Origin of the sequence: Bradyrhizobium sp. CCGUVB14 (assembly GCF_024199935.1) — a bacterium.
Taxonomy (GTDB): Bacteria; Pseudomonadota; Alphaproteobacteria; order Rhizobiales; family Xanthobacteraceae; genus Bradyrhizobium.
Map to the genome: position 1 here is coordinate 3,638,367 of NZ_JANADS010000001.1, position 910,218 is coordinate 4,548,584.

Genomic DNA, 910,218 nt, shown 5'->3' on the forward strand with positions numbered 1-910,218 from the left:
CCGTGCCGAGGTGGTGCCGCTGGCGCAGGGCGATGCGGTGGCCTTTGCCGTGCATCACCGCCCGGTGCAGGGGACACGCGGCACGTACCGCGTTAACCTGCGCCATGGCGTCAGCCGGATTCGCTCCGGACAGCGCCACACCGTCGGTGTGATCTTTCATGATGCCAAATGAGCGCAACGATTGACGGCTGATTTGTTCGACAGCGTCGCTGAAGCACAGCCATCGCGCGAAAAAATCGCGGACGGCGCCGTGCTGCTGCGCGGATTCGTCAAGCCGATCGAGCGCGAGTTGATCGAAGCCGTGCGCGCCATCGTGGCGCAGTCGCCGTTCCGTCGCATGACCACGCCCGGCGGTCATCTGATGTCGGTCGCCATGACCAATTGCGGCGAGCGCGGCTGGATCACCGATCACACCGGCTATCGCTATGATCCCATCGATCCCAAGACCGAGGCGCCGTGGCCGGCAATGCCGCCGGCGCTCCGCGATCTCGCCCGCGGCGCCGCGGAGCAGGGCGGCTTCCAGAACTTTGCGCCCGATGCCTGTCTCGTCAACTGCTACGAGCCCGGCACGCGGCTGTCGCTGCATCAGGACAAGGACGAGCTGGATTATTCGGCGCCCATCGTCTCGGTCTCGCTTGGGCTACCCGCGATCTTCCTGTTCGGCGGCCTGGCGCGCGCCGACAAGCCGCGCCGCTTCCGGCTGGTCCATGGCGACGTCGTGGTCTGGGGCGGCCCGTCAAGGCTCGCCTATCACGGCGTGGCGCCGCTCGCGGAAGGCGAACACGCGCTGCTCGGCCGGAAGCGGATCAATCTGACCTTTCGCCGGACGCGTTGACGTTTACGGCTTCGGCGGATGAATGAACGCCCACGGGCTGACTTCCGAATCCCGGGTCACCTCGACCGAGATCAGATACGGCCCGCCATGCGCGAGCGCCTTCTCCATGGCCGCCTTGAACTGGTCCGGTGCGGTGACGCGCGCGGACGCGACGCCGAAGGATTCAGCGAGCTTGACGAAATCCGGATTGACGAGATCGGAGGCCACCACGCGGCCGTCGAACCGTTCGCGCTGGTCGCGGCGGACATTGCCGTAGGCGTTGTTGTTGAACACCAGTGTCACGACGCCGATGTTGAACTGCACGGCGGTGGCAAGCTCCTGCACGCCGAACATGAAGCCGCCGTCGCCGGTGATCGCCACCACTGGCTTGTCGGGGTTGGCGACCTTGGCGCCGAGCGCAGTCGGGAAGCCCGAGCCCAGCGTGCCCTGATAGCCCGAGGTGATGAAGGTGCGCGGCTCGTAGATCGGAAAGCCGTACCAGGAGGCGAAGCCGAATTGCGACAGCTCGTCGGTCACGATCGCATTCGCCGGCAGCACCTCGCGCAGGATGTTCAGATACGCCATCTGCGGCTGGATGCGCTGGATGTCTTGTTGTGCAGTCGCGGTGGCCTCCCGGATCGCGGCGCGGCGGCCGGCGGTCTTGCTGTAGCCCGCCTTGCTGACGGCAGCGGCGAGATCCGCGGTCGCGGCCTTCGCATCGGCGACGATGGCGGTGTCGGAGATGAAGCGCCGCATCTCGACGGGATCGATGTCGATGCGGATGCTCTTCAACCCGTCCGGGCGATAGGGCCAGCGCGACATGGTCGGCAGTTCCAGCCGCGTGCCGATGCCGATCATCAGATCGGTCTTCGCCCATAGCTTGTAGGCGGCGGCCATGGTCAGGCCGAGCTCATGCGCGTTGGAGACGATGCCGCGGCCGCTGCGGAAGGCGACCACAGGCGCATCGATCATCTCGGCGAGCTCGAGGATCTCCTCGCGTGCGTCGATTGCGCCGCTGCCGACGAAGATCATCGGCGCCTTGCTGGTCCTGATCAGCGCTGCGGCCTGCTTGATCATGTCGGGATCGGGCTGCGGCGCGGGCAGGGGCTCCAGCACCTGCGCTGCGGCCGTGTCGGCGCGCTGGGTAAAGATGTCCCAGGGCATCTCGACCGAGGCGGGGCCGCGCCGTCCCGATGTCATCTCCTGGAAAGCACGCGCCACGGTCGTCGGCGCATTGCCGGGATGTTCGATGCGATCGGCCCATTTCACATAGGTGCGCAAGGTCGCGAGCTGGTCCGGCATCTCATGCAGATGGCCGCGGCCCTTGCCGAGAAACTGCGTCGGCACCTGGCCCGTCACGCACAGCACCGGCTCGTTGCAGCCATAGGCGGTGAGCAGCGCCGCGCTGGCGTTGAGGACGCCGGGGCCGGGCACCACGCTGAACACGCCGGGCCTGCCGCTCGCGCGCGCATAGCCGAACGCCATGTAGCCACAGGCCTGCTCATGCCGCGCGCCGATCACCTTGAGCTGGGCCTGGTGGAAGGCGTCGAACAGGCCATAGACCTGCGCGCCGGGAAGGCCGAATACGGTATCGACGCCATGGGCGACGAGCCCGCTTACGATTGCTTCGCCGCCGGTGAGGGTGGTCATTGCATCATTCCATTCGAGTTGTTGGTCAGGCTTCGTCGACGACGCCGTTGCGTAAGGATCCGATGCCCTCGGCCGCGACCTCGATGATGTCGCCGGGCTTCAGGTATCGCGGCGGATCGAACCGCGCGCCGGCGCCGGTCGGCGTGCCCGTGACGATGATATCGCCGGGGACCAGCGTCGCGAAGGTCGAGATATAGCTGATGAGGTAGCGGAACGGGAACATCAGGCGGCTGGTGCGGTCGTCTTGCCGCAGCTCTCCGTTGACATGCGTGGTGAGACGAATGTCGGCAATCTGTGCTTCCCGGGTGTAGGGCACGAGCCACGGTCCGAGGCTGCCGCTGGAATCGAAATTCTTGCCCTGTGTGACGTTGAACTTGGCGTGGCGCAGCCAGTCGCGCACCGAGCCCTCGTTGCAGAGCGTCAGCGCGGCAATGTGATCGAGTGCAGCGCTCTCCTTGATGTGCCGCCCGGGCTTGCCGATCACCAGCACGATCTCGCCTTCGTAGTCGAGCTGCGCGGATGCGCGCGGGCGCACCAGCGGCGTGTCGTGGCCCACGAAGGAGCGGGGCGAGCGCATGAACATGCTCGGATATTTCGGCGCCTCCTGGCCGTCCTTGTACTCGGCATTGCGGTCGGGATAGTTGACGCCGATGCAGATGATTTTCTCCGGCGCGGGCACCGGCGGCAGCCATGTGATCTCGCCGAGTGCGTGAATCGGCGTGCGGCCCGCGGCCTCTTCGGCAAGGCTCACGAGCTTGCCGGCTGCGATGACCTCACGCAACGTCGGATAGTCTTTTGCGTAGCGCGCGGAGAGATCGACGATGCCGCCCTCGAGGACAGCGCCGTAGCGGCTTTCACCCTTGACGGAATAGGTGGCGAGGCGAGGGAGTTTCATGACTTAATCCGCCACCAGCACGTCGGCCACGAACTTCGGCTCACGCACGGCCTGCCCCGAGAACGGCGAGCCCTGCTCGAACCAGGAGCGCGGCGCGGGCGCGCCCCATAATGTCTGGCGGCGCGGATCGCGCAGCGACCAGCGTAGCGGCTCGTGGTCGTGATCGCCCGTAAAATAGTCGCTGGTGTAGAGCTCCAGCCGATGGCCGTCGGGGTCGCGCACATAGAGGAAGAACGCGTTCGAGATGCCGTGGCGGCCGGGGCCGCGCTCGATATTCTTCACGAAGCCCGCGGAGGCCATGACGTCGCAGAGATGGATGATGTTCATCGCCGTCGGCGTCCAGTAGGCGAAGTGGTGAAGGCGAGGGCCCTTGCCGTTGGTAATCGCGAAATCGTGGACATTGCCCTTGCGATGCATCCAGGCGGCCGCGATGCGCCCCTGCGGACCGTCCTCCTCGGCGTATTCGGTGAGACGGAAGCCGAGCCGCGCGTAGAAGTCGACGGTGTCCTGCACTTCGGCGGCGAAGACGTTGAAATGATCGAGCCGCTGCGGATGGCAACCCTTGTAGAGATCGAAACGGCGCAAGAGATGCGGCCGCCGGTCCATCGACGCATAGAGCTCGATCTGGAAGCCGAAGGGATCGGTGAATTGCAGGGTGCGGCCCTGGAACGGCTGATCGGCGAAGGCGTAGGCGAGGCCGTTCTCGGACAGGAACTTGGCAGCCTTGTCGAGATCGCCGTCGTTGCCGACCTTGAAGCCAAGCCTGTTACACGCGGGCACGGCGGCTTTGCGCAGCACCAGCGAGTGATGCTGATGCTCCTCGGCGGCGCGCAGGTACACGAATTTGTCGTCGGCGTCCTCGACATGCAGGCCGACGGTGGTCTCGTAGAAGGCGCGGCTCAGCTTCAGATCGGTCACGTCGAGCACGACGTGGCTGGAGCGGATGATGTTGAACGGCGGCTCGAAGATGTGTTGCGGTACCGGCATTGGCGTTTCCCCTCGGAACGACGAACGTCAAATTCCCAGTTTCTGAATCTTGTGCGTGCCCCGCGCCAGCGAGACGTGTTTGGTTTCCATGTAGAAGTCGAACGAGTAATCGCCGCCGTCGCGGCCGATGCCCGAGGCCTTCATGCCGCCGAACGGCGTCGGCAGATGGCGGACGTTTTCCGAGTTCAGCCAGATCATGCCGGCCTCCAGCGCGTCCGCGACGCGCAGTGCGCGGCCGACGTCGTTGGTCCAGACATAGCCGGTCAGGCCATAGCGGATATCGTTGGCGATCTCGATCGCGTCCGCCTCGTCCTTGAAGGGCAGCACGGTGAGGAAGGGGCCGAACACCTCTTCCTGCGCCACCCGCATCTTGCCGCTGGCGCCGGTCACCAGCGTCGGCTCGACATAATGTCCGCCGCCCGGGCCGTCATAGGCCTTGCCGCCGACCGCGATTGTCGCGCCGTCCTGCCGTGCGACGTCGAAGTACGAGCAGACCTTTGCCAGATGCCGCTCGTGGATCAGCGGCCCGATCTCGGTGGCGGGATCGAGGGGGTGGCCGACCCTGAGCGCTTTGACGCGCGCGGTCAGCTTTTCGATGAACTTGTCCGCGATGTTTTGCTGGATCAGCAGGCGGCTCGAGGACGTGCAGCGCTCGCCATTGAGCGAGTAGATCATGAACACGACCGCATCGAGCGCGCGGTCGAGGTCGGCGTCGTCGAACACGATCACGGGGTTCTTGCCGCCGAGCTCGAAATGCACGCGCTTCAGCGTCGGTGCGCCCTGAACCATGATCGCCGATCCCGTCGCGCTTTCGCCGACGAAGCCGATCGCCTTGATTGCGGGATGCTCGGTCAGCGCCTTGCCGGCCTCTTCGCCAAATCCGTGGACGGTGTTGAGCACGCCGTCGGGCACGCCGGCTTCCTTGACCAGCCGCGCCAGAACGGACGCCGTCACCGGCGACCACTCGGCCGGCTTGTGCACGACGGTGCAGCCCGCCGCCAGCGCAGGCGCGATCTTCCAGGTCGAGAGCATGAACGGCGTGTTCCACGGCGTGATCACGCCGACGGGGCCGATCGGCACGCGCGTCGAGATGTTCCAGTGCTCATCGCTCGGCGTGTTGAGGCCGTCGCGCGCCTCGGCGCATTTGTCGGCGAAGAAGCGGAAGTTCTCGGCGGCACGGATCGCGGCCTTGGCCATGAAGCGATAGGCCTGGCCGGTGTCGATGCATTCGAGCACGGCGATGTCTTCGGCGTTGTCCTCGATCGCATCGGCAACACGATGCAATAGCTTCTTCCGCATCGCGGGGCCCATGTCGCGCCAGGACTTGAAGGCGAGCGCAGCGGCGGTCGCGGCGGCGTCGATGTCCTCGGCATTGCCGCGCGCGACGCTTGCGAGCGTGGCGCCATCGACCGGCGACTTCGTCTCAAACCTCTCGCCCGAGATCGAGGGCACGATCTTGCCGTCGATCATGTGGCCGATGCCGTCGGCGCCGAGCTTCTTCAGCAGCGGCGCGACGCGCTCGCGGTTGGCCTGGAAGACGTCGGCTTTCGGTGTGGGCTTATCCATGGGCGGCCACCACTTTCAATGCGTCGTGGATGTTGTTGCGCTTCCAGCTGGTGTCCTTGTCGTTGATCTGCATGTCGAACGACAAAGCGAACTTGCTGGCGGCGAAGACGGGATCGAGATGTTTTGAAAGCGCCTGGAAAACGTGCTCGCCGGCCTTCTGGCGGGTGGCGAGGTCGCGGCCTTCGCCGATGCGCAGCAGCATGTCGAGGAAGCCGTAATCGTGCTTGTTATCAGCGACTGCGTAGTGCTCGCAGCGGATGGCGCGGACGCGGATGCCGCCGAGCGGGAAGATGCCGGTTTCGACCGCGGCCTTGCGCACCACCTCGCAGACGGCGCCGATGTCGAGACGGCTGTCGAGATTGGCCGAATATTCGATCGTGAAATGCGGCATGGCGGTTTCACTCCCTGTGTATTCTTGTTGCTTTCTAGGCGAAGTAGCAGCTGACCGAGCCGTAGGCGCCATAATCGGCTTGAATTGTGTCGCCCTTGCGGGTCTCGATCGGACGGATGAAGGAGCCGGCGAGCACGACCTGGCCGGGCTCGAGCGCGAGCCCCAGCGGCGCGATCTTGTTCGCGAGCCACGCAACCGCGGTCGCGGGATGATTGAGCACGCCGGCGGCAAGGCCGGTCTCTTCGAGCTGACCGTTCTTGAAGCACAGCGCGCCGATCCAGCGCAGGTCCGCGTCGAGCGGGCGGATCGGCCGGCCGCCGAGCACGATGCCGGCATTCGCTGCATTGTCGGCGATGGTGTCGTAGATTTTTCGCGTGGCCTTGGTCTTGGGATCGACGCGCTCGATCCGCGTGTCCAGAATCTCCAGCGCCGGCACGACGAAGTCGGTGGCGTTGAGCACGTCGAACATCGTGCAGTCGGGGCCTTCGAGCCGCTTGCTCATGACGAAGGCAAGCTCGGCCTCGACGCGCGTCGCGATGAAGCGCTCGGTCGGGACGATCCCGCCGTCGGCGAAGAACATGTCGTCGAGCAGCACGCCGGAATCCGGCTCGTCGATGTTGAGCGCGCTCTGCATCGCCTTCGAGGTCAGGCCGATCTTGTGGCCTTTGACGAGGCGTCCCTCGGCGATCTTGATGTCGACCCACGCCTTCTGAATCGCGTAGGCATGGGCGATGGTGATGTCGGGGAAATCCTGCGAGAGCTGCCGGATCTGCACGCGGGTCTTCTCCGCCTGGTGCAGACGGTTCGCGCAAGCAAGGATATCGTCGTTGGAAAGCGCCATTGGTGATCGACCAAAATTGTGGTGCCCGGAAATACTTAACATGTTAAGTGAATGCGTCAAACAGAATCTGGGCTTGCTGCACTGCAAACGTTTTGCGGTCTGAAGGGGCGGCTTTGAAAGGGCGACGTTGAAAGGTCATGATGGCGAAGAGACCGGCTGATCCTACCAACGGAAGTGCGACTGCCGCGCGCCAGGTGCCGATGCGCGACTTCTCGCGCTCGCTGCCGATGTCGCTGCTGCGGGCACGCGAGGCGGTGATGCGGCAATTTCGCCCATCGCTGCGCGAGCATGGTCTGACTGAACAGCAATGGCGCATCCTGCGCGCGCTCGCGTCGATCGAGGCCGCCGAGGTCACGGAACTCGCGCGCACCGCATTTCTCCTCGGGCCAAGCCTGTCGCGCATCCTGCGCGATCTCGAGGCGCGCCATCTGATCGAGCGCAAGACGGCGAAGGCGGACCAGCGCCGCAGCATGGTCTCGATTTCGAAAGAGGGCGTGAAGCTGATGGCCTCCGTCGCGCCGTCGTCGGAAGCGATCTATGCCGAGATCACGCAACGCTTCGGCGCGCGCAAGCTCGCCGAGTTGCAGGAGATGCTCGGCGAGTTGGAATCGTGCCTCGCTTCCGCGGATGCGCGTGACGAGATCACGGACGATGCGTGACGGCAAATTTGCATGATGACGTTCCCGTCACGCATGACTGTCATCATTGCATAACGCGTGGGCAGTGCTTGCGACGCGAATTGTGCGAAAAGCCCGGAAAAAGCAGCTGAGAATAGATCGCTGCCGCAGGTGTTCATCACCATCGGGGCGTGAACTCTCCGTACTTAGTCGATGACGTCTCAATATCAATTTACTCACGCCGGCAGAATCCGTAAGTAGCATCCGGCTCTGTATTCAGAAGCCAAACAAAGAAGGGCCGACAAGGATGCCCGGCCCCAGGGAGGAATGTATGAGACTGACGAGACGCGACTTCGCTGCCGGAATTGCTGCCGGCATTGCCGCGCCATACCTCATCAAGAGCGCAAATGCGCAGGGCGCCACCATCAAGATCGGCATGTGCGCGCCCGTCACCGGTCCGGCCGCTGAATCCGGCGGGTACGCCATCAAAGGTGCCAAGCTCGCGCTCGAGGCCGTCAACAAGGCCGGCGGTATCCTGGGAAAGCAGGGCGAGCTGATCGTCGAGGACGACCAGACCACCAACCCCGGCATCGTGCTCGCGTTCTCGAAACTCGCCGCGCAGTCCGATATCGTCGGCTTCCTCGGCTCGATCCGTTCGACCCAGGTGCATGCGATGGCGCCCGACGTCATCAAGCTCGGCAAGCCCGTGATGATCGGCGGCACCGATCCAAACCTCACCCATATGGGCAATCAGTGGCTGTTCCGCTGCCGTCCCAATGACAGCTATTCCGGCCGCGTCATCGCCGAATACGGCGTCAACACGCTCGGCAAGAAAAAATGGGCCGTGCTGCACTCGACCGACGCCTTCGGCACGGCCGGCGGCAAGGCGCTGACGGCCGCGCTGGAAAAGCTCGGGGCCCCCTCGGTGCTCGATCAGGGCTACGCCAACCAGAGCCAGGACTTCACGCCGGTCGTGCTCGCGATCAAGCAATCGGGCGCCGAGATTCTCGGTTCCTACTTCACCTTCGAGAACGACCTCGGCATCTTCGCCCGCCAGCTCCGTCAGCTCGGCGTGAACATCCCGTGGGTCGGCTCGCCCTCGATCGTCAACATCACCGCGCTGAAGCTGGCCGGTCCCGCGCTCTACAACACCTATGGCGTGGCCGACTATGCCGAGGATTCCAGCGAGGGCTCGAAGGCGTTCGGCAAGATCTACCGCGACGCGGTCAAGGTCGCGCCGGACAACCAGAGCTCCTGGACGTTCGATGCGGTCAACGTCTTGGCTGCGGCGATCAACAAGGCCGGATCGACTGATCCCGGCAAGATCCGCGAAGCCATCCTGGCGACCAAAAAGTTCGCCGGCGCCGAAGGCGAATACAATTTCGACCAGAACGGCGATGGTCTCCACGGCTACAACATCGTGAAGAACGACAAGGGCAATATCGTCTTCGACAAGCACATCGAGTTCAACGACTGACGTTCTCGCGACCTCCCCGATTCCGGTCGGGGAGGTCGATACGTCATTCGGTGGACTACTCTGACCCCCAACAGAAGCTTGTCATGGATCTCGCCCTCCAATTGCTCTTTACCGGCATCGGTATCGGCGCCGTCTACGCGCTGGTCGCGCTCGGCTTCGTGCTGATCTTCCGTGCCACCAACGTTGTGAATTTCGCCCAGGGCGAATTCTCCATGGTCGCGGCCTATCTGATGGTCGTCGCGGTCGAAGCCGGTCTGCCCTATTGGGCGGCCTTCATCGTCGCGCTGCTCGGCATGGCGCTGCTCGGTGTCGTCTTCAATCTCGGCGTCTATTATCCGCTGCGCCACCGCACCTATCTGCCCGTGATCATCGCCACCATCGGCGCCTCGATCCTGCTGGCGAATTCCGTGCTTGCGATCTACGGTCCGCAGCCGCAGGTGCTGCAGGGCTGGTTCGACACGCCCGGCATCCAGCTCGGCCCGGTCTATCTCGATAGCCAGTATCTGCTGATCATCGGCGTCACGATCTGCCTCGTGATCTTCAACTTCTGGTTCTTCGAGAAGACGCTGCTCGGCAAGAAACTGCAGGCGACCTCGCAGGACAAGGAGATGGCCTCGCTGCTCGGCATTTCCGTCTCGACCATGATCATGATCACCTTCATCTATTCGGCGGTGCTCGGTGGTCTCGCCGGCATCCTGGTCGCGCCCGTGTTGTTCGTCTCGATCCAGATGGGTTCGACCATCGCGCTGAAGGCATTTGCTGCCACGATTATTGGTGGGTTCGGCGACGTCGCCGGTGCCATCATCGGCGGGCTCGCGCTCGGCGTGATCGAGACCTTTGGCGCGGCCTATGTCTCGGTGCCGTACAAGGACGGCTTCGCCTTCCTGGTGCTGATCGCTTTCCTGATCTTCCGGCCGCAGGGCATCTTCGGCGAACGCGTGGCGGAAAAAGCATGAGCGCCCCCAGCGACAACATGCCGATTCCGGCGCCCGCCATCCACTCGAAGCCGCTGCTGCTGCGGCACCTGCCGTATTTCATCGGCGCGGCGATCCTGGTCGCACTCGCCGCGACCATGCGCTTCGACGGATACGTCCACAACATCCTGCTGCAGGCCACGACATTCGCGATCGCGGTGTTCGGCCTCTCTGTCGTGCTCGGCCTGTGCGGCCAGATCAACCTGGCGCAGGCCGCGTTCTTCGGTCTCGGCGCTTACGCGGTCGGCATCGGCACGACGGACCTTCATGTCAGCTTCTGGCTCTGTCTCGTTGGCGGCTGCCTGATCTCGCTGCTCGCCGGCGCCTTCCTCGGCATGTCGACCTTGCGGCTCGGCGGCCATTACCTCGCCATGGTGACGATCTCGTTCCAGCAGATCGTCACCCTGGTCATGATCAACGCGATCTGGCTGACGCATGGACCCGACGGCGTCCCCAACATCAAGCGTCCGGAGCTGTTCCAGTCGTCGCAGAGCTATCTTGCCTTCTGCGTCGCGATGCTCGCGATCGTCGGCTATCTGGTCTGGCATCTCGCCGATACCAAGCTCGGCCGCGCCATGCGCGCGGTGCGCGACAACGAGCTGGCGGCCGGCGTCAACGGCATCGACGTCTTCCGCACCAAGATCTACGCTTTTGCGCTCTGTGCACTGCTCGGCGGTCTCGCGGGTGGATTGTTCGCCGGCGGCTTTGCCTATGTCAGCCCCGATCAGTTCTCGTTCGCCGAATCGATCGTGTTCCTGACCATGTCGCTGCTCGGCGGCGTGGCCTCGCCGATCGGCTCTGCGATCGGTACGGGCCTGCTGATCCTGATCCCGGAATGGCTGCGCTTCCTCAAGAGCGTGCCGGGCCTGTACCTCGCCATCTACGGCCTGTTCGTGATCCTGATCATCCGCTTCATGCCCGACGGCATCTGGGGCTTTGTCGCCGACGCCTTCACGCGCTGGCGTGCCAAGATCAAGGTCACGCCGGCTGCCGCTGCTTTGCAGCTGAAGCCGGCCAGGGTCGGCGGGGACATCGTGCTGGAGGTCACCGGCCTGTCGAAGCATTTCGGTGGCCTCAAGGCCGTCGACGGCGTCGACATCGCCGTGAAGCGCGGTGGCGTGCATGCGCTGATCGGGCCGAACGGCTCCGGCAAGACCACGACGCTCAACGTGCTCTCGGGTCTCTATGTGGCGACCGCGGGCAAGATCGTGCTCGACGGCACCGACATCACCCACATGCCGCCGCATCAGCGCACGGCATCGGGGCTCGGCCGCACCTTCCAGAACATCCGCCTGTTCCGTTCGATGACGGCGCTGGAGAATGTCGAGATCGGCGCGGAACGGCCCGGCAACACCATGGTCGGGAAGGGCGACGACGCGCTCACCGAACGCGCGATGGAGGCGCTCACCTTCGTCGGCCTCGGCAACCGCGCCAACGAGCTGATCTCGAACTTCTCCTACGGCCATCAGCGCCTGATCGAGATCGCGCGTGCGCTGGCGTCGAACCCGACGCTGCTGCTGCTCGACGAGCCCGCGGCCGGTCTGAACTCGACCGAGAAGCTGGAGCTGCACGAGCTGCTCAAGCGCATCGCCGCGCAAGGGCTCACCATCCTGATCATCGATCACGACATGACGCTGGTCTCGGAAGCCGCCCAGCACATTACCGTGCTCAACTTCGGACGCCGCATCGCGGACGGCGAATCCATGGCCGTGCTGCGTCATCCCGACGTCGTCTCCGCCTATCTCGGGAGCGAATGATGCCGTTGCTCGAAATCCGCAACCTTGTTGTCCGCTACGGCGAGATCGAAGCGCTGCGCGGCGTGACCTGCGCCGTGGAGCAGGGCCAGGTGGTGACGCTGCTGGGCGCCAACGGCGCCGGCAAGTCGACGACCCTGCGCGCCATCTCCGGCCTTGCAAAACCGACCTCCGGCGACATCCTGTTCGACGGCAAGTCGATTGCGGGCCTCGGCCCGGAAGCGATCGTCCGCATGGGCATCAGCCACGTGCCGGAGGGACGCCGCGTCTTTCCGGGTCTGACGGTGAAGGAGAACATCATGCTCGGCGCGTCCAACCGCCGGGCCGCGACCTCGGAGATCTCGCGCGAGGCGGATGCGATGTTCGATCTGTTCCCGGATATCCGCAAGTTCAGCAACGCGCTCGGCTGGACGCTGTCCGGCGGCCAGTTGCAAATGGTGGCGGTTGCGCGCGGGCTGATGGCCAAGCCGCGGCTGTTGCTGCTGGACGAGCCCTCGCTTGGGCTGGCGCCCGTCATCGTGCAGGCCGTGTTCAAAATCATCTCCGAGATCCGGCGCAACACGACCGTGCTGCTGGTCGAGCAGAACGCGCGCATGGGCCTGTCGGTGGCCGATTACGGCTATGTGCTGGAGACCGGCCGTATCGTGCTCGGCGGCAAGCCCGACGAGCTCTGGGGCAACGAGGCGATCCGCGCGGCCTATCTCGGCGGGCATGCCAAGGCGAGCGCCTAGACCGAGGGTTCCGTTCCGGGACACGACCCGGGCGGCTTCCCCTTGCGGGATGACACCCGGGCGGCGATAGTGGCGTCGCCCGCGAGGCCCCGCCCCAGTAGGCGAGCGCATAGGTCTTGCGTCATTGCGAGCGTAGCGCGGCGACCCGGTTCGCGGTAACAGCGAGGGTGTGCTGTCGCAGCGCCCGGCGTGGTGACGGCGGTGCAAACAACGCGGTCCAAAAACACGGTCCAAAAAACACGGTCCAAACAACGAAGAAGGAAGGCAACGTGGCGAACAAGGTCAAGGAAATCTGGAAGTCGGGCAAGGCCGTGGTCAACGCGTGGCTCGCTATTCCCTCCGGCTTCTCGGCTGAGATGATCGCGCAATGCGGCTTCGACAGCGTCACCGTCGACATGCAGCACGGCGTGCAGGATTACCTCTCGATGGTGCAGTGCTTCCAGGCCATGGACAAGCATCCGGTCACCCCGATGGTCCGCGTGCCCTGGAACGAGCCCGGCATCATCGGCAAGGTGCTCGACGGCGGCGCCTATGGCGTGATCTGCCCGATGGTCAACACGCCCCAGGAAGCCAAGAACCTCGTTTCCTACTCGAAATATCCGCCGAAGGGCGTCCGCTCCAACGGTCCGATCCGCGCCGGCATGTACGGCACCGCGGGCTCCTATCAGAAGACGGCCAACGACGACGTCGTGCTGCTGCCTATGATGGAGACGAAGACCGCGGTCGAGAACATGGAAGCGATCCTCGACGTCGAAGGCCTCAATGGCGTCTATATCGGGCCGTCCGATCTCGGCTTCTCCTACGGCCTCGAGCCGAAGCTCGACCGTACCGAACCGGAGATTCTCGCGATCTACGACAAGATCATCAAGGAATGCGACAAGCGCGGGCTGTTCCCGGGCATCCACTGCAGCGGCGCTGAGGGTGCCACGCGCGCCATCAACATGGGCTTCAAGCTGGTGACCCTCTCGAACGAGGTCGGCATGATGACCACCTACGCCAAGATGCAGGTCAACGCGACCCGCAAGGATTCGGGCGGCAAGGCCTGATCGCTCTCTCTCTTCCCTCTCCCCGTTCTTACGGGGAGAGGGTTAGGGTGAGGGGCCTCTCTCAACACGTACCAGTCTAACGATCGAGCGCGCGGCTTGCCCCTCACCCGGATCGCTGCGCGATCCGACCTCTCCCCGTAAGAACGGGGAGAGGTGAAGTAAGAGACCCAAGGAGACTCCCATGACCATCAGCCCCGTCATCCGCCTGCATCCCGCTGATGGCGTGCTGATCGCGCGCGCGAGCCTGCCGCCGGGGACCGTGGTCGCCGACGGCGTCACCACGGTCGAGCGCATTCCCTCCGGCCACAAGGTCGCTATCAAGCCGATCGCGGTGGGCGAGCCCGTGATCCGCTACGGCCAGATCATCGGCTTTGCCACCCAAGCCATCGCGCCGGGCCAGCACGTGCACGTCCAGAACATCGGCATGGGCGATTTCGCCAAGGACTACGCCTATTGCGCCGACGTCAAGCCGACGCCGAACTTCGACCTGCCGGCGACCTTCGAGGGCATCCGCCGCCCGGACGGCCGCGTCGCCACGCGCAACTATATCGGCATTCTCACCTCGGTGAATTGCAGCGCGCATGTCGCGGGTCTCGTTGCCGACGTCTTCAAGAAGAATCCCTTTACCGGCGACAACCCGCTGGCCGAATTCCCCAATGTCGATGGTGTCGTCGCGCTGACCCACAAGACCGGCTGCGGCATGACCCAGAACGAGCCGCTCGCGCTGCTCCGCCGCACGCTCGGCGGTTATGCGCGGCACGTCAACTTCTCCCACGTCATCGTGCTCGGCCTCGGTTGCGAGGTGAACCAGATCGGCGGCTTGATGGAAGAGCAGAAGCTCGCCGGCCGCCTGCGCGCGATGGACATCCAGGAAGTCGGCGGCACCCGCAAGACCGTGGAAGCCGGCATCGCCTTCGTGCGCGAGGCGCTCGCCGACTCCAACAAGGTCAAGCGCGAGTCCGTCCCGGTGAGCGAGCTCACCGTGGCGCTGCAATGCGGCGGCTCCGACGGTTATTCCGGCGTGTCGGCGAACCCGGCGCTCGGTGCGGCCAGCGATCTCATCGTGCGTCACGGCGGCACCGTCATCCTGTCGGAGACGCCCGAGACCTACGGCGCCGAGCATCTCTTGACGCGTCGCGCCGTCAGCCGCGAGGTCGGCGAGAAACTGGTCGATCTGATGCGCTGGTGGGACGAGTACACCGAGCGCGAAGGCGCCGAGATGAACGCCAATCCCAGCCCCGGCAACAAGGCCGGCGGTCTCACCACCATCCTGGAGAAATCACTCGGCGCGATGGCCAAGGCCGGTACCACCAATCTGGTCGACGTGCTGCGCTACGCCGAGCCCGTGACCAAGCGCGGCTTCGTGTTCATGGATACGCCCGGCTACGATCCGGTCGCCGCTACCGGCCAGGTCGCCGGCGGCGCCAATCTCGTCTGCTTCACCACCGGCCGCGGCAGCGTGTTCGGCTGCAAGCCCGCGCCCTCGATCAAGCTCGCGACCAACACGCCCATGTACAAGCGCATGGAAGAGGACATGGACGTCAATTGCGGTACCATCCTCGAAGGCGAGGAGAGCGTGCAGGAGTGCGGCCAGCGCATCTTCGATCTCATCCTCAAGACCGCGTCCGGCCAGCCGACCAAGAGCGAAAGCTTCGATTTCGGCGGCGCCGAGTTCGCGCCCTGGGTGCTTGGCGCGACGATGTAATGCGCGAGCAGCCCGTGCCGTAGGCACGGTCTGCCCGTTGTTAATGCTTGATCGAGGTCACCAGCGGTGTTCTGCTCAAAAAAGCTGCTGGAGCACCGTACCCCGTGTCGATCTACGTCGCATTACACCACGTCACGCACTACAAATACGACCGCCCGATCGATCTGGGACCGCAGACCATCCGCCTGCGGCCGGCGCCGCACACGCGCACGCCGATCCTGAGCTATTCGCTCAAGGTCACCCCCGCCAATCATTTCGTCAACTGGCAGCAGGATCCGCAGGGCAACTGGCTCGCGCGCTACGTCTTTCCGGAGAAGACCACCGAGCTGAAATTCGAGGTCGACTTCACGACGCAGATGACCGTGGTCAACCCGTTCGACTTCTTCGTCGAGCCCTACGCCGACAGCTTTCCGTTCGAATACCCGAAGGATCTCAAGACCGAGCTGGCGCCGTATCTCGAGACCATCAAGCCCGAGCCCGCTTTCGCAAAATATCTCGCCTCGATCCCGCGCGAAGCGCCGAACACGGTCAACTTCCTGGTCGACCTGAACAGGGCGCTGCAACAGAAGATCAACTACGTCATCCGCATGGAGCCCGGCGTGCAGACGCCGGAGGAGACGCTCGCCTCCTGCGCCGGCTCGTGCCGCGACTCCGCCTGGCTGTTGATCCAGACCTTCCGCCATCTCGGCCTCGCGGCGCGCTTCGTCTCCGGCTATCTGATCCAGATCCGTCCCGACATCGATCCGATCGAGGGCCCGCCCGAAGTGGAGAACGACTTCACCGATCTGCACGCCTGGGCCGAGGTCTATCTGCCGGGCGCGGGCTGGATCGGTTTTGACGCGACTTCGGGCATGCTCGCAGGCGAGGGGCACATCCCCGTCGCCGCCACGCCGCATTATCGTTCGGCCGCGCCGATCTCCGGCGGTGCCGGCTTTGCCGAGGTCGAATTCGCCTTCGACATGAGCGTTCGCCGTATCCGCGAAGCGCCGCGCATTACAAAGCCGTTCTCCGACGAATCCTGGACGCGGCTCAACGATCTCGGCGAACAGGTCGACGGCGATCTCGCCGCGCAGGATGTGCGGCTCACCATGGGCGGCGAGCCGACCTTCGTGTCCGTGGATGATCTCGAAGCGGCGGAGTGGAATACGGAAGCCGTCGGTCCGACCAAGCGCGCGCTCGGCGACGATCTGATCCGTCGCCTGCGCACGCGCTTCGCGCCCGGCGGTCTGCTGCATTACGGTCAGGGCAAATGGTATCCGGGCGAGAGCCTGCCGCGCTGGGCGTTCGGCCTGTACTGGCGCAAGGACGGCGTGCCGATCTGGAAGAATGGCGACCTCATCGCCAGGATCGAGAATCCCAAGCGCGCCATGACCGAGGACGCCGAAGACTTCATGGAGGGCACGGCGGCGCGGCTCGGGCTCGATCCCGGCTACATCATTCCGGCCTATGAGGACACCGCCTACTGGCTGCTGAAAGAGGCCGAGCTTCCCGTCAACGTCGATCCCTCCGACTCCAAATTGTCCAATCCGGAGGACCGCGCGCGCATGGCGCGGGTGTTCAATGAGGGCCTCCGCAAGCCACGCGGCTACGTGCTGCCGGTGCAGCGCTGGAACGCGCCGCCGCGCTGGCGCAGCGAGCGCTGGCAACTCCGGCGCAATCATCTGTTCCTGATGCCGGGTGATTCCCCTCTCGGTCTACGCCTGCCGATCGGCTCGCTCGGCTATGTGCCGCCCGGCGAATATCCCTACATCGTCGAGCAGGATCCGATGGAGGCGCGCGGCAAGCTGCCGGTGTTCACGCTCCCGGAGCGCCCGAAATCGCCACCGCGGGTCGCGCCGGAGAAGCTCAACACGTCCGTCCCCGTCCGCACGGCGTTGTCGATCGAGGTCCGTGATGGCGTGATCTGCGCTTTCATGCCGCCGGTCGAGCGCATCGAGGATTATCTCGAAATGATCGCGGCGGTCGAGGCCACCGCCGAGGAGATGCAGCTCCAGGTCCATGTCGAGGGCTATGCGCCGCCGTTCGATCCGCGCATCGAGGTGATCAAGGTGACGCCCGACCCCGGCGTCATCGAGGTCAACGTTCAGCCGGCCAGGAATTGGCGCGAGGCGGTCGACATCACCGTCGGGCTCTATGAGGATGCGGGCAAGATACGCCTCGGCGCCAACCGCTTCCTGGTCGACGGTCGCCACACCGGCACCGGCGGCGGCAATCACGTCGTCGTCGGCGGCTCGAGCCCACAGGATTCGCCATTCCTGCGCCGGCCAGATCTGTTGAAGAGCCTGGTGCTGTACTGGCAGCGGCATCCGTCGCTGTCCTATTTCTTCTCCGGCCTCTTCATCGGTCCGACCAGCCAGGCGCCGCGCATCGACGAAGCCCGTCACGACAGCATCTACGAGCTCGAGATCGCGCTCTCGCACGTCCCGCCGCCGGGCTACCAGACGCCGCTGTGGCTGGTCGATCGTCTGTTCCGGCATCTGCTCGTCGACATCACCGGCAACACCCATCGTGCCGAGATCTGCATCGACAAGCTCTATTCGCCGGATGGTCCGACCGGCCGGCTCGGCCTCGTCGAATTCCGCGCGCTCGAAATGCCGCCGGATCCGCGGATGTCGCTGGCGCAGCAGCTCCTGATCCGCGCGCTGATCGCAAAATTCTGGCGCGAGCCGCAACAGGGCAAGTTCGTGCGTTGGGGCACCGCGCTGCATGACCGCTTCATGCTGCCGCATTTCATCTGGGAAGACTTTCAGGACGTGCTGTCCGAGCTCAAGAGCTCCGGCTATCCATTTGAGCCGGAATGGTATCTGGCCCAGCTCGAATTCCGCTTCCCCGCCTTCGGTCGCGTCCACCATGGCGGCGTGACGATGGAGCTGAGGCAGGCGCTGGAGCCCTGGCACGTGCTGGGCGAGGAGGGCTCGGCCGGCGGTACCGTGCGCTATGTCGATAGCTCGGTCGAACGGCTCCAGGTCAAGGCCGAGGGCTTCGTCGAGGGCCGCCATATCATCACCTGCAACGGCCGCCGCCTGCCGATGACCTCGACCGGCCGCTCGGGAGAAGCCGTGGCCGGCGTCCGCTTCAAGGCCTGGCAGCCGGCCTCCGGCTTGCACCCGACCATCCCGGTCCACGCGCCCTTGACCTTCGACCTGATCGACACCTGGAACGGCCGCTCGCTCGGCGGCTGCGTCTATCACGTCGCCCATCCCGGCGGCCGCAACTACGACACCAAGCCCGTCAACACCTACGAGGCCGAGGCGCGGCGGTTGGCGCGCTTCCAGGATCACGGTCACACGCCCGGGCCGATGCAGGCGCCACCCGAGGAACGCACAAATGAATTTCCGCTGACCCTCGACTTGCGGACCCCGCTTCTGCAATGAGTATGATGGAGGGGCAGGGAGAGGCGCATGGGCGAGGGCGCGGCACAGGACGACAAGGCGGGTAAGGCGCCAGGACAGCGCGAAAGCCAGCGCGACGGCCAGCGCCGCCTCGCGCAATGGGTCCGCGACTATCGCCGCCTGCCCGGCATCCCCGACGAATTCCTGGGGGCCGACGGGGCCCCGCGCCCGGTCTGGGGCCGCTTCTTCGATGCCTTCGGCGGGCTCGCGCCCGACGAGGTCGAGCGGCGCTTCGGCATGGCCGACCGCCATCTGCGCGAGGCCGGCGTCACCTACCGTGCCCCCGGCGAAACCGCCGACCGGCCCTGGTCGATCAGCCATCTGCCGCTGCTGATCGACGAGGCCGACTGGAAGCAGCTCTCCGCCGGCATCACCCAGCGCGCCGAGCTCTTGGAGCTCGTGCTGCGCGACATCTATGGCGAGGGCCGGCTGGTCGCGGAAGGTGCGCTGCCCGCCGGCGCCATTGCCGGCAGCCCCGAATATCTCCGCCCCGTCTGTGGCGTGCCGCCGCCCGGCGGGCGCTACCTCTCGCTCTATGCCGCCGACGTCGGTCGCGGGCCCGACGGCCGCTGGTGGGTGCTCGGCGATCGGACGCAGGCGCCGTCAGGCGCGGGCTATGCGCTGGAGAACCGCCTGGTGCTCTCGCGCGCCTTCTCCGATCTCTACAAGTCGATGAACGTGCCGCGCGTCGCGCCGTTCTTCGAGGCGTTCCGCGATAGCCTTCGGGCGCGCGCCGATCGCGACGAGCCGCGCATCGGCGTGCTCACGCCCGGCAGTTTCAGCGAGACCTATTTCGAGCACGCGACGCTGGCGCGCTATCTCGGCTTCCTGCTGGTCGAGGGCGACGATCTCGCCGTCAGCGACAATCGCATTCACATCCGGACCGTCGCGGGGCTGAAGCGGCTCGACGTGCTGCTGCGGCGCGTCGATTCCAACTCGCTCGATCCGCTCGAGCTCGATGCCTCCTCGCATCTCGGCGTGCCCGGCCTGATCGACGTGCTGCGCAAGGACGGCGTCGTCGTCGCCAACATGCCGGGCTCCGGCGTGCTGGAGGCGAGGGCGCTGCTGGGTTTCCTGCCGGCGCTCAGCCGTCGCCTGCTCGGCGAAGAGCTGAAGATGCCGCACATCGCCACCTGGTGGTGCGGGCAGAAGTCGGCGCGCGACGAGGTGTTGTCGCGGCTCGACGAGGTCGCGATCGAAGGTGCCTACCGGCGCGGCGTGCCAGGCTTCGACAGCAATGGCCCGGTGCTCGCAAGCGAGCTCGATGCCGCGGGCCGTCAGCGCCTGGTCGACGCCATCAATGCGCGCGGCATGGACTATGTCGGCCAGGAGGTGGTGCGTCTCTCGACCATGCCGGTGTGGGAGCAGGGGCAGCTCACGCCGCGTCCCTTCGTGCTGCGCGTGTTTGCAGCCGCAACGCCGGACGGCTGGGCCATCATGCCGGGCGGCTTCTGCCGGATCGCCGAGCAGCAGGACGCGCGCGCGGTGTCGATGGGTGACGGCGCCCGCGCGGCCGACGTCTGGGTGGTTTCGGAGAAGAAGGTCTCGACCGCGTCGCTGCTACCGGCGACCGACAAGGTCCGGATCCGCCGCATCGCCGGCGTGCTGCCGAGCCGTGCCGCCGACAATCTGTTCTGGCTCGGCCGCTATCTCGAACGCGCCGAAGCGACGCTGCGGCTGGTGCGCGCGCTGGGCTCGCCGAGCGGACCCAACAAGGGCACCGCGGCCTCGCTGCAATCGGCCGAACGCATCCAGCGCCTGCTGGTGACCTGGGGCGCCATCTCGCAGACCTCGCGCGCGGCGCCTGGGCGCATCGTCGCCGAAGCCTTGCAGAGCCCTGAGCGTTTCGGCTCGGCGCTGTCGCTGGTGCGTTCGGCGCTGCGCACGGCGACCTCGTTGCGCGAGCGGCTGTCGCCCGATGCCTGGCAGGTCATCACCGAGATGGCCGATCGGCTCTCCTACGAGGTCGAGGACGACGACAGCGTGCTGAGCGCGGCCGAGCTGACCTTGCAGGAGCTTGCGAGCTTCGCAGGCCTTGCGCAGGAGAACATGAACCGGGCCGCAGGCTGGCGCTTCCTCGATATCGGCCGCCGCACCGAGCGCGCCATCAACACCGCGCGCTTCGCGCGGCAGTTTGCCTATGATGAAGCCGGCGACGAGGATCTCGACATCCTGTTGACGCTGGTGGATTCCCAGATCACCTATCGCTCGCGCTATCTGCTGGCGCCGATCCTCGCACCGGTGCGCGACCTCGCTGTGCTCGACTGCTACAATCCACGTTCGGTCGCATTCCAGGTGATGACCCTGAACGAGCATATCGCCGCACTGCCAAGCCTGAAGGAGCATGGCCTGATCGAGCAACCGCAGCGGCTTGCGGTGGCCGTGCAGTCGATGCTCGCCACGGCCGAGGCCGAGAAGCTCGAGGTCAAAACCCTGTTCGCGCTGGAGCAGGATCTGCTCAGCCTCGCCGAAGCGATCGGGCTGCATTATTTCCCGCACGGCCCCAACGCAAGCCGGCCGGAAAAGCTGACGGGGCTGGCGTGATCTACGACATAAGGCACGTCACCACCTACGAGTATGAGAACCCGGTCAGCTTCGCCCGCTGCACGCTGCGGCTCGAGCCAAAGAGCGGGAACGGCCAGGAGCTGATCTCGCATAAGGTCGAGATCCGTCCGCGTCCGTCCGAACGCCACGTCCGCCGCGACTTCTTCGGCACGCTGACCGAGAGCATCGTGATCGAGGCCGCGCATCGCAATTTGCGCATCGACTCGCGCTCGCGCATCTCCGTCGAGCGGAAGCCGCCGGCGCGCGATGCCGCGAGCCCATCGTGGGAGAGCATCCGCGACATCGCGTTCGAGGCGACGAGCCTCGGGCCGTCCTCACCGGTCGGTTATGTCTTTGCGAGCCCGCTGGTGCCGGTGCTGCGTCCGGTCAGTGCCTATGCGGCCGAGAGCTTTGCACCGGGCGCGGGCATTCTCGCCGGTGCGGTCGACCTCATGCACCGCATCCGCACCGAGTTTCGCTACGACCCCAAGGCCACCGTGATTTCGACGCCGCTCAACGAGGTCTTCGACAAGCGTCACGGCGTCTGCCAGGACTTTGCTCATGTGATGATCGCAGGGCTGCGCGGGCTTGGCTTGCCGGCCGCCTATGTCAGCGGCTACTTGCGCACCATTCCGCCGGCGGGCCAGCCGCGCCTGCAGGGCGCGGACGCGACGCATGCCTGGGTGTCGCTGTGGTGCGGGGCGGAGCTCGGCTGGATCGACTTCGATCCGACCAACGATCTCCTGGTCGCCAACGATCACATCGTCCTGGCGGTCGCTCGCGACTTCTCCGATGTGTCCCCCGTCGACGGCATCATCGTCGGCTCGCCGAAGCAGAAGCTCGGCGTTGCCGTGGACGTGCTGCTGGTGGAGTGACCGTAGTTTCACCGATTCCTTTTTGTGGCCGAATGCGTCCAAGTGCAGGAAATTTGTTTCACCGTGTTTCCTGGATGTGACGAACGGCTGTTCATTAACACGCTGTTAACGCTACCCCGCGACATATTGGCTCACTTTTAACGCTGCTGAAGCCGAGCCGATGGTCGAGGGACTTGCATTGCTGACGGACGCTGCCGAACAGGTGGCACTGTCGCGGATCCTGCGAAGTTTCAGGCCGGACCTGACGATCTGGCCGGTGTCTGATATCGCCGGGCTTCGCAAGCTCGAGCCCGCTTCGCTCCGCAAGGCCCGGCTTGTCGCCTTCGCGTCGAGCGTCATCGTGCCGGCCGACCTGCTCGTGCGCTTCGGCCATGGCGCCTACAATTTTCATCCGGGGCCGCCGAACTATCCGGGCTGGGCTCCGGCCCATTTCGCGCTCTATGACCGCGCAGATAGCTTTGGTGTGACCTTTCATGCCATGGCCGAACGGGTCGATTCCGGTGCGATCCTCGACGTCGTGTCGTTCCCGATTCCGCTTGCCTGCACCCTCATGGGGCTCGGCGAGCTCGCCTATGCGCATTTGCTGCAATTGTTCGAAGTGTGGGCGGAGCCTTTGGCGCGCGAGACGTCGCTGACGCCGCGGTGTGCGCTGTCCTGGAGCGGCCGCACCAATACGCGCCGCAGCTATCGGCAGGTCTGTGACATCCCGCTCGACATTTCCAGGGATGAGCTGTGGCGCCGCATGCGCGCCTTCGGCGGCAATCACTACGGCATCGCGCCGGCGATCAATTTGCATGGTGTCACCTTCACGGCGTCACCTCCGGAGAGCACATGACGTCACCTTCGATGGCTCTCGCAGCGCCTGCCACCGGTACGCCTGATGTTTCCGACATGCTGCGCGCCGGACGCGAGCACTACCGGCGTGGCGAGATCAGGCATGCGATCGCCGTCTTTCAGGTCGGGCTCGCGCGTGCGGCCACGGCGTCGATCGGCGTGGCCGTCGATTGTGTGGCCGATCTTCACGCCGCTCTCGCCAATGCCTTCATGCTCTGCGACGATATCGCGTCTGCGGGGGAGCACTACAAGGCGGCCTTGCGTATCGCGCCGCATCTCGTCGCCTGCTGGTGCAATCTCGGCATCGTGCATCAGCGCCGCGGGCAGACACAGGATGCGATCGCGCTTTACCTCGAGGCGCTCCGGCGCAACCCGGGCCACCGGCCGTCGCGCACGAATCTGGTCCAGGCGCTGGTGACGACGCGGCAGTTCGCGATCGCGAGGACGCTCCTGCTCGAATTGCTCGGGGAGACACCGGAGGATGCCGACCTCCGCAGCCAGCTTGGCAAGGTCTGCTTCGAGCTTGGCGAGACGGAGGAGGCCGTGGCGCAGTTCGAGCGGGCCGTGGCGCTCGCGCCCGGACAGGCGGAGAATTTCTACTGGGTCGGGGCGATCCGTCAGGCGCGGGGCGAGCCGGCCGCGGCGCAGGCCGCCTACGCCCTTGCCGCGCAAGTGCATCCGATCCTGCGCAGGCCCGCCACCACATCGCCGCCGGCGTTTCGGGCGCTGGCGCTGTTTGCGCCCTTCGTCGGCAACACGCCGGTCGAATTCCTCTTCAAGGACTGCGCCTACCAGACCAACATCCTGTCGCTGCTGCCCGGCAGCCAGCCTGATCTTGCGCTGCTCGCGCGCGAGGCTGACGTCGTGGTCAACCTCGTCTCCGACGCCGACCAGGGCGCGGAGGTGCTTCCGCTCGCCACCGCGATTGCACGCAGCCTCGGCAAGCCGATCGTCAACGATCCCGCAAAGATCCAGAACACCACGCGCGATGCGACCGCGCTGGCACTCACCGACGTCGAGGGCTGCCGGGTGCCGCGCACGATCCGCATTGCGGCCGGCGAGGGGCTTCCCGACGGCCTCGCGCTTGTCTTTCCGCTGCTGGCGCGCCAGGCCGGCATGCATGGCGGCGACGTCTTCGAGAAGCTCGAGGACGCCGCGGCGCTGGCCGCGTTCCTTGCGGCCCATGCCGACCATGACCGCTACGTGATCGATTATATCGACTATCGCTCCGCCGACGGCTTCTTTCGCAAATACCGGTTCTTGTTCATCGGCGAGGAGATCCTGCCTTATCATCTGGCGATCGGAGACGACTGGAAGCTCCATCGCGATGCCACCGACATGGGGCATCACGCCTGGATGCAGGACGAGGAGGAGCGTTTCCTGCGCGAGCCCGGGCAGGTCTTCGGCGCGGCCCATTATCAGGCGTTGCGAGTCATTCGCGATCGCATCGGTCTCGACTATTTCGGCATCGATTGCGGTCTCGACCGGGACGGCGATCTCGTCGTGTTCGAGGTCAATGCCTCCATGCTGGTGCACGACCAGAATCCGGAATTTCCTTACAAGGACCCGTACATCCGCAGCATCAAGGTCGCGTTCGACGGGATGCTCGCGCGCTTTGCACGAGGGAATTGACGCCGCCGTCCGCAACGCGGTGCAGGCGCCTTAGCCCGATCGCGACGGGGACCCACCTCGCGCTCAGTCCTTCCTCACAAGATGAACGGTCGGCCATTGGCCGGGCTGACGAGCCGCCGCACAGCCTCGCCGCCGGGTGCATCGACCCGTGACCGCAACCATGATACTGCGCGGCGGCACAATATCATATTTACGTATTTTTGTTGCCGGATTTGGCCAGTCGCCCCAGATTGGGCTATGCTGAACCTGTGTCGAGGGGCGAGTATGAGGCGTCAGGAGCTAGCGTGGGACACCACCGACAGACGGGGCTGCATCCATGATGACGTTACCGCGACTGGCGGCTGAGTCCCTGGAGAAGCTGCTGGGCACCTTCATGCGTCGCAGGTTCGGCGACGTCGCGGCGAACATTATCGAGAGTGCCACCCGCACCACGATGGAATGTATTGGCAATAGCGACGCGCTCTATCACAACATCGAGCACACGATGCTGGTGACCTTGGCGGGTCATTCCATCCTCAGTGGCCGATATCTCCACACCCATTTGGACGCGGAGGACTACATTCACGTCCTGATCGCTTGTCTTGCTCATGACATCGGCTATGTGCGCGGCCTGTTCGAGGAGGATGATGAAGACGGCTTCGTCATCGACGCGGCCGGCACCAAGGTCTCGCTGCCGCGCGGCGCATCCGACGCCAGCTTGATGGTGTATCACGTTGACCGGTCGAAACTTTATGTAAAGAAGCGGTTGCGGCATATTCCGGGGCTCGATCCCGAACGTATTGCGCGCGCGATCGAGGGCACGCGGTTTCCAGCCCAGCAAGGCCAGGAATATGACGACGATTCCGCGACCCTGCGCGCCGCGGACTTCATCGGTCAGCTCGGCGATCCCAATTATCTGCGCAAGGCCAATGCGCTCTATTACGAGTTCGAGGAGGTCGGCATGAACCGCCAACTCGGCTACGACTCGCCCGCCGACATCGTGAACCGCTATCCACAATTCTATTGGAATAGCGTCGCACCGCACATCCAGACCGAGATCGGCTATCTCAACAAGACCGAGATTGGCCGGCAGTGGATCGCCAATCTCTACAGCAACGTCTTCCGCGCCGAACGCGATATTTCGCTGTCGGGGCCGCAGAAATAGTTTTTTCAGCCGGTCTGCGTGGCTGCACTGATGGTCCGGCCCTCGACGCAATCGCGCCGAACGGAGTCCAGGGTCCGCCGCAGCCAGGTTTTGATCGTGCCGACCGGCACCCCAAAGCGCTGCGCCAACATCAGCCTGCTTTCACCGTCGAGATAGGCCAGCGACAGCAATTGCCGGCGTTGATCCGGGAGCCGTTGGATGGCGCGGATCGCGATGGGTTGGGCGAGGTCGTAGTCGAATGCGTCGTCGGACTCGGAAACGTCGGGCACCGACAGGGCTTCGTCGAAATCCGCGATCGGCATTTGCTTGAGCCGCGCTGCGTCGATCGCCGTGTGGCGCATGATCGCGCACATCCAGGTGATCGGCGAGGAGCGGCCTGGATCGAAGTGAGCTGCATGCTTCCAGATCTTCAGATAGGCCTCCTGGAGGAGGTCGTCGATATCAGCGCTGGATGGCGCGATCGAGTGGGCGGTCTTGAAGCTTGTTGCGCGTCGCGGCAAAAAGTTCGGCGAAGGCCCGCTGGTCGCCGCGCCCGACGCGGGCGAGAAGATGGCTCAAGCGCTCGATCGTCGGATCCCGTGCCGTCAATCTGCCGCAGCTCATGTCCTCGTCCTCCAGCCTGATCTGCCAAGAGAACGACCGCGCAGCGCGACTGGATCACATGAGGGCGTTCAAAGCCGCACGAAGGGGGAGATCAACCGGCCAAGCCAGCCGTGCATCTGCAAATCCCCGCTCATCGCCACGAGGCACAGGCACGGCATGTCGCTGCCGACGATCGGCTGATGATCGACCTCGCCGTCGCCGAAGTCGAAATCGCCGGGCCGATATTCGCCGCCCTGGTGGCTGAAGCTGCCTTTGAGCACCAGCGTCAGCTCCGTCCCGGTGTGCGTATGCTCCAGCATGCGCGTGCCGGGTGCCGACCACAGCAGAAACGCGCGCGATTTGTCCGCGCCGGGCAGGATGATCGGCTGCATCTTGACGCCAGGCGCGACGCGCCGGCTCTTGCCGAACCGGCAACGGAGCAGGATCTCCGGGAGGTCGTCGTCAAGTAGCTCCACTGGTTGCGAGGAGGCCGCCGCCGGCGGTGACGCCGGTTCATCGATCCTGGCCAAGAGCGTTGCGAACGCGTCGTCCGCCATTGCGACCGGGGGCGCTTGCTCGAGCGCGGCACCCGCAAGCTGCTCGATCGCGGCGATGAAGCGCTGGCACCGCGGGCATCGTGCGGCATGGACGCCGATGACAAGGCGGTCGGCCTCGTCAAGCCGGCCGGCGCCAAAATCGGCCAGCAGATCTTCGGGGGGATGATGGTTGATGGTCATGTCAATCGTCCAAGAGATCTCTAAGCCGCGCCATGGCAAGCCTGATGCGAGACTTGACCGTTCCGAGCGGAAGCCCGAGCCGCTCGGCGATCTCGCCGTGCGGCTGCTCGTCGATGAACGACATCCGGATCACCGTGGATTGCTCCTCCGATAATCGCAGCAGCGCTGCCGCCACGCGCGAGACGTCGTCGCTCCGGGTCATCATGGTCTCCGGCGATTCCGCGACCTCGGGCGTCTCATCCCGTTCTGCGCTCGCATTGGCCTTGGCCTGCCGTGCCGCTTGCCTCGCGGAATCGATCCGCAGATTGCGCGCGATCGTGAAGATCCATGCCGCCGCGCCTGCGGACGCCGGATCGAACTGGGCTGCCTTGCGCCAAACCGTCAGCAGCGTATTCTGCGCGATTTCCTCCGCGGCGTCGGCGGTCATCCCGGCCTTGCCCAGGAATCCCTTCACGCGCGGAGCAAAATGCTCGAACAAAAGCTTGAACGCGTCCCGATCGCCATGGGCCGCGACGCGTCCGATCAATTCAGCCCATTCCACTGTCGCCTTGGGCCTTTCGCCTATGAACCGTCGAGGCCGATCCCGCCGGGGAGCCGCCGCAAGGTGGCCGCGCCACAAGGGCCTGCTCACAGCTTGAAGACCGGCGTTCATGGAGCCTCGGTTGACATGTCGCTTCCATAACGACGGACGCGGTCATCCGGATCACCTCCAGAAGCCCTTTGTTTTAAGGGCCCGGCTCGGCGACGACAAGCACCGGTCTCACTGGCCGTGGTTCGAACCGCCGGCTCGCATGTCCGGGGGCAGGCATGCAGGGAACGGCATTCGATAGGAGTTGGAACACCGCGCGGCGCGCGGTAATCTGTTGCCGCGAAGCGAGGGTGCAGCATGCAACAGAAATCCGTCACGACCGACATCCTCGATATCGCCTATCTCGACTACGGCGCGCCGGATGGCTGGCCCTGCATCATGGGCCACGGCTTTCCCTATGACGTGAACGCCTATGCCGAGGCCGCGCCGCTGATCGCGCAGGCTGGCGCGCGGGTGCTGGTGCCGTATCTGCGCGGCTACGGGCCGACGCGGTTTCGCTTCCCCGAGACGCTGCGCTCCGGCGAGCAGGCGGCGCTCGGCGCCGATCTGCTCGCCTTCATGGATGCGCTCGGCATCAGCCGCGCCGTCGTCGGCGGCTATGATTGGGGCGGGCGCGCGGCCTGCGTCGTCTCGGTGCTGCATCCCGAACGCGTGGTCGGGCTGGTCACCGGCAATTCCTACAACATCCAGGATATCGCCCGCTCCATGGAGCCGGCCTCGCCGCCGCAAGAAGCCGCGCTGTGGTATCAATATCTCTTCCACAACGAACGCGGCCGCCGCGCGCTGGAGCGCAATCGCCGCGGCTTTGCCCGTCAGCTCTGGGCGATGTGGTCGCCGACATGGGCCTTCGACGACGCGACCTTCGAGAAGAGCGCCGTTTCGTTCGACAATCCCGACTTTGTCGACGTCGTGATCCATTCCTATCGCCACCGCTATGCGCTGGTCGAAGGCGATCCCGCCTATGCGGCGATCGAGGCAAAGCTTGCAGAGCAGCCGCCGGTCCGCGTTCCCACGATCGCGATCGACGGTGACAGCGATGGCGTCATTTCCGGCACCGCGCACCACGCGCGCAAGTTCGAGGGCTTTTTCGAGCGGCGCGTCTTTGCCGGCGCGGGCCACAATCTGCCGCAGGAGCGGCCGGCCGAATGGGCCCAGGCCGTGATCGACGTGCGCAAGGCGGCCGCAGGATCCTGATTTTCGCGATTCCAGGAACTTTTCGCCGTCGCCGTCGTCCAATCCTGAGCTGCGCGTCAAGCTGCCAGGGAGATGACCATGACCGAGGACAAGAAGCCGAGCGGGCCCGACCTGACCACGGGCGTGTCGCCGGGCGAGTTCAAGGACGGCAAGCTGCTCGGCCATGTCGGCGAGGACGACGTCCTGCTGGTGCAGACCGGCAGCGATGTCTTTGCGATCGAGCCGTCCTGCAGCCACTATCACGGCCCGCTCGCCGAAGGGCTGGTGGTGGGCGATACCATCCGCTGCCCCTGGCATCACGCCTGCTTCTCCTTGCGCACGGGCGAGGCGACGCGGCCGCCGGCGTTGAGCGCCCTGGCGGTGTGGGAGGTGACGCGCGATCGCGACAAGATCATCGTCGCGCGCAAGCGCGAGGCACCAAAACCGTCGTCAGCTCATCGCAGCGCACCGACAGGCGAAAAGTTCGTCATTGTCGGCGGCGGTGCGGCCGGCTTCGCGGCGGCCGAGACGCTTCGCCGCGAGGGATTTGCCGGCGCCATCACCATGCTCAGCAGTGACGGCGCGATGCCGGTCGATCGGCCGAACCTCTCCAAGGACTATCTCGCCGGCAATGCGCCGGAGGACTGGCTGCCGCTGCGCAGCGAGGATTTTTACCAGGACGCCGGTATCGATCTCCGGCTCAACACCAATGTCTCAGCCATCGATCCGAAGACGCGCAGCGTGACGCTCGGCCATGGCGACAAGCTGCAGTTCGACCGGCTGCTGCTTGCGACCGGTGCAGAGCCCGTCAAACTCCAGATCCCGGGCGCCGACCAGCCGCATGTCCACACCTTGCGCTCGGTGGCCGACAGCCGCGCCATCATCAAGGCCGCAAGCGGCGCCAAGCGCGTGCTGGTGATCGGTGCGAGTTTCATCGGCCTCGAGGTCGCGGCGTCGCTGCGCGCGCGCAAGCTCGAGGTGCATGTGGTCGCACCAGAGGAGCGGCCGATGCAGAAGGTGCTCGGGTCTGACATGGGCGACTTCGTTCGCGCGCTGCACGAAGAGAACGGGGTCAATTTCCACCTGAAGGACACGGTCACGACGCTCGACGGCACGCGCGCGACACTGAAGAGCGGAGCCGTGATCGATGCCGACCTTGTCGTGGTCGGCATCGGCGTCAAGCCGCGGCTTGCGCTGGCCGAGCAGGCGGGTCTTGCCATCGATCATGGCGTCGGCGTGAACGACTATCTCGAGACCAGCGCATCCGGCATCTTCGCCGCCGGCGACATCGCGCGATGGCCCGATCCGCATTCGGGGCAGAACATCCGCGTCGAGCACTGGGTGGTCGCGGAGCGGCAGGGCCAGACCGCGGCGCGCAACATGCTCGGCAAGCGCGAACGCTTCGACGCGGTGCCGTTCTTCTGGAGCCAGCATTACGACGTCCCGATCAACTATGTCGGCCATGCCGAGAGCTTCGACGACATCGCCGTCGACGGCAGCATTCCGGACAAGGACTGCCTGCTCAGGTACTGCAAGGGCGGCCGTGTGCTCGCGATTGCCTCAATTTACCGAGATCTCGACAGTCTCAAGGCCGAGCTCGAGATGGAGCGGTCGCGGCCTTGATTTGCGTCAAGGCTGGCGGCCTCCGCGGCTGCTCTGCTGGCTGTCGTCCTGGTGCCATCAGTGCTATCCTGAGATGTGCTCTGGGTCTTCACATTCAGGAGTAGCCGTCATGACAAGCGCTTCGGATACGTCTCCCAACCTTGGCCTCGGCTCGGGCCTTGCTGCGCTGCACGCCAAATGGGGCTGGATCGTCGCCCTCGGCGTCGTCTACCTCGTCACCGGCTTCATCGCGCTCGGCAGCATGGTGATGGCGACGGTGGCGAGCGTGCTGGTGGTCGGTGCGATGATGGTCGTCGCAGGGTTCACCGAGGTGATCGGCGCCTTTCAGATGAAGAGCTGGGGCAAGTTCACGCTCTGGGCCCTGCTCGGCGCGCTCTACATCGTCGCGGGCTTCCTGACCTTCGAGAACCCGTTGTTTGCAGCAGCGCTGCTGACGCTGTTCCTGGGCGCCTCGCTGCTCGCCTCCGGTGCGGTGCGGCTGTTCCTCGCTTTCAGCATGAAGCGCGAAAGCCCGTGGGTCTGGGTCGCGCTGTCCGCAATCATCACGCTGCTGCTTGGGCTGTTGATCCTGGCGCGCTGGCCGGTCAACAGTGTCTACATCCTCGGCCTGTTCCTCGGCATCGATCTGATCATGGCGGGCGCCGGCTGGATCAGCCTCGGCTTCAGCATGAAGCGGCGCGGCTGATCGATCAGCAACTCGACGCAAGACCATCTTGCGGAACTCCGCTGAGCTGACGCGTTGGCAAAAGGCAGCACGCCGCGCGGTCGCCTCGCGCGGACGATGAAGCTCCGGGGAGAAACCATGAAAGCCGCTTTGGTCCTGGCCGCAGCGCTGGCTGCCGCCTGTCTGTCCGCGCCTGCCTCCGCACAGAAATCCTACGGTCCAGGGGTCACCGACACCGAGATCAAGATCGGCAACACAATGCCCTATAGCGGGCCGGCGTCGCTGCTCGGCATCACCGGGCGGGTGCTGTCGGCCTATTTCGAAGAGATCAACGAGAAGGGCGGCGTCAACGGCCGCAAGCTCAATCTGTTGTCGCTCGACGACGCCTTCTCGCCGCCGAAGACCATGGAAGCGGCGCGGCGGCTGGTCGAGGGCGACGGCGTCGCCTTCATCTTCGCGACCATGGGGACCGCGCCAAGCTCGGCGATCGCAAAATATCTCAACAGCAACAAGGTGCCGCAGCTGTTCTTGATCAGCTCGGCCTCGAAGTGGAACGATCCCGCCAACATGCCGTGGTCGATGGCGCTGCCCTGGGCGCCGAACTACACCAGCGAAGCCGCGATCGATGTGGCCTATGCCCGCGCCAAGAATCCGAACGCGCGCTTCGCCGTGCTCTACCAGAACGACGACGCCGGCAAGGAATATTTTCGCGGCGTCAAGGAAGCGCTCGGCGCTGACGCCGACAAGGCGATCGCGATGGCCTCGAGCTTCGAGGTCACCGATCCCACCGTCGATTCCCAGGTGCTGACGCTGGCCAACACCAAGGCCGACGTCTTCATGATCTACTCGGTGACGCCGCGCGCCTGCGCGCAAGCGATCCGAAAAGCGCATGAGGTCGGCTGGCAGCCGACGCGCTTCCTGGCCTCCGGCTGCGCCAACAAGGCGACCGTGATGGCGCCGGCGGGCCTCGACGCCGGCAAGGGCGTGCTGTCGCTCGGCTCGCTCAAGCCGTTCACGGCCGAGCCGAAGGACGATCCGGCGATGTCGGCCTATATCGACTTCATGAAGCGGCGCCTGCCCAATGCCGACATCAACAACGTCGCCGCGCTCTACGGCTATACGGTGGCCGAAGCGCTGGTGGTGGTGCTGAAGCAGTGCAAGGACAATCTGACGCGCGAGAACATCATGGCGCAGGCCTCGAACCTGAAGAACGTGCCGCTGTCGCTGCTGCTGCCTGGGATCACGCTCAACACCACGCCGCAGGATTTCCGTCCGATCAAGGACGGCTACATGCTGCAGTTCGACGGCAATGATTGGGTGGTTGCGAGCGAGCTGCTGAAGGGGACCTAACGTGCCGCAGAGACAGTGCACCCTCTCCCCTTGCGGGAGAGGGTGGATCGCCGCGAAGCGGCGAGACGGGTGAGGGGTATATCTCCGCGAGTCGAGTTGTCATTTGAATATATGGAGAGATACCCCTCATCCGGCGCTTCGCGCCACCTTCTCCCGCAAGGGGAGAAGGGAAGAGGCACCTTCATCAGGCGCGGCTTTCTCGACGCGAACAGGAGACCATCATGGACTTTCAACACTCCGCCCGTTCGCTCGAGCTGCAGGAGCGCGTCGGCCGGTTCATGCGGACGCATGTCGAGCCGGTCGAGGAACTCTATTACGAGCAGGTGAAGCCGGAGGCCGCGCGCTACAAGACACCGCAAGTGCTGCAGGATCTGAAGCGGCTGGCGCAGGAGCAGGGGCTCTGGAACCTGTTTCTGTCAGGTGAACACGGACCCGGCCTGACCAATCTCGAATACGCGCCCGTGAAGGAGATCATGGGCCGCATCCTCTGGGCGCCCGAAGTGTTCAATTGCTCGGCGCCCGACGTCGGCAACATGGAGGTGCTCGCCAATTACGGCACCAAGGCGCAGCAGGAGCGCTGGCTGAAGCCGCTGCTGGAGGGGCGCATCCGTTCCGGCTTCTCGATGACCGAGCCGCAGGTCGCCTCCAGCGATGCCACCAACATCCAGTGTGCGATCACGCGCGACGGCGACGACTATGTCATCAACGGGCGGAAGTGGTTCACCTCGGGCGCGATGAACGAGGATTGCGAGATCCTGATCGTGATGGGCAAGACCGCGCCCGACGATCCTGATCGTCATCGCCAGCAATCCATGATCCTGGTGCCGAGAGCGACGCCCGGCGTCCGCATTATCAGGGATATGCTCACCTATGGCTATGACGACGCGCCGGTCGGCCATCCCGAGATCGTCTACGAGAATGTCCGCGTGCCCGCCGAGAACATGCTGCTCGGCGAGGGCCGCGGCTTCGAGATCGCGCAAGGCCGGCTCGGCCCCGGCCGCATCCATCATTGCATGCGGCTGATCGGCTGCGCCCAGCGTGCCCTCGAATTGATGTGCCAGCGCTCGGTCTCCCGCGTTGCGTTCGGCAAGCCGCTCGCCGAGCAGGGCTCGGTGCGCGAGGACATTGCGCATTCCTTCTGCGAGATCGCGCAGGCGCGACTGCTCACGCTGCAGGCCGCCGACAAGATGGACCGCGAAGGCAACAAGGCTGCGCGCGACCTGATCGCCGCGGCCAAGATCGTGGTGCCCAGCATGGCCGCCCGCGTGATCGATCGCGCCATCCAGATCCACGGCGCCGCCGGCGTCTCGCAGGATACGTTCCTCGCGCGTGCCTACGTCTATGCGCGCTTCATCCGCATCGGTGATGGCCCGGATCAAGTGCATCTCGCTGCCGTCGGCAAGGAGCTGATCAAGCGCGGCGGCGTGATGGGGTAGCGAGGTTGGCGCCTCGTCGTCATCGCAATTTGAAGTCGAATCTCCGCTGCTTTCCGTGAGTTCGCAGTAGCTGCGTGAGCGCTGATCGTTGCGGAACAACGACATGCAGCGTGGCTGCAGTGTGGCGTCATTGCGGTTTTCGCGCGCGCTGCGCCATGCATCTTCGTCGCTGACCACGTAAGACTCCGGATGTCGTGATGCGCGATTCTTCGGAGTCATGTTGCTGACGCATTCCCTGTCTTAGACGTCGACAACGAAAACACTGTGCGGGACCGCTCTGGTTCCTGCGACGGTTCCGCAGCCAGGGGTTGGCGCGAATCCGCAAAAGACTGGCGCAAGTTCAAAACGCTTCCGCGTTTGCTTGACCAGGTTCTGCGGCCTCGGGAACCGGACGATCGAAAATCAAAGGAGATGTAATGGTGTTCCGCTCGAGCGCCGCAATTTGCGGCGCCCTGGCTACGCTTGCCGTTTCTGTCAGCGTTGCTCGTAGTGAAACAGTTGGGGTTCATTCAAGTGCCGTCGTCGATGCTGCCTCGGGCAAGAGGATCGTTGGCGCAGCATCCACGTATAATCCATTCAAGCCCGGCAAGGAGGAAGGCGGTCCAAAGACAGCCTCGGGCGAGCGCTATGATCCCGAGGTCTGGACGGCTGCGATCAAGACGAGCCTTCGTCAGAAATTCGGTGGGGTCCAATTCGGTGCGAGACCGAAATTCGCGCTGGTCGAGGCCATCGGCAAGAAGGTCATCGTCAAGATCAATGACGTGGGGCCGCTCAGGCCTGGCCGCATCATCGACCTCAATGAGCGGACCATGCGCCATTTCGATCCGAGCATGGAGCGCGGAGTCATTCCTGACGTGACGGTCACGCCGCTGGCCGGCGACGATTGGACTTGCGGGCCGGTTGGCTGAACGTTCGTTGATCTGGATCAACGAGGACATGCCGCGGGATGGCGCGATGCAATTGCGCCATCCCATCCGCATCGCACCGGAGCCCCGTCATGTGGGTCCTGATGTACGTGTTTTCCTATTCGATCAGTCCGGCCGCGACCAACGACCGGACCGAATGGCGGCTGCTGCCGACCGTCGTGTTTCAGGAATTCTCGACCGAGGAGCGGTGCAAGGCGGCCAAGTCGACGCTCGAGGCGAGCTTGAGTCAGGCGGGAGCCAGGTTGAAGAGCGGCCTGGAAGATCTGAAGAGCCTGGGAAAGGCCGATCCAAGTCAGATCATCATCGCCTACAACGTGGAATGCCTGCCGAAATAGGCTGAACAACTTACCTGCTTGGCCCTGCGGCGAACGAGACCTGCCGTCGCCCGTAAATCTCCCAATGGACGTTTTGGCACAAACTGCACAGGTCCTTGACTCGATCATCGGTTAAGTTCGGGCATGGGCATTGAGTTGATCGTGCGTGTGGTGACCATTGCGGCCGGTGTTTTCACCGTCGTCGCCGTGTCCGCGCTCGTATTGCTCCATTGATCTATCTCAACTGGCGACCCCGGCGCGGGTATTTCCTGTCATCGGCAGGACATGCAAGCGGGGTGCAACGATGCGGCCGTGGGCTTTGCATTCGCTGGTTTGGGGCCTGACCGCCATCGGCCTGATCGCCATCGTCTCCATGATGCTCTGAGAATGATGCTCTGAGACGATGGGCCTGCGCGGCCCATTGCAGGCTGCAGCATGCCGATGGATGATGAGGCATGGCAGGTCAACATCCCATCCCCACACTCATCGTCTTCGGCGGTCTTCCCGGTACCGGGAAGACCACGCTCTCGCGCGAACTGACGCGACGGTTGGCCGCGACCTATATCCGCGTCGACGCGATCGAACAGACCCTGCGCGGGGCGGGCCGGGACGTCGGCCCGATGGGCTACGTCATCGCCAATGCACTGGCGGGAGAAAATCTGCGGCTCGGCCGCATGGTCGTCGCGGACTGCGTCAATCCGGTGCAGGCAAGCCGTGACGGCTGGCGGCAAACCGCCATGCAGGCATCGGCGCGCATCGCCGAGATCGAAGTGATCTGCAGCGACGTGGCTCTGCACCGGCAGCGCGCGGAAGCGCGCGCGTCCGACATCGCGGGCCTCAAACTGCCGGGCTGGCAGGACATCGTCGGCCGGCACTATGAGTCATGGGATCGCGATCGTCTGGTGCTCGATACCGCCGATGCTTCGATCGATCACCTGCTCGAACGTGCCGAAAGCTATGTTCGCGACGGGACCGGGTGATCCGGTTTCACGCCCGCGCGACATTTTGTCAGCACGATCCCGTCATCATCCGTTCAAGATTCGCGGCTAGTGTTTCATTCGACGGTTGGTTCGCCGGATGTACGCGGACTGGATCGCAAGCCTCGGCCTTCGTGCCGGGGCTTTTCGTTTTTGGAGCACGAGAAAGCGCGGTCAGCCGCGCTTTCTTCGCGCTTCGTTGTAGCGGAGCGCGTCGACGATCACCTTGAACGCCGCCGAGTTCTGCCGCGAGGTCGGATAATAGATGTAGTAGCCGTCGAATTTCGGCGACCAGTCGTCGAGCACGATGACGAGCTCGCCGGACCGGAGCTGCCGCGTCACCATGTCCTCGGGAAGGTAGGCGATGCCAAAGCCGTTCACGGCTGCCTCGATCATGGCGCGGGAGTCGTTGAAGGTCAGTTGCCCCTCGACCCGCACCCGGAGGTCGGGACCGTTTTTGGCGAACTCCCACACATAATGGCCACCGGCCGCCGCGCGCCGCTTGATGCAGACGTGATCGAGGAGATCCTGCGGATGCTTCGGCTTCGGATGCTGTTTCAGATAGGCAGGCGAGGCGACCGCGACCAGCCGCCAATCCGGGCCGACGCGCACGGCGATCATGTCCTTCTCGACGCTCTCGCCGAGGCGGATGCCGGCATCGAAACCGTCTTCGACGATGTTGCGAAAGGCCGTGTCGAGGCTGAACTCGACCTTGATATCGGGATACTTTTTTAGCACCGGCGCCAGCTTCGGCCAGACCACCTTGTCCAGCGCGTGGTCCGAGAGCGTGATCCGGATGGTGCCGGACGGCGTGTCGCGCAGCGACATCAGCGCGGCGATATCGCGCTCGATCTCCTCGATGCGCGGTGCGACTGACTGCTGCAGTCGCTCGCCGGCCTCGGTCAGGCCGACACTTCGGGTCGTGCGCGTGAGAAGCCGCAGGCCCATCTGCGATTCCAGCCGCTTGATCGTATGGCTGAGCGTCGACTGCACGACGCCCAGTTTGGCGGCGGCCTTCGTGAAGCTGCGCTCGCGGGCGACCGCCACGAAAGCCAGCAGATCGTTGAAATCCTGAGCTGCCATGGCCGTTACTATTCATGGCCCACATCGATTAATGCAAGCAAATTATAGCGGCTAATCGAACGCCGCACGGGGCTCTATGTGTTGCGATGAACGGCGCCGGGCTTGGGCGCCTTGCGACACACGGAACCCCATGGACGTCACGACAGATCAGAAGACAGTGCAGCCGATGGCCGCATGGAGCGCGGTTTTCGCCGTGTCTCTTTGCGCCTCGACGCTCGTCGCAACCGAATGGATGCCGGTGAGCCTGCTCACGCCGATTGCGGACACTCTCCAGCTGACGGAAGGACAGGCCGGGCAAGCGATTTCCATCTCCGGCCTGTTCGCTATTCTCACCAGTCTTTTCATCTCGACCTCGACGCGCGGGATCGATCGCCGATCGGTGCTGCTGGGGCTCACTTGTATTACGCTGGTTTCCGGTGTCGTCGTGGCGTTCGCGCCGAACTACCCGGTCTTCATGCTCGGGCGCGCTCTGGTGGGCATGGCCGTCGGCGGCTTCTGGTCGATGTCTGCCGCGACCATGATCCGCATCGTGCCCGCGAAGGATGTGCCGCGCGCACTCGCGGTTCTTAACGGTGGGAACGCGTTGGCAACGACGATTGCCGCGCCGATGGGAAGCTTCCTCGGGCAATATATCGGCTGGCGGGGTGCGTTCTTTTGCGTCGTACCGATCGCGGCGCTGACCCTGCTTTGGCAATTCGTCACGCTGCCGAAGATGCCGAGCCAGGAGCGCGCAGGCGCGGCGGCCGCCTTCAAGGTCCTGCGCCGACCGGAAGTGCCCTACGGCATGCTTGCAGCGGCGTTGTTCTTCCTCGGGCAGTTCTCGCTGTTCACCTATTTGCGGCCGTTCTTCGAAACGATCACGCGCGTCGACGTCACGACCATTTCGGCGTTGCTGCTCGTGATGGGCGTGGCCGGTCTCATCGGCACGTCGTTGATCGGGATGATCATACGGCAACGTCTTTACACCTTGCTGGTGGTCATGCCGTTCGCAATGGCCGCGATGGCCGTCGCCCTCACGGTGTTTGGCAGCTCACTTGGCGCCACGACGGCGCTGATGTTCCTGTGGGGTTTCGTCGGCACTGCTGCACCGGTCGGCTGGTGGACCTGGCTCAGCAAGGCCTTGCCGGATGACGCGGAAGCAGGCGGAGGCCTGATGGTCGCGGTGGTTCAGCTCGCGATCACGCTGGGCGCAGCAGGCGGCGGCGTGCTGTTCGACAGCAACGGCTATCGTGCCACGTTCCTGTTCAGCGGCGTTATCCTCGTTCTCTCTTCGATCGTCATTCTGATCGGAGCGCTGCGCCGCAAGGTGAAAGCGGACTCGCAGTGCGCCGCCTGCGTGCCGGCGAGCGCCACTCCATAACGCAACTCATCAAGGAGGCAACAGATGCAGATTCGACAAGCAGGCTCCCAGGCGTCGATGCGGGCTCCGGCGGAGTATTTCACCGGCACGGTCCGTATCGATCCGCTATTTCCGGCCACCGATCCGTCGCGCGTCGCCGGTAATCACGTCACGTTCGAGCCCGGCGCGCGCACGGCGTGGCATACGCACCCGTTCGGTCAAATCCTTATCGTCACGTCCGGCCGCGGCTGCGTGCAGCGTTGGGGCGGCCCGATCGAGGATATCCGGCCAGGCGACGTGGTCTCGTTCGAGCCCGGCGAGAAGCACTGGCACGGGGCGTCGCAACAGACGGCCATGAGCCATATCGCCATCCAGGAGGCGCTTAACGGCAGCCCGGTCGAATGGATGGAAAAGGTCAGCGACGAACAGTACGGCGCAGCTGCCGCCAACGGAGACCGATAATGAAAGCAACCGTCCTCCATGGGCCCGGCGATGTCCGCTATGAAACCGTCGACGATCCCAGGATCATTCACCCGACCGACGCCATCATCAAGCTGTCGGCCACCTGCATCTGCGGTTCCGACCTCTGGCCCTATCGCGGGCTACAGCCGAAGGATGGCCCCGCGCATATGGGGCATGAATATTGCGGCGTTGTGATCGAGGTCGGCCGCGCGGTGCGGACCATCAGGCCCGGCCAGTTCGTCGTCGGCTCGTTTTGCCTTTCGGACAACACCTGCCCGCATTGCAAATTCGGTTTCCAGTCGTCGTGTGAGCAGCGGGAGTTCATGTCGGGCGCGCAGGCTCCCTACGCGCGCGTTGCGCTCGCCGATGGCACGCTGGTTGCGACCAGCGAGATGCCGGGACGCGATCTCGTCCCGCATCTGCTCGCGACCTCCGACGTGCTCGGGACCGGCTGGTACGCGGCGGACGCTGCGAACGTAAAGCAAGGCTCGGTGGTCGCGGTGGTCGGCGACGGTGCTGTCGGCCTCATGGGTGTGCTTGCAGCGAAAGAGATGGGCGCGGAGCGCATCATCGCCATGAGCCGCCACAAGACGCGGCAGGATCTGGCCCGGGAGTTCGGCGCCACCGATATCGTCGTCGAGCGTGGCGCCGAAGGCATCGCGCGCGTCAAGGAGCTGACCCGGGGCATCGGCGCCGACTCGGTGCTCGAATGCGTCGGTACGCAGGAAGCCATGTCACAGGCCATCGAATGCACGCGTCCGGGCGGCACGATCGGCTATGTCGGCGTTCCCCATGGCGTGACCTTCGATGGCCAGGCGCTGTTCTTCGGGCAGCGGCGCATGCTCGGCGGTCCCGCTCCGGTGCGGCGGTTCCTGCCCGATCTCATGGAGCGGGTGCTCAATGGACGGATTCAGCCGGGCAAGGTGTTCGATCTCACGCTGCCGATCGATCAGGTCGCCGAAGGCTACAAGGCCATGGACGAGCGCCGTGCGATCAAGACGATGCTGACGGTGTGATGGCGGGGCAGGGCGCCCGAGCGACGAGATTCAACCGGGCGGGATTTCGTCGAGCGGCCAGATGGGACGGCGGACTTTTCGGTAGGACAGCTTGCTGTGATCGTTGGTGGCAAGGCCGCCGCTGTCGGCCAGGATCACCTCCTTGGCCATAGGCCCGAAGGCGGCCCGGAAGTGGTGCGCAGACTTGACTGCGACGATCCGGAATTGAGCCGGTTCTGCTCCGAGAATTCGGAACATTTCCTGATCGTAGGTCTGCAGCGTGTTGGTCGAGATCGCGATCGAGATGCCGTTGACCTCGAGCAAGGCCGTGGGCCCGAGCGTCATGGGCTGACCGGCATTCATCGGCCCCTCGCAGACGAAGGCGCCGTCCGACAGGCCGGTCACCCGTCCCATCAGCGTGAGCGGAGGTCCGTAGCTGGCGGGATGCCGCTTGGCGCCGACAACGACATCCAGGCTGGCCCCAAGTCCAGCGGCATGGCAGCGCGCCGCGGCTTCGGGATCGCCGAGGACGCCGAACAGCACGCTTTGGATGTCGGCCTGCAGCAGAGCCTCCAGCAGGCGGACACCGTCGCCGTAGGCACCCGAGCCCGGGTTGTCGCTGAAATCGCCGATCACGAGGGGACGTGTATCCGCGACGTCAGCTGCGGCTGAGGCGGCAAGCTTCGTCGCGGTCGGCAAGTCCAGCGGCGTGACGGTGACCTCGGCGCGCCGGCGGATCATCTCGTCCTGGAGCGCAGTTGCGGCCTGCCGCGCGGCCGCTTCGGCGGCGTTGTGGGAGGCATCATAGGTGACCTGAACGCTGGGGCCGACCTCGGCAATATCAGCGCGGCTGAAGCCAGCGCAGACATCGACGGACAAAAGGCCGGGCGTTTGGGCCTGCATGTCCGCAGCGCGCACCAGCAGGTCGCTCATCACCCCGCCCTGGGTCCGCCCGTGATTGCATCCGTCGAGCAGAGCTCCCTGCAGGCGGAACACTTTCGGGCGGGTCGCGCCGTCCATCGCCGATTGCAGCAGTTCAGCGGCGCGAAACGCCGTCTCATATTGGTCGATGTGCGGGTAGGTGCGGTAGGGCAGCATGATGCTGGCCAGCCGGCCCATGCGTTCAGTGACGTTGGCATGCAGATCGAGCGTCACCGCAATCGGGATTTTTTCGCCGAGACGCTTGCGCAATCCTTCGAGCAGCGCTCCCTCGGCGTCGTCGTCGGTCTCGGTCACCATTGCGCCGTGCAATGCGAGGATGACGCCGTCGAACGGCCCCGTTTCGCAGGCATCAAAGACCAGGCGCTGCAATTCGGCCCAGCACTCGGCCGTCACCTTTCCGGATGGGGTGGCCGCGGCGGCGACCGGCTGCACGAGGGTCCAGCCGTAACGTCTGGCTGCGGCCAGATGCGCGGCGATCTCCATCCTGGTGTCGGCCAGCGCGGCGGCGATCTCGGCATCACGTAGAAACAGCCGCTTGCGATAATCCTCGAGCGTCGTCGGAACGATCGAGAAAGTGTTGGTCTCGTGGGCGACCTGTGCCGAGAGAACGCGCCGCGTCTGACTCATGGAATTTCCCTTTTTTGGTCTTGCTTCATCCAATCCGGCGAAAGCTCAGCCGCGTCGGCACACATCGATCTCCTGCCTGCCGCGATGCATCCTCGCCACGCCTTGCGTCATATGCAATAGGCTAGTGCAATAGGCTTGCCGCTATCGGTCGCGGCTCTGCAGGCTCCCGATCAGCCGCCCAACCAGCTCATCGATCTTGCCCAGCGCCGTTGGCGGATCGAGGAACTCGATATCGTCCACGTTCCAGTATTCGACGCGATGGGAAACCTCGGCAAAGCGACGCTCGATCATCGGGCGATGCTCGGCGTCCTTCAGCGCGACCACGAGCGTCGCCTCTGCGAAGTCGGCGACGGTGCAAAGTACCGGACCGCGCGCAGCGCCTCCCGGCGCGATGCCTTTGGCCTGCAAGGCGTTCAACGTGTAGGGCGACATCGGCCCCACGTTTTCAGGGAAAAGCTTGTCGGCGACGCCGCGCGAGAAGGCATGCCAACCCAGCCCTTCGCGCCCGGCCTGATGGTTGAAAATCTCTTCGGCATAGCGGCTTCGATAGTAATTGCCCGTGCAGAGAAACAGCACGCGATTGGTCTTGGTCATCAAAGCCGCAATTCCATCAAAGGTCTGCCCCATGCCACTTGGCGGTCATGTGGTCCTGCAAGAACAAGCTAGCACGGCTCCGCGCCGAGTGACACGTAGCTCTTTGAGCCCTCAACAGCGCAGCCTCGTAACGACCTGCGGCAGTGACGCCAGGAGCAGCACGACGCAGACGCAAAACAGCACAATGTCCTTGAACAGGAACTCGCCTGCCAGATTCCAGGCCATGGGGTCGGTCGAGATGCTCCATGTCACGACGCCAGGGGTGGTGAAAAAGAACGACCACGTGACGGCGAAAGTGACCACACCCATCAATGATCCCAGCGCCGAGAGGATCGGGCTGAATGCACCGGCAGCCAGCAAGGCCGCAATCACGAGTTCGGTGACGCCGAGAAAGTAGGCTTCGCCTCGCAATCCGAAGATCGATAGCCACGAGACAAACGGGCTGTTGCTGATGAATTGCGCGATGCCCTGGGCCGACTGCGGCGTGAACTTCTGCATGCCGAACGACACGAAGATCACGACCATGACCCAGCGCAGGATCGCCAGCGGTCGATACGACCCAGCCCCGTCTTCTGCGATATGGAAGTTTGTTCTCACTAGTTCAGTCATTTCACCGCCTTTGATGATGCATTCATTGCTGGCGTTACGGTCGCGCCTCCGCGCTCGTTACGCGCGCTGCGCGCGTTTCAGTTCACGATTGTGTGCGTGCAGCCCTAGCGAAAATGTCAGGGAGCGCGGGAATAATTGATCTCGAAACGTAATAATGGCCGTTTGCCCCCGAACTCTCTCCTGGGCTCGAATTCAATACGGAGAACGACAATGCTTGGTGAGGTGATCGTGATCGGAGATCTCAAGCTGCGAGACGGCGCGTCGGGGGATGCGTACGATCGCCTCGGTGAGCGCATGTATGAGATCGTGAGCGGCCTTCCGGGATTTCAGTCCGTGAAATCATTCAAGGCGGATGACGGGGAGGAAATCACCGTGTTTCGCTTCGCCTCGGAACAGGCGCTCGAAGGCTGGCGGACCCATCCCGAACATATCGAAGCCATGAAGCGAGGTCATGCCGAATTCTACGCCAGCGGATTTTTGCAGATCTGCCGAGTCATTCGCGAAGTCGGCCCGTTCGAGCACGGGTGATGCGGTCCGGCGGTGCCGGACGGTGTCTGCGGCAGGCGTGTTCAGTCGTCGCCTGAGGTTCGGGGGCACCCATGATGACATCATGCCGGTGTTTTGCCCGACGTGTCAAATTGATTTCGTAAAATCAGCAATCGTGTGGCGCGGGGCTTGCCGCGCCTACTGTGCATGGGGTTGTTTTCGCGTTTTTGGTTTGAGCGGCCTGCCCGGAGCCGGCAGACGCCCGCGATCACCCGGCCTTGGCGATGCGGCTGTCCGAGCGCAGGTTCTGGAAGAATTTTTCCACCTCGCGCGACAGCGTGTCCGCCGTCGCGGTCAGGCTGCCTGCCGCCGTCAGCACCGAGGTCGCCGCCGTGTCGGTCTCGCCGATGGCGTCGCGCAGCGAGGTGATGTTGGCGACCAGCGTCTCGTTGCCCTGGGCTGCCGATTGCGCGTTGGAGGAGATCTCGCGCGTCGCCGCGTCCTGCTGGCCGACGGCGCCGGCAATCGCCGATGTCACCTCGTTGATCTCGCGCACCGCGCCGCCGATCTCGCGGACGGCGTCGACCGCGTTGCGGGTGGAGGACTGGATCATCGCGACGTTCTCGCTGATGTCGGCGGTCGCCTTCGCGGTCTGACCGGCCAGTGCCTTCACTTCATGCGCGACGACGGCAAAGCCGCGGCCGGCATCGCCGGCGCGGGCGGCCTCGATGGTGGCGTTGAGCGCGAGCAGGTTGGTCTGCTCGGCGATCGTCTGGATGAGGGTCAGCACGCCGTCGATGCGCTGCGTGGCGGCGGCGAGGCTCTCGATCTCGGCGATCGACTTTTCGGTGCGCTGGCCGGTCTGCTCGACGGCGCTGGCGGACTGCCGCACCTGGCGGCCGATCTCTTCCACCGACGCCGACAGTTCCTCGGCCGCACCCGCCACCGCGGTGACGTTGTTTGAAGCCTGCTCGGTGGCGCTGGCCGCCGTGCCGGCGCGGCTGTTGGCATCCGCGGTGACGCGGGTGATGGTCTGCGCGGTCTCGCGCATGACGGAGGCGTTGTCGCTCAGCCCGCGCATGATCGCGCCGATCGCCTCGCGGAACGCGTCGACCGACTGCTCGATGTGGCGAGCGCGCTCTTCGCGTGCCGCGGAATCCCGCGAGACCTGCGAGGCGAGGTTGCGGTTGCGGCCCATCGCGTCCTGGAACACCTCGATGGCGCGGGCCAGCGCGCCGATCTCGTCGGCGCGGCCGGAGTGCGGCACCACGATGTTCTCGGCGCCGTCGGCAACCTGCTTGATGGTCGCGGTGATCGCGGCGAGTGGCCGCGCGATCGAGCGGGCGATGATGATGATGCCGATCACGACCAGCGCCAGCGCGACGCCGCCGAGGCAGGTCAGCACGAAGGACAGCGTGCGGTTGGTCTCGGTCTCGCGTGCGATCTGCCTGGCGCGCTCGGCATAGACCTTGGAGAGCGCCTCGAGATCCTTGTTCAGCGCGGAGCGCACGGCGCGGTTGGCGTCGTTGTCGCCCCATTCGCGGCCCGCGGCCGCATTGATCTCGACGCCGCGGCGCACGAGCTCCTTGCGGAAGTCGACGAACTGCTCGATGCGCTTCTTGAAGGTGGCGAACTGCTCGGAATCGTCGGCCTTGACGATGGTCTCCCAGCCTTTCACCACATTGAGGATCTGCTCGTTGAACTTGAGCAGGCCCTCGCCGTATTTCTTCACCACCGCCGGCTCGCTCGACATGTAGACGCCGCGCGACTCCATCACGACCGCATAGACCAGCGAGTTGACGCGCTCGACGTTCAGCGCCGCCGCATTGGCCGTCTCGATCGCACTGGTCAGCTCGGCGCTGCGGCGGCTGTTGTAGTCGGACAGCATCGCGATCGCCGCGGTGAGCAGGGCGAACAGCGCGAAGATCGCATAGAGCTTGGTCGCCAGCGAGAAGCGGCCGGCCAGGCCGGCGGCATTCCCAGATCGGTCTGATGTCATGGTGCAGGAGTCCGAATGGCCGGGAGTGGCCGGACGCGCGGTCGTCAAAAAATGATGCAAAACTATGCAGAATGAAGATGGACGCGGCGTTAACGCGGCCCTGGGCCCCCTTCGCCCTTGGTCGAAGGAAAGGTAAGATATTTCAGCGTCTTGATCCGGGGGTATAATCTTCGGATCGCCTTGGAGTCGGCCACTGGCCGATGAACCTGCGGAGCTGCCTTTGGTCTACCGCCATACGATCGACGCCACGACCTACACCTTCCCCGACCTGCGCGACCTCCTCGCCAAGGCGACGCCGCCGCGCTCCGGCGACCGGCTGGCCGGCATTGCCGCTGGGACCGCCGAGCAGATGATCGCGGCGCGGATGGCGCTGGCGGACGTTCCCCTCAGTCAATTCCTCAACGAGGCTGTCATCCCCTACGAGGCCGACGAGGTCACCCGCCTCGTCATCGACAGCCATGACGCCAGGGCGTTTGCCCCCATGGCCTCGCTGACGGTCGGAGCTTTCCGCGACTGGCTGCTGTCGGACGCCGCCACGCCGGAGGTCCTGCGCAAGCTCGCACCCGGCATCACGCCGGAGATGGCGGCCGCGGTGTCGAAGCTGATGCGCAACCAGGACCTGATCCTGGCGGCGCGGAAATGCGAGGTCGTCACCGCCTTCCGCAACACCATCGGCCTGAAGGGCCGGATGAGCACGCGGCTGCAGCCCAACCATCCCTTCGACGATGCCAGGGGCATCACCGCCTCGATCCTCGACGGCCTGTTGCTCGGGGCCGGCGATGCCTGCATCGGCATCAATCCGGCGAGCGACGATCCGGCCGTCATCGCGCAATTGTTGCGGCTCCTGGACGAGATCATCGCGCGGCTGAAGATCCCGACCCAAAGCTGCGTGCTGACCCATGTCACCACGACGCTTTCGCTGATCGGGCAGGGCGTGCCGGTCGACCTCGTCTTCCAGTCGGTCGCCGGCACCGAGGCCGCCAACCGCAGCTTCGGCATCGACCTCGCATTGCTGAAGGAGGCGCATGAGGCCGGGCTGTCGCAAAAGCGCGGCACGGTCGGCGAGAACGTGATGTATTTCGAGACCGGGCAGGGCTCGGCGCTGTCGGCCAATGCCCACCACGGCGTCGACCAGCAGACCTGCGAGGCGCGCGCCTATGCGGTCGCCCGTGCCTATGCGCCGTTGCTGGTCAACAGCGTGGTCGGCTTCATCGGCCCGGAATATCTCTATGACGGCAAGGAGATCATCCGGGCGGGACTGGAGGATCATTTCTGCGGGAAGCTGCTCGGCCTGCCGCTCGGCATCGACATCTGCTACACCAACCATGCCGAGGCGGACCAGGACGACATGGACAATCTGCTGACGCTGCTCGCGGCCGCCGGCGTCACCTTCATCATGGGGGTGCCCGGCGCCGACGACGTCATGCTGAACTACCAGTCCACCTCCTTCCACGATGCGCTCTATGTCCGCGACGTCTTCGGCGCGGCCCGGGCGCCCGAGTTCGACGACTGGCTGGTCCGGACCGGGATTGCGGGTCCCGACTTCCGGCTTGCCCGCGACGCAGGCCTGTTGCCCGATTTCGCCTCCCGGTTGATCGCATGACCAAAAATCGCGCTAAAAACTTCCATCTGCCGGCGTGAACCGGGGAAACCATTGGCGCGTCTCACGAATTAGTTCGGTGCCACAATATTGAGGAATTCCGGTTGCAGCGTTACGCTATGTTTCTGGAGACCTCGTCAGTACCGTTCGTGGAACGTGGTTGGGGGAAGTTCGATGCGCGCTGAAAGCAACGGAACGAGCCGGCATATTCTCTGCGTCTTCCCGCGTTACACCTCATCTTTCGGCACCTTCGAGCATTCCTATCCGCTGACCGACGGCGTCCGCGCCTTCATGCCGCCGCAGGGCCTGCTGCTGCTCGCGGCCTATCTGCCGAAGGAGTGGCAGGTCAAATTCGTCGACGAGAATCTTCGCCGCGCGACGAAGGAAGAGTTCGAATGGGCGGAGGCCGTCTTCGTCAGCGGCATGCACATCCAGCGCCAGCAGATGAACGACATCTGCCGCCGCGCCCATGAGTTCGATCTGCCGGTCGCGCTCGGCGGTCCGTCGGTCAGCGCGTGCCCGGATTATTACCCGTCGTTCGACTATCTCCATGTCGGCGAGCTCGGCGACGCCACCAATCAGCTGTTCGAGATTTTGGCGCGCGATACGTCGCGCCCCGAGAGCCAAGTCGTGCTGACGACCAAGGACCGGGTGCCGATGACGGAATTTCCGATCCCGGCCTATGAGCTCGCCGATGTGAAACGCTATTTCCTCGGCAGCATCCAGTATTCCAGCGGCTGTCCGTATGAGTGCGAGTTCTGCGACATCCCCGGCCTTTACGGTCGCAATCCGCGCATCAAGTCGCCTGAGCAAATCATCGCCGAGCTCGATCGCTTGCGCGAATGCGGCATGACCGACACGGTCTACTTCGTCGATGACAATTTCATCGGCAACCGCAAGGCAGCGTTGGATCTCTTACCGCACCTCATCGAATGGCAGAAGAAGACCGGTTACGTCGTGCGGCTTGCCTGCGAGGCGACGCTCAACATCGCCAAGCGTCCCGAGATCCTCAAGAAGATGCGTGAGGCCTATTTCATCACCATCTTCTGCGGCATCGAGACGCCGGACCCCGACGCGCTGAAGGCGATGCACAAGGACCACAACATGATGGTCCCGATCCTGGAGGGCGTGCGCACCATCAACTCCTACGGGATGGAGGTGGTGTCCGGCATTATCATGGGGCTCGACACCGACAAGCCGAACACGTCGGAGGCTCTGCTCGCCTTCGTCGAGGAGTCCCGGATTCCGTTGCTCACGATCAACCTGCTTCAGGCGCTGCCGAAGACGCCGCTATGGGACCGATTGGAGAAGGAAGGACGACTGGTCGATGACGAGGGGCGCGATTCCAACGTCAACTTCCTGCTGCCTTATGACGATGTCGTCGCATCCTGGAAGCACGCCATGAGCGTCGCTTACGAGCCCGAGAAGGTCTATGCGCGCTTCCAGTATCAATGCGACGAGGTTTATCCCCATCGCCTCAAGATGCCGGTGCCGGACGAGATGAAGACCTGGCCGAACATCAGGCGCGGGCTCGTCATGCTGCGCAATATCTTCTGGAAGGTCGGCGTGCTCGGCGACTACCGGCGGGTGTTCTGGAAGTTCGCGCTGGGGCGGATCCGCCGCGGTGACATCGAAGGCCTGATCGGCTGCACCTTGATCGCGCATCACCTCATCACCTTTGCGCGCGCGGCATCGAGCGGCAAGCAGAACGCGTCGAACTATTCGATCCGGCTGCGCGAAGCGTCCGTCCCCGCCGAATGAGCGACAAGCCCGTCCCGGCGCGCCCGACCGTCGACCTGCGATCGTTCACGCCCGCGCGCGTCGCGCTCGGGCGCAGTGGCGCGAGCCTGCCGACCAAACCGCTGCTCGACTTCACGCTGGCCCATGCCCGTGCCCGCGATGCCGTGCACGCCGCCTTCGACGCGCCGGGTCTGGTCGCCGGGGTGAGGGCGCTCGGCCTTGGTGCCACCGAGGTCACGAGCCGGGCGGCCGATCGCGGGGACTATCTGCGCCGGCCGGATCTCGGACGGCAGCTCGATGCCGGCTCCGCCGCAGCGTTGGCGGATGGCGCCATCGCGCCGTGCCAGCTTGCGATCGTCATCGGCGACGGACTGTCTGCGGCGGCGGTCCAGGCCCATGCAGTCGCGCTGCTGCAAAGCCTGCTGCCGCTGCTCGGCGAAGGCGACGCTGTCGCGATCGGCCATGTCGTCGTCGCCTCAGGCGCGCGCGTTGCGCTCGGCGACGAGATCGGGGCCATTCTCGGGGCGCGCATGGTTTTGATGCTGATCGGCGAGCGGCCTGGCCTGTCCGCGCCTGACAGCCTTGGTGCCTATCTGACCTTCGCGCCGAAGCCCGGACTGACCGATGCGGAGCGCAACTGCGTGTCGAACATCCACAAGGCTGGGTTGAGCCATCATGAGGCCGGGCTCAAGATCGCCTGGCTGGTCCGCGAGGGACTGGCGCGGGAGGTCACGGGCGTGGCGCTCAAGGACGAGAGCGCCGACCGCGCGCCGCGTCGAATCGGCACGGCTTTGCCCGAATGACGGGCAATTCGGCAAAATCGCCGCATCTTGATCGATTTGGAGACCCTTGGCGTGCTTGCGAGTCGGGCTCATCACCTGCTAAACCGCTGCCGGCGATTTTCCGCGCATTTTCAACGGGCAAGCCTCCCATTGGTATGGCGTTTTCAAGCCGTTCGCGGGGCGCAATAAGCTCACTGACCGAACCGATTTAGGAACTGGACAAGGCATGCTCGAAAAGCACCGCGAGAATGAGGTTCATGTCGACAAGGTCGAGCAGGGGCCTACGTCCTCCATCGCCTTCGGGCTGGAGCGCATCGGGCTGATCGCGGTCCGCGCGCCGATCGTCTCCTGCATCATCCTGCTCGCGCTGATCGTTGCCGCGGTGTTCGGCATCTATCGGATCAAGATCGACGATTCGCTGTCGCAGCTGTTCCGCTCCAACACACCGGAATTCCGCCAGTATGAAGCGGTGACCAAGAAGTTCCCGGCAGAGGAATTCGACGTCCTCGTCGTGGTCGAAGGCCAGAAACTCCTGGCACGGAAGAACCTCGAGAAGCTGCGCGACTTCGTCACCGACATGCAGCTGGTCGAAGGCACCCGCGGCCTGGTCTCGCTGTTCTCGGCGCGCCAGGCGCCGGCGCCGGGCAAGTTGCCGGCCGCGTTGTTCCCGGCCGAGCTGCCCGAAGGCGCGGCCTATGACCAGTTCATCGAGACCGTCAAAAACAACGAGATCATCCGCGGCAAGCTCTTGTCCGAGGACGGTACGCTCGCGCTGATCGTGCTGTCGCTCGATCCGGCAGTGGTCGCCTCCAACAAGCTCACCAAGACCGTTGGCGACATCCGCGCATTGATGAAGGAGGATCTCGGCGACACCGGGCTCAGCGTGCAGCTCTCCGGCGTGCCGGTGATGCAGCTCGAGATCCGCAACGCGGTCGAGCGCGACGGCCTCACCTACAACATCCTCGGCATTCTCGCCGGCTGCGTCATCGCCATCATCTTCTTCCGCAAGATCTCGTTCATGGTGGTGGCGGCGTTCCCCCCGATGATCGCGATCCTGATCGCACTCGGCGCGCTCGGCTGGGCCAATTTCAATCTCAACATGTTCCTGAACGTGATGACGCCGCTCATCATGGTGATCTCGTTCTCGGACTCGATGCAGCTCACCTTTGCCGCGCGTGACCGGCTGATCGCGGGCCAGGACAAGTTCACCGCGTTCAAGAATGCGGTGCTGGTGGTGGGTCCGGCCTGCGTGCTGACGCATGGCACCGCCGGCATTTCCTTCATCGCGCTCCAGTTCTCCGACTCCGACCTGATCCGCAAATTCGGTGAAGCAGGTCTCGCCGCGACCATCATCGCGCTGGTCACGGTGCTGTCGCTGGTGCCGGTGTTCGGCGTGCTGTTCGTACGCAACGAGAAGCTCTTTGCGGTCAAGTTCCAGAGCGCGGATGCCGGCGTGCAGGCGCTGCGCAATTTCTGCTACTGGATCGCGGTGCGCATGGTCGGCCGGCCCGGCCTGTTCAGCCTGATCGCACTGGTGTTCGTCGCCGGCCTCGGTGTCGTCTACGCCAATCTTCAGCCGCGCTACCGGCTCGCCGACCAGGTGCCCGACAAGCGCCAGGCGGTCGCCGCCAGCAACCGGCTCGACGCCAAGCTCACCGGCGCGAATCCGGTCAACGTCCTGATCCAGCTTCCCAAGGGCGAAACGCTCTACTCGCCGGAAACGCTGCAAACCATCGCCGACGTGCATGCGACCGTGGAGAAGGCGGCCGGCGTGGGCAATGTCTGGTCGCTGGAGACGCTGCGCCGCTGGCTGGCGGAAAAGGCCGGCAGCGACGATGTCGCAACCCTCAAGGAATATGTGAACGTCATTCCCGAGCATCTGGTGCGACGCTTCATCGATGCCGAGCAGGATGCGGTGGTCGTGGCCGGCCGCGTGCCGGACAAGGACTCCAGCCAGCTCCTGCCGATCGTCGACAAGCTCGACTCCGAGCTCGACGCCGTCCGCAAGAAGCACCCCGGCTACGAGGTTGCCGTCACCGGTCTCGCCGCCATCGCGGCACGCAATTCGGCCGGCATGATCGAGAAGCTGAACCGCGGCCTCACCGTCGAATTCGCGCTGGTCGCGATCTTCATCGGCCTCGCCTTCCGTTCCTGGGTGGTGATGTTTGCCTGCATCCTGCCAGGCATTTTCCCGGTGGTGATGTCGGGAACGGTGCTGTGGGCGATGGGCGAGGGGTTGCAATTCGCCAGCGTCGTCGCGCTCACCGTCTCGTTCGGCCTGGGCTTGAGCGCCACCATCCACTTCCTCAATCGCCTGCGATTGGAGAGCAAGCCCGGCGTCGGTTCGGCGCTGGCGGTCGAACGGGCGACCGTGCTGGTCGGCCCGGCGCTGATCCTGACCACGGTGGTCCTGGCCAGTGGCCTCGTCGTCACCGTGTTCTCGGACCTGCCGTCGCTTCGGCTGTTCGGCTGGCTCAGCGCCTTCTCGATGGTGGCGGCGCTGGTGGCCGACCTCTTCATCCTGCGGCCGACCGCGATGTGGCTGATCAACCTGCACGCCAAGCTTCACGGCCCCGACAAGCCGGCGATCTGAGCGGGGCGGCAGACGCCGCCTCACGCTCACGCGTCGATGCGAACGATCCCGTACGGGTTGAACTTGAAATCGTCCTGGGCGTAATCCTGTTCTCGTGAGAGCGTGAGCTTGCGATCGCGCAGCGTCGCGTCGATGCCACGTTCGGCCATCGCGTCGGCGATCTCGTCCATGAGCTTCACCGCGTCGCGATCGCTGCTGCGCGCTTTCGGCACATAGATCTCCGGCAGCCCGACGAGATGGAATCCAACGCTTTCGTTGTAGGCCGCGCCTCCGAGCGGGCGCTTGGCGAAGGCGAGGCGACAGGTCCGCCCCATCGCGGCCGTAAGGGCGAGGCCCTGGTTCGTCTTGGCCGCCGCCTTGCACTCGCCGGCCAACTGCATCCACCGCTTGATCCCGTGGGCAACGCCCGCGCTCTCCCCCTTCACGGCGGTGGCTCCGGCCTCGATCAGCTCTTCGACGATACGCAAGGCCGCGGCCGAATAGGCGACCGCCTTATGCTGCTCCATCGGCGGGCTCAGCACGTAGAGCACGGATTGATGGTTGGCGACGGCGGCCTCGTCGGCGGCGGACCACGCATTGGGAAAGACGCGGTCCCAGCAGACCCCGAACGATCGCGTCATATGCGGATCGGACTGCGCTTGCGAATAGGTGCGGTCGATCTCGAAACCGAAATCGGTGATCGTCTTTGCGACCGCTTTCGGCGGATGCAGCAGGCTTTCATCCTTGCCGAGGAAACAAAGCACGTGACGCGGTTTCACTGACGAAGCCGACATATCCGCTCCTCCCTGGGGTGGCGGTTGATCGTTGGCCCGGGCACGGTGAGTTGCGAGGAGCCCAACTCCCCAACCAAGTCCCCAAAGCAGCTGTCTGCGAAATCGGTCCATGTCAGTAAAAAGCCCCCGGCTCGCGAAAACCGGGGGCGTGTTCTCTTGGAAGCGGGAAGGGCGATCAGCCCTTCGTCATCGTGATATTGACGCCGCGGATCTCACCCTTCGAAGAGATCTGCACGGTCTGCTTGGAGCCGTTGGTGCGCAGCGACAGATTGGCGGCGAAACCATTGGCCTCGACGAACACGTCGATCTGACCGCCGCCGGCGGTGCCCTGCAAATTGCCGAAGATGTTGCGGTTGGACTCGCTCCAGTTGCCGGAGATCCGCTCGCCCTGGCTCGTCACGTCGCTGGTGAGGTCGAACTTGTAGCTGTCGGACGCGCAGTGCAGCGCCTGCTTGAGGTTGAGGCCCGTGCCGGCAACCTTGTAATCCGCCTTGCATCGGATGCGCTCGGTCGAGCCGTCCGACAGATTCACGGTGCCGGTCCCGGTCCACGCCCCGTCGAAGCCGGCGAACGGCCCGGACGACTGAGCGTGGCTTGCCGCAACTGAGAAGAGCAGCGCCGCACCAATGCCGGCCGCCTTGATTGCCAGTTCAGATCGCCCAAAGAATTTCATCATCAATATCCCGTTTTGGAACCACGTCCGTTCATGACAGGACGTCTCGCCACATCGAAAGTTTAGTGTTGTGAGCCCGTGTCAGGTTCAAGAGCCTGCGCGGGTTCAAAGCCTAGCCGCCCACAATGTCGGGCTCGCGGAGCGGTCTTGCCACGAGCTGTCCCCGGATTTCCTCGGTTTCCATGTATTTCTGGCCGAAATGGCCGCTCGGACAGATGCAGCTCTGCAACAGGTATGCAGTAAAACGCCGCTTGCCCGAATTATGACGTAGTATCAAACCCTTACATCTGCCAATGAAGACCGAGGGAAGACCTGATTTGGTAGGCGCGGCGCCAATTTGGCCGCATTTACCAGCGCTTGTGCCTTCTCCGGTGCCGCTCTTTCCGCGGCAACTTGCCATCAGAACAATCCGTTCCCGTCGTCCGCCCTGTGCTGTCCGGGATTGGTGAGATTCTGCCGTCAGAATGAAGGAATACAATGCGTAAGCTTCTCGTCGCCCTCACCGTGCTGTCGGCAACCCTGTCCACGGCTGCGTTCGCCCAGCAGGGGCGTGGCACGGACGCCGAGCAGAAGGCCTGCACGCGCGACGTGCAGAAGTTCTGCCGTCCGGTCATCGACCAGGGCGATTTCACCATCCTGGCCTGCCTCAAGGAGAACCGGGCCAAGATCTCGCAGGCCTGCGACCAGGTCCTGAAGAACCACAACCAGTAAGCTCGGCCACTGGCCCACAAAGGCGGCCGTGGGGCCGCCTTTTTCAGGCCGGATCCGCAGGGCTGCCATCGAGAGACAGGATTGGTTTTGCGGCCGTATTCCCCTATATGGGGGCCGCGGCGGCGTCGCTGGCATGAGCCCGCGCGAGCGCAAAAGCCCTTCCTGTCCAAACGATTGTTGATCAGCCCTCGATGACCTCTGCGAGCGAATTGCGATCCGGCAAGGGTGACCGCGACGAGAATTTTCCCGTCGCGTCCTGGATCATTCATCCGCGTCATCGCGCGCTGATTCTGGCGTACTATAATTTCGTCCGCACGGCCGATGACATCGCCGACCACGCGACCCTGCCGGCGGACGAAAAGCTTCGCTATCTCGACCTGCTCGAGGCGGAACTGCTCGGCAAGGGCGACACCCAGGCTGAAGCCGTCGCGCTGCGGCGTGCGCTCGCCGAACGTGGCATGGCGCCCCGCCACGCGCTCGACGTGCTCATCGCGTTCCGCATGGACGTGACAAAACTGCGCTACGAGAACTGGGACGAGGTCATCCACTATTGCCGCTATTCGGCGATGCCGGTCGGCCGATTCATGCTCGACGTCCATGGCGAGAGCACCTCGACCTGGGCCGCGTCGGATGCGCTCTGCGCGGGCCTTCAGATCAACAACCACCTCCAGGATTGCGGCAAGGATTTCCGCGAGCTCAATCGCGTCTATCTGCCGCGCGATGCCCTGGCCGTAAGCGGCGCCTCGGTCGAGCAGCTCGGACTTGCGCAGTCGCCGCCGGCGATGCTGGCCTGCCTCCAGGGGCTCGCCGTGCGCAACGAAGCGCTGCTGGGCGAGGGCAGGTCGTTAGCTGCGGAGATCCGGGATGTCCGCCTCGGCGTCGACGTCGCGGTGATCCAGGCCTATGCCGACCGTATCGTGCGCCTGCTCAAGGTGCGCGATCCCCTGCGCGAGCGCGTGCATCTGAACAAGTTTGAACTGCTCACCTTCAGCCTCGCCGGCATGATCGGCGAAGTCGGCCGCCGTGCGATCGGCCGCAAGGCCATCTCTAGTCCGGGGACTGCCCATGACGCTTGAGGCGACCGCGCCCAGCGCCAATTATGGCTCGTCCGCATCGAACAGCTCCTTCTACGCTGCGATGCGCATCCTGCCGCGCGACCAGCGCGAGGCGATGTTCCAGATCTACAGCTTCTGCCGCCAGGTCGACGACATCGCCGATTCCGACGGCCCGCGCGACGAGCGGCTCGCCGCGCTCCAGGAATGGCGCAACGACATCGACGCGCTCTACCAGGGCAATCCGCCGCCGCGGTTGAAGGACTACGTCACCTCGGTGAAGACCTTCGGGCTGAAGCGCGAGGATTTTCTCGCCATCGTCGACGGCATGGAGATGGACGTGCCGCAGGACATCCGCGCACCCGACATGGTGACGCTGGATCTCTATTGCGATCGCGTTGCCAGCGCCGTCGGACGGTTGTCGGTGCGGGTGTTCGGCCTGCCGGAAGAGGACGGCATCCAGCTCGCTTATCACCTGGGGCGCGCGCTGCAGCTCACCAACATCCTGCGCGACATCGACGAGGACGCCGGCCTCGGCCGGCTCTATCTGCCGCGCGAGGCGCTGCTGCATGCCGGCATCACCTCCAACGATCCGAACCGCGTGATCGCCGAGCGCGCGCTGCCGAAAGTCTGCCTGCCGCTGACGCAGCGCGCCAAGGCACATTTCGAGAAGTCGGACGAGATCATGAATCGCAACAGGCGCCGCGCGGTGCGCGCGCCGCGGATCATGTCGAAGTACTATCACGCCATCCTGGACCTCCTGATCGCGCGCGGTTTCAATGCGCCGCGCGAGCCGGTGCGTGTGTCGAAGGTCACACGCTTCGCGATCCTGTTCCGCTACGCTTTCATCTGATGCAAAACACAGCTCACATCATCGGCGCTGGAATTTCCGGCCTCTCCGCCGCTGTGCGGCTCGCCAATGCCGGCTTCAAGATCGCCGTGCACGAGGCGACGCACCAGGCCGGCGGCCGCTGCCGCTCCTACTTCGACGGCGCCACCAATCTCACCATCGACAACGGCAACCATCTGCTGCTGTCGGGCAACAGCCATGCGCGGGCCTATGCGCGATCGATCGGCACCGAGGCGGGGCTGGTCGGTCCTGAAAGCGCGCAGTTTCCATTCGTCGACATCAAGACCGGGCAGCGCTGGCAGATCGATCTTGGTTCGGGCCGGCTACCGACCTGGGTGCTCGACGAGAGCCGCCGCGTGCCCGATACCGGACTCACCGATTATCTCAAGCTGGCTCCGCTGATCTGGGCGTCGGAACAGACGCTGGTCGGCAAGTCCATTCCCACCGAAGGCACGCTCTATCATCGCCTGGTGCAGCCGCTGCTGCTCGCCGCACTCAATGTCGATCCGCCCGAAGGTTCGGCCGGGCTGGCCGGCGCCATCGTGCGCGAGACGCTGCTTGCGGGTGGGCAGGCCTGCCGCCCGCTGATCGCGCGCGACGGCCTCAGCGCCGTGCTGATCGAGCCTGCGGTGAAATTCTTGGAAGAGCGCGGCCACACCGTTCAGCTCGGCCATGAGCTGCGGTCCTTCATCACCAGCGACGGCAAGGTCAGCGCGCTGAATTTCGGCGGCGAGGATGTGGTCCAGCTTGCTGCGGGCGACGTGATCGTGATGGCGGTGCCGCCACGCGCGGCGACGAGCCTGCTGCCGGGCCTGACGGCGCCGACCGAATTCCGCGCCATTGTGAATGCGCATTTCCGCTTCGAGCCACCGCCGGGCGCGGCGCCGATCCTGGGCGTCATCGGCGGCGTCGTCGAATGGCTGTTTGCGTTCCCGAACCGGCTCTCCGTCACCATCAGCAACGGCGACCGTCTCGTCGACATGCCGCGCGAGGAGCTCGCGCAGACGATCTGGAACGACGTCTGCGCGGCCGGCGGTGTCTCCGGCGAATTGCCGCCGTGGCAGATCGTGCGCGAGCGCCGTGCCACATTTGCGGCAACGCCGGCGCAGAATGCCCTGCGTCCGGGACCGGTCACCGCGCTGAAAAACCTGTTCCTTGCCGGCGACTGGACTGCTACGGGATTGCCGGCAACGATCGAGGGATCGGTCCGGTCCGGTGATCGCGCCGCCGATCTGGTTTTGGCCGCAAAGCGGCCCTGACGGGCAATGTCCCCGTCACCTTTAATCGACACTCGGAGCAATCGAGCGACATGGATTCCGTGACCGCGACCAACCGCGAAGCTTTGGAATCGAGCATTGCGTCGGCCACGCAAGGCGTGCTCGGCCTTCAGCAATCCGACGGCCATTGGGTCTTCGAGCTCGAGGCCGACTGCACGATCCCGGCCGAATACGTCCTGCTGCGCCATTACCTCGCGGAGCCGGTCGACACCGCGCTCGAGGCCAAGATCGGCAACTATCTGCGTCGCATCCAGGGCGCCCATGGCGGCTGGCCGCTGGTGCATGACGGCGAGTTCGACATGAGCGCCAGCGTGAAGGCTTACTTCGCGCTGAAGATGATCGGCGATTCCGTGGACGCGCCACACATGGTGCGCGCGCGCGAGGCGATCCATTCCCGCGGTGGCGCCATCAACAGCAACGTCTTCACGCGCTTTCTGCTTGCGACGTTCGGCGTGGTGACCTGGCGCGCGGTGCCGGTGTTGCCGATCGAGATCGTGCTGCTGCCGTTCTGGTCGCCGTTCCACCTCAACAAGATCTCCTACTGGGCGCGCACCACCATGGTGCCGCTGATGGTCATCGCCGCGCTCAAGCCGTTGGCGCGGAATCCGAAGGGCGTCGGCATCGACGAATTGTTCCTGCAGGATCCGCGCTCGATCGGCATGACCGCCAAGGCGCCGCATCAGAGCATGGCCTGGTTCCTGCTGTTTCGTTCGCTCGATGCGATCCTGCGCGTCATCGAGCCGATGTTTCCGAAGAGCCTGCGCAAGCGCGCGATCGATGCCGCGCTCGCGTTCACCGAAGAGCGGCTCAATGGCGAGGACGGCATGGGCGCGATCTATCCGCCCATGGCCAACATCGTCATGATGTATGACGCGCTCGGCAAGGACGAGAACTTCCCGCCGCGTGCGATCACCCGGCGCGGCATCGACAAGCTGCTCGTGATCAAGGGCGACGAGGCCTACTGCCAGCCCTGCGTCTCGCCGGTGTGGGACACGACGCTGACGGCGCATGCGTTGCTCGAGGCCGGCGGCGACAAGGCGGTGCCTGCGGCGAAGCAGGGGCTCGACTGGCTGATCCCGAGGCAGGAACTCGAGGTGAAGGGCGACTGGGCGGTGAAGCGGCCCGACGTGCGTCCGGGCGGCTGGGCGTTCCAGTACAACAATGCCCATTACCCCGATCTCGACGACACCGCTGTCGTGGTGATGTCGATGGACCGCATGCGTCGCGAGCACGGAGCGACCGGCTATGACGCCGCGATCGACCGCGGCCGGGAGTGGATCGAGGGCATGCAGAGCGACGATGGCGGCTGGGCCGCCTTCGACGTCAACAACCTCGAATATTATCTGAACAACATCCCGTTCTCGGACCATGGCGCGCTGCTCGATCCGCCGACCGAGGACGTCACGGCGCGCTGCATCTCGATGCTGGCCCAGCTTGGCGAGACCGAGAAGACCAGCAAGCACGTCGCCGATGGTGTCGCCTATCTGCGCAAGACCCAGCACCCGGAAGGCTCCTGGTATGGCCGCTGGGGCATGAACTTCATCTATGGAACCTGGTCGGTGCTCTGCGCCCTCAATATGGCTGGAGTTCCCCGCAATGATCCCATGATGCGCAAGGCGTCGGACTGGCTGGCCTCGATCCAGAACCAGGACGGCGGCTGGGGCGAGGACGCCGTCAGCTACCGGCTGGACTACAAGGGCTGGGAACCCGCCCCGTCGACCGCCTCGCAAACGGCATGGGCCTTGCTTGCCCTGATGGCTGCTGGCGAGGTTGATCACCCGGCCGTCGCCCGCGGGGTGGAGTACCTGATTGCAACACAGAACGAAAAAGGACTGTGGGACGAGCAGCGGTACACCGCCACAGGCTTTCCCCGCGTGTTCTATCTGCGGTATCATGGTTACCCGAAGTTCTTCCCACTATGGGCGCTGGCGCGGTATCGGAACTTGCGGAACACCAACAGCAGGGTGGTAGGGGTCGGGATGTGACTTTGGGGACGGGGGACTATATTACCGCGGGTAATGCCATTGATCCGCGGCCGATTCTGATCGTGACCGGATTGGTTCAGGAGGCCCGCATTGCTGCCGGGCCCGGAATGGCGGTCATTTGCTCGTCGAGCAGCCCGACCCAGTTGCGTGCGCTGCTGACGGTGGTGGATCCCCAGACGATTCGTGGCGTGATCTCGTTCGGGGTGGCCGGTGGGCTCGACCCGACGCTGCGTTCCGGTGACGTCGTGGTGGCGACCGAGGTGCTCTCGGGCGACGCCCGCTGGGGGGCCGGTCTGTCGCTCAGCGACGACCTCATCGACAAGCTGACCTCCGGCCGCCGCCGGGTCGTTCGCGGTTCCCTGGCCGGTGCCGAGGAAGTGGTCACCGGGAGCTCCTGCAAGGCCGCGCTGCATTCGGAAACCGGTGCCTCCGCCGTCGACATGGAAAGCCACATCGCGGCCGCCTATGCCGCCGAAGCCGGCCTGCCGTTTGCCGCGGTCCGCGTCATCAGCGATCCCGCCCACCGCGCGCTGCCGGCTCTGGCCCGCGCCGCCATCAAGCCGAACGGCCAGATCGACCTCGCCGCCGTCCTGCGCGGCATCGTCCGCAACCCGGCAACGCTCCACGCCCTGGTCTCGACCGGCATCGACTTCAACCGCGCGCTGCGCTCGCTTCGTGGCTGCCGCGACTTCCTGATTGGCACCGAGCTGGTGGAGAGCGAGGCCGCGGTTTCCGAGGCGGCCTGAGCGGTGTCTTCAAGCTGACAAAAGAAAAGGCCCGGTCGCACGACCGGGCCTTTTTGTTGTTCGTGCTGACTTGCCCGCTTACGCAGCCGTCGAAGCCTTCCGTGCGGCCTTGGCCTGAGCTGCTTCGGCCTCGTCCTTGCGGATCTCCGACAGCTTCTTCTGGACCTGTTCCGAGAAGATGTACTGCGCCGGGCGCTGCTTCGACATGTCGATCTCCGGCACCATCGGGCCAGAGGTCTTGATGCCGCGCAGCGACACCCACATCGCCTTGATCGGGTTGTTGAGAGCGGCGGTCGCAGCCGTCGGCTCGTAGCCGCAATGAGCCATACAGTCGGCGCACTTCTCGTACTTGCCGGTGCCGTAGGTTTCCCAGTCGGTGGTGTCCATCAGCTCCTTGAAGGTTTTTGCGTAGCCTTCACCGAGGAGATAGCAGGGCTTTTGCCAACCGAAGATGTTGCGTGCGGGCATGCCCCACGGCGTGCACTCGTATTCCTGGTTGCCGGCGAGGAAGTCCAGGAACAGGCCGGAATGCATGAAATTCCACTTCTTGCCCTTGCCCATCGCAAAGACGTCGCGGAACAGCTTCTTGGTCTTGGTGCGGTTGAGGAAGTGCTCCTGGTCCGGCGCGCGCTCATAGGCGTAGCCGGGCGACATCGAGACGCCGACACCGAGCTCGACGGTGAGGTCGAGGAACTTTGCGATCTCCTCGGCCGGGTGGCCGTCGAAGATGGTGGCGTTGACGTTGACGGTGAAGCCGCGGGCCTTCGCCGCCTTGATCGCGGAGACGGCGCGATCGAACACGCCCTTCTGCGACACGGCCTTGTCGTGATGGTCCTTCAGGCCGTCGAGATGCACGGAGAAGAACAGGTAAGGGGAGGGCTCGAACAGGTCGAGCTTCTTCTCGAGCAGCAGCGCGTTGGTGCAGAGCGAGACGAACTTCTTGCGCGCGACCAGGCCGCGCACGATCTCGCCGATCTCCTTGTGGATCAGCGGCTCGCCGCCGGGGATCGCCACCATCGGCGCGCCGCACTCGTCGGCCGCGTCCCAGCACTCCTGTGCGGTCATGCGGCGGTTGAGGATCGCATCCGGATAATCGATCTTGCCGCAGCCGACGCAGGCGAGGTTGCAGCGGAACAGCGGCTCCAGCATCAGCACGAGCGGATAGCGTTTGCGGCCAAGCAGTTTCTGCTTGAGCAAATAGCCGCCGATACGCATTTCCTTGAAGAAGGGGATTGCCATTACACGTTTCTTTCTGGGCTTGAAATTCGGGTAGGTCAGCTTGCAGCCAGTTGGGCCGGAAGCCTGAATTCGATGTTTTCCTCGCGGCCGGGGAGCACCGAGACCGTCACCGGTCCGATCCGCCGCAGCGCTTCGATCACGTCATCCACCAGCACCTCAGGCGCCGAGGCGCCGGCCGTGAGGCCGACGGTCCTGGCACCATTCAACCACTCCGGATTGAGCTCGCGGCCATCAGCGATCAGATAACTCGCGACGCCGGCTTCAGTGCCGATTTCGCGGAGCCGGTTCGAGTTCGAGCTATTGGCAGCACCCACCACCAAAATCACGTCAACCAGCTTGCTCAAGTCCCTTACCGCAGATTGGCGGTTCTGTGTCGCATAGCAGATATCCCGGATGTCTGGGCCTTGAATATCTGTAAATTTAGCTTGAAGGGCCTCGATAATGCCCTTGGTGTCGTCGACCGACAGCGTGGTCTGGGTGATGTAGGCCACTGGCGTATCCGCCGGCAGCGCCAGGGCCTTGGCCTCCTCGACGCTCTGGACCAGCAAAACGGGCCCGGGAACCTGGCCCATCGTGCCCTCGACCTCGGGGTGGCCGGCATGGCCGATCAGGACCAGGGTACGGCCCTTGGTGATGTAACGCTTCCCCTGATTGTGAACTTTCGTGACCAGGGGGCAGGTGGCATTGAGCACCGGAAGGTCGCGGGCGGCCGCCTCTTCCTCGACGCTGCGGGCGACGCCATGGGCACTGAAAACGGTGACAGCCTTCGGTGGAACTTCGGACAGTTCCTCGACGAAGATCGCGCCCTTGTTCTTCAGGCTCTCGACGACGTATTTGTTGTGCACGATCTCATGGCGCACGTAGACCGGCGGGCCGTACTTCTGCAGGGCCTTTTCCACGATCTCGATCGCGCGCACCACGCCTGCGCAAAAGCCGCGCGGCTGCGCTAGATAAACTTCCATTGGACGCCCATCACGCAATTTGCACCAATCCGCTCAATTGTCCCGGGCGGCACCCCGATAGGGCCAATGTTGCAATATCCGCACCATTGGTCTCGCGACCGCGGTAACCGCCCACCCCATCTGGGCCCAGGCGCATGCAGGCACAGCACTTTGTGTCAAAAAATCGGCGGCAAGGAAAGGTGGAACAAGTCCAGGGGTTCCCGACGACAACGATCTGAGGTATTATAATACCTCATTTCGCCTGAGCAAGATGGCGACATTTGTGCTCACCCCTTCGTCACTTTACCGCCTCATCTCCCCGGCTATACCGGCGCTCCCGCATGATTTTGCCACGGTCTCCCGGCGTTTACTTCGAACCTTGTTCCCGCGAGAGCTACCCAAAACAGCAATAGGTTTCGCCCGGGAACTCCGTTAAACAGCGGGCGTTTTCGGCAGGCTGTTAACACTAGAAAGAAAATACGTGCTGCAAAGCGTAGTCGTTGCCATCGTCAGGGCCTGTACCCGGTTTGCTACCCTTGTCGTCGTCCTCGGGCTCCTGCTGGCGGTGGGGGCGGGCTACTACACGTCCCAACACTTCGCCATCAACACCGACATCAATTCGCTGATTGCCCAGAATCTGGACTGGCGCCAGCGCGACCAGCAGTTTGACCGCGCCTTCGATCGTGACGCGACGATCCTCGCGGTCGTCGAGGCCAGGACGCCGGAGATGGCGACCGCAGCCGCGGACGCGCTGTTTGCCAAGCTGAAGGACAACAAGACCGACTTCCAGTCGATGCAGCAGCTCGGCACCGGTGAGTTCTTCGAGAAGAACGGCCTGCTGTTTCTGCCGACCGAGGAAGTCGGCAAGATCACCAGCCAGTTCGAATCCGCAGCGCCCCTGATCGAGATCATGGCCGGCGATCCGTCGATCCGCGGTCTGACCGGTGCGCTGGAGACCGGGCTCGCCGGCGTCAAGCGAGGGCAGGTCAAGCTCGACAGCACCGCGCGGCCGTTCAACCAGATCGCGGGGACGGTCGAGACCGTGCTCAACAAGGGCAATGCGAGCTTCTCCTGGCGCGAGCTCGTCAGCGACCAGCCGCTGTCGGATTCGGACAAGCGCGCCTTCATCGAGTTCAAGCCGATCCTCGACTACAACGCGCTCGAGCCCGGCAAGGGCGCCACCGACGCGATCCGCAAGGCCGCGGCTGATCTCGATTTTGCGACCAAGTATCAGGCGCGGGTACGCCTGACAGGTCCGGTCCCGATCGCCAACGAGGAATACGCCACCGTCCAGGAAGGTGCTGTCGTCAACGGCGTCGGCACGGTGCTCGTCGTGCTCCTGATCCTGTGGCTTGCGCTGCACTCCTCGAAGATCATCTTCGCGGTGTTCATCAATCTGTTCGTCGGCCTTGCGCTGACGACCGCCGCCGGCCTGATGATGGTCGGCTCGTTCAACCTGCTGTCGATCGCGTTCGCCGTGCTGTTCGTCGGACTGGGCGTCGATTTCGGCATCCAGTACAGCGTTCGCTACCGCTCTGAGCGCTACAAGCACGACGATCTCACCGCCGCGCTGGTGCGTGCCGCAAAGCGCTCCGCGGTGCCGCTGTCGCTGGCGGCCATGGCGACGGCTGCCGGCTTCCTCTGTTTCCTGCCGACCGATTACAAGGGCATTTCCGAGCTCGGCCAGATTGCCGGCGTCGGCATGCTGGTCGCGTTCCTCTCCAGCATCACGATATTGCCCGCGATGCTGAAGCTGCTGAACCCGCCGGGCGAAAAGGAGCCGGTGGGCTATGCCTTCCTGGCGCCGCTCGATTACTTCCTGGAGAAGCACCGCGTCCTGGTCGTGGGCGGCACGTTGCTGCTGGCGCTCGCCGGCCTGCCGCTGCTCTACTTCCTGAAGTTCGACTTCAACCCGATGAACCTGCGCAATCCGAAGGCCGAGTCGATCGCCACCTTCCTCGACTTGCGCAAGGATCCCAACACCGGCGCCAACGCCATCAACGTGATGGTCACCACGGAAGAACAGGCCAAGCAGGTCGAGGCGAAGCTGGAGAAGGTGCCGGAAGTGTTGCGCGTGATGTCGCTCAACAGCTTCGTGCCGGAAGACCAGCAGCCGAAGCTGAAGCTGCTCGCGCAGGGCGCCAAGGTGTTGGGCCCCGCGCTCAACCCCGACCAGGTCGACGCGGCGCCGACCGACCAGGAGAATGTCGAGTCGCTGAAATCCTCGGTCGAAAATCTGCGCCGGACCGCCGGTGACGCCAAGGGCCCGGGCGCGATCGCCTCGCGGCGGCTCGCGGACGCGCTGGAGAAGCTCGCCAATTCGGATGAGGCGACCCGCAACAAGGCACAGGACGTGTTCGTCACGCCGCTGAAGATCGTGTTCGACCAGCTCAGGAACGCGCTGCAGGCCGAGCCGGTCACCCTGAAGTCACTGCCGCCCGATCTCGTGAACGCCTGGAAGAGCAAGGACGGAATCATCCGCGTCGAAGCTCAGCCGAAGGGCGATCCCAACGACAACGACACGCTGCGCAAGTTTGCGGCAGCCGTGCTCGAGGCCGAGCCGACCGCGATCGGCGGGCCGGTCTCGATCCTGAAATCCGGCGACACCGTGGTGAACGCCTTCATCCATGCCGGCATCTATGCGTTGCTGGTGATCGGTCTGCTGTTGTGGATCACGCTGCGCCGTGTCGTCGACGTGCTGATGACGCTGGTGCCGCTTCTGGTTGCGGGCGCGGTGACGCTCGAGATCTGCGTGTTGATCGGCCTGCCGCTCAACTTCGCCAATATCGTCGCGTTCCCGCTGCTGCTCGGCGTGGGTGTCGCGTTCAAGATCTATTATGTCGTGGCGTGGCGGTCCGGCAGGACAAACCTGCTTCAGACCAGCCTGACGCGCGCGATCTTCTTCAGCGCACTGACGACGGCGACCGCGTTCGGCAGCCTGTGGCTGTCGAGCCATCCGGGCACGTCCAGCATGGGCAAGCTGCTCGCACTTTCTCTGGTGACGACGCTTGCCGCAGTGCTGCTGTTTCAGCCGGCCCTAATGGGCAAGCCCCGCAATCTCAGGGAGTAAGCAGATGTCGCCGACGGGATCGGCGGTTGCGCTTTTCTGACCAGGCTTGGCGGCGACGGCAGCGTTCTTCGGTGCCGTGGCCGCAGCTGCTGGCGCAGGCGCTGCAGCAGGTGGCGTGGTTGCGGCCTTTGGCGCCGCTCCGGTGGTTTTCGGTGCACCCTTGGCCATCGCATTGGAAGAGCTCGAAGGAATGGGTGGACCGACCCGGGTCCAGGTCTCGCCGCCGCACAGGAAGCCCAGCACGCAGCCCTTGATCTCGAGCTGGTCGGTGCCGACAGGCGTGATGGTCGCGCTGTACATCTGACCATCTTTCGCGTTGTAGACCTGACCCTCCCACTGCTCGGCGCCGGCCGCCTTCTTCATGTTGATCAGGGTCGCCATGCCCAGTGTCGGTCTGTTCTTTTTTGAGACATCGGGGTTGTTCTCATCGCGGCCTCCGGGCTGCTTTTCCCAGGAAACCGCGCCCCACATGCTGCCGTTGCATTGGGCGACGCGGATATTGGCAACGCCGTCGGCGACCCGCCAGTCGCCGGTGGGATCGGCGGCAAGCGCCGGTGTCAGGCCGACGTAACCGCCCGCCAGTATTATTCCGGTGTAAATGGCCAAACGCATGAGTGTTCCTTGGCAGTGCAACATGGTTTAAAGCTGTGCTTGCGAAGATGGTCCGAAAAAGGGCAAAAGGCCGCACAGACCCTTTTCCGTTTGCTGACCGTTTTCAGTTGACGAAGCGGCCCTCAACCGAAGTATGTAGCGGATGAACAGTCCAAATCCAGACATGTCCCAGTTGTTCGCGGACCGTCAGGCCCAGCGCAGCACCCTGCATAATCGGTACCTGAACGAGCAGTTCGTCCGGGTTCTCAAGACCATCGGCTACGATGTCGGCTTCCAGAAGGGGCAGGGGCAGTACCTCTACGATCGCGAGGGTGCGCGCTATCTCGACCTCCTGTCCGGCTTTGGCGTGTTCGCAATCGGTCGCAACCATCCGGTGATGCGCGACGCGCTGAAGAGCGTGCTCGACGCCGATCTGCCCAATCTCGTCCAGTTCGACGTCTCGGTGCTGGCCGGCGTGCTCGCCGAGCGGCTGTTGAAATACGTTCCCTATCTCGACAAGGCGTTCTTCGCCAATTCCGGCGCCGAATGCGTCGAGGCGGCCATCAAGTTCGCCCGCGGCGCCACCGGCCGCCCAGGCATCGTCTATTGCGCCCACGGCTATCACGGCCTGACCTATGGCGCGCTGTCGCTGACAGGTGATTCGAACTTCCGCACCGGCTTCGAGCCGTTGCTGCCGGGGTGCACCTCGGTTCCGTTCAACGATCTCGCCGCGCTCGAGAAGGCGCTGGCCTCGCGCGAGGTCGCGGCCTTCGTGGTCGAGCCGATCCAGGGCAAGGGCGTCAACATGCCCTCCGACGAGTTCCTGCCGGGTGCCGCAGCGCTCTGCAAGAAGTACGGCACGCTGTTCGTCGCCGACGAGATCCAGACCGGCATGGGCCGCACCGGCCGCTTCCTCGCGGTCGAGCACTGGAACGTCGAGCCCGACATGGTGCTGCTGTCGAAGTCGCTCTCGGGCGGCCACGTGCCGGTCGGCGCCGTGCTGACGCGCAAGAACATCTTCGACAAGATCTTCAACCAGATGGACCGCGCGGTGGTGCACGGTTCGACCTTCTCCAAGAACGATCTCGCGATGGCCGCCGGCATCGCCACGCTCGACGTGATGGAATCGGAGAAGCTGATCGAGTCCGCCGCCAAGCGCGGCGCCGAGCTTCGCCTCGCGCTCACCCGCATGGTCCCCGGCTACGAGCTGATGAAGGAAGTGCGCGGCAAGGGCCTGATGATCGGCATCGAGTTCGGTCCGCCGAAATCGCTGCGGCTGCGGGCATCCTGGAACGTGCTGGAGGCCGCCAACAAGGGCCTGTTCTGCCAGCTCATCACCGTGCCGCTGTTCAAGGATCACAAGATCCTGACGCAGGTCGCCGGCCACGGCAGCCACACCATCAAGCTGCTGCCGCCGCTCACCATCACCGAAGAAGACTGCAACTGGATCGAGCGCGCGTTCGACGACGTCATCGCCGGCAGCCACAAGGTCCCCGGCGCGATCTGGTCTCTCGGCAAGACGCTGGTCGACAACGCGGTGCGGCGGTCGGCGTAGGACCCCGCGGCGTGGTGTCGCGACGTGCGACCTGCTGAAGCAGCCCGCCTCCCAAAACGCCAACTCGGCACTTACTTTCCCGGCATTGATCTGGCCGGGAGAGGAGTGAGCCGTGACTGTAACTGGCGGCTGTCATTGCGGCGCGATCCGCTATGAAGTGAACGGCGACACGATGGTGCACGCACTCTGCCATTGCGTGGATTGCCGTCGCCATTCCGGAGCACCGATGGTTGGCTGGGCGATGTATTCGCGTGAAGCGGTCAAGCTCGTGCGCGGCCAGCCCAGCATCTATCGCTCCTCTGAGCATGGACGACGTCACTTCTGTGCCGACTGCGGCACGGGGCTGTTCTATATCAATGAAAACCTGATGCCTGGCATCATCGACATCCAGAGCGGCACCTACGATCACCCCGATGCCGTTCCGGCCATGATGCACATCCAGGTCGCCGAGCGGATTGGCTGGATGGAGAGGGCACACGAACTGCCGGTGTTCGAACGGTTTCCTCCGCTCGAATAGCGGCGGGACCGGTTCGTTCGCCAGGACTACACGGGGTAGTTCCAGGCGCGGAGGATGCCCAGGGTCAGTATTCCGCCGACGCCTGCGAGCACGGCGAGAGCTGCAAACCATATCCACTGCTTGCGGTCTTTCAACGCCAGCACCGCGGCACAGCCGGCAGCGAACATCGACGGCAGGGTGGTCGAGACAATCAGTAACGGAATCATTTTTGTCCTCCTTGATGACGGCTGCAATCTGCCGCGTTGCGCCTGGGAGGACCGTGAGACCCGTCACGTTGAACGTTCGCGGGGGCGGCGGTGAGGCCGCTATCCCTCCACGTTCGCCTTCATGGCCGTCTCGAACTTGTCGACGAACTCGGTAAGCTCGTCGCCGCCGATATCGCTGACAGCCCAGAAGTTCAGGCCGCGCTCGCCCCAGCGGCGGCAGTTGAAGCCCTGCATGGTCTGCGTCTTCGGCGGCCGATGCTCGGTGCTCGCGGTTTGCGACACGAACAGGTTGATGATGTGCTGCCGGCGCTTGTAAACGACGGCGCCGATGGCGCGGGCATCGACATAGTCGAGCCGGCCGCCGACCAGCGTGAAGCCCTGCGCGGTGAGATCGATCACGGGCGGGGCGACGTCGAGCTTGCCGTTGAACCAGGGTTTGACCGTGTGCTGGTCGGTCGAGACGACGTCGATGAGATGGCCGGCCTGCAGCGAGCGCAGATGGGCGGAGACGACTTCGGAGAGGATGCGCTGCTGGTCGTCCTGGCGCAGCACGACGGCGACGACGCCGGAGGCGGCAAGCGCCGAGACTGCCGAACCCATCGCGAAACCGCGCAACACGGAGCGACGGCTCGGCTGCGGCCGCGCCTGCGGCATCGATGCCTCGATGCGGGCGCGCAGGCTAGCCGGCGCGCTGTAGCGCAGCTTGGTGTCGGCCAGCACGCGCTTCATCTCGCGCTGGGCCGTCAACTCGGCCGTGCAGGCGGGACAGCCGGCGATATGGGCTTCGACCTCGCGCGCATGGCCGGCATCGAGCTCGTTGTCGAGCAGCGCGTGAAGCAGGATTTGTGCTTCGTCGCAGGTCATTTCGAATGCTCCTCTTCCGCCGTCCAGGCCGCGCGCAGCATGGCGCGGGCGCGGGCGAGGCGGGACATCACGGTGCCGACGGGGGCACCGACGGCTTCTGCAATTTCACGATAGGACAGGTTGTTGATCTCCCGCAGCACGAAGGTTTCCTTGAACGGCTCGGCGAGCGCGTCGATCATCTTGCGAATGGCGCCGGCGTCGCGGCTGCGCAGCACCTCGGTCTCCGGGCTCGCCTCGTTCTCCTGCCACATCGGCGTCTGGTCGGCGGCGCCGGGCGTATCCTCGATCGCAGCGTGCGAGTGCGCGCGCCTGGCATATTCGGCGTTGCAGACGTTGCGCAGGATCGCGAACAGCCACGGCTTCATCGCCGGGCCGCGATAGCTGTCGAAGTGCTTCAGCGCACGCAAATAGCATTCCTGCACCGCGTCCTCCGCGTCGGAGGCGTCGCGCAGCAGATAGCGTGCGAGCGTGTAGACGTCGTCGAGATAGGGGAGCGCCGCCTCGCGGAAGCGCTGCGCCTTCTGGAAATCGTCGCTGACGGGCATCGCCTCTCGCTTTGCCTCTTGCTGCGTTTCGTCCGTCGTTGCGTGCGCGTCGTTGTTGGGCCTGACCGAAGGCACGCGAGCCCGGCCGGCGTGGGACCACCGGCCGGGCAAGACAGAGATGCCTTGGTTGGAGACGTTACTCAACCTTGATCATCCCGGTCATGTGCGGGTGCAACGAACAAAAATACTTGTAGTCGCCCGCATTGGTGAAGGTGAACGTGAACTTGTCGTCGGTATCCAGGGTCTTGGACCGGAACTTGCCGGCCGACACCACCGTGTGGGGGATGTCGTCCCGGTTGGTCCAGGTGATGGTCGTGCCGACCTTGATCTTGAGTTCCGGAGGCTGGAAAACGAAATTGTCGATATGCACCTCCATGTTGCTGTCGTCGGCACGGGCGGTTGTGACGGGGATCAGGATGGCCGCGGCCACGGCGACCCCGAAGTCGCGGCGATTGAGTGTCTTCATTGTCAGCTTCCGTTCGGCCCTGGATCAACCCTGCAGCGGCGTGTCGATGATCGCGAGCCGCTGCTCGTTCTGCTTGAAGTTGATGCTGGCGACCCCGAGCATCGAACGGAGCTTGGCGTCCTCGACCTTCATCGGTCCGGGCGAGGCGGCGGTGCCCGGCGCCGGCTGCGGGAAGGCGGTCGAGCGCGCGGTGTGGAAGGTGACGTTGCCCTCGACCTTCTGCATCACCTGGTGAATGTGGCCGTTCAGCACGGTGACCGAGCCGAAACCCTTGACGTATTCGAGCGCGCGGCCGCCGTCCTCGGTGCCCCAGCCCCATTCCGGATAGACGGTCCAGAGCGGGATGTGGGCGAACAGCACGATCGGAGTCGACTTGGACTTGCCGCGGAGATCGTCCTCGAGCCAGGCGAGCTGCTCGGCGCCGAGATTGCCGAGGCCGCCGCCCTTGAGGTCGACGACATTGACGAGGCCGACGAAGTGCACGCCGCCGGCGTCGAAGGAGTACCAGCCCGCACCCTTGGTGCCGCGGCCGTAACGCTCGCGATAGAACTTCACCTCTTCGTCGAGGAAGTCATGCTCGCCGGGGACGTAATGCACGTCCAGCTTGGACTGCGAGATGATGCGGTCGGCGTTGTCGAACTCGGAGGCTTTGGACAGATGGGTGATGTCGCCGGTGTGGATCATGAACGACGGCTTGGCCGGCATCGCATTGATCTTGTTGACGGCTTCCTCCAGCGTGCCGAGCGCGTTGGGGTTGGCCGGCTTGTCGAAGCCGACATGGCTGTCGCTGATCTGGAGGAAGGTCATGCCGGGCGCCGCGGCGGTCGCGGCCTCGGCGGAATCGATGATGCCGAGCGAGCGCGGCACGCCGCCCGTGATGGTCCAGAGCACGCCGGTGCCGGCCCATGTCATGCATTCCAGCACCTTGCGGCGGCTGACGCCGTCCCCGTGATCGTGTCCGCTCATCGCACGTCTCCTTTGGCCCGGAATTGGGCTTCGGGGAGGTGATCGGGGGAGGGAGCGGTTTATTCGCGGGGGCTGATGACGTTTTCGTGAGGTGGGATCACACACGCCGGGCGCGGCCCGGCAGCGCGCCATTTGCTGCGCTGGTCCAGGGACTTGGAAGATGAACGGGGATCTACGCCGAAAATTCCCGGACCGCCCGCAGCACCAGGGCGGGAGCTTCCTGCGCCACGCAATGGCCGGCGCCTTCGAAGGCGAGGGTACGGGCGTGCGGGATCAGTGCCACGGCGCGGGAGGCCATCTCCCTGTAGATCGGCCCTGACATCTCGGCGGTGGTCACCGTCACGGGGCACGTGATATCGCCGAACCAGGCGAACGGATTGCCGCGCGCGTCGCCGGTGTAAACCTGCTCCATCGCCTCGTAGATCGGGCGCAGCATCGCCGACTCGATCTCGGGCGTGCAGCAAAGCCGCACCCGGCCATTGTCGAGCGGCGTAAAGCCGTGCCGCACATAGGCCCAGAGCGAAGCCTCGCTCCAATCGGCAAAGGCGGGCGCGGCACGGTAGCGGTTGAAGACGGCCTCGTGACTGTCGAACTCCGCCTGCCGGCGCAGCGCGCCCTGCACGCGGGACAGCGATTGTTCGCTCAATCCCACGGACGGATCGCGCGCCGCGTGCGGGTTCATCACGGTCGGCTCCATCACGAACAGCCGCGTGAAGCATCCCGGGAGCAGCTTGGCTGCCAGCAACAGATCGGTGGCGCCCGCGCTGTGGCCGATGCCGTAGACGTCGCGCAAGCCCAGCGCGCCGATCACCCTGCAGATATCGTCGGCATAGTCCGCAAAATGATAGACGCTGGGCTTGTGGCTCGCGCCATGGCCGCGGCGATCGAGCGCATAGACGGTGTAGGTCGCTGCGAGGTCGCGCGCGACCTCGTCCCAGACGTCGGCGACGAAGCCGGTGCCATGCACGAGCAGAGCTGGCGGTTTGCCGCTCTCGCCCCATTGCAGCATGGCGATCTCTGCGCCGGCGGGGCCGATGGAAAAGCGCTGAGGGATCATGGAGACGAGATGCTACTTCGCATCCTCCAGGATCATCGCAGCACCCTTCTCGGCGATCATCGCGGTCGGCGTGTTGGTATTGCCCGAGGTGATCGTCGGCATGATCGAGGCGTCGACGATACGAAGACCGCTGAGGCCATAGAACCGCAGGCGCTCGTCGACCACCGCCATCGGATCGCTCACCGCGCCCATCTTCGCCGTACCGACGGGATGGAAAATCGTGGTGCCGATATCGCCCGCGGCTTTGGCAAGCGAGGCGTCGTCGTCGCCGACGGTGGGGCCGGGCAGATATTCGCTCGGGCGATATTTCGCCAGCGCCTTCTGCTGCATCAGCCGACGCGTGGTGCGGATGGCATCGGCGCCGACCTGGCGGTCGTCGTCGGTCGACAGGTAGTTCGGCGCGATGATCGGCTTTTCGTCCGGCGTCGCCGAGCGCAGCCGCACGGTGCCGCGCGAGGTCGGCTGGAGATTGCAGGCGCTCACCGTGATCGCAGGGAAGCGGTGCAGGGGATCGCCGAACTTGTCGAGCGACAGCGGCTGCACGTGAAACTGGATATTGGCGCGCGCACGTGTCGCATCGGAGCGCGTGAAGATGCCGAGCTGCGATGGCGCCATGGTCAGCGGACCGCGGCGGCGGAAGGCGTAGTCGAGGCCCATCAGGCCGCGCCGGAACAGGTTGTAATAGGTCTCGTTCAGCGTCCGCACGCCCTCGACCTTGTAGATCGCGCGCTGCTGCAGATGGTCCTGCAGATTGCGGCCGACGCCGGGCTTGTCCATCACGATGTCGACGCCGAGCGGCGACAGCCAGTCCGCGGGCCCGATACCGGAGCGATGCAGCACCTGCACCGAGCCGATCGAGCCTGCCGAGAGGACCACCTCGCGCTTGGCACGCGCCTCGATGATCTCGCCGTTCTGGATGAAGCGCACGCCGACGGCGCGGCCCTGCTCGATGATGAGACGGTCGACCAGCACGTTCTTCTCGAGCCGCAGGTTCGGCCGGCTCAGCGCCGGCTTGAGGAAGCCGCGCGCCGACGACCAGCGCCGGCCGCGCTTCTGGTTGACGTGGAAATAGCTCGTGCCTTCGTTGTCGCCGGTGTTGAAATCCGGGATGCGCTTGATGCCCATTTCCTCGGCGGCATCGCCGACCGCATCGAGAATGTCCCAGGACAGCCGCGGCGCCTCGATGCGCCAGCCGCCACCGGTGCCGTGATGCGCGCTGGCGCCCAGGAAGTGATCCTCCAGCCGCCTGAACAGCGGCAGCACGTCATCATAGCCCCAGCCGGTCATGCCGAGCTGGCGCCAGTGATCGTAATCAGCGGCTTGTCCACGCATCGAGATCATGGCGTTGATCGCCGAAGAGCCGCCGATCACCTTGCCGCGGGGATAGGCGAGCGCGCGGCCGTTCAGGCCCGGCTCGGCCTCGGTCTTGAACATCCAGTCCGAGCGCGGATTGCCGATCGCGAAGAGATAGCCGACCGGAATGTGGAACCAGATCCAGTTGTCGTCCCCGCCCGCCTCGAGGATGAGGACGCGGTTGCTGGCCTCGGCCGATAGCCGGTTGGCGAGGATGCAGCCGGCCGTGCCGGCGCCCACGACAATGTAGTCAAATTCCCCTTCGAGCCGTCTTGGCATTCTGCTTCCACCCGGATGGTCTCAACGTTCAATCCTAATAGGCAGACGGAGAGGACCGGGACAAGTCCGGCCATGCCGCATGGACAGGGCCAGACCCTATCCCTTGGCATCCCTTGGCAGTTGGGTGGACTGGTGCTTGCATGGTAGACAGGGCTGCATTTTCAACAAAGTTCGAGACCCTCCATGCCCATCGTGAATCGCGTCGCCGACCTTCAACCCGATATCCAGGCCTGGCGGCGGGACATCCACCAGCACCCCGAGCTGCTGTATGATGTCCACCGCACCGCAGCATTCGTCGCGGATCGCCTGCGCGAGTTCGGCTGCGACGAGGTCGTGACCGGCATCGGTCAGACCGGCGTGGTGGGCGTGATCAAGGGCAACAAGCCGGCCGGTGAGGGGCTCAAGGTGATCGGCATGCGGGCCGACATGGACGCGCTGCCCGTCGATGAGCAGACCAACCTGCCTTACGCCTCCAAGACTCCGGGCAAGATGCACGCCTGCGGCCATGACGGCCACACCGCGATGCTGCTCGGCGCCGCGCGCTATCTCGCCGAGACCCGCAACTTCGCCGGCGACGCCGTCGTGATCTTCCAGCCGGCCGAGGAAGGCGGCGCCGGTGGCGCGGCCATGGTCAAGGACGGCATGATGGAGCGCTTCGGCATCGAGCAGGTCTACGGCATGCACAACGGCCCCGGCATTCCGATCGGCTCGTTCGCGATCCGGCCGGGCCCGATCATGGCGGCGACCGACGAGGTCGACCTCATGATCGAGGGCCTCGGCGGCCACGCCGCGCGTCCGCACAAATGTATCGATTCCGTTCTGGTCGGTGCGCAACTGATCACCGCCTTGCAGTCGATCGTCGCGCGCAGCGTCGATCCGCTGGAATCGGCCGTGATCTCGATCTGCGAATTCCACGCCGGCAACGCCCGCAACGTCATCCCGCAAACCGCGACGCTGAGGGGAACGATCCGCACGCTGACGCCGGAGGTGCGCAAGCTGGTCGAAAAGCGGGTGCGCGAAGTCGTGGCGGGCGTCGCCCAGATCACCGGCGCGAAGATCGATCTGCACTACAAGCGCAACTATCCCGTGGTGAACAACCACGCCGCGGAGACCGAGGTGGCGTCGCGCATCGCCAGGCAGGTCGCAGGCGATGCCAATGTGCTGGAGATGTCGCCGCTGATGGGCGGCGAGGATTTCGCCTACATGCTGGAAGCGCGTCCCGGCGCGTTCATCTTCTGCGGCAACGGCGACAGCGCGGGCCTGCATCACCCCGCCTATAATTTCAACGACGAGGCGATCGTGTTCGGCACGTCGTACTGGGTCAAGCTGGTCGAGGAACAGCTCGCGGCGTCGTAAGCCAAGACGCAGGCAGACATGAAAAAGGGCCCGTGCATCGCACGGGCCCTTTGACGTGAGTGAGCGGTGCTCTCTCAGAAGAGGTGAGAGAACAGATAGTACAGCGTGCCCGAGATGATCATCGCGGCCGGCAGGGTCAGCACCCAGGCCATGGCGATGTTGCGGATCGTGGCCCATTGCAGGCCGGAGCCGTTGGCGGCCATGGTGCCGGCGATGCCGGACGACAGCACGTGGGTGGTCGACACCGGCAGGCCATAGATGTCGGCAGCGGCAATGGTGGCAGCCGCCGTGATCTCGGCGCAGGCGCCCTGCGCGTAGGTCAGGTGCGTCTTGCCGATCTTCTCGCCGACCGTCACGACGATGCGCTTCCAGCCGACCATGGTGCCGAGGCCAAGCGCGATGGCGACCGCGATCTTCACCCAGCCGGGGATGAACTTCGTGGCGCTGTCGAGCGAGCCCTTGTAGGCGTTGAGCACGGCGACGTCGTTGGCGCTGAGCTCGGCTTCCTTGTCCTTCATCAGGAAACGGAGTGCTTCCGAGACGAGGTACATGTCGTTGCGGGTGTTGCCGACGAGGTCGGCCGGCACCTTGGCGAGCGAGCCGTAGGTGGTCACCTGCTTGGCGATGTCGCGCACGAGCACGGCGAGCGACGGGAACGTGCCGCCGTTGACTTCGTGCTGCGCGACATAGTTGGTCACGGCGGGGCGCGGATTGCCGATCACGCTGTAGCCGGCGGCCTTGCCTTCGATGATCTTGCTGGCGGCGTCCGAGTTCTGGATGAACGCGGCGATCTGGCCTTCCGGGAGCGCGCGGTTGAGCGCGTACGCAGTCGGCACCGTGCCGATCAGGATCAGCATGATCAAGCCCATGCCCTTCTGACCGTCATTGGAGCCGTGGAAGAAGCTCACCAGCGTGCAGGTGAGGATCAGGATGCCGCGGATCCACCACGGCGGCGGCTGGTCGCCCTTCGGCTCGCCGAACAGGGCCGGTGTAGCGCGCAGCAGCGCGGTGCGCAGGATCAGCAGCAGGCCGGCGGCGAGCGCGAAGCCGAACAGCGGCGACAGCAGCAGCGCCTTGCCGATGTTGGTGGCCTGGGACCAGTCGACGCCCGAGGTGCCGCTGCGGCCGTGCAGGACCGCGTTCATGATGCCGACGCCCATGATCGAGCCGATCAGGGTGTGCGAGCTCGAGGCCGGCAGGCCGAAATACCAGGTGCCGACGTTCCAGATGATGGCGGAGATCAACAGTGCGAACACCATCGCGAAGCCTGCGCTGGAGCCGACCTGGAGGATCAGCTCGACCGGCAGCAGCGAGACGATGCCGAAAGCGACCGCGCCCGAGGACAGCAGCACGCCGAACAGGTTGAACATGCCGGACCACACCACGGCGACGTGGGCGGGCAGCGAGCGGGTGTAGATCACGGTCGCAACCGCGTTGGCGGTGTCGTGGAAGCCGTTCACGAACTCGAAGCCGAGTGCGATCAGAAGCGCGACGAAGAGCAGGAGGAAGGGGGCGATGGTTTTGACCTGCGCACCGGCTGCATCGACGTCGACCCAGATGCTGTAGGCGACGAAAAGCAGAGCGGCGGCGATCACCCCCATATAGATCACGCCGGTCAGCGGGTGAAATCCGCGATTGAGGTCTGGCCCCTTACTCAAGGCCGGCTCGATGGAGCCTGGCAAAGCAACGTCACTCATGGAAATTCTCCTGTCCCAAGGCCCCGATTTTGCGCGCGGCATGTGACAGGCGGTTGAAATGGCGGGCACGCGGTTGAAATGATGGAACTTATCCACGCTCTGTTGCTGTGCGTGACAGCCGGCTCAGGCGGCGTGGGCGGACTTCTTCTGCAAGCGGGCTGCGATCGTCAGATCCTCGACAAAGCGCTGATATTCCAGCACCTTCGCTTGGGGATCGGGGAGCCGCAGCAGATAGGACGGATGCACCGTCACCAGAGCCTTGCGTCCGTCGGGGAGGTCTATGAGCCGGCCGCGGGTCTTGCCGATCGGCGTGATCTTGCCGAACACGGTCTGCGCGGCGGTGGCGCCCATCGCCACGACGAGCTCGGGCTGGATTGCCGAAACTTCCCGCTCATACCATTGCCGGCAGGCCTTGATCTCCGGCGTCGCCGGCTTCTGGTGCAGGCGGATCTTTCCGCGCGGCACGAATTTGAAGTGCTTCACGGCGTTGGTGACGTAGACCTTCCGGCGATCGACGCCGGCCTCCGCGAGCGCGCGGTCGAGCATCTGTCCGGCCGGTCCGACGAAGGGATGGCCGGCGAGGTCTTCCTTGTCGCCGGGCTGCTCGCCGACCAGCATGATGGTGGCGTCCTTCGGGCCTTCGCCGAACACGGTCTGCGTCGCGTCCTTGTAGAGCGGGCAGGCACGGCAATGCGCGGCCTCCTCGCTGAGCGCTTCGAGATCGTTGGCAACGGTCTTGCGTATCATCGGAGCCTCCGGCCGCTTCTGAGGCTTGTGCGGATCGGTTGCGGCATTGGCGATCATGGCGCCGGTCATGCGCTCGGCATCCTCGATCAAGGGTTTAATGATCGAGGCCTCGGGCAGGTTCCTCCAGTATTTCTTCGGCATCTCCGTCTGCATCGCCTTCACCTTCAACCGCGCCGGGTTGAAGATGCTGGCGTAGTAACGCCGCCAGGTTTCTTCCAGCCGGTCTTCGCCCGGCGCCTCGCTCTTGCTCACGCCCGGCGTGAACGACAACGCGTGTCCGTCCCAATGCGCGCAGAGATCGGGCGTCAGGATCGACCAGGGCATGTCCGCAAAGCGCTTGGCGAAGAAGGGGCTTGCGAGCTCGACGATGTGATGCTCCGGCTCGAACCAGGCGACATAATGCGCCGCGCGTTCGCGACCGATCTCGCGAAAGCGCACGAAGGCGTGCATCTTGTGCTCGTCGCGATGAACCGCTCTCGCCATCGCCGTGACCAGCGCGACGTCAGCATCGGTTGCGACCTCGATGAGATCGTGATTGTCCCTCAATCGCCAGAGCAGACGATAGAGGATCGCAAAGCGCTCGGGATCGCGATGCAGGATGGCGGCCTCGGCGAGGTCGACGAATTTGCCTGATACGCTGAAGGTGCCGTCGTTCACCTCGAGGATCGGAGACGGCGCGGACGGTGCGAACAAGTCCGCTTCGCCGCCCTGCACGGCCCAGGTGACATCGGTGGGCTTCACATGATGAAGCGCAAGCGTGCGCGCGGCTTTGCGCCAGCCGTCGAAATCGGTTTCGGTGTCGAGGATGATGTACTGCATCAGAAGCCAAACCCCAGTTGCGTTGCCTTCGGCTTGAATCGTTCGATCAGGCGCGCCTCGTCGAGACGATGCGGCGTGGGCCGGTGATCGCTGAGCACGATGAACGGCAGTGCCTTGTTGCGGGGCACGTGCAGTCGCGCCAGATCGGAGAGGCGGATCGTGGTGGTGCGCCGCGTGGCGATGATGCGCTCGACCGCCCTGGTGCCGAAGCCCGGCACGCGCAACAGCTCCTCGCGGCTGGCACGGTTGACGTCGAGCGGGAAACGGTCGCGGTGGCGCAGCGCCCAGGCGAGCTTTGGATCGATGTCGAGCGGCAGCATCGCGCTGTCGTCGACGATCTCCGCAACGTCGAAACCATAGAACCGCATCAGCCAGTCGGCCTGGTAGAGCCGGTGCTCGCGCAGCAAGGGCGGCTGGACCAGAGGCAAGGCGCGGCTGGCATCGGGGATCGGGCTGAACGCGGAGTAATAGACGCGCCGCAGCCGGTATGAGCCGTAGAGATTTGAACTTGTGTGAAGAATGGTGTGATCGGAGGCCGCGTCAGCGCCGACGATCATCTGCGTGCTCTGGCCTGCGGGCGCAAAACGCTGCGGCTTTGCTTTCGTCTTTGTGCTGCTGATATCCTCGGCCTCGTCGAGCTTCAGCCGCAGCCGGCCCATGGTGCGGCGGATCGCGCGCACGTCCTTCTCCGGCGCGAATTGCTGCAGGCTCGTCTCCTCAGGCATCTCGATGTTGATGGAGAGACGGTCGGCATATTTGCCGGCCTCCGTGATCAGCGCGTCGTCGGCTTCCGGAATCGTCTTGAGATGGATGTAGCCGCGGAAGTGATGCTCCTCGCGCAGTTTTCGCGCGACGCTGACGACCTGCTCCATCGTGTAGTCGGGACTGCGGATGATGCCGGAGGAGAGAAACAGGCCTTCGATGTAATTGCGCCGGTAGAAGTCGAGCGTCAGCTTGACCACCTCGTCGATGGTGAAGCGGGCGCGCGGCACGTTGGAGGAGGCGCGGTTGACGCAATAGAGGCAATCGTAATTGCAGGCGTTGGTGAGCAGCACCTTGAGCAGCGAGATGCAGCGCCCATCCGGCGCGTAGGAATGGCAGATGCCCATGCCGGGCGCGGTCGAGCCCATGCCCTTGCCGTCGCTGGAATCCCGCTTTTCGGTGCCGCTGGAGGCACAGGAGGCGTCGTACTTGGCGGCATCCGCCAGGATCTCCAGCTTGCGTTGCACGTCCATCCCGGAATCCCTTTGATTCAGCTCATGAATTCGATCAAGCGCAATTCGATTGACTCTTCGCGCGCCGTTAGCTTTATATTAGAACATATCATGAACAAATGAGCCAGCTGCTGGTTCTTATTTTTGAGAGCCCTCGGCAATCACCTCTGAAGGAGCGGCGAGCATGAGCGGCGCACGCATGAGCGCGCTTGCGACCTTGCGCAGCCAGATCGAACGGATCGAGACGGCGGAAGTCGTGCATCATCGCGACCGCGTTGCGCTCGGCCATGGTGAGGTCGACCGCGCTTTGAAAGGCGGGCTCGCACGCGCGGCGATCCACGAGGTGTTTTGCGAGGGGCGTCAGGGCGCGGCCGCGACCGGTTTCGTCACCGGCCTTGCGGGCCGCGTCACGACGCAACGGCCGTTGTTGTGGGTGCGGCAGGATTTTTCGGAACTTGAAACCGGTGCGTTGTCGATGAGCGGCCTCGCCGAACTCGGCCTCGATCCGCGCCGCGTGGTGATGGTGCGTGCGGCTGACGTCGAGAGCGCGCTGCGCACCTCGGCCGATGCGCTCGCCTGCGATGCGCTCGGTGCTGTCGTGCTCGAGCTCTGGGGTGAGACGCGCCAGTTCGATCTGGTGGCGAGCCGCAAGCTGACGCTGGCCGCGCAATCCTCCGGCGTCACCGGCCTCTTGTTGCGGATGGCGGCGCAGCCGCTGCCCTCGACCGCGGAGACGCGATGGATGCTGCGTGCGGCGCATTCGCCGCCGGGGTCAGCTTCAATGCCTGCGGCGCCTTGGAGTGCCTGGGGCGCACCGCGCTTCGATGTCGAGCTGTTGCGTAATCGTCATGGCCCGTGTGGCCGGTGGATCATGGAATGGAAATGTGATGAGTGCCAGTTCTCTGAACCGTCGGCGTATCCTCAGCCTGTGGCTGCCGCGCCTGCCCATCGACCGGATCCAGCGGTTCTTCGGCGCGCTGGGTAATGGCAACGAGCCCAGCATTGTCGTCATCAAGGAGAACAATGCGCTGGTGATCCATGCGCTGGATGAAGCTGCTGAGCGGCTCGGCCTGCACATCGGCCAGCCGCTCGCGAACGCGCGGGCGATGTGCCCGGATTTAAAAGTGTTCGACGCCGATGTCGTGGCCGATGCGAAGACGCTCAGCGACATCGCCGACTGGTGCGACCGCTTCACGCCGCTGGTGGCGCTCGATCCGCCGCACGGGCTGTTTTTGGACATCACCGGCTGCGCGCATCTGTTCGGCGGCGAGGCTGCGTTGTTGCAGACGCTGGTTCGCGCGCTGGCGCGACAAGGTTTTGCCGTCAGCGCGGCGATCGCCGGGACCTCGGTCTGCGCGCGCACGCTGACGCGGCAGACGCCTGGCGTTATCGTTGCCGATGGCGGCGAGGCCGCGGCGATCGACCGGTTTCCGGTGTCCGCGCTCGGTGCGGACGAGATGATCACCACCGGCCTGCGGCGCGCCGGGCTGAAGACGATCGGCGATGTTGCCTCGCGCGCGCCGAGTGAAATCACGGCGCGGTTCGGCGCGCGGTTCTCCACGCTGCTCGCGCATGCGCTGGGGCAGGGCGATGCGCCGATCAGCCCGCGAAAACCGCTGCCCGACTACATCGTGGAAAAGCGCTTTGCCGAGCCGATCGCGACCGACACCATGATCGCGATGACGCTGTCGCGGCTGGCCGATACGCTGATCGCCTCCATGGAAAAACAAGGCAAGGGCGCGCGACGCCTGGAGGCCGCGTTCTTCCGCACCGACGGCGTGGTGCGCGCGATCATGGTCGAGACCGGGCGTCCCGTGACGCGAAGCAAAGTGATCGACCGGCTGTTCCGCGAGCGTCTCGATGCGCTTGCCGATCCCCTCGATCCCGGCTTCGGCTTCGACATGGTGCGGTTGTCGGCGAGCCGCACCGAGATCGTGGTGCAGGAGCAGCGCGATCTCGACGCCCATGTCCACGACAATGACGAATTGGCCGCGCTGATCGACCGCATCGCCGCGCGTATCGGCGGAAAACGCGTCGTCGTGCATCTGCCGCAGGATACCCATATCCCCGAGCAGGCGGTGCTGGCCGCGCCAGCGCAGCATCATCTCGCCGCCGCCATGCAGGCCGAATGGCCGGCGCGCGCCGAGAGCGAGCCGCCACTGCGTCCGCTGCGGCTGTTCGACAAGCCGGAGCCGGTCACAGTGCCGTTCGCGACCGTGCCTGACGGCCCGCCGCATCAATTCACCTGGCGGCGTGCAAAACATGCCGTGGTGCGGGTGGAAGGACCTGAACGCATCGCGATGGAATGGTGGCGGCAGGACGGCAAACAGCTGACGCGGGATTATTTCCGCATCGAGGATGCCGAGGGTCTGCGCTTCTGGATCTTTCGCGATGGTCTTTACGAGGGGGAGGTGTTCGACGCCGACGGCAAGCCCGCTTCTCCCGGTTGGTACGTGCACGGTCTCTTCGCATGACCAGCCCCGCTTATGCCGAGATCGGCATCACCACCAACTTCTCGTTCCTGCGCGGCGGCTCGGATCCGCGCGCTTATGTGCATCAGGCCAGCAAGCTCGGCATTCCCGTGATCGGCATTGCCGATCACAACACGCTGGCCGGCGTGGTGCGCGCCTGGAAGGAACTCGACAATGACAAGGTGCTGCACAAGCCAAAGCTCCTGATCGGCACGCGCATCGTCTTCATCGACGGCACGCCCGACATTTTCGTCTATCCGCGCGATCGCGCCGCCTATGGTCGGCTGTGCCAGCTTCTGACCCGGGGCAAACGCGGCGACGACATCACGCGGATCGAGAAGGGCGAATGCCGTCTCAGCTTCACCGATCTGCTGGAATTTTCGGAAGGCCAGCTCCTGGTCCTGGCGTTGCCGCATCGGTTTGATGATGCGCAAACGCTGGATGTGCTCTCAAAACTCAAAGCCGGCCGCGCCGAGGGCGTGTGGCTGGCCGCGAGCCTGGTCTATCGCGGCGACGACCGTCGTCGTCTGGCGCGGCTCGACGATCTCGCCGCCAAAGCCGGCGTGCCGCTGCTTGCGACCAACGAGGTGCTCTATCACGATCCCGGCCGTCGTCCGCTTCAGGACGTGCTGACCTGCATCCGGGAAAAGACCACGATCGAGGCGGTCGGACGCAAGCTGGAAGCCAATGCCGAGCGCTTCCTGAAGACGCCTCGCGAGATGGCGCGCCTGTTTCGCGATTTCCCCGAGGCGATCGCGGAGACCATGCGCTTTGCCGACAAGATCGACTTCTCGCTCGATCAGCTCAGATATCAATACCCGGACGAGCCGGTGCCGCCAGGCAAGACCGCGCAGGGGCATCTGGAAGACCTGACCTGGGCGGGCGTCGACACATATTTCGGCGGCAAGATCGACGACAAGTTGCGCGCGACGCTGAAGAAGGAACTCGCGCTGATATCAGAGCTGAAATACGCGCATTACTTCCTCACCGTGCATGACATCGTCCACTATGCGCGCAGCCAGAACATTCTGTGCCAGGGGCGGGGATCGGCAGCGAATTCGGCCGTGTGCTACGTGCTCGGCATCACCTCGGTCGATCCGACCAAGGTCGATCTGCTGTTCGAGCGCTTCATCTCCAAGGAGCGGCTGGAGCCGCCCGACATCGACGTCGATTTCGAGCATTCGCGGCGCGAGGAGGTGATGCAATATGTCTATCGCCGCTACGGCCGCCACCGTGCCGCGATCATCGCCACCATCATCCATTATCGTCCGCGCAGCGCCATCCGCGACGTTGGCAAGGCGCTGGGCCTGACCGAGGACGTCACCGCCGCGCTCGCCGACACCGTCTGGGGCAGCTGGGGCAAGGGCCTCAACGACATGCAGGTCAGGCAGGCCGGGCTCGATCCCCAAAATCCCATGATCAATCTCGCGGTCGAGCTTGCGACCGAGCTGATCGAATTCCCGCGCCATCTCTCCCAGCATGTCGGCGGCTATGTGCTGACCCAGGACCGGCTCGATACCTATGTGCCGATCGGCAACGCCGCGATGGACGATCGCACTTTCATCGAATGGGACAAGGACGATGTCGATGCGCTCAATATGATGAAGGTTGACGTGCTCGCGCTGGGCATGCTGACCTGCATCCGGAAATGTTTTGACCTGATCGACCAGCACAAGGGAAAACGCTGGGTTCTGGCGAGCGTCCCGCAGGACGATCCCAAGGTTTACGACATGCTGTGCGCCGGTGAATCGCTCGGCGTCTTCCAGGTCGAGAGCCGCGCGCAGATGAACATGCTACCGCGGCTGAAGCCGCGGACCTTCTACGATCTCGTCATCGAGGTCGCGATCGTACGGCCGGGCCCGATCCAGGGCGACATGGTGCATCCTTACTTGCGGCGGCGGAACGGTATCGAGAAGGTGACCTATCCCTCGCCAGCGCCCGAGCATGGTCCCGCGGACGAACTCTACAAGGTGCTGCACAAGACCAAGGGCGTGCCGCTGTTCCAGGAGCAGGCGATGCGCATCGCGATCGAGGCGGCGAAATTCACCTCCGAGGAAGCCAACGGCCTGCGCCGCTCGATGGCGACCTTTCGCAATGTCGGCACCATCGGCCAATACGAGGAGAAGCTGATCGGCAACATGGTCGCGCGCGGCTACGATGCCAATTTCGCCAGGAGTTGTTTCGACCAGATCAAGGGCTTTGGTTCCTACGGTTTCCCGGAGAGCCATGCCGCGAGCTTTGCCCAGCTCGTCTACATCTCCTCATGGCTGAAATATCATCACCCCGATGCCTTCTGCTGCGGCCTCTTGAACTCGCAGCCGATGGGCTTTTACGCGCCGGCGCAGATCGTCGGCGACGCCCGCAAGAACGGCGTCGAGGTACGCGAGATCGATGTCTCCCACAGCTTTGCGCAGAACACGCTGGAGAACACCGACGACAGATATTGCGCCGTTCGCCTGGGTTTTCGTCAGATCGACGGCTTTCACTGGCTCGATCCCGATGAGGAGTTCCTCAAAGCGGAGCAAGCGAAGCGGCAAGGCAAGGTCCATGTCACTCAGGAAGACTGGGCTGACCGCATCATCAAGGCTCGCGACCGCCAGCCCTTCACCTCGCTCGAGGATTTTGCCCGCGACACCGGCCTGCCCAAGCGCGCGCTGATCCTGCTGGCGGATGCCGACGCGTTCCGCTCGCTCGGGCTCGATCGCCGCGAGGCGCTGTGGCAGGTGCGGCGGCTGCCCGACGATGTGGCGCTGCCGCTGTTCGAGGCGGCCACCGCGCGCGAGCAGCCCGACGAGCAGGCTAAGCCACTCCCCGTGATGCCGCGTCCCGAACAGGTCGTCGCCGACTACCAGACCATCCGCTTGTCGCTCAAGGGCCATCCGATGGAATTCCTGCGCGAGATGCTTTCACGCGAGCGGATCGTCGCCTGCAAGGAGATCAGCCATGAGAACGAGCGGCGCCGCGTCCGCTGCGCCGGTGTGGTGCTGGTGCGGCAGCGGCCGGGCAGCGCCAGCGGCGTCGTGTTCATGACGCTGGAGGACGAGACCGGCATCGCCAATGTCGTGGTGTGGCCCAAGGTCATGGAGCAGTACCGGAAGGAAGTGATGGGCGCGCGCCTCATCGAGGTCCAGGGCTATATCCAGAGCAGCCCCGAGAAGGTGACGCATCTGATCGCCCAGCGCATGATCGACCGCTCGCACGATCTGGTCGGCCTCGCCAACGACGCCCTGAGCCGCAAGCCTCCGGTGCCGGCAGGCGCCACCGTGATCGAGCCCCTCAACGAAGATCCCCGTGCCCCCGCGGATATGCCCGCGCAAAAAATCCGCCACCCCCGCAACGTCCGCATCCTGCCGCCATCGCGGGATTTTCATTGAGGGGCATGAACAAGTCGCGGGCATCGGCTGGTCCCGTTCAACGATCCATACGATTTGACTCAAGTCTCTAAGCGTCCTGAAAGCGAGATGCGCCAATATCCTTCGTGGTGTCCGATTTGGACATGAGGGGTGATATTTGCAGCAACTGGAAACGCCGCAACGATCGCGCGGCCTAGCCGTCGCAGTAAAGCCGGATCGAAGCCCATCCCACATCGATAAGCTGGCTCTCTGGTTCTCCAAAGGCAGCACAATCGATGGACTTTGGGTCGGGACATCCGAAAGCAAGCCCCACCCGGCGTTGCGCCGCGTGGAGGAGGCTCTCCAGCTCATCAAGCGTCACGACGCGCTTGGCTATGCCCGGATCACGCGTGATCTCGACCGAATATGGGTGCATCTGCTCCCCAGCGCCCAAGCGCACTATGATCGGTCGATCAACGCTTGCGTGCTCGATGAGCGATACATCCTAAGCGACACGATGACACTCGAGCAGATCGCGTCGACCTTCATCCATGAAGCGACCCACGCACGCCTTGAGGGCTGGGGAATCTCCTATGTCGAGGCGATGCGTCCCCGGATCGAAGCCATCTGTCTTCGCCGGGAGTTGAGCTTCCTCAATAAATTGCCGGACACCGAGGCGTTGCGGGACGAGATCGCGCGTACGTTGGAGTGGTGTGTTGCGGATTCCGATGGCTACTTTGCCGATGCAAGCTTCCGTGTGCGCGAAGAGGACGGACAAATCGAAACATTGCGCCATCTAAACGTCCCGGACTGGCTCATCACATGGGCGACCTGGCTGATCAGCAGGCGGCGAAAACGCGCATCGGTGTCGCTGGGTTCTTAGCCTTCGGCTCCTGATCGAAATCTGTGTTGTCCCTCTACGCTGTCACTGCGAGCGCAGCGAAGCAATTCAGATTCCTTCCGCGGCGGTGGTCTGGATTGCTTCGCTGCGCTCGCAATGACGAATTTGTTGAGCGATCACGCGCCTCATGCTCAGCCGTCATACCCCGCGAAAGCGGGGTATCCAGTACACCGCGGCCTCTCGGTTCTCGCCGAGCCGTCTATACAATACTGGATCGCTCGCCTTCGCGGGCGAGGGCAGTGAGCTACCTCAGAAATTCACCCGGTTCGAGATCGCACCATCCACGATCAGATTGGCGCCGGTCGTGAACGACGAGGCCGGGCTTGCCAGAAACACCGCGGCGTTCGCGATCTCCTGCGGCGTCGCCATGCGCCCGGTCGGATTGCGCTTCATCGCGTCGTTGTAACGCTCGGGCATGTTCTGCTCGATCATGTTCCAGACGCCGCCCTTGAAGTAGACGGTGCCGGGCGACACGACATTCACGCGGATCTTCTTCTTGGCGTATTGCCGCGCCAGTCCTTTGGCCATGTGGATCAGCGCCGCCTTGATCGGGCCGTAGGAGCTGGCGAGATCGGCCTGCGCCGCCGAGATCGAGGAGATGATGACGAAGGCGGCATCGCCGCGCGTCTCGCCGCTTGTCTCGAGGAACGGCCGCGCGGCGTCGAACGCATGCACGGCGCCGAGCACGTCGAGCCGGAAATTCTGCTCCCATGACGCGGGATCGTGACCTTGCGCCATCGCGCCGGCATTGGCGAACAGCAGGTCGATGCCGCCGAACTCCTTTGCCGCGCCCTCGACCCACGCCTTCAGCGCCGCGCCGTCGGTGACGTCGACCGTGCCGCCGGTGGCGCGGATGCCGCTGGCCTTCAGCTCGGCCACGGTGGCGGCGACTTGCTCCGCATTGCGCGCGCACACGGCAACATTGCTGCCCTCACTGGCCAGCGTCGCCGCAATTGCCCGACCGATGCCGCGCGTGCCGCCGAGCACGATGGCGTTTTTTCCTTTGAGACCGAGATCCATTGTTTGGGTCTTCCCTTTTTGTTGGTCGTCACGAGTGTAGCCGCGGAGGCGGAGAAAGTCCTCCCCTCACTCCGGCGAAGCCCCCACCGGCGGGCCGCCGGGCGGACGGTGCAGGAAGGTCAGCGAGGCGTAAGCGCCGGCCCAGGAGCCGATCGCCGCGAAAGCGACATAGAACGCGTTTTCGGTGTAGCTGATCACGGCATAGGAGGAGAGCAGATACCAGACTGCGCTCCAGTTCGCCGCCGGCACGCGCTTGCGCGCAATCACGGCCGAGGTGAACATCACGTAGACTGCGTCGGTGGCCGCGGTTGCGACGAACACGGCGCCTGCGGTGAGGGGATCGATGGCGGCCATTGCATTCCCTTATGTGCTAGTGAATGGTCACCGAAAACTAGGGGAGAGAAGAGGCCATGCAAAGCCCTGCCGACATTCTCAGGGATATCTGGACCTCTGCCGGAGGCGATGTCGCGGCCCTTGAGCGCGTGCGCCTGACCGGCGACGAGCCGCAGATACCGTCCTCGTTCCGTGTCGCCGTCGCCGGACAAACGACGATCGCCGCTGCCGGCCTTGCCGCCGCCGAGATCTGGCGGCAACGCAGCGGCGAGGCGCAGGATGTGACCGTCGACATGGGTCACGCCGTCGTCGAATGCCGTTCCGAGCGCTATCTGCGCCTCGACGACAAGCCGCCGCCTCCGGCCTGGGACGCCATCGCCGGCGTCTACAAGACCGGCGACAGCCGTTTCGTGCGCTGCCACACCAATTTTCCGCATCATCGCGACGCCGTCTGCAAGGTGCTTGGCTGTGTGCCCGAGCGCGAGAAGGTGCAGGCCGCGCTGATGCAATGGAAGGGCGAGGATTTCGAGACGGCCGCCTATGCCGCCGGCGGCGTCGTCGCGCTGATGCGCTCCTACGACGAATGGTCGGCGCTGCCGCAGGCGCGCGCGCTGGCCGAGCTGCCGCTGATCTCGATCGAGAAGATCGGCGATGCTCCGCCCAAGCTTTGGTCCAAAGGCGATCGCCCGCTCGCAGGCCTGCGCGTGCTCGATCTCTCCCGCGTCATCGCCGGTCCCGTCGCCGGCCGCACGCTCGCTGCGCACGGCGCCGATGTGCTGCTGGTCTCGGGGCCGGACCTGCCCGCGATTCCCTGGCTCACCATCGACACCGGCCGCGGCAAGCTCACCACCTTCATCGCGCTGAAGAGCGAGGCGGGCCAGGCGCAGATGCGCGCGCTGTTGCAGGACGCCGACATCGTCTCGCAAGGCTATCGCCCGCGCGCGCTCGCCGCTCTTGGCCTCTCGCCGGAGCGGGCCGCGGAGATCGATCCCGGCATCGTCTACGTCACGCTGTCGGCTTACGGCCATGCCGGCCCCTGGGCCGAGCGGCGTGGCTTCGATTCGCTGGTGCAGACGACGACCGGCTTCAACGATGCGGAAGGCAAGGCCGCCGGCATCGACGGTCCGAAGGAATTGCCGGCGCAGATGCTCGATCACGCCACCGGCTATCTGATGGCGTTCGGCGCGATGATGGCCAAGGCGCGCCAGGCCCGTGAAGGCGGCAGCTGGCACGTGCGCGTGTCGCTGGCGCAGACCGGACGCTGGCTGTGGAATCTCGGTCGGCTCGAAGGCGGTCTCGATACCCCGGATCTTACGGGTGAGGCCGTACATGCTGCGTTCATGGAAACGGTGTCATCTGGCTTCGGCACGTTGAAGGCGGTGCGCCATTCGGCTGTGCTGTCGCGGACGCCGGCGCAATGGAGCCGTCCGGCGATGCCGCTCGGCAGCCATCCGCCGCAATGGCCGGGCTGAAGCTGACGTGAAGCTGACGTGTCGCAAAATTTTAACGCAAACCGAAGGACGGCCAGCGTTTTTTAGGTTGTTTGCAATCCCAATTCGGCACTATTAGCGCGACCGATGAGGCAGCCGTCTGCCGAGATCGTCGCAGACAAGACCGGGCCCCATGGTAGTTGAAAATACCAAGCGTTTGCAGGTGCTTACAAAACAACGGATGATCGTATCCGTAGTTTTACTGGCGCTTGCCGGGGCCGGCGCCTACGGGTTTCTCTATGCGGGCGTCAAGGACAAGAACCACTCCGAAGTCTCCAGCCAGTCGCGCAGGAACGCCCAGAATTTCACGCCGACGCCGTCCGAATGGGCGACGCTGACGATCGAGCCGGTCAATGCCAAGGCCTTCCGCGCCGAGTACGTCACCGAAGGCAAGGTCGCGGTCGATGAAGACCGCTCGACTCCGGTGTTCTCGCCTTATGCGGGCCGGGTGACCAAGCTGCTCGCCAAGCCGGGCGAGAGCGTGACCCAAGGTCAACCGCTGTTCACAATCGAGGCCGCCGACACCGTGCAGGCCCAGAACGATTTCATCGCGGCGATGACGTCGCAGAACAAGGCGAAGTCGGCGCTCGAGCTTGCCGACATCCAGTACCGGCGCGCCAAGGATCTCTACGAAGGCCGCGCCATTCCGCTCAAGGATTATCAGCAGGCGGAGGCCACCCAGGTCCAGGCGCAGAACGACATGCGCTCCGCGGTGACGGCGCTGGAGGCCGCAAACAACAAGCTGCGCATCCTCGGCTTCACCGACGAGACGATCAAGGCGTTCCAGACCAAGAGCACCATCAATCCGGAGATCACGATCTATGCGCCGATCGCGGGCACGGTCGTGCAGCGCAAGATCGGCCCCGGGCAATATGTCAGCGCCGGCGCCAGCGACCCGGTTTTCGTGATCGGTGATCTCTCCACCGTCTGGCTCACCGCCTTCGTGCGCGAGAGCGACGCTGCTCAGGTCAGCATCGGGCAGGACATCAACGTCAACGTCATGGCGCTGCCGGGCCGTCCGCTGACCGCCAAGATCAACTATGTCGCCGCCGCGATCGATCCCAATACCCGCCGCCTGCTGGTCCGCGCCACCATCGATAACAAGGATGGCCTGCTCAAGCCGGAAATGTTCGCCAATGTCACGATCTATTCGGCCGGCGACCGCGCGGCGCCTGCGGTGCCGAAGCAGGCGCTGATCTACGAAGGCGACCAGGTGCGCATCTGGGTCGCGCGTGACGACAAATCGGTCGAGCTCCGCCAGATCAAGATCGGCCTCATCAATGGCAACCTCGTCGAGGTGACCAGCAACCTGAAGCCCGGCGAACGGATCGTCGTCAAAGGCAGTCTGTTCATCGACCGCGCGGCGTCCGGTAGCTGATCGACGAGCCCCACGAAACTGCGAAAAAACTGAATGGATCGTCTCGTCGCCCTAGCCGTCCACCGGCGCTTCCTGATGGTCGGCATGTTCGTCGCCGTGTTCATCGGCGGCCTGATTGCGTTCAATCAGCTCAACATCGAGGCCTATCCCGATCCGACCCCGCCGATGGTCGACATCGTCACGCAGAGCCCGGGCCTGTCGGCGGAAGAGATCGAGCGCTACATCACGATCCCGATCGAGACGCAGGTCGCGGGCCTGAAGAACCTCACGACCATCCGCACCATCTCGCTCTACGGCCTCTCCGACGTCAAACTGCAGTTCTCGTTCGCCTACACCTATGACGAGGCGTTGCAGCAGGTCCTGAACCGCCTGGCGCAACTCGCGCCGCTGCCGGGCAACGTGCAGCCGCAGATCTCGCCGCTGAGCCCGATCGGCGAAATCTTCCGCTATCGGCTGGTCGGCCCGCCGAACTACAGCGTGCTCGACCTCAAGACCATCCAGGACTGGATCCTGCAGCGCCGCTTCCGTTCCGTGCCCGGCGTGATCGACGTGACCGGGTGGGGTGGCAAGAGCAAGACCTATGAGCTCCAGGTCGACAACAACAAGCTGGTCGCCAACGGCCTGACGCTGCCGCAACTGCTCCAGGCGGTCAGCAATTCCAACGTCAATGTCGGCGGCAACACCGTCAATATCGGCCAGCAATCGGCCGTGGTGCGCGGCGTCGGCCTGATCAAGTCGATCGACGACCTTGCCAACACCATGATCGCCCAGACCAACGGCAATCCGGTGCTGGTCAAGGACGTCGCCACCGTCACGATCGGCCAGAAGCCGCGTCTTGGCATCGCCGGCATCGACGATTCCGACGATATCGTGCAAGGCATCGTCCTGATGCGCCGCGGCGAGCAGAGCTCGCCGACCATCAAGCGCGTCCACCAGCTCGTTCAGACCATCAACGAGTCCAGCATCCTGCCGCCCGGCGTGCGCATCGAGCGCATCTATGACCGCGGCGACCTGATCGAGCTCACCACCCACACCGTGCTGCACAACATGGTGGTCGGCATCCTCCTGATCGTGCTGCTGCAGTGGATCTTCCTCGGCGATCTGCGCAGCGCGCTGATCGTCGGCGCCACGATTCCGTTCGCGCTGTTCTTTGCCGTGATCATCCTGGTGCTGCGCGGGGAATCGGCAAACCTGCTGTCGGTCGGTGCCATCGATTTCGGCCTGATCGTGGATGCCACCGTCATCATGGTGGAGGCGATCTTCCGCCGCCTGACGCAGACCACGCCGCCGACGGAATCCGAGCAGATGTCGCCCGAGACGCTGTTCGGCATGAAGAGCCACGCCATCCTCAGCGCCGCGGCCGACGTCTCGCGCTCGATCTTCTTTGCCGCCGCGATCATCATCGCGGCGTTCCTGCCGCTGTTCACGCTATCCGGTGTCGAAGGCAACATTTTCGGACCGATGGCGCGTACCTATGCCTACGCGCTCGCCGGCGGCCTGCTGGCGACCTTCACCGTGACGCCGGCGCTCTCCGCGATCATTCTGCCGGCCCATGTCGAGGAGACCGAGACCAGGGTGATGCAGATCCTGCATCGGATCTACATGCCGGTTCTCAATTGGGCCGTCGCCAACCGCGCCATCATGCTCGGCGCCTCGGTCGGCCTCGTGCTGATGACGGTCGCGCTCGGCCGGCTGCTCGGCCTCGAATTCCTGCCCAAGCTGGAAGAGGGCAATCTCTGGATCCGTGCCACGCTGCCGCCGACCATCTCGCTCCAGGAGGGCAACTCCTACGTCAACGAGATGCGCAAGCTGATCCGCGCCCGGCCCGAGGTCGAATCCGTGGTGTCGCAGCACGGCCGTCCCGACGACGGCACCGACGCCGCCGGTTTCTTCAACGCCGAGTTCTTCGCGCCGCTGAAGCCTGCGAGCCAGTGGCCCGGCACGCATGACAAGGAGGAGCTGACCGCGGAGCTGCTCAAGCAGCTCGACGACCGCTTCCCCGGCGTCGAGTTCAACTTCTCGCAATATCTCCAGGACAACGTCTCCGAGGCCGTCTCCGGTGTGAAGGGCGAGAACTCGATCAAGCTGTTCGGCAGCGATCTCCAGGCGCTGACCGACACCGCCAACAAGATCAAGTCGGTGCTCGCGACCGTGCAGGGCGTGACCGACCTCGCGGTCTTCACCTCGCTCGGGCAGCCGACGGTGCAGATCGACATCGACCGCGCCAAGGCCGCGCGCTACGGGCTCGCCCCCGGCGACATCAACGCCACCATCAAGGTCGCGATCGGCGGCGACTCCGCGGGCGACATCTACGAGCCCGGCTCCGACCGCCACTTCCCGATCATCGTTCGCCTTGCGCCGGAATATCGCCGCAGCGCCGAGGCGATCCAGAACATTCGGATCGGTGCGCCCGGGCCGAACGGCTCCGTCACCCAGATTCCGCTCAGCGAAGTTGCCTCGATCAGCCTCGTTTCCGGCGCAGCGTACATCTACCGCGAGCAGCAGGAACGCTATCTGCCGATCAAGTTCTCGGTCCGCGAGCGCGATCTCGGCAGTGCCATCCGCGAGGCCCAGCAGAAGATCGCCGACCAGGTGCAGCTGCCGCCCGGCTCGCACATGGAATGGGTCGGCGAGTTCGGCAATCTCCAGGACGCGATCCGGCGGCTGTCGATCGTGGTGCCGATCTCGCTGGCGCTGATCGGCATCCTGCTCTGGTTCAATTTCGGCTCGATGACCGACACCCTGCTCGCCATGAGCGTGATCCCGATGGCGATCTTCGGTGGCGTGCTCGGCCTGCTGATCACCGGCACCGCCTTCAGCGTCTCGGCCGCGATCGGGTTCATCGCCCTGTTCGGTATCGCGGTGATGGACGGCATCATCATCCTGTCGCAGTTCAATCAGCTGATCGACGAAGGCATGGACCGCGTGAGCGCGGTGATCCGCACCGGCGAATTGCAGCTTCGCCCCGTGCTGATGACATGCGTCGTCGCCGGCGTCGGTCTGCTGCCGGCCGCGCTGTCGGCGGGCATCGGCTCGCAGGTGCAGAAGCCGCTCGCGGTCGTCGTCGTCACCGGCATGCTGCTGGCGCCGATCGTGATCCTGGTGACGTTGCCGGTGCTGATCTCCTTCTTCTCCCGCCGCGCGCGCTGACGCGCGAGCTAGCCCAACGCGCGCTGCGCGATCCGCAGCAGCATCGTGGTGCCGAGCCCGAGCAGCATCAGGCTCGCGAATCGGCTGCTCAATGACAGCATCCGCGGCGTCAGCCGCGAGCGCGCGGTGGCGACGATCGTGCTGAGGATCATCCACCACACCGCAGAGCCGACGAACACGCCCGCGATCATCGGTGCAGCTGCGGCCTGCGTGGAGAACGCGTGCAGCGCTGCGAGAAACAGGATGACCGTCAACGGATTGGTCAGCCCGAGCGCGATGGCGCTGAGATAGGCGCGGGCGAGACGCACGCGGTCGATCTCGCCTTCGTCCTGCAGAACGATGGAGCACCGGTGGGTGCGAAGCGCGAACCACAACAGCGTCAGCGCCGAGACGACGCCGAAGATAACGGCATTCGCCTCGACCCAGGGCTGCGCAAGCGCGCCCAATCCCAGGACTGCGAAGGCGCTGTAGGTGAGATGCACGGTCGCCGCGCCGAAGCCGGTGGCGAGGCCTGTGGCCATGCCCGACGCCAATGTGCGCTGAATGCACAGCATGCCCATGGGCCCAATCGGAGCCGCGACGGTGAAACCAATTCCGATGCCGGAAAAAAGCGCGGCAAGAAAATGCGATAAGGGCATGCATCCGCACGATCAAATGAAATCTGTGCGTGTGCGTAGCCGCGAAATTGAATCGTCGCCTCAACCGGAAGGCTGAAAAGCAGACGAGAGCGCAAACACGAACGTGTGAGTCAGCGTCGTTGTGCTCGCGTGACAACAGTTCCATCACAGCGTCGCATTTTGTTTGAACCTTATTGAAGGTGCCGCGACTCAGAAGCCGTAGAGTCGCGCCGGATTGTCGACCAGGATTTTCCTGCGTACATCCGCATCCCGCGCCCAGAGCGGAAGCTGGTTGAGCAGCCGGCCATCGTCGATGGCGTGGAAGGGTGCGATGTCGGTGGCCTTGCGGCCGTCGATTTGCGCCGAATCCGGATGCGGCCAGTCGGTGCCCCAGACGATGCGGTCCGGGTTCGCGGCGATCAGTGCGCGCGCATAGGGCAGCATGTCCTGATAATCGGGCGCGAGGTTCGACGAGCGATAGGCGCCTGAAATCTTCACATAGGCTTTTCCGGATTTGACCAAAGCGACGAGGTCGGCAAAGCCCGGCTGCTCCAGTCCGAGCGAGGCCTCGAGCCCGCCAAAATGGTCGAACACCGCAGGCACCGGTGAGGCCAGCACGAGATCCCGGATCGCGGAGATCATCGACGGCGTGGTGTAGAGCTGCACATGCCAGCCGCGCGCCGTCATGCGCCCGACGGCGGCGGTGAAGCGGGCGCGGCCGACATCGGGATTGTTGACGCCGTCAGTCGCCAGATTGATGCGGATGCCGCGGAAGCCGGCCGCATGCATCGCGTCGAGCTCGGCTTCCGTGGTCTTGTCATCGATCACGGCTACCCCGCGCGCAGTAGCGCCGCGGGCCTTCATTCCGAACAGGCTGGAGGAATTGTCGGTGCCGTAGACGCTCGGCGTGACGATCACGACGCGCTCGATATGCAGCGCCTTGTGCAGCGCCGCCATTTCCTCGGGGCTTGCCGGTCCCGGCGTGTAAACGCGCCCCGTGAAGAACGGAAATGTCGCGACATCGCCATGGATATGGGTGTGACAGTCGCAGGCATGGGCCGGCACGTCGAAATTGATCGGCGTCGCGGGTTGCGCTGCGCGCGCGTAAACTGTGTCGGTCATGGCTGCTCCGGCGGCGGGGAAGGCGCGCGCACGATATCACATCAGCCGGGCAGTCCCGCCAATTCGCTGCACAGCTGCTCGACCAGTTCCGCAAGCGGACGTGCGCCGTCGACGCGAACGACCGGGCAGGGCAGATCCGCGAGCCACGTCTCATCTTTTGCGAGACTGCGGCCGTCGCGATCACCGGCTTCGTAGTGCGAGGCCCAGTCGACGAACGCCTCCATCTCCGCGTGACGCCAGCCTCCGGGCGCGACAGCATCGGCACCGAAATGAGCAGCTTCGCGCGCACGCAGTCGCTGCAGGCGAAGCTCGCTCGGCGTTGACACGAAGATGACGACATCGAAGAACGGGACGAGCTCGTTGCCCCAGCCGGTGACGGTTCCGCTCAGCACCCAATCGAGCCGCGGCAGAAACATCTCGCGCATCAGGCGCAGCCGATCGGCGGCAGGGCGTGTCGTCTGGTAGGGTGGAGCAGTCGGCAGCCAGAAATAATCGTCACTGTCGTGATGCGGCAGCGCCAGCCGGCCCGCAAGCGCGCGGCCGAGCGTCGTCACGCCGGATCCCGAAGCTCCCATCAGATGGATGCGGCGGCTCTTCATGTTCATATTCCGGAATGCCAGACGAGCTCTAGGCGACCCGGCGGCGCTTCGCGGGCCGGCCGCTCGTCGCGGGCTGTGCGGACAAGGTCAGGCCCAACGCCCCGACAATGCGCATGACGGTCCCGAACTCGGGATTTCCCGCCTCTCCGAGCGCCTTGTACAGGCTTTCGCGGTTCAAGCCGGCTTTCTTCGCGATCTCGCTCATGCCGCGCGCCCGTGCAACGAGGCCAAGCGCGTCACGCACGAAATCCGCATCGCCGGTTTCCAAGGCAGCTGCAATATAAGCGGCCTGACGCTCCTCGGTGTTGAGGTAGTCAGCGGCATCGAAGCGCGTTGTCTTGGTGGTCGTCTTGGCTGCGGCTTTGGGCGTCGCCTTGGGCATCATTCTGTCTCCGCCAGCTTCTGGGCTTGCTCGATGTCCTGCCGTTGTGTGCGTTTGTCCCCACCACACAACAGGATCACAATCTGCGTTCCGCGCTGTACATAGTAAATCCGGTAGCCCGGACCATGGTCGATGCGCATTTCCCGGACATTGCGGCCGACGCTCTTGCTGTCACCGGGGTTGCCCATCTCCATGCGGCGAATGCGGGCAGCGATGCGAGCAACCGCATTGGCATCTTTGAGACGGTTCAGCCACGCTGAAAAGCGCTCCGTTTGTCTCACCTCGATCATGGTGGGACCACTGTAGCCCATGGGCTACAAAATGTCAAAAGGATCGGCGTGGCGCGCCGAGACGACCCAAGGCCGAGGTTGGTCTGAACCCGATCGGCTCGCGAGCGACTACTGCCCCGACGGCGTACGCAGGCCGTGCCAGGCGTCGCGGACCTGCTGGTAGTGCACCTCGGGCAGATAGTCCGGGGTGTTCAGGCTCAGCGTCTTGACGTCGAGATGACCGACGGCGCTGAGCAGCGTGTAGGAGGCGATCACGCGGTCGCGCAGCGCGCCGATCAGGCGGGCCCTGGCCTGGATCAGATCGGCCTGCGAGTTCAGCACGTCGACGGTGGTGCGCTGTCCGCCGGCGGCCTCGCGCTGCACGCCCTGGAGCGCGACGGTTGCGGCTTTCACTTCGGATTCCGAGGCCGAGACTGCGATCTTGGCGCCTTCGTTGGCGACCCAGGCGCTGACCGCTGCGGTGCGCGCCTGGTTGCGTACCTGGTCGAGCACGAGCCGGCTCTGCGCCGTGACTTCCTTGGCCTGCCGGGTCTGAGAGGCGGCCTGGCCGCCGTCATAGATCGGTGCGGTGACGTTGGCGACGATCGAGGCCTGGTCGGTGGCGAAGGTGCCGAGCGTCTGGTCGGCGTCGCGGCTGCGGCTGACGCTGCCCTGGAGGCTGGCGCTCGGCAACAGCGCGCCTTCGGCGACGCGGATATTGGTCGAGGCGACGTCGACGTCGAAACTGGCTGCCATCACCGCCGGATGCTCGCGGATCGACATCGCGATCGAATCTTCGCGGGTCTTCGGCAGATAACGATCGACCACTTCGGCAGGGCGGAGCGCCGAGGGCGCATTGCCGATCACCTGGGAATAGGTCGCCTGGCTCACCGCAAGGGCGACTTCGGCGGCATTGAGGTCGGCAAGGCCGCGGTTGAGGCGGGCCTCGGCCTGGGCGCTGTCGGTCGGGGTGACGTCGCCGGCATTGAGTCGGCGCTGGGTGATGGCGAGCGTCTCGCGCAGGAAGGCGACGTTGGAGCGTTGCGCCTCGACCAGCGACTGGTTGGCCAGCACGTTGGTGTAGGCGGTGACGGCGTCGAGCAGCACGCCCTGGCCGACATTGCGCAGCGCCTCGCGGCCGGACTGCACCTGGAGTTCCGCGACCCGCACGTTGTTGGCGGTGCGGAAGCCGTTGAACAGGGTCTGCGACACCGTAACCCCGATGGTCCAGGGCTTCAGCGTCGCGGTCTGGATGGTGTTGTCCGGAAGCAGGTTGCGCACCGCCTGCAGGCCGGCGCTGAGGCTCGCCACGATCTGCGGCCGGTAGCCGGCGAGCGCCTGCGGCACGTTCTCGTCGGTGGCGCGCTGCCTTGCGCGTTCGGCGTTGAGTTGGGGGTTGGTCTGGTAGGCCTTGACCAGCGCCTCCGGCAGGGCCTCCGCGCAGGCCGCGGCGGGCAGGGCGCAACAAAACGCGACCGTGGTCCATGCCGCCAGGACAGGACCCACGCCCGATCGACGCCGCGTCATCACGCGGCCAGCTCTGGCGGCACGCCCAATCATGTAATCCCGCAAAACCCCGGCTGTCCGCCCCCGCCGACGGCGGCTCTCTTAACTGTTTACCCAGCGCCGGTCCCGCAGGCAAACTGCCGCGGAGGAAACCCCCATGAAATCCGTGCTTGTTGCAGGTGCGTCACACAGCGATTCCGCCTCGAATGCGCTATAGGGGACCCATGGCGCCTTCCAATTCCGTCGGGCGCCTTTGCCATGCGGTCCGGACCCACGGATGATGCCGAAATTCTTCTCCGATCCCGATGCGCTCGCGGAGGAGATCATTCGCGAGGTTGGAACCGATCTGGTGGTCGGTCTGCCGCTCGGCCTCGGCAAGGCCAATCACGTGGTCAATGCCCTTTACGCGCGGGCCTGCGCCGATCCTTACATCAAGCTGACATTGCTGTCGGCGCTGACGCTGGAGAAGCCGAAGCCGAAGGCCCTGATCGAGCGCCGCTTCATCACGCCCGTCATCGACCGCCTGTTTGGAGGGTATCCCGACCTGGCCTATGCCGATGCGCTGCGCGCGAATCGGCTGCCGCCCAATATCAGCGTGGTCGAGTTCTTCTTTCTTGCCGGACGCTGGCTGCATGTGCCGGCCGCACAGCAGAATTACATCTCGGCCAACTATACACACGCGGCGAGCTATCTGCTGGCGCGCGGGATGAACGTGGTGACGCAGCTGGTCGCCAAACGCGTCGTCGATGGCGTGCCGCGCTACAGCCTGTCCTGCAACACCGACACGACGCTGGACGTGCTGCGCGAGCGTCGCGCCGGACGCGCGTCGTTCAAGCTGATCGCACAGGTGAATTCCGAGCTGCCGTTCATGCCGGGCGAGGGCGATCTTCCGGCCGAGGAGTTTTGCGCCGTGCTGGACAGCGCGGCGACCGACTTTCCCCTGTTCGCGCCGCCGTCGGAGCCGATCTCCGATACCAAATACGCGATCGGCCTGAATGCGGCCGCTCTCGTGCGCGACGGCGGCACGCTGCAAATCGGCATCGGACAGGTCGGCGATGCGCTGGCGCAAGGCCTGATCCTGCGCCATCGCGACAGTGCGGCATTTCATCATGTCGTCACACGGCTGTCTCCGGCGCGACCAGCCGTCGCGCAGGAGGCCGGTGCCTTCGAGGCGGGCCTTTACGGCGTCAGCGAGATGGTCACCGAGGCGTTCATCGGCCTGATCGACGCCGGCATTCTCAAGCGCGCCGTCGACGGCGTGGTGCTGCACGGTGCCTTCTTCCTCGGTCCAAAGTCGTTCTATCGCGCGCTGCGCGAGATGCCGCCGGAGTTGATCGCACGCGTCCAGATGATGCCGGTGTCGTTCACGAACGAGCTCTACGGCGATGAGGACCAGAAGCGTCGTGCCCGCATCGACGCACGCTTCATCAACGTCACGATGATGGCGACGCTTCTGGGTGCAGCCGTGTCCGACGGCCTCGACGACGGCCAGGTCGTGAGCGGCGTCGGCGGACAGTACAATTTCGTGGCGCAGGCTTTTGCCCTGAACGCAGCGCGATCGGTCCTGACGCTCGAGGCCACGCGGCAGGCCGGCGGCGCGCTGAAATCCAACATCCTTTGGCACTACGGGCACGAGACCATCCCGCGTCATCTGCGCGATGTCTTCGTCACCGAATACGGTGTTGCCGATCTCAGGGGAAAGTCGGACGCCGATGTGATCGCGGCCATGCTCGAGATTGCTGACTCGCGCTTCCAGGAAGAGCTGGTGCGGGTGGCGAAGGAGGCCGGCAAACTGCCGCGGGGCTACGATATCCCGGCGGTCCATCGTGAAAACCATCCGGAGCGGATCGCGGCAGCACTCAAGCCCGCGCGCGAGGCCGGGCTGTTGCCGTCGTTTCCGTTCGGCTGCGATTTTACCGAGGTCGAGCAGCGCCTCATCCCGGCGCTGGAGATCCTGCAGGGCGCGCAGCATTCATCGCGGGCGCTGGCGGGCCTGTTGTGGCAAGGCTTGACGCAGAAGCCTGACGCGGCGGATCAGGCGTGTCTCGCACGCCTCGGCCTCGATCGCCCCAAAACCTGGCCGGAGCGGTTCTACCGCGCGCTCGTCAGCGCGGCTTTGGCACGTAGTCACGTCTAGCCTCGGGTGTCGTCCCGGCGAAAGCCGGGACCCATAACCCCAGGGAGGAGTTTGACGAAGACTCGTTGTTTGGTACGTCCACCTTCCGCCATCGATGGATTCCGCGGTATGGGTCCCGGCTTTCGCCGGGACGACTGCGGAGAGTCTTACCGGTTCTTGTTCACCGGCTTGCGCTTCTCGATGAACGCGGCCATGCCTTCGGAGCGGTCTTCGAGTGCGAAGGTCGAGTGAAACAGATTGCGTTCGACGCTCATGCCTTCGGCGAGCGTGGTCTCGAAAGCGCGGTTGACTGCTTCCTTGGCCATCGCAACGGCAGGACGTGACATGGAGGCGATCTTCTCGGCAGCCGCCATGGTCTCCTCCATCAGCTTGTCGGCGGGCACGATGCGGCTGACGAGGCCCGAGCGCTCGGCTTCGGCTGCGTCCATCATGCGGCCGGTGAGGCAGAGATCCATCGCCTTGGACTTGCCGATCGCGCGGGTCAGGCGCTGGGTGCCGCCGATGCCGGGGATGGTGCCGAGCGTGATTTCGGGCTGGCCGAATTTGGCGGTGTCGGCGGCGATGATGAAATCGCACATCATGGCGAGCTCGCAGCCGCCGCCGAGGGCATAGCCGGCGACAGCCGCAATGGTCGGCTTGCGGCAGCGCGCGACGCGGTCGCCGCCGATCGCGGCAAAGTCCTCGGAGAACATGTCGATGAAGCCTTTCGGCTGCATCTCCTTGATGTCGGCGCCGGCGGCAAAGGCCTTCTCGCTGCCGGTCACGACGATGCAGCCGATGGCGTCATCGGCTTCGAGATCGTCGACGGCGGCAGCAATCTCGCGAAACACGCCGAAGGAGAGCGCGTTGAGCATCTTCGGCCGGTTCAGCTTGATGATGCCGACCGCGCCTTTGCTTTCGACGATGATGTGTTCGAACGTGCTCATGGTCCACCCACGCGTTTGATTGGGCGGGCAATGTGCCCGCTGGCGGGGTGGGCTTCAAGGGGTCCAAAAGCGGCCGGGACGCGCGCGCAGCGCGCCCCGAGACGGGCGTTAGGCCAAGACCTAAGCCATGAACATGCGGGCGGCGGAGGCCAGTGTCAGCAGCGTGCCGACGCCGATGAAGATCTTGCCGATCAGCGAGCTCTGATCCCAGGCCGAGCTCGGCTGGCTGCTCGCCATCATCGGCGCCGGACGCGGCTGCGCGTCGGTTGCGGCGACCACCGCCTTCTGCACGGGCGGGTTGTCCTGTGGCAGGGCGCGATCGAGGTCGTTGAGCTGGTCGGGCGCGACCACCTGGTTCTCGGCTTTGGGGGCAGCGTTCGTGTCGGTCGCTGCTTGCACATTGTCGTTGGCGCGGCCCGTCATCGCCGAGGCTGCGGCCGCAGTCGGCGTGTCCGCGGCGGCGAGCTGCGCGTTCGCATTGGCGATTTCCGGCGGCATCTGGCTCGAGGCCGGGACGTCGGTCGCGGCCTTGCTGCTGACCTTGGTCCCGTCGGCCTGCGGCGTGGCATCCGCCTTGTCAGTCTTGTCGTCGGATTTCTGCGCCGTCTTGCTGTCGGTGTGGCGGCGCGACGAATGGCGTCGCTGCTTGCTCGGCTTGACCACATCGGCCTGTTTGCTTGCGCCGTCCGGATTCGTGCTCGCAGCGCTCGGTGCGGCCTGCACGGAGGCTCCAAACAGCAGGAATAGTCCGGTCAGAGCGACCAATGCCGCGTGTCCGCTGGCTTTCATCATGTTGATGATCTCCCCAATTCGCCCGTCCCGGGGCGAACAGAGACCCCGGCCCATGACGACAACGGGGCAAAATATGGGAATCTTCGGGCCACACCGGGCAAAACCGGGGCAAACCTTGTCCGGTGCATAGGCCCGCCGGGTGCGGCACGGACCGATCGGTGTTATGAGCCCTGCGAGAGCTTTCTGCGGCTGCTTCGGGGCAGGGTCAGTCTTGATCACGACTTTGTGATCAAGTAGGCCCCGACGTAACAAATTGAAAGAGCGGCCGAATTGCAATGGTGAGGGGCGCGCGTGCGCGGACGTGAGGACGAGTGGACCGACCTGATGCGGTCGGCCATGGCAGGCGATGATGCGGCGTATCATCGCCTGTTGAAGGCGGTCACGCCGGTGCTGCGCGCTGCCGCAAGGCGCGGCCTGGCCAGGGCCGGGCAGCCTCCCGATCAGGCCGAGGATATCGTGCAGGAGATTTTGTTGGCGGTGCATCTGAAGCGGCACACCTGGGATAGCGAAGCGCCCTTCGCCCCCTGGCTGTTCGCGATCGCGCGCAACAAGCTGATCGATGCGCTCCGGCGTCGCGGCCGGCGTGTGTTCGTCAACATCGACGATTTCGCCGAAACGCTGCCCGGCGAGACGCCGCAGGAGACGGCCTCGGCAGGCGAGGTCACCGCGCAGCTCAATACGCTGCCGCAGCGCCAGCGCGACGTGTTGCAGTCGATCGCCGTCGACAGCGCCTCGATCAAGGATACGGCGACGAAATTCTCGATGAGCGAAGGTGCCGTGCGGGTCGCGCTGCACCGGGGCCTTGCGGCCCTGACGGCCAAACTACGGGACCACTAGTCATGGACACCGATCAACTCATTCGCAGCCTCGCGGCCGATAACGCCCACCGTGCCCCGCGCGTCGGCGGCTTGCTGACCATGGGCCTGTTGGTGGCAGCGCCGTTCTCGATCCTGATTTTTGCAACCTTCCTGGGCGTTCGGCCGGACGTGATGACGGCGATGCACAACCCGTTCTTCGACACGAAGTTCGCCGTTACCTTGTCGCTCGCGATCCCCGCGATCATCATCAGCCTGCATCTGTCTCGGCCCGAAGCCTTGATGCGCGGCTGGGGCTGGCTGCTGCTGCTCCCCGTTGGTCTGCTTGCGGTCGCGATCGGCAGTGAAGCGATGATGGCGCCGGCCATGCCGATGACGATGCGGCTCGTCGGCAAGAACTCGCGGTGGTGCATGGTGGCGATCCCGGCGATGTCGCTGCCGCTGCTCGCGGGCGCTCTGTTCGGTCTGCGCCATGGTGCGCCGTCGCGGCCGGCGCTTGCCGGCGCGCTCGCCGGCCTGTTGTCGGCCGGGCTCGCCGCGACGCTCTACGCCTCGCACTGCACCGACGACTCGCCGCTGTTCGTCGCGACCTGGTACACGATCGCGACCGCGGTCGTGACCGCGATCGGCGCGGCGGTTGGATCGAAAGTCCTACGTTACTAGGCCGCGGACGTCGTGTTCTGCATGCGGTGGAAGCGCAGCACCTGCTGAGCCGTCGAGCTGCGCAGGGCTTCGTAGGTATCGCGCAGGATCAGCATGTCGGTCTGCGAGCCGCCGGAGAGCTTTTCGCGCATGGCGATGATCGCGCGCACGCTCGACCATTGCATGCCGGCGACCTTGGCGAGGATCATCACGCCCTCGGTCCGGCTCTCGATCATCATGTTTTCGGCGGTCTCGACCGAAACGCCGGCCAGTGCCGCGAGCCCCGCATTGGTCTCGTCGAACTTGCCCTGCTCGGCGAAAGTCGTGACCTGGAATTCGTTGAGACGGCCGTCGTCGTGGAGTGATTTCACCAGCGCGCGCGCCATTTCGGTCTGCCGGGTCATCGCGGCGGCCCGGACCCGCTGCGCCGCTTCCTGGACCACGCTCGACACTTCGTCGGCGAGCTCGGGATGAGCGGCTTCCAGCTTCCTGCGCACGCTCAGGGAGGCCTTGGCGATCAGCTTCAGATAATGATGGCGCGGCAGGTCGGGCCGCACGCCGATGCAAGTGGCAAGATCGTCGTCGCGTTCGGCGCGCGTCACGAGGTCGGTGAGGCTGCCCTCGGAGAGCTGCGCACCCGGATTGCTGACGGTCGACTGCACCACGTCGTTGTTGCCGCGGCTCACCAGCACGTCGGTCAGCGCCTCCGACAGCACCCGCCGCAGCGAGATCGCCTTGAGATGGGCCTGGCTCTTGCTGCGCGCGATCTCGATCAGGGTCGTCTCGTCCAGCCGCTCCGACTTCGTCAGCACGGGGCCGGCGACCTCGATCACATCGTCGAGTGCGAGCGTGCGGATGATCTGGGGCGGTGCGGCCGGGATCGGCGCGAGCCGGTCGGCGAGCAGCGCTTTTGCCGAGGTCTCGATCTGCTCGATCAGGCATTGGAACACGTCGTCGAAGACGCGGACATGGTCGTCGGAATAATCCACCGCGTTGTTGACGAAGAGGTCGGTGACGCGGCGCAGTGTCTCGACCCGGCGCGCGACGGTGCCGTGCGAGAGCGCCGACTGCAATTCCTCGAGCAAATTCTCGGATGACTTGACGGTTTTAGAGTTCATAGCCCTGTCCTGGAGCGTTCGGTCCGGCGGCGTATTCTCACGCACCGGCGGGAAATGGATCGGTCAACTCGTAGCAATGCGGTTGCGCCCTTGCGCCTTGGCGGAATAGAGCGCGCTGTCGGCGCGCGCGAGAAACGTGTCGGCAGTATCATTGTCGCGCAGCGTCACGACGCCGGCGGAAATCGTCACGCGCATCCCGGGCGAGAATGCGCTCCAGTCGAGCTCGGCGACGATGCTGCGCAGCCGATCGAGCATGCGCGATGCGGCCTCGCTCGCGGTGCCGGGCAGCAGCAGCAGAAACTCCTCGCCGCCATAGCGGCCGAAACGGTCGTCGGGCCGGATATTGGCGAAGATGGTGATGGCGAAGGTGCGCAGCACCTCGTCGCCGACGGGATGGCCGTGGGCGTCGTTGATGCGCTTGAACCAGTCGAGATCGATCAGCGCGATGGCGCAAGGCGCGGTCGCCTGCCGCGACTTTTCCATCTCCGCGTCGAGAAGTCGCATGATGCAGCGGCGATTGTAGGAGCCGGTCAGCTCGTCGAGCTCGGCGAGCTCCTCGATGCGTCGATAGGCATCTTTCAGCTCGATGCTGCGCCGGTAGAGGATCTTGCGCAGCGTGGCGCCGAACAGGCCGAGGAAGGCGCACTGGCCGATCACTAGCATGAAGCAGAGCATCGAGGCGGTCCGCTGCAGCCGGGTCGCCACCGGCATGCCGATCGGCAGGTCCGAGCCGAGGAACACGGCCGCAAGCGCGGCGGAGGCGAGTGCCCAGGTCAGCATCGCCTGGGCCGAGGTCATGCGCAGCGTGCCGAATGCGAAGATCAGGAACAGCACGCTGATGAAGGCGATGCCGATCGTCGGCACCGACAGCAGGAACACGAACTGCAGCGCCATATGCGCCGAGATCTGGAACACCGTGAGATAATGGTCGGTGTGCTTGTCGCCGACGCCGGCCTCCGACATCACCACGAAGATGCCGATGATCGAGAGACCGCCGACCCAGAACAGCGACGGAACGTTGATGTGAACGGCGCCGTCATAGGCGTAGAGCAGCAGGACAGAGGCGCCGAGGGAGTAGCTGACGACCTGGCCGATATACATCTGCCGGCGCTGACGGATCCGCCGCGCCAGCACCTCGGGCGCAGCCGCCTCGGGCGTGAGGACGAGATCCGCGACCTCTGCGGCATTCCTCTCCGGAAAGGACGTCGCGGCCGTGCTCATGGTCCCGCCAATGGTGGATGTCAGCCGAAAAAATCTACGTGGCAAGCCTTTAGGTTTGGTATCCTTTTGCACCGAATCCGGGGGACAAGGCGCGGGTGAGGGGCTCGTGCAGTGCGGGATTTTGCGGCCGGTTAGGCATCGCAGGCGATATCGCGGACCAAATCCGGCCCCGTGCGACATAAGGTGCACAGGGCCGTGTTATGGACCGGGCCCGGCCGGGCCGTCCGTTCAGGCTCACGGCAAATCCGCGAGAGAGTGTTTCCGTATTATGTTACCGTTCTGCAGCGAAGCGGCCAACTGCCACGGGTGGGATAAGGAAATTGCGCGTATGTGTGGTAGATCACACGCATCCCCGTATGACTGCGGTAGGTTGAAGAATTTCACCCCTCCCGTCGAACCGTCCCCCGCATCGACCCGACCAACTTTGCGAGACGGCCTTTGAGCGTGACACAGGCGGCTACGGACGAGGTCCTTATCGCCAGGATCGCTCAGGGCGACCGTCTTGCCATGCAGGTGCTGTACGGGCGGCACCATGTCAGGGTGTATCGGTTCGGGCTGAGGCTCGTGCGGGACGAGCAGACGGCGGAAGACCTCATCAGCGAGGTGTTTCTCGACGTTTGGCGTCAAGCCGGCAAGTTCGAGGGCCGATCCGCCGTTTCCACCTGGCTGCTGGCAATCACCCGATTCAAAGCCCTGTCTGCGCTTCGGCGCCGAAAGGATTTTGAACTGGACGACGAGGCCGCCAATGCGATCGAGGATTCGTCCGACAATCCAGAAACGGTGGTCCAGAAAAAGGATACCAGTGAAGCGTTGCGGGAGTGTCTGACGGGCCTCTCGCCGGACCATCGGGAAATCGTCGACCTCGTCTACTACCACGAGAAGTCCGTGGAAGAGGTGGCCGAGATCGTCGGGATCCCGGAGAACACTGTGAAGACGCGCTTGTTTTATGCGCGCAAGAAATTGGCCGAACTGCTGAAGGCAGCCGGCATTGAGCGAGGCTGGCCATGATGGCACTGAGCAAGAAGATGCTGGAGCAAGAGCCCGGTGAGATCGAGATGCTGCTGCCGTGGCACGCCGCCGGCACGCTGAACGCGCGCGATGCCCGCCGTGTGGAAGAAGCGCTCGCCAGCGATCCGGCGCTCGCGAAGCAATATGCGGCGATCCGTGGCGAATACGAAGAGACCATTCATTTGAACGAGAGCCTGGGCGCTCCGTCGGCGCGCGCGATGCAGAAGCTGTTTGCCGCGATCGACGCCGAGCCGGAGCGGGCGACCAGTTCGCTGCCGTTGTCGGCGCGCGTTGCCACCTTCTTCGCCAGCCTGTCGCCGCGCACGCTGGCCTGGTCGGCGAGCCTTGGCGCCATCGCGCTGCTGCTGCAGGCCGGCATCATCGGCGCCGTGCTGATGAAGACCCAGACCTCGACCTTCCAGACCGCATCGCTGTCGACCGGCGCGCCGATCACGCGCGAGCTCGGGGCGGCGGCTCCTGCGCGGGCGCTGGTGCGCTTCACGCCCGAGGCGCGCGTGGCCGATATCACCGCGCTGCTCGACAGCTACCAGGCCTCGATCATCGGCGATGCCAGAGGCGGCATGTTCCGCCTGCAGTTCGACAAGGCGATGAGCCAGGACGAACTCACCGCGCTGCTCGGCAGGATGCAGCGCGAGAAGTTCGTCAACCTCGCCGTGGCGGCGCCTTAAGCGCGCCGCTGCACCAATGACGCGCAAGTCCGAGAGTCAGTTGCGAGCCGGGGCCTACGCTTCGTCGGTCGGAGCCGCGCTCCTGCTCGCCGCCTGCCTCGGCATCGAGGTGGCGCACGCCCAGGCGATCATGCGCACACCGACCATCAGCGTGCCCTCGCGAACACCGACCATCAGTCCCAGCATTGCCGCCAGGGCGGTTAGCGTCGATCGCGGTCCGCACGTGGTGACGACCGCCCGGATCTCGGCGCGGATGGCGACGACCCCGGTGCTGCCCTATGCGCGCTACTCGCCGAACCTCTATCCGACCTGCACGGCGGCCTATCGCGATGCCGACGGCGAGTGCCTGGGGCAGCCGAGCGAAGGCGGCGACGGTTCCGGCAAATCGACCAGGAAGAGCGCCGGCAAGGGGCGCGGCAACAATGCGCCGGTCGCCGTCAATCTGCGCAGCTTCGCCAACGAATTCGTGGCCGAGATCGACAGCGCGCTGTCGCCGACGGAGGCCGATGAACTCGCGCGGCGCCACGGTTTGAGGCGCGTCTCTTCGGAGAATTTTCCGCTGATCGGGGCCACGGTCGGCTTGTTCCGTATCGCCGACGGCCGGCCGTATGAGACGGTGCGGCGCGAATTTGCCGCCGACGGCAGCGTGCGATCGCTCCAGCAGAACTTCCGCTACCTGCTCCAGGACCAGAAATCGGCGGTGCCGACCGAGGGTGATCCGGCCCAATACGTGCTGCCGAAGCTACGCTTGCCGCAGGCGCACACACTGGCGCACGGCGCCAATGTCACGGTGGCCGTGATCGATTCCGGCATCGACGCCAAGCACCCCGAACTCGCCAACTCCATCGCCGACAATTTCGATGCGCTCGGCAGCAGCGAGGGCCCCCATATCCACGGCACCGGCATTGCCGGGGCTATCGTGGCGCACGCGAAGCTGATGGGCAGCGCGCCGGAAGCGCGCATCATCGCCATTCGCGCCTTCGGTGGCACCACCGGCAGCGCCGAGAGCTCGTCCTACATCATCCTGCGCTCGCTCAATTACGCAGCCGAGCACGGCGCCCAGATCGTCAATATGAGCTTTGCCGGTCCGAAGGACGCGGTGATCGAGCGTGCGATTGCGGCAACTGCCGCGCGGGGCCTGGTGCTGATCGCGGCCGCCGGCAATGCCGGCGCCAAATCGCCGCCGCTTTATCCCGCCGCCAATCCCAACGTGATCGCGGTCAGTGCGACCGACCAGCAGGACAGGCTGTTCACCGCCTCCAACCGCGGCAACTACATCGCGCTGGCGGCGCCGGGCGTCGACATCTTCCTGCCGGCGCCGGATGGCAAATACCAGATGACGTCGGGCACCTCGTTCTCGGCCGCCTATGTCTCCGGCGTCGCGGCGTTGCTGCTCGAGCGGAACTATTCCCTGAAGCCGGAAGCGCTGCGCATGACGCTGTCGAAGACCGCGCGTGACCTCGGTTCACCCGGGCGTGATGATCTCTTCGGCGACGGCGAGCCCGATGCGTTCGCCGCGGTCATGGCGGTTCCGGTCGACAACACGACGCCGGTCGCGGCTGCGTCCGGTACAACTAAACGTGAAGATGCCGAGAAGCGCCGCGACGACCCCGGCATTCGCGCAATCGAGCAGCCCTCGCTGTCGAGCGCGACCGATAAATCCACGGTTTCTCAGGTGGATAGGCCGGCGGCGCGATAGTGCCTGCGACAACATTGCGCGTCGGCCAAAGGTTAAAAAATCGAGCGCCGCTTTGAACGTTCAGCCTGCTGCCACGACCAATTTATGTGGGAGCGGTCATCCCTCCCCATCAGTCATATTAGGCGCGAGCGCCCATCCACCCCAAGCGCCCATATGGCTCGACCCGTCCGGTTGTCCCCCCGGACGGGTCTTTTCTTTTTGGGCGTCCGACTTCTTGAAGCGTGATTCGAGATCACCTCGCGGTTGAGCCCGCGGCGGCGATCGTCGTGATGAATCGGCAACGACAGCTGGCAAGCCCGCTATGCTTGCGCGAAGCTTGACTCGAAAAGCCCTGAAAACTCCGCACGACTACGGTCTTTCGTGACGACGGCCGTGTCGTTGCTGGACAAGTCAAAACTTTTCCACAAAATATTCATGTCGCGCCTAAATTGATTCGTGTGCGTTGCGTCGCGTCCGTATTTTCTCCTGACGGGCTGATTTATGACTCATCGCCATGGCGCGGCTGGAAGCCGCGAGCTTGCCGCGCGCTGGTGCGCTCTCGCCGAACAGCGGCTGGAACATCTCTCCGAAATGTTCGAGACCGGCCGCTGGCGCCGCTATCACAGCGAGCTGGCATTCCTCGAAAACATCCAGGAAGCCAAGCGCGCGGTCCAGACCTGGCGCGCCCTCGCAAATGGAGGGGACGTCGCCGCCGCTGCCGCGAGCGTGACTTCTGCATTCGGCTGGTCGCCCGCGACCATGCCCCGCGTGTTCCCGCGCGAGCAGGCCCAGACCATGCAGCCCAAAGCCGTGCAGCCCAAGGCCCTGCAGCCCAAGGCCCTGCAGCCCAAGGCCGTGCACATCGCGCCCGAGACCGTCGTCCCGGTTGCGCTCGAGCCCACGCTGGACGTGCTCGCCGAAATCCTCGAGGCACCGATTGCACCGGTCGCCGTACCTGCATCAGCCGAGGTGGCTGCTTTGATGGCGTCGTTCACCGCGCCCCCCAAGATGCCACCACTGAAGGCGCCCGCCGCGCGGGCGTCGGTCGCGGCACCTGCCGTCAGATCACCGGTCGCCGCGTCCATCGCAGCTGCGCCGCGCACCGCGCCTGCAGTGAAGCCGCCGCTTGCCGCATCTGCAGTACCACCGGTCGCCGCGCCTGCGGTGAGGCCACCAGTCGTCATGCCTGCTGCAATGGCGACGCTGCTGCCGCAATTCGCTCCGCCGGCCGACGAAATCGTCGCAGCCCCCGAGCGCGTTGTCGAATTCACCTTCAGCCTCGACGGCCTCGAAGCAAAGTACCCGCTGCTGCGGAATGCGTTCTAGGGCCTTTCTCCAGAAGCCGTCCGCGTCTTCTCCAACCCCGTCATCCTGAGGTACGAGCCAAGCGGCGCATCGCGCCGTTTGGAGAGCCTCGAAGGATGCACGGCCCGTCTGCAGCCGCATCCGAGATCAATCTTTCGGCCTAGGGGCTCCCGCCCGCCGCCGTGCAAACTGGCGCACGGCCTTCCAATCCGATTGAATGAGCGCTTCCTTCTTGGCGCGGCTCCAGCCCTTCAATTGTCGTTCGGCCGCGATGCCGTCCGTGATCCGATCGAAATATTCGGACCACACCAGGACGACCGGATGCCTTGAACAAGTGTATCCCGGATAAGCGCCGGCATTGTGCCCGTCGACGCGCTTGGACGTGTCCTCGCCGGTGGCGCTACCAATGTAGAAAGAACCATCCGCGCAGCGGAGCATGTAGACATAGATGCCCACGACACCATCCTTCGAGGCTCCCCGGACGGTGCTGAGCACCGCCCGGCTCGCACCTCAGGATGACGGCAGTGTGCTTGTTGTCAATGTGTAGGGAAGCAACTTTTTGAGTGTGCGGTTGATGTCGCTTCGAGGTGACGCTTCGCGCCACGCACCAACTCGCATGCCGTCATCCTGAGGTGCGAGCCAAGCGGCGCATCGCGCCGTTTGGAGAGCCTCGAAGGATGCACGGCCCAACTCCCGGCCACGTGTCCTACTGCCGCACCGCGTTGCCGCCGACCACCACCTGCGCGAAGCGTTGGGCGCCGTCCGCCGACAGGTCTGACGTCACGGCGCGCGCATGGTCCAGCCCGACCACGGCGCCGCGCGGGGTTTCCGAGATCATGTTGTTGTTGACGAGCGCGGTGCCCGCGCCCGACACCACGGACACGCCGACGCCGGCCAGCGCCTTGCGGATCACATTGCCGGAGATGACGACGTCGCGCAAATATTTGCCCCAGCCGGCGACGATGCCGTAGGACGGCGCATTCTCGATCACATTGCCGGTCACCGAGGTGTCGGCTTCGATATAGATGCCGACGCCGGCATCGTCGTCGGGCGCGGTCCCGATCGGGCGCTTCGGGATCAAATTGCGGATGATATTGCCTTGAACCACCGCGATGCGGCCGCCTTCGTTGAAATTGCAGACGGAGACGCCGACGGCAGCGCCATCGACGGTGTTGTTGGCGATCACTGCGGCCTCGAACGCGAATTCGGAATAGAGCGCGACCTCGCGCACGTCGCTGACGCTGTTGCCGGTGATCTGGATATTGGAGGCCGAGTTGCCGCGCACCGCGGAGTAATCGCAGTTTTTGATGCGGTTGCCGCGCACGATCACGTTGCCGGCGCGGAAGGCGTTGATGGCGTTGCCGTACTGGCCGGAGCCGCCGGGGCCGGCCTTGATGTCCTCGATGCGGTTGTCCGCGACCAGCGTGCCGTCATCGCCGATCGCAGTGCGCAGGATCTCGATGCCGTTGTCGTTGGTGCCGATGATGGTGTTGCGGGACACGTTGAGGCCTTTGGCGTCGAACGAGACCACCGCCGTCACGGCAATGTTGGTGAAGACGTTGCCGGAGATCTCGCCGGACACCTGCTCCAGCCAGATGCCGCTGCCGCCGGAGCCGGTGATCTCGCAATCGGTGATGCGGACGCCGCGGCCGCCGAGGACATGGACCAACCCGCGCCGCGTCGGCAGTGGAATGCTGCCACCGTCGAAGGTGAGGCCGGTCAGCCCGACCGAGTCCGATCCGTCGCTCTGGATCGCCGAGGCCCCGCCGGTGAAGATCAGCTTCGTCGCGCCGCGCACGCCGATCAGTTGCGCGCCATTTGGCAGCCGCAGCAGTCCGGTTCGGTAGATTCCGGGCGGAAGCGCCAGCGGTATCTGCGCGCGCGAGGCCTCGTCTATCGCGCGCTGGAGCGTGCGTGTCTGATCCTCGGCCGCGCCGGGCCGCACACCATATTGGGTCGCATCGCGGCCGAGCAGGGAGGTCAGCGGCGCGGCGCGCGCGGCGTCGACAGGCATGGCGAGCGCACCGGCGATGCCGGCGGTCGAAGCTCCGATGAGATGACGGCGATTGAGGTCCATGACGCGTCCTCCGGCGGACGCGGCGGTCCGCGGGGATTAGGTAGCGCAGGGCGGAAGGGGTCGTCGGGATTGTTCGCAGTAGGGTTAAATGTTTACCGCAGCGGAGGTGCCGTAGGGTGGGCAAAGCGACTTGTCCGCCGGAGCTCGAAGAACGAAGGCGGAAGCGTGCCCACGATTGACGGCAGATGGAACGAGATCGTGGGCACGGCGCAAGGGCGCCTTTGCCCACCCTACGAGGCCTGCGTGTTCCGCGTCTTCCGTGCCAGGTTCACCATCTCCATCAGCATCGCTTCCCCGGCGTCCACCAATTCGTCCAGCGTGATCCGTGGAAATCCCTTCCGCCGCACGGCGCCGCTGCGCGCTAGCAAGGGAATGTGGATGAACGCGGCAAGCTTTGGTCCGCCGCCGCGCACGTTCTCGATCGCGCGCCAGCTCAGATAGTTGCAGAGATAGGCGCCGGCATCGCGTGAGGGCCGTGCGTCGATGCCGGTGAGCCGCGCGGCGCGCAACAGCCTTGCCGTGTGCGGGCCGAACGTCATTGCGTCAGCATGACCGGCGATGCCGCGCTTGCTGGAGCGGGTGTTGGCGGCATCGGGCCACAGCATGGTGACGGCGTTGCGCGCGCGGCTCTCGATGCGCAGGTACGGCGTGCGCGCCGCGAGGCCGAACATCAGCAGCGCATGCGGCTTCACTTTCGCCAGCACTTCCGGCAATTGCCGGTCCACTGCCGCATAGGTCACCGGAAAGATGTGGCGCGATAGCGTGACGCCATCGAGCGCGGGGCGGCGCAATTGCGCCAGCCGCGCCACCAGCGGCTGGGTCGGATTATGCGGCGCGCCGGGAAACGGGCCGAAGCCGGTGAGGAGAATGCGGAGCTCGTCGCTCATTGCAGCAATCCCAATATCTGTTCGGCGGCGAGCGCCGGCGTCAGGTGACCGTCGGCGACCTCCGCCTCGATCTTCTTCACCTTGGCCCGCACCGATGCCTCGCTGCGCAGCCGCGCCAGCATGCGCTGCTCCAGCATCGACCACATCCATTTCACCTGCTGGTCGCGCCGGCGCGCGGCGAACTCGCCGGACGCGTTCATTGCCGTGCGGTGTTCGAGGATCTTCTGCCAGAGCTCGGCAATGCCGGTGCCGGCCAGCGCCGAATAGGTGACGACCGGCGGGTGCCAATGTTCCGACCGAGGGCTGAGGATATGCAGCGCGCCGCGATAATCGGCCGCGGTGATGTTGGCGCGCTTGAGATTGTCGCCGTCGGCCTTGTTGATCGCGATCATGTCGGCGAGCTCGACCAGGCCCTTCTTGATGCCCTGCAACTCGTCACCGCCGCCTGGCAGCATCAGCGCGAGGAAGAAATCGGTCATGTCGCAGACGGCGGTCTCGGACTGACCGATGCCGACGGTCTCGACCAGCACGACGTCGAAGCCGGCGGCCTCGCACAGCAGCATCGCCTCGCGCGTCTTGGCGGCAACGCCGCCGAGCGTGCCTGACGACGGCGAGGGGCGGATGAAGGCATGGTCGGACGACGACAGTTGCGCCATCCGCGTCTTGTCGCCGAGGATCGAGCCGCCGCTACGCGCCGAGGACGGATCGACCGCGAGCACCGCGACCTTGTTGCCTTGCTCGATCAGGTAGGTCCCGAGCGCATCGATGGTGGTGGATTTGCCGACGCCGGGCGAGCCGGTAATGCCGACGCGAACCGCCTTGCCGGTATCGGGCAGCAGCATCTGCACCAGCTCACGCGCCTGCGCCTGATGATCGCCACGCCGGCTCTCCACCAGCGTAATGGCTCGCGCCAGCGCCGCGCGATGGCCGGCGCGCAAGTCGCGGGCGAGGGCGGTGATATCAAGCGAAGTCTTCTTCTCAACCATGCCCTGCTTTACAACGGCGCGCGCAGGCAGGCGAGTGCCCGCGGGACAAAGCATGCGTGGTTACATCAGGCCTTGGCAAAACCCGCCGCCTTCATCGCCTGTCCCATCTGGCTATCCGCCTGGTCCATGAAGGTCTCGAACTGGCCGGCATCGCGCCAGACCGTGCCGAACCCGCGTCCGGTCATGAAGTCCTTGAATGCGGGGGAATCGTACACGTTCTTCGAGGCCGCGGTCAGCTTGGCGGCGATGGCCGGAGGCAAGCCCTTCGGGCCGCCGATGCCACGCCACGAGCTGGTGGAATAGTCGACACCGATCGTCTCCTTTAGCGTCGGGACGTCCGGGAAGATCGGATTGCGCGCATGCGCCATGATCGCGAGGCTCCGGGCCTGGCCGGCCTCGATGGTGGCGCGTGCTTCCGGCACCGAGCAGGTGGTGAGATCGAGGCTGCCCGCGACGAGATCCTGCATTGCCGGTGCTGCACCATTCGACGCCGACCACGCGACCTGGTTGGCCGGCAATCCCATCGCCTGCATCCAGCCGACGAGGGCGAGATGCCAGATGCCGCCTTGTCCGGTGCCTGAAGCCTTGAATCGTCCGGGAGGTGCCAGCTTGATGGCGTCCATCAGCTCCTTCACCGTCTTGTAGGGCGAGGACGTCGAGACCTGGATGCCCGGCGGGTCTTCGTTCACCAGCGCCAGCGGCGTAAAATTCCGCGGCGTCAGCTGCGTCAGGGCTTGCCAATGCAGCATTGCGATTTCCACGGTCAGCGTGCCGATCGTGTAGCCGTCCGGCGCTGCGGTTGCGATCTCCGCATGGCCAATTGCGCCGGATCCGCCGGTGCGATTGACGACGTTGAACGGCTGGCCGAGCTCCTTCTCGAGCAGCGTCGCGACGATGCGCGCAGTCGCATCCGTGCCGCCCCCCGCACCCCACGGCACGATCAAGGTCACCGGCCGCGCCGGATAGGCTTGCGCGCGGGCAGGTGAGAGGAGGGTGGACGTGGCGGCGGCCACAGAAGAGGCCGCGAAAATGCGGCGCGTAATTCCTGGCATCAATAATCCCGGCGGCGCCCTCGGGAATCGGGCTGGTCAATGCAATATGCTACGCGGCTTTGCAGGGATGTCGCAAGCGGCCGCCCAACGGCGCCGTGAGCAATGGTTCCGCTGGAACTCATTGCGGCTGGTCGGCATCGCCTTTTGGCCGCGTGCCGCCGAAGATGCGCGCGCCCTCCGGCGTGAGATAGGGCTTCAACGTTTCCCACGGAACGAATGCGACATATTGGCCCTCGGCATAGGGGCCGACCGCATAGGGCGGGTAGTGGAAGGTGAGGCCGGAGCTCTTGCCTGGTTCGGTCGACGGCGCGAGCGTCGCCGCGCCGATCTTGAGCAGGCTGGGCTCCACGCCCTTGAACCATTCCTCAGTCGCGGTCTCGCTGGTGTCTCGCTTCTTCTTCTCGATTCTGAGCGAGGCGATCACGGCCTTCACCATCGCCTTCATGGTGGGGCCGTTGTCGGCGGTCTCGGCGAAGAACGGGCGGATCGAGATGCGTTTGTTCTCGGACTTGTCCCACAGCACTGTGTTCACGTCCGAATTAGGATGGGCGCCATGGGTGTCCATATAGTCGTCACGCAGGAGGCTGACATAGCGGTCGGCAACGACGGAGCGGATCGAATATTTGCGCTCAAAGTCCCAGCCGCCGTCCTTGAAGAATTGCGGGTCCTGCTTGCGCGAGGCAGCCGCGTCAGCCGCGTTCTTGTCGAGCCATTTCCGGCCCTCGGCAAGGCAGTCGCCCGCGAGTGGCGCGTCGGCCTTGATCTTGTCGTCGAGGAAGACACGCGCCTCGATGTTCCTGTTCTTGACGACGGCGTCGGGCTTGGGGTCGGCGGCGAGAGCGGGGGAGGCCAAGGCGATCGCAGCGATGGCAAAAAGGCTCGCGAGCCATTCTGCCCGCACGTTTGCACGATATGTCACTTCAAGATCCATCAATTTTACATCCGACCGCCGTCGACGCGTTCGGACATCGGCATGAGCATAATGATCGCAAGATGAACCGGCGCAGAACGCCCGGCGCGAACACCGGGATGTGAAAATTGGTCGCAGCGGCCTGTCCGCCGGTCTGATGCGGGCGCCCAGGCGCGGAGGAGCTACTCCGCCGCCTCGCTATGCCCAAGCCGGGCGTTCAGCTTGCGGATCAGCTCCTCGGCCGCGTCCGCGATCACCGTGCCGGGCGGGAAGATGGCTTCGGCGCCGGCCGCATGGAGCGCGTCATAATCCTGCGGCGGCACCACGCCGCCGACGATGATCATGATGTCCTCGCGGCCCTGCTTCTTCAGCGCGGCCTTGAGTTCAGGCACGGCCGTGAGATGGGCGGCGGCGAGCGAGGAGACGCCGAGAATGTGAACGTCGTTCTCGACGGCCTGCCGCGCGGCTTCGTCGGCGGTGGCGAACAGCGGCCCGATGTCGACGTCGAAACCGATATCGGCGAAGGCAGACGCGATCACCTTCTGGCCGCGGTCATGGCCGTCCTGGCCGATCTTGGCGACCAGGATGCGCGGGCGGCGCCCTTCCGCCTCCTCGAAGGCGTCGATCAGCGCCTGAACCTTCTCGACCTGGTTGCCCATGCTGGATGCTTCCCGCTTGTAGACGCCGGTGATGGATTTGATCTCGGCGCGGTGCCGGCCGAACACCTTTTCCATCGCGTCCGAAATCTCGCCGACGGTCGCCTTGGCCCGCGCCGCGTCGATGGCGAGCGCGAGCAGATTGCCGTTGCCTTCGCCGGCCGAGCGCGTCAATGCGGCGAGCGCGGCCTCGACGTCCTTCTGGTTGCGCTCGGATTTCAGCCGCGTCAGCTTGTCGATCTGCAGCCGGCGGACATTGGTGTTGTCGACCTTCAGAATGTCGATGGCGGCTTCGTCCGATGGCTTGTACTTGTTGACGCCGATCACGGCCTGCTTGCCGGCATCGATGCGCGCCTGGGTCTTGGCCGAGGCCTCTTCGATACGCAATTTCGGCACGCCGGCTTCGATTGCCTTGGCCATGCCACCGAGTTCCTCGACCTCCTGGATATGGCCCCAGGCCTTCGCGGCGAGATCGCGCGTGAGGCGCTCGACGTAGTACGAGCCGCCCCAGGGATCGATGATGCGGGTGGTGCCGCTCTCCTGCTGCAGGAACAACTGGGTGTTGCGGGCGATGCGCGCCGAGAAATCGGTCGGCAGAGCCAGCGCTTCGTCGAGCGCGTTGGTGTGCAGCGACTGGGTGTGGCCTTGCGTGGCCGCCATCGCCTCCACCGTCGTGCGCATCACGTTGTTGAAGACATCCTGCGCGGTCAGCGACCAGCCCGAGGTCTGCGAATGCGTGCGCAGCGACAGCGAGCGCGGGTCCTTCGGATTGAACGGCTTCAAGAGTTTCGCCCAGAGCAGCCGCGCCGCGCGCAGCTTGGCGACTTCCATGAAGAAGTTCATGCCGATCGCCCAGAAGAACGACAGCCGTGGCGCAAAGCGGTCGACGTCGAGACCCGCGGCAAGTCCGGCGCGCAGATATTCGACGCCGTCGGCGAGCGTGTAGGCGAGCTCGAGATCCTGCGTCGCACCGGCTTCCTGCATGTGATAGCCGGAAATCGAGATCGAATTGTACTTCGGCATCTTCTGCGACGTATAGGCGAAGATGTCCGAGATGATCCGCATCGAGGGCGCGGGCGGATAGATGTAGGTGTTGCGCACCATGAACTCCTTCAGAATGTCATTCTGAATGGTGCCCGACAGCTTCTCCGGGGCGACGCCCTGTTCACCGGCGGCAGCGACATAAAGCGCGAGGATCGGCAGCACCGCGCCGTTCATGGTCATGGACACGCTCATCTGATCGAGCGGAATGCCCGCAAACAGCGTGCGCATATCGTAGATGGAGTCGATCGCCACGCCGGCCATGCCGACATCGCCGCCGACGCGCGGATGATCAGAGTCATAGCCACGATGGGTGGCGAGATCGAAGGCGACCGAGAGGCCCTTCTGTCCGGCCGCAAGATTGCGGCGGTAGAACGCGTTGGAATCCTCCGCCGTGGAGAAGCCGGCATATTGCCTGATAGTCCAGGGCTGGTTGACATACATGGTCGGGTAGGGGCCGCGCAGGAACGGTGCGATGCCCGGATAGGTGTCGAGGAAATCGAGCCCGGCGAGATCCGCCTCGCCATAAGCAGGTTTTACGAGAATACCCTCGGGCGTGAGCCACGGCTCGGCGCTGCCGGTCGGAGCGGCGCTTGCGGTCCGCTCGAAGGCGACATCGGCGAAATTGGGAATGCGGGTCATTCCTTGGATTCCTCAAACCTGCGGTGATGCTCGATCAGCCGCTGCAAATTCTTCTTGTAAGCGGGATCATCCGACGACCGGTTCTCAGTCATCATACCAGTCCCGCTCCACAGAAGCCGGGCGAGCAGCTTCCCGACGTTCGCCTTCCACTCTATCAAGCCAAGCAATATTTCTCCCAGCGCCTGAAGCATGGCATAGCCTACCACGGATTGATCTCAATCATGATCCGGATGCTGATGGCTGACGATGGTCGCCATCTTCTCCGGCCCGTAATTCTGCTGTGTGGTCTGGCTCGGCAGATTGGAGATGCCAACCACCCAGCCCAGGCGAGACTCGCTTCCATATTGCCGCGTCGGCACCAGGCGATCGGGCCGGTCGAACGCGCCGGTCATGATCTCGATCCGCTCGCCATCGATGCGGCCAAAGCTCAGCGGCGTGCCGCAGGCGGCGCAGTAGCCGCGGTCGGCGATCGTCGAGGAGCGGAAGAACGACGGCTTGCCCTTGGTCCAGGCGAAATCGGTGCGGTTGATGTCGGCGAAGGAGGCGAATGGCGCCCCGCTCGCCTTCTGGCACATCCGGCAGTGGCAGATCGAAACCCGGTTCGGTGTGGCCGAAATCGCAAAGCGCACCGCGCCGCATTGGCAGCCGCCGGTGAGAACGGGTTTGCTTGTATCGGTCATGCCTGTTCCATCCGCAAATAAGCGTCCTGCAACGTGGCGAGCGCGTTGCCGCCGGCAAACACAAACCCGGTGACACCGGCCGCGCGAAGGGCCGCCTCGGCCTCGGTCGGACGGCCAGCGAGATAGATATGTCGGCTGCCTGCCGTTTGCAGGGCCTTAGCCGCCGCCTCGGCGTGTTCCGCGTAGACCTTGTCGCTGGAACAGAGGCAGGCGAGCGCAGCGCCGGAGGCCTTGAAGGCGGCGGCGAGCTTGGCCGGATCGGCAAAACCCTCGCTGTCGACCGCCTGGATGCCGCCGGCCTCGAAGAAGCTTTTTGCAAAGGTCGCGCGCGCGGTGAAATCCGCCGGCGTGCCGAGATTGGCCAGGAATACGCTCGGCCGCGTGCCGCGCGCTTTCAACGCTGCATCGGATTTGTCGCGCAGCGCTTCGAACGGCGCGGCGAGGCGCATCGGCGCCAGCGCATCGAATTTGCATTTCGGCTCGCCGGAGGGCGGCAGCGCGATCGGCTTCACGTCGAGCACGGTGGCGTCGGCCTCGTGCAGATTGGGAAACTCGCTGGCGCCGGTCAGCACGTCGCGGCGCTTTGCGATGTTGGCCTCGCGCGCCTTGCGCGTGGCTGCGACCTTGCTCTGGAACAGGCCCTGTTGAAGAGCGGCGAAGGCGCCGCCGGCTTTCTCGGCCTCCTGGAACAACGCCCATGCCGTCGCGCACAGTTCCGACGTCAGCGTCTCGATGCCGCCGGATCCCGCCGCGGGATCGCTGACTTTTGCGAGGTTGCTTTCTTCCAGCAGCAGCAGTTGCGTGTTGCGCGCCACGCGCCGCGCGAACGGGTCAGGCAGCCCGCGTGCCAGCGTATGCGGCAGCACGGTGATTGCGTTGGCGCCGGCAAGCCCGGCAGCGAAGGTCGCGATGGTCGCACGCAGCATGTTCACATAGGGATCGCGCTGCGTCAGCATGCGCCAGGCGGTTTCCGCGGCGATGAAAGCGGGCCGAGGCGCGAGGCCGCACGCCTGCTCGACGCGGGCCCAGAGCTGCCGCAAGGCGCGGAACTTGGCCATGGTCAGGAACTGGTCGGCGTCGGCGCTGAGCCGGAATGAAACGGCTTGTCGCGCGACATCGAGATCGATGCCGCCGCGCTCGAGCATGCGCAGATAGGTCGCACCGAGCGACAGCACGAATGCCAACTCCTGGGCCTCGGAACCGCCGGCGTCGTGGACGGGACGGCCGTCGGCGAGCACGAACGGACCTTTGAAGCCGCGCCCGATCAGGCCCGACACGATGCGCGCAAAGGGTGCTTCGTACTCCGACCATGGCGCGAGCGCGGCGCCGCGCACGGCGAACGTGCTCAGGGCCTGGTAGTTGAAGCGCACGTCGATCCCGGCGGGATCGAGCTTTTTGGCCTCGACCATATCGGCGAACAGCGTGCCGGCATCCTGCCGGCCGGCCACCGGGTTGAGCGAGATCGCGACGCCGGCATCGAGGAACACACCGTCGAACAGCCGCGCCAGCGTTGCCGGATCGGCGTCGATGACACCGAAATCGCGTGCACCCGGTCCTCCGGCGAACTCGATCTCGAGTCCGGTCGCCCCGTTCTCCAGATCCTGCAAGCCTTGCGCATTCGCCGCCGCCGCATCGGGATGATCGACCCGCTGCATGATCAGCCATGGTGCAGCCGCCGCGCGCCCCGTCAGCAGCGCGGCGCCCTTGGTGCGCGGATAGAGCGGCTGGATCTTGAGGCCGTCATAGGTCTTGCCGACCAGCTTCTCGAACGGCGCGCCCTTCAGCACACCGTCGACCAGCTTGCGCCAGTCCGCGTCCGTCGCCTTGGGAAAATCGGCCGCCAGCGGCAGATTGTCAGTCACGGAGGTCATACGGCCAAGGGCTCCCAAACGTCTCGTTATTCGCAGGCGAAATTGCCACGGCCGGCCCTCCCTGCAAACGGTTGTTTTTGGTTAACCGGTATCCGAAAGCCGCTCAATGCCTTGCGTCGAGACGCTGGCGAGGCCGTCACGCACACGAATGCCCGAGATCACGCGGTCGGGCGCGATTTCGGCCAGCGGCACCAGCACGAAGGCGCGCTCGAACAGCCGCGGATGCGGCAGGGTCAGGTCGGGCTTTTGAAACGACACATCGTCATAGGCAATCATGTCGAGATCGAGCGTGCGCGGGCCCCAGCGCCGATCCTTGTCGCGCGTGCGGCCGAATTTCTGCTCGACTTTCTGCATGACGAACAATAGCGCGTGCGGATCGAGGTCGGTCTCGATCTCGACGCAGGCGTTGATGAAGGGATCCTGGTCCACGTCGCCCCAGGGCGGCGTGGTGTAGTCCGACGAACGCGCGATAACCGCGGCTTGCGCCATGCCGCAGATATGGGCGATCGCCTTGCGGAATGTCGCTCGGACATCGCCGACATTGCCGCCGAGTGCGATCAGCACGCTTGCCATGTCAGGGGTGCCGCGAGCGGGTCAGCATGATGCCGACATCGTCGAAGATCGCGGCGATCGGCGCATGCGGCTTGTGCACTGTGATCTTCACGGCGCGGATGCGCGGGAAGTGCGACAGGATGGCGTCGGCGACCGCACCGGCCGCGCGCTCCAGCAGTTTGTAATTGGTATTCTTGAACGCCGCCGTCGTGGTCGCCACCACGTCGGCATAGGACACGGTATCGGAGAGGCGGTCGCTGCGCGAAGGCTCCGACAGGTCGGTGTAGAGCTCGAGGTCGATGACGAAACGCTGGCCGACTTCGGTTTCGTGATCCATCACGCCATGGCGCGCGTGGATCGACAGGCCGGTCACGAAGATCGTATCGGTCATTGCTTGCTCTCGATTGCGTTGGCGACCCTCAGGGCCTGCAGGGTCTCGGCGACGTCATGGGTCCGGATGATCTTCGCGCCCTTCCGGGCTGCGATCAGATGCGCGGCGATCGATCCGGCGAGCCGCTCTTTCGGCTCTGACGGCGACACCGAGGCGATGAAACGCTTGCGCGAGGCGCCTACCAGGATCGGCAGGCCGAACATGTCGAGCTCGTGCAGCCGCGCCAGCGCGATCATGCTCTGCTCGGCGGTCTTGCCGAAGCCGATGCCGGGATCCAGCACGATTCTGTCGCGTGCGATGCCGGCTTTCGCGGCGATATCCAGCGAGCGCAGGAAGAACGCCTTCATATCCGCGACGATGTCGATGGCGGAATCGACGCTGTCGCGGTTGTGCATGACGATGACGGGGACGCCGTGGGCAGCGACCACCGGCGCCATATCGGCGTCGCGCTGCAACCCCCAGACGTCGTTGGCGATGGCCGCGCCCCGGTCGAGCGCGAAGGCCACCACTTCCGCCTTCATGCTGTCGATCGAGACGGGAACGCCGAGCGCGACGATGTCAGACAGCACCGGCTTCAGCCGGGACAACTCGTCCGCCGCGGTCACCGGCTGGGCGCCCTTGTAGGGCCGGGTGGATTCGGCGCCGATATCGATGATGTCGACACCGGCCTCGATCATCGCCCGCGCCCGTGCCAGCGCCTGGTCCGGCGCGATGAAGTCGCCGCCGTCGGAAAAGGAATCCGGCGTCACGTTGAGCACGCCCATCACCGCCGGCAGAGGCCGGTCGAGCAGCGTCCGCAGCGCATCTGGCCCGGCCGAGCCGGCCGGCGGGACGGATGGGGAGGGCGAGGCGTTCATGCGCGTCGCTTTGCGCGGTCGGGGAGGGGGAGTCAAGCCGGGAGAGGGGGCCCCCTGCATGCCGGGGAGCCGCCGATGTTTTGGCGCTCTCCCGCATCATCCCCGCTGTCGTCCCGGCGAAAGCCGGGACCCATCATCCCAGGGAGAAGTTTGGCGACGACTCGTAATCCGGTACTTCGGCTTTCTACGATCGATCAATTCCGCGGTATGGGTCCCGGCCTTCGCCGGGACGACGGAATAATCTAATACGTGATCTTCGGCGACAGTTTCCTGGCCTTGGCGATGATGTCGCCGACCGACTTCTCGGAGGGAAGGATGCGGACGAGCTTCCTGCGATCGTTGGCCTCGCGCATGCTCTGCGTCAATCTTGCCGGATTCCGATAAGCGAGCTCGCGCACTGTGGTGACGCCAGCGGCGCGGACGAGACCGACCTTGGCCCGGCCCATGCCGGGAATGCGCATGTAGTCGGAGACGTTGGCCCACTCCAGCAGCGACTGCTCGCTGATGCCGGTCTTGGCCGAGAGTGCCTTGCGGCCCCTGGCCGTGCTCGCGGCTTCCAGCAGCGCGTCGGTCGTGCGGATCCCCTGCGCCTTCAATTTGTTGGCGGCAAAGGCCGGCAGGCCCTCAATCTCTGAGATCGGATATGTCATGATACTCAATATGAAATGCGTCGCTCAGGCGAATTGGCTAAGGCCCGGCGTGCCCGCGATGATCTTGCCCATCTGATCCGCTCCGATTTTGTCTCGACCAAAACGAAAAAGTTCACGCGCAATGGTTTGGATGTCGGACATGCCAAGCCCAAGGCCCATCAGGCGCGTGCCGACGGCCATCAGGCCGCCGCCCATCAGCCGCGACAGTCCGCCGCCGCTCTTGGACGCCTCGATCGCGCCTTCCGCACCGGGGATTTGGTCGATCAGAGCCTGCACGCTGTCGGGAGGACCTTCGCTGCGGAGGAAACCCAGGATAATGCCGACGGTCTTTTCAGCGACAGCACTATCTATGCTGGCGTTTGCCGCCAGCTGTCCGATCAGCTCGTCCATATGGGCCTGCCCCTCAGCCGGTTCACATGCCGGAGAATATTTTCGAAAAACGATCTTGAGCCGGTGCGATGTGAAATACAAGCGATGAACGCACGCAACGTTCCGAAGACGCAAAAAGTGTTGCAGCGATGCAAGAGCGGAGAAGGAATCCGTGAAAAATTGCCGCGGTGCGAATGTATCACTCCGACTTTTGGCGCATGCCGCGCGCGGTGTCTCCGACAATGTCGCATGTGAACGCCGTCTTGAACGGTTTCAATCGGCTCGCGACATGCGTTAAACTACGGAACTGGCGGGCCCGAGTTTCAATACGCGAAACTAACGATAGAGAGAATGATGACGGCGCAGGACAACAAGCTCGGCGATACCGACGACAAAATCTTCGTCGGCAAGGGAGACGAGCAGGCCTGGCTGACGCTGGCGCTCGCCAATCGCCATGGCCTCGTCACCGGCGCGACCGGAACGGGCAAGACGGTCACGCTGCAGGTCATGGCGGAAGGATTTGCGCGGGCCGGTGTTCCGGTGTTCGCCGCCGATATCAAGGGCGACCTCTCCGGCATCTCCGAGGTCGGGGAGGCAAAGGACTTCATCGTCAAGCGTGCCAGCGAGATGGGGCTGACGTTCCAGCCCGACCAGTTCTCGACGGTGTTTTGGGACGTGTTCGGCGAGCAGGGCCATCCAGTGCGGGCCACCATCACCGAGATGGGGCCGCTGCTGCTGTCGCGCATGCTCGATCTCAACGACGTGCAGGAGGGCGTGCTCAACGTCGCCTTCCGCGTCGCCGACGACAACGGTCTCGCGCTGATCGACATGAAGGATCTGCGGGCGCTGCTGGATGCCATCGTGCCCGACAGCGGCAAGAAGGGGCCGGATGCGGACGAGGATCCGCTCGCGCCGATCCGCAAGGCCGCCCAGGGTTTTGGCAACGTCACCAAGGCCACCGTCGGCACCATCCAGCGCCAGCTGCTGGTGCTGGAGAACCAGGGCGCGACAAAATTCTTCGGCGAGCCGGCGCTGACCTTGAAGGACTTCATGAAGACCGACCGCGACGGCCGCGGCATGGTCAACATCCTGGTCGCCGACAAGCTGATGCAGAGCCCGCGGCTTTACGCGACATTCCTGCTGTGGATGCTGTCAGAGCTGTTCGAGGAATTGCCCGAGGCCGGCGACCTTCCGAAGCCCAAGCTGGTGTTCTTCTTCGACGAGGCGCATCTGTTGTTCAACGACGCGCCGAAGGCGTTGATGGACAAGATCGAGCAGGTGGTCCGCCTGATCCGCTCCAAGGGCGTCGGCGTCTATTTCGTCACGCAAAACCCGATCGACGTGCCCGACCGCGTGCTCGGGCAGATGGGCAACCGCGTGCAGCATGCGTTGCGCGCCTTCACTCCGCGCGACCAGAAGGCGGTCGCAGCAGCCGCCCAGACCTTCCGGCCCAACCCGAAGCTCGACACCGCCAAGGTGATCATGGAGCTCGGCAAGGGCGAGGCGCTGGTGTCGTTCCTCGAAGGCAACGGCACGCCGGCGATGGTCGAGCGGGTGCTGATCCGCCCGCCGTCGGCCCGCATCGGGCCGATCACGGCGGAGGAGCGCAAGGCGATCATGGATGCGAGCCCGGTGAAGGGCAAATACGACACCGCGATCGATTCCGAATCCGCCTATGAGATCCTCCAGAAGCGCATCGCCGGCACCGCGGCGCCGGCCGATGGCCAGGCGGGTGGAGGCGGTGGCGGCATCCTCGGCCAGATCGGCTCGATCGTCGGTACCATCTTCGGCACCAACACCGGACGTAACCGGCTGACGACGGGACAGCGCATCGCGCGCGACGTCACGCGCACGGTCACCGACAAGGTGGTCGGCGGCGTCGTGGCCGATCTCGGCAAATCGGTCGGCGGCCAGTTGGGCGGCTCGGTCGGCCGCGCACTCGTCCGCGGCGCGCTCGGCGGGCTGCTGCGCAGGTAGGCAGAATGCCCGGCTGCGGGCCAGCGGTCCGCAACGCCGTTGCGGTTGCGCGAGAAGCGGCGTCTTTGCAAGGCACAAATTCGGGTGATGGGGACTCTCCAAGCGTCCATCGGTCTGCTACGTGCTATTTGTTTCCGACGGGACATAATGTGACTCTCTCGAATCCATCAGACAAACCCGGCGCGCTCCGATCTCTTTCACTGCGCGCACCGCTCGACCTGCTCTTCCTGGTCTGCTGCTTGATTCTGACCGCGGACGTCCTCGGGCCGGAGATCTTCGGCCGCGGCAAGACCAAGGACTACGCGCTGTGGTACTGGGCCGGGCAGCAGGTGCTGCATGGCGGCCCGCTCTATCCGAGCGACATCCATGACCAGTTCGAGTTCATCTATCCGCCGCTGCCGGCGATCCTGCTGGCGATCCCGAGCTGGTTCGGCAAGATCCCGCTCTATGTCGTGCTGTCGATCCTCAATGTGGTGGCGTGGTTTTCAACGGGCGTTCTCTCCAATGCCATGACCGGCTCGGACCGCAAGCCGGGCCCGTGGCTCGAAGCGCTGCCGGCATTCGCCACCGTGACCTTCGTGTTCGACATGTTCGATCTCGGTCAGCCGAACCTCGTTCTGCTGGCGATGATGCTGTACGGCTTCTGGAGCCTCCAGCATCGACGATCCTGGTTGGCAGGCTTCATGTTCGCACTCGCCACCGCCATCAAAGTGTTTCCGATCGCGGTGCTGCCTTATCTGGTTTGGCGGAGGCAGTGGGCGGCCGTCGTCAGCGTGATCGCCTTCATCGGCGTGCTGCTCTACGTCGTGCCGGCGCCGATCCGTGGCTTCGAGCGTAACGCGGCCGAGCTCAACACCTGGTACCAGGGCATGGTCGGCTCCAGTTCGGAGAAGGGTTTTGGCCAGCGCGACGAGCAGAACTGGTCGTGGGTCAACCAGTCCATCATCGCGGTGACGCATCGGCTGGTCCGCCCGATCAACTACAATCTGGAGGACCCCAGCAAGCCGGTGCGCACGATGAATGTCATCGACGTCGACTACAAGACGGCGAACTGGATCGTGCTCGCAGTGTCGGTGTTGCTCGGGCTCGGCTTTGTCGCGGTCATGCCGCGGCAATCGCAGCGAACGGCGCGTTCGGATGCCGAGGAGCTCGGCATTCTGTTCTGCCTGATGACGGTCGCCTCGCCGTTGGCGCGACAATATTACTTCATGTGGCTGTTCCTGCCGTTCACGGTGCTGATGCATCGGGCCGCTTTCGACGTGCGGCCGAATGTGCGGCTGGGAACCTGGCTCGCGCTTCTGGCTACCGGCATCCTCATGCTGCTGTCGCTGCCGCTGTTCCCCAACACCATCCAGGCCTGGGGCAACAACCTCGTCGCCACGGCGGTCCTCGCCGTGACGCTCGCCTGGCACATCCGGCATCCGCCGGTTGCGGCTAGCTCCGAGGCCGCGGCAGGGTTAAAACCACAACCATCCTGAGGTTAGAAAAGTGGGACATCCGGCCATGGCCAATGCGCAGCTTCAATCCGTGCTCGACCACATCGACAAGGACTTCGATAACAGCCTCGAGCGGCTGTTCTCGCTGTTGCGGATCAAGTCGATTTCCGCGGATCCGGCCTATGCTGGGGATTGCAAGGCGGCAGCCGAGCATCTGGCCAAGGACATCGCGAGCCTCGGCGTCGCGGCCGAGGTGAGGCCGACTGCCGGCCATCCCGCCGTCGTCGGCAAGGCCAAAGCGGGCGGACGGCCGCATGTGATCTTCTATGGCCATTACGACGTGCAGCCGGTCGATCCGCTCGAGCTCTGGCACCGTCCGCCGTTTGAGCCGGCCGTCGTCGATCATGCCGACGGCCGCAAGATCATCGTCGCGCGCGGCGCCGAGGACGACAAGGGTCAGGTGATGACCTTCGTCGAAGCCTGCCGCGCCTGGAAGAAGGTCACGGGCTCGCTGCCGATCGACATCACCTTCCTGATCGAAGGCGAGGAGGAGGTCGGCTCCAAGAACTTCGTGCCGTTCGTCGAAGCCAACAAGGACGAGTTCAAAGCCGATTACGTGCTGGTCTGCGACACCGGCATGTGGGATCCGGAGACGCCGGCGATCACGACGGCGCTGCGTGGCCTGCTCTATGAAGAGGTGAAGATCACCGCCGCCAGCCGCGATCTGCATTCCGGCGTGTACGGCGGCACGGCGATGAACCCGATCCGGGTGCTGACCAAAATCCTCGGCGGACTGTTCGACGACGACAACCACATCACCATTCCGGGCTTCTATGACGGCGTGAAGGACACGCCGCCTGAGATCCTGGAGCAGTGGAAGAAACTCAATTTCACGCCGGACTCGTTTCTCAAGCCGGTCGGTCTGTCGATCCCGGCCGGCGAGAAGGGCCGGTTGATGGTGGAACAGGCCTCCACGCGTCCGACCTGCGACGTCAACGGCATCTGGGGCGGCTATATCGGCGAGGGCTCCAAGACGGTGATCCCGTCGCATGCCTCGGCAAAAGTCTCGTTCCGGCTGGTCCAGGGCCAGGACCCCCAGAAGATCCGCAAGGCTTTCCGCGATTATGTGTCCGCTCGGATTCCCGGCGACTGCAAGGTCGAGTTCGGCGACCATTCCGCCGCACCCGCCGTGGCGCTCGACTGGAACATGAAGCCGCTTGCGGCGGCCAGGAAGGCGCTCACTGAGGAATGGGGCAAGGAGACCGTGCTGATGGGCTCCGGCGCATCGATCCCGATCGTCGCCGATTTCAAGCGCGCGCTCGGGCTGGATTCGCTGCTCGTCGGCTTTGGCCTGGACGACGACAACATCCATTCGCCGAACGAGAAGTACGATCTGCGCAGCTTCCAGAAGGGCATCCGCTCCTGGGCGCGGATCCTCGCCGCACTGGCCGATGTGAAGTAGGCACAGTGCCGTAGGGTGGGCAAAGGCGCGAAGCGCCGTGCCCACCACCTCTCAGTGATGACCAAAGAAGAAGACGTGGGCACGCTTCGCTTTGCCCACCCTACGGCTCTGTTTCCGTAACGAGACCTTGCAAAAAAAACGCCGCCCGGAATTGGGCGGCGTTTCATTCCAAAACGTGTAGAGGGTGTTGGCGGTTACCCTACACGAAATCCGCAGAATCTCAAGACCGGTAGCCCGGCAGCTCACGGTCGAGCTTGCGCAGCAGCGGCGGCCACACCAGGTTCGTCGCGCGCAGCTCGGCGCGGTCGCGGTTGGCGAGCAGCTCGGTGTTCTTCTCGATCGCGATCTCCTCGACCGGATAGACCGGCGTGCCCAGCGCGCGCGTGCGCACCTGCATCGAGCAGGCGCGCTCGAGGTGATACATGCGCTCGAAGGCGGAAGCGACCGAGCGGCCGACGGTCAGGGTGCCGTGGTTGCGCAGGAGCATGTGGTTGTGGTCGCCGAGGTCCTTCTGCAGCCGCGGCCGCTCGTCGTGATCGAGCGCGATGCCTTCATAGTCGTGATAGGCGAGGTCATGGGTGACGAGCTGCGCGGTCTGGTTCAGCGGCAGCAGGCCTTCGGCGCTGCTCGACACCGCGGTGCCGTCCAGCGTGTGGAGATGCAGCACGCAGATCGCGTCCTCGCGCACCTCGTGGATCGCCGAATGGATGGTGAAGCCGGCCGGGTTGATGCTGTATTCGCTCTCGCTGAGCTGGTTGCCGTGCAGATCGACCTTGACCAGGCTCGAGGCCGTGATCTCGTCGAACATCAGCCCGTAGGGATTGATCAGGAAGTGGTGGTCGGGGCCGGGCACGCGCGCGGAGATGTGGGTGTCGACCAGATCGTCCCAGCCGTACAGCGAGACGAGACGATAGCAGGCGGCGAGATTGACCCGTTGCTGCCACTCGGCCTCCGTCATGTTCGACGGTACTTCCTTCAGGCGCGCTTCCGCTGGTGACATGGCAAATCTCTCCGAACCTCGTTGTTGCGGGGAGAGAGCCTAGTCGCGGGTGAGGCCCGCAGCAAGGCGGTCAAATCGCGGCAGCCAAGCGTAGCCCGCATGCTTGTCCGCCGTAGCTCGAAGAGCGAAGGCGGAGAGCAAGGCTTGGAGAAGAATATTACGGCGCCGGGATCGACAGCAGGCTGGAAATGCTGCGGCCGCGGATGTCGTAGACGCGGGCGAACACCACGTCGTCGCGCTTGATCTCGACCAGCACCGGGGCGGTCAGGCCTTTGCAGTAGAATTCGCCGAGCGTCATGGCGAAATCGGCCGCGTTGGAATCCCAGCCGATGGTGAAGTCGGGGCCGAGCGCGACCTGCGCCGGGCGCTGCGGACCGCACACCGCGACCTTCCATTTGCGATTGCGCGGCGGCACTTCCTGGCGCTCGATCAGCTGCTCGCGCAGCTCGTCGGAGGCCTGCTTCAGCGCGAGGCCCCAATAGTCCAGCATGAAGCGGTCGTCGGCGGCGCGCACCGTGCCGGCGATGTGGTTGAAGTGGGTGTATTGATAGGGATGCAGCCGGATCATCTCGGCGAGCGGCAGCGCGAGGCCGAAGCAGAACACGGCGAGCACGGCCGGCTGCCAGGCGCGGTGGTTGGCGCGCAGGCGCTCCATGGTCCAGGCGAAGGCGACGCCTCCGAGCACCGCCATCGGCGGGATCACGAACACGAAATGGCGGATGCCGTTGTAGAGCGCCGGACGCTTCACCATCGCGATCGCGAGCGGCAGGGTGGCCGCCAGGGTCAGCATCAGCATGATGGTCTTGCGGCGCGCCGGAACCTCGCGACGCGTCAGCATCGCGAAGGTGCTGAACACGGCGCCGGCCATGAACACCAGCATCACTTCGGGCAGCTGCAGCGCGAACAGCGTCGGCAGATACGACCAGGGCATGTCGGGAACCGACACGATCGCGCCGTCGAACATCTCCTTCCAGGGCTTCTCGAAGAAATGCGAGAAATAGGTCAGCGCCTCGAAGGGATTGCCGGGCTCCATGATCGACCACGGCCAGATCAGGCCCATCACGAGATAGCCGAATGCCAGCCCAGGCAGCAGCACGTAGACGACATGGGCGAAACGCCTGATCGCCTCGCGCGCGCCCTCGGTGCGCAGCTCTTCCAGCAACAACGGCATGAAGCCGGCCATCGCGTAGACCAGCGCGAGGCCGCCGAGGATGCGGCAGCCGATCGACAGGCCGGCACCCAGGCCGACGATCAGGATCGTGCGCGGCGAAGGGTTTGGATATTCCTCGGCGAGCCGGACCAGGCCGAGCATCAGGATGATCATGGCCACCGCGAAGGGCGCATCCTTCGGGTTCATGAACATGTGGCCGTAGAAGATCGGGCAGAGCGCCAGCAGCAAGAGTGCGGCGAGGCCCGCCAGCGGTCCGGCGACGCGGCGGCCGAGCCGCCAGGTGACCGCAAGACCGATCACGCCGACGATCGCGCCGACCAGGCGTCGCGTCTCGAACAGCTCGAGCGGGAGAATCTTGTGCAGCAGGGCTGCGACCATGTCGAAGCCGCCGCCATACATATAGAGGTTGGCGAAGGAGAGTGCGGACGTATCCCGGAAGCCGGAACCGTACATGCGCAGCAGCAGGTCGGCATACTCGGCATGGGTGTAATCGTCCCAGCCGAGCCCGTAGTCGCGGAAGGTCAGGCCTGCGATGACGGCGACGGCAGCCAGCACCAGCATGGCGAGATCGTCGCAAGTCCGTTCAACCGAGCGCCCGAGGGGCGTGTCGATCGCCGAAGTCGTGATGGATGTCATGGCTATTGGTGACCCGGAATCCCCTCTTGGCCCTGCTGGTGCGCGCGGGCCTGCTCCCCGGAATCCCTATAGCGCAGTTCCATTACCAAGTAATTGGGCATTATGGCTAAATTCCTGATGCGACGCAGCAATTTCCAGAAACTCGGAGCACATCACAGCTAGCGGACCGTTGCTGAAGGGAATGTGAATAAGTCCCTGATATCCTTCCCTTTAGGAACGGTGCGGGCAATTGGTCGTTGGCGAGGAACGCAGTATGACGGTATCGTGGCGTAACGGGTGTCGTGCGTGGGTGCACGGCCGGGGGTGTGTTCGATGAGCTTGGCTTTGTTGATTGCAGGGATTTTCGCCGTGGTGGCGGGCCTCCTTGCGATCGCTTTTGGCTATTCGATCAGGGATTTCAGCCTCGGCAGCACGCTCATAACGAGCGGCGTGATCGGCGTCTGCTCCGGAATGTTACTGGTCGGCCTCTACATCGTGCTGCTGGAGCTGCAAGGCATTGCCCGCCGGCTGGCCGGAACGGCTGCAGCGTCGGAGGTTCGCGTGAGGCCGGTGCTGCCGCCGGGCCTCGCTGCGCCCACTGCACCGGGTGCGTCTGCGCTGGAACTGCCGCCGGCGCGCGTCGAGCCGCAGCCATCGCCCGCTGCGCCGCCTTGGCAGGCCGAAGCGCCAGTGCGCGAGCGACCGCGGGTCGAGGCACCGGCCGAGCCGGAAGCGCCGCCTCCGCCCCCGCCCGCCGCTCCGGAGGCACCACGTCGCCGCAACCTGATGTTCGCCTCGAGCTCGCGCAAGGAGCGTGAGCGTGCCGAGGCCAAGGCCGCGGACGGTCTGCCGCCGCAACCACATGCCGAGCCCGCGGAGCCGGCCGCATCAGAAGCTCCGCCCGCGAGCTTCGACGATGCCTGGCCGAAGGCTGACCGTGCACGGCCGCCGGAGCCACCCGCGGCGCGTCGCCCGCCGCCGCCGCGGCCGGCGTCGACCTTCGAGCCCGCTGCACCTCAGCCTGCTGCGCCTCAGCCCGCCGCACCTCCGCCTGCACCCGAGCCGCCGCCGGTCGAACAGTCGCAGGTGACGGTGCTCAAATCCGGCATCGTCGACGGCATGGCCTATTCGCTTTATTCCGACGGCTCGATCGAGGCGCAAATGCCGGAGGGCATGATGCGCTTTGCCTCGATCGACGAACTGCGCGCCCATCTCGACCAGCGCGGCGGCTGAAGCCCCGCTGGATCCAAGTAGAGTCTCGCAGTTTTTGTCGCGAGATCAGTAATCGGTTCATATTTTCCAGTCGTCCTATTTCGGCCAAACGTATTGTTGACAGAGAATACTTCACCGCCGCCAATGCAGTCGCGACGGAGTCATTGGAGAGAGGTCGAGCCCATGTCCGATGCCGGGGCCAAAAATTTCATCGAGCTGACGGCGAACATCGTCTCGGCCTATGTCAGCAACAACCCGACGCCGGCCGCCGAGATTCCGAACCTGATCAGCCAGGTGCACGGTGCGTTGACGCGGGTGTCGTCGGGTCGCGTCGAAGCGCCGCTCGAACCGGCAAAGCCCGCAGTCTCGCTGAAGAAGTCGATCGCGCCCGACTATCTGGTGTGCCTGGAAGACGGCAAGCGCTTCAAGTCGCTGAAGCGCCATCTGCGCACGCAGTACAGCATGACGCCCGAGCAATATCGCGAGAAATGGGGCCTGCCGGCCGACTATCCCATGGTCGCGCCGAACTACGCGGTGGCGCGTTCGCAGCTGGCGAAGAAGATGGGCCTGGGACAGCAGCAGCGGAAGAAGGGGAAGTAGCGTAGCGCTTAGTGTCGTAGGGTGGGCAAAGGCGCAAAGCGCCGTGCCCACGAATTCTCATCAATCGCACTCAGAACGTGGGCACGCTTCGCTTTGCCCACCCTACGGCAGCTCATCATGCGGAGCTACGACGCTTCCGCGAGCGCCTCTTTCGCGTCGGTCTTGATCCGCTCGACCATCGAACGCAGGCCGTTGGAGCGCTGCGGCGTCAGATGGTCGCGGAAGCCGAACTCGTTGAACACGGAAATCGCATCGGTATCGAGGATCTCCTGCGGCGTGCGGCCGGAATAGAGCGAGAGCACGATCGCGACCAGCCCGCGCACAATATGCGCGTCGCTGTCGCCGCGATACTTCAGGATCGGCGCGCCATTGCCGCGATCGACCAGCTTCTGGAGCCAGACCTGGCTGACGCAGCCATTCACCTTGTTCTCGGCCGAGTGCTCCGCCTCGGGCATCGGTTCCAGGGTGCGGCCGAGCTCGATGACGTACCGGTAACGGTCGTCCCAGTCGTCCAGAAGCTCGAAATTGTCCCTGATCTCGTCAATCGTCGTCATTGATGGCCCGTGGTTCCCGCGTTCTCCCAATATAGGCACGCGGGACGTCGAAATCGATAGGATTTGGGGCCTAATTCGCGGCTTCCGGACCGCGCCATTCCAGCGCGAGATCGTCCTGGGTCAGCGTGTCGCGCGGCGCTTCGGTCGCGGCTGCATCGCCTTCACCGGCGACCGTGATCGAGCCGGTGTGGTCGGGCGCCTTCTTGTCGGTCTTTTCGTTCTTCTCGATCTGCTCTTTTTTGTCGTTGATGATCTGGTAGATCTTCTTCGCGCCGTCCTGGGCTCGCTGGCCGATGATGGTGGCGGCCTGTCCGCCGACCTCGCAGGCCGCCGGCTGGCGCTTGCAGAACTGGCTCATGTCGGAGACGGCCGCGGTCGCAGCCTGCACCGCGTCGGCAGCGCCGATCTGCGGCAGCTTGTCCGATTCGTGCGTCTTGTCCCGCGGCAGGAGCACCAGCACCAGCCCGAGCCAGAATGTGATGCGGAGCAGAAAGCGCATCTAATCGACCTGTATGTTAGATCCCGCCGCGGCGATCCCCGCGAGGTGTCGGACCTAGCAACTCTCGATAAATCGCAAGTGATTGCCTTCCGCTTAATTCGCGGAAAATTTACGCAAAAATCTTCCCGATTGGAGGTCTCGTAAATTTTCGATTGATGGCTGGGCCATTGGTGTTCCGGCCGCCCGCGCGTCCACCAATTCGAAACCATGAAAGGGACGGCGAAACCCTGTGTTCACCATCCGCGATGATGACATCGCCAAATCGCCTAAAAATCTCCGCGATGACGCGGTGTCGGGCCGCAGGCCGGATCGCCTTAGCACTCGTTTAAGGTCGCTCTGACACGTTGGCTCAACGACAAGGAGGCGTTCCGGCACGTCTTCAACGACGATTGAGCCGAAGCGCGAGACCCGTGACAGTTTTGAGTATCATCCGCGATTGTCTCGATGCGCTGCTGCATCCCTCCGCGCGTTACGATGCGCTGACGCGAGCGCGCCATCGGGCTTTCATGGCGCCGCGGCTTCTCGGAAGCCTGGCCGCCTTTGCCGCATTTCCTGTCTATCTGGTGCTGCGTGGCGCGCCGAGCGCGATCGAGGTCGCTGCCTTTGCCTGGCTGATCGCGCCGATCATGCTGTCCTGGTTCCTGTCGCGCACCGGCCGCTATGAAGGCGCCCATGTGCTGTCGTCGCTGGCGCTCGCCGGCCTGATCATGGCGATCGCCGCCACCACCGGCGGTATCGAATCATTCGCGGCGATCTGGCTGGTCGTGGTTCCCCTCGAAGCCGCGCTGTCGGCCTCGCGCCGCGTCGCAGCCTTTGCCTCGCTGCTCGCGTTGTCCTGCGCGGGCCTGTTGATCCTGGTCACTCAGCTCGGCTGGCTGCCGGCCGGCGACCTCAGCGCCCCCGAGCGCAGCGCGATGATGGCGTTCGGCGTCGCTTCCGCGACGCTCTATGCCGCGGGCCTTGCCTTCGGCGCCGAGTCGCTCGCGCGTACCAGCGTCACGTTGCTGTCGCGCGAGGAGGAACGCTATCGCCTGCTGGCGCGCAACATGAGCGACGTGATCTCGCGGCATCAGCGCAACGGCGCGGTGCAATTCATCTCGCAGGCCGCCGAAGCCATGCTCGGCATGCCGGTCGCGCAGCTGCTCGGCCATGGCCTGTTCGATCGCGTCCATGTCGCCGACCGCCCGGCCTATCTCACTGCGCTGTCCGATGCCGCGCGCGGCGACGTGCGCAGCGTCGAGTTCCGGCTGCGCCGGGAGCCCGATGGTTCCGAGCGCGGTCAGGTCGATTTCATCTGGGTCGAGATGCGCTGCCGGCCGCTCGATCAGCATCCGGGCGGCGATCTCACGCGCGAGGCCGAAGTCGTCGGCGTCATGCGCGACGTGACCGATCGCAAGCTGTCCGAGCAGGCGCTCGATCAGGCGCGCAGCGCGGCGGAAGCCGCCGACGCCGCCAAGACGCGCTTCCTCGCCACCATGAGCCACGAGCTGCGCACGCCGCTCAACGCCATCATCGGATTCTCCGAGATGATCGCGCAGGAGCAGACCCTGATGCTGGGCGCGCCCCAGCGCAAGGAATATGCCGAGCTGATCAACGCCTCCGGCCAGCACCTGCTGTCGGTCGTCAACGGCATTCTCGACATGTCGAAGATGGAGTCGGGCAATTTCGAGATTGCGTCGGAGCCGTTCGCACCGCGCGCCTCGCTGATGCATTGCTGCAATCTGCTCGCGCTCAAGGCGCGCGAGAACGGCATCGATCTCATCACCGACGCGCCGCAGGATCTGCCCGTCATGACCGGCGATCCCAGAGCCTTCAAGCAGATCGTGCTCAACCTCGTCGCCAATGCCGTCAAGTTCACCGAGCGCGGCGGCCAGGTCACCGTGGCGGCCGCTGCATCCGCCTCGCAGCTCACACTGCGCATCAGCGATACCGGCGTCGGGATTGCGCCTGACGATCTCAAGCGCATCGGCGCGCCGTTCTTCCAATGCGGCAAGACCTATGAGCGCCGTCACGAGGGCACCGGCCTCGGCCTTTCCATCGTGAAGAGCCTCGTGGCGTTGCATCTCGGCGAATTGACGGTACAAAGCAAGCTCGGCGAGGGGACCGCAGTCACCGTCAAGCTGCCGCTGGTCTACACGCCGCCGCAAGCCAAGCCGGCGGAGAGCAAGATCGCGACGCTGACGCCGGCGCTGCGCCAAGAGACTCAAGACCGACAGATTCAAGACCGACCTCAGGACCAACCTGCTCTGGTGAAGAAAAGTGCCTAGAAAGCCTGCAAAGGACGAAGCCGCTCCGCGCCGCCGTGGTGCCAAGGCCGCGGTCGTGGACGTCGAGACCGAGCGCAACCTCGTGCTGCGCGTGCTCTTGCACAGCCCGAAGGACACGCTGGCCGGCCTCGTCGCCGTCGCCGCGATCAGCGCCATCGTTGCCAATGCGCTGTTCCTCCAGACCGGCCGGCACCCGGCGCCGATGTTCGGCACCGTGATCAATCTTCCCGCGCCGTCGTCGGTGCCGCTCTCCAATCCCATGCCGCGTCCGCGTCCTGTCGGGGCCGATACGTCGCCGCTCGAGCCGAAAGCAACCGAGTTTCGCGTCGAGCCGAAACCGGCCGAGAAGGTGCCGGAGAAGCCCGCCGAGACGACGGCCTCGACGCCGCCGCGCGCGGGCGATCCCATGACCAATCTGGTCATCAAGGCCACGACACCCACGCCGGCACCGTCCGCGGTGGCCGTCGCACGTCCGCCGGCGCCGATCCCGACGCAGCAGAGCCCGGCGGCGCGTCGCCTCGCCGGCGTGCAGCGCGCGCTGTCCGAATACGGCTATGGGAATTTGAAGATCACGGGCACGATGAGCGGCGAGACCCAGTCGGCGATCCAGACCTTCGAGCGCCAGCACAAGATGCCCGTCACCGGCCAGGTGTCGGACCGCCTGCTGCGTGAGCTCGCCGCCGCGATCGGCCACCCCGTCGAATAAACGTCATCGCGTCTTGAAGCCTGAAGGCTGGTGCTGCTTGCAGCGCTGGCCTATCGTGCACGCATGCGTTTGAAATCAAACATCTGGGTCTCAGCCTACCTGCGCCGGTGCCAGACCGAGGGCGTGTTCGGCGCCGTGCGCCGTCGCGGTGCCGAGGAGGCGGGGGCTGTGTTCGTGAAGGTGTCGCTGCTCGACGGCAACGCGATGCTCTACACGCCGGCGCCGCAGACCGTCTATGACGAGGGGCGGCCGGTCGATCGGCTCTTCGTACCGATCGCGCCGCAGCCGGTACCTGAGCCTGCCGTGGAAGAGCGCCTGACCAAGGAGCTCCGCTTCGACCCGGATGCCTGGATCGTGGAAACCGAGGACCGCGCAGGACGGCATTTCCTCGAGTTGGCGAAAACGTAACTGCCGCCTCACCGTCATTGCGAGGAACTCGTGACAACATTGCGCAGCAATTTTGCACTGAAGGCGAGCGTTACCGCTCCGACGATCCGCCTGAGCCCGTCCGCACCGCCGGGCTCGACCCGGGCTGCACGCCCGGCCGTGACTGGCCGGCTGCGCCGCGGGCGCGCTGCCGCTCGCTGTCATGCAGCGACGGCTGGTACTTTGCGCGCGTGACGGCGAGCGTCGAGCCGCGCCAGGCGGCGAGCATCACCAGCGCGGAGCGGTCGCTGAGGCGGTCGTAGAGCCGCGACAGCCGGTAGACCGAATCCACCGAATTGCCGATCGCCGGCTTGAAGAACAAGAGGATGCGCTGGAAGTTCGGGCTCGGCATGTCGAGTGCGCGGGCGGCCACTGCAAGTGCCTCGCCGCCGGCATCGTCGACGATCTGCGCTGCGACCCGCGAGGGCAGGATCAGGGTATCGCCGAGTTCGTAGGTGAAACTCTCGATATCGCCCGCGATCGCCGCCATCTCCAGGATCTGGATCGCGCGCCTGGTGTGCACGCTCGGAATCCGCGGCGCGGCCTTCAGCGGCGTTTGCGCCAGATTGTGCAGGATCAGCGCGCGCTGGCTCGCATCGGCGCCGAAGAACATGTCGTGGATCTCGGCCGCTTCCTTCGGCTGCATCGCCATGTTGGCGGCCATGCGCGCTTCCGCGTCGGTCGGTGTGCGGGCAGGCGAGGGGGCGATGGCGGCACGCGGGATCTCGCGTGCGAGCGGCACCCTGCGGCCTTCTTGCGCCGCGACCAGCCCGAGCTTCTGCAGCACCGGGACCGGCGTCTGCGGATAGATCGCAAGCTTCGCCTTGACGGAGGCGCGCGTCGCATCGTCGACCTGGTCGATCAGCCGCGTGGCGAGCTCGATGAACTGCCGCTGCTCGTCCTCGCTGTGGGTGGGCGCCTGGACATAGAGGTCGGTCAGCACCCGCAGCAGCGTCGGGCGAACGTCGACGCCCTCGCGGCGGGAGAGTGTCATCAGCCCGTCGAATCCGGGAAACAGCGACTTGGTCATGGAGGCGTACGCAACTTGGAAAAGACTGTTGCCTCAGCCTATCAGGGGTTCCTTTAAAGGCTCCTTAAGGAAAACGAAGTGTGAAGCAAACCCGCTCATTTCAGCCGTTTCGTGTCGCCGCGGGACGCACGGGCCGGCCCGTGCGGCTACGGTCCGAAACCTTTGTTTACATCCCGTTAACCATAAACTGATCCTAATGACCCCCATGTTGCAGGGGCGCATTTTGTCGCGCGGCAATTGAGAGAGCTGACATGGGGACCATCATCGAATTTCCGGCCGGTCGCCGGGTGGGCTCGTCGGGGGATGTCACACCGCGCGCGGACATGGGGACGATTTTGATCCTTCCCGTCATCCGCATCGAGCGCGACGCGGACGAAACCAGCGGCGATCGCGGACCGGAAGCGGGCACAGCGCCGGGGCGCCGTCGTCGTCGCCGCTAGGCTCCGGCTTTTGCAATGCCGGAATTCATCCGCCAGATTCGCACGATCGTATCGGCCATCCTGTTCGCAGCGGTGGGCGCGACGCTTGCCGGCTGCAGCGGCGGCGATTTCGGACGGACCCGTGCCGACATGCGCAGCGACGACATGCATCGCTGGCTCGGCCTCGAGGCCACGGGTAGCCTCGGCCTCAAGGCTTCGCAATTCCAATTGACCGACGAGGAGCGCCAGCTTCGCGACCTCGCCTATCCCATGATCGAGCCTCCGCTGTCGCGCCCGGCCTGGAAGAGCGTGTTCGGCGACTACAAGGCCCTGCCGTCGCCGTGGCGCCAGAAGATCGTGTTCGACCGCACCATGTACGGGCGCACGCTGATCGACGAACCGCATCGCTCGCATTCTTCACGCTATGCGCAGCTGATCGAGGACGTGCGCAACGACATCACGCGTTTTGAACCGTTCTTTGCCTCGGCCATCCGCGTCATCGATCTCGACAAGAAGCGCGAGGCCAGCATGGCGCGCGTCTCGGCGCTGTCGCCGCAGGAAAAGGACGATGCCGTCGCACGCATGCAGGAGAACTCGCTGATCATCCAGTGGGTGCAGCTGTCGCTGGAGCAGCGCGTCTCGTCCTATCGCTTTGCCCTGGAGCGTCTGGTGATCCAGGCGCCCGACGCCATGGCCGCGGATGCCGATCGGCTGATCGGCGAACTCGCAGCGCAAACCGCCAATCCCCCGGTTCAGTCGCAGCCGGCCTATGGCCGCGCGGTGGTGTCGAAGGGCTAACGGCGCATCGCCACGCTCATATCCTCTGGGTCACCAGCCTGAGGGCGCCGGCAATGCCGGTCGCGACCAGCAGGATCACGGCCATTCCGATCATGCCGGCGTTGAAGGAGCCTGTCGTATCCTTCAGCAAGCCGACCATGTAGGGACCGACGAAGCCGCCGAACGCACCGACGGAGTTGATGAACGCGATGCCGCCGGCCGCAGCGCACCCGTCAGGAAGCCCTGCGGGATGGTGTAGAACACCGTCCGCGCGGAGATCGTACCGACCAGTGCCAGCGTCAGGCAGGCGAGCGCCGGAATGAGCGAGGTGAAGACGACGGACAGCGCAAGGCCGAGGGCACCGAGGATCAGCGCGGCCATGAGGTTGTAGATCTTCTGCCCTTTCCGATCGACCAGACGTGCCCAGAGCAGCATGCCGATCGTCGCGAACAGGTAGGGAATGGCCGAGAGCCAGCCGACTTCCATGTTGCTGAGGCCGTGGCCTTTCAGGATCAGCGGCAGCCAGATGCCGATGCCGTAGGAGCCGATCGTGAAGGCGAAGGTGATCGCGGTGAGCATCAGCACCCGCGTGTCTTTCATCGCGGCCCACAGATCCTTCTTGGGCTTGTCGTGCTTGTCGCCGGCAAGCGCGGACAGGAGCGCGTGTCGCTCGGCCGGCGTTAGCCACCTGGCCTGCTCGGGCGTATCGGCAAGCAGAACCAGGCAGAGAACACCGAGCGCGCAGGCCGGAAGTCCCTCGATCAGAAACATCCATTGCCAGCCCGCAAAGCCCCAGAAACCATCCATGCCGAGCAGGGCCGCCGAGATCGGACTGCCGAGCAGCGAGGAGAGCGGCGTTGCCGCCATGAACAGGGCCAGCACGCTGGTGCGGTTCTTTTCCGGAAACCAGATCGAGATGTACCAGATCACACCTGGAAAGAAGCCGGCCTCGAACACACCGAGGAGGAAGCGGATCACATAGAAGCTGTAGGGGCCCGTCGCAAACGCGGTCGCAGCGGCAGCGAGGCCCCAGGTGATCATGATGCGTGCCAGCCAGCGCCGCGCGCCGAACCGGTACATCATCATGTTGCTGGGGACTTCCAGCAGGCAGTAGCTGAAGAACAGGATGCCGGCGCCCCAGCCGAATTGCGTGGCGCTCAGCCCGATATCCTTGTTCATTTGCAGCGCAGCAAAGCCGACGCTGGTGCGGTCGAGATAGTTGAAGAGATAGGCGAGGCCCAGCAGCGGGACCAGCCGCCAGGTGTTTTTGGAAATGGCGCTTGCGAGCAGTGCTGCATCCGGACTGCCGTCCGTGAACGATCCATTGGCCGTGATCTCGGTCATGCGCCAAACCTCCCATGCATCCAGGCCGGTTACCCCTGGGGAGCCCGGCTGTGTTAGGTTCAGGCATGCCAGACCGAGCGGACGATGGTCCAATCGCTAATGTTTTGGAATCGATAACCGGGAGGAAGAGGTGGACCTTCGCGACCTCACTTATTTCGAGGTGATCGCTGATCTCGGCCATATGGGCCGGGCCGCCGACAAGCTCGGACGCACCCAGCCCGCTCTGACCAAATGCATCCAGCGTCTTGAGGATGCAGTCGGGGCCGATCTGTTCGAGCGGACCGGACGCGGCATCACCCTCACGCGCGTCGGCGAGGTGCTGCTCGCACGCGCGCGCCGCATGCGCGAGGCCATGGAGGAGTCGCTGCGTGAGGTGACTGATTTTGCCGCCGGCACCGCCGGACGCGTCGGGATTGGCTGCGGCGCGACGATGGGCGAGTACCTGCTGCCGCAGATCTGCCGCGCCATCATTGCGGATGCGCCTGGGCTTGCGATCGAAGTGCAGATCGGCATGAGCGGCGTGGTTAGGGCGGCGCTTCGCGAACGAATCCTCGACGTTGCCATCGGTCCGATCCTTCCCTCCGACGAGCAGGAATTCGCGCACGAAGCCTTCGGCATGGACGACGTCGTCGTCGTCGCGGCAAAGGACCATCCGTTGTGCGGCCAACGGCTCGCGATCGAGGATCTCGTCGCCGCGAAATGGGTGCTGCCGGCCCGCACCGTGGCGATGCGGCAATGGCTCGACAACGTCTTCGAGGCGCATGGCCTGCCGCCGCCCAATGTCCAGATCGAGACCAACTCGATCACGACATTGCCGAAGCTGATCGCCGATACGGCGCTGCTCAGCTTCACGTCGACGCGAAACCTGCATCCGCTTCGGCTGGGCACCCAGCTCGACCGGTTGATGATCGACACCACGACAATGCGTCGGCCGCTCGGCTTCGTCACCCGCCGCGACGGTTATCTCTCTCCCGCCGCGCAGCGCGTCGTCGGCCTGCTCAAATCCAAGGGGCGCGACTTCCTCGAACAGGTCACGTTGCCTGGCATGACGGATGGCGCGGCAGCCAAGCCGACCATCGTGGTCAACCGCACGGAGCGAGTCCATAAACGCGCGCGGCAGTCGCGCTGAACAGGTTCATGCGATCGCTCTGGCCGGCGTGACGCGTCAGGCGTTTGAACGCATTCCACACGGTGCCATATCCATAAGAGCCCTTGTCGACCGGAAAATTGCTTTCGAACATGCATCGCTGCGCGCCGAACACCTCGATGCAAGTCTCGATGTAAGGACGCCAGGCTGAGGCGAGCGTTTCCGAGGACGGCGGGACGTCATGGGTCTCGAAGCCGAATCCGTTGATGCGCATGCCGAGACCGCCGAGCTTGACGCAGACATTGTCGCAAGCTGCGAGTTCGCGGATGGCACGCGACCATGCGGCGAAAATGTCCTTGCGCTGGTCCCTGTAGGCGCCGATCCCCACGATGCCGCCGAGATGATCGAGCACGATCGTCGTCCGCGGAAAGGCACGCGCAAGCGCGGTCAGCTCGCCGATTTGCGGATGGAACAGCCACGCGTCGAACACGAGCCCAAGGGGTGCCAGTCGCGCAAAGCCCGCGCGGAATGTGCTGTCGCCGAGCAAGCCGGGCGGGCCGGCGCTCAGCGGGTTCATCAGGCTTCGGTCGGCATCCCACACCGTGATGTGCCGGATGCCGCGGAATCGTCCGGGTGCCGCGGCGACGTGAGCCTCCAGCACAGAAGCGACCCGATCGCCGAGACACAGATCGGCATGGCCGACGATCCCGGCACAAAGCTGCCGCGGGCCGTATTGGCCGCTCGCGCTCATGGCCGCGACACCGTTGACGAATTCGGTCTCGCCGACGACGCGCATCGCGGCGGGGGCATCGGCGCGGTACATCGCCTGGCACTGCATGAAAACGCTGGCCGTGATGATGTGGCCGCTTGCTGCGATATCGGCGTGATATTCGTCGAACAGATATCTCCAGTTCGGCCGGTCCCAGAGATGATGATGGGCGTCGATGATCGGCAGCTCGGGTTCGAGCGCCTCCTCGACACCGCGCGCCAGCCAATCAGGCCGCACGGCGAGATAGTTGCCGCCTGCTGCCTGGGATGACGTCACTTGGGATGACGTCACTTGGCGAAATCCCGCGGAGCGGGGCCGGTGTAGCGATAGGGGATGCCCGGCGGCATCGGGCCCTTGATGCGGCCGCCCTGCTGCGATTGCTCCCACGCATGGGCAAGGATACCGACCGAGCGCGAGAGAATGAACAGGCCGCGCCCCAGCGCAGGTGCAAAGCCCAGCTCCGAATAGATCACGGCGGTAGCGCCGTCGATGTTCATCGGAATCGTCCGGCCCTTGCGCTGCTGCATCGCCGCTTCGACGCCGCGGCCGATCTCGGCGAAGCGGCCGGACACGACCCCGTTCGTGCGCGCGCTGTCGACCAGTGCGAGCAGTCGCGGCGAGCGGGGATCGAGCGGATGAAAGCGATGCCCGAACCCCGGTACGATCTTTCCGTTCGCCGCGATGAAGGCGTCGAGGCCCTGTTCGACAGCGGTCGTCAGTTCGACGCCCGCGTCCTGGCGCTTCGCGATGTCGGCGTACAGCTCCATGCATTGTTCGCCGGCGCCACCATGAATGTCGTCGAGCACGTTGATGGCCGAGGCCATCGCGCCGTTGAGGGGAAGGCCGCATGTCACGGCCATCCGCCCGATCGCAATCGACGGCGCCTGCGGACCGTGGTCCACGGCGGCGACCAGTGCTGCTTCCAACAGCGCGCCTTGCTCGGGCGAGGGCAGATCGCCCCTCAGCATCAGCCATATCATCTGCGGAAACGACACCCGGCCGATCAACTGCTCGATCGGAAAGCCGCGGAAGCGGATCACGCCGGGCTTCATGTCGATGATGTCGGTCGACCACCATTGGGTGGCCTTTTGCAGCAGGTCTGCGGAGCCTTGATCGGTCATGGAATCTGTCCTCTTACGTGCTTGAAGTTTCGGCGCGCGCCTTCAGGTCCGGCATCTTGACGGTCTCTTTCACCGTCGGCCGGTTGTCGAAGGCGACGACGCCGCGTTGGCCGAGTGCTGCGATCTCGCCGTCCGCGAAGCCGAGCTGCCTGAGCCATCTCTCGGTGTCCTGGCCGAGGCTCGGTGGTGGCGACGGCTCCGGATAGTCGGTCTCGAGCCGGAAGCCGGGTCGGGTGACCCGCATCGTCTGTCCGCCGGTCACTGTCGCATTCAGATGCTCCACGAATTTGCGGCCGACGATCTGCTCTTCCTTCAGCACCTCCGGCACGCTCAGGACACAGCCCGCCGGAACGCCCTTGGCGTTGAACAGCGTCTCCCATTCGGCGGCGGATTTGGCGGCGAGGGCGGCTTCGAGCTCGCGCTTCAGGGCAACGCGATAGTCCTTGCGCGACTGCCGTTCGCTGAACCGCGGATCGGACTTCAGCTCGGGCTTTCCGACGATGTCGCAGAGCGCCTCATACTGCTTCTGCTCGTTGGCCGCGATGTTGAGCGGCCCGGAGCCGGTCGCAAACGTGCCGGACGGAGCCGCCGTGAAATTCTCGTTGCCGATCGGCTGCGGATCGACATTGCCGTTGAGGTGATTGGAAACCACCCAGCCCATGGCGGCCAGGGTCGATTCGAGCAGCGAGACGTCGATCTTCCGCCCGCGCCCGCTCTGGCGCTGCTCGACCAGCGCCGCCGTGATCGCAAACGATGCGGTGAGGCCCGCAATGGTGTCGGCGATCGGAAAGCCGGTGCGCAAGGGCGCGGTCTCGGCGTCGCCCGTGACGCTCATGACGCCGGACAATCCCTGGACGATCTGATCGTAAGCGGGCCGGCCCGCCCAGGGGCCGTCCTGTCCAAAGCCCGAGATCGCACAATAGACGATGCGCGGATTGCGCCTTGCGAGCACCTCGTAGCCGAGCCCCAGCCGCTCCATCACCTTCGGGCGGAAATTCTCCAGCACGACGTCCGCCGTCTCGACGAGGCGCAGGAAAATCTCCTTGCCCTCGTCGGCCTTGAAATCGATCGCGACGGATTGCTTGTCCGCGTTCACCGCGACGAAGGACAGCCCCATCAGGTTCTTCGCCATGGCCGGATCAGCGCCGAGCCGGCGCGCCAGATCGCCGCCCTTTGGATTCTCGACCTTGATGACCTCGGCGCCGAGACGCGCAAGCTGATAGCCGCAGAACGGACCGGCCAGCACGTTGGAGAGATCGAGGATGCGAATGCCGGCGAGGGGCAATGTCATGTGGTGTCCTCCGGATGACGAAACTGTTCGAGAGCTCAGACGAGGCCGAGCCAGTGCCACCAGGTCGCGGCGCACAGCGCATAGAGCAGGCAGGCGACGATGCAGACGATCACGCCGACTTTCGGAAAGTCCTCGACGCGAAGCCGGCCGGTGCCGTAGACGAGGATGTTCGGCAGGGTGTTGTAGAACATCAGCAGCGGGTAGCCGCCGATGATCATGCCGGCCGGCAGCGCCAGCGCGACCGGGTTGACGCCCGCAGTCGTCGCCATTGCCAGGATGATCGGCAGCAGGGCGGTCGCCATGGCGGTCGTGCCGACGAACATCACATGCATGAACTGCACGATGAACATCACGACCACGATGACGACCAGCGCCGAGGCACCGGCGAGGCCAAGCGCGTGGAAGATCGAATTCGCCAGCCAGTTGGCGGCGCCGGTCTTCAGCAGAATGTCGCCGAGCGAGACGCCGCCGCCCGCAATCAGCAGCACCTGCCAGGAGACGCCTTTGTTGGCATCGTTCCAGTCCATCACGCCGAAGCGCGGCAGAAACAGGAGGCAGGCCCCCATCAGGCAGACGACGGTCGTGTCCAGTCCGGTCAGACCCTGCGTCGCCCAGAGGCAGGTCACAAGGACGAACACGGTCAGCGCGCGCCATTCGGCGGATGTCATCCGGCCCATCGCGGCGAGATTCTGCGTTATCCGTGCGTCGGCCTGCTCGTGACCGGCTTTGAATTCCGGCGGAAACACCCGCTGGATCACCCACCAGGTGAACAGGGTCATCGCCAGCGCCGGCGGGAATCCATAGAGCAGCCATTCGGCATAGGTGATGGTGTGGCCGCTCGTCTTGGCGACGAACTCGACCGTGACGGGATTCGGCACCGTGGCCGTCAGCACACCGGCGCCGATCGTCGCGTTCGTCATCGTCAAGGTGAGGAGCAGGTTGATCGCAAACGGCGAGCGCGCGCCGGCTCCGAAGATCGTCAGGATGCTGAGGCATTCCGGCAGCAGGATTGCCGTGCGCGCCGTCGACGACGGCACGAGGAAGGCGAGGGCGATATTGACCAGCGTCACGCCGAGCGTGATCCGTGTCGGCTCGCTGCCGAAGCGCGCCAGGATGATGTAGGTGATCCGCTCGGCAAGGCGCGTCTTCACCATTGCGGTCGCGAGGATGAAGGCGCCGACGATCAGATACACCGGCGAGGCGGAGAAGCCGTCGAGCGCAGTCCGCAGCGGGGCCGTTCCGGTCAGCACCGCAAGCGGAACGACCATCAGGCTCGCGATCGCGAGCGGTATCGCTTCGGTCAGATAGAGCACGAAAATGCCCCCGAACAGCGCCAGCGCCTTGTGGCCCTGCAAGGACAGCGTCTCCGGGGTGGGGCTGAGCCAGATGGCGGCCGCGACGACGACGGCGAGGGGAACGCCGATCGCCCTCAGCATCGCCTCCAGCGATCGGGGCGCGTGCGCGCCGGCCTCCGCGTGAGCGTGAGATGACACGAGTTTTCTCCCTGTCGAAGCATGCGGCGATGGATCGGTGCCATCACGGTTTTGGAGCCGTGCTTCGGGGATGCGAGTAGCTTGGCCGCCGGACCTGCGTCCAATTGCAAGTTTTCAGGAGACCATAACCGGCAGGAATGTGCGGCGTTCGCGCGTGAGAACTTGCGCGCTCCACTCCGCCGGGCTTGCGGAGCCGACGCATCCGGTTGCGACCGTCTCGGCGTCGGGTCGAGCGGCCATCCCGAGCGGCCGTGATCGCGGACGCACCAACAACCTTGGCGAGGATGATGTTAATACACTACCGGGGCGGGCGTTCCGGGAACCTGTGTCGGCCGCGGCCCGCGCGGTTCAGCAAATGGTCGAACCGCTCCGAATGGTGCTTGTTCTCCCAAGCCATCGCGATAGGATTGTGCCGTTATACCAAGTCAATTTGCACGAAGGTCTTTTGAGATGAGCATCAATTCCGCGATGCCGCTTGACGCCCGTCGAAATTTCACGCCCCTGCGAAAGTTGCTCGCCCTTGCCATCCTGCTCGGATCGAGCGGATCCGCCGCCGCACTGACCAAGGAGGCGGCGATCGAGAACTGCCGGATGACCGTCGGCAAGCCGATCGTGCAGGCGTGCATGCAGGCCCAGGGAGGCCGCAGGGCTGGTGCCGATATCGAGGGCTGTCGCGCCAAGGCCAAACCGCAGGTCCATGCCTGCGTGCTCGCCGCGCTCAATGCCGCGAACGGACGCGCCAATGTCGCCGTCGAGGCGCCGAAGGAGGAGGCGCCCAAGCTGGCGCCGGGGACCGCGCTGCCGAAGGATTTCATCGCGCCGCCGCGCACCATCTCCGACATCACCGCGATCCTCGACAGCGAAAAGCCGAACGAAAAGCTGATCGCTGAGCTGAAGCAGGACGCGGATTCGGCGCCCACCGGCAAGGAGTCCCGCGAGGATCTCGCCCAGTTCTATTTCGATCGTGCGAATGCGCGCTCCCAGCTCGGGCGGCTTGCCGAGTCCATCGCTGACGCCAACAAGGCCGTCGAGGTGGGACGCGGCGCGATCAGCGCGGCCATGATGGGTCGGCTGACCCAGCTCGCCGCCATCCAATATTCGGCCAATGGCGATCCAAAGCGCGCGCTCGAGATCATGCAAAGGCAGTTGCGCGAGGTCGCCACCATGCCGGGCGCGAAGGGGTATCTGTTCAACGCCAATCGCTCGATCGCCGGCATTCTCATTCAAATGGGTGATGTGCCGCAAGCCGAGGGCTATCTGCGCCGCAGCTTGGCCGGCATCCAGGAGGCTCGCACGAGCGGCCTTCCCGGCTGGCGCACCTCCTACGCGCGGATGGGGCAGAATTGGGAGGCGGAAATCGAGGGCACCCGCGCCATGATCTTCGAGGCGCGCGGACAATTCAAGGAAGCCGAAGCCTCCTATCGCCTGGCCGAGCAGCGCAAGCGCGCCGGCATGAAGGCCGTGATGGAGTCGGAAAATCCGCCCGCCGAAACCGTTGTCTTGCAGTCGATCGACTACATGGTCTTGAGCGAGGCCCGCATGAAGGCCCGGCAGGGCAGGCTCGCCGAAGCGGAGGTCGATGCGCGCCGGGCGCTGCTGTCGCGTCTGAAGGACACCGGCAAGTACAATCCGGTCATGCCGCGCTACGTGATGGGATTGGCCGGAATCCTGGTCGACGAGGGCCGTTACGACGAAGCCGAGCAGCTCGGCCGCGTCGCGCTCGAGATCAACAAGACGGTCGGCGTGCCGGACGACTCGCAATCGACCGTGCAGCTGCTCTCGCAGCTTGCCGGCATCCTGAACATCCAGCGCAAGAATGCCGAAGCCAGCGACATGTTTGCGCGGATCGACAAGGCGGTCGCCAATTGGGATCCGCAACGCCGCCAGGTCATCGAGCTCAACCCGGCGCGCATTCTCGCGCTCTACAATTCCGGCCAGCTCGACGCCGGCATCGCCGCCGCCGAGCAACTGGTCAAGAAGCAGATCGGACGGGTCGGCGAGAACCATTTCGATGCGGCGTCGGCGCGCGGCACGCTTGCAATCGGCTTGATGCGCGCGCGGCGCGATGCCGACGCGATCCGGGAGTTCAAGGCTGCCATCCCGATCATGATGGCGAACGCAAACGAGAACGCCGACGACGAGAACACCACCGTCGTGGCCGCGCGCAGCCAGCGGCTCCAGAACATAGTCGAGAGCTACCTCCTGCTGCTGGCGCGGGCCGAAGGCACCGGCAGCGGCATCGGTGAGGAGACGTTTGGCCTGGCCGACGCGATCCGCGGCCGCTCCGTGCAGCAGGCGCTGGCCGCCTCCAGCGCGCGTGCGGCGGCGAAGGATCCCGCGCTGGCCGAGCTCGTGCGCAAGGAGCAGGACCTCACCAAGCAGGTCAACGCCCAGCTCGGCACGCTCACCAACGTTCTCGCCATTCCCTCGGCGGAGCGCGACGAGAAGGGCGCGCAGCAGATCCAGGCCTCGATCGTCGCCTTGCGTGGCGAGCGCGACAAGGCGCGCCAGGAGATCAAGCAGAAGTTTCCGGTCTACGCCGATCTGGTCTCGCCGAAGCCGCCGGCCGTCGCCGAAATCCGTGCGACGCTGGCCGAGAACGAGGCCATGCTGTCGTTCTATTTCGGGCAGTATGGCAGCTTCGTCTGGGCCGTGCCGAAATCGGGGCCGGTGGCGTTCGCGGCCGTCAAGGCCAGCATCGGCGACGTCGAGACCAAGATCCGCAAGCTGCGCGAGGCGCTCGAGCCGCAGGCTGCGATGATCTCGGACATTCCGCCGTTTGATCTCAAGCTCGGCTACGAGCTCTACGAGCTGTTGCTGAAGCCGGTCGAGAGCGGATGGAAGCCGGCCAGGAACTTGATCGTGGTCACGAATGGCGCGCTCGGCCTGCTGCCGCTGTCGCTGTTGCCGACGGCGCCCGCCGAGGTGGCCGCGGACGAGGATCCGCTCTTCGTCGGCTATCGGAACGTGCCATGGCTTGCGCGAACCCATGCCGTCTCGACGGTCCCCTCGGCCGCCGCCTTGCGCACGCTGCGGCAGTTGCCGCCCGGCAAGCCCGGCCGCGGCGATCTCGTGGCGTTTGGCGATCCCTATTTCAACACGGATCAGCAGGCCGAGGCGGAAGGCGCCGGCGAAAAGGTGCAGATCGCCGATGTCGGCGGCAACGTCACGCGCGGCATGCCGCTGAAGCGCCGCAACAGTCCGAAGCTCGACGGCGTCGACAGCGCCGAACTCGGCCTCTTGCCCCGCCTTCCCGACACGGCCGACGAACTCAAATCGATCGCGCTGGCGCTGCAGGCTGATCCTTCCAAGGTGCTGTTCCTCGGTAAGAACGCGACCGAGAGCGCGGTCAAGACGATGAACCTCTCCGGATTCAAGATCCTCGCATTTGCCACCCACGGCCTTGTGCCGGGCGAGCTCAACGGTTTGACCCAGCCGGCGCTCGCATTGTCTTCGCCAACGGTGACGGGTGAGGGCGGCGACGGCCTCCTGACCATGGAGGAGATCCTCGGCCTCAAGCTCGATGCCGACTGGGTCATCCTGTCGGCTTGCAACACCGGTGCCGGCGCCGGCGCCGGCGCGGAGGCCGCATCCGGACTTGGTCGTGCCTTCTTTTACGCGGGGACGCGCGCGCTGCTGGTGACGAACTGGTCGGTGCATTCGCAATCCGCGCGACAGCTGGTGACCGATCTGTTCAAGCGGCAGGCGGACGATCCAAAACTGTCGCGGAGCGAAGCGCTGCGGCAGGCGATGATGGCCCTGGCCGACGGCCCCGGTTACCTGAACGGCGAGGGCAAGACCGAGTTTGCCTATGCGCATCCGCTGTTCTGGGCGCCGTATACCATCATCGGCGATGGCGGCGTGCGATGATTGAGAAGATGGGAAGGACGATGACGCGGAATATCCTGTTCGGGCTCGTTGCGGCAAATCTTCTGGCGGCAGGTCTCCTGTTTTCGGGAACGTCGCGGGCAACGCAATTGATCACCGAAGACGAGGCCAAGCTGCCGCCCCCGAAGGGGGCGGTCACGACCGACCGGCGCGGTATCCTGCGCGGTCCGAAGGTGGAGTTCGTGTCGCCCGGTGATTCCGTCGCATCTCCCTTGAAACTCCAATTGAAGTTCGAGTCGTTCGGGGGCGCCAAGATCGATCCGGACTCCGTCAAGGTGATCTTCCTGCGCTCGCCGAACGTCGATCTGACGGCCCGGGTCAAGCCGTTCGTGCAGGCCGACGGGATCAACATGCAGGATGCGGAATTGCCGCCGGGCGATTACACCGTGCGGGTCGACATCAAGGACAGTGACGGACGGCCGGGTACGGCCATTTTTACCCTCAAGGTCGCCCCCAAGTGATGTGTCCCTACTGCCAGGCGAAGAATGCGGAGAGCGCCCTGGTTTGTGCGTCCTGTGCGCGAGACATCGCCGTCCCTGCGACGCTGATTGCGGAGCGCGACGATCTCCTGCGCAAGCGGGACCAGCTGCGCGATGAGCTGACGCGGGCCAGAGACGAGGTCGAGGCCATCATGCGGCGCAGGAAGTCGCGCTGACATGGAGTGTCCGTTCTGCGCCGAGACGATCAAGGACGAGGCCATAGCGTGTAAGCACTGCTCGCGCGATTTGCGCGTCGTGCGACCGACGCTTCTGGAGATCGAGGATATCGTTGCCGAGCTCGACCGGCTCAGGCGCGACCTCGACCGGGTCAATGTCCGGCTCGAGCGGTACAAGAATCCGCTGCGCTATTTCGGGACGCATGCCCTTCTCTACGTCATCGTTCCGGCCATCCTGCTGACGATCACGCATTTTCTGATCACCATCACCTTCAACCTCTCTCCGATCCCGCTCCGGATCGCGTCGATCATGGTCCCACTGCTGTTCGGGTTCGCAGCCTATCCCCTGCACAGGGTCTCGGCGCTGGGAGCGTTCGTGCTGGCGTTGCTGCTGGCCAGCGTCAGCATCCAGGCGATGCTGACGGTGACAGGACTGCACGACGGCGTTCCGATCCTGCCGACGGTGTGGGTCGAATGGCGGGAGGTGTTCGAATACGGCGCGAGCATCCTGCTCGCCTTCATCTCGGGAAATATCCTGGGAGTCGTGATCTTCCAGGTCCTGCCGCGCGTGCTCAGCCAGGGAGGCAAGCCGAACGCATTTGCCTTCAGGATGGCGCGTCTGCTCGGACAGCATGTCGGTGAGGAACAGCTCCGCCGCCGTGCCCGCCTGATTCAGGATCTGATGCAGACTGTGGGGCCGCTGGCGGGTGTCGCGGTAACGGCCGTTGGTTCGATTTATGCGGGCCTGAAGGGCTTGCTCGGCTAATCGTGGCCTCATTCGCGCAGGCCCGATCGGCGTTCGCGGCCGGCGGGCTTGCGTGCACCAGGGCGTGGTTCGTTCCGATCGCGCTTGGATCTCTGCTTCCGCAGCTTCCCGACAAAATCCTTCAACGCGTCTGCCAGCGGCACTGACGCGCGATAGGCGAGCCCGACCTCGCGCCTGACCTTCACCTCGATCTCCCGGATCGCGACATCCGGATGGCCCTTGGCCACGCCCTCGGGGACGATGGCGATGCCGATACCGGCCGCGACCAGCGCCATCGCCCAATCCTCCGATTGCGCGATCGCCGCGGAGGGACGTCGTTGTGCGGCGCGGCCGAAGAACGCGCTCTGCTCGCAATGGCAGCGATCGATCATGGGGAATTCGACGAGGTCGGCGGCGCGGAGCTTGTCCTTCAGCGTCAGCGGATGCGACGGCGGCAGCGCTGCGACATAGCGCTCGCTCCAGAGCGGGACGAAATGCTCGTCATCCCCAACCATGCTCTTCGAGATGATCCTGGCATCCGCGCGTTCGTCATGGCCTACGAGCCGGAGCGCCACATCGCTGCGCGCTGTCAGCGGCTTCAACAGCGCGATGGTCCGGGGCACGTCGAGCGTGCGCATCAGGCCGAGCGTGACCGTGGTCTTGGTGCTCGGTTTGCGGAACAGCTTTCGCGCCGCATCGGCCTCGTCGATGATGCGGCGGGCGACGGTGTGAAACTGCTCGGCCGAGGCGGTGGGCGCGACGCCCTTCTTGTGCCGGATGAACAGCGTGGTGCCGAGCTCGGCCTCCAGATTGGTGATCGCGGTTGAGATCGACGGCTGCGAAACGAAGCAGCTGCGTGCGGCTGCCGTGAGGCTGCGCTCGCGGTAGACGGCGGCGAAGTAGCGAAGCTCGCGGATATCCATAGGATGTGCCTAGAGATATTATCAATATTCGATATTTTACCTATGGATCGGGAAATGACAAGAACGGCCCGTTCACAACAGGCGAGCGTCATCCATGAAGATTCATCATCTCAACACCGGCACGATGTGCCCGATGGGCCGGCGGCTGGTGAACGGCACCGGCGGCCTGTTCCAGCGCGCCCGCATGGTCTGCCATTGCCTGCTGATCGAGACCGGTGACGGCCTCGCTCTGGTCGACACCGGCATCGGCCTCGGCGATATAGCCACGCCCGACCGGCTCGGGAAACGTTGGCTGCGGCAGACCGCGCCAAAGCTCGATCCGGCGGAGACGGCCGTGCAGCAAGTGAAGGCGCTCGGCTACTCCCCCAATGACGTACGCCACGTGCTGCTGACGCATCTCGACCGCGATCACGCCGGCGGCGTGCCCGACTTTCCCCACGCCGCGATCCACGTCCATCGCACCGAATACGACATGGCGGTGTTGCGAAAGCCCGCGCCGCCCGAGGGGCGCTATGTCGGGGGACAGTGGAGCCATGGGCCGAGCTGGAGTTTCTACGGTGAGGCCGGCGAGGACTGGTTCGGCTTCAAGGGCGTCCGTGCGCTCGGCGACCGGGAAGGGGACATCCTGATGATCCCGCTTGCCGGCCACACGCTCGGCCATTGCGGCATCGCGGTCCGCTCGGGCGACAAATGGCTGCTGCATGCCGGCGACAGCTATTTCCATCACGCCCAGCTCGACGCCTCACCGCGCGCGCCGCTGGTGCTCCGCTATTTCCAGCGCCGCGTCGACATGGACCGCGCCGCCCGTGTTGCCAACCAGGCGCGCCTGCGCGAGCTGAAATTGAGCCATGGCGACCGCGTGACGATTTTCAACAGCCATGATCCCGTCGACTACGAGAACTGCCGGTGTGGTGGGCACGTGTAAGGTTTAGCCCTCAACGAAATTGATCGGCTTGAGAAAATCCTGCTTGCCGATATCGACGCCGTTGTGGCGCAGGATGGCGTAGGCCATGGCGATGTGGAAGTAGGTGTTAGGGATCGTCATCTGCAAGAAATAATCCCGGCCGCCGAGGAATTTGCCGGGAGCCCAGGAGAGGCTGACCTTCTGCTCGCCCGCGTTGGCATATTGCGCCTCGGGGACACTTTTCACGAACGCGATGGTCTTCTTGATCCGGGCGCGCAGCTCGTCGATGGTGCGTTCGTTGTCCTCGTGCCTTGGCGGTGTCTGGCCCGAAAGCCAGGCGGCCGCGGCCTTGACGTAGTTGCAGGCGCTTTGCACCTGATAGGTGAAGTCCTGCATGTCGGGCGCGAGGCGGCTGCTCATCAGCACCGCCACATCGAATTTCTTCGCGGCTGCATGCTGCTCGGCCTTGTCGAGGCAGCTCAGGAGATTGGCAAGGTTTTGCGTGCACTGTGAAACGACGTCGTAATACATGGGCATCTTCCCTGACATTGCGCGGTCACGCCGTAGGGGCCGATGCCCGTGGCACCGACCCCGCTGGCTTTTGTAATCGCTACGCCGGCATGGTGCACGCCGCGGTGCGGGACGTTTCCGCCGCAGCGATACGCATCGTCGCGAGTTCGGCGAGGATGAAGGCCAAAACAGCAAGGCCCGCGCCGACAAAGCCGAGATAGTGCGCACCGACGAGCGGGATGGCCGCCGCACCGATCAAGCCTGCCGCAGACATGCCGAAGAACGAACCGGCAGTGTTGAGCCCAAGGAGAACGGGCGCGATCGACGGTGCCAGCGCAACGAGGCGATATTGCTGCGGCACCAAGAGGCCCCAACCCGCAGCGCCCCAGATCGCGACGACGGGGATTGCGGTCCACAGTCTGGCGCTGGTCCATGGCATGGTCGCGCTGACGATGGCGAGCACGACCAGCGTCGACAGGATGACCATGCGCGAGCCAATGCGGTCGATCAACCGGCCGAAGGCGAGGTTGGCGACCGTGCCGCCCGCGCCCCAGAGCACGAGCAGGGTGCCCAGCACGAGCGCGTCGTTGCCGATGGCGCGGTCGAAGGCGACGGCAAAGTAGGTGTAGACCGTAAAGATGCCGCTGAGATTAACCAGCGTCGTCGCAAGCGTCAGCAGAATGCGGGAGTCGGCCAACGGCGCGAGGCGCTTGGAGAGCGAGACGGCTGGTGGCAGCGGCACGTCGGTCAGGAACGCCCAGACACCGAGGCCGGCGGCCGTCCCGAGGGCGGCGACGAACAGCATCGTGTAGCGCCAGTCGCCGAGGCCGCCGATCACCGCGCCCGTGGGCGAACCCAGTGCAGTTGAAAGCGTCAGTCCGGCGACAACGATGGAGAGTGCATAGCCGCGCCGCTCGGGCGGCACCAGCATCGCGGCGGAGCCGGTCGCGGTGGGTGAGAACATCGCGGCGCCGACGCCGGCCAGTGCGCGGGTCAGCAGCGCAATGGTGAAGGTCGGCGAGATCGCGGTCGCGAGGTTCGCAAGCACGAACACGGCGGCGCCTGCGATCAGCATGGTCTTGCGAGAGACGCCAGCTGCGAGCGCGGCGATGGTCGGCGACAGCAGTGCGAACGTCACCGAGTAGATCGTGGTCATTTGCCCGGCAGCTCCAATGCTGACATCGAAATGCCTGGCGATTTCGGGAAGCACGCCGGCCACGACGAAACTGTCGGTGCCGAGCGCGAACATGCCGATCGAGAGGACGAGAAGGCGGCGGTCCATGATTGTTGTCCTTGATGGGAGGATGGTTCAGGCAGCGGTCTGCTGTGGCGCGAACCGCGCCTTGATCTCGCAGGCGACCTGCGCAACATTTTCGTCGAGCACGAAGTGTCCGCTATCGAGCCAGACCAGCTTTGCGTCCGGCAGATCGTTCAGATAAGCGCGCGCGCCCGGCGGGATGAAGAACGGGTCGTGCTTGCCCCAGACGATCAAGGTCTTCGGCAGGTAGCGGCGGAAAGCGGCCTGCCAGTCGGGATAGAGCGCGATGTTGCTCTTGTAGTTCTCGAGCAGATCGACCTGGTAATCCTGCGTGCCCGGACGATCGAGCAGCGCCTGGTCGAGGATCCAGTTGTCGGGGTTAACGGCTTCGGGATTCTTCGCGCCGACGAGCCAATGAAACTTGGTGCCCTCGATACTGACGAAGTCCCGCGCGGGCTTCTCAGTCTCGGCGTTCCGGTTCTCCCACAGCGGCAGCAGCACTTTCTTGGGCGCTTCGCCGACGCCTTCCATGTAGGCGTTGGCGTTCTGGATGATGAAGCCCTTCACCTGCTCGGGCCGCTGCGTGAACAGGCGGAAGCCGATGGGGCCACCATAGTCCTGCATGTAGAGGATATAGGAGGTGAGCCCGAGCGCATCGACGAGGCCGGCGACATGTGCGGCGAGGTTGTCGAAGGTGTAGGTGAACTCGTTCCGGGATGGCGCGTCGGAATGGCCAAAGCCGATGTAGTCGGGCGCGATGAGATGGAAGCGGTCGGCGAGCGCCGGCATCAGGTCGCGAAACATCTGGCTGGAGGTCGGCAGGCCGTGCAGCAGCAGGATGGTCGGGGAGGCTGGGTCTCCGGCTTCGCGGTAAAACACCTTGCGGCCGTTCACTGTGACGGTGCGGTGGAGCGTCGGGTGGGGCATGTGGCTTCCCTTTCTGGCTGTTCCGACCGCCCTGCGGCGTGCGGTGACCTCCTTTTGGGGCTTCCCGGGATTGCCGGGCAGCCGCTAAGATCGGGAGGAGCCCTCTCGTTTTATGGAAGGCCCTATGGACCGCCTGGACGCTATGTCGGTGCTGCTTGCAGCCGTAGAGAGCGGAAGCCTGTCCAAGGCCAGCCGCGAGTTGCGGCTGCCGCTGGCCACCGTCAGCCGCAAGGTCGCTGAGCTCGAAGCGCATCTGAAGGCCACGTTGCTGATCCGCTCGGCCAAGGGGCTGGAGCTGACGCCGGCCGGACGCTCCTACGTCACCTCGGCGAAATCGATCCTGGAGCAGCTGTCCGAGGCCGAGCGCGCCGCGTCCGGCGAATACAGCGAGCCTAAGGGCGACCTGGTCGTCACCGCGCCGATCATGTTTGGCCGGATGCATGTGCTGCCGGTGGTGACGCGCTTTCTGGAAGCCTTTTCCGAAGTATCGGTCGGTCTTGTCCTCACCGACCGCGTCGCGCATTTCCTTGAAGATCAGGTCGATGTCGCCTTGCGTCTGGGTATGCTGCCGGACAGCAATCTGATCGCAGCGCGCGTCGGCGAAGTCCGGCATGTGATATGTGCGAGCCCGGACTATCTCGCCGCCAATGGAATTCCTGCGACGCTTGATGACCTCGACAAGCATCGCCTCGTCTCGTTCCAGAGCGTATCGGCGCTGAGCACGTGGACCTTCGAACACGATGGTGCCGAAAGAACCATCTCGTTCCGCTCGCGCCTCAGCGTCAACACGATCGACGCGGCGATCGATGCCGCGCTCGCAGGCGCCGGCCTCGTGCGCGCGGTGTCGTATCAGATCGCCGATCACGTGCGCGCGGGGCGTCTCGCCGTCGTGCTCGAGTCATTCGAGCCGCAGCTTCGCCCGGTGCATCTCGTCTACGACACCCAAAGCCGCCTGCCGTTGAAGCTGCGCGCCTTCGTCGATTTCGTTGTTCCGCGCTTGCGCGAGCGGCTCGTGCAGGCGAGGCTTTAATCAGCCGGGGTGAAGCGGAGCGTGCCGGCCTGGCGGGTCGGCTTGCCGGTGTCGTTGGTATGGTTGACACCATCCATGACGGGCACATCGGGGAAATCGAACGGGCTGACCCCGTCGAGGCACGCGACGTTGACGGCGTAGAGCGTCGTGTCGGAGCGGCGCTGGTGATGGGTGTAGATTCCGCACGTCGAGCAGAAGAAGTGCTGCGCCGTTCCGGTATGGAAGCGGTAGCTGGTCAGCGCATCCTCGCCCTGCAGGAACTTGATCCCGCCCATCTTCGCCATGACCATGACGGCGCCGCGCATCCGGCAGTAGGAACAGGTGCAGCGGCGGATCGAATTGAAGCCGTCGCTGAGCGTCACCTCGAAACGCACGGCACCACAATGGCACTGGCCAGTCCGAACGTTCGTATCGTCCACCAAATTGCCTCGCGCTTCCGTTCAGTTCGCGTCTCGCTTTGGTGAACGCGCGGAAGCACGAAGTCAACCGTCACGATGCAGCCGCGAGAAGCGGAAATTGCAATGGCTCGCACCGCCCGCCAGCGTCTGCGTCCGTTCCAGACGGATGCCGCGCGTTGCATAGGCGTCGAAATCGAGCCCGCAGATGTTGGGCAGGATCTCCTTGTCGCCATGGCGGCCCGCGAATTTGCAGAAGCCGCAGGCCCGGTAGTTGATGCCGAATTCAAAACCGTCGTTCGGGCCCGGCTCGACGAAATCGTAGACGAAGTCCTCGGGAAATTCGGCCTGGTGGCTTGCCGTGACGCTCTTCGCCGCCTGCTCGCGCAGAAAGGCCTGGTTTTCAGGCGACATGAATTGATCTCCCGCGGCGAGACGTTCCGTCTCAGGCATGGTGAGCAATTGCGCCTTGTGGGTTTCCCGCTCGATGTCGCGGATCACCGGCAGCGGCACGCCATGTCGCTGCAGCACGCGGCTGGTTGCCATGAAGCCGGTGAGGCGGATGAAGACTTCACTCATGCGGCTCGCGGTGCCGCCGACATAGGGCATCTGGGTGAGCACGACGGCGAGTTCGTCCATCACCTCCTGCTTGATCGTGTCGATATCGGTGAGCTGCGCGCGCTCGCGCAGCATCGTCTCGGCAAGATCGAGACGTTGGCGCATCGCGGCCTCCATGGCGTCGCGATGCTGCGCGTAGAAGGGATGGATCGTCTTATTCATTGGACCCTCGCATCGTGGGTTTGGAAAGGCTGTCATTCCGCGGCGATCGCCTCGATCTCCAGCAGCCATTTGCTGTCGACCGTCTCGGCGACGATGACCGTCAGCGCGGGCTGATGGTCCCCGAGCATCGCGCGGCGAATGATACGGTTGGTCACGAGTTGAGCCCGGTCGGTCAGGAAGGTGTTGACCTTGACCAGATGCTCGACGCCAAGACCGGCGGCGGCGAGCACCTCCTTGACGTTGCGCCAGGCCTGCTCGCACTGCGCCTCAAAACCTTCGGGCACGGTACCGTCGAGTCTCTCGGGCACCTGGCCGCTGATGAACAGCAGCCGGCGATGCTGCTTCAGTTCAAGTCCCATGCAGTAGCCGCCGGCGGGCGGGTGGACCGTTGCAGGATTGTGGCTGACGATGTGGGCTGGGGCCATGGGGTTTCTCCGGATTGCGGCTGGACCGTATCCGGCGACATCACCGCGGCGCAAAGCATCATTCCTGCGGTTCAGCGCAAGAAAATCTATTGCAAGACCGGCTGCCAACAGTGTCAAACTCCGCCGCGATGACCTACGCCCTTCCGCCACTCAATGCGCTCCGCGCCTTCGAAGCCGCCGCGCGCCATCTCAGCTTCAAGCTGGCCGCGCACGAGCTGCACGTCACGCCCGCAGCCGTTGGGCAGCAGGTGAAAGCGCTGGAGGCCCGCCTCGGCGTGCAGCTGTTCGAACGGCTGCACAAGCAGCTCATCCTGACTGCGGCAGGCCAGGCCTATCTGCCCGGGGTGTCCGAAGGGTTTCGTCACATTGCGGAGGCGACCTCGCAATTGAAACCGTCAGGTGCGGTGCTGCTGCAATTGGGCGTGCATGCCAGCTTCGATTTGCGCCGCCTCGATCTGGCGGCGTTTCGCGAGACACATGCCGAGATCGGCTTGCGCGTGCTGCAGCCCGCCGGCCTGCACGAGCTGATCGAAGGCAAGGTCGACCTCTTGATCGCACGTAGCCTCGGCCATCATCCCGGCTATCGCTGCGACCGCGTCAATGAGGGAGCAGGTCTCGGCGATTGGCTGATCGCGCCCGAGGGTACGGCGGATTGCCCCGAGATCGTCAGCTTTCGCGCATGGCTGCGCGCTGTGGCGGATGAGAAGGCGGGCGCAAACCGCCGTCCGCGGCTGGTCGGCGGCATCGGGTAAGGAGCCTCGGTCACAAACGCTTGACCGGGCTCAAGGCATGCTTTCTGTGTGGGAGTATGCTACTCAGGCCGCGCTACGTTCCAAAAGGGGTCGTCATCATCGATGCGGTTCGTCCGTACCATCCTGGCATTCGCCATCGCCATATCCCTGGCGATGCTGCCGGTTGGCGTGTCCGCGGCGAGTCCCGCGATGCCCTCGCATGACATGCAGATGTCGATGCACATGGATGGCGACGCCGATATGTCGATGGACGATTGCTGTCCCGACATGAAGGGGACGGGCTCCCACTCCGTTGGCTACAAATGCGGGATGGGTTTCTGCTGCGTCGGCGGGATCATCGCGCTCGCCGACATCCGTCCGGTCGCTTTCGAATTTCTCGCCGTTGCCGCCGGCAAGATGACCCTCCCCGAGGATCAGGTCGTCTCTCATCGCGGCGGTAGTCCTCCCTTCCGGCCTCCTCGAATCTGATCTCCCAAAGCCAAAAGACGCACGCGGCACAGCTGCGCGCGACGATGACTGACGTGCGCGCACCAGGCGCCACGGCGGAAGATCAATTCATGAGGACTGGACAATGCCTTTCAAATTCAAGACCGCGGCTCTTGCCGCCACCCTTTCGCTTGCCACGTCGGCTGCCATCGCGGGCGCCGGCGACTACGCCTTCGAGCCGGTCAAGCCGGAGATGAAGAAGGGCGAGAACGTCATGCTCGCCGTTCGCCTGACCAACAAGCAGACCGGCAAGCCGGTGTCGGACGCGGTGATCTTCAAGACCCGCGTCGACATGGCGCCGGACGGCATGGCCGAGATGGAGTCGGCCGTTGCGCCGCTGCCATCCAGGGAGCCTGGCGTGTACGCCTTCAAGACCGACCTGCCGATGGCAGGCCGCTACCAGATGACGCTGTCGGCGAAGGTCCAGGGCGAACCGGAGACGGTCACCGGCAAGGTGATCGTCACCGCGACCAAGTGAGCGTTCGGGCGCCGCGAAGGCGGCGCCCGAAGTCCCATCTCCCTTCATCTGGACGCGCGCCTCGGGTGCGCGGGTAAACGACATGAAAACGCTGCGTCTTCTGACGATGCTTGTGCTTGGCGGCGCGCTGTTTCTCGACGCCGGGATCGCACCCGCCTGGGCTGCTGACCCAACGCCGCTCTACTATCGTGATCCCGGTGGCGCACCGCTGTGGTCCGCGGGGCCCAGGAAGGACGATCGCGGGCGCGACTATGTGCCCGTCTATGATGATGCGGCAGTCCCGGCCGGACCGAAGCCTCAGCAGCCGGCGGCCTCACGAAAAATCCTCTACTACCGCAATCCCATGGGCCTGCCCGACACGTCGTCCATGCCGAAGAAGGATGCGATGGGGATGGACTACATCCCCGTCTACGAAGGCGAGGATACCGACGACGGCACGGTCAGGCTTTCGCCGGGCAAGATCCAGCGCACGGGCGTGAAGTCCGAGGCTGTCGAGCGACGTGCAATCCGCGTCGCGGTGAAGGCGCCCGGTACGATCCAGCTGGATGAGCGCCGCGTCTCGGTCATTGCGATGCGCGCCGAAAGCTTTGTCCAGAAGGTCGCCGACGTGACCACGGGCACCCGCGTGAAAGCCGGCCAGCCGCTGATGGACATCTACAGCTCGGCCGTTGCGTCCGCTGCGGCGGAATATCTGGCGACGATCACCTCCAAAGTGGTTGGCGGCGTCGAGATGTACGGCCGCGGTTCGCGCCAGCGCCTGGTCAATCTCGATGTGCCGGAGCCCGTGATCGCGGAGATGGAGAAGACGCGCGTCGCGCCCGTGACCATAAACTGGTCGGCGCCGCGCGACGGGATTGTCCTGGAGCGCAACGCGATCGAAGGCATGCGAGCCAATCCCGGCGATGTGCTGTTCCGGATCGCGGACACTTCGGTCGTTTGGGCGCTGGTCGACGTCGCCGAACGCGATCTCGGCAATATCGCGGTTGGGCAGTCCGTGGTCGTTCGTGCGCGCAGCTTTCCCGGCCGAAGCTTCACCGGGAAGATCGCCGTGATCTATCCGCAGGTGAATCGCGACACCCGCACCGTCCGTGTCCGGATCGAGCTCGCCAATCCCGATGCGATGCTGCTGCCGGACATGTATGTCGATGCCGACATCGACACGGCCGACGCCACGCCCGTCCTGGCGGTGCCCGACAGTTCAGTGCTCGACACCGGCAGCCGGCAGGCCGTTCTCGTCGACAGAGGGGAAGGGCGCTTCGAACCGCGGGAGGTCAAGCTTGGCCGTCGCGGCGGCGGCTACATCGAGGTGCGGGAAGGACTTGGCGCCGGCGAGGCGGTGGTCATTTCAGCCAACTTCCTGATCGACGCGGAAAGCAATCTGAAGGCGGCGCTGAAGGGCTTTGCCGAAGCGGCGCCGAGCGCCACCGAGGCCGGCGCGATGGGAGATCGCAAATGATCGCCCGGATCATCGCCTGGTCGGCGCGCAATCTGCTGCTGGTCCTGTTCGGCACCGGCTTTGCCGCCGCGGCCGGCCTTTATGCGCTGGTTCACCTGCCGCTGGATGCGATTCCGGATCTCTCGGACACGCAGGTCATCGTCTACACCGAATATCCCGGCCAGGCGCCGCAGGTGATCGAGGATCAGGTCACCTATCCGCTGACGACGGCGATGCTGACGGTGCCGAAATCGAAGGTGGTGCGCGGCTTCTCCTTCTTCGGCGTGTCGTTCGTCTACGTGATCTTCGAGGACGGCACCGACATCTACTGGGCGCGCTCGCGCGTCCTCGAATTCCTGAACGGCGCGTCGTCCAGGCTTCCGGCCGGCGTCACCCCGACCATAGGGCCCGACGCGACCGGCGTCGGCTGGGTCTACCAGTACGCGGTGATGTCCAGGGAATTGAACCTCGCCGACACCCGCACCATTCAGGACTGGAATCTCAAATTCGCGCTGGCCAAGGCCGAAGGCGTCGCCGAGGTCGCGAGCATCGGCGGCTTCGTCAAGCAGTATAACGTGATCCTCGACCCGCAACGGATGCGGGACCGCGGCATCAGCATGCAGAAGATCCGGGATGCAATCCGTGCCAGCAATGCCGATGTCGGCGGCCGCACCGTCGAGCTCTCCGAATTCGAATACGTCATCCGCGGCAGGGGCTACATCAAGAACATCAACGATCTCGGCAACATTGTTCTGAAGACGAGCAACGGCACACCCGTGTTGTTGCGGGATGTCGCGAATGTCGAACTTGGTCCCGACGAACGGCGGGGCATCGCCGAACTGAACGGCGAGGGCGAGGTCGCCAGCGGCATCGTGCTCCAGCGGTTCGGCGTCAACGCCCTCGACGTGATCGAGAACGTCAAGAAGCGCTTCAGGGAGATTGCGACCAGCCTGCCGAAATCGGTCGAGATCGTCCCGGTCTACGACCGGTCCAACCTGATCTACGCGGCCATCGATACGCTCAAGCATACTTTGTTCGAAGAAAGCATCGTCGTCGCATTCGTGTGCATCGTGTTCCTGCTGCATGTCCGCAGCGCGCTCGTTGCGATCCTGATGTTGCCGGTGGGCGTGCTGATGGCCTTCGGCGCCATGAAGCTGCTGGGGTTGGGATCGAACATCATGAGCCTCGGTGGCATTGCGATTGCGATCGGCGCCATGGTGGACGCCGCCATCGTCATGATCGAGAACGCGCACAAGCACCTGGAGCGTGCCAGGCCGGATCAATCGCGCGTCCAGATCCTGATCGATGCCGCATCCGAGGTCGGGCCTGCGCTGTTCTTCAGCCTGCTGATCATCACGGTGTCGTTCATGCCGATCTTCACGCTGGAATCGCAGGAAGGGAGGCTCTTCAGCCCGCTGGCATTCACCAAAACCTTCTCGATGGCTGCGGCGGCCCTCCTGTCGGTGACGCTCGTACCGGCGTTGATGGTGATCTTCGTCCGCGGACGGATTGTTCCGGAGAGCAAAAACGTCATCAACCGCTTCCTGATCTGGGTCTACCGTCCCGTGATCAGGGGCGTGCTGGGCGCCAAGACGCTGGTGATCCTTGCGTCTGTCGCCGTTCTTGCCGTCACGATATGGCCTGCGCGCCAGCTCGGCACCGAATTCATGCCGAGCCTGAACGAGGGCACACTGCTCTACATGCCAACAACACTGCCCGGCATTTCGGTCACCAAGGCGACCGAACTGATGCAGACGCAGGACCGCATCATCAAGTCGTTCCCGGAGGTCGCCTCGGTCTATGGCAAGGCGGGACGAGCCGCCACCGCGACGGACCCGGCGCCGACCGAGATGTTCGAAACGATTGTCAATCTGAAGCCGAAGGAGCAGTGGCGCGCCGGCGTCACCGTCGACAGCCTCATCGCCGAGATGGACAAGGCGCTGCAGTTTCCAGGCGTCTCGAACGCCTGGACCATGCCGATCAAGGCGCGCATCGACATGCTCTCCACCGGTATCCGCACCCCGGTCGGGGTCAAGGTCATCGGCACGGACCTCGTCGAGATCGACCGGCTGGCAAAGCAGGTGGAACGCGTCATCAAGGCGGTCCCCGGCACGTCGTCGGCCTACGCCGAGCGCGGCATCGGGGGCTATTATCTCGAGATCGTGCCGGATCGTGAGGCGCTTGCCCGCTACGGCATCCTGATCCAGGACGTTCAGGACACCATCGCGGCCGCGCTCGGCGGCCAGACGGTCACGACGACCGTGGAGGGGCGGCAGCGCTTCACGGTGAACATGCGCTACCCGCGCGACCTCAGGGACAATCCCAAGGCGATCGCCAGCGACATCCTGGTGCCGATGCCGTCGGGCGGTGCCGTGCCGCTCGGCGAAGTCGCGAAGGTCGAGCCTGCGCGCGGGCCGACGTCGATCCGAACCGAGAATGGCCAGCTTGCAACCTATGTCTACGTCGACATCAGGGATCGCGACATCGGAAGTTATGTTGCCGACGCGCAACGCGCTGTGACGGAAAGCGTCCAGTTTCCGCCCGGCACTTACGTGGTCTGGAGCGGCCAGTACGAATATCTCCAGCGCGCCGCCGCCCGGCTGAAGATCGTGGTGCCGGTGACGCTGACGATCATCTTCCTGCTGCTGTATCTGAACTTCCGTGCCTTGACCGAGACCCTGATCGTGATGCTGTCGCTGCCGTTCGCTCTGGTCGGCGGCATCTGGATGATGTGGTGGCTCGGCTTCAATCTGTCTGTTGCCGTGGCCGTCGGCTTCATCGCACTCGCCGGCGTCGCCGCCGAGACCGGTGTGGTGATGCTGATCTACCTCGATCATGCACTGGACGAGATGAGAGCAAGACGCCTCGCCGAAGGGAGGCGCCTCACGCGGCATGATCTCCACGAGGCCATCATGGTGGGGGCGGTCGAGCGCGTGCGTCCCAAGATGATGACCGTGGTCGCCATCATGGCCGGACTGCTGCCGATCATGTGGAGTACCGGGGCCGGATCGGAGATCATGCAGCGGATTGCAGTGCCGATGATCGGCGGCATGATGTCATCGACGTTGCTGACGCTCATCGTGATTCCCGCGATTTTCGGCTTGGTGAAGGGGCGGGGGCTTCCACCCGTTGAACGATATGCTCTTGACGATGAATCTCCGCTGCGGACCCCGCAAGCCGCTGAATAAGGATCCTCTCATCATGGCAAGCTCCGTGCGGGCATGAAAGAACCCGCATTCGCGGCAAGTATCGAATGTGGAGTGGCTTGATAGTCACTCAGGGAGGGGCTTGCCCGACAGGTTCTGATTTCACATTGACCGTGACCTCCATCCCGGCTTCGTCATCGGGATCGCCCCAATAACTGCCCGAGAGCGGGATGGCTTGAGCCGGGTTTCGGGCGACACCAACCCTGATCAGCTCTCTATTTCCCACGATGCCGTTGGTTGGATCGAATTCGACCCAGCCAGAACCCGGGACGTAGATCGAACACCAGGCATGGGTCGAGCCACCACCAAGCCTGACCGGTCCGTCGCGATCAGGGACGTAGATATACCCGGTCATGAAGCGTGCGGCGAAGCCAAGCGAGCGTGCCGCTTCCATCATCAGCAGTGCGAAGTCGCGGCACGTCCCCTGTTGAAGACCCAGAGTTTCGGCGGGCGTCTGCGTCCCCCGCGCTGTTCGACGACGATATGAGAAGCCCTCGGAAATGGCTTCGTTCAGTGTCATCAGCAGTCGCCCGGTGGGTTGGCTTTGGCCGGGCACAATGAACTTTGATAGCCAATTGTCGACCGTTCGGTCGTCTTGAAAATGGCGACGGATGTACGGCTCCAGATCCGGCAGTTCGCTGCGGTCGTAGGTGAAGGGGTGCTCCCTGGCATACTCTTCGATCCGGAAGTCGGGCGTGTTCTCCGGCGTATGGTCGAGATGAATTGTCGTTTCGAACTCCAGCGCCTCTGCCGAGATGTCGAAGTCGACCAGGGTGAGGCAGTTGCCGAACACGTCGTGGATCCAGCGAACTTCGGCGGGTTCAGGGGTCACTTCGAGGTGACAGGCGAGCAAGCGCTGATCAAAGCTGTCGCGCGGCCGGAACAGCATCTGGTGCTGACCGAGCCTCACGGGCCGGCGGTAGCGATAGGCCGTGGTATGATGGACGGTATAGAGGGGCATGACTTCGCGCTCTGGTCCATGGATATTGCCACGACTGGCTGGCGCTTCCAGACCTAAGTCGATTGTGCATGCCGCACAACTGCCTCTCATTTCAGCAGTTTTGCTTGCGCCTTGTTGGAACAAGTGGAAGGTGAGCGCGCTTTCTGTCACGATCAACGATGACACGGTGGAGACGGCTTTGAGAATCCGGGCAGGCTACGATATCGCGTTCAAATGCCTTCAGGACGTTCCCATGGTGCTCATGTTGACCGTCCATCCGTCCCGGCACAAGGATCTCGTGGCGGGTCATGCCATCCGCGTATCACCGAATGTTCGGACCAGGGATTACACCGACGTTTTCGGCAATGTTTGCACGCGTCTGGTTGCACCCGCAGGTCTGATCGAGCTGCGCACCGAATTCGTGATCGAGGACAGCGGTGTGCCGGACGCAGTCATGCCGCAAGCTGCCCTAGTGCCGTTGAACGAAGTTCCGGACGATGCCTTGATGTATGTGTTGGGCAGCCGCTATTGCGACACGCAAAAGCTGGCAGAACTGGCGTGGTCGAAGTTCGGCCAGATCGACGGCGGCTGGCAGCTTGTGCAGTCCATTTGCGATTACGTTCACGATCGCATTCGGTTCGGGTACCAATTTGCCAGGGGTGATCGCACGGCTTCGGAAGGTCACCACGAACGCGTTGGGGTCTGCCGCGATTTCGCGCATCTGGCGATTGCGCTGTGTCGATGCATGAACATTCCCGCGCGATATTGCACGGGCTATCTGGGTGATATCGGCGTTCCCATCGATCCGGCGCCTATGGATTTCAGCGCCTGGTTCGAGGCCTATATCGGCGGGCAGTGGTACGCCTTCGACGCACGGCACAACCATCCCCGTATCGGCCGAATTGTCATCGCCCGCGGTCGCGACGCCGCCGACGTCGCGATCTCGACGACGTTCGGGCCGACGGAGCTTGCGCGTTTCAAGGTGCTGACGGAAGAAGTGCGTGCTGGTGAAGTGTTACCGCTCCAGCCGTATATCGATGCGAAACAGAACCGCACATCGCGTTCCGTACCGGCCGCGGTTTAGGTCGCTGTCGCTTCCATCGGGGGCGCGGATGCAGCGCGACACACTTCACGTCGCAACGCCGGTTGTCCACACCCACGACCCGCAGTGTCGAATTGCGGATCCGACCCACTAGCCATCGATCATTTGCCAACGTGCATCCGCTTCGCTTTGGTGGCGGCATGGGCACCAAATCACGCGAGGTCATCTGGAGCGGCCGCATCATGGGCGCGGAAATTTCCGCCAAGCATGCCCGCGAGGAAGCGCGCAAGGCCGTGCGTGAGGCCGACCGTGCCGAGGCCGAAGCCTGGTCGGTGCGCATGGAAGGTTACGGTGGTCCTGCGCAGCCGTCGCCGACGATCGGGCAGTGTCTCAACGGCGGCATGGGCTGGCTCGAGGTCGAGTGCGTCAGGTGCAAGTCGCGCGCGAGCCTGCCGCTCGATGCGATCCGTCGTCCCCGCGATACGCCGATCTGGAAGCTGGAGGCGTCGCTGAAGTGCCGGTCCTGCCGCAAGGGACGCTCCGCGCCGCCGGTCCACATGATCAAGCTGACTGAAACGCGGAGCATCACGCCGTACAAATGGGTGCATCCGACGGAGGAGCGTTAGGGCGCCGAGGACCCAGCCACGGCCATGCGCGATCATTTCGACTTCTGACTGTCCGTTCCGGCACCACGAGGCAGTGTAATCCTGAACTCGGTGAACGCGCCGGTCTCGGTCGCGAGGTCGATCCCGTCGCCATGTTGTTTGACGATAATGGCGTAAGTCGTCGAGAGGCCGAGGCCGGTTCCTTCGCCGGTCGGCTTGGTCGTGAAGAAGGGATTGAAAATCTTCTCCCTGATCTCGTCGGGAATGCCCGTTCCGTTGTCACGGATTCGACGGACGCGCTCGCGTCCACCGCGTTCATGGCTCGAGCGAGCTGACGTAAGCGGCGAGGGCGATCATGTCGTCCTGCGACAGCTTTTCGACAGTCTGCTTCATCGGGGCGCTCGCGGCTCCTGAGCGGCTGCCGTGCTGGAATTCGTAGAGCTGGCGTATGATGTACGTTGGTGATCTCCCTGCGATCGCTGGAACGTTGTCGACGCCCTTCAAGTCCGGTCCGTGACAGAGGCTACAGGCGGCAGTCAATCCCGATCCGCCAGTCTTCGCGAGTGCCTCTCCCTTCGCCAGGCTCCCGACTGGGGCATAAGCCGTGAATGTTGCTCGAGAGTCGCGAAGCTCGAATTGATTGACATTGTCTGGCATCTCGACGATGCGCTGGCCGAGCGGCTCGGACCCTCCATCCGGGCTCTTGACGTAAAACATACGCGACGGTCCCGTTTTCGGAATCGTGTCCGTCTCGACGACCTTGATGAGTGGCTTGCGCTTGAGCGCGGCGAAATATTCCGCGGCGGCAAGAATGTCGGCGTCCGTCATACTCTTGACCGATGCCAACATCACTTGTGTGCCCAGCCTCTGCGGGCCGGACATCATTCTCGCACCGCTTTTGAAGTCGGCAATCTGCTGAACGAAATAAGCAACAGGAAGACCGGCCAGGCTTGCATTCTCGGGGCCGCCGGTGCCCTCGACGCGGTGGCACGCTCCGCATGCGCGAACTTCGGGTTTGCGGCCGCTCGCGACAATGTCCGGCATTGCCGGATGGTCGTCCGGATGCCAGTCGAGCGCGGCGAAAAGATCGCGCGCCTGTTTCCAACTGAACGTGGCGTTACTGCCTGGAAGCGCATTGGGCGTGTCGGTAGGCGGGGGCACCTGGACGGTCGGGTCCCACAAGAAGGCCCACGCGGGAAGCCCATCAGACGCAGGAGCCGTGGATGAGCCGACGCCACCTTGTGCGAAACCGTGATCACCGGCGGCAATCGCGATGGCCAACAGGAGCAATGCGCACAACGAAATTCGTTTCGAGAAGATCAAAATCGCCTCCTAAAAAAACAACGTGGCCGGCTGATAGGTCGGAAAATTTGAGTAAGGCGCGACAGGCGGCATTTCGCGGCGCCGCCGCTAGGATGCCCGTTCCAGCCGCGCATCCGCGCGCCGTGATATGCACGATGGAGGTTCTCATCTGTCCGCGTTCTGATGCCGGTCGGGCGGTGCCTGCCGAAGCTTGCCGGGTCTTCCGCGGACGAGACGCAACAGCTTCTTCACGCCCTGGCCGACCATCGCGAAGAACATCATGAGCCACGTCGCGAGCGCAGCACACCACAGCAAGACGTCTATCGTCTCCGACATGCAATTCCTCCAAAATGACTACTTCAAATGCGCGTAGGATTGCCGATCAAAATTCGGATCAGAATCATTCTCATGAAAACTGTCCAGGCACCGGCAACCTATCTGCCCCCGGCCCGATGCGTCCGGAAAACTTTGCGCCTATTCCGGGAAGCCGAAAAGAATGGCCACGACAGGCCAATCCGCAATCACAGGGCGGCAAGCTGCCGGGCTGCGTCCTCGCCTGGCCGCTTCGTCCACTCGTCCATCACGACGAGATTGACGATATCGTGCAGATACATTCCGACGGCGAGGCCCCGGTCGTAGCTTGCCCAATGGCGCGGAAGGATCTCGATGCTCCGGCCGCCACGTCCAACGATCCTGACGAGACCGGCCGCTTCCGCGGAGTCCATCAGATTGCGGACATGGGTTCGGGACACGCCGAACCGATCGGCGACGTCGATGTAAGGGACCGCAGCGGTCAGATCGCCCGCATCCATAGCGGCCTTCAGCAGCGCATTCTGGATCAGGGGTCCCGCCGCATGAGCAAAGAACAGCAGCGTATCGGGGAGGGTCATCATCAGGCGCGCGCTGGGAGCGGTGAACGGCAGGCAGGCGCGGCAATGCAGCGTATGAAAGCTGCGGTTTCGCGACAGCACCGGGCCGTAATCATGATCGGGGTACGCCTCCGCGAGCGGCACGTAATGGGCGGCGAGCCACGCGGTGTGATGCGCGCGAAGCTTGTCCGTGGTCGCCAGCAGCCATACGCGCCGGTCATCCGGGGCCCGGCTCTGCTCGATAAAGCCGACCTCGCGGAGCCGCGCCAGGAGATGGTCCACTTGCCGCGGACTGGCAAAGCCGAACATGGCCAATTGCTGCTTCAGGGCGGCGACCGTGAACCAGGTCTCGCGCCGCGACAGATCCTGCGCGGCTTCGAGCACGGCGGCACTGTGAAAGACGAGAAATCGACCAGCCTCAAGCAGCAGGCGAACCAGAAACGGATCGCCGCCGTAGACTTCAGTGAAGCTGTTGATATAGGCCCGCCTGGCCTCGGGCAGCCGAGGATGGCTCAGAATGTCCTCGAAGGCTAGCCGCAACGGGCGGCCCGCAAGGCGCTCAAGCTCGTCTCTTTCCAAGGCTGCCCCCAGTCTTGATGTCCGGGAACTTTATGAGGGCGCGGCGATCTGCGCAATGTTTTCCAAGGGGAGCCGAGGCGTCGCGCTCTACCGGCACTTCGTTTGGCAATGACTGCACGGTCGGTTGGTGTAAGGCCAAGCATGAAAACACCCGCAGCGGATTCTTCCGCGCGGGTGCTTGCGAACTTTCGATGATGCCATTCTGCCAGTGTTTTGCCCGACGTGTCAAAGTCATGGGTGCATCCGACGGAGGAGCGTTAGCCATGATGGCAGCGCCGCGTTGAGCTTGACGCCAGCCCCGATTGGCGCTTTTCGCAATTCCGCTGGCGCTTTCCACCGCTGCTAAGGCCAGTAGAGAAATCTACAGATGCCTGCGAGACCACCGAGCCAACGGCTTGATCACTCCTGCGTCCTCGCAAATCTGGGAACACAATATGCAAACCTCTGCGCTTTCGCGTCGATCCGCTATCTTCGTGCTGATGGCGGCCCTGAACATTGGCCTCATTCCGATGGCCTATGGTGAGCCGGCCGGCCCCGATGCGATTGTCGGAATATGGGAAGCGGACGACGGCACCGTGAAGCTCGACATGTTCAAGGCTGGAACGGAGCTTCAGGCGCGCATGCTCTACGGCAACGAGATCATGGAAGCCGACAACGTCACCTTCAAGAAAGACGCCAAGAACCCCGATCCAGGTCTGCGCGCACGGTCGCTGAAGAACATCATCTTCATCACGGGATTGCACTGGGAGGATGGCGAGTGGAGTGGTGGCTCCATCTATGACGCTTCATCCGGCCGCACCTACAACTGCAAGGCCACCGTCAAGGACGGCAAGATGCATCTGAGAGGATATCTTGGGCTTCCGGCAATGGGGCAGACCCGCTCTTTTCACCGCGCTCGCGGGTAAGTCTCTTGGGGGTCTCAAATCATTCCTTCAAAAGCGCGACCTTGGCGTCGCGCTTTTCCTCTTGGAAAAGCAGAGTAAATCCAGATGCTTAAAGCTATCGCCGGCGATGGCGTAATGTGCAAGTCTATTGGCGTGCTCGGTTAGTCACTTCGGTTCGTGGAGGCAGCAGAATAAAGATCAGAACGAAGAGAGGTCAGTATGTCCACGATATCGAAACGAACGGCGCTGGTTACCGGAGCCTCGTCCGGCATGGGGAAGGAAATCGCCAAGCGCCTGATCAAGGATGGCTTTCGGGTTTACGTCGCCGCGCGCAGCGTCGAAAAAATGGACGATCTCGCAAGGCTCGGCGCGCGGACGTTGCGCATGGACATCTCAAGGGACGCCGACATCACAGCGGCCGTTCAAACCATCCTCGACGAAGTCGATGGCGTGGATGTGCTGGTGAACAACGCGGGGTTCGGGCTGTACGGTCCCGTTGAGGACGTCAGTATCGACGAGGCGCGCTACCAGTTCGAAGTGAACCTGTTCGGCGCCGCTCGGCTGACGCAGCTTCTGCTGCCGAACATGAGAGAGAGGCGCTCCGGAACCATTGTCAACGTCACCTCGATGGGCGGCAAGATCTATACTTTGCTCGGCGCCTGGTATCACGCGACCAAGCATGCGCTCGAAGGCTGGTCCGATTGCCTGCGGCTCGAACTCGCCCCGTTCGGCATCAAGGTCGTCGTCATCGAGCCCGGCCTGATCGAGACGGGCTTCGGCGATGTGGTTGCCAAGGGCCTGCTCGATCGCTCGGGTACGGGACCTTATGCCAAGCTCACGCAAGCGGTCGCGAAATCGACGCGAGACGCCTACGGCCGAGGACGCGGCACGAAACCAGATGTCATCGCCGGCGTCGTGTCGAGGGCGGTGAGAGCGGCTAAGCCGCGGACGCGTTACGTTTCGGGCAAATATGCTTTGCCGATGATCAAGATTCGCGCGTGGCTTGGCGACCGAGTGTTCGACCGCGTCATCATGAGCCAGATGCGCTAGGGCGGGACAATGAGTGGAGCAGCCGCAGACCGATGCAAGGTCCCTCGCGCCTTCTGGCAGACGATCGCGCATATCGGCGTCCCGCCGGCTGCGCTGTTGCGCCAAGCCAAGCTTCCGGCAACCTTGCATCTGAACGAGCAGGGGTTGGTTACGACGGATCAGTATTTTGCACTCTGGAGGGCCCTTGAGGAGTTGAAGCCGGAGCCCGGGCTCGGTCTCAAGCTGGTCCAGAGCGCCGACACGTCTGTTCATCCGCCGTCGAGTCTGGCCGCGTTCTACGCCAGGGACTACCGCGACGGCTTGCACCGCATCGCGCGCTTCAAGCGGCTTTGCTCGCCCGAGCAGCCGCAGGTGAAGGAGGGCAAGGACGAGTGCACGGTCACGATTGAATGGCCCTATGCGACAAGTCCGGAACCTTCGATCTCCACGGACGTGACGTTCGCGTCCCTCGTTGAACTCGGGCGCCGGGGGACGGGCCAGCATGTGACACCCAAGCGCGTCGAGTTGGTGTGCGCTCGACCCAACAGCGACGTTTATCAGACCTATTTTGATTGCCCGATCCGCTATGGGGCGGCACGAAACGTTCTCGTCGTGAAGTCCGCCGACCTGGATCGCCCGTTTCCCGGGCACAACCAGGAACTGCTCGATATCCTGACGCCGGCGTTGGCGTCGGCTTTGGGCGAACTGCAAGCACGCAGCTCCATCAAGGAGCAGGTGAAGGTTGTTCTGAAGCGGAGTCTGGCGAGCGGGCGCCCTGAATTGTCGGACGTGGCGCGCGACCTCGGGACCAGTGACCGGACGCTCCAGCGCCGCATTACCGAGGAGGGCTCGAGCTTCCGTGAGCTGCTGGTCGAGGCGCGTCAGGAGCTCGGGCGGCAACTCCTGTCGGATCGGACAACCGACATCGACGAGGTCGCGTGCCTGCTCGGCTATCAGGATGCGAGCTCCTTTTATCGCGCCTTTCGCGACTGGGAGGGCGTGACGCCCAGCCGCTGGCGAGAGCTGCACGGCGATAAGCTGCACTAAGCCTTGGACTCGCGACGTTCTTTGCAGCTTCTTTGGCGCATGTCGCAAGTTCATTGGCGCGTTCTGTCGCTGCCAACCGGACGGTTCGGCCATACGACTTCCCGGAAGTTAGAGATCAACGGACGAGGAGATCGATATGTCTGGTAAAGTCTGGTTCATCACGGGGGCATCGCGAGGTTTTGGGCGCATCTGGGCCGAAGCCGCGCTCAAGCGCGGCGACAAGGTCGCGGCAACGGCCCGAATCTTTGCAGATGTCGCGGATCTTTCGGAAGGTTACGCCGACGCGGTGTTGCCGATGGCGCTTGACGTGACCAACGCGCAGGCGGTGCAGAACGCCGTGACCAGGGCCTATGCGCATTTCGGAAGGCTTGACATCGTCCTCAACAATGCGGGCTACGCGCTGGTTGGAGCGATCGAGGAGGCGCACGAGGCCGATGTCCGCGCCGAGTTCGATACCAACGTCTTCGGCGCCCTCCGGGTCATTCAGGCCGCGCTCCCCCTGCTGCGGCGACAGGGCAGTGGGCACATCATCGGTGTGTCGAGTGTCGCGGGCGTCGTCGCCGGTCCCATCACCGGCTTCTACAACGCCTCCAAGTTCGCCATCGAGGCGCTCCATGAGAGCCTGGCGCAGGAGGTCAAGGGCTTTGGGATCAAGGTCACACTGCTTGAGCCTGGCGCCTATGCCACCGGGTTCGCCAGCACGGCATCGCTCAGGATCTCACCCGTCATCAACGCCTATAGCGATATCCGTGCCGAGGTATTCGCGGCGGGCGCCAAGTTCGCATTTGGCGATCCGGAAGCGACGGTGGATGCAGTCTTGAAGGTCGTGGACGCCGAGGCTCCTCCGCTGCGCCTCTTTATCGGCACGGAAGGCCTGCCGCGCGCCCGCGCGGCCTATGCCGATCGCCTCGCCGTCTGGGAGGCCTGGGAGACGGTGTCCAACGCTGCTCAAGGCGAGGCCAGGCAGCACAACATCGCATCGTAGCAGCGCGAACCAGCTTCTGTGAAATCGCGTCTGTTCGCTTGCCGGGAACGGAAAAGAGGATCGTGATGAATGCCACCGCAGTCGCAGACTTTTTTCAGTTCTTCCGCTCGTACATTTCCAATCCCAGGCAAGTTTCCGCAATCGCGCCGTCGGGTCAGTCGTTGGCCCGCCTGATGACGCAGGAGATCGTACCGGGCAGCGGACCGGTGATCGAGCTGGGCCCGGGGACCGGCATCTTCACAAAGGCACTTGTTGAACGCGGCGTGCCGGAGCACGACTTGCTGCTTGTGGAATACGGTTCTGATTTCATTCCGCTGTTGCAGCAGCGCTTCCCCGGGGCACGTGTGCTGTGGATGGATGCACGCCAACTCTCGCAGCATGAGCGCTTTATGGCGCCGGCGTCTGCTGTCGTCAGCGGCCTTCCACTCTTGTCGATGACACCGCGAAAGGTGATTGCCATCCTCTCCGGAGCATTCCGTCATCTGCGGGAGGAAGGCACGCTTTACCAATTCACCTATGGACCGCGTTGTCCGGTGCCACGGCCGATCCTGGATCGGCTTGGTCTGAAGGCGAGCCTTGTCGGACGAACGGCATTGAACATCCCGCCTGCATCCGTTTATCGCGTCCGGCGGCGCCATCGATCATTGGCGATGTTCTGAATAACGCAAAGCTGGAATGCCCCTCAGACGTAAGTTCAACCCACGTCGCAGCCAGCGCTACTGCTTTCTTAAAATCCATAATCGCGATCCTCTCATCACGGTATCTTCTGCTCAAGTATGAAAAAACCCGCGACGGATTTCTCCGCGCGGGTGCTTACGAATTTTCGATGATGCCAATCTGTCAGTGTTTTGCCCGACGTGTCAAAGCGAAATTTTCCGCGGCGCGGGGGGGCGGCCATTCGCTGACGCGCGTGAGAGCGTGATTCAGAAGAATGCGAGGGGTCTTCCGAAGCGATCATGCTCGAATAACAAGAGACCAACGATTTCAACGACCCCGCTACTGTGCATGGGGTTGTTTTCAGCTCTTGGCTGGGAGGGCGCCTCAACGCCCGCGCGTCAGCGCCGGCCGCGTGGCGCCTCGGCCTTGGCGGGCGCATCGGTCTGCGGTCCGCAGGTCGCAGCTTGCAGCGTGGCCTGCGCCTGCGGCATCAGGCCGGGCTCGGCGGCCAGCGCCTTCATCACGATCAGGCCGGTGGTGCTCGGGGAATCGATGATCAGGCGGTCGGCCGCGGTGACCTCTTCGTCCTCGGGCAGGGCGTCGTGCTGTGCCTGCGTCATCAGGTCGAGCTCGATCACCTTCTTTCCGGCCGAGCGGTCGTTGATGGCGTAATAGGCGATCTCGTTGCGGGTGTAGAACGACACCGAGGTGTAGGCCTGGCTCACCGGCACGGTGAGCTTGATCGGTCCGCCCGAGAGGTCATAGCGGCAGATCGCCAGCGCAAAGGCCGGATCCATGAACGGCATCGGCGAGGTGTTGGGATCGGCGAGGGGAAGCTGCGTGACACTGTTGAGCTTGGTCATCGGCGTCAGCCGCGAATAGGCGTCTTGCGTTGCGATGCGCGGCAGGGCCAGCACGCTGACGAGATGGACCACGAGGCCCAGCACCACGCCTGCGAGAATCGTGAACGCGAGGCGGATCATGAGCAGCCCACCGTTGCGATCGTCGGCATCGGTGCGTCGCGCTGGGTGCGGGTCGCAACGCCGACCGGCGTGTCGTAGAGGCGGAACATCAGCGCATAGCGTTCGATGCCGCCGGTGGGCAGCCAGTTGCCGGCGCGCGAGCGTGCGGCGATGTGGATCTGGAACGAGCCGTCGGACTGGCGCACGATCTCCTGGCTGGTGAAGCCGTAGCGCTGCAGCGAGTTGGCGACGAGGTGACCCTTGCGGTCATACAGCGTCAGCGTCCAGAACCGCGCCGGCGGCGTCACGCCGGAGACGACGACGTCGCAGCGGCCGTCGAGCGCCTTCTTCTTGTCGTCGGCGGTCGCGGTGAAGGCGACGCCGTCGCCGGTGCCGATCGGCAGCTCGCCGTTGCGCACGATGGTGGCGCGCGAATAGGGATCGACGTCGGCGGTGCCGGTGCGGGGGCGGGCGGTCCAGGGGCCGATGGTCAGCGCGCCGATCTCGGTGCCGCGCGTCGTCGTCATCCAGGTCGCACCCAGGCCGACCACGGTCGCGAGCAGGAGGGCCGTCAATGTGATCAAAATCAGCCGCACGGGATCAGATCAGTTCTTGCGCGGGGTGGATGCGTTCGCGTTCTCCTCCGCCGCATAGTTCTGCGGGAAGGCGAGCGCGCTCGTCGACGCAGCCGGCTTGGCCGGCTGGTTGTCGTTGGCCGTCGATTTGGTCGCGGTCTTGGCGGCGTCGTCGAGCATCTTCTCGACGCGCACCAGGATGTCGGCGCCGCGCTTGGTCAGCACCGGCGGCGGACCGGGCTTGGTCTCCAGCACTTTCGGCGCCGCATTGGCCTGCGCGTTCGCAACCGGCTGCGGCGGCAGCTTCTGGCCCATGCCGATGCCGGGAATTTCGCGGACCTCGACGCCCTGATGGGCTGCAACCATGATGTCGTGCCAGGTCTGCGCCGGCAGCGAGCCGCCGGTCATACGGTTGGTCGGCGAATAGTCGTCATTGCCGTACCAGACCGCGCAGGTGAAATTGCCGGTGTAGCCGACGAACCAGGCGTCGCGATACGCATTCGTCGTGCCGGTCTTGCCGGCGGTCGGAATGCCGTCGAGCGCTGCGCGGCGCGCGGTGCCTTCGCTGACGACGTGGCTCATCATGCCGGCCATGTCGGCGGCGATGTTCGGCGGAATCGCCTGCTTCGGCTTCGGGCCGTCGCGGTCCCAGCGCCAGACCAGATCGCCGGCGCCGGTGCGCACTTCGAGCACGGAGTGCGGCGTCACCGACTTGCCCCGGTTGGGGAAGGTCGCATACGCAACCGCATGCTCGAGCACGGTGACTTCGTCCGAGCCGATCGGCAGCGACGGCGTATCGGGCAGCGGCGCCTTGAGGCCGAAGCGACGCGCGACCTCGACGATCTTGGCGCGGCCGATCTTGGCCGGGTTCGGCGCCTTCGGCTGCTCCTTCTGGCCGATCGCGATCGACAGCTTGACCGGCACGACGTTGATCGAACGCGTGATCGCCTGCGTCAGCGTCACCGCGCCGGAATAGGAATGGCCATAGTTCTGCGGACACCAATTGCCGATGCAGACCGGGCCGTCGACCACGATCGAGTTCGGCGTGAAGCCGTTCAGGAGCGCCGTGGTGTAGACGTAGGGCTTGAACGACGAGCCGGGCTGGCGATAGGCGTCGGTGGCGCGGTTGAACTGGCTCGCGCCGTAATCGCGGCCGCCGACCATGGCGCGGATGCCGCCGTCGAGATCGGAGACCACGGTCGCGGCCTGCGTCGCGTGATAGTCGCGGCCGAACTGGCGCAGCTGGTTCTCGATCGCGTCTTCCGCCGCCTTCTGCACGTTGGTGTCGATCGCGAGGCGCACCACGAAGACGCGCTCGGTGTAGGACTTCGGGAAGGTGTCGACGAGCTTGCGCATCTCGTCGAAGGCGTAATCGAGATAGTAGTTGGGCGAGGCCTCGTCGCGGCGGTCGACCGCGAAGGCCGGGTTGCGGCGGGCACCGAACACCTGGCCCTCGGTCATGAAGCCGGCATCGACGAGGTTATCGAGCACGACGTTGGCGCGGGCACGCGCGGCGGGCAGGTTGATGTGCGGCGCGTATTTCGTCGGCGCCTTGAACAGGCCGGCGAGCATCGCGGCCTCCGCAAGCGTCACGTCACGCGCGGACTTGTTGAAGTAGAAATGCGCGGCACCGTCGACGCCGAAGGTGCCGCCGCCCATATAGGCGCGGTCGAGATAGAGCTTGAGGATCTCGTTCTTGGTCAGGCGCCATTCCAGCCAGACCGCGAGGAACGCCTCGTTGATCTTGCGCTCGATGGTACGCTCGTTGCTCAGGAACAGGTTTTTCGCGAGCTGCTGCGTGATCGAGGAGCCGCCCTGGCGGACGCCGCCGGCTTGCGCGTTGGTGACGAGCGCGCGTGCGGTGCCGGCGATGTCGATGCCGAAATGCTCGTAGAAGCGGCGGTCTTCGGTCGCGAGCGTCGCCTTGATCAGCACATCCGGAAAATCCTCAAGCGGGATCGAGTCGTTGTGCTTGATGCCGCGGCTGCCGATCGGGTTGCCGTAGCGGTCGAGGAACGTCACCGCGAGGTCGGACTTCTTCAGCCAGTCCTCATCCGCGGTCTCGCGGAAGGCGGGGATGGCGAGGATCAGCATCAGCACCATGCCGCCGAGGCCGAGCGTTGCGGCTTCCGACAGCGGCTCGATGAACACCCAGCGCTTCCACCGCCCGACATAGAAGCGGTCCATGAAGGTCGAGTAGCGCTCGTAGAGCTCGCGGATGCCCTTGGCCGAGGAGAACAGCGAGGAGTCGATGCGCGCATCGAGGTCCAGGAAGAAGTTCCTGATACGACTCTTCCAGTTGGATGGTGTGTTCTGGACCACCTAGAACCCTTGAGGCTCGCTTCGAAAGCGTTCAAGCACCCGGCCGGGGCGGCATCGAGACGTCTTGCGGGATTGTTGCGGCAAACCCAAGGCGCCCGTTTCGCGTCCGTGGGGACTTGCTGTTCTTCTAGCCGAGCGGGGCCTATAAACCAATGGTCAGGCTCGCAATTTTGAACAACAGGCCTAATTGAACCCCGGTTCATTACGGGCCTTGCGGGGGCATTGCTTGCAGCTTTCCGGCCATGCGCCCTAGATGGCGCCGGCCGCATCTCTTGGGACTCGTATCAGGCGCATGACCGCAGCTCGCAAACGACCTTCAGACCAGGATGGATTCTTCTGGAAAACCAAGAAGATGGAGGACATGTCGCCGGCCGAATGGGAGAGCCTGTGCGACGGCTGCGGCCGCTGCTGCCTGAGCAAGCTCGAAGATGAGGATACCGGCGAAATCTATTTCACCGATGTCAGCTGCAAGATGCTCGATTCCTGCACCAGCGGCTGCAAGGACTACGCGAATCGCTTCGACTTCGTCCCGGACTGCGTTGTCATGACCCCCGAGAAGGTCCGCACCCTGCCGTGGTTGCCGCCGAGCTGCGGCTATAGGCTGGTCGCGCAAGGGCGCGATCTCTATTGGTGGCATCCGCTGATCTCGGGCGATCCCAATACGGTGCACGAGGCCGGCGTCTCCGTGCGCGGCCGGGTCTCGGGCACGGAAGAGGGGGTCCCTGACGACCAGCTCGAGAACTATCTCGTGCAGTGGCCGGGGCAGATCCCGAAACGGGCACGCCTGAAGCGACGCCCCAAGGACTGATCGACCCGCAGCTTCAGATCAATTGTTCGGGATGACCGCGGTGCGGGATGCACCCATGCGCCGCGGTGCCTGCCTGAGAAGAACTTTGCTGTCTACATTGGCTTCATAGAACGAATCCTTCGCGGCTTTGCACCGCAACACGCTCGATCCGACAGCCCGAGATGAACCAGTTCGCACGGCAGAGCAGCCAGTCTGCCGACATCCAGACATTGCCCGACGATATCGCCGAGGAACTGACCCGCCTTCCGGGCGAGGTCATCAGCGTCAGTGACGCGCCTTCCCTCGCACCCCCGGTCCCGCTGTCGCAGGACGAGGTCAGGACCATCGTCCTCAGCCTGATGCTGACGATGTTTTTGGCCGCGCTCGACCAGACCATCGTCGCCACTGCGCTGCCGACCATCGGGCGCCAGTTCCGCGATGTCTCGAACCTGTCCTGGGTCATCACCGCCTATCTGCTCGCCTCGACCGCGGTTGCACCGGTGTTCGGGACGCTGAGCGACATCTACGGCCGCAAGGCCATGATCATCGTGTCGTTGAGCCTCTTCATTGCGGGCTCGGTGCTATGCGCGATCGCGCCGAGCATGCCGATGCTGATCCTGGCGCGCGGCCTGCAGGGGCTCGGCGGCGGCGGCATCATGCCTGTCGTGCAGACCGTGATCTCCGACGTGGTGTCGCCGCGCGAGCGCGGCCAGTACCAGGCTTATTTCTCCAGCGTCTGGATGGTCGGCGGCATTTTGGGCCCCGTCATCGGCGGCGTGTTCGCCGAGCATCTGCACTGGTCGATGATCTTCTGGATCAATCTGCCGCTCGCAGCCGCAGCGCTCGCGTTGCTGCTGCCGAAGATGAAGAAGATCCCGGTGTTCCACCGCAAGCGCAAGGTCGACTGGCTCGGCGGCGTGCTGCTGATGGCCTCCGCCGTCGTCTTCATGCTGGTGCTGACCTGGGGCGGCACGCGCTATCCCTGGCTTTCGCCGACCGTGTTGTCGATGGTGGGCGGCGCCGTTGCGCTCGCGGTCACCTTCGTCTGGCACGCGCGCCGCTCGGACGAGCCGTTCCTGCCGTTGAAGTTGCTGACGGGATCGGTCGCACCGTTCGCACTGACCGCCGGCGGCTGCGGCCTCGGGGCCATCACCGGCCTCACCGTCCAGCTGCCGCTCTACTACGAGTCGGTCTATCATCTCAGCGCCAGCGAGGCCGGCCTTGCGCTGATCCCGCTCGCGGCGGTTTCGACCTGTGGCGCGGCAATCGCCGGCCGCACCATGGCGCGCGCCAAGCACTACAAGCGCGTCGCCATCATCGGCACCTCCTGGGCTGCGATCTGCGCGCTCGGCCTCACGGTCACCACGCTGCCGCTGTGGGGACTGCTGACGCTGATGGCCGCGTTTGCGCTCGGTCTCGGCACGACCTTCCCGGTCTGTGTGGTCTCGCTGCAGAATTCGGTGGCCCGTCCGCAGGTCGGCACCATCACCGGCGCGATGAACTTCTTCCGCTCGCTGATGTCCTCGTTCACGGTCGCCGCGTTTGCCGCGATCCTCTTGATCGCGCTCGGCGCCGACATTCCGCTTGCCGGCGAGCATCACGCCGCAGGCAGCATCCCCGCGATCCCCAGCGAAGACATGCGGCACGCGTTCCGTTACGTCTTTGCGGCCGCGACCGCGTTGATGACCACCGCCGCGCTCTGCCTGATCATGATGGAGGAGCGGCCGCTGGCCGGGCCCTCGACGGCGCAACCCGTCGAGATGGCGGAGTAGGGCGCTCTATCCGCCGCGGTCGGTATCGTCGTCAGGTGCCCGTCGTGCTCGCGCAGCAAGATGGCTCTTGAGCTGCGCCAGCGCCTCGGCCGACCAATCATTGACATCGGTGACCGCGACCCAGGCGTCGACATAATGCTCGGGCGCGTAGACATGGCCAAAGCCCATCGGCGCATTGGTTGCGACCGCCATGTCGAGCGCGAGCTGCAGCATCGTGACGATGGGATACCATCGCAGCTCCGGTGACACGTCGGGCCCGCGCGGCGCACTCATCCAGGCCGGGGCCTGATAGGCGTCGCGATAGGCGAAGAACGTGATCGCGTCGCTGGCATATTGCAGATAGACGACCCGCATCGGTCCCCACGGCGTGTCCGGCGGTATCGTCGGCCCGTTCTGGTTCATGAAGCGCGCGAAGCGGCTGTCGCGGAATTCCGGCAGCCACGCCGGCGAGCCCGGATTGCGGTTGTCGGTGATTGAGCGCCAGATGCGGCTTTCGAACGGCGCACCGCTCCACAGCGCGCCGGCAATGGGATCGCCGATGGTCTCGAACAGCTCGGCGGATTTCTCCGAGTTGAGGGCGCCAAGGCTCAGCCCATGCAAATACAGCTTTGGCCGCTTGTCCCTCGGCAGCGTCGTCCAGTAGCCGTAGATCTCCGCAAACAGGGCGCGCGCGGCTTCCGCGCCGTATTCGGGCTGAAACAGCAGCGACAGCGGGCTGTTGAGATAGGAATACTGCATCGCGACGCTGGCGACGTCGCCGTGATGGAGATATTCCACCGTATCCATCGCGGCCGGATCGATCCAGCCCGTGCCGGTCGGGGTGATGACGACCAGGAGTTTGCGCTCGAAACCGTGCTGGCGTTTGAGCTCGTCGAGTGCAAGCCTGGCGCGCGCCTGCGCCGTTTCGCGGGCTGCGAGGCCCACATAGACGCGCACGGGCTCCTGCGCGGCGCGTCCGGTGATGGCGCTGACCTCGGCTGCGGTCGGGCCTGAGGCAATGAAGCGGCGCCCCATGCGCCCGAGCTCCTTCCACTTCACCAGCGATGCCGGGCTTCCGGTCCGATCGGATGCCGTCGGTTGCGGGCGTTCGGGCTCGAACAGGATATCGAGCTCGCGGAACGAGGAATCGAGCACGTTGAACGCCGTGCGGATCAGGACATTGCTGGCGATCGACCAGAACAGCAGGCCTGCGACGAGCACGCCAATGACGTTCGCGACTTTCCGCGGAATGACGCGCCGCGTACCCGCAGCAAGGAGGCGGGCGACCAGTGCAAACAGCCGCCCCAGCACCAGCAGCACCACGAACGTGATCAGGGCGACGATGCAGACCTTGAGCGGATGCGCGGTCTCGACCGGCTCCATCTTCATGACAGTGCGGATCGCGTTCTGCCATGCGGTTGTGCGCCAGAGTGCTGCGATCACGATGAGCAGGCAGCCGGCCGCGACAAGTGCATTCGCAGCAGATCTTGCGCGCGGCGACGGCTCGGGCAGCTCGAGATAGTGCCACAGCCGGCGCCACAGCACGCCGGCGAGATAGCCGATCGCAAAACAGCCTCCGGCCAGCGCCCCCTGCGTGAGATAGCTGCGCGGGATCAGCGTCGGGGTCAGCGCGGCCGCGAAGAACACCGCGCCCAGCATGAGGCCGATGCCGGACAGCGAAAGCAATTGCCGCTGAATGAACCGCGCGAGACCAGTCAAGTTATCTCCCGAACGATGCTATCCCTTGTTGTCCGCAAAACCGCTGTTCCGCGGCAGCAAGATCGTGAACTCCGTGAACTGGCCCGGCTCCGTCGCGACGTCGATCGTGCCGCCGTGCTGCTTCACCACGATGTCGTGGCTCATCGACAGTCCGAGGCCGGTGCCTTCGCCGGCCGGCTTCGTGGTGAAGAACGGATTGAACATCTTTGCCTTCACGTCATCGGGAATGCCGATGCCGTTGTCGCGGATGCGGATCTCGACGGCGTCGCCGCGGTCGCGGGTCGTGGCGGTCACGACCGGCTCGAAAGTGCCTGCTCCGCTCCCTGCCTGGCGCTTTGCCACTGCATAGAACCCGTTCGAGATCAGGTTCAGCAGCACCCGCGAGATCTCCTGCGGAAACAATTGAGCGGAGCCTGCCGCCGGATCGAGCTCGCGCCTCAGCGTCACGTCGAACTGCGGCTTCTCGGCGCGCGCGCCGTGATAGGCGAGGTTGAGGCTCTCCTCGACCAGCGCGTTGATATCACTCAAGCCGTACTCGCCGCCGCCTTCGCGCGAATGCAGCAGCATGTTCTTGACGATGGAATCGGCGCGCTTGCCGTGCTGCACGACCTTCTGCAGATTGTCCTTCAGCATCGACGTCAGCTCGTCGACCTCGTTGCGGACATCGTCGCCCAGCGAAGCGGGTGTCAGCACCTCGTTCAGCTCCTCGGTCAGTTCGGCCGAGAGCGCGGCGAAATTGTTGACGAAGTTGAGTGGGTTCTTGATCTCGTGCGCGATTCCGGCGGTGAGCTGGCCGAGCGAGGCGAGCTTCTCGGTCTGGATCAACCGGTCCTGCGCCGCGCGCAAATCGTCGAGCGATTTCGCAAGGTCGCGCGTGCGGTCCTGCACCTCGTCGAAGAGGCGCACATTTTCGATCGCGATGACGGCTTGGTCGGCGAAGCTTGTAACGAGTTCGATCTGCTTTTCGCTGAACGGCCGGATTGCGCGACGTGCGAGAACAATTGCGCCCACCGTGCTGCCTTCGCGCAGCAAGGGCACACCGAGGAAGCTACGCGGATTGCCGCTCAGTTCCTGGCCTTCAAAGAAGTAGTCGGGATCTTCCAGCACGTCGGTGACGTGGACCACTTTGTCGCCGAGCAAAGTCCGGCCCGTGATGGTGCGCCTATCTGGCCGGACCGGGAGATCCCTTACATATTCGACGAACTTGGCTGGGAAGCCGTAGGAGCCTGCCCGGAAATAGGTACTGCCGGACTTGCGGGTAATCGCCGCCACATCGGCTTCGCATAGGCGCGCCGCCGATTCGACCAGCGTATCGAGCACGGCCTGCAAGTCGAACGCCGAGCGGCTGATGACCTTGAGCACGTCGGCAGTCGCCGTCTGCTGTTGCAGCGACTCGGTCAAATTCTCGGTGCGCTGACGCAATTCGCTGAGCAGCCGCGCGTTCTCGATGGCGATCACGGCCTGCGCCGCGAACTGGCTTAGCAAGGCGATCTGCTTCCGCGAGAAGGGCCGGTTCTCCTGCCTGAAGATCATGACGTTGCCGACCACGCGCTCGTCCTGAAGCAACGGCACCGCGAGCAGGCAGCGCGCGCCGCCGAGATCGACCAACGCCCGGCGGTTCGGTTCTCCGCTGCGATAGGCGTCCGACTCCACAAGGTCGACCATTTCGACGAACGGTTCGCCCCTCAATAGGCGCGCGGGCGCGGTGGCCGGACCATAGTTGAGGGGCGCCTTGCGCCGGAATTCATCATAGGCGGGGGGCAAGCCGTAAGTGGCGGCTGTGTGGAACTGCGTGCCATCGTAGGTATTGAGCACACCGAAATTGGCACCGCAGAGCTGCATTGCCTTGCCGAGCATCGCCTCGAATACCGGCGCGAGATTGCCATTCGATCGGCTGATGACGCTGAGCACCTCCGATGTCGCGGTCTGCTGCTCCAGGGATTCGGTGAGCTCGCGCGTGCGGTCCTGCACCTCGTTGAACAGCCGTGTGTTCTCGATCGCGATCACGGCCTGGTCGGCAAAGGTCTTGAGCAGGCTGATTGCCTTGTCGGGGAAATGACCGGCCTCGCGCCGCGTCACGCCGATGGTGCCGATCGCAACGCCGTCGCGCAGCATCGGAATCACGAGGATGCTGCGATAGCCGCGCGTCCGCGCCAGCTCCCGCATCGCTTCCGTCAGGTCTTCCTCGTTCTGCATGTCGCTGCGGAACGCGTACTCGCCGCTGGTCGCCACGCGGCTGTGAATGCCCGACGATAACAGCGGCGCCGGGAACGTGCTGAGCAGCTCCGCATTGCCGGCTTCATTGTCTGTCGTGAACGCCGCCAGATGCAGCATGCCATCGATCACGCGGGTGACGGTGGAGGAATGTCCGCCGACCAGCGCCTTGGCGCTGTCGGAGATCGCCTGGAACACCGGCGTGACATCGGCGGGCGAGGCCGCAATCACCTTGAGGATGTCGGCGGTCGCCGTCTGCCGTTCCAGCGCTTCCCTGGTGGCGTTGAACAGGCTGACATTCTTGACCGCGATCACGGCCTGGTCGGCGAAGGTCTGCAGCAGACGGACATGATGCTCGGCGAACGTGCCGGTTGTGCGCCGCGTGGCGATGATGACGCCCCTGGCTTCGCCCTCGCTCATCAGCGGCGTGAACAGCATGCTGCGGAAGCCGCGGGCGCGGGCGATGTCACGCGCCGCGGGCTCGAGCTCGGTGTCGGGCAACTGCGCCGATTGGCCATTGGCGACGAGCTGGTAGGCCGGGAACTGGGCGAACGGCACCGGGAACGAGGCCTGCAGCACGCGGTCGCCGGCGGGATCGCCCGGCGTAAAGGCTGCAAGATGCGCCGCGCCGTCGATATAGCGCAGCACGGCGGTGGAAAAGCCGCCGATCAGCCGGTTGGCATTGGCGGCGATGGCATCGAACACCGGCTGCACGTCGGAGGGCGAAGCTGCCATCACCCTCAAAATGTCGGCTGTGGCAGTCTGGCGTTCCAGCGTCTCGCGCGTCTCGTTGAACAGTCGCGCGTTCTCGATCGCGATCACCGCCTGGTCGGCAAAGGTCTGGAGCAGCTCCACGAGGTCGGGTGCGAATGCGCCCGTCTCTGTGCGCGTGACGCTGATCATGCCGACCGCCGCACCGCGATTCATCAGCGGCATGAACAGCACGCTGCGAAAGCCGCGCAGCCGCGCCAGATCGCGGTTCAACTGCGGCACGTGACTGGCCTCGCAGTCGGGAAACTGGATCGTCTCGCCGCCGCGAACCAGCGCAAAGGTCGGAAAATCCTCGATCCGCCGCGGAAACGACGCCTTCAGCCCTTCGTCCCCTTCCGGGCTGGTCGGCGTAAACGCCACGAGGTGCAGCTCATCACCGATGAACTGGAGCACGGTGGCGGAGAAGCCGCCGAGCAGGCGTTTTGAGCTGGACGCGATCGCCGCAAAGACCGGCCGGGCATCGGAGGGCGAGGCCGCGATGGTGCGCAGGATCTCGGCGCTGGCGTTTTGCCGATCGCGCAGCCGCGCGTTCTCGGCCGCGGCGGACTGCAATTGCCGCTTGAGCTCGTCGATCCCGGCAGCATCGTTGGAAAGGGTGGTCATTCGCATTCCGGCTCAATGCCGCGACAGGCGCGGCACCGTTCCGGATTATCACATCTCCTGCGGCCGGAGCCAGCGCCCGCGGCGTTGCGATTGTCTCACGTGCCGGGCCGCGAGACCTCGGTTTCCTTGCTGGTGATGAACTCGAGCAGCACGGGGATGCCTTTCTTGGTCTTCTGGATACCGCGCTTGATCGCGGGGATGATGTCCTCCGGCTTGGTCACGCGTTCGCCATGGCCGCCGAAGGCGCGGGCCATCGCGGCATAGTCGCCGGAAATGTCGGTCGAGCGATATTTCTCGGTCGAGATCGGCATCACCTTCAACTCGATCGCCATCGAGAAATTGTTGAGCAGGATCGACATGATCGGAATGCGCTCGCGCACCGCGGTCTCGAAATCCATGCCCGTGAAACCGATGGCCGCATCGCCCCAGACATTGATGCAGAGCTTGTCGGGCTTGGCGAGCTTGGCCCCCATCGCGAGCCCAAGACCGTAACCGAGCTGCGTCGTCTTGCCCCAGCCGAGATAGGAGAGGGGCGTCACCGCTTTCCAGAACGGCGAGAGCTGGTCGCGCGGGCTGCCGGCGTCATGGGTGATGATGGTGTTGTCGATGTCGACGGTGTGTTGCAGGTCCCACAGCACGCGATAGGGGTTGAGTGGCGCATCATTGCTGGTGAGCTTCGGCATCCACTTCGCCAGCCATTCCTTGTGCGAGGCCGCGATCTCGGCCGCGACCGCCGAGGCATCGCGATCGGTCGTGACGGTCTTGCCGATCTCCTCCAGCAGCGCATCGAGTACGAGGCCGGCGTCGCCGACCAGGCCGATCTTCGCCTCAACGTCCTTGTTGAGATGATTGGGATCGAGCGTCGAATGGATGATGGTCTTGCCCTTCGGCATTGCGATGCCGAAACTGGTCTCGGTGAAAGAGCAGCCGATGCCGAAGATGACGTCGGCTTCGCCGAGAAATTTCGGCACGGCGCGCGGAACGGCAAGCCCGCCGGAGCCAAGCGAGAGCGGATGCGTCTCCGGGAATGAGGATTTCCCGCCGAGGCTGGTGGTGACGGGAATGGCCAGCCGTTCCGCAAGCCGCTTCAACTGCGGCCACGCCTGGGCGTAATGCACGCCCTGGCCGGCATAGATCACGGGACGTTTTGCGCTGACGAGCAGGCTTGCTGCTTCCTTCACATGCACGGGGTCGGCGCCGTACCGGGTGCGCAGCACCGGCGTATAGTTCAGAGGTTCCGGCACCTCCTCGTTCCACATGTCGGCGGGAATCTCCACGATCACGGGGCCGCCGCGGCCGTTCTTCAATTTGGTGAAGGCGCGGCGGAAAATGTTGGCGACCTCCGCGGCGAGGATGATCGGCTCGGACGATTTCGAGAACGGCTTCATCGCCTCGCTGGAATTGAAGTTCGGCTCGATATGCGCAAGCCTGCGCTGATAGCCCATCGGCAGCACCAGCACCGGCACGGATTCGCCAAAGCACTGCGCGACGCCGCCCATCGCGTTCTCTGCGCCCGGTCCATGCTGCATGCAGAACGCGCCGACCGTGCGTCCCGATGTGACGCGCGAGATCGCATCCGCCATGTGCACGCCGACGCGTTCCTGACGCACCATCACGGGGCGGATCTCGGCCTTCGCTGCGTGCTCGATCAGATGGTTGACGGGATAACCGCAGAGGATCTCGATCCCCTCGCGCCGCATGATTTCCGCAATGGCGGTGCCGAGCTTCATGGCGTCTCTCTCCTCAGGCAGAGGCCGGTTGGTCCGGCCGATTAAGGAGAGAGGATCAGGAAATGGCGGGAGGGTAAAGCGTGAGCAAGTGACAGTCAGCTATGCAGCGAACTCTCGTAACCCGGATGGAGCGCAGCGCAATCCGGGACAACTGTACCCGTTGGACCAGCTCCCGGATTTCGCTGCGCTCCATCCGGGCTACTGGCTTGCCAACCTTCCTATTTGCAGTTTTTGCAGATGGTCAGCTTTCGCTTCAATGCATCGTCGTCTTGATCGATCAATGATTGCGCGTCGAGATTGCCTGTATCGCGATTGGAGCCCTTTGCCGCGCGTGACCTCGCAGGCGGCGCCAGCTGGCTCGGTGCGTCATTGTCGTCGGTGCTGGCGCTGAAGCCGTCGTAGTCGGCGGCTGGGTTCGGCATCGAGGCCGGCCCGCCGATCACGGGTGGCGAGGGCTCTCCGCCGGCCGGCGGAGTTCTATGGTTCGTGACCAAGGCCGGTTCGCCCTTGGGCCTGGTGTTTTTGGCGCTCGCATGCGGTGGCGATGTATTGGGCGGAGTGAGCGAAACCGGCGGCGAGGACGACGTCTGTCCTTGCGCGCTGTCGTGGAACCAGACGCCGGCCAGGATGAGGCCGAGAGCCAAGAGCGTCGTGCGTCTCATCGGCATCCTTCAAATAGCTCGGGTTCAATGATCGACAGGATGGCTTTTCGCGCCACGCCATCAAGAATATCAGCACTCACATGATCGTCAAAATTGACGGAAATGGGGTACCAGTCCCGGCTTTTCCCTTTTTCGAAAGGGGCGAAAGCTGTCGCGAGAGTGCGAAGGCGGGTCTCTAAATGGGAATGTAAGGTTGTAGGATGGGTAGAGCACTTGCGAAACCCATCATGTTTCAGCGTGCAAGAAGCTTTGATGGGTTTCGCTTCGCTCTACCCATCCTACGGCATCGCGAATCCTTCTCGCTTCGTCATTGCGAATGCAGCGAAGCAATCCGGAATCTCTCCGCGGAAAGACTCTCGATTGCTTCGCTTCGCTCGCAACGACGATGGGGCAGCCTTACTTCGTGGCCGCGCTGATCGAGTTGAACTTGTTGCTGAGGAGGGCGCTGCCCGTGTTGGTCACGACGGTGACGATGGCAAGCGCGATGCCGGCGGCGATCAGGCCGTATTCGATTGCGGTGGCGGCATTCTCATCGGCAAGAAAAGACCTGAGCAAAATCATCGCCAACTCCTCATCATCCGGTCCAATGTAGGCGCGCGGCGTTATCAAACTGGTAAAATGATCGACGGGCATTTGCGCGCGTCAAATAGGCAAGGCTCGGCCGAACCCTGCCAGCTGTGTCTTAACGTAACAGCCGTTAAACGAAGGTTTCATTATCCAATTCAAATGAATGGAAGCCGGGCCGCGTCAACCCGTGGTGGTGCAGCCCGACGAATCCTTGCGGGCGCGTCCCAGCACGGCCGCGAGACGGCCGACCAGACAGCCCACCACATGCGGCTGCAGGCGCGCCGCACCGTCGCCGACGCGCTCGTCCTCGGTCGTGTCATTCACGATGCCGATGTAGTTCTTTCTGGCGTCCTGCTGCGGCACGAAGCTGCGAACCCTGGCTCGATCGATCGCCGGACCATGGTGCGCGCAAGGGGAATCGGAAGTTAATTTTGGCTTCCGTAGGAATACTCAGTGCGACACGATGACATGATCAGGCGAAAGGGGGCGCGCCGCTTAAGGGATTGTTGAGGCTGTTCGTCAACCGATCGGCAAGCATGTCGATCACGGCTCAGCCGCGCCGGTCGTCGGCGTTCAACGCCCGCAGCATCCCGACGCGTGCGAACATCAGCCAGCCGCCGCCGGTCTCCGCCGCGTTGATCAGCATCTCGATCGCGGTCTGCCAGCGCGGCTCCTGCTGCTCGGCTTCGGGAAGCTGCATGATGAAATCGGCGGCCTCCTGCAGCGTGCGCAGCCGGCCTCCGCCGCGCACGTCAATCGGATCGTCGAACGGCGTCGACCAGGGCACGTCAGGCTGCCCGATCGGTGAGGGGAGGCGTCACGGCGCGATCGGTGATGCGAGGTCGTCAGCCGGCCTTCTTCGTCCGTGTGGTCGCGCGCACCGGCTTGTCGGCCTTTTTCGGCGCGGCTTCCCTGGCGGCTGCATCCTTGCCGCCCTTGCCCGAGATCGGCAGCAGCATCTCGCGCTGGCCCTCGACGCGCTTCTTCGGCTTCTTGGCCTTGGCGGTTTCCTTGACCGTCTCCTTGGCGACCTTCGCTGCGGGCGTCGCGTCCTTTTCGCTGGCGAGGCTCTTCTTCAGCGCGTCCATCAGATTGATGACGTTGCCGCCGTTCTTCGGTGTCGCCTTCGCTGCGATCGGCGCGCCCGAGCGCTTCTTGTTGATGAGGTCGATCAGCGCGGTCTCGTAATGGTCCTCGAACAGTTCGGGTTCGAACGCGCCGGACTTCTTCTCGACGATGTGCTTGGCGAGGTCGAGCATGTCCTTCGTCAGCTTGACGTCCTGGATGTCGTCGAAATATTCGCTCTCGCTGCGCACCTCATAGGGGTAGCGCAGCAGCGTGCCCATCAACCCGCTCTCGAGCGGCTCGAGCGCGATGATGTGCTCGCGATTGGTCAGCACCACGCGGCCGATCGCGACCTTGTCCATGCTGCGGATGGTCTCGCGGATCACCGCAAAGGCGTCGTGGCCGACCTTGCCGTCCGGCACGAGGTAATAGGGGCGGATCAGATAGCGGCTGTCGATGTCGGCCTTCGGGACGAACTCGTCGATCTCGATCGTATGGGTCGAGTCCAGCGCGATGTCGTCGAGCTCGTCCTTGGTGACCTCGATGTAGGTGTCGGTGTCGACCTTGTAGCCCTTGACGATGTCCTCGGAGGTCACCTCGTCACCGGTCTCGGCGTCGACCTTCAGATACTTGATCCGGTGGCCGGTCTTGCGGTTGATCTGGTTGAACGAGACCTTCTCGGTATCCGAGGTGGCCGGATACAGCGCGACCGGGCAGGTCACGAGCGAGAGACGCAGAAAACCCTTCCAATTGGCGCGGGGGGCCATGGGCTACTCCAAACGCAACGGGGACAGACTTATGAGGATACCATCGGGGAACACCGAATCATACACGGCTCAGGTCGGATTCTTGCAACTGCGTTAACCAGTCGCTGACCACCGCGGTTCGGCCCGGTCCCTTGGCAAAACGCCGGAACATCAAATCGGATCGGGCGTTGGCTTCGGACACAGGGCCGTGCTGACGTCGCGGTCATCGGAGGCGACATCCAGAGATTGAGGTCACCATGGCAACCACGCGCGAGCACCGTCAGATCGTCGAAACTGCGACCGAGGCACGCCAGGGCGAACCTGGCCCGTCCGTGGCCGCGCTGCTCGCCATCTCGACCGGGCTTGCAATCCTGATTCTCGCGGTCGTCTGGTTCGTGTTCTTCCGGACCTGACGGAGGGCTTACAGGAAGGGCGGACCTTCCGACTCAGCCGCTAACGCGGCACATTGCGCCCGCCATGCCACAGGTCTCGTCCGGTGGCCTGGCGGGCGCAGTCGCGTCGGGCGCGGACACATCGTATATGACCAAAAAGTAACGCCGGCGGTTCCCCGCGTTCATACTCAGTTCACGCCGGAATTGCTCATCTCTGGCGATCGATCGTGCAGCCTATTCCTGGAGAGAAGCGTGCGCCTGCTTGTTGTTGAGGACGACCCCGATCTCAATCGCCAGCTCACCAAGGCGCTGACGGACGCCGGCTATGTCGTCGACCGCGCCTTTGACGGAGAGGAGGGGCATTATCTCGGCGATAACGAGCCGTATGACGCCGTTGTGCTCGATATCGGCCTGCCCAAGAAGGACGGCATCTCGGTGCTGGAAGCCTGGCGCCGCAACGGCCGCACCATGCCGGTCCTCATCCTCACCGCGCGCGACCGCTGGAGCGACAAGGTCCAGGGCTTTGATGCCGGCGCCGACGATTACGTCGCCAAGCCGTTCCACCTGGAGGAGGTGCTGGCGCGGATCCGTGCGCTGCTGCGCCGCTCCACCGGCCATGCCCAGAGCGAGCTCAGCTGCGGCCCGGTCACGCTCGACACCCGCACCGGCCGGGTCAGCGTCTCCGGCAATCCCGTCAAGATGACCTCGCACGAATATCGGCTTCTGGCCTACCTGATGCACCATTCGGGGCGCGTCGTGTCGCGTACGGAGCTGGTCGAGCATCTCTACGACCAGGATTTCGACCGCGACTCCAACACGATCGAAGTCTTCGTCGGCCGCATCCGCAAGAAGCTCGACGTCGACATCATCCAGACCGTCCGTGGCCTTGGTTATCTCCTGACCCCGCCGGCCGCAGGGGCTTGACGGGCGCCCCGGCACGGGCCTTGGTCCGGTCATGACCGCCGAAGCCATGCCGCCACCTCGCGCCTCCGGGATCATTCCGATGCCCGCCAGCTCGCTTGCCAACCGACTGTTCCTGTCGGCGACCGCCTGGCTCGTGGTGATCCTGGCCATCACCGGCGTGGTGCTGTCGTCGGTCTACAAGAATGCGACCGAGCGTGCCTTCGACCGCCGGCTGAACCTCTATCTCCGCACCCTGATTGCCGAGGTTGCTACCCCCGACGAGCCGCCGGACCGGCAGTTCCAGTCGCTCGGCGAGCCCCTGTTCGAGCTGCCGCTGTCCGGCTGGTACTGGCAGATCACGCGCACCGACACCGAGAAGCCGGAGGTGAGGTCGTCGCGCTCGCTCTGGGACAAGAAGCTGCCGAAGCTGGAGGATCAAGGCACCGAGCTCACCGCGGCCGGCATTCGCCTGGCTTATGTCGACGGGCCGGAAGGCCAGAATCTGCGCATGGTCGAGCGTCCCGTCGATCTCGGCGCCGACGGCAAATATCTCGTCAGCGTCGCCGGCGACGACACCGAGATTTTCGACGAGACGCGCAGCTTCGACTATTATCTCGGCGGCACCTTTACCGCGCTCGGCATCGTGCTGCTGCTGACGACGGTGTTCCAGGTCCGCTTCGGCCTCGCGCCGCTCAAGCGCATCTCGGAATCCATCGCCGACATCCGCTCCGGGCGGGCGGAGCGGCTGGAGGGCGAATTCCCGGTCGAGATCGCTCCGCTCGCACGCGAGACCAACGCACTGATCGACGCCAACAGAGAGATCGTCGAGCGCGCCCGCACCCATGTCGGCAACCTTGCCCACGCGATCAAGACGCCGCTGTCGGTGATCGTCAACGAGGCCGGAACGCACGCCGCCGATCCGTTCGCGGCCAAGGTGATGGAGCAGGCGGACGTGATGCGCAGCCAGCTCGCCCATCATCTGGAGCGCGCCCGCATCGCGGCCCGCGTCTCGATCGTCGGCACGGTGACGGAGGTTGCCCCGGCCATCGAGGCGTTGCGGCGGACCATGGAGAAGATCCACCGCGGCCGCGGCATCGTGGTTGAGGCCAAGGCCGACCCGTCGGCAAAATTCCGCGGCGAGCGGCAGGATCTGGAGGAAATGGTCGGCAATCTCGTCGACAATGCCTGCAAATGGGCAGCCTCGCGCGTCTTCATCGAGGTGGTGGTGGAGGCGCCGACCGAGGCCGGGGCAGGACCCAGGCTGCGGCTCATCGTCGATGACGACGGGCGCGGCCTGTCGGAGGCCGAACGCGCCCAGGTGTCCCGCCGCGGCCAGCGGCTCGACGAGTCCAAGCCGGGATCCGGGCTCGGGCTGTCGATCGTGACCGACCTTGCCGCGCTCTACGGTGGCAGCCTCTCGCTCGGCAGCGCGCCGATCGGGGGCCTGCGGGCCGAGCTGGTGCTGCCGGGAATATAATCCTCTGATCTCAAACGATTATTTGGACTTTCGGGCGAAACCGGGCGTATTCGGAGCGACTTCCTCAACGGCTTCTTAAGGCGCTCCCACCTATGATCGTGCAGGACCCATCCTACGTCCGCCATTTTACCGTGCATTACCCGGGCGCATGAGCCAGACATCGATCGAGCGGCTGAGGGAATATCTCGCGCAGCTCCCGCCGCAGGCGCAGGCGCTGCTGATGCGGGAGTTCGAGCGCGCGCTCGAGCGCGGCCAGGACACCGCTGTGGCGACCCTCGTGCTCGAGCAGCTGCGCAAGATCGTGCGCAAGACCGAGGCCGACGAGGCTCCGCCGCCGCGCACCGACGATCTGTCGCGACTGCTGTTCCAGGTGCTGGAACCGTTCCTGGTGGAGAACGGCGCGCCGACCCGAGTCGGCCAGATCCGCCGCTCCTCGCTGCCTCCGATCTGGCAATGGCTCGGCCGCGACGGTGCCCCGGACAAGATCAACGAATTCGAGGCGGCGCTGGCGCGCATGCCGGCGACGGACAGTTCCGGGCAGGTCGAGGCGCTCGCGCTGAAGCTCCAGGCGGTGGCGGCAGATGCCATCTTCGAGCTGACGGGGCCGGGTGGTGGCGACAAGTCGCGCGCGCTCGCCCGCGTCGGTCCGCCCAACGTGATCGAGGACCTTTATTCGATCGGCGCGGTGCTCGCCGTTCGCGAGGCGCTCGGCACGCTCAATGAAAAGCTGCCGCGCTTCCTGCGCGCATTCGGCGATCCCCAGATCACCTCGGTGACCGCCGCGCTCAACATTCCCGTGCTCCAGACCCCGCAGATGCTGCCATTCGCGCTGTCGGTGGTGGTCCAGCGCATGACCGCGCCGTGGCAGATCATTCGTCTCGCCATCAAGATCGCCGCGTCCGATGACGAGATCCGCGTCGCCGCGACGCCGTACGGCGTGGCGGTCACGATGGCCCTGCACGATCTGGCCCGCGTTGCCGCCAATTTGCGCATGGACATCAAGCGCGGTCATTTCGAGACCGTCGCCGACAATCTGAAGGCGCTGCATGACGGCGTCCGCGGCCTGCGCACCGAGCTCGACCTGCGCAACGATTCAGCCTGGGGCAAGCAGCTGACCTCGATCCGGGCCGACATCTCCAATGCGTTGCAATCGGAGATCGACAGCGTTCCCGGCCGCGTCCGCCGCATCCTGCGCCAGCGCGCGGAGAAGGACATTCCGCCGGGCGCGCGGATCGACAGCACCGAGGTCGAGGAAACCGTGGCGCTGATCGATTTCGTCGCAACCTGCCGCAACTACGCCAGCGAGCTCGCGATCAACGAGGTGACGCTGCGCACCTATTCCGACCTGCAGCAATATGTGGAACGGTCGACCGAGCAGCTGGTGCAATCGCTGCGCGCCGCCGATCACAAGGTCCGCACCTACCGGCAGCAGCAGGTGCAGGCGGCGATCCGCTTCTGCCAGGTGCTGTTCGGCGACGATTACGCCTCGTTGATGAGCCGCGCCGCGGAGAATGCGGCGACGGGCGAGCGCAAATCGACCCGCGCAAGCTGATTCAAGCGCATCTTTTCGTGATCACAATTTGTGGTTGACGCTGCCGGTGGCGAGCCCTACGGTCGCCGCGCAAGCTTCTGGAATTTCTATCTGTGGGCGCATGAAACCCATTATCAGCTCCATCGAAATCGAAAACCGCGTCATTGTTGCCAAATATCAACGGCTGATGGTCGGCGCGAAGGTGGTGCTGGTCGAGAAGGCAAGCGGTCGGCAGCTGACCGAGACCGTTACCAGGGTTGCATCGCCCGTTCCCGTCGGGGCGTTGCGGATCAGATTGCCTGAAGCAATCGTGCCGGGAACATACTTCCTGAAGGCCTTCAACGGGCACGGCGAGGACGCCGCTCAAAGCGCGGACTTCGAGATCGGCTAAGCCGTTGGATTGTCACCATTTCGGGACTGTGTGCGCTCGCGCCAAATTGACAATTGTCAATTGCCGCATCGTCCGGCCGTGGTGTAAAGCCAGCTACAGGCGCGGCTCGCGCGCTGCCGGAAGCTTGCCTGATGACGCTATGGTTCGTGTTCGCGCTGATGACGGTCGCGGCGATATTCGCCGTGCTCTGGCCGCTCGGCCGTGGCGCGCGTCCTGACAATCAAGGCAGCGAGGTCGCGGTCTACAAGGATCAGCTGGCCGAGATCGAGCGTGATCTTGCCGCAGGCCTGATCGCGCAACCTGAAGCCGAGGCGGCGCGCGTCGAGATCAGCCGCAGGCTGCTCGCCGCTGCCGGCACCGAGTCTGCGCTCGTGCCGACGTCCAGTCTGAAATGGCGCCGCGCTGCCGCCGTGCTGGCGCTGGTCGGCCTGCCTTTGGTGGCGGCCGCGATCTACATTCCGCTCGGCTCGCCCGCGCTGCGCGACTTCCCGCTGGCGCAGCGCGAGCGTGGCGCCGGGTCCGGCATGGCGCAGTCGCTCGAGAACCTCGTCGTGCAGGTCCAGCAACACCTGGAGAAAAATCCGACCGATGGCCGCGGCTGGAACGTGCTCGCGCCGGTGCTGGAACGGCTTGGCCGGTTCGACGAGGCCGTGCGCGCCTATCGCAGCTCGATCACCTATAATGGCGAGAGCGCGGAGCGCCGCTCCGATCTCGGCGAGGCGATCACGGCCGCTGCCAGCGGCGTGGTGACGGCGGAAGCCAAGGCCGAGTTTGAGCGCGCGCATGCGCTCAACGCCGACGATCCCAAGGCGAACTACTTCCTCGGGCTCGCTGCCGAACAGGACGGCCGCAAGGATGACGCCGCCAATATCTGGCGCGCGCTGCTGGCGAAAGCGCCCGCGGATGCGCCGTGGCGGCCATTGGTGCAGACCTCGCTCGCGCGGGTCGGCGGTGGCGGCGCGACGATGCCGGCGCTGTCCGACGAGACCATCGCTGCGTCCAAGGAGATGAACGACGGCGATCGCAACGCGATGATCCGCGGCATGGTCGAACGTCTCGCCACGCGCCTCAAGCAGAACGGCGACGATGTCGAGGGGTGGTTGCGTCTGGTGCGCGCCTATCTGGTGATGGGCGATCGCGACAAGGCGCTAGGAGCCTCGACCGACGCCCGTCAGGCGGTCGCCAGGGATTCCGAGCGGTTGCGCCAGCTCAACGAAGGCCTCAAGACTCTCGGGCTCGACGGATGACAGTCGCAGCACGAGACGAGCGGAGAACGGATACGCCATGACGCGCAAGCAGCGACGTATGACCATCATCGGCGGCTCGCTCGCCGTGCTCGCGCTCGCGGCCGCGCTGGTGCTCAATGCCCTGCGCGACTCCATCGTGTTCTTCTCGACCCCGACCATGGTGGCCGAGAAGCACGTCCAGCCCGGCAAGCGCTTCCGGCTCGGCGGCCTGGTGCAGCCGGGCTCGCTCCAGCGCGGTGACAATCTCGCGGTGACGTTTGAGGTGGCCGACGGCGGCGCCAAGCTGCCCGTCGCCTACAAGGGCATTTTGCCCGATCTGTTCCGCGAAGGGCAGGGTGTCGTTGCCGAAGGCGCGCTCGATGCCAACGGCGTGTTCAAGGCCGACACGGTGCTCGCCAAGCACGACGAGACCTACATGCCCAAGGACGTTGCCGATGCCCTGAAGAAGCAGGGGCACTGGAAGGACGATTACGGCGCCCAGGCGTCCGGTGCCACAAGGCCTTCGGCGACCACGGCGCAGGGCAATTCGCAGGGAGCGGTGCGGTGATCGCGGAAGCCGGACATTACGCGCTGGTGCTGGCGCTCGCGCTGGCGCTGATCCAGTCCTTCGTGCCGATGATCGGCGCACGCTTGCGCGATCCGGCGCTGATGAACGTGGCGCGCTCCACCGCGCTGGCGCAGCTCCTGTTCGTCGGCGCGTCGTTCATCGCGCTCGTGACGTTGCACGTGAACTCGGACTTCTCCGTCGCCAACGTCTACGAGAATTCCCACTCCATGAAGCCGTTGATCTACAAGATCACCGGCGTGTGGGGAAACCATGAAGGCTCGATGCTGTTGTGGGTGTCGATCCTGGCGCTGTTCGGCGGGCTCGTCGCCGCCTTCGGCAACAATCTGCCGCTGTCGCTGCGCGCGCATGTGCTCGCCGTTCAGGCCTGGATCGCGAGCGCCTTCTATCTCTTCATCCTGATCACCTCGAACCCGTTCCTGCGCATCGTCAATCCGCCGATCGAGGGTCGCGATCTCAATCCGGTGCTTCAGGACATCGGTCTCGCCGTGCATCCGCCGATGCTCTATCTCGGCTATGTCGGCTTCTCGATCTCGTTCTCGTTCGCGATCGCGGCGCTGATCGAGGGGCGGATCGATGCGGCCTGGGCGCGCTGGGTGCGGCCGTGGACGCTGGTCGCCTGGATCTTCCTGACGCTCGGGATCGCGATGGGCTCCTACTGGGCCTATTACGAGCTCGGCTGGGGCGGCTGGTGGTTCTGGGACCCGGTCGAGAACGCCTCGCTGATGCCCTGGCTCGCCGGCACGGCGTTGCTGCACTCGGCGCTGGTGATGGAGAAGCGCAACGCGCTGAAGGTCTGGACCATCCTGTTGTCGATCCTGACCTTCTCGCTGTCGCTGCTCGGCACCTTCCTGGTGCGCTCGGGCGTCATCACCTCCGTGCACGCGTTCGCCAATGATCCGACCCGCGGCGTCTTTATCCTGCTGATCCTCTGCCTGTTCATCGGCGGCAGCCTGTCGTTGTTCGCAGGACGCGCGACCTCGTTGAAGCAGGGTGGCCTGTTCGCGCCGATCTCGCGCGAGGGCGCGCTGGTGCTGAACAATCTGCTGCTGACGGTGGCCTGCGCGGTCGTGCTGTTCGGAACGCTTTATCCGTTGGCGATGGAAGTGCTCGCCGACTTCAAGATGTCGGTCGGCGCACCGTTCTACAATCTCACCTTCGTGCCGCTGTTCGTGCTGCTGCTGCTCGCCGTGCCGTTCGGCCCCATGCTGGCGTGGAAACGCGGCGATCTGCTCGGCGTCACCCAGCGGCTGCTCGCGGCCGGCGTGGCGGGCCTCGTGGTGATCGCCATCGTCTGGACCTGGACGCGTGGCGGCAGCGCGCTGGCGCCGTTGGCCATCGGGCTTGGGGTCTTCGTCATCGCCGGCGCTGTGACCGATATGGCTGAGCGAACCGGCCTGTTTCGTCTGCCGTTCGCGACGACGTTCCACCGCGCCCGCGGCCTGCCGCGCTCGGCCTGGGGCACCGCGTTCGCGCATGCCGGGCTCGGCGTCGCGCTGATCGGGATCGTCTGCGAGACCACCTGGAACAGCGAATATATCGCGACCATGAAGCCGAACGACGTCGCGCAGGTCGCCGGATACGAGCTGAAGCTCGACGGCCTGACCGAGCGGCAGGGGCCGAACTACCGCGAGATGATCGCCCAGTTCAACGTCACTCGCGATGGCGACGCGCTGAGTGTCATGACGCCGTCGAAGCGCAGTTTCACCACGCGCGGCTCCTCCACCACGGAAGCTGCGCTTTTGACGCGCGGCGCGAGCCAGCTCTACATCTCGCTCGGCGATGTCACGGCCGAGGGCGCGATCGCCGTGCGCATCTATCACAAGCCGTTGGTGCTCATGATCTGGTGGGGACCGGTGCTGATGGCGTTCGGCGGCGTGCTGTCGCTGTCCGACCGGCGGTTGCGGGTCGGCGCGCCGAAGCCGGCGCGGGCCAAGCAGCGCCTGCAACCGGCGGAGTGACGCGATGCGCCGGATGATGGCCGCGTTCGTCGCGCTTGTGCTGCTGGCCGCTCCGGCGGCCTACGCCGTGCAGCCTGACGAGATCATGTCTGATCCGGTCAAGGAGGCCCGCGCGCGCGACCTGTCGCGCGAGCTGCGCTGCATGGTCTGCCAGAACCAGTCGATCGACGATTCCGATGCGCCGCTTGCGCGCGACCTGCGTCTTCTCGTGCGCGAGCGGATCGCGGCCGGCGACAGCAATGGCGAGGTGCTCGACTTCCTGGTCGCCCGTTACGGCGAGTTCGTGCTGCTCAAGCCGCGCTTCGAACGGCAGACCATGTTGTTGTGGCTGCTCGCGCCGTTGCTGCTGGCAGGCGGCGGCTTTGCGTTGTGGCGGCAGAACCGCCGCCGTGCGCAAGCAGGTGCAGATGTCCCGACGCCGCCGCTGACGCCGGACGAAGAGGCGCGGCTCGCGGCGTTGATGTCCGAGGACGCGGCATCGCGCTAGCCGGATTCACGTCGGCGCGAGCGCCTGGTGCCGTCACCGGAACTTGATTAAGTTCCTGTCAAAGCACGATTTTTTACCTGCGCTAAACTGCCGCAGGACGGCGCGGTCTTTATTACAAAAGTTTAACCCCGCAGCCAGCGCGCGGTAAGGCGCAAGTCCCCATCTTCAGGTCCGTAAGGTGCCGCTACCAGGCACCAAATGGATTTCAAGGCCCTGGAGAGCTGCATGAACGACCGTATCGACCTCACGAACCTTCCGTCCTACCGGCAGCCTCGCCGTTCGGTGTTTTCCGCCCGCAGGATCGCGCTGATGGCCTCGGTCGTCGCCGGCCTCGGCATCGTGGTCCACGGCTTCAGCCCGTCGACGTCGCCCGCCGACCTGTTCTCCAGCCCGGCGCACGCGCAGGTCAACAACGAGGTCAAGAAGGTCGAGCGTCCGATCGGTTTCGCCGACATCGTCGAGCGGGTGAAGCCCTCGGTGATCTCGGTGAAGGTCAACATCAAGGAGAAGACCGCGAGCAACGATGATGGCGACGATGCGCAGTCGCCGTTCCAGCCGGGCTCGCCGATGGAGCGCTTCTTCCGCCGCTTCGGCGGCCCGGACGGCATTCCCGGTCTGAAGGGTGGCGGTCGTGGCCGCGTCGTGCAGGGCCAGGGCTCCGGCTTCTTCATCTCGGCTGACGGCTTTGCGGTGACCAACAACCACGTGGTCGACGGCGCCGACAAGGTCGAGGTCACCACCGACGACGGCAAGACCTACAGCGCCAAGGTGATCGGCACCGACCAGCGCACCGACCTTGCCCTGATCAAGGTCGAGGGCGGCTCGAACTTCCCGTTCGCCAAGCTCGCGGACAGCAAGCCGCGGATCGGCGACTGGGTGCTGGCGGTCGGCAACCCCTTCGGCCTCGGCGGCACCGTGACCGCGGGCATCGTCTCGGCCAGCGGCCGCGATATCGGCAACGGCCCCTATGACGATTTCATCCAGATCGACGCGCCCGTGAACAAGGGCAATTCGGGCGGCCCGGCCTTCGACACCAACGGCGAGGTGATGGGCGTCAACACGGCGATCTACTCGCCCTCCGGCGGCAGCGTCGGTATCGCGTTCTCGATCCCCGCCAACACCGTGAAGAGCGTGGTTGCCCAGCTCAAGGACAAGGGCTCGGTCAGCCGCGGTTGGATCGGCGTGCAGATCCAGCCTGTCACCTCTGACATCGCTGACAGCCTCGGTATGAAGAAGGCCGAAGGCGCGCTGGTGGCGGAGCCGCAGAAGGATGGTCCCGCGGCCAAGGCCGGCATCGAGTCCGGCGACGTGATCACGTCGGTCAACGGCGAATCCGTCAAGGACGCCCGCGAGCTCGCCCGCACCATCGGCGGCATGGCGCCCGGAGCGTCCGTGAAGCTCAACGTGCTGCACAGGGGCCAGGACAAGGTCGTGAACCTCACCCTCGGCCAGCTGCCGAACACGGTCGAGGCCAAGGCCGACATCGACAACGACAGCGGTAAGGGCGCCAGCAAGGGCACCGACGTGCCGAAGCTCGGCATGACGGTTGCTCCCGCCAATTCCGTGGCCGGTGCCGGCAAGGACGGCGTCGTGGTCACCGAAGTCGATCCGAAGAGCGCAGCCGCCGAGCGCGGCTTCAAGGAAGGCGACGTGATTCTCGAAGTCGGCGGCAAGAGCGTGAGCACCGCCGGCGATGTCCGCGACGCCATCAACACCGCGCGGACCGACAACAAGAACAGCGTCCTGATGCGCGTGAAGAGCGGCGGCCAGTCGCGCTTCGTCGCGGTGCCCATCGCCAAAGGCTGACACGGGCCGAGCCTCAGGAGGCTTACGAGATGAAGGGTGTCGCCGGCATCAGTCGCCCCCGCCGCCGGCACTCTTCCGGGGAGCAGCGCAAGCTTGCTCCCCACGCCTACCTTCCGGTGGAAATACGCCCCCCTCCGTCGGAAGGCCTAGGGCGGTGAGGTCCCCCCAGCTTCACCGCCCGCCTTTTTGCCTACCCAAGTCCCGTTCGCTTGGCTTGCATGCGATTGCCGCTCGCGCCATGTTCAGAGAAGGTTGACCTCCTTGACCGCCGCCGAACGCACAATGCGCCTCCTGATCATCGAAGACGACCGCGAATCCGCCGACTATCTCGTGAAGGCGTTTCGCGAGGTCGGACACATTGCCGACCACGCCGGTGACGGCGAGGAGGGCCTCGCCATGGCCGAGAACGGCGACTACGACGTGCTCGTGGTCGACCGCATGCTGCCCAAGCGCGACGGGCTGTCGCTGATCGGCTCGCTGCGTGACAAGGGCGAAACGACGCCGGTGCTGATTCTCTCTGCGCTCGGGCAGGTCGACGATCGCATCAAGGGCCTGCGCGCCGGCGGCGACGACTATCTGCCAAAGCCCTATTCCTTCGCCGAGCTGCTCGCCCGCGTCGAGGTGCTGTCGCGCCGCCGCGGCGGACCTGCCGAGGATACGCTCTACCGTGTCGGCGACCTCGAGCTCGACCGGCTCTCTCACCGCGTCGCCCGCGGCAAGGACGAGCTGACGCTGCAGCCGCGCGAATTCCGCCTGCTCGAATATCTGATGAAGCATGCCGGCCAGGTGGTGACGCGCACCATGCTGCTGGAGAACGTCTGGGACTATCATTTCGATCCGCAAACCAACGTGATCGACGTGCACATCTCACGGCTGCGCTCCAAGATCGACAAGGGCTTCGAGCGGCCGCTGCTGCACACGATCCGCGGCGCCGGGTATATGATCCGTGACGGCATTCGGTAAACTCGTCCGCACCACGGCATTCCGGCTGACGCTGGTCTACCTGTTCCTGTTTGCGATTTTCGCGGCCTCGCTGCTGGGCTATTTCGCCTGGAATACGCGGCGGCTGATCACCGAAGAGATCACGCAGACGGTGAATGCCGAGACCTCGGAGATCAACGAGATCTACGGACGCCGCGGCCTGTTCGGGCTCGTGCGCACGATCGAGTATCGGGCGCTGCGGCCGGGCGCCAACCTCTACCTCGTGACCACGCCGACCGGGCAGGCGGTTGCCGGCAATGTCGGCTCGCTGGCGCCGGGCGTGATGGCAACGCGCGGCTGGTCGGAAACCGCTTATCGCCGGATCGAGGACGCGGATGACCGCGATCATCGCGCGCTCGTTCGCGTCACCGAATTGGAAAACGGCTTCCGGCTTCTGATCGGCCGCGACCTCGCCGAGCGACGGCGCCTGTTCGGCATCGTGGCGAAGGCGGCGCAATGGTCGGTGCTGATCGTCGTGGTGCTCGGCCTCGGCGGCGGCGTTTTCGTCGCGCGCAGGGTGCTGACGCGCATCGACGCGATGTCCGGGACGGCGCATCGCATCATGATCGGCGATCTCAGCGAGCGCCTGCCGGTTGGCCGCAGCGGCGACGAGCTCGACCGCCTCGCCGAAAACCTCAACGCCATGCTGGAGCGGATCGAGGCGCTGATGGCGGGGCTGAAGGAAGTCTCCGACAACATCGCCCACGACCTCAAGACGCCGCTGACGCGCCTGCGCAATCGCGCCGAGGAGGCGCTGGCGAAATCGGGCTGCGAGGCCGATTATCGCGCGGCGCTGGAGCGGACCATCGAGGAATCCGACGGGCTGATCCGCACCTTCAACGCGCTGCTGATGATCGCGCGCGCGGAGTCCGGCCAGGCGCGCGGCAACATGGATGATTTCGATGCGGCCGATGTCGCCAGCGGCATTCACGAGCTCTACGAGCCGCTGGCCGAAGACGACGGCATGACCTTGAAGGTGAAGACGCAGGCCGCGCCGATTCACGGCAATCGCGAATTGATCAGCCAGGCGGTCGCCAATCTCGTCGAGAACGCGATCAAATACGGCAAGCCGGCTGCGCAGTCGGCGGGAACCGTGGTCAGCTTGGACGCCCGTCAGATCACGATCGAGGCCAAGCGCGAGGGCGATCAGGTGCTGCTCAGCGTCACCGACCGCGGCCCCGGAATCCCCGAGGCCGATCGCAAGCACGTCGTCGAGCGATTCGTCCGGCTGGAGGCGAGCCGCACCATGCCGGGCTCCGGCCTCGGCCTCAGCCTCGCGTCCGCCGTCGCCACATTGCATGGCGGCGAATTGCGGCTCGGCGACGCCCATCCGGGCCTCGTCGCCACGCTGCTGCTGCCGGCGCGCGCGGGGGCCGGCGACAGGGTTGCTCCTCCAATACCGGATGTGCCACAGAAGGTGGCATGAACCACTCCGCGCCGGGAAACGCGGACAAGCATGGTGAGAGCCTGGCCGCACGCTTCGCGGAGGCTCCCCATATTGCCGCTTCCACAACCGACGAACGACGTTTTGAAAGCTGGCTGGCCGAGCTTGAGCCGGCACAGTCGGCGCGTCTGGAAGCCTTGCTGGTCCATCCCTTCGCCCGGACTATTCTCGCCGGGATCGCGGAATTCTCGCCTTATTTGTTCGATCTGGTGCGCGTCGATCCGCTGCGCCTGATCCGGCTGCTCGAATGCGAGCCGGACGCGTATCTTGCTGCGCTGATCGCGGAGGCGAGGGGCGCGGTGCTTGCTGCCCCGGACGAGGCCGAGGTGATGCGGCTGCTTCGTCGCATGAAGGCGGAGGCCGCGCTCCTGATCGCGCTGTGTGACATCGGCGCAGTCTGGCCGGTGATGCGGGTGACGGCCGCGCTGACCGAGCTTGCGGTGTCCTCGGTGCAGGCGGCGCTGCAGTACCTGCTGCGACAGGAAGCCGCACGCGGCAAGCTCGTGCCGCCGGATCCCGAGGCGCCGGAAGTCGGCTGCGGCCTGATCGTGCTCGCCATGGGCAAGATGGGCGCGGGCGAGCTGAACTATTCCAGCGACATCGATCTCATCGTGTTCTTCGATCCCGATGCCACGACGCTGGCGCCCGACATCGAGCCGCAGCCGTTCTTCGTCCGGGTGACGCAAGGCATGGCGCGCATCCTGCAGCAGCGCACCTATGACGGCTATGTGTTCCGCGTCGATCTGCGGCTGCGGCCCGATCCGTCGTCGACGCAGGTGGCGATCTCGCGAGATGCCGCGCTGAACTATTACGAGCGGGAAGGGCGCACCTGGGAGCGCGCCGCGATGATCAAGGCGCGCGCCTGTGCCGGTGATCCCAGGGCAGGCGAGGCGCTGCTGGCCGAGATCGCGCCCTTCGTCTGGCGCAAGCATCTCGACTTCGCAGCACTTGCCGACGTGCACGACATGAAACGGCAGATGCAGACCTACCGCGGCCAGAGCGAGGTCGCGGTCGAAGGCCACAACGTCAAGGTCGGCCGCGGCGGCATCCGCGAGATCGAATTCTTCGCCCAGACCCAGCAGCTGATCGCCGGCGGCCGCCATCCGGAATTGCGGGTGCGGCCGACGCTCGCCGCGCTCGACATCCTCGCGTCCAGCAACTGGATCACCTCTACCGCGCGAGACGAGCTGACCACGGCCTACGAATTCCTGCGCCGGGTCGAGCATCGTCTCCAGATGATCGCCGACGAACAGACCCACACCCTGCCGGAGGACAAGGAGGCGGTCGAACGCTTCGCCTGGTTCTTCGGCTATGACAGCCGCGAGACTTTTGCGCGCGACCTGCTTCGTCAGCTCGAGATCGTGCAGGGCCACTACGAAAAGCTGTTCGAGGGCGATGATCCGACCGGTTCGGCAAGCCTGCCCGCGATCGACTATCGCGCCGGTCCGGACGATCCGCGCTTGTTGCAGCACCTGACGACGCTCGGCTTCAAGAAGCCCGCCGCCCTCGCGCAAACCATCCGTGACTGGCTCACCGGCGACTATCGCGTGTTCCGCAACGGGCAGACGCGAAATGCCTTCGTCGAGTTCGTGCCGGCCCTGATCGACGGCCTCGCGCGTGCCGAGGAGCCCGACCGCGCGGTGGTGGCGTTCGATGATTTCCTTCGCGCGCTCCAGCGCGGCGGCCGGCTCATTACGCTGCTCGGCCAGAACCGCGATCTCGTTGCGCTGGTCGCGCTCGTGCTCGGCGCGGCGCCCCGGCTCGGCGAGATGCTGGCGCGGCAGCCGCAACTGATGGACGGCCTGATCGATCCGCGCTTCTTCGGCGCGATGCCCGACAAGCAGGAATTGTCGGCGCGACTTGCGGCCACGGTGCAGGATGCGGGCTCCTACGAGGAGTTTCTGGACCGCCTGCGTCTGTTCGGGCAGGAGAGCCTGTTCCTGATCGGCACGCGCATCCTCTCCGGCACCGTCTCGGCGCAGCAGGCGAGCACGGCCTTCGCCGACGTCGCCGAGGGCATCGTCGACACCGTGCATCGCCTCGTCGCCGACCGCTTCGCCGACCAGCACGGGCGGATCAAGGGGCAGGAGACCGCCATCATCGCGATGGGCCGGCTCGGCAGTCGCGAGATGACGGCGTCCTCGGATCTCGATCTGATCCTGCTCTACGATTTCGACAGCGACAATCCGGACTCCGACGGCGAGAGGTCACTGCAGGGCGCGCATTACTTTGCCCGCTTCACCCAGCGCCTGATCAGCGCCTTCACGACCCGCACCAATTACGGCGTGCTCTACGAGATCGACATGCGGCTGCGTCCGTCGGGACGCGCCGGTCCGGTCGCGTCGAGCCTCGTCTCCTTCGCCGACTATCAGGCCAACGAGGCCTGGACCTGGGAGCACATGGCGTTGACGCGTGCGCGCGTGGTGTCCGCGTCGCCGGAATTCACCGCGCGGATCGAAAGCATCATCCGCGAGGTCCTGACCCGCCGCCGCGACCCCTCGATCATTGCCAACGACGTCGCCGATATGCGCCGCGCGATCGCGCAGGAGAAGGGCGAGACCGATCATTGGGACCTGAAATACGCCTCCGGCGGTATGGTCGACATCGACTTCATCGCGCAATATCTCCAGCTCGTGCATGCCCACGACAAGCCCGACATTCTCGATGTCGGCACGGTGCAGGTGCTGGAGAATGCCGCGAGACTCGGCGTGCTGCCGCACTCGGAGGTGGAGATCCTGCGCGCCGCGGCGCGGCTCTATCACGATCTGACGCAGATCCTGCGGCTTTGCGTCAGCGACCGCTTCAAGCCGGAAACCGCGGGCTCCGACCTTCAGCGCGTGATGGCGCGCGCCGGCGATGCGCCGGATTTCTCCTCGCTCGAGGCACGCGTGAAGGAGACGCAAAGCGAGGTGCGGCGCGTGTTCAGTGCGCTTCTGGAAGGGAAGTCGTCTGCTTGAGCGACGTCAGCGCTTCGAGCACGTTCGGCTCGAGGCCTGCGCCGCCGGCGTCGAGATGCGCGAAGATCGCGCGCTTCATCCGCGGATCCCAGAACTTCCTGATGTGGTCGGCGATCCCCGGCACGGCCTTGTCGTGGCCCTGGCTGCGGAAGAACGTGCCGATCTGGTTGGCCATGTAGACGAGGCGGTCAGGCGACGACATGAATGATCTCCGGAGCACGATGAGCCGTGATGCGGCCCTGGTGCGTGAACACTTCAAACCCGTCGCTGCGGGCAATTGCGATCAGCGTGATGCCGGCGGCTTCCGCGGCGCGGACCGCGAGCGCGGTGGGGGCGGAGACCGCGACCATCACCGGCGCGCCGATCGCCGCGGTCTTCTGCACCATCTCCACGGAGACACGGCTCGTCAGCAGCACCATGCCGCCGCTCGCGTCCGTCCGGCTGCGCGCCAGCGAGCCTGCGAGCTTGTCGAGCGCGTTGTGGCGGCCGACGTCCTCGCGCAGGGCCACGATGCCGTTCGCGGGCGACCAGAACGCCGCCGCGTGGACCGCGCGGGTCTGGATGTTGATCGCTTGCAGGGGCGCAATGGTCTGCATCGCCGCCATGATCTGCTCGGGCGAAAAGGTCTGCCCCGGCGGCACGATCGCCGCGGGCCGTATGGCTTCGGCGATCGAGTCGATGCCGCAGATGCCGCAGCCGGTGGGGCCGGCAATGTGGCGGCGACGTTCGCTGATGCGCGCGGCGTCTTCAGACTCCAGCCACATGCGCAGCTCGATGCCGTCGTCGAGGCGGACCACATCGAGCGATTTGATGTCGTCGACCGATTTGATGATGCCTTCGTCCAGGCTGAAGCCGACGGCAAAATCCTCGAGGTTCTGCGGCGTCCCCATCATGACGGCGTAGGTGCCGCCATTATAGGTCAGCGCCAGCGGCGTCTCCTCGGGGATCAGCCGCGCCCCGTCGGACGCGACACCGTCGCGCCAGATTTCGCGGTCGATGGCCTGGACCGGCACGTGCATCCTGTTACTCCGCGGCCTCGGCCGGCGCGATGCGACGGGAGTGCCGCGCCTGCTCGTCGTAGCTCTTCTGCCAATCGGACGGGCCGTTCGACGGCGAGATCTGCACGGCGGTGACCTTGTACTCGGGACAGTTCGTCGCCCAGTCCGAATAGTCGGTCGTGATCACGTTGGCCTGCGTGTCCGGATGATGGAACGTCGTGTAGACGACGCCCGGCGACACGCGGTCGGTGATTTCCGCACGCAGCGTGGTCTCGCCGGCGCGGCTCTGCAGCCGCACCCAATCGCCGTCGCGCACGCCGCGCGTTTCGGCGTCATGCGGATGGATCTCGAGCCGGTCTTCGGCATGCCAGACGACGTTCTCGGTGCGCCGTGTCTGCGCGCCGACATTGTACTGGCTGAGGATGCGGCCCGTGGTGAGGAGCAGCGGGAAGCGGGGACCCGTGCGCTCGTCGGTTGCGACATATTCGGTGACGACGAACTTGCCTTTGCCGCGGACAAAGCCGCCGATATGCATCACTGGCGTGCCTTCCGGCGCCTTCTCGTTGCAGGGCCACTGCACCGAGCCGAGCTCGTCCAGCTTGGCGTAGGAGACGCCGGCGAAGGTCGGCGTCAGCGCGGCGATCTCGTCCATGATCTCCGAGGGATGGCTGTAGTTCATCTCCAGGCCCATCGCCTTGGCGAGCGCGATGGTGACCTCCCAGTCGGCCATGCCGTTCTTCGGCGACATCACCTTGCGCACGCGCTGGATGCGGCGTTCGGCGTTGGTGAAAGTGCCGTCCTTCTCGAGGAAGCTCGAGCCGGGCAGGAACACGTGAGCGTAGTTCGCGGTCTCGTTGAGGAAGAGGTCGTGGACGATGACGCATTCCATCGCCGACAGCGCCGCCACCACGTGCTTGGTGTTGGGATCGGATTGAAGGATGTCCTCGCCCTGCACGTAGAGTCCCATGAACGTGCCTTCGATCGCGGCATCGAACATGTTGGGAATGCGCAGGCCCGGCTCGGGATTGAGCTTGACGTTCCAGAGCGCCTCGAACTGGTCGCGCACGGCGTCGCCCGAGATGTGACGGTAGCCGGGCAGCTCGTGCGGGAACGAGCCCATGTCGCAGGAGCCTTGAACGTTATTTTGGCCGCGCAGCGGGTTCACGCCGACGCCGGGACGGCCGATATTGCCGGTCGCCATCGCGAGGTTGGCGATCGCGATCACCGTGGTCGAACCCTGGCTGTGCTCGGTGACGCCGAGCCCGTAATAGATCGCGCCATTGCCGCCGGTGGCGTAGACGCGGGCCGCTTCACGCAGCGTCTTCGGATCGACGCCGGTGAGGATGGCGGTCGCTTCCGGGCTATGCTTGGGCTGGGCCACGAAGGCGGCCCATTCCTCGAACTCGCTCCAGTCGCAGCGCTCGCGCACGAAGGCTTCGTTGACGAGACCTTCGGTGACGATGACATGCGCCAGCGCCGTCACGACGGCGACGTTGGTGCCGGGCATCAGCGGCAGATGCAGCGCCTTCACGTGCGGCGATTCCACCATCTCGGTGCGGCGCGGATCGATCACGATCAGCTTGGCGCCCTGGCGCAGTCGCTTCTTCAGGCGGGAAGCGAAGACGGGGTGAGCCGAGGCCGGGTTGGCGCCGATGATCATGGCGACGTCGGTATCCTCGACCGAGTCGAAATCCTGCGTGCCGGCGGAGGTACCGAATGTCACCGAAAGACCATAGCCGGTCGGGGAGTGGCAGACGCGCGCACAGGTGTCGACATTGTTGTTGCCGAAGCCGGCGCGGATCAGCTTCTGCACCAGATAGGTTTCTTCGTTGGTGCAGCGGGACGAGGTGATGCCGCCGATGGCGTCACGGCCGTATTTCTTTTGGATGCCGCGCATCTTGGCGGCGGCGAACGAGAAGGCTTCATCCCAGGACACTTCGCGCCAGGGATCCTCGATCCGCTCGCGGATCATCGGGTTGAGGATACGTTCCTTGTGATTGGTATAGCCCCAGGCGAAGCGGCCCTTGACGCAGGAATGGCCGCGATTGGCCTTGCCGTCCTTGTAGGGCACCATGCGGACGACTTCCTCGCCGCGCATCTCGGCCTTGAAGGTGCAGCCGACGCCGCAATAGGCGCAGGTGGTGACGACGGAGTGCTCGGGCTGGCCGATCTCGATCACCGACTTTTCCGTGAGCGTCGCGGTCGGGCAGGCCTGCACGCAGGCGCCGCAGGAGACGCATTCGGAGCCGAGAAAACTCTCGCTCATGCCCGGCGAGACGCGGCTGTCGAAGCCGCGGCCGGAAATCGTCAGCGCGAAGGTGCCTTGCACTTCCTCGCAGGCGCGGACGCAACGCGAGCAGACGATGCACTTGGAGGGATCGTAGGTGAAGTAGGGGTTGGATTCGTCCTTCGGCATCCAGGCGGCGTTGATCTCGCCGTGGGACTTCGCGAAGACGTGGTTCTCGCCCTCATAGCCGTAGCGTACGTCGCGCAAGCCCACGGCACCGGCCATGTCCTGCAATTCGCAATCGCCATTGGCGCCGCAGGTGAGGCAGTCGAGCGGATGGTCGGAGATGTAGAGCTCCATCACGCCCTTGCGCAGCTTCTTCAGCCGCTCGCTCTGGGTGTGGACGACCAGGCCGTTCATGACCGGCGTGGTGCAGGAGGCCGGCGTGCCGGCGCGGCCCTCGATCTCGACGACGCAGAGACGGCAGGAGCCGAAGGCGTCGACCATGTCGGTCGCGCAGAGTTTGGGAATCTGGTGGCCGGCGTCCATCGCAGCGCGCATGATCGAGGTGCCCTCGGGCACCGTGACCTCTTTGCCGTCGATGGTCAGCGTCACCATCGTTTCCGACTTGGAGCGCGGCGTGCCGTAGTCGATTTCTTCGATCAGAGACATTGTCGTTCTCCTATTCCGCGGCCTGAAGCGTGGTCGGGGCCGGGACAAAATCTTCACGGAAATGCTTCAATGCGCTGAGCACGGGGTAGGGCGTGAAGCCGCCGAGTGCGCAGAGCGAGCCGAATTTCATGGTGTTGCAGAGGTCTTCGACGAGCGCGAGGTTTTCGGCGACGCGCTCGCCGTTGATGATCTTCTCGATGGTCTCGACGCCGCGGGTCGAACCGATCCGGCAGGGCGTGCATTTGCCGCAGGATTCGACGGCGCAGAATTCCATCGCGAAGCGCGCCTGCTTGCGCATGTCGACGCTGTCGTCGAACACGACGATGCCGCCATGGCCGATCAGGCCGTCGCGCGCGGCGAAGGCTTCGTAGTCGAACGGGGTGTCGAACAGGGCGCGCGGGAAATAGGCGCCGAGCGGGCCGCCGACCTGCACGGCGCGGACCGGGCGTCCGGTGAACGTGCCACCGCCGATGTCGTCGACGAGCTCGCCGAGCGTCACGCCGAACGCCGTCTCGAACAGCCCGCCCTGGCGGATGTTGCCGGCGAGCTGGATCGGCATCGTGCCGCGCGAGCGCCCCATGCCGAAATCGGCGTACGCCTTGGCGCCCTCGGCGAGGATGAAGGGGATCGCCGCGAACGACAGCACGTTGTTGATGACGGTCGGCTTGCCGAACAATCCATGATGGGCAGGCAGCGGCGGCTTGGCGCGTACCAGACCACGGCGGCCTTCGAGGCTCTCGAGCAGCGACGTCTCCTCGCCGCAGACGTAAGCGCCGGCGCCGACGCGCACTTCCATGTCGAAGCTATGCGTCGAGCCGCCGATCCTGTCGCCGAGATAGCCGCCGCGCCGCGCCGCCGAGATCGCGGCATTCATCGCCGCGACCGCGTGCGGATATTCACTGCGGATGTAGATGTAGCCCTTGGTGGCGCCGACGGTGATGCCTGATGTCGTCATGCCTTCGATGACGAGGAAGGGGTCGCCTTCCATGATCATGCGGTCGGCGAAGGTGCCGCTGTCGCCTTCGTCGGCGTTGCAGACGATGAACTTGCGGTCGGCCTTGGCCTGCTGCACCGTCTTCCACTTGATGCCGGTCGGGAAGCCCGCGCCGCCGCGGCCGCGCAGGCCGGAGGCAGTGACTTCAGCCAGGATCGCGTCCGGGCCGAGCGAGAGCGCGCGCTCAAAACCCTTGTAGCCGCCATGGGCGCGATAATCCTCGAGCGAGCGTGGATCGATCACGCCGCAGCGGGCGAAGGTGAGGCGGGTCTGGCGCTTGAGCCAGGGGATTTCGTCAGCGACGCCGAGCCGCAGCGCGTGCGGCCCATTGCTCGCCATGGACTCGAACACGGAGGCGACATCCTCCGAGCTCACCGGACCGTAGGCGACGCGGCCCTTGAGGGTCGCCACCTCGACCATCGGCTCCAGCCAATGCAGGCCCCGGGAACCGGTCCTGACGATCTCGATCGGCAGGCCGCGCTTTTCCGCGATCTGCTCGAACGCTGCGACAACCTCGTCGGCGCCGACGGCGACTGCGGTCGCATCGCGCGGAACGAAAATCTTCATCTTCATCGTTGTGCCTCCGCCACCAGCGCGTCGATGCGCTTCTCGTCGAGCCGGCCGACGAGGCGGCCGTCGAGCATCGCCGACGGTGCGGTCGAGCACAGCCCGAGGCAGTAGATCGGCTCCAGCGTGACGCGATCATCCGCAGTGGTGTTGCCGAGCGAGACGCCGAGCTTCGCTTCGGCGCGCGCGGCCAGCGCGTCGCCGCCCGCGGCCTGGCAGGCTTCGGCGCGGCACAGCTTCAGCACGTGGCGGCCGGCCGGCTTGTGGCGGAAGTCATGGTAGAAGGTGAAGACGCCATGGACTTCGGCGCGCGACAGATTCAGCGCCTGCGCCACCATCGGAATCGCGGCCTCCGGCACATAGCCGAACGCTTCCTGGAGTGCGTGCAGAATGACGAGCGTCGCGCCTTCCTGCCCGGCATGTTCGGCGATGATCTCGGCGCCGCGCGTTTCTTCCCAAGGCTCGTAAACCGCTGTCATTCTCGTTCTCGATCTGAGCGTCCCTTCCGCGCAAACTATTTGGAATCGTTCGAAGATCAATAAAGCTGTCTCATGCTGCGATTGCGAATTCAGATCGATTTGGAAACGCAATCGGTCGATACGAAGTGCTAATGAAACTTGTATTGACTGCCGGTTTTTGCGTGTTGGTGCAGGCCCGGCGTGATAGCTTGTATGCCACCACAGAATCCGAGGGGACGGCCGGTTGATCGACAAGCTTGAACTGCTGCTGGCGCTGGCCAAGGAGCGGCATTTTGGACGGGCAGCGGAGGCCTGCGGTGTCACCCAGCCGACCATGTCGACCGGGCTGAAGCAGCTCGAGGAGATCCTCGGCGTGATGCTGGTCCAGCGCGGGTCCCGGTTTCAGGGATTTACCCCCGAGGGCGAGCGGGCGCTGGACTGGGCCCGGCGGATCGTGGGCGATGCCCGCGCGATGCGCGACGAGATCAACGGACTGAAGCATCAGCTCTCCGGCGAGATCCGCATTGCGGCGATCCCGACGGCACTCGGCATGGTCGCGTCGCTGACGACGCCGTACCGTGCGCGGCATCCCGAGGTGCGTTTCAGCATCCGCTCGACGACCTCGTCGGAGGTGCTGGGGTTGCTCGAAAATCTCGAGGTCGATGCCGGGCTGACCTATATCGAGAACGAGCCGATCGGGAAGGTGCGCACCATTCCGCTCTACAACGAGAGCTACCGTCTGCTCACCGCGCCCGATGGGATGTTCGGGGATCGCGAGACGGTGACGTGGAAGGAGGTCGGACAGGTGCCGCTGTGCCTGCTGACACCCGACATGCAGAACCGCCGCATCATCGACCGTGCGCTGCGTTCGGTCGCGGCGGAGGCGACGCCGACACTGACCTCGAACTCGCTGTTGGTGCTGTTCACCCACGTCAAGACCGGGCGCTGGGCGAGCGTGATGCCGGCCAAGCTCGCCGAGACGCTTGGCCTGTCGTCCGACAAGGTTCGCTCGATTCCGATCACCGATCCCGAGGTCAATTACAGCATTGGCCTGGTGATCCCGCAGCGCGATCCGATGACGCCGCTGATCGCGGCACTGGTCAATGTCGCGCGCGAAGTGGCGCCGAGCCTGCAGTCGTAGCGCATAGTGAGATTAAGTGTGTCCGCAGTGTAGGTGCCACCTCTCCCCAGCGGGGAGAGGTCGGATTGCGCTTGGCGATGCGCAGCATCGACCAGCGCAATCCGGGTGAGGGGCCGCAGCGACCGGTGGGAGCGTAACCCCTCACCCGGATCGCATCTTTCGATGCGACCCGACCTCTCCCTACGGGAGAGGTGCCCCCTCGGCTCGCATCGATTCAACCAAAGCTCATCCCAGCTCTAGGCGGCCGCGGAAATTCCGGCTGCCGCTTTGATGGCGTCGCGCGGCAGCGTCACGCGGACGACGGTGCCGACTTCGAGCCTGGAGCGCAGCTTCATCGAGCCGCCGTGGAGCTGCGCCAGCGAGCGGGCGATCGCGAGCCCGAGGCCGGAGCCGTGATAGGTCTTGGTGAGCTGGCTCTCGACCTGCTCGAACGGACGTCCGAGCCGCGCCAGCGAGTGTGGCGCGATGCCGATGCCGGTGTCGGCGATCATCAGCACGATCCTGTCCTCGAGCTGCCGGCTGCGTACCACGATGCGTCCGCCGTCGGGCGTGAACTTCACGGCGTTGGACAGCAGGTTGACGATGATCTGCTTGGTGGCGCGGCGGTCGGCGACGACCGAAATGGACTTCTCGATCTCGGCGTCGAGCTCCAGGTTCTTGTCCTGCGCCCGGCCGGCGACGACGCGCAGGGATTCCGCGAGCGTCTGCGCGAGATCGAGCTCTTCCATGTCGAGCTTCATGCGGCCGGCCTCGATCTTGGACATGTCGAGGATGTCGTTGATGACCTCGAGCAGATAATGGCCGCTGGTGAGGATGTCGTGGCAGTATTCCTGGTACTTCTCCGAGCCCAGCTCGCCGAACATGCCCGAGCCCATGATCTCGGAGAAGCCGATGATGGCGTTGAGCGGCGTGCGCAGCTCGTGGCTCATATTGGCGAGGAATTTCGACTTGGTCTGGTTGGCTTCCTCGGCGCGGGTCTTCTCGCGCTGATATTTCTCGGCGAGATCGGCGAGCTCGATGGTCTGGCGTTCCAGCGCCGCCTGCGAGCGCTTGAGGTCGATGACGGTGGCGCGCAGGCGCAGATCGTTGTCGACGAGCTTCTGCTCGTGCTCCTTGATGCGGGTGATGTCGGTGCCGACCGAGACGTAGCCGCCGTCCTTGGTGCGGCGTTCGCTGATGTGCAGCCAGCTGCCGTCGTCGAGCTGGGCCTCGAAGGTGCGGGCGCCGGGGCCTTGGGCGGCGGTCTCGTTGTGGCGGGTGCGGACCTCCGGCATGCGGCCGACTTCCAGCACGGTCTCGTAGGAGGTGCCGGGGATCACGGCGGTGTCGGGCAGCTTGTGCAGGCGCTGGAAGTGCGAGTTGCAGAGCACCAGGCGGTCGCTGGCGTCCCACAGCACGAAGGCTTCCGGAATGGTCTCGATGGCGTCGCGCAGGCGAAGGTCGGCTTCCACGGTGCGCTCGGCGAGGCTCTTCTGCTCGGTGATGTCGACCGCGATGCCGATCAGGTGCATGCCGGAATCGCTGGCGCCGCGGGTCCGCTCGCAGCGGACGCGGAGCCAGATCCAGTGGCCGTCGACATGCTGCATGCGGAAGGTCTGGTCGATATGGTCGATCTTCTCGGAGATCAGCTGGTCGGCGATCGCGAACAGGTCGATGTCGTCCGACTTCACCAGCGCGTTGACCTCGCCGAAGGTGAGGAGCTCGTTGCGGCCGTCGAGGCCCAGCATCGAGAACATCGATTGCGACCAGAAGATCCGGCCGCGCGACAGGTCCCAGTCCCACAGGCCGCAGCGGCCGCGGTTGAGCGCGGTGTCGATCCGGCCACGCACGGCATCGTTGATGAGGTCGCCCTCGCGGGCGCGGGTCGACTGCCAGTGGAAGGCGAAGCCGAGGATCAGGACGACGAAGCCGGTGGTCGCCGACAGCGTCACCGAAAGGGCCGCGTCCGAGCCCCAGATCGGCTCGTTGCGCTCCTGGATCACGGTGACGAGGCCCGGCAGCGACTTGATCGGCCGGGAGGTCGCCATCGCGGCGTTGCCGTTCGGCAGCGTCATGCTGGAGATGTCATTGTCGCGCGGCGGAGCTGCGAGCAGCTGCGCGGTGGTGATCGCATCGAGCAGGCGGTCGTTGCCCGAGGGATCGCTGTCGATCGGAATGCGGGCGAGGATGCGGCGGTCGATTCCGGCCGAGGTGACGACGACATGGCGGCCCGAGACCCTGGCCCGGGACGGGATCATGTCGGGCAGCAAATTCGGCAGGTTCTCGATGCTCTTCAGCCGCTCCGCGCGTACGGAGGTGACGCGGTCGATGCGCTCGGCGAGCAGTTCGGCGAGGGAAGAGATGTCGTTCTGGATCACGAGGCGCTTCTGGCGCGTCTGGTCGACGACCTGGACGAATGCGCCGAGGCAGATCGTGATGAGGAAGGCGATGATGAGCGTCGGCACGGCGCGACGGAGCGCCGGCTCCGCGATCAGGAGCCGATGATAGGCAGGTTTCGCGATCGATTGCGCCAATCCTTTGATCGAATCGGATTGGACGCACGCGTTCGCGGCGTCTGCGCGCGCCATGCCTTCGGCCCCCTGAAAACCAGCTTACGACGAGTATCGAAAGCAGCCCCACGTCGCTTTCGAATCACAGCGATTTGAATCCAGTTTGCGCAGGCTGTCGAGAGTCAACGAAAGGTTAACGCGAAATAATTCTTATCCAACACGGAGTTCGTGCGCTTCTCTTCCGCAAACTCACGTGCGCGATGAGTCCGAAACGAGAACGTGTGACTCCATCACGCGCGTGGCGGTTCGGCGTGGCTGATGACGCGCTTCACGCTCGGGAACGCACGACGCAAGCGGCGCTCGATTGCGTCGACTTGCTCGTGCACCTTGATCACGCTCATCGACGGCGTGGCGCGGCAGTGGAAGTTGACGATCTCGCCGGCGTCGGTGTTGCGCACGCGCACATTATGGATGTCGTGGATCTCGCCGCCGGCAGCATATTCGGTGAGCGCGGCGGCGATAGTCTGCACCCGCTCCGGCGCGGCATCGACGCCGAACGGCAGTTCCGGTTCCAGCGGCTCGATATGGACGTCGACCTCGACGTCGGCACCGAACTCTTCCTGGATGCTCCGCTCCAGCGTATTGGCGACGTCGTGGGCGGCCTCGAGTTGCATGTCGGCATCGACCTCGAGGTCGATGCTGACGATCAGCTTGGCGCCGAGATCGTGCACCGTGACGTGGTGGATGGCGAGGCCCGAATTATGCGCGATCACCATGATGCGGTCGCGCACGGTCTCGTTGTCGCGGGCGACCGGCACGGCGGTGAAGGTGAGGTCGGCATCGCCGAAGGCTTTATCGACGGCGCCTTGCGCGTTGCGCTTGATCTCCTCGACGCGGTCGATCGGGTAGGTTCTGGGCACGTTGACGATGCTGTCGATGAAGGTGGTCGCCCCGACCATGCGCACGCGCAGGCGTTCGACGTCGATCACGCCGGGCACGCTGCGGATCGCGGCGGTGGCCTTCGCCTGGGCGCCTTCCGGCGCGCGGTCGAGCAGTGTCTGCACCGTGGAGCTCGCCATCCGCAGGCCGAGAGCCGCGATCATCACGGCGACCGCCGCGGCGGCCGCCGCGTCACCCCACCAGAAGCCGAAGGCTGCGAGAATCAGGCCGACGATCACGGCGCACGAGCCCATGACGTCGGAGGCGAAATGCAGCGCATCGGCGGCGAGCGCCTCGCTGCGGGTCTCCCGGGCCGCGCGGTGCAGCGCGCGGGCGCGCCAGAGATTGACGACGATATCGATCACCAGCACCACGAACGGGACGGCCGAAATCGTCGGTGGCGGGGTTCCCTCGCGGAGGTGGCTGTAGGATTGCACCAGAATGCCGCCGGCGAGCACGTAGAGCAGGGCGGTCACGCCGAGCGCGGAGATGCTCTCGAGCTTGCCGTGGCCATAATGGTGCTCGTCGTCGGCCGGCTTGTCGGAGACCCGCACCACCGCCCAGGTGATGATGGTCGCGACCAGGTCGATCGAGGAGTGCAGCGCTTCGGAGACCAGCGCCAGCGAGCCGATCGCGATGCCGACCACGAATTTGGCCGCCGCCATGCCGCCGCTGGCCAGGATCGAGATTGCCGCGACCGATGTCTTGTCGTGTTGTCCGCTCATGGCCGGGATTTAGCAGGGCGTTCGCGAACATCAAGCGACGATCCACAGCTGTAGTCGCAAGTGAGTTGCAGAAGCGAAGCTATTGCGAATGCTTCCGAATTGAATGCTGGGCTTATGCCGCAAGCTCAGCTCTCGTAGGGTGGGCAAAGGCGCAAAGCGCCGTGCCCACGATTTCTCCGTGATGGATAAAGATCGTGGGCACGCTTCGCTTTGCCCACCCTACGAGACCGGACTCCGGGGCGACGGCTACGGCACCGTCACCACGATCTTCCCGAGGTGCTTGTTCGCCTCCATGTGCTCGAACGCCTTGTCGATGTCATTGAACCCATAGACCTTGTCGATCGGCAGCTGCAGCTTGCGCGATTCCACCGCGCCCCAGATGTCCTTCCTGACCTCGTCGAAGATCGCGCGGACCTCCTCGATGGAGCGGGTACGGAAGGTGACACCGATATAGCTGATGCGGCGGGCGGCATGCAGGTCGAAGTTGAAGTCGGCATGGGTGCCGCCGAGCCGGCCGACATTGACGATGCGGCCCAGGATTTTGGTCGCGGCGAGGTTCTGGTTGGCGACCTTGCCCGAGACCTGGTCGACGATGAGGTCGACGCCTTCGCCGTTCGTCGCCTTCAGGACCTCGTCCACCCATTTCGGATCGGAGGAGTCGACCGCGAGGTCGGCGCCATATTCGGTCAGGCGGCCGCGGCGATAGGCATCGGTCGAGGAGCCGATCACCATCCTGGCGCCCTTGAGTTTTGCGATCTGCATCGCCATCAGGCCGACACCGGAGCTTGCGCCCTGGATCAGCACGGACTGTCCCGGCTGCACGCCGCCGACGGTGACGACGGCGTTGTGCATGGTCGCGAGCGCGACGGGCAGGGTGGCGGCCTCCTCGAAGTTCATGTTCGAGGGCGCGCGGAACAGCCGGCCGTGGTCGGCGAGCGTGTACTCGGCGAACGCCGCGCCGCCGGAGCCCATGATGCGATCGCCGACCTTGACGCCCTTCGCATCCGGTCCGAGCTCGGCGACTTCGCCGGCCCATTCCATCCCGAGCACGGTGCCGACGCCGCCCGCGGCGCCATGGGCGTGGCCCTTGCGCATGCCGGTGTCGGCGCGATTGAGCCCACAGGCGCGCACGCGAACCAGCACTTGCGTGCCTTTTGGTTTAGGTTGAGCGACCTCGGAAATCCGAGCGCCGTCAGGGCCGTAGACATAAGCCTTCATGAATTACTCTCGCTTCTTGCAGTGATTATTCCGCGGCTTGCGCGCTTGGTTGAGCGATCATGCCTTCGAGCCGGCTGCGAATGATCGCCTCGGCTTCGCGCACGATGCGCGCGATCAGCTCGCCGCAGCTCGGGATGTCCTGGATCAGGCCCTGCACCTGGCCGGCCGACCAGATGCCTTCATCCGAGTTGCCGGTCGCGTAGACCATCTTGCCGCGGGCGCCGGCGACGAGCTCGCGGATGTCCTCGAACTTGGCGCCTTCCTTCTCCATGGCGACGACCTTGGTCGAGATCTCGTTCCTGGCGACGCGCGAGGTGTTGCGCATGGTGCGGAAGATCAGCTCGGTCTCGCGCTCGTCATTGGCGACGATCTTCTCCTTGATGAGCTGATGGATCGGGCTCTCCTTGGTCGCCATGAAGCGGGTGCCCATGTTGATGCCCTCGGCGCCCAGCGCCAGGGCGGCGACGAGGCCGCGGGCATCGGCAAAGCCGCCGGAGGCGATCATCGGAATCTTGACCTTGTTGGCGGCGGCCGGGATCAGGATCAGGCCGGGGGTGTCGTCCTCGCCGGGGTGGCCGGCGCATTCGAACCCGTCGATCGAGATGGCGTCGACGCCCATCCGTTCGGCCGAGAGCGCGTGGCGGACGCTGGTGCATTTGTGCACGACCTTGACGCCGTGCTTTTTGAACTCGTCGACATGCTCCTGCGGCTTGTTGCCGGCGGTCTCGACCACGGTGATGCCGGCTTCGATGATGGCGGCGCGGTATTCGGCGTAAGGCGGCGGCTTGATCGCGGGCAGGATGGTGAGATTGACGCCGAACGGCTTGTCGGTGAGGTCGCGGCAGCGCGCGATCTCCTTGGTCAGGTCCTCCGGCGTCGGCTGGGTCAGCGCGGTGATGAAGCCGAGCGCGCCGGCGTTGGCGACGGCTGCGACCAGCTCGGCCCGCCCGACCCATTGCATGCCGCCCTGGACGATCGGGTGCTCGACGCCGACGAGTCTTGTGAACCGTGTCTGCAACATCGTCTGTTTCCCCCGCCTGCTTGGCAGGCTGTGTTTTCAATTGATGGGCGGAGGATGCCGCCGGGGGTGGAAAATGTCTATTGCGCCGCCGCGCGGTGGGTCATGCGGGCGGTGGCAGTGATTCCGCAGGGCGGATAATTGCGATGCTCTCCTCCAAGAGATAGGAGGGCGCTCACACATTCTCCGCCGTCGTCCCGGCCTAGTGCGCAATTGCGCACGGGGGGCCGGGACCCATAACCACAGGGAGAGGTTTGGCGACGATTCTTCGTTCGGCACTACGATCGCGCACAGTCGACAGACCTCGCGGTATGGGTCCCGGCCCCCCGTGCGCAATTGCGCACAAGGCCGGGACGACACCGAGAGATGCCGTTACGCTACTCCGCCGATAGCCGCACCATCTGGCGGCCGCCGTTCATGTCTTTCAGGCTGTTGACGAAGTTTTCCGGGCGCTGCCAGCGATAGGGGACCTTCAGGCCCATGTACTCGGCTATGTCGCCGATGAAGCCGGTGCAGTTGGTGGTCTCGGCATTCCAGACCGGCGAGCTCGCCTGCAGCTTCTTGATGTAGGCGAAGACGCGCTTGGCATCGGCTTCGTTGAGATACACGCGATAGCTCGCGGTCAGATATTCGGGGTCGAGATCCCCGTAGCTCGCGCCGGTCTCCGATGGCACCCAGGTGAGGTGACCGAGCACGTAACTCCAGGTGTCGCCCTTGGGCGTGAGGCCCGCGACCTCGACGGCGCGCTCGCTGGTCTTGCCGTACCAGACGAAGGCATGGCCCCAGCTTGCTGCCGTCCGGGCGCGGAAGTCGACGTAGTAGGGACCCTTCTCCGCACGCGCGACCGGGCGCCGCGTCGATTGCGGCGCCTGTTGCGACGAGGAGTCGGTCGTAGCAAGCGCATTTGCATCGGCAACGCGCTTGTTCGCTTCGTGGGCCGAGGCCGATGGCATCATGCATGCGGTCATGGCTGCAAGCCCGAGACCTGCAAGGATGCAGAATCCCGATCGATCAGGTCTGTTCGTCACGCTGTGCCCCTCGACTGTCGGCCGGCTACGCAGATGTTTGCGGCTCAGTAGCGCGCTGCGACCGGGCCAGGCGCCTTGCCGATCGGGGCCTTGCCAATCGGGCTCTTGCCAATCGGCATCTTGCCGATCGGGGCCTGCTCGGCCGGATAGACCGGCACGGGCTGGCGGCGCGGCAGATCCGCAGCGTTCGCAGCCGTCACCAGAGCAAGCGTTGCACCCAGAACAAATACAATCTTCTTCACAGTCATACCCCTAGCAGGTTTGGTCCAAACACGGCTGAGCCGTGCCCCCAGACACGCCTCACACAAGGGCGGCGGAATGCGTCCACAGTGCGGCACCCCCGCGACTTGTTGGCGGCATTGATCGGATCCGCACAGATGTGTTGTATTTCGGAGTGTTTCTGCCTGCCGCGCTTTCAGCGGTCGGCGGTGAGGCGGAAATGCATCTCGATCTTGGCCGGCGATGGCTCGCTCGAGGTGCGCCAGGGTGAAAAGCCGGGCATCGGATCGGGATCGGAACCGAGATCGATCGGCCAACGCTGCGTCGGCACGCCCGGAAGTGTCAGGCTGACGGCGCGGTGGCGCGTCTTGTACATCAGGGACACCGTGGAAATGATCGCCTTGCGGTCACCGTCATGCGCGCGCCAGTTCGCCGGCAACATGGGGTTGGCATAGCCTTTCGCTTCCTCGACCTCGATGTGCACGTCCTCCTCCTTGTCCGGCAGGGCCATGCCGGGGGGAAGCCGAAACTCGATCTGCAGCGTCATGAAGCCATGGCTGAGATCGGGCGAGCGGATGAGTTCGTACCATCCCCAATAGCCGAGGATGGCCACGATGAGCAGCACGGTGACAGCAAAAGGAAAGGAGAGCCGCGTGGTGCGGGGTGGCGCGGCATCGGCGGTTTCCGCAGGCGGCTGGGGCACGTCCCGGACCAGACCGAAGCGCACGAACAGCCAGACGCCCGCGACCAGGCCGACCACCCCGCCGATCGGGCCGATGTCGAAGAAGGCCCCCATGGCGATGCCGCCATCGCGGTCCGGTCCCGCCAGCATGACGACCAGCGCGGCAAGGCCGGACCAGCCGGCGAGCGCGCCGAGGACAGCGGACAGAAAGCCGAGGATGATACGCATGTGCGGTTGGTCGCAGCCAATTCAATCGCGGTTCGAACCGGTCCGTCGTTCGGCCTTCACCCGATCCGGTTCAGGCTGTTGCGGATGGTCGAGAAGATGCCGCCGATGTCCTTGCGGAGCGCATCGAGCGCATTGAAATTCTCGAAGATGCGGGCGAGCCGGTCTTCGACCTCGCGCTTGCTCCTGGTCAGCGCGTCGACGCGCGAGGTGAGGGTGACATCGCCATTGGCCTCGATCTCGCCGACGGTTTTGGCGAGGAGATCGCGGGTGGTGCTGACATCCGCGATCATGGCCTCGATGCCGAACACCGGCGCCTTCAGCGGAACGAGATCGGCCTGCGATTTCGACAGCTCCGTCTTGAAGGCCTTCAGGGTCGCCAGCGTTTCCTGCAGCGCGCCGAGCTGCTGGCGCGACTGGAGAACGAAATCGTTCAGCGCGTTCTGGCGGTCGACCAGTGTGTTGCCGTCGGGATCGGTCTCGACGTCGGCGAGCGAGCGTTCGAGCTGGGCCCGGCGCTGGCCGAGCTCCTCGAAATCGAGCCGGATGGTTTTGAGGATGTTGGTGCTGTCGTCGATCCGGGCCAGGCGCTGCTCGATCTCGTTTTTGTTGTTCGACAGCGTCTCGACGCGTGTGCTGAGCGGGGCCTCGCCGCCGGTCTCGAGCTCGTCGACGCTCTTGGCGAGCCGGTCATGGCTGAGGCTGAGCTCGCCGATCAGGGCGTTGATGCCGGCGTCCGACGATCGCAGCGGCGCCAGCTCGGCATAGGATTTCGCCAAATCTTCCTTGTACTGGTTGAGCGTCGCGAACGTGTCCTGCACCGCGTTGACTCGGCCCAGCAGGGTCGAGACGTCGCGGGCGATGTCCTTCAGGCGGTCGGCGAGATTGTTCTTGCGGTCGTCGGTTTCGAGATCGAGCAGCGCGCGCTCGAGCTGGTTCTGGCGGTCGCGGATCTCGGTGAAAACGGGCTCGACCGCGCGGCGCTGATCGGCGACCTTGCCGACCGTCTCGCGCAACGCCTGCTGGCGGCGGCGGATCTCGGCGAGCTGGTCGTGCATGTCGGTGGACTGGTTGCGGCCCTGCTGGAGCAGCGCGCGCTGCTCGGTCTCGCCGAGCTTGTCGTGGAGCGCGGAGACGGCCTCCCTGGGATCGCTCTCGATCAGGTGCTGGACGGTGGTATCGAGGTGATTTTGCAGGGCGTGAGCGACGACGACGTCTTCCCGGGTCTTCTTGAGGCGGTCGCGCAGCTTGTCGAGGCGCCGGTCCTGGCGTGAGAGGCGCCACGCCGAGGCGCCGATCAGCGCCAGCCCCACCACGAGGATCGCGCCGGCTGCGAGGCGTTGCGGCATCGGCAGGGCGGCAAACATGCCGGGCAAATGCGTGACGTCGTAACCGAACGCCTGCGGGGCGAGAAACGCGATGGCGGCGAGCAGGACAACCCAGGCAACTAGGAAAAACAGCCCCATCGTGACGCCCCCGCGCCGGCACACATTTTCGCCATGATTGCTATTGGAGAGCGGAACCGAGATCAAGGGCCGGACGGGTTGCCGGGGCGCCTCCGGTCGCACGATTCACAGCCGGTTGCGTCGGCCGTCCGCTGCACGGCCGGTGCAGGTTGCCGGGTTCTCCCGACATGGACATTCGCAGCCCGGATGGAGCGCAGCGCAATCCGGGGCGCGGCACCCTCAGCGCGCGTCGAGGCGCACGGGCGCACCCCGGTCCATTATTTCCCGAGGAAGTTCGAGCGCATCTTGTCGGCGAACCAGACCAAGAAGATCGCACCGAACGCGAGAGCAAAGTACAGAACCGTCCACAAAAGCGCATAACCGGCTGTCGTCATGGCATCCTCCCTGGCATCAGAAATTGATTGCCGGGAGGATAGCGACGGCCACGATGGCGCAATTTGCGCAGGATCAATTTTGCCGCGCTGCGGCGAAAATCACCGGCGAGGCTACAGCCGAAACTCGTTCGTCAATTCGCCGATGCCGTCGATCGCGACCGTCACCGTGTTCACCGGCTCCTTCATGACGCCGACGCCGACCGAGGTGCCGACCGCAATGAGGTCCCCGGGGAGCAGGGTCATGTCGTGGGAGATCTTGCTGACGAGCTGTTGCGCGCTGAAGATCATGTCGGAGATCGGATAGTTCTGCCGCTCCGCGCCGTTGAGGATGGTGCGCACCGTGAGCTTTGCCGGATCGAGGCCGGTCGCGATCACCGGGCCGAACGGACCGTAATCGTCGATGCCCTTGGCGCGGGCCCACTGGGGAAAGGTGGGATCGCTGGTCAGGATGTCGTTGGCGGTGATGTCGTTGACGCAGGTGTAGCCGAAGATGAAGCCGTCGGCTTCGGCCGGAGAGACGCGGGCGCAGGTCTTACCGATGACGATGCCGAGCTCGCCCTCATAGGTGGTCTTGCCGTCGTAGTAGGAAGGACGGCGGATCACGGCGCCGGGCGTCGTGATCGTGGTGGTGGCCTTGAGCAGGTAGAGCGGCTCCGGCGGTTCGGGCTGATTGAGCTTGGCCGCGAGCGCGTGAAAATTATTCCAGAGCGCGACGATCTTGCTGGGCGCGCAAGGCGCGAGCAGCTCGACCTCCGACAGCGCCAGGGTTTTGCCGGTCGCCGCGTTACGGCCGAACAGCTCGCCTTCATGCACGCTGATGCCTGATGCGGTCAGCGTGCCGAAGCCGGTCGCGCCGGCGTGGCGGAAGCGGAGCCAATGGTTCATCTCGCCCGCCATCACGCCACCGCCAGTGCGCGAGGATCGGTAGGCGCGGAGACGCCGTCATAGAGGCCGGCGACGCGGGCGCGCTGCGTCACCATCGCCAGCACCGAGTCGAGTGCGGGCGTCGCGATCTTGGTCAGGCGGCCCATTTCCTGCACCACGGTGACGAGCGGGTCGATCTCCATCGGGCGGCCGCGCTCGAGATCCTGCAGCATCGAGGTCTTGTGTGCGCCGACCTTGCGGGCACCCTCGATGCGGCGCTCGACATCGACGCGGAACTTGACGCCGAAGGTTTCGGCGATCGCCTGCGTCTCCACCATGATCGCGCGCGATAGCGCCCGCGTGGACGGATCGGAGCAGATCACGTCGAGCGTTGCGTGCGTCAGCGCGCTGATCGGGTTGAAGCAGACATTGCCCCAGAGCTTGAGCCAGATCTCGTCGCGGATGCGGTCGAGCACCGGCGCCTTCAGGCCGGCGGCGACGAACAGATCGGCGAGGTGCTGCACGTCCGACGTGATCTCGCCGGAGGGCTCGCCCAGCGGAAAATTGTTGCCGTAGACGTGGCGGATCACGCCGGGCGCCTCGATCTCGGTGGCGGGATAGACGATGCAGCCGATGGCGCGTTCGGCCCCGAGCTCGCGCCATTGCCGGCCGCCGGGATCGATGCTCTCCAGCGTCGAGTTCTCGTACTCGCCGCCGTGCTTGTGGAAGTACCAATAGGGGATGCCGTTGACCGCGGTGACGATGCGGGTGTGCGGCCCGAGCAGCGGCTGCATCTTCTCGATCACGCCGGTGATCGAATGCGCCTTCAGCGTGACGATGATGTAGTCCTGCACGCCGAGCTCGGCCGCGTTGTCGGTGCAGCGGGGATAGACGGTGTGCTTCTCCTCGCCGGCGAGCAACGTCAGGCCGTGCTCGCGCATCGCGGCCAGATGCGCGCCGCGTGCGACCAGGCTGACATCGGCGCCTGCGCGCGCCAGCTGCACGCCGAGATATCCGCCGATCGCGCCGGCGCCGTAGATGCAGATCTTCATGAAATCCTCGCGGGATCAGAAACCGGGAATTTGGGACGAAAGATCCGGTCCGGCTCGGAGGTGTCCGAGCCGGGGCCGGTAGTCGCAGGGGAAGAGGTTCGCCGCTTTAAGTGATCAGGCTGCCGCTTGCGGCGAGCCGTTCAGCGCCTCGTCAACGGCAGCCGCGATGTCGCGCATGCTGATGACGGAGACGAGGCTGTAATCGTCGATCACGGGCAGGTGCCTGATGTGATTCCGGTTCATCAGGTGCCGGACGTGCTCGATCGTGTCGGACGAGGTGCAGGAGACGAGCTGCTGCACCGATACGAGCTGCGAGACCTTGACGTTGATCGCATTGGCGCCGTGCTCGGCCACCGCGCGCACCACGTCGCGCTCGGTGAACATGCCGACCGCGGTGTTGCCTTCGGAGCGGACCACGTCCTTCACCACCAGCGCGCTGATATTGTTGGCCCGCATCAGTTTGGCGGCGATACCCACCGTTTCGTTCATTCGCACCGTGACAACGCGCGGCGTCTTCTTGCGCAGAATGTCTCCGACCAGCATGGCAACCTCCCTGGGGTGAACGATGAGGGAAGTGTGGTATACATAATGCCAATCGTCAAGCGCTGGTTTTGGCTGATCCGAAAATTCTTGCGGCAGCAATACTGACGTTTGTCGTCGGCCCACGCAGCAGGATCGAGAAAGAAAAAGGGGCGCATCGCTGCGCCCCTTCTGACCGTCGTACCGGCGTGTGGTCGGCTACGCCGTCCCGGTCTTGGCCCTGGTCTCGGCACCTGCGGTTGCGGTGCTGGCGCTCTCGGCTTCCTTGCCCAGGATGAAGGAGCGGCGCAGCGGCTTGATCACGAACAGCGCCATCAGCGCGGCCGTCGCGTTCAGCGCCACGGCCACCACGAACACGGCCTTCCAGCCATAGGCGGTCGAGATCACGCTTGCGAGCGGGACGAGCAGGGAGGCGGTGCCCTTCGCGGTGTAGAGCATGCCGTTGTTGGTGGTCGCATATTTCGAACCGAAGGTGTCGCCGCAGGTGGCGGGGAACAGCGAGTAGATCTCGCCGAACACGCCGAAATAAATCGCGGTGGCGAGCACGAACACGAGCGGAACGTGACCGTAGGCCGACAGCGTCAGCAGCATCAGCGCCGCCGTGCCGAAGGCGATGAACATGGTGTGCTCACGGCCGATCGTGTCGGACACAAAGCCGAAGAACGGGCGCCCGAAGCCGTCGAAGATGCGGTCGAGCGAGATCGCGAACGTCAAGGCGGCCATCTGGAAGCCGGCAAGCGAGACCGGCGTGTCGGCGATCTTGAAGTCGTGCGCGATCGGCGCGATCTGGGCCGCGGTCATCAGGCCGCCGGAGGCGACCATGACGAAGACGAGATACATCACCCAGAAAATCGGGGCGCGCAGCACCTGCGGCGGGGTGAAGTCGATCTTGGTCTGCGGCAGGTTGAGCTGCTTCTTCTTCGGCGGGATCGAGAGCCGCGGCGGCTGGATGAAGAAGGCGAGCAAGAACACGATCACGCCCTGGCCGATGCCGAAGGTGAGGAACGCGTGCTGATAGCCGCTCGTCGCGATCATGGTCGCGATCGGCACGATGGTGAGGGCTGCGCCCGCGCCGAAGCCGGCGGCGGTTGCACCGGCGGCGAGGCCGCGGCGATCGGGAAACCATTTCAGGGCATTGCCGACGCAGGTGCCGTACACCGCGCCCGCACCCATGCCGCCGATGACGGCCGCCGCGTAGAGCACGGGAAGCGAGTCAGCGTAGGAGTTGAGGATCCAGGACAGTGCGATCATCACGCCGCCGAACATGATGACGATGCGCGGGCCGTATTTGTCGACGAACCAGGCCTCGATCGGCACCAGCCAGGTCTCGGTGACGACGAAGATGGTGAAGGCGAGCTGGATCGCGGCGCGACCCCAATGGTACTTGGCATCGATCGGATCGACGAACAGCGTCCAGCCATATTGCAGGTTCGCGATCATCGCCATGCAGACGATGCCCATTGCGAGCTGGAGCCAACGGAAACCGGTTCGTAGGGGCGCAGCGGTCACGGCGCCGTCCGTGCTGGACATCATCAACAACCTCCCAAGCGCCTGTCTGGTCACGACACTGCTGCCCATATGACGGAGTGTCGCAAATATTGTGGCTTATCGTCGCAAGCGCGGGCGGCAGCTTGGTATACCATATTCCAGAATGCAAGGCCTATCTTGCCGCCCGGCTCAAGAAAAGTGCAGGTTCCTTCGGGTTTCCGGTATTGGGGTATATTCGGGCAAAACGAAAACGCCCGGCCGTGAGGCCGGGCGTCGTTCGCGAGATGGTGTTGGTTGGACGAGTTCAGACGCTCGATTGCGCGACCACGACCTTGCGCCAGGGCTTCAGCACCAGGATCGCCAGCAGCGAGGCGAGGATGTTGGCGCCGGCCGCGAGGATGAACACGTTGTCCCAATGGCCGGAGGTCTGCTGCACGTAGTTTGCAAGCGGCACCAGCAACGCGGCGGTGCCTTTGGCGGTGTAGAGCAGGCCGGCATTGGTGGTCGCGAACTTCGCGCCGAACGTGTCGGTGCAGGTCGAGGGGAACAGCGAGTAGATCTCACCCCAGGCGAAGAACACGAAGCCCGACAGGATCACGAACCAGATCGGGTCCTGGCCCCAGAGATAGAGCATCCAGATGCCAAAACCTTCCATGCCGAAGGCGATGAACATCGTGTTCTCGCGGCCGATCATGTCGGAGATCCAGCCGAAGAACGGACGCGTCAGGCCGTTGAGCACGCGGTCGATGGTCGCCGCGAACGTCACCGCGGTCATGGTCATGCCGATCAGCGTGACCGGCACGGCGTCGACCTTCCAGTCGACTGCGATCGGCTTCAGGTTCGCCGTCACCATCAACCCGCCGGCGCCGACGATCACGAACATGAAGTACATCAACCAGAAGATCGGCTGACGCAGAACTTCGGTCGGCTGGTAGTTGCGCCGCGTCTGCGCCAGCGCTGCGTTTGCCACCACGGCCGGCACCTGGCCCGGCTTCGGCGCCAGCAGGAAAAACGCGAGAATGCAGATGATGATGCCTTGTCCGAGGCCGAAATAGAGGAAGGTGGTCTGGAAGCCACTGTCCTTGATCATGGCCTGGATCGGCGCGACGGTGAGCGCGGAGCCTGCGCCGAAGCCGGCGGCCGTGATGCCTGCGGCGAGACCGCGCTTGTCGGGAAACCATTTCAGCGCGTTGCCGACGCAGGTGCCGTAGACACCGCCGGCGCCAATGCCCGCGACGATCATGCCGAGATAGTAACCGTTGAGCGTGGTGGCCTGCGCGTTGATCATCCAGCCGATCGCGCAGAGCACGCCGCCGACGAGCACGACGATGCGCGGACCGTATTTATCGACAAACCATCCTTCGACCGGCACCAGCCAGGTCTCGAACAAAACAAACAGGGTAAAGGCCCACTGGATCGAGGCGCGATCCCAACCGAATTTCTTCTGGATGTCGGGGACGAAGAACGTCCAGCCGTATTGGTAGTTGGCGATCATCACCATGGCCGCCACGCCGATCGCCAGTTGCGCCCAGCGATACGTATCGCTGACGCGGGCGGCTGCAGGAGCCGTTGTTGTCTGCACCATGTCCGTCATGAATCCTCCAATGAGCGCTTCTGTTTTTTTGAGCGAGCGTTAGAGGCATTCTTGTATTCATTATGCCAAGCTTCAAGCGCGCGGCGGCCCATTGTGCGCTTATGACGCAACCCCGTTTTCGAAGCTGCGAGAATGAGCCGATTCCCAAATAGAAATGGCCCCGCAGAGCAGGGCCATTCTTCAAAAGTAGGAGTTCGCTGGTTTTACAACCGCCGCGACAATTCGACGCGCCGGCGCTCGTCCTGGCCCTTACAGGCCGAAGCGGGGCAGGTCGCCGTTGTGGTTCGAGATCTCGGCGCTGGCCATCAGGAAGCGGTCGACGGCGGCCATGAAGCGGGCGAACAGCGAGGCGGAGGGCGCGAGCGCGACTGAAGCGGACTTGGACATCGGAATTCCCTTTCTCAAGACAGTCAGTACTGCTGCCTCATTTCGAAAGGCAATCTATGTATACCAGATGCCACTGTCTATGCATGCCATTGCATGGCAGCATTCGATTTGCCGCATTGCAGCATAATGCTTCGTTAAAAGGGGCCTCTGGAGCCGAAAACCTGCGGTTTGAGGCTCAAAAAGGGTAGGAAAGCGGCTCCGGGCCATTATGGAACGGCGCTCGAACCCGGCTCTTGGCACCGCAGTGCAAAACGGTTAGTGGTTCGCCCCCTTTTCCAAGCATCTTACAGAGTGGTTCATGTCGAGCGCCTCGCCCGCCGTCTCGATCGGCATCGATTTTGGGACCAGCAATACGGTCGTAGCCCTTGCGGTGGACGATCGCCGGGTCGAGGCCATCCGCTTCGATCATGGCGGACAACGCCACAGCACCTACGTCTCGGCCCTGTGCTTCTGGGAGGACCGGCCGGGCGCCGGCGCCCAGGCCGAAGGCGGCCCGTGGGCGATCGAGCAGTTCCTCGAAGGCCGCCACATCTACCGCTTCCTGCAGTCGTTCAAGACCTTTGCGGCGAGCTCCAGCTTCAACACCACCCAGGTGTTCCGGCAGCGCTTCAAGTTCGAGGATATTCTGGCGGCGTTCCTGCGCACGCTGGCGCGCCACGGCGGCGACAAGTTCGGATTCGACGTGGCAAACATCACGGTCGGCCGTCCCGTGCGCTTTGCCGGCGGCAATCCTGACGACGATCTGGCGATGCAGCGCTATCGCGCCGCGTTCGAGCGCCTCGGCGCCGGTCATGCGCGCTATGTTTATGAGCCCGTGGGTGCGGCGTTCTCCTTCGCCCGCCGGCTGGAGCGCGATGCCACCGTGCTGGTCGCGGATTTCGGCGGCGGCACCAGCGACTTCTCGGTGATGCGTTTCTCGCGCGCGGGCGGCGTCTTGCGCGCCGAGCCGCTTGGCCATGCCGGCATCGGCATCGCGGGCGACACGTTCGATTATCGCATCGTCGATCACGTCGTTTCGCCACGGCTCGGCAAAGGCTCGAGCTTTCGCTCGTTCGACAAGGTGCTGCCGGTCCCGAACAGCCACTACACCAACCTCGCGCGCTGGCATCAGCTCGCGCTGATGAAGAGCAACGGCGATCTCCGCGAGCTGCGGGAGCTTGCACGCACCGCGGTCAAGCCCGCGCTGCTCGAGGATTTCATCACCATCGTCGATCTCGATCTCGGCTTCTCGCTGTATCGCGCGGTGTCGGACGCCAAGGTCGCGCTCTCGGCCAGGGACGAGGTCGACTTCCGCTTCAAGGGCGGCGGTGTCGAGATCGGCTCGACCATCACACGGAAAAATTTTGACAGTTGGATCGCCGACGACATCGCCCGACTCGGCGCAACCGTGGACAAAGTGCTGGGCGAGGCCCGCATTGCCGCGCGCGACGTGGAGAAGGTGTTCCTGACCGGCGGCACCTCGTTCGTGCCGGCGGTGCGAAAACTGTTCGCCGACCGGTTCGGCAATGAGCGGCTGATGTCGGGCGACCAGTTCGAGTCGATCGCCTACGGCCTCGCGCTGATCGGACACAGCCCCGAGCCGGATCGCTGGACCGCGGACGGCGGGCTCAGGAAGGCGGCCGGGTAGTGCGCAATGCGGCCATCCTTCGAGATGCCCGCCTTCGGCGGGCCCTCAGGATGAGGACGGAGTTTGTGGTCGCAGTTTCGACGGGCGCCGATGCCGCTTAGCCTCATCCTGAGGAGACCGCGCAGCGGTCGTCTCGAAGGACGAGGCGTTCGCTGCGCTTGCGCCGCTACTGATTGATCTCCGGCTCGACGAGCCGCGCCAGGTTGCGCAGCGATTCCTGCCAGCCGAGATAGCAGGCCTCCACGGGAATGACGTCGGGAAGGCCGGCCTGCGTGATATCCACCTCGGTGCCGACAGAGACCTTCTTCAGGATCACGGTCACCTCGATCAGGCCCGGCAGGTTGGGATCGTCGAACTTGTCGGTGTAGCGCAGACGCTGGCCCGGAACGAGTTCGAGATATTCGCCGCCGAAAGAATGGCCGTTGCCTGTCGTGAAATTCCGGAACGACATCTTGAACGTGCCGCCGACCTTGGCCTCCAGATGGTGCACGGTGCAGGTGAAACCGTTGGGCGGAAGCCATTTTGCCAGCGCATCGGCCTCGACGAAGGCGCGATAGACCTTTTCAGGGCTGGTCGTGAGAACGCGGTGCAGGCGTACTGTGCTCGGCATGGTCGTTATTCCCTGTGAGTTGCTGGGCGCGAAGACTTTTGCCCATCATGGCCCAAGGACGAGCGTGGCCCCGCGGATCCGACATGGGGCGCCGAATTTTTTCACCTGATGTCGCTGCCGAGTTGACGCCGGTCGTGACGGCGTCGCCTGTATACGGCGCGCGATGTTCGCACAATTTGAGAGCATCTACGCTCCGGTTCACACTCCGAAACACTCAAGCCGGATTTTGGCCTCGCATCTCAGCGATGAGTCCGTTGCCGGTCGCGCCGCATGACGACGCGACCGCGCGATGATTCAATCGCAACTGGGGGACTTCGCGACATGAAGCAGAAGACGCTGCGTTACCGGGCCTTGCGCCGGGTCCGCAGCCTGCCAGCCGAGACCGCTTCGCGTTTGCTCGGAATGCCGGCCATCAGCCGGAAATTGAACGAGGGCTACGAAAAGGCACGGGCCTCTCACAAGCCGCGCCTGCCTCAACTTTCGCCGCTCGATACGGACATCGTCGCCGGGCTGGAGACGAACGGCGTCTACATCACCTCGCTCGCGGCGCTGAACCTGGCTGGGACGGATGCGCTCTGGACGTCGGCGACCGACATCGCGAACGCCTATTCGCTCCGCGCAAGAAGAGGCGAATTCGCCGGCCAGTATACGGTGCAGGTCGGCGCCGAGGAGATGATGCGCCATCCGCACATCGTCCACTGGCCTCTCAACGACCGCATCCTCGACATCGTCGAGACCTATCTCGGCTTGCCCGCGGCATGCGACACGCTGAATTTCTTCTACACCGTGGCCGATGGCCGTCAGGTCGCGGCGCGCCGATGGCATCGCGATGTCGAGGATCGGCGGATGGTCAAGGTGATCGTCTATCTGCACGATGTCGATGAGGAGGGCGGCCCGCTCGAAGTGCTGCATCGCGCCTTTCCGGGCTGCGACCGGCTTGACGGCGCCAATTTTCCGGTTCTGACGCAGGAAATGCTGGAGCAGCGGCTCGGCGGGTCGCTGGCACGCGGTGATGTCACGACCTGCACCGGCAAGGCCGGGACGGTGATCTTCGCGGATGTTGCGAGCCGCTACCATCGCGGCCGCCCGGCGATCGCGCGCGACCGCTCTGCGCTGTTCTACAATTTCTTCTCGCGCTCGCCGCTTCGTCCATTCTTCTGCGAGCGGCACGTGTTCTCGCGGGCGCAGCTCGTCGAACTTGCGGCCGGCCAGACCGCGCGGGCGCGCGATTGCATGCTGTGGCACGCAAACGTACCTCTGCTCGCCCGGATCGTACCACGCGCACGGTTCTAGAAGGGACGAAGCCACAATTCCGCTGTCGCGTCTTCACCGTGGCTTGATTGGATGTCCTGGCATCAATCGCTATCTGCTCCTTCAACGTGATTTGGCCGTGTCCAGACTTGGCCGCGTTCAGATCCTGGCCGCGTCCAGATCATCCCGCCACGAGGAAAAGGAATACAACTCATGCCGTTCGTTCGCATCGATCTTCGCAAGGGCAAATCGAAGGAATACCGGAAGACGCTGGGCGAGATCATTTACAGCGCCATGCGCGAGTTGATCAACGTGCCGCAAGACGACAAATTCCAGGTCATCACGGAGCATGACCACGACGACCTCAATCATGCCGAAAGCTATCTGGGCAATCGCTACAGCCAGGATGTCGTCTTCATCCAGATCACGTTAAACGCCGGCCGCTCCATCGAGATGAAGAAGGCTTTCTACAAGCGTATCGTCGATGAATATCAGAAGCAGCTGGACGGGCGTCCGGACGATATCGTGATCAACCTCGTGGAGACCGCGAAGGAGAACTGGTCATTCGGGAATGGCATTGCACAATACGCGACGTGACAGGCCGCCGGAGCGGAGACCGGCCGTCAGTTGATGAGTTGAAGCCACAATTCCGCTACGGTTGTTCCCTCAACTCCCGCGCGAAATCGGGGGGCGTCCGTTGCGCAAGGTGGTTTGGGCTTTCGCCATCGCACTCTGCTGTCTTGGCTCATTTGCCAAGGCCGCAGGCATTCAACTTCTCCAATCCGATCCGGCGCTGTCGGGCGCGATCTGGTATCCTTGCACAGCGGAGCCGGCGCATGTGGCGCTTGGCAATCTTGCGGTGCCCACGGTCGATTGGCTGCCCGGCGCTCAAGACTGTCCCGTCACGGGGGCCAAGCTGCCTCTGGTCATCATCTCCCATGGCAATAGCGGCTACTTCGCACTTCATCTCGACATCGTCGAAGCGCTGGTGAACGCCGGCTTTGTCGTCGCTGCGATCAACCATGCCGGCAACAACACCAATGACATGTCGGGGCGAGGGATGTCTGTCTGGGCGTCACGCCCAGCGCAGATGGTGCGCTTGCTCGATTTCATGTTGAACGAATGGAAGGACAGGGCGGTGATCGACCCGACCAGGGTCGGCCTTTTTGGCTTTTCGCTGGGGGGCTTTACCGGGCTGGTGCTGGTCGGCGGTCAGCCCGATTTCCACAGGCTTGCTTGCAAGCCGGACAGCAAGTCGGCGGTCTGCGAGGAGCGGCGCGCCGGCGAGTTTCCATCCGATCCGCCGCACGATCCACGGATCAAGGCCGCCGTGATCGTGGATCCGGCCGTGGGCTTTACATTCACCCCTGAAAACCTGGCTGGCATCAAAATCCCGCTGCTGGTCTGGCGGTCAGAACTGGGGGGCGGGGGTGTGGAGGCGGAGAGCGTCGCACGCGTGACCCGCAGTCTGCCGGGCAATCCCGACATTCACGTCGTACCGGCCGGTCATTATGCATTTCTGCCGCCCTGCACGACGGAGCTCGCAGCATTGAGGCCGCAGGTCTGCACCGATCCCGATGGCTTTGACCGGGCGGCCTTTCACCGCGCGTTCGACGTAGCGGTGGTGAAGTTTTTTCGCGAGCAGCTCGCCGGCGGAGATCGGTGAGCATCGCGTTCGTGAGGAAGCGAGGATGTCTTAACCGCTTTGGTGCAGTCGCATCTCCTTGAAGACGCCTTCGCGCTGCATCTTCTTCACTATCGCGCGGACGCATTTGTCGTTGTGAAGCGACCCTACAACCTACAAAGGATGCCAAAATGCGGTTCGTGACGGCTCGTCCGCCTTTCGCCGGGCAACTTGAGTTTGAGTCCCCAAACCCGCGAAGGTTTCCGTAGAAGCCGCGGGCGCGACTAAATCCGGCTGCTGCCTTGCTTATATGGATGGTGAGGTATACCCTCGTTCTGTTCGTTCAGCCGCTGTGCCTTGTTGAATGCGCCCGCGGGCTCCTTTTCCATCGACATCGACGAATTGAAACGGTTCTGCGTGAGCGTCACGCGGAACGCACATGTGTGCTCTTTGGAGAAGAGATAATGACGACAGGTACTGTGAAGTGGTTCAACGGCCAGAAGGGCTTCGGATTCATTCAGCCCGACGACGGCGGCCAAGATGTCTTCGTTCACATCAGCGCGGTCGAGCGGGCTGGTCTTGCGGGTCTCGCCGAGGGACAAAAGGTCAACTTCGAGGCCAAGACCGACAAGATGCGGGGCAAGGTCAGCGCTGAGAATCTCTCGCTGGCTTAAGCCCTCCAGTGCCGTTTCACGGATGTACTGAAACGGCCATGCGACCCGCTCGATCCCCGGATTGAGCGGGTTTTGTCAGTTTCCGAAAGGGTGAGAGATGAGCGCCAGAAAATCGGCTGAACCGTCACCCGAAAGCATCGCGCGCTCCGACCGTCAGCGCTTGGCTGCTCAAGAAGGCGCGCAAGCGATGGCGGACGCCGAAAAGCAGGCCGTCGACATCCGCAAGAACATGGCACGGCTTCGTGAGCTGCGCGAAGCCAGGGAAGCAGCCGACGCAACTCGTCAGGCATCATTGCCGGCACCGGGCGTCACCAAGCGCAAGAGGAAGCAGCCGCAATAGCTTTGCGCGTGCGGGCAGATGTGCCGGCTTGCGACCACCTTTGCGATGCAAAAGCTGGTCCCGAAAGCCGGTCCAAGGTCAATCACCAGCTTCCTGCGGAATGTCTGCTTGCCTTGCACCGCTATCAGATTGTCTGGCGGCTCGGTACCGACCGGGCGATAGGCCGTGATGTCGATGGAACAGCTTGGAAAATGCCGCCGCTGTCTCGTAGCCGACCCGGCTGGCAATCCGTGCAATCGGCTCATCGCTGGTTTCCAGCAGGAACGCGGCTTCCGCCATCCGGCGCGCGATCACATAGCGGTGCATGGACTGGCCGACGAGCTTGGTAAAGCGCGCCGAAAATGCCGAGCGGCCGAGCCCAACGCGTTGGCCAAGATCGCTCAGCGTCCAGGGGCGCTCCGGGTTTTCGTGAATGAGCTTGAGTGCCGGTCCGATATGAGGGTCGGATATGGCCCCAAGCCAGCCGCCTTGTCCGGGACTGAGAGATGCGATCCAGCTTCGGAGCACCTCGACAAAGAGGACTTCCGTCAGTCGTGAAAGCGCGACCCGTTGGCCGGGACGCTCGAGCGCGGACTCGCTGACCATGCGGCGCAAGATTGCTTCAAGCCAACCACCATCCGCCATCGGCTTCAGCAGGAGCACGGGCGGAAGCAGCTCCATCACGCTGCCGAACAGCGGCCGTGACACGGTGAAATTGCCGCAAATCATGGTCGAGCGCGGCTTTGCTCCTTTGCCGTGACGAACGACACCAAGACGCGGCGACGAGCGGTCGATATCCATGATCCGCAAAGGCTTGGCCCGGCGATCCGAATAGAACACATGCGGCTCGCCTCGCGTGATGACGACAAAGTCGCCTTCGGACATTTCGATTTGCTGCCCCCGTTCGAGGCTGAGGGTCGCTGAGCCCTGGCTGAGATAGTGAAACAAGGCGTAGGGGCGCGCCGGCAACTCGAGGTGCCAGGGATGGCCGAGCTCGAAGTGAAAAAGCAGCGTGCCGCCGAGACGAACCCGATCGAGCACCTGGGCGAGTATGTCCATGCCGTCCAGATTAGATCGATGGACGATAGGACACAACATCTGGACGATTGATCTCTATCGTCCGGAAGAACGGCGGAATAGGTCACCGGGCGCGGCGAGCCGACATTACGAGCGGCGACCATTCGCCAACGGTGGATGGAAGAACCGCGATCTTGCTGGAAACGCCTGTCCATTCCCCCGGACCGTGTTGGTCCGACCTGCCAACAGGAAGAATTGATGCGAAATATCCTCCTCTCTGCTGCCACCGTACTTCTGGCCGGAACGACATTGGTCGGCTCCGCCTCTTCCGCCGAACTGCCCAAGGGGGCGGTCCCCAACATCGTGCTCGTGCACGGCGCTTTCGTGGACCAGACGAGCTGGCAGCCCGTCGCCGAGATCCTCACGAAGAAGGGCTACAACGTCACGCTGGTCGAAAATCCGCTCACCTCGCTTGCCGCCGATGTGGATGCCACCAAGCAGGCGCTGGCGAAGCAGAACGGCAAGACCGTCCTCGTCGGCCACTCCTGGGGTGGCGTGGTGATCACGCAGGCCGGCAACGATCCGAAGGTGTCGGCACTTGTCTACGTCTCCGCTTTCGCGCCCGACGTGGGACAATCTCTGGCGACCCTCGCCAAGAGCGGTCCGGCGACCGAAGGCGGCGCGGCGATCCATCCCGACGACAAGGGCAACCTCTACATCGATCCCAAGGTGTTCCCATCCGCGGTCGCGGCTGACCTTCCTCCGCAGATCGCGGAAGCCTTGGCGAACCATCAGCTTCCGTTGAACCACACCGCGTTCGAAGCACCGGTCGATGTTGCCGCGTGGCGCGACAAGCCGACGTTCTATGTGATCAGCACGAAGGACAAGGTGATCGCGCCGGAGGTCCAGAAGCTTTTTGCCGCCGGTATGAAGGCCCAGACGACGGAAGTCGCCGGCAGCCATGCGTCGCTCGTCGTTCATGCGAAAGAAGTCGCCGCGGTGATCGAAAAGGCCTCGCTCGCAAAGTGACAACGCTGCTCCCGGCGCCCGCGTGCCGGGAGCGCTCACTGCGACGGCATGCATCTCGTGATGTCCCGCGCCGTTCGCACGACGCAGCGAGAGCTGACATGCGCCGCCAAACGTAGGCTCAGAAGCCGAGAGGAATTTCGAACGTGATCAAATTGCTTCTTGCCATTCTCATGGCCTCGGCCCTTTCCTCCGGCGCGATGGCCGCGTCGCCCGGGATCGGAGAGGAGCCTCTGGATTCGGCTGTGCTGAGCACGATCAAAACGAAATTCGGCACGCTCATGGAATTGGCCAACAGGCACGATTTCGACGCTCTGCATGATATGTTCTGGCAATCACCCTCGACCCTGTTGGTGGCGAAGAGCGCGATCCAATCCGAGGGGAACTGGGCCGGCTTTTGGGGCAACGACGCCGTTGATCGGAAGCTCCGTGATATCGGCAGTTCCGGCCCGGTCGTGCTCGAACCAGACTATGCGAAGCTCAGGGTTGTCGGCCTGACGCGCGATGTCGCCGAATCCTACGTGCCGATGAACATCACGGTGTCTTATGCGGGACAGGATGGCACACCCAGGCCATTTCTCATGATCATCAACTGGCTTCGCGTCGGGGAGGACTGGAAGATCGCGTCCGAAATCATTCTGCCAATACCGCCTCTACCCGCCACGAAGGGCTAGGTGCCGGCCCGTACTGTTCGGCACGAAGTCGATAGGGGGCGCGTGTCCTGATTGTTATTCGATTACCTCGTCGGCGCGTGCAAGCAGCGATGGCGGCACCGAGACTCCAAGCTCCTTCGCCGTCTTGAGATTGACAACTAACTGGAACTTTGTTGGTAGCAGCACCGGCAGGTCTGCGGGCTTTTCGCCCTTCAGAATGCGGCCCATATAAATCCCTCCCTGTCGTATGCCGTCGAATTCGCTCGCGCCATAGCTCGCAAGAGCGCCATCTTCACCAAACGACGGACGGGCTAAAATGGGAAGCTTGTTTCGCATCGCTAATCGCGCAATTCGGTCGCGAAGGCTGGAGAAGAAAAGATTGTCACCGATTAGGAGCGCCCCGACATGTGCTTGGACCAGCTTAGTCATTGCCGGCTCGAGGTCGGCTTCTTTGGTGGCTTCTACAATAACAACTTTGAGCCCGAAAAAATTTATGGCCGATTGAACCTCTGTCGTATCTGCGACGGTATCAAGAAAATTTGGATTGTTTAGCATGCCGACCGTCGTGGTCGCCGGCAACAGCTCATGCACGAGTTCTATAAGTTTAGCGGTTGCTTCGGCACCTGCGCGTAAGAGGACGCCGGTGACGTTTCCTCCGGGATGGTTGAAACTCGCAACAAGTCCGATGCTGACCGGGTCAGCGGTAGTAACAAACACAATCGGAATGGTACTCGTGGCCTGTTTCGCGGCGAGCGCCACGGCCGCGGTTCCGAAGATGAGATCGACCTTTCGCTGCACCAGATCGGCTATCAGCGCCGGCAGACGGTCCGGTTGTCCGTCTGCAGTGCGGTATTCAAACGAAACGTTTTGGCCGACGTAGAACCCCATTTCGTTTAAGCCGCGAAGAAAAGCGGCCCGGCCTCTGTCGGGCTGACTTGCTGCGCCCATATTGATCCGGCCAATTACACGCATCGCAGGTTGCTGCGTGCGCGCCACCAGTGGCCACGCCACCGCGCCACCGAGAGCTGCGATGAACGTGCGCCGCCTCATGTCCCGCTCCCAGGCTCAGGTGGCAGCATCGTAGCGGTTTAGTCGGGCGCATTGATAGCCATGAAAGCCATTGCCGCACTTCACAGATAATGTCGCAGTGGGGTCACAAGCCGTAAGCTTCAGTTTGAGCAAATGCTTTCCGGTTCGCGCCTTAGAGGGACACGGGCGTCTATGAGCACACGTCCTAGTCTTACTGCGTCACAAAAGAAGGCGCTGTTTGATCGGGCGAATGCAACAGGGACAGCGTGAGAGGGTGCGGACGATGGCAACGATCAGTCTTCGCCGCATCGTCGCAATCGAGTTCGGGATGTGACGTTCGGGTCGCAGCAGCGGAGCCTCTGGGTCGGTAACCGTTGGAAACCGCAAGTCTCTTGAACGGCCTGGTGGAACGAGATCCCGAGGGGGGAATCGTCTCCCTCTCGGAGACCAGGAATCCGTAGGCTGCGATGCACAGCGTAGCGTGGTGGTGGAAGCCACGCCAACCTCGCCCTTCGAAATGCCCGAGCCCGACCTCTTGTTTGAGATCCTGATAATCGCGCTCGATGCGCCAGCGCAGCTTGGTTAGATCGACTAGCCTTCCAAAAGTGATCGTTTCCGGCAACGTTGAAAGCCAGTATTTGGTCGGCTCGTCCTCACCTTCTGGCCATTCGATCAAAAGCCATTCTTCCGGTCGGCTTTCGGTGAGTTGGTAATCTCGATGCGCGACGCAAACGCGCGCGCGAGCGAAGCGCGACGATAGCCGCTCGGCCGCGCCCTCTCGCCACTTGATCGTGCGCCAGACCCGCTTAGGAAGGCAAAGAGCAAGCTCCTTGACCGAAATCGGTTGATGCTTGTGGTCGCGGCGCAGCAGCTTTGGTGGTCGCCCTTTGCCCGACCATTTTTTCGGCGGTAGCGGCGCCGTGTCGGATGTCCACACCGTGGTGTTTGGCAAGATACCAGCCACATAGGTCAACGCCAACGCGCTGATGCTGGTCCGCAGGTCCGTGTTGCAGCCATATCCGGCATCCATCAGCACCACGCCGCGAGGAAGCCCGGTTCTGCAGGCTGCTTCGATCTGTTCAAGCGCGATCTCTGGCTTGGTCTTAAAGCTGATCTCCTTGGGCACGCCCGCTTTGCGCCGACGTTTCTTATCTGCCGCCCATTCCTGCGGCAGATAGAGACGATACATCGCCGGCAGACTGGCGTGGTGATTGGCAAGCGACAGGGATACCGCGACTTGGCAGTTATCCTGCTTGCCGAGCTGCCCGCAATATTGACGCGCCACACCGACCGAGTGCGCTCCCTTCTTGGGAAAACCGGTGTCATCGATGATCCACGCTTCGATCGGTCCATGGCGCTCTATCGCCGGCAGTACCATCTCACCCACTTTGGCCAAAACACCCTCGTCAGACCAAGGCGATTGGCCGACGAAGTGCAGCAGCGACTGATGCTGCGCCGCCGTCCGATCAGGTGCCGTTACCGCTGCCATAGGCTCAACGCTTTTACGCTCCCCCGGCATGATTAAGCCGATGCAATAATCAAACAACGGCTGGGCCCGGTCCGCATGTCCGATCACACTCACAAGTTTCTCGACAAAAGCCGAAAATCGCGATTCACTGCCGCCTGATGTCCGGAGATCCATATCAGCCCCCGTTGCCGATGCCTGAATCTCAACAGGTAACTGATTCTCACAGGATCTCGCCCGCGATCTTTTGAATCAGACACTTTTTCTGACTCAGTAGTACTAGGCCGTGTACCCATGAACCGGCCGATGACGCGACGACGGTTGCGTCTGCTTTGCCTCACCGGCGACCAAGTTCGTGCGCGGCGCACTGTGTCGCGATGGGCCAGGAGCGGACTCATGCACTGCAGCACATAGGCATCTCTATTCGATTGTCGGCTCGTCCGAGCAACGTCGGCGCGGTTGTAAAACTTTGTGCTTACGCGTTTAGGGTTTCTGAACGCAGTTCGAATGTTGCGGGCATACATTTAACCATCTTGGGGGTGTTGCTGAGTAACGTCCCGCCGATGTGTTTTCAGTGACTGTATAAGAGGCGAAGGATGGTTGGAGCGCCGGAACTTGCTGAAACATCGAAGTTGAGGCAGGTCGTATCGTCATCCCAAGAGGTGATCTCACGGGATCCATTGGTCGTGGCCGCGAACTTTGTGACTCTTATCTCAGGAGCGCGCCGGCCCGACATTTGGCTGACGGGCCTTCGGGAGCCGATGGCCTGCGCGTGTCGAACGGGCGCGGGAGTGTCTTTCCGATTCGATTCGGAGGAAGGCGTGTCAGGAATTTTCTACTTCTTTCCGGACTTTGCCGCCGCTCAACCGGACGGAGAGGCCTCGGGGCGCCCGCCGATTCCGACCAAGATGATCATAGATCGCGTCGCCGGATATGCTGACGCCTTGGATACTTTGCTGAGAACGGTCCCGCGTCCTCCCGATCTCAAGAAACAGCTTGCCAAGGATTCTGGGCTTGCGTGGATGCTCAAATATCTTTGAAATCCAACTGGGGCGCTGTCTTGCTTGAATCTCCGCTTAAGGGAGTTCGCTGTGAATTCGACCTTCGCGAAAGCACTTGATGCGAACTGTCACCCGACGATCTGGCTGAGAAGGGTGGACACATTTCGTTCGGCCTCCAAACTCGGCGGTCTGCCGTGGCTACCCAAAGGCGTCGCGTGGCCGCGCCAACTCAAATCGAAAACGCCGCTGCATTTCCTCGCTCAAATTGATCTGGCCGCCCTGCCAAAGAGCCCGCTTGTGCCCGGCGGGCCTCAGCTGCCAGCCATAGGCATTCTCTACTTTTTCGCCGACATGTACGAAACGATGTTGTGGGGAGATGATGAGGTGGGCGAAGTTGATGACTTCAAGTACTCGACCCGCGTTATCTTTGCGGCAGCACCGGGAGAAGCGCCGGATGTTGCGCCAGCGGAATTGCCGCCTGAAGTCGGACATGCCTGGGGCGAAGATGCAGGCGGCCGCAGCCGCGGGCGGCGCATTTTTCCAGAGGCACCGCTTGAGGCTCACCTTGTCGATACTTTCGTTGGCTGCAGGGCAATAGCGCCCGACGACTATACTCTGGCAGCCGATCTCAGGACGGTTGTGTCCATTGAGCGAGTGACCGGAGAAAAGACACCGATCGTTTCGGACCCACCTTTCCATGACCAGGCGGGCTTGGCCCACTCCTTTTATCGCCTGGAAGGCCAAGTGAGCGGCCGAAACTTTAGCCGAACGCACTTCGTTCGCCATCAGATGCTTGGCCCGCCGACGGGGCCACATGGGTTCAGCGAAGACGCAGGCTTGGGAGAAGATGTCTCGCTCTTCCAGATCGATACCGATTTGGGGCTGAGCAGGGAGTTCTCATTTTCACAGGGTGGCCCGGCTCACTTCTGGATCAACCGCGATGACCTGGCTGCGGGGCGATTTGATCAAGCATATGCGACAACTGCCTGAGAGGCGCGATGACTGTTCGCTTTGGGGCAATATCCCACATTCAACGCACCAGCTAGATATCCTCTCGCAATTGCCAACATTGGTGAACTGAAGGGCGTTGGCAAAGGGTTCGCCTTCCCGGATTCAGCTATTGGAGCGCCGCAGCCAATCCTACGAATTGCCGCAACGCTTTAACTATTATTTTGGCGCAAAAACCGCCGGATGTTTTCGTCCGTTACGAGGCCCGCCCCGATGTCCCTCGCTCAGCAATTGTCGCAACTCCGTCCTCTGATGATCCCGGCCGAGATTGAAGCGCTTCTTGGGCCGCAGGAAACGAAGCGGGCGCTGGACATGTTCAGCGGCTTTCAGAGAACCACCGGCGTGTCGGTAGATTTTTCGCATGCGGATGGGGTGATCGATTCCATCTCGTATTCGGCTATGTTCAATTTCCCCCGTGACGTGGTGGTGTGCGGCGTACACATCGGCATGACGGTCGACGCCATGCGGAGGGCGCTGCCCGACGTGCAGTTGGCGGACGGCGAGACAGGCAAGCCCAACGAGCACGGGTTTATCAGGTATCGGGCCAAACCAGCCGCGTTGAATGCGACAATCAAAGTCTCGATAAAGGATGGGGAAGTATATTTGTTAGGCCTCTATCGAGCCGACATGGACGAGGTGCTGGCGCGGCGGCAACGGCAAAAGGTCGAGCGAAGTGCCGAAACGAATCGCAAACGGGACCTCGCCAACAAATGGAAATCGGTCGAAAACACCGATGAGATGCTGCTTAGCTGGGCCGAGCATTGTTCGCCTTGGACGAACTACCCGCCCCAAAAATTTGTCAGGTTCGCCCGATGGCTCATGGCAACGTCCGATCCCGATGTCTGGCACATCGTGGCGATGAGCTGGAATTGGGATTATAGCCACGCGCCGCTGTTATGGATCATCCAGCAGGAGACATGCGATATCGCCACCGCGCTGGAAATCTTCTTCCTGGCAGACCCAACCTATTATTTCCGATGGGCCAAGGATCGTTCGGCCGTCCCGACCCGTAACCTCGAGATGTTCGATTTCCTGGCGGAGCTTCGTCAACGGCTTGCGCGCGGATTTTACCAGCGATCCGAAATCGCCTTCGATGGCGAGAAGCACATGGCCTACGTCGATCGAGGGCTGGAGACGGTGGAAGACAGGGGCTTGGCCCAGAGTTTCTTTCCGCTCCAGGCCGGACACAATATTCCTGGCCGCGATCTGAAAGATAGTGAGGACGACAAGTTCGGGGAATGCCGCGCCATGTTGGCAACCGTCAATTAGGTTCGGCTGGCCGGGTCCGCTTCGGGTCAGAGGCGGCGGTTGAGGCAAGCGTCGTCCGCTCCACCGCCGGTAGCCGACATCACAGCAGGATCAGCAAGGTTCGGCTAAGGGCCACAAGGCGACATTGGCCTTTCTTACGCGGCCCTTAACCGCGCTTGGCGCTATCAGAATCCGACGCCGCCCTTGTGAGTACGCGCCCCTAATCTTCGCCGGCCTTTGACCGAGCTTCGCGGGCCAATCGTTCCGCTTTGAGCCGCTCGCGGTTCTCGTGGAGGGAGTGCTGGGCCCTCGCATAGTCGTTCATCGGCTTCTGCGGTTTGACGGGCTTGAACGCCTTGTCGGCTTCGCGCCTGGCGCGATCAGAGGAATGATCTCTCAACATGTGTCGATCTCGATGTGTTTGAAACTGTGTGGCCCGCGAATTCGCCGACGTCCCGTCCGCGTTCGCGGGCTGGTGAAACAGGCGTTGTCCTTGGCGTGGAGAAGTCGGGTCTGGATAAACAACTGACGCCGACCGCCTCGGTTCCTCGAAAGACTGTCCGATGCCAAATAAAGGCCGGGCTGGTCGCCAACCGGCTAATGGTCGAGGCAGGGCAGAGACGAGCCTCTGCGTCGAGATGCCCTTATGGGCCGGCGTTCGCTTTTCGGATTGTGACAGATTACCCCTGTTTTGCCCGACGCGTCAACAAAAATTCGTAAAACTCGAAATCTACTTCTGCAGCCAAGGGATTGGCTACTGTGTATGGGGTTGTTTTCCAGTTTTGGTTTGGGCTTGGGATTGCAAACAAAAAGGGCCGCCTCGATGGGCGGCCCTTTGGTCTCGCGCGTTGTGGCGTCGCTTATTCAGCGGCCTGCTTCTGCGGCGGGTCGAGCGCGCCGGACTTGTGGATGTCGGCGACCTGGTGGTCGCTGAAGCCGAGCACGGCGCGCAGGATCTCGTCGGTGTGCTCGCCGAGCAGCGGGGAGCGGGTGACGTCGCTCGGTGAATCCGACAGCTTGATCGGGTTGCCGACCGAGATGTACTTGCCGCGGGTCGGGTGATCGACCTCGACCACGGTGCCGGTCGCGCGCAGCGACTGGTCCTCGGCGATCTCCTTCATCGACAGGATCGGGCCGCAGGGGATGTCGTCCTTGTTGAGGATCTCCATCGCCTCGAACTTGGTCTTGGTCATCGTCCACTGCTCGATGCGGGCGAAGATCTCGTTCAGGCGCGGCAGGCGGGCCGGGGGCTTGGCGTAGTTCGGATCGGTCTTCCAGGTCGGCTCGCCGATCACGTCGCAGATCTTCTCCCAGACCGGGGCCTGGGTGATGAAGTAGATGTAGGCGTTGGGATCGGTCTCCCAGCCCTTGCACTTCAGGATGCGGCCGGGCTGGCCGCCGCCGGAATCGTTGCCGGCGCGCGGCACGGCATCGCCGAACGGAATGCCTTCGCCGAACTGGCTGTATTCCTTGAGCGGACCGTGGGCGAGACGCTGCTGGTCGCGCAGCTTGACGCGGGCGAGGTTGAGCACGCCGTCCTGCATCGCGGCGGTGACGCGCTGGCCCTTGCCCGAATGGGTGCGCTGATAGAGCGCGGTGACGATGCCGAGCGCCAGATGCAGGCCGGTGCCGCTGTCGCCGATCTGCGCGCCGGTCACGAGCGGCAGGCCATCGCGGAAGCCGGTGGTCGACGCGGCGCCGCCGGTGCACTGCGCGACGTTCTCATAGACCTTGCAGTCTTCGTACGGTCCGGGGCCAAAGCCCTTGATCGAGGCGACGATCATCTTCGGGTTGATCGCCTGGATCTTCTCCCAGGGGAAACCCATGCGGTCGAGCACGCCGGGGCCGAAGTTCTCGACCAGCACGTCGCACTTCTTGATCAGCTCGGTGAGGACTTCCTTGCCCTTGGGGTTCTTGGTGTCGAGCGTGATCGAACGCTTGTTGTGGTTGAGCATGGTGAAATACAGGCTGTCCACGTTCGGGATGTCCTGCAGCTGGCCGCGGGTGATGTCACCCACGCCCGGGCGTTCCACCTTGATCACGTCGGCGCCGAACCATGCGAGCAGCTGCGTGCAGGTCGGTCCGGACTGGACGTGGGTGAAGTCGAGAATGCGAACGCCCTCGAGCGCTTTGGTCATTGTGTTGCTCCGTACTCTGTCTGCCCCCGCGAACCGCAGGGAATAAAGGTTGAGGGGGTGGACTTACTTCTTCTTCTGCAGAACGCTCTGCGGATTGAGGTTGCCGATGCGGCCGCTCTCCGAGCCCGCGGCCGGATCGATCACCGCGTTGATCAGCGTCGGCTTGCCGGACGCCATCGCCTCGTTGACGGCGCGCTTGAGCTCGTCGGGCGAGGTCGCATTCACGCCGACGCCGCCGAACGCTTCCATCATCTTGTCGTAGCGCGCGCCCTTGACGAACACGGTCGTCGCCGGATCGGCGTTGACGCTGTTGACGTCGGTGCCGCGATAGATGCCGTCATTGTTGAAGATGACGACGCAGATCGGCAAATTGTAGCGGCAGATGGTCTCGACCTCCATGCCGGAGAAGCCGAAGGCCGAGTCGCCTTCAACCGCCAGCACGGGGTGGCCGGTTTCGAGCGCAGCCGCGATCGCCTGGCCCATGCCGATGCCCATCACGCCCCAGGTGCCGACGTCGAGACGCTTGCGCGGGCGGTACATGTCGATGACGCCGCGGGCGAGGTCGAGCGTGTTGGCGCCTTCGTTGACGAGGATCGCCTCGGGATGATCCTTGATCACGTTCTTCAGCACGCCGAGCGCGCCGTGATAATCCATCGGCGACTTGTTGTTCATGAGCTTCGGCGCCATCTTGGCGACGTTCTCATCGCGCTTGGTCACGATGGCCTTGGTCCATTCCACCGGCGGTGCGGTCCAGCCCGTAGCGATGGCCTGGTTGAAGGCGGAGACCACCGAGCCGATGTCGCCGACGACGGGCGCGACGATCTCGACGTTGGAGTCCATTTCCTTCGGCTCGATGTCGACCTGGATGAACTTCTTCGGGGATTCGCCCCAGCTCTTGCCCTTGCCGTGCGAGAGCAGCCAGTTCAGCCGCGCGCCGATCAGCATGACGACGTCGGAGTCCTTCAGCACCGTCGAACGCGCCGCACCTGCGCACTGCGGATGGGTGTCGGGCAGCAGGCCCTTGGCCATGCTCATGGGGAGGAACGGCACGCCGCTCTTCTCGACGAAGGTCTTGATCTCTTCATCGGCCTGCGCGTAGGCCGCGCCCTTGCCGAGGATGATGAGCGGACGCTTTGCGGCCTTGAGCACGTCGAGCGCGCGCTTGACCGAAGCGGGCGAGGGGATCTGCGCCGGAGCCGCGTCGATCACCTTGACCAGCGACTTCTGGCCGGCCTCGGCGTTCATCACCTGGCCGAACAGTTTTGCCGGCAGGTCGAGATAGACGCCGCCCGGACGGCCCGAGACCGCGGCGCGGATGGCGCGGGCGAAAGCGATGCCGATATCCTGGGCGTGCAGCACGCGATAGGCCGCCTTGCACAGCGGCTTGGCGATCGCGAGCTGGTCCATTTCCTCGTAGTCGCCCTGCTGGAGGTCGACGATCTCGCGCTCGGAGGAGCCCGAGACCAGGATCATCGGATAGCAGTTGGTGGTGGCGTGTGCGAGCGCGGTGAGACCATTGAGGAAACCGGGCGCCGACACCGTGAGGCAGACGCCGGGCTTCTTGGTGAGATAGCCGGCGATGCCTGCGGCGTAACCGGCGTTCTGCTCGTGGCGGAAGGAGATCACGCGAATGCCTTCGGCCTGCGCCATGCGGCCCAGATCCGTGATCGGGATGCCCGGCACATTATAGATGGTGTTGATGCCGTTCAGCTTCAGCGCGTCGATGACGAGATGGAAACCATCCGTCAGTTCCTGCTCGGTGCCCGGTGCTTCGGACTTGGTCGCGGTGTTCAGCATGGGCCTTGTCTCCCTGGTCTCAAGATAACGGGGCGAATTTTTCGCCCTTCTGGTGAATGTTGCTAGGTGAAGAGTTACGTGAACAGTTCCTGGCCATGCGCTTCGACGTAGGCGGCAAGGCCAAGGGTGTGGTCGCGGGCGCGCTTCTCGGCGAGCTCGGTGTCGCGTGCCTCCAGCGCTTCGATCATGGCGAGATGCTCGGGCAGCGAGGTCGCGGTGCGGTCCTTGCGGCCGATCGTCAGCTGGCGATAACCGCGCACGTGCAGCAGCAGGTCGTTGGTGAGATCGACCAGCACCGGCGATTCCGACAGTGAGATCAGCGACTGGTGGAAGGCGATGTTGGCGCGCGAATATTCCTCGACGTGATCCTCGGGCAGGCGGTCCTTGCCGAAGTCCTTGAAGAAGTCGCGCAGCGCCGAAATGTCCTTCTTGCGCGCGGTGGTGGTGATGAGGCGCGCGGCCATGCTCTCCAGCGCCGCCCAGGCGCGGATCATGTCGACGATCTCGCTCTTGGTCCGGCGCACGACCATGATGCCGCGGCGCGGCACGGTCTTCACGAAACCGTCCTGCTCGAGCATTGCGATTGCTTCGCGGATCGGTGTGCGGCTGACGCCCAGGCGTTCGGACAACGCGCGCTCGTCCAGCATCACCGGCTCGGGCGTCGAATAGATGTCCATCTTGAGGATGGCTTCCTTCAAGGCGTCATACGCCTTGTTCTTGAAGCTGCTCTCCGGGGCAATACGAACGATTGCGATGTCTGCCTCGGCCATGTTCGGCAACGCCTTGGTTGGTTTCCGCAGTGACACGACGATTCTCCTCCAGTGGGAGTCGTCTTTTACAGGAATATTTACCGGAAAGTTTTTGGCATACCACATGCCAGAATGTCAAGCTGCCTATTTTTTGCGGCGTTCTAAGGTGGTCTCTGACTTGACAAGTTGGCTTCTGGCATACCAAATGCCATCGCTAGCCATTTTTGATCCAAGCTGGCGGAGTAATCAAGGCATTTCGCCGCTCCGTTCCGCCAAATGGAATAGAGCGCGGCGATGGCAAGTATCACGGGCAGCCGCATCACGCGCGCTTTGCAAAGCAAGAACTGAAGGTCAAGGGAGAAGCTCATGTCCAATTCGAAAGACGTCGTCCGCAAGGTCCTTGACCAGGTCAAGGCCGACAACCGCACCAGCCTGACCGCCCCCGAAGGCAAGGTGGTCTGCGACGCCTACGGCATTCCGGTGCCGAAGGAGGGCGTGGCCAAGTCGGCGGGCGAGGCCGGCAAGATGGCGTCTTCCATGGGCTTCCCGGTGGTGATGAAGATCGTCTCGCCGGACATTCTCCACAAGACCGAGGCCGGCGGCGTCATCGTCGGGGTCAAGACGGCGCAGGATGCCGAGAAGGCCTACGAGACCATTCTCGGCAATGCCAAGAAGTACAAGGCCGATGCCAAGATCGAGGGCATCCAGGTGCAGCAGATGCTGGCCGGCGGCACCGAAGTCATCGTCGGCTCGATCACCGACGGTTCGTTCGGCAAGCTGGTGGCCTTCGGCCTCGGCGGCGTGCTGGTCGAGGTGCTCAAGGACATCACCTTCCGCCTCGCGCCCGCAACCAAGGAAGATGCGCTGTCGATGCTCGATGGCATTCAGGCACACGAAATCTTGAAGGGCGTGCGCGGCGGCGAGCCGGTGAACCGTACGGCGCTGGCCGACGTCATCGTCAAGGTCTCGCAGCTCGTTACCGACTTCCCTGAGATCGTCGAGCTCGACCTCAACCCTGTGTTCGCCACCGCAAAGGACGCGATTGCAGCCGACGTGCGCATCGTCGTCGATTTCGCCTACAAGCCCAAGCCGAAGCCGCGTCCGACCGAAGAGATCGTCGCGGCCATGAGCCGCATCATGCAGCCGAAGGCGGTCGCCGTGGTCGGTGCCTCCGCCGAGGACGGCAAGATCGGCAACTCCGTGATGAAGAACCTCATCAACGGCGGTTACAAGGGCGAGATCTATCCGATCCACCCCAAGGCGTCCGAGATCCTTGGTTACAAGGCCTATAAGAGCGTCAAGGACGTGCCGGGCGTGATCGACACGGCCGTGTTCGCGATCCCCGCGAAGTTCGTGGCCGCAGCGCTCACCGAATGCGGTGAGAAGAAGATCCCCGGTGCGGTCCTGATCCCGTCGGGCTTTGCGGAGGCCGGCGCACCGGAGCTGCAGGCCGAGATCGTCGAGGTCGGCAAGAAATACGACATCCGCCTGATGGGGCCAAACATCTACGGCTTCTATTATACGCCGGCGAACCTCTGCGCGACCTTCTGCACGGCTTATGACGTCAAGGGCCACGCGGCGCTATCGTCGCAGTCGGGCGGCATCGGCATGGCCATCATCGGCTTCTCGCGCTCGGCGAAAATGGGCGTGTCGGCGATCGTCGGCCTCGGCAACAAGTCCGACATCGACGAGGACGATCTGCTCGCCTTCTTCGAGCAGGATCCGAACACGAACCTGATCGCGCAGCACTGCGAGGACCTCAAGGATGGCCGCGCCTTTGCGGAAGCCGCCAAGCGCGTCTCCAAGAAGAAGCCGGTCGTCGTGCTCAAGGCCGGCCGCACCTCGGCCGGCGCCAAGGCGGCCTCGTCGCACACCGGCGCGCTCGCCGGTAACGACAAGATCTATGAGGATGTGCTGGCGCAATCCGGCGTGATCCGCGCGCGCAGCCTGCGGCAGCTGCTCGAATTCGCCCGTGGCGTTCCGGTGCTGCCGACCCCGAAGGGCGAGAACGTGCTGATCATCACCGGTGCGGGTGGTTCGGGCGTGCTGCTGTCGGACTCCTGCGTCGACAACGGCCTGTCGCTGATGTCGATGCCGCCGGATCTCGACGCGGCCTTCCGCAAGTTCATTCCGCCGTTCGGCGCGGCTGGAAATCCTGTGGATATCACCGGCGGCGAGCCGCCGATCACCTACGTCAACACGGTGAAGCTCGGCCTCTCGGACGAACGCATCCACTCGCTGATCCTCGGCTACTGGCACACCATCGTCACGCCGCCGATGGTGTTCGCCCGTAACATGGTCGAGGTGAAGAAGGAGATGGAAGCGAAGGGCTTCGTGAAGCCGATCGTTGCCTCGCTCGCCGGCGACGTCGAGGTCGAGGAAGCTGCCGAATATCTCTACCAGAACGGCATCCCTGCCTATGCTTACTCGACCGAACTGCCGGTCGAGGTGCTGGGTGCCAAGTACAAGTGGGCCCGCGGCGCGGGCCTGCTCTGAGACGTGGAAGTCTCTTCACCTCTCCCCGTCCGCGGGGAGAGGTGATATCAGTCAGGTCGCGATGAGCAAGAACGTGATCCGGCGCAAATCACTTGAAACACGATCGGCAGCAGAGGCCGATCGTGACGGCGGCGTGCAATCCGTCGACCGCGCGCTGTCGATTCTCGAGACGCTGGCCGAGGACGACGAGGGCTATCGCCTCAGCGATCTCGCGGTTCGCACGGGGCTATCGGCCTCGACCGTGCACCGCCTGCTGGCGACGCTGGAAAGCCGTCGATTCGTGCAGTTCGATCGCGCCGAATCCAAATGGCATGTCGGCGTGCGCAGCTTTACGGTGGGCGCGAGCTTTGCGCGTCGGCGCAATTTTACCGCACAAGCCATTCCTTATTTGCGCAAATTGCGCGATCTGACCCGCGAGACCGCCAATCTCGCCGTGGTCGACGACGAATTCATCATCGTGCTGACCCGCATGGAAAGCCGCGAGATCATGCGCTCGCTGACCAAGGTCGGCGGTCGCGTCGCGATGGTGACCTCCGGCGTCGGCAAGGCCGTGCTCGCGACCTATTCCGACGAGGATGTCGGCGCCGTCATCCGCCATCACGGTATGCCCAGGCTAACCGAGAAATCCATCGTGAGGCCGAGCGACCTCTTTAAGGAACTCGCGACGATCCGGAAGCAGGGCTTTGCGGTGGACGACGAAGAAGCCGAGATGGGCCTGCGCTGCGTCGCCGCTGTGGTCTACAACGCGCTCTCGGAACCGCTCGCCGCGATCTCGGTGTCCGGCCTGACCAGTCGCGTCACCGACGCCCGGCTGCCGGAGATCGGCCGCGTGGTGCGTGAGGTCGCCGCTGAACTGACGGCTGCGCTCGGGGGCGTGACGCCGGTGGTGAAGCCAGCCTGAGCCGGATTTGCGGTCCGTCGCACCTCGTTGAAAGAAATCAGGTCTGGCGGCAATAGCCCCAACATCGGTATATCCATCGGCCGTTGTCGCGTCTTTTGGGGAATGCCATGCCTTCTGAGCCTCGTTCGCCCCGTCTCGCTGTCCTGATTGATGCCGACAACGCTTCCGCGAAGATCGCCGATGGGCTGTTCGAAGAGATTGCCAAGATCGGCGAGGCCAGCGTTCGCCGCATCTACGGCGACTTTTCGAACGCGCGATCGAGGGGCTGGGCCGATATCTTGTCGAAGCACGCTATCATCCCGCAGCAGCAGTTCGCCTATACGACGGGTAAGAATGCCTCCGACATAACCCTGGTCATTGATGCGATGGACCTGCTTCACAGCGGCCGGTTCGACGGCTTCTGTCTGGTGTCATCCGACAGCGATTTTACCCGCCTCGCCGCCCGCATCCGGGAGCAGGGCGTGGATGTCTTTGGGTTCGGCGAACACAAGACGCCGGAGAGCTTCAGGCAGGCCTGCCGACGATTCGTTTATACAGAGAACCTGCTTTCCGGCACGGCGAACACCCAAGACGCCGGGGCGAGGTCGACGCCGCTTCAGCCGCAGGATGCCGCGACGCCCATCATCAAAAAGGTCATCACCCAGATGGAGAGCGAAGACGGCTGGGTGACGCTCGGGGAGGTCGGGCGACAGCTCGCTAACCTTGCTTCGGATTTCGATCCGAGGACCTTCGGTTTCCGCAATCTGAGCAGCCTCGTGCGAAAGATAAATTCGTTCGAGATCGACGAGTCAAACGGACGGTCGATGCGGCTTCGGGTCAAACCGGCTGCCGCGCCACCGCCGAGGACGCGGAACCCGCGCAGAGCGCCAGCCAGACCTTCGAGGTCAGGGCCTGCGGGCGGGTCGGCGCCTAAAGCGTAAGCAGGGCCTGCCGCTATATTTGAGCTTGCCCAGTCTGGCGCAGGGCGTAACCATCGTCCGACCTTAACGCCATGCGAGGGTCCTGATGACCAAACTCACCCGTTTCGCCGTCGCGCCGCTGCACACGATGACGCGCCGTCTCGCCGATGTCGCCTCCGCGCGCGTCGCGCCCGACCTCGTCATTTCCGGAGCGCGGGTGCTCTCGACCTATTCGGAGCGGATCCATCCGGGACGGGAGGTCTGGATCACCGGTGGCCGCATTGCCGCGGTGAAGGCCGCCGGCGCGGCGAAGAAAGCCTGGAGCGACATTTCGGTCTACGACGTCGCCGGCGGCATTATCGCGCCGGGGCTGGTCGATCCGCACATCCACATCGAATCCTCGATGGTGACGGCCTGCGCCTATGCCGAGGCTGCGCTGCTGAACGGGACCACCACGATCTTCTGCGACAGCCACGAGATCGGCAATGTCATGGACGTCGCCGGCGTCGAGGCGATGCTGGAGGACGCGCGTGAAGCGCCGCTCTCGATCTTTCTGACGGTGCCGTCGACCGTGCCGGCGACCTCGGCCGAGCTGGAGACGGCGGGCGGCGATCTCACGCCCGACAAGATCGCCGGCCTGTTTGATCGCTGGCCCGAAGCGGTGGCACTCGGGGAGAAGATGGATTTCGTGCCTGTCACCATGGGCGACGAGCGCAGCCACGCAATCCTCGCGGCTGCGTTGAAGCGCGGACGGCCGGTGTCCGGCCACGTCTATGGCCGCGAATTCGTTGCCGCCTATGCGGCAAGCGGCGTGACCGACACCCATGAGGCGATCGACCGCGATATCGCCGATGATCTGCTCGATGCCGGCGTCTGGGTTTTCCTGCGCGGCGGCCCGCCGACCACGCCGTGGCACTCGCTGCCGCAGGCGATCCGGACGATCACCGAACTCGGCGCTTCGCACAAGCGCACCGCGGTTTGCACCGACGACCGCGATGCCGATGATTTGCTGCTGTTCGGCCTCGACTGGGTGGTGCGCGAGGCCGTGAAGGCGGGGATGTCGCCGGAGCAAGCCTGGTCGATGGGCTCGCTGCATGGCGCCACGCGCTTCGCCATGGAAAGCGACATCGGCGGGCTCGGCGGCGGCCGCCGGGCCGATCTCGTTTTGATGGACGATCAGCTCAAGCCGCAATCGACCTGGTATGGCGGCGAGCTGGTGGTCGAGAACCGCAAGATCACGCCGCGGCTCGATCAGGCGCTGTCGCAGCGCTACCAATATCCGAAAGCGGCCTATGTCACCGTAAAGCTGCCGGAGAAGCTCAAGTTGACACCGGAGCTCCCGACGAAGGCCTGCACCGTCAACGCGATCAAGACCGCGCTGCCCGGCATCACGCTGATCCATGAAAAGGTCGCGATCGAGCCGGCCAAGGACTGGCCGTCGCTGTTCGCGCGCTACGGCCTGTGCTTCGTCACCGTGGTCGAGCGCCACGGCAAATCGGCCGGCAACGTTGCTTATGGCCTGCTCAAGGATTTTGGCCTCAAGCGCGGTGCAGTCGCCTCAAGCGTCGGCCACGACAGTCACAACATCATCGTCGCGGGCACGAACGAGGGCGATATGCAAGTCGCGATCGCAGCGATCAAGGCGAAGCAGGGCGGCGTCTGCGTCGTTGCCGATGGCAAGGTGAGGGCGCTGGTGCCGCTGCCAATCGCGGGCCTCCTCTCCGACAAGCGCGTCACGGAGGTGGCCGAGGAGGTCAAGGTGCTGAAGAAGGAATGGGCCGAGGCCGGCTGCACCATCCCCTACATGGGCTTCAATTTGATTCCGCTATCGGTCATTCCGGAAATTCGCATCACCGACAAGGGCCTCGTGCTGGTGCCACAGATGGAACTGGCGCCGTTGTTCGAGTGAGGCGCTTTCACGTACTTCCCGATCTAACTGCTTGAGAGCACCGCAGTTTTTCTACGGCTGCCGCATCGTGGAAAATAAAATCTGCTTCGTTGAGATCGCATCCCGCGCACCTGATGATCTCGCTCGCTGACTTAACCAAGCGAGGTCCGATATGGCGAAGATGCGAGCTGTCGATGCAGCCGTGCGTATCCTGGAGAAGGAAGGCATCTCGACCGCCTTCGGTGTTCCCGGGGCAGCGATCAATCCGCTTTACTCGGCGCTGAAGAAGCGCGGCTCGATCCGCCACATCCTCGCGCGTCATGTCGAGGGGGCCTCGCACATGGCCGAGGGCTATACCCGGGCCAAGGCCGGCAATATCGGCGTCTGTATCGGCACCTCGGGGCCGGCCGGCACCGACATGATCACCGGACTCTATTCGGCGATCGCCGATTCCATTCCGATCCTCTGCATCACCGGGCAGGCGCCGCGCGCGCGGCTCTACAAGGAGGATTTCCAGGCCGTCGACATCGAGTCGATCGCAAAGCCGGTGACCAAATGGGCGGTGACGGTGCGCGAGCCGGCGCTGGTGCCGCGCGTGTTCAGCCAGGCGTTTCATGTGATGCGCTCGGGCCGGCCGGGGCCGGTGCTGATCGACATGCCGCTCGACGTGCAGCTCGCCGAGATCGAGTTCGACGACGAGACTTACGAGCCGCTGCCCGTCTACAAGCCGACCGCCTCGCGAAAGCAGGTCGAGAAGGCATTGGAGATGCTCAATGCAGCCGAGCGGCCACTGATCGTGGCGGGCGGCGGCATTATCAATGCCGATGCTTCCGACTTGCTGGTCGAGTTCGCCGAGATCGCCAACGTGCCCGTCGTGCCGACGCTGATGGGGTGGGGCGCGATCCCCGACGATCACGTGCTGATGGCCGGCATGGTCGGACTTCAAACGAGCCACCGCTACGGCAACGCCACGATGCTGGAGTCCGACTTCGTGCTCGGCATCGGCAATCGCTGGGCGAACCGTCACACCGGCTCGGTCGAGACCTACACCAAAGGCCGCACCTTCGTGCATGTCGACATCGAGCCGACCCAGATCGGCCGGGTGTTCAATCCCGATCTCGGCATCGTCTCGGACGCGAAGGCCGCGCTCGCGCTCTTCGTCACCGTCGCCAGGGAGTGGCGGCGTTCCGGCAGGCTCCGCGAGCGCCAGGCGTGGCCCGCGGCCTGCCGCGACCGCAAGAAGACGATGCTGCGCAAGAGCCATTTCGACAACGTCCCGATCAAGCCGCAGCGCGTCTATGAGGAAATGAACAAGGCGTTCGGCCGTGACACCACCTATGTCACCGTGATCGGCCTGTCGCAGATCGCAGGAGCGCAGTTCCTCGGTGTCTACAAGCCGCGCAACTGGATCAATGCGGGGCAGGCCGGACCGCTCGGCTGGACGCTGCCGGCGGCGCTCGGCGTGCGCGCGGCCTGTCCGGATCGCGACATTGTCGCGCTGTCGGGAGACTACGACTTCCAGTTCCTGATCGAGGAACTCGCGGTCGGAGCGCAGTTCAATCTGCCCTACATCCACGTCGTCGTGAACAATTCCTATCTCGGCTTGATCCGCCAGGCCCAGCGCGGCTTCGAGATGGACTATCACGTCCAACTTTCCTTCGAGAACATCAACGCACCAGAGATTGGTGTCTACGGCGTCGACCATGTTGCCGTCGCCGAGGGCCTCGGCTGCAAGGCCATCCGCGTCACCGATCCCAAGGACACGCAGGCGGCGTTCGCCACCGCGCGCGACTTGATGAAGAAGCACCGCGTGCCCGTCGTGGTCGAGTTCATCCTCGAACGCGTCACCAACATCGCGATGGGGACCGAGATCGACAATATCGTCGAGTTCGAGGAGGTGCTGGACCTGCCGCTCGACGAGGTCGGGACCGTCAGGCCCGGCGTGCTGCAGCCGGCAGAATAGGGGAGCGCATCATGCCGAAATTCGCCGCCAACCTCACCATGCTCTTCAACGAGATGCCGTTTGTCGACCGCTTCGCCGCGGCGAAGGCGGCGGGCTTTGCCGGAGTGGAATATCTCTTCCCCTATGATTTCGACAAGGCGCTGTTGCGCGAGCAATTGGAGGCCCACGGGTTGACCCAGGTGCTGCACAATCTGCCCGCCGGCAACTGGGCCGGTGGCGAGCGCGGCATCGCGATCCTGCCCGATCGCACCGCCGAGTTCCGTGACGGCGTGTTCCGCGCCATCGATTACGCCAAGGCGCTCGATTGCGACCAGCTCAACTGTCTCGTCGGTATCGCGCCTGTGGACGCCGATCCGCGCGAGCTGCAGGAGACGCTGGTTGGAAACCTGCGCTTTGCGGCTTCGACGCTGGCGCGCGAGAACATCAAGCTGCTGGTCGAGCCGATCAACACGCTTGATATTCCCGGCTTCTTCCTCAACGGCACCGAGCAGGCCGTGCAGCTGATCTCCGAGGTACGGTCGAACAATCTGTTCATCCAGTACGACATCTACCACATGCAGATCATGGAGGGCGATCTCGCCCGCACCATGCAGGAATATCTGCCGCAGATCTCGCACATTCAGCTCGCCGACAATCCCGGCCGCCATGAGCCGGGCACGGGCGAGATCAACTATCCTTTCCTGTTCCGCCACCTCGACGCGATCGGTTATCGCGGCTGGATCGGCTGCGAATACAAGCCGCGCACCACGACGCTGGAAGGCCTGTCCTGGCACGCCGCGCAGACGTTTGAGACCTGAGGAAGATACAGCGGCGGTCTACTCCCTCTCCCGCATGCGGGAGAGGTGCACCGAGCGCGCGGATGAAACTTCGCTTATGCAACTGAGAGAAAGTCAGACATGATCGACATCGGCTTCATTGGACTTGGCACCATGGGACGGCCGATGGCCGGCCATCTTCTCGCCGCGGGCCATCGCGTTCTCCTGCATGACGTCTCGCCGGTCGCGCCGGAGCTGATCGCGGCCGGCGGCATCGCCTGCAAATCGGCCAAGGAGGTCGCGGAGGAGGCGGACGCCGTCATCATCATGGTGCCGGATACGCCGCATGTCGAAGCTGTGCTGTTCGGCAAGGACGGCGTTGCGGGCGGCATCTCCAAGGGCAAGATTGTGGTCGACATGAGTTCGATCTCGCCGTTGGCGACCAAGGAGTTCGCGAAGAAGATCGAGGCGCTGGGCGCGGATTATCTCGATGCGCCGGTGTCGGGTGGGGAGGTCGGTGCGAAAGCTGCGAGCCTCACCATCATGGTCGGCGGGCCCGAGCGCGCCTTCGGCACCATGAAGCCGATCTTCGACAGGATGGGCAAGAACGTCACCCATGTCGGGGCCAATGGCGACGGCCAGACCACCAAGGTCGCCAACCAGATCATCGTCGCACTGACGATCGAGGCGGTGAGTGAGGCGCTGCTGTTTGCGTCCAAGGCCGGCGCCGATCCCGCGCTGGTGCGCAAGGCCCTGATGGGCGGCTTTGCCTCGTCGCGAATTCTCGAAGTGCATGGCGAGCGCATGGTGAAGCGCAATTTCGATCCGGGTTTCCGCATCGAGCTGCACCAGAAGGATCTCAACCTCGCCCTCGAAGGCGCCCGCGCGCTCGGCCTGTCGCTGCCGAGCACGGCGGTGGCGCAGCAATTGTTTTCATCCTGCACCGCCCATGGCGGCAAGGGCTGGGATCATTCGGCGATGGTGCGCGCGCTGGAACTGATGGCGGGCCACGAGATCGCCGCGGCCTGAACTGTTACGCGGTAACACTCTTTCGGATTTGGCGCGTCTTTCGCCACGGCGGAACCGGAACAATGCTCCGGCCCCGCGGTTGAAGGCGCATCAACAAACACTGGAGAGTGTGGACATGAAGACCCGTCTTGCGATTTCGTTGGTTGCCGCGTCGCTGCTGGCGTCGAGTGCAGCCTTTGCCCAGTCGACGACCGAACAGGGCGCCCGGAACGGCGCGCGAGCGGGCGGCGACATCGGCGGTCCGGTCGGTGCGGTGGTCGGCGGCACTGTGGGTGCAGCAGTCGGCGCGGGCCTCGAAATTCCGAATGCGATCCTCGGCGGCATCCCGCGCGATGATTCGGTCGTGGTTCAGGAGCGCGTTGTGGTCGGCGAGCCGCTGCCTCCCACCGTGGTGCTGCGCCCGGTGCCGAATTACACCGAGTATCGCTATGCGGTCGTGAATGATCGCCGCGTGATCGTCGAGCCGCGCACCCGGCGCGTCGTCAAGATCATCGACTGATCGGCGCACTAGCGATTGAAGATCCGGCCCTGCGGAGGGACCCTCCGCGGGGCCTTGTCGTCAATGTCCAGACGTCAGAGCGGCTCGCGGACACCGAGGCCGTGCATGAAGCGCTCGCGGATCTGCACGGGATCCCTGCGGGTGGTGCCGACCCCGGGCTTATCGTCGATGCGCAGTGCGATCAGGCTGGGCTCGTCAGCCGACATCGCTTCGTCGATCAGCCGCTCGAAATCGTCCTCGTCCGCGGCCCAGGCGCTGTTGGTAAGGCCCGAGCCCAAGGCGATCGCGACGAGATCGGCGACACCGGCGGCCGGCGTCGGCTGCGCGCCGGTGATCTGGTAGATGCCGTTGTCCATGACGATCATGATCAGGTTCTTCGGCTTCAACGCCGCGATGGTCGAGAGCGCGCCGAGCTGCATCAGGAGCGAGCCGTCGCCTTCCAGCGCAAAGACGCGGCGGTTGGGCTGCGCCAGCGCCACGCCGAGTGCGATCGGGAAGGCGAGGCCCATGCTGCCCAGCATGTAAAAGTTCTGCGGGCGGTGACCGGCGGCCCAGAGGTCGAAATTGGTGTTGCCGATGCCGCCAACGACCGCTTCCTCATGCTTGAGCTTTGCGATCAGGCGCTTCGTCACATCGAACCGGTTCATCACCTTGGTGTTGCGCGTATCCATGGCGACCTCACTTGTCGAAAGTCTTGCCGCCGGTGAGCAGCGGGTTGAGGATCAGTGCCACCGGGGCTTGCGTGGTGACGGCCTGCTTGATCGAGCGGTCGGCGATGAATTCGAGCTCGTCGAGCCGGGTGATGGTGTGGTGCTCCAGCGCCAGCGAATCCAGCACCGGGCGCATGGTGCGGCAGACCAGGGACTGGCCGTAGTTGAATTCGCCGAGCGTGCCGCGCTCGGAGACGAACATGATCAGCGGGATCTGGTAGGGCACCGCGAGCGAGGCGAGCGTGTTGGCGAGCGTGGCAAAGCCCGAGGTCTGCATCAGCACCGCGCCGCGCCGCCCGCCCATCCAGGCGCCGGAGACGATGCCGACGGCCTCCTCCTCGCGCGCGGTGGCAAAGGTCGTGAAGAAGGGATCGGCGTGCAGATTCTTGATCAGCGGCGTCAGCACCCGGTCGGGTACGTAGGGGACGAGGCTGATCTCGTTCCGCTTCAGGGTTTGCAGGACGATGCTATGCCAGCTTCTGTCGCCGGACCCCGGTCCCGCCTGGGACGAGGCCTGCTGTTCCGCAATCGCCATCGCGCTCTCCCTTGTGCCGCGCAGGTTTCTTGGTCTTGACCATTGTCTTGGTCGTCGCGGCGGTCTTCCGAAACTTGACGGAGCGGGCGGGATTGTCAACATGTCCGGGCCGGCACCGTGATCTGCGCCAGACGGGCTGCCGAGGCCGGCACCGCCATGTCATAAGCGGGATAATGAGAAAACGGAGGGACGCAGGAACGGGGCGCGTATCGCGCTGAGCTTGCGGGTCTCCAGGAGAGAGCCGGAAGGGTCCTGATGTCGGTCAACAGCAAGCGCGTCTTCTACGTCAAATACCTGGCCAACCCGATCTACATCGACATCCTGAAGGCGCGGCCCGACGTCCGGCTCGACCGCATCGAGAACGAGAGCCCCGAGGACTTTTACGCCCCGCTTCTGAGCGCGGCCCATGTCTACCAGATCGGCGCCGCGCGCGACGAGCTGGCACCGCATTTCCATGTCGATGCTGGCTTCCTGAAGCGCACGCCGAACCTGCTGCTGGTCTCCAGCAACGGCGCAGGCTTCGACCCCGTCGATGTCGAGGCCTGCACGGATGCGGGCGTGCTGGTCGTGAACCAGTCGGGCGGCAATGCGCATTCGGTGGCCGAGCATGCGCTGGCGATGATGCTGACCTTGTCCAAGCGCATCATCCAATCCGACCGCAAGCTGCGCCGTGAGGCCAACGTCAATCGCAACGAGCTCGTCGGCAACGAGGTCGAGCACAAGACCGTCGGCATCATCGGCCTCGGTAATGTCGGCCGCCGCATCGCCGCGCTGTGCAAGGGCCTGCTCGGCATGAAGGTGCTGGCCTATGACCCCTATCTCTCGAAAGAGGTGATGGCGGACCGGGGCGGCGAGAAGGTCGAGCTCGACGACCTCCTGCGCCGCGCGGATTTCGTCTCGATCTCCTGTCCGCTCAACAAGGGCAGCCGCAACATGATCAGCGTGCGCGAGTTCGGCCTGATGCAGCCGCACGCCTATTTCATCACCACCGCGCGTGGCTTCATTCACGACGAGGATGCTCTGCTCCAGGCGTTGCGCGACAAGCGCATTGCCGGTGCCGGCCTCGACGTCTGGTCCAAGGAACCGCCGCCCCCGGAGCATCCGCTGCTGCAGTTCGACAATGTGCTGGCGAGCCCGCACACGGCCGGTGTCACGATCGAGGCACGTCAGAACATGGGCCGCATCGCGGCCGAGCAGGTGCTGGAGACGCTCGACGGCAAAAGGCCACCGCGCATCATCAATCCCGAGGTCTGGCCGGTTTACGCCGAGCGCTTCAAGCAGGCCTTCGGCGTGACGCCGGGGTAGGGCGCGAAGGGCTGTTGGTTACCACGATGAAAATGCAATGCGCTGCATCTTATCGATGGCGTGAATGAGCGCGTATGACTTGTCCCTATAGACTAGGGGCATGAACATACTTTCGATTGCGACATCCGGACTTTCTGCCGCGAGCTTGCGCGTGAACGTGGCCGCGAGCAACATCGCCAATGTCAGCACGACCGGCCCGCTACCCACCTCAGGCGGATCGAGCACATCGGCAGGTGCCGGCAGTTCGAGCACCAGCTCGACTTATCCCGCAGCCTATGTGCCGCTGCGGGTCGATCAGGTCGCCCAATCGAGCGGCTCGACGCCAGGCGGCACGATCGCGACGGTGTCGACCGTTTCGCCAAGCTATACGGCACAATCCGACCCGAACGCTCCCTTCGCAAACCCGGACGGTCTGGTCGCGGCGCCGAACGTCGATCTCGCCAGCGAACTGGTTCAGCTGGCGACCGCGAAGTACAGCTTCATTGCCAATGCGAAGGTGATTCAGGCCTATTCGGAAACGACAGAGTCGCTGCTCGATATCAAGACGTGATGGCTGACGGATCGCGCCGATACCGGATTTGATCTCGGTCAAAATTCGCCTCCCCGAAACCAGGTAAAAGGGATTAGATTGTTGCCGGGGCAGCAGGGAGGTCCCATGTCAACTTATGTCGTCAGGTTCATGAAGGACGTGCTCGGCCAGTATGGCCGGCAGATCGAGGTCTGTCAGGGCGCGCTCGAGATCGACGCCGCCGACGAGGACGAGGCCAGGGAGCGGGCGAAGGCGAGGTTTTGCAAGGACCAGGCGCTGCATCACTGGTCGCTGCATGCCGACCGCATCCAGGTCAGGCCGGCCGACTTTCCGTCGTAAGGTTTAACGTCCCGGTGCCGTGAGTGATGGCGGCGCGGTGACGCCGGCGCCGAGCGAACGCTGCACCATGGCGGTATCGGACCAGTGGCCGTGCCGATAGGCGACGCCGCAGAGCAGGCCCACGCGCGCAAATCCGAACTTCTCGTGCAGCGCCAGCGAGGGCGCATTGTCGGCATCGATATAGCCGATCATCTGGCGGAAGCCAGCCGCCGCACAAGCGTCGATCAGCTCCTGGAGCAGCAGCCGTCCGACGCCGCGGCCGAGATGCTCGTGGTGGACATAGATCGAGTGTTTGGCCGTGTAGCGATAGGCCGGGCGCTTGCGGAACAGCACCGCGTAGGCATAGCCGACGACCTCGCCGCGATAGGTCGCCACCAGATGCGGCAGCCGGGTCTGCTTCAAATTCTTGCGCCGGTCGCGCAGATCGTCGGGCTCCGGCGCGCCGGTTCCCTCGACGTCCCGTGGCACACCATTGCGGACATGATGGCGGTAGATCGCCAGCATCGCCTCGATATCGTTCTCACGTGACGGCCGGATCAGAACCGGCTCGTCATCGGTGCGTGCAATCGCTGTTTCGTTCATCGGCACCTACTCGGCAACGACGTAAGTATAAAGCCCAATGCGACCGCGCGCATCGACCTCCTTGTAGACGCCCTGGATTTCCACATCGAAGCCCGGGAACGTGTTGAAACAGGTCTCGAACATCTTGAGATAATCCACCATGGGCTTGGCCCGTTCCGTCAGCCGCTCGCCGGGAACGATGGTGGCGATCCCGGGGGGATAGACCACAAAGGGCGTGGTGGCGATGCGGCCGGCGATTGCCTCGATCGGCAGATAGTCGACGTCGTTCTTGAACAGGAAGCGCGCGGCATCGCGCGGTGACATCGCAATCTCCGGCATGTGCTCGGGCATGAATTGCCGCGCCTGGAGCGCACTGACATCGGCAGCGCGGAAGAAGCGGTGCATTTCGCCGCAGAGGTCACGCAGCCGCACGCCGGCATAGCGTGCATGCCGCCGCTGGTAGAATTCCGGGATTGCGTCCGCCAGCAGCGCATTGTCGTCGTGCAGTCGCTTGAACGCGACGAGGCCGGAGATCAGCGTGCCGGCCTTGCTGGCCTCGACGCCCGGCGTGAGCAGGAAGAGCAGCGAGTTGAGGTCGTTCTTTTCAGGCACGATGCGGTTTTCGCGCAGATATTGCGCGACGACCGGGGCAGGGATGCCGTGATCGGCATAGGCGCCGGTGGTGCGGTCGAAGCCGGGGGTCAGCAGCGTCAGCTTGTTCGGATCGGTCATGGCAAAGCCTTCGGCCATGCCGGCGAAGCCGTGCCAGTTGCTGTCGGGGCCGAGCTGCCAGAGCGCGGGATTGGTGGCGAGCTCGTCGGTCGACAGCGTCTCCCAGGCAACGTTATGCGCGGCGCCGGGGCGGCCTACGTCGGGAATGGCGACGCGATCGGGCACGAACGGCTCGAAGAACCAGCGCCGGTCCGCGTTCTGTTCTTTCTCTTCGAACTCCCGGCGCATCGCGCGGATTTTCTTGCGCAGCTCGATGCCGAGCCTGATCGTGTCGTCCCACAGCACTTCGCCGGAGCGGCCCTTCATCATCTGTGCGCCGACGTCGAGCGAGGCGAACAGCGGATAGAACGGCGACGTCGAGGCGTGCTGCATGAAGCTTTCGTTGAAGCGGCGGTGCTCGACGCGGCGCTTCTGGCCGCGGATGTGGCGGTCCTTGATGTGGATCTGCGAGGCCTGCGAGAAACTGGCGAGCTGCTTGTGGGTCGACTGCGTCGCGATGATGCCCGGCGCCTCCGGCGGAAGGTTGGCAAGCCCCATGGCGAAGCGGCCGGCATAGAGCGGATGGAACTTCATGAAGCCGGCCCAGGCCTCGTCGAACAGGATGTATTCGCAGAGATGGCCGATGCGCTTCAGGATCATTTCGGCATTGTGGATCGTGCCGTCATAGGTGCATTGCTCGACCACGGCGACGCGGAATGGCCGCTCCTTGCGCCAGGCGTCCTTGTCCGTGACCAAAGGATGGTTGCGGATCGCCTCGCGCAGCGCCTTCTCGTCGAGCACGTCCCAGCGCATCGGTCCGATCAGGCCCCAGGCATTGCGGATGGTCGGGACATAGACCGGAATGCCGCCATTAATCATCAGCGCGCCGTGATGGGCGGCCTTGTGGTTGTTGCGGTCGAACAGCACGAGGTCGCCGTCGGTGACGAGCGCGCCGAGCGCAACCTTGTTCGAGGTCGAGGTGCCGTTGAGCACGAAGTAGGTCTTTTCAGCGCCGAAGATCGCTGCCGCCTCCTTCTGCGCCTTCAGCGCCGGCCCCTCATGGGTGAGGAGGTCGCCGAGATCGAGCACGGAATTGTCGAGATCGTCGCGGAACACGGATTCGCCGAGATGCTCGACGAACACCCGGCCGATCGGGCTGCGGTTGTAGAACACCCCGCCATTGTGGCCCGGGCAGGTCCAGAGCTGGTTGCCTTCCTCGGCATAGTCGACCAGCGCGCCGAAGAACGGCGTCTTGAGCGTCTCGGCATATTGCTTGAGCCGGCTGATCAGGTTCTTGGCGATGAAAGTCGGCGTCTCCTCGGACAGGAAGACATAGCCGTCGATGAAGTCGAGCACCTCGACCGGCAGGTCCTCGAAGCGCTTGCGCCGGATCAGCAGGATGATCGGGAAGTCGAGGCCGCGGCGTCGCATCAGGTTGATCAGTGCCGAGGTCTTGCCCTCAAGCCCCTTCTTGCCCCAATCCACCACCATGCAGCCGATCGCGGCATCGGTCTGCACCGCCATTTCCGCGTCTTCCAGCTTGCGGGCCCGAACCACCTCGAAGCCGGAGCGCTGGATCTCCTCGATGATCTGGTTGAAGCGGACGCCCTCGAGGTCGTCGGCGTCGAAAACAGGTGCGGCGAACAGGAAGTTGAAGCGCTTGAAATAGTCCATGGCGTGTCCCGAATGTGCAGAGACTGACAGGTCTCGGCACATTCGATGACAGTTCTATGACAGTGCTCAGCTTGCGCTGGCGATGACCATCCGCTTGCGCCCGAAATTGGCCACGGCCGCCTCCGAGACGCCGAAATTATTGGCAAGCAGATGGCGCGGCGCCTTCGCCAGCCAGTCGCCGAGGCTGCTTTCGTGGTAAGTGCCGCTGTCGAGCACACCGATCACTTCGGCATCCTCCTGGCCGATGTTCTGGATGGAGTGTCCGCAATTGGTGGGGATATAGGCGCATTCTCCGGCCGAGAGGTCTGCAACCGCGACCCGCTTGTCGAACGCGAACAAGGTCACGCGCGTGCGTCCCTTCAGGACGTAGTGCCATTCGTTGGCGTCGGTGTGCCAATGCGGCTCGTGCATCGCGCCGGGTTTGAGCTTGAGCACGGTTCCGGTCATGGTGCTCGAGACCGGAAACTCCTTGGCGGAGGCGACGTAAAGCTGACCGCCCGCCGTGCTCACGCGCGGCTTCTGCGCCATCAGTGCGAAGCGGTGGGTGCGATCGCGATCCAGCGCCCGGGCGACTTTTGCCTGCGGACCGTCGAGCGCCAGCACCTCGCCCTGCATGATGTAGGTCTCGGCTTTCGGATTCGGGCTGAAGGTCTCCGTGGAGACGCCCAGCGCCTGTGACAAGGCCGGCGCGTCGTAGCGGCTCATCCAATCGCTGATCCCGAAGGTGCCGTGTTCGGAATAGAGACCGTCATCGAAGGCGAGGATGGCGTGACAGGGGGCTGACCCCAGCGTCTGGATGGCGTGGCTGTGACCCTTCGGGAAGAACCAGAGATCGCCGGGCCCAAGGTTGGCGACTTCGAGCTGGCCCTCGGGATCGACCACCGTCACCTGGCAATGGCCGTCGACGAGATAGGCCCATTCGGCCGAATTGTGCCAATGCATTTCGCGGGCGCCGCCCGCGTTGACGAACAGATGCGCGCCGGCAATTCCGGTCGCGAGCGGAAGCGTGCGGGTCGTGACCTCGCGCGCCCAGCCGCCGGATGTGGCCTTGATCGGTCCCTTGTCGAGCGAGGCGGTGAACACCACGGGATCACCCGACTTTCGCGGGATCGTCTTCAGGAACTCGGATGCCGGGGCGACGTCGTAGCCGGCAGCATGTCCATCGGGCGCTGCGAGCGCGGATTTGGCGGCGCCGAGGACTCCGGCACCGAATGCAACGGATTGAATGAAAAGACGGCGGCTGGATTTGAACATCGAAGACCTCAAAACCGAAAGGTTGTATGAAACGGATCGCGAAAACGGCGATGCTGCACACCTTCATAGGTCCGCGAAGGCGCCCGTTGCGCCTCAACCGTTCGGCTGAATTGGCCTCAATTATCTTTGATGGCGGAATGAATGCGACTGTGAAGTGATGCGCTTGACGGCGCGACCGCGCGCGCCGCGAACGACTCGGCTACCGCTTCGTCTCGCCGAACACCACCGTCGGCACCGCGCGATTGACGACCTCGCGCAGCGCGAAGCTCGATTGCACCCGCGCCACGCGCGGCAGGCGCGACAGCTCGGTGCGATGGATACGCTCGAAATCCTGGATGTCGCGGGCGAGCACGATCAGGATGTAGTCGTCGGTGCCCGACATCAGGAAGCAGCGCACTACGGAGGGGCACTTCACCACCTCCGCCTCGAACGCCTTCAGCGCCTCGTCGCTCTGGCTCTCCAGCGCGATGCGCACCAGCACCGTGGTGGTGAGGCCGAATTGCGCCAGATCGAGCGCGGCCTGGTAAGCCTGGATGTAGCCATCATCCTCCAGCGTCTTCTGCCGGCGCGCCAGCGCGGTGCTGGAGAGGCCGACCTTGTTGGCGAGCTCGGTGTGGCTGGCGCGCGCATTGGTTGTGAGTTCCGCGAGGATCGCGAGATCTTTCCGGTCGAGGGCCAAGGTTTCGATTCCAGCGTCAAAGGACATTTCCACGACCGAAACGGGCGCGGGACGGCCAAAGCTAGCGGATATTTGCACGAAACCAAACCGGCCTCGTCGCTACGATCACGGGGGGAATCAAAAAGGAGCTGAGGATGCGTGTCGGTGTGCCCAAGGAGATCAAGGTCCAGGAATATCGCGTCGGGCTCACCCCGGGCGCGGTCCGCGAATACGTCGCAGCCGGACATGAAGTGACGGTCGAGACTGGCGCCGGCAGCGGCATCGGCGCGTCCGACGAGGTCTATCAGCGGGCAGGGGCCTCCATCGCCGCGAGCGCACGCGACATCTTTGCCAAGTCCGACATGATCGTGAAGGTGAAGGAGCCGCAGAAGAGCGAATGGGCCCAGCTCCGCGAAGGCCAGATCCTGTTCACCTACCTCCATCTTGCGCCGGATCCCGAACAGGCCAAGGGCCTGCTTACGTCCGGCTGCACCGCGGTCGCCTATGAAACCGTCACCGACGCGGCCGGTCACCTCCCCCTGCTCGCGCCGATGAGCGAAGTCGCCGGCCGCCTCGCCATCGAGGCCGCCGGCGCCGCGCTCAAGCGATCGGCCGGCGGTCGCGGGCTGCTGCTCGGTGGTGTGCCCGGCGTGCAGCCGGCGCGCGTCGTCGTGCTCGGGGGCGGCGTGGTGGGAACTCAGGCCGCGCGCATGGCGGCAGGCCTCGGTGCCGAAGTCACTGTGATCGACCGCTCGATTCCTCGTCTTCGTGAGCTGGACGACGTCTTTCTCGGGCGGGTGCGCACCCGTTTCTCGACCATCGAGGCGGTCGAGGAGGAGGTGTTTTCCGCCGATGTCGTGATCGGCGCAGTGCTGGTGCCCGGCGCCAGCGCGCCAAAGCTCGTGACGCGTGCGATGCTCAAATCGATGCGGCCGGGGGCCGTGCTGGTCGATGTTGCGATCGACCAGGGCGGCTGCTTCGAGACCTCGCATGCGACCACGCATGCGGAGCCGACCTACGAGATCGATGGCGTCGTGCATTACTGCGTGGCCAACATGCCGGGCGCGGTGCCGGTGACGTCGAGCCAGGCGCTGAACAATGCGACGCTGCCGTTCGGTTTGATGCTCGCTGCCAAGGGCTTTGCCGCCGTGCTGGAAAATCCGCATCTGCGCAATGGGCTGAACGTGCATCGCGGCCGCATCACCAACAAGGCGGTCGCGGAAAGTCTCGGGATGGACTTTGCGCCGGTGGGGAGTGAACTCGCGGCCTGACGATGTGGTGAGGTTTACGCCTTCGTCAGCCGGTACTGCCCGAGATCCGGATCGTGCGTCATGCGCCAGTAGTCCACGAAACGCCACGGCATCGCCGAAAACACGCGGCCGCTCGCGTTGCGGTAGTAGGTGCTCATGCCCGGATGGGTCCAGATCATCGCCTCGTGCTCAGTATCGACCTTGCGGACATAGTCGTCGAGCACGTCCGGGCGGACGTCGATGGCGGCAACGTCGTGCTCGATCATGTCGACGAGGCAGGCGGAGATGTAACGGCTCTGGCATTCGGACTGGAAGATGACGCTGCCGCCATGGGCCGGCCCTGAGTTCGGGCCGAGCATGCAGAAGAAGTTGGGGAAATCGGGCACGGTGAGGCCAAGGAATGCTGTCGGATTGTCGTTGGCCCAGGCCTCGCGCAAATTCTTGCCGTCGCGACCGCTGATGTTGAGGCGCGCGGCCATTTCCGTCACCTTGAAGCCGGTCGCGACGACGATGATGTCGGCGGGACGGCGGTCACCGTCGGCGGTGACGATGCCGCTTTCATCAAAATGGTCGATCGCGTCGGTGACCAGCTCGACATTGTCGCGCGTCAAGGTCTTGAACCAATTGTTGTCGAGCAGGATGCGCTTGCCGTACGGCGGATAGCTAGGCACGCATTTTTCGATCAGGTCGGGCCGGTCCTTCAGCTCGGTCAGGATGAAGTCGGTCAGTTCCTGGCGATGCCGGTCGTTGCCCTTGTTGACGGCGCGCTCCGGATGCGGCCAGGCCGGGTCCTTGCGCAGGAACGGCAGCAAGCCGTCGCCATAGCGCCAGAACATGTTGAAGCGGTACCACTGCACATAGAACGGAAGATGCGCGAGCAGCCAGCGCGCGCCTTCGCTGATGGGGTCGGCATAGCCCTTCACCGGCCGTGCCCACTGCGCGCTGCGTTGGTAGACGGTGACCGAGGCGACACGGCCCGCGATCGCCGGCACCAGCTGCATCGACGTCGCGCCGGTGCCGATCACGGCGACATGCTTGCCGTCGAGCTTGATGTCGTCCGACCAAAGCGCCGAGTGAAGTATCGTGCCTTTGAAGTTTTCTTCGCCCTTGAAGTGGGCGCGTGAGGGATCGTTGAGCTGCCCGATGGCCGAGACCAGCGCGGTGGATTCGAAGGTCTCTTCGCCCGCCTGCGTCTTCAGCGTCGAGAGCCAGCGCCGCTTGCCGTCGTCCCAGCGCGATGCCGTCAGCTCGGTGTTGACGCGCAGATGCTTGCGGATGCCGTATTCGTCGGCGACCTTGAGCAGATAGCCGAGCAGCTCCTCGCGCTGGCAGAAATAGCGCGTCCACGCATTGCCGGAGCCGAACGAGTAGGAATAGGAGTGGTTGGGCGTGTCGACGCCGCAGCCGGGATAGCGGTTGATCCACCAGGTTCCGCCGAGTTCGGCGTTCTTCTCGACGATAGTGTAGGGGATGCCGAGATGGCCGAGCGCCACGCCGAGCGCGATGGCGCAGACGCCGGCGCCGACGATCAGCACGTGCTGATCCGCAAGCTTTCCGTCCGAAGGCTGCTTGGTCCAGCGCGGCTCGCGCGACACAAAGCCCATCTCCTCGCGCATCAGCGGTGCATATTCCGGTGCGACGTTTTCGCCGAGGCACGCGCGCATCATCTTCAGCAGCAGCTCTTCGCCGGGATCGGTGATGACAGGCGTCGGGGTGCCATCGGCAAACAGCTTGACGACGGCGGCGCGGATTTCATCCTGGATCTCGCGGGGCACGCCGGCCTCGGGGTCGGGGATGAGGCGGATGTCGCGCTTGGGCAGATAGGGCGGTTCGAGCCAGCGCGTGTCGCCGGTCATGTGCACCAGCACCATCAGCAGGCAGCGGATGTCGGCTTCGGCAATCGCCGAGGCGAGGTCGAGCGGCTGGCGGGGAGATTCGATGTTCATGGCGTGTCCTGATCTCCGGATGCACTGAAGAGGCCGCGCGTCATCAGCTTGCGATAGGCGGAGATGACGTGGTCCGGCACGGCGGTGACCCCGTTTTCCGAATAGGAATAGCGTCGGCTGAGATATCCGCGCGAGCCCATCAGCATGTGCACGATCGCCTCGAACTCCTCGTCGCTGTAATCCGCGATTGCGCCTGAGCCACGCGCGCGACGCAAGATGCGGACATAGGCGACCGAGATATTGTCGAGATGCTTCTGGTAGCCGATCGGTGCGAAGAACTCGGCCTCGTTGAGGATGCGCAGGAATTCCGGCACCTCACGGATGAAGTCGAAGAAGGCGGAGAAGCGCGCGATCTCTTGTCGTGCCGCGTCCGCCGTGCCCGTGCGTGCACGGATGAACTCGACCATGTCGAGGCCGATCTTGGGCAAGAGCTGGTCGAGCAGTTCCTGCCGGTTCTCGAAATGATTGTAGAACGTGCCTTGCGCGACGCCGGCTTCTTCGGTGATCCGGGCGACGGAGGCTTCGGCATAGCCATGCTTGCCGACGACCTTGGTCGCGGCGTCAAAGATCTTCTGCTTGGTCCAGGCGTTGCGCTCGACACGATTGAGCTTCGTGACCTTGGCATTCGCTTGCGTCATTCAGACGTCTCCAGCTCGGCGCGCAGCACGCGCTTGAGAATTTTACCCGACGGATTGCGCGGTAGGCTGTCGCGGATGATCAGCTCTTTCGGTACCTTGAAGCTCGCCAATCGTGCGCGGCAGTGCTCGGTGAGGGCAGCGAGCGCAAGGCTTGTGCCTTCGGTCAGCACGACAATGGCGACGGGACGCTCGCCCCAGCGTGCATCGCGCAGGCCGATCACCGCGACTTCGCGCACTTCAGGCAGATCGTAGATCACGCGCTCGACTTCGGAGGAGGCGATGTTCTCGCCTCCGGAGATGATCATGTCCTTCTTGCGGTCGGTCAGATACAGAAAGCCGTCGTCGTCGAGATAGCCGATGTCACCGCTGCGGAACCAGTCGCCGAAAAAGGCGGACGCCGTCTTCTCCGGATCCTTCCAGTAGCCGCGTGTGATCTTCGGTCCGCGCAGGCAGATCTCGCCGTTGACGTTCGGCGGCAGCGTCTTGCCGTCCTCGTCGCGGATCTCGATCTCGACATGGGCAATGGCGCGGCCGGTCGAGCCGATCTTCTCGATCTCGCGGCCGGCTTCCATAAACGTGTCGCCGCCCACGGTCTCGGTCAGGCCATAGGCGTCGATGTAACGCGCAGCGCGGAAATACTCGGAGAAGGCACGGATGCGCAGCTCCGGCGTCTTCTCGCCGCCGCCGATCGCCCATTTCAGGCTCGAGACGTCGTAGCGATCGCGGGTCGGGCAGGTGAGCATCGCCGTGGTCATGACGGGCGCGAACCATGCGGCGTTGAGCCTGTCGTCGGCGATCGCCGCAAGCGCGGTCTCCGGCTCGAAATTGCGTTCGACATGGATGAAGCCGCCATGCCAGAGCACGGCGATGCCGGGCAAATCGAGCGCGCCGACGTGATAGAGCGGACCGACGACGAGCAGGCGTGTATCGGCGCTGAGGCCCAGCGCGATGGTCTGGTCCGCCGACTTCCAATAGAAATTGTCGTAGGTCAGCATGACGCCCTTGGGGCGGTCGGTCGTGCCCGAAGTGTACATCAGCCGCATCAGGTCGGATGGCTGGCGCACATGCATCGGAGCCGGGGGCGCGTCACTCGCAAGCCGCGTCACGCTCTGCTGCGCGGCTTCGTCGAGTACGACAATCGTCGCGCCGGCTGCATTCGCCGCCAATTCCTCGTCGACGATCAGCAGCCGCGCCCCGGCATTGCCGACGATGTAGCTGACCTCATCGCGCGAGAGCCGAAAGTTGATCGGCAACAACACTGCGCCGAGATGGCTGGTGGCGAAGACGAGCTCCAGGAACGCCGCGCTGTTCTTCATCAGGACGGCCACGACGTCACCCGCCCCGATGCCCTGGGCCGTAAGCCAGCCCGCGGCCTGTCGGACGCGCGCGTCGAAGGCGGCGTAGGAAATCGCCTCGCCGCGGTATTTCAGCGCGGGCCGGTCCGGCGTTTGCCGGGCGTGAAAGGCGATGAAGCTCGAAAGATTGATCATTTGACGGGCTTTGGGCCAGTTACGGCCCTGTTTCCTCGGATGATGAATTCTGACTCATAATTCATAATTGGCTTGACGTCACCCCCCTTGCTCTGAAATCCTCATGCCTACGGAGACGAGACGATCTCCGACGGGAATCAGGAAACGCCGACCCGAAAGAGGGAGGGGAAGATGACGAGAACCCGCACGCCGGGCATCAGCCGCCGTTCGACACTGGCGCTGATGGGCGCCGGCGCGATGACGTTTGCCGCCCCATGGGTGGCACGCGCACAGGCCAAGACCATCAAGATCGGCATGCCGACGATTTTGTCGGGCCGCGTCGCACAGCTCGGCACGTCGTCGCGCAATGCGGTGATGCTCGAGGTCGACAGGGTCAACGCCGCCGGTGGTCTCGCGGGCCGGCAGATCGAGATGGTAATCCGTGACTCCAAGGGGCAGCCGCAGGAAGCCGCCCGCGTCGCACGCGAGCTCGTCAATACCGATGGCTGTGAATGGCTGATCGACGGCGAGGCGTCGTCCGGTTCGTTCGCGGTTCACGAAGTTGCGCGCGATCTCGGCGTGCTCTGCGTCCACACTTGCTCGGAGGCGTCCTCGTTGACGGCCGATCCGAAGCAGCACATCCCGAACGCGTTCCGCTGTGTGCGCCAGGGCATTCACGATTCCATCGTCGGCGGCAGCTACGCGGCTGCGATAGCGAAAGCCAAGGGCCTGAAGAAATGGGCGACCTGCTCGCCGGACTATGCCTATGGCCGCGACACCACGGGCGAGTTCACGCTGTATCTCAAGCGCTTCGCGCCCGACGTCGAGGTCATCAGCGAATCCTGGCCAAAACTGTTCCAGCCCGACTACACCGAGGTCGTGACGAAGATCCTGCAGGCCAAGCCGCAGGCACTGTACTCCTGCCTGTGGGGCGGCGATCTCACCTCCTATATCGATCAGGCCAACATCTACGCGATGTTCACACAGATGGAGGTGTTCGCGGTGAACATGGCCGACTACACCGCGCTCACCGTGGTGAAGAACCTGCCCAAGGGCATTCATTCCGGCAATCGCTACATCAAGACGTTCCCGACCACGCCGGAGAACGCCGCCTGGGGCGATGCCTACAAGGCCAAGTACAACGAGTATCCGACCAACTGGTCGTGGCAGAACGCGACCGCGGTGATGTTCCTGGCCGACGCCGCCAAGAAGGCGAACTCCACCGACGGCAAGAAGATCGCGGAGGTGCTGAAGGGCCTCACCATCAAGTGCCCGTTCGGCGCCGACGGCACCGTGACGATGCGCGGCGACGACCACACGCTGGTCGGTTACGCCATCGGCTGGGGCACCACGATCCCACAGGAGCCCTACGTGCCCGAGGTCAAGGCCGGCGACTGGAAGACCATCTTCGAGCTCGAGACCGAGTGGAAGAAGAGCAAGGGTTATATCTGATCACGCGCAGGGCGGGGACGGACAGCCGTCTCCGCCATCTTCGTTTCGTTTTCCGCGCCGCCTTTGGCGCACGACAATGAAAGTGCTCCCGTGGATCTCGACGCGCTCACCGGCTGCCTCTCCAGCTCCGCCTGCCTGGTGACGCAAACCACCAGCGGACTCATCATCGGCATGCTGCTGTTCCTGGTCGCGGTCGGGCTGACGCTGATTTTCGGCGTGCTGAAGGTCGTCAATTTCAGCCACGGCGCCTTCTATATGTTCGGCGCCTATTTCGCGATGACGGCCTATCATCTCACCGACAGCTTTGCGCTGGCGATACTGGCGGGCGCGGCCGGCACCGCCATTCTCGGCCTGATCTTCGAGCGCGTCTTCATGAGCCGCGTTTATGGTGCCGACGTACTGATGCAGCTCCTCGTCTGCTACGCCTTCGTGCTGATCTTCGACGACGTCGTGCGCATCATCTGGGGACCGGAATTCAAGTCGATGGGCATGCCTGCGGCGTTCCAGGTGATGCCGCTGTTCATCGCGGGCGGCGTGGTGCCGCCTTATTATCTGCTGCTGATCGGCATCGCGCTTGTTGCCGCGATCGTGCTCGGCATTGGATTGTCGCGCAGCCGCATCGGCAAGGTGATCCGTGCCGCGGCGCATAATCCCGGCATGGTGTCTGCGCTCGGCATCAACACCGGCCTGATCTATGGCGGCGTGTTCGCGCTCGGCGGCATGCTGGCGGGTCTGGCCGGCGCGCTGGCCGCGCCGGTGCGGTCGTTGACGCCCGGCATGGGATTCTCGGTGCTGATCGAATCCTTCATCGTCACCGTGATCGGCGGCATGGGCTCGATCCTGGGCGCTCTGATCGGTGCGCTACTGCTCGGCCTGATCAGGTCCTTCGGCTCGCTCGGTTTTCCCCTGTTCACGGAAGGCCTGATGTACCTGTTCATGGTGATCGTGCTGGTCTCCAAGCCAACCGGCCTGTTCGGCGAGGAGGCGGCATGACCGAACTGGAGGCCGGGCGTGCGCAAACGCTGGCACCGGGGCGCGATGGCGCCGTGCTGCAACGCTACCGCGACGTGCTGATCGCGCTGATTGCCTTCGCCGTGTTGGTGAGCCTGCCGCTGTTCACGGGCAGCAAGGCGCTACTCGATTTCGTCATTCGCTGCTCGGCCTACGGCCTGTTCGCGACCTCGCTCAATCTGCTGGTCGGCTATACCGGCTTGACCTCGTTCGGTCACGGCATGTTCTTTGGCCTTGGTGCCTACAGCTTCGGCCTGATCATGCAGAAGCTCGGCGTACCCATTCCGGTCGCCTTCGTCGCGACGCTCGCGATCACCGCGATGATCGCGGCCATCATCGGCGCGATCTGCGTGCGGTTGAAGGAGATCTATTTCGCCTTCGTCACGCTGGCCTTCCAGATGCTGATCCACTCGACCATTTTGTCCTGGGCCTCCTTCACCGGCGGCGACCAGGGCCTGCGCGGCGGTATTCCGCGCCCGGTGTTCCTCGGCATCGATCTCGCCAATCACGTCCATCTCTATGTCGCGAGCTGCGCGCTGCTGATCCTCGGCCTGCTGGCGATGCGCCAGATCGCGCAATCTCCGTTCGGCTACACGCTGCGCATGATCCGCGACAACGCCGCGCGCGCGAGCTTCCTCGGCATCGACGTCTGGCGCGCCAAGCTGACCGTCTTCGTGCTGGCGGCGCTGTTCGCCGCGATGGGCGGCATGGTGATGGCGCTGTTCGTCTCCGGCGCCTATCCGGAGTTCGCCTACTGGACGATCTCGGGCGAGGGCATCTTCATCAACATGCTCGGCGGCGTCTCGACTTTTTTGGGGCCGATGGTCGGTACCGTGCTGCTGCTCCTGCTCAACGACACCGTCACGCGTTTCACTGAATATCATGGCATCGTGCTCGGCGTGGTCATCCTGTTCTTTGCGCTGGGCCTGCGCAAAGGCTTGCTGGATTTCGTCGCCGAATGGTTTGCGCACCGGCGCGATGCAGGCGAGGGACGTTAGCGATGCTCGAGATCCGCAACCTCGTAAAGTCGTTCGGCGGCGTGAAGGCGACCAACGACGTCTCACTGGACTTCCCCGACGGCTCGCTCACCGCGGTCATCGGCCCGAACGGCGCCGGCAAGAGCACCTTCTTCAACCTCATCACCGGCGCGCTGAAACCTGACACCGGCCAGGTCCTGCTCGACGGCGTCGATCTCGCCGGCCGTTCGCCGCCGGAGATCGTGCGTCACGGCATCGGCCGTGCCTTTCAGGTCGCGAGCATCTTCAGGTCGCTGACGGTGCAGGAGACCATGCTTGCCGCCGTCAGCGCCGACCAACGCTCGTCGGCAGTGCTGCACAAACGCTTTCCGCTACCGGAGACGCGCGACCGCGCCGAACATGTGATGGAGCTGCTGGGCCTCGCGGGAAAGCGCAATCGCACCGCAGCGACACTGTCGCATGGCGACCAGAAGCTGCTCGACATCGCGCTGGCGCTGGTGCTCGAACCAAAGGTGTTGCTGCTGGACGAGCCGACCGCCGGCATGGGCCCGGAGGAGCGCTGGCGCATGATCGACAAGGTGCGCGAGCTCTGGGAGACCCAGAAGATCACCGTCGTCTTCATCGAGCACGACATGGATATCGTGTTCAAGATCGCACCCAAGATTGTCGTGCTCTGCTACGGCCGCATCCTCGCGACCGGCACGCCGGACGAGATCCGCAGCAACAACGCCGTGATCGACGCTTATCTCGGCACCGAGCATGCCGGAGCCGCCGCATGAGCGCCGCTGTCATCGAAGTCGCCGATCTCGACGTCTATTACGGCACCAGCCAGATCCTGTTCGGCGTCGACCTGTCGGTGCGGCAGGGCGAGACCATGGCGCTGCTCGGGCGCAACGGTGCCGGCAAGTCGACGACGATGAAGGCGATCATGGGCCTGGCGCCGCCGCGGCGCGGCAAAGTCAGTCTGCGCGGAGCGGTGATCTCCGGCCGGAAGCCGCATCACATCGCGCGCGCCGGGCTCGGCTTCGTGCCGGAGGATCGTCAGATCTTCCCGGAGCACAGTGTCGAGGACAATCTCGTCATCGGTCGCAAGAAAGGCCCTGACGGCCAGGACGAGTGGCCGATCAAGCGCATCTACGAGGTGTTTCCGCTGCTCGAGCCGCTGCGCCATCGCATCGCCGGCCGCCTGTCCGGCGGCGAGCAGCAGATGCTGGCGATCGCGCGCACGCTGATGGGCAACCCGGCGCTGCTGCTGCTCGACGAACCGAGCGAAGGACTCGCGCCGATCATCGTGCAGCGGATCGGCGAGTTGTTGCGGCAGCTCCGCCAGCTCGGCTCGACGGTGCTGATCGCCGAGCAGAACATGCATTTCTGCCTGGGGCTGGCGAGCCATGCCACGGTCATCGACAAGGGCCAGATCGTCTATGCGGCCGGGATCGACGAGCTGAAGGCCAATGACGCCATTCGGCGGCGCTATCTGGCCCTCTAAGCCGGGCCGCCGGTGTCCAAATGGGCCGGAAGAAGAAAACTATTGCGTCATGGGCGCCCGGCGGAAGGAGTTTCCCCTTCGGGGGGCAAATACGCCAATCGCTTCCATTGCCGTTTGGGGCCGAAACGACGACATTCCATCCAGAATTTGATGGATTGGCATAGCCATGGAACGCACTGGATTTGAGCCCTTCGGCGAGCAGCTGGTCTCCGCAACGGATACCCAGCCGAAGTCGCGCGCTGCAAAGCTCGTGCTGCGGGCCGGCACGGGCCTGTTTTGGTCGCTGGTCGCCGCGATTGTGGTGGCGCGCGCGGCTTTCTTCGAGCCGGGCGTCTATGACAGCTTCAGCCACATGGCTTCGCTCGCCAAGAACTTGTTGTTCTGAGCCGGGTTATTCCGGGGCTGAGGATAGAACTTCCCTCGGCCCTGATATGCTGAAAACTTATTCCCCAACCCGAGCGCCGTGCGTATAAATCTTTCTCCTCTGGGAGAGATTTGTGTCGCAGAATCAAGCATCCAGCCCGGCCGATTCCAAGCCGACCACTGCCGTAAGCCGCATTCTTGCGCTGATTCCCGGCATTCTTCTCTGCATCGCCGTGGCCGGCGTCTCGGCCCTGCTCGAACGAGCGGAGCTGGGCGTTTTCGAGCATCCCTATGTCGAAGCGCTGGTGATGGCGATCCTGCTCGGGATGGCCGTGCGCAGCTTCTGGAAGCCGGCCCCACGCTGGCAGGCCGGCATTGCCTTCAGCGCCAAGCAGCTGCTTGAAGTCGCGGTCATGCTGCTGGGCGCCTCCATCAGCTTTGCCGCCATCGCGGCCTCGGGCATCGCCCTTTTGGCGTCGATCGCGGCCGTGGTCGTGGTGGCCCTTTGCGTCTCCTTCGGTCTTAGCCGTTTGCTTGGCCTGTCGACGCGGCTGTCGATCCTGATCGCCTGCGGCAATTCCATCTGCGGCAATTCCGCCATCGCGGCGGTGGCGCCGATCATCGGGGCCAATAGCGACGAGATCGCGTCGTCGATCTCCTTCACTGCGATCCTCGGCGTGATGATGGTGCTGGGCCTGCCGCTGCTGATTCCGCTGTTGCAGCTCACCGCCACGCAATACGGCATCCTTGCAGGCCTGACCGTCTATGCTGTGCCGCAGGTGCTCGCGGCGACGGTGCCGGCCGGTCTGATCTCGACGCAGATCGGCACGCTGGTCAAGCTGATGCGCGTGCTGATGCTGGGGCCCGTGGTCGTCGGCCTGTCACTGGTGGCCTCGCGCTGGCAGACCGGTGCCAAGAAGACCAATGTCGGCTTCTTCCGCCTGGTGCCGTGGTTCATCCTCGGCTTCCTCGCGCTGGCGACGTTGCGCTCGCTCGAGATCGTGCCGGGCACGGTGGTGGCTCCGATTACGCGGATCACCGGTTTCCTCACCGTTGTGTCGATGGCCGCTCTTGGCCTCGGCGTTGATGTGAAGGTGCTTGCCAATGTCGGGGGCAGGGTGACGGCCGCCGTCACGCTGTCGCTGATGCTGCTGCTGGGCATCAGCATCGCACTGGTGCATTGGTTCAAGTGATCAGGGTGACGCTGCCGTAGGGTGGGCAAAGGCGCGGCAGCGCCGTGCCCACGATACAGTTCGTCGTATGACAAAGTGCGTGGGCACGCTTCGCTTTACCCACCCTACGAGACTGCCATCCCCGCTAGCGAGAGTGAATCAAATCACATCAGCCAGCGAATGGCCGTGCAGCTCGATGTTGAGCCCCTGCATGCCCATGTCGCTGATCTCACCGCCCATCGCCTTCAGGCTCTCCTCGCGGATCAGCGACATCAGCCCGCGCCGCAAGGCCAAAAACTCCGACGACATCATCATCGACTGCTGCCGCGGCCGCTCCAGGGGAATCGGGATCTCGGCCTTGATCGAGCCAGGACGTGCGGTCATGCAGTAGACGCGGTCGGAGAGGAAGATCGCCTCGTCGATGTCGTGGGTCACGAACAGCACCGAAATCTTCAGCCGCTGCCACATGTTGGTGAGGATCTGCTGCATGATGACGCGGGTCTGCGCGTCGAGGGCGCCGAATGGCTCGTCCAACAGCAACACCTTTGGGCCCGTCGCGAGCGCGCGGACGATGCCGACGCGTTGCTTCATGCCGCCGGAGAGCTTTTCCGGATAGTGCTTCTCGAAGGCTTCGAGGCCCGCGAGCCCGAGCAGCGTGCGCGCGGCGCGTTCGCGCTGCGAGCGCGGCATGCCACGCATCTTCAGGCCGAACTCGACATTCTCCCGCACCGTCTTCCAGGGGAACAGCGAATATTGCTGGAACACCATGCCGCGCTCGGCGCTGGGGCCATTCACGCGCTCCCCATCGACCGTGACAATGCCCGTGGTCGGCTTGAGAAAGCCCGCGACCGCATTGAGCAGCGTCGACTTTCCGCAGCCGGAAGGGCCGACGATGGAGACGAACTCGCCCGGCTTGACGTGGATCTGCGTGTCCGTGACGGCCTGAACCGGCCCCTCGATGCTGTCATAGCTGAGGGAGAAGTTTCTGACCTCGATGTGGCCCTTCGGTTCGCTCGCCAGAATCTCGCTCATCTCGTCGACCTCCACGGCATCACCAGATGTCCTGCGGCCCTGATCAGCAGGCTCGATCCGAGGCCGAGCACGCCGATCGCGATCATGCCGAGCGCGATGTCGGCATACTGGACCAGCGAATAGGCTTCCCAGGTGAAATAGCCGATGCCGTACTGGCCCGAGATCATCTCGGCCGCGATCAGCGACACCCAGGCGACGCCCATGCCGATGGTGAGGCCGGTGAAGATGTGCGGCAGCGATGCCGGAAAATACACCTCGCGGAAGATCGAGCGCTCGCGCGCGCCGAGACATTGCGCGGCGCGCACCAGCACGGGATCGACCAGCGACATGCCGTGGAGCGTGTTGACCAGGATCGGGAAGAACGAGCCGAGGAAGGTGATGAAGACGATGCTCTGTTCGTTGGTCGGCCACAGCATGATTGCCATCGGCACCCAGGCGATCGCCGGGATCGGCCGTAGCACTTCGGCGACCGGGAAGATGATCTCATGCACCAGCTTGAAGCGGCCCATGATCAGGCCGAGCGGCACCCCGACGATCGCCGCCAGCGAGAAGCCGATGAAGATGCGGCGGCAGCTCAGCACGATGTGCATCAGGAATTTGGGATCGTGGATCGCCTTGGTGAAGCTCGCATAGACCGCCAGCGGCGAGGGCACATTGGTGAAGCGCACGAAGAATACGACGCGGTAGGTCGTGAGCAGATGCCACACCAGCAGGAAGGCGAGCAGTGAGATGATGCCGATCGCGGTCGCGCGCAGTCGTCCCTGGTTCAGCCGGTACCAGCGCAACGCGAGCGTGCCGAAAGAGGGCGGCGGCGCGGGCGGTGCGGGAGCCGCCTCCACGGTTGCGGCTGGCATGCTGTCGTCGCGCTGTCTGAGGATCGCGGGGCTGCTCACGTCTTCCCTCCGCTGACGGCCGTCTTCACCGCGTCGTCGAAGCCGAGCACCTTACCGCTGATCTTGGCGGCGTAGGCCTCCGCGTCCTTCTTGAGCAGGAACGGCGCGACGTCGCCATTGCCGACCGCGAAGAAGGCCTGGTCGGCGAACAACTTGATGCCGCGCGTGGTGTCGAAAACGTAGGCGACGTTGATCTTCTTGCCCTTGGCCTTGAAGTCGGCATAGGCGCCGAGCGTGCAAGCAGCGGACGAGAACGGCAGGATGCCGGCGTCGTCGACCCAGACCTCGCCGGCCTTGCGCGGATCGGTGATCGGCTTCCTGCAGAACGCGTCTTCGCCGGTGATTTCGTAGTTCTTGGTGCTTCCAAGCTGTGCGTCATAGTCGAGCTTCATCTCAGCATACGCCTTGCGGATATAGCTGTCGTCGACCCACTTCTTCGGATCGAACTCCTTCATGCGGCCGAGATTCTGCAGCACCTTGACGTCGGTCGCGGCCGCATCGATCAGCGCCGGCTTGACCGTCGGGTCTGTGGTCATGTTGCCGCTGGGACCCAAGAAGATGTAGACGACTTCCTTGTTGATGCCGGTCCATTCCTGGATCTTCTCGGCGGCGAGCTTGGGATCGTCACGCAGCCACTGGTTGGCGGCGATCAGCGCCTTGAGGTAGGCGACGACGACCTCCGGATATTTCTCGGCGAAATCGGTGCGGACGACGATGCCGTGGAAGGTCGGCAGATTCGTCTCGACGCCGTCAAAGATCTTTCGCGCGAAGCCGCGGAAGGGGAGCAATTCGGCGAAGGGGACGAAGTCGGCATGCGCGTCGATCTTCTTCTCCTGGAGGTTGGTCGAGCCGACCTCCGGGCTCTGGCTGACGAGCTGGAAGAAATCGGCCGCATAGCCGCGGTCCTGCATCGCCTTCAGCACCATGCCGTGCGCGGCGGAGCCGAAGGGTACGCTGACGAGCTTGCCCTTGAGATCGGCGAGATCGTAATAGGGCGAGTCCTTGTGGACGACGATGCCATTGCCGGAGCCGGAAAGGCTGTAGGCGGCGATGCCGATCAGCCGGCTCTTGCTCTCGGGATTGCTGTCGAAGGTGAAGCCGTTCACGATCAACGGATAGTCGCCCATCATGCCGATCTGCAGCTTGTTCGCCATCATCGCGTTGGTGACGGGCGGACCGGACGTGAAATTCTGCCACTCCAGCTCGAACTTGATGTTGGAATATTTGCCGTCCTTGGGCAGGTATTTTTCGAGGAGATGGAGCTGGCGGATGACGACGCCCGCGGTCACCGTGTTGGTCGTGGTGTCCTGCGTTCCGATGCCGAGGGTAACGGTTTCCGCCGAAGCCGGCTGCGCGAGGAGCAGCGCCAGCGATGTCACCGACATCGCGATCGAGAGCGTGGGAAGATGGCGGACCATTCTCATCCTCATTCGGTTGGATGTGCTGTGGTTGCCATGATTGGGGGAGGGCCCCGACAGGGCAAATCCGGAATGATGACCGCAGTCGATTAGTTGCCGGGAAAAGCTGATTGCATACTCCTTGGGCAGTCCTGCACTATAAAGCCGCTTGCCTGTGCACCGGCTCTAGTCGCCGCTCTGGCCGCGCATCTCTTCCAGAATGTCGGTCCGGCACACCACGATCTGCGAGCGCTTGGTCACCACGATTCCCTTCTCCTGCATGCGCTTCAGGCTGATCGTGACCCATTGCCGGGTCGCGCCGACCATGTGGGCGATGTCAGCGTGGGTGAAGGCGGCCGCAATCACGCGCCCGTCGGCGTCCTCGACGCCGTAGAGCTCGACGAGATGCAGCAACAGATGCGCGAGGCGCTGCGTGATCGAGCGCGTTCCCAGCATCTGGGCCAGCGCAGAATAGCATTTGCCCTTGAAGGTCAGGCCCTCGATGAGGCCGATCGCGAGGTTCGGGATCTCTGCGGCAAGCGACCGCAGTTCCTTTCCGGGCAGGTGCACCACGCTGCAATTGCTGGATGCGACGCCGGACCATTGATGCACTGTGCCTTCGAACACTTCGGGCCCGCCGACGAAATTGCCGACATGCCAATAGGCGAGCGTGATCTCGCGCCCGAGTGGCGAGGTGTAGAACACGCGGATACGACCGCTCTCGATCAGCCAGATGCCGTCATGCTTGCCACCCTGGCTGAACAGCGTCTGGCCGCGGTTGAGCACTTTTCGCCGGCCCTGCTTCAGCACCAGTTCGCGCTCGCGCTGGGTGAGCTTGTCCATCAGCGGCGGCGGCCCGCCGATCCATTGCTGGTTCTCGGTCAGCAGCAGCGAGGAGCTGCCCGCAGGCCGAACTGCCGGGGGAACAGTCCCGCGAACCGCACTCGCCGCCTGCAACATCGTCTGCCTCCGGAACGTTCAAAATCGTTCTAAAGAGGAGCAATGTCCGTGCCAGATTCACTCCGCTGTCGTCGCCCGGCTTGTCCGGGCGATCCAGTATTCCAGAGACGTCAATGGGTTACGGAGACGCCGCGGCGCACTGGATTCCCCGCCTTCGCGGAGAATGACAGCGGAGCGGGGGGATGTTTGGCGCCTATCGCCCCGCCAGGCTCAGCAAATACGGCTTGGGGTAAATGCCGCGATTGTGCCCATCCGAGAACGAGATGTTCACCCCATAACCGAGGTCGCCGATCTCGGTGATGGCGATGCCCGGAAACGCTTCCGGGAAGCGGTCGTCGAAGCGGGCGCGAGTGCAGTGGGCGCATTTGCAGGAGAGGCGGAGTGTCTCCGCCGGAACGCTGAGCGCGCCGCCTTCGGTGGTGCGGACGAGGAGCGTCGCGAGATCGGCGCTTGCTTCGTAGTCGGCCACGGTCGGTGCCACCAGGGTCATGGTCATGACGAACCTCCTGCTTGTCTCTACGTCGGCGCCGGCACGCGCGAATAGCAACTAATTGCCAATGTCGGCGTGGTCGCGCGTTCTCGCTGCCTCGTCTTCAATCACCGCCTGCGAAATGTGAAACTAATCGACCGGGAATTTCACTTCCGAATTGCCGGACTCCCGTCTCTCCGAAACCTTGTGCGTCATCGAGGGCCAAGGAGAGACCATGAGCGCATTTCAGAAGGAGACGGTTTTGTCGGTCAGGCACTGGACCGACTCGCTGTTCAGCTTCACCGCGACACGCGATCCCGGCTTCCGCTTCCAGAATGGCCAGTTCGCGATGATCGGCCTGGAGGTCAACGGCAAGCCGTTGATGCGGGCCTACAGCATGGCCAGCGCCAATCACGAGGAAGCGCTCGAATTCTTCTCGATCAAGGTACAGGACGGCCCGCTGACATCGCGCCTGCAGAAGATCAGGGAAGGCGACATCATCCTGGTCGGCCGCAAGGCGACCGGCACGTTGATCACCGGCAATCTCATTCCCGGCAAGCGCCTGCTGCTGCTCTCGACCGGCACGGGCCTCGCGCCTTTCGCGAGCCTGATTAAAGACCCCGACGTCTACGAGAATTACGAGACCATCGTGCTTGCCCATGGCTGTCGCCAGGTCTCCGAACTCGCCTATGGCGAGCACGTCGTCGACGGCCTGCGCAATCACGAATTTTTCGGACCCCTGATCCGCGACAAGCTCGTCTACTACCCGACCGTCACCCGCGAGCCGTTTAGGAATCGCGGCCGCATCACCGATCTGATCGCCTCCAACCAGCTGTTCGACGACATCGCCCAATCCGGTCTCGATATCGCAACCGATCGCATCATGCTGTGCGGCAGTCCGGCGATGCTCGAGGAACTCCCCGCGATGTTTTCCGCGCGCGGTTTTGTCGAGGGCAACCACAGCCAGCCCGGCCATTTCGTGATCGAGAAGGCCTTCGTCGAGCGCTGAGGCGCAAATCGGCTCCCGGCGACAACTAATTGCTATCGCCGGGACGTCCCCTGAACAAATCTGATGCAAAGGCGCCGGACACGCGGCGAACCAGGAGCAAGCGATGGCACTAGATCAGATCGTCGACGGACTTTCGGAGGTTTCCTGCGATGTGCTCGTGATCGGCGGCGGCACGGCCGGCCCGATGGCAGCGCTGAAGGCGAAGCTGAAGAATCCGAAGGCCAATGTCGTCCTGCTCGAGAAGGCCAACGTCAAGCGCTCGGGCGCGATCTCGATGGGGATGGACGGGCTGAACAACGCCGTCATCCCGGGCTATGCAACGCCGGAGCAGTACACCAAGGAAATCACCATCGCCAATGACGGCATTGTCGATCAGAAGGCGGTCTACAAGTACGCCCAGAACTGCTTTGAGATCATCGAGGAGCTCGACAGCTTCGGCATTCGCTTCCTGAAGAACGAGAACGGCGACTACGCCGTCAAGAAGGTCCACCACATCGGCACCTACGTTCTGCCGATGCCGAACGGCGAGACCGTGAAGAAGGCGCTGTATCGCCAGCTCCGCCGCGCCCGCATCCTGATCTCCAACCGCTACATGGCGACGCGGCTGCTGAAGTCCGCAGACGGGCGTATTGCCGGTGCGATCTCCGTCAACACCCGCACCGCCGAGATCCTGGTGATCAAGGCCAAGGCCGTGATCCTCTGCATGGGCGCCGCCGGTCGGCTCGGCCTGCCGACCTCCGGCTACATGTTCGGCACGTACGAGAATGCCGCCAATTCCGGCGACGGCTATGCGATGGCCTATCACGCCGGCGCCGCGCTCGCGAACCTCGAATGCTACCAGATCAATCCGCTGATCAAGGATTATAACGGCCCGGCCTGCGCCTACGTGGCCGGTCCGTTCGGTGCCTTCACGGCCAACAACGAAGGCTCCCGCTTCATCGAATGCGACTACTGGTCCGGCCAGATGATGCTGGAATTCTACAACGAGCTGTTGTCCGGCAAGGGCCCGGTGTTCCTCCAGCTCAAGCATCTCCATCCCGACACCATCTCGGAGATCGAGTCCACGCTGCACAAGGTGGAGCGGCCGACGCGCGGCCTGTTCCAGCAGGGGCGCGGGGTCGACTACCGCCACGACTCGATCGAGATGCACATCTCCGAGATCGGCTTCTGCTCCGGTCACAGCGCCTCGGGCGTGTTCGTCGACGACAATGCCCGCACCACCGTGCCAGGTCTCTATGCCGCCGGAGACATGGCAAGCGTGCCGCACAATTACATGCTCGGCGCCTTCACCAACGGTTCGGTCGCCGGTATCGACGCGATGGAGTTCGCCGACAATCACGACTTTGCCGAGTTCGATGCGGCCGATGTCGCGAAGGAGCGCGATCGCGTGCTGGCGCCGACCAGGCGCGAGGACGGCATTCCGCCGAACCAGGTCGAGTACAAGACGCGCCGGCTGGTGAATGACTATCTTCAACCGCCGAAGGTTACGCGTAAATACGAGCTCGGCATGCGCCGTCTCGCCGAGACGCGCCAGGACATGCAGGAGCATATGATCGCGCGCAATGCGCATGAGCTGCTCCGCGCGCTGGAAGTGCAGTCGATCATGGACTGCGCCGACATGGCCGTGCACGCCTCGCTCTACCGCGAGGAAAGCCGCTGGGGCCTTTACCACTGGCGCACGGACTTCCCCGAGAAGGACAACGAGAACTGGTTCTGTCACACGCTGCTGAGCAAGCAGAACGGCAAGATGACCAGCGAGAAGCGCGCGGTCGAGCCCTATGTCGTTCCGATCGCGGACGACGAGAAGGATCTCTACGACAAGCAGCGCATCCGCGCCACCGCCTGATCCACCGCACCTAGCAACAGGAGACATCAAATGCCTCTCGCGTCCTATCAGACATCGGTCCCGGTGGTCGTCGACGACGCCAAATGCATTGCCGACAAGGGCTGCACCCTCTGCGTCGACGTCTGCCCGCTCGATGTGCTGCGCATCAGCGACATGACCGGCAAGGCCTACATGGCCTATGACGAATGCTGGTACTGCATGCCCTGCGAGGCCGATTGCCCGACCGGCGCCGTCACCGTCAACATTCCCTATCTCTTGAGGTGAGCATGTCGAGCCCGTTCGAATCCTACGACGATCTCGAAGACGCCGACGAGCGGCTTCAGGCCGCCGATCCCGCCGAGCGCCGCGTCGCCATCATCGCGCTCGGTCATTCCGGCGACCCCGCCGCGGTCGGTCATCTCGCCGGTATCGTGACCGATCCCGACGCCGGCGTCCGTCAGCAGGTCGCGATGGCGCTCGGCGAATTCGACGGGCCGGAGGCCGCAAGCGCGCTGGTGAAGCTGCTGGTCGACCCGGAACGGATCGTTGCAGCGGCTGCGGCCGACAGCATGGCCGGGTTCAAGGATCCTGCCTGCGCCGATGTCATCCTGCCATTGGTCAAGCATGCCCACGCCTTCGTCCGCATGGGCGCGTTGCGCGCGCTGAAGGAGTTGCGGCGCAAGGATACGCTCAAGCCCGCGCTGGAAGCGCTGCAGGATTCCGATGCCGCCGTGCGCGTGCAGGCGATCGGCGTGATCGGCTTTCTGAAACTGGAGGAATCCATTCCCGCGCTGACCGCGCTGATCAACGATCCCGATGCGCATGTCCGCCGTGCCGCCGTGAGCGCGCTGGCCTTTTCGCAGATGAAGCCCGCGGCCGAAACGATCACGCGAGCCTTGAAGGACGCCGATTGGATGGTCCGCGAGATGGCGGCGGAAACGCTCGGTCTCAACATCAACGGTTCGATCGCCGCCGACCAGCTCGTCGGCGCGCTCGCCGATGAGTTCTGGCAGGTGCGGCTGAAGGCGATCCGCAGCCTCGGCAAGATGAAGATCGAGCGCGCGGTGCGGCCGATCGGCAATTGCATCAACCACGACCAGGCGAATTTGCGTAAAGAGGCGGCCGCCGCGCTCGGCGAGATCGCCCATCCCGATGGTGAGGCGTTCCTGGCCGTCATCGCCGACGATGCCGATCCGGATGTCCGCAAGAATGCGCGCTGGGCGCTACAGCAGATCGCGGCGCGCAAAGCGCGAGCGGGGGCATAAAGCCGCGGGCAGGGGCATAGCGGCGGTGCGGCCTGCCGCTCTGGACTTCCCCCGCCAGACGTTTATTGGTCTTCGCCAATGGGATCGGCCGCTCGCGAAAGTGGCCGTTTCTGAGAAACAGCGAGGACGCCGGCCATGACGAGTTTGACGGTTAAGGACCTTCTTCCCGAGGATGGAACGAAGGGAACGTTGGTCGGTCGCGTCTGGCTGCCGCAGGCGAACGGCCCGGCCGTGGTTGCCGTGCGCGCCGACGGCGTCTTCGACGTCACCGCGAAATTCGCGACGGTCAGCGCCCTCTGCGAAGAGGACAATCCGGCCAAGGCCCTTGCCGCGACCAAGGGCGAGCGCATCGGCGATCTCGAAGCCATCGTCGCCAACACGGCACCCGATGGGCGCGACCCGAAAAAGCCCTGGCTGCTCGCGCCGGTCGATCTCCAGACCTTGAAGGCTGCCGGCGTCACCTTCGCCATCTCGATGCTGGAACGCGTGATCGAGGAGCGAGCCAAGGGCAATCCGGCCTCGGCCGAAGCGATCCGGAAAGAAGTGACGCGGTTGATCGGCGACGATCTGTCAAAACTCAAGCCCGGCTCGGACCAGGCGATGCATCTGAAGCAGGTGCTGATCGACCAGAACGCCTGGAGCCAATATCTCGAAGTCGGCATTGGCCCCGATGCCGAAGTCTTCACCAAGGCGCCGACCCTGTCCTCGGTCGGGACCGGAATGGATGCCGGGCTGCATCCGAAGTCGACCTGGAACAATCCGGAGCCGGAGCTCGTGCTGTTCGTCTCCAGCAGCGGCAAGATCGTCGGCGGTGCGCTCGGCAACGACGTGAATCTGCGCGACTTCGAGGGTCGCTCGGCGCTGCTGCTGTCGAAGGCCAAGGACAACAACGCCTCATGCTCGATCGGACCGCTGCTGCGCCTGTTTGACGAAACCTTCACGCTCGACGATGCGCGCAAGCTCGATATCAGCCTGAACGTGACGGGCGCGGATGGTTTCGTGCTCGACGGCCATTCCTCGATCAGCATGATCAGCCGCGATCCGACCGACCTTGTCGCGCAGACCATCGGCAAGGTGCATCAATATCCTGATGGCTTCGTTCTGTTCCTCGGCACGATGTTCGCGCCGGTCAAGGATCGCGAGGCGCCGGGGCAGGGCTTCACCCACAAGCGCGACGACATCGTCACGATTTCAGCGCCTCAACTCGGCAAGCTCGTCAACCGTATGCGCACCAGCGACGAGTGCGAGCCCTGGACGTTCGGCATCGGCGCGCTGATGAAGAACCTGGCGCAGCGCAAGCTGATCTAGTTTCTTCGCCGCTCCCAGCGCTCAGTTCTTCCGTCATGGCCGGGCTTGCCCCGGCCATCAACGTCTTGCTCCGGTACGAGGAATGTGGATGCCCGGGCCTTCGCCGCGCCGAAGCGGCTTCGGCCGCGCAGGCGGGACAAGCCCGGGCACGACGAAAACACGCGATCGCAAATCGCCTTCATCTCCGCGTTGCATCAGTGGAACAAGGTCATGTTTGGCGCATCATCTGCGCGGCCGTCGGCATCCCCGCGTCATTCGTCCAAATAGTCAAATAATATGACTATACGAGCGCAGACTTCCGTGAAATAGTCCCTCCCGCCGCCTCAAAGGCCGGCCTGAGGGTGTCATGTTACCAAATGGCGCCCCGGACAACATTTTGGGAGACACGCCTGATGACCTTCAAAGCCCTTTTTGCGGCCAGCGCCACGGCCGCGTTGTTGCTCGCGCTGCCGGCCAATGCGGCCGAGCTCACCGTCGGCTTCTCGCAGATCGGATCGGAATCCGGCTGGCGCGCGGCCGAGACGTCGGTCTCCAAGCAGGAGGCCAGCAAGCGCAAGGTCAATCTCAAGATCGCCGATGCGCAGCAGAAGCAGGAGAACCAGATCAAGGCGATCCGCTCCTTCATCGCGCAGAATGTCGACGCGATCTTCCTCGCGCCCGTGGTCTCGACCGGCTGGGATTCGGTGCTGAAGGAAGCCAAGGAAGCCAAGATCCCGGTCGTGCTGCTCGACCGCGACATCGATCCGTCCGGCAAGGACCTCTATCTCACCGCCGTCACCTCGGACAGCGTGCATGAAGGCGCGGTCGCCGGCGAATGGCTGGCCAAGACCGTCGGCGACAAGGCCTGCAACGTCGTCGAACTGCAGGGTACGGTCGGTGCAAGCGTCGCTGCCAACCGCAAGAAGGGTTTTGACACCGCCATCGCCAAGCACGCCAATTTGAAGGTGGTGCGCAGCCAGACCGGCGACTTCACCCGCGCCAAGGGCAAGGAAGTGATGGAAAGCTTCATCAAGGCCGAAGGCGGCGGCAAGAACATCTGCGCGGTCTATGCGCATAATGACGACATGATGGTCGGCGCCATCCAGGCGATGAAGGAGGCGGGCCTCAAGCCGGGCAAGGACATCCTGACCGTCTCGATCGACGCAGTTCCCGACATCTTCAAGGCGATGGTGGCCGGCGAGGCCAATGCCACGGTCGAACTGACGCCGAATATGGCGGGGCCGGCCTTCGATGCCGTCGCGGCGTTCAAGGAGAAGGGCACTGTGCCGCCGAAGTGGATCCAGACCGAATCTCGGCTTCTCACCGCCGCCGACGATCCGCAGAAGGAATACGACAGCAAGAAGGGCCTCGGTTACTGAGGCGGGCGTCTCGCCGGGCCGCTCCGTGCGGTCCGGCACCCCCTTCGCATCCGCCGCACGAACGAATAGGCTGGGTGTCCGCAGCATAAGCGGGCGCCGGTGGGAGTGACGTCGTTATGGAGAATAGCCTTGATCCGGCTCCTTCCCTGTTGGAGGTGCGCGGGATCAGCAAGAGCTTCGGTGCGGTGCGCGCGTTGCAGGAGGTCGACTTCACGCTTCGCGCCGGCGAGATCCATGCGCTGCTCGGCGAGAACGGCGCCGGCAAATCCACGCTGATCAAGGTCGTCACCGGCGTGTTCCCGCGCGATGCCGGTGTTGTCCGTCTGGGCGGCGAAGAGGTTGCGCCGCGCTCGGCCAAGGCCGCGGTGCAAGCCGGCATTGCCACCGTCTACCAGGAGGTCAACCTGCTGCCGAACCTGTCGGTGGCGCAAAATCTGTTTCTCGACCGCCAGCCGATGCGCTTCGGCATCGTGCGCGAGGGCGAAATGCGCCGCCGCGCCAAAGCGCTGCTCACGGAGTTCGGCCTCGATATCGATGTCGCAGCGCCACTCGGCAATTATTCGGTGGCCATACAGCACGTCACCGCGATCGCGCGTGCCGTCGATCTCTCCGCCCGCGTGCTGATCCTGGACGAGCCGACCGCGAGTCTCGACCGTCATGAGGTCGAGATCCTGTTCGGCATCATGCGCCAGTTGGCCAAGCGCGGTATTGGCATCGTCTTCGTCAGCCATTTCCTCGATCAGGTCTACGAGATCTCCGATCGCATCACCGTCTTGCGCAACGGCCGCCTGGTCGGCGAGCGCGAGACCGCTTCGCTGTCACGGCTCGAACTGATCCGGATGATGCTCGGCCGTGAGCTGGCCGAGACCACCAGCGCGCGGGCGGCGGCGAGCGAACAGAATGCGCGCGAGGTGTGTGCGAGCTTCGAGAATTACGGGAAGGCCGGCTATGTCGCCCCGTTCAATCTCGAGCTGCGCCATGGCGAGGTCGTCGGTCTCGCCGGCCTCCTCGGCTCGGGCCGCACCGAGACGGCGCGGCTGGTGTTCGGTGCCGAGCGCGCCGATGGCGGGCAGGCGAGGGTGGAGGGTGCGCCCGTGCGGCTGCAATCGCCGCGCGATGGCGTGCGCCACGGCTTCGGCTATTGCCCGGAGGAGCGCAAGACCGACGGCATCGTCGCCGAACTCACCGTGCGCGAGAACATCGTGCTGGCGCTTCAGGCCAAGCGCGGGCTGCATCGGCCGCTATCGCGCCGTGAACAGGACGAGCTCGCGCGCCGTTACGTCAAGATGCTCGACATCCGCCCGCCCGATGCCGAACGGCCCGTCGGCCTGCTCTCCGGCGGCAATCAGCAAAAGGTTCTGCTGGCACGTTGGCTCGCGACGTCGCCGCGGCTGCTCGTGCTGGATGAACCCACGCGCGGTATCGATGTCGGCGCGCATGCCGAGATCATTCGCCTGATCCGCGAGCTCTGTGACGACGGGCTGGCGCTGCTCGTGATCTCCTCGGAGCTCGACGAGATCGTGACCTATTCCGACCGCGTGGTCGTGCTGCGCGATCGTGCCCATGTCGAGGAGCTCTCGGGCGAGGCCATCGACGTCAGCAACATTCTCGCGGCCATCGCCGCCGACGGCGCAGCGATGCAAGAGGCCCGGGCATGACAGCGCTGTTGCCACGCCGCGGCCTTGCCCAGATCCTCGCGCTCATCGTCATCCTCGCGGTCGACCGCGTGGTGTCGCCGCAATTCTTCGATCTGCGTCTCCAGGACGGCCGACTGTTCGGCAGCCTGATCGACGTGCTCAACCGCGGTACGCCGGTGGCGCTGCTCTCGCTCGGCATGGTGCTGGTGATCGCGACGCGCGGCATCGATCTCTCCGTCGGCGCTGTGATGGCGATCTGCGGCGCCATCGCCGCGAGCCTCGCCGACAGCCACGGCCTGCCGGTGGTGCTGGCGGCCGCGCTCGGCGCGGGGCTCGTCTGCGGGTTGTGGAATGGCTTCCTCGTCGCCGTGCTTGGCATGCAGCCGATCGTGGCGACGCTGATCCTGATGGTCGCCGGTCGCGGCATCGCCCAGCTCATCACCGAAGGTCGTATCGTGACCTTCACCTCGCCGGATCTGGTCTGGCTCGGCAACGGCGCCATTCTCGGCGTGCCGGTGCCGATCGCGATTGCGCTCGGCATGCTGATCCTGACCGGCGCGGTGGTGCGCGGCTCGGCACTCGGGCTACTGATCGAGGCGACCGGTGGCAATGCGCGGGCGAGCGAGCTTGCCGGCGTCGGCACGCGCGCGATGATTTTGGCGGTCTATGTCTGGTGCGGCGTCTGCGCCGCGCTCGCCGGTGTGATCGCTGCGGCCGACATCATGGGCGCGGATGCCAACAATGCCGGCCTGTGGCTCGAGCTCGATGCCATCCTCGCGGTGGTGATCGGCGGCACCTCGCTGTTCGGCGGCCGCTTCAGCCTTGTCCTGGCGGTGCTCGGTGCGCTGATCATCCAGACCATGAACACCGGCATTTTGCTGTCAGGCTATCCGCCGGAGTTCAACCTGCTGGTCAAGGCCGTGGTGGTGCTCGCGGTGCTGCTGCTGCAATCGCCAAAACTGTCAGGCTTTGCCGGCATCATGGCGCGGCTGCGGAGGACGAAACCATGAAAGGCCTGCCGCCCGTCCTGATCACGGCCATCGTCCTCGTCGCAGGCTTCGCCCTCTGCGCGCTGCAGTTTCCCAATATCGCCTCGACCCGCGTGGTCGGCAATCTCCTCACCGATAACGCCTTCCTCGGTATCGTCGCGACCGGCATGACCTTCGTCATCATCTCCGGCGGCATCGATCTCTCGGTCGGCTCGGTGATCGGCTTTACCACCGTGTTCGTCGCGCTCGCGATCGAGCGCTGGGGCGTGCCGCCGCTGGTCGCTTTCGTCGCCATCCTCGCACTCTCGGCCGCCTTTGGCGCCGCGATGGGCGCGATCATCCACGTCTTCGACCTGCCGCCCTTCATCGTGACGCTCGCCGGGATGTTCCTGGCGCGTGGAGCCAGCTTCCTGCTCTCGACGGAATCGGTGCCGATCACCGCGCCGGTCTATTCGACCGTGTCGGACTTCGCGTTGCGCATGCCCGGGGGCGGGCGATTGACCGCGATCGCGATCATCATGCTCGTGATCGTGATCGGCGGTGCCTTGCTGCTGCACCTCACCCGGTTCGGTGCCAACGTTTATGCGCTCGGCGGCAGCCGGGCCACCGCGAGCCTGATGGGCGTCGCGGTCGGCAAGATGACGGTGAAGATCTACATGCTGTCGAGCCTGCTTGCGGGCATCGCCGGCATCGTGTTCTCCTTCTACACCAGCGCCGGCTATTCGCTCTCTGCCGTCGGCGTCGAACTCGATAGCATCGCGGCCGTGGTCATCGGAGGCACGCTGCTCACGGGCGGGCAGGGCTCGGTGATCGGCACCTTCCTCGGCGTGCTGATCCAGGGCATGATCCAGACCTACATCAATTTCGACGGGACGCTGTCGAGCTGGTGGACCAAGATCGCGACCGGCGTCTTGCTGTTCGCCTTCATCGCCCTGCAACAGGGGCTGGTCGCGCTGGCGCGACGGCCGGTGGCGAAACGCGCGGGAGCCGCCTCATGACCTCGCGCATCGTCGTCATCCCGACACGGCGGGCCCATTCCAACCACGCGGAGGTCGCCCGCTCAATCGGCGTCGACATCATCGCTAGCCGCTATGCCGAAGGGGCGCGGCTTCCGGGTGACGCCGAGCTGATCGCGATGTTCGGCGTGTCGCGGCCGGTGCTGCGCGAGAGCGTGAAGACGCTGGTCGCCAAGGGGCTTTTGACCACCAAGGCGCGGGTCGGCACCGTCGTGCGCGAGCGCACCGCCTGGAACATGTTCGACGCCGACGTGCTGGCCTGGCATCTCGACGCCGGCATCGACAAGCGTTTTCTCAACGACCTCGCCGAGATCCGCCTCGCGGTCGAGCCGCGGGCCGCGGCGCTGGCGGCGGCGCAGCGGTCCGAGGAGGATATCGCGGAGCTTCGCCGCAGCATGGAGCGGATGCGGCTGGAGGCTTCCGATTCCGTCGGCTTTGCCGATGCCGATCTCGCACTGCACGTTGCGGTGGCGCGGGCATCGGGTAATCTGTTCATGCGCTCGATCGGGCATGTGATCGAGGCCGCCCTGCGCGCCTCGTTCCTGCTCAGTGCCCCGGTCGAGCCGGAGGACCGCGATACCGTGCTGCTCTGGCACCAGAAGATCGTCGACGCGATCACGTCCGGCGATGCCGGGGCGGCGTCGGAGGCGATGATCTACGTCATTCACAACGGCATGCGTCGCCATGAGGGCACCGAGATCGAGACGGCCCCCGCCGAACAGCTGCCGTCTGCGGAAAGTGGAGAATAAGCGTGACTGAACTTCGCATCGCCATCGTCGGCTTCGGCAAGATTGCGCGCGACCAGCATGTCGGCGCGATTGCCGCAGTGCCAGGCGCGATGCTCGCTGCAATCGCCAGCCGCAACGCATCGCTGCCGGGCATGCCGCATTTCGCGACCGTCGAGGAGTTGTTGGAGAAGGGACCGCAGATCGACGCGGTGTCGCTCTGCACGCCGCCGCAGGTGCGTCGCGCCCAGGCTGCCGCGGCGCTCGCCGCGGGCAAGCATGTCATGCTGGAGAAGCCGCCCGGCATCGGCGTTGCCGAGCTCGGTCCGTTGATCGCGATGGCGGTGGAGGCAGACCGGACCCTGTTTGCAACCTGGCATTCGCGCCATGCACCTGCGGTCGAGCCGGCCCGCGAATGGCTGGCTGCGCAGCGGATCAGATCGGTGCATATCAATTGGAAGGAAGACGTCCGCGTCTGGCATCCCGGCCAAGCCTGGATCTGGGAACCGGGCGGGCTCGGCGTGTTCGATCCCGGCATCAACGCGTTGTCGATCCTGACCCGCATCCTGCCGAAGCCGGTGTTTGTCACCGCGGCTGAACTCGCTTTTCCCGCCAATTGCCAGTCGCCGATTGCTGCCAATTTGACGTTGACCGATATCGACGGCCTGCCGATCACAGCTGAATTTGACTTCCGCCAGACCGGGCCACAGAGCTGGGATATCCTGGTCGAAACCGACGAAGGCCGGATGACCTTGTCCCGCGGCGGCAGGGTCATGGCGGTCGACGGCAAGGTTGTCGCCGACGCACCTGATGAGGAATATCGCGAACTGTATCGGCGCTTCGTCAAGCTCGCCGCGACCGGCGCGAGCGACGTCGACCTGGCGCCGCTTCGTCTCGTTGCCGACGCTTTCCTGCTCGGCAGGCGCAACATCGTCGAACCGTTTGTGGACTAGACATGGCTGGCTCAAGAATAACAAAAGACGCTTTTGGAACGCTGCCTGATGGACGCAAGGTCGAGCGCATCGTGCTGCGCGGGGAGGGCGGGTTCGAGGCTCGCATCATCACCCATGGCGCGGTGATCCAGGCGCTGATCGCGCCGGACGCGAAGGGCGGTTGCGACGACGTCGTGCTCGGCCATGATGCCTTTGACGGCTATCTCGCCGAACGGAAGTTTTTTGGCGCGACCGTCGGCCGCTATGCCAACCGTATCGCCAACGGGCAGTTCTCGCTCGATGGCGAGACCTTCCAGCTGCCAATCAATAACGGCCCGAATGCGCTTCATGGCGGCCTCGATGGCTTCGACCGCAAGCTCTGGGACATTGCCGAGCTTGACGATGGCGCCAGCCCCGCAGTCACGCTGACCTACACCAGCCCGTATGGCGAGGAGAATTATCCCGGCAAGCTCGATGTACGCCTGACGTATCGCGTCACCGGGCCGGCCGAGCTGTCGCTGACGATGGAGGCGCGGACCGACCGCTCGACCATAGTCAACCTCACCAACCACAGCTTCTTCAATCTGGAAGGCGCGACCTCGGGCAAGTCCACCCTCGATCACAGGCTGACGGTTGAGGCCGAGCATTTCCTCGCGATCGATCCCACCGCCATCCCGCTGCCGGGGCCGCCGCGCGCAGTGGCAGGCACGCCGTTCGATTTCCGCGAGGCCCACGCGGTTGGCGCGCGCATCCGCGAGAACGATCAGCAATTGCGCAATGGCAAGGGCTACGACCACACGTATTGCCTCGCGCGCGACGGCAAGCTTGCGCTCGCGGCCCGGCTGGAGGCGCCGCAGTCGGGGCGGATCATGGAACTGCTGACCGATCAGCCCGGCTTGCAGGTCTATTCCGGCAACTATCTCGACGGCACGATCTCAGGCAAGGGCGGCAAGCTGATCCGGCAGTCGGATGCGTTGTGTCTGGAGCCCCACATGTGGCCCAATTCACCGAACCGGCCTGATTTTCCGAGCCCGCGCCTTGATCCCGGCGGCGTCTATCGGCATCACACCGTCTATCGCTTTGCCGTGAGGACGCCATGATGGAAGAGGTGCCGACCTCGGTTCTCTCCGCCGAACACTGTCACCTCGGTGAAGGTCCGACCTACGATGTCGCCACCGATACCGCGTGGTGGTTTGATATTCGCGAGGGGCGCCTGTTCGAGGCGCATCTCGGTGGTGGCACAATCCGTGTCCATGCGCTTGGCCGGATGGCGAGCGCGCTTGGGCGGATCGATGCCGAACGTCAGCTGGTCGTCGCGGAAGATGGTTGTTACGTCCGCACGCTCGCCGATGGCGCGATGACGCTGTTCTGCCCGCTGGAGGCGGACAATCCCGCGACGCGCTCCAACGATTGTCGCGTCCATCAATCCGGCACGTTCTGGATCGGCACGATGGGACGCAAGGCCGAGCGGGGGGCGGGCGCGATCTACGCATTGCACCGCGGTAAAATCTCGACGCTGTTTCCCGGCATCAGCATTCCCAACTCGATCTGCTTCTCGCCCGATGGCGCGACCGGCTATTTCACCGATACCGCGCGCGCCGTGCTCTATGCGGTGCCGCTCAATCCCGCCACCGGCCTGCCGCGCGGCGAGTCGGAGGTGCTGCTGCGCCACACCGGCATCGGCGGGCTCGACGGCTCCGTGTGCGATGCCGATGGGCAAATCTGGAACGCTTGCTGGGGCGCGGGCCGTGTCGATGTCTACTCGCCGCAAGGCGAGCACCTGCGCTCGTTGCGGGTGCCGGCCAGGCAGGCGAGCTGTCCCGCTTTCGTCGGCGCCGATCTGTCGCGCCTGCTCGTCACCTCGGCCTGGCAGGATATGGATGCGGAGGCGCGCGCCGCCGATCCACAGGCCGGTTGCACCTTTCTGCTACAAGCCTCCGCGCGCGGTCGCGCGGAGCCCGACGTCAAGCTCGCATAGGAGATCCCAAGCCGACCTTTACCTCTGTTCTCGACGACACTAAGAAGCAATCTGACACCCAAAGGGAGTGAAGCATGTTGAAATTGAAGACGACATTTCTCGCACTGGCGCTGGCCGGTGCCGCATCGATGGCCGCAGGCGTCACCGCCTCCGCCCAGGACAAGGCGACCGTGGGTATCGCGATGCCGACGAAATCCTCGGCGCGCTGGATCGACGACGGCAACAACATGGTCAAGGTGCTGAAGGAGCGCGGCTACAACACCGACCTGCAATATGCCGAGGACGACATCCCGAACCAGCTCTCGCAGGTCGAGAACATGGTGACCAAGGGCGCCAAGGCGCTGGTGATCGCCGCGATCGACGGCACCACGCTGTCCGACGTGCTCAAGCAGGCAAAAGCAAAGGGCATCACCGTGATCGCCTATGACCGCCTGATCCGCGGCACGCCGAATGTCGACTATTACGCGACCTTCGATAATTTCCAGGTCGGCGTGCTGCAGGCGGAATCGATCGAGAAGGGGCTTGGCCTCAAGGAAGGCAAGGGTCCGTTCAACATCGAGCTGTTCGGCGGCTCGCCCGACGACAACAACGCCTACTTCTTCTACAACGGCGCGATGAGCGTGCTGAAGCCTTATATCGACAGCGGCAAGCTCGTGGTCGCCTCCGGTCAGATGGGCATGGACAAGGTCGCGACCTTGCGCTGGGACGGCGCCACCGCCCAGGCCCGCATGGACAACCTGCTCAGTGCCTACTACGGCAACAAGAAGGTCAACGCGGTGCTATCGCCCTATGACGGCCTCTCGATCGGCATCATCTCCTCGCTGAAGGGCGTGGGCTATGGCAGCGCCGATCAGCCGATGCCGATCATCTCGGGCCAGGACGCCGAGGTGCCCTCGATCAAGGCCATGCTGCGCGGGGATCAGTACTCGACCATCTTCAAGGACACCCGCGATCTCGCCAAGGTGACCGCCGACATGGTCGACGCCGCGCTGGCCGGCAAGCAGGTGACGGTCAACGACACCAAGACCTATGAGAACGGCTCCAAAACCGTGCCGTCCTATCTGCTGAAGCCGGTCGTGGTGTATAAGGACAATTGGGAGAAGACCCTGGTTGACAGCGGCTACTACAAGAAGTCGCAGTTCCAGTAAGACTCTCGAGTTTCCCTCTCCCCGTTCGCGGGGGGAGGGATCTAACGGATGGGACGCAACGCAATGACCGCCATGCTGGAGATGCGTAACGTCAGCAAGAGCTTTTCCGGTGTGCAGGCTCTGCGCGACGTCAATTTCTCGGTCGAAGCTGGCCAGATCCACGCCCTTGTCGGTGAGAATGGTGCTGGCAAGTCGACCTTGATGAAGGTGCTGAGCGGGGTCTATCCGGCAGGCAGCTACGAGGGCACCATCGTCTTCGAGGGCGAGGAACGCCGCTTCCGCGACATCAACGATTCCGAGGCGCTCGGCATCATCATCATCCACCAGGAGCTGGCGCTGATCCCGCTGATGTCGATCGCGGAGAATATCTTTCTCTCGCATCCGCCATCAAAGTTCGGCGTGATCGATCGCGACCAGGTCTACAAGCGTACCCAGGAGTTGCTGGCGCAGGTCGGTCTGAAGGAATCGCCGGATACGCTGATCACCGATCTCGGCGTCGGCAAGCAGCAACTGGTCGAGATCGCCAAGGCGCTGTCCAAGCGTGTCCGGATGCTGATCCTGGACGAGCCGACCGCGAGCCTGAACGAGGCCGACAGCGCCGCCTTGCTGGAACGCCTGATGAAATTCCGCGAGCAGGGCATCGGCTCGATCCTGATCTCGCACAAGCTCAACGAGGTCGCCAAGGTCGCGGACCACATTACCGTGCTGCGCGACGGCCGCACTGTCGACGGCATCGACTGCCGCGCCGAGCCGATCCAGGAAGACCGCATCATCCGCAGCATGGTCAACCGCGATCTCGCCCATCGCTTCCCCGAGCGCAGTGCGAAGATCGGCGAGCCCGTGCTCGCGGTTTCGAACTGGTCGGTCTATCACCCCATCCATCCCGACCGGCAGGTGATCAAGAACGTCAATTTCGGCGTCAGGCGCGGCGAGGTCGTCGGCATCGCCGGGCTGATGGGCGCCGGCCGCACCGAATTCGCCATGAGCCTGTTCGGCCGCTCCTGGGGCACCCATATCAGCGGCCGCATCGCCCTCGAAGGCCACGAGATCTCCCTCCCGAGCGTCGCAGCTGCGATCGATGCCGGCCTTGCCTATGTCACCGAGGACCGCAAGCAGCTCGGCCTGATCCTGGCCGACGACGTCCGCAAGAACATTACGCTGGCAAGCCTCAACCAGGTCGCGCCGGGGCGGGTGATCGACGACATCGCCGAGCTGAAGGTCGCCAGCGACTACCGCAACCGCATGCGGATCCGCTGTTCCGACGTCTACCAGGAGACCGGCCAGCTTTCCGGCGGGAACCAGCAGAAGGTCGTGCTGTCGAAATGGCTGATGACCGACCCCAAGGTGCTGATCCTGGACGAGCCGACCAGGGGCATCGACGTCGGTGCCAAATACGAGATTTACTGTATCATCAACGAGCTTGCGGAAGCCGGCCGCGGCGTGGTGGTGATCTCCTCGGAGATGCCCGAGCTGCTCGGCATCTGCGACCGCATCTGCGTCATGAACGACGGGGCCTTTGTCGGCGAGTTCCCGGGCGCCGAGGCGACACAGGAAAAGATCATGCGCGCCATCATGCGCAACGAACGAAGCAACGGTAACGGCGCGGTCGAGGCCGCGGAGATGGGAGGATCGCAGCCATGACCGACAAGACGGTTTCGCTGCCCGAGGAGCGCCGCCACGGCAGCTTCATCAAGAACAATCTGCGCAACTACGGCATGCTGATGTCGCTGGTCGCGATCATGCTGTTCTTCCAGGTCATGACCGGCGGTACGCTGCTGCAGCCGCTCAACCTGACCAATCTGGTGCTGCAGAACAGCTACATCGTCATCATGGCGCTGGGCATGCTGCTGGTGATCGTCACCGGTCATATCGACCTGTCGGTCGGTTCGGTCGCGGGGTTCGTCGGTGCGGTCGCCGCTCTGCTCATGGTGACCTACAAGGTCGACTACACGCTCGCCTTCCTCATCTGCCTCGCTGTCGGCGCGGCCATCGGCGCCGCGCAGGGTTATTGGGTCGCCTATTTCAAGATCCCGTCCTTCATCGTGACCCTGGCCGGCATGCTGGTGTTCAAGGGTCTCGCGCTCGCGGTGTTGCAGGGCCAGTCGCTCGGCCCGTTCCCGTCGACCTTCCAGAAGCTGTCGTCGGGCTTCATTCCGGAACTGCTGCCCGAGGCCGGCACGCTGCATCCGACCTCCATGCTGATCGGCGCGGTGCTGGCGCTGGGTCTGGTCTACGTCAGCGCCAAGGGCCGCGCGCGTGAGGTCTCGCACGGCATCGAGGTCGAGCCCTTTGGCTTCTTTCTCGGCAAAAGTGTCGTGCTGGCCCTCGCGGTGCTCTATTTCACCTATCTGATCGCGACCTATCGCGGCCTGCCCAACGTGCTGGTGATCATGAGTGCCCTGATCGCGCTCTATGGTTTCGTCACCCGCCGCACCGTGATCGGCCGTCAGATCTATGCCGTCGGCGGCAACGCCAAGGCGGCAGGCCTGTCGGGCATCAAGACCGAGCGGCTGACCTTCTTCACCTTCGTCAACATGGGCGTGCTGGCCGCGCTCGCCGGGCTCGTCTTCGCCGCCCGCCTCAACACCGCGACCCCGAAAGCGGGCCTCGGCTTCGAGCTCGACGTCATCGCCGCCTGTTTCATCGGCGGCGCCTCAGCCTATGGTGGCGTCGGGCGCGTCGGCGGCGCCGTGGTCGGCGCCATGATCATGGGCGTGATGAACAACGGCATGTCCATCCTCGGCATCGGCATCGACTACCAGCAGGTCATCAAGGGCCTGGTGTTGCTCGGAGCCGTGTGCATCGACGTTTACAATCAGCGGCGGTAGCTATATCGGCGATGCCGTAGGGTGGGCAAAGGCGCAGCGCGCCGTGCCCACCGTCTGTCGCCGATGAGAGAGAAGTGGTGGGCACGCTTCGCTTGCCCATCCGGAAGCTGTTATTGCGTCGTGAACAGCACCGTCGCGATGGCGACGGAGAGGCTCACCGCTGAGACGGTCGCCACCGTCGACAGCACACCCATCTTCCGCAACGCGATCGCGAACACGATGATGATCGGCGTCGCGGTCATCAGCCCGAGTTGTGCTTCGCTCATCCTTGTTCGCTGCTCCGTGAAACGCTGAGGCGGTTCTTACCGCGCACCAGCGTCTTCCAGTTTGTCCTGCGACAAATTCCGAACTGGATCGGTGAGCTATGGCTGGCCGGTGTCCTGATCCGGAAGAGCAGATGTCGGCGGCGGAGTGCGAGCAACCGGGAACCGGTTGGGGGATTCTGGAAGATCTCCCCGGCGATCCCATGATCTGGGTGCTAATCTTCAGCGAGCTCGCCGCGTTCGGCCTGTTTCTCGGCGCGCTCGTGGTCACGCGTGCGATCCATCCGGCGGTGTTCGCTGAGGGGCAGGCGGCGCTCGATTCGAGCCTTGCCGGGCTCAATACGATCGTGCTGGTGACCAGCGGCTGGGCCGCGGCCCGGGCGACAAGATCCGCGCGGGCCGGTGAGAAGCGGGCATCGCGCCGCTGGCTCCTCATCGCCATGGCGCTCGGCGGCTGCTTCATCGCCATCAAGCTTGCCGAATATGCCGGGGAGATCGGTCGCGGCATTGGCCTGGAGACCAGCACCTTCTTCACGCTCTACTTCCTCCTGACGGGCTTTCACCTCCTGCACGTCGGCCTCGGCATCGTGATCCTTGCCGTGGTCTGTCGCCGCGCCGAGACGGTAGGCGTCGAGACCGGCGCCGCGTTCTGGCACATGGTCGATCTGGTCTGGATCGTCATGTTCCCGATTCTCTATCTGGTGCGATGACGATGCCGGATCGGCTTGACATCAGCTGGATCGTGTTGATCGGCCTCGCGCTCGCAACGCTCCTGCTGCCGCCGCTGTTGCCGCGCCCGCTGCTCGCCAACGCACTGGTCTTGATCCTTGCGCTCATCAAGGGCCGGCGGATCACGCTCGACTTTCTCGACCTGCGCGCCGCGCCGGTGCTCTGGCGCGGGCTCGTCAGCGCCTGGATCGTGACCCTCGTGCTGTTCGCCTGGCTCGCCTCGGCGATCGTCAGCTTGATCTGACGCGGTCAACGTTCGCGCTCATTGCGCCCCAACAAAGACCCGTCCCCACCGATCGGCAAGATACAGCATCACTGCTCTTTCACGACACGACTCACACGGAAAGGACTGGCAATGGCTGAACGCCTGACCAAGTCGGCGGCTCGAAACGTCTTCTACGGCGGCTCGGCCTTTTTCTTTGCAATCTTCTTGGGGCTGACCGCGCACAGCCACTACTACATGGTCACGACCTCGACCGACGCGCCCACCCTGACCGCATCGGTCGCGCGCGGCAAGCATGTCTGGGAGCGCAACTCCTGCATCAACTGCCACACGCTGCTGGGCGAGGGCGCCTATTTCGCGCCCGAAGTCGGCAATGTCTGGGATCGCTGGGGCGGCAAGGAAGATCCGGCCGGCGCGCGCGAGACGCTGAAGGCCTGGATGCAATCGCAGCCCTCGGGCGCGGAAGGGCGGCGGCAGATGCCGCAATTCAACCTGACCGACCAGGAGCTCAACGATCTCGCCGATTTCCTGCAATGGGTCAGCACGATCAAGCGCCAGGACTGGCCGCCGAACAAGGCCGGCTGAACCGGCCCGCATTCTTCTTTCAAGACAGAGAGAAATCGAGATGAAATATCAGACCCAGAAAGTCGCGATGCTGTATTTCTACGGCGCGCTGACGCTGTTTCTGGCCCAGGTCGTCTTCGGCCTGCTTGCCGGAACCATCTACGTCCTGCCCAACACGCTGTCGGTGCTGTTGCCGTTCAACATCGTCAGGATGATTCACACCAACGCACTGATCGTTTGGTCGCTGATTGGCTTCATGGGCGCGACCTACTACCTGCTGCCGGAGGAGACCGAGACCGAATTGTTCAGCCCGCTGCTGGCAAAGATCCAGTTCTGGATGTTCTTCTGCGCGGCGGCCGTGGCCGTGGTGGGTTATCTCTTCCACTACCATGAGGGCCGCGAATTCCTCGAACAGCCCTTCATCATCAAGGTCGGCATCGTCGTGGTCTGCCTGATGTTTCTGTTCAACGTGACCATGACGGCGCTCAAGGGCCGCAAGACCACGGTCACCAACATCCTGCTGTTCGGCCTGTGGGGCGTTGCGATCTTCTTCCTGTTCGCCTTCTACAACCCGGCCAATCTCGCGGTCGACAAGATGTACTGGTGGTACGTCGTCCATCTCTGGGTCGAGGGCGTCTGGGAGCTGATCATGGCCTCCGTGCTCGCCTTCCTGATGATCAAGCTCAACGGCATCGACCGCGAGGTCGTCGAGAAGTGGCTCTATGTCATCATCGGCCTTGCGCTGTTCTCCGGTATCCTCGGCACTGGCCATCACTTCTACTGGATCGGCGCACCCGGCTACTGGCAGTGGATCGGCTCGCTGTTCTCCACGCTCGAGGTCGCGCCGTTCTTCACCATGGTGATCTTCACGGTGCAGATGACCTGGAAGGCCGGCCGCAAGCATCCGAACCGCGCTGCGCTGTTGTGGTCGGTCGGCTGCTCCGTGATGGCATTCCTCGGGGCGGGCGTCTGGGGCTTCCTGCACACGCTGTCGTCGGTGAATTACTACACCCACGGCACGCAGGTCACCGCTGCGCACGGCCATCTCGCCTTCTTCGGCGCCTACGTCATGCTGAATCTGTCGGTGATGGCCTATGCAATCCCGCAGATCAAGGGACGCGCGCCCTACAATCAGTGGCTCTCCATGACCAGCTTCTGGATCATGTGCACGGCGATGATGGTGATGACGTTCGCGCTGACTTTTGCCGGCGTGATCCAGGTCCATCTCCAGCGCGTGCTCGGCCAGAGTTACATGGACGTGCAGGATCAGCTCGCCTTCTTCTACTGGGTGCGGCTCGGCTCCGGTGTGTTCGTCGCGATCTCTGCGCTGATGTTCGTCTGGGCGGTGCTGGTGCCCGGCCGCGAAAAGCCGGCGACCATCCCGGGCGCGTTGCAGCCGGCCGAATAAGCGAGAACGGCGGCCGCGACGATCGCGGCCGCCTGCCCAAGAGAATTTCCGGAGAAGGACCATGAAAGCAGCTCTTCACGCCGTGCCGGCCTCCGCGCCAGCGCTTCCGGCCTATGTCCCCAGCGGCAATGAATGCGTGCTGTTCGAGCATGCCTGGCGGCATCGCTTGCCGGTCCTGCTGAAAGGGCCGACCGGCTGCGGCAAGACGCGCTTCGTCGCACACATGGCGGCGCGGCTGGGATTGCCGCTCCACACCGTCGCCTGTCACGACGATCTCACCGCCGCCGATCTCACCGGCCGATTCCTGCTGAGGGGCGGCGACACCGTGTGGACCGACGGTCCGCTGACGCGCGCGGTGCGGGAAGGCGGCATCTGCTATCTCGACGAAGTCGTGGAGGCACGCAAGGATGTCACTGTGGTGCTGCATCCGCTCTCGGACGACCGCCGCATCCTGCCGCTGGAGCGGACCGGCGAGGAGCTTGCGGCGCCCGACAGCTTCATGCTCGTGGTCTCCTACAATCCCGGCTACCAGACGCTGCTGAAAGCGCTGAAGCCGTCGACGCGGCAGCGCTTCGTCGCGATCGAGTTCGGCTTCTTGCCCCCGGAACAGGAGGTTGCGGTGGTGGCGGCCGAGAGCGGTCTCGCGCCCGATTACGCGCGGCCACTGGTCGCGCTGGCCGGTCGGCTCCGCGCGCTGAAAGGGCATGATCTGGAGGAGGGCGTCTCGACCCGCCTCGTCGTCTATTGCGCCACCTTGATTGCCGCGGGAGCGTCGATCACCGAGGCCGTGCTCGCCGGCATGATCGAGCCGTTGACCGACGATCCCGACGTCAAGGCTGCGCTGCTCGACGTCGCGCGCGCCGTGATTTCCTGAGAGGGCTGTGATGCTCGATTTCCTCGAGCTTGAAGAAACCGTCGGCCGGGCCTGGCATCGTCTCGTCGGCGGCACCGCGAGTTACCCGGTTCATGCCGACCACGCCGTCTCGCTGGCTGATATCCGCCCGCGCATCGCCGTGATGTTCCGTGCGCTCGGTGGCGAGGCGGGCGTCCAGATCGCGAGCGCGCGTGCTCGCCGGACCGGACACCGGCTCGGATGGCGACAGCGCATCGGGCTTGGCGACGAGCGCCTTGAGCAGCCCGGGCGTGATCCCGCCACCATTTTCCTGCCTGACAGCATCGCAATCTTCGCCGACCGGGAATTGAACGCCGCGTTGTATCGGTGGCTCGCGGCCTGGTTCGCATTTGCACCTGTCGATACGATCGGCGAGGCCGATCCGCTGCGGCGCGATCTCCTGAATCTGCGGCGGGTCAGCGAGATCGCGGTACTGGTGCTGACCGAATGCCCGGGCCTTGCCGAAGATTACGCCCGGCTCGCTGCGGCTGTGGCGATGGCCCGGCCGCGCCGGCCGCTGCCGCGCATCGAGCAGGACATGGAGCAGATCGTGCTCACGCTGCTCGGCGCCGATATGCCACCCGCGGGCAAGCTGTGGCCAGCCATGATGGGAACGGGTCCGTTGCCGGACGAGGCCCCGCCGGGATATCACGCCATCTTGCCGTGCCCGCTGTGGGGCGATTGCTGGACGCGCGAGTTCGCACCGGCGGGAATGCAGGATGACGAGGTGGCCGGAAGCAGCGCGGCCACGTCGCCGGACGAGCGCAAGCGTTTCGCCGTCCGCGAACGCGACGATGGCGCCAATCGCCGGGATCCCTTTGTGCTCAACCGCTTCGAAAAGATCTTGGCGATGGCCGAGATGGTCAATGTCGATCGTCCTGCGGACGACAGTGATGACGAGGACGCGCAGAAGGCGGCCGATGATCTCGAGGAGATCATGCTTGGACATCGCAGCGGCAAGCCCGCGACCCGGCTGAGATTCGATCTCGACCTGCCGCCGGAAGCGCTGGATGCCTCGCGATTGAATGCGGAGGTGACCTATCCCGAATGGAATTATCGCAGCCGGTCCTATTTGCCCGATCATTGCCGCGTGCTCGCCGGCGTGGCGTCCGAGCGAGGTGAAATTTGGACGCCCGACGAGGGCATGCGCCGGCACATCCGCCAGGTTCGCCGCCGTTTCGAGATCTTGCGGCCGCGCCACGAATTGATGCGCGCGCAAGCCGATGGCCACGACCTCGATCTCGATGCGCTGGTGCGGGCGCGTTGCGATCTGCGCGCCGGCAGCGGCGCGCTTGATCGCGTTCATGTGGCGATGCGGCCGCAAGGACACGATCTCGCCGTGACCTTGCTGGTCGACGTCTCGCTCTCGACGGATGCGTGGGTTGACGGCCATCGCGTGCTCGACGTCGAGAAGGAGGCGCTGCTCGTGCTTGCCCACGGCCTTTCGGCCGGCGGCGATCACCACAGCATTTTGACCTTCACCTCGCGCCGGCGCGCCTGGGTACGGCTCGAGACGGTCAAGGCGTTCGGCGAGCCGATGAGCGGGGCGGTGGAGCGCCGCATCGGTGCGCTGAGGCCGGGCTATTACACCCGGATCGGCGCCGCGGTGCGCCACGCCTCGGCCGAGCTCGCGCGCCAGCCCCAGCGCAAGAAGCTTCTGCTCGTCCTGACCGACGGCAAGCCGAACGATGTCGATCACTATGAGGGGCGCTTTGCGGTCGAGGACACGAGAAAATCGGTGCAGGAGGCGCGGCGGCTTGGCATCGCCGTGTTCGGCGTGACGGTTGATGCCACCGCACAGTCCTATTTTCCGACGCTGTTCGGCCGCGGCGGCTACGCCATCGTCGGCAACATCAGCCGGCTGCCCGCCGCGCTGCCGGCGATCTATCGGCAGGTGGCCCATTGAACCAGCGCGACAAAGCCCGCGACGCCGTGTTTCCCTGTGAGCTATTGCCCAGCAGGTGGGTATATGATCGAATACCCGGATGGACCCGGGTCGGCCAGAACTGATCATCTTCGATTGCGACGGCGTGCTCGTCGATAGCGAGCTGCTCAGCTGTCGCTGTCTGTCCGAGGTGCTGGCGGAGTTCGGCTTTCAACTCAGTGTGCAGCAGGCTCTCGAACTCTTCCTCGGGCGCAGCACCAAGGCGATCGAGCAGCACTATCGCGATCTCGGGCAGGTTCTGCCTGACGACTTCCTTCCGCGCCTGAAGGCACGCGTGCTCGAGACCTTTGCGGGGGCGCTCCAGCCGATCCCCGGCATCGGTGCCGTGCTGTCCGGATTGAAGATGCCGCGCTGTGTCGCATCGTCGAGCGACCTCGACCGCGTCTCGCTGTCGCTCGATGTCACCGGCCTCGCGCCGCATTTCGGCGACCGGCTCTACACGGCGCAGATGGTCAGGCACGGCAAGCCGGCGCCGGATCTCTTTCTTCACGCTGCCGGGAAAATGCAGGCCAGCCCTTCGCGCTCGCTGGTGATCGAGGATAGCGTCAGTGGCGTGCAGGCCGCCAAGGCGGCCGGCATGATGGTCTGGGGATTTGTCGGCGGTGGCCATTATCGCGCACGCGATGGCCGGGCTATATTGTCCGCCGCCGGAGCCGATCGGGTCTTCGCGCGCATGAGCGATTTCTGGGAGGCGTGAGGCCGGCATGGCCGTCGAGAACGAAAAATCCAGGCTCGACGACGCCGCGCGTGCCGGCTGGCTCTATTTCATTGCCGGCCACACCCAGGACGAGATCGCAAAGATGCTGCAGGTGTCGCGCGCCTCGGCGCAGCGGCTGGTGTCGCTGTGCCTCGCCGAGCGGCTGATCACGTTCCGGCTCGAGCATCCGATCGCCGCCTGCATGGAATTGGCCGCGCGGCTGAAGGAGCGGTTTGACCTCAGCCATTGCGAGGTGGTGCCGGCCGACCCTGCGGCGCCGCAGGCGACCGCCGGCATTGCCGAGCGCTGCGCCAATCTGCTGGACGCAACGCTGCGTTCGGAAACGCCCGTCATCGTCGCGCTCGGCACGGGGCGGGCGGTGCGCGCCGCGGTCGAGCGCGTCACGCCGATCGACCGGCCCAACCACCAGATCGTCTCGCTGGTCGGCAACATCTCCGCCGACGGTTCGGCGAGCTTCTACGACACGGTCGGCCGGCTCGCCGACCGCACCGGCGCGCGGCATTACCCGATGCCGCTGCCATTCCTGATGTCGTCGGAGGACGAGCGCAACAAGATGGTCCGCATCGAGCCGATCGCGAAGGTCAAGGCGGTCGCGGCCAAGGCGGATCTCCGTCTCGTCGGCATCGGCCAGATGGACCAGAAGGCGCAGGTCCATGTCGACGGCTTCGTCACGCGTGATGAATTGTTTGAGATGATGCGGCAGGGCGCCATCGGCGAGATCACCGGATGGGCCTATGATTCCAAGGGCCGCCTGCTCAAGGCCGGCACCAACAAGCGCCTCACCAGCATTCCGCCGGAGGTTCCGGCGAAGACCACGACCATCGGCGCGGCGATCGGCGCGGCCAAGGTGCCGGCGATCGCGGCCGCGCTGAACGGGGGCCTGATCAATGGCCTGATCACCGACGAGGCGACGGCACGGGCGATCCTCGAGCGGTAGGGCGCTCGGCGGTCGTGGCCCCGCGTACCACTGTCATCGCCCGCCTTGCGCGCCATTGCGCGCCGGGGCGGGCGATCCAGTACGCCGCGGCCCATCTTGGGGCAAACCAACTGACGACCCGGAGTACTGGATGCCCCGCCTTCGCGGGGCATGACAGCGTAGGTGGACGTCATCCCTTCCCGCACCGCAGCACTCATAAGTTGCGGGAACGGCTGCGCGCCTGCTTGACAAGCGTCGCACCTCGTCCGAACATACGCCCAACGCGTGGGCATATGCTCAAAAGCGCGGGCTAGGGAGGTCACCGTGAAACATGTTTTGGGCGCCGTCTGCGGCGCGTCCGTACTGCTTGCCGTCCCCGCGATGGCCGAAACGACCCTGACGATCGCCACCGTCAACAACGGCGACATGATCCGCATGCAGGGGCTGACCAGCGAATTCACCAAGGCGAACCCGGACATCTCGGTGAAATGGGTGACGCTGGAGGAGAACGTGCTGCGCCAGCGCGTCACCACCGACATCGCCACAAAGGGCGGCCAGTTCGACGTCCTGACCATCGGCACTTACGAGGTGCCGATCTGGGCCAAGAAGGGCTGGCTGGTGCCGCTCGCCAATCTCGGCGCCGACTACGACGTCGCCGACCTCCTGCCGAAGATCAAGGACGCGGTCTCCGTCGACGGCAAGCTCTATGCCGCGCCGTTCTACGGCGAGAGCTCGATGATCATGTACCGCACTGATCTGTTCGAGAAGGCCGGCCTCAAGATGCCGGAGAAGCCGACCTGGGATTTCGTGATCGATGCCGCCAAGAAGCTGACCGACAAGAATGCCGGCACCTACGGCATCTGCCTGCGCGGCAAGGCCGGCTGGGGCGAGAACATGGCGTTCCTCTCGGCGATGGCCAATTCCTACGGCGCGCGCTGGTTCGACGAGAAGTGGGAGCCGCAGTTCAACACGCCGGAATGGAAGACGACGCTCACGACCTACGTCAATCTGATGAAGGATGCCGGCCCCCCGGGCGCGAGCTCCAACGGCTTCAACGAGAACCTTGCCCTGTTCAACGCCGGCAAGTGCGGCATGTGGATCGATGCGACGGTGGCGGCGTCCTTCGTGACCAATCCGAGTCAGTCCACGGTTGCCGACAAGGTCGGCTTCGCGCTCGCGCCCAACACGGGGCTCGGCAAGAACGCCAACTGGCTGTGGGCCTGGAACCTCGCGATCCCCGCCGGCTCGAAGAAGACTGAAGCCGCCGAGAAGTTCATCGCCTGGGCGACCAACAAGGACTATACCAAGCTCGTCGCCTCGAGGGAGGGCTGGTCCAACGTGCCGCCGGGCACGCGCACCTCGCTCTACCAGAACCCTGACTATGTGAAGGCCGCGCCTTTCGCCAAGATGACGCTGGCCTCGATCGACGCGGCTGATCCGAACAAGCCGACCGTGAAGCCGGTTCCTTACGTTGGCGTGCAATATGCCGCGATCCCCGAATTCCAGGGCATCGGCACGCAGGTGGGGCAGCAATTCTCTGCAGCGCTTGCCGGGTCGATGACGGTCGATGCGGCGCTTGCCGCCGCGCAATCCGCCACCGAGCGCGAGATGAAGCGCGCCGGCTACATCAAGTAAACCTGAGCTCTCCCTGAGCTCAAACTTGCGGCCATCCACTCGTTGCTCGATGGATGGCCGCCCTCTTCACCCCAAGCGGAGAGTCCGAGGATGGCAACCCGGCAGACGCAATTCCTTGCGCGGTCGCTCCTGACCCCGGCCGTCGGGCTCCTGTTCATCTGGATGATCGTCCCGCTCGCGCTGACGCTGTACTTCTCGACGCTGCATTACAGCCTGCTCGATCCCGGCTCGGAATCGTTCGTCGGACTTGAGAACTTCCGCTACTTCCTCACCGATCCCGCCTTCCTTGCTTCCCTTCAGAACACGCTGGTGCTGGTCGGTTCGGTGCTGGCTCTGACGATCCTGCTCGGCATTCCCCTGGCGCTGCTGATGGATCAGCCGGTGATCGGCCGCAATATCGTGCGACTGATGGTGATCGCGCCGTTCTTCGTGATGCCGACGGTGAGCGCGCTGGTCTGGAAGAACCTGCTGATGCACCCGGTGTCCGGCCTGTTCGCCTGGCTCGCAAAGCTGGTCGGGCTGACGCCGATCGACTGGTTCACGGACGCGCCGCTGTTCGCCGTGATCCTGATCGTGGCCTGGCAATGGCTGCCGTTCGCGACGCTGATCCTGCTGACTGCGCTACAATCGCTCGATGAGGAGCAGAAGGAAGCGGCCGAGATGGATGGCGCCAGCGCGATCTCGACCTTCATCTACATCACGCTGCCGCATCTGGCGCGCCCGATCACGGTGGTGATCCTGATCGAGACCATCTTCCTGCTCACGGTGTTCGCGGAAATCTTCGTCACCACCGGTGGCGGGCCGGGCCTGCAAACCACCAACATCGCCTTCCTGATCTATTCGCAGGCGCTGATCCAGTTCGACGTCGGCAGCGCCTCGGCGGGCGGCCTCGTGGCTGTGGTCATCGCCAATGTCGTCGCCTTCTTCCTTGTCCGCATCGTCGGCCGCAACCTGGAAGCCTGAAATCATGGCGCGCAAGTCAACGACGCAGAAGGTGGTGGTTTCGACGATCGGGGCGTGGTTCTTCGGCTTCCTGATCTTCTTCCCGATCCTGTGGATGGTGCTGGCGAGCTTCAAGACCGAGCTCGAGGCTTTTGCGATCCCGCCGTCTTTCCTGTTCTTCCACTGGACCACCGAGAACTACGCGACGGTGCAAGAACGCAGCGATTATTTCCTCCACGCGATGAATTCGATCATCATCGCCGGCGGCTCGACGCTGATTGCACTCCTCATCGCGATTCCCGCAGCCTGGTCGATGGCGTTCTCGCCGACCAAGCGCACCAAGGACATCCTGCTCTGGATGCTCTCGACCAAGATGATGCCGCCGGTCGGCGTGCTGGTGCCGATCTACCTGATCTACAAAAGTTTTGGTTTGCTCGATACCCGCATCGGCCTCGTCTTCATTCTCTGCCTCGGAAATCTGCCGATCGTGATCTGGATGCTCTTCACGTACTTCAAGGAGATCCCGCGCGACATCCTGGAGGCCGCGCGCATGGACGGCGCCACCATCGGCCGCGAGCTCGTCTATGTCCTGACGCCGATGGCGATTCCGGGCTTGGCGTCGACCATGCTGCTCAATCTGATCCTGGCCTGGAACGAGGCGTTCTGGACGCTCAATCTGTCGACCTCGAACGCAGCGCCGCTCACCACGTTCATTGCGTCCTATTCCAGTCCGGAAGGACTGTTCTGGGCAAAGCTGTCGGCGGCCTCGACGCTGGCGATCGCGCCCATTCTCGTCCTCGGTTGGTTCAGCCAGAAGCAGCTCGTGCGCGGGCTCACTTTCGGCGCGGTGAAGTAAAGGGGCTGCCGGATCATGGGTCAGATTACACTTCAGGGCGTGCAGAAATCGTTCGGCCCGGTGCACATCATCAAGGGCGCGGATCTCGACATCGCCGACGGCTCCTTCGTGGTGTTCGTCGGTCCCTCCGGCTGCGGCAAGACCACGCTGCTGCGGTTGATCGCCGGCCTTGAGGACGTCACCGGCGGCGCCATTCTGATCGACGGCAAGAATGTCGTCGACACGCCACCCGCCAAGCGCGGCCTGTCGATGGTGTTCCAATCCTACGCGCTCTATCCGCATATGAGCGTACGCGGCAACATCGGCTTCGGCCTGAAGATGGCGGGATTGCCCAAGGACGAGATCAACCGCAAGGTCGAGGCGGCCGCCGCGACGCTGAACCTCACGCCTTATCTCGACCGCAAGCCCCGCGAGCTCTCCGGCGGCCAGCGTCAGCGCGTCGCGATCGGCCGCGCCATCGTCCGCGAGCCCAAGGGGTTCCTGTTCGACGAGCCGCTGTCCAATCTCGACGCCGCCTTGCGCGTGCAGATGCGCATCGAAGTGACGCGGCTGCAGAAGCAGCTCGGCACCACCGCGATCTATGTCACCCATGATCAGGTCGAGGCCATGACCATGGCCGACAAGATCGTCGTGCTCAACGCCGGCAAGATCGAGCAATATGGGTCGCCGCTGGAACTCTACGAGCGGCCCGCCAATCTCTTCGTCGCCGGGTTCATCGGTTCACCCAAGATGAATTTCGTCACCGGCGACAGCGCCGCACAACAGGGCGCCGCCACGATCGGCGTGCGTCCGGAGCATCTCAAGATCGAACGTGAGGGTGGTGGCGGCTGGCAGGGCACGATTTCGGTCGCGGAGCATCTCGGCAGCGACACCTTTCTCTATGTCGATGCCGGGCCGCTCGGAATGCTGACGGCACGCTACATCGGCGAATTGAGCCTGCACGCCGGCGACCGGGTGTCGCTGGTGCCGGACCCCGCGCGCATTCACCGCTTCGACGCAAGCGGCAACGCGCTTCGGAACTAACAAGAAACGGGAATACGACCATGTACCTGGAAAAATTCAAGCTGAGCGGCAAGACCGCGTTCATCACCGGCGGCGGGCAGGGCATTGGTCTTGCCTGCGCGGAGGCGCTGGCCGAGGCCGGCGCCAAGGTCATCATTGGTGACCGCGACAGCAAGGTCGCCGGTGACGCCAAGGCCAGCCTGAAGGCAAAGGGCTTTGACATCGAGACTGCGATCATGGACGTCACCGACACCAAGCGCGTGGCGGAGGTCGCCAATGATCTCGTGGCCCGCCACGGCAAGGTCGACATCCTCGTCAACAATGCCGGCATTGCACGCAGCGAAACTCCGGCCGAGACCGTCACCGACGAGCACTGGCTCAACGTCATCGACGTCAATCTCAACGGCACCTTCTGGTGCTGCCGCGAGTTCGGCAAGCACATGCTCAAGGCCAAGAGCGGCGCCATCGTCAATGTCGGCTCGATGTCCGGCTTCATCGTCAACAAGCCGCAGGAACAGTGCTTCTACAACGCCTCCAAGGCCGGCGTGCACCATCTGACCAAGTCGCTGGCCGCGGAATGGGGCGCGCGCGGCATCCGCGTCAATGCGGTGGCCCCGACCTATATCGATACGCCGCTCAACGCCTTCGTGAAGAGCACCCCGAGAATGTACGACGCCTGGATCGGTGGAACCCCGATGGCCCGGATGGGGCAGGTCGAGGAGATCGCCTCGGTCGTCCTGTTCCTGGCATCCGAGGCCGCGAGCCTGATGACCGGCAGCATCGTGCTGGTGGATGGCGGCTATACTTGCTGGTAGGCTTGCGTCAAAATTTGACGAGAGCTTCCGGGAGCGACAATGCCGCGAGCCTACATTGGCGTCGACGTGGGGACCACGAGCACGCGAGCAGGGGTGTTTGACGAGGCGGGCGCGTTGCTTGCGACCGCCAAGCATCCGATCCGGATCTGGCACGAGGCCGGCGACATCGTCGAGCAGTCGTCCCAGGACATCTGGGAGGCCTGTGTCAAATCGGTGCGGGCGGCGATGGCGGAGGCGGCCATCGCGCCCGACAGCGTCGGCGGCATTGGTTTCGACGCCACCTGTTCGCTGGTCGTGCTCGACCGCCAGGGCGAGCCGGTAACGGTCAGCGCCTCCGGCGACAAGCAGCGCAACGTCATTGTCTGGATGGATCATCGCGCCATCGCCGAGGCGCGCCTGATAAACGAGACCGCCGACGACGTGCTGCGCTATGTCGGCGGCTCGATCTCGCCCGAGATGGAGATGCCAAAACTGTTGTGGCTGAAGCGGCATCTGCGTGCGAGTTTTGACGCTGCCGGGCATTTCTTCGATCTGGCGGACTATCTGACCTGGCGGGCGACCGGATCGTTGCAGCGCTCGACCTGCACCGTCACCTGCAAATGGAACTACCTCGCGCATGACGGTGGCGGCTGGAGCGCGCCGTTCATCCAGCGCATCGGCCTGTCTGATTTCGTTAGCGAGAAATACGCCCGCATCGGCACCGAGATCGTCGCCCCTGGCACGCGGCTGGGTACCGGTCTGACGCGTGCGGCCGCCGCCGATCTCGGCCTGTCGCCGGGCACGCCGGTCGGCGCCTCCTTGATCGACGCCCATGCCGGCGGCATCGGCGCGATCGGCGGCCGTGACGGATCGGGCGGAACGACGGATGTCACCGATCGCCTGGCCTACATCATGGGTACGTCGGCCTGCATCATGGCGACGACGAAAGAGCCGTGTTTCGTGCCCGGCGTCTGGGGTCCCTACTACTCCGGCATGGTGCCGGACTTCTGGCTCAATGAAGGCGGCCAGTCAGCCGCGGGCGCGGCGATCGATCATCTCCTCAAATCGCATCCCGGCCACGCCGAGGCGAGCGCGGCGGCGCGCAGCGAGGGCGTTGACCTGATCGAGTTCCTCGAGCGCCGCATCATCGCCCGCGCGGGCGATGCCAGCCGGGCCGCGCTGCTTGCCCGCGACGTTCACGTGCTTCCCGAATTCATTGGCAACCGTTCGCCTTATGCCGACCCTGATACGCGCGCCGTGATCGCGGGCCTCGATCTCGACACCGATGTCGGTTCGATGGAGCGGCTGTTCATCGCGGGCCTGTGCGGGCTGGCCTATGGCCTCGCCGAAGTGATCGAGGCCTTTGCCGCGCACGGCGTCCATGCCGGCATCATGATCATGGGGGGCGGCGCCAGCCGAAGTCCGCTGGTGCGGCAGATCATGGCGGATACGACCGGCCTTACCGTTGCGCTGCCGCAGACCAAGGAGCCGGTGTTGCTGGGCGCTGCGATGCTGGGGGCGGTCGCCGGTGGGGCCTATGCCTCGATCGGCGAGACCATGGCCAAAATGTCGGCGCTCGGACGCAAGAGCGAGCCGACCGCGCCGGACATGGCCGTGTTTCACAAACGCAAGCGGGAGGTCTACAAACTGCTGCGCGAGGTCGATCGCGGCAGCCGGGCCGCGATGGCTGACCTCGCCAAGGGTTGAAACGGATGCTGATTTCCTGCGGCGATGCACTGATCGATTTCGTGCCGACGAAAACCCCCGACGGCCGCGAAGCGGTGATGCCGGCGGTCGGCGGCTCCTGCCTCAACGTCGCGATCGGCATCGCGCGGCTCGGCGCACCGACTGGTTTTGTCGGCGGCATCTCGACCGATCTGTTCGGGCGCATGATCGCGGATCATGCCGCAGCCTCGAATGTCGAGCTCGGTCTCGCCACCCGCAGCGATCACCAGACCACGCTTGCCTTCGTCCGCATCGTCGCCGGCGAGTCGCATTACGCTTTCTATGACGCCGAGACCGCGACGCGGAGTTGGACGTTTCGGCGCGGGAGCATTCCCTTCAATACGATCGAAGCCCTCCATGTCGGTTCGACCACCCTGGTCAACGACCAGGGGGCTGCCGAGACCAAGGCGTTGATCGCGGACGCACGCGCTTCGTCGACGATCTCTTTCGATCCGAACTGCCGGCCCAATCTGGTCAAGGACAAGCCGGCTTATCTCGCCCGCATGACGGAGTTCGCCGCCAGCGCCGATCTCATGAAGATGTCGGATGTCGACTTCGCCTATCTCTTCGGCGAGGAGCCTTATCAGCAACGCGCAGCCGCGCTGCTGGCGCAGGGCACCAGCCTCGTCGTCATCACCCGCGGCAACAATGGCGCCGTCGCCTGGCATGCGAAGGCAGGTCAGATCGAGGTCGAGGCACCCAAGGTCGAGGTCGCCGACACCATTGGCGCCGGCGACAGCTTTCAGGCCGCGTTGTTGTTCGCCCTGCACAAGCAAGGGCGCCTCGTCCGGCAACGATTGAAGGACATCGGCGCAGACGAGCTGCGTCGCGCGCTGTCCTTTGCTGCCAACTGCGCCGGCCTGACCTGCACGCGCCCGGGTGCCGATCCGCCCTGGAGCCGCGAGATCAGCTGGAGCTGGTAGTTTGCCTCACAGCTTTGCGACGATTTTCTCGGCGCACTTCAGAAATTTTGGGATCAGCGGGCTCTGCGAATCCCGCCGCCAGCACACCGCGATGTCGATGGAATCGGCAGCGTCGCGCAGCGGCCGGAACACGATGCCCCGTGGCGCGCCGAGCCTGGCGCAGGCGGGCAGGATCGCAAAACCTTCGCCGGCGAGGACGAGGCTCATCGCCGAATTCACCGTCTCCACCCGGCTTGCGATCGGCATCACGACCTGGTGCCGCCGCAGCAGGGCTGCGACCGCGGAAGAGGCGGGGTCCCGCTCCGGCGGCGGCAGCGCCACCAGGGGACGGCCCTGCAACCGTGCCATCGGCACGGCGCCGAGACGCGCGAGCGGCGAGCGGTTCGGCATTGCCAGCATGAAGCGCTGCGTCCCGATCTGCGCCACCTGGATTTCAGGGTGGTGGATCGCCGGCATGCACAGTGCCACCGTGACGCTACGGTCGAGCAAACGTGCCTCGCGCGTCGACGCACTGAGGTCGACGAAATCGAGATCGACGCCGGGAATGGATCGCCGCAGCTCGGGGATCAGCCGCGGTAGCACGGCGTTCGCCAGCACGAACATGTAGCCGACCGAGATTCGCCCGCGGCGACCGGCTGCGACCGCACGTGCGGCCTCGATGCCGTCGGCCGCAAGCGCCAGCGCCTCGCCGACGCGTGCGAGTAGGGCCTGGCCTGCGTCCGTCAGATCCATACCGCGCGTCCCGCGGTGGAACAGCGGCGCGCCGACCTCGGCCTCGAGCTTGCGGATCTGGACCGAGAGCGGCGGTTGCGCCATCCTCAGCCGCTCTGCAGCGTTGCCGACGCTGCGCGTCTCGGCCACGGCGACGAAATAGCGGAGACGGCGTAGATCCATAGGCATACCGAAAACGTATGGGTTGATCACCAAAATCGTATTGGACGCCGAGTTAACAAAACTGTCATTCTCATTGTCAATGCATTGGGCCAACGAGGGTCCGCTTCGGAGCATGATCTGACGATGAACGGCGATCCCTGTCTGCTGTCCGCGACCGAGTTGCGTGATCTGATTGCGAGCAAGCAGATCTCCCCCGTCGAGATCGTCGGCGCCGTGCTCGCGCGCGCCGAGACGCTCCAGCCTGAATTGAACTGCTTCATCACGCTTTGTGGCGACGAGGCGATGGCAGCGGCCCGCGAAGCCGAACGGAAGGTGATGACGGGCGAACCGCTCGGCCTGCTGCATGGGCTGCCCGTCACCGTCAAGGACATCGTCAACACCCGCGGCGTGAAGACGACTTTTGGTGCCGTTCCCTACAAGGACAACATCCCCACCGAGGATGCCGTCGCGGTCGCAAAGCTGCGCAGCGAGGGCGCGATCCTGATCGGCAAGACCACGACGCCGGAGTTCGGCAGCAAGTGCCTGACCGATTCACCGCTGTTCGGCCGCACCCGCAATGCGTGGAGTGCGGAGCGTTCGTCCGGCGGCTCCAGCGGTGGTGCTGCCGTTGCGGTGGCGAGCGGCATCGCGCCGCTGGCGATCGCCACCGATGGCGGCGGCTCGACGCGGATTCCCGCAGCCTGCAACGGTGTGGTGGGCTTGAAGCAGAGCAACGGCGTGATCGCGCACAGCCAGGCGCTCGATGCATTCGGCAACCAAACCTATGTCACGCCGACCACGCGCACCGTGGCCGACACCGCATTGATGATGCAGGCGATGGCGGGCGAGGATGACTGTGATCCCTGGTCGATCGGCATGCCCGTGCCTGACTTTATCGGCACTGCCGCGCCACGCGGCGACCTGCGTGGCCAGAAGATCCTGTTCTGCGCGTCGCCGCCCGGACGACCGGTGTCGGCGGATGTTGCCACGGCGTTCAAGGCGAGCCTGGACCGGCTCGCGAGCCTGGGTGCCGAACTCGAGGAATTCTCCGGCGAAGGGTACGACGTCGAGCCGATCTGGCGGGCCATCAACCACACCGTCTGGCGTTCGCGGTTTTCGAAGCTGGTAGCAGAGCATGGCGACGTCCTCAGCGAGGCGTTCGTCAAGCAGATTGCGCTTGCGACCAATGTCAGCGGCGTTGACTATCAGGAGGCGATGTTCGCGCGAACGGCGTTGTTTCGTCGCGTGCAATCCCTGCTTGCGCGCGGGCACCTTCTGGCGATGCCAACCATCACCCGCACGGCGCTGCCGATCGACCAGGATTTGTTCGGCACCATCGAGATCGATGGGACGCAGTTTGACAGCGTCCGGCCGCACTGGTTCCCCTGGACCATGCCGTTCAACATGACCGGCCACCCTGCGATCAGTCTGCCCTGCGGCTTTGGTCGCGACGGCCTGCCGATCGGGCTCCAACTCGTCGGCCGCTTCCGGGCCGATGCGGAATTGCTGCGCGTCAGCGCGCTGTTCGAGGCCTCGGCCGACCTGCTCGGCCGCCGGCCGGGCTGAGATGGGGCGCATGCGGCAAAACTCTTGCATCGGGCGTCCGGACATGTTGATCGTGCCGCCGATGAGCCCTGACCCCGACCGCGCATGAGCGTATTTGTCCTCCGACGTGTCCTGACTTTGCTGGCGACGCTGGTCGGCGCATCCGTGATCATTTTCCTGGTGCTGGACGCGCTGCCGGGCAATGCCGCGCAGATGCTGATGGGTGCCGACGCCTCGGCCGACGCGGTGCGCGCGCTCACCGTCAAGCTCGGGCTCGATCAGCCGCTGGCGGTTCGCTACCTGCAATGGATCAAGGGGCTGCTCGTCGGCGATCTCGGCAATTCCTATGTCTACGGCACGCCGGTCGGCAGCCTGATCGCGGAGCGGCTGGTGCTGACCATTCCGCTCGCGATCATGTCGATGCTCATCACGGTGGTGCTGGCGCTCTCGGCCGGCATCTACACCGCGGCCAACCACAACAAGCTCGGCGACGTCGGCGTGATGTCGCTGACCCAGATCGGAATCGCGCTGCCGAACTTCTGGTTTGCGATTCTCTTGGTCCTCCTGTTCGCCGTGCGGCTGCAATGGCTCTCGGCAGGCGGCTTCGCCGGTTGGGATGACGGTATCTGGCCCGGCGTCAAATCGTTGCTGCTGCCGTCGATCTCGCTTGCCGTGGTGCAGGCCGCGATCCTCGCCCGCGTCACCCGCTCGGCCGTACTCGAAGTGCTGCGCGAAGATTTCGTTCGCACCGCGCGCGCCAAAGGGCTCGGCAAGCGCGAGGTGCTGTGGAGCCACGTGCTGCGCAATGCGATGATCCCCGTGATGACGGTGATGGGCCTGCAATTCGCCAACCTGCTCGCCGGCACCATCGTCATCGAGAACGTGTTCTATCTGCCGGGCCTCGGCCGCCTGATCTTCCAGTCGATCGCCAACCGAGACCTCATCGTGGTGCGCAATTGCGTGATGCTGCTGGCTGCCATGGTCGTCATCGTCAATTTCGTGGTCGACGTGCTTTATGCCTTCATCGATCCCCGCATCAAGGTACACGACCTGTGAGCGCGCCCCTGACGAGTTCGGTTGATGCGCCGGTCGCAACGCGTCCCCTGCCGGCCAAGACGTTCTGGGGCCGCGCGCTGCGCCATCGCAGTTTTGTGCTGGGCGGCGTGCTCAGCCTGCTGGTGGTCGCGTCGGCCGCGCTCTCGCTGGTGTGGACGCCGTGGTCGCCCTACGAGATCGACATTGCCTCGAAACTCCGGCCGCCCTCGGCCGCGCACTGGCTCGGCACCGACTCCTTCGGCCGGGATATCGTCTCGCTGTTGCTCGCCGGCGCCCGCTCGACCATCCTGGTCGGCATCATCGCGGTCAGCATCGGTCTCACCTTCGGCGTCTGCCTCGGCCTGATCGCGTCGGCCAAGCGCGGTTGGACCGAAGAGATCATCATGCGCTTCTCCGACTTCACCTTCGCCTTTCCGGCCGTGCTCTCCGCGATCATGCTCGCCGCGGTCGCGGGGCCGGGCATGCTGACCTCGATCATCGCGATCGGCATCTTCCAGATCCCGACCTTGACCCGGCTGACGCGCGGTTCGGCCAATGCGATCTGGGCGCGTGAATTCGTGCTGGCGGCGCGTGCCTCGGGGAAGGGCGCTTTCCGCATCACCATCGAGCATGTGCTGCCGAACATCCTGTCGATCCTGATCGTGCAGGCGACCATCCAGTTCGCGCTCGCCATTCTCGCCGAGGCTGCGCTGTCCTATCTCGGCCTCGGCACGCAGCCGCCGCAGCCGTCCTGGGGTCGCATGCTGAACGATGCGCAGACCATGCTGTTCCAGTCGCCGATGCTCGCGGTCTATCCCGGCGCGGCGATCGCGATCGCGGTGCTCGGCCTCAACCTGCTCGGTGACGGCTTGCGCGATCTGCTCGATCCCAGACTGGCGCGGGAGCGGTAACGATGGCTGATCCCGCAACCATGCCGCTGATCGAGGTCGACAATCTCGGCGTCCGCCTCAACACCAGCCGCGGCCCGGCGCAGGCCGTGCGCGGCGTCAGTTTTGCGCTGAAGCGCGGCGAGACGCTCGGGCTCGTCGGCGAATCCGGCTGCGGCAAGTCGGTCACGGCGCTGTCGCTGATGGGATTGCTGCCGGACAGCGCTGATATCACCGGCAGCATCAAGCTGGATGGACGCGAGCTCGCGCGGCTCCCGGATGCGGACTATTGCGGCTTGCGTGGCAACCGCATCAGCATGATCTTCCAGGAGCCGATGACGGCGCTCAACCCGATGCACACGATCGGCCATCAGGTCGCCGAGCCGCTGCGGCGTCACAAGAAATATTCCGCCGCGCAGGCGCGCAGGGAGGCGATCGCGTTGCTTGACCGCGTCGGGCTGCCTGATCCCGCCAAGCGCATCGATGCCTATCCGCACCAGTTCTCGGGCGGCCAGCGCCAGCGCGTCACGATTGCGATGGCGCTCGCCTGCGAGCCGGATCTCCTGATCGCGGACGAGCCGACCACGGCGCTCGACGTCACCATCCAGGGCCAGATCCTCGATCTCATCGCCGACCTCGTCGAAGAGCGCGGCATGTCGATGATCCTGATCTCGCATGATCTCGGCGTCATCGCCGAGAACGTGCAGCGCATGATGGTGATGTATGGCGGCACGGTCGTCGAGAGCGGGCCGACCGACGAGGTGTTCCGCCGCATGGGCCATCCCTATACGCAGGGCCTGTTCCGCGCGCGTCCGCGGCTCGGCGCGCGCAAGGGGACACGACTGACGACGATCTCGGGCACGGTGCCGGAGCTCGCCGATCTGCCGGTTGGTTGTGCCTTCGGTGAACGCTGTCCGCTGGTCGAGGACAAATGCCGCGCGACGCTGCCGCCGATGGTCGAGGTCGGCCCCGCGCATGTCGTGCGCTGTGTCCGCACCGATGTCTCGATGGCCGCGAATGTCGGGGCACTGTCCGCATGACCGCAGCTCCGCTTCTCGACGTCAAAGATCTCGAGCAGCGTTACACGCTGCCGCGCGAAAGCCTGTTCCGTCCACCGGGACAGGTGCGGGCGCTCAATGGCGTCAGCGTGCAGGTCCAGGCCGGCAAGAGCCTCGGCATCGTCGGCGAGTCCGGCTCCGGCAAATCCACCTTTGCGCGCGTCGTGATGGCGCTGGAGCGGCCGGCCGCGGGACAGGTCACGCTGCTCGGCCGCGATCTCAACCGCATCTCTCCCGATGAATTGCGCCGCGCGCGGCGCGATTTCCAGATGGTATTTCAGGATCCTTATGGATCACTCGATCCGCGCCAGACCATTGCGCGCATCGTCGCGGAGCCGCTCACCGTGCTCGATGATGCGGACCGGACGACGTTCCGTGCCCGCGTCGCTGCAGTGCTGAAGCAGGTCGGCTTGCGCGATGCGGACATGGACAAATATCCGCACGAGTTTTCGGGCGGACAGCGCCAGCGCATCGCGATTGCGCGTGCGCTGATCACTCAGCCGAAGCTGATCGTCGCGGACGAGCCCGTCTCCGCGCTCGATGTCTCCGTGCAGGCCCAGGTGCTGAACCTGATGCAGGACCTGCAGGAGCAGTTCGGGCTGAGCTACATCCTGATCAGCCACGACCTCGCTGTCGTGGACTATCTCTGCGACGAGGTCGCGGTGATGTATCTCGGCCGGGTGGTCGAGCAGGGGCGCCCCGAAGATCTGTTCGAGCGTTGCGCCCATCCCTACACGCGGGCGCTGCTGGACGCCGTGCCGCGGGCGCGTGCCGGCGGCGGCCGGCACCGGCGCGGGGCCCAGGCGATCGCCTCGCAATCGGCGGCTGCGACCGGATGCCCCTATGTGGCGCGCTGTCCGCTCGCCGACCAGCATTGCCGCGAGGTTCCGCCCTTGCTACGCAGGGTGGGCGAGGGACATCTCGCCGCCTGCCACAAGGCGGAGGCCGTGATGGCATTGCCGCAGGCGGGTATGGAAGGCTAATGTCGCCCGCAGGATTGGCGTAGCCTCAGGAATACAGAAGAAGGCCGGGGAGTTAGGCATGTTGAAGAAGCTAACGATCGTCGCTTTTGCCGCAGCATTGGCCGCGGCGCCGCTGCCGGTGGTGGCGCAGAGCAAGAAGGACAGCGTCGTCATGGGCATGACGCTGGAGCCGCCGGGGCTCGATCCCACCAACGCAGCCGCCGCCGCGATCGCTGAGGTCACGCTCTACAACATCTACGAGACCCTGACCAAGATCAACGAGGACGGCTCGGTCGCGCCGCTGCTCGCCGAGAGCTGGACCGCGTCGCCCGACCTGAAGACCTATACGTTCAAGCTGCGCAAGGGCGTCAAATTCCAGAACGGCGAGGCCTTCGATTCCGCGGCCGTCAAATTCTCGTTCGAGCGCAACGCGGCCGCGAACAGCACCAACAAGGACAAGAGCCTGTTCCAGGCTTTCGAGAAGATCGATGCGCCCGACGCCGAGACGATCGCGCTCACGCTGAAATATCCCGAGCCGAACCTGCCGTTCCTGTTGGGGCAGGCGAGCGGCTCGATCGTCGAGCCGAAGAGCGCTGCGACCAACGTGACGCAGCCGGTCGGCACCGGGCCGTACCAGCTCGGCGCCTGGGTCAAGGGCTCCTCGCTCACGCTGAACAAATGGGCTGACTATCGCAACGCGTCCGCGATCAAGCTGTCCAAGGTGACGATCCGCTTCATCGGCGATCCCGCCGCGCAGATCGCGGCACTGCTGTCCGGTGATGTCGATGCGTTCCCGCGCGTCACCACCCGTGGCGTCGCGCAGTTCAAGAGCGATCCGCGCTTCACCGTGCTGGTCGGCGGCTCCAAGGCCAAGACGATCGTCGCGATCAACGAGAAGAAGAAGCCGCTCGACGACGTGCGGGTGCGGCGCGCGATCCTCGCCGCCATCGACCGCAAGGCGATGATCGACGGCGCGGTCGAAGGTTTCGGTACGCCGATCGGCAGCTTCTACACACCGGGTTCGCTCGGCTATGTCGACACCACCGCCGTCAACCCTTACGACCCCGAGAAGGCGAAGAAGCTGCTGGCTGAAGCCGGCGTCACCACGCCGCTCGAACTCAGCCTGAAGCTGCCGCCGCCGCCTTACGCGCGGCAGGGCGGCGAGATCCTCGCAGCCCAGCTCGCCAAGGTCGGCATCAACGCCAAGATCGAGAACGTCGAGTGGGCGCAGTGGCTGTCGCAGGCTTTTGCTCCGAACGGGCCGCATAATTACGACCTCACCATCGTCTCTCATGTCGAGCCGTTCGATCTCGTCAAGCTGACCGAGCCCGACTTCTATCTCGGCTACAACAGCGACGCCTTCAACGCGCTCTACAAGCAGATCGTGTCGACGCCGGATGAAGCCGGCCGCGCAAAGCTGCTCGGCGATGCCCAGAAGATGCTGGCGACCGACGCGGTGGCCGGCTTCCTGTTCCAGCCGCAATGGCCGACGGTCATCAACAAGAAGCTGAAGGGCGTGTGGAAGGAAGTCCCGCAGTTCGAGAACGATTTCTCGGCCTGGTCCTGGGAATAGACCTGGTCACCGAAGTCAAATCCGACGTCGCAATTTTGGCCTCTTCCCATCGGGAGAGGCCATTTTGTTTGGCTGCATCAAAACAAAATCTGCAAAACAACCCCATGCACAGTAGCCGGGGCCAGTGCTTTCAACGGCTTGCGCGACTGCTCGGTGGCAGCCGCGAATCCGCGGTGGATTTGACCCGTCGGGCAAAACAGGGGCATGATGGCTTCATCGGAGAAGGCCGCCGCCCATGTGCGTTCGGCAGCGCCGCTTCTGTTGATCCCCGACGTTGAACGATTGGAACCCTCATGCGTTAGCCCGGCGCAGGATGGCCGCATGCCGTGCGATCCGGCGCGAGGGCAGACGGAGTTCGGTCATTGCTGAAACTGCACAGATGGCCGTCCGATGACTGGCAAGGCATCGGCGCGGAAATGCCCTCGGAGATCATCTGGGCGGATCTCCTCAATGCGACCGCGGCGCCGATGCGCTCGAGCACCTCGGCGCGAAGGTCGATCAGCTCTCGCGCGGCGTCTTCAAGGGTGGTCTCATTCGCACCAAGCGGCCGGTGCGCTCCAGCCGCAGGATGCGCGAGGCGCTGGAGAACATCGGCGAACTGGCCGATCGTCTCGCCAAGGCGCGCGATGTCCTGCTCGGCGTCGGGCGTATCGCGTCCTACGCTGACAATGTCGGGAGCGAGTGGATTACGGCGGCGCCGAAGAAGCGCCTCGAGGCGGTCTCGAAGGACGTCGCTTCGCTGAACGACTACGAGACGCGGTTGTCGGACAAGATCCAGCTGCTGCTCGATGCGGTGCTGGGCTTCATCAACATCCAGCAGAACGAGCTGTTCAAGATCCTGACGATCGTCTCCGTGGTCGGCGTGCCGCCCACGATCGTGGTCGGTGTCTGGGGCATGAACTTCAAGAACATGCCGGAGCTGAGCTGGACGTTCGGTTGTCCGTTGTCGCTGTTCGCCATCATCGCGAGCGGCGTGCTGCCCTTGATCTGGTTCAAGCGGCGCGGCTGGTTCGAGTGAATGCGACACGGCTGCCCGGTCGTTCGTCCTGTCATCGATACCGCGCCACGTCCCGGTTGTTGCCGATTCTTCCTGCACTTTCTGCTTGCGGAATTGCCGAAAATCGACAAGGCCGCACCATTCTTATTTAATGATTTGCCGATACGTTCGTCATGTTTCTGAACGGATTCGTTTCGTTGCGGATTTTTCGGTGTCGCAAATGACACCCTTCTGGGGGGAATTTGCATGCCGGCGCCGGGCTCCTTTCGCGCGTGCATTGTTGCCGGAACGATCGCATCGGCCGTGCTCGGCGCTCTCGGTTTCAGCACGATCGGTTATGGCGCAGCCGTGGTCGGTGAAAGCCGCAAGGTCGAGATCACACAGAAGGCGCCGAGCGGCATCGACGCGCTGAAGTCGCAGTACCGCAGGCCCGCCTCGATCCCGTTTCCGAAGGACAATCCGTATACGCCCGAGAAGGCCGCTCTCGGCAAGAAGCTCTATTTCGATACGCGCCTGTCGGTGAGCTCCGCGCAGTCATGCGCAAGCTGCCATAGTCCCGGTTTCGGTTGGGGCGACGGGCTCGCGGTCGGCGTTGGTCACGGCATGGCCAAGCTCGGCCGTCATTCGCCGACAATCGTCAACGCTGCCTGGAGCGCAATCTTCATGTGGGACGGACGGCTTCCGACGCTCGAAGAGCAGGCGCTCGGTCCGATCCAGTCGCCCGGCGAGATGAACATGAAGCTCGACGATCTGATGGCGCGGCTGGCGAGCATTCCCGAATACAAGCCGATGTTCGAGGAGAGCTTTCCCGGGCAGGGCTTGAAAGCGAAGACGCTGGCGCAAGCGATCGCCACCTATGAGCGCACCGTGGTCTCGGAGCGCGCGCCGTTCGACTCCTGGATCGAAGGCAACGAAAAGGCCATCTCCGAAGCGGCCAAGCGCGGGTTCGCCGTGTTCAACGGCAAGGCGCAATGCGCCGCGTGCCACGAGGGCTGGAACTTCACCAATGAGGGTTTTCAGGATATCGGGCTGCCGAGCAGCGATATCGGCCGCGGCGAATATCTGCGTGATGTCATCAAGATGCAGCACGCGTTCAAGACGCCGGGCCTGCGCGAGATCGACCGTCGTAGTCCTTTCATGCATGACGGTTCGCTCGCCACGCTCGAAGCCGTCATCGATCATTACGATCATGACGGCGTGGACCGTCCGAGCCGATCCGATCTCATGCGTCCGCTCGAGCTGACAGCGCAGGACAAGGCCGACCTCGTCGCATTCCTCAAGACGCTGACCAGCAATCTCGAACCCACGGCCGTGCCGGTCCTCCCACGCTGAACTCGAAGGATACTTCCATGCGCACAATCGCTCTGTTTACTTGCGTGATCGCCGCCGGCTTCTCGGTCGGCGCCTATGCCGCCACCGAGGTGATCCACCAGCAGGGGAGGGTTTTCTCCACCGAGAGCATCTCGGTCAAGAAAGGTGACGCCGTCACCTTCCTCAACGACGACACCGTTCCGCACAACATCATGTCCGCCACCAAGGGCAACGAGTTCAATCTGGGATCGCAGGCGCCCGGCACCTCGACGGATGTCACCTTCAAGGAAGCGGGCGATGTGCAGGTGATCTGCGCCATTCACCCGCGCATGAAGATGATGGTCAAGGTGACCGACTAGAATTTTTGTTTGACGCGTTTTCTGGACGCGAACCGGTACCCACTTCGCTCGAAAACGCTCTAACCGAAGCGCCGGAGATTGACGATGTCGATACGCTACAAGATTTTCGGTGCCTTCAGTGTCGTGCTTCTCCTGGCCTGCGGCATCGCCTTCTATGGTATTCGCGCCATCGCCAATTCCGGCGACATGGTGGTCCGTCTCTATGACGGCCCATTGATGGGGATCAACCACGCGCGTTCCGCTCACGCGGCGTTGCACGAGGCGCGCCTGATGCTTCAGCGTGGCTTGGTTGCGGGCAGTTCCCGCGAAACAGTCGCAAAGTTCGAGTCGCTGATCCGCGAGAGCGCCGAGGACCTGAACGTCGTGCGTGAACGCGCGGCGACGCCCAGCGTTTCTGCTGCCCGCGAGAAGACCGAAAGCCAGCTCAAGGACTGGTCGACCGCCGCGCTCAAAATCCTGAAGCCGTCGCCCGGCGGCGCGACGGAGATCCCGACCAGCTTCCTGCTGGCGGAGCAAGGCGATCGGCTGATGGCCTCGATCGACGACCTGGTCGAGCTGGTGGCCGCGTACGGTTATGAATATCGGATGGCGGCGGAGAAAGACGTGGAGGCAGCCCGCACGACGATGCTGTCGGTCGCCGTCGGAACCGTCGCGATCGGGCTGATGATCGCGCTCGCATTCTCGTACTCGATGAGCCGGCCGATCTCTGCGGCGGTTCGGGTCGCCGAACGCGTCGCCGCCGGCAATTTCACCGATGATATCGCGGTGCGTCGTCGCGATGAGCTCGGCCGCCTGCTGAAGTCGCTCGCTGTCATGCAGGCGAGCCTGAAGACCCGTGCCGATGACGATCTGGCATTGATCGCTGCCAAGGACCAGAGCAGTGCGGAGCAGTCCGGTCATCGGCAGCGTCTGGAGGCCGAGATCGATGCCTTCCGTTCCGCTTTCAGCGAGGTCATGAGCAACACCGCTCGCATGACCGGCGAGTTGACGGACACCGCACAGGGACTTTCCTCCGCCGCAAGGAATGCGGGCACGCAGTCGAACGAGGCGGCTTCGACGGCGAAGGAGACCTCCGCGAACGTTCAGACGGTGGCGTCAGCTGCAAGTCAGCTCGGCCAATCCGTCCAGGCCATCACGTCCCAACTGGCGGATGCGACCACCATCGTGCAGCGTGCATCCGGCATGGCGGAAGCCGCCAACCAGACCATCGGCAGGCTCGCCAGTGCCGCCCAGCAGATCGACGAGGTGGTCGGCTTCATCAGGACCATCGCCGGGCAAACCAATCTGCTCGCGCTCAACGCCACGATCGAAGCGGCACGGGCCGGCGAAGCGGGCAGGGGCTTTGCGGTCGTCGCGTCGGAAGTGAAGGCGCTGGCGACGCAGACGGCAAAGGCGACGGAGGAGATTTCGAGCCAGATCACCGAGGTACAGTCGGCGACGCGAGAGGCCGTCGACAATGTCGGCGCCATCGCCTTGATCATCGGCGATATCGACGGCTTCACCGGCAGGATCGCGGCTGCGGTCAGCCAGCAAAACGCGGCGGCCGGCGAGATCTCCAGGAATATCGGGCAGGCGGCGTCGGGCACCGCCCTGGTCGCGCGCAGCATCGCCGGAACGGCCGAGGCGACCGACAACGCCAATCGCACCGCCGACGTCGTTCTTGCCACGGCTCACGACCTGTCCAGCCAGGCCACGCAGTTGCGTTCGTCGGTGGATCGCTTCCTGTCGAACGTTGCGGCTTAGGCGCGACGGAGTCGGGTTCGATCGGCGTCCACCGTCACCTCTCCCCGACGGGGAGAGGTCGGATTGCGCCCGGCGATGCGAAGCATCGTCCAGCGCAATCCGGGTGAGGGGCCGCGGCACCCAGTGAAACCAGAACCCCTCACCCGGATCGCATCTTCGATGCGCTCCGACCTCTCCCTGCGGGAGAGGTGATCCGAGCTCTCGGTGCGCACCGATTCAACCAAATGCGTTCCGCTTCAAGCGAACAGGGTTAGTTTAACTGAAGACGGCGCACCGTCCGAAGACGATGCGCCTCTCATTGCTTCATGCCGCCTTCGCCTCGACGCTGCCGATCCAGTTGCGGGTGAGCGTGACATCGGCTTGCGACAATTGATGGCCGGCCGGCAAGACCTTGTGGTCGACACGCGCGCCTGCCTCCGACAGCAGCGCCGCAAGTTTGGCCGAATTGCTTGCCGGCACGATCGGGTCGGCTTGCCCGGACAGCAACAGAACGGGCTTGCCGCCAAGCTCAGCCTTGGGCGGATCCGACAGCGGCACCATCGCGCGCAGCAGGATCGCGCCCGCGAGCACCTCCGGCTTCAGCAGCAACAGCGCGGCTGCGATGTTGGCGCCGTTGGAGAAGCCGACCGCAATCGGTACGGCGATCCCGTATTGCTTTCGTGCGTCGGCGACGAAGCCGCCGAGCTCGAGCGCACGGCGGCGCACGTCCTCCTCGTCGAAGACGCCTTCGGCCAGGCGGCGGAAGAAGCGCGGCATGCCGTGCTCGAGCACGCGGCCGCGCGGCGAGAGCAGGGCGGAGCCGGGCGAGATCATCCCGCCGAGGCCGAGCAGATCGTTCTCGTCGCCACCGGTGCCGTGCAGCAGCAACAGGGGTGGTGAGCCCGCGCTGGTCGCGGGCTCGAAGCGATGGATGAAGTCGGTCATGACGCGGTCTCTTCCAAATTCGGCAGCACGCCCTCGATCTGCTTGCGATGCTGTTCGAGGAAGCTCGGCAGCTTCAGGTCGCGTCCGAGCGTCGCGACGGGTTCGTCGACGGCGAAGCCGGGGATATCGGTCGCGATCTCGAACAGCACGCCGCCGGGCTCGCGGAAGTAGATCGAGCGGAAGTAGTTGCGGTCCCTCTGCTCGGTCGGGTGCAGGCCGTGATTGCTGACGAGCTTTTGCGCCATCTTGCCCTGCTCGGCATCATCGGCCGCGCGGAACGCGATGTGGTGCACCGAACCTCCGCCCTGGTGGCCGCGCAAAAAGCCCTTGGCTTCGTAGATGTCGACGACGCTGCCTTCGACGTCGCCCGGCGCCTTGAAGCGGATCACCGAGCCTTCGCGCCCGGTCTCCTTGAAGCCGAACACGTCGGTGAGGACGGCGGCCGTCTTCGCCGCGCTGTCGAGCAGCAAGGTCACACCGTGGAAGCCGCGGATCGCGTGCTCGGCCGGCACGTCGCCATTGCTCCAGCCGGGCTCGTTCTCGGCGCCGGGTACGCCGACGAGCGCGAGCGCCATGCCGTCGGGATCGGTGAACGGCAGCACGGATTCGCCAAAGCGCTTTTCCAGCGCCTCGTAAGCGATGCCCTTCTCGATGAAGCGCTGCGTCCAGTAGCCGAGCGAGCGCTGCGGCACGCGGAAGGCGGTCTGATGGGTCTCGCCGACGCCGCGGCGGCCCGGCGACACGCCGGCCCACGGGAAGAAGGTCAGGATGGTGCCGGGGCGGCCGGTCTCGTCGCCGTAATAGAAGTGATAGGTGCCGGGATCGTCGAAATTGACCGTCTTCTTGACGAAGCGCAGGCCGAGATCCCGGGTGTAAAAGCCGAAATTGCGGATGGGGTCGCCGGCAATCGCGGTGACATGGTGCAGTCCAGACATGGTCGTCCTCCTGAAAATCGGGGAGCGGGTCTTGCTCTGGGAGGAAATATCGTTCCGCTTTGGATTGGAGACAATCCATGCAAATATGACTGCTATGTCTACAATTTGGAAACAATCCACGGGGCGGGCCCATGGATAAGGTCGCCAGCCTCCGGGCCTTCGTGAAGGTGGTCGAGAGCGGCAGCTTCGCCGAGGCCGGCCGGCAGTTGCGGCTGTCACGCTCGGCGATCAGCAAATACATCGCCGACCTCGAGGAGAGCCTCGGCGTCCAGCTTTTGAACCGGACCACCCGCCACGCCAGCCCGACCGAGAACGGCCAGCGCTATTTCGAGCGGGCTGTCGTCATCCTCTCGGAGATCGAGGCCGCCGACCAGGCGGTGTCGCAGGCGCAGTCGGCGCCGCGCGGGCTTTTGCGTGTCAACGCGCCGATGTCGTTCGGCACGATGCGGCTCGGGCCCGTTCTCGCTGAGTTCATGGAGGCGTACCCGGAGCTTCAGCTCCAGATCGTGCTCAGCGACGACCTGCTCGATCCCGTCCAGGATGGCTTTGACGTGACGCTGCGCATTGCGGAATTGGAATCCTCGAGCCTGATCGCGCGAAAAATCATGCCGGTAGCGCGCATGATCTGCGCCTCGCCGGATTATCTCGCGCGCCACGGCACGCCAAAGCATCCGCAGGATCTGCGCGAGCACGCCTCGCTCACCTACGGCTTCCTGCTGACCGGCAATCAGTGGAAGCTCACCGGCAAAGATGGCGATCACTGGATCCAGCCGGCCTGGTCGCTCTGCGTCAACAATGCCGAGGTGCTGCGCGACGCCGCGATCAAGGGCAGGGGGCTTGCGCTGCTGCCCGAGTTCATCGCCGCCGATGCTTTGAGGAAGGGCGAGCTGCGGACGGTGCTGGACGATTATTCCGCGCCGCCTCTTTCACTCTATGCGGTCTATCCGCCGACGCGGCATTTGTCGGTGAAGGTGCGGCTGTTCATTGATTTTCTGGTGGAGCGGTTTGGACGGGAGGAGGGGCACTGAGGCTGCCGATGTCCGACCGACCCAACCCGCCGTTGGAAGTTGGGCATGTGGCGACTTCGGCTTCGGGCCAAAAGCCGACCACCAGTCACCGGTTTACGCGCCGCAGGACAGTGGCCGCGTTCGGCTGCCTCGCAGCCCACGCCACATTATGTTCTCCGTCGATCTGTACCCAATATGTACGTTCAGGCATGTCGCTCCCATCAAGTGAGCTGAAAGTGCATGTTGCCCTTTCACGAATGATGGCTCCGGCAGAGTCTTGAGCTTCATAGTCGATAAGCGCAACATATTGAACCGGCGACACTCGCGCGACTTGAACTATCGCTTTCCTGGTCGCTTCGGACGCAGCCCGCAGCGGGTCCGTAAAGAACTCGTCAAAAGTGATTGTTTTCCGGGACTCGTCCACACCAAGCCGTTCATAGGTGGACGGAACCACTAGCCTCTCCTTGATTGCTCTATCACAAGTTTGCACAAATTGAGAGGTGAACGGTTGGTAGCCACGAAGGTACGCATGGCTCAGAACGACCACACCGAAGATCAGAAGCACCGAGATCGCGACCTTTGTTCTCATCTTCGTGGTCATTGCCAATATGCGCAGGCGACACTCTGCACGGCTCATCTCAAGGAAGCTAAAATCGAAGGCAGAGCATTCTTCGTGCAGCCGTTACTAAACGCTAACAATGTCGGCTTTGGGTCATAAGCGGCGGTTGAGACAAGCGTCATCCGGCGTCCGGTCTACCGCCGGTAGCCGACCTTACAACCGGATAAGGATGGTTCGGCTAAGGGCCACAAGCGGGCCATGGTAGACCGTTCAAGCTATGACTGCTAACCTTCGGTTGAATGAAGCTGGCCCATTCTACAGGCGGAGAGGTTCTTGAGCGTCGAGCCAATCATGAGGGTAGAGGTGGTCGGCCCGGCGGATTGTATCCCCACAGTCATCTCTGATTTGAACTCGCGGCAAGGGCAGATCATCCGGGGACTTGATACGCGCTTTGATGCCACCGTCGTTGCCGCGATGGTGCCGCTCAAGAACATGTTCGGCTACGTGAATGATCTCCGCTCCATGAGCCACGGGCGTGCATCTTTCACGATGTGTTTCGATCACTATGCTCCGACCACTACGCCGAGTTCCCCCTGACTGTTTTTTCCGGTAGAAGGCGGCATTGGATCGGAAGCGCAGCTTCCGCTTCGGGTCAAAATCGCCCCTCCCATCGCTCGACGTGGACGCGGGTACGTCTCCAATCGTCTGAAAGCGGAAAAGGGATCGGAAGGGCTCCGAGCTGAAAATGAGCGGCCTCACAAGTTGAGGAGGTCAACATGACCGATGTTCTGAGCGTTACCCATGCCGTCTCGAAACGCACTCCTTGGAATAAGGGAAAGATCGTCGGTGCGAAGCCGCCGCTCCGGCCAAAGCATGTCTGGTCAATCCGCACCAAGCGCGAGGTGGAAGGCCAGCTGCGTGATCTGGCGCTTTTCAACGTTGCCATCGACAGTAAGCTTCGCGGCTGCGACGTCGTAGCATTGAAAGTCGATGACGTTGCCCCGGGTGGCTATGCGGCCGACCGCGCGAGTGTCCGACAGAAGAAGACCAGCCGACCGGTCAAATTTGAACTGACGGAATCCACCCGCCAGGCGATCGATGACTACCTCCGGGCAACCGGTAAGAAGTCAGGCGCATACCTGTTCACTGGTCGGCGGCGGACTGGACACATGACAACCCGCCAGTATGCCCGCCTCCTATCTCACTGGATCGCTGATATCGGATTGGACCCGCACTTGTTCGGGACGCATTTCTGCGAGCCGTGCAGCTCCGGTTGGGGCAAACCAAGATCGAGAGTACCGTCCGGTATCTCGGCATCGAGGTCGACGACGCCCTCGCGATAGCGGAACAAGTCGATGTCTGATTTCGGGGGCAGAGCAGACGGGCTCTGCTTTGCCCTCACTGCCTGCTTCCGGCCAGAAGCGGACCCGCTTCGGATATCAGGGCTGAATTGATTCCGGACCAATACCGGAGAGGCGGCACTCACGGGCCCCCAACTCGTTCTTGAAGCACTTTGTAGCATCATGAATTGCTACGTGTTTTGCGAAAAATTCCTTTGACCAGTCGCGCATATCGGCCTTCTGGATTGCTTCCAACATGATCCCACGCTGAGGATCGTCTCGAAGCGTTCCGAGAACGATCCCCCGCCCGACGCCAACGTGCGCGCAGCTATCCATGTACACGAATATCTTGAGGTACTTGGTATCGATTGATCCCTTGATCACTCGATCTACTCGCGCTTCCATTAGTGTGACAGGTACGAAAGTTCCGTCATATGCGAAGCTCACATTATCCGTTGCGTCATAGATAGTCGCTTCGATGACGACCGGTGCGTCGATGTTGGTTGGGACATGTTCGAAGAGGATACTCCTTAATGATGCTGGCGTGCCCGGCGACACACAGGCCACCGCGCCCGTGCCAGCAGCGCAATAAGCAATCAGACAGACAGCCCATATCCGCATTTCGGCAAGCCAGTTGTTGACCATGGTGCGACGATGCCAATTCTCTGCAATGTCCGCAACGGGTCAAAAGCGGAAGTCGTCCAAACTCGGGAAGCGCTAATGGGAAAACGCCGAACTGAGACATCTCAGCTCGGCTCATCGTCCTATTTCTTCCCGTCGAGAAACCCGCGCACCGCCTTGGTGGTCGCCGCCGGATCTTCCTCCATCAGCCAGTGGCCGGCGCCGGGAATGACGACCTCCGTGACATCGGTCGCCGCGTTCCGCATCACGACCGCTTCCATCTTGCCGAACGACTTCTCGCCGCCGATGGCGAGCACGGGGATGGACAGCTTGGTCGCGATCGCCTTCTTGTTGTCCTCGGCGTCGGTGCGGATCGCGCGGAACTGGGCAAAGGCGGAATGCATAGCGCCCGGCCGCGCATAGAGTTCTGCGTAGTGACGGCGCGTCGCCTCGTCGACCTTGGAGGGCGTGCCCGCGAATTCGTTCCAGAAGCGGTCGAGGTAGATGCGTTCGCGGCCCTTGACCAGCCGCTCCATGTCGGGGCCACCGAAGTCGAAGTGCCAGAGCTGCGGGCTGCGGACGACCTCGTCCCACGGCGGCACGCCGGGCACCGGGGCATCCATGACGACCAGTTTCTCGGTGAGGTCGCGATAGCGCGCCGCATAGGCATAGGCCACCATGGTGCCGATGTCGTGCCCGATGACGACCGCCTTGTCGATGCTGAGCGCCTGCAGGACGGCTCGCATGTCGGCCGCCTGGCTCCATTTGTCGTAGCCGTTCTCGGGCTTGCTCGAGAGGCCGATGCCGCGCAGATCCGGCACGACCACGGTGTGATCGCGCGCGAGGTCCGCGGCGAGCGTGGCCCACATGTCGCCGGTATCACCGAAACCGTGGATCAGGATCACCGCGGGTCCCTTGCCGCCGACGCGCACATGGATCTGCGTGCCGTTGGCCGGGATGGTTTTGGTCCGGAAGCTGGACGGGAACTGTTCCTCGGCGCGGGCGGCAGGCGCGAGCAGCATGAGGAGAATGGCGAGACATCTTGCGCGCACGGGCGGCCCCTATGATTCAGGATTTCAGGACGTAACCGTACGTTCCTGGGCTGGTGCGAGCATATTGTCCAGCGCGCTGATCGATGCTTCGCGAAGCGCGGCCAGCTCGCGCGCTGCATCCCGGCATTCGTCGGGCGACATCGTCGGCGCCGTCAGCTCGATGTCGCGGCAGCGCTCGAACAGGTGGACGAGGCCCAGCGCGCTCGCCGCGCTGCCGAGCTGGTGCGCGGATCGTGCGAGCTGATTGTGGTCGCCGGACGCGGCGGCCGCAGCGATATCGGCGATCAGTTTTTCGCTGGTCTCCTGCAGCAGATGATGGAGTTTCGCGATCTGCGTCGGTCCGAGCAGCTCCTTCTGGTCGTCGAGAAAGGTCCGGTCGATCAATGCGCCGGCCGCAAGCGGTGCGTCGGTCGCGCCATCCCCGGACTCATCCTCGATCGCCTCGCGAAGTGCGTTGATCAGGATCGGCTTGCTGACGACCCTGGCGATTCCGGCGGCTGCGAGCCGCTCGCGGGTGCTGCGCGAGACGTCGGCGGTCACGACGATGATCCGCGGCATCGGCTGCAGCGAAAGCTGTCGAATGCGTGCGGCCGCTTCCACGCCATCCATGTCTGGCATGTGCAGATCCATCAGGATGACGTCGAATGCCTGGTCGCGCGCGAGCGCCACCGCTTCTGCGCCGTTCCTGGCGATCGCGCAGAGGTGGCCGAGCCGGTTCAAAATGGCTTCGCCGACCTCGCAATTGACGGGATCGTCGTCGACCAGCAGCACGTGGCGCTGCCGCGATGGCGGCGCAATCGCGCCTTGCGCGATGCCGCTGGCGGCGTCACGAAGCGGAACGAGCAGCGTGAACACGCTGCCCTGGCCGGGCGTGCTCTCCACCGTCAGCTCGCCGCGCATCAGCCGGGTGAGGCGGCGCGCGATCGCAAGTCCGAGGCCGGTGCCGCCGAACCGCCGCGCGATGCTGTCGTCGGCCTGCACGAAGTCCTCGAAAATCCGCTCGTGCATGTCGGGCGCGATGCCGATGCCGGTGTCGCGAACGACGACGCGGAGCAGCGTATCGTCGCTCCGCCGTTCGGCTGTCGCGCTCAGGGAGATGCCGCCGCTCGGGGTGAACTTGATGGCGTTGCCGATCAAGTTGAGCAGGATGCGATTGAGCCTGACGGGATCGCCGTGCACGGAGGTGCCGATCGTCGCATCGCAGTCGAGGTCGAAGCTCAATCCCTTGCCGAAGGCTTGCGGCCGCATCAGATCGGCGGCGGTCTCGATCAGCTGGTCGAGGCGGAAGTCGCGCGTCTCCAGCGTTTCGGCGCTGGCTTCGAGCCGGGCATATTCGAGAATGGCATCGACCAGCGCGATCAGCGTTTCGCCCGAGGCGGCGGCGGTTGCGAGGTGGCGGCGCTGGACCTCGCTGAGCCTGCCGTCGTCGAGCAGCTGCAGCACGCCCATGACGCCGTTGAGCGGCGTGCGCAACTCGTGGCTGACCACGGCGAGGAAGCGCGATTTGGTTTCGTTGGCCGCCACCGCGACGCTGCGCGCGCGCTCGGCCGCATCGTGCTCGGCCAGCGCCTGGTCGCGCGCCTTCTCGAGCTCTGAGGTCCGTTCGATGACCTTCCGCTCCAGCGTGGCATAGGATTCGCGCAAATGCGCGGCCATCCGGTTGAACTGGTCGCCGAGCGCCTCGAGCTCGTCACCCGTCCTGATCGCAAGCCGCAGTTTGAGATCGCCGCTCTCGATCCGCCGCGCGCCCTGTGTCAGCAGCTGGATCGGCACGGTCATGCGCCGGCTCAGCCAGAGCGACACCAGGGCGGCGATGACCAGCAGCGCGACCAGCAGGAACGTCGACCGTCCGATCGAGGCGTAGATCGGCGCGTAGGCTTCGCTGAGCGGAAGCTCGACGAACACCAGCCAGCCGAGCGAGGGGACCGTGGCATAGGTCGACAGCACGCGTTGTCCGGAAAAATCCTCCTTGACCAGGCCGCCGGTCGGCGGCCCGACTCCGTCGAGCGCGGCGCGCACATCCGGATGCCGCGAGAGATCGCTGCGGCGGAGCGCCGGCCACAGATCGGGATGCGCGATCAGCACGCCCAGGCGATCGACAACATAGGCCTTGCCGGTGTTGCCCACCCTGATCCCGGCGACGAGGTCCCAGATGAAGCGCAGATTGACTTCGGCGACGACCACGTTGGGTGTGCTGCCGACGCCGCGGGTGGCGATCGTCATGTAGGGCTCGGTATCGCCGAAGAAATAGACCGGCCCGTAATAGGCCCGGCTTTCATTGGCGCCGCGGAACGACGCAAAGGAAGAATGGTCGGCGTTGCTGCCGATCCTGTCCGCGACGCGGCGCGACACCCGCACCTGCTCGCGGCCTTGCGCATCGAGCTCGGTCAATTCGGCGATCGCGGGCGAGAGGCGCATCAGGCGGATGGCGTTGAGGCGCACGTCCTCGTTGGTCGAGAGTTCTGCGGGCAGGCGGGCGAGCCATCTGATCTGGTTTTCGATCTGGCCGACGAACTGGCCGATCTGGATCGCCGCGCTTGCGGCCTGCTCGCGCTGGGTCGCGGCGAGAAGCTGCTTCTGCTCGCGATAGGAGAACCAGACGTCGAAGCCGGTGTTGATGGCGAGCACGGCAAAGGCGAGGGCGACGATCGAGTAGAGATATTTGCGGAAAAGCCGGCCCGGAGGCGTTCGCAGATGTCCCTGGTCGACCGCCTCGTTCACTCGCGAATCTCGTCGGCGCGCACGAGCAGCGTGAACGGGATCGTCAGCCCGAGCGCGTTGGCAACGGTGCGGTTGATCAGGAGCTCGTATTTCCGCGGCGATTGCACCGGCAGATCGCCGGCCTTGGTGCCGCGCAGGATGAGATCGACGTAATCGGCCGAGCGCACCTCCAGCGTCGGCCCGTAGCTCATCAGCCCGCCGGCATCCATGAAGTAGTGGAACGGATAGATCATCGGCACGCGATATTTCGCGGCTGTTGCGACGATCGCCTGCCGGTTCACCACCAGAAAGCTGTCGACGAGCGAGATCATCGCCGCCTTCGGCGGCTCGGCGAAACGGCTGATCGCGCCGTCGATTTCGGCGGCCGTGCTGATCGGCGTGACCACCACGGTCACGCCTGCGGCCGCGGCCTCCTGCTCGACGGAGTCGAGGTAGAAGCGCCCGGCGCGAGGCGTGCTCGCCGGATTGAACAGGACGCCGACGCGCTGGATATCCGGCACGGCCTCCCTGATCAGCTGAAGCCATTTGCCGCCCATCTCGGGCGTGCTGCTGGTGAAGCCCGTGATGTTGCCGCCGGGATGAGCGAGGCTCTGGACGAAGCCATTGCCGATGGGGTCGTTGGATGTCGCGAAAATGATCGGGATGGTCTTGGTGGCCGCCATGATGGCTGCGGTTTCGACGGTCGAGCCGGTGAGGATGACATCCGGCTTGAGGTCGATGAGCTCCGTGACCGCGGCCTTCATCTTGTCCGGACCGCCGAAGCTCGAGCGGACCTCGAAACGGTAGTTGACCCCTTCGACCCAACCACGCTGCCTCAGGCCGGCGATCAGCGCGCCGAGGCGCGTGGTCGAGCTTTCGGTCATGTTGCGTCTGGTCAGCTCGTCGTCGAGCGACAGGCTGGTGATCGAGGCGACGATTCGCATGCGATCCGACGTTGCGCCGAGCGCAAAGAAGCCCGCGGCGGTTGCGCCCGCGAGGCGAATGAAATCGCGGCGGGCGACCGCCGGCACAACGCTGGCAGGTGCGGGCCGTTCACTCATGAAATGTTTCGCAAAAGTTGTCCCTGGCGTTGTGCATAACGCGAAAGCCTGGCGGCGACAATTGATGAAAAAATGCGCTTGTGAACCTTCATTCGCAGCCACAGGGACCCCAATACCGTATTGCTACCTGAATCGCTGTTTCGGTTGATGTCTGCTCCGTGACGCCCTGTAAGGCCTTCTGGCATTGCAACATTTCCGTCTCGGTTGCGGACGGCGATTCGGGGAAGCCGATTTCGTAACTGCCGATTTTTGAGCTGTTGTTTCAGGTTTGTTTCGAAGGTTTACGATGCGCAAAATCTACCTTGTCCCGGCCCTTGTCGGCCTTCTCACCATTGTTGCGGCCGGGCCGCTGGCGGCTCAAGGCGTGCAGGGCGCGGCGCCCAAGCAGAAGGCTGCGACGGCGCCGAAGGCGGTCGCGGCCGGTGCGTCGCCCGGCGCGGCAGCCCCTGCCAGTGCGGCACCTTCAGCCTCGAGCGAGGCCGCCACGGCGCCCGCCGACGACAAGACCAAGACGATCGACGGTTTCCGCTCCGCCAAGTTCGGCATGAACGAGGCCGACGTGCGCGTGGCGATGACCAAGGATTTCAACCCGAAGGCCGACGCGATCAAGTCGCAGGACAATCCGTCCGAGCTGACCCATAGCGTGCTGCTGACCGTTCCGGATCTGCTGCCGAGCGGCGGCACCGCCGAGCTCTCCTACGTGTTCGGCTACAAGTCCAAGTCGCTGATCCAGATCGGCGCGGTCTGGTCCAAGGCGACCGATGCGGCGCTGACGGCGGAGAAGCTGTTCTCCAACGCCAACATCCTGCGCGCGCACTTCCTCAGCGAGGGCTTCAAGCCCGACTCCATCGCGGTCAACATGCCCGTCAACGGCGGCATCGTGATGTTCCGCGGCAGCGACGCCAAGGATCGTTCGGTGATCCTGCTGCTGCAGGGCACGTTCGAGAACAAGGAGAACAACCAGCGCGTGCTCACGCCGACGAGCCTGCTGCTGTTCTACGTGGCCGACGCCAAGAGCCCCGACGTCTTCAAGCTTCCGCCCGGTCAGTTCTGATCCGGGACGATCTCACATCATTCTCCCACGCGGTTGTGGATCGGCGCCAATGCCGATGAAGAGGATCTGAAATGCGCGGACCGTCTGCGAGGCGAGACAACAACGAACGGATGCTGCAGGGACTTGCACGCTTCCGTTCGATGTCGCTGCTCTGCGCGATGCAGATGGTCTTCCTGCCGGTGTTCAGCGTCCGCCTGCAGGCGCAGACGGCGAACGTCATCGTTCCGGACGGCCGCACCGGCACCGCCTTGCAGACCTCCGGCGGCGTCACCAACGTCACGACGTCGACGGTGGCGGGCGTCAACGCCTTCAACTCGTTCTCGCAGTTCAGCGTCGGGCAGGGCAACACCGTCAATCTGCAGCTGCCGACCGGCACGCAGAACCTGGTCAACATCGTTCGCGACGCGCCGGTCTACGTCAACGGCACGCTGAACTCCTACATGAATGGTGCCATCGGCGGTAACGTCTACTTCGCCGATCCCAAGGGCTTCGTCGTCGGCCGCAGCGGCACGGTGAATGTCGGCAGCCTCAACGTCTCGACGCCGACGCGCGAGTTCACTGACAGCCTGATCGGACCCGGAGGGGCGATCAACGGCACGGCGGTCGGCAATCTGATGGCGGGCTCGTTCCCGGTGTCGCCGGACGGCAATGTCAGGATCTACGGCCGGATCAACGCCATCGACGGCGTCCGCCTGACCGGGCAGAACGTCCTCGTCGGCGGCGCAAGCCAGCGCGACATCGCCAATCTCGATCACGCCGCGAAGTTCGCGGCCTCCGTCAATTCGAAGGGCCTGCGCAGCGCCAGCGCCATCACCGTGAGCAACGGCTCGATCCACATCGGGGCCGTCAACAACGCAACCGTCAACGGACGGCTGACGGCGCGCAGCAAGACCACGACGCCGAGCACGATTGCGGTCGTGGCCGGCAACAACGCCGAAATCGGCAAGAATGCGAAGCTGAGCACGGCGAGCCGAACCGGCGATGCCGGCGGTGTCCTCGTCAAGGCCGGCAACGACCTGACCGTGAAGAGCGGTGCGGCGATCAACGCCGGCTCGAAGACGGGCAATGCGGGCCTGGTCGAGCTCAGCGGAAACGGCGTCATCGACATCGGCAGCGGTGTCTCCATCAACCTCAGCGCGCCGAACGGCAAGGCGGGCACGCTGGTGATCGACCCGACCGATGTGGTGATCGGCGATGCGGGCCAGGGCGACGCCGGCGTGACCCTGTCGAACACGTCCGTCGCCAACGCCATCGCAGCGCTGAGCGCCGGTGCGACTTACGTCGTCCAGGCGGACAATTCGATTACGCTCGCCGCGCACGCCGTGATCGATGCCCGCCGTCTCGACGTCAACGGTCATTCGACCGGCAATGCCAACAATGTCGAGCTCGACGCGAAAACGATCTCCATCGTCGACGGCGCGAAGATTCTGGCCCAGGCGGTCAATTCCGGCACCAGCTACACCGACGGTAGCGTCACCCTCGCGGCGACGGCCAGCCAGACCCTGGTGTCCGGCCACGCCTATGCGACGACGGGCATCACGGTCGATGGCCAGATCACCGGCGGAAACATCAGCATCGGCGCGACCTCGACGGCCGTGTCGAACATGCTGAGCTCGACGGCCGGTCTTTTCGCGATGCTCGGCGAGACCGTCGCCGGGCTGAACCTCGGCGTCAATGCCGGCTATGTCGCCGCGAGCGCGACGGCCAACGTTGCCATCAATGGTCATGCCAATATTTCCGCGAGCGGCAACGTCCTGATCACCGCGACCGGGTCGGAAACGGCGGCGGATCCGGTGCTCGCATCCACGATCGGCGGCGGTCTTCCGTTCGGCGCTTCGGCCGTGGTCGGCAACGTCATCGGCAACGTTTCCGCCAACGTCGCCAGCAACGCGACCATTTCGGCCGGCGGCTACCTGAACATCACCTCCACCAACAACGCCACGGTGAACGTCGCCGCGATCGCGGCAACCACCAGCGCGGCCGTGGTGGCGACGTTCGCCTATACCAACGCCTCGGTGACGACCAACGCGAATGTCGAGACCGGCGCCCATCTGAGCGCGGGGACGGCGAGCGGTTCGGCCGGCGGCCTTGCCATCTACGCGACCAACAACAACAGCTTCTCGACATCGGCGACATCGGTCGCGCTGGATAATCCTGCGCTCAACGGCAATGTCGGCGGCGCGATGGCGATGAGCAACATCAACACCTCCGCCAACGCCACGCTGGGATCATCGCTGGGAACCAGCGCCAATCCGATGACCGGCCCGGTGACGGTCAATGCCGTCTCGAACACCACGTCGAACTCGACAATGGCGTCGACCATCACCGGCACGCCCACGCTGATCGCGGGCCTGCAGGGTGTTCTGGCCGTCGGCTCCGCGCCGACCAGCATCATCGTGTCGCAGATGACCAGCACGCTGCTCACGGCCGATTTGAATCTCAAGGCCTCCGCGGCGCTCACGCTCGCCAACAGCACCGAAAATGCCACGGCGGCGATCGCGACCAATCCAAACGGCGGCGCGCCGTCGATCTACACGACCGGCAACGTCGCGGTGGTCTCCAACGTGACCGACGTCGGCGTGCGCAACAACTCGACGACGGCGGCGATCACCTCGAGCCCGATCAACGGCCAGTCCTACGCGGTCAGCGCGGCCGTGGCCTGGGGCAACTACACCCACAATTCGAATGCCTATATCGGCGAAGGCGTGACCATCAATGCGCCGAACATCGGCGTCGCTGCAAACACCTCGATGCCGATCACCAACACCTGGACCCAATGGGCCGGGTTGACCGAGGTGTTGAGCCATCTCAACGGCAGTCTTGGCGTCAGCGGCAACATCATCACCAGCTACGCGAACGCAGGCGCCGACGCAGGCGACACGCTCGGAATTTCCGGCTCGCTGAACAATTTCATCGTCCACAACAACACCACGGCATGGGTCGCGACCGACGCCAACCTGAATGCGACCTGCACCGTCGCGTCGTGCGGCAGCGGCGCGTGGACGGCCAACCTCAACAACGGCACCCAGGCTTTCGACGCGACGCTTGCCGTCACGGCCAACTCCTATACCGCCTCGATCGACGTCGCCGGCAACATCGGCACGTTCGGCTTCATCGGCAACACGTCCGGCGGCTCGTCGTTCGGCGGCTCGCTCAATCTGGTCCAGCTCTCCAACAACACCATCGCCGGCGTCGCCGCCAATGCGACGGTGAAGGCGAACGACAACATCTCGGTCGAAGCCGTCACGACCGATCAGTTCTTCGGTGTCGCGCCGACGTCGGGCAAGGCCCAGGGTTCGCTGGCGCTGAACGGCATCACCTCGATTGCGCTGGTCGACAACACGACCCATGCTTCGATCGGTGCAGGCGCGACCGTGGAGGCGCCGACCGTCAACATCTATGCCGCCCAGGACCTGTCGATGCTGTCGATCGCTGGCGCGGTCTCGATCAGCGCCAACTCGGCGGTCGGTCTCGCCGTCGCCTATCTCGGGGCGACCGCCGACACCGCTGCCTATATCGGCGACAACAGCAGCGATATCCGGGGCGGTGCCTTCAACGTCGACGATCCTTTCTCGGGAACCAGCGGCGGCAGCGGCTCGGTGAAGGCCGACAACCTGATCATTTCCGCGACGACGTCCGGACGCATCACGGCGGCCTCGATCGCGGCAGCGATCTCGGAGCCGGGCGTGTCCAGCTTCGCGACCAAGGCGGGGGCGGTGACGTCGGCCGCAACCGGCGGTACCGCGGGCGTTGCAGCCGGTGCGAGTCAAGTCGGTGCGAAGTCCGGATCGAGCACCAGCGGCTTCAGCATCGATCTCGCCGGCAGCTCCTCGGTGAGCGATGTCTCGCTCGGCACCAGCGCCTATATCAAGAACGCCGGGACGATCGACAAATACACCACGACGAGCCTGGTGAGCACCAAGACACTGGTCCAGGCGCTCAACGACACCATTCTGGACAATGGCTCCGGCTCGGCTGCGGCCAACATGGCCGGGAGCGAGGGATCGACCAGCGTGGCCGTCGGCGGCGCCATCGCCTCGGCGATGTCCAGCAACCACACGCTCGCCTGTATCTACGGCACGACGCTGAACAATCAGGATACCTTGAAGGTCATGGCGCTCAATGGCGGCTCCGAGACCGTCGTCGCGCTGGGCATCTCGGGATCGAAGGCCAATTCCGCCTCGTTGTCGGCCTCGGTCGGCATCATTACCGACAGCGCCAATGCCTATATCGAGAACTCGACCGTCACGGGCCGGACGGGCGTGGTCAACCGCACCCTCGAGGTCGACGCCTACCAGACCACGAACATCGCGATCGGCGGCGGCGTGCTCTATTTCTCGGGTGGCAAGGCGGGTGTCGGTATCGCGCTGACCTATGCCTCGATCTCCGATCCGACGAGCGGGAAGGCGACTGACGCCCACATCCTCTCGAGCTCGATCTCCAATTACGACACGTTGCAGGTGCTCGCCGACAATGCCAGCGTGATCGCGGCCGGCGCGGCGTCGGGCGGCGCGTCGACGAACGGCAATTCGCTGACCGGTGCCATCGTGGTTGACGAGATATCGCCGACCACGACGGCCTATATCGACAGCGGTGCGACGGTCAGCATCAATGTCGGGTCGATCACGGTGATCGCCGACAGCGGCGACGTGTCAGCGCTGGACACCGCGCTCGGAAATCTGGTCAAGAAGTCGAACAACGGGCTCCTCGCGTCGGACACCTGTACGACCCACGGCGGCACCGGAGGGCAGAACTGCGTCGACTTCAGTGCGGCCGCGCTCAATGGGGGGGTGGGTAACGGACCAGGCGGCGGCATCGTTTCCGTCGCCGGCGTCATCGAGGCCGCCAAGAACGATATCGGCGCTTCGCTGGTCTACGACACGATCGCGACGACGCATTCGGCCTACATTGCCAACGTGCTGACGACTGCGGTCGGCCGCGTCAATGTGACCGCAACCGACTCCTCGGCGATCCAGTCGGTCACCCTCGGCATCGGCGCGGCCAGCGGGCAGTTCGCCGGTACCGCGGCGCTGACGATCAGCTCGATCACCAACACCGTTTCGGCCGGCATCGGCAAGAGCCAGTCGAACTCCACGAGTTCGACCGTGTCGGCCGGCTCCGTGACGATCAACGCGACCGACAATTCCAAGATCACCGGTTCGGCTGCAGTCGCCGCGATCGCGCCGAATGGCGGAAACGCCGCGGGTCTGGCGCTCGTCAACAGCAATATTGCCAACAATGTCAGCGCCGGCATCACCGGTTCGAAGGTGACCTCGACAGGCACCGTCGCCCTCGGCGCAAGCTCGAACGCCACGATCTCGACCGTCGCCGTCGGTATCGCGATCTCCTCGCAGGTCGGCCTCGCAGGCTCGGTCGCGACGAACCTGATGGGGACCAACGTCACTGCCAGCATCACCGACAGTGCCGCGCTGGGCGCCACCAAGGGATCCGACGTCATCGCCAACAACAACGTCGCGGTGATCGCAAGCAACACGGACAACGTTGTCGTGTCCGCCGGCGCGCTCTCGATCTCCAAGGGCCCGGCCGGCGGCGCCGGCTCGATGGTGACGAACCAGATCACCGGCGGCACCTCGGCGTATATCAGCGGAGCAAACACCAAGGTCGACGCGCTCGGAACCAGCTCGACCGACACGCTGTCGGTCAATAGCGGTACGCTGGCGCATGCGAACGATCTCAGCGGCTTCCAGGCGCCGACCGACCACACGCCCGATCTGAGCGAGATCCAGGACACGGTGAAGGGCCTCGCCGTGGTCGCGAGCTCGCACCAGGCCGTCGTGACCAATGTCATGACGATCGCAGCCGGCACCGGCATCTCGATCATGGTCAATCCGATCACTTCGGTGCTGAGCGGGTCGACCACCGCCTATATCGACAGCGCCAGCATCGACACGCGCCTGACCAGCGCGGGGCTGCTGCCGCAGATCGACGTCGCGGCCTCGAGCTTCTCCTATTCCGGCGCGTTCGGCGCCGGCATCGTGCCCCCGACCGGCACCGGCGGTGGCGGCGCGACTGTCATCTCGACGACGATGTCGCGCACCACGCTCGCCTATGTCACCAATTCGACCGTCGGCAGTTTGTCGTCGACGCCGTCCGCGACCGTCGGCGCCGTCACCGTGAAGGCTAATGCCGAGCAGGATGCGTCCTCGATCGGCGTCGGCTTCAACACCGGCTCGGTCGCCCTGAACGTCTTTACCGCGACCACCGAGGCCTATGTCGACGGCGGCGCGATGACGGCGTCGTCGCTCACCGTGAATGCCATGGACACCACCGCCATCTATTCGGCGGGCGGCTCGGCGGCCTATGGCAGCCAGGCGGCGGTCTCTGCGGCCTTCCTGGTCCAGGTCTCGGCGAACCGGACCGAGGCCTATGTCGGCGACGAGTTCTATTATCATGGCGGCAACACGACGCACACGACCGCGCTCAATCTGAGCGGCGCGCTCGACGTCGAGGCCAACACGGTCGATCGCTTCCAGGCCTATTCGGTCGGCGGCTCGCTCGCGACCGGATCGGCCGCGATCGCCGGCATGGCGAACATCGAGATCGCCAACAACACCACCATCGCCGGTGTCTACGACACCACGCTGCGATCGCCGACGGGTGGTGCGGCCGGCGCCGTCACCGTCGGCGCGAACGAGGATGTCGAGATCAAGGAGATCGCCGGTGCGATCGCGATCGGCGCCAGCGGCTCCGGCGTCGGTATCGGCGCGGCCGCCAACGTGCTCGTCTTCAAGAGCCAGACCACTGCGGAAATCAACAACAGCGACCTGAATTCCTCCGGCGCGATCAATGTCGATGCGCTCAGCACCAAGGAAGTGTTGTCCTACGCGGTCACCGCGGGCGTTGGCGGCAGCGTCGGCATCGGCGCGACGGTCGGCGTCATCATCATCGGCTCCAACACCGCCGATGCCGATACGCAGCAGCAGGAAACCGGGCAGCTCGATCAGCGCGACAGCAATGGCCACAACAACGGCACCATCACGGCCGTCAACAACAGCACCAGCAATTCGCACGGCAGCGATGCCGTCGCGAGCGGCACCGCCGGCAATCCGAACAATGCGCATGTCACCTCGACCTACGACGTCAGCACGGTGCTGGCTGGCGGCTCCGACGGCGTCACCGCGCAGATCGCGGGCGGCAGTGCTATTTCGACGACGCAGGTCAACGTCGGCGCCACCAGCGCGAACGCGACCAAGATGTATTTGCTCGGCGCCGGCTTCGGCAAGAATGTCGGCATCGGTGCCGGCATCGGCTACACCAGTGTCAGCAGCAACGTGACGGCCAATCTGAGCTCGGCCGTCACCGCGCCGTCCGTCATGGTGGCCGCGGTGGTCAAGGACGCCAGCGGCGGGGCCTATGGCGGCCAGACCATCAACACCGAGGCGATCGCGGGCGGAGCGGGACTTTACTTCGGCGCGGATGCCGCGGTGGCGATCGGCAACGTCTCAAATCACGTGAAGGCAGAGCTCGGCGGCTCCGTGACCGGGACGGGCGGCGCCGGTGTCGCCGTGATGGCGCAGGATTCCACGACCCAGATCGTCTTCACCGGCGGTGTCACCGCCGGCGCCGCGGCGGTCGGCGCCTCGGTCTCGACGGCGAGCCGGTCGAGCACGGTCTCGGCAGATGTGCTGCAGGGGGCCGACATCAATACCTCGACGCTCGCGGTCGGTGCGCAAGGCGCGGGCACCTTGACCACGACGACAACGGCGCTCGGCGGTGGTATCGTCGCGGGCGTCGGTGCGGACGCCGAGGCTCACGAGAATTCGAGCGTGACCGCCGATATCGGCGCGGGCGCCACGATCGCGACGTCGGCGACCGGGCTCGGCACGCTGGTGTCGGCGTCGATCACGCCCAATCTGTCGAGCAGCGCGATCGGCGTCTCGGTCGGCGGCGGTGCGGTCGGCGTCGCCGTCGCCCAGTCGACGGTCGGGGCCCAGGTCACGGCCGATATCGGCAACGACGCCATCTTCTCAGGCGGCGCGGTCTCCGTGGCCGCCATGGCGCTGGTCCCGACGGGCGGCACGACGACCTACGCCTGGGCACTCGCCGGCGGTGGCGGATCGCTGATCGGTGCCCAGGGCAGCTACGCCAAAGCTTCGGAGAATGCGACGGTCAACGCCTATGGCGGGACCGGAATTACGCTTCCCGACGCAGACGTGACCATTGCAGCCCAAAACGACAGCGCCCAGTACGCGAAGGCAACCGGCCTTTCGAGCGGCTTCCTGGCCTTGGGCGCGAGCGTCGCGCAGGTCTCGTCCAGCGCGCACACCTACGCCTATCTCGGGGCGGGCGCGATCACGTCGGCGGCCAACACCGGTATTCTCCAGATCCTCGCGACCGGCGTCGATGTCAACGCCGCCGACGCGATCGTCGGCGCAGGCGGCACCTATGCGGGTGCCGCGGCGGTGGCGACCACCAGTTCGACTGCGACCACCCAGGCGCGGATGGACGGCAACGGGGCCGACGACACACTCTATTTTGGCGGCCTCAAAGTGAGCGCCAAGCACACCACGAATTACGGCGCCAGCGGCGATGCCTACCAGGCCTCCACCGCCGGCGTCTCCGGTGGCAGCGCGCAAAACACCGTCACCACAGACACGACCGCTGAGATCGGCACGCACCTGATCATCAATTCCGCCGGTGGTAACATGACTGTCATCTCCAATGACATCGTCAATCAGGCCGGCGGCGGCGCGCGGTCGGGTTCGGGCGGCATGTTCGCGGGCGCCGCGGCGCTCAGCAACTCGACCGTCACCCAGACCGTCACCACCAATATCGATGCTGGGACGGTCCTGAGCCTCAACGACGATCCGCGGACGTCGAACGGGGTGATCAACATCGAGGCCTACAACACGCTGAATACGAACGACACGGTGAGCCTGGCGACGGCCGCGCTCTTCGCCGGCGGCGGCGCCGAGTCCGACATGACGGCGAACGCCACGCTCCAGGTCAATATCAATGCCCGTGAGCTCTTCAGCGCCGGCAAGATCTATGTCGGCACGGCGGCGAAGATGGCGGCGGCCAACAATGCCAACGCCAGCCTCTATGGCGCGATCGCCGGTGTCGGCGCCAGCACCAACACCTGGGTCCACGCCACCCAGGGCGTCAGCGTCGGCAACAACGCGAAGATCGAGGCCTGGGGCGACATCACCATGTATGCCGGCCTCGCCGGCGACGGCAGCGTCTTCAGCAGCGTGCAGGCAACGGCGACGACGGTCGTCTACAACAACACCGCGATCCCGATCTCCACACTCTACCGCGGCACGGCCAATGCCGACGACACCACGAGCCTGACGCTCGCCAACACCTCGAGCGTGCTCGGCGTGCAGAACATTTACCTGGGTGCGACCCAGGGGCAGGTCACGGCCGCCGGCAACGGCAGCAATTACAATCCGTATCTGGACATCTTCAGCGCCAAGAACAGCGACAATCACAGCCACACCAGCGGAACCGGCGATGTCGCACTCAATGGCCTGGTGGTGGCGGGCATCAACAACGACCTGACCGTCACGATCGAGCTCGGCGCGAGCGCGCCGACCCTGAGCACGACCAGCCCTTACTCCGAGCTGACCCTCGAGTCCGTTTCCGACGTCAATCACTTGAGCTCGGTGATGAGCTGGAACCACCAGGCGGTCCAGTACACCATCGTCGGCAACTTCAATCCCTACCAGCTGGTCGTCGACCAACTGGCGACGCTGACCGGCCTGACCGCGGCTCAAGTTCGCTCCCAGCTCGCGGCGGCGACGCCCACGGCGCCCGCCACGATGTCGCCGTCCGGCACCGATACGACCGGCGACATCCAGCGCCAGATCGACACGTTGATCAAGCAGGCGCCGTTCACCTCCGACGCGCCCGGTAACGCCTTCGCGTTCGGCGACATGCTGGTGTCCGCCGGCAACGTCTCGATCCTGGCTCAGAAGCTCACCGGCAACAGCGGCACGAACCCGACCGCGCCGTCGGTCATCGCGCGCAGCTCGCCGCTCATCAAGATCGAGAACAAGGGCCTCGACTTCATGAGCCTCGGCAATCTCACGGTCACCGATGTGAGCGGAGGAAACATCACCTACCGCCAGATCGACCATGTCGATGCCGACTCGCACTCCAATGTGACCTTCACCGCAATGCCGAGTGCGACGCCCGTCATCGACGTTTCGGCCACTTACAACCGCTTGGATCCCGACAGCGGCCAAGGCATCGACCAGAACGGCAATGTGCTGACCCGCACGCCCGACATCTATTTCAACGGCGCCGCCAACAACGCGAACGGCCTGCTCAAGGTCCTCAACAATCTCGGCAGTGTCGTCGCATCGCAGTCACTCAGCGCCGCAACCGTCCAGATCGTGGTGCCCAAAGGCACGTTCACCTTCCTCGGCGGTATCGGGAGCTTCTACGACAGCAGCAGCGCGGTCACCTCGCAATGGGATACGACCGAAAACCGGCCGACTGACGCGCTGACGGCGGTGATGACGGCGGCGACCTATCTCGGCGCCTATGGTGACTACTACACCGCTCCGCATATCGGTTCGGGCGGGGATCATCCGTATTTCTACTATTGCTGCGTCGACGGCAGCCACGGCGTGTATCAACCGGTCGGCAACGCCGACGCCAGCACGATCTTCACCGCGCGCATGCTGATGACGTACTACGACGGGCTCTCGCTCTATTCGTCGATCTTCCTGCCGGTGGGCCGGGGCACGCCTGGGAACACCAGCACTCCCGATGCCGGCAGCGTGCCGGACGTCAATACGCTCAAGATCATCGAGGGGCAGTCGCTGGACTCGACCAATGTCGTGCTCGCGCAGTGGAAGAAAACGACTTATGACGGCCGCAACGTTTACACGGATAGCGGTCCGTACAAGACGCCGTTCAATTGTGCGACAGCCTGCGACAGCTCGGGCTTTTTCCAGGTCATCAACATCCAGCCGGATGCGATCACGCCGAAGACCGCGGATACGCCGGCCACCGCGACGGCCACCCGGACCATCACCGGCCAGGCGGTCATCATCTCGGCGTCGGTGATCAACATCAACGGCACCATCCAAGCCGGCTCGAGCAGCAATTACTCGGTCAACATCGGCGCCGCGGCGTACGATGCCATCTATGGCAGCAACGGCCTCAAGAACCGCAACGGCGGCGCGGACTTTGCCGCGGCCCAGGCCAACGCACGGAACGGCGTCTATTACGACGTCTCAGGCTCTGTGACGGCGTCGGCTACTGGCGACGCCAAGATCGGGGTCAGGTACAACGCTCTCACCGATCAGCTCATCCTGAACGGCGTGGCGCAGGGCGCCGCCGGCTACGTCTATCTGAACGGCAAGATCATCTCGACCTCGACCGACAGCACCCAGACCCAGGGCAACATCGAGATCAAGGGCGGCGCCGGTACGGTCACGGTCAACAACACCAGCGGGCTCCAGCTTGTCACCAACACCATCAACACCAGCGCCACCGCCCAGAGCGTGGTCGAGATCGTCGATCAGCTGAAAGGCAAAACGACGTGGTGGGTCTACGATCCCAAGGCGGCGAGCAACCAGCAGGTATCGAGATACGAGACGAATAGCGTCACTGCGGCCGCGATCGATCCTTCGATGCTTGCAGCCAGGACAGGTACGGCAGGCATCCAGTACGCGACGCAGGAGAACATGCTCTATCAGTGGGTCGACACGGCGACGCTGGATCGTCCGACCACCAGCACGCAATTCGACTACGGCTGGAGCTTCACGCAGACCGCCGGCCAGGACTGGACCCGCTCGATCAGCCTGGTTTCTGGCACGCAGAGCACCAACTACCAGAAGGTCACCACCGCCACCGGCAGCTATCACTGGGCGGGGGGCGTGAACCCGGACGGGAGCCCCGTTGGACTCAACACCCACTCCAACGCGTGCTGCGGCGCGGACGGCCAGTACAATTGGTACCAGGCGATCTACGATCACCTGACGCTCACGCTGACCAACACGGTCAAGGCGTCGAACCCGATCAACATCAAGTTCACTGGTGGCGGCAGCAGCGACGTCGTGGTCAATTCGACCTCCGGAATCGTCGTCAACGGGTCGATCAACAACGTTCAGGGGGCAACGACGCTCAACGCCACCGGCGCCAACTCGTCCATCACGGTCGCCGCCAATGCCAACAACCCGGTGATCTCGGGTACGAGCGTGACGCTTCGGGGTGACGGTGGCATCGGCTCGCTCGGCACCACCAAAACGCCTGTCCAGGTGCAGATCTATGGCGGCAGCCTGACCGCCAGCTCGATCGACCACGACATCGCGATCTCGGCGACCGGCGCGATGTCGATCAACCAGGTGAAGGTGAATTCGGCAGGCGCCACGCCGCAGGGCAACGTCTTCCTCTCGGCGACCGGCGACATCAACTCGGCGACCGCCTACAACGTCGCCAACCCCGTCGTGATCGGCAAGAACATCGAAATCGACTCCGACGCCGGTGCGATCGGCGCGACCAGCAGCGTCGTCAACGGCACGTCCACCCTGACCAACATCAATCCGCTGGTGATCCAGGCGAGCGGCACGGTGCAGGCGAGCGGCGCCGTCGACGGCGGCGTGCTCAACAGCAGCTCGGCCACCGGCGCCTACATCATCCAGTCCAAGGGCGATTTGCGCATCGGCACGGTGCAGTCGACCAGCGGACCGGTGTTCCTGGAGGCGGCCGGCTCTGACGGCAACCAGGCCAACATCCTGAACGGCCAGACGGCCGTCGGTATCACCGCGGCGGAGAGCGCGCATCTCCAGTCCGTCTGGGCCAATCTCGACCTGCTCAACGGCAATCCCGCCACCGCCGCCGTCAACAGCTACCAGTCGATGGTCACGTCGGCCTACAACGATTACTTCCAGCTCAAGAACATCGCCTTCGCGAACGGCAGCACCTACAACCCGACCTCGGTGGGTCTGACGGTGCTGCGGGCGCAGGTCGCCGCCAAGCTCGGCATCGATCCCGCCAACGTCTCGACGACGGATATGCAGGTCGAGGCCACGACGCGGTTCCTGAGGGACCAGTTCCTGCTCGGCAAGATCAACACCGATCAGCTCAAGAGCTCGCTGACGACATTGCTCGGCACTGCACCCACCGATCCGCTGGGGACCGTGTTCGGCACGTCGCTGTCGTCGACGCTGTTCGCAAAACTGTTCGACGGCGTCGCGACCGCCGATCAGCGCCTGCCGTCCAATACGGCCCTGCAAACGGCGCTTGATGCCTACGATGCGCGCTATACTTACACGCTCGCCACCACCGAGCGGGTCTACGGCGTCATCACCGCCGGCGCGCAATGGACGCAGAGCCAGCTCGCCTACACGGTCTCGTCGTCCGCGATCGGCGCGGCACCGCCGCCGATCGACCCGAATGTCGCGGCCAATATCAGCGCGAACCAGATCATGCTGTACGCGCCGCATGGTTCGGTCGGCAATTCGGCCGCGCCCCAGACCTTCACCTTCACCAGCGTCGATTCCTCGTCGCTGACGACGGACCAGCGGGCATTGCTCTCCTCGGCCGGTCCCGGCCAGCTCACCGTCGGCGCGGTCACGGATCCGACGACCCATGTCGTGACCTATACGGTCAGCCTGTCGCAGCAGAACCTCGTCGTGCTCGACAACCCCGTCGCGATCTCGGCGAACGCGCTGTCGAACATCTATCTCGGCAGCAAGAACAGCCTGACGCTCGGCGGCATCACCGCGAGCTACGGCCCGATCGCGGCCGCACAAGCCAACGGCATCCAGGTGACCGGCCGCGGCGACGTCAAGCTCGACGCCGTGACCGGCATCACCGCTGCCGCCGGCGTGACCGGCGTGCCCGTGATCTCCGGTGATATCGCCAACCTCACCCTGATCGCCGAGCACGGCAATATCGGTGCCCCCGGCGCTGCCAGTAGCAACCCCGCGAGCAACGCCAATGCGATCCAGATCGCCTTTGCCAATCCGGCCAACGACCAGCTCGACCAGGTCTCGTCCGGCCAGGGCATCTATGTGAAGCAGACCACCGGCGATCTCGTCCTCGGCAATATTTCCGCGGGCAACGAGATCCAGCTCGCCGCGACCGGCAGCATCTACGCCGAGGCCGGCTTCACGGACCGCAGCGCGATCCACATCCTCGGCACCGACCTCGACCTGCGCGCCGGCGGCAATATCGGCTTCAACGGCGCGACCTTCCAGCCGCTGCAGGTGAACATCTCCGGCGCCGTCACCGGCTCCGCCGGCGGCGATTTCAGCCTGCTTGCGGTCACCGGCGACCTCGCGGTGGGCACCAGCGGTGCCTATGGATCGCTGACGGCGGGCAGCGCGATGACCTTGAACGCGTCGCGCGGCGCACTCACCATCAATGCCGATCTCACCAGCGACGGCCTGATGCAGCTCCTCGCCAACCGCGGCATCACCTTCGCGGCCGGCACCAGCGCCGCGCCGGTGGTTGCGACCAGCACCACCGACGGGGTGACGCTTGTGGCCGCGACGCTGTCGATGGGCGCCTATTCGGCCATCAACGCGGCCAAGGTGATCTCGGTCACCACGACGGGCGATGCAGTCCTCGGCCAGCTCAACACGTCGCTGTCGTACGCTGCGGCCGGCAACGCGCCGTCGATCATCGTCACGGCCGGTGGCGTGGCATCGCTGGGCGCGATCATCGGCAATGGCGACGGCCAGACCACCTTCGTGACCTTAGGCGCCGGCGCCGCGCTGTCGCTCAGCGCGTCGAACGGCATCGGCAGCGCGACGGGCCGGCTCGCCTTCAACGCAGGCCTGTTCTCGGCCAGCGCGAGCGCCGGCAACGTCTATCTGAAGGCGCTCACTGACACCGAGGCGAGTGTGCTCTCGGCGACCGCGGGTAGCGTCGACATCATCGGCACCGGCGGCCTGACGCTCGACCAGGTGGCCGCGGGAACGGCTGTGGGCGCGAGCGGCAGCTTCAGCGCCGTCACTGCCAACGGCAGCATCGTGATCGGGACCGCCGGCAGCAGCGGCTCGCAAACGATCCACGCCAGCCAGAACGTGACGTTCAACGCGCTCGCCACCACCGGCAATGCCGGCGACATCGGCAACATCAGCGTCACTGCCGACAACGGCTTCATCCTGGCACAGACGGTGACGTCGGGCGGCGCGACGACGCTGGGCTCGGTCTCCGCCAATGGCTCGGCGACGCTGCTGGCCGCCACCACCATCACCGGCAACACGTTTGCGGCGACGACCGGCGCCGGCCTGCTGACCGCCGGCGGCCCGATCAACTGGAACGTCCTCAACGTCGGATCGACGCTGGGCGCCACCGCGAGCCTGGGCAGCATCACCTTGCAGACCGCGCAGAGCGGCGGCACGCAGACCATCCACGCCCACGACAACGTGACCTTCAACGCGCTGACGGCTGCGGGCATCACCGGCGACGCCGGAAGCATCAATGTCGATGCGGACAATGGCTTCATCCTGGCGCAGACGGTGATGGCCGGCGGTGTGCCGACGCTGGGCTCGGTCTCGGCTCATGGCTCGGCGTCGCTGATCGCCGCCGGCACCAACATGGGTCATAACCTCACGGCCTCGACCGGCAACGCGGTTCTCAAGGGCACCGTCGTCAAGTGGGACAACCTCACGGCCGGCGGCACGCTCGATGTCACGGCGACGGCCGGAGGCATCACCCTCGGCACCACCACCAGCGGCGGCAAGCAAACACTGCATGCCCACGACGACATCGTCTTCGGCCAGATCACCACGACGGGCATCCCGGGCGATGCCGGCGATCTCGACATCAAGTCCGACACCGGCAAGCTTCGCGGCGGATCGATCTCCGCCAGCGGCGATACCCGTTTCGATGTGGCCGGAGGCGTCTCGTTCGACCGGATCACCGGCGAAGTGGTCAAGATGACGTCGTCGGGCGACCTGACCATCAACTGGGTCAGCGTGGTCAAGGAGCTCGACCTCGCCGCCGATACCATCACCGTCAGGGGCGAGCAGATCCGCTCGAACCCGCCGGTTCCGCTGATCCTGAACATCACGGGCTACAATGGCGGCGTCGCGACCTCGGCCAATGTCACGATCGACCCGGATAGCATCATCATCAACCAGCTCAAGGTCGTGGATGCGAACATCCTGACCGATGCGCACTCTGTGACTGTCCTGAACGGCTACGTGCCGGGCCAGCTGACGCTCACCACGGCGAGCGAGCAGGTGCTGCTGAACAACCGTACGCTGGCGCCGTCCAACTGGCCGACGCTCCAGCTCTACCAGCCGGGCGGCGTGTTCACGCTAAGCCAGGTCGGCAACGCCACTGTCACCAACGCCTATGTGGTGTCCTACACCGGCGATATCTCGGCGACCGTCACGAATTACGGCTCTAACCACGCCTGCTGCAGCGACTACACCGGTGCCAGTATGGCCCGCAACATCGCCGTCGACGGCGAGGGGCATGAGAGCATCGATACCTGGCTGGCGCGGAAGAGCGGGGCAGGGACGTTCTACCAGCTCGGTCTCTCCGGCCATGCACGGCTCGACGCTTTGCTCTCGCCGCGTCCGGTCGAGACCATCGGGTCGGGTCCCGCGGTGAACGTCGAAGGGCTCAACGACATGCGCAAGCTACGCCGCCAGGGGCAGCGCGCGGGTCGTCCGGGCTGGAAGGACGCAGCGATGGATGCAATGACGAAGCCGGCGGTGAGTCGCCTCGCGGAGGCGTGGTAGGTCGAGATGCGGGTTCTGGGGGCAGCACTGGGGGTGGGACTTGCAGCGTCGAGCATCGTGGCCGCGCGCGCGCAGGTGCCCTCGATCAATCCCGGCGCGATCCAGAACGACGTCGACCGCCAACGCCGCCAGTTCGAACAACAGAGCGAGCCGCCCAAGCTGAACGGCCCGGCCGTGATCGGCGGCGCACGTGAGAAATCGCCGCTGATGAAGCCGGGCGGTCCGAAATTCCGCCTGCGCAAGCTCGAATTCGACCCATCCAAATTCATCACGCCGGCCGAGCTCGACGAGATCGCGAAGAAATATGTCGGCAAGAACGTCGACATCGCGGCGCTGCTGCAGATCGTCGCCGATATCAATGCGATCTACACCGAGCGCGGCATCGTGACCGGCATCGCGACCCTGCCTGATCAGGATCCCAAGGACGGGGTTGTCAAGATCAAGCTGACTGAGGGCCGGCTCCAGAAGACGACGATCGAGGGCAACAAGCAGACCCGCACCGACTACATCCTTCAGCGCGTCAAGGAGCCGGAAGGCGAGGTCCTCGACGTCCCCAAGCTCAATCGCGACGTGACCTGGTTCAATCGGACCAACGACGTGCAGATCAAGGCGCTGCTCCAGCCCGGCTCGAGCTTCGGCCTGACCGACCTGCAGTTTGCGGTGATCGAGCCGCCGGTCGATACCTGGCAGCTCTTTGTCGACAACCAGGGCTCGGAGAATACGGGCCGCTGGGAAGGCGGCACCTTCTACAAGCGCCACGGCCTGTTCGGCGTCGACGACCGTCTGACCTTTTACGGCGTCCGCTCCGACGGCAACCTCAACGGCAACGTCGCCTACAGCATCCCGGTCAACCCCTGGGGCGGTCGCGCCGGCGTCAGCTACACCGAGGGCAAGATCAAGATTATCGACGGGCCGTTCACTGCGCTCGACGTCACCGGGCGGTCGAGCCAGGCCGCGGTCAATTTCAGCCAGCCGGTGTGGGTGACGCAAAACTGGCTGGTGCTGCTCAACGCCGCCGAGACCGAGGGCAAGACGGTGAGCCGGTTCTCGACCGTCGCGGTGACCGACGACCATTACGACAAGGCCACGGCCGGCGTCTCCGTGACCAATTCCGGCAACACCTATTCGATCACGGTCTCGCCCGCGGTGAACTACATCGAATGGCAAGACCACGTGCTCGGCAACAACCGCACGTTCAACACCTATACCGGCACGCTGATCGCGAACAGCGCCGCGGGCCCCGCCAATTTCAGCGCCAACGTGCTGGCGAGCTGGCAATATACGCAGGAAAAGCTGCTGCCCGGCGACCAGATCTTCACGATCGGCGGCCCCACCACCGTGCGCGGCTATCCGACCAACGCGGCGTCCGGCGACAGCGGCTATTATTTCAACGCCGAGCTGCACTACAACTGGTCGCAATGGCTGAGGGGATTCGACACCTACATCTTCACCGACTGGGGTGCGGTGTACTCGACATTCCCCGGCGTCACGGAGATGACCTCGGTCGGCGTGGGCTTCTCCTGGACCTATGCGCAGTTCATGACGTTCGAAGCCAATTACGCGACGCCGCTGAAGAATGCCGTTTCGACCCAGCACCACTACGAGGCCTATGGCCGCGTCATCGTCCGCCCGCTGCTGATGTTCGAGAAGCAGCCGAGCACCACGCCTGTGGCTGCCGTTGCAGGCAAGAGCAAGTCGTAGCTATTGGCTTTCTCTCTCCGTCATGGCCGGGACAAGCCCGGGCATGACGAGCTTGGATCAACGCCGCAGCGTGAATTCGTCCGCGCCTCTCCGGTGTTCCCACTTCGCCCGCTCGAGCTCGGGCTGATCGCACTCCGTCTCGGGATAGCCGATGCAGAGATAGGCGATGAACTTCCAGGAGACAGGCACGTCGAGCACGCCGTGGATGCGCTCCGGACTGAGAATGGAGACCCAGCCGAGCCCGATGCCTTCCGCACGTGCGGCGAGCCACATGGCGGTGATCGCCGCGACGACTGAATATTCGGTGGTCTCCGGCATGGTCGCGCGTCCGAGGCCATGGCCGATGTCGCTGGCCTTGTCGGCGAACACGGCGAGATGGCCTGGTGCCTGTTCGAGCCCAGAGAGTTTGAGCGCGGCATAGCGCGCCGCGCGTTCGCCGGAGTAGCAATTCAGCGCGTCGGCGTTGCATGCCTTGAAATCGTCGATCACGGCGCGGCGCCGTGCGGCATCATCGACGGTGACGAAGCGCCACGGCTGGCTCAGGCCGACCGATGGCGACAGACAGGCGGTCTCGATCAGCTGCTCCATGGCGCCGTCGGGCAGCGCATCGGGGCGAAAGCGACGCACGTCGCGGCGCCATACGAACAGTTCGTGCAATTGCCGGCGGAAGGCGTCGTCGAACTCGACCATCAATCATCCTCCCGCGTGAAGGAAGGCTGCAGCGACCAGCAGGATCAGGATCTCGCCGACCTGCTCGAACGCGCCGAGGATGTCGCCGGTCTGCCCGCCGATCTGGCGGATCGCGAGCCGCGCCAGGATCAGCCCGGCAAGCGACAGCAGGACCAGGCCGACCAGCGCCTTGGCGGATCCGAGCGCAAGGGCGAGGGCGAGCGTTCCAACTGCGAAGGCGATGGCCACGCTGCGGCCCGGTGGCGATCCGGCGCGCGCGGAGAGCCCGTCGGGACGTGCCGGGGCGACCAGCGACATGAAGGCCGGCAAGCCCGCGCGAGCCGCCGCATGCGCTGAGACGAGCGCCAGTATCACCGCCCATGGATTGCCGATCGCGGCCAACGCACTCCAGCGCAGGCCGAACGACAGGATCAGCGCGCAGACGCCATAACTGCCGATCCGGCTGTCGCGCATGATCTCGAGCTTGCGTTCGCGCGTCCGTCCGCCGCCGAGGCCGTCGGCGGTATCTGCAAGGCCATCCTCGTGCAGCGCGCCGGTGACGAGAGTCGTTGCGGCGAGGGCGAGCAGGGCGGCCATACCTGACGCCAGTCCCAATTTGCTCGCGAGCGCGTAGACCACAGCGCCTGCAAGGCCCACCAGCAATCCCGCGACCGGCAGCGCCCAGGTCGCGCGCGCGATGGCGCTATCGCCGGCCGGCTCTGACGAGGCCACCGGCAGGATCGTGACAAAGGATGCCGCGATCCTGAGGTCGGCAACGATGTCTTTTGGAATGTCGGCGCGCGGCGTCATTTCAGTTTCATCGGCAGGCCGGCGACGACGAACTCGACTTCGTCGGCCGCCGCCGCAAGGGTCTGGTTCATGAGTCCGGCGGCGTCGCGAAAGCTGCGCGCCAATGCGTTGTCGGGCACGATGCCGAGTCCAACTTCATTGGTGACGAAGACGACCGGGCTCGTGAGGCGGGGCAGCGCGGCGGCGAGCGCGGTGACCTCGCGTTCCCAGTCGCGCTCCGCATGCATCAGGTTGGAGAGCCACAGCGTCAGACAGTCGACAAGCCGCGCGCCGCCGCCGTCGGTAGCAGTCAGCGCGTCCACAAGATCGAGCGGCACCTCGCGCTCGATCCAGTCGGTTCCGCGGCGCGCGCGGTGCCTGGCGATGCGCGCGTCCATTTCCGCGTCGAGCGCCTCGGCCGTCGCGACATAGACGGGCCGCCCCGGAAAGGCGCGCGTGCGCGTTTCCGCACGCTTGCTCTTGCCCGATCGCGCTCCGCCCGTGATCAAGATGACGGCCATGAAAGTCTCCTGCGAGCCTGACTAATCACCAATCGCGGCCAAAGACAAAGCCGAAATCAGGCGGGTAGGGGCTTGCGTTGGCCCCTCGCTTTGCGCAACAGGGGCGGGACAGGAGGCAGGCGTGGGCTTTGCGGGCGCGATGGTGGTGGCGATGGCGGTGGATGCCCTCACGGGTTGGCCAGCGCCGTTGTTCGCGCGGATCGGCCATCCCGTCACCTGGCTGGGCCGGCTGATCGCCGCCATCGACGCAGGCTGGAATCGCGAGTCTGACCCGCCGGCGCTCCGCCGCGCCGCCGGCGTTGCCGGCGCGCTTCTGGTGATTGCGCTCGCGGTTGCTCTTGGCTGGCTGCTCCAGTCCTTGCTTCGGTTCCTGCTTCCTTGGGGCTGGATCGGAATCGTGCTGGTCGGCATTCTGGCCTGGCCGCTAGTCGCCTTGCGCTCGCTGCATGATCACGTGGCGGCGGTCGCAAATCCTCTGCTGGGCGGTAACATCGCCGCTGCGCGCGAAGCGGTCTCGCGCATCGTCGGCCGTGATCCCGCCGCGCTCGATGAGGCTGGGATTGCGCGCGCGGCGATCGAGAGCCTCGCCGAAAATGCCTCCGACGGCATCGTCGCGCCGGTGTTCTGGGGCGCGCTGTTCGGCCTGCCGGGCATCCTCGGCTACAAGGCGATCAACACACTGGACTCCATGATCGGCCATCGCAGCGAACGCCACGAGGCCTTTGGCTGGGCGGCAGCGCGCATCGACGATGTCGCGAATTTCATTCCGGCTCGCCTGACCGGATTTTTGTTCGTGTTGCTCGCACAGCAGCGCTCCGACGCGCTGTCATGCATGACGCGCGATGCGCGCCGTCATCGCTCGCCCAATGCCGGCTGGCCGGAAGCCGCGATGGCAGGCGGGCTCGGCGTGCGGCTGAGTGGCCCCCGCATCTATCACGGCAGCGCGACTGAGGAGCCCTGGCTCAATGAAGGCGCGCGCGATCCGCTTGCGGCCGACATCGTCGAGGGCTTGACCGTCTACCGTCGCGCCATGCTGCTGCTCGCTGGCGTCCTTGCGATCCTGGCCTTCGCGTGAAAGAACAGGGCATGCGCGAGCACGGTGGAAATCTCGATCTGGCCCAGCAGCGTTTTGGCGGACGCGCGGAGGACTGGATCGATCTGTCGACCGGGATCAACCGGCTGCCTTATCCCGTGGGGGAGATCGACGCGCATTCCTGGCAGGCTTTGCCATCGCGATCCGAGATCGAGGCCCTGCACCAGGCGGCCCGGCACGCCTATCGGACGAGCGAACCGATCGTTGCGATGGGCGGCGCGCAAGCCACCATTCAATTGTTGCCGCAGCTTGCACCGCGCGGCCGGGCGCGCATTCTCGCACCGACCTACAACGAATATGCTCCCGTTCTCTCGGCCGCGGGATGGGAGGTCGAGGAGGTGAGGGCGCTCGACGCGCTGGCGGGGGCGAACCTTGCCATCGTCGTCAATCCCAACAACCCGGACGGCCGCCGTTATGCCCCGGACGATTTGCTCGCGCTGTTGCCGCTTGTCGGTCACCTCGTCATCGACGAGAGTTTTGCTGACGCGGTTCCCGAGCTCTCGCTGGCCTCAGAAGCGGGACGGCCGGGGCTGCTGATCCTGCGCTCGTTCGGAAAGTTCTATGGTCTTGCCGGCCTGCGGCTTGGGTTCGTGATCGGCGACTCGGCCGACATCGGCAAGCTAGCGGCGGCGTCAGGTCCATGGCCGGTGTCGGGTGCGGCGATCGCGATCGGCCGCCGTGCTTTGCGTGACGATGTCTGGGCCAAGGCGACGTCGGCGCGGCTTGCGCGTGACTGTGTTCGTCTCGACGCCATGGTGCAGCCTCATGGCTGGCGGCTGCTCGGCGGCGCGCCGCTGTTTCGTCTCTACGAAACGCCGGACGCGCTTGCCGCGCAGGAAAAGCTGGCGTACGGCCAGATCTGGTCCCGCGTCTTTGCGCAAAACCCCTCATGGTTGCGCCTGGGTCTTCCGGGCGCCGAGGCCGAATGGTCGCGCCTTGCCGAGGTCCTAGCGCGCTAGCGCGAGCAGGCCTTCGACGTCGAGATGTTGCTCGATGTGATCGGCCAGCGCATCGAGCGCGCTCTCGACCCTGGCGTGATACGGCTCGTTGCCCGCGGGAATGTCGAGCTGCGCGAGGTACGCCCTGCGAAACTCATCCGATGTGAACAGGCCGTGCAGATAGCTGCCTTGCGCGCGCCCATCGCGCGAGATCGCGCCTTCCGGCTCGCCGTTCAGTTTGGCGAATGGCCGTGCGCGATCGGTCCCGTCGGTGCGACCGATGTGGATTTCGTAGGCCTGGATCGGCTGATCCGTCGCCGCATGCACGGCCGCCACACGCGTCAGCGTCTTCTGCGGGCTCATCACCGTCTGGACATCCAGAAGGCCAAGGCCCGGCGTGTCGCCCGCGGGCCCTTCAATGCCATCAGGATCGGCGACGCTGCGTCCGAGCATCTGGTAGCCGCCGCAGAGGCCGAGCACGTGGCCGCCCCTGCGGTGATGCGCGAGCAGATCGATGTCCCATCCCTGTGCGCGCAGGAAGGCAAGATCGCCGCGGGTGGACTTTGAGCCGGGGATGATGACGAGCCTGACGTCGCCGGGAATCGCTTCGCCCGGACGCACCATCACGAGATCGACGCCGGGCTCGAGCTTCAGCGGATCGAGGTCGTCGAAATTGGCGATCCGCGACAGCGCGAGGCAGGCGATCTTGCATTGTCCGGGCTTGCGCGCGTCGCTCAGGCCGAGCGCATCCTCGGCCGGCAGCTCGCCGGCGCGCCCAAACCAGGGCAGCACGCCGAAGCCGCGCCATGCGGTCTTCTGCGCGATCAGCTTGTAGCCATCGTCGAACAGCGTGGGATCGCCACGGAACTTGTTGATGACAAACCCCTGGATCATCGCGGCATCATCGGGGTCGACCACCGTCCTGATGCCGACGAGTTGCGCGATGACGCCGCCGCGATCGATGTCGCCGACCAGCACGACGGGGACATCCGCCTTGCGGGCAAAGCCCATATTGGCGATGTCGGATTTGCGCAGATTCACTTCAGCCGGACTGCCGGCGCCTTCGACCAGCACCAGATCGGCGCGCGCCTTCAGGCGCTCGAAACTCTCCAGGACCGCGCCTATGAGTGACGGCTTCATCGCGGCATATTCGCGCGCACGCGCGGTCGCGATGCGCTTGCCATGCACGATGACCTGGGCGCCGACATCGGTCTCGGGTTTCAGCAGCACCGGGTTCATGTCGGTGTGCGGCTCGACGCCTGCGGCGAGCGCCTGCAGCGCCTGCGCACGGCCGATTTCGCCGCCATCGACGGTGACGGCGGCATTGTTCGACATGTTCTGCGGCTTGAACGGGAGCACGCGCAGGCCGCGTCGCGTGAAGGTGCGCGCGAGGCCGGCGACGATGAGCGATTTGCCCACGTCCGAGCCTGCCCCCTGGATCATCAATGCGCGTGCCATGGTTTTTTCAGAGCTTGGCGTCGTCAGAACTCGACGCCGGCCTGCGCCTTGATGCCGGAGCGGAACGGATGTTTCACCAGCGTCATCTCGGTGACGAGATCGGCGATCTCGATCAGCTCGTCCTTGGCGTTACGCCCGGTGAGCACGACATGCGTCATCGGCGGCTTCGAGGTCTTCAGGAAGTCGACGACCTCCGCGATGTCGAGATAGTCATAGCGCAGCGCGATGTTGATCTCGTCGAGCACGACCATGCGCAGATTGGCATCGAGGATCAGCTCCTTGGCCTTGTCCCAGCCGGCGCGCGCCGCCGCGATGTCGCGGGCGCGGTCCTGCGTCTCCCAGGTGAAGCCTTCGCCCATGGCGTGGAACTGGCAGAGCTCGCCGAAATGCCCGGTCAGCAGGCGCCGCTCGCCAGTGTCCCAGGCGCCCTTGATGAACTGCACGACCGCGCAGGGAAAGCCATGGGCGACGCAACGCACGATCATGCCGAAGGCGGAGGAGGACTTGCCCTTGCCGGCGCCGGTGTGGACGATGACGAGGCCCTTTTCGCCGCTCTTGGTCGCCATGATCTTGTCGCGGGCGACCTTGATTCTCGCCATTTTCGCGGCGTGCTTGGCGTCGGTTTCCTCGGCCGTCTGGGTGTCCGGTTCAGGCTTCATCTGACAGGGTCCTTCGGCTTGACAAGAGGCGGCCGGGGGCAAATGGTGACCCGGCGTTGGTTCCTGTCCTATGACAGGCGAAGAGGGAATGCGATAGGGTCCGAATCGGCAAGATTTGGGTCCAAACTGCAGCCGCCCCCGCGACCGTGACCGGAGAGATGCCCAAAGCCACTGATCCTACTTGCGGATCGGGAAGGCGGGGATCGAAGGGGAAACCCTGCTCCGCAAGCCGGGAGACCTGCCAGCGCGGACGATTTTTGGACCGGCGGACGGGGTGTTCCGCGACGGGGAAACGGGCCTTCGCAGAGAAGGTTCGTGAGCCTCTTCGCCTCCCGCTGTTACTTCTGGAAGAGGCGATGACCGTCACACTGCATGTCTGCATCACCTGCCGCGCCGGCCAGACGCTTGGCGAGGGCGAGGTTACGCCCGGCAAGCGCCTGCATGGTGCGATCCTCGAGGCCGGCGTGCCCGACGGCGTCAATGTGGTTCCCGTCGAATGCCTGTCTGCATGCAGCCAGGGCTGCTCGGTCGCGCTGAGCGCGCCCGGCCGCTGGTCCTATGTCTATGGCCGGCTGTCGGATGCCAACGCGCAGGACGTGGTCGCGGGCGCTGCCGCCTATGCCGCCGCGCCCGACGGCCTCGTGCCCTGGCGCAGTCGGCCGGAAATCTTTCGCAAGCAGTCGCTTGCCCGCATTCCCCCCATTGCCGTGTTGCCGGAGGCCGCCGAATGAATTCGCTCGCAAAAGTCCCTGTGACGGTCGTCACCGGTTTTCTCGGCTCCGGCAAGACCACGCTGATCCAGCATCTGCTCAGCAATCCCAACGGCAAGAAGCTCGCGGTGCTCGTCAACGAGTTCGGAAGCGAGGGCGTCGACGGCGAGATCCTGAAGTCCTGCGCCGATGCCAACTGCCCTGAGGAGAACATCGTCGAGCTCGCCAATGGCTGCATCTGCTGCACCGTCGCCGACGACTTCATTCCGACCATGGAGAAGCTGCTGGCGCGGCCCGTGAGGCCCGATCACATCCTGATCGAGACCTCGGGGCTGGCTCTGCCGAAGCCGCTGCTGAAGGCGTTCGACTGGCCGGAGATCCGCTCGCGGATCACGGTCGACGGCGTGATCGCACTGGCCGATGCCGAGGCTGTCGCCGCCGGTCGCTTCGCGCCGGATCCGGTTGCTGTCGAAGCACAGCGCGCGGCCGACGAAAATCTCGATCACGAGACGCCGCTGTCGGAAGTGTTCGAAGACCAGATCGCCTGTGCCGATATCGTGCTGCTGACCAAGGCCGATCTGGCCGGCAGCGCCGGCATCGAGGCTGCCAAGGCGTTGATTACCGCCGAGATGCCGCGCCGCGTGCCGATGCTGCCCATCACCGACGGCGCGATCGACGCGCGCGTCATCCTTGGTCTCGGCGCCGCCGCCGAGAACGATCTCGCCGCGCGCCCCTCGCATCATGACGGCGAGGAAGAGCACGAGCACGACGATTTTGCTTCGGTCGTGATTGATCTGCCTGAAGTGACCGATGTCGATGCGCTGGTCGCATCCGTCCAGAAGCTGGCCCGTGAACAGAACGTGCTGCGTGCCAAGGGCTACATCGCAGTGGCGGGCAAGCCGATGCGCCTGCTGCTGCAGGCGGTCGGCGAGCGCGTGCGTCACCAGTTCGACAAGCCCTGGGGCGCGGGCGGCAGGCAATCGAAGCTCGTCGTGATCGGCGAGCACGGCGATATCGATGAGGCCGCGATCAAGGCGGGATTGGGAGTCTGATGCACGTCGTCTTCCGCGAGAGCCGCGGTCTGGAAGAGACCGCGACGCCAAGGGACATCGGCCAGGACCCGGCCGATCTCGTGGTGCTCTCGTACTCGGATTCCGATCTCGCGGCGTTTGCGGCCGGCTGGCGGCGCGGCCGCGACAGCCTGCCGTCGCTGCGGCTGGCGAACCTCGCGGAGCTCCGTCATCCACTCTCGGTCGATACCTATGTCGAGCGCACGCTGTCGCAGGCGCGCGGCATTCTGGTGCGGCTGATCGGCGGTGAGTCCTATTGGCCCTATGGCCTCGCGGCGCTCCAGCAGCTGGCAAGAGATCGCAACATCGTGCTCGCCGTGCTGCCGGCCGATGGTCGCGACGATACGCGGCTCGATGCGTACTCCACCTTGCCGGTCTCGACGCTGCGCCGGCTGAAAGTGCTCTGCGACACCGGTGGTCCCGTTGCTGCGCAAGCCGCGATCGCGCAGCTCGCGCTGGCCTCGGGCCTCTATGCCGGCCCCGTCGTCGGCGAAATGAACGTGCCCGAGATGGGCTTTTACGATCCCGCACGTCGCGTGATCGCCGCGCCGTTGACGGGCGATGGAAAGCCGCGCGCGCTGGTGACGTTCTATCGCTCCTATCTCACCGCCGCGGACACCGGCCCGGTCGATGCACTGATCGCTGTTCTGCGCGAGAAGGGCTTTGACGCGCACGGCGTGTTCGTGACCTCGCTGAAGGCTGCGGGCGTCGCGGAGTGGTTGCGGGACCATCTCGCCAAGAATCCTCCGGCTGCGATCGTCAATGCGACGGCGTTCTCGGCGATGGGCGACGACGGCACGACGCCGTTCGATGTCGCGTCATGTCCGGTGTTCCAAGTCGCGCTCTCATCGGCGCGCCGTGAGGATTGGGTGGAGTCGCTGCGCGGCCTGTCGCCCGGTGACCTCGCGATGCATGTGGTGCTGCCCGAGGTCGACGGCCGGCTGTTCGCGGGCGTGGTGAGCTTCAAGTCGGCCGCGGCGCACGATCCGGATCTGCAATTTTCGCATCTGGCCCATCAGCCGGACGAGGAGCGTGTGAATGCCATCGCCGCCCGCGTTGCGGCCTGGCGGCGACTTGCGGAGACACCGGCCGCCGAGAAGCGGCTGGCCATTGTGCTCTCGAACTATCCCGGACGTCCGCACCAGATCGCGCATGCGGTCGGTCTCGACGCGCTTGCCTCGGTCGAGGCGATGGTGGGCGATCTCGCTGAGGCCGGCTTCGATGTCGCGCCGGTCCGTGCGCTGGGCGAGACGTTGCTGAACCAGCATCTGACCTGGAGCGTCGCCGCGTACCGCGCGGCGCTCGCGCGTCTTCCTCAGGTCCTGCAGGACGATCTTGCGAAAGCCTGGGGCGCGCCGGAGAGCGATCCGAGCTGCCGCGATGGCGCATTCCACTTCGCCGCGATTGCCTGCGGCCATTCGATCATCGCGGTCCAACCCGAGCGCGGCGATGCGACGACACGCGATTCCGACTACCACGATCTCGCCCGCACGCCGCGTCATGCCTATGTCGCGTTCTATCTCTGGCTCCGCGGGCAGGGGTGTGATGCCGTCGTGCACATGGGGGCGCACGGCACGCTGGAATGGCTGCCGGGAAAATCCGTGGCGCTGTCCGCAAGCTGCTGGCCGGAAGCGCTGATCGGCGATCTGCCCGTCATCTATCCCTTCATCGTCAACGATCCCGGTGAGGCCGCGCAGGCCAAGCGGCGCATCGGCGCCGTCACCATCGGCCATCTGCCGCCGCCGCTCGCGCAATCCGCGGTGCCGGAAGGCCTGCGTCGGCTGGAACGCCTGCTCGACGAGTATTCGACCGCCGATGGTCTCGATCCCGCCCGTCGCCAGCGCCTGATCGCCGCGATCCGCGAGGAGGCGCGCGTAGCCGGCCTCGAAGACGATCTCGGGCTTGATGCCTCGGCGGCTCCGGCCGAAGCGATCCCGCGGATCGACCGCTTCGTTTGCGATCTCAAGGAAAGCCAGTTCGGCGACGGCCTGCATGTGTTCGGTCGCGGCGACTGCGGCGACGCCGAGCGGGACGCAATGCTTGCCGCGCTTGGGGGGCAGCGCGTTGCGCCGGGCCCATCTGGCTCGCCCTATCGCGGACGCGGCGATGTTCTGCCGACGGGGCGCAATCTCTTTGCCGTCGATCCGCGCGCCGTGCCGACGCCGTCGGCGCATGCACAGGGGATAAAACTCGCCGAAGAGCTGTTGCGCCGCCATCTGCAGGATCACGGCGATTGGCCGAAGGGCCTCGTGGTCGATCTCTGGGGCTCCGCGACCATGCGGACCGCCGGCGAAGAATTCGCAATGGCGCTGCATCTCGCCGGTCTTGCACCGCGCTGGGATCACGCCTCCGGCCGCGTCACCGGCTACGACATCATCACGCCGGCCGAACTCGGCCGTCCCCGCGTCGACGTCACGCTGCGCGTGTCGGGCCTGTTCCGCGATGTCTTCGCAGGCCTTGCGCAATTGTTCGGAGCCGCCACTGAAGCGCTGGCCTCGCGCGAGGAGGAGGGCGAGGAAAATCCCTATCGCCACCGCGCCTCCCGCGTGTTCGCGCCGCGGCCCGGGCAATACGGCGTCGGCCTCTCGGCGATCCCCGATGCGTTCACGCCCGAGACGCGCGATGCGGCCGGCGAGGCCTGGCTGTCGGCATCGTCCTGGGCGTTCTCCGCCGATGGGGAGATCAAGCCCGATCGCGCCGGCATCGAGCAGCGGCTCGCATCCGCCGATGCGTTCGTTCACGTGCAGGATCTGCCGGAAACCGATCTGCTGCTCGCCGCCGACTATGCCGCGCATGAAGCAGGCATCGCAGCTGCCGCTGCCCATCTCGGTGCTGCCGGACCTTCGCTCTATCATCTCGATACGACCCGCCCCGAGCAGCCGCACGCGCGGACGCTGACGGAGGAGATTTCGCGCGTGGTCCGTGCGCGCGCCGCCAACCCGGCCTGGATCGCCGGCATGATGTGCCACGGCTTTCGCGGCGCCGCCGAAATCACCGCGACGCTGGAGCACATGGCCGCCTTCGCCCATCTCGCCGGCGCGGTGCCGCCGCATCTGTTCGATCTCTACTATGACGCCACGCTCGGCGATGCCGAAATCCGCGCTTTCATGGCGCGCGAGAATCCGGCGGCGCTGGCCGCGATGGAGACCTGCTTTACGCGCCTGCATGAGGCCTCGCTCTGGCGAACGCGCCGCAACTCGATTGCGGCTGCGCTGAAGGAGGCGTCATGAGCGCGGCTTCGGTGAAGGGCTGGTGTCCCGGCGCGCTGCGGCCGATGCAATCGGGCGACGGGCTCGTGGTCCGCGTGCGCCCGTTCGGCGGCCGGATCGATGCGGCACAGGCCGCCGGGCTTGCGCATCTTGCCGAGCGCCACGGCAATGGTCTGATCGACGTGACCAGCCGCGCCAATCTCCAGATCAGGGGCGTCAGCGAGAGCAGCCACCGGCTGCTGCTTGATGGTCTGGCGCAACTGACACTGCTGGACCCTGACGCCGACACTGAGTCCCGGCGCAACATCCTGGTCACGCCGTTCTGGCGCGACGGCGACGAGACCCAGGCGCTTGCGGCCGAGCTCGAAGAAGCGTTGGCAGACTCGATGCTCGAACTGCCGACCAAATTCGGCTTCGCCATCGATGACGGCAAGTCGCGCGTGCTCGCCGGCAATTCCGCTGACGTGCGGATCGAGCGTGATGCTGCTGGCCGCCTCCTTGTGCGCCCGGACGGCGCCAGGTTCGGCCGCAGCGTTGCACGTGGCGAGGCTGTGGCGACCGCACTTGCTGTTTCACGCTGGTTCGCCGCGTCCGGCGTCAGGGATGGGCGAGGGCGGATGGCAACGCATCTTGCGGCCGGCGCGAGATTGCCCGAAGCGCTGCGCGGCGAAGCGGAGCCTGCGCCCATCATGGCCGCAGTGCGTCCCGGCCTTTATCCGCAGGGTGCCATGGTCGGCGTTGCCTTCGGGCAGATGCCGCATACGACGCTCAATCAGCTCTCCGGCTGCGGGCATGCGCTGCGGATGACGCCGTGGCGGATGGTTCTCAGCGAGGGCAAGCGGACGATGCCAACCACGTCCGGCCTGATCACCGAAGCCTACGACCCGGCGCTGCGCGTCATCGCCTGCAGCGGCGCGCCGCGTTGCCGCGAGGCGCATGCCGACACCCGCGCGCTTGCCGCGGCGCTGGCGCCGAACATCGGCGCAGCCTCGCGACTTCACGTCTCGGGCTGCGCCAAGGGCTGCGCCCATTCCGGCGCAGCCGCGATCACACTGATTGCGACGGGCGCAGGATTCGATCTCGTGCGCGGCGGGTCGACGCGCGATGAGCCGATCCTGCGCGGGCTCGACCGTGACGACATCGTTCGCGATCCCTCCATCCTGATGGGAGGGCACTGATGCCGCACACATATGAGACCGACGGCGCGGCGATCTACCGCCAATCCTTCGCGACCATCAGGGCCGAAGCCGATCTGGCGCGCTTCGCGCCTGATGAGGAACAGGTCGTGGTGCGGATGATCCATGCCGCCGGCATGGTCGGCCTGGAGACGCACATCCGCTTTACGCCGGGGATGGCCACCGCCGCGCGCGCGGCGTTGCAGAAGGGCGCGCCGATCCTGTGCGATGCGCGCATGGTCTCGGAGGGAATTACGCGCGCGCGGTTGCCCGCGGCCAACGCCGTCATCTGCACGCTTGGTGACGAGACCGTTCCCGCGCTCGCGCAGTCCATGCGCAACACGCGCTCGGCCGCGGCGCTGGAGCTGTGGCGGCCGCATCTCCACGGCGCGATCGTCGCGATCGGCAATGCGCCGACGGCGCTGTTTCATCTGCTCAACATGCTGGAGGACCGCGACTGTCCGCGGCCCGCGGCGATCATCGGATGCCCCGTCGGTTTCGTCGGTGCGGCCGAATCCAAGGCCGCGCTGATGGCCGATCCGCCGGTCCCGGCACTGACGGTCGAAGGCCGCCTCGGCGGCTCCGCGATTACGGTCGCCGCGGTGAACGCGCTCGCAAGCCGGAGCGAATAGAGATGGGACGCATCATCTGCTGCGGTCTCGGCCCGGGCGATCCCGATCTGATGAGCGTGCGCGCCGATCGCACCGTGCGCGGCGCGAAGCACGTCGCCTATTTCCGCAAGAAGGGCCGGCCGGGTCAGGCGCGGCGCATCGTCGAGGGCATGCTGGCGACCGATGTCACCGAATATCCCATGGAATATCCGGTCACGACCGAGATCGCCTTCGACAGCCCGGACTACGCCCAGCTGCTGGCCGACTTTTACGACGAATGGGCCGAACGCCTCGCGCGACTGGCCCGCGCCGTCGATGTCGTCGTGCTCTGCGAGGGCGATCCCTATTTCTACGGCTCCTTCATGCATCTGCACACGCGCCTGCAGGGCCGCATCGATATCGAGGTGATCGCCGGCATTCCCGGCATGGTCGGCTGCTGGAACGGGGTGGGACAACCGATCGCGCTTGGCGACGACGTGACGACGGTGCTGATGGGCACGCTTCCCGAGGCCGAGCTCGAAAGGCGCATGCGCGATTCCGACGCGCTCGTGATCATGAAGACCGGCCGCAATCTCGCAAAGGTGCGCCGCGCGCTCGCGTCCGCCGGCCGGCTCGATGATGCCTGGCTGGTCGAGCGCGGCACCATGCCGGGCGAACGCGTCGCGCGGCTCGTCGAGATCGATGCCGCCGATTGTCCGTACTTCGCGATCGTTCTCGTGCACGGCAAAGGCCGGCATCCGGACGCTGCCGAATGACGGGAACGCTGACCATTGCGGGCCTCGGGCCGGGCAGTGATGCACTGGTGACGCCGGAGGTTTCCGCCGCGCTCGCCGCCGCGACGGATATTCTGGGTTACGCGCCCTATGTCGCGCGCGTTCCGCCGCGCGCCGGGCTCTCTCTACATCCGTCCGACAATCGCGAAGAGCTGCAGCGGGCAGCCGAGGCTCTGCGGCTTGCCGCCGCAGGCGGACAGGTTGTCGTCGTGTCCTCCGGCGACCCCGGCGTCTTTGCGATGGCCTCCGCCGTGTTCGAAGCGCTCGAGCAGGCGCCGCAATATCGGGAGCTGCCGATCCGTGTGCTGCCGGGGATCACCGCGATGCTGGCCGCAGCAGCGCGCGCCGGTGCGCCGCTCGGTCACGATTTCTGCGCGATCAATCTCTCCGACAATCTCAAGCCATGGGCCTTGATCGAGCAGCGCCTGCGGCTTGCCGCCGAAGCTGATTTTTCGATTGCGCTGTACAATCCGCGCTCGGCGAGCCGGTCGGAAGGATTTGGCCGCGCGCTCGCGGTGTTGAAGGAGGCCGGCTGTGGCGAGCGGCTGGTGATTTTCGCACGCGCGATCAGCGCAGCCGACGAGACGATCGTGACGGTGGCGCTGAACGACGCAACGCCCGAGATGGCCGACATGCGCACGCTCGTCATCGTCGGAAATTCGCAGACGCGCCGTGTCGGTCGTTGGGTCTATGCGCCGAGGCAGTCGCCATGACCGAGCCACTGCATCACTTCAGCGACGCTCTCCACCCGCAGCCGCTTCGGCAGCGTTGGTCGCGAGATCATGATCACGGGCAGTCCGAGCCTGCGGGCGGCATCGATCTTGGCGTGCGCGCCGTCACCGCCGGAATTGCGGGCGACGACCCAATCGATGCCGCGCTTGCGCATCATGTCGAGCTCGCCGTCGAGTGTGAACGGCCCGCGCGACACGAGTACATCGGCAGTGAAGGGCAGCGGCGCTTCGGGCGGATCGACGAAGCGCAGCGTGTAGGCGTGTCGCGGCTTCGCCGCGAACGGCGCGATGTGCTGACGGCCGATGGCGAGGAACACGTGTGCGGGCGCTTCGGGCAGGGCAGCGGCCGCGGCGGCGACGTCGCCGACTTCAATCCAGTTGTCACCAGGCCTTCTGGTCCAGGGCGCGCGCTCGAGCGCGATCAACGGCGTGCCGGTGTTCGCACACGCCTCAACGGCATTGCGGCTCATCTCGGCTGCGAACGGATGCGTCGCGTCGATCACATGCGTGATGGTTTCGCGCCTGATGTAATCGGCAAGCCCGCTCACGCCGCCGAAGCCGCCGATGCGGGTCGGCAGCGGCTGATCGGCAGGCACCCGCGTACGGCCGCCGTAGGAATACACGGCGTCAATCCCCGCGCGCGCGATCTCGGCGGCGAGCAGGCTCGCATCGGCAATTCCGCCCAGAATAAGGGCGCGCATCATGGTTGATCCCTGGCTGACCATCATCGGTATCGGCGAAGATGGCCTTGCCGGGCTGTCCGATGCAAGTCGAAAGGCGCTGGCTAGCGCGGAAACCGTGTTCGGCGGCGACCGTCATCTCGCGCTCGCAGATGTCGGCGACCGCGGCCGCGCCTGGCCGGTGCCGTTCGATGCTGACATCGTGCTGAGCTGCCGCGGCCGGCCGACGGCGGTGCTGGCTTCCGGCGATCCGTTCTGGCATGGCGCCGGCGCGGGCCTCGCCGAGAAGTTGGCGGCCGGTGAATGGATTGCGTACCCCGCACCATCGACCTTCTCGCACGCCGCCGCGCGGCTCGGCTGGCGGCTCGAATCCGTTGTCTGTCTCGGGCTTCATGCTGCGCCATTCGAGCGTCTCGTGCCGCATCTCGTGCCGGACGCGCGGATCATTTGTCTCGTGCGCGACGGCAAGGCCGCCGGCGATCTTGCAAGATGGCTGAGCGGTCGCGGATGGGGCGCCTCGACATTCTGGAGCCTCGCAGCGCTCGGCGGTCCGCGCGAAAGTATTGCGGAGCATCGTGCGGACAACTTCGCTGGTGATGTTGTTGGAAACCTGGTCGCGGTCGCCGTCGAGGCAAGGGGCGGGCAGGGCATTCCCCGCAGCTCCGGACTGTCAGACGATCTCTTCGTTCACGACGGCCAGATCACCAAGCGGCCGGTGCGCGCGCTCGCGCTCTCGGCCCTGGCGCCGCGTTCCGGTGAGCGCCTGTGGGACATCGGCGCCGGCTCCGGCTCGATCTCGGTGGAGTGGGCGCTGTGCGGGGGAACTGCGATCGCCGTTGAGGTCCGAGAGGGTCGCGTCGCGAACATCCGCAGCAATGCGGCGACGTTTGGATTGGTGCATCGGATCACCGTCGTCACGGGACAGGCGCCGGAAGCGCTCGCAACGTTGGATGTGCCCGACGCCGTCTTCGTCGGTGGCGGTCTCGATCGTGCGATGTTCGACGTGGTGTGGTCGCGGCTTGCGCGGGGTGCGCGGCTGGTCGCGCATGCCGTGACGCTGGAGACGGAAGCGCTGCTCGGCGAGCTGCATCAGCAGCATGGTGGCGAGCTGATGCGGGTCGAGATTGCGCATGCCGCTGCGCTCGGCCGCTATCGCTCCTGGGAGGCCGTGCGGCCGGTGGTGCAGTGGAGTGCGGTCCGATGAAGGTCGCCGGGCTCGGATTCAAAAAAGATGTTACGCTCGCCTCGTTACGCGATGCGCTTGCGGCGGCGGGCGGTGCCGATGGCCTCGCGGCCGTGGCAACCGTCAGCGACAAGGCCGACGCAGAGGCACTGAAATTGCTCGCGCACGAGTGTGGCGTTCCAATCAAGGCCATCGCTACCGACATGCTGGCCGGTATCGCGACGCCGACGCAGTCGTCGCTGGTTGCCGAAAGGTTCGGCACGGGATCGGTCGCCGAAGCGGCAGCGCTCGCCGCCGCCGGCCCACGCGCGCGGCTCATCGCACCGCGCGCGGTCTCGCAGGATCGCACCGCGACCGCGGCGATCGCGGAAGGAGACGGTCCATGACGGTGCATTTCATCGGCGCCGGGCCGGGCGCCGCCGATCTTCTCACCTTGCGGGGGCGCGATCTCATCGCGTCCTGTCCGGTCTGCCTCTATGCGGGCTCGCTGGTGCCCGAGGGCGTGCTGGCGCATTGCCCGAGCGGTGCGCGCATCGTCAACACCGCGCCTCTGTCGCTCGACGAGATCATCGCGGAGATCACAGCCGCGCATGCGGAGGGCAAGGACGTCGCGCGGCTGCATTCCGGCGATCTCTCGATCTGGTCAGCGATGGGCGAGCAGCTTCGCCGCCTGCGCGCGCTCGGCATCCCCTTTACGGTGACACCCGGTGTGCCGTCGTTCTCGGCGGCCGCAGCGGCTATCGAGGCCGAGCTGACATTGCCCGGTCTTGCCCAGACGGTGGTGCTGACGCGCACACCGGGCCGCGCCAGCGCGATGCCCGAGGGCGAGAAACTCGCTGCCTTTGCGGCGACCGGCGCAGTGCTGGCCATTCATCTGTCGATTCATCTGCTCGACAAGGTCGTCGCCGAGCTGACGCCGCATTACGGCACGGATTGCCCGGTCGCGATCGTCTGGCGCGCGAGCTGGCCGGATCAGCGCATTGTTCGCGCTACGCTGGCGACGCTCGACGCGGCCGTCGGCGTCGAGATGGAGCGCACCGCGCTCATCCTGGTGGGCAAGACGATTGGTGCGGCGGATTTCGACGAGAGTCGTCTCTATGCCGCCGACTACGACCGCCGCTATCGCCCTGTCGGCACTGAGCCGCGTTTTCCGGAGGCGTCGTGATGCCGGCGGGTCTCGTCATCTCCGCGCCGGCCTCCGGCGTCGGCAAGACCACGCTGACGCTGGCGCTGGCGCGCGCCTGGCGCAATCGCGGATTACGCGTGCAGTGCTTCAAGAGCGGGCCTGACTATATCGATCCCGCCTTCCATGCCGCCGCCACGGGGCGCGCCTCGGTCAATGTCGATAGCTGGGCGATGGATTGCGCCAGTATCGCGCATCTCATCAGCCGCGGCACTGATGCCGACATCGTGCTCACCGAGGGCTCGATGGGCCTGTTCGACGGCGTCGCCACGCGCGGTATTTCCGGCACCGGCGCCACCGCCGACATCGCGGAGATGCTGGGCTGGCCGGTGGTGCTCGTGATCGATCCCTCCGGACAGGCGCAAACAGCCGCGGCGATTGCCGCGGGCCTGCGTGACTACCGCCCCGGCGTGCGCCTTGCCGGCGTGGTGCTTAATCGCGTTGCCAGCCCGCGCCACGAGGATCTTGTGCGGCGCGCGCTCAATGACGTCGGCATCGCCGTGTTCGGCGCGCTGCCGCGCCATGCCGAGATCAGCCTGCCGAAGCGGCATCTCGGCCTGGTTCAGGCCGAGGAGCAGGCCGAGATCGGAAAACTGATCGACGAGGCCGCGCGCTTTGTCTCGGGGCACGTCGATCTCGATGCGGTGCTGCGAGCCGCAGCCGCGTCGTCCGTGCAACCAGCGGCGAACGGCCTGAACGTGACGCCGCCCGGCCAGCGCATTGCCTTGGCCCGCGATGCCGCGTTTTCTTTCGTCTATCCGCATATGCTGGAAGCCTGGCGCGCGGCAGGCGCGGAGATCTCGACCTTCTCGCCGCTCGCCGACGAAGTGCCCGACGCCAACGCCGACGTGTGCTGGCTGCCCGGCGGCTATCCCGAGCTTCATGCCGGCAAGATCGCCGCCAACGCGCGCTTCCGCAGCGGCCTGCGCGCCTTCGCCGAGACACGACCCGTGCACGGCGAATGCGGGGGGTATATGGTGCTGGGGACTGCCTTGACCGATGCCGACGGTATCCGTCATGAGATGACGGGCCTGCTCGGACTGGAGACGAGCTTTGCCAAGCGCCGCATGCATCTCGGCTATCGTCTTGCCGCGCTCGCGGCGCCCATGCCGGGCCATCAGGTTGGAGCGCGCCTGCGCGGTCATGAATTCCACTACTCGACGATCATCGCCCAGCCCGATACGCCGCTGGCGGTCGTGCATGATGCGACAGGCGCCGTCATCGCCGAGACCGGCTCGCGGCGGGACCACGCGACTGGCACCTTCTTCCATCTGATCGCGGAGGACCGGTGAGCGGCTTCGTCTCCTTTATCTCCGCCGGCCCCGGCGACCCCGAGCTTCTCACGCTCAAGGGCGCCGCGCGGCTGCGCGAGGCCGACGTCGTGCTCTATGACGATCTCGCCTCGGGCGCGATCCTCGATCTGGCGCGCCCGGGCGCCAATCTCGTCGCGGTCGGGAAACGGGCAGGGCGGCCGTCGACAAAACAGCATCACGTCAATCGCCTGCTCGTGGACTATGCCGCCACCGGCGTGCGCGTGGTCCGGCTGAAGTCTGGCGATGCCGGCATTTTTGGCCGGCTCGAGGAGGAGCTGGAGACGCTGCGCGAGGCCGGCATCGGCTATGAGATCGTTCCCGGCGTCACCTCGGCCTGCGTCGCCGCGGCGCAAGCCGGGATTCCCCTGACCCGTCGCCACACCTCGCGCCGGGTGCAGTTCGTCACCGGGGCCGACGTCACCGGCGAGCTGCCGCAGAATTTGAACTGGGCGGCGCTGGCCGATCCTGATGCGACGACCGTGGTCTATATGGGCCGGCGCACCTTTCCGGCGCTGGTCGCGAAATTGATCGAGCACGGGCTCTCGCCCGATACGCCGGCGCTGTTCGCCGAGTCCCTCGGCCGCGCCGACGAGCGGCTGGTGCGCACCACGATTGCCGAGCTTGCCGAGCAGCTCGCGCGCGGCGGTGCTGCTTCCACGGCAGCCGTGATCATGTTCGGCGCGCTGGCGGAGGACGGATCGTCATGATGACGCTCTCCCTGATCGGCATCGGTTGCGGCGATCCCGGACAGCTCACGCGCGCTGCGATTGGCGCGATCAACGCCGCCGATCTCGTCCTGATCCCGCGCAAGGGGACGGCAAAATCCGATCTCGCCGATCTCAGGCGGACCATCTGCGCGGATGTACTCGCCAACGGCACCACGCGTATCGCCGAGTTCGATCTGCCCGTGCGCGACGCCGGTGAGGCCGACTACCGCAAGGGCGTGGACGATTGGCACGACGCGGTCGCTGCGGCCTGGTCGCGGTCGATCGCTGATCATCTCGGCGGAGACGGCAAGGTCGCGCTGCTGATCTGGGGCGATCCCTCGCTGTACGATTCCTCGCTGCGCATCGCGCGGCGGCTCAATCCGTTGCCAGAAATCGAGGTCGTGCCCGGCATCACCTCGATCCAGACGCTGTGCGCGGCGCATGCGCTGCCGCTCAACGACATCGGCGAGCCGTTTCTGGTCACGACGGGACGCCGCTTGCGTGAAGGCGGCTGGCCGGTGGGCGTCGACACGATCGTCGTGATGCTCGACGGCGGCACGGCGTTCCAGTCGCTCGATCCGGCCGGACTTCACATCTGGTGGGGCGCCTATCTCGGCATGGCCGATCAGATCATCATGTCCGGCCGGCTCACCGAGGTCGGCCCGCGCATCGTCGCCGCACGACACGAAGCGCGCGAGCGGCATGGCTGGATCATGGACAATTACATTCTCAAGCGCAGGCCGTAAGCGAGGCAGCATGCTCCCTGAATGGGTCACCCGGAAATGCCCCGAGATCTCCGTCGCGCATCGCGATGCGGCGATCGCGCGACAGACACAACTGACAAAGCCGACCGGCGCGCTTGGGCGGCTCGAGCAGCTTGCGATCGAGCTTGCCGGCTTGCAGGCGACTGAACGCCCTCGCGCCGCGCGCGTGCCGATCATCATCTTTGCCGGCGATCACGGCATCGTCGCGCAGGGCGTGTCGGCCTATCCGCAGGCCGTCACCATCGCGATGATGGCGAATTTTGCTTCGGGCGGCGCCGCGATCTCGGTGATGGCGCGCGAGCTCGGTTCGAGCCTCGAAGTGGTCGACGCCGGAACGCTGGCGCAAGAGGCGGTGCCCGATATCGTCACGGACAAGCCACGCCCTGGCACGCGCGATTTCAGCGTCGAAGCTGCGCTCACGCCGGCGGAGCTGGCGTTCGCCTTCGAGGCGGGACAGCGCGCAGTGGCGCGGGCGAAGGCCGATCAGCCCGATCTCCTGATCTTCGGCGAGATGGGTATCGGCAACACCACGACCTCAGCGGCGATCGCCGCGAGCCTGCTCGGCGTCGCTGCCGAGGAAATTGCGGGCCACGGCACCGGCGTGGATGCGGCGGGCCGTGCGCACAAAGCGCGGGTGATCGATGCGGCGATCGCGCGTCATAGTGTTGCGGGTGCGGCGCCCGAGAAGATCCTGTGCGCCGTCGGTGGCCTCGAGATCGCGGCGATCTCGGGCGCAATCATAGCAGCTGCGCAGGCGCGCATTCCCGTGCTGATCGACGGTTTTATCGTGTCGGTCGCAGCACTCGCAGCGGTGCGGCTCAATCCATCGTGTCAGCCGTTCCTGCTCCCCTCGCATCAATCGGCGGAGCAGGGGCACCGGCTGGTGCTGCGCGCGCTGAACGTACAGCCGCTGATCAGCCTCGATCTCAGGCTTGGCGAGGGATCGGGCGCTGCGATCGCGCTGCCGCTGGTGCGCTCGGCCTGTAGCCTTCACAACGACATGGCGACGTTCGCACAGGCCAATGTCCCGGACCGGCCGTCCTAGGCCACGCGCTGATTGACGGAGACGACGCGCCAGCCGGTCGCGAGCCGGTCGATCCGGGTCAGCGACAGCGGATCGACGACGAAGCGCAAGGCCGCGTGCGGCGTCAGATCCAGCGCGATGCACAACGCGGCGCGGATGGTGCCGGAATGCACGATCAGCGCTGCCTGACCAGCGCCGATCCGCGCAAGGCCCAACCGCACGCGCGCGACTTGTTCTTCAAAGCTCTCGCCGCCGGGCGGCCGTCCGCGCGCCGGATCGCTCCAGAACTGCGCATAGGCCTCGCCGCCGTTCGCTGCGAGCTCGTCATGGCGCCGGCCGGTCCAGTCGCCGAAATCCTGCTCGCCGAATTCGGGCAGCAGGTCAGGCTGAAGCCCCAGCGCGCGCGCCGTCTCGACCGTGCGTCGCGAAGGGCTTGCATAGCACGCCGCATCCCGTGGCAAGCACCGTCGCAGCTTCTCGAGCTGCACGCGATCGCCGAGATCGGCAGGCGCGTCGGCGGCGTGGATCGTCCCTTTGACGCCCTCGACCGGCGCATGCCGGATCAGCCAGAGGAAGGTCTCGCCTTCCATGCCTATCTCCAAAGAAGTTGGTCGCTGTGGCAATAACGCCGCAGCTTGTACATTGACTCTGTCTTGATCGTAACCCTAGATGACTTTGACGGTTTCCCCGAGAGGGGATGAAAAGGGAATGCGGTGCGGGGACATGGTCCCCAATGCCGTAGCTGCCCCCGCAACTGTAAGCGGTGAATCCTTCGTCACAAGCCACTGGGTCCTCGGTCCCGGGAAGGCGACGAAGCGGTCACGACCCGCGAGCCAGGAGACCTGCCGTCAGCCGTGGTCACACGCGAAGATGTCGGTCGGGGAGTACAGACATTCGGCTTCATCGGAGGGCTTATCAGCCGGAAGATGGGACCTTGGTTCGCGGTGACGTGCCACTGACGTCACACCGAGGTCCAAGACCGTGTCTTCCATCCGTATTGTACGACCACGCCATTTCCTGCTGGCGTCCGCCGCTCTCACATGTTTTGCCGCCACCGACATGTCATCTGCCTTGGCGCAGCAGGCTCGCGAGCCCCTGCCTGCGGTGGAGGTTTCGCCGCCGCAATCCCGTCAGCAGGCCAAGCCGGGCGGCCGGGACGCGGCAAGCGCACGCCGCACGGCCGCACGCAGGCCCGCCGCGGCAGCGGCCGCGCCAAAGCCGGTCGTGCCGAACGCCACAGTGCCGACACCGCTCAACAGCAATGCGGTCGCCGAGAGCGCCTCGCGTCTCGGCCTGACCGTGCGCGAGACCCCAGCGACCGTCGAGGTGATCTCGGCCGAGACGATCCGCGAGCAGGGCTACCGCACCGTCTCCGACGTCGCCCAGGGCGCGGTTGGCGTCACCGCCGGCGACAATCCGTCCGAGCCGTCGGCCTTCTCGATGCGCGGCTTCACCAACAGCCAGATCAACACGCTCTACAACGGCATCAAGATCGGCCCGCAGAACATGACCTCGCGGGTCATGGATACGGCCAATCTCGAAGCTGTCGAATTTCTGAAAGGTCCGGCGTCGCTGATCTCCGGTGAGGGCGCCGCCGGCGGCGCCATCAACTTCGTCACCAAGCAGCCGCACACCGGGCCGATCCAGAACGAAGCAGACTTCTCCTATGACTCCCTGAACTCGTTCCGCGCGCATTACGGCTCCGGTGGCAGCACCAACGTCCAGGGGCTGGACTATCGCTTCGACATCAGCCGCTCCTCGCTCAACGGCTTTGCCGACGACACCAACACGAGGACGCTCGACGTCTCCGGCCAGCTCAACTACCGGATCTCCGACAGCCTCAAGGTGTGGGGCGCGATCGAGTACCGCGAGGACCGCTCAAAAGCCTATTGGGGCGCGCCGCTGGTGTCGACGGCCTTCAGCGGCTCGCATGCGACGAGCGGCATCGTCTCCGGGAGCTACTTCAACAGGACTGACCTCGGGGCTATTACGATCGACGATCGCACCTTCAACACCAACTACAACGTTCTCGACAATCGCAACGTCGCACAGGAAGTGTGGCTGCGCGGCGGTTTCGAGTTGAAACTGGCGCCTGACCTGACGCTGAAGAGCCAGGCCTATGGTTACGGCGCCGAGCGCAGCTGGTTCAATAACGAGGTCGAGGCGTTTGATTCCACAAACAACCAAGTTTATCGCGAACGCTTCTATGTTGCGCACAGCCAGCGCCTCGTCGGTAACATCACCGACCTGGTCTGGGACGCCAATATCGCGGGCTTCGACAATCGCATGGTCACGACGCTGTCGTCGAGCTATCTCGACTTCGTCAGGCCGGGTTCCGCAACTTTTCCGAATGATTTCGTCTCGCTGGTCGATCCCGATCGCGGCTTCTACGGCACGCTCCTGACCAAGCAGCAGACCGCGCGCATCGACAACGAGGCGCTGTCGTTCGAGGACCGGCTGAAGTTGACGCGGACCTTCTCGTTGATCGGCGGCCTGCGCGTCGAACATATCGGGCTCGATCGTAACTCGACCGACCAGTTCGGTCTGGAGAATGCAGCCTTTCCGTTCTCGAAATCATGGGCGCCCGTCACCGGCCGCATCGGCTACACTTGGGATGCCGTGCCCGGCCTGACCTTCTTCAGTCAGTACGCCACCGGCGCCGACATCGCGGCCAACAACATCTTCCTGCTCTTGCCCACCCAGAACCTGGATCTCACGACCGCGCGCACCTATGAGACCGGCGTCAAGCACGTGTTGTGGGACAACAGGGCGGAGTGGTCGTTCTCGGCCTACGACATCGTGCGCAAGAACGTCTATGTGGCAGCCGGCGGCCAGACGCTCAACATCGCCGGGCGGCAGGAATCGAAAGGTGTTGAGCTTGCCGGCGCGATCCGTCCGATCGAGCCGTTGCGGCTCTGGGGCAACATCGCCTATGTCGATGCGCGCTATGCCGATTACGATTTCGCCGGCGGCTCATTCTCGGGCAACACGCCGCCGAACGTGCCGCGCATCGTCGCCAATGCCGGTGCGTCCTGGCGCTTCTTCACGCCGTGGCCGGTGGAGGTCGGCATCACCGGCCGCCATGTCGGCGACCGCTACAACACCGACGCCAACACCGTGACCATGAATGCCTACACGGTCGGTGATGTCTACGCCTTCGTCGATATCCCCAAGACGGTCTTCAACGCCGTCGACCAGGCCCGCCTGACTTTCCGGGTGCGCAACTTCACCGACAAGCGCTACGCGATCTGGGGCGACCCGTTTTATCCCGACCAGATCCTGCTGGGCGCACCGCGGACCTACGAAATCTCCGCGGCGTTCAAATGGTAGGGCGCTGACCACATGATGGGCGCGATCGTCCTCCTGCACCGCTGGCTCGGGATCGCGTTCTGCCTCCTGTTTGCGATGTGGTTCGCGAGCGGAATCGTGATGCACTTCGTTCCGTTTCCGTCGTTGACGGAAGCGGAACGCTTCACTGGGCTTGCGCCGGTTCAGGGCGGAGCGTCGATCATTCCGGTTGCCGACGCAGTAGTAGCCAGCGGGATAAGTGACGCCACCCGCGTTCGCCTGATCCGGCGCAGCGACGGGCCGGTCTACGTCGTGTCGGGTCCATCGCGCGTGCGGGCGGTCCATGCGTCAGACGGGACGGACGCATCGGTGGAATTTCCCGATCTCGCGCTCGCCATTGCGCAAGACCATGCCCGCAGCCGCGGGCTCGATGCCGCGCGGGCCGGGATAGCTGCGCGTGCTGATTACGACCAATGGAGCGTGCCGAACGGTTTCGATCGCCACCGGCCCCTGTTCCGCATAGCTCTCCGCGATGCGGCCGGGACCGAGATCTATGTCTCGTCGCGCACCGGCGAAGTCGTGCTGGATACGAGCCGCGGCGAGCGTGGATGGAATTGGGTCGGCAGTGTCGTGCACTGGATCTATCCGACGGTTCTCAGGAGCAATTGGCCGCTGTGGGACCAGGTCGTCTCGACACTGTCGCTGGTGGCCTTGATCGCGGCGGTGCTGGGGGCGGTGCTCGGTGTCGTCAGGATCAGGATTCAAGGCCGCCGGATCTCGTCGCCTTATCGCGGCTGGCACGCCCTGCATCATATCATCGGGCTCGTCTCGACCGTTTTCGTGCTGACCTGGATTTTCAGTGGCTGGCTCTCGATGGATCACGGCCGGCTGTTTTCGCGCGGGCAGTTGACCCCGGCGGAGGCTGCCGTGACAAATGCCGTGCCCGACTGGCGCACGGCTCCATCCGTTGATCTGCGGCGCTTGTTGCCATCGGTCCGCGAAGTCGAATGGTTTGCTTTCAACGGAGCGGTGTTTCGGCGCGACCGGACCGGCCTTGACAGTCAGACCTTGATGAAGGGCGGCGAGCCAGCCCGCGATCGGAAGATGGCGTTCCTTGATGAGCAGGACGTTCTCAGCCTGACGACACGCCTGGCGGCCGACTGCGGCGCGGCGTTCCTTGTCGCCGATCACGATGACTATCCCGCGCAGTCCATCGTTCCCGGCGCGCCCATCTACCGTTCCCGCTGCGGTGATCTCTGGTTCGACATCGACGGCGCCGACGGCAGCGTGTTGCAACGGCTGGACGCCTCGCGGCGAGCCTATCGCTGGGCCTACACCGCGCTGCACACGTTCGATTTCCCGGTCGTCATGGCGCATCCGCGCCTGCGCGATGTCCTGATCGTCGGGCTTTGCGCGCTTGGCCTGGTGTTTTCCGTCACCGGCGTCGTGATCGGCTGGCGGCGTTTGCGGGCAACCTTTACCGCCTGAAACGCCTGGCGAACAGATGACATGCAGCCTGCAAAAATTGCGGGTTGCGCAGGCGCCAAGGGCCGAGGATGATCCTTTCCGGGGGGGGCGCAGCCGCGCGCGTCGTGGCAACGGAGTAATCGCGATCGATGTCAGTCCTGCGCAAGCGTCTCGGGATGATCACGCCGTCCTCCAATTCGGTGCTGGAGCCTGCGACCTGCGCCATGCTGCACGGCGTTGACGGCATTACCGTGCACTTCTCCCGTTTCCGCGTCACCGAGATCGCGCTCGACGCAGCAGCGCTGAGCCAGTTCGATGCCTCGGTGATGCTGCCGGCCGCCGACCTGCTGGCCGATGCCAAGGTCGACGCGATTGCCTGGAACGGTACGTCGGCGAGCTGGCTCGGCATCGGTCGCGACAGGAGCCTTTGCCAGGCCATCGCGGCGCGCACCAGCGTGCCGGCGACGACCTCGACGCTCGCCTGCATCGATGCCGCCCGCGCATTTCGCGCCAAACGTGTCGGTCTGGTCTCGCCCTATACCGATGACGTGCAGCGGCGCATCGCCGATGTCTGGGCCGAAGAGGGCATTGCGCCGCATGCCGAGCGGCACCTCGGCCTGCGCGACAATTTCTCCTTCGGCGAGGTCGCGCCCGCGACGATCGCCGACATGATCCGCGCCGTGGCGGCGGAGGGCGCCGACGCAATCGTCATCCTCTGCACCAACCTCGATGGCGCCGCGCTTGCGGCTCCGCTCGAACGGGAGCTCGATATTGCCGTGCTCGACTCCGTTGCGGTCACGTTGTGGCGAAGCCTCAGCCTCGCCGGCGGCGACATCGCAGCGCTTGCGCCGTGGGGACGGATATTCCAGACCTCAGCAATGATGAAGTGACGGAGACACCTGTGACGCAGCTCGATCTCGCCATTCGCGGCGGCACCATCGTGACGGCCAGCGACGAGTTTCGCGCCGATATCGGCATTCGCGATGGCCGGATCGTCGCCATTGCCGATCATCTCGAAGGTGCGGCGCGCGAAATCGACGCGTCGGGATTGCTGGCGCTGCCGGGCGGCATCGACAGCCACGTCCACATCTCGCAGGCCCAGGGCCCCGACGTCGTGATGGCCGACGATTTTGCCTCGGCGACACGGGCAGCCGCGGCCGGCGGCAACACCATGGTGTTGCCCTTTGCGCTCCAGGAGAAAGGGACGTCGCTGCGCACCTGCGTCGAAAACTACCGCAAGCTCGCGGAAGGCGAGTGCTACATCGACACCGCCTTCCACCTCATCATCTCCGACCCGACCGCCGTCGTGCTTGGGCAGGAGCTGCCGGCGCTGGTCAAGGACGGCTACACCTCGTTCAAGGTCTTCATGACCTATGATGACCTCGTACTCAACGACAAGCAGCTGCTCGAAGTGTTCGATGTCGCGCGCCGCGAGGAGGCGCTCGTCATGGTCCATTGCGAGGGCTACGACGCCATTCGTTTCCTCACCGCCAAGCTCGAACGAGAAGGCCACATCGCGCCCTATTATCACGGCACTTCGCGACCCCAGGCCGTCGAACGCGAGGCGACGCATCGCGCCATCAGCCACGCCGAGGTGATCGGCGTTCCCATCATGATCGTTCATGTCTCGGGGCGCGAGGCGATGGAGCAGATCCGGTGGGCCCAGCAGCGCGGCCTGCCGGTGCATGCGGAGACCTGCCCGCAATACATCACGCTGACGGCCGACGACATGAAGGGGCTGAACATGGACATCACGGGCGCGAAATACGTGTGCTCGCCGCCGCCGCGCGATGTCGAGAGCCAGCAGGCGATCTGGGAAGGCATCACGTCGGGCGTATTCCAGACCTTTTCGTCCGACCACTGCCCATTCCGCTACGACGATCCCAAGGGCAAGCTGACGCCGAATGCCCGCACCTCGTTTCGCTGGGTGCCGAACGGCATCCCCGGCGTCGAGACACGGCTGCCGATCTTGTTTTCCGAGGGCGTCTCGAAGGGACGTATCACGCTGCAGAAGTTCGTCGATCTGACCGCGACCAACCACGCGCGCATCTACGGCCTCTATCCGCGGAAGGGCTCGATCGGTGTAGGCTTCGACGCCGACATCGTGTTGTGGGACCCGAAGCTCACGAAGCCGATTCGGCAGGCCGACCTGCATCACGGCTCCGACTACACGCCCTGGGAGGGTTTTGATGTCACCGGCTGGCCGGTCACGACGATCGCACGCGGGCGGGTGGTGTACGCGCAGGGCAGGATCGTCGGCGGCAAGGGCGCGGGCGAGATCCTGAGCCGTGGCAAGTCCAGCCTCGTGTGACGGCAGGCGGTCGCGCGCTGTGCTATTTTGTGGTCACGGCGCGCGCCGACAGCGTGACGACACACATCAGTGCAGCGAGCATCCAGAACGCCATCGGGAGTCCGGCGGCGTGGGCGATAAAACCGATGCCGGCGGGGCCAAGCAGAACACCGGCATAGCCGGCGGTGGTGATCGACGCCACTGCGAGCCCCGTGGGCATCGCGGTCTGCGTCGCCGCACCGCGGAACAATATCGGCACGAGGTTCGAGGCGCCGAGGCCGATGAGCAGGAAACCGGCGATGGCAATGGCCTTGCTCGGCGCGAGCAACAGCACGGCGAGGCCCGCGACGGCAAGCAGGCTTCCTCCGACCAGCGTGGTGCGATCGCCGATGCGTGCGACGACGACGTCACCGCCGAGCCGGCCGACGGTCATTGCGATCGAGAACACGATGTAGCCGATCCCGCCCTGCGCCTCGCTGACGAGGCCCGTGCCGATGACGAGCAGCGCGCCCCAGTCGAGCATCGCGCCTTCGATCAGGAAGGTGATGGCGGCCAGCAGCGCCAACAACAGCACGATGCCATGCGGCAGCACGAACAGCGGTCCCTCCTGCGCCTGTGCTCGGCGCAGCAGGCGCGGCGCGGCGAGTGCCATCGCGATCAGCATCAGCACGGAGCAGATCAACGCGCTTGCGAGCGGTCCGAGATGAACCGACAACAGAGCCGTCATCACCGCGGATCCGGCAAATCCGCCAATACTGAAGAGCGCATGAAAGCCCGACATCAGCGGCTCGTTCGCCGCGCGTTCGACCTCGACGGCATGGATGTTCATGGCGACGTCGATGGAGCCGAGCGCCGCGCCGAAGGCGAGGAGCGCCAGCGCCAATGTCATGGGCGTACCGGCGATGACCAACAGCGGCAAGACCAGGGCGAGGCCGATTCCGCCGCCGATGATGATAGGCTTGGTGCCGTAGTGTGCGCTCAAGATGCCGGTTGCGAGCATCGCGACCACCGAGCCGATGCCGAGGCTGAGCAGCAGCAAGCCTAGGACCGCGTCATCAACCGCGAGCCGCTCCTTCGCGAACGGCACCAGCGGCGCCCAGCAGGCGAGCCCGAAGCCGGCGACCAGGAACGAGAGGCGCGTGGCGAGCCGCGTCGCCGGCCGGTCGGCTGAAGTCATCGGTGAAACTCCGGGAGGAGAACGAAGCGCGCGATCGCGGGGAGGGTGGGTGCTTAGACCATCAACCAGGAGCGAATGCCAGAGTTCCGCCGTCGCAGCGCGTTGACGAATTATATCATCTTGATGTCGTTCCGCGCGCCGTCGCTGCGAGCGTGGCCGCTCCGCGCACTCAGAGTATTCCAATTTACCGAAATTCGGATTTATCGCTATGTCGCCCGTCCCGATCCATCCAAAATCGGTGGTCGTAACTTTGCGGAGCATTTTGGCGATGGGGCGTAGAACCGGGGGGCTGAGCTGACCGCTGTGCATAGCTCGTAGGCATCCGGCGACCCCGCACGGCCGCTTGACGCCTGCAAATTATACAGACGATTCCAAGGACTCCGATTGCAGTGCAGCGGATGTGACGATTTGCGCCGAAAAATCCGTGGTGCGCCGCACGTTTCTCGCGTGGGCTTCCCACATTCGCGTGCCCACTTCACGGGCAATACGGCCGCCGAGCAGGAGGGACGATGTGACAGAACGGCACGAAAGCTGCTTGGGTGGAAAAACGGCGCGGGGCCGCGTTATGCTGCGCGCGCCGACCCGCCATTGAAGCTGCGATCGCCAGCCTCGCCAAAAAAGTCGTCAAGAAATCAGGACATCGCTGATGCGTATCGTCACAGTTGCCGCCGCCCAGATGGGTCCGATTCAGAAGGCCGACAGCCGCGAGGCGGTGGTCAAGCGCATGATCGCGCTGATGGACGAGGCGAAAGCAAAAGGCGCGGATCTGATCGTCTATCCGGAATTGGCGCTGACGACGTTCTTCCCGCGCTGGTACGCGGAGGACCGCGCCGACTTTGACAGCTGGTTCGAGCGTGAAATGCCGAACGCAGCGACCAGGCCGCTGTTCGAGCGCGCCGCGCAGCACCAGATGGCGATGAATTTCGGCTATGCCGAGCTGACGCCCGACGGCCGCCACTTCAACACGGCCGTTCTGACCGACAAGGCCGGCAAGATCGTCGGGAAATACCGCAAGGTCCATCTGCCAGGCCATGTGGAATATGAGACGCATCGGTCGCACCAGCATCTGGAGAAGCGCTATTTCGAGCCGGGCGATCTCGGCTTCAACGTCTGGCGCGAGCTGGGCGGCATCATCGGCATGGCGATCTGCAATGACCGCCGCTGGCCGGAGACCTATCGCGTCATGGGCTTGCAAGGCGTCGAGATGGTGCTGATCGGTTACAACACGCCGTCGGTGAATGCGGAGCGAAGCGAAGAGGGCGTCGAGAAGCGCCTGTTTCATAATCGCCTCTCCGTGCAGGCCGGCGCGTATCAGAACGCGACCTGGGTGGTCGCGGTGGCCAAGGCGGGCGTCGAGGACGGCCACGCATTGTTTGGCGGCAGTCTGATCGTCGATCCCAACGGCGAGATCGTTGCCGAAGCGAGGACCGAAGAGGACGAGCTCCTGGTCTATCCGTGCGATCTCGATGCCACCGCCTTCGGCAAAACCACGATCTTCAACTTTGCACAGCACCGCCGCATCGAGCATTACGGCCTGATCACCAGCCGTACCGGTGCGGTGCCGCCGGAGAAATGATGCCGATGGTCGCTCTGCAAACCGGCAATCATTTCGCTCAGGCCTATCACGGAGTGCCTCATGACTGAACCCACTTACGATCTGATCATCCGCGGCGGCCGCGTCGCCACCACCACCGATGTGTTCGAGGCGGATGTCGCCATCTCCGGCGAGACCATTGCGGCCATCGGCCGCGGGCTTCCGCCGGCCAAGCGCGAGATCGACGCACGCGGCAAGCTGGTGCTGCCAGGCGGCGTCGACAGCCACGCGCATATCGAGCAGCTGTCTGCCGCCGGCATCATGAATGCCGACACGTTCGAGAGCGCGACGGTGTCGGCGGCCTTCGGCGGCACCACCACGGTGATCCCGTTTGCGGCCCAGCATGTCGGGATGAAGTTGCCGCAAGTGGTCGAGGACTATCACGCGCTCGCCAGGAAGGGCGCCGTGATCGACTACGCCTTTCACATGATCGTTGCGGATGCGACCAGGGAGACGGTCGAAGAGCATATTCCCGCGCTGGTGAAGCAGGGCCACGCGTCGATCAAGATCTTCATGACTTACGACCGGCTCAAGGTCGATGACGAGCCGCTGCTCGACATTCTTCTCGCGGCTCGCCAGTCCGGCGCGATGCTGTGCGCCCATGCGGAGAACCACGGCATCATCGCCTGGATGGTCAAACGGCTGCTTGCGCGCGGCTACACCATGCCGAAGTACCACGCCGTTAGCCACGCGCGTGTGTCGGAAGCCGAGGCCTTCACACGGCTGATCGGCATGGCGGCGCTGATTGACCAGCCAATCATGATCTTCCATGTCTCGACCGCCGAGGGCGCGAAGGTGATCCGCGAGTCACGTGGGCAGGGGCTGAAGGTTTTCGCGGAGACTTGTCCGCAATATCTGTTCCTCACGGCCAACGATCTCGACAAGCCTGGCGTGGAGGGAGCCAAGTGGATGTGCAGCCCGCCGCCGCGCACGCATTCGGACCAGGAGGCGCTGTGGCAGGCGCTGTCGCTCGGCGATCTCCAGACGATCTCTTCGGACCACGCGCCGTATCGTTACGATGAGACCGGCAAGCTGCGCGCCGGCCCCAATCCGAATTTCAAGCAGGTCGCGAACGGCCTGCCGGGACTGGAGCTGCGGCTGCCGCTGCTGTTCGACGCGATGGTGTCGAAGGGGCGGCTCGGCCTTGAAAAGTTCGTCGAGCTGACCGCGACGGCACCTGCGAAGATCTACAATTTGCATCCGCGCAAGGGCTCGATTGCGATCGGCGCGGATGCCGATATCGCGATCTGGGATCCCAATCGCGAGACAGTCATCGCGGACGAGATGATGCACGATCTTGCCGGCTACACGCCGTTTGCGGGCCGCAAGCTGAAGGGATGGCCGGTGTCGGTGCTCTCGCGCGGCCGCGTGATCGTCGACGGCGACAAGTGTCTCGCCAGCGCGGGTAGCGGTAAATTCCTGGCGCGGAGCGGCGGCGAGGCGGCAAAGCCGACCGGCCGGCTCGTGGCGGACATGGATCCCGAGCGGAATTTCGGAGCAAGACTGCTGTGATCGCGGACCCGGGGGCGCGATGAAGATCGTCGTCTTGGGTGCTCCTCGAACGGACCAGGAGCTCGCGCCGTCCTGGCGCGGTCTCGTCCGTGCTGCTGCGCAGCGACGGGCCAAAAGTCGATGAGAACCGGCTGGCGGACACGCGGTTACTGGCATACCATTTGCACGCTAATGGGCTCTGTTTCACCTGCCCTTGGCCAATGAACGGCCGGCATCACGGCATTACTGGGAGGAATTCATGGATCGCAGGACCGTATTGAAGGGACTGGCTGGCGCGGGCGGTCTGGCATTGTCGGGGGGCATCTCGGCGCCGGCGATCGCGCAAGGCGCTTCGGCCCGGACCCTGCGTTTCGTGCCGCAGGCCAATCTCGCCAATTTCGACCCCATCTGGGGCACCCAATACGTCGTGCGCAACGCGGCCGCGATGGTCTGGGACACGCTCTACGGCATCGATTCCTCGTTCCAGCCGCAGCGGCAGATGGTCGAGTCCGAGGAGGTGACCGACGACGGCACGACCTGGACGTTCAAGCTGCGGTCGGGGCTCAAATTCCATGACGGCGAGCCGGTGCTGAGCAAGGACGTTGTTGCAAGCCTCAATCGCTGGGCGGCGCGCGATCCGATGGGTCTGATGATCAAGGCGAACGAGCAGGCGCTCACGGCCGTCGACGACCGCACCTTCAAATGGGTGCTGAAGCAGCCTTTCCCGAAACTGCTGTTCGCGCTCGGCAAGAACAACGCGCCGGTTGCCTTCATCATGCCGGAGCGCATCGCGCAGACCGACCCGTTCAAGCAGATCACGGATTATATCGGTTCCGGTCCGCTGAAGTTCGTCAAGGGCGAGTGGGTCCCCGGCGCGAAAGCCGTGTTCGAGAAATTCGCGGACTATGTGCCGCGGCAGGAGAAGCCATCCTGGCTGGCCGGCGGCAAGCAGGTGATGATCGATCGCGTCGAGTGGATCATCATGCCTGATCCGGCAACCGCGGCGGCCGCGCTGCAGAATGGCGAGATCGACTGGTGGGAGAACCCGATCGCCGATCTGGTCCCGGTTCTGAAGAAGAACAAGAACATCAGCGTCGATATCGGCGACCCCCTCGGCAATATCGGCTCGTTCCGCATGAATTTCCTGTATCCGCCCTTCAACGACGTCAAGGCGCGGCGCGCGGTGCTGATGGCGATGAGCCAGGAAGACTACATGCGTGCAATCGTCGGCGACGACAATTCGCTGTGGAAGTCGCTGCCCAGCTTCTTCACGCCGGATACACCGCTCTACACCGAAGTGGGTGGCGATATCCTGAAGGGCAAGCGCGACCTCAGTGCTGCCAAGAAGCTGCTCGCCGAGAGCGGCTATTCCGGCCAACCGGTGACCTGCCTCGTCGCGCAGGACCAGCCGATCACCAAGGCCATGGGCGACGTGACCGCGGACCTCCTGAAGCAGCTTGGCATGAACGTCGACTTCGTCGCGACCGATTGGGGCACGGTCGGCGCGCGTCGTGCGGTGAAGACGCCGCCGGGACAGGGCGGCTGGAACATGTTCCACACCTGGCATGCGGGCGCGGATTGCGTCAATCCGGCGCCCTACACGGCCATTCGCGCCACCGGCGACAAGGCCTGGTTCGGCTGGCCCACCAGCGCGGGCACCGAAAAGGAAGTCAGCTCGTGGTTCGAGGCCAAGAACCTCGACGAGGAGAAGGCCGCCATCGGTCGTCTCAACAAGGCGGCGATGGATGACGTCGTCTACGCGCCGACCGGCTTCTTCCTGGGCTACACCGCGTGGCGCAAGAACGTCTCCGGCGTTGCCAAGGGACCTGTGCCCTTGTTCTGGGGCGTGTCGAAGTCCGCATGATCCTGCGCTGAGGCCAGATGCTCTCCTATATCCTCCGGCGCATCGTCTCCACCTTGCCGGTGATGGCGATTGTCGCATTGTTCGTGTTCAGCCTGCTCTATATCGCGCCGGGGGATCCCGCCGTGGTGATTGCGGGCGACCAGGCAAGCCCGGAGGATGTGGAGCGCATCCGCCAGGGCCTCGGCCTCGACCGTCCCTTCCTGGTCCAGTTCGGAAGCTGGGTCTGGCGCATCCTGCACGGTGATCTCGGCACTTCGATCTTCACCAACTTGCCGGTGTCCGCGATGATCGGGCAGCGTCTCGGACCGACGCTGTCGCTGATGACCGTCACGCTGCTGCTCACAATCGTGGTCGCGGTGCCGCTGGGGGTGCTCGCGGCATGGAAGGCGGGAAGCTTCATCGATCGCGCCATCATGGCGTTCGCGGTGTTTGGCTTCTCGTTGCCGGTCTTCGTCGTCGGCTATGTCCTGGCCTATGTCTTCGCGCTGGAGCTCGAATGGCTTCCGGTGCAGGGCTACACGCCGCTCACGGAGGGTTTTTGGCCGTGGCTGCAAAACCTGATCCTGCCGGCGATCGCGCTCGGCTGTGTCTACATCGCGCTGGTCGCACGCATCACCCGCGCGACCATGCTCGAAGTCCTGCAGCAGGACTATATCCGCACCGCACGCGCCAAGGGGATGGGGCAGGGTGGCATCCTGTTCATTCACGCACTCAAGAACGCGGCGGTGCCGATCGTGACCGTGATCGGGATCGGCATCGCGCTCCTGATCGGCGGCGCGGTCGTGACGGAAAGCGTGTTCGCGATCCCCGGTCTCGGCCGGCTCACGATCGATGCGATCCTGCGGCGCGACTACCCCGTCATCCAGGGTATCGTGCTGCTGTTCAGCTTCGTCTACGTCCTCGTCAATCTGATGATCGACGTCACCTACACGCTCGTTGACCCGAGGATCCGCTATTGACCGATACGACCGTTAGTCCGCAGTCGCTTCCTGCCGGCCTCGTCCTCGCACCGCAACTGCCCGACATCCTTCGGCCGGTGAGGATCCGGCGCGGTTTCCTCGGCTTCCTGCGTGGCCATCCAACGGTCGCGATCGGTGGTGCGCTGCTGCTCGCGCTGATCCTGATTGCGGTGTTCGCGCCCTATCTCTGGACGGTCGATCCGACTGCGCTCGCACCAGCCAAGCGCACGCGCGCCCCGTCTGCCGCTTTCTGGTTCGGCACCGACGTGCTTGGCCGCGATATCTATTCGCGCGTGCTGTTCGGTGCGCGGGTTTCGCTCACGGTCGGCCTCTCGGTGGCGGTGCTTGCCTCGGCCGCCGGGCTCGCCATCGGCATCGTCTCCGGCTTCATCCGCTGGGCCGACGGCATCTTGATGCGTTTCATGGACGGGTTGATGTCGATCCCGCCGATCCTGCTGGCGATCGCGCTGATGGCCTTGACGCGCGGCAGCGTCGGTAACGTCATTCTGGCGATCACCATTGCAGAGATCCCACGTGTCTCGCGCCTGGTCCGCAGCGTGGTGCTGTCGCTGCGCGAGCAGCCCTATGTCGATGCCGCGGTGGCCTGCGGCACGCGCACGCCGATGATCATCCTGCGCCATATCCTGCCCAACACGCTGGCGCCGATGCTGGTGCAGGCGACCTATATCTGCGCCAGCGCCATGATCACCGAGGCGATCCTGTCGTTTATCGGCGCCGGCACGCCGCCGACCATACCGTCCTGGGGCAACATCATGGCCGAGGGCCGCGCCCTGTGGCAGGTCAAGCCCTACATCGTGTTTTTCCCGGCGGCGTTCCTGTCCGTCACCGTGCTCGCCGTCAACCTGCTCGGCGATGGTCTTCGCGATGCGCTCGATCCGCGCATGGCCAAGAGCCTGTGATGCTGCGGAGCTGATGGCGATGGCGTTGCTCGAAGTCGAAAACCTTCAAACCCACTTTCGTACCCCCAGCGGCATCAACCGCGCGGTCGATGGCGTGTCGTTCCATGTCAACGAAGGCGAGACGCTCGCCATCGTCGGCGAGTCCGGCTGCGGCAAGTCGGTGACCTCGATGTCCCTGATGCGGCTGATCCCCGAGCCACCGGGCAGGATCGCGGGCGCCATTCGCTTCGCGGGCAAGGATCTCCTAAAGCTCTCGGATCGCGAGATGCGCGCGATCCGGGGCAACGATATCTCGATGATCTTTCAGGAGCCGATGACGAGCCTCAATCCGGTGCTGACGGTCGGTCGCCAGATCCGCGAGACGCTGATGATCCATCAGGGTCTGGACCAGCAGGCCGCCGAGGCGCACGCGATCGAAATGCTGACGCTCGTCGGCATTCCCGAGCCGAGGCGACGCGTGCGCGAATACCCGCACCAGCTCTCCGGCGGCATGCGCCAGCGCGTGATGATCGCGATCGCGCTTGCCTGCAATCCCAAGCTTCTGATCGCGGACGAGCCGACGACCGCACTCGACGTCACCATCCAGGCGCAGATCCTGAAGCTGATGCTCGATTTGAAACGCCGCGTCGGCGCGGCGATCATTCTGATCACCCACGATCTCGGCGTGGTCGCCGAGATCGCCGAACGGGTCATGGTCATGTATGCCGGCCGCAAGGTGGAGGAGGCACCGGTGGCCGAGCTGTTTCGTTCACCGCGCCATCCCTACACGCAAGGCCTCCTCGGTGCGGTGCCGAAGCTCGGATCCTCTCTCGCCGGTACGGCGACGCGGCTCGCCGAAATTCCCGGGCAGGTGCCCGATCTGCGCAAGCCGATCACCGGCTGCGTCTTCGCCGGCCGCTGCGCGCTTGCAACCGATCTCTGCCGGCAATACGCGCCGGGGCTCGAGGAAAAGGGGCCACGCCACATCGCCGCCTGCCATTACGCGGCCAAGGGAGCCATCGCGGCATGAGCCCTCCGCTGCTCCAGGTCAACGACCTCAAGAAGCATTTCCCGATCAACAAGGGCCTGTTCGGGCGACAAACCGAATATGTCTACGCCGTCGACGGCGTGTCGTTCGAGATTGCGCGCGGCGAGACCCTGTCGCTGGTCGGCGAGTCCGGCTGCGGCAAGTCGACGGTCGGCCGCGCCATCCTGCGGCTGTTCGACGTGACATCCGGCCAGGTGATCCTCGACGGTCAGCGTATCGACGACGCGCATCCGAGCACGATGCGTCAGCTGCGGCAACGCATGCAGGTGGTGTTCCAGGATCCGTTCTCGAGCCTCAATCCGCGCATGCGCGTGCGCGACATCCTGGCCGAGCCGATCCGCAATTTCGGCCTCGCCAAATCGGCGGCCGATCTCGAGACGCGCGTGACGGCGCTGATGGACACGGTGCGGCTGCCGCGGGAAGCGCTCAACCGGAGACCGCACGAATTCTCCGGCGGCCAGCGTCAGCGCATCGGCATCGCGCGGGCGCTCGCAGCCGAGCCGGAGCTGATCGTCTGCGACGAGGCGGTCTCGGCGCTCGACGTCTCGGTCAAGGCGCAGATCGTCAATTTGTTGCAGGATCTTCAGCGCGAGTTCGGGCTGGCATTGCTCTTCATCAGCCACGATCTCGCGATCGTCGAGCACATGACCCACCGCGTCGCGGTGATGTATCTCGGCAAGATCGTCGAGGTTGCGCCGCGCCGGGAGATCTTTGCGGCACCACGGCATCCCTACACCAAGGCCTTGCTCTCGGCGGTCCCGCTGCCGGAGCCGGGCGCCCAGCGCAATCCCATCATCCTCGGTGGCGACGTGCCAAGCCCGATCAATCCGCCGAGCGGGTGCCGTTTTCACACCCGCTGCCCGTACGTGTTTGATCGCTGCCGGACAGAGGAGCCGCAGCTTCGCTCCACTGAAGGCGAGCAATGGGTGGCGTGCCACCTCGATGCGCTGCCGGCGGGATGAAGAGCTAGTCGATACTGCCCAGCGCCCGGCGGATGGCGGCAAAGATGTCGCCGATCTGCTCCTCGGTGATGATCAGGGGCGGCGAGATCAGCAGGGTGTCGCCGCTGCTGCGGATCAGGATCCCGTCCTCATAGCAGCGGCCTGCGCATTCGGCGCCGCGCGCACCCGGCGCGCTCTCGCGCGGCTTCAGGTCGATTGCGGCCAGCAAGCCGATGTTGCGGATGTCGACGACATGGGGCAGGTCGCGCAAGCCATGCGCATGGTTCTCCCACGCCGGCGCGAGGCGGTGCGCGCGCTCGAACAGGCCGAGATCCTGGTACACGTCGAGCGCGGCGAGACCGGCCGCGCAGGCGAGCGGATGGGCCGAATAGGTGTAGCCGTGGAACAGCTCGATCGTGTTGTCCGGCCCCTGCATTAGCGCGTCATAGACCTTGCCGCTGGTGATGACGCCGCCCATCGGCACGGCGGCGTTGGTCATGCCCTTGGCGCAGGTGATGAGATCGGGCGTCACACCGAACGCATTGGCCCCGAAGGCGGCACCCAGACGGCCGAAGCCGGTGATGACCTCGTCGAAGATCAGGAGAATGCCGTGCTGGTCGCAGATTTCTCGCAACCGTTCGAGATAGCCGACGGGCGGTGGTAGCACGCCGCCCGAGCCGGTGACGGGCTCGACGATGACGGCGGCAACGGTGCTGGGATCATGGAGCTGCAAGAGCCTTGCGAGTTCGTCGGCAAAATGTGCGCCCCATTGCGGCTGTCCGCGCGAGAAGGCGGCATGCTCCGGATCATGCGTATGCGGGAGGTGGTCGACCTCCGGCAGTAGCGGACCGAAATCCCTGCGGTGGCGCACGATGCCGCTGACGGAGAGGCCGCCCCAACCCATGCCGTGATAGGCCTTCGCGCGCGAGATGAAGCGGATGCGGCCGGCCTCGCCGCGGGCACGGTGATAGCCGCGCGCGATCTTCAGCGCGGTGTCGACCGATTCCGAGCCGGAATTGGTGAAGAAGACATGGTCGAGCCCTGCCGGGGCGATCTCGGTGATGCGGCGCGCGAGCTCGAAGGCCGCCGGATGGCTCATCTGGAACGAGGAGACGAAGTCGAGTTTTGCGGCTTGCGCCTGGATCGCCTCGACGATCCTCCGTTGTCCGTGCCCTGCGTTGACGCACCACAGCCCGGCCATACCGTCAAGAATCCGCCGGCCGTCATCGGTGACGTAATGCATGCCTTCAGCGCCGACGAAGATGCGCGGCTTCGCCTTGAATTGCCGGTTCGGCGTCATCGGCAGCCAGAACGGCTCCATGGCCTCGCGGGTGAGGGGGCTGTTGGAGGAGGCGAGGGCACTCATGGTCATGACAACTCTTGTACGTGATCAGGTGGTTTTGGACGGAGCGGAGCTGGACGGGTTGCGCTTGAGTTTGGCGGCACTTTCGAGGTGTCGGCGCAGCAGCGCGGCTGCGGCCTCGTTCTGACCGGCTTCGAGCTGGTCAAGAATGGCGAGATGCTCGCGGCAGTTCACGACCACGCGCTCATAACCGAAGGTCCAATCATAGTTGCCGAAGCGACGCAGCCGGTTCTGCTGCTGAACGGCGACCAGCAGATAGCGGTTGCCGGATGCGGCCCCGAGGCCTTCATGGAAGGCGGCGTTCATCTCGTAGAGTGCGATGCTGAGCGTGTCGCTCCACGGCATCGCCAGCATGTCCTGATGGCGGCGGCGCATCTCGGCGGCCCAGGCCGGATCGAGCCGGAAGCCCGGCTCGAGCAGGCCGGCGGGCTCGATCAGCAGGCGGTAGCGATAGCTTTCGTCGCGCGCCTGCGTATCCCCGAGCGTCGGCTGGAAGCGCCAGCCATGCCCCGGCTTGCGCTGCACGGCGGCGACTTCGGCGAGCTTGGCGAGCACGCGCTGCACGACGGGCCTCGTCGCATCATAGCGCTGCATCAGATCGCGCTCGGACACCTCGTCGGGCAGCCGTTTGGCGCGGCGATCGCGCGCGATCGCCAGGAACAGGCGGTCGGTCTCGTCGGGGCTCGGCTTCGGCGGCGCCTTGTGCGGAACGGGAGGCGTGTCGGCGACGAAATAACCACGGCCCTCGCCGGCACGCACGAGCTTGCGCCGCGCCAGCAACTTCAACGCCGCGCGCACCGGCGTGCGGGAGACCTGGAGGCGCTCGGCAAGTGCGACCTCGGCAAGACGAGTTCCCGGCGCAAGCCGTTCGCTTCGGATCAGGTCGATGATCCCTGAGGATAATTCGCGCTGAAGCCGGCTTGGCGGCGCCTTTTCCAAGGCAGATTTCGCGGTCGAAGATTTTTGTTTCATGTCATCACAAAGTACATTAGGCTTCCCGGGAAAGCAAAAGGAACTTCAAAAGGAACCTGGCGTCCCATGGTCGAGCCCTTTCCCCTGATCGAAATCTCCGGTCCACCGCGCGAACGTGGACGCCAGTACGGGCAGAAGGCGGTGGCCCGTATCAAGAAAGGCACCACGCACTACTTCGCGCAGTTGAAGGAGCTCTCGCTCGATGCGAAGGGCGTGGCCGAGCTGGTGCGGGATTATCTGCCCGTCATCGAAGCCTTCGAGCCGAGCTATATCGAGGAGATGCGCGGCATCGCCGAAGGTGCCGATGTCCCGTTCGAGGATATCGTCCTGCTCAATGCCCGCACCGAGATCATCAAGCTCGCAAACCCTGCGATCCGCGCGCGCCTGAAGACGCCGGAAGATCCGGATGGCTGCACGGGGGTCGTCGTGCTGCCGCAGGCGACCGCCAGGGGTCGGCTGATCCATGCCCAGAACTGGGACTGGAAGCGCGAATGCGCGGAGACGGCCGTGGTGCTGAAGGTGCGGCGCGACGACGGTCCTGACCTCATGACCTTCACCGAGGCCGGCGCGCTCGGCCGCTGCGGCTTCAATTCCGTCGGGATCGCGATCACCGCGAACTATCTCGAAAGCGACCGCGACTATCGCCAGGTCGGCGTGCCGCTGGCGCTGATCCGCCGCAAGGTTCTCGAGAACGAGCATCTCGCGCTGGCGATGCGTGCGGTCTATTGCACGAAAAAGTCAGCGGCCAACAACATGATCGTCAGCCATCGCGAGGGTGTGGCGATCGACTTCGAATGTGCGCCGGACGAGACGTTCCAGGTGCATCCGCAGAACGGTCTTCTGGTCCATGCCAATCACTTCGTCAGCCCCGTAGCGCTCGGCAAGCTGAAGGACACCGGCATCTTCAACACGCCGGACAGTCTCTACCGTGACATCCGCGTCCGCGACTTGCTGCAGCCGCACATCGGCAGCATCACCTTCGACACCGTCAAGAGCGCGCTGTTCGACGAGTTCGCCTATCCTTGGTCGGTGTGCCGTCCGCCGCGCCGCAATCTCAGCAACAATCTCAGCGCCACCGTGGCGATGATCCTGATGGAGCCGGCGAGCGGGCTGATGCAAGCGGCGCCGCTGCCCGCGCTCAATCGTGAGTTCACCGAGTATCGGCTGGAGATCGACGAGATCGGGCGGGCCGCATTCGAGCGGTCGGCTGCGGCGGGGGCGGCGTGATGCGGCGGCGTCGGCCAGCGCCGGCATGGGCGGTCGGTCTGGCCGCATTGGCCCTGTGGGCCATGCTGGGCAAAGCCGGCGCCGAGACATTGTTGAGGGCGCGGATCAACGCCGATATCCGCTCGACCGATCCCGGCACCAACCGCGATGCGAATACGGATGCGGTGGTCGCGCATATCGTGGAAGGGCTGGTCGCCTTCCGCGACGATACCTCGATTGGCCCGATGTTGGCCGACAGCTGGGCCCTTTCGAACGAGGGCAAGACCTACACGTTCCGCCTGCGGCAAGGCGTCAAGTTCCACAACGGCGCGACGATGACGGCCGATGACGTGGTCTGGTCGCTGAAGCGCTGGCTCGACCCGGCGACGCAATGGCGCTGCCTGTCCGAGTTCAGCGCCAGCGGCATCGCGCGGATCGAGAAGATCGAGGCGCCGGACGCGCAGACCGTGGCCATCACGCTCGATCAGCCGACGGCGCTGTTCCTCCCGACCATCGCGCGGCCCGATTGCGGCCAGACCGCTGTCATTCACCGCGATTCCGTCGGCGCAGACGGCAAATGGATCGCCCCGATCGGCACCGGCCCGTTCAAGCTCGCCGAGTGGAAGCGGGGGCAATATGTCGATGTCGTCCGCTTCGACGGCTACGTCTCACGTAGCGAGCCGCGCACGGGCTATACCGGCGCCAAGGATGTCAAGGTCGACCGCGTGCGCTTCAACGTGATCCCGGACAGTTCGGCCGCGAAGGCGGGGCTGCTCAGCGGTTCGCTCGACGTGATCACGGCACTGTCCATCCCGGATCTCGAGGATCTCAAGTCACGTCCCGAGGTGCAGCTGAGCATCACCCCGTCGCTGAGCCTCACCGGCATCCTGTTCCAGACCAGGGATCCGCTGCTGAAGGATGTGCGGATCCGCCGCGCCATCGCGCTGTCCATCGACACCGCGCAGATCGTCGACGCCGTGATGCTCGGCACGGCACGTCCTAACAATTCAGCACTGCCGATCGGCAGCCCGTTCTACGGCGAAGCGCAATCGCATGGCTACGAGCAGAACATCGCGGAAGCCAAGAAGCTGCTGGTGGAGGCCGGCTATCGCGGCCAGCCGATCAAGATGATCACCAACAAGCGCTACAGCTTTGTGTTCGATGCGTCCGTGCTGGTGCAGGCGATGGCGCAGGGCGTCGGCATCAATATCGAGTTGGAGGTGATGGACTGGGCGGCGCAGCTCGATCGATACAATCGCGGCGACTACCAGTCGATGGCCTTCGTCTATTCGGCGCGGCTTGATCCCTCCCTGAGCTTCGAGATGCTGACCGGGCCGAAAGCGACGCAGCCGCGCAAGGTCTGGGACAATCCGGAGGGGCAGGAGATGCTGCGCCAGTCGATGATGATCGACGACGCCGCGAAGCGGCAAACGTTGTTCGACGACATGCACAAGCGTTTCATCGCCGACGTGCCGATGATCGTGCTGTTCAACGGTGCCGAGCTGACCGCGCTGCGCAACGGCGTCAAGGGCTATGTCGGCTGGCTCTATCCTCAGCCGCGGTTCTGGGGCGTCACGGTCGAGTAGGCAAGGGTACTGCATGCTGGGTTATCTCGCAAGACGGCTGCTCATGACGATCCCGACCTTGCTGCTGGTCGCGATCGGGGTGTTTGCGCTGGTCCGGCTCATTCCAGGCGACCCCGTGCAGGTGATGCTCGGCGATGCCGCCGATCCCGCGCAAGCGGCGCAGTTGCGCGCCCAGCTCGGGCTCGATCAGCCGATCCCGGTTCAGTTCATGCACTGGATCGCAAAGCTTGCGACCGGCGATTTCGGGCACTCCATCACCAACAACCTCGCTGTGTTGCCGCTCATTCTCGAGCGTTTCCAGGTCAGCGCCGTCATCGTGCTGGTGGCGGTGGCTGCGGCTGCCTGCATCGCGGTCCCGGCCGGGCTCGTCGCGGCCAGGAAGCAGAACAGCCTGCTCGATCTCTCCGTCGTCGGCGGCGCCACGCTGCTATTATCGATCCCGAGCTTCTGGCTCGGGCTGCTGCTGCTGTTGCTGTTCGGGCTCAAGCTGAAATGGCTACCGGTGATCGGCTACGTGCCGTTCACCGAGAATTTCTGGCAGGCGGCGAGCTTCATCGTCTTGCCGATCGCGACGCTGACCATGGTCGAGATCGGCGTGCTCACGCGCATGGCGCGGGCCGCGTCCATCGAAGTGCTGCGGCTCGAATATGTCACGCATGCGCGCGCCAAGGGCGTGCCGGAGTGGCGGGTGCTCGCGCGGCACGTCCTGCCCAACGCCTTCGCCCCGACCTGGACCCTGATCGGTCTCGTGCTCGGCCATCTCCTCGGCGGCATCGCCGTGATCGAGACGGTGTTCACGCTGCCCGGTCTCGGCCGGTTGCTGGTCGATTCCATCTTCGCCCGCGATTATCCGGTGGTGCAGGGCTGCCTCCTGTTTACAGCCGTGATCTATGTTGTGGTCAATCTGGTCGTCGATCTCTGCTATCCGCTGTTCGATCCGAGGGTAACGGTGGCATGAGAGTGCGCGCCAACACCGCAATCGGCGGCGTCCTGATGGCGTTCCTGCTCGGCGCTGCCATCACCGGGGCGTTCTGGACGCCGTTCGACCCGCTGCGCATCAATCTGCGTGCACGGCTGCAAGCGCCTTCGTCGCTGCATTGGTTCGGCACGGACGAATTCGGCCGTGACGTGTTGAGCCGCGTCATGGTCGGCGCCGGCGCCAGCGTCGTGATTGCCGTGCTCACAGTGGTGCTCGCGGTTACACTCGGAATGATGATCGGCTGCACGGCCGGCTACGTCAGGGGCTGGGTCGATCGGATCATCATGGCTGTCACCGATGCGCTGCTTGCTTTCCCCGGCATCTTGCTGGCGCTTGCCGTCATGATCGTCGTCGGCGCCAACAAGACCGGCCTGATCCTCGCGCTCGGTCTTGCCTACATTCCGTCCGTGGTCCGCGTAATGCGCGGCACCGTGCTGTCGATCCGCGAGAAGGAATATGTCGAGGCCTCGCGCGTCATCGGCAATTCGGAAGTCTATTCGATGATCCGCCACGTGATGCCGAACGCGATCGCGCCGGTCGCGGTGCTCGCGACCAGCATGTTCGGCTGGGTGCTGCTGGCCGAGAGCGCGCTGAGCTTCCTGGGCCTCGGCGTGCCGCCGCCGGCCCCGACCTGGGGCAACATGCTCGCGGCAAGCCGTCCGTTCATGGAAACCGCGGCCTGGCTCTCGATCGCGCCGGGCCTCTGCATCGCGCTGACGCTACTCGGCATCAATCTGCTCGGCGATTCCTTGCGCGATCGCCTCGACCCGAGGATGGCGCACGGATGACGCTGCTGTCGGTCGAGAATCTGCGCATCGAGGCGTCGGCCAACAAGGCCGCGATCGTCGACGATATCTCCTTCACCGTCGATCGCAGTGAATTCCTCGCCGTTGTCGGCGAATCCGGCAGTGGCAAGACGGCGGCTGCACGTGCCGTGCTCGGGCTGTTGCCACCAGGTCTTCGCAAGGCTGGCGGCCGTATCGTGCTCGACGGCATCGACCTTGCGACCACATCGGCGCGCCAAATGCGCGGACTGCGCGGTCCCGTCGTCGGCATGGTGTTCCAGGAGCCGATGGTCTCGCTCAATCCCGCCATCAGCGTCGGTGCGCAAATGGCGGAGGGGCTCGGCCTGCACGAACGGCTGGGAAAGCGGGAGATCCGCAGTCGCTGCCTCGATATGCTCGCGCGCGTACAGATCCGTGATCCCGAGCGGACGTTCGACGCCTATCCGCACGAATTCTCCGGTGGCATGCGTCAGCGCATCATGCTGGCGTCGGTGATGCTGCTGAAGCCGAAGCTGCTGATCGCGGACGAGCCGACCACGGCGCTCGACACGCTGACGCAGCGCGAGGTGCTTGATCTCATGGTCGGGCTCGCCCGTGACCACGGCACCTCGGTGATGCTGATCACCCACAATCTCGGCCTGGTGTCGCGCTACGCGCAGCGCGCGCTGGTGCTCCGCCAGGGCAAGATGGTCGAGACCGGGACGACGCGACAGATCCTGTTCTCGCCGCAAGAAGCCTATACCAGGCGGCTGGTCGAGGCCCTGCCGCGCCGCGGCGATACGACAAAAGCGCGACAGGCCGGCGAGCCGCTCGTCAGCGTGCGAGGCCTCAAGGTCGGCTTCGGTGGGCGCCAGCGGTTGTTCCGGCGTGATGCGGGCGTTTTGGCGGTCAACGGCGTCGACCTCGACATCGGCGCGGGAGAGACGGTCGCCGTGGTCGGTGGCAGCGGCTCGGGCAAGACGACGCTTGGCCGCGCCATGCTGCGGTTGATCCCGATGTCAGGCGGCGAGATCCGGTTCCAGGGCAGGGACGTGACGGCCACCATCGATCGTGACTTCCGCCTTGCTTCGCAACTGGTGTTCCAGGATCCCTATTCCTCGCTCGATCCTCGCATGCGCGTCGGCGAGATCGTGGCCGAGCCGCTTCGTCACGTCGCACATTTGGCGGCCGATGAACGTGATCGGCGTGTCGAGGCGATGCTGGATGAGGTCGGCCTTGCCGGCCTCGGCACGCGCTGGCCGCACGAATTGTCGGGTGGTCAACGGCAGCGGATCGCGATCGCGCGAGCCATCGTGCGCGAGCCGGCCTTTGTCGTCGCGGACGAACCGGTCTCGGCACTCGACATGACCATCCAGGCGCAGGTGCTGAAGCTGTTCGAGCGGCTTCAGCTGCAATATGGATTTGCCTGCCTGTTCATCAGCCACGATCTCGCGGCCGTCGAGCAGGTGGCCGACAGGGTCGTGGTGATGCAAGGTGGCCGGATTGTCGAGCAGGGCTCGCGCGACGACATCTTCGATCGTCCGCAGCACGATTATACGAAGGCGCTGCTCGCGGCGGCACCCGTGCTGGACTTTGAGGGAACAGCGGCCGTGCGCGCTTCGGGTTGAACGGGCGCAAGAGGGAAGCAGCGCTCCCCTCTTGTAACGGACCGGGCGAATTTACCGTGCGACGCGGCGGCCGCGGCCGGGTTCGAGCGTGCCGATCCGCCGCGACGCTTCGCGATCGTCCACGAGACGGCTGATGATCCGGAGAATCTCGGATCGCGTGTCGATGTCGGCAAATTCGTCGGCCATTCGCGAGGCACGCATGCGGTAGGCAGGGCGATCGAGCACGGTGCGCACCGCCTCTCGGATCGCGTCCGGCGTTGGCTCGTTGGTCGCGAGATTGATGCCGACGCCGGACCATGCGACGCGTGCGTTGACGTCGGCCTTGTCCTCGGTCATGCCCGCCGTGACCAGCGGAATTCCGAAGCTCATGGCCTGGTTGACACTGCCATAACCGCCATTGCTGACCAGCACGTCGACGCGAGGCAGCAGCCATTCGAACGGCAGATAGGTGGCAAGTCTTGCGTTTGACGAGACGGGTGCGGGGATCGCTTCGACCGGGCGACCGCCGGTCGTCGCCACCACCAGCACGTCCGGCTCGTTGGCAAGCGCGATGAGCGTCGGTGCTATCAGTAGCCCCAGATTGTGGTTGGCCACGGTGCCCTGCGTCACCAGCACGACCTTCCGCGACCCATCGAGCTCTTGCGCCCACGACGGCAAGGGCGCCTGGCGCGGAATGATCGGCGGCGTTCCGACGAAATGTACATTGGGTGGAAACGGCCGGGGAAATTCGAAGCTCGGCACGGACAATTGCATATAGGCGTCGGCGAACTCGATGACTGAATGGAACATCGGCTTCGACAGCGGACCGACGCCGAAGCTCTTCAGCACCCTGTTCAGGTTGCGCAGGACCGGCTGGTCGACATCAGCGTCATACGCACCCGCGATGACCGCATATTGCTGGCGCTGCTCTTCCGTGGACGCAGGCGGCAGGCCGAGAAAGTTTGGCGCGCCGTCATCGCGCTCCCAGTGCAGAAACGACGTTCCGCACAGTACAACTGGCGGCCGCATCTCGCGCGGTCCGAGCAGCATCGGAAAGATGCCGAACAGCATGTCGTCGCCGATGATGATGTCGGCCTGAAAGTGTTCCAACGCCTCGTACAAGCCCTGGTTTTGTGCCGGGATGGAGTCGACGAAGATGCGCTCGCAGGCGGTACGTAGCCAGTCGGGCCCCGGAGGAAGGCTCTTCAGCTCGGGGACCACCGAGAGAATATCGCGCAGATCGAAATCCGCGCCCTCCGGAAGCGGGAAGAACTGCGCGCCGTTGGCTTCGATGCGAGCTCGAAATGCGGTCCCTGTCAGGAAGGCAATCTCGTGGTTCTCGGCGACGAGAATGCGCGCAATGGCGAGCAGCGGGTTGAGATGGCCCGTCGCAGGTGTCGAAGCGATGAGAATCTTCATGGAATAGGTCCTCTGATTGTCGAGCATCGGCCGTGGGCGGTCGATGAGCAGAGGGAGAGTGCTGGGATGGCCGTTACGGCAGAACTTCCGCACTGCGCCAAATTGGTTACGGCGGCAATTCATCATGGCGTTGCGGCGGCGATGGACAACGGTACGCCGATCCGGGCGAATCCTGGTCCTGTTACAACGGTAACTCACGCCGCCAATGCTGAAACAGCGCGGTAGTCCCGTCCTCATAGTTACGAAAATCGCTCCTTTCGAGTTCGTGAGGACGAGCATGCCGAATATTGTCAGTCTCATTCTACTGGTGGCTCTTGCGGCATTCATGGTCTGGTTCGGTTGGCGTGCACTGCAGGTCCGGTCGCGCGTCTTGAGATGGAGCGGTGTGGGGCTGGCGGCCGTCTTGACGATCCTGGTGTCGTCGGTCAGCGCGCTGACTGCGACAGGTCTCGTCAGGCAGCACGCGCGCTCCGCGCCTCTTCCAAGCGTCAAGGTCGAACTCACGCCCGAGCGGGTCGCGCGCGGCAAGGCCGTGACCGCCAGCTTTTGCAGCGGATGCCACAAGGCGACGTTGACCGGTGGTGGCAATCTCGCCGAGGATCTTCCGATCAATATCGGCTCGTTCGTGGCCGCCAATCTCACGCCCGCCGGACCACTGAAGCGGTGGTCGGATGGCGAGATTTTTCGCGCCATTCGCAACGGCGTCGATGCGAACGGAGGCTGGCTCACGATCATGTCCTTCACCAACGCGAGCCGGCTGAGCGACGACGACACCGTTGCGGTGATCGCCTATCTTCGCAGTCTCCCGGCCGCGGGCGCGCCCACGCCGGGGCAGCTCGATCGATTCAACCTCGTCGGCCTGGCGATGCTGGGGGCCGGGATGTTGCCGGACGCGAAGCCGGTGACCGCCGCGCGCATTGCTGCGCCCGCAAAAGGGCCGACGGCCGAATACGGCGAGTACCTGCTATCCTATCAGGACTGCCGCGAATGCCACGGCAAGGATCTCAGTGGAGGCGTGCCCGGCCAGTTGCCGCCGCTCGGTCCCGACCTCGGCATTGTCGCGCAGTGGACCTGCGACGAATTCATCGCCACCATGCGCTCCGGCGTCGATCCGAATGGGCACCAGATCGGGGAGAAAATGCCGTGGCGTCCGATCGGACGGATGGACAACGACGAGCTTGTGGCCTTGTATCAATATCTGACGCAGTCACGGCACCCGTAGTATGTCGCGCGGCATCCACAAGCCCGCGAAATGACGTCGACTCATCATCAGGTCATGTCACTTCGGCAGCTGCGCCCGTGCGCTGCCCGATTTTAGAATCGTTCTGAGTTAACTGAACAACGCCGACACTGCTGGTCCGTCGAGGCGATGTTCACTTGGGTAGTAAATCATCTACATCACAATTCATCACGTATCGGAGATTTTGCCGAGTATGACGGCAAAATGACCTATTCGGCTGACATTGAAGGCAACATCTATATTTGTCGTTCGCGCATAAGAAGGCAGGTCGTCGGCACATGACAACGGATTTCAACCGGGTGCCGCCGGCTTCAAAGGAACTCATTTTCGCATCAGCCGAAGCCGGCACGACAAAGTCGGCTAAGGCAAGTTTGAGAGATCAAATATGTTGGCAGACGCCGGCCATGTCATCGTTGTCGATGACGATCCCACCTTGCGGCAAATGGTGATCAAATATCTGGAAGAGCATAATGTACCGGGGAGGGCTGCATCCAACCGTGCCGAATTGCATCGTCATCTCGAGGGAGCGCAACCCTGCTTGATCATTCTCGACCTGCGCCTCGGTCAGGAGGATGGGCTTGACCTGCTGCGGGAGATCCGTTCTCACTCCGATGTGCCCGTGATCATCACGACCGGGCACCGTCCCGATGAGATCGACCGTATCGTCGGTCTTGAGCTGGGCGCCGATGATTACATCATCAAACCGTTCAGCCTCCGGGAACTGTTGGCCCGCGTCCGTGCGGTGTTGCGGCGTCAGGAAATCGGACGGGCCGCTCGCGCGCGGGATCCCGAGCGCGGCGGCTATCGGTTCAACGGCTGGAAGCTCGAGCGCCGCGGCCGCAAGCTGGTCGACGCCAGCAACGCGCCGGTTCCCCTGAGCAAGGGCGAATATGCCCTGCTGCTGGCCTTCCTCGAGGCGCCCGAACGTCCGCTCAGCCGTGAGCACCTGCTCCAGGCAACCCGCATCCACGAAGACATCTTCGATCGCAGCATTGACGTTCAGGTGTTGCGGCTGCGACGCAAGCTGGAGAACGACCCGAGCGCGCCGCGCATCATCCAGACCGAGCGCGGCGTGGGCTACGTCTTCACCGTGCCGGTCGAGCCGTTCTAGGGCGGCTGATGTCGTGATGGTGAAAGCATGGCAGCGGCCGGCTGCAATCGTAACTGTTTTCTGCGCAACAGTGATCCCGGTGTAACAGCCGGACGTCAGGGTGTCTCCTGCAAGCATTGCGTTGGAGAACTCGTCGCATGTTGAAACAGAACTTGCCCTCAAACGTGGTCCGCGTGGTGCGGCCTCTCGAGATGGAAGCCGGCCGCATCGCGGATATTTCGGATCGCCGCAGAAGCGATCGGCGCGACCGTGCGGTGCGGCCCGGCACACTGGGGGATGCACCAAGGCCGCTAAAGCCATCAGCGGAAGCAGACCGTCCGACCAGTTGGTGGTCTGCGTTCTTGCTATCCGTGATGGAGGGATTTGCCCTCTATGGCGCGGCGCTCCATCCGAACGCGACATTTCCGGTGGAAGCGTTGCCGCGCACCGCGCCTCCACGTTCGCCGCGTCCGGACGTCAGCGCACGGATTGATTTGAACGCCCGGCGCCACTGGAGCTGGTGGTCTGCCCTCGGCGAAACGACCGCGGTGCTCTGGAAGCATTGGCGGCGGGAGCGGGAGATCAATCGAGCCGTCGTGGCCCTGTCGAGCTACGACGATCGCACCTTGCGGGATCTCGGCATCAACGGCCGGGCCGACATCGAGCGGGTGGTGAGGTATTGCCGTGATTGCTGACGCTGTTTTCCTCGCAGTTGCCGGACTTGGCTTCTATCGCGCGACCGTGCGCTCCATCATTTTGCGCAGCCGCAGGAGCGGCCTGATCGTAGCGATTCGACATGGCCGCCTCTAAGGAGTGATCGGTGCGGCGGCGAGAGCTGCCGTATCGATCAATAAGACTTGAAGGGTGACGGCCCGATCCGTCGTGGCCCCGCATTGCCGAACCGTAATGCGAAACCTATGTGCAAGGCTTGTCCGGAATCGCTCAGACCAGGATCTTCCATGAGTTGAAGCGTTGGCGCTCTGTCGTGGCGATCGGCGCGCTGCTCCTGGTCTGTCTGCACCCGTCTCAAGCACCGTCTCTCGCCCCGTTCCAGTTGTCGCCGCAGGCGCCGGCGGTGCGCAGTGCGGAAGAGCCCATCACGCCGATGCCACCGGCTCCGGAGATCGATCCTCGCAAGGTCGAGCTCGGTGAGCGCCTGTTCAACGACGCGCGGCTGTCGGTTGACAATTCGCGGACCTGTTCGTCGTGTCATGACATCCGTACCAACGGCGCAAGCGCGAAGCGGCGCGACCTTGGCCGCGATGGCGCCGAGCTGCCGCTGAACACGACCACCGTCTTCAACTCGACGCTCAATTTTCGCTACGGCTGGGAAGGAAAATATCGCTCCGTTGAGGCAGATGTCTCGGCGTCGCTGGTCAATCCGCAGATCATGGGAAGCAGTCTCGCCGGTATCGCCGCAAAGCTGGATCTCGATCCAGGCATGCGGACGGCCTTTGTCGCTGCTTACGGCCACCGGCCGGATCCGGGCAATATCGTCGATGCGATCGCGAGCTTTCAGCGCACCCTGGTCACGCCCGGCAGCCGGTTTGACCGCTGGCTCGCCGGAGACAAGTCTGCGCTGTCGGACAAGGAGCTGGACGGATACAGGCTGTTCAAGTCACTCGGATGCGCGTCATGCCATCAGGGGGTGAATGTCGGCGGCAATCTGTTTCAGCGTCACGGTATCTTTCATCCGCTGGCGTCGCCAGATCCCGCGATCCTGCGGGTGCCGAGCCTGCGCAATGTCGCGACGACTGCACCCTATTTTCATGATGGCAGCGCGCCCACGCTCGAAGATGCAGTCCGCAAAATGGGCTTCGCGCAATTGAATGCGACATTGACCGATCAGCAGGTGGAGGCGCTGGTCGCCTATCTCAACAGCCTGACCGGACAATATCGCGGCGTGCCTGTCGGAGGTGGACCATGAAAGTCGCTCCTGGTGCGGTCGGCGTGTCCTTTTTGCTGGCGCTGCTGACCTGGCTTCTCTTCAACGGCCTCAACCTGAATTCGGACCGCTATGATCGCCAGACCCAGGCTCTCGCGGATTTCACCCGGTTCGAACGCGGCATGAGCCGCGAAGTCCTGACATCGCGCGCCGGTCTGTCACGAAACTATGACGCCCTGGTGCGGATGGTCGAGGCCTATGACGCGGCGGTGGTGCGGTTGCGCGAAGCCGCGGGCTCGGACAGGGAGGAGAATGCCGCGATCGACATCCTGGCCGAGCGCGCCCGCCGGCAGGAGGAATTGATCGAGCAGTTCAAGAGCCAGAATGCGCTGCTGCAGAATTCCTTTGCCTATTTCGGCATGTTCAGCGCCCGTCTTTCCGCGTCGGATGACAAGCCGCTGGTCGCGGGCGTCTCCGCGCTTGCGGCTGCCATGCTGCAGTTGACGATCGATACGTCCAGTGCCGGTGCAGGTGAGGTGCAGGGCCAGCTCGACAGACTGGCCCTCCTGCAGGCGCCGCCCGACGAAGCGGCCTCGATACACGCGATCATTGCGCACGGCCAGTTGTTGCATGACCTGCTTCCGGCGGTGGATGGCATTCTGAAAGCCGTGGTCGCCGAAGCCAGCAACCGCGAGCAGGACGCTGTTCACGCCCTGATCATCAAGCGCCAGCTCAGCGCGCGAGCGGCGGCGCGCAAAAATCGTCTTTTGCAGTATCTCACCTCGCTGCTGCTGCTCGGTGGCCTGGTGTATTTCGGCCTGTTGTTGCGTGCGCGTGCCAGGGCGCTGCGACGTCGTGCCGCCTTCGAGCATGTGATCGCGAATATCTCGATGCGTTTCATCTATTCGCACGGAGACGAGCTCAGGGATCATGTCGAGCACGCACTGGAGGAGCTGGCGGGGTGCATCGGTGCAGACAGGGCTTATTTCGCTTGGCGGTCAGCGACCAACGGGAATGTCTACCGGTGGTCCCGCGACGGCGTGCGCCTCGACGAGGGGTGGCCGGAGCGGGCGCTTGGCCTGGCCCAGCGGTTCGACGGCGGCGAGGACGTCATCATCTATATTCCCAAGGTCAGACCGTCACATCCCCACGATGTGATGAATCTCCTCGAACAAGCCGGTATTCGCGGCTGGCTCTGCATCAAGACCCTGTCGGGACAACAACAGGGAGCCATTCTCGGCTTCGAGGCGGTGCAGGCCTCGGCGCTGAGCCAATGGGCCGAGTTTGCGCTCTTCCGCATGGCGTTCGATGCCATCCGCAATGCCGTGCGGCGCGTGAAGCTGGAGCAGGAGAAGGAGCGGCTCGAGGCAAGCCTGCAACAGGCGCGGCGGATGGAAACGATCGGTACGTTCGCAAGCGGCATCGCGCATAATTTCAACAACATCGTCGGAGCGATCCTCGGTTATGTCGAAATGGCCGATAGCGGGATCAAGCCGGGAAGCCGGCCTGCGGCGAGCCTTGCCGAAATCCGCAGGGCAGGCGAGCGGGCACGCGAGCTGGTGGGGCAGATCCTGACCTTCGGCCGGCGTAGCCGGGGCAGGCAGGAACGCGTACGCGTCGAGGTGCTGGTTGCGGAGACTGCAGCTCTTCTCGCCGCATCCTTGCCATCGCACGTCAAGCTCACGATCAGCCAGGGCGTTGAGACCGCGACCGTATCGGGTGAACCGGAACAGTTGCAGCAGGTCATTCTCAATCTCTGCAACAATGCAGCGCAGGCATTGGAGGAGCCGGGCTTCGTTGACCTGCGCATCGCCGAGCGCGAAGTCATCCATCCGCTGCGGATCGGACGGACAGACCTGGGATCGGGCCGCTTCGTCGTTATCTCGGTCTCCGACCCCGGACCCGGGATGGACGACGCCACGCTGGAGCGCATTTTCGAACCGTTTTTCACGACGCGTATCGACGGCACCGGTCTTGGGTTGGCAACGGTTCGCGAGATCGTCGAACAGCATGGTGGCGCAGTCGCCGTGCAGAGCGCGCCGGGTGAGGGGACCCGCTTCGATGTATGGCTGCCGTCCGACGGTTCGCGCGAACCGGTGTCGCTGCAACAGGCACCGCCTCTCGCGTTTCGGGGCGCAGGCGAGACGATCCTGGTGCTCGAGACCGATCGCAGGCGCTTGTTGCGCCACGAGGAGATCCTGGCGGCACTCGGCTACGAGCCGGTCGGTTTCACAGGGCTTGCCGAGGCCGAGGCGGCGTGCCGGTCGGCTCGGGCGCGCTTCGACGCGGCACTGGTGTGTCACTTGCCGGGTGGTTCTTCGCTCGATCTCGCAGCATCGCTGCACAGGGCGGCACCGGGCTTGCCGATCATCCTCGCAAGCCCGTCGACGCGCGATCTTGCCGCGCACCTTCTGGCTGCGTCTGGAATCACCGGGATGGTTCATCACCCGCTGATGTCGTCCGAGCTCGCCATGACACTCGCACGATGTCTGGCCGCAACACCGGCCGGCAGCGGATTGCGACAGATCGCGACTGCTCGCTAGCGCAGTTTGGTGGCTCGCGATCGCGCAGTTTCACCGGTAACGCGATCTCGCGGACACGAAGTCACTATGTAGCGCGCAGCTTCTATCGATTGCCCTCGGTTGTTCATCTGAGAACGACCGATCGTGACTGCGATAGGAGAAGGATGATGTCGAAAAGACTTGGCTTGATCAGCGTGGCTACCTCGCTTCTGTTGGGCTCGGCGCCTGTCGTCGCCGGCAGTGCCGACATGACAACCCATCGCTTCGCCCTCAGTTTGCCGGGGCAGGCTCCCGTTGGTCATCGCCAGCCGCGCCTCAGCGACGTGGCCGGAGCGACGCAATTGTCATCGTCGGATCTGGAGCTGCGGCGGCTCGACGCGGAGATCGATCGCAAGCTGGTCATCTGTCGCGGCTGTTGAAGGCCTCACAGCGCATTTGCGTAAGGTCCATTGATGAGCCAATCCTTGTCCGGCGAAAGCCTGCGCCGCGGGAGGCTTTCAAGCTCGGGCCGTTCGTTCCTGGCGGCGGCGCGCCATCGCGCCGGCGTCTGGCCGCTGATGCGCTTGAACACGGTCGAGAAATGCGCCTGGGTGCTGAACCCGACGGCAAGAGCGATCTCGGCCAGCGGGCGCTGCGTCGTCGTCAGCAGCGACTTTGCATGCTCGATTCGATGATTGAGCAGGTATTCGCGAGGACGGTATCCGGTCGCTGCACGGAACTGTGCGGCGAAATGCATCCTCGAGAGACCCGCAACATTGGCGAGCTCGGACAGGCTGATACTGCGTTCGAAATGAGCGGCGATATGTTGCTCGACGCGCCGCAGGCGCCATTTCGGCAGAGCATTGACCTTGGCGCGCGGCAATTCCGGCCCGGCCAGATGCATGGCAAGAATCTGGCCAATGCAATGGGCAAATCGGTAACCGGCGGCGTCGCCTTGCTCGGCGAGCGCCTTGGCAAGGCCCGCGGCGAGCGGATCGCGCAACAGAACGAGGTCGTCGAGCCCTTCAGCTGCTCCCTGCGCCCATCGTGTCGGGAAATGCTCCGCAGAGATGTGGACGTGCAGGAAAGCGCAGGGCGCCTGGAATTGGGCGCTCAGCTGTCTCGACGGTGCGCTGACGTACAGGGTCCCTGACGGCATGGTGCCGTCGAAGATGATCCGGCGCTCCCTGGTCAGGATGGCACGCGTCGTCTTCAACGCTATGCCGACGAAATATCGGTCGGACGGCGTCGTCGCTGCGTGCCACGAGGCCTCCCGTGGGTCGTCCCATCGCGAGATCGTGACATCGTCCAGGGCAGCCTGCCCGCTGCAAACGATCTGACGCCACTTGGCTTCCCGGGCGATTGCCTGCGCCACGTGAGGTCCTTCGTGATCTCTCGGGCCGGCCGGGAGATCGATCCGGGCGTGGGTCTCGTGCAATTCGGTCAGCATCGCTTATTCCTTCTGAGCTTTGCGGTCGTTCGCTATGACCGGTGAACTCGCATCCTCGGTATGCTGACAGGATAGGCGCGGGCAGGCTTGGAAGCCCGTTAGGGGTGATTAGGATGTGTTAGATTGTGTGGGAGCGGACGTGGTGCGGCAGCTGGTCGCGGGAGGCTGGATTCTTGCCAATATTTCAAAGGTTTGGATCAAGCGGAGGACGCTATTGCCGTGTCGGCTATTGCTGCGTCCCGTTCCATGACGCAGATCTTGCTCGTGCTCGCGTCGATCGAGTCTGCCCCGTGAACTGCAAGTGACCGAGCTCCCCTTGGAAAATGCCTCTCGTGGCAAAGGTTTCGCGAGCCTTGATCTCGATGCGGTTTCGTTTGGGCCGTTCTCCCTGCGGTCGCGTCTGCTCGAGCGGGACGGTGTGCCGGTCAAGCTGGGCAGCCGCGCGATGGATATCTTGCGCCTGCTGATAAGCCGGGCCGGCGAGGTCGTGCCGAAGAACGAAATCCTGGCTTTTGCCTGGTCCGGTCTGGCCGTCGAGGAGATCAGCCTGCGGGTCCACGTCGCCGAGCTCCGAAAGGTTCTGGGCGACGGCAAGGACGGCGCTCGCTACATCACGAACATCCCGAGCCGCGGCTATTGCTTCGTCGCGACGGTGGAACGCGGCGAGATCCGGCCGGCGTCGAAGCCTGCGCCGCAGGTTGCCGGAAGCGTGGCGTCGCCCTTGTCCTTGCCGTATCGCCTGGACAGGATGATCGGCCGGGAGGACGTGCTGTCGGAGCTGGCATCGCGCCTGCTCAGTGAGCGCTTCGTCACGCTCAGAGGTCCTGGCGGCATCGGCAAGACCACTGTCGCGATCGCACTGGCGCACGAGATGTGGGAGACGTTCGAGGGCAGCGTCCATTTTCTCGACCTCGGCCCTTTGAAGGACGCGGCGCTCGTCGCCAGCACTTTGGCCGCCACGCTGGGTCTTGTCGTCCATCATTCCGATCCGACCGGCAGTGTCGTCAGCTTTCTGCGCGGCCGCCGCCTGCTGCTGATCCTCGACAGTTGCGAGCATGTGATCGACGAGGTCGCACGCCTCGCAGAGACCATTCACCGCGAGGCGCCGGGCGTCAGCCTTCTCGCGACCAGCCGCGAGTCGCTGTTGGTGGAAGGCGAACAGATTTTCGAGCTCGTTCCGCTGCCGGGCCCGCCGCAGGGCGCCGGTCTTAGCGCAAACGAAATGGTGAATTATCCGGCGGCACGCCTGTTCATGGAGCGCGCCGCCGCGGCCGGTCACAGGTCCGACGTCCCCGATGAGGACGCGGAGATCCTTGCGGAGATCTGCGGCAAGCTGGATGGCATTGCCCTCGCGATCGAGCTCGCCGCCGCGCGCGTGGGCGTGTACGGGTTGCGGGAGATGGCTGCGCTGCTCGACAGTCGTTTGAAGCTCGAATGGCGCGGCCGGCGCACGGCGCCGCCGCGGCAACAGACCCTCGGCGCGACGCTTGACTGGAGTTTTAGTCTGATCGGGGAGACCGAGCGGATCGTGCTTCAGCGCCTCGCCGTCTTTGCAGGCTCCTTCACGCTTCAGGACGCGATCGCGGTCGCGGCCGCCGAGACCGAGCCGGTCGAACGTGTCGTCGATGCGCTGGAGCAACTGGTGGCCAAGTCGCTGGTGTCGACACGGCCGGAGGGCGCTTCGCGCCGCTACCGCCTGCTCGACGCCACGCGCGTGTATGCTCTCCAGAAGCTGGTCGAAGCCGGCGAGGCGCAAGCGGTTGCACGCCGGCATGCCGGCTACGTTCAGCGCTCGCTGGAAGCCAGCATGATCGAGGTGGCGGGCGGCGATCAGGCTTCGCGTTCGCAGAGCCGCGCGAGCCTGCTCGCCGATGCCCGTGCCGCGCTGGAATGGAGCTATGCCAACGATTTCGGCGCCGATTTGCGCGTGCCGCTGGCGGGGAGTTGCGCTCGGCTGTTCGTCGAGCTCAATCTGCTCAACGAGGCGCGGCTGTGGTCCCAGCGCGCGCTTGCGATGCTCGATGACACCAGCCGCGGCAGCAGATGGGAGCTCGAGCTCCAGTCGACGCTCGGCCACGCCTTCATGTTCACGGAACGCAACAGCGAGCAGGCCGAGAGCGCGCTGAAGCACGGTCTGGAGATCGCGGAAGCCTTGGGCGACCATGCCAACAAGTTCAGGCTGCTGTCGCGGCTGAACATGTTCTATCGCCGGACCGGCGATTTCCGGCATCTGGTCCCGATCGCGCTGGAGGCCGAGCGGGTCGCGCGCCTGATTGGGGATACCGCAGGCATCGCCGGGAGCAAGGCTCTCGTCGGCGTGTCCTATCATCTCGTCGGCAACCAGACTGAGGCGCAAGCTCATTTGGACGAGGGCGTGCGCGACGACGCGGCGCTGCGCGGGGCGCAACCTGGTCATTTTGCCTATTCGCGCACGCCGCAGATTCCATTGGCGCGGGTGCTGTGGTTGCGCGGCTTCCCCGACAATGCGATGGAATGCGTCCGACCGCTTATCGGCGCGGCTGCGCCACGCGACGTCGTGATGCATTGTATTGCGCTGTGCTGGTCGGCCTCGGTGTTTGGCTGGGTCGGCGACTGGGCCACCGTCGAGGCGTTGACCGGGCGGCTCGCGACGCATGCCGGCATGCATGGGCTCGCGCCTTACGAGGCCGTCGCGGCCGGCTTTCGGGCCCAGACCATGATCGCCCGCGGCAATGTGAGGGAGGGGATCGACTTGCTGCGAACCGCGCTGCCACGCCTGCACGCTGATCGTTACGAACTCTACGCGTCGGCCTTCATTGCGGAACTGTCGCAGGGGCTGGCTGCGCTCGGTCAATCGGCGGAGGGACGTGCTGTCCTGCAAGAGGCGATCGCTCGCATCGGGCCCGAGGGCGCGGCTTTCGACATGCCGGAGCTCCTGCGCCTGCGCGGCGAGCTTGAGGCGCGCGGTGACGAACTGGACGCTGCAGAAGCAAGTTTTGCCGCGTCGATTGCGATGGCCGAGCGGCAGGGGGCCCTGTCCTGGCGGTTGCGAAGTGAGATGTCGTTGGCGCGGCTGCGGCGTCGTCAAGGCGTTCGAAATCCGCTCGACGATCTCGCCAAAACCCACGCGCGCTTCTCGGAAGGATTTGAGACCGCCGATCTGAGAGCGGCACGGGCGATGCTGGACGAGGACTGAAGGGATGATTTCTCAGTCGAACCGGACATCCGAGAGGTCAATCGACACCATCAGCGCATCGCGCATCGGCATCAGATCGTCGTCGCGGAGATAGATTCGCCGGCGCGTCGGAGTCGTGATCCCGCCGATCGTGACGGGATCAGACGCATATTGCGTGGCGGGAAAATGTCCGGCGATTTCGACTCGATAGTCATGCCGCCGGATCAGCATGTCCGAGCCGAAATAGAAGTCCTGCTCGAGGCTGTGACTTGCGATAGCTGCCGGAAAGCTCGCGCGCAGTCCGCGCCAGATCTCGGCACCTTCGCGCCAGGGCGCGATCTCGCGCACCTCGAATCCGTCCATGGCGAGCAGGAAGGGCGTGGTCAGATAGGTCCATAGCGCGTAGCCGTTGAAATAGGCGCTGTGCAGCGGATCCCAATGCGTCCGCATGTCGTGCCGTGCGAACGAAGCGCGCGGATTCTTCCGCTCGGCCGCGATACGTCCATCCGCGGTGACGATGGCGATGCGGTCGGGACTGAACTCGGTGCGCTGGCCAGGTTTCCCGAACGGCTCGAGCGATGCCCACTGGCGATGCAGATCGATCCGCATCGTGCGCGGATCCTGATCCTGATCGAGGCCTTTCAACGCCCACAAATCCCCTCCCGTCACGATCGTGGCGGTGAGGCGCCTGTGTGCGTTCCATCGGCTCAGGCCACCATAGGCTTCGATCGCATTTGCCAGCAGCGGAATCATCCTGGCCGTTCCCTCTCGCATGGGGTGATGTCACTCCATAGCGATAGGCCCGAACGCAGGCGGCCGCCCGTTAAGCGTTGTTAAGCGCCGTTGAGCTGCCAGCGGGGCGCATCCCGGGCGGCACCGTTGGGCTCGCGGTGCTAATGGCCGTCGAGCCGCGCCAGGAAGTCGCGGACGAGCGACGCGATCTCATCGGTTGCCTCGTCCAGCGCGAAATGGCCGGCTTCCAGGATATGAACCTCGGCATCGGGCACGTCGTCGCGATAGGCGGTGGCGCCGGCAACGGTGAAGGACGGATCATATTTACCCCAGACCACCAGCGTCGGCGGCTTGGTCTTGCGCAGCCACTCCTGCCACTTCGGATAGGACGCGACATTGGTGCGATAATCCAGGAACAGCGTGGTCTGGATTTCCGGCTGTCCGGGACGGGTCAGGAACGCATATTCGTCGGTCCAGGTGTCGGGGTCGTAGCGCTCCGGGCGCGGGCTCGCGCCGAGGTGCCGCTGCCGCGTCGCTTCGAGGGACGTAAAGTTGGCTTTGAGCGCTTCGAGCTCGTGCGCCGGATCGGCCCAGTATTTCCGCCGCGCAGCCCAGAGCGGGCTGAGGCCTTGCTCATGCGACACTGCATTCTGGATGACGATGGCGCGGACCCGTTCGGGGTGCGCCAGCGCCATCCGGAAGCCGACAGGACCGCCGTAATCCTGGATGAACAGGACGTAATTGCTCAGGCCAAGCTTGCCCGTCAGTTCGCCGATCACACCGGCGATGTTGTCGAACGTGTAGTTGAAACCAGACGGCGGCGGTGCGCTGCTGTTGCCGAAGCCGGGATAATCGGGTGCGATGAGGTGGTACTTGTCCGCAAGCAGCGGCAGCAATGGCTCCCACATCCGCGAGGAGGATGGAAAGCCGTGAAGCAGCAGCACGGTCGGTGCATCCGCCGGCCCGGCCTCGCGATAGAAGATCTTGAGGCCCTGGACGTCGACCGTGTGATAGCTGATCGAGCGCCGGCTGGACCGCAGGTCTTGGGCAGAGGCGGGCAGCGCCATGCCGACAAGAGCGGCCGAGAGGGTGAGCAAGGTCGGGATGTTCATGACGCTGCGCCTTTCGTATTTGGAGAGATGGGTCGGGGAGCCGTGTTATCCAGCGGCCACCATAATGGACTTGAGGCCGAGGTCGCTTATTCCCTCACGGCCGTGCCGGGCAGCCTCCGCGCGGCGGACGACATCTGTCAGCTCGGGCGTAAAGCTCTCGTCGCCGTCCTCGATATGCCCGGTCAATCGCGCGGTCACCTCCTGGAATACCCAGCCATTGCCAGCGGTGGAGTTGCGCGAGTTTCAATTTTGAAGGGGATGGAGAGGTGCTCGTTGCACCTCTCCTGGAGCGCGTGCTTAGGCGGCCGACTTGGCCTGCTGGGCCAGTGCAGCGAGCAGCGCCTGTGCCGCCGGACCGGAGGAGTGCGGGTTCTGGCCGGTGATCAGGAGGCCGTCCTTGACGACGTGAACGCCCCAATTGGCGGTCTTCGAGAAGACGGCACCGAGCTTGAGCATCTCGTCCTCGACGAGGAAGGGCACGACCTTGGTGAGCCCCACCTCTTCCTCTTCACCGTTGGTGAAGCCCGTCACTTCCTTGCCTTCGACCAGCAGCTTGCCGTTCGGCGCCTTGACGTGGCGTAGCGCGCCAGTGGAGTGGCAGACCACCGCGATCGTCTTGCCGGCGGCGATGAAGGACTCGATCAGCTTGGCCGAATCCTTGTCCTCGGCGAGATCCCACATTGGGCCGTGGCCGCCGGGATAGAACACGGTGTCGAAGTCTTCCTGCCTGACGCTGTCGAGGCGAACCGTCTTGTCGAGCTGGGCTTCGGCGGCGGCGTCCTTCTCGAAGCGGAGCGTGAGGTCCGTGCGGAACTCGGGCTCGTTGCTCTTGGGATCGAGCGGCGGACGGCCGCCCTTCGGCGAGGCGAGTGTGATCTCGGCCCCGGAATCCTTGAAGACGAAATAGGGCGCCGCAAGCTCCTCGAGCCAGAAACCGGTCTTGCGTCCGGTGTTGCCCAACTGGTCGTGCGAGGTGATGACCATCAATACTTTCATAGCTGTCTCCCGTGATTGCGTTCGCTGGATGACGCAGCCCGTCGTGACGGAACTGCGCCGGCGTAGGTCTCGTTCGAGCCCGCAACGTTGTTCGCTGCTCGTGAGACGCAATCTGCACCCGGGCCGGGCTGTTAGCCCGTTATGTATTGTTAGGGGGTGAGAGGGCCGTGTTGGTCAGGCTTGTTGCCGTTCGCGTCGTTATTCGAAGACGGCGTCGAAGATTTCGACGTCGATCAGCACTGGCTTGGCGACGACCGCGCCTTCGGGTTGCAGCGTCAGCGTGCGCCGAAGGGTTGGAACCACGATGCCGTTGAAGCTCTCATGGGCCCAGGAGTAGTGCGCGACACGTGCGCCGAGCAGATCGTGATCGGTCCGTCTCTGCAGCGAGCTGCCGTCGAAATAGAAGACTTGCTCGGACGCGAAGCTGATCAGGCCCGGCGGGAATTGCGCGCGTAGGCGCCGCCAGGTCTCACTGTTCTCCTGCCACGGCGGCAGCTCCTCGATCGCGACGTCGGGACGGGCGAGGAGGAACGGCGTGGTGAGATAGTTCCAGATCTGGACGCCGCAGAAGAAGACCAGATGCAGTTCGTCCGCCAGCGCGTGTGTGCCATTGGTCGGGAAAGCAAGACTGGGGTTGCGCCAGGTCCGCAGCACCTGGCCATCGAGGCTTTCGATCGTGATCGCGTCGGGCGCAAACGCGCCGGACCGCTCGCCGCCGGTGATGCCGGTGAAGCGGACCGATTGCGTCCGCGTCGATCCCTCCGCGGTGACGTCCTTGAATTCGCGCGCATGTCCGGCGTCGGAGAACAGGGCCCCACCAACGGAAAGATGCAGCGTGAACCGGCTCAAGCTGTTCCAGCGGGCCAAGCCCCCGCAGGCGTCGATCGCATCGTCAAGAAGTGCCATGTCTCACTGCATCCACCATGAATTGTCGTCACCATGGCGGGGCGGGGGCGGCTTGGCGTGTTAGAAGTTGTTAGGAGTTGCAAGAGCCCGGTGGCACGGTATCCCGTTGAAGATGCTCCTAATTCAGCGCGTTCAGGAGCCCCTTGGCCGCGACAAGGTCGCGGCTCGACAGGCCTTCCTGATATTGCCCGACCAGCGGCGCGAGCAGGGCCTGCGCATCGCCCTTTCGTCCGGCCCGCTGCCAGACGCGGGCGAGGCTCATTGCACCCCGCAGCTCCCAGCCGCGCGCACATTGCCGGCGCGACAAGGCAAGCGATTGCTGGAGACAGGCTTCGGCCTCCGTCGCCCTGGCGGATTGGACCAGGATGTCCGCCTTGACCCGGAGCATTTCCGGCATGTCGAAGGATTCGCCGTGATCGCCGATCTGGGCGATGGCTTCGTCGATCGTTCGCAAAGCCTCCCCGGACTCGTTCTGGGCCGCCAGGCCTTCCGCGAGCGTCGTTGCAAACACCGTGGTCATGATCCGGTGCCGCGTGGCGTATAGGGTCGCCTGGCTGCGGCGGAGATGCTCGATACCGCCGGCGATGTCCCCGCGGCGGAGCAGGAGTTCGCCCTTCTGGCCAATGCCGACGGCGTGATAAGGGCCGAGGAAGTGCCGTGCGGAGTGGTCGATCAGCCGATCGATCAGGCTTTCGGCGCTGGCCCAGTCGCCGACCCACAGAAACACGTAGATGGTCCAGATCAGGGAAATGCCGAGCGTCAGGGGTTGCTCGAGCTGCTCGGCCTGGCGCACCGTGTATCGCGCCGCCTCGATGGCACGATCGGGCCGGCCGCTGAGCCAGAGCCCACGCGCCAAGGCGACCAGCGCGACAATGCGGTCGTCATAGCCGAGATGGCCGATATTCAGTCGCTGCGAGCCCGGATTGTGCACCATCGCGCTCTCGCAAAACTGAACGGCCTTGTCCTGATTCCCGATCAGATGATGCGCCACGCCCAGCATCCATTCGACGTTCAGGGTGCTGGTGGGGTCGTTCAGCTTCCTGGCGACGCCTTCGCCCTGTATGCCGGTGCCGAGCGCGCCGTGAAAATCTCCGACGCGGGTCAGGTAGATGTGCAGTCCGCGCAACAGCCAGAGCTGCCAGTGCAGGTCGTCGAGGGCCTCGGCCAGTTGCAGGCTTCGCGTGAAGGCCGACCGGACGCCGTCCGTATTGCCTTGCGTGAACATCACGGAGACGCCGAGCGCCGCCTGCAAAGTCATTTCCTTGCGACTGTCGAAATGATCGGCCGAGGCGAGGGCCTGCTGGGTCCAGCTATGGCATTCCGTCAGCAATGTCAGCTCGAGGAAGAACTGCGCGGCCGAAGCGGCCAGGTCGACGGCGAGCGCGCGGTCGCCGTGCTCCGAGAAGCTCCAGGTTAGCGCGGCCCGCACATTCGGCAGATGGTCGGCATAGGGCAGGAAGCCGCCCGCGCTCTGCATGCCCGTCGATTTCACGGAAATGTCGTGCAGGAAGTCGCGGAAATATTCCGCGTGGGCGCGCGCCACGCGAGGCGCTTCTCCGCTCTCGATGAGCTTGTCGCCCACGAAGGCGCGAGTCGTATCGAGCAGGCGGTATCTCAGACGTCGTTCTGCCGGCGACGTCGCAATCAGGGATTTCGACAGCAAGTTCGAGATCGCCTCGACCGCTTCGGCCTCGTCGATGCCCTGAGATGCGGCGACCGCGAGCGCAGCTTCGAGCGTGAACGGCCCGACGAATGACGACAGGCCGCGCAATGTCGCGCTCTCGGCCTGGGGCAGGAGGTCGTAGCTCCAGCTCAGCGCCGCGCTCAGCGTCTGGTGCCGGGGTATAGCGGTGCGGCGCCCCCGCCACAGAAGCGAGAAACGGCTGTCGAGCAGCGAGGCCGTGCCAGCGATCCCGTAGGCGTTGACCCGTCCGGCAGCTAGCTCGATCGCAAGGGCAATGCCGTCCAGACGCCGGCAGATATCGGCGACGAGCGGCGCATCCTCTTCACTGAGCTCGAATTCGCTGAGGCTTTCGGCAATCCGCTCGACGAAAAGCTGGCTCGCCGGATAGGCCAGAATGTCGGCCATGCTGAGCCCGTCGCGTTGCGGCGGACAATCCAGCGGAAACAGCCGGTACACCCGTTCGCCCTCGGTGCGAAAGGACTCGCGGCTGGTGGCGAGAACATGCAGTCCCTCGGCTTCCCGCACCATGCGCTCCGCCAGCGGAGCGAGCTCGTCGATGATGTGCTCGCAGCTGTCGAGGACGAGCAGCGTCCGGCGGTTGCGCAATGACGTCAGCAACCCCGGTATCGGGTCGTCGGAATTGACGGTCAGGCCAAGCGCGGCGGCAATCGTGCCGGGAACGAGCCGCGGCTCCGTCAGCGCGCCGAAATCGACAAAGCAGACCTGCCCCTCGAATTCCGCATGCTGACCATGCGCGACCGCAAGTGCGACCGAGGTCTTGCCGATGCCGCCGGGGCCGACGATGGTGACGAACCGATGCAGGGACAGTTCAGCCGCGATCTTCTCGACGGCGTCGTCTCGGCCGATCATCCTCGCGAGCGGGGCAGGTATGGACCGGACCTGGGACACAGGCGCGTGTGGCCGGCTCTCCGCAGGCGCGGCGCGAAGCAGCGGCGCGGCGAAACAATAGCCGCGGCCGGGCACGTTGACGACGTAACGGGAGCCTTCGCCGCCATCGCCCAGCGCTTTGCGCAGGGACGTGATGTGAAAACGCAGGCTGCCCTCATCGACATTCACATCGGCCCAGATCCGCTTGACCAATTCCCGCTTGTCGATCACCTCGCCGGCACGTTCCGCGAGAAAAATCAGGATGTCGAGCGCACGTCCGCCAAGATGAAGCGGCACGCCATCCTTCTCGAGCAGCCGCGCCCGGGGAAGCAGCCGAAAGGCCCCGAAGGAAATGGCTGAGTCCTGGTCGTTGGTGTCCGGCACGCGCCATGATTCCGATGAAAGGAAAGTGCTTCTGTCTGTTTGATCTACCAGAACGAGACCGTGAGTAAATCGGCCGAAAGCGGCGAAATCGAGCAACACACGCAGGATTGCTCGAACGAAACGCTACAAATTTCGCTTAAACGCGAACGGCTTATGCCGTGATCGGGAAAAGTCCGTCAGTGTCGGAATGCTCCAAGCAGCAGTCATGTTTTGCCGCCGTCATGCGCAGGCGATCATAACACAATCTTGCAACGTCTAACGAGCGTGAGCCGCGCGACTGTATCAGTATAGTTTTCGAGTTAGGCCTATTTCCAACGGGGGAGGCTATCATGCCCGAAATCAGCTCTCGGACGAACGACCGGCGCGTTCGATCTCACTTTGTCGCCAATCTCGACGATGTCTCGCGTGATTGGGAACTCGTGCTGCGCGAGTCGCACCATCGCATGAAGAACACCCTGACGCTCCTGGGTGCGTCAGTCCGCCGCGACTTCACGCGGGCGGGGACCAGGGACATGTCGGTCGCCGTTGACCGGCTGGAGCGGCGCATCGTTGCCTTCGGCCGGCTCTACCAACTTCTGTCCGACAATGACGATCTTGCGATGGTCTCCATCGAGGCTTTCTTCGGAGGGCTTTGCGGAGCACTGTCGGAGGCGGTGCTGGAACCGGCGGGCGTCCGCTGCGAGGCATCGATCGAGAGCGGCGCCCTGCCGGCTTGGCAGTGTCACCGGCTTGCACTGATGCTGACGGAGCTGGTCACGAATGCGGCAAAGCATGCCTTTCCGAACAAGAAGGGCGCGCTGATCCGCATCGAGGTGGCGAGCCGCGAGGGCGGTTGGCTCTGCGCGGTCACCGACAATGGTGTCGGCGCGACCGGGCCGCTTCAGGGTGCCGGCAGCCGGATCCTGGAAGGCCTGGCGCGCAGCATCGATGCCCGGATGCAGGGCGAGGCCGGGCAGGGCGGCACACGCGTGACGATAGCAATGCCGCTCGCTGTCGCCTGAGGAAGCGGCCGCGCTCGCAATCGCTAACGAGCCATAACATCCCATAACGAGCATTATTCCCGAACTTTCGCGAAAGTCGTGGTCTCAGAAGCGGGTCTCGGTCGCGAGCCCGTACCTCAAATCAGGGAGTTCGACATGACCACCACCGAGATCAATCGTCCCGCCGACGCCCAGTCAGCGAAATCGCGCACAGTCGACCTCAAGCTCGAGGTCGTCGTGATCCCCGTGTCGGATGTGGATCGCGCGAAAGCCTTCTATGCGAATCTGGGCTGGAGGCTGGATGCCGACTTCGCCTCGGGAGACGGTTGGCGCGTGATCCAGTTCACGCCGCCGGGCTCTGCCTGTTCGGTGATCTTCGGCAAGAATGTCACGCCAGCGGCGCCCGGTTCGGCGCAAGGCCTGTATCTGATCGTCTCCGATCTCGAAGCGGCACGGCAGGATTTGCTCGCGCGTGGCGTCAAGATCAGCGAATCCTTCCATGGTGGCGGCGATGTTCACGCCGGAACGGACGAGCCGTATCTCTTCGGCACTGTCCGGCTCAACGGCGCTGATCCGAAACGCGGCAGCTACAGCTCGTTTGCTTCTTTCAGGGATCCCGACGGCAACGGTTGGCTATTTCAGGAAATCACCACGCGGCTGCCCGGTCGTATCGATACGACGGACACCGCATTCACCTCGTCAAGCGAACTTGCGCGCGCGTTGCGCCGCGCGGCGGCGGCGCATGGTGAGCACGAGAAGCGCACCGGCGTGCACGACGAGAATTGGCAGGACTGGTACGCCGATTACATCGTGCGCGAGCAAGCCGGCCAGCCGCTGCCGACCTAAATCGCGAGCTTGGATGGCTGGATCGATGGTCACGGCGCGCGATGGTTCATCGCGCGCCGTGATGCGTTTAGGTTCCGAAGATCGTCCCTCGTCAACTTGCAGCGCTGCGGCACGACGACTCGCAACGGCTAACGCAGCCTAACAATCCATAACGAGCCAACGGCCGGTGTCTGAGCCAATCTGCTTTTCAGGACGAACCGATTTGTCGATCTCGAATTTCGGTCAACGTCACAGACCAGAGCCAGGGAGATCCAAAATGACGACGCAAACACGAGCCGACATGATGAACCCCGACCGCCGTCAACTGCTGGGCCAGGCCGCGATGATAGCTGTTGCAGCAGGCACGGCGAGCCTGTTTCCGACACATCCGGCGAAGGCCGCCGCAAGCGGCGCAATCCGTCCATTCCACGTCAACGTGCCAGAGGAAGATCTGCTCGATCTGCGCCGCCGCCTCGCAGCGACACGCTGGCCGGATCGCGAGATCGTCACCGACCAGTCGCAGGGCGTGCAGCTCACGACCGTCCAGCAGCTCGTGCGCTACTGGCAATCCGACTACGACTGGCGCAAGATGGAAGCGCGGTTGAATGCCTTGCCGCAATTCGTCACCGAGATCGACGGCGTCGACATTCACTTCATTCACGTGCGTTCCAGGCACGAGAATGCCTTGCCGATGATCGTGACCCATGGCTGGCCGGGCTCGATAATCGAGCAGATGAAGATCGTCGGCCCGCTGACCGATCCGACCGCACATGGGGCCAAGGCCGCGGACGCGTTCGACCTCGTGATCCCCTCGCTGCCCGGTCATGGCTTCTCCGGCAAGCCGTCAGAGCTCGGTTGGGATCCGCAGCGTGTGGCACGCGCCTGGGTCGTGCTGATGAAGCGGCTCGGTTACAATCGCTACGTTGCGCAGGGCGGCGATTGGGGCAATGCGGTGACGGAGCAGATGGCGCTGCTGGCACCGCCCGAGCTGCTCGGCATTCACACCAACATGCCGGCAACCGTTCCCGACGACATCGCCAAGGCGCTTCAGCCCGGCGGGTCGAAGCCGTCCGGTCTCTCTGCGGACGAGAATTATGCCTACGATCAGCTCGACGATTTCTACAAGCACGGTCTCGGCTACGCGATCGAGATGTCGAACCGGCCGCAGACGCTCTATGGACTCGTCGATTCGCCGGCCGGCCTGGCGTCATGGATGCTCGATCACGACGCGCGCAGCACCGCGATGATCGCGCGGGCCTTCGACGGCAAGGCCGAAGGGCTGTCGCGGGATGACGTCATCGACAACATCACGCTCTACTGGCTCACCAACACGGCGGTCTCGTCGGCGCGTTTGTACTGGGAGAACAAGCTGGTGTTCTTCGCGCCCAAGCACGTGAACATCCCGGTCGCCGTCAGCGTCTTCCCGGACGAGATCTACGCCGCACCGCGCAGCTGGGCCGAGAAGGCTTATCCCAAGCTGATTCACTACAACCGCCTCGACAAGGGCGGCCACTTCGCGGCCTGGGAGCAGCCCGCGCTGTTCTGCGCCGAAATGCGCACGGCGTTCCGTCCATTGCGGCAATCGATCTGAGGCAAGCAGGACGCACGGGGCTACGCTCGTCTTCGCCCTTCAAGACCACATCAGGAGTGCACATCATGAACCGTCCCGAACGCACCTTCACAACAGAACAAATCCGACTGGAGCGGCGCCTGCCGACATATTGGCGCGTCACCTTCGACATGCCGCCGGTGAACATCTTTGGTCCGAAGCACCTGCCAATGCTCAACGACATCATCACCGCGATCGAAAGGTGAAGGTCGTGGTGTTCGACAGTGCCATCGAAGGCTTCTTCATCACGCATTACGACTTCCTGGCGCCGCTGGAGGACTCTCTGAGCGTCCCGCCAGGGCCGACCGGGCTGCAGGCGCTGCCCGACATGCTGGTGCGCCTGAGCCGTGCACCGGTGGTGTCGATTGCCTCGATCCGGGGCCGCGCGACCGGTGTCGGCAGTGAGCTCGCGCTCGCAAGCGACATGCGCTTTGCCAGTCGCGAGAAGGCGATCCTGTCGCAATGGGAGGTCGGTGCGGGCCTGGTGCCTGGCGGCGGGCCGATGGCGCGGTTGCCGCGCTTGATGGGCCGCGGCCGTGCGCTGGAGGTCCTGCTGAGTGCCGACGACATCCATGGTGATCTTGCCGAACGCTACGGTTACGTGAACCGGTCGATGCCGGATACGGAACTCGATGGCTTCGTCGAGGCGCTCGCCATGCGTATCGCCACTTTCGACAAGGACGCGATTGCGGAGACCAAGCGTCTGGTCGATGTCGCAAGCCTGCCGCCGGATGAGGAAATCAAGCCGGAGTGGGGCGCGTTCATAGGAGCTCTTGGTCGTCCCGCGAGCCAAACCCGGATCAAGGCGCTCATGGCGCGTGGTTTTCATCGCGCGGGCGACGTCGAAAACCGGCTGGGTTTCCACGTCGGACAGATCGGCATCTGATGGAACCGCTGCGGCGCTCGACCGGTTGGAGGGCGACACGGCAGGCACGCCGGGATAGCCTTGCACCGGTGCGGAGTGCCGCCAAACGACCACAAGCAATCAAGGAGAAAACAGATGATCCGCAAGGCAAAAGCAGTATGGCAGGGCACCGGTCGCGACGGCACCGGCCACCTATCGAGCGAATCCGGCGTGCTCGCCGAGACGCCCTATTCGTTCAAGACGCGCTTCGAGAGCGAGAAGGGCACCAATCCCGAGGAATTGATCGCAGCCGCCCACGCCGGCTGCTTCACCATGGCGCTGGCCTTCGGTCTTCAGCTCGCGGGCTTCACGCCGACTGAGCTCTCCACGGAGGCCGCGGTCACCCTCGATCCCGATGGGAAGGGATTCAAGATCAGCAAGTCGGCGTTGACCCTGCGCGCCAAGGTGCCGAACCTCGACGATGCCGGTTTTGCCAAGATCGCCGGCGAGGCCGAGAAGAACTGTCCGGTGTCGAAAGTGCTCAACGCGACGATCACGCTCGACGCGAAATTGACCTAGCCAACCCGCGGAGACGGCATCATGCCACGCCAGCATCAACCGGATGAAGACAGTTTCCGGGCGATCCTGCCCGAGGATATCGACTGGAAGCCGTTTCCAGCATTTCCGCCTGGCGCGCGGCTTGCCGTCATGGTCGGTCATCCCACCGAGCCCGGCCCCTATGTGGTCCGGGTGAGGGTGCCCGGCGGCACCAAGCTGATGCCGCACAAGCATCCGGAGGACCGGATCTATACGGTCATGTCGGGCGTCTTCTACATCGGACTTGGTGAGACCTTCGATGGCGATCGGGTGAAAGCCTATCCTCCGGGCAGCGTGATTGTCCTGCCCGGCGAGACCTGGCATTTTCATTGGGCGAAGTCCGGCGAATACATCACGCAGGTGTCGGCGATCGGACCGCTTGGTCTGGAGTATCACGATGATCATGATGACCCTCGCTTGCACGTGGCGACGCAGTAAGGTCAGATCATCCGAATTGACGAGATGGAGCATCAAATGACGACAGAGCGCGCAGTTTTGGCCGGAGGCTGCTTCTGGGGCATGCAGGATCTCATCCGTAAGCAGCCCGGCGTGATCTCGACGCGGGTCGGCTACACCGGCGGTCGGGTGAAGAACGCCACCTATCGCAATCACGAAGGTCATGCCGAAGCGATCGAGATCATGTTCGATCCCGCGAAGACCAGTTTTCGCACCATGCTGGAGTTCTTCTTCCAGATCCACGACCCCACCACGCTCAACCGCCAGGGCAATGATCGGGGCACGAGCTACCGCTCAGCGATTTTCTACACATCGGACGAGCAGAAGCGCGTTGCCCAAGACACCATTGCCGATGTCGAGGCATCGGGTCTGTGGCCCGGCAAGGTGGTGACGGAAGTCGCCCCCGTTGGCGAATTCTGGGAGGCCGAGCCTGAGCATCAGGATTATCTCGAACGCTATCCTGACGGCTACACCTGTCATTTCATCCGGCCCGACTGGAAGCTGCCGCGACGCGCGGTGGCTGCGGGGAGCTAGCGATGGCCAAGGGATACTGGATCACCCTCTATCGCTCGATCTCCGATCCAGAGGCGCTGGCGGCCTATGCGAAGCTCGCAGGTCCGGCCATCATCGCCAATGGTGGCCGGTTCCTCGCCCGTGGCAATGCGGCGAAGGTCTACGAGCAAGGCATCGCGCAGCGCGCCACTGTGACCGAGTTCGACAACCTCGAGCTCGCCGTGGCGGCGCACGACAGCCCCGCCTATCAGGACGCGCTCAAGGTGCTCGGCAATGCCTGCGAGCGCGACGTCCGCATCGTCGAGGGATTGGGCTGAACCCAAGGACATGTTTACCCGGGGGACGAGCGATGACTGAAGCTTGTGAGATGAGCGTTCCCCGGTGGCATTCGTCGTTGCGGTTGGCCGTGCCGCCGTCCGTCACCCGCAAATCACATCCACCGCCTTGCGGGCAAGCTCCTTCAGTTCGGCGCGGGAGGTGCCGGCGCGGGCCCGGATTGCGATGGTATGCATCGTGGCCGCCGCCAGGACGGCGAGCGCCGCGGGATCGGTATCGCGCTTCAGTTCGCCCTTGTCCTTTGCAAGACGGAATCGTGCCTCGAAATCAGCGTCGATCGCGCGAAGTCCTGTCGCAACGCTCTTTCGGATCGCCGCATCTTCTGCGGTTTCGGTAACCGCAGTTCCGAGCACAAAGCAACCACGGGCGTGTCCCTTGCCCGAAAAGTAGATGGCAAGGGCCGCGTCGTAGGCGAGCATCAGCGCTTCGTTTAGGGGGTGGTCCCCCGCGAGGGCGTCGCGCGTGGCGGCGAGGCTGACGTCCCAATAGCGGGCGAGCGCCTCGAGGTAGAGTGCGTGCTTGTTGCCGAAGACTGCATAGAGGCTCGGCGGGCTCATGCCGGTGGCCGCCGCGACCTTGTCCAGCGAAGTTCCGGAGTAGCCGGTCTTCCAAAAGGTTTCGGTTGCTCGCTTGAGGGCCGTTTTAGCGTCGTAGGCGGGTGGCCGTCCGCGGCGTGCAGGGAGCGTTTCGCTGGTTTTTCGCGCCATATCGTCAAGACCCCGGTTGTCGTGCCTGGTTACAGATATTTGTATGGACCGTTATAAAAATCAAGATGCGGAGACTTGATTGCCGGTTCATGGGACCGTATTTGTAACGAACGTTAGTTAATTGAAGGCGAGGATTTCGATGCGTTTCAATTTCGCGCCAATCGCCGGCTGGTGGGGCGATCGCATGAGTTTCGGCGGGAACGAAGCTGCTGGCCAGTCGGTCCAAGCGGAACTCGGGACGCGGCTGCGCCGGCCCCTGATGCTGGCCGTGCCGGTCATTGTGGCCGTGTTCGGCACCTCATTGTATCTCGCCCAGGAGCGATACGTTTCGACCGACGACGCATTCGTTCGAGCCGCGAAAGTGACCATCAACGCCCGGGTTTCCGGTCAGGCGATTGAGATCGCAGTGCACGACAACGAGCGCGTTCATCAGGGACAGGTCCTGTTTCGGATCGATCCGGAGCCCTACCAGATCGCCGTCGATCAGGCGGAGGCCCGGCTTGGCAGCGCGCGGCTCCAGATCGAATCTCTCAAGGCGACCTACCGTCAGCAGCAAGCGGAGTTGCAATCTTCAAAGGATTCGGCTGCCTTCGACGAGCGTGAGTTCGACCGCAAGAAAATGCTCGTGGCTTCCGACTTCACGCCGCGCGCAGTCTACGAGCGGGCCGAGACGGATATGAAGGTCGCCCGCCATCGCACGGCGTCGATCGAACAGCAGATCGCCAACACGATCGTCGCGCTCAGCGGAGATCCCGATATCGACGTCGATCGCCACCCGACGGTTCGCGCGGCAAAGGCGCAGCTCGATCGCGCGCGGCTCGATCTCTCTTATGCCACCGTGACGGCGCCCGACGACGGCATCGTGACGAAGGTCGATGATTTGCAGATCGGCGGCTTCGTCAATGCCGGAGCGCCCACATTCTCCCTGCTGTCGAGCCGACATGTCTGGGTCGAGGCGAATTTTCGGGAAACCGGTCTGACCCACATGCATCCCGGTCAAGAAGCGACGATCGACGTCGATGCTTATCCTGATCGCAAGTTCAAGGCGCATGTCGACAGCATGAGCCCCGGCACCGGATCGGACTTCTCGGTGCTGCCGCCCGAGAATGCAACCGGGAACTGGGTCAAAGTCGTTCAGCGTTTGCCGGTGCGTCTCGAACTCGATGATCTCGATCCGACCCGTCCCCTGTTTTCGGGCATCAGCGTGACGGCGCGGGTCGATACCGGCTATCGCCGCACCTGGCTGTATCTGCTCCGACCCGCGTTCGCGACGGAGGGCAAATGAGTACGACAGTCCCGTCAGCCGCCGCCAACGGGAGGCACCACACGATCGCCGCGGCTGCTCTCTTGGCGACCTACATGCAGGCCGTCAACATCTCGATACCGAACGCCGCGCTACCGCACATTCAGGCGACGCTCTCGATGGCCAATGACGAGGTCGGCTGGGTCTTTTCGTCCTATATCGCCGCGAGTGCCGTGACCATGTCGATCACGCAGTGGTTGGCGGCACGTTATGGCCGAAAGCAGGTCTATCAGGTCGCCGTGGCGATCTTCGTGCTTGGCCTGGTGCTCGATACAGTCGCGACCACGTCCATCCAGTTTGTGCTGGCCCGGATCCTCCAGGGCGCGGCGAGCGGGCCGCTTGCGCCGCTTTCGCTGGCGATCCTGCTCGAGGTGACGCCGCCGGCGCGACATGCCCGCATGAGCCTGGCATGGACCGTGTGTTCCTTGCTCGGCATCAGCAGTGGCCCCGGCATTGGCGGTTGGCTCAGTGAATATCAGGGTTGGCCGTCGATTTTCTATTTCAGCCTGCCGATGACGGCATTCATCTTCCTGACGATGGCCCAATCGCTGAGCGAGAAGCGGGCGGAGCGGAGCCAGTCCTTTGACTTCTTCGGTCTGACAACTTTCTCCGTCGGCATGATCGGGCTGCAAATGCTGCTTGACCGCGGCGAACGCCTCGAATGGTTTGCCTCGACGGAGATCTGGGTCGAAGCGATCGCCTCGATCCTGGGCTTCTATCTCTTCATCGTCCACGTCATGACGACCAGGGAGCATTTTCTCCGCACCGCGCTGTTCAGGGACCGCAATCTCGTGCTCTCGACGGTCATCTCATTTGCACTTGGCTTCGTCCTGCTGCCGACCCTGGCTTTGACCTCCCCGATGCTCGAGGAATTGCTCAACTACCCCGTCGATACCACGGGCTATATGACCATTCCGCGCGGTGTGGCGCTCGTGGGAGCGCTGGTGCTGACGAGCCTGGTTCCGGCGCAGGTCGACAGCAGGCCGTTCCTCATCGGGGGAATGACGCTGGTGGTCTATGCCAATTGGCTGATGCTCGGCTATTCACCGGCGATGGATTGGCGGCCGGTGGTCGAGGCAGGCCTGCTCCAAGGCGCCGGTATCGGCATGTTGCTGCCGACGCTCGCCAGGGCCGCGTTCGGCACGCTCGATCCGAAACGTCGTCCGGAAGGCAGCGCGCTGATCAACCTGTCGCGCCTTTATGGCAGCACCATCGGCATCGCCGTGGTCCAACTGTTCTTCTACGCCAACACGCAGGCCGTGCACGTCGCACTCGCCAAGAACCTGACGCCCTATCGTGTCGCCGCTTATTTCGGAGGCTCGATCGGCAAGCCGGGCCTTGCCGCGCTCAACGGCATGGTGACGCGGCAGGCGGCAACGGTCGCGGTCATCGACCAGTTCGAGATCCTGATGTTCGCCATGCTCGTCGTGATCCCGCTCGTCTTCTTTCTCCGCAAGCCGCGGCCCGCCGGTTAGCGCCGGGGAGCCGTGAAATGACATCGCATCATCAATTTCGATCACCTCGTGCCGCTTGTGCGTAAGCCGAGGCCAAACAAAGGAGCATCAGCATGACGTCGTCCGATTCACTTCGTTATACGAAGATTCCAACCCATGGGTCCGGTGCGATTCCCGCCGTGGGATTTGGCACGCTCATTCCGGATCCGCTCGTGACCAAGCAGGCCACCAAGGCTGCACTGGAGGCGGGATTTCGACATCTCGATTGTGCCGAGCGCTACCGTAACGAGGCGGCGGTTGGCGATGCGTTGCAGGAGGCGTTCAAGGCGGGGAATCTTCGGCGGCAGGACCTGTTCGTGACGACGAAGCTATGGAACACCAATCACCGGCCGGAACGGGTCAAGGCCGCCTTCGACGCCAGCCGCCGGCGGCTGCAACTCGACGATATCGACTGCTACATCATCCATACGCCGTTTGCCTTTCAACCCGGCGACGAGCAAGACCCGAGAGACGAGCGCGGTCAGGTCATCTATGATTCAGGCGTGACGTTGGCGGAGACATGGGGAGCGCTGGAGCGCCTTGTCGACGAGGGCCACTGCAAGTCGATAGGCCTGTCGGATATCACCCTGGAGAAGCTGCGCGAGATCGTTGCGGTTGCGCGGATCAGGCCAGCCATGGTGCAAGTCGAATCGCATCCGTATCTGCCCGAATGGGAGCTGCTCGACTTCTGTCGCGAGCATGGGATCGTGCTCCAGGCGTTTGCAGCGCTGGGACACGCCATGAAGCCGAACCTCCTGGCCGACCCGGTGATCACCACCATCGCGGAGCGCCTCGACAAGACACCGGCTCAGATTGCTCTGGCCTGGGCTGTCCAGCGCGGCACCGCTTTCCTGACGACTTCGACCAATCCCCGGCGTATCCGGGAAAACTTCGATATTTCGACGCTGCCTGAAGACGCCATGCGGGAGATACGGGCCGAGATCACGACAAACGTCAGGTTCAACACGGTGGTCGAAACCGGCGTGCCCGGATTTATTCCCCGAGCGGGATGACGCGAGCAGTGCGGAGCCGCGTTCTGCGACCGGGGGCGCGGCGTGGGGCTTGGGTCGAACCCTTGGATCGTGGACGCCCTGGTCAGGACCGCAGTTGTGCGATGAGGCCCTGGGCGATCCGCATGTCGGCGATACCCGACCCCTCGGTCATCGCGGCGCAGGCCTTCTCCAGAACCGCAAGCGCCTCTGCGCGCTGGTCGCGTCCGATCCTGAGTTGCGCGATGCTGATGGCGCATCGCAACTGCCAGAAGTCGGCGCCCTGCTGCGCCGCCAGATCCATCGCCTCGTGAAAGCAGGCGTCGGCGGCTTCCGACTGGGGTGTCTCTCTCAGCATCAGCTCACCCTTGATGCGGAGCAGCTCCGGCAGATACCAGCGTTCCTGCCTGTCGTTGCAACGCGCCAACGCGTTCTCGATCGTGTCGAAGCCGTTGTGGATCTGGTTGGCCTGTCCGAAACACGCCGCCAGCTCGCCGAGCAGGGGAAGAAAGCGCGGCAGGAAGCGCGCATCGCCGGCGCGATTGAGCTCGTCGCGCAGCAGCGGCAGGCTTGCTTCGACATTCGTGCGCCTGGCGATGACCAGGGCATTGAAAGCGCGCGCCCACAAACCCCAGATTCTTATGGCGTGGCGATCGGTATGTTCGAGCAACTCGGCTCCGTAGCGCTCGGCAGCATCGTAGTCCCCGGCCAGAAAGGCGATCGGGCAGGCGGACTGTCCGAGCACACTGCAGAACGTCAGCGCGTGACCATTGGCCCGGCCTTCATGGATGTTCTGCTCCGCGAGTGCCAGGGCCTGATCCGCATGGCCCTGCAGCCACAAGATTCGGGCACGGAAATACTGCGTCGATAGCCTGACATCGAGCGGAAAGATCTTTGGCTTTTCGGCCAGCACATGCAGGGAGGCATTCACCCGGTCGATGCGAATCCGGGCGCCGTTCTGGTCGCCGAGATAATGCAGCGCCACGGCGGTCAACCGGTCGGCCAGCATGAGATCGGTCTTGTCGGGTGAACTCGCGGCCGCCTCGGCGAAGCGATCGGCCAGCACGCGCGCCTTGCCGAATGCACCGTTGTTGAACTGGTCGATGCACAGGCCCCAGAGCGCCCGCAGCCGGAAATCCTTGTCGTCGAGCCTGTCCGCCAGCTCTAACGTGGCCTCGAGGATCGGGCGTGCCTCGCGCGCGCGTCCTTCGCCGTACATCAGCGACCAGCCGAGCGCCGCCAGGAGCTGCATGCGCACTCGCTCGTCGCCGTGGTCTCCCAGCGCGGCGAGTGCGGTTCTGGCGCGCTCGCGACACTCCGAGAACAGCGATAGGCGAATCCAGAGCGTGACCGCGACCGCCGTCAGCGCGATGCCGAGCTGCGCATCGCCATCCGGCGAAAAGGCCCAGTCCAGCGCGGCGCGCAGATTGTCCAGCTCCGCGCCGTAGACGCCAAGCCAGTCCGACAGCGGCGCGGATGTTTCGGCCTCAGCCCGCTCGAACAGGTCGCGAAAGTATTCGGCGTGGCGCTGCGCAATCCGCTTTGCTTCGCCGGCCTCGTTCAGCTTGCCGAGCGCGTAGGTGCGCGTGGTATCGAGCAGGCGATAACGCAGTGTTCGCGCGCCGGACGGTGCAATCAGCGATTTCGTGACGAGATTGTCGATCGCCTCCATGGTCGCCGTTGCACTGAGCCCGTCGCCCGACGCGACGGCGGCAGCCGCCTCCGGCGTGAACGGGCCGACGAACACCGACAATCTTCGCAAGATTGCGCTCTCGGATGCGGGAAGAAGGTCGTAGCTCCAGTCGAGCGCGGCGCTGAGCGTCTGGTGTCGCGGAATGGCCGTGCGGCGGCCGCGCCATTGCAGCGAAAACCGGCTGTCGAGCAGGGACGCCGTGCCGGCGATACCATAGGCATTGACGCGCCCCGCCGCGAGCTCGATCGCGAGCGCGATGCCGTCAAGGCGGCGGCAGATGTCTGCCACCAACGGTGCTTCTTCCGCGCTGAGCTGAAATGGTCCGGAGCTCTGTGCGATACGTTCGATGAAGAGCTGGGCTGCCGGATAGGCGAGGATGTCGGCCACGGCGAGATCGTCGCGCCGGGGCGGGCAGTCGAGCGGAAACAGTCGAAAGATCCGTTCGCCTTCGCTGCGAAAGGATTCGCGGCTGGTGGCGAGCACATGCAGTCGCGGTGCCTCGCGAACCAGACGTTCGACCAGCGGCGCGAGGGTCTCCAACACGTGCTCGCAGCTGTCGAAGATCAACAGCGTCGGTTTCGCCTGCAGATGCGTCAGCAGCGCCGGGACCGGATCCTCCGCATTGATGGACAGCCCGAGTGTCGATGCGATGGTGATGGCGGCGAGTTCGGGCCTTCTCACCGGTCCGAAGTCGACGAAGAAGACGTTGCCGTCAAAATGGGCCAGCCTGCGATGGCCCACGGTCACGGCCACCGCGGTCTTGCCGATGCCGCCGGGGCCGACGACGGTGACGAAACGATGCAGTGCCAGCCCGGTCGAAATCTTCTCGATGACGTCGTCGCGCCCGATCACCCGTGCGAGCGGCGCGGGAAGCGAGCGGGGCAGGGAGACATCAATCGGGGCAGCAGGAAGAGCGGGAGCGACCTGGGCGAGCGATGCGACGAAGCAATAGCCGCGCCCGGGGACGTTGACGACATAACGGGCGGATTTGCCGGTATCGCCGAGGGCCTTGCGCAGCGCTGCGATGTGGAAGCGGAGGCTGCCGTCGTCGACATTCACGTCGGCCCAGACGCGTTTGACCAGCTCGCGCTTGTCGACGACTTCGCCGGGGCGCTCGGCCAGGAAGATCAGGATGTCGAGCGCGCGGCCTCCGACGTGAAGATGCGCGCCGTCCTTCTCCAGGAGTCGGGACTTCGGAAACAGTCGAAATGGCCCAAAAGAAATGGCCGAGTCATGGTTGTTATCGTCTGGCACGCACTATAGCCCCCTCGGCAGGGAGTCAAATATGTTTGACTTTGTCTATCAGAACGAAGCGTACAGTAAACTGGACGAAAGCAGCGGGTATGGCTTCAGGTCCGTGCGATGCCGCTTCGACCCACTCTGTTCGTTTGAAATATCGCTTTAAGATGAATGGCTTAGGCTGGTGGATGAGGTCGGCTCATCTGTTCAGCTGTCAGCTCTACGCAGGGGACCATGCCGAAAAACGGATGGGGACTCTCACTTTGCCCACAAGCCTTGGTTGCCCCGCCGTTTGCGGTGCCATTGACGATGGCGGCGTCCTGCTGCGAATGGTTTCTTGGGAGCCGGTCCCGCCACTGATCAAAGATATTTTCGGAATAGGACATGCCCTCCCTCTCGCGGCGAGACTTCGTCAATGCGGCCGCGTTTGCCGCGACGGTCGCCGGATTTCCACGTTGTGGAAACGCGGTTGATTATCCCTCCAGGCCGATCCGGCTGGTGATCCCGTATGCGGCTGGCGGCCCAGGCGATCAGATCGGACGTCCCTGGGTCGAGCGAATGTCATCGCAGCTCGGTCCGAGTTTTGTCGAGAATATCAGCGGTGCAGGCGGCGCCATCGGGACGGCAGCGGTCGCACGCGAGAAGCCCGACGGCTATTCGCTTCTGCTGGGAAATGGCAGTACGCAGGTCATCGTCCCGCTGACGACGCCAAATCCCGCCTACGCCGTTGACGATTTCCGCGCCATCTATCGCTTGATCAACAGTGCGCTGGTATTCGCTGTCAGCCCCTCGCTGCCGGCAGCCAATCTGCAAGACCTGATTGCGTACGCGAAGGCCAACCCCGGCAAGCTGTCCTATGGGACGCCCGGTATCGGCACCGGCAATCACCTCGTCGGCGAATTGTTCAAGCAGCAGGCAGGCGGACTTGACATCGTCCATGTTCCCTATCGAGGGAGCTCGCAAGCGACCAATGACGTCGTCGCCGGTCAGATATCTCTCGTTGTTGCCGTCATGTCGGTTCAATTGCAGCAACTCGGCCGTGCCGGCAGAATACGGCTGCTGGCGGTCACGACCGAACGGCGCTTGAGCGGCGCGCCCGACATTCCGACCGCAATTGAATCCGGCATGCCGGATCTCAGCTATGAGGGCTGGTTCGGCCTGTTCGCGCACAAGATGACGGACGATGCGATCATCGACCGGATCGCGCAGGCGACACGGGCAGCGATGTCCGATCCCGGATTGCAAGAATCGTATCGCTCTCAGGGCATGGAACCGGATAGCGATTCCAGCCCGGACAAGTTTCAGCGAATTGTCGATGCCACCACGGCAAGCCTTGCTCCCGTGATCAAGACGATCGGGCTCAAATCGCAGTAACCCGACGCTGTGTCTTAGCAATCCAGAGTGCTTCTGGTGAGGGCTTCAGGATTGCTTCGTCGCCAGGCTGATCGCAATGACGATGTGGCGACAGCGAACTTCTCGTACCTCGGGATGAAGGAGCTGTCAGGGTCGTTATCGCGAGCCCGGCTCAGAACCGCTTCGCTATCTCGGCAAGGCGGCGGTGGGCGGTGTCGCGGGCGGCGCGGATCGGCTCGGCCGGGCCCGCCGTCGGGCCGATCGGCACAAAGCGCACGTCGCTGACGCCGATGAAGCGGAGTGCCTCGCGCAAGTACGGCGTCGCCATGTCGATGCGGCCGCGGTTCATGCCGGTGGCGAAGTCGCTGCCAGAGGCGAGAATGACGATGGTCGGTCGATCCTTGAGGAGCGGAAGATAGCCCTGCGCCGGATCGAAGCGGAACGTCAGGCCTGGCTGGATGACGATGTCGAACCATTGCTTCAGCTTGTAGGGGATGCCGAAATTCCACATCGGCGTCGAGATCAGCACGCGCTCGGCCAGCGAGAAGCGCAGCGCCATCCGCTCGGCTTCCGCAAAACTGTCCCGCTGCGCGTCGGTGAAGGCCTCCGCTTTCATCCGTGCATATTTAGCCTCGACGATGGGGCCTGCAAATTCCGGCATGCGCTCGTGCCAGAGATCGACGACGTCGATGTCCCAATCGGGGCGGGCCTGTTGAAAGCGGTCAAGGAACAGTCGCGCACCGGCGCTCGACTCGGAATCGGCACGCGGGGAGCAGCAGAGGTGCAAGAGCTTTGCCACCGCTCATCCCAGCGCTCTGATGACGGCGTCCGCGCGGGTGACGACGGCGACGTTCTGCATGGCAAAATTGATCGAGGCCGAGTGCCAGTCGGCATTCATGGTCGAGCAGCAGTCTTCCGGCACGATCATGAAATAGCCCTTGTCGGCTCCGGTGCGTGCGGTGTGCTCGACCGACATGTTGGTCCAGGCGCCGGTGTTGATGATCATATCGCGGCCGGTGGCTTTCAGGATCGTCTCCAGCCGCGTGCCTTCCCAGGCGCTCATCCGCATCTTCTCGACGACGAAATCGCCGGGCCGCGGCTCGAGGCCCGACACGGGCGCTACCCCCCAACTGCCACGCACCATCGCCTTGCTGTCGACGAGACCCTCGAACAGTGGTGCGTTCAGCGTCACGCCCGGCGCTCCGGGCTCGACCACGAACCAGACATGGATGATGGTGACGCCGCGCGCGCGCGCCGTTTCCGCCAGGCGACGGACGTTCTCGACGACGTGCTGCTGCTTGGCATGACCGGGCGCGCCGGATTCGGCGAACGCGCCGCCATCCATGATGACGTCGTTCTGGAGGTCCTGGATGATCATGGCGCAGCGGTTCGGATCGAGGCGTAACTCGCCGTCGGCCAGGATCGGCGCCGCAGCTGCAGGGCCGGCGCTCGCGGCGCCGCTACCGCTGCGCTTGCCGCTCATATAGGGTTCGTGGCGCGGTCCGGCCTTGGTCGGGATGGCGTAGACCGAATGCGTCGAGGTCAAATAGAGCGTGCGGAAATCCGGTCCGCCCCAGGCGAGGTTGGCGACGAGCTCGGGCACGCGAACCTTTCCGAGCAGCTCGCCGCGCGGCGAATAGACCCAGACGCCGCCGGGTGCGGTGACCCAGACATTGCCGTGCTGGTCGCATTTCATGCCGTCGGGCAGGCCGGGCTCCAATTCGGAGCGGATGCCGCTTGCGAACACCCGCGCGTTCGACAGCGTGCCATCGGCATTGACGTCGAACACGCGGATCAGCGCCTGCACGGTGTCGTTGACATAGAGCAGTTTCTCGTCGGGCGAGAAGCACAGTCCGTTCGGCTGGTCGAACAGATTGCGGTCGACCACGAGCGTCGGCTCGCTGCCGGGCACGACGCGATAGACGCCCTGGAAGCCGAGCTGGCGCTGCCGCTCGACGCCATAGACCGGCATGCGGCCATACCAGGGATCCGAAAAATAGATTGCGCCTGATGAGTGCACGCAGACATCGTTGGGGCTGTTGAGCTCCTGTCCCCCAAAGTGCGAGGCCAGCACCTCGCGCCGTCCGTCCGGGCGTTCGCGGATCAGCGATGAGGTCGCGTGCTCGCAGACGATCAGATTGAGCTCGGCGTCGTAGGTCATGCCGTTGCATTTGTTCGACGGACGCTTGATCTCGGTGACGCCGCGCCGTGCATCCCAGCGCCGGCGCACGTCGCCCGGCATGTCCGAGAACAGGAGGTAGTGATCGACCGGATGCCAGATCGGCCCTTCCGTGAAATCAAAGCCTGTTCCGACCTGCGCAACGGGTGCGTAGGGATCGATCAGCGTTTCGAATTCGGAGCGCAAGGTGACGTGGGTCATCGGTCGGGTCCTTCGATCACATCAGGCGGGGAACCAGTTGCGCGCGGGCAGGGACTGCACGACCGGGCCCGGGACCTGATCGTGGAGCCGGCCGACGACGTTGCCGCCTTCGATCTTGGCGGGGCGGTCATGCACCGGCAGCAGATAGCGCGAATTGCTGAGGAGCTTTTTGATCGACGCTTTCTCGGCGCGCTTGCTGGTGCCGTGATTGCCAGTGGTGCGCGGCTCCGCGTCGTGGATCTCGTTGAAAGGCGTGACGATCTGGTCGTTGAAATCGTAGATCACATCACCGCAGATGGTGGCAATGCCGTCGGCTGTCTCGACAATGATGTTCATCGAGCCCTCGGTGTGGGCGTTGGCCGCGTCGCAATAGACGCCGGGCATGAGCTCGACGGGGCCGGTGATCTCCAGGTCGAGAAAGCGCAGCGCGCTCTTGGTGTGCAGGCGGTCGATCAGATGCTTGATGTCGGGCGCGGGATATTGCGGATGCATCAGGCCGGAGACGGAATATTCGAGCTCCTTGCGGTTGACGACGACCGTTGTGTTCATCGGGAAGAGGTCGTCCTTTCCGGCGTGGTCGATGTGCAGATGCGTGTGACAGACGAACCGCACGTCGCCCATACGCACGCCGTGGCGGGCAAGCTGGTTCTCGATCATGTGCTCGTGGTACTGCAAGCCGCGCATGCCCAGCGTCTCCATGATCTGGTTGGAGCGATAGCCGGTGTCGACCACGACCGGATATTTGCCGCCGAGGATCAGAAAGCCCAGCGTGAGGACGCGGCGGGTGCGACCGCAGTCGCGACCGAGCACCAGGAAGCTCGATTCCAGCTCGATATCGCCGTAGTCCAGGATCTTGATCTCCAGCGCCATTCGTTTCCCTCCCTGTTCTCTTTTTATCCGTCAAAGCCGATAGACGCGCGTTGCGGTGCCTCTGAAGATCGCATCCCGTTGCTCGGGGTTCAGCCGTGCTGTTGCGGCACGAAATGCGTCGACGAGCTCGCGATAGCTGGTCCACAATTTCTCGATCGGGAAATTGGAGCCGAACAGGCAGCGCTCGGCACCGAAGATCGCGACGGTGTCGGCGACCACGGCGGCGATATGCGCGGGGTCGTTGCGATGAATGAACGTGCCGAGCCCTGAGAGCTTCGAGACCACGTTCGGGCAGGTCGCGAGCCGGGCCATGCCGGCGCGCCAGGCGGCGCGTCCTGCCGGCGACGGGTCTTCGAGCATGCCGGCATGCTGAAGGATGAAAGTCACCTTGGGGCAGGAGTCCGCGAGTTCTGCGGCGTCCGGCATCTGCGGCGTGAACACCTGCAGGTCGAAGCTCCAGCCGTAATCGGCGAGCCGCGCGACATTGCGCCGGACCATGGGATCGATGCAGAGATCGGGTTTGGCGGCGAAGCGATAGAGCGGGTTCTCGTGCCAGTGCAGCTGCATCCGCACCCCGCGCACCAGCGGATAGCGCTTCAGGCGGTCTAACTGCGGGCGGACGTCGTCCACGGCGAAATTGGCGTAGGCGACGATCGCGTGCGGCCAGCCGTGCTTGTCGGCGGTCTGCTGCACCCAGGCGGCTTCGTCTTCGAAACGGTCGTTGGCCCAATTGGTCTGGACGTAGACCGAGCGGGTGACGCCGCTACCCCTGAGGTCGTCGAGATATTCCTCGATCGGATAGTCGCGCCGAATGGCTTCGTAAGGTCCAAAGATGCGGGGCTGCATCGGGCCGACCAGCCAGGGCAGGTCGGCCTGCCGCCAGATATGATGATGGCCGTCGACAATCTCGGTCACGCAACTCTCCTTCGTCCCAATGCCAGTACATGCGCGACGATCGACGCGCTCGATCCGCCGTCGACGAGATCGTCGACGAAGCGCTCGATGGCGATGAGCGCTTCGGTCTGCGGGCGAAAGCCCGGGCCGGCCGCGAGGGGCGTCAGCCAGCTCACGCGCCAGGCTCGCCGCGACAGCCTTGCGACCGCGTCGCGCAACGCGTCCGGCTCGCCGCGCTCCAGTCCGTCCGAGACGACGACCACGGCCGCCCCGCGCGCGTACCCGCCGAAGCGGGGGACAGCGAGGAAGGCCTGCAGCGCATCGCCGATACGTGTACCGCCGTCCCAGTCGCTGACGAGATGGGCTGCCGCACTCAGCGCCTGCTCGCGTCGCTTCAGCCGCAGCGCACGGGTGACGCGGGTCAGCCGCGTGCCGAAGGTGAAGACCTCGACGTTCGGCGCCGCCTGCATCAGCGCATGGGCCAGCTTCATGTTGTCTTCAGTCCGGCTCTTCATCGAGCCGGAAACGTCGATCAGCAGCAGGAGCTTTCGCGGACGATGGCGACGCTTCATATGGCCGAGCCGCAAAATCTCGCCGTCGCTGCGGACAGAGTCGCGCAAGGTGCGGCGAAGATCGGCAAAGGGACCGCGGCGGGCCCGCATGCGGCGATGGCCACGCCGCCGCGGTAGCCGCCGGGGAGCCTCACGCGACAGGCGGCGAAGTGCATCTGTGGTGGAAAGCTGCGCAAAGCGGCGCTCAACCAGCGCCTCGGCGCGGGTCGCGGTGAGGCCGGATTCATTGGCGTCGTCGGAGAACAGCGGCTCCTCGTCGCCGCGGCCTTCCTCCTGCAGGCGGACGGTCTCGTCGTCCTCGCCATCGTCAGCGCGCTCCAGCGCTTCGCTGCCGCGGAAGTGGAGATCGAACAGGCGATCAAAACTCGCGCGACGTTCGGGCGGCGGGGCGAGGGTGGCCAGTGCCGCATGCCTGATATCCCGGAGGTCGCGCGGGCCGAGCAGTTCGACCGCGGTGAGGAATGTGGTGGTTTGCTCCGGGGCGACGGCAAAGCCGTTGGCGCGCAACAACGCAACGAAGGAGACGAAGATGCGCGCGGCGCGCGGAAGCTCTGGCCCGGTGCTCATGCGGTTGCCTCCGCGAGCATGGCGTCGAGCCTGGGCGAGATGAAGTGCAGATCCTCCTCATCCTTGAGTGCCACGCCGATCGAGCGCTTGAACGCGTCGGGCCAGCGCGCGCCGCCCTTGTGCAGGAGCGTTGCGGCCTCGGCCCAGTCGACGGCCTCGGCGATGCCGGGCGCCTTGCTGAGCGGCTCGCGACGGAGCTTGCCGACGGCTGCGACGACGGCGCGGGCGGTGGCCTCTGCAACGCTGGAGGCCCGCAGCATGATGATGCGCGCCTCGCGCTCTTCGGTGGGATAGTCGATCCAGTGATAGACACAGCGGCGGCGCAAGGCTTCATGCAGATCGCGCGTGCGGTTCGACGTCAGCACGACGACGGGGCGTTCGGCGGCGCGGACCGTGCCACGCTCGGGGATCGAAATCTGGAAGTCGGACAGGAATTCGAGCAGGAAGGCTTCGAACTCCTGGTCGGCGCGGTCGATCTCGTCGATCAACAGCACCGTTGAGTCGGGCGCGCGCAGCGCCGCCAGCATAGGACGCTCGATCAGGAACGTCTCGCCATAGATATCGATGCTCTCGTCGCCGGCCTGGCGGATTGCCAGCATCTGGCGCGGGTAGTTCCATTCGTAGAGCGCGGCGGAGGCGTCGATACCCTCGTAGCATTGCAGGCGGATCAATCGGCGGCCGAGCACGGCGGCGATGGCTTTTGCCGCTTCCGTCTTGCCGACACCCGGCGCGCCCTCCAGCAGCAGCGGCTTGCCGAGCGCGAGGCCGAGATAGGCTGACGTCGCGAGGCCCTCGTCGGCGAGGTAATAGGCCGCACGCAACGCTCTCTCGAGTGCTTCCGGGCTGTCGATGCCGACGATGTTGCTGCGGACCGCCATCAACCGAAACCTCTAGCGCCGCGCCTGCGGCCGCGCGCCGCCCTGGGCTTTGATCGCGCGCAGCACTTTTTCCGGCGTAATCGGCAGATCGTCGATACGCACGCCGACCGCGTTGAAGATCGCGTTGGCAACCGCCGGCAGCACGGGGTTGGCGCACATCTCGCCGGGACCCTTGGCTCCGAATGGCCCATCAGGCGCGGGGCGCTCCAGCACGGCGATATCGTGCGGGCAGATATCGCCGGGGCCGGGCATCAGATATTCGACGAAATCGCGCGGGCCGTGCACGGGCTCGGGATAGTAAGGTTCGGGCGTTTCGTAGAGTGCATGGCTGACACCCATCCAGGCACCGCCGACCAGCTGTTGCTCGACCAGGCGTGGATTGAGGGCACGGCCGAGCTCGTAAGCGGAATCCATCCGCACCATCGCGACCTCGCCGGTCTCGTCATCGACATCGACCTCGGCGACGAGGCAGGCGTGGGCGTAGCAGGTTGCGGGCGACATCTCGCCCGTCTCCGGATTCACTTCGGAGAGCGGCACCAGGAAGATGCCGCGGCCGGAGATGGTCTTGCCCTGCTTGAACTGCGCCGCGATCGCGACATCCTTGGTCGAGATCGAGCGATGCGGCGCGCCCTTGACGTGGATGTTGCCGCGTCCGTCGGTTTCGAGATCGGCGGCGTTGACTTCCAGTTCCTCGGCGGCGGCTTCCATCATCACGCCGCGGGCCTCGCGGGCCGCCGCCATCACCGCGTTGCCGACGCGATGCGTCCCGCGTGAGGCGAACGAGCCCATGCAATGTGGGCCGGTGTCGGAATCCGCGGTGTCGACATAGACATCCTCGACCGGCACGCCCAGCGTCTCCGCGCAGATCTGCCGCGTCACCGATTTCATGCCCTGGCCGAGATCGATAGACGACAGCGCCACCGTGAACTTGCCGCTCGGGTTGGAATGCACCAGCGCCTGGCTGGGGTCGCCGCCAAGATTCATGCCGATGGGATAATTGATCGACGCGATGCCGCGTCCGCGGTGCCGGGCCATCTAGCGCCTCCTGGTGCCAAAGACGGAGGAGAAACGGGTCGCGCCATGCGACGGCGCAGTCGGCCGCGGCGCGGGCGGCGGAGGAGCCGGTGGTGGCGGCTCTCGCGGCGGTTCGCGCGTAACGGTCGGCGGCAACCGATCGTAGCTGGTGCGCTGCTGCGCCGGGGCGGTAGGCCGTGCGCGCGACGAATCCGTGGGGGTCGGCGGGATGACGGCGCGGCTACCGCCGCCGTCCTTGCGCGAGGAGGCCCGCTTGAATTCCTCGCGGAGCGGCCATTTTGCTTTCTCGGCCGCGACCTGGACGCATTCGATCAACGCGGTGTTCTTGGCCTCGCGCCGGTGCGCCTTCATGTCGCCGTCGCGATAGGCGTTGAGGATCCGGAACTCCATCGGATCCATGTTGATGATGTGAGCCAGCTTGTCCATCTGGCACTCGATGGCAAAGTCCATCGCGGTCACGCCGAAACCGCGCATGGCGGTTGCAGGCGTGCGGTTGGTGAAGACGCAATAGACGTCGCCATAGACGTTCGGAATGGTGTAGGGGCCCGGCAGATGCGCGGCGCATTTCACCGCGGCGTAGCTCGATAGCCGCGTATAGGCGCCGCTGTCGAAATAGGCGCGGATCTTGCGCGCGACGATGCGGCCGTCACGCATTGCGCCATCCTTGATGTAGATGCGTTCGGCGCCGCGTGGCGGCCCATATTGCATCTCCTCCTCGCGTCCGAACACGTAGCGCACGGGCCGCCCGGTCAGCATCGCACCAAGAATCGCGAGCGGCTCGGTCAGCGTATCGACCTTGCCGCCAAAACCGCCGCCAACGGTGCCGCCGATGAAGTGGAAGGTGTTGGACGGCACGTCCAGGATCTTTGCGCAGGTGTCGACCGAGAAGAACAGCGCCTGCGTAGAGGTGTAGACGACATAACGGCCGTTGGTATCCGGGGCCGCGATCGCGCCATTGGTCTCGGTCGGTGCATGCTCGATCGGCGACATCTGGTAGCGCTGCTCGAGCACGTGGTCGGCGGTCGCCAGCGCCGCGTCGGCGTCGCCGAAGCGCAGCCGCTGGTGGTCGTAGGTCTCGTGATAGGTGAAGGTGTTCTTGGGATAGGTCTCGTTGACCACGGGCGCACCGGGCTTCAGCGCGTCCTCGACGTCGAACACGGCCGCGAGCGGTTCGTAATCGACCTTGACCTTGGCGATCGCTTCAAAGGCCTCGCGCTCGCTGTCGGCAACGATAGCGACGATCGGCTCGCCCTTGTAACGGACCTTGTCGACGGCAAGCGACGGCTCGTCGTCCTTGCCGAAATTGATCAGGCTCAAAAGCGTGTTGAGGTTCACCGGCACGTCGGCGCCGCGGATGATCCGGCGCACGCCGGACGAGCGCTCGGCCTCGGCCGTGTCGATGCGACGAATCCTCGCATGCGCCTGCGTCGAGCGGACGACCTTCAGATGCAGCATGCCCTGCAGCTTGTGGTCGTTGAAATAGCTGGACGTGCCCGTGACGTGACCGAGCATGTCCTGACGTTGCGTGCCTTTGCCGATCTCCTTCAGATTGTCGTCGCGCTCGTCGGCGAAGATGTCCTTGCGAAGTTCCAGCATGGTCGCGTTCCCTTAGGCGCTGACCCGGCCGCCGGCGGCGGCGAGGATGGCATTGATGATCGGCTCGTAGCCGGTGCAACGGCAGATGTTGCCGGAGATGGCTTCAATGACCTCGTCGCGGCTCGGCGAGGGATTGCGATCGAGCAGGGCCTTCGCGGCCATCAGCATGCCCGGCGTGCAATAGCCGCACTGAGCGGCAAATTGGTCGGCAAAGGCGCGCTGCAGCGGATGCAGGTTCGGGCCCTGCTTCATGCCGTCGAGCGTCTCGACGGAGCGGCCGGCGACGGTCTCCGCCAGCGTCAGGCAGGAGAGGTGAAGCTCGCCGTCGATCAGCACGCTGCAGGTGCCGCAGCCGCCCTGGCCGCAGCCGAATTTCGGCGTCATGTCGCCGATCAGCTCGCGCAGCGCGACCAAGAGATTGGTGCCGCCGTCGACGAAGATCGCGACGTCGCGGCCGTTGTGTCGGAATTGCAGGGGAATTTTGGACATGACCGCTTATTCCTGTCCCGACAGCAGGCGGCGTAGGTGGACGCCGACGATCTCGCGGCGATACCAGGCGCTGCCGAGCGCGTTGTCGGATGGCGATGTTCCCTCGGTGGCGGCGGATGCGGCCGCCGCAATGGTCGCGGCGTCCAGCGAGCGGCCCTCCAGTGCCCGCTCGGCGGCGCGGGCGCGGATCTGGGTCGCTGCCATCGAGCCCAATGCGATCCGCGCGCCCGCGATCCGGCCGCCGCTGATCGGTAGATGCGCAGCCAGCGTGATGACCGAGCCGCCCTTTGGTTTGATGCGGGCAATCTTGCGATAGCGGAATGCCTCGCTGCTTGCCGGCCGGGTGCAGGAGACCGACAAGACCAATGTTCCGGCCTGCCGCTCGCGCGCCTGCAAGAATTCCTCGATCGGGATATCCCGCGAGCCGAAGCCGCCCGCGACGGCCACGGTGGCATCGAGTGCCAGCAACGCGACGGTGAAATCGCCATAGGGATTTGGCGCGAAGAGATTGCCGCCGACGGTGCCCATGTTGCGCACGGCAGGGCCGCCGATCGAACGGGCGGGGGCATGGAGGAAGCCGAGGTCGCGTTCGGCAAGGACGCGTGCGAAGGTGACGCCTGCGCCGAGCGTGATGCGCGGGCCGGAAGCATCGATCCGGGTCAGCGCCTGGTCCTGGGCGCGGACGACCGTCGAGATCGACACATCGCCCTCGTTCAGCGCCCGCATTACCAGCGTGCCGCCGCCGAGATAGCGCGCGGTGCGGTCAGAGGACAGCGCGCCGGCCGCTTCGCTGGCACTGGCGAAAGTCTTGACTGTCACGGCCATCTAGGCGGCCTCCTTCAGATGCCGGCGGATCGCCTCGAACCCGGCCTGATAAATGTCTTCCGCGACCATGTGGGTGATGCGGTCGCGGTCTTCGGGCTTTGTGGTGAAGCGCGACTCCCAGTGCCAGAAGGTGCGGTCGCCGTCGGTGACCGGCAGCAGGCGGACATGCGCGACGTAGTTGAACATCGGGATCGGCGTATCGAGCAGGCAATAGCTGAAGCTTTGCTCGAGGTCGGACAGCGCCAGCAATTGTTCCCGCAGCTCGGCGCCGTCCTTCAGCTTGAACCGCCTGATACAGCCGATCTTGTCGGAGGCGTGCGCGCGCTCGATCGAGGACGTCGCGACCGCCGGATGCCAGCGGTCGTGCCCGTTGAAATCGCGCAACATGGCCCACGCCGTATCGGTCGGCGCGTCCAGGATCGTGCTTTTGACGATATGCGGCACGGATCAACCTCCGAACACGCGCTTCAGCGCGTCAAACCCGCCCTGGAACACGCCGCCGCCGATGTTGCCGACGAGCTCGGTCTCGCGCTCCGGCGCGCAGTCGAACTCGGCGGTCCATTCCACAAAGGTCTGGTCGCCGTCGGTGACGGGCGTCAGTCGCAGGGTCGCGACATAGTTCTCGACGCCCATCGGGGATTCCAGGATCGAGTAGGTGCAGAACATGTCGTAGTCGGACAGGCCCAACAGCTTTTCGCGGATGCGGTCGCCGTTACGCAGACGGAAATCCCTGACACAACCGATCTTGTCGGAGGGCTCGCCGCCTTCAATGCGGCTCTCCGCAATCGCGGGATGCCAGTTGGGGAGGCCGTTGAAATCACGCACACGCGCCCAGACGCGATCGTTGCGCGCATTGACGACGGTGGAGACGTAGACGCGGGGCATGGATTTTGACCTCAGCTCTTCTTCCGCGGACCGCGCTCGGCCGACGGCTCGCCGCCGCCCTCAGCTGCTGGCGGTGACGCCGCCGGCTTGTCGCCACCACCGCCGCCCTTGCGAGCGGCCTCCTTGATGCCCTGCATGTCACGCGCTTCGCGGATCAGGCCCGGCATTTTGGCGAGATTTCCGCCCTCGACGCCGATGTCGGCTAGGAGGGAGTCGATTAGTGGCGCCTGCACACGGTAGCGCAGCGCCGAGTCGATCACCTCGTCGGTGGCGCTGCGGCCGCCATTGCCCCCGCCGCCGTTGCCGTTGAGGCCGTCGACCTGGAGGATGCGGATGCCCTCGATCTTCTCCATCGGCTTGACGCTCTCCCGCACGATGCCCTCGATGCGGTCGAGCAGTTTTCGGCGGAACAGCGAGTAGCGCGCCTGATCGGTGAGCACGTTCTCGGCCTCGTTGAGCATCCGCTGCGCCTCGGCCTCGACAGCCGCGCGGATACGTTCGGCCTCGGCGGCAATTCGCGTCTCCTCGGCCTGTTTCTCGGCGATCATGACTTCGACCGTCCTGCGACGCTTTGCGATCTCGCTCTCGCGCGCCGTGATGACGCGCTCGGTCGCTTCGGTGGCCCGCATCCGCGCCTCCTCAGCCATCGCCTTGGCGGCGGACTCTTCGAGCGACTTCTGATGGATCGCGATTGCCTTCTCCATCAGGACCGTCTCGACCTCCTTCTCACGATTGACCTCGAGCTTGCGCAGCTCGCGCTCGCGGCCGATTCGGGCCTCGTCGAGGCCGCGGTCGGAGGCGATGCGTGCGCGCTCGACCTCCTCGCGGGAGGCGATCTCGGCCTCCTGGAGCGACTGGACCCGGGCGACCTCGAGCTGCTCGATCGCGCGGCGGCGTTCCAGGCGGGCGGCTTCCAGCGCCTGCTCGCGGGAGACGTCGGTGGTCTCGACCTCCTTGCGGGCGACGATCTCGGCCTGCCGGACCTGGCGGTCGGCATCGATCCGCTCGGACTTTTTGGCGGAGAGGGCGATGACGCGATCTTCGTCGGCGATCTCGATCGCCTTCTTCTGCTCGATATTGAGCACCTCGCGCTTCTTGGAGGAGTTGATGCGCTCGGCTTCGAGAGCGAGATCGACGGTAATGCGCTGGCGCTCGATGGCGTCGCGCCGCTTCAGCTCGGCGGCCTCCAGCACGCCCGTGCGCTCGATTTCGAGCGAACGGGTGTCGCGCTCGGCCTGGATGCGCTCGGCGGCGACGGTCTTCTCCTGCGCGATACGGGCTGCCTCGATCGCCTCGCGCGAGGCGATGTCGGCCTCCTCGACGGCGCGGTTACGAGCGATCTCCAGGGAGCGGACACGTTCCTCCTGCGCGATGCGGGAGGCCTCGGTGGTCTCGCGCGCTGCAATGCCGGCAACTTCGAGGCTCTGGTTGCGCTCGATTTCGAGCTGCCGCGTGTTTTGCTCGGCGGCGATGCGCTCGGCGGCGAGCGTCCGTTCGCGGGCGATGCGGGCAGCCTCCACGGCGCGCTGCGCCTCGATCTCGGCTTCCTGGATGGTGCGCACCTGCTGGATCTCCAGTGCGCGGGTACGTTCATCCGAGGAGATGCGCTCGACATTGACGATCAGCGTCTGGGCGATACGCGCCTTCTCGGTGGCCTCGCGGGCCGCGATCTCGGCCTCGTCGACAGCGCGGGTGCGCTCGATCTCGCGGCGGCGGGTTTCCTCTTCATTGGCGATGCGGGCGTCGGTGACGACGCGGTCCTGCTGGATCCGGGCCTTCTCGATCGCCTCGCGTGCCGCGATTTCGGCTTCTTCGACGGTACGCATCCGCTCGATCTCATGCTGGCGGACCTCGCGTTCCGACGCGATGCGTGTCGTGTCGATCGAGCGCTGGTTGGCGATCCGGGTCTTCTCGATATCCTCGCGGGCGAGCAGTTCCTTCTCTTCGATGGTGCGGGTGCGCTCGATCTCCTTCTGGCGTGTCTCGCGCTCGGAAGCGATACGGGCCTCGGCAATCGCCTGATCGTTGGCGATCCGGGAGCGTTCGATCGCCTCGCGCGCCGAGATCTGGGCCTGCTCGGCCTCGGTTTCGCGCAGCGCTCGTTCGCGGGCCACTTCGGTGCGTTGAAGCGCGCGGCGCATTTCGATATCGCGTTCCTGCTCCAGCCGCGCGGTCTCGCTCTCGCGCTCGATCTCGAGCGCCTGACGCTCTGCCTCCAGATTGCGGGTGCGGATCCTGATCATCGAGTCCTGCTCGATGTCGTTACGCAGCTTGCGCCTGGCCTCGATGTCCTCCATCAGCCGGGTCAAGCCTTCGGCGTCGAAGCGGTTCGAGGGATTGAAGAATTCGAGGTCGGTCTGGTCGAGATCGGTGATGGCGACGGATTCGAGTTCGAGGCCGTTCTGAGCGAGGGCTTCGGCGGCATTGGTCTTGACGCGCGTGACATAGTCGCCGCGGCGTTCGTGCATCTCTTCGAGGGTCATTTCGGATGCGACCGACCGGATCGCGGAAATGAACTTGCCGGCCAGTAGCGCGTGGAGCTGTTCCGGCTCCATGGTGCGGCGGCCGAGCGTCGCGGCGGCGATCGAGACGGCTTCGCGGGTGGCCTGAACCCGGACGTAGAAGTCGGCCTCGATGTCGACGCGCATGCGGTCGCGGGTGATCACGGCGTCCTGCCGCGAACGCACGATGCCCATCGGCAGCACGTTCATGTTCACAGGCGTGTAGTCGTGGATGAAGGGCAGCACGAAGGCGCCGCCATTGATCACCACGCGCTCGCCGAGGAAGCCGGTTCGGACGAACGACACCTCCTTGGAGGAGCGGTGGTAGAGCCAGTTGACGATGTAGACGCCAACCACGATCACGATGATCGCAACAATCAGCCAGAGGATGAGCTCGCCGACCAGAATCCCTGACATGTTTCCCTCCCTCGATCTTGCAGACGTTATCGCGCGCCGATCGCCTTGAATTTGCGTACCTGTTCCGTCAAAGCCCGCTCCACTGGCAGCCGCTCCATCGAGGACGCCCCGTAGAAGCCGTGGCAGTAGCGGGTGTTCTTCATGATGAAATCGGCATCCGCCGGATCCGCGATGGGGCCGCCGTGGGCGAGCACGAGGATGTCGGGATTGACGCTGAGTGCCGCCGAGGCCCAGGTGTCGATTCGCGCCGGGCAATCCTTGAGCTTGGGCGCGGTCTGCGCGCCGATCGTGCCGCCGGTGGTGAGCCCGAGATGGCAGACGATGATGTCGGCCCCGGCGATCGCCATCGCGGCGGCTTCCTTCTCGCTGAAGACGTAGGGTGTCGTCAGCAGATCCTTCTCGCGCGCCTTGGCGATCATGTCGATCTCCAGCGCGTAGGACATGCCGGTTTCCTCGAGGTTCGCGCGGAACACGCCGTCGATCAGGCCGACGGTCGGAAAGTTCTGCACGCCGGCGAAGCCGAGCGACTTGAGCTGGTCGAGGAACACATCCATGTCGCGGAATGGATCGGTGCCGTTGACGCCGGCGAGCACCGGCGTCTTGCTGACGACGGGCAACACTTCACCGGCCATCTCAAGCACGATGGCGTTAGCGTCGCCATAGGGCATGAGGCCTGCGAGCGAGCCGCGACCCGCCATGCGATAGCGGCCGGAATTGTAGATCACGATGAGATCGACGCCGCCGGCTTCCTCGCATTTGGCCGACAGGCCGGTACCGGCACCGCCGCCGACGATCGGCTCGCCGCGCTTCGCCATCTCACGAAACCGTTTCAACAGGGTCGCGCGTTCAAACCGGGCCATCGGTCACCTCGCTAGTCTCCGGCGCGCCCCGGCGCGTCCGAACAATGTTCGGAACGCAGCTGTGATGGTCGAGGCGAACTCGGGATCGTTGATGTTCTGCTTGACGCGGATCAGTTGGCGGTTGCCTGTCGAACGTACCGTGCGCTCCAGCGCGCGGAACAGGGCGGCGTCGGCCTCTGGGTCCCAAAACGGCTGGCTGCGGGCATCGAGCGCGGAGACGCCGCCCTCGGGCAGGAAGAAGCGCACGGGTCCGTCCATCTGGTTGAGCCGTTCGCCGATCCAGCGGCCCATGCGCTCATTCTCCTCCACTGTCGTCCGCATCAAGGTCACCTGCGGATTGTGGACGTGGAATTTGCGGCCGCGATAGCGCTCGGGGACGGTGTCGTGGGCGCCGAAATTGACCATGTCGAGGGCGCCGACCGAGCCGACATAGGGCAGGCGCGTGCGAATGACGGCACCGAAGCGGTCCTCCGTCGCGGGAAATACGCCGCCCATCAGGAGGTCACAGATCTCGGTGGTCGTGAGATCGATGACGCCGGCGATCTGGCCGGAGTCGACCAGCTTCTCCATCGAACGGCCGCCGACGCCGGTGGCGTGGAAGACGAGGCATTCAAAGTCGTCGCGCAGATCGGCTGCGATCTTCTGCACAGCCGGCGTGGTGACGCCGAACATGGTGATTCCGACTGACGGCAGTCCGGCGCTCGCCGCTCGCTCCTTGGCCTCGCGCTGATCGAGCCGGGCCTTGACCATGCCGGTGATCGCATTGGCGCCATTCGACAGCACCGCGCGCGAGATCGAATTGAGGCCCTGCACGTCGGTGACCGAGTACATCATGGTGATGTCGGCAGGGCCGACATAGGGCGCGACGTCGCCGGAGGCGACCGAGGAGATGATCAGTTTTGGCACGCCGACGGGGAGGGTGCGCATGCCCGGCGCGACCAGTGATGCTGCACCCGAGCCGCCGGCGGAAATCACGCCGGCAACATTGCCCTGCCGCTTGATCCAGTTGGCGAACGCGTCGGCCATTGCGGTGACTGCAGCACCGCGGTCCGGGCCGAACACGGCCGAGCCGCCGCGGCCGTGGTTCAGCGCGATTTCCTGCGCGGAGACATCGCAGGTTGCGTGCTTGCCGCTGGTGGAGACGTCGACGAGACGTGTGCGCAGGCCGCTTTCGGTAATGATGTCGCGGATGAAGCGCAACTCCGTGCCTTTGGTGTCGATCGTGCCGACGACCAACACGACCGGCGGTCCGGAGGTTTGCGCCGTCACCGGCTCGCGCTTGCGCCGTGCGGTTTCGTCGAGGCGCGCGACCTGCGTCGAGAGCGTACGTGCAGCGGCCTCGATGCGTCCGATCGGGACCGGCTGCGACCACCGTGTCGGCGGTGTCGGATTGGAGATGTAGATCCGGATCGGTCCGCCGGTACGCGTCGGTTGCGGGAGCGGCTTCATTTCACCGCCGGCGGTGGACCCATCGATGTCGGGTTCGAGCTCGGCGTGGAGCCCGACGCCGAGCAGGCGCTGCTGCAGTTCGCGATCGGCGGACAGCCGGCCAGAGTCGATGATGCGGTTGATGCGGCCGTTGACCATGATCGCGACATTGCGCGAGACCGCGGTGGCGACGCCGATGTTCTGCTCGATTACGAGCACGGACATGTCGCCGTCCTCGCCGAGCTGCAGCAGCATTTCCTCGACCTGGGCGACGATGACGGGCGCAAGCCCTTCGGTCGGCTCGTCCATGATCAACAATTGCGGATTGGTCAGCAGCGCACGCGAGATTGCGAGCATCTGCTGCTCGCCTCCGGAAAGCTGGCCGCCGCCATGGTCCTTGCGCTCGGCGAGCCGCGGAAACGTGTCGTAGATGCGCTCGACGGTCCAGGCGCCGGAGCGTATGCCCCCGGCGAGCCGCAGATGTTCGTCGACGCTCAGCGAGCGCCACAGCCGGCGTCCTTGCGGCACATAGCCGACGCCGAGCCGCGCGATATGCGCGGGTGGCCGCCGTGTGATGTCCTCGCCCCGGACGCGGATCGAGCCGCCGCTGACCGGCACCAGGCCCATGATCGCCTTGCACAGCGTGGTCTTGCCCATGCCGTTGCGGCCGACGACCGAGAAGACGCCGGTGTCGAGCGAGAAGTCGACGCCTTGCAGCGCGTGTGAATGGCCGTAGTAGACGTCGAGGCCCCGGACCTCGAGCGCTGAGGCGGAGCGGCGGACCTCATTCATGGCCGCCTCCGAGATAAAGCTCCTGCACCTCGGGGTCGGACTGGATCTCCTCCGGCACGCCTTCCTTGAAGATGCGGCCGTTGTGCATCATCGTGACGCTCTCGACGACGCGTAGCGCCACATCCATGTCGTGCTCGATGATGATGTAGCCGATATGCGCCGGCAGCGAGGTCAGGATCTCGACCAGCTCGGCCCGCTCAGTCGGTGAGAGACCCGCGGCAGGCTCGTCGAACAGCACGAAGCGCGGCGCGCCGGCGAGCGCCAGCGCGATCTCGAGCTGGCGCTGCTGGCCATGTGCGAGCTCGGCGACGCGCTGATCCTTCACCGCGGCGAGGTGCACGGCCTGCACGAGACCGTCGGCCGCGTGCATCAGCGCATCGTTCTGGCCGGGACGCAGGAACGAGAACCGTCCGCGCGAGACGCCACGGCAGGCGAGGTAGACATTGTCCTGCACCGTGAGGCCGGGGAACAGCGCGGAGATCTGATAAGTCCGCCGCAACCCGCGGCGGATACGTTCATAGGGCGGGAAGTGCGTCACGTCCTCGCCGAAGAAGCGGATCGTGCCCGATGTCGGCGGAAAGTCGCCGGTGATGCAGTTGAACAGCGTGGTCTTGCCGGCGCCGTTGGAGCCGAGCACGGCGCGCCGCTCGCCGGGCCGCACGGTGATGGTGACGTCGGTCAGCGCCGCCAGCGCGCCGAACAGCCGGGTGACACCGCGGAGCTCGAGGGCGGCACCGGCGCCGACGGCGGAGAGGCGCTGGGCGACGCTATCCATGGCCGCGCCCTCCGCCCGGGCGATCTGACGAGGGACGTTGGCTCTGGCGCCAGCGTTGCCACAGGCCGATCACGCCATCTGACGACCAGAACACGATGGCGAGGAAGCCAAGTCCGATCAGCAGCCGGAAACGGTTGCCGTCGAGTCCGATCTTGACCAGGAAATCCAGCGCGAATGTGCGCAGGAGCACGAACACCAGTGCACCGATGTAGGGGCCGACCGGCCGGGTGATGCCGCCGACGACGGCAATGATGAGGATATCGATGCAGGCGCCGACACTGACCGAGCCGGGCGAGATCTGGCGATAATTCCAGACCTGGAGCACGCCCGCGAGCCCGGCGATGAAGGACGCGACCGCATAAGCGGCGACGCGGTGGGCATTGACGTTGAAGCCGAGCGCGGCCATGCGGCGCGGATTGTCGCGCACGCCCTGGAGCGCGAGCCCGAACGGCGCCCGGGAGATGTAGTCGACCGCAAAATAGCAGAGCGCGGCGACTGCAAGCACGATGTAATAGAAGGGGATGTCGGCGCGCCAGTTGACGCCCCAGAAGCGCGGCGTCCCGACGTTGTTGATGCCGGTGTGGCCGTTGAAGATCGCCCAGTTCTGGTTGGTGAAATAGTAGAAGGCTGCACCGATCGCGAGCGTGATCATGATGGTGTAGATGCCCTCGGTGCGTACCGCGAGTGCGCCGCCGAGCGTGCCGAAGATGGTTGCGAGTGTCAGCGCCATCGGTACCGCCAGCCACCACGGCCAGCCCAGGCTGATATTGGCGTTGTCGCTGGTGCCGAACACCGCGACCATGTAGGCGCAGAAGCCTGCGATGGTGAGCTGCATCAGGCTGACCATGCCGCCATAGCCGGCCAGGAACATCAAGCTGAGCGCGATGGTGCCGAGGATCAGCGTCGTCGCAAAGATCTCGATCAGGAAGAAACCGTTGGCGATCAGCGGCATGATCAGGAGGATGACCGCCACGATCCAGGCCGCGGGGTTGTTGACGTCGGGCCAGCCGCGTACAGCCGGCCGCTGCGCCGTCGTGGCGGGCTTGTGAATCTGGACGCGGGCATCGTGGGTGACGGACATGTCAGCGCCTCGCGAGCAGGCCCTGCGGCCGAAGCGCCAGCACCAGCACCATGATCAGGAACGTCACGACGATGGCATAGGTCGGGATGTAGACCGAGCCGAGTTGCTCGGCGAGGCCGATGATCAGCGCGCCGAGCGCGGCACCTGGTATCGAGCCCATGCCGCCGACGATCACGACCACGAGGGATGCGAGCAGGAAACGGATGTCCTCACCCGGGGAGAGTGACTGGAAGGTGCCGCCCACGACGCCTGCGATGCCGGCAAGCCCGGCGCCGAGCGCGAAGACCAGCACGAAGACGATTTGGATGCGCACGCCAGTCGCGGCAAGGATGTCACGATCGTCGACACCGGCGCGGATGATCATGCCGATCCGGGTGCGGTTGAGCGCGAGCCACATCGCGATGCCGATGATCACGGAAGCCAGGAAGATCACGAGCCGCACCAGCGGATAACGCAGATAGACCGGTTCGCCCGAGGATTTCACCGCGGTGATCAGTGGCAGCTCGATGGGGCCGATCAGCCAGTTCGGGGTCTGGATCTGATAGAAGTCGCCGCCGCAGGCCCACAGCATCAGATCGGCGAACACGATCGAAAGCCCGATCGTCACCATGGTCTGGCGCAAATCCTGGCCCTCCATGCGGCGGAACACCAGGACCTGAAGCAGGACGCCGACCAGCGCCGTCAGGATGAAGGCAACGATGAAGGATAGGATCCAGGAGCCGGTCGAGGCGCTGATGGCGTAGCCGACATAGCCGCCGAACAGATAGAGCGAGCCGTGCGCGAGGTTGACATTGCGCATCAGGCCGAAGATCAGCGTGAAGCCGCTGGCGACGAGGAAATAGAGACCACCGAGCGTGATGCCGTTGAAGACCGCGTTGAGGAACACGCGCTTGCGGCCGATCGCCTCTTCGAGCCCCGGGGGCCATACGGCGAAGATCAGCCACAGCGCGACTGCGACGGCGATGATGACAATCAGCGCCCATGCAGGATGGCGTTCGACAAAGCGGGTCATGATCGCCGCTCCATCGTTACGTCCCTCCAACCCTCTGCATTCAAGCGAGGTGAGGGGGCACGCAGACCGTTGCCGGCCGCAAGCCCTGCCATGAACATGCGCTCCCTATCGACCGCGATCCTCTTGTCGGGATCGCGTTCTGCACATCCTAATGGGACGCACGGGAGCGCATTTGATCGTGAGTATCTTTTCGCGCGTTCGTCAGCCGCGCAAAACCTTGGCCGCGCGGCGATAATCGGTCGGCGCCATCCCGACATTGGCGGCGAAGAAACGGGTGAACCCGCTCTGCGAGGAGAAGCCGAGATCGAAGCCGATATCGGCGATCGGTGCTTCGCTCGCCACCAGCGCCTCCAGCGCCTGCTCCATCATCAGCGTGTTGAGATAGAGGTGAGGGGTAACGCCTGTCTGGGTGCGAAACAGCCGGTAGAAATGCGGTCGCGACAGGCCGGATTCGCGCGCGATGGTATCGAGCTCGATCTCGGCGCCGGGGCTCTCCGACATCATCTTGATGCACTTGCGAACGCGAAAATCGGTGATGGAGCCATTCGCGCGTGGATCCCGCGTGAGCTCGGCCTGCTGCCAGCTTTCGTCGTAGCAGATGTCGATCAGGCTTCTCAGCTCGCCATCGAGGCTATTTAGCGAGGGTGCGCCGCACACAAGGGCAGCTGCGTGCCGGATATGCTTGTCCAGCGCGACCGATCGCGCGAACTGGGTGCGTCCGAAGCGCAGGCGGTCGGCGCCGGGCGCATCGGGCGCGAACCACTCCGCATTGACATAGAGCACGAAGAAGACCGCGCCGCCGTCGAGATCAGACGGGAGGAAATTATGCGGCTCCCACGGATTGACCGCGACGACGGAGCCTTCGGTGAGCTCGTAACGTCCATCGTTGACATCGATACATGCGGGACGGCCCCCGACATGGAAGATCAAATGACCTTCGCGATGTGCGTGGATGTTGAAGGGGCGGTTCAACTGATAGACCGTCGCCCGGCCGAAGCGGCCGTGGAAGACGGCGAGCGCCCGGCTCATGCCTTCTCTCCCGGAAGCTTTTGTCTTTTTTGATAGCGTTCAACAACCGGGGAGAGAATGCAAGGGCGCACGTGTCGCGCTCTTCGCAAATCTCTCCCCGATCAGTCATGGCGTCGCTGATGCGACTACGTCAGTACTTCTTACATTCCGGTACTGTACGGCTTGGCAAGCCGATCTTGGCGAACACGGCGGGATCGTAGCCCAGCGTCTGGTTCACGTTCGGGATCACCTTCACGACCTTCGAGAACAACGCGCCCTTGCCGTCGTCGACGACTTCGGTGACGAAGTTGGTGCCGATCGCCTGACGGTTGGCATCGAGCTTGATCTTGCCGTTGGGCGCATCGAGCTCGATCTTCGCCAGCGCGGCCTTGTACTTGGACTGGTTGTCGCTGAGATCGCCGTTGACCTGACGCAGCGCCAGGATCAGCGCCATGGTCGAGCCGTAATAATTGGTGGCGAGCAGCGACGGACTCGGGAACCGCTTGTTCGGTGGGAAGGCGTCCTGGTAATCCTTTACGAACTTCTGCCAACCCGGATCCTCCCAGGTATCGGCCTGGCCGCTCGCGGCCAGCGTGCCGACCAGGGCGTTCTTGGCGTTGCCCTTGGACGACAAAATGGTCTGGTCGATCATGATCGAGCCGCCCATCAGATGGGCCTTGCCGCCCGCCTGCTGGTACTGGTTGAGGAAGTTGACGGCGTCGGCGCCGCCGAGGCCGAGATAGATCGCGTCGACGTCGTCAGGCAGCGCGGCGATGACCGAGGCAAAATCCTTGGTGCCGAGTGGCACCCATTGCCGGTTGGTGACCTGTCCGCCGGCGCCGCAGAATTCGAGCACGAGGCCGAACACCTGAGTGTAGATGAAGGAATAGTCCTCGCCGACGGTCGCGATCTTGCGATACTTCTTTTCGTCATAGGCATATTTGCCGAGGCCGACCTGCCACTGCGCGCCGTCCATGTTGTAGCGGAAGAAGTTCGGCGCCGGATCGACATAGGTCGTTTCCTGGGCGCCGGAGGCGGCGTTGATGAAGGTCAGCTCGGGATGGGTCTTGGCAAAATTCTTGACCGCGATGCCCTCGTCGCCTGACAGCGGCGACAGCAGGATCTGCACCTTGTCCTGCTCGATCAGCTTGCGCACCGCGCGGACCGCGGAATCGGGCGTCGCGTCGGTCGAGGCGATGACGAATTCAAGTTCCTTGTCGCCGACCTTCTTGCCGAGCACGTTGAGTGCCGTCTGGAAGCCGCGGATGCCGTCCTCGCCGAGCACGGTGTAGGTGCCTTCGAGCGTCGCGGTGACGCCGACCTTGATCTTCTCCTGCGCGAAGGCCGTGCCCGACAACAACAGGCTGCTCAACGCGATCAGTCCTAGACTGCCTTTCAACATTGCTCTCCTCCCTGGGACGTTCTTGTCGCTGTTTTTCACCGCGCTCTCGCGCGTCCGTCGCGCGGTGCGACGGTTTTGCAAGACCAACGGTTCTTGAGGTGGAGGCTAACCGAACTCGGATACGGCGCACGCGTCGGAGCCCTGCGCGGCTTAACAGGCAGTCTCATTTTGAATGGTGCGTCGCAAATCGTTCCGCGGTGCAACGTCGCGCACCGACGTCGTGATCAGCATCATCGCCCATCGTTCATGCAGTCGCGGCAGCGCGTGGTCTCGGCGACCCGCCGCGATCAAGATGCTGCTCTGCGCTCGGTCGCTTGGGGTAACCGCAACCAGCACGTGCACGATCGATCCGGCAAACCGAAGTCATTGAGGTGGCGGCCGAGGTCGCCGCCTGGGAGCGCCCGAGGGCCGATCGGAGCCAGCGCTCAATTCAGCCGGCGACAACACGCGATCGGCCATTGACAGGCCGCCCGAGGTGATAGAATTATAACAAGATAAGTTGCAAAAATAACAATATGTCACCATCGTACCAGCGTCTCGCAGGGCGACGGGAGGAAAGTTTGGAATTGTCCGGTTCGGGTACAGCAGAGCCAGGGACGTCTACCTCGCTTGTGATGGTCAGTGGCATCAACAAGCGCTTTGGCGGCGTGCGGGCGCTACGCGACGTCAACCTCGAGGTCCGTGCCGGCGAGGTACATGCGCTGCTGGGCGAGAACGGCGCGGGAAAATCCACGCTGATCAAGATCCTCAGTGGTGTGCATGCCCTCGACAGCGGCACGATCGAGATCGCCGGCAGGCCGGTGGAATTCGACAGCCCGGCGAAGTCGCGCGAGGCGGGGATCGCCGTCGTCTACCAGGACCTCAGCCTCGTCGAATCCCTGAGCGTCGCGGACAATCTGTTGCTCGGCCGTGAGCCACGCGCGGCGTTAGGCTTTGTCCGCCAGCGCGCGCTGATGGCGAGGGCCGAGGCGTTTCTCAACGAGCTCGGCATTCCCTTGGATACCAAAGCGACTGTCGGCTCGCTGCCTTTCGCCTATCGCCAGATGACGGAGATCGCCAAGGCCTTGATGGGCGAGGTCCGACTTCTGATCCTCGATGAGCCGACCTCCTCGCTGACATCGGACGAGGTTCGGATTCTGTTCGATGCGATCGGGAAGGCGACGCGTCGCGGCGTCGGCGTGATCTATGTGACCCATCGGCTCAACGAGGTGTTCGAGATCTCGCAGCGCGTCACGGTGCTGCGTGACGGCGCCAATGCGGGCACGTTTGTGACCGCCGAGACCGACATGAAGCGGCTGGTGAACGCGATCGTCGGAACCGATCGATCCGCGCCCTCGGGCCCGCGGTCCGAACCTGTCGCGAAGCGCGACGTGGATCCGTCGTCGGTTTTGGCGTTGTCGGACGTGTCCAACGACCGGCTCCGCGCCGTCGATCTGTCCGTGCTGAAGGGTGAGATCCACGGCCTCGCCGGATTGATCGGCAGCGGACGCACGGAGATTCTGGAGACGGTGTTCGGTCTCCGGCCGATCGAGAGCGGCGCGATCGAGATCGAGGGCCGGCGATGGCTGCCGGGAGGGCCCGCCGATGCGATCGAGCAGGGTATCGCGCTGGTGCCGGAAGACCGGCACGTGCAGGGCCTGGTCCTGGATCATTCGATCGAACGCAACGTCACCTTGCCGCGGATTCCCCATTTCTCGCGCTGGGGCTGGATGCAGCAACGCGCTGCGGCGAAGCGCGCGGAAACCGCGGTTGCCAGGCTTTCGGTGAAAGCGCCGGGCGCGTTCAGCCTGGTCAGGACGCTCTCCGGCGGCAACCAGCAAAAGGTCGTGTTCGGAAAATGGAATGATCCGCGGCCGCGCGTGCTGCTCCTGGACGAACCGACGGTCGGCGTCGACGTCGGCGCACGCGAGGAAATCTATGCCGTGATCCGGAATGCCGTCCGCGACGGCAGCGGGGTCCTGGTCGTCTCGTCCGACCTCGTCGAATTGATCGAGCTCTGCGACCGGATCTCCGTGATCGTCGACGGCCGCGTGGCGCGCACGCTGTCGCGCGGCGAGATCGATGATGCCGAAGAGCTGCATCATCTCCTCCAGATGTACCAGGCCTCCGGGCCAGGCCACTTGCAAGAGCTTCCCGCATGACCGAACTGACTGCTCCCAACATGGTCGCCGCGTCGACCCGATCCGATCGCCGCCGCAGGATTCTCCAGAATCTGCTGCGGGGCGAGCGGCCGTACATGCTGTACATCGCCTTCGTGATCCTGCTGGTCGTGTTCAGCCTGTCATCGCCATGGTTCCTCTCGGTTGACAATTTCCTGAACATCGGGCGCCAGACCACGCTGGTATCGATCATCGCGGTCGGCATGACCTTCATCATCATCGCGCGACAGATCGATCTGTCGGTTGCCTCGACGTTGGCGCTATCGGGCATGGCGGCCGCGCTCGCGATGAGCCAGATCAACAACAGCTGGATCGTGGGTGCCGTGGCCGGCCTCGGCACCGGCGCGCTGGTCGGGCTGATCAACGGCATCCTGACGACGCAGCTGTCGATCCCGTCGTTCCTTGTGACGCTCGGCTCGCTGAGCATGGCGCGGGGACTGGCGATGATGGTGACCAACACCAAGCCTGTCATCATCACCAACGAGACCTATTTCGCGATCTTCGGCGAAGGCACGTTCCTCGGCATACCGGTTCCGATCGCCTGGACATTGGCGGCAATGATCGTCGGCATCCTGCTGCTGCATTATAACGTGTTCGGCCGGCGCATTTATGCGGTTGGCGGCAATCCGACCGCGGCGCTCTACTCCGGCATCAACACCAAACGGATCACGACGGCGGCCTTTGTTCTGACCGGCACGCTCGCTGGATTGGCGGCGCTGGTGCTGTCGGCGCGTTCACATGCCGCGCGGCCAGATGTCGTGCAGGGCATGGAGCTCGACGTCATCGCCGCTGTGATCCTCGGCGGTTGCAGCCTGTTCGGCGGGCGCGGCTACATTCTGGGAACGCTGTTCGGCAGCTTGATCATTGGAACGCTCAACAACGGTCTCGTTCTGCTCGGCGTGAGCTCGCCGATGCAGCTCGTGATCAAGGGCGCGATCATCGTTGCCGCGGTTGCTTTCACGAAACGCTAGTCGAAGTCAGGCGTGGCGCATGAACAACAAGTTCATTGCGAGGCGCGGGTAGGGGCAAGGTCGCTGGCCCTCCGGTGAATCGGCGACCAAAAAATGGAGGAAACAATGAAGCCAATCTTGCGACAGACCTTGCCTTTGACTGCGTTGGCGGCCGCTGCCGCCCTTTCGATGATCCCGTCGGCTCGCGCCGAAGTGCCCGCGACCTGCGTCAAGGGTGTCGATCTCGCCAAGCTCGGGCCGAAGTCGATCGTCGGCCAGGGACCCCACGGCGAGAAGGCGGCTTCCCCCGAGGTGCTCGCGCTGTCGGAGGCGGATGCCGCGAAGATCAAGGAGAAGAACTTCAAGGTCGGCATCTCCATGCAGACGGTCAACCTCGACTGGTCGCAGCTCCAGATCCAGGGCATCACCGATACGCTGAAGAAGTACGGCGTGACGGTGACGGGCGTCGCATCCGCCGAATATCAGGTGGACAAGCAGATCGCCGATATCGAGAACACCATCCAGCAGCATCCGGACGGAATCATCTCGATCCCGGTCGATTTCACCGCAACCGCCCCGACCTACAAGAAGATCGCCAAGGCCGGCATCAAGCTCGTGCTGATGGACAGCATCCCGACCGGCCTGAAGCATCCCGAGGAATACGCGACGATGGTCTCGGCGGACAGCCAGGGCAACGGTCAGATCGCGGCGCAGATCCTGGCGTCCTGCATGCCGCAGGGCGGCACCATCGGTCTCGTCAATTTCGGTGTCGACTATTTCAGCACCAACGAGCGCACCAAGGGAGTGCGGGAGTGGATGAAGGCGAACCGGCCCGACATCAAGATGAAGCAGGTCGACTTCACCGATCCGCCGAAGGTCTCGCAGATCGCGGGTGACTTCCTGACCGGCAATCCCGACGTCAAGGGACTCTACGCGGTGTGGGATCAGCCGGCGCTCGATACGCTGAGCTCGATGCGCGCCCAGGGCATCGATATTCCCATGACGACGGTCGACCTCGGCCTGCAATCAGCCATCGAGATCGCCAAGGGCGGTCCGCTGAAGGCGACCGGCTCGCAGCGTCCTTATGACCAGGGCGTCGCCGAAGCGATGGCGATGATGAATGCGCTGCTGGGCAAGGAAACGCCCGGCTGGGTCGGTGTGCAGTCGCTGCCGGTGACGCAGTCGAATGTGCTGGAGTCCTACAAGACAGTGTTCAAGAAGGATCCGCCGGCCGAACTGACCGATGCCTGCAACAAGGCGAAGCCCGCCTGCAACTAGCCTGCAATAGCGATGCGCGGTTCCGCGGGACCGCGCATCGATCCGGCCGACCTGATCCGGGCGAACCAGCCCCCGTCCGGATCAGACTGCGCTGGTGACGTATTCGACGGGGAGGCTGCGGAAGTGCTTGCGCGTGTCTGCCGACACGGAGCCACCGACGATGATCCGCGAGAACGAGCTGACGTCGGAGAAGAACGCCGGCTTGAGGCTGCCGAGCTTGCTGGCGTCGACCACGAGGATGCTCTCCATCGCGGTCGCAATGACGGCCTGCTTGATGGCGACTTCGTGAAAATTCGAGCAGCTCGCGCCGCGGGTCCAATGCAGGCCGCCGGCCGAGACGAACGCCTTGTTGACCCCGAGCCGCCGCAGATAGGACAGGCCGTCATCCGACGAGAACGACTGCGAGGACGGATGGTAGAGCCCGCCCATCAGCATCACCTGCGTCGACGGACGGTGGGTGACGATCGAGGCGACGTTCAGCGAATAGCAGATCACCGAGAGCGGCATGTCCTCAGGCAGGCAATCCGCCAGCGACTGCATCGTGGTGCCGCAGTCGATGAAGATGGTGTCGCCTTCCTTGATCGAGGCGGCTGCAGATCGGCAGGCGAGGCGCTTGTCCTGGGTGTGCTGGTCGATTTCCTGCTCGAACGTGTACTTGATCCCGGTCGGCGACGCCGCGTTGACGACGTAGCCGCCGAGCAGGGCGAGCGCCGCCTCGGGTCCGGCAAGGTCGCGCCTGACCGTCATCTCCGACACCTTCAGCAGCTCTGCGGCGTCCTTCAGATGCAGTGCGCCGCTCGTCTCGACGGCGCGACGCAGCCGCTGCAACCGCTGGACGCGGGTCTCACTGGGTCGTGCAACCGGTGTTTCAGTCATTTTCGTCACCGAGCCTGCTTATCCGGTTGACAATGATCTTACAATGATGTGAGTTTAGCAACGTCAATTTGTTACAATAATAACATCTGGTCCGAAGGGCATTTCGCTGTCCGCGATGGCAGGCAGCAGAAGCTCCAGCGGGCAAGGGATGGGAGGGTCGCATGTTGCAATCGGCACATTCAGTCTATCTGCCGTTTCAGCCGATTCGCTAGCATCGCACGGGCGTACCGATGGCGCAGGGCGTCTTGATATCAAATCCATCCGCGGTGCCGGCGCAGCCTCATGCGCGGGATCACAATCATCTGCATCCGATCGCGCGCAACAGCGGCCGCGCGCTCGAGATGGACTGGGTCGACGAGATCAGGATCAATCTGTCGGCCGCCGAGCGCCGCGTTGCGAGCCTGCCGGGCCGACGCACCGTCAAGAAGGACGCGCAGGCCGCTTGGTTGCTGAAGGCGATCACCTGCATCGACCTGACGACACTCAACGGCGACGATACAGCCGAACGCGTGAAGCGGCTCTGCGCCAAGGCGAGGGCGCCGTTGCGAAGCGACCTGCTCGAGGCTCTCGGCTTTGCCGGGCGCGGGCTGCATACCGGCGCGATCTGCGTCTATCACCGCTTCGTCGCAACCGCGGTCGAGGCGCTTGACGGATATGACATCCCGGTCGCGGCGGTCTCGACCGGATTTCCTGCGGGACTCATACCCCACGATCTCAAGCTCAAGGAGATCGAGGCGTCCGTCAGGGACGGTGCGCAGGAGATCGACATCGTCATCACCCGTGAGCACGTGCTGACCGGAGATTGGCGCGCTCTCTACGCCGAGGTCCGGGACTTCCGCGCGGCCTGCGGCGATGCGCATCTCAAGACGATCCTGGCGACCGGCGACCTCAAGACGCTGCGCAACGTCGCCAAGGCGTCGATGGTTTGCATGATGGCCGGCGCCGACTTCATCAAGACCTCCACCGGCAAGGAGGGCGTCAATGCCACGCTGCCGGTGACGCTCGCGATGCTGCGCATGATCAGGGTCTATGAGGAGCGCACCGGCTTCAAGATCGGCTTCAAGCCGGCCGGTGGAATTTCGACGGCGAAGGATGTGCTCAACTACCAGTTCCTGATGAAGGAGGAGTTGGGACGCGATTGGCTCGAGCCGGAACTGTTTCGCGTCGGCGCCTCGAGCCTGCTCGCCGACATCGAGCGGCAGCTTGAGCATCACGTTACCGGCCGCTACTCGGCCTTCAACCGTCACCCCGTGGGCTGAGCATGAGCATCGCACATTACTACGAGACCATGGATTATGGTCCCGCTCCCGAGGCGGATGGTGAGGCGCGCGCCTGGCTGAAGCGGCACGAGGCGACGTTCGGGCATTTCATCGCGGGCAAATTTGCCGCGCCGGCCTCGGGCAAGCATCTGACGACGATCGAGCCGGCTACCGGAAAGACGCTGGCTAAACTCGCGCAAGGCGTCGCAGCGGATGTCGAGGCCGCCGTCGGTGCCGCGCGATCGGCGCAGCCGCAATGGGCAAAGCTCGGTGGCCACGGTCGTGCCCGTCACCTTTATGCGCTGGCGCGCATGCTGCAACGTCATGCTCGTCTGTTCGCGGTGCTGGAAGCGATCGACAATGGCAAGCCGGTCAGGGAAACCCGCGATCTCGACGTGCCACTCGCTGCGCGCCACTTCCTGTATCACGCCGGCTGGGCGCAATTGCAGGAGCGCGAATTCGCCGACCATGTCCCGGTCGGTGTGATCGGCCAGATCATCCCCTGGAACTTTCCGCTGCTGATGCTGGCCTGGAAGATCGCGCCGGCGCTGGCGACCGGCAACACCGTGGTGCTGAAGCCGGCGGAATTCACCTCGCTCACTGCGCTGCTGTTCGCCGAGCTCGCGGCGGAAGCCGGCCTGCCGCCCGGTGTGTTGAATGTGGTGACGGGCGATGGCGCCACCGGCGCGTTGCTCGTCGAAAATCCTGATGTCGACAAGATCGCCTTCACGGGATCGACCGAGGTCGGGCGGTTGATCCGTCAGTCGACCGCAGGCAGTGGCAAGTCGCTGACGCTGGAGCTCGGCGGCAAGTCGCCGTTCATCGTGTTCGACGACGCCGATATCGATGGCGCCGTGGAAGGCGTGGTCGATGCGATCTGGTTCAACCAGGGCCAGGTCTGTTGCGCCGGATCGCGGCTGCTGCTGCAGGAAGGCATCGCCGAGACATTCCGCAAGCGCCTGATCCGCCGCATGGAGACGCTGCGTGTTGGTCCACCGCTCGACAAGGCGATCGACATGGGCGCGGTGGTCGCGCCGGTGCAGCTCGAGCGGATCAAGGCGCTGGTCGAAACCGGCGTCAAGGAGGGCGCCGAGAAGTATCAGGCGCCGGGGGCGATCCCCGCTGAAGGCTGCTTCTATCCCCCGACCTTGCTCTGGAATGTGCATCCGTCCTCGACCGTGGCGATCGAAGAGATCTTCGGCCCCGTGCTGGTCGCGATGACCTTCCGCACGCCCGATGAGGCGGTGATGCTCGCCAACAACACGCGTTATGGCCTTGCCGCCAGCGTGTGGAGCGAAACCATCGGGCTCGCGCTCGACATCGCGCCAAAGCTTCAGGCCGGCGTGGTCTGGGTCAACGCGACCAATTTGTTCGACGCCAGCGTCGGCTTCGGCGGATACCGCGAGTCCGGGTTCGGGCGCGAGGGCGGCCGGGAGGGCCTCACCGAATATCTCAAGCCGAAGGCGTGGAGTGGGCGGAAAGCGCGAGCCAAGCTGGCGCCATCCCCTGAAGCCTCGACCGAGGGTGCCGGGTTTGGCACGCCGTCGATCGACCGAACCGCCAAGCTTTTCGTTGGCGGCAAGCAAGTCCGCCCCGATGGAAATTATTCGCGCGCGGTGCTGTCGCCGAAAGGGCGGCACCTCGGCGAAGCCGGCGAAGGCAATCGCAAGGACATCCGTAATGCGGTGGCGGCCGCGCGCTCCGCCGAGGGCTGGGCGCGGGCGACGGCGCATAATCGCGCCCAAATCCTCTACTACCTTGCCGAGAATCTGTCCGCACGCGGCGATGAGTTCACCCGGCGCATCGGCGATATGACCGGCGTCTCGCCCGCAAAGGCGCGCGCGGAGGTCGAGGCGAGTATCGAACGGCTGTTCAGCTATGGGGCCTGGGCCGACAAATACGAGGGTACGATCCACGCACCGCCGTTGCGCGGCGTGGCGCTGGCCATGCATGAGCCGATCGGCGTGGTCGGGGTGGCCTGCCCGGACGAGGCCCCGTTGCTCGGCTTCATCAGCCTGGTGGCACCGTTGATTGCGATGGGCAACCGTGTCGTCACTGTGCCGAGCGAACGGCATCCGCTTGCCGCGACCGATTTCTATCAGGTGCTGGAGACGTCGGACGTGCCGGCAGGCGTCGTCAACATCGTCACCGGCGAGCGCGATGCGCTGGCAAAGGTCCTTGCCGAGCACGACGACGTCGATGGGCTCTGGGTGTTCGGCTCGCAGGAGGCCTCGACGGCCGCGGAGCGGCTGTCGGTCGGCAACCTCAAGCGCACGCTGGTCGACCACGGCCTGGCGCTCGATTGGTACGACAGGGCGGCGAGCGAAGGTCCAATCCTGCTCCGCCATGCGGTGCAGGTGAAGAACATCTGGATTCCCTACGGGGATTAAAGACGTCACCTCGTGGTGATATGGGGTGGCATCCGGACCGTCAGAGTTCGGAGGATTTGAAGACAAGAGAGGGACGCAACATGCTCAAGGGCATCAATCCACTGCTCAATGCCGACGTGCTGTATGCCTTGCGCGCAATGGGGCACGGCGACCGCCTCGTGGTGTGCGACACCAATTTCCCGGCCGACTCGATCGCGCGCCAGACCGTGTTCGGCGAGCTGCTTCGCATCGACAACGTCAGCACGGCCAAGGCGATCGAGGCCATCCTCTCGGTGATGCCGCTCGATACGTTCGTGGACGATGCCGCGATCCGCATGGAGATCGTCGGCCAGCCGCAGGAGGTGCCGCCGGTGCAGCGCGAGGTGCAGGCCGCGATCGACCGCGCCGAGGGACGCTCCTGGCCGCTGGTCGGGGTCGAGCGCCATGCCTTTTATGAGAAGGCCAAGGCAGCCTACTGCGTGATCGCCACCGGTGAGCGGCGCTTCTACGGCTGCTTCCTGTTCTCCAAGGGCGTCATCGCGCCGGACGGAGAGTAACGACCATGAGCAAGACTGGCGTCGCAGTGCTCGGCATCTTCGTCGTCGATCTGGCCTTCCGGGCCGGCAACATGCCTGCGATCGGCGAAACCATCGCCGGCTCAGGATTTGCCATGGGACCGGGCGGCAAGGGATCGAACCAGGCCGTGGCCGCGGCACGCGCGGGCGCGGACGTGACCTTCATTTCCCGGATCGGTCGCGACGCCTTCGGTGATCTCGCCATCAAGACCTGGGAAACCGAAGGCATCAAACCGCGCGTGGCCAGGGCTGCGGATGCACCGACCGGCGCCGCCTTCATCTATGTCCACGAGACGCGTGGCGACAACGCCATCATCGTGGTGAGCGGAGCGGCCGACGGCCTCAGCCCGACTGACGTCGACGCGGCGGCCGACGCGATCCGGACCAGCCGCGTCTTCGTGACCCAGCTCGAGCAACCGGTCGCGGCTGCGCAGCGCGGTCTCGAGATCGCGCGCGCCGCGGGCAGCATCACCGTATTCAACCCGGCTCCTGCGCTCAAATTCGACGATGGCCTGTTTGCCTTGTGCGACTACGTCGTTCCCAACGAGACCGAGGCCGAAGCATTGACCGGGATCGCGGTGAGTGATCTTGACGGCGCCCGCCGCGCCGGAGATGCGTTGCTGGCCAAGGGCGCGGGGACTGCACTGATCACGCTCGGCGAACGCGGGGCGCTGTTTCACGGGCGAGATCGCTCGTTGCACGTGCCGCCGTTCGCCGCCGGCAAGGTGGTCGAAACCGCGGGCGCGGGCGATGCGTTCGTCGGCGGCTTCGCAGCAGCGCTTGCGGGCGGCGCCGATCCGCTGGAAGCGGCGCGCTTCGGTTCGGCCACGGCCGGGATTTCCGTGACGCGCGCGGGAACTGCGCCTGCGATGCCGCGGCGTGCCGAGATCGAAGCCCTGTTGAAGCGATGATCTGCCCATGATGCGGAACGATCCGATCAAGCATGTCTTCATCTGGCCGGCGGTGCTCGTCGTGCTGGCGATCTCGATCTTTCCACTGATCTACTCGTTCACCACGAGCTTCCTCAGCTATCGTCTGATACCGCCGATCCCGCCGCGGGTCGTGTGGTTCGGTAACTATGCGACGCTCTTGCAGGAGCCGCGCTTCTGGAATGCGATCTTCACGACGACGCTGATCGCGTTCATCGCCGTCGGGTTGCAATATGTGATCGGGTTTGGCGTTGCACTCGCGCTGAACGCGCGCGTTCCGGGCGAGCGGCTGTTTCGCGTGGCCTTGCTGCTGCCCATGCTGCTGGCCCCGGTTGCGGTCGCCCTTGTTGCCCGCATGATCTTCAATCCGACCATGGGTCCGCTCAACCAGTTCCTGTCCATGTTTGGCCTCTCGAACCTGCCATTCCTCACCAACGGCCATTGGGCGCTCGCCTGCATCATCGCGGTTGAGATCTGGCAATGGACCCCGTTCGTCATCCTGATGATGCTGGCCGGCCTGCAAACGCTCCCCGAGGATGTCTACGAGGCGGCGGAGCTCGAGAACGCCAGCGCCTGGCAGCAGTTCTGGGGTATCACCTTTCCGATGATGCTGCCGATCTCCGCGGCGGTCGTCTTCATCCGCCTGATCGAGAGCTACAAGATCATGGACACCGTCTTCGTGATGACGGGCGGCGGGCCGGGCGTGGATACCGAGACGCTGACGCTGTTCGCCTATCAGGAGGGCTTCAAGAAGTTCAACCTCGGTTACACCTCGGCTCTCAGCTTCCTGTTCCTGATCGCGATCACGATCATCGGCGTGACCTATCTGGCGTTGCTGCGCCCGCATCTGGAGAAGCGCCGATGAGCGGGCAGGGCCTTACCGGACTGTCGAGCTGGAGCCGCCGCCTGGTCGCGGCCGGTGTCTTCGCGTGGTGCCTGATCACGGCGTTTCCGCTCTATTGGGTGGTGGTGACGGCGTTCAAGACCCCGCCGGGCGTGGTCGGCGGCCCGACCTATATTCCGTTCGTCGATTTCACGCCGACCCTGCAGCCCTTCATTGATCTCTATCAGGGTATCCGTGGCGAGTTCTTCCGGACCTTCCTGAACTCGACGATCGTCGGCCTGTCGGCCGCGGCGATCGCGACTGCCGTCGGCGCGATGGCGGCCTATGCGCTGGTGCGGTTCGAGTTCAAGGTGCGCTTTGGCGCGGGCCTGATCTTCTTCCTGCTCGCGCTCGGCGGCTATCTGCTGTTCAACAATTCGCTCGGATTCACCCGCGCGCAGGCGCTGCTGCTTGCGTTCCCGATCGCGCTTGCCGCTGCCATCCTGGCCAATCGCCTGCCGCTGCCGGGGCCGATCCTCGGCAATGAGGACATCCTGTTCTGGTTCGTCAGCCAACGCATGTTTCCGCCGATCGTCACGGCTTTCGCGTTGTATCTGCTCTACAGCGAAATCGGCCGGCTCGGCTTCCAGCTCATCGACAGCTATGTCGGCCTGACGCTGTGTTACGTCGCGTTCTCGTTGCCGATCGTGGTCTGGCTGATGCGCGACTTCTTCGAGGCCATCCCGATCGAGGTCGAGGAAGCTGCGATGGTCGACAACGTGCCGAGCTGGCGCATCTTCCTCGGCATCGTGGTGCCGATGTCGATGAACGGGCTGCTGGCGACCTTCATGATCACGCTCGCGTTCGTCTGGAACGAGTTCCTGTTCGCGCTGTTCCTGACCAATTCCAGATGGCAGACGCTGCCGATCTTGGTGGCGGGACAGAACAGCCAGCGCGGCGACGAATGGTGGGCGATCTCGGCCGCGGCGCTCGTCGCCATCATTCCGATGATGATCATGGCAGGTCTGCTCAGCCGCATGATGCGGTCGGGCCTGCTGCTCGGGGCAATCAAATAGCAAAAACTCATCTAGGGAGGACTGGACGATGTTGCGACGGACGTTTCTGATGCTGACCACCTCGCTCGCGATGGCTTGCGCTGCGAGCCAGGCGAACGCTGCCTGTAGTCCGGATTACTCCGGCGTCACCCTGACGGTGGCGTCGCAGACCGGACCGTATATCGCCTCCGCGCTCAAGCTCGGCGCGGACGAATGGACCAAGAAGACCTGCGGCAAGGTCAATGTGGTCGAGTTTCCGTGGTCGGAGCTCTACCCGAAGATTGTTACGTCGCTGACGGGATCTGACGCGACGTTCGATCTGGTCAGCTTTGCGCCGGCCTGGCTGCCCGACTTCGTCTCCTATCTCAGCGAGATGCCGAAAGAGATGCAGTCCGGCAAGGATTGGGACGACGTCGAGCCGGCCTATCGCGAGCGCCTGATGGTGTGGGAAGGCAAGATCTATTCGCAGTCGATGGACGGTGACGTTCACACATACACCTATCGCACCGACCTGTTCAGCGATCCCAAGGAGAAGGACGCCTTCAAGGCCAAGTACGGCTACGACCTGGCGCCGCCAAAGACCTGGAAGCAATATCTCGATATCGCGGAGTTCTTCCAGCGCCCCGACAAGGGTCTCTGGGGCACGGCGGAAGCTTTCCGCCGCGGCGGCCAGCAGTTCTGGTTCTTCTTCAGCCACGCGGCGGCCTACACCAACAACCCGAACTATCCGGGTGCGATGTTCTTCGACCCCGAAACGATGGACGCCCAGATCAATAATCCGGGCTGGGTGAAGGGACTGGAAGAGTACATCCGCGCTTCCAAGCTTGGCCCGCCTAATGCGCTGAACTTCTCGTTCGGCGAGGTCAATGCCGCCGTGGCCGGCGGCCAGGTGGCCGAGTCGATCGGTTGGGGCGACACCGGCGTGATCGCCGCCGATCCCAAGCAGTCGAAGATCTCCGGCAAGGTGGGCTCCGCGGTGCTGCCCGGCTCTGACGAGATCTGGAACGCCAAGACCAAGAAGTGGGACAAGTTCCCGGCGGTGCTGCCGGCACCCTTCATGGCGTTCGGCGGCTGGCAGATTGCCGTGCCGAAGGTGGGCAAGAACCAGCAGGCGGCATGGGATTTCGTCAAGACGCTGACAAGCCCCGAAGTCTCTGGCCAAGCCGCGATTACCGGCGGTACGGGTGTCAACCCATACCGCAAGTCGCACACCGCGAATCTGGAGTTGTGGAGCAAGATCTTCTCGCCGCAGGAGGCCAAGGAATATCTCGGCGCCCAGGCCGACTCTATTAACGGCAAGAACGTCGCGCTCGACATGCGACTGCCCGGCTATTTCTCCTACACCGAGGTTGTGGAGATCGAGCTCGGCAAGGCGTTGGCCGGCCAGACCACGCCGCAGGCCGCACTGGACGCGGTCGCGAAGGAATGGAATCGCCTGACCGACGAGTTCGGCCGCGCGAAGCAACTTGCCGCCTATCGCGCGGCGATGGGCCTTCCGCCCAAGAACTAACTGAAGAACTGACCTCCGCTGAGACTTCCCCGGATGATGCGTCAGCATCATCCGGGCTTTGTTGGCCGTCGATATGAGGGACGGAAAAAGGAATCCATGGCGCACGTCGAGATCGAAAACGTCAGCAAGGCATATGGGCCCTACAAGATCATCGAGGGGCTCGATCTGAACGTCGCCGACGAGGAGTTCGTCGTGCTTGTCGGCCCGTCCGGCTGCGGCAAGACCACGACGTTGCGCATGATTGCAGGGCTGGAGGCGGTCACCAGCGGAAACATCCGCATCGGCAACCGCGACGTGACGCAGCTGCGTCCGGGCTTGCGCAATTGTGCGATGGTGTTCCAGAACTATGCGCTCTACCCGCATATGACGGTCGGGGAGAACATCGGCTACGGCATGAAGGTCCGGGGCGACTCGCGCGCCGGCATCGCAAAAGCAGTCCAGGACGTGGCGCGCGTTCTCGACCTCGAGCAATATCTGGACCGCAGGCCCAAGCAACTCTCCGGCGGGCAGCGCCAGCGCGTTGCGATCGGCCGTGCCATCGTGCGCAGCCCGGACGTGTTTCTGTTCGACGAGCCGTTGTCGAACCTCGACGCCAAGCTCCGTATCGAGATGCGGACCGAGATCAAGGCGCTGCATCGCCGTCTCGCCAAGACGATCGTCTATGTCACGCACGATCAGGTCGAGGCGATGACCATGGCGGATCGTGTCGTAGTGATGAATCGCGGCCGGATCGAACAAGCGGCCGATCCGATCACGATCTACGAGAAGCCCAGCAATCTCTTCGTCGCGGGCTTCATGGGCGCACCCAGCATGAATTTCATCCATGGCGAGATTGCCGCGCGTGATGGCGCGCTGGTCTTCACCGAGCCGTCGGGGACGTCGCTAAGATTGCCGAAGTCCCGCGAGGCGGCCTATGCAGGGAGCGTCGGCAAGCCGGTTGTGCTCGGCGTGCGGCCCGACCATGTGCTTCGGCAAGATGCGCCGATGGGCTCATCCGTCCGCTTGATGGTGAAGGACGTGGAGCCGCTCGGGCCGCATACGCTCGTGATTGGAACCGTAGGCGCATTTCCGTTCACGGCTCAGATGCCGGTCGGTGTCGCTGCGGCGCCGGATCGCTTGATAGACGTCGCTCTTGATCTGGAGCGAACGCACCTGTTCGACAAGGTCTCGGGGAAGGCCATTAGTTAGCCTTCGGTTCTCGCGGGCGTCGTTTCCTTGCGTTCGCTTCAGTTCTCTGCGGGGACCTGGCGGTTCCCGCCGGGCCTCAGAGCATCGGCTCGAACTGGCAGTGCACGAGCATCTCGGAGACCGAGGCGTTGTTCGGCAGCATGAGTGCGGTTTCCACCATGCCGGCGATGTCGTCCGGCTGGCTCATCTCGTGGCGGGGGATCTCGTCGTCGTTGAGCGTCATGTCGGTGGCAACGTAGCCCGGGCAGATCACCGTTGCCCGGATGCCGGCCGCGCGTCCCTCCCGGCGAATGCCGTGGGTGAGTGCAACAATTGCGAACTTGGTCATGGCGTAGCCGACGTTGCTCCCCACGCGCTTTCCGGAGAGGGACCCCAGATTGATAACCCGGCCGTGACCGCAGACGGCCAAATGAGGGAGGGTGGCTCTGACGAGGCGCAGCGGACCCTTGACGTTGACGCGCCACATTTCATCCAGCTCGTTCTCGCCTTCGTCGGAGACACGGACCCTCGGATTGATGCCGGCGGTGTTGACGATGGCGTCGACGCCGCCCCACCGCGCAACCGTTGCGTTGACCCAGGAGCCCGGGCTCCTGGCGTCCTCGGCATCATAGCGGTGCGTCATGAGCCTCTCGCTCTCGGGGAGGCGGCTTGGATCGCGAAGCCCGGCCGATACCCGGAAGCCCGAGGCCAGGAGCCGTTCGACGACGGCGCGTCCGATGCCGCGCGAGGCCCCGGAGACCATGACGATCCGATTGCCGACTTCCAACATCCTGATCCGTCTCCCATGGGCGAGCGAAGAGCCTCGGAAAATCTAAGGGGATACGTGCGGCGACGAGTAAGAGAAATTCACTCTGCCTGCATCGGCTGTGCTTATGGCTCGCGCCCCCGACGACGTTCGGGCGGGATATTGGATGTCCTTATGAGGGCAGAACAAATCTGCTGTATGCCTGCCTCGGCCTCCGCACGTAACTTTCTGCCGCTCTGGCTGACGGCAAGAGAACCTTGCGGATGGGATTTTCGGACTATCGAACGGCGTTGGTGACGGGCGCATCCTCAGGTATCGGGGCTGCGACGGTTCGGCGCCTCCGCGCCGAGGGGCTCGAGGTGCACGCACTGGCGCGCGACGTTCGCCGGCTGGCCGGCCTGTCGGCCGAGACCGGATGTCGTACATGCGCGGTCGATGTGAACGATCTCGACGCCCTGAATCATCTTGCGAGCTCGGCCGAATTCGATGTCCTCGTCAACAATGCCGGCCAGTCGCGGCGTGGCAATATCCTGGATACGACGCCTGATGATGTCGACACCCTGGTCGACGTCAATCTGCGCGCGGTCCTGCACCTGACGCGGTTGATCGCTCCGGGCATGGCGAGGCGCAATCGCGGCCACGTGGTCAACGTCTCGTCGATCGCCGGCCACTATGCTTTCGGCGAGAATGCCACGACATTCAATTCATCCGTGGCCTATCACGCGACGAAGGCGGGCATTCATTCGCTGTCGCAGCAATTGCGCGTCGATCTTTACGGCACCTGCGTTCGCGTCACCGAAGTCTCGCCCGGGCGGGTGGCGACGAGCATCTTCCAGAACCAGAACGCCGCCGACAACCCGGATGCCCGCTTCGTCGGCGGCTTCGAGACTTTGCAGTCCGAAGACGTCGCAGATGCCATTGCGTTCGCGGTGGGGTCGCCGGCGCGGATGAACGTCGCGACGATCGAGGTCGTACCCACGTTCCAGGTCGTCGGCGAATTGCGATTTGCGAGCCGATCCGAGGCCGCACGTTTGAAAGAGATGAGAAGTGGAGCTGACAATGCCTGAACTCGCAAACCGCCTCAAAACCGTGAAGGTGTCGGCCTCGGCGGCGATGACGGACAAGGCGCGAGAGCTCCGCGCCGCGGGCGTCAAGATCGTGGGCTTGTCGTCCGGCGAGCCCGATTTTCCGACGCCGCCGCATGCGATCGAGGCTGCACATCGGGCGGCTCTTGCCGGCGATACCAAATATCCGGCGCAGCCGGGGACCGTTGCCCTGCGGACCGCCGTCCAGCGCAAGTTCAAGCGCGAGAACAATCTCGACTATGCCCTCGACGAGATCCTGATCGCCAATGGCGGCAAGCAGATCATCTTCAACGCGCTGTTCGCGACCTGCAATCCCGGCGACGAGGTCGTCATCCCGGCGCCGGGCTGGATCACCTATGCGGACATCGTTCTTCTGGCGGAGGCGACGCCCGTCGCGGTGCCGTGCCCGGAGAACAACCAGTTCAAGCTCCGTCCGGCAGACCTTGAGGCGGCGATCACGCTCAGGACGAAGTGGCTGATCCTTAATTTTCCCAACAATCCGACCGGCGCGGCATGCACCCGCGAGGAGATGCGCGCGATCGCCGACGTCATGCTGAAGCACCCTGACGTCTGGATCCTCACCGACGACATCTACGAACATCTCACCTATGACGGTTTCGAGTTCTGCACCATCGCCGAGGTTGAGCCGAAGCTGAAGAATCGCGTCGTGACCGTGAACGGCGCGTCCAAGGCCTACGCCATGACCGGCTGGCGGGTCGGCTATTGCGGCGGCCCCAAGGACCTGATCGCGGCGATGAACAATGTCCACGGTCAGGCGACCGGCGGAATCTGCACGGTGAGCCAGGCCGCGGCCGTCGCGGTCCTGGACGGGCCGCAGGACTACCTGAAGGAACGCGCTGACATTTATCGCGACCGGCGCGATCTGGTGGTCAAGCTCCTCAACCAGATTCCCGGCATCACTTGCCACAAGCCGGAGGGGGCCTTCTACGTGTTTCCCAACATCACGGGCTGCATCGGCAAGACCACGAAGGGCGGGCGACGGCTGGAAACCGATGCCGACTTCATCTCGGCGCTACTGGAGGAGCAGCATGTCGCTGCGGTACCCGGGGGCGCATACGGCATGAGCCCATATTTCCGCATTTCCTACGCGACCGATACCGAATCGCTGAAGGAAGGCTGCCGCCGTATCGCGAGCTTCTGCGAAGGCCTGCGCTGACCGGGCATCGATATGTCAGGAGGCTTGGCCCTCGGCGGAGAAGGAAAGATGCACCCGGCGGCATTCGTCGACCAAGATCGGAGCAGTATGCCGAACCAATTGTCATAATCGTTCCTAATGCCCCTAAACGAAGATGTTCTTGGTCCTGTAGGATGTCGACGCATAAGCTTTGTGCAAAGAGGGGTATTGCCTTGGTATCGCGCAGTCGAGGACGGCCAGCGATGACCACCAGCGACGATGCGGTGGCGGTCTTAGGTGTTCAAGCTCCACCGGTCACCGGGCGGGCATCGCGGTGGCGTCTGGCTCTGCCGGTCGGGCTTCTCGCCGTCCCGATGCTGGCATTCCTGACGTACTTCTTCTTCTATCCGGCGCTGGGACTGCTGTTCTCGAGCATCCAGACGCAGGACAGCCGCGGCATCATCGGCCGTCCCTTCACCCTTGCGCACTACGCCCGTCTGATCAACGTCGAGCTCTACGCCCGCGTGCTCTGGACGACGCTGCGGATCAGCATCATCACCTCCGCGCTCGCGACGGTGCTCGCCTATCCGGTTGCGCTGGTGATGGTCAAAAGCCGTCCGATGGTCACGCGCATCATCACCTTGATCGTCATCGCGCCCCTGATCGTCAGCGTGGTCGTTCGTGGATACGGCTGGCAGCTCGTGCTCCAGAACGGTCCGAAGGGCATGCTGAACTGGATCCTGATGACGCTGCATATCGTCGATGCGCCGATATCGGTCCTCTACACCGAGGTCGCCGTCGTCATTGGGTCGCTGCATGTGTTCTTCCCGATGATGGTTCTGCCGCTGGCCTCGGCGCTCGGCAAGATCGATCCCAACCTCGAAGACGCAGCCCGGATGCTGGGCGCGCCGTGGTGGAAGGTATTTCTTCGCGTGACGCTGCCGTTGAGCATGCCGGGCTTCGTGGCGGGCTTTACCCTGGTGTTCTCGCTCACCGCCGGCTCCTTCGTCATTCCAGCGATCCTGGGCGGGGCTTCGGCGGTCATGCTCGGCAATCTGATCGAGCAGCAGATCTTCGTCGTCTATGACTGGCCGTTCGGCGCCGCGATTGCCGTCGTTCTCGTCGGCCTGGTCCTCGCGGTCAACGGCGTCTCGATGTGGCTTCTGGAAGGACGGCGTCTCAGGAGGCCCGACTGATGGACGAGCGGTTTTCCGGCTTCGGCGCCTTCATCCTCTACACCATCACCGCCGGCATGATGCTGTTCATCCTGGCGCCGCTGCTCCTCGTCATGGCGGTGTCGGTTTCCGATTCCTATTTCGTGACGTTCCCGCCGCAGGGCTTCACGCTGAAATGGTATGCCAAGGTTCTCCAGGACCGCGACTTCCTCGAGGCGATGCGGCTGAGCATTCTGCTCGCGCTCGGCACGACGGCGGGCTCGCTGCTGTTCGGCGTGCCCGCGGCTTTTGCGCTGGTCCGTGGCAGGTTCTTTGGCCTGGCGGCGATCAAGGGTTTCTTGCTGTCGCCGCTGATTTTCCCGGCGCTGGTCACGGGCCTGGCGCTGCTTCAGGTCCTGACCAAGCTCGGATCGCAGGATGCGCGGCTCAACCTCCTGATCGGGCATGTGGTCGTGACGTCGCCCTATGTGATCCGCACCGTCGTCACCAGCCTCCAGCTGGTGGATGAGAACCTGGAGGATGCGGCGCGGACCCTCGGCGCAAACCGGCTGACGACATTCTGGCGCGTGACGCTGCCGCAGATCGCCTCGGGCGTCGCCGCCGGCGGGCTGTTCGCCTTCATGGTGTCCTTCGACAATTATCCGGTCACGATGTGGCTGGCGAACTCGGAATATTCGCCCGTGCCGCTCGCGCTGATGCGGCAACTGGTCAACGTCTTTGATCCTTCCGTGCCGGCGATGTCGACGATCATCATCCTGATGGCGATGGTCGGCGTGCTCCTGCTGGAGAAACTGGTCGGCCTTCGCCGCGCGCTGGCTGCCTGATGTGCATTGGTAGATGGAGATTGGACCCATGAAGCTGACACGTAGGACTCTCATTAAAGCCGGTGCATCCGCGGTAGCCTTCCCGACGATCATCAGCCGATCGTGGGCGCAGGACGCCAAGCAACTGCACGTCGGCGTCTACAACTCCGCGCTGGGCAAGTTGATCCAGAAGGAGGTCATTCCGAAATTCGAGGCCGAGTTCAAATGCCGCGTCTTCACGATCGAAGGCGCCACGCTCTCCAACATCGCCGCCCTCCGTGCCACGCGCGATACGCCGCGCTTCAGCATGATGATGATGGACGATGTCGGCATCCCCCAGGCCAAGCAGGAAGGGCTGATCGACAAGCTCGATGCCGCCAAGATTCCGAATCTTGCCAAGGTCTATCCGCGCTATCTGTTCGAAGAGGATTATGGCGTCGGCTTCTCGATCTCGAGCGCGGCCCTGTTCATCAATCCACAGGTGACGAAGCCGATCGAAAGCTACGAGCAGATCTTCGACGCAAAATACCGCAAGCAGATATTGCTCAACACGCCAAAGAACACCCAGAGCGTGCTGATGCTGATCGTGGCGACGGCGCTGACGACGGGCAAGTCGCTGAAGGAAGCGCAATATCTCGTCGATAGCGGCTGGGACAAGCTCGCGACCCTCAAGCCCAACGTCCTCACGATCTACGACAGCGAGGCGCAGGTGCTCCAGGTGGCCCAGGGCCAGGCGACGATCGGCGGTATCGAATATTCGAAGGCCATCTATCCGCACACGGCCAAGGGCATGCCGCTCGACATGACGTTCCCCAAGGAAGGCGCCTTCACCGGCATCAACAGCATGACGCTGGTCAAGAATGCGCCGGAGCCCGAGCTTGCCTGTGCCCTGATCAACCGTATTCTCGAGCCATCGGTCGCCAAGATGCTGTCCGAGCAGACGCTCAGCGCGCCGTCGGTGAGCGGCATCGACTTCAAGCCGGAGACGGCCAAGTTCCTGGCCTATCCCGACACCAAGGCCGCCGATCTCGGACTGTTCACGCCGGATTGGAAGTTCATCGTTCCACGCCGCGGCCCGTGGCTGGAGCGCTATAATCAGGTGTTCACGAGCTAGGACAGGTTGTCATGAGGTCTTCCGAAGTCAGGCTTGACCACCTGGTCAAGGAATACAACCGCACCGTTGCAGTCGACGACGTCTCGCTCACGATCGAGCCCGGCCATATGGTCGCGCTGCTCGGTCCGAGCGGATGCGGCAAGACGACCTGCTTGCGCATGATCGCCGGGCTGATCCGCCCGACATCCGGCGATGTCTTCGTCAACGACCAGAAGATGACCGGCGTTCCCGTGCATCGCCGCAATGTCGGGATGCTGTTCCAGAACTACGCGCTGTTTCCTCATCTGACCGTCGAGGAGAACATCGCCTTCGGCCTCGAGATGCGCGGGATCTCCAAGGCCGATGCCGCAAGGAAGGTCGGCGAAGCCCTCAATCTCGTCCAGCTGTCCAGCTTCGGGAAGCGCTATCCGGCGCAACTCTCAGGCGGCCAGCAGCAGCGCGTCGCATTGGGACGGGCCCTGGTGATCGAGCCGGCCATGCTGCTGCTCGACGAGCCGCTCGGGGCGCTCGACAAGGGGCTTCGCGAGAGCATGCAGGTCGAGCTGCGCGCCCTTCAGCGCAGGCTCGGTCTGACCACCGTGATGGTGACCCACGATCAGGACGAAGCCCTGACGATGGCTGACAAGATCGTGGTGATGCGCGATGGCAAGCTCGAACAGGTCGGCTCTGCGACGGAAATCTACCAGCGCCCGACCTCGAAATTCGTTGCGCAGTTCATCGGCGCGTCGAATCTGTTCGAAGGACCCGTCGAGCAGCGCAACGGGAGCGGGGCGCTCGTTCGTGTCTCGCCCGAATTGAGCCTTCAGGTCGACCAGATCCCGCAATCGGCAGGCGACGTAATGGTCTCGATCAGGCCGGAAGCGATCGTGGTCGAGCGCGTTGGCCAGAGCCCGGCGGCGCAACGCGCCAACAGCGTGATGGCGCGTGTCGACCAGGCCATCTATCGCGGGTTCGTCAGTCACTACTATCTCAAGACGCCGAGTGGCGGCCAGATCATCGTATTCGAGCAGAACCAATCGCAGCAGGCCGGTCTTCGATACGCGGTGGGCGAGGAGGTCGTGGCGCGGTGGGAATCGCCCAGCAATCACGTCATCGCGCGTCACTGAAGCAGGGGACGAGCGCGGCGTCTTGCGGGCAATCGACATCCCTTATACCCGCAGACGAACATCGTCTTGGATCGGCTTGTGTCGCTTGGCTAGATTTGATCGTGGCAGCGCCACGGGCGTTCGACCAGCGAGGCCCTTTTGTCGATTAATCAGCCCAACGCTCCCTTTGTCGGCACGATCGAGAAAAGCCCGAAGATCAGCCTGATCGGCACGCTTGCGATGCTGGTCGAGGCGCCGGGTGATTTCGACCTGGTGCAGCAAGGACGCATCTGGGCTTTTGCGGATGCGGTTTCGACCTGGCCCGACGTCCAGGAGGCCGTCATAGGCGTCACCAATGTGATGCTCGTCTTCGAGCAGCCGCCGGCGGATATCGGCATGCTCAGCGCTTCAATCGTCGAATTGTGGCATCGCGTGCCGAGTCGCAAGGCCGACGGCAAGCTCATCGAGATCCCCGTCGTCTATGGCGGGGAGCTCGGCTTCGACTTGCCGGCGGTTGCGGACCGTGCCGGATTGTCCGCGCGTGACGTCATCCGGATTCACAGTGAAGGCGAATACACCGTCTGCGCGGTCGCGAGCTCGCCGGGGTTCGGCTACCTCCACGGCCTCGATCCGCGCATCTATATGCCGCGCAAATCCGTGCCGTCGCTCAACATGCGCGCAGGTTCGGTGACGATCGGCGGAATGCAGACCGGCGTGGCGGTGCTGACAAGCCCGAACGGATGGAACGCGATCGGATGGGCCTCGGTTGCGATGTTCGATCCGAAGTCCGAGCAACCGTCGCTCATGCTCCCGGGCGACCGTGTCCGATTCAGAATCGATCGGGTCGAGCTGTGATCGAGATATTGGCCAGCCCCGCCTTCAACACCATCCAGGATCTTGGTCGCCACGGCGCGCGTCGTTTCGGTGTGAGCACGTCGGGCGCCATGGATCCGGTCGCGCTCGCCGCCGGCAACGCGCTGCTCGGCAATGACGACAATGCGGCTGGCATCGAGATCCAGACCTTTCCGTTCCGCCTGCGCTTCCAGACAGATGCCGCGTTTGCGCTCACTGGCGCGGATCACGATTCGACCCTGGCGGGGTCAACCGTCCGGCCGTGGTGGTGCATGCAGGCCAGGGCGGGCGAGGTTCTCGCGATCACCGCGCCGCGGCGTGGCGCGCGGATCTACGCGACGTTCGGCGGGGGCATCGATGTTCCGCGCGTGCTGGGCTCACGGAGCACGCATCTGCGCGGCGGCTTCGGCGGGCTTGAGGGCCGTACCTTGCAGGCCGGCGACGTCGTGCCGATCGGGTGTTCGCCGCACAGAAGCGACGGCCGCTTCGGCTTCGGCGTCGCGCCGCCGGATGTCGCGATCGCGAGCGCGGCTCCCGCGGATGACCGCGTGCTGCGGATACGTGTCCTGCGGGCCGGCGAGTATGATTTGTTTTCGGAGGCGATGCAGGCGGCGTTCTGGTCCACGACGTGGAAGATCAGCGCCCAGAGCGACAGAGGCGGCTATCGTCTCACTGGCGGCAAGCTGACATTGGACGCACCCGTCGAGATGCGCTCGCATGGCGTCGTGACTGGCGTCGTGCAGGTGCCGCCGAGCGGCGAGCCGATCATCCAGATGAGCGACGCCAACACGGCCGGTGGCTATCCGAAGATGGCAGCCGTGATCCAGGCCGATCTCTGGCGCCTCGGCCAGGCGGCGCCGGGCTCGTTCATCGCCTTCAACGAGGTGAGCTACCAGGACGCGGTCGCGGCCATGGCTCCCGTCAACGATTACCTCGCGAAGTTGCGTGCGACCGTGGATCTCTATCGAGCGCTCTAGCGCATGATCCGGAAAAGCGTGAAGCTGTTTTCCGAAAAGATCATGCTCAAGCACAAGTGGACGTCAACAATAACAAGAGCAGGGTACGAACATGAAAATCGGCATCAATTCGGACATGGGCGAAGGCTTCGGTAATTATCGCATCTGCGATGACGAGGCGCTGATGGGCATCATCTCGTCCGCCAACGTGGCGTGCGGCTTCCACGCCGGCGATCCCATCATCATGGATCGCATGGTTCGCCTGGCGAAGCAGAAGGGGGTCGAGGTCGGTGCCCATCCGGGCCTGCCCGATCTGCTCGGGTTTGGCCGCCGCGTGATCCAGATGGATGCCGCCGAGCTGGAGAAGCACATGGTCTATCAGATCGGCGCCTTGCAGGCGATCGCGGCCAATGCGGGTCACCGCGTGACTCATGTCAGCTTCCACGCGGCGATGGGCAACATGGTCAACGCCGACCCTGATATGGCCGATGTCGTCGCTCGCGCGATTGCGACCATCAATCGCGATTTCATCGTGTTCTCGCAGCCGGATGCCGCGATCGTGCACGCCGCGCGCAAGGTGGGGCTGCGTATCCTCACTCTGTTCCTGGCCGACCGCGCCTATGACGAGAACGGCCATCTGGTGTCCCGCAAGCTTCCCAACTCCGTCATCACGTCCACCGAAGCCGTGGCCGAACGGGTCAAGCGCTTTCTCGATAGTGGCACCGTGCGGACGATCGAGGGCAAGTCGATCAAGGTCGAGGCGCGCTCGATCCTGATCCACAGTGACACGCCTGGATCGGTCAACCTCGCCGGCACGGTGCGCCGCGTGATCGAGCAGGGCGGCGGCGAAGTCACGCCCGCAACGGTCCTGCTCAATTGATCGAGCTGCCCTCGGGCAACGGGCGGATGCGCGCGATCGCGGTGCCGTAGCCGACCGTTGCGCCGGGCTCCGCGATCACGGCATCGACGATGCCGGTGGCGGGCGCCACGATGGGCGCATACAGCAAGCCGATCCTGACGAGGCCGACGATCGCGCCGGCCTCGACCCGTTGACCCGGTGCGACGAACGGCCTGTCCCGCCAGGGATGGGCCGTGAGGAAATGCCCTGCGACGTCGGCTTTGGCGATAACGGAATGGTCGACAGCCGGGGTCGCAGGCATCGGTGACTCTGCCATGCGTGGGCCGGTGTCGACGACAAGCTTCAGGGATTGGCCGGGCTGCTCGATTTCGATCGTGGCGACGCCGGACCTTTCGAGGATTTGCGCGAGATGCGCGATCTCGGTCAGCTCTATCGGCATGTTCTGATCTCCTCGATAAGACGCACATGGGTCCTGAGCCGCTCGAGATACGCTGACATCTCGGCCTCGGCCGCAAGTGCATCGGCGTAAGCCGTCTGCTCGAACCGCAGCTTGCTGCCGAGCCGCGCCTGCCCGACGCGCCACAGGTCAGCCCGGATCACGGTTGCGATCTTCGGATAGCCGCCGGACGTCTGGGCGTCGCGCATCTGGATGATCGGCTGCCCGTTCGGCGGAATCTGGATCACGCCGGGCACGATGCCGTGCGAGCGCTTCTCGATCGGCGATTTCGGCTTCACGGCGGGGCCCTGCAGGCGATAGCCGTAACGGTTGCTCTGCGGCGTGATCTTCCAGCGACTGGACCAGAACAGCGCCTGCGTGGCGGCGTCGAACCCGTCATATTCGCCGGCGATCACGACCCTGACGACGGTCTCGTCTGCGGCAGCGTTCGGCCGCACCAGCGTGATCTCGGCCGGCTGGACCCCGAGATCCCCAATGATCGCGGGCGAAGCGTCGCAGGGCAGAATGTCCCCGGGCTGGAGCGGCCGTCCGTGCCAGCCGCCGAACTCGCCGCGAAACTGCGTGCTGCGGGAGCCCAGCACCATGGGCACGTCGATGCCGCCGCCGAATGCCAGATAGCTTCGTGCGCCGCGGGGCATCGCCTTGATGATCAGGATATCGCCGGCGCGGGCGTGCGAACGCCACCATGGCGGAATCGCGCGTCCTGCGATCTCGGCCTCGACATCGGCGCCGGTGAGCGCAAAGGCCAAGTCCCGGTCGAAACGAAGCTTGAACGGCAGCATCGGGATTTCGATGCCGGCCGCGTTCTCGTCGTTGCCGAGAAGGATGTTGCCGGTACGCAGGGCGACATCGTCCATCGCGCCCGACGTGCCGACCCCGAAGCGATACTGGTCGAAGCGGCCGAGATCCTGGACGCTGGCAGGCCCTGTGACTGACAGGATCTCGATCACCGGATCACCCGTTCGATCTCGAAGCGGATGGTGTCGCCCGGTGCGAGTGCGGCCGGCGTCGGCCAGGACGGATCGAAGAAGGTCCAGCTGGTATGTCCGATGGCGTGCCAACCGCTCGGTCCGGGCGAAGCGGAGACCCCGGTCTGCGATCCGCCGATCGACACTGAGCCGCCCGCGGAGCGTTGCAGCGGTGTCTGCCGTCGCGGCATGGTGATGCGCGGGTCCATGCCGCCGAGATAGCAATAGCCGGGATGGCTGCCGAGTGCGAACACCGTGTACAGCGGGGCGGCATGGATCGAGATCACGTCGTCGACGGACAGGCCGCAATGGTCGGCCACGGACTGAAGCTGCGATCCGATCTCGCCGCCATAAGTCACCGGCAGCCTGATCTCGCGGCCGCCGATCGCGAGGCCTTCTGCCGCGTCCCAGCCGTCGTTGAGCGCGGCAATCAAGGTGTCGAGCTCGCAGGGCGGCGTGTCGAAGGTCAGCATCAAGTTGGTGATGCCGGGAATGGCCTCGCGGATTCCTGGCCATTTCGATGCGGTGGCCGCCAGCGACCAGATGCGCCGCTGGTGCGGCAGGTCGAATGTGCCGGGCGCCTCGAACAGGAGGGCCGATGTGCCGAGCAGGCTGATCCGCGGCCGGTCCGGCGTCGTCATGGCGCGGCCACCCGCGCGTTCATCCAGTGTTCGAGATGATGGATGTCGTAGCCGCCGCGGCAGAACGCCGGATCGGCGAGGATCGCCTGGTGCAACGGCACGTTGGTTCGGATGCCTTCGGCGCGCAGCTCGGACAAGGCGACCCGGGCACGCGCGAGCGCTTCCTCACGGGTACTGCCATGGGCGATGAGCTTGCCGATCAGCGAGTCGTAGTGACGGGGAACGGTGGCGCCGGCGGTGATGTGCGAATCGACGCGGATGCCGATGCCGCCGGGAATGTCCCAGCGGGTCACCGTGCCGGGCGAGGGCGCGAAGGTTGAGGGGTCTTCGGCATTGATGCGGAATTCGACGGCATGGCCGACACGGGCAATGTCGCCTTGCGCAATCCCCAGCGGCTCGCCTTGCGCGATGCGGATCTGCTCTTTGACGATGTCGATCCCCGTCGTCATCTCGGTGACGGGATGCTCGACCTGGACACGCGTGTTCATCTCGATGAAGAAGAACTGCCCGTCCTCGTAGAGGAACTCGAACGTGCCGGCGCCGCGATAGCCGATCCGCCGGCACGCCTCGACGCAGCTTGTGCCGACCCGCTCGATCAGCGCGCGATCGATGCCGGGCGCGGGGGCTTCCTCGACCACCTTCTGGTTCCTGCGCTGGAGCGAGCAGTCGCGGTCGCCGAGCCAGAGATGATTGTCGTGCTGGTCGCACAGCACCTGAATCTCGATATGGCGGGGCTTTTCGAGGAATTTCTCGATGTAGACCGCTGCGTTCTTGAAGGCCTTGCTGGCTTCGGCGCGGGTCAGCGCCAGCGCCTCGTCCAGCGCGGCTTCGCTGCGCACGATCCGCATGCCGCGCCCGCCGCCGCCGCCGGCGGCCTTGATGATAACAGGATATCCGATGTCTCGGGCGATCGCGCGAACCTCGGCCGGATCATTCGGCAGGGCACTGTCCGGCCCCGGCACGCAAGGCACGCCCGCCAGTCGCATCGCGCGCTTGGCCGCGACCTTGTCGCCCATGGTCCGGATACAATCCGCCGGAGGGCCGATGAAGGTGAGGCCCGCGCGCGTAATCCGATCGGCGAACTCCGCGCTCTCCGAGAGGAAGCCGTAACCGGGATGGATCGCCTGGGCGCCACTGACCTCGGCTGCGAGCAGGATTGCCGCAATGTTGAGATAGGTGCCGCTCGCCGGCGCGGGCCCGATGCAGAGTGCCTCATCGGCGAGTGCGACATAGCGTGCGTCGCGGTCCGCCTCCGAGTGAACGACGACCGTCTTGAGGCCCATCGCCCGACAGGCGCGCTGGATGCGAAGCGCGATCTCGCCGCGATTGGCGATCAGGACCTTGTCGAACATCAGGGCGAACCCACAGCACCGATCCGGAACAGGGCTTGCCCGGCTTCGATCTCGTCACCGTTCTCCGCGAGGATGGCAAGCACGACACCGGGCGCTTCGGCGGCGATGTCGATGAAGGTCTTCATCGCTTCGATGATGCAGATCTTCTGCCCGGCCTCGATCCGCGCGCCGACCTCGACCAGGGGCGGCTCGTCCGGCGCAGCGGCCCGGTAGAAGACGCCGTGCATCGGTGCCGGCACGACGACGTCGGCGGCAGCGTCGGGAGCAGGGTTTTCCTGGTGATCGAGAGCAGGGGCCTCGACCTCAAACCCGGTTGCAGGCTGTGCCGGGGCCGCAGGCGCTCCTGCAGGCGCGCGCTTGAGGATGCGAATGCGGGTGCCATCTTGCGTGAGCTCCAGCTCCGCGATGGCGGAGCGCGTCACGAGATCGACGAGTTGTTCGATTTTGGCGAGATCCACAGTCACGCTCCGCGTTGACGGCCTGCCGAGTTCGGGGCGTTCATGCGTCACTCGGCCGGCGGCCGGCTCTTCTGTGCAAAATTGAGGCCGCCGACGACCTGCTGGGTCGGCAGGACTTCCATGAAGGCGACATTCATGCGCGCCGGTGATCCGACCGCGAATGCGATCGAATTGGCGATGTCCTCGGGCTGAAGCGCATCATAGTCGTCGAAGAAGCGACGCTTGGCTTCAGCCAGATCACCGAGCAGCCGGCCGAACACCTCGGTCTCGACCCGAGCTGGCGATATCTCGGTAACGCGAACCCTGGTCCCGTAGAGGTCGACGCGCAACTGCTGCGATAGCGAATGAATGCCGGCTTTGGTGGCGTGATACACGGTGTTTCCGCCGCCAAATGCGTAGTGGCCGGCGATGGAGGAGATGTTGACGACGTGGCCTCGATCACGGTGTGCCATGCCCGGCACGACCAGCCGCGTCAGATGCAGCACCGCCCGCAGATTGACGTCGATGAGCGCGTCCACGTCTTCAGGTGTCGTGTCCAGGATATTGCCGCGCCGGGATTGGCCGGCGTTGTTGACGAGGACGTCGAACTCGGCCGACTTTGCCAGGGCCGCAAGCGCATCGAGGTCGCTGATGTCGACGGCGCAGGGTCGGCATCCGGTCTCCGCAGAGAGGGCACTCAGTCGGGTGGCGTCGCGGGCCACGGCGTAGACTTCGAGCCCTTCCGCACTCAGGCGGCGAACAGTCGCAGCCCCTATTCCGGAGGATGCGCCCGTCACCAGGGCCGTCCGATAGTCCGAAAATCCCATCCGCGGGGGCTCCTCTGCTACCGTCCGACCCGCTGGTGGCGTCGGCTGCAACGCGAGCGGCGGACGAGTTCAGCACTAGCTATAGGCCCCTCAGGTTCCCAGTGGTAAGAACAATTCCTTCTGATCCCATAGCTTCAGCCTATTGCTGCTGCACTGCTTCCTGACTGGATATCCGGAGACGCCGTATTGGATACGAAACGCTTGGAGGCCTTCATCAAGGTCGTGGATCTCGGCAGCATGACGAGCGCGGCGAAGGTGCTGAATGTGGCGCAGCCGGCGCTGAGCCAGCACATCGCGAGCCTGGAGGCCGATTTCAAGTGCAAGCTGCTCGACCGCAGCGCCCGCGGGGTCAAGCCCACCGAGGCCGGACGGATCCTCTACCGCTATGCCAAGTCGATCCAGCGTCAGATCGAAGAGGCCAGGCGCACCATTCTGGACAACAAACCGGAGCTGACCGGCAACGTCACGATCGGTCTGGCCCCGCTCAGCTCGGCGGCGTTGCTGGCGACGCCGCTGCTGATGCAGGTCCGCGCACGCTATCCCGGCATCGTGCCGCACATCTACGACAGCTCCGGGATCATGCTCAGCGAGATGATGCTGAAGGGGAGCATGGACATGGCTGTCCTGTACGGCGATCGCCCGGTGACCGGCCTCGATTACAAGCCGCTAATGCGCGAGTACTTCTATCTTGTCGCGCCCCGCAGCATCTATCCGGAGCAAATGCCTCTGGAGGAGGTTTCGGCGGCCGAGGTCGCGCAATTCGACCTGCTGCTTCCGTACCGGGAATCCTTCCTGCGGCAGACGGTCGAGCGGGTCTGCGCCGAGGTGGGACTTCGCCCGCGCATCGTCGCCGAGATCCATTCCCAGTCGACCCTCTCTTCGGCCATTGCGGCCGGCGTGGGGGCGGCAGTGCTGCCCATGTCGATCGCAAAGGAGTTGCCGAACCTCGACGAGCTCTGCATTCGGCGGATCAACGCGCCGTCGGCCTCGCAGCAGATGTCGCTTTGCATTTCCGACAATGCTGCGTTGTCCGATGCTGCATTCGCCGTCTACAAGATATTGCTCGAGATCATCGTCAAGACGTGGGGGCCGTTCGATCTCCACCTCGGCTCGGCGACCGCCGTCTTGGGCGGCGCAGCGTCGGCTCTGGATGGTCCGAAGGACGAGCCATAACGAAACACGATGCGGCAATCCTAAAATCTGAATTTGCCGCCTCAAGGCGGTTGGATATGGAGGTGTAACGAAGATTGCGACCGCAAGGAGGTTATCATGGTGCACGTGATCAGGACATTCGATCGGCCCGCCGCCGAGCTTGTCGAGCGCATCAAGAAGTTTCCTCCGTCCACCCTTCATGAGGCGCAGGGTCGATTGGGCGCCCTGACATCCCGCATCAAGCCGATCTATTCCGGGATGCGCGCCTGCGGACCGGCGCTGACGGTGAGCTGCCACCCGGCCGACAACATCATGCTGATCACGGCGATTTCGCTGGCCAAGCCCGGCGACGTGCTCGTGGTGAGCGCGGGCGATCATCCCGAGCAGGGCGGCTTCGGCGAGGTGCTGGCGACGGCCTGCGTTGCCAAGGGCATCGTCGGGCTGGTCACGGATGCCGGCGTTCGCGACGGCCTTGCAGTACGCGACACCGGCTTCAACGTCTTCTCCTACGGCCTCTGCATGAAAGGGACCGTCAAGGAAACTCTCGGCACCATCAATCAGCCGATCGTCATCGGCGGCATTGCCGTCCGTCCCGGCGATATCGTCAGTGCCGATGACGACGGCGTCGTGATCGTGCCGAAGGAGAACATCGCCGACGTCTGCGCCAAGTCGGCGGCACGCGAGGACAAGGAAGCCGGCGTGATGAAGGCGCTCAAGGCCGGCGGCGACATCCTCGAACTTTCCGGCATCGGAAAGGTGCTGGAAGCCAAGGGCTGCACGTTCGGCTAAGCGGCCCGCGCCGCACATTTGCAATGATGGGAGATCAGGTGGCAGCCATTCTCGGCTCGGGCGAGCACCGCTACCGCGTCGTCGACAATTGGGCCAAGCTGCCGGATGGCTGGCAGCTCACCGACGTTGCATCCATCGCCGTCGACAGCAAGGATCGCATCTACGTCTTCAATCGCGGCGCCCATCCGATGGTGGTGTTCGACCGCGACGGCAATTTTCTGCGCAGCTGGGGCGAGGGGCTATTCTCCCGCGCGCACGGCCTGCATATCGATGCCGACGACAATCTCTACTGCACCGACGACGGCGACCACACCGTGCGAAAATGCACGACGGACGGCAAGGTGCTGCTGACGATCGGCGTCCCCGAGAAGCCTGCGCCGTTCATGAGCGGCGATCCCTTCCATCGCTGCACTCACACGGCTTTGTCGCCGCAGGGCGAGATCTACGTCTCCGACGGCTATGGCAACGCCCGCATCCATAAATTCACGCCGGACGGCAAGCTGATCAGGAGCTGGGGCGCGCCTGGCACCGATCCTGGCCAGTTCAACATCGTGCACAATATCGTCGCCGATGCCGACGGCTGGGTCTATGTCGCCGATCGCGAGAACCATCGCGTGCAGGTGTTCGACGGCAATGGAAAATACGAGACGCAGTGGAACAATCTGCACCGGCCGTGCGCACTGTGCTGTTGCGGCGGCGGCAGGAATCCCACTTTCGTCATTGGTGAGCTCGGCCCCGCCATGCCGGTCAATCGCAAGGTGCCCAATCTGGGTCCGCGGCTGTCGATCGTCGATGCCAAGGGCAAGCGCATCGCGCGGCTCGGCGGTGAGGATGGTCCCGGTCTTGCGAGTGGAAAATTCCTCGCGCCGCATGGGATCGCGCTGGACTCCAGAGGCGACATGTATGTCGGCGAGGTCGGTGTCACCGACTGGAAGACCAACTTCCCGGACGAGGACATGCCGGACGTGGTTCGCACCTCGCGCTGCCTGCAGAAGCTGGAGCGCGTAGCTGAGGTCGCTCGTTAGAAGCTACTGGCCGGCGCGCTTCCCGACGCCGGCGCAGCGCCCGCGCGATCTGTGAGAGCACTTATTCCACCGCCACGAGCGGAATCGGCAGCGCGGTGATCGACTTGATCTTCTCCATCGCGAAGCGCGAGGTGACGTTCTTGAGCGGGACGGCGTGGATCAGCTTCTTGTAGAACACGTCGTAGCTCTGCATGTCCGGGATGACCACGCGCAGCATGTAGTCGACATCGCCGGCCATCCGGTAGAACTCCATCACCTCGGGCATGGCGCTGACCGCCGCCGCGAAGCGCTTCAGCCAGGCATCGGAGTGGTCGGAGCTCTCCACGGAGACGAACACCGAGAGGCCGAGGCCGATCTTGTTCTGGTCGACCAGCGCAACGCGCTTCTGAATGACGCCATCGCCCTCGAGCCGCTGGATGCGCTTCCAGCACGGCGTGGACGACAGGCCGACCCGGTCACCGATCTCGGCCACCGAAAGCGAGGCGTCCTCCTGAAGCACCGTCAGGATCTTGCGGTCGATGGCATCGAGGCGACGGCCAGTCTCGGCGAGCTGCAGCGCAGCGTCGGTCATGTCTTGTTACCTTTATATCGGGGGAGGCGCGGGGCCGGCACTTGGGCAGAATTGTCAGCCGTGAGGCGCGAACAGGAAGATCTCGTAAAGGTCGTCCTGATTGCCGCTCTCGTCGCCGGCCTGCGGCCGCAGCGAGCGGCGAAACCATCCGCGTGCCCGTTCGAACCGGCTGGCGAAGCCGAGATGCAGCGAGACGATGTAGCTCATGTTCACTCCGGACGACATTGTAGGGCGAGAACCCGGTAACGCTATCACGGGTGACGAGACGTTGAACATCGGCAGGCCTAGGCAACGATCAGTTTGGTTGGTTCGTACTGAAGCGGTCATGTGTCCCAGCAGAAAATTCCATGGCGACGTTTCGCGGGGGACGATTTTCATGACGTCCACCTGGCGCAAAGGCGTCGGATCAGTCGTTCGCGAGCAGCGCGAGGATGTCTGCGTGCCGCAGTTGTCGTGTGGAACCGGCGTTCAACGGTCGGCGGCATGAGTCCGACGCCGCGACAAGCATGGACATGCCCATGCTGCCGAACGATGCGTAGAGCGGGTTCCGATCGGCGCGCGCGTGCAGATGCGCTCCCGTCATGAGGCCGAGCACGAACAGGAACGCGACCGTCAGGACCAGCGGCATGATCAAGGCCTCATGCCTGCCGATATGGTCCGTCACGGCTCTCGCCTCGATCGCCCGCTCTGCGGGAGAACGAAGGTTGGTCCATTCCAGGGTGAACTCGAACATGCCGGCGCCGTGCTTGCTCTGTCGCTTCCCCTCACTTCATGTAGTCGGGCAAGGTGAAGCCGTCATAGAAGCGGTCGGCCAGGATCGCCGTCTTGAACGCCGGTGATTTGTAGCCGGCGACGATGTCCTGCGCCCAGTCGGCATTTGCGTTGGCCTTCTTCACGGCGAGAACGTTGACATAGGGCGTCGTCATCTTCTCCAGCGCGAATGCGTTGGTGAGCTTCAATCCGCTGAAGATCGCGAAATTGCCCTGAACCGCGGCGAAATCGACGTCGTCGAGCGCGCGTGGCGCCTGCGCGGCTTCCGGCGGCACGATCTTGATGCCGCCCGGATTCTTGATGACGTCGAGCTCGGTGACGTCGACCGGCTTGCTGTCGCGGATCTCGATCAGGCCGAGATCGCGCAAAACCCACAGCGCGCGCTGCAGATTGACGGGATCGTTCGGCACCGCGACGCTCGAGCCCGGCTTGATCGGCGTGCCCAGCGGATGCTTCTTCGAATAGAGCCCCATCGGAGGGGTCGGGACGTGGACGATGCCGACGAGATCGGTCTTCTGCCGCTCGTTGTAGGAATCGAGGAAGATCATGTGCTGCATCACATTGGCATCGATCTCGGACTTGAACACCGCGTTGTTGGCTTCAAGGCCGGTCGAGAACTCGACATAGCGGATTTTGTAACCCTTCTTCTTCAGCTCCGGCTCGACGCCAATCTTGAATTCGTCGATGTACGGTCCCGGCACGAAGCCGACCCGGAGCTCTTGTTTTGCGGGTTGCTGTGCCAGGGCGTCTCCGGCGGCGAGAGGAGCAAGGGCCAAAAGGCCGGAGAGGAGAAACAACGCTGTCTTCATGTCTGCTTACTGGTCTCAGGTTGGAATATGAGTGCGGAAGCGGCGTCAGGCGATGGCCTTGACCGCGTTGGAGTAGATGCTGGCGGGACGTGCGAGGCCGTAATGCTCCCGCAGCGTTGTTCCGGTGTAGTCCTCGCGGATTAGGCCGCGCTTGCGCAGGATCGGAACGACCTGCTCGGCAAAGACGTCGAAGCCGCCGGGCAGCCAGGGCGGCATCACGTTGAAGCCGTCCGCCGCGCCGCCCTCGAACCAGGTCTGGATGTTGTCGGCGATCTTTTCCGGCGTGCCGGCAATGACCCAATGTCCACGCGCGCCGGCAAGCCGCTGTACCAGCTGGCGAATGGTCGGCTTCTCGCGATCGACGATGTCGACCACGAGCTTGAAGCGGCTGGCAACGCCGCGCGCGCTCGCGGTGTCGATGAGATGGCGCGGGACGGGACCATCGAGATCGTAGCCGGTGAGATCGAGGCCGATCATCTGGCGCAATTGCGTCAGGGAATATTCGGGCTGGATCAGCGCGTTGAATTCGTCCTGGAGGCGGTCCGCCTCGGCTTGCGTGCTGCCGATGAAGGGACTGATACCGGGCAGGATCTTGATCTCGTCGGGGCCTCGGTCGAAGGCGCGGGCCTGGCGCTTGATGTCAGCAAAGAACGCCTTCGCTGAATCCAGGGTTTGATGCGCGGTGAAGATCGCCTCCGCGTATCGGGCGGCGAAGGCGCGGCCGTCGTCGGAGGCGCCGGCCTGCACATAGACCGGCCGGCCCTGTGGCACGCGCGAGATGTTGAGAGGGCCACGTACGCGAAAATGCTTGCCGACATGATCGAGCGTGTGGATCTTGCTGGTATCGGCGAAGATGCCGGAGCCGGGATCGTTGACGAGCGCGTCATCCTCCCAGCTGTCCCAGAGCCGTGAGATCACGTCGAGATATTCGTGGGCACGCTCGTAGCGCTCGTGGTGCGGCGGATGTTCGGGCAACCCAAAATTCTGCGCGGCCTGGGGCGCGCTGGTGGTGACGATGTTCCAGCCGGCGCGGCCGCGGCTGAGATGGTCGAGCGATGCGAACAGGCGCGCCAGATTGTAGGGCTCTGTGTAGGTGGTGGATGCCGTCGCGATCAGGCCGATGCGTTTCGTCACGGCCGCGATGGCCGCGAGCCAGGTGATCGGCTCGAAGCGAAAGCGCTGGGCGTAGCGGACGTTGTCGGCGAGTGCCGGGCCATCGGCGAAGAAGATGGCGTCGAACTTGCTCGCCTCGGCGCGCTGCGCCAATTCCTGATAATAGGCGATGTCGAGAATGCGGTCCGGCTCAGAGCCCCTGTAGCGCCATGCGGCCTCGTGGTGGCCGCCGGGATAGATGAAGAGATTGAGAACAAGCTGCCGTTGATTGCTCATATCGAAACGCCCCGAGTTCGGCCTGCGCAAAATCTATGTCGCCGATCGCGTCATTGTCGATGGAATGGATTTGCGTTGTTGAGTGCGATGCGAGCATGAAGTTGCGGGAAAGCCGGCGAACGGAGATGGTGCGTGATGCGCCCGCCGATCTATTCGAGATGTGTATGTTCAGGACTAGCATCGCGGTGGTCGCGATGCCGTGTCCTCAGGCGAGAGTGGGTCGGCGTTTCGCCGCTGATGTTTTCGCGAATGCAACTATTCCCCGCGCCGTTCAATCTTTGGAAGCCATTTCCGAAAGCGCTGAGTTAGCATCCTCTGACTGAGTACGACGCTGCATTGATGCAGCCACTACGGAAAGATCCCGCCAGACGCGATCGCCGCCAGAGCAGACGGCGAGCGCGCAAGAGGATCGATCACCATCATCACCTGTTCTCACTCCGCCATTGCATCAGCGATCGGCGAACGGCGGAGCTTTGTCCAAATGGATCGCGGTCTCGGGGAAGATGACATGACTGACGGAATCACCATCGACAACGTCATTCCGCGCGCGGATATCGTCAAACGGTCGGCGCGGATCGGCGCAGAGATCAGGAATATCAGGCTCTCGGGCGATCTGCCGGACCAGACGATCTCCGCGATCAATCGGGTGCTGCTCGAGCACAAGGTCATCTTCCTTCGCGACCAGAACCATCTCGACGACGCCGAGCAGGAGCGCTTCGCCGTTCGTCTCGGCAAGCTGGTGCCGCATCCGACCGTCGGTGCGACGAAGGGAACGGCGTCGATCCTGGAGCTTGATTCCGGCCGGGGTGGCGGCCGGGCCGACCAGTGGCATACCGACGTCACCTTCGTCGACGCCTATCCAAAGATCTCGGTTCTGCGCGGCGTCGTGATCCCCGAGTTCGGCGGCGATACGATCTGGTCGAACACGGCTGCGTCCTATCTCGATCTGCCGGCTCCGCTTCGCAAGCTCGCGGATGAGCTGTGGGCGGTGCACAGCAATGCCTACGATTATGCGGTCAAGACCCGCGCGAGCGAAGCCGATCGCAAGCAGTTCGAGGAGGTCTTCACGGCGACCGTCTACGAGACCGAGCATCCCGTCGTTCGCGTCCATCCCGAAACCGGCGAACGGACGCTGGTTCTCGGCAACTTCGTCCAGCGCTTCGTCGGCCTGTCGAAATATGACAGCCAGAAATTGTTCGACCTGTTCCAGTCGCACATCACCGCACCCGAGAACACCGTGCGGTGGAACTGGCGGCAAGGCGACGTGGTGATCTGGGACAATCGGGCGACCCAGCACTACGCCGTGAACGACTACGGCGACCAGCATCGCGTGGTCCGGCGCGCCACCATCGATGGCGAGGTACCCGTCAGCATCGACGGCCGCAGCAGCGTGACCCGCGTCAAGGCGGCGAAGCCGCAGGCGAAGGCGGCCTGAGCAGAGCAAGGGAGCGAAGACAATGAAGATCACGATCTCTGCGTTACGTCGTTTGGTTGCCGGCCTGCGGGAAAGAAGCCGGCAGCTCGGTTTGGCCGGCCTCGGCTTGACCGCTCTCGTCGGCAGCGCCGTGGCCGAGCCACAGCTCGAAAAGTCCGAAATCTGTTACCAGGGCTGGGCCGGGCAGGTGACCTTTGTCGAACTGGCCGACGATCTCGGCTATCTCGCCCCGCTCAAGCTGAAATGGGTCGGCAACACCATCAGCGGTCCGCAGGACATCCAGACCGTCGTCACCGGCGACATCGACATCGGCGGCGCCTTCTATGGCGCGATCATCAAGCTGATCGCCGCCAAGGCGCCGATCAAGGCGGTGGTCGGCTATTACGGCTCGGACGACAACACATACAACGGCTACTACGTGAAGGAGGATAGTCCGATCAAGAGCGCGCGCGACCTGATCGGCAAGAAGGTCGCGGTCAACACGCTGGGCGCGCATCTGGAGTTCGTGCTGCGCGAATACCTCGCCCGCAACGGCTTGACGCCGGCCGAAGCCAAGCAGGTGACGCTGGTTGCGATCCCGCCGGTCACCGGCGAGCAGGCGCTGCGGCAGGGGCAGGTCGAGGTCACCACGCTCAGCGGCATCCTACGTGACAAGGCGCTGGAACGCGGCGGCCTCCGCAGGCTGTTTGCGGACTCGGACATCTTCGGAAACTTCACGGGCGGGTCCTATGTGCTGCGGGACAAGTTCATCAAGGACAACCCCAACACCTCCCACAAGCTGATCGAAGGGGTGTCCCGTGCCATCGCCTGGGCGCAGACGACGCCGCCGGAAGAGGTTCGCGCCCGGTTCGAACGCATCATCGCGGAACGCAAGCGCAACGAGGACGCCACGCCGATCAAGTACTGGAAGAGCACGGGCGTCGCGACCAAGGGCGGCGTGATCGGCGATGGCGAGCTCCAGGTCTGGATCGACTGGCTGGTCAAGGACGGGTTGCTGAAGCCGGATCAGCTCAAGCCGTCGGACATCTACACCAACGAGTTCAACTACTTCCGTCCCGGCAAGACCGCGGAGGCCAAATGACCACCGCCAAGATCAGATTCGAGCATGTGCGGAAGGAATTTCTGGTTCGCGGCAAGGACGGTGGGCCGGCGCAGAGCTTCACCGCGCTTGACGACATCACGCTCGATGTTCGGGCCGGCGAGTTTCTGGCGCTGGTTGGGCCGAGTGGCTGCGGCAAGTCGACCTTGCTCGATTTGCTCGGTGGACTGACGCTGCCCAGCAGCGGGCGCATCCTGCTCGACGGCAACGCCATCGAGGGGCCGGCACGCGATCGCGGCATCGTGTTCCAGCAATACGCGCTGTTTCCCTGGCGGACAGCTGCGCAGAACGTCGAGTTTGGGCTCGACATCGCCGGCCTGAGAGCCAGGGAGCGGCGTGAGCGAGCGCTGCACTACCTCGATCTGGTCGGGCTGTCTGGTTTTGCCGACCGCTATCCGCACGAGCTCTCCGGCGGCATGAAGCAACGCGTCGCGATCGCGCGAAGCCTCGCCTACGATCCGGAGGTGCTGCTGATGGACGAGCCGTTCGCGGCGCTCGACGCCCAGACGCGCGAAACGCTGCAAGGCGAGCTGTTGCGGATCTGGCGCAGCACCGGGAAGACCATCCTGTTCATCACCCACGGCATCGACGAAGCCGTCGTGCTCGGCCAACGCGTGGCGGTGATGACCTCGCGTCCGGGCCGCATCAAGCAGATCGTCGATATTCCCGCAGGGTTGCACAGCGAGACCGGGGACGTCCGCTCGCTGCCGGAGTTCGGCCATGTCAGGCACGAGGTGTGGTCCTTGCTGCGCGACGAAGTGTTGAAGGCGCAAGGCGCCCAGGTCCGCGCGCCGGAAGACGCGCGCGTGGCAAAGGCGAAGGAGTTGGCCCATGTCTAATCTGGAGATACTGACGCTGCTGGAGCTCGCGGAGGGGAGCCCGAAAGACCGGGCGGCGCGACGGGCCGGCGCGGTCGCCGCGGCGACGGGCGGCCTGGTGCGATGGTTCGGCGTCATAGGGCAGCGGTCTTTGCTGGTCGTGCTGTTTCTGGCGATCTGGGAGGTCGTGCCGCGGTTGGGACTGGTGGATGTGACATTCCTGCCGCCGTTCTCGGAGGTGATTGCGGCGGGCTGGCAGCTTGCTCAATCGGGAGAGCTCTACGACGATGTCGCCGCAAGCCTGTTTCGGGCGCTTGGCGGCTTCGTGATCGCAGTCGCCCTGGTGGTGCCGCTCGGCTTGGTCACCGGATGGTATGCCCGGCTCGGTGACGTCTTGAACCAGATCATCGAGATCGCGCGCAATACGGCGCCGCTGGCGTTGTTGCCGGTTTTCATCCTGCTGCTTGGGATCGGCGAGCTGTCGAAGGTGACCATGGTGATCTACAGCTGCGCCTGGCCGCTGCTGCTGAACACGATCGCTGCGGTTCGCCAGGTCGATCCGCTTCTGGTCAAATCGGCGCGGACGATGGGGGCGACGCCGAGTCAGCTATTCCGGAAAGTGATCCTGCCGGCGTCGCTGCCGACGATCTTTGTCGGCATACGCCTGGCGAGCGCCTCGGCCATGCTGGTGCTGGTGGCCTCCGAGATGGTCGGCGCGAAGTCCGGGCTCGGTTATCTCATCATCAACAGCCAGTACAGCTTCCTGATCCCGCAGATGTATTTCGGCATCCTCGCCATCACCATGATCGGCCTCGCTCTCAACGCGATCCTCGAGGCGCTGGAGCGCCGCCTGATGCGCTGGAAGGCGCCGGCAACTTAGCCCTGCTTGTTGCGGGCGGTGGCCTGCGTCACGATGCTGTTCGGCGGCACGTCCTGGGTCACCCAGACATTGCCGCCGATGGTCGAGCCCCGGCCGATCGTGATCCGGCCGAGGATCGTGGCGCCGGCATAGATCACGACGTCATCATCCACGATCGGATGCCGGGCGTCGCCCTTGATCAGATTGCCGTCGTCGTCGGTCGGGAAATGACGGGCGCCGAGCGTCACGGCCTGGTAGATGCGGACATTGTCCCCGATGATCGCGGTCTCGCCGATCACCACGCCGGTGCCGTGATCGATGAAAAAGCCGGAGCCGATCCGCGCGCCCGGATGAATGTCGATGCCGGTTCGGGTATGGGCGATCTCGGCCACCAGCCGCGCAATCAGCCGCGCGCCGAGCTGGTGGAGGATGTGCGCCAGGCGGTGATGGATGATCGCGGTCATGCCGGGATAGCCGATCAGGATCTCCGGAAAGTTCCGCGCGGCGGGGTCGCCGACGAAGGCGGCGCGGAGATCGCTGATGATCAGGCCGCGCACGTCCGCAAGCTCAGAGGCGAATTTGCGCGTCAGCTCGATCGCGTCGTCGCGCCGGAAGCCGGCCGTGAGCTCGTCGCCGATGAAGAGCGCGGCGCGGTGAACCTGGTCGCACAGGCTGTCGAGCGCGATACTGAGACGGTTACCGACGAAATAGTCGATATTCTCCCCGTCGAGATCGAACTGGCCGTAATGGCGTGGAAACAGCGCCTCGGTCAGGCCGTCCAGGATCGCCTGAAGCGCTTCACGCGACGGCGCGCGGCGAGCTTCGCCATCCCGGCGGATGCTGTGGGTCTCCTCGCGAGAAACGCGGAGTGCGGCGACGAGCTGCTCGAGCTGCCAGCGCTTCTGGGGCGGCCTGTCGAGACCCTTGTCGTCGGACGGTTCGTGAGGGAGTTCGTGCTTCATGCGGTCTCATCTGACATGTGCCAGCGGAATGCTGATCTCGGCGAGCAAATCGAGGTCGAAATCGTGTTTGATCTCGATGTACTGCCCGTTCCAGTATACCAGCCCCGACAGCTCGCGCGAGAGGTCGAAGCTCAGGAGGCTGCCGACGATGATTCCGTGAGAATAGCGCTCGATGATCTCCTCGACCTGGCATTCGACGGTCGCCAACGAGTGTCCGAGCAGCGGCACGCCCGAGGTGCCGGCAGACCAGGGCACGCCCTCGAAGCGCTGGGGCCCCTTCAGGCGGCTGTCGCTGAAGCGGTCCGCCAGCTCCTGCTGGTCGGAGCCGAGAATGTTGATGCCGAACGTGCCGAAGCGCTGGATCAGCGCAAAGGACGACGCCTGTCGGTTGACGCTGACCAGCACCCGGGGTGGGCTTGCGCTGAGCGACGTCAGGGACGTCACGGTCATCCCCGTGATGTCGTCGTCGCGGCCGGCCGTGATGATGCTGACGCCGCCGGCGAGGCGGCGCATCACGGCGCGGAACTGATGTTCGATCTCGTTGCCGTCGGTGACGAGATGGATGTCCGATCTTCCCATGTCCTGACCTCCTTGTGTCGGACGCGAGGGCGTTGTCCTGTCTAGAAGAAGCCCTTCGCCGGCAGCGGTGTGCCGCTGATCTCGTATTGGCCGATCGAGCGCGCCTTGTAAGTGGTTGGATTGTGCGAGGACAGCGTTCGCGCGTTGCGCCAGTGGCGGTCGAAATTGGTGACCTTCTTGGTCGCGGAAGCGCCGCCGACGTCGAACAGCAGGCTGCCGCCGCGGATGGCGAAATCGTCCGCGATGATCTTGGCCTTGGCCGAGAGCAGGGCGGCGGTGTGGGCCGCTTCCGCCGCATTGGCGGCACCGGCGTCGAACGCGTCAGTCGCGACGTCGAGTGCTTCGGCGGCGGCCAGCACCACGGCTTCGGCCGCGAAGGCGCCGCTGGCGATCTGGCCGACGGTCTGTTGAAGCAGGGGATCGTCGGTCGGGATCTCGGTCGGCGCGTAGTAGAAGGTGCGCTTGCGGGAATGGATGAGGGCCGTGGCGTCGCGCAGGGTCGCTCGCGCGATGCCGGCAACGACCGCAGTCAGGAACAGCTGGGCGAACGTGTTGGAGTAGGGCACGCCATAGCCGGAGTCGGGCTCGTCGAAGACCACTTCCTCGCGCCTGACTTTCACATTGTGGAAGTGGGTCGTGCCGGTCGCGGTGAGCCGCTGCCCGAGCCCGTCCCAATCGTCGACCAGCTCGATGCCCTCGCGCTTGATCGGGACGATCGTTGCGCCGGTCGCCCCCGATGGATCGGCCGCGCGGACCAGGACGTAATCCGAGTACAGCGTGCCGGTGCTGTAATATTTGGTGCCGTTCAGCAGGTAGTCGCCGCTGCCATCGGGTGTAAAGGTCGTGCCCGGCGTCACGTTGCCGACGCGGGGGCTTTCGAGTTCGGTCGTGGCAAGCCCGATGATCGCGCCTTCCGCGACCGCCCTCTGCCAGTCACGGCTCTGCTCATCCTTGGGCGTGCGCACCAGCCGCTCGACCACGCTGAAATGATTGCGCAGGATATGCGCGACATTGGCATCGGCCTCGCCGAGGCGGATGACGAAGGCGAAGAGATCGCGGATCGTGCTGCCGGCGCCGCCGGCATTCACGGGAAGCCGCAATGCGCCGAGACGGGCGCGGCGGATGAGGTCGATCACCTCGAAGGGCAGCGCGCGATCGCGTTCGCGTACGCTCGCGCCCTCTGCGATCTGGTTGAGCAGCGCCTCCAGTTCCGGCGAGCCGGTCTTGAGCGGCTCTGACGCGTTCAGGGAGGGGGCGGATACGGATTTGTTCATTGTCCTGGCCTGTTGAAGTGGTCTCAGAGCTGCGCGAGGTGATCGGTCACCTTGACCGGTTCGGGCAGAACCTTGCGGGCGACGAGCCAGTCGGCGGCCTTTTGCAGCTCGCCGACGAACTGCTCATCATTGACGGCGAAGTAGCGGTACTGGCGCTTGAGCGCGATGAATTGGTCGCGGACGGCGTCGCTGTATTTGCCGATCTTCTGCGCGATGTATTCGGCCTCCCTGGCATTCTCGGAGATCCATTTGCCTTCGGCACGAAACGCGGCGTTGACGGCGCGCACCAGCGCGGGATTGTCGGTCGCGAATTTGCGGGTGGTGAGATAGGACGTGTAATCGATCTGGAAATCGAGATCGCGTCCTTCCAGAAAAAGGTCGTGCGCCTTGTATTCGAGCCGGGCGATATCGACGCCGGGACTCCACATCGACCAGGCGTCCACCTTGCCGGAAGCAAGTGCGGGTGCCGCGTCCGGCGGATTGAGATAAACGAACTTCACCGCGGAGCGGTCGACCTTGTGCTTCTCGAGTGCTGCGACCAGTAGGAACTCGCCGAGGCCGGAGCGGTTCACCGCGACCGATTTGCCGACGAGGTCCTCGATCTTGTCGATGCCGGAGCCGTCCTTGGCGATGATCGCCGTGGTGCGTGGTTCGTAGACGACGAACTGCGTGAATACCAGCGGAGAGCCGGCGATGATCGCGGCCAGTGCCGGCGTGGTGCTGCCGCCAAAACTGAAGTCGGCGCTGCCGCCGGTCACCGCCTGCAAGGTTGGCGCATGGTTCGGGAACGGGCCAAGCCACTCGACCTTGATACCATCCTTGGCCAGGACCTTCTCGAATTCACCGCGCTCCTTGGCGATCACGTTGAGGCCGCCGAGACCCCAGGTGATGCGCACGGTGTCCGTGGTACGACCGGGGGCGGCATGGGCGAAATCGCCGATGGTCATGCCGGCAAGCGCGCCGACGCCGAAGGCTGCCGTGCCAAGGAAGCTGCGCCGGGACGGTTTGGCGATCGAGGAGCGAGACATAGGAGCCTTCCGGTAACCTAGTTGGTGGAATGAGAGTTCACGCCAAGCTCGCCGAGGAGCTCCGCGCGGGAAATCGTCGTCGATGCGTCGCGCACGGCGCGGTGCTCGAACGCAATGGCACCGTTCCGCATCACCAGGATGCGGTCGGCCAGCGCGATGGCCTCGTCGACATCGTGGGTGACCAGCAGAACGCCCGGCTGATGATTGGCGACGAGCTCGCGAACGAGCTGATGCATGCGGATGCGGCTAAGCGCATCCAGCGCGGCAAAGGGCTCGTCGAGCAACAGGAGCTCGGGTTGCTGGACCAGGGCGCGGGCAAGTGCCACACGCTGGGCCTGTCCGCCGGACAGGTTGCGCGGCCAGTCATCGAGCCGGTCGCCGAGGCCGACCTCGGTCAGCGCTTCGGCGGCGCGTTCGCGTGCATGCTGCAGCCGCAAGCCGAGCGAGACGTTGCGCCAGAGGCTGTCCCACGGCAGCAGCCGATGCTCCTGGAACACGACGGCCGGCCGGCGCGGTGCCACGATGCGCCCGGCCTGAATCGAATCGAGGCCGGCGAGCGCGCGCAGCAACGTGGTCTTGCCGCATCCGCTTTCGCCGAGCAGGGCGACGAATTCGCCGCGTTCGATCCGCAGGTTCAGCCTGTCGATGACCACGCGGCTGCCGTAGCTGCGCACGAGGTTGCTGACGACGACCGCCGGACCGGATTCGAAAGAGGTGCGCGATCGCGGCGCGACATGAATGTTCATCGCTGTGCTCCGTAATTCGGATGCCAGGCGAGCAGGCGGCGTTCGAGGAAGCGTGCGATGGCGTCGGCCGCGACGCCGATCAGTGCATAGATCACGATCGTCAGCACGATCACGTCGGTGCGCAGGAATTCACGCGCGTCCATGGCGAGAAAGCCGATGCCCGATTGCGCGCCGATGGTTTCAGCCACGACCAGCGCGAGCCACGCCGTCGCCAGCGCATAGCGGATGCCGGTCAGGATCGACGGCAGCGCACCGGGCAGGATGATCCGGCGGATCAGCTCGATCGAGCTCAGGCCCTGGACGCGGCCGAGCTCGAGCAGCTTCGGATCGACCTGGCGGATGCCGAGCACGGTGTTGATGTAGATCGGGAAGGTGACGCCGAGCGCGACCAGGAAGATCTTTTGCGTCTCGCCGACGCCGAGCCAGACGATGACGAGCGGCAGGACAGCCAGAAACGGCACGGCGCGGATCATCTGCACGCTGCGGTCGATCGCAGCCTCCGCGATCTTCGAGAAGCCGACAAGCGTGCCAAGTGCGGCGCCTACGACCGATCCGATCGCGAATCCCGCCGCCGCGCGCAACAGGCTGACGCCGAGATCGTTCAACAGGGTTCCGGTGGTCGCCAGCTTGAACGCGGTCCGGATCACCTTGCTTGGCGCGGGAAGTACTTGGGGCGAGAGCCATCCGGCCTGCGCCAGCCATTCCCAGACGATAACCAGCACCGCGGGTGCGAGCCACGAGAGGAGCTGGTGACCACGCGGGCCAAGCTTGATTCTGATCGAGGTCGGAGCGCGTGTGCCATCGCCTGTCTGTGACGTCGATTTGTCGTCGAGCGTCGCGCGGTCGATGTCGCTCAGTTCGATATTGCTCAAGACCCGAGACCTCGTTTCACGCACTGCAATCGACGCAGCAGGTGCGACGCCGGTGACTTGCCGTCGCCGCAAAATGTCCCATGAAATCGAGCCGACAGAAATAGAGCGGTATTTCAATTGTCGTTCGGTCCGGAGTGATCCGCTGTCGTCGCAGCGCGCATGCGCGACAAAGAAAATCTTTTGATGTCTCGTCTGCTTGATCTTGCGCCAGGCATTGGCGAGAACGCCTCAGGTCCAAGGGATTCACGGGAGAGCACGATGACGACCGCACCTCTTCGCTTCGGCATCTGGGCGCTGGTGCACGGGCCGCGTGCCGCGCATCAGGACCCGGAAGAGCCCTACGATGCATCCTGGGAGCGCAACCGGGATCTCATCCTGGCGGCCGAGGAGCTTGGCTACGATTCCACGCTGATCGCGCAGCACACGATTAACCCGCATCAGGAGGATCTCGATCAGCTCGAAGCGTGGAGCGCTGCAGCTGCAATCGCGGCGCTGACCACGCGCATCGAGATCATCGCTGCGATCAAGCCGTATCTCTATCATCCCGTGGTGCTGGCAAAGCTCGCGCTCGGGATCGAGAACATCAGCCGCGGCCGGTTTGCGATCAATCTGGTCAATGCCTGGAACCGTCCGGAGCTGGAAAAGGCAGGGATCGGCTTTCCGGAGCATGATGCGCGTTATGCCTACGGCAAGGAATGGATATCCGTGGTGTCCCGCCTGATGGAGGGTGAACGCCTCAATTTCGGCGGCGATCACTTCAGCGTCTCAGACTATGCACTGCGGCCGACCAGCCTCTACCGCAATCGCCCCCTCATCTATGTCGGCGGAGAATCCGGGCCCGCGCGTGATCTCGTCGCCGGCCAAGGCGACGTCTGGTTCATCAACGGTCAGCCGCTCGACGATGTCGCCGGCCTGATCGCGGATGTCGCGGCCCGTCCACGCGGTTCGGCGCCCGCATTGCGCTTCGGTCTGTCTGCCTTTGTCGTCGCGCGCGAGACCCGCGAGCAGGCGCAGGCCGCCTATGAGCGGCTGCTGAGCCTGGCGGCAAAGGATGCGCCGATGAAAGCCATCCAGAAGCAGAACACCGATCCGAAGGTCGTGATGATGCAGACGATGCAGAAGACGCCGCGCGTCGGTAGCAATGGCGGGACGGCCGCGGGGCTCGTCGGCAGCTACGCCGAGGTTGCGGAGCGCATCGAGGCTTTCCATGCCGCCGGCATCGAGCTGTTCATGCTGCAATTCCAGCCGTTCGAGGCCGAGATGCGGCGCTTTGCGCACGAGGTCATCCCCCGTGTGCGCGCCCGGCAATCGACCGGGCCTTCCGGGAAGCTGGCCCAGTCGCTCGGGTGAATCAGGCTGACGCGACCGCCGGCGCTCGCTTCGCGAAGCGGCTCGCGGGCCGCGGCAGACCAAGATGCTCGCGCAGCGTCGTGCCGGTGTATTCGGTCCGGAACAATCCGCGCTCTTGCAGGATGGGTACGACGCTATCGACGAAGGTCTCCAGCCCCGTGGGCAGAACGTCCGGCATCAGATTAAAACCGTCGGCGGCGCCGGCCCTGAACCAGGCCTCGATGTCGTCGGCGATCTGCTCCGGCGTGCCGACGATGATGCGATGGCCGACGCCGCCGCCGAGCGCACGGATCAATTGACGGACGGTGAGGTTGCCGCGCCGCGCGAGGTTCACCGTACCCTGGAACATGGTGTGATTGGCGTTGACAGGTAAGGGCAGAGGGTCGGGCAGGGGCTTGTCGAGCTCGAGCAGGGCGGGATCGATCTGAAGCGTGCCGGCAAGACGCGCCAGGCTGTATTCGACCGGCACCAGCTCCCAGAGTTCGTCCTGCCGCCGCTTCGCCTCGGCCTCGGTGCTGCCGATGACGGTCGCAAGTCCCGGCAGAGTGACGATGGAATCGCCGGGGCGCCCGTAAGCCGCGGCCCGCGTGCGCAGATCGCGTGCGTACGCGACGCCTTCCTCAATGCTCTGGGCGAGCGTGAACACTGCTTCTGCATAGGCCGCCGCGAAATCGCGGCCGTCACTGGAGCCGCCCGCCTGCACCGTGACTGGTCGTCCCTGCGGCGAGCGTGGCACGTTCAGGGGGCCGGCGACCGAATAATGCGGGCCGCGATGAGCGATCGGATGCACTTTCGAAACATCCACGAACCTGGCGCTCGCCTTGTCGCCGACGAAGGCGTCGTCCTCCCAGCTGTCGAACAGGGCGTGGACGACATCGGTGAATTCCTTGGCGCGCTCGTAGCGAGCCTTGTGCTCCAGGGCACCGGTGAGGCCGAAATTGCGGCTTGAGGCGGCATCCGCCGTCGTCACCGCATTCCATCCTGAGCGGCCGCCACTGGCGTGGTCGAGCGTCACGAAGCGGCGCGCAATGTTGTAGGGCTCATTATAGGTCGTGGACACCGTCCCGATCAGTCCCACGTGCGTTGTCGCGGCGGCGACCGTTGCCAGAATGATGGTCGGCTCCAGCGATGTAAACGATCGGTAGTCGATGCGATCGTTTACGGCCGGCGAGTCCGCGAGAAAGATGGCGTCAAACTTCCCGCGCTCGGCAATCTGCGCCACCCGCACATAATGACCGAGATCGAAGAAGGCGCGCGGGTCGCTGTCCGGCAGGCGCCAGGCCGATGGGTAGACGCCGGAGTGAAGCAGATTGACGTTCAGGTGCAGTTGGCGTTGCGGCATGAATTTTCCGAAAGTCGGCAGCTTGAAAGTGGCGGAGATCAAGACCCCTTCGGGGACCAGATCTTGATGGCGGTGGTGTCGATCTTCACGGGAATCAGGCCTTCGGCGTGGAATGCATCGGCGATGCGCTGCTGCTCCGACAGGCCCGGGCCGGTGACCGCGCCGACCTGATAGGAGCGATGGCTGTTGGCCTCCTCGACTGTTGCCGCATCGATGCCCCAGAGCCCGGCGAGCAATGTCGCCGCGTCCTTCGGCTGGGCCTTCACCCATTTGCCGGTCTCGGAGAGCTTTGCGAAGATCAGGTTGAGCACTTCGGCATGCTTGTCCGCATAGGCGGCCGAAGCGAGGTAATAGCGCTGATAGCTTGCAAGGCCATTGCTGCCATCCGACAGGATCCGACCCTTCGTCTGGTGCAGGGCACTGGTCAGGAACGGATCCTAGGCGACCCAGGCATCAACATTGTTGCTGACGAAGGCTGCGCGACCATCCGCCGGTGTCAAATAGGCCGGCGTGATGTCCTTGAAGCTCAGCCCCGATTTCGCCAGTGCCGCAAGCAGCAGGTAATGGCTGCCGGCGCCCTTGGTCACCGCGATCTTCTTGCCCTTGAGTTCGGCAATGGTCTTGATGGCCGAAGCTTCTGGCACCACGATTGCCTGGGCCGCCGGGGAGGCGGCCTCTTCGGCGACATAGGCGAGCTTGGCGCCGGCGGCTTGCGCAAAGATCGGCACCGTGTCGGCGACGTCAGCGCCGAAATCGATGCTGCCGATGTTGATGGCTTCCAGTAGCGGCAGGCCGCTGGTGAATTCGTGCCAGGAGATGGTGACGCCGAGTGGCGCTAGCGCCTTCTCCAGTTCCCCGTTCGTCTTCAGGATCGCCGTGAGGGTCGAGGATTTTTGATAGCCGATGCGAAGCTCCTCGGACATCGCGGGCTGAATGGAGGCCATGGCAAGGAAGCCGAGCGCAGCCGCGGCGAGGGCTCGCAGGCGGAACGTGAGGTGATGCATTTCGAATATCCGGTTCAACGTAACTACCTTGCCGTCTCGGCCTCTGTCTGGGGAGACCGGGACGAGTCACTTTGCCGGTAAACGGGTCTGCGTGGCAATTTCGCAGTCCGGCGCAGAAGGGAACGAACATGCTCTCGCGTGTTGAGAATTGAGAATGGAGTTGTCGGTGCGGAAAAGACGTTGTCGCGGTGCACTGCCTGGACGCATCCGATCAGGGTGATGAGCGAGGAACACAACGCGGCTCAGCGCAGTTCGACGCGGTACGCTTCCGTGTGGCAAAGCTTTCGCCAAAGATCAGGAAACTCGCCAGGGCGATGATCCAGACGGATAGCCCGCCATAGAGCATCACGAGCCTGAAACCATGGATCAGTGCGTCCTGCACGGCAGCATCCGCTGCCGGAAGGAGGCTCAGCTCGGGGATATCAGACAGGCGGCTGGTGCCGCCGGCGATGCGTTCCGCGAGATATTGGAGACGATCGGCATCGAGCCCACCGGGCAGCGCGCTGCGAAGCCAAGAGGAAATGCCTGCGATCAGGATGAAGCCCATCAAGGCGATGTTGATCGCCAGTGAAATCATGCGGGCGCTCATATCGATGCCCGACGCCATGCCGGCCCGTGTGCTCGACACAGCCCCCGTGGTGACGTTGGTCACGGGCGTGTTGGTGAGGGCGAGGCCTATGCCCGCAAGTAGACATCCTGGCGCCAGCGTCAGCCAGGTGACATGCTCGACGCCGCTGCCAACCCACATCGATAAGAAGCCGAGGCCGATGACGAACAGGCCGAGGGGAATGGCGATGCCGCCACCGAACCGCAGCAATATCCTTTCGCCGAGCGGCGGAATCACCAGCGTCGGGAGCGTGTAGGTCAGCAGAGCGAGACCGGCCGTGAGATTGTCGTAACCAAGCGCGCTACGAAAGAAGATCGGCAGATAGATCATGAAGGACCAGAAGCTGAAGTTCATGCCGGCCGATCCCAATAGAGCCCCTGAAAACGCGCGTATCCGGAACACCGAGAAGTCGAACATCGGCCGCGCGCGATGCAGCTCGACCAGCACGAAGGCAACGAGGCTGAGAAGGGCCGTCGCGACGATCGCCACGCCGGTCAGGCTGCCGAAGCCGAAGTCGGGGCCTTCCGTGATGTAGAAGGCGACGCAGAAGACCGACGTCGAAAGCGTCACGATGCCTGCGATGTCGAGGTGCTTTGCCTCGGGATCGCGGGACTCCCGCACGCCCGTAACGGCAAGCGCGATCGTGACGATCGCGATGAATGCGTGGATCAGGAATACCCATTGCCAGCCGGAGACCGCGACGATCGCCGCGCCGATGATCGGTCCGAAGCCAAGCCCGATGCCAAAAATGATGCCCCAGGCGGCGAAGGCGCGTGCGCGCGGTGCGCTCTCCTGAAATTGATGCGAGAGGACCGCGACTTGGCAGATCAGCATTGCGCCGCCGCTCATGCCCTGAAGGAAGCGGCTCACGATGAGCAGGAGCGCGTCCTCCGCCAGTCCGCAGATCAGCGAAGCCAGGCCGAACACGGCGATGCTGACGACGAACACCCGCTTTCGACCGTAGCGATCCGCCAGCGTCCCGGTCGCCATCAGAACGGTCGTGACCGCGATGGTGTAGGCATTCATGATCCACTGCAGTTGCTGGAAATTGGCATGCAGCACTGTCTCCAGCGTGGGAAGAATCGTCGGAACGCTAGAGATTTCCAGGCCGAACATGAGGGACGCGAGGCACGCTGCGGCCAGCGCGATCGTGTTTCGTCGTGATGGTGAGACCGTCAAGGCTGTAACCTCCAATTGTCTTGCGGATTGCCGGCGAGGGCGCGCGACGTCGCTCGCTCCGGGAAAGCATGGTGTCCCGTGCGCATGTCCGTGTCAGGCGGGGCGAACATAGGGGCCCCTTGACCACAACAAAATCCGATCAATATAGATTTCAGAGACAACAAAGCCGGATGATGCAATGCTCTCGCTCGATGTCGATGCCGTCAGAGCCTTTGTGATGGTGGCGGACCTTCACAGTTTTACGAGGGCCGCCAAAGCGCTGGGGACCACGCAAGGGGCGATCAGCGTCAAGCTGAAGCGGCTGGAAGATCGCGTCGGGCATCGATTGCTCGAACGCACGCCGCGATCGGTGCGGCTGTCGGCGCAGGGGACGGCGTTTCTGCAAGGGGCGCGGGAGCTGATCGCGGCGCACGAGCGCGCACTCGCCGGGCTCAACGCGCCGCCGCGCCATTTCGGCCTTGGTATTGCAGCGCATGTCGCGGGCCCGGAAGTCCCGGGCCTGCTGTCACGGCTGCACGCGCACGATCCGAATCTGACCATCGAGGTCCAGCTCGACAATTCGCGCAACCTTCTCGACCTGTTCGATCAGGGGCGGTTGGACGCAGCCATCGTCCAGCGCGAGGACGATCGCCGCGATGGCGAGACGCTGGCGCACGAGCGCTTCGGCTGGTTTGCAGCGCAAGGGTTCGAGCACCGGCCGGGAGAGCCTTTGCGTCTCGCCGCGCTGGCCCCGACCTGTGGTGTCCGCAATGTTGCGACACAGGCGCTGGATGCGGCCGGCATCAAATGGATCGAGGTGTTCCTGGGCGGGGGCTCCTCGGCGGTCCATGCCGCCGTCGTGGCGGGGCTTGCGATTGCGCCGCTGTCGTATCGGATCGCGCCGGCAGGCACCATCGACGTCGGCGCCAGGCTCGGGCTTCCCAGGCTGCCACCGTCCGAGGTGGTGCTTCATTCGTCCTTGACCGACCGCCGGTCGCGGGCCGCGCTGGGAGCCATCGCGGCGGCATTCCGCGAACATCGCACGCAGGCGTGAGATTCGCGCCGCTATTCGGCCGCGTCGGATTGGGCCGCGGCCATCGCAGGCAAACGCCGGAAACGCGCGCCGGGATGCGTGCCGTGCAGCCGCGGGCCGCGCCCCGGAAACAGCTTTTCGCGCAGCGTGCCGTCGCGATAGGCGGTCTTGTAGACCCCGCGCGATTGCAGCTCCGGTACCACGAGATCGACGAAGGCGTTCAGCGACTCCGGCGCGACCAGGCGGAACAGGTTGAAGCCGTCGACATCGGTCTCGTCCGCCCACGCGATCAGCTCGTCGGCGACGTCCTGCGGCGAGCCGACCACGAAGGGCGAGCGGGCGCCGGCGCGGCTGAGCTTCGCGAGGTCGCCGACCTTGACCGGCCGCTCGCTTCGCACCGTGAAATTCTCGACCATCGACTGGATGGCGTTGCTCTCGACATATTCGATCGGTTGGTCGGGCCGGTAGGTCGAGAAGTCGATGCCGGTCCAGCCCGACAACAAGGCGAGCTGGCCGGTCTGGTCGACGTGCCGCGCATAGTCCTCGAGCAGATCGTTGGCCTCGGCGCGCGTCGGCGCCACGATCACGGTCGCGCCGGCAAACATGCGGATGTCATAGGGATCGCGGCCATGGGCCTTGGCCGCCTCGCGGATCTCGCGGACTGAGCGCGCCAGGATCGGCTTGGTCTGGCCATTGAGAAAGATCGCTTCCGAATGCTGGGCCGCGAAGGCGCGACCGCGTTTCGAGGTGCCCGCCTGATACAGCAATGGCGTCCGCTGCGGCGAGGGCTCGGCGAGATGGATGCCGTCGACCTTGAAATAGGGGCCCTCGTGCAGCACGCGGTGGAGCTTTGCGGGGTCGGTGAAAATGCGCCTGTCGCGATCACGGCGGACGGCGTCGTCCTCCCAGCTTCCCTCCCACAGCTTGTAGGCCGCGGTGAGGAAGTCCTCGGCCGCGTCATAACGATCATCATGGGCGCGGCCGGCCGGAAGCCCCATGCCGCGCGCGCCGCTGTCGAGATAGCCGGTGACGATGTTCCAGCCGATCCTGCCCCTGGTCAGATGGTCGAGCGTCGAAAACGTGCGCGCCAGTTGATAGGGATGCTCGAAGGTCAGGTTCGAGGTGATGCCGAAGCCGAGGTGGCGGGTGACGAGCGCCATCGCGGACACCAGCAGTGTCGGGTCCGCGTTGGGAAGTTGCACGCCATGGTGTGCGGCAGCTTCGGCATTGCCGCCATAGACATCGTATACGCCGAACACATCCGCCAGGAAGATGCCGTCGAGCAACCCTCGTTCGGCGGTCCTGGCGTAGTCGGTCCAATATTCGAGCGTGTTGTAATCGATCGATGCGTCGCGCGGATGAGACCACAGGCCGGCCCAATTGTGGCTCGGCGCAGTCTTGTTGAAGGCGTTGAAACGCAGCTCGCGCGGTCTCGTCATGGTCGGGGCCCGATCATCAATTGCGAAGCAGATCCGCTCCGCGTGGCCATTTTTAACATTTCGCGCGAGCGAGTTTGTTTCCAATTCGGCGAAGGAGCCGAAAGAAACGCGTTACGAAGCGACGGTGACGCAGCACGCGCATCGCTATTTTCCGGACACGCTCGACAGCCGCAGAATCCGCCCGCATCATTTTCCTCGACAAGCATGGCTTGCCGCGCACGACGCGCGCTCTCGAGATGAGATAAGGGAATTGCAGATGACGTTGGAGACCCGGAACTTCGAGACGCTCGCGTTGCACGGTGGATCGTACCGCACCGACCCTGCCACCGGTGCGGTGGCGGTTCCGATCTATCAGACCACGTCATTCCAGTTCGAAAACACGGACCACGCCTCGCGCCTGTTCGCGCTCGAGCAACTCGGGCCAATCTACACCCGCATCGGCAATCCGACCCAGCAGGCTTTCGAGGACCGGCTTGCCGCACTCGAGGGCGGGGCGGCTGCCCTCGCGGTTGCCTCCGGACAGACGGCGTCAGCCTTCGCGATCTTCAACATCGCGCAGGCCGGCGACAACATCGTGTCGTCGACCGATCTCTACGGCGGGACCTGGACGCTGCTTTCGCAGACGCTGAAGCAGTTCGGCATCGAGGTCCGGTTCGTCGATCCCGCGGACCCCGAGAATTTCCGCCGCGCAACCGACGCGAAGACGCGCGCCTATTTCGGCGAGACGCTTCCCAATCCCAAGCTGAACGTATTCCCGATCAAGGAGGTCGCGGACATTGGCCGTTCGCTGGGCGTGCCGCTCATTCTCGACAATACGGCCTCGCCGCTGATCGCGCGTCCGTTCGAGCACGGCGCCGCGGTGGTGGTCTATTCAACCACCAAGTATATCGGCGGCCACGGCACCGCCATTGGCGGGGCCATCGTCGACGGCGGCAATTTCGACTGGGCCGCGCATGCGGAGCGCTTCCCGCTGCTGAACAAGCCTGACGAGGCTTATCATGGCGCGATCTGGACGGAAGCCGCGAAGCCGCTCGGCCCGATCGCCTACATCCTGCGCGCCCGCGTCAAGCTGCTGCGTGATCTCGGCGCATCGATCGCGCCGCAGAACGCGTTCCAGTTCATCCAGGGCATCGAGACCCTGCCACTGCGGATCCGGCAGCACAATGAGAACGCGGTGAAGGTCGCGAACTTTCTCGCCAAGCACGCCTCGGTCGCGAGCGTGATCTTCCCCGGACTGCAAAGCGGGGAGAACCGGCGCAGTGCGGACGCCTATCTGAAGGGCGGTTTTGGCGGGCTGGTCGGCTTCGAGCTGAAGGGGGGCGTCGAAGCCGGCCGGCGGTTCATCGACGCACTCAAGCTGTTCTATCATGTCGCCAATATCGGCGACGCGCGCTCGCTGGCCATTCATCCGGCGTCGACGACGCATCAGCAACTCACCGCGGCCGAGCAGCTCGCCGCCGGCGTCACGCCCGGCTATGTCCGCCTGTCGGTCGGGATCGAGCATCCCGACGACATTCTGGCGGATCTCGGCCAGGCGCTGGCGCATGCCGAGGCCGGCGCGCGCAAGGCGGCGTGAAACGCGTCATCCGAATTGAAACGGGAATTGGAAGTCATGAGAATCCTTCGTCTTACCGCACAAGCTGCGGGCCTTTGGCTCGCATTCACAGCGGCGGCCCTTGCCGGTGAACCGCTGAAGATCGCGACCAGCGCCGGCCCTGTCGCGCAATTGGCGTCCTTTGCCGCCAAGCTCGCCAAGGAGAAGGGGCAGGACGTCAAGATCGTGGAGCTGTCGGACTGGGTGGCGTTGAACGAAGTCGTCAACAGCGGCGACGTCGACGCCAATCTGTTCCAGCATGCGACCTACCTTGCGCTTCAGAACAAGCAGCGCGGCTTCAATCTGGTGCAGGTCGACAAGGTCGGCGTCATCGCGCCGGTCGGCCTGTTCTCGAAGAAGATCAAGACACTCGACGAGATCAAGTCGGGCGACAGCGTCGCCATTCCGAACGAGCCGCTCAACGGGGCCCGCGGTCTGATCCTGCTGGAGCGGGCCGGGCTGATCAAGCTCGCGCCCGGCAAGGGCTTTTCGGTCAGCAAGTTCGATATCACCGACAATCCCAAGAACCTCAAGATCGTCGAGCTCGACCCGGCGCAGACCTATCGTTCGCTCGACGACGTGACGCTGGCGCTCGTCAACATCACCTATCTCATTCCGGCCGGCGGCGACCCGAAATCGGCGTTGATCATCGATCGCACCGTCGACGAGGGCCTGGTGCTGCGTTTCACGGCTCGGCCAGACAAGAAGGACGATCCGCGGCTGAAAGCCTTCATCCAGGTGTTCAATTCGCCCGAGGTGAAGCAGTTCATCGAGGAGAAGCAGCCGGCGTTCATTCCGGCCGGGTTCAGCAGCTGAGAGCACGCGCGGCGCGAGGACATGACGCCATGATCTATGTCATCGACGTCGATCACATGAGCCTTGCGTTCGCGGCGAGCAGCAAGATTCAGGCGGCGGAGATTGCTGGCTCGCCGCGGTTTGCGCGCGCGATCGGTCGGTCTTGCCGGGATCGACGGGGTGCGAAGACGTCAAGCCATCAGCCGCGCGTCGCGACGGTTCGGGAGCGTGTCGCCTTCCACGATATGTCCGCCGAATTCGCCGGTGCGGCGGCGGATATCCTGGTTGCCCGCGTCGGGTAGCCGTCTCGATCAATCATATCGCTCGACTAGGAGAACATAGATCATGAAGCGTCGCTTGTTCCTCGTGATGGCCGCCGTTGCCTTGTTCACGGCGCCGGCTTCCGCGGATCAGAAGATCAAGGTCGGGATATCGGGTGGCGATTCCGAAATCGTCTGGGCCAAGGTCAAGGAGATCGCCGCCAAGGATGGCCTCGATGTCCAAGTCGTCGTCTTCAACGACTATCTGCTGCCCAATGCCGCGCTCGATGTCGGCGATCTCGACGCCAATGCCTTCCAGCACAAGCCTTTCCTGGATAACCAGATCAAGACGCGCGGATACAAGATCGTTGCCGTCGGCGAGACGATCGTCGCCCCGATCGGGCTCTATTCCCGGAAGGCGAAATCGGTTGCCGAGATCAAGGACGGTGCTTCGATCGGCATCCCGAACGATCCGTCGAATGGCGGCCGCGCCTTGCGGCTGCTTGAGGCGGAGAAGCTGATCGCGCTGAAGGACGGGGTAGGGATCCTGCCGACCGCGCTCGATGTGACCGGAAATCCCAAAAAGCTCAAGATCCGGGAGATCGACGCCGCCCAGCTGCCGCGTAGCCTGGATGACGTCGACGCCGCCGTCATCAACACGAACTACGCCGTCCCGGCGGGCCTCATCCCGGGCAAGGATTCGATCGCGATCGAGTCCTCGGTCAACAATCCCTACAACAACTTCATCGCCGTTCGCGAGAAGGACAAGGATGCTCCCTGGGTGGCGAAGCTGGTGCGCGCCTATCAGAACGATACGGTCCGCCAGCTCATCAAGGACAAATTGCCCGGACAGATCCCGGCGTTCTGAACAGATTCAATCCGGAGACGAGCGATGACGAATTCATCTGGCCGCGCCGAGAAGCTGTCGAGTTCGGCAGGATCGATCGTGTTCGACGCCGATGTGCTGGTGCTCGGTGGCGGTCCCGCCGGGACGTGGGCCGCGATCAGTGCCGCCAGGTATGGCGCACGCGTCGTGCTGGCGGACAAGGGATTTTGCGGCACGTCAGGGGCGACCGCGGCGGCCGGCACCGGCGTGTGGTACGTCGACCCCGCTCCCGAACGTCGGGAGGCGGCGATGGCCAGCCGCGAGAAGCTGGGCGGCTATCTCCAGGATCGCCGCTGGATGGCGCGGGTGCTGGACCGGACCTACGTCCAGAGCAATCAGCTTGCCGACTGGGGCTATCCTTATCCCGCCGATGACGACGGCAGGCCGCAGCGGAATTCGCTGCAGGGCCCCGAATACATGCGCCTGATGCGCAAGCGGGCCAAACAGGCCGGCGTCACCATCCTCGATCATTCGCCGGCGCTCGAGCTGCTGGTCGATAGCAGCGGCGTGGTTGCCGGCGCTGCGGGCCTGCGTCGCCAGAAAGGCGACCGCTGGGTGGTCAACGCCAAGGCCGTGGTGATCGCAACCGGCGGATGCGCATTCCTCAGCAAGACGCTGGGCTCGAATGTGCTGACCGGTGACGGCTATCTCCTTGCGGCGGAAGCGGGTGCGGAATTCACCAGCATGGAGTTCTCCAACGCCTACGCGATCTCGCCGGCCTTCGGATCGGTGACCAAGACCCTGTTCTACAGCTGGGCGAGTTTTACGGATCAGCAGGGCAGCGTCATTCCCGGAGCGTCGTCGAAGGGTGGCCGCTCGGTCATTGCGCGCGCGCTACGGCAGGGGCCTGTCTATGCCCAACTCGACCGGGCCGATGCCGAGACCCAACGGCACATGCGCGCGTCCCAGCCGAACTTCTTTCTCCCGTTCGACCGCACCGGCATCGATCCCTTCGCGCAACGTTTCCCGATCACGCTTCGCCTCGAGGGGACCGTTCGCGGGACGGGCGGTCTGCGCATCGTCGACGACAGTTGCGCGACCACCGTTCCGGGCCTCTATGCGGCAGGCGATGCTGCGACCCGCGAGCTGATCTGCGGCGGCTTCACCGGCGGCGGCAGCCACAACGCGGCCTGGGCGATGTCTTCGGGCTATTGGGCCGGCGAGGGCGCCGCCCGGTTTGCGCGTCAACTGGGCACGACGATCGGGCGTCGGGCGTTCCGACGCGGCACGGTTGGTTTGCACGCCCGCAGCGGGCCGCCGTTGCACGGCGGCGCGCTTGCGCGGAGCGTTCAGGACGAGGTGTTCCCCTACGAGCTGAATTATTTCCGCGAGGCCGGGCGACTGGGCGACTCTCTGCGTCGTCTGGATGGCCTGTGGTCCGAGGCGTCGCGCGCCGATGCGCCGGACGACCAGGAGCTGCTGCGTGGACGCGAGGCCGCTGCCATGCTTGCGACCGCGCGCTGGATGTATCGCAGCGCGCTGGCGCGCCAGGAAAGCCGGGGAATGCATCGCCGCGACGATTATCCTGAGCCGGATGATCGCTACCTGCACCTCGTGACGACCGGCGGGCTGGACGACGTCTGGACATCGACGCGTCCGCTGGCGTCTTCCCAATATTCGGAGGCCGCCGAATGATCGAGGTCATCGATACCGAGCGGTGCACGGCCTGCGACATCTGCGTCAACGTGTGCCCGACCAACGTCTTCGACAAGACCGACGGCATTCCCGTCATCGCCCGCCAGGGCGACTGCCAGACCTGCTTCCTGTGCGAGCTCTATTGTCCGGAAGATGCGCTGTTTGTTTCGCCCTTTGCCGAGGCGCCACAAGCGGTCGATGTGGCCGCACTGAAGGAAGCCGCCGTGTTGGGAAGTTATCGGCGCGCGGTCGGCTGGACCGATGAGAACCGGCACCTCCGGGCGGCCGATCGGAGCTATCGGCTGTTCGGTCATTGAAGTTTGCGCCAACCGGACCGCACGTCGGCGACGACAAGCGTGTCAGGCGGGTGCGCGAGATAACACGGAGATCATGGTGTCGTCCTCGCTCGAAGAGCTGTCGATCACGGCTGACGTGCTGATCGTCGGCGGCGGAATGGCCGGCGCATGGGCAGCGGTCTCTGCGGCGCAGGCGGGGGCGAGGGTGGTCCTGGCTGACAAGGGCTATTGCGGCACCAGTGGCGTCACCGCCGCTGCGGGGCCGGGCCATTGGTGGGTGCCGCCGGACCCTCCCACGGCGCGGGACGCCGTTGTCGCCAATCGCGTCGCCGCCGGGCTCGGCCTTGGCGAAGCTGAATGGATGTATCGCATCCTCGACCAGACCTGGCGCACGCTGCCGACGCTTGCCCCGTCCTACAAATTCGGCGTGGACGACGAGGGCAGAGTGAACTACCGCGCGGTGCGCGGGCCGGAATATATGCGGGCGCTTCGCCAGCACGTGCTGAATCACGGGGTCACTATTCTCGATCATTCGCCCGTGATCGAGCTGCTGGCACGCGCCGATGGATCGATCGGCGGTGCGCGCGGGCAGCGCCGGCAGGATGGTGGCCGCGGCTATCGGATCGAAGCGGGCGCGGTGGTGCTCGCGGCGGGCGGGACCAGTTTTCTGTCGCATCTGTTGGGATCCCGAACGAATACCGGCGACGGCTACCTCATGGCGGCCGAGGCGGGCGCGGAGCTGTCCGGCATGGAGTTCACCGCCGCCTACACCATTGCGCCGGCGCATTCCACGATGACGCGCAGCATGGCCTATGCCTTTGCGACCTACTCCGACGCCGATGGCAACGAGCTCGACCTGCCGTTTGGTCCCGATCAGACCGTCCGTCTTGCCCGGGCACTGCAGCGCGGGCCGGTCTACTGCTTGCTGGACCGTCTGCCCGACGACATCAGGGTGCGGTTGCATACGATCTCGCCGAACGTGCCGCTGGTGTTCGACCGCTGGGGCGTGGATCCCTATCGCGACCGGTTCGAAGTCACGCTGCACAATGACGGCACCATCCGTGGCATCGGCGGCGTGCGCGTGCATGATCTGGATTGCGCGACGTCGGTCCCGGGACTGTTCGTCGCCGGCGACAATGCATCGCGCGAGAAGGTCGCCGGCGCGATCTCCGGCGGCGGCAACGTCAATTCGGCATGGGCGCTGTCGTCCGGCACTTTCGCGGGCCGCGCAGCCGCGCGCGTGGCGCGCGGCACGAAAGCTCGCTTCACGGAGCTGCGGCCGCTTGGCCGGGCCGGGCTGCGCCCGCGCGGTCTGCCCAAGGCCGTTGATGTTGCGTCAGCCAGAGACGTCGTGCGCGCTCAGATGCACCCGTTCGACAAGAATCTGTTCCGCACGGAAAAAGGGCTCACGGAATCCGCGCGCGTCCTGGAAGACCTGTGGCGTGAGGTAGCGGATCACGGCCAGGACGGTTCGATCGCGCTGCGCGAAACCGCGGCGCTGCTGGCCACGGCGCGCTGGTCGGTGGCCACGGCGGCTGCGCGCAAGGAGAGCAGGGGCCTTCATCGGCGTGAGGACTATCCCGCACAGGATCCGCAATTGGCCGGTCGCCTGCTCAGCAGCGGACTGGACCAGGTCCGGGTCGCGCTCGACCGTCCATCAGCAAGCGTCCGGCCGGATCAACTCGAGGCAGTGTCATGATCGAACTCATCGTCGCGGAGCGCTGCACCGATTGCGGAGCATGCATCGAAGTCTGCCCGGCCAACGTGCTCGATCGCGGCGGCGACGGCCTGCCCATCCTCGCGCGCGTCGAGGATTGCCAGACCTGCTTCATGTGCGAGCTCTATTGCCGTGCAGATGCGATCTATGTCGCGCCCGATTGCGACCGCCGCGTCTCCGTGAGCAGGGAGGAGGTGCTGGCGTCCGGTCGTCTCGGCCAATACCGCAAGCACTCCGGCTGGGACGAATGGGCGGAGCAGTTTCCCAACGAGCAATGGCTGATGGAAACCGTGTTCCGCCGCGCCGGCGAGGCCGCGGCTCGGCCCAAAGCGCAGCAGCCCGACATCGCCGGCAGGAAATAACAGAGCCGCGTGCAGAGACGAATCCTTGCGCCTCGTCGAGACCGGTCGTCCTGTTGTTGCCCGATGCCGTTGATCTTTGAAAAGACTATCTTGCTTCCAGCGCCTAGCATGTCCGCCTCGTTACCATCATGAACGCGTGACATGAACACTCCTCGAATTGAAAGCCGGCGCGCCTCCACCAGCGTGCGATCGCCGATCATCGTCAATCAACTCGGCGCGGAGGTTCGTGCCGCGCTGGCCGAGCACTGGTCGCGTCCGCTGATCATCGATCATCCCGCCGATCGTGCGGCGTGGGAGGTCGCGCCCGAGGCCGACGTGCTGCTGACACGGCCGCTGGCGGGTTGGCAGAAGGCGCCAGCGGAGAAGCCAGCAGGCTGGCCGTTCGGCCTGCGCTGGGTCCAGACCGCATCGACGGGCGTCGATTTCTTTCCGGCATGGCTGCTCGACGGGCCCGTGGTCACGGTCGGCCGCGGCATCTCGGCCGATCCGATCGCGGAATATGTTGTCGCCGCGATCCTCGGCTTCGAGAAACGCATCCACGAGATCCGGCCGCGCAATCGTGAGCAGTGGAAGATCGCCCCGTTGGGATCGCTTAGCGGCAAGACGATCGGCATCGCGGGTTTTGGCGCGATCGGTCGTGCCGTCGCGGCGCGGGTCAAGCCGTTCGGCGTCAACATCAGGGTTCTCAGGCGGTCGGCCTGGCCATACGTTCTTCCCGGCATCCAACCCGTCGACAGCATCGAGCAACTCGTCGAGGTCTCCGATCATCTCGTCCTGGCGCTGCCGGCGACGACGAAGACGGCCCGTCTGATCAACGCCGACGTGCTGGCGCGGGCCAAGGAGTCGCTGCATCTGATCAATGTCGCGCGCGGGCGCATCATCGATCAGACCGCGCTGCTGCAAGCCCTCGACGAGGGCCGGATCGCCGGCGCCACGCTCGATGTCACGGATCCCGAACCGCCGCTGGATGGCGATCCGATCTATCACCATCCCAAGGTCGTCCTCACGCCGCACGTCTCCTGGACGGGAGGCGAGGACGTCAAACGGCTGGCCGACAAGACGCTGGTCAATCTCGATGCCTATGCGCATGGCGTGCCGATGGCCGACGTCTTCGACAAGAACCTCGAATACTAGAGAAGGAGCCGCACCCATGAACAAGGTCGTCGAAAAACCCAAAAAATACTCCCTGGTCGAGCGGACGCCGGCGGCGACGTTCGAGGAGGAGAGGCTGCACCGCAAACAGCGTCTCGCCGCGACGTTCCGGCTGTTCTCGCGCTACGGCTTCGATCAGGGTCTCGCAGGCCATGTCACCGTGCGCGATCCGGAGTTTCCGGAGCGGTTCTGGATCAACCCGTTGTCGAAGCATTTCAGCCAGATCAAGGTGTCCGATCTTCAGCTCGTCGACCACGACGGCAATATCCTGATCGGCGACAAGCCGATCAACCAGGCCGGCTTCGTGATCCACTCTGCGATCCACGCCGCGCATCCGGACGTGATCGCGGCCGCGCACACGCATTCGACCTACGGCAAGGCCTGGTCGGCGCTCGGCCGGCTGCTTGATCCGTTGACGCAGGACTCCTGCGCCTTCTACGAGGATCACGTATTGTTCGATCCGTTCTCCGGCGTCGTGCTGGAAGCGGAAGAGGGCCGCAAGATCGCGCAGGCGCTGGGGTCCAAGAAGGCCGCGATCCTGCAGAATCACGGCCTGCTCACGGTGGGACCGACCATCGAGGCCGCGGCCTGGTGGTACATCGCCATGGACAACGCCGCGCGCGCCCAGCTGCTCGCGGAGGCCGCCGGCACGCCAAAGCCGATCCCGCACGAGATCGCCAGCTTGACGTCGCGGCAGGTCGGCACCCACAAGGGCGGCTATTTCAGCTTCCAGCCGCTGTGGGACTGGATCACCGAGGCGGAGCCGGACCTGTTCAACTAGGGATACGGCGTCCGGGCCGGGCAGCTACCCGGTTCGCCGCGATTGCATCAGGCCGCGACATCGTGAGATATCACGATGCGCGGCCTGCTTCGTTCACGCAGGCCGATGCTGCAACGCTGAGGAGCAGGGCGACATGACCATTGGTCTGCCAAGCGAAGTCGAAGTCATCACGTTGTTCGTCGATGACATTGCGTCGGCGAAAGCCTTCTACGCGAAAGTGTTCGCGTCCGAGACGATCTGGGAAGATGCGGTCTCATCCGTGCTGAGATTTGGTGGACTCCTGATCAACCTGCTCGACGTGTCTCGGGCACCGCCGCTTGTCGAGCCGCTGCCTGTCGCGCAGTCCTCCGCAGGGGCGCGCGCCCTCCTGACGATCAGGGTCGCCGATATCGATCAGGTCTGCTCAGCCCTGCGGGAGATTGGCGTCGATCTGCTCAATGGCCCGATCGACCGTCCGTGGGGACGGCGAACGGCGTCCTTTGCCGACCCTTCGGGACATGTCTGGGAGATCGCGCAGCTGATTGCACGGACATAGCAGCCTGCTGGCCGGGGCGCCGTTCGCTACAGCGTCCTGCCAACACGATTGACCAGTTCGATGAACCAGCGCAGCGCCGGGTCGGTCATGGCCCGGCGGGTGTGGAGGAGGTCGATCGTGAACGCCTCCACATCGTAGGGAAGCGGAACGACGGATACGCCTGCCGGCGAGGCGAAGCGCCGGGCGATGCGTTCGGCCATGGTGGCCACGAGATCGGTGCCGGCAACCGCAAACGGCACGGCCACGACATGGGCGAGCGTGACCGCCGTGCGCCGTTTGCGGCCGTGCCGGGTCAGCGTCGTGTCGATCGCGCCCGGAAGGCCGTCTCCGCCGGCCGAAGAGAACAGGACATGCGGAAGCCGGGTGTAGTCGTCCTTGCTCAGCCGGGCCTTCCGCCTGGCGCGTCTGGCGTCGCGAATGCAGACGAAATGCTCCTCGAACAGCGTCGTCCGGGTGATGCGCGCGGAGGCGGGCAGATGGCCGCCGATCAATGCGTCGATATCGCCGTGCTCGAGGCTCGCGACGCTCAAAGCCGTGTCGATGATGGGACGCACCACGAGATCCATTCCGGGCGCTTCCCGTCGCAGTGCCGCGACCAGCGGCGGCACGACGATGAGGTCGCCATAATCGGTCACCGCAATGGACATGCGGCCGCGCGCTGTTGCCGGATCGAAAGCTGATCCGGGTGCGAGCACGCCTCTGATCTGTCCGAGTGCCTCGCTGATCGGCCGGGCCAGCGCGAGGGCCTTGGCCGTCGGCTGCATGCCCGAGGCCGAGCGCACGAACAGATCGTCGCCGAACAAGGCCCGCAGGCGGGTCAGGACGCTGCTCATGGAGGGCTGTGCGAGACCGACGCGCGCGCCGGCGCGGGTCACGCTGCGCTCCTCCATCAGCGCCTCGAAGGCGACCAGAAGGTTGAGATCGATGGAAGCCAAATTCATTTGGACAATGGTAGGCATATCTAAAATCGATTTCAAGAATGCGGCAGGGAGTGGTCTATTGGCGTGGAAGACCCTAATTGGACGAGGCGTATGCAATCCTCCCTCCTGCGCCTCATCCCGCGCGGACCGACCTTGTTGGCCCTGGGCGTCCTGCTCGGCCTGGTGTGTCCGGCGCTCGCGGATCTGGCGCGACCGCTGATGCCGGCCACGATCTTCCTGATCGTGCTCGGGACGTTGCTGCGAATCGATGGCGAGGCGGTCGTCGCGGCATTGCGCCGGCCATCGCTGTCCGTGTTGTTGCCGGCAATTGTCATGGTCGGCTGTCCGCTGATGATCGGTGCGACCGGTCGCGCCGCAGGCCTTGCTCCGGAGCTCGCGCTTGCGATCGTGCTCGCCGTCTCGGCGCCGCCGTCGAGCGGTACCGCGGCGGTGGCGCGCATGCTCGGGCTCGACGGCGCGGTGCCGCTGGTGGTGACGGTGTTGTCCATGGTGCTGGCGCCGGTCACGATCCCGCTTCTCGCCGGTTGGTTCGGCGGGCTCGAGATCAGCGCGTTCGAGCTCGCGCTGCGTCTGGCGCTGTTGATCGGGAGCGCCGAAGGCCTTGCCTTCCTGCTCCGCCGCCATGCGGCGCCGGTTCTGGCCGCCCATGGCGATGTGGTCGACGGGATCATCGTCGCCGCGCTTCTGGTCTTTGCGGTGGCGACCATGGCCGGCATTCGCGCGCAGATCGCCGCGGATGTGCAGGGTGCAACGCTGTGTGTTGCCCTTGCGTTCGCCTGCAATGTGGCCCTGCAAATTGCGGGGGCGGTGCTGCTGCCTGGAACTTTGCCCGAGCGCCTGACGGTGGGGCTGATACTCGGCAATCGCAATGTCGGGCTGGTCTGGTCGGCCCTCGGCGCTGCCGCCTCGCCACGCATGGCTCTATACTTCGCCGCGACCCAGTTCCCGATCTATATCCTGCCGCGCCTGATCGAGACCCTGATCGGCCGCGACAAACGAAAGGCCAGAGCATGACCACGTCCCGTCTCACCCGCGAACACGCGGCGCAGTTCGCCGGCATCGCCCTCGGCCATGTCGGGCGTGAATATCCCAACAATGTGGATCATGCGCTGGCTGAACCGGCCGATGCGCGCACGCCGAGCCAGCTGCATCCGATCTTTTACGGCAGCTATGACTGGCACTCCTGCGTCCACAGCTACTGGATGCTGGCACGGCTGCTGCGCCGCTTTCCCGACATCGCATCGGCATCCGCGCGTTGTTCGACGCGCAATTCGTTCCCGACAAGGTCGCCGCCGAATGCGCCTACTTTGCCCGTCCGACTGCGCGCGGCTTCAAGCGGCCCTATGGCTGGGCCTGGCTGCTGAAGCTGGCGACCGAGCTCGAACGCCAGTCCGACGATCGCTGGGCGCGCAGCCTTGCACCGCTGGCGGAGGTCATCGCGCAACGCTTTCGTGACTTTCTGCCGCGCGCGACCTATCCCGTGCGCGTCGGTACCCACTTCAACACGGCGTTCGGCTTGCGCATGGCGGCGGACTACGCCGGCCTGAAGAAGGATGAAGCACTCGCCAGGCTGCTGCGTGAAACAGCGCTGCGCTGGTATGGCGAGGATCGCGACTGTCCAGCCTGGGGTGAGCCCAGCGGCGACGATTTCCAGTCCTCCGCGCTGATCGAAGCCGAGTGCATGCGGCGCCTGATGCCGCCGGACGCATTCTTGCCGTGGTTCGACCGGTTTCTGCCGCGTCTCGCCGACCGACAGCCGGCAACGCTGTTCCGGCCTGCGACGGTGACCGATCGCTCCGATGGCAAGATCGCTCACCTCGACGGGCTCAATCTCAGCCGGGCCTGGTGCTGGCGCTCTCTCGGCGATGCCCTGCCGGGAGACGACGCGCGGCGTGCGATCGCTCATGCGGCGGCTCAGGAGCATCTGGCCGCGGGTCTTCCCCATCTCGCCAGTCACTACATGGGCGAGCACTGGCTGGCGAGCTTTGCTGTCCTTGCGCTCGATCGTGAGGAGTAAGCGCCCTCGCTCAATCTCCAGCCATGGCCAGCTGAGGGCGCAGCCGCGGCGCTTGCGCGATACCGCTGCCACCTGACGGGATCGAAGCCAGCAGGGACCGGGTATAGGACTGCCGGGGATTGTCGAAGACTTCAGTGACGGTCCCGTGTTCGACGATGCGTCCGCGGTGCATCACCGAGACGGTGTGGGCGAACTGCCGTACCAGCGCGAGATCATGGGAGACGAAGACATAGGTCAGGCCGAGATCGGCTTGCAGCGAGAGCAGGACCTCGATGATGTCGGCCTGAACGGTGACGTCGAGCGCGGACGTCGGTTCGTCGAGCACGATCACGTCAGGCTTGAGGACCAGCGACCGGGCTATCGCCACGCGCTGGCGCTGGCCACCTGACAAAGCTCCCGGCTTGCGACCGAGCAACTGCTCGCCGAGCCCGACATCGGCCAGGGCCTGGCGGACCCGTTCGTCCCGCTCCTTGCGCGATCCGATCTCGAACCGGTCGAGCGGTTCGCGAATGAGCCGCTCGATCGTCCAGGTCGGGTCGAGCGAGGTGAAGGGATTTTGGTAGATCAGTTGCAGGTGGCGCCACACCGTGCGCAGCGACTTCGGCGAACGGTTGGTCAGTCGTTCGCCGGCGACCGAGATGGTCCCGGTGTCGGGCTGCTCCAGCCCGAGCAGCAGCCGGATCGTCGTTGTCTTGCCCGAGCCCGACTCGCCCACCAGCGCATGCGTGGTGCCGGCGGGAACAGCGAACGAGACGTCATCGACGGCCGTCAGCGTCTCCCCGTCGACCGCAAAGGTTTTGGTGACGGCACGGAGCTCGATCTTCGGGGGCGCGCCGGGGTTCGTCTCGCGGAAGCCCGGGTCGCGCAGCCCCGCGTAACGATCGGGGTTCAGCGCCGGCACATCGGCGTGCAGCTTCCTTGCGTAGGACGAGGCCGGCGAAGAGAACACCGTCGCGGTCTTGCCCGACTCCTGGACGATACCGTCCTTGAGCACCACCAGCGATTTGGCCCGCTCGGCGGCGATGGCCAGATCGTGGGTGATGAGCAGCAGGCCGATATTCAGCTCCTGCTGGAGCCGCGAGAGCAGGTCGAGGATCCGTTTCTGGATCGTCACGTCGAGCGCCGAGGTCGGCTCGTCCGCGACCAGCAGCGCCGGGCGAGGGAGCACTGCGAGGCCGATCAGGACGCGCTGGAGCATGCCGCCGGAGAGCTGGTGAGGATAGGAGTCATGCACGCGCTGGGGATTGTCGAGCCCGACCTGCGCGAATGTCTCCAGGATAATTTGCTTGCGGATCTTCTTGTCGGGCTCGTCCAGCAGCGCCGCCGCCTCCTGCGCCTGTGCACCGATCGTCCGCACCGGGTTGAGCGCGTTGGCGGGATCCTGGGGAACGAACCCGATGGCGCGTCCGCGCAGCGGCCGGAAGCCGCGCTCGGAGATTCCCAGCACCTCCTGACCGTCGAACACGATCCGACCGGTGGCGCGCCCGTTGCTGGGCAGCAGCCGCAGCACCGCGCGGGCGATGGTGGATTTGCCGGAACCGGACTCTCCGATGAGCGCGAGGCTCTCGCCGCGGCCCAGTTCGAATCCCGCGTCGCTCACGACCTCGTGGGGCCCGTAGGAGACCGACAGGCCATCGACCCTGAGCAGCGGAATCGAGCGCAGCGGGGTTGGCGCGATGACTTTGGTCCTGTTGAAGGTGAAGGTTAGTCCGTCTTGCGGAGCCATCGGCTGATCCTGTTCACAGAGAGCACGGTCGCGATCGTGACGAAGGCGGGCGCGTACACCAGCCACGGCCATTTGAGGTAGTCCTTGCCGATCGAGATCAGCAGGCCCCAGTCGGAGGCGGGCGGCGGGTCGCCGTAGCCGAGAAAGGCAAGACTGGCGATGACGAGGATCGAGAGACCGAATTGCAGGACTGCGAGCGGGAACACCGAGCGTGACGCGTTCGGCAGGACATGCCGCAACAGGATGTGCCAGCGCGAACCGCCGAGCAGGAATGAGGCCTCGACGAACGTCGCCTGCCGCGTCTTGATCACCTCCGAGCGCATCACCCGCGCGAACACGGCCACTGCCGAGATGCCGGTGGCGATGGCCGCGTTGGTCGTGTCGAAGCCAATCGCGGTGACGACGATGACGGCCAGCAGGAAGTTCGGGATCGCCAGCAGCACGTCGACGAGGCGGGCGAACACGATATCCACCCAGCCGCCGAAGAAGCCCGCCAGCAGCCCGATGAGCCCGCCGGTGACGGCGGCGATCGTCACGGCGATGAGGGCGCTTCGCACCGAGGACGCGGTGCCATAGACGACGCGGGTATAGAGGTCGCGGCCGAGATGATCGGTGCCGAACCAGTGCTCGGCGCCTGGTGCGAGCAGCTTGTCGGTGGGAACGCCGTTGAACGGGCTCTGGCTCGTGAACAGGCCGGGGGCGAGCGACCAGGCGATCACCAGCGCGATCACAGCGAAGGCGAGCACGACGCTGGGCGGGATGCTGAGGCTTGTCAGCCAGCCGGTCGCCGAAGCCCGTGGCGAGGAGGAGATGCTGCTCATGATGCCGCCGCCTGGGTCGCCCCGGCAGAGCTGTCCTGAGCCGTGGTCGGGCGGTGCTTCACGCCACCGATCAGCTTCACGCGCGGATCGAGCAGGGGATAGACGAGATCGGCGATCAAATTGACGAGCACGAACACCACCGCGGCCAGCGAAACGACCGCTTGCAGGACCGGCAGGTCCTGTGTGCTCACCGAACGCTGGACCAGGCTGCCGATGCCGGTGCGCCCGAACACGGTCTCGGTGATCAGCGAGCCGCCGAGCAGCTCACCGATGGTGAGCGCGACGATGGTGATGACCGGCAGCGAGGACGGCTTGAGCAAATGCTTGGCAAAGAGCCGTGCCTGGCCGAGACCGCGGCCGCGTGCGACGGCGGCGTATTCCTGGGCGGACTCGTGGTCGAGATTGGCGATCAGCACCTCCGCGATTTGCGCCGAGATGGGAATGCCGAGCGCGATCGCGGCGAAAAAGGTCGCCCAGAAGCTATTGGGATCGATCACGCGGAAAAGGCCGAGCTGGAAACCGAAGGTGTGGATCAACACCAGGCCGATCACGAAGTTGGGCACCGACAGGAACAGCGACGGAAAGCCGCGCAGCAAACCCTGGCCGAAGCGTTTGGGAACGAACTGGGTGCCGTAGGCGATCGTCACGGCGAGCAGGAGCGCGACGGCGAAGCCTGCGGATGCCAGGATCATCGTCGAGGGGAGAACCTCGGCGATCAGGGTCGTCACCGGCCGGTTGGACCGCATCGACAGGCCGAAATCGCCGGTCACGAAGTGGGACAGCGACGTCCAGAGCTGGATCGGGATCGGCTGGTCCAGACCCTGGGCGGCGATGATCTGCCTGATCTCGTCCTCGGTGAATCCGTTCTGGGGATCGCGCAGGACGTTGGTGATGGGGTCGCCGGGCAGGATGCTGACGACCACGAAGGTGAAGACATAGGCCAGCAGGATGACGACGAGCGCCTGCGCCAGGCGCTTTGCGGCATAGGACAAATAGGCATTGTTCATGCCGTCAGCTCCTACTCGCTGATCGTTGCCGTGTAATAGCTGGCATAGGCGACGCCGTTGTAGACCTCGCCCTTCAGCTTCGGCGACTGCACGTAGATGCGCTGGACGATCTGCGTGCGCGGGATGAAGTAGCCTTGCTCGAGGACATAGGTCTGCAACTCGTCGAGAAGCGGATTGCGGATCTCGGCCGAGGAGGCGCCCGCAATCCTGTCGCGCAGATCGTTGAGCTTCTTGTCGCTGTCGCCGAGCGCGAACCAGTCCTCGCCGTTATTGGCATTGGTCAGGATGCTCGCCACCGTGCCGGCGTCGATGAAGCTGCGCGTCACCTCGTAGGCGGCAACGCCGGGGCCGCCGAACCGGACCTTCTCGCCGAACGTCACGACGTCATAGGCCCGAATGGTCACCTTCCAGCCGATCTTGCCGAGTTGCTGTGCGATGAGCTCGTCGATCGCCTTCGCCGTCGCGAGGTAGGGATTGGAGTAGAGCGTCAGCGTCAGCTGCTTGCCGTCCTTGGCGCGGATGCCGCCGGCGCCTTTGGTCCAGCCGGCCTCGTCGAGCAGCTTCTCCGCCCTGGCGGGGTTGTAGGCCAGGAGGTCGCTGTGGTCGGTCGCACCGGGCACGTTGCTCTGGATGAAGGACGTCGCCAGCTTCCAGTCGGGTGTGTAGACGGTGTCGATGATCTCCTTGCGGTTGATGGCGGCCTGGAGCGCCTGGCGCACCTTCACATCGTTGTACGGCTCCAGCTTGGTGTTGACCGCAAGGCCGTTGACGAAGCCGAGATAGCGTGGGGTTGCGGTGGTGAAGCCGGCGTCCTTGAGGGACTTCAATTCCTGCGGCGAAGGGCTGTAGGCGACATCGGCCTGGCCGGACTGAACAGCGGCGACCCGCAGCGATGGCTCGGACACGATCTTGTAGGTGATCGAATCCAGATAGGCCGGGCCGGTGTGGCCGACGGCAGCCGGCCCCCAATTGTAGTCCTTGCGCTTGACCAGCTTGACGAAGTCGCCTTCCTTCCAGGACGCGACAACGTACGGTCCGCTGCCAGATGTCTTGGAGAGGTCTGCCTGCTGGGCTGCAGGTTGCGCGATGCTCTTCGGTGAGATGAGGATCGAGCCATGGTAGCCGAGCGTCGGGATGAACCCGAGCGTCGGCGCCTTGAACAAGACCTTCACGGTGGTCGCATCGACCGCCTCGGCGCGGTCGTAGGTCTTCGGGAACAGGCCAACCGGGTTGATGCCCTCGTTCTTTCGGCCGGCGTACCAGATGTCGAGATTGGCGACGACGGCGGCAGCATCGAGTGGCGTGCCGTCCGAGAAGGTCACGCCTTTCTTGAGGTGCAGGGTGAACTGGGTGGCGTCGCTGCTCTGTTCCCAGCTCTCGGCGATCCACGGACTGACCTTGCCGTCGGCATCGACGTAGACGAGCTTGTCGGTCACGTGGCCCCAGATGTGACCCTGGAAGCTGGAGATGGAGCTGTTGTTCGGAATCCAGGTGCCACCGAGCGAGTCGATCAGGAAGGTGATGTTGCCGCCATTCGGCGCAGCGCCGGCACTTCGCGCTGATGACAGGCCCGTCACGGTCGTCAAGGCGATGGCTGCCGCCACGGAAGTCGCGGCCAACAGGCGACGCCGGGAGAGCAAGAGTGAAGAGAAGCGCGCGGTCATGGATAGCCCCTGATGATTGCTAGCGTCGATCAAGGCGCCGCAGTCATGGAGCTGCGCGAAGCGATCGACATTTCCGCATAGGAGAGGCGAAACGAGCGGACCTGGCCATTCCAAATTTCGCGCGAGATCGACAACAAACGTCCCGGCGTCAGGGCAATGCGCGCGACGTCCATTTCGTCGCCGGCACGAACGCGCGCGATCGCGCTGGCCTTCCGACCGAACACGCGATTGCCGTGGGGCAACCTCGTGAGCGTCGATCCGGAAGGTGTGATTCCGGGAACCTGTCCCCGCATGGACGATTGACAGGCAATTATTACATGTCTAAAAATATGCAAATTCATATAATTCGTGAGATGCCTGAATGGACGCGCATCCGCTGAAGCTCAAGGTCAGATCGTATGCCGCGGAGACGCCGTTCATACGGAGCCTTGTGTTTGACGTGGATGGCGGCGTCGTGCCGCGATGGCAGGCAGGCGCGCATGTCCGCGTGGCGCTTCCCGATGGAGGCGACCGGCCATACTCGCTGATGGCCTTGCCGGGCCTGCCCGAGGGCGCGCTGGCGCTCGGGGTGCTGCGCGAGGAGGCGTCGACCGGCGGATCGCAGTTCATGCATGCGTTGAAGATCGGCGATGTCGTCAAGGCGAGCGCGCCGGTCAACAATTTTCATCTGCACGAGGACACAGCGCCCGCGCTGCTGTTTGCCGGCGGCATCGGCATCACGCCGATCCTGTCGATGGCGGCGGAGCTCACCGCCCGCGCTAATCCGTTTCGCCTGCACTATGCCGGCCGCGCGCAAGGACTGTTGGCGTTCGTGCCGCAGCTCCAGGAGATCTGCGCCAAAAGCCTGTCCATTCATTACGATAGCGACGAATCCCGCCTGGACATTGCGGCGGCGCTCGGCGCCGCAGCCGCAGGCTCCCACGTCTACGTCTGCGGTCCGGCGGGCATGATCGAAGCGGTGAGGGCGGCGGCGCTTGCCGGGAGCATTCCGTCGGACCGCGTGCACCACGAGCTCTTCAAGGCGGAGCAGCCGGGTTCGCCCGACAGGCCGTTCGAGGTCGAGCTCAAATCGTCGGGGCAGATCGTCAGCGTTGCGGCCGGTCAGACCATCATCCAGGCGCTGGAAGCGGCGGGGCTCGACGTGCTCTACGACTGCCAGCGCGGCGATTGCGGCATCTGCCAGTGCGGCGTGATCGAAGGGGTGCCCGACCATCGCGACGTCATTCTCAGCGACGACGAGAAGGCATCCAACAAGGTCATGCAGATCTGCGTGTCACGCGCGAAATCGGAACGTCTGGTGCTGGATCTATGAGGGAGGCGAGGCACGCCATGGCGAAATACGGACGGAATGCCCACGCGATCGCGGGATTGGTGCGCGACGCCGAAGTGCATCGCGACGTCTATGTCGACCCCGAGATCTTCGAGCTCGAGATGGAGCATCTGTTCCCGAACAGCTGGGTCTATGTCGGGCACGCGAGCCAATTGTCCAAGCCCGGCGATTTCATCACCGCCAATATCGGCCGGCAACCGGTGCTGGCGAGCCGCCATACCGACGGCTCCATCCACGTGTTCTACAATCGCTGTCCGCACAAGGGCGTGAAGATCGCGTCCGAGCCCTGCGGCAACACCGGAAAGTTCTTCCGCTGCCCCTATCACGCCTGGTCCTTCAAGACCGACGGCGCGCTGCTCGCGATCCCGCTGAAGAAGGGTTACGAAGGCACCGGCTTTGCCGACACCCAGGCAAACGGGGGACTGTCGAAAGTCAGGAACGTCGTGATCCATCGCGATTTCATCTTCGCGCGGCTCAACGATAATGGTGTGTCCTTCGAGGACTATTTCGGCGAGAGCCTCTCGACCATCGACAACATGGTCGACCGCTCGCCGGCGGGCAAGCTCGCCGTCATCGCCACGCCGATCCGTTACATGCACACCTGCAACTGGAAGATGCTGGTCGAGAACCAGACCGACACCTGCCATCCGATGGTCGCGCATGAGAGTTCGGCCGGCACCGCGGTCAAGGTCTGGAAGCGCGAGCAGGGCGATTCCACGGAGACGCCGATGGCGGTGCAGCTCTATGGTCCCTTCATGAGCCCGTACGAGTTCTACGAGCAGAGCGGCATCAGGATCTGGCCGAACGGCCATGGCCACACCGGCGTCGCCAACTCCATCCATTCCAATTACTCGGATATCCCCGGCTATCTCGACCAGATGGTCTCGGCTTACGGTGAGACGCGGGCGCACGAGATTCTCGGCGAGGTCAGGCACAACACCGTGTATTTCCCGAATATCATGGTGAAGGGTGCCGTCCAGATCCTGCGCAACTTCATCCCGATTGCGGTCGACAGGACACTGGTCGAGAGCTGGGTCTATCGTCTGGTCGGCGCGCCCGACAAGCTCTACGAGCGCGCGCTGATGTACAACCGCTTCATCAACGCGCCGACCTCGATCGTCGGCCACGACGATCTCGAGATGTACGAGCGGGCGCAGGAGGGCCTGAAGTCCAACGGCAATCAATGGGTCAATCTCCGCCGGCTCTACGAGAGCAACGAACAGCCTGACATCACGGCGGTGATCAACGGCACGTCGGAGCGCCAGATGCGCAACCAGTTTCATGCCTGGGCGAAATTCATGACCATGGACATGGACAAGCACGTCGAGGCCGCCGAATGATCACCGAAGGGACGATCACCGATCTGATCTACCGGGAGGCCGAGCTTCTCGACACGATGCAATGGCAATCGTGGCTCGATCTGTTTCACGCCGAGGGGCGCTACTGGATGCCGCTGGAATGGCAGCAGCAGGATCCGGTGCTGCAGCCGTCGTTGATGTACGAGGACCTGCTGCTTCTGAAGGTTCGGGTCGAGCGTCTGGCCGGCGAGCGGACCTTCAGCCAGAAGCCCAAGAGCCGCTGCCATCATCTGCTTCAGGCACCGCGGATCGTGGCGTGCGATCCGGCCGCGGGGGTCTTCAAGGCGCGGACCTCCTACATCTATACCGAGACGCGCGGTGACCTGCTGGAGCGCTATTCGGGGTGGGCGTCGCACGATCTCGTCCAGGTCGGCGATGCCCTCAAGATCAAGCTCAAGCGGGTCGATCTCGTCAATTTCGATGCGCCGTTCGGAAACATTCAACTCTTCATGTGAGTATGCCTTGACCGCCACCGTCTACGCCCGCTTTCATGAAACCGCGCTGCGCCGAGGCGAGGCGGGATTCCTCAACGTGCTGCCGGAGACGGCCCAGATCTACGGTATCCCGGCAGGCGAGATTCCCTATCGCGCCATGCTTGATCGCGTGGAGCGCTGGCGGGCAGCCTTTGCGAACCGGGGATACGGTGAAGGCCACCGGGTCGGGCTTCTGCTTCAGAACCGGCCGGTGTTCGTTGAGCTGTGGTTCGCGCTCAACGCGCTCGGGGTCTCCGTGGTCCCGATCAATCCGGATCTGCGGCTGAGCGAGCTCGAATACATCATCGGGCATTCCGAGATGAACGCGGCTTTCGTCGTCGCCGAGCGGCGTGATGAGGTGGAGCTGGCGGCGCGTCAGGCGGGGCGGCCGATCCCGGTCGTGACCGATCAGGACCAGGTTCCCGCGCCCTTCGGCGGTGCGCGGCCGCCGACCGTGGGAGGCGAGGCGAGCGAATGCGCGCTGCTCTATACATCCGGAACGACCGGGCAGCCCAAGGGCTGCGTGCTCACCAACACCTATTTCCTGCATTCCGGAAACTGGTATCGCGACGTCGGCGGGCTGATCGATCTCAGGGGCGACGGCGAGCGCATGATCACGCCGCTGCCGCTGTTTCACATGAACGCCATGGCAGTGTCGCTGATGGCGATGCTGTCGGTCGGCGGCAGCCTGACCATGCTCGATCGCTTCCATCCGCGCACCTGGTGGACGTCGGTGCGCGACAGCCGCGCCACCTGCCTGCATTATCTCGGCGTGATGCCCTCGATGCTGATGAGCGCGCCGGCATCGGAGCAGGACAGGGCGCACACCGTGCGCTTCGGCTTCGGCGCCGGCGTCGACAAGTTGCTGCATGCGCCGTTCGAGCAGCGCTTCGGCTTTCCGCTGCTGGAAGCCTGGGCGATGACCGAGACGGGAAGCGGCGGCGTCATCGCCGCCAATGTCGAGCCGCGCAAGATCGGCACCAGTTGTTTCGGACGCCCGGCGCCGGAGGTCGAAATTCGCATCGTCGATGACGGCGGACATGACGCGCCGGTCGGGACGCCGGGCGAGCTCCTGGTCCGGCGCGCCGGCGCTGACCCGCGCTACGGCTTCTTCCGGGAGTACCTGAAGAATCCGCAAGCCACCGACGAGGCGTGGGACGGCGGCTGGCTGCACACCGGCGATATCGTATCGCGCGATGCGGACGGCGATCTTCATTTCGTCGATCGCAAGAAGAACGTGATCCGCCGTTCCGGCGAGAACATCGCCGCGGTCGAGGTCGAATCCGTCCTCAACCGCCATCCGGCCATCCGGCAGGCCGCAGTTGCCGCGACGCCCGATCAGGTCCGCGGCGACGAGGTTGCGGCGGTCATCATCGCCGGGCAGGCGGGCGCCGACCGCGCGCTCGCCGAGGAGATCGTGCGCTGGAGCCTGGAGCAGATGGCGTATTACAAGGCGCCGGGCTGGATCTCGTTCGTCGACGGCCTGCCGCTGACCGCGACCGAGAAGATCCAGCGCGGCGGCCTGAAGGATCTTGTCGCCAAGCTGATGCGCGACGGTGCGTTCTTCGATCTGCGCGACCTCAAGAAGCGGCAGGTTTGACCATGAGCGAGATCGGCACGACACTCATCACCGGCGGCAATTCGGGGATCGGCGAGGCGCTGGCGAAAAGGCTCGTCGAGCGCGGGCAGCGTGTGGTCTCGGTGGGGCTGGAGAAGCCGGCCTGGACGCATGATCTGCTCGCGGCCTATTGCGCTGATCTGACCTCCATCGAGGAGACGCGTGCGATCGCGCAGGAAATCTGCCGCGACCATGCCGTCGATCGCCTTGTGCACAATGCGGGCGTGATCCTGCCGAACCTGCTGGCGGACGCAAAGCCGGAAGACATTGTGATGCTGGCGCAGCTGCACCTGGGCGCGCCGATGGTGCTGACCCAGGCGGCGCTGGAGGGGATGCGTTCGCGCCGCTTCGGGCGCATCGTGTTCGTCTCTTCGCGCGCCGCGATGGGCGCGGCGACGCGCTCGGCCTATTCGGCGACCAAGGCCGGCGTGCATGGCATGGCGCGGACCTGGGCGCTGGAGCTCGCCGCTGATGGTATCACCGTGAACGTCGTCGCGCCGGGGCCGATCCTGACCGACAATTTCTGGGGCATCATCCCGAAAGGCTCCGAGCAGCAGGAGCGGATGGCGCGCAACGTGCCCGTCGGCCGGCTCGGCTCGCGCGAGGATGTGGCGCACGCGATCGAATTCTTCCTCGACGAGCGCTCCGATTTCGTGACCGGACAGGTGCTCTATGTCTGCGGCGGCACCAGCCTCGTGGGCCTTGGCCCGTAGTTCCTCAGCGTTGAAGCATCACGAGATTGGTACGGAGCTTCGCCGCGGGTTCACCTCTCCCCGGCGGGGAGAGGTCGGATTGCGCAGCAATCCGGGTGAGGGGCCGCAGCGTTCGTTGGGACTGTAACCCATCACCCGGATCGCATCTGTCGATGCGATCCGACCTCTCCCTACGGGAGAGGTGTACTGAGCCTGTTGCCAGACCGATCGAACCCAAAATCATCAAGCTCTAGATCTGGTTCTGGCGGATGTTCTCGACCATCTTGGCCAGCACGCGCGCGCAGACCTCGATGTCGTCAGGCTCGATGCCCTCGATCAGCTTGTCGTAGTTATTCGCCATGATCGGCCAGATCTTGCGCAGCAGGGCCTCGCCGTCCGGCGTCAGTCCCACGACGCGGCGGCGCTGGTCTTCCTCGGCGATCTCGCGCTTGACGAGGCCGGACGACACCATGGACTCGACCATGCGGCTCGCGGTCGACTGCTCGGTCACCGCGAGGACGGCGACCTCGTTGACGGTGAGGGTCTTGTAGATGAAGAGCACCGACAGCGTCCGGAATACGACATTGTTGACGCCGTGCTCGCTCAAATCGCGGTTCTGATCGAGGTTCCAGCGATTGGCGAGCCGGTTGAACAGATACGGGATGTAGGTCTGCAGCTGGTCCCTGGTCCGCGGCGGACCCGACTTCCATCTGCTCTTGGATTCTCTGGCCATTATCTCTTGCGACTTTGCTTCTTGGTCTCGGTATGAAGTTTTGAGGAAAGGGATTTGAGCACGGACAGCGCATTGTCCAGCTCCCGGGCCGAAACGTTCTCGAGCCGTTTGGCGAGATGCTTCTTGTGGATTTCGGCTGCCTTCCTGAACAGCGCTTCGCCTTTCGGCGTCAGGCGCACGATGAAGGACCGCCGGTCCTCGCTCGACATCTCCCGGCTGATGAGGTCGTCGGCGAGAAGACGCTGCACCAGCCCCGAGACGTTGCCGCCGGTGACCTTCAGGTTTTGCGACAATTGCCCGAGCGCGAGGCCGTCCCGGGTGCGATCGAGCTGGGCCAGTACGTCGAATTTTGCGAGCGAAAGGCCGAACTCGGAGCTCAGCATCGCATTCAGCGACGCGAACAGCTCGCCATGCAGCGACAGCAATTGCAGCCAAAGCCGTGTTTCAATCTGCCCGGGGACGGGAATAATGTTCTCTTTGAGTGCTGCCGGCATTGCATGACCATCGAGGACAAAATGTCTTGTCAGTTGAGGGGATTATCGCGGGTCTTTCGCTCCGATTAGCAACTTGAGAATCGTAGTCAAGATTGATCCTGACGCCCTTGGGGGCGAACGGCAATCCGATCCAGCGCCTGCTCCGGTGGAATCATGCAAAAGTCCTGATGGTCTGGATCACGCCGTCGAGCGCCGTGCCGGCGCTGTCCTTCAGTGCGGCCTCGCGCAGGCGGCGCGCCCAGTCGGCGGCATCATCGCGTCGTTCCACCAGCTTGATCGCCGCCAGCGTCCTGTCGAATTTCGACAGGCCCCGGCTGTGGGTATCGGAATAGCCTTTCACCAGGCGTCGGCATTGCAGAATCTCGACGCCCAGCTGGTAATTGGTGCCGACCGCGTCGGTTGCGGCCTTGAGCCATCCGTCCCTGTGAGCCGTCTCGATGGCGTGACGCAGCGAGCGGCGGCGCAGGCCGCGCATCCCGCCCACGACATAGAGCACGAGGAACCAGGGCAGCGAGTAGGTCCGCACCCGGCGTCCCCGGTTGACGCGTCGATCGAGCCAGCCGAGCAGGCGCGGCTGCGCGCCAAGCCAGCGGCCAAAACCCACGGGCAGCATGCCCATGACCTCCTCCATGCGGGGATGCATGAATTCGGTGGTCTGGAGCACCTGTCCGTCCGACATCTCGAGCTCGCTCTCGATGCGCGCGCGGCGACCGGCCCGCGTCTTGAGGTCGGCGACGCGGATGACGTCGTCATAGGTCATGGCGTTGGCCAGGTATTTTGCCGCGGCTTGCGTGAAGGCATAGGCGTGCGCGCTACCGCCGGCGCTTCGGTCGGCCGCCTGCAGCGTATTCAGAATGTCGAGATATTCGCCGCCATAGGCGACGTCCTGGAAGTCGACCACCTTCCTCAAGCCCGCGCGCGCCATGCCGCGCGCCGGTTCGGGGAGCTCCTGGTTCAGTCTTGCGACGAGGCCGGCGAGATCCGGATCGAGCGTTGCGGGAGAGGGGACGTTGTCGGCCTGTCTGGCCGGCGCGGGCGCTGCAGTTCCGACGGCGCCGGTCTTGACCCGGTCGAAGGCGGCCTCGAACGTCTCGACGCTGGCCTTCGCGCCTTTGCCACCGGCGCGGATCACGTCGAGATAGCTGTCGCGGCTGAACGGCAGCACGCCGGCGGCTGCGAGCGCGCCGAACATCGCAGCCGAGATGACGCTGCCATGCGCGATCGCCAGCGCGTTCAGATCGAAGATGATCTCGGTCTTGGCGGCAACCCCGATCGCACCGGTGACGGCGCCGCCGTCGGCAATGCCATTGCCCGGCGCGATCTTCTCGCCGATCGCAAACGAGCGGTGGTTGGAGGCGATCACCGTGGTGCGATCCGGCGTCACCAGGCCGCGCAGGATGGATCGGCCGGCCTCCATGAACTCCGCCGCCATCACGACGTCGACGTCGCCGGGCGTCGGCATCAGCGACAGGATCGGCTTGCGGCCGTCCAGCGGCGGCATCGCCTCGATGTAATAGATCGTGGCGCCAGTGCGCTGGGCGACGCCGGGCACCGAGGTCGATTGCGCGATCCAGCCATGGTTCTCGGCAAGCTGGACGATCCAGTCGGTCAGCACGCCGCCGCCCTGGCCGCCCATCGCGACGATCGCGAGCGAGATCGGCCGCTCGGTCGCTTCACCCGCGGCAGGCAGGGCCAGTCGGACCGTTTCGTCCCTCATGCCAGCGCCTCGAGCGCCGGACGACGGCGGTCGCGGCGCCGCTGCAGCCAGCCGATCACCGCCATCGTGACCTCAGACTTGAACTTGTCCCAGCCGGTTGGATTGTGAATGACGTCGGCACGATAGAACGAGGGGCAGAGCGCGGCGGCCTCGGAGACCTCGCCGCAATTGCCGCAGCCGACGCAGGAATTGTCGATCGCCGCGACGGGATCGTCGCGCAAGGGATCGTCAAGCTGCTTCACCGACAGCGACGGGCAGCCGGAGAGCCGAATGCAGGCATGGTCGCCGGTGCAGACATCCTCATCGACGCCGAAGCGTTCCTTGACGGTACGGATGCCGTCCTTGATCGCCTTTGTCATCAGCGGCTTCACGCGGCGCTGCTTGTTCAGCATGCATTCGGAGGAGGCGACGATGACCTTGGGACCTTCCGCCTTGGTCGTCAGCGCTTCCTTCAGCGTGTCGCGCATCTTGCCGACATCATAGGTGCGGTCGAGCTGGCGCACCCATTGGCCGCCGATGCCCTTCACTGCCTTGACGATCGAATTGTTGGTGTCGCGCCGCTTGTTGATCGCGCGTGAGGACAGGATGTCCTGACCGCCGGTCGCCGAGGTGTAGTAATTGTCGACGATGACGAAGACGCCGTCATGCTTGTTGAACACGGCATTGCCGATGCCGCTGGTCAATCCGTTGTGCCAGAAGCCGCCGTCGCCCATCACCGCGATCGAGCGCTTGTCGGCCTTGACGTTGAAGGCCGAGGTCGAGGCCGGACCAAGGCCGAAGCCCATGGTGGTCGCGCCGATGTTGAACGGCGGCAGGATCGAGAACAGATGGCAGCCGATGTCGGCCGAGACGTGGTGCTGGCCGAGCTCTTCCTCGACGAGCTTCATGGCGGCGAAGATCGGCCGCTCCGGGCAGCCGGTGCAGAGCCCGGGCGGTCGCGCCGGCACCACCTGCTTGAGCTTCTCGACCGCCGGGTGATTGAGCACGGGCGCCGCATCCGGCGCCGGCGGCCGGTTGCCGAGCAGCCGCGGCTCCGTCTTCTCCAGAAACTCCCTGACGCCGCCGAGCAGGACCTGCGCGGTGTAGTCGCCGCCCATCGGCAGCACGTCCTTGCCATGGACGCGCGCCTGGATGTCCTTGCGGCGCAGCACCGTATTGATGGCCTGCTCCAGATATTCCGGCTGGCCTTCCTCGACGATCAGGACGGCCTCCTTGTCGAGGCAGAACTCCGCGACCTCGGTGTCGATCACGGGGTAGGTGACGTTCATGACGTAGAGCGGGATCTGCGTATTGCCATAGGCATCCGACAGCCCGAGATATTGCAGCGCGCGGATCACGTTGTTGTACATCCCGCCCTGCATGATGATGCCGACCTTGCCCTGCTTCGGCCCCATCCACTCATTCAGCTTGTTGTCGCGGACGAACCCGACAGCCGCAGGCATTCGCGTCTTGATCTTCTCCTGCTCATGCTCATAGGCCGCCGGCGGCAGCACGATGCGGTTGACGTCGCGCTTGGGATTGTTGAGCGCATCCTTGATGGTGTGCGCCGGCTTGACGTTGTCCTTGCAGACAAAGCTGCCGTGCATGTGACAGGCGCGGACGCGGACCTCGAGCATCACGGGCGTGTTCGAGAATTCCGAGAGCTCAAAACCCTTCTCGATCAGGTTGACGATGCACTCATGGTCGGGGCGCGGATCGAGCAGCCACATCTGCGACTTCATCGCAAACGCATGCGTGCGCTCCTGCATGATGGAGGAGCCTTCGCCATAGTCCTCGCCGACGATGATCATGGTGCCGCCGGTGACGCCGCCCGAGGCGAGGTTGGCCAGCGCGTCCGAGGCGACGTTGGTGCCGACGGTCGACTTCCACGCCACCGCGCCGCGCAGGGGATACATCACCGAGGCCGACAGCATGGCGGCGGCGGCGGCCTCGTTGGCGGAGCTCTGGAACACGACGCCGAGATCGTCGAGCACGTCCTTGGCGTCGGCGAGCACGTCCATCAGATGCGAGATCGGAGAGCCCTGGTAGCCGCCGACATAGGCGACGCCGGATTGCAGCAGTGCCTTGGTGATGGCGAGGATGCCTTCGCCGCGGAACGTGTCGCCATCGCCGAGCCGGAGATCCTCGACCTCGCGAGCAAAAGACCGTTCAGCCATTGCACCCTCCAGAAATATGCGTTAGCATACGTTTACATGTGAAGTAAGTCAACGCCGCGCCATGCTATCACGCCTGCGGACCTCTGCTCCGACAAGGCGGTCATGAGCCGGCGACAGGGTAGGGCCAATGCTGAAGCTGCCTCGCTTTAGAGCCGCCGCCGTCCAGGCTTCACCTGTCTATCTCGACCCGGGCGCGACCGCCGACAAGGCGGCTTCACTGGTCCGTGAAGCAGCAAGCCATGGCGCGAAGCTCGTCGCTTTCCCCGAGGTGTTCGTCCCCGGCTATCCCTACTGGAACTGGGTCACCGATCCCGTCACCGGCAGCGCGTGGTTCGAGAAGCTCGCCAAGGCGTCGGTGCTGGTGCCGGGTCCGGAGGTTGATGTTATCAGGAAGGCTGCGCGCGATGCCGGATGCTACGTCGTGCTCGGCGTCAACGAGCGCAGCCCGGTGTCGCTGGGCGCGATCTACAATACGCTTGTGTTTATCGGACCCGACGGCGCCTTGCTCGGCAAGCACCGCAAGCTGGTGCCGACCTGGGCAGAGAAGCTGACCTGGACCGGCGGTGACGGATCGAGCCTGCGCGTCTATGATACCGAGATCGGACGTCTCGGCGGTCTCGCCTGTGGCGAGAACACCAACACGCTCGCGCGCTTTGCGCTGTTGGGTCAGGGTGAGCTCGTGCATGTCGCAAGCTACATCGCGCTTCCGGTCGCGCCTCCCGACTACGACATGGCGGAGGCGATCAAGCTGCGCGCGATCGCCCATTCCTTTGAAGGCAAGATTTTCACGATCGTCTCCTGCTCGACGGTGTCGGAGGAGATCATCACAGCGATGGAGACCGTTGTCCCCGATGCGCGTGCGCGCCTGCAGCGGAAGTCGAGTGCCTTCTCCGGCATCATCGGGCCCGATGGCCGCGTGGTCGGCGATGCCCTGATCGACGACGAAGGCATCGTCTATGCCGACATCGACCTCGATCGCTGCATCCAGCCGAAGCAGATGCATGACATCGTCGGGCACTACAACCGGTTCGACATCTTTGACCTCAGGGTCAATCGGCGTGCTTTGGCACCGCTGGACCTTGCAGACGGTGAACGCGAAGCTGCAGAGCAGGGCGGCTTCACGCCGATACCACTAAGACCGGAATAGGACCTGGAGGATAGGATGCGCGAGAACGTCGTCGGCCGGGCCAATGTCGAAGACACGCCCGAGCTCAAGGCCTACTACAAGGATCTCGAAAAGTACGAAGCCGGTGCGCTGTGGACGGTCGCCAACAAGATCGAGCCGTGGGCGCCGCAATCGGCGTCGGTTCCCGTGCTCTGGCGCTACGACGATTTGCGCGAGCACGTGCTGCGCTCGGTCGAGCTGGTCTCGCCGGAGAAGGCGGGGCGGCGGGTGATCTATCTCAACAATCCCGGCCGTCGCGACGTCTCGGCCGCGGTCGGCTGGCTCTATTCGGGATTGCAGGTGATGCATCCCGGTGAAGTGGCCACCGCACACGCGCACTCGGCCTCCGCCCTGCGCTTCATCATGGAAGGAACGGGCGCCTACACCATCGTGGACGGTCACAAGATGACGCTCGGGGCGCGGGATTTCGTGCTGACGCCGAACGGCACGTGGCACGAGCATGGCGTCGAAGGCAACGGCTCCGTCTGCATCTGGCAGGACGGCCTCGACATCCCGCTCGTCAACGCGCTGGAAGCGAACTTTTTCATGGTCCATCCGAAGGTCCAGCAGGAAGAGTCCGGCTATCCCGTCGACGACATGACCAGGACATGGGGCAATCCCGGGCTTCGCCCGGCCGGCTCACAATGGTCGAAGGGCTATTCGCCGATGTTCAAGTACGAGTGGGAGCCGACTTACGAGTCTTTGCGCAAATACGCCGCCGCGACCGACGGTTCGCCCTATGACGGCATTCTCATGAACTACGTCAATCCGATCACGGGCGGACACGTGATGCAGACGATCGGCGCGAGCATGCAATTGCTGCGGCCGGGCGAGAAGACGAAGTCGCATCGCCACACCGGCAGCTTCATCTACCAGGTCGCCAAGGGCCGCGGCTATTCGGTGATCGGCGGCAAGCGCTTCGAGTGGCAGGAGCGCGACATCTTCTGCGTGCCGTCCTGGGCCTGGCACGAGCATGGCAACCTCGCGGACGGCGAGGACGCCTGCCTGTTCTGCTTCAACGATCTTCCCGTCATCGAAAGCCTCGGCTTCTACAGGGAAGAAGCCTATGGCGACAATTCCGGCCACCAGCCGGTCGCCGCCTGACGTTCGATCGCTCGCCTCCAGAATTCACCAGCAACAGCCGGATCAAGCTTCCATGCGTCTCGTGACCTACACCTTGGGCTCCAGCGGTGCCCGTCTCGGCGTTCTCGTCAATGGACTGGTCGTCGATGTCGAGCACCTCGGTGCATCCAGCGGCGTGACATGGCCGAGCGACATGCTGTCGTTCATCGACAACGGCGTGACCCTGGTGCCGGCGCTCAGGGATGCACTGGCGGAGGCCAATGGCCGCTTTCCGGCCGGCTCTGCGGTTGCGGTCGAGGATGTCAAGCTGCAGGCGCCGATCCCGCGCCCGCGGAAGAACATTTTTGGCATCGGGCTGAACTACCGAGCCCATGTCGCGGAATCGGCGAAGAGCCTCGATACGAGCCAGGACCTGCCGAAGCAGCCGGTTGTCTTCTCGAAGCCGCCGACGTCGGTGATCGGTCCCGGCGCCGCCATCCAGCACAACGCAAAAATGACGCAGCAGCTCGACTGGGAGGTCGAGCTCGCCGTCATCATCGGCAGGACCGCGACCCGCGTCGCGACGGAGAAGGCGATGGATCACGTCTTCGGCTATTCGGTGATGATCGACATTTCCGCGCGCGACAATCGCCGCGCCGGCCAGTGGATCTTCTCCAAGGGCATGGACACCTATGCGCCGTTCGGCCCTTGCATCGTGACCGCGGACGAGATTCCCGATCCGCATGATTTGCGGCTGTGGCTGACCAAGAACGGCGTCATGAAGCAGGACTCCAACACCAAATACATGATCTTCGACATTCCGGTTTTGATTGCTGACATTTCGTCGGGCATGACGCTCGAGCCTGGCGACATCATCGCGACGGGAACGCCGGAAGGCGTCGGCGCCGGCATGAGCCCACAGGAATGGCTGTGGCCGGGCGACGTGGTCGAGGCCGGGGTCGACGGTGTCGGTGTCATCCGCCATCCCGTCGTTGCGATCTGATGACGAATTTCTCGTTCGACCGCGAGCTCAGGTTCGGAGACTGCGATCCTTCGGGGATCGCGTACTTCCCGTCCTACCTCAACATCCTCAACGGTGTCGTCGAGGCGTTTTGGGCGAGGATCGGTTTTCCTTGGCCGGAATTGATCATGGTCCGGATGATCGGAACGCCGACGGTGCATCTCGCTTGCGATTTCTCCCGGCCGTCGATGTTCGGCGATCTCCTGACGTTCGACCTGCGGATCGTCCGGGTCGGGGGATCATCCCTCCATCTGGAGCATGTCATCTCCGGCGCGAACGGCATGCGCTGGCGCGCGCGCCAGATCCTGGCTGCGACGTCGCTGGTGGATCATCATGCGATCCCGTGGCCCGATGACATCAGAGCCGCGCTCATGCCGCATGTGAGTGTGGGCGAGGGCGCCGAGGGGGCGCCGGCATGATCTCGCTCTTCATGACGTTCTCTGATCCGGCAGGCGAGCGGCGGGTTCATCCCGACGAGATTGCCGCCGTGGCGGAGTCGGTCGGATCGATCCCGGAGATGACCGAGGGCTTGCTGTTCACGCCGCTCGAACAGTCAGTCGACCATCCCTACAAGGCCGACGGCTCCGGCCCCGCCTTTGCGCTTCAGCTGCGATTTCCCGACCTGTTCGCCTGCGAAGCGGCGATGGACCGCGGCGGCATCCTTGCCGGCCTCGCGACAGGTGCCGGACACGCCGGCCTCACGGGCCTCGACGTCACGCATCAGGTGATGCTGACACGCGCGTTCCCCGTCGATATCGCCGCACATCCGGCAGGAACGACAGTGCCGTGCAGCTACCTCGTGCACTATCCCGGCCCGGCCGAGGACATGAACGCCTGGAATCTGCATTATCTGGAGCACCATCCGTCGATCATGCGGACCTTCCCGAACGTCCGCCAGATCGAAATCTACACCCGCATCGATTGGGTCGATCGGCTGCCGTCGCGGCGCGTCGAGCACATGCAGCGCAACAAGCTGGTGTTCGACAGCCCGCAAGCCCTCGCGCACGCGCTCGGCTCCGACGTGATCACGCGCATGCGCGCGGATTTCGTCAAGTTCCCGCCATTCGCGGGCGGCAACAAGCATTTTCCGATGCTGACGCGGGTGGTGCGGCCCAGGCGCTAGATCGCCGAGAGCGTAAAAAACAGATCGCAATCCGAAACGGGCCACATCCGGACTCCCAAACCGCTATCGCGAGCCAATCGGCCTCGTCGACGAGCACCTCCAGCCGAAGTGGAATTCCGCGGAGAGTTTCGCTGTCTCAAGGCTGCAGGAGTGACAGAAGCCTTTGACGGTCTTGATCGCGCAAACGCTGGCATTCACGCAGCCGCTCCAGCTCCTTTTCGGCCCTCGCAGTACTCTGGCCCTCCCTTTTCAAGTCGAGAACCAGCCGCTCCTGTTCTGCAAGCCGGCGTTCACCTGCGACCACATCGCGTTCGACACGGCTCAGTTCGTCATAGATCGAGGTCCTGTCCATCGAAGCACTCCACGTGCTCGATCAACCCGATCGACGTTTCACCGTTCCTCTCGCCTGCCGTTTATTCCCGGTCGATTTGACGCGCCCGCTCAGGGCGTTCGCCGGGCTGCCGCCGGTCGCGAGGTCCGCTTGGGGCCACGAGCCGACCCTGGTCGCGGACGAACAAAGAAGCCGCCGCTGACGGCCAAACAGGGTATAATCCCAAGAAGCCGCGCTCCTTTGGAACGCCGCATCACGGCAATCATTGAGCCGGCGGGCGAAACTCCCTGGAGGAGGAATGCGATGCGCGCGATTTTGGCCTTGAGCGTTTTGATAAGCCTGTGCGGGTTCGCGAACGCGGGATCTGTGCAGCAAGGGCACCGCCGGCACGCGGCGCCTCATCCCCACCATCAGATGCAGCCATCAGGTCGAACCTCCAGTTTTGCCTATGCGCCGCGTCAACGCACCCGGTCCGCCGACCCCTGTGCCAAGCCGGAAGCGTATTTCGGCGCCTGTCAGGGTTATGCGCCGGGCGAAAAGGAGCAATTTCTCGGTAGTGTGCTCAGCCCTTATTGAAAACGCTTTGAGAGGGGCGCCTCGCGAATAGCCATTGTCCGCTTCGGGTCAGAAGCCGACGGTCGGCAGGCAGCGCGGCAAGATCAGCTTTGGGCCACAAGCCGACATCAGCGGCGACGGCACCGCGGCTCGTCTGTCAGCCCCCGGGGCCGTCCTTCATGATGTAACCCATCAGATCGTCCACGTTGTGCTCGAGATCCCGGATGATGTTCTTGACGACGTCTCCGACCGAGATGACGCCAACGACCTTGCCCGCGTCCAGCACCGGCAGGTGGCGAATACCGCGCGCAGCCATCATCGCCATGCAGGCATCCAGCGGATCGTCCGGTTTGATCGTCACCGGGTTGCCCGTCATCACCTGGCTCACCGGCGTCTGCTTCGCATCGAGCCCGGGCAGCAGCACCTTGATGGCGCAGTCACCCTGGGTCACGATACCGACCAGGATGTCGTCGTCGATGACCAGCACCGACCGGACCCGGTTGTCGCGCATCCGGTGCAAGGCTTCGATGACCATGTCGCCGGAACGGACATGGATCAGGGCGCCACTTTTCTGCGCCAGAGCGCTTTTTGCCGTGCTCATTGATCCCCCTCATGGGTCTTGTGCTGCCCCGCCTTGATGCTCCGCATTGAAGGATAGTCGAAATTACGTGCCCCGTCAGCACCGCGCCCGATGCCGCAAAGACCCCAAGTGGGTGGAGCAGAGTACCCCAGGTTCAAGGGTCCAAGTATTGGCAGCGGCTCAAGGGCTGTTATGGGGCACAATTCGACGCGGCGTCGAGCGCCCTTGGACTTCCGCTAAGACGCTATGTCCCCTCGGGGCCAATAGGCGGAAGCGGCCGCTCACAAACGGGCCGGTCTGTCGTCGTGCTCGCTGAAGGCGTCGCTGATGTTTATCAAGTTAAGCGGAACGAACGCCGGTAGGATCGATCGTCCGGTTTGAGACGACGTAGTCGATCTCTCCACGCGTAATGCCGATGTCAATCAACTCGCCGTCCGTGAGCTGGCACAACTGGGTTCGCAGCCTCTCGCGTTTGCGCCACTCACAAAACGCATCCCAATATGCTTCAAGCGGGCTGTAATAGGTCCGCCTTGCGGTTGGCGGTCCGAACTCAATGCTCCCGTGGATCGTGCTCATCGAATTGCTTCCTGGGTTGGGCAATTTCACCCAGCGAAATTTGCCAGCACGCTCGTTGGCGTGCTTAACGGCTGGCTTACATTTTTCTCACCGGCAGCTTATTCTTCGTGCGCCTGCGGCTTCGGACGTGATCCGAGAAGGAAGGGCGGTTTGCGTTACCTCTTTGAGGATTACGCATTGGATACCGACCGGCGCGAACTGCACCGCGCGACGGACGTGATTGTTGTCACGCCTCAGGTGTTCGATTTGCTTGAATACCTGATCCGAAACCGGGAGCGCGTGGTCAGCAAGGATGATCTCCTGAACGCCGTTTGGAACGGACGTATCGTTTCCGATGCCGCGCTGACGACCCGCCTGAATGCCGCTCGCAGCGCAATTGGCGACACGGGCGAAAAGCAGCGCCTGATCAAAACACTGCCGAGGAAGGGCTTCCGCTTCATTGGCGCGGTGCATCAAGACGACGGGCGCACCGTTTTGCCGAGTGGCTCGACGGCGGGCGGCGTCGTGACGCCGAACCACACTTTGACGCCGCGTCTTTCTATCGTGGTCCTGCCGTTCGTAAATATCGGCGGTGATCGGGAGCAAGACTACTTCATCGATGGCGTGACTGAGAGCTTGACCACAGACCTGTCACGCATCAACGGAGCGTTTGTGATTGCTCACAGCACCTCGTTAAAGTTCAAGGGCAAAGCCGTCGATGTAACGAAGTTGGGACGTGAGCTGAACGTCCGCTATGTGCTCGAAGGGGCGGTGCAGCGCGGCGGCAATCGTCTGCGGATCAATGTGCAATTGATCGACGCCGAAACGCGCGCCCATCTTTGGGCTGATCGGTTCGACAAACCCATGACCGATTTGCTCGAGATGCAGGATGAAATAGTCGCCAGGCTTGCCAACGCGCTGGATGCCCAACTGATTGAGGCGGAGGCGCGGCGCGCTGAGCGATCTCCACATCCCGATGCGGTAGATTTGTGCTTCCAGGGCCGCCATTCGTTGAACAAGGGACGTACGCCCGAGAACATGGCAGAAGCTCGCTGCTTTTTTGAACGCGCGTCGGCACTCGAGCCGGAGAACGTCGAAGCTCTGGTCGGCAAGGCGGAGATCGCTCTCACAACCGCCACCGCCTTCATGGTCGATGATCGGGACGCGCACCTCGCCGCCGCGGAGGCGGCGTTGCTCAAGGTCCTGTCGATGGCTCCGCGCCATGCCCGGGCCCATATGTCATTCGGCTGGATGCAATTGTTTACCAGGCGCGCCGTGGAGGCCATTGGAGAATTCGAGCGGGCGCTCGCGCTTGATCGCAATCTGGCCACTGCCCATGCTTTGACCGGATTTGCGAAAGTCTTCATCGGCCGAGGCGCGGAAAGCGAGGCTCACATCCAGCAAGCGTTTCGGCTGTCTCCCCGCGACAGCAGCGCGTACCGCTGGATGCACTGGCTTGGCGTCGTCAAATTGATCCTTGGCGCCGAAGCCGAGGCGGTTGATTGGCTGCGGCGGTGTCTTGAAGCAAACCGCAACTACCCCATTGTGCATTTCCAGCTTGCTGCTGCCCTCGCGCTCGTGGGCTCGCTGGATGAGGCGCGGGCCGCCGTGCGCGCGGGGCTTGCGCTGGATCCAGGCTTCAACATAGGTCGGACGCGAGGGCTCATGCTGAGCCGCGACCCGACATTTCGTGCCGGAAGCAGCCGTATCCGCGATGGCATGCTGATGGCCGGAGTGCCGGAGCGATGATGTCGCCTTCGGGTCATGAACTGACGCCGGGCCGGCGGCCCAACAGGCTCACCTAAGGGTCAATAACGGAAGTCGCCGCCTCATTCCGGCTGAGGGCCAAAACCGGACTCACGGCCATGCACATGCGCCGCGCGTAGCCTATTGCTGCGATCTGTTTTCAAGCAGCCGGGCGCGGACCTCTTCCGATACAAAGCGCTCCGCCCGCTGCCATGCCTCGTCATTGTCGCCGCGGAACTGGAAGTATTTCCGGAACACGACCCGCTGGGATGTTACATCGATGGCAGCAGTCCTCGCTATCTGCACCAGCGTGCTCATTTTGTGAACGATACCGATGATCAGAATCTGCGTGCCGGCCTGTGACGCCGCGCGCAGCCGATCGCGCAACGCCGGTCCGTCGGTCGGACAATTTGATGCGCAGGGCGACGGCACCAGCTCAAAACGGCGGTCTGCCGTGACGTCGTCCCGCAGCGCGGTCATGAAAGCCCGCAATCGCTCTTCATGCGCGGCCGTCTGATCGGTGGGCTCGTTCGACGTGTCGATATAAATGAAATCGTCGACGGAGACAGCCAAAGCGTGGTCGGCGGTCGCGGCAGATGCATCTGAGACGAGGTTGGATCCCAGGAATAGACCGGCTGTGGTAACAGCGTGCAAGAGGAGGCCGTGGCGCATGGCGATGACTCCGTCTCCCCTCTACTGAGGCCATCTTAGAAGATCGTTCTTTCTGCCTCCTGTCGAATTAATCCTTGGTAACGCTAGGCGCCCGCCCATGGCAGCGTTCGCAGCAGGTCAAAAGCGCCACTTTGACTTCACGGCGTTTGAGGCGCGCGGCGGCGGAGATAGGCGCCTGAAACCGACGCAAGGCCCAGCGCATAGAATGCCATCCAGAAAGCAGAGGCGCCGCGCCAGATCACGTTCGGTTCGCGGGTTTGCAATATGGCGAGGACAATACCGATCGCCCACGCGTAAGCGAAGCAGACCCAGAAGATATACTTCAGCAACGAGGGGCACCCAACAAATATCAGCTCCCAAGGATCAATTTCCTCACCCGCACCGCTACGTATCTTTCTTCCTTCCCTTTCCGAAATGTCGATGAGGATGACCGACAAAAAAGCCGGAAAGATTCCCCACGTCAGCACCGGAAACAAGGCATTGTCGCCGAGTTGGACGCTGGTGAATGACACCGCATTTACGACGATGCTGAGTGCCAGCCCGCACGCGGCGTAGAGTATTGCAAACAGCAGTAGCAGCTTGGTCATGGTGGTTCGATGAAAACGCGCGAGGCGAACGGCTTTGATGAAACGTCTTATGCGGTATTAGTCGCACCATCCATGATGCGGTTCACCCGGTCCTCTGTCCGATAGGGGTCATCAGCCGAATACACTGTGTCGGCTGCTCTTGGTCCGTTGACGGCCGAGATGCAGACTTCAAAATTGCCTGCTACCGGGGTCGGCTACGGGCCATCAGCGGACATCCACGCCTTGGCAGGCTGCACCCGGCGTTGAATTCGCTTGCGGTCGACCTCTTGTCGTCGGCAACCGCGTGCTCGTCACCTCAGGTTTGACGCGCTGTTTGCCGTCATGCCGGTTCGCGCCGGCGCGGCCACGGGGGCGAAATCCGGAGTTTGGTCGTTGCCAAGTCGTATGCCGCTATAGGCGACGAGCCCGTCGGTGGTGGCCACCGCGTCGCCACGGCGCAGCGAGCCGTCCAGCGCGAGATCAATTGGCGCTAGGCCGCCGGGATTGCGGCCATTGCAGGTGCAGTCGGCACGCAGCGCCTTCCGATACGCAAAGGCGTTCTCGCTGTCCGCATAGCGTTCGCCAGTTGCGGCATAAGCGCTGTCGATGTTGGAGCCGAAGAAGACCTTAGTCGGGCTTGTCGGACAGAAGGCTTGGCACATCTGCGCCGGCGAGGTCGCGCCGCGCATCAGCGGAAAGTATTTGCCGTCGCAGCTGCGCACGCAGAAGGCAGGCCCCGCGCTTGCGACGACCGGCCGCGGCGTCGGCGATTGCGCATTATTGTCATTGCCGAAAGACGAGGTTTGCTGCTGCTTCCGGCCGCCACCGAAGAAGAAGTCAAGCAGCCCCTCAGCCGAACTCATCTCCGGCGCCAGCGCGACGGGGCCAACGATGACGGCAGCAGCAAGCAGGCGGCGAAGCTTGCGCTGAAAAGACCACTGGGTACCTTGCTCCACCCGACGCAAAGAACCTCCTTGCAGCGCTGCGCGCTGCGCTTCCTCAACTCGCATCGTCTGCTACGCTCGCTCTATGGCGGACAGAGGGAAAGAAAAAGGCCAGAGAGCACTTCGCGCGCCACATTCTCCAACCGTCATTCTCGGCCAGTGCGCGTCGAGCACGCACGCAACGCGCGGTCGCGCGACAGTACCTGCGAGAGGATTAAGTCGATGGGTGTGATTGGCTGCCGCGAACGGCTTCGCCGGTATCTCAACCACGAAGTTATGAAACGTCATGTCTGGTGTGGCTCAGAAGCGGCGGTTGAGGCAAGCGTCGCCCGGCGTCCGGTCTACCGCCGGTAGCCGACATCACTACAGGATCGGCAAGGTTCGGCTAAGAGCCAGAAGCAGACTTCAAAATTGCCTGCTACCAGGGTCCGCTATGGGCCAAAAGCGGTCGTCAAGGCGTCCGGTGAATGATATCTGAGTTTCCCGCAGGAGCTGCGTCGTGCCTAAGTGCACTGCATCGACTACGAATGCGGGAGGACTGGTGAGCCATGGAACGACCAACAGATAGACTACCAACTGGGGGCTTTGCCCGGCTCGTCCCTGAGCTGGATGTTTTTGACTTGGGACAGAGCAAGAAGTTTTGGTGCAAGATACTTGGTTTCCAGATCGCGTATCAGCGACCGGAAAATCGCTTCGTGTACATCGAGCTACAAGGATCCCAGGTCATGCTGAAGCAACAAAATGGCAACTGGGAAACCGGGACTCTGCAAAGACCACTGGGACGCGGGATCAACTTTCAGATGTTCGTCGACTCCGTGGCACCTCTTCTCGATGCACTCAAGCATGAGAAATGGCCTCTCTTCAGAGAGTGTCATGACGCCTGGTATCGGATCGCAGGAGAGGAGCGCGGCAACAGGCAATTCTTGGTCCAAGACCCTGACGGCTACCTCCTGCGTTTCGCAGAGGATTTGGGCAAGAGATAGCCTCCTCGAACGGTGCTTTCGCAGCAGCTGCGTCGAGCGGCCCCCGTCCGCTTCGGGGCAGAAGCGGACGTCGGGCAGGCGCCACTGCACGGTCACTTCGCCTGTCGAACCGGTACCAGGCCGTGAACCCATAAACGCGCCGCGCTGACGCGTTGTCAGATAGCCCGCGCATTGTTGCTATAGCAGCGAACCGACGAAAATCTTGCACCCTGATGAGATCAGTAGCAGACTCGGTGCTCTGCAGTCGCGGGATGTCGCGACCATTATGCGTTTCGTTCTCTGATCGGACCATCATAAAGAAGGAGAACTGACACCATGCCGGACAATTCCGAAAAAGGTCTCGATCGTCGCAACCTCTTGATTGCATCTATCGCCACCGCTGGAGCCTCGGCCGCCTTCGCTGTCAACGCTAACGCTGCTGGCGAAGCGCCGGCTGCGTCGGGAGGGACCGTCTATACCGGCGATGTGATTCAGGGGAAGAAGGTCATCAGCGCGCTGGACGTCAACGACCTTGAGCCCGGGCAGAAGCATCGCTTCTATTTTCAGGGCGTGCAGATGCCTACGGGCAAACACTGGTATGTGTCGGTGGTTGTCGCGAAGGGGGGAAGGCCAGGCAAGCGCGCCCTTCTGATCAGTGGTGTGCACGGCGACGAGATGAGCTCGATCCATACGGTCATGACCGTGATGAACCAGCTCGACCCCAAAACTATGTCGGGCACGGTGATGGCGGTCACCGATGTGTCTCGCCCCGCCTTGGAAAGCATGCAGCGGCGATGGCCCAACGTGGGGTTGGGTGCCGACCTCATAGACATGAACCGAGCATGGCCGGGAGACGAAAACGGCCCCACCCCGACCAGCCGACATGCGGGGTTGCTGTTCAATCGTCTGTTGCGGCCGAACGCCGACTTCGCCATCGATTTCCACACCGGAGCAACCGGTTTTAGTGCCAGTGCCTTCAATCTCGGCGATATGAATATTCCGGAGGTCAAGGCGATGCTGGAACTCTTTCCCGTGACCCAGATCTTCAATAATCCGGTGTATCCGGTTGTTCTCCACAACGCTCTGATCGACGTGGGCATTCCTGCGTTCTGCTCGGAGATCGGCCCCGCTCGGGTACTCACTCCTGATATGATCGATCTGTTCGTTGAGGGTACGATGAACGTACTCAAACACCACGGTATCGTATCCGGCCCGATGGGCAAAACCGGCAAGGACGTGACTGTTTTCATTGGCAACAGTGGCTTCCCGATTATTGCGACCGAAGCCGGCTTCGTCGAACCGCTGGTTAAGCTTCACGACAGGGTCAGCCCTGGGCAGAAGGTCGCCGTACAGCGCAACAGCTTTGGCGAGATTGTCGCCGAATATATCAGCAGCGTCGCGGGGGAGGTCTTTGCACTGCGTACTGACGTGACATCTGAGCCCGGCAATCCTCTGCTGTTTATTCTTTTCGAGAAGCCGACGCGGGAGGGCAAGGAGTCTTATCCCGAGTAGTTCGCCCGAATACGTTTCAGAACGAATTTAACGCCTAAGGCCTCCCTTTCCTGGCGACAAAGAAGCCCAAAACGAACTTTGCGCTCCTGCTCATCTGCGTCGATTTTGCATCAGGAAAGCTTGTTGAACGGAAAGTCCGCAACGGGTCAAAGCCGGGGTTGAGACAAGCGTCGCCCGGCGTCCGCTCTACCGCCGATAGCCGACATCACCGCAGGATCAGCATGGTTCGGCTAAGGGCCAGGAGGCGACATAAGTGCGCCGGCTTTTTCGACAACGGATCTTGGACGCCGGTCCCTATTTGTTTCCAGCACGCACCTGAGCCACTACCCCGTTGACAGCTTCCACAAAAGCCATTGGCTGATCCTCCTGAATTTGATGCCCCGCTCCCGCAACAATTTCGAGCTTGGAGCTCGAAGAAATGTTGAGAGTTTCGTCTAGCATTTTTCTCCAAATGTCCTCAGCGAGATCGCGGCCTAGAAGAAGCAGCGGGAGAGAACCGAGCGAGCGCTCGGCCGAAAGCTGATCGGAGCTGATAGTGTTCATATCGAGATATTCGAGCAAGATTGCTTCAGCGAGAGCGGGCGCCTGCTGCCGCCACCAGTCAGCGCGTGAGGCCGGAAGATCGCCGGGCGGCTGGACCTGACACTGATCGGAGAGGGTGCCGGCTTGTGCAGACTTCAGGCACTCTCTTGCATGGATCAGCGCTGCGGCATCATTCTTCGCCGCTTCCGGATGCACCGACGCATAACGCGTGAACTGGTATTCGGTAGATGGGTCGACGAGGACTAAGGCTGCGACTTGGTTCAAGTGCCGGTGAGCATAAAGCCGGTCGATGAAGGCAGCATAAGAACGGCCGACGAGAATGTAGGGCGCCGGCAGTGGGGCTCTCTCCAGCAGTTGAGCGAGTTCATCAGCCTCCGTCGCCGCAGTGCGCTCGCCCGTTGAACGAGAGCTTTGACCGTAGCCGGATCGATCATAGGCGCACACACGGGTGCTTCGTGCCAGTTCCGCGTGGACGTGTCTCCAAGTCCATGCCCCATTGCCCATGCCTGCATCAAGGACAACAACCGGAGATCCTTGGCCCACGCACAACAGGTTTATCGTTCGTCCATCGGCCAATTTCACCGATCGAGAGTCTTTGAAGTAAAGGTCCCACCAAGCATGTGCAGCTGCTTCCTTGTCGAACGTTCGATTGAAAGAGGTCTGCGCTATGGCGGCAGTGGTTGAAGTTAGCCCCACGCTGCAGACCAGGGCAAAGGAAAGCGTACGTTTGGTACCCATAACGACCAATTCTTCGCGAGCGGAAGAAAAACCACGCGCTATGGTAGAGCTGCAATTTTTCGAGTCAAATTAGGTTTTCGTTAGGGAAGCCGTCGTGATGGCGTGTTCGGCCTGAGGTCTCCATAGGGTCAGAAGCGGGCATTCCCTCGCGGTCTGCACGTGGGTCCGCTGACAGCCCGGGGGCTGCCTTCTCAGCATTGGAAATGAACGTCCCTCAGGGCCCAGCGGGGCGTTACAATCCAGACGGCCTATTTTGGTTTGATGGCCTTGAGCATCGTTTCAGTGTCGGTCAGCCAGACGCTTCCGTCATTTTTCAACCGTGCCAGCACGCGCCGCATCGCGGCTGCGCCATCGGGTGTGCCAACGACAAAGGGATGGATTCCGATCACCACGGTGGTCGCCTCGCGAGCCGGATCACCGCGCGCTTCCTCGGCGAGCTCGATCACGTAATCGAGCCACAATTTCTCGATTTCGGTCGGCGACTTCATGCGCGACAGATTCTGCCCCATGTCGACCGTCACCACCGGATAGGGCAGTAACATCAGCGGTCCGTTCGGCGTGTCGAGCTGCGATACGATGTCCGAATCCATGCCATCAATGGTGTAGGTGACGCCCGCGGCAGCCATCGCCTGCATCGTGTCGGAATTGGCATAGACGCTCGGGCTCGACCAGCCGGTCGATTTCACGCCCGTCGTCGACGTGATGAGCGCGAGGGTGTCGTTGATGTAGCTTTTCTGCTCATCGACGCCACGACCGAGTGGCAGCATGTGGCTGGTGTTGTTCATGCCGTGGGCGACGATCGGCGCGTTCGGCTGAAGGCTGCGAAGCTCCTTCCATTCCGACGGATGCGCGCGCGGAAATTCTGCATTCAAGGCGATGCTGAGCGGCACATCCAGATCCCTGAAAAGGCGGGCGACGCGCAGGTTTCCCCAACTCAACGAATATTGGCGGAAGTTTTCGTTGACGAGATCCGGGCTCCGGCCGGCAAGGTCGGGGCGGTAGACCGGTCCCTGGCCAAAGCCGAACTCCTCGACAAAGAGCACGAAACTCACGGCCACTTTCTTGCCGCCGGGCCAGGCGGCGACATGGACGGGGTTGCGTGGAAATTTCGTGATCCAGTCGACCTCCTGCTGCGCCGAAACCGTTGCAGGCATCACGAGCGACAGGACGGCGGCCGTCGCAACGAGCAGTCCGAATGGGCGGGACCGGCATCGCATCATGATCGGCGGCCGTCGGTGGAGATTGGCAAGCGAGGCCTCCCAGGAATGATCTGTCGGTGCATGATCTCGTCCGTCAATCGGCGCCGGGCGCCGCGGGCCGAGACGCTTTTTCCCCGGACCGGACTTGTCCGAGACGCACGGTCTGAAGGTCGTAGATAGAGCGTTCGGCCTTAAAAAATCGTATTTGTCGCGACGGATTTCGTCGCGGCGAACGACCGGCTTGCTCCGGCTACAGGACCTTGCTCGCGCCGGGAATTTGCCGCAGCGCGCGCGTGAGCGCCCAGCTGAATGCGACTGTCAGCACGAAGCCGACGGTCGCCTTGACGATCGCCGGTAGATTGTAATCGAACAGCCAATACTGCAGCCAAAGCGCGATCGGGTAGTGCACCAGGAAGATGCCGAAGGCGTCTGCCTGCATCGGGTCGAGAAGCCTGGCGGTGCCCGATTGCTTGAACCTCTGGAAAAAAGCCAGGATGAGAAACATGATGGCCACGCTGAAGACCGTGAAGCAGGCGGCGTAAAGGCCTTCGTACCAGTCCGGCAACGGCGATGGATTGCCGAGGATTTCCCGCTTGATGTAGATCAGTCCCCAGAGCAGACAGTACGGCACGATCGCGAGCACCATCCACTCCCAGCTGACCTTTGCCATGCGGCCGTCGGCCGCGAGCAGGCCGCGGTCCATATTCGCGACGCCGATACCGGCGCCGAAAAAGAAGTAGCTGGCATAGAGCATCACCCGCCCGAGCTGCACCGAGAATGGCCCAAACTCGAACCAGGTGCTGTGTCCGTAGTGCATCAGCCCGGGAATGTAGAACGCCGCGGTCACGGCCAGCATGACGGCGAAGAAGTCGGCCGGCCGGCGGCGGCCGTGCAGGGAAAGACGATTAAGCGGGTCGAGCAGGTGGGGTCGCAGTCGAAACAGCAGGCACGCCGCCAGGTCGAAGGCGAACAGGACCCAGAGAAACCAGATCGGTCCGCTCGGCCACGGGCCCTTGGTGATCATGTTCCAGTAGTACTCCGAAAAGCCGATTTCGGGGTGTTGTCGGAGCGAGATGGCGTAGTAGGCGAGCGGGATGACCGTGAAGGCGCAGATCAAGAACGGCAGGCCGAGCCGGAGCAAGCGGTCCTGGAGATAGTTGGCCACCCCCTTACGGGCGATGCCGGACCAGGCGAACAGCCCGGACAGGAAAAAGAACATCGCCATGAAGAAACTGTCGGTGGCGAGCACGATCATGTCGAAGCCGAAGAAGTACTTCGGGTCGGTGTGGCCGAAATAGGTGTACGGAATCACGGCATGATGCAGCAACACGACCAGGGTCAAAAACGTGCGGGCCCGGTCAATCGCGGGATTGCGGGTCTTCGCTTTGGGAACCGACCGTACATCGGTCGTCATACCAACCTCGAGGGTCGTCATGATTTGCTGCTCCCATCCTCAGAACGGCGCGTTTTGCCCGCCACAGACTACGTCCTGCGCGGGCATGACCTTGACGTGGATCAATGGTAGAGCACGACTGTATCGCTGGCTGCCCGTATGGAGCGCTTCTGCGCACGGACTCAGCTGGCCAAATTCGCTGTCCAGACCTGGCCTTCTGTACTGCCGGACCGCCGTCCGCACCCTCGGCGAGCGGCGATGATGGCATCATGCCACTGTTTTGCCCGACGGATCAAGCGGATTTCGCAAAATCAGCAGTTCCTGCGACTAAACCATTGATGTCGCTGTCACCGGCTACTGTGCATGGGGTTGTTTTCGATAGTCTTGGGGCAGGGCCGCGAAAGCCCGGCCTGAACCCGATGTCAGTGTCCGCCGAGATAGGCCGTGATCAGCTTGGGATCGTGGATGAGATCCTTGGCGGGGCCGGACTGCACGATCTCGCCGGTCTCGAGCACGTAGCCGTAATCGGCCGTCTCCAGCGCGGCGCGGGCGTTCTGCTCGACCAGCAGGATCGACACGCCGAGATCGCGCAGCGATGCGATGGTGCGAAAGATCTCGCGCACGATCAGCGGCGCGAGGCCGAGGCTCGGTTCGTCCAGCATGAGCAGCTTCGGCTTGGCCATCAGCGCGCGCCCGAGTGCGAGCATCTGGCGCTCGCCGCCGGAGAGGGTGCCGGCGGCCTGGCGTTGCCGCTCCTTCAGACGGGGAAAGCGATCGTAGACCTCGCCCAGCGTCTTCTGGACGCCGGAGCGGTCGCGCAGGCTGTAGGAGCCGAGCAGAAGATTGTCGGCGACCGACATGTCGGAGAACAGCTCGCGCTTTTCCGGGACTAGGCACAGCCGGCGCTCGACGCGATCCTCGACCGACATTTTTCCGATGTCGCCGCCCTGGAACACCATGCGGCCGCGCGATGCGAGCAGCCCGATGGCCGCCATCAACAGTGTGGTCTTGCCGGCACCGTTCGGGCCGATGACGGTGACGATCTGGCCTTCTTCGATCGACAGTGAGACGTTGCGGACAGCTTCGACGTTGTCGTAGCAGACGGTCACGTCCGTCATGGAAAACATCCCGCTCACGCGACGCCTCCGAGATAGGCCTCTTGAACCCGTTCGTCGCTGCGGATCGCCGCCGGCGCGCCTTCGCAGAGTTTTGAGCCGAAATCGAGCACCACGATGCGGTCGACCAGCGACATCACGAACTCCATGTCGTGCTCGACGATCAGGATGGTCAGATGGTCCGCCCGCAGCGAGCGAAGCAGCTCCGCAAGCCGCAGCTTCTCCTGGCGGCGCAGGCCTGCTGCCGGCTCGTCCAGCACCAGCAGCGCCGGGTCGGCGGCCAGCGCACGGGCGATCTCCAGGATACGCTGGTTGCCGAGCGGCAGATTGCCTGCGAGTTCGAACGGCTTTTCACCGAGGCCGACGCGCTCGAGCTGCGTCAGGGCCTCGTGCCGCGCGCTGGCCTCCTCGCGCTGGTTGAGGCGGAAGGCGCCGGCGAACAGGCCCGTGCCGGTGCGGGCGTAGGTGCCGAGCATCACGTTTTCCAGAAGGCTCATGCGCGGCCGCAGCTTCACGTGCTGGAAGGTCCGCGCGACACCGGCCTTGGCGATGCGGGATTGCGCATCATGCGTAATGGGGCGTCCCGCAAAGACGATCTCACCCTTGTTGACCCTGAGCGCGCCGGTCAGGCAGTTGAACATCGTGCTCTTGCCGGCGCCGTTCGGGCCGATGACGGCAAGGATCTCGCCGGACCGGACCTCGAAGCTGACATTGTTGACCGCGACCAGCCCGCCGAACCGGCGCTCGGCGCCGTCGACTTTCAGAAGCAGCTCGCCCGGCGTCGGTTGGGGGCGACGCGGCAGCGGCGGCGCAGGCTGCGGCCGCTCGCGTTTGATCTTCGGCAGATAGCGCGCGACGAACGGCACGATGCCCTGCCGCGCCCATTGCAGGAACAGGATGAACAGTGCGGAGAACGCGACGATCTCGAGCTGGCCGGAGGCGCCCTTGGCGATCAGCGGCAGATAGTCCTGCACGCTGTTCTTGAGCAGGGTGACGACGGCGGCACCCACGACGCCGCCGAGCAGGCTACCGGCGCCGCCGACCATCGACATCATCAGATATTCGATGCCCATGCCGGCATCGAACGGGCCCGGGCTGATGAAGCGGCTCATATGGGCGTAGAGCCACCCCGAGAGCGAAGCCAGAAAGGCCGCGATCACGAAGGTCACGAGCTTGATCCGGAAGGCGTTGATGCCGAGGCTCTCGACCAGCGTATTGCCACCGCGGAGCGCGCGCATGGCGCGACCGAGCCTGGAGTCCAGCAGATTGTATCCGAGCAGGAGGACGGCCGCGACGATGCCCCAGATCAGGAAGTAGATCTGCGCGCTCGACACCAGCGAGACCGATCCGATGCTGATCGGCGGAATCGACGAGATGCCGTTGAAGCGGCCGAGTCCCTCGACATTGCCGAACAGGAAGCCGATGGCGAGACCCCAGGCGACGGTCGAGAGCGAGAGGAAATGCCCCTGGAGCCGCAAGGTGACGACGCCGAGGATAGCTGCGACGCAGCAGGTCAGCGCCACGCCGAAGAGGAGGCCGAGCCACGGGGAGTATCCGTTCAATGCGGAGACCCAGGCGGTCGCATAGGCCGCGACGCCCACGAACGCCGCCTGTCCGAACGACACGATGCCGCCGACGCCGGTGAGCAGCGCAAGGCCAATGGCGACCAGCGAGTAGATGCCGATATAGTTCATCAACGTGATGCTGAACGGGCTCAGCACCAGGGGGGCGAGCGCGAGGCACACCACCGCCGCCACGGCTGCAAGCTGAACGTGAAGGCGCGTCATTCCTCGATCTCCTCCTCGGAATGCAGCGAGGCGAGGGATCGCCAGATCAGGATCGGGATCAGCAGCGAGAACACGATGACGTCCTTCAGCGCGCTGCTCTCGAAGGATGCGAAGCTCTCGAGGATGCCGACGCCGACGGCGCCGATCGCAGCCCCGGGATAGCTGGTCATGCCGCCGACGATGGCGCCGACGAAGGCCTTGAGGCCGATCAGAAAGCCGGAATCGTAGAACACCGTGTTGACCGGCGCGATCAGGATTCCGGATACGCCGGCCATCAGCGATCCCAGCAGATAGGCGATCGTGCCGGCACGGGCGGGCCGTATCCCCATCAGGCGGGAGCCGGTCCGGTTCACGGCCGTGGCGCGCAGCGATTTTCCGACCAGCGTAAAGTCGAAGAAGAGATAGAGCAGGCCAGAGAAGACGAGGGCCGCAATCACGATCAGCATGGTCTGGCCCGAGACCAGCACGCCGGCGAACTCGGTCGAGAACGACGTCAGCGGTTCGGTTCTGACGCCTTCGGGGCCGAAGAAGAGCAGGCCGAGGCCCACCAGTGCGAAATGCAGCGCGACGGAGACCGTCAGCAGCAACAGCACCGTTCCGTCCGCGATGGGGCGGAAGACGATCCGGTCCAGAAGCGGCGCGATCGGCGTGATCAGCATCAGCGCAAGCACGAGCCTGACGGCAAGCGGCGGCTCGGCGCGCATCGTCAGCCAGGCGAGGCCGACGACGGCGAGCGGAAGTACGAGATAAAAAAGGAGGGCGCGCGGCAGCAGGCGAAGCTCGCCGGAGCGCAGCAGCGAGATGATCTCGATCAGGGTCGCGAGGCCGGCCAGGATGACGACGAGTGCGCCGGTTCCGGGAAAGCGCTTCGCATCGAGGGCCGCCAGCGTCAGGGCCGTGAATGCGGCGATGTCGCCAAAAGGAATGAAGATGACCCGTGTCACCGTGAAGATGAGGACGGTCCCGATCGCCACCAGCGCATAGACTGCGCCGGTGGCGATCCCGTCGATCCCAAGGATGGCTGCGATGTCGCTCGTCATTGAGACGCCGTTGCTCCTTCTGGCTGCCTGCCGCCGTCCGACTACGGCGCGTACTTCCAGGCGCCGCCGGTCAGGCGCACGACGACGAGCGAGCGCTCGTCGACGCCGGTCACGGAACCCGGCTTGAAGTTATAGACGGCATGGACGCCCGGCAGCTCCTTGGTGCTGAGGATCGCATCCCGCAGCGCGGTGCGGAATTCCGCCGTTCCGGGCTTTGCGGTCTTGAGCGCGCGCTCGGCTGCGTTGGCGAAAATCAGCCAGGCGTCGAAGGAGTAGGCGGAGAAGCCGTCGGTGGTCGGAATGTTGTGGGTCTTCTGGTAGACGTTGCGGAAATCCAGGGCGATCTTCTTGGCAAAGTGCTCGTCGGGCAGCTGCTCGGCGACGATGACGGGACCGGCGGAGACCTGAATGCCGTCGGCTGCCTTGCCGCCGACATTGACGAAGTCCGGATTGACCAGCGCCACTGTGCCGTAGGTGTTGCCCTTGAAGCCGCGGTCGGCGAGGCTAAGCAGAGGCAGCGCGCCTTGCGTCCCCGAGCCGCCGTCCAGCACGGCATCCGGCCGCGCGGCAAGCACCTTCAGGATCTGCGCGGTGACCGAGGTGTCGGTGCGGGCATATCGCTCGTTGCTCTGGATCTTGATGTCGCCGGCGGCTTCGGCTGCCTTGGCGCCGTTATAGACGAGGTCGCCCCATGCGTCGGAGAAGCCGATATAGCCGATATTCTTCATGCCATCGCGCTTCATGCGATCGGCGACGATCTTGACGAGCAGGGACGCCGGCTGCGGCACCGACACCACCCACTGCTCGGGCGTTTCCGGCAGCTTGCCGATCGGCGAGACCGCGATCATCGGCACCTTCAGCTCGCTCGCCACCGCCGCCATGGCGATGGTCGACGGTGCCGTCGCGGTGCCGATCAGGAGGTCCACCTTCTCCTCTTCCACCAGCTTGCGCGCGTTGCGGGTCGCTGCCGACGGGTCGGAGCCGTCGTCGAGCTGGATCAGGCGAATGGTTTCGCCATTGATGGTCTTCTTGTACTCATAGGCCGCATTGATGCCGCGCCCATAGGGGATTCCGATCGACGATCCGTTGCCGCTGAGCGAGGTGACGAAGCCGATGGTGATATCGGCCTGTGCAGCCGGAGCGGCGAAGATTCCGGCGACAAGTGCAAATAGGCTCAGAGTCTTGCGCATATGCGTTCTCCTCCGTTGGTGCTGGATAGGAATGCCTCGAAGCCGCCGCGCGGGGAGCCCGAGCGACGAACGAACCGGTTGAAAGCATTGCTGCGGCGCCGAAATCCGGGCGCGATCGATAGAGAGTTTGCTCGGCCGCGCGTCAGCAGCCATGGCGGTGCTTGTTGCTCGAACAACGGGCCCATCGGCAAATGCGGGCAGGCCCTTTCTGGAGCGATGAAAGGGCAGTGACGCGGCCGCGATCCTCGGCCGGCGATGCTGCCACTGCCGGCTGTTCGAGCACGGCGACTGTCCACACGATTGAGTCTCTCAAAATCGGTGCCCTGCAACATCATTGTCATGGCCACCGGTCCTTGACCGGCGAGGAATTACTTAAAGCCTAAAGTATTGCCGGTGGCGTCGTCAACACGTGTCACGGGGCTGTCAGAAAAAAATGTTGCTGCATACAATTTCGTCAGTGTGCGGCGCTTCTTCGCGGATCGAATGAACGAAAACGCCGTGCTCGCCTTGCCGCGACGGTGCCGGTCGCCAGCGCCGCCGCACGCATTTGACGGGTGAATTAGTTTATGGTTGAAATATTCATCGGCAGCCGACGACCGATCCTCCGACCACCGCTTGAGGAGAAGGACGATGCGCATCTTCTGGCAGAGCTTTGTTGATGCGAGCGTGAACGCGCCCTACATGGCGCGGCTGTCGGAATACCTGAACAACATCGCTGCATCAGGCACGACGGTTCATGTCGAGGGCATTACGCCGCCGGACCGGGAGTTCGGACGGCTTGCGGAATTGCGCTGCGCCGTCCAGGCGATCGATAACGGCATCGCGGCCGAGGAGGGCGGGTTCGACGCCTTTGTCATGGGGCATTTCCAGGATCCCGGACTCTACGAGCTGCGCTCGGCGCTCGACATTCCCGTGATCGGGACCGGCGAGGCGACGTTGCTGGCGGCCTCGCAGCTCGGCCGGCGGCTCGGCCTTGTAACGCTCGATCCCGTCTTCGAGGTCTGGCACTACGAGCAGGCCGAGCGCTACGGCCTCCGTGATCGCGTGGTCCATGTGACCGGTCTTGGCTGCAAGCCGGAGGATTTCGCCGATGCGTTCGCCGGAGACGAGGCCGCGCAAGCCCGCATGATCGAGGATTTTGTCGCGTGCGCTCTTCCGCTGGTCGAGCGCGGTGCGGACGTCGTGATCCCGGCCGGCGTGCTGCCAGGCCTCCTGATCGGGAAGGAGCATGGCCTGAAGGTCGGCCACGCGCCGGTGGTCAATTGTGCGGCGGTGGCGCTGAAGAGTGCCGAGATGTGGGTCCAGCTCCGGCGGCTCAATGGCACCGAGCCCAGCCGCGGGCCGAGCTTCAAGCGCGCCAGCGCCCAGGCGCGGGCGGATTTCCGCGCGTTGCTCGCCCGTAACGACCGTTAGTCCTGCCAGATTGTTCTTGGAGACCAAGCCATGATGACCCCCGAAAAGATCCTGTACGAGACCGAGGTGACGGCGACCGGCGGTCGGGACGGCAAGGCCGCCAGCGCCGACGGTCTTCTGTCCGTGTCGCTGTCCTTGCCGAAATCGATGGGCGGCCCCGGCGGCGAAGGAACCAATCCCGAGCAGCTCTTTGCGGCCGGCTATGCCGCGTGCTTCCTCGGCGCGGTCAAGCTCGTCGCGCGGACGCGGAAGGTGGTGCCGTCTGCCGAGCCTTCGGTGACTGCGAAGGTCGCGATGGGGCCGGTCCCCGTCGGATATGCGCTGGCTGTCGAGCTGAAAGTCAATCTGCCCGGTGTCGAGAAATCGGTGGCCGAAGAGGTCGTCGCCGGCGCACATGAGCGCTGCCCCTATTCGAACGCTACCCGTGGCAATATTGACGTGAGATTGACGGTGGTTTGAGGCGAATGAACGAGGCGGGCCGACGGTGACCAATACCTTACGCACACCGTATGATGGCGTCGTGATCGCGACGCCCGTCACGATTCCCTATGTGCGCTACTCCATCGAAAGCGCGCAATGGTGGATCGGCCGAGCGCTCAGCGCGCTCGTCGCGCAGGCCGGCATCAAGGCGTCCGATATCGATGGTCTGTGCGTCTCCAGCTTCACCATGGGCACTGACAGCGGGGTCGGGCTGACGCAGCATTTCGGTCTATGCGTCCGGTGGCTGGATACGATCCCGCTCGGTGGCGCCAGCGCCATCGCCGGCTTACGAAAGGCTGCGCGCGCGGTTCAGGCCCATGACGCCGACATCGTGGCCTGCGTGGCAGGCGACACCAACCACGTCGATTCCTTCAGGCTGACGCTCGAAAACTTTTCGCGCTTCAATCAGGATGCCGTCTACCCCTACGGCGCGGGCGGCGCCAATTCGAGCTTCGCGCTGATCGCGCGCAACTACATGCGGACTTTCGGCGTTACGCGCGAGGACGTCGGCAGGATCGCGGTCGCCCAACGCGCGAATGCCTTGCGCAACCCGCATGCGCTGATGAAGACGCCGCTGACGCTCGAGCAATATCTCGCGGCACGGCCGATTTCTGATCCGATCCACCTGTTCGATTGCGTGATGCCCTGCGCCGGTGCGGAAGCGTTTCTCGTCATGCGCGAAGAGACAGCGGCCTCGCTGAGGCTCCCGGCCGCGCGACTTCTGTCGACGATCGAACGGCACAATGCCTTCGCCGACGATCCGATGCAGGTGCGGGGCGGTTGGGCGATGGACATCGGCGAGCTCTATGCGATGGCCGGCGTGAAGCCCGATGATCTCGACGTCGTGCAGACCTATGACGACTATCCCGTCATCACGATGATGCAGTTCGAGGATCTCGGCTTCTGCAAGAAGGGGGAGGGGGCCGAGTTCGTGCGCCAGCACGATCTCACCATCGGTGGTGACTTTCCGCACAACACGTCGGGCGGACAGCTTTCGGCCGGGCAGGCCGGTGCTGCCGGCGCCTATCTCGGTCTCGTCGAGGGATTGCGGCAGGTTCTGGGGACTGCGGGCCCTACCCAGGTCGGGAATGCAAGCCTCGCCTTGGCGTCCGGGTTCGGTATGATCAACTATGACCGCGGTCTGGCCTCGGGCGCCGCGATCCTTGCAGGGCCCTCGCGATGATAGAGCCGATCAAGCCGCCCCGGCGCAAGAACCCGCTGTTGCGAACGCGGCTGCCGGCCTCGCCACCGCGACCGCGCAGCAGGACGTCGCATGGGTTCACGCGGGCGGCCGCCGAAGGCCGCTTCATGCTGCAACGCTGCGAGGCTTGCGGCTCCTTTGCTTATCCCGCGCGAGAGGCGTGTCCGTCTTGCTTGTCTGACGGCCTCGCCTTCGTCGACGCGCCACGGCGAGGCACGCTGCTCGCCGAGACAACCGCGCGGGTGCCGAGCGACGTCTACTTCCGCGAACGGGCGCCGTGGCGGATCGGCCTCGTCAGGATGGATTGCGGTCCGACGATCGTGACCCATCTCCATGCCGACTGCGCGGAGGGCGCAGCCGTCCGGATGTCGTTTCAACTCGACAAGAGCGGCCAGGCGGTGGCCTTTGCCCATCCCGAAGGGGAGACTCCCAACATGGCAGACGACAAGCAGTGGCGGGAAATGACGGCCGATCCGAAATTCCGACGCGTGCTCGTGACCAACGGCCGCACCGTGATCGGCCAGGAAGCCGTCGCGGCCTTGAAGACCGCGGGCGCCAAGACGGTGTTCGTCGGCATTGCCGAACCGTGGCGTCCGTTCGCCGGCGAAAACCTGCTTCGCGGTCAGGACGGAATCGAGATCGTGACCCTCGACGCGGCCGACGAAAAATCGGCCATTGATCTCGCGGCCGACATCGGCGGCAAGGTCGATATCCTCGTCAACACGACAGAATATGTGCGACCGGGCGGACTGCTCGACCGCAGGGGCACGAGCATCGCACGCGACGAGATCGATCAGGCCTATCTCGGCTTTATCAACCTCGCGCAGGCCTTTGGACCCGCCATGCGGATGCGCGGCGCCGACGGCATCAGCAACAGCGCCGCCTGGGTCAACATTCTCTCGGTCTATGCGTTGGCGAGTTGGCCTGCCTTTGGTGCCTACTCAGCCTCGCAAGCGGCGTGCCTGTCGCTCTCGCACTGCCTTCGTGCCGAGCTCAGGCCCGGCGGCGTCAGGGTGATGAATCTTTTCACCGGGCCCGTTGACACCGAGTGGTTCCAGACCGTGCCCCCGCCAAAGGTCGCACCGCGCGCAGTCGCGCAGGCGATCGTGTCGGGGCTCAAAGGTGGCCTCGAGGAGATGTATGTCGGAGATGTCGCCGAAGAGATCCGGCAGCGTCTCGCTGCCAATCCGAAAGCGCTCGAACGAGAGCTCGACAGGTGAAATCGGAATTTCAACCAAGCTGGAGGACGTGACGATGCAAAGCAAGAATCTCCTGGAGCTGGCGGGTGCGATTTCTTCTGGCGCGGTGCGCGTCGTCGATCTGACCTTTACGCTCAGTCCGGATTTTCCGGTCATCGTGCTGCCGCCGGAGTTCGGCCAGGCGGCGCCGGTCCGCATCCAGGAAATCTCGCGATACGACGGTCGCGGCCCGGCCTGGTACTGGAACAATGTCACCTTCGGCGAACATACCGGCACGCATTTCGATGCGCCGATCCACTGGTTCACCGGCAAGGACCTGCCGAACAATGCCGTCGACACGATGCCGGCCAAGGACATGATCGCGCCGGCCTGTGTCATCGACTGCTCGGCGCAGGCGGCCCAGGATCCCGATTTCCTGCTGACGGTTCCACTCGTCGAGGCCTGGGAGGCGAAACACGGCCGCATCCCCGAGCGGAACTGGGTGCTGCTGCGAACCGATTGGTCGAAGAAGGGTTGGCGCGACTACGCCAATCTCAGGGATGACGGCGCGCACACGCCGGGCCCGAACGCGGCCGTCATGAAGTGGCTGGTGGAAGAGCGCGGCGTCATCGGATTCGGCACCGAGACCATCGGTACGGATGCAGGGCAGGCCGGGCATTTCGAGCCGCCTTATCCGGCGCATCACTTCCTGCACGGCGCTGGCCGTTACGGCCTGCAATGCCTGTGCAATTTGGATCAGCTTCCGGCCACCGGCGCCATCATCGTCGCCTCGCCGCTGAAGATCCAGAACGGCTCCGGCAGTCCGCTTCGCGTCATCGCGCTGGTCTCGTCGACCTGAAGTGAATTCATGGCGCTTGCCAATCAGAACAAGAAATATTCGCGAAAGACAGGTGCCATGAACGTGATCAAGAGTCTGCTGGTCTCCACTGCATTGCTTCTCGTCGTCCCGCAAGCAGCGCAGGCCGAGATCCTCGTTGGATTCGTCACCGGCCTCAGCGGGCCGGTGTCGTCGATCGGAATTCCCAACGCGAAGGGGATCGCGGCGGGGCAGGCCTATATCGGCGAGATCGGCGGCGAGAAGATTCGGGTCATCCAGCTTGATGACGGCTCCGATCCGACGGCGTCTGCGCGCAACGCTCGCAAACTCGTCGAGCAGGAGAAGGTCGATGTCCTCATCGGCACGTCTGGCGCCCCGCAGACGCTCGCGATGGCGACGGCAGCAATCGAGATGAAGACTCCAATGATCGCGGTGTCGCCGATCGCGCCGGTGCCGCCCGGCGACGGCGGCCCCTGGGTCGTCCAGACGCCGCAACCAACGCCGCTGCTCGTGCAAGGCATCGTCGACCACATGAAGGCGAAGGGCCTGAAGACCGTCGCGTTCATTGGCTTCTCCGACGCGTTCGGCGACCTCATGTACAGTTCGCTCGAGCAAAGTGCGAAGGCCGCCGATATCAAGATCATCGCCAACGAACGCTACGCCCGATCGGACGCCTCGGTCACAGCCCAGGTGCTGCGCGCGCTTGCTGCACGTCCCGACGCGATCATGCTCGGCGGCACCGGGACGCCCGGCGCGTTGCCGGTCATCGCGCTGTCCGAGCGTGGGTATAAAGGGCCGCTCTACGGCAATCACGGGCTGATCAGCGCTGATTTCCTGCGTCTGGCCGGCAAGACTGCCAACGGCATCATCTGCCCGACTGGACCTGTGACCGCCGCGGAGCAACTTCCGGCCAACAATCCGATTCAGAAGGTGGCCCTGGATTTCCGTGCGGCCTTCGAGAAAGCGAACGGCGAGGCGCCGACGGATTCTTTCTCGTCCTATTCCTTCGACGGCTGGCTGGTCTTCGCCGACGCCGCCAAGCGGGCGATGGCAACCGGCGCCAAGCCCGGCTCGCCGGAATTCCGGACCGCGCTTCGTCAGGCACTGTTCGCGACGAAGGAGGTCGTCGGAACGCAGGGCGTCTACACCTATACGCCGGCGGATCGGCATGGCGTCGACGACCGCTCGCGCATCATGGTCCAGATCGAGGACGGCAAATACAAGCTGTTGCCCTGAGGCGGGAGCATGATGGTGACGGAGCACGGGGCACCGGCGAACACCAACGGGGCGGTTGGCCGGGAGAACGTGACACTGGCCCCGATGCGTGCGGTGACGTCGTTTCCGCCGTCGGACCGGATTCTGTCCACTATCCTCACGCGGCAGGCGGAACGCCATGGTGAGCGCGTCCTGCTGGTCGCGGGTGAGACGCGCTGGACCTTTGCGCAGACCGCGGCGATCGCGGCCGCGTCGGCCCGGGCACTCGTCGATGCCGGCATCAACCCGGGCGATCGGGTCGCGCTGATGTGCTCGAACCGTCCGGAGTTCCTGCAGGTCTATCTCGGCTGCGCGTGGCTCGGGGCCATCGCGGTCCCGATCAATACCGCGTTGCGCGGTGTCCAGCTCTCCCACATCTTCCGCAACTCGCGTCCCGCGCTGCTTGTCGTCGAGGCTCAGTTCGCGGGCGCGATCGACAGCGTGGAGGCGGGGGTCGATCTGCCGCCGCGGACCTGGATCATCGGAGCTGCCGATGAGCCAATCGATGCCAGGCTGTCCGCGTTACCGTTGCCAGCTCTCGGAGCCGCAGTCGCGGCGGGCGCTGTCCGCCCTGGCGACACCGTTGCGATCCTCTACACATCGGGGACCACCGGGCCTGCAAAGGGTGTGTGTTGTCCGCAGGCGCAATTGTTCTGGTGGGGCATCTATTCGGCGCGTGCGCTCGGCATCCGCGAGGGCGATGTGCTGTTCACGACGCTGCCCCTGTTCCACACCAATGCGCTGAATGCGTTCTATCAGGCGCTCCTGAACGGATGCACTTACGTGTTGGAGCCGAAATTCTCCGCCTCCGGCTTTTGGGCCGCCGCGCAACGGCACAATGCGACGGTCGGCTATCTGCTCGGCGCGATGGCGTCGATGCTGCTGGCGCAGCCGAAGACGGCGAACGATTCGACGCATTGTCTTCGCGTTGCGCTCGGCGGCGGAGTGCCGCCGCAGATCCACGCTCCGTTCCGCGAACGCTTTGGCGTACCGCTGGTCGACGGCTACGGGTCGACCGAAACGAACTTCGTGTTCGCCGGCACGATTCCGTCGGATCGTCCGGGCACGATGGGTTACCTTGCCGAAGGCATCGAAGCGCGGATCGTCGACGAGAATGATTCAGGTCTTCCTGATGGAGAGGCCGGCGAGCTAGTGCTTCGCGCGAGTGAACCGTTTGCTTTTGCCACCGGCTATTTTGGCATGCCGGAGAAGACGGTCGAGGCCTGGCGAAATCTGTGGTTTCACTCGGGCGATCGTGTGGTTCGGGATCCCGACGGACACTATCGCTTCATCGACCGCATGAAGGATTCGATCCGCAGGCGTGGCGAGAACGTATCCTCCTGGGAGGTCGAGCAGACCATCCAGTCCCATCCCGCGGTCGCCGCTTGCGCGATCTACCCGCTGCCGTCTGAACTGGGAGAGGACGAGGTTGCAGCGGCGATCCTGCTGGAACCGGGACAATCGCTGGAGCCTGTCGACATCGTCAGGCATTGCGAAGGACAGATCGCCTATTTCGCCATCCCGCGCTACGTGCGCATTTTGAGCCAGATGCCGCTGACGGAGAACGGCAAGATCAAGAAGGGCGTGCTGCGTGAGGCGGGCGTCACTGCGGATATTTGGGATCGCGAGGCGGCCGGAGTGAAGGTGCGACGCTGACAGTTGCGTCCGCTCAGGGTTTTTGCAGAGCGTCCCTGACAGCGCCCTTGAGCTCGTCGAGCTCGCCGATCAAGCCGTCGTACCGATCCGCGGGGAAATCCGCCAGCAACTCGGCAAGCCATGCGCCGTGGCTCTTGGCCATTCGCCTGAAGGTCTTGCGGCCTTCGACCGTCATGCAGACAATCTGCACGCGGCGGTCGAGGTTCGACGGTGTGCGGGTGATGTATCCGTCCGCGACCAGACGGTCCACGATCGGTGTGAGGTTCCCGGCCGAGACCATCAGGCGCTTGGGCAGCTCTCCCAGCACAAGCCCGCTCGGTTCGCGGTCGAGCTGAGCCAGAACATCGAAGCGGGGCATCGTGAAATCGAACTCATCGCGAAACCGGCGCCGCAGCTCCCCCTCGATCAGGGTCGTGCAGGCGAGCAGCCGGAGCCAAACCCGCGTTTGAGCCCTGTACTCGGCCTCCTGATCCACCCCATTCCTGGCTGATACAGGCGCGGACTCTTTCGCGAGTGCCAATCGAATCTCCCGGGCTTCGTAGCCTGTTGAAAGCTGACGCAGCTCTCATGGTCGATGGCAAGATAGTTCGTGCCAAAAGTAAATTCAAGGCTGAGCCCGGGCGTCCCGGAATTGGTGCAGCTCCGTATCCAATTTGCACTGTATCTCAAGATCGATGCCGGGGAGCCAAAGCCGCCGTCGAGGTCTTTGCAGAAGCCGCCTTGACAAGGCGCGCGCCAACGAAATATTTTATGCTTAAAATAATTGAGCGAAGGTTCGGCGCATGGCGTGCCCGGCGAAAGCCAGGGGATCATGCGCAGAGTTCGTATCGGCGGCGGCCCGGACGGCCGCGCAGATAGCGCAGGAGGGATCAGATGAGCTCCGTGGCAAAGGTGATCCGGCGTGAATGGCTTGACTGGCCGTTTTTCGAGCCGCGTCATCATGCGATTGGCGATGCGCTCGACCGCTTCGTGCAGTCGGGGGCCCTCGACAAGATCGATCACAGCGACGTCGATGGCGCCTGCCGCCGGCTCGTGCGGGCGATGGGCGAGGCGGGGTTGCTCGATTGCGCGGTCGCGGCTCCTGATGGCGATGCCACGACAATCGATTCCCGTTCGATCTGCCTGTCGCGCGAGTCGCTCGCCTACGCCGATGGCCTCGCCGATTTCGCCTTCGCCATGCAGGGGCTCGGTTCAGGCGCGATTGCGCTCGGCGGTTCTGCAGAGCTGCGCAAGGCCGTGCTGCCGAAAGTTCGCTCTGGCGAATGGCTCGCGGCCTTCGCACTGTCCGAGAGGGAGGCGGGATCGGACGTCGCAGCGATGTCCTGCACCGCGCGCGCCGACGGCAACGACTACGTCATCGACGGCGAGAAGACCTGGATCTCCAACGGCGGTATTGCCGACGTCTACACGCTGTTTGCGCGAACCGGCGAGGCGCCGGGCGCCCGCGGCATTTCGGCCTTTGTCGTCTTTCCGGATGATCCCGGCTTCGGCATCGCCGAGCGCATCGACGTCATCGCGCCGCATCCGCTGGCGACGTTGCGCTTCACCAATTGCCGGATCCCCGCGAGCCGTCGCCTTGGCGCGCCGGGCGGCGGATTCAAGCTCGCGATGCAGACGCTGGATATTTTCCGCGCATCGGTCGCAGCCGCAGCGCTCGGCTTTGCCCGGCGCGCGCTCGACGAAGCGCTGTGGCATGCGCGGAGCCGGCACATGTTCGGCGCGACGCTGGGGGACCTGCAACTGACCCAGGCCGCGCTCGGCGACATGGCGACCGACACCGACGCTGCCGCGCTCCTGACCTACCGCGCGGCCTGGCGCCGCGATGTCCAGAAGCTGCCGACGACGCGCGAAGCTGCAATGGCGAAGCTGACGGCCACCGAGACTGCGCAGCGCGTCATCGACCGGGCCGTCCAGATGTTCGGCGGTCGCGGTGTGCGCAAGGGCGAGATCGTCGAAAGCCTCTATCGCGAAATCCGCGCGCTACGCATCTATGAGGGCGCAACCGAGGTTCAGAAATTGATTGTCGCGCGCGACCTCTTGAAGCCGCGCTGAGGGGGCTGAGGATTCCGCATGAGCACGACGACAAAGCCGGAAGCCGGCGCGACCAGCGGTCTGCAAGTGCTTCAGCCCAGCGGCTGGCCGCAGCCGAAGGGCTATTCCAACGGTATCATGGCCGAGGGACGCCTTGTCGTGACGGGTGGTGTCGTCGGCTGGGACGTTGCAGGCCGCTTTGCCGACGGGTTTGTCGCGCAGGTCCGGCAGGCGCTCGAAAACATCGTCGCGATCCTGGCGGAGGGCGGTGCGAGACCAGAACATCTCGTGCGCCTGACCTGGTATGTCGTGGACATGGACGACTACGTGTCCAGTCTCAAAGCGCTCGGCAAGGCTTATCGCGACGTCATCGGTGTGCACTACCCGAGTATGGCGCTCGTGCAGGTCGTGCGTCTCGTCGAGACGTCTGCGCGCGTCGAGATCGAAGCGACGGCTGTCGTACCGCGCTGACGGCGGCGCGAGTTAGGCGCAGCGCCTGGCCGTTGTGACGTCCAACCGGGCGTCCTCCGGAGTGCAGCAATTCGCGTGGGATTCCCGCCCCGTGATGCTCGTAGTGCGAATCAATGATAGTATCGGCGGCATCAGTTACCGCTTACCGGCATCGTTTGGCTCAACGGTATGATCGTAGATATCTCGCGTGGCCGAATCGATGATTGCTTGCGAGCGTGATCGGAGCGGCTCCAATTAGGTTGTGAATATCGGGCAAGTGCGGATCAGCGGCGCACCCGTATCAGCATCTCGCCCAGATCATTGGCAATATTGGGAAATCGTCCGGAAATGATGGTTTGGACCGATTGCGGTCTAATCGGACGCCCAAGTTTTCGGCACAATATTCCCTTGGTTCCGCCCAATCGAACCGAAATTCCTGCCCCAAACGTAAACATACGTTCACCCGCAATGAGAGGCCGGTTGCACTCAGACTTGGAGGTGCTGGGGGCACTCACCACAAAGGGGAAGCGATTTGACGCTACACTATACCGCAGGCAACAACATCAATGCACAGGGTACCTACACGCCAGCTGCGGCAGGCTTCAACCTGGCCGACGTTTCGTCGGTCGACGAGTTGAATGCACTGCCGGCCGGTGTGAAGGGCATGGTTTACCTCGATCAAGGGGACGGCGTTACCCAGAGCTTCATCGATGCGCTGAAGCCGTACATCGGTAACTCGAAGGTCTACGCCTTCTACCTCAAGGATGAGCCGGATCCGACGGGCCAGTACAATACGCTGGTGACGGCGGCCAACCTCAAGGCAGAGTCCGATTACATCCACGCCAACTTTCCCGGCGCGAAGACCTTCATCACCATGATGAACATGGGATCTTCGGAGAACCCGACCTTCGCGAACACCTACAATCCGGCCAACACCCACATCGATCTGTTCGGCATCGATCCGTACCCGGTGCGGTCGGACATGAGCACGGTCGATTACACCATGATCGACAAGGCCGTGGCGGCCGCCGAGGCCGCGGGGATCTCGGTGGATCATATCGTCCCGGTGTTCCAGACCTTCGGTGGCGGCAACTGGGCCGATGACAGCGGTGGCCACTACGTGATGCCGACGGCCGCGCAGGAACAGACGATGCTCGCTCACTGGGCGGCGGTCGTGCCGAATCCGGCCTTCGATTACGCCTATGCGTGGGGCTCGCAAAATGGCGACACCGCACTCGAGAGCTCGTCCGCGTTGCAGAGCGTTTTCCTGCAGCACAATACCGGCACGAGCACGACCGTCGGAGGCACCACTGGAAGCACCACCGGTACCACGACCGGCAGTTCGAGCGGAACCACGACGACCGGGACCGGGTCGACAGGTGGCACGACCACCTCATCGGGTGGCACGACCACCGGTACGAGCAGCGGGACCACGTCCGGCAGTGGCACGACCACGGGCTCGACCAGCGGCAGTTCGTCCAGCGGCTCGACAACGACGACGAGTGACACCGGTCATCACCATCATCATCATGGGCTCGATTTCTCGCAGCTGACGTCCAGTTCAACGGTAACCGCATCGGCAGCTGTGGGGACGACGACGACGACGACCGCGACCGCAACGCCAAGCGTCGCAACGGACACCACCACGGATGTCGGGCCTCATCATCTGACCGATCTGATCGGCCACCACACCGACCATCACTCCTGGCACCTCTGAGTTCAGAGGATCGCCTAACTCAACAAAGACATACGCGGGGCGCGAATGCCCCGCGTATGAGAATAGCCTAGGGGACCGTTGGCGGCCGCACAGGTCGCGAGTCGGGGTGCCATTCTGCGCACTGCGGAATGTTGGAATGCGAGCGCCAGCGCTCGATCGCATGCAAATTTCAACCGCTTGCCGCTGCCCGATCAAGGGCCGCCCGGATATGCATATGTACGCTTCGGCAAAGGGCTCCGCGCTCGCGGAGGGATTTCGTCAGATACGTCCCGGCCTCCTCGCAGCCGGCGGACTATCGATATTCATAAACCTGCTGGTGTTCGTCTCTCCGCTCTACACCATGCAGATCTACGATCGCGTGTTGACCAGCCGGAACGGAATGACCCTCCTGCTGCTCTCGCTGATCGCGCTCGCGCTCTTCGTCAGCTACGCGACGCTCGAACATTTTCGCAGCCGGATCCTCGTGCAGATCGGGCTCAGGTTCGACCAGCTTCTCTCGGGAGAGGTCTTCGAGACAGCGCTCGGGCATTCCCTGGCCACGGGCAGCTCGCATCATGTCCAGCTGCTTCGCGACGTGGACACCCTGCGGGAAGTCTTGTCGGGGGGCGTGATTACGTCGCTCATGGACGTACCGTGGACGCCGATTTTCCTGGCAATATGCTTCCTGCTCCATCCCCTGATCGGCCTCGTTGCCCTGATCGGTGCGGTCATCATCCTTTTGTTGGCCTTCCTCAACGAGCGCGCCACCAAGGCGCCGCTCATTACGGCCGCGTCGAAAAATCTTCATGCGCTGGATCGATTGACATCCTCGCTCCGCAACGCCGAGGCCATCCGGGCGCTTGGCATGGGGCCTGCCGTGCGCATCGCCTGGAGCTCGACGCATGGCGAGGCACTTCTCGACGGCGCCCGTGCGGGTGAGCGCGGCGGCACGCTCCTTGCGATTTCCAAATTCCTGCGGATGGCTCTTCAGGTGTCGATCATGGGCGTGGGAGCCTATCTCGCGATCCAGCAGGAGATCTCGGGAGGCGTTCTGTTCGCGGCGTCGCTCATCATGGGACGCGCGCTCGCGCCGGTGGAAGCCGCCGTGTCGCAGTGGAAGGCCATCGTTGTCGCGCGGACATCATATGCGCGGCTCGATGCCGCGCTCCGGACCCGGGCCGCAGAGCGGCCGCCAACCCGGCTGCCCGCGCTGGCCGGTGAAGTCTCGGTCGAAGCCGTGACGGTCCTCGTACCCGGATCGCAAATGCCTGCGGTGGCAGATGTGTCGTTCCGCCTGGCGCCCGGCGAAATTGTTGCCGTCGTTGGTCAGTCCGGCTCCGGCAAATCGACGCTGGCGCGAGCATTGGTTGGTGCCTGGCCCATCGTTCGCGGTTGCGTGCGCATCGATGGCAACGACACGAGGCATTTCGATGCCAATTTCCTCGGGCAGCGCCTCGGGTATCTTCCGCAGGACGTCGAATTGTTTGCCGGCACCGTTCGCGACAATATCGCCCGGTTCCGTGATGATGCGACAGACGAAGCGGTTGTCGAGGCTGCACAACTGGCGTCCGCGCACGCCATGATCCAGCGGCTTCCGAAGGGCTATGACACCGTCATTGGCGACAATGGCGCGGGCCTTTCGGGCGGCCAGCGACAGCGTATCGGATTGGCGCGTGCGCTGTTCGGCAAGCCGGTGCTGGTCGTGCTCGACGAGCCGAATGCCAATCTGGACGGAGACGGTGACCGCGCGCTGGCCGATGCCCTCCAGGAGCTCCGGAAGCAGGGGGTGACCGTCGTGATCATCAACCATCGCCCCAATCTGCTTGCCCTCGTCGACAAGATCGTCTTCATGAACGAGGGTCGCCTTGGCCGGTTCGGCACACGCGACGAACTTCTTCCTGCGCTGCTGGGGCAGGCCGTCACGCCGATGCATCGCGAACCGCGAGTGCCGGCCGATCGCCGCCACCAGGCCGAAACTCATCATCGCGCCGACGGCGCCCCCCGCAACGTTTACCTCACGAATTCGGCGCGGCCCGCGCACGCGACGAGGCAATGATGGACGACAACATGCTGTCGCTGAAAGAGAGAAGTCTTCATATTGAATTCACGGAGCTCCTGAAGCGCTTGAACGGAAGTGACAAGCCCCAAAGGGGCAACGTCATGCGCAGCGGCATCGCCAGCTTGCGATCACAGGCAAGGCGGCTTGTTCCCCTTGCGAGGGCAGCGCGCTCGACCTTTTCGAATTGGTACGCGCGGCGAGATCAAGGCGGCACGCCTGGCGGCGACTGGCATGCCCCAGCGCGACGAGGCTTCGCCGTGGTGTTCTTCACGTTCGCCGTATTCGGCGGTTGGGCTGCGCTGGCCTCGATCGATGGTGCGGTGGTGGCCACGGGGTCGGTGGTCGTCGAGAGCGACAAGAAGGCGGTGCAGCACCTCGAGGGCGGCATCGTGCAGAGCCTGATGGTGACCGGCGACGCTCACGTCGCGGAAGGGCAGGTCTTGTTGCGGCTCGATTCAACCCAGGAACGGGCGAAACAGGAGATTGCGCGCTCGGCCGTTTATTCGGCGATCGGCGAGGAGGCACGCCTGCAGGCTGAAGCCGCGGGAAGGGACAAGATCGCGTTTCCCGCCGACCTCACCCAGAATGCTTCCGACCCAGCCGCGCAACGCGCGATGGGCGACCAGAAGCGGCGCTTTGACGAACGCCGTGCCGCGCGGAAGATCGAGATATCGATTCTTGAAGAGCGCATCGCGCAGGCGCAGCGGCAGATTCAGGGAAACGATGCGCAAAGCAAGGCGACACGGGCGCAGTACGATAGCGTGAGCCAGGAATATGCCAAGCTCAAGCCGCTCGCCGATCAGGGGATCGTTGCTTTCGCACGCGTCGCAACGCTCGAGCGCAGCAAGTCCGAGCTCGATGGCAAGATCGGCGCGTACGAGGCCGATATCGCCCGCTATGGACGCGTGATCGACGAGTCGCGGTTGCAGATCGAGCAGGTCGGACAGAAGGTCCTGGAGGAGGCGACCGGCAAGCTGACCGAGACGAGGGCGCAACTTGCCGATGCGCGCGAGAAGCTGCGGGTCGCCGATGATGTTCTGGCTCGAATGGAGGTGCGTGCGCCGCGCGCCGGACGCATCGTGAATTTGAAAGTGCACACGGTGGGAGCGGTGGTCAAGGCGGGCGACGTTCTGATGGAGGTCGTTCCCGACAACGACGTGCTCGTGGTTTCGGCGAGGGTGTCGTCCCTCGACATCAACCATGTGCAGGTCGGTCTGCCCACGGAGATCCGGCTTCCTTCGTTCAAGGCTCGCTCCACCCCGATTGCCGTGGGAGAGGTCCTCTCGATCGCGGCCGATGCCGTTCGCGATGAAGCGACGCATCAACCGTACTACGAGGTCAAGGTCTCGGTAGAGGTGGCCAAATTCCCCGAGGCGATCCGGGAAAAGCTCAAGCCCGGCATGATGGCCGACGTGCTCATCGCAACCGGGGAGCGCACCGTGCTGGCCTATCTCACGCAACCGATGACGGACGCGATACGTCGCGGCATGCGGGAGAACTAGCGCGCAGGAGGCTGGAGTGTGAGGGAGGGGGCCGATCTCTGATCAGATGGGGCGCCTGCTCACGATGCCGGCCAATTGCAGGCGGTCGCGAGCTTGCGTCGGACCGAATCCAGGCCGACGAGGTCAAACGTGTTTTCGTATGGGAGCGGCTTTCCCGCGTAGACCCTGATCAGAAGCCGGCCGCCCTCCGGCATCGCTCGGAACAGGCGAACGGCGTCACCCTGATAGGTCAGACTTCTTCCTCCCTCCGTCGTGCGCCAGCGTTCTTCGACGATTGGCTCGTCGTTGATCTGGTGCACGACTTTCACCTCGGTCTCTGGAGGCTGCTTCCAGGATGGCGAGGTGGGTATTGTCAGCTCGGTCCGACCACCGCGACAGCGGATCGCGATCGAGGAGGGCGCATCCTTCGCGGCTCGACGTCCCATCGTCTGCGCCGAGATCTGCGGCTTGTAGTCCACCGGGGAGGTCGTCTCGCTGATGATCCAGTCCCGCGCTCGCGGTAGTGCCGAAGTGGTCGGCTCTGCCTCTCCCAGCAAATCGTCGACGCATTTCAGCCGTTCCATTCCTTGGTATCGGGCACATTCCTTCAACCGGTCGGTCGCATCGCCCGCCTGTGCGAGGGTCGGCGGGCTCAGACTTGCGAGTGTCATCAAGGCTACGGCACTTAAGGGCCTCATCGCGACAGTCCAACCGTTGCGCCCGGCGAGCGATCGAGCCATTCCTGCGCGGGGCCGAAGCGGGCGAGGCTGGGAACGCCCGCGCGGAGGCTCACGTCCTTCCATTTCGGATCGAAGCCGGGTGACTGCAGCCGGTCGAGCCGGCCGAACAACTGCTCCACGAAGCGGGCCATGCGCGCGTAGCGATCGGATTGTTTCGGCCAGTTGTAGCCCGCCAGAATGGTCGGAACCGCGATGGTCGAGATGCGTTCGCCCTGCGGCACGAGGCTCGGATAGTCCGCCGAGCTGATCGCAGACGGTAGGTAGTAGTCCTCGAACCGCGAATCGTACTCCACAGGCAGGAATTTGTACCCGGGCTCCCAACGCCCCTTCAGGAAGGCATCGATCGGCTTCGACGTGATGAACACGACCGCCGCGATTTCTCCGCTCTTCATTTGCTGGAGTGCGACCTGATGGGGGATGAACATCTTCTCGACGTTTAGCCCCAGCCGGCTGAAAATCAGTGGACCGGAATAGGCAGCCGCTGTGCCTTGCGTGTTGAAATTGACCTTCTTCCCCTTGAGATCATCGAGCGACTTGATCTCGGGACGCACAAAGACGTGCAGTTCGGCCGGGAAGAGATTGAGAATGTAAACGATGCGCCGGTCAATCGACGGGACCTGGGCCTTGTACTCGTCGAGGGCGTCCGTATTGATGATCGCCGCGTCCACGCCTCGCAGGTAGAGTAGCGAATTGACGTTCTCCGTTGCGCCGGTCGTCACGATCGGGATGACGTGGAGCTTGTCTTCCTCGTTGACGACTCGGGCGATCTCCGCCGCAAGCCGAAGCGGAGCACCCTCGATGAGGCCGCCTGCAAGCCCGACGGTCCAGGCATTGATGCGCTCCTTTGCGATGACGTCGGCGTTCTTTGCCGCTGCCGGCGGAGCGGGTGGCTGTTTCGTAGACTGGGCGTTCGCCGTCATCTGCAAGCCGAGCAGCGCCGCTGCAATCGTGGACGCGAGCCTGATCATGCCCATAGGTCTGTCTCCGTCATCTAGCCATTCGAGATTGATCCGACGCTACTTCAGCGCCTTGATCCGCTCCTCCGCATCATCAATGCCGCCAGCCTTGGCCTTTTGATACAGATCGCGCGCCTTCGCCGGGTCGCCGGTTACTCCGCGGGCACGCCACGATTCCAGCACCGGCGGATCATAGGTCTCCGCGAGCATGAAGGCGGCCCGCGCGCTGCCGCGCGCAAGGGCCAGCTCGAGCAACTGGCGGGCGCTGCTGATATCGGCCTGCCGCAGCAACGCATTCGCCCGTGCAAGCAGCTTCTGTTCGTCCGCAGGGGTGCGGGACGGCGCCGGCGTCGGAAGCGGAACGGAGCGCTCTGACGCTGCGGCAACCTTGGGATCCGCCGCGGGAATACGATCCGCCGCCTGAGCCTGCGGTGTCGATCGGGCCGATTCAGGAGAGCGTTGCGGGTTGGAGGCGACAGTCCGGGGTGAATCCTGCTCGAGCGAGCGGCCCCTTGCCTCGGTGTTGGGAGCGGAATCGGCCACACGCCCCTTTTCGGTCTGTGCCGGCGGCGGGCTTGCTGACGCATTTGTTGAAGTCCGTTTTCCAATCGCCTGCTCAAGCCTGATCTTGGTTGACGCAAGCTCTCGCGCGAGAGCGTCGGCGCGCTCGTGTTCAGCAGCGAGCGCATCGTTCTGCTTCGCCGTCGTCGCGCTGAGTTCAGTAACTCTGAGGATCTCGGCATAGGCGACGACCAGGCCAGCCGAACGTTCCTCGACCTCCTTCCGAGCGGAGGCTAGTTCACGGAGGAGACCCTCACTCTTGGCCCGCTCTTTGAGCAGCTCCTTCTTGTTCGCGGCTAGTGCAGCATCGGCGGCCAGTGCGGCCTCCCGAGCGGCGAAACGCGCGTCGTCGCGCTCGCTCGTCAGCGACTTCGTTTCGCGTGCTAGCGTGTCTGCCCTATCTCGCTGCTGCCCGAGTTCGCGTTCCAGCACCTGCCTCTGCTCGGATTCGGCCGCACTGGCCTTGACGGACGCGGCTCGCGCGGCATCCAACTCGGCCTGGATGGAGCCGAGCTGCTTTGAGGCGGCGTCTGCGCGATCTCGCTGTTGCGCGAGTTCGTTTTCCGCGGCGAGAGCCCGCTCCGACTTTGCCGCGGCCGCCTTCGCAACGTCAGAGGTCTCGGCGCGAGCTGTATTGGCCGCCGCCCGCAGGGTGACCAGTTCGCTTGCGGCGGCATTAGCCCTGTCGCGTTGCAGCTTCAACTCCTGCTCCAGGGCCTGTTTCTGCGTGGCCTCGGCGGCGGCGACTTTGGAAGAGTCGGTAGCTGCGGTCCGTGCGGTTTCGAGCGCGGCCCTGAGCGAAGTCAGTTCGGTGACGGCAGCCTCGGATCCGTCGTGTTGCTGCTTCAGCTCGACTTCGAGCGCTTGCGTCCGTGCAACCTCCGAGGCGAGGGCCGTTGAGGCCTCCGTCGTGGCGCTTCGCGCGACGTCGAGATCCGATCGGAGCGATGCAAGTTCGGCCGCAGTGCTCTCTTTCCCGGCTCGCGGTTCGATGACCGGCTCTTGCTTGGGATCCAGGGAGGGGATCTGCATCGCCCTTGAAGCTGCGATCCGGGCCGCTTCGAGCTCTGCCCTGAGGAATGAGAGGTCTCGCGTGAGATTACTGACCTTGTCCCGTTCGAGCTCGAGAGCGTGGGTTTGTCGGATCCCCAGCTCAATGGCACCAAGGGCGTGCTCGCGGTCGCGCTGGGCGGCGCTAAGCTCTGCCCGGACACTCGTCAGCTCACGTGCGAGCCTGTCGGCCCGATCACGCTCCTGTTCGAGCGCCTGCTGCTGCCTGATCCGTTCGGCTTCAACTGCCGGGACGCCGAACTCGATATCATCGCGCGAACCGGCATGTGCGAACCCGACAAGCAGTGCCAGGACGAAAGTCGTCGCCGCAGCTGTTCGCGCAAGAGCGCCGCCGAGCGATCGGCCCTGCCGGACAGAACCGGGACCCCCGCTCAGCGAGACAGTCGTTTCGTGCGCAATTGCCTGTAACCCCATCGTAACAGCTCAGACTGGCTTTGGGCACCTTGCCGTACAGCGACACCAATGACATCGCCTTGGTCGGTCCCCTGTCGAGGTCGCAGGGTAGGTAGCCACAAGGAGGTAGCGGGGCGTCGCTTCGGGAATAAAGTAGATCGTCTGCGCTGCCGCTGCGCTTTCCTTGACCGGCGCAGCCTCGCGCAACAGATTGGGACGGACCAGCCGAGGCTGCGCGTGTTCCGCACAAACCAGGGGAAGACAGCATGAACAGATCAGTCATCGTTTTCGCCAGTCTGACCTTCACTGGCGCGTTTCTGGTGAACGCGATCCAGGCAGGCCAAGCCTCATCTCCGTCGGTAAATCCAAGGCTCAACGCCAACGCCAAGATGATGGCCAGTCACAAGCGTGTGCAGTCGCATCGGCTTGTCGTTCAGGTCGACGTCAATGATCCGGCGATCATGAACCTCGCGTTGAACAACGTCAGCAACACGGTTCAGCACTATTCCGAAATCGGCCAGAAGGTCGAGGTCGAACTGGTGGCGTTCGGACCAGGGTTGCACATGCTGCGAGACGATACCTCGCCGGTGAAGGCACGCATCAAGTCCATGAGCGAGACCATGCCCGAAGTCGCGTTCTCGGCATGCGGAAACACCAAGGAAAATATGGCGAAGACTGAAGCGAAGGATATCCCTCTCATTTCGCAGGCGAAGGTCACCAAATCCGGCGTGGTTCGGTTGATGGAACTGCAGGAGCAGGGCTGGAGCTACCTGCGCCCCTGAAACGGGCGGTATGCGCGCTGGCGCCGAGCGCCGGCAGGCATGAGATCTCAGACGGACGCTTTGACGCGAACCTCCGGCTTGACGCGAACATCCGGCCGCGCCGGAGCCTCGTCCTTGGCCGGAGCCTCTTCCTTGCGGTTCGACGCGAATAGCCCAAGGAACCCGGGCAGCAGCCGCAGATGCCGGAAGGTGAAGAAGGCCATGGCGATGTGCCAGATGATCAGCGCGGCTGAGCTCGCGATCGCAGCGCCGGTCAATCCAAGCCAATAGATGAATGCGATGCTGGCGAGGATGTTGAAGGCGGCACTCAGGGTCAGCAGGACGGCAGCCCCCCATTCGTGCTCGGTCATCGTCATGAGGAGCAGTAGGGATCCGAAGGCGGCTGCGACCACCTGACCCAGGAGCAGGATGCGCAGGGCGGATGCGCCGGCCACAAAATCCCTGCCGAACCAGGCCAGAAGTGGCTCGGCCACGATCGCCAGCCCGAGCGCGATGGCCACCGAGGTACAGAGGGTCCATAAAGCGGCCTTGGTCACGAGTGCCTGCAAGGTCGCGCGATCGTTCTTTGTGAAGAGGCTCGAAATGGTCGGTGCGAACAGCGTGTTGATCGCAGTGCGGGGCAATGCCACCAGGAATGCGATATTGAAGACCAGGCTGTATATTCCGGCCTCCCTGGTTTCTCCGAACCATCCGAGCAGCACCACGCCGGCGCGGTTGAGGAGGGCTTCGGCCCCGGCGATGATCATGAACGGGATGGCAGTCTGCCGCCAGGTTGCGGGGGCGTATTGAGGCTCCGCCGCCCTGATTGCGTCCGGACACAATCTCCGAACGGCTTGGCTGGCGAGCACGAGCCCGACGACGGCGCCGGCGACGCTTGCCATCATGATCCCCGGCGCCTGGATGCGTGATCCGAGGAAAAGACCGGCCACGACGACAATGATCACAAGCAATCCGTCCCGCATCACGCGGTCGGGTATCAGTGCCGGAACAACGCCGCCGAAAGCGCGGACGATCGAGCAGCGTATCCATAACAGCGCCAGAAGGGGAATGAGAACGAAGCCGACCAGAAAGGTGTTCGTCAACTCCGTCGAGAACGGCCTGGGCCAGATCTCGATAATGCATGCCCCGATGAGCGCGACCAGAAGGCTTATGCCGAGTGAACGCCGCTCCGCGTATTGGATGACGCCTCGCGCAAGGCCGCTCGCCCCCATGGTCTGATACGCGGACACGAAGCGCAAAAGTGCGATATCGAAACCGAGCGCGCAAAAATATGCGAGGATGGTTATCCACGCGATGACATAGGCGTAGACGCCGTAAGTGTGGGCGCCGACGATCCTGGCGATCAGGAGTTGCGCGCTGGCGGTTACGCCGGCGCTGGCAACATAGACTGAGAATGCTGCAGCTCCTCCGATTACCACTCGTCTGATCCGCGCGTGGCCAGCGCTCCGATCATGCATTTCCATTTTCTGTCCTTGCAGTACTGGCTTACTGAACGCTCTGAAATTCAGGTCTAAAAACGACTTAAGGAAAGTGCTTCAACAGGGAGTGGTCCGAGATGTTGGCTTCGAGAACCGCTGGTTTGACAGCGCGCTTCTGTTGCTCGGCGATGACCACAATCTGCCGTTCCAGCTGCTCGACGGCAGCGGCGAGAGATGATCGATCGAGCGACGAGATGCTCACGACGTTCCTGCCTTTCTTGCGCAGCACCTCGTGCAGGACGTCGATGATGCTGCGTGAATTGAGGCTGGTTTCCACGTCCAGCTCGAGCATCTGTTCGAACGGTCCCCCGAGACGATGTCGGTCGCGGAGCCGCTCCTCGAGCAGCTTGGTGGGTGCGTCGAGGCGGACCAGGATGTCCGGTTCGGGGACAAAATCGAGCGCATACGAGATCAGGGCTTCGTCGGCAATGCCGCAAAGCAGTGCCAGAGAGCAGATCGCCTGGACGAATGCCTGATCGAACAGGACGATGTGCGCAATGGTGGACCTGCGAAACCAGGCATGCGACAGCCTGGACATGTATTGCAGCAGTCTGAGCGAAGAGAGCGTGTTGGATGGCGGAAGTATCCTGATCAGATTCAACGCCGTCCCGAGATCGCGTGAAATCCCCCGCGGTCGGAACATCATGGAAACCAGCTCCGCCAGCGGACGCGTCAGGCGCCGCGTCGTGAAGGATATCGTTCGAAGGGCCGTCGATGGTGTGACGGTCTCGCTTGATGCGCGCTCCGCCGGCCGATGGCTGAGCACGAGGTCCACGGTGTAGTCGCGCTCGCGCAGACGTGCCGCAAGAGTACGTGCAAGAGTGGTCTTGCCGGCACCTGGAGGACCGAAAAACTCGATGATCATATCCGAACTCAGACAAATGAAATGATTGAATTGAACCGTTCCGTCGTTTGCCCTAGAGGATCCGCCATACCTCCTTCTTCACCGCGCGAATGACATCGGCTAAAGGCTGTTGGGCGTCGATCGAGACGACGCGCGCGCCGGAAAACGCCAGTCGCGGGATTGCCGCGATACGCTGCGTGATCACCGCAGGATCCATGTCGGGTTCGCGTCTGGCGCAAACCTCCGGCGGAACGACCAGCTTGATCACGATATCCGGTGGAAGGTGCTCGGCAAGCGAATAGGCTTTGGCTTCAAATCGGCGTAGCCAGGACGGAATCCCGACCAGACGCGGCATCAGCGGACCTTCGTTGAAGCCGGCGATCTCGTTCTGGGGATATCGATCCGTGACCACGACAAGTCCCCGACGGGCCCCGCGATGCGCGGCCGACAGCTTGGACCGCTTTTCGATGGCCGTGGCCGTCGCCCAGATCGCCATGAGAGCGCTGTACACGCGGCTCGGTGGTCGATCCGAGATCTTGCCATGCGATGAGCCTTTCGGCTTGGTCTTGAACAACGGCGTGATCAGGGGAACCATCAGCTTGAGCGGCCAGAGTATGAGGGAAGGGCGGCCTGCTCCGGTACCGAAGTAGATCGGAATGACGTCCATTTCCTCGCCGAGCCACTGCCGAAGTGTCGCGACAATGGTCGATTTCCCACTGCCGTCGACGCCGATGACGGCCACGACGTGCCCACCACCCGGAGCGCGTCGGCTCCAAGGCCGCGGCGCCCAGAGAAAGCGCTTGTTCAGGTACCCGGCGACGAGGTGTGTGGCGCGCGTCGCGCTTCGCAGGCCTGCCTCGAGATCGTTGTAGGTCCGGTGCGGCGCGAAGTGCTTTCGGATACGCCGCCGCAGATGACGCTGATGTTCCAGCGCCGGCTGGCAATAAAGGGCATCGGCGACTATGTCGGCCAGATCGCCGCCCAGAAGCTCGGCCGCGCGCCTTCTGAGCGCCGCGCGAGGAATCCGGCCTGCGAGGTCCGCGCGGTCAAGTGCAAATTTGCGCGTCATTGCCTGCCAGTTGCGGAGCACGACAGGATCCGTTCGCCGCAGTTCGAGGCAGCCTCGTACGATCAGCAGCAATGCCTCGTCCACGGGCTCCAGGATGCGGATCGGCAGCTCCGGATGAGCAATCGCTCGCTTCGCCAGGGCCTCTTCCCACGGCAGGTGGTAGTTCTTGAGGAGGCTGGCGCCGGCGACCAGTCGAACGTGCAGATGAACATGCACGATCCGGCCGCTCGGTTCATCATGGCCGAGATAGCTCATGACCGACGGATGGTCACGATAGGCGACGTCGGGAAAGAGCTTGAGACCGCGCTCGAGGAGGATGGCCTGAGCGCGATGCTGATCCCGTTTTGCGACGAGCAGATCGAGATCGCCGTCGCCGGTCAGGCCGCGGTGAATTCGATTGCTGCTCTTCCAGTAGACGTAGGTGATGTCGTGCCGATCAAAGTCGTGCAACACAGTGAGAATCAACTGCAGGGTGGCGCTGTCGGTGGCCGGGCCACCGGTCGGGTCTGTTCTGTGCAGGGCATCCTGTCTCATCATTCGTGCCCTTTTCCCGCGAACGATCTTGCAAGGTGCAGCGCTTGAATCCCGATCTCCTGCATCCATCGAAATGGAGAAGAGGCGATCGCGAGGAGGCGTTGACGCAGGCCGGCGCGAGGCGCCTCTGCAGCGCCGACAGAAAATTCGCTCGCATCGCCATAGCCGTATTGCGCATGCTTCTTGAGATCGACCTGTGTCGCGATGGCCGCTGCAAAGTCACCGCGATCGTTGCCGAAGCGCCCGCCGCCGCGAAGGAGATCCAGCGCATTCTGAGCGACCTCCCGTCTCGTGCTTCCCCATTTGACGACGAAGAGAAGCTTGTCGGCGATCGAGGGGAGCAATCGGGCCTCAATGGCCGCAAGCACCGGCGGACCATCGATGATCACGCAATCGTAGCGGTCGCGCAGCTGGCGAATGAGTTCGGCGATCTGTTCGACGGCGCCTATTGGGTCAAGTCGATAGCCGGGTATCCGGACGTAGTCGAAGCCGGCCTGGGGAATGTGCCGGATCGAATCCGCCAGCGATCGATGCTGCAGACCGACGATTTGGCGCTCGCCGGCGTTGTCGAATTCGGTCACGCGCATGCCTCTGTGAAGGTCGATGCCGATCAGGAGCGCACGGCGCCCAAGCAGGCCGACATAGGCCGACAGGCCCCGGGCGAGCGTGGTCTTGCCTTCGCCGGCGATGCTGGAGGTGATCAGGATCGTTTTCGCATGGCCGGGCTCAGCCAGACGTAACGTTGCGGCCGCGGACCGGAGTGCTTCCGCGTACGGCGAGAATGGCTTGACCCGAATATAATCTCCGGAGTCAGTGAGGTGGTTCGTGGGTATTTGCGGGACCAGGCCGACGCAGGAGAGGCCGAACGCGTCGGCGATTTCCTTCTCGCTGCGCAGCGTCTTGTCGAGCCGTTCCTGGACGAGGGCGATGAAGCTCCCGCAGATGAGCGAGACGATCAGGGCGGGGAGCACGAACAGGATCGGATTCGGCGAGCTGGGTCGCGACGGCGGAGAGGCGAGCGAGAGGATGCTGACGTCCGGGTTGACGAGCTCTTCCTGTTCGCGAATCTCCTTCTGGCGCTGGAGAAGACTTGCATAGAGCTGTGCGCTTGCGGCGGTTCGGCGTTCGAGTTCGCGCGGGTCGGCGCCAGGCGCCTGGTCTTCGCCGCCGGCATTGCGGCCCGCATCGGTGCGCCGCTGGATGGCCTGGTGCAGGGCCGCACTGGTCCGCTCGATGTCGGCCTTGACCGTCGCCATTCGTTCGTCGAGCCGGGCCAGTTCGCCGCGGGTGTAGGCCCGTTGCTGCTCGGCGTTGCTCTGAACGTAGAGTTCGACGATCCGGTTGACGATGTCGGCGGCCCTCTCGGGGGTCGTCCACTGGAAGGTGACGTTGATGATGCGTGAGCGGCGTTCCTGGAGAACCTGAAGGCGACGCTGGAGATCGTCGAACTGCAGGCCTGCATCGGCGCGCCTGTGATGGAAGAGCGGTCCAATCCAGATACCGAGCCGTCGCTTGAGTTCCTTCAGGCCGAATGGACCAGCCTCGCTGCTCTCGGCCTGAGCGGGTTTTGGCGCGACAGCCGGGTCCACTTCGACGCTGGATGCCAACCCGTGAAACTTTGGATCGCTCCGAAAGCTGTCGAGAACGTGGCGCAGGTGATAGGGGGACGTCAGCATGGTCACCTGAGTGTCGACGGCCTGCTGCAGCGCCTCGGGACTGAGGGGCGAGCCGCCCTGAACCTGGACGACCTGCGCGGTCGCCGTGTATTTGGGCGTGATGAGCACGCCGGCGATGCCGGCCAGCATCGCTCCCACGCCTGCGATGGTGAGGATGAACTTGCGCCGCCGGCGCAGGGTCCCGATCACCTGCTGGAAGCCGGGTTCGGATGCGGTCGTGGCCTGGTCGTCCTGCCGCGGGCCTTCGTAGTCAGGCCTTAATGGTATGCTGTCGGCGATGAGACCCGTCTTGTCCATCAATTGCATCCGTACCTCCCTGCCATCGGTCCATCCTCGCGATCAGCTCGGTCTCGAGCCCAGTTGGCTCGCGCCGTATGCGGGTCGCGGGCGTGGAAGAGAGCGGCCCCAAGCGTTCGCGAGGCGAGCATGGCCGCGCAATGCGTTGCCTCTGGCGATCGGTCGCTGCTGGCTCGCCGGCATCGGCTTTGCCACCAGGCAAACGGCGATCACAAACCAGAAGATGGGATGTCGAAGCAGGAAGGTGGCGATGGCGTAGATGCAGAGGCCGCACAGCAATGTCGGCAAGCCTGCTTCACCGGTCGCATAGGCGCACCTGAAAGCGGTTACCAGGAGCCAGACGAAGCTCAACACGACCAGGAGCCCGCCCTGGGTAAACAGGTCGAGCATCGTGTTGTGCGCCTCGAAGTTCGGTACGAACGAGGGCTTGGGGTGTTCGACAAACTCGGGATGGACCGTATCCAGCTTCCTTGCCGAGACGATTGATGTCGGAATTTCGAGATGCGGACCAGGGCCAAGGCCGAGCATGCCGGATTGGATCCCGCGCTTGATGGCCTGGCTCCAGAGCGCAAATCTTAGTTCCGTCTTCTCCTTGGTTTGCTCGGGGTTGTCGCGCGCCATCGACTTGGCGAGGTCGCCGGCTTCGACCGCAATCGAATAGGCCAGCGGCGCCATCGAAATCACGATGCCGGGCAAGGCCAGCACAACCACCCAGGCGAACGCCGAACGAAAGCTGATCTGCCGCGCTCGCGCGAACAGCCAAGTTCGGCACTTGAACGCCAGGAGCAGGGGGCCGGCCAGCACGAAAATGAGCGTAAACGAATCGCTGCCGGTGATCCGGCCCGTGTAGACGGGGATAATGGCGCAGGCGAGAGCGCCGATCCTCGAACCACGCGTGGTGGACGTTTCGGCGAGATGAATCGATAGAAATCCAAGCACCATGCAGAGGACTGCAAGTTGATGCGGATTTGACGACCAGCCTCGGAATTGATCCCACCACATCGGATCGACCGAAGGAAGATTGTAGAAGCCCCAGGCGTCGGCCAGTTGTGCGAGAATGACCGGCGTGCCGAGTCCACACAGAAGCCAGGTGATGCGACGCAGCCGGGCCTCGGGGCGCGGCCCGATCACGGTCAGGCAGCTGATGGCGGCCAACAGGGGATAGGCCATGACATCGTGCATGAACCACACGGGGTCGTGCTCGTCGCCGATGAGCTTTGCCGTCAGCGTTCCGAGGCTCTGCGCAAGGGTGAACAGCGACCAGAACAACAGGAGCCGCGACAGAGCCGGCGTCAGCACGAGGTTGGCGCGCGCCGCTTCGCGGCCGAGTATCAGGGTCACCCAGATGATCAGACAGAGTTCGCCCGGCCCGACCGGCAGGCCCGCGACCCGCAATTGGGAAGCGGGTGTCAGCAGCAGCCCAAATGCGAACAAGGTGTCCAGGATCATCTGCCCGTGTCCGTCTTTCGCGCACCGAGGCGCGAGCATGTGCCGCGCCATCGACATGCTTTCCGATTACCGCGCGGTCGACCCCTCTCCATGGCCAGCCTTCAATTCGTCCGGTTCAGAGCGATTGAGTTTTGATTGCGGCGCAAGAACACCGCCTGCAACTCCTGCGACCCCGCGAGGGCTGAATCTCCGTTCTGCGATCCCCAGCTATAGGCGAAGTCGAAGACGGGGGCCGGTATGAGCGCGTCCCAGCGCAGGAATATCTGGTGCATCTGACTTGCGCTCGGCAGCACGTATCGGCCGCCGCCGTCATCGATCCAGCGGCCGCCGCCAAAGGTCTGGTACACCGGGACCATGTTGTCGCGGGGAATTCCAGCGGCTTCGGCTGCAGCGACATAGCGATCGATCTGATGATAGTCGCAGCCGTTCAATTCGGTCCGGCACGGATAGGGATCGATCCCGAACAGATCGACATGCGAATTGGCGGGGTTGTAGGTGTCCTTGAAGGATGGCGTTCGCGACGACGTCATCGTCATGAGAAGGATGAATGTCTTCGCGCCCGGCACGTTGGCATGTATCCAGTCCGACTCGGCCTTGAGATTGTCAGCCGTGCAGAGCGAAAAATGCTTCCCGGTCGGATCCGGGTCGTCCATCAAATAGAAGCCGAACAGTTTTTCATTGCCGATGTAGGGGCTGACTGCGTCCATGAATTTCGCGTCTGCGCCGTTGCATTGGCCGATCCACACGAGGCCCCTGACGCCGTCAGGCAGAGAGTCCAATTGCGCCGGGCTGCTGACGTCGGCCAGATTGAAGCCGGCGACGGAGGGAACGTAGTTGCCGGCGGGGTCGAAGTTGCCGTTGGAGGCGAAATGCAGCGCTGCCCTGGAGCTCGCGCGCGTCGGCGCGTCGAAGGCCAGACCCTGCAGGAGTAACGCACCGGTGGCCATAAAACATGCCACCACAAACCATGCTACGTATGGAGCACGTGCAAATGTCCTTACAGGACGCCGCATGTCGCATCCTCGGTTGTCGATCCGAGCCTCTCGTTGCTGAGTGGGTTAATGGCGCGCACGGTCAATCAACGTCCTGTAGAGAGCCGCATGATCAGCGACGACGGTCGCCAGTGAGAATTCCTGCCTGACATGCTTGCCGGCACGATCGGCCATCGCGCGCCCCTTCTCTCGGTTCTCGAGCAGATAGAGGATCTTTGCGGCCAATACCGGCGGCGCGCCGGGCGGTGCCAGAAAACCATTCCAGCCGTCGCGAATGACCTCAGCGCAGCCCGGCATGGTCGTGGTCACGATGGGGGCGCCGGCGAGTGCCGCCTCGAGGAGAACGCGCGGCACGCCCTCGCGGTATTCGGTCGGAAACGCGAATACATCTGCGAGCCTGAGCAAAGCCGGGATATCCGATCTTGATCCGATCGCCTTCACATAGGGGGCATGCCGATCGATCTCGGCTTGCGAAATGGCGAGCGGGCCTTCGGACTCGCGCGGCCCGACGAGCAGGAAGCGCACATTGGGACGCACCTCGTGCACCCGCGCGGCCGCTTCGAGCAGCGCCGGAATACCCTTCTGCCTCGTCATCCGCGTCACGGTCATCACGATTTCGGCGTCGCCAAGCCCAAGTTCCTCGCGGAGCTGGGCCGGCGAAGGTCCTGACATCAGCGCGCGATCGAAACCCTCGACATCGACACCGGCGCCCCGGATCAGAACCGGCATCTTTCCCGCGATCCCGTGACGCTCGAAAAACGCGCGATCATCGCTGATTTCAAACACTGTGGCCGCAGTCGTGCGAGCCGCGAGCTTATGGAGCGCGCGATACACGGGACGCAGCGTCAGGGCGAGGGGAGATCGCGACGAGTAGAGGAAAGCACGTCCATTGATCGTGCGAACAGCCAATACGCCGGGAGCGCTTCGCGCAGCCAGAGGCAGGTAGATCGATGGCTTGGTGTCGAAGCTTTGCGCCAGATCAGGCTGTTCCTCGACGAGGATCTTCGCAAGGCTCTTGATCGACGCCAGGTCGGCGCGCGGGTTCACGAACCGGTCGAACTTGAACCCCCGATAGCGGATGCCCGCGTGTACAAAGGGCGCGGGGTCGCCGCTTCCGACCGCGGTGATGCGGAAGCCGTGGTCGCGCAGCGCGCACATAGCGGGAATCCGAAGGTGATGATCTTCGCCTCCGATGTAAAGAAGATGTGGCTGTAGCGGATCGTGCTGGTCGCTCCAGAGTCCATTTGGTTCGTCATTGAGGACGTGAGGACTGTGCATGGTCTCGCTGTCCAGCCGTGGTCTCAACATACATCCAGCTCCTGTACTCGACATCGGTGGCGTCTTGGCAAAGCCCGCCAGCCTGTCGCCAACTGAGAACCTCATCATCCGCTGGGTCGCAGCTCTCTTGAGCGGTGTGCTGCTGCCCATCCCTCGATCGAACGACGCCCGATCGAGAGCTCCGACATCCGCAGGGAAGCGCCGTTTTCACGTTGCAACCTAGAGAGTTGTCAGTGATCCACTCCTATCAACGGCGTATGCGAGAGCCTATTCGAATAAAGGGGTAATCACACGGCCGCGCGCGATCCGCTGCGGTTCGTTGCGATTTGCGATGCGGGGACTTTGAGCAGGGGTTCGTTGTCACGGTGGCGTGCTCTCGGGAAGAATTGGATCGTCGGTGTACGATGGCTGCCTGAACGGAAGCTGGACCGCACGGCGAGGGTCCTTCGATTGCGCAACGCCGAGCGAGAAGAACCGCAACGGCTGGCTTCTAGCTCCTTTGGAGTACCTCGGAGCGGGCGGCAGACCGGGACAAATTGTCCTGCCGTGCGCGTCTCCTGCCGCGACGGCAGCGCGGGCCTCTCGGGAGGCAAACATCGATGCGTACTTCGGGACTACCTATTTGGGTGTAGGGAAGCAGCGAGTGTACCGCGCATTAGCCGTACGGATGATCCGTGAGTGAGGTTAATGTCGTACCCGAAGGGCCCCTGCAGCAGTGGACAGTCGGCATTCAGAGCGGACCTGGTGCAATCGATCGCGCGATGCTGGCGGACCAGATGTGGGATGGTCGAAATATGGTGTCTCCAGGTGAATCAGGGATTTTCTCGCTCGTCCTGTTGCTCCGGCTGCACGGTATTGCAGCCGACGAGCGGCAACTCTGCCACCGATTAGGCACGCGCCAGATCGGGGTGACCGAAATGTTGCGGTGCGCCAAGGCTTTCGGCCTGAAGGCGCGCACGATGAGAACCCGCTGGGCGCGTCTTCCCCGCATCGCCTTGCCGGGTATCGCGGTGCTCAACGATGGTGGCTTCCTCCTGGTGGGCAAGGCGGACGGGGACGAGGTTTTGGTTCAGCGTCCCTCGGACCCCCGTCCGCTCAAGCTCAAGCAAGCCGAATTCGAGGCGATCTGGGACGGCCGCCTGGTCCTGATGGCGCGCCGGGCGTCGCTTTCGGATCTCTCGCGCCGGTTCGACTTCACCTGGTTTCTCGGCGCGATCCAGAAATATCGCTCCCTCCTGGGAGAGGTACTGGTCGCATCCTTCTTCCTCCAGGTATTTGCGCTCATCAGTCCGCTGTTCTTTCAAGTGGTGATCGACAAGGTCCTGGTGCATCGCGGCATCAGCACGCTGGAAGTCCTCGTGATCGGACTGGCTGCGATCGCGGTGTTCGAAGCCGTTCTGGGTAGCTTGCGCACTTACCTCTTTTCTCACACGACCAACCGTATCGACGTCGAGCTCGGTGCGCGGCTCTACCACCATCTGGTCTCGTTACCGCTGATGTATTTTCAGGCGCGGCGCGTCGGTGACTCGGTTGCCCGCGTTCAGGAGCTGGAAAATATCCGCAACTTCCTGACGAGCTCGGCGCTGACCTTCATCATCGACTTCATGTTCACCGCAGTCTTCATCGCGGTCATGTTTGTCTACTCGCCGATGCTGACGCTGATCGTGCTGGCGGCGTTCCCGTTCTACCTGGGCATTTCGGCGATTGCGACACCCCTGTTCCGGCAGCGCCTGGATGAGAAGTTTCGGCGCGGAGCAGAAAACCAGGCTTTTCTGGTCGAGAGCATAACGGGCGTGCAAACGTTGAAGGCCCTGGCCGTCGAGCCCCAGATGAACCGGCGCTGGGAAGAGCAGCTTGCCGGTTATGTGTCCGCGAGCTTCCGGGTCGTGAGCCTCGGCAATATCGCAAGCCAGGCGGTGCAATTGGTCAGTCACCTAGTCACGGTTGCCGTGCTGTTTTTCGGCGCGAAACTGGTGATCGAAGGCGGCCTGACCGTCGGTGAACTGGTGGCCTTCAACATGCTGGCCAACCGCGTGAACATGCCGGTATTGCGCATTGCCCAGATCTGGCAGGATTTCCACCAGGTTCGCCTGTCCATCGAGCGGCTAGGCGACATCCTCAATACGCGGCCGGAGCCGACCATCAGCGTGGGGCGCGCCGTGCTTCCGCCGATTCAAGGCGCCGTTACGTTCGATCACGTCGGATTTCGCTATCGCGTCGACGGACCCGAGACGTTGCGCAACGTCAGCTTCCATGTTCCGGCCGGTCAGGTGGTCGGTATTGTCGGTCCGTCCGGCTCGGGCAAGAGCACCCTGACCAAGCTCATCGAGCGACTATACGTGCCGGAAAGCGGCCGGGTTCTGGTCGATGGTGTCGATCTGGCCATGACGGATGCCGCCTGGCTGCGGCGGCAGGTGGGCGTTGTCCTGCAAGAGGACGTGCTTTTCAACCGGACCGTGGCCGAGAACATCGCGCTCGCCGATCCCGGCATGCCGATGCAGCGGATCGTCGATGCGGCCACGCTTGCCGGCGCACACGAGTTCATACTCGAGCTACCCGAAGGCTACGATACGATGGTCGGCGAGCGCGGGTGCAGCCTTTCGGGCGGCCAGCGGCAGCGCATCGCGATCGCCCGCGCCCTCGTCAATGATCCCCGAGTTTTGATTTTCGACGAGGCCACCAGCGCGCTCGACTACGAAAGCGAGCGCATCATCCAGGACAACATGCGGCGTATTTGTGAAGGGCGTACCGTTTTCATCATCGCTCACCGGCTTTCCACGGTGCGGCGCGCAAATCGCATCATCACGATCGATCACGGGCGGATCGTGGAAGACGGCACCCACGACGAGCTGATCCGCTCGAACGGGCGCTATGCGAACCTGCATTTGCTACAGGCAGGCACCCATGACGGCCGCTAGACGCATTATCCGGTTTCCCGATAACCGTCGGCGCCGCGCGGACGAGGCCGCCTTTCTCCCCGCCGCGCTGGAAGTCATGGAGAAGCCGCCGTCGCCGGTCGGCCGTGCCATCGGGTTAACCATCATCCTGCTGTTTTGCTCAGCCCTGGCCTGGGCCACGCTCTGCAGGGTCGACGTGGTTGCAACCGCGCCGGGCAAGATCGTGGTTAATGGTCGGACCAAGGTGATCCAGCCCGCCGAAACCGGGGTTGTGCGGGCAATTCATGTGCGGGACGGCGCGACGGTACGGGCCGGCGACGTGCTGATCGAGCTCGATCCGACCATCAGTGGGGCTGAGCTTGACCATGTGAAGGCCGATCTGATCGCTGCCCAGTTGGATATCGCGAGGTTGCGGGCGGCGCTGGCGCCGGGCGACCCGATCGCCGCCTTCGTCCCCCCGGTCGGGGCCAGCCCGCAGGCGATCGAACTCCATCGTCAATTCCTCGCCAGTCAGATGGCAGAGCAGGCGACCAAGCTGTCGGAGCTCGACAGGCAGTTGGCGCAGAAGAAGGCGGAGAGCGACACCATTGCGGCGACGATATCGAAGCTCGATGCGACGATCCCGCTGCTCGAGGAGCGCGTGAACGTCCGCAAATACCTTTACGACAAGGCAATCGGGTCGAAGATCACCTATCTCACCGAGGCGCAGGACCTGGTCGGCCAGCAGCATGACATTCTCGTTCAGCAGAGCCGGTTGCGCGAGGTAGAGGCGGCGACGGCAAGTCTTACGCAGGCCAGATCCAAGGCGGAAGCGGAGTTCCGCCGGACGCTCTATGATGACCTGTCCAAGGTTGAACAGCGGGCCGCGGGCCTCGCCCAGGACGCGATCAAGGCCGAGCAAAAGGCCAAGCTGCAGGTTCTGACGGCGCCTGTCGATGGCGTGGTGCAGCAATTGGCGGTACACACGATCGGCGGAGTGGTCACGCCGGCGCAAACTCTGGCGGCCGTCGTTTCGCTGAACCCGGATTTCGAGATCGAGGCAATGGTATCCAACCGCGATATCGGCTTTGTCGTCCCCGGGCAGACCGTTGCAATCAAGGTCGATACCTTCAATTTCACCCGGTACGGTCTGCTGGATGGGCGCGTGCTCAGCATTTCACGCGATGCCATCATGAGGGATCGCCGCGAGGAGGGGACGAGGGATCAACCCGGAGGCGCCGAGACCGCGTCCAGCGAGCCGAAAGGGCAGGAGCTGATCTACGCGGCCCGGGTCAGCCTCGACCGGACCACGATGATGATCGAGGGGCGGACCGTCCAATTGTCGCCTGGAATGGCGGTGACCGTCGAAATCAAGACCGGTTCGCGACGGATCATCAGCTATCTGCTTTCGCCGCTGACGCGATACAATCAGGAAATGCTGCGCGAGAGATAGGATCGGGCCGCCGGATGGATCCGGGCGGGAGCTTGATCTTGCAAGCTTGATCTTGGCGGGCTCCATCGGCGTCCAGGCACGCGGCTCAGGGCCCCGTGACGCTGGCGCCTGGCTGCATTATGGGAACAGCGCGATCCGCCCCAAGAGGGAGACGAGCTCCACCTGCCGTCGTGTCTGCGTCTTGACGAAGAGGGATGCGAGATGCGAGCGGATCGTCGCCCGGCTCAGCCGCTGGGTGCGGGAAATATCCAGCAGATTGCCACCGCGCGCCAATTCGATCGCGAGTTGGGTTTCCGCGGCCGTCAGGTTGAACAGTCGTTGCAGCGTGCGGGGTGACGGCTCCGGACGGGCATCGAGATCGAGCAGGATGACGGTGTACGTTTCGTCCGGCCAGACATTCGTCATCTGGTTCACGAGGCTCGTTATGCCTTCGTTGAAGGACGTCGCCAGCCACGACATCGAACCCGCAGGAAGTTCGACGCTCGCCCGCTTTGCGATCTCCCTTACAACGCCGTACAGCGATTTCGTACCCGCCGCGAACTCACTGTAGCGCTCCAATATGGCGCGTCCGGTCGGGCTGACCTCGACCACATGGCCCTGCTTCAGCACAACGTGTGCGCAGCCGACACGGCCTAGAGCCGCATGCAACTCGTCGCGCATATCGGACGGACTGTCCTCGGGCAGAGTGGGGGGAACACGGTTGGAGATGTTGAAAATGGTCTCCTTGGATTGGTAACGCGATGCAACCGAGCTGCTCTGGTTCAAGTTCAGCATGATGCCCCGTTCCCTCTTGCCTCAACCAAATGAATGAGCGTCCGACGATCATTCTCCAATTGCCGTACGTGTTGTAAACGTTCAATCGGTGGTAGGAGGTCAGCTTTGGGGGTAATCCGGTTGCACTTTTTGACGAAGGCAGGCGACGCCGGCCCGGCGTTCCGGGTCCGTCGATCGAGGGCTCATGTCATGGTCGATGGGAGCAGCAGCTCCGGAGCTCGGTATGCCGCCGCTCAGGCCGGTGATCTCAGGAGCCGCCCTGCTGCCGCAACGTGATTTCGATCACGTCACCCGGCTCGAGGTCGAAGTCTTCGGATGCCGTGATCTTCTCCCATTGCGGGCCGGACTTTCGGACGACGGTAACCTGGGGCCGCAGATCACCTGCTCCCGCCGGCAGTGCTGCGCTGCCGCTGACCGGCTGCAACTTTTGCCCCAGCGATCGCATTTTGATGCGCAGGTCCGTCATATGAGCATTTGAGTCTCGTAGTTCACGCAGCAGGGTTACGGTACGCAGGCTTGCCACGCGGTCGATCTGCCGGGCCGAGTCCTCGCGCTGGCGCTGAAGGCGCATGAGTTCCACCGTGGTTTGCAGCCGTCGGGTCGAGGACAGCAAAAGGGCGCGACGACTTTCGGTCACGCGTGGGCTCGGCAGCGAGCCGGAACCGAACAGCTTGACCACGCGATCGAGCTCTTCCTCATCGGCTTGCACGCCTTTCTCTTCCCCCTCCTGTTGCTTGCTGAGAGCGGCGAATTGTCCGTCCGCTTGCTTGACCGCGTCCTCCAGAAATCGGCGCTCCTTGCGGTAGTCGGTCTGCGCGGTTTTAAGCGACTCTGCCTCGGCTTGCACAATCGGAGCGATGGCAGATGCCGGCAAGGATATTTCCTGAGGTGTGGTCTGATCGAACGTGTCCTTGTTTGCCAGTTCGGCATCGATGCGAAGGACGTGGAAATACTCCTTCACGTACTCGGTGGAGAAAGACTGGTAGTCGCGCAGAAGGTCAGCCGGATCATTGGTGCCCGGCTGGTTCCGGGAGCGCAGCAGGCTATAGCCGCCGGAAACGGCGACAGCCTGGCGCACGGTCATCGATGACCTGTACGCCAATTGTCCCGGCGTGAGAACGTCGCCGGTCACGTAGATCGGTCGATACTCCACCACACTCGCGGTGACGTCTCCGGGCACGACGACGATCGCTTGCTCACGTCCGTCGGGCAAACGTTGCCGCAGGACCCTGGATTGCAGCAGTGTCTCCATCCGGCTCTGCAGCTCGGCGGTGGTCATGCCGGCGACCTCGACAGTGCCGATTCCGGGGATGGCGATTGTGCCGTCGATCTGGATCTGCGCCCTGTGGCGTTGCTCGGACGCGCCGCCGATCGATACCTCCACGGTATCGCCTGCCGCAAGGCGATACGGCGCAGCGAAGCAGGCATTGCTGACCAACAGAGCCATCGCCGTCGCGCAGGCAAGTGAGATGAGGCTGAACGTCTTCCGGGGCCTGGTGCGATCCATGGCGATCTCCTGCATTATCTGGCCACGCCTGGCACGGCGCGGCTCTCATTCCCGGCAAAGCGAGCCGTTGGCGCTCGCGATGACACCCCGGTCCCGCGAACGAAATGCCTCGCAATACGCCGGCGGTCGACCGATCTCATCATGTCATGAAATCCGCTTGCCGCCGGACTTGCTTGGCGGAGAGGCGAGCTCGCCACCAATTGACGGTTTGTTCCAGGCCATCGCGCAGCGTCACCTTCGGTGTCCAGCCGGTCGCCTTCACGAACCGGGTCGAGTCGGCGAGGAGCGCGCGCACCTCCGAGTTCGTCGGCCGCAAGCGCTTGGCGTCGTGTTCGATCGGCTTGCGACTGGCTGTCAGCTCGAGAATGACATCGATCAGCTCGCCGATGGAGATGGCGCGCTGACTGCCGGCGTTGTAGGCGTGGCCATATTCGAGGTCATCCACGAGCCCGGCCGCCATGAATGCCGCGGCGGTGTCCGTGACAAACGTCAAATCACGTACAGGCGTGGTATCGCCGACCATGATCGCGCGGCAGTCGGGATCGAGCACCTGCCGGATGATCGTGCCGATGATCGCGCGCTCGCTTTGTCGAGGTCCGAACGTGTTGAACGGCCGGAGGATCACGACGGGAAGGCCAAACGAGCGCGCGAAGGCCTCCGCCATCATATCCGCGCCGATCTTTGAAGCAGAGTAGGGCGATTGCCCCTGGAGCGGATGGGACTCGTCGATCGGCATTGTGAGCGCCGTGCCGTAGACCTCGCTCGTCGAGGTCACGACGACCCGCTCAGTGCCATGTTGGCGGGCCGCTTCGAGAACATTCAACGTGCCGAGGACGTTGGTCTCCACATAGGATTGCGGCGCAACATAGGAGTAAGGGATGGCGATCAGGGCCGCGAGATGAAAGACGAAATTCTGACCTTGGACGATGCGGCCGACAAAGGCCGCGTCGCGAATGTCTCCGCGCACCAGATTGACCGCCTGTCGGGTCGACGGCGGGAGATCGTCGAGCCAGCCATGGCTGTCGAAAGAGTTGTATTGCGCCAAGGCGGTCACGGCGGCCCCTGCCGAAACGAGCGCCTCCGTCAGATGCGAGCCGATGAAGCCGTCGGCTCCCGTCACGAGAATCTTCGCCCCTTTGTAGCTCATCGCCGTAGCCCTCTCTCACTCTGTCATTCTGATCGATGCTTCCGCCTCAACGCATTCCAGCATTCCACTGCGATGACCTGCGCGGCGCGGGCGATCCAGCCGAAATCGGATGCGAGCGTTCGGCGCGGAAAATAGGCAAGGTCGACCCTCGCCTTGGCCGGAAACAGGACCTCCCGATAAAAGTCCGGCGCCGGCGCGTCAGTCGGATACAAGCTGCTTTCGTGTCGGAACAGGACCTGACACGGGCCAAAGACGCCTGGTTTATGGTCGAGCACTTTTTCAAAGCCGTCGCGAAAGCAGTCCGAAAAGCTGAGCGACTCCGGGCGGGGTCCGACGAGAGACATATCGCCCCGCAGGACGTTCCAGAGTTGCGGCAGCTCGTCGAGCTTGGTCGCGGCGAGGATCCGGCCGACGGTCGTCATACGTTCGTCGGCCGCCAGCGTCAGAGGAGAGCCGTCGGTGCCGCAGTTCGGCCCGAACTTGCGGAATTTGTACATCCGAAATGGCTCGCCGCGCTGTCCCAGGCGTAGCTGCGTAAACAGGATCGGCCGGCCGCTCTCGAGCCAGATGACAAGCGCGACGATGACGAAGACAGGCGAAAGTAGCGTCATCGCGAGGCCGACGGTGAGCACGTCGATCGCGCGCCGAACATCCAGATGGGAGGAGCGAGACTGAGCCGCGTAGCGGCTCGCCGTCTCGGGCACCGTCATGCGACCGCTCCCATAGGGTAGTCGGCGGCGAGTGCGGCCGCCAGCGCATTCACGACCTTGTCGACGTCCAATGTCGACATTCGGGGATGCAGAGGCAGCGTCAGCTCGCGGCGCGCGAAATCCTCGGTGCGCGGGAGGGCCAGCTCCGGGTAGAGATCCCTGTAGAACGTCAGGCGATGGACGGGCGGATAGTGAACCGTGGTCTGGACGCCGCGCTTGCGAAGGCGATCGATGATGCGCTGGCGGCTCGTGGCCGGCGGCAGCACGATCGGTAGCAAGTGGTGGGTCGACGGCCAGGGAGCCTCGAATGGCACCACCACCGACGGGCAGTGCTCCGCGATGAGCTCGCGATAGGTGGCCGACAGCCGCCGTCTGCAATCGTTCCATTCCGGCAGCTTCTTCAGCTGCACGAGACCGAGCGCGGCGCGCAGTTCATCCATCCGGTAGTTGAAGCCGAGGATCGTCACGTCGTAGTCCGGACGGCGGCTGGTGAGCCGTTGCCGCGCGCCGCTCGTCATCCCGTGAGCGCGGGCCTGCCGGATGGTCTCGCGCAAGGTGCGGCTGCGCGCGATGATCGCGCCGCCCTCGGCGGTGGTCATGTTCTTGTTGCCGTAGAAACTGAATGCAGCGGCTTCGCCATAGCTGCCGACCTCGGGCAACCCGGGCGCATGAGCTGCGTCTTCGATCAGGAGCAGGCCCTTTCGGCGGGCAAAGGATTGCCAGGCGTCGCGGTGGGCCAGGTAGCCGGCAAAATGCACCAGGACGATGGCCTTGGTCCTTGACGTGCACTTCGCTTCCGCGTCGTCCAGTGACATCAACGGAACGTCCGCAGATCCGATATCGACGAAGACCGGTCGGGCGCCGACATAGAGAACGCTGTTGGCGGTCGCGACGAAGGTCAGGGACGGAACGAGGACCTCGTCTCCCGGGCCAATGCCGAGGGCATGCAGGATGAGGTGGAGAGCCGCCGTACAGGAGCCGACAGCGACGGAGTCCTCGGCCTCGTGCAAGCGGGCGAAGGCCTGCTCGAACTCGCGAACCCGGTCCCCCATGGTGACCCAGCCGCTTTCAATGACGGCGGTGAGAGCTGCCTTTTCTTCGTCCCCCAGGACCGGCTCAGATACCAAAAGCATGTGTTCGTCTCCAATCTGATGAGTGAGTTGACGCGGTGAACGCGATCCTTGCGGTCACCGCGAGAGGTCGCATCAGGCGGCGACGGAGCTGGCGAACACCGGTGACTGTTCGTCCCAAGCAACGTCCTGAGCCTTCAGGAAGTCCTCGACGCGGCCGATGTCGAGCCAGAGGCCGCTATGCTTGAACACGTTCACCGGTACTTCCTCGTTGAGCATCTGGAACATCAGATCGTCGAAGCCGAAGGGAACGCCGGACGGAATCCGTTCGAGCACGCACGGATCGATGCAGTAGATGCCCATGCTGACGAGATGCGTGAGTTCGGGCTTTTCACGGAAGCCGGTCACCCGTTCTTCCACCTCGTCGATCACGCCGAAGTCCATCTTGGTCGGGCGAATTGCGGTGGCGATCGTGAGCTTCGAGTTGCGGCGACGATGGCTGCTCACGAACTGATTGAGATTCAGATCCGTCAGCACGTCGCCGTTGAGAACCAGAAACGGCTCGTCGAGCTTGTCACGCAGCAGCGACAGCGGGCCAATGGTTCCGAGCGGCTCCATTTCCTGCGTGTAGTTGATGCGCATATTCCACTGCTCGCCGTCCCCGCAGACGCTGCGGATGAGATGGCCGAGATATCCGGTGGTGACGTAGACTTCCCTGATTCCGTTCCGCCTCAGCCATTTCAGGACGAGCTCGAGGACGGGACGCGCGCCGATCGGCATAAGTGGTTTTGGCAAAATTGATGTGTGGGGCCGCAAGCGCGTTCCTTTGCCGCCGCATTGAATAACCGCTTTCATCGAAGCCTCCGTATGGCTAGAGCTTGCAATAGATCAACTATCATCACTTTCGCCCGCGAAGTCCGATCTCAGCACGCTGGTCGGGGCTCGAGCGTTGTAGAAACGTACGCGCAATGTTTTGGCTCGTCTTCGTACGTTTGCATGAGACGATTGGGGTGGGCTGATCAGGTTCAGCTCAATCGCACTCGGATGTTGAATGCCGCAGCAGATGCGAAGGTGAATGATGCGCAGTCGCGCAGGCCCGCGCTGCTCGCGTAAATCAAGCGAAAATCATCGATAAGTGCTTAAAATAAGCTGAAATCAGTGCCGACAGACATACGCCACAGCAGCGGGGCTGCTGTGGCGTATGTGGCGTTTCGCAAGCTGTTCGACGAGTTGCCTGCCGTGGGATTAGTCCGTTATCGCTCGTTGTTTGCGACGAGGTGACAGCGCGGACTAATCCTTGTTAGCCGAGTTCATCGGCGCCGGAGCTCCGGCTCACTTGGGTTCGCAGATCGCTTCGCAAGGCGATGAGGCTCGCGGGCTGGGAAATCATCGAGGGTAGTGTGTGGCCATTTGCGGCGTGCACCAGAGTCCCGTTGTTCATTCCCCAGATCGCCGCTTGTGTCCGGTTCTGGACCCGGATCTTGCGCAGGATCGCCTTGACGTGGACTTTCACGGTTGCTTCTGCGATGTCGATCTTTCGGGCGATGCACTTGTTGGAATTGCCCTCGATCAGACACGACAGGATTGCCTTCTCGCGAGGAGAAAGGTGCGGCGCAAGCGGTGCCTGCGCTGAGGCCACGACGTCGTGCACCTCATCGCTGATTGGCGCGGCTTCGCGTTCATGATTGCCGTCAAGGGCGAATTCAAGAAATGCCGGCGGAAAGACCGTCTCGCCCAGCGTCACGAGCTCGATGGACTTCACGAATGCATCGCAAGAATTGACATTGACGAAGTAGCCGCTGGCGCCGGCACGATACGCCACGACAAGTTCGTCCTGGCGATAGTGATCGGATACGATGGCTATCCGGGCGCCAGGGCAGCGACCTTTGACGCAACGTATCTGATCCAGTGCGACATCGAAACTGTCGCCGTTGTGGATGATGAGAAACAGCAGTTGCTGTGTCTGGAGTGCGTTTGGTAATTCATCCGCACTCAAAACTGATAGCAGGATCCGGAAATTCGCTGCATGTAAGATCCGCGAAATTCCCTCTCTAACCAGAATATTCCTTCCAATAAGAACGATTTCACAAGATTGCCGCCTCCGCATTTTACCCTCCGCGACATACGCAATGATACGACTGCAATGAGAAATTGAAATGATGTGCACCAGCCTCCCCAGCCACCCTCCAACAGGCCGGCTGGTCGATCAGTTAAATCGCTTTTCTTGATCCGTTCGGCTTACCGCATTCGCGCGCTATTCAGCCTTCGATATCGCCGGTAGTTTGGGGCCCTCCAAATTTGTTAAACTTTTGTGAAGGTTAGATGCGAATTACCGATTACAATATATATCCTTAGTTATAGGTGCGGCCGGGGAAACTACGGGCGTCGCAGGGCTTGATTCACGCAATCTGAGGGTGTTGCGGGGAGGATATGTCCCTGCACATTGCCAGTTTTCCGAAGGCGTGCACCGGCCGATATGGCTCCTTATGGTTGTATGATTGAAGGAGGCGAACTAGTCTATCAGAGGTAGCCGAATGCCGGCGCTTTTGATGATTGCTGGAGCGCGTGTTCGTCGTCAACTCGCAGTGCGGCGATCGGTCACCGCAATCTTCCGGGCAGCAATTCGGCGCGGCGATCGTAAGTCTGTCGTAAGCTATCGCGTGCGAATCATGGATTGTAGAGTCCGCGCGCGTTCATTCATGGGTTGATTGATTTAAGCGTATTGCATTGCCGGGTCGCGATTTCTTGAGTTGTTGCAGATGAGATAATCCCATCAACATCAAGATGAATGGCAGCGCCTGGCGCGAGGTGTTGATGAAGGGGAGCGACTGATTAAGGAGCGCCCAATGAGTCGTACGAGCGTAGTGGTCGCAGATCGGCATCCGCTGCTGTTGCGAGGTCTTAGCGCCGTGCTTGGTGCGGAAAGCGGCTTCGATATTGTTGCGACCTGCAGCGATGCCGCGAGCTGCATCGAGGCCATTCGAACCTTGGCTCCCGATATCGCGCTTCTCGATCCAACAATTCCCGAACTGGTCGCGTTGAAGAATTCCTTTGGCGCGGCTGCAGGCAGCCGCACACGCCTGGTGCTTTATGTCCCTGCCGAAGATCGCGATCTCGTCTTGAGCGATGCGTTCGATGGTTGCAGCGTCATTCTGAAAGAGGCCTCGGCGGACGCGCTGGTGCAGTCTTTGCGGCAAATCGCGAACGGCGTAAGAATCGTGCCGCCATCTTCGACAGATCAGATTGCGCCGGCGGCTCAGGCGTCGAATTCGGAGAATGCGCTGACCGTGCTGACGGACCGAGAGCGCCAGATCATTCGTCTGGTTTCGGAAGGACTGTCAAACAAGGAGATCGGGCGCCGCCTGAACATCGCTGACGGTACAATCAAGGTCCATCTTCACCATATCTTCCAGAAGCTCGAGATCAGCAACAGGACCGCACTCGCGGCGTTGGCCATTTCGCAGAGCGACTGGGGCACCCCGGTCAAGTCAACGGAATCCGAGTAACCAAGATCACTGAAAATCCCCCTCGGGCGATCACTCCGCAGCGCGTGCGGGTCAACTGGGCCTGATCGCGCGCGCCTTGTCGAACCGGCGGGGTGGCTGCTGCCGGCTATTCCGTGACCGAGAAGTGAAGTGTGAACAAGGGCAGGCTGGTCAGCTCCGGGCTGTTGCTCACCTCGATCCGCCAGGATGGGTGCTCCTGGAATGGCCCAATGACCTCGCTGCTGAGAATCTCGCAGCTCAACTCAATGGCCGCCGACCTCGCGGCGTCGATATCCGGCAAGTTCACGCCGAGGTCGTCGGGCACTGAGCCACCATCGTGGACATGAAAGAAATAGCGAGGCATTGGCGCTCCCGTAAAACGGTTGCATCCCAGGGGGCGAACCAGACCTGACGTAGCAGTGGTGTCCCGGAATGGACCTACGACAAGGTGCCGTTACACGTCCATGATCATTGTTGGGTACCCCAAGGTCGCTCTGGATTCTCTTGGTTGACATGGACAGCTGCTTCCTGCGGACTAAGGTCGAGTGGCGCCGTGACTGCCCACTGCGGCGTGTTCAGCGGCCCCGGCTCCCCTGCTTATTAGCCCCCCGCCGGGGCCGCGATCCCCTCGCATCGACAGCACTGCGCCGGTAGGTCGTCCGGCCAATTCGATCCATCCTCGTGTGTTCGCGCATGCTGTTCGACCGACAATGATTGAATCGTTCGGTGCTGCGACGGGAAGCGCAGCTCCGACGGAGTAACCCGCGGTTGCTGCGAGCGCTCCCCCGATTCGACAACCTCATTTGTGCAATAGCAGTGTATTGGGCGTGATCACCTGCGCGTGCGTTGTCTCGATTGTCGGCGAGCTGGGAGATCTGACCGTGTGCGGAATCATCGGCATTCTAGGGCGAACGGCGGTCTCGGAGCGATTGGTCGATTCACTGAGGCGGCTCGAATATCGGGGGTATGACTCGACGGGCGTGGCAACTCTCGATGACGGTCGTCTCGAACGCCGCCGAGCCGAAGGCAAGCTCAGAAACCTGGAGGCGCGACTGCTTGCCGAGCCACTGGGCGGTGATGCCGGAATCGGTCACACGCGCTGGGCCACGCACGGCAAACCGACCGAGCACAATGCCCATCCGCATGCGACCGAGCGTGTTGCTGTGGTGCACAATGGCATCATCGAGAACTTCCGGAAACTGCGCCAGGCGCTGGAGGAGAAGGGCGCCACCTTCGCGAGCGACACCGATACGGAAGTCGTCGTACATCTCGTTCATTCGTACCTGCTGATGGGCTATTCACCTCAGGAAGCCGTGTGGGCGTCGTTGCCGCAGCTGCGCGGCGCCTTCGCGTTGGTGTTCCTTTTCAACGGATATCGCGATCTTCTGATCGGAGCACGCAGGGGGTCGCCCCTGGCGGTGGGGTATGGCAAGGGCGAGACCTATCTCGGTTCCGATGCGATTGCGCTCGCTCCCTTTGCCGACGGCATCAGCTATCTCGAGGACGGCGATTGCGTAGTGCTGTCGCGCGAGAAAGGGGTGATCCGGGACGCGAACGGCGCGATCGTTGCCCGCGAGGTGCTGAAAACGGGTGGAGCATCGTTTGTCGCCGACAAGGCCAACTATCGCCATTTCATGGCCAAGGAGATTTGCGAGCAGCCGGACGTGGTCGGCCGCACGCTCGCGCATTATGTCGATATGGGCGCCGAGCGGGCGGCGTTGCCGATCAAGCTGCCGTTCCATTTCAGCGACGTGAGGCGCGCGACGATCACGGCCTGCGGCACCGCAAGCTATGCTGGCGCCATCGCGAAATACTGGATCGAACAGCTGGCGCGTATCCCGGTCGATGTCGATATTGCCTCCGAATTCCGCTATCGCGAAGCGCCGCTGCGCAAGGGCGATCTCGCGATCTTCATCTCGCAATCGGGCGAAACCGCCGACACGCTGGCAGCACTTCGCCACGCCAAGGAGAAAGGGGCGCACACCGTCTCGGTCGTGAACGTTCCAACGTCCACCATCGCGCGCGAGAGCGAAATCGTGCTGCCGACATTGGCTGGTCCGGAAATCGGCGTTGCTTCCACCAAGGCCTTCACGTGTCAACTGACGGCGCTCGCGGCCTTCGCGGTCGCAGCCGGTGCGGCGCGCGGCGAGATCTCGGCGAGCGAGGAGAGGGGGCTGGTCAGAGAGCTGATCGAAGTGCCGCGCTTGATGGCGGCAGCTATTGCCAGCGAACCGCAGATCGAGAAGCTGGCTCGCACCATCGCGAAAACGCGGGACGTGCTTTATCTGGGCCGCGGCACCAGCTATCCGCTGGCGTTCGAAGGTGCGCTGAAGCTGAAAGAGATTTCCTACATCCACGCCGAAGGCTATGCCGCTGGCGAACTGAAGCACGGTCCGATTGCCCTGATCGATGAGAACATGCCGGTCGTGGTCATCGCGCCCTTCGACACTGTGTTCGAAAAGACCGTGTCGAACATGCAGGAGGTCGCCGCGCGCGGTGGCAGGATCATTCTGATGACGGATGCGAGGGGAGCGGCGGAGGCGGCCGTCGAGCCCGAAGCCACGATATTGCTGCCGGACATGGTGCCGACCTTCGCGCCGATCGTCTACGCCGTTCCCATCCAGTTGCTCGCCTATCATACGGCCGTGATTATGGGCACCGATGTGGACCAGCCACGCAATCTCGCGAAATCTGTGACGGTCGAATAGAGGCGAATGCCCCTTGCGTCACAGTGTCTCGCGCTCGTTGGCGCTACTGATAACACAACGAAAAAGCGGCCGACATTCGAACCCGAAGGGAGGAGTACTCCCTTTGGGTCGACAGAATAGTCGATCGTCCTGCTACAAAATTCTCAACGACACGCCGGGCAGTATCAAGCAACTGCCCGCGGCATCATTAGCGCCGAAGGCGGACGGAAGTCATCTATCTGTGGGTCCGGCATGCGCATTTGCGCATCCGGAGAGGGAAATTGGATTGCAAAGCCCCGCCAAATTTTGACTTGAGATTTTCAGAGAGTGCTGCCGCGGTCCGGCTGAATGTTCCGCGGCAGCGCGAATGTTCAGACATGTGCAGAATCGGACCGAGGGAGCATTAACGTGAGCTACTCCTCAAGCATTCAGACATCGTTCTCCGGGCCTTCGACCACCAGTACCTCCCCGCCTCACAGCGGCCTTGCCGTCGGGTCGAACTATGTCGTGATGATCGACGGATCGAGAATCGAATGGACGAACCTGACCGGCGGATCGCCGGTCCTGCAGTCGGTCTACGGCTTCTTCTCGCCGCTATCGCCGACCGGCGGCCTCTATGATCAGCGCGTCATATACGACAGCGTCAATCAGCGTTTCGTCGTGATCATGCAGTACCTGGCGCCAGGCGGGACTGCCACGAACATCGATATCGCGGTCTCCAAGGATTCCAATCCGAACGACGGCTGGTATTTCTCGCAGCTCAATACGACCGTCACGATCGGTGGCCAGACAACCGGCTCTGATCGCCCGATGTTGGCGACCGACGGTTCGAACGTCTACATCACCGCTCCACAATACAATCTCAGTGCGTCCGGTTATGCCGGTACGGAAAACTGGATCATCGGCGATACGGCCGGTGCGGGCGGCGGGATTTACGGCGGCGGCACGTTGAGCGTGACCGCGAGCGAAGTGATGCCGTCGACCCAGGGCATCTTCGCTGTGGCGTCAGGCAACGGCAAGACTTACTACGCGAGCGACTACTCCAGCGGAGGTCAGATCGTCGTTGCCTTGCAGACCTACGACAAGGCCACCAATACGTTCAGTACGACCAGCACCATCGCGCTCGGCAATATCGACCAGGGCGGCACCTACACCGCCCAGCAGCAGGGGACGACCCTTTTGCTCGACGCCGGTGATAAGCGGATTGCCAGCATGGTCTATGCCAACGGCTATCTGTATGCCGTGGCCGAGATGAAGCCGACCGGATCCAGCGTGCCGCTAGTCCATTGGTTCAAGATCGACGTCAGCAACCCCACTTCTCCGTCCCTCGTGGCGCAGGGCGACATTTCCGGCGCCGCAATCGGCACCAGTGTGGCCACGTTCAATCCATCGATCGCGGTGGACGCGGCAGGCGATGTCATCATCAATTTCACCGCCAGCGGCCCGAACATGTATCCGGCGGACTACTATGTCTTCCAGGGCGGCGGCGATCCGGTGGGCTCGTTCAGCGCCCCGGTCCTGTATCAGGCGAGTACCAGTTTCTTCAATGCGGGTGACGGGGCCAGCGTGCAGCGCTGGGGCGCCTATTCGACGGCGACGGTCGACCCGAACAATCCGAACTCGTTCTGGATCTCGAACGAATACGTCGCCAGTGGCTGGTGGCAAACGGCGGTCGCGCAGATTGCAATCCAGAACTCCGCATCGGGCCCGACGGTTTCTTCGATCGCGGCCTCGGGCACCGGCATCACCAGCGGTGCCGGCAATCTCAACGCCGGCCAGCTCGTCACGCTGACAGTCAATTTCAGCGCGGCCGTGACGGTCAACACCAGCGGCGGCACGCCGACGCTCACCCTCAACGATGGTGGCGCGGCAAGCTACACCGGCGGCTCGGGGAGCAACGCGCTCACCTTCAGCTACACGGTGGCGGCGGGCCAGAACACCGCCGACCTCATCGTCTCCGCGCTCAACCTCAACGGCGCTACGATCGCTGATGGCAGCGGCAACGCCGCCAATCTCTCGGGGGCCACCAACTACAATCCAGCCGGCGTCCTGCAGATCGACACGACGGCGCCGACGATTGCCTCGATTGTGGCCTCCGGCGCCGCCATCTCCAATGGCGGCGGAAATTTGAGCACTGGCCAGGTCGTCACATTGACCGTCAACCTCAGCGAGGCGGTGACGGTCAACACCAGCGGCGGCACGCCTTCGCTCACCCTCAACGACGGCGGTACGGCGAGTTACACCGGCGGCTCGGGGAGCACTGCGCTCACCTTCAGCTACACGGTGGCGGCAGGGCAGAATACCGCTGATCTCATCGTGTCCGCGCTCAACCTTAATGGCGGAATCATCAACGACGGGGCAGGCAACGCCGCCAACCTGTCGGGAGCTGTGAACTACAATCCGGCCGGCACCCTGCAGATCGACACGACGTCGCCGACGATTGCCTCGATCGCCGCGACCGGGACTGGCATCACCAACGGCACCGGCAGTGTGAGCACGGGTGCGGTCGTCACCTTGACGGTCAATCTCAGCGAGGCGGTGACGGTCAACACCACGGGTGGCACGCCGACGCTCACCCTCAACGACGGCGGTACGGCGAGCTACACCGGCGGCTCGGGCAGCACTGCGCTGACCTTCAGCTATACGGTTGCGGCAGGGCAGAATACCGCTGATCTCATCGTCTCCGCGCTCAACCTCAACGGCGCGACCATCAACGATGGGGCAGGCAACGCTGCCAACCTGTCGGGCGCCGCCAACTACAATCCGGCCGGCACCCTGCAGATCGACACGACGTCGCCGACGATTGCCTCGATTGCCGCGACCGGGACCGGTATCACCAACGGCACCGGCAGTGTGAGCACCGGTCAGGTCGTTACATTGACCGTCAATCTGAGCAAGGCCGTGACGGTCAACACCACCGGTGGCACGCCGACGCTCACCCTCAACGATGGTGGCACGGCGAGCTACACCGGCGGCTCGGGGAGCGTTGCGCTCACCTTCAGCTATACGGTTGCGGCGGGGCAGAACACTGCCGACCTCATCGTCTCCGCGCTGAACCTCAACGGCGCGACGATCGCCGATGGCAGCGGCAACGCCGCCAACCTGTCGGGAGCCACCAACTACAATCCGGCCGGCACCCTGCAGATCGACACGACCGCGCCGACGATTGCCTCGATTGCTGCCACCGGGACCGGCATCACCAACGGCACCGGCAGTCTGAGCACCGGTGCGGTTGTCACCTTGACGGTCAATCTCAGCGAGGCGGTGACGGTCAACACCACCGGCGGCACGCCGACGCTCACCCTCAACGATGGCGGCACGGCGAGCTACACCGGCGGCTCGGGCAGCGCTGCACTCACCTTCAGCTATACGGTTGCGGCGGGGCAGAACACTGCCGACCTCATTGTCTCCGCGCTCAGCCTCAACGGCGCAATCATCAACGATGGAGCCGGCAACGCGGCGAACCTGTCGGGAGCTGTGAACTACAATCCGGCCGGCACCCTGCAGATCGACACGACGGCGCCGACGATCGCCTCGATTGCCGCCACCGGCACCGGCGTCACCAACGGCACCGGCAGTGTGAGCACGGGTGCAGTTGTCACCTTGACGGTCAATCTCAGCGAGGCGGTGACGGTCAATACCACCAGCGGTACGCCGACGCTCACCCTCAACGATGGTGGCACGGCGAGCTATACCGGTGGCTCGGGCAGCGCTGCGCTCACCTTCAGCTACACGGTGGCGGCAGGGCAGAACACCGCCGATCTCATCGTCTCTGCGCTCAGCCTCAACGGCGCAATCATCAACGATGGGGCCGGCAATGCGGCGAACCTGTCGGGAGCTGTGAACTACAATCCGGCCGGTACCCTGCAGATCGACACGACGGCGCCGACGATTGCCTCGATTGCAGCGACAGGCGCCGGCATCACCAACGGCAGCGGCAGTGTGAGCACCGGCCAGGTCGTCACATTGACCGTCAATCTCAGCGAGGCCGTGACGGTCAACACCATCGGCGGCACGCCGACGCTCACCCTCAACGATGGCGGCACGGCGAGCTACACTGGCGGCTCGGGCAGCGCTGCGCTCACCTTCAGCTACACGGTTGCGGCGGGGCAGACCACGTCTGATCTCGCCATCTCGGCGCTCAACCTCAACGGCGCGGTCATCAGCGACGGTGCCGGCAACGCCGCCAATCTGTCGGGGGCCACCAATTACAATCCCACCGGCACCCTGCAAGTCAACGTGACCACATCATCCACCTCGAGCATCCAGACGCTGTTCGCCGGACCATCGAATACCAGCAGCTATCCCCCGCACAACGGTCTTGCCGTTGGGCCGAACTACGTCGTGATGATCGAGGGATCGAGGATTGAATGGACGAACCTGACCGGCGGATCGCCAACCTTGAAGTCGGTCTACAGCTTCTTCTCGCCACTATCGCCGACCGGCGGCCTCTATGATCAGCGCATCGCCTACGACAGCGTCAATCAGCGCTTCGTCGTGATCATGCAGTATCTGGCGCCGGGAGGGACCGCCACCGCCATCGATATTGCGGTCTCGAAGGATTCCAATCCGAACGACGGCTGGACCTTCTCGCAGCTCAATACGACCGTCACGATCAACGGTCAGTCGACCGGCTCAGATCGCCCGATGCTGGCGGTCGACGGTTCGAACGTCTACATCACGGCGCCACAGTACGGCCTCAGCGCGTCCGCTTACGCCGGCACTGAAAACTGGATCATCGGCGATACCGCCGGCGCGGGCGGTGGCATCTATGGCGGCGGCACGTTGAGCCTGACCGCAAGCGAAATCATGCCGTCGACCCAGGGCATCTTCGCCGTCGCATCCGGTAACAATGGCAAGACCTACTATGCGAGCGACTTCTCCAGCGGAGGTCAGATCGTCGTTGCCCTGCAGACCTACGACAAGGCCACCAATACGTTCAGCACCACCAGCACCGTCGCGCTCGGGAATATCGACCAGGGCGGCAGCTACACCGTCCAGCAGCAGGGGACAAGCCTCCTGCTCGACGCCGTCGACAACCGGATCGCCAGCATGGTCTATGCGAACGGCTATCTCTACGCCGTGGCCGTGATGAAGCCGAGCGGGTCGAGCGTGCCGCTGGTCCATTGGTTCAAGATCGACGTCAGCAATCCCAGCGCTCCGGCCCTTGCGGCGCAAGGCGACATCTCCGGCGCGTCGCTCGGAACCAACGTGGCAACGTTCGATCCATCCATCGCGGTGGACGCGGCGGGCGATGTCATCATCAATTTCACCGCCAGCGGTCCGAACATGTATCCGTCGGACTACTACGTCTTCCAGGCCGGCGGCGGTGCCGTAGGTTCGTTCAGCGCGCCGATCCTGTATCAGGCGAGCACCGGTTTCTTCAACTCGGGAGATGGAAACAGCACGCAGCGCTGGGGCCTCAATTCATCGGCCACGGTCGACCCGAACAATCCGAACTCGTTCTGGATATCGAACGAATACGTTGCCAGTGGCTGGTGGCAGACGGCGGTCGCTCAGATCTCCATCCAGAACTCAACGTCAACCGGTCCGACGATTGCCTCAATCGCGGCTTCCGGGGCTGGGATCACCAACGGTGCCGGCAATCTCAACGCCGGCAAGCTCGTCACGCTGACAGTCAATTTCAGCGCGGCCGTGACGGTCAACACCAGCGGCGGCACGCCGACACTCACGCTCAACGATGGCGGCACGGCGAGCTACACCGGCGGCTCGGGTGGCACTGCGCTCACCTTCAGCTACACGGTGGCGGCTGGCCAGAACACCCCAGATCTCGTCATATCGGCGCTCAACCTCAACGGCGCGAGCATCACGGATGGCAGCGGCAACGCCGCCTACCTGTCGGGCGCCTCCAACTCCAATCCGGCCGGCATCCTGCAGATCGACACGACGGCGCCGACGATTGCATCGATTGTGGCTTCCGGCAGCGGCATCACCAACGGCGGCGGTAGTGTGAGCACCGGCCAGGTCGTTACATTGACCGTCAATCTGAGCGAGGCGGTGACGGTCAACACCACCGGCGGTGCACCGACGCTCACGCTCAACGATGGCGCCACGGCAAACTACACCGGTGGCTCGGGCAGTACTGCGCTCACCTTCAGTTACACGGTCGCCGCCGGTCAGACCACATCCGACCTCGCCATCTCGGCACTCAACCTGAATGGCGCCTTCATCAGCGACAGTGCAGGCAACGCTGCCACCCTGTCGGGCGCCACCAACTATAATCCCGCCGGCATCCTGCAGGTCAACCCGACCAGCGGCGTTCCACAGTACAGCCACATCGTGGTCGTCGTTGAAGAGAACAAGGACGATGATGAAATCACCGGCAACACTGCAGAGGCGCCCTACATCAACAGCCTCATGGCCGGTGGCGCGTTGCTAACCAGTTTCTTCGCGGAGACTCATCCGAGCCAATCGAATTACTACGCCCTCTATGCCGGTTCGACATTCGGTTTCAGCGACGACGATCCTCACAGCCTTCCGGATCCTACGCTGTACACGGTGTTGCAGGGCGCGGGCCTTACCTTCAGGGGTTATGTCGACCAGACCGCAGGGGGAAGCGACCCTAACCACGACCCTTGGATTTCATTCCCCGAGGCCCGCACGGTTCAGACGAGTTTCTCCACCACCTTTCCCGCGCTTTTTCCCAACGGCAACTATTCGAGCTTGCCGACCGTTTCGTTTGTCATTCCGAGCATCGGCAACGACATGCACGACGGGACGATCCAGCAGGGTGACACATGGCTCCAGCAAAACCTGGACGCTTATGCTCAGTGGGCGCTTGCCAATAATTCGCTTCTCATCGTGACCTGGGACGAAAATGACAACGACAAAGCTCCCAATCAGATTCCAACTCTATTGTACGGTGCTAACGTCGTCCCGGGAAACTACGATACAACCTACAACCACTACAACCTTCTGAGCACGATCCTTGCGTCGTACGGCTTGACCGGCCCGAACCAGGCCGCGACAGCCGCGCCTATTCAGGTGTTCGGAAACCCCGCTGCTGGTTCCGCGCCGAGGATCGTCTCAATGGTGGTTTCTGGTACAGGAATCACCAACGCCAGCGGCGATCTCAATGCCGGCAAGCTGGTCACGCTGACGCTCAATTTCAGTGCGGTCGTAACGGTCAACACCAGTGGCGGCACGCCGACGCTCGTCCTCAACGACGGTGGCACGGCCACCTACGTTGGTGGCTCGGGCGGCACCGCACTCACCTTTAACTACGTGGTCGCGGCAGGCCAGAACACCGCCGATCTCGTCGTCTCGTCGTTCAACCTCAATGGCGCGGCCATCACCGATGGCGGCGGCAATGCCGCCAACCTGTCCGGCGCCACCAACTACAATCCCGCTGGCACCCTGCAGATCGACACGACGGCGCCGACGATCGCGATCAACACCATAGCAGGCAACGACATTGTCAACGCTACGGAAGCCTCTGCGGGCTTCACCCTCAGCGGTACAACGACTGATGCCGAGCACGCGCAGGCCGTCACCGTCAATATCCTCAACAGCGCGAGCGTGATCGTTAACTCTTATACGTCTGCGGTTAGCAGCAGCAATACATGGTCGGTCGCCGTCACGAGCGCGCAGGCCCTCGCTCTGGCTGATGGAAAGTACACCGTCACTGCCAATGTTTCGGACGCGGCGGGGAATGCGGCGCCGACCGCGACCCGTGCACTGACTATTGATGAAGACAAGGGGCCCGAGATTCCGACACTGACCATCAGCAGTACGTCGCTGACGGTCAACGCCGGAGGATCCGTGGCGTTGGGCATCACCGCGACGCCCGTCGACGCCGACGACCAACTGTCGCTGAAGATCAGCGGCTTGCCCAGTTACGAGTCGATCACGGCGCCTGCGGGAAACACTGTCACGAGCAGCCTTCAGTCCGACGGAACGTATACCTGGACCATTACCGAGGGCGCCTCCACGACAGGCCAGCCGCTCACCGGCTTGACGTTGTCGTCGAGCTATACCGGCACCGACCATCCGGTCGCAACGTTCACGGTGACGGCGAGCAACACGACGACAGGCGAAACCGGGACATCGGCGGCACAGACCATGACGGTGATCGATCCTCCGGTGGACTCGTCTGGTGGTGGCGCAGTGTCTTCACTGGCTGGTCCCGGCATCGGTTGGCCACAGGGGCATATTGACCGCCTTGCAGCGCTGATGGATCAATTCGCGGCAGCCGGCTTCCGCGGAGGCCCCTCTGGCCCAATCCCATCGGCGTTCCAACCGCAGCCAGGCCCGGAGAACCAGTTCCTGGCGGCGCCTCATTTCCACTCGTAAGACCGGAGGGATCCGGCGCGCTCGGCGCCGGGTCCGTTCGCGCCGGCGTCGGCATCGGGTGTCTCGGCAACCATGCCGTGTCCTTCATCTGCACGTCAGGATCACGATCTGTTCCGACGGGCTGATCCGTCCTGTCCGCGCGTAACCCCCTGTATCCAGGGTCGAATTTCGCGCTGTCCGAATTTGTTCTCAGGCGGCCAAACTTTGTTCATGGCCGTTGTTCATGTTGGTCACCGTATGGCCGAATTCTGTTCGTGCCTCCAATGGACTAAGCAAAAAAGACGAGCCCACCCGCTGCGCAGGGCTTTGCGACCGCAAGTGTCGTCGGTTCAGTCGGGGCGGCGATTGGCGGTCAGTTGCTGGCGATATCGCTCGGCATCCCAATTCATCAACGCGGATTCGTCGCCTTGAGTCAGGAAGCGGATCTGCGCGGCGAGAGGCACGCGGCAGGTCACCAGGGCGAGACAGCTCAGCATCGCCTCGGCGCCGGGGCTCGCATCCTTGCGCACGATGCAACCGAGGCCCGGAACAAGTAGCGCCGCCGGGGGCGGCGGCCCGTCCGCCAGCGCTGGCGATGCCGCGGCGCGCAGATCCTCGCCCCGTTCCAGAACGGGTAAGCCCGGACCGAGGAAGACCACATGATCCGGATAGAGCGAGCCACTGGTCGCAAGTGCGCGGCTGTAAGGGTCGATGGCGATGCTGTGGCAAAGCGGATCTTTGGGCAGGCGATACGCCGTGCCCGCGCATATCGACCGAAGCGCCGCCTCGTCCGCAGGGATCGTGCTTCGCGGGGCGAGGGCCAAGCGCCTCTCGACCTCGTCCACCAAGGCCTCCGCCGCGGCGCTGGTCTCGGCGCCGACCACCAGCCCGTGATTGCCGAGGACCAGTACATCCACCTTGTCCCGTGCCAGCGCGTCGTGCACGACCTTGGCCAGCGGCAGTCCCGGATGGTGATAGTCGAGCCAGCGCCAGGCCAGCCCCTCCAGTCGTTTCGCGAACTCCTCCCGCGCATCGATCCGCACCGCCCATGCAATGGTATTGACCGAATGCACATGCAGCACGACCGTGTGTGGCATCAGTGCGTGCAGCGAGGTCTCGATCGAGGCGCGCAAGGCCGTGCCGGCACCAGGGGCGAGGGGGACCCGTTCGTCGCCTTGCGCAAGCGCCGTGCGTGCCGCGCCGAGCGATACCGGCACGAAGATGTCCTTGTGCTCGGCATCCGCAAGCCAGGTGCCGGAGGCCTTCACCCAGAGCAGATCATCCTGCTTGATAGAGGAATTGCCGCCGGCGCCCTGCACCAGCAGAATGTTGCGGCCGACGCGGGCCGACATGCGGCGAAGCTCGTGGAGCAGGGCAGGTTGTTGTGGCATCGTGCGCCTCTCACCAGGCCAGATGATCCATCGCCCAGTGCGGCATCGGCACATCCGCACCAGGCGCTTCTCGCACCAATTCACCCGGGCCCGCCCGCGTCTGATCCCGATGCACGCCAGACCTGAGCAGGAGTGTCAGCATGCCCGCACGGCGCGCGCCGGCTACATCATGGTCGAGGCTGTCGCCGATCATCAGGACACGTTCGGGGGCCGGCTGCCCCAGCAATTCGAGCGCCGCCGCAAAGATGGGAGCGTGCGGCTTGCCGACATAGGCCACAAGACCACCCAATGTCTCGTAGAAGCGGGCCAGCGCACCGGGGGCCGGGATCAATCCGGAGGCGCCGAACATTGCGAGGTCGGGATTTGCGCACAGCATCGGCAGGCCGCGCGCCGACGCCTCAACGAGGCGGTCGCGCCAGTGTTCCGGCTCTGCGACGGCATCGTCGAGGCCCGCGAGCAGGATGAAGTCGGCCGTCCCGACATCGCTTACGACAGCAAGATCGAGCCCATCGACGATCGCATGGTCGCCGCCGCGTGCAATCAGCAGGCAGGTTTGGCCGAGCGCGGTAAACGGCTTCTGCGCGCGCGCTTTCAGGCCACGCCAGGTCACCTCGCCCGAGGTCAGGATGCCGTCATACGCGTCCGGTGGAAGGCCGAGCGAGGCAAGCCGCGCCGCATTGCTGCTCGCGCGCTTGCCCGAGTTCGACAGGACAACGACGCGTTTGCCGGCCTGGCGCAGCCGCGCGACGCAATCGCGCGCCGGCGGAAAGATCGCCTGGCCTTCGTGCAACGTGCCCCATTGATCGAGCAGCACGTGATCGAAGCGGTCTGCGATCGCGCGGAGACCGTCGATGTCGATCGTGTCGGACATCATGGCGGGCCTCCTCGCAAGGCCAACAGCGCAGCACCGTAGCTTGCCTCTGTCTCCTCGGCGATGGTCACGGGAACACTGAGCGCGCGTCGTCTGATCTCGGTCCATGCCGCGTTCTTCGCGCCGCCGCCGATGCTGATGACGCGCTGAAGTTTCGGCGCCCCCAGCTCCGCCAGGCGCTGATAGGCGAGGGCTTCGACCCCCGCGATACCTTCGAGAAGCGCCTGGAAGAAGCGATGGTCCTCCGCAGGACGCGGCGTGATCCTGGCCGGCAATGCCGGATCGGAGATGGGAAAGCGTTCGCCGGGCTTGGGAAGCGGATAGTAATCGAGCCCGGTCGGCGCCTCCGGCTGCAACTGCGGCGTCAGCCGCTCCATGTCGGCGGCCGTGAAATGCGACAGCAACGCGCCGCCGCCGGAATTGGAGGCGCCGCCCGCGAGCCAACGCTCGCCGAGCCGGTGCGAATAGACGCCCTGATTGGCGGCGAAGATCGGCTGCGTCGCAAGCAGCTTCACGACAAGCGTCGTGCCGAGCGAGGTGACGGCATCGCCCGGCGCGTCAGCCCGCGTCGCGATGAAGGCGGCGACGCCGTCGGTGGTGCCGGCTGCGACGAGCGCTGACGGCGACAGGCCGAGCGTCGCTGCGATCGTGGGGTCGACATTCGCAAATGGCGTGCCGGGGACCAGCACCTTCGGCAGCAGCTCGCGCCTGACGCCGAGTTCGTCGAGCCAGACCGGCCAGGCACGTGCCATGGGATCGTAGCCGAGCTTCAGGACGTTGTTCTCGTCGCTGATGCCATGATGTCCGGCGAGCCGACCGGCGATCCAGTCGGCCTGATGCACGGCAAAACGTGCCTCGCGCGCCTCGCTGCGATCAGACAAATGCAGGAGCTTCGCAAGCGCGCTACTCGCGCCGTGTGCGCCGCTGTCCGCAGGCGCGACGGCCGCAATGCGGGCCGCCTCCGTTGCCGCGCGCGCATCGTTGTACATGAGGCCCGGCGTGCAGGGCCGACCCACAGCGTCGATCATCAGGAGAGTGCCGGACGTGCCGTCAACGCAAAGGCGCTCGACCGTCCGGAGATCGATGCTGCGACCGAGCTTGCAGATCGCAACCACCGTTGCATGCCACCAGAGCTCAGGGTCCTGATCGATCGCATGACCGTCCTGTCGCGGCGGCGGCAGGGTCGCCGTTTCCATCCCAAGCAAATCGCCGCGCCCATCGACGGCGCAGGCGCGAACCCCACCGGTTCCGACGTCGATGCCGAGGAACACGCCTGCCATTCGACCTCCACAGCGTAACGACAACCGCACTGACCGTAACGCGCCGGACGATTGCACCGCAGCACGTTTGGGGGATTGACGTCCCGATCGGTCTCTGCAATTTTTTGCAAGATGTGAAGAAAATTGCAAGCGGGCTTTTCCGACGTGGCGACACCTTCCGACAGGCTGCCGATGGTTGACGGAGAAGCGTCGCTCGCGACGCGGGCGGCATGGCTGTATTTCGCCGCCGGACTGACCCAGTCGGAGGTCGCCGACCGCCTCAACATCCAGAGCACCAAGGCGCATCGGCTGATCGCACGCGCGAGCCGCGAGGGCATGATCCGCGTCTTCGTCGAAGGACCGGTGGCCGAATGCGTCGCGCTCGAGAACACGCTGACCGAGCGCTACGGCCTCGCCTTTTGCCGTGTCGCGCCCGATCTCGGGGAGGGGGACCTGCCGCTGAAGGCCCTGGCGCTCGAGGGTGCGAGCTTCCTGCGGCAGATACTCGAACGCGGCGAGCACAAGATCATCGGCGTCGGTCACGGCCGCACGCTCGCGGCCGTGGTCGAGCAATTGCCGCAGACGCCGGCGCGCGAGGTGCAATTCGTCTCGCTGCTCGGTGGTTTGACGCGGAAATTCGCCGCCAATCCATTCGATGTCATTCATCGCCTGGCGGAGCGTACGGGCGCGGAGGCTTATCTGTTGCCGGTGCCGGTGTTCGCCAATTCGGTCGCCGACCGCGCCGTGCTGATGCAGCAATACGGCATCGCCGACGTGTTTGCGCTCGCCCGCAAGGCCTCACTTCTGTTCGTCGGCATCGGACAGATTCATGCCGAGGGGTTCCTGGTCTCGAGCGGCATGATCAAGCCCGACGAGGTTGTGGAACTGAAGCGCGCGGGCGCATGCGCTGACCTGCTCGGACATTTCTTCAACGCCGACGGCGAGATGCTCGACATCGACCTGTCGGCGCGCGCCACCTCGATGGAGGCGGCGGATTTAAGGAAACATCGCATCGTCGCCGTCGGCGGCGGACTGGCCAAGGTCACGGCGCTGCGCGCCGTGCTGCGCAGCCGCCTGCTGCACGGCCTGATTATCGACGAGGCGACTGCTCAGGCCCTCGCAACCGACAAGCCGGAGGCAACAGCCGGCAAGGACAAGAACAATAAGGCCAAAAACAAGGGCCGTAAGGGAAAGTAAACGCGCACAATGGGAGGTTACAATGTTCGATCGAGAGAAGAATCTGTTCGACTCCTACGCTGCCAAACGCATCAGTCGGCGTGATCTGCTGGATGGCGCCGCCAAGCTCGGCATCGCCGGCGTAGCCGCAAACTCGGCTTATGTCTCCGCGATGTCGCGGGCCATGGCCGCAGACTTCAACTGGAAGGCCTATAGCGGCAAGAGCGTCAAGCTGCTGCTGAACAAGCATCCTTACGTCGATGCGATGATCGGCGATATCGAGGCCTTCAAGGCGCTAACCGGGATGAACGTCACCTACGACATCTTCCCGGAGGACGTCTATTTCGACAAGGTGACGGCGGCGCTGTCCTCGAAATCGGATCAGTACGATGCCTTCATGACCGGCGCTTACATGACCTGGACCTACGGTCCGGCCGGCTGGATCGAGGATCTCAACACCTACATCAAGGACCCCGCCAAGACCAACCCGGCCTTTGCCTGGGACGATGTGTTGCCCGGCCTTCGCTCCTCGACGGCATGGGACGGCGTTGCGGGCTCAGAGCTCGGTTCGGGCAAGGCCAAGCAGTGGTGCATCCCCTGGGGCTATGAGCTCAACAACATCGCTTACAATCGCAACATCTTCGACAAGGTCGGTGTCAAGCCGCCGAAGAATCTCGACGACTTGCTCGATGTCGCCGCGAAGATCACCAAGGACGCGGGCGGCCCCTATGGTGTCGGCGTTCGCGGCTCGCGCTCCTGGGCGACCATCCATCCCGGCTTCCTCTCGGCCTATTCGAATTTCGGCCAGAAGGATTTTGTGATGGACGGCGGCAAGCTGAAGGCCGCCATGAACACCAAGGCCTCGAAGGAGTTCCACGAGAAATGGGTCAAGATGATCCAGACCTCGGGCCCGAAGAACTGGTCGACCTACACCTGGTATCAGGTCGGCACGGATCTCGGCGCAGGCGCCTCCGGCATGATCTTCGACGCCGACATTCTCGGCTACTTCATGAACGGCGGCGACAACAAGGAGAAGGGCAATCTCGGTTACGCGCCCTTTGCCGCGAATCCGGCCGCCAAGGCGCCGACGCCGAACGTCTGGATCTGGTCGCTCGCAATGTCGAGCTTCTCCAAGCAGAAGGACGCGGCCTGGCTGTTCATGCAATGGGCGGCCTCAACCGAGCACGACTTGTTCGGCGCCCGCAAGATGGACTTCGTCAATCCGGTGCGCGCGTCGGTGTGGAAGGACTCCGAATTCCGCGACCGCATCGCGAAATCCTACCCGGGCTATCTCGAGCAGCATGACCTCTCGTCGCCGGGCGCCAAGATCTATTTCACGGCGCAGCCTCTGTTCTTCGACCTGACGACGGAATGGGCGGCTTCGCTCCAGAAGATGGTCGCCAAGGAGGTCAGCGTCGATGAAGGGCTGGACAAGCTCGCCGACAGTATCAACCGTCAGCTCAAGCAGGCAGGCCTCGGTTGAGACTGCCCTGGTTGAACCTGCCTTGATTGACCTTTGGCGTGGTGCCTGATTCCTCCGCACCACGCCAACCCGCCGGTTCGGAACGCCTGTCCGGTCCGGGCCGGCGGTGTTGAAGCAAACGCGTGATCCCGTATCATCATGAGCATGGCCCAGTTGTCCCAGACGAACGTGCTTCCGCGCCGCACCACGAGGCTGCGCGGGCGCCTTCTGCCCTACGTGCTGAGCCTTCCGGCGCTGCTCGTCTGCATCGCTATCCTCGTGCCCTTCGTGACGGCCGCGGTCTATTCGCTCCAGCGCTACCGGTTGAACCTGCCTTATTTGCGCGGCTTCATCGGCGTCGACAATTACATCGACTTTCTCTCCGATCCGGCCTTCTGGAATACGCTTCGCGTCTCGCTCACCTATACGGCGCTGACGGTTGTGCTCGAGCTGCTGCTCGGCCTCGGCATCGCCCTGCTGCTGCGGCGGCCGACCCGCTTTCACAATGCGGTGTCGATCGTGCTGTTGTTGCCGTTGATGACGGCGCCCGCCATCGCGGCGCTGATGTGGAAGCTGATGACAAATCCCAGCTTCGGCATCCTGTCCTATCTCATCGGCCTGCTCGGCGTGCATGACTTCAAATGGGCGTCCGATCCCTCGAGCGCGCTGTTCACGGTCGTCCTGGTCGACGTCTGGGTCTACACGCCCTTCATCATGATCCTGCTGCTGGCGGGCTTGCGCTCGCTGCCGCGGCAACCGTTCGAGGCGGCGGCGCTCGACGGCGTGCCCGCGAGCTTCGTGTTCTTCCGCATCACGCTGCCGATGCTCGCGCCTTACATCATCACGGCCTCGCTGTTTCGCCTGCTCGATTCCATCCAGCAGTTCGACATCATTTATGCGATGACGCAAGGCGGCCCCGGCGACCGGCTGATGGTGTTCCAGGTTCAGGCCTATCTCGAATTCTTTCAGTACACCAATGTCGGCCGTTCGGCGGCGCTGCTGATGATCCTCTGGCTGATCACCAACATTCTCTCGAACATCTTCATCAAGAACTGGCTGCGGCTGCGGGCACGCGCCCACGGCCACGCGTAAGAGGCGGAGAGGCGGCGATGGATCATTCCAGTCTCGCAGGGCGCATCTTCCGCGGCGTGGCGCTGGCGCTCGTGCTCGTGTTCTTCATGTTCCCGATCGTCTGGATCCTCATGATGTCGTTCCAGACCAACGAGCAGATCCTGCGAATTCCGCCGCACATCCTGTTCGAGCCGACGCTCGCGAACTACCAGGCGCTGATCTCGGGCCAGCTCCGCACCACCGCGGGCAATCTCGAGATCTCCTTCATGCGCAACCTCATGAACAGCTTTGTGCTGTCGAGCGCGGCGGTGCTCCTCGCCCTGGTGCTTGGTGTGCCCGCGGCCTATGCCTTTGCGCGGTTCAAGTTCCGGCTCGGCGAGACCATCGCATTCACGCTGCTGTCGTTCCGATTTGCGCCGCCGTTGCTCGTGTTGCTGCCGCTGTCGCTTTACTATCAGCAGCTCGGTCTCAGCGACACTTACTTTGGCATCGTCTGGGTCTACCAGCTCATTGCGCTGCCGCTGATCCTGTGGATCGTGCGCGGCTATTTCGAGGACATCAGCCCGGACATCGAGCACGCCTATCGGCTTGCGGGGCATTCCTGGCGCGAGGCCTTCACGCGTATCGCCGTGCCGCTCGCCGGCCCTGGCATCGCGGCGGCCGGCCTGCTGTCATTCATTTTCTGCTGGAACAATTTCGTGTTCGCGCTGATCCTGGCCTCGGCTGACAAGCAGCCGGTCACGGTGGGCGCGCTGGCCTTCGTCACGGCGTCCGGCATCCAGTACGGCCAGATCGCGGCCGCAATCGTGCTCTCGGTCACGCCGACCTTGCTGCTCGCGCTTTACGCGCAGCGCTATCTGGTCGAGGGGCTGTCGCTCGGTGCGGTGAAAGGCTGAAGCATGGCGCGTCTCGAACTCAATGCCGTCGGCAAGTCGTTCGGCCCGGTCCGCTGTGCCGAGGATCTGTCACTGGCGGTCGAGCCTGGCGAGATCGTCGCGGTGTTCGGGCCGTCCGGCAGCGGCAAAACCGTGCTGCTGCGGATGATCGCAGGCATGTTCGAGCCGGATGAAGGGGATATCCTGGTCGGCGGTCAGTCGATCGTGGACGCACCGCCGGAGCGGCGCGGGATCGGCATGGCATTTCAGAACTTTGCACTGTTCCCGCACATGAGCGCGCAGGACAACATTGCGAGCGGCTTGCGCGCCAAGGCGGCCGCGGGCGAGGTCGCGTCCCGGGTCAAATCGATCAGCCGGCTCCTGAAGATCGAGCACGTCCTCGGCCATAGGCCCCGTGAATTGTCGAACGGGCAGAAGCAGCGCACGGCGCTCGCGCGCGCGCTGATCGGCAATCCGGATGTGCTGCTGCTCGATGATCCCTTGCGCAACGTCGATGCAAAGCTCCGCTACGAGATGCGGCTCGAACTGCCGAGCCTGCTGCGTCGGAGCTCGGCCGCCGTTCTCTACGTCACCCAGGATTATCGCGAGGCTATGGCGATCGCAGACCGGATCGCCGTCCTGATCGACGGACGCCTGGTGCAGATCGCGCGCCCCGAGGAGATCTACGCGAAGCCCGCTTCCGTTGCCGTAGCGCGGCTGTTCGGCGATCCCAGCATCAATCTGTCCGAAGTCGAGCCAGTCGCTGCGCAGGGCTTTCTCAACGCGCAGGTCGCGGGGACCGCGGTTCGACTTGAAGCCGCCGATCGTCAGGCCGCGGATCATGGTCCGTGCTGGCTCGGCGTGCGTCCGGATGATCTCGTCATCACCCGCGAGGCGAGCGAGAACGCGATTCCTGCGCGCGTCGTTGCGATCACGCCGATGCATGAGAAAGCGGTGCTGCTGTTGCGCTTCTCCGATGGGTCCGAATGGCTCGCGGCACTGCCGCAGGACTCACCGATGGCGACCGCCGAGGACGGTATCTTCGTTCGCTTCGCGCCGGAGGCGGCTCTGCTGTTCGACCGCACGACTGGCCTGCGCGTCGGCCTGCCGCATCGGCGGCAGGCGGCATGATTGGGACGAGATGACCATGGGTATGCTCGAGATCAGGAACGTCGACAAGGTCTACCAGAGCCGCGGCAAGGCGCCGGTCCATGCCGTGCGCGCGCTCGACATGGAGGTCGGGAAGGGCGAGATCGTCGCGCTGCTGGGCTCGTCGGGCTGCGGCAAGACCTCGACCTTGCGGATGATCGCGGGCTTCGAAAGCGTCACCTCGGGGGCGATTGCGCTCGGCCAGCGGCGCATCGATGAATTGCCGCCCGCCAGGCGCAGGGTGGCGATGGCGTTCGAAGGCTATTCGCTCTACCCGCCGCTCACGGTTCGCGAGAACATCGCGTTTGCCTTGAAGGCGCAGCAGCTCTCGCATGGCGAGGTCTCGCGCCGCGTCGAGGCGATTGCGCGCCTCGTCGAGATCTCGGACATCCTGGACAGCTATCCTCGCGCGATCTCGGGAGGGCAGCAGCAGCGTGTCTCGCTGGCGCGGGCCCTGGTGCGCGATGCTGAGCTCTATCTGCTGGACGAGCCGATGGGCCAGCTTGAGCCGCAGCTCCGCGCGGTCTTGCGCGGGCGGATCAAGGGACTGCTGGCCGAGCGCGGGATGACGGCGATCTTCGTCACCCACGACCAGACCGAGGCGAGCGCGCTCGCCGATCGCATCGCGGTCATGGAAGACGGCGTGCTCCAGCAGTTCGCAAGCGAGAGGGAGCTGAAGGAGCATCCGGCGAACCTGTTCGTCGCGAGCTTCATTGGCGAACCGCCGATGAACCTGCTCGAGACGGAGGTGGCCCGCGCCGATGGCGGATTCCGCCTCTCGGTCAGCCCCGACGTTGCGTTCCAGATCGAAACACGAACACTTGGTCCGGGCGTGGACCGGGCGCTCGAGCAGAGCAAGCGCATCCGCATCGGCATCCGGCCACAGAAGATCACCGTCGGAGCCGGTGATGTCCGCGTGCGCGTCGTGTCCAATCAATGGCTGGGCGACCAGTCGCATGTCGCGGGCGAGTGCGACGGCCACCTTCTCATCGCGGTGACGCCGAGCAGGATCGCGGCGCGCCCCGGCGATATCATTCCCTTCGCGCTGGAGGCGCGGCATCTGCATCTGTTCGGTGTCGACGGCACCTGCATTCGCCACGCGGAGGCGGCTTGATCATGCGAACCTCGGCGAGCCGCGACGTCATCATCGGCATTGATGCCGGCACCTCCCTGATCAAGACGGTTGCGTTCACGCGCGAAGGCCGGCAGCTCGGCGAGTTCTCGCTGCCCAACAGCTACACGATGTCCGCCGGCGGACATGTCGAGCAGGACATGGCGCGCACATGGAAAGATACCGTTGCGGCGCTGCGCGGCCTGGTCGCTGCCGTCCCCGATCTTGCCGCGCGGCTTGCGGCCATCGCCGTCACAGGGCAGGGCGATGGCACCTGGCTGATCGACGATGATGGCCGCCCGGTCGCGCCGGCGCTGCTCTGGCTCGACTCCCGTGCCGCCGGCCTCGTTGACGACATCCGCTCCAGCGAGCGCAACGCGCCGCTCTATCGGCGGACCGGCTCGGGGCTCAATGCCTGCCAACAGGGACCGCAACTGGCCTGGCTGCAGGCGAACGCGCCGGCGAGCCTGTCACGTGCCCGCACCGCCTTCCATTGCAAGGACTGGCTCTATTTCCTGCTCACCGGCGAGCGTGCGACCGATCCGTCTGAGGCGACGTTCTCCTGTGGCGATTTCCGCAAGCGCCGCTTTGACGCGGAGGCCGCGCGCTTGATCGGCATCGCCGATTGCGCGAGCCTGTTTCCCGACGTCGTCGACGGCGTCGTGACGACGCATCCGATGAGCGCCGGCGCCGCGCGCGAGACTGGCCTGCCCGAGGCCATTCCGGTGTCGCTGGGCTATGTCGACGTGATCTGCAACGCGCTCGGGGCGGGGCTCTACGATCCGGCGCCGGACGTCGGCTGCACCATCATCGGTTCGACCGGGATGCATATGCGGTTGGCGCCGGACGTCGACGCCGTGGTCCTCAACGCCGAGGCGACCGGCTACACGATGCCGTTTCCGGTGCCCGGTCACTATGCCCAGATGCAATCCAACATGGCGGCAACGCTGAACATCGATTGGCTCCTCGATCTCGCCCGCAACTTGCTCGCTGCCGAGGGCATCGCGCGCTCGCGCGCCGATCTGATCAGGCGGCTCGACGAGCGCGTGATGGAGGCGCGGCCCGGCGAGCTCCTGTTCCATCCCTTCATCTCCGATGCCGGCGAGCGCGGGCCGTTCGTCGCACACGAGGCCTGTGCGCAATTTTTGGGTCTGCGCACCCACCATGGCTATTGGGATCTGATGCGGGCGGTGATGGAGGGACTAGCCTTTGCAGCGCGCGATTGTTACGCGGCCATGGGTGCGTTGCCGCGCGACGTGCGTATCACCGGGGGCGCTGCGCGCAGCCGGGCGCTCGGCGCAATCCTCGGCGCTGCCCTTGAATGCAATATTCGCGTTTGCAGCCGCGGCGAGGCGGGAGCCGCCGGCGCAGCGATGATCGCGGCGGTAGCGACCGGCCTCTATCCGGACATGGCGGCCTGCACGGAGGAATGGGTGCAACCCTATCTCAATACGCCGCAGTCCCCCGATGCGGAGCTCGCCGCGCATTATGCGCGGATGTTTCCGGCCTATCTGGATGCCAGGCTTGCGGCGCGACCGGTCTGGAAGCAGCTGGCTGCGTTGCGTGCGGGAGCGGGTCATGCCTGAGGTCATCGCCATCGTCGGAGACCGCTTCATGCTGCCGAGCGTCTTTGCCGAACGCATCACGGCAGCTTGCGGCAACGGCGTCGACATCCGTATCCTTGAGCAGCCCTGGCCGGACGAGCCGATGGAGCACGGCTATGCCGGGTCGAAGCTCGACGGCTTGAAGGAATTCATGGGTGACCCGGATGAGGTCGCGGCGTTCATCGGGGACGCATCGCTCCTCGTCACGCATCTCGCGCCAGTCTCGCGATCGATGCTGGAGCGTCTGCCGAATCTCAAATTCATCGCGGTCTCGCGCGGCGGTCCCGTCAATATCGACATGCAGGCTGCGCGCGACCACAAGGTGCTCGTGGTCAACACGCCCGGCCGCAACGCGAGCGCTGTGGCCGAGTTCACCATCGGTGCCATGCTCGCCGAAACCCGTCTGATCCGCAGCGGGCATGAATCCCTGCGCGGCGGAGAATGGCGCGGCGATCTCTATCGCGCCGACCGTACCGGGCGCGAGCTCGGCGAGATGACGGTCGGTATCGTCGGTTATGGCGCGATCGGCACCCGCGTCGTGAAGCTGCTCAAGGCGTTCGGCTGCCGGATCCTGGTGACCGATCCCTATGTCCAGCTCAGCGCCCAGGATCGCAATGACGGCGTCGAGCACGTTGCGCTCGCCGACCTCCTGTCGCGCGCGGATGTGATCAGCCTGCATGCACGCGTGACCGCCGAGACCACCGGCTTCATCGATCGCGCGGCGCTGGCAAGGGTCAAGCCCGGCTGTATCTTCATCAACACGGCGCGCGGGCCGCTGGTCGACTACGCGGCGCTCTTCGAGGCCCTGTCGGCAGGCCGGCTTGCCGGCGCCATGCTCGACACCTTTGCGGTCGAACCGGTGCCGCCGGACTGGCCGCTCCTGCAACTGCCGAACGTGACGCTGACGCCGCACATTGCCGGGGCCTCGTTACGCACCGTCACCATTGCCGCCGACCAGGCGGCCGAGGAGGTTCGCCGCTATCTTGTCGGCGAGCCGCCGCTCAATCCGTGCTGAAGACGAAAGGTGTTTTGCCATGACTCGTGAGGAGCGACAGTTGCGCGAGGCGATCATCGCCAAATGTCGGTGGATGAACGCATCGGGGCTCAATCAGGGGACGTCGGGCAACATCTCCGCCCGCTACAAGGACCGGATGCTGATCACGCCGTCGGCAACGCCCTATGATGCGATGAAGCCGGAGATGATCGCCTCGATGCCGCTCGAGGGTGAATATGGCAGCTGGGATGGACCTTTGCAGCCGTCGACCGAATGGCGCTTTCACCTCGACATCATGCGCGGCCGGCCCGATGTCGGAGGCGTCGTCCACACCCATTCGACCTATGCGACCGTGCTGGCCATCGCGCACAAGCCGATCCCGGCCTGCCACTATATGATGGCCGCGTTCGGCGGCAACGATGTCCGTTGCGCCGGCTATGCGCGCTACGGCACCGCGGAGCTGTCGGAGCTGGCGCTCGCTGCGCTCGAAGGCCGCAACGGCTGCCTGCTCGCCAATCACGGGATGATCGCGGTTGGTGCCAACCTCGACAAGGCGATGTGGCTTGCGGTCGAGCTCGAGACCATTGCGCGCCAATATTATCTCTCGCTCGCGCTCGGTGGGCCGCACATTCTCAGCGAAGCGGAGATCGGAGATACGGCAAAGGGATTCTCGACCTACGGCTTGCAGCAGCCGAAAGCGAAGCCGGGCAAGGCGCGCGCGCCGGCAAAGGCCGCGGCGCGGCGGCGGATCGAGAAGAAGCGCAGCAGGACGCGATGACGGAGACTGCGCCGGACACGGGCAGGGATCACGGGCTGGTCGACATCGCGATTATCGGTGGTGGCATAAACGGGGCCGGCATTGCGCGCGATGCAGCTGGTCGAGGCCTTAAGGTCCTGTTGTGCGAGAAGGGCGACTTTGCGGAAGGCACCTCGTCGCGCTCGGGCAAGCTCGTTCACGGTGGCCTGCGCTATCTCGAATATTACGAGTTTCGTCTGGTGCGCGAAGCGCTGATCGAGCGCGAGGTGCTGCTCGCGTCCGCACCTCATATCATCTGGCCGATGCGTTTCGTGTTGCCGCACTCGCCGGAGCAGCGGCCGGCCTGGCTGATCCGCACTGGGTTGTTTCTCTACGACCATCTCGGTGGCCGCAAGCGCCTGCCGTCGAGCCGGGGCCTCGACCTTGCGCATGCGCCAGAGGGCGCTCCGTTGCGCGCCGAATTTCGCCGCGGCTTTGAATATTCGGACTGTTGGGTCGACGATGCCCGGCTGGTGATCCTGAACCTGGTCGATGCCGCGCAGAACCGCGCCATCATCCTGCCGCGCACCCGTGCCGTGCAGGCACGCCGCGAGGATGACGCCTGGCTTCTCGAGATGCGGGGTGAGGACGGCCAGACGCAAGTCGTGCGGTCCCGCGCGCTAATCAACGCCGCCGGCCCCTGGGTTCAGGATGTGGTGCAGAGCGTTGCGGGCCTGAACTCCGCCCACAGCGTGCGTCTCGTCAAGGGCAGCCACATCGTGGTGCCGAAGTTCTGGAGCGGATCGCAAGCCTATCTGCTTCAGAACGAGGACCGCCGCGTGATCTTCGTCAATCCCTACGAGGACAATCTCGCGCTGATCGGCACGACCGACATTCCCTATCAAGGCAAGGCCGAGGACGCTGCGATCGGCACGGACGAGACCGCCTATCTCTTGCAGGTGCTGACCCGCTACTTCCGTACGCCGCCGCAGGAGAGCGAGATCGTGCACAGGTTTTCCGGCGTCCGGCCGCTCTATGATGACAATGCTGAAAATCCGTCGGCGGTGACGCGCGACTATGCGTTCGAAGTTCACGGTGCGGTCGATGCGCCGCCGCTGCTCTCCATCTTCGGCGGGAAGATTACGACGTACCGCAAGCTAGCCGAGCAGGCGCTCCAGCGGCTCGCGCCGTGGTTTCTGAAGATGCAGCCGGCCTGGACCGCAGGTCGCCCCCTGCCGGGCGGCGACATCGCGGGCACGTTCGATGATTTCTCGTTCGGACTGGCGCGCGACTATCCGGATCTTCCGCGAAAGTTGATTCACCACTATGCGCGTCTCTACGGGACGCGCGCGAGAGAGCTGCTGGGCTCGGCCCGCATTTCGGCCGATCTCGGTCGTCATTATGGCGGCGACTTCTATGAATGCGAAGAAATCTTCCTCCGAGAGAAAGAGTGGGCGAGCCGCGCTGACGACTTTCTCAACCGGCGCACCAAGCATGGCTTGCATCTGACATCAGCGCAGCGGGCTGCGTTCGAAGCTCGCATCTAGACAGCGCAGGCACATCCAACCGCGACGGTCGGCGATCTCCGACCGACGTCGATCATCTACTGCCTGGGATTGAGCGCGCTATTCAGGCCATCACCGATCAGGTTGAAGCCGATCACAAGGGCGATGATTGCGAGACCGGGGAAGAAGGCCATCCACGGCGCCTCGCTGAGGAACTGCCGCGCTACATCGAGCATGGAGCCCCAAGAGGGGGCCGGAGGCAATTGACCAAGACCAAGGAAGGCGAGGCTCGCCTCAGCCAGGACTGCAATCGCCATCGTGAGGGTCGCCTGGACGATCGTCGGTGCGAGCACATTGGGCAGGACCTGCCCGGTCAGAATGGCGATATGACCCAGCCCCTGAGCGCGCGCCGCCGCGATGTAGTCCTCGGTGCGGACAACCAGGGTCTCGGCGCGTGCAACGCGGACGAAGACTGGAATCGCCGAAATGCCGATCGCGATCATTGCATTCTGGAGGCTGGGACCCAGGAACGCGGCCAGCGCGATCGCGAGGACGAGAAACGGGCAGGCGAGGAGAGCATCCGCAATGCGCGAGATCGCCATGTCGGCGACACCGCCGAAATAACCTGCAATGAGACCGAACGGCAGGCCGATCAGCACCGCAACGGTCACGGAAACCATGCCGGCCGCGAGCGACGCCTGCGTTCCGAAGATGACCCGAGACAGCACATCGCGGCCGAGATCATCCGTGCCAAACCAGTGCACTGCATTGGGCGCAGCACGAATCGCCATCCAATCCGGCGTATTCGGATCGTAGGGCGAGATCCATGTTGCGAACACCGCCAGCACGACGAAGAACAGGATGATCGCGCCGCCAATCACCGCGGACGGCTCGCGCAGCAAGCGACGAAGTTCAGAGCGCCCACCTGTGCGCATTTGAGCAGGGGCTGGTGCCTCAATCGTGCTCATGACCTGAGCCTTGGATTGAGCAGCACATAGGCGACGTCGGCAATCAGGCTCATCAGAAGAAATACCGCCGCCGTACAGAGCACGACAGCCTGAACCACGGCATAATCGCGGCTGAACACGCCATCGACGACCATCTTGCCGAAACCGGGGATCGAAAAGACCTGCTCGGTCAACACTGCGCCGGCCAGTAGCTCGCCGAACTGCAACGTACCCAGCGTGACCACCGGGATGAGCGCATTCGGCAGAGCATGGCGCAGCACGATGGTGCGTTCGCGGACGCCCTTCGCGCGGGCGGTCCGAACATAGTCCTGCTTCATCGCCTCGATCATCGCGCCGCGGACATGGCGCATCATGATCGCAGCCGTGCCCGTGCCCAGCACCAAAGCGGGCATGAGCATCGAGATCAGGTTGCGGCCGATACTTTCAGACGGTGGAACGAAACCTCCCGCCGGCAACCAGCCGAGATTCACCGAGAAGAGAAGGATCAACATGATCCCCAGCCAGAAATGCGGAATGGAAAGTCCGGCCAGCCCGAAAAGACTGGCGCCATAGTCGAGTGGCGTCCCGCGCCCGAGCGCCGCGACGATCCCGATCGGCACCCCGACGAACAGCGCGACCAGCATCGACAGGATCGCGAGCTCGATGGTCACCGGCAGTTTTTCCGCCAGCATGGTGCCGATAGGCAGGCGGGTGCGGACCGACGTGCCGAAATCGCCGTGCACCAAGGCCTTCAGCCAAATGCCGTATTGCACCGGAATCGGCTCATTGAAGCGATATTTGTGCCGAAGATACTCGATGACCTCAGGATTGCGCTCTTCCCCGGCCAGCGCCAGCGCCGGGTCGCCGGGCAGCAGCTTCTGCAGACCGAACACCATCATCGACACGAGTAACAAGGTCGGCAGCAGGACGGCAAGGCGGCGCAGAAGCAGGGTCTTCATCGGAGCAGACAGGTCCTCACGTGAGGAAAGCGCGAGACGTTGCGCGTCAATTCACGGGCTTGACGCCCACCAGGCGCAAGAGCCCATCCGGCACCATGACGATGCCGCCGACCGATTTGCGAGCGGCAAAGAACCAGTTGGGGTGGTAGAGAGGAATCGACGAGAGCGCGCTCAGGTAAATATCAGTCGCTTTCGCGTAGAGGGCCTTGCGCTTGGCTTCGTCGGCCTCGCCTCGCGCCTGAGTCAGGATCGCATCGAGATCCTTGTTGCAATATTTGTTGACGTTCTGGGAGCCTGCGCAGCTGAAGAATGCGACCAGCGTGGGATCCGGGTCGGCACGGCCGCTCCAGTTGCCGATGTAGGCTTCGAAATTGCCGTTCAAGTAGCGCTCAATGGCAGTGGTTGTTTCCATGGGCAGCAGCTTCACGTCGAAGCCAGCCTCGGCCGCCATTGACTGCATGATCTGTGCAACGCGGGAATCGCCGGCAGCGTTCTCGTACTGAAGTTCGACCGGGACGCGCGTCATTCCGGCCGCTGCAATCAACGCCTTGGCTTTGGCGACGTCGCGAGCCGGCGCCTTGTGTGCGCTATCGTAGAACGGAGATGACGGAGGAATCATCTGATTGTCCGCCAGAAATTCGCCGTTGAAGGCAACGCGATTGATGACATTGCGATCGATCGCAAGCTCGAAGGCCTGTCGCAGCGTCGCGTTCTTGCCGAGTGGCGTATCGGCCTTGGCGCCCGCGCCGACATTGAACATCAGATGTGAAACTGCGAGCCCCTGGCCGGAATGAAGCGTGAGATTGGGGTCGTCGCGCACGGTCTTGAGATCGGTGGGCGCGACGCGTTCCGCGAGCTCAAGATCGCCCGCTCGTACCCGCGACAATCGCACGGTCGAGTCAGGTACGTAGTAATAGACGACCTCGTCGTAGCCGACGGCTCCCGCATTCCAGTAGCCGGGGTATTTCTTGAGGCGAATGAGGTCGCGCGACTTGCGCTCGACGAATTGATACGGACCGGCACAGACGGGTGCGGCCGCGAGCTCGCCGGCTTTCTCCGTGGCGGCCTTGGGCGACACCATCATGCCGGCGCGATCGCTGAGATTGGCAAGCAGCGGCACGAACGGTTCCGACAGGGTGAACTTGACCTTGTCCGCCGCAAGGGCCTCGACGCTCACGATCGGCGCCAGTTCGGCCTTACGCTTCGAATCCGGCATCGTTTTCATGCGCTCGATATTGAACTTGACCGCCGCCGCATCAAACGCGGTGCCATCGTGGAACGTGACGTTCTTGCGCAAGGTAAAGGTGATCGACTTGCCGTCGGCGGCCCACTCCCAGGCCTCTGCCAGCTGCGGCACGATCTTGAGGTCGGGGGAGATATCGACAAGTTTGTCGCACAGCGCCGCGAACACGAAGCGGCCGGTATAAGTGCCGCTGAGTGCGGGGTCGAGCGCATCGGGATCGTCCTGGATGCCGACTCGCAATGTCGCTGCACCGGCCGACACGAGGCCGGATCCGATCATCACAATTGCCGCCAACGCTGTGCCGATCCGCTTCATGCGAATTCCTTTCATCCAGGCTTCTCTGCCGGGGCTCTGCTGTCGAAGGGCAAGACAAGCACGCCAAACCAGATTTGTAAACGTATAGAACAAATCGACTTAGGGCTTAGAAAAAAGCAATATCACAATACCTAATATGAGCAGGAATAAGCTGCCTTAGCCCTCTTGACGGATCGTTGTGGTCGGCTTTAGTTCGGACTATTGACGAATTGGATCAGGTTCATGCCAGACGCTCCCTCGTCGCCGGTTGCGCGACAACAATCCGTGCGCCTCGTCATCGAGCGTCTGTTGCGCGATCGAGCGGTCTCGCGCGCCGAGCTCTCGCGCAGCACGGGACTGTCCAAACAGACGATTTCCGAAGTCATGCGCGACCTCGAACGCGACGGCTGGGTACGCGAGGACGGGCAGATCCAGGGCAGCGTCGGCAGAAGTGCTGTGACCTACGCGTTGCGGCCTGACGCCGCGTTCGTGCTGGGCATCGATCTTGGCGGCACGAAGCTGCACGTCGCGCTTGCCGACCTGCAAGGAAAGATCGTCGCCGAGAGCATCGAGTCGACGTCCAGCGAGGGTGGTGCTGCCGTGGTCGCTCAGATCGGGCGCATGCAAGAGTCTCTGCTCCAGCGCGCATCCGTACCCGCGCAACGTCTGCGTGGCGGCGTGATGGGAAGTCCGGGGATCATCGATCCTGCGTCCGGCAGCATCGTCTTCGCGCCCAATATTCCTGGGCTGGATAGTCTGGATGTACGCGCTGCATTGCGCGAGCGGCTCGGCATCGACGTCGCGATCGAGAACGACGTCAACCTTGCCGCGATCGGCGAGCACTGGCGCGGCAACAGCCGCAAGGCCCGCAGCTTCGCCTTCATTGCCCTCGGCACCGGTATCGGCATGGGCATCTTTTCAGACGGCTATCTCGTGCGCGGCGCGCGTGGCGCAGCCGGCGAGATCGCCTATCTGCCACTTGGAGGCGATCCCTACGATTCGCGCGGTCTTCGGTTGGGTACGCTTGAAACCGCCGTCGGCAGCGTCGGGATTGTAGAGCGCTATCTCGGACTTGGCGGCGCCCCGGGCGGCACGGTGCGTGATGTCTTCGATCGGCTCGAGACCGACGAGGCGGCACGAATAGCAATCGACGAGGTCAGCCGGACCATCGCCAGTGCGATTCTGGCCGTGCACAGCATTCTCGATTCAGAGATCATCGTTATGGGGGGCAGTATCGGCGCACGTCCCGAGTTGAAGCTGCGGATCGATGAGTATCTCGGGCGGTGCATGCGCGAGCCCGTTCGTATCGAGCTCAGCGCGCTCGGCAATCGTGCCACGCTGATCGGTGCGGTCGGCAGCGCGATAGATCTCGTGCATCGCTCGCTGTTTGGCATCGGCAGAGATGCAGGTCCCCTGGCTCTTCCCGCTGTGGCGGCGGATGTTGCGGCATGACAGAGCATCCGCCGAAAAACGATCGGAGACGGGCATGAGCTGGGGACAGCGCGATTTCATGGTGCCAGGACGCTCCCTGGCAGTCGGCGACCGGGGCATGGTCGCGGCCTCTCACCCCGCTGTTGCGTTGGCTGCGGTCGAAATCCTGCGTAGCGGTGGCAACGCCGTCGACGCCGCGATTGCTGCTATCGCTCTTCAGGGCGTCATCGATCCGCACATGACCGGCATCGGTGGCGACTGCTTTGCGATTTATGCGCCCGCCTCGGGCAAACCCGTCGCCATTAATGGTTCGGGTCGGGCGCCGGCGAAGGCAGAACTGGGCTGGTTCCGGGAAGCGGGAATGGCGTCGATCCCGGATGACTCGCCCCATGCCGTCACAATTCCGGGGGCGGTCGATGCCTGGTGCCGGCTCTCTGCCGATTATGGCTCAAAAGGGCTGGACGAGATTTTGGCGCCCGCGATCCACGCGGCCGAGAATGGCTTTGTCGTGACTCCGCGCGCCGCCCTGGACTGGGCACGCTATGGCAATCGCATCGAACGGCATCAGACCGGTGTGCAAGTGTATCTGCCCGGCGGCGCTGCGCCCGCCGTAGGCGGCAAGCTCGGCCATCCGGCACTCGGCGCGACGTTGCGCCGGATCGCTCGCGAAGGGCGGGCTGCATTCTACGAAGGTGCCGTCGCCGAAGAGATCGTCTCAGTCTTGAAGGCGCTGGGCGGACTGATGCAGCTCGAGGATCTGGCGAGTGCCCGGTCTGACTACGTGGCGCCGATCAGCGCCGACTACCGTGATCATCAAATCTGGCAATGTCCGCCGAACGGGCAGGGCGTGGCTGCGCTATTGATCGCCCGAATCCTTGCCGGCTTCGATATGGCGGATCCCGCGCTCGGCGAGGCGGATCGCATCCATCTGCTGGCCGAGGCGACCAAGGCCGCTTACCGGCAGCGCGATGCGCTCGTCGCTGATCCGTCGTTCCGCCCGTTCGATATCAACGCACTGCTTTCCGAGGGATCAGTCGCGACCTTGCGCTCTCGCATCACGCGCGAGCGGGCGAGCGCTCCGACAGATTTCGACATGCCCGTTCATCGTGATACCGCCTACGTCGCGGTCGCCGATCGTGACGGCAACATGGTGTCTCTCATCAATTCCCTGTTCTTCGCTTTCGGAAGCGGCATCTACGCCCCTCGCGCGGGCGTGTTGCTGCAGAACCGAGGTTCGGGATTCTCGCTCGTCGACGGGCATCCCAATGCCATTGCGCCACGAAAGCGTCCCTTCCACACCATCATTCCGGGCCTGTTGGCCAGGCACGACAAGCCCGTCATGGCTTTTGGGGTGATGGGCGGGCAATATCAGGCGACGGGACATGTGCAGATCCTGAGTGGCATGCTCGACCGCGGTTTGGACATTCAACAAGCCTCGGATGCACCGCGCAGCTTTGCATTCGACGGCGCGCTGACGCTCGAGCCCACGATTCCCGGCTCTGTCGCTGACGATTTGATCGGCCGCGACCATCGCGTGGTCTGGGCCGACGAACCGCTGGGAGGCTTCCAGGCCGTGCACATCGATGCGTCCCGGGGTGTCATGTTTGGAGCGTCGGATCATCGCAAGGATGGCATCGCGCTGGCGGCGTGACCGGGACGAGGGAGAAACGCGATGTTGGATCGGACATCATGAACGACATCGTCGAACCGATCCTGTCTATCGAGCAGCTGACACTGGCGCTCCCCGCCGGCGCCGATCGTGCCTTCGCCGTCGAAGACGTCTCGCTTGCCTTGCACGCGCGGGAGATACTCTGTGTTGTCGGCGAATCCGGCTCGGGCAAATCGGTCTGCGCCTTTGCCGCGATGGGCCTGCTGCCGCAAGTTATTCGCCCGGTCGCAGGGACCATTCGGTTCGAAGGGCGCGACCTGCTGGGGCTGGCGCCGGCAGAATGGCGGACGTTGCGCGGGCGGCGTATCGCAATGATCTTCCAGGAGCCGATGACGGCGCTTAATCCTGTCATCAGGATCGGCGATCAAATCATGGAGGCATTCGAGGCGCACGAGCAGCTCACCCCGCCTGAACGGCAGGTGCGCATGCGCGCACTCCTCGAAGAAGTGGGCTTGCGCGATCTGGAGCGGATCGTCCGCAGCTATCCGCATCAATTGTCGGGCGGCCAACGGCAGCGCGCCATGATCGCCATGGCGCTGGCGCTGGAGCCGTCGGTTCTGGTGGCAGACGAGCCGACCACAGCACTTGACGTCACCACGCAAGCGCAAATCCTTCGGATCATCCGCGACATTCAACAGCGGCGCGGCATGGCGGTGCTTTTCATCACCCACGATTTCGGCGTCGTTGCCGACATCGCGGACCGCGTCGCGGTCATGGAGAAGGGGCGGCTGGTTGAACAGGGGCCGGTCGAAGACGTTCTGAGGCGCCCGCGGGATCCTTATACACGCCGGCTGCTCGCCGCCGTACCGGGTGGAGTTCCGCCAGAGCGTGCGCAAGTCAAAGACGAACCGATCGCCTGTGCCACGACCGGGCTTGCAAAGACTTATCGGGGGAGCGGGTGGTTTGGAGCGCAGACCGAGGTCGCGGCCGTCAAGGACGTGAGCTTCGAGATCCGGCGCGGCGAGACGCTCGGACTGGTCGGTGAGTCGGGCTCCGGCAAGAGCACGATCGGACGATTGGTGATGCGTCTTACCGACGCCGACGCAGGTGTGGTCCGCATCGGCGAACTTGATTTCTCAAGGGCACGCGGAGCGCATCTGCGGGCCGCTCGTAAACACATCCAAATGGTTTTCCAGGATCCGTTCGCCTCGCTCAATCCGCGTCGCCGTGTCGGCCGGATCATCGCCGACGGTCCAATTGCGCATGGCGTTCCGGCAGCACAGGCCTTCGCCCGCGCCGAGGAGCTTTTGGCCCTCGTTGGTCTCGATCCCGCCGCCGCGCGACGCTTTCCGCATGAGTTTTCCGGCGGACAGCGCCAGCGGATCGGCATTGCGCGCGCGCTGGCGCTCGACCCGGAGGTACTGGTCGCGGACGAACCTGTGTCGGCGCTCGACGTCTCGGTCCAGGCGCAGGTGCTCGCTTTGCTCGAGACGCTGAAAGAAAAGCTGCGGCTGGCGGTGCTGTTCATCACCCACGATCTCAACGTGGCGGCCCAGGTCTGCGATCGGATCGCCGTCATGCGCCTTGGTGAGATCGTCGAGATCAGGCCGACCGTTGATCTGCTCAATCGGCCGGAGCATCCCTACACGCAGGCATTGCTGGCCGCAATTCCGGGCCGGCAACGCAAGGCGCCGAACTGATCCACGCTCGTCATTGAAGGAGGTCTGATATGCAGAAGCTCACCGAACTTCCGATCCTGCGTGTCGGGCTGATCGGCAGCGGCTTTATTGCCGCATTCCATCTGCAGTCCATGCTCGGCGTACGTAATGTTAGCGTCGGCGGCGTGTACAGCCGCTCTGCTGAGCGTCGTGAGCGCATCGCGGACAAGGCGCGCAGTCTTGGCCTTGGACAGGCGCATGTGTTCGACAGCATCGAGGCGATGGCCATGTCCGGCGAGGTCGATGCGCTCTGGCTCTTGACGCCGAACGACACCCGTCTTGACATCATGCGCGAGATCCACCGTGTGACCAAGGCCGGAGCTCCTCTGCGCGCCGTTGCCTGCGAAAAGCCGCTGGCCCGCACGCTTGCCGAAGCACGGGAAATGCGCCGGCTTGCCGAAGATGCGGGCCTGCTCCACGGCTATCTGGAAAACCAGATATTTTCGACTGCGGTGATGCGCGGCAAGGACATCATCTGGCGACGCGCCGTGCCTGGGAGCGGCCGCCCTTATCTTGCTCGCGCGGCTGAGGAACATTCCGGACCGCACGAGCCATGGTTCTGGCAAGGCGATAAGCAAGGTGGCGGCGTGCTCTCCGACATGATGTGCCATTCGGTCGAGGTCGCACGGTTCATGCTGACTGCGCCCGGTGCGAAGCGCGAGTCCTTGCGGCTGGTCAGCGCCAACGCCACGACGGCCAATCTCAAATGGACACGGCCCCGCTATGCCGCCGACCTCAAGGCGCGAATGGGCATCGACTTTGCAAAGCGTCCCGTCGAGGATTTCGCGCGCGGCATCCTCACGATGGAAGATGCCGACGGGCATCAACTGATGATCGAGGCAACGACCTCATGGGCTTACGTTGGCGCCGGGCTGCGTATCCAGCTCGAGTTGCTCGGCCCTGAATACTCGATGGAGTTCTCGTCACTTTCGACTGGGCTCAAGGTCTTCCTGTCACGCACGCTTACCGGGTCGGAAGGCGAGGATCTGGTCGAGAAGCAGAATGCGGAACAAGGCCTGATGCCGGTGGTCGAGGACGAAGCTGGCATCTATGGTTACACGGACGAAAACCGTCATATGGTCGAAGCGTTCAGGCTTGGTAAGAGCCCCGCCGAGACCTTCGACGACGGAGTCGGGGTCATGGAAATGCTCATGGGACTCTATCGCTCGGCGGAACTCGGCCGGAGCGTGCATTTTCCGGATCCTGAGCTCGAGCACTACGTGCCGCTGGTGGCTCGGTGACGATGGAGCTGGGTATACGACGCGAGCGCTGATCGCTCGTTCGGGGGCTCACCGAGCGATCGTGCCGACTGCTGCCGTCCAGGCCTCGCGATAAGAATCGAGGCCGGCAATCGAAATCGCAGCGATGGGGGCCGGCTCGGCGACATGGTAAGAGGGGAGCCAGTGCGCGAGCATTGCGGCGCCGCGTGCCGTGCCGGCGGCATCTTCCGCGGCAAAGACGCGCTGCGTCGGTCGTAATGCGCCGAGCGTCTGGCAGAACGGAAGATTGCCGGCGAAGGTTCCTTCCACGATGAGATCTCCGCTGTCCGCTCCCATCCGCGTCAGCATCAGATCGCTGACCAAGGCGCAATAGAGCGTCGCAAGCGCGGTTCGATCGCGCGCTTCGACTTCCCCGTGGATCACACCCTTGGTCGTCGCATAAGGTCCGCCCTGGCCGGAGAAGCAGGGCAGAGCCATCGCGCCCGAGGCGATGACGCGCTCGATTGCGTCGAGATCGGGATTGCCGCCGCCGCCCGCGATGATGGCGTATTCGCGGCCGCCCATGAAGCGTCCGCAGGCGATGGGCCGGCCGAGCGCGTCGACGTTGGCGAGCGTGTCGTCGCGCGGATCGAGCTGATCGAGCGAAAGGCCGACACTCATCAGGATCACCCAGGTGCCTGTCGATAACACAGTGAATGGCGCCTGGCGGGAGACGAGGTAGGGCAGGAGCGATGCGTTGGAATCGTGGATACCGCAAAAGACAGGCGTTTCAGGCCCAAGCCCGGTTGCGGCGGCGATTTCAGGCCTGATCGGGCCGAGCGGATCGAAGGCACGGCGCAGCGGCGGCAGCAAGTGATCGACGTCGAGGGCTCTGACGAGGCTCGAGATTTGTCCCTGCCGCGGCATCCAGAGATCGGTATGGGCGCCGATGGTCGTGACTTCCGAGACCGCGACGCCGCTGAGGCGCCAGGTCCAGTATTGCGGATAGCCGACGAAATACCTCGCTTTGGCGAAGAGGTCCGGGCAGTGCCATTTCTGATAGGCCAGCTGCCGTCCGAGATTGAGGCCAGCGGGCAGCTTCGGCGAGAGACTCTCCGAAAAGGGGGGCCGCAGCCTCGCATACTCGGGCTCGATCGCGTCTACGCCCGTGAATTCATAGTCCATGAGCGGGGCTGCGAGTTCGCCGTCGCCGATCAAGGCGCCGGCTGCACCATGCGCGGTCGGAACGATCGCACTGATCTGATGCGTGCGTGCGGCTTCACGAAGCGCATCGAGGAAAAAGCTCCATGCGCTCTCCACGTCTTCGTGCGGATAAGGCGGTCCGGGCAAAACGCGGTTGGGCGCCGACATTTCCCAAAGGAGCCGGCCTTCGTCGAACAGGGCAAGCTTGACATTGGTCTTGCCGATGTCGAGCACCGCGACCGTCTGGCTCATCGTCAAGCTCACGGCAAAAGAACGATTTCAACAAGCGTCGCCCGGCCGCGTTCGGCGGCCGGGCGACGAGTTCAGATCAGAAATCGAAGTCCTTGATGTTCTGCTTCGTGAAGATGAACGGGGCCCCGAGCAGGATCTCGCTGCCATTGACCACGTTCAGCTTGCCGAGCTTGCCCGCGTCCACCGAGGTCGCGCCGGGCTTCAGGCTGCCGTCGACGACGGCCCGCATCACGTAGGTCGCGGCATAGCCGAGATCGACCGGGTTCCACAACACGACCGACTTGACGCAATCGGCATTGACATACGGCTTCATCGCATTGGGCGTGGCGAGGCCGACCACCGCCACCTTGCCGCAGAGCTTGGCCTTAGTCACTGCTTCCGCCGAGGCAGGCGTTGCGACCGAAGTCATGCCGAACAGCCCGGCAAGCTTGTCGCCATGCTTGTTGATGAGCGTCGTTGCCTGGTTGAAGGACAGGTTATTGTCCTCCTGCGCCTCGACCGTTTCGAGCCATGTCAGCTTGGGATGACACTTCTGAGCATAGGCCCACATCTCGGCGATCCAGCGTGCCTGGTTCGGCGTCGTGAAAGTCGAGGTGACGATCGCGAAGCTCTTGTCCTCGCCGGCCTCCTTGGCCATCGAGTCGATCATCGACTTGGCGATGCCGTTGAACTCGGCCTGGTTGACGAACCATTCGCGCGCATCCGGCGACGAGTTGGCGTCGTAGCCGACGACATGGATGCCCTTCGACAGCGCCTTCTTCAGGACCGGCGCGATCGCCACCGGATCATTGGCAGCGAAGAGAATGCCGTCGACGCCGCTGGTGATGTAGTTGTCGATGAACTTGATCTGCTCGTCGATCTTGGCCTCGGTCGGGCCGTCGGTCTTCACCGTGACATTGCCGAGCGCCTTGGCGGCGTCCTGCATACCCTTCGACGTCGCGTTGAAATAGCCGATGCCGATCAGCTTCGGTACGTCGACCAGCGTGATCGGTTTGCCGGCCTTGTCGGCAGCATTGCTTGGCCGGCCGCCGTCATAGGGCTTGGCAGCGGGAGCGGCGCTGGCCTCGCCGGCAGAACAGGCAAGGGGATTGACTGGGAGGTCGTCCGCACCGTCCCATCTCTTGTCCGCCGCAGAGGCGGTCCCCACCAGCAGCGTCGCGCCGAGGAATGCAGCAGCTAATCCGAGCTTCATTTTGTTTTCCTCCCATGTTGATGCCGCTTTTTCGCGGCCATTCACGCCATCATACGCCCTCGCGTCGCCGCTGGAGCGAACTCGCCACAAGAGTTGAAAGGATGAGGACCGTGCCGATGACGACGATCGTCGCGTCGCCCTTGACACCGGTCAGCGCCAATCCGTTTTTCAAGAGCTGGATCATCGCCAGGCCGACCACCGTGCCCCAGATCGTGCCGACGCCTCCGAATATGCTGGTGCCGCCGAGCACCACCGCCGCGATCACGTCGAGCTCATAGCCGATCCCCATGTCGGAGCGGGTCGTGGTCACGCGTGAGACGAGAACGCAAGCGGAAATGCCGGCCATGAGGCCAGATAGCGTGTAGATGATCAGTTTGACGCGATCGACCGGCAAACCGGAGAAACGCGCGGCGGTCTCGTTGCTGCCGATCGCATAGAGCGTTCGGCCGAAGGTGGTTCGGTCAAGAACGATTGCCGAGACCACGATTGCGATCAGCAAGAGCCAGAGCTGCGCCGGCACGCCGAGCAGGTTTTCCTGCCCGACAAAGTAGAACCATTCCGGGTAGCCGCGCACCGAACGCGCCTGGCTGATGCCCTCGGCGAGCCCGCGGTAGAGGGCGAGTGTCGCGATGGTCATGATCAGCGGCGGCACTTTCACTCTGGTGATGACGATCCCGTTAAGAAAGCCCGCCGTGGCGCCGACGAGCAGCGAGAAGCCAATCGCCAGCGGCAAGGGAAAGCCGAAAACCTTCCAGGAATAGCCGAGCAGGATCGCGCAGAGCCCGACGATCGAGCCGACCGAGAGATCGATGCCGCCGGTGATGATGATGAAGGTCATCGGCAGTGCGATGAGCCCAACCTCGGTCGTCAGCCTGCCTTGATTGAGCAGATTGTCGAGCGTGAGGAAGCGGCTGTTCAAGCCCCCGAGCCCGATCAGTGCAATGAGCAGGATCACCGCGAGCATGGTCTCGTGGCGCAGCAGCCACCAGGGCACGACGCGCTTGGCGGCCTGGGGGAGAGGGATCTCGCTCATGGCGCTCATGCTCCGGCTGTGCGCCGGCGCCGCAGAATGTCGGCGATCACGGTCACGAGGATGAGCACGCCCTGAACTGCGCGGATCCAGTAGGGCGAGACGTCGATGAAGACCAGCGCGCTGGCAATCTCGGCGATCAGGACGGCGGCAAGGGTCGAGCCGACCACCGTGCCGACGCCGCCGAGAATGCTGACGCCGCCGACGACGGACGCGGTGATGATCGTCAGCTCGAGATTGGGCGGCACGGTCGACTGGATGACGCGCAGTTGGGTCGCGTAGAGCAGGGCGGCGGCGCCGGCGAACAAGCCGTGCAGCGCGAAGACCATCACGACCGTGCGCGGCTGCGAAATGCCGCAGAGCCGCGCGGCTTCGGCATTGCCTCCGACGGCGTAGATCGCGCGTCCCGAGGCCGAGTAGCGCATCCACAATGCGGCCAGGAGCGTTACCAGGATCATGAGAAAAACCGGAAACGGCAGCACACCGAGTAGTTCGATATCGGCGAGATGGAAACTGTCAGGCAGATCGGTGATCCATTTGCCTCCGGTGACGCTGATCAGCCCGCCCTTGAGGATCGACAGCATGCCGAGCGTCACCACGATCGCTGGAATGCGCAGATAGGCGATGATGACGCCCTGCAACGCCATCACGACCACGCCGGCAACGAGCGCCGCCAGCCAGGCGACCACGATCGGCGCGCCGTTCACCGCCAGAGTGCCGCTGATCGTCGCCAGGACGCCGATCAGCGCGCCGACGGAAATGTCGATATTGCCGGAAATGATCACCATCGACATGCCGACCGCGGCGACGGCGATATAGGCGTTGCCCAGCAGCACGTCGGAAAGATTGCGCGCCGCCAGAAAGCGCGGATTGTAAAGGCCGACCACGATGGCGAGCCCGATCACCGCGATCGCGAGCAAAGCCTCCTGCGAGGCAAACGCCCTCAGCCTCCGCCGCGGGTCGGTCTCGGCACCGGCTAAGGTCACCGCCGTCATGCCGCCTTCTCCGCGTTTTCGTGGCTGCCCATCATCGCTGCGCCGACCGACTCCTGGGTTGCTTCTTCGCGCGAGAATTCGGCAACGATACGGCCTTCGCGCATCACGAGCACGCGGTCGCTCATGCCAAGTACCTCCGGCAGCTCGCTCGAAATCATCAGGATGGCGAGCCCCTGGGCCGCAAGCTCGCCCATCAGCCGATGGATCTCCGCCTTGGCGCCGACATCGATGCCGCGCGTCGGCTCGTCGAGGATCAACAGCTTCGGCCCGTTGGCCAGCCATTTGCCGAGCACGATCTTCTGTTGGTTGCCGCCGGAGAGCTTGCCCGCGATCTGCTCGAGCGAACTCGCCTTGACCGCAAAACGCTTGACGCCATCGCCGGCAAGCTTGCGTTCGGCTCCGCGATCGATGAAGCCGCCGAACGCGACCTTGCCAAGAGCGGCGAGGCTGAAGTTCTCGCGCACCGTCATCGGCCGCACCAGGCCCTGTGTGCCGCGATCCTCGGGAACGTAGGCGACGCCCAAAGCCCGCGCCTGGGCCGGCGAGCGAATGTCGACGCGCTGTCCGCCGATCCGGATTTCGCCGCTCTCAGCCGGCGTGACGCCGAAAATGGTTTGGGCCAACTCGCTGCGACCGGAGCCGACGAGGCCGGCAAGGCCGACGATCTCGCCGGCGCGCACCGTGAGCGAGATGCTTTTCGTCAGCGGCCGACGTTCGAGGTCCTTCACCTCGAGCACGGGCTGGCCGATCGGCACCGTGATTTTCGGGAACAGGCTTTCGATCCTGCGGCCGACCATCAATTGCACGAGCCCGGCCGCGTCGGTATCGGCGACGCGCTTGGTTGCGACATGCGCACCGTCGCGCAGCACGGTGACGCGATCGGCGATCGCAAAGATCTCATCGAGCCGATGGCTGATATAGATCACGGCCACGCCGCGGGCTTTCAGCTTGCGGACGATGTCGAACAGCCGCGTCACGTCGTACTCGGTCAGGGCCGCGGTCGGCTCGTCCATGATGAGAATGCGCGCGTCCTGCGACAGCGCGCGCAGGATTTCAACGCGCTGCCGATTACCGACGCTGAGCGAACCGACGACACGGTCGGCTTGCAGATCATGGATCTCGAGCGAAGCGAGCAGCGCGTTCGTCTTCTCATGCATCGCCCGCCAGTCGATCCGGCCGAGTCCGGCGCGCGGCGCATGCCCCATGAAGATATTCTCGGCGACCGTGAGCTCCGGAAACAGCAGCAGCTCCTGATAGATCGTGGCGATGCCGGCGCGCCTGGCATCGTCCGGCCGCGCGAGGTCGACCTGTTTGCCGTCCACCAGCACCTCGCCGCGATCGGGCGGGAATACGCCGGAGATGATCTTGATCAGCGTCGACTTGCCGGCGCCGTTCTCGCCGAGCAAGGCATGGACTTCGCCCCTGGCGGCGTCGAACGAGACGCCGGACAGCGCCCGCACACCTGGAAAGGATTTCTCGATCGCGCGCACCGACAGAAGCGGTGTTGCGGGCGTGTCGCGTTGCGGGTCCGTCGTCATGGTCACGCCGCCGCAGTGGTTTGAGAGCTGGCGTCGACGACAACGACGCGGACGTCGTGGCTGCGCAACATGTCGAGTGCGTCGCTCGGCGCATCGGAATCGGTGATCAGCGTATCGATGCGCGAGAGCGGGCAAACGACAAGGCTGCCACGCGAGACGAATTTCGATGAATCGGCGAGAACGATCAGCTTGTCGGCGCGCTTCAGCAGCTTGGATTCGGCGCGGGCGAGCAGGGGGTCGCCTTCGATCACGCCGAGTGGACCGATCGAGATCGCACTCATGAACATCCGTGTCGCCGAATAGTGCTGGATCGCATCCTCCTCAAACGGCGAGACGATCATGCCCTGTTCACGATAGACCTCGCCACCCGGCAAGGCGACGCGGCATTTCGACGTGTGGATCAGGGCGTCGGCGAGCAGATAGGAATTGGTCAATACCTTCAGGCGGCGCTCGCGCAGATACTCGCCCATCTGATACGTGGTCGTGCCGCCATTGATGATGATCGTCTCGCCATCGGCGCAGAGGGCGACGGCCGCTTTCGCGATCGCACGCTTGGCGTCGATATTGAGCGTCTGGCTGACGTCGAAGGAGCGGGTGGCAAGGGAGAGGACGTCGCCCGGTGCGTTGGCGGCTTCGGGCAACGCTTCGAGCCCGCCATGCACCCTGATCGCGACACCTTGCTCGGCGAGCCTGGCGAAATCGCGCCGTATCGAGGCTTCGGAGACGCCGGTCGCGCGACAAGCGTCGGCGATGCGCACCAGCGATCGCTCGCGCAAGAGCGCCTTGATGACCTGCCAGCGTTCCCGCTCGTGCACGTCGCCCTCCCTTTTGCTCGTAAATAGTTCACGCTCTCGACCGATGGTCAACTGGAAACCGTCACAATCAATCAATATCGCGCTGCATCAAGCATATTGCGTCGCGATGCTGAGTGTCGGTGATTGACCTTGATTGAATCCGCGGCCTAATCTGCTCGGAGATCAAGCACAGGGAGGATGCGTCATGAGCGAGGTTGCGGCCACGCCCCTGCCAAATCTATGGGACGACGCGCTCGCCTCCGGGCTCGATGAAGCCGGTCAATTGCTCTACCGCTCGAATCTGCTCGGAGCCGATCTGCGCGTCACCAATTTCGGCGGCGGCAACACCTCGGCCAAGATCGAGATGAAAGATCCGCTGACGCGCGAGAACGTCCGCGTGCTCTGGGTCAAAGGCTCTGGTGGCGACATCGGCTCGATGAAGCGCGACGGCTTTTCGACGTTGTATCTCGACAAGCTCGAGGGCCTGAAGGGCCTCTATCGCGGCCTCGCCCATGAGGACGAGATGGTCGGCTTGTTCAATCACTGCACCTTCGATCTCAATCCGCGCGCGACTTCGATCGATACGTCCTTGCACGCCTTCGTGCCGCACCGGCATGTCGATCACGTTCATGCCGATGCGGTCATCGCCATTGCTGCCTCTGAAGACGCCGAGCGTCTGACCCGCGAGGTTTTCGGCGGCAAGCTCGGCTTTCTGCCGTGGCAGCGGCCCGGCTTCGATCTCGGTTTGAAGCTCGGCGAGATGGCCGCGCGTCATCCCGACTATGTCGGCGTGGTCCTCGGCGGCCACGGGCTCTTCACCTGGGCCGAGACGTCGAAAGCCTGTTACGAGATGACCTTGCGTGTGATTCAGCAGGCCGCCGACTGGCTCGCCGCGCATGAGCGGAAGCCGGCTTTCAGCGGCGCCAAGGTCCAAGCGGCCGCGCCGGACAGGCGCCGCGCGATCGCAGCCAAGCTGATGCCGCTGATCCGCGGCAAGATCTCCACCGACGAGCGCAAGATTGGCCATTTCACCGATGCGCCGGAGGTACTGGAATTCGTCAACTCCAGCGCGCTCGCGAAGCTGGCGCCGCTCGGCACCTCCTGTCCGGATCACTTCCTTCGCACCAAGATCCGGCCGTTGCTGCTGCCCTACGATCCCGGGCGCGATAATCTTGACGAGGTGATCGCAGGCCTCGACGACGTTCTCGCGGCTTACCGGCGCGACTACACCGCCTATTACGAGCGCTGCAGACATCCGGACTCGCCGGCCATGCGCGATCCCAACGCGGTCGTGTATCTCGTGCCGGGGGTAGGCATGTTCACCTTTGCCAAGGACAAGGCGACGGCGCGCGTCGCGGCCGAGTTCTACGTCAACGCCATCAACGTCATGCGCGGCGCCTCTGGCGTCAGCGCCTATGTCGGCCTAGCCGAGCAGGAGGCCTTCAATATCGAATACTGGCTGCTGGAAGAAGCCAAGCTCCAGCGCATGCCCAAGCCGAAATCGCTCGCCGGGCGGATTGCCTATGTGACCGGCGGCGCCGGCGGCATTGGCGGGGCGACCGCGCAACGGCTGCTCGGCGAGGGCGCGTGCCTCGTCATCGCTGACATCGACGAGAAGGCGCTCAACGAGCGCGTCGCGACGATCACGAAACGCCATGGGCGGGATGCTGCGATCGGCGTGAAGCTCGATGTGACCGACGAGGCGGCGGTGGTCGCTTCGTTCGAAGAGGCCGCGCGCGCCTTTGGCGGTGTCGACATCGTCGTGTCGAATGCCGGGATCGCCTCGGCTTCGCCTGTCGAGGACACGAGCCTCGGGCTGTGGCAGAAGAATATGGATATTCTCGCCACGGGTTATTTCCTCGTCTCGCGCGAGGCATTCCGGCTGATGCAGCGCCAGAACATCGGCGGGGCCATCATCTTCGTCGCCTCGAAGAACGGTCTTGCCGCTTCGGCAGGTGCCTCGGCCTATTGCGCCGCGAAGGCGTCGGAGATCCATCTTGCCCGCTGCCTGGCGCTGGAAGGCGCGGTGCATGGCATCCGCGTCAACACGGTCAATCCCGACGCCGTGCTGCGCGGTTCCAAGATCTGGGAAGGCGAGTGGCGCCAGCAGCGTGCGGCCTCCAACAAGGTCACCGAAGACCAGCTCGAGGAAGTCTACCGCCAGCGCTCGATGCTCAAGCTGTCGGTGTTTCCCGAGGATATTGCCGAGGGCGTCTACTTCTTCGCGTCCGACCTTTCGGCCAAGTCGACCGGCAACATCCTCAATGTCGACGCCGGCAACGCCCAGGCCTTCACGCGATGAGCACGCCATTCTCGATCAGCACGGATTTCATCGCCGAGCACAATGCGCGGCTCGAAGAGGCGATCACCGAAGACTATGAGGCGCTCAAGCGCGCGCTGGGGCGGCACGGGATCGATGCGGACGCACTCGTGCAGAAGGTGATGGCCTTCGGCGTCGCCATTCCGACCTGGGGCGTCGGCACAGGGGGGACGCGATTTGCCCGCTTTCCGGGGCCGGGTGAGCCGCGCAATGTCTTTGAGAAGATCGACGATTGCGCCGTGATCCAGCGATTGGCGCGCGCGACCCCAACCATCTCGCCGCACATCCCGTGGGACAAGGTCGACGACTATGCCGCCTTGCGCGAACAGGCTGCGAGCCACGGCCTTGCCTTCGACGCAGTCAACTCGAACACTTTCCAGGATCAGCCGGGGCAAGAGCTTTCGTACAAGTTCGGCTCGCTGTCGCATACCGATGCGCGTGTGCGGGCGCAGGCCGTCGCCCACAACGTCGAATGTGTCGAGATCGGCCGCAAGCTCGGCTCGAAGGCGCTGACCGTCTGGATCGCCGACGGTTCGAACTTTGCCGGTCAGTCAAACCTGACCAGGGCGCTCGACCGCTATATCGACGCGATGCGCGAGGTCGTTGCGGCGCTGCCTTCCGATTGGCGGGTGTTCCTCGAGCACAAGCTTTTCGAGCCGGCGTTCTACTCGACCGTGATCTCGGATTGGGGCACGAGCTTTGCGGTCGCGCAGGAGCTCGGGCCCAAGGCACATTGCCTCGTCGATCTCGGCCATCACGCGCCGAACGTGAATATCGAGCAGATCGTCGCCAGGCTCGTTCGCTTCAACAAGCTCGCGGGCTTCCATTTCAACGATTCCAAGTACGGCGACGACGATCTCGACAGCGGCTCGGTCGAGCCGTTCCGGCTGTTTCTGGTTTTCAACGAGCTGATCGACGCCGAACGTCGCAAGGCGAAAGGCTTCGCGCCGGCCTACATGATCGACCAGTCGCACAATGTGACCGATCCGATCGAGAGTTTGATGCAATCGGCAATCGAGTTGCAGCGCGCCTATGCGCAGGCGCTCGTCGTCGATCGCGCAGCCCTTGAAGCGGCGCAGGAGGCCAATGATGCGCTCGGTGCCCATCTCGAATTGAAGCGCGCCTTCACCACGGACGTCTCGCCGCTCCTCGCCGTCGCCCGCATGCGGGCCGGCGGAGCGATCGCACCAATCGCGGCCTATCGCGCATCCAACTATCGGGCGCGAAAGGCGGGGGAGCGTCCCAACGTCGGCGGGACTTCGGCAGGCATCGTCTAGGAAAAAGTGATCCCTCGTTTTCGGGATGGCCGTAAAGGCAAAAACGCGTCGTCAGCCTGAGGTGCGCCGCGGTCGATTTCAAGGATCTGGCCCCCCATGGTCGCAGGCCTTCTGGCTTGTGACGGGCTGTCGCCGCGCGCGGGGCGTCGCTAACTCCGCTTGCAATGTTTAGTAAACGGTGGTTCACTAAACAAATCGAGCCTGCCGGGCCTATAGAATCCGGGTGGCGCGAGGAAACGCTAGTTTAGTTATTCAGCTCGTCATGGACTGTGTCGCTCTGCTCGAAGCATTCGAGCGGGTTGGAAAGCCGCGCCATGTCGATGGCCGGCCCACTCGGAGGGAACGTGTAATGAAACGAACGATGAAGACGTTTGTCGTGGCTTGCGGCGCCGTTGCCGCAGCGCTCAGTGTCGGAGCGGGGACCACGCCCGCGCAGGCGCAAGGCAAGACCATCACGCTGTGCTGGGCCGCCTGGGATCCGGCCAACGCGCTGGTCGAACTGTCGAAGGACTTCACCGCCAAGTCGGGCATCGGCATGAAGTTCGAATTCGTGCCGTGGACCAATTACGCCGATCGCTTCCTGAACGAACTCAATTCGCACGGCTCGCTGTGCGATCTCATCATCGGCGATTCCCAATGGATCGGCGGTGCCGCGGAGAACGGCCAGTACGTCAAGCTCAACGATTTCTTCAAGAAGGAAGGAATCAGCATGGACGACTACATGCCGGCCACGGTCGTCGGTTATTCCGAGTGGCCGAAGAACACGCCGAACTATTGGGCGCTGCCGGCGATGGGCGATGCGGTGGGCTGGACCTATCGCAAGGACTGGTTCGCACGGCCGGACGTACAGAAGGACTTCAAGGCCAAGTACGGCCGCGACATCGGCGTGCCGAAGACGCTGGATGAGCTCAAGGACATCGCGCAATTCTTCCAGGGTCGCGAGATCGACGGCAAGAAGGTCTATGGCGCCTCGATCTATACCGAGCGCGGCTCGGAAGGCATCACCATGGGCGTCTCGAACTACCTCTACGATTATGGCTTCAAATACGACGATCCGAAGAAGCCCTATGCGATGGACGGGTTCGTGAACTCGGCCAGCGCGGTGAAGGGGCTCGAAGCCTACAAGGACCTCTATAAGTGCTGCACGCCGCCCGGCGCCTCCAACTCCTACATGTCGGAAGGACTTGACGCCTTCAAGTCCGGCCAGGTCGCGCTGCAGATGAACTTCTTCGCCTTCTTCCCGGGCCTCTACAAGGACCCGAATGTCGGTGGCGACAAGATCGGCTTCTTCGTCAATCCGGCCGGTCCCGCCGGGCAGGCGACGCAGCTCGGCGGCCAGGGCATCTCGGTGGTCTCCTACTCGAAGAACCAGGCCGAGGCGCTGCAATATATCAAGTGGTTCTCCGGCGGCGACGTCCAGAAGAAGTGGTGGGCGCTCGGCGGCTATTCCTGTGCCAAGTCCGTGCTGAACGATCCGAGCTTCCCGACCAGCGCGCCCTTTGCCAAGGAGTTCCTGCAGTCGATGGGCATGGTCGTCGACTTCTGGGCCGAGCCCTCCTACGCCCAGCTGCTGCAGGCCGAGCAGAAGCGCGTGCATGACTACGTGGTGGCCGACAAGGGCACCGCACAGGAAGCGCTCGATGGTCTGGTGAAGGACTGGAAGGCGATCTTCAAGGAAGAAGGCAAGAAGTTCTGACGCGAGCCGGCCGGAGCGCGTACGCTGCGCTCCGGCCTTTCCTTCGAGACGACCGGAACCGTCGCATTGTCGACGCCCCGGGTGCCAGGATCGGTCGACGCAATGAATGAATTGAGTGCCTCTTCGCGGATCACCTATCGGGCCGTCATGGTCCGGCCAGGCATGGCGCGTCGTATCAGGGGCCTGTCGGACAGGACGCTCGCCTGGCTGTTCATCACGCCGACGATCGTGCTGCTGCTGGCGATCAACATCTTCCCGCTGCTCTGGACGATCTATCTCTCGTTCACGAACTACCGCGCCAATCGCGCCAACGTGCCGACGATTTGGCTGGGCGCCGACTGGTACCAGTCGATCCTGACCGATCCGGATATCTGGGCGGCGATGCAGGTGACAGCGCATTTCGTGATCTGGACGGTGGTGATCGAGACCGTCCTCGGATTTGGCCTTGCCTACCTCATCGACAAGAAGTTCCGCGGCCACGGGATGTGGACCACGATCATCCTGCTGCCGATGATGCTGTCGCCGGCCGTCGTCGGCAATTTCTGGACGTTCCTGTATCAGCCCCAGATCGGCTTGTTCAATTACGTGGTTGCCTTCTTCACGGGACGCGCGGCCTCATCGTTCCAGATGCTGGGCGATGTCACGCTGAGCCCCTGGGCCATCGTCATCGTCGATGCCTGGATGTGGACGCCCTATGTGATGCTGATTTGTCTTGCCGGCCTGCGTTCGATCCCGGACTACATCTACGAGGCGGCCGAGGTCGATCGCGCGTCGAAATGGCAGCAGTTCTGGTCGATCACGCTGCCGATGGCGCTGCCGTTCATCATGCTGGCGGTGCTGTTCCGCGGCATCGAAAATTTCAAGATGTTCGACATGGTCAATCTGCTCACGGGCGGCGGGCCGGGATCGACCACGGAAGTTGCCTCGATCACGCTCAAGCGTGCGGCGTTCGAGAGCTGGCGCACCGGCTATTCCTCGGCCTTCGCGATCATCCTGTTCGTGACGGTCTTCGGCCTCGCCAACATCTATGTGAAAGCGCTGAACAAGGTGAAAAGCCGATGACCTCAGCAACCACAGCCCATTCCGTCGTCGAGCCGTCGGCCACCACGCGACGCTTTGCCGGTTCACTCGTCGTGCTCTATGCCGTCATCACCATGATCCCGTTGGTCTGGATCATGCTCACCGCGTTCAAGTCGCCGGATGATGCGATCTCCTATCCGCCAAAAGTGTTGTTCAAGCCGTCGCTCGAAGGCTTCTGCAACCTGTTCACGACCCGCTCGCGCCAGACGCCGGAGTTCATCCGCTCGCTGGGACCGCCGCAGGGGATGTGCGACAGCATCGCGCGCAGCCGCAACATGGTGGTCGCGGGCCCCTCGAACTATGTGCCGCGCTTCGTCAATTCGCTGATCATCGCGTTCGGATCGACCGTACTTGCCGTCGCGCTCGGCACCTTGTCGGCCTACGGCTTCTCGCGGTTCCGCGTGCCCCTGAAGGACGATCTGCTGTTCTTCATCCTGTCGACCCGGATGATGCCGCCGATTGCGGTCGCGATCCCGATCTACCTGATGTACCGCACCATCGGATTGTCGGATACGCGACTCGGCATGATCCTGCTCTACACCTCGGTCAACGTCTCGCTCGCAGTGTGGCTGCTCAAGGGGTTCATCGACGAAATCCCGCGTGAGTACGAGGAGGCGGCGATGATCGACGGATATACCCGCTTTCAGGCCTTCGTGAAGGTGGTGCTGCCGCAGGCCACTACGGGAATCGCGGCAACCGCAATCTTCTGCCTGATCTTCGCCTGGAACGAATACGCCTTCGCGGTGCTTCTCACCTCGGGCAACGCGCAGACCGCGCCGCCCTTCATTCCGATCATCATCGGCGAGGGCGGGCAGGACTGGCCCGCAGTGGCTGCCGGCACGACGCTGTTCCTGGTGCCGATCGTGGTGTTCACGGTGCTTCTGCGCAAGCATCTGCTGCGCGGCATCACCTTTGGAGCCGTCCGCAAATGAGTATCGATGCCAGCCCATCCATCGCGCGTCGCGGTCTCGCAGACCGCATTCTGCGCCGCGGTCCGCTCGAAGCGGTGGCGACGACGATCATCGCCGCCGGTGTCGTGATGCTGATGCAGCCGTTGTCGCTGACACTGTATTCATGGTCGTTTGCGACGACCCTGTTCGGCACGGTGATGTTCACCATCGTGTCGAAGGTTCGGGAGTAGGGCGATGGCACAGATCAAGGTCGAGGCGCTCGACAAATCCTTCGGTGCGTTTCATGCGGTCAAGTCCGCCAGCTTCACGGTCGAGGACGGCCAGTTCCTCTGCCTGCTCGGACCGTCCGGCTGCGGCAAGACCACGACGCTCCGCATGATTGCCGGCCTGGAGCTGCCGACATCAGGCACCATCCGGCTCGATGGCGAAGACGTGACGATGAACCGCGCATCGGCGCGCGACATCGCCTTCGTGTTCCAGCTCTTCGCGCTCTACCCGCACATGAATGTCCGCCGCAATATCGGCTTTCCCTTGAAATGCGAAGGGATCAGTGCCGCCGAGCGCGACCGGCGGGTCGTCGAGGCCGCGCGCATCCTGCGGATCTCCCATCTCCTCGACCGCTCCGTGTCGGGCCTCGCCGGCGGCGACCGTCAGCGCGTCGCGCTTGGACGGGCGATCGTGCGCAAGCCGAAATGTTTCCTGATGGACGAGCCGCTCGGCGCGCTCGATACCGAGATGCGGGAGGCCATGATTCATGAGCTGCGGTCCCTGCATGACCGGCTGGGTGCGACGACCGTCTATGTTACGCATGACCAGCTCGAGGCCATGGCGATGGCCGACAGGATCGCGGTGATGAACAACGGCGTCGTCGAGCAGGTCGCAAGCCCGCGCGACATCTATGACCGGCCGGCTTCGCTGTTCGTCGCGGATTTCATCGGCTCGCCGCCCATGAATTTCCTCCCGTTCCGCGGAGGCCTGCAGACAGGCGCAGACGCGATTAGGCTAGGCGAGCGAGACGTTGCCATTCCAGCTGCGCGCGAGGCGATGGCGGAAAGCGAGCTCGTGCTCGGGATACGGCCAGAGCACGTGCGCTTCACCGATCGCGGCATGGTTCGCGGCGAGGTCTATGGGACGGAATATCTCGGCACGACGCAGATCGTGACCGTGACGACGCATTACGGCGCACTCAAGGCCCGCTCACCCAGCAGCAGATCGTTCCGGACCGGCGAGACTGTCGGGCTCGACTTCCGGCCCGATACGCTGTCGATCTTCGACAAGGCATCGGGCCGGGCGATTCGCACCGCGCTGCATGAAGGAGGCACGCATGGCTGAGGTCGAGATCAACGCCGTCTCCAAGGCGTTTGGCAAGACGCAAGCCTTGAGCGATCTGTCGCTGACCATTGGTGACGGCGAGTTCGTCGCGTTGCTCGGGCCGACAGGCGCTGGCAAGACCACGGCCTTGCGCTTGATTGCTGGATTGGAGCAGCCGGACAGCGGTTCGATCCGGATCGATGGGCGCGACGTGACCGGCGATGCACCGGCCGACCGCGACGTCGCCTTTGTCTTCCAGCAATATTCGCTGTATCCGCATCTGACTGTGTTCGAGAACATGGCCTTCGCGTTGCGCGCGCCGACCCGCCGCGTGCCGGAGGCGGATATCCGCGCGAAAGTGCAGGAGGTGGCGCGTCTGCTTCACATCGAAACCAAGTTGGACAACAAGGCGACGCAGCTGTCGGGCGGACAGATGCAGCGCGTCGCGATCGGTCGCGCCCTGGTGCGTTCGCCCTCGATCTATCTGATGGACGAGCCGCTCTCCTCGCTGGATGCCAAGCTTCGCGGCGAGCTGCGCCTCGAGCTCAAGCGGATCCAGGTCGATCTCGGCGCGACGATCCTCTATGTCACCCACGACCAGACCGAAGCGATGACCATGGCCTCGCGCATCGGCGTGATCGAAGGCGGACGGCTGATGCAGATCGGCACGCCGCGCGAGATCTACGAGAACCCGATCAACGCGCATGTCGCAGCAAGGCTGGGCCAGCCAACGATCAATCTGCTGCCGGCCGCCCTGTTCGGCGGTGCCCCGGCCGGCGCCGAGACGGTCGGCGCGCGGACCGAGCACCTGACGATTGCGCGCGGCGGTGGTGACGTGTCGGCGACTGTCAAGCGGGTCGAACATCTCGGCGACCAGAGCCATCTCCATCTCGACCTCGCCGGCCGGCCGGTAGTGACCCTGGCGGATCCCGAGGCGGGCTTCGGCGCCGGAGATATGGTGTCGCTCCGTCTGAACAGACCGCTGTTTTTCGATGCGATGGGCTGGAGGGTAGCGGCATGAGCCTTGATCGGGTAGCCAGAGAAAGACTGGTGCGAGCGCTCGCAGGAGCCGTGATTGAACACGCGGACGAATTGACGAGCCTTGACCAGGCGATCGGCGATGGGGATCACGGGCTGAACATGAAGCGCGGTTTCGAGGCGGTGCTGGCGACATTGCCGGGCCTTGCCGACAAGTCGCTCCCGGAGATGCTGAAGGCGATCGGAATGACCCTGGTCATGAAGGTCGGCGGCGCCTCGGGGCCGCTGGTCGGGACCTTCTTCATGGAACTGGGCAAGGCGCTTCCGGAGCAGCCGAGCCGGGCCGATCTCGTCGCGGCGACGGAGAAAGCGATCGAGGCCGTCAAGGCGCGCGGCCGTTCCGAGGCAGGGCAGAAGACGCTGCTGGATGTCCTGGTGCCGGTTCACGCCGTGTTGGCGGGAGGCGGCGATGCCAGGGCGATCGCGGCGGAGGCTGTGCAAGCGGCCGATCGTACCACGCCGATGCAAGCGATTCGCGGCCGCGCGTCGTTTCTCGGGGAACGCTCCATCGGTCATATGGATCCGGGCTCGCGCTCGGCGTCCCTTCTGATCGGCGCAGCAGTTGAGACACTGGAGTTCGAGGTCAATACATGAGCAATGTCGGAATTGTCATCGTGTCGCATTCGCCGAAGATCGCGGAAGGCGCGGCCGATATGGTGCGCCAGATGGTCGGGGATGCCGTGCCGCTGGCCTGGACCGGCGGGGATGTCGACGGTGGGCTCGGTACGAACGTTGCCGGAATTCTCGAGGCGATCGAGACGGCCTGGTCACCGGCAGGCGTCGCGATCCTCGTCGATCTCGGCGGTGCCGAGACCAATTCGGAGATGGCGGTCGAGATGCTCCCCGAAGATCGGCGCGCGCGCGTGCTGGTTTGTAATGCCCCGGTGGTCGAGGGGGCTGTGATTGCTGCGACCGAATCTTCGGGCGGCTCGTCGCTTGCCGCCGTCAAGCGCAGTGCGGAGGAATTCTATGCATGATGCCAACGCCAACCGGGCGGCCCAGACGTTTGCGCCGCTGACCGCTTCTGCGGTCCTCGTCAATCCGGTCGGCCTGCACGCGCGGCCATCGGTGAAGCTCACGCAATTGGCAAAGGGCTTTGCCGCAAAGATCGAAATCGCGCTTGCGGCCGACGGACCCTGGACCGACGCCAAGAGCCCGGTGAAGGTGATGCGTGTGAAAGCACCGCAGGGTGCAACGCTGCATTTCCGCGTCGCCGGTCCCGATGGTGACGCGGCGCTCGCGGCCATGCTGGCGCTGGTGCATGATGGTTTCGGCGAGGCGTAAAATCGTGGGCGAGATCCATCTCACCGGCCATCCTGCTTCGCCTGGCCTCGCCATCGGCCCGGTCGCCGTGCTGACGAGCGCTGTGGCGAGCAGGGTGACCAAGGGTGATCCCGCGCAGGAGGCCGCGGCGCTGAAGGCGGCGATCGATGGGGCAGCCACAGAGCTCGCCGAACTGATCGCGACGGTTCATGGCGAAGCCGCGGAGATCCTGGAATTCCAGGTCGCGATGCTCGGTGACGATGCGCTTTCGGAGGGAGCTTACGAAGCCATTGCGGGCGGCACGGCTGCCGATGAGGCTTGGTGCGCAGCGCTGGACGTGGAGATTGCGGGCTATCACGCCGCGGATGAGGAATATTTCAGGGCTCGTGCTGCCGATCTGGTCGACATTCGCGATCGCGTGCTTGCGGGTTTGAACGGCGCGGATCAGGTCGCAAGGATCTCCGGCGATTCCGTCGTCACGGGCGATGATATTTCGCCGTCGACATTCCTGGCAGTCGACTGGACCCGCGGTGGCGCCATTGCGCTCGCGAGCGGATCGCCGTCGTCGCATGTCGCGATGCTCGCGCGATCGCGCGGCGCTCCCATGGTGGTCGGATTGGGTCCATTGCCATGGAACGGACAGCCGCCGTCGCTGGCGCTTGTCGACGGCGATACCGGCACCGTGATTTTCGATCCCCAGCCCGAAACGCGCCGCCTGTTCGAGCATCGGATGGCGGCGGCGAATGCAGCGCAGATCGCTGCCGACGCGGGCCGCCTCAAGCCGGCTGTGACGGCCGACGGCCGGCGCATCGCCGTCCTTCTCAACGTCGCAGCGCCCGAAGATGTCGAAGGCCTCGATCCCGCTATTTGCGACGGCATCGGACTCGTGCGGACCGAATTTCTGTTCGAGGGATCGAGGGGCTTGCCCGGTGAGGATGCGCAATACGCGGTCTATCGACGCATTCTCGAATGGGCTGCGGGACGGCCGGTGACGATCCGCACGCTCGATGCCGGCGGTGACAAGCCAATTGCCGGCCTGACGGTCGATAGCGAGCGCAATCCGTTTCTGGGCCTGCGCGGGATCCGGCTCTCGCTTGCGCGGCCGGAGGTGTTTCGCGTGCAGTTGCGGGCGCTGTGCCGTGCGGCCGTCCATGGCACGTTGAAGGTGATGTTGCCGATGATTGCGGTCCCCGCCGAGCTCGATCGTGCCAACGCCATGCTGGATGCGGAGTTTGCGATGCTGACGGCAGAAGGCATCGCCTGCGCGCGGCCACCGCTCGGCATCATGGTCGAGGTCCCGGCGGCAGCGCTCTGCGCGGAGGATTTTGGCGCTGCATTTTATTCCATCGGGTCGAACGACCTGACCCAATATACGATGGCTGCGGCGCGCGACATCGGCGCTGTCGCCGACCTCAACGATGCCGGTCATCCCGCGGTGCTGGCGCTGATCGCGCGGACCGTCGAGGCCGGGCGCAAGCGCGGCGTCGAGGTCTCGCTCTGCGGCGATGCGGCGGCCGATACGCGCTTGACGAAAGCGCTACTGGCGACGGGCCTGACGACGCTCTCGGTCTCGCCGATTGCGGTGGCACGGCTCAAGGCTGCGATCGCCGGGGTGACCGCATGAGCGACGACGCAGGCGAGGACACAAGCCGGCCGGGCGACAGCAACGTCGCGGACTACAAACTGATCCTGCGGCGGGCCCTCGACAACCGGCCGTCCGGTACGCGGTTGAAGCTCGCGGCGGCGCTCGGCAAGAACCGCTCCTTCGTCAGCCAGATCACCAATCCGGCCTATCTGGTGCCGATTCCGGCGAAGCATGTCCCCATCATCTTCGAGGTCTGCCATCTCGCCGGTGCCGAGCGTGCGGCTTTCCTCGAAGCCTATGGTCGCGCACATCCGGGACGGTTGCGCGGCGCCCATCGCGAGGCGCGCACCCGCGTCGTGACCGTGACGGTGCCCGATCTCGGTGACGACAAGAAGAATCGCGCGCTCGAGCAGCTCATCGTCGACTTCGCTGCCCAGCTCGCACGCTACGCCGAAAGCATCGGCTGACGAATTGTGACTGCAAAAAAGATAACCGGGAGGACGCCATGAAAAAGCTGATCAACAGCACGGATGCGGTGCTCGAAGAGAGTCTCGAAGGATTGGCTGCGGCGCATGCCGATATCCTGCTGCTCGGCGGCGACAGGAAGTTCGTGCGCCGCCGTACCCTGAAGCCGGGCAAGGTCGCGCTGATCTCGGGCGGCGGCTCGGGACACGAGCCGCTCCATGCGGGCTTCGTCGGTCACGGCATGCTCGATGCCGCCTGTCCGGGCCAGGTCTTCACCTCGCCGACGCCGGATCAGATGATCGAGGCGGCCGAGGCCGTCGACACCGGGGCAGGCGTGCTCTTCATCGTCAAGAACTACGAAGGCGATGTGATGAATTTCACCATGGCCGCCGAGATGGCCGGACGCGAGATCGCCAGCGTGGTGACCAACGACGACGTCGCGGTCGAGAAGTCGACCTACACGACCGGTCGGCGCGGTGTTGCAGGCACGCTGATCGTGGAAAAGATGGTCGGTGCCGCGGCCGAAAAAGGCATGCCGCTTGCCGCGCTCAAGACGCTCGGCGATGACGTGAATCGGCGCACACGCTCGATGGGCGTGGCGCTCCTGCCGTGCACCGTTCCGGCAGCGGGCCGGCCGAATTTCACCCTGGCCGATAATGAAATGGAAATGGGGGTCGGCATTCACGGCGAGCCGGGTCGCCGCAGAGTGCCGCTGGCGTCCGCCAATGCCATCGCTGCCGAGATGCTCAATGCGATCCTGGGTGATCTTGCGCCGAGCAAGGGCAGCGAGGTTCTGCTTCTGGTCAACGGGTTCGGCGCAACGCCACTGATCGAACTCTATCTGATGGTCAATAGCGCCAAGCGCATTCTGGACGGGGCGGGGATCACGGCGACACGTTTCTTGACCGGTTCCTATGTGACGTCCCTGGATATGGCGGGTGCCTCCATCACTGTCTCAGTGCTCGATGGCCGGTCAAAAGAATTGTGGGATGCCCAGGTGCATACGGCGGCGCTACGCTGGGGTATCTGACGGACGGAAAGCTTCAATCATCCACGACGATAGGATAATCCCCAAGCTCGCCATGCGGCCGTCGGTCAAGCAGCTTGCCCCGCAGATGCCATCGGTGGAGTGTCGGCCTGAAACGCCCAGAGGAGCACCGCATGGCAATCGTTTTCATCACTGGCAGCACCGACGGGCTTGGCCGGGCGGCGGCGCAATCGCTCCTCGACCAAGGTCACCGCGTGGTGCTGCACGCACGTTCGGCCGATCGCGCCGCGGCGCTCGAAGAGCTCGCCCCTCGCGCTGAGGCTGTTGTGATCGGCGATCTCCAGAACGGCACCGAGACCAGGAGCATCGCGGATCAGGTGAACGCGATCGGGCGCATGGATGCCGTCATTCACAACGCCGGTGTCTACACGCAGCCGAATCGAGGTTCGACTCTGGAAGGCCATGCGAGCACATTGGCGATCAACACCCTTGCGCCCTACATGTTGACGGCGCTGATCGAGCGCCCCGCCAGATTGGTCTATCTCAGCAGCGGCTTGCATCGCGGCGGGGAGGGGTCGCTGAATGATCTCGACTGGACGAAGAGGTCCTGGGATGCTGCAAAGGCTTATGCCGAGAGCAAGCTTCACGTCGTTGCGCTTGCGTTCGCGCTGGCGCGACGTTGGCCGCAGGTCCTGAGCAACGCGGTTGATCCCGGCTGGGCGCGCACAAGGATGGGCGGCTCAGGCGCCCCGGTCGATATCGCGACAGGACAGAAGACACAAACCTGGTTGGCCGTAAGCAACGACCCCGCCGCGTTGGTCAGTGGTCGCTATTGGCATCATTTACAGGAGCAGCAGCCGGCCAGCGAAGCAACGGACGCCGGGTTTCAGGACGCTCTGGTCGGCAGGCTGCGCGAGCTGACTGGCGTCGCGCTGCCCGGGTCGTAGTCCTTCGCGCCCTGGGATGAATCGCCGGGACTCTTCCGCGGCGGACGCGTGCTGTCGCGCAGCATCAGCGTGGCAGGAAGATTGATGTCCTTCCGCTGCCCCGTCTTGCCGGTCGTCATCAGCGCAATTAGTTCGGCTGCGGCGGTGGCTCCGAGGTCGCGGCGGGGCTGGACGATGGTTGTCAAGGTCGGCTCGCAATAGTCGGCATAGGCAATGCCGTCAAAGCCGACGACGGAGAGATCGTCCGGGACTTGCAGGCCGGCCGCGTGCACGGTCTTGATAAGGCCGATCGCCATCTCGTCATTGGCTGCAAACAGGGCGGTGGGACGCGCCGCGGGTCCGAGCGCCAGCAGCGCCCGGCCGGCCTCGACGCCGGTACGGAAGGTGAAATCGCCGGGCAGAATCAAGTCTGCCTCAGCCGCAATACCCGCCTCGCGCAAAGCCTGACGATAGCCTTCGAAACGCTGCTGCTCGAGAATGTTGGATTTCGGTCCGGACAGATAGGCGATGCTTGTGTGTCCGAGCTCAACCAAGTGTCGCACCGCCTCGCTGGCGGTCCCGACATTGTCGATTGTGACTTGGGGGAAGCTTTCGCCGGAAATGTACTCGCAAGCGGCGACGAGCGGCACGCGCGCCTCGAGCAAGTCGCGGTCGGGGCTGCGCATCACATGGCCGCACAAGAGCAGCACGCCGTCGGCTTGGCCGGCGCAGACCAGATCAACGTAGCGCGCCTCCTTCTCCGGCGAGCCGGTTAGATTGGCGATGATGAGTCCATAACCGGCGGCCGATAGCGTATCATCGATGCCCTGCAGGACCTCAGCGAAGAAGGGGTTGGCGATGTCGGGCACCGCCACCAGCACGACCATGGTCTTTCGGGCGCGCAGGTTCCTTGCGGAAATGTTGGGCGCGTAGCCGGTCTCGCGCACCGCGGCGAGCACGCGTGTGCGGGTTTCCTCAATCACGACCTCGGGGCGCGCCAGCGTCCGGCTGACGGTCGCAACCGAAACTCCTGCCAGTCGCGCGACATCGGCGATCTTGGTGGCCTTTGGGCGCGTCGTTCTGCTTCGTTTTGCCATGGAAAGGCTCGTCCTCTCGGAGGCGCAACGGCGCTTGCAAAAGCCAGGAGTTCTGCTAGCCTTCATGTAATCGATTACATTCGGTAAAGCAATGAGCCCTTAAAGGCCGAAAGCCGAATGCAAAGCCTGCAAAGGCAGATCAGGGAGGGAATGATGAAGCGCACGCTGTTCGCATCAGTGGCGATTGCCGCCATTGCCTTGGCTGGAGCGCCGGTCTCGGCAGAAGAGATGAAGGCCGAGGTGATTCATTGGTGGACCTCCGGTGGAGAGGCCGCCGCGGTGAAGGTGTTCGCCGATCAGTTCACCAAGGCCGGTGGGACGTGGGTCGATAGCGCCGTGGCCGGCGCCGCCAACGCGCGAAACGCCGCGATCAGCCGCACCGTTGCCGGCAATCCTCCGACTGCGATGCAGCTCAACACCGGCAAGCAGTTTGATGAACTGGTGGAAGGCGATCTGCTTGCCGATGTCGATGCGGTCGCGACTGAGGGCAATTGGAGGGGTGTCATGCCTGCCGCGATCGTTGCCGCGGCAACTCGCAACGGCAAGATGTATGCGGTGCCGATCAACATCCACGGTCAGAATTGGCTCTGGTACAACAAGACCGTGCTGGCCTCCGTTGGCGCTGCCGAGCCGAAGACCTGGACTGACGCTCTCGCCATTCTCGACAAGCTTAAGGCCGACGGAAAGGTGATCCCGCTGGCCTTCTCGGGTCAGAAGAACTGGGAGCAAAACCTGTTCAATGCGGTCATGATCGGCGTTGGTGGCGCACAGATGTGGACCGGCATCCTCGGCAAGCGCGACGTCTCGCTGGCGGGGAGCCCCGAATTCAAGGCGGTCGCCGTCACCTACAAGAAGCTCAAGGACTATGTCGATGCCGGCGCGCCCGGCCGCAACTGGAATGACGCGACCAATCTCGTCATCCAGGGCAAGGCCGGAATGCAGATCATGGGCGACTGGGCCAAGGGCGAATTCGTTGCGGCGGGCAAGGTCGCCGACAAGGACTATGGCTGCACGGTGCTATCCAATGGCAGCGGCGGCTACGTGATGGGCGGCGACGTGTTCGTCTTCCCGAAGGCGAAGGATTCATCCACGACCAAGGCGCAGATGACCTTGGCGAGACTGATGCTGACGCCCGAGACCCAGATCCAATTCGCGCTGAAGAAGGGCTCGATTCCCGTACGTAGCGATGTCGATACATCTGCACTCGACGCTTGCGCCCAGAAGGGTATGCGCTATGTCGCAGACAAAGCCCAGCAAATGCCGTCCGGCGACATGCTGGCACCGCCGGCGACGATCGGTGCGCTGCAGGATGCCATCTCGCAATATTGGAACACCAATATGAGTGCCGATGAATTTTCAGCCAAGGTCGTAGCGGTGCTGAAGTCCCAGGAGTGATGTCACCAAAGGCGGCCGGCGAACTGTCGGTCGCCCTTACTCCCCGTCGACTTCTCTTCAATCCGGCGATGTCATGCGTCTTGCGCTGAGTTCCCGACTGTCCGCGATCTCCGCGCTCTTGCCGGCGCTGGTGGTGATGTTCGTCGTCTATATCGGCGCCACCAGCTGGACCGTCTGGATGTCGCTGACCAACTCGCGCATGCTGCCGAACAGCAATTTCGTCGGGCTCCGCCAATATCAGCTGTTGCTCGGCAACGACCGCTGGATCACCTCGGTCCACAACATCGTCATCTACGGTGTGCTGTTCGTTTCCCTCACGCTTCTGATCGGCTTCCTGCTGGCGGTTGCGATCGATCAGCGGGTGCGCGCCGAAGATACGATCCGTTCGATCTATCTCTATCCCTATTCGATGTCATTCGTGGTTACGGGGTTGGTCTGGCAATGGCTGCTCAACCCCACGCTCGGCATCCAGCATGTGTTGCGCAGCTGGGGCTTCGAAGGCGCCACCTTCGACTGGATTGTACGGCCGGAGACCGCAATCTATTGCCTGGTCATTGCCGGCGTCTGGCAGGCTTCGGGGCTGGTGATGGCGATCATGCTCGCCGGCCTGCGCGGCGTCGACGACGAAATCTGGAAGGCGGCGCGGGTCGACGGCCTGCCGAAATGGCGGGTCTATGTGTCGATCATCATCCCGATGATGGGTGCCAGCTTTGCGACTGCCGCGGTGCTGCTCTCGACGGGCGTGGTGCGCCTCTACGATCTCTCGGTCGCGATGACCAATGGCGGGCCGGGCATCGCCTCGGAGGTGCCGGCAAAATTCGTCATGGATCATCTGTTCGAGCGCGCCAACATCGGACTTGCGACGGCGGCAGCGACCACCATGCTGATTACGGTGATCGCGGTGGTCGCTCCCTATCTTTACTGGCGCGCGCGCAAGGGAGAGATGCGATGACCGCCTTGGTGCAGCCTTTGTCCGCGGCGCGGCGGAGCAAGCGCATGACCCCGGCGCGCTGGGGCCTGTATGCCTTTATCTTCATTACCGCGCTCTACTTCCTGCTTCCGCTCTATGTGATGGTAGTCACGTCGTTGAAGCCGATGGTCGAGATCCGACAGGGCAATTTGTTGGCCTTGCCCGCAGCTCCCAGCATCGACGCATGGGTCAAGGCCTGGAGTTCGGCTTGCACGGGTCTGACCTGCCAAGGTATCAAGATCGGCTTTCTCAATTCGCTGCGTATCCTGGTGCCGTCGGTTGTCCTCTCCATCCTGGTCGGCTCGCTCACCGGTTATGCGCTGTCGCTATGGCGTGTGCGCGGCGCCAACGTGCTGTTCGGTGCGATGATGGTGGTCGCCTTCATTCCCTATCAGGTGTTCATCTATCCTTTGGTTCGCGTGTTCTCCTTCGCCGGACTCGGGCAATCGCTCTCAACCATCGTGATGATTCACACGATCTTCGGCCTTCCCACCATGACGCTGCTGTTCCGCAATTATTTTGCATCGTTGCCGGTCGAGTTGTTCAAGGCCGCCCGTGTCGACGGCGCCGGCTTCTATCAGATCTATGCGCGGATCATGATGCCGATGGCCACCCCCATGATCGTGGTCGCGGTGATCCTGCAGACCACCGGAATTTGGAACGATTTCATCCTGGGGCTTGTCTTCGCCGGCCGCGACAATCTGCCGATGACGGTTCAGCTCAACAACATCGTCAACTCGACGCAAGGCGAGCGCGCCTACAATGTCGACATGGCTGCGACGCTGCTGACCGCGCTGTTGCCGCTCGTTGTCTATTTCGGTTCCGGTCGGTGGTTCGTGCGCGGCATTGCCGCCGGTGCCGTGAAAGGCTGACGCAGCATGCAGAAATCGGACGTCGATATCAGAGGCCTGCAGATCGGCTTTGGCGGCCTGAAGGTGCTGGAGAATCTCAATCTCCATGTCGGCGAGTCCGAATTCCTCGTGCTGCTCGGGCCCTCCGGCTGCGGCAAGTCGACATTGCTCAATGCGATCGCCGGGCTGATCGAGGCCAAGGGTGGCGAGATCCATATCGGCGGCCGGGATGTCACATGGGCAGAGCCGAAGGATCGCGGCATCGCAATGGTGTTCCAGAGCTACGCGCTCTATCCACGCATGAGCGTGCGCCGGAACATGTCGTTCGGGCTGACGGTCGCGGGCACGCCGCGAGACGAGATCGAGCGCCGCGTCGGAGAGGCCGCGCAGATCCTGCGGCTCACCAATCTTCTCGACCGCCGTCCCAGCGAGCTTTCCGGCGGGCAGCGCCAGCGTGTCGCAATCGGGCGAGCGCTGGTGCGCCATGCGGGCGTCTATCTGTTTGACGAGCCGCTCTCCAATCTCGACGCCCAGCTGCGTGCCGAGCTCAGAGTCGAGATCAAGCGGCTGCACGCACGGCTGGGTGCCACGATGATCTACGTGACGCACGATCAGATCGAGGCGCTGACGCTGGCGGACCGGATCGCGGTGATGCAGGGTGGCGTGATCCAGCAGCTCGATACGCCGAGGAAGATCTATCGCGAACCCGTGAACCGCTTCGTCGCTTCTTTCGTCGGCTCACCGGCGATGAACTTCATTCCCGGCCGGCTCGCGTGTGGCAGCGAGCTCGCGTTTGTCGTCGGCGCAAACCGGATCGGTCTGAACGGCTATGCCTTGCATAGCCAGACGACCGACGCGCCGGCCGTTCTCGGCATCCGGCCCGAGCACATCGAACTGACGGCGTCCAGCGATCCATCCTCGGTGTCCGCGCGCGTCGAAATGGTCGAGCCGATGGGTGCCGACACATTGATCTGGTGCCGCCTTGCTGATGGCGCCGCCTTCTCCTTCCGCCATGATGCGGACGCGCCAATGCGTGTGGGGGACACGTTGACCGTCCGCTTCCCCGTCGACGCCATGTCGCTGTTCGATGAGACGAGCGGCCAGCGCCTTTAACAGGCTGCTGAAAAAGTCGCTTCGCGCGACGCGCGGATTGTGATTCCCTGCATTTGCTTGATTCCTTGGGGCTGGGGATTGCGATGCGCGGGGCAGATCAGCGGTCGGAAGGCATATTCAGCTACGTGCGATTGGAGCAGCGTGTTCCGGCGGATCATCCGCTGCGTGCGATCCGCGACCTGGTCGACGCTGCGCTGAAAGAGTTGTCGCGCGATTTTAGCAGGCTTTACTCGCGCGAAGGTCGGCCGTCGATCCCGCCGGAGCGGCTTTTGCGAGCGCTGCTGCTGCAAGCCTTCTATACGGTGCGTTCGGAACGGCAGTTGATGGAGCAGCTCGACTATAATCTGCTGTTTCGCTGGTTCGTCGGTCTTTCGATGGATGACGCGGTGTGGAATCCGACCGTGTTCTGCAAGAACAGGGATCGGCTGCTCGACGGCGACATCGCCGCCAAGTTCTTCGTCGCCGTGCTGAACCTGCCGCAGGTGCGAGGACTGCTGTCCAGCGAGCACTTTTCGGTTGACGGTACGCTGATCGAGGCCTGGGCCAGCATGAAGAGCTTCGTGCCGAAGGACGCTGGCGATCCGCCCGCGGGAAAGGATCGCGGCTCCCGCAATGCCGAGCGCGACTTCCATGGCGAGAAGCGCAAGAACGCCACGCATTCCTCGACGACGGACCCCGACGCCCGCCTGTTCCGCAAGGGTGCTGGCAAGGAGGCCAAGCTCTGCCACATGGGGCATCTGATGACGGAGAATCGCAACGGACTCATCGTCGATGCGCGGTTGACCGAGGCCAACGGCACCGCCGAGCGCGCGACTGCGCTCGACATGATCGAGGACAATGCCCGGCCCGGTAGCACGGTCGGCGGCGACAAGAACTACGACACTGCCGACTTCGTCGCCGGCTGCCGCGAGCGCGGCTGCACGCCGCATGTCTCGCAGAACGACACCAACCGCCGCTCGGCGATCGACGCGCGCACCACCCGCCATCCCGGCTATCGGATCAGCACCATCAAACGCAAGCTGATCGAGGAGCCGTTCGGGTGGATCAAGACGGTTGGCGGCCTGCGCAAGACGCGCCATCGCGGCCGCGGCCTGGTCGAGTGGTTCTTCGTGTTCACCGCCGCAGCCTACAACCTCGTTCGCATCCCAAAGCTGCTGGCCGCGACGGGATGAATCCGTCTGGAGCGTCAAAAATGAGCCACCAACCCCACCTATACAGCGCATGCGGAGCTCATCGAGGCCCATCGCTGGCTTCGTTTTCAAGCCGCATATTACGAAAATCATCATCCAAGGCATCTTTTTCAGCAGCCTGTTAAATCCTTACCAGCAGAAAGCGAGACATGACCAAGCCGATCGACCGTTTCTCCATCCAGCTTTATTCAGCCCGCTCCATCGCCTCACTCGAGGCACAATTCGCCCTGCTGTCCAGCCTCGGCTACACGATGGTCGAACCTTGGGGCGGCCTGTTCAACGATCCCGAGACGCTGAGGAGGCTTCTTGAGGTCCACGGGATGATCGCGCCGAGTGCCCATGTTGGCCTCGACCGCTTGCGTGAGGATGCGGTTGGCACGGTGAGGATGTGCAAGGGGCTGGGCATCGAGACCATCTTTGCGCCGGCCCCGCCGCTGGGCGAGCGTGAGGGAGGCGAAAAGGAATGGCGCAGCATCGGGCGCGAGCTTGCCGACATCGGAAAGGTGGTGACCGGCGAGGGGCTCAAATTCGGCTGGCACAATCATCATTGGGAGTATGGCCGCAGCGAAAGCGGCAAGACCTATCTCGAATGCCTGTTCGAGGAGGCTCCCGATCTGGTCTGGGAGGCCGATCTCGCCTGGATCGTGCGCGGCGGCGGGAATCCGGTTGCCGAGATCAAGAAACATGCGCCGCGGTTGGTCGCGTGTCACATCAAGGATCTTGCGCCGTCGGGGCAGTGCACCGATGAGGACGGATGGGCCGATCCCGGGCACGGCATCATGGACTGGCCGGCGCTGTGCGCGGCGATGAAAGATGCCAAGGTCTCCCTGTTCGTCGCTGAGCACGACAAGCCGAACGACGTCGCCCGCTTCGCGCGGCGGGCGCGTGAGACCGTGTCGTCATGGACGTGACGGGGAGGGGATCATGAGCACGCTCGGAGTTGGCATCGTCGGGTGCGGCAACATCTCGACGATCTACATGCAGAACATGCCGAAATTTCGCGATCTCAGGCTCATCGCTTGCGCGGATATTCGGCCTGAAGCCGCGCAAGCCCAGGCAGCGCAGTTCGGTATCGAGGCCTTATCGATCGACGCGCTGTTGGCGCGTCCCGACATCCGGATCGTCGTGAACCTGACCACGCCGGACGCACATTTTGCGATAAGCCACGCTGCGTTGACCGCGGACAAGAACGTATTCGGCGAGAAGCCGATCACGATCGAGGCCAACGACGCTGCGACCTTGGTCGCGGAGGCGGCGCGCCGCGGCCTGAAGCTCGGCTGCGCGCCGGATACTTTTCTTGGCGGCGGTGGACGGATTGCGCGCGAGTTTATCGATACGGGTCGGATCGGCAGGGTGCTCTACGGTACCTGCTTTCTGATGTCGCATGGCATGGAGCACTGGCACCCCGATCCGACCTTCTTCTTCAAACGTGGCGGCGGGCCGATCCTCGACATGGGGCCCTATTACCTTGCAGCGCTGATCAACCTGTTGGGTCCGGTCGCACGGGTGCAGGGGCGTGCGAGCTCCGGCTTTGCTTCGCGACTCGTCACCTCGAAGGGGCCGATGAACGGCAAGACCATCGCGGTTGAAACCCCGACGACGGTCATGTCGCTGCTGCATTTCGAATCGGGTGCCGACATCATCTTTGCAATGAGCTGGGACGTCTGGAAACACGGACATCCGCCGATCGAACTCTACGGCACCGAGGGTTCGCTGCGTGTGCCGGACCCCAACTTCTTCGGCGGCGCGGTGCAATACACCGAGAAGGGTGGCGACTGGATCTCTGTCACAGCGGACGACCGGCCGTTCGGCAAGCCCAACTGGCGCTCGCCGAATTGGGCCGATCACATACCGAACCAGGCTAACTATCGTTGCCTGGGCGTCGCCGAACTCGCAAGTGCAGTGCTAAACGACACGCCACACCGCGCCTCCGGCGCGCTGGCGAGCCACGCGCTGGAGGTGAAGCACGCGATCCTCAAGGCCAGCGTCGAGGGTGGAGAGATTGTGGTGCACTCGCGCGTAGAGCGACCGGCGCCGCTGTCCGATGTCGATGCGATGGCATTGTGGGCCGAGGAGACGTTCTGACACAGGACAGCCCCCCCAGAGCTGACCGCTCCGTGTGGGCGTTAGGATGAAGTGCCCGCTCTGTCGGCGGGAACCAGCACGGGCAAGCGAAGTTTGGTGGGGGGGATCGAGTTCAGCAGGCGCGTGATGCCAAAGCATCCCGGATACAAGGACGCATTCGATGAAGATGATCAAGGGACCGGCGATATTTCTCGCTCAGTTCGCCGCCGACGCAGCGCCGTTCAATTCTCTCGATTCGATCTGCGGATGGGCAGCCTCGCTCGGCTACGAGGGGGTTCAGATTCCGAGTTGGGATGGGCGGCTTTTCGATCTGAAGAATGCCTCGGAGTCGCAGGACTACGCCGACGAGGTGAAGGGGATTGCGGCCCGCCACGGGCTTACGATCACCGAACTCTCGACCCATCTGCAGGGCCAGCTCGTTGCCGTTCACCCAGCCTATGACGCGGCATTCGACGGCTTTGCCGCTCCGGAGGTGCGTGGCAACGCCAAGGCGCGCACGGAGTGGGCCGTCGACCAGGTCAAGCGCGCGATCCTGGCCTCCAGCCGGCTCGGGCTCACTGCACAAGCGACCTTCTCCGGTGCGCTTGCTTGGCCCTATGTCTACCCTTGGCCGCAGCGACCGGCCGGCCTCATCGAGGCCGCCTTCGACGAGCTTGCCAGGCGCTGGCGGCCGATCCTCGATTATGCCGACGAGCACGGTGTTGATCTCGCCTATGAGATTCATCCTGGTGAGGACCTTCACGACGGCATCTCCTACGAGATGTTTCTCGAGCGGGTGAACGGCCACAAGCGCGCGAACCTGCTCTATGATCCGTCGCACTTCGTTCTGCAGCAGCTCGATTATCTCGACTACATCGACATCTACCACGAGCGCATCAAGGCGTTCCACGTCAAGGACGCCGAGTTCAACCCCACCGGCCGCCAGGGAGTCTATGGCGGCTTCCAGAGTTGGGTCGACCGTGCCGGCCGCTTTCGATCGCTCGGCGACGGTCAGGTCGATTTCGGCGCCATCTTCTCGAAGCTCACGCAATACGATTACGGCAGCTGGGCCGTGCTCGAATGGGAGTGTGCACTGAAGCATCCCGAGCAAGGTGCCCGCGAAGGTGCCGAATTCATCAAGAGCCATATCATCCGCGTTACGGAGAAAGCCTTCGACGATTTCGCGGGTGCCGGCACCGACGACGCAGCGAACCGCAAGATGCTCGGCCTCTCATGAGCGAGGACAAGACATGACCATCGACGCAAGCAACGAAGCCGGCAATCGCGGTCGTATCCGGCTCGGCATGGTCGGCGGCGGCCAGGGAGCCTTCATCGGCGCAGTCCATCGCATTGCCGCGCGCATCGACGACCAGTTCGAGCTCGTGGCCGGTGCGCTTTCCTCGGATCCGGTCCGGGCCAAAGCCTCCGCACAGGAGCTCGGCATCGCCGACGACCGCGCCTACGGCTCGTTCGAGGAGATGGCGAAGGCGGAAGCCGCTCGTGCGGACGGTATCGAGGCGGTCTCGATCGTGACACCCAACCACATGCACAGTCCGGTCGCGAAAGCCTTCCTGGAAGCCGGAATTCACGTCATTTGCGACAAGCCGTTGACGACGACCGTCACGGAAGCCGAGGAGCTCGTGGCGTTGGTCAGGAAGACGGGCAGGGTATTCGCGGTCACGCACAATTACACGGGTTATCCCATGGTCCGGCAGGCTCGGGCCATGGTCGCGAATGGCGAGCTCGGTGAGGTCAGGCTCGTCCAGGCTGAATATCTCCAGGATTGGCTGACGGAGCGGTTGGAGGCGAGCGGCCAGAAGCAGGCGGCATGGCGCACGGACCCGGCTCGGTCCGGCGCCGGCGGATGTATCGGCGACATCGGCACCCACGCCTATAATCTCGCCTGCTTCGTCACCGGCCTCGAGCTCGACGAACTGCTCGCCCAATTATCCACCTTCGTCGAGGGCCGGCGCCTCGACGATGATGTTCAGATCCTTCTCAAGTGGAAAGGTGGAGCCAGGGGCATGCTGTGGGCGAGCCAGGTCGCCGTCGGCAATGAGAATGGGCTCACGCTGCGCGTCTACGGCAGCAAGGGTGGCCTCGAATGGGCGCAGGAGAATCCGAACCAGCTATGGTTCACGCCTTACGGCCAGCCGAAGCGGCTCGTGACACGTGGCGGCAGCGGCGCTTTGCAAGAGGCGGCCCGCGTCACCCGCATCCCCTCCGGTCATCCCGAGGGCTACCTCGAAGGTTTCGCAACCATCTACGCCGAGGCCGCGCGTGCCATCCGCGCGGCACGCGCCGGTGACAAGCTGGATCCCCAGGTGATTTTCCCGACCGTAGAGGATGGCCTCGCAGGTGTGAAATTTATCGATGCTGCCCTGAGATCCTCCGCATGCAAAGGCACCTGGGTTCGAATCATGTAACTGTCGGCGCGTCTGTGATGAGGCAATCGGTCACGTGATCGTCCAATCGCGATGACGCGCTCGATCTCCACCCAAATTTCGGATTGCCGGCCCCGACCTACATGCCGGCGTACGCTCCCCATCCGCCCTACTGACCGACGATGGCGTTGATCTCCTCCTCGAGGAGGGCGCCATAACGCTCGATGACGCCGGGCCCGACCTTGGCGCAGAGCAGCGTGAAGCTGAGCGCTGCGCCCGGCTTTTCTCCCGGCGTCATGATCGGCATGCCCACACCGGCAATTCCCGGAATGAGCTCGCCCATATCCACCGCGTAGCCCCGCCGGCGGGTATCGGCGATCAACTGCCGAACCTTGTCCTCGGTGAGGTTGCGATAGGATGCGTAGCGCCCCAGATTGGCGCGGATGATGTAATCCTGCTCGTCCTCGTCGAGGAATGCGAGCATCGCGATCGCGCCGGGGCCGACGCCGAGGGGCACGAAGCCGCCGATCGATCCCGTCAGCGTCGGCACGATGCATTCGCCGTCGCGCCGGTCGAGGCAGACTGAATCGTGATTGAAGCGGGCCATGAGATGGGTCGTGTCACCGGTGCGCCGCCTCAGCCGGGTCAGCGCGACCTCGCAGCGGCTGATGATTCCGGGGCCGCGGGCCGCGCGCACGCCGTAGATCGCCATGCGCGCACCCAACCGGTAGCGCCGTTTCTTGTCGTCGCGCGCGAGTAGCTTGTGGCCGACCAGCGTGTTGAGGATGCGGTGACAGGTGGCGGTGTTGAGCCCCGAGCGTGCCGCCAATTGTTTCAACGACAGGCCGTCGACTCCGCCATCGGCGACGAGATCCAGCAGGACGACAGTCCTGTCGAGCAGTTGGGCTCCACCGGAGGGTGGCTGTGCGGTGGGACGCATAAATTCTCATAATATGAAAAAAATGCCGCTGGCAACTTGTCTAATGAAAAATATCAGCCTCCAATGATGAAAATTAGGTCGCTTGAGAAAGGTGCATATTCTTTGAGCGACCCGATTTCTGCATTCGCACAAAGCTGACGGGCTGACGCGGCGCTGCGGCAACAGCGCCCGAAGGCCCTGATTTATCCAGAGGAACAGGATGACAGGCTTCAATAGGATGATGGGCGTTTCTGCCCTCGCGCTCGCGACCTTCTTCGTTGCTGGCGCCGCCGTGGCGGGGACGCTCGAGAACGTCAAGGCACGCGGCAAGCTGATCGTCGGCGTGAAGAATGACTACGTGCCCTACGGCTATCTGAACGACAAGGGCGAAGTCGTCGGCTTTGAAGTCTCGCTCGCCAAGTACGTCGCCAAGGAGCTCCTCGGCTCCGAGGACAAGATCGAGCTCGTGCCGGTCATCGCTGCCAATCGTATCGATTTTCTGACCGCCGGCCGTATCGATGCGATCTTCGCCACGCTCGGCGTCACGGCCGAGCGTGCCAAGGTCATCGACTTCACGACGGAATATGTTTCCGCCGCCGGCCCATCGGTGCTGATGGCCAAGGAGACCACGATCTCGAAGTGGGAAGAGCTGAAAGGCAAGTCGGTCTGCGGCATTCAGGGCTCCTACTACAACAAGAAGATGACTGAGGAGTTCGGGATCACGCTCGTCGCCTTCAAGACGCAGCCGGAAGCCTATCGCGCGCTGAAGGACAATCGCTGCATCGGCTTTGTCTTCGACGACATGACGCTTCAGCAGAAGCTCAAGGAAGCCGACTGGACGGGCTACAAGATCGCCGTTGCACCCTATGAATTCCAGCCGATGGCCGGTGGCGTCCGCAAGGACGACGCTGAGTTCCGTCAGGCCGTCGACAAGGCCATCGGCAAGGCCGAGGCGGAAGGTAAGCTGATTGCGTGGGAGACCGAGTTCGGCATGCCGCACTCCGACTACATCGCTGCGCGGGCAAAGGCTGCTTCCGCGAAGTAGAACCGACGGACACGGAGCAGCAGCCCTTGTTAGGTCTCGATTATTCCTGGCTCGCGGATCCGGCGTACCAGCGATGGCTGCTGATCGGTGTCGTCAACACGCTGAAGCTGGCGGCGCTCTCGTCGAGCGCTGCCATCCTCATCGGCATGCTCGGAGCTCTCGGCTTCACCTTGAGGATATTCTGGCTCGACGCCCTGATTGAGCTGTTCGTCGAGGTGTTTCGCAACACGCCGCCGCTGCTACAGATGCTCTTTGCCTATTTCACGCTCTCGACCCTCGGTCTCAAGGTGACCGATCCGTCGACCGGGCTGTCGGTGCCGCTGCTCAGCGCGTTTGCTTGCGCTGCGATCTCGCTCAGTCTGTTCGGCGGCGCACTGGCCATCGAAGCCTTTCGCTCAGGGATCGAAACCATGCCGCGGTCGATCGTCGATGCGGCGCGGTCACTCGGGTACGGCCGATGGGCCCGCTTCTGGCGCATCGAGGCGCCGATCGCGACCCGCATCTGCCTGCCGGGGCTGACGAACATCCTGACCAATCTCTTCAAGACGACGTCGCAGGCGTCCGTCATCACCGTGCCGGAGCTGATGTACTACGCCGGGCAGATCTACAATGACACGTTTCGCACGCTGGAGGTCATGATCCTCGTGCTCCTCATCTATGTGGTGCTGGTGTCAATTCTCACATTCGCGATGGCGAGGCTCGAGGCTTTCATGGCCTTCCCTGGATATGGACGGGGGCTTTGATGACGGGTTTCGTGCTCCACTACGAGGACAAGAAGCGCGCCGTCCAGTTGCTGATCGCTCTTGGCGTGGCGGTCTGGATCGCTGTCGATGCCGCGACGGGCGGCTCGGTGTACTGGACCCGAGTGCTGGTGCGGCTTTCGCTGCTTCTGACCGGCTCAGCAAGCGGTTGGCCGGTCACCGGCGGCTTTGTCCTCAATATTCTCCTCTCGATCGCTTCCATGGCACTGGCGACCGCGCTCGGCACGATCATGGGTCTTGGGACGCTTGCGCGGGTCGGATTGATCCGAGTCCCGTCTCTTCTGCTGGTGAACTTCCTGCGCAATTCACCCTGGCTCGTTCTGCTCTTTGCAACGCTCTATTTCCTGCCTTTCGAGATACGCGTCTTCGGCGCGACCATTCCATTCCCGCCATTCGTGAAAGCCGTGATCGGCCTCGCTTTGCCGACGGCGGCGAATTTCTCCGAGGTCATCCGCGGCGCGGTCCAGTCCGTTCACAGCGGGCAATGGGAGGCGGCACGTTCGCTCGGCTACAACACTTTCCAGATCTATCGCCACGTGATCATGCCGCAGGCGATGCGGCGCATGATCCCGGGCTGGATGAATCTCTACGCACTATTGATGATTGCGACCGCGCTCGCGACCGTCACCGGCATCCAAGACGTCCTGACGATCCTCAACACCCTGCTCGCCATGGAGAATGAGCGGGTGATCGTCTATTTCTACCTGACCATCCTCTTCCTGTTCATCGCCTACTGCTATCCGATCGCGGCCATTGCGCGCCGGCTCGAACGTGCCGTGAAGGGAGACAGCCTGTGAGCCGCACCGAAGCGCTGATCGAGCTCGACAACGTCCGCAAGTCCTTCGGCGACTTCGAGGTTCTCAAGGGCATCTCGATGTTCGTGCAGAAAGGCGAGGCCGTCTGCATCATCGGTCCCTCCGGATCGGGCAAGTCCACCATCCTGCGCTGCATCAACGGGCTGTTTCCCATCGACGAAGGCTTTATTCGCGTCGGGGCGCATCGCGTGCACGAACTGAAGTCCGACAAGGCGATGCGGGCGTTGCGCCATCAGGTCGCGATGGTGTTCCAGCAGTACAACCTGTTTCCGCATCGCACGGCGCTGCAAAACATCATGATGGCGCCCATCCAGGTGCTCGGACACGACCGCGCCGAAGTCGAGGAGCGCGCCCGTAAGCTCCTGAAGAAGGTGCGGCTCTCCGAGAAAGCCGACAGCTTTCCGGGGCAACTTTCCGGCGGGCAGCAGCAGCGCGTGGCGATCGCGCGCGCGCTCGCGATGCAGCCGGAGGTGATCCTGTTCGACGAGGTGACGGCGGCGCTGGACCCTGAAACGGTGAAGGACGTGCTCTTCGCCATCCGCGAACTGGTGGAGGAAGGTCTTACCTGCATCCTGGTGACGCACGAGATGAAGTTTGCCCGGGAGGTCTCGCAGCGTGTCTGCTTCACCGATCATGGCCTGATCGTGGAGAGCGCGCCGCCTGCAGAACTCTTCGACAATCCGCAAGATCCGCGCACGCGCGAATTCCTCGGTCAGGTTCTCTGATCGCGCCGTCCCACGTTCAAAGAAAGACAAGCCGGAAAGGCTCGATCCATCATGCCCCGTTTTGACGATATCTATGCCAAGGACTTCAAGGAGGCGCCTTACTGGTGGGAGGCTGCCGAACCGGAAACCGATCTCGATCCCTTGCCGGAACGCGCCGATGTCGTGGTCATTGGCTCGGGCTATGCGGGGCTGAACGCGGCGACTCATCTGGCGCGCGCCGGGCGCTCGGTCGTCGTCATTGACGGCGACCGGATCGGGGAGGGCGCCTCGACGCGGTCGGGCGGCATGGTGTCGAGCGGTCAGAAGCTGGTGGTGAGTGGCGCGATCAAGGGGATCGACTCCGTGCTGTTCTCGCGCCTGATCGGCGAAAGCAATGAGAGCTTCGACTATCTGAAGATGCTGGTCGAGACGGAGAGGCTGGATGCCGGCCTCGCGCTCACCGGACGTTTTTTCGGCGCTCACGCGGCGGGCAACTACGAAACCCTGAAGCGGCATGGCGCGCTTCTGGCGGAAAAGACCGGCGTCACAGTGCATTTTCTCGATCGCGCGCATCAGCGGGCCGCAATCGGTTCGGACTATTATCACGGTGGCATGGTGATCGACCAATATGGCGGTCTGCACCCGGGCAAGTATCACAAGGCGCTGCGCGACCGGGCGCGCGCCGCCGGCGTCGTGCTGCGCTCGCATGCGCGTGCGGGCATGGTGCAGGACGGAGTGGGCGGGGAGAAGATCGTGCCGACCGCGCGGGGCAGCATCCGGGCCGCGCACGTCGTCGCAACCACCAACGGCTATACCGGGGCGGCTGCGACGCCGGGGCTCGCCAGCCGCATCGTGCCGGTCAAGAGCTATCAGATCGCTACCGAGCCGCTGCCGGCTGATCTGCTGGCCGAGCTGATTCCGCACGCCCGCATGGTGTCCGATACGCGTCGTGACCTGATCTATACAAGGCCGTCGCCCGACGGGACGCGACTTCTGTTCGGTTCGCGCCCGGGCATCTTCGACATGCCGGACAAGCTTGCCGCCAGGCGGCTCTACATGCGCATGTTGACCATCTGGCCGCAACTTGCGGGCGTGAAGATCACGCATGCGTGGAGCGGGCGTGTGGCGATGACGGTCGACAAGCTCGCGCATCTTGGGGCGCGCGACGGCACGGACTTCGCAGTCGGCTGCAACGGCAACGGCGTCGCGCTGATGACCTATCTCGGCTATCAGACGGCGCGGAAAATTCTCGGCGAGCAGAACATGCCGTCAGCCTTTGATCGGGACACATTCACCGCCGTGCCCTTCTACGCGGGCAGGCCGTGGTTCCTGCCGCTGTTTGCAGGCTGGTATCGCCTGCGCGATTTCCTCGATCGTCCGCGAGGCTGAATTGGAGCAGCCCGCTATTCCGGTCGGCCCGGAAGAGGATACGGCGACGAACGCCTGAAGGAGGACGATTTGTCCAGAATAATTCCCGATCTCGTCGTCACGCCGCAGGAGCTACCCGCGAAGGTGGACGTCGTCGTCATCGGCGGAGGCATCATCGGCGTCTCGACGGCGCTCTCGCTGGCCGAGCGCGGCGTCAGCGTGGCCTTGTGTGAAAAGGGTTTGATCGGAGCGGAGCAGTCGTCGCGAAACTGGGGCTGGGTCCGCCAGATGGGGCGCGATCCGGCCGAGTTGCCGCTTGCTATCGAAAGTCTCCGGCTCTGGCGTGGCATGAACGCGCGCATCGCCGGCGAAACGGGCTTTCGGCAGACGGGCATCGCCTACCTCTGCGACACCGATGCCGATGTCGCGACGTACGAGGAGTGGCTCAAGCATGCCGTCCCGTTGGGTCTCGATTCCCGCCTCGTTAGCGGCGAGGCGCTGAAGACGCTCATCCCCGGAGCGGCGAAGCCGTTCCGCGCCGCGTTGCACACGCCGAGCGACGGCAAGGCCGAGCCCTTTATCGCAGTCCCGGCGATGGCGCGGGCCGCGGCCGCCAAAGGCGCGCAAATCCTCACCAATTGCGCGGTCCGCTCCGTCGAGCGATCGGGCGGCCGGGTGAGCGGCTGTGTGACCGAGCGCGGTGAGATTCGCTGCTCCTCCGTGGTTCTTGCGGGAGGAGCCTGGTCGCGCTTGTTTGCTGGCAACATCGGCATCGATCTTCCGGTCCTGAAGATCCTCGGCAGCGTCGTCCGCCTGTCCTCCGTCGACGGCGTTCCGGATTTCGCAGTTGGTGCGGGCAACTTCGCTTTCCGTCGCCGTCTGGACGGCGGGTTCACCGTCGCTCAGCGCAACGCAAATGTTGCGCCGATCACGCCGGATAGCTTTCGCTTGTTCTGCGACTATACGCCGACGCTCATCAAGAGCTGGAACGAGCTGACACTTCGCATCAGCGGTCAGTTTTTTCGCGAGCTGTCGATAGCGCGAAGCTGGCAGAGCGACGAAGTTACGCCTTTCGAACAGGTCCGCATTCTCGATCCCGATCCATCGTGGCGATTCGTTCGAGGCGGCGTTCGCCATCTGCGCGAGGCGTTCCCGGCGTTCGGCGACGCCAAGATAACAAAGGTGTGGGCCGGCTTGATGGACGTTACGCCGGATGCCGTTCCGGTCATGGCGCCGGTCGGCTCCGTTCCCGGCTTCTATCTCGCCACAGGTTTCTCCGGTCACGGGTTCGGTATCGGCCCGGGCGCCGGCGCGTTGATGGCCGACCTGGTTACGGGATCGACGGCTTGCGTCGATCCGGCTCCATTCCGGATCGAGCGATTCAAGCGGTTGAAAAAGGTTGCTTGATTTGAGCCATTTGGGTCCGTCGATCGCGGATCGCGACGACCATACAATGGTCAAGCCTCCAGACTCGACCCCGGAGAGCACGCCATGATCGGGCAAGCAGATTTCGTTGTCGTCGATCTTGGCGCGATGGGCAGTTCCATCCTTTATCAATTGGCCAAGCGCGGTGCGCATGCGATCGGAATCGATCGTTTCGCGCCGCCTGGCGCGGGACCGACCGTCAGGAAGCGAAATTCTTTCTGTTGAAAGTGGTGCATGCTTGGGCAATGTATCGCAATGACCTGAGCGGGATAGCTCGGATGCGGTACCGCGGGCTGCGCGAGCTGAAAATCAAGATCAAGCTGTTGAATTTACAAAGGTTAAAGTTCTCCGTGGCCCCCATGATGGATTGGAGCGAGAGTTCAAGTTTTTCAATTGGTTGGAAGGTAGCGTGTGCACAGTGTGTGCACCGGAAGATCAAGAAAAATCCATCAAGAGCAAGTGGTGGATCGTCGTTCTTTGGTAATGTGAGGTCCGCGTAAATTCGTTGAAGTGCCGGACCAGAGGGGCGGGCGGCTTGGCAGCGCCCACTGGGGCGAAGCAAGACACGAGGCCCGACTGAACTGCGATGGCAATATACCCAGGCTCTCTGCGGTGCCCCTCAAGTCTTCCTCGGAACGCTTGCTGTTACGTCCTCAGGCGGAATGCCCACGATCCTCCCATAAAGGACCGGATCAGTCGCGCCCTCGGTATTAATCAGGAAGACACTCGCATCTGGGCCGAGTCCGATTTCCGCACGTAGCGCCGGATCACCCGCCACCTTTGCCAATCCAGCGAGACCGACGCCGCCGCTTTCGCCGGCGACGATCGCCGGATCGCCGTCGACGGGATGCGCGAGATACTTCATCGTCGCGATCGCCTCGTCGTCCTCAACGGTCATGAAAGCATCTGCAACTCGGGCGAGAATTCGCCAGGCAACGAGGGATGGCTCGTAGCATTCGAGCATCGCCATGACCGTCGGCTTGTCATGCGGAATCTTCACGATGTGGCCGGCCTTGGCACTCTCAAAAAGGCAGGCGGCTCGCGCCGGGTCCACCACAGTGAGGAAGGGTCTGTCATTTCCGAAGACGAGCGCAAAATGTGCGGCAACCGCTGCGGCAATTCCGCCGACGCCAGCCTGAATAAACACATGAGTTGGAGGTTTGGGTAGTGCGGCAAGCGCCTCACGCAGTAGCGCTGTATAGCCCTGCATGACAAGGTGCGGGATGCGTTCGTAACCAGGCCACGACGTGTCGGAAACCACGATCCAGCCCCGCTCGTTGGCGACACTCGAAGCCGTCGCAACGGAATCATCGTAGTTGCCCTCAACGCGCTCGATGCGAGCACCATAGCGGGCGATCGCTCGGCATCGCTCCTCACTAACGCCCGCATGGACAAAGATGACGCAGTTTGCGCGAACCAGTTGCGCGCCTTGTGCGACCGACCGGCCGTGGTTGCCGTCCGTAGCACAGGTCACCGTTAGTCCCGCGGCGACTGCGGCCACCTCAGGTGAGCGCCACTCGGAAACGTCGACCGGACGGCCGAGTTGTTTCGACGCCAACTCGAGGACAAGCTGGATGACGGCATAAGCTCCTCCGAGCGCTTTGAAGCTGCCGAGACCAAGGCGATGTCCCTCGTCCTTGAGGTATATGGACTCGACACCCAAGCGACGCGCAAGAGCCGGAAGTGAAGCCAGTGGGGTCGGGGTCGCCCCCTCTCGATGTTGAAGAAAGCGCTCCACCGCTTGAGCCGCCTCAATGCCGAGAGCGTCGGCATCGGAAGGATCGAGCGCAGAACGATATTCACTGAGAGTATTGCGGAGCAACATGGCGTCATCTTCCGTTGAGCGAGTTCATCTTAGATACCGTCCTCAATGCGATCACGGCGCTACAAATTCACCCGGATATCGCAGATTTCCCTCTCGCTCACCCCGTCAAATGAGCGTTTCGCGTTGGCGATGTTCGATGCGTGCGTCGGGTCAAGCGTTGAGCCGTTCTACTCATTGGCTCAGCTTCCTCGCGACGTCGAGAAGGACGTTAGCGCCCGCGATCAGCTCATGATCGGCCGTGAACTCTGCGGGGTTATGACTAATCCCGCCCTTTGACGGCACGAATATCATTGCCGCCGGGGCAACGCGCGCGATCATTTGCGCGTCATGACCTGCGCCTGACGTCATTCGCCGGCAGAGCAGCTGCCGCTGGCCAGCGGACTCCTCAACGGCGCTCACAATTTCAGGCGCGAATATCACCGGCTTAAAGCGAGCCAAACGCTCGATCTTTACCTCATAGCCTTCGACGACAAGTCCGTCCAAGAACCTCTGAAGCGCCGCCTCCTGAGATCTCAGCCGATCCTCGTCGGGATTCCTCAAGTCGACAGTGAAGACAGCGGCTGAAGGAATCACATTGATCGCGTTCGGTTCGAACCGGATGGTGCCGACCGTCGCCACGGCGTCCTGCGTTCTTCGCGCCAGGTCATCAAGGAAGGCGATAACTCGTCCCGCTGCAACACCTGCATCGCGACGCATCACCATGGGCGTGGTTCCTGCGTGGTTTGCCGTGCCCGCTATTGACACCCTCTGCCACGAAATGCCTTGGAGATTTTCGACGGCACCGATAGGCAGGCCTTCGGCTTCCAAGACAGGGCCTTGTTCTATGTGAAGTTCGATGTAAGCATGGGGGCGCAGGAATCCCGGTTCTCGGGATCCGGCATAGCCGATGCGAGCAAGCTCCGCACCAAGGGTGGTTCCGTCGGTCCCGATGGCAGCCAGAGCATCGTCGGTAGCGAGTCCCCCTGCCGCGACGAGGCTGCCCATCATGTCAGGAGCGAAGCGTACGCCCTCTTCATTGGTGTAGGCGACTACGGCGAGAGGCCGGGCCGGTCGAAGGCTCGCTTGCTGCATTGCTTCGATCACTGCCAATCCCGCCAGCACGCCGAAGCAGCCATCGTAGATGCCGGCATCGATGACCGTATCGATATGGGATCCCATTACGACCGGCTCACCTGAAGCATCTTCCGGCTCCCAGATGCCATAGATGTTACCAATGCGGTCGACTTCGATCCGCAAGCCCGCCTGCTTCAACCATTCACAAAGAAGGTCTCGCCCCTCGCGGTCGGCATCGGTGCCGGCAACACGGCAGAGGCGACCGGCTTCGTCTCGGCCGATCCCGCCCAGTTCTTTGATACGCTCGATCAGGCGAGTTGCGTTAATCGCAATAGTCATTGCCACCCTTCCACCTTCCATGAGGCCGCCTTCAGGCTGGTTTGTCAGCTGCTGCGACCCGTTTTAATCGTCAGATCTGATCGTTCGTCATGCCTCTGGTAGTCGACGCCGCGTGATTGCGACATGGAGCTTGGTGCCGGTAAGAAGCGCCTCGTCGTTGAAGTCGTAGCTTGGGTTGTGCAAGGGAGCAGAGCTCGTGCCATTGCCTATGAACAGAAAGCAGCCCGGCACGTGCGCCAGAAACCGTGCGAAGTCTTCCGATCCAGTCATAGGTTCATGTGCGGTCGCGACATTCTCTGGCGGTGCGACGGTATGTGCAGCGGCAAACGCTTCCTCGACGAGGGCAGGGTCGTTCAGGAGCGGCACAAACTCGCGCGTATATGTAACCTCGACGGAAAGATTGTAGGTGCGGGCGGTTCCTTCAGCAATCGCACGCATCTGGGCCTCGATCTCCGCGCTGACTTCGGGGCGGAAGCTGCGTGCATCGCCCAGGATTCGTGCTAGTCCTGGCAGCACGTTCCGGGTACCGTCGGTAATGAGCTCGGTCACCGAGACAACACCGATATCGGTCGGGCTCAGCCGCCGCGACACTATCGACTGAATATTCATGACGGTCGCGCACGCGGCCACAAGGGTCTCCTTGCCATGATGAGGACGGGCGGCGTGGCTGCCGATACCCTTCAGTACAATTTCGAAGTTGTCCTCTGCCGACATGATGGGCCCAACACGGGTTTGCACGTGGCCGACCGCAAGACCTGGCATATTATGGAGGCCATAGATTTCCTCAAACGGAAACCGTTCCATCAAACCGTTGTCGAGCATCGCGAGTGCCCCTCGACCCCATTCCTCGGCGGGTTGGAAGACAAAACGCACGGTGCCATCGAACCCACCTTCTTCGGACAGAAGCTTGGCGGCGCCAAGAAGCATCGCGGTATGACCATCATGACCGCACGCGTGCATAACACCGGGATTGAGTGACCGATGGCCAATCCCTCCTTGCTCAGAGATGCGTAGTGCGTCCATGTCGGCGCGCAGCGCGATGCAGCGATTGCCCGTTCCGCGCCTCAGCGTGCCAACCACTCCCGTACCGCCGACCCCCTCAGTAACGTCGTCTAAACCAAATTCGCGGAGCTTTGCTGCCACGAAAGCTGCAGTGCGGCGCTCCTCGAACCCGAATTCTGGATGCCGGTGGAGATCCCGTCTCCACTCCGTCATTTCGCGGTCCAGCGTCGCGAAGTCGGTCATTGGCTTGCCTCCTTGGAATGTGCGTGCATACGTGTTGAGACCTGCGTTGGATCACCGCCGAGAGGTATTCCGGGTGGAGATCCACCCGGAAAGTGATCATCGTGAAATGCATCTCGTTGAGATCAACGCATCGGCGGGGCGTATTGCGCGCCGCCATCTTTCACGAGGCGGTTGATGCCGCGGGGAATGCCCAGTGGTACAATATTGCGATCCCAGATCTCGGCGAAGTTGCCGACCGCCTTAACTGCGTTCACAGCCCACTGGGTGTCCAAGCGCAAAGTCGCACCGAGATCGTTCGTCTCGCCCATGAAACGCTGAATTTGGGGATTAGCGCTCTTACGGAACGTTTCTATATTTGATTGGGTAATGCCGAACTCCTCGGCGGTGAGCAGCGCGACATGCGTCCATCGGACGATGTCGAAAAAGCGTTGGTCACCTTTGCGGACGAAGATTCCGAGAGGCTCTTTCGAGATGATTTCGGGGAGCACGACATAGTTGTCACCCGCGGGACCCAGCGTCGCCTTGAACGAACCCAGTTGCGCACTGTCATTCGTGTAGGCGTCGCAGCGGTCGCTCATCAGCGCGTCGCGGATCTGTTCTAGCTTCTCAATGACAACAGGTTTTAGTTCAAGCTTATTGGCTCGAAAATAGTCGACGAGGTTCACCTCGCCGGTCGAGCCAGGCTCCACACAGACGGATGCGCCGTTGAGATCCAGCGCGCTTTTTGCGCCAATGCTTTTCTTTACGAGAAAACCTTGGCCATCGTAGAAGTAGACTGCAGCGACCTCCAGACCGAGACTGGCCTCACGGGTGAGAGTCCAGGTCGTATATCGCGCAATGAGGTCGACTTCGCCAGACTGCAGTGCGGGGAAGCGTGTAAGACTAGTCAAAGAAGTGAAGCGCGCCTTCGCGGGATCGCCGAAGATTGCGGCTGCGACGGAACGGCAGAGATCAACATCGAGCCCCTGCATGACGCCCTTGCTGTCGGCGAAACTAAAGCCGGGCTTGTCCCCCGAGATGCCACAGATCAGATATCCGCGGGCCCTGATGGCACCGAGCGTGTCTACCGTACTGGTCGCTGCGGGGGAGTTCTGTGCCTGAGCTTGAGCGGCCAACGGCGCGATCGCGAACGCTGCTGCGCAGATCGTCGTACGCAGGGCACGGCGCAACACGTCGTGGCGTTTCGCGAGCGTCGAACAGTACAAATCCGAATGTCTCATGGGTGCAGTCCTCCTTAAAAGGCAGTGTGGTTGCTCGCGTTGATCTTTCCCGGTCTCTTCATCTTAGGACGGGATCTGTGCTGGCTGGGCGACGGGACGTCTTTCGATCGGGCGAGTTGCGTCAATCGCAGGAGTAATTGCCATCCATCCATAGAGCCGCCTCCGGGACCAGCCCCTCGGCGAACCGCAGCCTCCCGCTCTGTCAATCGATCCATCGGCTCGGAATTTCCCGAGTTGGCACATCGGAAGATCAGTGTTGTCTAAGAACTTGACCTAAGAATAGCTTGAGCCGATCGCTCTTTGGTTGGCCAAACACCGCCTGCGGACTTCCGGATTCGACGATCTGGCCGTGGTCCATGAACACGACGCGATCGGCTACTTCGCGAGCAAATCCCATTTCATGGGTGACGCAAATCATCGTCATGCCATCCCTGGCGAGCGAAACCATCGTATCGAGCACCTCTTTGACCATCTCCGGATCGAGAGCCGACGTTGGTTCGTCGAACAGTATGATCTTGGGCTTCATGCATAGGGCGCGGGCGATGGCGACGCGCTGTTGCTGTCCGCCCGAAAGTTGTCCCGGGAACTTATTGGCTTGATCGGGAATGCGGACGCGCTCCAGGTAGGCTCTAGCTTGCGCATCGGCGTCTGCACGAGCGACGCCGCGCACGAGCATAGGTGCAATCGTGCAGTTTTCGAGAACGGTCAGATGCGGGAATAAATTGAAGCTTTGGAACACCATCCCGACCTCCCGGCGAACGGCATCCAGATGGGCGATGTTGTGGTCGACCTGTATGCCGTCCACGACAATCGTGCCCTGCTGATGTTCCTCAAGATTGTTGATACAGCGGATAAGCGTGGACTTCCCCGAGCCTGAAGGCCCGCAGATCACGACTCGTTCGCCGGCCGCCACATCGAGATCGACGTCGCGAAGTACGTGCAAGCTGCCGTACCACTTGTTGACCTTCTGTATCGAAACGGCAGTTGCCTTCGTTGTCGGGTCAGTTTCGGCGATCACTGGTTGGATCACTTGAAGTCCCTTTCCTCGTATCTGGCTCTTGCGCGTGGATGACGATCAAGATGCCTTTTGGGTGATCAATGATCAGCGGTGTCTTTGCATGCTGAGGCCGAATTCCAGCCATTGGCTGTATCGCGACATTGCAAAGCAGAAGACAAAGTAGATCAGGCCGGCAAAGATGTAGGTCTCCACGCCAAATCCCTGCCAGGCTGGTTCGGCAACGGCGACCTGTGCCGAGTGCAGAAGGTCGTATAGGCCGATGATCAGGACCAGAGAGGTGTCCTTGAAAAAGCCGATGAAGTTGTTGACGAGCGGCGGAATGACTGTCCGCAAGGCTTGCGGAAGCACAATCCGCCTTGAACTCTGCCAATAGGAAAGCCCCAATACATATGCGGCCTCGTACTGCCCTTTCGGAAGCGCTTGCAGGCCGCCGCGCACGACTTCCGCCAGATACGCAGCGAAGAAGAGGATGATGGCGATCTGGGCTCGCACAAGTTTGTCGAGATTGACGCCTTCCGGCATCAACAGCGGAAACATGACACTTGCCATGAAAAGAAGGGTGATCAGAGGGACGCCGCGAATGACTTCGACGTGGGCCACGCAGAGCCACTTGATGAATGGGAGATCCGAGCGTCGGCCAAGGGCTACGAAGACTGACAACGGAAACGCGATCGCGACTCCGATGGTCGCAATGATAAGCGTAAGCGCCAGGCCGCCCCAGTTCGCCTGGGAGACGAATGTGAGCCCGAATACGCCGCCCCACATGAGCAGTCCTATCAGGAGGAGGGTGAGGCCCCACAGTGCTGCGAGTTCGATGCGCCAGAATCGCTTCATCGCAGACACGACAAACAATCCAACGAAAAGGGCAATGACGATCGCCGGCCGCCAATGCTGCTCGAAGGGGTATGTACCGAACAGGATGAAGCGGTACTTCTCCCGGATTACTGCCCAGCAAGCTCCGCTTCCCAGCGCTCTACAGCTATCGGTGATGGGGCCCTGTGGACCGGCTGGAACACTCCACACGGCGTCAAGAAAAGCCCATTGGAACAGCGAGATTCCGAACTTCGCCATGGCCATCAGCAAGACCAGTGTCGTGAGCGAGGAAAGCCACGAGTAGAAGAGGTTCTCCCGCGCCCAAGCGAAGAAGCCGCCACCGATCAATTCAGGGCGTTCGCGCGCTTCAATGAGCGTCGGATTGACGATGTGTTCAACCAAAGCAACCATGGTCAGCGCTCCACCAACGCCACACGGGCGTTGTAGATGTTCATCAGAAGACTGATAGAAAGACTGATCGTTAAATAGACGCCCATGATGACGCCCACGAGCTCGATGGACTGGCCTGTCTGATTCATCGAGGTTGTCGCGACGGACACAATGTCCTGGTAGCCGATCGCGACGGCGAGGGAGGAGCCTTTGGTCACATTGAGATATTGGCTGGTCAACGGAGGCACAATGACGCGCAAGGCCTGCGGAAATACGATCCAAGTCAGAATGTTTTTCGGATGGAGCCCGAGGGCGCGAGCCGCTTCGTGCTGCCCGCGGCCTACCGATTCCAGTCCCGATCGGACGATTTCGGCAATGAACGCGGCGTTGTAAACGACGAGACCGACGAGAAGCGCGAAGAATTCGGGGGAAACGGTCGCGCCGCCGCGAATATTGAAGCCTTTCGGCTGAGGCATATCGAGAGTCACAGATGCGCCGAGCGAGAATCCGACGACGAGCGGGATGGCGACCAGAAGGGTGATGGCTACCGGCCAGAACGACCTTGCGCGGCCATCATCCAGTTGCTTGCGGGACGTTCTCTTTGCGTACAGCGTCGTTGCCAGAAGGCCGAGAACAAAGGCGAACAGTGTCCAACCATGCGCGGCTTGCCAATCCACGACGGGAGAGCTTAATCCGCGATTCGACAGAAAAACGCCGGCGACGGGATTTAGAGCCTGCCGGACGGGCGGCAGCTTCTGGAGGATGGTGTACCAAAGAAAGAGCTGGAGCAGGAGCGGGACGTCCCGGAATAGATCGACGTAAATGGAAGAAAGCTTGGCGAGCAGCCAGTTCTTCGAAATGCGTGCGACGCCGATTGCGGTGCCGAGAATGGTCGCAAGGATGATGCTCCAGAACGCGACCGACAGCGTATTCAGGGTCCCTACGAGAAGCGCGCGGAAATAGCTGTCTGCCGGCGTGTAAGCGATCAAGTGTTCGGCAATAGGCAAACCCGCTTCGCGAGTAAGGAAGCCGAATCCTGATGAGATGTTGCGCGCTGCAAGATTGTGGTGGAGATTTCCGGCGAGCCAGAAGACAGCTCCAAACAAGGCGAGCGCAGCGAGCGCTTGCCAAACGAATCTACGAACGGCGACGTTCGAAACAAGTGAGCCCAGCATTGTTGCTCGACGAGTGTGCGTTTGTATGCCGTCGTTGGGTGTCGTCATGTCGCTCTGCCACGAACTTCCATGAGTGGGTTGGAATAGGGGTGCATTTCCGGATCGCAAGGCGAGAGGACCCGGAAGACCGTCTTCTCGGGCCTGCATCAACGCATCGGAGGAGCGTATTGAATGCCACCATCCTTCGCGAGGCGGTTTGCGCCGCGCTGAATACCCAGGCTGGCGATGGTGCGGTCCCACAGCTCGGCGGTATTGCCGACGGCCTTGACGACATTAACGGCCCATTGTGCATCCAGCCCAAGAGCGGCGCCTAGATCGCCGGTCTCGCCCACGAAACGCTGATTCTGTGGGTCTCGTGTCTTCCGGAAGGTGTCGATATTGGTTTTGGCGATGCCGCTTTCCTCGGCGGTCAGCATGGCGATGTAAGTCCAGCGAACGATGTCAAAGAACCGTTGGTCGCCCTTGCGGACGAAAGTTCCGAGCGGTTCCTTTGATATGATGTCGGGAAGAAGAATGTATTCGTCGCCGGCTGGGCCCATCGAAAGTTTCAGGGAGCCGAGTAGCGAGGAATCGTTCGTATAGGCGTCACATCGGTTGTTTGCCAACGCATCGCGGACCTGTTCGACCTTTTCGATGACGATGGGCTTCAGTGCGAGATTGTGGGTCCGGAAGAAGTCGACCATGTTGGCTTCGCTTGTCGAGCCCTGCGTCACGCAGACGGTAGCGCCATCGAGCTCCAGCGCGCTCTTTACGCCCAGGCTTTTCTTCACCATGAACCCCTGGCCGTCATAGAAATAGACCGAGGCGACGTCGAGACCCAAGCTGGCTTCGCGAGTGAGCGTCCACGTGGTGAAGCGAGCCAACATGTCGACTTCGCCGGATTGGAGAGCGGGAAAGCGCGTCAAGCTGGTGAGGGTGGTGAAGCGAATCTTTTCCGGATCACCGAAGATCGCGGCTGCGACCGAGCGGCAGATGTCCGCATCCAGCCCTTGCATCACACCTTTGCTGTCCGGGAAGCTGAAGCCGGGTCGATCGCCTGCGACGCCGCAGATGAAATATCCGCGGGCCTTGATGGCTCCAAGTGTGTCGACCTTGTCTGAGGCAGAGGTACTCTGACCGCTCTGGGTTTGCGCTTGGGCGCCAAGTGGAGCGATTGCCATCGCTGCTACCAGCGTCGCCGCGCCGAGCGCGACCGCCAGTTTTGAGTGCGGCCTGCCTGCGCGCGTGATGGCGTATCCAAAAGTCACCATGGTCGTTCCTTCCCTGTCGAATGCGATGCGTTTGATTTTCTTGGGTGCGCCTAATGGCATCACCGTTCTTCTACGAAAGCCGAGCGAGGAGCGGCTACAGTCAGGCCGCCGCCGATGCGACTGGTTGCCCGTCTCGGATTGCCGCCTCTCCGAGATCCCAGAACAGGCCCGTCATGATTTGCATTCCTTCCTCCGCCACGCTGACGAGCATGTGCTCGTCCGGTGCATGCTGGGAGCAGGAAGGATAGGAGTGCGGGATCCAGAGGGTCGGCATGCCGATGATCTCGGCAAAGACCTCGTTTGGCAGCGATCCACCAAAGTTGGGCAACAAAGATGCCTCGCGACCGAGCGTCGTTTCCATCGACGAGAGGGCGAACTGAACCCAGCCGTTGTCGAGGTTGGTCCGGGTCGCAAGATAGAAGTCTTCCTTGATTTCCTCGAACTTCACGTCGGAGAACCCTCGCGCATCAAGATGCGCGCGCAACGCGGGAAGCACTTTCTCCGGATCGACGCCAACGACGTAACGCAGTTGACATGTTGCTTGAGCGGTCCCCGGCACGGCATTGACGGGGGCATCAGGCCGACCGCAAAGGAAGGCTAGGACCTCGAAATTGCACCAGCCATAGACTTGTTCCGCGCCCGCCAAGCCCGGCTCACCCCAGTTGTCGTCAATCGCCGGATCATCGGGGCCTGTTTCGAGGACGATTTTTTTCAGGGCTGCGCGGACCTCGGGCGGCATGCGATGCGGTATCCATTCCGGGATCGCGATGCGGCCGGTCGGATCGGTGATGGTGGCGATCGCATGGGCAAGCCTGATGCCGGGATTGACGAGCAGGCCACCCCAGTTTCCGGAATGATATGCTCCTTCGCGGATCTCGCAGGTCAGACGAAAGCCAACGCTGCCTCGACCACCGAGAAACAGGGTCGGTGCACCTGCCGCCAAACGGGGGCCGTCGGAAGCGATAAGACAGTCTGACTTGAGCAGATCGCGATGGTTTCTCGCGAGTTCGGCGAGCCCGAGCGAACCAGTCTCTTCGCCCATCTCGATGAGCACCTTGGTGTTGAACCCAAGCCGGCCGCGTCTGTCCAGCACGATGCGCAAGGCAGCCAGGTTGATCGAGTGTTGACCCTTGTTGTCCGCAGTGCCGCGGCCGTAGATGCGTCCGCCGGCTTCATCCAGTATCCAGGGATCGCGGCCGTCCTTCCAATCGCCACTCATGCCCCACAGAACGTCGCCGTGGCCGTAGATCAGAATGGTGGGGCGTCTCGGATCTTCGATCCGCTCGGCATACATAGCCGGCAGACGCTGCTCGACCGGGTTTTCGATGACCCGGCATGAAAAGCCCATCCGCTCCAGGAGCGGACGCATTTCCTTGTTCAAGTAGTGAAGGTGATCGTCGCGGCTGTCCGTTCGAGGGCTTTCGCTACGGATGGCAATGCGAGGGGCCATCTCGGCCGTGAAGTCGCCGTCAACGACATAGCGTCGCGCGGCGGCAATCGCATCTTCCCTCGTGGCCGGCTGGGCAACGCTAGACATCAGAGCTCCGGAAAGGAAAAATCGCCGACTGCGAGCACAGGTCGCCGCTCCCGTGTCGCGGTTCTTGTCCCTCAAGAAATTGCATATTCGGATATGATCAGTATTGCGGCGTCGCCGAGTTGTGCGCTCGGATTCAAGCTGCCGAATGCAATCTTCCCTCGATTTCTCGGGGTTGGCCGAACGAATTGTGGTGGTTCACTCGAAATAGTTCGGAGCAACATTTCGAGGGGAGTGCCGCAAGCTCCGGTCGGGGGTGTCGAGGAAAAGGGGAGCAGCGAGAGGACCGAGATGCGGGGATTCTCGTCGAAAAGATATTGCGCGCGGGCTCAAAAAAGCTTTTAGCTTGAGAGGCTTACTGGACGATGGAGGCGTTGATGCTGAAGAAGCTCGGGGTGCACGACCTCGATCAATATGATCTAGCAATCCTCGAAATTCTTCAGCGCGACAACACGACTCCGCAGCGCACTGTCGGAGACATGGTCAATCTGTCCGCTGCGGCCGTTCAACGCCGGATCAGCAGGCTTCAGAAGGGCGGTGTCATCGAAAGCAACGTCGCCATCCTGGATCCGGAGACCGTGGGTCTACCGATCACGATCCTCGTGGAAGTGCACATCGAGAGCGAGCGTCTTGATCTACTCGAGGCTGCGAAGAAGGCATTCATTGCAACCCCGGAAGTCCAGCAATGCTACTACATCACTGGCGACATGGATTTCTTGTTGGTGATCACTATCGCTTCGATGCGAGATTACGAAGACCTTACCAAGCGGTTGTTTTTCGAGAATCACAACGTCAAGCATTTCAAGACGATGGTGGTCATGGATCGCGTGAAAGCGTCGATGGGCCTAAAATTGCCCACGGAAAAAACGACTAAATAGGTCGCGCGCTTCGATCAATCGTCCATCGCCATCGACAAAGTTTCCGCATTCGTCTCCGTGACAGAACGGCATCTCGCAAGGCGGCTTTGTGACTTGCGGCCCCAACCTGCAACATTCTTGCAAAATGGGAGAGCATTTAGACGCGTTTCTCGCCGTCAACCGCAGTATTGATAGGGCCCAAGCTCAGTTTTCTGGGAAGCTGCGTTCGACTCGCTATCTCCCAAACTTGCCGGGGCTGTTGCCCCGGCGTTTTTTGTTAACCCGCGGCTGCGCTGAGATCATTCGAATCGGAGTTGAGATCCGAGGGAGGTGAGATCGGCAAAATTGCGAAACGTACGGTGCTGGTACTGACATGAGAGATTTCCAGTCGCCAGGACGTTCCGAAGCATTCGGCGTCAACGGTATGGCCGCGACCACGCACCCGCTAGCCACGCTGGCTGCCATCGACGTGCTGCGCGAAGGCGGAAACGCCATAGATGCAGCCGTGGCGGCCGGAGCGATGCTTGCTGTCGTTGAGCCAACCCAGACGGGCGTGGGTGGGGACTGCTTCGTTCTTCTGAAGCGGGAAGGGCAGCCGGTCATAGCTCTCAACGGATCCGGAGCCGCGCCATCAGCGGCGAGTGTCGAACGGCTCGCAGAAGCCGGCGTGACGACACTCGACCCCGAGAGTGCGCACACAGTTACTGTTCCAGGTGCCGTACGGACATGGGCTCGCCTGGCAGAAGATCACGGAACACTTGATCTCGCGCGACTACTCGCACCTGCGATCGCCGCCGCGGAGAATGGCTATCCCGTCGCTGAGCGGCTCGCGAGGGACTGGGCGAGGCACATGCCGAAGCTCTCTCGCCTTGCTGCGACGACTTCCGTCTTTCTTCACCGCGGCGAAGCGCCGGCTCCTGGCGATTTGCACGCGCAGCCAATGCTGGCTCGCACCCTTCGAGATGTCGCCAGACAAGGGGCGGACGTGTTTTACGAGGGATGGATTGCTGAAAGCATCGTAAAGGCGCTGCGTTCGCTCGGCGGTTTTCACACCGTCGAGGACTTCGCCGCGTTCCGGCCGCGTTACGAGAAGCCGATATCAGCGTCCTACCGTGGTTTTGAACTGTGGGAGTGTCCGCCGAATGGCTCAGGCGTTGCCGCTCTGGCCATGGCAAGTCTGCTCGACCGTTACAATGTCGCGGACTTTGCTCCCGTGTCGGTGGAGCGCTATCATCTCCTGGCCGAGATCGCCCGCATTGGCTATGCGGAGCGCGACGCCTTTGTCGGCGATCCCGATGCCGGGCATGTGCCGGTCGAGCGCATGACCTCGTCAGCTCGTGCCGACATCCTCGCTCGCCGGATATCGCCGAGCGGGCGGCTGACTGACGTCACGCCGATCACCATGCCGGAACACAAAGACACGGTGTTCCTGTCCGTCGTTGACAAAGATCGCACCGCAGTTTCGTTTATCAACTCGATCTTTGACGATTTCGGCAGCGGCATCGTGGCACCCGAATGTGGGGTCCTGCTGCACAACCGCGGCTTCGGCTTTGTGCTCGAGCCCGGCCATCCCAACGTTCTTGCTGGTGGCAAGCGGCCAATGCACACCATCCTGCCTGCGATGCTGACGCGAGGCGGCGAATGCGTGCTGTCGTTCGGTGTGACAGGGGGGCATTTCCAGCCGATTGGACAGATTCAGGTGCTGTCGAACCTTCTTGATCACAGAATGTCAGTGCAAGAAGCGATCGACCAACCGCGTATCTTCGCACGCGGCGACGTGCTGGACGTCGAAGCGACTGTTCCGGCTAAGATCGTCGAGGGGCTTCGTGCGTTGGGGCATCTTCCTACGCGAGCGTCAAATCCACTCGGAACTGCCCAGGCGATATGGATCGACCGTAAACGTGGCCTTCTCAGAGGTGGGGCTGATCCCCGACGGGATGGCATCGCCCTTGGTTATTGAGATCAGCTGTCGAAAGTTCTCATTCCATTGCTGGTCAAGCGGGGAGTGTGGCGAGCCCTGGCCGACGTCCTGCTCACTGTCGCAAGCGCTAGGGGCGATGAAGCGCTTCCTCCATGGGCGCGGTAACTCGGCCATGCTCGCCCAATTTATACTCAATCAGCAAACTGAGTATAACGCCAGTCTGATGCAGCTTTAGATATCATTGTATTTCCGACGCCAATCTTGCGATCCGCGCGTGCACACGGCTTTTCGTGTGCGCGACGTGTGCACCGAGAATCCGAATTCGTGGTTTCCGCTTCCAATCAAGGCCCAAATGAGCCTAGAAGGGCCAGGCTGCGGAAACGTAGGCGAGCTGAATTTCTCAGTCGGTCCAATAACACATAGGACTGACTGCGACTAAAATAACTTAGCAATATGAACAACTTACGCTGGAAATTTTCTTGTGCCCCGATGATGGATTGGACCGACCGGCATTGCCGGGTGTTCCACCGACATCTGACACGGCGGGGGTTGCTCTATACGGAGATGTTGACCACCGGCGCCATCATTCACGGCGACCGCGAGCGGCTGCTTGGCTTCGACGCGACCGAGCATCCGGTGGCGCTACAGCTTGGCGGCTCGGATCCGCGCGATCTCGCTGAAGCCGCGCGGATCGGCGAGGGGTTTGGCTATGACGAGATCAATCTCAATATCGGCTGCCCGTCCGATCGCGTGAAGGATGGACGCTTCGGTGCCTGTCTGATGGCGGAGCCGGAGCTCGTCGCGCGATGTGTCGCGGCGATGAAGCGCGCAGTCTCAATTCCCGTCACGGTGAAATGCCGCATTGGCATCGACGACCAGGATCCCGAAGTCGCGCTCGATACGTTGGCGCGCGCGGTGGTCGCTGCAGGCTGCGACGCGCTGATCGTGCACGCCCGGAAGGCTTGGCTGAACGGTCTGTCGCCGAAAGAGAATCGCGACATCCCGCCGCTCGATTACGACCGCGTCTATCGGCTCAAGCGCGCGATGCCTGAAGTGCCCATCATCATCAATGGCGGCATTCTGAGCATCGAGGAAGCGAAAGCGCATCTTGCGCATGTCGACGGCGTGATGCTCGGCCGTGCCGCCTATCAGGAGCCGTGGCGGCTGCTCTCGGTCGATCCCGAGATGTTCGGTGAGGCGGCGCCGCACGCGACCATGCAGGACGCGTTCGAGGCGATGATCCCCTATATCGAGGCGCAGCTCGCGCGCGGCACGCGGCTGCATGCTATGACGCGCCACTTCGTCGGTGCGTTCCACGCCGTGCCCGGCGCGCGCGCCTTCCGCCGTCATCTCGCTGAGCACGGCGTGAAGCCAGGCGCCGGCGTCGACGTCTTGCGTGATGCGATCGCGCGTGTTGGTGCACGCGCGCCGGCGGAGGCTGCCTAGCCGCGAGAAAGAGCCGGATCTCAGGATCCGGCTCTCTCTTGATTACGCTCAGCGGAACAGGTCGAAGTGATAGTTCACGCCGACGCGGAAGCTGTGGAATTTCGCAGCGTTCCAGTCCGGCAGGTTGTCATGCTTGAACTCGGTGTAGAGATACTCGGCCTTGGCCGACCATTTTGGCAGGAACGCCCATTCCACGCCGCCGCCCGCGGTCCAGCCCATCTTCATCTTGTTGATCGGGCCGTCCTTCAATTCGCCGGTGGCAAGACCTGCGGTCCCGAAGAACAGCAGCCGTGAATCCATTGTCGCGATGCCGGCACGTGCGCGGCCGGTCATGTACCAGGGCAGGCTGACCGCGGCGCTGTTGATTGCGTCGAGGTTCTTGATGTCTCCACCTTCGAAATCGTTCTCGATGCCGACCACGAACATCGGCGAGAGCTGGTAGTTGTAGCCGATCTGTACGCCGCCGAACGCGCCCTTGACCTTGCCGCCGCTCACCCCGACGAGATTGTTGAAGGCGTTGTCGCCGCTCTCGGCGTAGCCGGCATTGAGACCGGCATAGAGACCGGTCCAGGAATAGACAGTCTGCGGCGCCGTGTAGGCCGGTGCGGCGTAACGCGGCGACAGATCGGCCGCGCTCGCGCTGCTTGCGGCGAACGCCGCGACAAAGGGCAGGGCGCGCATTGCGCGACGTAAGGCGGCTCTGGCAGTCATCACTCTCAATCTCCCACTTGGCCGCCTCCGTCACGCGAGAAGCGGCGCTCGTCCAACCCCGATCCGGGAATGCGTCTCTTATAAACCGACTGGGCGGTTTGTAAATGCCGGAAATGCCACAGCCGGGATCGTTCGGTGGACGGATGACCAATTTGCCGAAGTGACCGTGCGCGGACGGAGAGCGCCGCCCTTAGCAGGCTGCTGAAAAAGATGCCTTGGATGATGATTTTCGTAATATGCGGCTTGAAAACGAAGCCAGCGATGGGCCTCGATGAGCTCCGCATGCGCTGTATAGGTGGGGTTGGTGGCTCATTTTTGACGCTCCAGACGGATTCATCCCGTCGCGGCCAGCAGCTTTGGGATGCGAACGAGGTTGTAGGCTGCGGCGGTGAACACGAAGAACCACTCGACCAGGCCGCGGCCGCGATGGCGCGTCTTGCGCAGGCCGCCAACCGTCTTGATCCACCCGAACGGCTCCTCGATCAGCTTGCGTTTGATGGTGCTGATCCGATAGCCGGGATGGCGGGTGGTGCGCGCGTCGATCGCCGAGCGGCGGTTGGTGTCGTTCTGCGAGACATGCGGCGTGCAGCCGCGCTCGCGGCAGCCGGCGACGAAGTCGGCAGTGTCGTAGTTCTTGTCGCCGCCGACCGTGCTACCGGGCCGGGCATTGTCCTCGATCATGTCGAGCGCAGTCGCGCGCTCGGCGGTGCCGTTGGCCTCGGTCAACCGCGCATCGACGATGAGTCCGTTGCGATTCTCCGTCATCAGATGCCCCATGTGGCAGAGCTTGGCCTCCTTGCCAGCACCCTTGCGGAACAGGCGGGCGTCGGGGTCCGTCGTCGAGGAATGCGTGGCGTTCTTGCGCTTCTCGCCATGGAAGTCGCGCTCGGCATTGCGGGAGCCGCGATCCTTTCCCGCGGGCGGATCGCCAGCGTCCTTCGGCACGAAGCTCTTCATGCTGGCCCAGGCCTCGATCAGCGTACCGTCAACCGAAAAGTGCTCGCTGGACAGCAGTCCTCGCACCTGCGGCAGGTTCAGCACGGCGACGAAGAACTTGGCGGCGATGTCGCCGTCGAGCAGCCGATCCCTGTTCTTGCAGAACACGGTCGGATTCCACACCGCGTCATCCATCGAAAGACCGACGAACCAGCGAAACAGCAGATTATAGTCGAGCTGCTCCATCAACTGCCGTTCCGAACGCACCGTATAGAAGGCTTGCAGCAGCAGCGCTCGCAAAAGCCGCTCCGGCGGGATCGACGGCCGACCTTCGCGCGAGTAAAGCCTGCTAAAATCGCGCGACAACTCTTTCAGCGCAGCGTCGACCAGGTCGCGGATCGCACGCAGCGGATGATCCGCCGGAACACGCTGCTCCAATCGCACGTAGCTGAATATGCCTTCCGACCGCTGATCTGCCCCGCGCATCGCAATCCCCAGCCCCAAGGAATCAAGCAAATGCAGGGAATCACAATCCGCGCGTCGCGCGAAGCGACTTTTTCAGCAGCCTGTTAGTCGACAGCCGTGCGCGAACGGCGGTGGCTGCTCTGGAGCTCCGGATAGCCGGTCAGCATCAGCGTGTCGGACCGCACGCCCCAGCTCTCCAGGCGATCGAGGAAGCTCATGCCGAGCAGGTTGGTCTTCATCAGGCCGCGCGGCACGACGAGGGCCGGCACGGATTTCTCGACGAGATGGCCGACTGCGAGCCGGTCGAGCGTCAGCCGCGCCGCCTTGGTGTGGCCGCCGGCGGTTTCGAGGTCGACGTCATATTCGAGCATCTCGAGCGGCAGCCCGATCGCCTTCGCGGTTTCCCAGGTCAGCACCACGGAGGTGGCGCCGGTATCGATCACCATGGGTGCTGCGACGCCATTGATCTTGGCGCGCAGTGCGAACTCGCCGCCCTGGCCGCGCTGGATCTGCACGGCGGGGGCGGGCACGGCCATCTGCGCGCGAAAAATGTGCGAGACCTTGTGGCTTGCGCGTGCGATCTGGTCGGGATCACCATAGGCGACCACGGCGCCGGCCGTGGCGGCGAGCATGATGAGAACGAGCAGGAAGCGGGTCATCGCGCGCCTCCGACGGCGCGCTGGCCGGTCAGGCCCGTTTCGACGATCCCGCGATCTGCTGCAAGCCGGCCTCCGCCATGCGCGTGGGCAGCAGCGCCATCAGCGCGAGCCGTTCGGTACTCTCCATGGCGTGCCAGCGCGCGATCTCCGGCAAGGTCCGGCCGCAGCCGAAGCACAGCTTGGTCTTGGGATCGATCATGCAGACGGCGACGCACGGCGTTTCTTTGGTCATCCGGACATAGTGGGGGATTGGCGGGCCTGTCTGCAAGCATGACGTTAAGAGCCCGTGCCCGCACTCATGATCGGCTTGTGGCGCGGCCTGCGCTTCTCGTCGGGCACCATGGAACTCTCCGGCTGCAGCGGCGGCGCCTCCTCCGACAGCGGCGCGAGCGCGCTCATCACGCGCTCCGGTGGGAAGGTGACGATCACCTCGGTGCCGATGCGCAGTTTCGACTTCAGCGTGAACGTGCCGCCGTGCAGGTCGATCAGGTTCTTGGCGATGGGCAGGCCGAGGCCCGCGCCCTGTTCGGCCGATTTGATCGAGTTGGAGCCCTGGCCAAACGAGGCGAGCACGACCGGGATCTCGTCCTCGGGGATGCCGGGTCCGGAGTCCTTCACCGACAGATACTGCCCGCCCGAAGCGGTCCAGCCGGCCTTGAGCCAGATCTCGCCGCCTTGCGGGGTAAACTTGATCGAGTTGGAAAGCAGGTTGAGCACGACCTGACGGATCGCGCGCTCGTCGGCCCAGAGCCGCGGCATGGCCTGCTCGAACACCTCGTGGATGGTGATGCCGCGGCTGGAGGCGCGCAGCTTCATCAGATGGTGGCAGTCGGCGACGATCCCGACCAGCGACACTGCCTCCTCGTTCAATTCGTAGCGGCCGGCCTCGATCCGTGACAGATCGAGGATTTCGTTGATGAGATTGAGCAGGTGTACACCGGAATTATGGATGTCCGCCGAATATTCCTTGTAGACCGGCACCGCATGCGCGCCAAAAATCTCGCTCTTCATCACCTCGGAGAAGCCGAGGATGGCGTTGAGCGGCGTGCGCAGCTCGTGGCTCATCTGCGCGAGGAAGCGCGATTTGGCGACATTGGCGGATTCGGCGCGGTGCCGCGCCTCGTCCGAGATCGCCTTGGCCTGTTCGAGCTCGCCGATCAGCGCGTCCTTCTCGGCGCGTGCCTCGAGCGTGGCGAAGGTCGAGGAGTGCAGGCGATGTGCCAGCAGCACGAAATAGCCTTCGGCTCCGAGTGCGAGCGCAGCCAGGATATAATTGTCGAGCGAACCGCTCATCGCAAAGCTCAACGCCATCGCGACCGCAACCGGTGCTGTGGCGGCGAGCGCTGCGATCGGCAGATTGGCAGCCAGCATGCTCGACACTGCGATCACCAGCAGCATCAGGAACATCATCAGCGTTTCCGTGACCATGTCGAGCACGGGATGAATCAGGATCGCCATCCAGCACAGGCCGTACAGCAAATCGAGCACCACAAAGCGTGTCCGCCAGGTGCGCGTCGCCGCTGGTGAGGCAGGCTCGGCCAGGAAGCGGCGGCAGCTGCGGATCATGGCCGCGTGAAGGCAGATCATGCCGGCGGTCCAGGCCGCGGCCGGGATCGGCTGCATCCACAGCCCGAACAGCACACCGGTGGCGACCACCAGCAGCATCACGACATAGGAGGCGGACAGGCGCGTCTGCGCATATTGGCGCAGCATCTCGGCGTCGAAGGCCGGCCGGGTTCCGCTGGTCGACGTTAACTTATCGCGCGCCTCGCGCACCCGCTGCGACGCAGCCCTTCGGCTGCTCGCCGACGGAGCGCTGATTGGTTCGGCCGGAAGCTGCACAACTTCAGGCTTTTCAGCGGGGTTACTCATCAAGCAACAACGATTCCTGCCCGCGTCGGACGCGGGACTTCTGCATTGTCTATCTCTGGCAAGAAATCCTTAAGAGGTGACTTAAGGAGCTAAAGAATTACGTTAACCGGGCGTTAATTTTGATCCGGCTGCCGCCGCTCAGTGCAGCCACGCGTGCTGTGCGACATAGACCACGGCGCCGGCCAGATAGCCCGCAAGCGCGGGCACGGCGATGCGGCGGGCGTACCAGAGGAACTCGATCCGCTCGAGCCCCATGGCGGCCACGCCTGCGGCCGAGCCGATGATCAGGATCGAGCCACCGGTGCCGGCGCAATAGGCGATGAACTCCCAGAGGAAGCTGTCGGGCGGGTAGTGGCCGAGGTCATACATGCCCATGGTCGCGGCGACCAGCGGCACGTTGTCGACGATGGCGCTGAGCAGGCCGAGCACGACGACGATGACGTCCTGGCGGCCGATGGTCGTCTCCAGCCATCGGGCCAGCATTGTCAGGAGGCCGGCATGTTCGAGGCAGGCGACCGCCAGCAGAATTCCGACGAAGAACACGATCGAACCCATGTCGATCCGGGTCAGCGCGTGCGCGAGCGAGAGGGGACGACGCACATGCTCGTCCTTGTCGCGATGAACGAGCTCTCCGACGAGCCAGACGATGCCGAGGCCGAGCAGCACGCCCATGAAGGGCGGCAGATGCGTGACCGTCTTGAAGGCCGGCACCGCGATCAGCACGCCGAGCCCGAGGTAGAACATCAGATTGCGCTCGAACCGGTCGACGGCGAGCAATTCGTTGTCTCTTGGCGGCGCCGCGATGGTCTTGCCTCTGAGCGACAGGCTGATGAAAGCCAGCGGCACCAGCAAATTGACCAGTGAGGGCAGGAACACCGCACGCATGATGTTCAACGGCGTGATCTGTCCACCGATCCACAGCATGGTCGTGGTGACGTCGCCGATCACGGTCCATGCGCCGCCGGCATTGGCGGCGATGACGATGAGGGAGGCGAACAGCAGGCGATCGTCGCGCCTCGCAATGAGACGCTGGATCAGCGAGACCATGACGATGGTGGTCGTCAGATTGTCCAGGATCGCGCTGAGGAAGAACGCCACGAAGCCGACCAGCCACATGAGCGTGACCTGGCTCGTGGTGTTGATGCGCGAGGTGATGACCTCGAAACCGTCATGGGCGTCGATCACCTCGACGATGGTCATCGCGCCGATCAGGAAGAACACGATCTGCGCGGTGGCGACGACGGCTTCGTCGAGCTGATGGCTGACCAGCGCGTGATCGCCGATCGTGACCGCGTAAATCGTCCAGAGCAGTCCCGCGCCGACCAGCGCGGTCGCGGTCTTGTTGATCCCGAGGGGGTGCTCGAACGCGATCGCCGCATAGGTCAGGATGAAGATGGCGGCGATCGCGGTCAGCAAGGCAGTATCAGGTCAGCGATTGAGGCGCGCCAGCAGGCTCGACGTATCCCAGCGCTTGCCGCCCATCTTCTCGACCTCGGCGTAGAACTGGTCGACCAGCGCGGTGACAGGCAGATTGGCGCCGTTGCGGCGGGCCTCAGCCAGCGCGATCGAGAGGTCCTTGCGCATCCATTCGACCGCGAAGCCGAAATCGTACTTGTTCTCGTTCATGGTCTTGTAGCGGTTCTCCATCTGCCAGGACTGCGCTGCGCCCTTGGAAATGGTTTCGATCACCGCGGCGACGTCGAGGCCACTCTTCTTGGCGAAGTGGATACCCTCGGAGAGGCCCTGCACGAGGCCGGCGATGCAGATCTGGTTGACCATCTTGGTCAGTTGCCCGGAGCCGGCGGGCCCGAGCAGCTTGCACATCCGAGCATAGGCGCCCGTGATGATCGGCTCAGCGCCGGCATAAACATCCTGCGCGCCGCCGCACATCACCGTTAGCACGCCGTTCTCCGCGCCGGCCTGACCGCCGGAGACGGGGGCGTCGATGAACTTGAAGCCGGCCTTGGTCGCAGCCGCATCGAGCTCGCGCGCAACCTCGGCGGAAGCGGTGGTGTGGTCGACGAAGGTCGCGCCCTTCTTCATGCCGGCAAAGGCGCCGTCGGCACCGATCGTGACCGCGCGCAGGTCGTTGTCGTTGCCGACGCAGCACATCACGAAGTCCTGGCCTTCGGCTGCGGCCTTCGGGGTCGCCGCGGTCTTGCCGCCGAACTTGTCCGCCCACTCCTTCGCCTTGGCGGCGGTGCGGTTGTAGACGGTGACCTCATGGCCCCCTTTTTTCACGAGGTGTCCGGCCATGGGGAAGCCCATCACGCCGAGACCGAGGAAAGCGACTTTAGCCATGTGTGTGTCCGTAGCTTGAGTTTTACGGTTGCAGCCGGGCGAGGGGCGCCAGCCGGGGGTCCTTGAGGTTCCGCGCCAGGGCGGACCGGGCGCACCATAAACCGTTGCGGCCGGAGGGCAACGGCTTCGTTTGGCGGCCTCCTGTGCTAGGATGCAGGGACTAAGGACTTCAACAAGGACTTCAAAACAAGGGAGCGAAAAGCATGGGCGGCGTGAGCGTTGGCGTCCTCGATCATTTCAACATCCGAACCCGGAATCTGGCCGAGACGGTCCGCTTCTACGAGGACGTGCTGGGCCTGGAAAAAGGCGCCCGGCCGAATTTCGCCTTCCCGGGGGCCTGGATGTACAGCGAGGGCAAGGCGGTGGTGCACCTCGTCGATATTTCCCCGACCCCCGAGCCGCAAAAGCCGGATTCCGGCGTGGTCCACCACGTCGCTTTCGTCAGCCGGGGCTTCGACGGCATGAAGCAGCGCCTGGCCTCCAAGGGCATGAAATTCGATAGCCGCCAGGTGCCGGGCGGCGACCTCTGGCAGATCTTCGTCCACGACCCCAACGGGGTCATGATCGAGCTCAATTACGAGGCGGCCCAGGAGCAGGGGGCAGCACCTGCCGAGATGGCTGACGATATCGGCAAGCAGTAGCCTTTTGGCCGTTTCCGCTCTAATGGGGCATCTTGAATTTCTAGGAGATGCGCTTTGAGCGTGACGCAGCAACAGGTTCTCGACAGCCTCGCCAGGATCAAGTCGCCCCGCGGGGTCGCGCTCACCAATGCCAATGTGCTGAGCGCGATCAGCGCCTCCGACGGCAAGGTGTTCTTCTCGATCAATGTCGATGCCGCCGAGGCGCGGGCCTGGGAATCCGTCCGCGCCGAAGCCGAGGCTGCCGTGCGCGGCATTCCCGGCGTCACCACCGTGATGGTCGCCCTGACCGCCGAGCGCAAGGCCGGCGCAGCACCGCCGCCACCCCCGCAACCGAGCCGCGGCACGCCCGGCGTGCAGCCGGTCCATGCCCACAAGCCGCCGCCGCAGGGCGGTGCCCAATCGCCGATGGCACGGCAGTCCGAGATTCCGGGCGTCGCCGCCGTGATCGCGGTGGCCTCCGGCAAGGGCGGCGTCGGCAAATCGACCACCGCGCTCAATCTGGCACTCGGCCTGCGCGATCTCGGCCTCAAGGTCGGGCTGCTCGATGCCGACATCTACGGGCCCTCGGTGCCGCGGCTGACCGGCCTGCACGAGAAGCCGGAACTGGACGGCGAGCGAAAAATGATTCCGCTCCGGCGCTTCGGCCTCGCCATCATGTCGATCGGCTTCCTGGTCGAGGAAGAGACCGCGATGATCTGGCGCGGCCCGATGGTGATGTCGGCGGTGACGCAGATGCTGCGCGACGTCGCCTGGGGCACGCTCGACGTGCTCGTCGTCGACATGCCGCCGGGCACCGGCGATGCCCAGCTCACGCTGGCGCAGAACGTGCCGCTGAAGGGGGCCGTGATCGTCTCGACCCCGCAGGACCTGTCCCTGATCGACGCGCGGCGTGGGCTCGCCATGTTCAAGAAGGTCAACGTGCCCGTGCTCGGCATCGTCGAGAACATGAGCTACTTCCAGTGCCCGCATTGCGGCACGAAATCCGACATCTTCGGCCATGGCGGGGCGCGCCACGAGGCCGAGAAGCTCCAGGTACCGTTCCTGGGCGAGATCCCGCTGCATATGGCGATTCGTGCCACCTCGGACGCCGGCAATCCCGTCGTCGACAGCGAGCCGGACGGCCCCCATGCGGCGATCTATCGCGCCATCGCGGGACAGGTCCGGGACCAGCTCAAGGGCGTCATCGCGGCCGCTTAAGCCTGAAGTCAGGGGACATGCGACTTTGGTCGCCCCCCGTCATGTCATTGTCGCGTTCCGCGGAAGTAGCTTCCGTGTTAAACGCCACGGCAGCGAAGCCCCTTCGGTTCGACGCGGTCCACGTCGCGTCGCCGGAATGAGCGGCAGCCAAGAGGAAGTTCGGGGAAACGCCCCAGCAAGGAGAGACCTGAAGATGAAGCGTCGTGATTTCCTGAAAGTGTCGGCAGCAGGTGCGGCGGCAACCGCCGCGGTGGCCTCGCCGGCGATTGCGCAGTCCTCGCCCGAGATCAAGTGGCGCATGACTTCGAGCTTCCCGAAGTCGCTCGACACCATCTATGGCGGCGGCGAGCAGGTGGCGAAGTACGTCGCCGAGATGACCGACAACAAGTTCCAGATCCAGGTGTTCGCTGCCGGCGAAATCGTCCCCGGCCTGCAGGCCCTCGATGCGACCTCGAACGGCACGGTCGAGATGTGCCACACCGTCTCCTACTACTACGTCGGCAAGGACCCGACCTGGGCGATCTACGCCTCGGTGCCGTTCGGCCTCAACGCGCGCCAGCAGAACTCCTGGTGGTACCAGGGCGGCGGCGAGCAGCTCGGCAACGAGTTCTTCAAGAAGTCGAACGTGATCGGCTTCCCCTGCGGCAACACCGGCACCCAGATGGGCGGCTGGTTCCGCAAGGAGATCAAGACCGTTGCGGATCTCTCGGGCCTGAAGATGCGCATCGGCGGCATCGCCGGCCAGGTGCTCCAGAAGGTCGGCGTGGTGCCGCAGCAGCTCGCCGGCGGCGACATCTATCCGGCGCTGGAAAAGGGCACCATCGACGCGGCCGAGTGGGTCGGCCCCTACGATGACGAGAAGCTCGGCTTCGCCAAGGTCGCGAAGTACTACTACTATCCGGGCTTCTGGGAAGGCGGTCCGACCGTCCACGCCTTCACCAACCTCGACAAGTGGAATTCGCTGCCGAAGAACTACCAGGCGATCCTCACCAACGCGATGGCCAACGCCAACACCTGGATGGCCGCGCGTTACGACATGCAGAACCCGGCGGCGCTGAAGCGTTTGGTCGCCGGCGGCACCCAGCTCCGTCCCTTCACCAACGAAGTGCTCGAGGCCTGCCTCAAGGCGACCAACGAGCTGTGGGGCGAGATCTCGGCCAAGAACGCCGACTTCAAGAAGTCGATCGACGCCATGCAGGCCTACCGCTCCGACGAATATCTGTGGTGGCAGGTCGCCGAATACACCTACGACAGCTTCATGATCCGCTCGCGCACCCGCGGCTGATCTTCGAGCACACTGTCAGACCGAATGGCCCGGCCTCGCTCGCGAGGCCGGGCTTTTTCTTTGGCGGCGCATCGGGCGCCGAACAGGAAATCCGCAAAACAACCCCATGCACAGTAGAGGCCGGGAACGACGTCGTCTCGCGGTTCGCGACGGCTCGCCCAACCGTCATTGCGAACGGATGGAGTTGCGCTTGACCCGTCGGGCAAAACAGTGGCAAAAGGTGATGATCGAATAATCCGAAATTGGCGCGTGTCGCTGCGGAGTTTTCATCAACAATGAACATCAGCTTCCGTCGCGCCGAATGGGCCGATCTTCCGGCCATCGTCGCGCTTCTGGCAGACGACGTCCTGGGGCAACAGCGGGAGGATTCGAGCTCGCCGACAAACCCGTGCTACGTCGATGCGTTCAAGGCCATCCTTGCCGATGCCAATCAGTTCCAGGCGGTGGCGATCTTGAACAACGAGGTGATCGGCACCTTGCAATTGACCTTCATCCCGGGGCTGGCCCGGAAAGGCGCTTGGCGCGGACAGATCGAAGCGGTGAGGATCGCTGCGGCCCACCGGGGAACAGGCGCTGGGCAGCAAATGTTTGAATGGGCCATCGGCGAATGCAAAGCCAGAGGCTGCGATCTCGTCCAGCTGACGACCGACAAGACGCGCCCGGATGCACATCGCTTCTACGAAAGGCTGGGATTTGTCGGCAGCCACATCGGCTACAAGCTGGTGCTGGGTTGACGATCAGCTTCGATCCGGATGAGATTCAAGGCGCGCTGCGCAAGGCATGGTCGCTGTCGACGGCGAGCAAGAGGATTGGTACGTGCCATACTGGGTCAAACGAATTCATCTCAAGTCAGGAGAGATCTTGACTGAGAGGGAGCTTGGCGCCGACGAAAACTATTCTTCGGACGCGGTGCCCGTCGTGGGCGACGTGATCAATGTTCGCTGTCGCGACAGGGCTTTCGACGCGAAAATCGTTTGGGGCCATTGGCCCGGAAGAACTCATGCCGCCGGGACAGTTGTACCGCTACGCGTGGAAGAAATTTAGTCGTCGTAGGATGGGTAGAGCGAAGCGAAACCCATCATCCCGCCCCAGATCGCTGGCATCGTTGTCGATTGGGTGGATCGCCGATGGGTTTCGCTTCGCTCTACCCATCCTACGGGCTTCTACGAAGGGATTTGTCGGCAGCCACATCGGCTACAAGCTGGCGCTATAGCCGGGATCGGAATCTCGCACCGCAGCAGTCTTCGGCCACGTCGCGATTGTGCTATCGTTTCGGTCAGAGGGGCCGCCCAGGCCGTCGGGTTTGCCATGACCATTCGCGGTGCTCGCCTTGGCCGGCGAGGTGACCATCGAGTGAGGCGCCGGGAGTTCGTTACGCTCCTCGCTGGTTCGGCGACTGCGCTTGCACTGTCGCGCACCGGACACGCGCAGCCAGGGCGCATGCGGCGGGTCGGCATTCTCCTGGGTTGGGATGAAAATAATGCTTCATCAAAGTTCCTTTTCTCCAGGTTGACGCAGCGGCTTCGCGAGTTGGGTTGGCGAGAAGAGAGCAACATCCGGCTCGACGTTCGCTGGGCTGCAGGAAATGTGGATCGGATGCGGGTCCAGGCGAAAGAGCTGGTTGAACTCGGACCCGACTTGATCGTCACATGCACGACCCCGGCAACCGCTGCACTCCTCCGAGAGACTCGGACGCTGCCGGTCGTCTTTGTCATCGTGTCTGATCCGATAGGTGCCGGGTTCGTCGCGAGCCTTTCCCGTCCTGGCGCGAATATCACGGGCTTCATCAACCTGGAGCCGACCATGGGCGGCAAATGGCTTGAGCTTCTCAAGGAGATCGCGCCTCGCGTGATGCGGGTCGCAATCATGTTCAATCCGGATACCGCCCCCTCAGGCGGATCATATTTCCTTCCTTCGTTCGAAGCTGCCGCACGCTCAGTCGGCGTCGAGGCGATGAAATCGCCGGTTCGCAGTGAGGGGGACATCGAAAGAACGATTGCGATGCTTGGACAGGAGCCAAGCGGAGGACTCGTTGTCCAATCGGATGGATTTATGCTGGCTCATCGTGCAAATGTCATATCGCTTTCGGTGCAACATCATGTTCCCGCGGTTTCAGATCGAACGCTACCGACCGAGCAAGGCGGGCTGCTCTCGTATGGCCCCGTCGACGAGGATCTGTTTGCTGGGGCGGCCGTCTACGTCGATCGCATTCTCCATGGCACGAAACCGGCAGAGCTTCCGGTGCAGGTGCCGACCAAATTCGAGCTCAGATTGAATCTCAAGACGGCAAGGGCGCTCGGCCTTACGATCCCGCCGTCAATTCTTGGCCGCGCCGACGAGGTCATCGAGTGACACCAGACCAAATCGGCCGGCCCCGAGCAGGCCGGAATTTTTTCCTCGCCGCGATGCGATCACGATGGCATTCGCTCCGGCCTTGCGCCATGCTGCCCTCCAAGCCTCGGCAAGAAGGCTCACAATCATCATTCATCAGGGCAGGAAACCATGAAGAGACGAGACTTCATCAAGGTCACAGGACTGGCTGCGGCCGGCGCGGCCACGCTCGCTTCTCCCGCGATCGCGCAGTCGATGCCGGAGATCAAATGGCGCATGCCGACGAGCTGGCCGAAATCGCTCGATACGCTGTTCGGCGGCGCCGAGATGATGTGCAAGATGGTCGCGGAGGCGACCGACAACAAGTTTCAGATCCAGATCTTTGCGGCCGGTGAGATCGTGCCGGGCCTGCAGGTGCTGGACGCCGTGCAGAACGCCACCTGCGAGATCGGCCACACTGCGTCCTACTATTATTTCGGAAAGGACCCGACCTTCACCTTCGGCTCGTCGGTGCCGTTCGGTCCGAACATGCGTATCAACCAGGCCTGGTACATGCTGGGCGGCGGGCGCGAGATTCTCAACGACTTCTACAAGAGCTACAACGTCGTCTCGCTGCTTGCCGGCAATACCGGTTGCCAGATGGGCGGCTGGTTCAGGAAAGAGGTCAACACGCCGGATGATCTCAGGGGCATGAAATTCCGCATCGGCGGCTTTGCCGGCCGTGTGCTCCAGAAGCTCGGTACGGTGCCGCAGCAGCTTGCCGGCGGCGACATCTATCCGGCGCTGGAGAAGGGCACCATCGACGCCGCCGAATGGGTCGGCCCCTATGACGACGAGAAGCTCGGCTTCTACAAGATCGCGCCGCACTACTACTATCCCGGCTGGTGGGAGGGCGGCCCGATGCTGCTCGCCTTCGTCAACCTCGACAAATGGAACGCGCTGCCGAAATATTACCAGAGCGTGCTGGCGCAGGCCGGGCACTACGCCAACAATTACATGATGGCGCGCTACGACCAGGCCAATCCGCTGGCGCTGAAGAAGCTGCTCGCCAACGGCACCAAGCTGCACGCCTTCTCGCCGCCGATCATGGATGCCTGCCACAAGGCCGCGAAAGAGCTGCACGATGAGGTCTCGGCGACCAATCCCAACTTCAAGAAGGTCTACGAGTCCCTCACCAAATTCTCCAACGACAGCTATGCCTGGTTTCAGGTCGGCGAGGTCGGCTACGACATCTTCATGGCGCGTCACTCGCAGAGCTGAGCGCGAACATCTGGCGAATGCAGGTCCCGGTGCGAAGGCTCCGGGGCCTGCAGCGATCGTTGGGAGTGACAATGAGCCTCGATGCCGATGAGATTCAAAGCGCGCTGCGCAAGGCGTGGTCGTTGTCGACGGCGAGCCAATGGACGGCGGATCATCCCGCGGCAGGGCAGTGCAACGTCACGGCGCTGCTCGTTCATGAACTCTTCGGCGGTGACCTGCTGAAAACGCCGCTGCCGGCCGGCGATCATTTCTACAACCGGATCGAAGGCCGACGATATGACTTCACGGCCAGCCAGTTCGCTCAGCCGATCATTTACACGGACCTGCCGACGGATCGGGCCGAGGCGGAGCAGGGCGCAACGAACGAGCAACTGGCTGCACTCAGAGCTGCTTTTCACGAGCACTGGGCCGGTTCCTAGGCCGTGTACCCATAACCCGGCGGTGTGACGCGCTCGCATCCGTCGCGAAGCGCGAGCGCTGCTCGCAGCCACTTCAATTCGTCGTGGTCTTGCTGCCGCGCATGGACACGAGCTTGTCCTCACGAAATCCGAGAATGAGCCAAGCGGTCTCATCGAAACCGTCTGCGAGCTTTCCCGCGTGAGAATACACGATCTGAGCAGCTTGCGACTTCGACGGCGGTCCCAACGCCGTGATGACCTCCTGACGCGACATACCCAAATGCAGCTTGCTGTCGAAGACGACGGGCGCGAACTTCTCCGGGATGATGGCGCAATCGGCCGAGGTCCCGGCGTCTTTCTCGGTGAGCTCTTCAACGATCTCCGTGACGAGATGGTCCGGACCGCCGATCTCTCCGCTGGACACCACCCATAATCGATGCTGCGCGCGCCTATAACACAGCCAATAGATGCTACCTCCAGCGTCGCCCTGGTGTTGGATGGTCCCTTCGCCCACGGCTTTACGGACCGCGTCGAGCCGCGTCTCTTCGAAGCGGCCGGCGAATGCGCCTAGCGAAAAGCGGGTCGCCAATCTCTTCACGACCGTCGGCGGCACGCGCTCGAGCGCATGGTCGTCGATTGGCGGCGGCGGTGTCTGCGCGGAGCAGTCGCCCGCGGGGATCGCGAAAAGGAGAAGCAGCAGGAAGAGCGTCTTGCAACCATCAACTCCGAATTGCTTTACATTGGAGATTGAGCGCTGCTGGAACAGCTCCTTTCCTTTGGCAAGGATGGCGCCAACATCGAGGTCTTTGACGCACCCGGCTGCTCTGTCCGCCAGTCCTTTATATATTTCTCGCCTCAGCAAGTCGCGCCCAGGCGCCGAGAGTGCGGGCGTCAGTTTCCGGGTGTCGGACACGTCAGTCTATCTCCTGCGATGAAGAACAGCACAACATATCATAGCTGACGTGTGGAGGAGCCTGCCCACCAGCAACCGCCCCGGAACAAATTCAGCTCGGGATTGCATTAATCAAGTGGCGTGCCAAGGCCGCTCGGCAATATGACCGTGATAACGTTCTGTCCTTCCTCGGGGTGGCGCGAGATGTGTCCTCTCCCGTGCGTATCCTCGACGAGAACAAATTTTCCCGCCGGGAGGCATCTCACCTGTCCATCGCTCGTTTCAAATTCCACTTGGCCATCCAGCCATATGGCGAGGAGTCGATCCGGCGGCGTGTGAAAGCCGGCTTCGCGTACCCCAGCGGGGATGTGAGCGAAACGGATGCGTGACGCTGGGTAGTAAGCCGAAAGTTCAAACGGCGCTTCGTTGGGAAACGCCGGCTTCATCGTCATTGCGATATCGACTTCTCCAAAATGGGATTCCCCGTCAGGCGTTGCATATATGCGCAGGCACCTCATCCCGGCCTCCATCGCTCCGTCTAGGTTACGCGGTTGCGTCGATCGCTGCGAAGAGCTTCTGCCATGACCTGATCCCTGTCCCGGTCATCCCAGAGCGAGCCGACGTCCTCGAAAAGGATCGCAATCGCAGTTCGTAGGATGGGTAGAGCGTTAGCGAAACCCATCATCTCTTCCAGAGACCAAAGCGATGGGTTTCGCTTCGCTCTACCCATCCTACCAGCAACCGCCCCGGAACGAATTCAGCTCGGGATTACACTGAGATCGGGTCTGCGAGCAGCCGGGTTTAGGCTCGACGATATTGCTCCGAGATCAATGTTATTATTGTACTGAGGCATGGATCGGAGCATATTCCGGGCAATCAGTGAATTGACCCGGTTTCGCCCGGGAACTGCAGAGCCCACGACCATGCACCTCAGTTATTTCGACCTGTTTCTCGCCTTCATCGGATTGACGTTCGGCGTGCCGTCAGCACTGCCTCGCGTGTTTTTCCGGAGCGAGGACACGTCGCGCCGCAAGACTTCATAGAGGGCGGATTGCCTGGTGGTCGCGGAGACGAATATGGATCTGACGGCCACCACTATCCTCATCGCCTTCGCCGGCGTATTCCTGATCTGCTTCATGAAGGGCGCCTTCGGCGGCGGCTTCTCCATCGTCGGGATTCCGTTGCTGTCCTTCGTCATGGACCCGGTCACGGCCGGCGGCCTGCTGGCGCCGCTGTTCATCGCGATGGATTTGTTCGCGCTGCGCTACTGGAAGCCCTCGACCTGGTCGAAGCCCGACCTCGTGCTGCTGTTGCCGGGGCTCGTGATCGGCATCGGTCTCGGCTATCTGCTGTTTCGCGTGCTGGATCACCGTGCCGTCGCGATCGTGATGGCGATCGTGACCTTGATCTTCGTCGGCCTCTGGTTCTTTGGCGACACGAAGGTGATCATACGTCCGCGTTCGACGCCGAAGGCGATCGCAGCCGGTCTCGGCTCCGGTGTCACGACGATGGTCGCGCATTCCGGCGGACCGCCGCTTGCGATGTATCTGCTGCCGCTCGGCCTCAGCAAGGAGATCTATGCGGGAACGACGAGCCTGTTCTTCACCGTCGGCAATGCGACCAAGGCGGTGCCGTGGCTGCTGCTGACGCGCCCGTCGGGCAACGAATGGATCGTGATGGCGGTTTGCCTGCTCGCCATTCCCTCGGGCGTCTGGCTAGGCTGGCGCCTGCACGGACGGCTCGACCAGCAGCAGGTTTTCCGCGCTTGCTACGGCCTGCTGGTCGTCACGGCGGTGAAGCTGCTGTGGGATGGCGTGTCAGGCTATCTGGCGTAGGCTGCGTGCCTGCATTGTTCGTCAGTCCTTCAGATGCTCCCGGAAGAACGCCAGCGCCGCCGCGTTGAAGGCGTTGTGGAAGCCGAGGCGGTCGAAGCCGGCCCTGTCGGTGCAGATGTTGGGACGCTTCTGCGCCAGCTCCGGCGTGCAGGGCGGAAGAAATGCGTAGTGACCGGCATTCGCCACGAGATGGTAGTCGGGCTTGGCCGGCAGATCGCGCATGATCGTTGAGACATAATCCAGCGTGACTTCGCCGCCCGTTCTGTCCTCTCCACTCAGCGCCGAAGCCCACAGCTGGATCGGGATTTTCACGTCCTTCAAGCCATCAGGGGCGAACAACGGACCGAACGCGGGGTCGGCAATGACGAGGGCCCTGACGCGCGGGTCATGCGTGAATGCCGGCGCCGGAATCTCGCCTTTGCGCAGCTCCGCACAGCTGGGGTTTCGAGAACTCTCCGGACACAGGGCGATCATCTTTCGCAGATCGGGATTGCCGCCGGCGACGACCAGGCCGGTGTAGCCGCCCCGCGAGAAACCGAAGAAGCCGATATGTCCGGGGTCGAGCTTTGCATGATCAGGCCATGCATCGAGCATGTAGTCGATCACGCGCTTGATGTCGGCCGGACGCTCCGTGAAGGCGGCGAGCGTGTCCGCGCGGCTCATGTCGCCGCCTCCGGTATCGACGGGATGACTGAGCGCCACAACGACGAAACCGTTGTCCGCGAGCACTTCTGCGGTGTCGTGATGACCGGGGAAGCTTCCGCCATAGCCATGCGAGATCACGATCAGCGCCAGCTTGTCGCCCGATATCGCGCAGTTCTGCGTCGCGGGCAGGGTCATCGTGCGGAGTTTCACTTCGCCGACCGGCTCCCGGCAGGGCGACCACACGGCCGCCTCGATCTGCGGAAAGCCGGCCTCGGCCGGCACGGTGAGGAATCGAAAGCCGGCTGCGTGGGCCAATGTTGTCGTTAGACAAAGGGCGGAGGCGAGCGTGAACTTCCGGATGCGCATGCGTTGTTCCCGCGGTCGATCTCGTTGTGAGGCAGATGTAGGATGGGTAGAGCGCAGCGAAACCCATCATTTTTCCTTGCGGTGATCAAGCGATGGGTTTCGCTTCGCTCTACCCATCCTACGGGCTTGGCCCGCTACTCGCATCACCGTGACAACAACGTTGCCTCGCTGACCTTCATGACCGGAGCAGGCTTGTCCGCAAACACACATTCGCGCCAGACGGGTGTTTTGCACTCGGCCGGCCAGCTGCCTCCGAGCGCCATGAACAGGGCGGCGGTGTCGGACAGGCGGGTCGCTTCCGCCTGGACGCGGGTGATGGCCGCGTTGAAATAAGCCTGCTGCGCGTTCAGCACCGTGACCTGGGTGATCTGTCCCAGCACGAGCTGCTTCTGCACGATGTCGAGGCTCGCCTTCGCCGCGGTCTCGGCCTTGATCGCTGCCTGCACCGCGCGGGCGTCGGCCTGCAGGGAACGCAGCGCGTCGGCGACGTTCTGCAGCGCCGTGATCACGGCCTGGCGATATTGCGCCTCGGCCTCGTCGAGGGCTGCTTCCGCGGCCTTCTGCTTGTGATAGAGCGTGAGCCCGTCGAACAGCGGCTGCGTCGCGCTCGCGGCGACCGTGTAGAACAGCGTGCCTTGCGTGAACAACTGCGACGCCTTGAAGGCGCTGGTGCCGGGATTTCCCGTCAGCGTCAGGTTAGGCAGCCGCGCCGCAATGGCAACGCCGACCTGGGCGCTCGCCGAATGCAGATTGGCTTCCGCCGCACGCACGTCCGGCCGTTGCGCGACCAGCGTGCTCGGCAGGCTCACCGGCAGGTTGGCAGGCAAGGTGAGGTGGCGGAGATCGAATTTCTGCAACACCTCGTCGGCGGAGAACTGCCCGGCGAGCGCGGTGAGGAGGTCGCGCTGCACGGCGAGCTGCTTCTCCAGCGGCGGCAGGGTCTGCTCGGCCTGCGCCAGCGCCGTTTCCTGCGTCAGCACGTCGACCTGGGCGGCCTGGCCCGCCTCGAACTGGGTCTTGAGGATGCCGAGGATGTCGCGCTCGATCTTGACGATGCGTTCGGTCGCCGCGATCTGGCCGCGCAGCGAGGCCTCCTGGATGGCGGCGGTGACGACGTTGGCGGTGAGCGTGACGTAGGCGGCCTCGAGCTGGTACTGCGCCTGCTCGGTCTGGGCGTCGAGGCTCTCGACGGCGCGGATGTTCTGGCCCCAGATATCGGGCACGAAGCTGATGTTGAGCTGTGCGGTGTGCAGCGTGTAGCGCGACTGCGGCGAGTCCACCGGGTTAGACGTCGCCATGTTGGAGATCTGCTGGTCGGACGGCGTGTAGTTGACGCCGATTTGCGGAAAGAACAGGCCGCGTTGCGCCAGCGCATTGAAATTGGCGACGCGGATCGCGGCCTCCGCCGATTGCAGCGACGGATTGTGCTCGACCGACAGGCGGATCAGCTCGTTCAGCGGCTGCGACCGGAACGCCGCCCACCAGCGCGGCGGGATGTCGGCGCCATTGACGAATTGCTGCCGCGGCACGCGCGGGCCCTCGGCATCGACCCGGGGCGAGGCGAGCGGCTCCGGCGTGTAGCGGGACACGGCGGGCGCCGGCGGCGTCTCGAAGTTCGGGCCCACCGCGCAGCTGGCGAGCAGGACGCTCGCGGCGCTGGCGAGAAGTGATTTGCGAGCCGCTCGGCTGATCATCACGCAACGCATCCTAATGGGCCACTTCCGGCGGCGAGGCCGCCGCGCTGTCCTCGTGTGCCGGCGTTCTCTCGCGCGACAGAAAGACCTTGCGCAGCGCCGGCGCGACCACGAGCAGCAGCAACGGACCGATGAACATGCCGCCGACGACAACTGTTGCCAGCGGCCGTTGCACCTGGCTGCCGATGCCGTGGGACAACGCCGCCGGGAACAGGCCGACGCCGGCGGAGAGCGCGGTCATCAGCATCGGCCGCATGCGCTGCTCGGCACCGTGGAAGACGGCTTCCGCGATGCTCATGCCGGAGGCGCGCAGCTCGCGGAAATAGGTAATGTTGAGAATGCCGTCCATCACCGCGACGCCGAACAGCGAGATGAAGCCGATCGCCGCCGAGATGCTGAAATCGAGGCCGGCGAGATAGAGCGCGATCAGCCCGCCGCCGACCGCGAAGGGAATGCCGGCGAGCGCCAGCAGGCTGTCGCGCACCGAATTGAACAGGCTGTAGAGCAGCACGAAGATCAGCAGCAACGTCACCGGCACCACGACCATCAGGCGTGCCTTCGCGGCCTCCAGATTGTCGAACTCGCCGGACCAGATGATGCGGTAGCCCGGTGGAAGCTGGACCTTGTCCGCGACGCGGGCTTGCGCCTCCGCCACGGTGCCGCCGAGATCGCGGCCGCGCACGCTGAACTTGATCGGGATGTAGCGCTGGCTGCGCTCGCGGTAGATGAACAGCGCACCGGTGTCGAGCGTGATGTCGGCGAGCTCGCTCAGGGGGATATAGGCGTTGGTGCCTGATGGCGTCGAATAGGCGACCTTGAGATCGCGCACGGCGTCGATGCTCTGGCGGAACTTTGGATCGAGCCGGACCGCGACCGCAAAGGAGCGGTCGCCCTCCAGCACGTTGGTCGCGATGGTGCCGCCGAGCGCGGCCTGCACCACCGCGGTGATGTCGCCGGTGTTGAGGCCATAACGGGCAGCTTTCTCTCTGATAATCTTGATGTCGAGATTGGGCTGGCCGACCAGATGGAAAACGCCGAGATCGGCGACGCCGCGGACGTCGCGCATGACGTCCATGATCTTGGTCGCGATCTGCTCGAGCACATCGAGGTTCGGACCGATCACCTTGACCGAATTGGCGCCCTTCACGCCGGACAGGGCTTCTTCGATGTTGTCCTGGATGTATTGGGAGAAGTTGAAGGTGACGCCAGGCAATTCCTCGTCGAACTCCTTCTGCAGCTCCTCGGTGAGCTTCTCCTTGGTCAGGCCCTTCGGCCATTCGTCGAACGGCTTGATCGGCGCGAACAGCTCGACATTGGAGAAGGGCGAGGCGTCGCTGCCGTTGTCGGGCCGGCCGTGCTGCGAGACCACGGTGATGATCTCGGGATGACGAAGCAGGATGTCGCGCATCTTCCGCGTCGCCTCGGTGCCGGCGTCGAGCGAGATGGTCGGCGGCATCGAGGCGCGGATCCAGAAATTGCCTTCCTCCAGCGCCGGCAGGAATTCGCTGCCGAGCCGGCTTGCCGCAAGCGTCGAGATCGCGAGGAAGATCCCGCCCGCGATCAAGGCGAGCTTCACGCTGCCCAGCGCCCAGCGCAGCACCGGCGTGTAGGCGCGGCGCAGGCACCGCACGATCGCCGTCTCGGTCTCCTCGATGTGCTCCGGCAGCAGCAGTGACGCCAGCACCGGGGTCACCGTGAAGGTCGCCAGAAGCGCGCCGGCGAGCGCATAGCCATAGGTGCGGGCCATCGGTCCGAAGATCTGGCCCTCGACGCCCTGCATCGTGAACAGCGGCACGAAGGCGGTCACCGTGATCGCGGCGGTGAAGAACACCGCCTTGTCGACCTGCAAGGCGCTGACGAAGATCATCCTGAGCCGTTCGGTCCAGCGCGCCATGGTCAGCTGGCCGTGGGTGGGGGCGGTCGGATCGGCGCCCCAATAGCCTTCGGCGAGATTTTGCAGGACGCGCGCGCGACTGTCCGGGCTCGACTGGAAGTTTCGAAAGATGTTCTCCATCATGATCACGGCGGAATCGACGATGATGCCGAAATCGACCGCGCCGAGCGACAGCAGATTGGCGTCCTCGCCCTGGAGCACCAGGATGATGATGGCGAAAAACAGCGCGAAAGGAATGTTGGCGGAGACGATCAGCGCGCTGCGGAGGTCACCGAGGAACACCCACTGGATGATGAACACCAAGAGGCAGCCGAACACGAGGTTGTGCAGCACCGTGTGGGTGGTGACGCCGACCAGCGAGGAGCGGTCGTAATAGGGCACGACCTTGACGCCCGGCGGCAGCGTGCCGTCGCTGTTGATCTTGGCGACCTCTTCCTCGACCTTCGGGATGATCTCGTTGGTGTGCTGGGTGCGGCCCATGACGACGATCGCGGCGGCGATGTCGTCCTGCTTGTCCTTGCCGGCGATACCGAGCCGCGGCACGAAGCCCACCGAGACCTTTGCGACGTCCTTGATCTGGATCGGCAGGCCGTTCGACTGGGTCAGCACGATGTTCTCGATATCGGTGACCTTGTAGCCCTTGGTGACGTCGTCGGCGCCGCCAGAATCGATCAGGCCGATGCCGCGGATGTTGACGGATTGCTGGCCGATCGCGATCTCGCGGCCGCCGACATTGACGTTGGCGTTGCCGAGCGCGGTGACGAGCTGCGGCACGGTGATGTTGTAGACCTCGAGCTTTTGCAGGTCGGCATCGACGTTGAACTGCTTCGTGGTGCCGCCCCACGAGTTGATCTGCACCACACCCGGCAGCGTCATCAGGCGGCGGGTGACGACATAGTCCTGCAGCGTGCGAAGGTTGGTGAGGCCGAAATTCGGCGGGCCGACCAGCTGGTAACGGTAGATCTCGCCGACCAGGCTCGACTGCTGGATGGTCGGGACCTGGTTGCCCGGCAGCGTGATGTTCTGCTGGATGCTGTTGGCGGCCTGGGTCAGCGCGAAATAATAGTCGACGCCATAGCGGAAGGTGACGCGGACGAAGGACAGGCCGTAGAACGAGGTCGAGCGGATGTTGACCACGCCCGGCGTCGGGTAGAGCCCGACCTCCATCGGGATGGTGTAGTACTTCTCCATCTCCTCGGCCGAGAGCCCCGGCGCCTGGGCCGTGATCTCCAGGATGACCGGCGCAGGATTGGGATAGGCTTCGATGTTCAGCTTGCTGAAGGCGGCCAGTCCCGCCGCGCAGAACACGACGAGGCCGAGCACGATGATCGCGCCGCGGGTGAGGCCGAAGGTGAGGATGCTTTTGACCACGATCTCTTGACTCAGAACCGGCGCGCCGGGGCGATCGACGCCTCGATCAGCCCGTGACCGCGGTAGCGAATTTGTTCGAGAGGAAGATCGCGCCGCTCGAAGCCACCAGCTCGCCGGGCCTCAGCCCGTCGAGGATCTGGTACCAGCCGTCCTGCGCGATGCCGACCGTGATGCTGCGCCGTTCGAAGCGGTGGCGGTCGGGCGTCACCCACACCGTCATGGTGCCGTCGCCCTCGCGCACCACGGCGTCCGCAGGCACGGCGACGGACTGTTTCGGTCCCTCGGTCTCGATCGAGAAGCCGGCCAGCATGCCGGCGCGCAGCTTGTGGGCGGGATCGTCGATCACGGAGCGGACCAATTGGCGGTGGGTCGTGGGATCGATGTTCAGCCCGAGCGTCGTCACGTGGCCGCGAAACACCTCGCCGGGATAAGCGGGGACACTGACGGCGACGGACTGGCCGATGCGGTAGGACGGCGCGTCGGTCTCGATGACGTTGGCGACCATCCACATCGTCGAGAGATCGGCGAGCGAGTAGGGCGCCGGCGCATTGCCGGGCTGGACGTAGAGACCGGGTGCGGCGTTGCGCGTGACGATCTGGCCCGCGATCGGGCTCGGCACGATCAGGATGGAATCGACCTTGCGATCGGCGACGATGCGATCGATCTCCTCGTCGGTCTTGCCGAAGATGCGCACGGCGTCGCGCGCCGCCTTGTAATTGCCTTCGGCCGTCTGCTGGTCGGAGATCGCCTGGTCGACGTCCTTCTGCGCGCCGCCGCCGGTCTTCAAGAGCTGCTTCACGCGCGTCAGCGTGCGGCCCTGCAGCTCCAGCACGCCGGCCGCGGCCAGCAGCGTGGATTCGGCCTGCAGCAGATCGGGGCTGTCGATGGTGAACAGCGTCGCGCCTTTGGCGACGGTGTCCCCGACGTTGAAGAAGGTGTTGACGATCTTGCCGGGATTTGGCGTGAACACCTGCACCAGCATGTTCTGGTTGAAGTCGATCGAGCCGACGGCCTGCTTGACGACGCGGAAGGCGCGCGGCTCGGCGGCGAGCACCTTGAACGCGTCGGCCTGCTTGTCGGTCATGGTGATGGTCTGCTGCGCGATATCGACGTCGCTGGCGGCTGCCGGCTGCTCCGCCTTGACGGAGCGCAATTCGCCGGTGTGCGTCAAAAACCAGGCGCCGCCGGCGATGGCGGCCATTGCCGCAATGCTCGCCGTCATGCCCGCATGCTTGATGCGAAATGCCATCACAGAGCCCCGTTTGATCCGCTTCGGATGTCCGTGCTCTCGATCGGCTGGACCACTGCGCAATGCGCGCGGCGTGAAGCGATCGCGGCGGACGGAATCTTGTTAGCAAGCCCAACTGACGTCAACCTGACAGTGCGATCGCACCGTGGTTGCCCCACGCCAGTACTAGCGATCCGCTCATCTGGTTTCGATAGAAGGAACGGGGGATATAAATACAGAAATGATAGCGCCGGACGCGCGCCGATGCCCGATTGAACAAAAGCCGGTCGATTGCACAGCGCCGCTGCCTGCGCCGCCATCATGCGGTGGCGTGGATCGGTCGTTGATCCGCGGCCGATCACATCGCGTTGAAGTGGTCGGCCTCTTGCGTTCCCGGACGCGGCAACGGTCAGGTCCGATCGCGCGTCCGCCAGACGAAGATGACGAAAATGGCGACAACGACGGCGCCGGCGAGCATCCAGTACTGGCCTTCGAAACCGAAAATACTGAATTTCTGAACGAGGAAGTCCACCGCATCCGCCCCTTTGTTGTGCAAGGTAGGCGGTTTGCGCGGGGAAATATATTATTTCTTTACAGGCGTGGCGCCGCGCCGTGCATCGGTGATCTGCGTGTCCGGGAAGGGGCCGGCATCAGCCGACCCGATCGGCGACGGGCACGGGATCGAAGCGGTTCTGAAGCCGGTAACCGACGCCGGATTCCGTGATCAACAGGCGGGGCTGGTTCGGGTCGCTCTCGATCTTCTGGCGCAGCTTGCGCACGAGAATGCGCAGGTACTGGATGTTATCACGCTGATTGCCGCTCCAGATCTCCTTGAGCAGCTGGTCGTGGGTGACGACGAGGCCGACATGCATGGCGAGCACGTGCAGCAGCCGGTATTCCTTCCGCGTCAGGCGAACCAGGCTCTGGTTCAGCGACACCGTGCGCGTCACGAGGTCGACCGAGAGCGGGCCGGCGACGACGACCGGATTTTCCGTCGCCGATTTGAAATAGCGCCGCAGCGCGGCTTCACTGCGTGCGAGAAGCTCGGCCATGCCGAACGGCTTGACGACATAGTCGTCGGCGCCGGCCTGCAGCAGCCGCACCTTGTCGTCTTCGCCCGCGGCGACGGAGAGAATGATGATCGGGATGTTCGACCAGGCGCGGATCCGTTCGAGCACCTCGGCGCCGTGAAGGTCCGGCAGCGCCAGGTCGAGAACGATAAGGTCCGGCGCGCTGAACGTCGCGATCTTCAGGGCTTCGGTCGCGTTCTCGGCCTCGAGCACGACAAAGCCGTTGAGCTCGAAACCGGCGCGCAGGAAGCGCCTGATCTTCGGCTCATCGTCGATCAGGAGGACCACGTTTGCCGGCTTACTCATGGAAGGCCATCGTTTTGGGGAGAGGATGCGGTGGCGGGCAGGGCGATGGTGACGACGGTCCCTTGCCCCTGTCCCCGGCTCTGAACCGAGATCGTTCCGCCATGTGCGTGCACAAAGGTCGATGCGATCCAGAAGCCGAGGCCGGAGCCGGGCACGGAGGCCTGGTGCCGCGCCCCGCGAAACGACCGGCGCCCGAGCTTTCCCTGCTCGTCCAGGGTGATGCCGACGCCCTGGTCGGAGACGCGGATGATCAGGCGGTCCGGCTCCGACCTGACGTCGACGGATATGGTCGAGCCGGATGGCGAATATTTCGCGGCGTTCTCGAGGATCTGGCCGCAGGCTTCCTCGATCAATCCGGAATCGAGATGGAGCAGCGGCAAATCATCGGCAAAGGTGATTTCAATCCGGTGCGCACCGAGCCGGCGTCCGCGCCGTCTGGCTGCGCCATTCACGATATCCCTCGGGTCGGCCCATTCGAGGCGCGGGCTCAGCCCGCCTGCGGTGACGCGGGTCGCGCTCAGGAGGTTTCTGATATAGCCGTCGAGCTGGGCCGTCTCATCGGAGATCGCGTCGACCAGCGCGCGCATGCGGGCGTCGCTGCGGATCGCGGGAATCGAATCCAGAACGCTTGCCGATCCCTGGATCGCGGCGAGCGGCGAGCAGAGTTCGTGAGACAGCGTGCCGTGGAAGGCGTCCCGCAGCAATTGTCCCTGCAGGTGCAGCCGCGCGCTCTCCATGGCCTTGCCGATGTCCAGACGTTGCAGCGTCAGGGCCGTCTCATCGAGAATGGCCTCGATCCGGCGCGTCCGGGTCGCGATCGCCTGTTGCGGGCCCTGTCCGATATTGACCGCGATGACGCCGTGAATGATGTCATCCGATGAGATCGCGCGGAGCAGCCAGAGTTCTCGTCTGTTCTCGTCCACGATCGTTCGCGACATCGGCCCGACGCCGGAATTCATGTCGGCGGCACCCGATTGCACCATGGGTGGTGCGAAGTGGGTGTCCGGCGGCTCGATATGGCCATCGGACGTCGTCACGAAGAAGGTGGCGGGGTGGCCGAACGCGTGCGCGTGGTGCTGCTGGATGGCCGCGATGAGATCGGCGATGGTGAAGCAGGACGCGAGCCTCCGCGAGAAATCGTAGAGCGCGTGCATCTCCTTTTCGCTGCGGCGGAGCCGCTCGGTCTCCTGCCGCAGCCGCGAGGCCAAATTGCTGCTGACCGGCGACACGATCAGGAACAACAGCAGATCGACCGCTTCCTGCGGATCATCGACGCGGAAACTGTAGAACGGAGCAAAGAAGAAGAAGTCCGCGGCCGCCATCGCCGCGACCGACGCGACCATTGCGGGCCAGATGCCCCATCGCGTCGCCGCGAAGATCACCGGGATGAGATAGGCGATCGGCACCAGGCTGGTGGCAACGTGTCGGCTGAATGCGAGAAGAGGTGCCGTGAACAGGGCAACAGCAAGGACTGAAAGCAGGAGCGGGGACACCGTACGCCAAAGCGCGCGCGGCCGTTCATGCTCGTCCGCAGCTGTGAGCCGGCTAGCGCCAACGTCGGGTCTGGTCGCCCGCATGTTCGCCGTTGAAGACATGCGGCCAAGTGGGAGATCTACTATCAAAGTACGTGCGTGCCCTCAGGGTAGGACATCAGTGATCGATGCGTGCGCTTATCAGCGCCCCACAGCGGATCACGTCAGGGTGCAAATTCCCCCTTGATGTCGTCAACTTCCCCAGCAGGTCGACGATGGGCCGGATTGGCGTAGAAAATCTATGCCGTTGAATGCCGACGGATATATAAAAGTAATAGCCGTTCAGTTCCGTAGATCTACGGAGTCGAGCAGCATGCTTGCATATTGAAGAGCGCGCCGCTCGCCCGACAACTCGGGTCGCGACGCGTGATACAGGCCTGGCTCGTCACGCGGCCGGCTCGTCGGAGGGGCGAGCGTGGCGATGGCGGCCGCGCTGATCTGCTTCGGCGGATAGAGATAGAAGTCCATCAGCGGCATGTGTGGCCCGTGGGCGTTGCGCTGGAGCACGTCGCGCGCCGCCTCGCCGGCGACCGGATAGATTGCGTGCCAGCCGGCAAAGCTGCTGGCCAGGATCTCCAGCGCGAGAATTGTGGTCGCGATCTGGACGAAGCCTTCATTGGCCTTCTTGGCGCTGCGCGTGGTGGAGGCCTTGCGCAGCACTTGCCGAAGCTCCTTATGGCGTTCGATCAGCGGGCCCATGCGAAACTGCCAGAGCATGTTTGGCAGCGACGCGTAGCCGTGAACCTCATGATACGATTCGATCAGGCTGCGGCATTGCCCCGTCAACGTGCGGGGCAGAAAAGTCAGATCGAATCCGGCATCGTCCCGCAAAGAGCTGGCTTCGGCGCGTGCCGAACGGGTCACGGTGTCCATGGTCGAACCTCGCTGAGCAGAGTCTTCTCTGTGCGCAGAGATTAGCGAGTCCGGGCATAACTCTTCGATCGACAATCCGGCGCTTGAGCGTAGCAAAAAAATATCCGCAGCGCGCTGCGCGAGTGCTTCTGCGCGCAAGTCGAGCAGGCACTTCGGCTGACTATGACAGAAATGACACAGCCCGCATGAAACGTTTGCGCCGCGGTATCGTTCGTCTGCGAAATCTCCATGATTTCGCCGACGCTTTGGGCAAACCGCGCGTGCAATTGATGAGTCCGCATGCAAGCGGCGTACAGATGCGCCGTTGCGCTATTTTATTTTAACGAACGCTCGCGGCAAACCGTATCGCCTTTTTCTGCGCCCCGCACGAAGGATGACACCGAGCTTAACGAAACCGAAAGAACGCCTTGAAGGCGTCGGTATCAACCGTTTGGGGCAAGATGATGAGAAAGTATCTTTTGGCAGGCGCATCGCTGGTCGCGATGATGGGGATGGGCGGCGCTGCCAATGCGGCCGACACGCTTCCGCCGGCAGGCAATACGTTCTGCGATCCGTACAAGAACTATGGCTGTCTTGATTCCTATCTCGGCAGCGACTTCTTCACCCGGTTCATCAACTACTACCGGCTCGAATGGGGACATGACGGAGCACCGTCTGATCCCAAGGCGCCGCCGTCGCGTCGCGACGGCTGGCCGACGACGCCGCAGAGCACGCCGCCGATGCCGTTTACCGAATGGCCGTATGGTGGTTCGACGAGCATCGGCGTGACGCGGCCAAGCTCCATCGACAGTCCGCTGATGAATGCACTAGGCAACACGAAACTCGGCGAGGCGATGAGCGACTCGCACATCCAGGTCTATGGCTGGGTCAATGCTGGCGGCAACCTCAGCAGCAACACGGTGCGCGGCGGCAATTCGCCGGCTGCGTACGACTACAACCCGAACACCGTGCAGCTGGATCAGGCCGTGCTCTACATCGAGCGCCTGCCGGACACGGTCCAGAAGGATCATATCGACTGGGGTTTCCGTCTCGCGCCGATATATGGCGAGAACTATCGCTACACCACGGCCTACGGCCTGTGGAGCAACCAACTCCTGAACCAGAACAGGAACTACGGTTACGATCTGCCGATGGCCTACGGCGAGGTCTTCATTCCCTGGCTCGCCGATGGTCTTCTCGTTCGCTTCGGCCGCTTCATTTCGATTCCCGACATCGAAGCGCAGCTCGCGCCGAACAACTACATGTATACGCACTCGATGACATATACGTTCGACAACTACACTAACACGGGCGTTCAGACCACGCTGGCCGTCAACAAGAACTGGATGGTGCAGGTGGGTCTTTCGGTCGGCAGCGACACCATGCCGTGGAATGCTGGCGCGAAAATCGCCAATCCGTCTCCGAACCCGCTCTTTCCCAACAGTACCATGCTGAAGGATCCCGGTGCGATCCCGAGTGTTACGGCAGGCGTGCGGTGGACCAGTGATTCCGGCAATGACAGCGTCTACGTCGTCGCAGACGCTATCAACAGCGGAACATGGGGCTACAACAACCTGCAATGGTACGGCCTGACGGCCTATCATAAGTTCAACGACCAGTGGCACATCTCGTTCGAGACGTACAATCTGCACCAGAACAATGTGCTGAACGCCAACAATCCTGCTGCGATAGCCGCGTACCTCGCGGGCGGCACACCGTTCTCTCCGCAATACGTGCCGTTCAACGCGCCAGGGCTCGCCCAGTGCAACAGCGCGGCCGTATTCGCCTGTACGGCCTCGGTGCAAACCTATCTCGCCTATTTGAATTACAAGGCGTCGCCTCTCGACAACATCTCCTACCGGATCGAGTTTTACGACGACAAGCAGGGCCAACGCACAGGCGTCAAGACGCGTTACGTCGAGACCGGTCTCGGCTGGCAGCACTGGTTCTCGCCGCAGATCGAGATCCGGCCCGAAGTCTCCTACTACAGGTCGCTGGATGCCAACGCGTTCAACGGCAATGCGAATCTCGGCATCGCTCCGACCAAGAACTACGCCCTGATCGGCTCGGCCGACATCATCATCCACTTCTGATGACGGGGCGACCCCGGCGGCGTGCCTGCTGCCGGGGTCTTCGGACAAATTCGACAGGGGTTCTCACCATGAAAAAGCTTCTTCTCACCACGGCGTCGCTCTGCGCGATCGGCCTCGCTACTCCGGCGCTCGCAGCGGACCTTCCGATTTACGGCAAGGCGCCGGCCGCCGTCTCGCCCGTCTATGACTGGTCCGGCTTCTATGTCGGCGTGTTTGGCGGTGGCGGCTACGGCAACCACAATCTGAACAACGCGACCGGCCCGGCCGGTTTTGCCAACTTCACCGCCAATTACGACTCCAAGGGCGGTCTTGGCGGCGGCGAGATCGGCTATCAATGGCAGAGCGGCCAAATCGTGTTCGGCGTCGAGGCCGACGCGTTTGGCGCCGATATCAAGGGCAGCGACAGTTTTGCGCTCGGCTGGGACGACGCGACCAAGCTCGGCTGGGGCGGTACGCTGCGGGCGCGCGGCGGCATCGCGGTCGATCGGCTGTTGCTGTTCTTCACGGGTGGTTGGGCCTATGGCGAGCTGACCCACACCAACACCAATCCAGGCTTTGGCGTCGACACGTTCAAGGCGACGCGCAGCGGCCTGGCTGCCGGCGGCGGCATCGCCTATGCGATCACCGACAATCTGATTGGGAAGTTCGAGTATCGCTATCTCGATCTCGGCACTTTCCACCGCGACGCGCCGACCAACGGTGCGCTGCCTTATACGGTCGCCAACACCTATTCGGTCGTGACACTCGGACTCGACTTCAAGTTCGGTGGCAACCCGGTCGTTGCCAAGTACTGACACGCCCAGGGGGAGGACAACATGACCGCTAAACGGCCGGCTCGGATTGTCGCGACGATGATCATTCTGGCAGGGCTCGGCGCTTGCCTTGCCGGTTGCGTGAGCGATCTCGGCGCGACCGCGGTAGGTTCATCCGATACTCACCAGATGCGCTATTACGGAGGGCCAAAATATCCGATGTGGCCGAGTCAATGAACAGTCCTGTCCGGCCCCGGTCGCGGGGCCGGGCGAGGGCATTACCGCACCAGATCCAGCGCCAGTGCGGGATGACCTCCCGGCATGACCGAGCCCAAGAGGGTCTTGGCCAACGGCATTCCGGCATCGGAGGATGTCAGCACGACGATCGCATCGCGTGACTGAAGGTTGGCCATGGCGAGCGCGCGAAATCCGGGATTGCTGCCCCAGTGCCAAATCGCGACCGGATGGTCCTTTTCCTCGAGTCCCCACCCAAGCCCCCAGGAAAGACGTGGTGCGGGAAGTTTCCGCGGATCGCGCGTGATCGACGAGAGCAATTGTTCGTCGTTGAGGACTGTGGCCATGAAGCGGGCATAGTCGTTCGCCGTGGTGTAGAGGGAGCTGGCGGCAATCTCGTAGGGAAAACGGAGCTGGCGGGGCGAGCCCGCAACGAGCTGTGTTTGGATCGCCGGCGTCAGTTTGAATGCGGTGTTGGTCAATCCAATCGGTGCAAACAGCTCCTGCTCCGCCAACTGCTGCAGCGGCCGGCCGGTCAGGGTTTCCAGCATGCGTTGCAGCAGCACGTAGCCTTCGCCGGAATATTGCCAGCGCGTGCCTGGAGCAGAAGTCTGGGTCAATGGCCCATCGGAAGCCCAATTGGGAAACCCGGCGCCATGGGACAGCAGCAAGCGCGGCGTCACGGTGCGCAAGACGTCGACCGCTACCGTGTCGACGATCGGAGCGGCCTTCAGAGCGAAGAGGTTTTGGCGGTGTTGATATCCGTCAGGAAATATCTCGCTGAGCGGACGGTCCAGCGAGAGTTCTCCTCGCCGCGCCAACCGGAGCACGACGTAGGCGACAACCGGCTTCGACAGCGACGCCGCTTGAAAGACAGCATCGGATCCGGGATCCGTACCACAGCCGGAGGCCGACAGCGCGCGCGCCTCGTGCCCATTTCTCAACATGGTGGCGGACACGGCGCAGACGTGTCCCTCGGACGCCAGCCTCGCCACCTGATCATCAAGATCGTCGGCATGGCCACGACCGGCCAGCGCCAAGGTTGCGCAAGAAGCCAACAGAAACCCGCGTCGATCCATGGGACCCTTCCGTTTCCGGCAGATGAGTTCGTCGCGTGCCGGGTCGTTCCGGCACCGTATCGCATTCGAATTGCGCCATCCTGGTGACCGATCCTGCAGCGATTGTCGTTCGGTGGATGTTCGCGTTTACCAAGCTTACGTGGATCTGACAGCGAAGGCCTGATGCCCCCAGGCCGGCGCGCATTCGCTTTTTGCTGGCGAACCCGGCCGAATGGTGGAAAAAGCAGCGATATGATCTCAATCGCTGTGGCGGCGGCCCACCGGCGGAATATCGAGCGTCAAGCAATGCGCCTTCTGATCGTCGAGGACAATGCCGAGCTGTCGCGGCTCGTGGCCAGCGGGCTGGCGGCGGCCGGCTACGAGAGCGATATCGTGGGCAGCACCGAGGAGGCGCGCGAGGCGGTGCACAATGTCAATTATGCCGCGATGATCCTCGATCTCGGCCTGCCCGACGGCGATGGCCTGTCGGTATTGCGCGAACTGCGGCGGCAGATGGAACCGCTGCCGGTGCTGGTGTTGACCGCGCGCGGCGGCGTGCAGGACCGCGTCAACGGCCTGCGCAGCGGCGCCGACGATTACCTGGCGAAGCCGTTCGCGATGGAGGAGCTGGTGGCACGGCTGGAGGCGATCCTGCGCCGTCCGGGCCAGCTGCTCGGCCGCTCGCTGCGGCTCGCCAATCTCGTCTACGACACCGAAAGCCGCCAGATCTTCATCGACGACAAGCCGCGGATCATCTCGTCGCGCGAGACCTCGGTGCTGGAGATCCTGCTGCGCCGGCAGGGGCGGGTGGTGCCGAAGAAGAACGTCGAAGATCACATCTTCGGCCTCGAGGGCGAGGTCGCATCCAACGCGGTCGAGGTGTACGTCTCCCGGTTGCGCAAGCAACTCACCGAACATGGCGCCAAGGTCGTGATCCACACCATCCGCGGCGTCGGCTACATGATGGCCGAGGAGAAATAGCGTGGGCGCCGCCGGGTCATTCGCCAGGCCGTCGTTCAAATCGCTGATCTCGCGCATCGTGTTCTTGCACATCATCGCGATCGCGGTGGTCGCGATCTTCCTGCCGCTGGTGTTGTTCTGGCTGTTGAACTCCGAGATCGACCAGCTGCATCGCGCCGCGATGCGGGCCCAGGCCGAGACCCTGGCCGAGCGCATCGCGGTCCAGCCCGACGGCAAGGTGACGTTCAATCTGCCCGACAGCCTGCGCGGTCTCTATTCGGAAGCCTATGGCCGCTACCAGTACGACATCCGCGATGCCGACGGACGCCTGCTGTTCTCGTCGCACAAGAAGACCGGTAGCGTCGAATCGGAGTCGATCTCGGGCGCCGACGTGACCCAGACGATCGGCGACACCACCGTCCGCATTCAGGTGGCGGAAGACCTGTCGCATCGCGACGTCATCACCGACGACATCGTGTCCAACTTCTTCCGCCGGGTCGGGTGGATCACCATTCCCATCCTCCTGATCCTGCTCGCCATCGACATCTTCATCTTCCGCCGCGCGATCGCGCCGCTCTGGATGGCCTCGGAGGAGGCCAGCAATATCGGCCCGTCGCGCACCGACATCCGGTTGCCGACGGAGCAGATTCCGCGCGAGATCATGCCGCTCGTCACCGCCGTCAACCAGGCGCTGGATCGTCTCGAGGACGGTTTTCGCGTGCAGCGCCAGTTCACGGCCGATGCCGCCCATCAACTGCGCACGCCGCTCGCGATCCTGCGCACGCGGATCGAGACGCTCGGCGACGGCGCGGCGAAGCAGGCGCTGCATGACGATATCGCGGGCATGAGCCGGATCGTCGCCCAGCTCCTGGAGATCGCCGAGCTCGACACGCTGGTGCTCGATCCCGGCGAGACGGCGGATTTGCGCGCCGTGTGCGCCGAGGTGGTCGGCGCGATCGCACCGTTCGCGATCGCCCAGCACAAGGACATCGCGCTCCGGGGCGCCGACGCGCCGGTGATGATCCACGGCAATTCCGAGATGCTCCAGCGCGCGGTCTTCAACCTCGCCGAAAACGCCATCAAGTTCACCGCGAAGGAGACGTCGGTGGACGTCGAGGTCGGCGACGATGGCTCTGTGCGCGTGCGCGATTGCGGTCCGGGCGTCACGGAAGCCGAACGCGAGCTGATCTTCCAGCGCTTCTGGCGCAGGGATCGCCAGCGCAGCGACGGCGCGGGCCTCGGCCTTTCGATCGTGCGCGGCGTCGCCGACGATCACGACGCGACAGTCGCAGTGGACAATCTCCCCGGCGGCGGCGCCGAGTTCACGCTGCGGTTCAGGCTGGCGGACAAGGCCGTCTCAGCGCCCGCCTAGAGCGGAACGCATTATCCGACACATACGCGTGCAACCGCGCCAGCCCTTCCGGCAAACGGAAGCAGGGGACATGGAGCTCGCCGCTCCGTGGGATCGCCCTCGCATTTTGCGAGAAGCGCGACGAGATCCTGTGCTCGCCTCTTCCAGACGTCATGAAGTCGTGCCATTCTAGATTGTGGGTTAGCTTGGCGCAACTAGAACAAAAACAATTGGGGTAGGCAGATCATGCATCGTCAATCTCTCATCGGCGCGGTCGCAGGTGTTCTTGTCACGGCTGCTGGTAGCCCCGCGATGGCGACGCAGTGCACAGGCTTGCAATCGCTCGCGCTTGAGCAGACCACCATCACGTCGGCGACCGATGTCATTTCCGGCACTTTCGCCATTCCGGGCACCAACCCGGTGCAGTACCTCACGGGATTGCCGACGTTTTGTCGCGTCACGGCGACGATCGCGCCCACGACCGACTCGTCGATCAAGATCGAGGTCTGGTTGCCGGAGAGCACATGGGGTGGGCGATTTCTCGGTCTTGGAAGTGGCGGGTTCGGCGGCTTCTTCGACTACGGCGCTCTCGCCTTGCGTCTCAAGGCCGGATACGCGGTCGCCAACACCGGTCTCGGCACCGGGGTCTCGGGGTGCACCAACAATTTCTGCGGATCCAACGGCAATCAGGGCAACGCGCTTGCGATCTCGTTGGGGGAGCCGGCCAACCCGACCACTGGTCTTTATGGGCACCCGGAACGGATCACGGATTTCGGTCATCGGGCGATCCACTTGATGACGGTGCAGGGCAAGGCGATCACCGCAGCGTTCTATCAACGAAACGCCGACAAGAGCTATTTCTTCGGTTGCTCGACCGGCGGCCAGAACGCGTTGATGGAAGCGCAGCGCTATCCAGATGACTACGACGGCATCGTGGCCGGCGCGGCGCCCTTCAACCGCTCACGATCGTATGGATCAACGCCTTACGGGTGGCAGGTCGCGCATGCGAAATCCCGGAAGACTCATGCAGACCGGCCAGATGTCATTGATCAACAAGGCGGTCCTGGCGCAGTGCGCCGGCCGGGATGGTGGAGTCAAGACCGACCAATTCTTGTCGGATCCGCGCGACTGCCACTTCGATCCAAAAGTCCTGCAATGTACGGGCGGCAACCTCCCGCCTGCGTGCCTGACCGCCGAGCAGGTCACGAGGATGCAGAGTTACTACGCCGGCGTCATCGACCCCGTAAATGGCGACGTGGTCTTTCCTGCGTATTCGCGCGGCACCGAGATTGAAGACATCAACGCTCTCGGCATCATGGCAAAGCAGCAGCTTCCGGAGCCGCTCGCTGACGGCCCCTTGTATTGGGTGTTCGGTCCAAGCTTCGGCCAGCCGGGCAGCGCCATCAATTACACGAATTTCGACATCCACCGCGATCTCAAAGCTGTGGACGACCAGCTCGCCGAGCCGATGAACGCCAACAGTACCGATCTCAGCGCGTTCCGCGCCCATGGCGGCAAGCTGATCATGTACCATGGTTGGGCGGACCAGGGTGTCGCCTCGCAAGTCAGCATCAACTATTTCAATGCGCTTGTGGAGCACGACAGGCACGATTTCGAACATTCGCGGCATGGCGCCGAGGAGGTACGGTTCGATGAGAGGGACCGCAGGCGATCCGCGCTGGAGAGGACCCAGAGCTATGCCCGGCTCTACATGGTCCCCGGCATGCATCATTGCACTGGCGGACCCGGTCCCAACTCCTTCGTTCTGCTTCCATCGCTCGTGAATTGGGTCGAGAACGGCACGGCGCCGGATGCGGTCACCGCGACCAAATATGTCGATGACACTCCGCCCAACGTTCAGATGACGCGACCGCTTTGCGTGTTCCCGAAGATCGCGAGGTACAATGGAAGCGGCAGTACCAACGATGCGGCGAGCTTCACGTGCGTCCGCGGCGAGCATGAGTTCAACCAGAAGCCGGCACCGCAGTACGGGCCGTGACCACGACAGCGCCGAGAGGGGACGATGAAAGGACTCTCTTCGCTACCGTCGCGCTGAGTTGCCAATCGAGCTTTATCGCGACGCGCTCGTCGCCGCCGGCTCCAATACCGGATCGGTCGAGGACTCGCGCACGACGAGCTCGCACTGAAAAAGACTGGGCTTGCCGGCCTGCGGCATCTCGCCGAGGCCAAGCAGCGAGGAGACTGCCGCGTTCGCAATCTGCGCCATCGGCTGGACGATCGTCGTGAGGCGTGGCGTGATGAGGTTTGACAGCGGAATGCCGTCAAAGCCCACGACGGACAGGCCCGCCGGAATGGGAATGCCGAGATCGTTGGCTGCGCGCAGGCAACCAATGGCCTGCTGGTCGGAGCTGGCAAAGATTGCGGTCGGACGCTCGGCTCTTGGCCTCGCGAGCAGGAAGGTGCCGGCGGTACGGCCGCTCTCATAGTCGAAGGCCGCGTTGACGAAGAGCGGTTCGATCTTCGCGCCCTTGGGCGCACGAAGCGTGCGCATGACGTCGAGATATCCCTGCAGACGATCGTCGGCGGGGCGCGAGCCGGACGGGCCGGCGATGCAGGCAATGCGGCGATGCCCGAGCTTGGCGAGGTAGTCCACTGCGACGCGCGCGCCGCCGCGGTGATCCGCTGCGACACCGGGATGATCGGGGAGGAGGCGGTCCACCGTGATCAGCGGCAGTCCCTTGGGCGCCTTGATGGCGTGAGGGCTGTTGCAGGGAACAATGATGATGCCGTCGACCTTGCGCCCGGCGAGCTGCGCCAGCCGATCCGCCTCCTTTGCGGCATCGTCGAACGAGCTCATGAAGATGACGTTGTGACCGCGATCGGCCGCGGCGCGTTCGGCGCATTGCACGAGCTCGGCGAAGAACGGATTGGTCAGGTCCGGAATGACGATGCCGATCAGCCGGCTGACCTTGCTGCGCATGCTGCGGGCGAAGGGGTCGGGCCGGTAGCCGAGCTCGTGGATCACGGCCTTGACGCGCGCGCGCACCTCCGGAGTCACCGATGGATGCTCGTTGAGCACGCGCGAGACCGTGCCCACGGCGACCCCGGCGCGCTCGGCAACGTCCTTGATTCCACGCTTTGCCATCAGGCCTCAGTGATTAGCGTGCCGGACGGACGATCAGCAACCGGCGCTTTTCCAACGCGCTGCTCCGGAAGCGTTCCAAGCGTCCGACCAGCGGTTGGTCAGTCTTCCTGTCCATTTGGAAACGGTTCATCACTATATCGATGAACTGCTTGGGGGCAAAGGGGTGAGAAGGCGCGGTGGACTCGATCCGGTTGCTCGAATACCGCGTCAAATGCAGTGCGAAATGGTCGGTTCGCGCGTGCACAAACGCTGGTGGCTTGAAACCCGCTTCCAGTTCTGATACCCCAAATTTGGAAACGTTTCATCGCGTCGCCACAATGGCCGGCACAAGAAAACGTTCAACAGGGAGGTGGAAATGGCGAACTCGACGCGCAAATCCGGAATCAGCCGCCGTCAGATCGTTCTGGCCGGCGCAGCAGGTACGATCACCATCATGTCCGGCGTTCGCCCGACATTTGCCGACGGCAAGCCGAAGGTCGGCCTGGTCATGAAGTCGCTCTCCAACGAATTCTTCAAGCAGATGCAGGCCGGCGCGGACAAGTTCGCCGCCGAGAACAAGGACAAGTTCGACTTCAAGGCCGTCGGCATGAAGGACGAGCGCGACTTCGCCGCCCAGGTCGACGCGGTCGAGAACTTCGTCACCCAGAAGTACGACATCATCGTCGTTGCTCCTGCCGACTCCAAAGCGATGGCGACGCCGCTCGCCAAGGCCATCAAGGCCGGCATCACCGTCGTTAATATCGACGTGCCGCTCGATGCAGGCGCCAAGAAGGCCGCGGGCATCGATCTCGCCTTTTTCGGTCCCGACAACCAGGCCGGCGCCAAGCTGGCCGGCGATGCGCTTGCCAAGGCGCTCGGCGCGGGCGGCAAGGTCGTCATCCTCGAGGGCAATCCCGAGGCCGATAACGGCAAGCAGCGCAAGCAGGGCTTCATGGAGTCGATCGCCGAAGGCAAGCTCCAGCTCCTCGACAGCAAGACGGCGCATTGGGAGACCGAGGAAGCCAACACGCTGATGACGAACTTCCTGACCAAATATCAGGACATCCAGGGCGTGATGGCCGCCAACGACTCGATGGCGCTCGGCGTCGTCAAGGCGCTCGATGCGACCGGCAAGAGCGGCAAGATCAAGGTCGTCGGCTTCGACAACATTCCGCCGGTGCAGCCCCTGATCAAGAGCGGCAAGATGCTTGCGACGGTCGAGCAGTTCGGTGCCCAGATGGCCGTCAACGGCATCAAATACGGTCTGCGCCAGCTCGCCGGCGAGAAGTTCTCGGGCTGGATCAAGACCGACGTCAAGCTGGTCGAGGCCAAGGACCTCGCATAGCTCGGTCGTTCGCTTCTGTGATCTGATCCATCGGGACGCCTGCATCTTGCCGGCGTCCCGATTTTGGCGAAGATCATCTTCGCAAGCTTATCTTTGACCGCGACGGAGAGCGCGCCCTCATGCAAGGCGATGAGTTGAGCCGTCCTCGCGCCGAGCAGATTGCGGAGGCCGAGAGCCCGATTCTCAAGCTGCAATCGGTCGGCAAGCGCTTTCCCGGCGTCGTGGCGCTGCGCGACGTCTCCTTCGAGATCGGGCGTGGCTCGGGACACGTGCTGCTCGGCGAGAATGGCGCCGGCAAGTCCACCCTCATCAACCTGCTCGGTGGTGTGTTGCAACCGGATGACGGATCGATCTGGTTCGATGGCGCACCCTACCGCCCGACTTCGCCGATCGAGGCCTTCACGGCCGGGATTCGCGTCGTGCACCAGGAACTGCATCTGCTGTCCAACCTTTCGGTGGCGGAGAATCTGCTGTTCGAGCAGCTGCCGAGCCGGCGGGGCCTCGTCAATTTCCGCGACATGAACAGGCGCGCGGCGGAGCTGCTTGCAGAAGTCGGCCTCGACGTTTCGCCGACGATGGAGGTCGGCCGTCTCGGCGTCGCGCAGATGCAATTGGTCGAGATCGCCAAAGCGCTTTGCCACGAGAGCAAGCTGCTCGTGCTCGACGAGCCCACGGCGACGCTCACCGTTCGCGAGGTCGATCGTCTGTTCGCGATCCTGCATCGTCTGAAAGCCAAGGGCGTGACCACGCTCTACATTTCGCATCGGCTCGAGGAGATCTACGAGGTCGGAGATCAGGTGACGGTGCTGCGCGACGGGGCGCACGTGACCACGCGTCCGCTTGCGGGCCTCGATATCCCCGACATCGTGAAGCTCATGGTTGGGCGAACCATCACCGGTGAGGCTCCTATCGATATGGATGCACCTTTCGGCGATGAAGCGCTCGGGGTGAGCGAGCTGAAGCTGACCGACGACAGCCCAGCGATTTCGTTTTCGCTTCGCAAAGGCGAGATCGTCGGCATCGCCGGGCTCGTGGGATCCGGCCGCACCGAAATGGTTCGCGCGCTGTTCGGCGCCGACCCGAAGGCCGCCGGCACGATCCGGATCGACGGCCGGGAGGTCGACATCGCCTCGCCGAAAGACGCGGTGGCGCACGGGCTGTGCCTTGCGACCGAGGACCGGAAGGGGCAGGGGCTGCTGCTTGAGATGAGCTGCGCCGAGAACATGACCATCACCGACCTCTTGCGGGTGTCGTGGCGCGGGCTGCTCCAGCGCAGCCAAGAGAATGGCGTCGCGCAGCGGCTGGTGAAGGAGTTGCGGGTCAAGACGCCGTCGATCCACCAGGCGGTCCGGACTTTCTCGGGCGGCAACCAGCAGAAGGTCGTGATCGCGAAGTGGCTGTTCCGCGGGCCCAAGACGCTGATCTTCGACGAGCCCACGCGCGGCATCGATGTCGGCGCCAAGGCCGAGATCTATGAGCTGCTCGGCAAGCTCGCGCTCGAAGGCAAGAGCATCCTGGTGGTTTCGTCCGATCTGCCCGAGCTGATGGCGATCTGCCACCGGATCCTGGTGTTCTCGAAGGGACAGATCACCGGGGAGGTGCCGCGCGCCGAGTTCGACGAGCACCGCATTCTTTCTCTCGCCTATCAGGAGTACAGCCGTGTCCGAGCAAGTTGAGCGCGCCACCGAGCGTAAGGCGCGCGTCAAATGGGACAATCTGCTGCGCATCTCGATGCGCGAGGCGGGCGTCACGGTCGCGCTCGTGCTGATCGTTCTGTTCTTCTGCGCGACCGCGCCTTATTTTGCGACGAGCGGCAACTTCCTCAAGATCTTCGTTCAGATCGCGATCAATACCGTGCTTGCCGCCGGCATGACCTTCGTCATCCTGACCGGCGGCATCGACTTGTCGGTCGGCTCGGTGCTGGCCCTGTGTACGGTCGTCGGCGCGACGATCATGACGGACGAGCGCCTTGCGGCGGGCACCTCGATCGCGCTCGCCTTCGTCGCGTGTCTCGGAACGGGCGCGATCTGCGGCGCCATCAACGGCTGGGTGTGCGAACGGTGGAAACTGCCGTCCTTCATCGTCACGCTCGGCATGCTCAACATCGCCAGCGGTCTCGCGCGCGTCGTCTCGAATAACTCCACCATCACGGGATTGCCGCAGCCCTTTGTCGAGTTCGGTAACATGATCTTCTTCGGCGTGTTCCCGTCGATCTTCGTGATCGCGCTCGGTGTCGTGCTGATCGGCTGGTTCATCCTGCGCTTTACGGTGTTCGGCCGTTTCATCTTCGCCATCGGTACCAACGAGGAGGCGGTGCGCCTGTCCGGCCACAATCCGAGTGCGATCAAGATCGCCGCCTTCACGATCTCGGGCCTCACCGCCGGCACGGCTGCGATGGTCTATCTGCTCCGGCTCAACGTCGGCAGCCCGATTGCCGGCATCGGCTATGAGCTGAACGCGATCGCGGCCGTCATCATCGGCGGCACGAGCCTCTCGGGCGGCAAGGGCTCGATCATCGGCACGCTGGTCGGCGCCTGCATTCTTCAGGTGCTGTCGACAGGTCTTCAGCTTCTCGGCGCCGAAGACAACGTCAAGCCCATCGTGATCGGCGCCGTCATCGTGCTCGCGGTGATCCTCGATACCTATCGCAACAAATTCCTGCGCGCGATGGAGAGCCGCAGGTCGGACGGGTAAGGGCCGCTGGCTACTTCAGCTTGCCGGTCGACAGATCCATGATCATGCGCGTGGTCAGGTAGAGGCGCGGCACGATGGTGTCGAGCTTCACGTATTCGGCGTCGTTGGAATGCGCGCCGAAACCAGACAGGCCCATGCCTTCGACCACGGCGCCCTTGGTCTTGAGCGCGGCAAACGCGGCGTCGGTGCCGCCGCCGGTCGCCTTCTCGTCGACCTTCAGCGGCATTCCGAGCTCCTGATAGATCGTCTTGCCGTAGCCGGCCACGCGACGCGAAGCGTCGTTGGCCTCGAGCGGCGGACGGCGCACCTCGAACTTCAGCTCGACCTTGGAGTCGGGCAGCAGGCGATTCTTGATCTTGTCCTGCAGCGCCTTCTCCAGCTCGTCGAAATCCGACACTTTGAGCGCGCGCGCATCGGCCTGCGCCGTGGCCTCGGCAGGGATCACGTTGCGGTTGGTGCCGGCCTTGGACACCGTCCAGTTCAGCTTCAGGCCCTGCTCGGGCTTTGACAGATCCTTCATCTGCAGCACCTGATGCGAGAGCTCGTAGAGCGCGTTGATGCCGCCCTCGGGCCGCGCGCCGGCATGCGAGGACTTGCCGGTCACCGTGAGATAGGCCGAGCCGATGCCGCTGGTGGCGAGCCGCAGCGTGCCGTCGGTGCCGCCGCCCTCGAACGAGAACACGACATCCTGATCGGCGGCGAATTTGGTGATGGTGCTGCGCCAGCCGGGCGAGGAGATCTCCTCGTCGCCATTGGTGAGCACGGTCAGCGTGCCGTATTCCCTGAAGTTCAGTTTCTGCAGCATCGCCACGGTGTGGAGGATGAGCGCGACGCCCTGCTTGTCGTCGGCAATGCCGAGGCCGTAGGCCTTGTCGCCGTCGATGCGAAACGGCTGATCCTTCAGCATGCCCTTCAGGTACACGGTGTCCATATGGGCGATCAGCATGATCTTCCTGGTGCCGGTGCCCTTGAAGGTGGCGTGCACGGCCGGGCCGATCTTGTCCGGCGTGTCGTCGAGACGATAGATGTCGGTGGGCTGCAGGATCTCAACCGTGCCGCCAAGCTGCTTGAGCTGGTCGGCCACGCGGCCTGCGATCACGTTCAGGCCCTCGACATCCCTGCTGCCGGTTTCGATGTTGACGAGGTCGCGCAACGTGTCGAGCAGCGGCTGCTGCTCCTTCTGCGCCAGCGCCTGGACGTCGGCCATCGGCTCGGCGTGCGCCACAGCACAGGCGAGCCAGAGCGAGGCGATGAACGTGCCAGCGAACGATGGGGCAAGGAGCGATCGGGACATGCGCGACGGACCATTGGTTGGATGATGGCCCGGTATGCCTCCGTTTCCGGCGCTTGTCACGCGACAGTTACGCTGCACCCCTCGCCGTGTGGGTGAGGGGGATCGCGTCGACAGACACTACTCGGTACGCGACGATCCGTCCTGCGCTCACGGCGGCAGGAGTTCCGCTGCCTGATCAAGCTGGTCAACCGACGCAGCTTCGCTTGGCCGCTCGAATACGAAGCGCGAGATCGTTGATATCGTGGCGCTAGCACTGCCGTCCTGGCCGATAAGGATGAGCCCGGCTCCGCCATTGGCGACGTTCAGAATGATCTCCTCGCCGATCCAGGTCTTGATCGGGTCCATTCCAATGACGAGAAACTCACCCATGGGCTGGTCAAGATATTGAAGCCGCAGTTGCGGGCCGATCTCTGCTGCGGCAATCCCCAAACCGAGCCGTTTCGCGCGCGCGTAAATTGCGGCCAGGGTCACAGGGTCCGTACCAAAGCCAAGCGCGGCCGCCGACACGGTGACGAGATCCACTTCCTTCCTTCTGGAACTGACGGTGAAGGTCGGCCGGGCCATGATTTCCGTCGCTGATCCTCCCACATGGCAGCCGATTGCATCCAGCGCGTTACGAAGGGCGAGCGGACTTGAAAAATTGCCGACAGTGATCCGCTTCCACACCGGGAGATCGGCAACGGATCTGACCGGGCTGATCGGCGCATAACTCGGGGGTGCCGCCTTCAGCTTCAATTGGTTTTGCAACACATCTCGCGCGCTGCATTGCGCGTCAGCTTTGGTCGCGAACTGGAATAGGCACAGCGCGCAGAATATCGCGGTCAGGAGCGGGCAGCGACGATGAGCTGCGGCTGTCGAAGAATGTTGCCGTGATCGGCAGTCAACGTCCTGATGAGAACCTTGGTCCATGGCAACCTCGCTTGCATGAGGTGCGGACAAAATGAATCAACGTGTTTTTCAATTTCTGGTCGGCCGGTCCGCGTCGTAACGGATCCCTCAAAAGGGGATGCGAGCTTAAATCCGGCGGCGGAGCGTGAACATTGGAAACTGCGGGGTGCGACGAATGTATCAAGGCAAGTCTGCTGACGGGACTCGCACGATAACGGTGCGCGAGCACCGATCTATCGCGGATCGCGCACCCTTTGATCGTGCTCGTGCGCAGTTCAATTCCAGCGCGATAGCCGATGCCGAACTGCGTCCTCCAAAACGGTGGCCCAAGGTGGCCAGCGCACCTTGGGTCCACAACGCGAGAAGGGGGAGGGCAGTCGCGTCCGCGTCGACTATTTCTGCGGCGGGCCGAGATCCAGCGGCGGCAAGTCGATCTGCGGCACCTCGATCTTGACCTTGTCGAGGTCGACATTGACCGGCTTATCCAGGAGGCCCGTCACCGTGATCGGGAAGGCGATCACGATCAGCACCATGATCATCTGCAGGCCGATCCAGGGCATCGCGCCCCAATAGATGTCCGAGCTCTTCACTTCCTTCGGCGCCACGCCGCGCAGATAGAACAGCGCGAAGCCGAACGGCGGATGCAGGAACGAGGTCTGCATGTTGACGCAGAGCATGACGCCGAACCAGATCAGCGCCGGTCCGTCGCCGACGACGGGTCCGAGGATCTTCTGCGCGATCGGCGCGATCATCGGCAGGATGATGAAGGCGATCTCGAAGAAGTCGAGGAAGAACGCCAGAAAGAAGATGAAGAGGTTGATGAAGATCAGGAAGCCCCAGACGCCGCCGGGCAGCGAGGTCAGGAGATGCTCGAGCCAGACGCCGCCGGAGACGCCGAGGAACACCACCGAGAAGCAGGTCGAGCCGATCAGGATGAAGGTGACCATGCAGGTGAGGCGCATGGTGGATTCGTAGCCCTGCTTGATGAGGTCGCGCAGGTCGGGAATGCGGGCGGCCGAGATGCAGATCCAGGCCACCGCCAGATAGGTCAGGGCGAAGGCGATCTTGAAGATCAGGTTCTCGGTGAACAGCATCGCGACGATGGTGCCGATGCCGGCGGCGATCACGCCGACGATCAGGACCATGCGGTCGGTCGAGGTGAAGTCCTTGTGGTGGATCGCGGCGAGCACGATGGCGCCGACTGCGCCCATCGCGCCGGCTTCCGTCGGCGTCGCGAGGCCCATCATCATGGTGCCGAGCACAACGAAGATCAGCACGGCCGAGGGGATGATGCCCATCAGGCACTTCTTCCACAGCGCCCAGCCGGTCAGCGTGCGCGCTTCCAGCGGGACCGGCGGCACGTGTTCCGGCTTGATCAGGCCGAGAATGAAGGTGTAGCCGGCGAACAGCATGATCTGGAACACCGAGGGGCCCCAGGCGCCGAGATACATGTCACCGACCGACTTGCCGAGCTGGTCGGCGAGCACGATCAGCACCAGCGAGGGCGGCACCAGCTGCGTGATGGTGCCGGAGGCCGCCAGCACGCCGGTGATGTAGCGCATGTTGTAGCCGTAGCGGATCATCACAGGCATCGAGATCAGCGCCATGGCGATGACCTGCGCCGCGACCGTGCCGGTGATGGCGCCGAGGATGAAGCCGACGATGATGACGGAATAGCCGAGACCGCCGCGGACCGGGCCGAACAACTGGCCCATCGAATCCAGCATGTCCTCGGCCAGGCCGCATCTCTCCAATATCGCGCCCATGAAGGTGAAGAACGGGATCGCGAGCAGCAGCTCGTTGGAGAGCACACTGCCGAACACGCGGCCGGGGATCGCCTGGAGGAAGTTGAGGTCGAAGAAACCGAGATGGATGGCGAGGAAGCCGAAGGAGAGGCCGACCGCCGCGAGCGTGAACGCGACCGGGAAGCCGAGCAGCATCACCAGAACCAGGCCGCCGAACATCAGCGGCGGCATCATCTCCAGCGTGATCATTGAGTCGGCCTCTCGTACTTGGCGTCGATCGTCACATAGCCCTGGAGAGCCGCGATACGCTTGATGACTTCGGAAACTCCCTGCAATGCCAGCATCACGAAGCCGGCGGGGATCACGAATTTGATGGGCCAGCGGATCAGGCCGCCGGCATTGCCCGACATCTCGCCGACGTCATAGGCCTGCATGAAGAACGGCCAGGACAGGTAGGCGAGCAGGAGGCAGGAGGGGATCAGGAAGAACAGCGTGCCGATCAGGTCGAGCCAGATCTGGCCGCGCTCGGACAGCATCAGATACATGATCTCGACGCGGACATGCTCGTTGCGCTTGAAGGTGTAGGACGCGCCGAACATCACCAGGATCGCGAACATGTACCATTGCAGCTCCAGCCACCCGTTCGACGAGTAGCTGAAGGCGTAGCGGATCATGGCGTTGGCCGCGCTGACCAGACAGGCGAGAAGCACGAGCAGGTTACAGACGTACCCAATCTTCTCATTGAGGGCGTCGATGGCGTTGCTCACCGCCAGCAATGGACGCATTTTACCTTCTCTCCGTCGCGGCCTAACACTTTGGCAGGAGGCTTCAGCGCGCAAATCTCGGCCCGCGTGCGCAAAGCACGCGATCGCACGGATCACAGTCCGAGAACGATTGCGGCGTCAGTCCTCCCCTCGTGCCTTGCCGTCTTGACCGCGACCGCCAACGGAGCGGGCCGGCTTATTGCTGCCGGGCAAGCAAAGGCGAGGGCACCAAACCAGCGGGCTTGTGCGCCGTCAATCGGAAAATGGGCAAATTGACGGCGGGTCAAAAGCTTAAGGCGGCGGCGGACGATTCTGAAAGGCCTTCATCCGGCCGATCAAGAACCGGAGCAGCTGGCTGGCCGCGTTCGGCAACTCGCGACCCAGGCGGGTGATGATGTGCGCCTCCGCCGACGCGAGCAGCGCATTTTCGACCGGAATGGCAACGAGCGATCCGTCCTCCAGATCGGCCGCAACCGAGAAGGCCGGAAGCAAGGTCACACCCAGGTCGGAGCGAACGAAATGTCTCAGGATGCTGATCGAGGTCGTGGTCAGCTTGGGTGAGAGCCCGATCTTCTCGGACGTCTCGGCCATCGTGAGCAACTGGCGCGTGCCGTAGCCCGCATGCATGATCCCGAGCGTGTGTTTGGCGATCTCGCGGAGCTTGACCGCGCGGCGGAGCTTCGCGAGCGGATGGTCAGGGCGCGCGATCAGGCAAATCGGCTGGCGGATCGCGGCGCAGGAGCGGATCCGTGGATCCTGGGGCGGGTGATAGACCAGCCCGATGTGGCAGTGATCGTCCGCGATGGCGCGGATGACCTCGCTGGTGCCCGCGAGTTCCAGCGAAATGGTCAGGCGCGGATGGCGGCGCCAGAATTCGCCGAGCGAGCCGCCCATGAGATCGGCGACAAAGCCCTCGCCCAGCACGAGGTCTATGTGACCGCGATGCAGGCCCTGGAGCTCCCGCAACCGGGCCAGGGTGTCGTCCCGGTCGACCGTGTGACGGCGATAGTGCTCGATCAGCAGCTCTCCGGCTTCGGTCGGCCGTACCCCGCGGCTGTGCCGGTCGAGCAGGGCGGCGTCGAGCTCTTGCTCCAGCAGGGCGATCTGGCGACTCACCACGGACGGGTTCACGCCGAGCGCGTCGGCGGCGGCGCGTACGGCGCCGTAGCGCGCGGCCTCGGCCAGGTAGCGAAGCCGGTTCTCGTCGATTGGATTGATCATGGCCGGGTTACTCCTGCCAAAGTGTTGCCTATGAGGCAACATTAGGCAACCGCGCCGCTGATGCCCGGGCCGGCCCCGGATCCCTATGATTTCCCGGCAATCTGAGGCGAGGGACAGGGACATGGCAGTCGTTGGCGTCGTTGGGCTCGGGAATATGGGGCGCGGCATGGCGCTCTCGCTCAAGCGAGCCGGGCATGACGTGCTCGGGACCGATGCCTCGGCAGCGGCCCGCAGCGCGATCGCAGCGGAGGGCGTCGCGGTTTTCGAAGGCGTCGGACCACTCTGCGCCCGCGCGGATCTGCTGGTCCTCTCCTTGCCGACCGCCGAGATCGTCGAAGCCGTGGTGGCCGGCCCGGGCGGCGTCATCGCCCATGCGAGGCCGGGCCTGCGCGTGGTCGACACCTCGACCTCCCATCCCGACACGACCCGCCGGCTCGCCGCTTCTCTTGCCGCGCAGGGCATGGCGATGATCGATGCGCCGGTCAGCGGCGGTCCGAAGGGCGCGATCACCGCGACCATGACCATGGTGATCGGCGGTGCGGATGATGATGTCGCCGCGGTCGAACCGATCCTCAGCGACATGAGCGCCAAGCGGGTCCATGTCGGATCGGTCGGCGCCGGGCACGTCTCCAAGATCATCAACAACCTGCTCTGCGCGGCACATCTACTGACCGCGGCCGAAGCGATGCGCATCGCGCGCGACGCCGAGGTCGATCCGGCCCGGCTGCTCGAAGGCCTCAATGCCGGCTCCGGCCGATCCGGTGTCACGCTGGTCAATCTGCCGACATGGATCCTGAACGGCGCCTTCGATTCCGGCTTCACCATGGCGCTGATGCGCAAGGATGTCCGCCTGGCCACTCAACTCATCGCCAAGCTCGCGCTCGATCTGCCGATCGCGCAGGAAACCGCGCGGATCTGGTCGGAGAGCGCCGGCTCGATCGGCGATGGCGAAGACTTCAACAGGATCGTCGAGCTGCAGCTCGGCAGGATGTGAGCGATACCATGCCCCCCTTCATCGACACGCGGCTGCGCGATGCGCTCACCCCATTCTGGCCTGACTGCGCGGCGATCGGATCTCACGTCGCGGGCCGTATCGCTCTCGGTGCGGGCGCGCTCATCACGATCGACGATCCCGCAACGGGTGCGCCGCTCTATGCCTATCATGATGCCGGCGAGGCCGTGGTCGCCGAGGCGACAAAAGCGGCCGTCGCGGCACAAGGTGCCTGGACTCGGATGACCGGCGCGGGCCGCGGCCGCGTCATGCAGGCGATCGCGCGCGCAATTCAGGGCAAGGCGGAAGAGCTGGCGCGCCTGGAGTCGCTGTCGGCCGGCAAGCCGATCCGCGATACCCGCGTCGAGGTCGCCAAGGTCGCCGAGATGTTCGAGTACTATGCCGGCTGGGCCGACAAATTCCATGGCGACGTGATCCCGGTGCCGTCGAGCCATCTCAACTACACCAGGCGCGAGCCCGTCGGAATCGTCCTGCAGATCACGCCCTGGAACGCCCCGATCTTCACCTGCGGCTGGCAGGTCGCGCCCGCCATCGCGATGGGCAACGGCGTGCTGCTGAAACCTTCGGAGCTGACGCCGCTGACCTCGATGGCGCTTGCGCTTCTCGCCGAGCAGGCGGGGCTTCCGGTCGGTCTCGTCAACGTGCTCGCAGGCTACGGCCACACGACGGGGCAGGCTGCGCTTGGCCAGCCGGCGGTGAAGAAAGTGGTGTTCGTGGGGTCGGTGCCGACGGGCCGGCTGATCGCGGAAGCAGCCGCCAAGCGGCTGCTGCCCTGCGTGCTCGAGCTCGGTGGCAAGTCCGCCAACATCGTGTTCGCCGATGCCGACCTTGCACGCGCGGCGGTCGGTGCGCAGTCGGCGATCTTCGCCGGCGCCGGGCAGAGCTGCGTCGCCGGCTCGCGGCTGCTGATCGAGCGCTCCGTCTACGATCGCTTCGTCAAGATGGTCGCGGATGGCGCCGCGCGGCTGAAAGTCGGTGTACCCGATGCGGCGGATACCGAGGTCGGGCCGATCAACAACGCCCGGCAATACTCCCGCGTGCTCGCGATGGTGAAGCAGGGCCTCGCAGAAGGCGCGACGCTTGCGACCGGCACCGACGGGAGCACGAAGCAGGGCGGCTTCTTCGTCGCTCCGACCGTGTTGCGCGACGTCAGCAACGGCATGGCGGTCGCGCGCGACGAGATTTTTGGACCGGTCGTTGCCGCGATCCCGTTCGACACCGAGCAAGAAGCGATCGCGCTCGCCAACGACAGCGATTTTGGTCTGGCCGGCGCGGTGTGGACGGGCAATGTCGCGCGCGCGCATCGGGTCGCGGCGCAAGTCAGGGCCGGGACGTTCTGGATCAACGCCTACAAGACGATCAGCGTCGCATCGCCCTTCGGCGGCTTCGGCATGAGCGGCTATGGCCGTTCGAGCGGCGTCGAGACTCTCTTCGAGTACACCCAGGTCAAGAGCGTCTGGGTCGAGACCGCGGCCGAGCCCGCTGTGGGCTTCGGCTATGCACCGGGCGTGCGGGAGTGACGCCTGCAAGACATTCATCTCATCGTGGAACGGGGGCTTCGCATGAGCAACGTCACATCGGCATCGCCAACCGCAGTCGATGCAAATCGGTCGGGCCTGCCAAAGGTCTTCGTCGGCGTCTTCGTCACCGTCCTGCTCGCTGAATTGATCGGCGCGGTCGCAGTCCCACTCGGCGGGACCTACAAGGTCGTGCTGTTGCCGTTGCTCTGGGCGCTGCTCCTTGGCGCGGCCTGGGGTCTTGCGAGCCCGCGTCTTCCGGCCGTGGTGCGGTTCGAGCTGGGGACCCAGACGATCGCAGCGGCCGCGCTCCAGCCGGCCTTGCTTCTGTTTGTCGCCAAGCTCGGATTGCTGGTCGGCGGATCGCTGCCGAAAATCCTGACCGCCGGCTGGGCGCTGGTGTTCCAGGAGTTCGGGCATTTTTTCGGCACGATGGTGTTCGGCCTGCCGGTAGCCCTGCTGCTCGGCATCAAGCGAGAAGCGATCGGCGCAACCTTTTCGGTCGGGCGCGAGCCGAGCCTCGCTATCATCGGCGAAAAGTACGGGATGAACAGCGCCGAGGGGCGTGGTGTCCTCGCCGAATACATGACCGGCACGATCTTTGGCGCCGTCTTCATCGCAATCTTCGCGGGTGTCATCACCGGTCTTGGCATCTTCGATCCGCTCGCCCTCGCCATGGGCGCCGGCGTCGGCTCAGGCAGCATGATGGCGGCCGCGTCCGGTGCGATTGCAGCTCAACAGAGTGCTGATCTTGCCAAGGATATCGCTGCCTTCGCCGCGGCGAGCAATCTGATCACTACGACCATTGGCACTTACTTCACGCTGTTTCTGTCGCTGCCTTTCACGGTCTGGGCGTACGGCGTGCTCGAGCCGATCCTTGGTCGCGGCCGCGAGGCCACCTCGGAGGAATTGACGTCGCCGGCCGCCGCCGACGCGACGCTTGCGCATCAAAAGACGGCGGACGTGTCGGCAATCGAGCGCTTCTCGATCTGGATCGTGAGCACGCTTATTGCCCTGATCGGCAATTACATTGCCTACAAGACTGTGCCGGACGCCTCGGTTCTCGCCGGCGCCGCGATCATCGTGGCGGCCGTGATGATCGGTCACCTCGTCTACCTGCTCACGAAGGGCTGGGTGCCGGCCGTGGTCTGGGTATCCCTTGTTGCGATGGCCCTGACCAATCCTGCCATGCCGTTTGCTGCCGAGATCGCAGCCATGACCGGCAAGATCAACTTTCTCGCGCTCGCGACGCCGCTCCTGGCGTTTGCGGGTCTATCCATCGCCAAGGACATGCCGGCGTTTCGATCGCTCGGCTGGCGGATCGTCGTTGTCTCGCTGATGGCGAATGCGGGTACGTTCCTGGGCGCGACGATCATCGCCCAGTTCTTCATGCACAAGCCGGCCTGATCGTTCTCGGTCGTCCTAGCCGCCGGTCACGCTCATGTGCCTGGAGACGCTCGGGCGGTCGTGGCGGCGGTCGATGATGAAATCGTGGCCCTTGGGCTTCAGCCCGATGGCGCGGTCGATCGCAGCCGCCAGCAGCGTGTCGTCATCAGATGCACGGAGCGGCTTGCGCAGATCCGAGGCATCCTCATGGCCGAGGCAGGTGTGCAGCGTGCCCGTGCAGGTGACACGCACCCGGTTGCAGGATTCGCAGAAATTATGAGTCATCGGCGTGATGAAGCCGAGCTTGCCGCCGGTCTCGGCAACGCTGACATAGCGCGCCGGCCCGCCGGTGCTCTCGGCGAGATCCGTCAGCGTGAACTGCTGAGCGAGCCGCGCGCGCACCAGTGACAGCGGCAGGTACTGGTCGATGCGGCCTGAACCGATCTCGCCCATCGGCATCACCTCGATCAAGGTCAGCCCCATGTTCTTGCCATGAGCCCAGCGCATCAGATCGGGAAGCTCGTCCTCGTTGAGGTTCTTCAGCGCCACCGCGTTGATCTTCACCGCGAGCCCTGCAGCGCGCGCCGCCTCGATGCCTTCCAGTACCTTGTCGATCTCGCCCCAGCGCGTGATCTCGCGAAATTTCTTGGGATCGAGCGTGTCGAGCGAGACGTTGATGCGGCGGACGCCGCAATCGGCAAGCTCCTTGGCATGTTTTGCGAGTTGCGTGCCGTTGGTGGTCAGCGTCAACTCACCCAGCGCGCCGCTCGTCAGATGGCGCGACAGCGAGCGTACCAGCGACATCACGTTGCGCCGGACCAACGGCTCGCCGCCGGTGAGCCGCAGCTTCTTCACGCCCTTGGCGATGAAGGCGGAACAGAGCCGGTCGAGTTCCTCGAGCGTCAGCAGGTCGGCCTTGGGCAGGAACGTCATGTCTTCCGACATGCAATAGAAGCAGCGCAGATCGCAGCGATCGGTCACGGACACGCGCAGATAGGAGATGGTCCGTCCGAACGGATCGGTCATCGCACTCGACAGCGCGGCGAGAGGGCTCGCGATAGGTCCGTTCATACCAAATGCCTTGTCACTTACGGCGACGGGCGCACCTTTGCTTCAGCGGTGCTTGAGACGCAATCTAAGCATCGGACGCGGCTGAGACAATCGGGTGGTATACGTAGATTAGCGCTTGGATTAGCGCTTGCCCGCGTTCGGATCGGGGAACGCAGAACCGGCTGCGGGCGCTGCAGCATCGGCCGGCGCCGCGTCGGGTGCGGCTGTGGCCGGTTTCGGCTTCTTCAGCCGGTGCGGCTTCTTCTTTACGGGCTTGGGCGGCACCGCCGGCTGAAGCTCCGCGAACACCGGGTTCGGATCGGTGGTCACCGTAGCGGGCGTGGTGAAATCGCCGGGATTCTTGATCACGTTCACCGGCACGCTGGTCGGCTGGTACTTGTTGAGGACGTAGTCGACCGTGAAGGGAGCCTCCGGCGCGGGAACCGAGACGGAGCAGGGGGTCTTGCAGCCCGGACCGAGCGAGGTTTTGGCGTCGGCGCCCGGAGGATTGGATTCGAGCCGGACCTGGACGGTCGGCGGCGCCGATTTGAACATGTCCCAAGACATCGAGGAGCAGCCGCCAAGGCTCGCTCCCGCTAGCGCAATCGCGATGACACGACGCATGACCATCCACTTCTACTGCGACGAACCGCCACATAACCCCGCGCGGACCTTATGAGCGTCGCCTGGGGCAAGCAACCGGCGGACTGCGCATAGTTAATAGATGGTTAACGCAGGGTTCCGTGGAATAACGCAGCCATGTCAGGGCCTTGCGCGGGGGCTAGGCCGTCATCAGGCTGTTTGCGGCAGCCGGCAGGTCGCGCATGTGATGGATCAGACGGTCCGGCTTCAGATCGGCGATCGGCACGTCCGTGTAGCCGAAACTGACCCCGATCACCGGCACCCCGGCGCGACGGGCCACGCCGACATCGGTTCCGGCGTCGCCGACCATGATGCTGGCTTTGACCTCACCGCCGGCGCGCGCCACGGTCTCGCGGAAAATGGTCGGATCGGGCTTCTGGACGCCAAAAGTGTCCGCGCCGCAGATCGCCGCGAACCGGCGGCTCAGGTCGAGCTGGTCCAGGAGCCGCTTCGACAGCCATTCCAGCTTGTTCGTGCAGACAGCGAGACGATGGCCCTGCGCCGAGAACAGGTCGAGCGCCTCCAGGAGCCCCTCGAAGGGGCGCGATTCGACCGCGATATTGTCGGCGTAATAGGCGATGAAATCCGCCGTCATCCGGTCCATGTCGGCCGGCGTGACCGTGCGGCCCTCGGCCTCCAGGCCTCGCTCGATCAGCTTGCGGGCGCCGGCGCCGATCATGTTGCGGGCCGAGGCCACCGGCACGGGAGGCAGGCCTTCGCGGTCGAGCACGTAATTCAGCGCGGTGATCAGGTCGGGCGCCGTATCCACAAGCGTGCCGTCGAGATCGAAGACGAGAGTGTAGGGGGAGGTCTTTTGGGAGGAGGTCATGGTCCAAGCGCTACCGGCCCGGCCGTACCGGTGCAAGGGGCGGGGCTATAAGATCGGCTTATAGACCTGTTCCCGGACCCTGTTCTCCGGGGAAAAACGAGGCTACATAGGCCCGCCGCAACCGACGAGACCTGCGGCACCCCTGACTTGAGAGGCGGCCCGGACGTGAACATGGACCAGTTGAAGCGGCAGGCTGCGGCGCGCGCGCTGGAAGAGGTGCGTGACGGCATGCAGCTCGGCCTCGGGACCGGTTCGACGGCCAAGCACTTCGTCGAGCTGCTGGGCGAACGCGTCGCCGCCGGCCTCAAGGTGATCGGCGTGCCGACGTCCGAGGCGACGCGCGCCGATGCGGAGCGCTGCGGCGTGAAGCTGACCACGCTCGATGAGATCGACCATCTCGACATGACTATCGACGGCGCTGACGAGATCGATCCCGAGCTCAATTTGATCAAGGGCGGCGGTGGTGCGCTGCTGCGTGAGAAGATCGTCGCGGCCGCGTCGGATCGCATGATCGTGATTGCCGACGACACCAAATGGGTGCCGACGCTCGGCCGCTTTCCGCTGCCGGTCGAGGTCATCCCGTTCGGGCTCGGCGCGACCCGTCGCGCGATCGAGAAGGCATTTGCGGAATGCGGCGTTTCCGGGCAAATGGCGGTCCGCAAGGCCAAAGGCGGGGTCAAGGATGGCCACGTTTTCGTCACCGATGGTGGCCACTGGATCGTCGATGCCGAACTCGGACGTATTGCGGATCCGCCCCGTCTTGCCAAGGCGTTGAGCGCGATCCCCGGCGTGGTCGAGCATGGGTTGTTTATCGGCTTGGCCAGCTCCGCCGTTTTGGCGGGTGGCGAGGGAATTCGCGTGATTGAACGGCGAAAGCCGAAAGGAGACTGGAAATGAAGAGCGCTTTGAAGATCGTGCCCGCTGCGTGCCTCGCCTTCGTGCTGGCACTGGGGGCGGTGCCGGCGGCCGCGCAGCAGCCGGCAGCTCCCACTCCGGGCGCGATTGCGGCGGCGAGGGAGATTTTGACCCTGAAGAACGCCAGCGCGATGTACGCCGGCGCGGTGCCCGGCATGGTCGAGAAGGTCAAGTCCACGCTGATCGGCCAGAACCTCAACTACCAGAAGGATCTCAACGAGCTCGCCCCGGTCATCGCCAAGCAGCTTGCCGGTCGCGAGCAGGAGATCGGCGAGGGCATGGTCGGGGTCTATGCCGGTGAGTTCACCGAGCAGGAGCTGAAGGATCTCGTCACGTTCTACAAATCGCCGCTCGGCCAGAAGCTGATCACCAATGAGCCCAAGGCCATCAGCCTCAGCATGCAGGTCATGAACGATTGGGCGCGGAACTTCTCCGAGGTCGTCGCGAGCGCCTTCCGCGCCGAGATGAAGAAGCGTGGCAAGGACATGTAACAGCACCTATCTGAGAGGGTAGCTGATCAGGAAGCCCCAAAGCCCGTCGCGGTTTGGGTTGAAGAGGTCGGAGTGGACAATGGCTGAATTCGACGTCGACCTCTTTGTCATCGGTGGCGGTTCGGGCGGCGTGCGTGCCGCCCGCATCGCGGCCGGATACGGTGCCCGCGTCATGATCGCGGAAGAGTACCGCATGGGCGGCACCTGCGTGATCCGCGGCTGCGTGCCGAAGAAGCTGTTCGTGATCGGCTCGCATTTCCGTCACGAGCTCGAAGACGCCGCCGGCTTCGGCTGGACCGTTCCGCCCGCGACCTTCGATTGGCCGACGCTGATCGCCAACAAGGACAAGGAGATCGCGCGGCTGGAAGCGGCCTACACGACGAATGTCGAGAAGTCCGGCGCGCAAGTCATCAAGAGCCGCGCGGTGATCGAGGACCGGCATACGGTTCGACTGCTCGCGGATGACAAGAAGATCACTGCAAAGTACATCCTCATCGCCACCGGCGGCGCGCCCAATCATGGCGCCGCGATTCCCGGCATCGAGCATGTGATCTCGTCCAACGAGGCGTTTCACCTGAAGAAGCTGCCGAGGCGGATCGTGATCCAGGGCGGCGGCTACATCGCGCTGGAGTTCGCCGGCATCTTCGCCGGCTTCGGCTCCGACGTCACCGTGATCTATCGCGGCGACAACATCCTGCGCGGCTTCGACGAGGACGTCCGTGCCCACGTCCGAGCTGAGATGGAGAAGCAGGGCATCACCATCCTCACCGGCTGCACGGTGAACAAGGTCGATCGCCATGTGGATCGCAATGGCGAGGAATTCACCACACATCTGTCGAACGGATCGAGCCTCGCGTCCGACCAGGTGATGTTCGCGATCGGCCGTCATCCATCCGTGGCCAATCTCGGCCTGGAGAAGGCCGGCGTCGCCATCAATCCGAAGAACGGCGGCATCGCGGTCGATCATTTCTCGAAGAGCTCGGTCGACAGCATCTACGCGATCGGCGACGTCACCCATCGCCACAATCTGACGCCGGTCGCGATCCGCGAGGGCCACGCATTCGCCGATACCGTGTTCGGCAAGCGTACGGTGCAGGTCGATCACTCCTACATCCCGACTGCGGTGTTTTCGCAGCCGGAGGTCGGCACCGTCGGCCTGACCGAAACCGAAGCGCGCGCGCAGTTCAGCCACGTCGACATCTACAAGACGTCGTTCCGTCCGATCAAGGCGACGATGTCCGGCCGCGATACCCGCGTGCTGATGAAGCTCGTCGTCGACGGCTCGACCGACCGCGTGCTCGGCTGCCACATCGTCGGCGATTGCGCCGCCGAGGTGACGCAAGTGGTCGCGATCGCGGTGAAGATGAAGGCGACGAAGGCCGATTTCGACGCGACCATCGCGCTGCATCCGACCGCGGCCGAAGAGCTGGTGACGATGCGCACCCCGACCGCGCGCCACGTGCGCCAGGCGGCGGAGTAGGGCGTACCCAAGCGCTTCTCACCGACGGGGAGCCGCGAGCGGCTCCCCGCTGTTTTCACGGCGCTCAGAAGTCGAACGTCATACCAGTCGTGACGGCTTCCGCCTTGTTGCCGGAGACGACGTTGTTGTTGGCGTCGCGCCCGCAGACGGCGTAGCCGTGTCCGCTGGCACCGAGGCAGTAATGCGCGCCCGGTCCGTTGCGCAGATAGCTGCCCACCATGTACCAGCTCACGAACGGGCTGAAGTGATACTTCACGCCGATGGCGTACTGATCGGCGCTGGAGTCGACTGTGTTGAGCGCGAAATCGGCCGCGCCTGCGGGCGCGGAGACTGCGACCCCGGGCGTGGGATAGGCGTTCAGGACGCCCGTGCCCGGTGAGCCCGGTGAGGCATTGGCGTGAGCCCAGGACGCGCTGACGTCCCATTTGTCGACCGTCTGGGTCGCGCTCAGGAAGTAGCCGTCGCGCGAACGCTCGTTGAAGGCAGCCACCGTATTCTGACGACGCATGATCTCGTAGATGCCGTAGAGCTGGAGGCTGCCGATCACGTCGTTGAACTTGTAGCCCGCACCGACCTTTGCGGCCCACTCGTTGGCGATACCGACCGCGCCCGGCGGTACCGTGAGAACGGTGCCGTTGCTCAAGGGCGTCACCGCCTCGTCGCCGGTACGGTTGGTGCCCTCGTGCAGCTCGTAAGCGGCGACGCCGGTGAAGCCGCCTTGATTGTAGGTCAGCGAGGCGCTGTAGAGGTTGCCGTATGAGCCGTCGGTGCAGCCTTCCGGCGCCGATGTCAGCGGGAAGCCCGAGCCGCTGCCGCGCGATGATGTCGCCGGGCAGTTGAAATCGCCAAGCGCATAGTCGCTGTTGTCCTTTGCGGTGTTCTGTCCCGGCGAGACCATGAGCGTGGCCTGGAAGCCGTTCCAGATCGGCGATTCATACCAGATCGCATGACTGGCGCGCCAATCGAACTCGGCGCGGAGATCGCCGCCGGTGTTACCCATGATCGAGTTGTAGTCGCCGAGCGTGGCCGAGAACGGATCGAACTTTGCCGTCGCCTTCTTGTAGGGCGTGTCTGCCTTGCCGGCCTTGATCGTACCCCACGGGCTCTCCATGCCGAGGAAGCTGTCGCGCGTGCCGAACGCCGCGCGCTCGGTCGGTACGGCTGCGACCTCGACGAGGGACTCGAACTGCGCGACGGCCGCCCATCCGGGATAGCCATAGGGATCGAGATTGTGCCGCGCGCGAACGCCGAAATAGGTGAGGTTGCTGGAGACGCCGAACTTCGTGCCCTGGTCGTAGACGCCGGGATTGAAGACGTCACCCGAGAGATCGACATGGCCGTAGAGCGTCACGGTGGTGTTGTCGATGAATGGATTGGCGCCGGGCGCCTTGCTGTAGAGCGGAGCGCCACCGATGCTGACGACGGTGTGCTCGGGCGCCGGCGCGGGTGAGGGCGCGACCGCCGCGTGCAGAACCGGATTGCCCTTCGGCGAAGCCGGGGCGACGGCCGTCACCGCGGCTTTCAACTCGCCCATGTGATTGACGCGTTCGCGTAGCTGCGCGTTCTCCTTCGCGAGCTTCGTGTTGCTGCGCTCAAGCGCGTCGAGGCGCGCAATGACATCATCTATAGTTGCTGCTCTGATTGAATGTATACTTGTGGTTGCGCAAAGGGCCGCAAAGCCTGTGCCGAGCAGAAAGGCCTTCTTCATTGGTTTCCCCTCTATCGCCGCAGGCTCTCAATGGGCCCGGGATAAAGTGGAAGGTAATGTATACCAGATACGGCATACAATACGCCTGGTGTGATGCTACTCACTTTCTGGGCTGAGTGTGTCCAAACAGCAACTATTCCCAGCAAAGCGTGTCGCGCGGCGATCTGCCGCATTGCGTCGCACCCAGCCTGTTCCGGTGGAAAAAGCGAGCGGCGTCCGAGGCTTGCTTCAATGGCCCCACGGCGGTTGGCCGCGCCCAAGACGCTCGGCGATATCGGTCTGAAACAACGGCGGTCCGAACGCGAACCACTCATCGGCGACCTGGTAGACGAGCAGCCGTCTGTTCTCGGCGCAAAACCGTGTCAGCCAGTCCAGTGCCTTCTTCTTCGGCCGCTCACCGACCGGCACCACGACGTCGACCGGCAGGCCGCGCCAGAAGAAGTTGGCGGCCAGCATGATCATGCTGGATTGATCCGGCCGCATCCAATCCGGCAACGGGCTCGACGCGACCAGCCAGCCGCAGACGAATTCGCGGCACGGATGCTGCGGGCGTTCGGGATAGATCGAACATCGATGTGCGACGCTGAATGGGCATGGTTGCCCCCTGTGCACCTTGTGGCCGCGCACCTCGATCTGCAGCCAGCCATCGCAGCAGGCGCTGCAGCTTCCGCAGGTTCTGGTGATGTCGGGGCTCACGGGCGAAGCTGGTGCTCCAGGCGCATCTCGATCGCCTATGAACTACCAGCACCATTTGCGGACGGGCAAGATCTTCAGTGCACAAGATCTTCAGGGGACACGACCTGCGGCGGACGAGGCCGGGTTGGTTGGCGGCGGGCCTCGCGACTAGACGTACAAATATCCGACCGGCCTGCCTTCGGTGCGCAGCGGACGAATGTCCTTCTGCGTGATGATCTGGCTGGCCAAGCCGTCGATCTCGTCGCGCTGTGTCGGTGTCCAGCTGCGAAGATCGTTCATGCCCTTGAGCAGGCCGAGCCGGAGCACCTGCGTGTTTTCGCCGACGCCAGTGAGGCTGATCGAGCCCTTGCCCGCCGTCACGACATCGCCGGCTGCGAGCTCAAAGCTTTCGCCGGACGTCTTCTTGAACTCGGCCGTGCCGCGAATGACGCGGTAGATCACGACCTCGCCCTTGCCAAGGCAGTCGGCGTCGGCGGCGATCGAGGCGCTCTTCGGCAGCAGCGAGTGGCCAGGCGGATCGGTCGCGATGATGTGGCCGGTGACGAGATGGCCGCTTGGAATCTCGATCCCGATATCGCGGACGTAGACCGGCAGCGCCGATTTGACGGGGCCGTCGACGAGCGGCCTGAACAGCGCATCCAGTGCCAGCGGATCCTGAAGCCAGAAGCCGGCATCGGCGGGACGATCGTGTAGCGGATGGCTCCACGCCACGCGCGGCGTCTCGGCTTCGTTGATCTGATCCGGGCCGACGATGGTCGGATTCGGAAAGGTGGTGGGATCGGTGATGAAGGCTTCGAGGAATTTGCCGGAATAGCCCATCGAGATCGGATCCGGCACCACCGTCTGCGGCGTCTTCAAATTCTCTTCGGTCGACAGCCCCGACCATGTGTAGAACAGCTGGCGATGCACGATCGCGCTTTGCAGCATCACCGCGCCAGGGCCGACATTGTAGAAGCGTCCGTCATAGTCGAAGGTGAAGGCGCCCGAGGTGACCAGCACGAGCTGAAAGCCGCCCGGCGGCAGATGCAGATGGAAATCGGTAGGGCCGGTGTCGGGCCGATAGATCGGCAGGTTGGTCGCGACTTCGTGCAGCAGGAAGGTTTCGTTGTTGGCGTGAAAGCCTTCGTTGGCGCGGTTGTAGAGCGCTTGCGGACGATAGGTCGCTTCGAACTTCGCATTTTTGTCGCGATCGATCGCGACGAAATCCTGGGTGTTGAGACGGAGCCGCGCGCCGTTCGGATGGGTGAGGCCGGTGGTTTTGAGATCGCCCGCAGCATGCACGTTCATGACGTTCTCCGCTCTGCGCCATTGCCAGCTTGCAATGTCATTGCGAATTTTGGGCCAGTTGGTTTGCGGAGCAGCAAACGGGCCCGGCGCGGTGGCGCGGCGAGCAAAAATCCGGTGGCTGCGCCGCGGGTTAGATCGTCCGCTCGCTCCGATCACGCGACGCCGCGCCAAGGCCGGCGATTGCGAGACGGCAACGTTTTTTGTCTAATTTGTCGGCAAGCCTCGCCAGCGCGCGTGCACGCGGCGATTGACAAGATGTTCATGTTTTGTTCTTATGCTGCGACCGAGATGGAGGCAGCCATGGACAACCGCATCAACGACATCCGCAGAACGATCAGGGCGCTCCGCGTCAGCATGCGCGAAGCCGAAGCGATCATGCATGAACAGATCAACCGCGACGAGGACTGCAGTTTCGTCGCGCAGGAAGTCATCAAGATGCGCTCGGTCATGAGCGAACTGGTGAAGGAGCGGACCGCGCTCGGCGACAACGAGCCGATCGTCGTGAGCAGCTTCTTCATCCCGCGGCGAAGGCCGACGCGAAAGCCGGTCGCTGCTGCTGCCCCGACCATTGCCTCGGTGTTCCGTCCACGCCTGGTGGCGAGGGTTTGACGGCGAGGGGGCTCAATCAAAGGAGTGAGGCGCGGCCCGATCCGGTTTGCCGGCCGGGCTGTCCGCCCACTTCGCCATCTCCATGGTCCGCGCATCGACGCCCTCGCACCAGAAGCAGCTCGGCGTTGTCAGGCCCTTCGCGGACAGGATCGGGACCAGGCTGTGGCCGCAACCGGCGCACCAGGTGATGTCAGTCATTCATTCCCCTACGGCGTAGCAAGTTCGGAAGGAGATCTTGTCGTTGGCGAAGCTTGTGCGGGCGCTATGACGGCGCTGGCGCGCGCTGTCCGGTGTCGGTGCGCGTCTCCGATATCGTCGATGCCGCAATCCATCGCGACGCGGCCGTGATGTCGTCGCCATTTTCGCGATAGGCGCGCAGCTGGAATTCAGCCGAGCTTCCGCGCGCCACGATGGTGCGGCAGTGCTCGACCTCGGCGCTGCATTCCAGCGCGGCGGCATCCTCGGTGATGTCGTCGATGATTCGCGCAAGCCACTCCGAGATCGTCACCGGCCCGTCTTGTGACGCAAAGATGCAGTCGGTGCCGTAGCGCTGGGCGCGCCATTTGTTCTCCACCGCAATCGCGCGCTCGACCGCGCTCACTTGCTTCGACAGATGCGGCCTCAGATAGAGGTGCCGCGTCAGGCAGCGGTACAGCGAGGCGACGGCAATGGCGTCGTCGACGATGGTGCAGGTGTCCGGCGCGCGAAGCTCCAGCGTCGGGTGCTTCATGGAGGGGCGCATCGCCCACCAGATGTGGCTCTCATCGGGGATCACGCCGGAACGCTGCAGCGCGCCGACATAATCGTCGTAATCGCGCCTGCTCTCGAACAGCTCGGGTAGACCGGTGCGCGGAAGCTCCGAATAGGCGGCGAGCCGGTAGCCCTTCAATCCCGTCTTGTGGGAATTCCAGAACGGCGAGGACGCCGACAGCGCGATGAACAGCGGCAGATGCGGCAGCATCGCCCGCATCACCGCCATCCGCTTCTCCGGATCGGGCAGTTGCACATGCACATGCATGCCGCACATCATGTTGCGGTGGCCGATGCTGCGCAGGTCCTCGATCATCTCCTCGTAGCGCGGCTTCGGGCTCGGCTGCGACATGCGCCAGATCGCAGTCGGATGCGTACCGCAGGCCATGATGACAAAGCCATATTGCGCGGCGACGTTGGCGACCTCGCGGCGCAGGAACCTCAGCTCTTCCCGCGCGTCATTGACATCGACATGGACGTTGGTGGCGACCTCGAGCTGGGATTGCAGCATCTCGCGCATGGCCTGGCCGCCGGTCGACCAGTTCGCCGATTCGAACAGCTCGTTGGGAGTCTGGATCGCGACCTCGAGGGTGCGGCGATCGGCGAGGAAATATTCCTCTTCGATGCCGAAGGAATATTCGGCCGTCTTGCCGCGCCCGCCGGCAGAACGGATCACGAGATGCTGCTTGTCGTCGGAAGTATCCAGTCGCAGCAGTTTCAAAACGTCCGAAGCAAATGTCATGGGCCACCCGGCAGTGGTATTACCTGCCGGCGATAATCCTCCTGGCCGGGGCGGGTTCCGCCTCGGTCCCACCGGAAATTGCAAGCTCGAACGGAACAATTTTCACGTGGTCTGACGCGCGCGCGATCAGCGCGTGGTTCGGCGGCACCTCGGTCCAGCCGGTTTCCTTGTCGAACGGCTCGGACACGACGACGACCTGGCCGTCGCCGGCCTCGCGATAATAGAGCGTGTTGGCGGCGTCGTTGACGGCGACGCGAAACCCGTAGAGATCGCGTCCGTTGGCGATCGCGCTGGTGAAGCGCAGCCGTTCGCGCAGCTGGCCTTCGTTGACGAGACCGACGAGCGATTGCAGCACGGCGCGCGTTGCGCCGAGCGGATCGGCGTCGAGACCGGCACCCATCATGGCGAGGAACACGGCCTCCGAGTCGGTCGTTCCCAGCCGCGACGGATAATAAGCATCGGGGATCAGCGCCTCGACCTTGCGTCGCAGCCGGTTCCAGCTGCCGACAAAACCGTTGTGCATGAACATCCATTGGCCGCAGGCAAAGGGATGGCAGTTCTGCCGCGTCACCGCGGTGCCGGTGGCGGCGCGCACATGGGCAAAGAACAGATGCGAGCGCAGATGGCGGCAGAGGTAGCGCAGATTCTCATCCGACCAGGCCGGCCGCGTCTCGCGATAAAGGCCGGGCTCGGGATGCTCGCCATACCAGCCGAGACCAAAGCCGTCGCCATTCGATCCTGCCGTCGACTGCAGCGAGCGGATGCTCTGCGCGATCAGCGAATGCTCGGGCTCGGTGACGTAGGGTTCGAACGAGGTCGTCTCGCCCCGGTATGCGATCCAGCGGCACATGAGGTTCCCGTGCGGCAAAGTGTCGTGAGGTGCACCAACGATCCTCACCACGTGAGGGTTCCAGCCATTTGGTCGAGGCCGACGCGCACGGAGCAGGGTTGCCTTCATCGCCTCGCTGTGTAGAACACCTCTCAGGGTGCTCGCTGCATTGGGCAGCGACAGGTCAAGCGATGGTCGGGCCGCCACGCAGGATGCGTGCGCCCCATGAATGATCAACTGCCAAGCAGGCACCTGCCCAAATCACCGTTTTTCGTCGCGCGAGCGCTGAATACGCTCCAGCATTTCCTGCATGTCGAGGCCGTGAGCGGCATCGTTCTGCTGGTGGCTGTGGCTGCCGCATTGCTCTGGGCCAACTCATCCTTCGCTCATTGGTATCACGACATCTGGAACCAGCCAGTCACGCTTCGGCTCGGGGACTTCGCTTTCGTCAGGTCCCTGCATTTCTGGATCAACGATGCGTTGATGACGGTGTTCTTCCTGGTCGTCGGCATGGAGATCCGCCGCGAGATCCATGAGGGAGCGCTGAGCAGGTTCGATCAGGCCATTTTGCCGGTTCTGGCGGCCGTCGGCGGTGTGGTCGTTCCAGCGCTGATCTATTTGAGCTTCAACACCGTCACAGGGCGTAGCCAGGGCTGGGCTATCCCGACCGCGACGGACATCGCCTTTGCGGTCGGCGTACTCGCACTGTTGGGACGATCAATTCCTGTCAATGTCCGGGTCTTCCTTCTGGCCCTGGCCATCATCGACGATATCATTGCAGTGCTCGTCATCGCACTGTTCTACACGAGCAGTCTCGATCTCAACGGCTTCATGGTCGCTTCGTTCGGCGTGCTCATGGCGCTGGGGTTTCAGCGGTTCGGATTCAACTCCGCATTTGCTTATGTCGTGCCGGCCTTCATCGTCTGGGCGGGCTTCCTCACGGCGGGCGTCCATCCGACGCTCGCCGGCGTTGTGCTGGGCCTGATCACGCCGGTCCGTTCGGCCGCGCCCGAGATCGTGCCGCCCGTCATCCGCGTTGAAACGGCACTGCATCCCTGGGTCGCTTATACCATCATGCCGCTGTTCGCGCTGGCCAATGCTGGAGTCGACCTTAGAAACACGGCGTTCACCGGCGGCGCGCAGTTCGTGACGCTCGGCGTTGCGCTTGCGCTGTGCGCAGGAAAGCCGATCGGCGTGATCGGTGCGACCTGGCTCGCGGTGCGCACCGGATGGTGCCGACTGGCGCCGGGCGTGTCATGGTCCGGCATCTGCCTCATCGGGCTTCTGGCCGGCATCGGTTTCACCATGTCGATTTTCATCGCCATGCTCGCGTTCACCGATGAGAGGTTTCTGGATGCCGCGAAATTCGGCGTCCTGCTCGGCTCGCTCATCTCGGTGACCCTCGGCCTCGGATGGGGCGCGGAATACGCCCATCGGCACCGCGAGCAGGGCGATCATTGAAGCCGCCCACGCCAGCACTTCAGGTCGGCAGCGGGATCAGGGGCGCGACCTCGCGGTCGTCATGGTTCTCGCTCGCCGCAAGACCTTGCGCGACGCCGACGCGATCGGCCTCGGGCCGGTTCTGGCTCATCTTGCGCTTGCCTTCGAAGCGCACCACGGGGATGCGCACGCCGACGATTCCGCGCAGCTGCGCGGCGATGAAGTCCGCGGGGGCATCACTGACCGCCCACGGCTTTGCACGCGCGCCTTCGTGCTTTCTGGTCAACCGCGTCACGACCTCGAGCAGGCGCTCAGGGTCCTGGAAGAATTCCACCGGGCCATAGGCATGCACGGCGATGTAATTCCAGGTCGGCACGACCTTTTCGGTTTCCTGCTTGGTGGCGTACCAGGACGGCGTCACATAGGCGTCGGGACCCGAGAAGATCGCGAGCGCATCGCCGATCGGCGCCAGCTTCCATTGCGGGTTGGCCTTCGCCACATGCCCGTACAGCACGCCATGCTCGCCCTCGCTCTCGTCGAGGAAGAGCGGCAAGGGGGTTGCGACCGGACCTTCGGTGGTGGCGGTGACGAGGCTGGCGAGGCGGGCGGCGCGGATGGTTGCGCGGATGCTCTCTATGTCGTCGTCCTTGAAGGCGGGGGGAATGTACATGGCGTGTCTCCGTTCTCGCCCCGGAGATAGCCGCAATCTGGACTATAAGAAACTGCCAGTTTTATATAATTTGATCAGTCCAGTTCAGCGACCGCCTGTGCCAGCAGCTTGCAGCCCCGCTCGATCTGCGCGGTTTCCAGCGCCGAATAGCCCATGACGAGGCCGACCGACTTCCGCGCTCGGGGACCGGCGAATAGCGCGGAGACCGGATAGATGCCGACGCCCTTGGCGCGGGCGGCCTCGATCAGCGCGCCCTCATGCTTTTGCGGCAGGCTGTCGAACCACGCCACCACGTGCAGGCCGGCGGCGGTGCCCTCGACCCTGACACGATCGCCGAAGCGGCGGTGAAGGGCGGCAAGCAGCGCCTGCTGGCGCTCGGCGTTGCGCCGGTGCACGCGCCTGACGTGACTGTCATAGGCGCCGCTCTCCAGCATCGCCGCGAGTGCCTCCTGCTCGATCAGCGGCGTGTGCCGGTCCATGATCTGCTTGGCGGCGGCGAACAGGGATCGCAAGCCCGGCGGCACCACGAGATAGCCGATCCGCAAGGTCGGTGAGAGCGTCTTGGAGACGGTACCGAGATAGATCACGTTGTCGCGGCCTTCCAGCGCATGCAGCGGCGGGATCGGCTTGGTGTCGTAGCGATACTCGCTGTCGTAATCGTCCTCGATCACGTAAGCGTCGTTCGCTCTCGCCCAGGCGAGCAATTGGTGCCGGCGTCCGATCGGCATCACGCCGCCGAGCGGGTATTGATGCGACGGCGTCACATAGGCGAGGCGGGCGGCGATGCCGTCGAGCCGCACGGTCTGGAGGCCCGCGGCGGCGCCCGTCGCAGCAAATGTGTGCCGTGCCATCTGGTAGCCGGGATCCTCCATGATGAAGCGGTCGCCGGCATCGAGCAGCAGGCGCGCGCAGATATCGAGACCCTGCTGCGAGCCGTTGACGACGACGATCTGGTCGACCTCGCTGCGGATGCTGCGCGATCGCCAGAGATAGCCCTGAAGCGCGGTCCTCAGCCGCAGTGACCCGCTGGGGTCGTCATAGGCGAGCCGCTCGGGCTTGCGCGCCATTGCAGCCGTCACGGCTTTCTTCCATGCGAGCACCGGGAAGTCCGACGGCGACAACTCGCCATAGCGGAAGTTGGCGACGAGCCCGCGTGGCGGCTCGTTCCAGCGCGGCGGGTCCTGGCGCAATCGCTCGCCGAATGCGGACAGCCGCACCTTGCGCGTCGATGGCCGCGACGTCGCGCGGGCGCGTCCACGCTCCACCACGGCGCGCGCGACGCGCGGCCGGGCGCCAGGACGCGTCTCGATAAATCCTTCCGCCGTGAGCTGCTCATAGGCGATCGTGACGGTCGAGCGGGCCACGCCCATCTCACTGGCCAGCGCCCGCGACGACGGCAACAGGCCATCAGCGCCGTAGACCAGCGACATGATCTGATCGCGCAAGGCCTCGTAGATCTGGCGAGCGCCCATGCGGCCGGCGCGGCGGTCGGGATTGGTTCTCTTCTGCATCATCCACATTCCAGGCCGGCACTTGCTGCGGACCGGCGAGCTTGGAATGTGTTTCTAGCCCTGTTCGCCGAGCGTTTCGGCGTAAGTTTTGCCGTAGGGATAAAAATGTTCCTTGCGGCCCTGATCCCATTGCGCCTTGAAGCCGGGCGCCGTGATGTCCCAATCCGGGCGGCAGATCTTGCTGACGGCCCGGAGATCTCCGCGGAGCTCCTCGACGGTCGGGCGCCCGAAGAACCAGTAGCCGTTGTAGATCTTGTGAATGCGCAAGCCGGGCTCCAGCACGATGACATGCGGAATCATCGGATTGTGCACGGGGTCGGTATATTCGGCGATGTCGAGATCCTTCTGAACGATGCGCCGTGAGTCCGAGAGGAACGGCCAATGCGCGCCGACGCCGCTGCGATATTCGTTGGTCTGGGTGATGTTGTCGGTGGTGATCGTCACCAGTCGGCAATAGCCCACCTCCATCTCGCGATGAAGTTGCAGCAGCCCCTCGGCCTGGCGGCGGTCCTTCGGACAGAAGCCGCCGCGGCCGAGAACGACGACCATCGGATCGATGCCCTGCAGCTCTGAGAGCTTGCGGTGCTTGCCGGTGTGATCGCTCAGCTCGTAATCCGGAAAGGTCGCTCCCGGCACCATGTCAGTTCGCATAGGACTCTCCCATGTTCTAGAGATCGATCACGATGTCGCCTTGCGGGCGTGCGCAGCAGATCAGGACATTTCCGTCCGCCGGTGCGTCGAGCGGATCGGGCTGATAGCTGACCTCGCCGGCGACGAGCCCGCTTTCGCAGTTGTGGCACACGCCCGTCCGGCACGACCAGCGCACGGGGACGTCGCAGGCTTCAGCCAGTTCGAGCAGGCTGGCGTAGGATGGTCCCCAGCAGACATTGAGGCCGCTGCGGGCAAAGGACACCATGGGTCCCGGGCCCGGTACGCCCAGCGGCAGATGCGCGGACCTGTTCGGTGAAGCTGCGATGCCGGGCGTCAACGCGGGCTTGGCGCCGAACAATTCGGTGTGGATGCGATCGGGTGCCACGCCCCATGCGTGGAGGGCGGTCGTGAGGTCGCTGATGAACGCGGCCGGTCCGCAGAGATAGAAGTCGCCATCCTGGGGTACGTTGATGGTCTGGAGCAGCTGCCGGTCCAGATGTCCGGTGCTGTCAAAATCGACCGCGGGGCGATCGCCGGGATCGGGCCTGCTGTAGCAGACATGGCTGTGATGGTGAGGAAGCCTGCCCAGCAGTTCGCGCACCTCGGCGGCGAAGGCATGCTCGCGGCCGTTACGGCTGCCGTGCAGCCACCAGACCTCCCGTGTCGTTCCTTCCGCCGCGAGCGCGTGGAGCATCGCGAGAACCGGCGTTACGCCGATGCCGGCGCTCAGCAGGACAATTGGCCGCGTGCCCTGATGCAGCGTGAAGCTGCCGCGCGGCGCACCGAGCTGGACGATGTCGCCGGGTTTGAGCTCGTCGGCGACGTACCTGCTGGCGATGCCGTGTGCCTCGCGTTTGATGCTGAGACGATAGGACCCCGCATCGGCGCGGCGCGACAGCGAATAGCTGCGCGTCATCGCAGGCGTGGCGGAAGGTCCGAGCCGCATGATGACGAACTGGCCGGGCAGGGCCGCGACCCCCGGATGTCCGTCCGCCGGTTCGAGGATCAGCGACGTCACGTTGTCGGTTTCGGCGATCTTGCGCGCGACGCGATACGGTCGGAAGCCGCGCCAGGCGGGAGATGGGCTTGCCGCCGGACCAAGCCCGGCATTGCCTGTCGCCGGATTGTCCTTCTGCGCGAGCATGGCTGCGAAGGAACGATGCCAGCCGCGGCTCAGCGCCGGGATTTTGAGCGCGCGCTCCAGGTGCTCGCGCGGGTGAGGGGGCAAATAGAGCAGCGTGTTGATCTCGAACACGCTCATGCTCTCAGGGCCGCTGGCGACCCGCGTAATCTCATCGCCTGCCTCGACGTCACCTTCCTCGATCACACGAAAATAGAATCCGGGCCGGCCGTGCTTGACCAGCAGCGCGGCCATGTCCGGCTCCTCCATGCGAATGCCGAGCCGGTAGCAGGTGACGCGCGGCTGCGTCACCTCGAACACGGCCGAGCCGATCCTGTAACGATCTCCGATGCAGACCTCCGCGTCGGCGAGGCCCTCGACGGTGAAGTTCTCGCCGAATTGACCAGGAACGAAGTTCGATCGACCGAGATGCTCCTGCCAATAGCGATAGGACGCGTCCTGATAGACATACACGGCGCGCTGCTCGCCGCCGTGACCCGCAATGTCGCCCTGGCCATCGCCGTCGATGTTGAGCCGCCGCACTCGGCGCGGGCCTTCGACAGGGGCTTTCCAGATGCCGGTATGGACCGTCCTGCCTTGCCAGGCGATGTCGCGCGGCAGGCCGACATTGACGGACAGCAAACGTGCCATGTCTGTTCTCCCTGCGACCCGCGCTCCGGCGGATTCCGGATCGCGACAACGCTAATCTGCATCCCGGCCGGCTTTTTGGCGCGTTAGGCGTTGTTAGACGTTGCGAGGCCGGCTTGCCGCCGGCTGCCCACGTTCCGATCTAGGCAAGACCGAAACCGCAAGGCGGGAGATCGAGATGGATGACCAGGCCAAATTGGCGGCGCTGCAGCGCCACTGGGAGGCGTCGGATGCGAACGATTTCGAGGCCGAGCATGACATCTACCGCGACGACGCCGTGCTCGACTATCCGCAGTCCGGCGAGCGCATCCGCGGCCGACGGAACATCCAGCAGAGCCGCTTGGTGCAGCCGAACCAGAAGCGCTTCACGGTGCGGCGGATTATCGGTGGCGGCGATCTCTGGGTGAGCGAATTCGTCCTGACCTATGACGGGGTGCCGTCCTACGTCGTCAGCATCATGGAATTCCGCGACGGATTGGTGGCGCACGAAACGCAATATTTTGGTGACCGGTTCGATCCGTCACCATCGCGCGCGCATCTCGTGGAGGTCGTTGGTTAGGAGCGACGCTCTCGCCTGCACGCGTAACGGCGGCACGCACGGAACCCCGATGCGGCGGCTGGTCGCACGCGTCTCGTCTTGATTCCGGCTCATCCGGCTTTATGTCTGGGGAGAACAAGAATCCGGGCCCCTCTGGCGAGGACGCTGACAATGTCAGCAAAACCTCGCGATGTCGGATGACCTGTCCCGCGCGAATGCGATGGATCGGCCGATCGTCGGGCCTTCTTACGTTCCCTCCGACCAATCGTCCCCATCCGTAGCTCCGCGCGGCCATTTCGCAAGATTGAGGAGCGACGATGTCTGGCGCCAATAATTCCAATCCGATCGAACTCGAGATCACCGAGCCGCGCAGCTTTAGCGAGCAGGCTGCGGTGGCGCTGGTGATCGCCGGCGCACTGGTTGCCGTGGCCGACCGGCGCGTGTCGCCGGTCGAGCGCGACGAGGTGATCCGCTTCATCAGGGAACGCGGATTGGCGCCGCATATCAGCGAGGAGCGCCTGTTTGCGATGTTCGACGAGCTCGCTGAACGGCTCGAAGAGCCTGATTTCGCCAATGTGGTGATCGACACCCTGCGGCCGGTCTCGGACCTGCCGCTGTCGTCCCATCTCATCGAGCTGTCGGAGCGCGTCGCGGCCGCGGACGAGGACGTGCATCCGCACGAGGTGCAGGCGATCAAGCTGTTGCGCCTGCTGACGCTGGTGCTGCCGCGCGCGAAGCCGGTCGGGGCGGCTGCGGTCGGCGCCGCCGCGAAGGCGTGAGCATGAGCGCAGCGTCGGACGAGCAAAAGACGAGGTCCGCGGACGCCACCGGTCAACCGGCCGGTGGCGACCCGCGGCTTGACGCGCTCGTTCATCGGCTGCCGCCGCGCCTTGCCAGCACCGTGGACTATCTCCTGCAACCGTCCAGCCGCTGGGTCCGGATTCCCTCGGGCGCGCTGCTCGTCGTCGGTGGCGTGCTGTCCTTCCTGCCGGTTCTCGGCATCTGGATGCTGCCACTCGGCCTCGCGCTGCTCGCCGAGGACGTACCGGCGCTGCGTGCGTCCCGCTCAAAGGTCTTCGATTGGATCGAGCGCCGCAAACCGCACTGGCTGGATCCGTCAGTTTCGAAAAATGATCAGTCATGATTGAATTCATCACCGCCGAAGCGCTGACCGCGCTGCTCCAGGTCGTCCTGATCGACCTCGTGCTCGCCGGCGACAATGCCGTCGTCATCGGTCTCGCCGCTGCAGGCCTCCCGGCCGATCAGCGCCGCCGTGCCATCGTCGTCGGCATCGTGGCCGCGACCGCGCTGCGCATCGTCTTCGCCGGCGTCGCAACCCAGTTGCTGCAAGTGATCGGCCTGCTGCTCGCCGGCGGTGTGCTGTTGCTGTGGGTGTGCTGGAAGATGTGGCGCGAGCTGCGTGAGCAGGCCGCGCATGCGAACGAGCTTGCCTTCAGCCATGGCGGCGGAGCGACCAGCGCGGCTGCGCCGCGGAAAACGTTCAAGCAGGCTGCCTTGCAGATCGTTGCCGCCGACGTCTCGATGTCGCTCGACAACGTGCTCGCGGTCGCGGGCGCGGCGCGCGAGCACCCCTACATCCTCGTCTTCGGCCTGGTCCTGTCAGTCGCGCTGATGGGCGTCGCGGCCGATCTGCTCGGCCGCGTGCTCCAGAAGCAGCGCTGGATCGCCTATGTCGGCCTTGCCATCATCGTCTACGTCGCCTTCGAGATGATCTATCGCGGCTCGCTCGAGCTCGCGCCTGTCATCGCGAGCCTCTAAGTCCTGCCTTCCTGAAGTCCTGCCTACGTTTTCCTGGAGTGATCGATGTCGTCTGAACCCAAAGCACCTTTGGCTGCGCGTGCGCCGCAGCCGCCGATCGGCCTGTTTCCGCGGCTGATCTTCGGCTCGCGCTGGCTGCAATTGCCGCTCTATGTCGGCCTCATCGTCGCGCAGGCCGTTTACGTGCTGCTGTTCCTGAAAGAGCTCTGGCACCTGGTCGCGCACTCCTTCGACGCCAGCGAGCAGCAGATCATGCTGGTCGTGCTCGGCCTGATCGACGTCGTCATGATCTCGAACCTGCTCGTCATGGTGATCGTCGGCGGTTACGAGACCTTCGTCTCCCGCCTGAACCTGCGCGGCCATCCCGACGAGCCGGAATGGCTGAGCCATGTCAACGCCAGCGTGCTCAAGATCAAGCTCGCGATGGCGATCGTCGGCATCTCCTCGATCTCGCTGCTCAGGACCTTCATCGAGGCCGGCAATCTCGGCACCACGCGCAGCAATTTCACCGAGACCGGCGTGATGTGGCAGGTGCTGATCCACCTGACCTTCATCATCTCGGCGATCGGCATCGCCTGGGTCGACCGCCTCAGCGAAAACGGACATCGCAAGGAGAACGGTCACGCCTAAGCGCGAGCCGCTCGCTCAGGCGCCGACGGCAAAATGAAGCGGTCGCCGTCCGCGCGCCAGCGTCTCGGACGGTGCTTCGCCGAAGGCCTGCTTGTAGCCCCTCGAGAAATCGCCGAGGTGCCAGAAGCCGTTGCCGAGCGCTGCGGCCTTCACCGTCAATCCGTCGCCTCCGGTCATGAGCTGGATGCGAACGGCCCACAGGCGCCTGAGACGCAGATAGTGATGCAGGCTGACGCCGTGCACCGCTTGCGTCGCGACCTGGAGCGTGCGCGCGGACACGCCAAGCGCAGCTGCGAGGTCGTCGCTGTAGAGCGGCTTGCTACCGAACAGTTCGACGACCTCGTCGAGCTGCGCAATCAGCTTGCGGTGCCGGTCGAACGAACCGGGACGGGCGGTGCGGGCCTCGGCCGGCACCAGGACAGCGTCGAGGCCTGCGAGCAGCGTTTCCTGGATCGGACGGTTGAGCGCCTCGAATTGACGCGGCGAACCGCATGCCGAAGCCAGCGAGAACATCTCCAGGAAAATGGCGCGCAAGCGTGCCATCGGATCGTCCTGCGTGCGGACATAGGCGAGGCCGGAGTTGAAATCCGCCCAGCCGCGATGCCGCATGTCCGAGTTGAAGCGCAGCATGACATAGGTGTTGGGTTGCTGCTCCATCGACTCCACCGGCGCCTTGCCGCGCATCACGGCGATGGTCGAACTGTCGACCTCGCCGCCGTTGGTGATGGCGTGAAAGGAAAGGGGCACAACGAGGCCGATGCCGGTGTCCGTCCCGATCTCGGCTTCGTAGCGTCGCGCAAACGCGCGCTGAAGTACGAACAGCCCGTTCTGGAGCGGCAGGATTGCGCGCGACAGCGAGAACTCGCGCGGCCGAAGCGGCGTGCTGGTGCCGAGGCCGAGTACCTCGTTGGCACGAAACTCGCTGAAATCCGAGAAGCGCTCGATTTTCAGGACTCGCGAAGGCTTCAGCCGATTGACCGGCATGTCGATGTCCCAGGGGCCACAGCTGTCGGGGTGGAACCGAAACAATTACCAGACGGCCAACTGCTGTTCATATCCCGGAAACTACTGCCATTTCAGCGGCGATTCCTATTACGCGTGATCGCAGGGGACGCATGCAGATCACGCGATGTGCGGACAGGCCGCATTCTCCCGCCGTTCGCGCTCGCCCAGTTCACGGACGATCTCCTGCAGGAACGACTCCGTGAAAGCGGGCAGGGTGCGCTCGGCGCGGACATAGATGCCGAGATCCGACCACACCGGGCTGCCCGCATTGTCGAGCGGCAGGAACACGAGCTGTGCGTCGCGCGACAGCCGGCCGATGCCGAGCTGGGTCTGGAAGGCGACACCGACGCCGCGCGCGGCGAGCTCGCGCATCAGGTCGATCGAGTTGGCTTGAATCGCCGGCTCCGGCGTCTCGGAGAGCTGCGCGATCAAGGGCTGCAGCAAATGGTAGATCGACAGCTCCGGCAGCGCGTGAATGACGGGGAAGGCGAGACACTGCTCCAGCGTGACCGTCTTGCGGCGCGCCAGCGGATGCTCGCGCGCGACGAGCGCGCCGAGGCGGAACCGCTTCAGCGCGACCTGCCGCAGGTCGGGCGGATGCCTGAGCGCGATGGCGATGCCGATATCGGCCTCACCCCGGCGGAGCGCCTCGAGCACGTCGGATGATCCCATGACTTCTGCGGTGAAGCTGACGCGCCGGGCACGGGTCCGGTGCGAGGCGATCAGATCCGGCAACACCGACTCGGTGAGGGACTCGATGCAGGCGATGCTGACGCTGCCGTGCCAGGCGCCGGACAGGGACTCTACGTCCGAGCGGAAGCGGTCGAGGTCCTGAAGCACGTTCATGACGTGGCGGGCGAGCATCTCGCCGACCGTCGTCAGGGTCAGGCCGCGCGCATTCCGCTCGAACAAGGGTGATCCAACCTCTTGTTCAAGCTTGAGAATTTGGCGACTGACCGCTGATGAGGCGATGTTCAGGAGGCGTGCCGCGGCGCGGATCGAGCCGGTGCGGCGGACGGCATGGAAGTACTGGATGGACGGTGAGTGAAAGCGCATGGGCAGACTATAGCTGTTGCCGAAACGGCAGCAACATGTACGAAATTCTCTGCCTTTTGAGAGCGCCGGTTTCACCCTAATGTCACGTGCTGACGGGCCTGCCGGGCCCGCGCAGCGACGCGCCCGCAACGATGCGGCTGGGGATTTTGGGGTGAACGAGATGATCGCTGGCGAGCTGGAGCACGGGCGCGACACCCGTCTCGTCGACCGCCGCCGCGCCGCCGCCTATGTCGGCGTGACCGCCGGCCGCTTCGAGCAGCTGGTGCGCGACAATGTCGTGCCGCCGCCGGTCATGGTCGACAACAAGCGGCGCTGGCCGATCGCGTTGCTCGATGACGCCAGGGAAGCTGTCGGCAGCAGCATGCCGTCGCAGCCCGCGGAGTGCGCCGATGTCGAGGCGCGCCCCTGCGATCGCGACAATGTGCCGTCTTCGCGTGAGCTGCCCGATCAAGCCTGGTTCGAGCAGCGCGCGAGCTTCGTGCAGCGCGTCCGCCGTTCGCTGCTCTCGGGCAACGAGATCCGGCTGCTGCGCGAGTTCAAGCTGCTCAGGCAGAACCAGATCAGCATGTACGGTTATTACGGCAGCTTCGAAGCGCTGATGGTGCGCGGCTATATCGTCGAGACCGACCGCAAGCCGCCATCGAGCCGTCCGCTGGTGAGCTATCGCCTGACGGCGCAGGGCGAGCAGGTGATCGCGGCGCTGAAGGACGAATAGCAGGTCGCAATGATCGCGCCGCTCAGACGCGCTCGATGATCAAATCGAGCCCGAGGCGCACGAGCATGCGCTGAAAATCCGCAAGATCATAACCCTCGCCCTCTGAAACCAGGGTCCGGAAGGCGCCGGAGCCGGGAGTCGTGTAGGAGCCAACCGCCGCGACGATGTCGTCGGCCGGATCGAGAAACCGCAGGCGCGGCCCGGCCTGCTCGAAATAGCGCAATAGCCAGGGCAGATGCGTGGACGACAACGTCGCCACATCCGTGTCTGGATGGAGCGTGACGAGCTTGGCGCGCACGGCGGCCAGCGTTGTCTCTGGGTCGGTCAGAAACTTGCCGTTCTCGACAAGCTCGACCAGATCCGACGCGCTGACGAGGTCGACGTTGCCTTGCCCGGCGGATTCGCGCGCGACATAGCCGCGGATTTCAGAGCTCGAGATCAATGACGCGACGCCCAGCACGGCGATCCGTTTCGTGACGGAAGTCTCGAGCGCGCGCCGGACGGGTGGAAACACGCCGATGATCGGCGTCGGGCTCCAATCCTTGAGATCGTCGAGGACCATGACCGAAGGCGCATTGGAAGCGATCACGATTGCTGCCGGGCCGAAACTCTCCAGGCGTTCGATCGTCCGTCGCATCACGGCGAGCAGCTCGGTCCGGCCCTTGCCGCCGTAGGGAAGCTGGCGCGATCGGCGAAGTAGAGCACATCCTGACCGGGAAACCGGTCCGCGATCTTGCGCGCGATGGCGTAGCTGCCGATCCCGGCATCGAAGACCGCGATGAGCCGGTTCAGGGTGACATTGTTCACGATGCAGCACGCCGAGCTGATGAAGGACGCGACGTCTCTGCATCAGCCACACGCCGATGTAAACCCACACCAGGCTGCGGATTATTTCACTTTAAAATTTCACAAACCGTCGGATGCTCATCGAGCATCGGTGCGGCATCCTGCGTCGAGACAGCCTGCCACCAAGCGTCCAGCGCGTCGTGATCGCAACCGAGCTTGACGCTCATGCCGCCGGCGAACTTGATCCAGTCGGCGAAGTGGTCTCTGCCGACCGCGATCACCACGGGGATGTCGGCATCGAGCGCGCGCTCGATCAGATAGGACAGGCCCTTGCCGTCGCGCTCGCGCTTGCCAAAGCGGTTGATGATGACGAGGTCGGCGCCATGCGAGAGCGCTTCCGCGATCCGCGTCCCCGCATTTTGCAGCCGTGCCAAATCGAGGCGGCAGCCTTGTGCCGCCGGGTCGAAATCCTGCGCGAGCAGCAACTTTTCGCCGCTGTGAAGCAGGATGGCCGAGAGGCTGGAATCGGCGCATTGGCCGGCCTGCACCATGCCGACGACGCGATGGCCGCGCCTCATCAGATCGGCGGCGAAGCTGCGCAAGACGGCGTCGGGGTCCTGATCGGGCGCGTAAACGAGGGCGGCGAGGTCGCATTGCGCATCGAACATGGTCCGCCTCCGTTTCCATCACAAATGAGGAAGGGGCCGCGGCGGTTCCGCCGCGGCCCCCGGTTTTTGGATCAGGCCGCGGGCGGGCCGTTGATGATCTGGAGCTGGGTGAATTCGGCGAGGCCTTCCTCTGCGAACTCGGTACCGATGCCCGACTGCTTGGCGCCGCCGAACGGGATGTGCGGGGCCATGTCGAGATGCTTGTTGATCCAGACCGTGCCGGACTCGAGCTGCGTTGCCACCTCGTGGGCGCGCTTGATGTCGGACGACCAGACCGAGGCGCCGAGGCCGTAGGTCGTCGCGTTGGCGCGGCGGATCACGTCATCCTTGTCGGAATATTTGATCAGCGGCAGCACCGGTCCGAACTGCTCCTCGTCGACCAGCTTCGAGCCTTCCTTGATGTCGCGCACGATGGTCGGCTCGATGAAATAGCCGGGACGGTCCATCGCGGCGCCGCCGGCGACCACCTTGCCGTTCTTGTGCGCGTCCTCGAGGAACGTCTTCACCTTCTCGTACTGCATCTTGTTCTGCAGCGGCCCGAGCTTGGTGCCCTGCTTGGAACCGTCGTCGACGACCGTGCTCTTGGCGATCGCGACCAGCTCGTCGCAGAGCTCGTCATAGACGGACTCGTGCACATAGAGCCGCTTGATGGCGAGGCAGACCTGGCCGGAGTTCTGGAACGCGCCTTCGAAGATGCCGGGTGCGACCTTCTTCGGGTCGACGTCGTCGAGCACGATGCCGGCGTCGTTGCCGCCGAGCTCGAGCGTGATGCGCTTGAGCGTCTGCGCAGCACTCGCCATCACCTTCTGGCCGGTGGCCGTCGAGCCGGTGAAGGAGATCTTGCGGATGTCGGGATGCTTGGTCATCTCGCCGCCGAGATCGTTGGCGTCGGTAATGAAGTTGAGCACGCCCTTCGGCACCACGTCCTTGATCAGCTCGGCGAAGCGCAGGGAGGAGAGCGGCGTGGTCGGCGCGGGCTTCACGATCAGGGTGTTGCCGGCGATCAGTGCGGAGGGCAGCTTGAAGGCGAGGATCAGGAGGGGATAGTTCCAGGGGATGATGGCGCCGACGACGCCGAGCGGGCGGCGATAGGCTTCCACCTTGCGGTCGCCGGAATTCTCGATGACCTTCATCGGCAGATCGAGCGAGCCGAGATAGCGGAAGAAGGCGGCCATGCCGAGCACTTCGCCGGTGGCATCCGCGAGCGGCTTGCCCTGTTCGGCGGTGAGCAGGCGCGCGAGCTCGCCGGAGTTGGCCTCGATCACGTCGGCCATCTTCATCACGACCTTGCGGCGGTCCTCCATCGAGGTCGCGGACCAGGCCGGGAAGGCAGCCTTCGCGGCGGCAACGGCCGTATCAAGCTGCGACTTCGAGGCGCGAGGACATTGTGCCACCACCTCTTCGGTCGCGGGATTGAGAACCGGCATCGTCATGTCGCCGGGCACCATTTTGCCGTCGATGAGAAGATTGAAGTCACTCATAGGCTTTTCGCTCCCTTGCAGAACGGGCCGTTCGGGCCTCGCTATATCGAACTATATATCACGATCCGGCCGAACGGGCCATGGCGGCCGGTTCGATCAAATCCAGAAAAGCAGGCTGGACGCGGGTGGACATATCGATATATCGTGACGGATATAGCGAACTGCGTTCCGGGACTGGCGATGGAAATCAAGGTGAGGCAGCTCACGACCTGCGAGGTGGCGGCCGACGGCGGCGCGATCTCGCTGGGCTTCGAGGACGTGACGGGGAGTACCGCAGCCGTCAGCGTCTCGCTCAACCAGGTCGGTGCCCTCATCATGACGCTGCCCGGCCTGCTCGAGGCGGCCCTGAAGGCCCGCTACGGCGACCAGAGCCTGCGCTATGCCTATCCGCTGGCATCCTGGGCGATCGAACAGTCGACCGACACGACCCAGCGCATCATCACGCTTCAGACCGAGGACGGCTTCAAGGTCCGCTTCTCGATCCCCAAGGACGAGCAGAGCCTGCTCGGCGAAGCGCTGACGCAGCCGATGCCGGACATGTCGGTGCGGCCGAACTAGGGCTCGCTGACCTGGAAGAGCGGTTGTTCTGCTAGCCTGCTCGTCAGTGCGCGCAGCCTGGGCATGAGAACATCGGTATCGATGCCGCGTGCACGCGCGAGCCGTTCCGCGACAACGGCGGTCACATCGGCCTGGGTGAGACGCTCGAGCAACAAATACGGCTGCTTCGGCTCTATCATGGCTGCGACCGCGTTGAGCGCATTGGCGGCCTGGGCCATGCAGTCGTCGATCCACGGCTGATGCACCTTGTCCGGCGGACGTTGGTTGCCCTCATAGGCCGCGTGAAGGCACTTCTCGCACGCGCCCATCATCATGGCCGCGACCTTCAAGACGGCGCGGCGATCGGTGCCATGGCGCGGCGTGAGCGGCTGGTCGCCACCGTAGGCTTCATCGAGGTGATCAATGATCGCGTCGCTATCGATCAACGTCTCCCCACTGTCGAGCACGAGCGCCGGAATACGGCCAAGCGGATTGCGTGCCCTGACCTCTGCGCGGTCGCCGAAGCCGGACAGTGCGCGCTGCTCAAACGGAACGCCGTAAATATTGAGCGTGATCGCAACGCGTCGCGTAAACGGTGAACGATTGACCCCGATCAGCAGCATTGCGCGATCCCAACCATTGGTTCACGACTTGCGCGAGCGGGCGATGTCGCTCTTCAGCGCTTCCAGATCCTTGTGCACCGCGCGGGCGGCGTCGCGCTCGATCTTGCGGTAGCGCGCAACGAGCTTTTCGCCGAACGGAGTCAGCATTGCGCCGCCGCCGTTCTTGCCGCCGGCCTGCGGCTCGACCGCGGGATGTCCACAGATCCGGTTGATCTCGTCGACGAGATCCCAGGCGCGCTTGTAGGACATGTCCATGGCGCGGCCGGCCCCGGAGATCGAGCCTTGCTCGCGGATCTGCTCCAGAAGCTCGATCTTGCCGGGCCCGATCCGGTCCTCGCCGTCGAGGTCGATGCGAAGGCTCAGCTGGGGAAGGGATTTGGCGCTCGCGCGCGACATGACCGGCTCTCTTGAATGACTCTAAACAGAGAGTGCCACTCTTGCCCACGGTGGACAAGGTGAAGGCGCCGGATTTCCCAGAAGATAGAGCTTTGTCGAGGTCCGGAGAGCACGGGCCTCAGCCCGTGCCCTCGTAGATGGCTGCGCCTTACTCCGCGGGGCTCCCGACCACCGCGCCCTGACTGACGTCCTCGCGGGCGAGGATCACCAGGAGGCCGACGATGACGAGTTCGACAACCGCGAAGGCGATGAAGGCGCCGGTGAACGAGCTCCCGGAGGCGTTGATGATGGCACCCATCATCCAGGGCGCCACGAACGCCGAGAAGATGCCAAACACCTCGGCGTATCCGATCGCGGCCGGCGCCAGCGCGTCGGAGTACTTTTCGCTGAGCAGGGCGAAGATCGCGCCGCCGCCGAGCAGCGCGATGCCGCTGAGCGCCGCAAACAGCACCAGCATCGGAAACGACATCGGAGTAACCACGCTCCACAGGAACATCAGCGCCGTCAGGAAGGCGAGACATGCGGTGAGCTTGATCATGAAAGGCTTGCCGAGCCGATCGGACATGTAGCCGCCAATCACCAGGAACAGCACCTGCGACAGCCCCATGACGGTGCCGATGATTGCGCCGGCCTCCGGGGGCATATGCTGCACGGTGATGAAAGCCGGCACCACCCAGGTGGCGGTACCGGCGATCGCGAAGGTGCAGGCCACGATGCCGAAGCCGCCGACCGCGATCCATTTCGAGCGGAATATCTCGCCGAGCGGCAGGTGCTGCTGCGGTGTTTCGTTGCCCCAGGTGAAACCGTCGAGGCCAAGCTCGCGCGGATTGTTGCGGACGACGAGTGCATCGACGGCCGCGACCAGCAGCGTGCCGATGGCCAGCACGGCGAAGAAAGTTCGCCAACCGGTCGCGATCGTCAGGGGGATGCCGAGCGCGAAATCCATGGTGATGGCGAGGCTGTAGGCGGCGAGGATGATGCCGACCACCGAGCCGCGCCGGCTTTGCGGAAACCAGCCGAAGATCAGCTTCATGTTGCCGATGAAGATGCCGGCGTCAAAGAAGCCGATCACGAGCCGGAGTATCACGAGCTGCGTGTAACTCTGCACGAACACCTGAAGCACCATGCCGATTCCGGTGCCCGCAAGCCCGATCAGCAGCATGTTGCGCGCCGTCATCGACCGGCTGACCGGCGACCACACCACCATGCCGATGCCGTAAGTCAGCGCAAAGATGCCTTGCGCAAGCCCGGCCTCAGCGGGATTGAGCTTGAGGCTCTCGGAGACGAAAGGCAGGACCGCCGCGAAGGCATACCAGTCCGCGGCGAGAAATATCTCGCAGAGGATGGCCAGCGCCAGCATGCCCTTTTGCCACCGGGCTATCCGACGGCGGTCGCTCTCGGAGATGGTCGTCCAAGTCGTTGTCAGCGTGGTCATCATCGGTTCTCGCGGTTTGCGTGGCGGTCGAATCGGCACTGCGTCAGGCAGGCGGCGGCAGGAAATTCACCTCGTGCTCGGCGGCACGTCGCACCACCTCCTGCGGATCGGGGAGATTGTGGATGCGTTCGAACAGCTCCTTGAGCGACCGCGTCGGTGCGACCCAGAACAGGCTGGTGGCGGTTTCGCCCGATTTGTTGAAGATGCCGTGGGGGACGCCCTTGGGCATGCGCACGAGGTCGCCGGCTTTGGCCACAAACTCCTTGCCGTCGAGCCAGAGGTCGTAGCGGCCGCTCAGCACATAGACGAACTCATCCTGGGTCGGATGGATGTGCGGCGGCACGAAGGTGCCGTCCGGAAAAACGGCATGCCAGGCCATCGACGCTTCGGAATGCTGCTTCAGCGTGTAGGTCTGGCCCAGAATGTTCCAGACGACATTGCCAAAGCCTTCCTTGGCAGGGGTTACGCCCGGAGGCATCTCGATCATGGTGCTGTCCTTTGGTGTGTGCGGGATCATTCGGCGAGGAAGTCGGTGACGTGGTGCGCGGAGGACGGCGTTTCCTCGAACACGAGATGTCCGGTCGCGGGCACCAGCACCACGCGTGCGTTGGGGAGTCCTGCTTTCCAGGCCTCTGCCTGGGCGGTCGGACGCAGGCGATCGGCGGCCCCCCACAGCACGAGCGTCGGCATCGCGATCCGATGCAGCCAGTGCGCGAGCTTGGGATTGCCCTGCGGCTCGCTGCGGATCAGCTTGGCAAAGCCAGTGACCTCGCGTCCGAGCCGGGCGTCGAAAGCCGGGTCGGGCGCCTTGGGGAAATAACGGAGTGCCGCGGCCGGATCGTGCGCGAGATAGGCGGGCAATTCTTGCGGCGCGATCTCGAACAATCCCGGTGCAGGCGCGCTTCCGACCACAAGACCGGCGGGTGCAACCAGCACCAGCTTGCGGATCCGATGCGGCTGACGGATCGCGAACTCCGCGGCAAGCCATCCGCCGAGCGAGAACCCGGCGAGGTCGAATTGCTTAAGGCCAAGCTTGTCGAACAGATCCATGTAGTGAAGGACGTGATCCTCGACGGTGTCGATCGTCTCGGCGTCATCGGAGTCGCCGAAGCCCGCGTGATAGGGGATGATGACGGTGTGCCGTTTCGCCCAAACACGCGCCATCTCGAAGCCGGTGAAGGTGCCGGTGCCGTGCAGGAACACGAGTGCCGGGCCGCTCCCGATGCTGTGGACGACGGTGCGCACGCCGTTGATCGTATAGTCCGCGCGCGAGAAGCCGGCGAGATCGGGTGACGGTCTGGGGGTATCAAGCATGGTTGTCTCCGGTTGACGTCGGAAGGGCCGGGGGGTGGTGGGTCATGCGGCAGCCGCCTGACGACCGCTGAGAAGCGAGGCGAATTGCTCGACGGCGTTGGCGATCCGCGCGGCTGTCATTGGTGCCAGCGGCTCGCCTGGCGCGATCTCGCCGCTGCTGGCGTAGATCGCCGTCGAAACGGTGCAGGCTTCGAAGAAGCCGAACAGGGGGCGGAGCTGGTGCTCGACCACCAGCGAGTGGCGCAGGCCGCCGCCGACGGCGGTCAGCAGTACCGGGCGGTTGCGCAGCGCGCTCGGTTCGATCAGGTCGAAGACGTGCTTGAACAATCCGGGATAGGATCCCTGGAACACCGGGCACCCGATCACGAGGCCGTCGGCCTGCTCGATGGCCTCGACGACGGTGCGCGCGCTGTCATCGAGTGCGGTCCGGGTGAAGCCGGCGATGCCGCAACCGGCATCGACGAGATCGAGGACCTCGGTGTTCAGTCCATGCTGCGCCTGAAGGTCGGCGGCGACGGCCTCGACCAGAATGCGCGACTTCGCCGGGCGCCAGCTGTTGCCGCAGAAGCCAACGATGCGGGATGTCCTCACCTCGACGCCCTCGTGTGATCGCCTGCTCAGCCCGTCACCCCGAACACTGTCCATTGCGCGCCAGGGCCGGGGAGGCCGAGCAGCGCGCGGCCGCACTCCTCGACGATCTGGTCGGCCATCAGGATGTGCTGCGTGCCCGAATGAATGTCGCGATAGAACCGCTGCATCGGCGTGTTGTGCAGCGAGGCACCGCGGGCGGCGCGATGTGCGAAGGTCGCGACATCGGACAGAACGTCGTGGACGTGGCGCAGCGACAGCTTGATCATCGTCATCTGGTCCAGCGAGGGAGATTCACCGCCGGCGCAAGTCTCCGAGACGTCTTTCCAGGTTTCGTGGACCAGCGCACGCGCGGCGCGGAAGCGAGCTTCGGCCTGCGCGAACTGAAACTTGAAGCTCGCGCTGTCACGCGACTTGCCGAATGGATCCTGGCGCTGGACGATTACCTTGACGAGCTCGTCGAGCATGCGGCGGCCGACGCCGACGGCCCAGGCGGAATGCGCCCAGGCGCTGTAGCCCGCCAGTCCCAGCGCACCCTGCACACCACCGCGGCGCGGCGCGCCAATGTCGAAATCGTAGGTCATGTGCGTGGGGACGAACAGCTCGTCGCCCTCGCTCAAGGTGTAGTCGAAGCTTCCGGTCGCGCGCAGGCCGAGCACGTCCCAATTGCCCATCAGCTTGATGGTCGCGCGCGGATGGTGTGTGACCACGATCTTGGGCTGGCCGTTGGGGCCGAAGATCATGTCCTTGCCGGAGGCGTCGGTGACGAAGCAGCCGGAATGGACCCACTCGGCGTGCTGAATGCCGCTGCCATACGCCCAGTTGCCGCGGATCATGTAGCCGCCGTCGATCGGCCGGGCGAAGCCGCGCGGCACGCCGTTGCCGGCAATCGTGATGTCGGGCCCGCCCGCGAAGACCTTCTTGATGCCTTCGTCCTCGATGTAGATGGCGAGCGTCGTGCCTTCCATATTGTTGCCGATGACGCACCAGCCGGCCGAGGCGTGTGCGTAAGCAAGCCGCTCGATGACGGTCATGGCTTCGTAAGGCAGAAGCTCGGCGCCGCCGACCTCTTTCGGGAATAGCATGGTGTAGATGCCGGCCTTGCGCAGCGCGGCCACGACATCGTCGGTCAGATAGCCCTGTGCCTCGGCCTCCGCGGCCCTGGATTCGACCAGCGGCAGCAGCGCGTCGAGGCGCGCATGGAACTCAGCCACCGTCGGGGTCGCGGAAGGTTTGACTGCGAGTTGCACGGAAGGGCTCATGATCGGTGTCTCCAGGTCGGTCTGTCAGCCGGTCTGTTGGTGCTTCGCAGCAAGGCTGCCGTGCGCGAAGATCTGGGTCGGACGGGACAGTCGCAGGCAACACTTCGCCTGCACGCGCCAATGTCAGTTGGCGCGCGACGATCGGCTCGCGTTGCTGTCGAGATGTCCCCACCGGAACCGCGCGTCGTGACGCGATCCCGATGGCCAGGATGCTAGAGACGAGGCGGCCAAGCCAGCAATCCCCCATCATGGGGGGATCGGCCATTGTGCTCTGCCGCAAAGCTGGGCCGGGAGAGCAGCGCGTTGCCGCTTCTTTTCGCTTGACCAAAGATCAGGCAAGGCAGAAATTTTAAGCCTATAATAATCGGCAATGACATGCGTGTGTCCGGGGGACGTCGCGTTCGCGAGGAGTGGCGGTGAGAGCCGAGCAGGAGCATTTGGATGGTCTGCCCGAGCGCCAGCTCGCAGATCGGCTGATGTCCATCGCCGAGAGCTGCTCGGTGCGTGCGCTTGGCGTCGCCTGCTGCTCGGCGATCACGGAAATGACGGGGTCGCCGACCGTCGGCCTCTATCTGCTCGACGGGCTCGAGCCGGAACTGGTCTACAGCCAGCACGTCGCGGAAGGCTTGCTCGACAATTACAGGGCCGGCTTTTGGAAGCATGACCCCGTGCTCGACTGCATCATGACCCGAGGCCGCGCGGTCGACGGCGAAACGGTGATCGGTCCACAGCAATGGCGGCACAGTCCGTCCTTCGAGATGCTGCACGAGTGGGGTTTTGCATACAACATGGGCGGCCCATTGTGGTGCGGGCAGAAGATCGTCGGCGTGCTGTTTACCGCGACGACCGACACGGACGCGCCGTACACGATGCGGTCACGGCAGCGCATGGAGATGCTGTGCCGGGCCGGCTCGCTGGCTTTGACCAACATGACGAACGCGGGCGCGATCGACGCCCATCGTGCCGCGACCCGGGTTCGTGAGCCGGCCGCGACGCTTTCGCTCCCGCCAAGGTCTGCGGACGTCGCCATCCGGGTCTGCCGCGGCCAGACCAACAAGGAAATCGCCCGCGAGATGGGAATTTCCGACCAGACGGTGAAGGAGCACGTTGCCAATTTGTGCCGACGCTTCGGCGTGCACAATCGAACCGAGCTCGCGGCCTGCCTGCTGAGCCCGGGCACCCGGCAATAACCTGTCGCGCCGGGTCAGATCCGGTTGACGATCAGCTTGAGCGAGCCGGCGAAGGTCGGCTGCTGCCGATAGGACCCGTGCCGCGCATCCCAGCGGCCGGTAGCCAGATCGCTGCCGAGCCGCTGCTCGAAGCGCCGGACGACATCGTCGGCGACAAAGCTCCAGGCCGAGCAGGCGAGCCGCGCGGCCGGATCGAGCAGCATTTCGGGCCGGCCGTAATAGGCCTCATTGAAACCATCGGTGCAGTCGAGCGGAATCGGCACGGGCACGACGTCCGTCGTGCCGCCGAGAGCCGTTGCGATGTCCTTGATCCCCGGATAGCGCACGGCCTCGACCGCGATGACCTCCGGGCAATAGGCGTTGAGCCAGAAGCGATCGAGTTCGTCGGGATCGCAGGTCATGATCGCGATCGGACCGCGCGTCACCCGCCGCATCTCGCGCAGGCCCGCGTTGAGGTTCTTCCACTGATGCACCGAGAAGGTCGACATCGCGGCAGCGAACGTCGCGTCCTCGAAGGGAAGCTTTTCCGCGACCGCATCGATCGCAGCAGGGAGATGCGCCGGCCGCTGCGCCCGCATCGATTGCGACGGCTCGACCGGTGTAACGGTGCGGCCGACCGGCTCGTAGGAGCCGGCGCCTGCGCCGACATTGAGGACCGTGCCGGCCTCGCCGAGTGAAGCGTCGATCATCTCGGCGATGCGCGGATCGGGCCTGCGAAAATTCGCGTAGCCCTGGCCGATCGTGCCGTAATTGGCGTCGCCGGCGCTGCCGTCCTGGTGGCGTGGCGCGTTGTCTTGTAGCGCGTTGTCCTGCATGAGGTCTCCTACAACGTCTTGTGCGACACGTTCTTGACGACGGTGTAGCACCGCAGGCCCTCGGTGCCACCTTCGCGGCCGTAGCCGCTGTCCTTGACCCCGCCGAACGGGGTCTCCGCGACCGAGGCGACGAAATGGTTGATGGAGAGGTTGCCGACCTCAACGCTTTCGGCGAGGCGTTCGGCATTGCCGGCCGACTTCGTGAAGGCGTAGGCGGCAAGACCATAGGGAAGGGCGTTGGCCTTTTCGATCGCCTCGTCCAGCGTCTTCACCGGATTGACCAGTGCAAGCGGCCCGAACGGCTCCTCGTTCATGGCGCGGGCATCGTCGGGCAGGTCGGCGATCACCGTGAGCGGGAAGAAATAGCCGCGATTGCCGATGCGCTGCCCGCCGGCGAGCACGCGCGCGCCCTTGTCCCTGGCATCGCTGACCAGCGTCTCCATCGCGTCGATGCGGCGCGCATTGGCGAGCGGCCCGAGCTGCGTCGAAGGATCGAGGCCGTTGCCGACCTTGAGCTGGCTGGCGCGCTCTGCAAAGGATTGCGCGAACTGCTCGTAGATCTTTTCCTGCACGAAGAAGCGCGTCGGCGAGACGCAGACCTGGCCGGCGTTGCGCGACTTGCCGATCACGGACGCAGCCGCAGTCGCGGCCGGGTCGACGTCGTCGCAGACGATCACCGGTGCATGGCCGCCGAGCTCCATGATCGCGGGCTTCATGTGCCTTCCGGCCATCTCGGCGAGATGCTTGCCGACGGGGATCGAGCCGGTGAAAGTGACGAGGCGGATGCGCCACTGCGGGATCAGGTAGTCGGAGATTTCCGCGGGATTGCCGAACACCAGGTTGAGCACACCGGGGGGCAGGCCCGCATCATGGAACGCGCGCACCAGCTGGAATGCGCCGGCCGGAGTTTCCTCCGAGGCCTTCAGGATGATCGAGCAGCCGGCGGAGAGGGCGCCCGCGACCTTTCGGGCCGGCGAGCTCATCGGGAAGTTCCACGGCTAGAACGCAGCGACCGGGCCGATCGGCTGGCGCAGCACGGTGTGGCGCATGCCGGGCTCACTGGGGATGATGCGGCCGTAGAGCCGCAGGCCTTCGGTCGCATCCCACTCGATGATGTCGGAGCCGCGCAGGATTTCGAGCCTTGCCTGCTCGATCGGCTTGCCCTGTTCGAGCGTCATCGCGGCGGCCATCACATCGACGCGCTCGCGGATGAGGGCGGCGGCCTTCAGGATGATCTGCGCGCGCTTGGCGGGCGCGGTGTTGCGCCAGATCTTGAAGCCTTTCTCGGCGGCGGCGAGCGCGTCGTCGAGGTCGGCTCTGGTCGCGGTCGGGACGGTGCCGAGCACGCTTTCATCGGCGGGATTGATGATCGGCTGGCCGCTTGCGCGCTTCCATTGTCCATCGATGTAGAGTTCGATCAGAGGATATTCCGCCATTGTTCTTTACCTTGCTTGTGCGGTTCTGCTTACAGCGTCCTTGTGCGCGAGCTGGTTCAACCAACTCGTGAAGATGCGATCGGCCTGTCGTGCGACGATCTTCGAATATTCTGCCGTCCTTGCCCGAAGCTCCGGTACCGAAATTCTCGCGGAGGCGAGCTCGACGGCATGGCCGACGTACCATTCCTCGAGCTGCCGCGGATCGGCTTCGAGGTGAAACTGCAGTGCGAGCGCATTGTTTCCGAACTCGAACGCCTGGTTTTCGTAGTTTTCGTTCGAGGCGAGCCTCGCTGCATGATCGGGAAGATCGAAGGTGTCGCCGTGCCAGTGCAGGACCGGTGTGCCCTCCGCCAGCGGCGTCAGGCAGGAGGCGCGGCCGGTGTCCGATAATGTCAGCGATCCCCAGCCGATCTCCTTCACATTACCGGCATGGACGCGGGCCCCGAGCGCCTTCGCCATCAGCTGTGCGCCGAGGCAAATGCCGAGCGTCGGCAGGCCTTGGGCAAGGCGGCGCTCCAGCAGGTCAATTTCCCTTGTGATAAACGGATAGCTGTCGGTCTCATAGACGCCGATCGGGCCGCCGAGCACGATCAGGAGGTCGGCATCCCCGATCGAGGGGTGGCTGAGATCGTCGACCGGCGCTTCGCAGAACGAGACGTTCCAGCCCTCGCGTTCCATGATCGGTGCAAGCAGGCCGAGATCCTCGAAGGCCACATGACGGAGCGCGACGGCAGATCGGCGGCGTTGGAACATCCACAAAACCCTGTTGTGCGGGGTCTTTCGACGGCATCCGCTATATTCGAAGTGATATAACGGATGTCAGGCCTCGTCCAGACGGTTCCGGGCCGGATCCGCCGCAGGCATGCCCTGCATGCGGCATCAGCGTGCGGAGTGCATCTCCAGGAAGGCTTTTACGCCGGAGACCTCGCCCGTATCGGACAGGGTGTAACCGGGCAGGGCGGCGACCGCCGCCTGGAAATCGTGACCGCGGATGATGTCGAGGATACGTCGCATCGGCTCTGTCTCCAGGAAGGCGCGTTTGCAGACGAAGAAATAGTCCTCGGTGAGAACCCGGATGAAATCGAGGCCGAACTGACGTGCGGCGGCCTCGACGCCGAAGGTGACATCGGCCATGCCGCTGGCGACGTAGGCTGCGACCGCCGCATGGGTGAACTCGATCTGCTGCGCGCCGTTGATCCTGCCCTGGTCGATACCTTGCACGGTGAGCAGGCGGTCGAACAGGAGACGCGTGCCGGAATCGTGATCGCGGTTGACGAAGCGCACCTTCGGTCCGGTCAAATCGCGCAGCGAGGCGATCCGCAGCGGATTGCCGCGCGCGACCATCAGCCCCATCTCGCGCGTGACGAAATTGATGACGCGGTCCTCGCGCGGATCGAGCCATTCGCGGGCCGCGTTGATGCCTTGGGCGCGCAGCTCGCCGCGCGGCAGATGCAGGCCGGAGAGATCGCAAGCGCCCTGCGCCAGCGAGACCAGCGAATGCTGGTTGCTGACATAGCGCAGGTCGACGCCGATGCCGGGCTCCCGGTCGAGGAACTCGCGCAGCTTTGCAACTGCAAAGCCGTGGCTCGCATGGACGCGGATCACGGAGGGCCGCTGCTCGAGGAACGGCTTGATCTCGCTCGCCAGCTCCTGCGCCAGGTTTTCAAGCTGCGGCCCGAGCCGCGCCTGCATGCGCTCGCCGGCCCACACCAGCCGCTCGCCGAATGGCGTGAGCTTCGAGCCCTTGCCGCGCTGGGTTTCGACGAGGGGCGTTCCGAAGAACTCCGACCATTGCTCGATCAGATTCCAGACATGCCGGTAGGACAGCTGCGCGTCGCTGGCTGCGCTCGTGATCTTCCCGGTCTTCCGGATCTCGTTGAGCACGCCCAGCATGACGACGGCGGTGCGTGGGCTGCCCTCGTGGCGAAACCGCCAGACGGCCTCGATTTCGATCTGAAGCATCGCTTTCCTTATGAAATAGACTTCATATATTGTGCGTCCAATTGCACTTCATATCATATTTACTCCAGCCAATAGACGCCTAATCTGGTATACCAGAACAGGAGGAAATATGATGTCTGTTGCATATGACTTTGCGCACTCGCCGGCCACCGAGTTCATGGCCCGGCCGCAGCATCTGCTCATCGACGGCCGCCGCGTGACCGCGAGCTCCGGCCGCACCTTCAAATCCCTCAACCCCGCCACCGGGCAGGTCATCGCCACCATCGCCGAGGGCGGCGAGGCCGACGTCGAGATCGCCGTGGCGGCTGCGCGCCGGGCGTTCGAAGGCCCGTGGCGCACCATGCGTGCCTCCGAGCGTGGCCAGATCCTGATGCGCTGGGCCGACCTGCTGAAGCGCAACGCCGACGAGATCATCGAGCTCGAATCGATCGATGCCGGCAAGCCGATCTCGGCGACGATGCGCCAGGACTTCCCGGCCGCCGTCGACACGCTGACCTACTATGCAGGCTGGGCCGACAAGATCAGCGGCGATGTCGTGCCGGTGCGCGACGATGCCCTGACGTACACCATGCGCGAGCCGGTCGGCGTGGTCGCGGCGATCGTTCCCTGGAATTTCCCGCTGATGATCGGCATGTGGAAGTTGGCGCCGGCGCTGGCCTGCGGCTGCACCATCGTGATGAAGCCGGCCGAACTGACCTCGCTGTCGGCACTGCGTATCGCGGAGCTCGCGCTCGAAGCGGGCCTGCCGGCAGGCGTGTTCAACGTCGTCACCGGTCCCGGTCGCGTCGTCGGTGACGCGCTGGTCAATCACGCGGATGTCGACAAGGTCACCTTCACCGGCTCGCCCGGCGTGGGCCGCGGAATCATGAAGGGCGCGGCCAGCAACTTCAAGCGCGTCTCGCTCGAGCTCGGCGGCAAGTCGGCCAACGTGATTTTCGACGATGCCGATCTCGAAGCGGCGTCGAAGGCTGCGGCCTCCGGCATCTTCTTCAATGCCGGCCAGGTCTGCTCGGCCGGCTCCCGCGTGCTGGTGCAGGAGAAGGCGTATGACGAAGTCGTCGAACGCCTCGCCGCGCGCGCGAAGTCGATCAAAATGGGCGATCCGCTCGACCGCAAGACAGCGCTCGGGCCTGTCATCTCCGAGAAGCAGATGAAGTCGATCCTCGATTATGTCGACATCGGCCAGAAAGAAGGCGCGAGGCTCGTCACCGGTGGCGAGAAGGTCGGCGAGCGCGGCTATTTCATCAGCCCCGCGGTGTTCGCCGATGTCGCGCACGAGATGCGGATCTCGCAGGAGGAAATCTTCGGCCCCGTCGTCAGCGTCATCAAGTTCAAGGACGAGGCTGATGCTTTACGGATCGCTAACGGCACGGCCTACAGCCTCGCCGCGGGCGTCTGGAGCCGCGATGTCGGCAAGCTGCAGCGTTTTGCCAAGCGGGCACGCGCCGGCACGGTCTGGATGAATACGTATGGCTACACCGACGTGCGCTTGCCCTGGGGCGGCGAGCGCGACTCCGGCCTCGGCCGCGAGCACGGCACCGCAGCACTCGACAATTTCACCGAGCCCAAGGCTATCTGGATGAATTTGGCCGTCTGATACCTCCCGAGCGGCCAATCCTGGAGCCCGCCTGATCCGCCCGATCAGGCGGGCTCTCTCTTTGAGAGATCGATAAAATTGTCTGCAACCCGCTCAGCGGCGGCAAACCCTGCGGACAAGAAGGCTGTGGTCTTAAACCTCGGCTTTGGAACCGGCGTGCATCCTCACCGCAAAAGGTTGGGGCATTTCGTATGTCAATTTTCAAGGAGATCGTCGCGGCGATTGCGGGAGTCTACGCACTCCTGTTCGTCTGCGACGCATTGTTCGGCGTCGGCGAGACGCGTTTCGACGATTCCTATTACAGCGCCAGCTTCTACGCGCCGAAGCCGAAGGAATTCCGCTTCGCCAGCGATACGCCGCCGGCGACCCGCGTCAGCGAAGCCTTCGCGCAGTTCTCGGCGGCCGAGGCCAAGCCGAACAAGCGCTACTCGTCGCTGACGACGATCATTCGCTAACCGGTGCGGCCGCGGGGTGCCCGCGGCCGGCCTCATAGGGATCGCGCGCTCACATCGGGAAGGCGCGCTGCCCCCGCTGGACTGTGATCCACTTGACCTCGGTCATCTCCTCCATCGAGAAGCGGCCGCCTTCGCGACCGAAGCCGCTGTTCTTGACGCCGCCGAAGGGCGCGTGCGGCTCGTCCGATACGGTGCAGTCGTTGAGATGGACCATTCCTGAATCCAGGCCGAAGGCGAGATCGAGCGCCTTCTGCATGTCGTTGGTGATGACGCCGGCCGACAGGCCGTAGTCCGTGTTGTTGGCGATCTCAAGCGCTTCCTCGGCGCTCTTGATCTTGATGATCGAGGTTACCGGACCAAAGCTCTCCTCGTGGAAGATGCGCATGTCAGGCGTGATGCCGCTCAGCACGGTCGGCCAGTAATACTGATCCTTGTGCGTGGCGCCGCAGAGCAGCTTTGCGCCCTTGGCGACGGCGTCCTCGACGTGACCGTCGATCACGGCGCATTGGGTACCGCGGATCAGCGGGCCGATCACGGTGTCGGGCTCGCGGGGATCGCCGACCTTCAGGCTCTTGGCGACCGCGGTAAAGCGCTCGCAGAAGGCGTCGAAGATCGGCTCCTCGACCAGGATGCGGGAGTTGGCCATGCAGACCTGGCCCTGGTGGAAGAAGATGCCGAAGGCGGCCGCCTTCACCGCATAGTCGACGTCGGCATCTCCGAGCACGATCAGCGGGCTCTTGCCGCCCATTTCCAGCGTGAAACGTTTGAGGGTCTTGGCGGCTTCCACGGCGAGATGCCGGCCGGTCTGGGTCGAGCCGGTGAAGGTGATCATGCGCACGCGCGGGTCGGCGAAGATGGTGGCGCCGATCTCGGAGGCCGGACCGGGGATGACGTTGAGCAGGCCCTTCGGCAATCCGGCTTCGTCGAACACTTCGGCGATCTTCAGGCCCGTGACCGGCGTCAGCTCCGAAGGCTTCAGCACAAAACCATTGCCGGCGGCGAGCGCCATGACGACCTTCTTCATCGCGAGCAGGAAGGGCGCGTTGAACGGCGCGATGCCGGCGATGACGCCGAGCGGTTGCCGCACGGTGAAGCCGAACTGGCCGGGCGCGGTCAGGGGCATCGTTTCGCCGGGCGAGCGCCGCATCTCGGCCGCGGCCGTCCGCAGCAGGTCGAAGCAGTAGCCGACCTCGAAGCCGGATTTGCCGGCGATCGAGCCGGATTCGGCGATCAGGACGTCGGTGATCTCCTGGGCCTTGGCGGCCAGCACGTCGGCCGCCTTGAAGAACACCGCCTCGCGCGCGCTGACGGGCAGGCCGGCCCAGCCCTTGTAGGCGCCGTGCGCCGCCGCAATCGCGCGCTCGGTTTCGGCCTTGCCCGCTTGCTGGACGCGAGCGAACAGTTCTCCGGTGGCGGGGTTCATGCTGTCGGTGGACTCGTTGCGCAGCGATCGGGTCCACTCGCCATCGATGTAGAGATTGTAATGCGGCGTTCCGTTGACGATCTCGAACGATTTGCTCATGCGATCCTCCAGGAGATACCCAAATGGGATGCTCAAAAATTCGGCGGTCGCGATGCTGCATCGCGCAGGCGTTGCCTGTCTTGACAGGAGCGCGGACGGAGTTGGCCGAAACGCAGGTCTGCGTCGACAACGAACCGGGGCTGTGATTTGCTACCACACGTCTTGCACCTCGATCGTCCGGCCGATGCCGGGGAGGGGATGTGGTTGGAGCGGCCGCGATAACTCGAAGCCTCCTCAGCACCCGTTCGGTGCCGGAGTCGGATCGTCTCGCGTTCTGGCATGACGTGGTGTGCCGCACCATTGCTGGTATCGAAGCCAAGGCGCTTGTCGACGGCAGGCCCTACGCTGGATCGATCCGTACCCAGTCCATACCGCTGGCGCATTTGCCAAACTTCGACCTGATTGAGGTCGAGGCCGATCCGCAGCTCGTGACACGGACGAAGGCCCTGATTGATCGGAGCGAATGCACCTGGCTCCTGATGATCCAGGAGGAGGGCGTCTGCGAGATCGTGCAGGGGAATCGGCGGACGATGCTTGAGCCCGGCGACATCGGGCTGCTGGACACATCTCGGCCTTATCAGGTGATGTTTCCGCAAGCTTTCCGGCAAAGCATCTTGCGGATGCCGGAGCCGCTGTTCCGCGATATCGCGCCGCGCGGCAACGACCTTGCCGGCTTCGCGCTTCCGGGCCGCCAGCCTCTGACCGCGATCGCGCGGCAGAACCTGCTCTCGTTCGAACGCTGCGCCGGCATGATCGAACCCGCGTTCCTGCCGGCCGCGGCCAATTGCGCGATCGATCATCTGTCCCTGGCGATGCGCGCGACATTGCGCGGTGACGACGCCTGTCGAACGATCGCGCCGGATCATGTCGTTCGCGCCGATGCCTGGATCGCGCGCAATCTGCATGATGCCGAGTTGTCGGTCGAGGACGTTGCAAGATCGGTCGGGCTGTCGCCGGGCCATTTGCAGCAGCTGTTTCGCTCGGCCATGGGGGTGACGGTGGCCGACGCCATCCGCGACCGCCGGCTTGCGAACTGCCGCAAGGCGCTCGCGGATCCGAGCCTTGCCGATCAGAGCATCACCGATATCGCGTTCCGTTGGGGCTTCTCGGAGTCGAGCAGCTTCAGCCGCGCCTTCCGCCGCGCCTTCGGCATCAGCCCACGGCAGTTTCGAAAAGAGTGTCGCGCCGGCCTCCCGCGCTTGTCGTGATTACGCCGCCCGCGCCGGTGGCCCAGCGGCTTCCAACTCCGCCACTTCCTCGTCAGTGAAGACGCGGCTGCGGGTGAGAAACCGCACGCCCTCCGGCGCCTCGGCCGAAAAGCCCGAGCCGCGGCCGGGCACGACGTCGATGATGAGCTGGGTGTGTTGCCAATATTCGAACTGGGCGGCACCGATATAGAACTCGCAATCGGCGATCTTGCCGAGCAGCACGTCCTGGGGGCCGACGCGGAAATCCCCGACCGGATAGCACATCGGCGCCGAGCCGTCGCAGCAGCCGCCGGACTGGTGGAACATCAGCCCGCCGTGCTGGGCCTTGAGACGTTCGACGATCTCCACCGCCTTTGGCGTGATCTCGACCCGATTGACCATGATCTGTCCTCGTAAAAAAGTGGCGCAGGCATGGAGGGGGCCATGCCTGCGTTAAGTTTTCTGTTTGAACATGATCTTTCCGGAAAAACCGCTCCGCACTTTTCCGGATCATGCTCTGCGGCGAACGATCAGAAGAAGCCGAGGGCCTTGGTCGAGTAGCTGACCAGGACGTTCTTGGTCTGCTGGTAGTGGTCCAGCATCATCTTGTGGGTCTCGCGCCCGATGCCCGACTGCTTGTAACCGCCGAACGCCGCATGCGCGGGGTAGGCGTGGTAGCAATTGGTCCAGACGCGGCCGGCCTGGATGGCGCGGCCGAACCGATAGGCGCGGTTGCCGTTGCGGGTCCATACGCCGGCGCCGAGGCCATAGAGCGTGTCGTTGGCGATCGCGAGCGCGTCCTCCTCGTTCTTGAACTTCGTGACCGACACGACCGGCCCGAAGATCTCCTCCTGGAAGATGCGCATCTTGTTGTTGCCCTCGAAAATCGTCGGCTCGACGTAATAGCCTTCGGCGAGCTCACCCTCCATCTTGGCCCGCTTGCCGCCGGTCAGCACTTTCGCGCCTTCCTGCTTGCCGATGTCGAGATAGGACAGGATCTTCTCGAGCTGGTCGTTCGAGGCTTGCGCGCCGATCATGGTCGAAGCGTCGAGCGGGTGGCCCTGCTTGATCTTCTTGGTCCGCGCGACCGCCTTCTCCATGAACTTGTCGTAGATCGATTCCTGCACCAGCACGCGGCTCGGACAGGTGCAGACCTCGCCCTGGTTGAGCGCGAACATCGCAAAGCCCTCCAGCGCCTTGTCGAGGAAATCGTCGTCGGTCTCGGCGACGTCGGCGAAGAAGATGTTCGGCGACTTGCCGCCGAGCTCCAGCGTCACCGGAATGAGATTGTCGGACGCGTATTGCATGATCATGCGGCCCGTCGTGGTCTCGCCGGTGAAGGCGATCTTGGCGATCCGCTTGTTCTGCGCCAGCGGCTTGCCGGCCTCGATGCCGAACCCGTTGACGACGTTGATGACGCCGGGCGGCAGGATGTCCGCGATCAGCTCCATCACGGCGAGGATGCCGAGCGGGGTCTGTTCGGCGGGCTTCAGCACCACGCAATTGCCGGCGGCAAGGGCAGGGGCGAGCTTCCAGGTCGCCATCAGGATCGGGAAGTTCCAGGGAATGATCTGGCCGACGACGCCGAGCGGCTCGTGATAGTGATAGGCGACGATGTCGTGGTCGATCTCGGAGATACCGCCTTCCTGCGCGCGCACGACGCTGGCGAAATAGCGCCAGTGGTCGACGACCAGCGGCATGTCGGCATGGGTGGTCTCGCGGATCGGCTTGCCGTTGTCGAAAGTCTCGATCAGCGCCAGCAGGTCGAGATTTGACTCAAGCTTGTCGGCGATCTTGTTCAGGATGCGCGAGCGCTCCTGCACCGAGGTCTTGCCCCAGGATTCCTTCGCCTTGTGCGCGGCGTCGAGCGCCAGCTCGATGTCGGCGGCGGTCGAGCGGGGCACCGAGCAGAGCTTCTTGCCGGTGATCGGGCTCGGATTGTCAAAGTACTTGCCTTCCACCGGAGCGACCCATTTGCCGCCGATGAAATTGTCGTAGCGTTCGCGGATGAGGAGCGTTTTCGAAACCTGGTCGAGCGCTTGCTGGAACATGGCATTTCCTCCGTGGATTGATCGGCGTCTTTGCGCCTTGGATCTTGCGGTCTCGCGCGTCGTCGAACAGGCGCTCCGATTGCGGCGGAGCACGCAGCGCAAAACAAGCCGGTCCGGAGCGTTCGCCGCTCCGGCAACGAGGGGAGATGTCAGATCATCCCGGCGAAACCACGCGAAGTCTGCGCCGGACCGAATGGTTCGTCAACGCTATATCCGATCAAATATGGCGTGCTGTCGCGCGGTATGAACGCGCAGCGCGATTTGCTGCGCTGCGCGTTCGGTAATGCGCTACTTCGGCAATGCGATCGGCTTGAGTGTGAACGGGCCGGGATCCTTGCTCTTGTTCTCGCCGATGACGTAGGACAGCTTGCCCTCCGCGACCCATCCGGTATCGCCGACCTGGGTGACCGAAACCGGCTCAGCGAGGCCGTCCTTGATCACCTCGACCTGTGCCGCGTCGCCGCTCACCGTGATCTTGTCGAGCCGGCCGGCGCCCTCGATCAGCAGGAAGCCATTGCCGAATGCGCGCAGCGCATCGGCATGGTCGAGCGTGCTTGATGGCTTCAGCTCGGTGATGGCGCCGGCCTTGCCGTCCTTGACCGCGATCCGGAACAATTTTCCAGGGATGAAGGTCGTCACATAGAGATTGCCGTCGGAACCGACGGCAATGCCGTCGAGGCCGACGCCGTCCTTGGCCGGCGCCAGCGCCGGATCCGTTGCCCAGACCTCGAGCGCAGTCGCGCCGGACTTGAGGCTATAGACGTAAGGCGCGAAGGAGTCGCTGATGTAGGCCGTCCCGTCGCTTCCGATCGCGATGTCGTTGCAGAAGGATTTGTCGTCCTTGAGCGCGAAGCTCCCCTTTGGCGCGCCGGTACGCAGGTCGAACGTCTTGAGGAACGCGCCCTTGCCGCTGCCGGGACTCGGAACGCCCATGCCGGAGAGGTCGTTCGAGCAGACGTAAAGTGTGCCGCTCCTCTCGTCGGCAAGCACTCCGAGGGTGGAGCGGCTGCCGCTGGCGCCGGGCGAGATGAAGGCGTCGACCTTGCCGGTCGGGGTCACCCGCGTCACGCCGCCATGATTGAAGCTGCCGACATAGAGCGCGCCGTCGCTGGTCGATGACACGCTTTCCGGAAAGCTCTTCTCGGGCAGGGTGACTGCCGCGCTTTGTGCCTGGGCAAGGCCTGTGCTGAATACGCTGGATGCGAGGATAGCGGCGGCCGCACCGAGCGTGCGACCGGTCGTGAGCGTTTCTCCCTGCCTGCGCGAACGCAAGGCATTGTCGTATTTTTTCATGATTGCGATTCCTGACGAATAAGAAGGGACTATTCTTCAGAGGCGAGCTTTGTCGGCCGTTTTGTCGCGTGCAGCTGGCGGATCCTTTTGCTCCTCCCCGGTCCGCCTTGCCGCAATCGATATATACCAGTAAATATAGCGAGACGAAGGCCGACGACCGGAAGAGCAGAGGATCCCACGATGTCTCGTCACGTTGTGCCGATGGGCGAAGACAGCCGCAGCGTCGATGCGCCCCGCAGGTGCTTGAGTTGTAACGGGATCATCGCAGGCCTCGCGGATCAGGATCTCGGGATTGGCCTCGACATCAAGCTCGGTCTGGTCTCGGACGAATGCGCGTTGATCTGCAACGCGTGCACCGCAAAATTGATCGAGGCAGGACCTCCGGCCGGAAGGCCCGTCACGCGGCGGAGGTAAGCTCGTGGTCGAAGCGGCTCGATAGGACAAAGGACAAAGCGTGAAGCAAGGACAGGCAACGCCTTCGGAGCGGCGCATGGCGCTGGTCGAGGCGGAGAAACGCGCGGAGACGCTCTTTGACGAGATCGAAGGGCGCAACCTGATCCGGCCGGGCCGGACCGAACGCGAGATCGAGCAGGAGATTTATCAAATCGCCCTGGACCGGTTCGGCGTCGAGAAGCATTGGCACAAGCGCATCGTGAGGGCCGGAGAGAACACCTTGACCCTGGCCGCGGACAATCCGCCGGTCCGGGAGATCGACGCCGACGACATCGTCTATGTCGACCTGGGCCCGGTGTTCGAGGATTGGGAAGCGGACCTCGGACGTACGTATGTGTTGGGCAATCATCCCGGCGGGCCGCTGGTCGCCGCGCTCCCGGTCGTGTTCGACCGGATCCAGGCCCACTATCACGCCTCCCCGGATATGACGGGCGAGGGTCTCTACGCGTTTGCGCAGAAGGCGGCCGAGGAGGCGGGATGGCGGTTTGGCGGTGTCATCGCCGGCCATCTCGTCAGTGAGTTCGCGCATGCGCACATCCCCGGCGACAAGAACCTCAATCGTATCATGCCCGGAAATGACAAGCGGATGCGCGATCCTGATGAGCTCGGTAGGGAGCGGCACTGGATTCTGGAGGTCCATCTGGTCGAGCCGAACGGCTCCTATGGTGGATTTTACGAGCGGCTGCTCTAGAACGGTGGCGCGCCGGTCAGTCCAAGAAGAAGGTCAATCCATGCGAGCCTCACGCTCCGTCGTCTCTGCGTTCCTCCTCGCGATCAGTGTCTCCTCGGCCAGCGCCGAGCCAGCTCGCGTTTATGCGGCCGGCAGCCTGGTTGCTCCGCTGAAGCAGGCGATCAAGGCGGCCGGCCTCGACGCCTCGCAAATCGCCGATCCCGTCTTCGGCCCGTCGGGCGGCCTGCGCGAGCGGATCGAGAAGGGGGAGGCCGCCGATCTTTTTCTGTCGGCCGATACGGCGCATCCGCGCACGCTGGCAGCCGAGCGGCCTCAGGCATTGATGATCCCGTTTGCGCGCAACAATCTCTGCCTGTTCGGCCGCGAGGCGGTGGGGCTGACCGAGGCCAATGCACTCGAGACGATGCTGGACCCCAAGATGCGTCTGGCAACGTCGACGCCGATCGTCGATCCCGGTGGAGACTATGCCTTTGCGGTGTTCAAGCGGGCGGAGACAGTCCGTGCCGGCGCTGAGGCTGTGCTCAGCCAGAAGGCCCTGAAGCTGATCGGAGGCCCGGGCGCCATGAAGCCGCTCGAGGGGCACTCGCCGGCCGCCAGCATCTTCCTTGCCGACAAGGCCGATCTCCTGCTGGTCTATTGCAGCGGTCAGCAGCAGACGTTGCGCGAGGTTCCCGGCTTGAAGGTGTCGCGGCTGCCGCCGGAGATCGATGTTGTCGCGACCTATGGACTGGTGCTGCTTACGGACAATCCGGCCGCTGCGCGGCTTGCGCTGTTCCTGCTGTCGGACAAGGGGCAGGGCATTGTTGCCGAAAACGGTCTTGTGAAGATCGCTCCTTCCGAGCGGTGATAAGAGCAGACTCATGATCCTCTATCTGCTGGCCTATCTCGGTGGCGTCCTGACCATCGTGAGCCCCTGCATCCTCCCGGTCATCCCCTTCGTGCTGGCGCGCGCCGATCGTCCGTTCCTGCGGAACGGCCTGCCGATGCTGATCGGCATGTCGCTCGCGTTTGCCGTCGTCGCGACGTTGGCGTCGGTCGCGGGAGGCTGGGTCGTCTCCGCCAACCAATATGGACGTGGCGCCGCGCTGGTCCTGCTCGCCTTGTTCGGCCTGACATTGGTGTTTCCGGAACTGGCCGACCGCCTGATGCGACCGCTGGTGGCCGTTGGTGCGCGGATGTCGCAATCGGCGAGTGAGCCGGGCGAGGACAGCCTCGTCGCGCCGTTCTTGCTCGGAATTGCCACCGGCTTTCTCTGGGCGCCTTGTGCGGGTCCGGTGCTGGGCCTGATCCTGACCGGCGCCGCGCTTCAGGGCGCCAACGCCGGAACCGCGCTGTTGCTTCTGGTCTATGCGGCGGGCGCCGCAACCTCGCTGGCGCTGGCTTTGCTGGTCGGCGGTCGCGTCTTCGCCGCGATGAAGCGCTCGATCGGCGCCGGCGAATGGATCAGGCGGGGCGTCGGCGTGGCCGTGCTCGCGGCTGTCATCGCCATCTCGCTCGGCCTCGACACCGGCTTCCTCACCAACCTCTCGGTCGGCAGCACGACGTCGCTGGAGCAGGCGCTACTCGACAGATTGCATCCGAACGCGAAGACCGCGATGACTGATACGTCGATGCAGGCGAAGCCGGGCGGCGAGAACGCGTCGGATATGCTCATGGTCGAGGATCTCGATCCCAAGCTCGCCGGTGCGCAGGAGTGGCTGAACTCGCCGCCGCTGACCTTCGAGGCGCTGAAAGGCAAGGTCGTCCTCGTCGACTTCTGGACCTATTCCTGCATCAACTGCCTGCGCTCGATCCCCTATGTCCGCGCCTGGGCGGAGAAATATCGCGACCGCGGCCTCGTGGTGATCGGCGTGCACGCGCCCGAATTCGCCTTCGAGCGCAATGTCGCCAACGTCAAGAATGCGGTGTCGACGTTGAAGATCGGCTATCCCGTCGCGATCGACAATGACTACAAGATCTGGCGCTCGTTCGAGAACCAGTACTGGCCGGCGCATTACTTCATCGATGCCAACGGCAAGGTCCGTCACCATCATTATGGTGAAGGCGAATACGCGGAGTCCGAGCGCGTCATCCAGACGCTGCTTGCGGAAGCCGGCAACAAGAACGTCCCGTCCGACATCGTCGCGGTCAAGGCATCGGGCGCGGAGGCGGCGGCCTCTGATGGCGCCGATGTCAAATCGCCCGAGACCTATGTCGGCTATGATCGCAGCGAGAATTTCGTCTCACCCGGCGGTGTGGCGAAGGACGAGAGCCACGTCTATGCTGCGGGCGAGCCGCAGCTCAACGACTGGTCGCTCACCGGCCATTGGACGGTCGGCCCCGAGCGGGCGCAGTTGAACGCGGCCGATGGCAGCATCGTCTATCGCTTCCATGCGCGCGACCTGCACCTGGTGCTCGGTCCCGCCACCGAAGGCGCCAGCATCCGCTTCCGCATCACCATCGATGGCAAGCCACCCGGCGCCGCGCATGGCATGGACGCGGATACCGAGGGCAATGGCGTGGTGACGACGCAGCGGCTCTATCAGCTCGTCCGCACGCCGGACACGGTCGCCGACCACACCTTCGAAATCCGCTTCCTCGATCCCGGCGTCCAGGCCTACGCCTTTACGTTCGGCTGAGCGAGTGGTCGCCGGGATGCTGTCCCGCGCGTTGCGGGATCAGCAGCAGGCAGACCACCATGAACACCGCGATCACGGCCGAGGCCAGTGGCCGGCTCAGGGCAAGTCCGCCGTGATCGAGCGGCTTGTCGAGGAAGTCGCCGACGGTCGCCCCCAGCGGTCGCGTCAGGATGAACGCGGCCCAGAACAGCGTGACGCGTGAGACGCGAGTCCAGAAGTAAAGTGCTGCGATGACGGCCAGGCCGCTCGCGAAGATCAGTGCGCCGCCGCGATAGCCCATGTCGCCGGTGTCGGCGATCCAGTCGCCGAGCGCGGTGCCGAGCGTCTGCGAGAAGGTGATGGCGCCCCAATAGAAGGCCTCGACCCGTGGTGTGCTGACGCTGTTGACCGAGATCGTTCCTTCGGTGCGATACCAGAGGCCGAGCACCAGCACGAGGCAGGCGAGAAGGAGCGTGGAGCCGCCGGTATAGCCGATGCCGAGCGAGCGGTCGGCGAAATCGGCCATCGTGGTGCCAAAGGTGGTCGAGGCCACGATGGTCGCCCAATACAGCGCCGGATTGAATTTGCGTGCACGGATTTGTGCGGCGACCAGGACGATCATCGCCGCCAGGAACAGGCCTGTGCCGGCGAGGTAGCCCCAGTTCAGCGTCATCGTGACGGTGTCGCCGCCAGTCTCGCCCAGCGTCGTGGCGGCGATCTTGATGATCCAGAAGCCGAGCGTGACCTCGGGGACCTTGCTTTCGCTGAGGAGGCTGCTCTTTGCGTAATCTTGCATGGTATTTCCTCGTTGTCGCCTCACGCCTTGGCGACGCTATCCATGATCGCGAGCAGATCGGTGATCGCCTGCTTGCATTTTGCGGCATCCGGCGTGCCCGCGCGCAACGCCTCCAGCGCGCGATCGATTGCCTTGTCGACCGTGTGCCAGTCGGCCGCCGCGCGCGGCTTCAATCCGGCTTCGGCCTCGTCCCATCTGGTCTCGAGGTCCTTGATCCTTGTCTTGGCACCGGGCAGGTCGCCCTTGTCGACCAGGGCTGCAACATCGACGACGATGCTGCGGAATGGGGTGAGGTCGCCGAGCTTTGCGGTCGCGGCCTCCGCGAGCGGGACGAAGGTGAAGTGCTGGCTCGCATTCATGTTTGGTTCGCCGGAGAAGGTCGTCACGAGGCAAACGGCAAGCACGGGGATGAGTTTCATCGGTCTCTCCTGGTGTCGCTCCTGCGTCGTGCAGGACGCGTTGAAAGCTGTGATTGGGTTACTGCGCCGGGCCGGCCCGGCGCGCGCCTTCGCCCTCGAACGTCACCCAGGCAACGAGGCCGACGATCACGGTGAGGAAGACGATGCTGGTTTGGATCGTGCCGAGGCCCATGCCGCCATACTCGTGCGACTGCGACAGCAGATCGCCGAGCGATGCGCCGAGCGGACGGGTGAGGATGTAGGCGAGCCAGAACGTGAGGACGGGATTGCCGCCGATAGCGTAAGCCAATGCGACCGCGACGATCAGCGCGCCGAAGGCGACGACGCCGAGCTGGAAACCAAGGCCGAGTGCTTCGGTCGCGAGATCGCCGGCGGCAGTGCCGAGTGCGAAGGTGAAGAGAATCGCAAGCCAGTAGAATAACTCGCGCCGTGTCGAGACGATGCTGTGGATCGACAGCGTGCGCTCGATGCCGTACCAGACCGCAAATGTTGCGGCGAGCGCGGCGGCGAACGCGGCGGTGCTGACATAGAGGCTGATCTCGAGCTTGTCGGTCAGGAGATCGGTGAGCTGGGTGCCGACGATGCTGACGAGGACGACGGTGAGCCAGTAGATCCACGGCACGTAGGCGCGGCGATTGAGTTGCGCGAGGAGTGCGGCAACCAGCAGGCCCGTCATGCAGATCGCGGTCACGCTCGCGCCGAGGCCGACATGCACCGCAAGATAGTCGGCGCCGGTCTCGCCGACCGTGGTCGAGAGGATCTTGATGATCCAGAAGATCGCGGTGACCTCCGGAACCTTGTTCAGCATCTGCCTTGCGCCAAAGCCTGAATATTGCGACACGCCCAAATCTCCCGAAGCCGAAGCGATGCCCGACCGTCGCGCAGGCGACTTAGGCCCGGCTTAGGGGTGGGAATTTTTCGAGCAGGGTGATCTTCGCCGCAATTTGGGCCCGCTGAAGCGTCCTAACTCTGCCCTAAGTCGGAATGGGCATGATTTTGACGGCCGGATGGCCTGGCGATTTTGAGGATCGAATCTTGCGGGTTTTGCTGATCGAGGACGACAGGATGGTCGGAGCTGCCGTCGAACAGGCGCTGAGAGACGCCGCCTACGCCGTCGACTGGGTCAGGGATGGCGAGACCGCGTTGCTCGCCGCGGCAAGCGAGTCCTACGAGGTGCTGCTGCTCGATCTCGGTCTGCCGAATGCCGATGGTCGCGATATCTTGCGGCGACTGCGTGCGGATGGCCGCAAGCTTCCCGTCATCATCGTGACGGCGCGCGATGCACTCGACGACAGGATCGAGGGGCTCGATCTCGGCGCGGACGATTACCTGGTCAAGCCGTTCGAGATCCGCGAGCTGCTGGCGCGGATGCGCGCGGTGACGCGCCGCGAAGGCAGTGGTGCGCCTGCAGTGCTTGGCAACGGCAAGCTCAGTCTCGATCCCGCGACCCGCGAGGCTTCGCTGTACGGCCAGACGTCCGTTCTGACCGCGCGCGAGTTCGCTCTGCTCCAGGCCTTGTTGGCGCGGCCCGGTACGATCCTGTCGCGGAGCGAGCTCGAGCGGCAGCTCTACGGCTGGAACGAGGAAGTCGAAAGCAATGCGGTCGAATTTCTGATCCACACCATCCGCAAGAAGCTCGGCACGGAGGCGATCCGTAACGTGCGCGGCATGGGATGGATGGTGGATCGCGCGCCATGATCAAGTCCTTGCGCGGCCGGCTGTTCATCAGCTTGACGGCGATTGTCCTGCTGACCGGTCTGGTCGGCGGCGTATTTGCACACCGGTGGGCATTCGACGAAGCCATCGAGACGCAGGACTCCGTCCTGATCCAGATCGCGGGTCTGGTTCAAGGCGGCGGTCTCACGGGAACTCAGGACCTCCATGGGGTCGATAAGGACTCCGAAGTCTGGTTGATGGAGTTGGGCAAGACGCCGCAAGGCACGCAAGAGGAGCGTCAGTTGTGGCGGCTTCAGGACGGGATGCGCGACGCGACGCGAAAGGGAAAGCCGGTCCGCGTGGTGCTGCGGACGCGGTCCGACGGCAGCCGCTTTGCAGTGGCGCAGAGCACGGGCGTTCGTGATGAGATCGCGGGCGACATGGCGTTCCGTACCGTACTGCCGATTGCGGCGCTCATCCCCTGCCTGATGCTGGTGATCGCCTTCGTCATCGCGCGATCGTTGCGCCCGATGGTGCGTCTGGCAGGCGATCTCGATGCCAGGCGCGCCGATGACATGACCGCGCTCCCGCTTCACGACCTCCCGAGCGAACTCAACCCGTTCGTATCCTCGATCAACGGCTTGTTGCGCCGCGTGCACGACATGATGGAGCAGCAGCGCAGGTTCATCGCCGATGCTGCGCACGAGCTGCGGACACCGCTGACGGCACTGAGCCTGCAGGCGGAGAATCTCGATCAGGTCGAACTGCCGCCTGCGGCGCGCGAACGGCTTGCGGCGCTCCGGCAGGGCATGCGCCGCAGCAAGCATCTCCTGGAGCAATTGCTGGCGCTGGCACGGCACGATGCAACGCCTTCCGATCGCGCCCAAAGCGAGGTCGTGGAGCTCGATCGCATCGCGAGAGGCGTGATTGCCGATCTGTTGCGGGACGCGATCAGCCGTGGCGTCGATCTCGGCTTCGCACGAGCCGAGCCTGTACCGGTGCGGGGCGAGCCCGTCATGCTCACCGCCATGATCCGAAATCTCATCGACAACGCGCTCCGGTTCGCGCCGGAAGGTGGCAGGATCGATGTGGCGATCTACCAGGACGGTGCGACGGGTGTGCTTCAAATCGAGGACACCGGGCCCGGCGTTTCAGCCGACGAGATCGATCGGATCTTCGAGCCGTTTTTCCGGGGGCAGCGTCCGGAGGGTGAGGGCGCGGGCCTGGGCCTCGCGATCGTGAAACGGATCGTCGATCGGCTCGGTGGGTCGATTGAAGCCGTGAACATGACGGAGGCCGGGCGAACCGGATTGCGTGTCGTCGTCAAATTGCCGGCGGCAACCGTCTGACCCTCACTCGCCCTGGATCCATTCCGCCACGCCGCGCCACAGCGTGTCGCGGTGCTCGGGGCGGAAGAAGCCGAAATGGCCGATCGCCTTAGCGCCGACGTCGGACGGCTTCACCGTCAGCACCTCCGGCTTGATTGCCGTGAAGCCGGACGCGAGCAGCTCTACCGCCGGCCGCGTTGCCCAGGGATCGTCGGAGAAGCAGAGCGCGCGCAGCTCGCCCTTGAACTTTGCAAAATTCTCCAGCGCCGGCAGCTTGGAATCGAACAGGTAGCGCGGGCTTGAGACCCAATCGGCCCATTGCAGGAAGACGCCCTTGGGCAAATCCTCGCCGATGCCGACCCAGCCCGGCGCATAGCCGAGCGCGTGGACCAGCGGCACGCCGACGCAATTCATGAAGGCGAAGACGCGGTATTTCTCCGGCGACGTCATCAGCCGCCAGGTCGCGGCCTGCGAGGCCACGAACGCGGCGCGCGAAATCTCGCTGTTGTTGTCGATCAGCCCGAGCGCCTGGCCGCCGAAGGAGTGACCGACATAGGCAAGCGGCAGGCCATGATAGCGCTCGCGCATCCAGCGCACCGCGGCGGTGACGTCCTGCGCGGCCCAGTCGGACATCGAGGCCTTGAAGCCGACCAGCGATTTCGGCTGGTTGTAGCCGACCATCGCCGGCTGCCGGGAGTCGCCGATGCCGCGATAGTCGTAAGTGAGCACCGCGCAGCCGCGATGGGCGAGATAGGAGGCAAAGCCGCGATAGATCCTTCGCGGGACGGCGGTCGCCGAGTTGATCAGGACGGCATGCCGCTTGGCGCCACGCGGCAGGAACAGGGTGCCGGTCAGCGCATACCCGTCGGTCGCCGGGAAGCTGATCTCGTCGATGAAAACGTCGTCCAGTGGCGCGTCCATGGGTGGAAGCTGTCTTGCCGGTTTCCTCTGCCACCCCCAGCAAATGCGAATTCAGCTTTTCCCGCAAGGGTTTGCGTCGCAAAATGGATTTACAACTGGCGGTGTCGCTTTAGCCTGTGTATAAGGCGGCCCTCGCAACCCACAGATCAGGTTGCACTTTTTTGCTTCACGGAGAGATTGCGATGTCCGAGCGGTGGACGCCCGAGTCCTGGCGCAGCAAGCCGGTGCTACAGGTGCCCGATTATCCCGACGCCAAGGCCCTGGCCGACGTCGAGGCGCAGCTTGCAACCTTTCCGCCGCTGGTGTTTGCCGGCGAGGCGCGCAATCTGAAGAAGGCGCTGGCCCGTGTCGCGGCCGGCGACGCCTTCCTGTTGCAGGGCGGCGATTGCGCCGAGAGCTTTGCCGAGCACGGCGCCAACAACATCCGCGATTTCTTCCGCGTGCTGCTGCAGATGGCGGTGGTGCTGACCTATGCCGGCGCGGTGCCGGTGGTGAAGGTCGGCCGCATCGCCGGCCAGTTTGCAAAGCCGCGCTCGTCGCCGACCGAGAAGCTCAACGGCGTCGAGCTGCCGAGCTATCGCGGCGACATCGTCAACGACATCGCCTTCACCAAGGAAGCGCGCGTGCCGGATCCGCAGCGCCAGCTGATGGCCTATCGCCAGTCGGCCGCGACGCTGAACCTGCTCCGCGCGTTTGCGACCGGCGGCTTCGCCAATCTCGGCAGCGTGCATCAGTGGATGCTCGGCTTCCTCAAGGATAGTCCGCAGTCCCGTCGCTACAAGGAATTGGCCGATCGCATCTCGGACGCGCTCAACTTCATGCGCGCCTGCGGCCTCGATCTCGAGAGCCATCCGGAGCTGCGCGCCACCGATTTCTACACCAGCCATGAAGCGCTGCTGCTCGGCTACGAGCAGGCCATGACCCGCGTCGATTCCACGACCGGCGACTGGTACGCGACCTCGGGCCACATGATCTGGATCGGCGACCGCACCCGCCAGCTCGATCACGGCCATGTCGAATATTTCCGCGGCATCAAGAACCCGATCGGCTTGAAGTGCGGTCCGTCGCTGAAGCCGGACGAGCTGTTGAAGCTGATCGACGTGCTCAACCCCGACAACGAGCCGGGCCGGTTGACGCTGATCAACCGCTTCGGCTCCGACAAGGTCGCCGACCATCTGCCGGGCCTGATCCGCGCCGTGAAGCGCGAGGGCAAGGTGGTGGTCTGGTCGTGCGATCCCATGCACGGCAACACCATTACCTCGACCACGGGCTACAAGACGCGGCCGTTCGATCGCGTGCTGTCGGAAGTGAAGTCGTTCTTCACCATCCACGCCGCGGAAGGGACGCATGCCGGCGGCGTGCATCTGGAGATGACCGGCCAGGACGTCACCGAATGTATCGGCGGCGCCCGCGCCATCACGGACGAGGATCTCAACGACCGCTACCACACGGTCTGCGATCCCCGCCTCAATGCCGAGCAATCCATCGACATGGCCTTCCTGGTCGCCGAACTGCTGAAGCAGGAACGCGCCGGCAAGGTCAGGCCGATGCCGGCCGCGGCGGGGCTCTAAGACCTTGCTGCGGATCTGGAAGGCCACGATCAATTCCCGCAACGGTCTGGCCTTTGCGTTCCGCTCGGAACAGGCCGTCCGCGAGGAGATTTTTGCGCTGATCCTGTCGCTGCCGGTGGCGTGGTTCGTCGCCGCCAGCGCGACGCGCGCGGTCGAGCTGGTTTGCTCGGTCGCCTTCGTGCTGGTGGTCGAGTTGCTCAACACCGCGATCGAGAAGCTCGCCGACCGCCTGACCATGGATCACGACAAGCAGATCGGGCGGGTCAAGGACATGGGCTCGGCCGCGGTTGGCGTTGCGCTGCTGATGGCCGGCGCGTTCTGGATCATCGCGATCATCGAACGTCTGGGGTTCCTCTAGCTGGACGAGGCGGCCATGACCGAACGTCTCAACGCATTCGCGGTCACGCTCGCCCAGCTCAATCCGACCATGGGCGATATCGAGGGCAATGCCGCGAAGGTTCGCTCGGCACGCGCGCGAGCCATCGCCGATGGCGCCGATCTCGTACTGTTCCCGGAATTGTTCATCGCCGGCTATCCGCCGGAAGATCTGGTGCAGAAGCCCGCGTTCCAGGCCGCCTGCCGTTCGGCAATCGAAGCGCTCGCGCGTGAGACCGCTGACGGCGGCCCGGCGTTGCTGGTCGGCACGCCCTGGGTCGAGGATGGCAGGCTCTACAATGCCTGTGCGCTGCTCGACGGCGGCCGCATCGCCGGCTTGCGCTTCAAATGCAATCTGCCGAACTACGGCGTGTTCGACGAGAAGCGGTTGTTTGCGCGCGGGCCGGCGGCAGGCCCCGTCACCGTGCGCGGCGTGCGGATCGGCGTGCCGATCTGCGAGGACATCTGGCTGGAAGAGTCCGAGGACTACGAGAACGTGGTCGAGACGCTGGCCGAGACCGGCGCCGAGATCATTCTGGTGCCGAACGGCTCGCCCTATGCCCGCGACAAGAACGATGTGCGTCTGTCGGTGGCGGTCGCGCGGGTCACCGAGAGCGGCTTGCCGCTGGTCTATCTCAACCAGGTCTGCGGTCAGGACGAACTCGTGTTCGACGGCGCGTCGTTCGCGCTCAACGGCGATCTTTCGCTCGCCGCGCAACTGCCGGCGTTCGAGGAGAACGTCACGACGTTGCGCTTCATCAGAAACGGCGGCGATTGGCGTTGCACGGGTCCGATCGTGGAGCAGCCCGAGGGCGACAAGGCCGACTATGCGGCCTGCGTCCTCGGCTTGCGCGACTACGTCAGCAAGAACGGTTTTCCCGGCGTGCTGCTCGGCATCTCCGGCGGCATCGATTCCGCACTCTGCGCGGCGATCGCGGTCGATGCGCTCGGCGCCGACCAGGTACACGGCGTGATGCTGCCTTATCGCTACACGGCGGCACACTCGATTGCCGACGCGGGCGAGCTCGCCGGCCATCTCGGCATCCGCTACGAGGTGTTGCCGATCGCGGAAGCGGTGGGCGGGTTCGAAACCATCCTGTCCGGCATCTTCAAGAACCTGCCGCCCGATATCACCGAGGAAAACCTCCAGGCCCGCACCCGCGGCACGCTGTTGATGGCGATCTCCAACAAGACCGGGCTGATGGTTGTGACGACAGGCAACAAGTCGGAAATGTCGGTCGGCTACGCCACGCTCTATGGCGACATGAACGGCGGCTTCAACCCGATCAAGGATATCTACAAGACGCAGGTGTTCCGGCTGGCGACCCTGCGCAATGCATGGAAGCCCGACGGCGCGCTGGGACCCGCGGGCGAGGTGATCCCGCCCGATATCATCACGCGCCCACCGACGGCGGAGCTGCGTGAGAACCAGACCGATCAGGACTCACTGCCGGCCTACGAGGTGCTCGATGCGATCCTCGAGCGTCTGGTCGAACGCGAGGAGCCGCTCGACCAGATCATCGCCGCTGGCTTCGACCGCGAGACGGTGACCCGCATCGACCATCTCCTCAACGTCGCCGAATACAAGCGCCGCCAGGCCGCGCCCGGCGTGAAGGTGACGCGGAAGAATTTCGGCCGCGACCGCCGCTATCCCATCACCAACCGCTTCCGCGACCGGGGCGAGACATTGCCCGCGCCCGACGAGACCCTGGTCTCGCGCGGCAGCAAGGCATCGATCGACGCGTTCGAGGGGTAGGGTAGGCTGACCTTTGCGGTACCTCTCGTACTGCGGGCGAGATGGGCGCCATTGCGCCCTCGCCCCTTGCGGGAGAGGGCAGCACGGTCGTCGAAACGAATTCAGTCGGGTGAGGGGTTCTATCCGCGTACTCTCATGTACACATGCGAGCGCGGATAGAACCCCTCATCCGGCGCCATAGCCGATGCGTAGCATCGGCGTTCTCAAGAACGGCGGCCGAAGGCCGCCTTTGCCACCTTCTCCCGCAAGGGGAGAAGGGAAGTAAGAAACCTTACTTCTGCTGCTGCGGCAGGAAGCTGGGTCCGACCGAGCGGATCGGCTTGTTCTCCGACGCGGCCGTGGTGCTCGTCTCCGCAGGCGGCGTCGCGGCCGGTGCCGTCGCCGTCGTCGGCGCGGGAGCCGCGCCCTTCTTGGCGTTCGCGGGCGCGCCCTTGGTGAGCTGCCGCTGCTGCATCTTCTTGGCGCTCTCCTCGGTGACGATGATGTCGCCCTGCTGCTCGACGGCCGCCTTGTCATCGGCCGATTTCAGCGCGTCGGCCCAGGTCTGGCCCGCCGCTTTGCAAGAGCAGGACGGGTTGAACTCGCTGCGGAATTTGAAGGCGGTCGGCAGCGCCGTGTAGGGCTGGCCGCTGATGGACACCGCCGAGCTCATGTCCTCGCCGGGATTGCGGTGGGCATAGAGCACGGCTTCGGCCGCCGGGCACAGCGCCTTGCAGGTCTTCTCGTCGTCGGGGAAGCGCGCCGGCACGGTCGCAAACGAGATCGGGAAATAGGCGCCGTCACAGGTGCGCACGCACACGGTGCGATAGGTGCCGGACTGCGGGCCGCCGAGATCGGCGGGTGGCGCGCCCGGCGGATTGTTGGGGTTGTTGCCGCCGTTGAACAGATTGCTCAGGAAGTTGCCGCCCTGCGACTGCGCGGCGTTGGCGTATTGCGGGCCGCAATTGTTCTGCGCGAGCGCAATTAGCACCGAGCGGCGCTGGCTGTCGCGTTCGGGGCTGCCGCCGCCGGGACCGCCACCGCGCAGGCGTTCGAGATTGCCGGTGATCTGGTCCAGATTGGCGCGCATCTGCTGGATCTGGGTGTTGACCGGGCCGCATTGCGCCGACTGGCCGTTGAAGAGCGAGAAGAAGCCGGAGGAATCGCAGCCCATGCGCTTGGCCTGCATGGTGACGCGATCGAGCTCGGCTTGCTGGCGGGTCTGGGAATCCTGGTAGCGGCGGATCTGGTCGTCGCGCGCAGGATCGCTGCTGCCGCCGCGGTCGAGCGCGGCGAGCTGTCCTTCCAGCCGCACGCACATCGGGTTCGGTCCGAGACCGCCTTGGGCGGGCGGAGGCGGCGGTGCGCCGAGCGGGCCGGCCTGGGCAAAGGCATCAGTGGCGAGCACGACGCTGAGAAGCACGGTGCAGGCAAGCAGGGAGCGGGGACGGGACAGAGACAAAAATTCAGGCATATCCGCCATTCTAGCGATGTCATGGCCCCAAGTGACTTCCAATGTGATTTGGGGGGCCGAAGCGCGCCCTCCAATAGCCGCTTCCTGCGGCATCGTCACGTCGTTTCAGGGGCCGCAAACGGGTCCTAAAGTCCGCCAGTTCCGAGCGAATTCAGCGCTGGCAGGTGATTGCGACATATTCGTCGCAATGGCCATGGGAGCAGTTTGCGCCGGATTTGGGGACAGACCCGGTAATTTCATCGGGATCGACCCGGCGGTAGGCCGATGCCTGCGCAAAGTCCCGTGACTGACAATAGGTGCGGGCGACCTGCGCACCGCATTTCTCGCCCTTGGCCAGGCATTGGTCGACGCCGTAGCCGTCGGCCTGGTTGGCGATGATGAAGACGCGGGTCTCGGCGAAGGCGCTGGATGCCGCAAGGATGGAGGCGCAGGAAATGAGCGCGAGCAGGGACCGCATGAAAACACCTTGGGGCAAAAGGAGGAGCTGCCGGTTCCAGAATGGGCTCAAATGGTTAAGGATCATGAACCATCAGGGCGGGCGGCCGCGCATTGCGGAGATAAACCGGCAATTTCGCGGCTCTCTTGACGAAAGGGCGCCTCATAGCCCATATGTCGCCGCATGAACGGTCTCCTCGCCATCTGCATTATTTGCCGCGAGATTACGAGCTAGCGATTCGCTGGCTGGAGCCGTCTTTTCTCAACCACATTGAGAGCACTGGACGCCCGGCCAACAGCCGACGGGTGTCCATATGGAATTGCGTCTTTACGATACGCTGAGCCGGGAAAAGCGCACCTTCATGCCGCTCGATGCGAAGAACGTCCGCATGTATGTCTGCGGACCGACCGTCTATGACTTCGCCCATATCGGCAATGCGCGGCCGGTGATCGTGTTCGACGTGCTGTTTCGGCTGCTCCGCCATCTCTATGGCGAGGCGCACGTCAAATATGTCCGCAACATCACCGACGTCGACGACAAGATCAACGACCGCGCCGCGCGGGATTTTCCGGGGCTGCCGCTGAACGAGGCGATCCGCAAGGTCACCGAGCAGACCGGCAAGCAGTTTCACGCTGACGTCGACGCGCTCGGCGCGCTGCGGCCGAGCGTCGAGCCGCGCGCGACCGAGCACATCGGCGAGATGCGCGAGATCATCGAACGGCTGATCAAGGGCGGGTTCGCCTACGCCGCCGAGGACCACGTGCTGTTCTCGCCGCAGGCGATGAACGCGGCCAACTCCACGCTGCCGCGCTATGGCGCGCTGTCGAAGCGGTCGCTCGACGAAATGATCGCCGGCGCGCGCGTCGACGTCGCGCCCTACAAAAAGGATTCGACCGACTTCGTGCTGTGGAAGCCGTCGAAGCCCGGCGAGCCGTCCTGGCCGTCGCCGGCCGGGATCAAGGCCGAGGGACGCCCGGGCTGGCACATCGAGTGCTCGGCCATGGCCTGGAAGCATCTCGGCGAACAGTTCGACATCCATGGCGGCGGTATCGATCTCGTGTTTCCGCATCACGAGAACGAGGTCGCCCAGACCTGCTGCGCCTTCCACCAGCAGCGCATGGCGAATTACTGGATGCACAACGGCTTCCTGCAGGTCGAGAGCGAGAAGATGTCGAAGAGCCTCGGCAACTTCATCACCATCCACGAGCTGCTCGCGGACTGGCCGGGCGAGGTGCTTCGCCTCAACATGCTGAAGACGCATTACACGTCGCCGATCGACTGGACCATGAAGTCGCTGGAGGGGAGCGCCAAGACGCTCAACGACTGGTATCGCTTTGCGGCCGATGTCGCGCCGTCAAAGCCGGCGGCGTCCGTGGTCGAGGCCCTGCTCGACGACCTCAACACGCCGCAGGCGATCGCGGCGCTGCATGGTCTGCGCAATTCGTCCGATGCGGCCGGTCTTTCGGCGTCGCTGCGTCTGCTCGGCTTCCTGTCGGAGAGCGTCGCGCAGTGGGAAGGCCGCAAGCGGCAGGCGAGCGGCGTCGACGCCGGCGAGATTGATCGCCTGATTGCGGAGCGTACGGCAGCGCGTGCGCGCAAGGACTTCAAGGAATCCGATCGTATCCGTGATGAGCTCGCAGCCAAGGGCGTCGTGATCAAGGATGGCAAGGATGCCGACGGCAAGCCGGTGACGACCTGGGAGCTCGCGTGATGGCACAAGCGCATCCCAAGCCCGGCTTGCGGCCGTTTTTGCCGGCCGACGTGCCGATGCTGGCCGCGATCTACGTCGCCAGCATCCAGGAGCTGACCGGCGACGACTACAGCGAGGCGCAGCAGGAAGCCTGGATGGAGGCGGCCGAAACCGAGGAGTTCGGCAAGCGGCTCACCTCCGACCTGACGCTGATCGCCACGCTGGACGGCTCGCCCGTCGGCTTCGCCTCGCTGCGCGGCGCAGATCACATCCGCATGCTCTACGTGCATCCGGCCGTCAGCCGGCAGGGCATCGCGACCATGCTGATCGACGCGCTGGAAAAGCTCGCCGGCGGCCGTGGCGCTGCGGCGCTCACGGTCGATGCCAGCGACACCGCGCAAAATTTCTTCGCCAAACGCGGCTACACGGCCCAGCAGCGCAACAGCGTCACCATCAATGACGAATGGCTCGCCAACACCACCATGAAGAAGACGCTCGGAGCGCAACAATGAGCAAGGAGCGCCTTTATCTGTTCGACACCACGCTGCGCGACGGCGCGCAGACCAACGGCGTCGATTTCACGCTGACCGACAAGCAGGTGATCGCGGCGATGCTCGACGAGCTCGGCATCGACTATGTCGAGGGCGGCTATCCCGGCGCCAATCCGCTCGACACCGAATTCTTTGGCGCTAAGCCGAAGCTAAACCACGCGCGTTTCACCGCCTTCGGCATGACCCGGCGGGCAGGGCGCTCGGTCTCCAACGATCCCGGCGTCGCCGGGCTTCTGGAAGCCAAGGCCGACGCGATCTGCTTCGTCGCAAAGTCCTCCGCCTATCAGGTGCGCGTCGCACTGGAGACGACGAAAGAGGAAAACCTCGCCTCGATCCGCGACAGTGTCGCGGCCGCAAAGGCAGCCGGCCGCGAGGTCATGCTCGACTGCGAGCATTTCTTCGACGGCTACAAGGAAGATGCGAGCTTTGCGCTCGCCTGTGCCAAGGCCGCCTATGAGGCCGGCGCACGCTGGGTGGTGTTGTGCGACACCAATGGCGGCACCATGCCCAACGAGGTCGAGGCCATCGTCACCGAGGTCACGAAGCACATCCCCGGCGATCACGTCGGCATCCACGCTCATAACGACACCGAGCAGGCGGTGGCCAACTCGCTCGCCGCGGTTCGCGCCGGGGCGCGGCAGATCCAGGGCACGCTGAACGGCCTCGGCGAGCGCTGCGGCAACGCCAATCTCTGCTCGCTGATCCCGACGCTGAAATTGAAGAAGGAGTTTTCGGACGCCTTCGAGATCAGCGTCACACCGGAGAAGCTGGCGACACTGGTCAAGGTCTCGCGCACGCTCGACGACATGCTCAACCGCGTGCCGAACCGGCACGCGGCTTACGTCGGGGAGAGCGCTTTCGTCACCAAGACAGGCATTCACGCCTCCGCGGTGATGAAGGATCCGCAGACCTATGAGCACGTCTTGCCGGAGACCGTCGGCAATCACCGCAAGGTGCTGGTCTCGGACCAAGCCGGCCGCTCCAACGTCATCGCCGAGCTCGACCGCGCCGGCATCGCCTATGAGAAGAGCGATCCGAAGCTGACCCGGCTGGTCGAGGAATTGAAGGAGCGGGAGGCGCAGGGCTACGCCTATGAATCGGCCAACGCCTCGTTCGATCTCCTGGCGCGCCGCACGCTCGGCAAGGTGCCGCATTATTTCGAGGTCGAGCAGTTCGACGTCAATGTCGAGCAGCGCTACAACGCCCTTGGTGAGCGCGTCACTGTCGCGTTGGCCGTGGTGAAGGTCGACGTCGCCGGCGAGCATCTGATCTCGGCCGCCGAGGGCAACGGCCCCGTCAACGCGCTCGACGTCGCGCTGCGCAAGGACCTCGGCAAGTATCAGAAGTACATCGAGGGCCTGACGCTGATCGACTACCGCGTCCGTATCCTCAACGGCGGCACCGGCGCGGTCACGCGCGTCCTGATCGAGAGCGAGGACGAGAACGGCGATCGCTGGACCACGGTCGGCGTGTCCCCGAACATCATCGACGCCTCGTTCCAGGCGCTGATGGATTCGGTGATCTACAAGCTCGTGAAGTCGGGCGCGCCGGCGTAGGATCCACGACGACTGTCATACCCCGCGAAAGCGGGGTGTCCAGTACGCCGTGGCTTCTCGGTCGCTCTCGGGCGTCTCGGAATACTGGATCGCCCGGTCGAGCGGGGCGATGACAGTGGAGGGTGAGGAGAGGGCAGGGCAATGATCGACCACATCTCCGTCGGCGTCAGCGAGCTCGAACGCTCCGCAAAGTTCTACGAGGCCACGCTCGCCGCCCTCGGGCTCACGCGCCTCGTCACGCGGCCGCGCACGGTCGGCTTCGGCAAGTCCTATCCGGAGTTCTGGATCAATCTGCGCGAGGCCATGCCGCATGTAGCCCCGGAGAGCGGCGTGCACATCTGCCTGCGGGCGAAGACAACGGCTGAGGTCGATGCTTTTCATGCCGCTGCGCTTGTGAGCGGCGGCGCCTCGGATGGCGCACCGGGTATTCGCCCGCACGATCGCGTGCGTTACTACGCGGCCTTTGTCGTCGACCCTGACGGCAACAGGATCGAAGCGGTGACGTTTCCGCAGGAGTAAAACGCTCTTACAGCTTGCGCGCCACGTCGGGTGCGAGCTGCTTTTCCGTCTCGGCGATCTGGGCCACGGCGGATTTCAGCTTCGGCAAGATGTCCTCGACGCGATCGGCCTTGAGGATGTCGACCGAAAGGCCGGCGCGGATGAACTCGGTCTGGCGCATGTGCGACAGCAGCGAGAACAGCGGCTCCCAGAAATTGTCGATGTTGGCGAGCAGCACCGGCTTGGCGTGACGGCCAAGCTGCTTCCAGGTCAATTGCTCGACCAGCTCCTCCAGCGTGCCGACGCCGCCCGGCAGCGCCACGAAGGCGTCGGAGCGCTCGAACATCAGCCGCTTGCGCTCGTGCATGTCGGGGGTGACGATCATTTCCTGCACGCGGGTCAGCGCGTTCTCGCGCTTCCGCAGGAACTCGGGAATGATGCCGGTGACGGTGCCGCCGTGATCGAGCACGGAGGTCGCGACCGAGCCCATCAGGCCGAGCGAGCCGCCGCCATAGACGAGGCGGATGTTGTTCTCGGCGAGCGCCTTGCCGAACGCCTTGGCGCCTTCGGTGAAGTGGGGATTGGTTCCGGGACCGGAGCCGCAATAGACACAGACGGTTTTGATCGTGCTCATTGGTACCATGATGCATTGCAGCGAAGGGGCGTCAAGTCCAATCGGTGATTCGGGACACCCGGAAATCTACCGGTAAATGGCGACAAACAATCGAGGATTCGCCATCTGGCGGGGTGCGCTGGCCCCCGGAAGCTTCTATATGACGAGCGAAAACAGTTAATCGCAACGCGCCCGCATCCGGCGGCCTCCAGGTTTCTTGATGAGCCCACCTCTGCCAGACGTCCCCGATGTACCCGAGCCTGCCGGCGGACCGCTCGAGCGGGCCACCCTGATGGGCACGCTGGCGCATCTGTGGCCCTATATCTGGCCGGGCGACCGTTACGACCTGAAGATGCGCGTAGTCTGGTCGATGGTGCTGCTGCTCGCCGCCAAGCTGATCACGCTGACGGTGCCGTTCAGCTTCAAATGGGCAACCGACGCGCTCACCGGCGCCAACACCGCGCCGGTGCAGGCCGCCAACTGGCATCTCTGGGTGGTCGCGTCGCCGCTGCTCCTGACCGCGAGCTACGGCGTCATGCGCATCGTGATGGCGGTGCTGACGCAATGGCGCGACGGCATCTTTGCGCGCGTCGCCATGCACGCGGTGCGCAAGCTCGCGACCATCACCTTCGTCCACATGCACGAGCTGTCGCTGCGCTTTCATCTCGAGCGCAAGACCGGCGGCCTGACGCGCGTGCTCGAGCGCGGCCGCGAGGGCATCGAGGTCATCGTGCGCATGGTGATCCTGCAGCTGATCCCGACCATCGTCGAGGTCACGCTCTTGATGGCCGTGCTGCTCTGGCAGTTCGACTGGCGCTACGTGGCCGCGACGCTGATCACCGTCACGGTCTACATGTACTACACCTACATCGCGACCGAGTGGCGGATCGGCATCCGCCGCAAGATGAACGATTCCGACACCGAGGCGAACACCAAGGCGATCGACTCGCTGCTCAACTACGAGACGGTCAAATATTTCAGCGCCGAGGCCCGCGAAGCGCAGCGCTACGACAAGTCCGTCGCGCGCTACGAGGAAGCGAGCATCCACACCTACACCTCACTCGCGGTGCTCAACACCGGGCAGGCCGTGATCTTCACGCTGGGCCTGACCGCAACCATGCTGATGTGCGCGATCGGCGTGCGCAACGGCACCAACACGGTCGGCGATTTCGTGCTGGTCAATGCGATGATGATCCAGCTCTACCAGCCCCTGAACTTCATGGGCATGGTCTATCGCGAGATCAAGCAGGCGATCATCGACATCGAGAAGATGTTCGGCGTGATCGGTCGCGAGGCCGAGATCAAGGATGAACCCGGCGCGCAGCCGCTGACCGTCTCCGCCGGTACCGTGCGCTTCGAGGACGTCCGCTTTGCCTATGAGCCGACGCGGCCGATCCTGAAAGGCATCAGCTTCGAGGTGCCGGCCGGCAAGACGGTGGCGATCGTCGGCCCGTCAGGTGCCGGCAAGTCGACCATCTCGCGGCTGCTGTTCCGCCTCTACGACGTCTCCGGCGGCAAGATCCTGATCGACGGCCAGGACATCCGCGAGGTCACGCAGGCGAGCTTGCGCGCCTCGATCGGCATGGTGCCGCAGGACACGGTGCTATTCAACGACACCATCCGCTACAACATCCGCTACGGCCGCTGGGACGCCAGCGACGAGGAGGTCGAGGAGGCGGCGCGGCTGGCGCAGATCGACCATTTCATCCGCCTGGCCCCGATGGGCTACGAGACCCAGGTCGGCGAGCGCGGCCTGAAACTGTCCGGCGGCGAAAAGCAGCGCGTCGCAATCGCGCGCACAGTGCTGAAGGCGCCGCCGATCCTGGTTCTGGACGAGGCGACCTCGGCGCTCGACACCCATACCGAGCACGAGATCCAGGGCGCGCTCGACCGCGTGGCGAAGAACCGCACCTCGCTGGTGATCGCCCACCGGCTCTCGACCATTGTCGGTGCCGACGAGATCATCGTGCTGGACCAGGGCCGCATCGCCGAGCGCGGCACCCATGCCAGCCTGCTCGCACAGGGCGGTCTTTACGCCAGCATGTGGAACAGGCAGCGTGAGGCCGAGGCCGCACGCGAGAAACTGGCCCGGATGGCCGACAGCAGCGAGGCGCCCAACCGGGAGCCGCCGCCGGTCGAGGACGCCCTCACGGCGCAAGCGGCCGCGGAGTGAGCTTGTCTCCGGTCCCAACTCTGGCCTAAACAGGCCCACCGCGCGAGACGACCCGCGCCATCAACCCCTGAGCGGCAGATAGCGATGTCCATTCTCGATTCGATCCAGCGTCAGATCCCGCCGATCCACAAGGAGGGCTATCCCTTCATCGGCGGCTTTGCGCTGGCAAGCCTCGTCCTGTTCTGGCTGTGGTCGCCGCTGGGGTGGATCGGCACCATCATCACCGTGTGGTGCGCGCTGTTCTTCCGTGATCCCGTGCGCGTGACGCCGGTGCGCGACGGGCTCGTGGTGTCGCCCGCCGACGGCCGCGTCTCGATGATCACCATGGCGCTACCGCCGGCCGAGCTCGGGCTCGGCGACCGGCCGCTGCCGCGCATTTCGGTGTTCATGAGCGTGTTCAACTGCCATGTGAACCGCGCGCCCGTAGCGGGCAGGGTGGATCGCATCGCCTATCGGCCCGGCCTGTTCATCAATGCCGAGCTCGACAAGGCGAGCGAGGACAATGAGCGCAATTCGCTTGTCATCTCGACGCCGCAGGGCCGCATTGGCGTGATCCAGATCGCGGGCCTGGTCGCAAAACGCATCGTCTGCTTCGTCAAGGAAGGGCAGGCGATCGGCGCTGGTGAGCGGTTCGGCCTGATCCGGTTCGGCTCGCGGCTCGACGTCTACCTGCCGGTCGGCACCAAGGCGCTGGTCTCGGAAGGGCAGACCGCGATCGCCGGCGAGACCATCCTGGCTGATCTGACCGGTGACGACCCCGGTCGCGCCTATCGCGCCAATTAACCATCGGGCCGCTGTCGGGGGCCTTCCGCCGCAATGGCGGAAGGGAGCACGGCTTGCTATATCTCGCCTGCAGGTGAGGACGCGCCAATGACGCCCTACGACTACAGAGATCCCGATGTTCGCCGCCGGCGGTTCCGCCCGATCCCGGTGCGGATGCTGGTGCCCAACGTCATCACGTTGCTGGCGATCTGCGCCGGCCTGACCTCGATCCGGCTCTCGATCGAGGGGCGGATATCGCTCGCCGTCTACGCCATCGTGTTCGCGGCCGCGCTCGACGGCATCGACGGCCGCGTCGCGCGCCTGATCAAGGGCCAGTCGAAATTCGGCGCCGAGCTCGACAGTCTCGCCGATTTCGTCAATTTCGGCGTCGCGCCCGGCCTGATGCTGTACTTCTGGCAGCTGCACGAGCTCGGCAATGCCGGCTGGATCGCCGCCATGGTGTTTGCGATCTCCGGCGGCCTGCGGCTCGCGCGCTTCAACGCCACCATGGACGATCCGAACAAGCCGGCTTTCGCCGCCAATTTCTTCACCGGCGTGCCCGCGCCGGCCGGCGCCATCACGGTGCTGCTGCCGATCTACGTGGCCTTCCTCGAGCTTGGCCGCGCGCCCGCGGCATTGACCGCCGCCTATACGCTGCTGATCGCCTTCCTGATGGTCTCGCGACTGCCGGTGTTCTCCGGCAAGACCAAGCGGATGCGCGTGCCGCCTGAGCTCGTGCTGCCGGCGTTCGTCGCGGTGATCGTCTTCATCGCAATCTTGATTGCCTATCCCTGGCACGTGCTCACGGCGGGCACGGTGCTTTATCTGCTCGGCCTGCCACTCGGCTACAAATCCTACCGCGATCAGGCCCGCGCGACGGAAGCCGTGGCGCCCGCGGGCGGCGAGGTCTCGTCGCCGCCGTCGGCGCCGACAATGGCCAGCCTGTCCGAACCGCCGCATGACGACGACCGGCCCGGACGGCTGCACTGAGCGATCGCACGCGGATATCTGCCATGAGAGCGCCTGAGTTGGGTTGAGGCCCGATCTCGGCTATATCGCCCTGTGCCGGCGGCACCGCGCCAACAGCGGCCGCCAATCTGGGAGATAACGCCGTGACGAATTCTGCGACCGGGCCGCTGCCCGCTTCCGTCCTCGAAGCGCTGGGCCGCTATGACACGCCGACGATCTGCAACGCCATGGAGATCGTGGCGCCCGAGCGCCGCCTGATCGGCTACACCACCAAGCAGCTGGTCTGCCCGTTCCCGGATCTGCCGCCGATCGTCGGCTACGCCCGCACCGTCGCGATCCGCTCGGTGTTGAAATCGTCGCTGCCGGCCGAAGAACAGTCGAAGCGCCGTATCGAATATTACGAATATGTCGGCACCGGCCACGGTCCGCGCATCTCGGTGATCCAGGACATCGACGGTCCCTACGTCGGCTACGGTGCGTTCTGGGGCGAGGTGCAGAGCAACGTGCACAAGGCGCTCGGCTGCCTCGGCGTCATCACCGACGGCTCGATCCGCGACATTCCGCAATGGGCCCCGGGCTTCCAGGCGCTGGCCGGCTCGATCGGCCCGTCGCATGCATGGGTGCATGCCGAGAGCTTTGGCGGCGAGGTACGCGTCGCCGGCATGACCGTGAAGTCGGACGATCTGATCCACGCCGACCAGCATGGTGCCATCGTGATCCCGCTCGACATCGCCGCGAAGCTCCCCGAGGCCGCCGAGCTCTGCGGCCGCCGCGAGACGCCGATCCTCGAGATCGCGCGCAGCCCGGACTTCTCGCTGGAGAAGCTCAAGGCCGCGCTGAAGCGCTCGGCGGAGATCCACTAATCTCGGGCTAGCACCATGGACACCATGGACATGCGCGGCAAGACGGTTCTGATCACGGGCTCGACCGATGGTGTCGGGCGCTATGTCGCGAACCGCCTTGCCGCCGAGGGTGCGCATGTTCTGATCCATGGCCGCGACGCGGTGCGGGCAAAAGCGCTGATCGACGAGATCGTGAGGGCCGGCCATACGGCGCCGATTTTCTATCAGGCAGATCTGTCGTCGATGGCTGGCACGCGCGAGCTCGCCGCGGCCGTGACGCGGGATCATCAACGCCTCGATGTTTTCGTCAGCAATGCCGGCATCGGCTCGCATTGCGACGGGCCGCAGCGCCAGGAGAGCCGCGACGGTCATGAGCTGCGCTTTGCCGTGAACTATCTCTCGGGCTTTCTGCTGGTCCATCTGCTGCTGCCGTTGCTGAAGGCCGCCGCGCCGTCGCGCATCGTCAATGTCGCCTCGCTCGGCCAGCATCCGATCGACTTCGACGACGTCATGATCACGAAAGGCTACAGCGGCTCGCGCGCCTATGCGCAGAGCAAGCTGTCGCAGATCATGTTCACGATCGATCTCGCGGCCGAGCTCAGGGATGCCGGCATCACCGCGAATTCGTTGCATCCGGCGACCTACATGAACACGACGATGGTGCGCGCCGGCGGCATCACGCCGATGTCGACGGTGGAGCAGGGTGGTGCTGCGATCCTGCATCTCGTCCAGGGCGACGATGTCGCAGGCAAGAGCGGCCTGTTCTTCAACGGCATGAACGAGGCGCGCGCCAATCCGCAGGCCTATGATGCCGATGCGCGCAAGCGCCTGCGCGCGCTCAGCCGGGAGCTGACGGGACTGTCGTCCTGACCCGCCTCATTTATGGTTAGCAAAGCGTTGAGATTGATGTCGCGGAACGGCAAAGCCGCCGTTTGTTCAGCGCGTCGCGCCGCTCCGTCGCATCGGCTGAACTTAACCTTTACGCGGCTTTAAGGGCGGCGCTCTAGGGTTTTCGATGCGGTTCGGGGTTGGACCGCGCCACCGGCCAGGATGGCCGTTGTTGCGTTCGCTTTGGAGTCTCCCATGGATATCATGACGGGCGCCGGTCTTGTGGCCGGTTTGGTCGTTATCGCCACGATGGTGTTTCTGGGCGGCGACCTCGGCATGTTCATGAGCGACCATGCTGCGATCATCATCTTCGGCGGCTCGGCCGCCGCGACCATGATCCGCTTTCCGCTGTCGGCGCTGGCGCACGGCCTGCCGCTCGGCATGAAGTTCGCGTTCACGATGAGCCGGCTGTCGGCGCACGACCTGGTCGACGAGCTCGCCCGCATCGCCGAGATCGCCCGCAAGCAGGGTCCGGTCGGCCTGGAAAAGGTCGAGACCGACGAGCCCTTCCTCGCCAAGGGCATCCGCTACGTCGCCGACGGCTACGACCTCGATTTCATCAGGGACAATCTGGAACGCGACCGCGACAATTTCCTTTTGCACCTCAACGAAGGCAGCAAGATCTACCGCGCCGTCGGCGATTGCGCCCCCGCGTTCGGCATGATCGGAACGCTGATCGGTATGGTGCAGATGTTCTCGAACATGTCGGATCCCTCGAAGCTCGGCCCGTTCATGGCGACCGCTCTGCTCGCAACTCTCTACGGTGCGTTGGTCGCGAACCTGCTCTGCCTGCCGATCGCCGACAAGCTGCATGGCAAGCTGATCGACGAGGAAACCAATCGTACGCTGATCATCGACGGCATTCTGATGATCCGAGACTCCAAGAGCCCGACTTTGGTGCGCGAAATGCTGCTGGCCTATCTGCCCGAGAAGCACCGCCACGCCGAAGGCGAGCCGGTTCCGGCGTAACGCCGCCGGACGCCGGGGATCTGACCGATGGCAAAGAAAAAGCGCGAGGAAGCACACGGCGGCCACGGCTGGTTCGTGACGTTCGCGGACCTGATGGCGTTGCTGCTGGCGTTCTTCGTGATGCTGGTCGCGTTCTCCACACAGGACGCCAACAAGCTGAAGATCGTCGCAGGCTCCATGCGCGAGGCCTTCGGCGTCCAGAGCGAAGCGCGCTACGCCGGTATCATCGAATCCGACGGCCTGCCGACCCGCGCGCGGCTGAAGAACGTCGACCACATCCAGCCCGAGGAGTCCTCCAACACGCCGACGCCGGACCAGGAGGATCGCGACAAGACGTCCGGCGCCAAGATCAAGGTCGACCGCAACTTCGCGCTCGCCGCTGCCTCGCTGCGCCAGGCGTTGCAGGACATGCCCGAACTGACCGAGATGTCCAAGCACATCATGTTCGAGGAGACCAAGCAGGGCCTCAATCTCGAGATCGTCGACCAGGACGGCCGCTCGATGTTCGCGGACGGCTCCAAGGTGCCCTACGACCGCACCCGCCGCCTGATCGAGAAGCTCGCGATCCCGCTGAAGGCAACCCCGCTGCGCGTCTCCATCGCCGGCCACACCGCGGCCGGCTTCGTGCCGACCCGCAGCGATTACGGCGCCTTCGACCTCTCGGCCGACCGCGCCAATGCCGTGCGCCAGATCCTCGAGCGCGAGGGCTTGCCGCCGTCCCACATCTTCGCCGTCTCCGGCAAGGCGGACACGCAGCCGCTATTCCCGGATGATCCGTCGCTCGCCGCGAACCGCCGCGTCACCATTACCCTGATGCGTGAAGATCCGCCGCTGCCGCCGAACTTGAAGCCCTAAATCCCTTGCGCTACCATTTTACCTGAGGCTATTCGTCGCGAAGGCGACGAACGTGGCCGCGCCGTCACAGCATGTCGCGCAGCGCCTGCTATGGTGGTGGGCCGATTGACAGGCGCGCCGGAAGCGTCAAAAGGCGCCGGATCAATTCCAGGGACGAAGCGTTTTCCACCTTCATGACGGCGAGCATCACATCGACTGAGACCCAGGATGGGCCGGTCACCTCCGGTTTTTGGTCCCTTACGCTCGGGAGCATCGGTGTCGTTTTCGGCGACATCGGCACCTCGCCGCTTTACGCGTTCCACGAGGCGGTCAGGGGCGCGGCCCATGGCGAGCCGGTGACGCGGATCATGGTGCTCGGCGTGCTCTCGCTGATCCTCTGGGCGCTGCTGATCGTCGTCACCGCCAAATACGTGCTGCTGCTGCTGCGCGCCGACAACAACGGGGAGGGCGGCACGCTCTCGCTGATGGCGCTCGGCCAACGCGCGCTGGGGCGGCGGAGCTGGTTTCTGCTCGCGCTCGGTGTGGTCGGCGCGTCGATGTTCATCGGCGATTCCATGATCACGCCGGCGATCTCGGTGCTGTCGGCGGTCGACGGCCTCAAGCTCGCGACGCCGGCATTCGAGCATTATGTCGTGCCGCTGACGGTGCTGATCCTGGTGCTGCTGTTCGCGGTCCAGAGCAAGGGGACCGCGCTGGTGGCCTCGGCCTTCGGGCCGGTGATGGTGGTCTGGTTCACGGTTCTGGCAGTGCTGGGCGTCATTCACATCGCCGACGATCCGTCGGTGCTGGCCGCGATCAATCCCTACTATGCGTTCCAATTCCTGCTCTCGCACGGCACGATCGGCCTGGTAACGCTCGGCGCGGTCTTCCTCGCCGTGACCGGCGGCGAGGCGCTGTATGCCGACCTCGGCCATTTCGGCCGCAAGCCGATCCAGTCGGCCTGGATGTTCTTCGTGCTGCCGGCGCTGCTGATCAATTATTTCGGGCAGGGGGCGCTGGTGCTGTCCGATCCAAGCGCGATCGAGCACTCCTTCTATCGCATGGTGCCCGAGCACCTCGTGCTGCCGCTGGTCGGTCTTGCAACGGCCGCGACCGTCATCGCCAGCCAGGCGGTGATCACCGGCGCCTATTCGCTGGTCTATCAGGCGGTGCAGCTCGGCCTCTTGCCGCGTTTCGAGGTGCGCTACACCTCCGAAACCCACGCCGGCCAGATTTATCTGCCGCGTGTCAACCGGCTGCTGCTGATCGGCGTGATGCTGCTGGTGCTGTTGTTCCACACGCCCAGCAATCTGGCTTCGGCCTACGGCATTGCGGTCTCCACCACCATGGTCGCCGACGGCATCATGGGCTTCGTGGTGATCTGGAAATTGTGGAACTGGAAGGCTGCGACCGCGGCGGTCGTGATCCTGCCCTTCGTCATGGTCGACATGACCTTCTTCAGTGCCAATCTGCTGAAGCTGCTCGAAGGCGCCTGGGTGCCGCTGCTGTTCGGCGCGGCGATGGCGGGGACGATCTGGACCTGGAGGCGGGGCTCGGGGATCCTGATCCAGAAGACGCGCCGGATCGAGGTGCCGCTCGACGATCTGATCCGCAGCCTGGAGAAGCGGCCGCCGCACATCGTCAAGGGCACGGCGGTGTTCTTGACTAGCGATCCCGCCTTCGTGCCGACCGCCCTGTTGCACAATCTCAAGCACAACAAGGTACTGCACGAGCACAACGTGATCCTGACCATCGAGACCGCGCACACGCCGCGGGTCGATCTCTCCGAGCGCTTCAAGATGGAGAAGATCAGCGAGAAGTTCTCCAAGGTCCGCTTGCGCTTTGGCTACATGGAGCAGCCGAACGTGCCCAAGGCGCTCGCGATCGCGCGCAAGCAGGGCTGGCAGTTCGACATCATGTCGACGTCGTTCTTCGTGTCGCGGCGCTCGCTGAAGGCGTCGGCGCAGTCGGGCATGCCGCTCTGGCAAGACCACCTGTTCATCGCGCTCAGCCGCTCGGCCAATGACGCCACCGACTATTTCCAGATTCCGACGGGGCGGGTGGTTGAAGTCGGAACCCAAGTCACCATCTGAAACCTCCATCGGGACGCAATTGACGGACCTATGCGGATTTTGCATGCCAAGGGCCCAGAATCGGGCTAGGCTATGCCGGCAGCGCAGGACTATAAGCCGCGCGCTCTCTTCCGCCGTTGTGCAGTGAAGCATTTAGAGGCCACTAGGCTCTCCCATGACAAGTGACGTAGCAGTTCCCGCCCCGGAAACGGCGGCGGCCAACGGGCATGGCGATGCCCACACCACCGCCGGCTTCGGCGCGCTGACGCTCGGCAGTATCGGCGTGGTGTATGGCGACATCGGCACCAGCCCGCTCTACGCGTTCCGCGAGGCGGTGATGGCGGCCTCAGGCGCGGAAGGCGCGCCGACGCCGGCGGCCGTTCTCGGCGTGGTGTCGCTGATCCTGTGGGCGCTGATCGTTGTGGTGACGCTCAAATACGTCGTCATCCTGCTCCGCGCCGACAACAACGGCGAGGGCGGCACGCTGGCCCTGATGGCGCTGGCCCAGCGCGCGGTCGGCACCGGCGGGGCGACCATCGTCTTGCTCGGCATCATCTCCGGCGCCCTGTTCTACGGCGACGCCGTGATCACGCCGGCAGTCTCGGTGCTGTCGGCCTTGGAGGGTATGAAGGACGTCACGCTGCGGTTCGAGCCCTACATCGTTCCGCTGACGGTGGTGATCCTGGTGTTCCTGTTTGCCGTGCAGTCGCGCGGCACCGCCCGCGTTGCGGCGTTCTTCGGACCCGTGATGTGCGTCTGGTTTGCGGTGATTGCGATCGCCGCGATCCATCCGATCATCGCGCAGCCGCAGGTGCTGCTGGCGCTGAACCCATTCTACGCCGTGTCCTTCATGTTCCACCACGGCATCATCGGCTTCGTGACGCTGGGTGCCGTGTTCCTGGCCGTGACCGGCGCCGAGGCGCTCTATGCCGACCTCGGCCATTTCGGCAAGCGGCCGATCCAGACCGCCTGGCTGTTCATCGTGCTGCCGTCGCTGGCGCTGAACTATCTGGGGCAGGGCGCCCTCGTCCTCGGCGAGCCCGGCGCGATCGAGAGCCCGTTCTTCCAGCTGTTCCCGCAAGGCATCTTCCGCGGCTGCATGGTCGTGCTGGCCACGGCTGCCACCGTGATCGCGAGCCAGGCCGTCATCACCGGCGCCTATTCGCTGACGCGCCAGGCGATCCAGCTCGGGCTGCTGCCCCGATTCGAAATTCGCCATACCTCTGAAGCCCATTCCGGCCAGATCTTCATCCCGCGCATCAACCAGCTGCTGCTGGTCGCGGTGATCATGATGGTGCTGCTGTTCCGCTCGTCCAGCGCGCTCGCCTCGGCCTACGGCATCTCCGTGACCGGCACGATGGTCGTCACCGGCTTGATGGGCTTTGTCGTGATCTGGAAGGCCTGGAAGTGGTCGCCGCTGTGGGCGGCCGCCCTGATCGCGCCGTTCCTGTTCCTCGACCTGACCTTCCTGGCCGCCAATTTGCTCAAGGTGTTTGAGGGCGGCTGGGTGCCGCTCGCGCTCGGCTCGCTCATGATCATCATGATGTACACATGGCGGCGCGGCAGCCGGCTGCTGTTCGAGAAGTCGCGCAAGCTGGAATTCCCGCTGGCCGACCTCGTGGCGATGCTGGAGAAGCGCCCGCCGCAGCGGGTGCCCGGCACGGCCGTGTTCCTGACCAGCGATCCCCTGAGCGCGCCGACGGCGCTGATGCATAGTCTGAAACACTACAAAGTGCTTCACGAGAAGAATGTCATTCTCACCATCGAGACCGCGCAGACCCCGCGGATCGATCCGGCCGAGCGGGTGAAGCTGGAGCAGATCTCACCGACGTTCTCCAAGGTGACGCTGAAGTTCGGCTTCATGGAATCGCCCAACGTGCCGAAGGCGCTGGCGATCGCCCGCAAGCTCGGCTGGCAGTTCGACATCATGTCGACCTCGTTCTTCCTGTCGCGGAGGGCGCTCAAGCCCGCCGCCCATTCGGGGATGCCGCGCTGGCAGGATAGGCTGTTCATCTCGCTCAGCCGCTCCGCCAACGACGCCACCGACTATTTCCAGATCCCCTCTGGCCGCGTGGTCGAGGTCGGTACGCAGGTGACGATCTAGCGCCGGATTCAAAGCGCACTTCAAGTCGCTGCGATTTAGCTTTAACTTGCGCAAGGCAGCTCAAGCCTTTGTAGCGCTTGATTTTCGCATGCCGAGAGGCGAGGTTGCCGCCGGCCGGGATCGCCCCGGCGGGCGCGCCCTGCGACGTTGGAGGATGATGTGGCAAATCAAGTACAGGATCTGACCCCCGAGGAAGTGTCCAAGGGTGTCGCGGAGGGCCGCTATCTGCTCGTCGACGTCCGTGAGCCGAACGAGGTCGAGGCCGAGGCCTACCCTTACGGCGTGGTCGTGCCGCTCTCGACCTTCGATCCCAAGGCAATCCCGGATCCGCAAGGCAAGGAGGTCGTGTTCGCCTGCCGTTCGGGCAAGCGCTCGGTGACCGCCTCGCTCGCGGCGCAAGAGGCGGGCCTGCCTTACGACAAGCATCTGGCCGGCGGCATGCTCGGCTGGAAGGCGGCGGGTCTTCCCAGCAAGGTCGGTGGCTAGCCCGGCGATGACGACCAAGAGCTCCTCGCTGAACAAGGTCTTCGCCGACCTTCCCGTCACCATCTTCGAGGCGATGTCGCAGGCCGCGCGCGACAACAACGCCATCAATCTCGGCCAGGGCTTCCCTGACGATCCCGGCCCCGAGGACATCCGCCGCGCCGCCGCCGACGCCTCGCTCAACGGCTACAACCAGTATCCGTCGATGATGGGCATCCCGGAACTGCGCCAGGCGATCGCGACCCATTACGGCCACTGGCACGACCTCAAGCTCGATCCGATGAGCGAGGTGATGGTGACCTCCGGCGGCACCGAGGCGCTGACCTCGGCGATCCTGTCGGTGGTGCAGCCCGGCGACGAGGTGGTCTGCTTCCAGCCGGTCTATGATTCCTACCTGCCGATCATCCGCCAGGCCGGCGGCATTCCGCGGCTCGTACGTCTTGAGCCTCCGCATTGGCGGCTGAATGAGGACATGCTGAAAAGCGTCTTCAATTCAAAGACCAAGGCGGTGCTGTTCAACAATCCTCTGAATCCGTCCGCGGTGGTCTATCCACGCGAGGACCTTGAGCTGCTGGCGCGCTACTGCCAGGAGTTCGACGTCATCGCGATCTGCGACGAGGTCTGGGAGCACGTCACCTTCGACGAGCACAAGCACATCCCGCTGATTACCATCCCCGGCATGCGCGACCGCACCATCAAGGTCGGCTCGGCCGGCAAGATCTTCTCGCTGACCGGTTGGAAGATCGGCTTCGTCTGCGCCGCGCCGCCGCTGTTGCGCGTCGCGGCCAAGGTGCACCAGTTCCTGACCTTCACCACCGCGCCGAACCTGCAGGCCGCCGTTGCCTACGGCCTCGGCAAGCCGGACGAGTACTTCCTGTCGATGCGGAAGGATCTGACCCGGAGCAGGGACCGCCTGACCAAGGGGCTGGAGAGCCTCGGCTTCCCCGTGCTGAAGTCGCAGGGCACCTACTTCCTCACCGTCGACCTGTCGCCGCTCGGGCTCAACGAGAGCGATGCCGAGTTCTGCTGGCGCATCGTCAAGGACTACAAGGTCGCGGCGATCCCGGTCTCGGCGTTCTACGAGCAGGACCCCGTGACCTCGGTGGTCCGCTTCTGCTTCGCCAAGAAGGACCAGACGCTCGACACCGCGCTGGAGCGGCTGTCGGACGCGATACGCGGACGCAAGAGGTCAACCTGAGATGACGAACGTCAGCCGCTCCAGGCTTTGCCTTGGTTTTGCAATCGCCGCAGCGCTGACGTTGATGTCGCCTCCCGCAGGGGCCGAGGAGCGCGTCGTCAACTTCTACAACTGGTCGAACTACATGGCGCCCGACGTCCTCGAGGCCTTCACCAAGGAGACCGGCATCAAGGTGGTCTACGACACCTTCGACGCCAACGAGACGCTGGAGACGCGCCTGATGGCCGGCAAGTCCGGCTACGACGTCGTGGTGCCCACCGCCTATTTCCTGCAGCGCCAGATCAAGGCGAACATCTTCCAGAAGCTCGACAAGTCGAAGCTGCCGAACCTTAGCCATGCCTGGCCGATGGTGACCAAGAATCTTTCGACCTACGATCCCGGCAACGACTTTGCCGCGAACTACATGTGGGGCACGACGGGCATCGGCTACAACGTCGCCAAGCTGAAGCAGATCCTCGGACCCGACGCGAAGATCGACAGCTGGGACATCGTCTTCAAGCCGGAGAACCTGGCAAAATTCAAAGACTGCGGCGTGCACATGCTCGACTCCGCCGACGACATCTTTCCGGCGGCGCTGAACTATCTCGGGCTCGATCCGAACTCGACCAAGCAGGCCGACCTCGAAAAGGCCGCCGATGTCGTCGCAAAGGTCCGACCGTTCGTACGAAAATTTCACTCCTCCGAATATCTGAGCGCGCTCGCGACCGGCGAGATCTGCTTCGTGGTCGGCTGGTCCGGCGACATCATGCAGGCCCGCGCGCGCGCGGCGGAAGCCAAAAGCGGCGTCGAGATCGGCTACGCGATCCCGAAGGAGGGCGCGCAGATGTTCTTCGACAATCTCGCGATCCCCGCGGATGCCAAGAACGTCAAGGAAGCCTACGAGCTGATCAACTATCTCTATCGGCCCGACGTCGCCGCCAAGAACTCGGACTTCCTGTCCTACGCCAACGGCAATCTCGCCAGCCAGAAGCTGGTCGACCCGAAGATCCTGGGTGACAAGAACATCTATCCGGACGACACCACGCTCGCAAAGCTGTTCGTCATCACCGCCCGCGATCCCGCCACCCAGCGGATCATCAACCGGCTCTGGACCAAGGTGAAGACGGGGCGCTAGGCGTTGCGGCGACCGCTCCGCAACGCGATTCCGCAAAACAACCCCATGCACAGTAGAACCGCGGCGTGCGAGTTGCCGGTCATTTGACACGTCGGGCAAAACAGGAGCAGAACAATATCCTGCCGCCTGCCGAGCCCAGCACGATGATGTTCATTGTCGGCATTGCGGAAAGCTGATAACGCTGACGGCCTCGCGTGACTGGCGACATCGGATGGAGCACCATCGGGAAGCGCGGGGCATCTGCCGCTCGCCTGGGCGATTGGGGGCAACCCCGATCAAAATGCTTCATCTGGAGCTGCCCATGCTGACGTCAATCAAAATCACCGGACTTCAGACTTACGGCTATCACGGCCTGTTCGAGGAAGAGCGAACGCTCGGACAAAAGTTCAGTTTTGATATTTTTGCCGATCTGCAGGAGGTCCGGACCCACCTTAGCGACGATCTGGATTCGTCGGTGCGGTATGACGCCGTGGTGGATGAGGCGGTGCAGATCGCAGCGTCCGGCAAATTCCAGACCCTGGAAGCCCTCGGCGAGACGATCGCTGCAGGACTGCTGCGACGCTTCGACATGATGGATAGCGTGACGGTCGCCGTTGCGAAATCGTCGCCGCCGATTGCTCATGCGATCAACCAGGTCGGCGTCCAGGTCAGTCTTCGCCGCGCCGAGCTCGCCGGCGCCTGACGTTCCTCAGCAATCCAAGGTGGGCTTCCAGCCCGCGGTCTCATAAGACCCGGGCGGCGAGGCCCACTCACGCTATTACGTTCTCCGGATCTAAGCAAAAAGGCTCCGAACAATGCCTTCCTACCACGCGTAACGCACCATGCCCTTGCCGGCGTAGGAGCGCGTGACGCTGGAGAACTCGCCCTCGAAGCTTGCCGCCGCTGACCAGCCGTTGAGCCACTTCATCTCGGCAGAGGCGGTGGTGAGGGCGGAGTCGGCGGCTGGTCGTGCACCGCCGACGACGAAGCTCGTGCCGGGCAGCGCCTGGAACGTCGCGGCGACGGTGCGATCCGGATTGAAATCGTGCGCCCAGGCAGCGCGGCCGCGCAGCGTGAGGATGCCGTCCGGCAGGGCAAAGGATTTGTCGGTGCGCAAGCCAAGCTCACTGCGCGTGGCGGTCACGCTCTTGGCCGCGTAGGCGAGGGCGAAATTGTTGTTTCCGGAGACGACGGATTCCGCATACGCGGGCAGGTCGAACCTCGTGACCTGGCCTGCAGCATAGGGCGTGAGGCCAACGCCACTGGTCCAGGGTGCGATGAAGCGATAACCGCCCTCGATGCGGCCGCTCCACGCATTGGCGTTGAACTCGGCGCGCAGGCGATCGATGCCGGCGGCCGTCACGGTGCGATCGGTGGTGACATCCTGCCAGCCATAGGCGAGCGCGCCGGTGATGTAGGCCGCGCCCACATTGTGGCGCAGGAAGGCGCCGGCCTGGAACAGATCCGAGCGGCCCCCGCCGAGCCCGCTCACGTTGAAGCTGGTGCCGCCGCCGGCGAGCGCGAAGCCGACGATGGTGTTCGGCGAGATGCGGTAGTCGGCGCCGACGGCGGTGCCGTAGAGGCTGCTCGTTGTGTTGTTCGAGCCCAGCACTGCATTGCCGCTGGTGCTCTGCGAGCCGCCAAAGGCCGCGGCCCAGACGTTCCAGCGCTGATCGAAGGCAAGCTGCTCCGGGGCCTTGCGGGGTATGCTGGCAAACGCATCACGCGCATCGCCGCTGCGCGCGACGTCTGCGAGCGAGGCGCTTTCCTCTGCGAAGGGCACCGCGCTGGCGCCGCCGGTGCCGCCATCGCGCCCGGCTGCGAACGGATCGGTCAGCAATCCCATGAACTGGCTCATGGCGCCGAACGTGGTCTGCTGCGATCCCGTCGCGCCCTGGCCCGCAAGCTGGGTCAGGCCGTTTGTGGAGCGCGCGACAAAGGCTGCGTTGATGCCGCCATTGGCGTCGAAGAAGTTTTGCAGCGTGGTCGCGATCGTCTTCTGGTTGGTGTTGAGGTCGGTCCGGGTGCCATAGTCGAGCGCGAAATTCAGATAGGCATGGGTGGCATCATAGCTGAGGCTCGCAGCAAAACCGGCCGGTACGCCTGTTGCCGCGAGGCTGGTGAACGTCCCGGTTCGGCCGCCGCTCGCCGATACGATGGTATATTGCTTTTGAACCGTGCTGCCGGGCGCCACACTCACACCGACGCCGCCGTTGAGCGATGCCGTGCCGGAGACGTTGACCGACGTCGCCGCGTTCGTGTTGACCGTCACGAGATACAACGCGCCCGATTGGAAGGCGAGATTGCCCGCGACTGTCAACCGTGAGCCCGGCGTGCCGTTGCCGGCGAGCAGGATGCCGCCGCTGGCGATCAACGTATTGCCGACGGTGCCTGCGCCGGAGAGTGCACCGCCGGCGTTCACCGTGGTCTGGCTCGAGGATGCGATCGAGCCGTCGACCTGAAGCAGGCCACCGTTCACGACGGTGGTGCCGGTATAGGTGTTGGCGCCGGACAGCGTCAGCGTGCCGCTGCCAGTCTTCTCCAGATTGGCCGGACCCGCCGCGCCGCAGCCGCACGATGGGTCGGGATTGAGATTGGCGATCACGCCGCTGACCGTCGTCGAGAGGCTGTTGCTGCCGACCACTAGCGTGTTGCCGCCCCCGATGTAGTAGAAGCCGGAGCCGGCGATCGAGCCGGCCGTGATCCGGCCGTCGCCGTTCGTGCCGCTGCTCTGGCTGAAGTCGACATAGCCGGTGCCGTCGGCGATGAATTGCGCGTTGCCGCCGGTTGCATTGTTGTAGAAGCTTGTCGAGCCGCCGGAAGTGTTGGTGATGACGGCGTTGCCTGCAGTCGAAGAGAGCTGAAACCAGGTCGTGCCATCATCACTGTTCGTGATCGTCGCTCCGGCCGCCGACGACTGATCATTAAACACGGTGTTGCCACTGAAGGTGTTGATGATGGTGGCAGTCCCGGCATTGGTCGCCGCGTTAAACGCGGTGTAGCCATGGATGTTGTTGATCTTGGCGTTGCCGGCGCTGCTGGTATCGGTGCCCCCGAACGTGCCGAAGGTCACGCTGCCAGTGTAATTATCGTTGGTCGCGTTGCTGAAATAGTTGTTGATCGTGGCGTTCCCGGCGCTGCTCGCGTTAAGGAAGGAGACACCACCCTTGTTGGTGATGGTCATCGTGCCCGCGGTCGTCGTGCCGGAGAACTCCGTCTCGCTGTTATTGGCCAGAGCCGTGATCGCCGAGGTATCGGCGTTGCGGATATAGAAGTAGGCGTTGTTGGTGACCTGGCCGGTGATGGACGCGGTGTGGGTGGCATCGCCAAGCACCAGGTTCCCGAGGCTGATTGTGGTGCCACCTGTGTAGGTGTTGGCACCGAGGAACACCACTTGGCTGAAATTGAACGAAGTATCCGCGATTATCAGCTTGCCGGCGCCGGTGCCGTCGGTGATGTTGCCGGAGATCGTCAACGTCTTGCCTTTGGCGTCGAGGAGGCTGCCGCTGGTGGACTGATCGATTTTGAAATTGTTGGCGAAGGTCACGTCGCTTGTGCCGCTGGTCTGGATCCAGACGTTTTGCAAGGTGACCGTACCGGTGCCGAACGCGCTGCCGTTGGTCACCACCACCTTGCCGCTGGCAAAGTTGATGACGCCGACTATTGTGGTGCCGCCGGAATAGGTGTTGGTGCCGGACAGGATCACGTTCCCGTTGGTGGTCTTGAGCAGCAGGCTGCCCGATTGTCCTGCCGCGTCGGCGATGTTGCCGGAATAGGTGAGGGTGTATCCGTTGGAATCGATCGTGGCGCCGGTCGCGTTGATCTGCGTGGCATTGGCGATGGTGTAGTTGCCGCCGGCCTGCAGCGTGCCGCCGTCGAAGGTCAGCGTGCCCGTGCCGATCGCCGACGAGGTGATCGCGCCAGGCGTACCCACCGTATCGACGCCGATTTGCAGCACGCTGCTGCCGCCGGCGACCCCGCAGGCGGTGCCGCAGATCGTTGTGCCGCCGGTGTAGGTATTGGCGCCGGACAGCACCAGCGTGCCGCCGCCATCGAGCACGATATCGCCGGCGCCGCCGATCGGCCCGGACATCGTGTTGGTGTTGCCGGCCGGAACGGTGATGCTTTGAGCGAGGGCCGGCGTGGCCAGCAATGCAGCCATCAATACGATCGCGGCGAAGCCGATGTGCCGTCTACCACTCATAACGCACCATGCCCTTGCCGGTGTAGGTCTGCGTGCTCTGCGAGAACTCGCCCTCGACCATGCCTGCGAGCGACAGGCCATTGCGCCATTTCATCTCGGCGCGGCTGCCGACCAGCGCGGAGTCCGCAGCCGGCTGCGCGCCGCCGACGGTGAAGGCGGCGCCGGGCAGCGTCTGGAAGGCTGCATTGACGAAGCGGTTGGTGTTGGTGTCGTGGGCCCAGGCGAGGCGGCCGCGTAGCGTGAGCACGCCGTCGTTGACCAGGATACGCTGGTCGGTGCGGGCGCCGAGTTCGGTGCGGACATTGGTGGTGTCCTGCGAGGTGTAGGACAGTGCGAACTGGTTGCTGCCGACGAGCGCGGTCTCGCCGTAGCCGGGGAGATGGAAGGTTGTCGCCTGCACCGCCGCGTAGGGCGTGACGCCAAAGCTGGAGGCGGGGATCGGTGCGAAGCGCCGGCCGGTTTCGAGGCGGCCTGAGAAGGTGCTCGCCTTGAAGTTCGCGGTGAGCTTGTCCGTGCCTGACACCGTCACGGTGCGATCGGTGGTGACGTCCTGCCAGCCATAGGCGAAGGCCGCGGAAATGTAGGCCGGGCCGAAACTGTGGCGGGTATAGAGGCCGGCCTGGAACAGATCGGCGCGGCCGCTGCCGAGGTTGTCGGACAGCGAAAAATTGTAGCCGGCGCCGCCGAGCGCGAGGCCGAGCAGCGTGTTTGGAGAGACGCGATAATCGGCGCCGACCACGGTGCCGTAGATGCGGCTGGTGGTGGTGCTCGACCCTGATGCCGCGTTGCCGTTCAGCGTGCTGGCGCCGCCATAGCCGGAGGCCCACACGCCCCAGCGGCGGTCGATGACATCTGCGCTCGCCTCGCGCGGCGTCACCGCGGCATAGGCCTCGCGCACCCTGGTGTCGCGCGGGCTTGTGGCGGCGTAGCCCAGCGTCCCGCCGTCACCGGCCGCGCCGCGCTCGCCGTCGGTGCCGCCGCCAAGCGGATCGAGCATGTTGACGAACTGCTGCGCCGCGCTGAACGCGCCCTGCGTGCTGGCCGCGCCGGGCTGGCCGGAGACCTGGCCGAGCGCGTGGTTGAGCTGCGGGTTGCCCATGTTGAGCAGCGCGTCGAAGCCGGCCGGCGGCGTTGCGCCGCCCTCGACCGCCTTGTTGATGGCGCCAGCGACGCTGCTCTGGTTGGCGCCCGTGCCTGCCGGCAGCACGATCGTGCCGGGATCGAGCACGAGATAGACGTTGTTGGCGTCGTAAGTCAGGTGCGGGTTGCGCGCGCCGGGGGAGAAGCTGCTGCTGGTGATCCCGGCGAACTGCGTGCCGCCGAACCCGCCGGTCGCGTTCAGGATGGTGTAGGTCTGCGCGCGGAAGCTGCCGGCCAAGGCGATCGCCTGCACGATGGCGCCCGTGAGTGTCGCCGTCCCCGTGACATTGGTGCGATCGGCGGCTGTCGGCGAGGCCTCTATTTGGTAGAAGCTGCCCGCCGTGAACGTCAGGTTGCCGCTCACCGTCAGCGTGCCGATGGAGTTGCCGGGCGCAAGCGCGCCGCCGCTTGCAATCATGGTGTTGCCGACGATGCCGGTGCCGCCGAGCGCGCCGCCGCTGTTCACGGTGACGCCGCTCGACGCCGTGATATCGCCGTTCACCGCCAGCGTGCCGCCATCGATCGTTGTCGCGCCGGTGTAGGTGTTGACGCCCGACAGGGTCTGCCGCCCCGTACCGACCTTCACCAGTGAGGCGCCGGTGCCGCCGCCCGATCCGCCGTCAGCGAGCACGCCGGTGACATTGGCCGACAGATTGTCGCTGCCAATCGTCAACTGCTTGCCGCCAAGCTCGAACGTACCGCTTCCGGCGAGCGAGCCGGCGGTGAGCTTGTTGTCGCCATTGGGGCCGGTGCTCATCGAGAGGTCGAAGACGGCGCTGGATGTGGCGTTGGAGAGCTGCGCGTTGCCGGGCGTCGAATTGCCGTCGAACAGCACATTGCCGCTGTTGGTGATGACGGCGTTGCCGGCCGTGGCATTGCCGCTGAACACCAGCGTGCCTGCGGAAACCGTGGCGCCGGAAAAAGTTTCCGCGCCGGTCAGGGTCAGCGTGCCGGCGCCGGACTTGGTCAGCCTGCCGCCGCTGAGATCCTGGCTGAGCACGAAATTGTTGGTTGCGTCCGCAATGTCGAATGTGCCGCCGCCGGCGCCCAGATTGATGCTGCGTGCGGTGGTGTTGAATGTCGTGCCTGATATTTGGAGGGTGCCGCCGTTGAAGGTCAGGCCGCCCGCGAGGTCGCCGAGATTGGCGTCCGAGGCGACGCTGACCGTTCCGCCGGCAAAGGTGGTGCCACCGGTATAAGTGTTGGCGCCCGTTAGCGTCAGCGTGCCGGTGCCGATCTTCACCAGCGAGCCGCCGACGCCGCCGAAGTTGCCACCGTCCACGATCACGCCGCTGACGGTGGTCGACAGATTGTTTCCGCCGACCGTCAGCGCATTGGCGCCGAGGTAGAAGGTGCCGTTGCCGGCGATCGAGCCGGCGCTGAGCTTGTTGTCGCCGTTCGGGCCGGAGCTGCCGGAAAAATCGAACACGGCGTTCGGGTCGTTGTTGATGAGCTGCGCATTGCCCGCGGTCGCGTTGCCCGCGAAATAAGTGTTTCCGACGGAACCGAAGAGCCCGTTGCCGTTGTTGGTGATGACGGCATTGCCGGCCGTGCTGGTGCCGTCGAAGAATATATTATAGGCGTTGTTGATGGTCGCGCTGCTCGCCGTGCTGGCGCCATAAAAAAACATCGCGAAATTATTGGTAATGGTTGCGCTTGCTGCGGTACTCGAGGCGCTGAAGGTCAACACGCCGTTGTTGGTAATGGCTGCGTTTCCCGCCGTGCTGGTTTGGTTGAAATCGATTGAGTTGGTGTTGGTGATGCCAGCATGACCGGCCGTGCTCGAACCGTAGAAGTAGAACTGCCCGCCGTTGTTGATCGTCGCGCTGCCAGCGGTGCTGGTGTCGTAGAATAACGCGCTGTTGGTGCTTGCAAGGGTGATGGTGGCGCTGCCGGCCGTGCTGGTGCCGTGGAAACTCAACGAGCCGGCATAGCCGTTGAGGCTGATGGTGGCGCTGCCAGCCGTGCTCGAATTGTAGAAGCCGATGATGGTGCGGTCGCCGCCGGTGATGCTGGCGTTTCCGGCCGTGCTCGAGTCGTAGAAGCCGATCTGGCCATAGGTGTTGTTGGTGATGGCGGCACTGCCCGCCGTGCTCGTGCCGTAGAATATCAAGCTGCCGCTGTTGGTGATGGTGGCGCTGCCGGCCGTGCCGGTGTCGCGGAAAGACGTAAGGCCGTTGTTGGTGATGCCAGCGCTGCCCGCCGTGCTCGAGTTGTTGAAGGCCAGGATGTTGTTGTTGGTGATGCTGGCACTGTCAGCCGTGCTGCGGTCGTAGAAGTTGACGGTGCCGGTGTTCGCGATGCTGGCCGAGCCAGCGCTGTTTGCGTTTTGGAAGATCGTGGTTCCGTCGTTGGAGATGCCAGTGATGCCGCTGGTGTCTGCGTTGACGACGCTAAACCTGCCGCTGGCGCCAACGTTGACGGTCCCCACAATGGCGCCGACGCCGCTGGCACTGCCGAGCTGTAACGTGCCGCCATTGATCGTGGTGCCGCCGGTATAGGTGTTCGCTCCCGACAGCGTCAGCGTGCCGGTGCCGGTCTTCACCAGTGAACCGCCGGTCGCGCCCGCCGCGGAGCAGGTCGGGCTCGTGCCGCAGTCGCTGATCACGCCGCTCACTTCGGTGCTCTGATTGTTGCCGCCGACAGTGAGCTCGCGTGCGCCCAGAAAGAAATTGCCCGCGCCCGCAATCGAGCCGGCGCTGAGCTTGCCGTCCCCGGCAGGGCCCGTGGATGCGGAAAAATCGACGGTGCCGGCAGTGTTGATGATGGCAGCGTTGCCGGCCGTGCTGGTGCCGGAGAAACTCAGATGGCTGTTCGTATTGTTGATGATGGTCGCGTCACCAGCCGTGCTGGCGCCGGAAAAATTCATGCCACCGTTGTTGGTGATGGTCGCGCTGCCCGCTGTACTGCTGTCCTTGAAGGACAGGTGCATGTTGTTGGTGATGGTGGCGCTGCCCGCCGAGCTCGTGTTGTTGAAGAACAGCCACCCTCCATCATCGCCATTGTAATTGACGGTGATGTGGGCGTTGCCAGCCGTGCTGGCGTCGTAGAAATTCACGCTGCCGTAGGTCGTGATGGTCGAGGTGCCCGCCGTGCTGGTGTTATAGAAATTCACCGCGCTGGTGGCATTGTCGTTGTTGATGGTGGCGCCGCCGGCCGAGCTGGCGTTGAGGAAATTGATGCTTCCGTCGACGGCGTTGATGGTGGCGCTGCCGCCATTGATGACGATGCCGGCGCCGTTGAAATTCAGGATCTGGCCGTTGGCGAAGGTGTAATTTCCGGCCCCGGCGTTGAACGTCCAGCCGCCGACGTCGGTCGTGTTGGCTTGGTCATTGGATGGAATCGAGAGGCTGGTGGTGCTCGACGCGCCGAAGAAGGCGGTGCCCGATGGCACCGTGCCGGAGCTCCAGTTGGTGCCGCGGTCATATTTGTTGGTGCCGGGCGAGGCGAGCCAGGTTGCATCCTGCGCGCGGGCAGGGGTGGCCGGCAGCGTCCACGCCAAGGCCAGCGCCGACGATGTCAGCAGCGCGGCCCGCAGGCGGCGGGTCGCTTTGAAACAATCTTTCCCCGTCCTCACCACGTCCCCCGGCACTCGCGAGTCCTCGACGGGATTCATCGCACTGGGGTGGGAGTGGTGTCCTGATAAGGGGTTGGCTCATTTCTGAAGCTTTCTGATATTTACGTTTCAGGGAGACTTTTCGGGCTTTTTCGACACAGTTGCCCTATCCGCCACGGCCTCCGCCGCGAGCGATGGCCCGGCCGCAATCGCGGGCTGCACCTCGGCATGAGCCGCGCTCACCTCGGCCTCGGTCTCGACCTCCGCCGCCAGCAGGTAGCCGCCGCCGGAGGCGAGCTTGATCAGCTGCCGCCGCTCGTCGCCGAGCGCGGTGCGAAGCTCGCGAATGCACTGGAACAGGCTGTCCTCGCCGACATGCACGTTCGGCCAGACCGCCTCCATCAGCTCCTGCTTGCTCAGCACCCGGCCGCCGCTGGTCGCGAACAACCGCAGCATCTCGAAGGTCTTGGGCCGGAGCTTGATTGCAACGCCATCGGCTGAGCACAGCTCCGCGCGCTGCTGATCCAGCTTGAAGCCGGCGAAACGAAGCAACTGATCCCCCCAAGCCTCTCTCTGGCCGGCGCGGCACCGGCACGGCGCTCTGTCTTCAATCTGCGCAACCCGGCCGTGATCGGCGCTGTGGCCGCGTTCTGCGTCATCATCATCGGGCTCGCGGTCGCAGCCCCGGTGCTGAAGCCCGATTTCCTGTTCAAGCGCACGCCGCCGCGGATCGCCGTGACGGCCATCGTTGACGAGAGCAACGATCCGCGCGGAGCGACGATGGCGGCTGACGCCACCGGCCGCCTCACCGATGGCTTTGCCAAGATCCAGAACATCAGCGTGGTCGCGCCGCGCGCGACGGCGGGTGTCGAGAGCGCAAATGCGGTGACCGCAGCGCCCGACTACGAGATTCGCGGCGAGCTGCAGCGCGGCGATCAGTCCTGGACCTTGCGGGCCCGCATCCTCAAGACCGGCAGCGGCGAGGTTCAGGCGGTCGCCGCCGCGTCGGTCAGCGGCGAGGAGGCGGATGCACAAATCCAGCAGTCGCGGCTCGTCGCCGGCGTCGGGCATGTGCTGGCGCGCCGCCTCAACGAGTTGCTGGAGCCCAGCGCCACACCGTCCGCAAACCGGAAAGCATCCACGGGCGGCGACAGGGTCGCGGTCGAGCAGGCGCTCGCCTCGATCAACCAGACCACGCGCGAGCGCTTCGGTGCGGCGCAGACCATGCTGCAGAAGGCGCTGGACGAAGACCCTGACAATGTCGATCTCGCCGTCGCGCTGGCCTCGCTGCAGATGCGCGGCATCCAGATGGTGTGGTTCAGCCCGGACGAAGCCGCGACCGTCGAGACGAAGGCCAATGCGACGCTCGAGCGCGCGTTGCGGGCCAAGCCGAATTCGATTCCCGTGCTCGAGGCCACTTGCCGCTTCCTCAGCGCGACCAATCATTTCGTCGAAAGTCTCGTCACCTGCGCCAAGGCCTTGAGCTTCGATCCGTGGGACGGCTCCGCGCTGTATCTGGTCGGCCTCGGGCAGATGTTTCTCGGCCGCTTCGACGATGCGCTCGCAACGTTCCGGCAAGCCGATCGCTACGATACGCCGCCGGCCTCACGCTGGACCTGGCTGCTCGGCGCGGGCGTGACCAATCTTCTGATGGAGCGCAACGAGGACGCGGTGTCCTGGCTGCAACGCTCGATCGCCATCACGCCGGCGACCGGCCGCTCGCACTTGATCCTCGCCGCCGCCTATCAGAGAACGGGCCGGGTCGCAGAGGCGAGGGCGGCGATCGAGGAGGGGCTGAGGCTGCGCCCCGGTACGACCAAGCTCAGCGTTTGGCCGCCGAGGAAGAACATGAGTCCCATCTATGTCGTCGCGGGCGATCGGCTCGTTCAGTCCATGGTCGACGCAGGATTGCCGGAGCAGTAGGGGCGCGTTGGTCGTCATGCCCGGGCCTGTCCCGGGCATCCACGCCCTACCGCCACCGCCGATGCAGCCAGAGCCACTGCTCGGGATGCTCGCGCACCCAGCCTTCCACCACATTGGTGATCGCCTGGGTCGTGCCCTGGATGTCGATCTTGCCGTCGGCGTCGCGGACCGGCGGAATCTCTTCCGTCAGTTCGGCGCGGAAGCGAAAGCCGGGCAAGCGGATGATGCGCACGCCGTGAATCGGGCACTCGACCTGGCGCAACAGGCGCGCCAGCATCGGGTTGGCGCGGGTCTTGCGGCCGAAGAAGGTGACCTCGACGCCACCCGTGAGATACTGGTCGATCAGCATGGCGACGTGCTTGCCGTCCTGCAGCGCCTGCGCAAGCCGCAGCGGCGCATCGCGCCCCGCCGGGATCAGCGTGCCCATGTTGACCTGGCGCATCTCCTGGATGATGCGGTCGGCGGAGGCGATGTTCGGCCGGCGGTAGAGGATCGCGGCATCGAGCCCGTGCGCGGGCGCAGCGAGCGCGGGCAATTCCCAGTTGGCCAGATGCGAGGCGAAGATCAGCGCCGGCTTGCCGTCGTCCCTGATCTGGTCGTACAGCTCGATGGTGCGCGGCAGCAGCTCGATCCGGCTGTTTTCCGGATGGGCGCGATCGTAGTCCCAGACATGATCGATATGGGCGAACTCGGCGCCGACGCGGCCGAGATTGTCCCACACGCCCATCAGGATCTGCTCGATCTCCTCCGGCGACTTCTCCGGAAACGCCGCGGTGAGATTGGCGCGGCCGATGCGGTGCTCGCGCAGGCGCGGGCCGATCTTCTGGGTGACGCGCGCGAAAAAGTCCGAGGTCTTGACCGGATCGAAATAGCGCGTGGTCTTCAGCATGCCGACGGTGGCGGCGCCGATCAGGCTGCCACCGATCGATTTGGCTGCATTCCGCGCGCGAATCTTCGTGCTGAGGGAAAGCAGCGCCATGCGTCCGGTCAGGCCGGTTCGCGGGTCAGGATCAGCGAGGCGTTCTGGCCGCCGAAGCCGAACGAGTTCGACATCACCGCAGTGACGCGGGCGTCGCGCGCCTTGTTGCCGACGACGTCGAACAGGATCGTGGGATCCGGATTGTCGTAGTTGATGGTCGGCGGAATGCGCTGATGCTCGAGCGTGAGCAGCGAGAAGATCGCCTCGACCGCGCCCGCGGCCGAGATGGTGTGGCCGACCATCGACTTGTTGGAGGTGACCGGGATCTTCTGCAGGAGATCGCCGAACACGGCCGATGTCGTGTTGTACTCCATCTTGTCGTTCTCGGGCGTCGCGGTGCCGTGCGCGTTGATGTGGTCGATCTGGTCCGGCGTCATGCCGGCATCGGCCAGCGTCTTGTTCATGCAGCCGATGATCGGCTTGCCGTCGGGCGACGAGCGGGTGCGATGGAAGGAATCAGTGAGCTCGCCGCAGCCGGCGATCACGCCGAGGATCTTTGCGCCACGCGCGGTCGCCGCTTCGTAGCTCTCCAGCACCAGGGCGCCAGCGCCTTCGGCCATGACAAAGCCGTCGCGGTTCTTGGAGAAGGGACGGGAGGCCGCCTGCGGCGGATCGTTCTGGGTCGACAGCGCCGACAGCAGCGAGAAGCGCACCAGCGCTTCCGGATTCACGGTGCCGTCGGTGGCGACGCACAGCGCGGCATCGGTCTCACCGCGACGGATCGCTTCGACGCCGAGCTGGATCGAGGTGGCTCCGGACGCGCACGCCGTCGACAGCGAGATCGGCGAGCCCTTGGTGCCGAAGGTCTCGGCGAGGTGGGCTGCCACCGAGCCGAACATGAAGCGGTGATGATAGGCGTTGTACTTGCCGCCGCCGGAGATGCGCAGCAGATCGTCATAGTTGAAGTCGGGCGCGCCGACGGCGCGGCCGAGCTCGCGGCGCTGCGGCCATTCGACTTCGACCGGCGCGACCGCGAGGAAGAGGGGACCCGGAAAATCGCCCTTGGCGCCGATGCCGGCCTGCTCAAGGGCTTCCTGGGTGACGAGCTCAGCCATCCGCTCGGACAGGCCGGTGGAGGAGAACGGATCGACGCTGACGAAGTCGACCGTGCCGGCCATCGTGGTCTTCAGGCCGTCGATCGGAAAGCGCGTGATGGTGCGGATGCCGGATTCGCCGGCGACGAGCTTCGACCAATTGTCGGCCTTGCCGGCGCCGAGCGAGGTCGTGATGCCCATGCCGGTAACGACGACAACGGGACGCCCGAGTTTGTCGCGTGGTGCAGTCATGTCGATCGTCCCCCGATAGAACTAGTCAATCGCCTCGACCAGCGCCATGCCTTCGCCGCGCCAGTGTCCGGCTCCCACCACAACGATCTGGGTGGGCGCACCCTGCATTTCAACCTCGGTCCCGGTCGAATCGTTCGGCGGGAACAGCGCGCCGCGCGAGATCGAGAGCGCCGCAAGCGCAATGCCGAGCGGGAATTGGGTTTCCATGGTGTGGCCGAACATCGTGCCGGTCGCACGCACCGGGAAATCGCCGTGCTTCTTCAGGAAGCCGCGCTCCTCCGACGTCGCCGGCTCCGCGCCGGTCGCGCCCGAGATGATCGCGCCCTTGCCGTCGCGCTTGGGCAGCTTGTCCCAAAGCTTCTCCAGCGTCGCTTCCATGTCGCCGGATTGCTTGCGGCGGGCGAGATCCGTCACCACGCTCGACAGTTTTGCGTACGGTTTGGCGCCACGCGCTTCAGCGTGCGCCTTCGATTCCAGCACCAGGAAGGCGCCGGCCGAGCCGAGCGCGAAGCCGGCGTGGTCCTTGCGCGCCCACACCGGAGCGAACTTGTCCTTCAGATTGAAGTCACCGAATTCGTAGAGGACCATGAGGTCCTTGCGCTCGCCATTGTGGGAGCCGCCGACCAGCGCGATGTCGCTCTCGCCCGAGGCGATGCGCGACAGCGCGATGCGGGCGGCATCGGCGCCTGCGACCTCTTCGCCCATGAAGGTGCGCGAGGTGCCGCCGAGACCGTTGACGATGGCAATGTTGCCGGCGAGCAGATTGGAGAGCTGCGCCAGGAACAGCGTCGGGCGGAGATCGCTCATCAGCCGCTCGTTGAGGAAGCCCGGCGCATTGGCGCCCTTGGCCTCGGCGGTGAGCACGCCGGTGTCGACGTTGAGGTCGCGCTCGCCGCCGCCGGCGGCGACCACCATGTCGATTTTCGACAGGATGTCCTTGTTGCCCTTGATGCCGGCCGAGTCGAGCGCCAGGCCCGCGGCGTAGACGCCGATGCGCTGCCAGGCTTCCATCTGGCGCTGGTCGCCCTTCTTGGGGATCTGGCTGTCGAAGGTAACAGGCAGCAGCGGGTGCACGATGAAGGGCGCAAAGCCCTTTTCGTCGACATTGATGCGCTTCTCGGACAGCGCGGCCCAATTGGCGTCGAGACCCTCGCCGAGCGAGGTGGCAAGACCAATGCCGGTGATCCAGACTTCCGTCTGGCCCGGCTTCGAAGCGGTGTCAGTCATGGCGAGACGGCCTGTTGCGGAAAGCCGACGCGGGCTGCGACCGCGTCCATGTATCCGCGCATATCCGCATTGGGGAACGGAATCAGCGTGAAGGTGAGGGTCGAATTCGCACGCAGCTTGCCGCCGACCCTGATCTTGGCCTCGGTCATCGCATAGCCCGAGCCCTCATGGGCCACGCTCGCCTCGAGGGTCATCAGGTCGCCCGGAAACACCGAACCGCGCACCTTGGCTTCCTTCACCGCGGCGAGAATCGGCATGCGCTCGAACTTCAAGACGCCAAGCAGGAGAAAGCCCGAGGCCTGCGCCATCGATTCGATCAGCAGCACGCCGGGCATCAAGGGATAGCCCGGGAAGTGCCCCTCGAAGACAGTGCTCTCCTGGGGAACCTGGGCCTCGACGACGATCGTCTTCTCGTCGACCTTGAGGTCGACGATGCGATCGATCATGTGGAAGTATTCGAGTTGCATGACCGCCCGATTAGGCGCTCGCGCCCTTGGCGGCAACCAGTTCGTCGATGCGCGCGCACAGGTTCTTCAGCACGAAATACTGCTCGGTGGTCGCCTTGCCGTCGTTGACTTCCTGGGTCCACTTTTCCAGCGGCAGCTTGATGCCGAACTGCTTGTCGATCGCGAACGCGATGTCCAGGAAATCGAGGCTGTCGATACCGAGGTCGTCGATGGCATGGCTATCCGGCGTGATCGTGTCGCGCGGGATGTCGCAGGTTTCAGCGATGATCGTAGCGACCTGATCGAATGTGGAAGACATCACTAAGCCTTTGATATATTGCTGGTATTTGTCAGATATCCCAGAGTGGCACGGTGGGTGGGCGTCGCGCCCCGAATGACGCCCTCTAACCCCCCTCTGGACGGGTCGGAAGCCCGTATATCGGAGCGCCGCCCTGAGTTCAATGGAGCCGGACAGGGGTGGGGACAGGCCTGGGGATGCCGGTCCGGAGCCGTTTCCGCCGGGGACGGTGCTTCGGGGGCCGGGCCTAGATGTGCGGGGTCGTGATCTTGACGCAGTCCCGGCGGCCCATCATCACGCAATCCTGGGTCCGGCGGAGGTCGGCGATGCTGACGGCGAGCCAGATCCCGATCGCGGTCAGCGCGATGGTGAAGGCGAGCGCCGCGATGTTGGCGAGCATGCGGTGGCGGAAGTCGTCCGGCTGCTCGCGCGGTTGCTCGTAGCGGGACAGGTCCAGCGGTTCGGGGGCCGCATGCACGTGCAGCGGCTGGACCACGCCACTGCCGCGGTGGACCACCGGGGAAGGCGTCGTGCGCGGCCTGAACTGGAGCACCCTGTGCTCGTCGTCCGAGGTTATGGGCCGCTGGGATTTCATGGGGCGGGGATTACTCCGAAGCAGCGATTTTTAGATAGCATAGGCGACACAGGGGTTGCAGAAAATCTTCTCACCGCGCACGTGCATTGCGCATTCGCATTATCATCGTCTGAGCATTTTTCGCCCGCCGTCTTCCGCGCCGCGAACGAGCGTCGGAGCGGCTTGTCATCCCGGTGTCAGGGCCGCGGGTTGCGCTGCAACAATCGCTTGGACAATGGCGCCTGGCGCTGCGAACGCATGTTGCCGCCGCAGGGCCCATGGCATAATCGGGAACCCTGACCAGCCTTCGCAACCACAAGCTTTGGCAACCAACCGAGAGGCCTCGATCATGACCCCCAACGCACGCGAGCCGAGAGTGCACCCGGTGCCGATCCTGTCGCTTCGACCAACGCAGATGACGGTCGGCATGCGCGAGGTCAAGGAGAAGCGCAAGCGCTGGCGCGAGCACGACAAGAAGAAGCAGTCCGATCTGCTCGGCACCCATATGATCCCCGTCGTCTACGGACCCGACGGACGTTACTACGTGATCGACCATCACCATCTCGGCCGCGCGCTGCACGACGAGGGCATCAAGCAGGTGCTGGTGACGGTTGTCGGCGATCTCCGCATGGTCGAGCGCGAGGCGTTCTGGGGCGTGATGGACAACAAGCGCTGGGTCTATCCTTACGACAGCAAGGGCGAGCGTCGCCCCTTCCGCGATCTGCCGAAATCGGTCGTCGACCTCAAGGACGATCCGTTCCGCAGCCTTGCCGGCGAGCTCCGCCGCATGGGCGGCTTCGCCAAGGACACCACGCCGTTCTCCGAATTTCTGTGGGCCGATTTCCTGCGCCGCAAGCTGACGCGCAAGGCGGTCGATGCCAATTTCGACAAGGCGCTGGAGAAGGCCTTGGCCGCGGCCAAGAGCAAGGACGCAGTCTATCTGCCCGGCTGGTGCGGCCCGGCATCGGACGATTGAGGCGCGCCCGCTTGCATCAGTCGCGCTGGAAGATCTTGGCGCCGGGGTAGACACGCCGGGCGTAAGTGACGACCAGCGCGCGGTCCTGGGTTTCCAGGAAGGGCGTGCGGATCCGACTCGATCCGACGATGAGGTGCCACAGACCATTGAGCCTTTCGATGACGATTTTCATCTGACTATTCCTCGAACACTCCGAAATCGAGCAAATGCTGCTCGTCGCGGCCGTCTTGCGATTCATGATCGTGATCGCGGGCGTGAAATTCCCCGCTCGTGCTGGCCGCAAAACGACAGCGATACTTATGAGTTGGTTACGACTTGCGGTCCGGTAAGCCGAATCCGATCACAGCCGCTTGAGCGAAATCATTTTCCGCGCCGACGAAACCGTCCTGAAACAGAGCCATCCCATCAATAGGGGTATCGAGCTCACACAGGAGGCGAACATGCGCCGTATGGTTTTCGCAATTGCCTTGCTCGCGGTGGCTTCGGTCGGAATCTCGGCTTCGTTTGCCGCAGTCCACCAGGCCAGGACACTGACCTTCGCGGAGCGCTTCGCGCCGGCGCTTCCGCTGATGGACAAGCACTAGCATTGGCGTGCTTTGCGGCCTCGGGCCGCGCCGACTACTTCGGAGCCTGTGGAGCGGGTGAGGATAACGCGCGCTCCATCTCGGAGGCGGCTTCGCCGTCGCGGACCTTCTGCAACATCGCGTGACGCTCTGCGCCGGGCGGCAGTTTCTTTGCCGCGGCACGCGCGTCCTGTGTGAACTTGTCCAGGCGTTCCTGAAGGGACAGGGCGGGACGCGTTCGGTTGCGCTTTTTGGTCATGGTTTGCCCTTTCGAGCGCCAAGCCAACCATGTGCAGCCAATTCGCGTCCTTAACTTTTGTTGGAACCTGGCTGGTGGATTGCGGGTTTTTATCCCGACGGCGCTGAGGCGCCATGAGTTCCATCTCCACGACCGGAGCAAACGACGTGCCCAGCGACGCGATCCGCGCGGCGCTCATCAAGCGCCTGCGCATCTCGTCCGCGATCGCGGACGAGGATATCAGCGAAATCGAAGCCCTTCCGATTTCGGTGCGGCAGTACCCCGCCGAAACGGCGGTGGTGCGCGACGGCGAGCGCGCGACCGACTGCTGCCTGATCGCCGACGGATTCTGCGCGCGTTCCAAGACGATCGCAAACGGCAAGCGGCAGATCCTTTCGCTCCACATCCCCGGCGAGATTCCGGACCTGATGAGCCTGTTCCTGCACGTGATGGACCATGATTTGTCGACGCTGACGCCGGCGACGCTCGGCTTCATCAGCCACGAGACGCTGCAAAAGCTGCATCGTCGCAGGCCTGTCGTCGCCGAGCTGTTCTGGCGCGACACGCTGATCGATGCCGCGATGTTTCGCGAATGGATCGTCAATGTCGGCCAGCGTCCTGCGCCGGCGCGGCTCGCCCATGTCATGATCGAATTGCGCGAGCGCCTGAGGATCATCGGGCGCGTCGACGGGGCAAGTTTCGAGATGCCGCTAACCCAGGAGCAGATCGGCGAGGCGCTCGGGATTACCGCAGTTCACGCCAACCGCGTCATCAAGCAATTGCGCCAGGAAGGGATCGTCGAGTTCCATCGGGGCCACGCCACCGTGCTCGACGAACGGAAACTTTTGGAACTCGCCGATTTCGACGACCGTTATTTGCACCAGTCGCCAACCCTTTGAGGCGCCGATGCCCCGATTTCATTTCGACATCCACGAGAACGGCCGCTTCATTCGCGATGAGACCGGGCAGGACTTCGCCAACGCGGAAGGCGCGCGCAAGGAGGCGGTGCTCACCGGCGTGTCCATAGCTCGCGACGCGTTCGTTGCCGGCACGGCCCATCATGTCGTCGTGGATGTCCGGGAAAGCCAGCACGACCCGTGTCTCAAGGTATCGATCACGCTCGAGGTCGAGGAGGCCTGAAGCAGTGCTACGCCTGCCGCTGGCTCCAGTAGTCGTCCAGCGTCGGCGTCTCCATGTCGAAACGATCGCGAATGGTCGCGCAGGTGCTGCCGCCGAGCCTGGCGATGGCATCGAGCCTGGCAGGGTCGATGTGCAGGCGTTCGGCGTCGACGACGTCTGAATGGTAATGCGCGAACAGAATCTCGCCCATGATGATCTGACGCGATTTGCCGAGTTCGAGCGTGATATGGCGGCGGCATTCGAACGCGGCCGGCGCTTCCTTGATCCAGGGCGACGCCACGGTCTTGCCCGGCATGGCGGTTAGCCCAGCGGCCTTCAACTCGTCATGCTCCGGCGCGAACGGCACGGCGCAGACATGCATCGCCTCGGCAATCGCGTGCGAGACGATGTTGACGGTGAAGACCTCGGTCAGGCGGATGTTGAGACCGGTGTCCTTGAACCGCATGTCCGGATGGTTCTCGACGCCGAGCGCGAGGATCGGCGGATCGGCCGACAGGCAATTGAAGAAGCTGAATGGCGCTGCGTTGATCTTCCCTGCGGGATCAACCGTCGTCACCAGCGCGATCGGCCGCGGTACGACGGTGCCGATCAGCAGCTTGTACTTGTCGCGCGCCGATAGCTCGCGGAAGTCGAATGTGACGTCGTCGGGAGTGTGAGCACTGCTGTCCATCATGTCTCTCAGGTCGGAACGGTCGTCGAGCCAGCGACCACCGCGAAATTTGTCGAGGCAATTATCAGCGCTTCAGACCAATTTGCGAGCGGAAGATTTGAGCAAGGGGCGCTACGTTTGCCTGTGATCCCCGTGCTGCTCGTCCTTGCCGCCGAGCATTCGGTGCACCCAGTGCTCGATCCGGCGGCCGATCGTGAGCACAGCGAAGGCCAGCGCCAACGCGACCACAACGATCCTCCATTGTCCGGCGCCGCAGACGACGCCGAGGCACGCGGCAAGGAACGTGCAGGCCGCACTGGTCAGACCGCGGACGCGAAATCGATCACTCTCGTGGACGATCACGCCGGCGCCGAGGAAGCCAATGCCGGTGAGGATGCCCTGGATGACCCGGCTCGTCGCATCGGCAACTCTGCTGGGCTCGGCGAGCTGCAACGCGAGCAGGACTATGGTCGCGGTGGAGAGGCCGACGATACCGAGCGTCTTCAACCCGATCGGATTGCCATGCAGATCGCGGTTGAGCCCGATCGCGCTGCCGGCAAGCGTCGCGACACCGAGGCGCAGCAGGATTTCTGTCCAGTCGAGCTCCGTCATGTCTTGGGCAGTCGTCCCATCAGGTAGAATTCGTCATTCGGCCGCATGCCGGTGAAATTCGCCAGACGATTCGACAGCGCGAAGAAGGCCGCGATCGCCGCGATGTCCCAGATATCGTCGTCGCTGAAGCCGTGCGGGGCGAGGCTTGCGAAATCCTCCTCGGATATCCGTTGCGCGTCGGCCGAGATCTTCATCGCGAAATCGAGCATCGCCTTTTGCCGCGGCGTGATGTCGGCCTTGCGGTAATTGATCGCGACCTGGTCGGCAATCAGCGGATTCTTGGCGCGGATGCGCAGGATCGCGCCATGGGCGATCACGCAATATTGGCACTGGTTGGCTGCCGAAGTCGCCACCACGATCATCTCGCGCTCGGCCTTGGTGAGGCCGCTGTCCTTCTCCATCAGCGCGTCGTGATAGGCGAAGAAGGCGCGGAACTCATCGGGCCGGTAGGCCAGCGTCAGAAACACGTTGGGTACGAAGCCGCTCTTCTCCTGCACGGCGAGGAGACGGGTGCGGATGTCGTCAGGGAGCGTGTCGAGAGCGGGTGCGGGGAAGCGTTGCGCGGGCTTTGTCATGGGCATGGATTCCGGCTTGGGGCCGGCAACCATAGTCGATGCGGGAGGCCGCCTCAATGTGCTGTTCTCGTGCCCCGGACGCAGCGCAGCGCTCCTTCAGCGGTGCGCTGCAGAGCCGGGACCCATGTCTCCGAGAGTTCAGTGTGCGTGGTGTGGGTCCCGGTTCTGCGCAGCAGCGTTGCACGCTGCAGCGCGTCCGGGACACGAGAGCTACCGCAGCGGCTTCTTCAGCAGCGAGAAGCGGTCCGGATCGAGGCCCATCGAGGGCTGCAGCATCGGTGTCTCGGCCGGCGCCAGCGTCTTGGCCGTCGGCGCCTGGAACACCGGGTCGTTCGGGACGTCGCGCTGCGAGGTCGCGCCGCGCCAGCGCTCGAGCACCGCGCCGACGAAATGCATGTCGTGACCCGACGTGATCGACGGCACGCTCGCGATGGTGGCTTCGCCGCGCGGCAGTTGGTGCGGCGGCACCTCCTTGAAGCGCAACCGCGTCGGCAGTGCGACGCCTTCGCCGAACGCCAGCACCTCGCGGGTGCCGAGCGAGGGCACGAAGGACAGCAGGTTCGCGGCCGCATCCGACACCGCGGCGCGCAGCAGCGCCTGGTCGCGATCGTTGGCAAGACGCATCGTGAACAGCGTGTTGCACTGGGAGATGATGGTGGCGTCGAGCTCGGCGGGACGCTGCGTGATCAGGCCGAGATAGACGCCGTATTTACGGCCTTCCTTGGCAATGCGCGAGACGGCCTTGCGGGTCGGACCGAAGCCGATATTGCGGTCGGCGGAAGCGTAACGGTGCGCTTCCTCGCAGACGAACAGCATCGGCGAGACGCCGTCGCTCCACAGGCCGAAATCGAACGCCATGCGGCAAAGCACCGAGACGACGGAATCGATGACCTCCGCCGGGAATCCGGCGAGCTGCATCACCGTCATCGGCTTGCCGTTGGCAGGCAGGCGGAACAGATGGCTGATCACCTCGGCCATGGTGTCGCCGCCGACATTGGCGTTGTCGAACATGAAGGCGTAGCGCGGGTCGTTCTTCACGGCTTCGATGCGCGAGATCAGCTTGTGATAGATGATGCGCGAAGAGCGGTTCTCCAGCTTGCCCATGCGCTCGTCGATCAGCGAGATCAGATCGACCAGACGATACGGCACCGGCGTATCGACGGTGAAGCCGATCTGCTTGGGATCGACGCGTTTCAGGCCGAGCCGATCGGTGTTCTGGTATTGCGTGTAGATGCCCTTGGCCATCGGGATGACTTCGGCGAGGACGTCGAGCTCCTCCGGCACGCCGGCGCGGCCGCCGAACAGCACGTCGACGATTTCCTCGAAATTGAACAGCCAGAACGGCAGCTTCAGGTTTCGCGGGTTGAGCACCAGCGCGCGGTCGCCAAAGCAGCGGCCGTATTCGTTGTGCACGTCGAGCAGGAAGATGCGCAGGTTGGGCCGCGCTTTCAGGATCTCGTTGAGCAGCAGCGACACGCCGGTCGATTTACCGACGCCGGTCGACCCCAGCACCGCAAAGTGCTTGGAGAGCATTTCCTCGATATCGACATAGGCGACGACGGAACGGTCCTGCTGGAGGAAGCCGACATTGATCTGGTCCGAGCCGGTCGGCGCGTAGATGGTACGCAGCTCCTGGCTGGTGATCAGGTCGACCGCATCGCCGATGGTGGGATAGTTGGTGACGCCGCGCTGGAATTTGGCCTTGTCGGCGGCATTGAGGATCTCGCCGAGCAGGTCGACCGAGGCGATGGCGATGTAGTCGGGGCTCGACAAGTTCTCGCAGGACACCTCGGTGATCATGGCGACGATGACCGAGCTGGCGCAGCGGATGCTGACGAAGCGGCCGACGGTGGCCCGAACCTCCGAGACCGGCATCTGGCTTGCCGCCAGAAGCCCGACCCGGGCGAGCGATCCGCGTACCGAAATGACGCGTCCAAAGGAAGTCACGATGGATGAACCTGGAAAGTCCGAGGAGTTTGCCCCTGACTATGCGAGGTGGGGCTGCACAAACGGTTAAACGGCAGGCGCGGCAGCTTCGTTAAATGTGCCGAAATTCGGCAGGCTGGATTGTACCTAATGCATACTTGGGCACGGAATCGGCCGGAAAATGCTGCTTTGTTGGGCTCTTGCGCCGAAATTCGATTAAGGAAGATTTTACCATTCGGGCAGTCCGTCGGCCGTTCGGGGGACCGCCGTTCATCGATGGGAACGAGGTCCACGCCGCTGGCGCCACGCGTTGATTTGTTGACGGGACCTAATCATTTGTACATTAGTACAAATGAGCCCGTGGCCGAGTGCCGTCCGGGCGCACCCATCAAGATTGCGCCCTGCGCCCGATTGCGCGATGCCCGTGAACCGGATCGCCACGCTTCTGGAGGAAGCCCATGCAGCCCGAACCGATCCTCGATCTCGCCCATCTCGGCCACATGGAACTGCTGACGCCGAAGCCCGACGAGAGCCTGAAATTCTTCGTCGATGTCATGGGCATGACAGTCAGCGGACAGAAGGGCGAGTCCGTCTACCTGCGCGGCTGGGACGATTACGAGCGCTATTCGCTCAAGCTGACGGCGTCGAAGACCTCGGGCATGGAGCACATGGCGTTGCGCGCGCGCAGCCAGCAGGCGCTGGAGCGCCGCGTCGCCGCGTTGAAGGGCTCGGGCTTCGACATCGGCTGGATCGACGGCGACATGGGGCAGGGGCCGACCTTCCGCTGCCGCGACCCCGATGGCCACATCGTCGAGCTCTATTACGAGACCGAATGGTATCAGGCACCGCCGGAGCTCAAACCTGCGCTCAAGAACCAGGCACAGCGTTTTCCAGCGCGCGGCGTCAATGTCCGCCGTCTCGACCACCTCAACTGCCTCGCCGTCGACATCAAGGCCAACCGCGAGTTCTTCGAGAATTATCTCGGCTGCCGCCTCACCGAACAGATCGTGCTCAATGACGGCCGCGAAGCTGCGATGTGGCTGACGATGTCGAACAAGAGCTACGACTTCGCCTATTCGCTCGACCATTCCGGCACGCGAGGCCGTTTCCACCACGTCACCTACGCGCTCGACAGCCGCGAGGAGATTCTCCGCGCTGCAGACATCTTCCTGGAGAACGGGGTGCACATCGAGACCGGCCCGCACAAGCACGCGATCCAGCAGACCTTCTTCCTCTATGTCTACGAGCCCGGCGGCAACCGCGTCGAAGTCGCCAACGCCGGCGCCCGCCTCATCCTCGCACCGGACTGGAAGCCGATCGTGTGGACGGAAGAAGAGCGCAAGAAGGGCCAGGCCTGGGGGTTGAAGACCATCGAATCCTTCCACACCCACGGCACGCCGCCGGTGGACGCGAAGAAGCACGGGTGAGCTAAAGCATGTGCGCCAGGCGGGCTCTGAGCAAGCGCCTCGTCCTTCGAGACGGCTGCTTCGCAGTCTCCTCAGCGACTGTGTTCTTCGTCAAGCGGGTTGCCATGGTTTTCGATCCCTGAGCATGGCGTTGAGGATGGTGAGGAGCTTGCGGGCGACCGCGATGAGGGCGACCATTTTCGGCTTACCGGCGCTCACGAGGTGACGGTAGAAAAGCTTGAGCTGCGGGTGGCATCGGATCGCCGAGAGGGCAGCCATGTAGAGGGCCGCCCGCAAGGCAGTTCGTCCACCGCCGATCTTGCTCCTGCCTTTCCATCGGCCGGACTGGCGAACGAAGGGAGCAAGGCCGGCAAGGCTTGCGATCTGACGCCGGTTGAGGGTGCCGAGTTCGGGCACCTCGGCAAGGAAGGTGCGTGCGAGTGTATTGCCGACCCCCGGGAAGGTGATCAGCAAATCTTCTTGGTCCCGCCAGGCCGGCGAGCCCCGTACCAGCGTGTCGATGTCGTTGTCGATGTCCGGCAGCTCCTTCTCGAGGACCTTGATGTGGCGGGCAAGGCTCTTGCGGACGCGAACATTCTCCACCCGCTTCTCGCGCTGGCGTTCGGCGACGATCATCTCGATGATCTGCCGGCGTCGGGCAACCAGTTCGGCCAGCAAGCGAGCTTGCTCGTCCGGGACGGGACGCAGGGCGGGCTTCACCGCCTCAACGAACCGTGCGATCACCGCGGCATCGATCGGATCGGACTTGGCGCGCTGGCCAATCGCCTGCGCGAAGTGCCGGATCTGGGCCGGATTGATGACCGCCAGCGGCAACTGGGCGCCGGCCAGTGCTGCCGCGACCACCGTCTCGAAGCCGCCAGTCGCCTCCAGCCCAATCAGGCTCGGCGAACAGGCCGCAAGCCGCGCAACAAGATCTTCCAAGCCCTTGCCGTCGCGCGCCACGGCAAACACTTCTCCGCTCGGACGCATATGAACATCCAACCGGTCCTTAGATACATCTATGCCAACATAGATCGCGTCCATCTGCACCCATCCTTGCGCAACCGGGCTCGCCAGGCGGCCCTCGCGACTGTTCGGGTTCGATGGAACAACGGACGGGGCGCCGCGCTGAGGCACGGGCTTCATAGCCCTTGGATGAAGCGGTCTCCCGTCCGTTACCGCACCGGCTATCTTAGCCGATCTGGCGCGATCTGACTTACAAGGATGAGGCTAACGGGCAGCTTTGCCTTGTTGAACTGCCGCCACGCACTCCGCCCCTCATCCTGAGGGCCCGCCGCAGGCGGGCGTCTCGAAGGATGGCCGCGGGCGAGCTTCCAGCCACCGCTTTCTGCTTTAATGCGCCGACGATCGCACGCGTGCGATCGTCTCGCGGACGCCGGTCCAGGCCGGCTTGTCCGGCGCAAACTGCCCGCGCAGGAAGCCGACGAGCGCCTCGACCTGCGCGTCGCTCATGCTATTCCCAAAGGCGGGCATGTAGCCGAGATCGCTGGAGGCGGGCTCGGCGATGCCGTGCAGGATCACCTGCACGAGATTGTCCGGCGTCATGCCGTGCAGATTGCTGTTGAGCGCGAGCGAGGGACGGCTGCCGAACAGCGGCAGGCCGCCGACCTCGTGGCACACCGCGCAGGCGCCCTGATAGAGCCGCGCGCCGGTCGAGGACGCGACGGTGACTTGCGTTGTGCTCTCGAGCTTCGCCGCAAGCGCGGGCGCGTCCGCCGCGGTGTCGTTGAACGAGCCGAGATAGACCGCCATCGCGCGGATGTCGGGATCGGGCAGCGCTTTGAGATCCCGGACGATCGGTGCCATCGGGCCGGCAGCGACGCCGTGATAACGCGAATATCCGGTACGCAAATAGGCGAACAGCTCGTCCTCGCTCCATGGGATTGGAGCCTGCGATAGCGACGTCAGCGGCGGCGCCTCCCAGCCCTCGGCAAAGCCGCCGGCGAGATAGGCGTTACGCTGCTCGGCGCCAAGCGCATTGCGCGGTGAATGGCAGGCGCTGCAATGGCCGAGGCTCTCGACCAGATAGGCGCCGCGATTCCATGCTTCCGATTTGGCGGGATCGGGCTTGAACTCCGTGGTCTGGTGGAACAGCGCATTCCAGCCCGCGAGCAGCGGACGAAGGTTGAATGGGAAGGTGAGCGTGTTCGCAGGGGCCGTTGCGCGCACCGAGGGCTGCGCCATCAGATAGGCGTAGAGCGCCTGCATGTCGGCATCATCAGTCTTCGAAAAGTGCGTGTACGGGAAGGCGGGATAGAGTTGCCGTCCGTCGCGATGCAGCCCCTCGCGCATCGCGCGCTCGAAGGCGGGATAGGACCAGGCGCCGATGCCGGTCTCGACGTCGGGCGTGATGTTGGTGCTGTAGATGGTGCCGAACGGCGTCGGAAGCGCGCGGCCGCCGGCGTTGAGCACGCCGCCGAGGCTGGTGTGGCATTCCGCGCAATTGCCGAGCGCTGCGAGCTGCTGACCGCGGGCGATCGTCGCGGCGGAATAGACCGATGCATCGGGCCGCGCGATCGGCGCGATGGCCCGCCCTGGCAGCAGCGCCGTGCCGATGCCGATCGCGGCGGTGCAGACGGCCGCGATCGTCGCGAAAATTCCGGCGCGCTTGGCGAAGGGATTCTCCCAGATGCGCGACGGTTTTGGCGCCGTGGTGGGCGCGGGCAGGGCCTGAGGTGTGGGCGACGCCTCACCGTGCAACCCCTTCAGGATGCGCTCCGGCGTGAACGGCGGCTCGCGAAAGCGCACGCCGGTGGCATCGAAGATCGCGTTCGCGATTGCCGCCGCGCTCGGCACCGAGGCCGACTCGCCGACGCCGAGCGGTGGCTGGTCCTGTCGCGGCAGCATCAGCACGTCGATCTTCGGCACGTCGGGGAAGGGGATGATCGGATAGGCGCCCCATTCCCGCGCCGCCACTGCGCCGCGCTCGAACGAGACCTCCTCCATCAGCGCGCGGCTGGTGGACTGGATGACGTTGCCGTGGATCTGGTGGCGCACGCCGTCCGGATTGATCATCAGGCCGGAATCCTGTCCCGCGACGACGCGGGTGACGCTGACTTCGCCGGTGGACTTGTTCACCGCGACGTCGGCAACCCAGGCCGACCACGCCGCGCCATAGCCGGGAAACTTGCTGTGGACATAGAGCGCATAGGCAAAGCCGCGGCCGTGGACGATATCGCCGTCCTTCTCCTCGCGCACCGGACGCGGCGTCCAGCCGGCGCGTTCGGCCACCGCGTTGACGAGATCGACCGCGCGCTGGTCCTTCAGGTAACGCAGCCGATATTCGATGGGATCGACGCCGGCCTCGGTCGCTGCCTCGTCGATATAGGATTCATGCGCAAAGGTGTTCGGCAGCGCCGAGACGCCGCGAAACCAGGACGCGCGCACGATCGGCGCCATGTCGTGGGCGACGACGCGCATGTGGTCGTAGTCGTAAGGCGGGATCGCGGTGCGATCGCCCATCTGGAGCACGGTGGGCTCGGATGGAATTCGTCCCGTAAGCAGCAGCGCGAGCGTTGGTGCCGCGTTCGAGGGATAGCGCGTGGCGAGATCGTAGCCGGCAATGCCGCCTTGAGCGTCGAGGCCGCCATTGACATCGATGAGCTGCGCGGTGCCCTTCGGCTCCCAGGCGTGCTCCTGCTCGCGCGTCAACTGCACGCGCACGGGGCGGCCGACGGCACGCGACAGCAGCAGTGCGTCGGCGGTGACGTCGTCGGCGCAGTTGCGGCCGTAGCAGCCGGCGGCCTCGAGCCGGATCACCTCGACCTCGCTCTCGGGACGTTCGATCAGCAGCGCGAGATCGGCGCGCAGCACGTGCGGGTTCTGCGTGCCCGACCAGACCCGGACATTGCCGTCCTGGAAGTCGGCGACCGCGCAGGACGGACCGATCGAGGCGTGCATCTGATACGGCCAGACGTAAGTGCGCTGCATCGGCTTGGCAGCGCCGGCGATCGCCGCATCGACGTCGCCCTTGTCGATCAGCGTGCGCGGCGTCGACGGATGGGCGCGCAGCGCGGTCTCGACATCGGCGAGATCGGCGAGCTCAGGCGTCGGCTTCCAGCTCACCGCGAGCCGCTCGGCCGCGCGAATCGCGTTCTCCTCGCGCTCGGCGACCACGCCGACGAAATCGCCGATTCGGACCACGGCGACGAGGCCGGGAATATCGCGCACTGAGGATTCATCGACCGCGATCAGGCTGGTGCCGACGAAGGGGCCGGCATCGACGCCCGAATAGGGCGGCCGCACCACGCGGCCGTGCAGCATGCCGGGCAGGCGGATATCGTGCACGAAGGTCAGCTCACCCGTCGCCTTGGCAGGAAGGTCGACGCGCGGCATCGATCGGCCGACGATGGCGTAATCGGCGACCGCCTTGACGGCGACATCATCGGCAAGCTCGAGGCGAACGGTTTCGCCGCCGATCAGTTCGCCGTAGCTGACGCTGCGATTATGGCCGCGGACGAGGCCGTCCTCGATCGTCAGCTCTTCGGCCGGCAGCTCCAGCCGTTCGGCCGCGCGCGCGATCAAGAAGTGCCGCGCTTGTGCCGCGGCCTTGCGCAAGGGAACGGCCGTGATCTGGATGGTCTCGCTCGCAATCGTCGCGCCCTGGTTCGGCACCACTGCGGTGTCGCCGAGAACCACGACGACGCGCGCAAACGAGACGTCGAGCTCTTCGGCGACGATCTGGCCGAGTGCGGTGCGGATTCCGGTGCCGAGATCGACGTGGCCGTTATAGGCCGTGACCGATCCATCGGCGGTGATGCGGACGAAGGTTTCGGATGTGACCTCGTCCACCGTGCGGACGACGACGAGCGAGCCGCGCTCAGCTCCGTTCGGATGCGGGGAGGACATCAATCACGGGCCTCGGCGAGCTGGCCCGATGCGCGCATCACGGCGCGCAGGATTTCGACATGGGTGCCGCAGCGGCAGAGATTGTAGCGCAGCGCGGCGAGCGCTTCCTGCTCGGTCGGCTGCGGGTTGATCGCAAGCAGCGCCTTGGTGGTCATGATCATGCCGTTGAGGCAGTAGCCGCATTGCGCAGCCTGCTCGGCGATGAAGGCCTGCTGCACGACATCAGGCTTGTCGCGCGTGCCGAGCCCTTCGAGCGTCACGATGTCGCGTCCGGCGCAGCCGCTGATCGGAATCACGCAAGCGCGCGCGGCCGTGCCGTCGATCAGGACAGTACAGGTGCCGCATTCACCCAGGCCGCAACCGTATTTCGGGCCGTTGAGTCCGAGATCATTGCGCAGCACATAGAGCAGCGGCGTCTGGCGCTCCGCCGCGACGTCGTGGATCCTGCCGTTCACGGTGAGGCGGATCGGTGCCTGCGTCATCCTCGTTCCCAAACCCTGCGATCGCAAAAATTCCAGATCGCTTGAAATCTACGTCGCGACGATACCGTTTGTACACAAACGTGCAAGCGGCCATGCCGCAGTGCAGCGCAACTGCCCGCTTTGTGGACAAAGCCGGGAGGCAAATGAGGTTTTATTCGGCAGGCGCGGCTTTTCGCGCGCGGCGCCGCTTGACAGCTATCAGGACCGCGCGCAACATCGTTCGTATACGAATGATAACCGCAATGTCTGCTGGCTTCGACATGGTGATGGAAACAACGAGCGCTGCCGTCGACAAGATCCGCTGCGATGCCTGTCCGGTGATGTGCTACATCAAGCCGGGCGCGGCGGGCGCCTGCGACCGCTATGCCAACCACGACGGCAAGCTTGTCCGCGTCGATCCGCACATCATTCTCGAACGCACGGTGTCGCAGGGCGGCAAGCTGGTGCCGTTCAGCCGCACCGAAGACTGGGACGGCAAGCTCGTCCATGAGCCCTCGACCTTCGTCACCGCGATCGGCGCGGGCACGACCTATCCCGACTACAAGCCGGCGCCCTTCATCGTCTCTTCCGAGGTCGACGGCGTCGACATGGTGACCGTCGTCACCGAGGGCATCTTCTCCTATTGCGGCATCAAGGTGAAGATCGACACCGACCGCTATCTCGGCCCGGAGACCGCGACCGTGCGGGCGCAGGGCGAGGCGGTCGGCCATGTCACCACCAGCGAATACGGCTCGCAGATGCTGTCGCTCGGCGGCGTGCATCATCTGACCGGCGGCTCCAAGAAGGAGGGCCGCGTCACCTGCGACACGCTGATGGATCTCGCTAATTGCAAGGCGGTGGAGCTCACCATCGACGGCGGCGCCAGCGTGGTGGTGCAGGCCGGCCAGCCGCCGATCGTCAACGGCGTCAAAGAAGAGCGCATGCGCGTCGGCTGCGGCTCGGCGACCATCGGCATGTTCGCCAAGCAATGGCACGGCAAGGTCGACGAAGTCGTGGTGGTCGACGACCATATCACCGGCGTGCTCAGCGAGCATCAGGCCGGCAAGCTGCTCGACATCGCCGACACCGGCATCAAGATGAAGGGGCGGCGCTCGACGCCCGGCCGCTATTTCCAGGTCGCCGATCCCGGCACGGGCTGGGGCGGCACTGACATCTCCGATCCGCTGGCGATCCTCGGGCCGTTCGACGCCAAGGAGGCCAAACCCGGCCTCTCGATGCTGATGGTGTCCACGACCGGCGAGCACTCCTCCTACTATGTGCTCGACGAAGCCTTGAAGCCGGTCGAGACGGAGATGCCCGCCGACCTGAAATTCTCGGTCGAGCGCATTCAGGAAAATTGCGAGCCGGCGCTGTGCACGGTGCTGTTCATGGCCGGTGCCGGCGGTTCGTTGCGCGCCGGCGTCACCGACAATCCGGTGCGGTTGACGCGCTCGGTGAAGGACGCGCTGACGCGCGTCACCAGCGGCGGCGCCCCGGTCTATGTCTGGCCCGGCGGCGGCATCACCTACATGGTCGACGTGACCCAGATGCCTGCAGGCGCATTCGGTTATGTGCCGACGCCGGCGCTGGTTGCGCCGATCGAATTCACGATGAAATTGACCGACTATGCCGCGCTCGGCGGCCATATGGATTACGTGAAGCCACTGTCGGAGGTGAGGGACGGCGATGATGTCCGTCAGTTGCCCTGGCAGAACCCGATTCCGGGACGGCGGGCATGACACGGCTCCCGCAAATCGCATTGCTGTCTGATGGCCGGCGGCTGCATTTGCAGGATGGACCGATTGATCTGATCGTCGAGGCGAAGGGGCGCAAGCACGAGGTGCGCGCGGCTTACGAGGCTGCAGTGCGCCGCTTCACCGGTCTGCTCGACGAGCTCTGTGTGGAACTGCCGGAGCTACGGGCGGCTGCTGGTGAGCAGACTTCGCTGAAGCGTGTCGTCGCGCGCCGCATGCACGCCGCTGTCGCGCCTTATGCCGCCGATGGCTTCATCACGCCGATGGCCGCGGTGGCGGGCAGCGTGGCCGAAGAGATTCTCGGCGCGATGCTGGACGCTGCGTCGCTCGACCGGGTCTACGTCAACAATGGCGGCGACATCGCGCTGCATCTCGGCGAAGGCGAGCATTTTTCCGTGGGGCTGATGGACCGGCCCGACCGCGACGGCGTGATGCGCGCCATGAGGGTCGATGCGGATGATCCGGTGCGTGGCATCGCGACCAGCGGGCGGCATGGCCGCAGCTTTTCACTCGGCATCGCCGATGCGGTGACGGTGCTGGCGGCGACGGCCTCGCAGGCCGATGCAGCCGCGACTGTGATCGCCAACGCCGTCGATCTGCCCGGGCATCCCGCCATCATCCGCCAACCCGCAAACGAGCTTCAGCCCGACAGCGATCTCGGTGCGCGTCTCGTCACCCGCGATGTCGATGAATTGTCGCAAGAAGAGATCGCCAAGGCGCTGGAATCTGGCGCGGAATGTGCACGGCAATTATTCGATCGCGGACTGATCGAGGGGGCCGTGCTGCGGCTTTGTGGTGATATGCTTGTCATCGGAACCAAGGATATAGAAGAGCAACGACCGCGCCCGCTTGTGCTGGAGAACGCAGTCTGTGCCTGAACAGGGAAGCGAAACATGAGCGCGATCATCCGCAAGATCGTCACCGTCGTCGAAGAGACGCAGATGGAGATGGGCCGCCAGGTCTCGCCGCCGACCCGGCGCGCGGCCGCGATCGCCGTGATCGAAAATCCCTTTGCCGGAAAATATGTCGAGGACCTTTCGCCGCTGATCGCGATCGGCGAGGAGCTTGGTGATCTCCTGGCGAAGCGCGCGGTCGCCGCACTGGGCATCGATGGTGCGAAGGCGCAGAGCTACGGCAAGGCCGCCGCCGTCGGCGAGAACGGCGAGCTGGAACATGCGGCCGCCATTCTCCACCCCAAGATGGGCGCACCGGTGCGCAAGGTCCTGACCAAGGGTGCAGCGCTAATTCCGTCGTCGAAGAAGCGCAGCGGCCCCGGCACGACGCTGGACATTCCGCTCGGCCACAAGGACGCGGCCTTCGTGCGCAGTCATTTCGACGGCATGGAAGTGCAGATCAACGACGCGCCGCGCGCCAACGAGATCATGGTTGCGGTTGCCGTCACCGACAGCGGTCGTCCGCTGCCGCGCGTCGGCGGGCTGACGGTCGCGGAGATCAAGGGTGAAGACGGTTTGAAATAAGGGACGGTTCGGAGCGGCGGGCACAGCTTCTCCGGCATGATCGTGGTCGAGAGATAAAGTTCAAAACTGGAGGTTGGGATGCGAGCAAGAAACTATTTTGTCGGCGCGGCCTTTGCGCTTCTGGCTGCCGGCATGGGTCATTCTGCCATGGCAGAGGACATCAAGATCGGCGAGATCAACAGCTACTCGCTGCTGCCGTCCTTCACCGAGCCCTACCGCAAGGGCTGGCAGCTCGCCGTCGAAGAGATCAACGCGGCCGGCGGCATCAACGGCAAGAAGCTCGTCGTCGTCTCCAAGGACGACGGCGGCAAGCCGGCGGATGCGCAGACCGCGGCCAATGAGCTCGTCTCCAGCGAAGGCGTCGCGATGCTCACGGGCACGTTCCTGTCCAACATCGGTCTCGCCGTCTCTGACTTCGCCAACCAGAAGAAGGTGTTCTTCCTCGCGGCCGAGCCGCTGACGGATGCCGTGACCTGGGCGAAGGGCAACAAGTACACCTTCCGCCTGCGTCCCTCCAACTACATGCAAGCCGCGATGCTGGTGGAAGCCGCCAGCAAGCTGCCCGCAAAACGCTGGGCGACCATCGCGCCGAACTATGAGTACGGCCAGTCGGCCGTCGCGGTGTTCAAGAAGCTGATGTCGGAGAAGCGCCCCGACATCCAGTGGGTCGACGAGCAGTGGCCGCCGCAGGGCAAGATCGACGCGGGTCCGGTGGTGCAGGCCGTGGCGCAGGCCAATCCGGAAGCCATCCTCAACGTCACCTTCGGTCCCGACCTCGTCAAGCTCGTGCGCGAGGGCAACACCCGCGGCCTGTTCAAGGGACGCGAGGTCGTATCGTTCCTGACCGGTGAGCCGGAATATCTCGATCCGCTCAAGGACGAGACGCCCGATGGCTGGATCGTGACCGGCTATCCCTGGTACTCGATCAAGACGCCCGAGCACGACGCGTTCCTGAAGGCTTACCAGGCCAAGTACAACGACTATCCGCGCCTCGGCTCGATCGTCGGCTACCAGACCATCAAGGCGGCTGCCGCCATCCTGGCCAAGGCCGGCTCGACCGACACCGACAAGATGATCGCAGCCGCTGAAGGCCTGTCGATGCCGTCGCCGTTCGGCGAGATCACCTTCCGCAAGATCGACCACCAGTCGACGCTGGGCGCCTTCGTCGGCAAGACCGCGCAGAAGGACGGCAAGGGCGTGATGGTCGACTTCTCCTACAAGAAGGGCTCGGACTATCTTCCGAGCGATGCCGAAGTCGAGAAGCTGCGGCCGAAGGATTGATGCGTCTTCACTTCTCCCTCTCCCCGCCCTTCGCGGGGAGAGGGTAGGGGTGAGGGGCTCTCTCCACGCTCCGCGATGGTGGAGAGAGCCCCTCACCCGGATCGCAAGGGCGATCCGACCTCTCCCCGCAAGAGCGGGGAGAGGTGAAATTCAGACCTAACCCGGACCGCCGATGGCCTTTTACGTCGTACAGTTTCTGACCGGTCTCGCCAGCGCAGCGTCGCTGTTTCTGGTGGCCTCGGGCCTGTCGATCATCTTTGGCGTGACGCGGATCGTGAATTTCGCGCATGGCGCCTTCTACATGATCGGCGCCTACATCGCCTTCACGCTGACCGAGCGCTTCTCCGGTGCGTTCGGTTTCTGGGGCGGGGTGGTGTTGGCGGCGCTCGCGGTGGCGCTGATCGGCGTTCTCGTCGAAATGGTGCTGCTGCGGCGGATCTATCATGCCCCCGAACTGTTCCAGCTGCTCGGCACATTCGGCCTGACCCTGATGGTCGAAGATCTCGTGGTGCTGATCTGGGGTCCCGACGATCTCGTCGGCCGCCGTGCGCCCGGCTTCAAGGGTGCAGTCGATTTCTTCGGCCAGAACATCCCGAGCTACGATCTGTTCCTGATCGCGCTCGGGCCTGTCGTGCTCGGCATTCTCTGGCTGCTGTTCCAGCGCACGCGCTGGGGCGTGCTGGTGCGCGCCGCGACGCAGGACCGTGACATGGTCGCGGCGCTCGGCGTCAACCAGAAATGGCTGTTCACGAGCGTGTTCGCCGTCGGCGTCTTCCTGGCGGCGCTCGGCGGCGCACTCCAGATCCCGCGCGATGCCGTGCATCACGCCATGGATCTGCGCATCATCGTCGAGGTCTTCGTCGTCGTCGTCATCGGCGGCCTCGGCAGTATCGTCGGCGCGTTCGTCGCGGCCGTGCTGGTCTCCGAGCTGAACGCCTTCGGTATCCTCATCTTCCCGAAGATCTCCATCATCCTGGTCTTCCTGGTGATGGCTGTGGTGCTGATCGTCCGTCCCTGGGGCCTGTTCGGCAAGCCGGAGGCGGCCGCGCGCAAGACGCCGGGTCTCACCGTCAATCCCTGGCGGCCGCTGACGTCGAACGAGCGGCTCGCCTCGCTGGCAGCACTGGTGGTCGCGGCCATGCTACCGCTGTTCGCCGGCAATTACGCGCTGACCGTCGGCTCGGAGATCGCGATCTTCGTGATCTTCGCCGTCAGCCTGCATTTCCTGATGTCGGTCGGCGGCCTCGCGTCCTTTGGCCACGCGGCCTATTTCGGCCTCGGCGCCTATGGCGTCGCCTTCCTTGCCAAGATGGCGGGGCTGCCGATGATCGTTTGCCTCTTGCTGGGACCGCTGCTCGGCTGCATGGGGGCTGCCGTGTTCGGCTTCTTCGCCGTGCAGCTCTCCGGCGTCTATTTTGCGATGCTGACGCTGGCCTTCGCGCAGATCGTGTGGTCGATCGCGTTCCAGTGGGTCAGCGTGACCGGCGGTGACAACGGCATTCTCGGTGTCTGGCCTGCGAGCTGGGCGGCGAGCCCGTCGCATTTCTACTGGCTCGCGCTCGGCGTCGCGGCGCTCGTGACCGTAGCGCTGCGGATCGCGGTGTTCTCGCCATTCGGCTATGCGCTCCGCGCCACGCGCGACTCGCTGCTGCGCAGCGAAGCGGTCGGCATCAATGCCAAGCGGATCCAGTGGACCGCGTTCGTCATCGCGGGCACCACGGCCGGCATCGGCGGTGCGCTGTTCGCCTATCTCAAGGGCAGCGTCTTCCCCGACAATCTCGGCATCTCGCTCTCGGTCGATGCGCTGGTCATGGTGCTGCTCGGCGGCGTCGAGACGGTGTCGGGCGGGGTGATCGGCGCCATCGTCTACAAGGCGCTCAACATCTGGCTGGTCAGCCAGACCGATCTGTCAAAGCTCGTGCTCGGCGGCTTCATCGTGCTGATCGTGGTCGTCTTCCCCAAGGGCATCGTCGGCATGCTGGAGATGCTGGCGCAGCGCCGCAGGAAGTCATCGCCGCCGGGATCGTCCCTGCTGGCCAAGCCGATCGAGTCCGCCGAATGAGCGTCGCACCCCCACTTCTCGCGGTCGAAGGCCTGACCAAATCCTACGGCGGCATCCACGCCGTGCGCGGCGTCTCGTTCTCGCTGCGCGCCGGCGAGATCCTGGCGCTGATCGGCCCGAACGGTGCAGGCAAGAGCACGTGCTTCGACATGCTCAACGGCCAGAACCGGCCCGATACCGGCCATGTCCGCCTGCTGGGTGAAGAGACCACCGGCAAGAAGCCGCGCGAGATCTGGCGGCTCGGCGTTGGACGCACCTTCCAGATCACGGCGACGTTCGCCACCATGACCGTGCGCGAGAACGTCCAGGTCGCGCTGATCTCGCACGGCAAGCAGCTGTTCAATCTCTGGGGCTCGGCGCCGAATGTCGACCGCGGCGAGGCCGGCCGTCTGCTCGAGCTCGTCGGCATGGGCGGCTATGCCGATCGTCCCTGCGGCGAGCTTGCCTATGGCGACCTCAAGCGGCTCGAGCTCGCGGTGGCGCTCGCCAACGATCCAAAACTGCTCTTGATGGACGAGCCGACCGCGGGCATGGCGCCGCGCGAGCGTGTCGAGCTGATGCGGCTCACCGCGCAGATCGCGCGGGAAAAATCGATCGGCGTGCTCTTCACCGAGCACGACATGGACGTGGTGTTCGAGCATGCCGACCGCATCATCGTGCTGAATCGGGGGACGCTGATTGCCGAAGGCTCGCCGGCCGAGGTGCGCGGCAATCCGCAGGTGCAGGCGATCTATCTCGGCGAGGGTCTGCTTTACGAGGGCGGCCATCGCGAAGGGGCCTCGGCATGAAGCTCACGGTGCAAGACCTCAACAGTCATTACGGCCCCGCGCATATCCTGTTCGACATCGGCTTCGAGGTCGGCGAGGGCGAGGTGGTGGCGCTGCTCGGGCGCAATGGCGCCGGCAAGTCGACGACCTTTCGTTCGATCGTCGGCCTCGTCGCGCAGCGAACCGGCCGGATCATGTTCGAAGGCAAGGACGTCTCGGCGAAGCCGACGCACGAGATCGTGCGTGAGGGGCTCGGCTATGTGCCGGAGGAGCGCCGCATCTTCACCGATCTGACGGTGGAGGAGAACCTCGAGGTCGGCCGCCAGCCCAAGCGACCGAATGCACCTCACTGGGATCGCGAAAAGCTCTTCACGCTGTTTCCGAACCTCGGCGAGATGAAGAATCGCCCGGGCGGCCGCATGAGCGGCGGTGAGCAGCAGATGCTGACGATCGCGCGCACGCTGATGGGCAATCCGTCGCTGGTGCTGCTGGACGAGCCCTCGGAAGGCCTGTCGCCAAAAATCGTGGAGCAGATGGTCGATGCCATCCTGACCATGAAGAAGGAAGGCGTCAGCATCGTCGTTTCCGAGCAGAATCTGCACTTCGCGCGGTTGATCTCCGATCGCGCCTATATCATCGAGCGCGGCCGCATCTGTTTTGGCGGGACCATGGCCGAGCTCGACGCGCGTCCGGATATCCGCGACGCGCATCTGTCGTTGTAAGGGCAAGGGAAGGGCAGCGCAGGGATGGCGAGGAGCGTCACGGCGAAGAAGAGCGTCAGGCAGGGCAAGCCGCCTTACGTGCTCGACGAACAGGTCGGCTTCATCCTGCGCCAGGTCTGGCAGCGCCACAGCTCGATCTTCTCGCGCGACATCGGCACCAATCTGACGCCGACGCAGTGGGCCGCGCTGTCGAAGCTCGCCGAGACCGGGCCGTGCTCGCAGAACCAGCTCGGGCGGCTGACCGCGATGGACGTTGCCACCATCAAGGGCGTGATCGACCGCCTGACGGCGCGTGGCCTGACCGAGACCAGCCAGGATCCCGAGGACGGGCGGCGCCTCTTGGTGAGCCTGACGCGCGCCGGTCAGCAGCTCGCGGAAAAGCTCGCGCCGAACGCGATTGCGATCACCCGCGAGACGCTCGCCCCGCTCGATGCGAAAGAGCGCGAGCTGCTGATGGCGCTGCTGAACAAGCTGCGGTGAATCCCGCTCTTTCACCGTCACCCTGAGGTGGCCGCTTCTTCAGCGGCCCTCGAAGGGCGACGGCCCGACTGCAGCTCCGCCGTTCATCCTTCGAGGCTCGCGCGCGGCGCTGTCGCGCCGTGCACTCGCACCTCAGGATGACGGGTCGAGAGCTTTTTGGCGGCTCTACTTCGCCACGATCTCCGGCACCCTTCCGGCCGGCGGCGTATTGCGGCTGCGCTGCGTGCGCACGATGCCGTCGATGATGGTCATGCCGATGCCGGGGAGGTCGCCGAGCTGGACGCTCTCCAGAATGGTCTTGCCGGGCGAGTGCTGCGCCTTGTCCATGATCACGAAGTCGGCGGAGCGGCCGACTTCAATGAGGCCGCAATCGAGTTGCCGCATCCGCGCGGTGTTGCCGGTGGCGAGGCAAAAGGCGATCTCGGCCGGAAGGTCGCCGAGCGAGGACAGCATCGAGACCATGCGCAGGATGCCGAGCGGCTGCACGCCGGAGCCGGCGGGCGCGTCGGTGCCGAGGATGACGCGATGCAGGTCGCCCATCTCGCGCGCGATGCGCAGCGTGAACAGCGCCGAGCGCTCATTGCCGTTATGCACGAGCTCGAGGCCGCGCTTGCAGCCCTCGCAGATGCAGCGGATCTGATCATCGGGGAGCGCCGTGTGGCCGCCGTTGATATGGCCGACCACGTCGGTGTCGGCCTCCAGCACCACGTCCTTGTCGATCAGGCCGGAGCCGGGAATCGAGGGGCCGCCGGTGTGGATCGTGCTCTGGATGCCGTATTTGCGGGCCCAGCCGACCATCTTTCGTGCGGTGGGGCCGTCCTTGACGCCGCCAAGGCCGACTTCGCCGAGCAGCTTGACGCCAGCCGCGGCCAGCTCCTTGAAATCCTCCTCGACCATCTCGCATTCGATCACGGGGGCGCCGGCGTGAACCTTCACGCCGCCGGGGCGCAGATTCCAGAACGCGCGCTGGGCGAAGATCGCCATGGCCTTCAGCCCGACGACGTCGCGCGGGCGGCCGGGCATGTGCACCTCGCCGGCGGAGATCATCGTGGTGACGCCGCCGTGGAGGTTGCTGTCGATCCAGCCGATCTGGTTCTGGCGCGGCGTCCAGTCGCCCGCGACGGGATGGACGTGGCTGTCGATCAGGCCCGGTGCGACCGTGGTGCCGTTGGCCTCGACGATGGTGGTGGCGTCGTCGGTGTTGAGGTCCTTGAAGCGGCCAATCGCGGTGATCTTGCCGTTCTCGGCGACGATGGTGTCGCCATCCAGGATCGGCTTTTCCATCGCGCCGGACAGGATCAGGCCGATATTGCGGATCACGAGCTTCGAGGGTCCGGTGGCCTGGGGTGCGTCATGCGCCATGGAAGGGGCTCCTTATTCCTAACTGCAACGCTTTCGATCTTGGGCAGCCTTGACCGCGGGATCAAGCAGGATTATTCATTAGTATACGAATGATCGTGTACAAACGACGCATAGCTGCCGGCCTCGGAACCGCAATTGACGCGACAGGGAAGCTGAGATGAGCAATTTCAATCAGGAAAGCGTTTTGAGCGTCCACCACTGGACCGACACGCTGTTCTCCTTCAAGACCACCCGCAGCCCGACCTTCCGTTTCCGCAACGGCGAGTTCACCATGATCGGGCTCAAGGTCGGCGAGAAGCCGTTGCTGCGGGCCTACAGCGTCGCCAGCGCCAATTACGAGGACACGCTTGAATTCTTCTCGATCAAGGTGCCGGACGGCCCGCTGACCTCGCGGCTCCAGCACCTGAAGCAAGGCGACGAGATCATCGTCAGCCGCAAGGCCACCGGCACGCTGGTCATCGACAATCTGGAAGCGGGCCGCAACCTCTACCTCATCGGCACCGGCACCGGCCTCGCGCCGTTCCTGAGCGTGATCAAGGACCCCGAGACCTACGAGCGGTTCGAGAAGGTCGTGCTGCTGCACGGCTGCCGTCATGTGAAGGAACTCGCCTATGGCGAGATGATCACCGAGCACCTGCCGAAGGACGAGATGCTCGGCGAGTACATCCAGAACCAGCTGATCTACTACCCGACCGTGACCCGCGATCCCTTCCGCAACCGCGGCCGCATCACCGACCTCATCACCTCCGGCAAGCTGTTCGACGATATCGGCCTGCCGGCGATCGAGGCGGCCCATGACCGTGTCATGATCTGCGGCAGCCCGGCGCTGGTGGCGGACACCCGCGTGCTGCTCGGCGAGCGCGGTTTCGTCGAGGGCAACCATGGCGAGCCCGCACAGTTCGTGGTCGAAAAGGCCTTCGCCGAGCGCTAAGCCGGGACTACCCGCACAATAACACCGTATTTTCGCCGCGGCGGGGGCGTTGCCCCGCCGATTCGGCGCTTGATACACTGTGGGAACGAATCAGCGGAGTTCCCACATGGTTGCGGACAGCGACAGCAACATCGCCTGGCACCGGGTTCAGTTGAAGAAGAACCGCGCCGAGTTGAAGGCGCTCGAGACCGCGCGCTTCACGATGGGCGAGATCGCGTCCTCGAAGCGCGACGGCCAGACCCAGAAGGCGATCGGAGATCTCAAGCGCAAGATCGCGCAGTCCGAGCGCGCGATTGCCGATCACGACAAGCGTACGCGCCGTCCGCTCGGCACCGACATGCAAAGCCTGAGCAATGGCAGCTGGAGCCATTGGGACGCCTACACCAACCAGCAGCAGCGCAAGGCCGGCCCGCGCACACCGGGGCGGGGCTAGATCCGCTGGCGCAGGCAGGGCCGGTTCCAGCCCTTGCGCCTGCGGCGTCGCTCACCATCTGGTTGAGGCGCCACCAACCACTCCGGTGATCCCATGGCACCGCGCCTCGATTTCACCAGCGAGGCTTTCTTTCGCGACCCGCCCAAGGCCATCGCGGCCTTGCGGGCGGCCGGCCCTGTCGTCGCGACGCGCTTTCCCCTTGTCGGCGACGTCTGGATCACCACCACCCACGATGCGACCGCAGAGGTGCTGAAGGACAGCACGATCTTCACGCTGCGCAAGGAAGACGGCGAAGTCGCCGGCCTGCGCTGGTGGATGCCGGGGCTGGTCAGGACTATCGCCAACAACATGCTGACGATGGACGAGCCGGATCACACGCGGCTGCGCAGCATTGTCGACGAAGCCTTTCGCCGCCGCGCCATCGTTGCGATGGAGCCGCGCATCCGCGCCATCGCGGATGGCTTGGCCGATGAGCTGTTTGCGAAAGGCAGCCCGGCCGATCTCGTCCAGAGCTATGCGCGCATTCTGCCGCTTTCGGTGATCTCCGAGCTGCTCGGCCTGCCCATGACCGATCGCCCGCGCTTCATCGCCTGGGCCAATGCGATGTCGTCACTGACGAACGTGGTCAGCTTCTTTCGCCTGCTGCTCGCGTTCCGCAAGATGCGCTTCTATCTCGAACAGCAGTTGCAGATCGCGCGCGAGCGGGGCGGCGAGGGCCTGATCGCCGAGCTGGTCCAGGTCGAGCGCGAAGGCGGCGAGATCACGCCGGACGAAATGGTCTCCATGGTGTTCCTGTTGCTCGCGGCGGGCTCGGAGACCACCACGCATCTCATCAGCGGCTCGGTCTACGAGCTGCTCAGGAATCCGGATCTGCGCGACTGGCTGGAGGAGGATTGGAGCCGTGCCGGGCTGGCGGTGGAAGAATTCTTGCGTTTCGTCTCGCCGGTGCAGTTCTCGAAGCCGCGCTATGTGCGGCGGGATGTCGAGCTCGGTGGCGTGCGCCTGAAGAAAGGCGACCGCGTCATGGTGATGCTCGCGGCGGCCAACATGGACCCGGCGGTGCATGACCAGCCGGAGCGGCTCGACCTCGCGCGAAAACCCAACCGGCACATCTCCTTCGGCACTGGAATTCATTTCTGCCTCGGCCATCAACTGGCGCGGATCGAAGGCGCGTGCGCGCTGCAAGCGTTGTTCACGCGCTGGCCACGGCTTGGTCTCGCTGTCGATCCATCGCAGATCCAATGGCGCAAGCGGCCGGGGCTCCGCGCAATCGCAAAGCTGCCCGTTGTGGCCGACGGCGGCGAGCGGCGTCAGCCCGTCGATTTCCGTGATGCGACCAGATCGCGCTCCCAGCCGAATACCGAGCGGCCGTCGAGATCGGGCGAGGCGGCGCGTTCGCCCTCGATGTAGGCCTCAACCGACGGCCCGGTTGCCGTCCGCTCCAGCCGTCGCGCCTGGTCGTCGAGCCGCCTGATCGCCTGCATCTCCTCTTCGCGTCCGAGTTTGGCGCCCTGGATCGCGCCCTTCAGCACGCGGATGGTCTCGTCATAGACCTTGATCGGGACGGGGTAGGGATGCCGGTCCTTGCCGCCATGGGCGAGCGAGAAGCGCGCCGGATCGTTGAAGCGATAGGGGGCGCCGTGCACGACTTCGGCGACCATCGCCAGCGACCGCACGGTGCGCGCGCCGACGCCCGGCGTCAGCAGCAGCTCGGGGAAGTCGACCGGGCCGCGCTCGGCGGCGGCTGCCAGCGTGCCATGCAGGCGGCGCGCGAACACGTCCTTCGGCCGGACGTCATGATGGGCGGGCATGATCAGATGCGGCAGCATCGCTTGCGCCGGTTCGGGCGCAGTGCCGGTGAGCCGCTCGAATTCGGTGAGGATGCGATCGGGGCCGAGATCGCTGAGCAGGTCGAGCTGCGCATTGCGCGAGACATCGGCGCGATGGTCGGTGAGATTGACGATCTCGCCTTGCTGCGGGCCGTCGATCGCGCTGTGGGGCGCGTCGACAAAACTCTTCAGCGCCTCGGAGTGCCAGTGATAGCGGCGCGCCTGCCGCTTGTCGCCGTTCATGCCCTGCTGCACCACCGTCCACTTGCCGTCGGCGGTGACGAAGAAGCCGTGGAGATAGAGATCAAAGCCGTCCTGCACGGCGGCGCTATCGACCTTGGCCACCAGACGGCTGGCGCGCGTGAGGCTGACCCCGTCGAAGCCGACGCGGTCGCCGAGCTGCAACAGCTCATCCGGCGTCTTGCGCGAATGCTGGCCGCGGCCGCCGCAGACATAGATGCCCAGTTCGTCCTGGAGCGGGCCGAGCCCGCGCTTCAGCGCGCCGATCACGGAGGTCGTGATACCGGAGGAGTGCCAGTCCATCCCCATCACGGCACCGAACGACTGGAACCAGAAGGGATGCGAGAGCCGCTGCATGAATGCATCGCGGCCGTAGTGATGCACGATCGCCTGCGTCACGATCGCTCCCAGCGAGGCCATACGGCTCGCCAGCCATGGCGGAACCCGCCCGGTGTGGAGAGGAAGATCGGCGCTGCCGGTTCGTCTGGTCATGGCTATCACTGATAGCCGAATTCGAAACCGCGCGCACTAGAGCGGTTTCCACTTTATGTGAATCGGAAGGGTACAGGGGATTCCCTCGGTCGCGCAAATCAGATTCGATTGCTCTGGCTTTAACGACGGGGCGAGCGATGGCGAAGGGATATTCGAAAGACCTGAGAGTGCGTGCGGTGGCACTTGTCGAAGACGGCGAGAGCAGACGGGAAGCCGCGCGCGTGCTCGGTCTCAGCGCCTCGACCGCGATCCGCTGGATCGAGCGCTGGACGAGGACGGGCAGTGTGGCGGCATTGCCCGGCACGGGCCAGAGCCGCTCTCCGCTCGAGGCGCATCGCCAGTGGCTGCTCAATCTCATCGCCGCGGAGCCGGACTTGACACTCGAAGAGATTCGCGCGCGGCTCAAGTCCGAGAAGCGGCTGAAAGTCGGGACGACATCGGTCTGGCGCTTCTACGAACGCCACGACATCACGTTCAAAAAAAACTCTGCACGCCGCTGAACAGGATCGCTCCGATGTCGCTGCCGCGCGCGCCGAGCTGAAGGCCGAGCAATCCAAGCTTGAAGCGCCGCGCCTCGTGTTCATCGACGAGACGGCGGTCACGACGAAGATGGTACGGCATTACGGCCGCTCACCGCGTGGCGAGCGTCTCGTTGCGAGCGTGCCGCACGGCCACTGGAAGACGCTGACACTCGTTGCCGCGCTGCGCATCGATGGCTTGACGGCGCCGTATGTCTTCGACGGGGCGATGGACGGGCCGTCATTCCTCGCTTATGTCGAGCAGATCCTCGCGCCGACGCTGCGCAAAAGAGACATCGTCTTCATGGACAATCTGCGTACCCACAAGATCGACGGCGTTCGCCAGGCGATCGAAGCGGTCGGCGCCAAGGTGCGCTATTTGCCGGCCTACTCGCCCGATCTCAACCCGATCGAAATGGCATTCTCGAAGCTGAAGACCGCGCTGCGCAAGGGCGCGGCACGCACCGTCAAGGCGCTCATGAAACTGATCGGCAAGCTCATGAAGACATTTGCGCCCGACCAGTGCGACAACTACTTTCGACATGCAGGATACGGGGCCTGATCCACATCAAGCGGAAAATGCTCTAGTCGCGCGCAGGCTCCAGCGTCGTCAGCAGCTTGTGCAGCAATCGCGTTGCGCGTTCGACATCGGCTTCGGAAAGCCCGCCGAGAACCATCCTCTCGCCCGTTTGCAGAACCTCCGCCATGACGCGCTCGGCGAGCGTTCGCCCCTTGGCGGTCAGTCGCACCGGCTTGCTGCGCTTGTCGGCGGCGTCCTCCGCGCGGGTGATGAGGCCGCGCTGCTGCAGGGCGTTGAGCACCTTGGTCAGTCCGCCCGATGAAATCAGGATCGCCGGATAGAGCTCGGTCGGGATCATCTCATGGGGCGGAGCGGCGCCGCGCAGCGTGATCAGCACCTCGAACTCCATGAACGACAGATCATGCGCGGCGATCTGCTCGGCCACGCCGTCGCGCATCAGGCTGTTCAGGCGATAGACCCGCACCAACATCTCGCCGACCGGCGTGACGGATTCCGGCCAATGCTTCTTCTTGAGGGCGAGGAGCTTGTCCGCGGGATAGCGCGGTTCGGTCATGGGCCCGTGTCCTTACGTAAAGTTCATCCGTGGATGTCTTGCTAGAAAGATATTTGCGTAATATATCTTTCTAGGAAGATAATTGGTCGAGAACGAGCCGCCGTGCTGGACGCCAGCGCGCGAGCAGGAGAGCTGTTGCCAAATGGAGACTGCGATGATGACGCGATACCTGATACTGGCTCTGACGGCGGCGGCGATCCTTGCGTCGCCGGCTACCTGGGCCGCGAGCGGCCGGACCAAGACGGGCGTTGCTGCCCGGACCGCGACCAAGCAAGCCTCGGCACGGCAGGCCTTCGGCGCCGTGCCGGCGAGCACCGCGGCGAATTCCGCAGACGGGGCGGTCGTTGCTCGTCCGCCGGCCCAGCCGGGCGCCTGGTAGATTTTCCTGAGCGGATGGTGACATCGTCCGAGCGCCTCACGGCATCGTTAGCGGCAAATAGCTTGCTGGCAAGATACCTGCGGCCTACATCGCGATGCAAGACGCGCGTCGGACACCATTCGCCTGAAAGGGCATACCCATGAATCATTCCGTGGCTGAGATCACCACCGAGCGGGCGAGCATCTATCTGCAGCAGCTCTGCAAGCATTTCGCTCACAAGCTTGCGGTCGAGTTCACGCCGGAGCAGGGCACGATCCCGTTTTCGATGGGGACGTGCCGGTTGCAAGCTGCGGGCGACAAGCTCACGCTGAAGGCGGAGGCCGAGAACGCGGACCTCCTCGTCCAGGTCGAGGGCGTTGTCGAGCGGCATCTCGTCCGCTTCGCCTTCCGCGATCCGCCGGAAATCGTCTGGCGGACTGCGGAGAAGGCGGCGAATTGAGGTCTATTCGCGCGTCGCCCTGGTTGCGCCGCGCAAGCCCGCCTGCTGCTGAATCGCGTCGAGTGCGCCCGACGACTGCTCGTCTGCCACAAAGCGGTTGAGCAGGGGAAGGGCGGCCTCGCGTCCCTTGGGGACTGCGATGGCCATGTGCTCCGCACCCCAATTGCCGTCCAGGATTTTTGCGCCCGGCATCTGGTCGGACATTTCGAACAGCGTCGGCTTGTTGGTGGCGTAGAGATCGATCTCGCCGTGGCCGAACATGGCGATGGCGACCTTGACGCTTTCGGCGGGAACGATGGTTGCGTTCCTGAACTTCGTCGGCAGGGTGCGCTCGGAGGTCGAGCCCTTGGTGACGCCGATCTTCACGCCCGGCTTGTCGATATCCTCGACCTTGCCGATCGGCGAATTCGCGGGAACGAGAAAGCCGAGCTCGATCGCCAGCACGGGCCGGCTGAAGCTGACCTCATTGGCGCGGGCCGGGGTGGCGTTGGTCACGGTGAAGTCGACCTGGCCGTCGTGGATCGCGGTGACGATATCGGCGACGCGCTGAAACCTGACGTAGTCGATTGCGACGCCGAGCCGCTTCGCCAGCTCGCCGCCGAGGTCGTAGGCGAGGCCGTGCGGCTTGCCGGCCGCGTCTGTCACCATCGAGGTCGGGCTGCCCGGATAGATGCCGACGCGCAAGGTGCCGCTCGGCGCCAGCAGTTTTGCTTCCCCGTCGGCGCGCGCGGGCGTGCCCACCAGGCTGACCAATGCGAAGGCGAGCAGGGTGCCGTGCGTGATACGCTCAAATGTGGTCCTCATGTGCAGGACCTCACTGCGCGCGGATGTCGGCAGCCTTCAGCACCGGCTCCCATTTGGTCGCCTCGGCGTGCATGTAGGCATCGAAATCCTTGGCGGAGGAGCCGACGGGGGCTGCGCCGATCTTGCCGAGCGTGGAGAGCACGTTCGGATCCCTTAGCGCCGCCTTCAGATCGGTCTCGAGTTTTGCCACGATCTCCGGCGGCATTTTTGCGGGTCCAAGCACGCCCCACCAGACCGAGACGTCGTAGCCGGGTACGCCGGACTCGGCGACGGTCGGGACGTCAGGCAGTGCCTTGGAACGCTCGGCCGAGGTCACTGCGAGCGCGCGCACCGGGCCGCCTTCGAGCTGGCCGATCGCCTCCGCGAGCGGATTGATGCTGAGCGGGATCTCGCCCGCGATGACAGCGGTCAGCGCCGGCGCGCCGCCCTTATAGGGGATTGCGACGATCTTGGTCCCCGACATGTATTTCAGAAGCTCGCCGGCGAGATGCGCCGAGGTGCCGTTGCCGGACATGCCGTAGGACAGCTTGTCCGGATCCTTCTTTGCCGCGGCCAGGAGATCGCCGAGCGACTTGTAGGGGCTGTCCTTGGCCACCACGATCGCAAGCGGCGAGGAGGCGACTTCGCTGATCGCAGTAAAGTCCTTGAACGTGTCGTAGGGCACGCTCGGATAGATGAACTGGTTCAGCGGATGGCCGCTGGCGACAAGGATCAACGTATAACCGTCGGGCGCGGCCTGCGTCAGCGCTTGCGAGGCGACGATGCCGCCCGCGCCGGGGCGGTTGTCGACCACGGGCTGCTGGCCCCAGGTCTTTGCGAGTGCCTGGCCGAGCGTGCGGGCCAGCACGTCGACCGCGCCGCCGGCGGCATAGGGCACGAGGATGTGGACCGGCTTGCTCGGATAATTATCGGCGGCCTGCGCGACGCCGCTCGCGAGCAGCAGACCGGCGCCGAGCATCAAAGCGCCGATCTTCGTGTTCAAACCCAGCATACTTCAGCACTCCCTAGGGGCATTCGCGTCCGTGCGGTGGATCTTCCGAGCCGCTGCCGGACGTTGCCTGTGGTTTTTGTTGACGAGACCTGATCTTTTGTACGATAGTACAAATCACATGGTACGCAAGCCCACCAGCAAGGAAACGGCCCGCAAGCCGAACATGCGCGAGGCGATCCTCGCCGCGGCCGAGGAGCTGTTCGCCACCAACGGCTTCAACGCCGTCTCGGTGCGCGACATCGCACAGGCCGCGGGGGCCAATCCCGGCAGCGTGACCTACCACTTCAAGACCAAGGACGGTCTGCTGCTGGAGATCTACCGGCGCCATTGCGGGCCGATGAACCTCCGCCGCTCGGAGCTGCTCGCCGCCGCCAAGCGCGTGCGCGATCTGCAGGACCGGCTCGAAGCGGTGGTGCGGGCCTATGTGGTGCCGGCCTTCACCTCCGGCAGCGATCTCGCCGGCGGCGGGGCGCGTTTCACGCGGCTGCGCGCCGTGATGTCGGCCGAGGGCAACGAGGTCGCGCGAAAAATCATCGCGCAGACGTTTGACGATACCAGCCACGCCTTCATCGACGCGATCCACGACAGCCTGCCGCACATTCCGCGCACCGACATCGTCTGGCGCAGCCACTTCCTGCTCGGCGCACTTTATTATTCGCTGGTGACGCCGGATCGTGTCTCGCGCCTGTCGCGCGGCGAGGCCGACGGCAGCGATCCCGCCAATGCCATCGAGCAATTGGTGCAGGCTACTGTTGCGGCGTTTCAGGCGCCGGCCCTGGATCAGGCCGCGCCGGCGCGGCGGCGGACTGTTGCAAGCAGCAAGACTTGAAAGAAATCGCCCGAGGGGAGGCGCGTAACAGCGCTTCCGCTCGCAAGCGGACATGTGATGGGGTGTTTTGGGAAATGAACAGGCGGGAGTGCTTGCATCTCTTGACCGGGCTGGCCGGTGCCGCGCTCGCGGGCGAAGCGCGTGCGCAAGGCGCCGAGCCCAAAGCTGAACCCAAGGCGATGCCGACGATCACGCCGCCGGATCCAAATCCCAAGACACCCTCGTTCAAGCTGCCGCCGAAATCCTGCGACAGCCATACCCACATCTTTGGGCCGGCGTCCCGTTATCCCTTCTCTTCGAGCCGCCCCTACAACACCGCCGATGCCCCGCTGGAGACGTTCCGCAGTGTGCACGAGGCAATCGGCGTCGAGCGCTGTGTGATCGTGAATGCCACGGTGCACGGCACCGACAATCGCGTTGTCACCGATGCGATCGCGCAGAGCGAAGGTGCCTACAAGGGCATCGCCAATGTCAGCGACGAGATCAGCGAGATGGAGCTGGCGGCGCTCGACAAGGGCGGTATCTGCGGCTGCCGCTTTGCCTTCCTCAAGCGCCTCGGCGGCGTCGGCGACATGAACAAGTTCCAGCGCATCGTGCATCGCGTCGCCGAGCTCGGCTGGCATATCGACGTCTATTTCGAGCCGGGTACGATCGCCGAATTCGCGCCGATCCTGACCGCGCTGCCGGCGCCTTACGTGATCGATCACATGGGCACGGTGCAGGCCGCGAAGGGGCTCGACGATCCCGGCTTCACGGCGCTGCTCGATCTCCAGAAGAAGGACGAGAAGTGCTGGGTCAAGATCACCGGCCTCGAACGTGCTTCTGCCGCCGGCAAGCCCTTCCACGACGCCGTGCCGTTCGCGAAGGCGCTGATCGACAACGCGCCCGACCGCGTCATCTGGGGCACCGACTGGCCGCATCCCAACGTCAAGATCATGCCCAATGACGGCGAGATCGTCGATTTGATTCCTCTCTTCGCGCCGGACAAGGCGATCCAGCAGAAGCTGCTGGTCGACAATCCCGCACGCCTGTTCAAGTTCAGCTGATGAATATGATGTACACGCCGACCATTCCACCGCCCGATCCGAACACCCGCACGCCGAAGTTCAAGCTGCCAAAGCTGTCCTGCGACGCGCATTGCCATATCTTCGGTCCCGGCGCGAAATATCCCTATTCGCCCGACCGCTCCTACACGCCGCCGGATGCGCCGCTTGAAGACTTCAAGGCACTGCACGCCAAGCTTGGCGTGGAGCGCGCGGTCATCGTCAATGCCAGCGTGCACGGCGTCGACAACACGGTCGCGCTCGACGCCATTGCGCAGAGCAACGGTGCCTATCGTGCAGTCGCCAATATCGACGATACGATCACGGAGCAGGGGCTTCGCGTGCTGCACGAGGGCGGCTTCCGCGGCTGCCGCTTCAATTTCGTCCGGCATCTCGGCGGCGTCCCCGACAAGCGCGTGTTCAACCGCATCATCGCCATGGTCGCGCCGCTCGGCTGGCACATCGACCTGCATTTCGATGCGATCGATCTGCCCGAATATGCCGACATGCTGACAAGGCTGCCGCTAAGCTACACCATCGACCATATGGGACGGGTCAAGGCCTCCGACGGGCTCGACCAGTTGCCGTTCAGGATCCTGATCGAGCTGATGCAGCGTGACGAAAAATGCTGGGTCAAGATCTGCGGCTCGGAGCGGGTCTCGACCGCCGGCCCGCCCTTCACCGATGCAGTGCCTTTCGCGCGAAGGATCGTCGAGACCGCGCCCGATCGCATCATCTGGGGCACCGATTGGCCGCATCCCAACGTCAAGGTGATGCCGAATGATGGCGATCTCGTCGATTTGATCCCGCTGTTTGCGCCGGAGCCGGAGTTCCAGCAGAAGATTCTGGTCGATAATCCCGCGCGCCTGTTTGGATTCGACGAATGACCGCGATGGCGATCGACAAGCCGCGCGGGCGCGCCTGGTGGAAGGAGCTCTGGATCCAGGTGCTCATCGCCATGGCGGCCGGCATCGCGCTTGGCATCGTCAATCCGGAAGCCGGCGCGAAGATGCAGCCGCTCGGGGACGCCTTCATCAAGGCGATCCGGATGCTGATCGCGCCGATCATCTTCTGCACCGTCGTCCATGGCATCGCCCATATGGCGGACATGGCGCGGGTGGGCCGCGTCGCCGTCAAGGCCATCATCTATTTCGAAATCATGACCACGATCGCGCTGATCATCGGTCTCATCGCGGTCAATGTGCTCAAGCCCGGGGCCGGCATGAACATCGATCCCGCCGGCATCAATGCGAGCGCGGTCGAGCCCTACGTCAAGCAGACCGCCGTGATCGGCTTCGTGCCGTTCCTGATGAACATCGTGCCCGCGACTTTCATCGGCGCCTTTGCCGAGGGCAACATCCTCCAGGTGCTGTTCATTTCGGTGCTTTGCGGCTTTGCGCTGGTGCAACTCGGCGAACGCGCCGCGCCGCTGGTTCACTTGATCGACATCGCCGCCAAGATGGTGTTCGCCGTGGTCGGCTTCGTGATGTGGGCGGCGCCGATCGGCGCGTTTGGCGCGATCGCCTTTACCGTCGGTAAATTCGGCGTGGGATCGCTGGCCTCGCTCGGCAAGCTGCTGGGTGGGTTCTACCTTACTTGCGTCATCTTCATCATCGTGGCGCTCGGTCCCGTCGCGCGGCTCTGCGGTTTCTCGCTGCTCAAGCTGATCCGCTACATCTGGGAGGAGCTGCTGATCTGCATCGCCACCACATCGTCCGAGACGGTGTTGCCGCGGATGCTGACCAAGCTGGAGAAAGCGGGCTGCGAGAAAAGCGTGGTCGGGCTGGTGATCCCGACCGGCTATTCCTTCAATCTCGATGGGACCTGCCTCTACCTTGCCGCCGCCTCGGTGTTCCTGGCGCAGGCGACCAACACGCCGTTCGGGCTCGCCGAGCAGATCGAGCTGCTGCTGATCCTGCTCGTGACCTCCAAGGGCGCGGCGGGCATCGCGGGCGCGGCCTTCGTCGTGCTGGCGGCGACGCTGTCGGCCACCGGCGCCATTCCCGTGACCAGCGTCGCGCTGGTGCTCGGCATCCATCGCCTGATGTCGCAGGGGCTGACGCCGACCAATCTGATCGGGAACGCGGTCGCGACCATCGCGATTGCCAAATGGGAAGGCGCGCTCGACGGCGAGCGCTTGAAGCGTGTGCTCGACGGCGAGGAACCCGCGGCTGCCGCGGCCTGATGAAATTGCTGCCGGCATGACGCCGGCAGCCTATGATGTTGACGAACGAAAGAGGGGAGTTCTCCCATGAAAACAGGTCTCGTGGTTACCGCCCATCCCGGCGATTTCGTCTGGCGCGCCGGTGGCGCCATCGCGCTGCATGCGAAGAAGGGCTATCGCATGAAGATCGTCTGCATGTCCTTCGGCGAGCGCGGTGAGAGCCAGTTCGCATGGAAGGAGAAGGGCGCGACGCTGGAATCGGTCAAGGCCGGCCGCAAGGACGAGGCGGAGCGGGCGGCAAAGCTGCTGGGCGCCGAAATCGAGTTCTTCGACTGCGGCGACTATCCGCTGAAGCTGACCGAGGCGCATTTCGACCGCATGGTCGACATCTACCGCGAGCTCAATCCGAGCTTCGTGCTGACCCACGCGCTGGAAGATCCATACAATTTCGACCATCCGAACGCGGCGCATTTCGCCCAGGAGACCCGCGTCGTCGCGCAGGCCATGGGGCACAAGCCCGGTGCGCAGTACAAATATTCCGCGCCGCCGGTGTTCCTGTTCGAGCCGCACCAGCCGGAGCAGTGCAACTACAAGCCGGACCTGCTGCTCAAGATCGACGAAGTCTGGAAGGAGAAGTACGAGGCGTTCCAGATCCTCGCCGCGCAAAAGCACCTCTGGGGCTATTACGAGCGCGTCGCGCTCAATCGCGGTATCCAGGGCAGCCGTAACACCGGCGTGCCCATGACTTATGGCGAGGCCTACCAGCGCCTGTTCCCGACGGTTGCGGAGGAGCTGGCATGAAGCCCGTCGTCGTTCGCAACATCAAGCGTGCCGATCCCGCTGGCATGGCGGAGTACGGCGTCTCGACCGTGCACGAGGCCTATGGCCGCGTCGGCCTGATGAAGCCTTATCTGCGGCCCGTCTGGGCGGGCGCGTCGATCGCAGGGCCCGCCGTCACCGTACTGGCGCAACCCGGCGACAACTGGATGATCCATGTCGCGGTCGAACAGTGCAAGACGGGCGATATCCTCGTCGTCGGCTGCACCACCGACAATACCGATGGCATGTTCGGCGAACTGCTGGCGACCTCGTTGCAGGCGCGGGGCGTGCAGGGGCTGATCATCGATGCCGGCTGCCGCGACGTCAAAGCGCTGCACGAGATGAATTTTCCGGTGTGGTCGCGCGCAGTCTCGGCCAAGGGCACGGTCAAGGCCACGCTCGGCTCGGTCAACGTCCCCGTCGTCTGCGCCGGCGTCAATGTCGATCCCGGCGACATCATCGTCGCGGATGACGACGGCGTCGTCGTGGTACCGAAACGATATGCCGTCGAGGTCGCGGAGAAGGCGAAGAAGCGCAGCGCCGACGAGGGCGGGAAGCGCAAGCGCCTCGGCTCGGGTGAACTCGGCCTCGACATGTACAACATGCGCGAGGCGCTGGCGAAGGCGGGGCTGGTCTACGTCGACAACCCCGAAGACGTCTGAAGCGAAGGGAAGCCTGCGGATGGATCGTCTCAAGCTGAAGGCCGTGCTCGGCAGTCACCCTCACGTCAAGGCGGTGAAGAGCGGCGAACTCCGCTCCGACCTGTTTGACCTCGACTTCATCGAGTACACGCCGACCAACGCGGCGTTCAAGCCGATGGTGCGCGAGCAGGCGTTTGACGTCTGCGAGATGGCGATCGTCACCTATCTGATGGCGAAGGCGCACGGCAAGCCGCTGGTGCTGCTGCCGGCGACCATGATGGGCCGTTTCCAGCATACCCACGCGCTGTACAATCCCGCGAAGGGGACGCTCGGACCGTCCGATCTCGAGGGCAAGCGCGTCGGCATCCGCTCGTTCACGACGACGACCGGCGCCTGGATCAGGGGCATCCTCGCCAACGACTATGGCGTCAATCTCGACAAGATCCGCTGGGTGACGTTCGAGGATCCGCACGTTGCCGAATATGTCGACACCACCGAGCGCGCGCCAAAGGACAAGAAGGTCCTGCAGATGCTGCTCGACGGCGAGGTCGACGCCGTTCTCGGCGAGACCTCCGATAATCCCAAGCTGAAGTCGCTCTTCCCCGATCCCGCCGCGGAGGCCGCGACATGGTATGCGCGTCGCGGCGTGGTGCCGGTCAATCATCTCGTGGTCGTGACCGAGAGCCTCGCGAAATCGCGCCCCGATGTGGTCACAGGCGTCTATGATCTGCTCAAGCGGAACAAGGAACAGATGGGGCCTGCGGCGACGCCCGACTTTGTGCCGTTCGGGATCGAGGCCAATAGAAAGCCGTTGGAGCTGATCGTCGACTACGCATTCCAGCAGGCGCTGATTCCACGCCGCTATGCAGTCGAAGACCTGTTCGACCCGACGACACGAGGACTGATCTGATGGCAGATCCGAAGCGGTGGCAGATCGGGCTGGTTGGCTACGGCGAGGTCGGCCGGATCCTGGCCGAGGATCTGCGCCAGCAGGACATCAGGGTCGCTGCGTATGACATCAAGCTCGGCAGCGAGCAGGCCGCTGCGCTAAAGGAGCATGCGGCGAAGTTCGGCGTGGCGCTCGCGGCGTCTCATGCGGAGCTGACCGCAAAATCCGATTTCATCATCTCGGCCGTCACCGCGAGCCAGGCCGTCCCGGTCGCAAAGGCCTGCGCGGCGGCGATCAACCAGGGCACCTGGTTTCTCGACTTCAACTCGGCCTCGCCGGGCGCCAAGCAGCGCGCGGCAGCATTGATCGATGGCGCGGCCGGGCGCTACGTCGAGGGCGCCGTGATGACCTCGGTGCCGCCTTATCGGATCAAGGTGCCGCTGCTGCTCGGCGGTCCCGGCGCGAAGGAGCTCGAGCCGTTGCTGAACGCGATTGGTTTCGCAGCGAAGGTTGCGAGCGACAAGCTCGGTGTGTCCTCGGCCGTGAAGATGTGCCGCAGCATCATGATCAAGGGCCTCGAGGCCATGGTCATCGAAAGCTTCACCACCGCGCGCGCCTATGGTGTCGAGGATGCGGTGCTGGCGTCGCTCACGGAAACCTTTCCCGCGATTAATTGGGAGAAGCAGGGCGCCTATTTCTTCCAGCGCGTGATCGAGCACGGCCGCCGGCGCGCCGAAGAGGTGCGCGAGGTCGCGGAGACCGTGCGCAAGGCGGGGCTGACGCCGTGGTCGGCGCAGGGGACGGCCGAGCGTCAGGCCTGGGTCGCCGATCTCGCCGACGAGGGCCTGTTCGGAGTGAAGGGAACGAAGGAATTTGCGCGGAGCGCGGATTGGCGCACCGAGGCGGATCGAATTCTGGCGAAGATCAAACGTTAGAGCCGAGTACGGCGCTCAGCTCAGAACTTTGCCGCCATCGCGCTAGCCAGAGATCTCGTCGCGAGCGGCCTCGATCAAGTCGATCAGGCTCGTAGCTTCGCGGACGACGTCCTTGGGGCGCTCGGTCCTGAACTCGGTCAGGATCATGCGTATGCACTTGTCGGCGGTGTCGAGCGTCCACAGCGCGCGGGCCATGTCGTTCTGCGAATGGATGGCCGAGATGTCGAGACCCGACAGGACTTCACCGATGCCATTGAGTCGCTTGACGGCGGTTTCGGCGGGCGTATTGGCCCGAATAGACTGATAATCAATGCTGCTGAATGCGCTGAACATATCCATAACTTCCCCAGAGAACGCAGACGGTCAGTGCGCACGTCCCAGTATGGTTAGTGCCGCCTTTCCCGCAATGCGTTGGGCTACGGTCCGGGATTCTACCGGGTTCGGATTCGGCGGAAACCGGCGGTAAAATCGGATCGGAAAGGTACGATGATCAGCGATTTTTCGCGACAACCACACCGTTAGACGCCACGAGCATACCTGCCTTGTAAACAGCGCGGCCCTGCGGCACTGCGACGACAGCCTCCGGAACGTGTTCCGCATTCAGCGTCACGAAGTCCGCCTTGGCGCCGACGCGCAGGCCGTAGCCCTCGAGCCGCAACGCCTTGGCACCGGCCGCGGTGACGACATCGAAAGCGACGCGCAATTCCTCGTCGATGTTGAAGCCCGAGCGATAGCCGAGCGTGGTCGCCCGGCGCAGCATGTTGCCGTCGCCATAGGGCCACCAGGAATCGCGGATGTTGTCGTTGCCGCTGAACACGGTGACGCCGGCGTTGCGCAGCGCCAGGATCGGCGGGAAGGCGCGGGCGCCCGGTGCATTCGTCATGATCGCGACGCCGGAACGGGCGAGGATGTCGGCGACCGTCTTGAGCTGATCCGCGGAGATATCGCCGAGCCCATAGGCGTGGCTGATGGCAACATGGCCTTCCATGCCGAGCGCACGCGTGCGCTCCGCGATCTGCTCGATCTCGAAGGCGCCGAGCGTGCCCATGTCGTGCAGGTGAATGTCGACGTCCACGCCGTGCTTGCTGGCGACGCCGAACACCACGTCGAGATGCTTCTCGACATCGCGATCGAAACTCGCGGGATCGAGCCCGCCCACGAGGTTCGCGCCGAGGCCGATGGCTTCGTCCAGCAGTTGCGGTGTGCCCGGGCTCGCCAGGATGCCGCTTTGAGGGAACGCGACGAGCTGGATATCGATCAGGTCGCGATATTCCTCGCGCACGCGCAAGATCGTCTCCAGCGATTTCAGGCCGACCGAGCCGTCGACCATGACGTGGCTGCGCATCTGCGTTGAGCCATGGGCGATGCAGAGATCGAGCTGGTTGCGCGCCCGCACGTCCATCGGCGCCGCCTCCGCCATGTTCTGGGCCTGGAAGGCCACGCGTTCGTGCACGTTGAAGCCATTGGTGCATGGCTTGTGCGGGCGCCAGGCGTCGCCATAGAAGCTGGTGTCGAGATGAATGTGGCCTTCGACGAAGCCGGGAACGACGAGGGCGTTGCCGAGGTCGATCGTCTCGCCATCGCCCGTGGGCGCGTCAGGGGGCATGATCGCGGCGATGCGCCCGTCCTTGACCGCGATGTGATGGCGAGCCCCGCCGTCGAAGCGGGCGTTCAGGAAGATCTTGTCGAAGGCCATCCGGTTGCTCCGTTGGTCGATTGGAGTTGCACGAGCGGTTCAGTTTGTCGGCTTAAACAGTGTCGCTCGCTTCCGCTCAAAGGTCTGCCGCCCGTTCTTGAACCCCATCAGGATATCCGGCAGCTCGGCGATGGCGAAGCGGCTATCCTGCGTGTCGAGCACGACGAGATCGGCGGGCTTGCCGACCGCGATCCCGTAATCCCCGAGGTTCATCAGCCGCGCCGGTAGTTCGGTGACGAGATCAAGGCAGGTATCGAAATCGCCGACGGCGGCGTGGGCGACATTGGCGTAAAAGTTCGCCATCCGCAGCAGCGAGGCATCGCCGAACGGCGTGAAGGGATTGAGCACGTTGTTGGTCGCGACCGAGCAGACGATACCGTCGCGCGCGAGCTTGTGCGCGAGCGTCAGCCCGCGCGGCGCGTTGTGGGTGGCATCGCGTCCCATCAAATAGAGATCGGTCGCGGGCAGCACGGTGACGGCAACACCGGCCTTTGCCAATTGCGCGATGGCAGCCTTCAGCCGTTCCGGCGGCAAGGCCGAGAGTTTCGTAACATGCCCGATCGCGACGCGACCACCATAGTTGCGCTGTTCGGTCTGCCGGCAGACCTCGTCGAGATGCGACCAGGACGGATCGAGGTCGAAGTCGAGATGGAGATCGACGTCGAGGTCGAATTGCCGGGCGAGGTCGAAGATGCGCGCGAGATGCGCGTTCGGATCGGTGTCCGTATAAGGGCAGCCGCCGATCGCATCGGCTCCCTCGCGCAAGGCCTGAACCAGCAGCTCTTCAGCCCCGGGATCGTTGGTCAGGCCTTCCTGCGGGAAGACGCAAAGCGACAGATCGATCGCCCAGGCGTAATCGCGCTTGAGCCTCTTGACCGCTTCGAAGCTGCGCAGACCGATGCGCGGGTCGATCTCGACATGGGTACGCATCCGCGTCGTGCCGTGGACGATGGCGCGCTCGAGCACCTTTGCGCCGCGTGCATAGACATCGTCGACGCCGAAATCCCGCTTCATCGCCGAAACGGCACGGATGGCATCACTGAGCGTGCCGTGGATGTGCCCGCAGCGTTCGAGCAGGCACGCCTTGTCGAGATGGATGTGGGTGTCGACGAAGCCGGGCAGGGCCAGCCGCCCCCCGACATCGACCTCGACCGCCTCGCAGGCCAGCCTGGGTTCGATTGCGGCAATACGTCCGCTCTTCACGCCAATATCGACGGGCGCAGGGGATGATCGCAACAGGGCGTTGCGGAAGATCATGTCGAAGGCGGTCTGCACGGTCATGGCGAGGAATCTGGCTGGAGAACCTATGGTAGTCGGCGAGGTCGCGCCTGTGCAGCAATGTAGCGGAGACCAAGGGCCAGCCGCCATATCGAAAGCTGTGATAGCTGATAGACGCAGGCTGGTCTGGCGGCAGGCCTGCGCCTGGGCTATCAACCTCTCGATTGCGCCCGGCATGGAGGCGCAACCCGCTTTCAGGAGCCCCCGATGCGTCTACCCGCCGTTCTCTTGGCCTTCACTTGTCTTGCCGGTGCAGCGTCCGCCGAAGATCTGTCGGGCACGCTCCAGAAGGTCAAGGAGACCAAGAAGATCACGCTGGGCTATCAGGAAGCCTCCGTGCCCTTCAGCTATCTCGACGGCAACCAGAAGCCGGTGGGCTTCGCCATGGATATCTGCCTCAAGATCGTCGACGCCGTGAAGAAGCAGCTTGGCATGCCCGACATTGCCGTCGACACTGTCGCCGTGACGTCGTCGAACCGCATCCCGTTGATGGTGAACGGGACGCTCGACCTGCACTGCTCGGCGACCACCAACAATGCCGACCGCCAGAAGCAGGTCGCCTTCACCAACACGCACTTCCTCAGCGCGACGCGCTTTGCGGCCAAGAAGGCCGCCAAGATCAACACCATCGACGATCTCAAGGGCAAGGCCGTGACCGCGGTCGCAGGCTCGGTCAATCTGAACCAGCTCGCCAAGGTCAATACCGAACGCAATCTCGGCATCAGAATCATGCCGGCCGTGGATCAGGCCGAGGCGTTCCTGCTGCTCGAGACCGACCGCGCGCAGGCCTACGCACTCGACGACGTCCAGCTCGCCGTCGCCATTGCACGCTCGAAGGAGCCGGCCCTGTTCATGATCAGCGAAGAGACGTTTGCGAAGGCCGAGCCCTTCGGGATCATGCTGCGGCGGGAGGACGCGCCGTTCAAGGCGCTGGCCGATCGCGCCACCGCGGAGCTCTATGCGAGCCCGGAGATCGAGGTGCTCTACAGGAAGTGGCTGGAATCCCCGACGCCGCCGAACGGCATCAACTACAATGTTCCGATGTCGACGGCCTTGCGCAATGCCTTCAAGAACCCGAGCTCGAGCGCCGATCCGGACGTGTATCTGGTGAAGTGAGGCGAGGGCGCTAGCGCGTCCGCGGCGTGTCGAGCAGCCGGCCGGCGAGCGCCGCACCGACCACCGCGATCGCGGCCATCGCTAGCGCCCACGAGACGAACAACCGGTGACCAATCAGCGCGCCGCTCAGAAGCGGGGCGCTGATATTTGCACCCGACATCAGCGACTGGTTGAGGCCCATGATCATGCCCTGGCGGTTGATCGCGGTCGACCGCGACAATTCCGCCGTCAGCGTGCTGCGGGCGAACATGGTGCCGACGATGATCAGCGTCAGATAGAGAGCGAGCAGGCTGATGTTGCTCCCGGCGGCGAGGCCGGCAAATCCAAGGCCCATGCAGGCGAACGCCGCCATCACGATGCTGCGGTCGGAGGCGACGAGGTTCGCACGCGTGATCAGCAGGCCCTGGACCACCATGTTGATGAAGCCGGCATAGGCGAACATCCAGCCGAGCTCGCGTGCGCCGAAGGGATGGCCGTCCCAGGAGAACCGCGCCGACAGGAACAGGCCGATCTGCGACAGGAACATCGAGTTGACGAAGAAGAACACGATCAGCAGGCCGAGCAGGCGCCAGGCGTAGCGCATGCCGAACAGGCTGCGGGTCAGCGTCGGCTCGGGCACGCGATGCTGGTAGAGCGGTTCGGACGCCGGATGGTCGGGCGGAAGCAGGGCGATCGTTGCGAGAATGCTGATGAGCGAGAGCGCGGCCGCGGCCCACACCGGTGCGGTCTGGCCGTAATGGACGAGGAAGCTCGACAGCGCAGGTCCCAGCAGCAGCCCGGTTCCGATCGCGCCGCTGGTCATGCCGAGCGCCTGCTTGCGCGTCGCCGGTGCGCTATGCTCGGCGGCATAGGCATGCGCGACCGAGATGTTGCCTGAGGTCAGGCCATCGATGATGCGGGCCAGGAACACCAGCGTCAGGTTGCCGGCCAGCGCGAGCAGGACAAATCCGATCAGGGTCCCGATCTGGCTGATGACGAGAACCTTCCGCCGTCCGTAGCGGTCGGACAGAATGCCGACCACGGGACCGGCGATCAGCTGGCAAACGGCATAGACCGAGATCAGTGCGCCGACCAGGAACGGCGTGGCGCCGAGCCGCTGCGAATAGAACGGCAGCAGCGGCAGGATGATGCCCATCCCCGTGGCATCCACGGCTACGACGACGAAGGTCGGGACCAGCGACAGCGCGCTCTCGCCCGCGATCGCCTGCCGTGCCTCTGCCGTGGAACCCGGGCCCATATCGCGTTGTCCTCGTTCGCGTTTGCGTGATCGATCCCGATACGCAGGATTATATAGTTGCAGGCTAATAGTTCGTGTCCTATCTAATTTGCATGGCACCCTCGCAAGGCTATATCCACGGCGAAATCGGCCGGCTCATCACGCGCCTTGCCCGCATCTGGCGGCGCGAGTCGGATCAGGCGCTGTCCGATCATGGCCTGTCCTATGCGACGGCGATCCCGCTGCTGGTGCTGTCGCGGCAGGGAGAGACCGTCCGTCAGGGCGTCCTGGCCGACGAGCTCGGCATCGAGGGGCCCTCGCTGGTGCGGCTGATCGATCTGCTCCAGGCCGAGGGACTGGTGGAGCGGCGCGAGGACCCGACCGACCGGCGTGCCAAAACGCTCCATCTGACGAAAGCGGGCGAGGCCAAGGTCGAGGAGACCAACCGGATCTTGCGGCGCGTACGGGCGAGCCTGCTGAAAGATATCCCGCCGGAGGAACTTGCGATAACCTTCGAGACGCTCCAGCGCATCGAGCGGCGGGCCAGCCTGCTTGAGGCAAAGGCGCTTCCAGAGGCGAAATAGTCATGCGCGCGGAAGAGCCGTTCCTGGTCCGCCATGCGGACCTCATTTTTGCATTGAAGACGTTTGCCGCGTCGATGCTGGCGCTGGTCATTGCGCTTGCGATGGACCTGCCGCGGCCGTATTGGGCGATGGCCACCGTCTACATCACCTCGCAACCGCTTGCCGGCGCGACCAGCTCGAAGGCCTTCTTCCGCGTGATGGGTACGCTGGTCGGCGCGACCATGACGGTCGCGCTGGTGCCGAACCTCATCAACGCGCCCGAGCTGTTGTGCCTCGCCATCGCGCTCTGGGTCGGGCTCTGCCTGTATCTCTCGCTGCTCGACGGTACGCCACGCAGCTACGTCTTCATGCTGGCCGGATACACCGTCGCGCTGATCGGCTTTCCCTCGGTGTCTGAGCCCGGAGCGATCTTCGACACTGCGGTGGCAAGGCTCGAGGAAATCTCGCTCGGCATCATCTGCGCCAGCCTGGTCTCGACCATCGTGTTTCCCCGCAGCGTCGCGCCCGCGGTCGCCGGCCGTGTCGACACCTGGCTCCTGGATGCACGCCGCCTCAGTCAGGTCGTCCTGCTGCGCGAGGGCACCAACGAAACCCGCCGCGGCAAGCGTCTCAAGCTTGCGACCGATATCGTCGAGATCGACACGCTCTCCACCCATCTCGCCTATGACCGGCTGACCGATCGCAACGCGGTGACCGGCCTCGGCGAAATCCGGCTGCGCATGCTGATGCTGCTGCCCGTGATCGCCTCGCTGGAGGATCGGCTGGCGGCGCTCGGGGAGGAGGCCCTGCGCCGGCAACCCGAACTGAAGCGATTGCTGGAGGATCTGGCGCAATGGATCGTCAGCGACGTCGGCGCACGGCAGCCGGCCGAGCGGAGTCGCGCCATGATCGCCGAGCGGCAGGCCGTGCTCGATGACAGCGCGTCCTGGGAGCGGATCATCATCACGAGCTTGCTGTCGCGACTGCGCGAGCTCGTCGATCTCTCGCGCGACTGCCGCGAGCTGAGCAAGGCGATCGCCGAGAATCGCAACGTCTCGACGCTCGATCTGGCCTTCCATTCCGAAGCCGGCGCCGCGCCGGTACGTCACCGGGATCGCGGACTAGCGCTGTGGTCGGCGGCCGGCGCGGCCGTGGCGATCCTGATCTGCTGCGCGTTCTGGATCGGCACGGGCTGGCCCGACGGCGCCTCGGCACCGATGATGGCGGCGGTCGCCTGTTCGTTCTTCGCAGCCCAGGACGAGCCGGCGCGCTTCATCCGCAGCTTCGGGCTGTGGTCTCTGGTCGCCATCGTGGTGGTCGCGATCTATCTGTTCGCGCTGGTGCCTGCGATCTCCCATATCGAGGTTCTGGTCGTCGCGCTGGCGCCGACCTTCCTGCTCTATGGCTTCCTGATCGCGCGGCCGGCAACGGCGGGCACCGGCATGGCGCTCGCGGCCAACACCGCAACGCTGCTTGCGCTGCAATCGACCTACATCGCGGATTTCGCCTCCTACGCCAATTCCGCCGTCGCTTTCTTCGTCGGCGTCCTCATCGCCGAGATCGTGACGCGGATCGCGCGCGGGGTGGGCGCAGAGTGGATTGCCAATCGTCTGGTGCTGTCGAGCTGGATCACCATCGCGGTCGCTGCCGAGCGGCGGGGAAAACGCGACCGCGCGGAGTTCGCCGGCCTCATGCTGCACCGGCTCGGGCTGCTGGTGCAGCGCATCGCCTTCCTGTCCGAGAGCGATCGGCGCGACGCCGACAGCCTCGTGCAGCTCCGCATCGGCATCAACATCATCGATTTGCGCCGTGCGCGCTACGGGCTTGGGGTATCGACGATCTCGGTGATCGACGACATGCTCGACCAGCTAGCTATCGCCTGCCGCAGCTATGCGGGCGGAGGAATGCCGCGCGAACTCCTGACCAGCGTCGACCGGGCGCTGGCCCAGGCGGTGAAGGATCCCAATGATAGCGCGCGGGAAGATGCGCTGATCGGCCTCGTCGGCATCCGCCGTGGCCTGTTCCCGGACGCGCCGGCCTATCGGCCGCGCGCAGATGCGAGTGTGGCGGCATGAGATACGTGATCGACATCTATGGCGTGCTCGTGCCGGCGCTCCTGCTCTGGATCATCGTTGCCTATGTGCTGAGTGCGATTCTGCGCCGGCTGATGCAGCGCTTCGACCTCTACCGGCTGGTCTGGCACCGCGCACTGTTCGATTTCGCGATTTTCGTCTGCCTTCTCGGCGGCGTCGTCTATCTCTCGGAGTATCTCTCATGAAGGGGAATTTTGCTTGGATCGGCCGGCTTGCGGTCACGGTCATCGTGGTCGTCGTGGCGCTCGGCGTGGGTCGCGAGCTCTGGGTCTATTACATGGAGTCGCCGTGGACGCGTGACGGCCGTGTGCGCGCCGACGTGGTGCAGGTCGCGCCTGACGTCTCCGGCTTCGTCACCGATGTGCTCGTCAAGGACAACCAGAAGGTCCATCGCGGCGATGTGCTGTTCAAGATCGACCGCGACCGGTTCGCGTTGGCGCTGCGGCAGGCTGACGCGTCGGTGGCGGGTCATCAGGCGACGCTCGATCAGGCCAATGCCGATTTGAAGCGCTACAGCACCCTGACGACCGATGCCGTCTCGCAACAGAAACAGGAGCAGGTGCTGGCGACCCAGCTTCAGGCCAAGGCGGCCTTCGATGCGGCGGTTGCCGACCGCGCGGTCGCCCAGCTCAATCTCGATCGCAGCGAGGTCCGGGCGTCCGTGAACGGCGTGATCACCAACATGGATCTGCGGCCCGGCGCTTACGTCACCGCCGGGAAGGGCGTGATGGCGCTGGTCGACAGCGACACGCTGCACGTGGAAGGCTATTTCGAGGAGACGAAGCTCGCGCGCATCCGCGTGGGCGACAAGGTGCAGGTTCGCCTGATGGGCGAGAAGGGCACGCTCTCAGGTCATGTCGAGAGCATCGCCGCCGGCATCGAGGATCGCGACCGCGCCGAGGGCGCAAGCCTGCTCGCCAACGTCAACCCGACCTTCAGCTGGGTGCGGCTCGCCCAGCGCGTGCCGGTGCGCATCGCGCTGGATCCGGTGCCTGATGGGATGTCGCTGGTCGCCGGACGTTCGGCCACCGTGGAGGTATTGGACTAACGCAGCGAGCAGATGATCACGCTTGGCTTGGGGAAAACCGGCAACAAGCGTTTCAATGCCAGATCGTAAGGCTGATCCTGACGCGCGTGTATGAGTCGGGGATCTGTATGGGCGTTTGGTTTTTAGTCCTAGCAGCCTGCGTCGTCGGCGCGTTGCTCGTTCTGGCGTTCTGCCGATAGTGCCGACAGCGGATGCATTTGTTGCTGCGAAGCATCAGCGAGCCGCGGAATGGCGGTTCCAGATCGATGGTTTTTGACTGTGCATGGATGAGCGCGTTCACTTCCGGGATTGGAGGCGGACGTGAGCTGGTTGTTTGTGTTTTTCATTGCCGCGAGTGCAGTCGTTCTGATCGCCCATGCGATTGACGCGATGCGTTCTTGAATTTGCCTGTGTCTCGGTGTCGTCGGTAGCTCGGTAAGCGCCGAAAAGAGCCGAGGGGGCGAGCGTCAATTTGAGGAACCTGGCCCTGCGGGCCAAGTTTGTCACAGCAGGAGGAATACGATCATGCTTGCGTTCTATCTGCCGATCATCATTTTCGGAGCGATGCTCGAAGCGATTTCAGGCCGGAAAGTATCGCCGCCAAGCGACGACTAGTCGCCGATCCTGTTGCGCCGGCTCCAGTGCTGACGCGCCAACATCCGGCTAGATATTCGAGTACTTCTTCAGCTCGAACCGCGCGATCTGATTCCGGTGCACTTCGTCCGGCCCATCCGCGAGGCGCAGCAGGCGCGCGGTGGCGTAGGCCTGGGTCAGGCCAAAATCGTTCGAGGTGCCGCCGCCGCCGTGGGCCTGGATCGCCCAGTCGATGATCTGGCAGGCCATGTTGGGCACGGCGACCTTGATCATCGCGATCTCGGCCTTCGCGACCTTGTTGCCGACGGTGTCCATCGCGTAAGCCGCGTTCAGCGTCAGCAGCCGGGCCTGTTCGATCATGATGCGGGCTTCGGCAATGCGCTCCTGGGTTACCGTCTGCTCCGAGACCGGCTTGCCGAAGGCGACGCGGCTGCGCACGCGCCGGCACATCTTTTCCAGCGTGCGTTCGGCAAGTCCGATCAGCCGCATGCAATGATGGATGCGGCCGCCGGGTCCGAGGCGGCCCTGCGCGATCTCGAAACCGCGGCCTTCGCCGAGCAGCATGTTCTCCTTGGGGACCCGCACATTGGTGAAGATCACCTCCGAGGCGCGGTCGGGTACGCCATAGAAGCCGAACACGGGCAGGGGCCGCTTGACCTCGACGCCGGGCGTGTCCATCGGCACCAGGATCATCGATTGCTGCTTGTGGCGATCGGCATTGTCAGGATCGGTCTTGCCCATGAAGATGCAGATCTTGCAGCGCGGGTCGGTCGCGTTGGTCGTGTACCATTTGCGCCCGTTGATGACGTAATGGTCGCCGTCGCGCACGATCGAGCTTTCGATGTTGGTCGCGTCGGATGAGGCGACCGCAGGCTCGGTCATGGCGAAGCAGGAGCGGATTTCGCCTGCGAGCAGCGGCTTCAGCCAGCGCTCCTTGTCCTTCTCCGTACCGTAGCGCTCCAGCACTTCCATGTTGCCGGTGTCGGGCGCCGAGCAGTTGAACACCTCCGGCGCCAGATGCGAGCGGCCCATGACCTCGCAGAGCGGGGCATATTCGAGATTGGTGAGGCCCGCGCCGTGGCTGGACTCCGGCAGGAACAGGTTCCAGAGGCCCTCGGCGCGCGCGAGCGGCTTCAGCTCCTCGACGACTGGATAGACCTTCCACGGCCCAAGCTCTTCCGCCTCGCGATAAAATCGCTCCTCGTTCGGGTAGATGTGCCGGTCCATGAAACTCTCGAGCTTGCGCTTGAGCTCGACGACTTTTGGCGACATCGGGTAGAGCATGCTGGACCTCCTCAGGCGTCGGGCTAGTCGATCTCGAGATATTCCGGGTCGGCGAGTTTCGGGAACGGCGCGGCCGGCAGCGTCTGGTACCAGAACGCCACGGACGCGATGTCGTCCTGCAGCGGGAGGTATTTCGCCTCCTTGAGTCCCGTCCGCCAGCCCAGCGCCTGGATGGTGACGCGAAGGTCGCTCTGGAAGCGGATGGGATCGGGGATGTGCCAGCGATACATGCCGAAGCGCTGCTGCGATTTGTAGACGCCGTCGGGACGGATCACCTGCGGCAGGCCGGCATAGGGCGTGGTGAATTCCTGGTAGCGCGATTGCTGCACGGCGCCGCGACCGGAATGGGCCACATAGGGATCGAAATTATACGCACCGCAGAAATAATCCTCGGTGCCGGTGCCGCAAATGGTCGGGAATTCACCGTCGCCGTCGATGAAGAACTTGATCTCGCCTTCGCCCCACCAGCCGTTGTTGTTGACGCCCCAGGCCATGTAGGTGCCGATATACTGGCCGCGCCCGCTGACGCCGTCGAGGATGGTGTAGATCTCCTTGTAGGGCAGCGGATTGGTGCGGCGGAATTGCGCGTGGAAATAGGCGCAGTCCTCGGGCACTTCGGTCAGCGTGTAGTTGATCTGGTAGTAGACGGTCAGCGCTTCCTCGCTGCGGTTCTCCATCGTGAAGCGTGCGCGCTTCCGGAAGGGCATTTCCCAATAGCAGTTGAATGCGCGGCCTGGATTGACGCAGACGGCGAGCGACGTCACCTGCGCAAACTCCTCCCATCCGCAGGCGAAGAAGTCGCCGGCGGGGCATTCGACGCTCGGATGCTCCTGGCCGTCCCAGTAGACCCGCAGGATCGAATGGCGCAGCCGTCCCCGCGCCAGCGTCATCCAGATCTGCTGGATGGCGCCCTGGCCCTCGATATCGGCAAGTGTGAACGTCGTCCCGGGCTCGATCACGACAAAGGGCGAAACCTTCCAGCCCTGCCCAAGGTCACGGGCCTGAGGCGCCGCGGGCCCGTCGACGGACATGCCGCCCTTGCCCTTTTCGCCAGTGAAATTCTCGGGGCTGATCGAACGCGTCTGTGCGTTCGACAGGCGCGACAGATTGCCGAGATGCAGGCCCAATCCGGAAAACGCCATGATGTCCTCAATCAGGGGTTAGCGATGCCTCGGATATATCGCCGGCGAATCTACCAAAAGATGAAGATGATCGCGCAATGAGAGGGGCCAAACCTACCCGACGCGGTACGCCTTGAATTTCTCGCGCAGCGCAGATTTGAGCACCTTGCCGGTGCCGGTCATCGGGAATTCGTCGAGGAATTCGACCGCATCCGGCATCCACCAGCTCGCGATCCTGGGACGCATATGGTCGAGCAGGGTCTTGCCGTCGACGGTCGCGCCCTTCTTGCGGACGACCAGAAGCAGGGGGCGCTCCTGCCATTTTTCGTGCGCAATGGCGACCACGGCGGCCTGCAGCACATCGGGATGGGACAGGGCGATGTCCTCGAGCTGGATCGAGGAGATCCATTCGCCGCCGGATTTGATCACGTCCTTGGAGCGGTCGGTCAGCGTGACGTGGCCCTGCGGATCGATCACGGCCATGTCGCCGGTGATCAGCCAGCCGTCGCGATCGAGGCCTTCCTCCAGCTTCATGTAGCCGGAGGCGACCCAGGGGGCCGCGGGCGCGCAGATGGCCGACCGTCTTGCCGTCGCGCGGCAGCTCAACGCCGCCATCATCGACGATACGCAAGGCGGTGCCGAAGCAGGCGCGGCCAGAGACCTGGCGTCGATCGAATTTTTCGGTGTCGCTGAGATGCTCCGACCCGGGCCGCAAGCCCGGCATCGAACAACCCAGGGCCTCAGTCATGCCCCACGCCTGGATATAGTCGACGGCGTAGTCACGTTTGAGCTTCTCGACCATCGCGCGCGGTGGTGCCGAGCCCGACGACAGCGTTGCACGTAGCGTCGAAAACTTGTTGCCGGTGCGGCCGAGCCAGTCGAGCAGGATCAGCCAGAAACTCGGCACGCCCGCGGACAGCGTCACTTTCTCGCCATCGAGCAGCTCGTAGAGTTTTTCGGGCTCGTAATTGCGGCCGGGCAACACCAGCTTCGAACCGGTATAGGGCGCCGTGAACGGCATGTTCCAGCCATTGCCGTGAAACAGCGGCGCCATCGGCATCATCACCTCGCGCACGCCTTCGACATGCCCGGTGAGGAAGTCGAAGCTGCAACACGTCATGGTCTGCAGGATCGCGGCGCGGTGCGAATAGATCACGCCCTTGGGATTGCCCGTCGTGCCCGAGGTGTAGCAGATGGTGGAGGCGGATTTCTCGTCGAACAGCGGCCAGGCGAAACCTGTATCGCTCTCCTTGTCGAGAAGCTCCTCGTAGCAATGCACGTTCGCAAGCTTCGTCTCCGGCATGCGCTCGCGCGACGACATGACCACGTAGGCTTCGATCGTCGTCAGCTGCGGCGCGATCGCCTCGACAATCGGCAGCGTGGCGCGGTCGACGAAGAGGACGCGATCTTCGGCGTGATTGATGATGTAGACGAGCTGTTCGGGAAACAGCCGCGGATTGACGGTGTGCAGCACGTAGCCCATGCCGGGCGCGGCGTAGAACATCTCGAAATGGCGATGGGTATTCCAGGCCAGCGTCCCGACGCGATCGCCTTGCTTCATGCCGAGCCGCCTGAGCGCCAGCGCCATGCGCTTGATGCGCGGATGGGCGTCTGCATAGGTATAGCGATGGATATCGCCCTCGATTTCGCGCGCGACGATCTCGGCCTCGCCGTGATAGTCGGCGGCATACTGGATCAGGCCACTGATCAGCAGCGGCATGTCCATCATCAATCCCTGCATTGTCCCCTCCGGATCGCCAGTGACGTTCTGAAATGACGTCGTTGCGTGGCATAGGCGTGTGATTTGCACGGAAGGTTAGCGGAACGTCCCGCGGCGTTCACGCAAAAAGCGAGGGATGAGATTGCATGCGTCACTTTTTCGGGGCTAACGTGCGATGAGCTGTCGGCGAAGCTGCGTTCGCCGTGGAGGAAATCGATGTCAGCGGAAAGACACAAGACCGGTACAACCGGCGAATCTACGGTCGACATTGCCGCACTCCGCGCGCGCTATCGCGATGAGCGCGACCTGCGTCTGCGCAGCGAAGGCAAGGCACAATATGTCGAGGTGACAGGCGATTTCGGTCGTTACCTCGACGATCCCTGGGCCGATCCCGGATTTGCGCGCGAGCCCGTCAGCGAAGAGACCGAGGTCGTCATCGTGGGCGGCGGCTTCGGCGGCTTGCTGTGTGGCGCACGTCTGCGTGCGGCCGGCATCACTGATTTCCGCATCGTGGAAAAGGCGGCCGATTTCGGCGGCACCTGGTACTGGAATCGCTATCCTGGTGCGTCCTGCGATACCGAGAGCTACATCTATCTACCGCTGCTGGAAGAGACCGGCTACATGCCGGTGCGCAAATATGCGCGTGCGCCGGAGATCTACGAACACTCGCGCCGCATCGGCCGTCACTTCGGCCTCTACGAGCGCGCGCTGTTTCAGACCGTCATCTCGCGCATGACGTGGCAGGAGCAGGAGGCACGCTGGCTGGTCGAGACCGATCGCGGCGATCGCATCCGCGCACGCTTCGTCATCCTTGCCGGCGGTCCGCTCAGCCGGCCGAAGCTGCCCGGCATTCCCGGCATCGAAAGCTTCAAGGGCCACAGCTTTCACACCAGCCGCTGGGACTATTCCTACACCGGCGGCACCGCGGAGGGCGGTCTCGATGGTCTCGCCGACAAGCGCGTCGGCATCATCGGCACCGGCGCCACCGCCGTGCAGTGCGTGCCGCATCTCGGCCGCTCGGCAAAGGAGCTTTTCGTGTTCCAGCGCACCCCATCGGCGATCGGCGTGCGCGACGACCGGCCGACGGATCAATCCTGGGCTGAAGGCCTGAAACCCGGCTGGCAGCGCGAGCGGATGGACAATTTCACCGCCGTGATTTCGGGCGAGCCGTTCGAGCAGGATCTCGTGCAGGACGGCTGGACCGGCCTGCTCGGCGAGATCTTGCTGGCGCCGCGTCGTCAGCCACAACCGGTGACCTCGATGGAAGAGGCGCTGAAGGTGATCGAGCAGGCCGACTATCGCAAGATGGAGGAGATCCGGGCCCGCGTCGACGCCGTGGTCAAGGACGAGGCAGCCGCCGCAGCGCTAAAACCCTGGTACAAGGCGTTCTGCAAGCGGCCGTGCTTTCACGACGAATATCTCGACACGTTCAATCGCGCCAACGTGCATCTCGTCGACACCGGGGGCAGGGGCGTCGATCGCATCACCGAGAATGCGGTCGTCGTCGACGGCAAGGCCTACGAGCTGGACTGCCTGATCTATGCCAGCGGTTTCGAGGTCGGCACCGACTATGCGCGGCGCATGGGCTTCGAGATCTATGGCCGCGACGGCGTCAGCCTGTCCGAGCGCTGGCGCGATGGCGTCAAGACGATGCACGGCTTCTACAGCCGAGGCTTTCCGAACTGCTTCCTGATCGTGACGGTGCAGGCCGGCCAGAGCGCCAATTTTCCGCACATCATCGACGAGCAATCGCAGCACATCGCCTATATCATCGATCAGGCGCGCAAGCGCGGTGCGAGGACGCTGGAGCCGACGCTCGCCGCCGAGAATGCCTGGGTCGACGAAGTGGTGAAGGCCGCGGTCGGCCGCCAGACCTACCTCGCCGAATGCACGCCGGGCTATTACAACAATGAAGGGGTGTTCGATCCGATCGCGGCGCGCAACAGCCAGTATTGGCGCGGGCCGATGGCCTTCCTCCGGCTGCTCGCCAAATGGCGGAAGGAAGGCGGCCTGGACGGATTGGAATTGACCTATGGAGCGGACGCGAAGACCGACGGCGCCCAGGTCCCGGCATGATCCCGGCTCCCACAGGTGCGACGCGGCTTTACGTCATCGTCGGCGATCCCATCGCCCAGGTGCGTTCACCTGCGGGAGTCTCGGCCGAGTTCGCGGCGCGCGGCCATGACGGGATCCTCGTTCCGGTTCAGGTTGCGACCGCTGATCTGCCGGAGTTTCTCTCGGTGGCGGGCCGATTGATGAACCTCGACGGCATCGTCGTGACCATTCCACACAAATTCGCCTGCTACCAGGCCTGCGCCAGTACGACGGAACGTGCGCACTTCCTGCGCACCGTCAATTTGATGCGCCGGCGTGCCGACGGTTCATGGCACGGCGACATGGTGGACGGTCTCGGCTTCGTCGGCGCCGCGCGGGCGAAGGGGATCGATCCCCGCGGCATGCGGGCGCTGCTGGTCGGCGCGGGCGGTGCCGGTTCGGCCATCGCGCTCGCCTTGGTCGAGGCCGGCGTCGGCGAACTGGCAATTCACGACAGCGCGGCCGAGCGCCGCGACACGCTGATCGGCCGGCTCAACGGGCTCGGCAAAGCGCCCGTGCGGGCAGGCACTGTCGATCCCGCAGGTTTCGACTTCGTCGCCAATGCTACACCCGCCGGGATGAAGCAGGGCGATCCGCTGCCGGTCGATGTCACGCGGCTGGCGCCGTCGGCCTATTGCGGCTGCGTGATCACCAAGCCCGAAATCTCGCCCTTCATCGCAGCGGCACGGGCGCTCGGCTGCGTGACGGCGACCGGCACCGACATGTACCGGCAACACCAGGGCATCATGGTGGATTTCCTGCTCGGGATCGATGGCGATTGATAAGCCTTTGATTCATGTCAAGCGCATTGCTTGCATTGATTGCATCGGTCGGGGCTTGAGCGGGCGCGGCTGGCGTAGGATCATGCCCGCGCGCGAGCCGGTCGCGTAAAGTCGAAGGAAGGGACCACGGAATGATCAAGGGCAGGGCCGTTGCGACGGCGACGATTGGCGCGGCCGCGCTGCTGTTGTCCCTGGCTTCTGCGGCCCATGCCGCGCAATGCGGCAACGGACCCGGCGGCTTCGAGGCCTGGAAGCGGGAGTTCAGCGCGGAGGCGCAGGGCAAGGGCATCGGCCAGACCGCGATCTCGGCGCTGATGCAGACCAATTACGCCAGCGCGACCATCGGCGCCGATCGCAGCCAGCACAGTTTTTCACTGTCGCTCGACCAGTTTCTGGCCAAGCGCGGTGCCACCACGATCGTCGCGCGCGGCCGGTCGCTGAAGCAGTCGCAGGCGGCGATGTTCGCCTCGATCGAGCAGCGCTACGGCGTGCCACCGGGGCCGTTGATCGCGATCTGGGGCATGGAGACCGGTTTCGGCAGCCAGCGCGGCAACCAGAACATGCTCTCGTCGATCGCGACGCTCGCCTATGACTGCCGCCGTCCCGAATTCTTCACCGAGCAGCTCTATGCAGCGCTGAAGCTGGTCGACCGTGGCGTGCTGTCGGGATCCACCCGCGGCTCCATGCATGGCGAGGTTGGCCAGACCCAGTTCATGCCCAAGAACATCCTGGCCTACGGCACCGGCAATCTCGAGGTCGCCGCCAACGCGCTGAGCTCGACCGCGAACTTCCTCAAGGCCAATGGCTGGCGTGCGGGAGCCGGCTACCAGCCGGGTGAGCCGAATTTCGCCGCCATCCAGGCCTGGAACGCGGCAGGCGTCTATCAGAAGGCCATCGCACTAATGGGACGTCAGATCGACGGGGGAGGCGGGGCGGCAGCAGCGCGTTGAGGGTACTCCGCAAGGCGTGACCTGCTTAAGAGAGAAAGTTGTTGCTTTCAGGAACCGACGGCATGAGGTTTGCTTAGATCAAGTTCAGGGCTGGGCATGAGGAGAACTCAACATGGCTACCCAGATCGTGATGGACCAGACCGGCGATACACGCCACGAGTTTGATCCTGAAAATGCCGAAGCGTTGGCGCGGGCCGAACAACGCTTTCGGGAGCTGACGGGTGCGGGCTTTACCGCCGCGTACCGGACCGGGCCCGGCGAAGTCACGCGTATCAAATCGTTCGACCCGACCGCGCAGGAAACGCTGTTCTATCCCCGCCTGGTCGGCGGTTGATCTGAACGGCCGATGATCGCGGTCTTCAGGCTTCGCGCGCCCGCGCGAGCGCGTTTGCACGCGCTCCGCGAGCTCTACCGGCGCTTCTTCGGCGAGAACACGCCCGAGGCGCGCGGGCGGCGGCTGCTGGCCGAATGGCTGTCTGAAGAGCAGCGCGCACAGTTCGAGCAGCACCGGCATTTCGATGTCATCGGTTGCGACAGCGGCAAGCGCTATCGCATCCACTACGGCACCGCCGCCAACGTCCACGAGGTCGACAATGCCGGAAATGCGACGATGGGGTGGTGCTTCGTCCCGTCAGGCTTCCTGGTGCCGGGCGACGTGATGCTGGCGCAGAAGATCGCGCTCGAGACGGACGAGAAAGGCGCGCTGGCGCTGGCGAACCGGTTTCCGCCGACAACGCATTCCGAGCATTTTTACCGGCGGCCGTTCTAGCTTTCAAAACCGGCGCGACGCCCTAGTAGTGCGAGGTGCGGTAGGCATCCAACGCATGCGCAGCGAACACGCCGATTGCGCAGAGGGCAAGCAAGGCTGAGATCAGCTCGATCATGACGCACGTCCCTGTATGATTTTGATAACCAGTAAAGCGGCCATCTGTTTCAGGCGTGTTTCGTCGATTTGGGAAAGGGGTTTCGCGGGGAACCCGGGGCTGGCCTGCGAGCGGTCAAACCGCTACATGCGACACGCGTCCATTTCCCTGGTCGTGTGCATCGCGCGCGGTCACCCATATTTCGAGGCAAAATCATGGCACAGGTCGCCTGGTTCGACGATCTCACCGTCGGCATGCGTTTCAAATCCCCCGAGGTCGAGGTCACCGAGGCCGACATCAAGCGGTTTGCCGCCGAGTTCGATCCGCAGCCGATGCATCTGGACCACGAGGCCGCCAAGCAGACCCTGTTCAACGGCCTGGCTGCGTCGGGATGGCACACTGCGGCGATCGCCATGAACCTCGCGATCCAGACCCGTCCGTTCGGCCCGCATCCGCTGATCGGCGCCGGCGTCGACGGACTGCGCTGGACCATCCCGGTGCGGCCGAATGACCGCCTGCATCTGGTCGGCGAGGTCATGAGCCTGACGCCGTCGAAGTCGAAGCCGCAGGGCATCGCGCTGGTCAAATGGACCATGTTCAACCAGAACGGCGAGGAGGTTTACACCTTCACACCGATCGCGATCGTGCCGCGGCGCGCCTAGCGCGGCCGGATCGAGCCGGTTGAAACTCTTGCGGCTTGCGGAGAGAGATGGTCAGCTTGAGCAGGGGAATTGCTGGAGGCTGACATGAAACGATCTCTTCTTGCCGCCGCAGTGCTGGCCGGCGCCTTGAGCGCCGGGCCTGCCGCCGCGCAACAGTCCAAGGTCGGCGACTGGACCATCGAGAAGCGCACCCAGGACACCCATTGCAACGCGAGCCGCGGCTACAAGGACAAGGACGACGAGAACCGCGATTACGTCATCGTCATCACCTATTCCGACAAGGCCATCGTGATCGTAATGATCTATGACGGCTGGGAGTGGGACAAGGTTGGCGAGATCCTGAAGGCCGACGTCGGCACCGACGATGCCGACATCATGTCGAAGGCGAAGTGGGAGGTCATGGACAAGACCACCGTGCGCGGCATTTTCGAGTATGATCAATCGATCATGGATCGCCTGTCGAAAGCCAAGCGCCTCACGCTCGATTTCGAGGACGATGACGACGACAGCATCGAGATGCAGATTCCGCGCGCCGGCGAGGCGCTCGCCGCGCTGAAATTCTGCGAGGAGAACCGGAAATAAAGTGCCGCGCGCCCTGGGCGCGGCTGATTGAGCAAGCGGTGAGCGGGCACGTGATGCCCGGCACACAGCCCGCCGGCTGTTCGCATTTATCCTAGTCTTTGGCGAAAACGTCCAAGCCGCACCCTGCGGTTGACGTTACGCAAGGACGATGTTCGAGATTCCAGCATTTTTTTCTGACGTTTTCTCGTCGTCGACCACGGCGATCGGCCGGTCCGTCTTCATCGTCAGCCTCCAGACCGCATTGCTCCGCCGATGACGATCCTCGAGGCCAGCAGGTTCTCCTCGCTCGTCGGCGAGATCTACGATGCGGCGGTCGATCCTGCACAGCGAAGCGCCGCCCTGGAACAGGTTGCCGGCTTTGTCGGCGGTTCGGCCGTGACCATTCTGTCGCGGGACGCCGCCAGGCTCTCGATCGAAATCCACCAGCACTATGGAACTGAGTCCCGCTTCCGCGAACTCTATCGCGACCGCTATGTCGAGCTCGATCCCTTGCTCGATCGCCATCTCGAACTGCCCGTCGAACGGACCATCGGCGTGGCCGACGTCATGCCCTATTCGGACTTCGTGGCCACGAGCTTCTATCGCGAGTGGGTGGAACCGCAGGGCGCCGTCGACCTCGCGACCGTCACGCTGGAGCGATCGCATGCGCGCACCACGATCCTGCAGGTCATGCGCGGCCGGTCACGCGGAACCGTCGATGACGCGATG

809 protein-coding genes, 10 pseudogenes and 3 riboswitches (2 of these 822 running past the window's edge) are annotated in these 910,218 nt (G+C 64.2%); of the genes and pseudogenes, 455 read left to right on the plus strand and 364 right to left on the minus strand.

The window, feature by feature from the left end:
- On the plus strand, window positions 1-172 hold the end of the coding sequence (locus NLM32_RS16825; protein ID WP_254192689.1) for a 2OG-Fe(II) oxygenase. Its footprint begins 569 nt before the window's first position; 172 of the gene's 741 nt are visible here — the last part of the coding sequence; its start codon lies off the left edge, out of view; it ends in the stop codon at window positions 170-172.
- 9 nt (window positions 173-181) lie between these two features.
- Window positions 182-835 carry a DNA oxidative demethylase AlkB gene (alkB, locus tag NLM32_RS16830; RefSeq protein ID WP_254130057.1) on the plus strand — a complete coding sequence of 218 codons (654 nt, stop codon included), beginning with the start codon at window positions 182-184 and terminating at the stop codon, window positions 833-835.
- 3 nt (window positions 836-838) lie between these two features.
- On the opposite strand, the gene NLM32_RS16835 is transcribed toward alkB, so the two are convergent.
- The 6 genes from NLM32_RS16835 to hpaH are packed head-to-tail and all read right to left on the minus strand — an operon-like array spanning window position 839 to window position 7,144.
- Complete coding sequence (locus NLM32_RS16835; protein WP_254130058.1) at window positions 839-2,464, minus strand: thiamine pyrophosphate-dependent enzyme; 1,626 nt, start codon at window positions 2,462-2,464, stop codon at window positions 839-841.
- A 25-nt stretch (window positions 2,465-2,489) separates the two neighbouring features.
- Window positions 2,490-3,359: a fumarylacetoacetate hydrolase family protein gene (locus NLM32_RS16840; protein ID WP_254130059.1), complete on the minus strand. Its 870-nt coding sequence runs from the start codon at window positions 3,357-3,359 to the stop codon at window positions 2,490-2,492.
- Window positions 3,360-3,362: 3 nt separating this feature from the next.
- Window positions 3,363-4,346, minus strand: coding sequence for a 3,4-dihydroxyphenylacetate 2,3-dioxygenase (hpaD, locus tag NLM32_RS16845; RefSeq protein WP_254130060.1), 984 nt, complete (start codon window positions 4,344-4,346; stop codon window positions 3,363-3,365).
- A 27-nt stretch (window positions 4,347-4,373) separates the two neighbouring features.
- Window positions 4,374-5,912 (minus strand): 5-carboxymethyl-2-hydroxymuconate semialdehyde dehydrogenase, encoded by a 1,539-nt coding sequence (gene hpaE / locus NLM32_RS16850; protein ID WP_254130061.1) that lies wholly within the window; start codon window positions 5,910-5,912, stop codon window positions 4,374-4,376.
- Window positions 5,905-6,303: a 5-carboxymethyl-2-hydroxymuconate Delta-isomerase gene (locus tag NLM32_RS16855; RefSeq protein WP_254130062.1), complete on the minus strand. Its 399-nt coding sequence runs from the start codon at window positions 6,301-6,303 to the stop codon at window positions 5,905-5,907. Before NLM32_RS16855 ends, hpaE begins: the two co-directional genes overlap by 8 nt.
- A gap of 34 nt (window positions 6,304-6,337) precedes the next feature.
- Window positions 6,338-7,144, minus strand: a complete 807-nt coding sequence (gene hpaH, locus NLM32_RS16860) for a 2-oxo-hept-4-ene-1,7-dioate hydratase (protein WP_254130063.1) — start codon at window positions 7,142-7,144, stop codon at window positions 6,338-6,340.
- Between the two features lie 140 nt (window positions 7,145-7,284).
- Here hpaH and hpaR point away from each other — a divergent pair, with 140 nt between their 5' ends.
- From hpaR to NLM32_RS16925, 13 genes are all read left to right on the plus strand, one after another.
- Window positions 7,285-7,803: a homoprotocatechuate degradation operon regulator HpaR gene (gene hpaR / locus NLM32_RS16865; RefSeq protein WP_254135327.1), complete on the plus strand. Its 519-nt coding sequence runs from the start codon at window positions 7,285-7,287 to the stop codon at window positions 7,801-7,803.
- A 289-nt stretch (window positions 7,804-8,092) separates the two neighbouring features.
- Complete coding sequence (locus NLM32_RS16870; RefSeq protein ID WP_254130064.1) at window positions 8,093-9,238, plus strand: ABC transporter substrate-binding protein; 1,146 nt, start codon at window positions 8,093-8,095, stop codon at window positions 9,236-9,238.
- An 83-nt stretch (window positions 9,239-9,321) separates the two neighbouring features.
- A complete protein-coding gene (locus tag NLM32_RS16875) occupies window positions 9,322-10,194 on the plus strand; it encodes a branched-chain amino acid ABC transporter permease (protein ID WP_254130065.1) in 873 nt (290 codons plus the stop codon).
- Window positions 10,191-11,969, plus strand: coding sequence for an ATP-binding cassette domain-containing protein (locus tag NLM32_RS16880; RefSeq protein ID WP_254130066.1), 1,779 nt, complete (start codon window positions 10,191-10,193; stop codon window positions 11,967-11,969). The genes NLM32_RS16875 and NLM32_RS16880 overlap by 4 nt, the downstream gene beginning before the upstream one ends.
- Complete coding sequence (locus tag NLM32_RS16885) at window positions 11,969-12,697, plus strand: ABC transporter ATP-binding protein (protein ID WP_254130067.1); 729 nt, start codon at window positions 11,969-11,971, stop codon at window positions 12,695-12,697. The genes NLM32_RS16880 and NLM32_RS16885 overlap by 1 nt, the downstream gene beginning before the upstream one ends.
- Before the next feature lie 269 nt (window positions 12,698-12,966).
- Window positions 12,967-13,743 (plus strand): aldolase/citrate lyase family protein, encoded by a 777-nt coding sequence (locus NLM32_RS16890; protein ID WP_254130068.1) that lies wholly within the window; start codon window positions 12,967-12,969, stop codon window positions 13,741-13,743.
- 181 nt (window positions 13,744-13,924) lie between these two features.
- On the plus strand, window positions 13,925-15,448 hold the full coding sequence (locus NLM32_RS16895) for a UxaA family hydrolase (RefSeq protein ID WP_254130069.1): 1,524 nt from the start codon (window positions 13,925-13,927) through the stop codon (window positions 15,446-15,448).
- A 104-nt stretch (window positions 15,449-15,552) separates the two neighbouring features.
- A complete protein-coding gene (locus NLM32_RS16900) occupies window positions 15,553-18,822 on the plus strand; it encodes a DUF2126 domain-containing protein (protein ID WP_254130070.1) in 3,270 nt (1,089 codons plus the stop codon).
- 27 nt (window positions 18,823-18,849) lie between these two features.
- Window positions 18,850-21,384 carry a circularly permuted type 2 ATP-grasp protein gene (locus NLM32_RS16905; RefSeq protein WP_254130071.1) on the plus strand — a complete coding sequence of 845 codons (2,535 nt, stop codon included), beginning with the start codon at window positions 18,850-18,852 and terminating at the stop codon, window positions 21,382-21,384.
- Window positions 21,381-22,259 carry a transglutaminase family protein gene (locus NLM32_RS16910; protein WP_254130072.1) on the plus strand — a complete coding sequence of 293 codons (879 nt, stop codon included), beginning with the start codon at window positions 21,381-21,383 and terminating at the stop codon, window positions 22,257-22,259. The genes NLM32_RS16905 and NLM32_RS16910 overlap by 4 nt, the downstream gene beginning before the upstream one ends.
- A 160-nt stretch (window positions 22,260-22,419) precedes the next feature.
- Window positions 22,420-23,094, plus strand: a complete 675-nt coding sequence (locus tag NLM32_RS16915) for a formyltransferase family protein (protein ID WP_254130073.1) — start codon at window positions 22,420-22,422, stop codon at window positions 23,092-23,094.
- Complete coding sequence (locus NLM32_RS16920; protein ID WP_254130074.1) at window positions 23,091-24,725, plus strand: tetratricopeptide repeat protein; 1,635 nt, start codon at window positions 23,091-23,093, stop codon at window positions 24,723-24,725. Before NLM32_RS16915 ends, NLM32_RS16920 begins: the two co-directional genes overlap by 4 nt.
- 316 nt (window positions 24,726-25,041) lie before the next feature.
- Window positions 25,042-25,869, plus strand: a complete 828-nt coding sequence (locus NLM32_RS16925) for an HD domain-containing protein (protein ID WP_254130075.1) — start codon at window positions 25,042-25,044, stop codon at window positions 25,867-25,869.
- Window positions 25,870-25,874: 5 nt separating this feature from the next.
- Here the strand turns inward: NLM32_RS16925 and NLM32_RS16930 are convergent, their stop codons facing one another.
- From NLM32_RS16930 to NLM32_RS16940, 4 genes are all read right to left on the minus strand, one after another.
- Complete coding sequence (locus NLM32_RS16930; RefSeq protein WP_309144850.1) at window positions 25,875-26,369, minus strand: sigma-70 family RNA polymerase sigma factor; 495 nt, start codon at window positions 26,367-26,369, stop codon at window positions 25,875-25,877.
- Window positions 26,311-26,472: a hypothetical protein gene (locus NLM32_RS46115; protein ID WP_309144890.1), complete on the minus strand. Its 162-nt coding sequence runs from the start codon at window positions 26,470-26,472 to the stop codon at window positions 26,311-26,313. Before NLM32_RS46115 ends, NLM32_RS16930 begins: the two co-directional genes overlap by 59 nt.
- 68 nt (window positions 26,473-26,540) lie before the next feature.
- A complete protein-coding gene (locus NLM32_RS16935) occupies window positions 26,541-27,188 on the minus strand; it encodes a ChrR family anti-sigma-E factor (protein ID WP_254130076.1) in 648 nt (215 codons plus the stop codon).
- A gap of 1 nt (window position 27,189) precedes the next feature.
- Window positions 27,190-27,729: a sigma-70 family RNA polymerase sigma factor gene (locus NLM32_RS16940; protein WP_254130077.1), complete on the minus strand. Its 540-nt coding sequence runs from the start codon at window positions 27,727-27,729 to the stop codon at window positions 27,190-27,192.
- Window positions 27,730-28,074: 345 nt separating this feature from the next.
- Between NLM32_RS16940 and NLM32_RS16945 the strand changes: the two genes are divergently transcribed.
- The 8 genes from NLM32_RS16945 to NLM32_RS16980 all read left to right on the plus strand — a co-directional run bounded on the left by NLM32_RS16945 (window position 28,075) and on the right by NLM32_RS16980 (window position 36,243).
- Window positions 28,075-28,971 carry an alpha/beta fold hydrolase gene (locus NLM32_RS16945; protein ID WP_254130078.1) on the plus strand — a complete coding sequence of 299 codons (897 nt, stop codon included), beginning with the start codon at window positions 28,075-28,077 and terminating at the stop codon, window positions 28,969-28,971.
- Window positions 28,972-29,049: 78 nt separating this feature from the next.
- Complete coding sequence (locus NLM32_RS16950; RefSeq protein ID WP_254130079.1) at window positions 29,050-30,573, plus strand: FAD-dependent oxidoreductase; 1,524 nt, start codon at window positions 29,050-29,052, stop codon at window positions 30,571-30,573.
- Window positions 30,574-30,682: 109 nt separating this feature from the next.
- Complete coding sequence (locus NLM32_RS16955; RefSeq protein WP_254130080.1) at window positions 30,683-31,258, plus strand: HdeD family acid-resistance protein; 576 nt, start codon at window positions 30,683-30,685, stop codon at window positions 31,256-31,258.
- A gap of 117 nt (window positions 31,259-31,375) precedes the next feature.
- Entirely contained in the window at window positions 31,376-32,587 is a 1,212-nt protein-coding gene (locus NLM32_RS16960; RefSeq protein ID WP_254130081.1) for an ABC transporter substrate-binding protein, read from the plus strand.
- Window positions 32,588-32,808: 221 nt separating this feature from the next.
- Complete coding sequence (locus NLM32_RS16965; protein ID WP_254130082.1) at window positions 32,809-34,023, plus strand: acyl-CoA dehydrogenase family protein; 1,215 nt, start codon at window positions 32,809-32,811, stop codon at window positions 34,021-34,023.
- Window positions 34,024-34,439: 416 nt separating this feature from the next.
- Entirely contained in the window at window positions 34,440-34,931 is a 492-nt protein-coding gene (locus tag NLM32_RS16970) for a septal ring lytic transglycosylase RlpA family protein (RefSeq protein ID WP_254130083.1), read from the plus strand.
- Between the two features lie 89 nt (window positions 34,932-35,020).
- Window positions 35,021-35,284 (plus strand): hypothetical protein, encoded by a 264-nt coding sequence (locus NLM32_RS16975; protein WP_254130084.1) that lies wholly within the window; start codon window positions 35,021-35,023, stop codon window positions 35,282-35,284.
- A 434-nt stretch (window positions 35,285-35,718) separates the two neighbouring features.
- On the plus strand, window positions 35,719-36,243 hold the full coding sequence (locus NLM32_RS16980; protein WP_254130085.1) for an AAA family ATPase: 525 nt from the start codon (window positions 35,719-35,721) through the stop codon (window positions 36,241-36,243).
- A 171-nt stretch (window positions 36,244-36,414) separates the two neighbouring features.
- Here NLM32_RS16980 and NLM32_RS16985 read toward each other — a convergent pair whose 3' ends face one another.
- Window positions 36,415-37,323 (minus strand): LysR family transcriptional regulator, encoded by a 909-nt coding sequence (locus tag NLM32_RS16985; RefSeq protein ID WP_254130086.1) that lies wholly within the window; start codon window positions 37,321-37,323, stop codon window positions 36,415-36,417.
- 130 nt (window positions 37,324-37,453) lie between these two features.
- On the opposite strand from NLM32_RS16985, the gene NLM32_RS16990 reads away from it, so the two are divergent.
- Genes NLM32_RS16990 through NLM32_RS17000 form a run of 3 tightly spaced genes read left to right on the plus strand, consistent with a single transcriptional unit; the run spans window position 37,454 to window position 40,140 of the window.
- Window positions 37,454-38,683, plus strand: a complete 1,230-nt coding sequence (locus NLM32_RS16990) for an MFS transporter (RefSeq protein ID WP_254130087.1) — start codon at window positions 37,454-37,456, stop codon at window positions 38,681-38,683.
- A gap of 24 nt (window positions 38,684-38,707) precedes the next feature.
- The gene (locus NLM32_RS16995) at window positions 38,708-39,124 is read left to right on the plus strand and encodes a cupin domain-containing protein (protein ID WP_254130088.1); all 417 of its coding nucleotides are present in this window, start codon (window positions 38,708-38,710) and stop codon (window positions 39,122-39,124) included.
- Window positions 39,124-40,140, plus strand: coding sequence for a zinc-dependent alcohol dehydrogenase family protein (locus tag NLM32_RS17000; RefSeq protein WP_254130089.1), 1,017 nt, complete (start codon window positions 39,124-39,126; stop codon window positions 40,138-40,140). The genes NLM32_RS16995 and NLM32_RS17000 overlap by 1 nt, the downstream gene beginning before the upstream one ends.
- Before the next feature lie 30 nt (window positions 40,141-40,170).
- Here the strand turns inward: NLM32_RS17000 and NLM32_RS17005 are convergent, their stop codons facing one another.
- The 3 genes from NLM32_RS17005 to NLM32_RS17015 all read right to left on the minus strand — a co-directional run bounded on the left by NLM32_RS17005 (window position 40,171) and on the right by NLM32_RS17015 (window position 42,891).
- Window positions 40,171-41,688 (minus strand): M81 family metallopeptidase, encoded by a 1,518-nt coding sequence (locus NLM32_RS17005; protein ID WP_254130090.1) that lies wholly within the window; start codon window positions 41,686-41,688, stop codon window positions 40,171-40,173.
- Window positions 41,689-41,829: 141 nt separating this feature from the next.
- Window positions 41,830-42,282, minus strand: a complete 453-nt coding sequence (locus NLM32_RS17010) for a low molecular weight phosphatase family protein (protein WP_254135328.1) — start codon at window positions 42,280-42,282, stop codon at window positions 41,830-41,832.
- A 111-nt stretch (window positions 42,283-42,393) separates the two neighbouring features.
- Window positions 42,394-42,891: a YkgB family protein gene (locus NLM32_RS17015; RefSeq protein WP_254130091.1), complete on the minus strand. Its 498-nt coding sequence runs from the start codon at window positions 42,889-42,891 to the stop codon at window positions 42,394-42,396.
- A gap of 228 nt (window positions 42,892-43,119) precedes the next feature.
- On the opposite strand from NLM32_RS17015, the gene NLM32_RS17020 reads away from it, so the two are divergent.
- Window positions 43,120-43,419 (plus strand): antibiotic biosynthesis monooxygenase, encoded by a 300-nt coding sequence (locus NLM32_RS17020; RefSeq protein WP_254130092.1) that lies wholly within the window; start codon window positions 43,120-43,122, stop codon window positions 43,417-43,419.
- Window positions 43,420-43,645: 226 nt separating this feature from the next.
- On the opposite strand, the gene NLM32_RS17025 is transcribed toward NLM32_RS17020, so the two are convergent.
- Window positions 43,646-45,376 carry a methyl-accepting chemotaxis protein gene (locus tag NLM32_RS17025; RefSeq protein WP_254130093.1) on the minus strand — a complete coding sequence of 577 codons (1,731 nt, stop codon included), beginning with the start codon at window positions 45,374-45,376 and terminating at the stop codon, window positions 43,646-43,648.
- A 220-nt stretch (window positions 45,377-45,596) separates the two neighbouring features.
- Here NLM32_RS17025 and NLM32_RS17030 point away from each other — a divergent pair, with 220 nt between their 5' ends.
- The 4 genes from NLM32_RS17030 (at window position 45,597) to NLM32_RS17045 (ending at window position 52,091) form a co-directional block, all read left to right on the plus strand.
- Window positions 45,597-46,979 carry an ethanolamine ammonia-lyase subunit EutB gene (locus NLM32_RS17030; protein ID WP_254130094.1) on the plus strand — a complete coding sequence of 461 codons (1,383 nt, stop codon included), beginning with the start codon at window positions 45,597-45,599 and terminating at the stop codon, window positions 46,977-46,979.
- A 171-nt stretch (window positions 46,980-47,150) separates the two neighbouring features.
- Window positions 47,151-48,737: a B12-binding domain-containing radical SAM protein gene (locus NLM32_RS17035; RefSeq protein WP_254130095.1), complete on the plus strand. Its 1,587-nt coding sequence runs from the start codon at window positions 47,151-47,153 to the stop codon at window positions 48,735-48,737.
- Window positions 48,734-49,519 carry an ethanolamine ammonia-lyase subunit EutC gene (eutC, locus tag NLM32_RS17040; RefSeq protein WP_254130096.1) on the plus strand — a complete coding sequence of 262 codons (786 nt, stop codon included), beginning with the start codon at window positions 48,734-48,736 and terminating at the stop codon, window positions 49,517-49,519. Before NLM32_RS17035 ends, eutC begins: the two co-directional genes overlap by 4 nt.
- Before the next feature lie 205 nt (window positions 49,520-49,724).
- Entirely contained in the window at window positions 49,725-52,091 is a 2,367-nt protein-coding gene (locus tag NLM32_RS17045) for an RND family transporter (RefSeq protein ID WP_254130097.1), read from the plus strand.
- A 26-nt stretch (window positions 52,092-52,117) separates the two neighbouring features.
- On the opposite strand, the gene NLM32_RS17050 is transcribed toward NLM32_RS17045, so the two are convergent.
- Together NLM32_RS17050 and NLM32_RS17055 are read right to left on the minus strand one after the other, a co-directional pair.
- Complete coding sequence (locus NLM32_RS17050) at window positions 52,118-52,975, minus strand: hypothetical protein (RefSeq protein WP_375143561.1); 858 nt, start codon at window positions 52,973-52,975, stop codon at window positions 52,118-52,120.
- Window positions 52,976-53,039: 64 nt separating this feature from the next.
- Complete coding sequence (locus tag NLM32_RS17055) at window positions 53,040-53,537, minus strand: hypothetical protein (protein WP_254135329.1); 498 nt, start codon at window positions 53,535-53,537, stop codon at window positions 53,040-53,042.
- Between the two features lie 477 nt (window positions 53,538-54,014).
- Between NLM32_RS17055 and NLM32_RS17060 the strand changes: the two genes are divergently transcribed.
- From NLM32_RS17060 to NLM32_RS17085, 6 genes are all read left to right on the plus strand, one after another.
- Window positions 54,015-54,248 carry a hypothetical protein gene (locus NLM32_RS17060; RefSeq protein WP_188101991.1) on the plus strand — a complete coding sequence of 78 codons (234 nt, stop codon included), beginning with the start codon at window positions 54,015-54,017 and terminating at the stop codon, window positions 54,246-54,248.
- 191 nt (window positions 54,249-54,439) lie between these two features.
- Entirely contained in the window at window positions 54,440-55,324 is an 885-nt protein-coding gene (gene hpnC / locus NLM32_RS17065; RefSeq protein WP_254130099.1) for a squalene synthase HpnC, read from the plus strand.
- Window positions 55,314-56,153: a presqualene diphosphate synthase HpnD gene (gene hpnD, locus NLM32_RS17070; RefSeq protein ID WP_254130100.1), complete on the plus strand. Its 840-nt coding sequence runs from the start codon at window positions 55,314-55,316 to the stop codon at window positions 56,151-56,153. Before hpnC ends, hpnD begins: the two co-directional genes overlap by 11 nt.
- A complete protein-coding gene (gene hpnE, locus NLM32_RS17075) occupies window positions 56,153-57,409 on the plus strand; it encodes a hydroxysqualene dehydroxylase HpnE (RefSeq protein WP_254130101.1) in 1,257 nt (418 codons plus the stop codon). The genes hpnD and hpnE overlap by 1 nt, the downstream gene beginning before the upstream one ends.
- Window positions 57,410-57,459: 50 nt before the next feature.
- On the plus strand, window positions 57,460-59,412 hold the full coding sequence (gene shc, locus NLM32_RS17080; protein WP_254130102.1) for a squalene--hopene cyclase: 1,953 nt from the start codon (window positions 57,460-57,462) through the stop codon (window positions 59,410-59,412).
- Window positions 59,409-60,158, plus strand: a complete 750-nt coding sequence (locus NLM32_RS17085; RefSeq protein ID WP_254130103.1) for a phosphorylase — start codon at window positions 59,409-59,411, stop codon at window positions 60,156-60,158. Before shc ends, NLM32_RS17085 begins: the two co-directional genes overlap by 4 nt.
- Window positions 60,159-60,236: 78 nt before the next feature.
- Here the strand turns inward: NLM32_RS17085 and hpnH are convergent, their stop codons facing one another.
- On the minus strand, window positions 60,237-61,397 hold the full coding sequence (gene hpnH, locus NLM32_RS17090) for an adenosyl-hopene transferase HpnH (protein ID WP_254130104.1): 1,161 nt from the start codon (window positions 61,395-61,397) through the stop codon (window positions 60,237-60,239).
- A gap of 35 nt (window positions 61,398-61,432) precedes the next feature.
- Window positions 61,433-62,359 (minus strand): 4-hydroxy-3-methylbut-2-enyl diphosphate reductase, encoded by a 927-nt coding sequence (ispH, locus tag NLM32_RS17095; RefSeq protein WP_254135330.1) that lies wholly within the window; start codon window positions 62,357-62,359, stop codon window positions 61,433-61,435.
- 460 nt (window positions 62,360-62,819) lie between these two features.
- On the opposite strand from ispH, the gene NLM32_RS17100 reads away from it, so the two are divergent.
- Complete coding sequence (locus tag NLM32_RS17100) at window positions 62,820-65,408, plus strand: MMPL family transporter (protein ID WP_254130105.1); 2,589 nt, start codon at window positions 62,820-62,822, stop codon at window positions 65,406-65,408.
- On the opposite strand, the gene NLM32_RS17105 is transcribed toward NLM32_RS17100, so the two are convergent.
- The gene (locus NLM32_RS17105; protein ID WP_254130106.1) at window positions 65,376-66,020 is read right to left on the minus strand and encodes a DUF2147 domain-containing protein; all 645 of its coding nucleotides are present in this window, start codon (window positions 66,018-66,020) and stop codon (window positions 65,376-65,378) included. The two genes, NLM32_RS17100 and NLM32_RS17105, sit on opposite strands and share 33 nt — an antisense overlap.
- Before the next feature lie 142 nt (window positions 66,021-66,162).
- Here NLM32_RS17105 and hpnO point away from each other — a divergent pair, with 142 nt between their 5' ends.
- Both hpnO and NLM32_RS17115 read left to right on the plus strand, forming a co-directional pair.
- Window positions 66,163-67,554 carry an aminobacteriohopanetriol synthase HpnO gene (gene hpnO / locus NLM32_RS17110; protein WP_254130107.1) on the plus strand — a complete coding sequence of 464 codons (1,392 nt, stop codon included), beginning with the start codon at window positions 66,163-66,165 and terminating at the stop codon, window positions 67,552-67,554.
- A gap of 172 nt (window positions 67,555-67,726) precedes the next feature.
- Window positions 67,727-68,071 carry a GFA family protein gene (locus NLM32_RS17115; protein WP_254135331.1) on the plus strand — a complete coding sequence of 115 codons (345 nt, stop codon included), beginning with the start codon at window positions 67,727-67,729 and terminating at the stop codon, window positions 68,069-68,071.
- Window positions 68,072-68,097: 26 nt separating this feature from the next.
- On the opposite strand, the gene NLM32_RS17120 is transcribed toward NLM32_RS17115, so the two are convergent.
- The 7 genes from NLM32_RS17120 to NLM32_RS17150 all read right to left on the minus strand — a co-directional run bounded on the left by NLM32_RS17120 (window position 68,098) and on the right by NLM32_RS17150 (window position 73,807).
- Window positions 68,098-68,277, minus strand: a complete 180-nt coding sequence (locus NLM32_RS17120; protein WP_254130108.1) for a hypothetical protein — start codon at window positions 68,275-68,277, stop codon at window positions 68,098-68,100.
- A gap of 99 nt (window positions 68,278-68,376) precedes the next feature.
- Window positions 68,377-69,141, minus strand: coding sequence for an anti-sigma factor (locus NLM32_RS17125; protein ID WP_254130109.1), 765 nt, complete (start codon window positions 69,139-69,141; stop codon window positions 68,377-68,379).
- Window positions 69,138-69,686: a sigma-70 family RNA polymerase sigma factor gene (locus NLM32_RS17130; RefSeq protein WP_187437320.1), complete on the minus strand. Its 549-nt coding sequence runs from the start codon at window positions 69,684-69,686 to the stop codon at window positions 69,138-69,140. The genes NLM32_RS17125 and NLM32_RS17130 overlap by 4 nt, the downstream gene beginning before the upstream one ends.
- A gap of 136 nt (window positions 69,687-69,822) precedes the next feature.
- Window positions 69,823-70,152 (minus strand): cupredoxin family copper-binding protein, encoded by a 330-nt coding sequence (locus NLM32_RS17135; protein ID WP_254130110.1) that lies wholly within the window; start codon window positions 70,150-70,152, stop codon window positions 69,823-69,825.
- A 24-nt stretch (window positions 70,153-70,176) separates the two neighbouring features.
- Complete coding sequence (locus NLM32_RS17140) at window positions 70,177-71,118, minus strand: metallophosphoesterase (protein WP_254130111.1); 942 nt, start codon at window positions 71,116-71,118, stop codon at window positions 70,177-70,179.
- Between the two features lie 172 nt (window positions 71,119-71,290).
- On the minus strand, window positions 71,291-72,175 hold the full coding sequence (locus NLM32_RS17145; RefSeq protein ID WP_254130112.1) for an alpha/beta fold hydrolase: 885 nt from the start codon (window positions 72,173-72,175) through the stop codon (window positions 71,291-71,293).
- A 12-nt stretch (window positions 72,176-72,187) separates the two neighbouring features.
- Complete coding sequence (locus NLM32_RS17150; protein ID WP_254130113.1) at window positions 72,188-73,807, minus strand: GMC family oxidoreductase; 1,620 nt, start codon at window positions 73,805-73,807, stop codon at window positions 72,188-72,190.
- A gap of 183 nt (window positions 73,808-73,990) precedes the next feature.
- Here NLM32_RS17150 and NLM32_RS17155 point away from each other — a divergent pair, with 183 nt between their 5' ends.
- A complete protein-coding gene (locus NLM32_RS17155; RefSeq protein WP_254130114.1) occupies window positions 73,991-75,163 on the plus strand; it encodes a M20 aminoacylase family protein in 1,173 nt (390 codons plus the stop codon).
- Between the two features lie 74 nt (window positions 75,164-75,237).
- Here NLM32_RS17155 and NLM32_RS17160 read toward each other — a convergent pair whose 3' ends face one another.
- From NLM32_RS17160 to NLM32_RS17170, 3 genes are all read right to left on the minus strand, one after another.
- A complete protein-coding gene (locus NLM32_RS17160) occupies window positions 75,238-76,860 on the minus strand; it encodes an inorganic phosphate transporter (RefSeq protein ID WP_254130115.1) in 1,623 nt (540 codons plus the stop codon).
- A gap of 123 nt (window positions 76,861-76,983) precedes the next feature.
- Complete coding sequence (locus NLM32_RS17165; protein WP_254130116.1) at window positions 76,984-78,426, minus strand: UdgX family uracil-DNA binding protein; 1,443 nt, start codon at window positions 78,424-78,426, stop codon at window positions 76,984-76,986.
- The gene (locus NLM32_RS17170) at window positions 78,426-79,661 is read right to left on the minus strand and encodes a putative DNA modification/repair radical SAM protein (protein ID WP_254130117.1); all 1,236 of its coding nucleotides are present in this window, start codon (window positions 79,659-79,661) and stop codon (window positions 78,426-78,428) included. The genes NLM32_RS17165 and NLM32_RS17170 overlap by 1 nt, the downstream gene beginning before the upstream one ends.
- 163 nt (window positions 79,662-79,824) lie before the next feature.
- Between NLM32_RS17170 and NLM32_RS17175 the strand changes: the two genes are divergently transcribed.
- The 4 genes from NLM32_RS17175 to NLM32_RS17190 all read left to right on the plus strand — a co-directional run bounded on the left by NLM32_RS17175 (window position 79,825) and on the right by NLM32_RS17190 (window position 86,326).
- Entirely contained in the window at window positions 79,825-80,625 is an 801-nt protein-coding gene (locus NLM32_RS17175) for an ImuA family protein (RefSeq protein WP_254130118.1), read from the plus strand.
- Entirely contained in the window at window positions 80,528-82,114 is a 1,587-nt protein-coding gene (locus NLM32_RS17180; protein ID WP_254130119.1) for a DNA polymerase Y family protein, read from the plus strand. The genes NLM32_RS17175 and NLM32_RS17180 overlap by 98 nt, the downstream gene beginning before the upstream one ends.
- Complete coding sequence (locus NLM32_RS17185; RefSeq protein WP_254130120.1) at window positions 82,111-85,485, plus strand: error-prone DNA polymerase; 3,375 nt, start codon at window positions 82,111-82,113, stop codon at window positions 85,483-85,485. Before NLM32_RS17180 ends, NLM32_RS17185 begins: the two co-directional genes overlap by 4 nt.
- 136 nt (window positions 85,486-85,621) lie before the next feature.
- Window positions 85,622-86,326 carry a hypothetical protein gene (locus NLM32_RS17190; RefSeq protein ID WP_254130121.1) on the plus strand — a complete coding sequence of 235 codons (705 nt, stop codon included), beginning with the start codon at window positions 85,622-85,624 and terminating at the stop codon, window positions 86,324-86,326.
- A gap of 267 nt (window positions 86,327-86,593) precedes the next feature.
- Here the strand turns inward: NLM32_RS17190 and NLM32_RS17195 are convergent, their stop codons facing one another.
- Window positions 86,594-87,364, minus strand: a complete 771-nt coding sequence (locus NLM32_RS17195) for an SDR family NAD(P)-dependent oxidoreductase (RefSeq protein WP_254130122.1) — start codon at window positions 87,362-87,364, stop codon at window positions 86,594-86,596.
- A 66-nt stretch (window positions 87,365-87,430) separates the two neighbouring features.
- Window positions 87,431-87,718, minus strand: coding sequence for a hypothetical protein (locus NLM32_RS17200; protein ID WP_254130123.1), 288 nt, complete (start codon window positions 87,716-87,718; stop codon window positions 87,431-87,433).
- Between the two features lie 56 nt (window positions 87,719-87,774).
- Here NLM32_RS17200 and NLM32_RS17205 point away from each other — a divergent pair, with 56 nt between their 5' ends.
- The 3 genes from NLM32_RS17205 (at window position 87,775) to NLM32_RS17215 (ending at window position 93,715) form a co-directional block, all read left to right on the plus strand.
- Window positions 87,775-89,169, plus strand: coding sequence for a CoA transferase (locus NLM32_RS17205; RefSeq protein WP_254130124.1), 1,395 nt, complete (start codon window positions 87,775-87,777; stop codon window positions 89,167-89,169).
- A gap of 151 nt (window positions 89,170-89,320) precedes the next feature.
- Entirely contained in the window at window positions 89,321-90,565 is a 1,245-nt protein-coding gene (locus NLM32_RS17210) for an efflux RND transporter periplasmic adaptor subunit (RefSeq protein ID WP_254130125.1), read from the plus strand.
- 33 nt (window positions 90,566-90,598) lie between these two features.
- Window positions 90,599-93,715 carry an efflux RND transporter permease subunit gene (locus tag NLM32_RS17215; RefSeq protein ID WP_254130126.1) on the plus strand — a complete coding sequence of 1,039 codons (3,117 nt, stop codon included), beginning with the start codon at window positions 90,599-90,601 and terminating at the stop codon, window positions 93,713-93,715.
- 8 nt (window positions 93,716-93,723) lie between these two features.
- On the opposite strand, the gene NLM32_RS17220 is transcribed toward NLM32_RS17215, so the two are convergent.
- From NLM32_RS17220 to NLM32_RS17245, 6 genes are all read right to left on the minus strand, one after another.
- Window positions 93,724-94,353 (minus strand): LysE family translocator, encoded by a 630-nt coding sequence (locus tag NLM32_RS17220; RefSeq protein WP_254130127.1) that lies wholly within the window; start codon window positions 94,351-94,353, stop codon window positions 93,724-93,726.
- Window positions 94,354-94,542: 189 nt separating this feature from the next.
- Window positions 94,543-95,454, minus strand: a complete 912-nt coding sequence (locus NLM32_RS17225; RefSeq protein ID WP_254130128.1) for an amidohydrolase family protein — start codon at window positions 95,452-95,454, stop codon at window positions 94,543-94,545.
- Window positions 95,455-95,495: 41 nt separating this feature from the next.
- The gene (locus NLM32_RS17230; protein WP_254130129.1) at window positions 95,496-96,053 is read right to left on the minus strand and encodes a hypothetical protein; all 558 of its coding nucleotides are present in this window, start codon (window positions 96,051-96,053) and stop codon (window positions 95,496-95,498) included.
- Window positions 96,054-96,081: 28 nt separating this feature from the next.
- Window positions 96,082-96,435, minus strand: a complete 354-nt coding sequence (locus NLM32_RS17235) for an addiction module antidote protein (protein ID WP_254192738.1) — start codon at window positions 96,433-96,435, stop codon at window positions 96,082-96,084.
- A complete protein-coding gene (locus NLM32_RS17240) occupies window positions 96,435-96,725 on the minus strand; it encodes a type II toxin-antitoxin system RelE/ParE family toxin (protein ID WP_254130131.1) in 291 nt (96 codons plus the stop codon). The genes NLM32_RS17235 and NLM32_RS17240 overlap by 1 nt, the downstream gene beginning before the upstream one ends.
- A gap of 108 nt (window positions 96,726-96,833) precedes the next feature.
- Window positions 96,834-98,264: a TolC family outer membrane protein gene (locus NLM32_RS17245; protein ID WP_375143562.1), complete on the minus strand. Its 1,431-nt coding sequence runs from the start codon at window positions 98,262-98,264 to the stop codon at window positions 96,834-96,836.
- A 226-nt stretch (window positions 98,265-98,490) separates the two neighbouring features.
- Here NLM32_RS17245 and NLM32_RS17250 point away from each other — a divergent pair, with 226 nt between their 5' ends.
- Complete coding sequence (locus tag NLM32_RS17250) at window positions 98,491-100,347, plus strand: acetyl-CoA hydrolase/transferase C-terminal domain-containing protein (protein ID WP_254135332.1); 1,857 nt, start codon at window positions 98,491-98,493, stop codon at window positions 100,345-100,347.
- A gap of 146 nt (window positions 100,348-100,493) precedes the next feature.
- On the opposite strand, the gene NLM32_RS17255 is transcribed toward NLM32_RS17250, so the two are convergent.
- Both NLM32_RS17255 and NLM32_RS17260 read right to left on the minus strand, forming a co-directional pair.
- The gene (locus NLM32_RS17255; RefSeq protein WP_254130133.1) at window positions 100,494-101,273 is read right to left on the minus strand and encodes an enoyl-CoA hydratase; all 780 of its coding nucleotides are present in this window, start codon (window positions 101,271-101,273) and stop codon (window positions 100,494-100,496) included.
- Between the two features lie 120 nt (window positions 101,274-101,393).
- Window positions 101,394-102,065: a hypothetical protein gene (locus tag NLM32_RS17260; protein ID WP_254130134.1), complete on the minus strand. Its 672-nt coding sequence runs from the start codon at window positions 102,063-102,065 to the stop codon at window positions 101,394-101,396.
- A gap of 291 nt (window positions 102,066-102,356) precedes the next feature.
- Between NLM32_RS17260 and NLM32_RS17265 the strand changes: the two genes are divergently transcribed.
- Window positions 102,357-102,902, plus strand: coding sequence for a sigma-70 family RNA polymerase sigma factor (locus NLM32_RS17265; RefSeq protein ID WP_254130135.1), 546 nt, complete (start codon window positions 102,357-102,359; stop codon window positions 102,900-102,902).
- Window positions 102,903-102,904: 2 nt separating this feature from the next.
- The gene (locus NLM32_RS17270) at window positions 102,905-103,543 is read left to right on the plus strand and encodes an NrsF family protein (protein WP_254130136.1); all 639 of its coding nucleotides are present in this window, start codon (window positions 102,905-102,907) and stop codon (window positions 103,541-103,543) included.
- Here the strand turns inward: NLM32_RS17270 and NLM32_RS17275 are convergent.
- Window positions 103,540-104,640: a DUF2336 domain-containing protein gene (locus NLM32_RS17275; protein ID WP_254130137.1), complete on the minus strand. Its 1,101-nt coding sequence runs from the start codon at window positions 104,638-104,640 to the stop codon at window positions 103,540-103,542. The genes NLM32_RS17270 and NLM32_RS17275 overlap by 4 nt on opposite strands.
- 63 nt (window positions 104,641-104,703) lie before the next feature.
- Window positions 104,704-105,861 carry a GGDEF domain-containing protein gene (locus tag NLM32_RS17280; RefSeq protein ID WP_254130138.1) on the minus strand — a complete coding sequence of 386 codons (1,158 nt, stop codon included), beginning with the start codon at window positions 105,859-105,861 and terminating at the stop codon, window positions 104,704-104,706.
- Window positions 105,862-106,299: 438 nt separating this feature from the next.
- Here NLM32_RS17280 and NLM32_RS17285 point away from each other — a divergent pair, with 438 nt between their 5' ends.
- From NLM32_RS17285 to NLM32_RS17300, 4 genes are all read left to right on the plus strand, one after another.
- Window positions 106,300-106,869 carry a sigma-70 family RNA polymerase sigma factor gene (locus tag NLM32_RS17285; protein WP_200517090.1) on the plus strand — a complete coding sequence of 190 codons (570 nt, stop codon included), beginning with the start codon at window positions 106,300-106,302 and terminating at the stop codon, window positions 106,867-106,869.
- Window positions 106,866-107,558 carry a hypothetical protein gene (locus NLM32_RS17290; RefSeq protein ID WP_254130139.1) on the plus strand — a complete coding sequence of 231 codons (693 nt, stop codon included), beginning with the start codon at window positions 106,866-106,868 and terminating at the stop codon, window positions 107,556-107,558. Before NLM32_RS17285 ends, NLM32_RS17290 begins: the two co-directional genes overlap by 4 nt.
- A 16-nt stretch (window positions 107,559-107,574) precedes the next feature.
- Window positions 107,575-109,257 (plus strand): S8 family serine peptidase, encoded by a 1,683-nt coding sequence (locus tag NLM32_RS17295; protein WP_254130140.1) that lies wholly within the window; start codon window positions 107,575-107,577, stop codon window positions 109,255-109,257.
- A gap of 480 nt (window positions 109,258-109,737) precedes the next feature.
- Window positions 109,738-110,562: a TIGR03809 family protein gene (locus tag NLM32_RS17300; RefSeq protein WP_254130141.1), complete on the plus strand. Its 825-nt coding sequence runs from the start codon at window positions 109,738-109,740 to the stop codon at window positions 110,560-110,562.
- A gap of 126 nt (window positions 110,563-110,688) precedes the next feature.
- Here the strand turns inward: NLM32_RS17300 and NLM32_RS17305 are convergent, their stop codons facing one another.
- From NLM32_RS17305 to NLM32_RS17375, 15 genes are all read right to left on the minus strand, one after another.
- Window positions 110,689-110,997: a GIY-YIG nuclease family protein gene (locus tag NLM32_RS17305; RefSeq protein ID WP_254135333.1), complete on the minus strand. Its 309-nt coding sequence runs from the start codon at window positions 110,995-110,997 to the stop codon at window positions 110,689-110,691.
- A gap of 250 nt (window positions 110,998-111,247) precedes the next feature.
- Complete coding sequence (locus NLM32_RS17310; protein WP_254130142.1) at window positions 111,248-112,618, minus strand: TIGR03808 family TAT-translocated repetitive protein; 1,371 nt, start codon at window positions 112,616-112,618, stop codon at window positions 111,248-111,250.
- A 230-nt stretch (window positions 112,619-112,848) separates the two neighbouring features.
- A complete protein-coding gene (locus NLM32_RS17315) occupies window positions 112,849-113,505 on the minus strand; it encodes a pyroglutamyl-peptidase I (protein WP_254130143.1) in 657 nt (218 codons plus the stop codon).
- Window positions 113,502-114,491, minus strand: a complete 990-nt coding sequence (gene meaB, locus NLM32_RS17320; RefSeq protein WP_254130144.1) for a methylmalonyl Co-A mutase-associated GTPase MeaB — start codon at window positions 114,489-114,491, stop codon at window positions 113,502-113,504. The genes NLM32_RS17315 and meaB overlap by 4 nt, the downstream gene beginning before the upstream one ends.
- 65 nt (window positions 114,492-114,556) lie before the next feature.
- Entirely contained in the window at window positions 114,557-115,543 is a 987-nt protein-coding gene (locus NLM32_RS17325) for a tripartite tricarboxylate transporter substrate binding protein (RefSeq protein WP_254130145.1), read from the minus strand.
- Between the two features lie 118 nt (window positions 115,544-115,661).
- Window positions 115,662-116,462: an RsiV family protein gene (locus NLM32_RS17330; protein WP_375143563.1), complete on the minus strand. Its 801-nt coding sequence runs from the start codon at window positions 116,460-116,462 to the stop codon at window positions 115,662-115,664.
- 173 nt (window positions 116,463-116,635) lie between these two features.
- Window positions 116,636-118,792, minus strand: coding sequence for a methylmalonyl-CoA mutase (gene scpA / locus NLM32_RS17335; protein WP_254130146.1), 2,157 nt, complete (start codon window positions 118,790-118,792; stop codon window positions 116,636-116,638).
- Complete coding sequence (locus NLM32_RS17340; protein WP_254130147.1) at window positions 118,789-118,998, minus strand: hypothetical protein; 210 nt, start codon at window positions 118,996-118,998, stop codon at window positions 118,789-118,791. The genes scpA and NLM32_RS17340 overlap by 4 nt, the downstream gene beginning before the upstream one ends.
- Before the next feature lie 9 nt (window positions 118,999-119,007).
- Window positions 119,008-119,472 (minus strand): GFA family protein, encoded by a 465-nt coding sequence (locus tag NLM32_RS17345; protein WP_254130148.1) that lies wholly within the window; start codon window positions 119,470-119,472, stop codon window positions 119,008-119,010.
- Window positions 119,469-121,343, minus strand: coding sequence for a methylmalonyl-CoA mutase subunit beta (locus tag NLM32_RS17350; protein WP_254130149.1), 1,875 nt, complete (start codon window positions 121,341-121,343; stop codon window positions 119,469-119,471). Before NLM32_RS17350 ends, NLM32_RS17345 begins: the two co-directional genes overlap by 4 nt.
- A gap of 81 nt (window positions 121,344-121,424) precedes the next feature.
- Complete coding sequence (folK, locus tag NLM32_RS17355) at window positions 121,425-121,916, minus strand: 2-amino-4-hydroxy-6-hydroxymethyldihydropteridine diphosphokinase (RefSeq protein ID WP_254130150.1); 492 nt, start codon at window positions 121,914-121,916, stop codon at window positions 121,425-121,427.
- 1 nt (window position 121,917) lies between these two features.
- Window positions 121,918-122,286, minus strand: coding sequence for a dihydroneopterin aldolase (gene folB, locus NLM32_RS17360; RefSeq protein ID WP_097662915.1), 369 nt, complete (start codon window positions 122,284-122,286; stop codon window positions 121,918-121,920).
- Window positions 122,283-123,143, minus strand: coding sequence for a dihydropteroate synthase (gene folP, locus NLM32_RS17365; RefSeq protein ID WP_254130151.1), 861 nt, complete (start codon window positions 123,141-123,143; stop codon window positions 122,283-122,285). The genes folB (NLM32_RS17360) and folP overlap by 4 nt, the downstream gene beginning before the upstream one ends.
- Before the next feature lie 242 nt (window positions 123,144-123,385).
- Window positions 123,386-123,793 carry a DUF4332 domain-containing protein gene (locus NLM32_RS17370; RefSeq protein ID WP_254130152.1) on the minus strand — a complete coding sequence of 136 codons (408 nt, stop codon included), beginning with the start codon at window positions 123,791-123,793 and terminating at the stop codon, window positions 123,386-123,388.
- A gap of 24 nt (window positions 123,794-123,817) precedes the next feature.
- A complete protein-coding gene (locus NLM32_RS17375; RefSeq protein ID WP_254130153.1) occupies window positions 123,818-124,183 on the minus strand; it encodes a DUF2267 domain-containing protein in 366 nt (121 codons plus the stop codon).
- Between the two features lie 333 nt (window positions 124,184-124,516).
- On the opposite strand from NLM32_RS17375, the gene NLM32_RS17380 reads away from it, so the two are divergent.
- From NLM32_RS17380 to NLM32_RS17390, 3 genes are all read left to right on the plus strand, one after another.
- A complete protein-coding gene (locus tag NLM32_RS17380; protein WP_254135335.1) occupies window positions 124,517-126,139 on the plus strand; it encodes a helicase HerA-like domain-containing protein in 1,623 nt (540 codons plus the stop codon).
- Between the two features lie 149 nt (window positions 126,140-126,288).
- On the plus strand, window positions 126,289-127,617 hold the full coding sequence (locus NLM32_RS17385) for a glycosyltransferase 87 family protein (protein ID WP_254130154.1): 1,329 nt from the start codon (window positions 126,289-126,291) through the stop codon (window positions 127,615-127,617).
- Window positions 127,618-127,642: 25 nt separating this feature from the next.
- Window positions 127,643-129,037, plus strand: coding sequence for a M20/M25/M40 family metallo-hydrolase (locus NLM32_RS17390; protein ID WP_254130155.1), 1,395 nt, complete (start codon window positions 127,643-127,645; stop codon window positions 129,035-129,037).
- A 220-nt stretch (window positions 129,038-129,257) separates the two neighbouring features.
- Here NLM32_RS17390 and NLM32_RS17395 read toward each other — a convergent pair whose 3' ends face one another.
- Both NLM32_RS17395 and NLM32_RS17400 read right to left on the minus strand, forming a co-directional pair.
- Entirely contained in the window at window positions 129,258-130,037 is a 780-nt protein-coding gene (locus tag NLM32_RS17395) for a class II aldolase/adducin family protein (RefSeq protein ID WP_028153549.1), read from the minus strand.
- 157 nt (window positions 130,038-130,194) lie between these two features.
- Window positions 130,195-131,844: a glycosyltransferase family 39 protein gene (locus NLM32_RS17400; RefSeq protein ID WP_254130156.1), complete on the minus strand. Its 1,650-nt coding sequence runs from the start codon at window positions 131,842-131,844 to the stop codon at window positions 130,195-130,197.
- Between the two features lie 312 nt (window positions 131,845-132,156).
- On the opposite strand from NLM32_RS17400, the gene NLM32_RS17405 reads away from it, so the two are divergent.
- Window positions 132,157-133,056, plus strand: coding sequence for a DUF308 domain-containing protein (locus NLM32_RS17405; RefSeq protein ID WP_254130157.1), 900 nt, complete (start codon window positions 132,157-132,159; stop codon window positions 133,054-133,056).
- A 162-nt stretch (window positions 133,057-133,218) separates the two neighbouring features.
- A complete protein-coding gene (locus tag NLM32_RS17410; RefSeq protein ID WP_254130158.1) occupies window positions 133,219-133,635 on the plus strand; it encodes a MucR family transcriptional regulator in 417 nt (138 codons plus the stop codon).
- Window positions 133,636-133,760: 125 nt separating this feature from the next.
- On the opposite strand, the gene NLM32_RS17415 is transcribed toward NLM32_RS17410, so the two are convergent.
- Both NLM32_RS17415 and NLM32_RS17420 read right to left on the minus strand, forming a co-directional pair.
- Window positions 133,761-134,189: a SufE family protein gene (locus NLM32_RS17415; protein WP_254130159.1), complete on the minus strand. Its 429-nt coding sequence runs from the start codon at window positions 134,187-134,189 to the stop codon at window positions 133,761-133,763.
- Between the two features lie 70 nt (window positions 134,190-134,259).
- The gene (locus NLM32_RS17420; RefSeq protein WP_254130160.1) at window positions 134,260-134,688 is read right to left on the minus strand and encodes a DUF5330 domain-containing protein; all 429 of its coding nucleotides are present in this window, start codon (window positions 134,686-134,688) and stop codon (window positions 134,260-134,262) included.
- Between the two features lie 410 nt (window positions 134,689-135,098).
- Here NLM32_RS17420 and NLM32_RS17425 point away from each other — a divergent pair, with 410 nt between their 5' ends.
- The 3 genes from NLM32_RS17425 to NLM32_RS17435 all read left to right on the plus strand — a co-directional run bounded on the left by NLM32_RS17425 (window position 135,099) and on the right by NLM32_RS17435 (window position 138,069).
- Window positions 135,099-136,955: a PAS domain-containing sensor histidine kinase gene (locus NLM32_RS17425; RefSeq protein WP_254130161.1), complete on the plus strand. Its 1,857-nt coding sequence runs from the start codon at window positions 135,099-135,101 to the stop codon at window positions 136,953-136,955.
- On the plus strand, window positions 136,948-137,661 hold the full coding sequence (locus NLM32_RS17430; RefSeq protein ID WP_254130162.1) for a peptidoglycan-binding protein: 714 nt from the start codon (window positions 136,948-136,950) through the stop codon (window positions 137,659-137,661). Before NLM32_RS17425 ends, NLM32_RS17430 begins: the two co-directional genes overlap by 8 nt.
- Window positions 137,662-137,724: 63 nt before the next feature.
- Window positions 137,725-138,069 (plus strand): DUF1491 family protein, encoded by a 345-nt coding sequence (locus NLM32_RS17435; RefSeq protein ID WP_254135336.1) that lies wholly within the window; start codon window positions 137,725-137,727, stop codon window positions 138,067-138,069.
- A 70-nt stretch (window positions 138,070-138,139) separates the two neighbouring features.
- On the opposite strand, the gene NLM32_RS17440 is transcribed toward NLM32_RS17435, so the two are convergent.
- Window positions 138,140-139,117 (minus strand): DUF2336 domain-containing protein, encoded by a 978-nt coding sequence (locus NLM32_RS17440; protein WP_254130163.1) that lies wholly within the window; start codon window positions 139,115-139,117, stop codon window positions 138,140-138,142.
- Window positions 139,118-139,368: 251 nt separating this feature from the next.
- Here NLM32_RS17440 and NLM32_RS17445 point away from each other — a divergent pair, with 251 nt between their 5' ends.
- Both NLM32_RS17445 and NLM32_RS17450 read left to right on the plus strand, forming a co-directional pair.
- Window positions 139,369-139,557, plus strand: coding sequence for a hypothetical protein (locus tag NLM32_RS17445; RefSeq protein WP_254130164.1), 189 nt, complete (start codon window positions 139,369-139,371; stop codon window positions 139,555-139,557).
- 15 nt (window positions 139,558-139,572) lie between these two features.
- Window positions 139,573-140,334 (plus strand): hypothetical protein, encoded by a 762-nt coding sequence (locus NLM32_RS17450; protein ID WP_254130165.1) that lies wholly within the window; start codon window positions 139,573-139,575, stop codon window positions 140,332-140,334.
- Between the two features lie 16 nt (window positions 140,335-140,350).
- Here NLM32_RS17450 and NLM32_RS45830 read toward each other — a convergent pair whose 3' ends face one another.
- Window positions 140,351-140,473: a hypothetical protein gene (locus tag NLM32_RS45830; RefSeq protein WP_256568264.1), complete on the minus strand. Its 123-nt coding sequence runs from the start codon at window positions 140,471-140,473 to the stop codon at window positions 140,351-140,353.
- Entirely contained in the window at window positions 140,458-141,657 is a 1,200-nt protein-coding gene (locus NLM32_RS17455) for an MFS transporter (RefSeq protein WP_254130166.1), read from the minus strand. Before NLM32_RS17455 ends, NLM32_RS45830 begins: the two co-directional genes overlap by 16 nt.
- A 130-nt stretch (window positions 141,658-141,787) precedes the next feature.
- Here NLM32_RS17455 and NLM32_RS17460 point away from each other — a divergent pair, with 130 nt between their 5' ends.
- Window positions 141,788-142,786, plus strand: a complete 999-nt coding sequence (locus NLM32_RS17460; protein WP_254130167.1) for a LysR family transcriptional regulator — start codon at window positions 141,788-141,790, stop codon at window positions 142,784-142,786.
- Here the strand turns inward: NLM32_RS17460 and NLM32_RS17465 are convergent.
- Genes NLM32_RS17465 through NLM32_RS17480 form a run of 4 tightly spaced genes read right to left on the minus strand, consistent with a single transcriptional unit; the run spans window position 142,740 to window position 147,418 of the window.
- Window positions 142,740-143,804, minus strand: a complete 1,065-nt coding sequence (locus tag NLM32_RS17465) for an amidohydrolase (RefSeq protein WP_254130168.1) — start codon at window positions 143,802-143,804, stop codon at window positions 142,740-142,742. The two genes, NLM32_RS17460 and NLM32_RS17465, sit on opposite strands and share 47 nt — an antisense overlap.
- Entirely contained in the window at window positions 143,801-144,634 is an 834-nt protein-coding gene (locus NLM32_RS17470; RefSeq protein ID WP_254130169.1) for a citryl-CoA lyase, read from the minus strand. Before NLM32_RS17470 ends, NLM32_RS17465 begins: the two co-directional genes overlap by 4 nt.
- 13 nt (window positions 144,635-144,647) lie before the next feature.
- Entirely contained in the window at window positions 144,648-145,925 is a 1,278-nt protein-coding gene (locus NLM32_RS17475; protein WP_254130170.1) for a CaiB/BaiF CoA-transferase family protein, read from the minus strand.
- A gap of 35 nt (window positions 145,926-145,960) precedes the next feature.
- Entirely contained in the window at window positions 145,961-147,418 is a 1,458-nt protein-coding gene (locus tag NLM32_RS17480; protein ID WP_254130171.1) for a DASS family sodium-coupled anion symporter, read from the minus strand.
- A 450-nt stretch (window positions 147,419-147,868) separates the two neighbouring features.
- Here NLM32_RS17480 and NLM32_RS17485 point away from each other — a divergent pair, with 450 nt between their 5' ends.
- The 4 genes from NLM32_RS17485 to NLM32_RS17500 are packed head-to-tail and all read left to right on the plus strand — an operon-like array spanning window position 147,869 to window position 152,727.
- Window positions 147,869-151,288: a CHAT domain-containing protein gene (locus NLM32_RS17485; RefSeq protein ID WP_254130172.1), complete on the plus strand. Its 3,420-nt coding sequence runs from the start codon at window positions 147,869-147,871 to the stop codon at window positions 151,286-151,288.
- A 20-nt stretch (window positions 151,289-151,308) separates the two neighbouring features.
- Entirely contained in the window at window positions 151,309-151,767 is a 459-nt protein-coding gene (locus NLM32_RS17490; RefSeq protein WP_254130173.1) for a hypothetical protein, read from the plus strand.
- Window positions 151,767-151,961 (plus strand): hypothetical protein, encoded by a 195-nt coding sequence (locus NLM32_RS17495; RefSeq protein ID WP_254135337.1) that lies wholly within the window; start codon window positions 151,767-151,769, stop codon window positions 151,959-151,961. Before NLM32_RS17490 ends, NLM32_RS17495 begins: the two co-directional genes overlap by 1 nt.
- A gap of 1 nt (window position 151,962) precedes the next feature.
- The gene (locus NLM32_RS17500; RefSeq protein WP_254130174.1) at window positions 151,963-152,727 is read left to right on the plus strand and encodes a hypothetical protein; all 765 of its coding nucleotides are present in this window, start codon (window positions 151,963-151,965) and stop codon (window positions 152,725-152,727) included.
- 8 nt (window positions 152,728-152,735) lie between these two features.
- Here the strand turns inward: NLM32_RS17500 and NLM32_RS17505 are convergent, their stop codons facing one another.
- Window positions 152,736-153,629, minus strand: coding sequence for a LysR family transcriptional regulator (locus NLM32_RS17505; RefSeq protein ID WP_254130175.1), 894 nt, complete (start codon window positions 153,627-153,629; stop codon window positions 152,736-152,738).
- Window positions 153,630-153,723: 94 nt separating this feature from the next.
- Here NLM32_RS17505 and NLM32_RS17510 point away from each other — a divergent pair, with 94 nt between their 5' ends.
- Complete coding sequence (locus NLM32_RS17510; RefSeq protein ID WP_254130176.1) at window positions 153,724-154,554, plus strand: MBL fold metallo-hydrolase; 831 nt, start codon at window positions 153,724-153,726, stop codon at window positions 154,552-154,554.
- 3 nt (window positions 154,555-154,557) lie between these two features.
- Here the strand turns inward: NLM32_RS17510 and NLM32_RS17515 are convergent, their stop codons facing one another.
- The 3 genes from NLM32_RS17515 to NLM32_RS17525 form a co-directional block, all read right to left on the minus strand.
- Window positions 154,558-155,064 carry a DUF1993 family protein gene (locus NLM32_RS17515; RefSeq protein WP_254130177.1) on the minus strand — a complete coding sequence of 169 codons (507 nt, stop codon included), beginning with the start codon at window positions 155,062-155,064 and terminating at the stop codon, window positions 154,558-154,560.
- Window positions 155,065-155,143: 79 nt separating this feature from the next.
- Window positions 155,144-156,325, minus strand: coding sequence for an MFS transporter (locus tag NLM32_RS17520; RefSeq protein WP_254130178.1), 1,182 nt, complete (start codon window positions 156,323-156,325; stop codon window positions 155,144-155,146).
- Between the two features lie 27 nt (window positions 156,326-156,352).
- Window positions 156,353-157,228, minus strand: a complete 876-nt coding sequence (locus NLM32_RS17525; protein ID WP_254130179.1) for an alpha/beta fold hydrolase — start codon at window positions 157,226-157,228, stop codon at window positions 156,353-156,355.
- A gap of 124 nt (window positions 157,229-157,352) precedes the next feature.
- On the opposite strand from NLM32_RS17525, the gene NLM32_RS17530 reads away from it, so the two are divergent.
- Window positions 157,353-158,258 carry a LysR family transcriptional regulator gene (locus NLM32_RS17530; RefSeq protein ID WP_254130180.1) on the plus strand — a complete coding sequence of 302 codons (906 nt, stop codon included), beginning with the start codon at window positions 157,353-157,355 and terminating at the stop codon, window positions 158,256-158,258.
- Here the strand turns inward: NLM32_RS17530 and NLM32_RS17535 are convergent.
- The 3 genes from NLM32_RS17535 to NLM32_RS17545 are packed head-to-tail and all read right to left on the minus strand — an operon-like array spanning window position 158,255 to window position 159,858.
- Window positions 158,255-158,680, minus strand: coding sequence for a GFA family protein (locus tag NLM32_RS17535; RefSeq protein WP_254130181.1), 426 nt, complete (start codon window positions 158,678-158,680; stop codon window positions 158,255-158,257). The genes NLM32_RS17530 and NLM32_RS17535 overlap by 4 nt on opposite strands.
- Window positions 158,681-158,740: 60 nt before the next feature.
- The gene (locus NLM32_RS17540) at window positions 158,741-159,433 is read right to left on the minus strand and encodes an L-2-amino-thiazoline-4-carboxylic acid hydrolase (protein WP_254130182.1); all 693 of its coding nucleotides are present in this window, start codon (window positions 159,431-159,433) and stop codon (window positions 158,741-158,743) included.
- Window positions 159,434-159,465: 32 nt separating this feature from the next.
- A complete protein-coding gene (locus NLM32_RS17545; protein WP_254130183.1) occupies window positions 159,466-159,858 on the minus strand; it encodes a RidA family protein in 393 nt (130 codons plus the stop codon).
- A 128-nt stretch (window positions 159,859-159,986) separates the two neighbouring features.
- Between NLM32_RS17545 and NLM32_RS17550 the strand changes: the two genes are divergently transcribed.
- The 5 genes from NLM32_RS17550 to NLM32_RS17570 all read left to right on the plus strand — a co-directional run bounded on the left by NLM32_RS17550 (window position 159,987) and on the right by NLM32_RS17570 (window position 166,197).
- Window positions 159,987-160,610 (plus strand): LysR family transcriptional regulator, encoded by a 624-nt coding sequence (locus tag NLM32_RS17550; protein WP_254135338.1) that lies wholly within the window; start codon window positions 159,987-159,989, stop codon window positions 160,608-160,610.
- A 102-nt stretch (window positions 160,611-160,712) separates the two neighbouring features.
- A complete protein-coding gene (locus NLM32_RS17555) occupies window positions 160,713-161,078 on the plus strand; it encodes a hypothetical protein (protein WP_254130184.1) in 366 nt (121 codons plus the stop codon).
- 103 nt (window positions 161,079-161,181) lie between these two features.
- The gene (locus NLM32_RS17560) at window positions 161,182-161,574 is read left to right on the plus strand and encodes a FixH family protein (protein WP_254130185.1); all 393 of its coding nucleotides are present in this window, start codon (window positions 161,182-161,184) and stop codon (window positions 161,572-161,574) included.
- A gap of 82 nt (window positions 161,575-161,656) precedes the next feature.
- The gene (locus NLM32_RS17565; protein WP_254130186.1) at window positions 161,657-163,030 is read left to right on the plus strand and encodes an efflux RND transporter periplasmic adaptor subunit; all 1,374 of its coding nucleotides are present in this window, start codon (window positions 161,657-161,659) and stop codon (window positions 163,028-163,030) included.
- Window positions 163,027-166,197, plus strand: a complete 3,171-nt coding sequence (locus NLM32_RS17570) for an efflux RND transporter permease subunit (protein WP_254130187.1) — start codon at window positions 163,027-163,029, stop codon at window positions 166,195-166,197. The genes NLM32_RS17565 and NLM32_RS17570 overlap by 4 nt, the downstream gene beginning before the upstream one ends.
- A gap of 88 nt (window positions 166,198-166,285) precedes the next feature.
- On the opposite strand, the gene NLM32_RS17575 is transcribed toward NLM32_RS17570, so the two are convergent.
- Window positions 166,286-167,176 (minus strand): transglutaminase family protein, encoded by an 891-nt coding sequence (locus NLM32_RS17575; RefSeq protein WP_254130188.1) that lies wholly within the window; start codon window positions 167,174-167,176, stop codon window positions 166,286-166,288.
- Window positions 167,177-167,354: 178 nt separating this feature from the next.
- On the opposite strand from NLM32_RS17575, the gene NLM32_RS17580 reads away from it, so the two are divergent.
- On the plus strand, window positions 167,355-168,239 hold the full coding sequence (locus tag NLM32_RS17580; protein WP_254135339.1) for a transglutaminase family protein: 885 nt from the start codon (window positions 167,355-167,357) through the stop codon (window positions 168,237-168,239).
- Window positions 168,240-168,397: 158 nt separating this feature from the next.
- Entirely contained in the window at window positions 168,398-168,823 is a 426-nt protein-coding gene (locus NLM32_RS17585) for a hypothetical protein (RefSeq protein ID WP_254130189.1), read from the plus strand.
- 32 nt (window positions 168,824-168,855) lie between these two features.
- Here the strand turns inward: NLM32_RS17585 and NLM32_RS17590 are convergent.
- The 4 genes and pseudogenes from NLM32_RS17590 to NLM32_RS17605 all read right to left on the minus strand — a co-directional run.
- Window positions 168,856-169,092, minus strand: a pseudogene (locus NLM32_RS17590) (sensor histidine kinase); the annotation flags it as partial.
- Between the two features lie 25 nt (window positions 169,093-169,117).
- Window positions 169,118-170,125, minus strand: coding sequence for a c-type cytochrome (locus tag NLM32_RS17595; protein WP_254130190.1), 1,008 nt, complete (start codon window positions 170,123-170,125; stop codon window positions 169,118-169,120).
- A gap of 144 nt (window positions 170,126-170,269) precedes the next feature.
- Window positions 170,270-170,440, minus strand: coding sequence for a hypothetical protein (locus NLM32_RS17600; RefSeq protein ID WP_254130191.1), 171 nt, complete (start codon window positions 170,438-170,440; stop codon window positions 170,270-170,272).
- A gap of 185 nt (window positions 170,441-170,625) precedes the next feature.
- On the minus strand, window positions 170,626-171,552 hold the full coding sequence (locus NLM32_RS17605; RefSeq protein WP_254130192.1) for a hypothetical protein: 927 nt from the start codon (window positions 171,550-171,552) through the stop codon (window positions 170,626-170,628).
- A 434-nt stretch (window positions 171,553-171,986) separates the two neighbouring features.
- Between NLM32_RS17605 and NLM32_RS17610 the strand changes: the two genes are divergently transcribed.
- The 5 genes from NLM32_RS17610 to NLM32_RS17630 all read left to right on the plus strand — a co-directional run bounded on the left by NLM32_RS17610 (window position 171,987) and on the right by NLM32_RS17630 (window position 176,156).
- The gene (locus tag NLM32_RS17610; protein WP_254130193.1) at window positions 171,987-172,457 is read left to right on the plus strand and encodes a DUF2147 domain-containing protein; all 471 of its coding nucleotides are present in this window, start codon (window positions 171,987-171,989) and stop codon (window positions 172,455-172,457) included.
- Window positions 172,458-172,655: 198 nt separating this feature from the next.
- Window positions 172,656-173,486, plus strand: coding sequence for an oxidoreductase (locus NLM32_RS17615; protein WP_254130194.1), 831 nt, complete (start codon window positions 172,656-172,658; stop codon window positions 173,484-173,486).
- Window positions 173,487-173,495: 9 nt separating this feature from the next.
- Window positions 173,496-174,512 carry an AraC family transcriptional regulator gene (locus tag NLM32_RS17620; RefSeq protein ID WP_254130195.1) on the plus strand — a complete coding sequence of 339 codons (1,017 nt, stop codon included), beginning with the start codon at window positions 173,496-173,498 and terminating at the stop codon, window positions 174,510-174,512.
- A 136-nt stretch (window positions 174,513-174,648) separates the two neighbouring features.
- Window positions 174,649-175,497 (plus strand): SDR family NAD(P)-dependent oxidoreductase, encoded by an 849-nt coding sequence (locus NLM32_RS17625; protein ID WP_254130196.1) that lies wholly within the window; start codon window positions 174,649-174,651, stop codon window positions 175,495-175,497.
- Between the two features lie 65 nt (window positions 175,498-175,562).
- Window positions 175,563-176,156, plus strand: a complete 594-nt coding sequence (locus tag NLM32_RS17630) for a class I SAM-dependent methyltransferase (RefSeq protein WP_254130197.1) — start codon at window positions 175,563-175,565, stop codon at window positions 176,154-176,156.
- 396 nt (window positions 176,157-176,552) lie between these two features.
- Here NLM32_RS17630 and NLM32_RS17635 read toward each other — a convergent pair whose 3' ends face one another.
- Genes NLM32_RS17635 through NLM32_RS17645 form a run of 3 tightly spaced genes read right to left on the minus strand, consistent with a single transcriptional unit; the run spans window position 176,553 to window position 180,013 of the window.
- Window positions 176,553-177,137 (minus strand): DUF1254 domain-containing protein, encoded by a 585-nt coding sequence (locus tag NLM32_RS17635; protein WP_254130198.1) that lies wholly within the window; start codon window positions 177,135-177,137, stop codon window positions 176,553-176,555.
- Window positions 177,134-177,712 (minus strand): DUF1214 domain-containing protein, encoded by a 579-nt coding sequence (locus tag NLM32_RS17640; protein ID WP_254130199.1) that lies wholly within the window; start codon window positions 177,710-177,712, stop codon window positions 177,134-177,136. Before NLM32_RS17640 ends, NLM32_RS17635 begins: the two co-directional genes overlap by 4 nt.
- Window positions 177,713-177,721: 9 nt before the next feature.
- Window positions 177,722-180,013 (minus strand): transglycosylase domain-containing protein, encoded by a 2,292-nt coding sequence (locus NLM32_RS17645; protein WP_254130200.1) that lies wholly within the window; start codon window positions 180,011-180,013, stop codon window positions 177,722-177,724.
- Between the two features lie 292 nt (window positions 180,014-180,305).
- Between NLM32_RS17645 and NLM32_RS17650 the strand changes: the two genes are divergently transcribed.
- On the plus strand, window positions 180,306-180,821 hold the full coding sequence (locus NLM32_RS17650; protein ID WP_254130201.1) for a YcgN family cysteine cluster protein: 516 nt from the start codon (window positions 180,306-180,308) through the stop codon (window positions 180,819-180,821).
- A gap of 161 nt (window positions 180,822-180,982) precedes the next feature.
- Window positions 180,983-182,572, plus strand: a complete 1,590-nt coding sequence (locus NLM32_RS17655; RefSeq protein WP_254130202.1) for an MDR family MFS transporter — start codon at window positions 180,983-180,985, stop codon at window positions 182,570-182,572.
- A gap of 6 nt (window positions 182,573-182,578) precedes the next feature.
- Here NLM32_RS17655 and NLM32_RS17660 read toward each other — a convergent pair whose 3' ends face one another.
- From NLM32_RS17660 to NLM32_RS17695, 8 genes are all read right to left on the minus strand, one after another.
- Entirely contained in the window at window positions 182,579-184,210 is a 1,632-nt protein-coding gene (locus NLM32_RS17660; protein WP_254135340.1) for an alpha/beta-hydrolase family protein, read from the minus strand.
- Window positions 184,211-184,288: 78 nt separating this feature from the next.
- A complete protein-coding gene (locus NLM32_RS17665; RefSeq protein WP_254130203.1) occupies window positions 184,289-187,858 on the minus strand; it encodes a GAF domain-containing protein in 3,570 nt (1,189 codons plus the stop codon).
- A 95-nt stretch (window positions 187,859-187,953) separates the two neighbouring features.
- Window positions 187,954-189,609: a thiamine pyrophosphate-requiring protein gene (locus NLM32_RS17670; RefSeq protein WP_256568479.1), complete on the minus strand. Its 1,656-nt coding sequence runs from the start codon at window positions 189,607-189,609 to the stop codon at window positions 187,954-187,956.
- Between the two features lie 197 nt (window positions 189,610-189,806).
- Window positions 189,807-190,250, minus strand: a complete 444-nt coding sequence (locus NLM32_RS17675; protein ID WP_254130205.1) for a hypothetical protein — start codon at window positions 190,248-190,250, stop codon at window positions 189,807-189,809.
- 396 nt (window positions 190,251-190,646) lie between these two features.
- The gene (locus NLM32_RS17680; RefSeq protein WP_254135341.1) at window positions 190,647-190,811 is read right to left on the minus strand and encodes a Flp family type IVb pilin; all 165 of its coding nucleotides are present in this window, start codon (window positions 190,809-190,811) and stop codon (window positions 190,647-190,649) included.
- Between the two features lie 186 nt (window positions 190,812-190,997).
- Complete coding sequence (locus tag NLM32_RS17685; protein ID WP_254130206.1) at window positions 190,998-191,141, minus strand: hypothetical protein; 144 nt, start codon at window positions 191,139-191,141, stop codon at window positions 190,998-191,000.
- Window positions 191,142-191,367: 226 nt separating this feature from the next.
- Complete coding sequence (locus NLM32_RS17690) at window positions 191,368-191,604, minus strand: hypothetical protein (RefSeq protein WP_254130207.1); 237 nt, start codon at window positions 191,602-191,604, stop codon at window positions 191,368-191,370.
- 58 nt (window positions 191,605-191,662) lie between these two features.
- On the minus strand, window positions 191,663-192,649 hold the full coding sequence (locus tag NLM32_RS17695; protein WP_254130208.1) for a Ku protein: 987 nt from the start codon (window positions 192,647-192,649) through the stop codon (window positions 191,663-191,665).
- Between the two features lie 236 nt (window positions 192,650-192,885).
- On the opposite strand from NLM32_RS17695, the gene NLM32_RS17700 reads away from it, so the two are divergent.
- The 13 genes from NLM32_RS17700 (at window position 192,886) to NLM32_RS17760 (ending at window position 208,770) form a co-directional block, all read left to right on the plus strand.
- Window positions 192,886-193,041: a hypothetical protein gene (locus NLM32_RS17700; protein ID WP_254130209.1), complete on the plus strand. Its 156-nt coding sequence runs from the start codon at window positions 192,886-192,888 to the stop codon at window positions 193,039-193,041.
- 231 nt (window positions 193,042-193,272) lie between these two features.
- Window positions 193,273-193,944, plus strand: coding sequence for a response regulator transcription factor (locus NLM32_RS17705; RefSeq protein ID WP_212300418.1), 672 nt, complete (start codon window positions 193,273-193,275; stop codon window positions 193,942-193,944).
- A 79-nt stretch (window positions 193,945-194,023) separates the two neighbouring features.
- Window positions 194,024-195,400 (plus strand): sensor histidine kinase, encoded by a 1,377-nt coding sequence (locus NLM32_RS17710; protein ID WP_254130210.1) that lies wholly within the window; start codon window positions 194,024-194,026, stop codon window positions 195,398-195,400.
- Window positions 195,401-195,548: 148 nt separating this feature from the next.
- Window positions 195,549-196,952, plus strand: a complete 1,404-nt coding sequence (locus NLM32_RS17715; protein ID WP_254130211.1) for a hypothetical protein — start codon at window positions 195,549-195,551, stop codon at window positions 196,950-196,952.
- 100 nt (window positions 196,953-197,052) lie between these two features.
- Window positions 197,053-197,322, plus strand: coding sequence for a hypothetical protein (locus tag NLM32_RS17720; protein ID WP_254135342.1), 270 nt, complete (start codon window positions 197,053-197,055; stop codon window positions 197,320-197,322).
- 131 nt (window positions 197,323-197,453) lie between these two features.
- Window positions 197,454-198,569: a c-type cytochrome biogenesis protein CcmI gene (gene ccmI / locus NLM32_RS17725; protein WP_254130212.1), complete on the plus strand. Its 1,116-nt coding sequence runs from the start codon at window positions 197,454-197,456 to the stop codon at window positions 198,567-198,569.
- A gap of 37 nt (window positions 198,570-198,606) precedes the next feature.
- Window positions 198,607-199,116 carry a cytochrome c maturation protein CcmE gene (gene ccmE / locus NLM32_RS17730; RefSeq protein ID WP_254130213.1) on the plus strand — a complete coding sequence of 170 codons (510 nt, stop codon included), beginning with the start codon at window positions 198,607-198,609 and terminating at the stop codon, window positions 199,114-199,116.
- The gene (locus tag NLM32_RS17735) at window positions 199,113-201,095 is read left to right on the plus strand and encodes a heme lyase CcmF/NrfE family subunit (RefSeq protein WP_254130214.1); all 1,983 of its coding nucleotides are present in this window, start codon (window positions 199,113-199,115) and stop codon (window positions 201,093-201,095) included. Before ccmE ends, NLM32_RS17735 begins: the two co-directional genes overlap by 4 nt.
- A 4-nt stretch (window positions 201,096-201,099) precedes the next feature.
- A complete protein-coding gene (locus NLM32_RS17740) occupies window positions 201,100-201,582 on the plus strand; it encodes a cytochrome c-type biogenesis protein (protein ID WP_254130215.1) in 483 nt (160 codons plus the stop codon).
- Window positions 201,583-201,807: 225 nt separating this feature from the next.
- Complete coding sequence (locus NLM32_RS17745; RefSeq protein WP_254130216.1) at window positions 201,808-203,388, plus strand: Do family serine endopeptidase; 1,581 nt, start codon at window positions 201,808-201,810, stop codon at window positions 203,386-203,388.
- Window positions 203,389-203,670: 282 nt separating this feature from the next.
- Entirely contained in the window at window positions 203,671-204,351 is a 681-nt protein-coding gene (locus NLM32_RS17750) for a response regulator transcription factor (protein WP_254130217.1), read from the plus strand.
- Window positions 204,335-205,795 (plus strand): ATP-binding protein, encoded by a 1,461-nt coding sequence (locus NLM32_RS17755; protein WP_254130218.1) that lies wholly within the window; start codon window positions 204,335-204,337, stop codon window positions 205,793-205,795. Before NLM32_RS17750 ends, NLM32_RS17755 begins: the two co-directional genes overlap by 17 nt.
- The gene (locus tag NLM32_RS17760) at window positions 205,792-208,770 is read left to right on the plus strand and encodes a bifunctional [glutamine synthetase] adenylyltransferase/[glutamine synthetase]-adenylyl-L-tyrosine phosphorylase (protein WP_254130219.1); all 2,979 of its coding nucleotides are present in this window, start codon (window positions 205,792-205,794) and stop codon (window positions 208,768-208,770) included. The genes NLM32_RS17755 and NLM32_RS17760 overlap by 4 nt, the downstream gene beginning before the upstream one ends.
- Here the strand turns inward: NLM32_RS17760 and NLM32_RS17765 are convergent.
- Genes NLM32_RS17765 through NLM32_RS17785 form a run of 5 tightly spaced genes read right to left on the minus strand, consistent with a single transcriptional unit; the run spans window position 208,736 to window position 214,707 of the window.
- Complete coding sequence (locus tag NLM32_RS17765) at window positions 208,736-208,972, minus strand: formate dehydrogenase subunit delta (RefSeq protein WP_194476749.1); 237 nt, start codon at window positions 208,970-208,972, stop codon at window positions 208,736-208,738. The two genes, NLM32_RS17760 and NLM32_RS17765, sit on opposite strands and share 35 nt — an antisense overlap.
- Window positions 208,959-209,789: a formate dehydrogenase accessory sulfurtransferase FdhD gene (fdhD, locus tag NLM32_RS17770; protein ID WP_254130220.1), complete on the minus strand. Its 831-nt coding sequence runs from the start codon at window positions 209,787-209,789 to the stop codon at window positions 208,959-208,961. Before fdhD ends, NLM32_RS17765 begins: the two co-directional genes overlap by 14 nt.
- Window positions 209,790-209,793: 4 nt before the next feature.
- The gene (gene fdhF / locus NLM32_RS17775) at window positions 209,794-212,667 is read right to left on the minus strand and encodes a formate dehydrogenase subunit alpha (RefSeq protein ID WP_254130221.1); all 2,874 of its coding nucleotides are present in this window, start codon (window positions 212,665-212,667) and stop codon (window positions 209,794-209,796) included.
- Window positions 212,668-212,677: 10 nt separating this feature from the next.
- Complete coding sequence (locus tag NLM32_RS17780) at window positions 212,678-214,234, minus strand: NADH-quinone oxidoreductase subunit NuoF (protein WP_254130222.1); 1,557 nt, start codon at window positions 214,232-214,234, stop codon at window positions 212,678-212,680.
- Window positions 214,231-214,707 carry a formate dehydrogenase subunit gamma gene (locus NLM32_RS17785; protein WP_254130223.1) on the minus strand — a complete coding sequence of 159 codons (477 nt, stop codon included), beginning with the start codon at window positions 214,705-214,707 and terminating at the stop codon, window positions 214,231-214,233. The genes NLM32_RS17780 and NLM32_RS17785 overlap by 4 nt, the downstream gene beginning before the upstream one ends.
- 223 nt (window positions 214,708-214,930) lie before the next feature.
- Here NLM32_RS17785 and NLM32_RS17790 point away from each other — a divergent pair, with 223 nt between their 5' ends.
- Complete coding sequence (locus NLM32_RS17790) at window positions 214,931-215,827, plus strand: LysR family transcriptional regulator (protein ID WP_254130224.1); 897 nt, start codon at window positions 214,931-214,933, stop codon at window positions 215,825-215,827.
- 236 nt (window positions 215,828-216,063) lie between these two features.
- On the opposite strand, the gene NLM32_RS17795 is transcribed toward NLM32_RS17790, so the two are convergent.
- The 14 genes from NLM32_RS17795 to NLM32_RS17860 form a co-directional block, all read right to left on the minus strand.
- Complete coding sequence (locus NLM32_RS17795; protein WP_254130225.1) at window positions 216,064-218,394, minus strand: PAS domain-containing sensor histidine kinase; 2,331 nt, start codon at window positions 218,392-218,394, stop codon at window positions 216,064-216,066.
- Between the two features lie 212 nt (window positions 218,395-218,606).
- Window positions 218,607-219,980: a cation-efflux pump gene (locus tag NLM32_RS17800; RefSeq protein ID WP_254130226.1), complete on the minus strand. Its 1,374-nt coding sequence runs from the start codon at window positions 219,978-219,980 to the stop codon at window positions 218,607-218,609.
- Window positions 219,981-220,226: 246 nt separating this feature from the next.
- Complete coding sequence (locus NLM32_RS17805; protein ID WP_254130227.1) at window positions 220,227-221,198, minus strand: zinc-binding dehydrogenase; 972 nt, start codon at window positions 221,196-221,198, stop codon at window positions 220,227-220,229.
- A gap of 25 nt (window positions 221,199-221,223) precedes the next feature.
- Window positions 221,224-222,219, minus strand: a complete 996-nt coding sequence (locus tag NLM32_RS17810) for a nitronate monooxygenase family protein (protein ID WP_254130228.1) — start codon at window positions 222,217-222,219, stop codon at window positions 221,224-221,226.
- Window positions 222,220-222,593: 374 nt separating this feature from the next.
- Window positions 222,594-223,244, minus strand: coding sequence for a hypothetical protein (locus tag NLM32_RS17815; protein WP_254130229.1), 651 nt, complete (start codon window positions 223,242-223,244; stop codon window positions 222,594-222,596).
- A gap of 44 nt (window positions 223,245-223,288) precedes the next feature.
- Window positions 223,289-223,492, minus strand: coding sequence for a hypothetical protein (locus tag NLM32_RS17820; protein ID WP_148754708.1), 204 nt, complete (start codon window positions 223,490-223,492; stop codon window positions 223,289-223,291).
- 167 nt (window positions 223,493-223,659) lie between these two features.
- Window positions 223,660-224,373 (minus strand): hypothetical protein, encoded by a 714-nt coding sequence (locus NLM32_RS17825; protein WP_254130230.1) that lies wholly within the window; start codon window positions 224,371-224,373, stop codon window positions 223,660-223,662.
- Between the two features lie 56 nt (window positions 224,374-224,429).
- Window positions 224,430-225,836: a hypothetical protein gene (locus NLM32_RS17830; RefSeq protein WP_254130231.1), complete on the minus strand. Its 1,407-nt coding sequence runs from the start codon at window positions 225,834-225,836 to the stop codon at window positions 224,430-224,432.
- A 485-nt stretch (window positions 225,837-226,321) separates the two neighbouring features.
- Window positions 226,322-227,095, minus strand: coding sequence for a fumarylacetoacetate hydrolase family protein (locus NLM32_RS17835; protein WP_254130232.1), 774 nt, complete (start codon window positions 227,093-227,095; stop codon window positions 226,322-226,324).
- An 11-nt stretch (window positions 227,096-227,106) separates the two neighbouring features.
- Window positions 227,107-228,126, minus strand: a complete 1,020-nt coding sequence (locus NLM32_RS17840; RefSeq protein WP_254130233.1) for a 2-dehydropantoate 2-reductase — start codon at window positions 228,124-228,126, stop codon at window positions 227,107-227,109.
- Between the two features lie 114 nt (window positions 228,127-228,240).
- The gene (locus NLM32_RS17845; RefSeq protein WP_254130234.1) at window positions 228,241-228,669 is read right to left on the minus strand and encodes a CBS domain-containing protein; all 429 of its coding nucleotides are present in this window, start codon (window positions 228,667-228,669) and stop codon (window positions 228,241-228,243) included.
- A gap of 195 nt (window positions 228,670-228,864) precedes the next feature.
- Window positions 228,865-230,199, minus strand: coding sequence for an oxalate/formate MFS antiporter (gene oxlT, locus NLM32_RS17850; protein WP_254130235.1), 1,335 nt, complete (start codon window positions 230,197-230,199; stop codon window positions 228,865-228,867).
- 259 nt (window positions 230,200-230,458) lie between these two features.
- Entirely contained in the window at window positions 230,459-231,748 is a 1,290-nt protein-coding gene (oxlT, locus tag NLM32_RS17855) for an oxalate/formate MFS antiporter (RefSeq protein ID WP_254130236.1), read from the minus strand.
- A gap of 249 nt (window positions 231,749-231,997) precedes the next feature.
- The gene (locus NLM32_RS17860; protein WP_209965316.1) at window positions 231,998-232,135 is read right to left on the minus strand and encodes a hypothetical protein; all 138 of its coding nucleotides are present in this window, start codon (window positions 232,133-232,135) and stop codon (window positions 231,998-232,000) included.
- 298 nt (window positions 232,136-232,433) lie between these two features.
- Here NLM32_RS17860 and NLM32_RS17865 point away from each other — a divergent pair, with 298 nt between their 5' ends.
- Window positions 232,434-233,762, plus strand: a complete 1,329-nt coding sequence (locus NLM32_RS17865; protein ID WP_254130237.1) for an Hsp70 family protein — start codon at window positions 232,434-232,436, stop codon at window positions 233,760-233,762.
- A gap of 166 nt (window positions 233,763-233,928) precedes the next feature.
- Here NLM32_RS17865 and NLM32_RS17870 read toward each other — a convergent pair whose 3' ends face one another.
- Window positions 233,929-234,372, minus strand: coding sequence for an SRPBCC family protein (locus tag NLM32_RS17870; RefSeq protein WP_254130238.1), 444 nt, complete (start codon window positions 234,370-234,372; stop codon window positions 233,929-233,931).
- Between the two features lie 321 nt (window positions 234,373-234,693).
- On the opposite strand from NLM32_RS17870, the gene NLM32_RS17875 reads away from it, so the two are divergent.
- The 5 genes from NLM32_RS17875 to NLM32_RS17895 all read left to right on the plus strand — a co-directional run bounded on the left by NLM32_RS17875 (window position 234,694) and on the right by NLM32_RS17895 (window position 238,261).
- A complete protein-coding gene (locus tag NLM32_RS17875) occupies window positions 234,694-235,665 on the plus strand; it encodes a hypothetical protein (RefSeq protein WP_254130239.1) in 972 nt (323 codons plus the stop codon).
- A 171-nt stretch (window positions 235,666-235,836) separates the two neighbouring features.
- Complete coding sequence (locus NLM32_RS17880) at window positions 235,837-236,220, plus strand: tautomerase family protein (RefSeq protein WP_254130240.1); 384 nt, start codon at window positions 235,837-235,839, stop codon at window positions 236,218-236,220.
- 109 nt (window positions 236,221-236,329) lie between these two features.
- Window positions 236,330-237,289 carry a dienelactone hydrolase family protein gene (locus NLM32_RS17885; protein ID WP_254135343.1) on the plus strand — a complete coding sequence of 320 codons (960 nt, stop codon included), beginning with the start codon at window positions 236,330-236,332 and terminating at the stop codon, window positions 237,287-237,289.
- Between the two features lie 422 nt (window positions 237,290-237,711).
- Window positions 237,712-237,921, plus strand: coding sequence for a cold-shock protein (locus NLM32_RS17890; RefSeq protein WP_028143038.1), 210 nt, complete (start codon window positions 237,712-237,714; stop codon window positions 237,919-237,921).
- A gap of 97 nt (window positions 237,922-238,018) precedes the next feature.
- Window positions 238,019-238,261, plus strand: coding sequence for a transcriptional regulator (locus tag NLM32_RS17895; protein ID WP_254130241.1), 243 nt, complete (start codon window positions 238,019-238,021; stop codon window positions 238,259-238,261).
- A 78-nt stretch (window positions 238,262-238,339) separates the two neighbouring features.
- On the opposite strand, the gene NLM32_RS17900 is transcribed toward NLM32_RS17895, so the two are convergent.
- The gene (locus NLM32_RS17900; protein ID WP_254135344.1) at window positions 238,340-239,281 is read right to left on the minus strand and encodes a cupin domain-containing protein; all 942 of its coding nucleotides are present in this window, start codon (window positions 239,279-239,281) and stop codon (window positions 238,340-238,342) included.
- Between NLM32_RS17900 and NLM32_RS45840 the strand changes: the two genes are divergently transcribed.
- The 3 genes from NLM32_RS45840 (at window position 239,225) to NLM32_RS17910 (ending at window position 240,957) form a co-directional block, all read left to right on the plus strand.
- Entirely contained in the window at window positions 239,225-239,350 is a 126-nt protein-coding gene (locus tag NLM32_RS45840) for a hypothetical protein (protein WP_256562436.1), read from the plus strand. The genes NLM32_RS17900 and NLM32_RS45840 overlap by 57 nt on opposite strands.
- 165 nt (window positions 239,351-239,515) lie before the next feature.
- Window positions 239,516-240,286 (plus strand): alpha/beta hydrolase, encoded by a 771-nt coding sequence (locus NLM32_RS17905; RefSeq protein WP_254130242.1) that lies wholly within the window; start codon window positions 239,516-239,518, stop codon window positions 240,284-240,286.
- Window positions 240,287-240,429: 143 nt separating this feature from the next.
- On the plus strand, window positions 240,430-240,957 hold the full coding sequence (locus tag NLM32_RS17910) for a hypothetical protein (protein ID WP_254130243.1): 528 nt from the start codon (window positions 240,430-240,432) through the stop codon (window positions 240,955-240,957).
- Window positions 240,958-241,011: 54 nt separating this feature from the next.
- Here the strand turns inward: NLM32_RS17910 and NLM32_RS17915 are convergent, their stop codons facing one another.
- Both NLM32_RS17915 and NLM32_RS17920 read right to left on the minus strand, forming a co-directional pair.
- The gene (locus tag NLM32_RS17915; RefSeq protein ID WP_254130244.1) at window positions 241,012-241,986 is read right to left on the minus strand and encodes an ABC transporter substrate-binding protein; all 975 of its coding nucleotides are present in this window, start codon (window positions 241,984-241,986) and stop codon (window positions 241,012-241,014) included.
- Between the two features lie 190 nt (window positions 241,987-242,176).
- Window positions 242,177-243,607 carry an IS701 family transposase gene (locus tag NLM32_RS17920; protein WP_254128465.1) on the minus strand — a complete coding sequence of 477 codons (1,431 nt, stop codon included), beginning with the start codon at window positions 243,605-243,607 and terminating at the stop codon, window positions 242,177-242,179.
- Window positions 243,608-244,251: 644 nt separating this feature from the next.
- Here NLM32_RS17920 and NLM32_RS17925 point away from each other — a divergent pair.
- The 3 genes from NLM32_RS17925 (at window position 244,252) to NLM32_RS17935 (ending at window position 246,708) form a co-directional block, all read left to right on the plus strand.
- The gene (locus NLM32_RS17925) at window positions 244,252-244,470 is read left to right on the plus strand and encodes a hypothetical protein (protein WP_254130245.1); all 219 of its coding nucleotides are present in this window, start codon (window positions 244,252-244,254) and stop codon (window positions 244,468-244,470) included.
- Window positions 244,471-244,521: 51 nt separating this feature from the next.
- On the plus strand, window positions 244,522-245,421 hold the full coding sequence (locus tag NLM32_RS17930; protein ID WP_254130246.1) for a DUF1963 domain-containing protein: 900 nt from the start codon (window positions 244,522-244,524) through the stop codon (window positions 245,419-245,421).
- Window positions 245,422-245,652: 231 nt separating this feature from the next.
- Window positions 245,653-246,708: a DUF4274 domain-containing protein gene (locus NLM32_RS17935; protein WP_254130247.1), complete on the plus strand. Its 1,056-nt coding sequence runs from the start codon at window positions 245,653-245,655 to the stop codon at window positions 246,706-246,708.
- 199 nt (window positions 246,709-246,907) lie between these two features.
- Here the strand turns inward: NLM32_RS17935 and NLM32_RS17940 are convergent, their stop codons facing one another.
- The 4 genes from NLM32_RS17940 to NLM32_RS17955 all read right to left on the minus strand — a co-directional run bounded on the left by NLM32_RS17940 (window position 246,908) and on the right by NLM32_RS17955 (window position 251,392).
- On the minus strand, window positions 246,908-247,090 hold the full coding sequence (locus NLM32_RS17940) for a hypothetical protein (RefSeq protein WP_254130248.1): 183 nt from the start codon (window positions 247,088-247,090) through the stop codon (window positions 246,908-246,910).
- A gap of 457 nt (window positions 247,091-247,547) precedes the next feature.
- Window positions 247,548-248,825 (minus strand): formyl-CoA transferase, encoded by a 1,278-nt coding sequence (gene frc / locus NLM32_RS17945; protein ID WP_254130249.1) that lies wholly within the window; start codon window positions 248,823-248,825, stop codon window positions 247,548-247,550.
- A gap of 63 nt (window positions 248,826-248,888) precedes the next feature.
- Entirely contained in the window at window positions 248,889-250,622 is a 1,734-nt protein-coding gene (oxc, locus tag NLM32_RS17950) for an oxalyl-CoA decarboxylase (RefSeq protein WP_254130250.1), read from the minus strand.
- A 74-nt stretch (window positions 250,623-250,696) separates the two neighbouring features.
- A complete protein-coding gene (locus NLM32_RS17955; RefSeq protein ID WP_254135345.1) occupies window positions 250,697-251,392 on the minus strand; it encodes a GntR family transcriptional regulator in 696 nt (231 codons plus the stop codon).
- Between the two features lie 345 nt (window positions 251,393-251,737).
- On the opposite strand from NLM32_RS17955, the gene NLM32_RS17960 reads away from it, so the two are divergent.
- From NLM32_RS17960 to NLM32_RS17995, 8 genes are all read left to right on the plus strand, one after another.
- Window positions 251,738-253,867, plus strand: coding sequence for an acetate--CoA ligase family protein (locus tag NLM32_RS17960; protein WP_254130251.1), 2,130 nt, complete (start codon window positions 251,738-251,740; stop codon window positions 253,865-253,867).
- Window positions 253,868-253,928: 61 nt separating this feature from the next.
- Window positions 253,929-254,768 (plus strand): IclR family transcriptional regulator, encoded by an 840-nt coding sequence (locus tag NLM32_RS17965; RefSeq protein WP_254130252.1) that lies wholly within the window; start codon window positions 253,929-253,931, stop codon window positions 254,766-254,768.
- A gap of 107 nt (window positions 254,769-254,875) precedes the next feature.
- Window positions 254,876-255,688, plus strand: coding sequence for an NYN domain-containing protein (locus NLM32_RS17970; RefSeq protein ID WP_254130253.1), 813 nt, complete (start codon window positions 254,876-254,878; stop codon window positions 255,686-255,688).
- An 85-nt stretch (window positions 255,689-255,773) separates the two neighbouring features.
- A complete protein-coding gene (locus NLM32_RS17975) occupies window positions 255,774-257,576 on the plus strand; it encodes an adenine deaminase C-terminal domain-containing protein (RefSeq protein ID WP_254130254.1) in 1,803 nt (600 codons plus the stop codon).
- 151 nt (window positions 257,577-257,727) lie between these two features.
- Entirely contained in the window at window positions 257,728-259,518 is a 1,791-nt protein-coding gene (gcl, locus tag NLM32_RS17980; protein ID WP_254130255.1) for a glyoxylate carboligase, read from the plus strand.
- 11 nt (window positions 259,519-259,529) lie between these two features.
- Window positions 259,530-260,315, plus strand: a complete 786-nt coding sequence (hyi, locus tag NLM32_RS17985; RefSeq protein WP_254130256.1) for a hydroxypyruvate isomerase — start codon at window positions 259,530-259,532, stop codon at window positions 260,313-260,315.
- Window positions 260,316-260,414: 99 nt separating this feature from the next.
- Window positions 260,415-261,302 carry a 2-hydroxy-3-oxopropionate reductase gene (locus NLM32_RS17990; RefSeq protein ID WP_254130257.1) on the plus strand — a complete coding sequence of 296 codons (888 nt, stop codon included), beginning with the start codon at window positions 260,415-260,417 and terminating at the stop codon, window positions 261,300-261,302.
- Between the two features lie 115 nt (window positions 261,303-261,417).
- Window positions 261,418-261,801 (plus strand): DUF1236 domain-containing protein, encoded by a 384-nt coding sequence (locus tag NLM32_RS17995; RefSeq protein ID WP_254130258.1) that lies wholly within the window; start codon window positions 261,418-261,420, stop codon window positions 261,799-261,801.
- Window positions 261,802-261,875: 74 nt separating this feature from the next.
- Here the strand turns inward: NLM32_RS17995 and NLM32_RS18000 are convergent, their stop codons facing one another.
- Window positions 261,876-262,472: a thiamine pyrophosphate-dependent enzyme gene (locus NLM32_RS18000; RefSeq protein WP_254130259.1), complete on the minus strand. Its 597-nt coding sequence runs from the start codon at window positions 262,470-262,472 to the stop codon at window positions 261,876-261,878.
- A gap of 7 nt (window positions 262,473-262,479) precedes the next feature.
- On the minus strand, window positions 262,480-263,046 hold the full coding sequence (locus tag NLM32_RS18005; protein ID WP_254130260.1) for a thiamine pyrophosphate-binding protein: 567 nt from the start codon (window positions 263,044-263,046) through the stop codon (window positions 262,480-262,482).
- 255 nt (window positions 263,047-263,301) lie between these two features.
- Here NLM32_RS18005 and NLM32_RS18010 point away from each other — a divergent pair, with 255 nt between their 5' ends.
- The 3 genes from NLM32_RS18010 (at window position 263,302) to NLM32_RS18020 (ending at window position 265,219) form a co-directional block, all read left to right on the plus strand.
- Window positions 263,302-264,351, plus strand: a complete 1,050-nt coding sequence (locus tag NLM32_RS18010) for a hydroxyacid dehydrogenase (protein WP_254130261.1) — start codon at window positions 263,302-263,304, stop codon at window positions 264,349-264,351.
- 100 nt (window positions 264,352-264,451) lie between these two features.
- Window positions 264,452-264,901 (plus strand): flagellar basal body rod protein FlgC, encoded by a 450-nt coding sequence (locus NLM32_RS18015; protein WP_254130262.1) that lies wholly within the window; start codon window positions 264,452-264,454, stop codon window positions 264,899-264,901.
- A gap of 105 nt (window positions 264,902-265,006) precedes the next feature.
- Window positions 265,007-265,219 (plus strand): hypothetical protein, encoded by a 213-nt coding sequence (locus NLM32_RS18020; protein ID WP_027531168.1) that lies wholly within the window; start codon window positions 265,007-265,009, stop codon window positions 265,217-265,219.
- Window positions 265,220-265,222: 3 nt separating this feature from the next.
- Here the strand turns inward: NLM32_RS18020 and NLM32_RS18025 are convergent, their stop codons facing one another.
- The 4 genes from NLM32_RS18025 to NLM32_RS18040 all read right to left on the minus strand — a co-directional run bounded on the left by NLM32_RS18025 (window position 265,223) and on the right by NLM32_RS18040 (window position 270,098).
- Complete coding sequence (locus tag NLM32_RS18025; protein WP_254130263.1) at window positions 265,223-265,801, minus strand: GNAT family N-acetyltransferase; 579 nt, start codon at window positions 265,799-265,801, stop codon at window positions 265,223-265,225.
- A 6-nt stretch (window positions 265,802-265,807) separates the two neighbouring features.
- Window positions 265,808-268,165, minus strand: coding sequence for an Orn/Lys/Arg decarboxylase N-terminal domain-containing protein (locus tag NLM32_RS18030; protein ID WP_254130264.1), 2,358 nt, complete (start codon window positions 268,163-268,165; stop codon window positions 265,808-265,810).
- Between the two features lie 66 nt (window positions 268,166-268,231).
- The gene (locus NLM32_RS18035) at window positions 268,232-269,419 is read right to left on the minus strand and encodes a cupin domain-containing protein (RefSeq protein ID WP_254130265.1); all 1,188 of its coding nucleotides are present in this window, start codon (window positions 269,417-269,419) and stop codon (window positions 268,232-268,234) included.
- Window positions 269,420-269,618: 199 nt separating this feature from the next.
- Window positions 269,619-270,098 carry an Lrp/AsnC family transcriptional regulator gene (locus NLM32_RS18040; protein WP_187437017.1) on the minus strand — a complete coding sequence of 160 codons (480 nt, stop codon included), beginning with the start codon at window positions 270,096-270,098 and terminating at the stop codon, window positions 269,619-269,621.
- Between the two features lie 134 nt (window positions 270,099-270,232).
- Between NLM32_RS18040 and ald the strand changes: the two genes are divergently transcribed.
- The gene (gene ald, locus NLM32_RS18045; RefSeq protein WP_254130266.1) at window positions 270,233-271,348 is read left to right on the plus strand and encodes an alanine dehydrogenase; all 1,116 of its coding nucleotides are present in this window, start codon (window positions 270,233-270,235) and stop codon (window positions 271,346-271,348) included.
- A 14-nt stretch (window positions 271,349-271,362) separates the two neighbouring features.
- Here ald and NLM32_RS18050 read toward each other — a convergent pair whose 3' ends face one another.
- Genes NLM32_RS18050 through NLM32_RS18060 form a run of 3 tightly spaced genes read right to left on the minus strand, consistent with a single transcriptional unit; the run spans window position 271,363 to window position 275,401 of the window.
- Window positions 271,363-273,273: an NAD(P)/FAD-dependent oxidoreductase gene (locus NLM32_RS18050; RefSeq protein ID WP_254130267.1), complete on the minus strand. Its 1,911-nt coding sequence runs from the start codon at window positions 273,271-273,273 to the stop codon at window positions 271,363-271,365.
- Window positions 273,270-273,911 carry a TetR/AcrR family transcriptional regulator gene (locus NLM32_RS18055; protein ID WP_254130268.1) on the minus strand — a complete coding sequence of 214 codons (642 nt, stop codon included), beginning with the start codon at window positions 273,909-273,911 and terminating at the stop codon, window positions 273,270-273,272. The genes NLM32_RS18050 and NLM32_RS18055 overlap by 4 nt, the downstream gene beginning before the upstream one ends.
- A complete protein-coding gene (locus NLM32_RS18060; protein ID WP_254130269.1) occupies window positions 273,908-275,401 on the minus strand; it encodes an AMP-binding protein in 1,494 nt (497 codons plus the stop codon). The genes NLM32_RS18055 and NLM32_RS18060 overlap by 4 nt, the downstream gene beginning before the upstream one ends.
- Window positions 275,402-275,572: 171 nt before the next feature.
- Between NLM32_RS18060 and NLM32_RS18065 the strand changes: the two genes are divergently transcribed.
- The 7 genes from NLM32_RS18065 to NLM32_RS18095 all read left to right on the plus strand — a co-directional run bounded on the left by NLM32_RS18065 (window position 275,573) and on the right by NLM32_RS18095 (window position 281,865).
- Window positions 275,573-276,832 carry an ABC transporter substrate-binding protein gene (locus NLM32_RS18065; RefSeq protein ID WP_254130270.1) on the plus strand — a complete coding sequence of 420 codons (1,260 nt, stop codon included), beginning with the start codon at window positions 275,573-275,575 and terminating at the stop codon, window positions 276,830-276,832.
- Window positions 276,833-276,922: 90 nt separating this feature from the next.
- Window positions 276,923-277,825, plus strand: coding sequence for a branched-chain amino acid ABC transporter permease (locus NLM32_RS18070; RefSeq protein ID WP_254130271.1), 903 nt, complete (start codon window positions 276,923-276,925; stop codon window positions 277,823-277,825).
- Complete coding sequence (locus tag NLM32_RS18075; protein ID WP_254130272.1) at window positions 277,822-278,841, plus strand: branched-chain amino acid ABC transporter permease; 1,020 nt, start codon at window positions 277,822-277,824, stop codon at window positions 278,839-278,841. The genes NLM32_RS18070 and NLM32_RS18075 overlap by 4 nt, the downstream gene beginning before the upstream one ends.
- Window positions 278,842-278,843: 2 nt before the next feature.
- Window positions 278,844-279,599, plus strand: coding sequence for an ABC transporter ATP-binding protein (locus NLM32_RS18080; RefSeq protein WP_254130273.1), 756 nt, complete (start codon window positions 278,844-278,846; stop codon window positions 279,597-279,599).
- The gene (locus NLM32_RS18085; RefSeq protein WP_254130274.1) at window positions 279,596-280,309 is read left to right on the plus strand and encodes an ABC transporter ATP-binding protein; all 714 of its coding nucleotides are present in this window, start codon (window positions 279,596-279,598) and stop codon (window positions 280,307-280,309) included. Before NLM32_RS18080 ends, NLM32_RS18085 begins: the two co-directional genes overlap by 4 nt.
- Before the next feature lie 166 nt (window positions 280,310-280,475).
- A complete protein-coding gene (locus tag NLM32_RS18090; RefSeq protein ID WP_254130275.1) occupies window positions 280,476-280,694 on the plus strand; it encodes a hypothetical protein in 219 nt (72 codons plus the stop codon).
- Between the two features lie 112 nt (window positions 280,695-280,806).
- Window positions 280,807-281,865, plus strand: coding sequence for a putative sulfate exporter family transporter (locus tag NLM32_RS18095; protein WP_254130276.1), 1,059 nt, complete (start codon window positions 280,807-280,809; stop codon window positions 281,863-281,865).
- Window positions 281,866-282,003: 138 nt separating this feature from the next.
- Here NLM32_RS18095 and NLM32_RS18100 read toward each other — a convergent pair whose 3' ends face one another.
- The 5 genes from NLM32_RS18100 to NLM32_RS18120 all read right to left on the minus strand — a co-directional run bounded on the left by NLM32_RS18100 (window position 282,004) and on the right by NLM32_RS18120 (window position 286,616).
- Window positions 282,004-282,876: an ABC transporter ATP-binding protein gene (locus NLM32_RS18100; RefSeq protein ID WP_254130277.1), complete on the minus strand. Its 873-nt coding sequence runs from the start codon at window positions 282,874-282,876 to the stop codon at window positions 282,004-282,006.
- Window positions 282,873-283,730, minus strand: coding sequence for an ABC transporter permease (locus NLM32_RS18105; protein WP_254135346.1), 858 nt, complete (start codon window positions 283,728-283,730; stop codon window positions 282,873-282,875). Before NLM32_RS18105 ends, NLM32_RS18100 begins: the two co-directional genes overlap by 4 nt.
- A gap of 35 nt (window positions 283,731-283,765) precedes the next feature.
- Entirely contained in the window at window positions 283,766-285,187 is a 1,422-nt protein-coding gene (locus NLM32_RS18110; protein ID WP_254130278.1) for an ABC transporter substrate-binding protein, read from the minus strand.
- A 165-nt stretch (window positions 285,188-285,352) separates the two neighbouring features.
- Window positions 285,353-286,126, minus strand: coding sequence for a Crp/Fnr family transcriptional regulator (locus NLM32_RS18115; protein WP_254130279.1), 774 nt, complete (start codon window positions 286,124-286,126; stop codon window positions 285,353-285,355).
- A 193-nt stretch (window positions 286,127-286,319) separates the two neighbouring features.
- Window positions 286,320-286,616 (minus strand): DUF971 domain-containing protein, encoded by a 297-nt coding sequence (locus tag NLM32_RS18120; protein ID WP_254135347.1) that lies wholly within the window; start codon window positions 286,614-286,616, stop codon window positions 286,320-286,322.
- Between the two features lie 214 nt (window positions 286,617-286,830).
- Here NLM32_RS18120 and NLM32_RS18125 point away from each other — a divergent pair, with 214 nt between their 5' ends.
- The 16 genes from NLM32_RS18125 (at window position 286,831) to mmsB (ending at window position 304,613) form a co-directional block, all read left to right on the plus strand.
- Entirely contained in the window at window positions 286,831-287,604 is a 774-nt protein-coding gene (locus NLM32_RS18125) for a ferredoxin--NADP reductase (RefSeq protein WP_254130280.1), read from the plus strand.
- 103 nt (window positions 287,605-287,707) lie between these two features.
- On the plus strand, window positions 287,708-289,450 hold the full coding sequence (locus NLM32_RS18130) for a fumarate reductase/succinate dehydrogenase flavoprotein subunit (protein ID WP_254130281.1): 1,743 nt from the start codon (window positions 287,708-287,710) through the stop codon (window positions 289,448-289,450).
- A gap of 30 nt (window positions 289,451-289,480) precedes the next feature.
- Complete coding sequence (locus NLM32_RS18135) at window positions 289,481-289,714, plus strand: ferredoxin family protein (protein WP_254130282.1); 234 nt, start codon at window positions 289,481-289,483, stop codon at window positions 289,712-289,714.
- A 2-nt stretch (window positions 289,715-289,716) separates the two neighbouring features.
- Complete coding sequence (locus tag NLM32_RS18140; protein WP_254130283.1) at window positions 289,717-290,694, plus strand: HEAT repeat domain-containing protein; 978 nt, start codon at window positions 289,717-289,719, stop codon at window positions 290,692-290,694.
- A 135-nt stretch (window positions 290,695-290,829) separates the two neighbouring features.
- On the plus strand, window positions 290,830-292,002 hold the full coding sequence (locus NLM32_RS18145) for a fumarylacetoacetate hydrolase family protein (RefSeq protein ID WP_254130284.1): 1,173 nt from the start codon (window positions 290,830-290,832) through the stop codon (window positions 292,000-292,002).
- Window positions 292,003-292,394: 392 nt separating this feature from the next.
- A complete protein-coding gene (ytfQ, locus tag NLM32_RS18150) occupies window positions 292,395-293,360 on the plus strand; it encodes a galactofuranose ABC transporter, galactofuranose-binding protein YtfQ (protein WP_254130285.1) in 966 nt (321 codons plus the stop codon).
- A 116-nt stretch (window positions 293,361-293,476) separates the two neighbouring features.
- Window positions 293,477-295,018 (plus strand): sugar ABC transporter ATP-binding protein, encoded by a 1,542-nt coding sequence (locus NLM32_RS18155; RefSeq protein ID WP_254130286.1) that lies wholly within the window; start codon window positions 293,477-293,479, stop codon window positions 295,016-295,018.
- Window positions 295,015-296,007, plus strand: coding sequence for an ABC transporter permease (locus NLM32_RS18160; RefSeq protein ID WP_254130287.1), 993 nt, complete (start codon window positions 295,015-295,017; stop codon window positions 296,005-296,007). Before NLM32_RS18155 ends, NLM32_RS18160 begins: the two co-directional genes overlap by 4 nt.
- Window positions 296,004-296,984: a galactofuranose ABC transporter, permease protein YjfF gene (yjfF, locus tag NLM32_RS18165; RefSeq protein ID WP_254130288.1), complete on the plus strand. Its 981-nt coding sequence runs from the start codon at window positions 296,004-296,006 to the stop codon at window positions 296,982-296,984. Before NLM32_RS18160 ends, yjfF begins: the two co-directional genes overlap by 4 nt.
- On the plus strand, window positions 296,981-297,751 hold the full coding sequence (locus NLM32_RS18170) for a FadR/GntR family transcriptional regulator (RefSeq protein WP_254130289.1): 771 nt from the start codon (window positions 296,981-296,983) through the stop codon (window positions 297,749-297,751). Before yjfF ends, NLM32_RS18170 begins: the two co-directional genes overlap by 4 nt.
- A gap of 2 nt (window positions 297,752-297,753) precedes the next feature.
- Complete coding sequence (locus NLM32_RS18175; protein ID WP_254130290.1) at window positions 297,754-298,680, plus strand: Gfo/Idh/MocA family oxidoreductase; 927 nt, start codon at window positions 297,754-297,756, stop codon at window positions 298,678-298,680.
- 2 nt (window positions 298,681-298,682) lie between these two features.
- The gene (locus NLM32_RS18180; protein WP_254130291.1) at window positions 298,683-299,759 is read left to right on the plus strand and encodes an aldose epimerase family protein; all 1,077 of its coding nucleotides are present in this window, start codon (window positions 298,683-298,685) and stop codon (window positions 299,757-299,759) included.
- A complete protein-coding gene (locus NLM32_RS18185; protein WP_254135348.1) occupies window positions 299,759-300,637 on the plus strand; it encodes an SMP-30/gluconolactonase/LRE family protein in 879 nt (292 codons plus the stop codon). Before NLM32_RS18180 ends, NLM32_RS18185 begins: the two co-directional genes overlap by 1 nt.
- Before the next feature lie 74 nt (window positions 300,638-300,711).
- The gene (chvE, locus tag NLM32_RS18190) at window positions 300,712-301,785 is read left to right on the plus strand and encodes a multiple monosaccharide ABC transporter substrate-binding protein (RefSeq protein ID WP_254130292.1); all 1,074 of its coding nucleotides are present in this window, start codon (window positions 300,712-300,714) and stop codon (window positions 301,783-301,785) included.
- A gap of 63 nt (window positions 301,786-301,848) precedes the next feature.
- On the plus strand, window positions 301,849-303,426 hold the full coding sequence (gene mmsA / locus NLM32_RS18195; RefSeq protein WP_254135349.1) for a multiple monosaccharide ABC transporter ATP-binding protein: 1,578 nt from the start codon (window positions 301,849-301,851) through the stop codon (window positions 303,424-303,426).
- Entirely contained in the window at window positions 303,423-304,613 is a 1,191-nt protein-coding gene (mmsB, locus tag NLM32_RS18200; RefSeq protein WP_254130293.1) for a multiple monosaccharide ABC transporter permease, read from the plus strand. Before mmsA ends, mmsB begins: the two co-directional genes overlap by 4 nt.
- A gap of 110 nt (window positions 304,614-304,723) precedes the next feature.
- Here the strand turns inward: mmsB and NLM32_RS18205 are convergent, their stop codons facing one another.
- Window positions 304,724-304,879 (minus strand): hypothetical protein, encoded by a 156-nt coding sequence (locus tag NLM32_RS18205; RefSeq protein ID WP_177195871.1) that lies wholly within the window; start codon window positions 304,877-304,879, stop codon window positions 304,724-304,726.
- A gap of 131 nt (window positions 304,880-305,010) precedes the next feature.
- Between NLM32_RS18205 and NLM32_RS18210 the strand changes: the two genes are divergently transcribed.
- The 15 genes from NLM32_RS18210 (at window position 305,011) to NLM32_RS18280 (ending at window position 320,148) form a co-directional block, all read left to right on the plus strand.
- Window positions 305,011-305,586 carry a cytochrome c oxidase subunit 3 family protein gene (locus NLM32_RS18210; protein WP_254130294.1) on the plus strand — a complete coding sequence of 192 codons (576 nt, stop codon included), beginning with the start codon at window positions 305,011-305,013 and terminating at the stop codon, window positions 305,584-305,586.
- 2 nt (window positions 305,587-305,588) lie between these two features.
- The gene (locus NLM32_RS18215) at window positions 305,589-305,849 is read left to right on the plus strand and encodes a cytochrome C oxidase subunit IV family protein (protein ID WP_254130295.1); all 261 of its coding nucleotides are present in this window, start codon (window positions 305,589-305,591) and stop codon (window positions 305,847-305,849) included.
- A 111-nt stretch (window positions 305,850-305,960) separates the two neighbouring features.
- Complete coding sequence (locus NLM32_RS18220) at window positions 305,961-306,413, plus strand: cytochrome c (protein WP_254130296.1); 453 nt, start codon at window positions 305,961-305,963, stop codon at window positions 306,411-306,413.
- Between the two features lie 40 nt (window positions 306,414-306,453).
- A complete protein-coding gene (locus NLM32_RS18225) occupies window positions 306,454-307,800 on the plus strand; it encodes a cbb3-type cytochrome c oxidase subunit I (RefSeq protein WP_254130297.1) in 1,347 nt (448 codons plus the stop codon).
- Window positions 307,801-307,861: 61 nt separating this feature from the next.
- On the plus strand, window positions 307,862-308,674 hold the full coding sequence (locus NLM32_RS18230) for a CbbQ/NirQ/NorQ/GpvN family protein (protein ID WP_254130298.1): 813 nt from the start codon (window positions 307,862-307,864) through the stop codon (window positions 308,672-308,674).
- Window positions 308,675-308,684: 10 nt separating this feature from the next.
- Window positions 308,685-310,598: a nitric oxide reductase activation protein NorD gene (locus tag NLM32_RS18235; RefSeq protein WP_254130299.1), complete on the plus strand. Its 1,914-nt coding sequence runs from the start codon at window positions 308,685-308,687 to the stop codon at window positions 310,596-310,598.
- Between the two features lie 79 nt (window positions 310,599-310,677).
- A complete protein-coding gene (locus tag NLM32_RS18240; RefSeq protein WP_254130300.1) occupies window positions 310,678-311,334 on the plus strand; it encodes an HAD family hydrolase in 657 nt (218 codons plus the stop codon).
- A gap of 7 nt (window positions 311,335-311,341) precedes the next feature.
- The gene (locus NLM32_RS18245; RefSeq protein ID WP_254130301.1) at window positions 311,342-312,292 is read left to right on the plus strand and encodes a sugar-binding transcriptional regulator; all 951 of its coding nucleotides are present in this window, start codon (window positions 311,342-311,344) and stop codon (window positions 312,290-312,292) included.
- Between the two features lie 303 nt (window positions 312,293-312,595).
- Window positions 312,596-313,906, plus strand: coding sequence for a sugar ABC transporter substrate-binding protein (locus NLM32_RS18250; RefSeq protein WP_254130302.1), 1,311 nt, complete (start codon window positions 312,596-312,598; stop codon window positions 313,904-313,906).
- 90 nt (window positions 313,907-313,996) lie between these two features.
- Window positions 313,997-314,869: a carbohydrate ABC transporter permease gene (locus NLM32_RS18255; protein WP_254130303.1), complete on the plus strand. Its 873-nt coding sequence runs from the start codon at window positions 313,997-313,999 to the stop codon at window positions 314,867-314,869.
- Between the two features lie 4 nt (window positions 314,870-314,873).
- Window positions 314,874-315,704, plus strand: coding sequence for a carbohydrate ABC transporter permease (locus NLM32_RS18260; RefSeq protein ID WP_254130304.1), 831 nt, complete (start codon window positions 314,874-314,876; stop codon window positions 315,702-315,704).
- A 15-nt stretch (window positions 315,705-315,719) separates the two neighbouring features.
- A complete protein-coding gene (locus NLM32_RS18265; protein WP_254130305.1) occupies window positions 315,720-316,727 on the plus strand; it encodes an ABC transporter ATP-binding protein in 1,008 nt (335 codons plus the stop codon).
- A 20-nt stretch (window positions 316,728-316,747) separates the two neighbouring features.
- Window positions 316,748-317,521: an SDR family NAD(P)-dependent oxidoreductase gene (locus NLM32_RS18270; protein ID WP_254130306.1), complete on the plus strand. Its 774-nt coding sequence runs from the start codon at window positions 316,748-316,750 to the stop codon at window positions 317,519-317,521.
- Between the two features lie 39 nt (window positions 317,522-317,560).
- Window positions 317,561-319,207 carry an FGGY-family carbohydrate kinase gene (locus NLM32_RS18275; protein WP_254130307.1) on the plus strand — a complete coding sequence of 549 codons (1,647 nt, stop codon included), beginning with the start codon at window positions 317,561-317,563 and terminating at the stop codon, window positions 319,205-319,207.
- Window positions 319,208-319,212: 5 nt separating this feature from the next.
- A complete protein-coding gene (locus NLM32_RS18280) occupies window positions 319,213-320,148 on the plus strand; it encodes a carbohydrate kinase (RefSeq protein WP_254130308.1) in 936 nt (311 codons plus the stop codon).
- Between the two features lie 6 nt (window positions 320,149-320,154).
- On the opposite strand, the gene NLM32_RS18285 is transcribed toward NLM32_RS18280, so the two are convergent.
- Window positions 320,155-321,042 carry a LysR family transcriptional regulator gene (locus NLM32_RS18285; protein WP_254130309.1) on the minus strand — a complete coding sequence of 296 codons (888 nt, stop codon included), beginning with the start codon at window positions 321,040-321,042 and terminating at the stop codon, window positions 320,155-320,157.
- Between the two features lie 123 nt (window positions 321,043-321,165).
- Between NLM32_RS18285 and NLM32_RS18290 the strand changes: the two genes are divergently transcribed.
- From NLM32_RS18290 to NLM32_RS18335, 10 genes are all read left to right on the plus strand, one after another.
- Complete coding sequence (locus tag NLM32_RS18290) at window positions 321,166-322,587, plus strand: amidase (RefSeq protein ID WP_254130310.1); 1,422 nt, start codon at window positions 321,166-321,168, stop codon at window positions 322,585-322,587.
- 84 nt (window positions 322,588-322,671) lie between these two features.
- On the plus strand, window positions 322,672-323,622 hold the full coding sequence (locus tag NLM32_RS18295; protein WP_254130311.1) for an ABC transporter permease: 951 nt from the start codon (window positions 322,672-322,674) through the stop codon (window positions 323,620-323,622).
- Window positions 323,619-324,512 (plus strand): ABC transporter permease, encoded by an 894-nt coding sequence (locus NLM32_RS18300; RefSeq protein WP_254130312.1) that lies wholly within the window; start codon window positions 323,619-323,621, stop codon window positions 324,510-324,512. Before NLM32_RS18295 ends, NLM32_RS18300 begins: the two co-directional genes overlap by 4 nt.
- Window positions 324,513-324,514: 2 nt before the next feature.
- Window positions 324,515-325,528 carry an ABC transporter ATP-binding protein gene (locus tag NLM32_RS18305; RefSeq protein WP_254130313.1) on the plus strand — a complete coding sequence of 338 codons (1,014 nt, stop codon included), beginning with the start codon at window positions 324,515-324,517 and terminating at the stop codon, window positions 325,526-325,528.
- On the plus strand, window positions 325,525-326,529 hold the full coding sequence (locus NLM32_RS18310) for an ABC transporter ATP-binding protein (protein WP_254130314.1): 1,005 nt from the start codon (window positions 325,525-325,527) through the stop codon (window positions 326,527-326,529). Before NLM32_RS18305 ends, NLM32_RS18310 begins: the two co-directional genes overlap by 4 nt.
- A 58-nt stretch (window positions 326,530-326,587) precedes the next feature.
- Window positions 326,588-328,081: an ABC transporter substrate-binding protein gene (locus NLM32_RS18315; protein WP_254130315.1), complete on the plus strand. Its 1,494-nt coding sequence runs from the start codon at window positions 326,588-326,590 to the stop codon at window positions 328,079-328,081.
- 433 nt (window positions 328,082-328,514) lie between these two features.
- Window positions 328,515-329,099: a CorA family divalent cation transporter gene (locus tag NLM32_RS18320; protein WP_254135350.1), complete on the plus strand. Its 585-nt coding sequence runs from the start codon at window positions 328,515-328,517 to the stop codon at window positions 329,097-329,099.
- Window positions 329,100-329,324: 225 nt separating this feature from the next.
- On the plus strand, window positions 329,325-330,410 hold the full coding sequence (locus NLM32_RS18325; protein WP_254130316.1) for a cytochrome-c peroxidase: 1,086 nt from the start codon (window positions 329,325-329,327) through the stop codon (window positions 330,408-330,410).
- Window positions 330,411-330,427: 17 nt separating this feature from the next.
- Window positions 330,428-330,748: a plastocyanin/azurin family copper-binding protein gene (locus NLM32_RS18330; RefSeq protein ID WP_254130317.1), complete on the plus strand. Its 321-nt coding sequence runs from the start codon at window positions 330,428-330,430 to the stop codon at window positions 330,746-330,748.
- Window positions 330,749-330,832: 84 nt separating this feature from the next.
- Entirely contained in the window at window positions 330,833-332,491 is a 1,659-nt protein-coding gene (locus NLM32_RS18335; protein WP_254130318.1) for a methyl-accepting chemotaxis protein, read from the plus strand.
- A 303-nt stretch (window positions 332,492-332,794) separates the two neighbouring features.
- Here NLM32_RS18335 and NLM32_RS18340 read toward each other — a convergent pair whose 3' ends face one another.
- Together NLM32_RS18340 and NLM32_RS18345 are read right to left on the minus strand one after the other, a co-directional pair.
- Complete coding sequence (locus tag NLM32_RS18340; protein ID WP_254130319.1) at window positions 332,795-333,415, minus strand: alpha/beta hydrolase; 621 nt, start codon at window positions 333,413-333,415, stop codon at window positions 332,795-332,797.
- A complete protein-coding gene (locus NLM32_RS18345) occupies window positions 333,412-334,350 on the minus strand; it encodes a ring-cleaving dioxygenase (RefSeq protein ID WP_254130320.1) in 939 nt (312 codons plus the stop codon). Before NLM32_RS18345 ends, NLM32_RS18340 begins: the two co-directional genes overlap by 4 nt.
- A gap of 131 nt (window positions 334,351-334,481) precedes the next feature.
- Between NLM32_RS18345 and NLM32_RS18350 the strand changes: the two genes are divergently transcribed.
- Window positions 334,482-335,378: a LysR family transcriptional regulator gene (locus NLM32_RS18350; protein ID WP_254130321.1), complete on the plus strand. Its 897-nt coding sequence runs from the start codon at window positions 334,482-334,484 to the stop codon at window positions 335,376-335,378.
- Between the two features lie 85 nt (window positions 335,379-335,463).
- Here NLM32_RS18350 and NLM32_RS18355 read toward each other — a convergent pair whose 3' ends face one another.
- Window positions 335,464-335,958: a hypothetical protein gene (locus NLM32_RS18355; RefSeq protein ID WP_254130322.1), complete on the minus strand. Its 495-nt coding sequence runs from the start codon at window positions 335,956-335,958 to the stop codon at window positions 335,464-335,466.
- Window positions 335,959-336,255: 297 nt separating this feature from the next.
- Between NLM32_RS18355 and fusA the strand changes: the two are divergent.
- Window positions 336,256-336,513 (plus strand): annotated as a pseudogene (gene fusA, locus NLM32_RS18360) (elongation factor G); the annotation flags it as partial.
- A 179-nt stretch (window positions 336,514-336,692) separates the two neighbouring features.
- Window positions 336,693-337,279, plus strand: a pseudogene (locus NLM32_RS18365) (tyrosine-type recombinase/integrase).
- A gap of 76 nt (window positions 337,280-337,355) precedes the next feature.
- On the opposite strand, the gene NLM32_RS18370 reads toward NLM32_RS18365, so the two are convergent.
- The 4 genes from NLM32_RS18370 to NLM32_RS18385 all read right to left on the minus strand — a co-directional run bounded on the left by NLM32_RS18370 (window position 337,356) and on the right by NLM32_RS18385 (window position 342,690).
- Complete coding sequence (locus tag NLM32_RS18370) at window positions 337,356-337,901, minus strand: hypothetical protein (protein ID WP_254130323.1); 546 nt, start codon at window positions 337,899-337,901, stop codon at window positions 337,356-337,358.
- A gap of 119 nt (window positions 337,902-338,020) precedes the next feature.
- Complete coding sequence (locus tag NLM32_RS18375; protein WP_254135351.1) at window positions 338,021-338,899, minus strand: alpha/beta fold hydrolase; 879 nt, start codon at window positions 338,897-338,899, stop codon at window positions 338,021-338,023.
- A 54-nt stretch (window positions 338,900-338,953) separates the two neighbouring features.
- Entirely contained in the window at window positions 338,954-341,650 is a 2,697-nt protein-coding gene (locus tag NLM32_RS18380; protein ID WP_254130324.1) for a hybrid sensor histidine kinase/response regulator, read from the minus strand.
- Complete coding sequence (locus NLM32_RS18385) at window positions 341,647-342,690, minus strand: ABC transporter substrate-binding protein (protein ID WP_254130325.1); 1,044 nt, start codon at window positions 342,688-342,690, stop codon at window positions 341,647-341,649. Before NLM32_RS18385 ends, NLM32_RS18380 begins: the two co-directional genes overlap by 4 nt.
- A 286-nt stretch (window positions 342,691-342,976) precedes the next feature.
- On the opposite strand from NLM32_RS18385, the gene NLM32_RS18390 reads away from it, so the two are divergent.
- The 3 genes from NLM32_RS18390 to NLM32_RS18400 all read left to right on the plus strand — a co-directional run bounded on the left by NLM32_RS18390 (window position 342,977) and on the right by NLM32_RS18400 (window position 362,124).
- On the plus strand, window positions 342,977-343,744 hold the full coding sequence (locus NLM32_RS18390; RefSeq protein WP_254130326.1) for a hypothetical protein: 768 nt from the start codon (window positions 342,977-342,979) through the stop codon (window positions 343,742-343,744).
- 71 nt (window positions 343,745-343,815) lie between these two features.
- Window positions 343,816-360,423: a leukotoxin LktA family filamentous adhesin gene (locus NLM32_RS18395; RefSeq protein WP_254130327.1), complete on the plus strand. Its 16,608-nt coding sequence runs from the start codon at window positions 343,816-343,818 to the stop codon at window positions 360,421-360,423.
- A gap of 6 nt (window positions 360,424-360,429) precedes the next feature.
- The gene (locus tag NLM32_RS18400) at window positions 360,430-362,124 is read left to right on the plus strand and encodes a ShlB/FhaC/HecB family hemolysin secretion/activation protein (protein ID WP_254130328.1); all 1,695 of its coding nucleotides are present in this window, start codon (window positions 360,430-360,432) and stop codon (window positions 362,122-362,124) included.
- 57 nt (window positions 362,125-362,181) lie between these two features.
- Here the strand turns inward: NLM32_RS18400 and bluB are convergent, their stop codons facing one another.
- Genes bluB through cobU form a run of 3 tightly spaced genes read right to left on the minus strand, consistent with a single transcriptional unit; the run spans window position 362,182 to window position 364,103 of the window.
- Window positions 362,182-362,814, minus strand: coding sequence for a 5,6-dimethylbenzimidazole synthase (gene bluB / locus NLM32_RS18405; protein ID WP_254130329.1), 633 nt, complete (start codon window positions 362,812-362,814; stop codon window positions 362,182-362,184).
- Window positions 362,815-362,817: 3 nt separating this feature from the next.
- The gene (cobS, locus tag NLM32_RS18410; RefSeq protein WP_254130330.1) at window positions 362,818-363,603 is read right to left on the minus strand and encodes an adenosylcobinamide-GDP ribazoletransferase; all 786 of its coding nucleotides are present in this window, start codon (window positions 363,601-363,603) and stop codon (window positions 362,818-362,820) included.
- Window positions 363,600-364,103, minus strand: a complete 504-nt coding sequence (gene cobU, locus NLM32_RS18415; RefSeq protein ID WP_254130331.1) for a bifunctional adenosylcobinamide kinase/adenosylcobinamide-phosphate guanylyltransferase — start codon at window positions 364,101-364,103, stop codon at window positions 363,600-363,602. The genes cobS and cobU overlap by 4 nt, the downstream gene beginning before the upstream one ends.
- Before the next feature lie 121 nt (window positions 364,104-364,224).
- Between cobU and cbiB the strand changes: the two genes are divergently transcribed.
- Together cbiB and cobD are read left to right on the plus strand one after the other, a co-directional pair.
- Complete coding sequence (cbiB, locus tag NLM32_RS18420; RefSeq protein WP_254130332.1) at window positions 364,225-365,178, plus strand: adenosylcobinamide-phosphate synthase CbiB; 954 nt, start codon at window positions 364,225-364,227, stop codon at window positions 365,176-365,178.
- An 11-nt stretch (window positions 365,179-365,189) separates the two neighbouring features.
- Window positions 365,190-366,155, plus strand: a complete 966-nt coding sequence (gene cobD, locus NLM32_RS18425) for a threonine-phosphate decarboxylase CobD (protein WP_254130333.1) — start codon at window positions 365,190-365,192, stop codon at window positions 366,153-366,155.
- Here cobD and NLM32_RS18430 read toward each other — a convergent pair.
- Both NLM32_RS18430 and cobO read right to left on the minus strand, forming a co-directional pair.
- Window positions 366,144-367,592, minus strand: a complete 1,449-nt coding sequence (locus NLM32_RS18430; RefSeq protein WP_254130334.1) for a cobyric acid synthase — start codon at window positions 367,590-367,592, stop codon at window positions 366,144-366,146. The two genes, cobD and NLM32_RS18430, sit on opposite strands and share 12 nt — an antisense overlap.
- Before the next feature lie 23 nt (window positions 367,593-367,615).
- Complete coding sequence (gene cobO, locus NLM32_RS18435) at window positions 367,616-368,251, minus strand: cob(I)yrinic acid a,c-diamide adenosyltransferase (protein WP_254130335.1); 636 nt, start codon at window positions 368,249-368,251, stop codon at window positions 367,616-367,618.
- A gap of 40 nt (window positions 368,252-368,291) precedes the next feature.
- Window positions 368,292-368,512: riboswitch (cobalamin riboswitch) on the plus strand.
- A 95-nt stretch (window positions 368,513-368,607) separates the two neighbouring features.
- Here cobO and NLM32_RS18440 point away from each other — a divergent pair.
- From NLM32_RS18440 to cobJ, 7 genes are read left to right on the plus strand one after another with little or no spacing between them, the layout of a single operon-like run.
- The gene (locus NLM32_RS18440; protein WP_254130336.1) at window positions 368,608-368,982 is read left to right on the plus strand and encodes a DUF1636 domain-containing protein; all 375 of its coding nucleotides are present in this window, start codon (window positions 368,608-368,610) and stop codon (window positions 368,980-368,982) included.
- Window positions 368,979-370,013: a cobalamin biosynthesis protein CobW gene (gene cobW, locus NLM32_RS18445; protein ID WP_254130337.1), complete on the plus strand. Its 1,035-nt coding sequence runs from the start codon at window positions 368,979-368,981 to the stop codon at window positions 370,011-370,013. The genes NLM32_RS18440 and cobW overlap by 4 nt, the downstream gene beginning before the upstream one ends.
- Window positions 370,013-373,261, plus strand: a complete 3,249-nt coding sequence (cobN, locus tag NLM32_RS18450; RefSeq protein WP_254130338.1) for a cobaltochelatase subunit CobN — start codon at window positions 370,013-370,015, stop codon at window positions 373,259-373,261. The genes cobW and cobN overlap by 1 nt, the downstream gene beginning before the upstream one ends.
- On the plus strand, window positions 373,258-374,418 hold the full coding sequence (cobG, locus tag NLM32_RS18455; protein WP_254130339.1) for a precorrin-3B synthase: 1,161 nt from the start codon (window positions 373,258-373,260) through the stop codon (window positions 374,416-374,418). The genes cobN and cobG overlap by 4 nt, the downstream gene beginning before the upstream one ends.
- Window positions 374,418-375,047 carry a precorrin-8X methylmutase gene (locus tag NLM32_RS18460; protein ID WP_254130340.1) on the plus strand — a complete coding sequence of 210 codons (630 nt, stop codon included), beginning with the start codon at window positions 374,418-374,420 and terminating at the stop codon, window positions 375,045-375,047. Before cobG ends, NLM32_RS18460 begins: the two co-directional genes overlap by 1 nt.
- Before the next feature lie 2 nt (window positions 375,048-375,049).
- Window positions 375,050-375,781: a precorrin-2 C(20)-methyltransferase gene (locus NLM32_RS18465; protein ID WP_254130341.1), complete on the plus strand. Its 732-nt coding sequence runs from the start codon at window positions 375,050-375,052 to the stop codon at window positions 375,779-375,781.
- The gene (gene cobJ, locus NLM32_RS18470) at window positions 375,778-376,512 is read left to right on the plus strand and encodes a precorrin-3B C(17)-methyltransferase (protein ID WP_254130342.1); all 735 of its coding nucleotides are present in this window, start codon (window positions 375,778-375,780) and stop codon (window positions 376,510-376,512) included. The genes NLM32_RS18465 and cobJ overlap by 4 nt, the downstream gene beginning before the upstream one ends.
- On the opposite strand, the gene NLM32_RS18475 is transcribed toward cobJ, so the two are convergent.
- Window positions 376,488-377,234 (minus strand): cobalt-precorrin-6A reductase, encoded by a 747-nt coding sequence (locus NLM32_RS18475; RefSeq protein WP_254130343.1) that lies wholly within the window; start codon window positions 377,232-377,234, stop codon window positions 376,488-376,490. The two genes, cobJ and NLM32_RS18475, sit on opposite strands and share 25 nt — an antisense overlap.
- Here NLM32_RS18475 and cbiT point away from each other — a divergent pair.
- Genes cbiT through cobT form a run of 7 tightly spaced genes read left to right on the plus strand, consistent with a single transcriptional unit; the run spans window position 377,233 to window position 383,405 of the window.
- Entirely contained in the window at window positions 377,233-378,414 is a 1,182-nt protein-coding gene (gene cbiT / locus NLM32_RS18480) for a precorrin-6Y C5,15-methyltransferase (decarboxylating) subunit CbiT (RefSeq protein ID WP_254130344.1), read from the plus strand. The genes NLM32_RS18475 and cbiT overlap by 2 nt on opposite strands.
- Complete coding sequence (locus NLM32_RS18485; RefSeq protein ID WP_254130345.1) at window positions 378,411-378,779, plus strand: cobalamin biosynthesis protein; 369 nt, start codon at window positions 378,411-378,413, stop codon at window positions 378,777-378,779. The genes cbiT and NLM32_RS18485 overlap by 4 nt, the downstream gene beginning before the upstream one ends.
- On the plus strand, window positions 378,776-379,558 hold the full coding sequence (gene cobM / locus NLM32_RS18490) for a precorrin-4 C(11)-methyltransferase (RefSeq protein WP_254130346.1): 783 nt from the start codon (window positions 378,776-378,778) through the stop codon (window positions 379,556-379,558). The genes NLM32_RS18485 and cobM overlap by 4 nt, the downstream gene beginning before the upstream one ends.
- Window positions 379,558-380,868 (plus strand): cobyrinate a,c-diamide synthase, encoded by a 1,311-nt coding sequence (locus NLM32_RS18495; RefSeq protein ID WP_254130347.1) that lies wholly within the window; start codon window positions 379,558-379,560, stop codon window positions 380,866-380,868. The genes cobM and NLM32_RS18495 overlap by 1 nt, the downstream gene beginning before the upstream one ends.
- A complete protein-coding gene (cobA, locus tag NLM32_RS18500) occupies window positions 380,865-381,596 on the plus strand; it encodes a uroporphyrinogen-III C-methyltransferase (RefSeq protein ID WP_254130348.1) in 732 nt (243 codons plus the stop codon). Before NLM32_RS18495 ends, cobA begins: the two co-directional genes overlap by 4 nt.
- Complete coding sequence (gene cobF, locus NLM32_RS18505) at window positions 381,593-382,342, plus strand: precorrin-6A synthase (deacetylating) (RefSeq protein WP_254130349.1); 750 nt, start codon at window positions 381,593-381,595, stop codon at window positions 382,340-382,342. Before cobA ends, cobF begins: the two co-directional genes overlap by 4 nt.
- Before the next feature lie 10 nt (window positions 382,343-382,352).
- Entirely contained in the window at window positions 382,353-383,405 is a 1,053-nt protein-coding gene (gene cobT, locus NLM32_RS18510; RefSeq protein WP_254130350.1) for a nicotinate-nucleotide--dimethylbenzimidazole phosphoribosyltransferase, read from the plus strand.
- Here cobT and NLM32_RS18515 read toward each other — a convergent pair.
- Window positions 383,402-383,974: a histidine phosphatase family protein gene (locus tag NLM32_RS18515; RefSeq protein ID WP_254130351.1), complete on the minus strand. Its 573-nt coding sequence runs from the start codon at window positions 383,972-383,974 to the stop codon at window positions 383,402-383,404. The genes cobT and NLM32_RS18515 overlap by 4 nt on opposite strands.
- A 72-nt stretch (window positions 383,975-384,046) precedes the next feature.
- Window positions 384,047-384,249: riboswitch (cobalamin riboswitch) on the plus strand.
- A 116-nt stretch (window positions 384,250-384,365) separates the two neighbouring features.
- Between NLM32_RS18515 and NLM32_RS18520 the strand changes: the two genes are divergently transcribed.
- From NLM32_RS18520 to hydA (NLM32_RS18535), 4 genes are all read left to right on the plus strand, one after another.
- The gene (locus NLM32_RS18520; RefSeq protein ID WP_254130352.1) at window positions 384,366-386,714 is read left to right on the plus strand and encodes a TonB-dependent receptor domain-containing protein; all 2,349 of its coding nucleotides are present in this window, start codon (window positions 384,366-384,368) and stop codon (window positions 386,712-386,714) included.
- A 12-nt stretch (window positions 386,715-386,726) separates the two neighbouring features.
- Entirely contained in the window at window positions 386,727-388,160 is a 1,434-nt protein-coding gene (locus NLM32_RS18525; protein ID WP_254130353.1) for a PepSY domain-containing protein, read from the plus strand.
- A 128-nt stretch (window positions 388,161-388,288) separates the two neighbouring features.
- The gene (locus tag NLM32_RS18530) at window positions 388,289-389,029 is read left to right on the plus strand and encodes an aspartate/glutamate racemase family protein (protein WP_254130354.1); all 741 of its coding nucleotides are present in this window, start codon (window positions 388,289-388,291) and stop codon (window positions 389,027-389,029) included.
- An 11-nt stretch (window positions 389,030-389,040) separates the two neighbouring features.
- Window positions 389,041-390,450, plus strand: a complete 1,410-nt coding sequence (gene hydA, locus NLM32_RS18535; RefSeq protein ID WP_254130355.1) for a dihydropyrimidinase — start codon at window positions 389,041-389,043, stop codon at window positions 390,448-390,450.
- 22 nt (window positions 390,451-390,472) lie between these two features.
- On the opposite strand, the gene NLM32_RS18540 is transcribed toward hydA (NLM32_RS18535), so the two are convergent.
- Entirely contained in the window at window positions 390,473-391,606 is a 1,134-nt protein-coding gene (locus NLM32_RS18540) for an MFS transporter (RefSeq protein ID WP_254130356.1), read from the minus strand.
- Window positions 391,607-392,252: 646 nt separating this feature from the next.
- Here NLM32_RS18540 and NLM32_RS18545 point away from each other — a divergent pair.
- The 7 genes from NLM32_RS18545 (at window position 392,253) to NLM32_RS18575 (ending at window position 400,423) form a co-directional block, all read left to right on the plus strand.
- Window positions 392,253-393,182, plus strand: coding sequence for an N-carbamoyl-D-amino-acid hydrolase (locus NLM32_RS18545; RefSeq protein ID WP_254130357.1), 930 nt, complete (start codon window positions 392,253-392,255; stop codon window positions 393,180-393,182).
- Window positions 393,183-393,242: 60 nt separating this feature from the next.
- A complete protein-coding gene (hydA, locus tag NLM32_RS18550; RefSeq protein WP_254130358.1) occupies window positions 393,243-394,712 on the plus strand; it encodes a dihydropyrimidinase in 1,470 nt (489 codons plus the stop codon).
- A gap of 238 nt (window positions 394,713-394,950) precedes the next feature.
- Window positions 394,951-396,555, plus strand: a complete 1,605-nt coding sequence (locus NLM32_RS18555) for an ABC transporter substrate-binding protein (protein ID WP_254130359.1) — start codon at window positions 394,951-394,953, stop codon at window positions 396,553-396,555.
- A gap of 17 nt (window positions 396,556-396,572) precedes the next feature.
- Window positions 396,573-397,514 carry an ABC transporter permease gene (locus tag NLM32_RS18560; RefSeq protein WP_254130360.1) on the plus strand — a complete coding sequence of 314 codons (942 nt, stop codon included), beginning with the start codon at window positions 396,573-396,575 and terminating at the stop codon, window positions 397,512-397,514.
- Window positions 397,511-398,434 (plus strand): ABC transporter permease, encoded by a 924-nt coding sequence (locus tag NLM32_RS18565; protein ID WP_254130361.1) that lies wholly within the window; start codon window positions 397,511-397,513, stop codon window positions 398,432-398,434. Before NLM32_RS18560 ends, NLM32_RS18565 begins: the two co-directional genes overlap by 4 nt.
- A 19-nt stretch (window positions 398,435-398,453) precedes the next feature.
- Window positions 398,454-399,443, plus strand: a complete 990-nt coding sequence (locus tag NLM32_RS18570) for an ABC transporter ATP-binding protein (protein ID WP_254130362.1) — start codon at window positions 398,454-398,456, stop codon at window positions 399,441-399,443.
- On the plus strand, window positions 399,440-400,423 hold the full coding sequence (locus tag NLM32_RS18575; protein ID WP_254130363.1) for an ABC transporter ATP-binding protein: 984 nt from the start codon (window positions 399,440-399,442) through the stop codon (window positions 400,421-400,423). Before NLM32_RS18570 ends, NLM32_RS18575 begins: the two co-directional genes overlap by 4 nt.
- Before the next feature lie 4 nt (window positions 400,424-400,427).
- On the opposite strand, the gene NLM32_RS18580 is transcribed toward NLM32_RS18575, so the two are convergent.
- Window positions 400,428-401,768: an aspartate aminotransferase family protein gene (locus NLM32_RS18580; RefSeq protein WP_254135352.1), complete on the minus strand. Its 1,341-nt coding sequence runs from the start codon at window positions 401,766-401,768 to the stop codon at window positions 400,428-400,430.
- 24 nt (window positions 401,769-401,792) lie between these two features.
- Entirely contained in the window at window positions 401,793-402,704 is a 912-nt protein-coding gene (locus NLM32_RS18585) for a GntR family transcriptional regulator (RefSeq protein WP_254130364.1), read from the minus strand.
- 99 nt (window positions 402,705-402,803) lie between these two features.
- Here NLM32_RS18585 and NLM32_RS18590 point away from each other — a divergent pair, with 99 nt between their 5' ends.
- Genes NLM32_RS18590 through NLM32_RS18610 form a run of 5 tightly spaced genes read left to right on the plus strand, consistent with a single transcriptional unit; the run spans window position 402,804 to window position 408,900 of the window.
- Window positions 402,804-403,964, plus strand: a complete 1,161-nt coding sequence (locus NLM32_RS18590) for a C45 family peptidase (protein ID WP_254130365.1) — start codon at window positions 402,804-402,806, stop codon at window positions 403,962-403,964.
- Window positions 403,964-405,529 carry an ABC transporter substrate-binding protein gene (locus tag NLM32_RS18595; protein WP_254130366.1) on the plus strand — a complete coding sequence of 522 codons (1,566 nt, stop codon included), beginning with the start codon at window positions 403,964-403,966 and terminating at the stop codon, window positions 405,527-405,529. Before NLM32_RS18590 ends, NLM32_RS18595 begins: the two co-directional genes overlap by 1 nt.
- A 13-nt stretch (window positions 405,530-405,542) precedes the next feature.
- Window positions 405,543-406,487, plus strand: coding sequence for an ABC transporter permease (locus NLM32_RS18600; RefSeq protein ID WP_254130367.1), 945 nt, complete (start codon window positions 405,543-405,545; stop codon window positions 406,485-406,487).
- A complete protein-coding gene (locus NLM32_RS18605) occupies window positions 406,484-407,296 on the plus strand; it encodes an ABC transporter permease (protein WP_254130368.1) in 813 nt (270 codons plus the stop codon). The genes NLM32_RS18600 and NLM32_RS18605 overlap by 4 nt, the downstream gene beginning before the upstream one ends.
- Complete coding sequence (locus tag NLM32_RS18610; RefSeq protein ID WP_254130369.1) at window positions 407,293-408,900, plus strand: ABC transporter ATP-binding protein; 1,608 nt, start codon at window positions 407,293-407,295, stop codon at window positions 408,898-408,900. Before NLM32_RS18605 ends, NLM32_RS18610 begins: the two co-directional genes overlap by 4 nt.
- A gap of 51 nt (window positions 408,901-408,951) precedes the next feature.
- Here NLM32_RS18610 and NLM32_RS18615 read toward each other — a convergent pair whose 3' ends face one another.
- Window positions 408,952-410,298: a glycosyltransferase gene (locus NLM32_RS18615; protein WP_254130370.1), complete on the minus strand. Its 1,347-nt coding sequence runs from the start codon at window positions 410,296-410,298 to the stop codon at window positions 408,952-408,954.
- A gap of 277 nt (window positions 410,299-410,575) precedes the next feature.
- Here NLM32_RS18615 and NLM32_RS18620 point away from each other — a divergent pair, with 277 nt between their 5' ends.
- From NLM32_RS18620 to NLM32_RS18645, 6 genes are all read left to right on the plus strand, one after another.
- The gene (locus NLM32_RS18620; RefSeq protein ID WP_254130371.1) at window positions 410,576-411,520 is read left to right on the plus strand and encodes a cytochrome c; all 945 of its coding nucleotides are present in this window, start codon (window positions 410,576-410,578) and stop codon (window positions 411,518-411,520) included.
- Between the two features lie 403 nt (window positions 411,521-411,923).
- Window positions 411,924-412,649 (plus strand): response regulator, encoded by a 726-nt coding sequence (locus NLM32_RS18625; RefSeq protein WP_254130372.1) that lies wholly within the window; start codon window positions 411,924-411,926, stop codon window positions 412,647-412,649.
- A 191-nt stretch (window positions 412,650-412,840) separates the two neighbouring features.
- On the plus strand, window positions 412,841-413,323 hold the full coding sequence (locus NLM32_RS18630; protein WP_254130373.1) for a DUF1127 domain-containing protein: 483 nt from the start codon (window positions 412,841-412,843) through the stop codon (window positions 413,321-413,323).
- Window positions 413,324-413,556: 233 nt separating this feature from the next.
- Window positions 413,557-414,555 carry a cytochrome-c peroxidase gene (locus NLM32_RS18635; protein WP_254130374.1) on the plus strand — a complete coding sequence of 333 codons (999 nt, stop codon included), beginning with the start codon at window positions 413,557-413,559 and terminating at the stop codon, window positions 414,553-414,555.
- Entirely contained in the window at window positions 414,552-417,056 is a 2,505-nt protein-coding gene (locus NLM32_RS18640; protein WP_254130375.1) for a two-component system VirA-like sensor kinase, read from the plus strand. Before NLM32_RS18635 ends, NLM32_RS18640 begins: the two co-directional genes overlap by 4 nt.
- Window positions 417,057-417,199: 143 nt before the next feature.
- Window positions 417,200-417,454: a hypothetical protein gene (locus NLM32_RS18645; RefSeq protein WP_254130376.1), complete on the plus strand. Its 255-nt coding sequence runs from the start codon at window positions 417,200-417,202 to the stop codon at window positions 417,452-417,454.
- Between the two features lie 5 nt (window positions 417,455-417,459).
- Here NLM32_RS18645 and NLM32_RS18650 read toward each other — a convergent pair whose 3' ends face one another.
- On the minus strand, window positions 417,460-418,464 hold the full coding sequence (locus NLM32_RS18650) for an AraC family transcriptional regulator (RefSeq protein ID WP_254130377.1): 1,005 nt from the start codon (window positions 418,462-418,464) through the stop codon (window positions 417,460-417,462).
- A 316-nt stretch (window positions 418,465-418,780) separates the two neighbouring features.
- On the opposite strand from NLM32_RS18650, the gene NLM32_RS18655 reads away from it, so the two are divergent.
- Entirely contained in the window at window positions 418,781-421,639 is a 2,859-nt protein-coding gene (locus NLM32_RS18655; protein WP_256568269.1) for a winged helix-turn-helix domain-containing protein, read from the plus strand.
- A 12-nt stretch (window positions 421,640-421,651) separates the two neighbouring features.
- On the opposite strand, the gene NLM32_RS18660 is transcribed toward NLM32_RS18655, so the two are convergent.
- From NLM32_RS18660 to NLM32_RS18685, 6 genes are all read right to left on the minus strand, one after another.
- A complete protein-coding gene (locus tag NLM32_RS18660; protein WP_254130378.1) occupies window positions 421,652-422,392 on the minus strand; it encodes a hypothetical protein in 741 nt (246 codons plus the stop codon).
- 119 nt (window positions 422,393-422,511) lie between these two features.
- Window positions 422,512-423,462, minus strand: a complete 951-nt coding sequence (locus tag NLM32_RS18665; protein ID WP_254130379.1) for an alpha/beta fold hydrolase — start codon at window positions 423,460-423,462, stop codon at window positions 422,512-422,514.
- A gap of 45 nt (window positions 423,463-423,507) precedes the next feature.
- Complete coding sequence (locus NLM32_RS18670; RefSeq protein WP_254130380.1) at window positions 423,508-423,648, minus strand: hypothetical protein; 141 nt, start codon at window positions 423,646-423,648, stop codon at window positions 423,508-423,510.
- A gap of 111 nt (window positions 423,649-423,759) precedes the next feature.
- Window positions 423,760-424,458, minus strand: a complete 699-nt coding sequence (locus NLM32_RS18675) for a type 1 glutamine amidotransferase domain-containing protein (protein ID WP_254130381.1) — start codon at window positions 424,456-424,458, stop codon at window positions 423,760-423,762.
- A gap of 198 nt (window positions 424,459-424,656) precedes the next feature.
- Window positions 424,657-425,364: a hypothetical protein gene (locus NLM32_RS18680; RefSeq protein ID WP_254130382.1), complete on the minus strand. Its 708-nt coding sequence runs from the start codon at window positions 425,362-425,364 to the stop codon at window positions 424,657-424,659.
- 118 nt (window positions 425,365-425,482) lie between these two features.
- Complete coding sequence (locus NLM32_RS18685) at window positions 425,483-428,320, minus strand: winged helix-turn-helix domain-containing protein (protein ID WP_254130383.1); 2,838 nt, start codon at window positions 428,318-428,320, stop codon at window positions 425,483-425,485.
- Window positions 428,321-428,649: 329 nt separating this feature from the next.
- Between NLM32_RS18685 and NLM32_RS18690 the strand changes: the two genes are divergently transcribed.
- From NLM32_RS18690 to NLM32_RS18725, 8 genes and pseudogenes are all read left to right on the plus strand, one after another.
- Window positions 428,650-429,321 (plus strand): sensor histidine kinase, encoded by a 672-nt coding sequence (locus NLM32_RS18690; RefSeq protein WP_254130384.1) that lies wholly within the window; start codon window positions 428,650-428,652, stop codon window positions 429,319-429,321.
- A gap of 135 nt (window positions 429,322-429,456) precedes the next feature.
- Entirely contained in the window at window positions 429,457-430,146 is a 690-nt protein-coding gene (locus NLM32_RS18695; RefSeq protein WP_254130385.1) for a VOC family protein, read from the plus strand.
- Window positions 430,147-430,402: 256 nt separating this feature from the next.
- Entirely contained in the window at window positions 430,403-431,716 is a 1,314-nt protein-coding gene (locus NLM32_RS18700; protein ID WP_254130386.1) for an epoxide hydrolase family protein, read from the plus strand.
- A gap of 65 nt (window positions 431,717-431,781) precedes the next feature.
- Window positions 431,782-432,620 (plus strand): annotated as a pseudogene (locus tag NLM32_RS18705) (enoyl-CoA hydratase/isomerase family protein).
- Window positions 432,621-432,734: 114 nt separating this feature from the next.
- Window positions 432,735-433,157, plus strand: coding sequence for an OsmC family protein (locus tag NLM32_RS18710; protein WP_254130387.1), 423 nt, complete (start codon window positions 432,735-432,737; stop codon window positions 433,155-433,157).
- Window positions 433,158-433,178: 21 nt separating this feature from the next.
- Complete coding sequence (locus tag NLM32_RS18715) at window positions 433,179-433,613, plus strand: cupin domain-containing protein (protein WP_254130388.1); 435 nt, start codon at window positions 433,179-433,181, stop codon at window positions 433,611-433,613.
- Window positions 433,614-433,649: 36 nt separating this feature from the next.
- Window positions 433,650-434,165 carry a peptide-methionine (S)-S-oxide reductase MsrA gene (msrA, locus tag NLM32_RS18720; protein ID WP_254130389.1) on the plus strand — a complete coding sequence of 172 codons (516 nt, stop codon included), beginning with the start codon at window positions 433,650-433,652 and terminating at the stop codon, window positions 434,163-434,165.
- A gap of 2 nt (window positions 434,166-434,167) precedes the next feature.
- The gene (locus tag NLM32_RS18725) at window positions 434,168-434,461 is read left to right on the plus strand and encodes a DUF1330 domain-containing protein (protein WP_254130390.1); all 294 of its coding nucleotides are present in this window, start codon (window positions 434,168-434,170) and stop codon (window positions 434,459-434,461) included.
- Between the two features lie 102 nt (window positions 434,462-434,563).
- On the opposite strand, the gene NLM32_RS18730 is transcribed toward NLM32_RS18725, so the two are convergent.
- Window positions 434,564-435,187: a TetR/AcrR family transcriptional regulator gene (locus tag NLM32_RS18730; RefSeq protein ID WP_254130391.1), complete on the minus strand. Its 624-nt coding sequence runs from the start codon at window positions 435,185-435,187 to the stop codon at window positions 434,564-434,566.
- 139 nt (window positions 435,188-435,326) lie between these two features.
- Here NLM32_RS18730 and NLM32_RS18735 point away from each other — a divergent pair, with 139 nt between their 5' ends.
- The 3 genes from NLM32_RS18735 (at window position 435,327) to NLM32_RS18745 (ending at window position 438,996) form a co-directional block, all read left to right on the plus strand.
- A complete protein-coding gene (locus NLM32_RS18735; protein WP_254130392.1) occupies window positions 435,327-436,472 on the plus strand; it encodes an HlyD family secretion protein in 1,146 nt (381 codons plus the stop codon).
- Window positions 436,469-437,965 (plus strand): DHA2 family efflux MFS transporter permease subunit, encoded by a 1,497-nt coding sequence (locus NLM32_RS18740; protein ID WP_254130393.1) that lies wholly within the window; start codon window positions 436,469-436,471, stop codon window positions 437,963-437,965. The genes NLM32_RS18735 and NLM32_RS18740 overlap by 4 nt, the downstream gene beginning before the upstream one ends.
- Before the next feature lie 92 nt (window positions 437,966-438,057).
- Entirely contained in the window at window positions 438,058-438,996 is a 939-nt protein-coding gene (locus NLM32_RS18745; RefSeq protein ID WP_254130394.1) for an aldo/keto reductase, read from the plus strand.
- Window positions 438,997-439,078: 82 nt separating this feature from the next.
- Here NLM32_RS18745 and NLM32_RS18750 read toward each other — a convergent pair whose 3' ends face one another.
- On the minus strand, window positions 439,079-441,919 hold the full coding sequence (locus tag NLM32_RS18750; protein ID WP_254130395.1) for a winged helix-turn-helix domain-containing protein: 2,841 nt from the start codon (window positions 441,917-441,919) through the stop codon (window positions 439,079-439,081).
- A gap of 369 nt (window positions 441,920-442,288) precedes the next feature.
- On the opposite strand from NLM32_RS18750, the gene NLM32_RS18755 reads away from it, so the two are divergent.
- The gene (locus tag NLM32_RS18755; protein WP_254130396.1) at window positions 442,289-443,278 is read left to right on the plus strand and encodes a tripartite tricarboxylate transporter substrate binding protein; all 990 of its coding nucleotides are present in this window, start codon (window positions 442,289-442,291) and stop codon (window positions 443,276-443,278) included.
- Window positions 443,279-443,429: 151 nt separating this feature from the next.
- On the opposite strand, the gene NLM32_RS18760 is transcribed toward NLM32_RS18755, so the two are convergent.
- From NLM32_RS18760 to NLM32_RS18855, 20 genes are all read right to left on the minus strand, one after another.
- A complete protein-coding gene (locus tag NLM32_RS18760; RefSeq protein WP_254130397.1) occupies window positions 443,430-444,056 on the minus strand; it encodes an NAD(P)H-dependent oxidoreductase in 627 nt (208 codons plus the stop codon).
- Window positions 444,057-444,059: 3 nt separating this feature from the next.
- The gene (locus NLM32_RS18765; RefSeq protein ID WP_254130398.1) at window positions 444,060-445,637 is read right to left on the minus strand and encodes an isochorismatase family protein; all 1,578 of its coding nucleotides are present in this window, start codon (window positions 445,635-445,637) and stop codon (window positions 444,060-444,062) included.
- 21 nt (window positions 445,638-445,658) lie between these two features.
- Complete coding sequence (locus tag NLM32_RS18770) at window positions 445,659-446,507, minus strand: N-acyl homoserine lactonase family protein (RefSeq protein ID WP_254130399.1); 849 nt, start codon at window positions 446,505-446,507, stop codon at window positions 445,659-445,661.
- A gap of 30 nt (window positions 446,508-446,537) precedes the next feature.
- Window positions 446,538-447,422, minus strand: coding sequence for an amidohydrolase (locus tag NLM32_RS18775; protein ID WP_254130400.1), 885 nt, complete (start codon window positions 447,420-447,422; stop codon window positions 446,538-446,540).
- Entirely contained in the window at window positions 447,419-448,540 is a 1,122-nt protein-coding gene (locus NLM32_RS18780) for a VWA domain-containing protein (protein ID WP_254130401.1), read from the minus strand. Before NLM32_RS18780 ends, NLM32_RS18775 begins: the two co-directional genes overlap by 4 nt.
- Complete coding sequence (locus NLM32_RS18785) at window positions 448,537-449,418, minus strand: MoxR family ATPase (protein WP_254130402.1); 882 nt, start codon at window positions 449,416-449,418, stop codon at window positions 448,537-448,539. The genes NLM32_RS18780 and NLM32_RS18785 overlap by 4 nt, the downstream gene beginning before the upstream one ends.
- A gap of 12 nt (window positions 449,419-449,430) precedes the next feature.
- Complete coding sequence (locus tag NLM32_RS18790) at window positions 449,431-450,453, minus strand: xanthine dehydrogenase family protein molybdopterin-binding subunit (protein WP_254130403.1); 1,023 nt, start codon at window positions 450,451-450,453, stop codon at window positions 449,431-449,433.
- On the minus strand, window positions 450,454-452,049 hold the full coding sequence (locus NLM32_RS18795) for a xanthine dehydrogenase family protein molybdopterin-binding subunit (RefSeq protein WP_254130404.1): 1,596 nt from the start codon (window positions 452,047-452,049) through the stop codon (window positions 450,454-450,456). It abuts the gene before it with no gap.
- A 12-nt stretch (window positions 452,050-452,061) separates the two neighbouring features.
- The gene (locus NLM32_RS18800; RefSeq protein ID WP_254130405.1) at window positions 452,062-452,538 is read right to left on the minus strand and encodes a (2Fe-2S)-binding protein; all 477 of its coding nucleotides are present in this window, start codon (window positions 452,536-452,538) and stop codon (window positions 452,062-452,064) included.
- A 6-nt stretch (window positions 452,539-452,544) separates the two neighbouring features.
- Complete coding sequence (locus NLM32_RS18805; RefSeq protein WP_254130406.1) at window positions 452,545-453,363, minus strand: xanthine dehydrogenase family protein subunit M; 819 nt, start codon at window positions 453,361-453,363, stop codon at window positions 452,545-452,547.
- Window positions 453,364-453,807: an SRPBCC family protein gene (locus tag NLM32_RS18810; protein WP_254130407.1), complete on the minus strand. Its 444-nt coding sequence runs from the start codon at window positions 453,805-453,807 to the stop codon at window positions 453,364-453,366.
- 3 nt (window positions 453,808-453,810) lie between these two features.
- Window positions 453,811-454,248: an SRPBCC family protein gene (locus tag NLM32_RS18815; RefSeq protein WP_015686997.1), complete on the minus strand. Its 438-nt coding sequence runs from the start codon at window positions 454,246-454,248 to the stop codon at window positions 453,811-453,813.
- An 11-nt stretch (window positions 454,249-454,259) separates the two neighbouring features.
- Entirely contained in the window at window positions 454,260-457,166 is a 2,907-nt protein-coding gene (locus NLM32_RS18820; protein ID WP_254130408.1) for a flotillin family protein, read from the minus strand.
- Between the two features lie 26 nt (window positions 457,167-457,192).
- Window positions 457,193-458,026, minus strand: a complete 834-nt coding sequence (locus NLM32_RS18825; RefSeq protein ID WP_254130409.1) for a phosphoenolpyruvate hydrolase family protein — start codon at window positions 458,024-458,026, stop codon at window positions 457,193-457,195.
- A 3-nt stretch (window positions 458,027-458,029) separates the two neighbouring features.
- The gene (locus NLM32_RS18830) at window positions 458,030-460,246 is read right to left on the minus strand and encodes an ABC transporter permease (protein ID WP_254130410.1); all 2,217 of its coding nucleotides are present in this window, start codon (window positions 460,244-460,246) and stop codon (window positions 458,030-458,032) included.
- A complete protein-coding gene (locus tag NLM32_RS18835) occupies window positions 460,239-461,021 on the minus strand; it encodes an ABC transporter ATP-binding protein (RefSeq protein WP_254130411.1) in 783 nt (260 codons plus the stop codon). Before NLM32_RS18835 ends, NLM32_RS18830 begins: the two co-directional genes overlap by 8 nt.
- Window positions 461,014-462,102 (minus strand): branched-chain amino acid ABC transporter permease, encoded by a 1,089-nt coding sequence (locus tag NLM32_RS18840; protein WP_254130412.1) that lies wholly within the window; start codon window positions 462,100-462,102, stop codon window positions 461,014-461,016. The genes NLM32_RS18835 and NLM32_RS18840 overlap by 8 nt, the downstream gene beginning before the upstream one ends.
- A gap of 1 nt (window position 462,103) precedes the next feature.
- Window positions 462,104-463,114, minus strand: a complete 1,011-nt coding sequence (locus NLM32_RS18845; RefSeq protein ID WP_254130413.1) for a branched-chain amino acid ABC transporter permease — start codon at window positions 463,112-463,114, stop codon at window positions 462,104-462,106.
- Between the two features lie 201 nt (window positions 463,115-463,315).
- Window positions 463,316-464,143 carry an AraC family transcriptional regulator gene (locus NLM32_RS18850; protein ID WP_254130414.1) on the minus strand — a complete coding sequence of 276 codons (828 nt, stop codon included), beginning with the start codon at window positions 464,141-464,143 and terminating at the stop codon, window positions 463,316-463,318.
- A gap of 130 nt (window positions 464,144-464,273) precedes the next feature.
- Entirely contained in the window at window positions 464,274-465,524 is a 1,251-nt protein-coding gene (locus NLM32_RS18855) for an ABC transporter substrate-binding protein (RefSeq protein ID WP_200468655.1), read from the minus strand.
- Window positions 465,525-466,138: 614 nt separating this feature from the next.
- Between NLM32_RS18855 and NLM32_RS18860 the strand changes: the two genes are divergently transcribed.
- From NLM32_RS18860 to NLM32_RS18870, 3 genes are all read left to right on the plus strand, one after another.
- Complete coding sequence (locus NLM32_RS18860; RefSeq protein ID WP_254135354.1) at window positions 466,139-467,665, plus strand: sugar ABC transporter ATP-binding protein; 1,527 nt, start codon at window positions 466,139-466,141, stop codon at window positions 467,663-467,665.
- Window positions 467,662-468,654, plus strand: coding sequence for an ABC transporter permease (locus tag NLM32_RS18865; protein WP_254130415.1), 993 nt, complete (start codon window positions 467,662-467,664; stop codon window positions 468,652-468,654). Before NLM32_RS18860 ends, NLM32_RS18865 begins: the two co-directional genes overlap by 4 nt.
- Before the next feature lie 105 nt (window positions 468,655-468,759).
- Window positions 468,760-469,911, plus strand: coding sequence for a substrate-binding domain-containing protein (locus tag NLM32_RS18870; RefSeq protein WP_254130416.1), 1,152 nt, complete (start codon window positions 468,760-468,762; stop codon window positions 469,909-469,911).
- A gap of 81 nt (window positions 469,912-469,992) precedes the next feature.
- On the opposite strand, the gene NLM32_RS18875 is transcribed toward NLM32_RS18870, so the two are convergent.
- The gene (locus NLM32_RS18875; RefSeq protein ID WP_254130417.1) at window positions 469,993-470,787 is read right to left on the minus strand and encodes a DeoR/GlpR family DNA-binding transcription regulator; all 795 of its coding nucleotides are present in this window, start codon (window positions 470,785-470,787) and stop codon (window positions 469,993-469,995) included.
- A 341-nt stretch (window positions 470,788-471,128) separates the two neighbouring features.
- Here NLM32_RS18875 and deoC point away from each other — a divergent pair, with 341 nt between their 5' ends.
- The 8 genes from deoC (at window position 471,129) to NLM32_RS18915 (ending at window position 480,495) form a co-directional block, all read left to right on the plus strand.
- Complete coding sequence (gene deoC / locus NLM32_RS18880; RefSeq protein ID WP_254135355.1) at window positions 471,129-472,046, plus strand: deoxyribose-phosphate aldolase; 918 nt, start codon at window positions 471,129-471,131, stop codon at window positions 472,044-472,046.
- 2 nt (window positions 472,047-472,048) lie between these two features.
- Window positions 472,049-474,436: an aldehyde dehydrogenase family protein gene (locus NLM32_RS18885; RefSeq protein ID WP_254130418.1), complete on the plus strand. Its 2,388-nt coding sequence runs from the start codon at window positions 472,049-472,051 to the stop codon at window positions 474,434-474,436.
- Window positions 474,437-474,516: 80 nt separating this feature from the next.
- Window positions 474,517-474,972 carry an RbsD/FucU family protein gene (locus tag NLM32_RS18890; RefSeq protein WP_254130419.1) on the plus strand — a complete coding sequence of 152 codons (456 nt, stop codon included), beginning with the start codon at window positions 474,517-474,519 and terminating at the stop codon, window positions 474,970-474,972.
- Between the two features lie 5 nt (window positions 474,973-474,977).
- Window positions 474,978-475,901: a ribokinase gene (rbsK, locus tag NLM32_RS18895; protein WP_254130420.1), complete on the plus strand. Its 924-nt coding sequence runs from the start codon at window positions 474,978-474,980 to the stop codon at window positions 475,899-475,901.
- A gap of 7 nt (window positions 475,902-475,908) precedes the next feature.
- The gene (locus NLM32_RS18900) at window positions 475,909-476,784 is read left to right on the plus strand and encodes a carbohydrate ABC transporter permease (RefSeq protein WP_254130421.1); all 876 of its coding nucleotides are present in this window, start codon (window positions 475,909-475,911) and stop codon (window positions 476,782-476,784) included.
- Window positions 476,781-477,818 carry a carbohydrate ABC transporter permease gene (locus NLM32_RS18905; RefSeq protein WP_254130422.1) on the plus strand — a complete coding sequence of 346 codons (1,038 nt, stop codon included), beginning with the start codon at window positions 476,781-476,783 and terminating at the stop codon, window positions 477,816-477,818. Before NLM32_RS18900 ends, NLM32_RS18905 begins: the two co-directional genes overlap by 4 nt.
- A gap of 49 nt (window positions 477,819-477,867) precedes the next feature.
- Window positions 477,868-479,307, plus strand: a complete 1,440-nt coding sequence (locus NLM32_RS18910) for an extracellular solute-binding protein (protein WP_309144885.1) — start codon at window positions 477,868-477,870, stop codon at window positions 479,305-479,307.
- A gap of 96 nt (window positions 479,308-479,403) precedes the next feature.
- The gene (locus NLM32_RS18915) at window positions 479,404-480,495 is read left to right on the plus strand and encodes an ABC transporter ATP-binding protein (RefSeq protein WP_254130424.1); all 1,092 of its coding nucleotides are present in this window, start codon (window positions 479,404-479,406) and stop codon (window positions 480,493-480,495) included.
- A 76-nt stretch (window positions 480,496-480,571) separates the two neighbouring features.
- Here NLM32_RS18915 and NLM32_RS18920 read toward each other — a convergent pair whose 3' ends face one another.
- On the minus strand, window positions 480,572-481,264 hold the full coding sequence (locus tag NLM32_RS18920; RefSeq protein ID WP_254130425.1) for an SDR family NAD(P)-dependent oxidoreductase: 693 nt from the start codon (window positions 481,262-481,264) through the stop codon (window positions 480,572-480,574).
- Between the two features lie 239 nt (window positions 481,265-481,503).
- Here NLM32_RS18920 and NLM32_RS18925 point away from each other — a divergent pair, with 239 nt between their 5' ends.
- The 9 genes from NLM32_RS18925 to NLM32_RS18965 all read left to right on the plus strand — a co-directional run bounded on the left by NLM32_RS18925 (window position 481,504) and on the right by NLM32_RS18965 (window position 490,325).
- Window positions 481,504-482,307 (plus strand): SDR family oxidoreductase, encoded by an 804-nt coding sequence (locus tag NLM32_RS18925; protein ID WP_254130426.1) that lies wholly within the window; start codon window positions 481,504-481,506, stop codon window positions 482,305-482,307.
- Window positions 482,300-483,502 (plus strand): pyridoxal phosphate-dependent aminotransferase, encoded by a 1,203-nt coding sequence (locus NLM32_RS18930; RefSeq protein WP_254130427.1) that lies wholly within the window; start codon window positions 482,300-482,302, stop codon window positions 483,500-483,502. Before NLM32_RS18925 ends, NLM32_RS18930 begins: the two co-directional genes overlap by 8 nt.
- A 221-nt stretch (window positions 483,503-483,723) precedes the next feature.
- Window positions 483,724-484,656 carry an ABC transporter permease gene (locus NLM32_RS18935; RefSeq protein ID WP_254130428.1) on the plus strand — a complete coding sequence of 311 codons (933 nt, stop codon included), beginning with the start codon at window positions 483,724-483,726 and terminating at the stop codon, window positions 484,654-484,656.
- Complete coding sequence (locus NLM32_RS18940; RefSeq protein WP_254130429.1) at window positions 484,656-485,459, plus strand: ABC transporter permease; 804 nt, start codon at window positions 484,656-484,658, stop codon at window positions 485,457-485,459. The genes NLM32_RS18935 and NLM32_RS18940 overlap by 1 nt, the downstream gene beginning before the upstream one ends.
- A gap of 28 nt (window positions 485,460-485,487) precedes the next feature.
- Window positions 485,488-486,552 carry an extracellular solute-binding protein gene (locus NLM32_RS18945; protein WP_254130430.1) on the plus strand — a complete coding sequence of 355 codons (1,065 nt, stop codon included), beginning with the start codon at window positions 485,488-485,490 and terminating at the stop codon, window positions 486,550-486,552.
- 11 nt (window positions 486,553-486,563) lie between these two features.
- Window positions 486,564-487,658, plus strand: a complete 1,095-nt coding sequence (locus tag NLM32_RS18950; protein ID WP_254130431.1) for an ABC transporter ATP-binding protein — start codon at window positions 486,564-486,566, stop codon at window positions 487,656-487,658.
- A 138-nt stretch (window positions 487,659-487,796) separates the two neighbouring features.
- Window positions 487,797-488,492 (plus strand): 5-oxoprolinase subunit PxpB, encoded by a 696-nt coding sequence (gene pxpB / locus NLM32_RS18955; protein WP_254130432.1) that lies wholly within the window; start codon window positions 487,797-487,799, stop codon window positions 488,490-488,492.
- Complete coding sequence (locus tag NLM32_RS18960) at window positions 488,489-489,466, plus strand: biotin-dependent carboxyltransferase family protein (RefSeq protein ID WP_254130433.1); 978 nt, start codon at window positions 488,489-488,491, stop codon at window positions 489,464-489,466. Before pxpB (NLM32_RS18955) ends, NLM32_RS18960 begins: the two co-directional genes overlap by 4 nt.
- A gap of 91 nt (window positions 489,467-489,557) precedes the next feature.
- Window positions 489,558-490,325: a LamB/YcsF family protein gene (locus NLM32_RS18965; RefSeq protein ID WP_254130434.1), complete on the plus strand. Its 768-nt coding sequence runs from the start codon at window positions 489,558-489,560 to the stop codon at window positions 490,323-490,325.
- Here the strand turns inward: NLM32_RS18965 and NLM32_RS18970 are convergent.
- The 6 genes from NLM32_RS18970 to NLM32_RS18995 are packed head-to-tail and all read right to left on the minus strand — an operon-like array spanning window position 490,318 to window position 494,986.
- A complete protein-coding gene (locus tag NLM32_RS18970; RefSeq protein ID WP_254130435.1) occupies window positions 490,318-490,743 on the minus strand; it encodes an acetyl-CoA carboxylase biotin carboxyl carrier protein subunit in 426 nt (141 codons plus the stop codon). The genes NLM32_RS18965 and NLM32_RS18970 overlap by 8 nt on opposite strands.
- The gene (locus NLM32_RS18975) at window positions 490,734-491,711 is read right to left on the minus strand and encodes a biotin-dependent carboxyltransferase family protein (RefSeq protein ID WP_254130436.1); all 978 of its coding nucleotides are present in this window, start codon (window positions 491,709-491,711) and stop codon (window positions 490,734-490,736) included. Before NLM32_RS18975 ends, NLM32_RS18970 begins: the two co-directional genes overlap by 10 nt.
- Window positions 491,708-492,370 (minus strand): 5-oxoprolinase subunit PxpB, encoded by a 663-nt coding sequence (pxpB, locus tag NLM32_RS18980; protein ID WP_254130437.1) that lies wholly within the window; start codon window positions 492,368-492,370, stop codon window positions 491,708-491,710. The genes NLM32_RS18975 and pxpB (NLM32_RS18980) overlap by 4 nt, the downstream gene beginning before the upstream one ends.
- Window positions 492,367-493,722 carry an acetyl-CoA carboxylase biotin carboxylase subunit gene (accC, locus tag NLM32_RS18985; RefSeq protein ID WP_254130438.1) on the minus strand — a complete coding sequence of 452 codons (1,356 nt, stop codon included), beginning with the start codon at window positions 493,720-493,722 and terminating at the stop codon, window positions 492,367-492,369. The genes pxpB (NLM32_RS18980) and accC overlap by 4 nt, the downstream gene beginning before the upstream one ends.
- On the minus strand, window positions 493,722-494,180 hold the full coding sequence (gene accB / locus NLM32_RS18990) for an acetyl-CoA carboxylase biotin carboxyl carrier protein (RefSeq protein ID WP_254130439.1): 459 nt from the start codon (window positions 494,178-494,180) through the stop codon (window positions 493,722-493,724). The genes accC and accB overlap by 1 nt, the downstream gene beginning before the upstream one ends.
- 47 nt (window positions 494,181-494,227) lie before the next feature.
- Window positions 494,228-494,986 (minus strand): SDR family oxidoreductase, encoded by a 759-nt coding sequence (locus NLM32_RS18995; RefSeq protein ID WP_254130440.1) that lies wholly within the window; start codon window positions 494,984-494,986, stop codon window positions 494,228-494,230.
- Between the two features lie 201 nt (window positions 494,987-495,187).
- On the opposite strand from NLM32_RS18995, the gene NLM32_RS19000 reads away from it, so the two are divergent.
- The 3 genes from NLM32_RS19000 to NLM32_RS19010 all read left to right on the plus strand — a co-directional run bounded on the left by NLM32_RS19000 (window position 495,188) and on the right by NLM32_RS19010 (window position 497,952).
- The gene (locus NLM32_RS19000; RefSeq protein ID WP_254130441.1) at window positions 495,188-496,159 is read left to right on the plus strand and encodes a LysR substrate-binding domain-containing protein; all 972 of its coding nucleotides are present in this window, start codon (window positions 495,188-495,190) and stop codon (window positions 496,157-496,159) included.
- A 96-nt stretch (window positions 496,160-496,255) separates the two neighbouring features.
- Window positions 496,256-496,927 carry a 4-carboxy-4-hydroxy-2-oxoadipate aldolase/oxaloacetate decarboxylase gene (locus NLM32_RS19005; protein ID WP_254130442.1) on the plus strand — a complete coding sequence of 224 codons (672 nt, stop codon included), beginning with the start codon at window positions 496,256-496,258 and terminating at the stop codon, window positions 496,925-496,927.
- Window positions 496,928-496,965: 38 nt separating this feature from the next.
- Window positions 496,966-497,952, plus strand: coding sequence for a peptidyl-alpha-hydroxyglycine alpha-amidating lyase family protein (locus tag NLM32_RS19010; RefSeq protein WP_254130443.1), 987 nt, complete (start codon window positions 496,966-496,968; stop codon window positions 497,950-497,952).
- 61 nt (window positions 497,953-498,013) lie between these two features.
- On the opposite strand, the gene NLM32_RS19015 is transcribed toward NLM32_RS19010, so the two are convergent.
- From NLM32_RS19015 to NLM32_RS19035, 5 genes are all read right to left on the minus strand, one after another.
- Window positions 498,014-498,523 carry an Lrp/AsnC family transcriptional regulator gene (locus NLM32_RS19015; RefSeq protein WP_254130444.1) on the minus strand — a complete coding sequence of 170 codons (510 nt, stop codon included), beginning with the start codon at window positions 498,521-498,523 and terminating at the stop codon, window positions 498,014-498,016.
- 54 nt (window positions 498,524-498,577) lie between these two features.
- A complete protein-coding gene (locus NLM32_RS19020) occupies window positions 498,578-498,730 on the minus strand; it encodes a hypothetical protein (RefSeq protein ID WP_254130445.1) in 153 nt (50 codons plus the stop codon).
- Between the two features lie 199 nt (window positions 498,731-498,929).
- Entirely contained in the window at window positions 498,930-499,256 is a 327-nt protein-coding gene (locus NLM32_RS19025) for a hypothetical protein (RefSeq protein WP_254130446.1), read from the minus strand.
- A gap of 31 nt (window positions 499,257-499,287) precedes the next feature.
- Window positions 499,288-500,103, minus strand: coding sequence for a MetQ/NlpA family ABC transporter substrate-binding protein (locus NLM32_RS19030; protein WP_254130447.1), 816 nt, complete (start codon window positions 500,101-500,103; stop codon window positions 499,288-499,290).
- A gap of 45 nt (window positions 500,104-500,148) precedes the next feature.
- A complete protein-coding gene (locus tag NLM32_RS19035) occupies window positions 500,149-501,492 on the minus strand; it encodes an LLM class flavin-dependent oxidoreductase (protein WP_254130448.1) in 1,344 nt (447 codons plus the stop codon).
- 508 nt (window positions 501,493-502,000) lie between these two features.
- On the opposite strand from NLM32_RS19035, the gene NLM32_RS19040 reads away from it, so the two are divergent.
- From NLM32_RS19040 to NLM32_RS19055, 4 genes are read left to right on the plus strand one after another with little or no spacing between them, the layout of a single operon-like run.
- On the plus strand, window positions 502,001-502,927 hold the full coding sequence (locus NLM32_RS19040) for a TauD/TfdA family dioxygenase (RefSeq protein ID WP_254130449.1): 927 nt from the start codon (window positions 502,001-502,003) through the stop codon (window positions 502,925-502,927).
- A gap of 22 nt (window positions 502,928-502,949) precedes the next feature.
- Complete coding sequence (locus NLM32_RS19045; RefSeq protein ID WP_254130450.1) at window positions 502,950-504,008, plus strand: ABC transporter substrate-binding protein; 1,059 nt, start codon at window positions 502,950-502,952, stop codon at window positions 504,006-504,008.
- Entirely contained in the window at window positions 504,005-504,865 is an 861-nt protein-coding gene (locus NLM32_RS19050; protein WP_254130451.1) for an ABC transporter ATP-binding protein, read from the plus strand. Before NLM32_RS19045 ends, NLM32_RS19050 begins: the two co-directional genes overlap by 4 nt.
- Window positions 504,858-505,724 carry an ABC transporter permease gene (locus NLM32_RS19055; RefSeq protein ID WP_254130452.1) on the plus strand — a complete coding sequence of 289 codons (867 nt, stop codon included), beginning with the start codon at window positions 504,858-504,860 and terminating at the stop codon, window positions 505,722-505,724. The genes NLM32_RS19050 and NLM32_RS19055 overlap by 8 nt, the downstream gene beginning before the upstream one ends.
- Here NLM32_RS19055 and epsC read toward each other — a convergent pair.
- Genes epsC through NLM32_RS19085 form a run of 6 tightly spaced genes read right to left on the minus strand, consistent with a single transcriptional unit; the run spans window position 505,721 to window position 511,065 of the window.
- The gene (gene epsC, locus NLM32_RS19060) at window positions 505,721-506,665 is read right to left on the minus strand and encodes a serine O-acetyltransferase EpsC (RefSeq protein ID WP_254130453.1); all 945 of its coding nucleotides are present in this window, start codon (window positions 506,663-506,665) and stop codon (window positions 505,721-505,723) included. The two genes, NLM32_RS19055 and epsC, sit on opposite strands and share 4 nt — an antisense overlap.
- Before the next feature lie 6 nt (window positions 506,666-506,671).
- Window positions 506,672-507,244, minus strand: a complete 573-nt coding sequence (locus NLM32_RS19065; RefSeq protein ID WP_254130454.1) for a flavin reductase family protein — start codon at window positions 507,242-507,244, stop codon at window positions 506,672-506,674.
- Window positions 507,245-507,285: 41 nt separating this feature from the next.
- Entirely contained in the window at window positions 507,286-508,518 is a 1,233-nt protein-coding gene (locus NLM32_RS19070) for an acyl-CoA dehydrogenase (RefSeq protein WP_254130455.1), read from the minus strand.
- Window positions 508,519-508,541: 23 nt separating this feature from the next.
- Window positions 508,542-509,546, minus strand: a complete 1,005-nt coding sequence (locus NLM32_RS19075) for an NrtA/SsuA/CpmA family ABC transporter substrate-binding protein (protein WP_254130456.1) — start codon at window positions 509,544-509,546, stop codon at window positions 508,542-508,544.
- A 17-nt stretch (window positions 509,547-509,563) separates the two neighbouring features.
- Entirely contained in the window at window positions 509,564-510,292 is a 729-nt protein-coding gene (locus tag NLM32_RS19080; protein WP_254130457.1) for an ABC transporter ATP-binding protein, read from the minus strand.
- Window positions 510,289-511,065, minus strand: a complete 777-nt coding sequence (locus NLM32_RS19085; RefSeq protein WP_254135356.1) for an ABC transporter permease subunit — start codon at window positions 511,063-511,065, stop codon at window positions 510,289-510,291. Before NLM32_RS19085 ends, NLM32_RS19080 begins: the two co-directional genes overlap by 4 nt.
- Window positions 511,066-511,422: 357 nt before the next feature.
- Here NLM32_RS19085 and NLM32_RS19090 point away from each other — a divergent pair, with 357 nt between their 5' ends.
- Window positions 511,423-512,514, plus strand: coding sequence for an LLM class flavin-dependent oxidoreductase (locus NLM32_RS19090; RefSeq protein ID WP_254130458.1), 1,092 nt, complete (start codon window positions 511,423-511,425; stop codon window positions 512,512-512,514).
- A gap of 1 nt (window position 512,515) precedes the next feature.
- On the opposite strand, the gene NLM32_RS19095 is transcribed toward NLM32_RS19090, so the two are convergent.
- The 3 genes and pseudogenes from NLM32_RS19095 to NLM32_RS19105 all read right to left on the minus strand — a co-directional run bounded on the left by NLM32_RS19095 (window position 512,516) and on the right by NLM32_RS19105 (window position 516,646).
- Window positions 512,516-513,856: an LLM class flavin-dependent oxidoreductase gene (locus NLM32_RS19095; protein WP_254130459.1), complete on the minus strand. Its 1,341-nt coding sequence runs from the start codon at window positions 513,854-513,856 to the stop codon at window positions 512,516-512,518.
- 38 nt (window positions 513,857-513,894) lie between these two features.
- Window positions 513,895-514,860, minus strand: a pseudogene (locus NLM32_RS19100) (aliphatic sulfonate ABC transporter substrate-binding protein).
- 211 nt (window positions 514,861-515,071) lie between these two features.
- The gene (locus NLM32_RS19105; protein WP_256568270.1) at window positions 515,072-516,646 is read right to left on the minus strand and encodes an MFS transporter; all 1,575 of its coding nucleotides are present in this window, start codon (window positions 516,644-516,646) and stop codon (window positions 515,072-515,074) included.
- 178 nt (window positions 516,647-516,824) lie between these two features.
- On the opposite strand from NLM32_RS19105, the gene NLM32_RS19110 reads away from it, so the two are divergent.
- On the plus strand, window positions 516,825-517,679 hold the full coding sequence (locus NLM32_RS19110; RefSeq protein ID WP_254130460.1) for a LysR family transcriptional regulator: 855 nt from the start codon (window positions 516,825-516,827) through the stop codon (window positions 517,677-517,679).
- An 11-nt stretch (window positions 517,680-517,690) separates the two neighbouring features.
- Here NLM32_RS19110 and NLM32_RS19115 read toward each other — a convergent pair whose 3' ends face one another.
- Window positions 517,691-519,097: an LLM class flavin-dependent oxidoreductase gene (locus tag NLM32_RS19115; protein ID WP_254130461.1), complete on the minus strand. Its 1,407-nt coding sequence runs from the start codon at window positions 519,095-519,097 to the stop codon at window positions 517,691-517,693.
- Between the two features lie 256 nt (window positions 519,098-519,353).
- Between NLM32_RS19115 and NLM32_RS19120 the strand changes: the two genes are divergently transcribed.
- The 11 genes from NLM32_RS19120 (at window position 519,354) to NLM32_RS19170 (ending at window position 529,110) form a co-directional block, all read left to right on the plus strand.
- A complete protein-coding gene (locus tag NLM32_RS19120; RefSeq protein ID WP_254130462.1) occupies window positions 519,354-520,673 on the plus strand; it encodes an O-acetylhomoserine aminocarboxypropyltransferase/cysteine synthase family protein in 1,320 nt (439 codons plus the stop codon).
- A 36-nt stretch (window positions 520,674-520,709) separates the two neighbouring features.
- On the plus strand, window positions 520,710-521,507 hold the full coding sequence (locus NLM32_RS19125; RefSeq protein WP_254130463.1) for a MetQ/NlpA family ABC transporter substrate-binding protein: 798 nt from the start codon (window positions 520,710-520,712) through the stop codon (window positions 521,505-521,507).
- A 29-nt stretch (window positions 521,508-521,536) separates the two neighbouring features.
- Window positions 521,537-521,788, plus strand: a complete 252-nt coding sequence (locus NLM32_RS19130; RefSeq protein ID WP_254130464.1) for a hypothetical protein — start codon at window positions 521,537-521,539, stop codon at window positions 521,786-521,788.
- A gap of 43 nt (window positions 521,789-521,831) precedes the next feature.
- Window positions 521,832-522,614 (plus strand): MetQ/NlpA family ABC transporter substrate-binding protein, encoded by a 783-nt coding sequence (locus NLM32_RS19135; RefSeq protein ID WP_254130465.1) that lies wholly within the window; start codon window positions 521,832-521,834, stop codon window positions 522,612-522,614.
- A 24-nt stretch (window positions 522,615-522,638) separates the two neighbouring features.
- Window positions 522,639-524,267, plus strand: a complete 1,629-nt coding sequence (locus NLM32_RS19140) for an FAD-dependent oxidoreductase (protein WP_254130466.1) — start codon at window positions 522,639-522,641, stop codon at window positions 524,265-524,267.
- Complete coding sequence (locus NLM32_RS19145) at window positions 524,264-524,584, plus strand: ferredoxin family protein (RefSeq protein ID WP_254130467.1); 321 nt, start codon at window positions 524,264-524,266, stop codon at window positions 524,582-524,584. Before NLM32_RS19140 ends, NLM32_RS19145 begins: the two co-directional genes overlap by 4 nt.
- Before the next feature lie 73 nt (window positions 524,585-524,657).
- Window positions 524,658-526,262, plus strand: a complete 1,605-nt coding sequence (locus tag NLM32_RS19150; protein ID WP_254130468.1) for an FAD-dependent oxidoreductase — start codon at window positions 524,658-524,660, stop codon at window positions 526,260-526,262.
- Complete coding sequence (locus NLM32_RS19155; protein WP_254130469.1) at window positions 526,259-526,642, plus strand: ferredoxin family protein; 384 nt, start codon at window positions 526,259-526,261, stop codon at window positions 526,640-526,642. The genes NLM32_RS19150 and NLM32_RS19155 overlap by 4 nt, the downstream gene beginning before the upstream one ends.
- 141 nt (window positions 526,643-526,783) lie before the next feature.
- Window positions 526,784-527,776, plus strand: a complete 993-nt coding sequence (locus NLM32_RS19160) for an NAD(P)-dependent oxidoreductase (protein WP_254130470.1) — start codon at window positions 526,784-526,786, stop codon at window positions 527,774-527,776.
- A 16-nt stretch (window positions 527,777-527,792) separates the two neighbouring features.
- Window positions 527,793-528,575: a class II aldolase/adducin family protein gene (locus tag NLM32_RS19165; RefSeq protein ID WP_254130471.1), complete on the plus strand. Its 783-nt coding sequence runs from the start codon at window positions 527,793-527,795 to the stop codon at window positions 528,573-528,575.
- Window positions 528,576-528,708: 133 nt separating this feature from the next.
- Window positions 528,709-529,110 (plus strand): VOC family protein, encoded by a 402-nt coding sequence (locus NLM32_RS19170; RefSeq protein ID WP_254130472.1) that lies wholly within the window; start codon window positions 528,709-528,711, stop codon window positions 529,108-529,110.
- A gap of 26 nt (window positions 529,111-529,136) precedes the next feature.
- On the opposite strand, the gene NLM32_RS19175 is transcribed toward NLM32_RS19170, so the two are convergent.
- Window positions 529,137-530,051: a LysR family transcriptional regulator gene (locus tag NLM32_RS19175; RefSeq protein WP_254130473.1), complete on the minus strand. Its 915-nt coding sequence runs from the start codon at window positions 530,049-530,051 to the stop codon at window positions 529,137-529,139.
- Between the two features lie 90 nt (window positions 530,052-530,141).
- Here NLM32_RS19175 and NLM32_RS19180 point away from each other — a divergent pair, with 90 nt between their 5' ends.
- Both NLM32_RS19180 and NLM32_RS19185 read left to right on the plus strand, forming a co-directional pair.
- Window positions 530,142-531,065: a hypothetical protein gene (locus NLM32_RS19180; RefSeq protein WP_254130474.1), complete on the plus strand. Its 924-nt coding sequence runs from the start codon at window positions 530,142-530,144 to the stop codon at window positions 531,063-531,065.
- Window positions 531,062-532,068, plus strand: a pseudogene (locus NLM32_RS19185) (DUF2891 domain-containing protein). The gene NLM32_RS19180 and the pseudogene NLM32_RS19185 overlap by 4 nt, the downstream one beginning before the upstream one ends.
- 10 nt (window positions 532,069-532,078) lie before the next feature.
- Here NLM32_RS19185 and NLM32_RS19190 read toward each other — a convergent pair.
- The 5 genes from NLM32_RS19190 to NLM32_RS19210 are packed head-to-tail and all read right to left on the minus strand — an operon-like array spanning window position 532,079 to window position 537,459.
- On the minus strand, window positions 532,079-533,794 hold the full coding sequence (locus NLM32_RS19190) for an ABC transporter ATP-binding protein (protein ID WP_254130475.1): 1,716 nt from the start codon (window positions 533,792-533,794) through the stop codon (window positions 532,079-532,081).
- On the minus strand, window positions 533,773-534,615 hold the full coding sequence (locus NLM32_RS19195; protein ID WP_254130476.1) for an ABC transporter permease: 843 nt from the start codon (window positions 534,613-534,615) through the stop codon (window positions 533,773-533,775). The genes NLM32_RS19190 and NLM32_RS19195 overlap by 22 nt, the downstream gene beginning before the upstream one ends.
- Window positions 534,612-535,622, minus strand: coding sequence for an ABC transporter permease (locus tag NLM32_RS19200; protein ID WP_254130477.1), 1,011 nt, complete (start codon window positions 535,620-535,622; stop codon window positions 534,612-534,614). The genes NLM32_RS19195 and NLM32_RS19200 overlap by 4 nt, the downstream gene beginning before the upstream one ends.
- A gap of 11 nt (window positions 535,623-535,633) precedes the next feature.
- Window positions 535,634-537,286: an ABC transporter substrate-binding protein gene (locus tag NLM32_RS19205; RefSeq protein WP_254130478.1), complete on the minus strand. Its 1,653-nt coding sequence runs from the start codon at window positions 537,284-537,286 to the stop codon at window positions 535,634-535,636.
- Between the two features lie 29 nt (window positions 537,287-537,315).
- A complete protein-coding gene (locus NLM32_RS19210; RefSeq protein ID WP_254130479.1) occupies window positions 537,316-537,459 on the minus strand; it encodes a hypothetical protein in 144 nt (47 codons plus the stop codon).
- Window positions 537,460-537,647: 188 nt separating this feature from the next.
- On the opposite strand from NLM32_RS19210, the gene NLM32_RS19215 reads away from it, so the two are divergent.
- The 5 genes from NLM32_RS19215 to NLM32_RS19235 are packed head-to-tail and all read left to right on the plus strand — an operon-like array spanning window position 537,648 to window position 542,778.
- Window positions 537,648-538,598 carry a PDR/VanB family oxidoreductase gene (locus NLM32_RS19215; RefSeq protein ID WP_254130480.1) on the plus strand — a complete coding sequence of 317 codons (951 nt, stop codon included), beginning with the start codon at window positions 537,648-537,650 and terminating at the stop codon, window positions 538,596-538,598.
- Between the two features lie 17 nt (window positions 538,599-538,615).
- Window positions 538,616-539,956 (plus strand): aromatic ring-hydroxylating dioxygenase subunit alpha, encoded by a 1,341-nt coding sequence (locus NLM32_RS19220; protein ID WP_254130481.1) that lies wholly within the window; start codon window positions 538,616-538,618, stop codon window positions 539,954-539,956.
- The gene (locus NLM32_RS19225; RefSeq protein WP_254130482.1) at window positions 539,953-540,429 is read left to right on the plus strand and encodes an aromatic-ring-hydroxylating dioxygenase subunit beta; all 477 of its coding nucleotides are present in this window, start codon (window positions 539,953-539,955) and stop codon (window positions 540,427-540,429) included. The genes NLM32_RS19220 and NLM32_RS19225 overlap by 4 nt, the downstream gene beginning before the upstream one ends.
- Before the next feature lie 7 nt (window positions 540,430-540,436).
- Window positions 540,437-542,047, plus strand: coding sequence for an ATP-dependent acyl-CoA ligase (locus tag NLM32_RS19230; RefSeq protein ID WP_254130483.1), 1,611 nt, complete (start codon window positions 540,437-540,439; stop codon window positions 542,045-542,047).
- A 2-nt stretch (window positions 542,048-542,049) separates the two neighbouring features.
- Window positions 542,050-542,778, plus strand: coding sequence for an SDR family NAD(P)-dependent oxidoreductase (locus NLM32_RS19235; protein WP_254130484.1), 729 nt, complete (start codon window positions 542,050-542,052; stop codon window positions 542,776-542,778).
- A 229-nt stretch (window positions 542,779-543,007) separates the two neighbouring features.
- Here NLM32_RS19235 and NLM32_RS19240 read toward each other — a convergent pair whose 3' ends face one another.
- The 4 genes from NLM32_RS19240 to NLM32_RS19255 all read right to left on the minus strand — a co-directional run bounded on the left by NLM32_RS19240 (window position 543,008) and on the right by NLM32_RS19255 (window position 547,857).
- Window positions 543,008-543,490 carry a MarR family winged helix-turn-helix transcriptional regulator gene (locus NLM32_RS19240; protein WP_148755442.1) on the minus strand — a complete coding sequence of 161 codons (483 nt, stop codon included), beginning with the start codon at window positions 543,488-543,490 and terminating at the stop codon, window positions 543,008-543,010.
- Window positions 543,490-543,984 (minus strand): MarR family winged helix-turn-helix transcriptional regulator, encoded by a 495-nt coding sequence (locus NLM32_RS19245; RefSeq protein ID WP_254130485.1) that lies wholly within the window; start codon window positions 543,982-543,984, stop codon window positions 543,490-543,492. The genes NLM32_RS19240 and NLM32_RS19245 overlap by 1 nt, the downstream gene beginning before the upstream one ends.
- Before the next feature lie 151 nt (window positions 543,985-544,135).
- Entirely contained in the window at window positions 544,136-545,701 is a 1,566-nt protein-coding gene (locus tag NLM32_RS19250; RefSeq protein ID WP_254130486.1) for an indolepyruvate oxidoreductase subunit beta family protein, read from the minus strand.
- Window positions 545,698-547,857, minus strand: a complete 2,160-nt coding sequence (locus NLM32_RS19255; RefSeq protein WP_254130487.1) for an indolepyruvate ferredoxin oxidoreductase subunit alpha — start codon at window positions 547,855-547,857, stop codon at window positions 545,698-545,700. Before NLM32_RS19255 ends, NLM32_RS19250 begins: the two co-directional genes overlap by 4 nt.
- Before the next feature lie 127 nt (window positions 547,858-547,984).
- Between NLM32_RS19255 and NLM32_RS19260 the strand changes: the two genes are divergently transcribed.
- The 5 genes from NLM32_RS19260 to NLM32_RS19280 are packed head-to-tail and all read left to right on the plus strand — an operon-like array spanning window position 547,985 to window position 552,228.
- Window positions 547,985-549,004: a carbon-nitrogen hydrolase family protein gene (locus NLM32_RS19260; protein ID WP_254130488.1), complete on the plus strand. Its 1,020-nt coding sequence runs from the start codon at window positions 547,985-547,987 to the stop codon at window positions 549,002-549,004.
- Between the two features lie 15 nt (window positions 549,005-549,019).
- Window positions 549,020-550,126, plus strand: coding sequence for a cupin domain-containing protein (locus NLM32_RS19265; RefSeq protein ID WP_254130489.1), 1,107 nt, complete (start codon window positions 549,020-549,022; stop codon window positions 550,124-550,126).
- Between the two features lie 52 nt (window positions 550,127-550,178).
- A complete protein-coding gene (locus tag NLM32_RS19270) occupies window positions 550,179-551,087 on the plus strand; it encodes a fumarylacetoacetate hydrolase family protein (protein WP_254130490.1) in 909 nt (302 codons plus the stop codon).
- Window positions 551,087-551,524, plus strand: coding sequence for a thioesterase family protein (locus NLM32_RS19275; protein ID WP_254130491.1), 438 nt, complete (start codon window positions 551,087-551,089; stop codon window positions 551,522-551,524). Before NLM32_RS19270 ends, NLM32_RS19275 begins: the two co-directional genes overlap by 1 nt.
- Window positions 551,521-552,228, plus strand: coding sequence for a hypothetical protein (locus NLM32_RS19280; protein ID WP_254130492.1), 708 nt, complete (start codon window positions 551,521-551,523; stop codon window positions 552,226-552,228). Before NLM32_RS19275 ends, NLM32_RS19280 begins: the two co-directional genes overlap by 4 nt.
- A 136-nt stretch (window positions 552,229-552,364) precedes the next feature.
- Here NLM32_RS19280 and NLM32_RS19285 read toward each other — a convergent pair whose 3' ends face one another.
- Window positions 552,365-552,580, minus strand: coding sequence for a hypothetical protein (locus NLM32_RS19285; protein WP_254130493.1), 216 nt, complete (start codon window positions 552,578-552,580; stop codon window positions 552,365-552,367).
- Window positions 552,581-552,862: 282 nt separating this feature from the next.
- Between NLM32_RS19285 and NLM32_RS19290 the strand changes: the two genes are divergently transcribed.
- Window positions 552,863-553,135, plus strand: coding sequence for a hypothetical protein (locus NLM32_RS19290; RefSeq protein WP_254130494.1), 273 nt, complete (start codon window positions 552,863-552,865; stop codon window positions 553,133-553,135).
- Window positions 553,136-553,271: 136 nt separating this feature from the next.
- Here NLM32_RS19290 and NLM32_RS19295 read toward each other — a convergent pair whose 3' ends face one another.
- The gene (locus NLM32_RS19295) at window positions 553,272-553,715 is read right to left on the minus strand and encodes a CBS domain-containing protein (RefSeq protein WP_254130495.1); all 444 of its coding nucleotides are present in this window, start codon (window positions 553,713-553,715) and stop codon (window positions 553,272-553,274) included.
- A 318-nt stretch (window positions 553,716-554,033) separates the two neighbouring features.
- Entirely contained in the window at window positions 554,034-554,270 is a 237-nt protein-coding gene (locus NLM32_RS19300) for a DUF1127 domain-containing protein (protein WP_254130496.1), read from the minus strand.
- A gap of 150 nt (window positions 554,271-554,420) precedes the next feature.
- Here NLM32_RS19300 and NLM32_RS19305 point away from each other — a divergent pair, with 150 nt between their 5' ends.
- Entirely contained in the window at window positions 554,421-555,998 is a 1,578-nt protein-coding gene (locus tag NLM32_RS19305; RefSeq protein ID WP_254130497.1) for a winged helix-turn-helix domain-containing tetratricopeptide repeat protein, read from the plus strand.
- A 138-nt stretch (window positions 555,999-556,136) separates the two neighbouring features.
- Here NLM32_RS19305 and NLM32_RS19310 read toward each other — a convergent pair whose 3' ends face one another.
- From NLM32_RS19310 to NLM32_RS19320, 3 genes are all read right to left on the minus strand, one after another.
- On the minus strand, window positions 556,137-556,667 hold the full coding sequence (locus tag NLM32_RS19310) for a DUF2380 domain-containing protein (RefSeq protein ID WP_254130498.1): 531 nt from the start codon (window positions 556,665-556,667) through the stop codon (window positions 556,137-556,139).
- 137 nt (window positions 556,668-556,804) lie between these two features.
- Window positions 556,805-557,254: a hypothetical protein gene (locus NLM32_RS19315; RefSeq protein ID WP_254130499.1), complete on the minus strand. Its 450-nt coding sequence runs from the start codon at window positions 557,252-557,254 to the stop codon at window positions 556,805-556,807.
- 290 nt (window positions 557,255-557,544) lie between these two features.
- Complete coding sequence (locus NLM32_RS19320) at window positions 557,545-558,144, minus strand: DUF2865 domain-containing protein (RefSeq protein WP_375143642.1); 600 nt, start codon at window positions 558,142-558,144, stop codon at window positions 557,545-557,547.
- A gap of 581 nt (window positions 558,145-558,725) precedes the next feature.
- Between NLM32_RS19320 and NLM32_RS19325 the strand changes: the two genes are divergently transcribed.
- Both NLM32_RS19325 and NLM32_RS19330 read left to right on the plus strand, forming a co-directional pair.
- The gene (locus NLM32_RS19325; RefSeq protein ID WP_254130500.1) at window positions 558,726-559,160 is read left to right on the plus strand and encodes a VOC family protein; all 435 of its coding nucleotides are present in this window, start codon (window positions 558,726-558,728) and stop codon (window positions 559,158-559,160) included.
- Between the two features lie 315 nt (window positions 559,161-559,475).
- The gene (locus NLM32_RS19330) at window positions 559,476-560,651 is read left to right on the plus strand and encodes a succinylglutamate desuccinylase/aspartoacylase family protein (protein ID WP_254130501.1); all 1,176 of its coding nucleotides are present in this window, start codon (window positions 559,476-559,478) and stop codon (window positions 560,649-560,651) included.
- A 294-nt stretch (window positions 560,652-560,945) separates the two neighbouring features.
- Here NLM32_RS19330 and NLM32_RS19335 read toward each other — a convergent pair whose 3' ends face one another.
- From NLM32_RS19335 to NLM32_RS19365, 7 genes are all read right to left on the minus strand, one after another.
- Complete coding sequence (locus NLM32_RS19335; RefSeq protein ID WP_254130502.1) at window positions 560,946-561,932, minus strand: alpha/beta fold hydrolase; 987 nt, start codon at window positions 561,930-561,932, stop codon at window positions 560,946-560,948.
- 248 nt (window positions 561,933-562,180) lie between these two features.
- A complete protein-coding gene (locus NLM32_RS19340) occupies window positions 562,181-563,152 on the minus strand; it encodes a polysaccharide deacetylase (protein ID WP_254130503.1) in 972 nt (323 codons plus the stop codon).
- Between the two features lie 229 nt (window positions 563,153-563,381).
- A complete protein-coding gene (locus tag NLM32_RS19345; protein ID WP_254130504.1) occupies window positions 563,382-564,566 on the minus strand; it encodes an acyltransferase in 1,185 nt (394 codons plus the stop codon).
- 380 nt (window positions 564,567-564,946) lie between these two features.
- Window positions 564,947-565,660, minus strand: a complete 714-nt coding sequence (locus tag NLM32_RS19350; protein WP_254130505.1) for an ABC transporter ATP-binding protein — start codon at window positions 565,658-565,660, stop codon at window positions 564,947-564,949.
- Window positions 565,657-567,426: an ATP-binding cassette domain-containing protein gene (locus NLM32_RS19355; protein WP_254130506.1), complete on the minus strand. Its 1,770-nt coding sequence runs from the start codon at window positions 567,424-567,426 to the stop codon at window positions 565,657-565,659. Before NLM32_RS19355 ends, NLM32_RS19350 begins: the two co-directional genes overlap by 4 nt.
- A complete protein-coding gene (locus NLM32_RS19360) occupies window positions 567,423-568,466 on the minus strand; it encodes a branched-chain amino acid ABC transporter permease (protein ID WP_254130507.1) in 1,044 nt (347 codons plus the stop codon). The genes NLM32_RS19355 and NLM32_RS19360 overlap by 4 nt, the downstream gene beginning before the upstream one ends.
- 41 nt (window positions 568,467-568,507) lie before the next feature.
- Window positions 568,508-569,656, minus strand: a complete 1,149-nt coding sequence (locus NLM32_RS19365) for an ABC transporter substrate-binding protein (RefSeq protein WP_254130508.1) — start codon at window positions 569,654-569,656, stop codon at window positions 568,508-568,510.
- A gap of 630 nt (window positions 569,657-570,286) precedes the next feature.
- On the opposite strand from NLM32_RS19365, the gene NLM32_RS19370 reads away from it, so the two are divergent.
- From NLM32_RS19370 to NLM32_RS19400, 7 genes are read left to right on the plus strand one after another with little or no spacing between them, the layout of a single operon-like run.
- On the plus strand, window positions 570,287-571,069 hold the full coding sequence (locus NLM32_RS19370) for an aspartate/glutamate racemase family protein (protein WP_254130509.1): 783 nt from the start codon (window positions 570,287-570,289) through the stop codon (window positions 571,067-571,069).
- Between the two features lie 30 nt (window positions 571,070-571,099).
- Window positions 571,100-571,528, plus strand: coding sequence for an organic hydroperoxide resistance protein (locus tag NLM32_RS19375; protein ID WP_375143564.1), 429 nt, complete (start codon window positions 571,100-571,102; stop codon window positions 571,526-571,528).
- Window positions 571,529-571,553: 25 nt separating this feature from the next.
- Window positions 571,554-572,732, plus strand: coding sequence for a thiolase family protein (locus NLM32_RS19380; RefSeq protein WP_254130510.1), 1,179 nt, complete (start codon window positions 571,554-571,556; stop codon window positions 572,730-572,732).
- The gene (locus tag NLM32_RS19385; protein WP_254130511.1) at window positions 572,729-573,970 is read left to right on the plus strand and encodes an SDR family NAD(P)-dependent oxidoreductase; all 1,242 of its coding nucleotides are present in this window, start codon (window positions 572,729-572,731) and stop codon (window positions 573,968-573,970) included. The genes NLM32_RS19380 and NLM32_RS19385 overlap by 4 nt, the downstream gene beginning before the upstream one ends.
- Window positions 573,971-574,004: 34 nt before the next feature.
- The gene (locus NLM32_RS19390; protein WP_254130512.1) at window positions 574,005-574,787 is read left to right on the plus strand and encodes a cyclase family protein; all 783 of its coding nucleotides are present in this window, start codon (window positions 574,005-574,007) and stop codon (window positions 574,785-574,787) included.
- Window positions 574,788-574,844: 57 nt separating this feature from the next.
- Entirely contained in the window at window positions 574,845-576,002 is a 1,158-nt protein-coding gene (locus NLM32_RS19395; RefSeq protein ID WP_254135359.1) for an ABC transporter substrate-binding protein, read from the plus strand.
- A gap of 9 nt (window positions 576,003-576,011) precedes the next feature.
- Entirely contained in the window at window positions 576,012-577,676 is a 1,665-nt protein-coding gene (locus NLM32_RS19400) for an ATP-dependent acyl-CoA ligase (RefSeq protein WP_254130513.1), read from the plus strand.
- Window positions 577,677-577,689: 13 nt separating this feature from the next.
- Here NLM32_RS19400 and NLM32_RS19405 read toward each other — a convergent pair whose 3' ends face one another.
- The gene (locus NLM32_RS19405) at window positions 577,690-578,196 is read right to left on the minus strand and encodes a MarR family winged helix-turn-helix transcriptional regulator (RefSeq protein WP_254130514.1); all 507 of its coding nucleotides are present in this window, start codon (window positions 578,194-578,196) and stop codon (window positions 577,690-577,692) included.
- 353 nt (window positions 578,197-578,549) lie between these two features.
- Here NLM32_RS19405 and NLM32_RS19410 point away from each other — a divergent pair, with 353 nt between their 5' ends.
- From NLM32_RS19410 to NLM32_RS19430, 5 genes are all read left to right on the plus strand, one after another.
- Window positions 578,550-579,728 (plus strand): acyl-CoA dehydrogenase family protein, encoded by a 1,179-nt coding sequence (locus NLM32_RS19410; RefSeq protein WP_254130515.1) that lies wholly within the window; start codon window positions 578,550-578,552, stop codon window positions 579,726-579,728.
- A gap of 18 nt (window positions 579,729-579,746) precedes the next feature.
- Window positions 579,747-580,178 (plus strand): RidA family protein, encoded by a 432-nt coding sequence (locus NLM32_RS19415; protein ID WP_254130516.1) that lies wholly within the window; start codon window positions 579,747-579,749, stop codon window positions 580,176-580,178.
- A gap of 511 nt (window positions 580,179-580,689) precedes the next feature.
- Entirely contained in the window at window positions 580,690-581,874 is a 1,185-nt protein-coding gene (locus NLM32_RS19420; RefSeq protein WP_254130517.1) for a calcium-binding protein, read from the plus strand.
- Window positions 581,875-582,088: 214 nt separating this feature from the next.
- Window positions 582,089-583,909 (plus strand): type I secretion system permease/ATPase, encoded by a 1,821-nt coding sequence (locus tag NLM32_RS19425; protein WP_254130518.1) that lies wholly within the window; start codon window positions 582,089-582,091, stop codon window positions 583,907-583,909.
- A gap of 104 nt (window positions 583,910-584,013) precedes the next feature.
- The gene (locus tag NLM32_RS19430) at window positions 584,014-585,414 is read left to right on the plus strand and encodes an HlyD family type I secretion periplasmic adaptor subunit (protein ID WP_256568272.1); all 1,401 of its coding nucleotides are present in this window, start codon (window positions 584,014-584,016) and stop codon (window positions 585,412-585,414) included.
- A gap of 59 nt (window positions 585,415-585,473) precedes the next feature.
- Here NLM32_RS19430 and NLM32_RS19435 read toward each other — a convergent pair whose 3' ends face one another.
- From NLM32_RS19435 to NLM32_RS19445, 3 genes are all read right to left on the minus strand, one after another.
- Window positions 585,474-585,977: a type VI secretion system-associated protein TagO gene (locus NLM32_RS19435; RefSeq protein ID WP_254130519.1), complete on the minus strand. Its 504-nt coding sequence runs from the start codon at window positions 585,975-585,977 to the stop codon at window positions 585,474-585,476.
- A 110-nt stretch (window positions 585,978-586,087) separates the two neighbouring features.
- Window positions 586,088-587,101, minus strand: coding sequence for a TAXI family TRAP transporter solute-binding subunit (locus NLM32_RS19440; RefSeq protein ID WP_375143643.1), 1,014 nt, complete (start codon window positions 587,099-587,101; stop codon window positions 586,088-586,090).
- A 48-nt stretch (window positions 587,102-587,149) separates the two neighbouring features.
- Complete coding sequence (locus NLM32_RS19445; RefSeq protein ID WP_254130521.1) at window positions 587,150-588,682, minus strand: hypothetical protein; 1,533 nt, start codon at window positions 588,680-588,682, stop codon at window positions 587,150-587,152.
- A gap of 105 nt (window positions 588,683-588,787) precedes the next feature.
- On the opposite strand from NLM32_RS19445, the gene NLM32_RS19450 reads away from it, so the two are divergent.
- Together NLM32_RS19450 and NLM32_RS19455 are read left to right on the plus strand one after the other, a co-directional pair.
- Complete coding sequence (locus NLM32_RS19450) at window positions 588,788-589,129, plus strand: hypothetical protein (protein WP_254130522.1); 342 nt, start codon at window positions 588,788-588,790, stop codon at window positions 589,127-589,129.
- Window positions 589,130-589,434: 305 nt separating this feature from the next.
- Window positions 589,435-589,896 (plus strand): DsrE family protein, encoded by a 462-nt coding sequence (locus tag NLM32_RS19455; RefSeq protein WP_309144851.1) that lies wholly within the window; start codon window positions 589,435-589,437, stop codon window positions 589,894-589,896.
- Window positions 589,897-589,943: 47 nt separating this feature from the next.
- Here NLM32_RS19455 and NLM32_RS19460 read toward each other — a convergent pair whose 3' ends face one another.
- From NLM32_RS19460 to NLM32_RS19490, 7 genes are all read right to left on the minus strand, one after another.
- The gene (locus tag NLM32_RS19460; RefSeq protein ID WP_254130524.1) at window positions 589,944-591,314 is read right to left on the minus strand and encodes an oligosaccharide flippase family protein; all 1,371 of its coding nucleotides are present in this window, start codon (window positions 591,312-591,314) and stop codon (window positions 589,944-589,946) included.
- Between the two features lie 103 nt (window positions 591,315-591,417).
- Entirely contained in the window at window positions 591,418-592,149 is a 732-nt protein-coding gene (locus tag NLM32_RS19465) for a hypothetical protein (protein ID WP_254130525.1), read from the minus strand.
- 142 nt (window positions 592,150-592,291) lie between these two features.
- Complete coding sequence (locus NLM32_RS19470) at window positions 592,292-593,824, minus strand: hypothetical protein (protein ID WP_254130526.1); 1,533 nt, start codon at window positions 593,822-593,824, stop codon at window positions 592,292-592,294.
- Entirely contained in the window at window positions 593,821-595,803 is a 1,983-nt protein-coding gene (locus NLM32_RS19475) for a Wzz/FepE/Etk N-terminal domain-containing protein (RefSeq protein WP_254130527.1), read from the minus strand. Before NLM32_RS19475 ends, NLM32_RS19470 begins: the two co-directional genes overlap by 4 nt.
- A gap of 33 nt (window positions 595,804-595,836) precedes the next feature.
- Window positions 595,837-597,243, minus strand: a complete 1,407-nt coding sequence (locus NLM32_RS19480) for an O-antigen ligase (RefSeq protein WP_254130528.1) — start codon at window positions 597,241-597,243, stop codon at window positions 595,837-595,839.
- A gap of 101 nt (window positions 597,244-597,344) precedes the next feature.
- Window positions 597,345-598,190 carry a hypothetical protein gene (locus tag NLM32_RS19485; protein ID WP_254130529.1) on the minus strand — a complete coding sequence of 282 codons (846 nt, stop codon included), beginning with the start codon at window positions 598,188-598,190 and terminating at the stop codon, window positions 597,345-597,347.
- 111 nt (window positions 598,191-598,301) lie between these two features.
- Entirely contained in the window at window positions 598,302-599,543 is a 1,242-nt protein-coding gene (locus tag NLM32_RS19490; RefSeq protein ID WP_254130530.1) for a glycosyltransferase, read from the minus strand.
- A gap of 764 nt (window positions 599,544-600,307) precedes the next feature.
- On the opposite strand from NLM32_RS19490, the gene NLM32_RS19495 reads away from it, so the two are divergent.
- Window positions 600,308-602,431: a type I secretion system permease/ATPase gene (locus NLM32_RS19495; protein WP_254135361.1), complete on the plus strand. Its 2,124-nt coding sequence runs from the start codon at window positions 600,308-600,310 to the stop codon at window positions 602,429-602,431.
- Window positions 602,418-603,842 carry an HlyD family type I secretion periplasmic adaptor subunit gene (locus NLM32_RS19500; RefSeq protein ID WP_254130531.1) on the plus strand — a complete coding sequence of 475 codons (1,425 nt, stop codon included), beginning with the start codon at window positions 602,418-602,420 and terminating at the stop codon, window positions 603,840-603,842. The genes NLM32_RS19495 and NLM32_RS19500 overlap by 14 nt, the downstream gene beginning before the upstream one ends.
- 117 nt (window positions 603,843-603,959) lie before the next feature.
- On the opposite strand, the gene NLM32_RS19505 is transcribed toward NLM32_RS19500, so the two are convergent.
- The 7 genes from NLM32_RS19505 to NLM32_RS19535 form a co-directional block, all read right to left on the minus strand.
- Window positions 603,960-604,616, minus strand: a complete 657-nt coding sequence (locus NLM32_RS19505; RefSeq protein ID WP_254130532.1) for a helix-turn-helix transcriptional regulator — start codon at window positions 604,614-604,616, stop codon at window positions 603,960-603,962.
- 247 nt (window positions 604,617-604,863) lie between these two features.
- Window positions 604,864-606,123, minus strand: a complete 1,260-nt coding sequence (locus NLM32_RS19510; RefSeq protein WP_254130533.1) for a polysaccharide biosynthesis/export family protein — start codon at window positions 606,121-606,123, stop codon at window positions 604,864-604,866.
- 139 nt (window positions 606,124-606,262) lie between these two features.
- Window positions 606,263-607,270: a GDP-mannose 4,6-dehydratase gene (locus tag NLM32_RS19515; protein ID WP_254130534.1), complete on the minus strand. Its 1,008-nt coding sequence runs from the start codon at window positions 607,268-607,270 to the stop codon at window positions 606,263-606,265.
- Between the two features lie 23 nt (window positions 607,271-607,293).
- Window positions 607,294-607,980 (minus strand): sugar transferase, encoded by a 687-nt coding sequence (locus NLM32_RS19520; RefSeq protein ID WP_254130535.1) that lies wholly within the window; start codon window positions 607,978-607,980, stop codon window positions 607,294-607,296.
- Window positions 607,977-609,113 (minus strand): DegT/DnrJ/EryC1/StrS aminotransferase family protein, encoded by a 1,137-nt coding sequence (locus NLM32_RS19525; RefSeq protein ID WP_254130536.1) that lies wholly within the window; start codon window positions 609,111-609,113, stop codon window positions 607,977-607,979. Before NLM32_RS19525 ends, NLM32_RS19520 begins: the two co-directional genes overlap by 4 nt.
- Before the next feature lie 72 nt (window positions 609,114-609,185).
- Window positions 609,186-609,905, minus strand: coding sequence for a sugar phosphate nucleotidyltransferase (locus NLM32_RS19530; RefSeq protein ID WP_254130537.1), 720 nt, complete (start codon window positions 609,903-609,905; stop codon window positions 609,186-609,188).
- 445 nt (window positions 609,906-610,350) lie between these two features.
- Window positions 610,351-611,217, minus strand: coding sequence for a response regulator transcription factor (locus tag NLM32_RS19535; protein WP_254130538.1), 867 nt, complete (start codon window positions 611,215-611,217; stop codon window positions 610,351-610,353).
- A 742-nt stretch (window positions 611,218-611,959) separates the two neighbouring features.
- On the opposite strand from NLM32_RS19535, the gene NLM32_RS19540 reads away from it, so the two are divergent.
- Window positions 611,960-612,556 carry a response regulator transcription factor gene (locus NLM32_RS19540; RefSeq protein ID WP_254130539.1) on the plus strand — a complete coding sequence of 199 codons (597 nt, stop codon included), beginning with the start codon at window positions 611,960-611,962 and terminating at the stop codon, window positions 612,554-612,556.
- Window positions 612,557-612,662: 106 nt separating this feature from the next.
- On the opposite strand, the gene NLM32_RS19545 is transcribed toward NLM32_RS19540, so the two are convergent.
- On the minus strand, window positions 612,663-612,899 hold the full coding sequence (locus tag NLM32_RS19545; RefSeq protein ID WP_254130540.1) for a DUF6894 family protein: 237 nt from the start codon (window positions 612,897-612,899) through the stop codon (window positions 612,663-612,665).
- 517 nt (window positions 612,900-613,416) lie between these two features.
- Here NLM32_RS19545 and glmS point away from each other — a divergent pair.
- The gene (glmS, locus tag NLM32_RS19550; protein WP_254130541.1) at window positions 613,417-615,243 is read left to right on the plus strand and encodes a glutamine--fructose-6-phosphate transaminase (isomerizing); all 1,827 of its coding nucleotides are present in this window, start codon (window positions 613,417-613,419) and stop codon (window positions 615,241-615,243) included.
- A gap of 387 nt (window positions 615,244-615,630) precedes the next feature.
- A complete protein-coding gene (locus NLM32_RS19555; RefSeq protein ID WP_254130542.1) occupies window positions 615,631-623,535 on the plus strand; it encodes an alkaline phosphatase family protein in 7,905 nt (2,634 codons plus the stop codon).
- Between the two features lie 329 nt (window positions 623,536-623,864).
- On the opposite strand, the gene NLM32_RS19560 is transcribed toward NLM32_RS19555, so the two are convergent.
- From NLM32_RS19560 to NLM32_RS19570, 3 genes are read right to left on the minus strand one after another with little or no spacing between them, the layout of a single operon-like run.
- Window positions 623,865-624,866, minus strand: a complete 1,002-nt coding sequence (locus NLM32_RS19560; RefSeq protein ID WP_254130543.1) for a class II aldolase/adducin family protein — start codon at window positions 624,864-624,866, stop codon at window positions 623,865-623,867.
- 49 nt (window positions 624,867-624,915) lie between these two features.
- Window positions 624,916-625,779 carry a TIGR01459 family HAD-type hydrolase gene (locus tag NLM32_RS19565; RefSeq protein WP_254130544.1) on the minus strand — a complete coding sequence of 288 codons (864 nt, stop codon included), beginning with the start codon at window positions 625,777-625,779 and terminating at the stop codon, window positions 624,916-624,918.
- The gene (locus tag NLM32_RS19570; RefSeq protein WP_254130545.1) at window positions 625,776-627,056 is read right to left on the minus strand and encodes an FGGY-family carbohydrate kinase; all 1,281 of its coding nucleotides are present in this window, start codon (window positions 627,054-627,056) and stop codon (window positions 625,776-625,778) included. The genes NLM32_RS19565 and NLM32_RS19570 overlap by 4 nt, the downstream gene beginning before the upstream one ends.
- 171 nt (window positions 627,057-627,227) lie before the next feature.
- Here NLM32_RS19570 and NLM32_RS19575 point away from each other — a divergent pair, with 171 nt between their 5' ends.
- The 10 genes from NLM32_RS19575 to NLM32_RS19620 all read left to right on the plus strand — a co-directional run bounded on the left by NLM32_RS19575 (window position 627,228) and on the right by NLM32_RS19620 (window position 638,760).
- Entirely contained in the window at window positions 627,228-628,232 is a 1,005-nt protein-coding gene (locus tag NLM32_RS19575) for a sugar-binding transcriptional regulator (RefSeq protein WP_254130546.1), read from the plus strand.
- A gap of 22 nt (window positions 628,233-628,254) precedes the next feature.
- Window positions 628,255-629,694 carry an extracellular solute-binding protein gene (locus tag NLM32_RS19580; RefSeq protein ID WP_254130547.1) on the plus strand — a complete coding sequence of 480 codons (1,440 nt, stop codon included), beginning with the start codon at window positions 628,255-628,257 and terminating at the stop codon, window positions 629,692-629,694.
- Window positions 629,695-629,838: 144 nt separating this feature from the next.
- Complete coding sequence (locus NLM32_RS19585) at window positions 629,839-630,765, plus strand: carbohydrate ABC transporter permease (RefSeq protein ID WP_254135362.1); 927 nt, start codon at window positions 629,839-629,841, stop codon at window positions 630,763-630,765.
- Window positions 630,766-630,782: 17 nt separating this feature from the next.
- On the plus strand, window positions 630,783-631,640 hold the full coding sequence (locus NLM32_RS19590) for a carbohydrate ABC transporter permease (protein WP_254130548.1): 858 nt from the start codon (window positions 630,783-630,785) through the stop codon (window positions 631,638-631,640).
- 3 nt (window positions 631,641-631,643) lie between these two features.
- Window positions 631,644-632,750: an ABC transporter ATP-binding protein gene (locus NLM32_RS19595; RefSeq protein ID WP_254130549.1), complete on the plus strand. Its 1,107-nt coding sequence runs from the start codon at window positions 631,644-631,646 to the stop codon at window positions 632,748-632,750.
- A gap of 22 nt (window positions 632,751-632,772) precedes the next feature.
- Window positions 632,773-633,882, plus strand: coding sequence for an ABC transporter ATP-binding protein (locus tag NLM32_RS19600; protein WP_254135363.1), 1,110 nt, complete (start codon window positions 632,773-632,775; stop codon window positions 633,880-633,882).
- Between the two features lie 2 nt (window positions 633,883-633,884).
- Entirely contained in the window at window positions 633,885-635,465 is a 1,581-nt protein-coding gene (locus NLM32_RS19605; RefSeq protein ID WP_254135364.1) for an FGGY-family carbohydrate kinase, read from the plus strand.
- A complete protein-coding gene (locus tag NLM32_RS19610) occupies window positions 635,458-636,498 on the plus strand; it encodes a 2-hydroxyacid dehydrogenase (RefSeq protein ID WP_254130550.1) in 1,041 nt (346 codons plus the stop codon). Before NLM32_RS19605 ends, NLM32_RS19610 begins: the two co-directional genes overlap by 8 nt.
- A 19-nt stretch (window positions 636,499-636,517) precedes the next feature.
- Window positions 636,518-637,255 carry a class II aldolase/adducin family protein gene (locus NLM32_RS19615; protein WP_254130551.1) on the plus strand — a complete coding sequence of 246 codons (738 nt, stop codon included), beginning with the start codon at window positions 636,518-636,520 and terminating at the stop codon, window positions 637,253-637,255.
- Window positions 637,252-638,760, plus strand: coding sequence for a glycerol-3-phosphate dehydrogenase (locus NLM32_RS19620; protein ID WP_254130552.1), 1,509 nt, complete (start codon window positions 637,252-637,254; stop codon window positions 638,758-638,760). Before NLM32_RS19615 ends, NLM32_RS19620 begins: the two co-directional genes overlap by 4 nt.
- A gap of 56 nt (window positions 638,761-638,816) precedes the next feature.
- On the opposite strand, the gene NLM32_RS19625 is transcribed toward NLM32_RS19620, so the two are convergent.
- From NLM32_RS19625 to NLM32_RS19635, 3 genes are read right to left on the minus strand one after another with little or no spacing between them, the layout of a single operon-like run.
- Window positions 638,817-639,653, minus strand: a complete 837-nt coding sequence (locus NLM32_RS19625) for an ABC transporter permease (RefSeq protein ID WP_375143644.1) — start codon at window positions 639,651-639,653, stop codon at window positions 638,817-638,819.
- Between the two features lie 29 nt (window positions 639,654-639,682).
- Complete coding sequence (locus NLM32_RS19630) at window positions 639,683-640,624, minus strand: ABC transporter permease (RefSeq protein ID WP_254130554.1); 942 nt, start codon at window positions 640,622-640,624, stop codon at window positions 639,683-639,685.
- A gap of 46 nt (window positions 640,625-640,670) precedes the next feature.
- Window positions 640,671-642,197 (minus strand): ABC transporter substrate-binding protein, encoded by a 1,527-nt coding sequence (locus NLM32_RS19635; RefSeq protein WP_254130555.1) that lies wholly within the window; start codon window positions 642,195-642,197, stop codon window positions 640,671-640,673.
- A 207-nt stretch (window positions 642,198-642,404) separates the two neighbouring features.
- Between NLM32_RS19635 and NLM32_RS19640 the strand changes: the two genes are divergently transcribed.
- From NLM32_RS19640 to NLM32_RS19655, 4 genes are read left to right on the plus strand one after another with little or no spacing between them, the layout of a single operon-like run.
- Window positions 642,405-643,613 carry an ROK family transcriptional regulator gene (locus NLM32_RS19640; RefSeq protein ID WP_254130556.1) on the plus strand — a complete coding sequence of 403 codons (1,209 nt, stop codon included), beginning with the start codon at window positions 642,405-642,407 and terminating at the stop codon, window positions 643,611-643,613.
- Window positions 643,614-643,647: 34 nt separating this feature from the next.
- Window positions 643,648-645,243 (plus strand): gamma-glutamyltransferase, encoded by a 1,596-nt coding sequence (ggt, locus tag NLM32_RS19645; RefSeq protein WP_254130557.1) that lies wholly within the window; start codon window positions 643,648-643,650, stop codon window positions 645,241-645,243.
- Between the two features lie 38 nt (window positions 645,244-645,281).
- Window positions 645,282-646,901: an ABC transporter ATP-binding protein gene (locus NLM32_RS19650; protein ID WP_254130558.1), complete on the plus strand. Its 1,620-nt coding sequence runs from the start codon at window positions 645,282-645,284 to the stop codon at window positions 646,899-646,901.
- 29 nt (window positions 646,902-646,930) lie between these two features.
- Window positions 646,931-648,160: a Gfo/Idh/MocA family protein gene (locus tag NLM32_RS19655; protein ID WP_254130559.1), complete on the plus strand. Its 1,230-nt coding sequence runs from the start codon at window positions 646,931-646,933 to the stop codon at window positions 648,158-648,160.
- Between the two features lie 48 nt (window positions 648,161-648,208).
- On the opposite strand, the gene NLM32_RS19660 is transcribed toward NLM32_RS19655, so the two are convergent.
- The 6 genes from NLM32_RS19660 to NLM32_RS19685 all read right to left on the minus strand — a co-directional run bounded on the left by NLM32_RS19660 (window position 648,209) and on the right by NLM32_RS19685 (window position 655,143).
- Window positions 648,209-649,573: an FGGY-family carbohydrate kinase gene (locus NLM32_RS19660; RefSeq protein ID WP_254130560.1), complete on the minus strand. Its 1,365-nt coding sequence runs from the start codon at window positions 649,571-649,573 to the stop codon at window positions 648,209-648,211.
- A 76-nt stretch (window positions 649,574-649,649) separates the two neighbouring features.
- The gene (locus tag NLM32_RS19665) at window positions 649,650-650,765 is read right to left on the minus strand and encodes a substrate-binding domain-containing protein (RefSeq protein WP_254130561.1); all 1,116 of its coding nucleotides are present in this window, start codon (window positions 650,763-650,765) and stop codon (window positions 649,650-649,652) included.
- A gap of 49 nt (window positions 650,766-650,814) precedes the next feature.
- Window positions 650,815-651,807 (minus strand): ABC transporter permease, encoded by a 993-nt coding sequence (locus tag NLM32_RS19670; RefSeq protein ID WP_254130562.1) that lies wholly within the window; start codon window positions 651,805-651,807, stop codon window positions 650,815-650,817.
- The gene (locus NLM32_RS19675; protein ID WP_254130563.1) at window positions 651,804-652,790 is read right to left on the minus strand and encodes an ABC transporter permease; all 987 of its coding nucleotides are present in this window, start codon (window positions 652,788-652,790) and stop codon (window positions 651,804-651,806) included. Before NLM32_RS19675 ends, NLM32_RS19670 begins: the two co-directional genes overlap by 4 nt.
- Window positions 652,787-654,328: a sugar ABC transporter ATP-binding protein gene (locus tag NLM32_RS19680; protein ID WP_254130564.1), complete on the minus strand. Its 1,542-nt coding sequence runs from the start codon at window positions 654,326-654,328 to the stop codon at window positions 652,787-652,789. Before NLM32_RS19680 ends, NLM32_RS19675 begins: the two co-directional genes overlap by 4 nt.
- Window positions 654,329-654,330: 2 nt before the next feature.
- Window positions 654,331-655,143 carry a DeoR/GlpR family DNA-binding transcription regulator gene (locus NLM32_RS19685; protein ID WP_254130565.1) on the minus strand — a complete coding sequence of 271 codons (813 nt, stop codon included), beginning with the start codon at window positions 655,141-655,143 and terminating at the stop codon, window positions 654,331-654,333.
- 184 nt (window positions 655,144-655,327) lie between these two features.
- Between NLM32_RS19685 and NLM32_RS19690 the strand changes: the two genes are divergently transcribed.
- From NLM32_RS19690 to NLM32_RS19760, 15 genes are all read left to right on the plus strand, one after another.
- Window positions 655,328-657,424: a bifunctional rhamnulose-1-phosphate aldolase/short-chain dehydrogenase gene (locus tag NLM32_RS19690; protein ID WP_254130566.1), complete on the plus strand. Its 2,097-nt coding sequence runs from the start codon at window positions 655,328-655,330 to the stop codon at window positions 657,422-657,424.
- Window positions 657,421-658,719, plus strand: coding sequence for an L-rhamnose catabolism isomerase (gene rhaI, locus NLM32_RS19695; protein WP_254130567.1), 1,299 nt, complete (start codon window positions 657,421-657,423; stop codon window positions 658,717-658,719). The genes NLM32_RS19690 and rhaI overlap by 4 nt, the downstream gene beginning before the upstream one ends.
- Before the next feature lie 349 nt (window positions 658,720-659,068).
- Window positions 659,069-660,415 (plus strand): ABC transporter substrate-binding protein, encoded by a 1,347-nt coding sequence (locus tag NLM32_RS19700; RefSeq protein WP_254130568.1) that lies wholly within the window; start codon window positions 659,069-659,071, stop codon window positions 660,413-660,415.
- A gap of 102 nt (window positions 660,416-660,517) precedes the next feature.
- Window positions 660,518-661,477: a carbohydrate ABC transporter permease gene (locus NLM32_RS19705; protein WP_254130569.1), complete on the plus strand. Its 960-nt coding sequence runs from the start codon at window positions 660,518-660,520 to the stop codon at window positions 661,475-661,477.
- A complete protein-coding gene (locus NLM32_RS19710) occupies window positions 661,474-662,427 on the plus strand; it encodes a carbohydrate ABC transporter permease (RefSeq protein WP_254130570.1) in 954 nt (317 codons plus the stop codon). The genes NLM32_RS19705 and NLM32_RS19710 overlap by 4 nt, the downstream gene beginning before the upstream one ends.
- Window positions 662,424-662,636 carry a hypothetical protein gene (locus NLM32_RS19715; RefSeq protein ID WP_254130571.1) on the plus strand — a complete coding sequence of 71 codons (213 nt, stop codon included), beginning with the start codon at window positions 662,424-662,426 and terminating at the stop codon, window positions 662,634-662,636. Before NLM32_RS19710 ends, NLM32_RS19715 begins: the two co-directional genes overlap by 4 nt.
- A gap of 4 nt (window positions 662,637-662,640) precedes the next feature.
- Complete coding sequence (locus tag NLM32_RS19720; RefSeq protein ID WP_254130572.1) at window positions 662,641-663,738, plus strand: ABC transporter ATP-binding protein; 1,098 nt, start codon at window positions 662,641-662,643, stop codon at window positions 663,736-663,738.
- Complete coding sequence (locus NLM32_RS19725) at window positions 663,731-664,738, plus strand: ABC transporter ATP-binding protein (protein ID WP_254130573.1); 1,008 nt, start codon at window positions 663,731-663,733, stop codon at window positions 664,736-664,738. Before NLM32_RS19720 ends, NLM32_RS19725 begins: the two co-directional genes overlap by 8 nt.
- Window positions 664,735-665,349 (plus strand): dihydroxyacetone kinase subunit DhaL, encoded by a 615-nt coding sequence (gene dhaL / locus NLM32_RS19730; protein WP_254130574.1) that lies wholly within the window; start codon window positions 664,735-664,737, stop codon window positions 665,347-665,349. The genes NLM32_RS19725 and dhaL overlap by 4 nt, the downstream gene beginning before the upstream one ends.
- On the plus strand, window positions 665,346-665,732 hold the full coding sequence (gene dhaM / locus NLM32_RS19735; protein WP_027557143.1) for a dihydroxyacetone kinase phosphoryl donor subunit DhaM: 387 nt from the start codon (window positions 665,346-665,348) through the stop codon (window positions 665,730-665,732). Before dhaL ends, dhaM begins: the two co-directional genes overlap by 4 nt.
- Entirely contained in the window at window positions 665,725-666,039 is a 315-nt protein-coding gene (locus tag NLM32_RS19740; RefSeq protein ID WP_254130575.1) for an HPr family phosphocarrier protein, read from the plus strand. Before dhaM ends, NLM32_RS19740 begins: the two co-directional genes overlap by 8 nt.
- Window positions 666,020-667,642, plus strand: a complete 1,623-nt coding sequence (ptsP, locus tag NLM32_RS19745) for a phosphoenolpyruvate--protein phosphotransferase (protein ID WP_254135365.1) — start codon at window positions 666,020-666,022, stop codon at window positions 667,640-667,642. Before NLM32_RS19740 ends, ptsP begins: the two co-directional genes overlap by 20 nt.
- The gene (locus NLM32_RS19750; protein ID WP_027557146.1) at window positions 667,639-668,070 is read left to right on the plus strand and encodes a hypothetical protein; all 432 of its coding nucleotides are present in this window, start codon (window positions 667,639-667,641) and stop codon (window positions 668,068-668,070) included. The genes ptsP and NLM32_RS19750 overlap by 4 nt, the downstream gene beginning before the upstream one ends.
- A gap of 38 nt (window positions 668,071-668,108) precedes the next feature.
- On the plus strand, window positions 668,109-669,098 hold the full coding sequence (dhaK, locus tag NLM32_RS19755) for a dihydroxyacetone kinase subunit DhaK (protein ID WP_254130576.1): 990 nt from the start codon (window positions 668,109-668,111) through the stop codon (window positions 669,096-669,098).
- A gap of 131 nt (window positions 669,099-669,229) precedes the next feature.
- The gene (locus NLM32_RS19760; protein WP_254130577.1) at window positions 669,230-670,003 is read left to right on the plus strand and encodes an SDR family NAD(P)-dependent oxidoreductase; all 774 of its coding nucleotides are present in this window, start codon (window positions 669,230-669,232) and stop codon (window positions 670,001-670,003) included.
- Here the strand turns inward: NLM32_RS19760 and NLM32_RS19765 are convergent.
- Window positions 669,943-671,079 (minus strand): LacI family DNA-binding transcriptional regulator, encoded by a 1,137-nt coding sequence (locus tag NLM32_RS19765; RefSeq protein ID WP_254130578.1) that lies wholly within the window; start codon window positions 671,077-671,079, stop codon window positions 669,943-669,945. The genes NLM32_RS19760 and NLM32_RS19765 overlap by 61 nt on opposite strands.
- 150 nt (window positions 671,080-671,229) lie before the next feature.
- Here NLM32_RS19765 and NLM32_RS19770 point away from each other — a divergent pair, with 150 nt between their 5' ends.
- From NLM32_RS19770 to NLM32_RS19810, 9 genes are all read left to right on the plus strand, one after another.
- Window positions 671,230-672,474, plus strand: coding sequence for an ABC transporter substrate-binding protein (locus tag NLM32_RS19770; RefSeq protein ID WP_254130579.1), 1,245 nt, complete (start codon window positions 671,230-671,232; stop codon window positions 672,472-672,474).
- A 73-nt stretch (window positions 672,475-672,547) separates the two neighbouring features.
- Complete coding sequence (locus NLM32_RS19775; protein WP_254130580.1) at window positions 672,548-673,426, plus strand: carbohydrate ABC transporter permease; 879 nt, start codon at window positions 672,548-672,550, stop codon at window positions 673,424-673,426.
- Between the two features lie 5 nt (window positions 673,427-673,431).
- Window positions 673,432-674,316, plus strand: coding sequence for a carbohydrate ABC transporter permease (locus NLM32_RS19780; RefSeq protein ID WP_375143645.1), 885 nt, complete (start codon window positions 673,432-673,434; stop codon window positions 674,314-674,316).
- Window positions 674,317-674,322: 6 nt separating this feature from the next.
- Window positions 674,323-675,408 (plus strand): ABC transporter ATP-binding protein, encoded by a 1,086-nt coding sequence (locus tag NLM32_RS19785; RefSeq protein WP_254130582.1) that lies wholly within the window; start codon window positions 674,323-674,325, stop codon window positions 675,406-675,408.
- Window positions 675,409-675,491: 83 nt separating this feature from the next.
- Window positions 675,492-676,580 carry an IS5 family transposase gene (locus tag NLM32_RS19790; protein WP_254128493.1) on the plus strand — a complete coding sequence of 363 codons (1,089 nt, stop codon included), beginning with the start codon at window positions 675,492-675,494 and terminating at the stop codon, window positions 676,578-676,580.
- A gap of 167 nt (window positions 676,581-676,747) precedes the next feature.
- Entirely contained in the window at window positions 676,748-677,509 is a 762-nt protein-coding gene (locus NLM32_RS19795; protein WP_254130583.1) for a sugar phosphate isomerase/epimerase, read from the plus strand.
- A gap of 13 nt (window positions 677,510-677,522) precedes the next feature.
- Window positions 677,523-678,683, plus strand: coding sequence for a Gfo/Idh/MocA family protein (locus NLM32_RS19800; RefSeq protein WP_254130584.1), 1,161 nt, complete (start codon window positions 677,523-677,525; stop codon window positions 678,681-678,683).
- A gap of 160 nt (window positions 678,684-678,843) precedes the next feature.
- The gene (locus NLM32_RS19805) at window positions 678,844-679,899 is read left to right on the plus strand and encodes a sugar phosphate isomerase/epimerase (protein ID WP_254130585.1); all 1,056 of its coding nucleotides are present in this window, start codon (window positions 678,844-678,846) and stop codon (window positions 679,897-679,899) included.
- 13 nt (window positions 679,900-679,912) lie between these two features.
- Window positions 679,913-681,088 carry a Gfo/Idh/MocA family protein gene (locus NLM32_RS19810; RefSeq protein ID WP_254130586.1) on the plus strand — a complete coding sequence of 392 codons (1,176 nt, stop codon included), beginning with the start codon at window positions 679,913-679,915 and terminating at the stop codon, window positions 681,086-681,088.
- A gap of 127 nt (window positions 681,089-681,215) precedes the next feature.
- On the opposite strand, the gene NLM32_RS19815 is transcribed toward NLM32_RS19810, so the two are convergent.
- Complete coding sequence (locus tag NLM32_RS19815; protein WP_254130587.1) at window positions 681,216-681,986, minus strand: IclR family transcriptional regulator; 771 nt, start codon at window positions 681,984-681,986, stop codon at window positions 681,216-681,218.
- Window positions 681,987-682,185: 199 nt separating this feature from the next.
- On the opposite strand from NLM32_RS19815, the gene NLM32_RS19820 reads away from it, so the two are divergent.
- The 7 genes from NLM32_RS19820 (at window position 682,186) to NLM32_RS19850 (ending at window position 688,308) form a co-directional block, all read left to right on the plus strand.
- Window positions 682,186-683,010: a transporter substrate-binding domain-containing protein gene (locus tag NLM32_RS19820; RefSeq protein WP_254130588.1), complete on the plus strand. Its 825-nt coding sequence runs from the start codon at window positions 682,186-682,188 to the stop codon at window positions 683,008-683,010.
- 26 nt (window positions 683,011-683,036) lie between these two features.
- Window positions 683,037-683,753: an amino acid ABC transporter permease gene (locus NLM32_RS19825; RefSeq protein WP_254130589.1), complete on the plus strand. Its 717-nt coding sequence runs from the start codon at window positions 683,037-683,039 to the stop codon at window positions 683,751-683,753.
- The gene (locus NLM32_RS19830) at window positions 683,753-684,568 is read left to right on the plus strand and encodes an amino acid ABC transporter permease (protein WP_254130590.1); all 816 of its coding nucleotides are present in this window, start codon (window positions 683,753-683,755) and stop codon (window positions 684,566-684,568) included. Before NLM32_RS19825 ends, NLM32_RS19830 begins: the two co-directional genes overlap by 1 nt.
- Window positions 684,565-685,311 carry an amino acid ABC transporter ATP-binding protein gene (locus tag NLM32_RS19835; RefSeq protein ID WP_309144852.1) on the plus strand — a complete coding sequence of 249 codons (747 nt, stop codon included), beginning with the start codon at window positions 684,565-684,567 and terminating at the stop codon, window positions 685,309-685,311. The genes NLM32_RS19830 and NLM32_RS19835 overlap by 4 nt, the downstream gene beginning before the upstream one ends.
- 51 nt (window positions 685,312-685,362) lie before the next feature.
- Complete coding sequence (locus NLM32_RS19840; RefSeq protein WP_254130591.1) at window positions 685,363-686,679, plus strand: FAD-binding oxidoreductase; 1,317 nt, start codon at window positions 685,363-685,365, stop codon at window positions 686,677-686,679.
- Between the two features lie 69 nt (window positions 686,680-686,748).
- The gene (locus tag NLM32_RS19845) at window positions 686,749-688,065 is read left to right on the plus strand and encodes an FAD-binding oxidoreductase (RefSeq protein ID WP_254130592.1); all 1,317 of its coding nucleotides are present in this window, start codon (window positions 686,749-686,751) and stop codon (window positions 688,063-688,065) included.
- A gap of 84 nt (window positions 688,066-688,149) precedes the next feature.
- On the plus strand, window positions 688,150-688,308 hold the full coding sequence (locus NLM32_RS19850) for a hypothetical protein (protein WP_254130593.1): 159 nt from the start codon (window positions 688,150-688,152) through the stop codon (window positions 688,306-688,308).
- Between the two features lie 394 nt (window positions 688,309-688,702).
- Here the strand turns inward: NLM32_RS19850 and NLM32_RS19855 are convergent, their stop codons facing one another.
- From NLM32_RS19855 to NLM32_RS19895, 9 genes are all read right to left on the minus strand, one after another.
- Window positions 688,703-689,908, minus strand: a complete 1,206-nt coding sequence (locus tag NLM32_RS19855; protein WP_254130594.1) for a diaminopropionate ammonia-lyase — start codon at window positions 689,906-689,908, stop codon at window positions 688,703-688,705.
- Window positions 689,909-690,079: 171 nt separating this feature from the next.
- Entirely contained in the window at window positions 690,080-691,300 is a 1,221-nt protein-coding gene (locus NLM32_RS19860; RefSeq protein WP_254130595.1) for a Zn-dependent hydrolase, read from the minus strand.
- An 87-nt stretch (window positions 691,301-691,387) separates the two neighbouring features.
- Window positions 691,388-692,545: a M20 aminoacylase family protein gene (locus NLM32_RS19865; protein ID WP_254130596.1), complete on the minus strand. Its 1,158-nt coding sequence runs from the start codon at window positions 692,543-692,545 to the stop codon at window positions 691,388-691,390.
- 122 nt (window positions 692,546-692,667) lie between these two features.
- Window positions 692,668-693,717 (minus strand): amino acid ABC transporter substrate-binding protein, encoded by a 1,050-nt coding sequence (locus NLM32_RS19870; RefSeq protein ID WP_375143646.1) that lies wholly within the window; start codon window positions 693,715-693,717, stop codon window positions 692,668-692,670.
- Between the two features lie 298 nt (window positions 693,718-694,015).
- Window positions 694,016-694,795 (minus strand): amino acid ABC transporter ATP-binding protein, encoded by a 780-nt coding sequence (locus NLM32_RS19875; protein WP_309144853.1) that lies wholly within the window; start codon window positions 694,793-694,795, stop codon window positions 694,016-694,018.
- A 72-nt stretch (window positions 694,796-694,867) separates the two neighbouring features.
- Window positions 694,868-696,007 carry an amino acid ABC transporter permease gene (locus NLM32_RS19880; RefSeq protein ID WP_254130598.1) on the minus strand — a complete coding sequence of 380 codons (1,140 nt, stop codon included), beginning with the start codon at window positions 696,005-696,007 and terminating at the stop codon, window positions 694,868-694,870.
- A 2-nt stretch (window positions 696,008-696,009) separates the two neighbouring features.
- Window positions 696,010-697,209 carry an amino acid ABC transporter permease gene (locus NLM32_RS19885; RefSeq protein ID WP_254130599.1) on the minus strand — a complete coding sequence of 400 codons (1,200 nt, stop codon included), beginning with the start codon at window positions 697,207-697,209 and terminating at the stop codon, window positions 696,010-696,012.
- Between the two features lie 98 nt (window positions 697,210-697,307).
- Window positions 697,308-698,471, minus strand: a complete 1,164-nt coding sequence (locus tag NLM32_RS19890) for an amino acid ABC transporter substrate-binding protein (RefSeq protein ID WP_254130600.1) — start codon at window positions 698,469-698,471, stop codon at window positions 697,308-697,310.
- Between the two features lie 40 nt (window positions 698,472-698,511).
- Window positions 698,512-699,948 carry a M20 family metallopeptidase gene (locus NLM32_RS19895; protein ID WP_254130601.1) on the minus strand — a complete coding sequence of 479 codons (1,437 nt, stop codon included), beginning with the start codon at window positions 699,946-699,948 and terminating at the stop codon, window positions 698,512-698,514.
- A 374-nt stretch (window positions 699,949-700,322) separates the two neighbouring features.
- Here NLM32_RS19895 and NLM32_RS19900 point away from each other — a divergent pair, with 374 nt between their 5' ends.
- The 3 genes from NLM32_RS19900 (at window position 700,323) to dusA (ending at window position 704,169) form a co-directional block, all read left to right on the plus strand.
- Window positions 700,323-700,823 carry an Lrp/AsnC family transcriptional regulator gene (locus NLM32_RS19900; RefSeq protein ID WP_254130602.1) on the plus strand — a complete coding sequence of 167 codons (501 nt, stop codon included), beginning with the start codon at window positions 700,323-700,325 and terminating at the stop codon, window positions 700,821-700,823.
- A 352-nt stretch (window positions 700,824-701,175) separates the two neighbouring features.
- The gene (gene ggt, locus NLM32_RS19905) at window positions 701,176-702,762 is read left to right on the plus strand and encodes a gamma-glutamyltransferase (protein ID WP_254130603.1); all 1,587 of its coding nucleotides are present in this window, start codon (window positions 701,176-701,178) and stop codon (window positions 702,760-702,762) included.
- 414 nt (window positions 702,763-703,176) lie between these two features.
- Window positions 703,177-704,169 carry a tRNA dihydrouridine(20/20a) synthase DusA gene (gene dusA, locus NLM32_RS19910; protein ID WP_256568276.1) on the plus strand — a complete coding sequence of 331 codons (993 nt, stop codon included), beginning with the start codon at window positions 703,177-703,179 and terminating at the stop codon, window positions 704,167-704,169.
- 48 nt (window positions 704,170-704,217) lie between these two features.
- Here the strand turns inward: dusA and NLM32_RS19915 are convergent, their stop codons facing one another.
- The 7 genes from NLM32_RS19915 to NLM32_RS19945 form a co-directional block, all read right to left on the minus strand.
- Complete coding sequence (locus NLM32_RS19915) at window positions 704,218-704,880, minus strand: outer membrane protein (protein ID WP_254135368.1); 663 nt, start codon at window positions 704,878-704,880, stop codon at window positions 704,218-704,220.
- Between the two features lie 333 nt (window positions 704,881-705,213).
- Window positions 705,214-706,302, minus strand: a complete 1,089-nt coding sequence (locus tag NLM32_RS19920; protein WP_254128493.1) for an IS5 family transposase — start codon at window positions 706,300-706,302, stop codon at window positions 705,214-705,216.
- An 83-nt stretch (window positions 706,303-706,385) separates the two neighbouring features.
- Window positions 706,386-706,940: a TIGR02281 family clan AA aspartic protease gene (locus NLM32_RS19925; RefSeq protein ID WP_254130605.1), complete on the minus strand. Its 555-nt coding sequence runs from the start codon at window positions 706,938-706,940 to the stop codon at window positions 706,386-706,388.
- Window positions 706,941-706,968: 28 nt separating this feature from the next.
- Window positions 706,969-707,172: a DUF1289 domain-containing protein gene (locus NLM32_RS19930; protein ID WP_254130606.1), complete on the minus strand. Its 204-nt coding sequence runs from the start codon at window positions 707,170-707,172 to the stop codon at window positions 706,969-706,971.
- 44 nt (window positions 707,173-707,216) lie between these two features.
- Window positions 707,217-708,812 carry a HAMP domain-containing sensor histidine kinase gene (locus NLM32_RS19935; RefSeq protein WP_254130607.1) on the minus strand — a complete coding sequence of 532 codons (1,596 nt, stop codon included), beginning with the start codon at window positions 708,810-708,812 and terminating at the stop codon, window positions 707,217-707,219.
- 138 nt (window positions 708,813-708,950) lie between these two features.
- Complete coding sequence (gene nhaD / locus NLM32_RS19940) at window positions 708,951-710,228, minus strand: sodium:proton antiporter NhaD (protein ID WP_254130608.1); 1,278 nt, start codon at window positions 710,226-710,228, stop codon at window positions 708,951-708,953.
- A 12-nt stretch (window positions 710,229-710,240) separates the two neighbouring features.
- Window positions 710,241-711,113 (minus strand): NAD(P)-binding domain-containing protein, encoded by an 873-nt coding sequence (locus NLM32_RS19945; RefSeq protein ID WP_254130609.1) that lies wholly within the window; start codon window positions 711,111-711,113, stop codon window positions 710,241-710,243.
- Between the two features lie 203 nt (window positions 711,114-711,316).
- Here NLM32_RS19945 and NLM32_RS19950 point away from each other — a divergent pair, with 203 nt between their 5' ends.
- The 7 genes from NLM32_RS19950 (at window position 711,317) to NLM32_RS19980 (ending at window position 718,246) form a co-directional block, all read left to right on the plus strand.
- The gene (locus NLM32_RS19950) at window positions 711,317-711,754 is read left to right on the plus strand and encodes a VOC family protein (RefSeq protein ID WP_254130610.1); all 438 of its coding nucleotides are present in this window, start codon (window positions 711,317-711,319) and stop codon (window positions 711,752-711,754) included.
- Between the two features lie 54 nt (window positions 711,755-711,808).
- Window positions 711,809-712,951 carry an Mrp/NBP35 family ATP-binding protein gene (locus NLM32_RS19955; protein ID WP_254130611.1) on the plus strand — a complete coding sequence of 381 codons (1,143 nt, stop codon included), beginning with the start codon at window positions 711,809-711,811 and terminating at the stop codon, window positions 712,949-712,951.
- Between the two features lie 193 nt (window positions 712,952-713,144).
- On the plus strand, window positions 713,145-714,236 hold the full coding sequence (locus tag NLM32_RS19960) for a TRAP transporter substrate-binding protein (protein WP_254130612.1): 1,092 nt from the start codon (window positions 713,145-713,147) through the stop codon (window positions 714,234-714,236).
- A gap of 275 nt (window positions 714,237-714,511) precedes the next feature.
- Window positions 714,512-714,970 (plus strand): GNAT family N-acetyltransferase, encoded by a 459-nt coding sequence (locus tag NLM32_RS19965; protein ID WP_254130613.1) that lies wholly within the window; start codon window positions 714,512-714,514, stop codon window positions 714,968-714,970.
- Between the two features lie 574 nt (window positions 714,971-715,544).
- Complete coding sequence (locus tag NLM32_RS19970; protein ID WP_254130614.1) at window positions 715,545-716,588, plus strand: ABC transporter substrate-binding protein; 1,044 nt, start codon at window positions 715,545-715,547, stop codon at window positions 716,586-716,588.
- A 150-nt stretch (window positions 716,589-716,738) separates the two neighbouring features.
- Window positions 716,739-717,827 (plus strand): TRAP transporter substrate-binding protein, encoded by a 1,089-nt coding sequence (locus NLM32_RS19975; RefSeq protein WP_254130615.1) that lies wholly within the window; start codon window positions 716,739-716,741, stop codon window positions 717,825-717,827.
- Between the two features lie 71 nt (window positions 717,828-717,898).
- Complete coding sequence (locus NLM32_RS19980) at window positions 717,899-718,246, plus strand: hypothetical protein (protein ID WP_254130616.1); 348 nt, start codon at window positions 717,899-717,901, stop codon at window positions 718,244-718,246.
- Window positions 718,247-718,319: 73 nt separating this feature from the next.
- Here the strand turns inward: NLM32_RS19980 and NLM32_RS19985 are convergent, their stop codons facing one another.
- Together NLM32_RS19985 and NLM32_RS19990 are read right to left on the minus strand one after the other, a co-directional pair.
- Window positions 718,320-719,138, minus strand: a complete 819-nt coding sequence (locus NLM32_RS19985; RefSeq protein ID WP_254130617.1) for a hypothetical protein — start codon at window positions 719,136-719,138, stop codon at window positions 718,320-718,322.
- A gap of 107 nt (window positions 719,139-719,245) precedes the next feature.
- Window positions 719,246-719,569, minus strand: a complete 324-nt coding sequence (locus NLM32_RS19990; RefSeq protein WP_309144854.1) for a hypothetical protein — start codon at window positions 719,567-719,569, stop codon at window positions 719,246-719,248.
- Between the two features lie 624 nt (window positions 719,570-720,193).
- On the opposite strand from NLM32_RS19990, the gene NLM32_RS19995 reads away from it, so the two are divergent.
- Window positions 720,194-720,952 (plus strand): sulfite exporter TauE/SafE family protein, encoded by a 759-nt coding sequence (locus tag NLM32_RS19995; RefSeq protein WP_254130619.1) that lies wholly within the window; start codon window positions 720,194-720,196, stop codon window positions 720,950-720,952.
- A gap of 21 nt (window positions 720,953-720,973) precedes the next feature.
- Here the strand turns inward: NLM32_RS19995 and NLM32_RS20000 are convergent, their stop codons facing one another.
- The 8 genes from NLM32_RS20000 to NLM32_RS20030 form a co-directional block, all read right to left on the minus strand.
- A complete protein-coding gene (locus NLM32_RS20000) occupies window positions 720,974-721,963 on the minus strand; it encodes a dienelactone hydrolase (RefSeq protein WP_254130620.1) in 990 nt (329 codons plus the stop codon).
- Between the two features lie 143 nt (window positions 721,964-722,106).
- Window positions 722,107-723,657: an efflux transporter outer membrane subunit gene (locus NLM32_RS20005; RefSeq protein WP_254135369.1), complete on the minus strand. Its 1,551-nt coding sequence runs from the start codon at window positions 723,655-723,657 to the stop codon at window positions 722,107-722,109.
- Window positions 723,658-723,670: 13 nt separating this feature from the next.
- A complete protein-coding gene (locus NLM32_RS20010) occupies window positions 723,671-726,922 on the minus strand; it encodes an efflux RND transporter permease subunit (protein ID WP_254130621.1) in 3,252 nt (1,083 codons plus the stop codon).
- Window positions 726,923-726,968: 46 nt separating this feature from the next.
- Window positions 726,969-728,171 (minus strand): efflux RND transporter periplasmic adaptor subunit, encoded by a 1,203-nt coding sequence (locus NLM32_RS20015; RefSeq protein WP_254130622.1) that lies wholly within the window; start codon window positions 728,169-728,171, stop codon window positions 726,969-726,971.
- 388 nt (window positions 728,172-728,559) lie between these two features.
- Complete coding sequence (locus NLM32_RS45845; protein WP_256561419.1) at window positions 728,560-728,682, minus strand: hypothetical protein; 123 nt, start codon at window positions 728,680-728,682, stop codon at window positions 728,560-728,562.
- A 118-nt stretch (window positions 728,683-728,800) separates the two neighbouring features.
- Complete coding sequence (locus NLM32_RS20020) at window positions 728,801-729,526, minus strand: response regulator (protein WP_254130623.1); 726 nt, start codon at window positions 729,524-729,526, stop codon at window positions 728,801-728,803.
- Window positions 729,523-731,019, minus strand: a complete 1,497-nt coding sequence (locus tag NLM32_RS20025) for a DUF4118 domain-containing protein (protein ID WP_254130624.1) — start codon at window positions 731,017-731,019, stop codon at window positions 729,523-729,525. The genes NLM32_RS20020 and NLM32_RS20025 overlap by 4 nt, the downstream gene beginning before the upstream one ends.
- 321 nt (window positions 731,020-731,340) lie before the next feature.
- Complete coding sequence (locus tag NLM32_RS20030) at window positions 731,341-732,069, minus strand: hypothetical protein (protein ID WP_254130625.1); 729 nt, start codon at window positions 732,067-732,069, stop codon at window positions 731,341-731,343.
- A gap of 302 nt (window positions 732,070-732,371) precedes the next feature.
- Between NLM32_RS20030 and NLM32_RS20035 the strand changes: the two genes are divergently transcribed.
- Together NLM32_RS20035 and NLM32_RS20040 are read left to right on the plus strand one after the other, a co-directional pair.
- Window positions 732,372-734,003 carry an outer membrane beta-barrel protein gene (locus NLM32_RS20035; RefSeq protein WP_254130626.1) on the plus strand — a complete coding sequence of 544 codons (1,632 nt, stop codon included), beginning with the start codon at window positions 732,372-732,374 and terminating at the stop codon, window positions 734,001-734,003.
- A gap of 68 nt (window positions 734,004-734,071) precedes the next feature.
- On the plus strand, window positions 734,072-734,797 hold the full coding sequence (locus NLM32_RS20040) for an outer membrane protein (RefSeq protein ID WP_254130627.1): 726 nt from the start codon (window positions 734,072-734,074) through the stop codon (window positions 734,795-734,797).
- Between the two features lie 236 nt (window positions 734,798-735,033).
- Here NLM32_RS20040 and NLM32_RS20045 read toward each other — a convergent pair whose 3' ends face one another.
- Complete coding sequence (locus NLM32_RS20045; RefSeq protein WP_254130628.1) at window positions 735,034-736,068, minus strand: serine hydrolase; 1,035 nt, start codon at window positions 736,066-736,068, stop codon at window positions 735,034-735,036.
- A 285-nt stretch (window positions 736,069-736,353) separates the two neighbouring features.
- On the opposite strand from NLM32_RS20045, the gene NLM32_RS20050 reads away from it, so the two are divergent.
- The 4 genes and pseudogenes from NLM32_RS20050 (at window position 736,354) to NLM32_RS20065 (ending at window position 740,357) form a co-directional block, all read left to right on the plus strand.
- Complete coding sequence (locus NLM32_RS20050) at window positions 736,354-737,028, plus strand: response regulator transcription factor (protein ID WP_254130629.1); 675 nt, start codon at window positions 736,354-736,356, stop codon at window positions 737,026-737,028.
- 1 nt (window position 737,029) lies between these two features.
- Window positions 737,030-738,379 carry an ATP-binding protein gene (locus NLM32_RS20055; protein WP_254130630.1) on the plus strand — a complete coding sequence of 450 codons (1,350 nt, stop codon included), beginning with the start codon at window positions 737,030-737,032 and terminating at the stop codon, window positions 738,377-738,379.
- Between the two features lie 291 nt (window positions 738,380-738,670).
- A pseudogene (locus NLM32_RS20060) lies at window positions 738,671-739,303 on the plus strand (tannase/feruloyl esterase family alpha/beta hydrolase); the annotation flags it as partial.
- 94 nt (window positions 739,304-739,397) lie between these two features.
- Window positions 739,398-740,357, plus strand: a complete 960-nt coding sequence (locus NLM32_RS20065) for a tannase/feruloyl esterase family alpha/beta hydrolase (protein WP_254130631.1) — start codon at window positions 739,398-739,400, stop codon at window positions 740,355-740,357.
- A 72-nt stretch (window positions 740,358-740,429) separates the two neighbouring features.
- On the opposite strand, the gene NLM32_RS20070 is transcribed toward NLM32_RS20065, so the two are convergent.
- Complete coding sequence (locus NLM32_RS20070; RefSeq protein WP_254130632.1) at window positions 740,430-741,464, minus strand: LacI family DNA-binding transcriptional regulator; 1,035 nt, start codon at window positions 741,462-741,464, stop codon at window positions 740,430-740,432.
- Between the two features lie 355 nt (window positions 741,465-741,819).
- Here NLM32_RS20070 and NLM32_RS20075 point away from each other — a divergent pair, with 355 nt between their 5' ends.
- From NLM32_RS20075 to NLM32_RS20085, 3 genes are all read left to right on the plus strand, one after another.
- On the plus strand, window positions 741,820-742,788 hold the full coding sequence (locus NLM32_RS20075) for a sugar ABC transporter substrate-binding protein (RefSeq protein ID WP_254130633.1): 969 nt from the start codon (window positions 741,820-741,822) through the stop codon (window positions 742,786-742,788).
- 134 nt (window positions 742,789-742,922) lie between these two features.
- Window positions 742,923-744,464: a sugar ABC transporter ATP-binding protein gene (locus tag NLM32_RS20080; protein WP_254130634.1), complete on the plus strand. Its 1,542-nt coding sequence runs from the start codon at window positions 742,923-742,925 to the stop codon at window positions 744,462-744,464.
- Window positions 744,448-745,482, plus strand: coding sequence for an ABC transporter permease (locus tag NLM32_RS20085; RefSeq protein ID WP_254130635.1), 1,035 nt, complete (start codon window positions 744,448-744,450; stop codon window positions 745,480-745,482). Before NLM32_RS20080 ends, NLM32_RS20085 begins: the two co-directional genes overlap by 17 nt.
- 10 nt (window positions 745,483-745,492) lie before the next feature.
- Here NLM32_RS20085 and NLM32_RS20090 read toward each other — a convergent pair whose 3' ends face one another.
- From NLM32_RS20090 to NLM32_RS20110, 5 genes are all read right to left on the minus strand, one after another.
- Window positions 745,493-746,776 carry a M20/M25/M40 family metallo-hydrolase gene (locus NLM32_RS20090; RefSeq protein WP_254130636.1) on the minus strand — a complete coding sequence of 428 codons (1,284 nt, stop codon included), beginning with the start codon at window positions 746,774-746,776 and terminating at the stop codon, window positions 745,493-745,495.
- 147 nt (window positions 746,777-746,923) lie between these two features.
- On the minus strand, window positions 746,924-747,685 hold the full coding sequence (locus NLM32_RS20095; protein WP_254130637.1) for a hypothetical protein: 762 nt from the start codon (window positions 747,683-747,685) through the stop codon (window positions 746,924-746,926).
- A 371-nt stretch (window positions 747,686-748,056) separates the two neighbouring features.
- Entirely contained in the window at window positions 748,057-749,658 is a 1,602-nt protein-coding gene (locus NLM32_RS20100) for a TRAP transporter large permease subunit (RefSeq protein ID WP_254130638.1), read from the minus strand.
- Window positions 749,655-750,194 carry a TRAP transporter small permease subunit gene (locus NLM32_RS20105; RefSeq protein WP_254130639.1) on the minus strand — a complete coding sequence of 180 codons (540 nt, stop codon included), beginning with the start codon at window positions 750,192-750,194 and terminating at the stop codon, window positions 749,655-749,657. Before NLM32_RS20105 ends, NLM32_RS20100 begins: the two co-directional genes overlap by 4 nt.
- 270 nt (window positions 750,195-750,464) lie before the next feature.
- Window positions 750,465-751,394: a LysR family transcriptional regulator gene (locus NLM32_RS20110; RefSeq protein WP_254130640.1), complete on the minus strand. Its 930-nt coding sequence runs from the start codon at window positions 751,392-751,394 to the stop codon at window positions 750,465-750,467.
- A 121-nt stretch (window positions 751,395-751,515) separates the two neighbouring features.
- Between NLM32_RS20110 and NLM32_RS20115 the strand changes: the two genes are divergently transcribed.
- The 3 genes from NLM32_RS20115 to NLM32_RS20125 are packed head-to-tail and all read left to right on the plus strand — an operon-like array spanning window position 751,516 to window position 755,330.
- The gene (locus tag NLM32_RS20115) at window positions 751,516-752,388 is read left to right on the plus strand and encodes an NAD(P)-dependent oxidoreductase (protein ID WP_254130641.1); all 873 of its coding nucleotides are present in this window, start codon (window positions 751,516-751,518) and stop codon (window positions 752,386-752,388) included.
- 8 nt (window positions 752,389-752,396) lie between these two features.
- Window positions 752,397-753,926, plus strand: coding sequence for an aldehyde dehydrogenase family protein (locus NLM32_RS20120; RefSeq protein WP_254130642.1), 1,530 nt, complete (start codon window positions 752,397-752,399; stop codon window positions 753,924-753,926).
- A gap of 42 nt (window positions 753,927-753,968) precedes the next feature.
- On the plus strand, window positions 753,969-755,330 hold the full coding sequence (locus tag NLM32_RS20125) for a DUF3100 domain-containing protein (protein ID WP_254130643.1): 1,362 nt from the start codon (window positions 753,969-753,971) through the stop codon (window positions 755,328-755,330).
- A gap of 15 nt (window positions 755,331-755,345) precedes the next feature.
- Here the strand turns inward: NLM32_RS20125 and moaA are convergent, their stop codons facing one another.
- The 3 genes from moaA to NLM32_RS20140 all read right to left on the minus strand — a co-directional run bounded on the left by moaA (window position 755,346) and on the right by NLM32_RS20140 (window position 757,830).
- Window positions 755,346-756,380, minus strand: a complete 1,035-nt coding sequence (moaA, locus tag NLM32_RS20130) for a GTP 3',8-cyclase MoaA (protein ID WP_254130644.1) — start codon at window positions 756,378-756,380, stop codon at window positions 755,346-755,348.
- Window positions 756,381-756,500: 120 nt separating this feature from the next.
- The gene (locus NLM32_RS20135) at window positions 756,501-756,983 is read right to left on the minus strand and encodes a hypothetical protein (protein ID WP_254130645.1); all 483 of its coding nucleotides are present in this window, start codon (window positions 756,981-756,983) and stop codon (window positions 756,501-756,503) included.
- A 157-nt stretch (window positions 756,984-757,140) separates the two neighbouring features.
- Complete coding sequence (locus NLM32_RS20140) at window positions 757,141-757,830, minus strand: HAD family hydrolase (protein ID WP_254130646.1); 690 nt, start codon at window positions 757,828-757,830, stop codon at window positions 757,141-757,143.
- Between the two features lie 165 nt (window positions 757,831-757,995).
- Here NLM32_RS20140 and rpiA point away from each other — a divergent pair, with 165 nt between their 5' ends.
- The 3 genes from rpiA to gor all read left to right on the plus strand — a co-directional run bounded on the left by rpiA (window position 757,996) and on the right by gor (window position 760,716).
- Window positions 757,996-758,727 carry a ribose-5-phosphate isomerase RpiA gene (gene rpiA / locus NLM32_RS20145; protein WP_254130647.1) on the plus strand — a complete coding sequence of 244 codons (732 nt, stop codon included), beginning with the start codon at window positions 757,996-757,998 and terminating at the stop codon, window positions 758,725-758,727.
- Window positions 758,724-759,236 carry a DUF2059 domain-containing protein gene (locus NLM32_RS20150; RefSeq protein ID WP_254130648.1) on the plus strand — a complete coding sequence of 171 codons (513 nt, stop codon included), beginning with the start codon at window positions 758,724-758,726 and terminating at the stop codon, window positions 759,234-759,236. The genes rpiA and NLM32_RS20150 overlap by 4 nt, the downstream gene beginning before the upstream one ends.
- A 79-nt stretch (window positions 759,237-759,315) precedes the next feature.
- On the plus strand, window positions 759,316-760,716 hold the full coding sequence (gor, locus tag NLM32_RS20155) for a glutathione-disulfide reductase (RefSeq protein ID WP_254130649.1): 1,401 nt from the start codon (window positions 759,316-759,318) through the stop codon (window positions 760,714-760,716).
- Between the two features lie 64 nt (window positions 760,717-760,780).
- Here gor and NLM32_RS20160 read toward each other — a convergent pair whose 3' ends face one another.
- The 3 genes from NLM32_RS20160 to NLM32_RS20170 all read right to left on the minus strand — a co-directional run bounded on the left by NLM32_RS20160 (window position 760,781) and on the right by NLM32_RS20170 (window position 764,407).
- The gene (locus NLM32_RS20160) at window positions 760,781-762,424 is read right to left on the minus strand and encodes a porin (RefSeq protein WP_254130650.1); all 1,644 of its coding nucleotides are present in this window, start codon (window positions 762,422-762,424) and stop codon (window positions 760,781-760,783) included.
- A gap of 228 nt (window positions 762,425-762,652) precedes the next feature.
- Window positions 762,653-762,886, minus strand: a complete 234-nt coding sequence (locus NLM32_RS20165) for a hypothetical protein (RefSeq protein ID WP_254130651.1) — start codon at window positions 762,884-762,886, stop codon at window positions 762,653-762,655.
- 381 nt (window positions 762,887-763,267) lie between these two features.
- Entirely contained in the window at window positions 763,268-764,407 is a 1,140-nt protein-coding gene (locus NLM32_RS20170; RefSeq protein ID WP_254130652.1) for a glucuronate isomerase, read from the minus strand.
- 300 nt (window positions 764,408-764,707) lie between these two features.
- On the opposite strand from NLM32_RS20170, the gene NLM32_RS20175 reads away from it, so the two are divergent.
- The gene (locus NLM32_RS20175) at window positions 764,708-765,016 is read left to right on the plus strand and encodes a hypothetical protein (RefSeq protein ID WP_254130653.1); all 309 of its coding nucleotides are present in this window, start codon (window positions 764,708-764,710) and stop codon (window positions 765,014-765,016) included.
- 12 nt (window positions 765,017-765,028) lie between these two features.
- On the opposite strand, the gene NLM32_RS20180 is transcribed toward NLM32_RS20175, so the two are convergent.
- The 3 genes from NLM32_RS20180 to NLM32_RS20190 all read right to left on the minus strand — a co-directional run bounded on the left by NLM32_RS20180 (window position 765,029) and on the right by NLM32_RS20190 (window position 767,358).
- The gene (locus tag NLM32_RS20180) at window positions 765,029-765,214 is read right to left on the minus strand and encodes a hypothetical protein (RefSeq protein ID WP_254130654.1); all 186 of its coding nucleotides are present in this window, start codon (window positions 765,212-765,214) and stop codon (window positions 765,029-765,031) included.
- A 64-nt stretch (window positions 765,215-765,278) separates the two neighbouring features.
- Window positions 765,279-766,508: a carboxylate-amine ligase gene (locus tag NLM32_RS20185; protein WP_254130655.1), complete on the minus strand. Its 1,230-nt coding sequence runs from the start codon at window positions 766,506-766,508 to the stop codon at window positions 765,279-765,281.
- A gap of 19 nt (window positions 766,509-766,527) precedes the next feature.
- Window positions 766,528-767,358 carry a class II glutamine amidotransferase gene (locus tag NLM32_RS20190; protein WP_254130656.1) on the minus strand — a complete coding sequence of 277 codons (831 nt, stop codon included), beginning with the start codon at window positions 767,356-767,358 and terminating at the stop codon, window positions 766,528-766,530.
- Window positions 767,359-767,562: 204 nt separating this feature from the next.
- Here NLM32_RS20190 and nhaA point away from each other — a divergent pair, with 204 nt between their 5' ends.
- Entirely contained in the window at window positions 767,563-768,798 is a 1,236-nt protein-coding gene (nhaA, locus tag NLM32_RS20195) for a Na+/H+ antiporter NhaA (protein ID WP_254130657.1), read from the plus strand.
- Between the two features lie 19 nt (window positions 768,799-768,817).
- Here the strand turns inward: nhaA and NLM32_RS20200 are convergent, their stop codons facing one another.
- The 4 genes from NLM32_RS20200 to NLM32_RS20215 form a co-directional block, all read right to left on the minus strand.
- Window positions 768,818-769,447 (minus strand): FMN-binding negative transcriptional regulator, encoded by a 630-nt coding sequence (locus NLM32_RS20200; protein ID WP_254130658.1) that lies wholly within the window; start codon window positions 769,445-769,447, stop codon window positions 768,818-768,820.
- Between the two features lie 74 nt (window positions 769,448-769,521).
- On the minus strand, window positions 769,522-770,967 hold the full coding sequence (locus NLM32_RS20205; RefSeq protein ID WP_375143565.1) for a PLP-dependent aminotransferase family protein: 1,446 nt from the start codon (window positions 770,965-770,967) through the stop codon (window positions 769,522-769,524).
- 45 nt (window positions 770,968-771,012) lie between these two features.
- Entirely contained in the window at window positions 771,013-771,609 is a 597-nt protein-coding gene (locus NLM32_RS20210) for a redoxin domain-containing protein (RefSeq protein ID WP_254130660.1), read from the minus strand.
- A 16-nt stretch (window positions 771,610-771,625) separates the two neighbouring features.
- Entirely contained in the window at window positions 771,626-773,380 is a 1,755-nt protein-coding gene (locus NLM32_RS20215; protein WP_254130661.1) for an MOSC and FAD-binding oxidoreductase domain-containing protein, read from the minus strand.
- A 175-nt stretch (window positions 773,381-773,555) separates the two neighbouring features.
- Here NLM32_RS20215 and NLM32_RS20220 point away from each other — a divergent pair, with 175 nt between their 5' ends.
- From NLM32_RS20220 to NLM32_RS20240, 5 genes are all read left to right on the plus strand, one after another.
- Window positions 773,556-773,936 (plus strand): nuclear transport factor 2 family protein, encoded by a 381-nt coding sequence (locus NLM32_RS20220; protein ID WP_254130662.1) that lies wholly within the window; start codon window positions 773,556-773,558, stop codon window positions 773,934-773,936.
- Window positions 773,937-774,232: 296 nt separating this feature from the next.
- On the plus strand, window positions 774,233-774,694 hold the full coding sequence (locus NLM32_RS20225; protein WP_254130663.1) for a tellurite resistance TerB family protein: 462 nt from the start codon (window positions 774,233-774,235) through the stop codon (window positions 774,692-774,694).
- Window positions 774,695-774,696: 2 nt separating this feature from the next.
- Window positions 774,697-775,059 carry a hypothetical protein gene (locus tag NLM32_RS20230; RefSeq protein ID WP_254130664.1) on the plus strand — a complete coding sequence of 121 codons (363 nt, stop codon included), beginning with the start codon at window positions 774,697-774,699 and terminating at the stop codon, window positions 775,057-775,059.
- A complete protein-coding gene (locus tag NLM32_RS20235; RefSeq protein WP_254130665.1) occupies window positions 775,056-775,694 on the plus strand; it encodes a TerC family protein in 639 nt (212 codons plus the stop codon). Before NLM32_RS20230 ends, NLM32_RS20235 begins: the two co-directional genes overlap by 4 nt.
- 45 nt (window positions 775,695-775,739) lie before the next feature.
- Window positions 775,740-776,324, plus strand: a complete 585-nt coding sequence (locus NLM32_RS20240; protein ID WP_254130666.1) for a TIGR00645 family protein — start codon at window positions 775,740-775,742, stop codon at window positions 776,322-776,324.
- A gap of 15 nt (window positions 776,325-776,339) precedes the next feature.
- On the opposite strand, the gene NLM32_RS20245 is transcribed toward NLM32_RS20240, so the two are convergent.
- Entirely contained in the window at window positions 776,340-777,308 is a 969-nt protein-coding gene (locus tag NLM32_RS20245; RefSeq protein ID WP_254130667.1) for a helix-turn-helix domain-containing protein, read from the minus strand.
- A 138-nt stretch (window positions 777,309-777,446) separates the two neighbouring features.
- The gene (locus tag NLM32_RS20250) at window positions 777,447-778,385 is read right to left on the minus strand and encodes a LysR family transcriptional regulator (protein ID WP_254130668.1); all 939 of its coding nucleotides are present in this window, start codon (window positions 778,383-778,385) and stop codon (window positions 777,447-777,449) included.
- Window positions 778,386-778,545: 160 nt separating this feature from the next.
- Between NLM32_RS20250 and NLM32_RS20255 the strand changes: the two genes are divergently transcribed.
- Window positions 778,546-779,100, plus strand: coding sequence for a hypothetical protein (locus tag NLM32_RS20255; protein WP_254135370.1), 555 nt, complete (start codon window positions 778,546-778,548; stop codon window positions 779,098-779,100).
- Between the two features lie 22 nt (window positions 779,101-779,122).
- Here NLM32_RS20255 and NLM32_RS20260 read toward each other — a convergent pair whose 3' ends face one another.
- The 4 genes from NLM32_RS20260 to NLM32_RS20275 form a co-directional block, all read right to left on the minus strand.
- Window positions 779,123-779,737, minus strand: a complete 615-nt coding sequence (locus NLM32_RS20260; protein WP_375143647.1) for a glutamate racemase — start codon at window positions 779,735-779,737, stop codon at window positions 779,123-779,125.
- Window positions 779,737-779,907: a hypothetical protein gene (locus NLM32_RS20265; RefSeq protein ID WP_254130670.1), complete on the minus strand. Its 171-nt coding sequence runs from the start codon at window positions 779,905-779,907 to the stop codon at window positions 779,737-779,739. Before NLM32_RS20265 ends, NLM32_RS20260 begins: the two co-directional genes overlap by 1 nt.
- Window positions 779,908-779,993: 86 nt before the next feature.
- Window positions 779,994-780,554: a DUF2478 domain-containing protein gene (locus NLM32_RS20270; protein WP_254130671.1), complete on the minus strand. Its 561-nt coding sequence runs from the start codon at window positions 780,552-780,554 to the stop codon at window positions 779,994-779,996.
- A gap of 71 nt (window positions 780,555-780,625) precedes the next feature.
- Window positions 780,626-782,035 (minus strand): aldehyde dehydrogenase family protein, encoded by a 1,410-nt coding sequence (locus NLM32_RS20275; RefSeq protein ID WP_254130672.1) that lies wholly within the window; start codon window positions 782,033-782,035, stop codon window positions 780,626-780,628.
- A 180-nt stretch (window positions 782,036-782,215) separates the two neighbouring features.
- Between NLM32_RS20275 and NLM32_RS20280 the strand changes: the two genes are divergently transcribed.
- Window positions 782,216-782,593, plus strand: a complete 378-nt coding sequence (locus NLM32_RS20280; RefSeq protein WP_254130673.1) for a hypothetical protein — start codon at window positions 782,216-782,218, stop codon at window positions 782,591-782,593.
- Here NLM32_RS20280 and NLM32_RS20285 read toward each other — a convergent pair.
- The 7 genes from NLM32_RS20285 to NLM32_RS20315 all read right to left on the minus strand — a co-directional run bounded on the left by NLM32_RS20285 (window position 782,590) and on the right by NLM32_RS20315 (window position 788,190).
- A complete protein-coding gene (locus tag NLM32_RS20285) occupies window positions 782,590-783,195 on the minus strand; it encodes a glutathione S-transferase family protein (RefSeq protein WP_254130674.1) in 606 nt (201 codons plus the stop codon). The two genes, NLM32_RS20280 and NLM32_RS20285, sit on opposite strands and share 4 nt — an antisense overlap.
- A 21-nt stretch (window positions 783,196-783,216) precedes the next feature.
- Window positions 783,217-783,591 (minus strand): winged helix-turn-helix domain-containing protein, encoded by a 375-nt coding sequence (locus NLM32_RS20290; protein WP_148771320.1) that lies wholly within the window; start codon window positions 783,589-783,591, stop codon window positions 783,217-783,219.
- A gap of 148 nt (window positions 783,592-783,739) precedes the next feature.
- Window positions 783,740-785,029 (minus strand): nitrate/nitrite transporter, encoded by a 1,290-nt coding sequence (locus tag NLM32_RS20295; protein ID WP_254130675.1) that lies wholly within the window; start codon window positions 785,027-785,029, stop codon window positions 783,740-783,742.
- Window positions 785,030-785,069: 40 nt separating this feature from the next.
- Window positions 785,070-785,513, minus strand: coding sequence for a cupin domain-containing protein (locus NLM32_RS20300; RefSeq protein ID WP_254130676.1), 444 nt, complete (start codon window positions 785,511-785,513; stop codon window positions 785,070-785,072).
- A gap of 26 nt (window positions 785,514-785,539) precedes the next feature.
- Complete coding sequence (locus NLM32_RS20305) at window positions 785,540-786,340, minus strand: alpha/beta fold hydrolase (protein WP_254130677.1); 801 nt, start codon at window positions 786,338-786,340, stop codon at window positions 785,540-785,542.
- A gap of 42 nt (window positions 786,341-786,382) precedes the next feature.
- A complete protein-coding gene (locus tag NLM32_RS20310) occupies window positions 786,383-786,931 on the minus strand; it encodes an NAD(P)H-dependent oxidoreductase (RefSeq protein WP_254130678.1) in 549 nt (182 codons plus the stop codon).
- A gap of 26 nt (window positions 786,932-786,957) precedes the next feature.
- Window positions 786,958-788,190 carry an acyl-CoA dehydrogenase family protein gene (locus tag NLM32_RS20315; protein ID WP_254130679.1) on the minus strand — a complete coding sequence of 411 codons (1,233 nt, stop codon included), beginning with the start codon at window positions 788,188-788,190 and terminating at the stop codon, window positions 786,958-786,960.
- Window positions 788,191-788,606: 416 nt separating this feature from the next.
- On the opposite strand from NLM32_RS20315, the gene NLM32_RS46120 reads away from it, so the two are divergent.
- Window positions 788,607-789,380, plus strand: a complete 774-nt coding sequence (locus NLM32_RS46120; protein ID WP_254130680.1) for a response regulator transcription factor — start codon at window positions 788,607-788,609, stop codon at window positions 789,378-789,380.
- A 14-nt stretch (window positions 789,381-789,394) separates the two neighbouring features.
- Here NLM32_RS46120 and NLM32_RS20325 read toward each other — a convergent pair whose 3' ends face one another.
- The 4 genes and pseudogenes from NLM32_RS20325 to NLM32_RS20340 all read right to left on the minus strand — a co-directional run bounded on the left by NLM32_RS20325 (window position 789,395) and on the right by NLM32_RS20340 (window position 793,593).
- Window positions 789,395-790,195, minus strand: a complete 801-nt coding sequence (locus NLM32_RS20325; protein WP_254130681.1) for a class I SAM-dependent methyltransferase — start codon at window positions 790,193-790,195, stop codon at window positions 789,395-789,397.
- Between the two features lie 8 nt (window positions 790,196-790,203).
- A pseudogene (locus NLM32_RS20330) lies at window positions 790,204-791,631 on the minus strand (NAD-dependent succinate-semialdehyde dehydrogenase).
- Between the two features lie 6 nt (window positions 791,632-791,637).
- On the minus strand, window positions 791,638-792,384 hold the full coding sequence (locus NLM32_RS20335) for a glutamine amidotransferase (RefSeq protein ID WP_254130682.1): 747 nt from the start codon (window positions 792,382-792,384) through the stop codon (window positions 791,638-791,640).
- Window positions 792,385-792,510: 126 nt separating this feature from the next.
- On the minus strand, window positions 792,511-793,593 hold the full coding sequence (locus NLM32_RS20340; RefSeq protein WP_254130683.1) for a substrate-binding domain-containing protein: 1,083 nt from the start codon (window positions 793,591-793,593) through the stop codon (window positions 792,511-792,513).
- Between the two features lie 112 nt (window positions 793,594-793,705).
- Here NLM32_RS20340 and NLM32_RS20345 point away from each other — a divergent pair, with 112 nt between their 5' ends.
- Together NLM32_RS20345 and NLM32_RS20350 are read left to right on the plus strand one after the other, a co-directional pair.
- Entirely contained in the window at window positions 793,706-795,190 is a 1,485-nt protein-coding gene (locus tag NLM32_RS20345; RefSeq protein WP_254135371.1) for an aldehyde dehydrogenase family protein, read from the plus strand.
- Between the two features lie 191 nt (window positions 795,191-795,381).
- Entirely contained in the window at window positions 795,382-795,645 is a 264-nt protein-coding gene (locus NLM32_RS20350) for a hypothetical protein (RefSeq protein ID WP_254130684.1), read from the plus strand.
- 49 nt (window positions 795,646-795,694) lie between these two features.
- Here the strand turns inward: NLM32_RS20350 and NLM32_RS20355 are convergent, their stop codons facing one another.
- Window positions 795,695-797,167 (minus strand): aldehyde dehydrogenase family protein, encoded by a 1,473-nt coding sequence (locus NLM32_RS20355; protein ID WP_254130685.1) that lies wholly within the window; start codon window positions 797,165-797,167, stop codon window positions 795,695-795,697.
- A gap of 248 nt (window positions 797,168-797,415) precedes the next feature.
- Here NLM32_RS20355 and NLM32_RS46125 point away from each other — a divergent pair, with 248 nt between their 5' ends.
- The gene (locus NLM32_RS46125) at window positions 797,416-798,375 is read left to right on the plus strand and encodes a helix-turn-helix domain-containing protein (protein ID WP_254130686.1); all 960 of its coding nucleotides are present in this window, start codon (window positions 797,416-797,418) and stop codon (window positions 798,373-798,375) included.
- Here NLM32_RS46125 and NLM32_RS20365 read toward each other — a convergent pair whose 3' ends face one another.
- The 3 genes from NLM32_RS20365 to NLM32_RS20375 all read right to left on the minus strand — a co-directional run bounded on the left by NLM32_RS20365 (window position 798,376) and on the right by NLM32_RS20375 (window position 801,698).
- Window positions 798,376-798,756, minus strand: coding sequence for a DUF779 domain-containing protein (locus NLM32_RS20365; RefSeq protein ID WP_254130687.1), 381 nt, complete (start codon window positions 798,754-798,756; stop codon window positions 798,376-798,378). It abuts the gene before it with no gap.
- A gap of 128 nt (window positions 798,757-798,884) precedes the next feature.
- Window positions 798,885-800,405 (minus strand): aldehyde dehydrogenase, encoded by a 1,521-nt coding sequence (gene adh, locus NLM32_RS20370; protein WP_254130688.1) that lies wholly within the window; start codon window positions 800,403-800,405, stop codon window positions 798,885-798,887.
- A 288-nt stretch (window positions 800,406-800,693) separates the two neighbouring features.
- Window positions 800,694-801,698: a hypothetical protein gene (locus NLM32_RS20375; RefSeq protein ID WP_254130689.1), complete on the minus strand. Its 1,005-nt coding sequence runs from the start codon at window positions 801,696-801,698 to the stop codon at window positions 800,694-800,696.
- A 490-nt stretch (window positions 801,699-802,188) separates the two neighbouring features.
- Between NLM32_RS20375 and NLM32_RS20380 the strand changes: the two genes are divergently transcribed.
- Genes NLM32_RS20380 through NLM32_RS20390 form a run of 3 tightly spaced genes read left to right on the plus strand, consistent with a single transcriptional unit; the run spans window position 802,189 to window position 805,460 of the window.
- Window positions 802,189-802,842 carry a M24 family metallopeptidase gene (locus tag NLM32_RS20380; protein ID WP_254130690.1) on the plus strand — a complete coding sequence of 218 codons (654 nt, stop codon included), beginning with the start codon at window positions 802,189-802,191 and terminating at the stop codon, window positions 802,840-802,842.
- Between the two features lie 40 nt (window positions 802,843-802,882).
- Window positions 802,883-803,689, plus strand: a complete 807-nt coding sequence (locus tag NLM32_RS20385; RefSeq protein ID WP_254130691.1) for a substrate-binding domain-containing protein — start codon at window positions 802,883-802,885, stop codon at window positions 803,687-803,689.
- Window positions 803,690-803,702: 13 nt separating this feature from the next.
- Window positions 803,703-805,460, plus strand: a complete 1,758-nt coding sequence (locus NLM32_RS20390; protein WP_254130692.1) for a cytochrome c biogenesis protein DipZ — start codon at window positions 803,703-803,705, stop codon at window positions 805,458-805,460.
- Here NLM32_RS20390 and NLM32_RS20395 read toward each other — a convergent pair.
- From NLM32_RS20395 to NLM32_RS20405, 3 genes are all read right to left on the minus strand, one after another.
- On the minus strand, window positions 805,447-806,235 hold the full coding sequence (locus NLM32_RS20395) for a hypothetical protein (protein ID WP_254130693.1): 789 nt from the start codon (window positions 806,233-806,235) through the stop codon (window positions 805,447-805,449). The genes NLM32_RS20390 and NLM32_RS20395 overlap by 14 nt on opposite strands.
- Window positions 806,236-806,255: 20 nt before the next feature.
- Window positions 806,256-806,594 carry a hypothetical protein gene (locus tag NLM32_RS20400; RefSeq protein WP_254135372.1) on the minus strand — a complete coding sequence of 113 codons (339 nt, stop codon included), beginning with the start codon at window positions 806,592-806,594 and terminating at the stop codon, window positions 806,256-806,258.
- A 118-nt stretch (window positions 806,595-806,712) separates the two neighbouring features.
- Entirely contained in the window at window positions 806,713-807,462 is a 750-nt protein-coding gene (locus tag NLM32_RS20405; protein WP_254135373.1) for a hypothetical protein, read from the minus strand.
- Between the two features lie 227 nt (window positions 807,463-807,689).
- On the opposite strand from NLM32_RS20405, the gene NLM32_RS20410 reads away from it, so the two are divergent.
- Both NLM32_RS20410 and NLM32_RS20415 read left to right on the plus strand, forming a co-directional pair.
- Window positions 807,690-808,352 (plus strand): response regulator transcription factor, encoded by a 663-nt coding sequence (locus NLM32_RS20410; protein WP_254130694.1) that lies wholly within the window; start codon window positions 807,690-807,692, stop codon window positions 808,350-808,352.
- The gene (locus NLM32_RS20415; protein ID WP_254130695.1) at window positions 808,349-809,659 is read left to right on the plus strand and encodes an ATP-binding protein; all 1,311 of its coding nucleotides are present in this window, start codon (window positions 808,349-808,351) and stop codon (window positions 809,657-809,659) included. The genes NLM32_RS20410 and NLM32_RS20415 overlap by 4 nt, the downstream gene beginning before the upstream one ends.
- Window positions 809,660-809,662: 3 nt before the next feature.
- Here NLM32_RS20415 and NLM32_RS20420 read toward each other — a convergent pair whose 3' ends face one another.
- Window positions 809,663-810,559, minus strand: coding sequence for an alpha/beta fold hydrolase (locus NLM32_RS20420; protein WP_254130696.1), 897 nt, complete (start codon window positions 810,557-810,559; stop codon window positions 809,663-809,665).
- 182 nt (window positions 810,560-810,741) lie between these two features.
- Here NLM32_RS20420 and NLM32_RS20425 point away from each other — a divergent pair, with 182 nt between their 5' ends.
- From NLM32_RS20425 to NLM32_RS20435, 3 genes are read left to right on the plus strand one after another with little or no spacing between them, the layout of a single operon-like run.
- Window positions 810,742-812,130 (plus strand): class II 3-deoxy-7-phosphoheptulonate synthase, encoded by a 1,389-nt coding sequence (locus NLM32_RS20425; RefSeq protein WP_254130697.1) that lies wholly within the window; start codon window positions 810,742-810,744, stop codon window positions 812,128-812,130.
- Window positions 812,131-812,134: 4 nt separating this feature from the next.
- The gene (locus tag NLM32_RS20430) at window positions 812,135-812,488 is read left to right on the plus strand and encodes a diacylglycerol kinase (RefSeq protein ID WP_254130698.1); all 354 of its coding nucleotides are present in this window, start codon (window positions 812,135-812,137) and stop codon (window positions 812,486-812,488) included.
- Window positions 812,489-812,503: 15 nt separating this feature from the next.
- A complete protein-coding gene (locus NLM32_RS20435; RefSeq protein ID WP_254130699.1) occupies window positions 812,504-814,261 on the plus strand; it encodes an NAD+ synthase in 1,758 nt (585 codons plus the stop codon).
- A 271-nt stretch (window positions 814,262-814,532) separates the two neighbouring features.
- On the opposite strand, the gene NLM32_RS20440 is transcribed toward NLM32_RS20435, so the two are convergent.
- Both NLM32_RS20440 and NLM32_RS20445 read right to left on the minus strand, forming a co-directional pair.
- Window positions 814,533-815,723, minus strand: coding sequence for a DUF2865 domain-containing protein (locus NLM32_RS20440; RefSeq protein WP_254130700.1), 1,191 nt, complete (start codon window positions 815,721-815,723; stop codon window positions 814,533-814,535).
- A 142-nt stretch (window positions 815,724-815,865) separates the two neighbouring features.
- Window positions 815,866-816,171 (minus strand): hypothetical protein, encoded by a 306-nt coding sequence (locus tag NLM32_RS20445; protein WP_254130701.1) that lies wholly within the window; start codon window positions 816,169-816,171, stop codon window positions 815,866-815,868.
- 292 nt (window positions 816,172-816,463) lie between these two features.
- Between NLM32_RS20445 and cysS the strand changes: the two genes are divergently transcribed.
- The 4 genes from cysS to NLM32_RS20465 all read left to right on the plus strand — a co-directional run bounded on the left by cysS (window position 816,464) and on the right by NLM32_RS20465 (window position 820,466).
- Window positions 816,464-817,861, plus strand: a complete 1,398-nt coding sequence (gene cysS, locus NLM32_RS20450; RefSeq protein WP_254130702.1) for a cysteine--tRNA ligase — start codon at window positions 816,464-816,466, stop codon at window positions 817,859-817,861.
- On the plus strand, window positions 817,861-818,352 hold the full coding sequence (locus tag NLM32_RS20455) for a GNAT family N-acetyltransferase (RefSeq protein ID WP_254130703.1): 492 nt from the start codon (window positions 817,861-817,863) through the stop codon (window positions 818,350-818,352). Before cysS ends, NLM32_RS20455 begins: the two co-directional genes overlap by 1 nt.
- Entirely contained in the window at window positions 818,349-819,947 is a 1,599-nt protein-coding gene (gene cimA, locus NLM32_RS20460; RefSeq protein WP_254130704.1) for a citramalate synthase, read from the plus strand. The genes NLM32_RS20455 and cimA overlap by 4 nt, the downstream gene beginning before the upstream one ends.
- 141 nt (window positions 819,948-820,088) lie before the next feature.
- Window positions 820,089-820,466: a VOC family protein gene (locus tag NLM32_RS20465; protein WP_254130705.1), complete on the plus strand. Its 378-nt coding sequence runs from the start codon at window positions 820,089-820,091 to the stop codon at window positions 820,464-820,466.
- Between the two features lie 7 nt (window positions 820,467-820,473).
- On the opposite strand, the gene NLM32_RS20470 is transcribed toward NLM32_RS20465, so the two are convergent.
- The gene (locus NLM32_RS20470) at window positions 820,474-821,079 is read right to left on the minus strand and encodes a TIGR00730 family Rossman fold protein (RefSeq protein ID WP_254130706.1); all 606 of its coding nucleotides are present in this window, start codon (window positions 821,077-821,079) and stop codon (window positions 820,474-820,476) included.
- 199 nt (window positions 821,080-821,278) lie between these two features.
- Here NLM32_RS20470 and NLM32_RS20475 point away from each other — a divergent pair, with 199 nt between their 5' ends.
- The 13 genes and pseudogenes from NLM32_RS20475 (at window position 821,279) to folB (NLM32_RS20535) (ending at window position 836,148) form a co-directional block, all read left to right on the plus strand.
- Complete coding sequence (locus tag NLM32_RS20475; protein ID WP_254130707.1) at window positions 821,279-823,231, plus strand: ABC transporter ATP-binding protein/permease; 1,953 nt, start codon at window positions 821,279-821,281, stop codon at window positions 823,229-823,231.
- Between the two features lie 57 nt (window positions 823,232-823,288).
- Window positions 823,289-824,014, plus strand: a pseudogene (locus NLM32_RS20480) (phosphatidylserine decarboxylase); the annotation flags it as partial.
- Between the two features lie 87 nt (window positions 824,015-824,101).
- Complete coding sequence (pssA, locus tag NLM32_RS20485) at window positions 824,102-824,983, plus strand: CDP-diacylglycerol--serine O-phosphatidyltransferase (RefSeq protein ID WP_254130709.1); 882 nt, start codon at window positions 824,102-824,104, stop codon at window positions 824,981-824,983.
- A gap of 122 nt (window positions 824,984-825,105) precedes the next feature.
- Window positions 825,106-825,825 (plus strand): RraA family protein, encoded by a 720-nt coding sequence (locus NLM32_RS20490; RefSeq protein ID WP_254130710.1) that lies wholly within the window; start codon window positions 825,106-825,108, stop codon window positions 825,823-825,825.
- 24 nt (window positions 825,826-825,849) lie between these two features.
- Window positions 825,850-826,674, plus strand: a complete 825-nt coding sequence (locus tag NLM32_RS20495; RefSeq protein WP_254135374.1) for an SDR family NAD(P)-dependent oxidoreductase — start codon at window positions 825,850-825,852, stop codon at window positions 826,672-826,674.
- A gap of 213 nt (window positions 826,675-826,887) precedes the next feature.
- Window positions 826,888-827,661, plus strand: coding sequence for a motility protein A (locus tag NLM32_RS20500; protein WP_254130711.1), 774 nt, complete (start codon window positions 826,888-826,890; stop codon window positions 827,659-827,661).
- A gap of 27 nt (window positions 827,662-827,688) precedes the next feature.
- Window positions 827,689-828,516, plus strand: a complete 828-nt coding sequence (locus tag NLM32_RS20505) for a flagellar motor protein MotB (RefSeq protein ID WP_148771358.1) — start codon at window positions 827,689-827,691, stop codon at window positions 828,514-828,516.
- Window positions 828,517-828,689: 173 nt separating this feature from the next.
- Window positions 828,690-830,588, plus strand: coding sequence for a potassium transporter Kup (locus NLM32_RS20510; RefSeq protein ID WP_254130712.1), 1,899 nt, complete (start codon window positions 828,690-828,692; stop codon window positions 830,586-830,588).
- 154 nt (window positions 830,589-830,742) lie between these two features.
- Window positions 830,743-832,671 carry a potassium transporter Kup gene (locus NLM32_RS20515; protein ID WP_254130713.1) on the plus strand — a complete coding sequence of 643 codons (1,929 nt, stop codon included), beginning with the start codon at window positions 830,743-830,745 and terminating at the stop codon, window positions 832,669-832,671.
- A 159-nt stretch (window positions 832,672-832,830) separates the two neighbouring features.
- Window positions 832,831-833,157, plus strand: a complete 327-nt coding sequence (locus NLM32_RS20520) for a rhodanese-like domain-containing protein (RefSeq protein ID WP_254130714.1) — start codon at window positions 832,831-832,833, stop codon at window positions 833,155-833,157.
- A gap of 7 nt (window positions 833,158-833,164) precedes the next feature.
- The gene (locus NLM32_RS20525) at window positions 833,165-834,352 is read left to right on the plus strand and encodes an aminotransferase (protein ID WP_254130715.1); all 1,188 of its coding nucleotides are present in this window, start codon (window positions 833,165-833,167) and stop codon (window positions 834,350-834,352) included.
- A gap of 1 nt (window position 834,353) precedes the next feature.
- Complete coding sequence (locus NLM32_RS20530; RefSeq protein ID WP_254130716.1) at window positions 834,354-835,466, plus strand: polyamine ABC transporter substrate-binding protein; 1,113 nt, start codon at window positions 834,354-834,356, stop codon at window positions 835,464-835,466.
- Window positions 835,467-835,650: 184 nt separating this feature from the next.
- Window positions 835,651-835,730: riboswitch (ZMP/ZTP riboswitch) on the plus strand.
- Between the two features lie 37 nt (window positions 835,731-835,767).
- The gene (gene folB, locus NLM32_RS20535) at window positions 835,768-836,148 is read left to right on the plus strand and encodes a dihydroneopterin aldolase (RefSeq protein ID WP_254130717.1); all 381 of its coding nucleotides are present in this window, start codon (window positions 835,768-835,770) and stop codon (window positions 836,146-836,148) included.
- Window positions 836,149-836,268: 120 nt separating this feature from the next.
- Here folB (NLM32_RS20535) and NLM32_RS20540 read toward each other — a convergent pair whose 3' ends face one another.
- The 3 genes from NLM32_RS20540 to NLM32_RS20550 all read right to left on the minus strand — a co-directional run bounded on the left by NLM32_RS20540 (window position 836,269) and on the right by NLM32_RS20550 (window position 844,897).
- On the minus strand, window positions 836,269-839,607 hold the full coding sequence (locus tag NLM32_RS20540) for an autotransporter domain-containing protein (protein WP_254130718.1): 3,339 nt from the start codon (window positions 839,605-839,607) through the stop codon (window positions 836,269-836,271).
- Between the two features lie 31 nt (window positions 839,608-839,638).
- Window positions 839,639-844,366, minus strand: a complete 4,728-nt coding sequence (locus NLM32_RS20545; RefSeq protein WP_254130719.1) for an autotransporter domain-containing protein — start codon at window positions 844,364-844,366, stop codon at window positions 839,639-839,641.
- A gap of 108 nt (window positions 844,367-844,474) precedes the next feature.
- Window positions 844,475-844,897 carry a winged helix-turn-helix domain-containing protein gene (locus NLM32_RS20550; protein ID WP_254130720.1) on the minus strand — a complete coding sequence of 141 codons (423 nt, stop codon included), beginning with the start codon at window positions 844,895-844,897 and terminating at the stop codon, window positions 844,475-844,477.
- A gap of 75 nt (window positions 844,898-844,972) precedes the next feature.
- On the opposite strand from NLM32_RS20550, the gene NLM32_RS46130 reads away from it, so the two are divergent.
- Window positions 844,973-846,268 carry a lipopolysaccharide assembly protein LapB gene (locus NLM32_RS46130; RefSeq protein ID WP_254130721.1) on the plus strand — a complete coding sequence of 432 codons (1,296 nt, stop codon included), beginning with the start codon at window positions 844,973-844,975 and terminating at the stop codon, window positions 846,266-846,268.
- A 46-nt stretch (window positions 846,269-846,314) separates the two neighbouring features.
- Here the strand turns inward: NLM32_RS46130 and NLM32_RS20560 are convergent, their stop codons facing one another.
- The 6 genes from NLM32_RS20560 to NLM32_RS20585 form a co-directional block, all read right to left on the minus strand.
- On the minus strand, window positions 846,315-847,247 hold the full coding sequence (locus NLM32_RS20560) for a lipid A biosynthesis lauroyl acyltransferase (RefSeq protein ID WP_254130722.1): 933 nt from the start codon (window positions 847,245-847,247) through the stop codon (window positions 846,315-846,317).
- A gap of 8 nt (window positions 847,248-847,255) precedes the next feature.
- Window positions 847,256-848,533, minus strand: coding sequence for a beta-ketoacyl-ACP synthase (locus tag NLM32_RS20565; RefSeq protein WP_254130723.1), 1,278 nt, complete (start codon window positions 848,531-848,533; stop codon window positions 847,256-847,258).
- 21 nt (window positions 848,534-848,554) lie between these two features.
- Window positions 848,555-849,760: a beta-ketoacyl-ACP synthase gene (locus NLM32_RS20570; RefSeq protein ID WP_254130724.1), complete on the minus strand. Its 1,206-nt coding sequence runs from the start codon at window positions 849,758-849,760 to the stop codon at window positions 848,555-848,557.
- Complete coding sequence (locus tag NLM32_RS20575) at window positions 849,757-850,227, minus strand: 3-hydroxyacyl-ACP dehydratase FabZ family protein (protein ID WP_254130725.1); 471 nt, start codon at window positions 850,225-850,227, stop codon at window positions 849,757-849,759. The genes NLM32_RS20570 and NLM32_RS20575 overlap by 4 nt, the downstream gene beginning before the upstream one ends.
- Before the next feature lie 10 nt (window positions 850,228-850,237).
- A complete protein-coding gene (locus NLM32_RS20580) occupies window positions 850,238-850,525 on the minus strand; it encodes an acyl carrier protein (RefSeq protein WP_007592476.1) in 288 nt (95 codons plus the stop codon).
- A gap of 226 nt (window positions 850,526-850,751) precedes the next feature.
- Window positions 850,752-851,099, minus strand: coding sequence for a hypothetical protein (locus tag NLM32_RS20585; protein ID WP_254130726.1), 348 nt, complete (start codon window positions 851,097-851,099; stop codon window positions 850,752-850,754).
- Between the two features lie 328 nt (window positions 851,100-851,427).
- Between NLM32_RS20585 and NLM32_RS20590 the strand changes: the two genes are divergently transcribed.
- Window positions 851,428-852,054 (plus strand): ParB-like protein, encoded by a 627-nt coding sequence (locus tag NLM32_RS20590; protein ID WP_254130727.1) that lies wholly within the window; start codon window positions 851,428-851,430, stop codon window positions 852,052-852,054.
- Between the two features lie 16 nt (window positions 852,055-852,070).
- Here the strand turns inward: NLM32_RS20590 and NLM32_RS20595 are convergent, their stop codons facing one another.
- Window positions 852,071-852,226, minus strand: a complete 156-nt coding sequence (locus NLM32_RS20595) for a hypothetical protein (protein WP_254130728.1) — start codon at window positions 852,224-852,226, stop codon at window positions 852,071-852,073.
- 268 nt (window positions 852,227-852,494) lie between these two features.
- Between NLM32_RS20595 and NLM32_RS20600 the strand changes: the two genes are divergently transcribed.
- Complete coding sequence (locus tag NLM32_RS20600) at window positions 852,495-852,638, plus strand: hypothetical protein (protein ID WP_254130729.1); 144 nt, start codon at window positions 852,495-852,497, stop codon at window positions 852,636-852,638.
- A gap of 34 nt (window positions 852,639-852,672) precedes the next feature.
- On the opposite strand, the gene NLM32_RS20605 is transcribed toward NLM32_RS20600, so the two are convergent.
- The gene (locus NLM32_RS20605) at window positions 852,673-852,876 is read right to left on the minus strand and encodes a hypothetical protein (protein WP_254130730.1); all 204 of its coding nucleotides are present in this window, start codon (window positions 852,874-852,876) and stop codon (window positions 852,673-852,675) included.
- Between the two features lie 113 nt (window positions 852,877-852,989).
- On the opposite strand from NLM32_RS20605, the gene NLM32_RS20610 reads away from it, so the two are divergent.
- Window positions 852,990-853,754 carry a Crp/Fnr family transcriptional regulator gene (locus NLM32_RS20610; protein WP_254130731.1) on the plus strand — a complete coding sequence of 255 codons (765 nt, stop codon included), beginning with the start codon at window positions 852,990-852,992 and terminating at the stop codon, window positions 853,752-853,754.
- Between the two features lie 7 nt (window positions 853,755-853,761).
- The gene (locus tag NLM32_RS20615; protein ID WP_254130732.1) at window positions 853,762-853,995 is read left to right on the plus strand and encodes a DUF6894 family protein; all 234 of its coding nucleotides are present in this window, start codon (window positions 853,762-853,764) and stop codon (window positions 853,993-853,995) included.
- 7 nt (window positions 853,996-854,002) lie between these two features.
- On the opposite strand, the gene NLM32_RS20620 is transcribed toward NLM32_RS20615, so the two are convergent.
- The 4 genes from NLM32_RS20620 to NLM32_RS20635 form a co-directional block, all read right to left on the minus strand.
- Complete coding sequence (locus tag NLM32_RS20620) at window positions 854,003-854,665, minus strand: flavin reductase family protein (RefSeq protein ID WP_254135375.1); 663 nt, start codon at window positions 854,663-854,665, stop codon at window positions 854,003-854,005.
- A gap of 111 nt (window positions 854,666-854,776) precedes the next feature.
- Window positions 854,777-855,256: an MgtC/SapB family protein gene (locus NLM32_RS20625; RefSeq protein WP_254130733.1), complete on the minus strand. Its 480-nt coding sequence runs from the start codon at window positions 855,254-855,256 to the stop codon at window positions 854,777-854,779.
- The gene (locus NLM32_RS20630) at window positions 855,253-855,831 is read right to left on the minus strand and encodes a peroxidase-related enzyme (RefSeq protein WP_254130734.1); all 579 of its coding nucleotides are present in this window, start codon (window positions 855,829-855,831) and stop codon (window positions 855,253-855,255) included. The genes NLM32_RS20625 and NLM32_RS20630 overlap by 4 nt, the downstream gene beginning before the upstream one ends.
- A gap of 210 nt (window positions 855,832-856,041) precedes the next feature.
- The gene (locus tag NLM32_RS20635) at window positions 856,042-857,778 is read right to left on the minus strand and encodes an ATP-binding protein (RefSeq protein ID WP_254130735.1); all 1,737 of its coding nucleotides are present in this window, start codon (window positions 857,776-857,778) and stop codon (window positions 856,042-856,044) included.
- A gap of 437 nt (window positions 857,779-858,215) precedes the next feature.
- Here NLM32_RS20635 and NLM32_RS20640 point away from each other — a divergent pair, with 437 nt between their 5' ends.
- Window positions 858,216-859,184, plus strand: a complete 969-nt coding sequence (locus tag NLM32_RS20640; RefSeq protein WP_254130736.1) for a catechol 2,3-dioxygenase — start codon at window positions 858,216-858,218, stop codon at window positions 859,182-859,184.
- Window positions 859,185-859,274: 90 nt separating this feature from the next.
- Here NLM32_RS20640 and NLM32_RS20645 read toward each other — a convergent pair whose 3' ends face one another.
- The 3 genes from NLM32_RS20645 to NLM32_RS20655 form a co-directional block, all read right to left on the minus strand.
- Window positions 859,275-860,207, minus strand: coding sequence for an IS110 family transposase (locus NLM32_RS20645; protein ID WP_254130737.1), 933 nt, complete (start codon window positions 860,205-860,207; stop codon window positions 859,275-859,277).
- Between the two features lie 309 nt (window positions 860,208-860,516).
- Window positions 860,517-864,032: a molybdopterin cofactor-binding domain-containing protein gene (locus NLM32_RS20650; RefSeq protein WP_254130738.1), complete on the minus strand. Its 3,516-nt coding sequence runs from the start codon at window positions 864,030-864,032 to the stop codon at window positions 860,517-860,519.
- Entirely contained in the window at window positions 864,032-864,514 is a 483-nt protein-coding gene (locus NLM32_RS20655; RefSeq protein ID WP_254130739.1) for a (2Fe-2S)-binding protein, read from the minus strand. Before NLM32_RS20655 ends, NLM32_RS20650 begins: the two co-directional genes overlap by 1 nt.
- A 260-nt stretch (window positions 864,515-864,774) precedes the next feature.
- Between NLM32_RS20655 and NLM32_RS20660 the strand changes: the two genes are divergently transcribed.
- The 8 genes from NLM32_RS20660 to NLM32_RS20695 all read left to right on the plus strand — a co-directional run bounded on the left by NLM32_RS20660 (window position 864,775) and on the right by NLM32_RS20695 (window position 873,037).
- Window positions 864,775-866,232, plus strand: a complete 1,458-nt coding sequence (locus tag NLM32_RS20660; RefSeq protein ID WP_254135376.1) for a 6-hydroxynicotinate reductase — start codon at window positions 864,775-864,777, stop codon at window positions 866,230-866,232.
- Complete coding sequence (locus NLM32_RS20665) at window positions 866,229-867,125, plus strand: UPF0280 family protein (RefSeq protein WP_254130740.1); 897 nt, start codon at window positions 866,229-866,231, stop codon at window positions 867,123-867,125. The genes NLM32_RS20660 and NLM32_RS20665 overlap by 4 nt, the downstream gene beginning before the upstream one ends.
- Before the next feature lie 15 nt (window positions 867,126-867,140).
- The gene (locus NLM32_RS20670) at window positions 867,141-867,725 is read left to right on the plus strand and encodes an amino acid synthesis family protein (protein WP_232956001.1); all 585 of its coding nucleotides are present in this window, start codon (window positions 867,141-867,143) and stop codon (window positions 867,723-867,725) included.
- 78 nt (window positions 867,726-867,803) lie between these two features.
- A complete protein-coding gene (locus NLM32_RS20675; protein ID WP_254130741.1) occupies window positions 867,804-869,006 on the plus strand; it encodes an ABC transporter substrate-binding protein in 1,203 nt (400 codons plus the stop codon).
- Window positions 869,007-869,178: 172 nt separating this feature from the next.
- On the plus strand, window positions 869,179-871,068 hold the full coding sequence (locus NLM32_RS20680; RefSeq protein ID WP_254130742.1) for an ABC transporter permease: 1,890 nt from the start codon (window positions 869,179-869,181) through the stop codon (window positions 871,066-871,068).
- A complete protein-coding gene (locus tag NLM32_RS20685) occupies window positions 871,065-871,856 on the plus strand; it encodes an ABC transporter ATP-binding protein (RefSeq protein WP_254130743.1) in 792 nt (263 codons plus the stop codon). Before NLM32_RS20680 ends, NLM32_RS20685 begins: the two co-directional genes overlap by 4 nt.
- A complete protein-coding gene (locus NLM32_RS20690) occupies window positions 871,853-872,557 on the plus strand; it encodes an ABC transporter ATP-binding protein (RefSeq protein WP_128952391.1) in 705 nt (234 codons plus the stop codon). The genes NLM32_RS20685 and NLM32_RS20690 overlap by 4 nt, the downstream gene beginning before the upstream one ends.
- Window positions 872,558-872,581: 24 nt before the next feature.
- Entirely contained in the window at window positions 872,582-873,037 is a 456-nt protein-coding gene (locus tag NLM32_RS20695) for a MarR family winged helix-turn-helix transcriptional regulator (protein ID WP_254130744.1), read from the plus strand.
- A gap of 165 nt (window positions 873,038-873,202) precedes the next feature.
- Here NLM32_RS20695 and NLM32_RS20700 read toward each other — a convergent pair whose 3' ends face one another.
- Window positions 873,203-874,399 (minus strand): amidohydrolase family protein, encoded by a 1,197-nt coding sequence (locus NLM32_RS20700; RefSeq protein WP_254130745.1) that lies wholly within the window; start codon window positions 874,397-874,399, stop codon window positions 873,203-873,205.
- Between the two features lie 157 nt (window positions 874,400-874,556).
- Here NLM32_RS20700 and NLM32_RS20705 point away from each other — a divergent pair, with 157 nt between their 5' ends.
- The 3 genes from NLM32_RS20705 to NLM32_RS20715 all read left to right on the plus strand — a co-directional run bounded on the left by NLM32_RS20705 (window position 874,557) and on the right by NLM32_RS20715 (window position 877,173).
- Window positions 874,557-875,330, plus strand: a complete 774-nt coding sequence (locus NLM32_RS20705) for a ferredoxin--NADP reductase (RefSeq protein ID WP_254130746.1) — start codon at window positions 874,557-874,559, stop codon at window positions 875,328-875,330.
- Window positions 875,331-875,436: 106 nt separating this feature from the next.
- Window positions 875,437-875,763: a hypothetical protein gene (locus NLM32_RS20710; protein ID WP_254130747.1), complete on the plus strand. Its 327-nt coding sequence runs from the start codon at window positions 875,437-875,439 to the stop codon at window positions 875,761-875,763.
- Between the two features lie 93 nt (window positions 875,764-875,856).
- Window positions 875,857-877,173 (plus strand): cytochrome P450, encoded by a 1,317-nt coding sequence (locus tag NLM32_RS20715; protein WP_254130748.1) that lies wholly within the window; start codon window positions 875,857-875,859, stop codon window positions 877,171-877,173.
- Here the strand turns inward: NLM32_RS20715 and NLM32_RS20720 are convergent.
- A complete protein-coding gene (locus tag NLM32_RS20720; protein ID WP_254130749.1) occupies window positions 877,074-878,324 on the minus strand; it encodes a DUF763 domain-containing protein in 1,251 nt (416 codons plus the stop codon). The genes NLM32_RS20715 and NLM32_RS20720 overlap by 100 nt on opposite strands.
- A gap of 137 nt (window positions 878,325-878,461) precedes the next feature.
- On the opposite strand from NLM32_RS20720, the gene NLM32_RS20725 reads away from it, so the two are divergent.
- Window positions 878,462-879,404, plus strand: a protein-coding gene (locus NLM32_RS20725; RefSeq protein WP_254128247.1) for an IS630 family transposase whose coding sequence is annotated in 2 segments (ribosomal slippage) — window positions 878,462-878,800 and window positions 878,802-879,404 — 942 coding nt in all. Because the reading frame shifts where the segments join, the coding sequence is not laid out codon by codon here.
- Window positions 879,405-879,426: 22 nt separating this feature from the next.
- Here NLM32_RS20725 and NLM32_RS20730 read toward each other — a convergent pair.
- Window positions 879,427-879,936 carry a MarR family winged helix-turn-helix transcriptional regulator gene (locus tag NLM32_RS20730; RefSeq protein ID WP_254130750.1) on the minus strand — a complete coding sequence of 170 codons (510 nt, stop codon included), beginning with the start codon at window positions 879,934-879,936 and terminating at the stop codon, window positions 879,427-879,429.
- Between the two features lie 154 nt (window positions 879,937-880,090).
- Here NLM32_RS20730 and NLM32_RS20735 point away from each other — a divergent pair, with 154 nt between their 5' ends.
- Entirely contained in the window at window positions 880,091-880,315 is a 225-nt protein-coding gene (locus tag NLM32_RS20735; RefSeq protein ID WP_254130751.1) for a hypothetical protein, read from the plus strand.
- Between the two features lie 139 nt (window positions 880,316-880,454).
- Window positions 880,455-880,754: a DUF2218 domain-containing protein gene (locus tag NLM32_RS20740; RefSeq protein ID WP_254130752.1), complete on the plus strand. Its 300-nt coding sequence runs from the start codon at window positions 880,455-880,457 to the stop codon at window positions 880,752-880,754.
- Between the two features lie 3 nt (window positions 880,755-880,757).
- On the opposite strand, the gene NLM32_RS20745 is transcribed toward NLM32_RS20740, so the two are convergent.
- Both NLM32_RS20745 and NLM32_RS20750 read right to left on the minus strand, forming a co-directional pair.
- A complete protein-coding gene (locus NLM32_RS20745; protein WP_254130753.1) occupies window positions 880,758-881,558 on the minus strand; it encodes an ABC transporter substrate-binding protein in 801 nt (266 codons plus the stop codon).
- Between the two features lie 10 nt (window positions 881,559-881,568).
- On the minus strand, window positions 881,569-882,549 hold the full coding sequence (locus NLM32_RS20750; RefSeq protein ID WP_254130754.1) for a tripartite tricarboxylate transporter substrate binding protein: 981 nt from the start codon (window positions 882,547-882,549) through the stop codon (window positions 881,569-881,571).
- A 118-nt stretch (window positions 882,550-882,667) separates the two neighbouring features.
- Here NLM32_RS20750 and NLM32_RS20755 point away from each other — a divergent pair, with 118 nt between their 5' ends.
- From NLM32_RS20755 to NLM32_RS20790, 8 genes are all read left to right on the plus strand, one after another.
- Window positions 882,668-883,378, plus strand: a complete 711-nt coding sequence (locus NLM32_RS20755; protein WP_254130755.1) for a TetR/AcrR family transcriptional regulator — start codon at window positions 882,668-882,670, stop codon at window positions 883,376-883,378.
- A gap of 74 nt (window positions 883,379-883,452) precedes the next feature.
- Complete coding sequence (locus NLM32_RS20760) at window positions 883,453-884,424, plus strand: amidohydrolase (RefSeq protein WP_254130756.1); 972 nt, start codon at window positions 883,453-883,455, stop codon at window positions 884,422-884,424.
- Window positions 884,424-885,308, plus strand: coding sequence for an amidohydrolase (locus NLM32_RS20765; protein WP_254130757.1), 885 nt, complete (start codon window positions 884,424-884,426; stop codon window positions 885,306-885,308). The genes NLM32_RS20760 and NLM32_RS20765 overlap by 1 nt, the downstream gene beginning before the upstream one ends.
- Window positions 885,305-886,606 carry a C4-dicarboxylate transporter DctA gene (gene dctA, locus NLM32_RS20770; protein WP_254130758.1) on the plus strand — a complete coding sequence of 434 codons (1,302 nt, stop codon included), beginning with the start codon at window positions 885,305-885,307 and terminating at the stop codon, window positions 886,604-886,606. The genes NLM32_RS20765 and dctA overlap by 4 nt, the downstream gene beginning before the upstream one ends.
- Window positions 886,607-886,672: 66 nt before the next feature.
- Complete coding sequence (locus NLM32_RS20775) at window positions 886,673-887,386, plus strand: PIG-L deacetylase family protein (protein WP_011086622.1); 714 nt, start codon at window positions 886,673-886,675, stop codon at window positions 887,384-887,386.
- On the plus strand, window positions 887,383-888,066 hold the full coding sequence (locus NLM32_RS20780) for a 4-carboxy-4-hydroxy-2-oxoadipate aldolase/oxaloacetate decarboxylase (protein ID WP_254130759.1): 684 nt from the start codon (window positions 887,383-887,385) through the stop codon (window positions 888,064-888,066). Before NLM32_RS20775 ends, NLM32_RS20780 begins: the two co-directional genes overlap by 4 nt.
- Window positions 888,067-888,085: 19 nt before the next feature.
- Window positions 888,086-888,955, plus strand: a complete 870-nt coding sequence (locus NLM32_RS20785; protein ID WP_254130760.1) for an ABC transporter substrate-binding protein — start codon at window positions 888,086-888,088, stop codon at window positions 888,953-888,955.
- A complete protein-coding gene (locus NLM32_RS20790; RefSeq protein WP_375143566.1) occupies window positions 888,955-889,869 on the plus strand; it encodes a DUF1932 domain-containing protein in 915 nt (304 codons plus the stop codon). Before NLM32_RS20785 ends, NLM32_RS20790 begins: the two co-directional genes overlap by 1 nt.
- A 42-nt stretch (window positions 889,870-889,911) precedes the next feature.
- Here NLM32_RS20790 and NLM32_RS20795 read toward each other — a convergent pair whose 3' ends face one another.
- The 3 genes from NLM32_RS20795 to NLM32_RS20805 form a co-directional block, all read right to left on the minus strand.
- Entirely contained in the window at window positions 889,912-890,202 is a 291-nt protein-coding gene (locus NLM32_RS20795; protein WP_254130761.1) for a hypothetical protein, read from the minus strand.
- 157 nt (window positions 890,203-890,359) lie between these two features.
- Window positions 890,360-891,565: an amidohydrolase family protein gene (locus NLM32_RS20800; RefSeq protein WP_254130762.1), complete on the minus strand. Its 1,206-nt coding sequence runs from the start codon at window positions 891,563-891,565 to the stop codon at window positions 890,360-890,362.
- 39 nt (window positions 891,566-891,604) lie between these two features.
- The gene (locus NLM32_RS20805) at window positions 891,605-892,846 is read right to left on the minus strand and encodes an amidohydrolase family protein (protein WP_254130763.1); all 1,242 of its coding nucleotides are present in this window, start codon (window positions 892,844-892,846) and stop codon (window positions 891,605-891,607) included.
- Window positions 892,847-893,050: 204 nt separating this feature from the next.
- Here NLM32_RS20805 and NLM32_RS20810 point away from each other — a divergent pair, with 204 nt between their 5' ends.
- Window positions 893,051-893,959 (plus strand): amino acid ABC transporter substrate-binding protein, encoded by a 909-nt coding sequence (locus NLM32_RS20810; RefSeq protein ID WP_254130764.1) that lies wholly within the window; start codon window positions 893,051-893,053, stop codon window positions 893,957-893,959.
- Window positions 893,960-893,969: 10 nt separating this feature from the next.
- Here the strand turns inward: NLM32_RS20810 and NLM32_RS20815 are convergent, their stop codons facing one another.
- Window positions 893,970-895,196, minus strand: a complete 1,227-nt coding sequence (locus NLM32_RS20815) for an MFS transporter (protein WP_254130765.1) — start codon at window positions 895,194-895,196, stop codon at window positions 893,970-893,972.
- A gap of 92 nt (window positions 895,197-895,288) precedes the next feature.
- Here NLM32_RS20815 and NLM32_RS20820 point away from each other — a divergent pair, with 92 nt between their 5' ends.
- The 4 genes from NLM32_RS20820 to NLM32_RS20835 are packed head-to-tail and all read left to right on the plus strand — an operon-like array spanning window position 895,289 to window position 898,879.
- Window positions 895,289-895,759 carry a MarR family winged helix-turn-helix transcriptional regulator gene (locus NLM32_RS20820; RefSeq protein WP_254135378.1) on the plus strand — a complete coding sequence of 157 codons (471 nt, stop codon included), beginning with the start codon at window positions 895,289-895,291 and terminating at the stop codon, window positions 895,757-895,759.
- Window positions 895,760-895,761: 2 nt separating this feature from the next.
- Complete coding sequence (locus tag NLM32_RS20825; RefSeq protein WP_254130766.1) at window positions 895,762-897,813, plus strand: FUSC family protein; 2,052 nt, start codon at window positions 895,762-895,764, stop codon at window positions 897,811-897,813.
- A complete protein-coding gene (locus NLM32_RS20830; protein WP_212027832.1) occupies window positions 897,810-898,016 on the plus strand; it encodes a DUF1656 domain-containing protein in 207 nt (68 codons plus the stop codon). Before NLM32_RS20825 ends, NLM32_RS20830 begins: the two co-directional genes overlap by 4 nt.
- Complete coding sequence (locus tag NLM32_RS20835) at window positions 898,013-898,879, plus strand: HlyD family secretion protein (RefSeq protein ID WP_254130767.1); 867 nt, start codon at window positions 898,013-898,015, stop codon at window positions 898,877-898,879. Before NLM32_RS20830 ends, NLM32_RS20835 begins: the two co-directional genes overlap by 4 nt.
- A gap of 642 nt (window positions 898,880-899,521) precedes the next feature.
- On the opposite strand, the gene NLM32_RS20840 is transcribed toward NLM32_RS20835, so the two are convergent.
- From NLM32_RS20840 to NLM32_RS20850, 3 genes and pseudogenes are all read right to left on the minus strand, one after another.
- Window positions 899,522-900,736 (minus strand): acyl-CoA dehydrogenase family protein, encoded by a 1,215-nt coding sequence (locus tag NLM32_RS20840; protein ID WP_254130768.1) that lies wholly within the window; start codon window positions 900,734-900,736, stop codon window positions 899,522-899,524.
- Window positions 900,737-900,759: 23 nt separating this feature from the next.
- Window positions 900,760-901,878, minus strand: a complete 1,119-nt coding sequence (locus NLM32_RS20845) for a glycoside hydrolase family 172 protein (RefSeq protein ID WP_254130769.1) — start codon at window positions 901,876-901,878, stop codon at window positions 900,760-900,762.
- 93 nt (window positions 901,879-901,971) lie between these two features.
- Window positions 901,972-903,556, minus strand: a pseudogene (locus NLM32_RS20850) (long-chain fatty acid--CoA ligase).
- Here NLM32_RS20850 and NLM32_RS20855 point away from each other — a divergent pair.
- From NLM32_RS20855 to NLM32_RS20895, 9 genes are all read left to right on the plus strand, one after another.
- Window positions 903,485-903,634, plus strand: a complete 150-nt coding sequence (locus NLM32_RS20855) for a hypothetical protein (protein ID WP_254135573.1) — start codon at window positions 903,485-903,487, stop codon at window positions 903,632-903,634. The pseudogene NLM32_RS20850 and the gene NLM32_RS20855 overlap by 72 nt on opposite strands.
- Before the next feature lie 159 nt (window positions 903,635-903,793).
- Entirely contained in the window at window positions 903,794-905,653 is a 1,860-nt protein-coding gene (locus NLM32_RS20860) for an NAD(P)/FAD-dependent oxidoreductase (RefSeq protein WP_254130770.1), read from the plus strand.
- Window positions 905,650-906,453 (plus strand): shikimate dehydrogenase, encoded by an 804-nt coding sequence (locus NLM32_RS20865; protein WP_254130771.1) that lies wholly within the window; start codon window positions 905,650-905,652, stop codon window positions 906,451-906,453. Before NLM32_RS20860 ends, NLM32_RS20865 begins: the two co-directional genes overlap by 4 nt.
- A 131-nt stretch (window positions 906,454-906,584) precedes the next feature.
- Window positions 906,585-907,403: a lytic transglycosylase domain-containing protein gene (locus tag NLM32_RS20870; protein ID WP_254130772.1), complete on the plus strand. Its 819-nt coding sequence runs from the start codon at window positions 906,585-906,587 to the stop codon at window positions 907,401-907,403.
- A gap of 112 nt (window positions 907,404-907,515) precedes the next feature.
- On the plus strand, window positions 907,516-907,737 hold the full coding sequence (locus tag NLM32_RS20875) for a hypothetical protein (RefSeq protein ID WP_092230347.1): 222 nt from the start codon (window positions 907,516-907,518) through the stop codon (window positions 907,735-907,737).
- Between the two features lie 12 nt (window positions 907,738-907,749).
- Window positions 907,750-908,172 carry a hypothetical protein gene (locus NLM32_RS20880; RefSeq protein ID WP_254130773.1) on the plus strand — a complete coding sequence of 141 codons (423 nt, stop codon included), beginning with the start codon at window positions 907,750-907,752 and terminating at the stop codon, window positions 908,170-908,172.
- A 309-nt stretch (window positions 908,173-908,481) separates the two neighbouring features.
- Window positions 908,482-908,928, plus strand: a complete 447-nt coding sequence (locus tag NLM32_RS20885; RefSeq protein WP_254130774.1) for a MaoC family dehydratase — start codon at window positions 908,482-908,484, stop codon at window positions 908,926-908,928.
- 84 nt (window positions 908,929-909,012) lie between these two features.
- Entirely contained in the window at window positions 909,013-909,510 is a 498-nt protein-coding gene (locus tag NLM32_RS20890; protein ID WP_254130775.1) for a hypothetical protein, read from the plus strand.
- A 252-nt stretch (window positions 909,511-909,762) separates the two neighbouring features.
- A protein-coding gene (locus NLM32_RS20895; RefSeq protein ID WP_254130776.1) for a LuxR C-terminal-related transcriptional regulator crosses the window boundary here: on the plus strand, window positions 909,763-910,218 show its 5' portion. The gene runs 699 nt beyond the window's last position; only the first 456 of its 1,155 coding nucleotides appear in the window; its start codon is at window positions 909,763-909,765; its stop codon lies beyond the right edge, outside the window.

What these genes read in the sequence shown, in the direction of transcription:
- NLM32_RS16835 (WP_254130058.1), bottom strand. Translation starts at nt 2,464, where the DNA reads ATGACCACCCTCACCGGCGGCGAAGCAATCGTAAGCGGGCTCGTCGCC.
- NLM32_RS16840 (WP_254130059.1), bottom strand. Translation starts at nt 3,359, where the DNA reads ATGAAACTCCCTCGCCTCGCCACCTATTCCGTCAAGGGTGAAAGCCGC.
- hpaD (WP_254130060.1), bottom strand. Translation starts at nt 4,346, where the DNA reads ATGCCGGTACCGCAACACATCTTCGAGCCGCCGTTCAACATCATCCGC.
- hpaE (WP_254130061.1), bottom strand. Translation starts at nt 5,912, where the DNA reads ATGGATAAGCCCACACCGAAAGCCGACGTCTTCCAGGCCAACCGCGAG.
- NLM32_RS16855 (WP_254130062.1), bottom strand. Translation starts at nt 6,303, where the DNA reads ATGCCGCATTTCACGATCGAATATTCGGCCAATCTCGACAGCCGTCTC.
- hpaH (WP_254130063.1), bottom strand. Translation starts at nt 7,144, where the DNA reads ATGGCGCTTTCCAACGACGATATCCTTGCTTGCGCGAACCGTCTGCAC.
- hpaR (WP_254135327.1), top strand. Translation starts at nt 7,285, where the DNA reads ATGGCGAAGAGACCGGCTGATCCTACCAACGGAAGTGCGACTGCCGCG.
- NLM32_RS16870 (WP_254130064.1), top strand. Translation starts at nt 8,093, where the DNA reads ATGAGACTGACGAGACGCGACTTCGCTGCCGGAATTGCTGCCGGCATT.
- NLM32_RS16875 (WP_254130065.1), top strand. Translation starts at nt 9,322, where the DNA reads ATGGATCTCGCCCTCCAATTGCTCTTTACCGGCATCGGTATCGGCGCC.
- NLM32_RS16880 (WP_254130066.1), top strand. Translation starts at nt 10,191, where the DNA reads ATGAGCGCCCCCAGCGACAACATGCCGATTCCGGCGCCCGCCATCCAC.
- NLM32_RS16885 (WP_254130067.1), top strand. Translation starts at nt 11,969, where the DNA reads ATGCCGTTGCTCGAAATCCGCAACCTTGTTGTCCGCTACGGCGAGATC.
- NLM32_RS16895 (WP_254130069.1), top strand. Translation starts at nt 13,925, where the DNA reads ATGACCATCAGCCCCGTCATCCGCCTGCATCCCGCTGATGGCGTGCTG.
- NLM32_RS16905 (WP_254130071.1), top strand. Translation starts at nt 18,850, where the DNA reads ATGGGCGAGGGCGCGGCACAGGACGACAAGGCGGGTAAGGCGCCAGGA.
- NLM32_RS16915 (WP_254130073.1), top strand. Translation starts at nt 22,420, where the DNA reads ATGGTCGAGGGACTTGCATTGCTGACGGACGCTGCCGAACAGGTGGCA.
- NLM32_RS16920 (WP_254130074.1), top strand. Translation starts at nt 23,091, where the DNA reads ATGACGTCACCTTCGATGGCTCTCGCAGCGCCTGCCACCGGTACGCCT.
- NLM32_RS16925 (WP_254130075.1), top strand. Translation starts at nt 25,042, where the DNA reads ATGATGACGTTACCGCGACTGGCGGCTGAGTCCCTGGAGAAGCTGCTG.
- NLM32_RS46115 (WP_309144890.1), bottom strand. Translation starts at nt 26,472, where the DNA reads ATGAGCTGCGGCAGATTGACGGCACGGGATCCGACGATCGAGCGCTTG.
- NLM32_RS16935 (WP_254130076.1), bottom strand. Translation starts at nt 27,188, where the DNA reads ATGACCATCAACCATCATCCCCCCGAAGATCTGCTGGCCGATTTTGGC.
- NLM32_RS16945 (WP_254130078.1), top strand. Translation starts at nt 28,075, where the DNA reads ATGCAACAGAAATCCGTCACGACCGACATCCTCGATATCGCCTATCTC.
- NLM32_RS16950 (WP_254130079.1), top strand. Translation starts at nt 29,050, where the DNA reads ATGACCGAGGACAAGAAGCCGAGCGGGCCCGACCTGACCACGGGCGTG.
- NLM32_RS16955 (WP_254130080.1), top strand. Translation starts at nt 30,683, where the DNA reads ATGACAAGCGCTTCGGATACGTCTCCCAACCTTGGCCTCGGCTCGGGC.
- NLM32_RS16960 (WP_254130081.1), top strand. Translation starts at nt 31,376, where the DNA reads ATGAAAGCCGCTTTGGTCCTGGCCGCAGCGCTGGCTGCCGCCTGTCTG.
- NLM32_RS16965 (WP_254130082.1), top strand. Translation starts at nt 32,809, where the DNA reads ATGGACTTTCAACACTCCGCCCGTTCGCTCGAGCTGCAGGAGCGCGTC.
- NLM32_RS16970 (WP_254130083.1), top strand. Translation starts at nt 34,440, where the DNA reads ATGGTGTTCCGCTCGAGCGCCGCAATTTGCGGCGCCCTGGCTACGCTT.
- NLM32_RS16975 (WP_254130084.1), top strand. Translation starts at nt 35,021, where the DNA reads ATGTGGGTCCTGATGTACGTGTTTTCCTATTCGATCAGTCCGGCCGCG.
- NLM32_RS16980 (WP_254130085.1), top strand. Translation starts at nt 35,719, where the DNA reads ATGGCAGGTCAACATCCCATCCCCACACTCATCGTCTTCGGCGGTCTT.
- NLM32_RS16985 (WP_254130086.1), bottom strand. Translation starts at nt 37,323, where the DNA reads ATGGCAGCTCAGGATTTCAACGATCTGCTGGCTTTCGTGGCGGTCGCC.
- NLM32_RS16990 (WP_254130087.1), top strand. Translation starts at nt 37,454, where the DNA reads ATGGACGTCACGACAGATCAGAAGACAGTGCAGCCGATGGCCGCATGG.
- NLM32_RS16995 (WP_254130088.1), top strand. Translation starts at nt 38,708, where the DNA reads ATGCAGATTCGACAAGCAGGCTCCCAGGCGTCGATGCGGGCTCCGGCG.
- NLM32_RS17000 (WP_254130089.1), top strand. Translation starts at nt 39,124, where the DNA reads ATGAAAGCAACCGTCCTCCATGGGCCCGGCGATGTCCGCTATGAAACC.
- NLM32_RS17005 (WP_254130090.1), bottom strand. Translation starts at nt 41,688, where the DNA reads ATGAGTCAGACGCGGCGCGTTCTCTCGGCACAGGTCGCCCACGAGACC.
- NLM32_RS17010 (WP_254135328.1), bottom strand. Translation starts at nt 42,282, where the DNA reads ATGACCAAGACCAATCGCGTGCTGTTTCTCTGCACGGGCAATTACTAT.
- NLM32_RS17015 (WP_254130091.1), bottom strand. Translation starts at nt 42,891, where the DNA reads ATGACTGAACTAGTGAGAACAAACTTCCATATCGCAGAAGACGGGGCT.
- NLM32_RS17025 (WP_254130093.1), bottom strand. Translation starts at nt 45,376, where the DNA reads ATGACATCAGACCGATCTGGGAATGCCGCCGGCCTGGCCGGCCGCTTC.
- NLM32_RS17035 (WP_254130095.1), top strand. Translation starts at nt 47,151, where the DNA reads ATGCGCGCTGAAAGCAACGGAACGAGCCGGCATATTCTCTGCGTCTTC.
- eutC (WP_254130096.1), top strand. Translation starts at nt 48,734, where the DNA reads ATGAGCGACAAGCCCGTCCCGGCGCGCCCGACCGTCGACCTGCGATCG.
- NLM32_RS17045 (WP_254130097.1), top strand. Translation starts at nt 49,725, where the DNA reads ATGCTCGAAAAGCACCGCGAGAATGAGGTTCATGTCGACAAGGTCGAG.
- NLM32_RS17050 (WP_375143561.1), bottom strand. Translation starts at nt 52,975, where the DNA reads ATGGACCGATTTCGCAGACAGCTGCTTTGGGGACTTGGTTGGGGAGTT.
- NLM32_RS17055 (WP_254135329.1), bottom strand. Translation starts at nt 53,537, where the DNA reads ATGAAATTCTTTGGGCGATCTGAACTGGCAATCAAGGCGGCCGGCATT.
- NLM32_RS17060 (WP_188101991.1), top strand. Translation starts at nt 54,015, where the DNA reads ATGCGTAAGCTTCTCGTCGCCCTCACCGTGCTGTCGGCAACCCTGTCC.
- hpnC (WP_254130099.1), top strand. Translation starts at nt 54,440, where the DNA reads ATGACCTCTGCGAGCGAATTGCGATCCGGCAAGGGTGACCGCGACGAG.
- hpnD (WP_254130100.1), top strand. Translation starts at nt 55,314, where the DNA reads ATGACGCTTGAGGCGACCGCGCCCAGCGCCAATTATGGCTCGTCCGCA.
- hpnE (WP_254130101.1), top strand. Translation starts at nt 56,153, where the DNA reads ATGCAAAACACAGCTCACATCATCGGCGCTGGAATTTCCGGCCTCTCC.
- shc (WP_254130102.1), top strand. Translation starts at nt 57,460, where the DNA reads ATGGATTCCGTGACCGCGACCAACCGCGAAGCTTTGGAATCGAGCATT.
- hpnH (WP_254130104.1), bottom strand. Translation starts at nt 61,397, where the DNA reads ATGGCAATCCCCTTCTTCAAGGAAATGCGTATCGGCGGCTATTTGCTC.
- ispH (WP_254135330.1), bottom strand. Translation starts at nt 62,359, where the DNA reads ATGGAAGTTTATCTAGCGCAGCCGCGCGGCTTTTGCGCAGGCGTGGTG.
- NLM32_RS17105 (WP_254130106.1), bottom strand. Translation starts at nt 66,020, where the DNA reads ATGCGTTTGGCCATTTACACCGGAATAATACTGGCGGGCGGTTACGTC.
- hpnO (WP_254130107.1), top strand. Translation starts at nt 66,163, where the DNA reads ATGAACAGTCCAAATCCAGACATGTCCCAGTTGTTCGCGGACCGTCAG.
- NLM32_RS17115 (WP_254135331.1), top strand. Translation starts at nt 67,727, where the DNA reads ATGGTGCACGCACTCTGCCATTGCGTGGATTGCCGTCGCCATTCCGGA.
- NLM32_RS17120 (WP_254130108.1), bottom strand. Translation starts at nt 68,277, where the DNA reads ATGATTCCGTTACTGATTGTCTCGACCACCCTGCCGTCGATGTTCGCT.
- NLM32_RS17125 (WP_254130109.1), bottom strand. Translation starts at nt 69,141, where the DNA reads ATGACCTGCGACGAAGCACAAATCCTGCTTCACGCGCTGCTCGACAAC.
- NLM32_RS17130 (WP_187437320.1), bottom strand. Translation starts at nt 69,686, where the DNA reads ATGCCCGTCAGCGACGATTTCCAGAAGGCGCAGCGCTTCCGCGAGGCG.
- NLM32_RS17135 (WP_254130110.1), bottom strand. Translation starts at nt 70,152, where the DNA reads ATGAAGACACTCAATCGCCGCGACTTCGGGGTCGCCGTGGCCGCGGCC.
- NLM32_RS17140 (WP_254130111.1), bottom strand. Translation starts at nt 71,118, where the DNA reads ATGAGCGGACACGATCACGGGGACGGCGTCAGCCGCCGCAAGGTGCTG.
- NLM32_RS17145 (WP_254130112.1), bottom strand. Translation starts at nt 72,175, where the DNA reads ATGATCCCTCAGCGCTTTTCCATCGGCCCCGCCGGCGCAGAGATCGCC.
- NLM32_RS17150 (WP_254130113.1), bottom strand. Translation starts at nt 73,807, where the DNA reads ATGCCAAGACGGCTCGAAGGGGAATTTGACTACATTGTCGTGGGCGCC.
- NLM32_RS17155 (WP_254130114.1), top strand. Translation starts at nt 73,991, where the DNA reads ATGCCCATCGTGAATCGCGTCGCCGACCTTCAACCCGATATCCAGGCC.
- NLM32_RS17160 (WP_254130115.1), bottom strand. Translation starts at nt 76,860, where the DNA reads ATGAGTGACGTTGCTTTGCCAGGCTCCATCGAGCCGGCCTTGAGTAAG.
- NLM32_RS17165 (WP_254130116.1), bottom strand. Translation starts at nt 78,426, where the DNA reads ATGCAGTACATCATCCTCGACACCGAAACCGATTTCGACGGCTGGCGC.
- NLM32_RS17170 (WP_254130117.1), bottom strand. Translation starts at nt 79,661, where the DNA reads ATGGACGTGCAACGCAAGCTGGAGATCCTGGCGGATGCCGCCAAGTAC.
- NLM32_RS17175 (WP_254130118.1), top strand. Translation starts at nt 79,825, where the DNA reads ATGAGCGGCGCACGCATGAGCGCGCTTGCGACCTTGCGCAGCCAGATC.
- NLM32_RS17180 (WP_254130119.1), top strand. Translation starts at nt 80,528, where the DNA reads ATGAGTGCCAGTTCTCTGAACCGTCGGCGTATCCTCAGCCTGTGGCTG.
- NLM32_RS17185 (WP_254130120.1), top strand. Translation starts at nt 82,111, where the DNA reads ATGACCAGCCCCGCTTATGCCGAGATCGGCATCACCACCAACTTCTCG.
- NLM32_RS17195 (WP_254130122.1), bottom strand. Translation starts at nt 87,364, where the DNA reads ATGGATCTCGGTCTCAAAGGAAAAAACGCCATCGTGCTCGGCGGCACG.
- NLM32_RS17200 (WP_254130123.1), bottom strand. Translation starts at nt 87,718, where the DNA reads ATGGCCGCCATCGATCCCCTCACCGCAGGCGCCGTGTTCGTCGCAACC.
- NLM32_RS17205 (WP_254130124.1), top strand. Translation starts at nt 87,775, where the DNA reads ATGCAAAGCCCTGCCGACATTCTCAGGGATATCTGGACCTCTGCCGGA.
- NLM32_RS17210 (WP_254130125.1), top strand. Translation starts at nt 89,321, where the DNA reads ATGGTAGTTGAAAATACCAAGCGTTTGCAGGTGCTTACAAAACAACGG.
- NLM32_RS17215 (WP_254130126.1), top strand. Translation starts at nt 90,599, where the DNA reads ATGGATCGTCTCGTCGCCCTAGCCGTCCACCGGCGCTTCCTGATGGTC.
- NLM32_RS17220 (WP_254130127.1), bottom strand. Translation starts at nt 94,353, where the DNA reads ATGCCCTTATCGCATTTTCTTGCCGCGCTTTTTTCCGGCATCGGAATT.
- NLM32_RS17225 (WP_254130128.1), bottom strand. Translation starts at nt 95,454, where the DNA reads ATGACCGACACAGTTTACGCGCGCGCAGCGCAACCCGCGACGCCGATC.
- NLM32_RS17230 (WP_254130129.1), bottom strand. Translation starts at nt 96,053, where the DNA reads ATGAAGAGCCGCCGCATCCATCTGATGGGAGCTTCGGGATCCGGCGTG.
- NLM32_RS17235 (WP_254192738.1), bottom strand. Translation starts at nt 96,435, where the DNA reads ATGCCCAAGGCGACGCCCAAAGCCGCAGCCAAGACGACCACCAAGACA.
- NLM32_RS17240 (WP_254130131.1), bottom strand. Translation starts at nt 96,725, where the DNA reads ATGATCGAGGTGAGACAAACGGAGCGCTTTTCAGCGTGGCTGAACCGT.
- NLM32_RS17245 (WP_375143562.1), bottom strand. Translation starts at nt 98,264, where the DNA reads ATGATTGGGCGTGCCGCCAGAGCTGGCCGCGTGATGACGCGGCGTCGA.
- NLM32_RS17250 (WP_254135332.1), top strand. Translation starts at nt 98,491, where the DNA reads ATGCCGAAATTCTTCTCCGATCCCGATGCGCTCGCGGAGGAGATCATT.
- NLM32_RS17255 (WP_254130133.1), bottom strand. Translation starts at nt 101,273, where the DNA reads ATGAGCACGTTCGAACACATCATCGTCGAAAGCAAAGGCGCGGTCGGC.
- NLM32_RS17260 (WP_254130134.1), bottom strand. Translation starts at nt 102,065, where the DNA reads ATGATGAAAGCCAGCGGACACGCGGCATTGGTCGCTCTGACCGGACTA.
- NLM32_RS17270 (WP_254130136.1), top strand. Translation starts at nt 102,905, where the DNA reads ATGGACACCGATCAACTCATTCGCAGCCTCGCGGCCGATAACGCCCAC.
- NLM32_RS17275 (WP_254130137.1), bottom strand. Translation starts at nt 104,640, where the DNA reads ATGAACTCTAAAACCGTCAAGTCATCCGAGAATTTGCTCGAGGAATTG.
- NLM32_RS17280 (WP_254130138.1), bottom strand. Translation starts at nt 105,861, where the DNA reads ATGAGCACGGCCGCGACGTCCTTTCCGGAGAGGAATGCCGCAGAGGTC.
- NLM32_RS17290 (WP_254130139.1), top strand. Translation starts at nt 106,866, where the DNA reads ATGATGGCACTGAGCAAGAAGATGCTGGAGCAAGAGCCCGGTGAGATC.
- NLM32_RS17295 (WP_254130140.1), top strand. Translation starts at nt 107,575, where the DNA reads ATGACGCGCAAGTCCGAGAGTCAGTTGCGAGCCGGGGCCTACGCTTCG.
- NLM32_RS17300 (WP_254130141.1), top strand. Translation starts at nt 109,738, where the DNA reads ATGACTCATCGCCATGGCGCGGCTGGAAGCCGCGAGCTTGCCGCGCGC.
- NLM32_RS17310 (WP_254130142.1), bottom strand. Translation starts at nt 112,618, where the DNA reads ATGGACCTCAATCGCCGTCATCTCATCGGAGCTTCGACCGCCGGCATC.
- NLM32_RS17315 (WP_254130143.1), bottom strand. Translation starts at nt 113,505, where the DNA reads ATGAGCGACGAGCTCCGCATTCTCCTCACCGGCTTCGGCCCGTTTCCC.
- meaB (WP_254130144.1), bottom strand. Translation starts at nt 114,491, where the DNA reads ATGGTTGAGAAGAAGACTTCGCTTGATATCACCGCCCTCGCCCGCGAC.
- NLM32_RS17325 (WP_254130145.1), bottom strand. Translation starts at nt 115,543, where the DNA reads ATGCCAGGAATTACGCGCCGCATTTTCGCGGCCTCTTCTGTGGCCGCC.
- scpA (WP_254130146.1), bottom strand. Translation starts at nt 118,792, where the DNA reads ATGACCCGCATTCCCAATTTCGCCGATGTCGCCTTCGAGCGGACCGCA.
- NLM32_RS17345 (WP_254130148.1), bottom strand. Translation starts at nt 119,472, where the DNA reads ATGACCGATACAAGCAAACCCGTTCTCACCGGCGGCTGCCAATGCGGC.
- NLM32_RS17350 (WP_254130149.1), bottom strand. Translation starts at nt 121,343, where the DNA reads ATGACCTCCGTGACTGACAATCTGCCGCTGGCGGCCGATTTTCCCAAG.
- folK (WP_254130150.1), bottom strand. Translation starts at nt 121,916, where the DNA reads ATGGCAAGCGTGCTGATCGCACTCGGCGGCAATGTCGGCGATGTCCGA.
- folB (WP_097662915.1), bottom strand. Translation starts at nt 122,286, where the DNA reads ATGACCGATACGATCTTCGTGACCGGCCTGTCGATCCACGCGCGCCAT.
- folP (WP_254130151.1), bottom strand. Translation starts at nt 123,143, where the DNA reads ATGAACGCCTCGCCCTCCCCATCCGTCCCGCCGGCCGGCTCGGCCGGG.
- NLM32_RS17370 (WP_254130152.1), bottom strand. Translation starts at nt 123,793, where the DNA reads ATGACATATCCGATCTCAGAGATTGAGGGCCTGCCGGCCTTTGCCGCC.
- NLM32_RS17375 (WP_254130153.1), bottom strand. Translation starts at nt 124,183, where the DNA reads ATGGACGAGCTGATCGGACAGCTGGCGGCAAACGCCAGCATAGATAGT.
- NLM32_RS17380 (WP_254135335.1), top strand. Translation starts at nt 124,517, where the DNA reads ATGACGGCGCAGGACAACAAGCTCGGCGATACCGACGACAAAATCTTC.
- NLM32_RS17390 (WP_254130155.1), top strand. Translation starts at nt 127,643, where the DNA reads ATGGCCAATGCGCAGCTTCAATCCGTGCTCGACCACATCGACAAGGAC.
- NLM32_RS17395 (WP_028153549.1), bottom strand. Translation starts at nt 130,037, where the DNA reads ATGTCACCAGCGGAAGCGCGCCTGAAGGAAGTACCGTCGAACATGACG.
- NLM32_RS17400 (WP_254130156.1), bottom strand. Translation starts at nt 131,844, where the DNA reads ATGACATCCATCACGACTTCGGCGATCGACACGCCCCTCGGGCGCTCG.
- NLM32_RS17405 (WP_254130157.1), top strand. Translation starts at nt 132,157, where the DNA reads ATGAGCTTGGCTTTGTTGATTGCAGGGATTTTCGCCGTGGTGGCGGGC.
- NLM32_RS17410 (WP_254130158.1), top strand. Translation starts at nt 133,219, where the DNA reads ATGTCCGATGCCGGGGCCAAAAATTTCATCGAGCTGACGGCGAACATC.
- NLM32_RS17415 (WP_254130159.1), bottom strand. Translation starts at nt 134,189, where the DNA reads ATGACGACGATTGACGAGATCAGGGACAATTTCGAGCTTCTGGACGAC.
- NLM32_RS17420 (WP_254130160.1), bottom strand. Translation starts at nt 134,688, where the DNA reads ATGCGCTTTCTGCTCCGCATCACATTCTGGCTCGGGCTGGTGCTGGTG.
- NLM32_RS17435 (WP_254135336.1), top strand. Translation starts at nt 137,725, where the DNA reads ATGCGTTTGAAATCAAACATCTGGGTCTCAGCCTACCTGCGCCGGTGC.
- NLM32_RS17440 (WP_254130163.1), bottom strand. Translation starts at nt 139,117, where the DNA reads ATGACCAAGTCGCTGTTTCCCGGATTCGACGGGCTGATGACACTCTCC.
- NLM32_RS17445 (WP_254130164.1), top strand. Translation starts at nt 139,369, where the DNA reads ATGGGGACCATCATCGAATTTCCGGCCGGTCGCCGGGTGGGCTCGTCG.
- NLM32_RS17450 (WP_254130165.1), top strand. Translation starts at nt 139,573, where the DNA reads ATGCCGGAATTCATCCGCCAGATTCGCACGATCGTATCGGCCATCCTG.
- NLM32_RS45830 (WP_256568264.1), bottom strand. Translation starts at nt 140,473, where the DNA reads ATGGTCGGCTTGCTGAAGGATACGACAGGCTCCTTCAACGCCGGCATG.
- NLM32_RS17455 (WP_254130166.1), bottom strand. Translation starts at nt 141,657, where the DNA reads ATGACCGAGATCACGGCCAATGGATCGTTCACGGACGGCAGTCCGGAT.
- NLM32_RS17470 (WP_254130169.1), bottom strand. Translation starts at nt 144,634, where the DNA reads ATGACCGATCAAGGCTCCGCAGACCTGCTGCAAAAGGCCACCCAATGG.
- NLM32_RS17475 (WP_254130170.1), bottom strand. Translation starts at nt 145,925, where the DNA reads ATGACATTGCCCCTCGCCGGCATTCGCATCCTCGATCTCTCCAACGTG.
- NLM32_RS17485 (WP_254130172.1), top strand. Translation starts at nt 147,869, where the DNA reads ATGAGCATCAATTCCGCGATGCCGCTTGACGCCCGTCGAAATTTCACG.
- NLM32_RS17490 (WP_254130173.1), top strand. Translation starts at nt 151,309, where the DNA reads ATGACGCGGAATATCCTGTTCGGGCTCGTTGCGGCAAATCTTCTGGCG.
- NLM32_RS17495 (WP_254135337.1), top strand. Translation starts at nt 151,767, where the DNA reads ATGTGTCCCTACTGCCAGGCGAAGAATGCGGAGAGCGCCCTGGTTTGT.
- NLM32_RS17500 (WP_254130174.1), top strand. Translation starts at nt 151,963, where the DNA reads ATGGAGTGTCCGTTCTGCGCCGAGACGATCAAGGACGAGGCCATAGCG.
- NLM32_RS17505 (WP_254130175.1), bottom strand. Translation starts at nt 153,629, where the DNA reads ATGGATATCCGCGAGCTTCGCTACTTCGCCGCCGTCTACCGCGAGCGC.
- NLM32_RS17510 (WP_254130176.1), top strand. Translation starts at nt 153,724, where the DNA reads ATGAAGATTCATCATCTCAACACCGGCACGATGTGCCCGATGGGCCGG.
- NLM32_RS17515 (WP_254130177.1), bottom strand. Translation starts at nt 155,064, where the DNA reads ATGTATTACGACGTCGTTTCACAGTGCACGCAAAACCTTGCCAATCTC.
- NLM32_RS17520 (WP_254130178.1), bottom strand. Translation starts at nt 156,325, where the DNA reads ATGGACCGCCGCCTTCTCGTCCTCTCGATCGGCATGTTCGCGCTCGGC.
- NLM32_RS17525 (WP_254130179.1), bottom strand. Translation starts at nt 157,228, where the DNA reads ATGCCCCACCCGACGCTCCACCGCACCGTCACAGTGAACGGCCGCAAG.
- NLM32_RS17530 (WP_254130180.1), top strand. Translation starts at nt 157,353, where the DNA reads ATGGACCGCCTGGACGCTATGTCGGTGCTGCTTGCAGCCGTAGAGAGC.
- NLM32_RS17540 (WP_254130182.1), bottom strand. Translation starts at nt 159,433, where the DNA reads ATGAATAAGACGATCCATCCCTTCTACGCGCAGCATCGCGACGCCATG.
- NLM32_RS17545 (WP_254130183.1), bottom strand. Translation starts at nt 159,858, where the DNA reads ATGGCCCCAGCCCACATCGTCAGCCACAATCCTGCAACGGTCCACCCG.
- NLM32_RS17550 (WP_254135338.1), top strand. Translation starts at nt 159,987, where the DNA reads ATGACCTACGCCCTTCCGCCACTCAATGCGCTCCGCGCCTTCGAAGCC.
- NLM32_RS17555 (WP_254130184.1), top strand. Translation starts at nt 160,713, where the DNA reads ATGCGGTTCGTCCGTACCATCCTGGCATTCGCCATCGCCATATCCCTG.
- NLM32_RS17560 (WP_254130185.1), top strand. Translation starts at nt 161,182, where the DNA reads ATGCCTTTCAAATTCAAGACCGCGGCTCTTGCCGCCACCCTTTCGCTT.
- NLM32_RS17565 (WP_254130186.1), top strand. Translation starts at nt 161,657, where the DNA reads ATGAAAACGCTGCGTCTTCTGACGATGCTTGTGCTTGGCGGCGCGCTG.
- NLM32_RS17570 (WP_254130187.1), top strand. Translation starts at nt 163,027, where the DNA reads ATGATCGCCCGGATCATCGCCTGGTCGGCGCGCAATCTGCTGCTGGTC.
- NLM32_RS17575 (WP_254130188.1), bottom strand. Translation starts at nt 167,176, where the DNA reads ATGCCCCTCTATACCGTCCATCATACCACGGCCTATCGCTACCGCCGG.
- NLM32_RS17585 (WP_254130189.1), top strand. Translation starts at nt 168,398, where the DNA reads ATGGGCACCAAATCACGCGAGGTCATCTGGAGCGGCCGCATCATGGGC.
- NLM32_RS17600 (WP_254130191.1), bottom strand. Translation starts at nt 170,440, where the DNA reads ATGTCGGAGACGATAGACGTCTTGCTGTGGTGTGCTGCGCTCGCGACG.
- NLM32_RS17610 (WP_254130193.1), top strand. Translation starts at nt 171,987, where the DNA reads ATGCAAACCTCTGCGCTTTCGCGTCGATCCGCTATCTTCGTGCTGATG.
- NLM32_RS17615 (WP_254130194.1), top strand. Translation starts at nt 172,656, where the DNA reads ATGTCCACGATATCGAAACGAACGGCGCTGGTTACCGGAGCCTCGTCC.
- NLM32_RS17620 (WP_254130195.1), top strand. Translation starts at nt 173,496, where the DNA reads ATGAGTGGAGCAGCCGCAGACCGATGCAAGGTCCCTCGCGCCTTCTGG.
- NLM32_RS17625 (WP_254130196.1), top strand. Translation starts at nt 174,649, where the DNA reads ATGTCTGGTAAAGTCTGGTTCATCACGGGGGCATCGCGAGGTTTTGGG.
- NLM32_RS17630 (WP_254130197.1), top strand. Translation starts at nt 175,563, where the DNA reads ATGAATGCCACCGCAGTCGCAGACTTTTTTCAGTTCTTCCGCTCGTAC.
- NLM32_RS17635 (WP_254130198.1), bottom strand. Translation starts at nt 177,137, where the DNA reads ATGATCCGCCTCGCGTTCACGATTCTCGCAGGCGTGGTGCTGGGCCTC.
- NLM32_RS17650 (WP_254130201.1), top strand. Translation starts at nt 180,306, where the DNA reads ATGACCGCAGCTCGCAAACGACCTTCAGACCAGGATGGATTCTTCTGG.
- NLM32_RS17655 (WP_254130202.1), top strand. Translation starts at nt 180,983, where the DNA reads ATGAACCAGTTCGCACGGCAGAGCAGCCAGTCTGCCGACATCCAGACA.
- NLM32_RS17660 (WP_254135340.1), bottom strand. Translation starts at nt 184,210, where the DNA reads ATGCTGGGCGCGGTGTTCTTCGCGGCCGCGCTGACCCCGACGCTGATC.
- NLM32_RS17665 (WP_254130203.1), bottom strand. Translation starts at nt 187,858, where the DNA reads ATGACCACCCTTTCCAACGATGCTGCCGGGATCGACGAGCTCAAGCGG.
- NLM32_RS17675 (WP_254130205.1), bottom strand. Translation starts at nt 190,250, where the DNA reads ATGAGACGCACGACGCTCTTGGCTCTCGGCCTCATCCTGGCCGGCGTC.
- NLM32_RS17680 (WP_254135341.1), bottom strand. Translation starts at nt 190,811, where the DNA reads ATGATTTTGCTCAGGTCTTTTCTTGCCGATGAGAATGCCGCCACCGCA.
- NLM32_RS17695 (WP_254130208.1), bottom strand. Translation starts at nt 192,649, where the DNA reads ATGGCCCCCCGCGCCAATTGGAAGGGTTTTCTGCGTCTCTCGCTCGTG.
- NLM32_RS17700 (WP_254130209.1), top strand. Translation starts at nt 192,886, where the DNA reads ATGGCAACCACGCGCGAGCACCGTCAGATCGTCGAAACTGCGACCGAG.
- NLM32_RS17710 (WP_254130210.1), top strand. Translation starts at nt 194,024, where the DNA reads ATGCCCGCCAGCTCGCTTGCCAACCGACTGTTCCTGTCGGCGACCGCC.
- NLM32_RS17715 (WP_254130211.1), top strand. Translation starts at nt 195,549, where the DNA reads ATGAGCCAGACATCGATCGAGCGGCTGAGGGAATATCTCGCGCAGCTC.
- NLM32_RS17720 (WP_254135342.1), top strand. Translation starts at nt 197,053, where the DNA reads ATGAAACCCATTATCAGCTCCATCGAAATCGAAAACCGCGTCATTGTT.
- ccmI (WP_254130212.1), top strand. Translation starts at nt 197,454, where the DNA reads ATGACGCTATGGTTCGTGTTCGCGCTGATGACGGTCGCGGCGATATTC.
- ccmE (WP_254130213.1), top strand. Translation starts at nt 198,607, where the DNA reads ATGACGCGCAAGCAGCGACGTATGACCATCATCGGCGGCTCGCTCGCC.
- NLM32_RS17740 (WP_254130215.1), top strand. Translation starts at nt 201,100, where the DNA reads ATGCGCCGGATGATGGCCGCGTTCGTCGCGCTTGTGCTGCTGGCCGCT.
- NLM32_RS17745 (WP_254130216.1), top strand. Translation starts at nt 201,808, where the DNA reads ATGAACGACCGTATCGACCTCACGAACCTTCCGTCCTACCGGCAGCCT.
- NLM32_RS17750 (WP_254130217.1), top strand. Translation starts at nt 203,671, where the DNA reads ATGCGCCTCCTGATCATCGAAGACGACCGCGAATCCGCCGACTATCTC.
- NLM32_RS17760 (WP_254130219.1), top strand. Translation starts at nt 205,792, where the DNA reads ATGAACCACTCCGCGCCGGGAAACGCGGACAAGCATGGTGAGAGCCTG.
- NLM32_RS17765 (WP_194476749.1), bottom strand. Translation starts at nt 208,972, where the DNA reads ATGTCGTCGCCTGACCGCCTCGTCTACATGGCCAACCAGATCGGCACG.
- fdhD (WP_254130220.1), bottom strand. Translation starts at nt 209,789, where the DNA reads ATGCACGTGCCGGTCCAGGCCATCGACCGCGAAATCTGGCGCGACGGT.
- fdhF (WP_254130221.1), bottom strand. Translation starts at nt 212,667, where the DNA reads ATGTCTCTGATCGAAGAAATCGACTACGGCACGCCGCGCTCCAAGTCG.
- NLM32_RS17780 (WP_254130222.1), bottom strand. Translation starts at nt 214,234, where the DNA reads ATGAAGATGAAGATTTTCGTTCCGCGCGATGCGACCGCAGTCGCCGTC.
- NLM32_RS17785 (WP_254130223.1), bottom strand. Translation starts at nt 214,707, where the DNA reads ATGACAGCGGTTTACGAGCCTTGGGAAGAAACGCGCGGCGCCGAGATC.
- NLM32_RS17795 (WP_254130225.1), bottom strand. Translation starts at nt 218,394, where the DNA reads ATGGCGCGCGCAGACGCCGCGAACGCGTGCGTCCAATCCGATTCGATC.
- NLM32_RS17800 (WP_254130226.1), bottom strand. Translation starts at nt 219,980, where the DNA reads ATGAGCGGACAACACGACAAGACATCGGTCGCGGCAATCTCGATCCTG.
- NLM32_RS17805 (WP_254130227.1), bottom strand. Translation starts at nt 221,198, where the DNA reads ATGAAGGCTTATGTCTACGGCCCTGACGGCGCTCGGATTTCCGAGGTC.
- NLM32_RS17810 (WP_254130228.1), bottom strand. Translation starts at nt 222,219, where the DNA reads ATGTTGCAGACACGGTTCACAAGACTCGTCGGCGTCGAGCACCCGATC.
- NLM32_RS17820 (WP_148754708.1), bottom strand. Translation starts at nt 223,492, where the DNA reads ATGACTGTGAAGAAGATTGTATTTGTTCTGGGTGCAACGCTTGCTCTG.
- NLM32_RS17825 (WP_254130230.1), bottom strand. Translation starts at nt 224,373, where the DNA reads ATGCGTATCATCCTCGGCTTTCTGTCCGCTGTCCTCGGCGCGCTCGCC.
- NLM32_RS17830 (WP_254130231.1), bottom strand. Translation starts at nt 225,836, where the DNA reads ATGGGGCTGTTTTTCCTAGTTGCCTGGGTTGTCCTGCTCGCCGCCATC.
- NLM32_RS17835 (WP_254130232.1), bottom strand. Translation starts at nt 227,095, where the DNA reads ATGAACCATTGGCTCCGCTTCCGCCACGCCGGCGCGACCGGCTTCGGC.
- NLM32_RS17840 (WP_254130233.1), bottom strand. Translation starts at nt 228,126, where the DNA reads ATGAAGATCTGCATCTACGGCGCCGGCGCGATCGGCGGATATCTCGGC.
- NLM32_RS17845 (WP_254130234.1), bottom strand. Translation starts at nt 228,669, where the DNA reads ATGCTGGTCGGAGACATTCTGCGCAAGAAGACGCCGCGCGTTGTCACG.
- oxlT (WP_254130235.1), bottom strand. Translation starts at nt 230,199, where the DNA reads ATGATGTCCAGCACGGACGGCGCCGTGACCGCTGCGCCCCTACGAACC.
- oxlT (WP_254130236.1), bottom strand. Translation starts at nt 231,748, where the DNA reads ATGACGGACATGGTGCAGACAACAACGGCTCCTGCAGCCGCCCGCGTC.
- NLM32_RS17860 (WP_209965316.1), bottom strand. Translation starts at nt 232,135, where the DNA reads ATGTCCAAGTCCGCTTCAGTCGCGCTCGCGCCCTCCGCCTCGCTGTTC.
- NLM32_RS17865 (WP_254130237.1), top strand. Translation starts at nt 232,434, where the DNA reads ATGTCGAGCGCCTCGCCCGCCGTCTCGATCGGCATCGATTTTGGGACC.
- NLM32_RS17870 (WP_254130238.1), bottom strand. Translation starts at nt 234,372, where the DNA reads ATGCCGAGCACAGTACGCCTGCACCGCGTTCTCACGACCAGCCCTGAA.
- NLM32_RS17875 (WP_254130239.1), top strand. Translation starts at nt 234,694, where the DNA reads ATGAAGCAGAAGACGCTGCGTTACCGGGCCTTGCGCCGGGTCCGCAGC.
- NLM32_RS17880 (WP_254130240.1), top strand. Translation starts at nt 235,837, where the DNA reads ATGCCGTTCGTTCGCATCGATCTTCGCAAGGGCAAATCGAAGGAATAC.
- NLM32_RS17890 (WP_028143038.1), top strand. Translation starts at nt 237,712, where the DNA reads ATGACGACAGGTACTGTGAAGTGGTTCAACGGCCAGAAGGGCTTCGGA.
- NLM32_RS17895 (WP_254130241.1), top strand. Translation starts at nt 238,019, where the DNA reads ATGAGCGCCAGAAAATCGGCTGAACCGTCACCCGAAAGCATCGCGCGC.
- NLM32_RS45840 (WP_256562436.1), top strand. Translation starts at nt 239,225, where the DNA reads ATGGCCGAGCTCGAAGTGAAAAAGCAGCGTGCCGCCGAGACGAACCCG.
- NLM32_RS17905 (WP_254130242.1), top strand. Translation starts at nt 239,516, where the DNA reads ATGCGAAATATCCTCCTCTCTGCTGCCACCGTACTTCTGGCCGGAACG.
- NLM32_RS17915 (WP_254130244.1), bottom strand. Translation starts at nt 241,986, where the DNA reads ATGAGGCGGCGCACGTTCATCGCAGCTCTCGGTGGCGCGGTGGCGTGG.
- NLM32_RS17920 (WP_254128465.1), bottom strand. Translation starts at nt 243,607, where the DNA reads ATGGATCTCCGGACATCAGGCGGCAGTGAATCGCGATTTTCGGCTTTT.
- NLM32_RS17935 (WP_254130247.1), top strand. Translation starts at nt 245,653, where the DNA reads ATGTCCCTCGCTCAGCAATTGTCGCAACTCCGTCCTCTGATGATCCCG.
- NLM32_RS17940 (WP_254130248.1), bottom strand. Translation starts at nt 247,090, where the DNA reads ATGTTGAGAGATCATTCCTCTGATCGCGCCAGGCGCGAAGCCGACAAG.
- frc (WP_254130249.1), bottom strand. Translation starts at nt 248,825, where the DNA reads ATGACCAAAGCGCTCGAGGGCGTTCGCATTCTCGACTTCACCCACGTC.
- oxc (WP_254130250.1), bottom strand. Translation starts at nt 250,622, where the DNA reads ATGCTGAACACCGCGACCAAGTCCGAAGCACCGGGCACCGAGCAGGAA.
- NLM32_RS17955 (WP_254135345.1), bottom strand. Translation starts at nt 251,392, where the DNA reads ATGGCCGAGGCAGACATCGCAATCGTTCGTATTGCCCCGGAGAGCAGC.
- NLM32_RS17960 (WP_254130251.1), top strand. Translation starts at nt 251,738, where the DNA reads ATGTCCAATTCGAAAGACGTCGTCCGCAAGGTCCTTGACCAGGTCAAG.
- NLM32_RS17965 (WP_254130252.1), top strand. Translation starts at nt 253,929, where the DNA reads ATGAGCAAGAACGTGATCCGGCGCAAATCACTTGAAACACGATCGGCA.
- NLM32_RS17970 (WP_254130253.1), top strand. Translation starts at nt 254,876, where the DNA reads ATGCCTTCTGAGCCTCGTTCGCCCCGTCTCGCTGTCCTGATTGATGCC.
- NLM32_RS17975 (WP_254130254.1), top strand. Translation starts at nt 255,774, where the DNA reads ATGACCAAACTCACCCGTTTCGCCGTCGCGCCGCTGCACACGATGACG.
- gcl (WP_254130255.1), top strand. Translation starts at nt 257,728, where the DNA reads ATGGCGAAGATGCGAGCTGTCGATGCAGCCGTGCGTATCCTGGAGAAG.
- hyi (WP_254130256.1), top strand. Translation starts at nt 259,530, where the DNA reads ATGCCGAAATTCGCCGCCAACCTCACCATGCTCTTCAACGAGATGCCG.
- NLM32_RS17990 (WP_254130257.1), top strand. Translation starts at nt 260,415, where the DNA reads ATGATCGACATCGGCTTCATTGGACTTGGCACCATGGGACGGCCGATG.
- NLM32_RS17995 (WP_254130258.1), top strand. Translation starts at nt 261,418, where the DNA reads ATGAAGACCCGTCTTGCGATTTCGTTGGTTGCCGCGTCGCTGCTGGCG.
- NLM32_RS18000 (WP_254130259.1), bottom strand. Translation starts at nt 262,472, where the DNA reads ATGGATACGCGCAACACCAAGGTGATGAACCGGTTCGATGTGACGAAG.
- NLM32_RS18005 (WP_254130260.1), bottom strand. Translation starts at nt 263,046, where the DNA reads ATGGCGATTGCGGAACAGCAGGCCTCGTCCCAGGCGGGACCGGGGTCC.
- NLM32_RS18010 (WP_254130261.1), top strand. Translation starts at nt 263,302, where the DNA reads ATGTCGGTCAACAGCAAGCGCGTCTTCTACGTCAAATACCTGGCCAAC.
- NLM32_RS18015 (WP_254130262.1), top strand. Translation starts at nt 264,452, where the DNA reads ATGAACATACTTTCGATTGCGACATCCGGACTTTCTGCCGCGAGCTTG.
- NLM32_RS18020 (WP_027531168.1), top strand. Translation starts at nt 265,007, where the DNA reads ATGTCAACTTATGTCGTCAGGTTCATGAAGGACGTGCTCGGCCAGTAT.
- NLM32_RS18025 (WP_254130263.1), bottom strand. Translation starts at nt 265,801, where the DNA reads ATGAACGAAACAGCGATTGCACGCACCGATGACGAGCCGGTTCTGATC.
- NLM32_RS18030 (WP_254130264.1), bottom strand. Translation starts at nt 268,165, where the DNA reads ATGGACTATTTCAAGCGCTTCAACTTCCTGTTCGCCGCACCTGTTTTC.
- NLM32_RS18035 (WP_254130265.1), bottom strand. Translation starts at nt 269,419, where the DNA reads ATGTTCAAATCCAGCCGCCGTCTTTTCATTCAATCCGTTGCATTCGGT.
- ald (WP_254130266.1), top strand. Translation starts at nt 270,233, where the DNA reads ATGCGTGTCGGTGTGCCCAAGGAGATCAAGGTCCAGGAATATCGCGTC.
- NLM32_RS18050 (WP_254130267.1), bottom strand. Translation starts at nt 273,273, where the DNA reads ATGAACATCGAATCTCCCCGCCAGCCGCTCGACCTCGCCTCGGCGATT.
- NLM32_RS18055 (WP_254130268.1), bottom strand. Translation starts at nt 273,911, where the DNA reads ATGACGCAAGCGAATGCCAAGGTCACGAAGCTCAATCGTGTCGAGCGC.
- NLM32_RS18060 (WP_254130269.1), bottom strand. Translation starts at nt 275,401, where the DNA reads ATGATCAATCTTTCGAGCTTCATCGCCTTTCACGCCCGGCAAACGCCG.
- NLM32_RS18065 (WP_254130270.1), top strand. Translation starts at nt 275,573, where the DNA reads ATGACGAGAACCCGCACGCCGGGCATCAGCCGCCGTTCGACACTGGCG.
- NLM32_RS18075 (WP_254130272.1), top strand. Translation starts at nt 277,822, where the DNA reads ATGACCGAACTGGAGGCCGGGCGTGCGCAAACGCTGGCACCGGGGCGC.
- NLM32_RS18080 (WP_254130273.1), top strand. Translation starts at nt 278,844, where the DNA reads ATGCTCGAGATCCGCAACCTCGTAAAGTCGTTCGGCGGCGTGAAGGCG.
- NLM32_RS18085 (WP_254130274.1), top strand. Translation starts at nt 279,596, where the DNA reads ATGAGCGCCGCTGTCATCGAAGTCGCCGATCTCGACGTCTATTACGGC.
- NLM32_RS18090 (WP_254130275.1), top strand. Translation starts at nt 280,476, where the DNA reads ATGGAACGCACTGGATTTGAGCCCTTCGGCGAGCAGCTGGTCTCCGCA.
- NLM32_RS18100 (WP_254130277.1), bottom strand. Translation starts at nt 282,876, where the DNA reads ATGAGCGAGATTCTGGCGAGCGAACCGAAGGGCCACATCGAGGTCAGA.
- NLM32_RS18105 (WP_254135346.1), bottom strand. Translation starts at nt 283,730, where the DNA reads ATGCCAGCCGCAACCGTGGAGGCGGCTCCCGCACCGCCCGCGCCGCCG.
- NLM32_RS18110 (WP_254130278.1), bottom strand. Translation starts at nt 285,187, where the DNA reads ATGGTCCGCCATCTTCCCACGCTCTCGATCGCGATGTCGGTGACATCG.
- NLM32_RS18115 (WP_254130279.1), bottom strand. Translation starts at nt 286,126, where the DNA reads ATGTTGCAGGCGGCGAGTGCGGTTCGCGGGACTGTTCCCCCGGCAGTT.
- NLM32_RS18120 (WP_254135347.1), bottom strand. Translation starts at nt 286,616, where the DNA reads ATGACCCTGGTGGCACCGACCGTGGCCGACTACGAAGCAAGCGCCGAT.
- NLM32_RS18125 (WP_254130280.1), top strand. Translation starts at nt 286,831, where the DNA reads ATGAGCGCATTTCAGAAGGAGACGGTTTTGTCGGTCAGGCACTGGACC.
- NLM32_RS18130 (WP_254130281.1), top strand. Translation starts at nt 287,708, where the DNA reads ATGGCACTAGATCAGATCGTCGACGGACTTTCGGAGGTTTCCTGCGAT.
- NLM32_RS18135 (WP_254130282.1), top strand. Translation starts at nt 289,481, where the DNA reads ATGCCTCTCGCGTCCTATCAGACATCGGTCCCGGTGGTCGTCGACGAC.
- NLM32_RS18140 (WP_254130283.1), top strand. Translation starts at nt 289,717, where the DNA reads ATGTCGAGCCCGTTCGAATCCTACGACGATCTCGAAGACGCCGACGAG.
- NLM32_RS18145 (WP_254130284.1), top strand. Translation starts at nt 290,830, where the DNA reads ATGACGAGTTTGACGGTTAAGGACCTTCTTCCCGAGGATGGAACGAAG.
- ytfQ (WP_254130285.1), top strand. Translation starts at nt 292,395, where the DNA reads ATGACCTTCAAAGCCCTTTTTGCGGCCAGCGCCACGGCCGCGTTGTTG.
- NLM32_RS18155 (WP_254130286.1), top strand. Translation starts at nt 293,477, where the DNA reads ATGGAGAATAGCCTTGATCCGGCTCCTTCCCTGTTGGAGGTGCGCGGG.
- NLM32_RS18160 (WP_254130287.1), top strand. Translation starts at nt 295,015, where the DNA reads ATGACAGCGCTGTTGCCACGCCGCGGCCTTGCCCAGATCCTCGCGCTC.
- yjfF (WP_254130288.1), top strand. Translation starts at nt 296,004, where the DNA reads ATGAAAGGCCTGCCGCCCGTCCTGATCACGGCCATCGTCCTCGTCGCA.
- NLM32_RS18170 (WP_254130289.1), top strand. Translation starts at nt 296,981, where the DNA reads ATGACCTCGCGCATCGTCGTCATCCCGACACGGCGGGCCCATTCCAAC.
- NLM32_RS18180 (WP_254130291.1), top strand. Translation starts at nt 298,683, where the DNA reads ATGGCTGGCTCAAGAATAACAAAAGACGCTTTTGGAACGCTGCCTGAT.
- NLM32_RS18185 (WP_254135348.1), top strand. Translation starts at nt 299,759, where the DNA reads ATGGAAGAGGTGCCGACCTCGGTTCTCTCCGCCGAACACTGTCACCTC.
- chvE (WP_254130292.1), top strand. Translation starts at nt 300,712, where the DNA reads ATGTTGAAATTGAAGACGACATTTCTCGCACTGGCGCTGGCCGGTGCC.
- mmsA (WP_254135349.1), top strand. Translation starts at nt 301,849, where the DNA reads ATGACCGCCATGCTGGAGATGCGTAACGTCAGCAAGAGCTTTTCCGGT.
- mmsB (WP_254130293.1), top strand. Translation starts at nt 303,423, where the DNA reads ATGACCGACAAGACGGTTTCGCTGCCCGAGGAGCGCCGCCACGGCAGC.
- NLM32_RS18205 (WP_177195871.1), bottom strand. Translation starts at nt 304,879, where the DNA reads ATGAGCGAAGCACAACTCGGGCTGATGACCGCGACGCCGATCATCATC.
- NLM32_RS18210 (WP_254130294.1), top strand. Translation starts at nt 305,011, where the DNA reads ATGTCGGCGGCGGAGTGCGAGCAACCGGGAACCGGTTGGGGGATTCTG.
- NLM32_RS18215 (WP_254130295.1), top strand. Translation starts at nt 305,589, where the DNA reads ATGCCGGATCGGCTTGACATCAGCTGGATCGTGTTGATCGGCCTCGCG.
- NLM32_RS18220 (WP_254130296.1), top strand. Translation starts at nt 305,961, where the DNA reads ATGGCTGAACGCCTGACCAAGTCGGCGGCTCGAAACGTCTTCTACGGC.
- NLM32_RS18225 (WP_254130297.1), top strand. Translation starts at nt 306,454, where the DNA reads ATGAAATATCAGACCCAGAAAGTCGCGATGCTGTATTTCTACGGCGCG.
- NLM32_RS18230 (WP_254130298.1), top strand. Translation starts at nt 307,862, where the DNA reads ATGAAAGCAGCTCTTCACGCCGTGCCGGCCTCCGCGCCAGCGCTTCCG.
- NLM32_RS18235 (WP_254130299.1), top strand. Translation starts at nt 308,685, where the DNA reads ATGCTCGATTTCCTCGAGCTTGAAGAAACCGTCGGCCGGGCCTGGCAT.
- NLM32_RS18240 (WP_254130300.1), top strand. Translation starts at nt 310,678, where the DNA reads ATGGACCCGGGTCGGCCAGAACTGATCATCTTCGATTGCGACGGCGTG.
- NLM32_RS18245 (WP_254130301.1), top strand. Translation starts at nt 311,342, where the DNA reads ATGGCCGTCGAGAACGAAAAATCCAGGCTCGACGACGCCGCGCGTGCC.
- NLM32_RS18255 (WP_254130303.1), top strand. Translation starts at nt 313,997, where the DNA reads ATGGCAACCCGGCAGACGCAATTCCTTGCGCGGTCGCTCCTGACCCCG.
- NLM32_RS18260 (WP_254130304.1), top strand. Translation starts at nt 314,874, where the DNA reads ATGGCGCGCAAGTCAACGACGCAGAAGGTGGTGGTTTCGACGATCGGG.
- NLM32_RS18265 (WP_254130305.1), top strand. Translation starts at nt 315,720, where the DNA reads ATGGGTCAGATTACACTTCAGGGCGTGCAGAAATCGTTCGGCCCGGTG.
- NLM32_RS18270 (WP_254130306.1), top strand. Translation starts at nt 316,748, where the DNA reads ATGTACCTGGAAAAATTCAAGCTGAGCGGCAAGACCGCGTTCATCACC.
- NLM32_RS18275 (WP_254130307.1), top strand. Translation starts at nt 317,561, where the DNA reads ATGCCGCGAGCCTACATTGGCGTCGACGTGGGGACCACGAGCACGCGA.
- NLM32_RS18280 (WP_254130308.1), top strand. Translation starts at nt 319,213, where the DNA reads ATGCTGATTTCCTGCGGCGATGCACTGATCGATTTCGTGCCGACGAAA.
- NLM32_RS18285 (WP_254130309.1), bottom strand. Translation starts at nt 321,042, where the DNA reads ATGGATCTACGCCGTCTCCGCTATTTCGTCGCCGTGGCCGAGACGCGC.
- NLM32_RS18290 (WP_254130310.1), top strand. Translation starts at nt 321,166, where the DNA reads ATGAACGGCGATCCCTGTCTGCTGTCCGCGACCGAGTTGCGTGATCTG.
- NLM32_RS18295 (WP_254130311.1), top strand. Translation starts at nt 322,672, where the DNA reads ATGAGCGTATTTGTCCTCCGACGTGTCCTGACTTTGCTGGCGACGCTG.
- NLM32_RS18305 (WP_254130313.1), top strand. Translation starts at nt 324,515, where the DNA reads ATGGCTGATCCCGCAACCATGCCGCTGATCGAGGTCGACAATCTCGGC.
- NLM32_RS18310 (WP_254130314.1), top strand. Translation starts at nt 325,525, where the DNA reads ATGACCGCAGCTCCGCTTCTCGACGTCAAAGATCTCGAGCAGCGTTAC.
- NLM32_RS18315 (WP_254130315.1), top strand. Translation starts at nt 326,588, where the DNA reads ATGTTGAAGAAGCTAACGATCGTCGCTTTTGCCGCAGCATTGGCCGCG.
- NLM32_RS18325 (WP_254130316.1), top strand. Translation starts at nt 329,325, where the DNA reads ATGCCGGCGCCGGGCTCCTTTCGCGCGTGCATTGTTGCCGGAACGATC.
- NLM32_RS18330 (WP_254130317.1), top strand. Translation starts at nt 330,428, where the DNA reads ATGCGCACAATCGCTCTGTTTACTTGCGTGATCGCCGCCGGCTTCTCG.
- NLM32_RS18335 (WP_254130318.1), top strand. Translation starts at nt 330,833, where the DNA reads ATGTCGATACGCTACAAGATTTTCGGTGCCTTCAGTGTCGTGCTTCTC.
- NLM32_RS18340 (WP_254130319.1), bottom strand. Translation starts at nt 333,415, where the DNA reads ATGACCGACTTCATCCATCGCTTCGAGCCCGCGACCAGCGCGGGCTCA.
- NLM32_RS18345 (WP_254130320.1), bottom strand. Translation starts at nt 334,350, where the DNA reads ATGTCTGGACTGCACCATGTCACCGCGATTGCCGGCGACCCCATCCGC.
- NLM32_RS18350 (WP_254130321.1), top strand. Translation starts at nt 334,482, where the DNA reads ATGGATAAGGTCGCCAGCCTCCGGGCCTTCGTGAAGGTGGTCGAGAGC.
- NLM32_RS18355 (WP_254130322.1), bottom strand. Translation starts at nt 335,958, where the DNA reads ATGACCACGAAGATGAGAACAAAGGTCGCGATCTCGGTGCTTCTGATC.
- NLM32_RS18370 (WP_254130323.1), bottom strand. Translation starts at nt 337,901, where the DNA reads ATGGTCAACAACTGGCTTGCCGAAATGCGGATATGGGCTGTCTGTCTG.
- NLM32_RS18375 (WP_254135351.1), bottom strand. Translation starts at nt 338,899, where the DNA reads ATGCTGCTCGCGCCTGCCGCCCGCGCCGAGGAACAGTTCCCGTCCAGC.
- NLM32_RS18385 (WP_254130325.1), bottom strand. Translation starts at nt 342,690, where the DNA reads ATGAGTGAACGGCCCGCACCTGCCAGCGTTGTGCCGGCGGTCGCCCGC.
- NLM32_RS18390 (WP_254130326.1), top strand. Translation starts at nt 342,977, where the DNA reads ATGCGCAAAATCTACCTTGTCCCGGCCCTTGTCGGCCTTCTCACCATT.
- NLM32_RS18395 (WP_254130327.1), top strand. Translation starts at nt 343,816, where the DNA reads ATGCGCGGACCGTCTGCGAGGCGAGACAACAACGAACGGATGCTGCAG.
- NLM32_RS18400 (WP_254130328.1), top strand. Translation starts at nt 360,430, where the DNA reads ATGCGGGTTCTGGGGGCAGCACTGGGGGTGGGACTTGCAGCGTCGAGC.
- bluB (WP_254130329.1), bottom strand. Translation starts at nt 362,814, where the DNA reads ATGGTCGAGTTCGACGACGCCTTCCGCCGGCAATTGCACGAACTGTTC.
- cobS (WP_254130330.1), bottom strand. Translation starts at nt 363,603, where the DNA reads ATGACGCCGCGCGCCGACATTCCAAAAGACATCGTTGCCGACCTCAGG.
- cobU (WP_254130331.1), bottom strand. Translation starts at nt 364,103, where the DNA reads ATGGCCGTCATCTTGATCACGGGCGGAGCGCGATCGGGCAAGAGCAAG.
- cobD (WP_254130333.1), top strand. Translation starts at nt 365,190, where the DNA reads ATGCGCGAGCACGGTGGAAATCTCGATCTGGCCCAGCAGCGTTTTGGC.
- NLM32_RS18430 (WP_254130334.1), bottom strand. Translation starts at nt 367,592, where the DNA reads ATGGCACGCGCATTGATGATCCAGGGGGCAGGCTCGGACGTGGGCAAA.
- cobO (WP_254130335.1), bottom strand. Translation starts at nt 368,251, where the DNA reads ATGAAGCCTGAACCGGACACCCAGACGGCCGAGGAAACCGACGCCAAG.
- NLM32_RS18440 (WP_254130336.1), top strand. Translation starts at nt 368,608, where the DNA reads ATGACCGTCACACTGCATGTCTGCATCACCTGCCGCGCCGGCCAGACG.
- cobW (WP_254130337.1), top strand. Translation starts at nt 368,979, where the DNA reads ATGAATTCGCTCGCAAAAGTCCCTGTGACGGTCGTCACCGGTTTTCTC.
- cobN (WP_254130338.1), top strand. Translation starts at nt 370,013, where the DNA reads ATGCACGTCGTCTTCCGCGAGAGCCGCGGTCTGGAAGAGACCGCGACG.
- cobG (WP_254130339.1), top strand. Translation starts at nt 373,258, where the DNA reads ATGAGCGCGGCTTCGGTGAAGGGCTGGTGTCCCGGCGCGCTGCGGCCG.
- NLM32_RS18460 (WP_254130340.1), top strand. Translation starts at nt 374,418, where the DNA reads ATGCCGCACACATATGAGACCGACGGCGCGGCGATCTACCGCCAATCC.
- NLM32_RS18465 (WP_254130341.1), top strand. Translation starts at nt 375,050, where the DNA reads ATGGGACGCATCATCTGCTGCGGTCTCGGCCCGGGCGATCCCGATCTG.
- cobJ (WP_254130342.1), top strand. Translation starts at nt 375,778, where the DNA reads ATGACGGGAACGCTGACCATTGCGGGCCTCGGGCCGGGCAGTGATGCA.
- cbiT (WP_254130344.1), top strand. Translation starts at nt 377,233, where the DNA reads ATGGTTGATCCCTGGCTGACCATCATCGGTATCGGCGAAGATGGCCTT.
- NLM32_RS18475 (WP_254130343.1), bottom strand. Translation starts at nt 377,234, where the DNA reads ATGATGCGCGCCCTTATTCTGGGCGGAATTGCCGATGCGAGCCTGCTC.
- NLM32_RS18485 (WP_254130345.1), top strand. Translation starts at nt 378,411, where the DNA reads ATGAAGGTCGCCGGGCTCGGATTCAAAAAAGATGTTACGCTCGCCTCG.
- cobM (WP_254130346.1), top strand. Translation starts at nt 378,776, where the DNA reads ATGACGGTGCATTTCATCGGCGCCGGGCCGGGCGCCGCCGATCTTCTC.
- NLM32_RS18495 (WP_254130347.1), top strand. Translation starts at nt 379,558, where the DNA reads ATGCCGGCGGGTCTCGTCATCTCCGCGCCGGCCTCCGGCGTCGGCAAG.
- cobF (WP_254130349.1), top strand. Translation starts at nt 381,593, where the DNA reads ATGATGACGCTCTCCCTGATCGGCATCGGTTGCGGCGATCCCGGACAG.
- cobT (WP_254130350.1), top strand. Translation starts at nt 382,353, where the DNA reads ATGCTCCCTGAATGGGTCACCCGGAAATGCCCCGAGATCTCCGTCGCG.
- NLM32_RS18515 (WP_254130351.1), bottom strand. Translation starts at nt 383,974, where the DNA reads ATGGAAGGCGAGACCTTCCTCTGGCTGATCCGGCATGCGCCGGTCGAG.
- NLM32_RS18525 (WP_254130353.1), top strand. Translation starts at nt 386,727, where the DNA reads ATGATGGGCGCGATCGTCCTCCTGCACCGCTGGCTCGGGATCGCGTTC.
- NLM32_RS18530 (WP_254130354.1), top strand. Translation starts at nt 388,289, where the DNA reads ATGTCAGTCCTGCGCAAGCGTCTCGGGATGATCACGCCGTCCTCCAAT.
- NLM32_RS18540 (WP_254130356.1), bottom strand. Translation starts at nt 391,606, where the DNA reads ATGACTTCAGCCGACCGGCCGGCGACGCGGCTCGCCACGCGCCTCTCG.
- NLM32_RS18545 (WP_254130357.1), top strand. Translation starts at nt 392,253, where the DNA reads ATGCGTATCGTCACAGTTGCCGCCGCCCAGATGGGTCCGATTCAGAAG.
- hydA (WP_254130358.1), top strand. Translation starts at nt 393,243, where the DNA reads ATGACTGAACCCACTTACGATCTGATCATCCGCGGCGGCCGCGTCGCC.
- NLM32_RS18555 (WP_254130359.1), top strand. Translation starts at nt 394,951, where the DNA reads ATGGATCGCAGGACCGTATTGAAGGGACTGGCTGGCGCGGGCGGTCTG.
- NLM32_RS18560 (WP_254130360.1), top strand. Translation starts at nt 396,573, where the DNA reads ATGCTCTCCTATATCCTCCGGCGCATCGTCTCCACCTTGCCGGTGATG.
- NLM32_RS18570 (WP_254130362.1), top strand. Translation starts at nt 398,454, where the DNA reads ATGGCGTTGCTCGAAGTCGAAAACCTTCAAACCCACTTTCGTACCCCC.
- NLM32_RS18575 (WP_254130363.1), top strand. Translation starts at nt 399,440, where the DNA reads ATGAGCCCTCCGCTGCTCCAGGTCAACGACCTCAAGAAGCATTTCCCG.
- NLM32_RS18580 (WP_254135352.1), bottom strand. Translation starts at nt 401,768, where the DNA reads ATGAGTGCCCTCGCCTCCTCCAACAGCCCCCTCACCCGCGAGGCCATG.
- NLM32_RS18590 (WP_254130365.1), top strand. Translation starts at nt 402,804, where the DNA reads ATGGTCGAGCCCTTTCCCCTGATCGAAATCTCCGGTCCACCGCGCGAA.
- NLM32_RS18595 (WP_254130366.1), top strand. Translation starts at nt 403,964, where the DNA reads ATGCGGCGGCGTCGGCCAGCGCCGGCATGGGCGGTCGGTCTGGCCGCA.
- NLM32_RS18600 (WP_254130367.1), top strand. Translation starts at nt 405,543, where the DNA reads ATGCTGGGTTATCTCGCAAGACGGCTGCTCATGACGATCCCGACCTTG.
- NLM32_RS18605 (WP_254130368.1), top strand. Translation starts at nt 406,484, where the DNA reads ATGAGAGTGCGCGCCAACACCGCAATCGGCGGCGTCCTGATGGCGTTC.
- NLM32_RS18610 (WP_254130369.1), top strand. Translation starts at nt 407,293, where the DNA reads ATGACGCTGCTGTCGGTCGAGAATCTGCGCATCGAGGCGTCGGCCAAC.
- NLM32_RS18615 (WP_254130370.1), bottom strand. Translation starts at nt 410,298, where the DNA reads ATGAAGATTCTCATCGCTTCGACACCTGCGACGGGCCATCTCAACCCG.
- NLM32_RS18620 (WP_254130371.1), top strand. Translation starts at nt 410,576, where the DNA reads ATGCCGAATATTGTCAGTCTCATTCTACTGGTGGCTCTTGCGGCATTC.
- NLM32_RS18625 (WP_254130372.1), top strand. Translation starts at nt 411,924, where the DNA reads ATGTTGGCAGACGCCGGCCATGTCATCGTTGTCGATGACGATCCCACC.
- NLM32_RS18630 (WP_254130373.1), top strand. Translation starts at nt 412,841, where the DNA reads ATGGAAGCCGGCCGCATCGCGGATATTTCGGATCGCCGCAGAAGCGAT.
- NLM32_RS18640 (WP_254130375.1), top strand. Translation starts at nt 414,552, where the DNA reads ATGAAAGTCGCTCCTGGTGCGGTCGGCGTGTCCTTTTTGCTGGCGCTG.
- NLM32_RS18645 (WP_254130376.1), top strand. Translation starts at nt 417,200, where the DNA reads ATGATGTCGAAAAGACTTGGCTTGATCAGCGTGGCTACCTCGCTTCTG.
- NLM32_RS18650 (WP_254130377.1), bottom strand. Translation starts at nt 418,464, where the DNA reads ATGCTGACCGAATTGCACGAGACCCACGCCCGGATCGATCTCCCGGCC.
- NLM32_RS18660 (WP_254130378.1), bottom strand. Translation starts at nt 422,392, where the DNA reads ATGCGAGAGGGAACGGCCAGGATGATTCCGCTGCTGGCAAATGCGATC.
- NLM32_RS18665 (WP_254130379.1), bottom strand. Translation starts at nt 423,462, where the DNA reads ATGAACATCCCGACCTTGCTCACCCTCTCGGCCGCTCTTGTCGGCATG.
- NLM32_RS18675 (WP_254130381.1), bottom strand. Translation starts at nt 424,458, where the DNA reads ATGAAAGTATTGATGGTCATCACCTCGCACGACCAGTTGGGCAACACC.
- NLM32_RS18680 (WP_254130382.1), bottom strand. Translation starts at nt 425,364, where the DNA reads ATGGCACTTCTTGACGATGCGATCGACGCCTGCGGGGGCTTGGCCCGC.
- NLM32_RS18690 (WP_254130384.1), top strand. Translation starts at nt 428,650, where the DNA reads ATGCCCGAAATCAGCTCTCGGACGAACGACCGGCGCGTTCGATCTCAC.
- NLM32_RS18695 (WP_254130385.1), top strand. Translation starts at nt 429,457, where the DNA reads ATGACCACCACCGAGATCAATCGTCCCGCCGACGCCCAGTCAGCGAAA.
- NLM32_RS18700 (WP_254130386.1), top strand. Translation starts at nt 430,403, where the DNA reads ATGACGACGCAAACACGAGCCGACATGATGAACCCCGACCGCCGTCAA.
- NLM32_RS18710 (WP_254130387.1), top strand. Translation starts at nt 432,735, where the DNA reads ATGATCCGCAAGGCAAAAGCAGTATGGCAGGGCACCGGTCGCGACGGC.
- NLM32_RS18715 (WP_254130388.1), top strand. Translation starts at nt 433,179, where the DNA reads ATGCCACGCCAGCATCAACCGGATGAAGACAGTTTCCGGGCGATCCTG.
- msrA (WP_254130389.1), top strand. Translation starts at nt 433,650, where the DNA reads ATGACGACAGAGCGCGCAGTTTTGGCCGGAGGCTGCTTCTGGGGCATG.
- NLM32_RS18725 (WP_254130390.1), top strand. Translation starts at nt 434,168, where the DNA reads ATGGCCAAGGGATACTGGATCACCCTCTATCGCTCGATCTCCGATCCA.
- NLM32_RS18730 (WP_254130391.1), bottom strand. Translation starts at nt 435,187, where the DNA reads ATGGCGCGAAAAACCAGCGAAACGCTCCCTGCACGCCGCGGACGGCCA.
- NLM32_RS18735 (WP_254130392.1), top strand. Translation starts at nt 435,327, where the DNA reads ATGCGTTTCAATTTCGCGCCAATCGCCGGCTGGTGGGGCGATCGCATG.
- NLM32_RS18740 (WP_254130393.1), top strand. Translation starts at nt 436,469, where the DNA reads ATGAGTACGACAGTCCCGTCAGCCGCCGCCAACGGGAGGCACCACACG.
- NLM32_RS18745 (WP_254130394.1), top strand. Translation starts at nt 438,058, where the DNA reads ATGACGTCGTCCGATTCACTTCGTTATACGAAGATTCCAACCCATGGG.
- NLM32_RS18755 (WP_254130396.1), top strand. Translation starts at nt 442,289, where the DNA reads ATGCCCTCCCTCTCGCGGCGAGACTTCGTCAATGCGGCCGCGTTTGCC.
- NLM32_RS18765 (WP_254130398.1), bottom strand. Translation starts at nt 445,637, where the DNA reads ATGACCCACGTCACCTTGCGCTCCGAATTCGAAACGCTGATCGATCCC.
- NLM32_RS18770 (WP_254130399.1), bottom strand. Translation starts at nt 446,507, where the DNA reads ATGGCGCTGGAGATCAAGATCCTGGACTACGGCGATATCGAGCTGGAA.
- NLM32_RS18780 (WP_254130401.1), bottom strand. Translation starts at nt 448,540, where the DNA reads ATGAGCACCGGGCCAGAGCTTCCGCGCGCCGCGCGCATCTTCGTCTCC.
- NLM32_RS18785 (WP_254130402.1), bottom strand. Translation starts at nt 449,418, where the DNA reads ATGGCGGTCCGCAGCAACATCGTCGGCATCGACAGCCCGGAAGCACTC.
- NLM32_RS18790 (WP_254130403.1), bottom strand. Translation starts at nt 450,453, where the DNA reads ATGGCCCGGCACCGCGGACGCGGCATCGCGTCGATCAATTATCCCATC.
- NLM32_RS18795 (WP_254130404.1), bottom strand. Translation starts at nt 452,049, where the DNA reads ATGCTGGAACTTCGCAAGGACATCTTCGCCGACGAGCGCGACGACAAT.
- NLM32_RS18800 (WP_254130405.1), bottom strand. Translation starts at nt 452,538, where the DNA reads ATGTCCAAAATTCCCCTGCAATTCCGACACAACGGCCGCGACGTCGCG.
- NLM32_RS18805 (WP_254130406.1), bottom strand. Translation starts at nt 453,363, where the DNA reads ATGGCCGTGACAGTCAAGACTTTCGCCAGTGCCAGCGAAGCGGCCGGC.
- NLM32_RS18815 (WP_015686997.1), bottom strand. Translation starts at nt 454,248, where the DNA reads ATGCCCCGCGTCTACGTCTCCACCGTCGTCAATGCGCGCAACGATCGC.
- NLM32_RS18820 (WP_254130408.1), bottom strand. Translation starts at nt 457,166, where the DNA reads ATGTCAGGGATTCTGGTCGGCGAGCTCATCCTCTGGCTGATTGTTGCG.
- NLM32_RS18825 (WP_254130409.1), bottom strand. Translation starts at nt 458,026, where the DNA reads ATGGCCCGGTTTGAACGCGCGACCCTGTTGAAACGGTTTCGTGAGATG.
- NLM32_RS18830 (WP_254130410.1), bottom strand. Translation starts at nt 460,246, where the DNA reads ATGAATGAGGTCCGCCGCTCCGCCTCAGCGCTCGAGGTCCGGGGCCTC.
- NLM32_RS18835 (WP_254130411.1), bottom strand. Translation starts at nt 461,021, where the DNA reads ATGGATAGCGTCGCCCAGCGCCTCTCCGCCGTCGGCGCCGGTGCCGCC.
- NLM32_RS18840 (WP_254130412.1), bottom strand. Translation starts at nt 462,102, where the DNA reads ATGTCCGTCACCCACGATGCCCGCGTCCAGATTCACAAGCCCGCCACG.
- NLM32_RS18845 (WP_254130413.1), bottom strand. Translation starts at nt 463,114, where the DNA reads ATGACCCGCTTTGTCGAACGCCATCCTGCATGGGCGCTGATTGTCATC.
- NLM32_RS18850 (WP_254130414.1), bottom strand. Translation starts at nt 464,143, where the DNA reads ATGAGCCGGGCGCTCGCCGTCTTCCACGGCCGCTTCGGCCGGGCGACG.
- NLM32_RS18855 (WP_200468655.1), bottom strand. Translation starts at nt 465,524, where the DNA reads ATGTTGAAAGGCAGTCTAGGACTGATCGCGTTGAGCAGCCTGTTGTTG.
- NLM32_RS18860 (WP_254135354.1), top strand. Translation starts at nt 466,139, where the DNA reads ATGGTCAGTGGCATCAACAAGCGCTTTGGCGGCGTGCGGGCGCTACGC.
- NLM32_RS18865 (WP_254130415.1), top strand. Translation starts at nt 467,662, where the DNA reads ATGACCGAACTGACTGCTCCCAACATGGTCGCCGCGTCGACCCGATCC.
- NLM32_RS18870 (WP_254130416.1), top strand. Translation starts at nt 468,760, where the DNA reads ATGAAGCCAATCTTGCGACAGACCTTGCCTTTGACTGCGTTGGCGGCC.
- NLM32_RS18875 (WP_254130417.1), bottom strand. Translation starts at nt 470,787, where the DNA reads ATGACTGAAACACCGGTTGCACGACCCAGTGAGACCCGCGTCCAGCGG.
- deoC (WP_254135355.1), top strand. Translation starts at nt 471,129, where the DNA reads ATGGACTGGGTCGACGAGATCAGGATCAATCTGTCGGCCGCCGAGCGC.
- NLM32_RS18885 (WP_254130418.1), top strand. Translation starts at nt 472,049, where the DNA reads ATGAGCATCGCACATTACTACGAGACCATGGATTATGGTCCCGCTCCC.
- NLM32_RS18890 (WP_254130419.1), top strand. Translation starts at nt 474,517, where the DNA reads ATGCTCAAGGGCATCAATCCACTGCTCAATGCCGACGTGCTGTATGCC.
- rbsK (WP_254130420.1), top strand. Translation starts at nt 474,978, where the DNA reads ATGAGCAAGACTGGCGTCGCAGTGCTCGGCATCTTCGTCGTCGATCTG.
- NLM32_RS18900 (WP_254130421.1), top strand. Translation starts at nt 475,909, where the DNA reads ATGATGCGGAACGATCCGATCAAGCATGTCTTCATCTGGCCGGCGGTG.
- NLM32_RS18905 (WP_254130422.1), top strand. Translation starts at nt 476,781, where the DNA reads ATGAGCGGGCAGGGCCTTACCGGACTGTCGAGCTGGAGCCGCCGCCTG.
- NLM32_RS18910 (WP_309144885.1), top strand. Translation starts at nt 477,868, where the DNA reads ATGCTGACCACCTCGCTCGCGATGGCTTGCGCTGCGAGCCAGGCGAAC.
- NLM32_RS18915 (WP_254130424.1), top strand. Translation starts at nt 479,404, where the DNA reads ATGGCGCACGTCGAGATCGAAAACGTCAGCAAGGCATATGGGCCCTAC.
- NLM32_RS18920 (WP_254130425.1), bottom strand. Translation starts at nt 481,264, where the DNA reads ATGTTGGAAGTCGGCAATCGGATCGTCATGGTCTCCGGGGCCTCGCGC.
- NLM32_RS18925 (WP_254130426.1), top strand. Translation starts at nt 481,504, where the DNA reads ATGGGATTTTCGGACTATCGAACGGCGTTGGTGACGGGCGCATCCTCA.
- NLM32_RS18930 (WP_254130427.1), top strand. Translation starts at nt 482,300, where the DNA reads ATGCCTGAACTCGCAAACCGCCTCAAAACCGTGAAGGTGTCGGCCTCG.
- NLM32_RS18935 (WP_254130428.1), top strand. Translation starts at nt 483,724, where the DNA reads ATGACCACCAGCGACGATGCGGTGGCGGTCTTAGGTGTTCAAGCTCCA.
- NLM32_RS18940 (WP_254130429.1), top strand. Translation starts at nt 484,656, where the DNA reads ATGGACGAGCGGTTTTCCGGCTTCGGCGCCTTCATCCTCTACACCATC.
- NLM32_RS18945 (WP_254130430.1), top strand. Translation starts at nt 485,488, where the DNA reads ATGAAGCTGACACGTAGGACTCTCATTAAAGCCGGTGCATCCGCGGTA.
- NLM32_RS18950 (WP_254130431.1), top strand. Translation starts at nt 486,564, where the DNA reads ATGAGGTCTTCCGAAGTCAGGCTTGACCACCTGGTCAAGGAATACAAC.
- NLM32_RS18965 (WP_254130434.1), top strand. Translation starts at nt 489,558, where the DNA reads ATGAAAATCGGCATCAATTCGGACATGGGCGAAGGCTTCGGTAATTAT.
- NLM32_RS18970 (WP_254130435.1), bottom strand. Translation starts at nt 490,743, where the DNA reads ATGCCGATAGAGCTGACCGAGATCGCGCATCTCGCGCAAATCCTCGAA.
- pxpB (WP_254130437.1), bottom strand. Translation starts at nt 492,370, where the DNA reads ATGACGACGCCGGACCGGCCGCGGATCAGCCTGCTCGGCACATCGGCC.
- accC (WP_254130438.1), bottom strand. Translation starts at nt 493,722, where the DNA reads ATGTTCGACAAGGTCCTGATCGCCAATCGCGGCGAGATCGCGCTTCGC.
- NLM32_RS18995 (WP_254130440.1), bottom strand. Translation starts at nt 494,986, where the DNA reads ATGGGATTTTCGGACTATCGGACGGCCCTGGTGACGGGCGCATCCTCC.
- NLM32_RS19005 (WP_254130442.1), top strand. Translation starts at nt 496,256, where the DNA reads ATGGTGCACGTGATCAGGACATTCGATCGGCCCGCCGCCGAGCTTGTC.
- NLM32_RS19015 (WP_254130444.1), bottom strand. Translation starts at nt 498,523, where the DNA reads ATGACCGACGCTGCGCTGCAGCTCGCCGAGACTGGCCGTCGCCTCGAT.
- NLM32_RS19020 (WP_254130445.1), bottom strand. Translation starts at nt 498,730, where the DNA reads ATGAGCTACATCGTCTCGCTGCATCTCGGCTTCGCCAGCCGGTTCGAA.
- NLM32_RS19025 (WP_254130446.1), bottom strand. Translation starts at nt 499,256, where the DNA reads ATGTTCGAGTTCACCCTGGAATGGACCAACCTTCGTTCTCCCGCAGAG.
- NLM32_RS19030 (WP_254130447.1), bottom strand. Translation starts at nt 500,103, where the DNA reads ATGAAGACAGCGTTGTTTCTCCTCTCCGGCCTTTTGGCCCTTGCTCCT.
- NLM32_RS19035 (WP_254130448.1), bottom strand. Translation starts at nt 501,492, where the DNA reads ATGAGCAATCAACGGCAGCTTGTTCTCAATCTCTTCATCTATCCCGGC.
- NLM32_RS19040 (WP_254130449.1), top strand. Translation starts at nt 502,001, where the DNA reads ATGACTGACGGAATCACCATCGACAACGTCATTCCGCGCGCGGATATC.
- NLM32_RS19045 (WP_254130450.1), top strand. Translation starts at nt 502,950, where the DNA reads ATGAAGATCACGATCTCTGCGTTACGTCGTTTGGTTGCCGGCCTGCGG.
- NLM32_RS19050 (WP_254130451.1), top strand. Translation starts at nt 504,005, where the DNA reads ATGACCACCGCCAAGATCAGATTCGAGCATGTGCGGAAGGAATTTCTG.
- NLM32_RS19055 (WP_254130452.1), top strand. Translation starts at nt 504,858, where the DNA reads ATGTCTAATCTGGAGATACTGACGCTGCTGGAGCTCGCGGAGGGGAGC.
- epsC (WP_254130453.1), bottom strand. Translation starts at nt 506,665, where the DNA reads ATGAAGCACGAACTCCCTCACGAACCGTCCGACGACAAGGGTCTCGAC.
- NLM32_RS19065 (WP_254130454.1), bottom strand. Translation starts at nt 507,244, where the DNA reads ATGGGAAGATCGGACATCCATCTCGTCACCGACGGCAACGAGATCGAA.
- NLM32_RS19070 (WP_254130455.1), bottom strand. Translation starts at nt 508,518, where the DNA reads ATGAACAAATCCGTATCCGCCCCCTCCCTGAACGCGTCAGAGCCGCTC.
- NLM32_RS19075 (WP_254130456.1), bottom strand. Translation starts at nt 509,546, where the DNA reads ATGTCTCGCTCCTCGATCGCCAAACCGTCCCGGCGCAGCTTCCTTGGC.
- NLM32_RS19080 (WP_254130457.1), bottom strand. Translation starts at nt 510,292, where the DNA reads ATGAACATTCATGTCGCGCCGCGATCGCGCACCTCTTTCGAATCCGGT.
- NLM32_RS19090 (WP_254130458.1), top strand. Translation starts at nt 511,423, where the DNA reads ATGACGACCGCACCTCTTCGCTTCGGCATCTGGGCGCTGGTGCACGGG.
- NLM32_RS19095 (WP_254130459.1), bottom strand. Translation starts at nt 513,856, where the DNA reads ATGCCGCAACGCCAACTGCACCTGAACGTCAATCTGCTTCACTCCGGC.
- NLM32_RS19110 (WP_254130460.1), top strand. Translation starts at nt 516,825, where the DNA reads ATGCTCTCGCTCGATGTCGATGCCGTCAGAGCCTTTGTGATGGTGGCG.
- NLM32_RS19115 (WP_254130461.1), bottom strand. Translation starts at nt 519,097, where the DNA reads ATGACGAGACCGCGCGAGCTGCGTTTCAACGCCTTCAACAAGACTGCG.
- NLM32_RS19120 (WP_254130462.1), top strand. Translation starts at nt 519,354, where the DNA reads ATGACGTTGGAGACCCGGAACTTCGAGACGCTCGCGTTGCACGGTGGA.
- NLM32_RS19125 (WP_254130463.1), top strand. Translation starts at nt 520,710, where the DNA reads ATGAGAATCCTTCGTCTTACCGCACAAGCTGCGGGCCTTTGGCTCGCA.
- NLM32_RS19130 (WP_254130464.1), top strand. Translation starts at nt 521,537, where the DNA reads ATGATCTATGTCATCGACGTCGATCACATGAGCCTTGCGTTCGCGGCG.
- NLM32_RS19135 (WP_254130465.1), top strand. Translation starts at nt 521,832, where the DNA reads ATGAAGCGTCGCTTGTTCCTCGTGATGGCCGCCGTTGCCTTGTTCACG.
- NLM32_RS19140 (WP_254130466.1), top strand. Translation starts at nt 522,639, where the DNA reads ATGACGAATTCATCTGGCCGCGCCGAGAAGCTGTCGAGTTCGGCAGGA.
- NLM32_RS19145 (WP_254130467.1), top strand. Translation starts at nt 524,264, where the DNA reads ATGATCGAGGTCATCGATACCGAGCGGTGCACGGCCTGCGACATCTGC.
- NLM32_RS19150 (WP_254130468.1), top strand. Translation starts at nt 524,658, where the DNA reads ATGGTGTCGTCCTCGCTCGAAGAGCTGTCGATCACGGCTGACGTGCTG.
- NLM32_RS19155 (WP_254130469.1), top strand. Translation starts at nt 526,259, where the DNA reads ATGATCGAACTCATCGTCGCGGAGCGCTGCACCGATTGCGGAGCATGC.
- NLM32_RS19160 (WP_254130470.1), top strand. Translation starts at nt 526,784, where the DNA reads ATGAACACTCCTCGAATTGAAAGCCGGCGCGCCTCCACCAGCGTGCGA.
- NLM32_RS19165 (WP_254130471.1), top strand. Translation starts at nt 527,793, where the DNA reads ATGAACAAGGTCGTCGAAAAACCCAAAAAATACTCCCTGGTCGAGCGG.
- NLM32_RS19170 (WP_254130472.1), top strand. Translation starts at nt 528,709, where the DNA reads ATGACCATTGGTCTGCCAAGCGAAGTCGAAGTCATCACGTTGTTCGTC.
- NLM32_RS19175 (WP_254130473.1), bottom strand. Translation starts at nt 530,051, where the DNA reads ATGAATTTGGCTTCCATCGATCTCAACCTTCTGGTCGCCTTCGAGGCG.
- NLM32_RS19180 (WP_254130474.1), top strand. Translation starts at nt 530,142, where the DNA reads ATGCAATCCTCCCTCCTGCGCCTCATCCCGCGCGGACCGACCTTGTTG.
- NLM32_RS19190 (WP_254130475.1), bottom strand. Translation starts at nt 533,794, where the DNA reads ATGGCTCCGCAAGACGGACTAACCTTCACCTTCAACAGGACCAAAGTC.
- NLM32_RS19195 (WP_254130476.1), bottom strand. Translation starts at nt 534,615, where the DNA reads ATGAGCAGCATCTCCTCCTCGCCACGGGCTTCGGCGACCGGCTGGCTG.
- NLM32_RS19200 (WP_254130477.1), bottom strand. Translation starts at nt 535,622, where the DNA reads ATGAACAATGCCTATTTGTCCTATGCCGCAAAGCGCCTGGCGCAGGCG.
- NLM32_RS19205 (WP_254130478.1), bottom strand. Translation starts at nt 537,286, where the DNA reads ATGACCGCGCGCTTCTCTTCACTCTTGCTCTCCCGGCGTCGCCTGTTG.
- NLM32_RS19210 (WP_254130479.1), bottom strand. Translation starts at nt 537,459, where the DNA reads ATGGACGTCGCGCGCATTGCCCTGACGCCGGGACGTTTGTTGTCGATC.
- NLM32_RS19215 (WP_254130480.1), top strand. Translation starts at nt 537,648, where the DNA reads ATGGACGCGCATCCGCTGAAGCTCAAGGTCAGATCGTATGCCGCGGAG.
- NLM32_RS19220 (WP_254130481.1), top strand. Translation starts at nt 538,616, where the DNA reads ATGGCGAAATACGGACGGAATGCCCACGCGATCGCGGGATTGGTGCGC.
- NLM32_RS19225 (WP_254130482.1), top strand. Translation starts at nt 539,953, where the DNA reads ATGATCACCGAAGGGACGATCACCGATCTGATCTACCGGGAGGCCGAG.
- NLM32_RS19235 (WP_254130484.1), top strand. Translation starts at nt 542,050, where the DNA reads ATGAGCGAGATCGGCACGACACTCATCACCGGCGGCAATTCGGGGATC.
- NLM32_RS19240 (WP_148755442.1), bottom strand. Translation starts at nt 543,490, where the DNA reads ATGGCCAGAGAATCCAAGAGCAGATGGAAGTCGGGTCCGCCGCGGACC.
- NLM32_RS19245 (WP_254130485.1), bottom strand. Translation starts at nt 543,984, where the DNA reads ATGCCGGCAGCACTCAAAGAGAACATTATTCCCGTCCCCGGGCAGATT.
- NLM32_RS19250 (WP_254130486.1), bottom strand. Translation starts at nt 545,701, where the DNA reads ATGAGGGACGAAACGGTCCGACTGGCCCTGCCTGCCGCGGGTGAAGCG.
- NLM32_RS19255 (WP_254130487.1), bottom strand. Translation starts at nt 547,857, where the DNA reads ATGGCTGAACGGTCTTTTGCTCGCGAGGTCGAGGATCTCCGGCTCGGC.
- NLM32_RS19260 (WP_254130488.1), top strand. Translation starts at nt 547,985, where the DNA reads ATGCTGAAGCTGCCTCGCTTTAGAGCCGCCGCCGTCCAGGCTTCACCT.
- NLM32_RS19265 (WP_254130489.1), top strand. Translation starts at nt 549,020, where the DNA reads ATGCGCGAGAACGTCGTCGGCCGGGCCAATGTCGAAGACACGCCCGAG.
- NLM32_RS19270 (WP_254130490.1), top strand. Translation starts at nt 550,179, where the DNA reads ATGCGTCTCGTGACCTACACCTTGGGCTCCAGCGGTGCCCGTCTCGGC.
- NLM32_RS19275 (WP_254130491.1), top strand. Translation starts at nt 551,087, where the DNA reads ATGACGAATTTCTCGTTCGACCGCGAGCTCAGGTTCGGAGACTGCGAT.
- NLM32_RS19280 (WP_254130492.1), top strand. Translation starts at nt 551,521, where the DNA reads ATGATCTCGCTCTTCATGACGTTCTCTGATCCGGCAGGCGAGCGGCGG.
- NLM32_RS19285 (WP_254130493.1), bottom strand. Translation starts at nt 552,580, where the DNA reads ATGGACAGGACCTCGATCTATGACGAACTGAGCCGTGTCGAACGCGAT.
- NLM32_RS19290 (WP_254130494.1), top strand. Translation starts at nt 552,863, where the DNA reads ATGCGCGCGATTTTGGCCTTGAGCGTTTTGATAAGCCTGTGCGGGTTC.
- NLM32_RS19295 (WP_254130495.1), bottom strand. Translation starts at nt 553,715, where the DNA reads ATGAGCACGGCAAAAAGCGCTCTGGCGCAGAAAAGTGGCGCCCTGATC.
- NLM32_RS19300 (WP_254130496.1), bottom strand. Translation starts at nt 554,270, where the DNA reads ATGAGCACGATCCACGGGAGCATTGAGTTCGGACCGCCAACCGCAAGG.
- NLM32_RS19310 (WP_254130498.1), bottom strand. Translation starts at nt 556,667, where the DNA reads ATGCGCCACGGCCTCCTCTTGCACGCTGTTACCACAGCCGGTCTATTC.
- NLM32_RS19315 (WP_254130499.1), bottom strand. Translation starts at nt 557,254, where the DNA reads ATGACCAAGCTGCTACTGCTGTTTGCAATACTCTACGCCGCGTGCGGG.
- NLM32_RS19325 (WP_254130500.1), top strand. Translation starts at nt 558,726, where the DNA reads ATGGAACGACCAACAGATAGACTACCAACTGGGGGCTTTGCCCGGCTC.
- NLM32_RS19330 (WP_254130501.1), top strand. Translation starts at nt 559,476, where the DNA reads ATGCCGGACAATTCCGAAAAAGGTCTCGATCGTCGCAACCTCTTGATT.
- NLM32_RS19335 (WP_254130502.1), bottom strand. Translation starts at nt 561,932, where the DNA reads ATGGGTACCAAACGTACGCTTTCCTTTGCCCTGGTCTGCAGCGTGGGG.
- NLM32_RS19340 (WP_254130503.1), bottom strand. Translation starts at nt 563,152, where the DNA reads ATGATGCGATGCCGGTCCCGCCCATTCGGACTGCTCGTTGCGACGGCC.
- NLM32_RS19345 (WP_254130504.1), bottom strand. Translation starts at nt 564,566, where the DNA reads ATGACGACCCTCGAGGTTGGTATGACGACCGATGTACGGTCGGTTCCC.
- NLM32_RS19355 (WP_254130506.1), bottom strand. Translation starts at nt 567,426, where the DNA reads ATGACGCGCCTTCACGTTCAGCTTGCAGCCGTGGCGGCGGTGGTGTGC.
- NLM32_RS19360 (WP_254130507.1), bottom strand. Translation starts at nt 568,466, where the DNA reads ATGACGAGCGACATCGCAGCCATCCTTGGGATCGACGGGATCGCCACC.
- NLM32_RS19365 (WP_254130508.1), bottom strand. Translation starts at nt 569,656, where the DNA reads ATGCGCAAGACTCTGAGCCTATTTGCACTTGTCGCCGGAATCTTCGCC.
- NLM32_RS19370 (WP_254130509.1), top strand. Translation starts at nt 570,287, where the DNA reads ATGCGCATCTTCTGGCAGAGCTTTGTTGATGCGAGCGTGAACGCGCCC.
- NLM32_RS19375 (WP_375143564.1), top strand. Translation starts at nt 571,100, where the DNA reads ATGATGACCCCCGAAAAGATCCTGTACGAGACCGAGGTGACGGCGACC.
- NLM32_RS19385 (WP_254130511.1), top strand. Translation starts at nt 572,729, where the DNA reads ATGATAGAGCCGATCAAGCCGCCCCGGCGCAAGAACCCGCTGTTGCGA.
- NLM32_RS19390 (WP_254130512.1), top strand. Translation starts at nt 574,005, where the DNA reads ATGCAAAGCAAGAATCTCCTGGAGCTGGCGGGTGCGATTTCTTCTGGC.
- NLM32_RS19395 (WP_254135359.1), top strand. Translation starts at nt 574,845, where the DNA reads ATGAACGTGATCAAGAGTCTGCTGGTCTCCACTGCATTGCTTCTCGTC.
- NLM32_RS19400 (WP_254130513.1), top strand. Translation starts at nt 576,012, where the DNA reads ATGATGGTGACGGAGCACGGGGCACCGGCGAACACCAACGGGGCGGTT.
- NLM32_RS19410 (WP_254130515.1), top strand. Translation starts at nt 578,550, where the DNA reads ATGAGCTCCGTGGCAAAGGTGATCCGGCGTGAATGGCTTGACTGGCCG.
- NLM32_RS19415 (WP_254130516.1), top strand. Translation starts at nt 579,747, where the DNA reads ATGAGCACGACGACAAAGCCGGAAGCCGGCGCGACCAGCGGTCTGCAA.
- NLM32_RS19425 (WP_254130518.1), top strand. Translation starts at nt 582,089, where the DNA reads ATGTACGCTTCGGCAAAGGGCTCCGCGCTCGCGGAGGGATTTCGTCAG.
- NLM32_RS19430 (WP_256568272.1), top strand. Translation starts at nt 584,014, where the DNA reads ATGCGCAGCGGCATCGCCAGCTTGCGATCACAGGCAAGGCGGCTTGTT.
- NLM32_RS19435 (WP_254130519.1), bottom strand. Translation starts at nt 585,977, where the DNA reads ATGGAACGGCTGAAATGCGTCGACGATTTGCTGGGAGAGGCAGAGCCG.
- NLM32_RS19440 (WP_375143643.1), bottom strand. Translation starts at nt 587,101, where the DNA reads ATGATCAGGCTCGCGTCCACGATTGCAGCGGCGCTGCTCGGCTTGCAG.
- NLM32_RS19445 (WP_254130521.1), bottom strand. Translation starts at nt 588,682, where the DNA reads ATGCAGATCCCCTCCCTGGATCCCAAGCAAGAGCCGGTCATCGAACCG.
- NLM32_RS19470 (WP_254130526.1), bottom strand. Translation starts at nt 593,824, where the DNA reads ATGATGAGACAGGATGCCCTGCACAGAACAGACCCGACCGGTGGCCCG.
- NLM32_RS19475 (WP_254130527.1), bottom strand. Translation starts at nt 595,803, where the DNA reads ATGCAATTGATGGACAAGACGGGTCTCATCGCCGACAGCATACCATTA.
- NLM32_RS19480 (WP_254130528.1), bottom strand. Translation starts at nt 597,243, where the DNA reads ATGATCCTGGACACCTTGTTCGCATTTGGGCTGCTGCTGACACCCGCT.
- NLM32_RS19485 (WP_254130529.1), bottom strand. Translation starts at nt 598,190, where the DNA reads ATGGCCACCGGTGCGTTACTCCTGCAGGGTCTGGCCTTCGACGCGCCG.
- NLM32_RS19490 (WP_254130530.1), bottom strand. Translation starts at nt 599,543, where the DNA reads ATGTTGAGACCACGGCTGGACAGCGAGACCATGCACAGTCCTCACGTC.
- NLM32_RS19495 (WP_254135361.1), top strand. Translation starts at nt 600,308, where the DNA reads ATGGTGTCTCCAGGTGAATCAGGGATTTTCTCGCTCGTCCTGTTGCTC.
- NLM32_RS19500 (WP_254130531.1), top strand. Translation starts at nt 602,418, where the DNA reads ATGACGGCCGCTAGACGCATTATCCGGTTTCCCGATAACCGTCGGCGC.
- NLM32_RS19505 (WP_254130532.1), bottom strand. Translation starts at nt 604,616, where the DNA reads ATGCTGAACTTGAACCAGAGCAGCTCGGTTGCATCGCGTTACCAATCC.
- NLM32_RS19510 (WP_254130533.1), bottom strand. Translation starts at nt 606,123, where the DNA reads ATGGATCGCACCAGGCCCCGGAAGACGTTCAGCCTCATCTCACTTGCC.
- NLM32_RS19515 (WP_254130534.1), bottom strand. Translation starts at nt 607,270, where the DNA reads ATGAGCTACAAAGGGGCGAAGATTCTCGTGACGGGAGCCGACGGCTTC.
- NLM32_RS19520 (WP_254130535.1), bottom strand. Translation starts at nt 607,980, where the DNA reads ATGACGGTGCCCGAGACGGCGAGCCGCTACGCGGCTCAGTCTCGCTCC.
- NLM32_RS19525 (WP_254130536.1), bottom strand. Translation starts at nt 609,113, where the DNA reads ATGCTTTTGGTATCTGAGCCGGTCCTGGGGGACGAAGAAAAGGCAGCT.
- NLM32_RS19530 (WP_254130537.1), bottom strand. Translation starts at nt 609,905, where the DNA reads ATGAAAGCGGTTATTCAATGCGGCGGCAAAGGAACGCGCTTGCGGCCC.
- NLM32_RS19545 (WP_254130540.1), bottom strand. Translation starts at nt 612,899, where the DNA reads ATGCCTCGCTATTTCTTTCATGTCCACGATGGTGGCTCAGTGCCCGAC.
- NLM32_RS19560 (WP_254130543.1), bottom strand. Translation starts at nt 624,866, where the DNA reads ATGTCGGCCCGCGTCGGCCGCAACATTCTGCTGGTGCAGGGCGCCGGC.
- NLM32_RS19565 (WP_254130544.1), bottom strand. Translation starts at nt 625,779, where the DNA reads ATGATGTCCGACACGATCGACATCGACGGTCTCCGCGCGATCGCAGAC.
- NLM32_RS19570 (WP_254130545.1), bottom strand. Translation starts at nt 627,056, where the DNA reads ATGGCAGGCGTGTTCCTCGGCATCGACGTCGGAACCGGTGGGGTTCGC.
- NLM32_RS19575 (WP_254130546.1), top strand. Translation starts at nt 627,228, where the DNA reads ATGGTTGACGGAGAAGCGTCGCTCGCGACGCGGGCGGCATGGCTGTAT.
- NLM32_RS19580 (WP_254130547.1), top strand. Translation starts at nt 628,255, where the DNA reads ATGTTCGATCGAGAGAAGAATCTGTTCGACTCCTACGCTGCCAAACGC.
- NLM32_RS19585 (WP_254135362.1), top strand. Translation starts at nt 629,839, where the DNA reads ATGGCCCAGTTGTCCCAGACGAACGTGCTTCCGCGCCGCACCACGAGG.
- NLM32_RS19590 (WP_254130548.1), top strand. Translation starts at nt 630,783, where the DNA reads ATGGATCATTCCAGTCTCGCAGGGCGCATCTTCCGCGGCGTGGCGCTG.
- NLM32_RS19595 (WP_254130549.1), top strand. Translation starts at nt 631,644, where the DNA reads ATGGCGCGTCTCGAACTCAATGCCGTCGGCAAGTCGTTCGGCCCGGTC.
- NLM32_RS19600 (WP_254135363.1), top strand. Translation starts at nt 632,773, where the DNA reads ATGCTCGAGATCAGGAACGTCGACAAGGTCTACCAGAGCCGCGGCAAG.
- NLM32_RS19605 (WP_254135364.1), top strand. Translation starts at nt 633,885, where the DNA reads ATGCGAACCTCGGCGAGCCGCGACGTCATCATCGGCATTGATGCCGGC.
- NLM32_RS19610 (WP_254130550.1), top strand. Translation starts at nt 635,458, where the DNA reads ATGCCTGAGGTCATCGCCATCGTCGGAGACCGCTTCATGCTGCCGAGC.
- NLM32_RS19615 (WP_254130551.1), top strand. Translation starts at nt 636,518, where the DNA reads ATGACTCGTGAGGAGCGACAGTTGCGCGAGGCGATCATCGCCAAATGT.
- NLM32_RS19620 (WP_254130552.1), top strand. Translation starts at nt 637,252, where the DNA reads ATGACGGAGACTGCGCCGGACACGGGCAGGGATCACGGGCTGGTCGAC.
- NLM32_RS19625 (WP_375143644.1), bottom strand. Translation starts at nt 639,653, where the DNA reads ATGCGCACAGGTGGGCGCTCTGAACTTCGTCGCTTGCTGCGCGAGCCG.
- NLM32_RS19630 (WP_254130554.1), bottom strand. Translation starts at nt 640,624, where the DNA reads ATGAAGACCCTGCTTCTGCGCCGCCTTGCCGTCCTGCTGCCGACCTTG.
- NLM32_RS19635 (WP_254130555.1), bottom strand. Translation starts at nt 642,197, where the DNA reads ATGAAAGGAATTCGCATGAAGCGGATCGGCACAGCGTTGGCGGCAATT.
- NLM32_RS19640 (WP_254130556.1), top strand. Translation starts at nt 642,405, where the DNA reads ATGCCAGACGCTCCCTCGTCGCCGGTTGCGCGACAACAATCCGTGCGC.
- ggt (WP_254130557.1), top strand. Translation starts at nt 643,648, where the DNA reads ATGAGCTGGGGACAGCGCGATTTCATGGTGCCAGGACGCTCCCTGGCA.
- NLM32_RS19650 (WP_254130558.1), top strand. Translation starts at nt 645,282, where the DNA reads ATGAACGACATCGTCGAACCGATCCTGTCTATCGAGCAGCTGACACTG.
- NLM32_RS19655 (WP_254130559.1), top strand. Translation starts at nt 646,931, where the DNA reads ATGCAGAAGCTCACCGAACTTCCGATCCTGCGTGTCGGGCTGATCGGC.
- NLM32_RS19660 (WP_254130560.1), bottom strand. Translation starts at nt 649,573, where the DNA reads ATGAGCCAGACGGTCGCGGTGCTCGACATCGGCAAGACCAATGTCAAG.
- NLM32_RS19665 (WP_254130561.1), bottom strand. Translation starts at nt 650,765, where the DNA reads ATGAAGCTCGGATTAGCTGCTGCATTCCTCGGCGCGACGCTGCTGGTG.
- NLM32_RS19670 (WP_254130562.1), bottom strand. Translation starts at nt 651,807, where the DNA reads ATGAGCGCCATGAGCGAGATCCCTCTCCCCCAGGCCGCCAAGCGCGTC.
- NLM32_RS19675 (WP_254130563.1), bottom strand. Translation starts at nt 652,790, where the DNA reads ATGACGGCGGTGACCTTAGCCGGTGCCGAGACCGACCCGCGGCGGAGG.
- NLM32_RS19680 (WP_254130564.1), bottom strand. Translation starts at nt 654,328, where the DNA reads ATGACGACGGACCCGCAACGCGACACGCCCGCAACACCGCTTCTGTCG.
- NLM32_RS19690 (WP_254130566.1), top strand. Translation starts at nt 655,328, where the DNA reads ATGAGCGAGGTTGCGGCCACGCCCCTGCCAAATCTATGGGACGACGCG.
- rhaI (WP_254130567.1), top strand. Translation starts at nt 657,421, where the DNA reads ATGAGCACGCCATTCTCGATCAGCACGGATTTCATCGCCGAGCACAAT.
- NLM32_RS19700 (WP_254130568.1), top strand. Translation starts at nt 659,069, where the DNA reads ATGAAACGAACGATGAAGACGTTTGTCGTGGCTTGCGGCGCCGTTGCC.
- NLM32_RS19705 (WP_254130569.1), top strand. Translation starts at nt 660,518, where the DNA reads ATGAATGAATTGAGTGCCTCTTCGCGGATCACCTATCGGGCCGTCATG.
- NLM32_RS19710 (WP_254130570.1), top strand. Translation starts at nt 661,474, where the DNA reads ATGACCTCAGCAACCACAGCCCATTCCGTCGTCGAGCCGTCGGCCACC.
- NLM32_RS19715 (WP_254130571.1), top strand. Translation starts at nt 662,424, where the DNA reads ATGAGTATCGATGCCAGCCCATCCATCGCGCGTCGCGGTCTCGCAGAC.
- NLM32_RS19720 (WP_254130572.1), top strand. Translation starts at nt 662,641, where the DNA reads ATGGCACAGATCAAGGTCGAGGCGCTCGACAAATCCTTCGGTGCGTTT.
- NLM32_RS19725 (WP_254130573.1), top strand. Translation starts at nt 663,731, where the DNA reads ATGGCTGAGGTCGAGATCAACGCCGTCTCCAAGGCGTTTGGCAAGACG.
- dhaL (WP_254130574.1), top strand. Translation starts at nt 664,735, where the DNA reads ATGAGCCTTGATCGGGTAGCCAGAGAAAGACTGGTGCGAGCGCTCGCA.
- dhaM (WP_027557143.1), top strand. Translation starts at nt 665,346, where the DNA reads ATGAGCAATGTCGGAATTGTCATCGTGTCGCATTCGCCGAAGATCGCG.
- NLM32_RS19740 (WP_254130575.1), top strand. Translation starts at nt 665,725, where the DNA reads ATGCATGATGCCAACGCCAACCGGGCGGCCCAGACGTTTGCGCCGCTG.
- ptsP (WP_254135365.1), top strand. Translation starts at nt 666,020, where the DNA reads ATGGTTTCGGCGAGGCGTAAAATCGTGGGCGAGATCCATCTCACCGGC.
- NLM32_RS19750 (WP_027557146.1), top strand. Translation starts at nt 667,639, where the DNA reads ATGAGCGACGACGCAGGCGAGGACACAAGCCGGCCGGGCGACAGCAAC.
- dhaK (WP_254130576.1), top strand. Translation starts at nt 668,109, where the DNA reads ATGAAAAAGCTGATCAACAGCACGGATGCGGTGCTCGAAGAGAGTCTC.
- NLM32_RS19760 (WP_254130577.1), top strand. Translation starts at nt 669,230, where the DNA reads ATGGCAATCGTTTTCATCACTGGCAGCACCGACGGGCTTGGCCGGGCG.
- NLM32_RS19765 (WP_254130578.1), bottom strand. Translation starts at nt 671,079, where the DNA reads ATGGCAAAACGAAGCAGAACGACGCGCCCAAAGGCCACCAAGATCGCC.
- NLM32_RS19770 (WP_254130579.1), top strand. Translation starts at nt 671,230, where the DNA reads ATGATGAAGCGCACGCTGTTCGCATCAGTGGCGATTGCCGCCATTGCC.
- NLM32_RS19775 (WP_254130580.1), top strand. Translation starts at nt 672,548, where the DNA reads ATGCGTCTTGCGCTGAGTTCCCGACTGTCCGCGATCTCCGCGCTCTTG.
- NLM32_RS19785 (WP_254130582.1), top strand. Translation starts at nt 674,323, where the DNA reads ATGCAGAAATCGGACGTCGATATCAGAGGCCTGCAGATCGGCTTTGGC.
- NLM32_RS19790 (WP_254128493.1), top strand. Translation starts at nt 675,492, where the DNA reads ATGCGCGGGGCAGATCAGCGGTCGGAAGGCATATTCAGCTACGTGCGA.
- NLM32_RS19795 (WP_254130583.1), top strand. Translation starts at nt 676,748, where the DNA reads ATGACCAAGCCGATCGACCGTTTCTCCATCCAGCTTTATTCAGCCCGC.
- NLM32_RS19800 (WP_254130584.1), top strand. Translation starts at nt 677,523, where the DNA reads ATGAGCACGCTCGGAGTTGGCATCGTCGGGTGCGGCAACATCTCGACG.
- NLM32_RS19805 (WP_254130585.1), top strand. Translation starts at nt 678,844, where the DNA reads ATGAAGATGATCAAGGGACCGGCGATATTTCTCGCTCAGTTCGCCGCC.
- NLM32_RS19810 (WP_254130586.1), top strand. Translation starts at nt 679,913, where the DNA reads ATGACCATCGACGCAAGCAACGAAGCCGGCAATCGCGGTCGTATCCGG.
- NLM32_RS19815 (WP_254130587.1), bottom strand. Translation starts at nt 681,986, where the DNA reads ATGCGTCCCACCGCACAGCCACCCTCCGGTGGAGCCCAACTGCTCGAC.
- NLM32_RS19820 (WP_254130588.1), top strand. Translation starts at nt 682,186, where the DNA reads ATGACAGGCTTCAATAGGATGATGGGCGTTTCTGCCCTCGCGCTCGCG.
- NLM32_RS19830 (WP_254130590.1), top strand. Translation starts at nt 683,753, where the DNA reads ATGACGGGTTTCGTGCTCCACTACGAGGACAAGAAGCGCGCCGTCCAG.
- NLM32_RS19840 (WP_254130591.1), top strand. Translation starts at nt 685,363, where the DNA reads ATGCCCCGTTTTGACGATATCTATGCCAAGGACTTCAAGGAGGCGCCT.
- NLM32_RS19850 (WP_254130593.1), top strand. Translation starts at nt 688,150, where the DNA reads ATGATCGGGCAAGCAGATTTCGTTGTCGTCGATCTTGGCGCGATGGGC.
- NLM32_RS19855 (WP_254130594.1), bottom strand. Translation starts at nt 689,908, where the DNA reads ATGTTGCTCCGCAATACTCTCAGTGAATATCGTTCTGCGCTCGATCCT.
- NLM32_RS19860 (WP_254130595.1), bottom strand. Translation starts at nt 691,300, where the DNA reads ATGACTATTGCGATTAACGCAACTCGCCTGATCGAGCGTATCAAAGAA.
- NLM32_RS19865 (WP_254130596.1), bottom strand. Translation starts at nt 692,545, where the DNA reads ATGACCGACTTCGCGACGCTGGACCGCGAAATGACGGAGTGGAGACGG.
- NLM32_RS19880 (WP_254130598.1), bottom strand. Translation starts at nt 696,007, where the DNA reads ATGGTTGCTTTGGTTGAACACATCGTCAATCCGACGCTCATTGAAGCG.
- NLM32_RS19885 (WP_254130599.1), bottom strand. Translation starts at nt 697,209, where the DNA reads ATGACGACACCCAACGACGGCATACAAACGCACACTCGTCGAGCAACA.
- NLM32_RS19890 (WP_254130600.1), bottom strand. Translation starts at nt 698,471, where the DNA reads ATGCCATTAGGCGCACCCAAGAAAATCAAACGCATCGCATTCGACAGG.
- NLM32_RS19895 (WP_254130601.1), bottom strand. Translation starts at nt 699,948, where the DNA reads ATGTCTAGCGTTGCCCAGCCGGCCACGAGGGAAGATGCGATTGCCGCC.
- NLM32_RS19900 (WP_254130602.1), top strand. Translation starts at nt 700,323, where the DNA reads ATGCTGAAGAAGCTCGGGGTGCACGACCTCGATCAATATGATCTAGCA.
- ggt (WP_254130603.1), top strand. Translation starts at nt 701,176, where the DNA reads ATGAGAGATTTCCAGTCGCCAGGACGTTCCGAAGCATTCGGCGTCAAC.
- dusA (WP_256568276.1), top strand. Translation starts at nt 703,177, where the DNA reads ATGAACAACTTACGCTGGAAATTTTCTTGTGCCCCGATGATGGATTGG.
- NLM32_RS19915 (WP_254135368.1), bottom strand. Translation starts at nt 704,880, where the DNA reads ATGACTGCCAGAGCCGCCTTACGTCGCGCAATGCGCGCCCTGCCCTTT.
- NLM32_RS19920 (WP_254128493.1), bottom strand. Translation starts at nt 706,302, where the DNA reads ATGCGCGGGGCAGATCAGCGGTCGGAAGGCATATTCAGCTACGTGCGA.
- NLM32_RS19925 (WP_254130605.1), bottom strand. Translation starts at nt 706,940, where the DNA reads ATGACCCGCTTCCTGCTCGTTCTCATCATGCTCGCCGCCACGGCCGGC.
- NLM32_RS19930 (WP_254130606.1), bottom strand. Translation starts at nt 707,172, where the DNA reads ATGACCAAAGAAACGCCGTGCGTCGCCGTCTGCATGATCGATCCCAAG.
- NLM32_RS19935 (WP_254130607.1), bottom strand. Translation starts at nt 708,812, where the DNA reads ATGAGTAACCCCGCTGAAAAGCCTGAAGTTGTGCAGCTTCCGGCCGAA.
- NLM32_RS19945 (WP_254130609.1), bottom strand. Translation starts at nt 711,113, where the DNA reads ATGGCTAAAGTCGCTTTCCTCGGTCTCGGCGTGATGGGCTTCCCCATG.
- NLM32_RS19950 (WP_254130610.1), top strand. Translation starts at nt 711,317, where the DNA reads ATGGGCGGCGTGAGCGTTGGCGTCCTCGATCATTTCAACATCCGAACC.
- NLM32_RS19960 (WP_254130612.1), top strand. Translation starts at nt 713,145, where the DNA reads ATGAAGCGTCGTGATTTCCTGAAAGTGTCGGCAGCAGGTGCGGCGGCA.
- NLM32_RS19965 (WP_254130613.1), top strand. Translation starts at nt 714,512, where the DNA reads ATGAACATCAGCTTCCGTCGCGCCGAATGGGCCGATCTTCCGGCCATC.
- NLM32_RS19970 (WP_254130614.1), top strand. Translation starts at nt 715,545, where the DNA reads ATGACCATTCGCGGTGCTCGCCTTGGCCGGCGAGGTGACCATCGAGTG.
- NLM32_RS19975 (WP_254130615.1), top strand. Translation starts at nt 716,739, where the DNA reads ATGAAGAGACGAGACTTCATCAAGGTCACAGGACTGGCTGCGGCCGGC.
- NLM32_RS19980 (WP_254130616.1), top strand. Translation starts at nt 717,899, where the DNA reads ATGAGCCTCGATGCCGATGAGATTCAAAGCGCGCTGCGCAAGGCGTGG.
- NLM32_RS19990 (WP_309144854.1), bottom strand. Translation starts at nt 719,569, where the DNA reads ATGACGATGAAGCCGGCGTTTCCCAACGAAGCGCCGTTTGAACTTTCG.
- NLM32_RS19995 (WP_254130619.1), top strand. Translation starts at nt 720,194, where the DNA reads ATGGATCTGACGGCCACCACTATCCTCATCGCCTTCGCCGGCGTATTC.
- NLM32_RS20000 (WP_254130620.1), bottom strand. Translation starts at nt 721,963, where the DNA reads ATGCGCATCCGGAAGTTCACGCTCGCCTCCGCCCTTTGTCTAACGACA.
- NLM32_RS20005 (WP_254135369.1), bottom strand. Translation starts at nt 723,657, where the DNA reads ATGATCAGCCGAGCGGCTCGCAAATCACTTCTCGCCAGCGCCGCGAGC.
- NLM32_RS20015 (WP_254130622.1), bottom strand. Translation starts at nt 728,171, where the DNA reads ATGGCATTTCGCATCAAGCATGCGGGCATGACGGCGAGCATTGCGGCA.
- NLM32_RS20020 (WP_254130623.1), bottom strand. Translation starts at nt 729,526, where the DNA reads ATGAGTAAGCCGGCAAACGTGGTCCTCCTGATCGACGATGAGCCGAAG.
- NLM32_RS20035 (WP_254130626.1), top strand. Translation starts at nt 732,372, where the DNA reads ATGATGAGAAAGTATCTTTTGGCAGGCGCATCGCTGGTCGCGATGATG.
- NLM32_RS20040 (WP_254130627.1), top strand. Translation starts at nt 734,072, where the DNA reads ATGAAAAAGCTTCTTCTCACCACGGCGTCGCTCTGCGCGATCGGCCTC.
- NLM32_RS20045 (WP_254130628.1), bottom strand. Translation starts at nt 736,068, where the DNA reads ATGGATCGACGCGGGTTTCTGTTGGCTTCTTGCGCAACCTTGGCGCTG.
- NLM32_RS20050 (WP_254130629.1), top strand. Translation starts at nt 736,354, where the DNA reads ATGCGCCTTCTGATCGTCGAGGACAATGCCGAGCTGTCGCGGCTCGTG.
- NLM32_RS20065 (WP_254130631.1), top strand. Translation starts at nt 739,398, where the DNA reads ATGTCATTGATCAACAAGGCGGTCCTGGCGCAGTGCGCCGGCCGGGAT.
- NLM32_RS20070 (WP_254130632.1), bottom strand. Translation starts at nt 741,464, where the DNA reads ATGGCAAAGCGTGGAATCAAGGACGTTGCCGAGCGCGCCGGGGTCGCC.
- NLM32_RS20075 (WP_254130633.1), top strand. Translation starts at nt 741,820, where the DNA reads ATGGCGAACTCGACGCGCAAATCCGGAATCAGCCGCCGTCAGATCGTT.
- NLM32_RS20090 (WP_254130636.1), bottom strand. Translation starts at nt 746,776, where the DNA reads ATGTCCCGATCGCTCCTTGCCCCATCGTTCGCTGGCACGTTCATCGCC.
- NLM32_RS20095 (WP_254130637.1), bottom strand. Translation starts at nt 747,685, where the DNA reads ATGGACCAAGGTTCTCATCAGGACGTTGACTGCCGATCACGGCAACAT.
- NLM32_RS20100 (WP_254130638.1), bottom strand. Translation starts at nt 749,658, where the DNA reads ATGATCACGCTGGAGATGATGCCGCCGCTGATGTTCGGCGGCCTGGTT.
- NLM32_RS20105 (WP_254130639.1), bottom strand. Translation starts at nt 750,194, where the DNA reads ATGCGTCCATTGCTGGCGGTGAGCAACGCCATCGACGCCCTCAATGAG.
- NLM32_RS20110 (WP_254130640.1), bottom strand. Translation starts at nt 751,394, where the DNA reads ATGATCAATCCAATCGACGAGAACCGGCTTCGCTACCTGGCCGAGGCC.
- NLM32_RS20115 (WP_254130641.1), top strand. Translation starts at nt 751,516, where the DNA reads ATGGCAGTCGTTGGCGTCGTTGGGCTCGGGAATATGGGGCGCGGCATG.
- NLM32_RS20120 (WP_254130642.1), top strand. Translation starts at nt 752,397, where the DNA reads ATGCCCCCCTTCATCGACACGCGGCTGCGCGATGCGCTCACCCCATTC.
- NLM32_RS20125 (WP_254130643.1), top strand. Translation starts at nt 753,969, where the DNA reads ATGAGCAACGTCACATCGGCATCGCCAACCGCAGTCGATGCAAATCGG.
- moaA (WP_254130644.1), bottom strand. Translation starts at nt 756,380, where the DNA reads ATGAACGGACCTATCGCGAGCCCTCTCGCCGCGCTGTCGAGTGCGATG.
- NLM32_RS20135 (WP_254130645.1), bottom strand. Translation starts at nt 756,983, where the DNA reads ATGCGTCGTGTCATCGCGATTGCGCTAGCGGGAGCGAGCCTTGGCGGC.
- NLM32_RS20140 (WP_254130646.1), bottom strand. Translation starts at nt 757,830, where the DNA reads ATGACCTCCTCCCAAAAGACCTCCCCCTACACTCTCGTCTTCGATCTC.
- NLM32_RS20150 (WP_254130648.1), top strand. Translation starts at nt 758,724, where the DNA reads ATGAAGAGCGCTTTGAAGATCGTGCCCGCTGCGTGCCTCGCCTTCGTG.
- gor (WP_254130649.1), top strand. Translation starts at nt 759,316, where the DNA reads ATGGCTGAATTCGACGTCGACCTCTTTGTCATCGGTGGCGGTTCGGGC.
- NLM32_RS20160 (WP_254130650.1), bottom strand. Translation starts at nt 762,424, where the DNA reads ATGAAGAAGGCCTTTCTGCTCGGCACAGGCTTTGCGGCCCTTTGCGCA.
- NLM32_RS20165 (WP_254130651.1), bottom strand. Translation starts at nt 762,886, where the DNA reads ATGATCATGCTGGCCGCCAACTTCTTCTGGCGCGGCCTGCCGGTCGAC.
- NLM32_RS20170 (WP_254130652.1), bottom strand. Translation starts at nt 764,407, where the DNA reads ATGAACGTGCATGCTGCGGGCGATCTCAAAACCACCGGCCTCACCCAT.
- NLM32_RS20175 (WP_254130653.1), top strand. Translation starts at nt 764,708, where the DNA reads ATGGACAACCGCATCAACGACATCCGCAGAACGATCAGGGCGCTCCGC.
- NLM32_RS20180 (WP_254130654.1), bottom strand. Translation starts at nt 765,214, where the DNA reads ATGACTGACATCACCTGGTGCGCCGGTTGCGGCCACAGCCTGGTCCCG.
- NLM32_RS20185 (WP_254130655.1), bottom strand. Translation starts at nt 766,508, where the DNA reads ATGACATTTGCTTCGGACGTTTTGAAACTGCTGCGACTGGATACTTCC.
- NLM32_RS20190 (WP_254130656.1), bottom strand. Translation starts at nt 767,358, where the DNA reads ATGTGCCGCTGGATCGCATACCGGGGCGAGACGACCTCGTTCGAACCC.
- nhaA (WP_254130657.1), top strand. Translation starts at nt 767,563, where the DNA reads ATGAATGATCAACTGCCAAGCAGGCACCTGCCCAAATCACCGTTTTTC.
- NLM32_RS20200 (WP_254130658.1), bottom strand. Translation starts at nt 769,447, where the DNA reads ATGTACATTCCCCCCGCCTTCAAGGACGACGACATAGAGAGCATCCGC.
- NLM32_RS20205 (WP_375143565.1), bottom strand. Translation starts at nt 770,967, where the DNA reads ATGTGGATGATGCAGAAGAGAACCAATCCCGACCGCCGCGCCGGCCGC.
- NLM32_RS20210 (WP_254130660.1), bottom strand. Translation starts at nt 771,609, where the DNA reads ATGCGAACTGACATGGTGCCGGGAGCGACCTTTCCGGATTACGAGCTG.
- NLM32_RS20215 (WP_254130661.1), bottom strand. Translation starts at nt 773,380, where the DNA reads ATGGCACGTTTGCTGTCCGTCAATGTCGGCCTGCCGCGCGACATCGCC.
- NLM32_RS20220 (WP_254130662.1), top strand. Translation starts at nt 773,556, where the DNA reads ATGGATGACCAGGCCAAATTGGCGGCGCTGCAGCGCCACTGGGAGGCG.
- NLM32_RS20225 (WP_254130663.1), top strand. Translation starts at nt 774,233, where the DNA reads ATGTCTGGCGCCAATAATTCCAATCCGATCGAACTCGAGATCACCGAG.
- NLM32_RS20230 (WP_254130664.1), top strand. Translation starts at nt 774,697, where the DNA reads ATGAGCGCAGCGTCGGACGAGCAAAAGACGAGGTCCGCGGACGCCACC.
- NLM32_RS20235 (WP_254130665.1), top strand. Translation starts at nt 775,056, where the DNA reads ATGATTGAATTCATCACCGCCGAAGCGCTGACCGCGCTGCTCCAGGTC.
- NLM32_RS20240 (WP_254130666.1), top strand. Translation starts at nt 775,740, where the DNA reads ATGTCGTCTGAACCCAAAGCACCTTTGGCTGCGCGTGCGCCGCAGCCG.
- NLM32_RS20245 (WP_254130667.1), bottom strand. Translation starts at nt 777,308, where the DNA reads ATGCCGGTCAATCGGCTGAAGCCTTCGCGAGTCCTGAAAATCGAGCGC.
- NLM32_RS20250 (WP_254130668.1), bottom strand. Translation starts at nt 778,385, where the DNA reads ATGCGCTTTCACTCACCGTCCATCCAGTACTTCCATGCCGTCCGCCGC.
- NLM32_RS20255 (WP_254135370.1), top strand. Translation starts at nt 778,546, where the DNA reads ATGATCGCTGGCGAGCTGGAGCACGGGCGCGACACCCGTCTCGTCGAC.
- NLM32_RS20260 (WP_375143647.1), bottom strand. Translation starts at nt 779,737, where the DNA reads ATGCGACGGACGATCGAACGCCTGGAGAGTTTCGGCCCGGCAGCAATC.
- NLM32_RS20270 (WP_254130671.1), bottom strand. Translation starts at nt 780,554, where the DNA reads ATGTTCGATGCGCAATGCGACCTCGCCGCCCTCGTTTACGCGCCCGAT.
- NLM32_RS20275 (WP_254130672.1), bottom strand. Translation starts at nt 782,035, where the DNA reads ATGAGTGACTTCAATCTTCTCATCGACGGCAAAATGGTGCCCGGCGAC.
- NLM32_RS20280 (WP_254130673.1), top strand. Translation starts at nt 782,216, where the DNA reads ATGGAAATCAAGGTGAGGCAGCTCACGACCTGCGAGGTGGCGGCCGAC.
- NLM32_RS20285 (WP_254130674.1), bottom strand. Translation starts at nt 783,195, where the DNA reads ATGCTGCTGATCGGGGTCAATCGTTCACCGTTTACGCGACGCGTTGCG.
- NLM32_RS20290 (WP_148771320.1), bottom strand. Translation starts at nt 783,591, where the DNA reads ATGTCGCGCGCGAGCGCCAAATCCCTTCCCCAGCTGAGCCTTCGCATC.
- NLM32_RS20295 (WP_254130675.1), bottom strand. Translation starts at nt 785,029, where the DNA reads ATGATGACCACGCTGACAACGACTTGGACGACCATCTCCGAGAGCGAC.
- NLM32_RS20300 (WP_254130676.1), bottom strand. Translation starts at nt 785,513, where the DNA reads ATGATCGAGATGCCTCCGGGCGTAACCCCTGCCAAGGAAGGCTTTGGC.
- NLM32_RS20305 (WP_254130677.1), bottom strand. Translation starts at nt 786,340, where the DNA reads ATGCTTGATACCCCCAGACCGTCACCCGATCTCGCCGGCTTCTCGCGC.
- NLM32_RS20315 (WP_254130679.1), bottom strand. Translation starts at nt 788,190, where the DNA reads ATGAGCCCTTCCGTGCAACTCGCAGTCAAACCTTCCGCGACCCCGACG.
- NLM32_RS20325 (WP_254130681.1), bottom strand. Translation starts at nt 790,195, where the DNA reads ATGCAGGACAACGCGCTACAAGACAACGCGCCACGCCACCAGGACGGC.
- NLM32_RS20335 (WP_254130682.1), bottom strand. Translation starts at nt 792,384, where the DNA reads ATGTTCCAACGCCGCCGATCTGCCGTCGCGCTCCGTCATGTGGCCTTC.
- NLM32_RS20340 (WP_254130683.1), bottom strand. Translation starts at nt 793,593, where the DNA reads ATGCTTCAGATCGAAATCGAGGCCGTCTGGCGGTTTCGCCACGAGGGC.
- NLM32_RS20345 (WP_254135371.1), top strand. Translation starts at nt 793,706, where the DNA reads ATGTCTGTTGCATATGACTTTGCGCACTCGCCGGCCACCGAGTTCATG.
- NLM32_RS20350 (WP_254130684.1), top strand. Translation starts at nt 795,382, where the DNA reads ATGTCAATTTTCAAGGAGATCGTCGCGGCGATTGCGGGAGTCTACGCA.
- NLM32_RS20355 (WP_254130685.1), bottom strand. Translation starts at nt 797,167, where the DNA reads ATGAGCAAATCGTTCGAGATCGTCAACGGAACGCCGCATTACAATCTC.
- NLM32_RS20365 (WP_254130687.1), bottom strand. Translation starts at nt 798,756, where the DNA reads ATGGTCAATCGGGTCGAGATCACGCCAAAGGCGGTGGAGATCGTCGAA.
- adh (WP_254130688.1), bottom strand. Translation starts at nt 800,405, where the DNA reads ATGTTCCAGCAAGCGCTCGACCAGGTTTCGAAAACGCTCCTCATCCGC.
- NLM32_RS20375 (WP_254130689.1), bottom strand. Translation starts at nt 801,698, where the DNA reads ATGAAAAAATACGACAATGCCTTGCGTTCGCGCAGGCAGGGAGAAACG.
- NLM32_RS20380 (WP_254130690.1), top strand. Translation starts at nt 802,189, where the DNA reads ATGGCGCTGGTCGAGGCGGAGAAACGCGCGGAGACGCTCTTTGACGAG.
- NLM32_RS20385 (WP_254130691.1), top strand. Translation starts at nt 802,883, where the DNA reads ATGCGAGCCTCACGCTCCGTCGTCTCTGCGTTCCTCCTCGCGATCAGT.
- NLM32_RS20390 (WP_254130692.1), top strand. Translation starts at nt 803,703, where the DNA reads ATGATCCTCTATCTGCTGGCCTATCTCGGTGGCGTCCTGACCATCGTG.
- NLM32_RS20395 (WP_254130693.1), bottom strand. Translation starts at nt 806,235, where the DNA reads ATGCAAGATTACGCAAAGAGCAGCCTCCTCAGCGAAAGCAAGGTCCCC.
- NLM32_RS20400 (WP_254135372.1), bottom strand. Translation starts at nt 806,594, where the DNA reads ATGAATGCGAGCCAGCACTTCACCTTCGTCCCGCTCGCGGAGGCCGCG.
- NLM32_RS20405 (WP_254135373.1), bottom strand. Translation starts at nt 807,462, where the DNA reads ATGCTGAACAAGGTTCCGGAGGTCACCGCGATCTTCTGGATCATCAAG.
- NLM32_RS20415 (WP_254130695.1), top strand. Translation starts at nt 808,349, where the DNA reads ATGATCAAGTCCTTGCGCGGCCGGCTGTTCATCAGCTTGACGGCGATT.
- NLM32_RS20420 (WP_254130696.1), bottom strand. Translation starts at nt 810,559, where the DNA reads ATGGACGCGCCACTGGACGACGTTTTCATCGACGAGATCAGCTTCCCG.
- NLM32_RS20425 (WP_254130697.1), top strand. Translation starts at nt 810,742, where the DNA reads ATGTCCGAGCGGTGGACGCCCGAGTCCTGGCGCAGCAAGCCGGTGCTA.
- NLM32_RS20435 (WP_254130699.1), top strand. Translation starts at nt 812,504, where the DNA reads ATGACCGAACGTCTCAACGCATTCGCGGTCACGCTCGCCCAGCTCAAT.
- NLM32_RS20440 (WP_254130700.1), bottom strand. Translation starts at nt 815,723, where the DNA reads ATGGCGGATATGCCTGAATTTTTGTCTCTGTCCCGTCCCCGCTCCCTG.
- NLM32_RS20445 (WP_254130701.1), bottom strand. Translation starts at nt 816,171, where the DNA reads ATGCGGTCCCTGCTCGCGCTCATTTCCTGCGCCTCCATCCTTGCGGCA.
- cysS (WP_254130702.1), top strand. Translation starts at nt 816,464, where the DNA reads ATGGAATTGCGTCTTTACGATACGCTGAGCCGGGAAAAGCGCACCTTC.
- NLM32_RS20455 (WP_254130703.1), top strand. Translation starts at nt 817,861, where the DNA reads ATGGCACAAGCGCATCCCAAGCCCGGCTTGCGGCCGTTTTTGCCGGCC.
- cimA (WP_254130704.1), top strand. Translation starts at nt 818,349, where the DNA reads ATGAGCAAGGAGCGCCTTTATCTGTTCGACACCACGCTGCGCGACGGC.
- NLM32_RS20465 (WP_254130705.1), top strand. Translation starts at nt 820,089, where the DNA reads ATGATCGACCACATCTCCGTCGGCGTCAGCGAGCTCGAACGCTCCGCA.
- NLM32_RS20470 (WP_254130706.1), bottom strand. Translation starts at nt 821,079, where the DNA reads ATGAGCACGATCAAAACCGTCTGTGTCTATTGCGGCTCCGGTCCCGGA.
- NLM32_RS20475 (WP_254130707.1), top strand. Translation starts at nt 821,279, where the DNA reads ATGAGCCCACCTCTGCCAGACGTCCCCGATGTACCCGAGCCTGCCGGC.
- pssA (WP_254130709.1), top strand. Translation starts at nt 824,102, where the DNA reads ATGACGCCCTACGACTACAGAGATCCCGATGTTCGCCGCCGGCGGTTC.
- NLM32_RS20495 (WP_254135374.1), top strand. Translation starts at nt 825,850, where the DNA reads ATGGACATGCGCGGCAAGACGGTTCTGATCACGGGCTCGACCGATGGT.
- NLM32_RS20500 (WP_254130711.1), top strand. Translation starts at nt 826,888, where the DNA reads ATGGATATCATGACGGGCGCCGGTCTTGTGGCCGGTTTGGTCGTTATC.
- NLM32_RS20505 (WP_148771358.1), top strand. Translation starts at nt 827,689, where the DNA reads ATGGCAAAGAAAAAGCGCGAGGAAGCACACGGCGGCCACGGCTGGTTC.
- NLM32_RS20510 (WP_254130712.1), top strand. Translation starts at nt 828,690, where the DNA reads ATGACGGCGAGCATCACATCGACTGAGACCCAGGATGGGCCGGTCACC.
- NLM32_RS20515 (WP_254130713.1), top strand. Translation starts at nt 830,743, where the DNA reads ATGACAAGTGACGTAGCAGTTCCCGCCCCGGAAACGGCGGCGGCCAAC.
- NLM32_RS20525 (WP_254130715.1), top strand. Translation starts at nt 833,165, where the DNA reads ATGACGACCAAGAGCTCCTCGCTGAACAAGGTCTTCGCCGACCTTCCC.
- NLM32_RS20530 (WP_254130716.1), top strand. Translation starts at nt 834,354, where the DNA reads ATGACGAACGTCAGCCGCTCCAGGCTTTGCCTTGGTTTTGCAATCGCC.
- folB (WP_254130717.1), top strand. Translation starts at nt 835,768, where the DNA reads ATGCTGACGTCAATCAAAATCACCGGACTTCAGACTTACGGCTATCAC.
- NLM32_RS20540 (WP_254130718.1), bottom strand. Translation starts at nt 839,607, where the DNA reads ATGGCTGCATTGCTGGCCACGCCGGCCCTCGCTCAAAGCATCACCGTT.
- NLM32_RS20560 (WP_254130722.1), bottom strand. Translation starts at nt 847,247, where the DNA reads ATGGCGCTGCTTTCCCTCAGCACGAAGATTCGCGCGCGGAATGCAGCC.
- NLM32_RS20565 (WP_254130723.1), bottom strand. Translation starts at nt 848,533, where the DNA reads ATGACTGCACCACGCGACAAACTCGGGCGTCCCGTTGTCGTCGTTACC.
- NLM32_RS20570 (WP_254130724.1), bottom strand. Translation starts at nt 849,760, where the DNA reads ATGACTGACACCGCTTCGAAGCCGGGCCAGACGGAAGTCTGGATCACC.
- NLM32_RS20575 (WP_254130725.1), bottom strand. Translation starts at nt 850,227, where the DNA reads ATGCAACTCGAATACTTCCACATGATCGATCGCATCGTCGACCTCAAG.
- NLM32_RS20580 (WP_007592476.1), bottom strand. Translation starts at nt 850,525, where the DNA reads ATGTCTTCCACATTCGATCAGGTCGCTACGATCATCGCTGAAACCTGC.
- NLM32_RS20585 (WP_254130726.1), bottom strand. Translation starts at nt 851,099, where the DNA reads ATGAAATCCCAGCGGCCCATAACCTCGGACGACGAGCACAGGGTGCTC.
- NLM32_RS20590 (WP_254130727.1), top strand. Translation starts at nt 851,428, where the DNA reads ATGACCCCCAACGCACGCGAGCCGAGAGTGCACCCGGTGCCGATCCTG.
- NLM32_RS20595 (WP_254130728.1), bottom strand. Translation starts at nt 852,226, where the DNA reads ATGAAAATCGTCATCGAAAGGCTCAATGGTCTGTGGCACCTCATCGTC.
- NLM32_RS20600 (WP_254130729.1), top strand. Translation starts at nt 852,495, where the DNA reads ATGCGCCGTATGGTTTTCGCAATTGCCTTGCTCGCGGTGGCTTCGGTC.
- NLM32_RS20605 (WP_254130730.1), bottom strand. Translation starts at nt 852,876, where the DNA reads ATGACCAAAAAGCGCAACCGAACGCGTCCCGCCCTGTCCCTTCAGGAA.
- NLM32_RS20610 (WP_254130731.1), top strand. Translation starts at nt 852,990, where the DNA reads ATGAGTTCCATCTCCACGACCGGAGCAAACGACGTGCCCAGCGACGCG.
- NLM32_RS20615 (WP_254130732.1), top strand. Translation starts at nt 853,762, where the DNA reads ATGCCCCGATTTCATTTCGACATCCACGAGAACGGCCGCTTCATTCGC.
- NLM32_RS20620 (WP_254135375.1), bottom strand. Translation starts at nt 854,665, where the DNA reads ATGGACAGCAGTGCTCACACTCCCGACGACGTCACATTCGACTTCCGC.
- NLM32_RS20625 (WP_254130733.1), bottom strand. Translation starts at nt 855,256, where the DNA reads ATGACGGAGCTCGACTGGACAGAAATCCTGCTGCGCCTCGGTGTCGCG.
- NLM32_RS20630 (WP_254130734.1), bottom strand. Translation starts at nt 855,831, where the DNA reads ATGACAAAGCCCGCGCAACGCTTCCCCGCACCCGCTCTCGACACGCTC.
- NLM32_RS20640 (WP_254130736.1), top strand. Translation starts at nt 858,216, where the DNA reads ATGCAGCCCGAACCGATCCTCGATCTCGCCCATCTCGGCCACATGGAA.
- NLM32_RS20645 (WP_254130737.1), bottom strand. Translation starts at nt 860,207, where the DNA reads ATGGACGCGATCTATGTTGGCATAGATGTATCTAAGGACCGGTTGGAT.
- NLM32_RS20650 (WP_254130738.1), bottom strand. Translation starts at nt 864,032, where the DNA reads ATGTCCTCCCCGCATCCGAACGGAGCTGAGCGCGGCTCGCTCGTCGTC.
- NLM32_RS20655 (WP_254130739.1), bottom strand. Translation starts at nt 864,514, where the DNA reads ATGACGCAGGCACCGATCCGCCTCACCGTGAACGGCAGGATCCACGAC.
- NLM32_RS20660 (WP_254135376.1), top strand. Translation starts at nt 864,775, where the DNA reads ATGGTGATGGAAACAACGAGCGCTGCCGTCGACAAGATCCGCTGCGAT.
- NLM32_RS20665 (WP_254130740.1), top strand. Translation starts at nt 866,229, where the DNA reads ATGACACGGCTCCCGCAAATCGCATTGCTGTCTGATGGCCGGCGGCTG.
- NLM32_RS20670 (WP_232956001.1), top strand. Translation starts at nt 867,141, where the DNA reads ATGAGCGCGATCATCCGCAAGATCGTCACCGTCGTCGAAGAGACGCAG.
- NLM32_RS20675 (WP_254130741.1), top strand. Translation starts at nt 867,804, where the DNA reads ATGCGAGCAAGAAACTATTTTGTCGGCGCGGCCTTTGCGCTTCTGGCT.
- NLM32_RS20680 (WP_254130742.1), top strand. Translation starts at nt 869,179, where the DNA reads ATGGCCTTTTACGTCGTACAGTTTCTGACCGGTCTCGCCAGCGCAGCG.
- NLM32_RS20685 (WP_254130743.1), top strand. Translation starts at nt 871,065, where the DNA reads ATGAGCGTCGCACCCCCACTTCTCGCGGTCGAAGGCCTGACCAAATCC.
- NLM32_RS20690 (WP_128952391.1), top strand. Translation starts at nt 871,853, where the DNA reads ATGAAGCTCACGGTGCAAGACCTCAACAGTCATTACGGCCCCGCGCAT.
- NLM32_RS20695 (WP_254130744.1), top strand. Translation starts at nt 872,582, where the DNA reads ATGGCGAGGAGCGTCACGGCGAAGAAGAGCGTCAGGCAGGGCAAGCCG.
- NLM32_RS20700 (WP_254130745.1), bottom strand. Translation starts at nt 874,399, where the DNA reads ATGGCGCATGACGCACCCCAGGCCACCGGACCCTCGAAGCTCGTGATC.
- NLM32_RS20705 (WP_254130746.1), top strand. Translation starts at nt 874,557, where the DNA reads ATGAGCAATTTCAATCAGGAAAGCGTTTTGAGCGTCCACCACTGGACC.
- NLM32_RS20710 (WP_254130747.1), top strand. Translation starts at nt 875,437, where the DNA reads ATGGTTGCGGACAGCGACAGCAACATCGCCTGGCACCGGGTTCAGTTG.
- NLM32_RS20715 (WP_254130748.1), top strand. Translation starts at nt 875,857, where the DNA reads ATGGCACCGCGCCTCGATTTCACCAGCGAGGCTTTCTTTCGCGACCCG.
- NLM32_RS20720 (WP_254130749.1), bottom strand. Translation starts at nt 878,324, where the DNA reads ATGACCAGACGAACCGGCAGCGCCGATCTTCCTCTCCACACCGGGCGG.
- NLM32_RS20730 (WP_254130750.1), bottom strand. Translation starts at nt 879,936, where the DNA reads ATGACCGAACCGCGCTATCCCGCGGACAAGCTCCTCGCCCTCAAGAAG.
- NLM32_RS20735 (WP_254130751.1), top strand. Translation starts at nt 880,091, where the DNA reads ATGATGACGCGATACCTGATACTGGCTCTGACGGCGGCGGCGATCCTT.
- NLM32_RS20740 (WP_254130752.1), top strand. Translation starts at nt 880,455, where the DNA reads ATGAATCATTCCGTGGCTGAGATCACCACCGAGCGGGCGAGCATCTAT.
- NLM32_RS20745 (WP_254130753.1), bottom strand. Translation starts at nt 881,558, where the DNA reads ATGAGGACCACATTTGAGCGTATCACGCACGGCACCCTGCTCGCCTTC.
- NLM32_RS20750 (WP_254130754.1), bottom strand. Translation starts at nt 882,549, where the DNA reads ATGCTGGGTTTGAACACGAAGATCGGCGCTTTGATGCTCGGCGCCGGT.
- NLM32_RS20755 (WP_254130755.1), top strand. Translation starts at nt 882,668, where the DNA reads ATGGTACGCAAGCCCACCAGCAAGGAAACGGCCCGCAAGCCGAACATG.
- NLM32_RS20760 (WP_254130756.1), top strand. Translation starts at nt 883,453, where the DNA reads ATGAACAGGCGGGAGTGCTTGCATCTCTTGACCGGGCTGGCCGGTGCC.
- NLM32_RS20765 (WP_254130757.1), top strand. Translation starts at nt 884,424, where the DNA reads ATGAATATGATGTACACGCCGACCATTCCACCGCCCGATCCGAACACC.
- dctA (WP_254130758.1), top strand. Translation starts at nt 885,305, where the DNA reads ATGACCGCGATGGCGATCGACAAGCCGCGCGGGCGCGCCTGGTGGAAG.
- NLM32_RS20775 (WP_011086622.1), top strand. Translation starts at nt 886,673, where the DNA reads ATGAAAACAGGTCTCGTGGTTACCGCCCATCCCGGCGATTTCGTCTGG.
- NLM32_RS20780 (WP_254130759.1), top strand. Translation starts at nt 887,383, where the DNA reads ATGAAGCCCGTCGTCGTTCGCAACATCAAGCGTGCCGATCCCGCTGGC.
- NLM32_RS20785 (WP_254130760.1), top strand. Translation starts at nt 888,086, where the DNA reads ATGGATCGTCTCAAGCTGAAGGCCGTGCTCGGCAGTCACCCTCACGTC.
- NLM32_RS20790 (WP_375143566.1), top strand. Translation starts at nt 888,955, where the DNA reads ATGGCAGATCCGAAGCGGTGGCAGATCGGGCTGGTTGGCTACGGCGAG.
- NLM32_RS20795 (WP_254130761.1), bottom strand. Translation starts at nt 890,202, where the DNA reads ATGTTCAGCGCATTCAGCAGCATTGATTATCAGTCTATTCGGGCCAAT.
- NLM32_RS20800 (WP_254130762.1), bottom strand. Translation starts at nt 891,565, where the DNA reads ATGGCCTTCGACAAGATCTTCCTGAACGCCCGCTTCGACGGCGGGGCT.
- NLM32_RS20805 (WP_254130763.1), bottom strand. Translation starts at nt 892,846, where the DNA reads ATGACCGTGCAGACCGCCTTCGACATGATCTTCCGCAACGCCCTGTTG.
- NLM32_RS20810 (WP_254130764.1), top strand. Translation starts at nt 893,051, where the DNA reads ATGCGTCTACCCGCCGTTCTCTTGGCCTTCACTTGTCTTGCCGGTGCA.
- NLM32_RS20815 (WP_254130765.1), bottom strand. Translation starts at nt 895,196, where the DNA reads ATGGGCCCGGGTTCCACGGCAGAGGCACGGCAGGCGATCGCGGGCGAG.
- NLM32_RS20820 (WP_254135378.1), top strand. Translation starts at nt 895,289, where the DNA reads ATGGCACCCTCGCAAGGCTATATCCACGGCGAAATCGGCCGGCTCATC.
- NLM32_RS20825 (WP_254130766.1), top strand. Translation starts at nt 895,762, where the DNA reads ATGCGCGCGGAAGAGCCGTTCCTGGTCCGCCATGCGGACCTCATTTTT.
- NLM32_RS20830 (WP_212027832.1), top strand. Translation starts at nt 897,810, where the DNA reads ATGAGATACGTGATCGACATCTATGGCGTGCTCGTGCCGGCGCTCCTG.
- NLM32_RS20835 (WP_254130767.1), top strand. Translation starts at nt 898,013, where the DNA reads ATGAAGGGGAATTTTGCTTGGATCGGCCGGCTTGCGGTCACGGTCATC.
- NLM32_RS20840 (WP_254130768.1), bottom strand. Translation starts at nt 900,736, where the DNA reads ATGCTCTACCCGATGTCGCCAAAAGTCGTCGAGCTCAAGCGCAAGCTC.
- NLM32_RS20845 (WP_254130769.1), bottom strand. Translation starts at nt 901,878, where the DNA reads ATGGCGTTTTCCGGATTGGGCCTGCATCTCGGCAATCTGTCGCGCCTG.
- NLM32_RS20855 (WP_254135573.1), top strand. Translation starts at nt 903,485, where the DNA reads ATGGATATCGCCCTCGATTTCGCGCGCGACGATCTCGGCCTCGCCGTG.
- NLM32_RS20860 (WP_254130770.1), top strand. Translation starts at nt 903,794, where the DNA reads ATGTCAGCGGAAAGACACAAGACCGGTACAACCGGCGAATCTACGGTC.
- NLM32_RS20865 (WP_254130771.1), top strand. Translation starts at nt 905,650, where the DNA reads ATGATCCCGGCTCCCACAGGTGCGACGCGGCTTTACGTCATCGTCGGC.
- NLM32_RS20870 (WP_254130772.1), top strand. Translation starts at nt 906,585, where the DNA reads ATGATCAAGGGCAGGGCCGTTGCGACGGCGACGATTGGCGCGGCCGCG.
- NLM32_RS20875 (WP_092230347.1), top strand. Translation starts at nt 907,516, where the DNA reads ATGGCTACCCAGATCGTGATGGACCAGACCGGCGATACACGCCACGAG.
- NLM32_RS20880 (WP_254130773.1), top strand. Translation starts at nt 907,750, where the DNA reads ATGATCGCGGTCTTCAGGCTTCGCGCGCCCGCGCGAGCGCGTTTGCAC.
- NLM32_RS20885 (WP_254130774.1), top strand. Translation starts at nt 908,482, where the DNA reads ATGGCACAGGTCGCCTGGTTCGACGATCTCACCGTCGGCATGCGTTTC.
- NLM32_RS20890 (WP_254130775.1), top strand. Translation starts at nt 909,013, where the DNA reads ATGAAACGATCTCTTCTTGCCGCCGCAGTGCTGGCCGGCGCCTTGAGC.